Raw genomic sequence first — 665,734 nt, 5'->3', positions numbered from 1 at the left:
CAACAGAAACCCCACCCCCAAAAGGTGGGGTTTCTGCGTTTACGGCGTGGGAGCGGACGCGGGAACAGCGTCGTGCGGACTAACGGAAAAAGACCAGGCGGCGGCTTCGCCCGTACGCTCCACACCCGTACCTCAGCGCTTCCCGATCCGCAGCGCGTCTGCGTAACCGGTCAGCTCCAGATAACCCCGTCCCACCTCGACGCTTTCGCGGCTCACCTTCACCGCCCCTTCCCAGTACACCGCGCCCGTTGACAGCCGCGAATCGAGTTCCTGATCGTCCATCAGCGGATCCAGCCGCCACTTCAGCGGGCCTGTTCCGACGTCCATCGAAACGGGGTACAGCGTGTTCGTGCGCGCAGAGCGCCAGGTGCGAACCGGCGTGAACACGACCTGGTCAGGGCCAAATGCGGTGACCCGACCAGCAGGATCGCGAAGGGCCGCATGCGCCCACATCGCGTGCCCATTGCGACTGCGTATCCTGAACGCCATCAGGGCCGAGCCGTCAGCGAGGTTCGCCCCCAGCCAATCCCATCCAACGGCATTGGCGTCGAGTAGCGTACTCGACCACTCGTGATCCAGCCACGCCATGCCGGTCACGGCGATATTCCCGCGCGCCGAACCCGCCAACCCATTTGGACGCACTACGCTGCCAGTCACGCGCAGTTGCGGCTCGCTGTAGTAATAGCTCGCCTGTTCCGGTCGTGGACCTTTGCGCGAATATCCGCGATCACCCTGAATCAACGGAGCTTGCGTCGGGGTCAGTGCGAGATGCAGCGAGAACCCGTTAGCGTCGACATTGACGTCATAGCGGCCCTCTGCAGTGCGAATGATTTTCCATGCATCGAGCCTGACGTCGGTATTGGCCGGCTGCGCATAGGCGAGTCCGAAGCCTTGACGCGCGATGCGCTGATCATGGGCCAGGTGTCCAAGTGCAGGATCGCTTAACGCGGCATGCGCAATGATCAACTGCGACGGCGCGAAAGTACTCGGATCGGCTGCGTCGTGATCCGTCGCCGAGCGGAAAAACGTGATCTGAAAACCAAGCGGCTGATTGTCCGGTGTGGTGAGCCAACCCGTCGCATACCACCATTCGGTGCGAAACGCCGGGTGAGCGCCGCTGTCCTGCGGCAAGGAAACCGGATGGTCCGGCGTGACAGCGGCGAATTCAGCAGGTGCGCCGAACGCGGACGACGCAGCGAGCAAGCCAAGGCAAAGCAGGCCGCGAAGGCGAGGGCGCAATCGCGGCGGAGTTGTCCCCGAAGGGGAAGAAGCAGGCGCTGCGCATGGCATCTCGCGCGGCGAGGCCGCCTCAATAACATGAGATGCGAAAATCTTCCGTATGGCCAGCGCAATCCAGGGCGTAACTCGAGACGCGATTCTGTGCGAAGTGAAGCAAGAACCGCCGGTTACATCAAAGCGGGCTGCTCCCTCAGGCATCGCCCCACGCGCTGAATTCCACTCCGAATTACAGGCCGGATCCCGTACCAAACCGCGCGCCAAATCCCTCGCCAAATCCCTCGCCAAATCCCTCGCCGAATCCCTCGCCGAATCCCTCGCCGAATCCCTCGCCGAATCCCTCGCCGAATCCCTCGCCAACACCCCCATCACCAATCCTCCTTCACCGCGCGCACCGCGTCCACCGAGACCGCGCTGCGTCCCGAGATCACCGCCGTCGAGCATGACGAAGCCAGCATGACTAGTGCGACCGTCCCCAGCACCGTCCAAGGCACATGCAACGACATGCTCCAATGAAACGACTGCGGATTGACGACGAACACGAGAATCAGGCTGATCGCAAAGCCGAGCACGAAGCCCATCGCGATGCCGCAAGCCGTGAGCATGCCGCTTTCGAGCGCGAGAATTGCGAGAATCTGCGCGCGTGTCACGCCGACGTGCCGCAGCATGCCGAACTCACGGGCCCGTGCGAGCGCCTGCGCAGAAAACGTCGCCGCGACGCCGAACAGGCCGATCACGATAGCGACCGCTTCAAGCAGATAAGTGACCGCAAAACTCCGATCGAAGATCACCAGCGTATGCGCGCGAATCTCGTCCGGTCGCGACAGGTCGAGCGACGCGCCGAACGGCAATGCGCGCAGTCCGGCCATTACGCTGTCAACGCGCACTCCCGGTTGAACGGTAACGGCAATATCGGTCGCACTCGTATCCTCGGTGAGATGCCGGTAGTCGACAAGCCGTATCTGGATCGCGCCGTTCTGCCGCACGTAATCGCGCCATACGCCCGCCACGACGAACACATGGCCGTTGCCGCCGAGCGGCAACTTCACTCGCTGACGGAGCCTGTATCCATAGAGATCGACCATTGCTTCGGACACCCAAACAGGCGTTTCGCCGCTGCGCAATTCGGAGGGCTGCAATATTGCGCCGGTCATCTGCAGATTCGCGCCAGGCTCCGCAGCGTCGATTTCACGTGCGAGTACGGCGACGTCCGGTCGCGCTGGATCGAGCGTGAGACGCGAGGTGCGGGCAAACGCGGCGCTCCTGATGCCGGGCACGTTCGCGAGCAGATTCTGCTCGTCGGGGCGTAACCCGCCGGTGTCGCCGTTCGGTGCCACCCGCACGTAGAGATCGGCGGAGAGCAGATGAACCAGCCAGTCTTCGACGGACACGCGAAAGCTCGCCACCATGATCGCCATTGCGACGATCAGCGCGAAGCTCGACAACACGCCGCCCATTGCGATCGACGCGTGGCCCGGCGCATTCGCGAGACGCGCCAGCGCGAGCGTGCTCGCTGCGCCCACGCGGCGGCGCCTCGCGAACACGCGGCCCGCCGCGCCGAATATCAGCGCGGTAACGCGCGGCATCAGCGCGATCCCGCCGACTAGCAGCAGCGCGACGGCGACATAGCCGCCAATCGGCGCATCGAACCATGGCGGCAATTGCGTAAGACATGCAGCGGCCACGAGGCAGAGCAGCGCGGGCCATGGCGTGGCGAGCCGGGCCAACGCGCCTTCCTCTGCGCCTGCCTTGAGCGCCGCCGCGGGCCGCGCGCGCGCCGCCTCCAGCGCAGGCGCGAGGCTGCCCAATACCGACACTGCGATGCCGAGAATCAGAAACAATGCGCTGGCCAACGGTTCGAAACCGACCTGCGGCTGCACGCCTGGAAAGTAGCCCCCACCGAGATCGCTGCCGAAAAAATGCAACGCGCCGCGTGCCATTGCATAACCCAGCGTAAGCCCCGACAGCGAACCCAGCAGCCCCAGTAGCGCGCCTTCCAGCAGGATCTGACGCAGCAGTTGAGCGCGCGTCAGTCCGAGCACGCGTAGCATGGCGAACTGCGCGCGACGCCGCACGACGCTCAGCGCCTGTGTCGAAAATACGAGGAAAGCGCCGGTGAAGAGTGCCACCAGCGCGAGCACGTTCATGTTGATCCGGTAAGCGCGGGACAGACGATCGGTGCGGCTTTCGGCGTCGCGCGTTTCGGCGACCACCCACTGATTGCCAAGTCGCGCCTGCAGATCGCGCTTGAAGCGTTGCCGATCGACGCCACGCTCCAGCTGCACGTCGACACGCGACAGCTTGCCGAGCTTGCCGAACTTCCACTGAGCGGCGGCGATGTCCATCACCGCGATCCGCTGACCCGGGCGGGTCCTCACGAGGCCGCCTGCAACGCGAAAATGCATGATCGACGTGCCGCTTTGCAGCGCCACGTCGTCGCCGGTTTTTACGTGCAGCCACTGCTGAGCGGCCGACGAGAGAAACATGGTATCGGACGCGAGCGTATCAAACGGCCGGTCCGGCGACGGCACGCCGGTCAGATCGGGCGCGATCCTGCTCGCCTTGAAGACGTCGGTGCCGAGCACCTGCAACGCCGTACTCTGACCGGGTACGCTGACATCGAGGGCGAGCACCGGGCTCGCTAGCGCTACTCCGGTTTCGTTCGACAGACGCGGATAGAGCGACTCCTCGAAGAAAGGCTGCGCACCGCGCACTTGCAGATCCGCTTCGCCCGACAGGCTGCGGGCAGCCGCCGAGAATTCGTTGAAGGCCGCACTGTTGATCAGTTGCACCGCGTAACCTAGCGCGACACCGAGCGCGATCGTCGCGACGGCAACCAGGGCGCGTCCGCGATGACTGCGCCATTCGGCGCCCAGCAGCCAGCGTGCGAGAACGCGGTGTCCCCGCGTGCGCAGCAGGGGCTGGAAATCAGCGCGCATCGTCGGCAGAACGCGCAGGGGATTCGTTTGGGAAAGCGTGGCCGAAAAGCGCGTGCCCGGCCGAGGGCGCGTGCAAGCCGCCTTCGCTCAGAATCACGATGCGGTCGGCCACCGCCGCCGCGGCTTCCGAGTGCGTCACCATGATCGTGGCCGCGCCGGTCGCCTTGCTTTGCGCGCGGAACAGGCCGAGCACCTCGTGTGCGGTATCGGGGTCGAGATTGCCTGTCGGCTCATCGGCGAGAATCAGCTTCGGACGATGCACGAGAGCCCGCGCAATCGCGACGCGCTGCAGTTCGCCACCGGAGAGTTGTCGCGGAAAATCGTCGCCTCGGCCGTTCAGGCCGACCGCCGCGAGCATGTCGAGCGCGCCGGTAGCAGGAAGCTCGTTGAGCAGTAGCGGCAGAGCGACGTTCTGCGCGAGCGTCAGATGCGGCAGTACGTGAAACGCCTGGAATACGAAGCCGAGTTTTTGCCGGCGCAGACGGGTCGCCGCGTTGTCGTCCAGCCGCGCGACGGGAGTGCCGTCGATGATGACGTCGCCGCTATCCGCGCTGTCCAGTCCCGCGATCAGATTGAGCAGCGTCGATTTTCCAACCCCGGAGTCGCCCATGATCGCGACAAATTCTCCGGGACGCAGTGTGAAGTCGAGGCGCGCGAGGACGATGCGGCCCGTGCCGTACTGCTTGCTCAGCCCGCGGCACTCGAGTGCGGGAACGACAGCTTCGTCACGAAACGCCATGCGGGATCCGGAAAGTTGACGGGCGAAGGGCGGTGTCCGGGCAGGGGACCGATTATGCGTCGTCGGATGCCGATTCGCCTGCAGACCGCCGAAGTATATTCGGCATCTGTAAGTCATGCGCAAGCAGAAAGCATCGCCTGGGACTGTGCACGGACATGAACCGTTGCCCTGATTTCAGCGCCTTTTTTCAGATGGAGTTCGATGCGGATTTAGAGTGCCGGACCAAAAATTTTTTTCGTTCGTAAACGGGCGAATTATTTGCCGAAGGCCCAAAATCGGCGTCCAGCAGGCGCTGCAAAACAGCACGATCCGTTCCAGCTTTGTCCATCCCCGGAATCGATACTGCAAGAGCGGCTAATTTGCTGCCAATTTGTTATCTTCTGTTTATAAAATCCGCCGCTCACTTTAGGCTCAAGCGAGCTTGTGCAGGCGCACATTTCTATGCGTTTCGCAAGCGCTTGTGGGGCAATAATCTATTGTGGAGGGCGTTGTAACGTTGTTGCGCTGCAAAAGTTTTCTTATCTTGGTAATCTCCCACCCTTGGTCATTCGACTGCGGGTAAACGTGTAGCGGACGCCACCGCTTCCACGTCAATTTCAGCGATATCCAGCTTACATATCCATTTCAATGCTTTCAGTTTTGAAGGCGTTGATGCGGCGTTTTGTACTTCAAGTTTTTGACAGAGCACATGCCATTGCCTCTTCTTAGCCTTCTCATCTGGATCCCTATTGTCGCCGGGCTCGTCGTTTTGCGTGCCGGATCTGACGCGGCACGTAGCCGCACCCGTTGGCTCGCGCTCGCTGGCGCGGTCGCAGGTTTTCTGCCGGTGATTCCGCTGGTCGCGAATTTCCGCAACGACGTCACGTCGATGCAGTTCGTCGAGAACGCCCGCTGGTCGCCGACGTTCGATATCGCCTGGCATGTGGGCGTGGATGGGATCTCGCTGTGGCTCGTCGCGCTGACCGCGCTCACCACGATCATCATCGTGGTCGCGTCGTGGGAGTCGATCACCGAGCGGACCGCGCAGTACTTCGGCGCGTTCCTGATGCTGTCGGGCTTCATGCAGGGCGTCTTCACGGCGATGGACGGCATGCTGTTCTTCATCTCGTTCGAAGCGACGCTGATTCCGCTGTATCTGCTGATCGGCACGTGGGGACATTCGAACCGCTCGTACGCGGCGGTGAAGTTCTTCTTCGTGTCGTTCCTCGGTTCGCTGATGATGCTGATGTCGATGCTCTACCTGTACAGCCAGACGCACAGCTTCGACCTCGCGCTGTGGCGTGAAACGCAACTCGGCACGGTGCCGCAGATGCTGATCTTCCTCGGCTTCCTCGCCGCCTTCGGCGTGAAGGTGCCGATGTGGCCGGTGCATACGTGGCTGCCCGACGTCCACCTCGACGGCCCGACCGGCGCGGCGGTGATGATCGGCATGCTGAAGCTGGGCGGCTATGGCCTGCTGCGTTTCGCGCTGCCGATCGCGCCGCAAGCGAGCCACTTCTTCGCGCCGATGATGATCACGCTGTCGCTGATCGCGGTGATCTACTCGAGCCTTCTGGCGCTCGTGCAAACCGACATGCGCCGCCTGCTCGCGTATTCGACGATTGCGCACATGGGCCTCGTGACGCTCGGTCTGTTCGTGTTCAACCGCATCGGCCAGGCCGGCGCGATCGTGCAGATGTTGTCGTACGGCGTGGTGTCCGGCGCGATGCTGCTGTGCACGGGCATGCTCTACGACCGCACGAAGACCGCATCGATCGCCGAGTACGGCGGCGTCGCCAACACCATGCCGCGTTTTGCCGCGTTCGTGATGCTGTTCTCGATGGCCAACATCGGTCTGCCGGGCACGTCGGGTTTCGTCGGCGAATTCATGGTGCTGATGGGCGCGATCCGCTTCAACTTCTGGATCGGCGCGATCGCCGCTTCGACGCTGGTGCTTAGCGCCGCCTACACGCTGTGGATGTACAAGCGCGTGATCTTCGGCGCGATCGCCAATGCGCGCGTCGCGAAACTGAAGGACCTCGGCAATCGCGAGTTCGTGCTGCTCGGCGCGATGGCCGTGCTGGTGCTGGCCATCGGTCTCTACCCGAAGCCGTTTACCGATGCGATCGATCCGTCGGTCGGCACGCTGCTCGCTCAGTCGGAGCGCTCGGCTCATCCCGCGGACGACACTGCGCCTGACGGTGGCGAGCATCTGCAAGCCGCTGCGCCGGCGCCGGTGGCCACCACGGTCCGCACGCCGGGCTGATGTCAAGAGGTGTGGTGCGCTTGCAGCATGCGTATTCGCGGATGCTGCTTCGCATACGCAGCTTCACGCATCGGCAGAAATCCCCGGCGCACCTCTCGCGCGGAGCGGCCATTAGGCCGCGCTACGTTTTTAGGGCTTTTTTCAGGGGACTTTTTGTGATGCGTCAACTTTTCAGTGCTTTGCAGTAGAGCATTGCAACCCCCGCTTGCGCACAGGTGTGCGGCAACGTGTCGCACTGTGGCGCGACGCAATAGATCGTTGCGAAATCGAGGCTTTATCGCCGATCGACGCGCCCCTATTATGCGAGCGCTTATTAATGGAGAGCGGTCGAATGACGTTCGTTGAAGTCGTAAAAGAGAGGCAAACGATATGAAAGGAAAGACTCTACGCGGGTCGTTAAGTTTCCTTTCCGCCGGCCTCGTGTTGTTGCTCTCGGGTTGCAGCAACCTCGATATCCTGAATCCGAAGGGGAGTGTGGGACTGGCGGAACGTGATCTGATCGCGACCTCCACCTGGGCCATGCTTATTGTTGTCGTTCCGGTGATCTTCCTCACGCTGCTGTTTGCATGGCGTTATCGCGCATCGAATAGAAGCGCTGAATACCGTCCGAAGTGGGTTCACTCAACAGGTATCGAAATCGCCATCTGGACGATTCCGACGCTGATCATTCTGTTCCTGGCCGTGTTGACGTGGAAGAGCACGCATGAGCTCGATCCGTACCGTCCGCTCGAGTCGCAGGTCAAGCCGATCAACGTCGAAGTCGTCGCGCTCGACTGGAAATGGCTGTTCATTTATCCCGACCTCGGTATTGCGTCGGTGAACCAGCTCGCGATCCCGGTCGGCACGCCGGTGAACTTCGTGATCACCTCCGACACGGTGATGAACTCGTTCTTCATCCCGCAGCTCGGCGGCCAGATCTACGCGATGGCAGGCATGCAAACGCGCCTGCATCTGATCGCGGACGAGGCCGGTGACTACGCCGGTACCGCGGCCAACTTCAGCGGCAAGGGCTTCTCGGACATGAAGTTCCGTACGCTCGCCAAGTCGCCGGAAGAGTTCAACGCATGGGTTGCGAAAGTGCGCGCGTCGTCGGATAACCTCAGCATGGACCGCTACCACACGGTATCGGCGCCGAGCGAGAAGGATCCGGTGCGCTACTTCTCGTCGGTCGATCCGAAGCTCTTTCACAACATCATTGCCCGATACAACAACGGTAACGTCATGGACAACATGAAGGACGCCAACTGCGGGCCGAAGGGATAAGCATGTTCGGAAAACTCTCACTAGACTCGATCCCGTACCACGAGCCGATCATCATGGTGACGGCTGCCGGGATCGCCCTCGGCGGTGCGCTGGTTCTGGGTCTGATCACCTATTTTGGCAAGTGGCGTTACCTGTGGACCGAATGGCTCACGTCGGTCGACCACAAGAAGCTGGGCGTGATGTACATCGTGGTTGCGCTCATCATGCTGTTCCGCGGCTTTGCGGACGCAATCATGATGCGTACCCAGCTAGCACTGTCGTATAACGCGCCAGGCTTCCTGCCACCGCACCATTACGACCAGATCTTTACCGCGCACGGCGTCATCATGATTTTCTTCATGGCGATGGCGTTCATGGTCGGCCTGATGAACATCATCGTGCCGTTGCAGATCGGTGCCCGCGACGTTGCATTCCCGTTCCTGAACTCGTTGAGCTTCTGGATGACCGCGATCAGCGCGATTTTGATCAACATTTCGCTGGTGATCGGTGAATTCGCGCAAACGGGCTGGCTCGCTTATCCGCCGTTGTCCGAATTGCAGTTCAGTCCGGGTGTCGGGGTCGACTATTACCTGTGGAGTCTGCAGCTCTCCGGTATCGGCACGTTGCTGACGGGTGTGAACTTCTTCGTGACTATCGTGAAGATGCGCGCGCCGGGCATGACGTTCATGAAGATGCCGGTGTTCACGTGGACCGCGCTGTGCACGAACGTGCTGATCATGGCGGCGTTCCCGATCCTGACCGTCACGCTCGCGCTGCTCGGTCTGGACCGTTACCTCGGCATGCACTTCTTCACGAACGATGCCGGCGGCAACGCGATGATGTACCTGAACCTGATCTGGGCATGGGGTCACCCTGAGGTGTACATCCTGATCCTGCCGGCGTTCGGTATTTTCTCGGAAGTCGTGGCGACCTTCGCGAAGAAGCCGCTGTTCGGCTACAAGACGATGGTGTGGGCGACCTGCGCGATCATGGTGCTGTCGTTCCTCGTGTGGTTGCACCACTTCTTCACGATGGGTTCGGGCGCTGACGTCAACGCGTTCTTCGGTATCGCGACGATGGTCATTGCCATCCCGACCGGCGTGAAAGTGTTCAACTGGCTGTTCACGATCTATAAGGGCCGTCTGCAATTCACGACGCCGATTTTGTGGACCCTCGGTTTCATGGTCACCTTCACAATCGGCGGTATGACCGGCGTGATGATGGCGATTCCGGGCGCGGACTTCGTGCTGCACAACAGCCTGTTCCTGATCGCTCACTTCCACAACGTGATTATCGGTGGCGTGCTGTTTGGCTACCTCGCCGGTTTCAACTACTGGTTCCCGAAGGCTTTTGGCTTCAAGCTGAATGAGGCGTGGGGCAAGGCATCGTTCTGGTTCTGGCAGATCGGTTTCTGGGTTGCGTTCACGCCGCTGTACGTGCTGGGCTTCATGGGCATGACGCGTCGTCTGAATCACTATGACAATCCGGATTGGCATCCGTGGCTGATGTTCGCGTGGGTCGGTGCGGTTCTGATCGCAATCGGTATCGCTTGTCAGGTGGTGCAGCTGGTGGTTAGCCTGCGCGATCGCAACAAGCCGGAAAACCGCGACCTGTCGGGCGATCCGTGGGACGGTCACACGCTGGAATGGGCAACGAGCTCGCCGCCGGCGTCGTACAACTTCGCGATCATTCCGGACGTGCGTGAACTGGATGCATTCGCTGAAATGAAGTCGCGCAAGGATCAGCCGAAGCCGGTGTATCGCGACATTCACATGCCGTCGAATACGTCCGCGGGTCTGGTCGTGGCCATATTCTCGCTGGTGCTGGGTTTTGCCGCTGTGTGGCACATCTGGTGGCTCGCCATTGTCGGTCTGGTCGGCTCGATCGCTACTGTGATCGTCTACAGCTGGCAGAAGAACGAAGGCTTTTACATCCCGGCCGCCACGGTTGCGGCGATTGAAGAGAAACGCTCCGGTGCCGGTGCGCCGGTCGCGTTGGAGGTGGATTGATGTCAAACAATACGCTTACGGCCGACTCGCATCACCACGATGCGCATCACGCCGATCACCCGCCGTCGCATTCGGTATTCGGCTTCTGGTTGTACCTGATGACCGACTGCATCATCTTCGCGTCGCTGTTCGCAGTGTTCGCGGTGATGAGCCACCAGTTCGCCGGCGGCCCGACCGGTAAGGATCTGTTCGAGATTCCGGGCGTGGCGCTGGAAACGACGATGCTGCTGCTGAGCAGTATCACGTACGGTTTCGCGATGCTGGGCGCGCACAAGAACCGCAAGGGCGCATTGCTCTTCTGGCTCGGCGTGACGTTCCTGCTGGGCCTCGCGTTCCTCGTGCTGGAAATGCGCGAGTTCTCGCACCTGATCGCCGAAGGCGCGGGTCCGAGCCGCAGCGCGTTCCTGTCGTCGTTCTTCACGCTGGTCGGCACGCACGGTCTGCACGTCACGTTCGGCCTGATCTGGATGGTAGTGCTTGCCGTTCAGGTGCTGGGTCACCGCGACCTGACCGAACGCGACATGATCCGTCTGACGTGCCTGAGCCTTTTCTGGCACTTTCTGGACGTCGTGTGGATCGGCGTCTTCACCTTTGTCTATCTTGCGAGCGTGATCTAAATGGACCATAGCCATAACGCACACTCGGGTGGAAGCCACGGCAGCTTCGGCAGCTATATGACGGGCTTTGTACTGTCCGTCATTCTGACTGTCGCGGCATTTGGCCTCGTGATGACGGGGACGTTGACGGGCCAGAACGCGTTGTTCGCGATCGCGGCCCTCGCGCTCGTGCAGATCGTCGTGCACCTGGTGTTCTTCCTGCACATGAATACGTCCTCGGAGCAGCGCTGGAATGTGACGGCGTTTGCTTTTACTGCGTTGACCGCTGTTATTGTGATTGGCGGGACGTTGTGGGTCATGCATAACGTCAGTATGAACATGATGTCGCGGTAAGTTGTAAAACGCGTCGGCACGAAGGAAAGCCCCGCAAGACGGAAGTCTTGCGGGGCTTTTTCGTTGGAAGCGAATCAGACAGTAGTAGTGTATTGCGGGATCGAAACTTGGACTTGCCCCCGCATGACCGGACATGCGGTCACGCTTAGGTTGGTGAATTTGCTCGCTGGCGAAACTCGCGTGGTGAGCAGTATTTCAGGGCGCTGTGCGGATGCGACTCGTTGTAGTGGTCAAACGCGATGGCCAGGTTCTGCAACGCGGTTTTCGCGTCCGGCTTGGGCATCCACGAGACGTAGTCTCTCTTCATCGTTTTGACGAAGCTCTCGGCCATGCCGTTGCTCTGCGGACTTCTGACCGGCGTCGTGATGGGTTTCAGGCCCACTTTTTTCGAGAACGTCAGCGTGTCCTCGGCAATGTAGCAGGAACCGTTGTCGCTGAGCCATTCGATTTCGTTGTCGGCTTTCAGCGCACCATCGAAACGGTTTTCTACAGCCTGAAGCATCACATCACGCACCATGTCTCCGGTATAGCCTCCAGTGGTCGCAGCCCAGCTCATGGCTTCCCGGTCGCAGCAGTCGAGTGCAAAGATGACGCGCAGCGGCGAGCCGTCATCACAACGGAATTCGAAGCCGTCCGAGCACCAGCGCGCATTGCTCCGGTCCACCGCGACCCTGCCGTCGTGTCGGCGCGTTGACTGGGCATGGCGCGGGCGGCGTTCGAGCAGCAGACCGTGGGTATGCATGACCCGATAAACCCGTTTTGCATTAACGCGAGGCTGCCCCTGTGCGTCCCGGTTTCGCCGTAGCAGGGCCCAGGTGCGCCGGTAGCCGTAAGTTGGCAAATCAGCGACCAACTCCTGGAGCTCCGCGACGAGCGGCATGTCGTCACGGGCGGGCGTCTTGCGCCTGTCGACCCATTCAGCGTCTCGCTTTGATTTCACTGCGAGATTCGAGCGCGACACACCCAGGACTTCGCAGACCGTCTTCATCGGTCGTCCCCCGGCAGCAATGGTGAGCGCGCAATCAATTTTTTTGCCCGGCCGTACTCCACTGCTTCGCGGAGGATTTCCACTTCCATCGTCTTCTTGCCCAGCAGTCGCTGGAGTTCACGAATCTGCTTCATCGCTTCGGCCAGGTCGGACGCCGGCACCACCTGCTCGCCGGCACTGACTGCTGACAGGCTTCCGTCCTGATAGAGCTTGCGCCAGGCGAACACCTGGTTTGCATTCACCTGATGACGACGGGCAACTCCGGAAACGCTTGCTCCGGGCTCGAAGGTCTCGCGCACTATCGCGAGCTTCTCCTCGACGGAGCGCCGGCGGCGCTGTTCGGGCTGGGTCAGAACTTCAATCGGTTCCACGTTAGAGCTGGGCTTAAACATAGGCGTAAGACTACCTCAAAGTTTAAGCGTTACCTCGTGTCCGGTTTTCGCGGGGGGCGGCCCAAAACTCAAACGTTAGAGGGGAAATCGGGAATAGGCTTGGCGAGCCCGCATTCATTGGCATCGTGATGGTGCCGCGGGGCTTCCGGTCGTGGAGGCTCGTGGCCTCTTGCCGTCGATAGGCGTGTCGGCGGCGCCGCATTAATGGTGACGACAGTTCTGCGTGGGAGACGCGCGCAGCTAAAGAGATTCACGCTCGCATCGAGGCAAGCTTATCAGGGGCGGGCAACAACGACAGTTTGGACTCGGAGGCTAGCCGTGGAGTAAGCAGTGGGCAGGGAGGTCGGCATCGCGGCTACACTGACGCCAGTGGAATCTGGAACCGCGCAATGTTGATACAAGGAGGACCTCCCAATGACTGCTCTGCTTGACTGGTTCGCGGCGGCAAGGTGGCGCATGTCGCTGTCCCACTGCCTCGAGGGATTGCTGGTGCAGGTGCCGATCGGGCTTTTGTTCAACTTTCAAATTGGAGCGCTGGCCGTAATCGTCTGGTACTGGTCACGCAAGAAGCTCGAGTGTGAGTTCGAAACCCTCAATGTTGAAGAGTCGCTCGCTTTCGAGACGCATGCGTATACCTGGCCGATCGGCTGGTTTCCATGGCGCTGGGATGCATACAAAGTATTGGACGTGGTCCTGCCGGCGTTGTCCGCGATGTCGATCGCAATCGCCATGCGCAATTACAGAGGGCTGCTATCGCTAATTTAGTGAGGGTCGCTACTGCCGATGTCGACGCGGAGAGTCGTGTCGAAAGAGGAGTGCGTGAGGGTGCTACGTAGCGCGCGTCGGTATTAGCTTGAGCGCCATATTGATTGCTGAACGCGTTGCCATAGTGGACGTGAACACGCGTTGCCGACACGAGAAATCGCCATGCGCGGACAGGGTAACGCGTCGGCCTGCCAATAAAAATCGAGGATTGGAATATTTTCCCATCGTCGATGGGTGATCTGGATTGCGCAAACGTTTGGGCCAAAAATATCGCGCATTACTTCGACGATAAATCTTTGCGACTTTTCCAGATAATCAAGTGATTTGCAATAGAAAAGCGTTGCGAATGAGCTTGCCCCTCGCAGCTCGGATCCTCGCGATGTATGCGGTTTGAATAGTGACGCGAAGGTGGAAAAGCCTTCTTTCGTCACGGCATCCGCTGTCATTTTAGCTGTAACAGTTGGTAACTCGCATCTGTTGCACAGGCGCGACTTTTTAAAAGTTTGTTGATTGTAATGGCGGGAAAGAATTCTCTTGTTGTATGATTGCGCCCGGCGCGCTACAGCATGCCACCTCGCATCTTTTAATGTCTGTTGGCCCGGTACGACCGGGTTGCGCTTCATTTTCGTTCCCCATTCAGGCGAAGACAGCGAATGGAGCTAGCGCTCCAAGCGTTAGCTTTACTGCTTCAAAGTTTTTGATCAGCGCAAATCGATACTAGCGATACCGTCATCACGCGCTCTAATCTCGCATGTTTTTCGATGTTGATCCGCACGTTTGTGCGGGGCGCGGCTGCTGCAAAAGAAACGGATATTTCATTTACAGATCATGCAAAAAGAACATCGCTTGAAATCGGGGGCCGAGTGAGCGCAAATAGGCCGCGTGTGGTCGTTGTCACTGGCGCTAGTGCCGGACTCGGTCGCGCGTTGGCCTTAAGTTATTGCGCGCCTGGTATCACGCTCGGCTTGATCGGAAGAAATGCCGAACGTATCGAGGCCGTTGCCGAGGAGTGTCGCGCGCGCGGCGCGGAAGTCGTAGTCGGCACCATGGACGTTCGTGATGCGGCAGCGCTCCAGGGGTGGATCTTCGAGTTCGACGCGCAACACTCGATCGATTTGCTGATCGCCAATGCGGGCGTCGCCAGCACGCTGCGCTCAACTGATGACTGGGAAGGCGCCGCTCGAACTGCCGAGGTCGTCGACACCAATCTCTACGGTACCTTGCACGCGGTGCTGCCTGCCGTCGAGTGCATGCGCAAGCGGCAGCACGGCCAGATTGCGATTGTCAGTTCGCTCGCCGGCTTGAGAGGGATGGCAATCTCTCCAGCCTATTGCGTGAGCAAGGCCGCGCTCGTCGCGTACTGTGATTCCGTACGCCCCGTTCTCGCACGCGACCATATTGGCATTTCGGTCGTGATGCCCGGTTTCGTGCGAACTGCGATGAGCGACGTTTTTCCTGGCAACAAACCCTTCATGTGGAGCGCCGAGAAAGCCGCTTCGTATATCAGGACGCGCCTGAGCCGCCGCCGCGTGGAAATCGCTTTTCCCTTCAGCTTGACGTTCGGTCTCAAGTTGCTGCGTCTGTTGCCAGCGACCGCCGCCGACGCAATCCTTGGTCTCCTGTTTCAGATCCCTCGTCGGAATATGTGAAGTGTTGCCCGATTTCATAATCGCGGCCGCGCTGGTCGCATGCTCCTTTGCCGTTGAAGCGATCGCTGTCACGCGATCGTCGCTTCGTCGACCACCAGTTGCGCTAATGCTGCACCTGACGGCGCTCGCTGTCGTGACGGCAGGTTGCTTCGCGTTGACGGGGCGGCCGTTGTTTTCGGCTGGCGCTGCGCAGGTATTGATTGGCGTGCTCGCCGTCGTCGGTAACGCTAAATACGCGTCACTGCGTGAACCGCTGGTGTTCAGCGACCTGAGTCTGTTCAGCCAGGTCTTCTCGCATTCTCGCCTGTATTTGCCGTTTCTCGGTGCCGGCAAGCTTGCCCTCCTGCTTGTCGGCATCGTGGCGGCGGTGGCGGCGTTCATTGCCGAAAAGCCCGCTGCACTCGGGCAGAGAGCTGCTGCGGCCGTCGTTATGTTGGTTTGCCTGCCGATGTGCATCGCGCTTGCCCGTCGCTTGACGCTGACGCTGCAGCCCTATTCGGATCAATGCCGCTGCGGCTTTTTCGCCGCGTCCGCCGCCTATCTGATCAATGGGATAAGCAGTGCGCAACTGCGCGCCTTTACTCGCGCCGCAGCGACCAGCCCCTTTTCGTTCGGTCGCCCGGATGTTCAGGTGGATGTCATCGTGGTTCAGAGCGAGTCGTATTTCGACGCACGTCGGCTCGGCACATACGTGTCTGGCGCACCCTATGAACATTTCGATTGCGCCAGACGTGAGTCGTTCGAGCAAGGCGAGCTGGCGGTGCCGGCCTGGGGCGCAAATACGATGCGCAGTGAATTCGCGATGCTCACCGGCCTGACGTCGCCCGAGCTCGGTTACGCGCGCTTTTATCCGTATATGTTCGTGCGCCGGGCGTGTGCGTCACTGGCGGGTTATTTCAGCCGCGGCGGCTATCGCACGGTGGCCGTGCACCCGTACTACGCGAACTTCTTCGGCCGTCGCCGGGCATTCGCCCACATGCATTTCGACAGTTTTCTGGACATCGGGCATTTCGACAGTGCGTCTCGTGCGGGGTCATACGTCGGCGATCTCCCTGTGGCGGACAAGCTTATTGCGCTGCTGCAAGCCAGTGATGACAAACCCATGTTTGCGTTTGCAATCACGATGGAGAACCACGGCCCTTTGCATCTGGAGACGGTCTCTCCAGGAGAAGCCGCATCGCGGCACACACTGGGAGACGACGTGCGTTGGCGCGATCTGACCGCCTACCTTCGGCACGTGGAGAACGCGGACGCGATGATCGGCAGGTTGACCGCTTATCTGCGCGAGCGCAAGCGGCCGACGGTCCTGTGTTTTTATGGTGATCACGTTCCTGCCATGTCTTCCGTATTCGACGCGCTCGGAACGGAACCGACTCGCAGTGACTACTTTATTTGGCGCAATTTCGGGAACGACCTCGGCACACGCCGAGACGTCGGCGTCGAGACCCTGGGTTCCACGATACAGCGCGCGATGACGCACGCAGACCCTGTCGATATCGATTCGCGAAACAAGTTGCAGCAGATACCGGCAAGATGATGGAAAAGAAAATTGCGATTACTGGGATGGCATGTCGCTTTCCCGGCGGAGTAACGGGGCCCGACGATTTCTGGCAACTGTTGTGCGATGAGCGCGACGCAGTGACCGCCGTGCCAGCCGATCGATTCGGCACGGGGTTCTACCAGCACCCGTCTAAAAAAGAGCCGGGCAAAAGCTACACGTTCTCGGCGGGCGTGCTCGATGACGTGGCCGGTTTCGATGCCGCGTTCTTCGGCGTTTCACCGCGCGAGGCAACCCAGATGGACCCGCAGCAGCGCCTCCTGCTCGAACTGGCGTGGGAAGCGTTCGAGGACGCCGGCGTGCGTCCGGCCGACATGCGTGGCCGCGACTGTGGCGTGTACGTCGGCGCCGCGAGTATGGACTACGGCAACCGCAGCATGGACGACCTGAACTGGATCGATCCGTACTCGGCCACGGGAAACACGCTCAGCATTGCGTCCAACCGCGTGTCCTATTTGTTCGATCTGCGCGGACCGAGCATGTCGGTGGATACCGCCTGCTCGTCGTCGATCGTCGCGCTGCATCAGGCCGTGCAGGCACTGCAGTCGGGTGAAACCGAAATGGCGCTCGCGGGCGGCGTCAATCTGCTGCTTCATCCGTTTGGCTTCGTGAGCTTTTCGAAGGCGTCGATGCTGTCGCCGCGCGGCCGCTGCCGGGCATTCGATGCGACCGGCGATGGCTATGTGCGCGCCGAGGGTGGTGCTTTCGTTCTACTCAAACCGCTCGAACGCGCGCTCGCCGACGGCGACACCATTCACGCTGTCATTGCCGGTTCGGGCGTGAACTCCAACGGTCACTCGCATGGCGGCATCAGTGTGCCGACGACGGCCATGCAGGCCGAATTGCTGCGCTCGGTTTACCGCCGCGCGGGCGTCGATCCACATTCGCTTGCCTATCTGGAAGCCCACGGCACGGGTACAGCGGTCGGCGACCCGATCGAGGCGCGCGCGCTGATCGAAGCGGTCGCCGCCGGTCGCCCGGCCGACGATCCGCTGCTGATCGGCTCGGTCAAGACCAACCTCGGGCACCTCGAAACCGCTTCGGGGATGGCCGGCCTCTTCAAGGCGATCCTCTGCCTGAAGCACGGTGCGGTGCCGCGCTCGCTGCATTTCGAAACGCCCAATCCGGCGATCGATTTCGAAGGCGGCCGCCTACGTGTGGTCGACCGCTTCACGCCGCTGTCGCGCCGCGATGGCGAGCCGCTGACGATCGGCGTCAATTCGTTCGGCTTCGGCGGCACCAATGCTCACGTCGTGCTCGCGGAGACGGTGCACGCAGCCGCGCCCGCGGTGCCTGTCACGACCAGCGCGCCGGTCGCGGACGAGGCACTGGCGCCGCTCGTACTCACCGCGCGTTCGCAGACTGCGCTTGCCGCACTCGCGGCGCGCTACCACGCGCGCCTGCAGAACGGGGCCGATTGGAGCGCGCTCGCAGCCAGCGCCGCGCGGCGCCGCGAATGGCTCGATCAGCGCGCGGTCATTGCGCCGCCGGACCTGCAAGCGGGCTGCGCGGCACTGCAAATGCTCGCGGACTCGTCCGAACAGGTGCTGCCGGCTTACGTCGCACACGGCCAGGCCGTGGCGACTGGCAGCAAGGTGGCGTTCGTCTACGCGGGCAACGGCTGCCAGTGGGCCGGCATGGGCAAGCAACTCTACGCGGAAGACGCCGGGTTCCGCGCGGCGCTCGACGAAGTCGACGCGCTCTGGCGCGCCGACGGCAGCGAGTCGCTCGTCGACGTGCTGCGCGCCGGCGCGAGCGCCGAATGGCTTGCAGCGACGGAGAATGCGCAACCGTTGCTGTTCGCGATCCAGGTCGGTATCACGCGCACACTCGAAGCGCGTGGCATCGAATTCGATGCGGCGGTCGGGCATAGCGTCGGTGAAATCGCGGCCGCGTGGGCATCGGGCGCGCTGACGCTGGCCGAAGCCGTGCGCGTGATCCGCATTCGCAGCAGCGCGCAGGGCCTGACGCGCGGCACCGGCAAGATGGCCGCCGCGGGCATTGGCGAAGCCGAGGCGCGGGACCTGATTGCACGCCTCGGTCTCACGGCGACGGTCGAACTGGCCGGTACCAACAGCCCCGAAGCCGTCACGCTCGCGGGCTCGCTCGCGGGGCTCGAAGCGATCGGCGCCGCGCTGGTCGCGAACGGCAGCTTCTTCCAGTTGCTCGATCTCGATTACGCGTTCCACAGCAGCCGCATGGACGCGATCGAGCCGGTGGTGCGCGCCGGACTCGCCGATCTGGCGCCGCGCGAAGGCACGAAGCGCTACGTGTCGACCGTCACCGGCGACACGCTTTCCGGCACTGCGCTCGACGCAGGCTACTGGTGGCGCAACATCCGCGAGCCGGTGCGTTTTGGTGAAGCGCTCACGCGTCTTGCCGAGACGGGCGTGCGCATGTTCATTGAAATCGCGCCGCACTCGATTCTGCGTCACTACGTCAAGCAGACTCTCGCGAGTCTCAATCTCGCGGGCGCGGTCGTGCCGACGCTCAAGCGTCATCACGACAGTGCGCAGATGCTCGAACATTCGATGCTATCGGCGGTCGCGCACGGCGCGCGTGTCGATCTCGACCGTTTCGTGCCGGTGGCGTCGCAGGGCTCACATGCGGCGCTACCCACCTATCCATGGCAGCGCGAGCGCTACTGGCAGACGGCCACCATCGAGGGCTACAACCTCGTGAATCGCCACGTCGATCATCCGCTGCTCGGCTACCGTCTGCACGAGCATGCATTCGCGTGGGAAAGCCAGCTCGATCCGCAACGCGTGGCGATGCTCGGCGATCACGTGGTCGATGGCGGCGTGGCGTTCCCGGGCGCGGGCTATGTGGAAATGGCGCTGGCCGCGGCGCGGGTGTTCTTTCGCACGCCGGACGTCGCGCTCGAGAACCTCGAAATCCGCATGCCGGTTGTGTTCCAGCCGCAGCACGCGAAGCTGTTCCGCTTCGTGATCGACGCACGCGCCGCGTCTTTCTCGATCGAGACGCGAGAGCGCATGAGCGACGGCCCATGGAATCTCAATGTGACGGGCCGTCTGCTCGAAAGCGGCAATACGCTTGACGCGCAGAGCGCGGCCGACGAGTCGGTGCTGGCGCGCCTTGAGGCGCGCCCGGCGACGGCTGGCGAGGCCCTCTACGCAAGTACGAGCGCGATCGGTTTGAGCTACGGTCCGGCATTCCGCTGGGTGAGCAACGTCCACGTGCAAGGCGACGACGCGCTCGCCGATCTGGAAGTGCCGCAAGTGCCTGGCGGCGCGTTGACACTGGACGGCTGGCTGTTGCATCCCGCGCTGATGGACAGCGGCTTTCATCCGCTCTTCGCCGTGCTCGGCCAGGCCGGCGCCGCGCCTGGCGAGGCGCGCGCGGCTTTCGTGCCGGTTCAGATCGGCCGCGTCGACTTTTTGCGCGGCGACTCGGTGCGCCGCGTGCTTGCACGTGTGCTGCGCCGCAGCCCGCATTCGATCGTCGCGTCGTTCGAATTCCTCGACGCCGACAATGCGATCGTCGCGCGTCTTTCCGCCTGCCGGTTCCGCCGTGTCGACCTGACGGGCCGGCGAGCTGCCGCCCCGGCGCGCTTTGCCTACGCGCTCGAAGCGCGCCCGCTGCCCGAGCACTTGACAGCCGCGGCGCTGCCCGCGCCGGCTGCGCTCGTCGGACGCGCGAGTGCGCGTCTTGCTGCAAGCGAAGACAGCGCGCAACGGACGCATCATTTGACCGAAACGCTGCCGTTGCTCGACGTGCTCACGGGCCTGTACGCGTTGAACGCGCTCGATGCGATCGGCGCGTTCGCGCAGCCGAAGCTGTCCGCGCGTACTGATGCTCCCATGCTCACGCGGGTGACGCAGATCGTCGTGGAAGACGGTTTCGCCCGTTTCGAGGGCGAGCGCCTCGTGCGTGACGACGCGGCGTGCGCGGCGATGCCCGCGCTCGACGCGCTGTGGCGCGAGGTGCTGGCGAATTCTCCGGCGCACGTCGCCGAACTGACGCTGCTTGCGCACGTCGGTGCGGCGTTGCCGCGCGTGCTGCGCGACGCAGCATCCGGTGCCGCTGCGCCGGCGTTGCTGTCGCCGACGGGGCGCAGTCTCGTCGAGCAGTTCTTCGACGCCTCGCCCACGTGGTCGCATGCCCGCGCGATGCTCGCTTCGTGCGCGAAGGAGGCGTTGGCGGCGTGGCCGCGCAACCGCCGCCTGCGCGTGCTGGAAATCGGCGCGACGAGTGGTGAAGTGTTGCAGCCGCTCGATCTCGGCATGCCGGCGTCGCAATGCGAGCATGTCCTGGCGGGCACGCACCAGCAGCTCGCGGCGCTCGATGCGGAAGCGCACGCGCACGTTCAGACGCTGGTGTTAGGCGAAAACGAAGCGCTGTTCACCCATTGCCGTGACGCCGCGCCGTTCGACCTGATTGTGGTCAATCGCATGCTCGGGGAACAGACCGACCCGCTTGCCACACTGCAAGCAATCGTCGAACGGCTCGCGCCGGGCGGCATGGTCGTGCTCGCCGACTCGCACCGTAGCCGTTTCGCCGACATCGTGTTCGGCGCGGCGGGTCACGAGCTGTCCGAGGAGACTTACGGCGCGCTCGCGCCGGCCGCGTTGCAGTTGCTTTGCGAACGCGCTGGTCTGCAGGACGTCGCGCGTCACACGGAGCAGGGTCTCGATCTCGAAGGTGCGCCGAGCCTGATCGTCGCGCGCAAGCCCGCCGCGATGCTGCAGCCGCAACCCGGTTCGGCGGGGCAACAGCCGTGGCTGATCGTGCAGACCGGCAACGACGGGTTCGGCTCCGCGCTCGCGCAAGAACTTGCGCGTCATGGCTGTCAGGTCGAAGCGACGAGCGTGCGCGAAGCGGCCGCGTGGGTCGAACGCAGCAACACGCAAGCGCAGATCGTGTTCGTCGCACCGCTCACGCAGCTCGACGACGCCAGCGGCGCCGACTTGATGCACGCGCAACAGGGCGGAGCACTCGCGCTCGCCACGCTCGCGCGCGAACTGGACGCAGCCGGCGTGGCTGCACAGGTGCGCCTGTGCGTGCTCACACGTGGCGGCGCGCCGTTCGTGCAAGGCGCGGCCACGGCGGCGCAGCCCGAGCAGGCGAGCCTGTGGGGGCTCGGTCGTGTGATGGCAAACGAATATCCGGCGCTTGCGCTGCGCCTGATCGACGTGGCGAGCGCGGATAGCGAAGCCGTCGCGCAACTGGCGCACGCACTGACGCACGACGACGGCGAGGAAGAGGTGCTGCTCACCGCGCAGGGTCGTTACGTGCCGCGCATGCTGCCGGCGCAAACGGCGCAACGGCAGACCTCCCGCGACCAGACCAGTGCGCAACAAGCGTCCGACCCGGCACCCGCCGTGTTGGCGTTCGACATGCCCGGCTCGCTGCGTAACCTCGCATGGTTCGCATTGCCGGCGCGCGAATTGAAGGCTGGCGAAGTTGAGATCGCGCCGATGGCGACCGGTCTGAACTTCCGCGACGTTATGTACTCGATGGGCCTCCTCTCCGACGAGGCGGTCGAGACCGGCTTTGCGGGCGCGACGATCGGCATGGAACTGTCGGGCCGCATCGTACGGGTCGGCGCGGGCGTCGAAGGCTGGGCGCCCGGCGACGCGGTGCTCGGCTTCGCGCCGGCTTCGTTCGCTACGCACGTGGTGACGCGGGCGAGCGCGATCGCGCGCAAGCCCGAAGCGATTTCCTTCGAAGCGGCAGCGACGATTCCCACCACGTTCTTCACTGCGTACTACGCGTTGTGTGAGCTCGCGCGGCTGCGTCGCGGCGAGCGGGTTCTGATTCACGGCGGTGCGGGTGGTGTCGGCATCGCGGCGATCCAGATTGCCCGCCATCTCGGCGCGGAAGTGTTCGCCACCGCCGGTGCCGACGAGAAGCGCGAGTTCGTGCGCCTGCTCGGCGTCCATCGCGTATTCGACTCGCGCAGCCTCGCGTTTGCCGACGACGTGCGAGCCTGCACCAACGGCGAGGGCGTCGACATCGTGCTCAACTCGCTCGCGGGAGAGGCGATGGTGCGCGGCATCGATACGCTGCGTCCGTTCGGCCGCTTCCTCGAACTCGGTAAGCGCGACTTCTACGAGAACAGCCAGATCGGCCTGCGACCGTTCCGCAACAACATCAGTTATTTCGGCATCGACGCCGACCAGTTGATGGGTGTGCTGCCCGAACTGACCACGCGCCTCTTCGAGGAAGTGATGGCGCTGTTCGTGAGCGGCGTGCTGCACCCGCTGCCGTATCGCGCGTTCCCGGCTGCGCGAGCGGAAGAGGCGTTCCGCTACATGCAGCAGGCGCGCCAGATCGGCAAGGTACTCGTCACCTATGCGTCGGGCACGCCCGCGCCCACGCGCGGCGTCGTGCAGCCCGCGCTGAGCCTCGATCCGCAGGCGGCCTATCTGATCGTCGGCGGCACGGGCGGTCTCGGTTACGCCAGCGCGCGCTGGATGATCGCGCGCGGCGCGCGGCATCTGACACTCGCCAGCCGCGGCGGCGCGCTCGACGCCGCGAAACAGCAGGAGCTCGATCAATTGCAAGCCGCGCACGGGGTGAGCGTGAGCGTAGTGTCGTGCGACGTGACTGATCCGGCGGCGCTCGATCGTCTGGTCGAAACCATCGAGGCGGCCGGCACGCCGCTCAAAGGCGTACTGCACTCGGCGATGCGCATCGACGACGGCCTGCTGCGCAACCTCGACGACGCGCGCATGCTCGCCGTGCTCGAACCGAAGGTTGCAGGCGCATGGAATCTGCACCGCGCGACGCGACGCTGCGCGCTCGACTTCTTCGTGCTGTATTCGTCGGCCACGACCTGTCTCGGCAATCCGGGCCAGGGCGCGTACGTGGCGGCCAACAGCTTCCTCGAAGCGCTTGTCGCGCATCGCCGCGCGGCCGGGCTGCCCGCGACCTTCATGGCATGGGGGCCGATCGAGGACGTTGGCTTCCTTGCACGCAACAGCACGACGCGTGAAGCGTTGCAGGCGCGCATCGGCGGTGCTTCGATCACCTCCGACGAAGCGATGACGGCGCTCGAGCGCGTGCTCGCGAGCGGTGCGGCCGGCGAGGCTGTGGTGCGTCTCGACTGGGCGGCGATCGCGCGCGGCATGCCCGCGGCGCAGGCGCGCCGCTACATGGCGTTGCAAGGCGGGGGCGCCACCGAAGCGACGAACGAAGACGGCGCGTTGCTCGAACAATTGCGCGGCTTGCCCGAGACCGAAGCGGTCTCGCTGGTGGAGACCGCGTTGCGCGGCCATATCGCGCGCATCCTGCACATGTCGCCGGAGCGCGTCGCACTTGACTGCTCGGTGCTCGAGCTCGGCATGGATTCGCTGATGGGCATGGAACTCGGCATGGCGGTCGAGGAGTCGTTCGGCGTGAAGCTGTCGATCATGGCGATCGCCGAAGGCGCCACCGTGCATACGCTTGCCGTGCGGATTGTCGACATGCTCGATGAGAGCGCTGGCGACGGCGCTCAGGCTACCGCGAACGCTGCGAGCGACGAGGTTGCGGCCCTCGCTGCGCGCCATGCGCTCGACGAAGACGAGGCGCGCGCACTGCTCGAACGCAATCGCGGCAACGCCACCCACACTCAAAATCAACAGGGAGACGAGTCATGTCAGTCGACGCCGGCGTTCGCGGAGTAAAGCTGCCTGTGGGCTGGCAGGCGAGCGAAGGCACGCTCGCCCGGTCGCTCGAACTATCGGGACATGGCCTGCATACCGGGCGGCGCGTGAACGTGCGCATTCTTCCGGCTGAGTCGGCGCGGGTCGCGGGCGAGCGGCATGGGGTCGTGTTCCGGCGTTTGAAGGGCGGCCGCGAGCTGGGTACCGTCGCCGCGCATCCGTCGCTGCGCCGGGGCCAGCCGCTGTGCACGATGCTGCGCGCGAGCGACGGGCTTGGCGTGCGCACGGTCGAGCATCTGCTCGCGTCGCTGCTTGCCTGCGAGATCGACCATGCGATCGTCGAGCTCGACGCCGAAGAGATACCGATTCTCGATGGCAGCGCGCAGCCATGGATCGATGCGATTCGCGCGTGCGGTCGCGCCGCGGTGCCGCAGCCCAAGCTGTTTTTGCGCGTGCTGAAAAGTGTCAGCGTCGCCGACGGTGAAGGTGAAGCGCGCCGCGAGATGCGTGTCGAGCCTGCGGACCACTATGCGCTCAGCGTGCATAACAACGACCTCAAAGGTTTCGGCGACATGGAGTGGCACGGCGTGCTCACGCCGCGCGCCTTCGCCGACGAAATCGCGTCGTCGCGCTCGTATGGCCAGATCAAATGGGCCGTGCCCGCGATCGTCGTCGGTTATCTGCGTGGCTGGCCGATTCTGCGCGGCGCACGACTGTCATGCACGGCGGCAATCGTCGGCAAGCGGGTGGTCGGCGGACTGCGTCAGCCCGACGAGTTCGTCCGGCATCGCGTGCTGGATCTGGTCGGCGATCTCGCGCTCGCGGGGGCGCCGTTGCTGGGCCACGTGAGCGCACGGCGGCCGACACATGAAATGAACTACCGGCTGCTCGCCGCGTTGCTGGGAACACCCGGTGCGTACGAGTGGGTCGAGGCGCACGCGTAAGCCGCGGCGCACATATAGGCTGGATCGAATTACATGGGACTCGGAGAAACACTACGGCAGCAGTTGGCAGCCAAGGCACTGAAGCGCCAGCTGGAGCGAGCAACCGGTGCGGCGGACGCGCCTGGCGCGCCCGATGCGCAGGCGGCACCGCCTGCTCAGACACTCTCTGCACGCAGCCGCTTTGAAGCAATGCCGCAATATCAGCAGGTCAAGCTGATGCGCGAAATGGGCGAGACGTTGCGAGTCGAGTCGCCGTTTTTTCGGGTACATGACGGTATTGCAGGCGCGACGACGCAAATCGGCGGCCGCGAGTATGTGAACTTTGCGAACTACAGCTATCTCGGGTTCGCAGGCGACCCCGTTATCGCGTCGCGTGCGAAGGCCGCCATCGACAGGTATGGCACGTCGGCTTCGGCGAGCCGCATCGTCGCGGGCGAACGGCCCGTGCATCGCGAGCTCGAGCGCGCGCTGGCGGCGTTTTACGAAACCGACGATTGCGTCGCGTTCGTGAGCGGACATGCGACCAACGTGACTGTGATTGGCGCGTTGTTCGGGCCCGGCGATCTGATCGTGCACGACGCGCTGGCGCACAACAGTATCGTGCAGGGCGCGCAATTGAGCGGTGCGAAGCGCCTGAGCTTTGCGCACAACGATTGGCAGGCGCTCGACGAATTGCTGACGCGAGTGCGTCGCGAGTATCGTCACGTGCTGATCGCGATCGAAGGGCTGTACAGCATGGACGGCGATATCCCCGACCTCGAGCGTTTTTGCGAGGTTAAGGAGCGGCACGGCGCGTTTTTGCTAGTTGATGAAGCGCATTCGCTCGGTGTACTTGGCGCGACGGGGCGGGGGATTCGCGAGCAGTGCGGCGTGGCCCCGGATCGCGTCGATCTGTGGATGGGGACGATGAGCAAGACGCTGGCGGGTTGTGGGGGTTTTATCGCTGGTTGTCAGCCGCTCGCCGATATGCTGCGTCATCTGGCGCCGGGGTTTTTGTATAGCGTCGGGCTTGCGCCAGTTTTGGCGGAAGCGTCGCTTGCGGCGCTCGAAGCGCTGATCGCGCAACCTGAGCGGGTTGCGCGGTTGCGGGAGCGGGGGCATCAGTTTCTTGCCGAGGCGCGTGCGGCCGGACTCAATGTCGGTACGAGCGCGGGCTACGCGGTCGTGCCGGTGATTACGGGCAGCTCGTTGAAGGCCGCGCAGTGGGCAAATGCGTTGTTCGAGCAAGGCATTAACGTGCAGCCGATTTTTTATCCGGCAGTCGAGGAGAAGGCGGCGCGGTTGCGGTTCTTTATCTGTTCGACGCATGAGGCGGAGCAGATTAGCCGGACGGTGGGGGCGGTGGCGCGGTTGGCTGCAGGTTGAGTCGAATCTTAAGTTGATAGGTCAATGAAGAAGAATCTTTTGGCAGTGTGTCTGCCGGTGGTTTTGACGCTTTCGGGGTGCGGTACGTTTCCTGGGTGGGTGCCCGGATCGGGCGCGAGTCGCGAGCAGGTTCAGGACATCAGTAACTCGGCGAGCTTCGAGGGCATCCAGTTGGTGGGTGTCAACGATGCGTTGGCGCGCAAGCTGGCCGCGGCCAAGCAACTCGACCAGTTTTCGTCCACTTTTACTAGCAAGGTTGCCAACAACTATGTGATCGGCCCGGGCGATGTCATCCAGATAACGATTTGGGAGACGCCACCCGCAATGCTGTTCGGTTCGTCGGCACCCGTTTCGCTGCCGTCGGCAGGCGCCGGTGCATCGACTAGCGTTACGCTGCCTACCCAAATGGTTTCCGCCGACGGCACGATCTCGATTCCCTTTGCGGGCCGTATCAGCGTAGCCGGCCGTACCACGGAGCAGATCGAGTCCAGTATCGTCAGCCATCTCAAGGGCAAGGCGAATCAGCCGCAAGTGCTCGTCGCGGTCACGAAAAACAATGCGTCGAACGTCACGATTGTCGGCGAAGTCAACACGAGCGGGATGATGCCCCTCACGCCGAAGGGCGAGCGTCTGCTGGATGCGATCGCGTTCGCGGGCGGTTTGAAGCAGCCGGTGAACCATATGGCAGTGCAGCTTTCGCGCGGAGACACCACGGCGACAATGGCGCTCGACTCCGTGATTCGCGATCCGAAGCAGAACGTCGTGCTCAAGCCGAGCGACGTGGTGACAGCGCTGTTCCAGCCGCAGACGTTCTCGGTGCTCGGCGCGACGGGCAAGAACGACGAAATTCCGTTTGAGGCGCAAGGTATTTCGCTCGCGCAGGCGCTCGCGCGTTCGGGCGGTCTCAACGACAGCCGCGCAGATGCACGCGGTATTTTCTTGTTCCGCTTCGAGGACGCGAAGCTGGTGGACAACAAGGACGCATCGGTCAAGACGAACAACGGCAAAGTACCGGTCGTGTACGAAATCAATTTGCGCGATCCGGCGGCCTTCCTTGTCACGCAAAATTTCCCGGTTCAGAACCACGACGTGATTTATGTTTCGAATTCGCCTGGCGCGGAATTCCGGAAATTTCTTACGTATGTCGTGATGGTGGCCGATCCGACGGTGGCCTTTACTCATGATTTTCAGTAGTGAGTTATGACGAATAGAGTTCGTACGCCCCTGGAGGTGACGCTTGCCGTTTGGCGCGCAATGTTTCTGCGCGAGGCATTGGATCGCCTGTTCGAGGCACGCGCCGCCTGGCTTTGGCTGTTCGTTGAGCCGGTGGTGTACATTGCAATCCACGCGTTCGGGTACCAAACATTCCATATACATCAAGTAGGTGGAATGGAAATATCTATGTGGATTCTTGGGGGCTTCGTTGGTTTTCTCCTTTGGAGACGCACATGGCTTCAAGTGTTGCACGCGCTTGACAGCAATCGAGCCTTTTTTGTCTACAGGCAGGTGAAGCCATTTGATGCTGCGTTTATAAGAGGGGCTTTGGAATTCTTTTTGATGATTCCGATTGCCATTCTCATCATTCTGTTTACGGTTGCCATGGGTAGGACAATAACGCCAGATACGCTGAATCCGGTGTTGTTTCCTGCGGACCCGCTGCTGGTCATTGTTAGTCTTCTGGGGCTCTGGCTGTTCGGGTTTGGCTTCGGCTTGATTACTTCAGTTGCGATGAAATTCGTCCCGGAATTGGATCACATTTACAAAATGCTATATGTGCCCCTTTACTACATTTCCGGCACATTGCTCCCTATCGCGGTTGTTCCCGAACCTTATCGTGACATCCTGCTAATCAATCCTGTCGTGCATGGAATCGAACTGGTGCGGCTGGGATTTCTGCCAACCTATCACACTGACCCAGGCGTTAGCCTTGCGTACCTCTATGGATGGGCCTTGGGCTTCGTGCTGATTGGTTTGGCGCTCTACAGACGTTTCGCAAAGAAGCTGGTGATGAAATGATCGTTGTCGAGAATGTTCACAAGCGATATATAACCGAGCACGGCGCCGGTAAATGGATATTGCGAGGGGTCAACATGACGATTCCCTCGAACAAAAGCGTTGCATTGATCGGAATGAACGGCGCGGGGAAATCGACGCTGCTTCGAATTATCGGCGGCGTCGACTTCCCGACCAAAGGCAGGGTGGAGCGTCGATGCCGCGTCTCGTGGCCCATGGGAGGCGGAGGACTGGAAGGCACGCTAACCGGGCGACAAAATGCGAAGTTCGTTTGCCGAGTGCACGGACACCAGAACGAACTCAAGGATCGTCTCGCATTCATCCAAGAGTTCGCCGAATTGGGCGATGCGTTTGATAACCCGGTGCAGACATATTCATCAGGAATGAGGTCGCGGTTGCAGTTTGCGTTATCATTGGCTTTTGATTTTGATGTTTATATCTCAGATGAGGTTACGGCTGCTGGCGACGCAAAATTCAGAAAAAAAGCAGCTGACGCGTTCAAGGACAAAACAGGTAAAAAAAGCGTGATCATGGTTTCCCATGACGAAGGCACGCTCAGGCAGTTTTGCCAATCGGCTATCTGGATTAACGAGGGAATGGCTCACTGGTTTGATGATCTCGGTGACGCGCTTAAGGAATACAAGGGAAACGTAGTCTCATGAACGAATCGTCGTCGGTAATTACACAGGATGGCATACTCAGAAAGATGGCCACTGGCTATCTTGAAAAATTTCGCAACCTGTCAACCGTAAGTGTATTTAAATTAATTATAAGGTTGATCTTTATCGCCGCGATCATCTCCGTGGTGTATTGGATATTCGTTGCCTCTGATCGTTACGTTTCTGACGCGAGTGTGATCATCCAGAAGACGGATGAGATCAACAATCCGAACCTCGACATTTCAACCATTGTTCCGAATGCTGCGGGGCCGAGCCGCGGCGATCAACTTTTGCTGCGTGAGTATCTTCTGTCCGCAGATATGTTGAAGAAGCTCGACGCTGCTCTTGATCTGCGCGCGCATTACAGTGACCGACGCTGGGATCCGGTTTCGCGGATGTGGTTCAAGAACGCGCCGCCGGAGTGGTTTTATCGCTACTGGTTGTCTCGCATCGATGTGGAGTACGACGACTACAGTGGAGTACTCCGCATTAGCGCGCAGGCCTACGACCCGAAAACTGCACGGGCAATTGCGACCTTTATGGTGCGTGAAGGTGAGGCGCATATGAACCAGATTGATCACAATCTGGCGCAATCGCAAGTTGACTTCTTGACGAAGCAGGTAACACTCGCGCATCAGCGTGTAATAGAGACCAGCAACGATCTGATCGATTTTCAGAATCGTAAGGGGCTGATGGCACCACAGGCAACGGCTGAAAGTCTCAATGCGCTCATCGATAAACTTGAATCGCAAAAGAGCGAAGTTCAGGCCCAGTTGGATTCCTTGCCAGCTACACTAAGCTCAAATCAGCCGACGGTTGTCATGCTTAAGAGCAATATCAAGGCGCTTGAACAGCAGATTGCCCAGAAGCAGGCAGAACTGACTTCACCCTCAAGACGGACGCTTAACTATACGATCGGTGAATTTCAACGATTGCAAATGCAAGCGGGGTTTGCTCAAGATCTGTACAAAACTGCGCTTGCTGCACTCGAAAAGGGCAGGATGGACGCCGCACGCACGCTGAAAATGGTTTCCCCGCTGCAAGCGCCGACCGAGCCGAGCTATCCGATGGAGCCTCTGCGCATGTACAACATGATTCTGACTTTGTTGGCCGCGATTGCGCTGGCTGGAATCGTGAAGTTGCTGGAAGGCATCATTCTCGATCACGTTGATTGAGCGAGGGATGGCTATGGGGGTTCTGTTTGTCATGGTTACTTGGCCAGAGGCGACAAAGATGGCGCCGCTCGTCAAAGCGCTCACGAATGGAACGACAGTCGAGACAAAAGTACTTGTGACCGCCCAGCATTGCGAGATGCTGGACTTCGTGTCGCGCGCTGCCAATCGCTATGGTGATGGCGAGGCTGCCAGACGTATCCAATAAAGTTGCTAACGCATGTTCAATAAGATATCAATAATCGGTCTTGGGTACATAGGCTTACCCACAGCTACGTTGTTTGCATCCCGCAAGTTGCGCGTTATCGGCGTCGACGTGTCAGCAGACGTGGTTGAAACGATCAACAGGGGTGACATCCACTTTGTCGAACCGGAGTTGGATATTTTGGTACGGGCTGCAGTGGGTTCAGGCTACCTGCGAGCCACGACGTCTGTTGAGCCCGCCGACGCATTCGTAATTGCAGTGCCAACGCCATTGGCTGCCGACCACAAACCCGACCTAAGCTACATCGAAGCCGCGGCGAAGTCGATTGCGCCGGTACTGGATAAGGGTAATCTGGTTGTTCTCGAGTCCACATCATCCGTCGGTAGTACAGAACTATTGGCAAGGTGGATGTCGGAAATTCGACCGGATCTCAGTTTTCCACATCAAGCTGGCGAAGCGTCTGATATCCGAATTGCTCATTGCCCTGAACGTGTTCTTCCTGGGCGTATCGTGCACGAACTAGTTGCAAATGATCGGGTCATCGGTGGCATGACTTCGAAGTGTTCCGAAGTCGCCATTGCGCTTTATGGTTTGGTAGTCCAAGGACGCTGCATTGTCACTGACGTGCGCACGGCGGAAATGTGTAAGTTGGCCGAAAACAGCTTTCGAGATGTCAATGTTGCGTTCGCAAATGAGCTTTCGATGATATGCGACAAGCTGGGCATCGACGTATGGGAGCTGATCGCGCTAGCCAATCGACATCCGCGTGTCAATATTCTGCAACCGGGCTGCGGAGTGGGTGGGCATTGCATAGCCGTCGATCCCTGGTTCATCGTCGATAGCGCGCCAGCCGAGGCGCGGCTGATTCGGTCCGCACGCAACGTGAACGATGCGAAACCAGACTGGGTCCTCGGGAAGGTAGATGAAGCCGTGACGCAGCTCGTAAATTCGGGGACGCCAGCCGAAGATATCTGTATCGCCTGCCTGGGAATTTCGTACAAACCGGATATTGATGACCTCAGAGAGAGTCCCGCGCTCGAAATTGCCAGGAAGCTAGCCAAGCGCCGCGACACGATGGTCGCAATTGTCGAGCCCAACCTCAAAACACTACCGGAAGATTTGAGAATAGAGAAAGTCGCCTTCATGCGTTTTGAAGAGGCAATCATCGAAGCGAACATCATTGTCCTGCTCGTTGATCATGCCGAGTTCAGAAACGTGAAGCCTAAGCTTAAAAGCGCTCAGGTGCTTATCGATACGCGCGGCATTTGGAAAGATGCAAAATGATGATAGATAAGAGTATTCAGGCAGATCTTGAAGCCCGCGTAGGTGACGTGGAAGAGGAGAACGAACAGTTGCTTCTCCAGCTCCATCATGTTCAGGAGGAGCTTGGAAATTACTATTTGCGCAACAAGGTTCTTGAGAAAAAGTTGTCCGGACAATCGTCGAGTAACGATCTATTGGCCAAGGGCTGCGTAGACGAGGAGCTGCAAGATGCTCTCGCTGAGAACCGACGGCTCCATGCCTTTGTCGAGGTTCAGAAAAAAGTCCACGCCCTCGAAACGCAGAATGGACTGAGCTCGAAGCTGGGAAGTCTTTTGATTCAAGGCGTCGATTCTCCGAAGACGATGGTGGCCTTGCCTGGCCGACTCTGGAAGATCTGGAGATCGCACAGTCGCCATACGCCTCCACAATCTCTGGGAGGCTCGGACTTTAGCGCACTGCTCGCGGCATACCGCGAAGGTGGTTTCGCCGCGGTAGAAAAGTTGATGGCCGAGGTGTCGATTTCATCGGTAATGCAGGCCAATGGCTATACCGCAATCGCGAGGCATTTGATGCCGGGCGATCGCCTCTGTGCCGCAGAGGCAGCGCAACGCGCGTACGCTTTGGATCCAAAACCCTATCGTTTGAAATGGTTGGCCTTTCGACTTCATGAGGCAGGCCAAGTTATCGAAGCGGCGGCTATGTTGGATATCCTGCCGGCGAATATGCAGTTCAGCGATTCCGAGGATCGCCAAGCCAGCCAGCTCCGTTATGAGACGGATTGCGCGCTTCAGCGCGAAGCTAAGCAGCAGGCAAGACTTGCGGAGCGCAGAACAGGTTTCGAGGAACAGTTGAATCGCCTGGCCAGCGAGCGAGACGATCAGGCACGTCAATTGAGCGAGCGTTGCAGGGAGGTGGAACTTCTCAAGCAGTCCAATTCCCAATTGGAGGAGGACCGACGCGGGGTCACGGGTCAATACGAAAAGGCCACGAGTCTGGCAGCTGAGCGTGCGCTGCAACTTGACGCACAGAAGCGGACTGTAGTTCAGCTTAAGCAAGATATGTTGCTTATGGAGGATCGGCAAGAGGTCTCACTAAGGCTCTGGCAAGAGAAGGCCGCGCAGTTGGAAAACGAAAAGAGCACGTTGATGGCTCGCAATGGTGAAGATGCGCGATTGTTAGCCGAGAAAGTTCAGGCGGTCGATGAGTTGACCCGGGCCAATGCCCTGCTAGAGCGGGAAGGTTCTCTATTGGCCACACAGCGTGACGAAACCGTCAGCCTTGCTGCAGAGCGCAGACGAGAAATCGAATTCTTGCAGCAAGCTAGGCTAGATCTGTTGCAGGAAAAAGCAACGCTGGCGGGTCGCTACGAAGAGGTCGTCAAGGTATTGGCTGACCGCATTCGCGAGGTCGATGCGCTTAAGCAAGCAACGAGCCAACTCGAACAGGATAGGTCAGTACTAGCGAATCGATATGACGAAGTCGTCAGAAAGTGCAGTGAAGGGGATCAGCGGTTCGAGGCGTTGAGTGACGTCCAAGTACGCCTGGAACAGGAAAAACTGATGTTGACAGACCTGCACGACGACGCCTGCCTACAGTTGGCGCAGCGGACGCGAGAAGTCGAGCAACTGCAGCAGGCCAACTCGCATCTCGAAGGAGCGAAGTCTGAGTTATCGGGCTTGTACGAAGCTGTCGCAAGACAGCTCGACGAACGTAATCGGGAGAATGAAATTCTGGAGCAGACCCGGAAGAGACTCGAGCACGAGAAGCTTGAGTTATCTGCGGATCATGTTGAGTCTTCGAAGCGAGCGGCAGAATATCTTGCACAAGTCAAAGTCTTGCAGCAGCAGCTTCAAGATCGCCAAATCAACGACGACGTATTGATCGAGCGTCAGAAGCTAATGCAGGAAGAAATCGTTCGGGCCGAAGCCCAGCTTGATTTGATTAAGGATGTGTTGCTTCAGGTGCGGATCAATGAGAAAGCAGCCAACTAATATTGCTAGCAAAGTGTTGAGTGAAGAGACCGTTCAAGCTGCTCCCGAGAAGCAAGTCTCTTCGGAAACTGCCGCTTTGGTAGTGCACGACGAAGGCTTGCTGGATCGAGCGCGTATTCAATGGCAATTCGGTGACTGGCCGAAGCTCGCGAAGCTCAATCACGGTATTCTTCAGGCTCATCCGGAGCGCGCGAGGCTTGCACTGTTCGCTGCAGCCGGTCGCCTGCAAACTGGCCAGATTGCTGAAGCTGAAAAGTTCATCCGATTAGCGGAAGGATGGGGAGCTGACAAGGCGCTTGTTTGTCAGATACTCACTGCCGGGATCCATAACAGCTTAGGGCGCGCAGCTGCACTCGCAGGGAATTTCTCGAAGGCATTTAGACACTTCGAATCGTCGATTACTAGCGGTATGCCCCGGACTGACACGGCGTTGATCACTGGCGCGCGCATCGATCAGCAATGCACTCAACTCGGAATCTCGCCGGATTGCTTCGGCGCTGAGCCACATGTGGAACGGTCGCGGCAGGGCGGCTCCCAAGAGTATCGTAGATTTACCGTCAGGCAGTCGGCGGAGATAGATTTCGGCGCTGCGTGGGCTGGCAACTCCATTAACACGGTCATTTTCCGTCACCACGGCATTCTTACCTGCGACGGGAAACAATTTACTGCGTTTTACGTCAATGAGCATACGCTTCGTCTCGTCCAGCGTGATCTGAAAACGAATAATATTCAGACGCATGATCTCGATGGTGAGTACAACCTGACTGATGCCCATAACAGCATCAGCATTGGTTTCGATCGCGCCAATCATATTCACATATGTTACGACCACCACGCGACGCAACTTCGCTATCGGCGCAGTGTTCACCCGGGCAATATTACTGAATGGTCGGAAGAGTTGCCTATGACGGGCAACGCGGAGACCAAAGTAACTTACCCTACGTTCATTCAGCCACGTAATGGCTTTCCGCTAACGCTGTTGTATCGCGACGGCATACACAACAAGGGGACGGCGCGCCTAAAATCCTACGATGAGGCGTCGGGAAGTTGGGCGGATAGTCCACTACCCATTCTGAGCGGCAGTGATTCCAAACCGTGGACGAGTAACGCGTACTGGAACCACCCGGCCATCGATCATGACGGTGATCTGCACATTAGTTTTGTGTGGCGTACGCACATGCTCGGGGAAGAGAAGCGTGTCAATAACATCAATATTGGCTATGCCTCGTCATCTGACAACGGGATCACTTGGGTGACGTCAAAAGGCCGTGGATACCAGCTTCCAATTACTCAAACAAACGCGGAAACTGTTCATCCGGTTTCGCCCGGCAGCAATCTAATGAACCAATGCAGCATGGCGGTTGATAGTTTAAATCGGCCGCATATCGTTTATTATGCTGATGATTCGAATGGTATTCCGCAATATCAATACTTGCGATATGACGGTAACCGTTGGCATCACCAAGTAATCTCGAAGAGGGCGCGGCCTTTTACGTTGACAGGTAGCGGGACGTTGCAGATACCGATTAGTCGTCCAGAGATCGTTCTCGATCGAAAGGACAACGCGTATATTATAAGTAGAGGGGATCACAGTCGGGGGCGGATGGTCGCAACCGTTCTGAGAGCTCCGGGCTATGTTTGGGTTCCCGATAACGTGCAGACGATCTGGGGGGAGGATTTGGGTTTTTCCGAACCCATTATTGATCGCGTGCGTTGGGCACAGGAAAACGTACTTAGTTTGCTGGTTCAATATAACGAGCAACCCAATCACGATCTGGGGCATCGGTCGCTATTTCGACCGATCAAATTGATTGACGTGCATTTTTCTCTGTAGGACGCAGGCTTTATCCGATTGAGAGCATTGATCGTCAACGTGCTCCACCAGGCGGTTAGTCGATCACAAGGCGTTACAAAAATATGCAAGATAATTCACACATTTCATATTGGGCTTCCGGAAACGAAGCTCTGCGTAACCAAAAATATGAGAATGCGATTCAACTCTATCAAAAAGCGAAAGCAAATACGCCAGAGTTGTCACATCTGATCGAGGAGAGCGTTCAGTTAGCGAAGCGCCGCATCCGGGATAAGCGGCGCCTTGTGCAAAAGGAAGCGGTTGAGAGCGTCGATATCGTCGTACCTGTGTTCAACGCACTCGACGACGTCAAGTCATGCCTGCAATCTCTGGAACTCCATACTGACGAGTTCAATGTGCGAGTCATCGTGGTGAATGACGGATCTCAACCGGACACTACCGAATGGCTACGCAGCTATTGTTCGGAAAACGCTCTCTTCACGCTGATCGAGCACCCCACTAACCAAGGTTATACCAAAACGGTAAATACCGGATTAAAGGCATCTCGTGCACCGTACGTAATTACGCAGAACAGTGACACTATTGTCTCTTCCGGATGGTTGAGGGGCCTGGTGCGTTGCATGGAATCAAATCCCACGCTGGGTGTTGTTGGCCCACTTTCCAATGCAGCCAGCTGGCAAAATGTACCTGCCCTGAGAGATGAAGCGGGATCGTTTGCTGTTAACCAGCTACCGCAAGGGCTAACGGTCGATGACATGGCCGCGCTGGTAGCGGATACGTCCGAACCCTCTTATCCGCGTTTACCCTTCGTAAACGGCTTTTGTTTCATGATTCGGCGCATGGTGATCGACTCCATTGGATACATGGATGAGATCAATTTTCCAGTCGGTTACGGCGAGGAGAACGATTATTGCATTCGCGCGATTGATGCAGGATTCGAACTTGCCATTGCGGACGACGTCTACGTTTACCATGCGAAGTCCAAAAGCTTTGGTCACTCCCGTCGTAAAGAGTTGTCGGCTCAGGGTACGGAGAGCCTAAAAAGGAAGCATACGGCCGATAAATACTATGCCCGTGTGGCGGAAGTAAAACGTACAGAGCTTCTTGACCAGGTTCGCTATCGCGTGCAGGCCGCGATTGAAGCGCGCTCCACGGCGGAGCGTCTTGACCTCATGTCCATGCGGATTCTTTTTCTGCTTCCGGTCAAAGGCGGCGGCGGTGGCTCGCACTCAGTGGTGCAGGAAGTAAGCGAGATGCGTCGAATGGGCATCCAGGCAAGCGTGGCCTTAAAGTACGAGCACGTGGCGTCCTTTCGAGAGATGTATTCCGATGTTCCCGGTATTGAGGACGTGTTTGTCGGTTTCGACGAATGCACGATACTTCAAATTGCCGATGACTACGACGTTGTCGTCGGCACGATCTTCACTTCGATGAAGCTCGTCAGACAAATCGTAAGCGCTCACCCGTATATATTGCCCGCTTACTACGTGCAGGATTATGAGCCATTCTTTTTCGAAGAGGGCTCACCGAAATGGCACGAGGCTCGTGACTCGTATACGTTGGTACCGGGCGCGCTCCTGTTCGCCAAGACGCAATGGATTGTTGACGTGGTCAAGCTGCACCACGGCGTAGCAGTGCATAAAGTTCGACCTAGTATCGACCACGAAGTGTATAAGCCAGCTCGCAGAGGCAAGGATGAGCGCACGCATGTAACTGCAATGATTCGTCCGCAGACTCCGTATCGTGGAGCAGAGCGCACGATGCGGTTGCTGCGCCGGCTTCATCAAGCATTGGGAGACCAACTGGTCCTCAATATTTTCGGTTGCGATGGAGGAAAGGCGGAGTTCCTTGCTTTGGAGCGGGATTTCCCGTTTCAGAATCACGGGCCGTTGAAGCGGCCTCAAGTGGCGGCGTTGCTGGCCAGCAGTGATCTCTTTATCGATCTCTCGGACTACCAGGCATTCGGGCGTACATCGCTGGAGGCAATGGCTTGTGGCTGCGCTGCTGCCGTACCTGCGAATGGGGGAGGGAGTGAGTATGCCGAGCATCGACGCAATGCCCTCGTGCTTGACACGCGTAACGAGGACGCTTGCTTCGAGGCAGTGTTGAGCTTGCTGTCGAGCCCGCAACGGCTGCAGAGCATGCGGCGCGCCGGGTTGCAGACCGCCGCCGGGTACTCTGTACATGCTGCTGCCGTGAGTGAGTGCGTGCCAATCGAGAAGAGCCTTAAGGCGTGGCGGCTGAAATATCCGCGACCTGATAAGCCTGTACTGCTCCTGATGCCAGGGCTCCGTGGAGATGGCTTGCCTGCCGGTTCGGGTTACGTCCGGGTAGTGCTTCCGTACCAGTCGCCGGCTGTTCTGCGGGACTGGCAGGTGAGACAGACGACTGTTCTCCCGAAACCGGGAACAGCCCACGCGGTGTTGATGCAGCGAGACGCGATCGGATTCAATCTTCCCGAACTTGAGGATTGGCTGCCCCGTTGGAAGGAAGCGGGCGGACGCCTCGTCTATGAGATAGACGACGACCTGCTTGATGCGCAGGGCCTCAAAGCCCGTCACTATAAAGGTGATGCACACGCGGTCGCCGCGAAAGTTCGATTGCTGGCTAGTTCTGCCGACCTCGTGCACGTATCAACGGAGTCGTTGGCTAGTCTCATGAGGCAGGTTAATTCCAACGTGGTCGTTATTCCTAACGCCCTGGATGCGGACCTGTGGAGACTTGAGGGCCAGCCTCAACACAACCGCGGATCGCACCGGAGGATGCAAAATGGCCCGATTCGTATCGGCTATGTTGGAACCCCAACCCACGACGGGGATCTGGATCAGATTACTGAGGCCATGAAGCAAATTGAAGCAAAATACGGGTGGCGAGTTGAGATTGAGGTTATTGGTGGATTTCAGAATCGCACTCCGACCTTTGGGAAGCGAGTAGGTCTCCCGAAGAAGAATGATTACCCCAACTTTGTTCGTTGGTTGCACGAACGCGTGCATTGGGATATCGGGATCATTGCGCTGGCGGAGAACAAATTCAATGAATCGAAGAGCTATTTGAAGTTTCTCGAGTACGCAGCGCTTGATGTCGCTATTGTTGTTTCCGCGGGGAGTACTTACCAGCCGGTAGCCCGACACCGCCATAATGCATTGGTCGCTCGTTCAACCGATGAGTGGGTCGAGTGCGTTAGCTCGCTTATAGAATCGCCTTCCTTGCGAGCCCAACTTTCGCTTCAATCTCGCAGAGACATTTGCGCGGGCCATACACTCGCGGAAGTTGGGCCGATGATTAGCGCGGCTTTGATGTCGAAGGTTGGGGCTGCTCGATAGGCACTTACGCAGGATCGATTGGGCTCAATGGAGGCCGATCTTCAACCTGTACTCTACTTCAGGAACTCGCTGATGGAGTGCAATCAAATAATGGGCAAGTAAGTATCAGCCGCGCGAAGCGGAAGGCAACGATCTATGCGGCTTATTACGTCGTCGGTAAGACTTTTTGGTGGATTGATTTGGTTGGGCGCTTCTGTGTGCGCTTTTGCAGAGGGGACCACTATGGCGGACTCTTCGAAGTGCACGGTTCCGCCGTCCCAAATCACAATCGATAAAGCGTGGGGCGGTGCGCGCGTCGCGTTCGATGCGCTAGAAAACAAGGATTATTTGTACGTCGCCTACTACGACGCTGATCGTTGGATGACTATTGCGCAAGTCAATAAATGCAGTGGTCGTCTGGAAAAGATCAGGGTTCCGTCACGTTTTGGTGGATGGGACGAACACAATTCGATTGCTCTAGCATTCGACTCCGAGAATAGATTGAATGTCTCGGGCAACATGCACGTTTCTCAGCTGGTGTACGCGCGCATGGATGTGCCGGATCGCTTGGCAGGCCTCGGTATCCTAAGAGGGATGGTCGGGTCGGAAGAGGAGCGAACAACATATCCGTATTTTTTCCGTTTTCCTGACGGGGCACTGGGTTTTTCGTACAGATCGGGTCAAAGCGGCGACGGCATCGAATTAATTAATCGATTGGTCGACTCCGACTGGGTCCGCTGGACGAATCGACCAGTTTTTTCGCCAAATCGCGATGGGACCACGGTCAATGCCTACCATTCCGACTATATTTTGGGACCCGATAAGTTCTTTCACGTAGCTTGGGTCTGGCGGAGGACCTATAAAGTTGAGACAAACTTCAATGTCAACTACGCAAAGAGCAAAGATTTGCGGGTTTGGGAGGACAGTCGTGGCAATGTCCTTCCGTCGCCCATTACGCCTGCGTCTGCAGAGGTCGTAGATCGAGTTCCCGAGAACTCGGGTCTCTTTAATAACGTTCGCTTAGGGTTTGACGAAGAAGGTCGTCCCGTGATCTCCTATCTGAAATTCGATTCCACAGGGGCGACTCAGTTGTTTCACGCGCGTCGGGGAAACAACGGTTGGGTATCTGTGCCGGCTACTGCGTGGACCTATCGCTGGGATCCGCGGGGAGGCGGTTCGTTGCCGAGCGAAATTAGCTTTTCAGGCGTAAAAGTAAGCGACGGTCGATTGATAGAACAGGTCCAGCAACCGGAAATCGGAAAGAAGATCTTTGTATACGGCGATGATTCATTCAAGGTTCAAGAAGTACTCAAACCTGATCTTCAGGAATCGACCGTGCAAATAAAGGATCGTCACCCGCCCAAGGGGGCCATCCTGAATACCCGAGCGGTCAGGGCGGAAAATTCAAGGATCGGTGTTTTAAAGTACCGCTACGCAATTTCATGGTTTAGCCTTCCTGTGGACAATCGGGATAAGCCTAGAGATTGTGCACGAGTCGGATTGCCGTGTGATTTCATTTCGGAGTTGGTGCTGCATTCGGCACCGACTGAAAATACGAGTAAGAATTGACTATGTTCCAATGCCGATTCGGCAATAAGAAGGAAGGTTGGCGTACGTCGTTGCTGGTGCATTCCGAATTTTCTAGGGGCGAAGTTCGGTGAGATTTCGGCTTAATGCCGTGTTTCACTATGAGATAATTCTGCCCGGAATAGTGCAACTGAGCGCGGGCGAGCAAGCCACAAGCTCGCGTAGAGCAGAGCAGTTCACAATCCGTTATCTGTCTTTGAGGCATTTGTATGAAAATCGCAATCGCTGGAACTGGCTACGTCGGCCTTTCTCTTGCCGTACTGCTGGCCCAGCACAACGAGGTCATCGCTCTGGACATTGTTCCTGAGAAAGTAGCGATGCTCAACCGCAAGGAATCGCCGATCGAAGACACCGAGATTGAGGAATTTCTCGCGCACAAGTCGCTCAACTTCCGCGCCACGCTCGACAAGGTCGAAGCCTACGCGAACGCCGACTACGTGATCATCGCCACGCCGACCGATTACGATCCGGAAACGAACTACTTCAACACCCGCTCGATTGAAAGCGTCGTTCGCGAGGTGAAGGAGATCAATCCGCAGGCGGTTATGGTCATCAAGTCGACCATTCCGGTCGGCTACACGGAGCGCACGAGCGAAACGCTGGACACGCAAAATCTGATCTTCTCGCCGGAATTCCTGCGGGAAGGCAAGGCGCTGTACGATAATCTGCACCCGTCGCGTATCGTCGTCGGCGAGCGTTCGGAGCGCGCAGAAGTTTTCGCCGAGTTGCTGAAGCAAGGCGCCGTCAAGCAGGACATTCCGACGCTCTTCACCGGCAGCACCGAGGCCGAGGCGATCAAGCTGTTCGCCAATACGTATCTCGCGATGCGCGTCGCGTATTTCAACGAGCTCGACACGTACGCAGCGCAGCACGGCCTCGATACGAACCAGATCATTCAGGGTGTGTGTCTCGACCCGCGCATTGGCTCGCATTACAACAATCCGAGCTTCGGCTACGGTGGCTACTGTCTGCCGAAAGACACGAAGCAACTCCTCGCGAATTACAGCGATGTGCCTCAAAATCTGATTCACGCTATCGTCGAATCGAATGGCACGCGGAAAGACTTCATCGCCGAGAGTGTGCTCAGGCATAGCCCGAAGGTGGTTGGCATCTATCGGCTGGTGATGAAAGCAGGTTCCGACAATTTCCGCGCGTCGAGCATTCAGGGTGTGATGAAACGCATCAAGGCGAAGGGCGTGGAAGTGATCGTCTACGAACCGGCGATGCACGAATCGAGTTTCTTCAATTCGTCGGTGGTCAACGATCTGGCTGAATTCAAGCGTTCGGCCGACGTGATCGTCGCAAATCGCATGACGGCCGATCTGACAGACGTGGCGGACAAGGTATACACGCGCGATCTGTTCGGCGGCGACGCATGAACGATCCGCAACCGGCTCGCAACGACTCAATCGACTCGCAGCTTCCCCGCATTCTGTTCTTCAACGTGAATGGCTCAGGCATGGGCCATCTGAACCGTTGTCTTTCATATGCGCGGCGGTTGCGCGGCCGTGCTCGCCCGGTGTTCTTTTCCCTGGCGTCGGCCATCGAGCTTATCGAAGAGATGGGATTCGAGGCAGATTACTTCGTTTCGCCATACTGGTCGTCGAGCTCCACGTTTGCGTGGAATAGCGAGCTGGCTGTACGTTTTGGCATGATGCTCGAACGCGTACGTCCCGACGTAATCGTCTTCGATGGCACCTGGCCATTTCAAGGGTTTCTGGCGACGTGCGAGACCTTCGGCTCGCCAGCACTGGTCTGGTCGAACCGTGGCTTGCTCAAGGAAGGCGGCAAGACGGTCTCCGTGGATGAATCGCGTTTCGATCTCGTGATCCAGCCCGGCGAACTGGGCGCGCAGGAAAACGAGCGGCCGCTCGAAGGCGGCGGCACGCGTGCGCTCGTGCCGCCCGTGTGCGTGCTCGAAGACGACGAGTTGCTCGACCGCGCCACGGCGCGCGAGGCATTGAACCTTCCACGGGACGGCCGTTTCGTTCTGTTCGCGCTGGGCCCCGGCAATCTGAAGGATGTGGCGGGAATCGGCCACGGCCTGATTCGTGGGTTCGAGGCGGCGGGCTTCAAAGTAGTCTGGGTGCGCGCGCCCATTTCGGTGCGCGACATCGAATTACCGGACGGCGTGATGCCGCTGACGGTCTATCCGCTCGCGCGCTATTTGCGTGCGTTCGACGCCTTTGTCGGCGCAGCCGGTTACAACACCTGCTGCGAACTCGTGCAGGCGGGCGTGCCCGCTCTACTCGTGCCCAACACACAACTCGCCGACGATCAACTGCGTCGAGCGCACATGGTCGCCGACGTCATGCCGGCCGTCGTCTCGGCCTGCGAGACCGACGACGAGCGCGAGGCCGCGGTGAGCAAACTGCTCGGCATGCTGAACGCCACGCCTGCCGAACGTGCACCGATTCCGATGAATGGCGCCGTGCTGGCCGCGGAAAAGATCCTCGCTTTGGCAGCAAGAAGGGAGCGCATGCAGTGAGCTTGATTGCGGAAACCGATGCATTGCGGCGTGAGGTGAAAGCGCTCGCAGCCAAACCCGAATGGGATCTGCTCGTTCGTTACGACCTGCTGGGGAAAAAACCGCCGTCCTCGTGGCAGGACCGCGTATGGCGGCACATTCGCGATCTGTTGGCCGCGGCAGGTCTGATGTCGCCGCACGTAACGCAGTATCCGTGGCTGCCGACCCTAAAGCACAGACCGGTTTCGGCCGATGTAAAGACAGTGATGATCTGGGCCCTCGGCGCCGATCGTCACCAGTTGCGCGCCGCGTGCGAAGGCTGGTCGAAAAAGCTTCAAGGCGGCGATGATCTGGCGCCGGTTCTGGTGACCGATACCGCCGATTTCGCCTTTTATTCCCGGCTGGGTTGGCTAGTGGAATATGTGCCGTCACTGAGCGGCGAGGGCCCATCGCTACAGCAGAGAAAGCAGGCTTATCTCGCGTGGCGCTACCGTGATGCGACCGTCTTGCCGTTGAGCGCTGGGTTAGCCAGCGACGCGCAATGGCGCGCATTGCTGAAACTGAGCTGAGAAAGATGCAAAAGAATCGCTATGCCATGTTGACGGTCGATACCGAAGCGCTGCCCAAACGCGCGCCGCACGATCACGTCAAACGACTGATGTGGGGCGTACACGAGCGTGGAACCGCGGGAATTCGTGAAATGGCGGAGATCGGCGACGAGTTCGGCGCCAAGCACGTCTATTTCGTCGATCAATGCGGCGCGTGGTCGTATCTGCAAGAAACGCGCGAAGTCGTGCGCTGGCTCGATTCCGTGGGTCAGGACGTGCAACTACACACGCACCCGGAATATTTGCCTGATTCATTCTGGGCCGAGCATGGACTCGCGCGCCGTCCGCAGTATATGAATCAATATACCGACGACGCCCGCGCGGAGTTCGTCATCAAACATTTCGGCAATCTCCTTTCGGAGCAAACCGGCAAGCCGGTTCTCGCGCACCGGGCAGGGTCGTTCCGCTGGAATGCGGCCACGATACGCGCCCTCAAAGCCACGGGCGTGCGGGCGTCGTTCAACAATTCGATGTGCGCCGTCCACGCGAAACAGGCCATTTTCAGCGAGCCGACGAATCTTCCGTACGCGTGGTCGAACGGCGTGATCGAAGTGCCGATGACGGAAAAGAAAATCTTGCCGAAGGTGGGCAAAGACGAATGGTGGGCGCGCCTCACGTATCCCGAGTCGCCGTATTTCCGTTTCCGTCCATGGTGGGGCAAATTGCTGCTCGATGCGTTCAGCGGCAGTCCGACGTTTTCCATTTTCCTGCTGCATTCGTGGTCGCTGCTGTACTGGGATGAAAAGGGCTACGCAACGTATCGTGACGATCAGCGTATCGAAGGCTATCGCAAGCTCTTGCGTCGTTTGACAAAAGACTACGACGTGATCACGACTGCCGAATTCCTTGATCTGCACGCACGCGGCAAGATCAAGATGTCGGCAACCGTCGATCTCGCGCGCGCCGAACTCAAGCCGCAGGGGACCGTGCGGACATGAGCAGCGCATTCGATTCTCTGCAAACGTTCGTAAGCGAACCGTACCTGGGACTGAGTCGATGGCTAACGGTTCGTATGCTGGATCGCAGGGCGAAACAGCGTGCAACCGCGCGGTCATACGATGCTGATGGCGGCGGGCTTCTATACGTGGCCGCAAGCGCATTGCCGTACCACACGAGCGGCTACACGACGCGCACGCATGAGGTCATTCGGGCAATGACGTCGGCGGGCGGGCGCGTGCATGCAATGACACGGCCCGGTTATCCGCTCGATCGAATCGATCGCCTGCACGATGCCGTGAGCGCAGAGACCGAAGTTGGCGAAGTGCGGTATCTGCATGCAGCGGGACCAGCCAATAACCGTCCGGTGCTGCTGTATGCGATGCAGGCGGCGCGCGTGATCGCGCAACGGGCGAAGCAACATCGCGTGTCTGTCATTCACGCTGCGTCGAATCACGTGAACGCGTTACCGGCATTGCTGGCGGCGCGTCGATTAGGGATTCCGTTCCAGTATGAAATGCGCGGCCTTTGGGAACTCACGCGCATTTCGCGTACGCCGCATTACGAAGGGCGCCAGGGTTTCCGGCAAGGCCTCGAACTCGAAGGGCTCGTGGCGCGCCACGCAGATCGCGTGTTCGTGATTTCAGAGCAGTTGGGCCGCTTCGCACGCGCGCGCTGGGGCATCGACAAAGAACGCATGTTCCTGCTGCCCAACTGTGTCGAACCCGAGCGCTTCGCGTCGCTCGCGTCCCGTGAAATTGAGAACGACACGATCGGCTATGCGGGCTCGCTGATGGCCTATGAAGGGCTCGACACGCTAATCGACGCCGTCGCACAACTGCGCGCACGCGGCGTAAGGATTTCCGTGAGCCTCATCGGTGATGGTGAAGCGCGGTTGTCGCTCGAATCGCAGGTGCAGCGGCTCGGCCTGTCGGAACAGATTCGCTTTCTGGGTCGCATGGCGCCGCAAAAGGCGCAGGAAACGTTGAGTCGCTGCGCACTGGTCTGTATTCCGCGCAAGCCGTTCAAGGTCTGCGAAATCGTGCCACCGATCAAACTCGTCGAAGCGATGGCAATGGGCAAGCCGGTCATCGTGCCGGATCTGCCCGTGTTTCGCGACGAAATGGGTGAGCGGCCGGCAGGCTGGTTTTTCAATGCCGGCGATGCGACCGATCTTGCGCGCGTGATTGAGACGGCAATGAGTGATCGCGCGGCACTTGCTGCGCTGGGCGAACGGGCAAAAGAATACGCGACCACGCAGCGATCGTGGCGCGACTTTGTCATCAAGGCATTACCGAAAAGTGCGGGGTAAGGGGAATGGTCGGCAGGGTTATTAGAAAACTGGGTTCAATCGTCTACGATTACCCAAAGGTCGCCGAGGATATCGAGCGAACGGGGCGCTTCGGCCGCCTGAAAATCGCGCTGGTGACGGACTATTTCACCGCCGATTGTTTGTCTGCGGAGTGCCGGGTTCGCGTCATGACACCCGGCAATTACCGGGATGTGATTGACCATTGGAAGCCGGATTTCGTGCTGGTCGAATCGGCTTTTCACGGCGTGGACGGCAGTTGGCGCTACGAACTGGCGAAACAGCCAAAGCTGCTGCGCCTGACTAAACCCAAGGCGATTTTCCGGCTGGTTGATTTCGCGAGGAAGGCGGGCGTTCCAACCGTGTTCTGGAACAAGGATGACGGTCCTTTCTTCGACGCGTTCATCGACGTTGCGAAGGCGTTCGACTATGTTTTCACGACCGATGAAGAATGCCTCGAACGCTATCGCCAGCAGGTGCCTGCACACGTACCCGTGAATACGCTGATCATGCCGTTTCAACCGGCGTTTCATAGTTTCACGGGCTTCAATTTCACGCGCAATGAAGTCTGTTTCACCGGCAGCTATTACCGGCGCATCCTGAACGAGCGGCGTCGCTTTCTCGACATGGTGTTCGAACTCTGCGAGCACAACGAAATGCCAATCAACGTGTTCGACCGCAATCACGACAGGCTGTCTCGCCATCTCGAGTTTCGCTTTCCGAAGACGAGCCAGATGCGGTTGCACGGGAAAGTCGCGCATCGCGAAACCGCGAATGTCTACAAATCACATGTGGTATCGATCAACGTCAATTCGGTCACGAGTTCCAAAACGATGTTCTCGCGACGCCTGCTCGAAATCATTGCGTGTGGTGGGATCGCGGTAACGAACCCGAGTCGAGCCGTTGACCGTCATTTCCGCGATTTCTGCCACGTCGTGAATACCTACGAAGAGACAAACGAGCTTTTCGGGCGTTTGCGTCATGGTCCTTCGCGGGAGGATCTCGATCGCGCCGAGGCCGGTGCGAAATACGTGCAGGAGCATCACACCTGGGCACATCGGTTAGAGGAAATCTGCGCCGTCGTGAAGCTGTGAGGAGCTGATCACAATGCTTTCGTTGCTTTCCTGGTTTTGCCAGGCGATTTTCCTCTTCGTAGTCGTATATTTTGCGATTTATGTTTTGCTTGAGCTACGGGTCTTCCTGATTTCGCGGAAGGTCGAGCAGCGCAAATTGACGGAGCTTGCGCATTCGTCTTCCGGCGCACAGACCGATTCCTGGCCATCGGTGAGTGTGCTGCTGCCGATCTATAACGAATCGGAAGTCGTCGAACGGTTGATCGATGCTGCTTGCAATTTGTCTTATCCAGCGGGGCTGCTCGAAATTCTGGTGCTCGACGATTCGACTGACAGCACGACCGAACTTGCCCGGTTGCGTGCCGAACAACACAAGGCGCGGGGCGTCAATGTTCGGCAGGTCAAGCGTAGCAATCGTAAAGGATACAAGGCGGGCAATCTGGTCAACGGCATTCAGCAGTCGTGCGGCGAATTTTTTGCGATCTTTGACGCCGACTTTGTGCCGCCGGCTGATTTTTTGCTTAAAACGATTCCTTGTTTCGAGGACCCGAAACTGGGTTTCCTGCAAACGGGTATCGGTTACGAGAATCGCGATGTGTCGTTTCTCACACGCTTTCAGGCGATGGAAATGGGCCATCAGCAATACGTCACGGTGGGTTTGAGCGAAGACGGCAATATGGCGTCGCTCAGCGGCAGTTCTTGCGTGTGGCGCAAGCAGTGCGTGGATGCACTAGGAGGTTGGAACGCATCGACCGTGACTGAAGACGTTGATCTTGGATACCGCGCACAGTTTGGCGAGTGGAAGTACGCTTATTTGCGCGACGTGGTGTCCATGTCGGTGTTACCCGAAACCGTCAGCTCGTACCGAATTCAGCGAGAGCGCTGGGGACGTGGGTTGATCCACAGCGGTTTCAAGCATGTCAAGCAAATGCTCTCGCAGCGCATGCCGTTGATAAAACGGATGCATGCGATCTCCACGATGTTTTCGTCAGTGCTGCTTGCATCAATTTATGTCCTGATACTGCTCAGTCTGCCCCTCACATATTTGATGCATTTTGACGGCGCAGGTATGCGCTGGGGCGCGCTCATCTTTTTTGGGCTGGTCGTGCTCTGGGGTCTGGAGAACGCATTCGGCGCGCGCAGGGGCGCCCGCCTGGAAGGCTCGTTCAATGTGCTAAAGAGCCTATGGGACACATACAGATACATTGCAATGTTTTTGCCGATGGCATGGTACTACTTCGCTGGTGGCGTGCGTGCATTGTTTGGCGTCTACGGTGATTTTCACCGGACGCCAAAGGGCAAGGAAGGCTATCGCGCCAGTTCACCGCGTATCAATGCAGTGTTGCTGGCGGGCGAGATCTTTACCTTCTTCTATTCGGCGATGGCGGTTCTGGTTGCTCTTCAGCGCGGGAATTATATTTTGATTCCTCTGGACGTCACGGTCTGTGTCGGTTTCGGTATGGTGCTGTATTGGTCGTGGCAGGAAAAAAATACGCATCGGCGTGGGTAGACAAGGAAATCCAAGATGTCGTTTAGTATGGCTTCGATGCAAATGGCGCCAGACGTCACACGCGACCTAACGTTTGGTCCGGCGCGCACCGACGACCCGCTCGCGCTACGCTTCCGCCCGGCGCGTGCCGACGATGCCAACGCGTGCGCGCCGCTGATTTTCGCGTCGGGCGTACGCGAATTCGGCTTCTTTCTCGGCCAACCGGCAGAGGCATGCATCAGTTTTCTGGCATTTGCGTTCACGTCGAAGTCCGGGCGCTTCTCGTATCGACGTCACCGCGTGGCGGTGAACGCGGATGACCGACCGGTGGCGGTGCTCGCGATGCATGACGGCCGCCACACGTGGTTCGACGATCCCCATGTCGCACTGATGCTGCTTCTGTTTTTCGGGGTGTTCCGGACGATTCGCATGCTGTTGCGCGGCCTGGTGCTCGAAAGCGAATTGCCGGCGCCGAAGTCGGCGCAGACCTTGATTGCGCACTGCGCGACGCACGAGCGACTACGCGGTACCGGTGTGTTCGGCGCGCTGTTCGCCGATGCGATGCGGGCGAGCGCAGCGGCAAGGCAGCGCCAAGCCACGGCGAGTGGTACGCTCGTGCAGCAGCGACTCGTACTCGACGTACTGATGAGCAATACTCGCGCATACGATCTATACCGGCGTCTCGGCTTCGTCGAGTTACCGCGCCGCGCGGCGCTTTCGCCGCGGTTGCCGCGCGAGCTCGAATCGGTGCGGATGGAGTGGGTCGGTACGCAGTGACCCGTTTGAGCATCAGGTTTTCCCCCACCAGGAAAAGGAGAACGCATGTCCCAGTCCAAACCGGTTGACTACACCAACGCGCCGCCCGAGGTGAAAGCCGTCTACGACGACATCAAACAAACCCGCCAGGTCGACGACGTCAACAACTTCTGGAAGTACATCGCGCAGCACCCGCCGACCCTCGTGCGCACATGGGAGAGCCTGAAAGACGTGATGACGCCCGGCGCACTCGATCCGCTGATCAAGGAGCTGCTCTACGTCGCGGTGAGCGTGACGAATAACTGCGGCTATTGCGTCGCGAGCCACACGGCCGCGGCACGCCGCGCCGGCATGACCGACGAAATGTTCGGCGAGCTGATGGCGGTAGTTGGCATGGCTAACGAAACCAACCGCCTGGCCGTCGGATATCGCGTGCCGATCGACCCGGCGTTCGAATGACCCGCAGCGTTCATCGCTAATCGCGCAACCATGCGCGAACCGCACGCGAACCGCACGCGCCACGCCGTGACGCGTGCAAAGCAGGCAACCCGCTCATGCCCTGCGAGACGTGAGCCGTGCCTGCTTCGTCGTTTCGCCTGTCGATACGATCCGCTCACAGCGGCGTGACCACCCGCTCCGGCTGCGGCATGTTCCAGTACGGCATCACTGTCGGTTCGCAGCCGAGATGGATTGGCGCACCGCCGCCCCAGCCGGGCCGAACGACGATGGGCGGCTTGTAGCCGCCGTGACAACCGACAGGTGGTTCGTATCCGCCGTGGCAACCCGGCGGTTCGCGCCGCAGGCATGCATTGCCGCCGTGCAGGGATTGCGATGCCGCATGGTCGAGTTCGTCGATGCGGGACAGGTCGTTGAGAGTCAAGGTGGTCATGATGGATCTCCGGCAAGGTTGGATTGACGTCGAGCCCGGATTGCCGCGCTCGTGCATTGCCGTGCACACACCATGCCATACGCCGTCGAGCGGTGCGAGAGCCTGACCATAGCCGCACTGCGCGCGCGAAGTGATCGCTATGGACCAACTGGCGGCCCACAGGTGTCGCCGCGCCGCCGACATGTCAGGGCACCGCTCGCGCGTCCGAACGCATCTGCGATCAGCGCGCGCCGTTGCGCCATTGCGCGAGCAAATCCTGCAACTCGGCCATGTCCCGGAACACATGCACCGCGCCCGCGCCATGCAGCGCAGTCGCGCTGCTATGCCCGAGTTCCGCCGGGCAATAACCGAACACGGTAGCGCCGGACGCAACACCGGCAGTCGCACCGGTCACCGTGTCTTCCACGACGGCGCAACGCTTCGGGTCCACGCCCAAGCCGGCGGCGGCAGCGAGGTACACATCGGGAAACGGCTTGCTGCGCGGCGTTTCGTGACCGCTGAAGATGCGTCCTTCGAAGCAGTCGAGAATGCCGGCCTTGGCCAGCTGCAATTCCACCTTGATGCGGTCGGCGCCCGAGGCGACCGCAATGCGCCCATTCAACGCCGTATGAAGCGAGCGTACCGCGGACGCCGCGCCGGGAATCGCCTGCAACTCGCTATCGAGCGCCGTATTACGGCGCGCGCGAAACTGCATGAGCCAGTCGGCGTCGATCGCGAAGCCGGTGCGCGCTTCGATCAGCGTGGCTTCGTCCTTGACGGCTTTGCCGACGAAAATGCGCATCGTCTCTTCGACGCTCAATTGCCAACCCAGCTCGCCGAGCATGTCGGTGAGCACGCGGTTGGTGATGGGTTCGGAGTCGACGAGCACGCCGTCGCAGTCGAAGAGTACGGCGTCGAAGGGAAAATCGGCCATCGGGCAGGATCGGAGTGGAGGTCGAGGAACCGGCAAGGATACCTCACCGGCTCGCGCACCGCAGCGCGAGAGCCATGCGCTCACGACGCCCGCGTTGCGCGAGTGCCGCAAAAGCCGCGCGAAGGCATGGCAATGACGACATCACCGGCCTTCACGCGAGGCTCGCTCCCTCATTCCTTATACCCGTCACTCAGCGTCTTCATGAACGCGATGATGTCCTGAATGTCCTGATCGGTCATCGCGGGTTTGTCGCCGAACTTGCGGTCCAACGGTGCGTCGGCTTCATCCACATTCGCGTGATATTGCGGCGGCAGATCGTTGTACTTCTGCACCTTGCCCGACGCATCGCGCGGATAGATCTTCTCCGGCGACGTATTGCGCAGATTGTAGAAGTCCATCACCTGCTTGAGGTCGTGATACACGCCGTTATGGAAGAAGACCTTGCGTTCGGCGACATTGCGCAGTGTCGGCGTAAGGAACATTCCGCAGTACTGCGTCTGCTTCGCGAGGTCGTCGCGGAACGGGCCGCACACGCCCATATCGAAGTACTTCGGATCCTTATTGGCCGGAATCGCCGGATTACGCGGCACGCCGAGCGCTTCGTATTGGGTATCGGTGAAGACCGGCGGGAGGCCGTCGCGGCTCGGCTGGCTCAAATGACAGCCCGCGCAATTCGCCTTGTCCTTGTCGTTGAACAACTGCAGGCCGTGCAGCTCGGCGTGCGTGAGCCGCGCCTTGCCTTCGAGCCAGTAGTCATATTTGCTGGTGAAAGCATGAAACGATTGATCCTCGATCTGATAGCGGCCAACCGCGAACATCGCCTCCGAAATCAGCAGACTCGGATTGCTGACGATAGACGGGCCGAAGATCTGCTTGAACTGATCCACATACTTCGTTTGCAGCAGCTTGTGCGCGACGTCTTCTTCGCTCGCATTGGCCATCTCGACCGGATTGGTCAGCGGGCCAATCGCCTGGATCTGCAGCGTATCGGCGCGGCCGTCCCAGAACAGTCCGCCTTGCGGCACCATCGCCGGGGCGGCGGGCGCGGCGAGCGCAGACTTCTGCGCGCGTTGCACGCCCGCGGCCTGCGTCGCGAGTTGCGTCATGTCGACGGGCACGTCGGTATCGCCCTGATCCGGGCCGATGCTGAACGGCGCCTGGCGATACAGATAGGCGAGCGATGGCGGCGGACGGTAGCCCGCCTGGGACATGTGGGCGCCGCCGAGTTGAATCGGGAACGCGTTGTCCGGTGCATAGGAATGCTGTGGCGAGTGGCACGACGCGCACGACTGCATACCCGAAGCCGACAGCGACGGGTCGAAGAAAATCTGTTTGCCGAGTACGGCAACCGCGCTCAGCGGCGCGTTTTGCGGACGCATCAACGTCACGGGGTGAGGATTCGCGCCGGTGATCTCCTCGACGATCTCGCAGATGGCGGGCGGCATTTGCTCCGGATGCACGAGCGCATACGCGCTCACCGCGGCGAACGCGAGCACGATGCCGGCCGCGCTCCACGCGAGCAGCCTGAGCCACGCGCGGCGGGTGATGACAGGACCCGGCTCGCCGCCGGCGGGCAGGGTCGGCCGCATGACGGCGTCTGAGGGATGGTTCATGGCGTTGACAGGTAATTCGTTGCGGATGCGGTAAACGGGAAAATCGAGCCAGCGCATCGGCACTGGCTCGATCTCGACTACAGTTCGTCGGGCTCTGAGCCCTTCGTCGCGCCCTTCACCGCGCGGGCTTCATCCCGCGATGCACGCCAATGGCTCGTACAACGCGAGGACAAGCAGAAGAGAAGGACGCTCGCCACGTTTGCCGCTTAGATGGCCGGCGCTGCCGACAACTTGATGCCGAGGTTCTGATCCAGATACAGCGGCGGATTGTTGCCCGAGCCCGTGAAGTCGAACATGTTCATGATGCTGCCTGCGCTGGCGTCGAACGAACCGCCGCCGATGCGTTGGCCACCGAGCCAGTTGTCTTCGATGAACTTCACGACGGACGCCTGGGTGATCGGCGTGTCGTCGACGAAGTTGACCTTCGCCCACGGCGACACCACGATGAACGGGGTGCGCGTACCCGGACCGCAACGGCCGTTCACCGCGCCGCCGTTCACGCCTTGCGGCTGCACTGCGCCGGTTGCCGTGCACTGGCCGGGGCCGCTCAGGTTGTCGCTGCCCGCCACCGTCTTGCCGCCGGCCGATTGCGCCGTGGTGGAGTCGAACGACGAGCTGGTCGGCGCCTTGAAGCGATGGTCGTACCAGCCGTCCGAATCGTCGTAGGCGATGATCACGGCGGTGTTCTTCCAGTCAGGCTGTTGCTGCAGGAAGTTGACCACCTTCGTGACGAACGCCTGTTCGTCGATCGGGTCGGAGTTGCCCGGGTGGCCGTCGCTGACTGCCGGCGCCTTCAGGAAGCTCACCGACGGATAGTTGCCCGCCTTCACCGCGGTGAAGAAGTCGTCGGTGTCGTACTGGTGGTGCACCGGCGTCGCGGTGTTGTCGAGCGGATCGGTCGTGCCGATCACAGCGGCCGACGACGGCCGCGTATGCGCGAGGTTGGCCGTGCTCGGGTAGTACTGGAACCACGCATGATGCTGCACGTAGTCGGACTTGGTCGCGTTCAGCACTTGCGAGAAGGTCGAGCGCGCGCAACCGGTCGTGCCGTTCGCGTTGACGGTCTGCAGGTTGAAGCCGCCCATGAAGCCGCCCCACGTGATGTTCTTGCCGTTGAGCAGGTCGCCGATGTTCCTGTTGTTCGCCGACATCGCACCGGTCGTTGCGCTGCCCGCCGCGATCGTGCAGACGTCGCCGGTCGGGTCGAGGTCGCCGACCATCGTGAAGCCGCCGGTCGAGTCGGGAATCGCGTTGACCGAGCTGCTGCCCGTCACGACCACGCCGTTGTTCTGACCGGACACCACTTCGAGCGCACCCGGCGTCGACGGACCGAACGTGTCGGTGTACGCGTTCTGGTTCATCGCGAAGTTCTGCGCGTAGTTCCACATGGCCGTGACCGTGTTGCCGTCGAAGTAACCGAGCACCTGGCCTTTCGTCGCAAACGCGCCGGTGCTGCCGGCGATGGTCGAACCCGCCGCCGTGAACAACGGGAACGAGTCCATCGCGCCGTTGTTGTAGGCGAGCTGTTCGGCGGCGTATGCGTGGTTCTGGCTCGACGTGTTGGCCTGGGAGCGGTCCAGACGGAACGGCAGCAGGTCCGCGGCCGGCAGGCCGAGGCCAGGGATCGCCACCGCGCCGACCGTGCGGCCGGCCGTATTCGGCGAGGTGGCCAGCGCGTTCGGGTTCGCCGTGATCAGGTTGGCGCTGCTCAGGTTGTTGACCGTCGGCGTGCCGGCGGCGGCCGCGAATTGCGGTTCGCCCACCGGGTTGGACGCTTGCGGGTAGGTCGCGAAGTAGTGATCGAACGAGACGTTCTCGCCGAAGATCACGACGACGTGTTTGATCGGCGTGGCCGTCGTGAGCGCGTCCTGCGAGGACACCGTGGCGGCCGGCGCCGATGCGCCGGTCGGCGCCGACGCGCCCGTCGGCGGCGATGCCGACGAACTATCGTTATTGCTGCCGCATGCGGCGAGCGTCAGCAACGCGGCAAACGGAATGGGTAAGAGGGTTCTACGGAACATTTGACTGGCTCCAGATTCGACTTCGCCGTTCAGCGTTTCCATCGACAACACGTGTGGAGATTCGCTGGGGATATTGTTAGAAATACCGCTAATGGTCTTACCGCTTAAAACTGCGCGCATTGGACCATTCGATAATTAAGATTTCGGGGCGCGAACATTACGTTGGCTCTCGATCGCCATTCATTTGCATAACGATTGCTGTCGTTACGCTGACGATCCAGTGGTTTGAGAGGGACTGCCGGCGGGATGCGGCGAGGGCGCGCGTGCGTTTTATCCCTACCGTTTGCCGCTGTTCCCGTTCAACGCGAATTCAATCTCTGTGGATTTTCATGCTGCTGCATGTGGCAGAAAACGGGGCCGCTTGGGGATGCGGCGGACCAGTGCATGCGGCTCAGGCTAACGTCGCACGTCATAGCGGACCACCTTACTGCAACAGAATCCGTGCGGTGCATTCCTGCTAAAAAATAAACGCGTGTGTCTGATACATAACGGTGATCGAGGGGATTTTGAGTTCAGATGGTGATAACCCGGGGCAAAGCCGATCGTCCCTGACCGGGATGACCCGGCCGCTTCGTTCGGCCCAACCTGACATAGGTGCACCATGAGCAATGATGGTCTTATGGTTTTTACTGGCAACGCGAATCCCGCACTTGCGCAGGACGTCGTCAAATTCCTCGAAATCCCGCTCGGCAAGGCAATGGTCAGCCGCTTTTCCGACGGCGAGATTCAGGTCGAGATTCAGGAAAACGTACGCGGCAAGGACGTCTTCGTTCTTCAGTCCACCTGCCCCCCGACCAACGACAGCCTGATGGAACTGATGATCATGGTCGATGCGCTCAAGCGCGCATCCGCCGGCCGGATCACGGCAGCCATCCCGTACTTCGGCTATGCCCGCCAGGACCGCCGCCCGCGTTCGGCGCGCGTGGCGATTTCGGCGAAGGTCGTGGCGAACATGCTGGAAATCGCTGGCGTCGAGCGGATCATCACGATGGATCTGCACGCCGACCAGATCCAGGGCTTCTTCGACATCCCCGTCGACAACATCTATGCAACGCCCATTTTGCTTGGCGACCTGCGCAAGCGGAGTTACGACGACCTGCTGATCGTGTCGCCCGACGTGGGCGGCGTGGTGCGTGCGCGCGCCCTGGCGAAGCAGCTGAATACAGATCTTGCGATCATCGACAAGCGTCGCCCGAAGGCGAACGTCGCTGAAGTGATGAACGTCATCGGTGAAGTCGAAGGCCGTACCTGCGTCATCATGGACGATATGGTCGACACGGCCGGCACGCTGTGCAAGGCAGCCGAAACGTTGAAACAGTGCGGTGCGAAGCGGGTTTTTGCCTACGCGACTCATCCCGTCCTGTCGGGCGGCGCAGCCGACCGTATCGCGGCATCGGAACTCGACGAACTTGTCGTCACCGACACGATTCCGCTCTCTCCTGAATCGCTCGCGTGCGAGAAGATCCGGCCGCTCTCGAGCGCGAGCCTGCTCGCCGAGACCTTCTTGCGGATTCGGCGTGGCGACTCCGTGATGTCGCTATTTGCCGACAGTTACTCCCATTCCTGAATGGTCAAAAATGATAAACAAAGACTGATGAGGCGCTTTCGAGCTTGTTGAGAACGATGCCGGTTCCGACTTTAGCTGACCTCTGTGTGCAAACGAACATATGCCGGGCGCGTTATCGCGATACCGTGCTTCGCAGGCTTCGCGTCCTGCGGCTAATTTGCGCGTCCGATATGTATGAACCGTGGAGCCACATCGTATGCATTGGTTACCGGAATCATCTGATTTTTCTGTTCAGCTGAGCTCCCTCAACGCCGCACATTCACAAGAGACACGCTGGCATGATTTCGTGAGGCTGGCGAACAGTCGACTCGATTTTGTTCAAACGAATCGTCTTGACCGGGCATGTCGGAAGGCGTTTCCGGAGGTTCCGAGGGAAACTACCGGCAAGCCGGTTCGCCTCGCCGTGTTCAGCGGTTCGACCACCGATCATCTGGTGGCTGCTTTGCGTGTCGGATGCCTGCGCCGCGGCATGTGGTGCGAGGTGCAGGCGGGCGAATATGGTCAATACATGCAGGAGCTCAACGAACCCGAGTCAGCGTTTCACGCGTTCGGCGCAAATGTGGTCCTGTTTTCGTTCGACGCACGCACGCTGCTCGGACAACCCGACGCCGCGATGGACGCGGCCGCCGCCGACGGTCTGGTCGAGCATACGATCGACATGCTGCGCGGGCTTTGGCGCAGGGCCGCGCATTCAAGCGGCGTGCACGTGATCCAGCAGGCCATCCTGCCCATCGCGTTGCCGCTCATTGGCAACAACGAGCATCGGCTGCCGGGCTCAATGCGCGCGCTCATCGATCGGCTCAACCAGCGCATGCGGGCCGCTGCGGACGAGGACGGCGTCGATATTCTCGCGCTCGACGCGCGAATTGCGGTTGATGGTCTCGCTGCATGGCACGACCCGATGCTGTGGCATCGCGCGAAGCAGGAGATCTCGCCGGCCGCCGGGCCGTTCTATGGCGAACTGGTCGCACGGCTAATCGCGGCGCGGCGCGGCCGTTCGTACAAATGCCTGGTACTCGACCTCGACAACACACTATGGGGCGGCGTGATCGGCGATGACGGCCTCGCCGGCATAGTCATCGGCCAGGGCAGCGCGCTCGGCGAAGCGTACGCGTCGTTCCAGGGCTACGCGAAGGATCTGTCACGGCGCGGGATCATCCTGGCCGTATGTTCGAAAAACGATGAAGCCAACGCGTGGGAACCCTTCGACCAACATCCCGAGATGGTGTTGAAGCGCTCCGACGTGGCGTATCTCGTCGCCAATTGGGAAGACAAGGCGTCGAACCTGCGCCGTATCGCGCAAGCGTTGAACATCGGTCTCGACGCGCTGGTGTTTGCGGATGACAACCCGTTCGAGCGCAATATCGTGCGGCGTGAGCTGCCGATGGTTGCTGTACCCGAACTGCCCGCCGACCCGGCGCTCTATGGCCGCTGCATCGCGGACGCCGGCTATTTCGAATCCATCGGGATCACCTCGGAGGACCGCGAGCGTACCGCGCAGTATCAGGGCAACCTGCAGCGTGAAGCGTTGCGCTCCGCGGCGACCGATCTGGCCGGGTATCTGGCGTCGCTGGAGATGCGGCTCGAATGGCAGCCGTTCGATCTCATCGGCCTGCAGCGAATCACGCAACTGATCAACAAGACCAATCAATTCAACCTGACCACGCGACGCTACACCGACGCGGAAGTGAGCGCCGCGATGCAGGACAAAGGCGTGGTGACCCTGCAATTGCGACTGACCGATCGATACGGCGACAACGGGATCATCGGGATCGTCATCGCGCGGCCGCGCGAACCTGGCGGCCCTGAGTTGTTCATCGATACCTGGCTGATGAGTTGCAGGGTGCTGGGCCGACAGGTCGAGCAGGCGACGATGAATCTGCTGGTCGCGCGCGCGCGGGACGCGGGCGCACGGACGCTGATCGGGGAGTACCGGGCCACCGCCAAAAACGGCATGGTTCGGGAGCATTACCAGAAACTCGGCTTCACACGAATCGCCGAACACGAAGACGAAAGGACGACGTGGCAATGCATCACCACTGAATTCACGCCTTTCCAGACACATATCGAACCCGTAAGGACTGGATCATGACTGACACTATCAGCACTGACGACATTCTCGGCAAAGTGACGGAGATCTTCCGCGAGATCTTCGACGAGGACGATCTGGTCCTGACAATGGACAGTACCGCTGACGACATCGACAAATGGGATTCCCTGAATCACATCAGCATCATCATCGCTTGCGAAATGCGCTTCAAGGTCAAGTTTCAGACGGCTGAAATCGAAAGTCTGAAAGATGTCGGCGAGTTGGTCGATCTGATCCGCAGCAAGCAGTCGCAATAAACATTCGAATAACGACGCGCAAACTTCTATGACAGGCCGACATGCTATTCAACTCGTATATCTTCCTGTTTGCGTTCCTGCCGATCAGCGTCGTCGGCTACTATGCGCTCGCCCGCGTCACGGTTCGCGCAGCGGCGGCCTGGATTGCCGTCACGTCGATTGTTTTCTACGCGTGGTGGAACGTCAGTTTTGTGTTCCTGCTGCTCGCCTCGATCGCGTTCAACTTCGGCTGCGGGCTTGCGCTACAACGGCTCGCCAACCGGCCGCGCATGCAGCTTGCGGCGCTGACGGCCGGCATCGCGGCAAACCTCGGGCTGCTGTTCTTCTACAAGTATCTGTTCCCGCTGCTGGACTGGCTGTCGGAAATCGGCATCGCACCGCATCTGTCCACGACCAGTGTGATCCTCCCGCTCGGCATTTCGTTTTTCACGTTCACGCAGATCGGCTATCTGGTCGATTGCAAGTCCGGCATTGCCAAAGGCAAGAACCTGCTTGAATACGTGATGTTCGTCACGTTCTTTCCGCATCTGATCGCCGGGCCGATCCTGCACCACCGCGAAATGATGCCGCAGTTCGAAAACCGCGAGACCTACCGGCTGAACCAGGAGAACCTCGCTGTCGGACTCAGCATCTTCACGATCGGTCTGGCGAAGAAGTTGATCATCGCCGACGGACTGTCGGAGACGGTCCAGTTCGCATTCGGCTTCCGCGACGCATTGCCGGCACAGGCGGCGTGGTGCGGCGCGCTGGCCTATTCGATGCAGCTCTATTTCGACTTTTCGGGCTATTCGGACATGGCCGTCGGGCTCGCGCGGATGTTCGGAATCCGCTTCCCAGCCAATTTCAACTCGCCCTACAAGGCGACATGCATCATCGATTTCTGGCAGCGCTGGCACATGACGCTGACTCGCTACCTGAACCTGTACCTCTACAACCCGATCGCGCTCCTGATCATGCGGCGGCGCGCGGCGCGCGGCGCGCTGGTCTCCCGCAAGGCGACGGCGACACCGGCCGGCTTTGCGACGATGGTCGCGCTGCCGCTCTTTTTCACGATGACCCTCGCCGGCATCTGGCATGGTGCGGGACTCCAGTTTCTGGTATTCGGGTTGCTGCATTCGGCCTATCTGACGATCAACCACGCATGGCGGATTTTCGGACCCAGGCAACCGGCTGAGCCGCGCCCGTGGTTGCGCAGGGCAAGCGTCGTCGTGGCGCAGTGGCTCATCACCTATCTTGCCGTGCTGCTCGCGCAGATCATGTTTCGCTCGGCATCGGTGCACGATGCGATGCACCTGATCGCGGGCATGTTGGGACTGCATCATGTGACGGCCGCACCCACTTACGAGCTCGAGTCACTGCTCGCCTTCAAAAACTGGGTGAAGATCGGGATCGCCTTCTTCATTGCGCTGCTGATGCCCAACTCGAACGAGATCATGGCGCGCTATTCGCCCGTGCTCGACAAAGTCCGCACCAGCCTGCCTGCGGCGCTGCAGTGGCGGCCGCAAGCGGGATGGGGCGTCGCGATCGGCGTGCTTGCAGCGGCCGCGCTGCTGCATCTGGCCGGCGCAACTGAGTTCCTGTACTTCCAGTTCTAAATGCAAGGGATCGTGACCCGTGAAAACGTCGGAGTTTGGCAGTTTCTTCCGTGCAGTGGGGCTGGTGTTCATGCTCCTCGTCGGCGCTTCATGGGTGTGGGCCGCGCGCGGACCCATGTGGTTTCTCGACCCGGAATACCCAATGTGGGTGGCCAAGAACGAAATGATCAGCGAATGCCGCAAGGACGCGACCGTGATCATCGGCGACTCGCGTGCCGTCGCCGGCCTGATACCGGCGCATCTCGACCCATCGACCGTCAATCTCGCGCTCGGCGGCGCCACGCCCGTCGAGACCTACTATGTCGCGCAGCGCATTCTGAAGTGCCCGGACCTGCCGCGCAAGGTCATCCTGTCGATCTCGCCGTATCACTTCGCTACGGCCGATTCGTACTGGACCCGTGCTGCGCTGTTCAGCTTCCTGAGCTTCAGTGAGATGGAGGAAGTCCGCAAGCTGTCGGAATCGCTTCATGACAAATCGCTTTACTCGGTCTCGCGCACGGGATCGATCGAGGACCGCCTGACCAATTTCCTGTATGCGTCGCATTTTCCGGCGTTCTATACGGGTAGCATGAAGGCGGGGATGGTGTACCGGCGCAAGCACACCAATGACGAATGGCTCGACGAGGTGAAGCGCCAGCGCGGCTACCACAGCTTCGGTACCGACGACGGTTCGACCGCACTCAGTTTCGAAGTCACCGCGATGTCGGGCTTTCACAGCAGACCCATCTTTGACGCCTACTTCGATCGCTTGCTGACACTGTTTGCGGACAAAGGGATCGAGGTGAATTTCGTCCCGATGCCGATGAGTGATCTGAGCTACAAGGGACTGCCCGCAGGCTTCCGGCAAGACTACACCGCCTATATCGATGGCTTCAGGCAAAGGCATCCGAATTTCCATGTGACAGGTGACCTGATTCCTGTGCTGCCATGGAAGTACTTTGGCGACCGCAACCACCTGAACCGGGCCGGTGCGGAAGTATGGACGGGCACGGTCGCGCGAACGCTCGGCATCAACGTTCAGGTCGCGACCCAGTAGTGCATCACGGGGTGCAATGTGCTGCGGCGTGCGCCGGTCGGCAGGGTGGACTGCCGCTGTATGTACGCTCGGCATGAGCGTGACGCCACCCAATTCTTTCGGAAAGCGCGCTGAGAAATTGCAGGAATCGGCACTTCGATGATCCAAAAATGGATGAGAGTGAGGGCTCCATGAATCAGACAGGTTCGTTGCGGCGAACAGTGTTGGCCACACTGTTCTTTATCGTCATCAGCGCGGTCGTGTTGAGCGTGCTTCAGTCGCGTCTCGGCTTTCAGAATACGTTGACCACGATGCGCCAGATGCTGGTCATCAGCGATGGCCACGATTGGTACGGCAAGGATTCCTGGCAATTCATGCTGAAAGGCTATTTGCAGGTTCATCATCATCCGGGCCAGGATCTTTACGAGGCCGTGTTCTTTACGCAGCACGAAAAATTCCAGTATCCGCCGACGTCGTTGCTGTTCTTCGAGCTTTTTGACAAGCTGCACATGCTCGACTATTGGCACCTCAACCTGTTCAATCACCTGATCGTTCTGCTCACCGCGTTGGGCATGGCTCGCCTGTCCGTCGTGATGGCGAGCGAACTCGGCCTCGAATCGATTACCGCAGACGCGCGCTCGCGCCTTGCATTGATGGCGCTCGGCTTCGTGTCCACGTGGTTCTTCTATCCGGTGATCTGGACACTGTACCTGGGGCAGATTCAGGCCTGGATAACCTGCGCGACGGTCTTCGCGTGCATTGCCTATGCCAGCGGCCAGCGTGGATGGGCTGGCGTGCTGATGGGCGTTTGCGCATTGATCAAGCCGCAGTTCGGGCTGTTTCTTATATGGGGCCTGTTCCGGCGCGACATGCGTTTCGTGGCGGCATGGCTCGGCGTCGTCGTGCCGGCCACGCTGCTCGCGATCTCGACGTACGGCTTCGAGCAGTTCATTGGCTACCGGCACGCGCTTGCCTACATGGGCGCTCGAGGCGAAGCGTACTTCGGCAACACGTCGATCAACGGCGTCATGCATCGACTCTTCCTGAACGGCAATGACCAGGTTTTCTTCGAGGACCACTTCGCCGACTATCGGCCGATCGTCGAGCAGGTAACGGTCGTCTCCGCACTGGTATTGATCGCGATCGGGCTGTGGTGGAGTTTCCGCACCAGAAAAGAACCACCGCTGCCGTCGTTCCTGCTCGCCCAGCTATGCTTCACGGCAGCGTCGCCGATCGTCTGGGTGCATCACTTCGGCGGACTTCTGCCGTTGTTCATGCTGACGTTTCTGACGATGCTCCGAAACGCGGAAAAATATGGCGGCCAGGTGATATCGAAACCGTTGATCGTCCTTGCACTCGCGTACCTGGTCGTCGCGAACGACAATCGCATCCTCAATCTTGCGCAAGGGCCCGTCAACCCGATCCAGGTCTGCTTCCTCGTGGCCGCGGCCGTCGTCGCGTGGCTGCTGGTTCGCGAGACAACCCGCGCGGAACCCGCAGTCAGCACCGAGCCGGGAACGCGGAGCCGGCGCTGGTTCGGCATGTCACGCGGTTGACCTGTGTGAGCGCTTTGCGCCATGCCGGGGACGACAGGCGACATCACCGCGCCTGTTTGCGGGACTGCGGGTCAACGGCTTGACGATTATGGGGAGTTCTAGCATGCCTGCATCGCGACGTTTCAGGATCGAAGACCAGAATGCTTTTGCCCTCCTGTCGGGCGACAGCAATCCTGTGCATGTAGATGCATTGAAAGCCCGGCGTTCGCAATTCGGTCGTCCCATTGTGCATGGAATGCATCTGTTGCTATGGGCGATCGAAGAAGGGTTGGCGAATACATCCAAAACAGCCTTGGCCAAAGTGTCATGCGTATTCCGCAACCCCGTCCGGGTCGATGAAGAAGTACTCTTACGTTTAGTGCAGGACCAGGACCAGCATAAAAAAATTGTTCTTGAATGCAATGGCGCGGAATGCGCAACCATTCATGTCGAACTTTCTACAAATGAGATGGACGTAGCTTTCATAGACCGGTCTCCCGCCTCAAGCGATTGTCATGAGCGAAGCGAAGCCTCGCTAGATAATGCCCAGGGAAGCATTCCGCTTGAGTTGGACAGCTCGGCTGTGCGAGAGCGATTCCCTGTTCTTACGCAGAAGATACCCTTGGGACAGATCGCCTTCATTCTTGCAACCACGCGGTTGGTAGGAATGGAATGTCCGGGATTGCACTCAATTTACTCCGGGCTATCCGTCAGTTTTTCGCCTTCGTCCAGCACAGCGGAGAACGGAGGAAGATTGGACTGGAAGGTTGTCAATTACGATGACCGCTTCCGCCGTTTGTCTGTCGACATCGTTGCGGACGGCGCAACGGGCGTCATTCAAGCGATGTTGCGTCCCGCACCCCATAAGCAAAAAACTTGTGCGGAGCTAAAGACGTTGATTCCGGACGCTGAAATGTTCGCTGGGCAGCGCGCGCTCGTAATAGGTGGATCGCGAGGACTCGGTGAATTGTGCGCGAAGATTCTGGCGGTGGGCGGAGCCGACGTGCGTCTCACCTATCATCGCGGCAAGGACGATGCGGAAGCGGTCGTTGCGGATATCAACAATGGCGGAGGAAAGTCGGCCAGTCTCGCTTACGATATGTTCGATCCGCCAGAGGATCTTCAGACGGGTCTTGGCGATGGATGGGCGCCCACCCACGTCTACTATTTTGCAACGCCGCCGATTTTTGTTGCGGCCCGCGGCAAATTTTCTAGTGACCTGTTCGCGCGGTTTTCCCGGTACTACGTCGAAGGCTTCTATACGTGCTGGCAATCCATACGCCAGATCACGCCCGAAAAATTCACCATGTTTTATCCGTCTTCGGTGGCTGTCGAAACGGCATATCCGAATATGGGCGAATATGCGGCCGCCAAAGCAGCCGGGGAAAATCTCTGCAACTATCTTTGCGTGTGCGACAAAAAGCTGGCGATCAAAGTTGTGCGTTTACCTCGACTGCCATCCGATCAGACGCTCAGCATTGTCGAGGTCAAAACACATGATCCGGTGGAAACTATTTTAGGTGTGCTGGGCGAATTCAGGCGCGAGCAGGTCGCGTGACGCAGAGCAGGCGGTCCTCGCGAAGCGGCCGCGCAGAACGCCTGCGGCGTGACAAAACGAATCGACGTGACCACTTTCAGTCGTGGTTAGGAAAGCCTATGCATGCGCCATCGCGATCAGGCGCGTTGACACGGCTCGATCAGCACTGCCTTAGCGCGCCGGAACAGCCGCGTTCGCATCCGCCTCGGCCCGATGCGCCGCATGCACCGAGCGCTCACCAACCCGGTGATACCGGCGCCCGTAGTAAATCAGCGCATCCCCCGCGACATGCGTACGCGCGTCCTTCACCGCGCAGAAGAACACCGTGTGCGTGCCGACCTCGGTTACCGATTCGATCTCGCAGTCCAACGATGCCAGCGCGCCATGCAACACCGGCGCGCCGGTGACGAGCCGTTCCCATTGCGCGGCGGCGAAGCGCTCCGCGATCGGCAGCGCACTGGTCGCGAAATGCGCGGCGAGCGTTTGCTGTTCCGCGCTCAGCACGTTCACGCAGAGCTTGCCGTTGCTGCGGAACGCCGCGTTGTTGCGGCTGCTGCGATTGATGCAGACGAGCAGGGTAGGCGGCTCGTCCGTCACGCCGCACACCGCCGACGCGGTGCAGCCCGCGAAGCCCCGCGGCGCCATCGCTCGTGATGATGTTGACGGCCGTGCCGAGTCCGGCCATGGCGTCGCGGAAGATGCTCCTGTCAAGCATGGGGACCTCTGCTGATAGATCGGCGTGTCATGAATGCGGCGGCACGCATGACACAAAGTACAACGCGCCGCGACGGTCTCAGTTCGATACGTCGCTGGCGGTGGCGGCGGCCACGGCGCAGGCGGGTGAGCGAAACCGTGCCGCCGTATGAGTCGACGGCAGGCGGGCATGACCGAACAGCTTCTCGCGCAACGTGCCGTCGCGATACGCGCGCTTGTACGCGCCGCGTTCCTGCAGGATCGGCACCACCAGGTCGATGAAGTCCCCGAAACATTCCGGCGCCACGGTGCGCGACAGATTGAAACCGTCCACGCCGGTTTCCTCGGTCCACGCGATCAGCTCGCTCGCGATCCGTTCGGCCGAACCGACGAGCGGCGTCTGCCGGCTGCCGAGCACCATCTGTTCGAGCAGCTTGCGTTTGGTCCATTGCGGACCGGCGGCGCGCGTCATCGCTTCGACGTTCGACACGATCGCCTGGCTCTTGCCGGTGTCGATCGGCTCGTCGAGGTCGTAGCGCGCGAAGTCGATGCCGAGCGACGCCGCCGCATGCACGAGCGCCGCCTCCGAACTGACGTAGCGCCGGTACTCCTCGTTCTTCTCCTGCGCGTCGCGCTCGGTGCGGCCCGTGATGACGGTTTGTCCGAGCAGCACCTTGATGTCGTCCGCCTCGCGGCCGCCCGCGACGGCATGCGCGCGAATGTCGTCGACGATCGCTTTCACCGCGGGCTTCGCCTGGCCGTTGACGAACACGCACTCCGCGTGCGCCGCCGCGAAGCGTTTGCCGCGCGCCGACGAGCCAGCCTGATAGAGCACCGGCGTGCGCTGCGGCGACGGCTCGCTCAGATGCATCGCATCGACGCGATATTGCTTGCCGTGGTGATGGATCACATGCACTTTCGCCGGGTCCGCATAGACGCCGCGCGCTTTGTCACGCAGCACCGCGCCGTCTTCCCAACTGCATTCCCACAGTTTGTAGACCAGTTCCATGTATTCGTCGGCGAGGTCGTAGCGGTCGTCGTGCGCCATTTGTCCGGCGAGCCCGATCGCGCGCGACGCACTGTCCAGATAACCGGTGACGATATTCCAGCCGACCCGGCCGCGCGTCAGATGATCGAGCGTCGACATGCGCCGCGCGAACAGATACGGTTGCTCGACCGACAGATTCGACGTGACGCCGAACGACAGATGTCGCGTGACCGCCGCCATCGCGGGAATCAGCAGCGTCGGGTCGTTGACCGGAACCTGCACGGCGCCGCGAATCGCCGCTTCCGGATTGCCGCCGTAGACGTCATAGACGCCCACGACGTCGGCGAAAAAGATGCCGTCGAACAGACCCGCTTCCAGCGTGCGAGCGTAGTCGGTCCAGTACTGGAGATCGGTATAGCGGCTGGACTGATCGCGCGGATGGGTCCACATACCTTGCTGGATGTGACCGACGCAGTTCATGTCAAACGCGTTGAGAACGATTTCCTTCGGCATGGTGTCTTCCGGCTGAGATGGACGAACGCTTACAGAAGCCTTTCGAGCAGTAGCGCCTGCCGAACCAGCGGCGGGCGCCGCGTTCGTGCGGCTAACACAGTCGTGTTTAATATAGTGGACGAAAAATCACTATGCAAGACATTGCGTTTGACTTTTAATAGGCCGACAGGGCGGGCGTGGCAGGCAGCCGCGCCTCGATATAATTTTGCGGTGCTCACTTCACCCACGACGGTCCTTCCATGTCCGAATCCGCCTCCATCGATCTGACCCAGGCCATCTCCGCGCGCGTGAAGACCGAGCGCGAAGCGCGCAACTGGTCGCTGAGCGAACTGGCGGAGCGCTCGGGTGTATCGAAGGCGATGATCAGCAAGATCGAGCGCGGCGAGGCGAGCCCGACCGCGACGGTGCTCGGGCGGTTGTCGGGCGCGTTCGGACTGACCTTGTCGACCTTGCTCGCGCTCGCCGAACAGACCGGCGAGCGGCTCGTGCGTCATGCGGACCAGGCGCTTTGGCAGGACCCCGAAACGGGCTATACGCGGCGGCGGATTTCACCGCCTACCGGCGGCGTGCTGGAACTGCTCGAGATCGAGTTGCCGGCGGGTGTGAGGGTGCCTTATCCGTCGGATGCGTTCGTGTTTCAGCATCAGCAGATCTGGGTCACGCAAGGCGTGTTGACGTTCCGCGAGGGCAGTCAGTCTTACCGGCTCGAAGCGGGAGACTGTCTGCAACTCGGCGCACCGGTCGAGTGCGAGTTCTTCAATGCGGGCGACGAGGTGTGCCGCTATGTGGTCGGTCTCGTTCGACGCTAGGTTGGCATCGAGCCGACGCTAAGGATTCCATATACCAGGACAACGGGCAGCGCCCCATGTGCGGTGTTCGCGGCAGACGGCGCCGCCCGTCGTCATCCGGTCAGGCTCGGGGCGTTCAGCTCCCGCCACCGCCGCCGCTGCGCACGCCAAGGGTGATCTTGTTGCTCACCGAGGTCACGCCGGGAACATCCTTCGCGACATCTCCCGCCTGCTGGATCTGAGGGCCTTGGGGCACGGATCCAGTCAAGGTCACCGCGCCGCCGCGAGCGCGCACGAACACGTTCGACACGTTGAAGCCCGGCGCTTTGGCCAGCGCGCGCCGGACGTCACGGCCCAGCTTGCGGTCCATCTGGCGAGTCGATTTGGTATTGGCGGCCGGGGCCGGCGCGGTGGCGGCCGGCGCCGCGGCGTCGCTGGCCTGGGCATAGGCGCTGGACGCGGTTGCTACACACAATGCAATACCGAGCGCCTTCAAAAGATTGACTTTTTTCACGTTTTCTCCATCCTCGATAAGTTGATGTCGCTTCGTTGTATGCAAAAAACCGCGCGCTGGCGAGCCTGTCCTGACCCGCGGGGAGCACCTGTATTCTGGAAAATTGCCGTGCCGCGCTCCCGGCGCGCTTAAACAATACTCCAGCCCACGCGCTCATGCTGGAAAAACTGGTGCCGGTGTTGCTTCGCGTGACACGACTGTTGCCACGGACTTGACTCGTCGACAGTCCGCGTTAGATGCGCCTCATATTTCAGACTATAATTTCGCCGCCCGGATCAGCCTCGATCCGGGCTCACGGTTAGTCCTTCAGATACAGCCGTTTCGCGGGATTGCATTCCGTTTGAGCAAAACCCATGACAGCCCGATCGATCATGCGATCGGGGTCCCGAGCGTCGACGATGCGGCGCAGCACACGGCTTCAGCGGCGCGGGCGCCCGCGGTCCTCGCAAGCCGCACCGCGCACGAAGCGCACAAGGACGACCGGCACTTCGTCACGGCGCTCGCACGGGGGCTTGAAGTGCTGGCGTGTTTCCGTTCCGGCGACAAATCGTTGAGCAACCAGGAACTGGCGTTGCGTTGCCGGTTGCCGAAATCGACGATATCGCGCCTCACTCATACGCTGACGCTGCTCGGCTATCTGATCCATCTGAAAGAGAGCGGCAAGTACCGGCTCGGCACGGCATCGCTCGCACTCGGCAGTGCGATGCTCGCGCGCCTCGACGTGCGCAAGATTGCGCGGCCCGTGATGCAGGAGCTGGCCGATATCTCCGGCGCCACGGTTTCGCTCGGCACGCGTGACCGCCTCTCGATGATCTACGTGGAAAATTGCCGGGGCTCGGTGGCGCTCACGCTGACGCTCGAAGTCGGCTCGCGCATTCCGGTGGCGACCTCGGCGATCGGCCGCGCATGGCTCGCGGCGATTCCCGAGCACGATCGCCTCAGCTTCATGGAGCAGGTACGCGAACTCGATCACGTCGCGTGGCCGAAGACGCGTCGCGGCATCGAGAAAGCGCTCGACGATTACCGCACGCTCGGTGTGACGACGTCGTTCGGCGACTGGCAGAAAGACGTGAACGGCATCGCGCGCGCGTTTCAGCCGGGCGGCGAATTGCCGGTCATGGCGATCAACGTGGGCGGGCCGTCGTTCAAACTGTCGAAGGAATTTCTACTGGAAGAAGTGCGGCCACGTCTGATCGACGTGGTCACGCAACTCGAAATCGCGCTGTCACATTGAGCGGTAGCGCGTTTTTTGGCCGGAACGGTGCTGGCTAGAACCATTGCGGCGCCATGCCGAGCGTGGTGTCGTCGAGACTGCGCAGCGTGGCGAGCATCAACGCGACGCGCGGCAACTCCCAACGGAAGAACCACTGGCACGCGTGCAGTTTGCCGCGATAGAAGTCCGCGTCTGTCTCGGCTTCGCTGCGCGCATCGGCTAGCGCGGCGCTCGCGACGACCGCCTGCCTCAGCCACGTCCACGCGATCACGATATGGCCGAATGCTTCGAGAAACGCATTCGCGTTGGCGAGCGCGCGTTCGGTTTCTTGAGCGAGCGTGGGCAGCAGTGCTTCGAGCGTCGCGTTCAGGTCGCGCCATGCATCGCCGAGCGCGTTTGCGTGTGCATGCAGGCGTTCGTGAGTCCGCGCGGCGTCGATCGTGCGCTGGATCTCATGGCCAAGTAGCGCGAGCGCGGCCCCCTGTTTCATCACGACTTTGCGACCCAGCAGATCGATCGCCTGAATGCCGTGCGTGCCTTCGTGAATCATGTTGAGCCGGTTGTCGCGATAGAACTGCTCGACCGGGTACTCGCGCGTATAGCCGTAGCCGCCGTGAATCTGGATCGCGAGGCTGTTCGCTTCCAGACACCACTGCGACGGCCACGATTTCACCACCGGCGTCAGCAGATCGAGCAGCAAGCCCGCCTCGGCGCGTGCGGCATCGCTCTCACCGGTGTGCTGTTCGTCGACGAGGCGCGCCGCATACAGGCATAACGCGTATGCGCCTTCCACATAGGCCTTTTGGGCGAGCAGCATGCGGCGCACGTCGGCATGTTCGATCAGCGGCAACTGCGGGTCGAGCGGATTCTTGTTGTCGGGCCGGCGACCTTGTGGCCGCTCGCGCGCATAGTCGAGCGAGGCCAGATAGCCGCGATAGCCGAGCATCACGGCGCCGAGGCCGACACCGATGCGTGCCTCGTTCATCATGTGGAACATGGTGGCGAGGCCGTGATGCGGTTCTCCCACCAGCTCGCCGATACATGTGCCGTGTTCGCCGAACGACAGCATCGTCGACGTCGTGCCGCGCCAACCCATCTTGTGAATCAGTCCCGCCAGGGCGACGTCGTTGCGCGCGCCTAGGCTGCCGTCGTCGTTGACGTGGTACTTCGGCACCGTGAACAGCGAGATGCCTTTGACGCCTGGCGGCCCGCCCGGAATGCGCGCGAGCACGAGATGAACGATGTTCTCGCTCAATTCGTGATCGCCGGCCGAGATGAAAATTTTGTTGCCGCGAATCGAATAGGTGCCGTCTTCGTTCGGCGTCGCCGTGGTGACGAGATCGGAGAGGCTGGAGCCCGCTTGCGGTTCGGTGAGCGCCATCGTGCCGAACGCGCGGCCTTCGAACAGCGCCTGCAGATACTTACGCTTTTGCGCTTCGCTGCCGAAGCGTTCGATCACGTTCGCATTCGCGGTGGTCAGCATCGCGTAGGAGGACGTGGCGATGTTGGCGCTCTTGAAGAGCGACAGGCACGCGAAAGCAATCAGCGACGGCAACTGCATGCCGCCCCACTCGTAGTCTTTGCCCGCGGCGAGAAAGCCGGTGGCGCGCAACGCGTCGAGGGCGTCTTTCACTTCGACGGGCAGCGTGACCCGTTGACCATCGAATTGCGGTTCATGCTCGTCGAGCAGTCGGTTGTGGGGCGCGAATTTTTCGACGGCCACCGCATGTGCGGTATCGAGCGCCGCGCGGAAAGTCTCGCGGCTGTGATCGGCATGGCGCGTGCGTCGCGTGAGCGTCTCGGCCTCGAGTACTTCGAATAGCTGGAAATCCAGATCACGCGTGTTGATGATCAACGCATCTTGCATGAAAGAAGCCCCGTCCAAAGATAAGCCGCTATGCAGAACAACGACGCGACGCACGCAAGAAGAGCGGCTTTGCGCATCCGCATAGATCAGTCGAAACGCGCGTTATGCGGGTAAGTCCTGATGATCCGCACATCGGCGATGCGAGTCAGTCTATAACGAAAGTGAATGGGCGTGCTTTTATTTACACGTCGAATTTCGGCACGTATGATGGTCAGAAAATATGGAATCCAAATCTGCATAGCGGAACACGTGGAGGAGCGAGACGATGGCTGTGAAGGAACTGTTTCAACTGGACGGCAAGGTTGCGTTGATCACCGGCGGCTCGCGCGGCCTCGGCCTGCAAATGGCCGAAGCGCTCGGCGAGATGGGTTGCCGCGTCGCGATCACCGCGCGCAAGGCCGATGAACTCGCCGAAGCGAAGACACACCTGCAAGGCCGCGGCATCGAGGTGCTGACCGTGGTGAACGATCTGCAACGCTTCGAGGGCATCCCCGGTCTCGTCGATGAAGTGCTGGGGCTGCATGGCCGCATCGATATCCTCGTGAACAACGCGGGCGCGACGTGGGGTGCACCCGCTGAAGACTATCCCGACGAAGCGTGGCACAAGGTGATGAACCTGAACGTCAACGCGCCGTTCTTCGTCGCGCGTGAAGTCGGCAAGCGCAGCATGATCCCGCGGCGCGCGGGCAAGATCATCAACATCGCGTCGGTGGCGGGACTCAAGGGTTCGCCGCCCGGCATGAATACGATTGCGTACAACACGTCGAAGGCCGCTGCGATCAATTTCACGCGCGCGCTGGCCGCGGAATGGGGCAAGTACAACATCAACGTCAACGCCATCTGCCCGGGCTTTTTCCCGTCGAAGATGTCGGCGGGGCTGCTCGACAAGCTCGAAGACACGATCGTGTCGCGCACGCCGCTGCAACGTCTTGGCGGCGACGAGGACCTCAAGGGGCCCGTCGTGTTTCTCGCGAGCGAAGCGTCGCGGCACATCACCGGCCAACACTTCGCGGTGGACGGCGGGGCGATCATCGTCTGAGTCATCGTCCGGGGACGGACATACCGTTTCGTTGCGCGTACGTATTAATCCAGGAGACGATGCATGGATTTTCAGCACTCGGACAAGGTCAAGAGTTTGCAGAAGCGCCTGAATGCTTTCATGGACGAGCACGTCTATCCAGCCGAAGCCGTTTTCGACGCGCAGATGGATGCCGCGCGCGAATCCGGCAATCGCTGGCAACCGGCGCCGGTGATCGAGCAACTGAAAGAGAAGGCGAAGGCCGCCGGTTTGTGGAATCTGTTTCTGCCCGAGTCGAAATACGGCGCCGGGCTCACGAACCTCGAATACGCGCCGTTGTGCGAAATCATGGGGCGCTCGCACATCGGCGCGGAGCCGTTCAACTGTTCCGCGCCGGACACCGGCAACATGGAAACGCTCGTGCGTTACGCGAGCGTCGAGCAGCAACAGCAATGGCTGCTGCCGCTGCTCGACGGCACGATCCGCTCGGCATTCGCGATGACGGAGCCGGAGGTGGCGTCGTCGGATGCGACCAACATCGAGGCGCGCATCGTGCGCGACGGCGGTCACTACGTGATCGATGGCCGCAAATGGTGGACCTCGGGCGCGAACGATCCGCGCTGCCAGATCCTGATCTTCATGGGCAAGTCGAATCCCGATCATCCGAACCGGCATCAGCAACAGTCGATGATCCTGGTGCCGATGGCCACGCCCGGCGTCAAGGTCCTGCGTCACTTGCCGGTGTTCGGCTACGACGACGCGCCGCACGGTCACGCCGAAATCGCGTTCGAGAACGTGCGCGTGCCCGCGAGCAACATGCTGCTCGGCGAAGGGCGCGGCTTCGAAATCGCGCAGGGCCGGCTCGGACCGGGGCGCATCCACCACTGCATGCGCCTGATCGGACGCGCCGAACGCGCGCTCGAAGCGATGTGCCGCCGTTCGCTCGATCGCGTCGCGTTCGGCAAACCGATCGCGGAGCAAGGTGTGACGCGCGAACGGATCGCCAACGCGCGCATCATGATCGACCAGACGCGCTTTCTCGTGCTCAATGCCGCGCACAAGATGGACACGGTCGGCAACAAGGCGGCGCGCCAGGAGATCGCGATGATCAAGGTGGCCGCGCCGAACATGGCCTGCCAGGTGATCGACTGGGCGATGCAGGCGCACGGCGGCGGCGCGCTCAGCGACGACTTCGGCCTCGCGCGCGCCTATGCGAGCTCGCGCACGCTGCGTTTCGCCGACGGCCCTGACGAGGTGCATCGCAATGCGATTGCCAAAATGGAGCTTGGGCGTTATCTCACGCGTTGAAGACACGCATGAAATCCAGCCGTGCCGTGCATCGCGACGCATTGGCCGGCTCACCAACGGAAGCTCGAGCGCAGTCGTACGCGCCGCAAGGCGCATCCGCCGCGCGGCGAACATGAACGAAGCGCGCAGCAACAGTGAAGCGCGCGCCGACAGTCAAGCAGGAGACGCCCATGAACGAACGCCATCACCCGCATTGGCCGCCGCAAGTGCCACTGCATCTGACGCTGCCCGAGACCAACATTTTCTACAACGCCGAAGTCTCGGCGGCGCGCTTTCCCGACAAGCCGTTTATTGTTTTCTACGACACGCCGGTGTCATTCGCCGAGTTCAAGGACGAGGCGGAGCGCATCGCGGGTTTCCTGCAGAACGAGTGCCACGTGAAAGCGGGCGACCGTGTGCTGCTCTACATGCAGAACAGCCCGCAATGGATCATTGCTTACTACGGCATTCTGCGGGCCAACGCGGTGGTCGTGCCGGTCAATCCGATGAACATGAGCGCCGAACTCGCGCACTACGTCGAGGACAGCGGCGCGACCACGATCATCGCGCCGCAATGCCTGTTCGCGAACGTCGAGCCGCTGATCGGCAAAGGACCAGGCCAGGGACTCGAACACGCAATCGTCGCGACGTATAGCGATTATCTGAAGCGGCCTTCGCCGATCGCCGTGCCGGAATTCGTCGCGGCGCCGCGCAAGCACTTCAATATCAACGGCGTGACTTCGTGGCAAGCCGTGCTCGATCGCCACATCGCGCCGGGCCCGCTCACCACCGGCGCCGACGATCTGTGCGTGATGCCGTACACGTCCGGCACCACCGGCAAGCCGAAGGGCTGCATGCACACGCATCGCAGCGTGATGAGCACGCTGCTCGGCGGCTGCGTGTGGTTCGCGGCGCCCGCCGACGGCGTTTATCTGTCGGTGCTGCCGTTCTTCCACGTGACCGGCATGCAGGGCGGCATGAACAGCGCGGTGTTTTCCGGCGCGACCATCGTCGTTCTGCCGCGCTGGGATCGAGACGCGGCCGCGCTATGCATGCAGAAATATCGCGTCACCGCGTGGCAGTCGATCTCGACGATGATGGTCGACTTCCTGTCGAACCCGAGGCTCGGGGAATACGATCTGTCGAGCCTGAGCGGCGCGCGCGGCGGCGGCGCGGCGATGCCGGACGCGATCGCCCGCAAGCTCAAGGCGCTCACCGGTCTCGATTACGTCGAAGGCTACGGCATGTCGGAGACGATTGCCGGCACGCACATCAATCCGCCGCATCGTCCGAAGCCGCAGTGCCTCGGCATTCCCGTGTTCGACGTGGACTCGCGCGTGATCGACCCGCTCACGTTGCAGGAACTGCCGCAAGGCGAGACCGGCGAGATCGTCGTCAACGCGCCGCAGGTGATGCAAGGCTACTGGCGCAATCCGAAAGCAACCGCCGAGGCGTTCGTCGAACTCGACGGCAAGCGGTTTCTGCGTACCGGCGACCTCGGGCATATCGACGAGGACGGCTACTTCTTCATGACCGACCGCCTCAAACGGATGATCAACGCATCCGGCTACAAGGTCTGGCCGGCCGAGGTCGAAGCGCTGATGTACCGGCATCCGGCGATTCACGAGGTGTGCGTGATCGGCGTCAAGGACGAGAAGCGCGGCGAGACCGTGAAGGCGCTGGTAGTGCCCGACGCGGCGCATGCAGGGAAGATTGCCGCGCAGGAGATCATCGACTGGGCACACGAGCAGATGGCGGCGTACAAGGCGCCGCGCATCGTCGAATTCGTCACGTCGCTGCCGAAATCGGGCAGCGGCAAGATTCTATGGCGCGTGTTGCAGGAAGAGGACGCCGCGCGTACAGCCGCGGCGGGTGGCGGCAAGGCGGACAACGGCGGTGGTGGCGCGGCGCGATGACATGGCTCAATATTCTGCAGGACGAACCATTCGTGTGTATTACCGATATGTTGCGCCGCTTTGGTAAGGAGCGCGGCGAGCATCCGGCATTGATCTGTGGTGACGAAGTGGTCAGCTACGCGGCGCTCGATGCGCGCGTCGACCGCTTTGCCGCCGCGTTGCAGCGCGAGGGCATCCAGCCGCGCGATGCGATTGCGTTGTGCGCGGCCGCGTCGGTGGACTACGTGGTGGCGTTTCTCGGCGGCTTGCGGGCGGGGGCGGTGGTCGCGCCGCTCGCGCTGTCGTCGAGCGCGGCGAGTCTCGTCGGCATGATCGGCAACTCGGGCGCGCGGCTGCTGTTCGTCGACGCGGAGGTCAAGCGTCTGCTCGAACCGGTCGCCGCACAAATCGACGCGACACCGATTGCGCTCGACGCTCACGTTGGCAGCACCGCGCTCGGCACATGGCTCGCGCCGCAGCGCGCGACGCCCGCGGCGGTGACAATCGATCCGGCGTGGCCGTTCAACATCATCTACTCGTCCGGCACCACGGGTACGCCGAAGGGCATCGTGCAATCGCACGGCATGCGCTGGGCGTACGCGGTGCGCAGCATTGAGCGCGGCTACGGACCCGACGCGATCACGCTGATCTCCACACCGTTGTATTCGAACACGACGCTCGTGAGCTTCATGCCGACGCTGACTTTCGGCGGCACCGTCGTGCTGATGCCGAAGTTCGAGACCACGCGCTATCTGGAACTCGCGCAACGGCATCGCGTGACGCACACGATGCTCGTGCCGGTGCAGTATCAGCGCCTGATGGCGCATCCGGATTTCGACCGTTACGACCTGTCCAGCTTCCAGGCCAAGTTCTGCACCAGCGCGCCGTTCGCGGCGAGCATCAAGGCGGACGTGGTGCGCCGCTGGCCCGGCAGGCTGACCGAGTACTACGGGATGACCGAAGGCGGCGGCTCGTGCCAGCTGGAAGCCGACGAATGGCCGGGCAAGCTGCACTCGGTCGGACGACCGATGGAAGGGCACGACATCCGGCTGATCGACGAACTAGGCAACGAGGTGCCGGCGGGCGAGGTGGGCGAGATCGTCGGCCATTCGCCCGCGATGATGACCGGCTACTACCGGCAGCCCGACAAGACGGCGCAAGCGGAGTGGTACGACCCAGGCGGCAAGCGCTTCATTCGCACCGGCGACATGGGCCGTTTCGATGAGGACGGCTTTCTGACGCTGCTCGATCGCAAGAAGGACGTGATCATTTCGGGGGGCTTCAACGTGTATCCGAGCGATCTGGAAGCTGAAGTGAGCCGGCATCCGGATGTCGCGGAAGTGGCCGTGGTCGGTGCGCAATCGGAGCAATGGGGCGAAACGCCGGTTGCGTTTGTGGTGCGCGCGCCGCATGCACGGATCGATGCGGATACGCTGCTGGGCTGGGTCAATGCGCGGCTCGGCAAGATGCAGCGGCTCTCGGCGCTGCGCTTTGTCGACAGCTTGCCGCGCAGTGCGATCGGCAAGGTGCTCAAGCGTGAGTTGCGTGATCGGTTTTATCTTGCTGGGCGTTAGGGCAGGGTGGCTGCGTGCAGGCGCTTTATCAACCGATATCAGCTGGCAATGGGATAACGCATGGACAATTTCGCAGACAAGGTCGCGGTGATTACCGGCGCGGGCTCCGGCTTCGGTCGTGAGTTCGCGAGGCTCGGCACCAAACTCGGCATGCGGCTCGTGCTGGCCGACGTGCAACAGGACGCGCTCGACGAAACCTTCGCCGAAGTGAGCGCGGCCGGCGCGCAGGCCATCGCGCGTCGCGTCGATGTGGCGAAGGGCGACGAGGTGGACGAACTCGCGCGCGCCACGCTCGACGCGTTCGGCGGCGTGCATCTGGTGTTCAACAACGCGGGCGTGGGCGGCAGCGGCGGACTCGTGTGGGAGAACACCGAGCGCGACTGGCAATGGTTGCTCGGCGTCAATCTGTGGGGCGTGATTCACGGTGTGCGCGCGTTCACGCCGCTGATGCTCGAGGCCGCGCAACGCGATGCCGGTTATCGCGGGCACATCGTCAATACCGCGTCGATGGCGGGGCTGGTCAATCCACCGATGGTGGGGCCGTACAACGTGTCGAAACACGCAGTGGTCTCGCTGACGGAATCGCTGTATCAGGATCTTTCGCTGGTCACGCGGCAGGCGGCGTGCTCGGTGCTGTGTCCGTACTTCGTGCCGACGGGGATTGCGCACGCGCAGCGTAATCGGCCGGCGGAACTTGCTAACGATGCGCCGCTGACTTTGTCGCAACGTGTGTCGCGTGCGTTGAGCGAGAAGGCGGTGAGTTCGGGGAAGATCAGCGCTGGGCAAGTTGCTGCGATGGTGTTCGATGCGATTCGTGAGAAGCAGTTTTATATCTATTCGCATCCGAATGCGCTGGGTGCGGTGAAGACGCGTGGGGAGGATATTGTGACGGCGCGTAATCCGACGGATCCGTTTGCTGAAAGGCCACAGGTGCGGGAGCAGATTGTGGGGGCGTTGAGGGGTGAGGGGCCTTTGTTTTACGCTTTAAGGAACGCCCGTATAACGAAGACTGGAGTTTCCGCCAGCAGATGAGTCAACGGGCGGGTTTCGTGAGCGCATCGGGCATGACAGGCAGATGTTCGAACGGACATGTATGCACCAGCGGCGGTATAGCCAGTGATTGTTCGCTCATCGATTCAATGGGCCAACGAGCACGACGCGGTCGTCGTGCTTGTATTGTTTCTTACCGGTATCGATTTTCATCGATGATTTTCCGGTGAAGGTGTCGCCATGTTACATGGCGTCGATCCTACTCTCGGTCCTGAGTGGCGGCTTCTGGGGAATGCCCATCCTTCAATGCGACACAGCATTTTTATACGTCGTAAATATCGAGGATGAGCAACTAGCATATAAATTTCATCTCGAAATATTTGAATTGGAAAATTTTGTTAAGTCATAAAAAATGACTGAATCGATATTCACAGTGAGATTGAAAGCGTTTACCTTTGCCCGCGAACACGCATGCCGGGTTGTCGTTGATAACTCGTTGGAAATGCGTGCGCTGCCGCGACGCACAAGGAACAAAAACGATGGCGGATCTGTTGGAGAACGTGGAGAAGTACGCGAATAGTCTGACAGCGCTGACAGGTCGGCAGTCGTATTTTCTGGAGGTGACCGGGCCGGGTAATGGGCGGGAGCTGTCGGTGGTTTCGTTCACCGCGGTTGAGCGCATGGGTGAGCCGTATCGCGTGACCATCGAGCTCACGCACCCGGAGAGTCTTGCGCGGGGTGACTATCTCGGGCGTGACGCGACGTTCACGATCGATGCTTCTGATAGCAGCGAGCCGCGTGTGTTTGCAGGCTGCATCACGCGCTTTTCGAAGACCAAGACGACGAAGGACTTCAGCAGCTACCGGATGGTGGTCGAGGCGCATATCGCGCGGCTGAGGCTCACGCGTACGAGCCGCATTTACCAGCAGCAGAGCGCGCCGCAGATCATCGAAGCGATCCTGCGGCGTCATGCTTTTACAGGGAACCAGTTCGTTTTCAGGCTGCGGCGTCAGTATCCGCAGCACCCGTTCCGGTTCCAGTACCAGGTTTCCGATCTCGCGTATATCCAGATCCTGATGCAGAAGGAAGGGATCTACAGTTACTTCGTGCAGGGCAAACACGGCGATGTGATCGTATTCGCCGACGACGTGGATCACTACGTCTATACGCCGGAACTGAAGGTGCCGTACCGCGAGAAGGCAGGGCTGGAATCCGGCATCGAATCGGTCTTCGCGCTGGAGATGCACGCAGAGACGGTGCCGCAGGCGGTGCTGGTGGCCGACTACAACCCGGATCAGGCATGGGAGCGGTTCAGGGCTGATGCGAATGTCGCGAAGAAGGACACGACGACGTACGGACAGTCGTACGTCTATGGCACGCATCATCTTGACCAGGATGGCGCGCAGTGGGAAGCACAGTTGCGTCATGAGGCGGCGATTGCCTGGCAGGTGATCTACGAAGGCGGGAGCAATGTGCTTGATCTGCGCCCGGCGCGGGTGCTGCGCATGGACGAGGATTTGCCGGATGCGCCCAACGGACAGGTAATCATCGAGGTCACGCATAACGGTGCACGCGACCAGGCCTACCGCAACAGCTACAAAGCAATGCCGGCCGACCGGCGCTTCCGCCTGAAGCTCGAAGAAGACACGTGGCCGAAGATCACCGGCACGCTGAGCGCGCGGGTCACATCGCCGGGCAGCTACGAGTATGCATACCTGACGCAGCAGGGCTACTACACGGTGCGCTTCGACCTGGACTTCGACGAATGGAATCCGGGTGGTGAAAGCGTGCCGCTACGTCTGGCCAAACCCTTCGCGGGCAGGTTACAGACCGGCTTCCACTTCCCGGCGCTGGACGGTGACGAAGCGGTGCTGGAGTTCCGCGACGGCAATCCGGACAAGCCATATATCTCGCAGTTCCACCATCACAGCCAGGCGGTGGACCTGATCACGAATCAGGACCGCTGGCTCTCGCGCAATGTGATCCGTACGCAGAGCAACAACAAGCTGCGCATGGAGGACTGGAAGGGCTACGAGAGTATCAAGCTGTCAACGGAACACTCAGGCAAGAGCCAGCTGAATCTGGGTTATCTGGTCGATTCGGGGAAGCAGCGGCGCGGTGAGGGCTTCGAGTTGCGCACGTCCGGGTGGGGGGCACTGCGCGCGGGCAAGGGGCTGTACGTCACGGCGCACGACCAGCCGAAGGCGGCGGCCCAGCAACTGGACATGCAGGCCCCCATTGCGCAGCTTGAAAGCGCACTGGAGATTGCCAGGGCACTGGCAGGTTCAGCGACGACAGCGAAAGCCGCGCCCGCCGATACCGACGCCCAAAAACAGGTGAAGGATGAACTGGACGGGCTGAAGCAGCCCGGCATTCTGGCGAGCGCGCCGGCCTCCATCGGCATCGTGTCGGGTCGTGGCATGCAGTTGGCGGCACAGGAGAACATCTCAGCGGTGGCGGGAAAGAGCGTCGATGTCAGCGCAGTGAAGCGCTTCACGGTGGCGGCGGGTGAACTGGTGTCGCTGTTCGCGCAGAAACTGGGTATCAGGCTGTTCGCAGCCAGGGGGCCAGTCGAAATCCAGGCGCAGAGCGACGCGATGTCGTTGCTCGCCGACAGGGATGTCACAGTGGCAAGCGTCGACGGCAAGGTTGACATTGCTGCTTCGAAGGAACTGATTCTGGCGTGCGGTGGCGCATTCGTGAAGCTCGCAGACGGCAACATCACGCTGGGTGGCCCGGGCGACCTGTTCCTCAAAATTATCACGGTCCAGAAGCGGGGAGCGCAATCGTACGACGTCCCCATGAACCTCAATCATCCGGGACTGGCAGGTCTGCCGACGATGCTTCTTACGCTTCACGCAATGGCGTCCCCAGCATCGCGGGGAGGCATCCCGACAGGCATGCCGTACAAACTGTTTGCCGACGGCGAGCTGATGAAGCAGGGGGTGTTCGACTCGACGGGCCAGCTTCTGGTCGATCATCACATGACTACCCGGAAGTACACGCTGGAACTGGCGAACGGCGTCACGCACACTCTTCCAGTAGCCGAAGCGTATCGGGGCGATACCGTCAACGGCACCCTCGCAAATCGGGGCTTTCAATATCACGAAGCGATGCCGGAAGGTAATGCCGAGGCCGTCGATCGGGCCATGCACCGACAGTCTTATAGCGATCTGCTGAGTTCGGGTTCGGAAGATTGAGAATGACACAACAAAACGCAACAACCACGCCTATAGCACTGGCGAGCACCAACAGGGCGACACTCACCCTCCCATGGTTCGTGCAGCGCACCGAATACAATCCGGCGCAGGCGACATTCAAGCCACTGGTGAATGGAGAGGAAGCATTTGGTGCGGTCTACGACGCAATCCTGAATGCGCAACGCTCGGTCGATATCATCTGCTGGGGCTTCCAGCCGTCGATGTACTTCAAGCGTGGTGCCAACGACACCGTGCCGATCGGGCAGCTCCTGGCGCGCAAAGGCGCGGACGGAGTTCGAGTGCGGCTACTGTGCTGGATGGACGACCTGCACGTCGCGGAGTGGAGCGAGAACAATATGCCGGGCAACAACGTCGCGACGATGCTCAAACCGCATATGCCCGACTGGCTCCTCTCGATGCCGGGCATGTCGATGGTTTCACGTGATTATCAGAAGAAGTTTCAGTTGGAGTTCGACCTCGAATGGTATCGGCGCGCCAACCTGAACAACGTAACGAAGAGACGTCTGATGCGTCAGCCGTTCGCGGTTGAGCAGGACGCATTTGAAGGCATCGAATTTGCCACGCGCGACTTCAGCCTGAGTAACCGCACGGAAATCGCATTTCGAACGGCGTTGCACGGCAATGATTCGCAGCGCAGCAAGTACACCAGGACCCAGAACAGCCTCTCCATGGGAGCCGCCGAGCCGACGCATCACCAGAAGATGGTGCTGGTCGACTATGAACTGCCGGATCAGGCGGTCGGTTTCGTGATGGGGCACAACACGCTCGATACGTATTGGGATCGTGACGATCACAGCCATGTGCGCATGCATCCCAGGATGGGCCGTAACGGCGAGCATCCTCGGGAAGACATGTCGAGCCGGGTAAGCGGTCCGATCCTTGAATACCTGAATCGTAACTTCTGTCAGGCATGGGACGAGGCGACTGGCCAGACGCTTGCCCGGTCACGTGCGGGCATCGCGGGCCAGTTGAAGCTGCGCCGAGACTTCGATACGCCGGTGATGGCGCAGATTCTTCGCACGCAGTCGCAACACGGCAAACGGGACATCGAGGCGATGTACCTGCAGGCGGTGAATAACGCGACGAGTTTTATCTATATCGAGAACCAGTATTTCAGATATGTGCCGCTGGCGGAAAAGATCAAGAACGCGGCCGCCGCGCAGATTAGCGGAGGGCGTGATCCGGGCAAACACGGCTCGCTCTATCTGTTCGTGATTACGAATTCGAACGATGAGGGCATCGGCGCAGGGACGGTCAATACATATCGCATGCTGGGCGCACTGGGTCGAGCTGACACGCTACCCGGCGTTGCCAGGGAGGAGCGGGCCGACGCGCTTGGCAGTGAACTGTCCGAAGCGATGAAACAGATAACTTCGGCGAATACCCAGATGCGCAATGCCAGCGGCGCGCAGGAGCGGGCCGCGGCACAGCAGGCACAAGACGCGGCAGAGGCGAGAGTGACCGCATTGCAACGGCGGATACGCGAGAACACAGACGACGGTAAGCCGATCCTGCCGGCCGAAATTCCCGGGCTGAAAGTTCACGTATGCACGCTGGTGGCTCCGGATTCACCGCCAGGGAAATGGGACTACGTGTATATCCACGCGAAGCTGATGATCGTGGACGACGTTTTCATGACGCTCGGTTCGGCAAACGTCAACATACGCAGCATGGAGGCGGACAGCGAACTGAATATCTGCCATGAGCATGGGGATGTGACGCGGGCGTTGCGCAGGCGGTTGTGGGGGCTGCATACGAAGGGAAGAAAGAACGGTGCGTCGGACGCGCCTGCGGATGCGTTCAAGGCGTGGTCAGACATCATCGATCAGAACGCAAGAAATCAGAAGAACGGGCTATCGCCTATCGCATCGGTTGTTGGTTTTATGCGCACATCCAAGGACAGAAGCTATGCGGACTAGGTCATGAAGAAAATCGCCCTGACTATCAGTCTAGTATTCGTCATATGCGCCTGCAACAAGGAGAATTCGTTGGCTTCGCTACCGGACCTGAGCGCTGTTCGCGCCAATCTTGCCTTTACCTGTGTCTATGAAGCGGACCATCTGCCAGCACTTGATCCTGACGCCGGCCTGTTGTTCCTGTACGGTCGCTACCTGCAGAAACAGGATGGTCCAAAGGACTTCAACGAAGTCGCGCGCTATTACCGCATTGCTGCGGCTCACGGCCATTACAAGGCGAATGGCAATCTGCAGAAGCTGGTTTCGCAGGGATTCGCCAGATCGCCCAGTCCCGCCAAGGAAACGGTAGATCTGGCCGAACAACTGATCAAGGCTGGTATCCCCGGCGGCTACTACGACATGGGGCACTACCTGGAACTGGGCTATGGCGTGAAGCAGGACAGCGAACTAGCACTTCGCTATTTTCGCAAGGCGGCCGACCTAGGCAATCCGGATGCGCAGTATTACGTCGGTGACCTCCTTGCGCCAAAGGACAAGGCTCCGGCCATTTCCCGACAGATGACCCAGTGTGCAACTGATCAGGGGCACGGCAAGGCAGCAAGCTATCTCGGCATCGACGTGAAAACAGACAGGCTCTACCCCGAAGCCGTCAAGGCGTTCCAGAAGGGCGTAGAGGCGGGAGATGCGCAGTCTGCTTCGTTTCTTGAGAATGGCTTCAACACGCTGCCATCCGACGACCTGTACTACATGGCCTTACCCGTTGATCTCGAACGTTCGCGCCGCTACAAGCTGATCGGCAAATTCCTGGATGAGAACGATGGCCGCAACCCGAAGATACCGGACATCGACAGGATCGTGCCGCTGCCGCCCGCCAAACTGCCGCCGTGGGACGGCACGTTCCAGTGGCAGAAGGAACAGGACACGGCAGTGCCGCCGGCAAAGCCATCCGAAGAGCTGGTCGCAAGGCTGGCTCGGGAAAAACACCTTGACCCGGCTACGGGCTTGCCGCTCGAACCGAAGGGAAAGTCGGCACAAGCCGATCGAGTACCGCTCGGCACGATTGCCCGCACAGGAGAGCGTTGCCCGGAGAACGGCACCTGGTGCGTGCCGCACGTCGCACGGGGGAATCTCGACGCCACCCTGCGCTTCACCAAGGGAGAAATCGTGCCGCCACTCGTCTATGACGATCCACGCCTGATACCGGGACTCGACCGGCTGCTTGGTATGCGGCAGCACTTCGTGGAAGTCAACTGGCGACTCGTCTCATACGACGCTCAGGCAGAAGGTGTCAAACCTGGTAGGTACACCCATCCATCAATGGACGGTGAAAGGTAAGGCCATGTTTCCGCTGGAACTATCTCTACGCTCGAACTTGCTATTCATTTTTCAGAGAATCGGAAGAGCGGCATCGCATCGGTTATTCGTTTTATGCGCAACTCAAAGGTCGGAAGCATACGGGCTGAGTCATGAAGAGAATCGTCCTGACCATCAGTCTCGCATTCGTCATATGCGCCTGCAACAAGGAGAATTCGTTGGCTTCGCTACCGGACCTGAGCGCTGTTCGCGCCAATCTTGCATTTACCTGTGTCTATGAAGCGGACCATCTGCCAGCACTTGATCCTGACGCCGGCCTGTTGTTCCTGTACGGTCGCTACCTGCAGAAACAGGATGGTCCAAAGGACTTCAACGAAGTCGCTCGCTATTACCGCATTGCTGCGGCTCACGGTCATTACAAGGCGAATGGCAATCTGCAGAAGCTTGTTTCGCAGGGGTTTGCCACATCGCCTAATCCCGCCAGGGAAACGGTAGGTCTGGCCGAACAACTGGTTAAGGCGGGCATCCCCGGGGGCTACTACGACATGGGGCACTACCTGGAACTGGGCTATGGCGTGAAGCAGGACAGCGAACTGGCACTTCGCTATTTCCGCAAGGCGGCCGATCTCGGCAATCCCGATGCACAGTATTATGTTGGTGACCTCCTTGCGCCAAGGGACAGGGCCCCGGCCATTTCCCGGCAGATGACCCAATGTGCAACTGATCAGGGACACGGCAGGGCAGCAAGCTATCTCGGCATTGATGTGAAAACCGATAAGCTTTACCCCGAAGCCGTCAAGGCGTTTCAAAAGGGTGTCCAGGCGGGCGATGCGCAGTCCGCTTCGTTTCTGGAAGACGGGTTCAATACGCAGCCGTCGGATGTACTTAACTACATGGCGTTACCTATTGACCTTGAACGTTCGCGTCGCTACAAGCTGATCGGCCAATTCCTCAACGAAAACGACGGCCGCAACCCGAAGGTGACGGACATCGACAGGATCGTGCCGCTGCCGCCCGCCAAACTGCCGCCGTGGGACGGCACGTTCCAGTGGCAGAAGGAACAGGACACGGCAGTGCCGCCGGCAAAGCCATCCGAAGAACTGGTCGCAAGGCTGGCTCGGGAAAAACACCTTGACCCGGCCACGGGCTTGCCGCTTGAACCGGAGGGAAAATCGGCACAGTCGGAACATGCATTGCCTCGCAGGGTTGCCTAATCGCACCTCTTTCGACATCCATCACTTTCAAACCCTTTCACATTTCCATCCAGTCGGATTATTTTTTCAGATATTTATTGTCTGACGAATGCTTTTTTTTCTCCGATACTCAGCATTCCATCCCGCGCTTCCATGTGACTGACGTACCACCGTCAGGGCACATCACCCATGATCAATAAACGAATCCATGCGGCATTTCTGGCCGCCGTGACAACGCTGCTCGCACTCATTACGCCAGCATCTCAGGCGCAATACACCACCGACTGGCTCGCCAACACCGGCGGAACCCTTGCCACCCACGTAGGCAACGCGGCTCGCTCGATGTGGGTCGCGCCCGAAGGCGTCATCTATACGGCATCGCTGTGGGACGAAAACGAAGGTGGCGTCGCGATCTATCAGAACGGCAAGGCCATCGGTTCCATCGGAATCAACAGCGAGTTTCAGGGCGGTGCCATTACCGGCAATGCCACCTCGATCTTCACGCCCTTGCAATTCGGCACTTCAGCCGGTACAGGATCGGTAGGGCGATACAACCGCGTGACCGGCCAGCGCGACCTCGTCATCTCCGTCAGCGTGTGGAACGCCGTCGCTCGGGGCGACGTGATCACCGGACTCGCGACCTCGGGTTCGCTCCTTTATGCAAGCGACATATTCAGCAATCGCGTCCGGGTCTTCACGACCGACGGCGTCTGGCAGCGGGACATCAGCGTGTCGAGCCCCGGCGCACTCGCCGTCGATGGCGCGGGCAATCTCTGGGTGGCCCGCAAGAGCGCGGGCACGGTGGTCGAATTCGGTCCGACCGGCACCTTGTTGAACACCATTCAGATGGGCACGGCCTCGCGGCCGTCCGCACTCTATTTCGACGCATGGTCCGGGCAACTGATGGTCGGCGATGAAGGCCCCGACATGAACATCAAGCTGTACAACATCGCGGGGAAGCCAACGCAGGTCGGCACGTTCGGCGTGCAGGGCGGCTACCTCGACACCACCACCGGCATCAAAGGCCAGGTCGGCGACAAGCGTTTCACGCGCGTGGCCGGCATCGGCCGGGACGCCGCCGGCAATCTGTACGTGCTCAATAATCCATGGGGCGGCGGCTGGGACCTGGGCCGCAATGGCGCCACCGACCTGCATGCCTACGACAGCGCCGGCAATTTGCAGTGGAAGCTTCAGTCCCTCAACTTCGAGGGAGTCGGCGCGCCGGACCCGCTCACCGACGGCGCCTACTTCTATGGCGGCAGCCACATCTACACCGGCACCGCGGGCGGCACCTTCGTCGCCAACACCATCGACCCGTTCACCTATCCGTCCGATCCGCGCCTCAACATGAACGACACCCAGCGCGACGAGCATTTCGGTCAGCTCGTCACGGTCGGCGGAAACCGGATTCTCGTGGCGTCAGGCCAGAACCCCGGCATCCTCTACTTCTTCCACTTCAACGCGGCGAACGGCTACATCGCCATACCGGATGCAGCGATCCCGGGGCCCGCGTTCAATACGAATCTGCAGGTCACGGGCGGATTTTGCATCGACAGCCGGGGAGACGTGTGGGCGGGTCTCGACCGCACGAACCACATCTACCATTACCCGCTGACCGGCTTCGACGCCAGTGGCAAGCCAACCTGGGGACCCGCCGTCACGATCTCCACGCCGCAGAGCATCCGGCCGCTGACACGCATCATCTATCTGCCGGAAAGCGACACCATGATCCTTGCGCAAGGCATAGCCGGCAGCTGGGACTGGACGGCCATCCAGACGAGAATCGAGGTGTATCACGGCTGGAGCGCGGGCAACACGACGAAACCGGACCCGGTGATCAACATCCCGAGCGCCAATCCCAAGTCGATGACGGCGGCCGGCAACTATCTCTTCCTCGGCTACGTGCATACCGTGCCGAACATCGACGTTTTCAATCTCACGACGGGCAGCCTCGCCACCACGCTGATCAATACGAGCCCGGGTACGGTGGATGTCGGTAACGACGTGGATTCGATGTACGGCCTACGGGCGTACCTCAGATCGACCGGCGAGTATGTGATCACGAAAGACAACTACAACGGCTCCAGCATAGTGGTTTATCGCTGGACGCCTTGAGCGCGTTTTCAGATGTCGAGCCGCAGCGATTCGGTCTTCAAATACAGGCAGGCGCCCTATTTCACACGGCGCCTGTCTCGCACATCACCAGTAGACTCTCACTTCGCCGCCGTCAGCGAACTCAACGCCGCCGACTTCAACTGCCCACCCTGAACTACCGCCGCCAGCGGATTTCCGATCACGAATCCACCCTGAGCATCGACCTTGGTCACGCTCTGCGGATTGTTCTGCGGCGGCAGCGCCTTCACGGCCTTGTCGAACTGGTTGCGGATCGCGCTCGCGTCGGTGACGGTGCCGGCCATTTTCATCGCGAGCGCCGGTTTTTTAAGCGGCTCGCCCTTTTTGTCGATGATTCGATGCAACATGCACGAATGCTTCGGGAGGCAAGCTGTGGCTTGTATCCGGTGTGGATCGAGGGTTCGCGAAACTTGTAGCATGCCGCTCGAATGTGAAAGCGAGGGAAGCCCGCTTGACATCGATTTCTCCGCACCATTATTCTGCAATGCAGAAATGCCGGCGTCCGCCCACCCCGCGCCCCTGTTCCCATGAAGGTCAGTCATGAATCCAGCACTCGACATTCCCAGCGTTCGTCACATGGTGTCGCCCGAAGAATGGCAAGTCCGCGTCGATCTGGCGGCCGCGTATCGGTTGGTCGCGCTGTTCGGTTGGGACGATCTGGTGTTCACGCATATTTCGGCACGCGTGCCGGGGCATGAGCATGAGTTTCTGATCAACCCGTATGGCCTTTTCTTCGATGAGATCACCGCGTCGAGCCTGGTCAAAGTGGATCACGAGGGGCACCCGGTCATGCCGACGAGCTTCGATGTGAATCCCGCCGGCTTCGTCATTCATAGCGCCGTGCACGAGGCGCGGCCCAACGTGAATTGCGTGCTGCACACGCATACCGCGTATGGCGTTGCCGTCGCCGCGCAGCAGGACGGTCTGCTGCCGCTGTCGCAGCAATCGGGCTTCGTGCTGACTAACCTCGCGTATCACGACTACGAAGGCGTCGCGTTGCGGGATGCCGAAAAGGCGAGGCTCGTCGCCGACCTCGGCAGCGCCAATTACATGATGTTGCGCAATCACGGCTTGCTGACCTGCGGTCGTTCGGTCGCCGAAGCATTTCAGGCGATGTATCTGTTCGAAACGTCGTGCCGGATACAGATCCTCGCGCAGGCAGGCGGCAAGCTGATCGAGGTGCCGCAGTCGATCATCGCGACGATGGGCGAGCAGGCGCGCGAAGTGAGTAAAGGCAAGGGCGCCGATCTGGTGTGGCCTGGCTTGCTGCGTCGTCTGACGCGGCGTAATCCGGGTTTCGACCAGTAGCCGCCGACGCGTAGGCGCGTGCGGGCGCACATGACGCAAAGCGCCGCTCTCGCGGCGCGTCGGTCAGGTGCGTTCGGTCTCGAGAGAGCGCCTCGGCCGCCAGGCCTTTGCCAGAACGTGTGGCGGATGCCGACATTTACACGGGCCGTCGTGCCCGTCGGCAGGTTCAGCGCGTTGTTGACCGACAGCCCCGTGTGCATGCCGCCGTGATGGGGCACGAAGCCGACCTGCCCATAGGCCACGGTCGCCTTCGACGGCGAATACGTCAGCCCCGTCGACGCCAGCACCGGGTTGTTCGACGATTCATTCGCGTCGCGCGTGACCCATGCGCCGGCGTCGACATTCGACGCCGGCGTGATCCGATAGCTCGCGCCGCCTGAACGAACTAATCCGGAATACATCGAACGAGGATGGCCCGCTATCATTTCCTCTCCCATCTGACAACTGCGCACTGACGCTGCGATGCGACATTCGCCAGATGCAATCGCGCCGTTTGCCTGTAAGCTTTAACCGGCGAGCCCATACCGAACGAAGATCGCGTGCGACTCGCCGTCGTGAACGAAAACTCGCAGACAGCCTTCAATGCTATTGCCAACTTTCCGGAGGAATATCCGTTATGAAGAGCATTGCCATTAAACGAATCGCGCTTGGGGTTTCGGTCGTCGCCATGATGGCAGGCGGCATTCCGCTCGCCTCGGCACAGAACACCGGCGCCGCGTCGGTTGCGCCGGCCGATGCGGCCACGCCGCCGGCAAAGCCGACCAAAGCCGAGCGCAAGGCGGCACACAAGGAGGCCCGCGCGAAGAAGAACGCCGAGTTGAAGAAACTCGAAGACGCGGGCTATCAACCGGCCGCGAACGATCCGAACTATCCGGCCAAGCTGCAGCAGGCCGAGAAGAAGGCCGCCGGCGCGAGCCAGTAAGCGGTCAAGGCAGACGCCCGGCGCGACACAGCCCGTTCAGCGCGCGCCGAGCGTCTCGACCAGCATGTCGACGAAGGCTTTCACCCGCGCCGTCATTTGCAACTGCTGCGGATACACCGCGTAGATATCGGCGCCCGGCGTGCGGTAGTCGGGCAGCACATGAACGAGCCGGCCATCGGCGAGATACTCCGCGATATCCCACTCCGCCCGCATCAGAATCCCCAGTCCATCCAGCGCCCACTTCACCGCGATTTCGCCGTCGTTGGTGGTGAGATTGCCGCGCACGCGCACCGTCTCCGTTCTTTCGTTCGCGCCGCGTCCGCTCGTCAGACGCCATAGGCCGTAGCCGTCGTCGCCCTGGCGAATGCCGATGCAGTTGTGCTGCGCCAGCTCCACCGGACTGCGCGGCGCACGCCGCCCGGCAAGATAGGCCGGCGACGCGCACAGCAAGCGCCGGTTCGGCGCGACGCGGCGCGCGATCACGCGCGCATCCGGCGGCTCGCCGAAACGCACGCATACGTCGAAGGCATCCTCGCTGATCGGCGGCGGATCGACGGAGAGTTGCAACTGCACGTCCACCTCGGGAAAGCGCCGCACGAACTTCGAGATCAGCGGGGCGACGTGACTGCGCCCGAAGCCGAGCGTCGCGTTCACGCGCAGCAGGCCTTTGGGCGCCGCCTGCGAGCCGCCGAGCAGTTGCGCGAGATCGTCCATTTCGCCGAGGATGCGGCGCGCGCGCGTCAGGTACAGATCGCCCTCGGGCGTGAGGCTCATGCGTCGCGTCGTGCGGTTGACGAGCGACACACCCGCGCGCGCTTCCATTTGCGCGAGGTGCTTGCTGACGGCCGCCGTGCTCAGGCCCAGTTCGCGCGCCGCCGCCGTGAGACTGCCGCTGGCGGCGAGGGTAGAGAAGAACGCGAGGTCGTCCGGTTGTATCGACGCACTCATCGAAGCGGGTCCATTGTTAACCTAGGGTTAAGAATGCTTTGAGTTTAGCAGCGTTTTCGCGGGCGCTCGCCGTTCTACGATGCAGCCATGCATTCAACACAATGGAGACATCCAGTGAAGACCTACCGCATTGCAACCATTCCCGGCGACGGCATCGGCAAGGAGGTCGTGCCCGCCGGCCAGCGTGTGCTCGAAGCGATCGCCGCGCGCAGCGACGCTTTCAGATTCGAGTTCGAGGATTTCGGCTGGGGCGGCGACTACTACCGCGAGCATGGCGTGATGATGCCGGCCGACGGACTCGACGCGCTTCGCAACAAGGACGCGATCCTGTTCGGCTCCGCGGGTGACCCGCACATTCCCGATCACGTGACGCTATGGGGCCTGCGCCTGAAGATCTGCCAGGGCTTCGATCAGTATGCGAACGTGCGGCCTACGCGCATTCTGCCCGGCATCGACGCGCCGTTGAAACGCTGCACGCCGAAGGACCTCGACTGGGTCATCGTGCGCGAGAACTCGGAGGGCGAGTATGCGGGCGTCGGCGGCCGCGCGCATCAGGGCCATCCGATCGAAGTCGCGACCGACGTCTCGATGATGACCCGCGCGGGCGTCGAACGGATTCTGCGATTCGCGTTTCGCCTCGCGCAATCGCGTCCCCGCAAGCTGCTCACGGTGATCACCAAGAGCAATGCGCAACGCCACGCAATGGTCATGTGGGACGAGATCGCACTGCAGATCTCGAAGGAGTTTCCGGACGTGCGCTGGGACAAGGAGCTGGTCGACGCCGCCACCGCGCGCATGGTGAACCGGCCCGCCACACTCGACACGATCGTGGCCACCAACCTGCACGCGGACATTCTCAGCGATCTCGCGGCGGCACTCGCGGGCAGCCTCGGCATCGCGCCGACGGCGAACCTCGATCCCGAGCGCCGCTATCCGTCGATGTTCGAGCCGATTCACGGCTCCGCATTCGACATCATGGGCAAGGGGCTCGCGAATCCGGTCGGCACGTTCTGGTCGGCGGTGATGATGCTCGATCATCTCGGCGAGCACGCCGCGGCCCGTCAGTTGATGGCGGCGATCGAACGCGTGACGGCGGACTCGTCGCTGCATACCGGCGACCTCGGCGGCACAGCCACCACCGTGCAGGTGACCGATGCGGTGTGCGCGCTGCTCGCATCGCAGGCATCGGCGGAAGCCAAGGCGGCCTGACGCGCCGCGCAGCTCACACAAAAAACATAACGCCCGGGCGGACCCGCCACGGGCGATCTCACTGCACCCATGCAGAGATTGAGTGGAGACAGGCATGAACAACCAATTGCAAGCCCGAGTGGTTCGCAAGCTGACCTGGCGCATTTTGCCTTTCGTGATGCTGCTGTATTTCGTCAGCTTTCTCGATCGCGTGAACGTAGGCTTCGCGGCGATGACGATGAACCAGGACCTCGGTCTCACGCCGACCATGTTCGGCCTCGGCGGCGGCATTTTCTTTCTCGGGTACTTTCTGTTCGAAGTACCGTCGAACCTGATTCTGCACAAGGTCGGCGCGCGCATCTGGATCGCCCGCGTGATGGTGACGTGGGGACTTGTCTCCGCGGCCTCGGCGTTCGTGACCGGCCCGAACTCGTTCTATACGCTGCGCTTTCTGCTCGGCGTCGCCGAAGCCGGTTTCTTTCCCGGCATCATTCTCTATCTGAGCCTGTGGTTTCCGGCGCGTCAGCGCGCGGTCGCCGCTGCCGCGTTCATGGCGGCGGCGCCGTTGTCGACGGCGATCGGCTCGCCGATTTCCGGCGCGATCATGCAGATGCCCGCGCTGTTCGGTCTGAAGGACTGGCAGTGGCTGTTCATTCTCGAAGCGATTCCGGCGGTGCTGCTCGGCTTTGTCGTGCTGAAAGCGCTCACCGATTCGCCCGACAAGGCAAAGTGGCTCGCCGATGATGAAAAAGCGTGGCTCATCGCCACCTTGCGCGACGAGCGCAGAGGGCGCGAGTCGCAGGCAGGGCATGCGGAAGGGGCGCTCGCCGCACTGCGCGATCTGCGCGTATGGATTCTCGCGATGATCTACTTCGGCACGTCGGCGGGGCTCTACACGTTGGGCCTGTGGGCGCCGCTGATCATCCGGCAGTTCGGCTTCAGCGCATTCGGCACCGGCGCGTTGAATGCGATTCCGAGCGTGCTGGCGGTGATTGGCATGGTGTGGTGGGCGCGCCGTTCGGACCGCCGTGGCGAGCGCACCTGGCACGTGGTGATTCCGTGCGTGGCGGCGGCGTTCGGGCTCGCGTGGGCCGGTGTCGCGGACACGGCGGTCGCTGTCGTGATGGCGCTGGTGGTGGTGAACGTGGGCATCAGCGCCGCGAAGGCGCCGCTGTGGGCGATGCCGAGCACGTTCCTGTCCGGCGCGGGCGCGGCGGCTGGGATTGCGATGATCAACTCGATCGGTAACCTCGGTGGTTTCGTGGGGCCGTTTGCGATTGGCTGGTTGAAGAGCGTGACGGGTGGGTATGCGGCTGGGCTTTATGTGGTGGCGGCGAGTCTTGCAGTGTCCGCTGTGTTGACGCTGGCGATTGGGCGGCGGGGCTATCGGGCGGCTCATGCGCCGCAGTGAGCGGGTGGGGGCGTAGGCGGTGGGCTTTAACCCTTGCGTTTTACGCTGCAGTTGCGTCGCGGTGATGCGGCGCAACTGTGGTGAGGCACGGAAATTATGATGGATTGCTAACCATGATGGCTAAATGTAAAAGCCGTATTCGTTTGAATAGCTGATATCGTCAAACCATCCGAAGTCGAAATAATCACTTCCGCTGTCGTAGCTATCGTCCAGCGTGAAGTCATACTGGTTTCCGCCGGACGAGACGAGCATGTTGTTGCTGCTGTAGTCTGACCAGCCCAGTTCGTACCCGGTCGGGCCATACGCGACTGCATCGTAGCCGCCGCCAGTTCCGTAGGTGAATTGCGTGAAGCCGGTCAACTTGCCGCTGCTGTCGAACGAGTCGTATTCGATTTCCTGCCCGTTGCCGTTGAAGATGATGGCGTTCTGGGAATTGTCGGCGTTGAACAGGTGCGCGGTCATGCTGCCGTTGCTGCCGTACTGGTCGTACTCCGTTTCGCGGCCTGTCGTGCCATCGAAGAAGTAGTCGTCCGTTTTCTGGCCGCTCGCGCTGAACTTTGCGAACTCGGTTTCGTGACCATTTGCGTTGTAGACCGTTGCCGTCTGTGAGTTGTCGGCATTTAGCAAGTGGATAATCGTCTGGTTGCCTTTGTACTCGTTTAGTTGAGTCTCCCGGCCGGTCGCGTCGAAAAAGGCGTCGGTGGTCAGCGCGCCGTTCGCTGCGAAGGTCGCATATTCGGAGATGTGTCCAGAGGGATCGAACATCGCGGCATTCTGCGTGCCGTCTGCATTGAAGATATGGGCAACTCCGCTGCCGTCCGCGTTGTAATCATCCTGCTCTGTCGCGCGGCCAGTCGTGGCGTCATAGAAGATGTCCTGAGTCTTCGCGCCATTTTTGCCGAACGTCGCGTACTCCGTTTCGTGACCGGCTGCGTCATAGACGATTGCGTTTTGCGTACTGTCGCCATTGAACAGGTGGGCGATGGAACTGCCGTCTGCACTCCAGTCCGTTTCCTGCGTTTCGCGGCCTGTCGTCGGGTCATAGACGACATCCTGAGTGATCTTGCCGTTGCTGCCGAAAACCGCCTGTTCGGTCTGGTGGCCAGCCGCGTTGTAGAAAATCTTGTTCTGCGTGCCGTTGGCGTTGAACAGGGAGGCAACTGCGCTGCCGTCCGCGTTGTAATCGTCCTGCTCGGTCGCGTGGCCAGTCGTGGCGTCGTAGAAGATATCCTGAGTCATCTTGCCGTTGCTGCCGAACGTCGCGTACTCCGTTTCGTGACCGGCTGCGTCATAGACGATTGCGTTTTGCGTACCGTTACCATTGAACAGATGAGCGATGGAACTGCCGTCGGCGTTGTAATCGTCCTGCTCGGTCGCGTGGCCAGTCGTGCCGTCATAGAAGATGTCCCGCGTCATCTTGCCGTTGCTGCCGAACGTCGCGTACTCCGTTTCGTGGCCGGCTGCGTCATACACAGTGTTGCTCAATGGCGTACCGTCTGAACTGATGGACATTCTGTCGACCAGCACAGTGCCGTTATATTCCTCGGCTGTAATGTTGCCGTATCCGTCCTTGACGCTGGCGACGGTCTGGGTGCCGGTAATCGACACCTGCGTGGTGCTGTTTGCAATCGTGAGGGTGGTTCCGTCGTCCAGTATTTTCAGCGGACCAGGCATTGCGCCGAAATATTTGGTGATTTGATATCGCAGGTACTGCTGTTTCTGCGCCTGCGCAAGTGCGTCGGCCGTTGCGTTCGGATCGTCGCCTGCCAGTTGGAGCGTTGGGTATGCCTCCTGTGCGATGCTTTGCGCATCCAGATTCGCGTAGCTCTGCACGCCGTCGGTACTATCCAGCAGGAAGCCCTTGACGGAGTTGAAGAACATGCCAGCTTCACCTTCAATCACGTTGTCGGTCGTGATCCTGGAAAACCAGTTACCGATCTGGGTTTTGAGTGCAGGATCGCTCGAAGCGAAGTAGGCGTGTGCCATATCTTGCCCGAGTTCAAGAATGGAACTGGCCGTCGGGACGAATTGTCCATTCTGATCCTTCAACAGATCGTTCCAGAGTTGCTGGCTGGTGGCCGGATCGAGAACGTTGAATGGTGTGTTCAACGTCCAGACGTCAGCGGGAAGCCCTTCCTTCGCGAAAACCTGCTTATGGATGGCCCAAGCAGACTGCCAGCTGATATCCGTATTTGCATAGCCTTGGTTGTGGGCCTGATCACTCAAGAAGGCAAGGTAGGCGTTAGCAAGGTCGGTCTTGATCGTCGTAATTTGCGTGTCTGTCAGATTCACGCCGCCTAACTGAGCGGAAGTATTAAGGAACCCAAGCGCTGCAGCTCCACTGACCGTGTTACCGAGATCGACCCCAAGGGCGAGGCCCGCGTATTGATATCCGTTCTGCTGAAGATATTTATATGCTCCGGCAACATCTCCGTTGGCAACCATATTAATAAGTAACGTAATTTGTGAGCTGCTGACGTTATTTGGCATAGTGATTTATTGGTGAGAATTTTTTTGATTATTGAATTTCAAATCTGCGGATAATCTGACTAACCTGTTCTTGAATTTTCCTCCAGTCTTTAAGATGTTGCGGGTTGTACTCAATGGTGATAAACGAGTCGAATTCTGGTAGCACATACGTTTGCTCGCAAGTGAACACTGAGAACGGCTTTACCGACATTCGTTTGCATTCGATTTTTGTGCTCCAGTCATGGATGTCTGAATAGAAATCTTTGTGCCAAGATTGCGCAAAGGATTCGTCTTGGGTTAACTTCGGTCCAACCAAAACTTCATGCCTGAGGCCATATATGTTTTCGTCGGCAATTTCGTAACGCGACCCACTTGATGCAAACGGCAAATTCCCTTCTTTACTACGGTCTATATAGCGCGCAAACCAGTCTCTCTCTTCGAGTTTCGCCTGATGATTGCTCCAATGAACTGCGACGGTAATCCAGTCCTGATTGAACCCGTAGCGGTTTTCCTGATGGCGCCAGCTACCACCGTTATTGGCATCGAAAGGCGCATAGTCAGGGAAATGGAGAAGAAGTGAAAAACTGCTAATCTTCATGTCCGTTGTCGGGGCGCGGTTGCTGTTTTTCTTTATCCATTCGGCATTCCAGATATCGTCTCCTTCATACACAACGGGAAAGAACTGATATTTGGCGGGGATGGCCATCGTTATTCCGTTGAGATTGCCAAGTGCCGGGGCGTCAGGATCAACTTTTCTCTTTGTGCCAGCGAGGTGGATACAGGCCACGGCAAGCAGACTGGTCAGCACCATCGCGAAAGCTGTTCTTCTGCATTTCATAAATTCCGATTCCTTTAATCCCTCGTTGATTTATGGATGGCATCCAAGTCCCGCTCGAACAGATAATCGAGCACACTGCGCGGATGGGTGATGATAAACATCTCGGCGTGTAACCAGGACTCCGTCACAATCGACTCTTGATAAACACCTTCTTGCTAAGTTGCGTTGTCGCATCAACGACCGCAGTAAAACTATCTAGGCCGTCAATTGTGTTTCCTGCTACGGTGAGAGTTGTCGCCATTTGAAGTTTCCTTGATTAATATTACGTCAAAATATGGAAAGAATTTTCACAATTTATTTTTTAAATCGGACGTACTCCTTGGGGCTTTGGTGATTTTTAATGACACAGAGAATCAAGATTTTTGCCATTCAACTGAGCAGATGTATTAAGAAAACCTAGCGCCGCCGCACCGCTTACTGTGGAACCCGTCACGACACCGAGCGCAAGTGACGCGTACTGATACCCGTTCTGCGCAAGGTATTGATACACCCCCGCAAGATTTCCATTGGCAGCCATTTGTTGAAGTGAGTCAAGCTGTGCTTTACTAACATTGTTAGGCATTGCTAATCCTTAAGCTTTAGTTAACGAGCTGCATTGGTTTTGCTGATAACGGTTACAAAGTTGTTAATAATCAAGGCAACTTTCTTTTGCATTTCCCTCCAGTCTTTAAGATGTTGCGGGTTGTATTTAATATCGATGAAGGAGTCGAGAGCCGGCATGACAAAGGTTTGTGTGCATTCTGTCGGCACATATGGGGAGACATACATCCGGCTGCATTCTATTTTCGTGGTCCAGTCCCGGGTGTCAGTGTAGAAATCCTTATCACTCGATTGAGCAACAGATAGATAGACGTTTGAAGTCGCCCCACGCAGCACCTCATGCCGTAGACCATATATATTTTCGTCAGCAATCTCGTAATGCCACGCGCCTGGTGAAGTGCGTAAATGATATTCTCTCGTACGATCTATGTAATGCCTGAACCAGTCTTTTTCCCCGATTTTCGCCTCATGGTTATTCGAGCGAATGCCGATCAAGATCCAGTCCTGATTGAATCCATAGCGATTTTTCTGGTGAAACCAACTATCCAGATTCTCACCGCTGCGAGGTGCATAATCAGGCATATGTAAGAGCACCCCAAAACTACTGATCTTCATGTCCTGTGTCGGGACGCGATTGCGATTTTTCTCAAGCCACTCCGCATTCCAGATATCGTCCCCTTCATACACAACGGGAAAGAACTGGTATTTTGCCGGAATGGCCATCGTTATTCCGTTGAGATTGCCGAGTGCCGGGGCGTCAGGATCAACTGTTCTCTTTGCGCCAACGAGGTGGACGCAGGCGGCGGCAAGTAGACTGGTCAGCACCATCGCGAAAGCTGTTTTTCTATATTTCATAAATTCCGGATTTTTCAATCCCGCATTGATTTCTGAATACCATCCCACACCGGCTCGAACAGATAATCGAACGCACTGCGCGAACGGGTCTTGATAAACACTTCGGCGCGCAACCCTGGCCCAAGCACGATCGGCTCCCTCGCAATCCGATTCGCCCGCGCGACAACCTCCGGCGCAATTTCGATATGGGCCAGATAAAACGGTTGCCGCGTCTCCTTATCGTTCAGCGAATCGGCGGACAGATAGGTCACCGCGCCTTCCAGAACAGGCGAGGTCCGAGGGTTATACGCAGTCAGCCGCACATCGGCATGACTGTTCTGCGCAATCTCCCGCACGTTGTCCGGCTTGATCTTCGCTTCGATAATCAGCGGCGCGTCGCTTGGCACCAGATCGAGAATCGGCTCGCGCGGCCCGATGGCCGCGCCGATCGTATGGACCCGCAAAGCCACAATCTCGCCGTCTACCGGTGCCACGATGCGCGTGCGCGCATTGGTGTCCTGCGCCAGGCGAAGCTGATCCGTTATATCTTTCACTGAACCTTCGCGGTAGTCAGCCGCATCAATCAAAAGAAGGCGCGATTGCCTCTCGCGCCTTCTTTTGCACGCCTTTCGCCTGCGCAGTGCACCACGCAGGAAGCGCAACAAATGTCCAATGGACTGCTAACTACGCGGTCAAATATAAAACCCGTATTCGTTTGAATAGCTGATATCGTCAAACCATCCGAAGTCGAAATAATCACTTCCGCTGTCGTAGCTATCGTCCAGCGTGAAGTCATACTGGTTTCCGCCGGACGAGAGGAGCATGTTGTTGCTGCTGTAGTCTGACCAGCCCAGTTCATACCCGGTCGGGCCATATGCAACTGCATCGTAGCCACCGCCAGCTCCGTAGGTGAACTGCGTGAAGCCGGTCAACTTGCCGCCGCTGTCGAACGAGTCGTATTCGATTTCCTGCCCATTGCCATTGAAGATGATGGCGTTTTGGGAATTGTCGGCGTTGAACAGGTGCGCGGTCATGCTGCCGTTGCTGCCGTACTGGTCGTACTCCGTTTCGCGGCCTGTCGTGCCGTCGAAGAAGTAGTCGTCCGTTTTCTGGCCGCTCGCGCTGAACTTCGCGAACTCGGTTTCGTGACCATTTGCGTTGTAGACCGTCGCAGTCTGTGAGTTGTCGGCATTTAACAGGTGGACAATCGTCTGGTTGCCTTTGTACTCGTTTAGCTGGGTCTCCCGGCCGGCCGCGTCGAAAAAGGCATCGGTGGTCAGCGCGCCGTTGGCTGCGAACGTCGCGTATTCGGAGATGTGCCCGGACGGATCAAACATCGCGGCATCCTGCGTGCCGTCTGCATTGAAGATATGGGCCACTCCGCTGCCGTCCGCGTTGTAATCGTCCTGCTCTGTCGCGTGGCCGGTCGTGGCGTCATAGAAGATGTCCTGAGTCTTCGCGCCATTTTTGCCAAACGTCGCATATTCCGTTTCCCGACCGCTGGCGTTGTACACGATTGCGTTTTGCGTACCGTCGCCATTGAACAGGTGGGCGATCGAACTGCCGTCTGCGCTCCAGTCCGTTTCCTGCGTTTCGCGGCCTGTCGTCGGGTCATAGACGACATCCTGAGTGATCTTGCCGTTGCTGCCGAAAACCGCCTGTTCGGTCTGATGGCCGGCCGCGTTGTAGAAAAACTTGTTCTGCGTGCCGTTGGTGTTGAACAGGGAGGCAACTGCGCTGCCGTCCGCGTTGTAATCGTCCTGCTCGGTAGCGTGGCCGGTCGTGGCGTCGTAGAAGATATCCTGAGTGATCTTGCCGTTGCTGCCGAACGTCGCGTACTCCGTTTCGTGACCGCTGGCGTTGTACACGATTGCGTTTTGCGTACCGTCGCCATTGAACAGGTGGGCGATAGAACTGCCATCCGCGCTCCAGTCCGTTTCCTGCGTCTCGCGGCCCGTCATGGTGTCATACAGAACATCCTGCGTGATCTTGCCGTTAGCGCCGAATGTCGTGTAATCCGACTCATTACCATGAGAGTCAAAAACAGTAGCGGTTTGCGAGCCATCGCGATTGAACTGAACGATGTTCTCGGAACCATCCTTGTGGAACTGATCCTGCCCTGTTGGGTCGCCGTGAGCGTCGTAGATAGTGGCAGTGTAGCTGCCGTCAGCGTTGTGTGAATAGACGGTTTGCGAAATGACATTCCCAAACTGATCGTCGAAAGTTGAGGAACTGATTATTCCATTATTAAAGCTCTGTGTTTCAGTTTCACCCGACGAAAAGACTTCCTTTATTGTCGTAAAGTCGCCGGTCGCATTGGGATCGACGAATGTCACATTGGCGAGTGCTGGCGCCTGCGCCGGTGCCTTTGCGCCGTTAATCTTACCATAATAGTCGTAATAGGTTTGGTTTGGAATCGCGCTTCCCGGCAGGGTGGCGTAAACACCCATCGCCTGTTCAATCATTAGATTTTTATCTTCAGAAGAAGTATACCCCTCTGTCTGGTCGAACGAATGCTGAGCATCGAGCAATTGCTGAAGACCCGTACTGGTTCGATCAATATGGGAGGCGCCAGCAAGATAAATCTCGGTCTGGTTGCCAGTTGCCGCAAGAATTTCCTGTTGGACAACATAATTGTTATAAACCGCATCTCCTTCCCGATGTAGACCAATCATGGCATCAATGAAATAAGCGTTTGGATCGTTCGGCGAAACCTGATACTCATTTGTAAATGCCGTATCAGCTGCCTGATTAACGTAATGCCCGATTTCGTGAGCAAGCTGTCCGACAAGCGTCGATGAATCCCACTGGGCATAGTCCGAAGCAAATTCAACGTATGAGCCGTTGAACAGCGTGCCTCCGCCGCTGCCCACTTTCATGGAATTTACTATTTTGTTGTTGAAGTCTTGCTGGTATTGCAAGAGATCTTTCACCATGGTAGGGCTGTCATTAATATAGGCCAGATCCTGATCCGAGAGTTTGACAGCGCCCCAAAATTCTTCCTTGCCGGTAATTGTTCCCATCTTTATTTCCTTCTGTTTTGAAATACGTTAATTTGATCTGCGCATTTTTCGCCGGAGTTTTCAAATCTGAAAAGTAGATCGATATCGTTATCTCCCTTGAAGTGATAGTCAATACTGTAATTTTGGCTGTGGGCGTACGTCGTTCTTCGAATCTGACCAAAGGTTCTGAATATGTCAGATTCGGTAAGGCATTCGTAAAGGCTGAGATTATTTATCATCAAGATTGCCCGTCGATAGGACCGGTCGCTGGGCGTATATACCCCATAATAAAACTGGATCTTTTTTCGATTTTCTTCATTTGCGGGCGGGACTGTATCCACATCGAAGCTCTCGCCCGTGATTGCCCCATCAACATTTTTAACCGGAATTGGTGATTTGGCCGCTAGATCAAGATTCAGTTGTTTCGCTACATTCGTGTAGTTGGAAAAATCGCCTGCCAGAATAATTTCCTTCAGCCCGATGATCCAGTGCACTTTTGCAAGTTCGGTTTGATCCGCAGACAACTGTGCACAACCGACACCAGCGGTGGACACGACGATTAGTGCAATAGCTTTGGCGGCAATGGCCATATTTCGCATCTCGACTCCTTCAATCCCGCATTGATTTCTGAATACCATCCCACACCGGCTCGAACAGATAATCGAACGCACTGCGCGAACGGGTCTTGATAAACACCTCCGCGTGCAACCCGGGCCCAAGCACAATCGGCTCCTTCGCGACCCGGTTCGCCCGCGCGACAACCGCCGGCGCAATCTCGATATGCGCCAGATAGAACGGTTGCCGCGTCTCCTTATCGTTCAGCGAATCGGCGGACAGATAGGTGACAGTGCCTTCCAGAACAGGCGAGGTCCGAGGGTTGTACGCAGTCAGCCGCACATCGGCATGGCTGTTCTGCGCAATCTCCCGCACGTTGTCCGGCTTGATCTTCGCTTCGATAATCAGCGGCGCGTCGCTTGGCACCAGATCGAGAATCGGCTCGCGCGGACCGATGGCCGCGCCGATCGTATGGACCCGCAAAGCCACAATCTCGCCGTCTACGGGCGCCACGATGCGCGTGCGCGCGTTGGTGTCCTGCGCCGGGCGCAACTGCTCCATGATCTGAAGAACTTTCGCCGTCGTGTCCTTCAACTGACCATCGGCCGCTTTCACATAGTCGTTGCGCAGCGTCGCGATCTTCAGATCGAGATCGGTCTGCTTCTGTCGTGCGCGTATCAGTTCCGCCGTATCCGATTGCTGCCGTGACTGGTAATCCGCCGCAGCACGGCGCAACTCCATCATCTTCGTTTCAGTGACGTAGCCCTCGCTGCGAAGCTGCTCATTGACCTGAAGTTCCTGCTTCGAAATGCCGAGACTCCGTTCACTCGTGCCAACGAGCGCGGTCTCGACGGCGATTTCCTGATGTGTCTGCGCTGCCTGTTGCAGCAGCAATGCCAACTGGTCATTCAAGGCTTTCCGTTCCGAATCGAATAGCGTCTGTTCCCGCTGCATCAAGGCGGCAATACGCGGGTCTGACGAGCGCCCCGCGAGATGTGCCGGGAACGCGACCGCGTTTTTCATGTCGCGCTCGGCGGCAAGCCGTGCCGCTTTCGCTTCGTCATCGTCCAGTTGCGACTGCAATGCGGCGACTTCCGAACCGGGCCGCACGTCGTCCAGCGTAATCAATACCTGACCGGCCCTGACGTGGTCGCCGTCCTTCACGTGGATCGCCTTGACGATGCCGCCTTCCTGATGCTGGATGGTCTTGCGTTCGCCATCGTCGCGCACGACACCCTCGGCGACGACCGCACCCGAAAGCGGCGCGAGCCACGCCCAAAGAGTCAACGCCCCGACTCCGGCGGCTAGCACAATGCATCCGGCCGCAATTGTCCTTAGCGGCAGACGCAATGCTTCGCCGGCCGCCTCCAGCGGAGCGGCAGCGGCAAACGCCTGCGTGAGAATGCCGCGAAGAAGCTGAATCACTCGAAGTAGTTTCATGACGCTGAAACCTCCGGACGACGCAGCTGACTGGCAGGCGGTCCAGCGGGTTTTGCCCGCGACCGTAGCCAAGCCTCGACCTGGTCGCGGGTCCCGAAGGCTTCGATCTGTCCGCTACGCATCAACATGACCCGATCAGCAATCGACAGCACGCTTTGCCGATGCGATACGACGACGACCGTGACACCATCCTGTTTCAACTGCAGCAACGCGTTGTTCAACAGCCGTTCGCCGTCCACATCGAGATGGGCGTTCGGCTCGTCGAGCAGCACGAGCGCGGGGTCACCGTAAAGCGCGCGAGCCAGCGCGACAGCCTGGCGCTGACCACCCGATAACGTTTCACCGGCTTCGCCGATCTCCGTTTCATAACCGCCAGGCAGCCCGAGGATCAACTCGTGCACATGCGCCCGCTGCGCCGCACGCACGATCGCCTGTGCGTCCGCGGCCGCCGGGTCCGGATTTCGCGCGATATTGCCGGCGACCGTTCCCGAGAACAGTTCGACGTCCTGGGGCACGTAACCAAGAAAGCGGCTGAGCGAGTCACGCGGCCATTGCGCGATATCGGCGCCATCGAGTCGAACCGTTCCCGATAGCGGCTCCCACAAACCAGCGAGCAACCGCAGAAGGGTAGATTTGCCAGAAGCACTTGAACCGACAACGACGAGCAGTTGACCCGGCGTCAGCGCAAACTGAATGCCCTTGAGCAGCATGCGTCCACGCGGATCACCCGCGCCTCGACTGTTGAACGTGAGCGCTTCAACGGTGAGCCGTCCTTGAGGTCGAGGCAATTCGACAGGACGCGATGCGGGCGGGCGGCGATAGAGCGCATCCAACCGGCTCCAGCTTTGGCGCACTTCGATGAACTGCTTCCAGCTACCCAGCATCTGTTCGACCGGCGCAAGCGCCTTACCGAGCAGGATGGTGGTGGCGAGCATGACACCCCCCGTGGCAATCTGATTGATGACGAGCCACGCGCCTGCGCCCATCGTCACCACCTGAATCGCCTGGCGCAGTGTTTTGCTGATGTTCCGGTTCAGCGCCGAAGTGTCGGCTGCTTTCGCTTGTGCATCCAGATCGACACGCCGACGCGATGACCATGCGTCGAGCATGGCGGTGTTCATGCCGAGTGCGGTGATGATTTCCGCATGACGGCTGATCTGTGCGTATAGCTGATCGGTTTCACGCTGGTGTGCCGTGTAGGCGCGCACGCTATGTCGCGTGAGCCGGTCATTGAGCAGCGCGACGCACACGAGCAATACCGCGCTCGCGATTGCAACGAGTCCGAGCGACCAGTGAAACAGGAACATCAGAGCGACGTAGAGGATCAGCCACGGCATATCCAGAAACGCTGTGATGCCGGACCCCGAGAGAAAGGCTCGTAATGCGGCGACGTCCTGCGCCGTTGCGATATCGGAACGGGGAATGCGGCGGGCCTGGGCTTCGATACGCGCGGCCAGTGCGAGCCGGTCAAGACGATCCGCAAGCTGTCGCCCAAGATCGCTTAACAGGCGGTTGCGCACGACATCGACCGCCAGCATCATCAGCAGTGCAATGCCCATGAAGACCATCAGCATGGCCAGTGTTTCCAGACTACGGCTCGGCAGCACGCGGTCATAGACCTGCAGCAGATACAGCGTGGGAGCGAGAACCAGCAGATTGCTGGCGATGCCGAACAGCGCCGCAAGCCACGCGTGCCGCTTGATTGCATGAAACATGGTGGTTTTCTATTTCTTTGTCTGGTCGGACGGTGACAGGGAGCCATGCCCGGCGAGTTGCGTAAGCGTTGTGCCATCGAGTTGGGCAACGCTTGCCTTGAGGCGGAGGAATTGCATCAAGGTGTCGTAGCGCGCTTTCGACAGATCACGCCGGGTGCCGAATAGCTTGTCTTCTGCATCCAGAACGTCGGCATTGATCCGCACGCCCACCTTGAAGCCCTTCCGGTTCGAGTGCAGCGCCGTTTCGGCCGACTTCTGCGCCGTGAGAAGTGCGGATACCTGCGCGAGCCCGTCGCGTACGCCGAGGAATGCGTTCTGTGCGTCGAGAGCGGCCGTGCGGCGCGCATCATCGAGGTCGTCTTCAGCCTTGTCGCGCAACGCGAGGGCTTCACGCTTTCTGCTCATCGTCGAGAGTCCATCGAATAGCGGAATGCTGATCTGGATGCCGATCTCACCCGACGTGGCGCGGTTGGCGCCCGTATTGAAGTTGGTCTGTCCATTGATGAACGCCGCGTTGCCGTGGCTGACGTTCCCGACGATGGACACGGCAGGCAGATAACCCGCATTGGCCTTGGAGACCTCCCGCCGTGCGATCTCCAGTGCGATCTGCTGCTGCCGCACGTCCAGGCCGGATGCCTGGGCATCCGACGTCCAGCGTTCGGCAGGCTCGGGCGTGAGGGCCGGCAAGAGCGCATCGGCGTCGAGCGGGTCGACGCTATCGACAGCGTGGCCGACTAGCTTTTGTAGAGCGGCGTAACGCGTCGCGAGTACGCTTTGCGCCTGGACGAGATCGGCCCGCGCGGCGTCCGCGCCGGCCTTGATTTCATTCAGATCGACGATGGTTGCCGCGCCCAAAGCAAAGCTTCGCTGTGTGAGCGCCAGTTGTTCATCGACAGAACGCTGATGCTCCTGTGCAAGCAGGAAGCCGTCCTTTGCAGCCAGCGCATCGAAGTAGGCCTGCGCCACACGTAGCAGCAAATCCTGCTTTGCGCTGGCGAGAGCAATGCCCGACGCGATGACGGAAAGTCTGCTTTCCTGGTAAATCTCCCAGTCGTCCCACTTGAAGACGGACTGGTTCAGGGACAGCGTTGAACCGACCGTGGAATACTGGACCGAAGGCTGGCCAGGAACGTTGATCGAATTCCTGAAGGCGGACTCACTGAGCGCAAGATGCGGCAGCAGCGCGGCGCGTGCCTCGGGTGCCTTTTCAAGGCCTGCACGGAATGCGGCTTCGGCACTCGCAAGTTTGGCGTCATGCGCGAATGCGTCGTCGGCCAGTTCCGACAGGCTCGATGCGTGACTCGATAGGCCTGCCGCGAACACCGTCAGCATGCCGAGCGAAAGGGCGTACTTTTTTCCCAGCCGTACAGCTTGTGCGGCTCGACCCATCCGACCAATCCGAACGGGAGGCCGCAATTTATTGTCGAGCATTACAAGCTCGCAAGCGGTGTAGCCCGGCTTTCTCGCATTTCCAGTGCCTTTTATTAAGTGAGCGCTGAAAAAGAGTATGTTGCCGACGAACGGCCGAAAATCAGATCACTCTGAAAACAACTGAAACTGCACGATTTCTGATAGAGAAATGCCGTTTGAATTTCCAGGCAAACTCAAATCAATCGCTTTCCCGGGGCGCACGTCGCACTCACACTTTTGTCTGCCCGCGCCACGCGTATCTGCTTTGACGCGACATCCCCGCCAAGCCCGGGCAACATCCGCCAAACCCTTACTCCATAAGCCTTCCGCGACCACGAGGGAGCCTGCGCGCGCCACCAGGTGTCGTATTTCCTCATGTGGTTGTCGCAAATAGTCGGCAACGCGCACTTTTTTCTGGCAACTATGTATGCACAGCGCGGACGGGACGTCCGCCACGCAAGGAGAGCATTCAATGGATTCCCCGAAAGTCGTGGTCGAAGGGCTGTGCAAGGTGTTCGGCTCCAGTCCGAAAGAGGCGCTCGCCATGCTGGCGGCCGGCGCAACCAAAGAGGACGTGTTCGCGCGCACCGGTCAGATCGTCGGTGTCCACAACGTCTCGTTCGACGTGAAGGAAGGCGAGATCTTCGTGCTCATGGGCCTCTCCGGCTCGGGCAAGTCGACGCTGATCCGTCTGATCAATCGGCTGGTCGAGCCGACGGCGGGCAAGGTGCTGATCGACGGCCGCGACGTGGCGAGCGTGCCTCGCTCGGAACTCATCGCGCTGCGCCGCAAGGACATGAGCATGGTGTTCCAGTCGTTCGCGCTGATGCCGCAGCGCACCGTGCTCTCCAACGCGGCGTTCGGACTCGAAGTGGCGGGCGTCGGCCGCAAGGAGCGCGAAGCGCGCGCGATGACCGTGCTCGAGCAGGTCGGCCTCGCGCCGTTCGCGGAAAAGCTGCCGGCTCAACTCTCGGGTGGCATGCAGCAGCGCGTTGGACTCGCGCGGGCGCTCGCGGTCAACCCGTCGCTGATGATCATGGACGAAGCGTTCTCCGCGCTCGATCCGCTCAAACGCAAGGAAATGCAGAACGTGCTGCTCGAACTGCAACGCGAGCAGCAGCGCACCATCCTGTTCGTGTCGCACGATCTGGAAGAGGCGATGCGCATCGGCACGCGCATCGCGATCATGGAAGGCGGCCGGGTCGTGCAGATCGGCACGCCGCAGGAAATCATCACGAATCCCGCCGACGATTACGTGCGTGCGTTCTTCGAGGGCATCGACACGAGCCGCTATCTGACCGCCGGCGATCTGATGCAGACCGACGCCGTGCCGCTCATGCAGCACTCGCCGCAGATCGACGCGTCGAGCGTCGCGGCCACGCTCAACGGCAGCGCCGAGTACGCGTTCGTGCTCGACAGCGATCGCAAGATTCGCGGCTTCGTGTGCCGCGATGCGCTCGGCAGCGCGTCGCCGCAGCTCAACCAGATCGAGTGCATCCGCCGCAGCACGCCGCTCGACGACGTAGTCGAACGTGTGGTGGCGAGCCGCGCGCCACTGCCGGTCGTCGAAGCGGACGGCTCCTACTGTGGTTCGGTCAACAAGACGAACGTGCTGAACGTTCTCACGCGCCATCGAGGTTCCCATGTCTGAAATCATTCCGCTTGGCGCCTGGGTCGATCACGGCGTCCACTATCTGCTCGACCACGACGCGAAGACGTTCGACGCGATCGGCAAGGTCATCGAGAGTTTCGCGGCGCTCGTCGAACACGGCTTGCAGGCCGTGCCGATGTGGGCGCTGATGGCGTTCTTCGTCGGCGTCGGCCTGTGGCGGGTCGGCTGGCGTTTCGCGCTGTTCACGCTGCTGGCGATGCTGCTGATCTACAGCACCGGTTTCTGGGATCAGATGGTGATCACGCTCGGCCTCACGCTGTCGTCGACGGTGATCAGCCTGCTGCTCGGCATTCCGCTCGGCATCTGGATGGCGAAGAGCCGCACGGTCGAGATGATCGTGCGCCCCGTGCTCGACCTGATGCAGACCATGCCCGCGTTCGTCTACCTGATTCCGGCCGCGATGCTGTTCGGCCTCGGCCGCGTGCCGGGCATTCTGTCGACGGTGATCTTCGCGATGCCGCCCGCGGTGCGGCTGACCTCGCTCGGCATCAAGCACGTGAACCGCGAAATTGTCGAAGCGGGTCAGGCGTTCGGCTGCACACCGTGGCAACTGCTCTACAAGGTGCAGTTTCCGAATGCGCTGCCGTCGATCATGACGGGTGTGAACCAGACCATCATGATGGCGCTGTCGATGGTGATCATCGCGTCGATGGTCGGCGCGGGCGGGCTCGGCAACGATGTGCTCGCGAGCATTCAGCGGCTCGATATCGGACTCGGTTTCGAAAGCGGCCTCTCGGTGGTGATGCTCGCGATCATTCTGGACCGCATCACGGAGAGCTTCGGCCGCGCGCCGGGCATGGCGCGCGCGCCGCTGCTGTCGGGCTTGCGCAGCGTGATGAAAGTGCGCCGCGCGCCGGCCGCGCAACACGGTTGAGCCGCCGATGAAGCGCGACGCGCTCACACCGGTCGAGCCCCAGGCGGATTCGCCGTTGGCGGGGCTCGCGCACGTCGGCTTTCTGACGCTGCCGAACTTTTCGATGATCGCGTTCACGAGCGCGGTCGAGGTGCTGCGCATGGCCAATTACGTGGGCCGCGCGCAGCACTACCGGTGGTCGGTCATCACGCCGGACGGCGAACCCGCGCGCGCCAGCAACAGCATCACGGTGAAGCCGACCACGACGCTCGCCGAAGCCGGCATGCCCGACGTGCTGTTCGTGTGCGCCGGCTGGCACGTGCGCGACTACGTCGACGAAACGGTGATCGCCTTGCTGCGCGAAGTCGCCGCGCAAGGCATTCCGCTCGGCGGCATCTGCACGGGGCCCTATGCGCTGCTGGCCGCGGGCCTGCTCGACGGTTATCGCGCGACCGTGCATTGGGAGGACATGTCGCCGTTGCACAAGCGCTACCCGCACGTGCGTTTCGCCGATGAACTGTTCGTGATCGACCGCGACCGCATGACCTGCACCGGCGGCACCGCGCCGCTCGATCTGATGCTGAAGCTGGTCGGTATGCGTCTGGGCCATGCGGTGGCGGCGCAGGTGTCCGAGCAGTTCATCGTCGAACGGATTCGCGGCTCGACCGACTATCAGCACATTCCCGTCGACGCGCGGGTCGGCTTCTCGCGCGCCGAGCTGATCGAAGTGGTGCGGCTGATGGAAGCGAATATCGAGGAGCCGCTGTCGCTCGACGAACTCGCGCGCCTCGTGCGTCTGTCGCAACGCCATTTGCAGCGCATGTTCAAGATGTTTCTCAACGTCTCGCCGACGCATTACTACCTGACGCTGCGTCTGCGGCGCGCGCGCGAGTTGCTGCGCAATACGGACGCGTCGATTGCGCGGGTCACGACGGTGTGCGGCTTTCATTCGCCGTGTCATTTCAGCAAGGCGTACTGCGCGCAATTCGGCCATGCGCCGAGTGTCGAGCGGCGGCTGTCGGCGTGAAAAAAATCTTCGATCCGGTGCGGCCGGATCGATCGACACAATCAATCTGATCCACCATCCGAGGGAGAGGGAACGCCATGAAACGTCTGTGGGCTGCGTCGTTGTGCGCGCTGTCTGTATCGTCTGCCTTTGCCGCGGAACCCGCCACCTGCCGCAACGTCCGTTTCGCCGATGTCGGCTGGACCGATATCGCGGCGACCACCGGCCTCGCGTCGACGCTGCTCGAAGGACTCGGCTACAAGCCGAGCAAGACGATCGCATCGGTGCCGATTACTTTCGCGGGCGTGAAGGGCAAACAGATCGACGTATTTCTCGGCTACTGGTCGCCGACCATGGACCCGATGATCGAGCCGTTCAGAAAGAGCGGTCAGATCACCGTGCTGACCCCGCCGAACCTGACCGGCGCGAAGTACACGCTGGCGGTGCCCGATTACACGTATCAGGCGGGCATCAAGACATTCGCTGACATCGCGAAGAATTACGACAAGCTCGACGGCAAGATCTATGGCATTGAGCCGGGCAACGACGGCAATGCCGAGATCCGGAAGATGATCGACAGCAACCAGTTCGGGCTCGGCAAGTTCAAGCTGGTGGAGTCGAGCGAGGCGGGCATGCTGGTCGAGGTGAACCGTGCGATCCGCGACAAGAAGCCGATCGTGTTTCTCGGCTGGGAGCCGCATCCGATGAACGTGCAGATGAAGATCGACTATCTGTCGGGCGGCGACGCGGTGTTCGGCCCGAACTACGGCGAAGCGAAAGTATTGACGGTCACGTCGAACGACTATTCGACGCGCTGTCCGAACGTCGCGAAACTGGTGTCGAACCTGCAGTTCACGACCGACATCGAGAACCACGTGATGCTGCCGATCATGAACAGAACCGATCCGAACAAGGCCGCGCGCGCGTGGCTGAAGGACAATCCGGCCGTGCTGGACAAGTGGCTGGCGGGGGTGAAGACGTTCGACGGCAAGGACGGGTTGCCCGCGGTGAAGGCTTTCATAGCGGGGCAGTGAGCGCTTTGAGTGTTCGTAGCTTTGAGTGTTCGTATTGCCGCGGGCGGCGTCCCGTGGCAGCCGCGCGCAGGCACAGTGACAGGGTGATGGCGAACGCCATTGCGTCCAACGCGCGTGAACCGTTCGCACCGAACGTGCAACCGTGCGCGCGCCCGCCAGCGTCCCGCATCAAATCGCCTGAGCCCGACCCGGAAATGTTTCGTCGTAGCCGGAGCCGTCTTCCACTTGCGCCGCCGTGCCGCGCTGCTCACGATACATGACCGGCGGCAAGCCGAACTGCTTGCGAAATTCGCGGCCCAGATGCGAAGCGTCGGAAAAGCCGCAACTCGACGCGATGTCCGCGACGGTCTTGTCCGAACTCGTCAGCAACCACGCGGCGGTGCGCAAGCGCACCTGCTTCGCGTAGGCCTGCGGCGCCTTGCCGGTTTGCGCCTTGAAAAGCCGCTCGAGCTGGCGCGGCGACAGGTCGAGCTTGCGCGCAAGTTCGTCGAGCGGCAGCGAACGGCCCACGTGCTGTTCCATCAGCAGGATCGCGCGCTTGACCTTCGGATGCGTGGCGGGCGCGAGCCCCGGCGGATGCGGCTGCGGCGCGTTGCCTTTCTGCAGGTCGTCGACGAGCAGGATGCGCAGCGCCTTCTGCACGGTGGCGGTTTCGAAGTGACGCAGCAGGATTGCCGCGGCCACGTCGATCGACGCGCGTCCGCCCGAACACGTAATGCGCCGCCGGTCGATCACGAACAGTCGATCGGCGACCAGCGCTTCTTCATTCACCGACGGAAAACGCTCGATGAAATCCCAGTAGTGAAACCAGCTCACGCAGATGCGGTGGCCGTCGAGCACGCCCGCGCGCATCAGCGAGAACACGCCGGTACACATGCCGACCAGCGTCGCGTCGGTGGCGGCGGCGCGGCGAATGAACGCGAGCGTCGCGTCGCTCGCGGCCGGCCCCGAATGCAGCAGCCCGCCGACCACCACGACGTAATCGAACGGTTCGGCGTTGTCGAAGGTTTCCCACGGCGTGATCTGGATGCCGCAACTTGCGCGCACGGGAGCGAGGGTTTCCCCCAGCACGCTCCACGAACAGCGCACCGGTTTGCTGAAATCGCCTTCGTCCGCGGACAGGCGCAACAGGTCGACGAAACCCGAGAACGCGGTCAGCGTGAAGTTCGGCAACAGAATGATGCCGAAGCGGATGCGCTGCTTCGACGTGCCGTCGGTCGATCGAGGGGGAAGCGGTTCAGCGGAATTCATGCATGCGGGCGGCAAGGAGAGGGTGGAGTCAAGCATAGCATTGGGGCTGGCGTGCGCTTTATCGGGCGGTTTCCCTGCGTTCGACGAGGGCCGTCGGGGCCTGTTCAGAGCCCACTCTGGTAGCAGATCCAGCGCAACGTCAGCATCGCCAGCCGCAACCTGGACGCCTGTCGCAAATGCGTCAGAAGTCATCGCAAATACGCCGCCGAGCTTGGCGGGCCGCCCGCTTGACGCCACTATCCCACTGTCATGCCGTTTTTATTCTATCGATCCGGATTGCCTTGCGGTGCAATACGGACTACTCCACCGAGGCAGCGCAACGCCCGCAACGTAGAAGGCACTCCATGAACGTCAGCGTCTTCGATCTGTTCAAGATCGGCATCGGTCCTTCGAGTTCGCACACGGTCGGGCCGATGATCGCGGCATGCCGCTTCGCTTCGCACATCGAAGACGCGAACCTGCTCGGCTTCGTGCGCCGCGTGAAAGTCGAACTGTACGGTTCGCTCGGCGCGACCGGCAAAGGGCACGGTACGGACAAGGCGGTGCTGCTCGGGCTCGAAGGCAATCTGCCCGACCTGATCGACCCGGACCTGATCGAGCCGCGTCTGCGGGCGATCCGCGAGACGAAGCAATTGACGCTGCTCGGCAAGCACCCGGTCGCCTTCGACGAGCGCGAACACCTCGGCTTCTTTCGCAAGCTGATGCCGGGCGTGCCCGGCACATTGGGCGTCTCGGGCGCCAGCATCGTGCATCCGAACGGCATGCGTTTTCAGGCATTCGACGAAAACGGCCAGTTGCTGGTGGAGAAAGAGTATTACTCGATCGGCGGCGGCTTCGTGGTCAACCGCGAAGGCGATCGCGTGAATGGTCTGCGCACCGGCGCGGAGGTGCCGTATCCGTTTCGTACCGGCGACGACCTGATGCGCGTGTGCCGCGAGACCGGTTTGTCGATCGCCGCGGTGACGCTGCGCAACGAATGCGCGGCGCGCCCCGAGCACGAAGTGCGCGAAGGGCTGCTGACGATCTGGCGCACGATGGCCGTGTGCGTCGAACGCGGCTGCAAGGTGCGCGGCGAGTTACCGGGTCCGATGCACGTGAAGCGCCGCGCGGCCGATCTGTGCGCGCAACTGCGGGCGCGTTCGGAGGAGTCGCTGCGCGATCCGCTCTCGATGCTCGACTGGGTCAACCTGTACGCGATGGCCGTCAACGAAGAGAACGCGGCAGGCGGGCGCGTCGTCACCGCGCCGACCAACGGCGCGGCCGGCGTGATTCCGGCGGTGCTGCATTACTACGTGAAGTTCATGCATGCATCGAGCGACGCGGGCATCGTCGACTTCCTGCTGACCGCCGCGGCGATCGGCATCATCTATAAGGAAACCGCGTCGATCTCCGGCGCCGAAGTGGGTTGCCAGGGCGAAGTGGGCGTGGCCTGCTCGATGGCCGCCGCCGCACTCGCCGCCGTGATGGGCGGCACGCCGACCCAGGTGGAGAACGCCGCCGAGATCGGCATGGAGCACAACCTCGGCATGACCTGCGATCCGGTCGGCGGGCTTGTGCAGATTCCGTGTATCGAGCGCAACGCGATGGGCGCGATCAAGGCGATCAACGCCGCGCGCATGGCGATGAAAGGCGACGGCCAGCACTATGTGTCGCTCGACAACGTGATCAAGACGATGCGTGAAACCGGCGCCGACATGAAGACGAAGTACAAGGAGACGTCGCGCGGCGGGTTGGCCGTGAACGTGATCGAGTGTTGAAGTTCGAGTGTTGAAGTTTCAGTGAAGCATGAATACGCAACACCAGGCAGCAGTTAAGACAGCATTGACAAGGACCCACGATGAGCCGCTATTCGATATTCAGCCTGTTGCGCAACGGGATGTCGTATCACGAGAACTGGGAGCGACAGTGGAAGAGCCCCGAGCCCAGGCGTGAATACGACGTCGTGATCGTCGGGGGCGGCGGGCATGGTCTCGCCACCGCGTACTACCTCGCGAAAGAACACGGCGTGCGCAATGTCGCCGTGCTGGAGAAGGGCTGGATCGGCGGCGGCAATACGGCGCGCAATACGACCATCGTGCGCTCGAACTACCTGTGGGACGAATCGGCCGCGCTGTACGAGAAGGCGATGAAGCTGTGGGAAGGGCTTTCGCAGGATCTCAACTACAACGTGATGTTCAGCCAGCGCGGCGTGATGAACCTCGCGCACACGCTGCAGGACGTACGCGACACCGAGCGCCGCGTGAACGCGAACCGCCTGAACGGCGTGGACGCCGAATTCCTCACGCCCGCGCAGATCAAGGAAATCGAGCCGACCATCAATCTGAACAGCCGCTACCCGGTGCTCGGCGCATCGATCCAGCGGCGCGGCGGCGTGGCCCGGCACGATGCGGTGGCCTGGGGCTTCGCACGCGGCGCGGACCAGGCGGGCGTCGACATCGTGCAGAACTGCCAGGTCACGGGGATTCGCCGCAACGGCAGCCAGGTGGTCGGCGTGGATACCACGAAAGGTTTCATCAAGGCGAAGAAGGTCGCAGTGGTGGCGGCGGGCAATACCTCGACACTCGCCGACATGGCCGGCGTGCGCTTGCCGCTGGAGAGCCATCCGCTGCAGGCGCTCGTGTCCGAGCCGATCAAGCCGGTCGTCAATACGGTCGTGATGTCGAACGCGGTGCACGCGTACATCAGCCAGTCCGACAAGGGCGATCTGGTGATCGGCGCGGGCGTCGATCAGTACACGGGCTTCGGGCAGCGCGGCAGTTTCCAGATCATCGAAGGCACGCTCGAAGCGATCGTCGAAATGTTCCCGGTGTTCTCCCGCGTGCGGATGAATCGCCAGTGGGGCGGCATCGTGGATGTGTCGCCGGATGCTTGCCCGATCATCAGCAAGACCGACGTGAAGGGGCTTTACTTCAATTGCGGTTGGGGCACGGGCGGGTTCAAGGCAACCCCGGGTTCGGGCTGGGCCTATGCGCACACCATCGCGAAGGACGAGCCGCATCCGTTGAATGCGCCGTTTTCGCTGGAACGGTTCTATACCGGCCATCTTATCGACGAGCACGGCGCGGCAGCCGTGGCTCACTAACTCGCTAACGGAGCCCCCACACATGTTGCTGATCGAATGCCCATGGTGCGGTCCCCGCGCCGAAACCGAATTCTCCTGCGGCGGCGAAGCGGATATCGCCCGTCCGCTCGACACCGACCAACTGACCGACAAGGAATGGGGCGACTACCTGTTCATGCGCAAGAACCCGCGCGGCGTGCATCGCGAGCAATGGCTGCATACGCAGGGCTGCCGGCGCTGGTTCAAGGCGCAGCGCGACACGGTGAGCTATGAGATCCAGGGCTATGAGACGTTCGAGCGTCCGCTGCTCACGATGGATGGCAACGACGCCAAAGCACAAGAGGGCAAAGCATCATGAGCCAGAAAGACCGACTGCCCAGCGGCGGGCGCATCAACCGCGCGATTGCGCTCGGCTTCACGTTCAACGGCGTCAAATACCAGGGCTATCAGGGCGACACGCTCGCCTCCGCGCTGCTCGCGAACGGTGTGCACTTCGTCGCGCGTAGCTGGAAGTATCACCGGCCGCGCGGCATCGTGACAGCGGGTGTCGAGGAGCCGAACGCGGTCGTGCAACTCGAAACCGGCGCCTACACGGTGCCCAATGCGCGCGCGACCGAAGTGGAGTTGTATCAGGGACTCGTCGCCACCAGCGTGAACGCGAAGCCGAGCATCGAGAAAGACCGCATGGCGATCAATCAGAAGATCGCGCGCTTCATTCCGGCGGGCTTCTACTACAAGACCTTCATGTGGCCGCGCAAATTCTGGCCGAAGTACGAAGAAGCGATCCGCGACGCGGCCGGCCTCGGCAAGGCGCCCGAGCACACCGACGCGGACCGCTACGACAAATGCTTTGCGCATTGCGACGTGCTGGTGGTCGGCGGCGGGCCGACGGGTCTCGCGGCGGCGCACGCGGCGGCATTGTCGGGTGCGCGCGTGACGCTGGTCGACGATCAGGCGGAACTCGGCGGCTCGCTGCTGTCGTGCCGCGCGGAGATCGACGGCAAGCCCGCGCTGCAATGGGTGCAAAAGCTCGAAGACGAATTGCGGCAAATGCCCGAGGTGAAGATCCTGTCCCGCAGCACCGCGTTCGGCTACCAGGACCATAACCTCGTGACGGTCACGCAGCGGCTCACCGAGCATCTGCCGGTATCGCAACGCAAGGGCACGCGCGAGCTGCTGTGGAAAATCCGCGCAAAACGCGTGATTCTCGCGACCGGCGCGCATGAACGGCCGATCGTGTTCGGTAACAACGATCTGCCCGGCGTGATGCTGGCCTCGGCGGTGTCGACGTATCTGCATCGTTACGCGGTGCTGCCGGGCCGCAACGCGGTGGTGTTTACGAACAACGACGACGGCTATCAATGCGCGCTCGACCTGAAGGCGGCCGGCGCGCAGGTGACGGTGATCGACCCGCGTGCGGGCGAATCGAAGGGGACGTTGCCCGCGTTGGCGCGGCGCTACGGCATCAAGGTCATGAACGGCGCGGTCGTCACGGCGGCGCACGGCAAGCTGCGTGTTGCGTCGGTCGATGTGGCGTCGTATTCGAACGGACAGGTCGGCGCGCAGCAGGGCGCATTACCGTGCGATCTGCTCGCCATGTCGGGCGGCTGGAGCCCGGTGCTGCATCTGTTCGCGCAGTCGGGCGGCAAGGCGCACTGGCATGACGACAAGGCCTGCTTCGTGCCCGGCAAGGCGATGCAGGCGGAGACCAGTGTCGGCGCGTGCGCGGGCGACTTCACGCTGGGCCAGGGCATCCGCTTTGCCGTCGATGCGGGCGTCGAGGCGGCGCGCGCCGCCGGTCACATCGTCGCGCGGCCGGCTCCGCTGCAGGTGGCCGAGCTGAGCGAGGCGAAGATCGCGCCGCTGTGGCTGGTCGGCGGGCGCGAGCTGGCGACGCGCGGGCCCAAACAGTTCGTCGACTTCCAGAACGACGTGTCCGCAGCGGATATTTTTCTCGCCGCGCGCGAAGGCTTCGAATCCGTCGAGCACGTGAAGCGCTACACCGCGATGGGCTTCGGCACCGACCAGGGCAAGCTCGGCAACATCAACGGCATGGCGATTCTCGCGCAGGCGCTCGGCAAGACGATTCCCGAGACCGGCACGACCACCTTCCGGCCGAACTACACGCCAGTCACCTTCGGCACCTTTGCGGGCCGCGAGCTGGGCGAGTTTCTCGATCCGGTGCGCAAGACGGCGGTGCACGAATGGCACGTCGAAAACGGCGCGGCCTTCGAGGATGTCGGCAACTGGAAACGGCCCTGGTACTACCCGAAGGCGGGCGAGGACATGCACGCGGCGCTCGCACGCGAATCGCTCGCGGTGCGCACGAGCGTCGGCATACTCGATGCGTCCACGCTCGGCAAGATCGACATTCAGGGCCCCGATGCCGCGAAGCTGCTGAACTGGGTCTATACGAATCCGTGGAGCAAGCTGGAAGTCGGCAAGTGCCGCTACGGCCTGATGCTCGACGAAAACGGCATGATCTTCGACGACGGCGTGACCGTGCGTCTGGCTGACCAGCACTACATGATGACGACCACCACCGGCGGCGCGGCGCGCGTGCTCACGTGGCTCGAGCGCTGGCTGCAAACGGAATGGCCGGACATGCGGGTACGGCTCGCATCGGTCACGGATCACTGGGCCACCTTTGCCGTGGTCGGTCCGAACAGCCGCAAAGTCTTGCAGAAGGTCTGCCACGACATCGACTTCGCGAACGCGGCGTTTCCGTTCATGAGCTATCGCGAGGGCACGGTGGCCGGCGCGGCATCGCGCGTGATGCGCATCAGCTTCTCGGGCGAACTCGCGTATGAAGTGAACGTGCCGGCGAACGTCGGGCGCGCGGTGTGGGAAGCGTTGATGACTGCGGGCGCGGAATTCGACATCACGCCGTACGGCACCGAAACGATGCACGTGCTGCGCGCGGAGAAGGGCTACATCATCGTCGGCCAGGATACGGACGGCTCGATGACGCCGTACGACCTCGGCATGGGCGGGCTCGTCGCGAAGTCGAAGGACTTTCTCGGCAAGCGCTCGCTGACGCGTTCGGACACCGCGAAGGCGGGGCGCAAGCAACTGGTCGGACTGCTGTCGGATGATCCGTCGTTCGTGATACCGGAAGGCTCGCAGATCGTCGCCGGGCCGTTCCAGGGCGACACCGCGCCGATGCTCGGGCACGTCACGTCGAGCTATTACAGCCCGATCCTGAAGCGCTCGATTGCGATGGCGGTGGTGAAGGGCGGTCTCGAGAAGATCGGCGCAACGGTCACGATTCCGCTGTCGAGCGGCAAGCAGATTGCGGCCACGGTCACCAGTTCGGTGTTCTACGACAGCGAAGGAGCACGTCAACATGTGGAATGAAACAGGCGGGATGGTATCGATCGTGGATCGCGCTGTGGGTGGACAAACGGGTGTGTGGCAGGAGTCGCCGCTGGTGGGCGCGGGTACGCTGCTGAAGAAGCATCAGGCGACGGCATCCGCCGCTTTCAGGTTGAGCGAGCGGCCGTTTCTGGAACTCGTGAACCTGCGCGGCGACACGCGCGACGCGGCATTCGTGAGCGCGGTGCAGAGCGTGATCGGTTGCAAGCCGCCGGAGAAGGCGAACACCGTCGCGCGCGGCAACGGCTACGACATGCTGTGGCTCGGCCCGGACGAATGGCTCGTACGCTCGGCCGCCGCGCACGACGCCGCGCGCACCGCGCCGTTGCAGGCGAAACTCGGCGCCGCGTTGGGCGGTGTGTTCGCCTCAGCGGTGGATGTCGGCAGCGGCTATACGGTGCTCGAAATCAGCGGCACGCGCGTGCGTGACGTGCTGGCGCGCGGTTGCCCGCTCGACCTGCATCCAAAACTGTTCGGCGACGGGCAATGCGCGCAGAGCCACTATTTCAAGGCATCGATGACGTTGCTGCATACCGGCGCGGACAGCTTCGACATCGTCGTGCGCCGCAGCTTCGCCGACTACTTCGTCAAGATCATGCTCGACGCGGCCGAGCCGCTGATGTCATAACGCACGGCGAGCGGTGCGCGCACGCATCGCTCGCCGCACATCCGGTCTCGTTCGACTCCCGCCCATGCCATGCCGTCGACGCGCCTAGCCACCGCGCGCCTCACCGAGCGCGCGTGCCATGAAGGCGACGCCGCTGCCGCGCTCGCGCTGCTCGATCAGAGCATCGTGCTGCGGCACCGGCGCATCGCGCTGATCCGCTATCTGCTCGCGCAACAACTCGGCGCGCCGCTGCAGACGCGCCACCACGAATACGTCGAAAAAATCGCCGCACGCCTGAGTGCGGACACGCTCGCGCGCATTGCCGGCGCGGCGCGTGCGCGGCTGCGTCTCTAGCGCTTTTTGCGTCCCTCGCGCCTGCATGCCGGGCGGCCACCGCGACGCCCCCGTTCCATTTCGATGACGTTTTCCTTCTATGTGGACGATTTATGTCGACGTCTACTGAAAACGCTGCCCGGAACACTCACGCGGCTGCCGCCGCATCAACGAGGGGATGACATGTCTACCGCTTTTCAGCCACGCGCGAGCGCGGCCGCCCGGCTCGAACGACTGCCGTTCTCCGGTTATCACCGGACCATCTTCGTCATCATCGCGATTGCGTTCTTCTTCGATTCCGTCGATCTCGGCACCATGACGTTCGTGCTCGGCTCGATCAAAACCGAGTTCCAGTTATCGACCGCGACCACGGGGCTCGTCGCCAGCGCGAGCTTCTTCGGCATGGTGATCGGCGCGGCGGTGGCGGGCCTGCTCGCCGATCGCTTCGGGCGCCGGCCCGTCTTTCAGTGGAGCATGGTGCTGTGGGGCCTCGCGTCGTATCTGTGTTCGACCGCGCAGAGCGTCGAGGCGCTGATCTTTTATCGCGTGCTGCTCGGCTTCGGTATGGGGATGGAGTTTCCGATCGCGCAGACCTTGCTGTCGGAGTTCGTGCCGGCTGCCTCGCGCGGACGGCTGATCGCGCTGATGGACGGCTTCTGGCCGCTCGGCTTCATCGCCTCGGGCGTGGTGTCGTACTTCGTGCTGCCGGCTTTCGGCTGGCGCACCGAATTCGCGCTGCTCGCGATTCCCGCTGTGTTCGTGCTGATCGTGCGGCGTGTGGTGCCGGAGTCGCCGCGCTGGCTCGAACATCGCGGACGCCATGCCGAAGCCGACCGGATTCTCGCCGACATCGAAGTGAAGGTGATGCGCGCGGAAGGCCTGAGCCAGTTGCGCGCACCGGCCCTGCTCGCGGAACCGGCCGCGGCGAAGGGCGGCGGCGCGTTCCGCGAGATCTGGAGCCTCGCCTACCGGCGCCGCACGATCATGGTGTGGACGCTGTGGTTCTTCGCGCTGCTCGGTTTTTACGGGCTGACGTCGTGGCTCGGCGCGCTGATGCAGCAGGCCGGTTTTGCGGTGACGAAGTCGGTGCTGTATACGGTGCTGATTTCGCTCGGCGGGATTCCGGGCTTCATTTGCGCGGCGTGGCTCGTCGAGCGCTGGGGCCGCAAGCCTACCTGTATCGCGTCGCTCGCCGGCAGCGCGGTGATGGCCTACGTCTACGGACAGACCGCGCTGCATGCGCAAACGCCGACGCTGCTGATCTGCGCCGGGCTCGCGATGCAGTTCTTCCTGTTCGCGATGTGGGCGGTACTGTACACGTACACGCCCGAGCTTTACGGCACCGGCGCGCGCGCCACGGGCTCGGGGTTCGCGTCCGCGATCGGCCGGGTAGGGTCGCTGATCGGGCCGTATGTGGTCGGCATCGTGCTGCCGGTGTTCGGCCAGGGCGGCGTGTTTTCGCTCGGCGCTATGTGCTTTGTGATCGCCGCCGCAGCGGTGTGGATACTGGGGATCGAAACGCGCGGGCTGGCGCTGGAAACGCTCGTGTCGGAAGCGGTCGAAGCGGACCCGCATGGGGCGTTGAGTCCGGTGCGGGAGTGAGCGTCGGCGGGCGCTGGGCATGGCGGGGCATGCTCAGCGCCCGCGCTCGTTTAGCGTGAGTTCAATGCTCGCTGCCCGCGAGCGCCGTCAGAATCTGATAAGCGGCGCTCACGCGTGCGTCGTTCGGGATGTTCCGGTTGGCGAGCATGACGATCCCCAGATGCTTCTGCGGAACGAACGCGACATACGCACCGAAACCATTGGTCGAGCCGGTCTTGTTGATCCATACATCCTGTCTCGGCGGCTGCGGCGGCCTGATTTCGGCGGCAGGCGTCGCATGCAGGACCATCTCCGCTGAATTGCCTTCCTGCAAGGTCTTCAACGCGGCTGGATACGAATACTGCTCCCAGATCAGATCCTGAGTCAGCACGCCTGCTTTGAAGTAGCCGGTGTGCGTTGCCGTGATCGCACGCTGGAGCGTGCTGTCGAGCGGGATCAGATCCATGTTCGCCGCGACGAAGCGCAGCATGTCGGCCGCAGTCGACTTGATGCCATAGGCTTCGGAGGACAACACACCGGGTGTCATGCGGATCGGCGCATCCTGCTTCGTATAGCCTTGCGCGTAGTCCGGCATTTTCGCTTTCGGGACGTCGATGTAGCTGCTCGTCATGCCGAGCGCGGGAAACAGGCGTTGCTGGATCAGCGCGGTGAAGTCCTGACCCATGCTCTTCGCCGTGATCAGGCCGAGCGTGCCGATACCGGGGTTGGCATACGTGCGCTGCGTGCCGGGTGCATAAGCGGGCCGCCATGCGGCGAAGTACTGCATCAGCTGGTCGTTGTCGTGGATGTCGTCGGGCACCTGCAACGGCAGCCCGCCAGGCGTGTGCGTGCCCAGGTTGAGCAGGCTCACGCTGCCGAACGGTGTGCCGCGCAGCGACGGCAGATACTTCGCCGTCGGGTCCGACAAGGACAGCTTGCCGTTCAGGCCCGCATAAGACGCGAGCGTCGCCGTGAATGTCTTGCTGATGGAGCCGAGTTCGAACAAGGTCTCGCGCGTGACCGGCTTGCCGGTTTGCGTCGACGCGACGCCGTAGGTGAGCACGTAGGGCTTGCCCTCGACGATCACGCCGACCGCCATGCCCGCAATGCGATATTTCGCCATCAGCGGTTGGATAGCTGCGTCGACGGTGGGCTTGATCCGATCGAGCGGGGCATCGGCGGCGCGGCCGATGGATGGCATTGTGCACAGCGCAAACACGGCGCTCGCGATAAGACTGATTGTTTTGGACTTCATTGGCAGCGTTTCCCTGGATGTCGGCCGGCAGGTTGGCCGAGTCGCACTATCCGGGTTTTGCTGCGCGCTGACAATCGAGGATAAGTTGCGCGAGGGTAAAGAAAATCTTGTGGAGCAAGAGGGGCGGTGGCATTTTCGGCGCCGCGAGGGGAAGCTTCGCGCCGCGCGGCAAGACGGTAGGTGTACCGCGTCGCTTACCAGCGCAACAGCCGCGGGCCGAGCAGCGCGCCGATGACCGTCGGCACGAGCATCCCCAGCAGATACCATGCGCCCCAGAATGGAATGGCCATCTCCGGGCAATGCAGACAATAGGCGAGCGTCGCCGTCGAGCCCGCCAGCAAGCCGCCCGCGGCGCCCGCCAGCGCGAGCCGGGTCGGCGCCAGTCCTTTGAGCGCCCAGAACACGGCGATGAAGCCCGGAACCGACAGCATCGCGATATTGAAAGGACAGACGCGCCAGGTTTTGCCGAGCACGAGTGCGAGCCGGCCGTCGTCCGGTGCGCCCATCAAGACATACGCCCCGGCCAGCCACACCGCCGCGACCGGCGCGGCGATCAACCAGCCGCTCGCCCCGGCGCGCATGCCGGGCCGGGCGAGCCGCGTCGACATCCAGAGCGAGCCGATCATCAGACAGAGCGGCAACGCGACCTTGGCCCAGAAGATCGGCGTGAGCGCGACTTCGGCGAGGTCGCGCCGGACGCCGAGCAGCATCGCCATGATCAGCGTCGCACCGGCCGCGCCGCTCAGCACCGCAAGGGTGAAGCGTTTCGTGAGCGCGTGGCGGTCTATCGGCGCGACACCGGTCGCCAGCAGAGAAATGAATTCATCCGTTTTCATCGGCTTCCTCGAATCTTTGCGGCCAACGCCTTGAGGCCACGATGCACGCCGATCTTGACCGCGGACTCCGACAAGCCGGTCAACTGCGCGGTTTCCGTCACGGACAGCCCTTCGAGCTTGACATGCACGATCGGCAAACGCTGACGATCCGGCAACTGTTCGAGCAGCTTGCCCACGTCGCGCCGGGCTTGCGCCGGTTCGAGATCGGGCGCGGCGAGCAATTCGAATGCATCGTCGAGCGGATCGTTGAGCGCGTCGTGGCGGGAACGCGCCCGAAAGTAATCCGTCAGCTTGTAGCGTGCGATGGCGTGAATCCACGCGGTCAGCGGCTGCTCGTCGCGATACGTATGCCGTCCGTTGTGAACCGCCAGCAATATTTCCTGCACCAGATCCTCGACATCGGCCGCGCTGTCGTGAAGGCGCCGCCGCAGGAAGCCACGCAGGTGCGCGCCCAGTTCCGCGAGGAATTGCCGATACCCGGCGGCGTCGCCGTCCAGGCCGCGCAGGAACAGGGCGCGCAGACGGGCCTCTTTTGCCTGCGCTGCGGTGATATCGGTAGTTCGATTCATCGGGGAGGTCGGTTACAGGAAACAGGAGTTTATTCCATCGCCTCGGGCGTTGGCGACGAGGACTGCGTCGCGTGCGTTCTTTTTGTCTGTTGAAGAGAAAAAAACCTGGCGCGTGCTGTAACCGGGCCGGGACACGCAGCGAACTACCTCACAGATGCGGGATGACGACGCATCGGTAGTTGCCGCAAAGCAGTCTATCTGATACCCCCGGGCCGTCCGCGAGCTACAGCCATGAGCGACGGCGGCCCGACCAACAACACTCCAGGAGTTGCCATGAAACGCATTGCAATCGCAGCAGTCGCCGCAGCCTTGCTCGTCAGCGGTGGTTCGGTGTTCGCCCAGGCGAGCGGCGCCATGTCCAACGATTCGATGTCGAAAGACGCGATGAGCAAGGATTCGATGGCCAAGGATTCGATGTCGAAAGACTCGATGAAGAAGGACAGCAGCAAGATGAAACATGACACGATGAAAAAAGACGACGCAATGAAGAAAGACGACGCGATGAGCAAGTAAGGCACACAGGTGCGTTCCCGGCATCTTGCGGCGAACGCACCTGAGCCCCGAGGCTTCACGGAGATTCGGAATGAAAGCGATCCCCCAACCCGGTGCGTTGCCCGACGCGACACGCATCTTGCAACCCGCGTGGGTGCGCATCGCGCACTGGCTCAACGCGTTGGCCGTGGTGCTGATGATGCTGTCGGGCTGGCGAATCTACGACGCGTCCCCGGTGTTCCAGGGCCTCACGATCCCGACCGGCCTCACGCTCGGCGGCTGGCTCGGCGGCGCGCTGCAATGGCACTTTGCGGCGATGTGGCTGCTGTTCTTCAACGCACTCTTTTATCTGGCGATGAACCTCGTCACGGGCCGCATCCAGTCGAAGTTTTTCCCGCTGTCGCCGCGCGCAATCCTGCACGACCTGCGCGAAGCCCTGAAAGGCCATCTGTCGCATGCAGACCCGAGCCGCTACAACGCGGTGCAGAAGTTCGCCTACCTGTTCGTGATGCTCGACATAGCCGTGCTGATCATCTCGGGCCTCGCAATCTGGAAGTCGGTGCAGTTTCCGGTGTTGCGCGAACTGATGGGCGGATATGACAACGCGCGCGTCGTTCACTTCTGCGCAATGGCGCTGCTGGCCGGTTTCATCGTGATTCATCTGACAATGGTCGCGCTCGTGCCGCGCTCCTTGCTCACGATGATTCGTGGCCGCTAACCGAGGACTACTCCTGTGAAGCCATTCAAACCGTCGCAATCGGGCGTCGATCGCGAGTCGCTCAGTATCGACGTGCGTCGTGAGCTCGATATGCCGTCACGGCGCCTGTTCGGCAAACGCATCATCACGCTGGGTGGGCTGGCGATGCTGACCGGATGCAGCCTCTCGGACGATAAATCGGTCGAGACGTTTCTGTCGCGCGTGTCGAGAATGAACGACCGCGTGCAGGGCTGGCTATTCGACCCGAACCGTCTCGCACCGACCTACACCGAAGCACAGATCACACGCCCGTTCCCGTTCAATGCGTACTATGGGATCGACGATGTGCCGCACGTCGATGGCGGCGATTTTCGCCTGAAAGTGAGCGGCCTCGTGCAGGACAAAAAGGACTGGACGCTCGCCGACCTTGACGCATTGCCGAAGGCTGAACAGATCACGCGACATATCTGCGTCGAAGGCTGGAGCGCGATCGGCCGATGGGGCGGCACGCCGTTCGCGGCGTTTCTCAAGCGTGTCGGCGCGGACACGTCGGCGAAATACGTCGGCTTCAAATGCGCTGATGACTACTACGAAAGCATCGATATGCCAACGGCGCTGCATCCGCAGACGCTGTTGACCTTTACCTTTGACGGTCAGCAATTGCCCGCAAAATACGGCTACCCGATGAAGCTCAGAATGCCGACCAAACTCGGCTACAAGAATCCCAAGCACATCATGGAGATTTTCGTGACCAACACGTTTCCGGGCGGCTATTGGGTCGATCAGGGCTACAACTGGTTTGGCGGATCGTGAGCCGCAGGCTGAATACCGGAGCCGGTCGAGACGCGCAGGCAATGGGTGCGGAGTAATATCGCTACCAGGTCCAGATTCCTGCCCGAGCGCGGGTCGGGTGCCCATGCGCACATCGATCCATGAGCCGGGAGGAGGCTCGCTGGAACGCCTGGACGCCGCGCAGATAAAACGTATGGCGGTGTCGGTAGTGACGAGGACATCGATCATGTCAAGCGAATGGAAGCGCCGCCTGCGGCTGTTTATCCAGCGTTTCTGGCAGCCGACCAGCGCGTGCATGACCTGTATGCCCGGCAGCTGGGGCAATCTCATGAGCCTCGCCCACTGGACGATCGCATTGCAGACCGGTCTGCTGACCGGGCTTCTGGCGGTCTTGCTGACTTTCACGCCTGCGGCCCGATTCTATAAGCACCGATATAGCAATGCGCTGCTCGTCGGTTTGCTGACGGCGATCGGCGACGCTTACGCTCACGGGAGCCACTACCGCATCCCCTATGTGGAGCACATCGTGACCGGTGTGATCTCCGCTCTCCTGACGCTGGCCGCGTCATATATCTTCGAAGATCGGGCGCGACGCCTTCGCGCGGCGTGGGCTCGGGTTTTCGGGTAGAGAAGTCTGTCACGCGCCGAGCGGGCGGGCCGGTCAGTCGTCACCGCGCTCCGGATCTTCGACACCGTCGAGCGTCACACGCAGCGTGCATGGGGTTGCCTTATAGTTGCCGTCAGGCAAAACTGGCGACTCGCCCAATCGCGCAGGGAATTCCAATGAGAGCAATGATCCTGGCGGTCCTTTTCTGCGTATCCGCGACTCTTTCCCATGCGGCAGGAATCAGGTTCGTGCAAGTTCCGGCCGATGCCAACGGCCCCGCGTTGAAAGCGATCGTATGGACGCCATGCGCAGCCCCCGCTCAGGACATTCCGATCGGGCCTTACATGCTGAAGGGGCGGCGCGACTGTCCGGCCACGGTCGAAACGCTACCGCTGATCGTCATCTCGCATGGCCACGGCGGGGCGTTTCTTGGTCACCATGATCTTGCGGAAGTACTCGCGGACTCGGGCTACGTCGTCGCGGCAATCAACCATCCCGGCGATACCTTTTCCGACATGAGCCGTGCGGCCGATATTTCTGAGTTCGTGGAGCGCCCAACCGACATCAAGCGTCTCATCGACTTCATGTTGAGCGAGGCACCCGAGATGCCCAGAATCAATCCCGAGCTGATCGGCTTTTTTGGTTTTTCGCGTGGCGGCTATACCGGTCTCGTACTGGCTGGCGCGAATCCGGACTTTTTGCACGCCGACATTCCATGTCCGGATTTGAATCTTCCAATCTGCAAACAGCTTCAGCGCAAAGAGATTCCGAATCAGCCGTTGACTCACGATCCCCGGATCAAAGCTTATGTTCTTGCGGACCCGCTCAACGAGTTTCCCTCTTCACACGATCTGAACGACGTGAAAGTACCGATCCAGCTTTGGGCGTCGCAGTATGGCGGCGACGGCGTGCTTCCCGAATCGATCTCCAGCCTGGCCAATATGCTGCCGAAGCGGCCTGAATACCATCTCGTCCCCGGCGCGGCTCATTTTGCCTTTCTTGCGCCGTGTTCGGCCACCTTGAGAAAGAACGCCCCCGAACTCTGTACCGATGAAAACGGTTTCGACCGTGTGGCCTTCCACCAGGCGTTCGATGAAAACGCGCTTCAGTTTTTCAGATCGAACCTGCACTGAGCCCGTATGACATCTTCACAACGTCGCTCGACCGTGTGCTCTCGCGCTGTCTGGAAGCCGCGCCATTGGCCACGAAGTAAGGCGTATCGACACGCGCCAGCGCTTCCCGCCCGCGAATCCGGTCGGCGATGTTCTCGGCCAGCATGATGGTCGGCGCGTTCAGATTGCCGGTCGTGATGCGCGGCATGATCGACGCATCGACGACCCGCAGCGCGTCGATACCATGGACGCGGCCCTCATTGTCGACCACCGCCATGTCGTCGTAGCCCATCTTGCACGAGCACGACGGATGAAACGCTGTTTCTGCGCGCATCCGGACGAACTGATCGAGTTGCGCGTCGGTGCCCAGTTCGGCGCCGGGATTCAGCTCGCGCCCGCGATAACGGTCGAGCGCCGGCTGACGCATGATTTCACGCGTGATCCGGATGCCGTCGCGGAATTCGCGCCAGTCGAGCGGATCGGCCATGTAGTTGAACAGGATGCTGGGGTGCGCATTCGGATCACGCGAGGTGAGCTTCACGCGGCCCCGGCTCGGCGAACGCATCGAGCCGACGTGCGCCTGGAAGCCGTGCATCCTGATCGCGTTCGAGCCGTTGTAGTTGATGGCGACCGGCAGGAAGTGATACTGGAGGTTGGGCCATGGGTCGTCGTCGCGCGTGCGGATGAAGCCACCCGCTTCGAAGTGATTGCTCGCGCCGATGCCCTTGCCGTTGAGCATCCATTCGAGTCCGATGGCAGGCTGGTTCCACCACTGCAACGCCGGGTAGAGCGACACCGGCTCCTTGCACTCGTACTGGATATACATCTCCAGATGGTCCTGAAGATTCTCGCCGACACCAGGCAGATCGTGCACGAGCGGCACATCGAGTTCGCGCAGCCAGGTCGAGCGGCCCACGCCGGAGCGCTGCAGCAATTGCGGCGACCCGATTGCGCCGCTACACACGAGCACTTCACGGCGCGCATGCACGCTGAGCGCCGTGCCGTGATGCAGATACGCGACGCCGACCGCGCGCTTGCCCGAAAACAGCACGCGCTCGGTGACCGCATGCGTGACGATCGTCAGATTCGGCCGCGTTTTCGCGCGATCCAGATAGCCGCGCGCGGTGCTCGCGCGCCGGCCGTTGGCCGTGACCGTGCGATCCATCGGACCGAAGCCTTCCTGCCGATAGCCGTTCAGATCGTCGGTGCGCGCAAAGCCTGCCTGCACACCGGCCTCGACCATCGCGGCGAAGAGCGGGTTGTTGCCCGGCTTGCTGGTGCTCACGTGGACCGGACCGTCGCCGCCGTGATACGCATTCGCGCCGATGTCGCGCGTTTCGGCTTGGCGGAAATACGGCAGGCAATCCAGATAGGTCCAGTTCTCGAGACCAGGGCGCGCGGCCCAGCCGTCGTAATCGAGCGCATTGCCGCGGATGTAGCACATGCCGTTGATCAGCGACGACCCGCCGAGCCCCTTGCCGCGTCCGCACTCCATGCGACGGTTGTTCATGTGCGGTTCGGGGTCCGTCTCGTACGCCCAGTTATAGCGGCGTCCCTGCAGCGGATACGCGAGCGCGGCCGGCATCTGCGTGCGGAAATCGAAACGGTAGTCGGGGCCGCCTGCTTCGAGCAGCAGCACCGTCACGTCGGCGTCTTCGGTGAGGCGCGACGCGAGCACGTTGCCCGCCGAACCCGCGCCCACGATGATGTAGTCGTATTCGTTCGAGGCCATCGCCGCCACTCCTTAGAACACCGGCTGATAGGGGCCGAGTTCGACCTGCACGGACTTGATGCGCGTGTAGTGTTCGAGCGTGGTGATGCCGTTTTCGCGGCCGACGCCCGATTGCTTGTAGCCGCCCACCGGCATTTCCGCGGGCGATTCGCCCCACGTGTTGATCCAGCAGATGCCGGCCTCGAGCCGATGAATCACGCGGTGCGCACGCGAGAGATTCTCAGTGACGACCCCTGCGGCGAGGCCGTAAGCGGTGCGGTTCGCACGCGCGATCGCTTCGTCCTCGTCGTCGAATGCGAGGATGCTCATCACGGGGCCGAAGATTTCCTCGCGCACGATGCGCATGTCGTCGTGGCAACCGGTGAAGACGGTCGGCTCGACATACTGGCCGCCGCCGAAATGACCTTCGGTCAGGCGCCGGCCGCCCGCCAGCAAGCGGGCGCCTTCCTGCACACCGCTGTCGATATGGCCGAGCACCTTCTGCAATTGCGCGGCGCTCGCAAGCGGGCCGAAGTTCGTGTTCGCGTCAGTGGGCGCGCCCACGCGGATGCGTTCGACCCGCGCGAGCAGCAACGCTTCGAACCGTTCGAGCACGCTGCGTTGCACGAACACGCGTGTGCCGTTGGTGCAGACCTGGCCCGCGCTGAAGAAGTTGGCGCTCATCGCGATGTCGGCGGCGCGTTCGAGGTCGGCGTCGTCGAACACGAGGAGCGGCGACTTGCCGCCGAGCTCCATCGTCACTTCTTTCAGCGACGACGACGCGGCGAGCGACATCACCTTCTTGCCCGTTTCGACGCCGCCCGTAAACGAAATCTTCTCGATGTCCGGATGCGCGGCGAGCATCGCGCCGACCCGGCCATCGCCCTGCACGACGTTGAAGACGCCCGCCGGCACGCCGGCCTCGGTGTAGATCTCCGCGAGCTTCAGCGCCGACAACGGCGTGATCTCGCTTGGCTTGAAGATCATCGCATTGCCGGCCGCGAGCGCGGGCGCCGACTTCCAGCACGCGATCTGGATCGGGTAGTTCCATGCGCCGATGCCCGCGCACACGCCGAGCGGCTCGCGGCGCGTGTAGACGAACGACGAGGGGCGCAGCGGAATCTGCTGGCCTTCGATCGCGGTGGCGAGTCCCGCGTAGTACTCGATCACGTCCGCGCCGGTGACGATATCGACCGCGCGCGTTTCGGCGATCGGCTTGCCGGTGTCGCGGGTTTCGAGCAACGCAAGTTCGTCGTTGCGCTCGCGCAGCAGTTCCACCGCGCGGCGCAGAATGCGCGAGCGCTGCATCGCGGTGAGCGCGGCCCACTCGCGTTGCCCGGCCTGCGCCGTTTGCACCGCACGCTCGATATCGGCCGCCGACGCCTGCTGCACGCTCGCGAGCGTCTCGCCGGTGGCGGGGTCGAGCGTGTCGAAGGTTTCTCCACCGGTTGCATCGACGTAAGCGCCGCCTATGTACAGACGTTGCGTTGCGAATACCGCCATCCCATGCTCCTTTCAGGAAACGCCGCCGGCCTGATTGCGTGCCGCCAGCATCAGATCGATATAGTCATTCGCGACGCGTAGCGCCGCCCTGGTGTCGAACGGTTCGCCCGACAGCGCGCCGCGCAGCCACAGGCCGTCGATCAGCGCCGCGAGGCCGCTCGCCGCACGGCGCGCCGCCGCACGCGGTAGCGCCTTCGAAAAATCCGCGCACAGATTCGAGTTCAGACGGCGCGTGTTCACGTATTGCAGCCGCCGCAGCTGCGGCTTGTGCATGCTCTCGGACCAGAACGCGAGCCACGTTTTCATGACCGGGCCGCTGGTTTGTGCGGCGTCGAAATTCGCGGCGACCACCGCGCGCAGTTTCGCGCGTGGGTCCGCCTTCGCCGCCCGGCGACGGCTCGCCGTGGCCTGCCACAAATCGCGCAGCACGTGACGCATGGTCGCTTCGAGCAGGCCGTCCTTGTCGCCGAAATAGTGGCTGACGATGCCGGTGGAAATGCTCGCGCGTTGTGCGACCGAGGCGAGCGTCGCGCCCGCGAGGCCGCTCTGGTCGATCGTGAGCAGGGTGGCGTCGATCAGTTGCGCGCGGCGGATTTCGCGCATTCCGAGTTTGGGCATGGTGCTGGAGATGGCGGCGCACCCACGGTGAGCCGACCGCATGGATTCGATGACGCATGGTAAGTTTATTTATATTGAACAGTCAATCAATAAAAACTGGCGTTCCACCACTTGTCGGTTCCAGCCAAACTCGTGTCGCGTGAGATACATGTGCTCGATGCCGGTGCACGCTACGCTCGTTGAACGGCGTGCCGCGCTGACAACCCGCACTCGGTCACGCCGCTCACAAGACATGGAGACGGACAATGAGCAGCAATCGCGGCGTCGTGTATCTCGGGCAGGGCAAGGTGGAAGTGCAGTCGATCGACTATCCGAAGATGGTCGATCCACGCGGGCGGTCGATCGGCCATGGCGTGATTCTCAAAGTAGTGAGCACGAATATTTGCGGTTCCGATCAGCACATGGTGCGGGGCCGCACGACCGCCGAAGTCGGCCTCGTGCTGGGTCACGAGATTACCGGCGAGGTGATCGAGGTGGGCCGCGACGTCGAGACGCTCAGCATCGGCGATCTCGTGTCCGTACCGTTCAACGTCGCGTGCGGACGCTGCCCGACCTGCAAGGCGCAGCACACCGGCGTGTGCCTGAACGTGAACCCGTCGCGGGCGGGCGGCGCGTATGGCTACGTGGACATGGGTGGCTGGATCGGCGGCCAGGCCGAGTACGTGATGGTGCCGTACGCGGACTTCAATCTGCTGAAGTTTCCCGACCGTGCGCAGGCGATGTCGAAAATCCGCGACCTCACGTGTCTGTCCGACATTCTGCCGACCGGCTATCACGGCGCGGTGATGGCAGGCGTGAAACCCGGCGCGACGGTGTATATCGCGGGCGCGGGGCCGGTGGGCATGGCCGCCGCGGCGTCGGCGAGATTGCTGGGCGCGGCCTGCACGATCGTCGGCGATATGAACGAGGCGCGCCTCGCGCATGCGCGCAAGATGGGCTTTCAGACCATCGATCTATCGAAGGACGCGACGCTCGGCGAGCAGATCGAGCAGATACTCGGCAAACCCGAGGTGGATTGCGCGGTGGATTGCGTCGGCTTCGAGGCGCACGGCCACGGCAGCAGCGGCGCGCATGAGGAAGCGCCGGCCACGGTACTCAATTCGCTGATGGAAATCACGCGCGCGGCGGGCGCGATCGGCATTCCGGGCCTGTACGTGACCGACGATCCAGGCGCCGCCGATGCCGCCGCACGCAAAGGCAGCCTGAGCATTCGTTTCGGGCTCGGCTGGGCCAAGTCACATTCGTTCCATACCGGTCAAACGCCGGTGATGAAGTACAACCACAATCTGATGCAGGCTATTTTGTGGGACCGTCTGCCGATTGCGGATATCGTCAACGTGACGGTGGTGTCGCTCGACGACGCGCCCGATGGCTACCGGCAATTCGATGGCGGCGCGCCGAGGAAGTTTGTTATCGACCCGCATGGGTTGTTGAAGGCGGCTTGACGATGCGCTCAAGCGTGCGCTGAAGCACGATCACGACCAACGCGCTGAGGGGTTTTCCGCTCAGCGCGTTTGTTTTTGCGGTGATGAATGGCGTTGATGCAAAGTGAAGTCGGCTCTGCATAGCGCGATCAGATGCGTCAGGCAGCCATGACCGGCGCCACGGCCAGCGAAGGCGCCTGCTTGCGCCGCTCGCGTGTCGGCGCCGTGCCGAACGCGTCGCGATAGCTCTTCGAGAAGTGGCAGGCGGACTGGAAGCCGCAAGCCATCGTGATGTGCATGATCGACATGTCCGTTTGCAGGAGCAGCTCACGGGCGCGCCGCAAACGCAGCGTCAGATAGTAATGGGTGGGCGTCATCCCGAGATGCTCGCGGAATAGCCGTTGCAATTGCCGTTGCGACATGCCCGCAAGACGCGCAAGTTCTTCGCGCGACAGCGGCTCTTCGATGTTGTTCTCCATGAGCGAGATCACTTCGAACAGCGACTTGTTGGCCGAGCCGAGCCGCGCGACCAGCGGCATCTTCTGTTGCGCGCTGGTGTCGCGCACATGCTCGACGATGAACTGCTCGGCGATCTGCGTGACGCGTGCGGTGCCCACACGCGGCGCGATCAGGTTCAGCATCATGTCGAGCGGCGCGACGCCGCCCGTGCAGGTGACGCGATCGCGATCGATGACGAATAGCTCTTTCAGAAAGCGCGTATCGGGAAACTCCTCCTTCAGCGCCGACATGTTCTCCCAATGAATCGCGCACGCATAACCGGCCAGCAAGCCGGCGCGCGCGAGCGCATAAGTGCCGGTGCACAGGCTGCCGAGCACGCTGCCCATGCGCGCGAAGCGGCGCAAGGCGGACAGGTGAGCGGGCGTGGTGGCGCGCTGCACGTCGATGCCGCCGACCACGAACACGATATCCGGCAGGCCGACGCATTCGACCGGGCCGGTGTCGACCGACAGCCCGTTGCTCGCGGTGACCGGCCCGCCTTCCGGGCTCACGATCGACCAGCGGTAAAGCGTCTGTCCCGTCAGGTAGTTCGCCATGCGCAGCACTTCGATCGCGTTGGTGAACGCGATCATGGTGAAGTTGGGAACCGGCATGAATGCGAAGTGCGACAACGACGCCGTGCGATCGGTGGACATGGGGGGAGTGATTCCTTCGAATCTATGTAATGTCGCGTCGACGTGGGGAGCGTCGACTCATGCAATTTTGAGTACGAGTGCAACTACCGTGCCATCAGGCTAAACCCTTGGTTGGTATCAGGAAGCTCGGATAGCTAAACAAATGGGCACTACAACGGCGCCGTCATCGGCTTCGTTGCACTCGAACGGCGCACGACGATCAACCGCAGTGCAGCAAAAATCCCCGCATTTCTTAAGTGCTTGCCGGGCGATGTCGGGAAGCTCGCGGGACTTTTCGCGGCTCGCTCACGCCGACTTGTCGAAAAAGGACGCGCATGGCGGAAAAGGCAAAGAACGCGTCTGAATTCGTAAATTGGCGCGCTGCCCGAGCGTCAAGAATAGACGCAATGCAGACCGGTGGCGGCAATGCGCAAGCGCCGCTTCCGGCCCTCCGTCAACGCCCCTACGGACCTTTCATGTCGAACCCGAATCCTTTTTTCGAAGACTCGCTGGCCACGCGGGATGCAGCGGTGCGCGGCGCCATTCTGAAAGAACTCGAGCGTCAGCAGTCGCAAGTCGAACTGATCGCGTCGGAAAACATCGTCTCGCGCGCGGTGCTCGAAGCGCAAGGCTCGGTGCTGACCAACAAGTATGCGGAAGGGTATCCGGGCAAGCGTTACTACGGCGGCTGCGAATACGTCGACGTGATCGAGACGCTCGCGCTCGATCGCATCAAGCAGTTGTTCGACGCGAAGTATGCCAACGTGCAGCCGCATTCGGGCGCGCAGGCGAACGGCGCGGTGATGCTGGCGCTGACGAAGCCGGGCGACACGGTGCTCGGCATGTCGCTCGACGCGGGCGGCCATCTGACCCACGGCGCGAAGCCGGCGCTCTCGGGCAAGTGGTTCAACGCGGTGCAATACGGCGTGAATCGCGACACGATGCTGATCGATTACGAGCAGATCGAGGAACTCGCGCAACAGCACAAGCCCACGCTGCTGATCGCCGGCTTTTCCGCTTATCCGCGTGCGCTGGATTTCGCACGGCTGCGCGCGATTGCCGACGGCGCCGGCGCGAAGCTGATGGTCGATATGGCGCATATCGCCGGTGTGATCGCGGCGGGGCGCCACGCGAATCCGGTCGAGCATGCGCATGTGGTCACGTCGACCACGCACAAGACCTTGCGCGGTCCGCGCGGCGGCTTTGTGCTGACGAATGACGAGGAGATCGCGAAGAAGATCAACTCGGCGGTGTTCCCCGGGCTGCAGGGCGGCCCGCTGATGCACGTGATCGCCGGCAAGGCGGTTGCATTCGGCGAGGCGCTGCAACCCGGTTTCAAGACCTATATCGACAATGTGCTCGCGAATGCGCAGGCACTCGGCGAAGTGCTGAAAGCGGGCGGCGTCGATCTGGTCACGGGCGGCACCGACAACCATCTGCTGCTGGTGGATCTACGGCCCAAGGGCCTCAAGGGCAATCAGGTCGAACAGGCGCTGGAGCGCGCGGGCATCACCTGCAACAAGAACGGCATCCCGTTCGACACCGAGAAGCCGACGATCACGTCAGGCATTCGCCTCGGCACGCCGGCGGGCACCACACGCGGCTTCGGCGTGAGCGAGTTTCGCGACATCGGGCGGCTGATCGTCGACGTGCTCGACGCACTGCGCGGCCACCCCGAAGGCGACGCCGCCACCGAACAACGCGTGCGCCGCGAGATTTTCGCGCTGTGCGAGCGCTTCCCCATTTACTGAGAACGCCTGGAGCAAACGATGAGTACTTTGCACGAGAACAGCATCATCATCGACGGTCTGAACATTTCGAAGTTCGAGCGCTCGGTGTTCGAGGACATGAGAAAGGGCGGCGTGACCGCGGTGAACTGCACGGTATCGGTCTGGGAAAGTTTTCAGAAGACCGTCGACAACATCGCAGAGATGAAGCAGCAGATTCGCGAGTACGGCGAGATTCTCACGCTCGTGCGCACCACCGACGACATCTTGCGCGCGAAGAAGGAAAACAAGACCGGCATCATCTTCGGCTTCCAGAACGCGCATGCGTTCGAGGACAACCTCGGCTATATCGAAGCGTTCAAGGATCTCGGCGTGAACGTGGTGCAGCTTTGCTACAACACGCAGAACCTCGTGGGCACCGGTTGCTACGAACGTGATGGCGGCCTGTCCGGTTACGGACGCGAAGTGATCCAGGAGATGAACCGCGTCGGCATCATGGTCGATCTTTCGCATGTGGGCGGCAAGACGTCGTCCGAAGCGATCGCCGCGTCGAACAAGCCGGTGTGTTATTCGCATTGCTGTCCGTCGGGGCTCAAAGAGCATCCGCGCAACAAGAGCGACGAGCAGCTGAAAGAGATCGCCGATGCGGGCGGTTTCGTCGGCGTGACGATGTTCGCGCCGTTCCTCAAGCGCGGCCCGGACGCGACCGTCGACGACTATATCGAGGCGATCGACTACGTGGTGAATCTGATCGGCGAAGACCAGGTGGGCATCGGCACGGACTTCACGCAAGGCTATAGCACCGAGTTCTTCGACTGGATCACGCACGACAAGGGCCGTTATCGCCAGCTGACGAACTTCGGCAAGGTCGTGAATCCCGAAGGCATCCGCACGATCGGCGAATTTCCGAATCTGACCGCGGCGATGGAGCGCGCAGGGTGGAGCGACACGCGCATCAAGAAGATCATGGGCGAGAACTGGGTGCGGGTGTTCGGTCAGGTCTGGAAAGTCTGAGCCAGTCAATCGACCCATCGTATACATATAAGCGGAGCCTCCACATGCAACCCCAACTGCCTATCGACGTCGACGCGAACACCGGCGTCTGGACCACCGACGCGCTGCCGATGCTCTACGTGCCGCGTCACTTCTTCACCAACAATCACGCCGCCGTCGAGGAAGCGCTCGGCCTCGACACCTACGCGGAGATTCTCTACAAAGCGGGCTACAAGTCCGCCTATTTCTGGTGCGACAAGGAAGCGAAACAGCACGGCATCAGCGGCATGGCGGTATTCGAGCATTACCTGAAACGTCTGTCGCAACGCGGCTGGGGCATCTTCACGATCACCGAGGCCGATCCGTCGAGCTCGCATGCGCGCATTGAATTGCATCATTCGTCGTTCGTGCTCGCGCAGCCGGAGAAGGTCGGCAAGCTCTGCTACATGTTCGCCGGCTGGTTCGCGGGCGCGATGGACTGGGTCAACGACACTGCGCCCGATGCTTCGCGCAAGGGCCCGCCCTCGTATTCGAAAGAAGCGCGCTGTGCGGCCGAAGGCCACCCGCACTGCGTGTTCGAAGTGTCGCCGCTGAAGTCCTGAGCACAGCACACGGCAGCCCATAGCAACGGCAGCACGGCAAAGCGCAACAAGCCTATTCATTCCGAGGTCGATCGCGATGCGTTACCCGAACCTTTTCAAGCCTCTCACGCTGAACAAGCTGACCTTGCGCAACCGCATCGTCAGCACCGCGCACGCGGAGGTCTATGCGGAACCGGGCGGCCTGCCCGGCGACCGTTATATCCGCTACTACGAAGAGAAGGCGAAGGGCGGCGTCGGGCTCGCCGTGTGCGGCGGGTCGAGCCCGGTGTCGATCGATAGCCCGCAAGGCTGGTGGAAGTCGGTAAATCTGTCGACCGACAGGATCATCGATCCGCTCGCACGGCTCGCCGAAGCGATGCACACGCACGGCGCGAAAATCATGATTCAGGCTACCCACATGGGACGCCGCTCGGCGTTTCACGGCGAGCACTGGCCGCATTTGATGTCGCCTTCGGGGGTGCGCGAGCCGGTGCATCGCGGCAACGCGAAGATCATCGAAGTGGAGGAGATTCGCCGCATCATCGACGATTTCGCGGCGGCCGCGAAACGCGTCAAGGATGCGGGCATGGACGGCGTCGAAATCTCGGCGGCGCACCAGCATCTGATCGATCAGTTCTGGAGCCCGCGCACCAATTTCCGCACCGACGAATGGGGCGGCTCGCTCGAAAACCGTCTGCGTTTCGGCACCGAAGTGTTGAAGGCCGTGCGTGAAGCAGTGGGCGCGGACTTCTGCGTCGGCCTGCGCATGTGCGGCGACGAGTTTCATGAAGACGGGCTCGATCACGAACAACTCAAGGAAATCGCTCAGGCGATGAGCGAAACCGGCCTGATCGATTACCTCGGCGTGATCGGCTCCGGCGCGGACACGCACAACACGCTCGCCAACTGCATGCCGCCGATGGCGCTGCCGCCCGAGCCGTTCGTGCATCTCGCGGCCGGCATCAAGTCGGTCGTGAAGCTGCCGGTGATGCACGCGCAGAGCATTCGCGACGCGGGCCAGGCCGAGCGGCTGCTGGCGAGCGGCATGGTCGATCTGGTCGGCATGACGCGCGCGCAGATCGCCGATCCGCATATGGTCATCAAGATTCGCGATGGTCGCGAGGACGAAATCAAGCAATGCGTCGGCGCGAACTATTGCATCGACCGCCAGTACAACGGGCTCGACGTGCTGTGCGTGCAGAATGCCGCAACCTCGCGCGAAGCGACCATGCCGCACGTGATCGCGAAGACGCGCGGCCCGAAGCGCAGGGTCGTCGTGGTCGGCGCGGGGCCGGCGGGCCTCGAAGCGGCACGCGTCGCCAGGTCGCGCGGTCACGACGTGGTGCTGTTCGAGAAGAACGACTACGTGGGCGGGCAGATCATGCTGGCCGCGAAAGCGCCGCAGCGCGAGCAGATGGCGGGCATCGTGCGCTGGTTCGACATGGAGACGAAGCGCCTCGGCGTCGACCGGCGTCTCGGTGTCGCCGCCGACGAGAAAACCATCATGGCCGAGAAGCCGGACATCGTCGTGCTCGCGACGGGCGGCTCGGCGTTTACGTCGCAAGTGGCGGCGTGGGGTGTCGACGAAGGCCTCGCGGTCAGTTCGTGGGACGTGCTGTCGGGCAAGGTGGAGCCGGGCAAGAACGTGCTCGTCTACGACGGCGTCAGCACGCATGCCGGCGCGGGCGTCGCCGATTTCATGTCGAGCCGCGGCTCGCACGTCGAGATCGTGACGCCGGACGTGAAGGTCGCCGACGATGTCGGCGGCACCACGTTCCCGATCTTCTACCGGCGTCTCTATGCCCAAGGCGTGATTCATACGCCGAACTACTGGCTCGACAAGGTCTACGAGGAAGACGGCAAGAAGATCGCTGTGATCCGCAATGAGTACACAGAAGAGCAGGAAGAGCGCGTGGTCGATCAGGTGGTGATCGAAAACGGCAGCACGCCGAACGACCGCCTCTACTGGGCGCTCAAGCCGGAGTCGGTGAACCGCGGGCAGGTCGATGTGCACAAGCTGTTCGCGTCCGAGCCACAGCCATCGCTCAGCGAAGAACTCGGCAATGGCCGCTTTCTGTTGTTCCGTGTGGGCGACTGCATTTCGATGCACAACATTCACGGCGCGATTTACGACGCGCTGCGCCTTTGCAAGGATTTCTGACGATGAGCCCCGTGTTTGTCATCACCGTCCTGCTGTGGATGTCGGTTGCCGGTCTCGCGTTTGCGCTCGCCAAACGCGCGGCGTACTGGCGCGAAGGCCGCGCGACCGCGGCCGGCGCTTACGGCTGGTCCAATCTGCTGGCGATTCCCAAGCGCTACTTCGTCGATCTGCATCATGTAGTGGCGCGCGATCCGTATATCGCGAGAACACACGTGGCCACCGCGGGCGGTGCGATCCTCGCGATGGCGCTGGTGTTCGTCAACTACGGTCTCGCGATCTACTCGCCGTGGCTCGACAAACTGATCTTCGTCGCCGCGCTCGTGATGCTGGTGGGCGCGGTGTTTGTCTGGCGCCGCCGGCATGGGGCGAAGGCGGTGCCCGCGCGGCTCTCGCGCGGGCCGTGGGATCAACTGCCGTTGCTGCTCGGCTCGTTCGCGCTCGGGCTTGCACTCTTCATCGTGCTGCCGGCGGCGGCGATGTCCGGCGCACTGGCGGTGCTCGTTGCGCTGCTGATCGCGGCGGGCGCCTTCACGATGACGTTCGGCGCGGCGCGCGGCGGCCCGATGAAGCATGCGCTCGCCGGTCTGCTGCACCTCGCGTTTCATCCGCGTCAGGAGCGCTTTACGCAGCGCAATGATAACGACGTGGTGCCGCCCACTGCGCTGAAAGTGCCGCTGCTCGATGCGAAGGAATACGGCGTCGGCAAGCCGGTCGAATTCCGCTGGAACCAGTTGCTCAGTTTCGATGCGTGCGTGCAATGCGGCAAATGCGAAGCAGCCTGTCCCGCGTTCGCCGCCGGCCAGCCGCTCAATCCGAAGAAGCTGATTCAGGACCTGGTGACGGGCATGGTCGGCGGCACCGATGCCGACTACGCGGGCAGCCCGACGCCTGGCATCGCGATCGGCAAGCATGCCGGCGCGCCCGCCAAGCCGCTGATTTCGAGCCTGATCGAAGCGGATACGCTGTGGTCCTGCACCACCTGCCGCGCCTGCGTCCAGGAGTGCCCGATGCTGATCGAGCACGTCGATGCGATCGTCGATATGCGGCGCAATCAGACGCTGGTCGAAGGCATGGTGCCGGGCAAGGGGCCGCTCACGCTCGCGAATCTGCGTGAGACCGGCAGCGCGAACGGCTACGACATCGGCGCGCGTTACGACTGGGCGGTCGATCTGCAGGTGCAGGTTGCGCAGCCGGGGCGTCGTGTGGACGTTCTGCTGATCGCAGGCGAAGGCGCGTTCGACATGCGCTATCAGCGCACGCTGCGCGCCTTGGTCAAGGTGCTGAATCGCGCAGGCATCGACTACGCGGTGCTGGGCGGCGTCGAAACCGATACCGGCGACACGGCCCGGCGTCTCGGCGACGAAGCGACGTTCCAGCAGCTCGCGCACAAGCTGATCGGCACGCTCGCGCAGTATTCGTTCGGCAAGATCGTCACCGCCGATCCGCACGTGCTCCATAGCTTGCGCAACGAATACCGGGCGTTGGGCGGCTTTTACGAAGTGCAGCACCACACCGCGCTGATCGACGAACTGGTGGCGAGCGGCAAGCTCGCGCCGCATGCGGTTGCCGCGTATGCGGAACGCAAGATCACCTATCACGACCCGTGCTATCTGGGCCGCTATAACGGTGAAACCGAAGCGCCGCGCCGGCTGTTGAAGAGCATCGGCATCAAGGTCGTGGAGATGGAGCGTCACGGCATGCGCGGACGCTGCTGCGGCGGCGGCGGTGGCGCGCCGTTGACCGACATTCCCGGCAAGCGGCGTATTCCGGACATCCGCATCGACGATGCGCGCGCCACCGGCGCGGAGATTGTCGCGGTGGGCTGCCCGAATTGCACGGCGATGCTCGAAGGCGTGGTGGGGCCGCGTCCGGAAGTGCTGGACGTTGCCGAACTGGTTGCTGCGGCGCTGGAGTAACGCGATGAACACGCTCAAACGAATCGATCCGCGCCGCCCGTTCACGATCACGGCGCAAGGACTCAAACGCATCACGCTAGGAGTAACCGCAGTTGCGGGCGTGATGGAATTCAACGCGCCTCTCGCCGTGCATGGCGAACAGCCGAAGCCGCGCCGCACCATGGCCGTGCCGCAACGCGTGCTGCTGGTGGCCGCGCACGCCGACCGTGGCGCGCTCGACGATCACGCGCGCCAGACTTTGGCCGGCGCGGCATTGATCGCGGATGCGGGCACCGAAGTCGTACTGCTCGTGTTCGGCGAGTTCACGGATGACGCCGCCGCGCTCGGCGCCGACAAGTTGATCGTGTTGCCGATGTTCGAGCGCCGCACGTTCGCGCCGCTCGACGAATTGAACGCACTGGCTGCCTGCATCGCGGCTTATGCACCGGCGCATATTTTCCTGCCCGACAACGCGACCGGCGACGGGGACCTCGGCCGTCGCTATGCGGCAGCCGTGAACGCGAGCGTTGCCACGCACGTCGTCGAGATCGACGCGGCGCACGTGGCCGCCTATATCCGCGCGAATACGGCGCTTGTCGCACGCGCGTTGCCGGACGTCGTGCTGCTCGCGCCGAATGCGGTCGAGCCGAAGCTGCCGTTCGTCGGGGCCGGCGAGCGGATCGTGTGGCGTTTCGACAATGACACTCCGGCGTCGAAAGGCGTCGTGCGCGATCTCGGCGTCGAGGAAATCGACGCGGCCCAACTGGCGCTCGAAGAAGCGGATTTCATCGTGTCGGCCGGCAACGGCGTGAGCGACGTGCCCGCGTTCGAGCGGCTCGCCGCCACGTTGGGCGCCGCGATCGGCGCGAGCCGCGTCGCCGTGGACGACGGCAAGTTCACTCGCGACAAGCAGATCGGCGCGACCGGCAAGACCGTTGAAGCGAGCGTCTATATCGCGTTCGGCATTTCCGGCGCCGTGCAGCATCTGCAGGGCATCAAGGATTGCCGGCACGTGATTGCCGTGAATCTCGACGCCAGCGCACCGATCGCGAAGCGCGCGAATCTGACCGTGATCGCGGATGCGCGCGAAACCATCGCTGCGCTCAATGAAGCGGCGGCCGCGGCACGTAGCGCGCGGGGCACGGGCGCCGCTTTGCTCAATTCGACCGCTGTCGCTGAAGGAGTGCTCGCATGAAGATCGCTGTGCTGGTTTCGGTGGGCCGCCATCCGGTCAGCGGCACTGCGCGCTACAGCCGCAACGACGCGGCAGCGTTAAGCATCGCGTTATCGCTTGCCAAAGCGCACGGCGCGACGCTCGACGTGCTGCATGCGGGCGATCCGTCCAACCCTGCGTTGCGGGAGTATCTGGCGCTCGGCGCATGCTCGGTCGAGGTGCTCGAAACTACCGCCGGGCCGGCGCAAGCGCAAGCCGACGCGGCGACGCTGCTCGCCGCGCGCCTGCAAGGTTACGACCTCGTGTTGACCGGCACGCGCGCGGAAGGCGCGTTCGATAGCGGCATGCTGCCGTATCGCATCGCTCACGCGTTGGGGATGCCGCTTGTCGGCGCCGCCGTCGACCTGAGCGTGCGCGACGGTTGCGCGCAAGTCAGGCAATTCATGCCGAAGGGTTTGCGCCGGCGTGTCGAGGTTCAACTGCCGGCGCTGATCGCGGTGCACCCGCTCGCCAATGCCGCGCCGACATACGCGTATGCACGGCTGCGCGAAGGCTCGATCAGCCGGAGCGCGCCGCAAGCCGCGGCAGATGCGCATGCGGGCCACTCCGACGACCTCGCCTGGACGATCCGTCCCGCGACCGCCAAACCGGTACGTCTCGCCGCCGCCGAAAAGCGCTCGGGCCACGCCCGCATGCTCTCGGCGACGACGACCGAAAGCCGCGGCGGCAGCGTCGTAATTGAAGGGAGTTCCGTCGAAAAAGCACAAGTGATCCTCGCGTATTTGCGCGAGCATCAACTTGTGGATTACTGAATTCCGGTTCGGGCCAGCATGCGTCCAGGAGGGCCTGGCGCGGCGCCAGACGTGACATGCAACGGAGCACACAATGAAAGTTTCGGCAGACGTTCGCGCGATGATCGAACGCCGCAAGAAGAATTACACGCTGGAAGCACCGTTCTATAAGAGCGAGGCCATCTTCGCGCTCGACATGGAGGCGATTTTCCGCCAGCACTGGATTCAGGTCGCGGTGGAGCCGGACGTGCCGGAACCGGGCGACTACATCACCGTGGAGATCGGCCTCGATTCGATTCTGATCGTGCGTGACGACGACATGCAGGTGCGCGCGTTTCACAACGTATGCCGCCATCGCGGCGCGCGTCTGTGCAATCACGACAAAGGCTCGCTCGGCAATATCGTGTGCCCGTATCACAGCTGGACTTACAACCTGAACGGCGACCTGATGTTTGCCGAACACATGGGCGAGCAGTTCGACCGCTGCAAACATAGCCTGAAGGCGGTGCACGTCGAGAATCTCGCCGGGCTGATCTTCATTTGCCTTGCCGAGCAGCCGCCCGCCGACTTCGCCGTGATGCGCGCCGCGATGGAGCCTTATCTTCAACCGCACGATCTGGCCGGCTGCAAGATCGCGGCGCAGATCGACATCGTCGAAGAGGGCAACTGGAAGCTCACGATGGAGAACAATCGCGAGTGCTATCACTGCGTCGCGAATCACCCGGAGCTGACGATTTCGCTGTACGAATACGGCTTCGGTTATCAGCGCACGCCGGCCAACGAGGAAGGCATGGCTGCCTTCGATGAAACCGTGGCACGCCGCACCGCGCAATGGGAGGCCATGCAGTTGCCGTCGGCGGAGATCGATCGGCTGGCGGATCTGGTCACCGGTTTTCGCACGCAGCGTTTGCCGCTCGATCGCGACGGCGAGTCGCAAACGCTCGATGCAAAGATCGCATCGAAGAAGCTGCTCGGCGGTTTCGAGCAGGCCGATCTGGGCGGCCTGTCGTTCTGGACCCAGCCGAATTCGTGGCATCACTTCATGAGCGACCACATCGTCACTTTCTCGGCGATTCCGCTTTCGGCCGGCAAAACGCTGGTGCGCACCAAGTGGCTCGTCCACAAGGACGCGCGCGAAGGCATCGACTACGACGTCGACAACCTGACTGCGGTCTGGCGTGCGACCAACGATCAGGACCGGACGCTCGTCGAGTACTCGCAGCGCGGCGCAACCAGCAGCGCGTATGAACCGGGGCCGTATTCGCCTTTCACCGAGGGCCTCGTCGAGAAGTTCTGCGAGTGGTACATCGGCCGTCTCGCGGCTTACGGCGATGCCCCGCAAACCGATGACGCCGGTGCCGACGCGCCGGTTTCGCACGGCGAAAAAGTCGTGTCCTTCATGCGCTGAGCGCGACACCGCAACCAGGAGCGGGAGAAAACCATGATGCGCGATCAGGCGACGTTTCAGTCCGGCACCGAGCCGCCCATTCCGCGCGCCGTGAGCCGTGTCACGCAGCCGCGCTTCTGGGAAGCGCTGCCCGCGCGCTGGAATAGCGATGCCGACGATACGCTGGTGTGCTGCCACGTGCGCGACGAAACGCACGACGTGAAGAGCTTTTTCTTCCGTGCGCCGTCCGAGCGGGCATTCGTGTTCGAGCCGGGGCAGTTCATGACACTTGAGCTGGAGATCGACGGCGAAGCAATCAATCGCTGCTATACGATCTCGTCACCACCGACGCGGCCGCATACGATTTCGATCACGGTCAAACGCGTGCCGGGCGGCAAGGTGTCGAACTGGCTGCACGACAATCTGCATGCGGGCATGCAGGTTCGCGTGCTGGGGCCGTCCGGCGAGTTCACCTGCGCGCGGCATCCGGCGCGCAAGTTTCTGTTTCTGTCGGCAGGGTCGGGCATTACGCCGCTGATGTCGATGAGCCGCGCGCATCACGAGCTCGGCGAGGACAGCGACATCGTGTTCGTGCACAGCGCCCGCACGCCGGACGACATCATCTTCGTGCGCGAACTCGATCTGATTGCCTCGAATCAGGCGCATTTCCGTACCGCGTTCGTGTGTGAGCGCGTCGGCGCACGCACGAACTGGCCAGGTGTGACCGGTTTTCTGACATTGCCGCTGCTCAAGCTGATTGCACCGGATTTTATGGAGCGCGAGATCTTCACATGCGGGCCCGCGCCCTATATGCAGGCGGTGCGCAAGCTGCTGGACGAGGGCGGTTTCGATCGCGGTCACTATCACGAGGAAAGCTTTTCGTTCGAGACGGTGGGCGAAGTCGCGGCGCAATTGACTACCGCGCATGTCGCGGATGCATTGAAGCAGGCGGGCGGAGCTGAAATTGCCGAAGGTTTTGTCGAGGCGCGTGCCGAAGCAGTGGGCTTCGAGCCGGCATCCGCGCCGGTCGAAACCGACACGCGTTTCAAGGTGAGCTTTGCCAAAAGCCATCGTGAGATCGAATGCGGTAGCGGCCAGCATGTACTCGATGCAGCGAAGAAGGCGGGCGTGAGGCTGCCTGCGTCGTGCACGCAAGGCATGTGCGGCACTTGCAAGGTCAAGCTCGTATCCGGTGAAGTCGCGATGAAACACGCCGGCGGGATTCGGCAGCGTGAAATTGATCAGGGCATGGTGCTGCTGTGCTGCAGCAAACCGCTTACCGATCTCGTCGTCGATAAGTAAGATGAGAAACGCGGGTGCAAACGCGCTCGAAGTCGCATGCGGACAACTGGATGTCGCAAAACAACGCTACCCGGCAATTCTGGTTGGCGATTCTAAATGCTCAATGGGTCGTATGACGGCAACTGGCAAACGGGAGAAGGGCGATGAGACTGATCAGAAAGATATTCGTGGCGAGCGCACTGAGCGCGGCGCTGGCGGCCAGCAGCGTGAGCGTGTCGGCCGATACGAAGCCAACCATCAAGATCGGTTACGTGGAGGGCTGGGACGATAGCGTCGCGACCTCCAACGTGGCCGCGCGCGTGATCGAAAAGCGCCTCGGCTATCAGGTGCAACTCGTGCCGGTCGCTGCCGGCGTGATGTGGCAAGGCGTGGCGCGGGGCGATCTGGACGCGACGCTGTCCGCATGGCTGCCGGTCACGCATGGTGCTTACTGGAACAACTTCAAGGAGAAGGTGGTCGACCTCGGTCCGAACTTCAACGATGCGAAGATCGGCCTGATCGTGCCAGACAACGCGGATGTGAAGACCGTCGGCGATCTCGAAGCGAAGAAGGCGGAGTTCGGCTCGCGCATTGTCGGCATCGATGCCGGTGCGGGCGTGATGCAGAAAACCAGCGAGGCGATCAAGGCCTACGGCCTCGATTATCAACTGATGCCGAGCTCGGGCAGTGCGATGACCGCGGAACTGGCGCGCTCGGAAGCGGCGAACAAGCCGATCATCGTGACGGGCTGGAAGCCGCACTGGATGTTCGCGAAGTACAAGCTTAAATTCCTCGACGATCCGAAGAAGGTGTTCGGCGAAGCGGAGCACGTGGATAGCGTGGTGAATCCGGAACTTGAGAAGAAGGCGCCGACGGTCGTCGCGTTCCTGAAGAAATTCCAATGGAAGCCGGGCGAGATCGACAGTGTGATGCTGGCGACGCAGAGCGGCGAGAAGCCGACCGCCGCTGCCGATGCGTGGATCGGCGCGCACGGCGATCGCGTGGATAGCTGGGTAAAGTGATTGAACCTGTGCGCCGTATGGAAGCATCGCCGCCTGGTTGAAGCGGCGATGCCGTTACGGACGTGATCCAAAGATAAACGCCGCTTTTCAGCGGCGTTTTCCGTTGACTTTGCCTTATTGCAACACCACCGTCCGATCGCCATTGATGAACACCCGCCGCTCGACAAACGCCTTGACGACCCGCGAGCGTGATGCATTCGACGTCGCGTCCAGTGGCGAGCAACCGCTCCGGGCTATACGAATGATCGACACGCTCCACCACCTGTTCGATGATCGGGCCTTCGTCGAGATCGTCGGTCACGAAGTGTGCCGTGGCGCCGATCAGTTTGACGCCGCGCGCGTGCGCCTGGTGATAAGGCTTCGCGCCCTTGAAGCCAGGCAGAAACGAGTGATGGATGTTGATCGCGCGCGCGGCGAGCGCGCGGCTCGTTACACCGGACAGAATCTGCATGTAGCGCGCGAGAATCATCAACTCCGCGCCCGATGACTCGAACAGGTCGAGCAGACGCGCTTCCTGCTGCGGTTTGGTATCAGCGGTGATGGGCAGGTAGTGAAACGGCAGACCATGCTGCTGCGCGAGCGGTTCGAGATCACGATGATTCGAGCCGATGCCGACGATGTCCATCTTCAACTCGCCCATGCGCCAGCGGAACAGCAGATCGGCGAGACAGTGTTCGAGCTTCGAGACCATGATCAACACTTTCGGCCGGGTGCCGACGTCGTGCATTGCCCATGTCATCCGAAAGCGCTCGGCGATGGGGGCGAACTCGCGTTCGAGTGCGGGAACGTGCAGCGCCTCATCGTGCGCGACGCCGTGAAAGACGCAGCGTACGAAGAAGCGTTCGCTGAGATCGTCGTCGAACACGGTCAGTTCGTCGATATAGCAGTGATGCCGATCGAGAAAGCCGACGACGGCGGCGACCTGGCCCGCCGCGCTCGGACATGCGACGGTGAGAACCAGTTGAGCGGGACGGAAATCGGCGGACATGCGCTCTCCACTTGAACGATAGGGCGACGCCGCGGGGCGCGGCAGCCATCGTCGCAGTAGAGCAAACAGGCAGGGCTCGCGGATAGAAGCTAACCGCCGTCCCGCTGGAACGGGAACGTCAGGCTCATTGCGCGTCGAGTCCGCACTCGTCGAGCAGCCACCGGCGAAACGCGCTGACCGCCGGTGTCGCCGCGCGTGGCGTGACGAGCAGATAGCCGCGCTCGGTGACGACTGGCGTATCGAACAGTTCGACGAGCTGGCCGGTCGCGAGCAGTTCGTCGATGAGCGGCGCCCAGCCCAATGCAACCCCCTGGCCCATGATCGCCGCATGGGCCACCAGCGCGAAACTGTTGAACGTGATGCCACGGTGCGCGGCAGGTGCGTTCAGCCCGTGTGCGGCGAACCAGTCGGCCCACGACAGCCAGCGCGCCGGCAGGGTCGCCTCCAGATGCAGCAGCGGCAGGCTCGGCAGATCGGCTGGCCCGCGCAATGCCGGATGCGCGGCGCGAAAGGCCGGGCTGCACACCGGCGTGACGCGTTCGGCGAAGAGCTTGATCGCGCCGCGTGCGGTCCAGTCCGCGTGCTGATCGCCGAAGGCAATCGCGATGTCCGCCTGATCGTGCGAAGGATCGAACACGTTCTGCGACGTGACGATCTTCACGTCGACGTCGGGCATGAGCGCCTTGAACTGCGAGAGACGCGGCATCAGCCAGTAGGTGGCGAAACCGAAGTCGGTTGACAGCGTCAGCGTTTGCGGCGTGCGCCGCGCACGGATGTCGGCGCTTGCGCTGCGGATGGTATCGAGTGCGCTGCGCACCGCTTCGAAGAGGCGCACGCCGTCCCCGGTCAGCGTGACACCGCGATGGCCGCGCTCGAAGAGCGGCGCACCGAGCGCTTCTTCGAGCTGCACGACGCGCTGACTGACCGCGGGTTGCGTCGACCCCAACTCGCGCGCGGCCGCACTGAAACTGGCCAGACGTGCGGCGGATTCGAACATCGTCAACGCCTGCATTGGCGGCAAGCGATCCTGCCTCGACATAAGCCCCCCTTATGGGCACATAACGATTTGCCGTCTTCACAATGGCGAATTGACCAGCAATAGTGATGCACGTGCTGGGGTCGCCTGCTGGACTCCACGCCTGCATCAACCTTCTGCAATTCTATTCGAGGCGCGTTCCATGCTTGAAAGCGGAAAGAATATTCTGATTCTGATGGCCGACCAGATGACCCCGTTCGCGCTCGCCGCATACGGACATTCTCTGACGAAAACGCCCAATCTCGATCGTCTCGCAAAAGAGGGCGTCGTCTTCGAATCGGCCTATTGCGCGAGTCCGCTGTGTGCGCCGTCGCGTTTTTCGTTTCTATCGGGCAAGTTGCCGTCCGCGATCGGTGCGTATGACAATGCCGCGGAATTTCCGTCGCAAACGCTGACGTTCGCGCATTATCTGCGTGCCGAGGGGTATCGCACCGTGCTGTCCGGCAAGATGCATTTTTGCGGCGCGGACCAGTTGCACGGTTTCGAAGAACGGCTCACCACCGACATCTATCCCGCCGATTTCGGCTGGACGCCCAACTGGGACGCCCCCGGGGCGCGCCCCACCTGGTATCACAACATGAGCTCGGTGATCGACGCGGGGCCCTGCGTGCGCACCAACCAGCTCGACTTCGACGACGAAGTGACTTTCACCACTCGCCAGAAGCTGTTCGACATCGCGCGTGAGCGTCACGCGGGGAAAGACACGCGGCCGTTCTGCATGGTGGCCTCGCTGACGCATCCGCACGATCCGTATGCGATTCCGAAAAAGTACTGGGACATGTATCGCGACGAAGAAATCGACATGCCCGTGCATCGCGATTCGCTCGACGAAGCCGACGCCCACTCCAGGCGCTTACGGCACGTGTGCGAAACCGATCTCACGCCGCCCACCGACCAGCAGATCCGCAATGCGCGCCGCGCATATTACGGCGCGATTGCCTACGTGGACAACCAATTTGGCGCGATTCTCGAAGCACTCGAACAATCCGGGCTCGCGAAAGACACCGTGATCGTCGTCACGTCCGACCATGGAGAGATGCTCGGCGAGCGCGGCCTCTGGTACAAGATGACGTTCTTCGAAGGCGGCTGCCGCGTGCCGCTGATCGTGCATGCGCCGCAGCAGTTCGACGCGCATCGCGTGCAGGCGTCGGTATCGCACCTCGATCTGCTGCCGACGCTCGTCGAACTCGCGCGCGGCGAAGCACCGGCCGTGTGGCCCGATTCGCTCGACGGCCGGAGCCTCGTGCCGCATCTGCGCGGCACGCGCGGCGCTCACGATGAGGCAATCGGCGAGTATCTGGCGGAAGGCGCCATTGCACCGATGGTGATGGTGCGGCGTGGGCGCTTCAAGTTCATTCATACGCCGGCCGATCCCGATCAGCTTTACGACGTGCAGGCCGACCCGCTGGAGCGCGAGAACCTCGCACAGCGAAGCGAATACGCGTCACAGGTGGCGGCGCTGCGCGAGGAAGTCGCCCGGCGCTGGGACCTCGCGGCGCTGCACGACCAGGTGCTGCAAAGCCAGCGGCGGCGGCGCTTTCATTTCGCGGCGACCACCCAAGGCTCGGTCGCGTCATGGGACTGGCAGCCGCTCGTCGATGCGAGCCAGCGCTATATGCGCAATCACATCGATCTCGACACGCTTGAAGCAATGGCGCGCTTTCCCTCCGTTGCTCGGTGACGATCATTTCTTCTTCTTTCGACAGGAAACCGGCATGATGAAAAAGCGCTTGAAACACGCGGTATTCGCCGTGGCGGCGTTATGCGCGAGCGTTGGCTTCGCGGTGGCCGCAGAGCCTCAGTCTTGCACGCGGGTCAACATGGCAGGGCCCGGATGGAGCGACATCGACGCGACCAATGCGATGACGGGCGTGTTGCTGAAGGCGCTCGGCTACCAACAGAGCATCGCCAATCTATCGGTGCCGATCACCTATCAGGGGCTGAAGAAAGGGCAGATCGACGTCTTCCTGGGCAACTGGATGCCGGCGCAGGCGCCGGTGGTCAAGCCGTTCGAAGACGAAAAATCGATCGACGTCGTGCATCCGAATCTGAGCGACGCGAAGTTCACGCTCGCCGTGCCCGATTACGTGGCCGCCGCCGGCGTCCATTCGTTCGCGGACCTGGCGAAGAATGCGGACAAATTCGACAGCAAGATTTATGGCATCGAGCCCGGGGCGCCCGCGAATCAGAACATCAGGAAGATGGTCGGTGACAAGGTATTCGGACTCGGCAACTGGCAACTCGTCGAGTCGAGCGAGACAGGCATGCTCACGCAGGTCGAGCGCGCCGTGCGCGACAGGAAGTGGATCGTGTTCCTCGCGTGGGAGCCGCATCTGATGAACACGAAGTTCAGGTTGAGCTATCTCGACGGCGGCGACAAGTACTTTGGACCGAACTTTGGCGGCGCCACGGTCAATACCGTGACGCGCAGCGGGTATGCCGGTCAATGCCCGAATCTCGGCCGCCTGTTCAGGCAACTCACCTTCAATGTCGATCTGGAAAACGGCGTGATTACCGAAGTGCACGAGAAGAAGGCCGGTGTCGACGCTGCCGCAACCGACGCGTTGAAGCGCCACCCCGAACTATTGAAGTCGTGGCTCGACGGTGTGAGTACGGTCAATGGCGCGAATGGTTTGCAAGCGGTTCAAACTGCGCTCGGCGTGAAATAGCAGCGGTATCCGTTGTGCCGAAAGCGCGGCGTTTCTTAAGTCGCCGAGCGACAGATTTATGTCGCTTCCGCGCGACTCGTCATGAATCTGGACCCGTATTCTTGGTTCGTCCGATTTAACGTTCAAAGATAAAGCGTGTCATGCCGCGCGCGCCTTGATCGCGTGCCGCAGGGATCGCTATATCCGGCGAAATACACAGGCAAAGAGCGGGGAGAAGCGTATGAAGAAGAGCAATGTGTTGGGTCTGTCGGCACTCGCTATGGCAGCCGGCGCCGTCTGTGCGCCAACGGCCGCATACGCGCAAAGCAGCGTCACGCTGTATGGCATTCTGGACGCGGGCGTTACCTATGTAAGCAACGCGGGCGGCTCCCATCAGGTCAAATTCGACGACGGCATTTCATATGGCAACCGCATCGGCTTCAAGGGCGTAGAAGATCTCGGTGGCGATTGGCAGGCGGTGTTCGTGCTCGAATCGGGCTTTCACCTTGGCAATGGTCAATTGGCATTCGGCGGCGCTCAATTCGGACGGCAGGCCTATGTGGGTTTAAAGAACCGCTGGGGCACGCTGTCGCTCGGCAACCAGCTCGACATGACCGAGGAGTTCGTCTACCTGTACAACATCTCGGCGTGGGCGAGCGGCTATGCGATCCATCAGGGCGACTTCGACCGGATGAATGGCGACCGGCTGCCGAATTCAATCAAGTTCCTATCGAATGATTTCTCCGGCTTGACGTTTGGCGGCATGTACTCGTTCGGCAATACCGCGGGCGATTTCCATGAGAAGAGCGCGTGGAGTGTCGGCGCGCACTATGAGCACAACGCGTTCAACATGGGCGCCGCGTATACGCAGTTGAACGACCCATACGGCATCTATGCGTTCGATCCGTTCGCGATGCTCGGCGTGCATACCTTCCTCGGCCAGCCCACGGTCTCCGTCGATCCGGCGACGGGCGCGATAACGGACCTGTATAGCGCGTCGTCGTTTCCGGTCGACCGGCAAGGGGCGTTTGCGATCGGCGCGGCCTACACGATCGGCAAGGTGATGCTGAGCGGCAATTTCACGTACACGACCATCAAGGGCTTAGGGCAGACCTCGCATATGCAGGTCTACGAAGGCGGCGCCGCGTACACGTTCACGCCTGCGCTCCTGCTATACGGCGGCTACCAGCACACGCGATTCGAAGGCAATCACTGGAATCAGGGTTCGCTCGGCCTGCATTACCTGTTGTCCAAACGCACCGACGTTTACCTCTCCGGCGATTATCTGCGCGCGTCGGACGGCGTGAACGCGGTGATCGGCTATAGCTTCACGCCGTCGAGTTCCAGCACGCAGGCCGATGTGCGGATCGGCATGCGGCATTCGTTCTGATACTGCGTCATGCGAGATCAGCAAGCCGTCGCTTCAGCGTTTCAATCAATGCGCGCACTTTCGCCGGGGGATGGCTGGTGGGCGGAAACACGGCCTGGATACTCGCGGCATCGGCTGCCCAGTGCGGCAGCAGACGAACCAGCCGCCCCGTCTCGATGTCATTGCCGATCGAAAAATCCGTCAGCAAACCGAAGCCGCCACCCGCGAGCGTCGCTGCGCGGCACGCGTCGGCGGTGTTCACCAGAAACGCGTTTTCGCATCGCACGCTGTCCGTTGTGCCGTCGTCGCGCCGCAACTCGAGCGCCAATGGATGCGGCAACACCGTCAATGCGCAAAAGGGCAGCGCCGCCAGGTCGGCCGGTGTTCGCGGTGTGCCCCAGGTGTCGATGAACGCCGGGCTCGCGACGATCCATTTGACGAAGCTGCCAAGCTTCACTGCCCGGTAATTCGAATCCGCGAGCCGGCCCAGGCGAATCGCGACGTCGATACCGTCGGCGATCAAGTCCACGTATTGGTCGCTGCACAGCAATTCGACGTCGAGTTGCGGATGTTCGCGGCGCAGTTCGACCAGTGCGGGCGCCACCACCAGCGCGCCGTAATCGATCGGCGAACTGACGCGTAACGTACCGCGCACCGGCGCGCTCTCTCCGCTAACCGCATTCAGCGCTTCTTCGGCCGCGCGCAGAATCTTCACGCTCGCTTCGTAGAACGCGCGGCCCGCTTCCGTGACGCCGAGCCGCCGCGTCGTGCGCACCAGCAGACTCGCGCCCACTTCCGCCTCCAGCCGTTGCATGTGCGTGCTGACCATGGTTTTGGCGAGTCCCAGGCGGGCGGCGGCAGCGGTCAGCGAGCCGGCGTCGACGACCGCGACGAAGATCGCCAGACGATTGAGGTTTACGTCACGTACGTCGGCCATGGTCGATTGTCCATCTTCGATTGAATGTGTTTCCGGGATTATCGGGCTTCCGCGAGCGACCGCGCGCACCTATGCTGGCGACGTACCCCATCGAACTCCGGAGTCTGACATGCCTGCTGCCCAACCCGCCCAACCTATTCGACTGTATACGACGCTGCTGTCCGGGCATGGGCATCGGGTGAAGCTGTTTCTGTCGCTGCTCGATCTGCCGTTTGAAGTCGTCGAATTGAACATGAAAGCCGCCGATAACCGCAAGCCGGAATACCTGGCGCTGAACCCGTTCGGCCAGGTGCCGACGATTCAGGACGGCGACGTCACGCTGTTCGATTCGAATGCGATTCTCGTCTATCTGGCGAGGCGTTACGGCGATGCCTCGTGGCTGCCGGACGATCCGCTCGGCGCCGCGGCGGTGCAGCGCTGGCTCTCGCTTGCCGCGGGGCAGATTGCGTATGGGCCGTGCGCCGCGCGGCTCGTGACGGTATTCGGCGCGCCGAACGATCATCAGACCGCGAAGAACATCGCCGTCAAACTGTTCGACGTGATCGAACAGGAACTGGCCGGCAAGCCTTTTGCGGCGGGTGATCATGTGACGATCGCCGATATTGCCGCGCATACCTACATCGCCCACGCGCCGGAAGGCGGTGTGTCGCTGGAAGCGTATCCGAACATTCGTGCATGGCTGCGTCGTGTGGAGGCGCTGCCGCGTTTCATTGCGATGCCGGCGACCAGGGCGGGTCTGGTCGCCGCGTGAGCCGTGCATGACCTTTGGCTGGAGTCCGACCATGTCCGCTTTTGTTTCACTGAATGGCTGGGGTGTCGACGCGTCGCCGTTTCACGCGGGCGAGGTGGCCGCGCAGCAGCGCGCGGGGGTGACTAGCCAGGCGGAATCGGCTGGACGTCGCGGGATTCGGCGTTATATGCCGGAGCAGCATCGACAGTTTTTTGCCGAGCAGCCGTTCATGGTGTTCGGTGGCGTCGATGCGAACGGTCAGCCGTGGGCGACGTTGCGGGCGGGCAAGCCGGGTTTCGTGTCGTCGCCGGATGCGAAGACGCTGCGCATCGACGCAGGCGTGCTGCCCGGCGATCCGCTCGCGGGGCACTGGCAGCCAGGCGTGATGATCGGCGGGCTTGGGTTGCAGCCGCAGACGCGGCGGCGTAACCGCATCAACGGCGTGGTGAGCTTGGTGGAAGGCGAAACGCTGCTCGTCGACGTGACGCAGAGCTTCGGCAATTGTGCCAAGTACATCCAGAGCAGAACCCCGACTTTTGTTGAACCGGGTGCGCCGTTGCCTTCCGAGCCGCAAGTCGCTGCACAACTCGGCGACGAGGATCGTGCCCTGATCAGGCGCGCCGATACGTTTTTCATCGCGAGCGCCAACCTCGGAGAAGAGGCGGGGCTCGCGCGTGGTGTCGACGTGTCGCATCGCGGCGGTGCGCCTGGCTTCGTTCGTGTCGACAACGCAGCCACGCTGACGACCCCGGACTACAGCGGCAATCGCTTCTTCAACACGATCGGCAATCTGCTCCATGATCCGCGCGCGGGTCTGCTGTTCATCGACTTTGCGACGGGCGATCTGCTTTATCTCGCGGTGCGGGCGGAAGTGATCTGGGACGGCGCGGAACTGGCGGCCTTCGCGGGCGCGGAGCGGCTTGTCCGTTTTCATATCGATGAAGTGCGGCGCAGTCGGGGTGCATTGCCGTTCCGATGGTCGGAAGTTGAGTTCGCTCCGCAGTTTGCGGCTGCTGTTCGTCAGCCAACCACGAGTACTTCCTCCTGGCAGAATCTGAAGGTTGCAAAAGTGGTCGAAGAAACGCCGTCGATTCGCTCGTTTTACTTTGAATCGATTGACGGTACGCCATTGCCGCCTTTCAAGCCGGGGCAATTCCTGCCGATTCGTGTGCCGGCGACGGGATCGGGTACACCGCTGGTGCGCACCTATACGCTTTCCGATTCGTACGACGCGCGGCGTTATCGGATCAGCGTAAAACGCGAGGGTGTTGCGTCGAGCTGGTTGCACGATCATCTCGTCGTCGGCAGGCAGATCGAAGCGAAACGGCCCGGCGGCACGTTCATCTACGATGAGGATAGCCAGCGGCCCGCCGTGCTCGTTTCGGCTGGCGTCGGCATCACGCCGATGATGGCGATGCTGCATCACGTACTGCATTCACCTGACGGCGGTAAGGCGCGCGCGAAACGTGTGTTCTTTTTTCATGGCGCACGTAGCGATGGCGAACGGCCATTCAGCGCTCATTTGAAAGAGGTCGCGATGCGTTATCCGGTGGTTTCGGTGCATCTGTTTGATAGTGGCGCAGGGAGCTTGATGCAGGGCGTGTCGGCCGGGCGTATGAGTATCGACACACTCAAGCGCGTACTTCCGTTCGATGACTATGATTTCTATCTGTGCGGGCCTGAGCAGTTCATGCGCGACATGTACGAGGGACTGCGTGCCCTGAATGTCGCAGATGAGCGGATTCGGTTCGAGGCATTTGGGCCGTCGAGTATCAAGCGCGCGGCTATCAAGCGCGAGATGCCGGCGGCAGAGACAAGCGCGCGCAACGCTGGCACGTTGCCGGTGACCTTTGCGCGGTCGGCGCGCACGATTCAATGGTCGCCGCGCGACGGCAGCTTGCTGGAATTCGCCGAGGCGCACGGTGTCGACGCGGCGTCGAGTTGCAGGTCGGGTACGTGCGGGACGTGTTCGACGCGGTTGTTGTCGGGGCGGGTTCGGTATCAGGGAGAGGTCGTCGCGGATATCGAACCCGGACATGCGCTTGTTTGTGTGGGACGACCCGCGGAAGACGATGGGGACGCGGGCGTAGTGCTGGATTTATGAGGGGCGGGTGATGGCGTTATTCGGGAACGGGATGCGAGCCCGACGAATTCAGACCCCCGCCACGTGCATTACCAACCGATCCGATGCTTCTCATCGGTTTCCTTGTGACGCCGATCATCGTCGACATGCAGATACTGGCTGGTCGTGGTGAGTGACGCATGCCCCAGGTTGTCGCGCACCAGACGAAGGTCGACCTGCTGATCCGCCATGTTCGATCCCGCGCCATGCCGCAGCCAATGCGCGGAGGCCAGTTCGAGTTGATCAGCTCGCTGCAGGTACGCGTCGCCGCGAGCACGGAGTGCCTGCGCTGCCCCGCTGAAAACCTGCTTGACGATGCGATGCAACGCGGCACGCGTCAGCGGTTTGCGCGACTGACCGACCGGCAGCACGAGCGGCGTGTCTTCGAGCGGCGAAGGCAGTGGCGGCAATCCCTGTTGACGACGATAGGCGGAGAGTTCCGCCATCATTTCCGCCGTTGCAGGCACCAGTCGTTCCTTGTCGCCTTTGCCCAGCACCTCGAGCCACCAGCGATCGACGCCGTTCGCATCGCGACGGCAGAAAAACCGTCCCATCGTGTTGGTGCTCACCTCGGTGATGCGCAAGCCGCCCAGATAGAGCAGGGTGAAGAGCCAGCGCACTCGCACAGCGTGCTCACGCTCGCGATCCGTCTCTTTGGGCATGGCCTGAATCCAGTTTTTGACTTCGCGCCATAGCTCGGGCGAAAGATAGCGGGTGACGCGCGGCTTCGCGCGGCGCGCGCGCTGACGGGACAGCGACAGCGGGTTGCCGGCGAGATAGCCCGCCTGCACGAGCCACGCAAACATCACGTTGAGAATCACCAGCGCCTGACGTTGGCTTGTTGCCGAGAGCGGGCCGTAGAACGGACGCCAGCGCGGATCGCCACGCGGATGTTTGCGCCCGCCGTTTGCCGTCCATTGCGCGCTCGGTTGCGGGTCGGTGAGAAAGTGCTGATAGACGAGCAGGTCCTCGTGCGTGAGCGAAGACAGCGGCTTGCCCAATTGAAGCAGCGCCCACAGCAGCAGGCGCTCGGCTTCCTTGCGGTAGTTGTCGAAGGTGGTTTTCTTGTCGGCGAAGCGGGCAAGCCAGGCGCGAATCGCGTCGAGATCGTGTTGCGCGGCGATCTGGGCGATGACGTTCTGAGCGCGGTTGGTGCCGGCGCGGCCATCCAGGTTCGGGGGGATGACCAGCGTGTCAATGGAGCAGGGGGTTGGCAGAAGGGCGGTCACGGAGGACTTGGAGGTGGGAGTGTCTGTTGCGCATGTCGCCACGCATATTTTCAACATTATAGCCGTAATGTCAAATTAACTGGCCAGTGACGTTGTATATAGTGCGAAATACGTTGTATTACGAACGTATTAAATCTTGCGACCGGCGGCATGACGCGCCGAACGACGCGGATAGGTAAAGGGATTGAGGCAAAAAGGGACGCTCGCAACCGGAGCCGCAAGCATGAGGGAGGAGCTTCTCCGACAGAGCACGTTGGCGCGATTCTCAAGTTGCCGGCGATGACGAAACGACGCCTGTTTGCCGCAGGCTAATGCTAGCCCGCTAGTGAACAGGCGCGCCAAACCCGATCGGCGAACCTGCGGATGACTCATCTGGCCACCGTTGCCTCACCGGATAGTGCGACATGCGGCGGCACGAGAAACAGCGCGCAAAGCAGACTGCCGATGCCCATCAGCGCGATCACGCCGCCCATCGGCCACGGCGTGCCGTCGGCGAAGATACCGACTAGCGCCGATCCGAGGATGCCGGTGCCGAACTGGCTCGCGCCGATGAGTGCCGACATCGCGCCGGCGCGTGCGGGGAATATAGCCAGCGCACCCGCAATCGCATTGGCGACGATGAAGCCCGCCGCCGAGACGAACAGGAAGAGGGGAATCACGAGGCCTGCCAGGCCGCCCCAGCCGGTCCATGCATCGAGCGCCAGCAGCACGCCCGCGAGCGCTGCGCCGAGCGTGCCGGCCCGCATCAGCCGGCCGCTGCCGAAACGCCGCACCACCCTCGCGTTGATCTGGTTCGTCAGCATGATGCCGACGATACCGACGGCGAACAGCACGCCATAGAACTGTGGCGACACGTGGTAAGCGGTGATGTACGCGAACGGCGTGCCGGCGATATACGCATACAGCCCGCCATAGAAGAATCCACCCGTGCCCGCGTAGCCAAGCACCCGGCGATGCCTCAACAATGCGCCGTAAGCGGCGAGTGCGCGCCCGAGCGATTCATGATTGCGGCGCGCCGCAGGGAGCGTTTCCGGCAGTGCGCGCAGCGCGGCGAGCGTCGCCAGTCCCACGGCGACCAGGGTCCAGAAAATTGCCCGCCACGACGCGACGTGCAGGATCAGGCTGCCCACGCTCGGCCCCAACAGCGGCGCGACCGCCATCACCGTCATGAGCGTCGACATCATCTGGGCCGCGCGGTGGCCCGTGTAGAGATCGCGCACCATCGCTCGCGCCAGCACGACGCTCGCGCACGCGCCCGCGGCTTGCACGACACGCCAACCGATCAGCATCGGCGCGCTGGTCGATAAGGCACAGCCGGCCGAGCCAATGACGAAGAGTACGAGGCCGATGGCGATCGGCCGGCGGCGGCCGTAACGGTCGCCAATGGGTCCCCACAGCAATTGCCCGAGACTGAAGCCGATCAGATAGCCGGAGATCGTCAGCTCGACCGCGCCGGCGTCGGCGCGCAGCGAGAGCGCCATCGCGGGGAGCGCGGGCAGGTACAGGTCCGTCGAGATCGACGCGAACGCCATCAGCAGGCTCAGGATCGCGAGAATGCGCAGCCCGTGCTGATCGGCGGCGAGATGCGCGTCGGCAGGGGCATCGGCGTGCGCAGCACCGGGAGACGTTCTCGGCGACGCAGGGGATCGATTGTTCGACGACATGGTTCGAGATCCGGTTCGGCGTTTCTTTGGCGCCAATGACCGTCCTCCGCCGCCACGGTGGTGCGGCAGCGCAGGAGCACGGGAGCGACGCGGAAAGCCTGCGCGGTTAGCGGTCGACGCGCTGTTGCAGATGGGCCGGATAACGATCGCCCACGACCTTGATCTGCTTCAGTGCGGCTTCGATCGCGGACAGGTCGGCAGCCGACAATTCGAGCGCAGCCGCGCCCACGTTTTCTTCCAGCCGATGCAGCCTGGTCGTGCCGGGAATCGGCACGATCCACGGGTTCTGCGCCAGCAGCCAGGCGAGAGCGATCTGCGCGCGCGTGGCACCCTTGTCAGCCGCGATTTTGCCGAGCACCTCGACGAGGCCCGCATTGGCCGTGCGGTTCTCTTCGGAGAAGCGCGGCACCACGTTGCGGAAGTCCGTGGCGTCGAACGACGTGTTCGCGTCGATCGCGCCGGTCAGGAAGCCCTTGCCGAGCGGGCTGAACGGAACGAAGCCGATGCCCAGTTCCTGCAACGTGGGCAGCACCGTTTCTTCCGGCTCGCGCCACCACAACGAATACTCGCTTTGCAGCGCAGCGACCGGCTGCACGGCGTGAGCGCGACGGATCGATTGCGCGCCCGCTTCGGACATGCCGAAATGCTTCACCTTGCCTTGCGCGATGAGATCCTTGACGGCGCCCGCGACGTCTTCGAGCGGCACGTTCGGATCGACGCGATGCTGATAGAACAGGTCGATACGATCGGTCTTCAGACGCTTCAGCGACGCTTCGGCAACGGCGCGAATGCGTTCGGGCCGGCTGTCGAGCGGCTTCTTCGAATCACCGTCCTGAAAGCCGAACTTGGTGGCGATGACGATCTGATCGCGAAACGGCGCGACGGCCTCGCCGACCAGTTCCTCGTTGGCGAAAGGGCCGTAGCATTCCGCCGTGTCGAAGAACGTGACGCCTTGTTCGAAAGCCGACTGAATCAGTTTGATACCGGCGGATTTCTCGGTGGCCGGTCCATAGCCGAAGCTCAAACCCATGCAGCCCAGGCCGAGCGCCGATACTTCGAGACCACTGTTTCCCAGTGCGCGCTTTTGCATATCCATTCTCCTTTCGACAGGTGACGAGCGGGGCGCGCATCCATGGGCGCGCAGAGCCGCATCGCTCGATGATCAATAGGGTGCAGCTTAGGCTGTTGGCCGTTATTCAACAATGCGTCTAGAATTGCATGAGGTTATGAAGGAAATTCACATATGCTGCGTGCCGGTCTGTCCGAACTCACTGCTTTCGTCGCGATTGCCCATCAGCGCAGCTTCAGCGCGGCCGCCCGTACCCTCGGTGTGTCGCCTTCGGCGCTCAGCCACGCCATGCGGGCTCTCGAAGCGAGACTCGACGTGCGCCTGTTCAACCGGACGACCCGCTCAGTCGCGTTGACCGAACCCGGCGAGCAGCTGCTGCGGCGCGTGGGGCCCGCCATTGCGGACCTCGAAGATGCGGTGAACGAGGTCGCCTCCGCACGTGACCGTCCGTCGGGCTCGATCCGCATCAGTGCGTCCGAGTCGGCCGCGAAGTCGATCGTTCGGCATGTGCTGCCCGGGTTTCTTGCGATGTATCCGGACATTCACGTCGAGTTCGTCGTGGATACCCGGCTCGTGGACATCGTGGCCGATGGCTTCGATGCAGGCGTCCGCGTCGAGGAAGATGTGCCGCGCGACATGATCGCCGTGAGGTTCGGCCCCGCGATGCGATTTGCAGCGGTAGCGTCCCCCGAGTACTTTGCGCGCCATGAGGCGCCCAAAGCGCCGCACGACCTGGCGAAACACCGGTGCATCCGGTTCCGCTTCGAAAGCGGCGCGCTCTATCGTTGGGACCTCGAACATCACGGCAAAGGCGCCAGCGTCGACGTGGACGGTCCCATGACGTTGGGCAATATGAATGTGATGGTGGAGGCGGCGCTGGTCGGCATTGGCATTGCCTGGGTGCCCGATCATCTGGTCGCTGAACCTCTCGCAGCGGGGCGGCTGATTCGGGTGCTGGCCGAATGGAGTCCTTCGTTTCCGGGATTGTGCCTCTATTACCCTGCAAACCGGCATCCGCCTACCGCGCTCAGACTGTTCGCCCAGGCGGTGAGGGATTGGGCCAACGCCTCTCGCGAATAGCGCGGTCGGGGCGTGGTTCGCTATTGCACGCGTGCGCGCGGCGATTGATGAATCGCGTACACAAGGGCATGCACGTGATCGGCCTTTTTCCCTTGGCGCGCCACCTTTAACATGACCTGGGCCTTTCAATTCGCACCATCCGATCGTATCAGCGCCAACCAGGTTACTTCACATCACTGGCGAATGCAGAAGATGCGGATGCTCGAGCGTGTCGGCGATTGCGCGCAGCGCCCCCTCGCATTCGATCCGATTCTTCGAGCCTCCCAGACATACGCGCAGCGCGTTAGGTGGATTGCCGTCGGTCGAGAACGCTGCTGCGGCGACAGCGGCAATGCCTTGACTACGCAACTGTAGCGCCAGTTCCGAAGCACTCCAGCCGCCTTCGCGAGGAATCGGCAGCCACAGATGAAAGCCGTCCGGATGCGCATCATAGGACGACGCGCCGAGCACGCGAGCGGCAATTGCCTGGCGCGCTTTCGACTCGCTGCGAATCGCGCTGAGCATCTCTTGCGCCGTGCCGTCGGTGACCCACTGTGTGGCGAGCGACACCGTAAATGGACTCGCCATCACCGTGGTCGCGCGCAGCGCGCCTGCCAGGCGCTGTGCCTGACGTGGAGTCGGCGCGTGCAGATACGCGACGCGCAACCCGGCCCCCAGATTCTTCGACATTCCCGTCATGTAGTAAGTCAGCTCAGGCGCGAAGCTCGCCAGCGTGGCCGGTGCTTGCTGCGGCAACATCGCATATGCATCGTCCTCGATGATCGGGACGCTGTAGCGCAATGCCACCTCGGCCAGCGCCTCGCGCCGCCTGTGCGTGAGCGTCAGCGTGCTCGGGTTTTGCAGCGTCGGATTGCAATAGAGCGCGCTCGGCTTGTCGGTCTTGCAGAGCGCTTCGAACGCGTGCGCCAGCGGCCCTTCGTCGTCGCGCGCGAGCGCCTGCAAACGCACCCCCAGTTGCGCTGCGATGGCCTTGATGCCCGGATAGGCGAGCGTGTCGAGACAGATCGATGCACCTTGACGCGCCAGCTGTGAGACGAGTGCGACGAGCGCGCTGTGAATGCCCGGACACACCAGCACGTTGTCCTGCGAGCAATGAGTGAGGCGGCGCTTTAACCACTCCGTGCCCGCCGCCTTGTCGGCCGGCGTGCCGCCGAAATCCTGATAACGCAACAGTTGGTACGGGTCGCTATTCGCCATCAGACGCGCGGCGGATTCACGCAGGAGTGCGGCGTGGTCAGCGGGCTCGGGGGGCGTGTTCATCGTCATTTCAATGCTGCTGCCACCGCTTAGCGGCAGCGTCGCGGTTCGGCCGCGCACGAAGGTGCCGCTGCCGGCGCGCGAATCGAGCAGGCCGCGCTTTTTCGCCTCGGCATAGGCGCGCGCCACGGTCGTGTAGTTCAGTGCCAGTTCGTCGGCCAGTTCGCGCAGGCCCGGCAGTCGGTCGCGCGGGCGCAGGCGTCCGGTCGCGAGATCTTCTTCTATCAGATCCGGGATCGCGAGATAGGCCGGTTTGCGAATTTCAGCAAGACGTCTGATCCAGTGGTGAGTCGGACTGCTCATGGTGTTCATGGAAATCGAAGGCCTTTGGGAAAGACATCACGCATGTGCGAATCAGCGCTGGAAAGTGATCGCATCGCGTGCTCTGTTTGATCGGATTGATTGGATGGGCAACTGGGTCGAGCTTGGTGAATGGTTGCACCGGAACAGCGTATTTTCACCATCACGACCGCACCTGGCTGGTGCGATCGACGCCTGCCCGGCCGGGCCCGTTGGCCGATCTCGCTGCATGCAACCTTCGGGCCAGGAAATTTTTCGGGACGCCTCGCGAATGATTGTCTATTTGATCGGAAAGTGATCGCATTGGTGGCGACCGTCATTGGCATGGCCGTTGCGTTAGTGGGTTCGGCGCAAACGTAAAGGGGCGCCTTGATATGACGCTTCATTTCCCCGTCCGGCAAATCACATTGGAGAGTGCCATGCCAGTTGTCAACAAACCGCTGCATCAGAAGGGCGATTACCTCGTCGACTACGAAGAGAAAGTCTTCGAGGACGTGAAGGCCGAGCCAGGCGAAAAGGCGCTCGTCACGTTTCATACGGTGGCGTTTGAAGGCTCGATCGGCTTCGTCAATCTTCTGCAAGCCACCCGTCTGCAGCGCAAAGGTTTCGAAACCTCGGTACTGCTCTATGGCCCGGGCGTGACGCTAGGTCTGCAACGCGGTTTCCCAACGCTCGGCGACGAAGCGTTTCCGGGTCATCTGAACTTCAACAAGCAACTGATGAAGTTCATGGAAGAGGGCGGCAAGGTGTATGCGTGCCGCTTCGCATTGCAGGCGCTGTATGGACATGGCGAAGCGTCGCTGATCGAAGGCATTCGTCCGATCAGTCCGCTCGACGTGCTGGACATCCAGCTTCTGCATCGCAAGGACAACGCACTGATCATCCACACCTGGACGGTCTGAGTACAGGCGGCCACCACCATGTCTGAAAAACGCATCGTTCGTGCCGCCGCAGTCCAGATTTCACCGGACTTCGAGCGCAGCGACGGCACGCTGAACAAGGTTTGTGAGGCGATCGACCAGGCGGCGCGCGAAGGCGTGCAACTGATTGTGTTTCCCGAAACCTTCGTACCGTATTACCCGTACTTTTCGTTCGTGCGGCCACCGGTTGCCTCCGGCGCCGACCACATGCGGCTTTACGAAGAAGCGGTGGTGGTGCCCGGCCCCGTGACGCAGGCGGTGGCCGAGCGTGCCCGCCTGCATCGCATGGTCGTCGTGCTCGGGGTGAACGAGCGCGATCACGGCAGCCTGTACAACACGCAGCTGATCTTCGATGTGGATGGGCAATTGTTGCTCAAGCGCCGCAAGATCACGCCGACGTTCCATGAACGGATGATCTGGGGGCAAGGCGATGCGGCGGGACTGAAGGTCGTGCAAACCGGCGTGGCACGCGTGGGTGCGCTCGCCTGCTGGGAGCACTACAACCCGCTCGCCCGCTACGCGTTGATGACGCAGCACGAGGAAATTCACTGCAGCCAGTTTCCGGGCTCGCTGGTGGGGCCGATTTTCGCCGAGCAGATTGAAGTGACGATCCGCCATCACGCGCTCGAGTCGGGCTGCTTCGTCGTGAACGCAACGGGGTGGCTGACCGAAGCGCAGATTGCATCTGTCACGAGCGATACGAATCTGCAAAAGGCGCTGCGTGGCGGCTGCAATACGGCAATCGTGTCACCTGAGGGGCAGCATCTGGCTGCGCCGCTGCGTGAAGGCGAAGGCATGGTGATCGCCGATCTCGACATGGCGCTGATCACCAAGCGCAAACGCATGATGGATTCGGTCGGCCACTATGCGCGGCCCGAATTGCTGAGCCTCGCCATCAACCAGCGGCCGGCTACGACAGTGTCGCCGATGCCGTCGCCGGGCAACGCGGGGAACGCCTCGTCCAGCACCGATTTCAACTCAACCATGGGATGCCGCGATGAATACCAGCGAGACCTTGCCGGCCGCGAGCCGGCAATTGATGACTGAATTGCAGTCGGTCGGCTTGCGGCTGGCCGATCCTGGTGCCGGCGTCGCCAGCCGGCGCGGCGGCGCGGGACCGTCCGATCACAAGGCAGTGACGGTGGATGGCGTGACCATCATGGTGCCGGTGCATACGAACACGGCGTGGCATTCGCCGTTCGTCGCCGCGCCTGCCGATGCAGACGGCACCAGCGCACTGTTGCGTGGCACGATTCCGATTGCGAATATCAGCTTTCCAAAGGCGCCGCGCTTTTACGCCATGCAGACGCTCGACGGCGTGCCGTACTCGCACATCGCAACGCTGCACAGCGCCGATGTGCTGGCGACCACCGTGCTGCAAACCTGCATTCGCTATGAGAGCCGCCGCAAGACGTGCAAGTTTTGCGCGATCGGTCAATCGCTTGCTGCGGGCCGCACGATTGCGCGCAAGACACCGGAGCAGCTCGCAGAAGTCGCGCGTGCGGCGGTGCTGTTGGACGGTGTCAAGCATATGGTGCTGACTACCGGCACGCCGCCCACCAGCGACCGTGGCGCGCAGATTCTCTGCGAGAGTGCGTTCGCGATCAGGGCCGCGGTCGATCTGCCGATCCAGGCGCAATGCGAACCACCGGACGACGATCAATGGTTCACGCGCATGAAGGCGAGCGGCATCGATACGCTCGGCATGCATCTCGAAGTGGTGACGCCGTCGTTGCGCGAACGCATCATGCCGGGCAAATCGGGCGTGCCGCTGTCGCGCTACATGGACGCGTTCAAGGCGGCGGTAGCCGTATTCGGGCGGGGGCAGGTGAGCACCTATATCCTCGCGGGACTCGGTGACACTGCCGAAGCGATTCTCGCGATCTCGCGCGAGTTGATCGACCTCGGTGTGTATCCGTTTGTCGTGCCATTCGTGCCGATCAGCGGCACGCCGCTTGAAGATCATCCGGCGCCGTCGCCGGAGTTCATGAAGTCGGTGCTGCAGCCGCTCGGCTCTATGCTCGCTGCGGCCGAAATGCGCTCAGCGGACATCAAGGCCGGCTGCGGCAAATGCGGCGCGTGCTCGTCCCTGTCTTCGTACGAGGTGTGATCATGTTTGGCGAAGCGATTGCGGGGGCATCGGGTGAACTGACCGACCACGATGTTGCGCCGGCGTTTTACACGCCGGCCGAATACCGGATCAAGTGGACCACGCTGCAGTGGGAAGCCGATGAAGCCTACAGGCTGCGGCGCGCGGTGTTCTGCATCGAGCAGGGCATCTTCGTCGGCGACGACCGCGACGAGATCGACGAGCGTGCACAGCAACTGGTCGCGGTGAGCTGTATTGCCGGGATGCCGGAGCAGGTGGTCGGCACGGTGCGGATCCATCAGGAAAAGCCTGGCGTCTGGTTCGGTTCGCGGCTCGCCGTGCACGCTGCGTTTCGCCGTCACGGCAAGATCGGTGCGACGCTGATCCGTCTCGCCGTGACGAGCGCGCACGCGCTCGGCTGTCAGACATTCCTCGCGCATGTGCAGAGCCAGAATGTGCCGCTGTTTCGCCGTCTGCGTTGGGATGTACTTGCAGAAGAAAGGATGCTCGGCCGTCCGCATCATCTGATGCAGGCGCAGCTTCAGCACTACCCGCCGTGCACGACACCGCGCAGCGGCTTTGTCACGCAATCGCGGAGCGGGTCATGAGTCTGGCGGATCTGGTCACGGGTTTGCGCGAAAGCCGCGGCTTTCGGCACAAGACCGATATTGCCGGCGTCGTGTCGTCGCTGGCGCGCCACCTGCCGGGCGGTGCCGGCGATCTCGGGCAGGCAGTGGCGGTAGGCGACGATTGCGCGGCCTTGCCGGATGGCGACGCTTACCTGTTGTTCGCCATCGAAGGCATGGTCAGCGACTTCGTGCAGGCGATGCCCTGGTTCGCCGGCTACAGCAGCGTGATGGTCAACGTCAGCGATATCTATGCCATGGGCGGGCGGCCGCTCGCGGTCGTGGATGCGCTGTGGAGCGACGGCGTCGACGCGGCGCACGAGGTGCTGGCGGGCATGGTGGCCGCCTCCGTGGCGTACGGGGTGCCGATTGTCGGTGGACACACCAATGCGCGAAGCGATCAGGCGCAACTGGCCGTGTCGATTCTGGGTCGCGCTAACGCGCTGTTGTCGAGTTTCAACGCGAGACCGGGCGACCGCCTTCTGATGGCGGTCGATCTGCGCGGCCACTTCGAGGAACCGTATCCGTTCTGGAATGCCTCAGTCGGCGCGCCGGCTGCGCGTCTGCGCGACGACCTTGAGCTATTGCCGCAGTTAGCCGAAAACGGGCTGTGTGATGCAGCGAAGGATATCAGCATGGCGGGTACGCTGGGCACGGCATTGATGTTGCTCGAATGTTCGCAGGTCGGCGCTCGCATCGATCTCGATGCGATCCCGAAGCCGGCTGACGTGCCGCTCGCGCGTTGGGTCACCGCGTTTCCGAGTTTCGGCTACCTGCTTTCGGTGCGTGAAGCGTACGTCGAAAGCGTGCAGGCGCGATTTGAGGCGCGCTCCCTCGCCTGCGTGGAGATTGGCACGGTAGACGCAACGCGCCTGGCGGTCGTCCATCGCGGTGACGATGTGGCAGTGTTGTGGGACTTCAGCGGCGAGTCGTTTATCGTCCCGGCCGATCAGGTGCCGCGATGAGCACGGACGCATTGCGGATCGCGCTGTTGACGCACTCGGTCAATCCGCGCGGCGGCGTTGTGCATACCCTCGAACTGGCGAGCGCACTCAGTGCGCAAGGACATGACGTCACGGTGTTTGCACCGGCTACGAACGGCGAGACGCTATTTCGCACGCCGCCATGCCGCGTGGTGTACGCGCCGGTCACGGACTCGCAGGCAGGCACCGTTGCGCTGGTCGATGCGCGCATCCGCGCATTGAAGCGGAGTGTGCGGGCGCACGGCCCGACGGCCTTCGATGTCTTGCACGCCGAGGACAGCATCAGTGGCAATGCACTCGCCGAGCTCAAGGGGGAGGGCGTGATACGCGGTTTCGTGCGCACCGTGCACCACCTCGATCACTTCGACGATCCGCGTCTTGCGGCATGGCAAGTACGCGCGTACCGCGACGCCGACCAGGTTTTCTGCGTGAGCGACACGTGGTCACGCGAGATGCTAGCTCGTGACGGAATCGCTGCGGTCACGGTGTCTAACGGCGTCGACACAGCGCGTTACACCTCACAGGCGCTACCCGCAGACGAGGCGCTCAGGCAACGGCTAGGACTCGGAGCGGGGCCGCTTATCCTCGCGGTGGGTGGCGTCGAAGCGCGCAAGAACACGCTCGCGCTGCTGGATGCGTTTGCCCTGGTGCGCCGCGCCTTGCCGCTCGCCCAGCTTGTCATCGCGGGCGGCGCCAGTCTTCTCGATCACAACGCGTACACGCAGCGTTTTATCCGGTGCGCGGCGCAACACGGTTTGTCCATCGGACCGCACGAAAGCATCGTGGTCACAGGGCCGCTCGAAGATCCCGCGATGCCGGCTTTATTTCGGAGCGCGGATGTGCTGGCGATGGTGTCGGTGCGCGAGGGCTTCGGCCTGGTCGTGCTCGAGGCGCTCGCGTGCGGCACGCCGGTGGTGGCGTCGGCGATCGCACCGTTCACTGAATACCTCGACGACGCCACCTGTTTCTGGGCCACCCCCACCGACGCCCACTCGATTGCCGCAGCGCTGCTGTGCGCGATTCGCGGCGATAGTGCGACCGATTTTGCTGATGCGGTGCCTGCGCTGCTTGCCCGCTTTAGCTGGGAGGCTAGCGCCCGCCGTCATGTCGACGCCTATCGCGCGTGGCTCGCACACCAGCCGCTTGCCATTCACCAAGCCATCAGCAAAAGGGGATTTTCTATGCCTGTCATGCACTTCCGGATTCAATGGCCCGACGGGGACGAAGCAAACTGTTATTCGCCGTCGCAGGTGGTCAGCGAGTTTTTTACGCCGGGCCATGCTTATCCGCTCGACGATTTTGTCAGACGCTCGCGCGAGGCGCTCAACATTGCCTCGGAGCGCGTGCGGCAAAAGTACGGCTTTGCCTGTTCGGCGGCGATGGATCAGCTCGCGCAGATCGAACGGGAGGCAGAGCGCTTTCGCAATCGACCCGACGCGACCGTCAAGGTCGTCGAACTGCTCTAAACCCAGGATAAACCGTTGAACATGGTGCGCCGGACGGCAGCGCCGCGACGGTGAGCCGATTCTTTACTTGCAAGGATGCATCATGTCGAACACAGCGCACTCCGTAAGCGCCGGGACGCGCGAGAATAGGCACTACAGCGTGCTCGTCGTCGGTGGCGGGCAGGCCGGCCTGTCGATCAGCTACTATCTGAAACAGGCTGGAGTCGACCACCTCGTCGTCGAGAAGAACACCCTCACGCACACCTGGCGCAACCAGCGCTGGGACGCGTTTTGCCTCGTCACGCCGAATTGGCAATGCGCGTTGCCGGGATATCCGTACTCGGGCAACGATCCTCACGGCTTTATGAAGAAGGATGAAATCATCGCGTATCTCGACGGCTTCATCGCGATGGTCGATGCGCCGGTAATCGAGCACACACAGGTCAAACGCGTGCAGCGGCTGGACGACGGCACCTTTGCGGTCGCGACGAGCCAGGGCGATTTCACCGCCGATCAGGTCGTGGTGGCCTCGGGCGGTTATCACACGCCGATCGTGCCGCGCATGGCTGAACGCCTGCCCGCGCAGATCCTGCAGTTGCAGTCGTCGGAATATCGCAACCCGCAGGCGCTGCCCGAGGGCGCGGTGATGGTGGTGGGATCGGGGCAGTCCGGTGCGCAGATTGCCGAGGACCTGCATCTGGCCGGCCGCAAGGTGGTGCTCGCCGTGGGCGAGGCGCCACGCTGTGCGCGCTTTTACCGCGGGCGCGATGTGGTGGACTGGCTGGCCGACATGAAGTACTACGACATGCCGGTGGAAAAGCATCCCTTGCGTGAGGGGGTGCGCGACAACACCAATCACTATGTGACCGGCCGCGACGGCGGACGCGACATCGATCTGCGCAAGTTCGCGGCCGAAGGCATGGAGTTATACGGACGGCTCGAAGACCTGCGCGACGGACGGCTGCACTTCACGCCGAACCTCGCCGCCAATCTCGACGATGCGGACGATACCTATAACCGCATCAATGCGAGCATCGACGGCTTCATTGAAAAGAACGGTATCGATGCACCGCCCGGCGGTGTCTATGAGCCTGTGTGGCAGCCGCCTCACGAGCGTGGGACGCTTGAACTCGCAGGCAGTGGCATTACATCGATTATCTGGTGCATTGGCTTTACGCCGGACTTCAGCTGGATCGACGCCCCCGTGTTCAACGGCCGCGCTTATCCGGCGCACACGCGAGGCATCACGCCGGTTGAGGGACTCTACTTCATGGGCTTGCCGTGGCTGCATACGTGGGGCTCGGGGCGTTTCTCGGGGATCGCGCGCGATGCCGACTACGTGGCGCAGGCCATTCTCGCAAGCCTCCGTGAGCGAACGTCCTCTTGCGACACTGTAGAGCCTTGACGCGCATGCAGCAAACGACAGAGCGCTATCGCGCCGGGATGCCACAACTGGCCTATACAGGGCTGTCCGAAAACTGGCTGATCAAGGAATGCGGACATCGCCACTGGGAGGCGCTGGCGGGAGATGCGGGCCGGCGCGCACCGGATTTCGTCGATGACGACGGGAGCAAATCGTACGCGGCCTTCACCGCAATCAGATTGACGGGGGCAACGCTCCACGCAATCGGTGAGAACGACGACTTCGAACTCGGTACTGGGCTTTGCCGAACCGGTCCGGCTCGCCACTTTAGCCGGCACCGCCTGCTTTCGCGCAATGGCGAGTGCGCCATCGTGTCGATGTCGTCGACGTTCGTGCGGCGGCATGAGGTGCGAAACAACCGTTCAGTGACACGCGCCAGGTTCGCGGCAATGGGAGGCCCGACACCGACTCCTCCGGCAGACGCAGTGGACATGGCGCGGCGCGGCAAACAGTTTCGCGCCGGGCAGTGGGACGAGCGGTTGCCCTTCACCCGCGCCGATCGTGCCGGGAGCGACTGGATCGAATTTCTACCATGTCCGAACAACGATTTTAACGGTGCGGATTTTCTCTACTTTGCAAGCTTTCAGTCTTTTGTTGACCGTGCCGAATGGCAGCGCCACCGGTTCCACGAGCCACCGGTTATCGCAGGCCGCGAGTTGTTCTTCTACGGCAACATTAATGTTGGTGACACCCTTGGACTGCGCGTGGTCGCGGAGCAAAAGGATGAACACGGCCTCGTCCATTGGTGCGAGCTTCGTCGCGGCAGCGATCAGCAGAAGATTGCCGACGTAGTAACCAACAAGCATTGGAGGCAACGATGAACCGCGAGGGCGATATGCGCGGCGACCGTGGCTTCGCCGATGAAAGTCGCGATGCGGGACGGCACTCGCCCAGTGCGGTAGCACTTAAAGCGCTGTATACGGCGAGCGATCTCGAGGGGGTGTCGCATCTCGGCAGTCGGCCCGGTGAGGCGCCCTTCGTGCGAGGGCCCCATGCGTCGATGTATACGCAAAAGCCGTGGACGATCCGTCAATACGCAGGCTATGCGGACGCAGCCGATTCGAATCTTGCATTCCGGACGGCGCTTGCCGAAGGGGCGCAGGGTTTATCGGTTGCCTTCGATCTGCCGACGCATCGGGGCTACGATTCGGACGATCCTGCCGCGGTGGCCGATGTCGGCATGGCTGGAGTCGCAATCGACAGCGTCGAGGACATGAAGCGCCTGTTTCGGGAGATTCCGCTCGATCGGGTGTCGGTCTCGATGACGATGAGCGGCGCTGTACTACCCGTCCTGGCTGCATTCATCGTGGCAGCGCAAGAAAGTGGCGTGCGCACGGAGGCCCTGACGGGTACGATCCAGAATGACATCCTGAAGGAATACATGGTGCGCAATACCTGGATATTCGCGCCGGAGCCGTCTTTACGGATCGTCGCGGACGTCGTCGAGTATCTGGCCGAACGCGCGCCGCGCTTCAATGCAATGTCCATCTCAGGCTATCACTTTCAGGAAGCGGGCGCGGACGCGGTACTCGAACTCGCGCTGACGCTGTCCAATGCGCGCACCTACGTCGATGCCCTGGTGAAACGTGGCATGAATGTCGAGCGCATCGGCGAACGGCTGAGTTTCTTCTTTGGCGTTGGCACCGAATTCTTTGTGGAAGTCGCCAAACTTCGCGCCGCTCGGGTCCTCTGGGCCGGAATAATGAGCGAACTGGGTGCACGTGAGGCTCGCGCGCAAGCTTTGCGCATGCATTGCCAGACGTCGGGATGGTCGCTCACTGCACAGCATCCACAGAACAACATCGTCCGCACGACGATCGAGGCGATGGCCGCCGTGTTCGGCGGCACCCAGTCGCTGCATACCAATGCGTACGATGAAGCGCTTGCACTTCCAGGCGCGGATGCAACAAGGCTCGCGCGCGACACGCAGTTGATCATGCAGCATGAGATGGGCCTGTGCGATGTTGTCGACCCGTGGGCCGGCTCGTACATGATGGAGTCGATTACCGACGATATTGCCCGGCGCGTGCGTGATCTGATGACTCAAATTGCCGCGCAAGGAGGCGTCGTCGAAGCGATCTGCTCGGGTTGGGTACAGCAGCGCATTCACGAAGCCGCAACACGCACGCAGGCGCGGATCGATGCAGGGCAGCGTGTCGTCGTGGGTGTGAACCGGTTTCGATCACCGGATGCGGATACTCCGTCTAACTGTCTCGAGATCGACGGTCGGCGGGTTCGTGCCAGGCAAGTTCGGCAGCTTGCAGAACTGAAAGCAGGGCGCGACGATACCCTGGTCTCGCACGCGCTGGCGGCGCTAGCTGCCGGTGCGCGTGACGGCACCGGCAACCTGCTCGCCCTCACCATCGAGTGTGTCCGCGCGCGCGCGACAATCGGCGAATGCACGCGTGCGCTGGAGGCTGTCTGGCCGCGCTACAGGATGCCGAATCGTTTTAGCAGCGGAATTTACGGACAAGCGAGGATGGCCGATGCGGCATGGCATGACGCATGCAATCGTGTCAGTGCTCTCGCCGCGCGCCTCGGACGCATGCCCAGGGTGCTCATCGCGAAGGTGGGGCAGGACGGCCACGATCGGGGTGCAAAGACCGTTGCGGCGGCGTTGGCCGATGCCGGATTCTACGTGTCGCTCGGCGCGCTGTTCCGCTCGCCCGCAGAGGTGGTCGACGACGCCATCGCAGCGAAGGTGGATGTCGTCGGTATTTCGTCCCTATCGGGCGCGCATCTTGACCTTGTTGGCGAGGTCTTGCGCACGCTGCGGGTCCGTCGACCGGGCGCAGCGGTTGTGGTTGGCGGCATCATTCCGGACGAGCACGCATTATTGCTCAAACGCAATGGCATTTATGCGGTGTTCGGACCAGGGGCAACGATGGAGTCGATTGTGGCGAGCTTTGTCGAAACCGCCGAGCTGGCACTGGCATCGACATTGGCATCGGCCATTACGAGGTGATGTCCGATATTCGGCCCAAGGGCGTCTCGTGACGCAAGCGCGCTAGAAAGTCACCTTGATCAGAGGTGGGCTGTGAGCGGGAATCGTGTCTGTCTGAATTTTTAATAGACAAATGTCCGCGACGTATAAAACCGAGGTGATGGCGGAGGTTGTGCAGCCGCCGCGACGTCAGCGGCATTGCAAGGAGTTCAAGGCGCACGTGATCCGTGCGGCGATGCAGCCGAACGTGTCGATCGCGGCGATAGCGCCTGCCGTCTGAACGCCAAACGTATCAGCGCCGCGCTGTAAACATAGGTGGCTCGAATCGACATCCGAATTAGGCAGCGTGCATCGCACGCTCCTGAAAACAGCTTCCACATCTGGATTTCGGCTGTGAGGTCACTTTGCTGCCGCGATGTGTGCTGGTCAGCCGTTATCGCAAGATGCGTATGTTAAATGACCGCGGTCGGCTGCGTTAGCGAAATTAATGAACATTATCAGCGTGATTTGCGAACTTCAGCAAATTATGTAAGCGTCATCAGCAGATTGGCGAGTTCGACCGGCATATCTACCATCACGTCGTGACCGCACGGTACCTTGGAGACGCGCCAACCCGCTTTTCCGCTACTCTGCTTGGCGAAATACCGAAAGGGACTTGGATCCCAGCCTTCGGCAAGAATGAACAACCGATCCTCGATCGCCGATCCGCGTCCAGCAAGAAGGATTTGACTCTCGAATGTGGCTAGTGGCTGAGGTGAGCAACGGCGGTCGACCCATGCATGGTTCTTCGGCGCTACGTTGAACGCCGCTGCTGGGACTGGCTGTGTCAAACCACTGTTATCGGTCATCGCGCTCGCTCGAAAGGCCGATAGAAATGCAGCGGCGTCCTCTTTGGATAGCGCAACTTGAAGGCAGTCGTTGAGCGACTGCGCATGCTCGGGGACGAACGCGTCCAGGTAGACCAGCGACTTGATGCGATCGCTCATGCGGTCGGCCACACCGGTAATAACCATGCCACCGTAGGAGTGCCCCAGGAGGATAACGTCGGAGAGCTCCTCGGCCTCCAGGACGCCGCACACATCGCGGATGTGCGTTTCCAGCGTGATGTTCTGGTTGTTGAGATGCGCCCGCTCGCCGACGCCCGTGAGGGTGGGGGTGTAGACGGTGTGGCCGGATGCGCGCAACACACGTGCGGTGTCGCGGTAGCACCAGCCGCCGTGCCAGGCGCCGTGCAAAAGCACGAAGGTTGCAGGCGCCTTAGCGGGAGCCCCCTGATTCCTGTGTTCCAATTCCATATCGACTCCAGTTCATTTTTTCAGATACCCGGTTGGGCTCCGTCCGACTTTTGCCCAACCGAGTTGGTAACGAAAGGGTCTTCCGGTTGACCATCACAGTCGACAGCTGACTTCCATGACTGAAATAGGCAGATGGTCAATCAAGAGAAACGCGAAGTGCGGCACCCGTGGACACAAAGTGGTTGGACCACTCTGTGGTACCACTATAAAGAACTCTATAAGGAACGAATTCGTATATGGAAACAATGCCCGCGAATGCCTGAAGAGATGCCAGCGACGCGACGAGCGCGCATAAGTCCGCCCGCGCCGCCCTTGCATGGCCTGATGAAGGTGGCGCGGCTTGCGCGCTATTCGGCCCGTCAGGAGAAAAATCGTAGAAGTCGCGTTGCGGTTTCGATGGGCGCCTCCTCGGGCAAGAAATGCCCGCACGGGATGGCGTAACCATCCACCTCGTTCGCCCATCGGCGCCATTTTTCCAGTGGTGAACTTGCCGCTGGCGTCTCTTGTCCCCAAAGAACAAGGACGGGCGCCTCAATGGTTCGGACGCCCTGTTCGGAATCGTCCAATTCACGGTCGAAGGTCCATGCGGCCCGATAGTCTTCGCACATAGCGTGTATCGCATCAGGGTCGCCGATACTTTTCAGGTAGTCGGCGACGTTCGACGGATCGAACCGAAAACCTTTGGACGCATGGGCGCTCAACATAGTCTCGACATAGAAGGCGGGATCGTTGCCGATCATGCGTTCCGGAAACGGCTCATCGAGGGCCTGAAATGCCCAGTGCCAGAAGCGCAATGCCAAATGCCGGTCGAATGCCGCCATCGCGTCGCTCGTCGGTACGATATCGAGCACTGCAAGACGATCAATACGGTCGGGGTGGTCCAACGCAAGACGGTAGGCGACACGGCCTCCGCGGTCGTGTCCGGCCACGCTGAAGCGCCCGAATCCGAGAGCGTTCATTGTCGCTATCTGATCGAGTGCCAACTCGCGCTTCGAGTAGGCCGAGTGATCACCGCCTCCGCGCGGTTTGTCGCTTCGGCCATATCCGCGAAGGTCCGGTACGACCACCGTGAAATGTTCCGCCAGCACCGGCGCGACTGCGCTCCAGCAGACCCGTGTCTGTGGCGCGCCGTGCAATAAAAGAAGTGGCGGACCTGAACCGCCGACGAGCGAATCGATCTCGACGCCGTGACCGGGAAGCCGGCGCGATTCGAATCCTTCAATATGACCTGTTTCCATACAACCTCATCACCTGCTGGTTAGCAACGGCGTTTATCTCAGGAAGCGAGCAACTTGAAACGACGATACTTCGCCCCGTCACATCCGTCGCGAACGCTCTCGCGATCTCCGACATTTCAAGTGCGGCCGATTACGCAGTTTCATTCGATATGAACTCGCTCACCGCCTTGGCAAATTCGATAGGCCGCTCTTCGGGAACGTAGTGACCGCAGTCCTCAATGACGATGTCCGAGACGTTCGCCGCGACACGCCGAAGCGTCTGAGCGGAGGCCGGCCCATATCCCCATTGCCCGCCTATACTCAACGCTGGCATGGAAAGCGGTGTCTTGCCCCAGATGACATTGTCTTGCCGGTCGCGCGGCAAGGCCCTGTAGTAACTAAAGGAGCAACGCAAGGCGCCCGGACGCGCGAGGGCCTGGGCGTAGACGTCGATGTCGCCGTTGCTGATCGAGTCGGGATCGAATACGCCAACGGACTCCCGGCGCACGAAGTGGTTCACGAAGAGAAACTCGCGGCCTTCAACGAGCGATTCCGAAATGTCTCCGGCCATGTTGAAGCCGAAATGCCAGCTTCCACCGCGCGATACGTCCATCGCTTCTTCCTGTCCGAACGCCGGAAGACTGCTTTCGACAAAGACGAAGTGGCTGACCGTTTCCGGCCACTGGGCGGCGTAAGCATACGCAACGTGTCCGCCCAGATCGTGACCGACTATTGCCACCCTTTCTATACCCAACGCGTCGATCAACTCGTGAAGCTTTTGCGCGATGGTCTTCTTGTCGAAGCCGGACTCGGGTTTCGAGGAATCGCCGAAGCCGGGGAGGTCGGGCGCGATTACGTCGAACTGCTGACCCAGCAGGGGCATGACACGCCGCCACGCCCAGGATGTTTGCGGCCAGCCATGCAAAAGCAGCACGGTTTGTTTTGCGCCGGCTGCCGTGCTGCGACGATAGGCTAGTCGCCCATCATGCAGGCGGTGAGAGCGAAACGGAATGTTTTCGTGGGTCATCTTCATTCTCTTGCAAAGGTGGCTACATCTTCGATGCTCGACGCTGGCAGGTCGGTGGGTGCACCGTCCGCCGCGAAGAGGCTCTTGATGGAAATGGCGATCACGCCGATTGCCATCGGCACGCAAAGCGCACCGAACACGGCATTGAAGCTCCAGCCGGTCGCAAGCAGAAGGCCACCCGTGGCCGCACCGCTGATGGCGCCGAACCGGCCTATACCCTGTTCCCAGCTCGTACCCGTTGCGCGAACGAACGTGGGATAAAAGCGCGCGGCCAAGGCGACATAGCCCACGTTCAGGCTGTTCATGCAATAGCCCATCGCGCATACGAGCAGACTCGTGGCGATGAACGTCCGCTCGGTGACAGCGATGCACAGCGCGCACAGGCCGGCGGCGACATGCGTTGCACAGAGCACCTTGTGAGGCGAATAGCGGTCCATGCACCAGCCGACAGCCAGCGAGCCCAGTGCTCCGCCGGTCTGGCCGAGCGTCGCGATCAACGACGCGTCGGCGAGGCTCATGCCTGCGTCCTTGATCATCAGCGGCAGCCAGCTATTGATGAGGTAGAGCGTAAAGAGCGTCGCGAATACGCCGACCCATAGACTCACGGTTCCGATGAGATACCCGCGCCCGACGATGATCGCCACCTTGCCTCTGCCGCTGCCCGCCATGTCGTCCGTGGTGCGAATGACCGTGCCGGCAAGCAGGACACCAGGCGCGAGCTTCTGCATGATGCGTTGAACCGCCAGCCTTTTGTCGGAGCGTGTCGCAAGAAATCGGATGGACTCCGGCAACGCCAGCATCATCACGATGCCTAGTGCGATCGGCAGCACGCCGCCGGCGAAGAGAACCGCGCGCCAACCGGATAGTGCGATGAGGATGTTGCTCGCAAGGCCGCCCATCGCACCGCCGATCGCAAAGCCCGCGTACACGAGCGTGATCATAAGGTTGCGATGCCTTGCGGGTGCGTACTCCGATACCAGTGTCGCAGTGTTGGGCATGGAGGCACCCAGACCGAGTCCCGTCAGAAACCGCAGCAGCGCCAGGGTCCATATGTCGTTCGCAAAGGACGACGCAAGACTGAAGAGGCCGAACAGAAAAACTGACGAAACGATGACTGCTTTCCTGCCGAGCCGGTCGCCGATCGGACCTGCCGCGAGAGCACCGACGGCGAGACCGAAAAGCCCGCTCATGAAAACCGGCGATAGCGCGACACGCGCGATCTTCCAGTCGGCGACGAGCGCCGGCGCAACGAACCCCATGGCAGTCGTGTCCATCCCATCGAGGATCAATACCAGCAAACCCAACAGAACGACGCGAATCTGGAAGGAACACAACGGCCGCCCGTCCAGGAATGTCTTGATGTCGATTTTCGATTCGGCTTCCACGCAAGAGTCTCCTCTGATTTTTTTGTTTAATCACCCGCAAAACTGAAACATCGCGTCGATGAAGTGCCCCGGCTGCTCTTCGGCGACAAAATGGCCGGCGTCTGGAATCGATACGCTCGTCACGTTCGATGACACCGTGCCCAGGCGATCGCCGACGCGACCAGCCCAGCGCTTTTGTCCGCCAATCGCAAGAACCGGAAGGTCTTCGGGAAGTCGTCCTGCACTGCGGTTGTCGATTGCGTCCTGAGGGAACTGGCGGTACATCTCCATGGCCGCGCGAAACGCACCAGGATGCTTGTATGCCTCGACATACTCGTTGATGTCAGGAAGGGAGATCGAGCCTCGCCGGAATGTTTGCTGATTGATGAACGAGCTGATGTACACGTGCTCCCGTCCGCCGACGATCAAGGCTTCGGGCAGATCCCGCTTTTGATGAAAGGCAAAATGCCAGACACGCGGATCCGTGATCACCTGATCCCAATCGCCGATACCGGGAATGGTCACATCGATGACCGTAAGGGAACGCGCGGGATAGCGGCTGGCGTAAGCGTAGGCAATCATCCCGCCGATATCATGACCGACAATGTGCGCGGGCTCACCGTGCAGTCCCTCGACGAGAGCGTGGAGATCGGCGGCCATCTCGCGCTTCGTGTATCCGTATGCGGGCTTGTCGGACAAGCCAACGCCTTTGAGGTCCGGCGCGACGACGGTATATCGCTCACCCAGTTCTGCGATGACGCTGTTCCAGCACCACCAATTTTGCGGGAAGCCGTGAATGAGGAGCATCAGCGGCGCGGAGCCGGGCGCCTTGCCGCCGATCACATAATGCAGATTGACATCGTTCACGATTGCGGACCGATGCTCGAACGACGAGGGCATCTGGACAGTATCTTGGGAAATATGCATGACAGAAAGGTCCGTTAACCCGGTTAGTTGATCACACCGTGCTTGAGCGCATCGGCAGACGCGCGCAAATCTTCCATTGGCGATGAGGAAATGATCTCCAGAACGGAGGTGCCGGAAAATCCGATGTCGCTCACGGCTTTCAGGATTTCATCGAAACGCACTGTTCCAAGACCAATACGGTCATGCCGCCACTGGCTGCGTGTTCCGTCGGAAAGATGGAGTTGCCCGATGCGATTGCCCGATCGCCTGATTGCGTCGGGCTGATCTTCTCCGACGAATTCGGCGTTCGAGACGTCGTAGGCAATCCGCAGCCTTTCATGAGGCAGCCCGTCGAGAAAGGCAAGCATCGCGTCAGTGGTCGGAATGGGTGTCTGTGGATGAAGCTCGACGAAGATCTTCTGATCGAGCCGCTCGGCAACCCGGACAAGCTGCTCCAGACTGTCTCGCAGGAGCAGTTGCGAATCCTCGCGAGGTGGAGGGAACAGCGAAGAGACTCGGCCGGGAACTACGACCACTGCGCCTGCACCGAGGTCCGAGGCGAGTTGCATCGTGCGGACGTACAGGTCAATGGAATAGCGTCGGAACTCTTCGACGCGACTGACGAGATTGAGATCGAGCGCCGGAAGATTGAGCGACTCGATGCGAATGCCTTCGTGTCTCAAGTTGGCCGCCAGGCCTGCTCGATCCGCTGCGGATAGCTCATCGGGCCAGAGATGACCGGGGACGACCAGCACGTCGAAGTCGTTCAGATCCAGCTTTTGCATCTCGCGCATTGCGGCGACCGCTGTGTCTTGCCACATGAATGAGAAGGTGCTGCCTCCAAAGCCTCGTGCAATATTTTCCATGTTCTCCTCGCATGTAAAGCGTTGTTCGGTTGAAGTTCAATTTCAATGGTCTAAGTGTGAACTAGTTCTCGTGTGGGAACAAGGATTATTTGGCGGTTTCTATTCCGATCGGATGCCAGGTCCCAGCCGGAGCCTGCTTGACTTTTGCTAGACTCGATATACCATGTTCCCATATATGAACAAGGACCAGATGGCCATGCGAACGAATGATGTCGAGACAGCGAGTACCGTGAAGTCAGCTGACCGTACCCTGGACCTGCTTGAGCTTCTGGCTCAGTGGGGCCGTGAAATGTCGCATACGGAAATAGCAGAGGCGCTCGACATTCCCAAGAGCAGTTTGACGAAGCTGATTCGTAATCTCACGGACCGCGGGTACTTGCGCTTCGTGGCCGAAACCAAAGGCTACCGGCTCGGCGACGCCATTCTTAAGCTCGCCCAGCAGTCGAACCAGGTGCGCAGCCTGATCGCCTGCGCGGAACCGGTTTTGCGCGATATCACGCAGCAGACCGCGGAATCGTGCGCGCTTAACCAGCTGAAGGGCGAACAGGTCGAAGTCGTCGCCACGGTCATCAGTCAGCAGCGCCTGCAATCGCACATGCGGCTCGGCGATCTCGCGCCTCTTTATGCCGTGTCTGGCGGCAAGGCGATTCTTGCCTTTCTTCCTGACGTGATGCGTGAGGAATACCTGCGAGGGGTCACCTTTGAGCGCTTCACGAAGAACACGATTTCCACCAAGAAAGCCTTGCTCGCTACGCTGGAAGACGTGCGCAAGAAGGGCTGTGCGCATTCGCTGGAAGAGTACACGCCGGGCATCGTGGGTGTCGGCGTGCCCATCCTGTCGGCAAACGGCTTCCCGCTCGGTTCGTTGAATCTGGCGATTCCGGCCGTGCGTTACTCGAAGGAGATCGGCGAGCGGGCAATCGCCATTCTCACGACTTCGGCGGCACGGATTCAGCGTCAATATCTCGCGGAGTGACGCGCTCAGGCGAGAAAGCGCTGCATCCTTTCCATGATGGTGCGCGCCTGTTGATCGAATGGGCGCCCACGTAATTCGCGGGTCGGGGCCTCGACGGCAAGTGTCAGGTCGGGCGGCAATTTCGCCAACAGTTCGCGCAAGGGGAGTTGGCCGTCACCGGGCAGCAGGCGCGCAGTGCGCGCTTCCGTCCTCCGCGCGTCGACCGAATCAGGAGAAGCACGCGGGCCGTCGCATATCTGAATGTATTCGATGAGGCTGGCGTTCACATTACCGATATCCTCCACGCTGGCGCCGGAGCGAAACACTTGCAGTGTGTCGATCAGGATGCGCGCATTCGGCTGGTGGCTTGAGCGGATCAGCGAGAGCGCGTCGTCCAGTGTGCCGACGGGACAATAGGTGATGAGTTCGAGGCCGACGGTCATATCGAAGCGTGCGGCGGCTTCGCACAGCGCGCTGAAGTTGTCGATGAGGCGAGCGCGGTCGTCGTCGAAGCCTACGGCCAGCGCATGCTTCGCGCCAAGGCGATGCCCTGCCTCGAGGGCCGGAAGCAGGTCTTCGATCCGCGTGCTGGCCTGTAGCCAGATCGCTTCGATATCGAGCAGGCGAACGCCGGTCGCTTCCATTCGGGCCGCGAGTTCCCGCAAGAGAACAGGGTCATGTGCCACGTCGATGATCGTATCCGCCACGGTCGGCGCGACCACGCGCAATCCGTAGTAGTCGAATCCACCGGCATGCGCGGCGTCGGCGAGCTGCAGCGGATGCGCGTCCAGCATGGTCAGGTGATGCAAGGAGAGCTTGTGCATTGAGTCCTTCCGCTAGTTTCTGGGTTTGTCCGGGAGCACGAAACGGTACGTGAGCAGCGACGTGTCCGATGCGACTTCGTGGCCGCCGGGGCTCACCTGTCCGTCTGTCTTCGCGAGCTTTGTGATCAGGGCATCCTTCACGCCGAAGACGACATCCGAGTCCAGGTACGGATCGCCATCGATGAAAACATGCGTCACGATAGTCTCGAAGCCCGGCGCGCTCAGTTTGAAATGGACATGCGCAGGACGAAACGGGTGACGCCCCTGAGCGTCCAGCATCGCGCCCACTGGGCCATCGTTCGGGATAGGGTAGGCAGCGGGCACGACGGATCGATACCAGAAGCGTCCCTCCTGATCTGTATGAAAGCGCGCGCGCATGTCGAGCGCCGATTTGCCGGCGTCGCGCTGAACATCGTAGAAGCCGCGATCGTCGGCGTGCCAGGTCTCGATCAATGCACCCGCTATCGGATTGCCTCGGGAATCCTCGACCTTACCTTCGACCAGCAGCGCCGGCCCATCGGACTCACGCGAGATAGGTGAACCGATCGGGAAGTCCTGCGCTTGCTCCACATAGAACGGCCCGAGCACCGTGGTCTGCGTGGTGTCTTCCTCGAAGCGATGATTGATCGCATCGACGAGCATGGAGACGCCCAGTGTGTCCGACAACAGGATGAACTCTTGCCGCGTATCCGAGCACATCTGCCCGGTCCTCGTGAGAAACGCGATTGCACCGGCCCATTCCGCTTCGGTCGGTTCGATCTCTTTCACGAAAGCATGGAGATGGCGCACAAGCGCCTCGCTGATCTGGCGCGTGCGCGGGATTGCGCAGCCGCTCAGGCTGTCGAGAACGGCTTGCGTGATGTTGTCCTCGTCGAAATTTCGCATGGGCATCCTCATTCCATCGGCTCGGGAGGCACGCCTTTCCATGCCTGCCGAAGCATGTGGCCGAGCGCGTGAACGTCGGGCGCACGGGGGTTCGAGTAGGTGTTCTGCATGATCAGTTCCACTGCGCGATCGATGCCCGATTCAAGCATGCCGAGCGCTTCGAGCGAGCGCGGCGCATCGAGTTCGACGGCGAGCTCGTATAAACCGGTCCACGCGTGCCGGGCATTCAGCGCGCGAGCAATGCGCGCCATCGCCAGGGGAGCGGCATGCGCGTTGTAGGCGACGACATGCGGAATCAGGACCGCATGCGTTTGCGCGTGCTGGAGGTCGAATGTTCCGCCGAGCACGTGACATATCTTGTGATGCAAGCCCATCCGGACTGTTCCGAGGCATGTGCCGCACAGCCACGCGCCGTATTGGGCGAGCCGCCGTGTCTCGACGGACTTCGGTGAATGGACGATGCGCGGCAACGACTCCCTTAGGGCCGCGATACCTTCTTCCGCCATCAGCGAGGTCACCGGATTGGCGTCCGCCGCATAAAGCGCCTCGATCGCATGCGCGATTGCATTCAGACCGCTGGCGATACTCAGCGCGACAGGCAGACTCAGCGTGAGCTCGACATCGTAAATGACGACCTCGGGCAGCACCTCTAGCGTGCGCTGCGTGTGCTTCTGCCCATCGCGCGTCTCGCCGATAATGGGCGTCACCTCGGAGCCCGCGTACGTAGTGGGTAGCACGATCTGTGGCATTTTCGTGCGCAACGCAATGGATTTCGAGAGCCCTATGGACGAACCGCCGCCGATCGCAACGACGCAATCCGCACGCGCGGTTTGTGCGGCATCGAGCGCCCTTTGGGTCACATCCCAGGGCGTATGCATCGCGGCATCGGCGAAGAGGGTAGTTGATCCGGCATCGAACTGCCGCGCGACGTGGTCGCCGAGCGCCGCCTGTTCGCGTGTCGTGACAATTAAAGGACGTGTGCATCCGAGTCTTCCAACTTCCGCTGCGACCTCCTCGCGCTTGCCCGCGCCCATGACGATGCGGGCGGGCAACGCGTCGTAGGTGAAAGCGTCGATCTGAGCTCTCATGACAGTGTTCCCGTATCGAGCCACGCGCGGCCGCGCGCATAGAGCGCATCGACGGCGGGGCCGGTGAGTCCGGGCATGTCGCGTTTGACGTCGTAGCCGATCTTCGTCTGAATATACGCGAGATGACGATAACCCTCGGGGAAGCGGCCGAGTATTTCGGCATCGAGATTCGGCGTCACGCCGTTTTCGACAGGATCGAGTCGGTCTTTCTCGTAGATTGGCTGACGCAGGCGCAGCAGCCATTCGCCATCCAGTTTTTCATAGAAGTCGTAGAAGCGCCCGGTGCACACGACATCGCTGCGATGACCCTCCACGTCGCCGCGTTGCGAGATGGTCATCTTGGTCTGTGCGATCGCACGCGTACCCGCAAGGTCGATGGACGTGCCACCGAGAAAATGCAGGATGCTGACGCCGCGTGCCCAACCCTCTCGCGTCACGCGAATAAACTCGGGTCCGCTGCCCTGAAACCAGGTGGCCATCATCACACCCTCTGGATGCCACAGTTTCGCGAACCGCTCCCAGTCTCCGGCATCCCGCCACACGGCCCAGTTTTCGATTGCTTCACGAATGGCCAAACGGTCGAGCATCACAGCGTTCATAGTTATCCTTGTGTTCATAAATGTAAATACGTTCACATATTGATTTCGCTTGAGTGTGGCGTCAAGCCCGTTTTGGCCATTTCAGGAGTAAACCCTTGTTTGTTTCTCTATGTGAACTTGACCGGAAAATCCGTTGACATCGTCTTCGTTCGGATTCTAAGCTTGCAAGTGCACAAATGGGAACTAGTTCACATAGCAATTCGAATGATGAGGAGGCTTCAGTCAAATGTCAGAAATCAACATCGCGGTAATCGGAGCGGGAGTCATCGGGAAGCGTCATATGCAGGAGATCGCGAATAGCGATCGTTGTCGGCTCGCGGCAATCGCCGATCCATCTCCCGAAGCCGATCACGAGGCGGCTACGCTGGGCGTGGCGCTTTATAAGGACTATCGCAAGCTGCTCGATACGGAGCGCCTCGATGCGGTCATCGTATGCACACCAAACAGCACGCATGTGGACGTCGGAATGGCGTGTATCGACCGTGGAATTCCGGTGCTGATCGAAAAGCCGATTAGCGATGACCTCGCAACCGCGCTTGCGCTCGCCGAGGCGGCACGCACTGCGCGTGTGCCGGTACTCGTCGGACATCACCGCCGGCACAACCCGATGGTGCGGGCTGCAAAGAAGGTGATAAGCGAAGGGCGCATCGGCAAGCTGGTGGTTGCGAACATCATGTGCCTTGTCTACAAGCCCGATGTTTACTTTGCGGTTCCCTGGCGTCGCCGTACAGGGGGTGGCCCGATTCTGATCAACATGATTCATGAGATCGATCTGATTCGGCATCTTTGTGGAGAGATCGCTTCGGTTCAGGCGGTATCGTCGAGCGGGACCCGGGGGCATGAAGTCGAGGATTCGGCCGCTTGCACGCTTGAGCTCGAGAACGGAACGGTGGCGAACATCAGCCTCTCCGATGTCGCCGCGACGCCGTGGAGCTGGGATACCGCAGCTGGAGAAGACCGTGAGCTCTTCGACTACCGTCCGGTGCCGACACATTTCTTCGCGGGCACGAACGGCGCGCTTTCATTGCCGGACAGAACGCTCTGGTCATATGACGGTGAGAAAGGCCGTCATCGCCCGATTCATGACGAGCGCATTCCAATAGAAGAAGAGAACGTCTACGCAAATCAATTGCGGCATTTCATTGATGTCGTGAGCGGCGTGGCCGAACCGCTTATCGACGCGCACGATGCCGCGCAAACGCTTGCAGCAACCCTCGCTGTCGTGGAAGCAGCGCGCACGGGCCGGAAGATTCATGTCAGTGCGGATAACCGGTTCAGAACCGGCGAGGCCATTGCATGAAGCGGTGCGTGCACGGACGAAAATAAACAAGGAGACACAGATGCTCGCTGCCAGGCAACTCAATGTTCAGGAATTCCTCGATACGCGTCCCTTCAGCGCTTTCCACTGGAAGATCATGGTGCTGGGGTTGGCTGTGCTAATTCTCGACGGATTGGATGTCGTCGCGATGGGCTTCATCGCGCCTGCGATCATCAGAGACTGGAAGGTCGGTCAGGTGGCGCTGGGCCCAGTCCTGAGCATGGGGCTTTTCGGACTTGCAATAGGCGCCCTGACCGGTGGGCCGCTGGCCGACCGCTTCGGCAGGCGCAAGGTCGTGATCGGTGCTGTGTTCTTCTTCGGGCTGATGAGCCTGCTTTCATCGTGGTCGCCCAATCTCGCGGTGCTGTCGCTCATGCGCTTTCTGACCGGCCTCGGACTGGGCGCGTCGCAACCGAATGCGGCCACGCTCGCGTCCGAGTATGCGCCGAAGAAGTATCGTTCGATGATGGTGACCGTGATCTATTGCGGTTTCACGCTCGGTGCCGCCGGTGGCGGGTTCCTTTCGACTTATCTCATCGACCGGCATGGATGGCAGTCGATACTGCTGGTCGGTGGTGTAGTGCCGATTCTCTTTGCCTTCGTCCTGGCGTTCGTGCTGCCCGAATCCGCGAAGTTTCTGGCAATGAAGCAGGGGGGACGCAACGCGCTGGTGCGCGTGCTCAATCAGATCGAGCCCTCATCCGCCGACGCCTCGACCATGTTCGTCGCCGCTGAACGCGCGCAGGCGGGGCGGGGCGCCATCCGTCTCATGGTGAGCAAGCCTCATAGGGCTGTCACGCTCGCGCTCTGGGTCGGCCTGTTCATGAACCTGATGACCGTCTATTTTCTCAATAGCTGGTTGCCGATCATTGTGACGGGTAATCACTTTTCGCTGAGTGAGGCAGCGTTGGTCGCGGCCATGATGCAGGTTGGGGGCACGTTTGGGAACGTCGTCATCGGGTGGGAGATGGATCGCTTCAGAGCGCACAGGGTCATGATCGGCACATTGCTCGCCGCAAGTGTTTTCGCGGTGATTCTGGCAAGGGTGTCGTTCACGCTCGCGGGCCTGATGACGATGGTGTTCCTTCTCGGCTACTGTACCAACTCGACCAACACGGGATGGACTGCGATGGCCGCGAACTACTATCCGACCGAGATGCGTGCCACGGGCACGAGCTGGATGACGGGCATCGGACGCTTCGGCGCGATATCGGGGGCGTATGTCGGGGCGATCCTGCTGAGTCTGAACTGGAGCTTCGGCCAGCTCATCATGTCACTCACGATCCCGATCGGTGCCGCGATCGTCGCGGCGTATATCGGCGGCCGCCGAAGCAATGCGGTGCTGCCGATACTACGGAATGCAGCTTCGCATTGACTGGCTTGCGTCGGGTTGAACGATCCGGCGCCCACATGGAAAATATGATGACGATTAAAGATGAAAGGTATTCCGTCGACTCACCCGTCGATGCGTTGACGCGCCTCTTTTATATCCTTGGTTCGCCTATCGCGCATGTTCGCGCGCCGGTTGTCTGGAGCGCGCTCTTCAAGCGCTACGGCGTCAACGCCTTGATGCTGCCCGCCGACGTCACCGCTTCAAATTTCAATACCGCGATGAAAGGGCTGAAGGCGACCGAAAACGTCGATGGTGCAATCTTCACCATGCCGCACAAGCTCGCGGCAATGGACCACGCCGACGTGTTGACGCAACGTGCGCAACGCATCGGTTCCATCAACCTGCTGCGGCGACTGACGAATGGGACCTGGGAAGGCGACAACGTCGATGGTGCCGGCTTCCTCGCGGGCTTGCATGCGGATGGCGTGAGCCTGGAGGGCGCCAACATCTATTTGCACGGCTGCGGTGGCGTGGGCCGATGCATAGGATGGACGCTTGGAATGGAGAAGATCGCGAGCCTCACCGTCCATGACGCGGATGAAGGGCGTGCACGTGAGTTGGCGCGCTCCATCGCTACGGTATCCACCGCCCGGCTCGCAACGGGAATGCCATCGATGGAGAACATCGATATCGCCATCAACGCATCGCCGGTCGGACTGAACGCCGGCGACGCCCTGCCATTTCCCGTCGACGCACTGCCGTCCCATGCGCTCGTCGCCGATGTGATCATGGAGCCCCACACGACCGCGCTGCTTGGAGCGGCGCAAGCGCGTGGACTCAAGGTTCATCATGGAAAGAACATGATGAATTACGCCATGCCGATAGCGGCGTCGTTCTTTGGCTTTCCGCCTTCTTTCGACTGGAACGGGAAAGTGCTTTAGAGACACGTGTTGCCGAGTCGTGACGACAGCTGTTCCGTCGGGCAGCTTGTTCGCGCGTATCGGTCATTTGACCGATACCTCAGCGACCAGTCGAATGCCATGATGCCTTCGGAGCCGTGACGATACTCGCGGTGACGAAAGCCGGCTTCCTCAGGGCAAGCCCACAAGAATTCCTGGAGGATGAGTGCCATGTCGGTTCATCATTTCGTTGTTCTCATCGGCGTGAGCTGGCTACCTCGGGCATTCGGCGTTTGGGCCGCTCTTTCAGGAGTTCTCCAGCTGCGCCGTGCCGTCTGTCACTGGAAGCGCTCCGGCGCGCAATGGGGCATGATCTCGAATGGCGCACGGTCGGCGCTGGCCGGGGCACTGCTTTTCAGCGCGGCCATGGGCGCTGTCTACTTCCTGATCGCGGGGTTGTGGTGGTCGGTGGGCGGATTGCGCCGCAAATGTATCGGCACGCCATGAACAACCGACAAATCTGACGGGCTACCGTCCAGTTCGTCCGGCATGCCGCCGGGTATTGACGAGCAAAAATCGCGAGCAACAAGCTATCGACTCGCATCGGAGCATGAGATGGATGACAACGATATTCCGCTTGCCAACGGCAAGGTGCAGTATAAGACGCTATTGCGCGAGGAAGGCTGCTCGATCCTGCAAACGACGGTTCAAGCCGGCGGTGAGACGCAATGGCATCACCACACGAATGTCAGTGACCGGTTTCTCGTGATCCGTGGCGTCCTGACCGTCGAGTTGAATATCGGCGGCCACGTTCAGAGCACCAGGGTGCGTGAATTTTACTCGGTTGATCCGGGCACCGTTCACCACGTCAAGAACGAAACAAACGAGGATGTCGTCTATCTCACGGTCCAGGCGGGCGGGGTCGCGGACATTGTGCTGGCCGGATTGTCTCGCTGAGGCACGCAACGCCATGCATCTAGATCAAGCCCATCGTCGCCGCCTTGAGCGTTGCTGCTGCGCGTGTCGAACACTCGAGCTTGCGAAACACGCTCTCGACGTGGGTGCGCACGGTGCTCGGACTCATCGTCAATTCCTGGGCGGCTTCCTTGTTGCTCGCACCTCGCGAGATCGCACGCAGCACGTCAATCTCTCTCGCAGACAGACGTGGACCATGCGGCGCACTCCTTGCCACGCGCCTCGCGACGGGGACGCGTTCCGCCACCAACGCATCGACCACCTCGCGGCATAGCCGGCCATTGGCAGCCTCGTCTTGCAACACGTGTGCGGCAGCCTCGTCGGCCAGCGCGGCGCGCCAAGGGCGCGTTGAGCGCAACGCAACCCACGCCACCGACGCAGCCAGCACACGAGCCTCCAACGTCAGAGCCGGATCGCGCGCGCCGCGAAAATACCCCGAACCGTCTTGCCGCTCGTACACATACGACGCAAGCACGGTGGCCTCGCCCAGTGCGCCGGTTTGCTTGCCGGCGCGCTCTGTCCAGTACGGCACCAGCCGCACCTTTTCCCAGGCGCTCGGCGACAAAGGCGTGGGTAGGTTCCACACATCGTTGGGCACGGCGGCCCTACCGATGCCATGAATCAATCCAGCCCGATATACCAGTGCGCGTGCTGCGTCATCCGACGTGAACCGGGCGTAGCAGTCGGCAGCCGTCATTGCGACCGCACGTGAAAAGCCCGTCATCCACGGCAATTTCAGATCGATGATGTCGGCGATCAATTCAACCGACGTGGTCCGTTGCATATCGGCTGTCGCCAACACGACGTCAAAATCGTCCAACGATTGGTGCGCCAGTTCCGTCAGCCAACTCCGTGCATGGCATGTCGCTGTCGCGACGAGGTGCGCCGGATACCGCGCGCCGGAGCGTTGTTCGATCAGTGCAAGCGCCGCTTCGACGCCATAGGTGCGGCTGAACACCTCCAGGTCGCCGGCAAGCGCGACGACCAGTACGGATATCGGCACCGCCTCGCGCGCGAGTTGCGCGGGCAAGCCTCTGCCGTCCCAGGTTTCGAAAATGTGGCGCAGCGCCGTTTCGGTCGCCTTCGAAAGGCCCATAATTCGCGCGACCTCGCCGGATACTTCGCAGTGAGTTTGCGCGAGTGGCATCAGCGCGGCGCCGACTCCGCCAATCGTCTCGGCGATACCGGGCCTGCTCTCAAGCATCGCGGTCCGGATCGCGATGTCGTCGCCGAACACTGTTGCGAACCCTGCCGCGTTTGCCGTGCAACCCGACCAACGTAGCAGCGACACCTCGCGCACAGCGTCGCAAGCCGAGGCCTGGAGTCCGGCCGCATGTGCGAGCCGTGCTGCCAGCCACCCGGTGCGCAACGAATGGTCGGTCGGCTGTCCCATGCTTAGATCGCCGATGAAAGCGAGTGCTCTCACGGCATCGAAAATACGCAGCGTGGTGTGGCTGGCATCAAGGTCGAACATCGGATTGGGTATGGAACGTCACGAGAATGGCTAACAATCATACGCGACGATACGAGGTGCCGCACGGCAGTGCTGTCTGGGGATATCGGTATTCGGGTTGTGCGCGAACTGGTCGAACGGCGGGCGCTCGTCAAGCCAGCGTGGCGTGTCTTCGATCGGCACGTGCTCGGGGACAAGTGGCTTGCCGAGCAGACGCGAGTAGCACTGTGACAGTAGCTAAAAAATCGGGATCGGTGCGCAGGCTCGTTTCCGTACGTCGCTATGCGGCGTCCATCTGCGATTTCTCCCGAAACGTGGGAACACGAAGTGTGGCCCAGGCCGGCGGCAAAGTCACGATGGCGGGAGCGCGAAGCAGGGGCGTTGCCGGACTGTTCGCTGATCTAGTCTTTGAACAAGGCGCCGATTGCCCGGCGAGCCCGTGAGAGCCGGCTCATGATCGTGTCGATCGGCACGCCGAGCGCTTCGGCTGCTTCGTTGTAACTTAGCCCTTCGACACCGACCAGCAGCATGACCACACGTTGCGCTTCCGGCAATGCCTGCACGGCGCTGACGATCTGCCTGTCCATCGCATGCTGTTCCGGCGTGGCTGCCAACGGCCCGGCGGCGGTCTCCAGGAACTCGTGGTCCCAATTCACGCTGCCGCGGCTGCGCACGTTGCGCCCGCGTTGCTCGTCGATCCAGGTGGATTGCACGATCGAGAACATCCAGCCAAGCGGCGCGGTGCCCGGTCGCAATTGATGCGTGTGTTCCAGGGCGCGAACGCAGGCTCGCAGCACGAGGTCTTCGGCGTCGTGCCGATTGACGGAGATGCGCAACGCAAATGCCCATAATCGCGGCAGCATGCCTGGAAGCGTGCTGGCTAAGTCTGCTTCAGTCATCGACGTTGTTCCTTGTTTGATGTCGTATAGCTGGCTTTTCCGGGGGCGACGAAGATCGGTGTGTATGACACCGGTCGGGAAGATAAAGCTATCCGCCATCCGCATCGGCGCGCAGTCGTTCAGTCTGGCGGCGATGATGAAAGTTCAGCGAAAAAAGGCCGGCGCACCTTGTCGGATTGCGCCGGCCTGGCTCGGGAAGATCATGCGCTATTGCGCCAGCACTTCAACCTACTACACAAACTCTCGCAAGCGCGCGCTCTACGGCTAATCCATAGAGCGGCTCCAGAGCCCGACTGGCGGTGTATAACTGCATTTCTCGAGCGAGTCTCTTACCGCACCCCTGTTCTGTGCGCAAATCTCTTGTAGAAACCAGAACCTGTAGGAATTCCTTCTGCAATTCATCAAGCCGCGGACGGATGTCGCTTGCCAGATCGGCCCTTGGTTCATCGGGCGCTCCTCCGATTCGTCGCCATTGCGCATGAAGACCGTATTGGACGAGCTTATTCGCTTCTATCTGATCCGAAAAAAAGTGCGTTGCCTCCTGGTCGGATAGGCCCGCTGCGCGAGCTTCCATCCTCGCGGTTGCCAGGACCTCTTCCTCTCGCGGCAAATCTTCGATTGCGGACCTCGAATCCCACTTCGCCAATGCGACCTGCTTTGCAATGCTGAGTCTCGTTACCGTTAATTCAATCAATGGCCTGAACGTTTTAGCATCAGGAACCGATCCTATGGAATAGGGCGCTGCGAACAAGAGTGAAGCGGAGAGAGGAACGAATAGAGATAGAATGCCAAGAGATTGGATTTTCATTAAATGAAGTCCTATTGAACGATGCGCCAGAGATATCAGCTTTTCAGTTGCTGACAATCCTGTGCTTTCCGATAGTGAAAATTGCCAAAATTATCCGGTCCAAACGTATTCGTAGTGGTCAACGTAGAGGATCGTAAAAATACAACGGAATGATTCGTCTGCATCGAGGACACGCGTGAGATGACTGCGACGACGCTTCTCGCAAGCTCTCAAATCGCGTTAAGTCGCGCATGCTTCACATGTAACCACACAGCGGATATCAAGAAGTATGCTGCACCAACGGCTGCGTAGCCCGCTATTTTGAAAATAGCGGGAGGCGTTGATGCGCCGCTTTGGATAATGAAGAAAGCTCCCGCGAGCGCGGATTGTGCTCCGCTTAGAATCATTGCCCACTGTGCCCCAAGGTCCTTCCAGCGGCGGACCGCGGTAGCGAGTTGAAGTAGCCCGGAGAGGATCGCCCAAACACCAAAGATCACGAGTATCGGAGGCGCCCCTATGCTCAATTCCAGGACCACCGCGACCGCTGTAACGGCGCTGACAGCAATGTTGATGGCCTGTGTCCGGTTCTTACCGGTTCCACCGCTGCGCGACATGTCGATGAAATTGGCCAAAGCGTCCCAGGCGGGGTAAATGACAAGTAGGACCGCGACGCCGGCTGTGGCCTGCTTACCGATGGAAAATGCTAATACCACCCAGATGGCGGAAAATGCTGCCCGGACGGAATAATATGATTTGAGCCACCCCTCTTCGCTGGCGCTGCTCGATTTAATGTGACGTTCAAACATTCAAACTCCTCATAGACTGGCATCCGAAGTCGGCGCGTGCGGCATTTACCGAATGGATGCCAGACATATCGCCGCCTCCGATGCGGATAAATCAAGCAATAGAATGACATCGTCCATGCCGAATGGTATCGGTCGAATGACCGATACCATTCGGCATGGCTCGACTTGTCCCTGTGATCAACTTCATCTACCGCAGGGGTGGATGGAAGCTTCGGTAGAGGGCTGCATGCCGGTGTGCCCGATGAGATTGAATTTTCGACCGAGTCACAGATGGGATGCCTCGATTGAAGTTGACCCACGAAAGCGGACACGTGGTCAAGGTCGGATGCACACCGCAAGGCACGCGGCTGATGCTGCGCGCGCTGGACATGACGCCGCAGCCGCGGCGACCCAACGGCATGATCCATCACTCGAGTCAGGTGTATCAGGGTGACTCGCCTTGGTCGGTCATTTGACCGATAGCGTTGCGCGACCCCGGATGCGATTCTTGTCACGGGCTAAGGCACGAGTATTCAAACGATGACCGTGCAACGTGACAGTCTTTCACGAGCCAGATTTCGAGTTGAGTCTGTGAGGGGCGGCGCGGCGCACAGTTGTCTTTCGCTCGCCGCTGACCGCCGCAGAACACGTTTCTAACTTTCAATACCGTCGACAGTGAGGCTGCCTTGGCTCATGCAACGATACATCCGGTGTGGGTCCGCATCATCCATTGGATCAACGCAGCCGCTGTCATAGGCATGTGTCTGAGTGGCTGGCAAGTGTATAACGCGTCGCCCATCTTCAGGGCTATCCGGTTTCCGAGTTCCATCACACTCGGCGGCTGGCTAGGTGGTGCGCTGCTTTGGCATTTCGCGGTCATGTGGATACTGATCGCAAACTTCGTCGCATATCTGGTTCTAGGAACCTTGACGGGGCGCCTGCGCAAAAAATTCTTTCCCATCGGCATTCGCGCGATTGCCTCCGACCTGGGTGCCGCGCTACGCGGCAAGCTCAGTCATGCTGATCTCAGCCGCTACAACGCAGTACAGAAGTTTGCGTATCTCGTCGTGATCGCTGACATCGTGCTCGTGGTGGTATCAGGGCTGACTCTCTGGAAACCGGTTCAATTGCCGATCCTGCGAACGTTAATGGGCGGTTTCGACAACGCACGCATCGTCCACTTTGCCGCGATGAGCGTGCTCGTCGGTTTCTTCACGATACATGTCGTGATGGTTGCGCTGGTGCCGCGATCCTTGCTCACCATGATTCGGGGCCGCTAACCGTGACTTCACGAAAATCCGTACGACCGCTCGACGCTGCATCGATCATCAAGGATGCTGAAAAGGAACTGCAATCGCCCGCACGTCGCCTGTTTGGCAGGCGAATCCTGACCTTGGGTGGACTCGCGTTACTGTCGGGTTGCGATCTGACTAACGAAAAATCAGTCAACGCCATGTTGCGCAAAATGTCTTCATTCAACGATGACGCGCAAGCCCTGCTGTTCGATCCGCGCAAACTCGCGCCGGTCTATCCGGAATCGATGATCACGCGACCATTTCCATTCAATGCCTTCTATGACATTGACCAGGTACCAGACGTCGACGCACGCGCTTACCACCTGGAGCTCAGTGGTCTCGTCAAAGGCAAACGTATCTGGAGGCTCGAAGAACTGCATGCGTTGCCGCAGCAGAGCCAGGTGACGCGGCACATTTGCATTGAAGGTTGGAGCGCAATCGGCAAGTGGGGCGGCGTGAAATTCTCTGACTTTCTCTTGCGGGCCGGCGCCGATACAACCGCAAAATACGTCGCACTACATTGTGCCGACAACTACTGGACTAGCATCGACATGCCGACGGCGTTGCATCCGCAGACGCTGCTCACGCTGACTTACGACGGCAACATCCTGCCAGCGAAGTATGGCTTTCCCATGAAGCTTCGCATGCCCACGAAGCTCGGCTATAAAAACCCGAAGCACATCGTCGCCATTTCCGTAACCAACGAATTTCCCGGCGGCTATTGGGAAAACCAGGGCTACAACTGGTTCGGTGGATCCTGAACCACACGCCGTAAATGTCTTTTCACCTCAACCGATCTCACGGAGTAATTATGTCCACACGCTTGAAGCTCGCTGTTTCCTTCGTCGCATTGTCGCTCGCCAGCGCAGCGTTCGCTCAATCCTCAGCCGACAAGCCCGAACGAATCCGGGGCGAGATTGTGTCGTTCGCCGGCAGCACGCTCAAAGTGCATCGACGCAGTGGGGACACCGTGACGATCGACATGCAGGAGTCGTCGGGTGTCAACGCCGTCAAGGCGATCAAGCTTGCCGATATCAAGCCGGGCTCTTATGTCGGCGCGGCCGCCATGCCCGGCCCCGATGGCAAGCTGACCGCGAAGGAAGTTCTGGTCTTCCCGGAGGCCGCGCGTGGTACGGGCGAAGGCCACTACGCATGGGATCTCGGCGCGAATAGCACGATGACGAATGCCAACGTAGACACGGTGGTGCAAAGCACCAGCGGCCACGATCTCAGACTTTCATACAAGGGCGGCAGCAACACCATCACCGTGCCGGACAATGTGCCGGTCGTGACGCTCATTCCTGCAACCCGCGCTGAGTTGACGACGGGTAAGAAGGTGTTTGTCGTGGCCACGCCAATGACGGGCGGCACTTATGGTGGCAAGTTCGTTGTGGTCGAAAAGGATGGCGTTGCGCCGCCGATGTAAATGTGAAAGGAGTACGGCGTGCTTCTGGTTGGCGTCGTGCTACACCTGCGCCTTACTCCTTGCCGTTCGCTTCTTTTGTCGTCGCGACAAAATCAAGGCAAGCCCGGATCGGGTGCGAATGAAGGCGAATCGGTTGCGGCGTCCGCCTGAAAGAGCAGGGTACAGACGATGAGCGAGCCGAGGCGCATCGTCGCACCCGATCAGGCATCCAGACGGCCACTCGCTCTCGGAGTTACTTCTTCCAGATCCATGATCTGGGTTGGCTTCCCGGTGCTATTTCGGGCTAAACCATGAACTTGGCAGCCGCATCAATCAGTCGACTTTCCGAAATGCCACACACAGACGATTCAACCCGCTACATGCTACTGACTGGCGCGAGTCGTGGGATCGGACACGCAACTGTAAAACTGTTCCAGGAAGACAACTGGAAGGTTTTCACGGTTTCGCGACAGCCCTTTTCCGAGGACTGCAAGTGGCCAGCCGCGCGAGAGTCGCATATTCAGGCGGACCTTGCGGATCTGAATTCCGTCGAGAAGATTGCAGAAGAAGTACGTCGTCGACTTCCCGACGGCAAACTGCACGCGCTCGTGAACAATGCGGGGATCTCGCCTAAAGGCGAAGACCGAACGCGACTTGGCGTGCTCAAGAGCGACATCCGCACGTGGTCGACGGTCCTCGACGTCAATCTGATCTCCAATGCCTTGCTCGCGCGGGCTGTCTTTCCTGAACTGGCACGCGCCAAGGGCGCAATTGTCAATGTCACCTCGATTGCCGGTTTCAAAGTCCATCCCTTCGCAGGCGCTGCTTACGCGGTGTCCAAGGCGGCACTTTTCGCCCTGACGCGAGAGATGGCTCATGAGTTTGGACCGGAGGGCATACGTGTCAATGCGATTGCTCCGGGAGAAATTGATACTTCGATCCTGTCGCCGGGCACCGACGAGATCGTCAACAATGAGATTCCGCTTCACCGGTTGGGTAACCCTCGCGAGGTGGCGGAGACAATCCACTTCCTTTGCGGGCCGGCGGCGTCCTATATCAACGGCGCCGAGATTCACATCAACGGAGGGCAGCACGTGTGACCTGCCGGGCAACCGCGCGCTCGTCAACGACGTAGCGATTCGGTCACGGCCGACCTGGTGCAACGGCCTGCAAGCGAGAACGGCGTCGAGTGCCCGGGCCTTACGAGCACCTCGTCGCCATTTCACACAATTGATTACGCGGACGTACTGCGGTTAGCTTCGATAACCGTCAGCGCCGCCATGTTGACAATCCGCCGTACGGTCGAACTCGAAGTGAGGATGTTAATCGGCGCGTTGACGCCGAGCAGGAAAGGCCCCACAGCCACGTTACTGCCTGCTTCAGTCTTGAGGAGATTGTAGGCAATGTTGCCTGCGTCCACGTTCGGACAGACGAGGAGATTAGCCGGCCCCTTGAGTGGCGACGTGGGAAGAATGCGCAACCGCAATGCTTCATCGAGCGCGCAGTCTCCGTGCATCTCGCCGTCCGCCTCGATGTCAGGGGCCTGCTGCCTGACGATCTCCAGCGCCCGGCGCATCTTTATGCCGGAGGCTGCGCTACCTGAACCGAAGTTCGACCGTGAGAGCAGCGCAACCTTGGGCGTCAGGTTCAGCCATTCCATCTGCCGGGCCGCTGCAATCGTGAATTCTGCGATCTGCTCCGCATTGGGATCGTCGTTGATGTGCGTATCGGCCAGCGCTACCGTTCGCTGATCGAGCAACAGAATATTCATCGCCGCGTAGGTTGATGCACCGGGCTTCCTGCCGATCACCTGATCGACAAACCGCAGATGGTCGTGATACGCGCCGACGGTCCCGCAAATCATCCCGTCCGCATCCCCAAGCCGAACCATCATGGCGCCGATCAAGGTCAGGCGGCGCCGCATCTCGACCCGCGCCATCTCCTTCGATATGCCGTCCCGGCACATCAACTCCCAATACGTCGTCCAGTATTGCGGGAAGCGCTCGTCATATTCCGGATTGGTCACTTCGACATCCTGACCAAGTCGAAGGCGCAAACCGAATCGCTCGATGCGCGCCAGCAGCACCTCCGGACGCCCCACCAGGATCGGGCGTGCCAGCTTTTCGTCAACGATCACCTGCACGGCGCGCAGCACGCGTTCGTCTTCGCCTTCGGTAAAGACAATCCGTGCGTTGCCGCCGTCACGCACAAGCTGACGCGCCGTCGCGAACAGCGGCTTCATGAACGCCCCGGAGTGGTAGACGAACTGCTGTAGTTGCCCGACATACGCGTCCAGATCCGTCAGCGGCCGTGTGGCTACGCCGCTTTCCATAGCGGCTCGCGCCACGGCCGGTGCGATACGGACAATCAGACGCGGGTCGAATGGCTTGGGAATCAGGTAATGCGGGCCGAATACCACGTCGTCGGCACCATAAGCCGCCGCGACGACTTCGTTCTGTTCTTCTTCCGCGAGACGTGCGATGGCATGTACCGCGGCGATCTCCATTGCGCGGGTGATCGTCGTCGCGCCAACGTCCAGTGCACCGCGGAAGATGTAGGGAAAGCAGAGGACGTTGTTGACCTGGTTAGGGTAGTCCGAGCGGCCCGTTGCGATGACGACATCGTCGCGCGTGGCATGCGCCAGTTCCGGAAAGATTTCCGGCGTTGGGTTGGCAAGCGCGAGAATCAACGGACGCGCAGCCATCTGCTTGAGCATCTCCGCGCTCAGAATTCCGCCGACCGAAAGGCCGAGAAAAACGTCCGAGCCACTGATGACTTCGGCTAGCGTGCGGGCACTGGTTTCCTGCGCAAAGCGCGACTTTGCCGGGTCCATCAGCGTGGTACGACCGCGATACACGACACCTTCGATATCCGTCGCCCAGATGTTTTCGATGGGAAGCCCGAGCTCGACCAGCAAGTCCAGGCAGGCCAGCGCCGCAGCACCCGCCCCAGAAGTCACGACCTTCACCTCCGAGATCGACTTGCCGACAACCTTCAGTCCGTTGATGAAGGCAGCGCAGACGGTGATCGCGGTGCCGTGCTGATCGTCATGGAAGACCGGGATCTTCATGCGTTCGCGCAGTTTGCGCTCCACCGTGAAACACTCCGGGGCCTTGATGTCCTCGAGATTGATGCCGCCGAACGTAGGTTCAAGACCGGCGATGATGTCGACCAGCTTGTCCGGATCGGTCTCATTGATCTCGATGTCGAACACGTCGATGCCCGCAAACTTCTTGAAGAGTACGGCTTTGCCTTCCATGACCGGCTTCGATGCCAGCGCCCCGATGTTGCCGAGGCCCAGCACGGCGGTGCCGTTCGTGATCACGCCCACCAGATTTCCGCGGCTCGTGAAGCGGTGCGCCTGCAGCGGATCGGCCGCGATTGCCTCGCACACCCCGGCTACGCCGGGCGTGTAGGCCAGCGCAAGATCGCGCTGCGTGACGAGCGGTTTGCTGGCGACCACGGAGATCTTTCCGGAAGTCGGAAACTCGTGATAGTCGAACGCCGCCTGCTGTTGTGCCTCTGTCTGTTTCATGTTTTTGTTCCGAGCGCGTGCGCTGGGCCAGTCCCGGCGCGATCCGTTGAGACGATTCTAGAGATCGGCCATAAGGAGATGATTTTGTTTTAATATCGGTCCATCATTTTTTTGTGATGGGTGCGCGTCTTGTCAATGAATTTCGAGTCGGACGAAGTAGTCAGGCGGCTTGGCGCGCGTCTGAAAATGCGGCACCTGGTGCTGTTGCTGCAGATCCAGCAGCACGGCTCGCTGACGCGCGTGGCGGAGCACATGGCCAGCAGTCAGCCCGCCGTCACGAACGCGCTATCTGAACTGGAGAGCATGTTCAGCACGCCGCTTTTCGAGCGCTCTTCGCGTGGCATGCTGCCCACTGCGCTGGGCGCGGTCGTGCTCGAACGGGCCAAGGCGATGCTCAACGATCTCGACCATCTGGCCCGCGAGATGGAGGCAGTCGCTGCGGGGCATGCGGCCCACCTGCACATCGGCGTGATTCCGTTCATTTCGGGGCAGATGCTGTCGGCGGCACTCAAGCAACTGCAAGCGCGCATGGAGCGGCGTCTGACGGTGACGATTCACGAAGGAACGAGCGACCAACTCCTCCTGCAGCTCAAAGACCACATCGTAGACATCGTGATAGGGCGGGCGTCGTCAGCGATCGATCTGCAGCACATCTCGTTTGAGGTGCTATTCCGGCAGCAGCCTCGCTTGATCGCGAGCCGGCGTCTCGCGGCAAAACTGGCGCGCACGAAGCTGGATTGGAGCAGGCTGGTCACGCTGGACTGGATTCTCGGCGCACCCCATACACCCATGAGAGAACAGGTGACGGACCTGTTTCTCGCCGCCGGCATCCCGCCTCCCGTTCCTGTCGTCGAAAGTTATTCGTCGAAGCTCATCGGCGAAATGATTGCCTCAAGCGACGAGGCAGTATCGATCGTACCGGCCGATATCGCGGAAGAACTGGTGCGAATTGCCGGGGTGGCAATCGTACCTTACTCGTTTGTATGGACGCTCCCGCCCATCGCGTTGTTTACCCGCGCCGCAAAATCGCCGTCACCGGCGAGGGATTTGTTCGTTGAGGCGCTACGCAAGACATGCGGGGAGGCATGAGGGGCGGTGATATGGCTTCGCGGATCAATAACGTTCTTGTGGCAGAGCAAGCTTGATTTCTCTCTTCAACTCAGGGTCGACGCGTCTGAATGTGGTGGCAGTCGAAACAATCGACTCTTCCGAACAGAGCACTGCCCATCGAGCCGCCTGGCGAGTTGAGTTGACCCTTGAGGACTTCCCAAGGAATCATGCTATAGCGATGAGGGGCGTTGGGGTCGGCGTAGTAGATCGTGTCATGGTCGTCGACACCAAAGATAACAATGGCATGACGTCCGCCGAAACTGGATTTCGCGTCATATTTGTACACATATCCACTCTGATTCGGGAAAGGGTCTTGAACATAGTCCATGTCCATTAGTGAAACGCCCGGGCGAAAGACACTCGCATACAAGGGACCATACTTGCCGAGGCTATCCGCGACGAATGTCGTGTCATATTGGCCTCCGGCCAATATGACCGGTCTGATAAGCCCTGGAAGGAAGGCATCCAGAACGCTGAATCGTGCGTCGGAGCCGGCAGCTTCCCACTTGTTCTTGAGTGATCTTAAATGTTTGCGGTCGGCGCTCGCACCACTCGTTGCATACATTTTGCTAATGATGGCAGTCAACACCGAGCGGTAATCATATGGTTTCTTGGCGGCTGCCAGTTCAGTGATGATTTTACGCAGCTCATGTAACTCATGCCATTGCGCACGGCGGGTTTGATCCGCACCGATGTTATGGAAGCGAAGCATCATTTTCACCGCTGTATACCAGCAGGTTGGTCCTTTTTGAGCACCGACCGCTGGAAGGTCGTAGCGGATTGCCATATTTCAGATCTCCTATGAAATAGTGATGGAAGATGCACAAGTGCATTCCGCGTAACGTAGTCAAAAGTCAGTATCGCCCTACGTCATGATCATTGAAGGAGAACACCGTGTGCCGGTCAGATATTCCCGGGAGGTTATTATTTAATCCATCGACACCGGGTTTGTAGACAGGCGGTTAAGCCGACTAGCCAACCACTGTCTCATACGCTTGAACGACTGCTCGCAGGGGGCAGATGCGCCCGTCGAACCTCGCTGCAAGCGTTGACGTGACCTTCGCTTGTTGGCCGATAGCACCAGTTCGATGAACGTGCCGCCGTAAGGGTGTCGGAGTTATCACTGGCAGCTTTGCGGCGGTTTGTGCGAACGCGTACTACCGGCCAACTTGAGACGCTCGGCTCAATCGCCCGAACGGCCGTTTGCGATCAGAAATCTGCCCCAGGATTGGCGACTGCAGACGTTACGAAGGCGTTCGCCCCATCAGAGTCTTCCGCCGGTCGAAGGTTGTCCCTAATTTGCGCGTAACATAGGTAGCCTGATTGGATCTCGACGCTCGTCTACGTCTCTGGAGACGCTTACATGCGACTTGCCGACTTTATCTCGCGAGACATCGGACCGATTCTGGAGCAATGGGAGGCATTCGCCGGCACTCTCCTGCCGGCGGCGGCAAACATGGAATCGTTGGGGTTACGTGACCATGCGGAGCAGATCCTGCACGCCGTGGAAAAAGACTTGCGAACTTCGCAGACCAGGGAAGCCCAGCACGAAAAATCGTTGGGGAACGCCCCTGCACTGAACGACGCCACCGAAACAGCCGCGCAAACGCACGCCCTTCTAAGGGCGCGAGCCGGCTTCAGTATCAACCAGCTCGCCGCTGAATATCGCGCACTGCGCGCGAGCGTACTTCGTTTGTGGATGGACGATTGCGAGCCCGAAGCGCCCGATCTGAACGACATCATCCGCTTCAACGAAGCAATCGATCAGGCACTGGCTGAATCGGTCACCTTCTTCAGCGCCCAGGCGGAGCAGAACCGCAACCTTCTCCTTGGCATGCTGGGTCACGACATGCGGAACCCTCTCCAGGCGGTCCAGGTTACCGCTTCGTATCTGGCCGCGCTCAATGCCGGGGAACGAGTATCGGGAGCCGCCGCCCGTCTGATACGAAGTGGAGCGCGGATCCAGGCGTTGCTCGATGACCTGACCGATTTCAACCGGACCAAACTGGGCATGGGCATCAATGTAATGCCCACAAGCATCGATCTGGCCGATGTGCTGGCTGACGAGCTGGACGAGTTGCGTGCGATTCATCCTGACAGGCAGATTGAGTTGCAGGCGAGTGGTAATTCGCAGGGGCTCTGGGACGGCCGGCGCCTGCAGCAACTGGTTGGAAATCTCGTAACCAATGCCATCAAGTATGGCGCGCAGGACAAACCCGTGCGCGTGACCGTGACATGCGACGCAACGCATGTTCGTATCGAGGTCAGCAACTGCGGACCTGCTATAGACGGCGCAATGTTGACGCGCATCTTCGATCCCCTGACGCGGGGGCCGGAGCATTACGGCACGGACGGGAGTGCGGGTAGCCTCGGACTTGGTCTGTACATCGCAAGCGAAATCGCCAAGGCCCACCACGGTGCGATCGAAGCACGATCCGACGAAGTGGAGACTTCATTTTCCGTGTCACTCCCGCGAGTGGACGGAACTGAGACAAGGAGCTGACGTTTTGCCGCAGCGCGCAGTAGTGCCGGATGTCGATCGTCACACTTTGTGCAGCACAGGGGAGGGCGCCATTAATCTGTCGAGTCCAAATGGCGCCTTTGGGTGGTCGTCCTGGGCCGATTGTCGTCGAGCTCTGTGCGGCCGCAAACAATCATTCGAGGTTAGGCTTAGAATCGCCGACAATCGACCGTCTGTGTGCCGCAGCTATCCTCAGCGGCGAGAACGCCAGGTTGATGGCTTTGGTATGCGTCGTGCAAGCGGGCTACTGCCCGCTCCAGTCGCCGGAGTAAAGGTCATAGACAGACCATCATGTGCTGTAGCGCTGCTCTAGTCGTGTCCTCTCCGACGGTGTTAAACAAGCGGGTCGGGATTGAAATCCCGACGTGCTCGGTGTCGATCGAAAATACACCACAACAGGAGCCGACTCCATGGCGACTTACATTATCTTCACCAAGGAAAGCACGCAGGATCAGGGGGAGCTCGACATCTACCAAAGCAAGGTGGGCGAGACCTTCAAAGATCATCCTGTCAAGATCCTCGCTGCGTACGGGCCCCAACAGGTTCTTGAGGGCGAAGCGCCAGAGGGCGTCGTGATCGTGGAATTTCCGTCGACTGCGACCGCGCGCGCGTGGTACGACAGCCCGGCGTATCAAGCAGTCGCCCAGCACCGGTTCAAGGGTGCGCGTTATCGCGCCGTTCTTGTCGAAGGCATGTGACGAAAGGCTGCGACGCTCGAGCCCGTGGGTTCAACGGGCTCGAGGTGGGACTGACGCGTCAAGAGAGCGTCTGTGTACCGTCCGCAAGCATACATCGCGTATTGCCGGGGCGAGGCGTTTCAAGGTTTAGCTCCGATCGGCCCGCCGTCGGCCAACATGCGTCGTTCGATGGGACTCGCACCGAGACGGATCGGCCCGACTTGATTTGAACGTCGACGTTTTCGCGGTGTACAACCCATGCGAGCACCGCAGTGAGTAAGCCTCGTAGTTGAACATGAGCGGGCTCGTACCAGCAGCGGTAGTGGCGAGACCGAGCATCAGAAGCGCGGGACCAGCGACGCCGCCCGCGACGATCGCGCCAGGCAGCCAGGGAATCCCGGCTGTCTGAATCCGGCTTTCGTTTCAGCGTTCCCAGCAGTATGTCGCAAGCGTTGGACGAGGATCACAACGGAGAGTCCAAAACCGCTCCCGATGCAAAACAGCCTGCAACCATGAAGGGAGATACGCCATCAACGAGCATCTTCGCAAGCGGCGTCGTTGCGCCGGAATGCGCGGCCCCGAGAAGCGCCATAAGGCGGTGTTGCGGCGAACGTGCATAAAAAGAAAACCTTGGCGGCTATGAGGTCAACAGATCTTCAAGACGGTCAAATTGCAGTGGCTTCAATACGTAGCCGTTGAAGTCGCCAAGACTGATGCCTTGCTCCAAACCGACGTGCCCCGTCATTGCGAGGATTTGCGAATGTCGCGAAGAGCCATCGCGTCGCATCTCGGCGCAAACGTCTCGACCATCTGCGTGTCCTAGATGAAGGTCGAGGAGTATCAAGTCGAATGTAGCTGCGCGTGCAAGCTCAACTGCTGCCTGCCTGCCGTATGCAACCGAAGCTTCGTGCCCGATCGCTATCACGCGGGCGGCTAGAGCATCGGCCGAGCCTGGATCGTCGTCAACAATCAGGACATTCAAGACATATCTCCCTGGATACCTTTGCGCAGCTCATAATATCCTTTACAACCTCCAGGCTCGCTTTCGCACCGGGCAGGATCCTTGGGCTCGCGCAAAAATCGGAACGCTGCCGTGAAAACGAGACGTTCGGCACTGCGGCGATCCGTCCAACGACACTTTGGCAAAAGCCGCTCGCGCCGTTTCGCGCGTAAGCTGGGGCTCCTGACTGCATATTGATGTGGTTGCCTTTAGCCCGCAGGTTCTACGTTTCGTCGCGAGCCTGACGAGCCCGGTCAATGGCCGCAAGTAAAGCAGTCAGCGACACCGGCTTCCCGACATGGGCATCAAAGCCAGCCTCCAGCGCTTCGGTCACGTCTTTGTCGCGCCCAAATCCGGTCAAAGCGATTGCTGGGATGGTTGCCGTTTGAGGTAACTTCCGCAGTTCTACAATGAGTTCATAGCCGCTCATTCCCGGCATCCCGATGTCCGAAAGGATGAGATCGAATGGTGCTTCGGATGCTGCGGCTAGCGCTGCTTTCCCGCCGAGTTCGGCTCGAACTTTTGCGCCTTCCATTTCCAGCAGCGTGCGGAACGCGTCGAGCGTATCGGCAGAATCGTCGACGAGCAGCACGCGCAAATCCTTAAGGATGTTTCCGTCCACCTCGGGGCGCCTTAGTTCCTCAGACAACGGGGTTGCGATTTCGGGCAGTCTCACGCAGAACGTCGAACCTCGCCCGACGCCGTCGGATTTCGCGGTGATCTGCCCTCCATGCATTTCCACCAGCTGCTTCACCAGTGAGAGGCCGATCCCCAGGCCCCCATGCTCCCGGGCGGCGCCAGTTTTCGCCTGACTGAACATGTCGAAGACGCGAGGAAGAAAATCAGGTGCGATCCCCTGTCCGGTATCTTCAACCTGTACGCATACAAATCCATCTTCCGGCAAAAGCGTCACGCCGACGCGGCCGCCCGCCGGGGTGAACTTCAGCGCATTGCGGATGATGTTCCAGAAGACCTGTTCCAGACGGACCGGGTCAGCCTGTATCTGCACAGGGCCGTCCATACCGGATACAGATAAGTCAATGCCAGCAGCGGTCGCATCAGATGCGCTCGCGTCAACCACTGTGCGCACGGTCGCTGAGATATCGACGCCGGTCAGATGTAGCGCAAGCTTGCCGGTTCGCGCCCGCGATAGATCAAGCAGATCGTCAATAATCTTTGCCTGCCCGACGACCGAGCGGAGGATCACTCCGGTTGCGTTTCGAACGAGCGGACTTTCGCGCAATTCCGGTGCGCGCGTCAGCATCTCCGCCTGTACGTGGATCAGGTTCAGCGGGTTTTTCAGTTCATGCGACAGCACCGCAAAGAATTCATCTTTCTGCCGGTTCGACGAAACGGCGCGTGTGCGGACCCGCCGTTCCAGCTCGAGCTGGTTAGCCTGGCGGCTTTCAGCACTTTTCCGGTCCGTCAGATCCCGCGCAATTTTCGCGTAGCCCCGGAAGCCCCCCGTGTCGATCGCCGTCACCACGCCACTGCAATAGATCTGCCTGCCGTCCTTGCGCACATGCCACCGTTCATCTTCGGCGCGGCCTGCACTGCTGGCGTTCTGCCTCTCGGCCAGCGGCACACCCCGTTCCCGGTCTTCCGCTGAAAAGATCAGATCGACCGGTTTTCCGATCATCTCTGCCTCTGCATAGCCGAACACGTTCTGCGCACCCCGGTTCCAGCTTACGATCACGCCGTCCAGGTCCTGTACGATGATCGCGTAGTCGTTTGTGGTGAGTGCGGCAAACTTCAACCGTTCTTCGCCTGCTCGCGCCACCTCTTCCGCGCGTCGCCGCGCCGTGATGTCGATCAGGGTCAGCACCGCGCCCTCAATGCGATCGTCGAGTGTCCGGTACGGCATCAGCCGCGCGATGAACCACTGTCCATCGTTCGTGCTGACTTCCCGTTCCGTCGCCTTGAGTTCCTCGAATGCCGCCGCCGCATCCTGCGCAAGTTGCGGATAATCCAGGCGGTGCCGGAGATCCAGCAACGGCCGGCCGATGTCAGTCCCGATCAGATTGAAGATGCCGACGGCAGGCGCGGTAAAGCGCTTGATGCGCATCGACCGATCGACAAAGATCGTCGCAATGCCGCTCGACGCGATGAGATTCTGAAGGTCATCGTGGGCTCGTGCTCGTCTTCGACCTTCGTCTGAAGCTCGGCATTCACTGTGACCAGTTCCTCATTGACCGACTGGAGCTCTTCCTTGCTGGTTTCGAGTTCTTCCGTGGCTGAACGCATTTCCTCGTTGATCGCCTGCAGTTCCTCGTTCGACGCTTTCAGTTCCTGGGTCGACAGGTTCGATTGTTCAACGCTGGACTGCAGCAGTTCTTTCGTGCGGATCAGTTCCGTTTCGAGATGCGACACGACCCGGCCGTGGCCAGGGCCGGGCGCCTCATCACGTGGACCCTTGCCGTCGGGTTCCTCGAATTCATCGAAGAAGATGGCGACGACATCGCCGCCGGCCGCGTCGTCGTGGAATGGATGGACAGACAGGTTGACGTAGGAGGAGGCGTCACCCCGAGAAAACCGCACCCGTTTGACCTCGACGCTTTTGCCATCCTGTAGCGCCTGATAGAGCGCAGTTCTCAGTTCGAGACGGAGATCGGGATTCACGACGGTCAGCAGATTATGCGAAGGCTCGCCGCCGACGTAACGCAAAAATCGCCCGACGCGCTCGGACATATGCAGGATTTCCGCGTCGCGGTCAACCAGAATGCTCGGTGGCGAGAAGTGTTCGATCACCCGCTGATGCAGCGGCGCAAACGAAAAACTTGCCGGCCTCGGCAAAGGTCGCGCGACATCGACGTGCGATGCCTGCGGTATTTTTCCGGCTGACCCCAACGCGGGCGTCACGCGCATTCTGTGAGCGGCAGGTTTTGCACGGTAGATGCGGTTTTTCTTGTCAACTGGCGCAAACAGGTCGCCCGCTATCTCGGCTGACTCGGAATTTCCCAGAAAAAGATGCCCGCCAGGGCGCAGCGAGAAATGGAACGTCTGCAATACCTGCCGCTGGACATCCCGGTCAAGATAGATAAGCAGGTTGCGACACGTCACGAGGTCGAGTTGTGAAAAGGGCGGATCGCGCAGGATGTTGTGCGCCGCAAAGAGGACCTTTTCCCTGAGCGCCTTGCTGACGACGTAAAAGCCCCGTGTGTGGGTGAAAAACTGCCGCAGCCGGGAGGGCGGCACATCGGTCAGGATCGACTCGAGATACCGGCCGGACCGCGCCGACTCGATGGCGCGTTCATCGATGTCGGTGGCGAATACCTGAATGCCTGGCTGGGGACTTTCTTCACCCAGCCGTTCGCATAACAGCATGGCGAGCGAATACGCCTCTTCGCCCGTCGAGCAACCAGCCACCCAGGCGCGAACCTGCTCCCCGTCATCCCTGCCTTCGAACATGCCGGGCACGACCTCCCGCTCCAGGGCTTCGAACGCTTCGCGATCGCGGAAGAAATTCGTGACGCCGATCAGCATGTCACGAAGCAACGCCCGATTTTCGTCGGGATGGCGCTCGAGAAACAGGAGGTAAGAAGGCAGATCAGGAAGCGCATTCACCTGCAGGCGGCGTTCGATGCGCCGCAGTACCGTCGCGCGCTTATAGTGACGGAAGTCGTGTCCGGTGTAATTCCGCAGTCCCTTAAGGATTTCCTGCAACGCGCTTTCCGCCGCCGCGGCGTTTTCGCCTGGCGGGGCGGCAACTACCGGAAGCTCGCCTTCAACCACAGGTAGTTGGATCAACTGCGCATTGGCCCACAATTCGATCAGCTTTTGCGGCAGATCGACGACGGGCAGCGACATATCGATCAGCCCGGTCGCGATTGCGCTTTGCGGCATCTCGCCGTACTCCGCGTCGTCCGGGCTCTGAGCCAGTGTGACGCCGCCACATTCCTTGATCCGCCCGATCCCGACCGTGCCGTCACTGCCTGTGCCGGACAGGATCACGCTGATGGCGCGAGTGCCATGAACGTCTGCCAGGCTCCGGAAAAAACGGTCGATGGCCACGGGCCTACCTGAAGAGCGCTCCGCCGGCGTCACGCGAAGATAGCCGTCGAACATGGACAGGTCATTGGAGGGCGAAATCAGATAGACGCTGTTCTTCTCGATGTGCGTGGGCTCGCGAACCTGCCTGACGGGCATGGAGGTTACCCGCTGCAGCACCTCGTCAGCACGACTTTCGTACTTCGGGGAGAGATGCAACACAATGACGAATGCCATACCGCTGTCCGCAGGCATCTGCTCGAAGAGCCGAAGAAGCGCCTGAATGCCGCCCGCCGACGCGCCGATGCCTACGACGGGAAACGTCGGTGAAGCGGAGGGCGTAAGCGTTGCGCCCGAGCGCTCGGAGCCCGGCTCAGAGGATGTGGTAGCTGTCATTTGGAGACGATCCGCCGACGATAGGCGGGCCAGTTTGCGTGAGACGGAGAAAGTCGGATACTCAGCGTACACCGGCCTACGCCGGGAGGGAAGCACAAGCCAAGCCGGCACCCGACGGTCGACTGAAGTTCGTAATAATGACCGGGGCTCGTATCGCCAGAAGGAGAAATCGGCAATAGTCTAGTCGGAACGGGGGTCGCTCCGCCCGCTAAATTAGCGTACGCAGGAAATTGTCGGTCGGCAATGTGCCAGACAAGAGACGCTCGCAAATATGGCGCGACTGACTCAATTGGGTCGCGTGCTGCCCGTTGCAACCGGGCGTCTGAAGCTTTGGGTGCAGATGCATGGGCAGCACGCGGTCAGTACCGTTCTTGCTGCGACGTTCGGAAGTCTGTTTTTGCAGCAAACCCGTCAGCATTGCGGCCCATCAAGCGTTTTGCACAATCGGTGTCGGTAGAAATTCGACAAGCGACGGTAGACCGTCCATCTCGCTTCAACGGACGGTCGCGCGCGACCCGACGAGCACAAAGGTGAGGTCCCACAAGATCAGCGCAAGCGCACGTACGATGCAGCGCAGCCGTTCGCCCTCGATCGTGCCAAGCGGGCAGTTTCAGAGTGCGGTCCTTGCCGTCCAGGCCACGTTGGCCCGCACAGACTGTCAAGCGCCGCCCGATGCCGCCGGCAGTCCCTCCGTCTTCCACCGCAGCATGCCGCCAGCGAGATTGGCCACCTTCCCGAAGCCTGCCCTGGTCAGTAACACGCTGGCTTGGGCCGAACGTACTCCGGAGCGGCACACGGCCACGACTGGCCGCTCGCGATCCAGTTCGTCCAGCCGGCTCATCAACTGCGAAAGTGGCACCAGCTTCGCGCCTGGCAGGTGGCCCAGACGATCGATGAACTCCGGCGCCTCGCGCACATCGACGATCTGTAGCGTTGCCCCGTACTCTAGCAGCGCCATCGGCTCGATTTCCCACACGCCGCTGAAGCGCAGCGTCAGGGGCGCCCAGTCGGGATTATCGGCCGCAGCCGCGTCGTCCTCCGGTTGTCCGCAGCGCAGGTTTGCGGGCACCGCCACGGCCATCAGCTTGGGATGAGGCAAATTCAGGTTGTTCATATGGCCCGTGAAGTCGCCGACGTCCACGGCGCCGCCGAGGCGCGGGTTGAAGCGCTGCTCCTCGGCCACGCTGGTGACGGTGATGCCGCGATAGTCGTGCGCAGGATAGAGCAGGCAGTCGTCGGGCAGCGTCAGGATCTGCCCGCGCACCGATGCGAACAGCAGGCGCGGGCTCCCTTGCTGGAAATCGGTGCGGCCACAGCCGCGAATCAGCAAGCTGTCACCGGTAAAGGCCATGCTCTGGTCGTCCAGAACATAGGTCAGGCAGCCATTGGTATGACCGGGCGTTGCGCGCACGGTCAGGTGGCGCATGCCGAAGTCGATTCGATCGCCGTGCTGCAACGGCCGGTTCACTCCCTCGGCGCCGACGACCGCGGCGAGTGCGATCAGGCTGCCGCAACGCTGGCGCAAGCGCCACGCGCCGGTCACGTGGTCGGCGTGCACGTGCGTGTCGAGCGTAGTTCGCAGTCGCAGTCCCAACTCCTGCAGCAGCGCCAGGTCCCGCGGCACCTGCTCGTACACAGGGTCGATCAGAAGTGCTTCACCGCTGTCACCCAGCAAGTAGGTGTAGGTGGACGAGGCAGGGTCGAAGAGCTGGCGAAAGATCATCGCGGACCTCTGAAGGGGGAGGGAGGCACGACGGCCCAGCAGGGGCTGCCGTGCCTGCGCTCAGCCCGGCTGCCGGGTGGTGCGCAAGTACGGCTTGATGGTCTTGAAGCCAGGAAAGGACTGCTCCGCCTCTTCGTTGCTTACCGCGGGCGTGATAATGACGTCCTCGCCCTGCTTCCAGTTGACCGGTGTGGCTACTTTGTATTTCGCGGTTAGCTGCATCGAATCGAGCACGCGCAGGATTTCGTCGAAGTTGCGGCCAGTGGTCATCGGATAGGTCAACATCAGCTTGATTTTCTTGTCAGGCCCGATGATGAAGACAGAGCGCACGGTGGCGTTGGTGGCGGCGGTGCGCCCCTCGCTCGTCTCGCCCGCATCTGCCGGGAGCATGTTGTACAGCTTGGCCACGGCCAGATCGGTGTCCCCGATCATCGGGTACTTGACGGCGGCTCCCTGAGTCTCTTCGATGTCTGCGGCCCATTTGGCGTGGTCTTCGACTGGATCGACCGACAGGCCGATCAGCTTGGCATTGCGTCGCGTGAACTCCGGCTCGATTTTCGCCATGTAGCCCAGTTCAGTGGTGCAAACCGGCGTGAAATCCTTCGGATGCGAGAACAGGATGGCCCATTGGTCCCCAATCCAGACGTGGAAATCAATGATGCCCTGCGTGGTGCTCGCGGTAAAGTCGGGGGCGACGTCGTTGATACGAAGTGACATATGGCCATCCTGTGAAATAGTCGATTTTGCGGAAGACTTGATCGAGGCCTGCAGATCTCGCTCGATTGGATCGGGGACGAGCGCCCCTTGATTTCCAAACTATATTCACCCACATCGAAATCCGGCCGGGCTCTCGTCTGCGGACGGCAGCGTTAGAAACGAAGCCCCCAATATACGATTATGGGCGTTTAACGAAACTGCGCGGCATTTAATGACCGTCCGTTTGTTCGGCGGCACACAGAATCAGCCGGCTGAGCGACTTGTGTACGTCGGAAACGGTCGGTTTAGTGGCGTGAGTTGGGCGGTGGCTCGGGGTCGCTCACAATCTTCCTCTTGGGCAGCGGCCGGCTAGGAGCGGACAATTGCCGGCAACAACGGATTGCCTCCGGCCACGTTGCTATCCGGCTGGCGCTGTGGGCGCTGTGGTCGCTGTGGTCGCTCGCTGAGCCGGGGACTTGAGTTTGTACATCCTGGAACTTTTCGCGGCATTTCGGCCGCCGCGCAAGATGCAGTCGTATCGCATACACGTCCCGTGTAGCCTCCTTTCCGGCGAACGTCCGCCGCGCCCCCACAAACATCGCAAACCGGTCGGCGGTATTCGTTCGCGGAACGCGGAACAGTACGTTCGCGGCGATCGCTTGCGAACGACAAAAAGCGATATCTGCGTTACCGACGACATCAAGCGAATGAGGCAAGCGGGTGCGCCACGCCAGTCACGCGAAGGTGCGAGAACCGCTGCCCGTCGCGACCGAGGTCGACACATCAGCCCATTAAACCGTCATCGAAATGCGACCAGACAACATTTGAGAGGAAAAGTGAAGCTAACGGTCTCTGGCGCAAGCGTTGCCGTCCGTCATCGACAGCGAGTCGTCCGCGGGACGGGAGCGGCGAGGCCAGTCTTCAGGCGCCGGAGTTCTGCGGCGCAGCTTGTCAAACGGCGCCCATGCTCGGTTTAAGAGAGCAAGGGATGCTGGTAGAGGGGACGCCGTCTGGGCTAGACAATCGCTATCTTGTACTGATCTCCCGAAAACCCTCACCGTTAAGCCGGATCCCGCGCCGCATCCCCTCGGGTGCGTGCACTGAACGCCGCATCGAGCTCGCGCGTGCGTTTGACTTCGCCTCCCTGCAGATGCATCGACGTCATCGCCGCCGACGCCAGGCGCAGGTATTGCGCACGATCGTGAGCTCCGCCCACGCGAGCGATGGCCTGACCGTCCGGCTCATCGGTTTCGGCCGCCGCTCGACCGGTCAGCGCGCCGAGCGGGCCGACTGCAATCTATCGACCGGTGAAGCGCTCATCATTGCCACCGCGAGAACTACAATCTCTCCGCCGCCAAGGCATTCGAGGATGCAGTGAACGTCAGATGAATGTCGACGATCGATTTTGGTCGCTGCGGCGTAACGGAATCAACGCACGGCGGGCCAGGCTGCGCCCCCATGCCGACCGTCCCTCCTTGTGGGCACATGCGTACCTGCGCGGCTGCGTCAAAAAGCGCTGTCCCGGCTTGACGCAGCTGCGCTGAGCAATGGACCGCGAATTTCACCGTGTAGCCGCACGGCCTAACTCTCGACACCAACATGGCCGCACGATCCAATGCACGCGGCAACTTAAACGTCCCTGGCGATCGCTTTCCGCGCGACAAGGCCCAACCATGCGGTGATTCCGGAGCGGCCTGCAATGCTGACGGTGCGTCTTGGTCCGAGGAGGATTGCGCCAACACATAGCGCAAGGAGAAGCGTCACGCGCGGTGCGTTTGCCAACGAAGTCACGACGCTGGCCACCGCCGAGCGCGTCTGCACGCGAACAGCCGGGACCGCGAGTGGAGCGCGGTTCGCTACGAGCAACGCCTCGCGCGACGCCGCCATGCGCAGTAGGATTGCGGTCTGGACTTCCGTGGGGGTACGTTCGTAGTTCAACTCAGCGCCTCCTTCAGTGTGTCGAGATCGTCGCGGATTTCCCTCTGCAAAACATGCAGTGAGCGTCCAGGTTTCTGCGACCGGACGATAACGAAGGAGACGATCGATAGAGCCAGCCACATCACGGCAACGCCCCATACAACGTGCAGAAAATAGGGCGTTCCCCAAGCCGTCGCGATGACCGCGATGCATACAAACGAAAGGGTGAAAAGGCCAGCGACCGCGAGGGCGACAAGCGCGCTTAACTCGCGGACAAGACGTTTCCGGGTCTCCTCCAGTTCGACACCGAGGAGTTCGCCATAATCGGTGGCCCGTTCGACACAGAATCTGCCGACGTTCCGCCACTGTGTGACTTTCGAACGCATGGACATGCTGGAACTCCTCGATATCGCTTGTTTCACAAACGCGGCGATGGCCAGCCGACCGCTGTCGTCTGCACCCCGACATTCGCGCCGAAGTACAGACGCAATCCCCTTACTCCCGATCTCTTCAGTCGTCCCTTGAATTATTGGACCTCGCGCGGTTCACCGAACGAAGCGCGCCGAGTACGAAGCCGATGCCGGCAGCCACTGCCAACGCAGCGAATGGCCGCTCCACCGTGGCTTCGCGAACGACATCCGCCAGGTCGGCGTAGACTTGCTGTGCCTTTCCGCTCAACTCCCTGGCTTTGCCGCTGACTTGCGCGCCGGCATCGCCCAGCAGATCGCCGGCGGCTTGCTGCACGTCACCGACAGCCTCGCGTAGCGTTCCTTCTCCTTCAGTCGTTTCCATTGCCTACTCCTCCAGTGGGTGCGATCGGGCCGCACAGGGAAATGCGCCTGACTGAGCAGTCGAGCCTTCGCTGTCCGCACAGTCCGCTCTACGAGCGGGACGCCGTGCTAGAGGTTGCGCAAAAGTTAGACCCGCCTCGACAGCTCGTTAGGCGCACACCACGCCAGGCGCCTTTAGCACTGTTTCGTTGAATGTGATGCCAGAACGCAGATCACGAGTTACATGAGGGGGTAAAAGAATGCCAGGAATACCAAACATGCCGTATCCGCTGACTCGATCCGTGGCGTTCGCCGCCGGAACGGAATCAGAATGCCAGTGAAGTCGCCGGCGTTTCCGTTCGGTAGCGGCATGCGCCGCTCATCGTGCCCGCTGCAATGTAGGTAGCAGATCCTGACCATGGCGCATCACGAGATGTTCGTCCAGAAATCGGAACGACTCGGTCTCAGCATAGATCTGGTGACCGGCATAGAAAACTGTCCGCGAGTTGATACCGGCGACTGAAGCGACGGGTAGCTCAAGCGTTCCGACGCGGCCATCGAATCGCCCGCGCATGACCAGCTCTTTCGTAAGCGGAAAAAACACCGTCGTTCCTTGAAGTCCGAAACCGGGTGCGTAGAATCCGGCCTCCATTTCCATGTCGTCCCACGACAGCGTGACGGGACGATCAGAAGTGATGAAACCGCCGGAGCCGTGCGCGGCTTTCGCCACGATCCAGCTACGTCGATGCAGCAGGTTGTACAAGGTGGTGACTGACTGCAAATCCCGCGCGAGGTGCCCGGTGGTGTGTGTGGCGACTGTCTCGTCGCCTCGCTCGACGAGACTCCTGAGTTCCTCGTAAGTGCAGTGCGCCGCGTCCTCGATGCCGGCCTCGGCGGCTTTGCCCTTCTGTGATTCCCAACCCTGCCGATTCGCAATACCAAACTCGCTTAGCCTGCGAGCAGTCTCCTGCATATAGTGGCGTATCACTTCCGTGCGCTCCGCGCCGAGCACCGCCAACTGCGCGATCAGCCTCAGAATGAGCGCACGGTCGGCATCGTCGGAAAAGTCGCCCTTGCTGTTCGTACGGGCCAGCGCTGGAGCCAGTTCCGATTCGAATTGCGCGTAGCCCTGGTCCGCTGAACAGGGGTTTTCTCCCTCCATCGCGACCTGATTGAATTTGCGTTCTGCCGCAACATTTTGTGGCGTCGAGACGAAAGCATGTTCGACCGACGAGTCGACGATATACAACTGCGAGTTTTTATCGCGATTACGAGTGAACCCGCTTAGATAGCACCCGAGAATGCGCGCGGCTTCGCCGTCTTTCGCGCCATCTAATTTCGTCTTTGACACAAGGCCTCCAGCAGGAGGATGGGTGAGCGCATCGCGTTGGCCCGTTCGGAGCATCATATTCGCGGACGATTTCTGAGCTTGACGAGAACTCTTCAGAGCCGACAGTCCCCGACCGCAACGTTCAGCACGAGCCGATCACGACCGATAGCCCCTTTGGCGGAGTACTTGCGGGCGTTAGTCCCTCGTTTACATGGAACCGCCCGCAATGAAAATTCAATGCAGGTTGAGTCTCGGCGTACCTTTGGTTTGCAAGGAGCGCAAGGGATGGACCTCTTCCCTCAGATGAAATCGCCTTCAGAAGAACGCATAGCGAAGCCGACATCGACGGCACCGCAGATCGCGAAGATCTACGGACGAGCAGACATCAGGGAGAGGCCACTGGAGTACTGAACATTATCGTCACATACGGGGGCGCTTCACGCCTTTTATATGTATCAGCCCGCTGCGTGGCTAACGTTCAAGAGGCGCCGCACCGAAGTCCGCAGCGTTTCAACAGAGACAGGCCTGAGCCAGAACTCGTCGCAAGTCCCTCGTTCGCGCAGCTCGATGGATTCGGTGCGTGCGAGAATAAGAGGAATTCGCGCGAGCGCGTGCTTCGACCTGAGATGCCGGCAAAATTCGACCCCGTCCATCACGGGCATAGTCCGGTCGCTAATGATAAGCGCCGGCTTCTCCCTTCTTGCGACGACGGGCCCCCAAGTCCATTTCTGGCACTGACGACTCGATAACCATCCCGGCGAAGAATGCCATTCCATGCGCTCAGGCGCTCGGTTTCGTCAGCCACAATCGGCACGTTTTTCATTGTCGTCTCATAGTTGTTCTAACAGCATCTCGGGCTGCGAACATCAGACTAACAATTTGTTCGCCATCATTCCGTGCGGCGGCGCACGAGCGCGGCGCGGAACGGCCAGATTCTTGCGGCGGGCATGCGGGACCCTGAGCGCACTGCAAGTTGCCCGGAGCACGCGGTAGCATTAGGGAACGGCGAGTCGCCTCCGCAACCGGGTATCCGTTTGGTTATAGATTTTTCCAATGATTTAGGTCCTGCTCAGGTTTGGCGCTAATCTGGAGATCACCGAGATGGACGAACCGCGCATTACTACTAGTCCCGGTGGGCCCCGTCAATCTTCACACCGCCTCGCGTCCCTCTCTCTTGCGGCCGCAGGAGCGTTATGGGGTACCGGATTTCTCTTCGGAAAGATTGCTTTTAGTGAGATGTCGGTCACAGAGAACGTGACATTTAGACTTCTCTTCGCCACGGTTGCCCTCCTGCCCGTTCTGCTCAGAACGTGGAAACTGTTTCAGGGGCGAGATCTATCGGTTCTCGTGCTTGCGGCTGTGGTCGGGGTGCCAGTCCAATTCCTCATCCAGTTCAAGGGCGTCCAACTGACAACGGTGTCACACGCTTCTCTAATTATTGCCATCGTGCCCGTGCTTCTCGCTTCGGGTTCGGCCATGTTTTTGCACGAGCGTCTCGACAGAGCCGAATGGGCCGTCCTTCTTCTCTCCGCGGTTGGGGCCGTTCTGATCGCGGTGTCAACCCCTCGTGGGCGTGGGGCGCAACCGAACTTGAAAGGCGACATCTTGGTACTGCTCTCAGCGTTGGCGGCGGTGGTAATGATTCTCGCGACCAAGAAACTGGTGAAGAGTCGCAGTCCCTTCAACGTGACGGCGTCCATTCTCACAGTGGGTACCTTTTTCCTCGTGGTCTATGCGGAGATCTGGCAACCATTACGCTTCCGGTTCTCCCCTATAGCTTGGGCGGGGTTGGCGCGCAGGGCATTCTCGCCACCGCAGCTGCCTATCTGTTGTGGAATTGGGGATTGTCCAAAATGCCTGCTTCGCGTTCGGGCGTATTTGTAAATCTGGAACCCGTGGTGGGGACCTTTCTCGGCGTGTTCATTTTGCACGAGTCTCTCGGGCTAACCGCCGTACTTGGCGGAGTGATCGTCGTCGGATCGGCAATCTTTTTTAGTCGACGTCCTGGGCGCCAATACCCATGAGGCCGCTGCAACTTCACGTGTGCGCCCAAAAAAAGTGCCACCACTCCAGAATCGCCGGTGCCAGGCCGTCAGTTCGAAGGGCCGGCGGCGATTTTCTTCTGACTTCGCTCGGCTTCATGCACCTGCCGACGCATCTCCAGGACGGCGGGCGGGGCCACCCGGCGACGGGCCAGCGCCCATGGGAGAGCGCTGATCATGGTAAACACATCGTGTACGAACGCGCCTTCGCGCCACAGAAGCGCGAAGGCGCGCGCCGTAGCGGACCAAGCTTCGCGCCAAGGCAAACGCAGCCAGGAAATCCATGCTGTATTGCGCGCCAGCAGCCGTCGTCTCAAGCGGCTATCGCGCGCCCGCGACGGATGATGATGCACGACCGCTGAATCCATGTAAACGATCGCACTGCCGGCTGTGAGCACGTCGAGCGCCACTAGTTCTTCTTCACCTCCGATAAAAAGGCGCGGCTCATAGCCGCCGACCGCCCGGAACACGTCGGTCCGGAAAATGCAAGCGCCGGCTATGTACCCCGTCAAGGGCGGGCCGGGCAAATCACCTTGGTCCAGCGGGCTGTTTCGCATACGGACGCACGTCTCATCCAGTTCCAGCGAATCGCCGACGAGCACCCGGGCGCTCAGCACCGCGACGCGAGGCGAGGCGTCGAGCAGACGAACCGCCCGCGCCAAAGAGCCGGCCTCCCACCACATATCATCGTCGCAAAAGGCGACGTAGTCGGTCGATACGCAGGCGATGGCTTGATTACGACCCGCGGCGCCAAAATTCGCAGCGCACTGCACGACGCGTACCGTCGGCAGCCTCGCCTCTATCAGCGCGACGGTATCGTCGCTAGAAGCATTGTCGACAACTATCACCGCGGGCTTCTCCGGCAACGCAATGAGGCGCGACAAGCTATGTAGCACTTCCGCCGCGCGGTTATGTGTGAGCACGACAACCGAGATGCGGTGCGCGATTGGCAGGTCCTCTTGACAGGCGTCCATCTTCATTGAAGAACCTCGCGATTTTTCTCACTTTCCCACAGGTCGTGCGCTAGCAGATGATTCCCGTTGAAAGGGGGGGCGAGAATCCGCGCTCAGAATCGCCCTGGCGCTGCCGCGGTTCCGGCACAGCACGACGAAGGTCAGCGACGCAGAATCCGTCGCACTGGACAGCGATGCCTCCACGCTGGTCCCCATGGAAACGCAAACTCCGTCGATGCGGTGTTTGGGAAGGGGATGCGATCCGCGCCCATAAGCACCCGAGGTGGACAGGGCTCATCGACGGAAAACCGGAGCACCAATGCTGTAAAACCCACTGCCAGGGTAGGCGGCAGAGAAGCAAGGCGAGTCCCTTCATCTCGAACGATGCGAAAGCGCAGCGGCAAAATCCTCGCTGGCCTCTATCCGCGCGCGGAAATAGCGGGCTGTCAGGCGCAAGCCATCATCGAGCGAAGTGGACGGCTGCCAGCCGAGCAGATCGTGCGCTCGCGAGATATCAGGCTGACGATGCCACGGGTCGTCGGTCGGCAGAGGACGCAGTTCCAGCCGCGATTGGGACTCCGTGATTGTGACGATGCGCTGTGCAACCTCGCGCATCGTGACCTCGTGAGGATTGCCGAGATTCACAGGACCACCCGGATCGTCGTCGAGACTCATCAAACGGATGAACGCATCGACCATATCGTCCACGTAACAGAAGGAGCGGGTTTGTGAGCCGTCGCCGTAGAGCGTGAGCGGCTCTCCGCGCAACGCCTGCATCATGAAGTTCGACACTACGCGGCCATCCGAGGGATGCATGCGTGGCCCGTACGTATTGAAGATGCGTGCGATCCGGATCGACAGTCCGTGCTGGCGCCGGTAGTCCATGAACAATGTCTCGGCGCAACGCTTGCCCTCGTCATAGCACGAGCGGGGGCCGATCGGATTGACATGCCCCCAGTAGTCTTCCTTCTGCGGATGGACCAGCGCGTCGCCGTACACCTCGCTCGTGGACGCCTGGAAGATTTTCGCTTTCACGCGCTTGGCGAGTCCAAGCATGTTGATCGCACCATGCACGCTGGTCTTGGTGGTCTGCACCGGGTCGTGCTGATAGTGAATTGGCGAAGCGGGGCACGCGAGGTTGTAGATTTCGTCGACTTCCACGTACAGCGGAAAGGTCACGTCATGACGCATTAACTCGAAGTTCGCGCAGTCGAGCAGCGGCGCAATGTTGTCCTTGGTACCGGTGTAGAAGTTGTCGACGCATAGCACCTCGTGCCCCTGAGTGACGAGGCGTTCGCACAGATGCGAGCCGAGGAAGCCGGCGCCGCCTGTGACCAGAATCCGTTTGCGGGTGAGTTCTTTCATGGTGATGTGTCCTTCCCGGAGGGACGCCTCAGGCTGGATTCAGGCGGAGACTTGCTGCAAAACGTCGTGCCAGTCCTGCGCAAAGCGGTCGATATGAAAGCGCTCCAGCGCGGTGCGCCGCGCGCCCTGGCCCAGACGCCGCGCTTCGCCGGGATCGCGCAGCAACTCGTTCATCGTGTCGACCAGCGCGTTCACGTCGGTATGCACGAAGCCGTTCTCGCCGTTCCGGATCACGGTGGCCAGTTCGGTGGTCGCAAGACCGACGATCGGCATGCCGATCGTCATTGCCTCGACGATCGCAAGACCCAGGCTGGTCCAGCGAATCGGATTGAAAAAGAATCGATAGCGCGCGCTGAACTCGGCGAGATCGAGATTGCCGATTTCCCCGATGCCGCCGAGCCGCTCCGCATCCATGCCGACCAGATCGAGCGGCACACGCGCACGCGTTTCGGCGAACACGTCCGCGCCGAGCCGTCGGCCACGTTGTGCCAGATGATTCACCACCACGATGCCGCGTTCGAGTTCGCCGCTGTAGCGCACGCCCTCGGGCACCACCACGCCGTGCTCGATCACCCGCGTCGGCGTAACGCCGCAATCCCACATCAACCGGTTGAAATGCGTGACGTGCACCAGCAGCGTGTCCGGATCATCGACCCAATGCCATTGCTGGAATGGATTGTCCTGAGGCGGATCGTGCTCGATATAGACCCGCGGAAGCCGCTGTTGCGCCGGGCTTAACACGTGCTCGCGATCGTATTCCCAGTGGGTCTTGTGCTGGTACAGGATGACGTCGAACTGCTGATCGGGAACGTCGTCGATATCGATCTCGTGCACGTTCTCGCCCCACGGCAGCACGCCGACCTTGCCTGCATAGCCTGACGGATGGCCGGGCTTCGTGACCAGAAAGAAGTCGTGCGGCGTCTGGGTCAGGTAGTACAGATAGTTGCCGTGCACATGCCAGGTCAGAACGCGCAAATGTCGGCAGTTACGCAACATGATGCGACTCCTCGAAGGTCTCCGGGTTCGCTCGTGCATGCAACGCGTTCGGCGCGCCGGGGTGTGCACCGCTATCCTTGGCGAGTTGCACGCACGCAGCCTGGACCACCTGTTGCACGCTGACATTCAGCGCACACGGATGACCATAGGGGCAGTCCCGGAACATGCATGGCCTGCACGCCGGATAGTCGGCGAGCACACGATGCCGTGCGTGATCGAGCGGCGCCCAGCGTCGTGTGTCGCTCCCGGACGCGATCACCACTGAGGCGGTGGCCGTGGCGGCGGCAATGTGCGAGATGCCCGTGTCGTTGCAGACCACCAGACGGGCATGCGCGACGAGCCCGGCAAGGCCGCCGAGTGACGTGGCGCCGGCCAGATGCAGGGCGGGCGCGGTCATTGCGCCGAGCACCGCGCCGGTCAGCGGCGCTTCGGCGGCAGTGCCGGTGACCGCGATCTGCCAGCCGTCGGAGGCCAGTTTGTCGGCCACCTCGGCAAAGCGTTCGGCGGGCCAGCGACGCGACGGCAATTGGGCACCTGGGTGTACCAGCACGAGCCGCTGCGCTTCGATACCATGCTCGGCCACCAGCGCAGCGTATTCGTCACCGTCGTGGGCGCTGAGCGGGAACCACAACTGCCGGTCGATCACGGGCGCGCCCAGCGCGCTCATCAGCGCGAGATAGCGTTCGGACTCCGGCAGCCCGTCAGGCCAGCCGATAAAGACGCCATGCCGCGCCGCCTCGCCAGCCTGCACAAATCCCGCATTGGCGCGCGCGCCGAGTTCGAGCAGCAACTCGTTCGCGACGCCGCCGCTGCCGTGCAACTGGATCGCCAGATCGAATCGCCGCGCGCGCATCTGCGAAAAAAAAGCGGGCAGCCCAGCATTGGATTCCCGCTGTTCGGGAAAACCAACCGCGCCGGGAAACACGATCAGCTCGTCGACGAGACTGGCGTAGCGCTCGACGAACGTTTTTGCCCACGGCAAGCCGATCAACGCGATGTGCGCATGCGGTGCCGCCTGTCGCAATGCCCGCAGCGCAGGCACGGCGCACAGCATGTCGCCGAGTTGCAGGGCGCGAAACACGGCGATCCGGCGTGGCGCGAGCGCCGTCAGAAACGTGGATGGTTTCATAGAAAGAGCACCTTGAAACGGGCGGCGCCGTAAAGCCGCCAGAAGATCGAAAGGAACGGGATTGGAATCGACGTCCATGCCATTTCGGCAATGTGCCGCCAGCTGTGATCGCGTCCGCGCAAACGGATTGCGCAGAAGTAAGCGGTTAGCGCGCACCAAACGAACAACCCATCGAAAGCGACGGTATCCGAGCCGATGAGGCCGCCGATCAGTGCGGCCGATGCGGCGCACAGAATCGCGTAATACAGCAGCGGCGGCCGAGCGCGAATGCGGGTTCTAAACAGTTCGGGATGCTTGCTATAAAGCAGTGCGTCGAACTGGCTCTTGCGCTGCTGCGCGATGCTTACGCCCCAGCGCGCCGGCCGCACGGGATGCACGACTACCGCATCGGCGGCGCGCAGGATCTCGCCGCCTGCGCGCATCAGCGTGAATTGCAGATCGGAGTCCTCGCGCCACGCGCAGGTGAAGCGTTCATCGAAGCCGCCCGTCGTATCGAGAAAGCTGCGCGAGACGAAGGCATTCGCGGTGGCGAACTCGGCGCGTTCAAGGCCGCTCGCGTCCGCTTCGTAATCGGTCGGCAACGGCGGCAGCGGCACGACGATCGTTCCGGCGGCGGCCGCCGCGCCTTGCGCGAGCGCCACGACCCCGGCGCTTAGCCAGTGCGGGTCGGGCAGCGTGTCGTCGTCGGTGAAGGCGATCAGCGGCGAGCGCGCGACCCGCCAGCCGGCATTGCGCGCGCCTGCTGGACCCTGGGTGCGCGTGACCGGCAGGTAGCGCACTGTTAACCCGCGCGCGGTCTGGGCCTCGGCGATGCGCTCGACGCAGGCGCGCGTAGCGTCGTCGGGGCCGTCGTCGCAGACTACGATCTCGTAGCGGTTCGCCGCGAAGTCCTGACGGCATAGCGCGTCGAGACAAGCGGCGAGCATCGCCGGCCTACGATAGGTCGGTACTACCACGCTGACGTCCGGCTGCCCCGGCAATGCACCCTGGTAGCTCGCGCCGATCCGCCCCGCGTCACCGCGCGACTTGACGAAGTTACCGTCCAGGTCCACCGGGCCGTTCGCGAGCGAACTCATGCGCGCACTCCAGGTTTCTCGACGAGGAACGGGCCGATCACGAGCGCATCGAGTGGCGAAGTCCAGAACGATTCGACCGCGTCGCGCGGCGAGTTCACCATCGGCTCTCCGCGCGTGTTGAACGACGTGTTCACGAGAATCGGCACGCCCGTGCGTTGCATGAACGCGGCCAACAGGTCGTAATAGAGCGGATGCTGCGTACGGTTGACGGTCTGCACGCGAGCGGTACCGTCTACGTGACGTACCGCCGGGATGCGTTCGGCCTTCTCGGCGCGTACGTCGAAGACAAACAGCATGAACGGCGCGGACTTGCCGTCGACGAACCACTCGCTCGCGTGTTCTTCCATCACGACCGGCGCAACCGGACGAAAGTCCTCGCGATCCTTGATCTCGTTGAGCTTCGCCTGCATGCGCGGGTCGACCGGCGACGCGAGGATCGAGCGCGCGCCGAGCGCACGCGGCCCGAACTCCGTGCGGCCCTGATACCACCCGATCACCTTGCCGTCGGCGAGCAGGTCCGCGGTATCGCCTGCGATGTCGGCGAGCCTGCGGTACGGCACTTTCGACCATCGCAGGAACTGCTCGATTTCCTCCTCGCCGTATTCCGGGCCGAGGTACGCATGGTCCATCGTCCATCGGCGTCCACGCTCGCCGCGTGCGCTGCGTTCGCGGTAATCGATCCATAGCGCCGCGCCGAGCGCGGTGCCCGCATCGCCGGCGGCGGGTTGAACCCACACGTCATCGAACGGACCGGCGTCGCGCAGCTTCGAATTCATCACGCAGTTCAGCGCGACGCCGCCGGCCATGCTCAGTGTGCGTAGGCCCGTCTGGCGATGAAGCCAGCCAGCCAGTTGCAGCACGATCTCCTCGAGCACGCGCTGCAGGGAATGGGCAATGTCGAAGTGGCGCTGTTCAAGCGGGCCGCCCCGCTCGCGCGGCGGCCCGAAGCGCTCGGTGAGACGCGGCGCGTCGACGGTGTATGTGCCGTCATTGCGATAGCGAACGATCTCGCGGAATATGTCGAGGTAGACGGGCTTGCCGTATGACGCGAGCGCCATCACCTTGTACTCGTCCGACGAATGCAGGAAGCCGAGCCAGTCGGTGACGGCCTCATAGAGCAACCCGAGCGAGTGCGGCAGTTCGACCTGCCTGAGCCGCTCATAGGTGCCGCCGACGAACCGCCCCATGCTCGTCGTCACGCCTTCGCCACGGCCATCCATGGTCAGCACGGCGGTGTCGTCAAATGGCGCGGCGAGGAAGGCACTCGCCTCATGCGCGAGATGATGCTCGACGAAGTGCCATTCGAAAGCGTGCTCCCGGTCCGTGCGCTGAAACCTCTTGCGCAAATGATGCGGCGCGCCGTCGAGCAACTGACCTTTTGCATTGGCGATATAGCTCAGGAACAACGGGTCCCATGGCGACGCGGAAGGGTCGGTCATGCGCGCACTGGTGGGATCGAACGGCAGCTCGATGGTTGCGCCCGGACGGCTGGGCATGCCGCCGAACAGCGTGGGGTCGTACGAATAGGCGACGTGATCGACGTCGGCGAGCGTGATTCCGGCCTCCTTCAGGCAATAGTCGATCGCGTCGAAAGGCAACTGCCAGGTCGAGAACGGCACGGGGCGCTTGGCATGTTTGACGTGGGTGAAGCGCTCGTCTTCTGCTGCGGCGAGCACGACGCCGTCACGCAGCAGGGCTGCGGCGCTGTCGTGATAGACGGCATTGATTCCGAGTGTGTACATGGGCGTTCACAAGAAAAAAGGTTTCAGGGAGCCAGCGGTTCGTCGGCCAGCGGCGGCGCCTCGGCGCAACCGGCGGGCTTGGTCGCGTCGGGGCTTGCATTGGCATTAGGGTCGGCGTTGGCATTGGTCGCAGCCGTCGGCACAGCGGCGCGCAAGTCGAGCGCGGCTTGCACGACTTCGGCGGGCGCAACGCCGAGTAGACAGGCGTGATGCTGTTGCGGACAGACGCTGCGATAACACCAACGGCATTCGACATCGCGAAACAACACGCGATGCGGTGTCTGCCACGGCGCATGCTGCGGATTGGTCAGCGCGTACAGATCGACCACAGGCGTGCTCAGCGCGGACGCCAGATGCACCGGACCGCTGTTGTTGGAAACGAGCACGCTCGCGCGTTCGATCAGCGCGGCTAGCTCGCCGAGGGTCAGGGCGCCACTCAGGTCGTGCAGGCGAGCGCGCACGCCTGGCGCGGCGCTGCGCAGCACGGTCTCGACCAGCGGCCGTTCGCCGGAGCCGCCGGTGATGAGCAACGACGCACCGGTTTCGCGCGCGAGCCGTGTGGCGACATCGCCGAAACGCTCGGGCGGATAGCGGCGCGACGCGGCAGTCGCTCCGGGGTGCAGCACGATCCATTCGGACTCGCGATCGACGCCGCGCGCGGATAGCTGGACGTCGAGCGTGCGCCGGTCCGCTTCGCGCACACGAAAGCGCATGCGCGTATCGGACGAATGCGCGCCGACCTGGCGCACCAGATCCAGCTGGCGCTGCACTTCATGACGCGTGCGCTGCTGGGGCTCCGGTTCACGCAACCAGTCGGTGAGCAACGCATAGGGGTTTTCGCGGCAGTGTGCGAGACGGCGCGGGATGCCTGCCTCGTGGCAGAGCATTGCGGCCGGCAACGGGCTCTGGCTATAGACGGTGAAAATCACGGCTGCATCGAAACCGCCGCGCCTGAGCCGCTCCTGAATCGGGTGTTCGTGTAGTTGCGCGCAGGCTGCGTTCGGCGCATGCGCGACCCATGGCGCCTCATATTCGATCACGTCGTCCACATCGTCGAGAAAGGGGGCCAGCGCCGTGCCGCTGCGCGACGCAAGCAGCGTGATATGACGGTCTGCGGCGGACTCCCGCAATGCGTGCAAAGCCGGCGTGGTCATCAGTACGTCGCCGAGATTATCGGGCCGCACACACAGAATCCGTTTCACGTCGTCGCCCCAGGAGGCGAGCGCCGATGCTTCCAGCGGCACACGAGCGTGAGCCAGCGTCGGCTGTGCAATAAGCAGCGGGGCGTTCATTGCAAGCCTTCGGCAGCGAGCGGCAGTGGGTTGGACGCGCGTTCATGACGCACTACGATCCGCACGGCTTCGTGCAGGTCGGCAGCGCGTGCGAACGGCATACGCAGCGGGCCTTCGATCCATTCGGTCTCATGGCCGTTGTCGAGCAGCACGGTGCGGCAGCCGGCACGGTTGCCGGCCTCGACGTCGTCGAGGATGTCGCCGATGAACCAGCTGCGTGCCAGATCGAGCCGGTGCGCGCGAGCCGCGCGCAGCAACAGGCCGGCTCCGGGTTTGCGGCAATCGCAGCCTACGTTATACGGCGCCACCGTGCCATCGGGATGATGGGGGCACCAGTATGCATCGCTCAAGGTTGCGCCGCATTCGGCGAACAGGCGGTGCAATCGGGCTTCGACGTCATTCAACGCCGGGCGCGCAAACCTGCCGAATGCCACACCCGACTGGTTGCTGATCACGAACAGCGCAAATGGCGACGCGGCAAGCAATGTCAATGCCTCGTGCGCACCAGGAGTCAGCCGCATTAGTGAGGGATCAACGTTGTACGGCACGTCGTCGAGCAGCGTGCCGTCCTTGTCGAGGAACACAGCGGATTGCAGCATGATGCGCGTCCTGGTGAGAACCGTGAGCGGAATGCCGAAGGGATGCCGCAACAGCGGACTCGACAGTGGTGTGAAGCAGTGTCTGTCTCGCGTGCGGCCCTGCGTCAGCTAAACGATGCACCGGCCGCAGCGCGTCTGGGCCTCTGCGTTGCTTCGACGGCGGTTATCGCCGGTGCTGCCGGCGCGGCGTGCGCGACTCGCGCATAAATCTGCGCGAGCGATTCGCCGACTCCGCGCCAGGTGAATTTCGCGTGCGCGCGCGCGAGACCCGCTTCGCCCATCCGGCGCGCCAGCGCGGGGTCGCGCCGTAACTGATCAAGCCGGACCGCGAGCATGACCGGATCGCGCGGCGGCACGAGAAAGCCGGTCACGCCATCGGCCACCGAATAGCGAATGCCACCCACGTCCGCGCCGATCACTGGCGTGCCGCAGGCCATTGCCTCGACCGGTGTAATGCCGAAGGGCTCGTACCACGGCGTCGTCACGAACACGTCGGCCGCGCTGTAGAAGTAGCGCAATTGCGCGCGGCCGCGGCGGCCGACGAACACAGTCTGATCGGCGACGCCGCATTCGCTCGCGATGCCTCGCAGGCGGGCGATTTCGGGGGTGGCGAGTTCGTTCGGCGCGTCGGAATTGCCGCCCACTACATACAGTCTCGCGGACGCGTGGAAGGCCTGCTTGAGTATGCCCACGCCGCGCACCACATTGTCGATTCCCTTACGCTGCACGAGCCGGCCCAGTTGCAGCGCGATGAATTCGTCCTGCTGCCAGCCAAGCGTTTCGCGCGCCGCGGCGCGTTCTACAGGTCTGAATTCGTCGGCATCGAAGCCGCAAGGCACGATCTGAATACGGGCGCGGTCGGCGTGGTAATGCTCGATCAGATCGGCTTCGTCCTGTGGACATTCGGCGATGATGGCGTCCGAGAGCGCGACGAGATCGTCTTCGATCGAGAAGCGTTCATCCGGAAAGCCGTCGTCCGCGCCCTGGTGGATCCTGCGCACCCGTCCGAGCGCATGAAAGGTGGTGACGAGTGGAATGCCGAGCGCCGCCTTCACGCTCAGGGCCGCGAGACCGGACATGAAGAAATTCGCATGCATCACGTCGTACCGCCGGCTTTCGCGGCGAAACAATTCGACGAGAAATGCCGCGAACTCATCCATGAACGGCAGCAGCTGTTCTTTCGGCAATTGCATCGGCGGACCGGCGGGCACATGGATCACGCGCACGCCGTCCATGTCCGAAATGAGCGGAAGTAGTGCACGGTCGCGTCGCGTGAATACGTCGACCTGATGTCCCGCTTCGAGCAGCTGACGCGCGACGTTCGCCACGTAGATGTTCTGTCCACCACTATCGACGCCACCGGCAACAGCGAGAGGCGAAGCATGTTCACTGATGAGAGCGATTTTCATTGTTACCTTCCCGGCATGGAGAGTGGGCACATTGATCTAGGCAGGCTTTTCAGCCGCGAATCTGGATGCCCGCGGCTCAATGCCGGGGGCAGCATGCGGTGTGCCAATCGCTGCGAAAGCACGTTGCTGCCGCCGCAACGCTTTGCGCCCAGCGAATCGAAGTGCTGTGGCGTACCCACCCGTATGAAGGGAACCGCTGTGGCGTTCCCTGTTTCTACAAGCGCGAATGTAAGAACGGGCAGAGCAACGTCGTTAGTACTACGGTGAACGAAATGGTCAACGCTAGTAGCTCAGCGAGAAATACGCTATGCGTGTACCCGTTTTACCGACGCTCAGGCGCACTGCTTGCTCATTCCGACCTCGTATCGCAAACTTTTCCGCATTGATTTTTGCGACGCCATCAAATGCATAGCGGCCCGCGCGTCTATCACTGAACCTCCATGCCGAATTCCACCCGGTTGCCCGCTTCCCGTCTGACTCGCCGCATCGCCCGTGACGTCGCGCTCGCCGTGTGGCGGTATCGTAAGCAGACCATCGTGTCGCTCTTGCTGATGATCGCCGCGAAGTTGTCGATCGTGCTGGTGCCGCTCGCGCTCAAGCACATCGTTGACGAACTGGGGCATCCGGCCTCTCACGCGCTGTTTCCGGTTTTTCTCGTGTTGGCCTATGCGTTGCTGCGATTTTTCGGCGACGCGCTCAACGAAGCACGCGATGTGGTGTTCAGCATCGTCACGCAGCGCACGGTCGCGGCGTTTGCCGAACGGACCTTCGCGCATCTGCATCGGATGAGCGCGCGTTTTCACGCGGGACGCGAGACCGGCGCGATCGTGCGCGACGTGCAGAAAGGAGCCGACGGAATCGGCTTTCTGCTTGGCGTCGCGCTGTTCACGATCGTGCCGACTGCTTTCGAGATCGCGACGATCGTCGCGATCATGGTGCACAAGTACGCGTGGGAATTCATGCTGACGATCGCGATCACGTGCGTTTGCTACGCGGTGTATACCCTCATCTTCACGCGGCGGCGAATCGCATTCCAGCGCGCGATCAACGTGCTGGAAGCACAATCGGATGGCCGGCTCGTCGACAGCTTGCTGAACTACGACACTGTCAAGTATTTCGCGACCGAGGACACCGAAACCCGGCGGCTGGGCGAAGTGCTCGAAAAATGGGTTCATGCGAGAACGGCGAATCAGAACGCGTTGAGCACGTTGCACGTGGGTCAAAGCGCGGTGATTGCGCTTGGCATCGGCGCAGTCATGCTGCTTGGGGCGCAGCATGTTGTGGTAGGCACGATGAGCGTCGGCGATCTGATTCTGGTGAACGCATACATAATTCAGATCTGCATGCCGTTGAACACGCTGGGCTTCGTGTTCAGGGAGACCAACGACGCGTTGGTCAACGTCGAGCGGATGTTCTCGATCCTCGACACGCGAGGACGAGTGGGCGAGGACATCGACGACCCGGCGTCGAAGCCGCTAGTCGTGACTGCCGGGAAAATAGATTTCGAGCATGTGCATTTCGGTTATGAGGTCGCGCGGCAGATTCTGCGCGATGTCGACTTTCACGCTTACGCAGGCAAGACCCTCGCGGTGGTGGGCGGCAGCGGATCGGGCAAATCCACTCTGGTGAAGTTGCTGTTCCGGCTTTATCAACCGGCACATGGGACGATTCGTATCGATGGGCAGGACATCGGCAAGGTCACGCAGCGTAGCTTGCGGGAGGCGATCGGCATCGTGCCGCAAGACACTGTGCTGTTCAACGAGACGATTGCCTACAACATCGCATACGGGCGAGCGACAGCCGCGCGAGCGGACGTCGTGCGTGCAGCGCGCGCCGCGCAGCTCGATGAATTTATCGAACGATTGCCGGATCACTACCACACCCGCGTTGGCGAACGCGGGGTACGGCTCTCGGGCGGTGAGCGCCAGCGCATTGCGATCGCGCGCGCCATTCTGAAGGACCCGCGCATAATCGTGTTCGACGAGGCGACATCCGCGCTCGATACGCGCTCCGAGCGGGCAATCCAGACGGAATTGACGCGTCTCGCGCGAGGCCGCACGTCGATCGTCATCGCGCACCGGCTTTCCACCGTGGTGGACGCCGACTGGATTCTCGTGATGGAGCATGGCCGCGTGGTAGAGCAGGGCATGCATCGCGAGCTGCTTGCGCGCGAGGGCGTCTACGCGAAGATGTGGTCGCTGCAATGGCAGCAGGGCGAACTGGAACATGCGCAGCGCAAGTTGACCGCCCAGTCGGTAAGTCTCGCCGCACTGGCGTCGGGAGTGATCGACGCGTTGCACGATGAGATCGCTGCGCAGCGCGTGACCTTGGACGCGGAACTCAGCGACAGCGATCTGCGCGTGACCGGCGATCCGAGCGTCTTGCAGCCGCTGATCGCCGATCTGTGCCGCAACGAGAGCGCGTACGCGAGTCCGGGGCAGCGCATTGTGTTGCGCGTTGAACGCCACAACAATCACGCGTGGGTCAGCGTGTCCGGCGTGGGAGACAAGCCGGCAGAGCTTTCGCAGCCGGCCGCGCAGAGCATGGAGTCAGCGCTCACCGCAGCTGGTGGCGCCTTTACGCTGATGCCCTGGCGCGGGCGGCTCGCCTATGTGGCGATGCTGCCACTGCTTTCCGTCGCCGATCCCGATCCAAAGGTGGCGCTTGCGCCGCCGCTTCAGCATGCCGAGGGTGGGAGGCCGCTCGAAGGCCTGCTGGTCATGGTCGTCGACGATCAGGAAGAGGCGCGCGACGCACTCGAAGCGGCGCTAAGCGCGAACGGCGCACGCGTGCGGCTCGGGTCGTCGGGCACGGAGGCGATTGAATGGCTCGGAAGTACGCAGAACGCCCAGTGGCCGCATGTTTTGCTCTGCGACATCATGCTCGCCGATGAAGACGGCTACGATGTGCTGCGTCGACTGCGTATGCTGGAGGCCGAGCACGAGATACCTGTCGGATCGCGTTTGCCGGCCATCGCGTTGACCGGCTATAGCGACGCTGAAGACCATCAGCGGGCGCAAACGGCCGGTTTTCAGACCTTGTTGAGCAAACCGGTTTCGACTGAAATGCTGATTGCTGAAATCGTCGGCCTGGCATCGGGAACTCCACGGCCGGCCAATGATCGTTAGCTCCTTCCACACTCACCGGACCACCGAGGCAGTCGATGCCCGGGTATGCGGTCACTTTGGCCAATGTCGAGATCGCCCAGGCACTGACCTATATTCGCAGCGCGTGGGCTAACCATGGCAACTCGTGACCGTCAAGGAGGTGGCGACATTGCATGAGGAACTGCATAAAGGAGTGTGAACCATGCGGTTACCCGGGCTATTTGCCGGACCCCCGCCCATTCCTCACCAAGCTTTAAACGCGCCGATCTGTTTGCAGAAAAGCTCCACGATGCCGCGAGTGGGCACGCTGGCGGAAAGGGTCGCTATTTTGGACGGCGTGAACCATTTGCACCTCACAATTTCGTTGCTGGCCTGAGCAGGCGAGGAAGAGTTGACCTCGGCGAAGAAAACATAATGCTGCGTGTTGAAGCCTTTGAACTGGAACAGGTAGACGAGCCCATCGGCGGCGAGAGTCGTTTCTTCGTCCAACTCCCGCGACGCGGCATCATGCGGCGCTTCATCCCGACGGATTCTGCCGCCCGGCAATGCCCATCTCGACCGTGCCCGTGCGACCAGCAGGATACGGTCGTGCCGAACGCACAGAACGGTTGCCCTGTTTTTCATTCGCTCCTGCCGCTAGCTGGACGGCCCGTCCTCCTTCAGGGTAGATGGTTGCCGCCTGTTACACCATATACTTCCCCGGTCACGAAGCTCGATTCCTGAGACGCCAGCAGCACATAGACCGGCGCGAGTTCAGCCGGTTGGCCAGGCCGCTTCATTGGCACCTCGGAACCGAACTTCTCGACCTTCTCCTGGGGTTGTCCGCCGCTTGGCTGCAGCGGCGTCCAGACCGGACCCGGCGCGACGGCATTCACCCGTACGCCTTTTCCGATCACCTGTTTCGCCAGGGCATGAGTGAAGGCAGTAATGGCCGCCTTCGTAGAGGCGTAATCGAGCAGGCCGGGACTTGGCTGGTAGCTCTGGATCGACGTCGTGTTGATGATCGTCGCGCCGGGCGGCAGGTGTGGCAACGCTGCCTTGCAGAGCCAGAACATCGCGAATACGTTGGTGCGGAAGGTTTCCTCGAACTGCTTCGTGGACAGATCGGCAATATCGTCGATGTAAGTCTGCTTGCCCGCAACATTCACGAGGATGTCGAGTCCGCCGAGCAGTTTGACCGAGTGATCGATGAGTTGTGAGCAAAAGGCCTCATCGGCCACATCGCCCGGCAGCGCGACGGCCTTGTGACCGTCTCGCTCGAGAAGTCCAACGACTTCACGCGCGTCCGCCTCCTCGCTCGGCAAGTAGTTCAACGCGATGTCGGCGCCTTCCCGAGCAAACGCGATCGCGACTGCGCGGCCGATTCCGCTATCGGCACCGGTAATCAATGCGCGTCGACCGGCCAGCCTGCCAAAACCCTTGTAGCTCTGCTCGCCGTGATCGGGTGCAGGAGTCATTTTCTTCGCGAGTCCCGGTGCCGGTTGGGGTTGCCGTGCGAACGGAGGTTGAGGATATTGCCGGGTGGGATCCTGCATCGTGAACTGATCTTTGCTGACGGACATCATAGGCTCCTTGCTGTGACTGGCGGGCTTAACGGCGTCGTGCCCGCGTGGATTCAGCGATAAAGCAAAGGACGTTCCTGTGCGAGACTTTGGCGACGTTCGCAGTTCTTTGTCGACCTTGGAACGGACGCGCGCCCAAGGCCCGCCCGTGAACGCCGAATTCGCCCTCGACTGCCGCTCGGTTGCGATGGGTTCACCGCTCGAATTACTTTGGCGCACTGACCGTATCAGGCTAAGGCGGGGAGCAGTCGATTACCCCCGCTTTCGAGGGCGGAATCAACGGGCGAATGCAAAACACCGAAGACTGCGAAAGCAGCTGGAGCGGTGCGGATGAGACTGCGGCGCTGAATTTATTACAGCGAGACGGTCTCCGGGCTTTGTCCTCGTGCGCAGCGAGTGCGATCGTTGCTGTGACGGGGCGCGCCGTCGCGCAGGAAAAGCAGTCGGCATCCGAAGCAGGCTGTGATGCGTGCCTGGCAAAACCCTTCAGCCTCCAGTCTTTCGCGGATGTGATGTCGCGCCGGAAACAAAACCCTCGCAGTTGACCAGCGCGGTCAGTTGGGCGCGCCGCCCGCGGCTCTTCGACAGCAGGACGCGGCGCGTCAGAAAGAGGAGCGCGCGCGGCGTTCTTCAGCCGCTCAGTTGCTGCGTCGGGCGCGACAAGCGGTACACACGCAGCGAAATAGCCTTGAGGCGAGGCCGCCTCAGTGAACGCTACGACCCCGTGGGGTGACCTCAACTACGATCCGCCGGGGCGACGCGGTACACAGCGCTTGCGCGGTATGGTGATACCGCTGCATCGTTGGCGTCCGGCGAACTGCAAGCAGGTGGGCGTTGGTGGATGCGATAGCAACGGGGCTCACGTAACACTGGTCCATGCGGTTGAGGTCATCAAATTCGACGAGGAGGATCCCGTCGACATCATCCTGCCACTCACAGGCGGAATTGGCGTGGACCGCGTGATCGATGCCGTCGGCGTGGACGCGGAGCGTGCGGCACCGGGAGCCGCGGCGGAGAACGGCAAGGATCAGCAGCAGTCTTTCGACGACGAGGTCAAGGAGATCGCGCCGCAAACCAAGCCCGAAGGTGACAACTGGCGGCCTGGAAGTGGGCCGTCGCAGGTGCTGTCCTGGGCCGTGCGGGCCGTCGCGAAGGCAGGCACGGTGTCAATCATCGGCGTCTATCCACAGAGCGACCATGTGTTTCCGATCGGTGAGGCGATGAACCGCAATCTCGTACTGAGAATGGGCAATTGCAACCATCGGGCGATCACGCCGCATCTGGTCGAACTGGTCAGTAATGGCTCGCTCGATCCTCTGGCAGTGCTGACGCAACGCGAACCCATTGCCGACGCGATCTCGGCCTATCGCGCATCCGACTTGCGCGAGCCAGGGTGGATCAAGATCAAACTCGAACCGTAGCGGGAATGCGAATGCGGATGCCTCTTCGGCCCATTGACGAGCGCCTGCGCCGCCGTACCGGCCCCGCCACGCCACGGCGCCCATATGCCTACATCGGCTTACCCAAAAACGACACGCCAACGGCCGCAGCGGCATGCGGTAGAGATGCGAGGCTTGGTCACGGCCATTGGAATCATGGCGTACGAAGGCTTCAGAACTGGGAGCGTTTGCTGGATGTGCAAAGAGAGAACCTGGTATACGCGGTATTTCGCACTGCGCGCCACAGAAAGGCAAGTGGAGGGGAGAGGCTCCTAATACGTCTGCATGCCAAACTTCTTTAGATTTGCGCGCCCGTGGCCTAGAAGGCCATGCAAACACGGGCTGCCGGTCCCACTGGGTGAGGATAATTTTTTGGCGCGCGGCGCTGCCGCGTCGGCGCGTCGGCGGGATGCGGTGAGATGACGAGTAGGCGTCCATTCCATTGCGACCTGTTGCCCTCACGGGGAAAGGGGGCCGTCATCGCACGTCCGGGCCGTAATTGCGTGCTGCAGCGCCGCGTGAACGATGCTCGCGCCCGTAGGCCCGGCACGCCAGTTGCTGCGGCCAGATAAGACGCAACAAATGTTCGCTGTCGTAGCCCACGTTGACTCCAGGAGGTCACGCATGAAACGAATGACAATCATCGCAGCCCTAAGTACTTCTTTTGGGCTGCTTTCCCCGGTGCTCAACGCGCAGACGCAAGCTGCATCGACGACCGCGACGAACCCCTTGCCTCAGGCAGACAAAGATTTCGTTCAGGCGGCCAGCATGTCGTCGTCAACCGAAATCGACGCGGCTAAGCTCGCGACCAGCAATTCTGGCGACAAGGACGTGAAGTCGTTTGCTCATCACATGATGCTGGATCATACCAAGCTAACCGTGCAGTTGAAGATGGCCGCGCCGCACGGCGTCCAGGTGCCGAAGGACAATTCGGACACCAGCGTCCTTGACGCCTTGAAGCCACTGAAAGACAAGGAGTTCGACCAGGCCTACATAAAAAGAGTCGGTCTTGAAGGTCATCGGTCGGCCATCGCGGCGTTTGAGAAAGAGATATCGGATGGACAGAATGCGGACCTGAAAAAGGCCGCGCAAAAGGCGCTTCCGACCATCAAGGAACACTACAAAATGGCGCAAGATCTCGCAGTGAAAAAAGGCGTGGCGCAGCAGTAGTGGGCTCGCTCACGCGACGTGAAGCGTAACGCGGTTCAGGCCGCTATGCGGAGCCTGGGAACGTCCGGGCCTTAATCTGCGTGATGCGCGCGTTTGCCTTTGCCATACCGACGTGCATTTTCGGCCGCTGGACGTGTGGCACGGGTACGCAGATCCTTGTGAAGTCTTTGGGACGCGCCATTGTGTCGGGCGCAGGTGCGGGCAGCGGGAACATCGCGAGCGCCGCTGCGCGCGGGCCGAGGGCGGCACACGCGTTGCGCCGTTCCCGCGCGAACGGCATTCGCTACAAATCACCGCTTATGAAAAGCTACGAGCGAAGTGCGAAGTGTTCCACGGCGGCGATCGTCTGTGCAACGGTATAGCATCGCATAGCTAACATAATCGGCCATCGCGCCCGGCGCGCCGGTGATTCGAGTTGGCCATTGCAAGCTGCCAAAGCTCTCCAAGGGCCTCGCCAAACAGATGATCAAACGAGGCATACGCGTCAAGGCTGTTGCGCCGGGGCGTTTCGGACAGCATTGCAGCTCAGCGGCGGCCAGACCCTGGAGAACCTGACGCGCTTTGGCGACCAGGTACCGATAGGGAGGCCGGGATAGCCGGCGGGATCGCGCCGTTGTACATGCATCTAGCACCGATACAGGCAAGCTACGCGACTGGCTCGTGTCCGGCGCGTCCGGGGGGCGGCGCAGCCATAGCCACCACGTATTGGCTCCAAAGGTCGATCACACGCGAGTCGATCTCAGAAAGCCCAGCCTGGCAGCAGGCGCCCGCGGTTGGCAGACAGATGCTGTTCGGGGCAGTCAGTTGCGGCGTAATACGGCGGCCGGTCGCGTCCGGGTCGTTCGTCGTCGCTCAAATTAATGTGGCCAGACTACGCTGCGGTTCACCCGCCACGTTCTCTGTCGCGTGCGAGCTGACGATCCCTACAATAGCCCTGTGCCAGGCGGCCCAGCGGATGCCCGGCGTACGGGTCGAACTCGCGTTCAGCCGAGCAAACTGCAGGCGTACCGTGCGACCACGGCAGCACCCATTCCTACAGTCGCAAGCCAACTGAGCGCCCGCAATGTCCAGTGCGCACTCAGATCGCCCACCGCTGAGTGCCTGGTGCTGAGCAGCACGAGCAATACCATCACCGGAGTGGCAGTCGTGCCATTGACCACAGCGCTCCAGTACAACACGCGAATCGGGTCGAGCTGCATTGCCGCCAATACGACGCCGAACGCGCCTCCCAGCGACACGATTGCGATCAGCGCGAATGCGATGCGCCGGTTGTGCTGGTGGTCGATTGGCCAGCCGATCGTGCTCGCGACTGCGTGTGCCGCCGAGCCGGAGAGGGGGGGCAACGCCAGCAGGGCGCTACTGATGAGCGCCAGACCGAGCAGGTGCGTATCGAACGGACCCGCGACCGGTCCGAGCACGCTGGCGAGCGATGCTGCCGAATCAGGAGCTCGACCGTTGGCGTGGAGCGTAGCCGCCGCGGCGATAATGATAGATGCAGCAACCGCATTCGACAGCGCGGTCCGGATCAACGTATCACTACGTATGCTTCGCAAGCGACTCAAGCGGCGTTCGCGGTCCTTTTCATCGTTGGAATGTGCGTCTTCCGGGCGCTGCGTTTCAACCTGCTGTTCAGCCTGCGAATACAGGAGATATGGACTGATCGTCGTACCCAAAACAGCCAGCAGCATCTCCAGATAATGCTCCGACCACGAGATATGAGGGACGAACAAATTTGCCGTCAGCCTCGTCCACGGCAGTTGAAGCGCGACGTCGACCCCGACATAGGCAAACAATGAAAGCGCAAGCCATTTAAGGACGCGTGCGTACTTTGCATACGGGACGAACCACTGAAGCGCGATGGAGATAATGAGAAAGAACGTCGCAAAGCCGGCGATAGACCCCTTCCACAGCAAATGCGCGCCGACGCCCATGGCGACGACATCCGCCGCGATATTGAATGTGTTTGCAATGACAAAGCGGCCAACGGCAAGTAAGAACCAAATCCGTGAGTAGTGCTTTCGCATGTTGGTCGTCAATCCGTTGCCTGTCACAACGGCGATCCGCGCCGACACGAGTTGCAACGCGACAATTGACGGATAGCTCAGCACGCAACTCCATAACATGTCGTACCCGAACTGGGCGCCCGCCAGCGAATAGGTGACGATGCCGGCCGGATCGTTGTCGGCGGCCATCGCGACGACGCCGGGGCCGACGTCGGCCGCCCAGGAATGCGCAGCGGTCCCCCCTTGGGCGTTGCCGCGTGGAGGATGTCTGGTTCCCGTCTGATCGACTGAGGTCATGGTAGGGATCGAAAGTCGGTGCGTGCGAGGCGTTTTCGGCTCGAGGCCCGAAGGGCACAGTCGCTTCGGCGCCGCGCAATCGCAGGCGTTTGCATCTGGAGATAATCTAGTCGCGGCGCAGGAATGATTCGCACGATTCGTACCGTTGCAAGAAACGGCATCGAGCAATGGAGCAGATGACGGCGATGGTTCGGCAGACCGCGGACAACATGCGAACCGCGAGCGAGCTTGCTGCCGACGCGGCGAATATCGCGGACCGGGGCGGTGACTTGATCACGCAAGCCGTCGCGGCGATGAAGAGCGTCTCGAGCGAATCGGGCCGGATGGTCGAGATCATCGCGACGATCGAAGGAATCGTGTTCCAGACCAACATCCTCGCGCTGAACGCGGCGGTCGAAGCGGCGCGCGCGGGCGAGCAGGGCCGTGGCTTCGCGGTTGTCGCTGGCGAGGTCCGCAGCCGCGCGCAACGGAGCGCCACGGCGGCGAAGGAAATCCACCAACTGATCAGTCACGCGGTGAACAACGTCGGCAGTGGCGCGACGCTGGTGGAACAGACCGGCTTGACGATCGGCGAAGCGCGCGACGCGATCATGCGTGTAACCAGGGTCGTCCAGGAGATTGCGGCGGCGGCAGAGCAGAGCGCTGGCATCGATCAGGTGAACCGGGCAGTCACGAGATCGACAGCATGACGCAGCAGAACGCGGCACTCGTTGGGCAGGCTGCGGTCGCGGCGCAGTTGTTGAAGGAGCAGGCTATGAGCTTGCAGCGCGCAGCCGCGGCGTTCCAGGTGGACGACGCTCACGCTAACGACGGCGCATGCTTCGCGCCGCCCATGGCACCACGCCACGCTAAGTTCGCGTGCGGACCTGCGCCGCCATTTCGCGGCGAACTCAATGTCCCATCACAGGTACGCGTGGGTCTAGGGGCAGCCGCCGTCCGGCCGGGCCGATCTGTCGAGCCAACAAACAGTGACGCCCTGTGCGATGTCGCGTCGAGCGGTCGATGCAAGAGCTTGCTGATAATTGTTCAGTCGTTGTGCCGAAGCCCAGCCTCCGCCTGAAGGGCCGTCCAACACAGCCGCGCCGGCGTCTTCGCCCACACCGTCAGACTTTTCCGTGGGCAGGGCGTGAGGTACCGCCCTGCCGGGTCGAGCTCCATGCGTAGGTGGTTTTGGATAGTCGACACGGCAGTTCATGACAATTTCCTGTCCAACGCGCCTCCAGTTACGCCGGTGTAACGAAATCGCGGGGGAGGGCCCGCCGAGTCAGTGGAACGCCGCTTGCGCGCCCTTGAAAGCTGGGCTTCTCCGGCGAATTCCCAGGAAGCCAGTTCAACCGCAGACTTGTCATGTGACTATTAGTAACCCAAGAGGGACTGCCACGCGTGTCGTGCGGCGCAGTGTTCACGGGCGTGATTATTTCGCTAATCGCTTACCTTGTGATGAGTGTGCTCGGCACGGCAGTCGGTGCGTCGTTGCTGAGCCCTTTGTCTCAGCCGACGCCAGGCCGCGCATTCGGCTTTGGGTCTGGGGCGTGGTCGATTGCGACAACCGTTGTCTCCGTGTTCGGGGGGCATACTTCGCGGGGCGTTGTGCACCCGTTATCGGCTGGTTGCACGGACTGCTCGCGTGGGCCGTGATGATTCTTTCTATCGTCTTCGGATTAGCGTCGATCATCGGAGGCGCGGTAAGCGTGGCGGCAAACGTGGCGTCGACGGGTGCAACCGTCAGTGCCGCCAGCGCCCAGACGGATGCCGGTAACAGCGCGATCAACTCGCTGTCACAACAGGCGCAAAGCGCCATCGCCTCTATCACGGCCGCTGCGTCGAGTCCCGCAGCGAACGCAGACGCAAGGCAGGCGGCAGACACTGCAGCGCGCACGGTGGCCCAGGCGAGCTGGTTTTCAGTGGCAGCGCTGCTCGTCGGCGCGGTGATAGCGCTGGGCGCCGGGGGCCTCGGTTTCCGTCACCAACCGGCGGTTGAAAGCGGCAGCCGTGCCTCAAGATCGGGTTACGCATAAAGAGGGTGGAGCCCGCGTCGGGGAACAGGCGCCCATATCTCTTGCCGGTCCGGCGCGGGCTGCATTCAGACCGGGCGAATTAGTACGCAAAGCCATCGCCTTGACGGGCGTGAGCCGAAGGTATCTCGCCACTTGCGCGGACGCTTACAGTCAGCAGTAGCGGCTTAGCTGCGGCACAGAGCAGTCGCATCGCTCGGCGGCAGGGAAACACCGGCCTCTCGACGACCCGCGAACGGTCCCGTTTACCTGACGAGTTGCTGCCCCACGTGCCGCCTACGCTCATGGCCGCGGGGGTGGGCCAGAAAAGCGCTCTCCACGCTAGGCGCGAGACACGCCTCACGTCCTGCTGAAAGTCACTGGCTGGCGGGAGACTGAGCTCTGCTGGCGGCTGAATCTGCATTCGCTGCGCCCCCAGCTTTGTCACTCGGCTTGCAGCCGACCGAAATGGCAATGGTTAGCACCACGATGGCGCCCGTCAGCATTCGCGTACAGAACGTCAGGTCCATTCTCGTCACTCCTCCAGTCTCATTGCGCTCTTCCCGTCCTGCCTTTGCGAGCAACGGCAGGGCCGTCCCGTTACAAGTGCTTCCGGGCCCGCGTTGTTCAATTGTGCCGTCCGGCTTGATTTTCACGTCGCGTTTCTACACGTATGCACGAAGAGATCATCGACCGTTTTGCGTTGAACCATGATTGAACTCCTTGAGAGGCTGTACGGGACAGACACTGGAGCAACGCGTATGCCAAGGTGCCTGGAATGGGCAGACGTTCGGAAAGCCAGTTGAATGCCGGCAAGGCTGGAAAATCGGAATACTGTGTGGGGGATGGATGCGGAGGCTTCCGATTGCAATGCCGCCGTATAGCCGGGCCGAGGCGAACCCTACTGACAGCCGGTCAATCAACTCCCGACAGCACGCAGCGCTCCGGAGAAACAGTGTGTGCCTCGGCGGTGAGCGACCCAACCTTTATTCGTTTGAGATCGGCGACGAAGGAGACCTCGATGCGGGCAGAATCGATAGAACGACGTATCCGGGCCAAGGCATACGAACTGTGGCGGGAAGACGGCAGCATGGAAGGTTGCGCGGACGAGTATTGGAGAAAGGCGAGAATTCTGGTCGAAGCCGAAATTGCTGAAGAGGACGGTCGAAGAGGGACGATCGACGGCGCCGATGACACCGATGAAGCGGGCAATTCGCAAGCCTAGCTACGGCAGACTGTGCCGTGCCACAGGGATGCTGCGTCTGGCGACTGTGGCAATAAGGCGGGGCAGCCACGCGGTTCGATTGTGCGACTGCACAGACTGACGCACTGCGCGGGGCCGCGCATCGCGACCGCGCACCTAGCAGCGCGTCCCGTTAGCATCGGCACAGCGGGCGCGCCGCTTGCTGCACGACGCTTGCTATACGACGAGCAGTACGTCCCTCCGGCAAGGAATATCCCATGGACAAGGAAAGAAAGAACGATGCGTATCCATACGCTTCAGGCGGGTGGGGATCGCTCAAGGCGGTGGCGAAAATCCTCTCGCAAGAGAAGGTCGCGCTGAAAGATAGCACGGTGCTGCTGCGGCAGAACAAGCCAGACGGATTTATGTGCGTCAGTTGCTCATGGGCGAAGCCGGCCGACCCGCACACTTTCGAATTTTGCGAGAGCGGCGCAAAGGCGACAGCATGGGACACCACCGCCAAACGGGTCACGCACGATTTCTTTGACGTCCATCCGGTGAGCGAACTTCTAACGTGGCACGACCACGATCTTGAAGAAGCCGGGCGCCTCGCCGAGCCCTTGCGCTTCGACGCGACAACGGATCGCTACGTGCCGGTAAGCTGGCAGCAAGCATTCGACGAGATCGGTCGCGAGCTGAACGGGATGGACCCTGATCGAGTGGTGTTCTATACGTCCGGTCGCGCGTCGCTTGAAACGTCCTATATGTTGCAGTTGTTTGCGCGGATGTATGGCACGAATAATCTGCCAGACAGTTCAAACATGTGTCACGAAAGCACAAGCGTCGGCCTGAAAGAGGCGATCGGTGTTGGTGTCGGCACCATCACGTTGGACGACTTCGAAAAGACCGATCTCATGTTCTTCTTCGGTCAAAACGTCGGCACGAACAGTCCCCGAATGCTTCATCCATTGCAGGAGGCCCGCAAGCGCGACGTGCCGATCATCACGTTCAATCCTCTGCGCGAGCCCGGCCTGATCAGCTTCGCGAATCCGCAGTCGCCCGTGCAGATGCTCTCGCCGAGCGAGACGCAAATCAGTACTCAATATCACCAGCTCCGGACGGGAGGCGACACCGCGGCGATCCTCGGGATGTGCAAGGTGGTGATTGCCGCAGACGACGCTGCCCTCGCTGCAGGCCGCCCGCGCGTGCTGGACGTCGCGTTCATCCACGAACACACGCACGGCTTCGAGGACTTTGCTAACTTTGCGCGGCAGGCCGAATGGGCGGATATTGAGCGCGTGAGCGGGCTGTCGCGTGGCGACATCGAGCGCGCGGCTGACGAGTATATCAAGGCGAAAGCCGTCATCATTCACTACGGCATGGGGCTCACGCAACATCGCATGGGCGTGCAAAACGTGCGCATGCTGTGTAATTTCCTCCTGCTGCGCGGCAATATTGGCAAGCCCGGCGCGGGACCTTCGCCGGTGCGCGGCCATTCCAACGTGCAAGGGCAACGCACGGTAGGCATCACGGAGAAGCCGGAACTCGCGCCGCTCGACAAACTGGCCCAGCAGTTCGCATTCGAGCCGCCGCGCAAGAAAGGGATGAACATTGTCGAGGCGTTCGAGGCCATGGTGAAAGGACAGGTGAGCGCGGTGCTCAACCTCGGCGGCAATCTGGTGCGTTCGGTGCCTGACCGGTTGCAGACAGAACCGGCATGGAGCCGCCTGCGACTCACTGTCAGTGTCGCCACGAAACTCAACCGGAGTCATCTTGTGCACGGCGCGGTGTCTTATATCCTGCCGTGTTTGAGCCGCATCGAGATCGACCGGCAGGCGAGCGGCGACCAGGCTGTCTCGATGGAAGACAGTACTGGCTGTATGCACGGCTCCCGTGGCGTGACCGAAGCGGCCAGCATCGACGTACGCTCGGAACCGTTCATCATCGCGGGGATCGCCAAGGCGACACTGGAGGGTCGATCTACGGTCGACTGGGACGCATGGCGCGACGACTACAGCCGGGTGCGTGCTGCGATCGCCCAGACCTATCCGGAGATTTTTCATGATTTCGAGGCACGGATGTGGACGCCCGGTGGTTTCCCGCGGCCTTTGCCGGCGCGCGAACGCAAATGGCAGACGAAAAGCGGCAAGGCGGAATTCATGGTGCCCGAATCGCTGGGCGAGGACCCGGACATGATGGAGCGCGAGCCGGGCGCGTTGCGCCTGATGACGCTGCGCGCGGATAGTCAGTTCAATACCACCATTTACAACCTCGACGACCGGTTTCGTGGCGTCAAGGGTTCGCGCATGGTCATCCTGATGAATCGTGCGGATATGGACTCGCGTTCGCTTCAGGACGGCGACGAGGTGACACTGCAAACCATCGCCGACGACGGCATCCAGCGCCGGGTCGAAGGCCTGCGCATCGTACCGTACGACATTCCGGCTGGCTGCATTGCCGGGTACTACCCGGAGTGCAATCCGCTGCTGCCGCTTTGGCATTATGCGAAGGAAAGCAAGGTGCCGGGCGCAAAGTCGATACCGGTCCGCATCGTCGAGCGGTCGTCCTAAGCGCTGCTGCGTGCAAATAACGGGCAGGAAGCCACAGGATAAAGGTCTTGAAGCCCGCAGCCGCGTGCGAGTCAGTAGCGAGAACGCCGCTGCGCGCGGGGTGCAGAAAAGGAGCCGAGCGGTCGCGCCGTCAGAGCGAAAGCGGGGGAGGGCTCACGGCCCGGCCCATCGCGGAGGCCAAATCGGCCCATGTGCCCAGCGTCAGCAGGCAGTCGGATTTCGCCGGCGGTGGCTGCAAGATGTCCTTCGCGGCGGGGCGGACGATCTGCTCAGAGTTACGCCGGATGCAACGTTTGTCTGCGCCTATCAGCCGCGCGCGGATTCCGCGAGTGAGCGGAACGGCAAGTGCTACACGTCATTCACGCTGAAACGCACTTCTACATAATGATTGCCCATCTTGGAGGTCTCAGTTGCGCGACAGGGCAGCGTCGCGGCGGCGCGTCGCGGGCCGGCTGGAAAGGGCCGACCCGTGTCGCCGCCGGCTCGCTGTGGGCGATGTCGCACGTCGCAGAGGTTGTCGCACAGCCACAGCAAAGCGCGTTGCAGCCGGCGGGCGTCCAAGCCGCGCAAATTGCAAAGTTATGGAATCTTTCGCTGATCGTTTGCGGGATCGTCTTCGCGTTGGTGCTGCTCGCGACGCTCGTCGCGCTGGTGCGCAACACGCGCGGCATCCCCACACGGCCAGCGGCGACTCCCGCGCCTGATGTGAGTTCGCTCACGCGGCCCGAACTTCGCACGCAGCGCATCGTGATCGGCGCAAGCGTGCTGTCGGTCGTCGTACTCGTGGGACTGATCGTCGCGGACGTGCTGACGGATCGGGCGCTGTCAAAGCTACCGGTAGACAATCCCGTGCGCATCGATATGGTGGGCGCGCAATGGTGGTGGCAGGCGTCGTATCGCCCCGACGGCGCGCAACCCGGCTTCGTCACCGCGAATGAATTGCACGTGCCGGTTGGTCGTCCGGTCATCGTTTCGTTGCACGCTGCCGATGTAATTCACAGCTTCTGGGTGCCCAACCTGCACGGTAAAAAGGACATGCTGCCAGGGATCGACACGACAATCGAGTTCCGCGCGGACCGGGCCGGCACTTATCGTGGCCAATGCGCCGAATATTGCGGCGCGGAACATGCGTTGATGGCAATGCTTGTCGTTGCCGAGCCGCCCGAGCATTACGCGGCGTGGGTCGCGCGACAGGCGCAGCCCGCACCGCAGAGCACCGACGTCATCGCGCTTCCTGGTCGTGACGTATTCGAGCGCGCCAGCTGCGCGAATTGCCATACGGTGCGCGGCACGTCCGCGAAGGGCACCCTCGGTCCCGACCTTACGCATCTGATGAGCCGGGAAACGATCGCCGCCGGCGTGCTCGCCAACACCCATCAGAACCTTGCCGCGTGGATCCGCAATCCGGATGCGCTGAAGCCCGGCACATTGATGCCGGCGGTGCCGCTTTCGGACGCCGACCGCCTGGCGCTCGTCCGATGGCTTACCACACTGCAATGAGCACGACCGAACCGCTATTGGGCGCCGAAGCCCTCGCGCAAATCAAGGACGGACTGGATGCCGACGCGCAGACGCTGGCGGCATTGGCGCACACGTGGGACGATCGCCGGGGCGTGATCGGCTGGTTCAGCGCGATCGATCACAAAACCGTTGCGCGCCGCTTCATGGTCACGACGTTCGTCTTCTTTCTGCTGGCGGGACTCATGGCCCTTGTGATGCGCACTCAGCTGGCACGCCCCAGCAGTCACATCGTGAGCCCCGACATGTACGACCAGCTCTTCACGATCCACGGCACTGCAATGATGTTCCTGTTTGCCGTCCCGGTGATGCAGGCTGTCGCGATGTACCTGATTCCGTTGCTGATCGGTGCACGCAGCGTCGCGTTTCCGCGGATGAATGCGTACGCATACTGGGTCTTCCTGTTCGGCGGCGTCACACTTTTTATCGCCTTCGTGCTGGGTGCGGGTCCGCGATCTGGCTGGTTCAGCTACGTGCCGCTTGCGGGCCCCGACTACGCGACCGGCAAGAGCAGCGATATCTGGGCGCAGATGATCACGTTCAGCGAATTGTCCGCATTGCTCGTCGCAGTCATACTAATCACGACGATCCTCAAGATGCGCGCGCCCGGCATGTCGCTGAACCGGATGCCGTTGTTCGCGTGGGCCACGCTCGTCACGCAGTTCATGGTGCTCTTCGCGATGCCGGCGGTCATGCTGGCAAGCACTGCGCTGATACTCGATCGCCTCGTGGGTACGCAGTTCTATAATCCCTCGCTCGGCGGTGACGTGCTGTTATGGCAGCACCTATTCTGGTTTTTTGGTCATCCCGAGGTCTATCTGATCTTCATTCCGGCGCTCGGTTTCATGTCGTCGATCATCGAGACGTTTTCGCGCCGCCCGATTTTCGGCTATTCCGCGATGGTGCTCGCGCTGATCGCTACCGCGTTTCTTGCGTTCGGCCTGTGGGTGCATCATATGTTCGCGACGGCCGTTCCCGATCTCGGCAAGACGTTCTTTACGGCGGCGAGCGTGATGATTGCGGTACCGTCCGGCATCCAGATCTATTGCTGGCTTGCGACACTGCTTACCGGTCGTCTTAGTCTGAAGCCGCCGCTGCTGTTCGTGCTCGCCTTCTTCTTTATCCTCGTACTCGGCGGGATGACGGGCATCATGCTCGGCGCCGTACCGCTCGATCTGCAGGTGCACGATACATATTTCGTCGTCGCCCACCTGCATTACGTGCTGCTCGGCGGCGCGGTCTTTCCGCTGTTTGGCGCCTTCCACTACTGGTTTCCGAAGTTCACCGGACGCATGCTCGGCGAGCGCCTCGCCCATTGGCAGTTCTGGCTATTTTTCGTCGGCTTCAACGTCACGTTCTTTCCAATGCATCTGCTCGGTCTGCACGGGATGCCGCGCCGAGTGTGGACCTACCCGACCGGCATGGGCTGGGACGGCATGAATCTGACCTCCACTCTCGGGGCGTACATGATCGGCGTCAGCGTGCTGCTGTTCATCGTCAACGTGATATGGAGTCTGCGGCGCGGTGCGCAGGCCGACGCAAACCCGTGGGGCGCAGGTACGCTCGAATGGAGCGTGCCGAGCGCGCCGCCGCCCCATAACTTCGACGTGCTGCCGGTTGTTCACGGGCGCGCGCCGCTGTGGGAGCCGCAGCGCGCGCCGCACGCGGTGGCGGGACTCGCTGCGCATGCGCGCGAGGTGCTGACGACGAGCGCCCTCGACGCGCAGCCAGACACGCGCCCACTTTTTCCGGGACCGTCGATCTGGCCGTTCCTCAGTGCCATCGCGACCACGATCTTTTTCATCGGTTCGATCTTCACGCCGTCGGCCGTATGGTGGGGCACCGTGCCGGTCGCCGTGGCGATGATCGCCTGGTTCTGGCCGGGACGGCGCGAGAACCGGGTCGCGCGCGCGCTCGAGCGCTGGCCCGATTCAAGCGCCGCGCAAAATGCGGTGCGCCGTGTGCACACGAAGCCATCGTCGCGCGAAGCCGCCAGCCGTGATGCCGGCGCGGTGACTGCAGTGCTCGACGTGCGCGCGCTGCCGAGTTTCGGGTTCAGTCATCGCAGCCTGATGTGGTGGGCGACGGCGGGCTTGATGCTGATCGAGGGAACTCTGTTTGCAATGACCGGTGGTATGTACTTCTACTTGCGCGCGGTCAACCCCGCCTGGCCCATGCACGCGCCACCACCGTCGCTCGTGTGGGGTTCGCTCAATACAGCGGTGCTGCTCGCGAGCCTGTGGCCGAACCAGCTTGCGAAGCGCGCGGCAGAACGCGGCGACCGCGAACGGGCGCGTCTGTGGCTCGCAGTCTGCCTCGCGTTCGCGTTTGCGTTCCTCGTCGTGCGTGGGGTTGAATTTGGGGCGCTCAACGTGATGTGGTACGCGAATTCATACGGTTCTATCGTCTGGCTGCTGCTGGGTCTGCATACGACGCACCTGATTACCGATACCGTCGATACGGCAGTCCTCACGACGCTGCTCTACTCCGGGCCGTTCGAGAAAAAGCGTCTGCTCGACACAAGCGAGAACGCGGTCTACTGGTATTTCGTCGTGCTGAGCTGGCTGCCGATCTATGCGGTCATCTACCTCGTCCCACGGATGCCTCCATGAAGCATACCGGTATCTCGATCTGGCTCGGTCTACTGGTGGCGCCCGCGGTGGTGCTCGGCGCCCAGGGCCTCAACTACGCACTCGTGCAGCTCGCCTGCGCGTCGGGCCAGCACACGGTGCTCGATGCAGTGAGCGCGGTCGCGTTCGTGTTCTCGGTCATTGCGGCCTGGCTCGCATACCGGCGTTGGCGTGGCACAGCCGGGCGGTTCGATGGCAGCTACGTCCACCGCGATGCGTGTCAGCCGTTTCTCGCCTTGACGGCAATGCTCGTCGCCGCTCTATGTGCGGTTATCCAGTTGACAATGTGGTTCCCGCAATGGCTGCTTTCACCTTGTCGATGATCGCGCGGCCTCGCGCAATCAGCCACCTGGCTGCCCGCGCTCGCGAGCTGCGGGTCGCGCCCGTGGGCGCGGGCGCCGCGCTGGCGCTGGCCCACGCGCCGCTCGCCTGGGCGCACGTGCTGACCGATAGCGAACGAGGCGCGCCCACATTCGGCTGGTCGTTCGACGCGTGGATCGTCGCGTTGATGTTCGCGAGCACCCTCGCGTATGCGATCGGTCATGTGCGGCTGCGCCGCCGCGGCACGCGGCACGGTCGCGCAATTCGCGCGTGGCATGCGAGTGCGTTCGCGGGCGGTATGGCCGCGCTCGTGTCCGCATTGTGCTCGCCCCTCGACACATTGTCGGCGGCTCTGTTCTCCGCGCATATGGTCCAACACGAAACGATGATGCTGATCGCCGCGCCTCTGCTCGTGGTGGCCCGTCCGCTCGGCGTATGGATCTGGGCGCTGCCTCGCGACGCGCGCCGGCGCGCGGGCCGCGCCGTGCGTGCGCCCGCCTTCGTCCGCCTGTGGCGGGCGCTCACCGCACCGCTTGCCGGATGGCTCCTGCACGCGGCCGCACTTTGGGGCTGGCACGCGCCGGCGATGTTCGAGGCCGCGCTCGCGCATTCGTGGGTGCACACGCTGCAACACGCGAGCTTTCTGCTGACCGCGCTGATTTTCTGGTGGACTGTTTTTGGCGACGGTGCGTCCCGTCAGTCAGGCGGTCACGCGATGCTGTCCGTATTTACGACGATGGTCCATACGAGCGCACTCGGCGCCTTGATCTCGCTCGCGCCCGGTCTGTGGTATCCGTCGTACGTCGAGTCGACAAGCGCGCTCGGCATCGATGCCCTACGTGACCAGCAGGCGGGTGGACTCATCATGTGGGTGCCGGCTGCGATCGTCTACCTCGTCGGCGGATTGGCGATTGCGGCCCGCTGGTTGAGGGCCCCCGCGCCAACGGGTCTCATCAGTGACCCCGCGGCGCCATTGCGACAGGACGGTGCACGATGACGGCCCCCACGCCACGCGTCCTGGGCAGCGCGCGATGTCGTGCGGCGCTTGTCGCGTGCACGGTCGCACTTGCCATGGGCGCTGCAGGCGTTGCAATGTGGGGAGCGCGCATGAAAGATGTATCGGCGTCGTCCGGCGGCGTCCCCGGGGCGCCTTCCGCAAGTGCGCCAGTGCGGGCCGCTGCGCCTCGAGCGGATGCACAGACGCTTGCGCGCGGCGAGTACATCGCGAAAGCTAGCGACTGCGCCGGTTGCCACACGGCCGCGCAAGGCGGCGCACCCTATGCGGGTGGACTCGGCCTTGTTTCGCCATTCGGCACGATCATGGCGACCAATATCACGCCCGATCCGCACTGCGGGATCGGTCAGTACACCTACGACGACTTTGCGCGTGCATTGCGCACAGGTGTCGCGCGTGGCGGCAAGCGGCTCTACCCGGCGATGCCGTATAACGCGTTCGCGAAGATCGAAGACGCAGATATGCACGCGCTCTACCTGTACATGATGCAGGGGGTCGCCCCGGTCGCGAAGCCAAACGCAAAATCGGACATCCCGTTCCCGTTCAACCAGCGCTGGGCGCTGCGGTTCTGGCAAATGGTGTTTGTGCCGCGTGAGCCGTATCGGCCGCGTGCCGACCGCGATGCGCAGTGGAATCGCGGCGCTTACCTCGTGCAGTCGATGGGCCATTGTGGAAGCTGCCATACGCCGCGCGGCTTCGCTTACCAGGAGAAGGGCACCGACGAAACGTCGTCCAGCTTTCTCACCGGCGGCGTCAATGATCACTGGTTCGCGCCGAATCTCACTGGCGATCGCGGCTCGGGACTCGGCCGCTGGCGCGCGCCGGAAATCGCCGCATTTCTGAAGACGGGGCATGGTAATGGCAACGTCGCATATGGCAGCATGGTCGAGCAGATCGAGGACAGCACGCAGTACCTCACGGGCGACGACCTGCTCGCGATTGGCCGCTATCTGAAGTCGCTGCCGCCGAGTAATCCGTCGGGTACTTATGCGCCGGCGGACGACGTCGCGCGGAACCCGCTCAACGGCAGCCGCGTACCCGATTCGCAATCCGTCGGCTACAACGTCTACCGCTCGTTCTGCTCGCAATGCCACGGCGACGCGGGGAAGGGCGTACCGAATGCGTTTCCCGCGCTCGCAGGCAATTCGTCGGTGCTCGCGGAAGATACGACGTCGCTGATCCGGCTCGTGGTCGAAGGCGGCAACAGTCCCTCCACACTCACCGGCCCGCCGCGCCAGCAGATGCCGCGCTTCGCCGACACGCTCGCCGATGTGGAAATCGGCCAGGTACTCACGTATATTCGCAGCGCGTGGGGCAACAACGCACAGCCAATCACTGCGAACGACGTAAGTGCGCTACGGCAGAAGTTGCACAAATAGCGCTGCGTGCGCGTTGCGATCATCGCGTGAAGACGGTGCGTAACGACGCTTGTTCTTGCTTGCGTAGCGGAGGCCTGGCGCAGACGCACGAGTAAGTGGTCATCGCGCCTCTGCCACCGCCGCGGCAAAGCCGGCCCGACGCCGGTCGGTCCAATCCCTGCAAGTCGCTCAGTCAGTATCACGCCGGAGTCGTCGCGACTTTGGCAGGCAATGCGTGATGCCGAGTACAGCGAGCGTACCAATCAGCAACGTGGCGAGCGGAAACGTGCCCGCCGTATTAACGGCAATTTCGCGCGGTCGCTCGCCGAGTAGCTGAAGCCGGCGACGTGCCATTTTCGCGCCCAAGGAGCGGAGCTCACCTGTGAGCGCCCGCTCGGCGGCCGGTAGCAATACCGTCTCTTCGTCCGCTACATGATGTATGACCTCCCGTATCAGTTGATGGAAGAGCCCGTCGAAAGCGGCATTCTCCGGCCCCATCGTACGCAGCCGGCCAATCGTGGTCCGCATTTCGTCGTGTTCTGGACGGCTCTTGCTGAGCGCTGGATCGTCGACGATTACTGCGGCCAACGCCGGATAGAAAATTTCTTCCTCCAGTTGCGCGTGGATTTCCAGAGCGGCACAGGTTGAATTCACGATTGCGCGCTTGCGCCACCAGGGGCTGGTGGCGTGATAGCGATGGAAGGCCGCGAGCACGTGCATATGATCGAGCCGGATCATCGAAGTGATCGTCGGAGACATTGTGGAAGTGTCATCAGGCATACGGTTCTCCAGAGTGCCAGATGTGATGAAGGCCGCTGACGATCTGTTTGCCGACGGACGTGGGAGGCCACCAATCCAGACTGACGATCAGCGGTGCGCATTGAAACACTGTTCGCCATGCGGGCCGTTATCAACAACGCGGTGTCGCCGCACGCTACCCGTCGTAGCGGTACTTACGGCGCTATGCCACAGCACGGGCAGAAATCGGCCCGCCCAGTTATGCGTTCGCAGCGACCGTCATCGTCCATAGCGGCATCTCTTTCGCATTCGCCTCCGCCGAGGGGGCGCAGTTGGACCCGAAGCAAGGGAGGTACCCACCAGGTCGGTTACGCGGTTCGACAAGTTGTCATGCATGATCCCAGTTTCACATTTACACGCTGACCCGCGGCCGTGATTACCATGAGACCGTTGCGCAACGGACCGAACAGCGGGAATTGGCAGATGGCTGATGTCTGGAAAGGACGCCGGCCTGACGTCATCCGCGCAGCCAACTGATCCCCGGTCAGGCATGCCGCATGCGAAATCCCAGGCGCAGGTACCTCCCGTGCGTCCTGCGCGCACAGTACGCCAGAGCAATTCGCTCTGAGACCCAAGGTCGGCGACATTCCGCACATGCGTTCGTTGTCGCCCAAATAGCTGGTTTTCCAACTGATCGAGCTTCGTCTGAGGTTCCACCGGCCACGCGCTTGGCGGAAGGACGCGGACGAAACTCACATTCTTTTTCGGAGAAAAGTAATGTTCGTGCACAACAAACGGCTTCAATACACCGTCCGCGTGGCAACCCCCAATCCCGGTCTTGCCAATCTGCTACTTGAACAATTCGGCGGCCCACAGGGAGAACTGGCGGCAGCGTGTCGTTATTTCACTCAGGCGGTAAGCGAGGACGACCCAGGTCGGCGCGACATGCTGTTCGACATCGCGACGGAAGAACTCAGCCATCTGGAGATCATCGGATCCATCGTCGCGATGCTCAACAAGGGCGCGAAGGGCCAACTCGCGGAGGGCGTCGAACAGGAAGCCGAGCTTTACCGCTCGCTCACCGCTGGCGGCAACGATTCGCACACCACGGCGCTGCTTTACGGCGGCGGACCCGCTCTGACCAATTCAGCGGGCGTACCGTGGACCGCCGCCTATATCGACACGATCGGCGAGCCTACCGCCGACCTGCGCTCGAACATCGCGGCGGAGGCGCGTGCGAAGATCGTCTATGAACGGTTGATCAATGTGACCGATGATCCGGGCATCAAGGACGCGCTCGGCTTTCTCATGACCCGCGAGATTGCCCATCAGAAGTCATTCGAGAAGGCATTGCACTCGATTCAACCGAATTTTCCGCAAGGAAAAATACCGGGCGTTCCTGAATTTACCAACGTCTATTACAACATGTCGGATGGCGATGATTCCCCGCGTGGTCCGTGGAACGAGGGTCCGGGCTGGGAATTCGTCGAGAAGCCGGAGCCCGCAGTCGACGGCGGCGACGGACTCGCAAGCGTTCAGGTCTCTGAGAAAGACCTGGAGTTGCTAGGGGCTATGGCATCTCGAACGGCCTCTGCGACCGGAAAGGATCCTGTCACCGGGGCTGACCTCGGCGCCGGCCAGGATGCTGTGGCGCCGAAGTGACGCTCGCTGTGTTCGACTCGCAGCATCAGGCAATGGGCTGGTAGCCACGGATCTTGTTGCAGCGCTGCCGCGCCAGGGATGGCGCGACAGCGCTTGGATACGCCGGTGTGATAACCCACGTCATGGGCACTTTATCCTTGGCGCGCCTGGATGCTGCCTTCATGGCGTACCCCGTTTGGCGAGGCAATATTTGCCGGATTGGAGAAAGGGCCAGCTCAACATACATTCCACAAAATGGTTGTCGCCCGGCAAGGGGATGACGTGTGCGGCACTTCCGCTCCCTTCCCGGCCGGCGCGGTCGGTATTAAGCGCCGGCTGGTTCGTCGATCACGGTAGCGGGCAAATCAATGAGACCGGCAGAGCGCGCTTGTGACGGGTCGTTGTGTGAAAGCGGTGGATGGTTGTGAATACTTCCTCGGTTACCGGTTTCCCCTCCAGGAAATCGTCGATGTTTTCGTAACTGATGCCGTAGCTGTCCTCGTCGGGCTTTTGCGGCGTCAGAGATTCGAGGTCCGCCGTTGGGACCTTGCGCACAAGGCTGTTTGCCGCGCCCAATGCCTGCGCTAGCGCGCGCACGCGCCGTTTTGTGAGACCGGCCAAAGGCAGGATGTCCGCGCCGCCGTCGCCGTATTTTGTGAAGAAGCCCATTAGCGACTCGGCCGCATGGTCGGTGCCGATTACAACGCCCACTCGCGCGCCGGCGATCGCGTATTGCGCGACCATTCGTTGCCTGGCCTTGATGTTACCCAGCACGAAGTCTTCCTGAAAGTCGTCAACGTATTGGACTTTCCCACGTTTGAGCGCGAATAGCATCGCATCCGACGCATCCTTGATATTGACCGTGAATGTCTCGTCTGCACGGACGAACTCCAGCGCGAGCGCGGCATCTTCCTCGTCGCGCTGGCTGCCGTAGGGAAGGCGGACAGCGACGAATCTCGCTTCGTAGCCGCGCGCGCGGAGCCGCTCGACGGCCAGTTGTGCAAGGCGGCCCGCAGTGGACGAATCCACGCCGCCGCTAATACCCAGCACGTAGGTGCGAAGGCCCTGTGACATGAGGTAGTCGCAAAGGAAAGCGACGCGTTGTTCGCGCTCCACGTCGACGTCGAACTCTTGCGCAACGCCGAGGTCGCGAATGACGGCCTGTTGCCAGGCATTCCTCTCGGTAGGAGATGACAGAGTCATGGCGTAGTCCTCTGAGATTGGTCCCGCTGCGTGCGCGGGAGCTGATTGAAATAATGCTCGATGCGCGAAAGCGCATACAGCGCGGCAGCCGAACGCACCTCGTTTCTATCACCCGAAAACTGTCGCGTTTCCGCGAACGTCAGCAACTCGCCGTCGCGGGTCCGGAACGACCAGGCGAAGCACTGCGTGCCCGCTGGGGGACCGCCCTCCGGGGCATGGTCCGCGAGACCAGTGTTGGACACGGCCACTTCGGCACAGCAACCCTCCTGCCGAAGCGCGCCTTCCGCCATCTCGCGGGCGACTGCTTCGCTCGTCAGGCCGGACTCTTCCATCGTCGCTTCCCTGACACCGAGGAAGCCGGCTTTGCCCGATGGCGAATAGCTCACGAATCCGACGTCGAGGCACGCGCCGCTTCCCGGCACGCTCGCCAGGTAGGACGCAATCTGTCCGCCGGTACAGGATTCGGCAGTCGCCAGTTTCAGACCTCGCGATGTCAGAAAAGACACGGCTTGCATTGGAACATTCATAGCTTGTCTCCAGCAGTCGCCCGGCTGATCCATTTGTGCACGGTATTCGATCGAGCAGCAAGGACCGGTCCGCGGTTGCAGCGGCACGTTGCTCTACTGCGCAGGCCGCTGCCATTGAGACGCCGGGCAGGCGACGGCCGACGATGAACAGGCGGAGCTTCGCTCGCGGCACGCCCGTCCGTTGCTCTGTGCTGATTGCTGTTACCGGATTGATCGCACCGAGTCAGCGCTTGCGGTCCTTGCGCGAAAGGTGGCGTACTACCCCAGACGCTACGAGGCCGGCATCCGTTTGCCAGTCCGACGGGCACCCCCTCACCTTGGAGCACGAAATGAGAGCCCTTTGCTGGCACGGCAAGAAGGATGTACGGATCGATAACGTCCCGGACCCCACCATTGAACACCCACGAGACGCCATCATCAAGGTATCGAGCTGTGCGATCTGTGGCTCGGATCTTCACCTCTTCGACGGATTCATGCCAAGTATGAAATCGGGCGACATTCTCGGGCATGAGTTCATGGGAGAAGTAATGGAGGTCGGCGCCGGGAACGGGCGACTGAAGGTGGGCGACCGGGTTGTCGTGCCGTTCACAATAGCGTGTGGCGAATGCGATCAATGCCGCCGGGGGTACTTTTCAGTTTGCGAGCGCTCAAACCGGAACAAGGAAATGGCCGACAAAGTGTTCGGTCACAGCACGGCCGGCCTGTTTGGCTACTCACATCTCACCGGGGGTTATCCGGGAGGACAGGCGGAGTACGTGCGCGTTCCATTTGCGGACTTTACGCCGGTCAAGGTCCCAGACGGCCTGACGGACGAGCAGGTCCTGTTTCTCGGCGATATCTTCCCGACGGGTTGGCAGGCAGCGGTTCAATGCGAGATTGAGCCCTCAGACACGGTTGCCATTTGGGGGGCGGGTCCGGTGGGGCAGTTTGCGATAAGAAGCGCAATACTGCTTGGCGCGAAGCAGGTGATCTCCATTGACCGGGTATCGGAGCGGCTGGAAATGGCCCGTGCCGCTGGGGCTATTACGATCAATTTTAATGACGAGAGCGTGCTTGACCGCTTGAAAGAACTCACCCACGGAAGAGGGCCCGAAAAATGTATTGACGCTGTCGGTATGGAGTCGCATGCAACGCGGTCGTTTGATGCGATTTATGATCGCGCCAAACAGGCAATGATGCTCGAAACAGATCGGCCTCACGTGTTGCGCGAGATGATTTACGTATGTCGTCCCGCAGGCATTCTGTCCATCCCGGGGGTCTACGGCGGATTGATCGACAAGATTCCGTTCGGCGCGGCGATGAACAAGGGCCTGACGTTCCGGATGGGCCAGACGCACGTGAACCGCTGGACCGATGATCTGCTGCAACGCATTGTAGAAGGGCAGATCGATCCGTCATTTGTCATCACGCACACCGTGCCGCTTGAAAAAGGCCCCGACATGTACAAGGTGTTCCGCGACAAGGAAGACAGATGCATCAAAGTCGTGTTGAAGCCGTAGCGTCGCGGCGCGTCTGGAGCGCGGCTGGGCCCTACGCCGGGAGCCAGCCGGGAGCGCGCCGTTGACGCGTTTAGCGCTGTCCCATCAACTCCCGACGCCGACACTGGCGCAGCATCGTGTACCCGGCGATGCCAGATCATGGAGAGTCGCTGCGGCCGGGTTCGTCGACGCGTTTGGGATCCTGCTTTCGCCGACTGATGGAAACGAAAACAAACCGCTGCTTGCTTGCGCCATCGGGCGGTTTTCGCGATGCTTGATCGACTCGGTAGGCATCGTTGCTTCTCGTCATGTTCGGTACAGAGGGATAGTCAAGGCTCGATCTCATAAGATGAGTACTTTGCATTTTTTGCCGATTTTCGCCCAACATTTCGGCATGGTTCGTGGCCATCGTTTGTAATGTCCGTTGGCTCGGAGAGCCATGCTATTGATCAAGGTCGGGCTGTCGCCAAACCGATGTTGGATATATCTGAGGCACTCTCGGGCTATTAGTCAGGTCGCGGGGCATGCAGACGGAAACGTCGTAGGCAATAAGCGGCTTTTCATCGGAATTTTCCACCGACACGGATTTATTCCGACAATTTATTTGCCTCATCGCGAGCGTCCGCAATCAACAACAGCGGGCAGGCCGAGCATGATAATTTGAACTTCTTGATCTTCAATTCCGGACCTGTTCTTGTCTATGGCAAATCAAATGCCGTTCGGAGAAACTTCATTTTTTGGGGAAACGGCTACGAACATGACCATCTTCGCTCTCTGAAATCTCTTGCCACCCAACGTCTATTCAAACTGGAGGAGCGCTTCCATGAGATTTCAAGAATGCAATGCTGATTGGAAATCTCTCTTCACGGTCTAATGCTGATGTAAAGGCGACCGACGGGCGAGTCCAATGGTCGGTTATGCGCAGCGCGCCAGTTTCGAGTTTCAAACCGTGGCGGCATGCTGCTTGCTGCCGTGGTTGTTGCCGCGCGGCGCGCCGCGCTGCCGGCGTACTATGCGAGTCGTTCCTTTAATGCTTGCTGGCCACGATATCCGGAGGTCGTCATGAAGTGCCACACTATTCTTTGGACGCTAGGCGCATTCGCCATTTCTACTTCTTCTGGCGTGTTTGCGCAAGGCAACCAATCGGGTTCCTCGCAAGGCCTTAATGCTGGGGATAACGTGCAGGCAGCGCCGGCGCATAATTCCACCCACACTCGCAAAATGAAACCGTCAAAGCCGGGCTCCGACGGCGCACCGCCGGCGACGCAACCGGGCGGCACCGCTGTACCAGGTGGTCCAAACGCGCCCGTGAGCGCGAGCGGCTCAGGCCAATGAGCGTTGGCGTGAGGTGGGCTGGCGCGCGACGATGATCTCGCAATACGCCGGTTATCCGCTCAAGTTGGGCCTGACGGGACGACGCGACAGCGGGCTTAAGCCGCTTTTTGCCGACATCCACCTGATCCGCGGACAGCCGGTCGTACTGGTAGCAAGCGAGCGCCTCGCCGTTCACCCGGCTCTCGATGCGTCCAGCGGGACACTCATCGTCGTCCAGATAGTGCGGGAGGACGGCGCTTGACCGAAAGGCTTCTAGTTCATCCAGCTCCCCCTTCGTGCATCGAAAGGCGCATGACGGACCCTGCCACGGAAAAAGGACCGGATTTCCTGGTCAGTGCAGGTAGCCTCTGTGCGAAGCGATCCGGTCCTTCGCTCAGAAGTGTTCTTCATCCGGTTCGGGCCCGCGCGTCGGGCCGGCCGGTATGGCAATCTTCACCGCACGACCCGTGCGCGCCGAGTCATAGATGGCTTCCACAATCCGCTGGTCCTGCAAGCCTTCTTAGCGTGGCGTATGGGCGTTTGTCCGCGCACCGCGCAGAGTGACATGTGGTCAGTCTCACGTGCGAACTGGTCGACAGGGTCGATGATGATTTGCGTGGTGGCGTTTCTGCCTTCGATCAATTCACCCTGCGTAATTGCAAGCCGTTGTAGGCGAAAGCAGGGCTCATCTCAGCCGACGCCCGTGCGCCCTGCAGGCGGAAAAAACGCGATTCGTGATTTGCATAGCTTGACATGCAGGTTGCCGTCAACCCACTGGAAAGCGCAGCAGGCCAGCTGCTCGTTCTGCTCTGACCTAAACCATTCGAAAGACGGTGACGGTATTTCGGAGTGGTTTCTGTAGTGTTTCTAAATGATTTCCGTGAATGCATTGAAAGTCAATGAAAAGGCGTCAACAGCATATTTTGGACACAGCGCAAACCATCGTAGAAAAACTCCGTCAAAATTATATTTTAGTTTTTTGGAGCGTGTTCTAGCGGTCGAGCCGTGGATCGAAGAATGGGTGTTGCCAAGGATCACTGAGGCGTCAATTGTCTTTGTCGCCACCATCCGTTCCATCTTGTTCAACAATATCAGGGCGACAGTCAAGCGGTGCGTAGAACAAGATCAAGACTCGAATATATCTCGTCGGAAAATCGGCATCTTCCGACTCCTAATAGGCCACCGTTTCCCGGGAGAGTCCGAACAGGTCAGCAACGGCCTGTTGTGAAAGGCCCAAAGAGGCTCGAAAAAACTTGGCGTTCGTAACATATCTCGAGATTGCCTAATAGTGATTTTTCCTCATCGCGTTCTTCGCAGATTCCACGATAGGACTTTTCACGGTCTATTATAGTGTGCAGCCCTTAAGTCAGAAAAAAACAACTGAAAAATATTCACCGGTAGGCGCCCCCCAGACTAAAGAGCGCTTATTTTATAAAGGAAATTTACGCCCACTCGCTCAAGGAACAAAATTCTGCAGCGAATGGGAACAAATTTACGCAAACCGACGGCTACGGCGCGCGAGTCCGCAGTGGATTATTGTATTTGACATAATATAAATTATCACCGTTTTGGGTGTCAGGGCTTTTTAGATGGAATGGTCGCCTCCCGCCCTAGCGGTCTGTCCGGCGCCGCGGTCTCGCGTCAGGAACGTGCGACATTGCGGATTCGGCAGTCCTGCCGTCAAGGAGAATCAGATGGAACCCACGATCATTGCCATCGATCTGGCTACGCGCGTCTTCCAGATCCATTTCGTCGATTCTGACACCGGCGCAATCCACAGCAAGGTTCTCAAACGCGCGCAGTTGCTGCCGTTCTTTGCCAACCGGCCAGAGTCGCGTGTAGTGATGGAGGCCTGTGGCAGCGCTCATCACTGGGCACGGCAGTTGGCGCGGCTTGGCCACGATGTCCGGCTCATTGCAGCGCAGTTCGTGCGGCCGTTCGTCAAGTCGAACAAGAACGACGCGGCGGACGCAGCGGCAATCTGGGAAGCTGCGCAGCGTCCGGGCATGCGCTTCGTGGCCGTGAAGACAGAACACCAGCAGGCCATGCTCGCGCTTCACCGGATGCGACAGCAACTCGTACGGTTCCGCGTCATGCAGGTCAACCAGATGCGCGGTCTGCTGTACGAGTTCGGCGTGATTCTGCCGCAGGGTCGCCGTGCCTCGATCGAGGCCGCCAGAGCTGCACTCGCAACGCTGGCAGACCAGTTGCCGGCGATGCTCACGGAAAGCCTCCAGGACCAGCTCTCACGAATGCTCGTGCTCGACGAACAGATCGGGCGCATCGAGCAGCGCATTATCGAATGGCGACGCAATGACGAAGCATGTCTGCGTATCTCGGAGATTCCTGGTGTCGGGTTGCTTACGGCCACCGCCGCAGTCTCTGTGATCGGTCAGGCGAAAAACTTCCGGTCTGGGCGTGAATTTGCGGCTTACCTCGGCCTGGTGCCCAGTCAGAACAGTTCAGGCGGCAAGATCAGGCTCGGCGGCATCAGCAAACGTGGCGACGTGTATCTACGGACGCTACTCATACACGGTGCCCGAGCTGTCATCTCAAGTTCGAAGCACCTGCCCGAACGATTGCGCCTCCTGCTAACGCGGCGTCCGACGAACGTGGTCGCTGTTGCACTGGCCAACAAGATCGCGCGAACGATCTGGGCATTACTCGCCTATGGGCGAACGTATCAGGCGACGCCAGTGCACTGACCATGCATCAAGGCATTTAACCTCATCAACGGTTGCACAGGTGTATTGAACGATGGCAAGACAGGTTGGACCGCGCAAGGGCAAGCCTGAGACATTTCTCGGACTTCGAGTCCGCTCATTTAGATTAGGACCTTTGCGGCGAAATCCATCGGGGCCGGCGGGCACGTCCCGCGATCGAGTCCGGATATAAGTCCGCAACCACCCTCCTCGCCACGCACAATCTCCTTGCAAATGGGAGGCGACCATATAAGAAATGTCCGGTTCCCGGCTCCGGGCCGGCGGCTGTGGCGCATGCTGCGGCATGAGCACCGCCCGGGAGCCGGACATGAACGGAGGTGGATTCATCACGATCACCATGTCGATGCGCGAGGTTGACCGGCTCAGGACGATCCAGTCGGTGGTCGATGGCATGCTGATGACGTGGCAGGCCGCAGAACGGCTCCATCTGGGTCGGCGTCAGGTTGAGCGGCTGACCGTGCGCTATCGCAGCCAGGGCGCTTCGGGACTGCTGTCACGGCATCGAGGACACCCGAGCAACTACCGGTTGGCAGACGGCGTGGCCGAGCGCGCGTTGAACCTGATCCGGGATCGTTACCCGGACTTTGGACCAACGCTCGCCTGCGAGAAGCTGCGCGAATGTCACGGGCTGGCGCTGTCGAAGGAAACGGTGCGTCACCTGATGACGGATGCCGGCCTGTGGATTCCGCGACGGCAGCCACCATCGCTGGTTCGAGGAACGGGCGCCGGCGTGCACGTTGCTGGTGTATGTCGACGATGCGAGCAGCCGGCTGATGGCGCTGCATTTCACGGCCACCGAGTCGACCTTCAGTTACTTTGAGGTGACCCGGGCATATCTGGAACAGCACGGCAAGCCGGTCGCGTTCTACAGCGACAAGTACAGCGTGTTTCGCAAGACGGATGCGAACAAGGATGGCAACAGCGTGACCCATTTCGGTCGGGCGATGTACGAACTGAGCATCGACACGTTCTGCGCGAACAGTAGCCCCGCCAAGGGGCGCGTCGAACGGGCCCACCTGACGTTGCAGGACCGGCTTGTATAAGAATTGCGGTTGCGTGGCATCAGCACGGCTGCGGGAGCCAATGCGTATGCGCCCTCCTTCATTGCTGATTTCAACCGGCGTGTCGGCAAATCACCGAAGAGCGATCACGACGCGCACCGTCCGTTGCGCGCTGACGAGGATCGGAGGCAAATCCTGGCCTGTCGGGTGCCGCGCAAGATCTCCAATGCGTCTTGTTTGTCAGCACGGGCGGACCGTTCGGTCCCGCGACCTGCTGTAACGCTGCGCTGAAATTCTGATTGAATTCAGTGTACGTGTGCCACGTGCAATTGACAGCGATACCCACACAGGGGCGCAGCCGCGTCAAAGCGGTACTCAAGGAAGAGAATGACCCGCCACGCTCTGGTACTGGCGCGGGGCCGCAGACTGCCGAAGTCGAGCGTCGGCACCTTTGGACCGAACGGAGCCGCCCTTCCCTGTGCATAGCGTTGGAACGCTATCTCATCGACATGTTCGAGAGCAAGTCCAGCAGCCGGTTTGCCGTTCGGTGCGGCAGACACGTCTCCTTCCGGGAGGTGGTTGGCGTATCATCGGGTGAACAGTGTGCCGCGCGGACACTCGCCTGGCGAGTTGCCACGGGCGGTGAGCCCTCGCACTGGACCATTTTCCGGCTGCACTTCGATCTCCTCTATGGAATCCATCGTGACTCCGCGTGGCGTTGCGCAATATCCCCCGCCTGGAGGAGCGCGATCGGCTGGACGGAGAACGGCAGCCAGCGTCGCCCCGAGTGTCCGGAGCCGCCGATGCAAGTGACTGACGAGTGTGCGCCAGGCAAGCCCCTGCCGCTTCTGGCGACGAAGCTTCTTCCGCCACGCTTGCCGCGCGGGTTGATCGAGCGCCCACGGCTGATTGAGCTGGCGGCGTATGCGGAAAACAAGCGGCTCACCGTCATCAAGGCGCCCGCGGGCTTCGGCAAGACTTCGCTGGCGCTCGCGTGGCTCAATCATCTGCGCACGGGCGACGCGCACGTTGCGTGGCTCTCGCTCGATACGGACGACGACGAACCCGCCCGCTTTCTCCACCATCTCGCGCAAACATTGTGGCAGGCTTGCGGCAACGTCGGCGCTTCGGCGATCGGGCTGACCGCCGAAGCCTCGCTCGTCCCCGCGCAATGCATCGTGGCGACACTGATCAACGAGCTGGTAGACGTCGACGACGAAGTCTATCTGTTCCTCGACGACTATCACCTGATCAGCCTCCCTGTCATTCACGATGTCATGGCGTTCTTCATCGAGCACGCGCCGTCGCACGTGCATGTCGTGGTCTGCACGCGTGCCGATTCGATGCTTCCGCTCGCGCGCTTGCGGGCGAGGAACGAACTGCTGGAAATCGACGCATCGGCGCTGCGCTTTAACTTCGAAGAAACGCGATCCTTCATCGAACGCGAGTGTCCGGGCAAGCTGGGCGCCGGCACGATCAAGTCGATGTTCGCGAGCACCGAGGGTTGGGCTGCGGCGTTACGCATTTCTACCTCGGTGCTGGCACGGGAAGAGCACAGGCCAGGGGTGGAATCAGGCACGCCATCGGGCGCGTCCCGGCCATTCGCCGCCTACATCGAAGACATACTGAAACACCTGCCCGCGACGATGGTCGAGTTCATGCTGCGCACGGCGACACTCGAGCGGCTGAGCGCGTCGCTGTGCGAAGCGGTGACGGGCGACGAGAGCAGCCAAAGCATGCTGGAAGCGATCGCCGCGCGCCAGCTTCTGCTGGAGCCGATGGACGTCGAAGGGCACTGGTTCCGCTATCACCACCTGATGCGCGACTACCTGTGCCAACGGTTTGAAACGCAGTACCGCGACGAGGTGTCGGACGTGCACCGGCGCGCGTGTCATTGGTACGCGCAACAGGAGCAATGGACCGACGCGGTCAGACACGCCATCGCCGCAGGCACGACCGACGAAGCCATCTCGCTGATGGCCCGCTGCGCGATGTTGCTCGTCACGAAAGGCGATCTGCTCACATTGCTGGGCTGGCAGCGCCAGTTCCCGGCGCACCTGATGCGAGAACAGTTACAGGTCAGGCTAGCGATTGCCTGGGGCATGGCGCTGGCACTACGCTTTGACGACGCGCTGGCGATGCTCGATGCGCTGGAGCGCGATGCCGCCGCCAGCACGGGTGCCGAAACCGAGCGCATGCGCTGGGAATGTCAGGCGATCCGTGCGGTTCTGGCCGCGCTGCAGGACGATCCGCAACGAGCGCTCGCGATGGCGCAGGCCTGTCTTGACCGGCCGTCCGCCGATGTCTGGACCACCAACGTCGTATCCAACGTTGTGCGATTCGGACACTGGAAAGCGGGCAACCTCGAAGCGCTGTATGCGACACCCTGGGTTCCCTATTCGATCGAGGACGACCAGCGCAATGTGTTTTCTTCGGTGTACCGGCTGTGCCTGCTCGGTCACACGGAAATGCAGCAGATGCATTTTGTGCTCGCCGAGCGGTATTTCATGGAGTCAATGCATCTGGCCGAGCGTTATTCCGGTCCCCAGTCCATCTCCGCCGCCCTGTGCGCGCCAATGATCGCGCAGCTCCGTTATGAGCAGGGCCGTCTGGATGAAGCGGAAGCGCTCCTGCTCGATCTGATGCCAATCGTCGATCTGGCCGTCATGCTCGATAGCGTGCTGATCGCGTATCGTCTGCTCATCCGGATCGCGGTTGCTCGTTCGAACTTCGCGGAGGCATACGCGCTGCTTGAACGCGCGCGAACCCTCGGCCACAGGCGCGGTTGGCGTCGTCTGATTGCAGCGGTGCTCGTCGAACGCACCCGGCTGCATATCAGCGAAGGAAGAATGGCGGAAGCCTCGGCGTGCGTTTCCGAACTCGATCGGCTCGCGGCCCGAGGCCTGCAACCATCCCCTCCTGTCTCGGCGGAGATCGACAACTATCGTTCACTCGCCACTGCCTGTGTTGCGATGGCCCAGAACCGGACGCACGAAGCCGTCGAATCGTTGAACGCCGCGTGGCGCAGCGCCGAAAGCCGTCACTGCGACTACCTCGCATTGCGCCTGCGAACCACGCTCGCACTCGCCTGGATGGGCGCGGGTAAAACGCGCGAGGCGATAGAGGTGTTTGGCGAGGTCGTGAAAGTGGCCGTGCCCGCTGGCATCCATCAATCCATTCTCGACCAGGGTTCTGAAGTCGGGACGCTATTGCAGGCGGTGCGCGATGGTACACGCAACGCAGCGCAGACGAAGGATGTGGTGAATCACATCGATCGTCTGTTCGATGGCTGGCGCGCGCTCTATCAGCCCAACAGCCAAACTCAGCGCGACGCCGAACGCGAATCGCTCAGCACAAGGGAACGCGAGATCGTCGGATTGATTGCGCAAGGGCAGTCGAACAAGGAAATCGCACGCAGTCTCGGGATTACGCCTGAAACGGTCAAATCTCATGTGAAGAGTATTTTCGTCAAGCTTGCGGTCGACAAACGCGCGCATGCTGTCTCACGCGCGCAAGCGCTGCGGCTGCTGCGCACTGGCAGATAGCCAGCGCGCACGTTGCGCGACACACGGGTTCACCTCGCCCCCGCGATAGAATGGCTGGCGAACGACTTCACCAACCGCTACGGCATCGACGTGGCGCGCGACATCGAAACCGGTGACGCGCATTTCAGCCCGGCGGGCGGCACCGCGTTGTTCCGGATCGTCCAGGAAGCGTTCACGAACGTCGCGCGCCATGCCGATCCCACGATAGTCACGCTGAACCTGCGCGCCGCGAACGAGAGCTTTGTGCTGCGCGTCGCCGACAACGGCAAGGGCGCGCATCGTGCGGCGGGCGCGGCAGGCAAATCGTTCGGCTTGCTCGGCGTTCGCGAACGTGCGCACATGCTCGGCGGTGCGGTCGACATTCGCACCGCGCATGGCGAAGGCTTCGTGTTGACCGTCACCGTGCCGTCACAGGCCGTGCAGTTGCAGGAGGTGCAAACATGACCGGTGTCTTGATCGCCGATGACCATGCGCTCGTACGGGATGGTCTTCGGCATATCCTGCAGGGGGCAAGCGGCTTCGAAGTGGTGGGCGAAGCGTGCGACAGTACGAGCGCCATCGCCTTGATGCGAGAGCACGCCGCCGACGTGCTGGTGCCCGATCTGTCGATGCCGGGCCGCAACGGTGTCATACAAAGAGCCTTTTACGCTGAGATTGCGCACGACCCCACTCGTGCCGATCACGCCGAACAATCCATGAGCGTAATAACCATTGGGCGGCTGACATCGCCACCACTGGAACTTATCTTGCCCAGGTTCACGACGCCGGCCTTTGAATCACCCGAGAACCTGAGCGAATCGCCCTTCATGAACGCACAGTTGCAAACGTCAAGGGTCGAGGCGACGAAACGTCCGCCGGTACTGATCACCCCCGAAGGCCCGACCATGATGCCTTGGGGATTAATCACATAGAGACTGCCCGTCACGCTCAGCCTGCCGAGAATCTCGGATGGCGAGCCACCCGTGGCACGGTTGAGCGTGGCGCCTGAGCCGTTGTCGAAGACGACGCGGTTATGCTTGCCGATCGAAAAGCTGTTCCAGTCGATGACGCCGCGACTCGAGCCGGGTTGCGTAATGATCAGGCTGTTGCCGGCACCGGCGATAGAGCCTGACCCTGTGTGTACTGACCGCCCCGCGGCACGACGCCCGCCGCGAACGCGGCGCGAAAAAGGACAATACTGATCAATGAAGCGTCTGCGAACGCCACGACAGCCCGCATTGAACGTCCGGTGCGGGCAGTGTGTTCACTCGATCGAGCCGGCAACAGGAGAGACATGCATCGCTCCTTCGTGAAACTGCGCACGTCGCCTGGAGCGGCATGTTGTTGCAGGAAAACGCATGGAAAATCAGATATTCATGTCAAACCAGCATAGCAGTTGCGCTGCGAAAAACTGGCCGACTGCTGATCGGGCATCTGCTTGACCCGCGCATCGACGTCGAGGTCAGCGCCGATGCGCGGATTGAATGGCCCGATTCTGATGGAAAAGAATCGCATGCTCGCCTTTCAGGCAATCCGGGAGTTCTACGATCGCGTTTCGCTGGAGAAACCCTCTCAAGCCCCTCGCCCCTCACCCCACCTCTTGTTATAATCCTTTCACCAAATCGAACAAAACATAACGCTCCTCACACCGCGCGACAGGACCTCCATGCTGAAACCCGATCGCCTCCGCGCCCTCGCCGATGCGCTGGCCAGGCAAAACGTGATGCGCTTGCGCGATGCCGCGAGCCTGCTGGGCGTGTCGGAGATGACTGTCCGGCGCGACATCGCTGGCAGTCCGGAACAATTCACGTATCTCGGCGGCTATATCCTCAGCGCGACGGATGTACCGAACAACGCCGGCTATTCACTCGAGGAAGAGAAAGACCATTTCGCGCAGGCCAAGGCCGAAGCCTCCGCGATTGCGGCGGGACTCGTCGTCGATCATGAAACGATCTTTATCGATTGCGGCACGACGCTGACCACGCTTGCGCGGCTGATTCCGGTCGAGCGTCATGTCACGGTGGTGTGCTATTCGCTGAACGTAGCGGAAATTTTGCGGCGCAAGCCCAACGTCCGAATGATCCTGCTGGGCGGCGTCTACGTGCCGTCGTCGGATTCGTTCGCGGGCGAAGAAAGTCTGGAGATGCTACGTCGCATGGGGATCAACAAGGCCTTCATTTCCGCAGGCGGCGTGGACACCGCGCGTGGCGTCACGTGCTGGAATTTTCATGAAGTCGCGCTCAAGCAGGCGGCCATGGCCAGCGCGGTGGAAAGCCATCTGGTGGTGGACCAGAGCAAGTTCGGCGTAGTCAAAGCCGTGCGCTTTTCGCAAGTCGACGACTTCGACTCCATCATCACCGAAAAAGGTCAGGCGCTCCGCAAGCGCAAATAAGCCCGCATGCCGCGCGTTCCCGAGCATAGTGGAGCGCGATGACGTGCAACGAAGCACGCCACGCGGCAACCCTGCGACCAGCAGCGGCGTTCAAGCCTTGCGTTGCAACGCGAAGAGCGTGCCCGCGATCAGAATGAAGGCGCCGATAATCACCTTCTGCCAGGTGCTCGGCACGCCGACCAGAATCAGCACGCTGTTGATCAGCGTGACGAGCACGACACCGAGCAACGTGCCCGCCACCGTCCCCGTACCGCCCGTAATACGCGCTCCGCCGAGGATCACCGCGGCGATCACATCGAGCTCCGAGCCCACGAGGTCGAACGGATTCGCGAGCCGGTTGTTCGACACATGCAGAATGCCCGCGATGCCCGCGAGCATCCCCGTATAGCCGAACACGAACAGATGGATCGCGCGCAGGTTGTAGCCGAGCCGCTCGGCGATCGCCAGACTGCCGCCCATCGCATAGACGCCCCGCCCCATCATCGTCCGGTTCAGCAGCCACCATGTGACTATGGCGGCCGCCAGTAGCGCGAGCACCGACACGGGCAGCACCGCGCGCAAACCATCGTTCGTGTGATAGAAAAACAGCGGAATGCGGCCGAAGCGATCCATGCTGTGCGGAATGTTCATGAAGAACGACGTGCCGATAAAAGTCAGCAGCAGCCCGCGAAACAGATACTGCGTGCCGATCGTGACGATCAGCGACGGCGCCTTCAGCCGATGCACCAGCACGCCGTTGACGATACCGAGCACGACGCCTCCCAGCGCGCCGGTGATGAGGATCAGCGCAAACGGCGCGTCCGGCCACCACGCGAACACCGCCTTGGTGATGCCGTACATCGTCAGCGCGGCGATCGCGGTGAACGAGACGTCGATGCCGCCGGACGCGAGCACGACGAGCGTGCCGAGCGCGAACAGCGACATGGTGGTAGCCGAATGCAGCAGATCGAATAGCGTCGCGAACTGGAAAAAGCGCGGGTTGATCGCGCCGACAATCAGGCACGTCACCGCGATCAACGCGACGGTAAACCATTCCGGATTGCGCGCGAGCTTCGCCCGCAAGCTGGGCGGCCTGACCTCGGGTGCGACTTCGGCAATGGTCGGCGTGGTCATGGTCTGCTTCATGCGCGAATCGATGCGCGAGTTCATGAGTAGGAACGTCCTTTATGCGGCTTCTGAAAGCAATGCGTGATACAGGTCGGCTTCGCTCAGCGTGTCGGCCTGATATTCGCTCGCCACGCGGCCCTTCTTCATCATCAGGATGCGGTCGCAGTTCTGCAACAGTTCAGGCAGATCGTCGCTGATCAGGATGATGCCGATGCCACGTTGCGAGAGGCGCTGCATGATCCGGTAAATGATGTCCTTCGAGCCGACGTCGACGCCGACAGTCGGCCCATGCAGGATCAACACACGCGGATCGATCGCCAGCCAGCGGCCGATCAGCACGCGTTGCTGGTTGCCGCCCGAGAGCGACTGCACGGGCTTGTCGATATCGGGCGTGGCAATCTGGAGATCTTTCACCGTCTGTTGCGCGAGTGCTTGCGCGCGCGTGCGGTCGATCTGGCCGAAGCGGTCGCGCAAACTGGAGATCATCGCGGTGATCACGTTGTCGCGAATCGGCTTGTCGAGGAAGAGCCCCTCGTTCAGGCGGTCTTCCGGCACATAGCCGATACGATGATTTTTCGCATCCGACGGTGTGCGCAAGCGGATGCTTTTCCCATCCAGCCTCACCTGCCCCGACTGCGCCGGCGCCACACCCGCGAGGGCGCGCGCGAGTTCGTTGCGCCCCGAATCGAGCAGACCGGTGACGCCGAGAATTTCACCGCCGTGCAGCGCGAACGACACGTCGCTGAACTGACCGACGCGCGTGTAACCCTGCACTTCGAGCACGACGTCCTGCCCAATCGCGCCTTCACGATAGCGCTCGTTCGACAGATGGCGACCCGTCATCAGTTCGCTGATCTGCGCTTTGGTGAATTGGGCGATCGGCCCTTGCGCCATTTTCTGGCCGTCGCGCAGCACGATCACTTCACCGCCGATCGCGTAGCACTCGTCGAGCTTGTGGCTCACGAACAGCACGGTCACTCCCTGCGCGCGCAGATTGGCGAGAACGGCGATCAGGTTGTCGACTTCCTTTTGCGTGAGCGACGTGGTGGGCTCGTCCATGATGACGAACTTCGCCTCGCTGGCGATCGCGCGGGCAATCGCCACGAGTTGCCGCGTGGCGAGCGGCAGTTGCTCGATGAGCGTCGCCTGAAACCCGGCATCGCCGGGCAGGCCGACCGCTTCGAGCGCGCGAGCTGCCGTGCGCGCCAGCTCGCGCCGGTCGAACGTGCGGGCGAGCCGCCCTGCGTGCGTGGCCAGCTCCGAGGTGAGCGCGACGTTCTCGGCCACGTTCATGTTGGGCAGCAGCGAGAGGTCCTGATAGACGGTCTCGATTCCCGCCGCGAGCGATGCGAGTGCGGAAAGGCGCGCGTGGCGCACGCCTTCGATGATCAGTTCGCCTTCGTCAGGCGGCTGCGCGCCGGAAATGATCTTGATGAGCGTGCTCTTGCCGCAGCCGTTTTCGCCGAGCAGATGGTAAATCTGCCCGCGCTCGAACGACAGGCTCACCCCGCGCAACGCATGCACGCCGGTGAAGCGCTTATGGACGCCCACGACTTGCAAAAACGGCTGCGATGCGTCGGATTGCGGCTGCGGTGACGATACGTCTTGATTCATGATGGCGAGTGGTGAGTTAAGGCGCGCCCGGGTGGGCTCGCCTCGAATGGCGTCCCCCGAGCGATCAGGGAACGCCGTGGCCGTGGCCCATCAGAACGGATACTGCTTGTAATTCGACTTGTCGACGTTCACCCAGCCTTGCCCGCGCACGATGATGCCCTTGCCCGGCCCTTTCGCGACCGTCACCTTCGTGTAGCCCGGAATGCCGAGATCGGCGCCGTTCTCGACCGTTTTTCCGTCGATCAGCATTTGCGCCACCTTGTTCATCGCAATGCCCGCGAGCTTCGGATCCCAGAACGCGATGCCGTTGACAGCGCCGCTTTCGAGGAACTTGCCCGCTTCCGTCGGCAAGCCAGTGCCGTACACGCAGATCTTGCCTTGCATGCCGGCTTCTTCAACCGCCCGGCCGATGCCGATCACGTCGAGCGAGGACGAGCCCTGGAAGCCCTTCAGGTCCGGATGCTTGCGCAGCACTTCCTTCGCGACTTCATAGGCGCGCTCGCCGTCGTTATTGGTTTCGAGTTTCGGCTCGACCAGATTCATCTTCGGATACTTGGCCTTGGCGTTGCCGATGCCGCCATCGGCCCACTGGACCTGCGAGCGGCTGCCGAGCGAACCGACCAGCACGGCCCACTTGCCGTCGTCATGCATGCACGAGGCGAGACGTTCGTTCAGGCCGGCGCCGTAGGCGGTGTTGTCGAATGCCTCGATGTCGACCATCGTGTTCTTCGCGTTGTCCGCCTCGTGCGTCACCACCTTGATGCCGCGATCCATCGCTTTCTTCAGCGCGGGTTCGAGCGTCGGCGGGTCGTAGGGCACCACGGCGATCGCCGTCACCTTCCTGGCGATCAGGTCTTCGATGATCTTCAGCTGCTGCGCCGCATCCGCACGGCCGGGACCGGTCTGATACGCGGTCACGCCGGGGTTGTCCTTCGCGAATTGCTTGACGCCGTCGTCCATCCGGTTGAACCAGTTGATGCCGGTCACCTTGACGACCGTGACGATCGTCTCGTTGGTGGCAGCCTGCGCTGCGGCGATCACGCCTACCGTCAGCGCGCCTGCCGCAAGCGCGGCGCCCAGTCGAGTCAATTTCATGCGATGTCTCCTTTATCGTTCGATGTCGCCCCACTCCACCCTCACGGACAATCAGGGCTCGTTGTCCGTCGCGTACTGAAACCTCGGTGATGCTTCGCGTCTGAGCGGCGCGCTAACGTTTTGGGGCCGCGCTGGAGCCGCCGCCGAAGCCGAAGATCGCCCTCACCCGCTCGCCGCCCGCAAACGCGAGCGACAGCAACAACAGAAACCCCCACGCGCAATCGCCGAAAAACTGCGATACGCCCATCAGATTGAACAGGCTCGACAGAAACTGCAGCACCGTCGCGGCGAAAAATACGCAGATGATGCGGCCATGACCGCCGGCGGGATTCACGCCGCCCATCACCGCAATCAGGATCGCGATCAGCAGATAGGAATTGCCGTAGTCCCATTTCGCGCTGGAGGTGTGCGTCACGCTGATCAAGCCGGCCAGCGACGCGAGCACGCCGCACATCGCGTAAGTGATGATCAGCATTCGCGCGCGCGGAATGCCCGCATAGAACGCGGCTTTGGGATTCGTGCCCATCAGATAGAGACGCAGGCCGAACGGACTGCGTTTGAGCAGCCAGCCCAATACGATGACCGCCGCGATGAAGATGCAGAAGGCGATCGGCACCTGAAACACGGTGCCGTTGCCGATATTCGACAACGGGTCGACATAGTCGACATGCACTGAGGCGCCGTTGCTGAGCACCACCGCAAAGCCCGTGAACAGCAACTGCGTGCCGAGTGTGCAGAGAATCGGCGTAAGCCGCAGCCACGCGATGACCACGCCGTTCAGCAGCCCGCCGAGCAGCCCCATCGTCACGACGATCACGCAGAACAGTGCCGTGTAGAGCGCGGGCGAGTCGTCGCCGTTGAGAAAACGCGGCACGATCAGCGCGGCGACCATGCCGGAGAGGTTCGCGAGTCCGACGCCGGACAAGTCGATGCCGCCGTTGCCCGACACCATCGACAGCATGATGCCGAGCGCGAGCAGGCCGAGTTCGGGCAACTGGCCGCCCATCGACTGCAGGTTGTCGATATCGACGAATTGCCCGCGCGAGAGCCACGTCGCGACCAGCACGACGAGCACGTTGACGATCAGCAGAAAATTCAACTGCCGGTCGCCGAACAGTTTTCCAGCGGTGAACAAGGACTTCATGGTGACGACGATCTCCTTGAATCTTCGCAAACGGTCACGATGACCGGGACAGGTCCGCCGACTCGTTCAATACGCGCTTGACTTCATCGAGCGTCGGCATGGAAGGCGCCGTGCCAGGACGCGTTACGGAGATGCCCGCGAGCGCGCAACCGAAACGCATTGCGGCGATCGCATCGTCGCCGCGTGCGAGCGCCGCTGCGAAGCCGCCCGTGAAGCCATCGCCCGCACCCGCCGTTTCCACCACGCGGCCACACTGGTAGGCCGGCACGAGGACCGATTGCGTCGCCGAATGCAGCAGCGCGCCGGCCTCGCCGAGCGTCACGATCGCCGTGCCGACACCTTTGGCGAGCAGCACGTCGGCGGCCCGGCGCGCGTCGTCGGCGGTCGCGATCGGCACGCCGGTGAGCGCGGTGGCTTCGGTTTCGTTCGGGGTGATGTAGTCGCACAGCGGGAAGATGTCGTCGTCGAGCGACATCGCGGGCGCCGGATTGAACACGGTGATCACGCCGTGGCGGCGCGCCACTTCAAGTCCGCGGCGCGCGGCGGCGAGCGGCTGTTCGAGTTGCGTGACGAACACGCTCGCGGCGGCGATGTCCGCTTCGATTGCGTCGACATCGGCGGCATTCATCGTGCCGGCCGCGCCGGATGCGACGATGATGGCGTTCATGCCGGTGGTGTCGTCCACGAAAATATGCGCCGCACCCGTGGACACGCCGTCGATCACCGAGGCGCGCGCCGTGATGCCCTCCCTCGCCCACGTCGCACGCGCGATCTCGCCGAACGCATCGTTGCCGATGCGGGTGCAGAACACCACCTCGGCGCCCGCGCGCGCGGCCGCCACGGCCTGATTCGAACCCTTGCCGCCCGGTCCCATCGCGAACGCCGTTCCCGCGATCGTCTCGCCGATCACCGGCATGCGGGTGGCGCGAAACGTCAGGTCGGTGACGTAGATCCCGAGAATGACGACGCGTCCGTTCTTGCGCGAAGACGTATTCATTCGTGTTCCTCCCGAGCGGTTTGGTTCAGGAGGATTTCATTCAGTGCCCGACATGCTCGCGGCACATCGGCATTCAACAGCAGATCCAGATTCTTCAGCACGTTGTCTCCTCCATTTTCTGGTTGGCGTGCGTGTCGTTGATCCGTTCGGTACCGTTGCCGGTCAGTCTCCGTACGGTATCCAGATGTTCTTTACCTGCACGGCCTGACGCAGAAACGGCCGGCCTTCGCTCGCGCGGTCGAACCAGTCGAACTGGCGGCCGTGATCGACGAAGGTGCGTTTCAGATTGCCGACCGACTCGCGTTCGACCAGCGTCGAGTCCGCGGCCTCACCGAAGCACCAGACGGCGTCGACGTCGTCGTGTTTGGCCAGTGCGGGCAGCAGCGCCGCGCGTTCGCCCGTGACGATGTTCAGCACGCCCGCAGGCACATCCGACGTCTCGACGACCTGATAGAAATCGGTGACCGTCAGCGGACACGCCGTGCCCGGCAACACGACCACGCGATTGCCCATCGCCAGCGCGGGCGCCACCAGCGAAATGAAGCCGAGCAACGGCGCCTCGTCCGGACAGGCGATGCCGATCACGCCGAGCGGCTCATGCATCGCCAGCGCGACGCCGCGCAGCGGCGGCGTATGCACGGCGCCGTCGAACTTGTCGGCCCACGCGGCGTAGCTGAACAGACGCGCGACGGATGCGTCCACTTCCGCCCGCGCCGCCGCTTCGGTCGCGCCATTGCGCACCACCAGTTGCCGCGCGAACTCGTCGGCGCGAACGGCAAGATTCTCGGCCAGATAGAAGAGCACCTGCGCCCGGTTATGCGTGCTCGCCTGCGACCACTTCTGCGCCGCGCGCGCCGCCTCGACCGCATTGCGAATGTCCTTGCGATTGCCCTCGCCCACTTCGCCCACCGGTGTGCCATCCGGCGCGTGAACCTGCAACGAGTAGCCGCTATCCGGGCGCACCTGCTTGCCGCCGATAAACAGCTTCGCAGTCCGGTCGATCGAGGTGACGATCGACGCGCCGTCCGCCAACGGCCCCCCCATGAGCGCACCAGCAGATTGCTCGCCGCGCCGTGGCGCCTGACGCTGCGCAAGATTGCGCCACGCACGCGGTTTCAGATATTCGTATATGCCCTCGCGTCCGCCTTCGCGGCCATAGCCCGATTCGCGATAGCCGCCAAAGCCGACCGACGCGTCGAACAGGTTCGTCGCATTGATCCACACGACACCGCATGCAAGGCGCGGCGCGATGTCGAGCGCGCGGCCGATCGTTTCGCTCCACACGCTCGCGGCGAGTCCGTAGCGCGAGTTGTTGGCGAGCGCAATGGCTTCATCCGGCGTGCGAAAGCTCATCGTCACGAGCACCGGGCCGAAGATTTCTTCCTGCGCGAGGACGGAAGCGGGCGCGACGCCGGTCACGAGCGTCGGCGGATAAAAACAGCCGCCGGATGGCAGCGAGGTTTCCGGTGATTGCCACACCGCACAGCCTTCGCGCCGCCCGCTTTCCACCAGCGACTGGATACGTTCGAGCTGCACCGGATCGACGATCGCACCGATATCGATGCTCTTGTCGAGCGACGTGCCCACCCGCAGCGTCGCCATGCGGCGTTTCAGCCTGGCGATGAAGCGTGCTTCTATCCCCTCCTGCACGAGCAGCCGCGAGCCCGCGCAACACACCTGCCCCTGGTTGAACCAGATCGCGTCCACCACGCCTTCGACCGCGCCGTCCAGATCTGCGTCGTCGAACACGATGAAGGGCGACTTGCCGCCGAGTTCGAGCGTCAACGATTTACCCGTGCCGGCCGTGGCCGCACGGATCGAGCGCCCGACTTCCGTCGAACCGGTGAAGGCGATCTTGTCGACTTGCGGATGCTCGACGAGCGCGGCACCGGTGCGGCCGTCGCCCGTCACGACGTTCAGCACGCCCGCCGGCAAGCCGGCCCGATGCGCGAGTTCGGCGAACAGCAGCGCGGTCAGCGGCGTGTATTCGGCAGGCTTCAGGACGACGCAATTGCCCGTTGCAATCGCCGGTGCGATCTTCCACGCGAGCATCAGCAGCGGGAAATTCCACGGCACGATCTGGCCGACCACGCCGAGCGGCGCATAGTCGGCGAATTCGCTCTCCTGCAACTGCGCCCAACCCGCGTGATGCAGAAAGTGCCTTGCCACAAGGGGGATATCGATGTCGCGCGTTTCACGAATCGGCTTGCCGTTATCGAGTGCTTCGAGCACGGCGAACAGCCGGCTGTGACGCTGAACCATGCGCGAGAGCGCATACAGATGACGCGCGCGTCCCGCGCCGCCCAGCGCGAGCCAGCCCGGCTGCGCGGCGCGCGCAGCGGCCACCGCCGCGTCGATATCGGCCGCATCGCCCTGGGCGATGTCCGCGAGCCGCTCGCCCGTCGCGGGCGCGTGCGAGACGAAGCGCTCGCCGGCGGCCGGCGCATGCCACGCGCCGCCGATGAAATGCCCGAAGCTCGCCTCGTGCTGCGCGAGCCACGCGCGCGCGGGTTGATCGTCCTCGGGTGCGGGACCGTACTCCATCGATGAAAAATACTCGGCTACGCTCATGGGATCGGTCTTTGGTTCAGGCTGCGGGGTGACGGTTGAAAGCGGAGTAACGGCCGCTCACGTGATGTTCGAGCTGGCGTTCGATATCGGCCAGCAGGCTCGACGCGCCGATCCGGAACAGCTCCGGTTCGAGCCACGGACGGCCCAGTTCTTCTTTCATCAAAATCTGATACGACAGCACGGACTTCGCGCTCGACACGCCGCCCGCCGGCTTGAAGCCGATCGGCACGCCGGTGCGCGCCTCGTATTCGCGGATCATCCGCACCATCACGAGCGAGACGTCCAGCGTCGCGTTGACGCCTTCCTTGCCGGTCGAGGTCTTGATGAAATCGGCGCCCGCCATCATGCAGACCATCGACGCGCGGGCGACGTTGGACAGCGTGCGGATGTCGCCGGTGGCGAGAATCGTCTTCAGATGCGCCGGTCCGCACGCCGCGCGGAAGTCGCGCACTTCGTCATACAAGGCCTGCCAGTTGCCGGTCAGCACATATTCGCGCGTCACGACGATGTCGATTTCCATCGCGCCGTCCGCCACCGACGCCTCGATCTCCTTGAGCTTCAGCGGATGCGGAATCAGGCCCGCCGGAAAACCAGTCGATACCGCCGCGACCGGAATGCCGCTGCCCTCCAAGGCATCGACCGCCGCCGCGACGAAGCGGTGATACACGCAGACCGCACCCGTGGTGATGCCCTGCGGCGCGATGCCGAGCGCTTCGAGCAGATCGGCGCGCACCGGCTGGCGTGCTTTCGCGCACAGGCGGCGCACGCGGCCTTCGGTGTCGTCGCCGTTCAGCGTCGTCAGATCGATGCAGGTGACGGCCTTCAGCAGCCACGCGGCCTGCGCATCCTTCTTGACGGTGCGGCGCGTGGCCAGCGTGGCCGTGCGCCGTTCCACCGCGGACTGGTTGACGCGCAATCCGTCCAGCCATGACGCGTCGAACGGCGTGCCCGGATTGCGCACCGGATGGATGAGCGGCCCGCCGCGCAGCGCGACGACCGACGAAGACAACGAAGGAGCTTCAGGCATGGGACATCCGGAAATTTGGCGCGGCGCACAACAGCCGCCGACAATTTGTTCGCACTTATGCTACAACGATTGATAGAATCATAACAAGCATTACGACGCAATCTTCACATATGCGGGCGCTTAAGCCCGCTGAAGCACCATGAATGTTATTGACGCACCAAATTCATGGTGCGAGGATCACAACACCGGTCATGACCGGTCGCGCCAGGCGCAAAGAAAAATTTCGTCGCATCGACGAAGGAGACAAGCCAGATGAATGAGCCGGATGCGGTTGCGGCCGCGTCATCTCGTCGGGTTCCATTGATCCGCGTCGCGGGCGTCACCAAGCGGTTTGGCGGCGTGCAGGCGTTGCGCGGCGTCGACCTCGAGGTGCTGCCCGGCGAAGTTCACGCGCTGCTCGGCGAAAACGGCGCGGGCAAATCCACGCTGATCAAGATCCTCAGCGGTGTTCACACCTACGACGAAGGCACCATCGAGATCGACGGCCGGAAAGTGGCGTTCGACTCGCCCGCACAATCGCGTGCGGCCGGTGTCGCGGTGGTCTATCAGGATTTGAGCCTCGTCGAATCGCTGTCGGTCGGCGCCAACCTGATGCTGGGGCGCGAGCCCCGCACGCGCCTCGGTTTCGTGAAGAACCGTCAGCTAATGGCCACCGTCAGCGAATTTCTGCGCTTGCGTGGCATTCCGCTCGATCCGCGCACGCCAGTGGGCGCGTTGCCGTTCGCCTATCGGCAAATGACCGAGATCTGCAAAGCGTTGATGGGCGACGTACGGGTGCTGATTCTCGACGAACCGACCTCGGCGCTGACGGGCGGCGAAGAACAGATCCTGTTCGACGCGATTCGCGCGGTCACCGATCGCGGCGTGGGCGTGATTTACGTGACGCATCGCCTGAACGAAGTGTTCCGCATTTCGCAGCGCGTCACCGTGTTCCGTGATGGTGCCAATGCCGGCGTGTTCCAGACGGCCGACACCGACATGAAGCAACTGGTCGCGGCGATTGTCGGCTCGGGCCATGCGGCTCTGCATGCCAGAGAGGAGACTGCCGTTGGCGTGACCGACGCGGTGCCGGATACCACGACAACGCAGACCAGCGCCGCGCGAAGTGCGGATAGCGCACCCGTTCTGCGACTCTCGAACGTGAGCAACGACCGGCTTCATGATGTCGATCTCGCGGTTCGCGGCGGCGAGATTCACGGTCTTGCGGGCCTGATCGGCAGTGGCCGCAGCGAAATTCTGCAGACCATCTTCGGCATTCGCAAGATCGAAGCGGGCGCGATCGAAATCGACGGCCAAACCCGCTCGCGCAACACGCCCGCCGAAGCGATCCAGCTCGGTATCGCGCTCGTTCCCGAGGATCGCCATCTCGAAGGACTCGTGCTCGACCATTCGATCGAGCGCAACCTTACCTTGCCGCACCTGCCGCATTTTTCCCGCTGCGGATGGCTGCGCAGCCAGACGGCCGTGCAACAGGCGAAGCGCTCGATGAAAGAGCTATCCGTCAAGGCGCCCGGCGCCTCGACTGCGGTCAAGTTTTTGTCCGGCGGCAACCAGCAGAAAGTGGTCTTCGCGAAGTGGAATCACCCGCGCCCCAAGCTGCTTCTGCTCGACGAGCCGACTGTCGGCGTCGATGTCGGCGCGCGCGAGGAAATCTACGGCGTGGTCCATGACGCCGCGCAGGCGGGCACCGGCGTGCTCGTCGTGTCCTCGGACCTCGACGAACTCCTGCGCCTGTGCGACCGGATTTCGATCGTCGCGGACGGCTGCATCGTCAAGACCGTCGAGCGTGCCGAACTCGCCAACGCCGAAGCGCTTCATCACCTGATTCAACTGTCCCGTTCTTCCATCGAGTCTCCCGAGGGGACGTCCGCCGGAGCGCACGCAACATGAACGATTCCGTCTCGCCGCTGACGGCCAAACGGCAGGCATCGCTGCCGCAGAAAAGCCGCGCGCGGCGCATTGCGCAACTCCTGCTGCAAGGCGACCGGCCCTACGCACTCTATGGCGCGTTCGCGATCCTGCTGGTGGTCTTCAGTTTCGCCTCGCCCTGGTTCTTATCGATCGACAACTTTCTGAACATCGGCCGGCAGACCGCGCTCGTGTCGATCGTCGCGATCGGCATGACCTTCGTGATCATTGCCCGGCAGATCGATCTGTCGGTGGGGTCCAGCCTCGCGCTATCGGGCATGTCCGCGGCACTCGCCATGACGTACGTCGGCGACAACTGGATCATCGGCGCGATCGCGGGTATCGGCACCGGCGCGATTGTCGGCGCGATCAACGGGGTGGTGACCACGCGGCTCAATATTCCGTCGTTTCTCGTGACGCTCGGCTCGCTGAGCGCCGCACGCGGACTGGCCCTGATGGTCACGACGACCAAGCCCGTCATCATCACCAACGACTCGTTCATCGCGATCTTCGGCGAAGGCGACATTGCGGGCGTGCCGGTGCCGATCATCTGGACCGCGCTGGCCGTGATCGCCGGCATTCTGCTGCTGCACTACAGCGTGTTCGGCAGGCAGATCTACGCGGCCGGCGGCAATCCGACCGCCGCGCTCTATTCCGGCATCAACACGCGGCGCGTGACCACCCTCGCCTTCATTCTCACCGGCGCGCTGGCCGGGCTTGCCGCGCTCGTGCTCTCCGCGCGCTCGCACGCGGCACGCCCCGACGTCGTGCAGGGACTCGAACTCGATGTGATCGCCTCCGTGACGCTCGGCGGCTGCAGCCTGTTCGGCGGGCGCGGCTTCGTGCTCGGCACGCTGCTCGGCAGCCTCATCATCGGCACGCTCAACAATGGGCTCGTGCTGCTCGGCGTCAGTTCATCGCTGCAACTCGTGATCAAGGGGGTCATCATCGTCGCGGCGGTGGCGTTCACCCGGAAGTGATGCGGGACACGCCGACCACGCGCGATATCACGTGCCCCCGGTTCTTGTGAAATGGCTGGAGACGTAACACCGACAGGAAAAACCAACGGAGGAGAATCATGAAACATCGTCGTGGCTCGAGAAATGTTCTAACCGGGGTCCTCGCGGCGGCTGCCGTCGCGGCGCTCGCTTCGCCGGGCGCCTGGGCGCAATGCGTGACCAGCCTGCCCGCCGGGTCGATCGGTCCGAAGACGATCGTCGGGCAAGGACCGAACGGGGAAAAGGCGTCTTCGGTGGAGGCGATCAAGCTGACCGACGCCGATATCGCGAAGATCAAGGCCGGCAAGTTCAAGGTGGGCATTTCGATGCAGACCATGAACCTCGACTGGTCGCAATTGCAGGTGCAAGGCATCACCGATACGCTCAAGAAATACGGCGTGGAAGTGATCGGCACGGCGTCAGCCGAGTACCAGGTCGACAAACAGATCGCCGATATCGAGAACACGATCCAGCGCCATCCCGACGGCATCATCTCGATTCCGGTCGACGGCACCGCGACCGCCGCCACGTACAAGAAAGTGTCCGCCGCCGGCATCAAGCTCGTCTTCATGGACAACGTGCCGACCGGCCTGAAGCATCCGGAGCAATACGCGTCGATGATTTCGGCGGACAGCGAGGGCAACGGCCAGATCGCCGCGAAGGTGCTCGCGTCGTGCGTGCCGCAGGGCGCGACGATCGGGCTCGTGAATTTCGGCGTGGATTACTTCAGCACGACGGAGCGCACGAAGGCCGTCAATGACTGGATCAGGAAGAATCGTCCGGACATCAAGATCAAACAGGTCGCCTTTACGGACCCGTCGAAAGTGGGGCAGATCGCGGGCGATTTCCTCACCGGCAATCCGGACGTGAAGGGCCTGTTCGCTGTCTGGGACCAACCGGCGCTCGACACGCTGACCTCGATGCGCGCCCAAGGCGTGAACATTCCGGTCACGACGGTCGATCTGGGTCTTCAGTCCGCGATCGAGATCGCCAAGGGCGGACCGCTCAAGGCGACCGGCTCGCAACGTCCCTATGATCAGGGCGTGGCCGAGGCCACGGCGATGATGAAGGCGCTCATCGGACAGACGCCGCCGGCGTGGATCGGTGTGCAGTCCCTGCCGGTGGTTCAGTCGAACGTGCTCGAATCTTATAAGACCGTGTTCAAGAAAGATCCCCCGCCGCAGTTGGCCGATGCTTGCAAGAAGGCCAAGCCGGCTTGTGGGTGAGGCTACGGTTGAAACGCTGCGATAGCTCGCGCGTGGCCAACGGATTTGAAGCCGACCGCCGGTCCTGTTCGCCCGCGCGCATTCGGCTTCGGGTGGCAGGAAGCCCCGCCTGATCGCATCCACCCGGCGCGGGTGGATGCCCCGCTTCGCGCCCATGCCGGGCGATCGCGCGGCTAGCGCCGCAACTCCGCGACGATCTTCTCCGCCAGAAAATCACACGGCGGACGATTCGACGACGTACTTCGCGCAAGCACCATCTCCAGCGCCGGAATCTCGGGCAATCCGTGCGTGCGCCCGAGCCGCGCAAAGTGCGCCGGCACCGCGCATTGCGCGAGCGGCACGATGGCGAGCCCCGCTTCCGCCATCGACAGCAACCCGAGCAGGCTCGGGCTTTCATACGAGGTCCGGTAGGGAATCTTCGCGCGTTCGAGGCTGCGAATCGCGTTTTCCCGCGCGACGCTGCCGGGCAGGAACACGGCAATCGGCAACGGCCGCTCGCGCCATATTTCATCGGCGCCCGGCGCCGCGGCCCACTCCATGGGTTCGAGCCGGATGAACTCGCCCGACAGTCCTTTGATCCGCGTCGCGCACACCAGGTCGACGGAACCGTCCTTCACCATCGGCGCGAGCGCCACGCTCGGCAAACCCACCACGCGGATTTCCACCTTCGGATAGGTCGCGGAAAACTTCTTGAGGATCGGCGGCAGCAGCGACGACGCGTAATCGTCCGGCACGCCGATGCTTACGCGCCCGGTCACGTCCGGCCGAACCACGGCCGCCCAGGCTTCGTCGCGTAACGCCAGCATGCGGCGCGCGTAGGTGAGCAGCACTTCGCCGTCCTGGGTCGGGCTCACGCTTCTCGGCTTACGCACGAAGAGCGGCTTGCCCAGCGCGATTTCAAGCGTCTTGATCTGCATGCTGACCGCCGATTGCGAGCGATGCACGACCTCCGCCGCCCGGCTGATGTTGCCGGTATCGGCGACGGCGACGATCATGGTCAGAACGTCGAGACCGAGAGCCTTCATGTGCGCAAGCCACTATCAGAAAAATTGATGGATTCGATCAATATTACGCGATTTTCCAGGACAAAGGAATCGGGCATAGTGCCGGCAAAGGAGCTAGTCAATGAACGCCCGTACCAACCTCGCAGTGCTTGCCGTACCGGAAATATCCTTTGCGACCATCGCATCGGGCATCTGCGTACCGTATGTCGAGTGCGGCGAGGGCGAACCCCTGCTGTTCGTGCACGGTTCGCTTTGCGACTACCGCTACTGGAGCGCGCAGACCGCGGCGCTGTCGCAGCACTTCCGCTGCATCTCGGTGAGTCTGAGCCACTACTGGCCGGCGAGCGAAGCTTGCATCCAGAGCGAGTTCGGCTGGCAGACGCACGTGGCCGAACTGGCCGAGTTCATCGAGGCGATCGACCTGGGGCCGGTGCATCTGGTCGGCCATTCGCGCGGCGGCTGCGTGGCGTTCAATGTGGCGCGCGACTATCCGCGGCTCGTAAAGACGCTCACGCTCGCGGACCCGGGCGGCCCGCTGCACGTCGAAGGGATGACGCCGGCGACCCTGCCCGCCTCCACCAACGTGCTGCGGGCGCGCGTCGCCGAACTGATCGAGAGCCAGCAGATCGACGAGGGACTGGAGCTGTTCGTCGACTCGGTGAGCATGCCCGGCGCGTGGCGCAAGAGCCCGGCTGCATTCCGTGCGATGGCGATCGACAATGCGGGCACGCTGCCCAAGCAGCTGCGCGACCCTTTGCCCGCCTATTCCCACGAAACGGCGCGCGAGGTGAAGTGCCGAACCCTGCTCATCGATGGGCAAAAGAGCCCGCGCATGTTTCGCAACAATGTGGAAAAGCTCTCCACATGGATCGACTATGCCGAACGACAAACCATCGAAGGCGCTTCGCATGGGATGAACGTGTCGAATGCGGGCGCTTTCAACCGGTTGCTGCATGCGTTCGTGAAGTATTGAAACGCGATTGAATCAAGTGATCTGCGCGGACAGCAGCACGGTGCGCGGCGCGGCGTTCGTGATGGACGTGGCCGCAATGCGCAGAGCGTCGCGAGGTAAGCGCGCGTGCGCCTCTCCAGCAGCGACGGCTCGATCAAACTCCTCGACAGGCGTTGCGCCCGCCGCCTGCTGGCTTCGCTCGCGACGACAGCCCGCGCGAGGCCGCCAGGGATCGATCAGAGCCGGGAAAAGGCACCGACACAATATTGGGTAAGCTTGTCGTCGATCCCGTTACCCGAGACTTTTTCGCCGATGCCTTCTTCGATCCGCAATTCGCTCGTCTGGATATTCGACGCGTTCGAGCGCGATTCGACCTTCGTCCAGAAGCAGATGTTCGGCTGTGCTGCCGCCTATCTCGACGGCCTGCTGTGTCTGATCGCCGCCGACCGGGGCGAGCCGTGGAACGGTCTGCTGGTCTGCACATCGAAAGAGCGCCACGCCGCGCTTATCGCCGACATGCCGGCTTTGCAGCCGCATCCCGTGCTCGGAAAATGGCTGTACATCTCGCAGAACGATCCGGCGTTTGAAATCACCGTTGAACAGATGACGACTCTGGTGATGGCCCGCGATGAGCGTGTCGGTGTCGAGCCGAAGCCACGCAAGCGTCGCGGCAAACTCGCGTTGCCCAAAACATGAGGCGCCTCCCCCGCACTCCACCAGGGTTCAGACGTCTGCCTCCGTGACCCGCAACCTCTCCGATCGCGGCCGCTCCACCACCGGACGCTCCGGCGAGCGCGCCGCCAGCGCCGACAAGGTCCTCGCGGCAAGCCGCCGCATCGCATCGCGCCAAACCCGCAGCCAGGTCCAGACGACATCCGGCACAAACCGCCCGACCAGCAGCAACAGCGCAAACAGCGCGGGAATCCAGCGCATATCCACCGGCACCGGCTCGCGATGAGCGAGGCGCACGTCCAGCATGGCATCGCCCAACGCATTCGTGGCCCACAGCCGCCGATAACCGAGCCCGGTCTGCCCACCCACGAACGCGAGATACTGACCGCGCAACTCGGAAAGCTCCTCATGCGTCTCGATCCGCGGATCGGCCCCCGGCAAAGCGGGCACCTGTACCACGTCGTCGGCCTGCCAGTACCCGATCCGATTGCCGTTGACGTCGGTCCTCGGAATCGCCGCGGGCTGGTCGCCGCCCACGCCGATCAGCCAACCTTCGATCCGCGCGGGATTCAGATCCCGCATCAGCGCCCGCGACGCCGGCAAAGGCGGTGCTTCCTGGCCATCGGTGATGAACACGACGGCCGCGCCACGACCGACCTCCTGCGCCACGCGCACCGCCGAATAAACCCCGCCCTCGGCGATACGGCTCCAGTTGGTCCAACGCATGCGCCCGTCGATACCGTCGAGCGACACCAGCAGCGCGTCGTAGTTGCCGCACACCTCGAGGGGCGCCAGCAACAGCAAGGTCCGTTGCCCGGTGAACACGCTCCAGCCCACCTTCGAGCCGCACGGCAACTGTCCGAGCGCGTCGCGCATCGCGGCCTGCGCGAACTTGAGCCGGCTCACCGGCGCGCCGTTCAGCACGACATCCTCGACGTCCATGCTTTGCGTGATATCGAACGTCACAATGTAGTCGAAGGTATTGCGCGGCAGCGTCACATCCGGCATCACGACCGCCGCGATCAACGCGACGAGCGCGAGCGGCGTCAGCCAGTGACGCACCCTCGCGAAGCCCGGCGTGTGGGCCCCGGCGCTCATGGCAAGTCCTTGCTCTCGGGGTCGCGCACTTTCACGTTGTGCTGCTCTTTCACATCCGGCTCGTCGAGCGCGGTGGGCGTTTCAGGCGCGAGCCAAAGCGCGCGTTCGAGGTTGTAGCGCGCGTCCCAATCGCCCGGTGACGCACGCAGCAGCAGCCGGTAGCGCGCCTTGGCCTCGCCGATCATCGCGATCGACCGGATGCCGTTCGACGCGCCCTCGCCGCCTCCCTCGCGCAGATACATATTGCCGAGATCGAACAGCGCCGTGCGGCCGAGGTCGTCGGGATGGTCGTGGATCAAACTTTCGTAGAGCCGCGCCGCCGTATCGTAGGCACCCGCTTTCGAGAGCGCCGTCGCGCGGGCCAGCAGAACCTGCGGCGCCTCTTCGTTCGAATGGTTCGGATGGTTCGCGTGGGTCTCGCGCGCATCGCTGCTCGCGGCAGCAATCGCCTGATTCAGCTGGCCGGCGTGCTGAAGGCGTATCCAGCTATACGCGGCGAAACCCGCGCAGGCCAGCGCCACAGTGGCGAACACGGCGTGAATGAGGGTGCGCGTCATGCCCAGCTCCGTACCTGAAACAGACGCATTGCCATCAGCATGGCCGCGCAGAACAGCGCGAGCGCGAAGCAATACGGACTCCAGTCCTGGCGAGGCAAATGCTCGACAAACGACGTCAACGCATTCTGCTGCCGGTTGATTTCGGCGACGGCCGCCATCATCGCCTTCGCGTCGCCGGCCTGAAAAAGGCGGTAAGGCGTCGGCAGCGACAGAAAATAGCGATGCAATTCGGCTTCGGCCGACGCCTCGCCGGCGGGCAACGTCGCGTTCAGATCGGGGCTGTAGATGCCGCTGCGCAAGTAGATGAAGTACAGCGCGATCTGATTGCGCAGCAGACTCGCCTGAATGCGCCGCCGCACCGTTTCGTCGAGCCGCGCGCCGCCGTCGGAGACGAGCACGATCGCGCGGCGGCCCGACGACGGGCGCCCTTCGAACTGATCGAGCGCGGCCAGCATCCCACGGTCGAGTTGCGTGTCCGGCATACCGCGTCCGATTGCCGTCGCGGCGATGGCATCGTCGATCGCACGATGGTTGTAGGTGAACGGCATCGCCAGCACGGGACTGGTGCCGAACATCATGAACGCGAGGCGGTCGTTGGGGCGCTGGCTCACGAAGCTCGTCAGCGACGCGCGCGCCACCTTGTTCTTCGACTCGCCGCGCGGCGACTCGACGCCCGGGCTCGCCATCGGCTCGTCCATGCTGGCGCTGCGATCCATCAGGATCAGGATCTGCGCGCCGCTGCCGGTGCGCGGCACCTGCAGTTGCGAGCGCCCCGGCCCCGCGAGTCCGACGACGATCGCCGCGATCGCCAGCACGCCGCACACGCGCGCGAGCCATCCCACCCAGCGTCCGACATGATCGGGCGGCAGCCACGCGACGCTGGAAAACGGCAGCGTATCGCTGCGCCGCGGCAGCAACGGCAGCACGGCGAGCGGCAGCAGGATCAGCATCCACGGAGCGGCGAAGTCGAGGGCCATGATCATCGCTGGTGACGCCGTTCGGCCCGATACAGCGCACGGCACAACGCCTGCAACGGAAATTCGGCGGTGTCCGGGACGGGTTTGAAAAAGCGCTCGGCCGACACCTGATAGAAATGCTCGAGTTGCGCGCGCAGCGGCTGCAAATACGGCGCGCGCGCGAGGAGACCCGGCAACGAACCTGCATGCACGACCTGACCCGCGGTTTCGTTCAATGCCCGATGCAGGCAGAACCACGCGTCCTTCGACGCGGCCGCTTGCGCACCTTCGAGCCGCCGCATCTGCCGCCATGCGCGCGCAAAGGGCAGCCGGTCCGACTCGCGCCGGTTGCGCCACGCCCACCATCCCGCCCACGCCAGCAACGTCGCGAGCAACAGACCCAGCGCCCACGCAATCTGGCGACGCAAGCCGGCGGTGGGCAGCAACGGCGCCCCGCGATCGGGGCGTAACGGCTGCAGGTCGCCGTCCGCGAAAACGGCCGGCGGCGTGAGCGGTGCGACGCTCGCCGGCCATTCGGCCACCCGCAGTTGCGCGCCGCTGGCCGAGCTCAGCGTCAATGCGGGCAATGCGATTTTGGTGAGCGTTTGCGGCGCATTGACGACCTGATAGCTGATCACCATCCAGCGGCGCCCCTGCGCATCCGTTTCGAGCGACGCAGGCCCGCGTTCGAGCCAGACTCCGGTGCGGCCAACCGACGGCGGCGTGACCGCGCCCATGTCATGGCCACCCGCCTGCAGAAGCACGCGTTGCGTGAGCACATCGCCGAGCACGTAGCCGAATGCGCGCGGCTGTTCGACTGTGGCGGGCACCGCCGTGGCGGCATTGCCAATGGCCGCGTGCGTCGTGCCGATCAGCACGATCAGCGTGCTCAGCACTGCCGGCAGCACAGATCTGCACCAGCCCCCCCGAGCAACGCCGATCCGGAGCCCGCAAAGTCTCATACGGTCGTCTCCAGAAAATAGCGCGACATCGCTTCCGGATCGAAGGCGCCTTCGAGATAGAACGGCCGCATGCCGCGCGGGCCGAACGTCGCGCCGAGTTCCGCGCGACGGCGCACGACGCCCTCACGCCAGCGCTCGCGGATGCTGCCGCGCAGCCACACGCTGCGCTCCTCACCCGACTCGGCATCGTTGACGGCCAGCAGTTGACCGTTGCGCGGCGGCGAGATTTCCGCCTCGTCCCACACCACGATCGGCACCACGCACGCATGCACCAGCATGTCGAGCACCGCCGGCATCTGCACGAGCGGCCAGTGGAAGTCGGACACGACGAACACCAACGCCTGCCGCCCGGCAAGACGCGCCGCACAGCGCCGCAGCCCGTCGATGCCGCCGCGCCCCGCTTCCCGGGTCGCGCACGTGCGCAGCATCGTCGCGAGCAGATTGCCCGTGCCCCGGCCATAACGCTCCGGCATGAAGAGGTCGTCGCGTGCGCCAGCGTCGAAGGCCAGCATGCCCAGCCGGTCGCCGACACGGAATGCGCTATAACCCAGCGCCTCGACGAAGTCCGCGGCAACCTGCAACTTGGTTCGACGCGAGCCGAACTGCATGGACGCCGACACGTCGACGATCACCACCACCGGCACCGCCACGCGCTGCAGATTAACCCGCACGAGCCATTCCGAGCGCGCCGCGCGCACGCTCGCGCGCAAGTCCAGCCGGCGCGGATCGGGGTAGTCGAAGAGGCGCCCGTGCATCGCGAATTGCTGGCCGGAGCCGAAGCTCGAACCAGGATGCGAGCCCGGCCGCGCGCCGCCGGCGCGGGTCGGCAAACGGTAGTGGAATTCGGCTGTGCCGTTCATGGTTCGGAGCGCATCAGGACATCTCGCGCGGTTCGGCGCGCATCAGGGCACGGCCACTTTGGCCATGATCTGCGCGATCAGCGCTTCGGCCAGCTCCTGGCGGCGCAGTTCGTAGATCGGCGTGAAGAAGACCCGATGACCGAGCGCAGGCATCAGCACCTCGTGGATATCCTCCGGAACCAGATGCGAGCGTCCCGCGAGCCACGCGACCACGCGTGCGGCGCGCAGCAGCGCGCTCATGCCGCGCGGACTCGCACCGGCGAGAATCAGCTGCTGCATGTCAACGCCGTCGAGCGTAATGCCGAAGCGCAGCGGCGTTTCCGTCGCCTGCCAGATGTCGAGCGCGTAGCGTTCGATCGTCGCGCTCGCCTGCACGTCTTGCTGAATCGCCGCACCGACGCTGTTCAACTGTTCCCACGCGACGACGGCGGGCTTCAGCTGTGCGAGCAGCGCGTCGACGTCATGGAACATCGTATCGAACACCAGCGCGCGCCGGACGTCCGGCTCGGCGGGCGTGGGCATGTTCAGCTCGAACAGGAAGCGGTCGCGCGCGGCCGAGGCTAGCTCGAAGGTTTCTTCTTTTTCGACCTTGTTGCGATCGGCGAACACGGTCATATGCGGGAAGCGGTGTTCGCGGTCGAACGCCCAGACCGAACGCTCGGCCATCGCGCGCAGCAATAGCGACTGCACCTGCGGACGGGCGCGATTGATTTCGTTGAAGAAGAAGGTCGTCAACTGCTCGCCGTGACGCAGGAGCGGGCCGGGATCGATACGCGGCTTGCCGTCGGCGTCGACGTACGTGTGATAGACGAGGTCGCCCGGCATCAGATCGATGGTGCCTTCGACGCGCTCGAACTCGCCGCCGACCACCCGCGCAAACGCGCGCAACACCGTCGTCTTGCCGACGCCGACGCCGCCTTCGAGCAGCACGTGGCCCCGGGCGAACAATGCGACGTTGATGAGCCGCAGCGTTTGCTGCTGGCCGATGACAACCCTGGCGACTTCGCTTTCGATTTGCAGTGCGTGAAGACGCCAGTCCTGAAGCTGTTCGCCAGAACTCATCGATGCGATCTCCTCCTTATACCCTGCTGATTGTCGTGCGGCGCATGCTGTGTGCCGGAGCGGCGAAACGCGCCCGTCTTTCTGGTTCTGTTCTACCGGTGTGCGCGTCGAGTCCGGCTGAGTCCGGCTGCGTGCGCCTGCACCGGCATCCGTTCAAGCACGGTTTATGCCGGTTACCCATGACCCGCATGGAGCACCGCACCGCAGCCGGATCGTTGTCATCCTGTCACGACATTCGGGTACACACTGTGCCATTGGCACACCCCGTTGCTGCGGATTCGCGTCATTGTCACGGAGCCGCGTGCTTGCCTGACGCATCCGCGGCGTCTGCCTCCACGAGCAACCCGACCAGTGCGGTCGCGCCGCGACGCCACGACAGATCCGTGTTGCCGCGAATGTCGACCGAGCGTTGAAACAGGGTCCTGCCGCTCGCGACGTCTTCCACGCGCAGGTTCAGATTGAGAATGAGGTTGCTGACTTTCTGCACCCAGCAGACTGCTGCCTGTTCGACGCCCAGCGCGCGCCCGACCTGCCGTGCGCAGCTATCGCAGGTGAACAGATCCTGCTCTGCGCCGAGTTTGGCGATCAGTTCGGCCGCCCGGGCGTTGTCGGCGACGCGGTAGCGCTGGCTCGCGTCCAGTTGCGCACGCACGGCATCGCTGATCATGCCGATTCGCGCCGCCTGGATGCGATTGGTCTCGGCGTCGTTGTAGGCGGCGTTATCGTCGATCAGAACGCAGTTCATCACCGCAATCGAAACCGGCCCGGCCCACACGGGCGCTGCACTTAACCCGAATCCGGCGATGCCGGCAACGATGACGCACAACAGGCTCACACCACGCGCAAGCGAGGCACGCAACGAAAACCGCCGCCTCATTTGACGGGCCCCGCGCCGGCCGCAGCGCCCGTCACACCCACCAAACGTTCAAAGGGTGCGTATTCGTGCTCCAGATGCGTCGCCGCATGATCGAGCAGAAACTGGCGAAACACCACGCTGGTCGGCGACAACTGCTTGGACCGCAGATGCACGATCTGCCAGGTGCGCTCGATCGGCGTGCCGTTCACGTCCAGCAAAGCAATCTCGCCGGTACGCAGTTCCAGCAGCAGCGTGTGCAGCGAGATCAGGCTCACGCCCATGCCCGCCATCACCGCCTGCTTGATGGTTTCGTTGCTGCCTAGCGTGACGATTTTCGCGGGTGTGAACAGATGCTGCCGGAACATCACCTCGGCGGCCATGCGCGTGCCCGAGCCGGGCTCGCGCAACAGGAACGTGTCGCCCTTCAGTTCCTGCAGATCGAAGCGGCGCGCACCGCATAACGGATGATTCAGCGGCGCGATCACCACCTGAGGATGGCTGGCGAGCGGCTCGGTCGTCGTATCGAGTTCGGGAGGCGGGCGTCCCATGATCGCGAGGTCGATCGCGTTGTCCTGCAGGAGCCGCAGCAGCGCATCGCGATTGCCGACCGAAAAGTGCACGTCGACCTTCGGGTACAGATGCGAATAGAGCGCGAGCAGTTTCGGCGCGAAGTAGGTCGCGGAACTGACGATCCCTACATTGATCGATCCGCTGTCGGCCTGCTTGAGCGAGGTCATCGCATCTTCGGCGTCCTTGATCTCGCCGAGAATGCGGCTCGCGTGGTGCGTCAGCATCTCGCCCGCTTCGGTCAGCGTGAGCTTGCGCGCGACGCGCTCGAACAGCCGCAGCCCGATCGCATCTTCGAGTTGATGAATCTGCATCGAGACGGCCGGCTGGGTCAGATGCAGTTCCTCGGCCGCGCGCGCGAAGCTCGTATAGCGGCTCGCCACGACGAAGATCTGCAACTGCCGCAGAGTCAATGAGCGGATGAAATTCAGCTTGACCCGGTTCGTCGCGAAGCGCGCGGTCTGCATGTGGGCTAGCCGCTCTGCTGACCGAAGGCGTCGAGCGCGCGCGCGGAATAGACCAGCGCCGCGCCCGCGTTCAGCGCGATCGCCACCGACAGCGCCTGCGCCACCTCGTCCCGGCTCGCCCCTGCCTTCGCGGCGGCGGCGCTATGCAGCGCAATGCAGCCGTCGCAACGGGTGGTGACGGCGACCGCCAGCGCGATCAGCTCGCGCGTTTTCGCGTCCAGCGTGCCGGCGCGGGCAGCGGCGCCGTCGAGCGCCTGGAAGCCGGCGAGCGTGGCCGGCGCGGCGGCGCCGAGTTCGCCGATGGCCTGCTTCAGTGTCGGGGCGTAGTCGTGGGTGTCGATCAACATGCGTGAATTCCTTGTGGAAGTTCAAGGGCGCGCGGCGGACGTAACACGGCACGGCCGCGCAATCGCGCGACAAGCGGCCAGCGACAAGCCGCAACTGCCATCGCAGGCAGCCGCGCTAACGGCTCGCCCGTGGCGCATTCGACGACTTCAACGGCGCCTTCTCCGGTGTCGGCAATTTGCGCAGCACCGACTGGAAGCTCAGCGTCTCGGAATGCGCCGGATGCGCGAAGTCGTTGTTCGCGCCCGGCACATCGGTGCGAATCAGGACCACCTGGCCCGGCACGTCATCGGCAAGCAGGAAGGTGTAGCGCTTGCCCGTGAGTTGCGCGAAACGCGCCGCGTTCGGGTCGTTCAGATACGGCTGCACGACAATGCGCCGGGCACGCACGGACTTGCCGCCGGCTTCGGCCGTCACGCTCTCGATCTGCGGTCCGGCCGCGAGCGCGAGGCGCAGGCGCTGTTGAAAATAGCGCCGCTGTCCGCCCGTCAGACCCTGCATCTCCGTGATGTCTCGCTCCAGAAAATAGATGATCACGGGGTTGCATTGCAGCCCGCCGTTCGGCAACGGCACGCTGCCGCTATGGTCCGACACCTGGGCGTCGCCTTTCGCGTTATCCGGGCTGACCACCAGCACCTTGACGAGATCGGCGTTGCGCGACGGCTTTTCGGAATCGACCATCGCGTAGTCGAGCTCGGTCTGCGCAGCGACACCGTGCAGATGATCCGTCGTGAAGATCAGCTGTTCCGCCGGCGTGATGGCGCCGGTGCCGGGCGCATCCGCCGCGTGCGCGGCGAGCGGCACGGCGCACGTCGCCCACATCGTCATCCATGCCGCCGCCGCGCGAAGCAAAGCGCTTCGTGCCTCCATCATGGCGACGCGTCGCCGGGTTTGGCCGCCGGCACGTCGACCGGCTTGAGCAGCGGCACCTGGTAGCTGGTGAGAATGTTGTCGATCTTGTCGTGGTTCGCGCCGATCCATTGATCCACCTTGTCTTTCCACGCCTTTTCGCCGTAACGCACGCCCATCGAGATCGCATAGTCGAAGCGGATGCCGGGCCCTGCGGGAAACGGCACGAGCCTGACCGTGTCGCCGGCGTGCTTCGCGAAGTAACCGGCGATCGGCCCCCACAGAAACACCACGTCGACGTTGCCCGCGCTCAGATCGTGTTCGATCATCTGGCCGGGATACTCCTGCGGATCGCCGCTTTGCACCCGGTACGAAACCGCCTGATCGATCAGATTGTGGCTGAGCAGCCAGTCCACCGCCGGGGTCTGCGAAAAGATGCCGAAGCGCAGTTTTTTCAACTGTTCGGGCGGCAGCTTCAGCAGGTCGTCGGGCGTCTTGATGCTGGCGAATTCGGGACGATTCGGGAACACCATCGCATAGGTCGATCGCAGATACGGTTGCGTGGTCGACGTCATGTCGTAGCCCTTCGGCACGCCAATGATCAGGTCGCACTTGAAGCGCTCGCTGCCGTCCTCCTTCTCGCGCAACGTGTGGCGCACGAAGCCCATGCGCTGCGGGAAGTAGGTGTACTCCAGCTTGTAGCCGAAATCGCTCGCCATCTGGCTCGCGATCCGGTTTTCGTAGCCCTCGCCCTTGCTGTTGGACAGCGGCATGTTGTTCGGGTCCGCGCACACTCTGAGGATGCCGTCCGCGCCGTCGTTATTGGGTAGCTCGGGGCCGTCCGCCCTCACCGCTGCGCTCGCGAGCGCAGCGCAGCAAAGCGCGGCCGCGCTGAGCGCGGCGTGCACGGACATGCTTCTTTTTTTATGACGCATCGTGAGCCTCCGAAAGAGTTGCGCCGGCCTCATTTAGCAGCATCGATGGCCTGCAGATCGCCCGGCTTGATCTGGCCGTCGGAGCGCCCTTTCAGATAAGCATAGAGGTTTTCCCAGTTCTTCTGCATCATCTGGCTCGTGCTGAAATCGGGCATGCCCTTCTCCACCCGGCCGCCGAACACCGTGCGATGAAACTCGGTCTTGTCGAGCGTCTTGAACGCGTCGATCAGCGACGGTCCCACCATGCCTTGCTGCTGCGCGCCGTGGCAGCGTTCGCAAGCGAGCGCGCGCCATGTTTTCCACCCTTGCAACGTATTACTGTCGACCTTGCTACCGTCGACCACCTTGTATGCGACCTGCGCAATCGAGGGATTGTTCTGAGCGTACCCGACGGGTAGCAGGACAAGTGCCGCGGGCAGTGTCGCGAGCAACAAGATTGATCGGCCTTTCATGCACATGTCTCCTTCAGGATGAACGGCGCCCCCGCTGCGTGTAGGCGACGCATCGGCGAAACGGGCGCGCGTGGGGTGATTCGTGTGTGCGGAACGGACTGGGGAGCCGGCCGGTGCGCCCTCCGTACAACGGACGCGCCGGCCGTGGGTATCAATCCGCTCCGGTGTTTCAGCTCCGGTGTTTCAGCTCTTTTCGCTCGGGATCGCGAACACGAAGAGCGTGCCGCCTAGCGCGGTGTACTTCGCGAGTTCACGATAGCCGCCGACCGCGCCCAGACCTTCGGTCGACTTTTCCAGACCGGCCGCCATGCCGATACCGGCCCAGCCGCCGATGCCCGAGTACACGCCGACGAACTGCTTGCCGCCGTACTCATACGTGAAGACGTTGCCGATGATCCCCGACGGCGTCTTGAAGCGCCACAGTTCCTTGCCGTCCTTGATGCGGACTGCCTTCAGGTAGCCTTCCAGCGTGCCGTAGAAGGCCACGCCGCCGGCCGTGGCGAGCACACCCGACCACACCGAGAACTTCTCCGGCTTCGAGTAGACGATCTTGCCCTTGCTCGCATCCCACGCGATGAAGTTGCCCATCGCGTTGTTCTCGTTCGGGCCGGGATACATCGACAGCGTGGCGCCGACGTACGGCTGTCCCGACACGTAGTCGACATCGAACGGCTCGTAGTCCATGCAGACGTGGTTGGTCGGCACGAGGAACAGGTTCGAGTTCGGATCGAACGCAGCCGGTTGCTGGTCTTTCGAACCGAGCGCCGCCGGGCAGATGTTCTTCACGTTGTGATCCGAGCCTGCTGCCTGGGTCGAGTACGCCGCGTTGCGGATCGGCAGGCCGCTCTTCAGGTCGACGCGATCGGCCCAGTTCACCGCCGGGTCGTACTTCTGCGCGACGAGCAACTGGCCGGTTTCACGATTGAGCGTGTAGCCGAAACCGTTGCGATCGAAGTGGACGATCGAGGGCACCTTCTTGCCGCCGATGTTCAGGTCGGACAGGATCATTTCGTTGACGCCGTCATAATCCCATTCGTCGTGCGGCGTCATCTGGTAGACCCAGCGAGCCGTGCCGGTATTCAGGTCGCGCGCGAAGATCGACATCGACCATTTGTTGTCGCCCGGACGTTGCGTCGGGTTCCATGTGCCCGGATTGCCGGTGCCGTAGTAGATCAGGTTGAGTTTCGGGTCCCACGCATACCAGCCCCACGTGGTGCCGCCGCCCAGCTTCCACTGATCCCCCTTCCACGACTTGAGCGACGAATCCGCGCCGACCGGCACCATCTTGCCGTCGGTATAGGTCATCGTCTTTTGCGGGTCGAGCAGCATTTCGTTGTCGGGGCCCGTGCTATAGGCCGTCCAGACCGGCTTGCCGGTCTTGATGTCATACGCGATGAGCCGTCCGCGCACGCCGAATTCACCGCCCGAAATGCCGGTCACCACCTTGTCGCCGAAAACATGCGGCGCGTTGGTGTTGGTTTCACCCGCTTTCGGATTGCCGTTCTGCGCGGTCCAGACCACATCGCCCGTCTTCGCGTTGAGCGCCACGAGTTTGGTGTCGGCCTGTTGCAGGAAGATCTTGCCGTCGCCATAAGCGAGACCGCGGTTGACGGTATCGCAGCACATCACGGAGACGACCTGCTCGTCCTGTTTCGGTTGGTATTGCCAGGCGAACGTCTGGTCCTTCAGGTTGATCGCGATGACCTTGTTGGGAAACGGCGAGTGGATGTACATCGTGTCGCCGATCACGAGCGGCGAGCCTTCATGACCGCGCAGCACGCCAGTCGACATGGTCCAGGCGACCTGTAGCTTGCCGACGTTGTTCTCGTTGATCTGTTTGAGCGGGCTGTAGCGGTGATTCGCATAATCGCCCGCCTGGGCCGCCCAGTTGGATGGATTCTTCATCAGGCCGTCGAGCTGCGGATCGGCCTGTGCGACGATAGAGCTAAAGGCTGCCGATGCGAGGATCGCGAGCCCAAGAACCGTGGTGCGTAAGTTCATGTCTCCTCCAGAATTGTCTTGCTGTTCAACTCACGAATGACCCACGCTACCTCGCACGCATCGTGCGCGCCTTCTCGAGTGCAGGTAACGATTTACGCGCTGTCCCGATTCGACGTCGGGCTTCGCGGCGCATTAACGGCCAACGCATATTCCATGCCGACTGTGGCGCCGAAGGACAGCCTATGGCCGGCATCGGGTTGCCGTGCGGCACGCGAGCCCCGCTGCACGAGTCGCGCGTCGCGAGGCGGCCGTTGCAGGGCTCATCACCGATGCCGCGCAATGCGACGGATGTGACACGCGTGAACCCGTTGCGTTACGCGATGCGACACATACTGTGTCACGCCGGTGATACGAAGCGTGTCCTTTGCGAGTCATCTACCCGTGCGAACTGGCCCGGCACTTGCAGCATTCCGTAGTTCGGCGGGCGTTGCCCGCTTCCGAGGAGAACGGTCATGGCAAAGACAGAGCAGGTCTATTCCGACGAGGAGATCCAGCAACGCCTCGTCGGTCCGCTGCAGCACTGGTATCTCGAGGACGGCTGGCTGCGGCGCAAGTACCGGACCGAAGGCTGGAAGGGCACGCTGATGGTGGTCAATACAGTGGGCCATCTCGCGGAGGCCGCCTGGCATCATCCGGATCTGACGGTCTCCTACGCATTCGTGACCGTGAAGCTCAAGACGCATAGCGCGAAAGGCATCACGGACAAGGACTTCGCGCTCGCCACGAAAATGGAGTCGGTGATCCAGTGGCAACCCGGGCTCGAGGACGGTCCGCTCGAAGGCACGCCGTCCGACGATCAGCGCTTTCGCTATATCAAGTACGACGCGCCGAAACCCGCGCAAGGCGAGTGAGGGGTTTTCCCCTACCGCGCATTCCCGCTTGCCGGACGTGTGCCTCGCGGTGACCGCCGCGATGCGATGACGCCAGGGTGCAACACCGCGTGACACAGTGCACCTTCGGCGTCACACAGCGTCCACACGTACGCGGGACAACACGGCAGGCGGCGCGTTTCACCGCGACCTGAAGCGGCTATTCAAGTGGCCTGATTGTCGCGTGAGGCGGCGCTCTCCCGCGCTGGCCGCACGCCTGCGCGCCTGGTACGGCTTCTGCTTGAACTCGCCCGGCGCGCTGCCGCGATGCACCGCGCCGAATCCACCGGCGCCCTTCGGCCAGACCCTGTTCAGCGCACCCACAAGGATACTTGCGATGCCGCTCCAGTTTCGCCGCCTTCCGCCTCACACCGCCATCACCGTCGATGCGCCCGCGCGCCTGCATCTGGGTTTTCTCGACCCGAACGCGTCGCTAGGACGTGCGTTCGGCAGCCTGGGACTGGTGATCGACGCGCAGGGCACAAGGCTCGAAGCACGCCTCGCGGAGCGCGAGCGGATCGAGGGCGCGGTGACCGAAGCGGACCGCGAGCGCATCGCGCTTTGCCTCGCGCGGTTGCAGGCCGCCTACGGAGCCGCGACGGTCGCGATCGACGTCACGCATGCGCCGCGTGCGCACACCGGCCTCGGCTCCGGCACGCAGCTCGCGCTGGCCGTCGGCACCGCGTTCGTGCGCCTGCTCGGCCATCCGGCGAGCACCGCCGAGATCGCCGGGTTGCTCGGGCGCGGTGCGCGCTCCGGCATCGGCATTCTCGGTTTCGATGCGGGTGGCCTGCTGCTGGACGGCGGACCGGCCGGCGATCTCCATCAGGGCGTGCCGCCGCTGCTCGCACGCCAGCCGTTTCCGCACGAATGGCGCGTGCTCCTCGTGAGCGACCACGCCCGCCAGGGTTTGCACGGTGCAGAGGAGCGCCGCGCCCTCGCCTCGCTCGCGCCGTTTCCGCAGGCGCTTGCCGCGCACCTGTGTCATCTGGTGCTGATGCGCATTCTGCCGGGCGCGGCCGAGCATCACTTCGTGCCGTTCGCCGAGGGCCTCACCGACATGCAGCAGACCATCGGCGAATACTTCGCCAGCGTGCAAGGCGGCGTGTTCGCGAGCCCCGACGTCGAGCGCGTGCTGCGCGCGGTCGCCGCCGAACGGACGGCGGGCATCGGCCAGACTTCGTGGGGCCCGACGGGCTTTGCCATTCTCCCGAGCGCGCCCGATGCCGACAGCGCGCTCGCCACCGCGCGCGAAGCGGCCCGCGCGATGCCGCATATCGAATGCACGGTCGTCGCCGCGCGAAACAGCGGCGCGGTCATTCGCAACACCGACGCGCACGCGCAGCGGATCGACGCCGCATGACGCCCCTCAGGTCCTGCGCCCGTTGCAGGAGCCCGCACGCGGCGGCGCACCATCGCCACCATCGGCGCGCTGCCACGAGCCCTTCGCTTGCGCGGTCCACCACCTTGCCACTGAAACCGGAACGAGCCTGCTGCCATGTCCGAAACCATTGAAAGGCCCTATATCCTGCACATGCTCACGGCCACGCCGCAGATGAGTCCGTTCGACGTCAACATGGCGGCCGACGCGGGCTACCAGGTCATCGTGCCGTACTGCAACGTGCTGCCGAACATGGTCGCGAACCTGACCCAGGACGCGATCTTTTCGCGTGGCCCGAAAGGCGTGTCGCGCACCGGCATCTTCATCGGCGGACGCGACGTGATGCAGGCCGCCGACATGCTCGACACCGCGCGCAAGGCGATGGTGCCGCCGTTCGAAGTGTCGGTGTTCGCCGATCCGAGCGGCTCGTACACGACGGCGGCCGCGGCCGTCGCCCTCGTCGAGCGGCATCTCGGCAAACAGCACGGCATGGAGCTGGGCGGCAAGCGCATGCTGATTCTCGGCGGGACCGGCGCGGTCGGACGCGTCGCGGCGGCGATGGCCGCCTCGCGCGGCGCCGACGTGACGATCGCGAGCCACCACGATCGCGCCCGCGCGCTCGGTGTCTCGGCGGAAATCAACCAGCGCTTCGGCATCGTCACCAACGGCATCAGCGTGGCGACGCCGGACGAATTGCGCGGCGCGCTGGCCGATGCGGAGATCGTGCTCGCCACCGCCGTGGCGGGCGTCCAGGTGATCAGCAGCGACGACCTCGCGTTTGCGAAACGCCTGCTGATCGCCGCGGACGTCAACGCCGTGCCGCCGGAAGGCATTGCCGGCGTCAACGTGATGAACGACGGCAAGCCCATCGACGGCGTGCCCAACGCGGGCGCGGTCGGCATCGGCGCGCTGGCGATCGGCAACGTCAAGTATCAGGTCGAACACCGGCTCTTCATGCGCATGCGCACCGGCGGCAAGCCGGTCTACCTCGGTTTTCCGCAAGCCTTCGACGAAGCCCGCGAGGTCGCGGCAGGCCTCGGTTGAGCCGGCCGTGACGACGCCGCGTCAGCCGCTCGCACAGGCGCCGTTCGTCGCGGTGGCGGGGCTGTCCGCGCGTCTGCTCGCCCAGTCCGCGACGCGCGCGGGGCTGCGGGTCGCCGCACTCGACCTCTTCGGCGATCGCGATACGCGCGCGGCCGCCGAGGTGTGGTGCGATATCGGCGGAGGTGGCGGCGCGCTGACGATCGATCGCGAGCGGCTCACGCATGCGCTGGAGCGCGTGGCGCGTCTGCCGCGTTTTCTCGGCTGGATCGGCGGCAGCGGACTGGAGCCGCTGATCGCGCAATTGTGCGGTGCACCCGGCTTGCCCCGTTTCATCGGCAACACGGCCGAAGCGAGCGCCGCCGTGCGCGAGCCACGACGTTTTTTTGCGCTGCTCGATGAACTGCATATCCCGCATCCTGCCGTTGCGTTCGCGCGACCTGCGACGGCCCAGGCGGGCTGGCTGTTCAAGCTCGCCGACGGTTGCGGCGGCACGCACATCAAACCGCTCGCGGCGCTCGGCGCGCAGAGCGTGCCCGCGCAAGGCTATTTCCAGCGCATCGGTCGCGGCCGGTCGCTGTCGGCGCTCTTTATCGGCGCGCAAGGCCGCGCGCAACTGATCGGTTTCGCGGAGCAACTCACCTGCGCACTGGGCGAACTGGCGTTCGTCCATGCCGGATCGATCGGTCCGATCGATGTGCCGCCGCAGGTCGCGGCGCGCGTGCAATCCGCCCTCGAAGCACTCTGTGCGCGAACCGGCCTGATCGGCCTCAACAGCTGCGACTTCCTGCTCGACGGCGACGCGTTCGAACTGCTCGAAATCAACGCGCGGCCCTCCTCCACGATGGCGCTTTACGAAACCGCGTCGCCTGATGCATGGCCGCACGGGCTGCTCCAATGCCATCTCGACGCGTGCCGTTTCGACCGGCTGCCGTCGAATCGCAGCGCGGCCCTGGCGCGCGAGCCGCGCTGGCGTACCGGCCAGCGCGTGCTGTTCGCGCCAGCGCCGTTCAATGTGTCAGCCGAATTCTCCGACGCCTGTCTGCGCGATCGTCAGTGCCGCGACGTGCCGATGCCCGGCACGCGCGTCGAAGCCGGGCAGCCCGTCTGCACGCTGCTCGTGCGCGCGGCCTCGGTGGACGCGGTGCGGCGCGCGCTCGATGCGCAGCGCGCCCTCGTCCTGCAACGAATCGAAACCTGCGATGAGCCCGACCATGTCCGCCTCCCCTCCCTCGCCTGACACTTCCCGCGCAGCCGCCGCACCCAGCGTCAACGCGCTGAGCGAGCGCCTCGTCGCCCGGCTGATCGACGATGCAGCGCGCCTTGGCGTCGTCATCAGCCATACAGCCGGCGGCACCGTGATCGCGGACGCCGGCGTCGAAGCCCCCGGCAGCATCGACGCCGGTGTGCTGATCGCGCGCATTTGCATGGGCGGACTCGGCCGCGTCGCGGTGCACTCGAACTTCGACGCGGCGCCGCTCTGGCCCACGATGATCGAAGCGCGCACGTCGTCGCCGGTGCTGGCCTGTCTCGGCAGTCAATACGCGGGGTGGAGCCTCGCGGCCACCAAGGAGCAGACCGGCGGCAAGAAGTTCTTTTCGCTCGGCTCCGGTCCCGCGCGCGCGCTGGCCGTCAAGGAGCCGCTGTTCGCCGAACTCGGCTATCGCGACCGCCATGAGCGCGGTGTGCTGGTGCTCGAAGTGGACCGCATGCCGCCGCAGGTGATCATCGATAAGGTGCTGCACGATTGCGGCCTCGCGCCCGAAGGACTCACGCTGATCGTCACGCCGACACACTCTGTCGCGGGGACTGTACAGGTGGTGGCGCGCGTCGTCGAAGTTGCACTGCACAAGACGCATGTGCTCGGTGTGCCGCTCGATGAAGTCGTGGAAGGCGCGGGCTCGGCCCCGTTGCCGCCGCCCGCGCCCGACGGCATCCAGGCGATGGGCCGCACCAACGACGCGATCCTCTACGGCGGCCGCGTCCATCTGACCGTCAGGCGCGACGACACTGCGCGGCGCCTCGCCGAAAGCTTGCCCGCCGCGAATTCGCGCGACTATGGACGGCCGTTCGCGGACATCTTCACGTCGTTCAATTTCGACTTCTACCAGATCGATCCGGCGCTGTTCGCGCCCGCCGAAGTGTGGGTGAGCAGCCTCGAAAGCGGCGCGACCTACCACGGCGGGCGGCTCGAAAGCGCGTTGTTGCAAGATCAATGGGGCGGCAAGCCCGTCGCGCCATGACGCTCACGCGAGCCGGTGCAACGCCCGCCACCGACCCTGACGCGAAGTCCGACGCAAAGCACGCGGGCGTGCGCATCGCGATCCTGACCGACGAAACCGGCTGGCACACCGGACGCCTGAAAAAAGCGTTCCGCGCGCGCGGCGCCGAGGCGCGCTGCGTCGATCTCGCGGATTGCCGCATCGACACCACGTGGCAACCTCACGGGCTGGTGGTGCCGGGCTTCGGTCATACGCTGCCCGACGCGGTCTTCGTGCGCGGTATCGCCGGCGGCACCTTCGAGCAGGTGACGCTGCGGCTCGGCATCCTGCACGCGCTGCGCGAATCCGGCGTGCCGGTCTACAACGACGCGCGCGCGATCGAGCGCAGCGTCGACAAATCGATGACCAGCTTCCTGCTGCACCGCGCCGGCGTGCCGACACCGGCGACGTGGGCGGTCGAATCCGCGGCGTTTGCGCAGCGCGTACTGATGCGCGAAGCGGCCGCGGGCCGCGAAGTCGTGCTCAAGCCGTTGTTCGGCTCGCAGGGCCACGGCCTCAAACGGCTCGGCGCGCGCCGTGGCGGGCTTGCGCCATTGCCGTCGCTGCGGCCTTACCGGCAGGTCGCTTATCTGCAGCGCTACGTCGCCGGCGGGCGGCCCGGGTTCGACTGGCGCGTGCTGGTGATCGGCGGGCGCGCGGTGGCGGCGATGCGGCGCGTCGGCGGCAAGGACTGGATACACAACTTCGCGCAAGGCGCGCTCTGCGAGCCGGCCGAACTCGATGCGCCGCTCGCGCAAACGGCCGTGCAGGCGGCCGCCGCGCTCGGCCTCGACTATGCCGGGGTGGACCTGATCCCCAATCCCGAGGACGCCGCGCGTCCGCTCGTGCTCGAAGTGAACGGCGTGGCCGCATGGCGCGGCTTGCAGTCGGTCACGCGGCTCGACCTCGCGGCGGCGCTCGCCGATGACCTGCTCGAGCGCAAGCTCGCCGCGCAGCGGCGTTTGCTCACGCAGTCCGATACGTCAGCCGATACAGCGGCCGTCGCCACGCTGCCCGCACGCCATGCCTGAGACCGGCGCGCTCACACCGGACCAGGTTCGCGCGGCGTTCCTGCAAGCGTGCGCACTCGACGTCGCCACGCCCAAGCCCGGCAACGTCAGCATGCAAAGCCCCGGCCACGGCATGAGCGCCGCGCAGTTCCTCGCCAGCGCGGACGCCGCGGCGGACGTGCTGCTCGCGCGCGGCGCACCGGTCGGCCGGCGCATTCTCGATGCGGTCACGCGCACGCGCGATGCGGTCGGCTGCAACACGAACCTCGGCATCGTGCTGCTCGTCGCACCGCTCGCCGCGGCGCTGGAGGATTGCGCGCAAGCACCGTCGGCGCACGCGTGGCGCGCGGCGACTTCACGCACGCTGGCGGCCCTCGACGTCGACGACGCGCGCCTCGCCTACCGCGCGATCGCCCTCGCCAATCCAGGCGGCCTCGGCGACGCCCCCGAGCAGTCGGTCCATGCGCCGCCGACGGTCGGCCTGCTCGACGCGATGCGGCTCGCCAGCGACCGCGACAGCATCGCCCGTCAATACGCGAACGGCTGTCAGGACATCTTCGAAACGGGTCTCGCCGCATATCGCGAAGCGCCGGCGGGCGCGCCCGAAGCGGCGATGCTCGGCGTGTTCCTCGCGTTTCTCGGCGGCTGGCCCGACTCACACATTGTGCGCAAGCACGGCATGGCGCTGGCGCAGAGTGTCACGCTTGCGGCACGCGAACATCACGCGCGCTGGCGGCAAACGGCGCTTCATGCGTCACGCGGGGAGGCGGCCGCGCAGCTCGACGCATGGGATGCCGAGCTCAAGGCGCGCGCAATCAATCCGGGCACCAGTGCCGATCTCGCGGTCGCCACGCTGTTCGTCGCCGCTTGCCTCGAAAGCCTCTGAAGCACCGGCCTCACCCGATCCGGGCCGCGCACTGGCACGGAACATGTTAGTTAGTACCGCCGTACATCAATACGCCGCCGTGCGATGCAGGAGCAGCACGATTGCAGGCGGCGGCCAATCAGCAGGTCCGTTACCACTCATCGGAGGAACAGAATGGCCAAGATCAACCGCGTCATGATCGGGGAGTCGCTAGTCGGCGACGGCAACGAGGTCGCGCACATCGACTTGCTGATCGGACCGCGAGGTTCGGCTGCGGAAACCGCATTCTGCAACGCGCTCACCAACAATAAGGACGGCTTTACATCTTTGCTCGCGGTCGTCGCCCCGAATCTGCTCACCAAGCCGAACACGATCCTCTTCAACAAGGTGACCATCAAGGGCGCGAAGCAGGCCGTGCAGATGTTCGGCCCTGCGCAGCACGCGGTTGCCCTCGCGGTCGCCGACAGTGTCGAGGACGGCACGATCCCGCAGGACGAGGCCGACGATCTGTTCCTGTGCGTCGGCGTGTTCATTCACTGGCAGGCGGAGGACGACAAGAAGATCCAGCAGTTCAACTACCAGGCGACGCGCGAGGCCATCAAACGCGCCGTCAACGGCGAACCGAGCGCGGCGGAAGTCGTCGCGAAGAAAGGCACCGTCGCGCATCCGTTCGCACCGAACTGATTACGCGCGGTACGGGAGGAGACGCGGCGCTCGCAGGGGCCGCCTCCTCGCGCATCCTGTTGCACGGCTGACCGCACCTATGTTCGACAAGCAGGCTCAATGCTCCCGCAGAGGCATGAAAATGACCATAAGATGTCGCGCGCTTTTCGCCTTCACCTGCCTCGCGCTGGCAGCACCGCTCAGCTGGGCGGAGGGCGATGCGCCAACCGGGCCCGCTCCGGCGGGCGGCTACAACTATCCGACGCAGGGCCGCGTGGAATACGTGCTGACCTGCATGGACGACAACGGGCACGATTTCGCGAACGTCTATAAATGCTCGTGTGTGATCGACAAGATGGCGGCCGCCCTTCCGTACGACGAATTCGTCGCGCAGTCGACCTTCTCGAAGTACGCGACGCTCGGCGGCGAAGGCGGCTCGGAATTCCGCGTCGACCATGCGAAGTCGCAAACGAAGAAATTCCGCGCGCTGCAGATGACTGCATATCAGGCGTGCGGATTGGGTTCGCAGAAGACACCTACGGCCGCGAAGTAGTGATGCGGTGCACCGCCTATGCGGGGCATGCATGGGGTGAATGGCGCCGCTAATGCGGCGCCGCGTCAACTGCCGCGTTTCAGTTCGGCACCAGCCCTTCTCCCAGCGATGCGTAACTGACGACGCCGGCACCGGACGCGGACAGTGCACCACGTCGCCGTTCGATCTGCACACCCACCGCCGCGACGTCGTCGAATTTCGCCGGCTTCGCGAGCGACACACGCACCCAGTGAGCGCCGAAATCCGCAATCAGTAATTGCGCGATGTTTTCCGCGAGCGCTTCGAGCAACCGGACCCGATGTGTCGCGAACAGATCGAGCAATGCACTGCGTACGGCCGCATAGTTGACCGTGTCCTCGATCCGATCCGTCGTGCAGGCGCGAATCGCCGGCACGCCGATTGCGAGATTCATGCGCACCGGCTGCGGGACGTGCTGCTCGCTGCTGTCGATACCGATGACCGTCTGGCCTACGAAGTTTTCGATGAAGACGATGTCCATGCGTTCGGGCATTGCGGCGGTGTCGGAGACGCCGGGAAAAGCGGCAAGGCGAACAGTATCGATACGATCCATGGTGTACTCCGCCGCGACGCGGCTTCGGGTTAATACTGCATCAGGAACAGCGGCGACGGCGGCGGCACACTCTGTGCCGAAGCTGCCACAACGCCATCGAATAGGCCCGTCAACAACGCAACGAATAGAGAAAAGCAAATATCGGGCACAGTCGGTGGTGATAATGCGACTTCCTGTTGAACCAAACCGCCATCGGGCGTAGAGTTTTAAATAGCCGCCTGAGAGAGGCCGGTCGCGTAGGCGCATGCGAACGTACGAATTCGCGGCGTCAGGGGAATACAGGATTGATAAAGCGGCATTCGTGGCGTGCTCAAAAGCAGGTCCGAAATGCCGCAACGGAGACAAACCCCATGTCGTTGCTCGCTGACAGCAATACGCACGTCCGAGAGGTGTTGAACGTCGTGAATCATCAGTTGACCACACGCCCGACGAGCCAATCCGTCGCCCAATCGTGGGCGCGCTGCATCAACGAATTTCAGCTCGACCCCTCGCGTTTCGTCACCCCGCCAGTCCTCACGCAGTACGAATTAAGCGCGCGCCGCGAAGCGCTCGGCGATCTGATCGCCTGCTCGAAACTCGAGATGACGACGCTCTATCAGCAACTCGCCGACCCCGAACTTGCGGTCGTGCTAGTCGATGCGGGTGGCGCGATCGTGCATCAGGTGTCGTCGGTGCCGTTTGCCGAGGCGGTCGCCGAAGACGGCTTCCGGGTCGGCGCGCTATGGAGCGAGCGCGAAGCCGGCACCAACGGCATGGGCACCTGCCTTGCCGAGCGCGACTGCATCGCCGTGTGTCAGCACGAGCATTTCTATCCGCGCTATACGTCGCTCACCTGCTCCGCCGCGCCGATCTTCGACGACAGCGGCGAGATCGCGGGCGTACTCGATGTGACGAGCCGCTCCAAGCTGCTGCAACAGCACTCGCTGGTGCTCGTCGGCATGTCGCGGCAGATGATCGAAAACCGTTTGCTGGACGCGCGTTACCGTCACGCGAACATGATCCACTTTCACAGCCGTCCGGAATTCGTCGGCACGCTGCACGGCGGCAAGCTCGCCGTCGCGGACGACAGCACAGTGCTCGCCGCGAATCGCAGCGCGCTGTTCCAGCTCGGCTTCCGCTCGCTCAGCGAACTGCGCGGGCGGCGTATCGAAGAAGCGTTCAACGCGTCGCTCGAAGACATGATCGCGCGCAGCATCCGCGGCTCGTTCCATCCGGTCACCGTGTACAGCGCGAACGCGACGAACCGCTTCTTTCTCGTTGCGCAGACCTCGCAGAACAACAGCGGGCGTGTCGCGCGCGTGCTCGGCAGCGACGCGCCCGCCGCTGCTCGCCATAGCGCGCCCGAGAAGCGCCCGCCCGCGCCGAAGCTCGACGAGATCGCGCACCTGGAGTTCGGCGACCCGCGCATGGCGTCGCAGATTCAACTGGCCGCGCGCGTGATCCAGCGCAAGATTCCGATCGTGCTCAGAGGCCAAACCGGCACCGGCAAGGAAGTGTTCGCGCAGGCGCTGCATAGCATCAGCCCGCATGCGGGCGGTTCTTTCGTGCCGGTCAACTGTGCGTCGCTGCCCGAGAACCTGATCGAGAGCGAACTGTTCGGTTATCGCGCCGGTGCGTTCACCGGCGCGCAGCGCGAAGGACGGCGCGGCAAGATCGTGCAGGCCAACGGCGGCACGCTCTTTCTCGACGAGATCGGCGACATGCCGCTCGTGTTGCAGGCGCGTCTGCTGCGCGTGATCGAGGAACACGAGGTCACGCCGCTCGGCGCCGAGACCACCGTCAAGGTCAATTTCCAGTTGATCAGCGCGAGTCACCGCAATCTGCTCGAACTCGTGCACAGCGGGCAATTCCGCGAGGACCTGTATTACCGGCTCAAGGGTGTCGAGCTAAACCTGCCGCCGCTGCGCGAGCGGCTCGACAAGCTGCCGCTGATCCACCATCTGCTCGCGAACGAGACCGACGATCCGCCGGAACTGAGCCCCGAAGCCGAACACGCGCTGCTGAGTTACGCGTGGCCGGGCAACATCCGGCAACTGCGCCACGTGCTGCAAATGGCGATCGCGCTGTCCGACGGCCAGCCGATCCGTTGCGAGGACTTGCCGCCCGAAATCACGCAACGCGCGCCGGGCGGGGACATGCCTGCAGCCCTCGGCCTCACCAGCGCGGACATGGACGCGCATCTGACCGACGACGCGGACATCTCGGCGCTCAATGCGATCCAGTTGAACGAGCGCGAAACGGTGTTGTCATTGCTCGACGAGCATCGCTGGAACGTCAGCAATGTCGCGAAGGCGCTCGGCATCAGCCGCAACACGCTGTACCGGAAGATGCGCCGGCTGCACATCCGGCTGTCGCATGAAGGCTCGCCGTCCGACGGAATGCCGCTCGATCTCGACGCATGACCCACACGCCCGCACGCGATCTCGCCGACTTCAAGCCGGACGCGCGCTTCGCGTGGTGCGTGACCGGCTCCGGCCATCTGCTCGAAGAGTCCATCGCGCTCGCGCTGCAATTGCCGCGCGTGGACCTCTTCCTGTCCGCGGCGGCGGAGGAAGTGCTGCCGCTGTATGGCTGGCCGATCGACAAACTGCGCGAAAAATTCCGCGTGCTGCGCGACAATAGCGCGAGCGGCGTGCCGGTCGGGATGCTCTATCACGGCGTCTATCACACGGTCGTGATCGCGCCGGCCACCAGCAACACGGTCGCCAAATGCGCGTACGGCATCTCGGACACGCTGCCCACCAACATGTACGCGCAGGCCGGCAAGCAATGCATTCCGGGCATTGTCTTTGCATGCGACACCGAACCGACCGTGATCACGGCGAGCCCCGACGAATGGGTCGAACTGCGGCCACGGACGATCGAACTCGACAACGTTGAGCGCCTGTCGCGCTTCGAATATACGACGCTCGCCCGCTCGCTCGACGAACTCAAAGCGGCGCTCGATCAACGCCTGTCGACCCTCGATCTTGCATGGACCACATCCTCTTCCTGACCGGCCGGCTTGCCGAACCGAGTCTGCTGCGCGTGCTCGACAGCATGGCGCCGACGCCGTTCAGCTGGGAGGTCCGCGAAATCGGTCTGCAGGTCGCCGCGTTGATGACGGCCGACCTGATCCAGCGCCGCGTGCCCGCCCCGCTCACCGCGCAACGGGTGATCGTGCCCGGGCGCTGCCGCGGCGATCTCGATGCCCTCGCCCTTCACTATGGCGTGCCGTTCGAGCGCGGTCCCGACGAGGTCAAGGACCTGCCGCAATTTTTCGGCCGCAAGGCGAAGCCGTTCGATCTGAGCCGCTACGAGACAGAAATTTTTGCGGAGATCGTCGACGCGCCGCGCCTCGACCTCGACGGTATCGCGCGCCGCGCGCGCGAGTATGCGGCTCAGGGCGCCGACGTGATCGACATCGGCTGTCTGCCTGAAACGCCGTTTCCCCATCTCGAAGACGCGGTCCGGCGGCTGAAGGCCGAAGGCTACCGCGTGAGCGTCGATTCGATGCGCACCGACGAACTGCTGCGCGGCGGCCGCGCGGGCGCCGACTACCTGATGAGTCTGAACCTCGACACGCTCTGGATCGCCGACGAAGTGCCGTCGACGCCGATCCTCGTCGCGCGCGAGCCGGGCGACCCGGCCTCGCTCGATACCGCCATCGAACAGCTGTCCGCACGCGGTCGCGCCTTCTACGCCGATCCGATCCTGGACCCGATTCCGTTCGGGCTTGCCGTGTCGGTGGCGCGATACGTGCGCTTGCGCGAACGTTATCCGGACATCGCGATCATGATGGGCATCGGCAACGTGACGGAGTTGACCGAAGCCGACACGAGCGGCATCAACGCGGTGCTGCTCGGCATGGCCGCCGAATTGCGGATCGGCGCGGTGCTGACCACGTCGGTGAGTCTGCATGCGCGGCGCGCGCTGCGCGAAGCCGACGTCGCGCGCCGCGTGATGCATGCCGCGCGCGATGCGCAAGTGCTGCCGAAAGGCATCAACAGCGATCTTGCGACCGTGCATGCGAAGCGGCCGTTTCCCTATAGCGCCGACGAAATCGACGAACTGGCGCGTGGTGTGCGCGATCCGAATTTCCGCGTCCAGGTCAGCGCCGAAGGCATTCACGTCTACAACCGCGACGGCCATCGGCGCGCGGAAGACCCCTTCGCGCTCTATCCGCAACTGAATCTCGACACCGACGGCGGCCACGCGTTCTATATGGGCGTGCAACTCGCGCGCGCGGAAATCGCATGGCGGCTCGGCAAGCGTTTCGATCAGGACCAGCCGCTCGACTGGGGCTGCGCGGTCGACCGTCCCGACGAAGACCTGCTCGCCTGGCGCGCACCCGGCGAGACGATGAAGAAAGGCTGACGGCCAGTCATCCCAGCGCGGCCACGCCCGCGCTTTCCGCCACCGTATCGAGTTCGTCGCGCAAGCGGCCGATTGCCTGCTTGCGATCGGCCGCGCCGAACACGGCCGAACCGGCCACGAACACATCGGCGCCCGCCGCGGCGATCCGCGCGATGTTCGACGCGTTCACCCCGCCATCGACTTCGATCAGCAGCGGCCGGCCGGTACGCTGCATGGTGGTGTCGACACGCTCGCGCAGGAGCCGCAGCTTGTCCAGCGTTTCCCCGATGAACGCCTGCCCGCCGAAGCCCGGATTGACCGACATCACGAGCACGACGTCGAGCATTTCCATCACGTGATCGAGCATGGCAAGCGGCGTGGACGGGTTCAACGCGAGTCCGGCGCGCACGCCGTGCGACTTGATCAGTTCGATGGTCCGATGCACATGCAGCGACGCCTCCGGATGAAAACTGATCGAATTCGCGCCCGCCTCGGCAAAGGCGGCGACGAGCGGATCGACCGGCATCGTCATCAGATGCACGTCGAACGGCATCGTCGCATACGGCCGGATCGCCGAGCACACCAGCGGCCCGACGGTCAGGTTCGGCACGTAGTGGTTGTCCATCACATCGAAATGAAGCCAGTCCGCGCCGGCTGCGCTCACGTCGCGAACCTCGTCCGCGAGACGGGCGAAGTCCGCCGACAGCAGCGACGGCGCAATCAGGAATTCACGCATCACGTTCTCCCGGCCAATGGTTTAGTGATAGCGGCGCGCCATCGCGTCGAGCGGGAGCGGCTTGATCCGTGCCGCCTGGCCCGCGCAGCCGAACGCCTCGAAGCGCTCGACGCAGAGTGCGCTCGCGGCCGCCGTCGCAGCCTTGAGCGCCGCGCGCGGATCGAACTCGGAGCGCGCGTTGGCGAGCGACTTGCGCATTGCGCCGCTCATCGCGAGCCGGATGTCGGTGTCGATGTTGACCTTGCGCACGCCATGCGCGATGCCGCGCCGGATTTCCTCGACCGGCACGCCGTACGTCTGCGGAATCTCGCCGCCGTATTCGCGGATCACCGCCAGCCATTCCTGCGGCACTGAAGACGAACCATGCATCACGAGATGCGCGTTCGGAATCCGTTCGTGAATGTCGATGATCCGGTCGATCGCTAGAATGTCGCCGGTCGGCTCGCGGCTGAACTTGTAAGCGCCATGCGACGTGCCGATCGCGATCGCGAGCGCATCGACGCCGGTCGCTTCGACGAAGCGCCATGCTTCCTCGGGGTCGGTGAGGAGATCGTCGCGCGCGAGCTGGCCGCTCGCGCCGACGCCGTCCTCCTCGCCCGCCGTGCCGGTTTCGAGCGAGCCGAGGCAGCCCAACTCGCCTTCGACCGAGACGCCCACCGCATGCGCCGCCTCCACGACACGGCGGCTTACCTCGACGTTGTAGTCGTAAGCGGCGGGCGTTTTCTGGTCCGGCAGCAGCGAGCCGTCCATCATCACCGACGTGAAGCCCGAGCGGATCGCCTGCTGGCAGACGGCCGGGCTCGCGCCGTGATCCTGATGCAGCACCAGCGGAATATCCGGGTGCGCTTCCAGCGCGGCGAGCACGAGATGGCGCAGATAGGGCTCGCCCGCATACTTGCGCGCGCCCGCCGAGGCCTGCAGGATGACCGGGCTGTCGGTCGCCTCGGCGGCGCGCATGATCGCCTGAATCTGCTCCATGTTGTTGACGTTGAACGCAGGCACGCCGTAGTCGTGTTCGGCCGCGTGATCCAGCAGTTGCCGCAGGGTGATGAAGGCCATGACTGACTCCTCGAGATGAAAACCGGTTCGGCTCAGTGCGCGCGTTGCGCGACGCGGCGCGCGGCGTCCACCACCGCCTGCGTGCTCAGATTGAAATGGTTGAACAGCGCGGCGGCCGGGGCCGATTCACCGAACGAATCAATGCCCACGACGCCGCCGTCCAGCCCGACGTATTGCCGCCAGAACGCGCTGACGCCCGCCTCGATCGCGACGCGCGGCACGCCCGGCGGCAGCACCGCCTCGCGCCACGCGGTCGTTTGCCGGTCGAATGCGGTGGTGGACGGCATCGACACGACGCGCGCGGCGATGCCCGCGGCTGCGAGTGGCGCGACGGCATCGAGCGCGAGCGCGACTTCGGAGCCGGTTGCGATGAGCACGACGCGTGCGTGGGGCGCAAGCGCCGGGTCGTCCGGCCAGTCGCGCAGCACGTAACCGCCCCGCGCGATGGCCGCGATCTGTTCGGCGGAACGGGTGACGAAAGGCAGGTTCTGCCGGCTCAGCAGCAGACATGAAGGCCCGTTCCGTTCGACCGCGGCAACCCATGCCTGCGCGGTCTCGACCGTGTCGCACGGGCGCCAGACGTCCAGCCCCGGGATCAGCCTGAGGCTCGCCGCATGTTCGACCGCCTGGTGCGTCGGGCCGTCCTCGCCGAGCCCGATCGAATCATGCGTGAAGACGAAGATCGTGCGCGTTTTCATCAGCGCGGCCATGCGCAGCGCGTTGCGCGAATAGTCCGAGAATGTGAGGAACGTGCCGCCGAACGGCAGATGCCCGCGATGCAACGCAATGCCGTTCATCACCGCGCTCATGCCGAATTCGCGCACGCCGTAGTGCAGATAGTTGCCGCCTTGCAGGCCGCCGTCGTCGGTGCGGACTTCGGTTGCGCCTTTCCAGTCGGTCAGGTTCGAGCCGGTCAGATCGGCCGAGCCGCCGAGCATTTCCGGCAAGCTGCGCGCGAGCGCCGCGATCGCCTGTTGCGAGGCCTTGCGCGTCGCAATCGATTCGGCCGCGCAATCGGCGTCGCGCACCAGCGCGCGGGCCGCGTCGCGCCAATGCGCGGGCAGCGCGCCCTGCACGCGCCGCTCGAACTCGGCGGCCTCGTGCGGGTAGTGCTGGCGGTACGCCTCGAAACGCGCGCGCCAATCGGCTTCGACGGCCTCGCCACGCGCGCTCGCGTCCCAGCTTGCGCGGACTTCGGCGGGCATCTCGAACGGCGCATGCGCCCAGCCGAGCGCGTGGCGGGTTCGCGCGACTTCGTCGGCGCCGAGCGGCGCGCCGTGTACGTCATGCGTGCCGGCCTTCGACGGCGAGCCCTGGCCGATCACCGTCCTGCAGCAGATCAGCGTGGGGCGCTCTGCTGCGCGTGCGGATTGCAGCGCGTGATCGACGGCATCGACATCGTGTCCGTCCACATTGCGCACCACGTGCCAGCCATAGGCGGCGAAGCGCGCCGGCGTATCGTCGGCGAACCATTGCTGCACGTGACCGTCGATCGAGATGCCGTTGTCGTCGTAGAGCACGGTCAGCCTGTCGAGCTTCAACGTGCCGGCAAGCGACGCCGCTTCGTGCGAGATGCCTTCCATCAGGCAGCCGTCGCCGGCGAACACGTAGGTGCGATGATCGACGATCCGGTGTCCCGGCCGGTTGAATTCGCGCGCGAGCAGCGCCTCGGCGAGCGCCATGCCGACGCCGTTCGCGAGCCCCTGACCGAGCGGGCCGGTAGTCGTTTCGACACCCGGCGTGACGCCCACTTCGGGATGCCCCGGCGTTTTGCTATGCAACTGGCGAAAGCGCTTCAACTCGTCGATCGGCAGGTCGTAGCCGCTCAGATGCAAGAGGCCATACAGCAGCATCGAGCCGTGTCCGTTGGACAGCACGAAGCGGTCACGGTCGGGCCAGGCCGGATTGCGCGGATTGTGTTTCAGATGGCGGTCCCACAGCGCGACCGCAATCTCGGCCATGCCGAGCGGCATGCCGGGATGCCCTGATTTTGCCGCTTCCACCGCATCGATCGCGAGCATGCGCAGCGCGTCGGCCATCAAGCGGGTGGCGGGTATGACCACCGATTCTGCGACAGCACTCATCGAATCTCTCCTTGCAAAATGAACACGCTCCGCGCCGGCAGGCACACGGCACGTATCAGGCACGCGCGCGCCGGTCGATCAGTTGCAGAATCATCGGCGTGAAGATCAGCTGCATGGCGAGGCCCATCTTGCCGCCCGGCACGACGATCACGTTCGGGCGCGACATGAACGAGTCGTGCAGCATCGTCAGCAGATACTGGAAGTCGATCCCCTTCGGCCGCGCGAAACGAATCACCACGAAGCTCTCGTCCGGCTGGGGAATCTCGCGGGCGGTGAACGGATTCGAGGTGTCCACGGTCGGCACGCGCTGGAAGTTGACATGCGTGCGCGAGAACTGCGGGCAGATGTAGTTCACGTAGTCGGGCATGCGCCGCAGGATCGTGTCGACCACGGCTTCATGCGAGTAGCCGCGCATCGTCTGATCGCGGTGCAGCTTCTGGATCCATTCGAGGTTGATGATCGGCACCACGCCGATCAGCAGATCCGCGTGCCGCGCAATGTCCACCTTGTCGGTGACGGCCGCGCCGTGCAGCCCCTCGTAGAACATCAGGTCGGTGCCGGGCGCGACCTCCTCCCACGGCGTGAACGTGCCGCCATCCTGTTTGTACAGCTGCGACTCGGCGGCGTCGTGCACGTAGTGGCGCAGCTGGCCGGTGCCGCTTTCGCCGTAGCACGTGAAAAGCGTCTCCAGCTCTTCGAGCAGATTCGCCTCCGGGCCGAAATGGCTGAAGTTCGGTGCGCCGTCGTGTTCATGCTCCTTCATGGCCGCGCGCATGCCGTTGCGGTCGTAACGATGGAATGCGTCGCCCTCGACGATCTGCGCATTGATGTGCTCGCGTCTGAAGATATGGGTGAAGCTCTTCATGACGGTCGTGGTGCCGGCGCCGCTCGAACCGGTCACCGCGATGATCGGATGTTTGACTGACATAGGTTGTCTCCGGATGGCAATGTTCTGGCCGCCTTCGCGACGGGCGGTGCGTGGCCTGCTGTCTCTGCTAGCGGCGCGTCACGCGGTGAAATCCGGCAGAAACAGCGAGCGCGGGCTGAACAGCGGCGACGTGAACGGCTTGTCCTCGCCACGGTCGTATTCGCCGTGATAGCGCGCGATGCGTTCGACTTCGTGCTTCGAGCCGAGGATCACCGGCACGCGTCCGTGCAGCGCATGCGGACGGACGTCGAGAATGCGTTCGCGCCCGGTGATCGACAGGCCGCCCGCCTGCTCGACCAGAAAGCTCATCGGGTTCGCTTCGTAGAGCAGCCGCAGGCGCCCTTCCATCGCCGGCGTTTTCGAATCGCGCGGATACATGAAGACGCCGCCGCGCATCAGGATGCGATGCACCTCCGCGACCATCGACGCGATCCAGCGCATGTTGAAGTCGCTCGCCCGGCACCCGCTGCGGCCGTCCTTGCACTCCTGCACATAGCGGCGTACGGGCGGTTCCCAGAAACGTTCGTTTGAGGCGTTGATCGCGAACTCGACGGTATCTTCGGGAATCCGGATGTTCGAATGCGTGAGCACGAAATTGCCGATGTCACGCTCGAGCGTGAAGCCATGCGTGCCGTTGCCGACCGACAGCACGAGCATCGTCGACGGCCCATACACCGCGTAGCCGGCCGCGACCTGCTCGCAGCCGGGGCGCAGGAAGGCGGCGTCGCCCACTGCGTTCCTGTCGCTGCCGTTCACGCGCAGCACCGAGAAAATCGAGCCCACCACGCCGTTGATGTCGATATTCGACGAACCGTCGAGCGGGTCGAACGCAAGCAGATAGTCGCCACGCGGATAGTGCGGCGGAATCGCGTACACGTCCTCCATTTCCTCCGACACCATCGCCGCCAGCAGACCGTCCCACTCGCATTGCTGCACGAAGATCTCATTGGTCGCGACGTCGAGCTTTTTCTGCTCCTCGCCGTGTGTGTTGACGGTCTGCGCGGACCCGTAGTTGCCGCCTAGCGAGCCTTTCGTGAGCATCGCCGAGATCGACTTGATCGCGGCGGCCACGTCGATCAGCAGCGCCGAGAGTCCCGCTGTTTCCACACCGTTCCCGGGCGACGGCTGCCGGTCGAGCGTGTCGATCAGGAACTTCGAGAGTGTCGTGCGTCCGTCCTGCATGGCGTTTCTCCTGGAGGGTGTCATGACTCAGCCCGACGGCGCCGTATGGGCGCGCGACGTCGGTATGGACGGCAGCGGCTCGTCGAAGACGCGGCTCGCGCGCACGTCGGTCGCGTCGATCAGCGTGAGCGCGGCCGAGTCGATCGGCGCGCCGCCGTCGAGCGCGCTCGCGAACAGCCGGTTGGCCTGACGCAGCCGCGCGCGGTCGAGCGCATTGCGCACCGAACGGGCATTGGCGAAATTCGGCTGACGGATGCGACGCGCGAGATAGTCGGCGAACGCATGCCGCGACGCGGCGTCGAAGCGGTAGTGCATGGTGCCGAGCATGCGCTCGGCGATGTCGAGCAGTTCGGCCTCGGCGTAATCGGGAAACGTGATGTGATGCGCGATGCGCGAGCGGAAACCCGGATTGCTCTCGAAGAACACTTCCATGCGCGAAGCGTAGCCGGCCAGAATCACCACGAGATCGCCACGCTGGTTCTCCATCGTCTGCAGCAGGATCTCGATCGCCTCTTGCCCATAATCGCGCTCGTTTTCCGGGCGATACAGGTAATACGCCTCGTCGATGAACAGCACGCCGCCCATCGCGCGCTTGAGCACATCGCGCGTTTTCGGCGCGGTATGGCCGATGTACTGCCCGACCAGATCGTCGCGCGTGACGGAGACCAGATGATTGCGGCGAATGTAGCCGAGCCGGTGCAGCACCTCGGCCATGCGCAGCGCGACGGTGGTCTTGCCGGTGCCGGGGTTGCCCGAGAAGCACATATGCAGCGTCGGCGCGGCGCCCGCGAGGCTGAGCGAATCGCGCGCGCGCTCGACCAGCAGATGAGCGGCCACCTCACGGATGCGGGTTTTCACCGGCGCGAGGCCGACCAGATCGCGATCGAGTTCGCCGAGCACGTCGCCGATGCCGGAGTCGCGATACAGCGCCGCGAGATCGACATGCGGCGTTTCGTTGCCGGGGGGCGGCGCGTCGGCTTGCGGCGCTGCGGTGCGCGTGTCCGGCGCATCGGCGCTTCGCGGCATCGACGACAGGATTGCGTGCGCTATGGCAGCGTCGTCTCTCATGGCTTCTCCTTGTGGCGATTCGTCTACGATGCGGCGAAAATCGCTTCACGCTGCATGCCCCGCGTGCAATCAGCGCGCTGTCCGTGGCCCTGACCCTGACCCTGGCCCATACCGCTCGCCCGACGGACGGTCGCTCGCATAGCCCGCGAGACCGTAGCGCTGCACGCGCCCTTGCCCGTCCTGACGTGTGAGTCGGAAGCCCGGCTCCTCGTCCGGCCTGTTGACGATGAACGACAACCGCATCGTCTCGAAGCTGCGCACCGAATCGAACGCATTGACCTTGATGTAGTGCTGCGGCCGTGCCGCGCGGCAGGCTTTCACTTCCTGCAACACGCCGGCCGCGTCGTGCAGATCGAACATCGGCAAGCCCCACATTTCCCAATAGGTGTTGCGCGGATGCGGGTCGTCGGTGAATTCGACCGAACATGCCCAGCCCTGGCGCAGCGCGTAGTCGATCTGCAAGCCGATCTCTTCGTCGGTCAGCTCGGGCAGAAAAGAGAACGTTCCTTGTGTAATGCGCATGACGAACCTCGTTGTTTGATGTCACGTTCGGATGAACGGCGCCAGCACTTCCTCGCGCGGCGCGGTGGCACCGCCATATGGAGCCGCTGGTGAATCGGCAACGGGCGCTGACCCGATGCCTCGCGTTGCTGACGTCGCTTACATCGTCTAGGCCGCCGTCGGCGTGGCGGCGAAATCCGGCGTATCGGTGGACGCGTAGTTGAAAGTCACATCTCGCCACGTGTCGAGCGCCTGCTTGAGCGGCGTGCACCAGCGAGCGGCGGCTTCGAGCACCTCCGGCCCCTCGTTGAGAATGTCGCGGCCTTCGTTGCGCGCCTTGACCATCGCTTCGAGCGCGACGCGGTTCGCCACCGCGCCCGCCTGAATACCGCCAGGGTGACCGATCGTGCCGCCGCCGAACTGCAGGATCGCGTCGTCGCCGAACAGGTCGAGCAGTTGATGCATCTGTCCCGCGTGAATTCCGCCCGACGCCACCGGCATCACCTTGCGCAAGCCGGCCCACGGCTGATCAAAGAAAATCCCGCGCGACAGATCGACCGCGTTGCGCGCGTCGCGGCAGACGTTGTAGTAACCCTGCACCGACAGCGGATCGCCTTCGAGCTTGCCGACCGCCGTGCCCGCATGCGCGTGATCGACACCCGCCATGCGCAGCCACTTCGCGATCACGCGAAACGAGATGCCGTGATTGCGTTGCCGCGTGTACGTGCTGTGTCCCGCGCGATGCAGATGCAGGATCATGTCGTTCCTGCGGGCCCAGCGCGACATCGACTGGATCGCGGTCCAGCCGATCACGAGGTCGATCATCACGATGCATGAGCCGAGTTCCTTCGCGAATTCGGCGCGCTCGTACATGTCCTCCATCGTGCCGGCCGTGACGTTCAGATAATGACCTTTGACCTCGCCGGTTTCCGCTTGCGCGCGGTTCACCGCGTCCATTGAAAACAGGAAGCGGTCGCGCCAATGCATGAAGGCCTGCGAGTTGATGTTTTCATCGTCCTTAAGGAAATCGAGTCCGCCGCGCAAGCCTTCATAGACGACCCGCCCATAGTTCTTGCCCGACAAACCCAGCTTCGGCTTGACCGTCGCGCCGAGCAGCGGCCGCCCATACTTGTCGAGACGTTCGCGCTCGACGACGATGCCGGTCGGCGGTCCCTGGAAAGTCTTCAGATAAGCAACAGGTATGCGCATGTCTTCGAGACGCAGCGCCTTGAGCGGTTTGAAACCGAACACGTTGCCGATGATCGACGCGGTCAGGTTCGCGACCGAGCCCTCTTCGAACAGATCGAGGTCGTAGGCGATGTACGCGAAAAACTGCGGCTCGTCGGCGCGCGAGGCCGGCACCGGCTCGACGCGATAGGCTTTGGCGCGATACATGTCGCACGCGGTCAGCCGGTCGGTCCACACGACGGTCCACGTCGCCGTCGACGATTCGCCGGCCACCGCGGCCGCCGCTTCCTCCGGGTCGACGCCGGGTTGCGGCGTGATGCGAAACAGCGCGATGACGTCGGTTTCCTTCGGCTCGTAATCGGGTTGCCAGTAACCCATCTCGCGGTATTTCATGACACCTGCTGCGTACCGTTCGCGTGGATTGCGCGGATTGCGTTCGGGCTCGATCACCACCGGTTGACTGAAATCGTTCATGACGTGTCCTCGAATGTGGCAAGCGCGTTGCCGGAAGAACGAAGCGCTTGAGTTGCACTGTAGGCACGGACGACGCCAAGGGGAATTCACGATTTTATTTGGCAGACTTAACCGATCCGTTATCGATTGCATATTGCGAAGCGGATTCCCGGCAGCGTTCGAGGAATCGGTGCAGAATGTGTTGGAGGCGATGCGAGGATCACGTGACAGCGCAATGAGCGTCACCCGATTGCGATGGAACACTTTGCTTCGTTTTCGCCACACCGCGCGGCAGCCCATCCGGGCAGGCTGTGTGGCCGTGGCGCCGGTGTAATTCGGCAGACGCTGTATTGCGGTGCCGACGCGCGCCGGCGCATACCGTCGGCATCACACATGGGCATAGAGCTTGCGTGATGCCGGATGCCGCCGAAGTCCGGCACCATGTCGGGCCGGTGGCGCAACGCTGTTTCAATCCATGGAGGAAGCACGTATGCAATGGACCACTCCGAGCTACACCGATGTGCGTCTCGGTTTTGAAATCGTGATGTATGTCGCTACGCGTTAAACCCGCAGAAGGGCCGCCTGGCGCGGCCCCTCTGCGGTCTGTGATTGTCGTTAGCTAACCGGCCGGCCTTTCGGCGCTGTCAGGACACGCGTTCTCACTCATGATCCACGAAACGATCGTCACCACGGCAGCGTGCGATGGCCGTCCTCACATCGCCCCGATGGGGGCGCGCTATGAGGGTGACCATGTCATCCTTTCCCCTTTTCGCCCGTCCACGACACTCGACAATATCGTCGCGTCGCGGGCAGCGGTTCTGAATTTCACCACCGACGTGCGCGTCTTTGCAGGCTGCGTCACGCATTACATGACCGACTGGCCCACGCTGTCCGCAAGCTGCGTCGCCAGCGTGCGGCTCGCCGAATCGCTCGCGCACGCCGAACTCGAACTCGACGAATTGCGCGACGATGCCGAGCGCCCGGTGCTGCGCATGAAATGCGTGTACCGCGAAAATCACGCGCCGTTTGCCGGCTTCAACCGCGCGCAGTCGGCGGTGGTCGAAGGCGCGATTCTCGTGAGCCGCCTCTTCATGCTGCCCGCCGACAAGGTCGATCGCGAGATGGCCTACCTGCAGATCGCGATCGACAAAACCGCCGGCGACAACGAGCGCACGGCATGGGGCTGGCTCGTCGCCGCGGTCGCGCGGCATCGGGCGAGCCTCGAATCGTCCGGCGGCCACACCGCCAGCGCTGCCGTCCACCACTAGTTTTTCCGGAGATGACCGATGACCGCATTGCTTGCGAGCGTCCGCTCGGATGACGAAGCATTCGACGCCGCTCGCGCCGGCGCCGAACTGATCGACCTGAAGGAGCCGAACGCGGGCGCGCTCGGCGGACTCGCGATCGGCGAGATTACGAACATCGCCCGGCAGTTGCGCGCGCTCTACCCGGTCAAGCCGATCAGCGCGACGATCGGCGACGTGCCCGCCGACGCGTTCGACGAGATCGCCTCGCGTGTGATCGAAGTCAGCGACGCGGGCATCGACTATGTGAAGGTGGGCGTGGCGCGTGGACCGTGCGCGCGACGCTGCATCGAGCAGCTCGCGAATCTGCCGGCGGCGGTAGTGCCCGTGCTCCTGTGCGACGGCGGCATGGACGACGATCTGGTCACGCACACCGCTGCGCTCGGCTTTGTCGGCGTGATGTTCGATACCGCCGGCAAGGACGGCAGCACGCTGTTCGATCACGTGGATGTCGATACGCTCGCGCGTTGGCTGCGGCTCACGCGTGCGCGCGGCGGGATGGGCGGCATTGCCGGTGCGCTCGGGTGGGCGCAGCTCGAGCAGATCCGCGCGCTCGCGCCCGATGTGGCGGGGTTTCGCACCGCGTTATGCGCGGATGGGCGGCGCTCGCGGCTCGATCCGCAACGCGTCGCGCAATGGGCCAGCGCCTTGCATCGGCCCGGCGGGCGGGGCGTAAGCGGCGGCGCATCGGCGCAAGACGATGCGAGCGCGGCGCGGCCATAACGAGTGCGGGGGGACGTCGGCACGCCTCGCGTCCCTGTCGTTCTGCTCACCCGGCAAGCACAGGTGCACCGACGGGAGCGACCCATGGAACCCCAGCAGAGCCGATGGAACCGGTCAGCCAATCCCTCACGTGACCGGGCTGTTAAGCAGCCGGTCACGCATCAACGCCACGCTGTTCTTGTCGAATAGCTCGACCACATAGTTCGCATCCTTCACGTAGTCCACGAAACGGCGATCGACCACGCCCGCCGCGGACAGCGTGTCGAGCGCGTCGTCGGCGGCGATCGGACAGGACTTCACCACGATCAGCCGCTCCGCGTTGAGCATCGTCGACAGCCAGGCCGCGAGGCTGTCCGAGGTCGTGTCCCAGTTGCTCATCGCATCGGGCGTGTCGCGCATCAGCGCGGTCGGCACCCACACGGCGACATGCCCGTCGCGCAACGTGCGGCGAATCTTGGCCTCGCTCGAGGCCAGCACGAGTTCGGGGAACACGCCCTTCATCAGCAGCGCGTACTGGGTCATCGCGAGCAGCGACATGTTGTGCGCGGCGAGATCGTCGAAGCGCCACTCGTTCTGGTATTGCCGCACCTTGTCCGCGAAATCGCCGCCGCCCGGTACGATGACGACGCGCCCGCCCCCGATCTCGCATAGCTCGGCGAGCCAGTGGCGCAGCGTCGGCTCATGACTGAGACTGCCTCCGATCTTGACCACCCACATGACTGTTGTCCTCACTTCCGGTTGAGTGCCCGTCTGTTGCGTCATGCTGCCAATCACATTCTTCGGCGCGCATGCCTGCTTGCGCGTCCTATCGTTGGACGGCGCTGCGCGCCGCCGTTTTCATCTCACGCCACACGGCGCACCCCGGGCTCGCCGGTGTGGCGCTCGCTCAGTGCGAGCAGCGCGACCGCCACGCTCGGCGCGCAAGTCGCCGCCCACGCCGCGCAACTGTCCGGCACGCCCGCCAGCGCGCCGAAATCGACATAACCGCGCGCCTCCTCACGCGCCAGCGCGGTGGCAAGGAAGCGGCCGCAGCCCGCGCCCACCAGCGGCGCGGCGCTCAACGCCGGATGCGCCGCGGCCACCCGTGCGAGGTTCGCGCCGATTTCGCGCAACTGCAGCGCGCGCCAGCGCTGCGCGAAGCGGCGCCATTCGATCGCGTCGGCTTCATGCGCATCGCGCCCGATCATACGGGCGAGCCGCGCACTACTCGCGGCCTGCGTCTTCGGTCCCTGGTCGGCGCTCGGATGCACGTCGTGCAGCGGGTTCAGTTCGCCGGTCAGCCGGTAAATGTCGGCGCTGGTCGCGAACCATTCGTTCATCACGTTGACCGTGACGCCGCCAAAGTCGATGCGGTGCGCGATGCCGCACAACGGCGTGCGCACGACCCCCTGGTACACGAGTTCGCCGGTGGCGAGGCGGCCGGCGTCGGTCACGGCGCGCGCGACCACGCGGCCGCCGACGATCGGAATGATGTCGGTGGTCGTGCTGCCGATATCGACGAGCACCGCGTTCGGCACGCCGGTGGCGACCCAGCGCGCGGTCGCGAGCCAGTTCGCCGACGCGATGTGGCGCCAGTTGGCCGCGCAGGCGTCGGCGGCGAACCAGCCGGCGTCGCCGCCGTAAAACCTGAGCCGCGCGCCGAGCCGCTGGGCGAGCGTGGCGACGATCGCGCGCACGCCTTCGGCGCGGTCCGCGAACAGGTCGACCATCTCACCGGTCATCGTCACCGCGTGCCGCGCGTCGGTCGCGCGAGCCTGCGGCCAGCGCTCGAACACGAGCTCGACGGTGCGCTCCAGATGGTCGAGTCCCTGCCACAGCGGGCAGGCCCATTGCGCGACATCGAGCACGGCGCCACTGCGATCGGCCATCGACACCTTCACATGCGCGCCGCCGACATCCCAGCCGAACGCTGTGGCGTCCGACGCCGCACCTGCGGGATGCGCGGCGCTCAAGGCTGTGCCCCGAGGGTCGGCTGCGGACCCGCGCACGTCGCGGCGCATCGCGCGATGCGCACCCCGTGCGCCTCCAGCAGCGCGCACGCGAGCTTGCCGCCGCGTGTCGCCGCGAGCCCGGCATAAGCCACCGTGAGACGCGGATTCACCTCGATCACGACCGGTCCGCGCTGCGGATGCCACACCACGTCGATGCCGACGAAACCTCGCAAGCCCGGCAGCGCCATCGCGACGCGCAGCGCGAGCGCGGTCAGCGTGCGGCCCTCGTCGCTGAACCGATCGAACTGATCGACCAGCACGCCGTCGAATTCGACGATCTGCGGCTGCCGGGACGACCCGCCACCGGCGCTCAGCCCGATCTGCTGACGATTGATGCTGATGACTTCGGCATGCCGGTCGCGGCAGATCAGCGACAAACTCAGCGGCTCGCCGTCGACCCATTCCTGCAGCACCGGATTGCGCGCCGCGGCCGCGCGCGCGTCGTACTCGGCGCACGCATCGGCGAAACGGTCGAAGACGAAGGTATCGAGACCGCCCGCGCCGTCGTCGGGCTTCACGACCCAACGGCCGTGCGCCGGTTCTCCCGCTTGCCCGGGTTCGAGCACGGACGTTGCGGCAATGCCGTGCGCGGCGAGACACGCCGCAGTCGCGCTCTTGCTCGACGCCACGCGGATCGCCTCCTTCGCGCAGCCAAGCCAGCGAGCCGAGCCGACCGCATCGTAAAAGCGCAGCAGCAAGCCGTCGCATTCGGGCGCGATGATCCACGCGTAATCGTGTTCGCGCGCGGCACGCGCGACGAAGGCCGTCATCGATTCGCCGGGCGCGGCCATACAATGGCGCTGCCCCGGCGCGGGTGTTTCGAAGCGCGAGGTCGCGAAGGTGACCTGCACGCCGTCGAGTTCGCGCAGATCGGCGACCAGCGCGTCGCGCATCACGCGTCCTTCGACGATCAGCGCGCTCAGGTCGGCGAGACTGCCTGCGTCGGCCAGAGCGGGATCGATGCCGCCGCCGGTGAGATACTCGTAGACAAAGATCTTGGTCAAAGGAACGCGCCCCTATGCAGGTGATACCGGTTCTCGATCTGCTCGACGGCCATGTGGTGCGCGCGGTGCGCGGCGAGCGGACAGCCTATCGGCCCATCCAGTCCCGCCTCGCCGCCGCCAGCGAGCCGCTTGCCCTCGCCCGCGCGCTGCTTGCCGCGAGCGGCGCACGCACGCTGTACATCGCCGACCTCGGCGCGATCCTGCAAGGCGGCGCGCATGCCGCCGAGCTCGCCGCCTTACGTGCCGCGCTGCCCGGTATCGAGCTCTGGCTCGACGCGGGCTATGCGGACTACGCGTCGATGCGCGCGCTGTTCGACCACATCGACGCCATCGGCCAACGCGACGGCCCTGCTGCTCACCACCCACCGCTCGCGACTCTCGTGCCCGTGTTCGGCACGGAGACGCTGCGTGACATCCACGCACTGCATACCGCGCAGGCCGCCGGCCTCGCGCCGATCCTCTCGCTCGATCATCGGGCGGGCCGCCTGCTCTCGGTCACGGCGCTCGAACCTTCGTCGGCGTGGTGGCCCTCGCGCGTGATCGCGATGACGCTCGATCAGGTCGGCAGTTACACGGGCCCCGACCTCGACACTTTCGAACGCATCCGCGCCAGCGCCGGGTCGCACACCACGGTGATCGGCGCGGGCGGCATCCGCCATCGCGCCGATATGGACACCGCGGCCAGCGCTGGTGCAACAGCATGGCTCGTCGCCTCCGCATTGCACGACGGGCAGATCGGCGCCGCGCAACTCGAATCGCTGTAGGCTTGCCATACAATTTCCATGCCACGCGGCGCGCAGGCCCTGCATGTAAACGAACGACAAGCCAACGGCAAGCCAGACAGGCTGCGCGTGACACTCTGCTCCAGCCGCGCACACAACCTGTACGGCGCACACGCGCTGAAGCATGTTGATTGCATCGCGACCGAATGTTGATCAGCGGTTGCTGGCGAATGCGCGTCGATCGTCCGAATCCCGCTGTGCACAAAGCAGCACGACCGTGCACGTCAGGCGCGATACGACCGCGCCGGCAGACCGTTGCATCGATCGGCATGGAGCTTGCTAAAAGTGCGCCATGCATCTTTCGCCCACCGATCCATCGACCTCACGCACGAGCCCATCGGGCGCTGCCGGCGCACCGGCGATCACACGCGACTGGACCTGCCCGTTCTGCCCGTTGCTCTGCGACGACCTCGTCGTCGCATCGCATGGTGACGGCACGCTCACCGTGCCGGACACTGAATGCCCGCGGCTTTCGCAGGCGCTCGCGCAGTTCGGTGCGGCGGACACACGATGCGGCGCGCTCGTGGACGGCAACGAGGCGGACCGCGATACCGCGTTGGCGCGCGCCGCGCAGATTCTGGCGGATGCGCGGCGTCCGCTATTCGGCGGACTCGCCACCGACGTCGCCGGCGCCCGGGCGCTCTATACGCTCGCGGCCGGCTGCGGCGCGATGCTCGATCATCTGCACGGCGACGCGCTGAGCCCCGCGACGCTCGCGTTGCAGGACCGGGGCTCGTTCTTCACGACGCTCTCCGAAGTGCGCTCGCGGGCCGACTTGCTAGTGTTCTTCGGATGCCAGCCCTCGCAGCGTTATCCGCGGTTTTTCACGCGGACGCTGGCGGGCACCGATAGCGAGCGTGAGCTGGTCTTCGTCGGCAGCGCGGTGGACCCGGCGACGGCCGTCCTCACTCATGCGCGCACGGAAACGCTGCTGCCGCACAGCGATCCCTATGACACGCTCGCGCTGTGGTCCGCGCTTGCCGAAGGGCGTGCCCCCGAGGCGCTGCACAACGACAGCAGTCACGCCGACCCCGGCGCAGCGGCGACGCTCGCCGCACTGCAGGCACGCATCGCCGCAGCGCGCTACACGGTCCTCGTCTACGAGCCGGCCGCCTTGCCCGGTCCACATGCGGCGCTGCTCATCGAAGCCCTGAACCGGATCGTCAAGGCGGCGAACCGCACGACGCGTGCGGCCTGTCTCGCGCTCGGCGGCGACGACGGCGCGTTGACGGTCAACCAGACGGTGACATGGCTCTCCGGCATGCCGCTGCGCACACGCGTGTCGACGCCCGCGCGGCTCGCCGGCACCGCGCCGCTCGACCACGATCCGTACCGCTATCGCACTGCGCGGCTGCTCGCCGACGGCGAAGTGGATGCGCTGCTGTGGGTCGCGAGCTTCGCGCCGCATGCATGGCCGGCTTCGCTCGATCCTGCCGTTGCGCTGATCGTGCTCGGTCATCCGGCGCTTGCAGCGGGAACGAAGGCGCGCGGCGCGAACACGGTGTTCATTCCGGCCGCGACGCCGGGCATCGACGGCACCGGTCATCTGTTTCGCGTCGACGCTTCGGTGGTGATGCCGCTGGCCGCCGCGCGTGGCGCCGCGCCGGACACCGTGGCGTCGCTTGCCGCTCAGCTGAGCGGGCGGTTGACGGCACAGCGGACCACGCGCCCCGCGCAGGAGCACCCATGACGCTGGTCCGACTGAAAGGCGGCACGATCTTCGATCCGGCCAACGGCGTGAACGGCGAGCGCCGCGATCTGAGCTTCCGCGACGGGCGCATCGTCGACGTACCGGCCAGTACGCCGGCCGACCGCGAATACGACGCCACCGGCATGACCGTGATGGCGGGCGGCATCGACCTGCACTCGCATATCGGCGGCGGCAAGACCAATCTGTCGCGGCTGCTGCTGCCCGAAGACCATCGCAGCGATCCGCTGCGCGACGCCGCCTACGAATCGGTGCAGGACGATGCAGGCCGCTATCTGCGTCTGCCGTCGTGCGGCGTTTGCACGCCCGGCACGCTCGCCACCGGCTACCGCTACGCCGAAATGGGCTACACGGCCGCGTTCGAACCGGCGATGATGCCGTCCAACGCGCGCCACACACACCTCGAAATGGGCGACACCCCAATCATCGATCACGGCGCCTACGTGATGCTCGGCAACGACGAACTGTTCCTGCAAATGCTCGCGGCGCGCGACGACTTCGAGCGCCTGCGCGATTACGTCGGCTGGACGATTCACGCGAGCAAGGCGCTCGGTGTGAAAGTGGTCAACCCCGGCGGCATCTCCGCGTTCAAGTTCAACCAGCGTTCGCTCGACGTCGACGAGCCGCACGTGCATTACGGCATCACGCCGCGCGAGGTGCTGCACACGCTGTCGCGCGCGCTGACCGAATTGCGCGTGCCGCATCCGCTGCATGTGCATGCGAGCAATCTCGGCGTGCCCGGCAATCTCGATTCGACGATCGCGACCATGGACGCCGCCGACGGCCTGCCCATCCATCTGACGCACATCCAGTTTCACAGCTACGGTGTAGAAGGACCGCAAAAGTTTTCGTCGGGCGCGCGGCAGATCGCCGATGCGGTGAACGCGCGGCCGAACGTATCGATCGACGTCGGCCAGATCATCTTTGGACAAACCGTCACGGCCTCGGGTGACACGATGATGCAGTTCCGCAACACACCGCTCGCGCGGCCGCACAAGTGGGTGGCCGGCGACATCGAATGCGATGCGGGCTGCGGCGTGGTGCCGTTCCGTTATCGCGAACAAAGCTACGTGAACGCGTTGCAGTGGATCATCGGGCTCGAGATTTTCCTGCTGGTCGACGACCCGTGGCGCGTCGCGATGACCACCGATCATCCGAACGGCGGCCCGTTCACGAGTTATCCGCATCTGATTCGCCTGCTGATGGACAAGTCCTTTCGCGACGAGCAGCTTGCGAAGCTGCATCCCGATGCGCCGGTGGCGAGCGCATTGCCGGAGTTGAAGCGCGAGTTCTCGCTCTACGAAATCGCCATCATCACGCGCGCCGGTCCCGCGCGGCTGCTGGGCCTGCGCGATCGTGGCCATCTGGGTGCGGGCGCGGCGGCGGACATCGCCGTCTATCGCGACGAGCCGGACCGCGAGCGGATGTTCACGTCGCCCGCTTATGTGTTCAAGGACGGCGAGCTGGTCGCGCGCGACGGCACGCTCGTCGCCACGCCGACCGGCGGGATCCACTTCGTCGCACCGGAATTCGACCGCGGCATCGAGAAAAGACTGCGCGCCTATAGCGACGCGAACCTCGCGAGCAACTTCGCGCACGCCGCGATCAGCAACGACGAAGTCTGCCTCTGCTGCCGCGGCGGGCGTCTGTTGCCCGTCGACTGTCTGGCTCACTGATCCACGCGAACCCATCAAGGCTACCCAAGCGCCCCCAATGAACGCCCCGGCCACCCTCGAGATCAACGGCACCGCGATCGACGCCACCTTCGCGGAGGCCTTTCCGATGAAGGCGACCCGGCTCATCATCACCGCCCATACGCCCGTCTGGGCGATGCACGCGGCGAACTCGCTGACGGGCTTCGCGACTTCGGTGATCGGTTGCGGCTGCGAGGCGGGCGTCGAGCGCGCGCTCCCGCCCGACGAGACGCCGGATGGCCGACCCGGCGTCGCGGTACTGCTGTTCGCGGTGTCGTCGAAGGAACTGGCGAAGCAGATCGGGCGGCGCGTCGGACAATCCGTGCTCACCTGCCCCACGACCGCCGTGTTCAGCGGCATCGATCCGGCCACGAGCCGCGCGCCGCTGTCGGATCGCGCGGCGCTCGGCAGCGGCCTGCGTTTTTTCGGCGACGGCTGGCAGATCTCGAAGATGATCGGCGACACCCGTTACTGGCGCGTGCCGGTGATGGACGGCGAGTTCGTCTGCGAGGACACGGCGGCGACCGTCAAGGCGGTCGGCGGCGGCAACCTGCTGTTTCTCGCGCGCGACACCGACGCCGCGCTCGCCGCCGCCGAAGCCGCTGTTGCGGCCATGCGCCGCCTGCCGAACGTGATCATGCCGTTTCCCGGCGGCATCGTCCGCTCGGGCTCGAAGGTCGGGTCGCGCTACAAAGGCGCGAGCGCCTCGACCAATGACGCGTTCTGTCCGAGCCTGATCGGTCTGTCAGCGCACAGTGAACTCAGCGCGGAGGTGGGCTCTGTGCTGGAGATCGTGATCGACGGCCTCACCGATGCCGACGTCGGCGCGGCGATGACGGCCGGCATCGCCGCGGCCTCGGCGTTGGGTCTGGCGCGCGGCGTGCTGCGCATTTCGGCGGGCAACTACGGCGGCAAGCTCGGGCCGTACCACTTTCATCTGCATGCGCTGGCGGCGGGTCTCGACGGAGGCCGCGCATGAGCACGACGACCTTGCGCGTGAAGTCCGCGCCCGGCTTTCGGGTCGACGCCGCCGCGCTGCGGCCCACGGCGCTGGCCGCGCTGAGCGTCGCCGACATCGAGCGCATCGTGCTGCCGTCCGGCAACGAGTGCTGCGCGGTCGGCGACGTGTTCCAGGTGTCGCGCGATGAGACGGCCGACGACTCGGCCGCGCTGATCATCGAAGACGCCGCCCCCTGGCTCGACCGGCTCGGCGCGCAGATGGACGGCGGGCGCCTCGCCGTGCACGGTTCGGCGGGCGACTACAGCGGTTTCCGAATGACAGGCGGCGAGTTGAAGATCGATGGCGATGCACGGCATTTCACCGGCTGCGAGATGCGCGGCGGCCGGTTGACGGTCAACGGCGACAGCGGCGATTTCATCGCCGGCGCGCTGCCGGGCGACATGGAGGGCATGACCGGGGGCACGCTGACGATCCACGGCAACGCGGGCGCGCGCCTCGCCGACCGGATGCGCCGCGGCCTCGTGCTGGTCGGCGGCAATGCGGGCGAATTCGCGGTCTCGCGGCTGGTCGCGGGTACGGTGGGCGTGGCGGGCCGCCTGGGCCCGCATTATGCCTATGGGATGAGGCGCGGCACGCTGCTGCTCGCGCAGCGCCCCGCGCATCTGCCGGCGACATTCACCGGCGGCGGCCACGGATTCGACGTATTCTGGTCATTGCTCGTGCGCAGCCTCGCAAACGAAATCGCGCCGTTTTCGCAGTGGCGCGCCGAGCGCCTGCCGGCTCGCTATACGGGCGACCTCGCGGTCGACGGCAGAGGGGAAATACTGATCGCCGGGTGACGTAATCAGGCCGCGCGGGACCCCGGCCGGACTGAAACGGTGTCGGCAAGAGACAGCCGGACAAAGAAGGAGACAGGCATGAGGACAGTGCATTCGCCAGATGCGAAGCCAGCTCCCGGCATCGAGGCCGGCGCGCGGGGGCCGCGCTATGCGGGCGTGCTGATCGCGCTGCACTGGCTGATCGCGCTCGGCATCCTCGGCCTGCTGGCGGTCGGCTTCTATATGGTCGGATTGCCGAAGGGTTTGCCGGTCAAAGCGACGTTGATCAACCTGCACAAGTCGCTCGGACTGACGGTTTTCCTGCTGGTGCTTCTGCGCATCGTGGCGCTGGCGGCCTTCAACCGGCCGCCTTTGCCGCCGATGCGAGCGTGGCAACGCGCCGCCGCGCGCATTACGCAGGGTCTTTTATACGCCGGCATGATCGTGATGCCGCTGGCCGGCTATCTCGGCTCGTCGTTCAACCGTTTCGGGACGCGTTTCTGGGGCCTCGCGCTGCCGAAGTGGGGCTGGGAAGATCCGCCTCTGCGCAAGCTTTTCTTCGGCATTCACGAAGTCACGGCCTACGTGCTGATTGCTTTGATCGTGCTGCACGTGGCGGGCGCGCTCAAGCATCAATGGATCGATCGCGACAACCTGCTCGCGAGGATGCTGCCATGACGATACGCCGCCGCGAGCCCGCCGCGCGGCACGCATTGCCGCCGCTCGAAGCCGATACGCTGCGCACGCGCGACGGTCATCGCGTGTGGTTCGCGGCGGCCGGCGCGGCCGACGGCGTGCCGGTCGCGGTATTGCATGGCGGCCCCGGCAGCGGCAGTCAGCCGGGTTCGCTGCGGCTCTTCGATCTGAACCGTTTTCGCGTCGTGCTGATCGACCAGCGCGGCACCGGCGCGTCGACGCCGCATGGCAGCGTGCGCCACAACCGCACCGATTATCTGATTGACGATCTCGAAGCGATCCGCGAACGGCTCGGCTTCGAACGCTGGGGCGTGCTCGGTGGATCGTGGGGCGCGGCGCTCGCGCTCGCGTATGCCGGGCAGTGTCCGCAGTCGGTCACGGGCGTCGTGTTGCGCGGCCTCTTTCTCACCTCCGCACGCGAAGTTCGTGGCCTGTTCGTCACGTCCCGCCGACGCGCGCCGCGCGCGTGGTCGCGCTTGCGGGCGGCAGCCGGGTGCGAGCGGCCTGTGGATCTTGCGGCCCGTTGCGCGGCCGGACTGCAATACGGTGCGAACGGAACGCGGCAACGCGCGCTCGCGCTCGCGTGGCGCGGCTATGAGAACGAGGTGCTGGCGAGCGCCGCCACGGGCCGCGCAGTGCCGCCTCGCACGCGACACTCGCCACGGCTCGCCCGCAAACTGATCGGCAAATACCGGATTCAGAGCCACTATCTCGCGCATCGCTGCTGGCTCGGCGAAACCCGCTTGCTGTCGCTCGCGCGCCGTGCGGCATCGGCCGGTGTGCGGCTCGCCGCGGTGCATGGTTCGCGCGATCCGGTCTGTCCGCCGGCGAATCTGCGGCGCCTCGCGCGCGCGGTTCCCGCCGCGCAGCTCGAGTGGGTCAGCGCGGGTCATCTGGCGAGCGACCCGGCGCTTCACGAACGCGTCGCGCAGACCCTCGCCACGATGTTCATCTCAACCGTTCAGGAGGGGCGCAGCCTGCGCCACGCGGCATGAAAATCAAGGTGCTCGGCTCATCGGCGGGGGGCGGTTTTCCGCAGTGGAACTGCAACTGCCGTAATTGCGACGGCTTGCGCCGAGGCACGCTCAGGGCCACGCGCCGCACGCAGTCGTCGATCGCGGTGAGCGCGAACGGTGAGGACTGGCTGCTCGTCAATGCGTCGCCCGATCTGCTCGCGCAGATCGCCGCGCATCCCGAGCTTCAGCCCGCTCGCCGCGCGCGCGACAGCGGCATTGCCGCCGTGCTCGTGATCGACGCGCAGATCGACCATGTCACCGGCCTGCTGATGCTGCGCGAGCGCGATGCGCCGCTGCCGCTCTACGCGACCGACGCCGTGTGGCAAGACCTGCGCTCCGGCTTTCCGGTCGCGCCGATCCTCTCGCACTATTGCGGCGTCGAGCATCGCCGCATTGCGCTCGACGGCGCGCCGCTCGCCGTCGACGCATTGAGCGGCGTGCGCATCGATGCGCTGCCGCTGTCGAGCAAGGCGCCGCCCTACTCGCCGCATCGTGATGCGCCCGAGCGGGGCGACAACATCGGGCTCGTGCTGACCAACCTGCAATCGGGCAAGCGCGTGTTCTACGCACCGGGACTCGGCGCGATCGAAGACCACGTGCTCGCCGCGATGCGCGAGGCGGACCTGCTGCTGGTGGACGGCACGCTGTGGACCGGCGATGAAATGATCCGCCTCGGCCTGTCGAAGAAGACGGCCGCCGATATGGGGCACCTGCCGCAGACCGGCGCGGGCGGCATGATCGACACGCTGGATTCGCTCGATGCGGACCCCGCGGGCAAGGCGCGCAAGGTCCGCAAGGTGCTCATCCATATCAACAACACCAACCCGATTCTGGTCGAAGACGGCCCCGAGCGGCGCGTGCTCGCCGAGCACGGCATCGAGGTCGCCTACGATGGCATGACGTTCGAACTTTGAAGCGTGAATGTATCAAGGAGCACTGACGAGGCGCGGCTGTATTCGATAAAAACACGGAGACGGTATGAACGCGAAAGATACTCATGAGACGCCGCCGATGCGCGACGCGAGTGCAATGACGGGTACGCAGCGGACCTCGGGCGCCGACGCGCCCGCGTGGAGCCGCGAGGAATTCGAGGCGCAGTTGCGCGCGAAGGGCACCGCCTATCACATCCATCACCCGTTCAACGTGAAGATGAATAGCGGCGGCTGCTCGCGCGAGCAGATTCGCGGCTGGGTCGCGAACCGCTTCTACTATCAGATCAACATTCCGCTGAAGGACGCGGCGGTGCTGTCGAACTGTCCGGACCGCGAGACGCGCCGCCGCTGGGTGCTGCGCATTCTCGATCACGACGGCTATGACGGCGCGGAAGGCGGCATCGAAACCTGGGCGCGTCTCGCGGATGCCGTGGGCCTGTCGCGCGACGAACTCTGGTCGCTCGAACACGTGACGCCCGGCGTGCGCTTCGCCGTCGACGCCTATGTGAATTTCGCGCGCCGCGCGCCGTGGCAGGAATCGGTCTGCTCGTCGCTCACGGAAATGTTCGCGCCGCAGGTTCATCGCGACCGGCTCGCGAGCTGGCCGGAATGCTATCCGTGGATCGAGCCCGAGGGCCTTGCGTATTTCCGCTCGCGCATTTCGCTCGCGCAGCGCGACGTGGAGCACGGACTCGAAGTCACGCTTACGCATTTCACGCGGCGCGATCAGCAGGAACGGGCGCTCGAGATCCTGCAGTTCAAGCTCGACATTCTGTGGACCATGCTCGACTCGATCGAAAAGGCCTTTCCACAATGAACGCCATGAACGACCCCGCACGCGCCGGCGGCGCCACTGAAGCCGCCCTTCCGCTGACGATCGCCAGGCCCTTCCGCCTGCAGTGGGAACCCGCGCAGAACGCGCACGTGCTGCTCTATCCCGAGGGCATGGTGAAGCTCAATCAAAGCGCGGGGGAAATTCTCAAGCGCTGCGACGGCACCCGCGACATGAACGCGCTGATCGCCGAACTGGAACAGACGTTCAACACCACCGGGCTCGGCGCCGAGGTGCGGGCCTTCATTGCCGACGCGCATACGCGCGGCTGGCTGGAGTAGCGTGATGACCGATCTGTCGCAACCGGTTGCTCAACCCGTCGTCGGCATACAGCCCGACAATCCCGACGCCGTGCCGCCGCCGCTCTGGCTGCTCGCGGAGCTGACCTATCGCTGTCCGCTGCATTGCGCGTTCTGCTACAACCCGCTCGACTATACGGATCACAGCCGCGAACTCAGCACCGCGCAATGGATCGACGTGCTGCGCGACGCGCGCGCGCTCGGCGCGGTGCAGCTCGGTTTTTCGGGCGGCGAGCCGCTGGTGCGCGACGACGTCGAAGTGCTGGTGGAGGAAGCCCACAAGCTCGGCTTCTACACGAATCTGATCACCTCGGGCGTCGGTCTCACCGATAAGCGGCTCGACGATCTGAAGGCGGCGGGGCTCGACCATATCCAGTTGTCGTTTCAGGATTCGACGCAACAGTTGAACGACTTCCTGAGCAGCACGCGCACCTTCGATCTGAAACAGCGCGTCGCTACGTCGATCAAACAGCATGGCTTTCCGATGGTGCTCAACTGCGTGCTGCATCGCTATAACCTGCCGCACGTCGACAAGATCATCGAGATGGCGCTGGCGATGGGCGCCGAATACCTGGAGCTCGCGAACACACAGTACTACGGCTGGGCGCACGCAAACGAGGCGCAGTTGATGCCGACGCGCGAGCAGCTCGAGGAAGCCGAAGCGGTGGTCGCGCGCTATCGCCGCACGCATGGCGAGCGCTGCAAGATCTTCTTCGTCGTGCCCGACTACTTCGAGAACCGCCCCAAACGCTGCATGAACGGCTGGGGCGCGGTCTTTCTCGGCGTCGCGCCGGACGGCGCGGCATTGCCGTGTCATGCGGCGCGCGGGCTGCCTGGCCTCGTGCTGCCAAACGTGAAAGAGACGCCGTTGCGCGAGATCTGGTACGAGAGCGACGCGTTCAACCGCTTTCGCGGCTTGAAGTGGCTCAAGGAGCCGTGCCGCAGTTGCGAAGAAAAAGAGCGCGATCTCGGTGGTTGCCGCTGCCAGGCCTACATGCTCACCGGCGACGCCGCCAACGCCGATCCCGTGTGCGACAAGTCGCCGTTTCACGAGAGCGTGGTGAAAATCGTGCAACGCGCGGCGTCGGCGTCGGCTTCCGCTTGCGCAGGAACGGCCGCGCCGCGCGAACAACCGATCCTGTTTCGTAACGATGCCAATTCGCGCAAGCTCGCGAGCGAGGCCCGCGAGCCCGGCAGCGGCAGCGGCGGCGGCAGCGGCAGCGGCAGCGGAGCAAAACCATGAGTGCGGGAACCATCTCCGTCCTGCTCGTCGACGATCATGCGGTCGTGCGCGAAGGCTACCGGCGTCTGCTCGAACTGAACGCCGACGTGCAGGTGTGCGGCGAGGCCGCCGACGCCGCCCAGGCTTATCAGCGCTTTTGCGCGTTGCGGCCCGACGTGGTCGTAATGGACGTGTCGCTGCCCGGCGCGAGCGGCGTCGAGGCGATGCGGCGCATGCTCGCGCGTGAGCCGGATGCGTGCGTGCTGATCTTCAGTGTGCATGAAGAGTCGATCTTCGTGCGCCGCGCGCTCGATGCCGGCGCGCTCGGCTACGTGACGAAAGCCAGCGCGCCCGACGTGCTGGTGGAAGCGGTGCGCTCCATCGCGCGGCGCACGGGCTATCTGAGCCCGGATATCTCACAGGCGCTCGCGATGCGCACGGCCTTCAGCGAAGGGCCGCCCGGGCGTCAGTTGTCGGCGCGCGAGTTCGAGGTGCTGCGTCTGCTCGTGCAGGGCTATACGCTGCCGAGCATCGCCGAGAAGCTGGGGTTGAGCCAGAAGACGGTGGCGAATCATCAGTCCGTGATCCGGCAGAAGTTCGGCGCCGACAACGGCGTGCAGCTCGCGCAGATGGCGAGCCGGCTCGGCCTTCAGTTCACGGGTTCGGCCAGCCCGGCGTGAGCGGGCACGCGCGCGCAGAACAGAAAGCCGCCTTGCGGCTCGCTCGCTACGTGGAATTCGCCGCCGAGCGCTTCGACGCGCTCGCGCATGCCGATCAGCCCGAGGCCGGCGCGCGGCTTCGTGAGGTCCGTGCCGGGGCCGTCGTCGGCCATGGTCACGACGATCTCGTCGGTCAGCGGGTCGGTCCCGTCCGTGCCGTGCGTCTCTCGCGGCGCGCGCACCATGAACACCTCCACGCGTGAACTGCGGGCGAACTTCGACACGTTCGTCAGCCCCTCCTGCACGAGCCGGTAGAGCGTGATGGTCAACGCGTCGCTCAGGCCGCTGTAATCACCTTCGATCGTCAGAGAAAACGAGGCATCGGGCAGCCGCTCGCGCCAGCCGTCGACGCAATGTTCGAGCGCGCTCGGCAAGCCGAACTCGTCCAGTCCGATGGGACGCAGGCGGCGGATCATGTCGCCGATCTGCCGGTACACGTGGCTCGCACTCTGGATCAGACCGAGCGCGACGCGATGGATCTCCGGGTCGGGAGCGCGGGTGGCTGCGGGAACTTGTGTGCGGCTTTGCACAATGTCCTCACCACTGGACAGATCGCGGATGCGCGCCGCGTCCAGTGCGATCGCGTTCAGATACTGGCCCAGTTCATCGTGCAGTTCGCGCGCCAGATGACGGCGCTCGAGTTCCTGCGCCTGCAGCGCCTGATTGGCGAGCCGCCGGTTGTCGGCGAGCAGCCGTTCGGCCTGTTCTTCCAGCGCGCGGCGGCGGCTCAGTTCGCGGCGCGCATCGCGGTAGCGGCGCCACGCAAACCATGCAAGGCCGATGGAGAGCACGCACAAGGTGGCCGGCAATTCGTCGAGCTGGAAGCGCTCCATGCCACGCGTGAACCGGTAGGCCCGTTCGCTGAGATCGAACGCGGCGCCTAAGACCCCGGCGAGCGCGGTCACGGCCAGCACCCATGCGAGATCGCGCCAGATGGCCGAGACGGGCGACGGGCTGCCGGCGGAGGATGAGTGGATCGGTTCGCTTGACATGACGTCTGCATTCTACCCAGCGCGATCGCGAGCGGCGGACTTTTGCGGGTCTTTTGGGAACGTCTCCCTGGCAGATCGGGAAAAGCTCCCGCGCGGCTTGACGGCCTCGTATGCGAAGCTTTCAACGCACACAACAGAACGCGCGATCAGCGCGATGGGCGCGGCAAGCGCCGAACCGGCAGCGACTCAGTCGCACGCGACCAGAGGACGGCGCCCAGGCTCCCGCTCTGATCGACAGGAGACAACAATGAGCATGCGATCACAAGCACGCCGCAAACGCCGCCTGCAACGGCGCGCCGGCATCACACTCTGCTTCGGCGGGGCGCTGGCCAGTCTATCCGCGGCCGCATGGGCGCAGGGCGAAGCGCCTGTGGCGGCGTCGGCACCCTCCTCGTCTTCCGCCGTTCCCGCCGTTCCCGCCGTTCCCGCCGTTCCCGCCGTTCCCGCCGTTCCCGCCGTTCCCGCCGCGTCCTCCACGTCCGACACCCCCGCCGCGAACGCCGCCCCGGTCACGACGCTCGCGCCGATCGTCGTGGTGGGCACCACGCCGCTGCTCGGCATCGGCACGCCGCTCTCGCAGGTGCCGGCCAACGTCCAGACGATCCGGTCGGAAGACCTCCTCCGGCAGCGCCGCAGCACGCTCACCGAGTACATGGCGAGAAATCTGCCGAGCGTCGACGTCGCCGACGCTCAGGGCAATCCGTATCAGATGAATCTCACCTATCGCGGTTTCACCGCGTCGCCGCTGCTGGGCACGCCGCAGGGCCTGTCGGTGTTCGTCGACGGCGTGCGGGTGAACGAGCCGTTCGGCGACGTGGTGAACTGGGACCTGCTGCCGCAGCAGGCCATCGACACGATCCAGCTGATTCCGGGCTCGAATCCGACCTACGGCTTCAACACGCTCGGCGGCGCATTGTCGATCACCACGAAAAACGGCAGGGACGACCCCGTCGGCGAGGCCCAGGTCTCGTTGGGCTCGTGGGGGCGCAAGAGCGCGCAGATCGAACAGGGCGGCACCCTCGGCCAGAACCTCGATTACTACTTCACCGCCGACGCCACGAACGACAACGGCTGGGCCGAGCAGAACGAGAGCCGCATACGCCAGGCGTTCGGCAAGCTGCGCTATACCGACGCGGATACGACGCTGTCGCTCTCCGCGGGCGGCGCGGACAACGATCTGCACGGCACGCAAACCATTCCGCGCTCGTTTCTTGGCAACCCTAAGCAACCCTACACGTATCCCGACCAGAATCAGAACACAGTCGGCTACCTGACGCTGTCGGGCGATCATTACTTCAACGATCATGTCGAACTGAGCGGCAACGCGTACTACCGGCATTTCCGCAACACCAACATCAGCAGCAACGTCAACGACGACTACGGCACCGTGGAAGACAATGGCGACGTCGATACCTTGCAGGCGACCAATGAGAAGTCGGTCGTGGCGACCGAAAGCTACGGCGCGAGCCTGCAACTCACGCTGCTAGGCAAACTCGGCGGCATGCAGAACCAGTTCATTGCGGGCATGGCCGTCGATGCCGCGAATTCGCAGTTCACGCAGTCGTCGCAGGATGCCGCTTTCACCGATTCGCGCGCAACGATCGGCCTCGGCGATTTCGCGCAGCAGACCGACGCGAAGACGCACAACACCAACTACGGCCTCTACCTGTCGGACACGCTGTCGCTGACGCCGCACTGGTCGGTGACGCTCGCGGGCCGCTACAACTGGGCCGACGCCACGATCGGCGATTCAAGCGGCCTGCAGCCCGCTCTCGACGGCCACCATACGTTCTCGCGATTCAACCCGGCCTTCGGCATCAACTGGAATCCGACGCCGGGCTTCACGGCCTACGCGTCCTACAACGAGGGCATGCGCTCGCCGACCGCGATCGAGCTGGCCTGCGCCGATCCGGCCGCGCCGTGTTCGCTGCCGAACGAGTTCATCTCCGACCCGGCGCTCCAGCCGGTGATCTCGAAGACGTACGAAATCGGCGCGCGCGGCAAGCTCGGCGCGGCCACGACATGGAGCGCCGCCGCGTATCGCACGACGCTCGACAACGACATCGAGTTCATCAGCAGCAATGGCGCGGGCAGCTCGCAGGGCTTTTTCCAGAACGTCGGCCGCACGCGCAGGCAAGGCGTCGAACTGTCGGGGCATAGCAAGTTCGGCCCGGTCGCGGTGACTGCGAGCTACAGCTATGTCGACGCGACCTACCAGTCGGCCTGGACCGAAAGCAGCCCGAGCAACTCCAGCGCCGACGCCGACGGCAACATCAACGTCAAGCCGGGCAATCACATTCCGGGGATTCCCGCGACCACCGTGAAACTGCGGCTCGATTACGCGGCCACGTCGAAATGGAACCTGGGCACCAACCTCGTGTGGCGCGGCAGCGTCTACGCGCAGGGCGATGAAAACAATCAGGACGAGAATGGCAGGATTTCCGGCTATCTGCTGATCGATCTGGACACGACCTACCAGGTGACGAAGCAGTTGCAGGTCTTCGCCTCGGTGTCGAACCTGCTCGACAAGCGCTACGCCAGCTTCGGCGCGCTCGGCCAGAACTTCTTCAACGGACCGAACCACACCTTCGACGGCGCGAACCCGGTCAACGAACAATTCGTCGGGCCGGGTGCGCCGCGGGGCTTCTGGGTGGGCTTGCGGTATGCGTGGAAATAAGCGTGAAAACAACGGCGCACGCTATCGGGTCGGGTCGGGTCGGGTCGCTCAATGCGACTCGATCGAACCGTCGCTGTGCGGATACGTGACGATACCCCAGGCGAGCGGCAACTCGCCGATCTGCTTGATCGGCTGATAGCTCTTCGCATCGAGCACATAGACCGCATCGGAGCGTCCGCACGCGACCATCAGTTTCGAGCCGTCGGGCGTAAAGCTGAAGTGCCAGCAGCGCTGTCCGACCGGCACGTCGGCGACGTGTTCGTAGGTGTGGCCGTCGAAAACCTGCACCGTCTTGTCGCGCGAGGCAGCCACGAAAAGCCGCTGGCCGTCCGGACCGAACGCCACGCCGTACGGTCCCAGTTTGGTATCGACGGTCTTGAGCACTTCGAGACTATGCGCGTCGATCACGACCAACTTGCTGAGCGACTCCAGCGTGACCACATAGTGCTTGCCGTCGGGCGACAGGCGGATGCCGCGCGGACGGCCGCCCGCCGCCAGCTTCACGGTCTTCACCGGCGCGCCCGTGCGCGCGTGATAGACCGATACGGTGTCGTCGCCTTCATTGGTGACGAGCATCGTCTGCCCGTCGCGCGAGAATTCGATGCCTTCGGTTTCGTGACCGCTCGTCACCGAGCGGATCACGCGCCACGTTTTCATATCGACGATCGCGATTTCGGCGGGTAGCTTGTTGTCATCGTCGTCCGCGCCGGGCTTGCCGGGCGGCTTGCCATCGGACCTGGCCGCCGTCTGCGGCGCCCCGCCCGACTCGCCGGGCTCGTACGTCACGTAGACATAGCCGTTGTGGACCCGTACATACTCCGGATTCTTGCCGATCTTCACGCGCTTGACGACCTTGCCCGACGCCGTGTCGATCACCGACAGATCGCCGGTGTTCTTGTTGGCGACCATCAGACGCGAACCGTCCGCGTTCAGGCTCAGGCCGCGCGGGCCGTCCGCGCCCACCGGAAACGTTTTGGCCAGCGTCATCTGATCGAGGTCGATCACGCCGACGCCGGCCTTCTCGCTCGTCACATAGGCAAGCGGCGCGGCGGCATGCGCGGCGCTCATGGCCAGCACGCACGCGGCGGCCAGCACGATGGAACGGCGTGGTGTTCGGGTGGGATTGCGTGTCTCCAGCATTGTTGTACTCCGTGGTGAAATCGCTGCGCCGCGATAGCTCGCGTCATCCATTCAAAGTATCCCACCGGGCGATTGTTTGACAACGCGCATCGGACGGGAGAATTTCCCGAATTGACGCGCGGCGAAGGACGCCGGTTCTAAAACCCCAGGTGCGGGAGGACAATGAACGGGGAGGTGGCCAAGGGTCCGGGCCGTCCCGAAGCGCACGCATGCCGCGATTTGCGCGGATGAAGGAACCCTTGTCTGGCCGCGAACGATGCTGCAAGTTGTCATGACGAACCCTGCACACCCTACGACCCCGGCGACGCGATATCGTCGCGGGGTGATCGTGCTGGGCGCGGTGATCGGCGCGCATCTGCTGTTGCTGTTTCTGGCGGTGTCGACGCGCGACAGAATGGTCGAGCGGCCGGTCGAACCCGCGACGATCACCGCCATGCTGTTGAGTCCGCAGGCTGAACCGGTGACGCCAGCCGCACCGGCTGCCGCGCTACCGGCGCCGACGCCGCCTGCCGCGCGCCCTGTCGTTCGTGCGAAACCGTTGCCGCAGGTGCAGCCGCAAGCGCGATCACGCGCGTCACGCAGCGCAGCGGCCACGCCGGCACCGGTTGCGCCACTCGCGCCAGCCGACAGCGCCGCGCCGTCCGCCACCGCTCAGCCGGCCCCCGCCGTGCCGACACCGTCACCCGCGACAGCACCCGCAACCGAAAGCGCCCCCGCCACCGGCCGCACCCTCGCCGCCCCGGCCGCGCCACGAAACGTCGCTCATATCGATTGCGCCATCCCGAAGCCCGACTATCCTGACATGTCGAAGCGGCGTCGCGAGAACGGCACCGCGATCGTGCGATTCGTCGTGGGGCTCACCGGCCGTATCGAAACGATGCAACTGCAAAGCAGCAGCGGCTATGCGCGGCTCGACGAGGCCGCGCTCGCCGCCGTCCACGCGAGCGTCTGCCAGCCGTACAGCGAAAACGGCGCCGTGGTTCGCGCCGCGTACTCCCAGTCGTTCGTCTTCGGACTGACCGATTGACTGCGCCACCGATCACAGGACAAAGGAAAACAGCCATGCAACATTACGGACTCGCGAATGTCTGGCAAAGCGGCGACGTCGTCACGCGCTGCATTCTGAGCGTGCTGGCGATCATGTCGGTGATGTCGTGGACGGTGATCATCGTCAAGCTGCGGCAGGTGCTGCGGCTCAGACGCGTGACCCGGCAGAACGACGCGCGGTTCTGGAGCGCGGATCGCTTCGAGGACGGCTTGAGCAGTCTCGGCCACCCCGAGATGGCGCCGTCCGAGAATCCGTTGCTCGCGCTCGCGCTGGCGGGCCACGAAGCGGCGACCCACCATCGCCAGACGCAACAGCATCTGCAGGACCGTATCGACGTCTCCGACTGGATCACGCGGCGTCTGCAGGACACGATGGACGAGACGGTCGCGCGCCTGCAGAGCGGCCTCGCGATCCTCGCGTCGATCGGCAGCACGGCGCCCTTCGTCGGGCTCTTCGGCACCGTGTGGGGCATCTATCACGCGCTGATCCTGATCGGCGAAACCGGCCAGACCTCCATCGAACACGTGGCAGGACCGGTCGGCGAATCGCTGATCATGACGGCGTTCGGGCTCTTCGTGGCGATTCCCGCCGTGCTCGGCTACAACGGCCTGAATCGCGCGAACCGCACCATCGTGGCGCGCCTGAAACGTTTCGCGCACGGCCTGCACGCGTACTTCGTGACCGGCTCGCAATTGCGCTCGAGCGCAGGCGCGCAGATGCACGTGGTGCCGCGCGAGAACACCCCGCCCCGTGACGGAGACTTCAGATGGCAATGAGCCCCTTCTCCGACGATGACGATCAAGGCCTCATGAACGAGATCAACATGACGCCGCTGGTGGACGTCATGCTGGTCCTGCTGATCATTTTTCTCGTCACCATTCCGGCGATGCAACATGCGGTGAGGATCGACCTGCCTCACGCGAGCAGCCAGCCGGAAGCGGTCAAAGCCACGCACGTGGACGTCGCGGTCGACGCCGACGGAGCCATCCTGTGGGACGGCCAGGCCGTCACCGAAGAGGGCTTGCGCGCGCGCATCGCCGAGGCCGCTCATGCGACGCCGCAGCCGGAACTGCATTTGCGCGCCGACCGCAAGGTGCCCTACGAACGGGTCGCCGAGGTGATGTCGGCCGTTCAGGCCGGCGGTTTGACGAAGATGGGTTTCGTCACTACGCCCAAGCCGAAGCCCTAGCGCGGCGCCTCGGGCGCGTGAACACTCAAAGCGTCGCTTATCGGACGCGAAAGAATCTCTGAATTTGAATCGGCCCGTGGCTCCGCTATCGTGGTGCGTGTCTGAACGGCAACCACCATGACGAGGACCGGACGATGCAAGCCCTAATCTTCGACGTCGACGGCACGCTCGCCGACACCGAGACCGCTCATCTGCAGGCCTTTAATGCGGCTTTTGCGGAGGCCGGGCTCGACTGGTTCTGGGACGAGCCGCTCTACACGCGCCTTCTCAAAGTGGCGGGCGGCAAGGAACGGCTGCGGCATTACTGGCGCACGCTCGAACGCGAGGAAGCGGATGGCGCGAAGGCGTCGGAGATCGTCGAGGCGCTTCACGCGCTCAAAACCCGCCATTACACCGGGCGCGTACGCGGCGGCCTGCCGCTGCGCCCGGGCGTTGCGCGTCTGATGGACGAGGCGCAGGCGCACGGCATCCGTCTCGCCATCGCGACGACCACCACGCCCGCGAATCTCGACGCCCTGTTGCAGGTCCACTTCGGCGCGGCCTGGCGCACGCGCTTCTCGGCGATCGGCGACGCCGCCACCACTCACGCGAAGAAGCCCGCGCCCGATGTCTATCATCACGTGCTCGAACAACTCGATCTGCCCGCAACGGCATGTCTTGCCTTCGAGGACTCCGGCAACGGTCTGCTCGCGGCACGCGCGGCGGGTATTCCGGCCATCGTCACGCCGACCGGCTACACGGCGCAGGACAGCTTCGATGGGGCGCTGGCCGTTCTGCCCCACCTTGGTGATCCGCAGATGCCGCTCGTTCAGCCTGTGCCTGGCGAACCACACCGCTGGGTGGACCTGGCGACGCTGCAGCGTTGGCATCGGAGGACGCTGCCGCACGCCGGGCCGGCTTCGTTCCCGGCGCCGGGCGGGCTGGCATCTGCGGCGAGCTCGCCATGCTAAGCGCCTCCCGCCCGGCCGTGCTGATCGATCTCGACGGCACGATGGTCGACACCGCGCCGGACCTTGCCGCCGCCGTCGGCCGCATGCTGGAGGACCTCGGTGCAGCGCCCTTGCCGCTGGACGCGGTGACCGGATTCATCGGCAAGGGTGTGGCGAACCTCGTACGGCGCTCGCTGGAGGCGGCGGGCCTGGGCGAGCGGTGCGAATTCGAAGAAGCGCAGCGTGTATTCGAACGGCACTATGCCGATACCAACGGACGGATCGGCCGGGTCTTTCCCGGCGTCGCGGCGGGCCTGCGCGCATTACGCGAAAGCGGCTATCGCTGCGCCTGCGTGACCAACAAGCCGCAGGCGCTGGCGGCCGCGCTGCTGACGCGCACCGGCCTCGCCCGTTATCTGGAGGTGCTGGTCGCGGGCGATACGCTGGCGAGCATGAAGCCTTCGCCTGAGCCCTTACGGCATGCCTGCCGGCTGCTCGACAGCGAGCCTGCGCACTGCGTCGTAGTCGGCGATTCGCCGGTCGATGTCGCCGCGGCACGCGCGGCCGGCTTGCCTGTGTTCATCGTCAGCTATGGGTATGCGGGCCAGGACGGTGCGCACGCATTGCACTGCGACGCATTCATCGACTCGTTCGAAGCACTGCCGGCGATGCTCGCGCAGAGGTGGCTTCTGGCTGATTCGAAGTAACAGGCAGGCATCTGCCGACTCTGCGCACTGCGAGGCATGCGGACGTGTCCGCGGCTAGCCGGCGGACAGCACGCCGCTCGCTCTCGCCGACTTCGTCTGCACCGCGATATCCTTCGCCGTCATGCCGCGATTGTCCTTCAGCGCCGGGTTCGCGCCGCGCGCGAGCAGCAATTGAACGGTCTCCGCGCGATCGTATCCCGCCGCCCACATCAGCGCGGTGAGATCGTTCTTGTAAAGGCGATTCACGTCGACCCCGGCATCGAGCAGCCGGCTCACCACCTTCGTTTGTCCCTGCCCGGCCGCGTACTCCATCGCGGTCTTGCCGACCCGATCAGTCGTGAACATGTCCGCACCATGCGCGAGCAGCAGCGCGACGATTTCATCGAAACCGCCATAGGCCGCGGCCATCAAGGGCGTGACGCCGGGCGCGCTCGCGTGCCCGACGTTCGCGCCGTGCTCGATCAGCGTGCGCGCCATGGCCGCGTCGCCTTGCTTGCAAGCGGTGATCAACGCCGTATCGCCGATGCGGTTCATCGCGTCCACGGCGGCGCCGCGCTCAAGCGCGGCAAGAAGCGACTGCTGGTCGCCGTCCTTGGCGGCGGCGAGCAGTTGCCGGTTGGTTTCGCCATCGCCTTGCGCGCTCGCGGGCAGGCACGCGCCGAACGCGACGGCAAGCAGCATCGCGGTCGCGATGAAGCGGGTGAGCGTCATTTTCATGGTGTCGGTTCCGTGCTACTGGAGGTTGTTCACATACGCGGCCAGATTGCGGATGTCCTCGTCGCTCAGATTGCGCGACACACTGGCCATGTTGCCCGCATCGTTGGTCCGCGTGTGCGAGCGGAAGTCCTGCAATTGCTTGACGATGTAGGGATACAGCTGGCCGGACACGCGCGGAATCTCGTTCTGCCCGGCGAAGCCGCCGAGATGGCACATCGTGCACAGTACTTCCGCGGACTTTTTGCTGCCCGCTTCGATGCTGGCGCTATCCGATTTGTACGGCACGGACACGAGCTTTTGCGCGGCGAAGTAGTCGGCGAGGTCCTGCATGTCCTCGCGCGACAGATTGGCCGCCATCGGCGACATGCGCGGGTCGCTGCGCCGCCCTTCCTTGAAGTCCCGCAGTTGCAGATAGATATAGCGCGCGGTTTGCCCGGCGAGAATCGGATAGTCCGGCGTGGTCGAGTTGCCCATCGGTCCATGACAGGCCACGCACACCTGCGCCTTCGCCTTGCCCGCCTCGGCGTCGGCGCGCGCGTTCAGCGGCAGCCATGCGGCGGCGAACCAGCCGCATAGCAATGCCGCCCCTGCACGGCGTGTCGAACGCAACCGCGAGCGCAGCATCGGCCCCGTCATGGCAGCGCGAAGACGAGCACGGTGTTGCCGCGCTTGAAATCGAGCTGCGTATTGCCGCCCGCCGCGACCGCGACATACTGCTTGCCGTGCACCGAGTACGACACCGCGGGTGCATTGACGCCGGCGCCGCACTGGTACTCCCAGAGCTTCTTGCCGCTGGCGGAGTCGAACGCGCGGAACAGGCCGTTGCCTTCGCCGTTGAAGACGAGGCCGCCCGCCGTCGCGAGCACGCCGCCGATCAGCGGCTGTTCGGTCTTGTAGTCCCACGCGACCTTGCCCGTGTCGACGTTCACCGCGGACAGCTTGCCCCATTGCTGCTCGTTCGCAATCACCTTGAACGCGCCGCCGAGCCACAGCTTGCTGCCGCCCGGATAAGCCGCCTCCTCGACCTGATACGTCATCGGCTGATGCAGATTGGCTGCGTAGACGAGGCGCGTCTTCGGATCGAAGGCCATCGGCGACCACTCGACCCCGCCGTTCGCACCCGGCAGCATGCGCGCGCCGGCAGCCGTGGGCAGCGTCCACATGTTTTCTTGCGGGATCATCGCCTGCGAATAGCGGATCAGACGTCCGGTGGCGCGATCGTGAACGTACACGTGGCCGGTCTTGCCGCCGTGCACGATGCCCGGAATCATCTTGCCGTCGTTGTCGCGCACGTCGATCAGGATCGGCGGGCTGACCGCGTCGAGGTCCCACACGTCGTGCGGCACGTACTGGTAGTGCCATTTGTATTTGCCGGTGTCGAGATCGATCGCGACGAGCGAGTCCGTATAGAGATTGTCTCCGGGCCGGATCGCGCCATACAGGTCCGGTGACGGGTTGCCCACGACGAAGAACACCGTCTTCGTTTGCCGGTCGATGGCGGGCGTCATCCACACGCCGCCGCCGAGCGTCTTGTAGAAGTCGCCGCCCTTCGCGGCAAGCTGCTTCTTCTCCGCGTCGATGTCGCGCTTCTCGTCGCGGCCGGTCGCGTCCTTGGTCGCCCACACGCCTTCCTGGCCGGTCTCCGGAATCGTGTAGAAGGTCCACAGCAACTGGCCGGAATTCGCATCGAACGCTTTGACGAAGCCGCGAATGCCGTACTCGCCCCCGTTCGTGCCGATCAGCACCTTGCCGTCGACAACCGCGGGCGCCATCGTTTCCGAATAGCCCTGGTCGGGATCGGCGATCTCGGTTTGCCACAGCACCTTGCCGGTCTTCGCGTCGAGCGCGACGAGTTTCGCGTCGAGCGTGCCCATGAAAAGCCGGTCGCCCGAGATCGCCACGCCGCGATTGTTAGGGCCGCAGCAGAACGTCGTGACCGGTCCCATCTTGTGCTTGTAATGCCAGAACTCCTTGCCCGTCGCCGCATCGACCGCATACACGTGATTGAACGACGTGGTGATGAACATCACGCCATTCGAGACGATCGGCGCCGTTTCCATCGATTCGTTGACGGCGGTCTGGAAGATGAACGCAGGTCTGAGCTTCGCGACGTTGGTCCGATTGATTTGCGCGCCATGGTAGTAGCGCGTTTGCGCGTAGGAACCGTTCGAATGGAGCCAGTCGGCCGTCGCGGTGGCGGCGCGGTCGAGCTGCTCCTGACTGACGGGCTGGAGCGTCGAAGGCATCGGCGAGGCGGTGGTGGTCGACGTGTTCTGGACTTCGTCGGCGGCGTGAGCGGCAGGCAGGCCAAATGCGATGGCGAGCAGGGGCAGGCCGACGACACCCCGGGTGAGTGTGAATGGCATGAGCGTCTCCTTGGCTTCTTATCGTTCGAGCTTTTCAACGACGGAGTGCGGCATTCATCCACCGGCGGATAGCGTGGAAAACCAGGATGGCGCAGCCCTCTCAAACAACAAAAGCGTACGATTTTGAACCGTTGATTGCTTTGTCCGGATGGGTCGGCTGCGCAGAAGGGAAACGGGGCGAAGTGCTCGTCCCCTAAAAGGCCGGCTCGCTTAAGGGTAGGCTATGCGCTTCGGTTTTTCTAGAACGTCGATGCGTTTTTATCAAGCGTGACTCGATACGTATGAGGATTTTGCCGGACGGCGGGTTTGCCGCTTGCGGTAGCAAGACGATTGCGCCGGGGGCGATGGCGCCCGAACGGCGAGGCGCGGAATTCGAGGCGCCGATATGTTGGCGCCTCGACCGCATCACATCCTCGCATCACATCCTCGCATCACATCCTCTACTCAGCGATAAACTGACCGTCCGAGTGTCAAGGAGAGCGCCATGAAACTCGTCGACTGGAACATTCAGTGGGGTTGCGGCGTGGACGGCCGTGTCGACCTCGGCCGGATCGTGCGGGAAGCGCGCGCGCTGTGCGACTTCGATGTCCTCTGCTTGCAGGAAGTCACGCGTGGATTCAATGATGAGCCGCAGACCGGCGGATTGAAAGGCCGTCCGTCGCTCGATCAATTCGCCGAGCTGGCGGCATTGCTGCCCGAGATGACCGTGATCGATGCGATCGGCTCCGATCTGCCATCACTGCGCGACAGCCGGGCGCCGCGCCGACAGTTCGGCAACGCCATCGCCACCCGCCTGCCGGTGCGTCAAGTGCTTCGGCATTCGCTACCGTGGCCCGCCGATCCCGCCAAACCGTCGATGTTGCGCATCGCGCTCGAAGCCGTGCTCGACACCGACGCCGGCCCGCTACGCGTCATCACCACGCATCTCGAGTTCTATTCGGAGCAGCAGCGGCTCGCGCAAGTGGAGAGACTGCGCGCGTTACATCGCGAAGGATGCGATCACGCGCGCCATCCCGCGAAAGCGGAAAAGCCGGACAGCCCGTTCGCCGACACCGCTCGCCCGATGAGCGCGATTCTGTGCGGCGACTTCAACAGCGCGTACGAAGATACCGCCTATTGCCGGATGCTCGAACCAATCGCCGACGCTCCGGCCTTTGCCGACGCCTGGTCCTGCGCGCATCCTGACGAGCCGCGCGCCGCGACGGTCGGCCTGTACGATCACGAGCAATGGGCCGACGGACCCTTCGCGTGCGATTTCATTTTTGTCACGGACGACCTCGCGCCGCGAGTGACGGTGTGCGACGTGGATCAGCACAGCCGAGCGTCGGATCATCAACCGATGTGGCTGGCGCTGCGCTGAAACGAAGCGGCGTCCAGCGCGCCGATTACACCAACACGCCACGACGCTCAGCCGAGCGCGGCATGCGTCAATGCGATCGCGCCCACCAGCATGAGACTCGACGCCCAGACCGCATCCAGATTGAACCAGCTGCGCGACACGAACTTCAGCCCCAGATAGCGATAGACGAGCCAGGCCAGCAGTCCGCCGGCCGCGATCATCGCCGCACCGTGCACCGCGGAGACCCACAGCGCCATGCGAAGGCTGTCATCGATCAACGCCTGGGCGGCCCGGTGCGCGTGATCCATGCCGTAAGAGCGGCACAGCCCGAGATAGATCGGCACGAGCATCAACCCCGCGCCGTGCGCAATCGCTATCGCGAACGACCAGAGCGCGAGCCTCGATGGCGGAATCCGCGCGAGCATGCGCGGGTGGCGTCGGCGGATCAGAAGACAGGCGCCGAAGGCGATCACGAGCACACTCGCGCCGACCTGGATCGCGCGCTGCCATTCGAGCAGAACCGCCAGCATCGCGAACGGCAGCATCACCACGAACATGGCGAGCACGTGCCCAGCCGCGAGATAGAACAGCGCGGCAAACAGCGCCCGCGCACGCCGCTGGATCAATCCGTTCGACACGGCGAGCGGCCAGCCCATCGCCGGGTTGAGCCCGTGATAGAGACCGCTCGCAAGGATAGCTAACCAAAGGCCGAGACGCGGCCAGCCCTCCCCGGTCAAATGCCCACCGACGGGTAGCAGAACGAATCGGTCGAGCAGTCGCCCCCTTCGAGCCGGATCTGGTGAGCCCGATAGCCATCGGGAAAGCGCACCCAGTAATCCTCGGCCAGCGCAAGGCCGCCGCCCGGTTCCGCCCGCGCCATGACCTGCGCCGCGGGCACGCCCGCCGGGTAGAACTGGTCATCCCAGGTCGAATAGAGCGAGTTGGTCCAGTACACCCGCTTGCCGTCGCGGCTGATCTCGACCATCTGCGGGCCACCGGCGAACGCCTCACCGTTCGGATGCGGTGCGCGCCGCACGATCCCGCCGAGCTGCACAGTGCCCGCCAGTTTCGGCTTGCGCGGTTCCGTCACGTCGTATTGACGCATCTCGCCGGTGCCCCAGCAGGCGACGTAGAGGAATTTGTCGTCGAGAGAGAGGTCGATGTCCGTGACGAGCGGCGGCACCGCGCCGAAACCCTGCAACAACGGCGGCAACAGTTCGGCGGCGGCCGGTTCGGGTGGGATGGTCGCCGTCTTTTCGATGTGGAACTGTCCGTCCTCGCGCCACCAGGTCCAGATCGACCCTTCGAGGTTCGTCGTGTCCACCACCACGCCGATGAACCCGTACTCGCGGCTCGGATCGTGCGCGGGCCGAACTTCGAGCGCCATCTGGTGATTCGCGCCGAGGTCGATGGTCTGCACGTTGCGTCTTGCCCGCAGGTCCCAGAAGTGAATACGATGCCCATACTTGTTCGCGAGCAGGTCCTCAGGCACGATCCCGTTCTCGAATTGCGGCGGCAATGCCCACTCGCTCGACACCATGTAATCGCGCGGGAGATTCCACCAGAAATCGTAGTGCTTCTCCTGCAGGCCGCGGTCGATCTCCCAGCGGCCGAGCACGTCGAAGGTCTCGCAGTCCATGATGAAAATACCGGGCGGCCCGTCGGTGCCGTCCTTGCCGCCGCCGCCCAGCGTGCTGATGTAAATGCCTTCGGGCCCGCAGTGAACCGTATGCGGACGCGAATAGCCGGTCTTGCGGAAAATTTCCTCGGGTTCGATGATCTTGTGAATGCGCGCCTGAGTCGGATCGGGTTTGGTGTCGACAATATAGATGCGCGACGAACGCATGCCCGGAATGATCAGGTAGCGTCGTTCGAGGAATGCGTGGCCGGTCAGCGGCGACAGCGCCGACGAGCACGCGTTCCAGCCGAAATGATGGAACTCGTCACCCTTGTTCGGCATCGTCACCGTATGAACGACCTGGCTGTAGGTCGGCGAGCCGGGTTTCACGTCGATCACGGCAAGCGCATCGGGCTGCGAGAAATCAGGGCTGAGCAGCAGCGTGTACGCGTATTCTTCCGGCGGCGCATCCATCGCGAGTTTCGGCGATGCGTGGAACGTGGAATCTGGGCGCATACCCATGGCGGGGGTCTCCTATTGTCTGGTTCCGGTCGCAAGCGTGCGGATGTTCATCGAACAGTACGCCGCCGTTCCGCGGGTTGCGAACGGCGCGCGCCGGTAACCTGCGCGGTTACACGGCAGATATGACGCGGTCCACGATTGAGCGACGGGCGTCGCGATCTTCTGGCGGCAGCGAGTATCGGGGCGGCCGACACACATACCTGCGGGGACGCGGTCATCGCGTTCCCTTTGCCGTGCATACCGTCGACTGCGGTACCCCATCGCATGCATAGCTGCGCTCAGTTTAGATTTGTAGTTCACGGCCGAGGTGAGATCAACTGAAAGTTTCGGGGCGTTCGGCACGGGCCGGCCGGCGCATCGGAATTCGAGGAGCTTGCTTGTGCGAACGCGCGCGGTCGCGGCCGAGGCCGGCCAGACCGAACTGTCGCCGGAACCCTTTCACGTGCTCCGCTGTGCGCGCGTGGCAACGCCGGCGGAAAGTCATTGCCGTCGTCATTCCGGCTCCCGTCCGCCGACGCTGCTGATCCCTCGCCGGCCGGTTCGACCAGGACCGATCCCGGTCCCCCTCTTCCAATCAGATTGCTTTATCCCGGATGCTCGCGCGATAAGCGCCGACGGAGATAATGTCCGCGACGATCCGGACTCGAAAAACTTCACGTTTTCATCGGATCCGGAATACACTGAATTCAGGTTTTCCTCCCACCTCCCCCGCCAGTCTTTGCTGACAGATGCTTTTGTCGTGCTCCGCGAGCCGGGACAAGCCGTGTCGGTTCGCGCCCAAACACCAATGAACGGGACGACTCATCATGGCTGATACGCGTTACATGGCACGGAAATCCGTCGCCGATATCGTGAATAGCGCCGAAGCTCACGGCAGTCACTCATTATCGAAAACGCTCGGCGCGGCCAGCATCACCGCGATGGGCATCGGCGCGATCATCGGCGCCGGCATCTTCGTGCTGACCGGCACGGCCGCGGCGCAATTCGCGGGCCCCAGCATCACGCTGTCGTTCGTGCTCGGCGGCATTGCGTGCGCGTTCGTCGGCCTGTGCTATTCGGAACTGGCGGCGATGTTGCCGGTTTGCGGCAGCAGTTATACGTACACCTACGCGACGCTCGGCGAAATCTTCGCGTGGATCATCGGCTGGGACCTGATTCTCGAATACGCGATGGGCGCGGCGACCGTCGCGGTCGGCTGGTCGGGTTACATCGTGAGCCTGCTGCATAACGTGGGGATCAATATCCCGCCGACCCTGGCCGCCGCGCCGGGCACCGTGATCAAGCTCGCCGACGGCACCACGGCGACCGGCGTCGTCAATCTGCCGGCCATCGTGATCATCGCGATTCTCACGACCATGCTGGTGCTCGGCACGAAGGAATCCGCGCGGCTGAACAACATCATGGTGGCGGTCAAGCTCGTCGTGGTGGTGGCCTTCATCGCGCTCGGCGTGTTTTTCATCAAACCGGAGAACTGGCATCCGTTCATCCCGGCGAATACGGGCGAGTTCGGCCACTTCGGGATGAGCGGGATTCTGCGTGGCTCGGCGGTGGTGTTTTTCGCGTTCATCGGTTTCGATGCGGTGTCCACCGCCGCACAGGAAGCGAAGAAGCCGCAGCGTGATATGCCGATCGGCATTCTTGGCTCGCTGATCGTCTGCACGGTGCTTTACATCCTCGTCGCGGGCGTGCTCACCGGGCTCGTGCCTTATGCTGATCTGAACGTCCCTGACCCGATTGCCAGGGGCGTCGACGCGATCGGTCTGAACTGGTTCTCGATCCTGATCAAGATCGGCGCATTGACGGGGCTCACCACCGTGATCCTCGTGCTGCTGTACGGCCAGAGCCGCATCTTCTTCACGATGTCGCAGGACGGCTTGCTGCCGCCGCTGTTCGCGCGGGTGCATCCGCGTCTGCAGACGCCTCATCTGAGCCAGATCCTGATCGGCACGATCGTCGCGATCGTGGCGGCGCTGACGCCGATCGGCGTGCTCGGGGAGATGGTCAGCATCGGCACGCTGTTCGCGTTCATCCTCGTGTGCGCTGCGGTGATGTATCTGCGCCGCAGCGATTCCGACGCGTTGCGGCCGTTCCGGGTGCCGGGCGTGCCGGTCGTGCCGGTGCTGGGCATCCTGTTCTGTCTCCTGCTGATGGTCGGGCTGCCGCTCGTGACCTGGGGGCGGCTCGTCGTGTGGCTGGTGATCGGAATGGTGATCTATCTGACGTACGGCCGGAATCATTCGAAGCTGCGCTTTCCGGAGCGTCATTGAGCGGCGGGGCCTGAGCCCTCGCTCATAATCCGCACACGCGACGGGCGGCTTGCTGCCGCGCGTTGCGGCGTGCTTGCGCCGCGTGCGTGGCTAGCGGGCTAGCGGGCTAGCGGGCTGCCAGCAGCTTTATCACCTCCGCGTCAAACGTCGGCCCCCAAAGCCGGCGTCTGCATCCGCTCGGGCAATTCGCCAATGCCCTTCAGACGCTCGGCCATAAACTCGCGCAGCACGCGCACCTTGGTCGAGAAGCGCCGGTTCGGCAGATACGCCATGTAAATCTGCCGGCCGGTCAGCGCGTTTTCGAGCCGGTAGTCCGGCAGCGCGACCTCCAGCTCGCCGCTCACCAGCAGATCGCGGATCAGCCAGATCTCGAACTCGGCGATGCCGAGGCCCACGCGTGTCGCCTCCAGCAGCAGTTCCGAGTGGTCGGATTGCAGATTGCCCAACGGCATCACCGACTGCACGGCCTTGCCATCCGACAGATGCCAGCGCCGATCGCCCTCCGGATGCAGATAGCGCAAGCAGTTGTGATTGATCAGATCGGCGGGCCTGCGCGGGCGCCCGCGTCGCGCGAAATAGCCAGGCGCGGCGCACAGGATGCTGTCGTTGCGCGAGATCGGCTGCACGATCAGGTTGTCGAGATAGTTCTCGCCTTCGTGGATGTCGAGGTCGAAGCCGCCCATGACCATGTCGTTGTGGTTGTCGGTCAGGCGCAGATCGAGCTGAACGGCTGGATAAAGCTCGAGAAAAGGCGCGACCAGCGGCGCCAGATAGCGGCGCCCGAACGCCACCGGCGCGGTCAGTTTCAACGGACCGCTGGGCGCGGAATCCAGCTCCGCGACCACACGCAGCGTGTCGTCGAGATCCGCGATCATCGACACCGCGCGCGCGTGATACAGCGTCCCCGCTTCGGTCAGCGCGACATGATGGGTCGAGCGGTGCAGCAGCGGCACGCCGAGCATTGCTTCGAGCGCCGTGATCTTGCGTGCGATCGTCGACGTCGCGACCTTCAGTTCGCGCGCCGCGGCCGAGAAACTCCCCAATTCGACGATCCGCACCAGCGCGCGCATCGCGCCGAGTTGATCGAGGCTCACGTCTCTGGCTTTTTTCGAAGGCATGCTTGCGTTGCGTCCAGTGCAAAACCATTTTCGAAATTACGTCTAAATGCATTTTTTTGCAATAATTAAACTCGGCTTTATCGTTTCACCCCGAAGGACACGTAATGACCCTTCCCTCGCACGTCCCGCTCGTCGTCGCCACCCGCAACGCTCATGTGGAGCGTATTCACTGGGGATCGGTGGCGGTGGTCGACACTACCGGCGCGCTGCTGGCCCACGCCGGCGATCCGCTCGCGTGGGTGTTCTCCCGCTCGACGCTCAAGCCGTTCCAGGCACTGCCCTTCGTGCGCGACGGCGGCCCGGACCATTTCGACTTCACCGACGCCGAACTGGCGCTCGCCTGCGCGAGCCGCGCGTGGCGGGCACGCCGGTTGCCGCCGGTACGTTGTAAGACGGCGCGAACTTTCCCCGTTTACGCCATATTCTTCACCGCCAACAGCCTGCTCGTGGACTGCCTATGCCTTTGACCGTTTTTCTGCGCCATCGGGTCCGTCTGCTAGTCACCCTGCCCTTGCTCGCATGGGGCCTGCAAAGCTGCGCCGTGCCGAACGCCGAACTCGACGCGCGCACGGGACCGTATCAGGTCGAGATCCGCCGCACCGCGCTGGGCATTCCGCATGTGAAAGCCGGCGACTGGGGCAGCCTCGGCTATGGCTACGGCTACGTCCAGGCACAGGACAATCTGTGCACAATGGCCGACGCCTTCGTCTCCTATCGTGGCGAACGCTCACGCTACTTCGGCGCGAAAGCGCGCCCCACGACCGAAGCGAGCTTCGGCCAGCCCGAGAACCTCGACGCCGACTTCTTCTTCCGATTCATCGCCGACGATGCCGCCGTTGCGCGCTATCGGCAAAGTCAGACCGCCGACATGCATGCCCTGATCGACGGCTTCGTGGCGGGCTACAACCGCTATGTCGGCGAGCTTGCGCAAGGCGCGTCGCCCGGCGCGCATGCGGCTTGCCGTGCGGCGCCGTGGGCGGGCAAGATCAGCAGCGCGGATATTTACCGGCGTCTTTACGCGGCGAATCTGGCGGGCAGCGCGGCACGCTTTGCCAGCGCGATCGCGACGGCAAAGCCGCCGGTTGCGGACGTTGCACGACCCGCAGCTTCGCGTGAGCAGCAGCAAGAAGACGTGAGCGCAACGGACAAGAACGAACTCGCCACCACCGCGCCGCTCGCCCACTTCGGCGGCCATTCCGGAATCGGCAGCAACGCACTGGCGTTCGGCGCGGACGCGACGCATAACGGCAGCGCGCTGCTGCTCGGCAATCCGCATTGGTTCTGGAGTGGCCCGGACCGCTTCTACCAGGCACAACTGACGATCCCCGGCAAGCTCAACGTGAGCGGCGTGTCCTTGCTCGGCATCCCGCTGATCATGATCGGCTTCAACGAAAACGTCGCGTGGACACATACCGTCTCCACCGCGAAGCGCTTTGGCCTCTTCAAGCTGACGCTCGTGCCGGGCTCGCCGACGCGCTACCTGGTCGACGGCAGGAGCGAAACGATGACACCGACGCAAGTGAAGGTCGAGGTGCGCGCGGACGACGGTTCGATCCATAGCGTGTCGCGCACGCTGTATCGCTCGCGTTTCGGCCCGCTCGTCAATCTCGGCGCGATGTCGCCCGCGCTCGCGTGGAATCAGCAGCAGGCTTTCGCGCTGCGTGACATCAACGCGGACAACTTCCGCGTGTTCGAAAACTTTCTCGAATGGAACCAGGCGAGTTCGCTCGACGATTTCATCCGCATCCAGAAGAAGAACGCGGCGGTGCCGTGGGTGAATACGCTGGCAATCGGCCGGGGCGATCCGCGCGTGTGGTACGCGGATATCGGCGCGGTGCCGGACGTGCCCGATGAACTCGCGCAGCGCTGTACGCCGCCGGTCGGCCGCGCGCTGGCGCAGTCGATGCCGGGCGTGCCGTTCCTCGACGGTTCGCGCAGCGATTGCGACTGGCGCAATCAGACCGGCTCCGTGCAGCCTCGCGCATTGCCGGTCGCGCAGATGCCGAGCCTCTTGCGGCGCGATTACGTCGGCAATTTCAATGGCAGCTACTGGCTCAGCAATCCGGCTGAGCCGTTGAGCGGCTACGCGCAGATAGTCGGCGCGACACATACGCCGCAATCGCTGCGCACGCGTCTCGGTCACAGCATCGCGACGCAGTTGCAAAGCGACCCGGCGGGCGTGTCCGCCGATGCGCTCGGCCGCGCCGCGCTCGACAGCCGCTCGATGTCGGCGCTGCTGTTCAAGCAGCCCGTGCTCGATCGCCTGTGCGGCGGCGCAGTGGCCGGTGCAAATGACGCCGCGATTGAATCCGATAAAAGCAACGACCTCCGTCAAGCCTGCAAAGTACTCGCCACCTGGGACGACACCGCTGCCGCCAATGCCGTCGGCGCGACGCTGTGGGACGAACTGTGGCGTCGCCTGCTGACGATTCCTCCGCAGCAGTTGTACGCGGTGCAGTTCGATCCCGCGCAACCGCTGACGACACCCGCGGGCATCGCCGCCGACCCGGCCAAACTCGCCGCCGCGCTGCACGACGCCATCGCCGCCCTGCGTCACGCCGGCATCGCGCTCGATGAGCCACGCAGCGCCGCACTCTACGTACAGCGCAATGGCGAGCGCATCCCGCTATTCGGCGGCTGCGACGCAGGGGGCTACTTCACGGCCGCGTGCGCGGCCCATCCGTTCGATACGCGCGGCTATTCGATGGACATCAACCCGAACGGCGACACCTACCTGCAGCTCGTCTCGTTCGACGGCGACCAGGTGCTTGCGCGGACCATGCTCGCGTCGTCCGAATCCGGCGACCCGGCCTCACCCCACTATGCCGACGCGACGCGCGACTACGCCGCGCGGCGCTGGCTGAGCGTTCCGTTTTCCGAAGCGTCGATCGTGCGCGATCCCTCGATGCGCGTGCAAACCTTGAGCTCGTCGGATGCGCAAGCGCGCTAACTCCCCCCCACTGGCACAGAGAACCTGAGCGCATGGCCATTCAACCGGCTCAACAGGTCGATGCGGCGTCGCGCGGCATTGAGCGCGCGCGGCACATGATGCTCGACAGACGGCCCCGGCTTTATACCCAGCTTTCATTGATAACGGTTGCGTGCCGTTCAAATCGCCATTGCGATATGCCGGTTTGAAAACATAATCGACCGTTCACCCATTCTTTCCGGCCAGTCCCGGGTACCAGCGCGCCCGGTAGCGCCCCCTCATGCGGTTTACCTGTACTAAACTTTGTGCGCCCGCCGCCGGCATCGCGCCGCTTTCAATTGCATTGGCGCGGCAATTTGACAAGCAGGTCAAACCTTGTAAGATCGACAGAGATTTTGTGCCGCGGGCATTAAAAAGTATCAAGCTCGTTATCCGCATGAAAGCGCATTGCCGAAAACCGGATCAAGATGCTGGCCTTCAGTGAGAATACGCATGAAACACCTGTCCTCGATTACAACGTGGGTTCAGGCAACTTGCAATTGGACGCAAGCGTGTAATACGCCGGCTGCAACGGCCGCCGCCCGGAAGCCCTAAAGAACCACCCGCCATCACACTGCAAGACCGTAAGACTGCAAGCAAATTCAAAGCGAAAAAGAGTGCCTTCACCGAGGAGTTTCTCTTGCCCTGCTCCGCGTCCAGCTTATGTAGTCGTGCCGTATTCGTTGTAATCACCGGTTTGCCGCTCGTGCTTGCCGCCTGCGGCGACAGGCAGGATGTGCCGGCTGCGGCCATGCCGCCGGTGCCCGTGCTGGTCGAAACGGTGGCCGCGTCGAACGTGCCGGACGTCGTCGAATTGCCTGGCCGGATCGAGGCGGTCCGCACCGCGGAGATTCGCGCGCGGGTCGACGGCATCGTCGAGCGCACGCTCTATCAGGAAGGCACGGACCTGCGCGCCAACGCGCCGCTCTTCCAGATCGACGACCGGGACTACCGCGCGCAGTTGCAGCAGGCGCAGGCTGCCTTGACGCGCGCCACCGCCGTGTATAAGAACGCGGCTTCGGTAGTGGATCGCTTCAGGCCGCTGCTCGAGCGGCACGCGGTCAGCGCCCAGGAAAACGACGCCGCGGTCGCGACGATGCAGCAGGCCCAGGCCAACGTCGCCGATGCGCAGGCCGCCGTGACGCTCGCCAATCTGCGACTCGAACGCTCCGTGGTGCGCACGCCGATCGCCGGACGCGTGGGCCGCGCGCAAGTCACCGAAGGCGCGCTCGTCAGCGCTGGCGCGGCTACGCTGATGGCGCAGGTCAATCAGCTCTCGCCGATCAACGCCGTGTTCACGCAATCGAATACGGCGATGCTCGACGTCGAGCAACAGATTCAGTCGGGCACGCGCAAGGCGATCGATATGAAACACGTCGAGGTCGAACTGCTGCTCGCCAACGGCCAGGTCTACGACGAGCACGGCTTCCTCGACTTCGCCGATCTGGTCGTCGATCCGTCGACCGGCACGCAAACGGTGCGCGCCCAGTTCGCCAATCCGTCGCGCACGCTGTTACCCGGGCAATTCGTGCGCGGGCGCATCATCACGGCGGGCAACCGGCAAGGCATCCGGATTGCCGAACGCGCGGTGCAACTGGACAACGGCATCGCCAGCGTGGCGCTCGTCGCGGACGACGGCACCGTGGTTCACCGCAACATCGATCTCGGCGAGCAAGGCGAAGGACGCTGGACCGTGCGCGACGGGTTGAAACCCGGCGAGCGCGTGATCGTCGACGGGTGGCAGAAGGTCCAGCCCGGCCAGCGGGTCGATGCGCGGCCTGCCCCCGCAGCGGGAACGGCAGCAGCAGCGGCAGCGGCAACCGCGGCGCCGACACCGGCTTCGGCCACGCGCTGACGGGAGCCCGATGAATCGTTTCTTCGTTTCCCGCCCGGTCTTCGCCTGGGTCATCGCACTGTTCACGGTGCTGTTCGGCACGTTGGCCGTCGCGCTTCTGCCCGTCGAACAATATCCGGACGTCGCGCCCCCCTCGCTCAGCATCTCGGCAATCTTCAGCGGCGCCGACGCGCGCACGCTCGATCGCACCGTCACCTCGATCATCGAAGACGAGATGAACGGCATCGAGAATTTTCTCTACATGTCATCGGTCAGCCGCTCCAACGGCACCGCGCAGATCACTGTGGTGCTCAAGCCGGGCACCAATCTCGACATCGCGCGCACCCAGGTCCAGGACCGCCTGAGCCGCGTCGAGCCGCGCCTGCCGCTGGAAGTGCGGCAACGCGGCATCAGCGTGACCAAGGCGTCGTCGGGCTTTCTGATGCTGCTCGCGTTGCAGAACGCCGACGGCTCCACCAACGCGACGGCGATGGGCAACTTCGCGTCCAACAACATCGTCAACGAGTTGCGCCGGATCGACGGGGTCGGCGACGTGCAGCTGTTCGGCTCGTCGTACGCGATGCGCATCTGGCTCGACCCGACCAGGCTGGCGGGCTTCGGTCTGTCGGCGAGCGAGGTGTTGCAGGCCGTGCAGGAGCAGAACAGCCAGACGGCGGGCGGCGGACTCGGCGACCAGCCCAACGCGGGCAGCTCCGAATTCACCGCGCAGATCGTCACGCAAAGCCGTTTCTCGACGCCCGAGCAGTTCCGCGAAATCATCGTGCGCGCCAATCCGGATGGCTCGACCGTGCGTCTGGGCGACGTCGCGCGCGTCGAACTCGGCAACGACAGCTACGGCAACCGGTTGAGCGTCAACGGCAAGGAGTCGGCCGGCATCGCGATCCAGCTCGCGAGCGGGGCCAACGCGCTCGCGGTCGCCAATCACGTGCGCCAGCGCATGGCCGAATTGCAGCCGACCTTCCCGCGCGGCGTGACGTGGGCGGTGCCGTTCGATACGACGCCGTTCATCACGACGTCCGTGCACAGCGTGATCCGCACGATGATCGAGGCGCTGCTGCTCGTCACCGTCGTGGTGTTCCTGTTCCTGCAAGACTGGCGCGCCACGCTCATTCCGACGCTGGTCGTACCCGTCGCGCTGATCGGCACCTGCGCCGGGCTGTATCTGTTCGGGCTGTCGATCAACATCCTGTCGCTGTTCGGGATGGTGGTGGCGATCGGTATCCTCAACGACGACGCGATCGTGGTCGTCGAAAACGTCGCGCGCATCATGCGCGAAGAAGGACTCAGCGCGCCGCGCGCCACCGTCAAGGCGGTCGGCCAGATTTCCGGCGCGGTGATCGCGAGTACGCTGGTGCTGGTCGCGGTGTTCATTCCGATGGCGTTCTTCCCCGGCTCGACCGGCGGCATCTACCGGCAGTTCTCGGTGACGCTCGCGGTGTCGATCATCCTCTCCACTCTGCTCGCGCTCACGCTCGGCGCGGCGTTGTGTGCCGCGTTGCTACGCAACGAAACCTATAAGGGGGCCACGCCGACAAGCGCGGCCGGCAAACTGTTGCAGCGGGTGTTCGACGGATTCAACCGCGGCCTCGGCGCGGGCACCGACCGTTATATTCGCGGCGTCGACGCGATGCTGCGCTCGCCGCTGCGCTGGCTGCTGCTGTTCGTGGTCGCCTGCGTGATTACCGCCTGGCTTTTCATGCGGCTGCCAGGCGGCTTTCTGCCGACCGAAGATCAAGGGCATGTGTTCATCACCTACACCGGCGCGCCGGGTTCCACCGAGCAGCGCACCCAGCAGGCGATCAACCAGGTCGAAGCGTTTTTGCGTCAACAGCCGCAGGTGCGCAACGTGGCGTCGGTGACCGGGTTCAGCTTCTTCGGCCAGGGACAATCGGCGGCGCTCTCCTTCGTCGATCTGAAGCCGTGGGACGAGCGGCCTGGCGAGGCGAACTCCGCGAGCGCACTGGTTCGCCGCGCCAACGGCGCGTTCCGGCAGATTCCCGAAGCGATGATTTTCGCCCTCGATCCCCCGGCCATCCCCTCGCTCGGCAACGCGACGGGCTTCACGATGAAGATCCAGGACCGCAGCGGCGTCGGCGGCGATGCGCTGCAACAGGCCGCGCGGCGCATCATGATCGAGGCGGCGCAAAGCCCGATTCTCGCGGGCGTGCGCTCCGAGGGCATGCCCGAGGCGCCGCAGTTGTACGTGGAGATCGACCGCGTCAAGGCGCGCGCGCTCGGCCTGCAGATCGGACAGGTCAATCAGGCGCTGGCGCTGTCGTTCGGCTCGAACTACGTGAACGACTTCGTGTTCGAGGGCAATGTGCTGCGCGTGTTTCTGCAGGCGGATGCCGAGCATCGGATGAGAGCGGAAGACGTGAGCGCGCTGCGATTACGCAACAACCGCAACGAGATGGTGCCGTTCTCGGCGTTCAGCCGCGTGCGCTGGATTTCCGGTCCGCAGCAGCTCGAACGCTATAACGGCTTTCCGTCGGCCACCGTATCCGGCCAGGCGGCAGCGGGCCGCTCGAGCGGCGCCGCGCTCACCGAAATGGAGCGCATCGCTTCGCATGTGCTGACCGGCAATCTCACGTACGAATGGACCGGCACCGCGTTCGAGGAGAAACAGGCCGGCGGCCAGATCGGCCTGCTGCTCGGCCTGTCGCTGGTGGTCGTGTTCCTGCTGCTCGCCGCGCTGTACGAAAGCTGGGCGATTCCGGCCTCGGTGCTGCTGATCATTCCGTTCGGCGTGATCGGGGCGGTGGTGCTGACGATGCTGCGCGGCCTTTCGGCGGACGTCTACTTCAATATCGGGCTCGTGACTATCATCGGGCTAGCGGCGAAGAACGCGATTCTGATCGTCGAGTTCGCGATCAAGGAGGAATCCGAAGGAAAAGACGCGATCGCCGCCGCGAAGAATGGCGCGCAGCAGCGCCTGCGTCCGATCCTGATGACCAGCGTCACTTTCGTGCTCGGCATGATGCCGCTCGTGCTCGCGACCGGCGCGGGCGCCGCGAGCCGGCGCGCGGTCGGCACCGGCGTGATGGGCAGCATGTTGACGGCGACGCTGTTCGGCATCTTCTTCACGCCGCTGTTCTATGTGGCCGCGCGTCGCTGGCTGAGCCGCAAGAAGCGCAAGATCGATCTCGACGAGGATGATCTGGCCGCGTCCAACGGCGGCGAACCGGCGGGAGGCAAGCAAGATGCGTAAGCGCCTGCTGGTCCCGCTCGTGCCGCTCGTGCCGCTCGTCTGCTCGCTGGCCGCTTGCAATTTCGCGCCGACCTATCGCCAGCCTGAACTGCCGATCGCGGAGCACTTCGCGATGCCCCATGCCGAAGGCACCCACCTCGCAACCGAGGTCGACTGGGAAACATTCTTCGCCGATCCGCACCTGAAGCTGCTGATCGCCACGGCGCTGCAACGCAACCGCGATCTGGCGGCGTCGGTCGCGCGCATCGAACAGGCGCGCGCGTTCTATCGCATCCAGAACGCGCAGCGCTTCCCGCAGGTCAACGTCAATGCGGGCGCGACGCGCACCAAAACGCCGCTCAGTTCGATCGAACCGGAACTCCCCGACAACAACACGTCGATCCAGTTCAACCAGTACAACGTGCAGGCGGCGGTGACGTCGTTCGAACTGGACTTCTGGGGACGTGTGCGCAATCTCAGCGACGCCGCGCGCCTGCGCTATCTCGCAACCGTCGAAGCACAGCGCGCATTCCGTTTGTCGCTGATCGGCAATGTCGCGGCGAACTATTACGCGATCCGCTCGGGCGAGGAAGGCATCGAGCTTGCCGAACGGACGCTGGCGAGCCGCCGCTATGCGCTCGAAGTCGCGAAGCTGCGGCTGGACGCCGGCGTGACGTCGATGGTCGATTACGAGCAGGCCGCGATTCTCGTCACGCAGGCGCAGACCCAGTTGGCGGAATTGCAAAGGACCACCGCGCAGCAGCGCAATCAACTGGAAGTGGTGATCGGCGGGCCATTGCAGGATACGCTCCCCCCGGCGGCGGCGATCGCCGACGCCAAACAGTTCGGCGAGCTGGACCCGGGTCTGCCGTCCGCGTTGCTCGTCAATCGGCCCGACATCGTGCAGGCCGAACAACAGCTTCGTGCAGCCGACGCGGACATCGGCGCGGCGCGCGCGGACTTCTTCCCGCGCATCGCGCTGACGGGCAGTTTCGGTTATGTGTCGGCGGAACTGAGCGACCTCTTCGTGCCAGGCAAACAGGCGTGGTCGGTGGGCGCGCTGGTCGCGATGCCGATCTTCGATGCCGGCCAGCGTCAGGCGCAACTCGCGCAGACGCGCGCACGGCGCGATGAACTGGTCGCCGATTATCAGCGCACCGTGCAGACGGCTTTTCGTGAGGTATCCGATGCATTGGTCGGACGCCAACGCTATAAGGAGCAGATTACCGCGCAGGAACAGGCGGTAGAAGCACAGCGGCAACTCGCCGAAACGGCCGAGCTTCGCTATGAGAATGGGATCTCGATCTATCTCGAGGTGGTGGATGCGCGGCGCAATCTTTTTTCTGCCGAGCAGCAGCTGATTCAGCTTCGCGCCACCGCGTTGCAAAACGGCGTGTCGCTTTACGTCGCACTGGGCGGCGGTCCCGACGCGCCGCACATTCAGCAGGTGCAAGCGGCCGGGAACCAGTCAAACTGAGGCACTGTGCGCAGCATCCTGCGCGCAGTGCCGTTTTCGTCGATGTAACGCCGCGGGGTTAGCCGAGGTTCACGGTCACCGACGCTTCTTCGCCATCGCGCACCACGGTCAGTGAAACGCTGTCGTCGGCCTGCGCGATCATTTGCTTGAGTTGCTGGACGCCGCGAATCAGCTTGCCGTCCACCGCGACGATGATGTCGCCGGCCTGAATGCCCGCAGCAGCGGCCGGGCCACCGGCCTGTTGCACGACCACGCCGCCGGGCAGCGAGGCTTCCTGCTGCTCGTCCGCGGTGAGCGGGCGAACCGCCACGCCCAGACGCGGGCGGGACTGCTGCGGCTGCGGCTGTTGTTGCGGTTGCCGCGCACGCGGCGACTCGGATGCAACTTGCGACGACTGCACGCCGACCGTCACCGACAGCTTGCGCTCGGCGCCATTACGCCAGACGCTGAGCGTCGCCGTGCTGCCCGGGGTCAGCTGCGAGACCTGGCCCACCAGTTCGCGCGTGCCCTCGATGCGGGTGCCGTTCACGCTGACGATCACGTCACCCTGGCGCAAACCGGCCGCTTGAGCCGGACCGCTCGGATCGACCGAGCCGACCAGCGCGCCGTGCGTCGAGGCCAGACCCAGCGACTTCGCCTGCTCGGCGCTGACCGGCTGCACGCCCACGCCGATGCGGCCGCGGCTCACATGGCCAGTGCTGACCAGCTGGTCTTTCACGTGCATCGCCGCGTCGATCGGAATCGCGAACGACAGGCCCTGGAAGCCGCCCGTGCGCGAATAGATCATCGAGTTGATGCCGATCACTTCACCGTTCAGATTGAACAGCGGGCCACCCGAGTTGCCCGGATTGACCGGCACATCCGTCTGAATGAACGGGATCGGGCTGTCGTCGGAGAACTGGCGCGCTTTCGCACTGATGATGCCGGAGGTCACCGTGCTGTCGAAGCCGTACGGCGAACCGATCGCCACGACCCATTCGCCGACCTTGCTGTTGGCCGGGTCGCCGATCTTCACGGTCGGCAGGTTCGATGCATCGATCTTCAGCACGGCGACGTCGGACGTTTTGTCCGTGCCGATCACGTGCGCGCGAAACTCGCGGCCGTCGGTCAGCTTCACGGTGACTTTTTCGGCGCCTTCGACCACGTGATTGTTGGTCAGCACATAGCCGTCCTGGCTGATGATGAAACCCGACCCGAGGGCTTCCCCACCATGCCCGCCTTCACCGTCTTCACCACCGGTAGCGGCCTGTTTGGCGCCAATATGCACGACCGCCGCGCCGTAGCGCGAAACGATGCCGGAGAAGTCCGGCGCAGACGAACGCGTGCCGGTGATACCTGCCGAAGCGCCTGCGGCGGAGACTCCGCTGTGCGTATCGCTGACGGACGCGTCGGCTTCGCGGTGGCTGATCGCATAGGTACCGGCGATCGCCAGCGCAACGCAAGCGGCAGCGCTGCCGCGCCAATATTTGCTGGTGGTCATAGTCTGAAAGTGTGCGGTGGGTTGCGTGGAGGTGGCGTACTGTAGGGGCCTCCTCTTAAAGGAGGCTTAAAGATGGTGAGCGATCACGAGACGCCGGCACGCCCTGGTTCGCGCTCACACACAGGCGCTCACGGGCATTCGTCGATCTGTTCGAGCGCGTCGCCGGACACGTTTGTGGCTGGGCGCCCCGCCCGCTTCGAAGCAGCCGCCGCGTCTTCCGTTTCAGTGCCGGTAAGTGATTTCCCCAGGATTGACCTCGGCGAATCCCCTTTCGATAATAGCCATATGGTGGACTTCATGTCCACAATACGGACATTTCAAAGAGGATCCCCATGCCCGAGGCTAACCATTCCCCCATGACGCCGTACCAGTTGCCTTTCCCGAAGGAAGCGCAGCAGGAGATCGTCGTTCCGTTCGCGATTCCGACCGACGAGCGCGTCTGGGTCCCGCAGGCCGAAAACGTGTCGTTCCGCCCGCTGTGCCTGAACGCATCGCAGGGTTACTGGATGAACCTGCTGCGGGTTCGCAAGTCGGGCGTGCTGAGCCGCCATCGACATCCGCAAAGCGTGCACGGCATGGTGCTCAAGGGCCGCTGGCGTTATCTGGAACACGACTGGGAAGCCACCGAAGGCAGCTACGTGTACGAGCCGCCCGGCGAAACGCATACGCTCTACGTGCCCGACGACGTCGAGGAAATGATCACGTACTTCCAGGTCAACGGGGTGATGTTCTACTGCGACCCCTACGGCAACTACACCGGCTACGAGGATGTGTTCACCAAGATCGACATGTGCCGCAAGCACTACACGGCCGTCGGCCTCGGTGAGAACTACGTGGACCAGTTCATCCGATGAGCGCGCCCGTCAGCTTCGCTCACTACGATTTCTCCGGGCGCGTCGCGGTCGTGACGGGCGCGGCCGGTGGCATCGGCCGCGCGCTTTGCGAGGCGTTCGCGTGCAATGGCGCCTCGGCGGTCAACTGGGACCGCGTGCCGGGAGAGCAGGACACGCCCCGCGCGCCGCGCCACTTCCAGGTGGACATCACGCGCCCCGAGTCGATCGAGGCGGCGCTCGCGGCGACGCTCGACGCGTACGGCCGCATCGACTATCTGGTGAACAACGCCGGTTTCGCGGGTCCCACGCTGCCGCTCGACGAATACGATCCGCTCGAATGGCAGCGCGTGATCGACGTGAACCTGCTCGGCACCTATCACGTCAGCCGCTTCGTCGTGCCGGTGATGCGCCGCGCGAACGCCGGGCGCATCGTCAATGTCGCCTCGCTGGCGGGCAAGGAAGGCACGCCGAACGCGTCCGCGTACAGCGCAGCGAAAGCCGGCGTAATCGCCATGACGAAGTCGCTCGGCAAGGAGCTGGCGCAGACCGGCATCCTCGTGAACGGCATCGCGCCCGCCGCGGTGGAAACCACACTGCTCGCGCAGATGTCGCCAGCCCACGTGCAGACGATGATCGACAAGAGTCCGCTGCGACGGCTCGGCACCACGGATGAAGTCGCGCAACTCGCATTATGGCTTTGTTCGGATTCCTGCTCGTTCAGTACCGGTGCGATTTTCGATCTGTCCGGCGGACGGGCGACTTATTGACGTCGTCGTTGCAGTTCGTGTTTTAGCCCTTGTATCCGCACTATTCCAAACACACGCAAGACATCTTGCGCAGGAGACAAACATGCTTCAGAAGTCACAGCGTCTGAAACGTATTCAGTTGGTCGCGGTCGCCTTTCTGACGGTTGCAGGCATCATCAATTACCTCGATCGCAGCACGCTGTCGATCGCGAATCATCTGGTGAGCGAGGAGCTTCATCTGTCCGCTTCGCAGATGGGGCTGCTGCTTTCGGCGTTCTCGCTGTCCTATGCGTTCGCGCAGTTGCCGGTGGGCGCGCTGCTCGACCGTTTCGGCTCACGCGTGATGCTCGGGCTCGGCATGCTGGTGTGGTCGATCGCGCAGGTGATGGGCGGCTTCATCCAGTCCCTCAATCATTTCCTCGTCGCACGGGTCGTGCTCGGCGTGGCCGAGGCGCCGCTGTTTCCCGCCGGCGCGAAAGTCGTCAACGAATGGTTCGCCGTGCGCGAGCGCGGACGTCCTACCGGCACCTTCATTTCGTCGTCGACCATCGCGCCGATGATCGCCCCGCCGCTGCTCACCGTGCTGATGCTTTCATTCGGATGGCGAACCATGTTCGTCATCATGGGCGTGCTCGGCATTCTGGTGGCGGTGGGCTGGTACATGTTCTATCGCAACCGCGATGAACTCGTGCTCACCGAAGCCGAAACGGCGCACCTCGAAGAAGGCTCGCTGAACACCGAAGGTCCGAAAGGACTGAGCTGGTCCGAATGGGGCGCGCTCTTCAAGCTGCGCAACACGTGGGGGATGATTTTCGGCTTCATGGGCGTGATTTACATGGTCTGGCTGTACCTCACGTGGCTGCCCGGTTATCTGGAGAAAGAGCGCCACCTGAGCATCGCGCATACCGGCTGGCTGGTGTCGATTCCGTACATCTTCGGCACGATCGGCATGCTGAGCAGCGGCGTGATCGCCGACTATCTGCTCAAGCGCGGCATGGCGCCGATCCGCAGCCGCAAGTGGCCGCTATGCATCGGCCTGATCGGCGCGGCGGCATTCACGGTGCCCGCCGCGTACACGCCGAGCACCACGCTCGCGATCGTCTACGTGTCCTGTGCGATGTTCTTCGTGAATATGTCGAGCGGCACCGCGTGGGCGCTCGTCAGCGTCGCGGCGCCGCGCCACCTCGTGGCATCGCTCGGCAGCATGCAGAACTTCGGCGGCTATCTGGGCGGCTCGTTCGCGCCGGTGATCACGGGCATCGTCGTCGATCAGACGCATTCGTTCGTCAACGCACTGCTGATCAGCGCGGGAGTCGCCTTCGCCGCCGCCTTCGTCTACCTGTTCGTCGTGAAGGAAGTGGCGCCCGCGCCGCTGCCGAACGCCGTCAAAACACAACCAACCTGAGCACTCGTTGCTGACTCACATGACATTCCAGAACAATCTGCTTGAAGGCAAGGTCGCATTCGTCACGGGTGGCCTCTCCGGAATCGGCGCGGCCATTGCAAACGGGCTCGCGAAGCTCGGCGCGCAAACGGTCGCGGCCGGCTTGCCGCTGCCCGAAGGCGCGCCGGATACGCTCGACCGAGAAATCCGGCGCGTCACGCTCGATGTGCGTTCGAGCGACGACGTCGCCGCCGCGTTGCAGGCGTTCGAGCGGCTCGACATCGTGGTCAATTGCGCTGGCGTGATCAGCCGGGTGGAAGAACACCGCATCGAGGTGTTCGAGCGCGTGATGGACATCAACCTGAACGGCACGATGCGCGTCTGTTCGGCCGCGCGTGAATTGCTGAAGGCGTCGTCGGGCTGCATCGTGAATACGGCGTCGATGCTGAGTTTCTTCGGCGGCGGTCTGGTGCCGGCCTATAGCGCGAGCAAAGGCGCGGTCGCGCAACTGACCAAGTCGCTCGCACTCGCCTATGCGGCCGACGGCATTCGCGTCAATGCGATCGCACCGGGCTGGATCGCGACGCCGCTGACCCAGGCGTTACAGGACGACGACGGCCGCTCGCAGGCCATTCTGGATCGCACGCCGATGCGTCGCTGGGGAACACCGGATGAAGTCGCGCAGGTCGCGGCGTTTCTGTGCACGCCGGCCGCGTCGTTCATGACGGGGGCGATCGTGCCGGTCGACGGCGGCTATCTGGTCGCGTGACGAACCGGCTTGGCGTCGATGGCATTCTGCCCGGGAAATAAGGGCATAATTGCTCAACTGTGTCCGACCGTAGCCTGATGTCCACCTCCGATTCCAAGCCTTCCTCCCACGCCGGCCAGACCGGCGAAAGCGTCGCCACCGGCACGGCCAGTACCGCCGACGGGAAGACCGTTGCTGGCGCCGCCGCGTTCTCCAAGTTCATTGCCGTGCTGCAACTGGTCGCCGATGCGCAGACGCCGCCCAATGTCGCCAGGCTGAGCGCGGCGAGCGGCTATCCGCGCCCTACCGTCCACCGTATCGTGGCCGCGTTGCAGGCCGAAGGGCTGATCGTCGGCGCGGGCAGCGGCAACACGTTCGGTCTCGGCCCGCGCCTCGTCAATCTGGCGAGCCGCAGCTGGGAGCGCTCGGACTTGCGCCTCGCGGCGGTCGATGCGCTGATGGAACTGCGCAATCTCACGTCGGAAACGATTCATCTCGCCGTGCCGAGTCAGGGCGAGATGGTGTACATCGAGAAACTGGAAAGCCCGCACGCGGTGCGCATGGCGTCGCGCATCGGCACGCGGGTGTCGCTCACGTCGAGCTCGGTGGGTAAGGCCTATCTCGCGACGCTCGGCGTGACCGAACGCGAAGCGTTGCTCAAAGACGCGCCGCTGCGCCGCTTCACCGAGCACACGCTAGTTACGCTCGACGAAGTCCGCCGTGAACTGGTCGCCACGGAGCAACGCGGCTACGCCGAGGACCGCGAAGAGAACGAAGTCGCGATCTCCTGCTACGGTGCGGCAATTCGCGGCGCTGACGGACGCGCGGTCGGCTGCGTGAGCATCAGCATGCCGACCTTTCGCCTGGAGCGCGACGCGCAAACGCGCTACATCGAGCCATTGCTCGCGGCTTGCCGGACTATCGCGGCGCGCCTCGGGCCGGCCTCGGGGCGCTGAACGACCAAGGTCGAAGCTGGTCAGGACACGCGTGCACGGTGCGCTGTTCGTCAATCGGCAGGCCGGCACGCGTCGCATGGCACGGCTCGGTCGAAGGGACAGCGCAGGCGGCACTCAAGGTCCACCACGCACGACTGTTCGAAGACCAGAGCGGGCGCGGAATCTGCTACTCGATTACCCCGTTGATCGCTTGCCCGATACGCCACCCAACGGTCCACGGCCGGGGCGACGCGATTTCAACGGATGAATCGGGGCATCCGGTCGCGCTTTTCATGAGCATCAGGAGAAGCAACCGGGGGCCATCCGTCGAATCGAACGAGGAGAACCACGATGACCCTGCTCATTTACCTGGCCGGCTGGATCATTCTGATTGCAGGCGTGTCATGGGGACTAGTCACGCTGCACGTCGCTCGACACACCGTCGAAATCGTGGCGGTCATCCTGCTGGGCGTGGCGGTGATTACCGGCGCCACGCGGGCACGCAGCCGCGACAAGACCTAGACATGCGCGCCCGTCCAAGCCTGACACCCTTCGGACGGGCGCATGGCTCATTGTCCGCCCGCCACTGTTGCCACTGTTGCCACTGCCGCCGCCAATTAACCGCAACTGCCCGCAACGACCTGCCCCCTCCCGAGAAGGACCGGAATCGGCGCGCAAAACCGCCCCCATCAGTATCCAGCCTTCTCGAGCGACCCCGCCAAACTCCGCCCCCTCGCGACCCAAACAGCATTTCCGTCGCCAATTTCTCCATGCTATGATGCGAATCATTCTCATTTAGCAAGATGCCTGATCGGTCGATCCGGCGTCCATAGCGGGCCATGGCGGCAAACAATCCGACGCTGCATCGAGAGGTGCAGACGCTCTACAGCGATCATCACGGCTGGCTTCACGCGTGGCTGCGCAGGAAGCTCGGCTGCGCGCATCGCGCCGCCGACCTCGCGCACGACACGTTTATGCGCCTGCTCGCCCGCGACGAGCCGCTGCGCCTCGACGAACCGCGCGCTTTCCTGACGACGGTCGCGCAACGCGTGATGGCCAACCACTGGCGCCGCGAGCAGATCGAGCGCGCGTACCTCGACGCGCTCGCGCTCGTGCCCGAGGCATTCGCACCGTCGCCCGAAGAGCGTGCGCTGCTGCTCGAAGCGCTGGTGGAGATCGACAGTCTGCTCGACAGTCTGCCGGTCGCCGTCAAACGCGCCTTCCTGCTAGCCCAGCTCGACGGCCTGACCCATGCCGAAATCGCCGCGCAACTGAAGATCTCGATTACCACGGTGAAACGTCATCTGGTGCGCGCCGCCGCGCAGTGCTTCTTCGCATTGAGCCCCGCGTAACGGATGCCCGGCTTGAACGCAGACACGAGACCCGATGTGCCGCGGCATGTCGCGATGCGCGCGGTCGAATGGTGGATGGAACTGCAATCCGGCAAGGACACGCGCGCGCAACAATTTGCGCTGGCCCGCTGGCGTGCCGAGCACCCCGATCACGAACTCGCATGGCGGCACATCTGCAACGTCAGCGGCCGCTTGCGCAGTCTCGCCGACGCCACCGGCGAGGCCGGCGGCACAGCCGCCGCACGCGCCGCACTGACGCGCACCGGTTCGGCCCGGCGTCGCGCCAGCGTCAAAGTACTGGCGACGCTGCTGTTCGCCGGCGGTGCAAGCTGGATGGCCAGTGAACACGTGCCATGGCGCGCATGGAATGCCGACGTGCGCACCGCGCTCGGCGAACGCCGCAGCCTCACCCTCGGTGACGGCACGCGCGTCACGCTGAACACCGGCAGCGCGATCGATATCCGCTTCGACGACACCGAGCGGCGCGTGCGCCTGATCGAAGGCGAAATCATGGTCGCGACCGCGCATCGCGACGGCGAACGGCGGCCCTTCAGCGTGGAAACCGCACAAGGCAGCCTGCAGCCGTTGGGCACGCGCTTCGCGGTCAGACAGCAAAGCGGGTTTGGCCGCCTCGACGTATTCGAAGGCGCCGTGCGGATCAGTCCGCGCGACGCGCCGCACCTTGCACCGGTCGTGCGCGCCGGGCAACGCGCCCGCTTCACGCGCGACGCCATCAGTGCGGTGGAAACCATCAGCGAGAACGACGCCGCATGGACGGACGGTCTGATCGTGGCCGGCGGCATGCGGCTCGGCGATTTCATCGACGAACTCGGGCGCTATCGCGCCGGGCATCTGAGCTGCGATCCGGCGGTGGCCGGTTTGCGTCTGTCGGGCACCTACCCGCTCGCCGATACCGACCGCGTGCTCGATACCGTAACCCGCATCCTGCCGGTCGAGGTCGTGTTCATCACACGCTACTGGGCCACCGTGCGCGCCGCGCGTTCGTAAGGACGCCCCGCGAACGACCTGCGCGGTGCTCGCCGAACAATTTTTCCGCCAGTTGTGAGCTGTTTTCGAATCTCGCGTGACAAGGGAGATGAGAGCAACACATCGTCCATCTTCCTGCGAGCTTTGAACATGGGACAGTATCGAAAGACCGGCGCCGGCCGTGGCGTGTTGCGCCCACGGCCGGCGGCGCACTTCGCGCGGCATATCGCAACGGCCGCGCTGATCTCGGCGGGGCTGCCGTCCAACGCGGCGCTCGCCGCCGAACCCTCGGCCGACACCCGCGCCGCCGCCGAAGCGCCGGCGCGCAAGCGCTACGACATTCCGGCCGGCCCGCTCGAGGGCGCGCTCAATCGTTTCGGCCGCGAAGCCGGGCTGCTGCTGTCGTTCCCGGCTGAGCTGACAGCCGGGCGCAACAGCGAAGGCCTGCACGGCGAGTACGGCGTGCAACAGGCGCTCGACCACCTTCTGCATGGCACCGGCCTCGCCGCACGCCAGCAGTCGAACGGCAGCTACACGCTCATCGAGCAGGAACGGCCAGGCGCGGACGGCGCGAGCGACGCCACCCTGCCCACCGTCGCCGTGACGTCGCGGCTGGTGCAAGCTGGCAGCTATCGCCCGCCCGCCGAAGCGGGCGTGACCCGCTCCGACACGCCGATACTCGACACCGCGCAGGCCGTCGCCGTGGTGCCGTCACAGGTGCTGCGCGACCAGCGTCCGCGCAATCTGGACGACGCGCTCGCGAACGTGAGCGGCATCGTGCAGGGCAATACGCTCGCCGGCACGCAGGACACGCTGCTCAAGCGCGGCTTCGGCGGCAATCGCGACGGCTCGATCATGCACAACGGCATGCCGCTCGTGCAGGGGCGCGGCCTGAACGCGGCCGCCGACAGCGTCGAAGTGCTCAAGGGCCCGACTTCGCTGCTGTACGGGATCATGGACCCCGGCGGCGTCGTCAACGTGGTGAGCAAGCAGCCGTTGCTCACGCCTTATCACGCGATCTCCGTGCTCGGCTCGACATACGGGCACGGCCGTAACGGCGCCGAGACGACGCTCGATACGACCGGGCCCATCGGCGACTCGGGCCTCGCGTACCGGCTCGTCGTCGATCAAACCAACGAACAGTACTGGCGCAATTTCGGCGAGCATCGCGAGACGCTGGTCGCGCCGTCGCTCGCGTGGTATGGACGCGATACGCAGGTGGTGGTCTCGTACGAATACCGGAACTTCCTCTATCCGTTCGACCGTGGCACCGCGCTCGATCCGAAGACCAACGAGCCACTCGCGATTCCGAGCCGCCGCCGTCTCGACGAGCCGTTCAACGAGATGGACGGCGAATCGCACCTCGCGCAAATCAGCGTCGATCATCAGATCAACGCCGACTGGAAGGCGCATGTCGGCTACAGCTACAACCGCGAAACCTACGACGCGAACCAGTTGCGCGTGCAGGGCATCAACAGCACGACAGGCGCCGTGTCGCGCAGCAACGATGCGACGCATGGCGCGCTGAGCACGGATAGTTACTCGATCGCGTATGTGGACGGCCATTTCAACGTCGCCGGATTGCGTAACGATCTGCAGGTCGGCGTCGACGCCGAGTATCGCCGCATCTATCGCCGCGACCTGCTGCGTCAGGCGACGAAGTATCCGTTCAACTATTTCGATCCGGTCTACGGCCTGGAGAGTCCGTCCACCACGGTGTCCGCGAGCGACAGCGATCAGACCGACACGCTGCACGACCGCTCGCTGTTCTTCCAGGACAGTCTGCATCTGACCGACAAGTGGATACTGATCGGCGGCGCACGTTTTCTGAGCTACAACCAGGTCGCGGGCAAGGGCCGGCCGTTCGTCGCCAACACCGACATCAACGGCACGAGATGGCTGCCTCGCGCGGGCGTGGTCTACAAATGGACCGACACGGTGTCGCTGTACGGCAGCTATACGCAGTCGCTGAAGCCGACCTCGACGATCGCGCCGCTCTCCACCGGCGTGGTGATCGACTCGTCAGTGCAGCCCGAGCAGGCCACCTCATGGGAGCTCGGCGCAAAAATGGCGCTGCCCGCCGGGCTGACCGGCACGCTCGCGCTCTTTAACATCGACAAGAAAAACGTGCTGGTGCAGCAGTACAACGATGCGACCAAACAGACCGACTGGCGCACCGCCGGCAAGGCGCGCTCGCGCGGCGTCGAACTCGACGTCGCCGGTCAGATCGGCGAGCACTGGAGCGTGATCGCGAGCTACGCGTATATCGACGCGAAGACCACGGAAGACCCGCTTTATGCCGGCAACCGCTTGTGGAACGCGCCGCAGAACACGGCGTCGTTCGCGGCGGTGTACGACTTCGGCGCGGTCCTCGGCGGCGACCAGTTGCGCGTGGGCGCCGGCGCGCATTACGTCGGCGCGCGGCCGGGCGATTCGGCGAACAGCTTCACGCTGCCGTCCTATACGGTCGCCGATGCGTTCGCCACCTACGACACGAAAATCGGCAACCGTCATCTGTCTTTCCAGCTCAACGTGAAGAACCTGTTCAACAAGACGTACTACCCGTCGAGCGTGAACAAGTACTTCGTGTCGATTGGCGACGCGCGCCAGGTGTCGCTGCTCTCGACGCTCGAGTTTTGAACCGCACGGGCGCGGTACGCGCCGCCGTTCGCACTATCCACCTGAACGAGACAGGAAGGCCCATGAAAATTCACAAGCACCGCAATGAACCCGCCCTCGCGCCGCGCGCGAACCGCAGAACTTTTCTCACTGCGGCAGCGAGCCTCGGTGCGGGGTTGGCGTTTGGCGCGCCCGCAGCCTACGCGGTATCGAACGCCACGGGCACGGGCAGGAAGGTGGTGATGGTCGTGCAGGCAAACGCGCAAACAGGTGAGAAAAAAAGCGGCCCGGACCAGAGCGCCGACCAGAAGATCGCCGCACATCTCATCGCGCGCGGTTACGGCGTTCGCATGCTCGATCAGGCACAGCCGCCCGAAGCGGCGAGCGACGCCGATCTGGTGCTGATCTCGTCGACTGTGTCGTCGAAACAGGTGGCGAGCGGCTGGCGCTATCTGGCCAGGCCGCTACTCACATGGGAAAACGATCTGCTCGACGACTTCGCGATGACCGGCAAACGCCACGACGTCGACTTCGGCGAAGCGCAAAAAGAGCGCTACCTGTGGCTCGTCAATGCGCCGCATCCGATGGCCGCCGGTTTGCCGGCGGGCGTGACGAATGTCTACGGCAGGCAGGCCGCGATGAGTTGGGGCAAGCCCGGGCTCGGCGCGGCGATCATCGCGACGCTGTACGGTCAACCGGAAAAAGCGGCGATTTTCGCGTACGAAAAAGGCGCGACCATGGACTATGAGTCGCTGGCGCCCGCGCGGCGCGTGATGTTCTTTCTGAACAACGACACATTCGGCAATCTGTCGGCGGCGGGCGCGAGCCTGTTCGATGCGGCGGTGGATTGGGCCGCCGCGCCCGCAAGCAATCCGGCCTGAAGCCGTTCTCAATTCGACGCCGTGCGCGATTGCATGGCGGGTGCGTCTGCCGTGCTGAGCGCGCCGGCGTGATCCGTACCGTGCTGGATCGCGTAAATTTCGCGGTTTCGCGCAATCGTCGCCGCCGACGGCGGATAGTCGCCGGTCGGCGTCGGAACCAGTCCTTCGGCTTGCGCCTGCTGCAACTGCGCCATCACATCGGCCCGCGTCAAGCCCGACGAGGTGGTTTGAGCAAAGGCATTCGCGCCGAACGGCAGGCTGAGGGCGGCAACGGCAAGAGCGGTAAGCAGTTTCATGATGAATCTCCGGGTAGGGGCAAGAAGGAAGTGGCCTGAACCACGCTTCCCATTCTTGTTATTTCAGCTGTCGGAGCACTGACCCGGACATTACCGTTTTGTTATCCATGGCGAGCCCGCCGCGCGCCTCGCCCCTCCCCCCGGTCCGTCAGATAACAGAACGGTAATCTAGCCGACCGCAGCGCGTAAGCGCCCCGCCGCCACACTCCTGACTCACGAAGCCGCGTCGCGCGTTCATCGCAGCGCCGCCCCGACGCGCGCCTCCTTTGTCATTTTCAGGAATCCGATATGTGGATCGTCAGGCTCGCGCTGCGCCGCCCCTACACTTTCGTGGTACTCGCCGTGCTGATCTTTATGGTCGGCCCGCTCGCGATACTACGCACGCCGACCGATATCTTCCCCAACATCGATATCCCGGTGGTCAGCATCGTCTGGACGTATAACGGCTTTTCCGCGCAGGACATGGCCAACCGCATCACGTCGAACTACGAACGCGCGCTCACCTCCGACGTCGAAGATATCGAGCATATCGAATCGCAATCGCTCAATGGCGTGTCGGTGGTGAAGATCTTTTTTCATCCGGGTGCGGATATCAATCGCGCGATTGCCGAGGCCGCGTCCAATTCCGCGTCTATTCTGCGCGTGCTGCCGCCTGGCACGCTGCCGCCGAACATCATCACGTACAACGCCTCGACGGTGCCGATCCTGCAACTGGGGCTGTCCAGCGACACGTTGTCCGAGCAGCAGCTCTACGACCTGGGCAATAGCGCGATCCGCACGCAGCTGGCGACGGTGCAAGGCGCGGCGGTGCCGCTGCCGTTCGGCGGCAAGGTGCGGCAGATCATGGTCGATATCGACCCGCGCGCGCTGCAGGCCAAGGGCCTCGCACCGCTCGACGTGGTCAACGCGATCAACGCGCAGAACCTCATCCTGCCGGGCGGCACGGCGAAGATCGGCGCGAAGGAATACAACGTGCAGATGAACGGCAGCACGGACACCGTCGCCGCGCTCAACGATCTTCCGATCAAAACAGTGGCGGGCGGCGTGGTGTACGTGCGCGACGTCGCCCATGTGCGCGACGGCTACGCGCCGCAGACCAACATCGTACGCAGCGACGGCAAACGCGCCGCGCTGCTGACCGTCGAAAAATCCGGCAATACCTCGACGCTGACGATCATCCAGCAGGTCAAATCGCTGTTGCCGCACATCGCGGCCGGCTTGCCGAGCGCCTTGCACATCACCGCGCTCTCGGACCAGTCGGTGTTCGTGAAATCGGCCGTAGTGGGCGTCGCGCGCGAGGCGTTGATCGCCGCCGCGCTTACCGCGCTGATGATCCTGCTGTTTCTCGGCAGCTGGCGCGCCACGCTCATCATCGCGGTGTCGATTCCGCTGGCGGTGCTGACTTCGCTGATCGCGCTTTCCGCGCTCGGCCAGACCATCAACATCATGACGCTCGGCGGGCTTGCGCTCGCGGTGGGCATTCTCGTCGACGACGCCACCGTCGCGATCGAAAACATCACGCATCATCTGGAAAACGGCGCGCCGCTGCACGACGCGATCCTGAACGGCTCCGGCGAAATCGCCGTGCCCACCTTCGTCTCGACACTCTCGATCTGCTTCGTGTTCGTGCCGATGTTCCTGCTCTCCGGCGTCGCGCGCTATCTGTTCGTGCCGCTCGCCGAAGCCGTCGTGTTCGCGATGATCGCGTCGTACTTCTTTTCGCGCACGCTGGTGCCGACCCTCGCCATGTATCTGATGCGCGCGCGCAGCCATGCGCCGCTCAGCGGCAACGGCAACGGCCCGATTGCGCGTCTGATCCGCTTTCAGGCAGCGTTCGAGCGACGCTTCGAGCGGCTGCGCGAAGCCTATCGCGGCGCGCTCGGCGCGGCGATCGCGAGCCCGCGTCGCTTCATTGCGGTGTTCCTGCTGGCGTGCGTCGGCTCGCTCGCGCTGGTGCCGTTCGCCGGCCGCGATTTCTTCCCTGCTGTCGATACCGGCGAGATCCGCCTGCATCTGCGGGCGCCGACCGGCACGCGTATCGAAGACACCGCGCGTCTCACCGACGAGGTCGAAACCCGCGTGCGTGACACGATTGCGCCGAAGGAACTGGCCGCGATGCTGGACAACATCGGCGTGCCGGTGAGCGGCATCAATCTGACCTACGACTCGTCGGACCCGATCGGCCCGGAAGACGCCGACGTGATGATCACGCTCGCGGCGAAACACCGGCCCACCGCGCAGTATGTGGCGGCGCTGCGCACGATGCTCACGAAGGATTTCCCCGGCGTCACGTTCGCGTTCCTGCCCGCCGACATCGTCAGCCAGATTCTCAACTTCGGCTTGCCCGCGCCGATCGATATCCAGATCGTCGGCAACAAGCTCGATGCGAACCGCGCCGTCGCCAACACACTGCTCGCGCAACTGCGCGGCGTGCGCGGTCTCGTCGACGCGCGTATCCAGCAGCCGGGCGACGCCCCCGCGATCAACGTCAACGTCGACCGCACGCGAGCGATTCAGGCCGGTTTGCTGCAACGCGACGTCTCGCAGAATCTGCTGATCGCGCTGTCCGGCAGTTCGCAGACTTCGCCGAACTTCTGGCTCGATCCGCGCAACGGCGTCAGCTACCCACTTCTGGCGATGATGCCGCAGTACGACGTGAACTCGCTGCAGGCGCTCGCCAATATTCCGGTCGCACAAGGCGGCGCATCCGGCTCGGCGACCGGCCCCGCACCGCAGAACCTGCTCGGCGCGCTCGGCACGCTGACGCGCGGCACCCAGCAAGCCGTGGTGTCGCACTACAACGTGCAGCCGGTGCTCGATATTTTCGCGTCGGCGCAAGGGCGCGATCTCGGCGGCGTGGCGGCCGACGTGACCCGGCTCGTCGACCAGATCAGGCCGCAGTTGCCGCCGGGCGCGTCGATCGTGGTGCGCGGCCAGGTGCAGGCGATGCACGACTCGTTCACCGGCCTCGCAAGCGGCATGCTGTTCGCGATCGCACTCGTCTATCTGCTGATGGTCGTCAATTTCCAGTCGTGGCTCGATCCGCTCATCATCGTCACCGGTCTGCCGGGTTCGCTCGCGGGCATCGCGTGGATGCTGTTCAGCACCGGCACTCGCCTGAGCGTGCCGGCGCTCACGGGCACGATTCTGTGCATCGGCATTGCCACGGCCAATAGCATTCTCGTCATCAACACCGCCCGTGAATTGCACCACGGCGGCACACCGCCGCTGCGCGCCGCGCTCGACGCCGGGTTCAGCCGCTTCCGTCCGGTGCTGATGACCGCGCTGGCGATGCTGATCGGCATGCTGCCGATGGCGCTCGGCCTCGGCGACGGCGGCGAACAGAACGCGCCGCTCGGACGCGCCGTGATCGGCGGCCTCGCGCTCGGCACGCTGTCGACCTTGCTGTTCGTCCCGGTGGTCTACGGGACCGTGCACGCGTGGCTCGATCGGCGCCGCGCGGCGCGCAACGCCGCCCAGCAAGTCCGCGAGCCGGCCCACACTCTTTGATTCCGACAGGACCTGGCCCATGAACGACTCATCATTTCCGCCCGAACTGGGCGAGCAGGCTAGCCAGTCTGCGCACGCCGCTGAAACCGGCACTCCCCCCGATGCGGCTCGCGCTGCCGAGCCGCATCGGGCGGCGGCGTCAGCATCGCAGACGGACGGCGGCTCACGCGCGCACATGTCCGACAGAAGCAGCGCTTCGCCCGTAGAACCCGCGAGCGCCGATCACCGCGAACACGCCGGGACCGACAGCGACACAGCCACCAGCGCCACTGTTTCCCCTGACGCGAGGCAGCGCCGCCGCCTCTGGCCGCTCGTGCCCGCCGGCCTCGCCGTCGCGTTGCTGCTCCTCGGCATCGTGCCGCGCCTGCATGCCAGCGCCGCGCTGACTCGCCAGACCGACGCGCAAAGCGTGCTCAGCGTCTCCGTCGTCACGCCGCGCGCCGCACCGGCCAGCCGTGAACTCGTGCTGCCCGGTTCAATTACGCCGTTCGCGGAAGCCTCGATCTATGCCCGCACGAGCGGTTATCTCGCGCACTGGAACACCGACCTCGGCGCGCAGGTGAAGAACGGCCAGACGCTCGCGACGATCGACGCGCCGGAGCTCGACGCGCAACTGCGCCAGGCCCGCGCCGACGCCGCCACCGCGCAGGCCAATTTCGACTTCGCGAAGACCACCGCGCAGCGCTGGCAGGCGATGCTGCAAACCCAGTCGGTCGCGCAGCAGGATGCCGACACCAAAGTCAGCGAGATGGAGGCGCGCCGCGCGATGCTGGCGTCGTCGCAGGCCAACGTCGCGCATCTCGCCGAGCTGGTTTCGTACGAAAAGGTCACCGCGCCGTTCGACGGCGTGATCACCGCGCGCAACGTCGACGTCGGCGCGCTGGTGACCGCGGGCGGCTCGCCCGGCACGGCCGGCGCGTCAGGCGAGCTGTTCCACATTCAGCAGACCGGCACGCTGCGCGTGTTCGTCGACGTACCGCAGAACGACGCGCCTTACGTCACGCCCGGCATCGGCGTGTATCTGAGCACCCAGCAGTATCCGGGCCGCCAGATCCCCGCGAAGGTGGCCCGCACGAGCGGCGCGATCGACCCGTCGAGCCGCACGCTGCGCGTCGAAGTCGACGTGGACAACCGGGATGGCGCGCTGATGCCCGGCGCCTACGGGCAGGTGCATCTGCAGTTGCAGGCGACGAGACCCGCGCTCGACCTGCCGGTCAGCGCGCTGTTGTTCCGCCCCGGCGGTGTGACGGTAGCGGTGGTCGACGGCAACGGCCGGGCGGTGCTGAAGACCGTGCAGATCGGCCGCGATTTCGGCACGCATGTGGAAATCACGACGGGGCTCGCCTCGACCGATCGCGTGATCGACAACCCCGGCGATTCGCTGAGCACGGGCCAGGTCGTTCAGATCACACCGGCGATGCATAGCTGAGCCACCGTCACAGAAAGGAATCGCCGATGTTTTCAAGCTCTCCGGCAAGGCCGCTGCCGCGCCGCGCCCCATTCGCCACGCTGCTCGCCGCGCTGTGCTCCGCGCTGCTTGGCGCCTGTTCGACCCTGCCGCCTTACCAGCGCCCCACCGCCGAAGTCCCCGCGCACTATGCGGGCGCGGCGCCCGGCTGGGCGCAGGCCGCGCCGGCTGACTCGGCGCCGCGCGGTCCGTGGTGGACCGCTTTCGACGATCCGGTTCTCAACCAGCTCGAAGCGCGCATCGACGTGTCGAACCAGACCGTGCGCAAGGCGGTCGCGCAGCTCCAGCAGGCGCGCTCGCTGGTCGACTACCAGCGCGCCGGTTTTTTCCCGACGATTACCGCCGGCCTCGCGCAGGACCGGTCGCGGACCTCGCAGAACGTCGAAGGCAAATCGCTGGCGGGCAAGACCGTGCCCGACTATGCGGCGGGCGTCTCGGCGAGTTGGGAACCGGATCTGTTCGGACGCATCCGCGACAGCGTGAACGGCGCCCACGCCGACGCCCAGGCCAGCGAAGCGGACCTCGAAGGCGTGCGCCTGTCGATGAGCGCCGATCTCGCCGTCGACTATTTCGCGCTGCGCTCGCTCGATACCCAGAAGAAACTGCTCGACGACAGCGTGAGCGCCTACGCCGCCGCGTTGAAGCTGCTGCAACAGCAACTGAACAACGGCGCGATCGATGCTTCCGCCGTCGCCCAGGCCACGACGCAACTCGAAGCCACCCGCACGCAGGCGACCGATATCGACGTGACGCGCGCGCAGATGCAGCATGCGATTGCCACGCTGACCGGCGAGCCGGCCTCGAGCTTCACGCTGCCGCCGAACGGCTCCGCCGCGGCGCCGCCGGCGATTCCCGTGGGCTTGCCGTCCCAGCTGCTGGAGCGCCGCCCTGACATCGCCGCCGCCGAACGGCGCGTGGCGTCCGCGAATGCGCAGATCGGCGTGGCGCACGCGGCGTTCTTCCCCGACCTGGTGTTGTCGGCGAGCGTGGGCCTCGAGAGCACCTTCTTCGCGCCATGGCTGAGCGCGCCCAGTCTGTTCTGGTCACTCGGCCCGCAACTGGCCGGTACGCTGTTCGACGGCGGCAAGCGCCGCGCGAGCCTGCACGGCGCCGTCGCGCAATATGACGGCGCGGTCGCCGATTATCGCCAGTCGGTGCTGGTGGCGTTCCAGCAAGTCGAGGACAGCCTGTCCGCGCTGCACGCGCTCGCCGACGAAGCCGCCAGCCAGCAGCGCGCCACGACGGCCGCGGATCTGTCACTGCGCCTCACGACGAACCGCTTCAATGCGGGGGCCGTGAGCTATCTCGACGTCGTGACCGCACAGACCATCGCGCTGACGAATCAGCGCGTCGCCGATCAGATCGCCGCGCGCCAACTGGAATCGAGTGTGCTGTTGCTGAAGGCGTTGGGCGGACCGTGGCAGGCAGGCGCAGCGAACACGCCCGCGCATGGATAGCGTTGCCGAGCGCCCCGCCTGGGCCTCGGGCGTTCACCCTGCCCGTTTGAAAGTCAGGACGAAGCGTGTGCCGCGCGCATCGCTCTCCGCATGCACCGTGCCGCCATGCAACTCCATGATGGTGCGCACGATGGCGAGGCCCAGTCCCGTCGATCCCGTCGACGCTTGCGAGACGTCTGCCGCGGGCAGCGAACTGCGTGACGGATCGACGCGATAGAAGCGGTCGAAGATGCGTTCGAGATGCTCGGCCGCGATCGGCGTGCCCTGATTCGACACGCTGACCCGCACCGCCTCGGGCGACTCGCCGACGTCCAGCGCGATCTCGCCGCCCGGCGGCGTATAGCGGATCGCATTCGCGAGCAGATTGCCGAGCGCGCGGCGAAACAGTTCGAGATCCGCCGTCAGGCTGGCTGCGCCGCCGACCCGCACGCGCACGCCCGCCTCCTCGGCAATGCCTTCGAAGTAGTCGGCGATGTGGCTCAGTTCCTGCCCCGCGTCGAACTCGCGCATGTGCTTGACGAACTGCGGATGCTCGGCGCGCGCGAGAAACAGCACGTTCTCGATCATTCTCGACAGACGGTCGCACTCTTCGAGATTCGACGCGAGCAGCGACTCGTATTCATCGACCGAACGCGGACGGGCGAGCGCCACCTCGGCGGCGCCGCGCATGTTGCCGAGCGGCGTGCGCATGTCGTGCGCGAGATCGGCCGTGAAACGCGACAGCCTCTGAAAACCCTGCTCGACCCGTTCGAGCATCGCATTGAACGACACCACCAGCGCCGCCAGTTCACTCGGCACACGCTCGACGGTGACCCGCGTATCGAGGCGGTTGATCGTGACGAGGCCCGCGCTCGCCGCAATGTCGCGCAGCGGCTGCAGCGCGACGCGAATCAGCACATAGCCGAGCAGCATCGCCAGCAGCACGCCGGCCACGCCCGCCATCTGGAGCTTGTCGCGGTAACGGTCCAGCAGCAGCCAGCGGTCGCTCATGTTGCGCGCCACCAGCACGCTCGCGGTGTCGCCGTTGCGCAGCCGCACATCGGTGAGAATGCCGCGAATCGGGGCGCCATTGCGCCCGATCCAGTCGCCGATGTCGGCCTCGGTAATGCGCGCGGTGGCCGCCACGCGCGCGAGCGGCGGCAGCGCGGCGAGGCTCGCCGCGCCGCTGGCCGCGTCCGGCGCGGCGAGCGCAGCGGCGATGTTGTGGTCGATCGCCTTGTTGCCGTCGGGGCCGAACACTTCCATCGACATCGCCTCGTTGCCGAGCACGATGCTCGCAAGGCGCTCGCCGTGTTCGCGAATGCCCTGCGCCGATTCGAGTTCTTCGGCGAGGCGCCGTGCGTGACGCACGGCCAGCACGATGTCGAGATTGTCCTGCGCCTTGATCTGCTTTTCGAGCGCGAGGTACAGGAAACTGCCGACCAGCACGAATACCGCCAGCGTGGTGACGCCAAAAGCAAAGGCGAGCGTGGCGGCAAGCGAACGGCCGCGCATCAGCCGAGGTCCTTCACTTCGAGCACGTAGCCGACGCCGCGCACGGTGTGAATCAGCTTGACCGGGAAGTTATCGTCGATCTTGGTGCGCAGACGCCGGATCGCGACTTCGACGACATTCGTGTCGCTGTCGAAATTCATATCCCATACATAGGAGGCGATCTGCGTGCGGCTCAGCACTTCACCCTCGCGGCGCGCGAGCAGCTGCAGCAGCGAGAATTCACGCGGCGTCAGATCGATGCGCGTGCCACCCCGTTTCACGCGCCGGCGATTCACGTCCATTTCCAGATCACCTACCTTGATCAGCTCGCTTTCGCGCGGCGGCCCGCGGCGCCCGAGCGTGCGCACGCGCGCCAGCAATTCGACGAAGGCAAAAGGCTTGACGAGGTAGTCGTCCGCGCCGAGCTCCAGCCCTCGCACGCGGTCGTCGACGTCGTCGCGCGCGGTGAGGAACAGCACGGGCGTGGTGCGGGTGCTGCGCAAGCTCCTGACGACGCTCCAGCCGTCCATGCCCGGCAGCATCACGTCGAGCACGATCACGTCGTACTCTTCCTCCTGGGCGAGCAGCAGTCCCTGCGGGCCGTCGTTCGCGACGTCAACCGCGTAGCCGGATTCTTCCAGACCTTTCTTCAGATAGGCCGCTGTTTTCAGCTCGTCCTCGATCACCAGGATTCGCATTGGTTACTCCGCTTTGCGTTGACGCTGAAATCATACCGTCTGGCGCTCGGGTCGACGATTACCATTCAGTAATGTTCGTCCGCGCAGCATCCCGTGAAGAACCGGCCGGCGGGCGGCTTCGGCCGCCCGGCGCGTTGCGCGTCACGCCGCCGCGCTGCCTTGAGCAACCGTCGCCGAGGTCTGAAGCGGCCGTGCCCGTGGCCGGCGAACCCGCGCGAGCGTGCCTGCGCAGGGCCGGTCCGTTCGCCCGCTCGCGCCTCCGTACGCAAGCCCGGCCTGCGTCGTCCACTTCCTGCGAAGCCGCGAGGCTGCTCGTGCACCCGCGTGGCGAGCGCACGGATAAGCCCAAGCAGGACTGATTTTGCGCCAGCTCAGCCACCGGCATTGCCGCCGCATCCGAAACTGTTATTCTTCCCTCTCTCCCGACCGTCAACCGGTCGCCTGGCGCCATGGCGCGGCACTCCCCCAGCGGCGCTCACGCGCCCGACCTCACAGAGACAGGAATTTGCATGTTCGGTTTTCTGCGCGGCTATTTTTCCAACGACCTGGCCATCGACCTCGGCACGTCCAACACGCTGATCTACATGCGTGGCAAAGGCATCGTGCTCGACGAACCCTCGGTGGTTTCGATCCGCCAGGAAGGCGGCCCGAATGGCAAGAAGATCATTCTGGCCGTCGGCAAGGAAGCAAAGCAGATGCTCGGCAAAGTGCCGGGCAACATCGAGGCGATCCGCCCGATGAAAGACGGCGTGATCGCCGACTTCAACATCACCCAGCAGATGATCAAGCGCTTCATCCAGATGGCGCACGAATCGCGGATGTTCGCGCCGTCGCCACGCATCATCATCTGCGTGCCGTGCGGTTCGACCCAGGTCGAGCGCCGCGCGATCAAGGAAGCCGCCCATAGCGCGGGCGCATCGCAGGTCTATCTGATCGAGGAGCCGATGGCCGCGGCAACCGGCGCGGGGCTGCCGGTGTCGGACGCGACCGGCTCGATGGTGGTCGACATCGGCGGCGGCACGACCGAAGTGGGCGTGATCTCGCTCGGCGGCATCGTGTACAAGGGCTCGGTGCGCGTGGGCGGCGACAAGTTCGACGATGCGATCGTCAACTACATCCGCCGCAACTACGGCATGCTGATCGGCGAGCAAACCGCCGAAGCGATCAAGAAGGAAATCGGCTCCGCGTTTCCCGGCTCCGAAGTCAAGGAGATGGAAGTCAAGGGCCGCAATATGTCCGAAGGGATACCACGCAGTTTCACCGTGTCGAGCAACGAAATTCTCGAAGCGCTGACCGATCCGCTGAACCAGATCGTGTCGGCCGTGAAGATCGCCCTGGAACAGACGCCGCCCGAACTCGGCGCCGATATCGCCGAGCGCGGCATCATGCTGGCGGGCGGTGGCGCGCTGCTGCGCGACCTCGACCGGCTGCTGGCGGAAGAAACGGGGCTGCCGGTGTTCGTCGCCGAAGCGCCGCTGACCTGCGTGGTGCGCGGCTCGGGCATGGCGCTCGAACGGATCGAGAAGTTCGGCGGCTTCTTCTCTTATGAATGAACGCGTGCGGCGGTGAGGGATTACGCCGTGTGTCTCATTGCGCACTGATCACGCGCTATCTGTCCGCGCGCGGCCTCACGCATGTTGCGGCGTCGCACTGATTATTTTCGGCGCCGCGCGCGAACTTATACTTCCGACTCCGGCGCGCTCATGCGCAACTCATCCCCCGTAGCGGAGCAAGAATGCACGACTCTCGACTCGCCTGTGCCATCGACGGCATGGTCACCAGCCCTCATGCGTTGGCGAGCGAGGCCGGCCGCGATGTATTGCGTGCGGGCGGTAATGCGATCGAAGCGGCCATCGCGATCGGCGCGGCGCTGTGCGTGACCTATCCGCATTTCACCGGACTCGGCGGCGACGCCTTCTGGGTGATCGGCGACCGCGCGGGGACATTGCGCACGCTGTCGGGCATCGGCCAGGCCGCGGCTGAACTGCCCGCGTTCGATGCCGCGATTCCCGTGCGCGGCGCGGCGTCCGCGCTCACGACTGCCGCCACTGTCGATACATGGCATCAGGCCTACGAGATCAGTCAAAGCACATGGGGCGGCACGCAGTCGTGGTCGTCGCTGTTCGAGCGTGCGCTCGATTATGCGAGCAACGGGTTTCCGGTCACGCCGTCCCAACATTTCTGGCAGAGCCTGCGCGCCGACGAATTGAGCGCATTACCCGGCTTCGCGGCGGCCTTCGCACCGCACGGCAGGATTCCCGCCATCGACGAGCGCTTCGCGCAACCGGCGTTGGCGAAAAGCATCGAACGGATTGCCCGTTTCGGCGCGCGCGAGTTTTATGAAGGCGAGCTGGCCGAGCGAATCGCACGCGGTTTGCAGCAGGCCGGCTCGCCGCTCACCGCGAGCGACCTCGCCAGAACCCGCGCGCGCGACGAAGCGCCGTTGCGGGTCGCGTATCGCGGCGGCGAGCTGGTGAGCCTGCGTCCGCCCACGCAAGGGGTGACGACGCTGCAGATCATGGGTACGCTGGATCGCTTCGACGTCGCCTCGATCCGCGAAGGCAGCGCCGATTACTACCACCTGCTGGTGGAAGCCGTGAAATGCGCGTTCGTCGATCGCGACCGTTTCGTTTCCGATCCCGAGTTCAACGACGTGCCGCTCGAGCAGATGCTCTCGCGTGCGACACTCGACGCGCATGCCGCTTCGATCGACTTGCAGCAGGCCCGCGCGTGGCCGCACGTGTTCCGCCCGGGCGATACGGTGTTCATCGGCGCGACGGATCGCGAAGGCCGCAGCGTCAGCGTGCTGCAAACGGTCTACTTCGATTGGGGCAGCGGCGTGGTCGCGGGCGACACCGGCATTCTGTGGCACAACCGCGGCGCCTCGTTCAGCACACACCCCGCGCATCACAACGTCGTGCAGCCGGGCAAGCGCCCCTTTCATACGCTGAACCCCGGCATGTATCTGAAAGACGGCCGCCCGGCGTTGCTGTTCGGCACGCAAGGCGCCGACGGTCAGCCGCAAACGCTCGCCGCGATTCTCACGCGGCTGATCGACTACGGGATGGACCCGCTCACCGCCCTCGCCCGCCCGCGCTTTCTGCTCGGCAAGACGTTCTCCGACACGCGCGATGCGTTGAAGCTCGAAGAAGACGCGGGCGCCGACGTGTTCGCGGCGCTGGCCGCGCGCGGCCACGAGGTCAGCACGATCGCGGCGCAGAGTCCGCTGGCGGGTCACCCAGGCGTGATTCGCATCGATGCCGACGGCACGGTTTCAGGCGCGCACGATCCGCGCAGCGACGGGCGCGCGCTGGGTGTGTGATCGGAGTGGTGCTGGGACTGCGCGGCCGAGCGCCGTCACCCCAGCGTAAACCGGTCACGTGTCGTCACATAATCGCTCGCACCAAATCGACCCACCGGAAAGTAGTGCTGCAAGCGCACGCGCCACGTCTCGATGTCGATCAATTCGTCGCGCGCATGCAGCCGATGCACGCGGCCGATAAAAATCTGCCGGCTGCTCGTCTCCAGCGTCTCCCAGATCGTGCATTCGAACGCGACCGGCGCTTCGGCGATGCGCGGCGGCGCGACGTGCGAGCTTGGCACCGGCGTCAAGCCGACCTCGGCAAGTTCGCTCACATGAGGCGGCAGCCTTTCGCCGCAGCGATGCATTTTTTCGGCGATGGCTTCGTCGGCGAGATGCACGACGAACTCGCCGGTCCGCACGATATTGACCGCCGTGTCCTTGAGCGTGCCGTCCGCCCCGCGGTTCACGCTGATCATCACGATAGGCGGCTCTTCGCCGAGCATGTTGAACATCGAGAACGGCGCGGCGTTGATCGTGCCGTCGGGCCCGAGCGTGGTGACGAGCGCGATCGGACGCGGCACGATCAGGCTCGCCATCAGCTTGTAGCGCTGGTATTCGGTGATCGCCTCGAAATCAATTTCCATGTCGGTCCGCCTGGTTCGTGGTCGCTTGTCCAATGATGCCGAGTAATTGGCCGAGGCTCTTCTCGCCACGCATTCGCGACGTTTCAATGCGCTCTTCGAGATCGCGCAGGTGCGCTTCCATATGCACGATCGCGCCTGCCGCATCGCGCGCCTCGATGCAATCGACGATGGCCGCATGCTCGGCGTGCTCGCACGGTGCATGCCCCGGCGGTTCGTATACGCCGACAATCAGCGAACAACGCGACACCAGTTCCTTCAGATAGTTTTGCAGGATCGAGTTGCCCGCCAGCGCGGCGATGCGCATATGAAAGCCGCTCGCGAGCGTCGCCCACGACGGCTGGTCGAAGCGATGCATCGCCTCGTGCTCGTTCGCGAGTTGCTGACGCAGCACCTTGATGTCTCGCGCGCTCGCACGCTGCACGGCAAGCTCGACCAGCATCCGCTCGACCGAACGCCGCGCCTCGAAAATCTCGCGAGTTTCCTCGGGCGTGGGCTCGGCGATCACTGCGCCCTTGTTCGGCCGCAACACGACGATGCCGTCATACGCGAGTTTTTCCAGCACGCGACGCACGACCGCGCGGCCCACGCCGAACAGCTGGCACAACTCGGGCTCGGGCAGCTTCGTGCCGGGCGTCAAACGATGATTGAGCACGCCGTCGAAAATCGACTGGTAGATGCGCGCATCGATATCGGCCTCCTCACCACGGGCCTTTTTCGCGGTGGCCGCACCGTCTCTCGCGCTCATACCGTAGCCGGGCGCACGATGCCGTCCCGCTCCAGATCGTCCATATGATTCGCGATCGCGCCCGGTGTGGTGATCCACACATCGCCTCGCGCACGCGCCGCGGCGATATGTTCGAGCGCGCGGCGCAGATGCCGCAACCTGTACGGCTGCCCGACCAGATACGGATGCAGCGCGATGCCCATGACGAGGGCCTGCGGTTGCGAACCGCGATTGGCCTGTTCGAGCATCTCGTCGAACTGGTCGACGATCATGTCGGCGAACGCACGGCCGTCCATGTGCCGGCCCACCATCATCGGCAGATCGTTGAGTTCCTGCGGATACGGAATCGACCAGAGCGGCGCGCCGCGCGTGGCCATGCGCACGGGGCGGTCGTCGTGACACCAGTTCAGCGTGTAGCGATAGCCGGTTTCGGCCAACAGATCGGGCGTCAGATGCGACTCCGAAATCCACGGCGACAGCCAGCCGTGCGGCGGTGTACCGGACTCATCCGCGATCCGTTCGCGGCAATGCAGAAGCAACTCGCGCTCGCCGCTTTCGTCGAGCTCGCTCTGCCGGTGCGCATTCGTGTGGCCATGGCCAATCAGTTCATCGCCACGCGCGACGCAAGCCGCGATCAGTTCAGGACAGTGATCGTAAAGCGCGGTGTTGATCAGCGTGCCGGACGGCAAAGCGAGTTGATCGAACAGTTCGATGCAGCGCCACGCGCCGACGCGATTGCCGTACTCGCGCCAGCTATGGTTCAGCACATCCGGCTGCGGTGAAAGCGGCCCGAGCGCCGCACCGAGTCCCTCACCGAACGCAAAGTGCTCGATGTTGAAGCCGAGATAGACCGCGAGCCCCGCTCCGCCTGGCCAGCGGTAGGCGTCGCTATCCGTGATCGGCCTGTATGCAAAACGTCCATGCGTCGCGAGCGATTGACGCGCGCGGTTCTCTATTGCGGGCATGTTCCGTGTGTCGTTCATGAGAAGAAACCGTGGATGACGAAAAACGCCGCGTCACGTCATGCATGAACCGGATTGGCCGGTTCATGCCCCGAGACGGACCGCTGACGCACCGTGATCGCGCAAATCCATCCTGCTGATCGCTAACGATCGACGCAGCAGATCGTTTGCAATATGTGCGCCAACTCGTAGACGTTAGGCCCATCGGTACGTCGGCATTGCGCGAGCGCCGCGATGCAATGGATGGCACATGTCTTGCATTTGCATCGCTTCGCATAGGTGGCGTAGCTGTTTTGGCGCGTGCCCCACTGTTCGCCGTTCACGAGGACACTTCCTTCATGATTCAGCCTGCTTCAACGGTGCTCGACACTCAAGCCGCCGATATCGAACTGGTTCACGTGTCGAAGCAATACGGCGATTCGCTGGCCGTCGACGCGATCGACCTGCGCATCGCCGGTGGCCAATACTGCTGCCTGCTCGGACCGTCGGGCTGCGGCAAGACCTCGACCTTGCGCATGATCGCCGGGCATGAATCCGTCACCGACGGTGACATTCTGATCGCGGGCCGCAACGTCACGCGCGCCGAACCCGCCGCGCGCGGCACTGCGATGGTGTTTCAGAACTATGCGCTGTTCCCGCATCTGAGCGCGCTCGACAATGTCGCGTTCAGCCTGAAGATGCGCGGCGTCGCGAAGGACGTGCGGCGCAAGCGCGCCGCCGAACTGCTCGAACTCGTCGCCATGTCCGCGTATGCCGCGCGCAAGCCGGCACAACTCTCCGGCGGCCAGCAGCAACGCGTGGCGCTCGCGCGCGCCTTGCTGAATCAGCCCGGCTGCCTGCTGCTCGACGAACCGCTCTCCGCGCTCGACCCGTTCCTGCGCGTGCAGATGCGCGCCGAGCTCAAGCGCTGGCAGAAAGAACTCGGCATCACCTTCGTCCACGTCACGCACTCGCAGGAAGAAGCGATGGCGCTCGCCGATCTCGTCGTGGTGATGAGTCACGGCCGCATCGAACAGAGCGGCACGCCGCATGAAGTCTTCAACCGGCCACGTACCGAGTTTGTCGCGCGCTTTCTGGGCGGACACAACGTCTTCAACACGAATGGCCGCTCGTTTACCGTGCGCGCCGATCATCTGCGCGTGCTGCCGCATGGCGTCACGCCGGTGCACAACGCCGGCGGCGAGAGCGGCCTGCCCCGCATCGGCGGCGTGCCCTGCAAGGTCCGTGAAGCCGAGTACCAGGGCACGCATCTGCGCATGACGCTCGATCCGCTCGACGGCTCGCCTGAACTGATCTCGCTCGTGAGCGACGGCGACTACGACGCGACGCGGCTCGGCCCCGAGGCGCGCGTAGTGGTCTGGTGGAACGAGCAGGACGCGCATCCGCTGGCGGCCTGAGCGTTTGAATGCGGCCAGCGCGGCGCAGTGAACAAAACATCGAATGAGCGTCAATCGAACGTCAACTGAGGAGAAAGCAATGAACGAAACGAACGGGAGTCCGGCAGCGGCGGCAGTGGATGCAACGGATGTGAAGGAAAAAGGCCTGTCGCGCCGCACGTTCATCAAGGGTGCGGTGGCGGCGGCCGGCATTGCCGGTTTTCCGTACGTGCATGCGCAGGAAAAGATCACGTTGCGCTACCTCGGCACGGCGGTCAATCAGAGCGCCGACATCGCGAAGAAATTCAAGGAGGACACCGGCATCGAGATTCAATACGTGCCGGTCACCACCGACGACGTCGCCAAGCGCATCATCACGCAGCCCAACTCGTTCGATATCGTCGACACCGAATATTTCGCGCTGAAGAAACTGATTCCGGCCGGTACGCTCGCGGGCATGGACGCCAAACGCATCAAGCTCGCCGACAGGATCACGCCCGTGCTCACGCGCGGCGAAGTCAACGGCAAGAAGATCGGCGATCAGGGCACCGCGCCGAAAAAAGTGATGTTCCTCACCGGCCCGCGCTCGACCCAATTCTCGGCGACGCCGACCGAATGGATGACGCTGATCCCGACCACCTACAACGCGGACACGCTCGGCATTCGTCCCGATCTGATCAAGCGGCCGGTGGACAGCTGGGCGGAGCTGCTCAATCCGCAATTCAAGGGCAAGGCGGCGCTGCTGAACATTCCCGCGATCGGCATCATGGATTCGGCGATGGCGATCGAAGCGATGGGCCACGTGAAATACGGCGACAAAGGCAACATGACGAAGGCCGAGATCGACCAGACCATCAAGATCCTGATCGAGGCCAAGCATGTCGGCCAGTTCCGCGCGTTCTGGAAGGACTTCAACGAGAGCGTGAATCTGATGGCGTCGGGCGAAGTCGTGATCCAGTCGATGTGGTCGCCCGCGGTGACGAAGGTCCGCACGATGGGCATCGCGTGCAAATTCCAGCCGCTCAAGGAAGGCTATCGTTCGTGGGCCTCGGGCTTCGGCTTTCCGCGCTCGCTGCAAGGCAAGAAGCTCGACGCCGCCTATGAGTTCGTCAACTGGTTCCAGGACGGCTGGGCCGGCGCCTACCTGATGCGCCAGGGCTATTACCCCGGCGTGATCGAAACCGCGAAGACGCACATGCAGCCGTACGAATGGGACTACTGGATCGAAGGCAAGGCCGCCGTGCAGGACATCAAGGCGCCGGACGGCCAGCTGCTCGAAAAGGCCGGCGCGGTGCGCGACGGCGGCTCCTACACGCAGCGCATGAGCGCGATTGCGTGCTGGAACGCGGTGATGGACGAGAACATCTACATGGTGCAGAAGTGGAACGAGTTCATCGCAGCGTGATCGAGCGTCACGCCGTGCATTGTGTTTGCCGGTGCATGACGCGCCGGCGAACACGTCGGCAAACACCGCGCCCGCTCGTCGCGTAGAGATTTCCCCGCGCGCGGCGCTTGAGCCGCGTGCGTCATTCGATAGACACCCGCCCATGGCAACGATCGACCTTCCCTCGCTCGCGCAGGACGCGCCCGTCAAACATCGCCGCGCGCCGGCATGGCTGCAGGCGACGCCGCTGTCGCTGACGTTCCTGCTGTTTTTCATCGTGCCGCTGGTCATCACGCTGATCGTCAGCTTCTGGGACTTCAACGAGTACCAGATCATTCCCGCGTTCACGCTGAAGAACTACGCGGCGATCTTCGACGGCTGTTCGTCGATGACCGACGTCTGCGTCACCTTCAAGACCTACTGGTCGACGCTCAAGTTCTGCGCGATCGTGTGGGCCGTGACCTTGCTGCTGGGCTTTTCGATCGCGTACTTCCTCGCGTTCCACGTCCGCACGACGAGCATGCAGACGGTGTTATTCCTCGTCTGCACGATTCCGTTCTGGACCTCCAACGTGATCCGGATGATTTCGTGGATGCCGCTGCTCGGCCGCAATGGCCTCGTGAATCAGGCGCTGCTCGGCGCGCATGTGATCGATCAGCCGCTCGAATGGCTACTGTATTCAAACTTTTCGGTGGTGCTCGCGTTCGTGCATCTGTACACGTTCTTCATGATCGTGCCGATCTTCAACGCGATGATGCGCATCGACCGGTCGTTGCTCGAAGCCGCGCGCGATGCCGGCGCGAGCGGCTGGCAGGTGGTGCGCGACGTGGTCCTGCCGTTGTCGAAGACCGGTATCGTGATCGGCTCGATCTTCGTGATCACGATCGTGATGGGCGACTTCCTGACCGTCGGCGTGATGGGCGGGCAGCAGATCGCGTCGGTCGGCAAGATCATTCAGGTGCAGACCGGCTACCTGCAATTTCCCGCCGCGGCGGCCAATGCGATCATTCTGCTCGCCGTCGTGCTGATGATCGTGTGGGCTTTGACGCGCGTCGTCGATATCCGCAAGGAGCTGTGAAGATGCAGACCATTCGCGTCAAACATCGGGAACGCCGGCCGGCCAGCTTCTACTGGCTCGCGCTGCTGTTCGGCCTGTTCGTGCTGTTCCTGTACGGACCGGTGATCACGATTTTCATTCTGTCGTTTCAGGGCCCCGAGGGCGGTCTGACGTTCCCGATGCGTGGTGTTTCGCTGCACTGGTTCGCGGTGCTGCGCAACGGCGTGGCCGACATCGACATTTGGGCCGCATTCGGCCGGTCCGTGCGGCTCGCTTTGGTGGTGACGGTGCTGACGGTGGTGTTCTCGGTCGCGGCGGGTCTCGCGTTCCGTCGAAAATTTCGCGGCGATACGGCGGTGTTTTATGTGTCGGTGGCGAGTCTGATCATGCCGTCGATCATCGTCTCGCTCGGCATCGGCCTGACGTTCCGGCTGCTGGATAACGGCGTGAAGTACCTCGCGTCGGCATGGGGCTATCAATCGTTCGCCGATAGCTATACGACCTCGATGGGCCTCTTCACGTCCGCGCTCGGCGCGCATCTGACGTGGACGCTGCCGTTCGGCCTGCTGGTGATGTTCGCGGTGTTCAACCGCTTCAATCCGGCTTACGAGGAAGCGTCGCGCGATCTGGGCGCGACGCCGTGGCAGAGCTTCCGGCACGTCGTGCTGCCGATCATCGGGCCCTCGGTGGTCGGCGTCGCGATGTTCGGCTTCACGCTGTCATGGGACGAGATCGCCCGCACCTCGCAGGCGATCGGCGACCAGAACACCTTGCCGCTCGAATTGCAGGGCCTCACGACGTCGGTGACGACGCCGGTCATCTACGCGCTCGGCACGATGACGACCGTGTTGTCGTTCACGGTGATGGGCACCTGTCTGCTTGCGGTGAAGCTGCTGGCACGCCGGCGTACGGTGGCGGCGTTGAAGTAGAAGCGGCGTCGCCGTGCATGCGAGATCCATTGCACGCGCTCTGCTAAGAATCGGCAAAATACTTCGTTGCTGGCGCCCTGCGTCCTCCCGTACCGTACTCCGATCGCGCCGCGTACGCGCTTCATTTCGGAGAACACATGTCAGCCGTTCAATCGCAACACAGCCCGCTTCATCCCGTCGCCGACGCCGCTCAACTGTTCGGCGACGACCCGCTGACCCGCCGCTTCGCGCCGGTCTTCGCGCGCATCGCCGAAGGCGCGGTGCAGCGCGAGCAACAGCGCGAACTCGCCTACGAACCGGTGGAGTGGCTGCGCGAAGCGGGCTACACACGGCTGCGCGTGCCGCGACAATACGGCGGCGAAGGCGTCTCGCTCACGCAGTTCTTCGCGCTGGTCACGCGCCTCGGCGAAGCCGATTCGAATCTGCCGCAAATCCTGCGTGTGCATGGCGGCTTTATCGAATCGCTGCTGGAAAACAGCGACGCGGCGCTGCGCGACCGCTGGCTCACGCGTGTGGCCCAAGGGCAGATTGTCGGCGGCGCGGTGTCCGAGCGCACCGGCGTGACCAACAACAGCGTGCGTCTTACGCAGACCGACGGCGCGTGGCATCTCGACGGCGAGAAGTACTACACCACCGGCACGCTCTACGCCGACTGGGTGGACGTCACCGCGCACGACGGCCAGAGCGACGTGCGCGTGCTCGTCAAGGCCGATACGCCGGGCGTCGAACGCATCGACGACTGGGACGGTTTCGGCCAGCGTCTGACCGGCAGCGGGACTGCACGTTTCGAGCGCGTGCCGGTTTCACCCGACAATCTGTACCGCCGCTACCAGGCGTCCGAACCGCGCCGCAACAGCCTGCTGACCGCGTACTACCAGGCGCTGCACGTCGCGAACCTCGCGGGTATCAGCCGTGCGGCGCTGCGCGACGCAGTGACATTCACTCAGGCCAAAACCAGAACCTTCGGCATCCCAGGCGAATCGAGTCCGCGCGACAATCCGCTCGTGCATCGCGTGGTCGGCCGCCTCGCGAGTCTCGCTTACTCGACGCAGAGCATCAGCGCGTCGCTGGCGCGTTCAATCGACGAGGTTTCCGTCGCGCGTGCCGAAGGCCGCACCGACGAACAAACCTATATTCGCCTCGATATCCAGACCTTTCAGGCGCAGCAGATCGTCATCGAGCAAACGCTGCAGGCGGCCACGCTGCTGTTCGAAGTGGGCGGCGCATCGGCCACCAGCGAATCGCGGCGCTTCGACCGCTACTGGCGCAATGCGCGGGTGCTCGCGTCGCACAATCCGGCGATCATTCGCGAGGCCGCGATCGGTGACTTCTATCTGAACGGGAAGGCGCACAACGAACGGTTCGGCGTCGCGCGTGAAGTCTCGCCCGCTTAATGCACTCGACTGAGTGACTCGCGTGCATTGTTCGGCACAGGAATGTGCCGAACAATGCTTTCCGTTACTTCGCTGGCGGTGTCCAGATCCGGATATCCGTCGCCTTCAGTGCAGCGGGAATGAGTCCGGCCGCGCGATACGTATCCGCGATACGCTGCTGTTCCGCCAACTGATCGCGCTGCACCGGCACGATGTCGTAACTGCGGCGGCTATTGGCCAGCTCGACCGTCGGCGCGGGAATGTTCCCCCACATCGGACCGAGAATCTGCGCGGCGTCCTGGGGATGCGCCTTGACCCATTTGCCGGTCGTGTGCAGTTCGTCGAATACGACGCGCAACACGTCCGGATGCTTGTCCGCGAACGCGGTGGTCGCCGTATAGAAGCGGTTGTATTGCGCCACGCCGCTGGTGCCGTCGGCGATCACGCGCACCTGCGCATCACGCTGCTGCGCCGCGAGGAACGGATCCCAGATCGCCCATGCGTCGATGTTGCCGCCGCGAAACGCGGCGAGCGCGTCGGGCGCTTCCAGATACCGCACCTGAATATCGTTGATCGTCATTCCCGCCTTGGCCAATGCGCTCAGCAACAGGTAATTGCAGCCCGAGCCCTTCGCCACCGCGACGCGTTTCCCCTTGAGGTCCGCGATCGAGCGGATCGGCGAGTCCGGCGGCACGATGATCGCCTGGGCCGTCGGCGCCGAGGTTTCCTCCGCGTAGTACGTCAGCGGCGCGTTGGCGGCCTGCGTGAAAAGCGCGAACGCGTCAGCGACGTCCGCATGCAGATCCACACTGCCCGCGTTCAGCGATTGCAGCAGGCCCGTCGAGAATTCGTGCCAACTCACGTCATAGCCGAGCGGTTTGAGCTTCTTCTCCAATGCACCGGTGCGCTTGAGCAGAATGAACAGCGTCGACGAACGCTGATAGCTGATCGAAACCGTTTCGTTGGCTTGCGCGAGGCCGGCGGACAGCACCCCGCCGATCAACGTCAATGACACGCAAAGGTGCCGCAGGCGGCGAGAGCCGGAGAAAGTGAAATGCATCGATAGAATTCCATGAAGGTAGGCGCAATCGCTGAATATATAAAAGTTCGCGGCACGTCCATAGACCGATTTCATCGAACGATATAGACAGAAATTGGAACGCGTGGCGGCGGCATCGCGCATCATTCAAAGCTTTGATGCAAGTCGCAACGAATCGCAAGTACCGCTTTTTCGTGGAGATTTCCGCTTTATGTCGACACTGCCTCCGCGCTTCGGCGTCTGGGCGCTGGTTCATGGCAGCCGCGCCGCACCGCAGGACCCCGACGAACCGTACGACGCGTCATGGGCGCGCAACAAAGCCCTCGTGCTCGAAGCCGAGCGCCTCGGCTACGACTCGGTGCTCGTCGCGCAACACACGATCAATCCGCACAATCCCGACTTCGATCAGCTCGAAGCGTGGACCGCGTCGGCCGCGCTCGCGGCGTTGACCGAACGCATCGAAATCATCGCGGCCATCAAGCCCTATCTGTATCACCCGGTCGTGCTGGCGAAAATGGCGCAGCAGATCGAGCACATCAGCGGCGGGCGCTTTGCAATCAATCTCGTCAATGCGTGGAATCGCCCGGAGCTGGAGCGCGCCGGCATCGGTTTCGCGGAGCACGACGCGCGTTACGCGTATGGGCGCGAGTGGATCACCGTGGTCGACGCGTTGCTGCGCGGCGAGCGCACGCGTTTTCACGGCGAACACTTTAATGTGGACGACTATCTATTGCGCCCCGCCGATCCGTATCGCGAACGGCCGCTCATCTACGTGGGCGGCGAATCGGAGCCGGCGCGCCAGCTGGTCGCCGACAAAGGCGACGTATGGTTCATCAACGGCCAGCCGTTGCCGGACGTCGAAGCGTTGATCGCCGACCTGCGCGCCCGCAAGCGGCCCACCGCACAAGCGCCGCTGCGTTTCGGCCTGTCGGCATTCGTGATCGCCCGCGAAACCGACGACGACGCAACCCGGCACCTCGATCATCTGTTCGCACTGGCCGCGAGAGATGCGCCGCTGCGCGCGCAGCAGAAATCGAACATCGACCCGAAGGCGGTGATGTTCCAGACTTTCGCGCAAACGCCGCGCGTCGGCTCGAACGGCGGCACGGCAGCGGGACTGGTCGGCAGCTATGACACGGTCGCCGAGCGCATCGCCCGTTTTCACCGCGCGGGGATCGAATTGTTCATGCTGCAATTCCAGCCGTTCGAGCACGACATGCGCAGCTTTGCGGAAGAAGTGGTGCCGCGCGTGCGACGCCTGACTCGCTGAACGGCTGACCTGCCGCCACGGTTACGCGCGATGTCCGGCTCGATGCTTCGATGTGGCACAGTGTCGTCTGGCGCACGCCTTATGCTGCGCAGCCGACCCGCCCCGACAAGCGCCATGACGACACTGCCCGGCTACGAGCCCCCGATCGACGAAAACCAGCTTCTGCTGAAATGGATTCGCCGCGCGCGCGAATCCCAGATGAGCCACTACGACATGGCCGATCTGCTATCGGCGCGCGACCGTCAGGTCGGCTGGCTGGTGACCGCCTTGAGCGCCTTCGTGGGCACCGCCGTGTTCGCGTCCCTGACGTTGAGCGCAGTGTCGATTGAACAGCGGCTCTTCGTGGGACTCGTGAGCGTCGCGGCCGCCGTCTCCGCCGCGTTGAAACTGTTCCTGCGCTACGCGGAGCGCGCGGAGAAACACCGCGCGGCCGGCGCACGCTATGGCGCCGTGCGCCGCAGGCTCGAAGCCGTATTCGCCGGCGACGCCGACGCACGCAACGGTCACTATCTCACCGCGATTCGCGACGAGCTCGACCGGCTTGCTCAGGATTCGCCGAACGTGCCGCCGCGCATCTTCTATCGCACGCAACGCATGCTGTCGGCAAACACTCAGCGCAGCCGCGATGCATGAGCCGTCGGCTTGAGCGATCGCCGCTGAGGCGCCTGCATGCCGTACTGACGATCGCTTGCGTCGAACAGTCTATTGCGCGGGCGTGGTCTTCCCGCAAGACCGCCGCACGGCCGCTCTCCGGCATCGACTCAAAGATCGTCGACACCGATCCCCAACTCCGCCGCCATCCGCCGCACGACCGCCTGGAGCCGGCCCACTTCGTCGGCGAGCCGCTTCTGCTCGGCCTTGATCGCTTCGAACGCGGACAACGGCACCGTGTCGTCCTCGCCGCCCGGTGGCGCAATCTCGCTTGCACTCACCTCGCCGCACAGCAGATGCATCCAGCGATGCTCACGCTCTCCCGGCGTGCGGGCCAGCTTCACGACGCGCGGCGGCTCATTGCCGGCCAGTTCATCGAGAAACGCCTCGACCGACGAGATGTCGGCAAAGCCATGGAAACGCGCGCTGTTCAGGCGCAATTCGGCTGCCGTCTGCGGGCCGCGCAGCAGCAAGGTGGTCAGCAAGGCCGCCGACTGGCTCGGCAAACCAAGCACACGATTCATGTTGTGCTCGAAGCGCGGCACGCGGCTGCTGCTGCCTTCCATCACGAGGCTCAATCGTTTCAGGCCGTCGATGGCGGTCAGCACCTCGGCTTCGGTCGCGTTCATCACCGGCGCGCGGCCGGTTTTCTGATTGCAGCCCAGCGTCAACGCGTTCAGCGAAAGCGGATAACTGTCCGGCACGGTGTGCTGCTTTTCGACGAGCACGCCGAGCACGCGCCCCTCGAGCAGCGTCAGTTCACGGATCGGGGGACGGGAGGAAACGTCGGGAGTGGTGTTCATAGATGATGGTGCGGCATGAGTCGCCGGGTCTCGTGGATGATGCGCGTTACCGTTGCGTAGCGAGGCGGCGCGTTCTGGTTGGTGGCCACTATGATAAACGCACGCGGTTGCGAAGGCGCACGAATCTCCGTGACGGCGGACGAGCCGCCCGGCGCCGCCCGCGCGCCATTTTTTTCCGTTGACCGATTCTCATATTAGAGATAGTTTCCCTGATATGGAAAATATGGCCACCGACGATACGCTCATCGACCGCCGCATCGCGCAGCGTTTGCGGGCCTTGCGCGCGGAGCGCAACTGGTCGCTCGACGAACTCGCCACGCGCAGCAGCGTCAGCCGCGCCACGCTGTCGCGCCTCGAAAACGCTGCCGTGAGTCCGACCGCGAGCGTGCTCGGCAAGCTCTGCGTCGCGTACGGCCTGCCTATGTCGCGCTTGATGCGCATGGTCGAGGAGGACTTCGCACCACGAGTGCCGCGCACCGCGCAACCGGTCTGGAGCGACGCCGGCGCAGGCTTCCGGCGCCGCTCGGTGTCGCCGCCCGCGCAAGCGCTCGCGGGCGAGGCGCTGGAATGCGAACTCGACGCGGGCGCGTGCATCGAGTACGACGCCTCGCCGCGCCCCGGGCTCGAACATCATCTGATCCTGCTCGAAGGCCGGCTCCAGATCACCGTCGACGGCCAGCGCCACGACCTCGTCCCCGGCGACTGCCTGCGCTATCTGCTGTTCGGCCCGAGCGCCTTCGTGACGCCCGCCGATAGTTCGGCCCGCTATCTTCTTTTCATCGTGTGAGCCAGCATGAGCGCGATCACCATCACGCCGTTCTCCGCCGACGACCTCGTTCGGCATCTACCCGAACTCGGCGCGCTGCTGCATGCCTGTGTGCATGACGGCGCGAGCGTCGGCTTCGTCATGCCCTACGGCGTCGCCGACAGCGAAGCGTTCTGGCGCGGCAAAGTGCTGCCCTCGTTGCGCGCGGGCGGACTGATGCTGTTCGTCGCGCGCGAGGGCGACGCGATTGCCGGCACCGTGCAACTGGATTGCGACACGATGCCGAATCAGCGCCATCGCGCGGAGGTGCGCAAGCTGCTGGTCCATCCCGCGTTTCGCCGCCGGGGCATCGCGCGGGCGTTGATGACGGAACTGGAGCGCCATGCGCGGCACTTGCGGCGCAGCCTGCTCACGCTGGACACCCGCACCGGCGACCACGCCGAACCGCTCTATTCCGCGCTTGGCTACAGAACCGCCGGCGTGATTCCGGGCTATGCGCAAGCCTCGCACGATGAAGGCCGGCTCGACGCCACCACCATCATGTACAAGGCGCTGTGAATTGCTGCGTGGCGCTTGCGGCAGGCATCGGCCATCAGGCCGTCTTTGAATATTTGAACGTGCCCTGCGCGCTCGCGATCAGCAGTTTGCCGTCCACCCACGCTTCGCCGCGCGAAAAGAAAATCGAACGGCCCTGGCGTTCCAGAAAGCCCTTCGCCGTCACCGAAACGCCCAGGCCCTTGTCGAGATAGTTGGTGGTCAGCGACAACGTGAATGCATGCCGCGCCGGTTGTCCCGCCGGCGCATGCAGGCCCGCATAGCCCGCCGCCGCATCGAGCAGCGTCGCGATCGCACCGCCTTGCAGCACGCCCTGGCGATTGAGCTTGCTCGCGTCGATCGGCATGACCAGTTCCGCGTAGCCGTCGCGCCATTGCGTCAGACGCACGCCGAGCGATTCGAGAAACGGGTTGTCGATGGGAAAGTCGGACATGGTCGAAGCCTTTGCTGTTCAGGGTAAGGAAGGTGCGACGCGCGAGCGGCGGGTGCGCCGGTCATGAGCCGTCAGCATACTAGCGTTCGGTGTGGGGTATCGGCCAGGTTTCCGTGCGCTCAGGCACAATCCTGTTTTTGCTCCGGTGGCCGCCAACGTTTTCGCGTGCCGCGTCACCTCCTGTCCCGATGAGTTCATCCGCGCCCTCCGACGCCGCGCCGCACTGGCGGCGCAACCTGTACGTCTGCCTGTTCGGCTCGTTCTCGACCATCGTCGCGATGACCCTGCTGCTGCCCTTCCTGCCGCTCTACGTGCAGCAGCTCGGCGTGAGCTCGGCGAAGGCCGCCGTGCAGTGGTCGGGCATCGCATTCGGCGCGACCTTTCTCGCCGCCGCGCTGGTGTCGCCGCTGTGGGGGCGCATGGCCGACCGTTACGGACGCAAGCTGATCCTGATCCGCGCGAGCCTCGGCATGGCCATTGTGATGTCCCTGCTCGGGCTGGCGCAAAACGTCTGGCAACTGGTCGGGTTGCGCTTTCTGGCGGGACTCGTCGGCGGCTATGCGTCGGGTGCGACCGTGATGATCGCCACGCAGACCCCGCGCGGACGCACCGGCTGGGCGCTCGGCACGCTCGCCTCGGGTGTGATGGCGGGCAATCTGGTCGGCCCGCTGGTGGGCGGCGCGCTGCCGCCGCTGATCGGCATCCGCAACACGTTCTTCATCGCCGGGGCGATGATCTTCTGCGCGTTCATCGCGACCACGTGGCTCGTCAAGGAACAGCCGGTCGAGCGCGCAAGCGCGAAGTCGCGCGCCGCCGACGCGGCCGGCGTGACCGGGGCAGCAGACACATCGACCGGCTGGGCCAGCGTGCCGAACCTGCGGCCGGTGCTCGCCATGCTCTTCACGGCCGCGTTGCTGATGTTCGCCAACATGTCGATCGAGCCGATCATCACCGTCTACGTGAGCCAGCTCGTGCGCGACGCGCGGCACGTGACGCTGGTGTCGGGCTTCGTGATGTCGGCGTCGGCGCTCGGCAGCGTGCTGGCGGCGTCGCGGGTGGGCCGTCTTGCGGACCGCATCGGCGCGCCCAAGGTGATCATCGCGTGTCTCGCCGTGTGCGCGGCGTTGCTGGTGCCGCAGGCGTTCGTCACGAACGGCGTTCAGCTGGTGGTGCTGCGTTTTCTGATGGGCCTCGCGCTCGCCGGCCTGCTGCCGTCGATCACGAGCGTGATCCGCCACAGCGTGCCGGATCGCTCCGCGGGCTACATCCTCGGCTATGCGACCTCGGCGAATTACGCGGGACAGGTGACGGGGCCGCTCGCGGGCGGCTTCGTCGGCGCGCATTTCGGCATGCCTGCGGTGTTTCTGATCACGAGCGGATTGATGCTCGGCGGCGCATTGTTCAACGGGTGGGCGTTCAAAGGAGCGGCGGCGGGTCCGCCGCTGCACGGATAAGCACTTGCCATGCGAGGCGGCGCATCGCTGATGCATGGCGGCCCCGCCTGCAAAATTCCACGCATCTGCTAGTGTTGTTCAATCGCCGTTCATTCCGTGGAGGACCCATGTCATCGGCTCGCGTCGCGAAACGCAGGCTACCCGGCGCAGGCTGGGAGGCGGGCAAAGAATCCGGCACCGGCGCGCGCCTGAGCGATGCGCAAATCGCCGCGGAAGCGACCCGCCGCCTCGCGTGGGACGCGGCTGTCCCGGAACACTGCGTCAAGGTGAGGGTCTCACGCGGCCGCATCACGCTGCACGGCGAGCTGCAACGCCCGCAGCAAAAAACCGCCGCGCTGGAAGACGTGGCGCGCCTGTTCGGCGTGACAGGCGTGTTGGATCACACGGTCGTCAAGGCGAAATAACGCGGCATAGCGGGCAATGACAGCGTTAGCCGGCCTCGGCTCGCAACAGTGCCCGGCAATGCCGCGCAATCTGCTTTTCCTCTTCGGTGTGAAGCGCCCTCACCTTGCCGGCCGGATCGCCTTCCGTCAGCCCCATGAAAGCGAGCCCGTCGCACACGCGCCGGCGAATCGTCGCGCTGTGTTCACCGATCCCGCCGGTGAACACCAGCAGATCGATCCCGCCGAGCAACGCCGCATAGCTGCCGATCGTCTTGCGCACCGCGCTCGCGAACACGTCGAGCGCGAGCGACGCGTTCACATCGCCTGCAGCCGCGCGTTTTTCCAGCGCCTGCATATCGCTCTCGCCATCGGCATAACCGGCGAGGCCGCTGTGACGGTTGAGCAGCGTCTCCAATGCATCCGCATCGAGCTTCTCGACACGCATCAGATACAGCAGCACACCGGGATCGAGATCGCCGCAACGCGTGCCCATCGGCACGCCGCCGGTCGGCGTCAAACCCATCGACGTATCGATCGATCGGCCATCGCGCAACGCGCACACGCTCGAGCCGTTGCCGAGATGCGCGAACACCGCGCGTGAAGGCAGTTGCGAGCCGAGTTGCGTCACCAGCGATTCGTACGATAGCCCGTGAAAGCCGTAGCGGATCACGCCGGCCTGCGCATAGCGACGCGGCAACGCGAGTTGCGCCGCGCGCGGCGGCAGCGTCGCGTGGAACGCGGTGTCGAAACAGGCGAAATGCGCCGCGCCGCCGAAAATCTTCGTTGCCTCGTCGATCAGCGCGAGCGCCGGTGGAATATGCAGCGGCGCGAAGTGCTCCGCGTCCTGCAAACGGCGGCGCACCTCGGGCGTGATGCGCTGATGCGCGCGAAGATGCGGCCCGCCATGCACGACCCGATGCCCGAGTGCCGCAGGCTGCGCTTGATGCTGTTGCGCCACCACCTGCGAGAGCTCGCGCAACGCATCCATTTGCGACTCCAGCACGTGCTCCCGCTGCACCAGCACGCTGCCGTCGGGCGCGCTGATCCGCAAGCTGCCGTCGCCGCGGCCGATCCCTTCGGCGCTACCCTCCAGCAGCAGGGCTTCGTCGTCCCGCGCCTGCGCGAACAGCCCGAACTTCAGCGACGAAGAGCCGCTGTTGAGCACCAGAATCGTTTGCTTCGCCGCGGCGTCCTCAGTATGCATCGTCGTCCTCGTTCAGCTCTTCCAGGTCCAGTTGCGGATCTCTTCCTTGTCGATACCCTCGGCATGCGCATACGCGAGATGCTCGATGACCTGCCCGCGCAGCCATTCCTTCGCATGATCGCCGACGCCGCGCAAGGCCGGCACGCGATCGATCACGTCGATTGCGAGCGAGAAGCGGTCGACCTGGTTGACGATCGCCAGTTCGAGCGGCGTGTTGATGTTGCCTTTCTCGTGATAGCCGTGCACATGCAGATTCTCGTGATTCGCGCGGTTATAGGTGAGCTTGTGCACGAGCGACGCATACGAATGGAAGTTGAAGATCACCGGCTTGCTGGTGGTGAACAGCGAATCGAAATCGCGATCGGACAGTCCGTGCGGATGCGCATGCTCGGGCATCAAGCGGAACAGATCGACCACGTTGACGAAGCGTATCTTCAGCGCGGCGAAGCGCTCCTTCAGAATCTGCACGGCGGCGAGCGCTTCCATCGTCGCGATGTCGCCCGCGCAGGCGATCACCACGTCCGGCTCGACACCCTGATCGGTCGACGCCCAGTCCCAGATGCCGATGCCCTTCGTGCAATGCGTGACGGCCGCGTCCATGTCGAGATACTGCAGATGCGGCTGCTTGTCGGAGACGATCACGTTGACGTAATCGCGCGAGCGCAGGCAATGATCGGCCACGCTCAGCAGGCAGTTGCCATCCGGCGGCAGATAGATGCGCACCACGTCCGGGCTCTTGTTGGTGACGACATCGAGAAAGCCGGGGTCCTGATGCGTGAAGCCGTTGTGATCCTGACGCCAGACGAGCGACGTGATCAGCAGGTTGATCGACGGCACCGGCTGGCGCCAGCCCAGTTCGCGCTTGGCTTTCTCCAGCCACTTCGCGTGCTGGTTGAACATCGAGTCGATCACGTGGACGAACGCCTCGTAGGTCGCGAACAGGCCATGCCGGCCGGTCAGCACGTAGCCTTCGAACCAGCCTTCGAGCGTGTGTTCGCTGAGCATTTCCATCACGCGGCCGTCGGGCGAGAGGTCGCCGCCGTCCGCGTCACTGGGTTCGGTATCGGCGAGCCAGGTTTTCGGCGACGCTTCATAGACCGCGTTGAGCTTGTTGCTCGCGGTTTCGTCGGGACCGAACAGACGGAAGTTCGTCATGTTGTTGCGCATCACGTCGCACAGAAACTTGGCCAGCACGCCGGTCGGCGACGTGTACGAAGCGGCCGGCTTCTTCACCGTCACCGCGTAGTCGCGAAACGGCGGCATGTCGAGCGCTTTGCACAGCAGGCCGCCGTTCGCATGCGGATTCGCACTGATGCGGCGCGCGCCCTCGGGCGCGAGTTCGCGCAGTTCGTCGACCAGACGGCCGCCCGCGTCGAACAGCGACTCGGGCCCATAGCTGCGCAGCCAGCCCTCGACCAGCTTCAGGCTCTTGCCATTGGTGACCGGATCGAGCACCGGCACCTGATGCGCGCGCCACGAGCCTTCCACCTTGTGACCATCGACTTCTTTCGGGCCGGTCCAGCCTTTCGGCGAGCGCAGCACGATCATCGGCCAGCGCGGCCGCGTCGCATCGTGATTGGCGCGCGCATGCTGCTGGATCGCGCGGATTTCGCCGATGCACTGTTCGAGCGTGGCGGCCATCTGCTGATGCATCGTGTCCGGATCGTCGCCTTCGACGAAAAACGGCTTATGCCCATAGCCGATCAGCAGCGCTTCGAGTTCCTCGCGGGGAATCCGCGCGAGGATGGTCGGATTGGCGATCTTGTAGCCGTTCAGATGCAGCACCGGCAGCACCGCGCCGTCGCGGATCGGGTTGAGGAATTTGTTCGAATGCCATGAGGTGGCGAGCGGTCCGGTTTCCGCTTCGCCGTCGCCGATCATCACGGTGACGATCAGCCCGGGGTTGTCGAACGCGGCGCCGTAGCCGTGCGACAGGCTATAGCCGAGTTCGCCGCCTTCGTGAATCGAGCCCGGCGTCTCCGGCGTGCAATGCGAACCGATGCCGCCGGGAAACGAGAACTGCCGGAAGAAGCGCCGCATGCCGGCCTCGTCTTCGCTGCGGTCCGGGTAGATTTCCGAGTAGTGGCCTTCGAGGTAACAGTGCGCGAGACTCGCCGGCGCGCCATGGCCGGGGCCGGACAGATAGATCACGTCCAGATCGAGCTTGCGGATCAGCCGGTTCAGATGCACGAGCACGAAGCTCTGCCCCGGGTCCGAGCCCCAGTGGCCGAGCAGCCGGTTCTTGATGTGTTCGGGTTTCAGCGGTTCGCGCAGCAGCGGATTGTCGCGCAGATAGATCATGCCCACCGACAGATAATTGCACGCGCGCCAATAGCGATCCATCTTGCGCAGCGTGTCGGGGTCCAGAGTTTGGGACGGGGCGGGATGCGAGCTTGCTTGAACCATGGCGTCATTCCTCGAAAAGGACTGTCAGGCAGGTTAGCGGGTGCTGCTGCGGGTGTTCGTGATGGTGGCGTGATGAGGCGTCGTTATGCGGATGGTGCCGATCGCGTCAATCGCGTCGCTACGGCCCATGAAATCGCCAGCGAGGCTGCTGCGTCATGCGCGCGGCACAAGCGGCGTGGCACAAGCGGCGCGGACCGATCGGTGCAGCGCCCTCAGCCGACATTTCACCGCGATTTCCCGAGTGTCGCCCGCATTCGTCACGCGGGTGTGACAGACGGCGCGCGTCATCGTTCGACGTTTTCGCGCAATGTGTCGCGGGCTGCCGTGGATCGATGCGCGAAGGCCGTCTTGCGCTAGACTCCGAACACGTCCCGATCGAACCCGGCGCGCTGGCTGAACTGGCGCGTTCGTTCGACACCACCCGAACCGAGTGCGCAGCGGCGGCACGCGTCTGACGCGCCGCGCTTGCCTCGCCTCCGACTATAACGACCGCCATGTCCAAACCCGGCTCCGCCAAAGTATTCGTGACCCTTGTCCTGACGATCGTGCTGCTGTGCGCGGGCCTGACCGTCCTGATCGGCCTTTTCGGCCTCCTCGTCAAACTGTTCGGCGCCGGCTAGCGCACCGCCGCGCGGGCATCCGCGGGACAAAATGTGTATTCTGATTGCTGTCCTGGCGCCGCGGCGCCGCCCTCGTCGATAGCAAGGAGATTTCATTGACGGACCCCGCCGATACCACCCCGCCTTCCCGAGCGCAGATCGATCCCGAACTGCTCGCACTCGCCCAGGAGGTGTTCGACCTCGCGCGGCGCGGCGATGCATCGATGCTCGCCGCCGTGCTCGAAAAAGGCGTGCCGCCCAATCTGCGTAACGACAAGGGCGACAGTCTCGTGATGCTCGCGAGCTACCACGGTCACGTGGATGCGGTGCGCGCGCTGCTCGAACGCGGCGCCGATCCGGATCTGCGCAACGATAACGGCCAGACGCCGATCGCCGGTGCCGCGTTCAAGGGTTTCGACAAGGTGATCGAGACGTTGCTCGCGCACGGCGCGGACGTCGAAGGCGCATCGCCGGACGGCCGCACCGCGTTGATGGTGGCCGCGATGTTCAATCGCACCGCGATCGTGGACTTGCTGATTGCGCACGGCGCGAATCCGAATGCTCAGGATGTCAACGGCGTGAAGGCCAGCGACGCAGCCGCGCGCATGGGAGCCGGCGATGCGCAGGCCCGGTTGAAAGAGTTGGGCGCCTGACGCGCCGGGTTCTGCGCGTGCGCGTGTCGGTTTGGGTCTTTGTCCGCGTGCGCGCCGTAAGCAGGTCCGGATTCCTGATGGCGGCGCTCGCGCTCCGCCCAACCGCCTACCCCTTCTCGCCCATCAACGCATCGACGTCGAAATCGGCCAGCTCGCCAATCCGCTCGATGCTCACATCCGCGGGCGGATTGCTTGCAATTTCCTTTGGATCGAAAGCATAGTGCCCCTGGCGTGGAAAGACCGTCGTCAGCTTTCCGCCCCAGGCCTTCTTCATGGCCGTGAGAATTCGCAGCTTGTCGTCGACCATCACGTAGTGGCGCGCCGGGTAGCACTCCATCACCTGATCGAGCATCAACTCCTTGTGGATGTAAATCAGCACGCGTCCCTCGACTTCGTCCCACAAGCCCGAACGCGCAATCTTGCGCGGCTGGAACACCACGTCGCCGTCGGAGAGAATCACCGTGGGCCCGCGCGTGCCCAGATGCCGCAACGCATCCAGTGCGCCCGGATACAGCCGGTTCGCAAACGGATACTCGATCAGGAACGACGACATCAACAGCAGCCGTGTGTCGCGCGGATGCTCCAGCCGGTAACGCTGCAGCGCACCCAGGTAGTCGGCATAGCCGAGCTCCGCGCGCAAGGTCTCGAAAATCTCCCAGTAGCGCGTGCTGTTCTCCGCGCCGAACGACTGGGTCATGTGGGCGCGTAAATCCGCCAGCACGTGATCGTTGTCGAGCAGGGTGTTGTCGCAGTCGAACAGAAACACGACGTCGTGCGGCGTGGAGGCAGTGGCTTGCATCGCAGGGTCCTTGGCTGAAAGTGGGCGCGCTTCGTGGAGGGTTGCAGTGAGCTCTTCGGTGGGCGGCTCGCTCAGCCCTTTGGCGCACTGCCCGGCTCGGCCGTTTTTTCGACGTGGCCGCCGAAATCATGCCGCATTGCCGATAGCACGCGGTTCGCGAAGTCCGCTTCGCCGCGCGAACTGAAGCGCGCGAACAACGCCGCGCTCAGCACCGGCGTGGGCACGCCTTCGTCGATCGCGGCCGCCACCGTCCAACGGCCCTCACCCGAATCGGAAACGCGGCCGGTGTAGTTCTGCAGATCGGCGTCCGTGACGAGCGATCCCGCGATCAGGTCGAGCAGCCACGAACCGATCACGCTGCCGCGCCGCCAGACTTCGGTGACCTCGGCGAGATTCAGATCGTATTGGTACAGCTCGGGACGGCGCAGCGGCGAGGTTTCCGCGTCGGCTTCGCGCGCGTGCTTGCCGGCGTCGGCGTGGCGCAGAATGTTCAGGCCTTCGGCATAGGCGGCCATGATTCCGTATTCGATGCCGTTGTGGACCATCTTCACGAAGTGCCCCGCGCCTTGCGCTCCGCAATGCAGGAAGCCCTGGTCGGCGGTGCTCCCGCTCGTCGCGGTGCGGCCCGGCGTGGGCGGCGCCGCGGCGGCGCCCGGCGCGAGCGTCGCGAAAATCGGTTCGAGCCGCTTCACGACCTCTGGCTCGCCGCCGATCATCAGGCAGTAGCCACGCTCGCGGCCCGCGACGCCGCCGCTCGTGCCGACGTCCACATAGTGAAGCTGGCGTGCGCCGAGTTCGTTGGCGCGGCGGATGTCGTCGTGATAGTAGGAGTTGCCGCCGTCGATCACGACGTCGCCGGGTTCCAGCAAGGGCACGAGTTTTTCGAGCGTCGCGTCGACGACGGCGGCCGGCACCATCAGCCATACGGCGCGCGGCTTCTCGAGTTGCGCGACGAGGTCCTGCAGCGTCGCCGCGCCCGCCACGCCTTCCTGTTTCAGCCGGTCCACCGCCGCGGACTGCACATCGTAGGCGATGCATTGCTGACCACCTTTGGTCAGGCGTCGCACCATGTCGGCGCCCATGCGCCCTAATCCAATCATGCCTAGCTGCATATCTCGCTCCGGAAGGTGGCTCGTTGCGCTGCCCGATGGGGGTTCGGCGTGTTGCGGCGATGCGGGTGTTGCGCCGGTGTTATGCCGGCGGTGGCGCTGGTTGCTACTTCGTCGTTGCTTCGTTGTGCCCCGGTGATGAACTCAACGGTGAATTCGGTCGCTAATTCGGCAGTCGCCCTTTCAGCGGCGAGGCAGGCAGCATCGCGTGGCCCACGCAGACCACTTTAGCCGCGTCGATACACGAATGCCGGACACACCGTAGCCGTCCGGTTCATTCCTGCCTGCGCAGCGCGTGTCGCCGCGCGCGTCAAAAGACGATACGCCTCTTTGCAGAGGCGTGGCGTAACGTAAAGTTCCTGGCGTGTGTGTTATGCACGTATATATGCGCGCCGGACACGCATGCGGCTGCCTGTGTGCCGCGTCGCGTTCGCGAGCTTCGCCTCACTCGCCACGCCCCGTCACCTGTTGCCGCCGCTTCGCCCGCCGCTTCGCATACTGCTCGCGCGCGAAGCGCTTCACCGCACGCCACATCAACGGATAACGATACCCGGGCACCGCGAACAGCACCAGCGCGCACAGCGCCAGCAAGCCGCAGAACAGGAACGTGCCGCGATAGCTGAACGCCTGCACCAGCAGGCCCGACAACACGCCCGACAGAATCGAGCCGACCCGCGCCGCGTTGAAGAACAGCGCGGTGGCGCGCCCGGGCGAGTGCGGCATCAGATCCTGCACGTAGGTCATGCCGAGACACGAGGTGACGGCGACCACGAACGCATTGAGCATCTGCATCGGGATCAGCACGTTGACGTTGCCCGCCAGCGACATCCCGACGAAGTACACCGCATGCACCGCCGCGCACGCGGCCAGCCAGTTCGGCTTGTGCAGCGCCGACGACTTCGCGCCGAGCGCGAGCATCATCGGAATTTCCATCAGCGCGCCGAGGCCGAGCATCACCGATACGTCCAGATGCGAGCCGTTCAAGCCATGCACGATGTAGAGCGGCAGCACGATCATCGTCGCGTTCGCGGCGAGGCCGAGCAGCGTGAGCGCGGCGACCGCGCGGCTGATGTCGTTGGCCGACGCGACGCCGGGCAGGTCTTCGTGCGCGTCTTCGCCCGGCGCGGTCAGCGGCGGCACCGTGATCGACGCCGACGGCTCGGACGCGGTGTCCTCCACCGTGTGATCGCCCAGATGACCTTGCGGCTCGCGCATCCGCCAGACGATGAACGCGCAGGTCGCGAAGCTCGCGGCCGCGAACAGGAACAGTCCGTAGAAACTGGTGGCCGCGAGCACCAATGCGCCCACCGACGGCCCGAACACCCACGCCGCCGACAGGATGGTCCGCAACGTCGCGCTCGCGAACACGCGCTCGCCGGGGTCCGGCACCGGCAGCGCCGCACGGCTGAACGCGAACACCATCGAGATGGCCGAGCCGCCCGCGCCGATGAAGACGATGCCGACCAGCAGCAGCAGCCGGTAATCGCGCACGACGCACAGACACAGATAGCCGAGCGCAGCGGCCACCAGCGCCGCCAGCAGCAAGGGCCGATGCTGTCCGCTCTTATCGGTCCAACGGCCGGCGAGCGTGCTGGCGAGCACCCCGCTCGCGGCGATCAGCGTCATAAAGACGCCGAGCCTGAACGGTGTCATGCCGGCGCGCTCGACGCCGAACAGCGATAGATACGGAGCGGTGAACGACATCGCCACACCGAGCATGAGGGTGGCGGCGGCCAGCGGCTTGAAGCCAGGGATACGCAGCAGGTCGAAAAAACGCGAAGTTTTCAACACGAGGGCGGTGGGTCAGATGGAGCGAGCCGGGTCGGCACAACGTGCGCCGTAAGTTCGGGGCCGGAACGACCGGGGCATTATCGACCTAGCTCGCGGGCGCGTAAACCCGCGCCGCGCCGTCCCACATGCATGTTGCACCGCGTCGTTAGAACGATGGCGGCGCGTTGACGACCAACTGAATGCACGCTCGCCGCTACTTGCCGTCGGTTGCGCGCATTTGCTGCGCTTGCGTCTTGTAGTCGTAGGTCGGATAAAACTCGGTGTGATAGCCACCCCACGCGGTCGACTCGATCGCGCGGTTGACTTCGCGCAGCCGGCTCGCGGGCACGCGCAGCGTGACCACCTGGCCGATGCCCATCATCACGTACCACGACACGACTTCGATGCCGGGCGGCGGAAAGGTCTTGAAGAAGCCTTGCGCGCGAAGCTGGTCGTTGATCTTCGGCAGCGGTTTGGATTCGTCGTGGCGCAGGAAGATGGTGAGCAGGAAGGTGTCGTCGGCGGCGGGTGCGGCGGCGGGTGTCGATGGCGCGGCCGAGGTGCCCGGGGCCTTCGCTATGGCCGGTGTGTCAGGTGCGCCGGCCGCGGGCGCAGCGGTGGACTGCGCACCGCACGCGAGCGGCGCGACGGCGAGCGACGCCGCCAGTGCCATGCACAGCGCGTCCCGGCGAAACCGCCTCGCGTTTCCGATCGACCTGCTTACGGCGGCTGAAAATGCAAAGTGCATGAAGAACCTCCCTTAGGTAATCCGATTGAAATCCTTTCGACGATCCGCTGCGCAACGCGAAGTCATCGCCCCTTCGCCGCCTCAGAGCACGACGTAGCCGCGCTTCTCAAGCGTCCAGCGATGCCACCGATTCCCATAAGCGCCACAGGCGACGCCGAACAGAATCGACAGCACGAGTCCGATCAGGTCGGCCGTTTCGCCCCACAGGCCCATGCCGAACAGGATCAGACTGACCCCCAGCATGACGAAGGCGGCAAACCACATCTTCTTCGACAACGCCCAGATGAAACCCAGCAGACACGCGCCCCAACTGAAGCCGGTCGCCACCGCGACGGTGTCGTCCGTGGCCGGATGTTGCAGATAGATCCTTGCTCCCATTTCCCTTTCCAAACGCGATGACTCGCCGCCTCGTGACGGCGCAGGGAAGATGTTTAACACGTCAACGCGCCACGCATGTGAATTGGCGTGAAAACCGCGCGAGCGCGCAGGCCGTCGCGGCGCGTGCGCGGCAAGCCGGCGTCGATGACGATCCGAGGCATTGCTGCTACTCTTGGCGAATCCCCGCGCGGGGACCGCGGCGCCGGGCAAAGTCCCTGCACTGAACGGCCTGAACAGCATCGGAGCACGCATGGCAACCCAGACAGCCTATTCATCCAAAGCCCTTTCGCGCGCCGAACTCAACGCGCTGCCGGGCGTCACCGTCGTCGAATTCGGCACCGACTGGTGCGGTTACTGCCAGGGAGCACAGCCGTCGATCGTCAAGGCGCTGGCGCCGCATGCCGGCCTCCGGCATCTGAAAATCGAAGATGGTCCCGGACGGCCGCTCGGCCGCTCGTTCAAGGTCAAGCTGTGGCCGACGCTGGTGGTCATGCGTGACGGCGCTGAAGTCGCGCGCGTGGTTCGGCCAACCGGCGCCGCGGAAATCGAGCATGCCTTGACGTCGATCTGAAGCTGCGGGCAACGCGTGATGGTCGATCGAGTTTGAGTTCGCGTCCGCTTTTCTGATTCACGTATCTTCTGATTCACGCGCCGCTTCCCCGCATCGAAGCCGGAGCGCCTCAAGCGCTTCGCGCCGCCACACGAACCCCCTCGATTACCCATCATGCGACAGGCAATCCATCATCTGAGCATCAAGGCCCGCACGTGCGGTCTCACCGAGTTCACCGACGAAGCGCGCCGCTTTGTCTCCGGCACGGGCATCGACACCGGCCTGCTGACGCTGTTTTGCCGCCATACGTCAGCGTCGCTGCTGATTCAGGAGAATGCCGACCCCTCGGTGCAGCGCGATCTGGAACGCTATTTCGCGAGCCTCGCGCCCGAGGATGCCGAGCGTTACGAACACGACGCCGAAGGCCTCGACGACATGCCGGCCCATCTGCGCACGGCGCTCACCCAGGTGCAGTTGTCGGTGCCGGTCGAGCATGGGCGCATGGTGCTCGGCACATGGCAAGGGTTATATCTGTTCGAACATCGCCGGCAGACGCAGCATCGTGATGTCGTGCTGCATCTGATGGGTGAGTGAACACCGGGTGAACCGCCAACCGAAGCGATCGAATGCGATCTCTGGCAATTCGTGGCGCTCGCGACTCGCCGCGTGAAAGCCGGAACTCCGTGCTTCTAGATCGGCGCCCCACCAAACGCTTGTCGCTGCATCAGTGACACGAACGCCTGCGCGTCGCGCGCCGCCTGCACCACCGCCGCCATGCCGAAGAACTCATGCGTCGCGCCGCGATAGTTGCGGTGCTCGACCGCCACGCCCGCGCTGTGCAGTTTCTGCGCGAGCTTCTCGCCATCGGAGCGCAGCGGATCGATGCCCGCGGTCACGATCGCCGTCGGCGGCAGGCCCGACAGATTGGCGCTGACCACATCGATCAGCGGACTCGTCAGATCGCCCTCGCTGTTGATCACGTTATGCACGAACCACAGCATCATCGGCTTGTTCAGCGGCCTCGCGTTGCGATTCTCCTCGTAGGAGATCGACACGATGTTGTTGCTCGCCACCGGATAGATCAGCGCCTGATGAAGCGGCATGCGCGTGCCCGCTTCGCGCGCGCGGATCGACACGTTGATCGCCAGATTGCCGCCCGCGCTCTCGCCCATCACCGCGATCCTGTCCGGCTCGCCGCCGAGACTCGCCGCGTTGCCGACCAGCCAGCGCCACGCGGCGAACGCATCGTCATGCGCGGCCGGCAAGCGGTGCTCGGGCGCCTGGCGATAATGCGCGGACACGACGATGGCCTTGCTTTGCGCGGCCATCGCGCGCGGCGTGGCGTCGTAGGTATCGAGATCGCCGATCACCCAGCCGCCGCCGTGAAAATAGAGGATCACCGGAAACGGTCCCTCGCCTTGCGGCGTATACACGCGCGCCGGATTCGTGCCGGGCGCGCCGGGAATCTCGATGTCCGTCGTGCGCACCGCCTCCAGTTCCAGCGGCGGCCTCGCGCTATACGTAGGATCGCTCATCAGTTTGCGGACGGCGTCGGCGGGCGTGGGCTGCTGTCTTGCTTCATCGACCGAACACTCTTCGATCGGTTTCGGCTTCAGGCCCTTGAGCGCGTCGAGCACTGCTTTCATGTCGGGATCGGCGTGGCCCGTGGGGTCCAGCCCGACCATACCTTTGATGGTGTCGCCGAGTGTCATGGAAAAGCTCCTGAGGGATGAACGCACGATCCCATCGGAGGCTTTGAAGGCTGCGCTCGACGCCGTGCATGCGATCGATTTCAGCAAGCGCTATACCCGTCGACCCGTCGATACATGTCGCAGCGGTGCGGCAACGAGTGGTCCGTCAGACCCGGCACCCCGCAAGCAACGAGCAAAGGCGAAGAACGCCTCGCACCACGAGCAACGATCAGCCGCAACCGAGCGTCGTGCCACAGGTAAGCGTCTTCGCCGCGCCGCCGGTTTTACTGCCCCTTCGTGTCACTGCTGGCATTCGCGCCCGGCATGTTGGTCGAGTCGGTCGCCGGTTTGGTGGTCTTCGAATGCTTCATCTGATGCTTCTTCGAATGCGTGGTGCTGCCGGGCGCCTGCGTGTCGCCGCCCTCGCGCGTGGTGCCTGCCGTAGTGCCGCCGCTCGGGTCGTTGCCCGCCGGGCCGCCGCCACCGCCGCCTGCCTGGGCCATCGCGAGAGAGGAAGCGGCGAGCATCGTCGAAACGAGCAGTGCGTGTCTGATCTTCATGACTGTTCTCCTGTGCGGAAAGTAAGTGGGCCGCGCCGGTTGCGCCAACCGGATACGCAGACCTCGCCTGCTTTTCAGCAAGGGCTATGCCGCAAGTCATGAGTCGTTTCGAACCTGCCGCGAGCGGCGCGGCGCGCGCGGGGGCTTACGGTTCGCAAGCCACCAGCGCGTGCAGTTCGTCGATATTGAACGGCTTGGCGAGAATCGCCACGCCAAGGCGGCGTGCGCGTTCGAGTTCGTCGGCGTAGCCGGTCATCAGCGCGATCTTCTGCGACGGCCACGCGCTGCGGACTTTTTCCGCGAGATCGATGCCGTTCAGTTTGCCCGGCATCTGGATATCGGAGAGCACGAGTTCGAAGCGCGCACCGCCGCTCAGCACATCGAGCGCCTGGTCGGCGGTCGGCTCATGGCGCACCTCGCAGCCGAAGGTCTCCAGCACCGCCGTCACGCCGGCCGCCACGTCTTCGTTGTCTTCCACCAGCAACACGACGCCGGACGGCGTCTGCGCCGGCTGCTGCAGCAGCTCGTCCGCCGTCGCCTTGCGCTCGCGATGACGCGGCAGATAAAGCCGGACCGTGGTGCCGCTGCCCGGCACGCTGTCGATCTTCGCGGTGCCGCCCGCCTGCTCGCACATCGAGAGCACCTGCGCGAGACCGAGCCCGGTGCCCGAACCGTGCAGCTTGGTGGTGAAAAGCGGCTCGAATGCGCGGCGCACGACGGCTTCGGGCATGCCCTCGCCGTCGTCGGAACAGGCGATCAGCACGTATTCGCCATCGGGCAGCAAGGTATCGCTGCCGACCAGCCGGTTGTTCTGGCAACGAATCACGAAGCGGCCGCCGCGCGGCATCGCATCTCGCGCGTTGACGGCCAGGTTCACGATCGCGAATTCGAGGTCGGTCGGATCGGCCAGCACCGGCCACACGTTATCGACCATCTTCAGCGCGAACTCGACGGTGTCGCCGAGCGCCGCGTCGATCAGCGGCGCAGCGGCAGGCAGCCAGCGCGCGAGGTCGACCGCCTCCTGTTTGAGCGGCTGCTTGCGCGCGACGCTCAGCAGGCGCCGCGTCAGCGCTTCGGCGGTGGTGGTGGCGCGCTCCACCGCGAGCACCTCTTTTTCGAGGTTGTTGTAGTGTTTGAGCCGCGCAAGCTCCGTGTTCGCGGAGACCACCATCAGCAGGTTGTTGAAGTCGTGCGCGACGTTGGCGACCAGATTGCCGAGCGCACCCATGCGTTGCAGTTGACGGCTCGACGCCTCGGCGGACAGGCGCATCGCCACTTCGCCTTGCCAACGTTCCCACGCGCGGCGCTCGCCGGCGAGTTGCCGCAGCGAATGGAACACCAGCAGCCAGATCGCGAGGCAAGGCACGGCCGTCAGCGCTGCGATCAGCGCGAAATGCCGGCGCCAGGCGCTCGCGATCGACGAGGTTGCATAAGCGCTCACCACATAGAGCGGATAGTCGCCCACGCGGCGAAACGCGAGCAGCCGCTCGACGCCATCCACGGTCGAAGTCAAACGGACGTGTCCGAACAGCTGCTTGTCGCGCAGCGCCGCGGTGAACGCGCTGCGCGAGGTCGGCTTCGCGCCCGCCGGCCACGGTGGATAGCGCACCAGCAGACTGCCGTCCTGGCGATACAGAGCCAGCACGAGCGACGGATCGCCCTCGGTCAGTTCGCGATAGAAGCGCGAGAAGTACTCGTTGCGCAGCGCCACCGACACCGCGCCGATGAACTGCCCGTCCGCGCCCGAGCGGCCGATCATCGTGGTGAACACATTAGTCTTCGACAACGGACCGAACATCGGCATCGAGAAATACGGCTGCGGACGCATCGCTCTCGCGGCCATGAAGTCTTCGCGCTGACTGATCGACATCGCCGGCGCCGGATACGCGAGGCTCGACACCAGCAGGTCGCCCTGCGCGCCGAGCAGATAGATCGACGACACCTGCGGAAAGTCGCTGCCGACTTCGCGCAGGCGTTCGTGCAATTCGGCTTCGCGCGCACGGATCTGCGCGTCGTCCGCGCTGCCCAGCAATTCGACGACACGCGAAGCCATCTGCCGGTTCAGGTCCATCACCTTGACGGCCTGCTCTTCGGTCACGCGCGCGAGCCGGTCGATCATATCGTTCGAATCGGCAACGCGGCGCTGGTAGTCGAAGTAGCCGTAACCCACGAGGCAGGCAAGCGGAAACACAATCGAAACGGCTAGCACGATCAGCAGCATGCGCCGCGTCGCCGCGAAATTGCGTGACGGCATCGGGAAATCGACTGCAACACGTTCCACACGCTGCACGGCACGATCTCCATGAAAATTTGAAAACAGTCAGAAAACATCATGCCCATGCGCGTCGTACAGGCGGTTTTGCACGCGCTGGACCGCGCACGTGCTCGAGCGCTATGTCCCCTTGTCTGGAATTTACAGCACTTCCACGGTTCTTCCAAAGCGTGTTGAAGGCGCAGCCGGCGTCGTTGCATGAGCGCCCCGCAGGCACATGGATTGCTGAACCGCATGCATCCCACGCATTCGAGGGTCTATTGCGGCACGGCGGGGCAACTCGCCCACCTTCGCCCCGCATGCAGACACTCGATGCCAGCACGTGGGCCCAACCCGTTGCGCGAGAGACCGACCATGTCCACGACTGCCCGCCATGTCGCCCAGTTATCGCAATTGCGCGCGGACCACGCCGAGCGCGTCGTGGTGGATGGCGAGGCCATCCTGCTGGTGCGCGACGGCGACACGGTTCACGCGTACGCCGCCGATTGCCCGCACGCGGGCGGCCCGCTCGAAGAAGGCGCGCTTTGCAACGGGCGGATCATCTGTCCGTGGCACAAGGCGAGCTTCGACGCGGCCACCGGCAGCTTGCTCGAACCGCCCGCGCTCGTCGCGCTCGATCGTTATCCGGTCGCGGTGAGCGGCGACGACGTGATGGTCACGCCGCACAAACTCTCGCAACCGGTACGGCGCGCCGCCGCGCGCGAGCCGCATTACGTCGTGATCGGCGCGGGGGCGGCGGGAGCCGCAGCGTGCGCTGCATTGCGCGAATGCGGCTTCGACGGCCGCATTACGCTGATCGGCGACGAGTCGCATGCGCCCTACGATCGCACCGTGCTGAGCAAGTTCGTACCTTCTTCCGAGATGGCGCCCGCCGATGTACCGCCGCTTCTCGCACCCGACTGGCTGGAGCAGCACGGCATCGAACGGATCGTCGCCAGGGTTGCGCGGCTCGACGTGCCGGGGCGCATGATCCACTTCGAAACCGGCGGATCGCTCGCCTACGACACCGCATTGCTCGCCACCGGCAGCGTACCGACGCTGCCTGCGATTCCCGGTTGTGAACTGGGCGGCGTGCACGTGCTGCGCAATCTCGACGACGCCGCCGCATTGATCGACGCGCTCGGCGACGACGCGCAACCCACCCAGGTGGCGATCCTCGGCAGTAGTTTCATCGGCCTCGAGACGGCGTCCGCGCTGCGCAAGCGCGGCACGCAAGTCACCGTGATTTCGCCCGACAAGGTGCCGTTCGCGAAACAGTTCGGCGAGCGCGCGGGCGCGATGTTCCGCGCATTGCACGAAAACAATGGCGTGGTGTTTCATCTGGACGCGAAGGTCGTGTCGCTCGAAGGCGATGAAGGCAATGTGCATCAGGTGATGCTCGAAAGCGGCGAGCACGTCGCCGCCGACGTGGTGTTGCTGGGGACAGGCGTCTCACCAGCCACCGGCTTTGTCGAAGGCTTGCCGTTGCAGAAGGATGGCGGCGTGATCGTCAACGCGGGCATGCAGGCCGCGCCGGGTCTCTATGCGGCAGGCGATATCGCGGTCTTTTCGTTGCACGAGAATCAGGAGCCGTTGCGTGTCGAACACTGGCGCGTCGCGCAACAGCATGCGCGGATCGCCGCCAGGAACATGTGCGGCGCGCGCAAGCGCTATACCGGCGTGCCCTATTTCTGGACCTATCACTACGGCAAGCGCTTCGAATATCTTGGCCATGCGAACGAGTGGGATGAAATCCTCGTCGATGGCGAACTGGAGCATCAGCAATTCGTCGCGTTGTATCTGAAAGACGGCAAGCTGGCCGCCGTGCTCGCGTGCGAACGTGAAGCGCTCACCGCGCGTTTGATCGACGCGATGGGGCAGGAGCTGTCGCGTGACGCAGCGCTCGCGATGATCGCGGCGGAGCACCGGTCGCGCGTCGATGACCGCGATGCCGCGCCACTTGCGGCATCGGATTGATTACCTGAAGGAGAAGCCGCTATGACAGCACATAAGGAAAAGCACCCGCACGCCGACAAGAGCGAAAAGCAGATCGACAAGGAGGTCGAGGACAGCTTTCCCGCCAGCGATCCGCCGTCCACCGGCGGCACCACCAGGATCGTTCCCGACAAGGAGGCGGCTGCGAAGGACAAGTCGTCGGGTGGCAAACCAGCGCGCCATTGAAGCGTTGCGCGTCGGACTCGACGTAGCGCGTCGTCACTGCCCGCCGCCCTTGCGTCGGCGGGCATTTTTTTGCGCTTATGCATGTGCGGTTTGATTTACCCATGTCCAGGCCGGGCGCGGCGAGCGCACCAGGCCGTCAACCGTCTGCCATCACCACCTCCTCTTCCACCACCTTCGCCGCATCGATCCGCCGGCAAGCCGCCAGCACTTCCTGCAACGATGTCGCATAACTCGCCGCGCCTATCGCGCTCTGCAGATCGGCGCTCCACTTCTCCGTGTCCTCTGCCGCCCACAAGCCGACCACGATCGACGCCTTCGGCAAGCGCGCGCGAATGCGCCTGACCAGATAGCGCAAATGCGAAGGAATGCCATCGATCTGCAAATAGAAAATGCAGACGATCCCCACATCGTCCGCGTCGAGCGTGTCGATCGACGCACGCGATGCGGCCTCGTGCGGCAGCGAGCGGGCCGCAAACCCATGCTTGCCCAGCAACTGCAACAGGATCGTCGTTGCCAGCGAATCGAGCGGCCCGCGTCCGGGAATGCATAAGACGCGGCTATTGACGGCGTGAAATGCCGCGGGAGGCTCGTTCGCGGCGCCGCTGTCCGGCATCGTTCGCGCCGTCCCCACCGGGGCAAGCGTGCGCTGCAGTTCGAGCTTCGGCTGCGCCTCCATATCCGAGGGCGCCATCGGCCCCACCGCGCTCCAGTTGTCCTCCACCGCGAGCGGCACCGGCTCGCGGTCCTCGTAGCCGTCCAGACCGTCGACCAGATCGTTGATCGTCGCTTCGATCCGCGCCAATTGCGGTGCTGTGACGCTGCCGCGCATCACGTCGTTCGCCGCGAGCTGCAGGCCCTTGATCGCCACGTCGTCGTAATACGACGACAACGAGCAGTCGCGCAACAACGCCTCGGCTTGCTCGACCGCTTCGTCCGGGTCGCCGGCCAGCGCCCGTTGGTAGAAGTTTTCGACGGGCGTGAGCGCCGGCTGGTCGCCGAGCAATACGTCGAGAAACTCCAGGCGCCGGACATGCCGGCCGAGCACGAGCAGACACAAGGTCAACGGCGTCGACAGGATCAGCCCTATTGGCCCCCAGATCCAGCTCCAGAAAATCGCCGCCACCACCACCGAAAACGGCGAGAGTCCCGTGCTGCGTCCGTAGAGCAGCGGCTCGACCACCTGCCCCACCAGCAACTCCACCGTGACGAACAACGCCAGCGACCAGATTGCCATCGCCCAGCCAGGACTCACGGCGGCGGCGAGTGCGGTCGCGAGCGTGGCCGAAATCCAGATGCCGACGTACGGCACGAGCCGCAACAACGCAGCGAGAATGCCCCACAGAATCGGACTCGGCACGCCGATCAGAAACAGCCCGCTGCCGATCACGAGGCCCACGCCCGCGTTCAGCCCGAGTTGCGACACGAAGTACCGGCTCAGGCGCCGCGCGGCCTCGTCCATTACCGTGGTCGTGCGGTGCAGGTCGCGCGAGCCGAACAGACGGATCGCGCGATCGCGCAGATCATCGCGTTGCAGCAGGATGACCACCATCACGACGAATACGATGAACGCGGTTTCGAGCGGACTGATGGCCGGCGACAGCACGCGCCGTGCGAGTTCGAATGGGGTCGGCACCGGCTCACGCACTTCGACGGGCACGGCGGCCGGTGCATGAGCGCCGGAGGCGGCCACCGCGCCGCGCGGCGCAGCGGCCTGCGGCGGCTCGACGGTCGCGCGCTGCAAAGCCTGACCGGCCGCGCCGGCGATACGGTCCAGCTTGCCGATCGTCACGCTATGCACCGTTTCCATCTTGCGTTCGATGGTGGCCTGATAGCGCGGCATGCCGGCGGCCAGATCGGTCAATTGCGTGGCGATCACGGCGGCGAGCATCGCGATGACCGACACCGACATGACGACGGCCGCAAACACGGACGCGACATGCCCGAGCTTCAACCGGGCCAGTGAATCGACGAGAGGCGCCACGAGAAAGCTGAGCAGAATCGCGAGCGTGATCGGAATCAGCACGGCGCTCGCGAAGTACAGGCACGCGACCACGGTGACGCCGACACCGAGCGCGACCAGTCCGTCGATGCCGAATGCGGCGGCCGGCGCCTGAATGCGCGTGGCGGGTCTTGCGCCGCGCGGGTCGGGTATGTCCTTCATGTCGCGGATCTGTCCGGTTGCGTGGGATCGTCGATAAGGTCAGGAGTTCTCAAACGCACGCCGATGGCTTCGCGGCGTGCAGGGCGCGGGAGCATCGGCGTGACGATTCACTACTGCACTTCGGCGCTTCGTCGGCTGGTTCAATGCCGGTCGTTTCGTGTTTCATGACTTGCGCGCAATACCTGAAGCGAGCACGTAGCGCTGTTACCGCTTACCTCCCCACGTCCAGTTTTACGCGCCGCATCGTCCCGCTGTCCCGCCCGTCAGATGCCTTAGCGTGCGGGGTCTTCGGCAATGGGCCCGCTTTCGATCGGCGGCGCTTCCTTCTCTATCTCGGCGCGTGCCTGAGCCCAATACTCGTCGGGCGTGCCCTTGGGGTCCGTAGCCTGTTGCCACAGATAGTAGGCGCGCGTGCGAATCTGTTCCTCTTGAGCGGTTGTTTCGTGTTCCATTTGATCACCCCTGGTTAGACCTCGCGAAGACCGACATCGGCTGTGCCGCGCGCTCGTCGCCGTGGCAATTCGCGCGCAGTCATCAGCGATCGAGCAAGCGCTATACCTGGCAGTAGCGGGCTATACCTGGCTACGCCGGGCTATTGCGGCAGCGCGTGCTCGAAGCCGGCGCTTCGTAAAAGGTCATCAGGAACTGGCAGGCGATTCGCCTTCATCTGACGTCAGTTGCTCTTCAAGCCGGTCGAACACGCGCTGCGTCGCACGGCTCGGCGCTTCGAGCGCGAACAGCAGGAGCGAGCGCCCTGTCACCTGGTACGCGTCGCCCGCGCTGAACTGCGGCAACTCGGCGCGCACCGGCATATTGGTGTCGAGCAGGCACGTCCAGTTCGCCCCCTCGGGCACGTCGGGGAGCGTGAAATTCACCACGTCGTGATGCGCGTTCAGCACCAGCAGCAGGGTCGCATCGGACGCGAGGCGGCGAATGCCGCTCGCCTGCGCGCGTCCGTCGATCACAAGCCCGAAGCAGCGCATCGACGGATCGTCCCATTGTTCGGGCGAGATATCCGTGCCGTCGGGCGAGAGCCAGCGTGCGTCCGTCACGTCCAGCGCTTCGTTGTATTCGCCGATCAGAAAGCGCCCGCGCCGCAATACCGGCAGACGGTGACGCAACGTGGTGAGGTTCCTGACGAACTCGGTGAGTGCGCGGCCGTCGTCGTCGATCGCTTCCCAGTCGACCCAGCTGATCTCGTTGTCCTGGCAATACGCATTGTTGTTACCGCGCTGCGTGCGGCCGAATTCGTCGCCCGCGAGCAGCATCGGCGTGCCTTGCGACAGCAGCAGCGTGGCCAGCAGATTGCGCTTTTGCCGCTCGCGTTGCTGGCGAATCTCGGGGTCGTCGGTCGGCCCTTCCACGCCCATGTTCCAGGACTTGTTGTCGGAGTGGCCGTCGTTGTTGTCCTCGCCGTTGGCTTCGTTATGCTTGTCGTTGTACGAGACGAGGTCGTTCAGCGTGAAGCCGTCGTGCGCGGTGATGAAGTTCACGCTCGCCCACGGACGCCGTCCGCGGTGATTGAACTTGTCGCCCGACGCGGTCAGGCGCGTGGCGAGATCGGCGACCTTGCCTTCGTCGCCCTTCCAGTATTCACGCACCGTGTCGCGAAAGCGGTCGTTCCATTCGGCCCAGCCCGGCGGAAAACCGCCCACCTGATAGCCGCCCGGGCCGCAATCCCATGGCTCGGCAATCAGCCGCACGCTGGAGAGCACCGGGTCCTGCCGGCAACTGTCGAGAAAACCGCCGCCTTCGTCGAAGCCGTGCGTCTCGCGGCCCAGAATCGTCGCGAGGTCGAAACGGAAACCGTCGACCTTCATTTCCGTGACCCAGTAGCGCAGGCTGTCGGTCACCATTTGCAGCACGCGGGGATGCGACAGGTTCAGCGTGTTCCCCGTACCCGTGTCGTTGATGTAGTAGCGCGGCTCGTCAGGCATAAGCCGATAGTACGAGGCATTGTCGATGCCCTTGAACGAAATTGTCGGACCACGTTCGTTGCCTTCGGCAGTGTGGTTGTACACGACGTCGAGAATGACTTCGAGATCCGCCTGATGAAAGCGGTCCACCATCTCCTTGAACTCGGCTACCGAATCCGACGACGACGCGAAGAAGCGCGGATCGGCCGCGAAGAAGCCGATCGTGTTGTAGCCCCAGTAGTTGGTGAGGCCTTTGTCGAGCAGATAGCTGTCGTTGACGAAAGTCTGGATCGGCATCAATTCGACCGACGTCACGCCAAGGTTGCGGATGTAGTCGAGCACGACCTGCTGCCCAAGTCCCGCGAAGGTGCCGCGCAGATTGTCGGGCACCTCCGGATGACGTTTCGTCAAACCGCGTACATGGGCTTCGTAAAAAATCACCCGCTCCCACGGCAACGCGTTGCGCTCAGGATGGCTCCACGAAAAATTGGCATCGACCACTTTGCATTTCGGCACGAAGGGCGCGCTGTCGCGTTCATCGAACGACAGATCGCCCTCCTCCGAATCGAGCGTATAGCCGAATATTTCAGGCGCCCATTTGAGTTCGCCGATGTGCGCTTTCGCGTACGGGTCGAGCAGCAGTTTGTTCGGATTGAAACGATGACCGTTTTCCGGCTCGTACGGACCATGGACGCGATAACCGTAGACCGCACCCGGTTTGAGATTCGGCACGAACACGTGCCAGACCTCGTCGGTGTATTCCGGCAGTTCGATGCGTTCTATTTCGTTCTCGCCGGTTTCATCGAACAGACACAATTCGACTCGCGTGGCGTGTGCCGAGAACAGCGCGAAGTTGACGCCGCTTCCGTTCCATGTCGCGCCAAGCGGAAAAGGCGTGCCTTCCGAGATGCGCGTTGAGTAGCTGGCCTGGGTTGACATAGGGGTTCCTGTGGAAGCAAGGGCGCTTGCGCGCGTCTTCTAGTGTAGGCAGTGGATCGGGCATGCAGGGGGTTCCGCTCGAGCGGCGCCCGGTCATGATCTGTCTGCCGTCGAACAATCGGCCCGCTGGTTTAGCAAAATCCGGACCTGAGGCGACCCATGCCCATGTCGTGACGGTGCGGCGGCATGATCGTCAAGATCGCGGCACAACTCTTGCAGCCTGCAAGCTGAAAGCTGACCGAACTCGTGCGCTGATCCCCGGACTCGCAATGGGTATGCGCCACCGTGTCAGACACAACAGGGAGAACATCATGCGCAACATGCCGGTCAAACCGTCCATCGCAACCGCCCTGCTTCTTGCCGCGCTGGGGTCATACGGCAACGCATATGCACAGGGCGCCCCTCAGGCGATCACGGAAAAACGCACGGACGTGGTTCAGCTCGCGAGCGGTTATCGTGCGTCGAAGCTCAGCGGCGCTGACGTGTACAACCGGAACAAGGACGCAATCGGCACACTCGACGATCTGATCGTCTCGCCCGGTGGCGATCGCGGCACGTATGCGATCCTGTCCGTGGGCGGTTTTCTCGGCATGGGCAAACACCTCGTCGCCGTGCCGTTCAACGATCTGCAAATCGATAACCGCCGCGTCGTCTTACCGGATGCGACCAGGAAGTCGCTCGCCGCGCTGCCGGAGTTCAAGTACGCCCCGGATTGAGCGCGTTACGTGGCCGGGCCGGGAAAGCTTCGGGTTTTCGCGGACGAAAGCCTGATGTTTAATTCACCGGTCCCGTTATATCCAACGGTGACTATCGGCAGGTTGTGCAGACAAGTAGGGAATGGTGTGAGGAAGGAGCTTTCCGGTTCGGAAGTTGCAGGCGGGAGTTGAAAAAAATAGCGGGCATGTATGCCCATTCCGTTGACTTCACGCACATCAGGCGAGGCGTTGAAGGGGCGGGTTCACTGCCGCGCTTCACTGCCGCGCTTCACTGCCGCGCTTCACTGCCGGGGTTCACTGCCGGGGTCTACTGCATTAAGCACTTGTGCCACTGCCCCGCAAGCGTCACGGCGGCCCGGCAACATGCAACGCGGCCGCCGATTCGAGCACACGCAACAGGCGCTCGGGCGTCAACGGCTTGGCGCAGTGCGCATCGAAACCGGCGGCCCTGGCACGCGCGCGGTCATCCCTCGAAGCGAAAGCCGTGCAGGCGATCAGCAGCATATGGGACGTCGCCGCATGAGCCCGCAGACGACGCGCCAATTCGAGCCCGTCCAGCCCCGGCATCTTGATGTCCAGCACCACGGCGAACGGTTGCCACTCGCAGGCCATGTCGCAGACGGCAAACGGATCGTCGAGCGCACGGCATTCGAATCCATCGGTGGTGAGCAGCATCTGCAATGCGTCCGCCGCTTCACGATAGTCGTCCACCACCAGCACCCGACGATGCGAGGCCATCGCATACTGGATAGCCCGCCACACTACGACATCGTCGTTTTCGTCCATTCTGTCGTCGACCATCATCCTGTTCTCCCTGGCTTTTTCGTGTGCCACCGATGAGCACGTCGGAACGCCAGCGCAAGATCCGCTCCCACGGCGCGAAGAAACCGCATCGCTTGCCACGCGAGAGCCGCGATCGATGTCGCGCTGTCGTCAAAGCGCCGCTGGAGGCGGCCTGGCGCCCGTCATCGCTCATGATGCCTGGCAGCGCTTGACAATTCGATCAGGCCCATCCGACACGAGCGCGCGGAGATCTCACGTGCGCGCCGTCGATACAGCGCACTTCTCTCGTGCATGCCGCCCTTGGCGCGTGCATCACACGACACTTCTTCGGCCGTTTGATTTATTCGGCTGAATGCGACGCTGCAGCCTTGACGAAAAATCGCTGCGCGCTTGTCACTCGCAGCGGCAGCGTCGGCATACACACAGAATAAGCGAGGAAGCGCGCCGAAAAAGCGGCAACGTTTTAGGGGTTTGCGCTCAGCGGGTTATCCCGCACGATCGTCGATGAAGCCTTTGAGCATGCTCAACGTATCGGCATCGTCGATCTGTTTATCGGTACGCCAGCGCAGCATGCGTGGAAAACGTACCGCCACGCCGGACTTGTGGCGCGAACTTGCCTGAATGCCTTCAAAGCCGATTTCAAACACGAGCGTAGGCGTCACGCTACGCACCGGACCGAACTTTTTGATGGTGGTTTTACGGACAATGGCATCGACCTTGCGCATCTCTTCGTCGTTGAGACCCGAGTAGGCCTTGGCGAATGGCACGAGAGTGCGCACGCCATTCGCTTCGTCCCACACCGCGAACGTGAAGTCGGTGTAAAGACTCGCACGGCGGCCATGACCGCGTTGCGCATAAACCAGCACCGCATCCACCGCATAGGGATCGATTTTCCATTTCCACCATGTGCCCGATGCCTTGGTGCGGCCCACGCCGTACATCGACTCGCGCTCCTTCACCATCAGCCCTTCAACGCCGCGCGCGCGGCTCTCTTCACGCAACGCCGCGAGCGTCTGCCAATCCGGCGCGCTGACGAGCGGCGACACCCGCAACAGATCGCGCGCGAGCGTGCCGTCGACGGTAGCGGCCAATGCATCGAGCCGTGCACGCCGGTCGGCGAGCGGGGTCATGCGCAAGTCCTCGCCTTGCGCTTCGAGCAGATCGTAAGCGAGCAACGTGGCGGGTGAATCGGCGAGGATTTTTTTCGTCAATGTTTTGCGGGCGATGCGCGGTTGCAGACGCGCGAACGGCAGTGGCGCGATGGCGCCCGGCTCCCACGCGAGAATTTCGCCGTCGATCACATAACCGTCCGGCAATGCTTCCCCCAAAGCCGCCACTTCGGGAAAGCGATCGGTGATCAGATCCTCGCCGCGCGACCACAACCAGACACGCCCACCGCGTTTGACGAGTTGCGCGCGAATGCCGTCCCACTTCCATTCGATCAACCACCGCGATGGATCGCCGAGTGTCGCCGGAGCGGCCTGCAACGGATGCGCGAGAAAGAACGGATACGGCAAGCCGAGATCGCTGTCACGCTGCGCGAGTGCAGGCTCGCCGGATTGCGCGTCGTGCCGATCGCCACTACCCGCTTCCGGCGCGATCAGCCGCAGATAGCGCGCCGCGTCGGGTTTCTGCTGCGAATCGGTCCACCCGACCATGCGTTGCGCGATCCGTTTGTGATCGACGCCCGCCACTTCCGCAAGCGCCCTGACCACCAGTTGCCGTGCGACGCCGACCCGGAATCCGCCGCCGATCAGTTTGGTCAGCAAAAAGCGGCCGCCCCAATCGAGTTCGTCCCAATAGCAGAGCAAGCGCGTGCGCAGCTCTTCCGGCGCGACGCCCCGCAGGGTCAGCACGCGCTGCTCGATCCATTGCGTGAGGCCCAGCTCCGACGTACGTTGCGCGGGCGGCAAGATATGCGCGATGGTCTCCGCCAGGTCGCCCACCGCGTGATACGACTCCTCGAACAACCATGGCGGCAAGCCGGCGCGCTCGCGGGCAATCTCGCTCAGAAGGCGCGTGGGTACCGATTGACGCGGCTTGCCGCCCGCGAGGAAATACGACGCCCACGCGGCGTCTTCCGGTTCGGCCACGGCGAAGTAGTTGGTCAGCGCTTCGAGTTTGTCATGCGTGGACGTGGTGGCATCGAGCGCGGTATAGAGGGCGGCGAAGCGTTTCATGGGCTGCGCGCCGCAGCGGTTTCGTCAGCGCCCGCGGCGTCGGCCTCGACGCTGTCGTCGCCGTATTGCGTGTCGAACGCGCCCGCTTCGAGGCCCTGCTCGCGCAACCATCGCACCATCGGCTCGACCGAACCATGCGTGACGATCACGCGTGGCGCGCCGCTCGCTTGAATCGCCGTTTGCAGGCTCGGCCAGTCCGCATGATCCGACAGCACGAAACCGCGATCGACGCCGCGTCTGCGGCGCGCGCCGCGCAGGCGCATCCAGCCCGACGCGAACGCGTCGCTATAGTCGCCGAAGCGTTTGAGCCACGCGCTGCCTTGCGCCGAAGGCGGCGCCACGATCAACGCCTGCCTGAACACCGCCTTGTCTTTGGCGGGTATCTCACCGACCAGGCCGACCGGCGGCAAGCGCACACCGGCCGCGCGATACGCGCGATTGAGCGGTTCCACCGCGCCATGGCAGAAGATCGGGCCGATTGCCGCATCGACGCTCGCCAGCACGCGCTGCGCCTTGCCGAACGAATAGCAGAACAGCACCGACGCGCGTCCTTCGGACGCATTGTGACGCCACCATGAATCGACGCCGTCGAACACGGTCTGCGGCGCGTCCCATCGATAGATCGGCAAGCCGAAGGTCGATTCGGTGATGAAGGTATCGCAACGCACGGGTTCGAACGCGTCGCAGGTCGGATCGGCGTCGAGCTTGTAATCGCCCGATGCGACCCACACGCGCCCCGCGTGTTCGATTCGTACTTGCGACGAGCCGAGCACATGCCCGGCCGGATGCAGCGACACGCGCGCGCCGCCGATCGCGAGCGCCTCGCCATACGCGAGCGTCTGCAGCGAGATGCCGGGCAAACGCGACAGCAGCACGTTCGCCCCCGCTTGCGAAGCGAGGTAATGCCGATGCCCGAAATGCGCGTGATCGGAGTGCGCATGCGTGATCACCGCGCGCTCGACCGGCCGCCACGGATCGATATAGAAATCGCCGGCCTCGCAATAGAGCCCCTCCGGCCGCGCGACGACGAGGTCCGTTTTGCTCAACCCGAGGTTCGATTGATATTCCGGCAGGTTCATCGAGGAGTTCCTGAAGTCCGGCGAGTGGCGGGCCGGTCGCTTGCTGATGTAAAGCGCCATGAGCGCCATCGTGCGCGTCGACTCGGATTGGCTCACGTTGGCCCGAACACCAAGCAAACTGCATTCCTGACACGCGCCCGACGCGCGCATGGTTTGCGTTGCGTGCCTGCTTACGGTATATAGAGCAAGCAGGCGCGTCGATACTGGCTGCCAGCCGGCAGAGCCCGACTCGCACCGCGAGGCCCCATGCGCATCATCCTCGACCCGCACGCGCTGTATATCGCGAAACACCCCGGCCGCTTCGTCCTGCAAACGCTCAAGGCATTCCGGGCGAACCAGGGTTTGCTGCTCGCGGGCGCGGTCGCGTATTACGCATTGCTGTCGATCGTACCGCTGCTGATCCTGATCGTCATCGCGCTGTCACGGGTGGTACCGCAACACCTGCTGCTGGCGTCGCTCGCCCATCTGCTTCGATGGCTGGTGCCCGGGCAGTCGAATGCGCTGGTGCAGGAACTCGCCAATTTCCTCGACCATCGCGCGGTGATCGGCTGGGTGCTGTTGCTGACCATGATCTTCTTCAGCTCGCTCGCCTTCACCGTCCTCGAAAACGCGATGTCGCTGATCTTCGTCCACCGCGTCGTGATCCGGCGCAGGCACTTCCTGATCTCGGCGCTGCTGCCGTACTGCTACATCCTGTTTCTCGGCATCGGGCTGCTGATCGTCACGTGCGTGTCGAGCGCGCTGGAAACGCTCGGCGCCGAGGGCGTCGAATTGTTCGGCCTGCATGTCTCGTTGCAAGGACCATCGCGGGTGGCGCTGTATCTGCTCGGACTCGCCGGCGAGATCTTCGTGCTGACGTCCATCTACCTGGTCATGCCGGTCGGGCGGCCTTCGGTCAAACATGCGCTGTTGGGCGGCGTGGTCGCGGCCCTGTTGTGGGAAATCACACGGCACGTGCTGGTGTGGTACTTCGCGACACTGTCTCAGGTCAGCGTGGTGTACGGGTCGCTGACCATGGCGATCGTGCTGCTGCTCAGCCTCGAATGGCTCGCTACGCTGCTGTTGTTCGGCGCTCAGGTGATTTCGCAATACGAACGATTCGGCCGCGAACCGCTTCAGGCGCTGCAGCCGAAAATCGAAACCGGTTGAATCCGCGCCCACCAACCCGGCACACTGCATGCAGAGCGGCGCGAAACGTATCCCGCACGCCTCTCGCACTGGGTCTGACGGCGAGACTGCGGTAACATCCATGGATGCGGGCCCGGCGCCGTCGCGGGCTCCTTCGCCGCGTCATTCCCCGCAGACCTCAGGACTCGACAATGAGCATCATCCAGCGCAACAACGTACATATTTCGGGTCACGGCAAACGGATCATGGTGCTCGCACATGGCTTCGGCTGCGATCAGACCATGTGGCGATACCTCGCGCCGTTGTTTCATGACGACTACCGGACCGTGCTGTTCGATCACGTCGGCAGCGGCTCGTCGGATCTCGCCGCTTACGACGTCGACAAATACGATTCGCTCGATGGCTACGCCGACGACCTGATCGGCATCATCCGAGAAGTGGCCGACGAGCCGGTCGTATTCGTCGGCCATTCCGTGAGCGCGATGATCGGCCTCGTTGCGAGTCTCAAGGCGCCGCAGCTCTTCGCCGCACATGTGATGGTCGGCCCGTCGCCCTGCTATGTGAACGACGGCGACTACATCGGCGGCTTCACGCGCGACGATATCGAAGACCTGCTGCACACCCTCGAGAGCAACTACCTCGGCTGGTCGAGCACGATGGCGCCGGCTATCATGGGTACGCCGGAGCAACCGGAACTCGGCATCGAACTGACCAACAGTTTCTGCCGCACCGACCCGGAAATCGCACGGCAATTCGCACGCGTCACGTTTCTGTCCGATCACCGCGCGCTGCTCGCGCGCAGCACCGCGCCCACGCTGATCCTGCAATGCAGCGACGACATCATCGCGCCGCAGGCGGTCGGCGAATATATGCACCGGGTCATGCCGCGCAGCACGCTGCATGTGATCGACAATGTCGGCCACTGTCCGCACCTGAGTTCGCCCGGCGCCAGTTCGGCGGCCGTGAGCGCCTTTCTCGAGCCGCTGAGCCTGTAACGCGATGCACAGCACGGACCACCTGCAGCCGTCAGCCGACACGCTCTACGAGCACGCCGCGTGCGGCCTGCTCGTGACCGACGCCAACGGCCGTATACAACGCGTCAACGCGACCTTCTGCGGCTGGCTCGGCTATGGCGCCACGGAGCTCGCGGGTGTGAAGCACATTCAGGATCTGCTGAGCGCGGGCGGCAAGGTGTTCTATCAGACCCATTGGGCGCCGCTGCTGCAAATGCAGGGTTCGGTGGCCGAGGTCAAGCTGAACATGATCCACCGCGACGGCCAGATGGTGCCGATGCTGCTCAACGCGGTGAGCCGCCGTCATGGCGAGACGAGCTACTTCGAAGTGGCGGTGCTGATCGTCGCGGATCGTCACAAGTACGAACAGGAACTGCTGCTCGCGCGGCGCAATGCCGAGGCGTCGGTGGCCGCGCATCAACTGGCGCAGAAAGCGTTGCGGGAAAGCCGCGACGTGCTCAGTCTCGCGATGCGCGGCGCGCGCATGGGTGCGTGGTCGCACGAGCCGAAGTCGGGCAAGTTCTGGTGGAGCCGCGAACTCGAAGCGCTCGCCGGTTACGCCGAAGGCCGCTTCGCGAACATGCCCGGCGGCTTTTTCGAACTGATTCACCCGGGCGACCTGGCCGGACTCAACGAAGCCGTCGACCATGCGGTAGCGAGTGCGGACGACTACGTCGCCGAATTCCGCTTCATGCATGCGAGCGGCGACTGGTGCTGGATGGAAGGCCGCGGGCGCGCCACCTACGACCGCAACGGCGAACCGCTGACGATCTACGGGCTCGGCCTCGACATCACCGAGCGCAAGGAAGCGCAAACCGTGCTGCTGCGCCAGGCCGCGATCTTCGAGCATCTGAGCGACGCGATCGTCATCACCGATCTGCGCGGCAACATCACCGACTTCAACGTCGGCGGCGAGCGCATGCTCGGTTATCGCATGCGCGAGATTCTCGGCAAGCCCATCGCCATCTTCCATCCGCCGGAAGACGCGCTGCGCATCCGCCGCGAAGCGCTCGCCGCACTCTCCGCCGACGGCACATGGCGCGGCGAACTCACCTTCGTGCGGCGCGACGGCACGCGCGGCGTGTGCGACACCGTCGTCAAGCCGCTCGCGAACGCGCGCGGCGACATCTACGGCGCGGTCTGCGTGAGCCGTGACACCACCGAACGCCGGCGCGCCGAGCGGCAGCTACAGCGGCTCAATCTCGAACTCTCGAAGGCCGACCGCCGCAAGGACGAATTCCTCGCCACGCTCGCGCACGAACTGCGCAATCCGCTCGCGCCCATGCGCAACGTGCTCGAAATTCTGCGTCTGAAAGAATTCGCCGATCCGCAACTGAGCTGGTCGCGCGACGTGTTCGACCGGCAATTGCAGCACATGACGCATCTGGTCGACGATTTGCTGGAAGTGTCGCGCATCACGCAAGGCAAGCTCGAACTGCGCAAGCAGCGGCTCGAACTCGCGCGCGCGATGCAATCCGCGATGGAAGCGGCGCGCCCCACCGTGCAGGCTTCGTCGCACCACTTGAGCGTGACGCTGCCGCGCGAGCCGCTCTATCTCGATGCCGATCCCACCCGTCTTTCGCAAATGATCCTGAACCTGCTGAACAACGCGGCCAAATACACGCCGGCCGGCGGCAACATCTCGCTCGCGGCCGAGCGCGAGGGCAATGAAGCCGTCATCGTCGTGCGCGATTCCGGCATCGGCATTCCGCGCGAACACTTGAACAGCGTGTTCGAAATGTTCTCTCAACTGGCACCCGCACTGGATCGTTCACAGGGCGGTCTCGGCATTGGCCTCGCGCTGGTGCGCGGGCTGGCGGAGTTGCATGGCGGCACTGTCGCCGCATTCAGCGCCGGGCCGGGCACGGGCAGCGAGTTCATGATCAGGCTCCCGCTATCGGGCGGCGCGGCGGCGCCCACCGACCACCCCGCGCCCGACACTACCCACGCGGGCGGCATGCGTGTTGTGATCGTCGACGACAACGCCGATGCCGCCGACAGCCTCGCGATGGTGCTCGAACTCGAAGGTCACGAAGTGCGCACTGCGGGCGACGGCATCGCCGGTCTGGCGTTGATCGCCGAATTCGAGCCGCACGCGGTGATTCTCGACATCGGTTTGCCGCTTCTGAACGGTTATGAAGTGGCGCGGCGTGTGCGGCGCGATCACCATGAGGCCGGCATTCTGCTGATTGCCGTCACCGGCTGGGGGCAGCAGCAGGACAAGCAGACCGCGATCGACGCCGGCTTCGATCATCACTTCACGAAGCCGGTCGATCCGCGCGAATTGCAGCGCGTGTTGAGCCGGCAGCAGGTTTGACGGCGGCAGGTGTCCGCGGACATGACTGCTAAAATGGCGCGCTCATCGCCCGCCGTCACGTCATGCTCAACGACATCGCCGCAGTTTTCCCGTCATCGGCCGCCACGCGGCTGGCCGCGCCATTCGCCGCGCCGCGCACCGGCACTCTCGCCCATGCTTGACGAAGCCCGGATCACGCGAAAGCTGGCCGCTCGCGGCATCACGCCCGACGCTCGCCAGCGCGACGCGATTGCGGCACTCGTCTCATTAGCCGGCACTCAGCGAGCACGGCAAGCGAACGCCGGCGGCGCATCCGCACCGCAAGGCGTCTATTGCCATGGGCTGCCCGGACGCGGCAAGAGTCTCGTCGTCGATACGGCGTTCGAATTGGCGAACTGCCGCAAGCGGCGTCTGCATTTCCACGAATTTCTGCGTGAGATGAACCGGCGGCTCGTGAGCGAACCGCGCGGCGACGACCGCCTCGGCTCGGTATCGAGGCAATGGCTCGACGGCGTCGAGTTGCTGTGTTTCGACGAATTCCACGTGCACGATATCGCCGATGCGTTCCTGATGGGCCGCTTTCTCGATACCGCGATCGCCCAGGGCACGCGCATCGTGCTCACCTCGAACTACGCACCGGACGCGCTGCTGCCCGACCCCGAGTTTCACGAGCGTTTTCTGCCGACCATCGCACAGATCAAACGCTCTTTCACGGTGATTCATTTCGACGGCACGCGCGACTACCGCTTCGGTGGAGAAGAAGCCGAGGTGCCGCGTTTCTTCGCGCCACTCGACACGGCCAGCCAGCACGCGCTGCGGCACATTTTCACGCGCCACGAAGGCGATCGCAGTGTCGAACCGATCACGCTGAGCGCGGCGGGCCGGCCGCTCGCGGCACGCGCGGCGGGTGCGGCGCTGCTGTGGGCGGACTTCGACACTCTGTGCGTGGCAAGCCGCTCGCACCTCGACTATCTGGACCTCGCCGAGCAATGGCGCGGCCTGATTCTCGATAACCTGCACACCTCCCGGCTCACGCAAGCGCATACGCTGCAGCGGCTCGTCTGGCTGATCGATATCTTCTACGACCGCAAACGCACGCTGTTCATCGCCTCCGATCAGCCGCTCGCGGCGGCGCTCAGCGGACTCGAAGGCGCACATGATCTGTCGCGCACGCTGAGCCGGCTTGCGGAAATGCAGTCGCGCGCCTATCACAGCACACTCGAAGCGGGCGATCACGCCGCGGCGAAGGACGCGATCGGGTCCTGATGCGACAACACGGTTGATCGATATACCGTGGGAAAGCACCTCCCTTCCACCGCGTCGAAAGCCGTCCGCGTCGTGCCTGACGATGTATCCGAGGAGCGTTCGTGCAAATCTTGCACGTTGCCGGCCAATTCTGGGTGGCGATTCACGGGCCGCATGCGAGCGCAATCCGCCTGTTCATCGGCTCAAACGGAAAAACGACCCCGTGCGCGGCTCACGCGGGAATGCGCCCTGCTACCGCCGTTGCGGGCCCATTCTTCAGCGGATTGCCGTCCGCCCTTTTCGCCGCCATGATCAGAACAGCTTCCGTCGCCGTCGCGTTGTGCGCCGCGTGCCTCACTTCCGCGTGCGTGCACATCGGACCCTCCCGCCTCAAGGCCGACCAGGTCGACTACGCGCGCGCGCTCGGCGATGCGAAGAAACGCACGATACTCGCCGCCGTGATCGGCCTGCGTTACGGCGACGCGCCGGCCTTTCTGACCGTCAGCAACATCATCGCCGCGTATACCTTCGACACCACCGGCGGCGCCACCGCCAACGCCGGTTCCGGCAGCATGCCGAACTATGCGCTTGCATCCGGCAGCGTGTCCTATTCGAACCACCCGACCTTCACCTTCACGCCGACCACCGGCGAAGCGTTTGCGTCCGCGTATATCCGGCCACTCGCGCCGGCGCTGGTACTGCCGCTTGCCGAAGGCGGCATTCCGATCGATCTGCTGTTGCGCATCACCGCGCAATCGGTGGGCGGGCTGCAGAACGGCAATGCGCTCGGCGGCGAGAACAGCGCGGGCGCGCCGGGCTTCTTCGAATTGCTGCAGGCTCTGCGCCGTTTGCAACTGGCGGGCGAGCTGAACGTCGAGTCACGTCAGGCGGAAGGCAAGGACGGCCAGAGCGGTCCGATGGGCGTGTTCCTGGTGATGGGCGCGACCACCAGCGGCGAGTCGTCGCAAACCGCCGCGGACGTGGCGCGCGTGCGCAGGCTGCTGCGGCTGTCGTCGAATACGCGGACCTATCAGATCGTCTACGGGCCGTCGTCGACCTCGCAAAAGGGCGACCGCATTCCGATGGTGACGCGCTCGGTGCTCGGCATCCTGACCGATCTCGGCGCGCAGGTGCAGGTGCCGCTCGAGCGCATCAGCGACGGCTCGACCAAACCCACCGTCGGGTTGATCGGCGGCGAGACCCGGCCGACGATCATCATCCACTCCGGCAAGAACGCGCCCGACAATGCGTATGTGACGATCGCCTATGGGTCGTCGATGTATTGGGTCGAGCGCAACGACTTCGACTCGAAATATGCATTCACGGTCGTGCAGAATCTGATGGCTTTGGCGGAAGCCGATACGAGCAGCAAAGCGCCGGTGGTGACGATTCCGGCCAATTGACGGGCGCCGAATGGATCGCGCGTCACGAACCCCGAGCGTGTAATAAGGAAAATGCGGCGGCGGGCCGCTGCAAATAAAGAACCGGCGGTGGATGGTTGCCGCACCGCCGGTTCCTCTCGCCACTCATCCCGCCTCACGCACCTGCTCGCACGTTACGCCGAACCCCGCTTCGACTGAACCCGCGCAATCTGCTGCTTCGCCGCTTCATAGACCTTCTCCGGCGTGAAACCGAACTTCTTCTTCAGATCGGCAAGCGGCGCGGACGCGCCGAACGTATGCATCACCACCTGAGCGCCGAGCCGGCCGACATAGCGGTCCCAGCCAAGCGTGCCCGCCTGTTCGACGGCCACCCGCGCGTCCACGTCGGCGGGCAGCACCGACTCCTGATACGCCTCGTCCTGACGCTCGAACACATCCCACGACGGCATCGACACCACGCGCGCCGCGATGCCCTCGCCTTTGAGCTTCTCATACGCGTCGACACACAGCGACAGTTCGCTGCCCGTCGCAATCAGAATCACCTGCGGTTTCTGTCCGGCCGGCGCATCGGCGAGCACATAGGCGCCCTTGCGCACGCCGCTGGCAGCGGCATAGCGGCTGCGGTCGAGCGTCGGCAACGGCTGGCGCGACACGACGATGCACGCCGGCCGCTTCGCATCGGACAGCGCCACGCGCCATGCCTCGGCGACTTCGTTCGCATCGCCCGGACGCAGCACCGTCAACCCAGGCACACCGCGCAGCGAGGCCAGTTGTTCGATCGGCTGATGCGTCGGACCGTCTTCGCCGACGCCGATCGAATCATGCGTGAACACGTAAATGGCCGGCACTTCCATGATCGCCGAGAGCCGGATCGGCGGCTTCATGTAGTCGCTGAAAATCAGGAAGGTCGAGCCGTAGGGCCGCAGGTTCGACAACGCGAGCCCGTTCACCACCGCGCCCATCCCATGTTCGCGAATGCCGAAATGCAGATTGCGGCCGCCGTAGTTATCGGCTTCGAAACTGCCGGCGCCTTCGAATTTCAGATTCGTTTTGGTGGACGGCGAGAGATCGGCCGCGCCGCCGATCATCCAGGGAACGCGGGCGGCAATCGCATTGAGCACCTTGCCCGACGATTCGCGTGAGGCGACACCCTTCGGGTCCGCGTCGAAAGCCGGAATGTCGCTATCCCAACCTGCCGGCAATTCATGCGCTTCCATCTGCGCGAATTCGCGCGCGAGGTCCGGATACTTTTTCCTGTACGTGTCGTACTTCGCCTGCCATTCGGCGCGCGCCGCCTTGCCGCGCGCACCGATGCCCGCGGCAAAACGTTCGTGCACGCCATCAGGTACGTAGAAGAATTTGTCCTCGGGCCAGCCGTAGGCCTTCTTCGCGAGCGCGACTTCCTCGACGCCGAGCGCCTCGCCGTGCGCAGCCGACGTGTCCTGCTTGTTCGGCGCGCCCCAGCCGATGATGCTGTGGACCACGATCAGCGTCGGCCGGTCGGTGATGCGCTTCGCTTCGACGAAGGCCGCTTCGAGCGCGGCGGCGTCGTTCGCGTCGTCCACATGCAGCGTGTGCCAGTTGTAGCCGCGAAAGCGGCTTTCCACGTCGTCGCTATACGCGAGGTCGGTGTGACCTTCGATCGTCACGCGGTTGCTGTCGTAAATCCAGATCAGGTTCGACAGTTTCAGATGACCGGCCAGCGACGCCGCTTCGTGCGAGATGCCTTCCATCATGTCGCCGTCGCCGCACAGCGCATAGACACGGTAGTCGAACAGCGGCGCATCCGCCTGGTTGAAATGGCTCTCATGCCAGCGCGCGGCCATCGCCATGCCGACGCTGTTGCCAAGGCCCTGGCCGAGCGGACCGGTGGTGGTTTCGACGCCGGTCGTCATCCGGAACTCGGGATGGCCCGGCGTCCTGCTGTCGATCTGGCGGAAATGCTCGATGTCGTCGAGCGAGACGGCGGGCGCGCCGGTCAGCTTGCCGTCGTGGTCCACGGCCTTGACGCTCGCCAGATGCAGCAGCGAATACAGCAGCATCGACGCATGTCCGACCGACAGCACGAAGCGGTCGCGATTCGGCCACAGCGGCTCGTCCGGGTCGTAGCGCAAATGGTTCTGCCACAAATGATAGGCGACCGGGGCCAGTGCCATCGGCGTGCCGGGATGCCCGGAATTGGCCTTCTGCACAGCGTCCATCGATAGCGTGCGGATCGTGTTGATGCACAGCTGATCGAGGGCGGGATCGTTTTGCATGGAACACTCCTTGTTTGGCGGTGGAAAGAGGCCGCGACGCACTGACCGAGCGTGCCGGCGAACCGGGGGGATGGAACGGACTGACGCATGAGGAACCGCAGCGAGGCTTACCGATGATGCACCGATGTACGCAACTCTGCACGGGGCTTTACATGCGGGATCGTGTGTGCGGTTGCGTGGGAGGCGGCGGATCTTTCAGGGGGCTTGCAAGGGCGCTGCGAGGGCGGCTCATTTTTTCGCGCGTGGTGCCGACCGCATGCGCGCTTTGCCTCACCGCGCAGGCGCAGCAAAACGCGTACCGAAATCGCAACGCGCGCGGCGCTTCGCATCAGCCTCGAACCTCAGGCCGCATGCAGCCAGTGCTCGACGAGCGGCCCCTGCTTGCCGTCGATCGGGTCCAGCGGCGGGAACGGCAATGCTTCCATCGCCCGGAGTTCTTCCGGCGACAGCGCTTCGCGGCGGATGTCCCACTGCTGCCCCTCCGGATAACCGGCCACCACCTGAAAATGCCGCTCGAATGATTGCAGGCAATGGCCGGTTCCTGCGGGCAGCAATAGCGCATCGCCCGCCGAAATCGTCACCACCCTGCCGCCCGGCCCCCCGACGATCACTTGCGCGGAACCACCGCATACGCCAAGGACTTCGTGCGCGGTCGCATGGAAGTGGTGGTAATCGAAAATGCCGTCGCGCCATTGCGGCGGCCAGTCGTTACGCTCGAACAGCATTTCGAATGCATCGGCCAGATTGCCGCTGTCGCGCGCCAGTGCGCGGCGGTAAACCACGACCGGCAGCTTGCGGTTGTTCGGCACCCAGTCGTGCGGCTCGAGCATGAAGACTTCGTACCCGGTTCGAGCCGCATCGAATCCGTGTTTCGAATCATTGAACATGTTGGCTCCTGTGCTTGCTGATGCTTGCGGCGCCGGTGGTGAGGGGTCGCGTGTGTGGGTGAGGCTGCCGCCGATGGGTCTCGTCGCAGGGGAAACTCGCGAGACGGTTGTGAATGCCTCAGGGCCGGCGGCAGCGTCAGCGCATCCTGAAGTAGTGCAGCATAAAACGCGCCTGCCCCGCACGGGCGCGCTCATGCAGACCTCCATGAGGTGCCATACGAGCGCCGGACGCGTGTGTATCTATCGCATGATGCTCGCCAGGGAACACGTGGCAGACAGACTGTCCGCTCAGTGCCTTTCGCGCAGCGCGTACGGTATCGCAGGATATATCGCCTGCACGAAATATCGCCTGCGACGAAGCGCTACGCGGTCAGCGAACGCTCAACCGCCGCCGATCCCTTGCAGCACCTTGCCCGTGCCGCCGCACACCGCGCAGCGGCTGCCCTCCACTTTGCCGGTGCCGTGACACGCTGCGCAAAGGTCTTCGCCGACGCCGGGGGCATCGCCGGGCCCTTCGTCGCCGGGGTTGCTGGCTTCGTTATCCGCTTGCATACGGCTCTCCTAGTTTCGGTTTTCCACACGGACTGCGGTGTATGAACGTGAGCGACGTGAACACAGCGCGCCGCGTCAGCGCTTGCGTTGCGATTCGCGGCCGCCACCGCCCGGCGGCTCCGCATGTGCGCCCGTGCCGAGCGGCACTTCCGCGGTCTGCGCCGGCCGATCGCCCGAGCGCGGCGGATTGGTTTGTTCGTCCACGCCGGTTTGCTCAACCGGCTCGATACCAAGCGGACTCGGTTCGACGTAGTGAGTGCCGCTCGGCTTGTTACGCGCCTTCGTTTCCGGCGACATGGCCGGTGTGTCGGGGCGTTCGGTCGGGTTGGCGTCCTGCATGGCACTCTCCTTTTGATTGGGGCACATGTTCGATGCAGCAACATCCGGTCCCTCTGTGTATCGAACCGCATCGAACGCGCAAGGCCAGCGCCGGCCGCACGAGCGCCCCCATTGGGCACAGCCGTTGCGGCGCCAAGGCTGCAGGTCTGAGCCAGTTTTTTGTAAAAAGGAGAACGTCATGACGATCACGACAATTCGCGTGTCCGACACCGAAGTGCAGGTGGAACGCACGCTCTACACCTTCGCGCAAAAGAACGACGCGGACGCATTCCAACGCTGTCTCGTCGATACATCGATCGATAGTTGCTATCGATCGCATCCGCCGTTGGCCGCGCAGCCCACGTTACCCGACGAGCATCCGGACGATCCGGGCCGCGGCAGCACGATTTCGCCGTCGCCTGGCGGCATGCCTTGAGGCGCGGGTGCAAGCGGGATGCAGTCTGCGTCTCGTCTGCCCTCTCGTCCGCCCTTACCCACCTGCGGCGCCCACACGCCCGCCTGCGCTCAATCCGCGCCCCTCACTTTTCCGGCGCTGCGCGGTCCGCAGCGACAATCTCGCGCCCGTAGTCGATCGCGGCCCGCCGCGCCTCGTCCGCGGTCGCGTAGGGCCCGATTTCCGGTGCACCGTCGAATGGAAACAGAAGTTTTCTGTCCGCTTTTCTGACTACCTTCAGTCCACCTACGTAACGGCCGTCGCCTGTTCCGTGATAGCTGGCAAAAATCTCGAAGTCATCGTCAGCGACGTCGGCCTTGTGTCGCGCCATGGGTTGTCCTCGTTCCTGCACGTTCAGTGCGCCAGATGTGTCGTATGCGATGCGCGCCCGTTTTGATGGCAACGCGTGTGCCGGAATCGAGCAATAGCCGTTCCACGCGACGTGAACCCGCGTCTGGTGCGGAATCGCCGGAGAAGGCATGAGAGTTGCGTGGGTCCGTGTCAGGTGATCCACATGGAGAACGACGCGATGAATTCAGCGAGTACGCGGGTTCGTATCCGCGACGCCCGTCACGTGCGCGGGCTGTGCATGCATACGCCGATGCCGCCTGAGATCGAGCCCGACGCACCCTCGCCACCGGCCACCGATCCCGATCCGGAGCCCGACGATCCGGCCAGCGATCCGTCTCGCGAGCCTGAAGGCGATCCGCCTGCCAACCCGCCGCCGATGCAATCTGCCGGTGGAGAACTCAGTCGAACTCGCAGGCGTGGATCGACCCGACACTCGAACTGACGACGACGCGCCGAAAGCGCCACGTCAAAGCCGCATCAGAACTGATGCATCATGCCAACGTAAGCACCGGTTTGCGACTCGCCGACGAGCGGATTCGTATTGCCGGTCGAATCGCGCGGCGCGGCTTCGAGCGAGAAGTTCGAGTTGCTGCCGTTGCGCACATAGCCGACCGTGCCGTACAGGAAGGTCCGCTTCGACAGGTTGTAGGTCGTGCCGAGCACGTACATCATCGCGTGCCCGGACGGATCGTGCGCGACGTCGCCTCCGCCGTCGCCGACCTTGATGTAGTAGCCACCCGCCGTGACCGCCCAGCGCGATTGTGCGTTGTAGGTGGCGCCGAACCAGTAGTGATCGGCGGTATCGGCGACGCCGGCCGGCGAGTCGGGCGCCGAGTAATGGGTATAGGCGGCCTGAATCTTCATCGCATCAAAATGCACGTTAGCGCCGACGAAATATTCACGCGACGCCTGGAAGATGTTGCTGAAGTGGCCGTTGCTGTCGCGCAGTTCGTCGTAGATGCCGCGCACGTCGAACAGCGGCGAGTGATAGGTCAGCATGATGCCGTCCGAGCGGCCGAATTCGCCCGGCGCGCCGCTGTTGAACGCACCCGCCTGATTGCCGAGCGAATACTGCCCCTGCACGTCGAAGCCCCAGAACACCGGGCTTTTATATTCGATGTTGTTGTTGGTCTGCTGCCAGTTGCGCCCGCGTACGAGCGAGGCCGACGAAAACGCCTGCTGCACGAACGGATCGAATTCCCACACGCCGTCGCTATCGATGAACAGATTGCGCCCGGCCTGCAGCGTGCCCCACTGCTCGCTCTTCAAACCGACGAACGCACGACGTGACCACAACCGCCCGCCGCTGGTCGTACCGTCCATCACCTGCAAACCGGTTTCGAGGTTGAAGATCGCATTGAGCCCGCCGCCCAGATCTTCATTGCCTTTCAGGCCCAGCATACTGGTGCCCCAGTTGCCGCCTTCCGCGCGCCAGCGGCTCGCACTGCCGCCCGCGCCATCGTTGATGTGATTCAGGTATTCGATGCCGCCGTCGAGGCGGCCATATAACGACACGCTGGTTTGGCCATATGCCAGCGGACTGACGAGTGCCAGAGCGGTCATCAATCGGGTGGATAGTCTCATTGTTTTGCCGTGGTTTTTTTCTGTCGCGATAGGGGCTCAAGCGGTGGCAAAGCGGACGGCGGATGAAACCGAAAACACACTGCGCGCCACTCCCGACAATTCACAGGAGATCGAAAGCCGCCCAAGATAAGATAGTCGGTCATTCGGCTTGAGCCAAATCGAAATACATTTCCGTTTATCGACCATTCTTCCTCGCCATGAACGACGCGCCCGAACTGACCGAATACGACAATGAGGACGAACACCTTGGCCTCTACCAACGCGTGACGGAAACCGGCGCGGAATGGTGGCGCGTCAGCCTGGCCGACCGGCCCGAAACCTATCGCCTCGAACATGGTGCCGACGATGCCGACGGCACGGGTACGGTGGATATCGATCTGGTGGTCGACGCGGAAAATCTGCGCGCGAAGCTAAAGAAATGGCGCCGTGAAGGCTTCGCGATCGACGCGGACGATACCGCAAACGATTCCGCTGCAAACGCGCGCATCGCCTTCATGCCGGAGTTGCGGCGGGTCGCGGCGCTGATGTCGGCGGCGAGGGAACTGCCGCGCGAAGGCACCGGCGAGACCGTGCGTATTGCCGAGGTCGAGGTGCCGTGCGGCGTCGGCAGTGCGCTGGTGCCGCCGGTCAATCCCGCCTATCTGTTTCCGGCGCGCTTTAACGACATCATCCAGGACATTGCCGAGAATCGCCGCGTGATGCTGATCGGCCACACCGGCGCGGGCAAAACCAGCCTGATCGAACAGATCGCGGCGCGCTCGCGTCACGGCGTGTTGCGCTCGAACATGAACGGGCAGACCACGGTCGGCGATTTCGTCGGCTTCTGGACCGTCAAGGGCGGCGAGACCTTGTGGGTCGACGGCGTGCTGCCCACGGCGATGCGCGACGGCCTGTGGCTGATCGTCGACGAAATCGATTTTGCCGAGCCGTCGATTCTCGCCGCCCTCACCGCCGTGCTCGAACCGCATGGCCGCCTCGTGCTGAAGGAGAAGGGCAACGAGATCGTCGCGCCGCATCCCTCGTTCCGGCTTTTCGCGACGGCGAACGCAGTGGGCGCGATGAGTCAGTTCCGCCATCTGTATCAGGGCGCGAATCTGATGAACGAGGCGTTTCTCGATCGCTGGCGTGTGTACCTGCTCGACTATCTGACGCCCGCCGAAGAAGCCGACGTGCTGATGCGAACGCTAGCGCCGAATATGACGCGCGCACTCGCCACGACGCTCGCCGCGGTCGCCGCCGACTGCCGCGCGGCGTTCGCCCGCGAGGACCTGTCGAGCGCGTTCTCGACGCGCCGCCTGCTCGACTGGGCCGAGCTGATGCTGCGCACCGGCGACCCCGAACGCGCCGCCGCGCCGGCCATCTACGCGAAGGTGAGCCCCGAGGACGCCGCGCTGATTCGCGGCATCGTTCGCCACCACATCGCACCGGCCGGCTGAGCGGGAGCGCACGCATGAACGCGAGAACGCACCTGCCAGGCGCCCCACGCGACACGCGCGGCTTCGCGTTCGAATCGACGCTCGGCAAGGTGGCCCGCGTGCTCACCGGGCAATACGGCGTGACGGTCGTGTTCAGCCCCGATGGGCCGCGCGTCGAACCCGGCCGCATCGTGATTCCAGACTATGAGCTGAACGGCGGCGTCGAACGCGACGTGCTGATCGGCTATCTGGATCTGCTGGTGGCGCGCGCGAAGCATGCGTCGCTCGCGCAGCTCGACGCATTGCCCACGGGCGTCGTGTCGAATCTCGCCCAGGTGATCGAAGACCGTCGCGTGTGCGGCCAACTGCTCGACGAATATCCTGGCGCGCACTGGTTCATCGGCAAGCTCCGCGCACATGCCGCCGGGCGGGTCGCGCAACGCTGGCCGCAATTGCATTGGCGCGAGCGGCTCGTGTGGCTGATCGAGCGCGCGCTGTGGGACGAACCGCCGAGCCGCATCGAAGCGAGCCATTCGCTGCTGGCCGCGCTGCATGCCGCGCAGGATCTGCTGCAGGAGGCGCGCGCGAGCGGCTCGACCGCGCGGAGCATCGCGACGGCGCAAGCCCTGGTGGCACGCGTACGGGCCTTGTCGGCAGGCGACGTGAACAGCATGATGTTCACCGCCGATCCGGTCGAGGACATCGATACGGAAACGGCCCAGGCCGAGGCCGCGCCCTTGTCCTTCGACGACGACACCGTCCTGCCCGATCACGACAACGCGGCCGCGCCGCCCGCCGAGCGAAGCGGTGGCGTGCAGGCCGATGACGCGACCGGCATGGGGCAATCGCTCGCCGACGCGCAAGAGCCGTCCAGCCACGCCGACGGCGCAGCGGGCACGGCGGCTACTCATGCCTCGCCAGCCACGCTGTCGATCCCGCTCGCGACCGAATTCGATGTGATCGCCGACCTCACGGGCCAGGGCGACAGCGCCGCGTGGCGCGCGCTGCGCGCGCAAGCCCGCGCGGACACCGCGCCGCTGAAGGAGAAACTCGAACGCGCGCTGAGCGCCGACGAACGCATCCGCTGGCGCCGCGAGCAGGAGCGCGGCGAAATCGACCGCACCGCGCTGGCCAGGCTCGCGACCTCGCCCGGCTACCGCACGCCGTTTCGCACGCAGCGCGCGGCCAAGGGGCGCGACGTCGCGGTGACGCTGCTGATCGACCGCAGCGGTTCGATGGCCGGGCGCAAGATCGAACTCGCGCGCCTGTGTGCGAGCGCGCTATGCGACGCGCTCACGCAGTTGTCGTTCGATTGCGAAGTGCTCGGCTATTGTTCGCTCGAATCCGCGCCGATGCGCGCGCTCTACGAGCGTCAGCTTGCTGCCGGCGCGGATCTGCGGCGCTATAACCGCTTTGTCGAGCGGCTCGATCTGAAGGTGTACAAACGTTTTGGCGCGACGGATCTGAGCGGGATCACCGCGATCGACTGCGGTCACGAAAACCCGGACGGTGAAGCGCTCGCGTGGGCCGCGACGCGGCTCGCCGATCATCAGGCCGCGCGGCGCATCCTGATGGTGTTTTCCGACGGCTATCCATCGACCGGCGATGGCGACCCGCGGGTGTTGCGCCGCGATCTGCGCGAACGCGTGGCGGCGATCGGCAAGCGCGGCATCGAACTGGTAGGCGTCGGCGTGCTGACCGACGCGGTCGAGGACTTCTATCCGCGCAACGTGGTGGTGAGCCGTCTCGCCGAATTGCCGTCGATCGTGTTCTCGGTGCTGAGCTCGATGCTGCTGACGCGCTGAGCCGCGCGCCTTCACCGCCGCCTCAGAACGCGTTCAACGGAATCTTCAGATAGCGCACGCCGTTGTCTTCCGGCTCCGGCAACGCGCCCGCGCGAATGTTGACCTGGATCGCCGGCAGGATCAGTGTCGGCATGCCGAGCGTGCAATCGCGCGCGGTGCGCATCGCGACGAATTCGGCCGCGCTCACCGCGTCGTTCAGATGGATGTTGTCGCGGCGCTGCTCGGCCACGGTGGTTTGCCAGCGCGGCTCGCGCGACGGCGGCGGGTAATCGTGGCACATGCACAGCCGTGTGTCCGGCGGCAACGTCAGCAGCTTGCGCACGGACTCGTACAGCGTATGCGCATCGCCGCCCGGAAAATCGCAGCGCGCCGAGCCGAGGTCCGGCATGAACAGCGTATCGCCGACGAACACCGCATCGCCGATCCGGTAGGCCATGTCAGCGGGCGTATGGCCCGGCACGTGCAGCGCTTCGCCGCTCAGTTCGCCGATGCTGAAGCGCTCGCCGGCAGAGAACAGATAATCGAACTGACGGCCATCGGTCGGCAGATCCTCGCCGAGATTGAAGATGCGCCTGAACACGCCCTGCACGATGCGAATGCTCGCGCCGATCGCAATCCGGCCGCCCAGCGTCTCCTTCAGATAAGGCGCTGCCGACAGGTGATCGGCATGCGCATGCGTTTCCAGCAGCCACACCACGCGCAAGCCATGCTCCCGCACGAACGCGACGACACGTTCGGCGCAAGCCGTCGACGTGCGGCCGGACTTCGGGTCATAGTCGAGCACCGGATCGATCACCGCGCAGGCCGAACCGTCGCCCGCGTGGACCACGTACGTGAAGGTGCCGGTGGTGACATCGTAGAACGCTTCTATCTGAGGTGTCATGGTCGTCTCGAGGTCGGTCCACGCAATCCTGCATGAGGGATCGCGGCGCGGCGATGCAACGCACGCGCTCCTCGTTGCGGGCCATCGGCGCCCTCGCGCACCGTGGTTTGTATGGTTGTGAACGCCATCCCCGCTACGCCGCTCAGGCCAGTTGCGGCTTGAACGGATAGTGCTCGATCTCGCCGCCGCGCGCGACCACCGCCGTGCTTTCGGGAATCTCCTGCCACCAGCCGGGCAAGTCCGCGAGCGGCTCCGACAACACCAGGAACGCATTCTCGCCGGCCGCCTTGATGCGCGGATCGTCGGGATAGAGTTCCAGCAGGTGACGAAACGACGTGCTGTGAAATAGCGACCGCGATTGCCCTTCGCTCGAATAGCGCACGGCGACGACCTGCTCCCCGTCGGTCGCGCACACCGTCATGTTCAGCGGTTCATCGACGCCGTGCTTCTGGCCGGTCGCCTCGACGAACGCGACCATCCGTTCCAGCGCGGTGACGGGCGCCAACTCCAGGCCGAAGCTCAGCGCGAGAAAGAACAGCACTTCGGAATCGGTCGATCCTTCGATGGACGGAAACAGGTCGGCGTCGATCGCGACCATCAGATCGCGGCGCACCGCCGGATAGTTGCGCACCAGACCGTTGTGCGCGAATAACCAGCGGCCATGACGGAACGGATGACAGTTGGTTTCCTGGGACGGCGTATCGGTCGCCGCGCGAATGTGCGCGACGAACATCGGCGCCCGAATCGCCCGGGCGGCTTCGCGCAGATTGCGGTCGCTCCATGCGGGCTGGATGCAGCGGTAGCGAAACGGGATGTCGGTGGGATGCCCGTACCAGCCGATTCCGAAGCCGTCGCCATTCGTGGTGGTGTGGCCGAGCCGGGAATGCAGGCTCTGGTCGATGAGCGAATGTTTGGCGTTGAACAGCACCGTTTCGAGTTGAAGCGGATTGCCGGTATAAGCGAGCCAGCGACACATGAATGCTCTCCTTTGTCGACCAGAGTTAGCGCTTCAGCGCTTACTCTGGTCCCATGCAAGACACTTGCGGTCGACCAGAGTTAGCGCTTCAGCGCTTACTCTGGTCCCATGCAAGACATTGCTATCGACCAGATCAGAGTTAGCCCTTTAGCGCTTGCCCTGGTCCCATGCAAGACACTTGCTCTCAGCCACAACCCACCTCCCCGGCACACCCCATCACCCGCTCCACACTACTTGCCCACCGGCTGCAAGGTCGCAATCGGAATCAGGAATTCGGAGAAGCCAGTCAGCATAATCTGCACGCCGATGCACAGCAGCAAAAACGAAGATACACGCATCGCGACCTTGGTTCCTTCGACGCCGAGATACTTCGCAAAAATCACCGCACGGCTGTAGATCAGATAAACGGTAGCGGCCACCGCGAACGAGATCACCACCGACGCGATGCTGGACAGCACGAACTCCGACAGCTTGTGCGTGCGGTTCGCGGTCAGCGCGACCGCGGTGGCGATCGAGCCTGGCCCGGTAGTCAGCGGAATGGTGAGCGGGAAGAACGCCTTCGACATCGCGTTGTCCGCATCGACGCGCTTGACGGCCGACGGCTCGGCCGGTTGCGTGTCCGGTGCGTTGAGCATCTGCCAGCCGCCGACCGCCACGGCGAGCCCGCCGCCGATGCGCAACGCCTCCATCGAGATGCCGAAGAAATGCAGGATCGGCGTGCCGATGAAGAACGCCACCAGCAGCACGCACACCACGTTGATGGCGATTTTCCGCGCGAGCGCGGTGCGCTCTTCGGTGGTCAGCGCCGCGGTCCGGTCGAGGAACACGAAAGCAATGCCGATCGGATTAATGATGCTGATCAGCCCGGTAAAGCCAAACAGAATGTCCGAGATCAGACTGGCGACCATATGCGACCCGTGTCGGGCGGCAGCTCCCGGTGGCCGGACGTTCTGCCCGCGCACCCGGAGCGCCGCGTCATGTTGATGAAGCCGGAGCGTCATGCGCGATCCGGACCATGCTCGCACTGCGTGGCGAGAATCATATCGCGGCGCGCCAGCCCGGCCGCAAAAAGCCTCACAACACGAGGTATCGCGCGGCGCGCCGCCGTCTGCGCAGCGCCTTGCAGCGCAACAAGCGCCGGCCGAAAGATGCATCCGCAACTTTCAGAAAGCCTACACTTTTTTGACCACCTTTACGTAACCAAAGTATCCGGCATACAGTCCTCAGCGAAGCCGCACTTTCAACGAGACGTACTCAACCGGTTCGAGGAGTTGCCCCCATGTTGCTTCGTGTACTCGCCGCGTTGCCGTTCATCGGCATCCTGCTCGGCGTCCCGTTTGTGAATCGCGTCGAGCCGCTGGTGCTCGGCATGCCCTTCGTGCTGGCCTGGATCGTCATGTGGGTGGTGCTGAGCTCGATCCTGATGGCGCTCGTCTACCGTCTGGACCCGGCCAACCGCAACTTCGTGGCCGAGGCCGAGGAGGTACGCTCATGAGCGCACTCGTCATCATCGCGGCCGTCACGCTGTTCGCCCTCTATCTCGGCGTACGCGCGCGGCGCGGCCACGACATGAACCTCGAACAGTGGAGCGTGGGCGGCCGCAGCTTCGGCACCGCCTTCGTGTTCCTGCTGATGGCGGGCGAGATCTACACGACCTTCACCTTCCTCGGCGGCAGCGGCTTCGCGTACGGCAAGGGCGCACCGGTCTACTACATTCTTGCGTACGGCACGCTCGCGTACATCCTCTCGTACTGGATGCTGCCGCCGATCTGGCGTTACGCGAAGAAGCACCGCCTCGTGTCGCAACCGCACTTCTTCACGCGCAAATACGAGAGCCCCGCACTCGGCACGCTGGTCGCACTCGTGGGCGTGGCCGCGCTGATTCCGTACCTCGTGCTGCAACTGAAGGGGCTCGGCATCATCGTCGCGACGGCGTCGTATGGCGCGATTTCGTCGACGGCGGCCGTGTGGATCGGCGCCGCGGTCGTGACCGCCTACGTGATCGTCTCGGGCGTGCGCGGCTCCGCGTGGAACTCGGTCGTGAAGGACCTGCTGATCCTCGCGATCGTGCTGTTCCTCGGCATCTACCTGCCGCTGCACTACTACGGCGGTCTGGGCGACATGTTCCGCGCGATCGACGCCGCCCGCCCCGGCTTCCTCGCCTTCCCGGCGCGCGGCTCGAGCGTGACGTGGTTCCAGTCGACCGTGCTGCTGACGGCGCTCGGCTTCTTCATGTGGCCGCACACGTTCGGCTCGATCTTCACCGCGAAGGACGAACGCATCTTCCGCCGCAACGCGATGGTGCTGCCGCTGTATCAGCTGATCCTGCTGTTCGTGTTCTTCGTCGGCTTCGCGGCGACGCTGCGGGTGCCGGGCCTCAAAGGCGGCGACATCGACCTGTCGCTGTTCCGCCTGTCGTTGCAGACCTTCGACCCGTGGTTCGTCGGCGTGATCGGCGCGGCCGGCATTCTGACCGCGCTGGTGCCGGGCTCGATGATCCTGACTTCGGCATCGACGCTGCTCGCCAACGACGTCTATCGCGGCATGGTGAACCGCAACGCATCGGACGCCTCGGTCGCGTTGCTCGCGCGCTTCCTCGTGCCGCTGGTGGCGCTGGTCGCGGTCGGCTTCACGCTGAACGGCGGCGAGACCATCGTCGCGTTGCTGCTGATGGGCTATAGCTTCGTCACCCAGCTTTTCCCCGCGGTGATCTGCAGCCTGTTCCCGCATAACCGCGCGACCAAACAGGGCGCGTTCTGCGGGATCCTGGCCGGCGTGGCGGTGGTCACGCTGACGACCACGCTGCACTGGAGCGTCGGCCAGTTGCTGCCGTTCCTCCCCGACACGCTGAAAGACGTCAACATCGGCTTCCTTGCGTTGGCCGTGAACGTGGTCGTGTTCGTGGTGGTGAGCGCGGTGACCCAGCCGCGGCCGGTCGAACAGACGCACGCATCGGTGCACTGAGCGCGTACCGGCTTCGTTCAGTCTGAGTGCTCGAAGGGGTTGCCCGCGTCAGCGGCAACCCCTTCACTGTTTTATGTCCCGCACATTCATGTGAGCGTCCCGCGCGCAAACGGAGCGCCCGTGCACCAAAGTCAAATCTACACATGAATGAAAAAAACGCCCAGCGTACGACATCCGCGTTGATGCAAACCGCGCCTTTCCCAGTCGCTGCGCACTGCAACACAAACCGGCTCCGGCACGCTTCAAAAACGTAAAACGACAGGCACACCCCTTGCTGATGCTTCGCGCTTGCGAACCGCCTCGCACTGTGCAAGTGCAAAAATCCCACCTCCGGGGGCCAACTTGTCGCTCAACGTTCTTCTCGTCGCTTCGGAAGCCTTGCCGCTCGCCGAATCCGGCGGCCTCGGCGATATGGTCAGCGCCTACGCCGCCGCGTTGCGCGATGCCGGCGCCGACGTCTCGATCCTGATGCCCGCGTATCCCGCCGCGCTCGAACGCGCGCTCGACGTCACGCCCATCGCGCGCATGACCGGCCTGCCCGGCGGCGACGCGAAACTCCTGCGCGGCCGGATGCCCGACACCGCCGTGCCGGTCCTGCTCCTGCAGATGGATCACCTGTTCGCCCGCGAAGGCCTGTACCGCGATCCGCAAGGCCGCGACTACCTCGACAACCTCACGCGCTTCGCCTCGCTCGCGGCCGCCGCGACGCGCGTGGCGCGCGGCGTGCGCCACGTGAAGCGCCCCGACATCGTGCACGCGCACGATTGGCATGCGGGACTCACGCCGCTCTATATGCGGCTTGCCGGCGTGGCCGCAAAAAGCGTCTTCACGATTCACAACCTCGCGTTCCAGGGCAACCATCCACTCGCGATGGGTGGCTGGATCGGCATACCGCCCGAACTGCTCGCGCCGGCCCTGTCCGATGAGCGCAGCATCGAGTTCTACGGCTCGCTGAGCATGATGAAAGCCGGCATCGTGCATGCGGATCGCGTGACGACCGTGAGCCAGCGCTACGCCCGCGAGATTCTGACGCCGCGCTTCGGGTACGGCATGGAAGGCGTGCTGCAGGCGCAAGCCGGCAAGCTGTCGGGCATCGTCAACGGCATCGATACGGCGAACTGGAATCCGGCCACCGACGCGACCATCGCACGCCGCTATGGTGTCGACGACACCGCCGGCAAGCAGGCCTGCAAGCGCGAACTGCAGCAGGCATTCGGCCTCACGCGCGAGCCGTTCGCACCGCTCGTCGCCATCGGCAGCCGGCTCACCGACCAGAAGCTCGCCGATGTGGTCGTGCGCGCGTTGCCGACCTTGCTCGAACGGCATGCGCGGCTGCAATTCGCGATTCTCGGCCAGGGCGAGCGCGATCTCGAACAGGCGGTGCAGGCCTTGTCTGCCGCGTGGCCGGGACGCCTCGGGCGTGCAGATCGGCTACGACGAGCGGCGCGCCCACATGCTGCATGCGGGCGCGGATATCCTGCTGCACGGCAGCCGCTTCGAGCCGTGCGGGCTGACGCAACTCTATGCGATGCGCTACGGCACGATTCCGGTGGCGTCGCGCGTGGGCGGACTCGCCGATACGATCGTCGATTACGCGCCGCAAGACGGCCGTGACGAGGATCGCGCAACCGGCTTTCTGTTCGACGGCGAGACGCCGGAGCACGTGGCGCATGCGCTCGGACGTGCGTTGACGGCGTTCGGGCAGCCGTCGTCGTGGCACGCGTTGCAGCGTAATGCGATGAACCGCGAATCTGGCTGGGATGCGTCGACTGCGAACTATCTGGCGCTGTATGCGCAACTCGTCGATGCAAGGCCGGCGCTGCGCGATGCGCGTGTTCGCAAGACAGCCGTTCGGGGACGCGCGGCGAGCGGCGCGGCTGTCGCTACCGGCCCGCGCAGGGCTCGCGTGGAGGAAAGTTTTGCGAACGTCGCCGGGGAGATGACGCGCAGCGCGTGATACGTCGCGAGGCGTAGCGGGTGCGACGGATTCGGCAAGCAATGCGCGCTGCGGCGCGCTTTTCGTTCGTCGTATCGAGGACGCAGCGTGCGCCTCAGTGCGCGCCCCCGCTGACGATCACCAGTCCCCGCGACAGGCCGCTCACATTGTCGACCGCCAGCGCGCCCGCGTACAGTTGCGCGACCGGCACCCACACGGCCGGATACTTGTACCGCGCGACATCGAGCAGCAGCGCGCTATCGCTCGCGGCGTCGTAAGCGGCAAGCGGCGACCAGTGCCCGCCACCCTTCTCGCCGATCTCCACGCGCCGGAAGTTCAGCAGCGCAAAACGATCCTGACGAACCGTGGTGTCACGAATCCGCTCGCGGAACTGATCGAGCGTCATGTCGCTCGCGTGCCACGTCGTGACGTCGAGCGGGAACGTGCGTAGCACCGCGCTGAGTTGATCGAGCGTCATGCCCTCTTTCGATACCCGCGCGGGGTCGGCCACCTGGGGATCGATGCCGCGAAAGAAATCCTGCTGCGAAAAAAACGGGAAGTCCGGATACAGGCTCGACTCCGGACGACGAACCGCCAACGCGTTGAGCACCATGACCGAGGCCGCGACCGAACACCAGCTTTCGCTGCGCTGTGTCTCGAAGTACTGCGAGAGCGGCCAGTACGACTGGCCGTATGGCGTGGACGTCAGGCGCTTCTGGCCCGCGGGCCGCGCCAACGGGATCAGGTTGGGCGGGACGGGCAATGGGCCGTCGGCGAAACGTGCCGCTTGCGGCGCCGTGGCTTGCGCGGCGCTTTGGCCTGAGAACTGAGCGGCGCTTTGCGGCTGGGCGAGGCCGTGACTCGCGTCCGGCGACAACGGCGCACAGGCTGCCAACACTGCCGTCGCGACAGTGACAAACCCCACGGCCCGGCTTATGCGCCCGACGGCTCGCATCGACGAATATCTGGACATTGCCCCTTCCGCTGCGGATGAATCCGGAATAACGTAGCCCGCCGAGGCGTCTCGTGCCGTATCGGCGGGCTACGTTTTTTTAACACGAAACAAAACCCCGCGTGCGTTCGCCTCACTTGCGAATTGGATATACTCGTCGCCCTCGCGGTATCTGGAACGCGCGTCGAGGCTGTCGCCCATGGGCAACCTCGATCACGCTGCGGCCGGCCAGGGCCGCCGCGACTCGCGCTTTCTATCACGCATTGATATAACGATCCGATGGGCGTTCATGCCTGACCATCGACATCGATCCACCGGAAGTGAAGATCTGAACATGACAATCCAGTCACCGTGCGTCGACATTTGCAGAATCGACGGCAAGTCGGGGTTCTGCGTCGGCTGCCTGCGCACCCGCGCGGAAATCCGCGAATGGAAAGGCATGCCCGATGAGCGGCGTCAGGAAGTGCTCGACGAACTGGCCCAGCGCAGAGCGAAGCTGCCCTCCGAGGCAACGCTCACCACTGCGCCGCAAAGCTCATGAAACAAACTCACGAAGCAGCCGCCCGTCCCGCCGGTGCGACGAATGCGTAGCCATTCTTGCCGCTGCGCTTGACCTGATACATCGCGTCGTCGGCGGCGGCGACGAGGCGGCGATAGTCATCCACCGGTTCTGGAAAGCTCGCGATGCCGATGCTCGCGCGCACTACCCCGATGCCGCTCTGCTCGTCGGTGCGCACCACGCACGCGATCAGCCGCCGGGCGATCTCGGCGAGTTCCGCGTCGCTCGCGAACGTGCGCACGAGGACCGCGAATTCGTCGCCACCGATCCGCGCGACCAGATCGGTCTTGCGCACCGATTCGCGAAAGCATTTCGACACCGCGATCAGGAAATCATCGCCCGCGCGATGCCCGAGCGAATCGTTGACCTGCTTGAAGCCGTCCAGATCGATGTACAGCATCGCAAGCCTGTGAGCCGTAGACGCCGCGCGCCCCCGGGTCGCAGCCTCGTCGAGCTCCGCCAGCAGTTTGCGCCGGTTCGGCAGGCCGGTCATCGAATCGTGCAGCGACGCGTACTCGAACTCGTGCGACTGCCCCGCCAACTGGCGATTGCGCCGGGCGTACATACCCAAGGCCGTGATCAGCATGCAGAACAGCAGCGCCGCCAACGCGATCAGCGTACGCGCGACGTGCGTGATCCGCACGCGCACGTCGGCGCTGTCGGCGTCGCGTTGCACGCGCCAATAGGTCGATACGTTGCTCAGTAACGTGTCGGTGTCGTCGAGGCTTGCGTCCGCGCCGAACGCCGCCGGCGGAATATGCGGCGCCGTTGACGGGCTCGCGTTGACCAGCGCCGCGAGCGACGTGAGGCGTTGCGCGAGTTCGGCGCGCGCGCGCCGGTAGTTCAGCGCGGCGGCGGGACTCTCGCCCGACGTCTGCCGCCACATGCCGGCCTGTTCAAGCGCGCTTTGCGCATGGGCAGCCGCATCGAGCACGAGCCCGGCGTACTCCTGCTTCAACTGATCGGAAAAGACCGTCCTGATCTGCATCGCCAGATACAGCAGGCCGATCAGCAGACACAGCAGCGACGCCACGGCGAGCGTCGCGGGACCTGGTCTGAAGCGCATCGCCGGGACGCCTTCACGATCCGCGCGCCGGCTCCCGAGCGGCTCAGGGATGCGAGTAGATGTCTTGCTGCTGGCGTCCGCTGTCATGTTGCCGGTAGTCCACGCGTCGAAAGAACTGCCCGATTCGCGCGAACAGGCTGTCCTCGTGTGTCGCGTCGGGCGCTGAAGCGCGGCGCTCGGCTTGCGCGGTCCGCGCCTGCCTGCCTGAGCGTGCCGCTGCGGACTGTTGGGCGGCGGGGTCGGCGAATGTGCTAACGCGGCGGGCCGGACGGGGTGACGGTGACGATGGGGGTGGCGTACGCGGGGTGGCGTCGGCGAGCACGGCTGGGGCGGCAGGCTCGAGCGGCACCCGTGCGACCTGTCCCGACCAGACCGCCTGCCTGCTGCCCTCTTCGCCGACCGGTACCGGAGACGTTGGACTGCTTGAAGAGTCGCTCGCGATCGTCTGGCTGCCGGGCGGCGTGATCGTTGCGGGTGAGTTCGAGGCGGGCGCCGTCATTGCCGGCGCAGGCGCGGCGGACCCGAGGGCTTCGCTTGTAACCGGCCTCGATGCGGCCGGCGCAGTCGTCATCGTGTGTCTCATAGCAGCGCCCGGCGCAGCCGGCGACACTGCCGGCTCCAGCAACACGACGGATTTTACCGGTCCGCCCGCCGCTCCCGACGCCACGAGCGACGACACGGGAATCCCAAACGCCTGCCGCGCGCTCGCGATGGCCTCGGCATACGCCTGCTGATCGTGATTAAACCAGACGCCGTAAGCGACCGTGGCCAGCACGCCGCACGCCAATGCGCCGGCAGCGGCCACGCAGAGCGTGAAACGGCCGAAGCCGGGCGGCGAGGCATTCGTCCGGTGCGGGCCGCGGATGTCGAAGCGGCGGTCCCGGCCCTCTGCTTCGGATTGAGGCAAGTCGGAAACTTTAGCCATCGCAATTGCTCCGGAGTACGTCCTACTTCTGGCTCGCAAGCCATCATCAGACTTCGGCCACACGACGTCGCAAGGTCGATGCAAGGAAAGAATGTACGCCGCTCCTCCCCCGTCGACAACACGACGCCGCCGCTTTAAATGCCGCTGCGACAGGCCGTGCTCGCAGCGTTGAACAGGTAAAAGATACAAGAGCGCATGGCGCGGGCGACCCTCCGACGATCCCGGGCTGTCGTCTCGGCAAGCGTCTGTCGAGGGTCCGCAACGCAGCCATCCTGCGTGGTCTCCGTCACGCAACAACCACGCCATCCAACCATCGTAGTGCGCCGCGCGCGAGACGTTTGAAACGCGTTGGACGCCACGTTTCCTCGGACCGTACCTGCTACTGTTCTGAGTCCCAAAATAGTGCGGGAGCAGTGGTAAGGTCACGTCCACCTGTTACCGCATCGGGCTTAACGTCAACGGTCCACCAACAACATGTCCAACGTCTACACCCACAAGCCGCTCACGCCGTTTCGCCGCGCATTCGCGCGCTTCTCTTTGTCCGAAACGGCGAAATACACGAAGCTGACGCTGGGCCTGTGGATCGGCTTCTTCATCCCTTCGCTGCTCGGTTATCCCGACGCCGCCGTCTCGCTCGCGGGTTCGGCCATGCTCACCCTGGCGCTGGGAAGCTCGATTTCGGCGGCCAGAAGCTATTTCTACAAGCGCGTGTTGTCCAACGTCGTCGCCATGCCGCTGGGCACCTTGCTGATCTGGCTGACCGCGCCCCACCTCTGGCTGGGCGCGTTACTGCTGCCGGTGGTGATCTTCGGCATTGTCGGACTGAGGCCGTCGCTGTTCCAGATGACCAGCGTCACCGTGCCGATGACGCTCGTGCTCTACACCGGCGAACATCTTCCCTTGCTCGAACAGCGCCTGATCGGCGTGGTACTGGGCATGCTGCTCGGCTTCATCCTCCAGCAGGTGGCCTTTCCGCCCGATCACGGCTACTGGGCCAACACGCTCGTGAACGAGGGCAACGAGCAGTCCACCGACGCTTTTGCGCAACTGGCCGCCGGAAAACTGGACCGCGCGCAGATCAAACCCGTAACCGCCAAACTGCGCGCGCTGAGCACCAACCTCAAACAGGCGCACCAGCTGCTGAAAACGGATATCGAGCAGGCGTGGGTCTCGCCGCATCTGAACCGCAATCAAGCCCGGCTGCCCCTGTTCGCGTGCTACCAGGAAGTGTTCGATTCGCTCGTCAACTTTCTGGAGACCATGAACACCTTCCACGATCAGTTCGCGGCACTCGATGCGCCGTGGCGCGAAGCCTTCCTTGAACGCCTCGGCAAGCTCGTCGCGGCGCACCGGCAACTCGCCGAAGCGGCGGACCTGCGCGAAGAACGGCCGCCGTTGCCGATGCCGCCGCTGCACATGGAAGAGCTGCGGCATCTGATCGAAGACCTGCCTGGTTCCAGCGTCTTCACGAGCGTGTATCTCGGCCATCTGACCGGCTACGGCATTCTGCTTTGCCGCCTCAGCGAGCTGCATACGGCCTGAACGCACCGCCTCTCACTCGCGGCGGTCATTGCACGGTGATCGTCTCTTTCATGTTCGGATGAATGCCGCAAAACACGTGGTAGACACCGGGTTTGTCGAACTTGAACTGATACGAGTCGTTCTGATCGAGCGCCGCGGAACGGAACATGCCGGCATCGTTGACGACCGTATGCGGCTCGCCATCCAGGTTCTTCCAGGTCACGGTCGAACCGGCCTTGACCGTGAGCGCCATCGGCGAAAACATGAAGTTCTTGATGACCACCGCGCCGGGCGTTTCGGCATGCGCCGCATAAAACCCGGCCGATGCCACGATCAACGCGGCGCTGCCGAACAGAATCGAAAGCGCGCGGCCTGGCCGATTAGTTTGCATGACTGATCTCCTAAGTGATTTCCGTGCTTGCGAAGAATTGAGTCTCAAACCAGCGTCACATCGGCCAGCGTCGCCTTCAGCGGATGGTGCGCGATGCTGATGCTGGTGACGCCGAGCATCCTGGGAAGCTGGTCGCTGGCCACTTTCAGCGGCCCGGGGCCCTCGCCGATGCCGGCGCTCGGTTGCGGATAGGCCGTTGAACGCGCGGTATGGAAGGTGATGTTGCCTTCCACCTTCGATACGATCTGATGAATGTGGCCGTTGAGCACCGTCACCGAGCCGAAGCGCTTCAGATAGCTCATCGCCGCGCCGGCATCGCCGGTGCCCCAGCCCCACGGCTCGTAGATGGTCCACATCGGCATGTGTGCGAACACGACGATCGGCGTGCTCGACGAGCGCCCCTTGAGATCGTTTTCGAGCCAGGCGAGCTGCTCGTCGCCGAGACCGCCGAGGCCGTTCGGCTTGAAGTGCATCACGTTGACGAGGCCGACGAAATGCACGCCCTGATGGTCGAAGCTGTAATAGCCCCTGTTATCCGACGCCTGGCCGAAACGGCTGAAGTATTCGGTGCCGGGGCCGTCCGTCACATCGTGCTCGCCGGGCACGGTGTGCAGCTCGGTGACGCTCAGGCCCGACATCAGCTGCGCCGCGAGATCGAACTCCGACGCTTTCGACAGATGCGTGATGTCGCCGGTATGGATGACCAGCGCGGGCTTGAGCGGCATTGCGTTGACGAACTCGATGGTCTGCTTCAGCGTGCCCGCCACGTCCGGATTGGCTTCCTTGTTGAAGCCGATATGCGTGTCGCTGATCTGCAGGAAGAGCGGCGTGCCCTTGGCGGCCGCGGGTGTTTTACCGTCGGCGGCGAGCGCCAGCTCCACCGGCGTGAGCACGCCGCCCGCCAGCATGAACACGGTGCCCAGGCCGCCGAACGCAAGACATTTCAGCGCGCCGCGACGCGCCGGATCAATTGGATGATGTGACGACATGGTGACCTCACGATAAGGATTCGCAGGCGCAACGCGCGATCGCGCGGCGGCCTTTGCGACTCGGTTCATGAGGCATGACTGGCGTCGCGCCGGTTTTATTCCTGGGTCGTGCAGCCACACTCGAAAAAAAACGGCCCACATCGCAGGATCCTGCGATGCGGGCCGCCTCACTGCCATCCACTATGTCACTGCGTCTGCTGCTTCTGCTTGAGCTTGCCCTGATAGCGGATCGCCGGACGCAGCGACTGCGTCGTCGGCACGGTGCTCAGCAACTGACGCGCGAGCGGCGTAACCGCCGGACTCAGCGAGCCGATGCTGGTTTGCCGCGACGGGTCAGCCAGTCCGTTGGTCACCAGCAGCTTCGCTTCGAGTTGCAGACTGGCCAGCAGCACCGGATCCTGCAGCGCGCTTCCCTGCGCGAGCAACTGGCTCCACGCGTTGTTGCTGTAGTTGGTCACGTAGTAGTCGAGCCCGCTCGGATCGGCAAGCACCGCGGAACAGCCGTTCAGACGGACCTGGGTTTGCATGTCCTTCATCGCGACCGTCTTGCGCGAGGTCAGCCCGTCGCCATAAGCGAGCGTCAACGGAATGGTCCACTGGGTGCCCGGATACGCGTTCTGATTCGGGAACGGTGACTGTTTCAGCGTAACCACGGTCTGGTTCGTCGTCAGATCGCACTGCGTGTCGAGCGAGATCAGCGGCACGCCGGTTTGCCGCACGAAGCTGTCGCCGATCGCCACCATCGGCTCGCCGCTCGCTTTCGCCAGTTCGTCCCACAGGCGCTTCGGCGTGACGTTGCCGAGCGAGTAGTCGGCCAGATACGACTGCAAGCCTTTGCGCATCGTTTCCTCGCCGAGGTAGTTCTCGATCATCTTCAGCACGTGGCCGCCCTTGTCGTACGTGAACGCGCTTGCGCTCAGCACGAAGTCGTTCGACGCCCAGCCGTTGAAGTTCGGCTGCACCGGGAACGCGGTGGACTTCAGATCGGCGTTGATCACCGCATACTTGTTCTTCACGTCGTCGACCCAGCTGAAGCGGTCCGGGAAGAAGCGCACCTTGGTCTTGTTCTCGAAGAACGTCGCGAACGATTCGTTGAGCCACACGTCGTCCCACCAGTCGAGCGTAACCAGATCGCCGAACCACTGGTGCGCGGCTTCGTGCGTCAGCACGGTCACGCCGTAGTCGGACATCGTGGTGCCCGGCGCCGGCAGGATGTCGTCGGCGAATTCGAGAATCGCCCCCCAGTTCTCCATGCCGCCGAAGTTCAGGTCCTTCTGCTCCTTGAACGCGTCGTTGGCCGCGATCGTGTCGAACTTGGTGAGCGGCAGCGCGATGCCGGTGTAGCGGTAGTAGTAGTCGAGCGCCTGCTTGGTCTGCTGCATCGCGGGCTTCGCCCAGTCGCGCATGCCGGGCGGCGTGAAGATGCGCAGATGCAGGCCTTTGCCGTCGGGCAGCGGGCTCGTGAAATCGTCTTCGAGAATGTCGAACTGGCCGCCGCCGAAAAAGAGCAGATACGACGGCATCGGCGGCGTCTTTTCGAACGACACCAGCTTGTAGCCGCTATCCACGTTCACCGCCGGTTTCTCGGCCGCGTTCGAGACGACGTTCCAGTTCTGCGGGACTTCCGCGCTCACCTCGTAGGTGGGACGGAAAGCCGGTTCGTCCCAGCCCGGGAACCATTGACGCGCGAGGTTCGATTCGCCTTGCGTGAGAATCGCGCCGCTCGTGGTGCCGTCAGTCGATTTCAAATCGACGCGGAACACGCCCTCGGCCGCCGAGCATCCCGGGTAGGGATCGTCGCCGCAACTGCCACCGGTTTTCGCCACCGGGTCGTCATAGGTCTTGAAGTTGATGATGCCGCTCCACTCCATGTGCAGCGAGTAGTTGCCTGCGGCGATCTGGCCGCTCACCGGACGCAGCTGGTAGAAATCGCCGTCGTCCTGCGGCGTGGCGATCAACTGGATGTTGCCCGGCTGAAGCGTGATCGTGCCGTTGGTGAATTTGACGCGATGACCAGCGATCGTAATCGCGTTGACCGCCTTCAGCACCTTGATCTGCACATCCGCGCGGCCATCGAACGAAGACAGCGCCGGGTTCGGCCGGAACCACAGCTTGTAGTTGACCGGTGTGACCGTGTCGGGCAATTCGACTGGCGGCACGGTCTTGTCGATCGATGTGTTCGCGACGGGGGGCGCGGCCGGCGGTGTGAGCGCAGGTTCGGACGCGGCTGCCGGCGCCTGCGCGGACTTGCTCGACAAGGCGGACGAGCCGTCACTGCCGCCGCAGCCCGCCAGAACCACGATTCCGGCTAGCGTCAGGCACTGTATCTGCAATCGGAAATTTATACGCATTTTAATCCTCGACTGACAATATCGGCTTAAAGAAAGTGCGTTGAGTACTTCAGCTGTGTTTCTCTGTTTTTCAGCGAAAAAGGTCTCCCGCACTAGCACCGAATTGCTAGTGAGAATGAATAGACGTGTTGACGCCTCAGCACTTGTGGCTGATTTTTTAATTGCACACCGTTTTTATTACAATGCTTTCAAATCAACTGCCTGAATCGCTTTACAAGACATCCATGCGACGCCTGACCGACCGGCGAAACGAAGCCACACCTACGTCTGCGGGCAGGTGAACATAGCGAGATCGATTTGGACGACAGTGCGTAGCCTAGTTTGGCAAACGTTCCCGTGTCAACTTCCTTTCACAATCTTTCCTGCGAACGTGCTTTTCGTATGCACTTCGAATGGAAGAGGTAATCGGCGGAGTTAAACGCGTCCGCAAACGCGATTTAGAGATTTACTACGGGAAATTTTATTTTTCTCTGCCGCACGATTGTGCTAAGGCGCGTCGCCATTGCCAATAGCCATTCGAATGGGATTTAATTTTAACTAGCTATTGAGTTCACGGCCGGATTAGCCGGAAGCGGCGCTCCACTGTGTTCCGCTCGTTAGCCGTTCACCGCCGCGACAATCCGTGCCCGCATCGCCTTGTCGGGCAACGGACCCGAACCGGCTCGCACATTGTCGGCCATGTATTGCGGACGGCCTGTGCCCGGAATCACCACCGTTACCGCCGGATGCGCGAGCACGAACTTCAGCAGAATCTGCGCCCAACTCGTGCAGCCGATTTCCGCCGCCCATGCGGGCAACGGCGTTTTGGCGACGCGCGCGAGCAAGCCCCCGCCGCCGAACGGTTGATTGATCACGACGCCGATGCCCAGCTCCGCCGCGAGCGGCAGGACGCGTTCTTCGGCGGTGCGGTCGTCGGCCGCGTAGTTGATCTGCACGAAGTCGGGCTTTTCGCCGCGCATCACGGACACCACTTCGCCGAATGCACTCGAGGTGTAGTGCGTGATGCCGATATAGCGAATCCGGCCGCGCGCTTTCCAGTCGCGCAGCGTCGCGAGTTGCGTGCGCCAGTCGAGCAGGTTATGAACCTGCATCAGATCGACGCGCGGCTGCTGAAAGCGGCGTAGCGATTCTTCCATCTGTGCGATGCCCGCCTCGCGCCCATCGGTCCAGACTTTGGTGGCGACGAAGGCTTTGCCGTGCGCGCCGAGTTGCGTGAGCAGCGCGCCGGCGACGACTTCCGACGAGCCGTACATCGGCGACGAGTCGATTACCGAGCCGCCTGCTTCGAACAGGATGCGCAGCACGTCGGCGAGTCGCGCGCGCGCAGCGGGGTCGTCGCCGACATCGAAGGTGCGCCAGGTGCCACAGCCCACCACCGGCAGACGTTCGCCCGTGGCGGGAATCACGCGTTGCGTCATGCGCGGCAGCGGCGTGGCGGGTTCGGATTGGAATTGGGACTGCGGCTGAGTTTGCAATTGCGCCGCTGCCGGCCGGGGCAGCGAAAGCGAAACCGGCAAGCCGATTGCAGCGCTGCTTGCCGCGCGCAGAAACCGGCGCCTGGCGACGCGACGTCCATCGTTTTTCGACGAAAGTGCCATGACGTCCCCTCGATCCGCAACCAGACGCGTGAGTTCGTACGATACGGCAATTCGGCGAGATGTGTTTGAGTTCGGGAGCCGCGCTCGAACAGAGCCTTGCGGTTTTCGCACTGCGCGCTGTGCAAGACCCCTGCTTTTGCGACGCGGCAGCCCCTGCCGCTACCGGATGAAATGCCCACCGCAAATCGGCATGCCGTCGAGTCGCGTGAGCCGCGACGGCGCCCGGCCCTCCACCGCGAACCGATCCGTCGCCGTCGCGGAGCCGGCCGCCGCGCCGATTGCGATGACCACGATCGCCGTCCGGCGCACGCGTGCGCTGCGGCCGTCGAGCGTGCGCGAGACGCTTCGCCAGCCGGTCAGCAAGGTCATCGTCAGCGCGAGGATCGCGCAGCACATGATCCGGCCGTCATGCTTGTGTCACAGTGTGCGCGGGCCGCGCGGGAAACGGGTTGCGCCATGCGTCGAATGCGTTCAACTGGTCGTGCCAGCGTTGTACCTCCGGAAATTCGTCCACTGGCATCGCAGCGCTTTTCGCGTACGGCAACGTCACCGCAACGGAAAAATCCGCGATCGACAGGTCGTTGCCGAGCAGCCACTTACGGCCCTTGAGATGCTGATCGAGCAGGCTCGCGTGCTGGCGGAAAAATCCCTGCGCTTGCGCGACCGTCGACGGCTCGGGCTCGCCGAGGCCGATCCACGGCTTGACCAGATGCTCGAAATAAAGCGAGCCTCCCTGCCGGTAGAGATGCTGGCTGTTCCAGCTCAGCCAGCGCACCACATCGATCTGCTGCTGCGCGCTGCGCGGCCAGAGTCCGGATTCCGCACGCTGCGCGAGATGGCAGAGGATCGCATCGGCTTCCCAGAGATTTTTCTCACCGTCGACGAGGCTCGGCACCTTGCCGTTCGGATTGATCGCGAGATAGTCGGGACGCGTTTGCTCGCCCTTTCGCAGATCGACGAACACATAGTCGATTTGCATCCCTAAGTATTTGGCAACCGCGCATGCCTTGCGGGGCGCGAGCGTTTCAGCATAGTAGAGCTTCATGTTCCACCTCGGTATGCATTGACATCGTGGGGGGGTGACCGACGTTGCGCACCTGCACTGCGCTTCCTTACGCGGTGGTCCGCGCCAGGGCCGGTTCAACTAGTTCTTGTCGCTCTGCTCGATGCGGAACAACGTAGCGAGTGCTTTACGCATGCGCTTCGATTCGCGGCTACGCGCTTCGAACGAGTAGTCCGAATCCAGCGGCAGATGGGGTGACGCAAAGAGGTCGCTGACCTTTTGGAGCAGGGCAAAGATGAAGCTCATGGTGACTCCCGGTTGTTACCGCATTTGCCATGGTTTTCGCCAAGGCATGACGGGCCGAAACCTTCGCAAAAAAACGCGCCGGCTAAAGGTCAGGCTCCGCTACCTTCAATTCGCAAACGAAATACTTCGCATGACGGCACGCTTGCGGGCGCCCGTCCGCAACAAAAGCCATCGTGCGGGTTTGGCGAGCGATAGATTCAATCGCTATCGACCGTGCTTTCCAGTTCGGTGATGAGACTGTCCAGCTTCTCGAACGCGCCGCTCCAGCCGGCCTGGTGACCGTCGCGCGCGGCTTCGTCGAAGAATTGCGCGTGCGTGAACGTCATTTCGGTGCCTGCTTCGATCGGTCGAAACTGGATCGTCACGAGAGAGCGCCGCTCGGGCAGCGTGACCCACTGCCACGTGAAGACGAGCTTGCGATCAGCCTCGACCTGCTGGTATTCGCCGCGGCAGTCGTGCGTTTCGCCATCCAGCGTCTGAAACACCACGCGAAAGCGGCCGCCCACGCGTGGATCCGCTTCGGCGCTCAGCACCGGCCCGGCGTCGGGTCCCCACCAGCGCGCCATCAACTCGGGACGCGTCCATGCCGCGTAGACCTTCGCCGGCGGCGCCTTCAGGCGCCGCACGATCGTCAGGCTGGGCTTCTCTTCCATCATTGCTCTTCCCCTTCGACAAAATCGGCGAGCCGGTCGAGACTCGCGGACCAGAAACGTTCGTAGCGTCGCAGCCAGGCCATCACCTCTTCCATCGGCGCGGCGACGAGTTCGACCGACACGGTTCGGCCGCTCTTCGTGCGAGCGATCAGACCCGCCTCGCTCAGCACGTCGAGATGCTTCATGACCGCCGGCAGCTTGAGCGGCAGCGGACGCGCGATTTCCGTCACCGACAGGCCGGGCTCACGCTCGAGACGCGCGAGGATGGCCCGCCGCGTAGGGTCCACGAGGGCGGAAAACGTACGATCGAGTTGACTGACTGGAGACTTCACCATATGGTGAACTATAAACGCTGAGCGCGCTGCGTCAAGTTTTTTTTGCACAGGCGATCGTGGACGTCGAGGCGATATCAACGGCGTGATGCTGCGATTCATCCGACAATCCGGCGGCACTGACCAACCTGTGCCATGCACACCGCCAGCGACCGCGTCGTTCATATTGCGCGTCGAAGTCGTCGACGAAAGGTGTTTTCTCCGCGTGCACGCCGAGTGGTTCGAGACAGCGAAGACAGCTCCGCGCCGCCGGTTCCGCCGCACCGAACGCGGCGCCCGAGTATGCATGCGAGCCAAACATTCGAACCACATGCGGAGTCTGATAAGCCGATGCAATCGGCGGACAACCGCAACTCGCGCTGCTTGCGCCAACGCCTCGCCAATGCCATTCAAAAATCCCTTCGAGCCAGGGAATAAAGCCGCGACGCAATGCGTTCAATAGGCGCAATGACCATCGGTCATCAGAGAGGAGCAGCCATGAAGTCCGTGCTTAAGGTATTGGGCGCCGTCGTGGGCGGCGCAGCGTTGACGAGTCTTGTCGCGTGCGGAGGGAGTTCCGATTCGCTCACCCCGCAATCGTTTGTTTCGACGATGCTGGTGTCCGACGGCTCCGTCGCGGCGGCGCACACGGACTCCAACCTCAAAAACGCGTGGGGCGTCGCGTTCAACCCGAAGGGCTTCGTCTGGGTGGCCAACAACGCCACGTCGGTGGCGACCTTGTATGACGGCAACGGCACGCCGCAATCGCTTGTCGTCAGTATTCCGAATGGAACTGCCGGATCTGCCAATCCGACCGGCATCGTGTTCAACGGCACCAGCGATTTCAACGTCACGCAAGGCGGCAAAACCGGCGTCGCCGCATTCATCTTCGCGGGTGAAGGCGGCACGATCACCGCGTGGGCGCCCGCAGTCGCGCCTACCGTCGCATTCGTCGTGTTCGACGGCGGCAATGACAGCGCGGTCTACAAAGGACTCGCGCTGGCGAACAACGGCGGCGCCAACTTCCTTTATGCGACCGACTTTCACAACAACAGGATCGACGTGTTCGACCGCAGCTTCGCGAAGGTGGCGATGCCGGGCAAGTTTCAGGACTCGACGTTGCCCGCCGGATTCGCGCCGTTCGGCATTCAGGCGATCGGTGCGAAGATCTTCGTGACATACGCGAAACAGGATGCCGACGCGCACGACAACGTCGACGGTGCCGGCCTGGGTTTCGTCGATGTCTTCGATACGGCGGGTAATCTGATGCAGCGCTTCGCTTCGGCGGGCGCGCTGAACGCGCCGTGGGGCGTCACGCAGGCGCCGGCCAATTTCGGCCACTTCAGCGGTGACGTGCTGATCGGCAACTTCGGCGACGGAACGATCAACGCATTCGATCCCGCGAGCGGCCAGCCGCACGGCTCGATCAATCTGCCGAACGGCTCGGCGTTCTCACAAAACGGCTTGTGGGGTATCGCGTTCGGCAATGGGCTCGACAATCAGCCGGTCAACACACTGTTCTTCACCGCCGGGCCGAATGACGAAACAAACGGAGTCTACGGACGCATCGACCTGAAAATGTGAAGCGTGGCGCGCGTGCTCATGAGCGGACGGCGGCGCGAGGCGTTCCATGTTCAAGGCGCTGACGATCTGCTTCACCGCGCGGCGCAACCGGCCGCGCAGATGCGCGACAAGCAGGTGGCGCTAGAAGCGGTTCGGCGCAGATTCGCCGAAGCGCTTCTCTTTTTCAGCCGTTGCATCGTGCCAATGTGGCTGAAAATGTTGTCAAGCGAATTGATAAGGTCGACTTATCAACCTGTTTACCGGCACGTATGCGTTAGCATCTCCAATCTGACGATAGATCTCCCTCCCGAGCCACGCCCACGTCGATATCACGCATGCCGTGCGCGGCCAGTAACCGATACAGCGTCGCGCGCGAAATGCTCAGTTCGCGCGCGGCGTCGCCTGGGCGGCCGCGATGGCGCAGCAGCGCCAGTTCGATCGCCTGCCGCTCGGCGGCTTCGCGCGCATGAGCGAGCGTCAGCGGAGCCGGGACGGCGTACGTGGGGAGTTCGAGATCGGCTGCGGTAATCGTGCGGCCCTCCGACATCACAATCGCGCGCCGCACCCGGTTGATCAGCTCGCGCACGTTGCCGGGCCACTCGTATCCATGCATCGCCGCAATTGCGTCGGGCGAAAAGCCGTACAGTCGTCGGCTCGCGTCATTCCGGTAGCGGTCGAGCGCATACAGCGCGAGCAGTTCGATGTCCTTGCCGCGCGTGCGCAGCGGCGGCTCGTCGAGCCGCAACACGCACAGACGATGGTAGAGGTCCGCGCGGAACCGGCCGGCGTCGATCGCGGCCTCCATATCCACATGCGTGGCGCAGATGATGCGCACGTCGACGTCGATCGGCGCCCGGCCGCCGAGGCGCTCGATCGTGCGCTCCTGCAGGAAACGCAGCAGGCTCGCCTGGCTCTCGTACGGCAGGTCGCCAATTTCATCGGGAAACAGCGTGCCGCCGTTCGCGCTTTCGACACGCCCTATGCGCCGCTGATTCGCGCCGGTGAACGCGCCGCGCTCGTAGCCGAACAATTCCGATTGCAGCAAATGCGTGGGAATCGATCCGCAATTGATGGCGACGAACGGCGCATTGCGGCGCGGCGAGCGCGTGTGGATCGCGGCGGCGGTCAACTCCTTGCCGGTGCCGGACTCGCCCGCGATGAAGACCGGCGCATCGGTCGCCGCCACCTTGCGGATCAGGTGTCCTTTTTATCAACCAATAATGCTCGCCACAAACTCCGCTGTCGATTCCGCCATCCGTGAGATAAGTCCAGGATGACGGATGATGAAAGACATCAGCATGAAAAGGATGGTGAGACACGTAACGAGCGTGTCCGTTGTACTCCAGCCCTCGTCCGGTAACAGCAGCATGCTGACCACCCAGAACGACGTGAGTACGCCGAATTCAGGACCCAATAGCGGCTTGTAGCCGTATTCCTCTTTCCATGGCACGTCCACCGGCGCCGGTTCCTTCACCACCAGATTCAGCGCGACACCCTGCTCGTGGGGCAGTGCAATGAGCTGTGGCCCCTGGCCGAAATGGGCCATCTTCGCGGCCAGCGCCTGAATCACCCAGCGCGCCACGGGCGCCTGCGGGCCGATGGCGGGATCGAGTGCGTGCGCTTCCGCCTTCAGGCCCGACTCCCTCACAGCGCCAAGCGTGGCATGCTGTGCCAGCCCCTTGAGTCCGCTGTGCCAGAAGTGACGGATACGCTCGCTGGGCACCTGTTCGGCCTTGAGCAGCGAGGCAAGCAGTCTGTCCGCCTGATCGGCGTCGCCGGCAATCTGCCGCAGCAGCCACGCCTGACGCTTCAGCTCCGGCTTCTCGACCATGAGTGCAGGCGATCCCAGCAGCAGTGCCACCGCTGCTTCGGAGTCCCTATGTTCAGCGTCCGGCCCGCTTTTGTTCAGATGCCAGGCCAACAGCAGACGGTACTTCGGCATCCTGTCCTGTACGTACCGGCCATAGGAGCGGGCCTCGCTCTCGAACCACCTGTCCGCAAAGCCAACGTCGCGACCGTTATCCAGCCACCGCACCAGCGGTTTGCCCGGTAGCTCCAGCCTGCCCCAGGCTGCCAGAACCTCGCTGGACAGCGCCTCGTGATCGCACTGCATCACGATCTCGAATGACCCGCCTTTCGTCGCCTGCGCGAGCCTCGCGGCCAGCGGCGTGAGCAGCGCATCCAGCAGGCGGTTCAGACGCGAGCCGTCATCCGCCGCATCGATGCTTTCCAGCGCCATCACCTTGCCGGGATTCTCGGGCGGTGTGCCTTCGAGTGCCAGCATGCGCTCGGCCAGGTCCGGCTCGGGCGTGAGGATCACGCTGTCGAGCACCGCCATGCCCAGGCGGCTTTGCTGCTGCCAGCCGGTTATCTGGTGCCAGCGTGCCGAGTTATGTTCCGCGGCCTGCGTCGCCGGGATGTCATACGCAAACCAGTACACAACACAACTCAGTGCCAGCCAGCAGAAGAACGGCACCGCAACCGCGTAATGCAGGACTCTGTCCCAGGGTATGGAGCCGTACTTCGGCAGGCCAGGCACCACCAGGGCGAGGGCGAAACCCTCCACAATCAAGTACAGCACGAGATAGAACCAGATGGATAACGGCTCGTATGACATCCGCTCGGACGGGAACTGCGGGTTCCAGCGAAAATTCATCCAGCCTCCTGTCAGTCAACTGTCCATTCGTACTGCGAGGCAAGCAGGCGGGGTTTCGGATTGCAGGCGCACAGGCAGAAGTCACCCTCCAGCGCGGGCACCTGGCCGTACCAGTCCTGGTCGAAGCGCTCGCCGTTACGGCCAATCCTGTCGGTCGTGCCACAGGCCGGACAGGTCACGGGTGCGCCGATATAGCCCATCCTGCGTCCGTTGTAGCCAGTGCCATCGATGCCATCGGCCACGGTCCCGCGCGCGGTGGTGCGGTCGCCTTCGTAAATATGGGCGCGTGCTCCCATCTCAGGCGCCCACCCATTCCCAAGCGGCCCGTTCGCCCGCATCCCGGATGGAGGGCATCGGCTGGCCGCGCCGCAGCGTCACGAGGCTCGACGCGTCATGGCGGTATTCCGGGCGCAGGGAATCCGGTCCCGCATAGCGGCGGGCCACCCAGCGCCCGCTGCGCGGACAGGTCGAACCTGCCTCGCAGAACTGGCGGGTGTCATCGATCATGTCGAACGACCACTGCTCCACAGGTGTCGGCGCGGTGGCTTCCCACTCCCACTGCACCGGCCCGTTGATGTTGACGCCGTTGCCGCCGTCCATCGGCATCTTCACGTTTTCCGTGGTCGCCACGTCGCCGGCCTTGAACGGTGTGACCTGAAGGCTGCGGTAGCGGACACCGGAAATCAGCGTCACCGCGCGGTATAGGCCATCTTCCGCGAATGTTTCACCAGGCTTCACCGGCCGCCAGGACATGTCCTGGCGGTGCGTTGCCTCCCACTGCTCGCGTTCCTGCGGGGTGGAGGGATAGTCGCGATCGAACGTGATGCGGGTGGGATTCTTGTAGTCCGAGTGGAAATCAACATAGAGCAGACTGGACTGGATTCCGGTGACTTCCATACTCATGAATGCACCGGCATATAAATCGTAGCTCCCTGCCGAGAATTTATCGACGTTGTTCGTTTTCACCTTCAAATCCACGACGTTATGCGGTGCAAGATTGACCTCGCCATCGGGAAACTGTGCAGGATCGACTAGAGATCGACCGACCAGATCAAGGCCGAATTTTGCTCCCATGCCGCTCTTTGTATCACTTACACCCAAGCTGTCCTTGCCCATTCTGGCGTCCCATTTATCGGGCGTCTTGAACCTGATCGGGTAGTCGCCGCTATTTGTGAATCTGACGGACACGAGAAATCCATCCTTGACACGATCAATCGATAGCAATGAAACATCGAGTTTCACGATTTTCCGGCCATCCAGAACCCCTGCAGTAGTAAGCTTGTCCACCAGATCACCTATCTTGATCGCAACAGGGCGGCTGAAATCCGTCATATAACTGCTCCGCGTCTCTCCGCTACACTTCGCAATGTAAAGATCAGGCAGCGTCACACCGCCTTTGGGGTCCTTCGGAGAACAGAGCAGTTCAGCCATCTGCCTGGCGAATTCCAGATTTTCACCATTCAGCTTCAACTCATAGATTCCAACGCCGCTGATATTCCTGTTTCCGTCAGAATCACCAATCTGTACCCGCAGCACATCCCCAGAAACGGATACTTCGTTGTTCCCATATTTATTGATGCTGCCATCCGCAGCGCCATTTGTCGTGTAGCTAAATTGCATCGTCTGATTCTCCGGGTTCACAGCCGCAGCATGAACGTTGTTTCCAAGTGCAAAGCACAACAGGGTCGCTCGGCCCAAAAATTTGATCCAGGGGCTACGAGTCATAGCCGATCCTCCATAACTTGTTCGTCGCGAGCGAAAACTGGCGTCGCACATATTCAAGGTAATAAGGCTTGATGCTTGCTGTAACGCGGCCTGGTTGCATCAGTCCTGGTCGAAGCGCTCGCCGTTACGGCCAATCCTGTCGGTCGTGCCACAGGCCGGACAGGTCACGGGTGCGCCGATATAGCCCATCCTGCGTCCGTTGTAGCCAGTGCCATCGATGCCATCGGCCACGGTCCCGCGCGCGGTGGTGCGGTCGCCTTCGTAAATATGGGCGCGTGCTCCCATCTCAGGCGCCCACCCATTCCCAAGCGGCCCGTTCGCCCGCATCCCGGATGGAGGGCATCGGCTGGCCGCGCCGCAGCGTCACGAGGCTCGACGCGTCATGGCGGTATTCCGGGCGCAGGGAATCCGGTCCCGCATAGCGGCGGGCCACCCAGCGCCCGCTGCGCGGACAGGTCGAACCTGCCTCGCAGAACTGGCGGGTGTCATCGATCATGTCGAACGACCACTGCTCCACAGGTGTCGGCGCGGTGGCTTCCCACTCCTACTGCACCGGCCCGTTGATGTTGACGCCGTTGCCGCCGTCCATCGGCATCTTCACGTTTTCCGTGGTCGTCACGTCGCCGGCCTTGAACGGTGTGACCTGAAGGCTGCGGTAGCGGACACCGGAAATCAGCGTCACCGCGCGGTATAGGCCATCTTCCGCGAATGTTTCACCAGGCTTCACCGGGTGGGACGACATGCTGGCGCGATGCGTTGCTTCCCATTGCTCGCGCTCTTCCGGTGTAGAGGGGTAGTCGTGGTCGAAAGTTATACGGCTTTTAATGGGACAGAAATCGACGTGCGTTGACAGTCCCCAACCATCGCCTTCATATTGAATATTCATATAGGCCACACCTGAAATCTCGTACACACCTTTCTGGATTTTGTTGTCTGGAATGGCTTCCAGGTTCAAAATTTTACTCTCACCAGGATTGAGGAAAATTTCCCCCTCTGGAAATTCATTCTTATTGAATATTTTTTTGCCAGCCAAGTTAAATCCCCAATCATCACGAGGCTGTATTTTCCCAAGTTCGCTAAACGGTGCAACAGCAAGCCCACCATTCCGACTGTCACCGGACCAATGATCCGGCGTCTTGAACTTTATCCAACGATCCCCGGAATTAATAAACCGCACAGAAACAATATAGTTCCCGTTTTTATGCTCGACGCTCTCCGTCGTGAAGTCCAGTTTTATGAGTTTTCTGCCATCCGTCCGTGCCTGCTTCGATAATCTGAAGGGAGCATCAAAAATCTTGTGCCTGAATTGCTCAGGAATCAGACGGAGGGAACCCGATCTGCTTATAACTTTCCCGTCATCCGTACACGCAACATTGAATGTTGCAGCAGGATCATGCGTTTCAGGGCCGCCAGTCTGGATATCTTTGTCGCACAAAGTCTGCGCCACCCCTTTCAGCTCCTCCATGTCGCGATTTTGCAGACTAAGTACAAAAACCCCCACGCCGATTTGCGTATCATCGTTGATGGTGTCCCCGTTGGAAAAATAGAACTTGCCTTCTCCGTCGAAAGTCATCTCTCTCGAACCATATTCAAGGCCGCCCGACCAGGAAAGAGAAAACGCACCGGGTCGCTGGACACCACTATTCGAATTATTCGCCATCGCGCACCTACCTCCTATCCATAGGGTCATCAGGGACAAAAAAGCCACCGGCCATATCTTTCGGAATTTCGGATCACCGTCACTTCTTGACATGGTCCGCCCCAGTCTTTGCCGCAGCGCTTGCGCCGCTTGTTTCAGTTTTCGTGGCGGTTACAACAGGAGCGTTGTAACCCACCCGCCACAGCTTGTTGGTTTGAGCAGAAAACCACCTGCGAATATATTCAAGGTAATAAGGTGAAGTAGTAGCCGTTGGCTTAAGGCAGCCGCCCCCCATAAGATTATTTTCGGTTTCAATCACCCAAACCTTATTCGTCGCCTTGTGGGCGTCTGCGAGGGAAAAGTCTATGTCTCTGCCATCCTTGACATACATCGAATGCACGAACCCACCTTGCTCCCAATATTCGTCAGGGAAATTAAACAAATGTCCAGTTTCATGTACCTTCGTTTGCGTAACTCTTTCTGTATATCGTCCCGTTGTTGCCGCTTTCACATATTCTTTTTCCGGCCAATTAGCAGCATCGGCCCGTTCAGTAGTCGGGTACAGGTTAATAATGATGTTCGGGTTAAGCGCCGGAGCATCAGCGGCTCTCACCACATGCACATCGGCACAAAATTTGACCGCAACCCGGCAACCACAAGCCGCACCTTTGTTGCAGCCATCAAGGATCAGCTTGTAGTTCCCTTGATTCAGGGTCTTTTCGGTCATGTTCTTGTACGTGGATGCATCGATTTCTCCCGGGTCACGCTCAACCAGCATCAAACCCTGTTCGGCAAACGACTTGCCGGAATTAGCTCCGTTTCCAAAAGTCTCATACTGCACAACGACATGGTTATTCTGCTGATCGCGCATCGGCTCTCTCGTTGCCGGATTCATTTTCACTAGCAATCGGGGGATCAATGCGGTCACAACTTTTGCCGTGAGAGTCCTGGTACTGGAGTCATAGGTGAACTGGCATGTGGTCGGCGCCGTCCCGGCACACATCACCGGTCTTCCGTCCTTCACAAGCCGTTCAGTCCTCGTCCAGCCGTATTTCTGGTACGTCGGCGTCTCCCGCTGCATCGTCGCCGACGCTGTGAAATCCGAAAGCTGCCAGTTACATGAGGCAGGATTTTCGAGCTCGATCGGTTCTGGATTTGCTGACGAGCCCTCAGTTGGCGCATTGTCCGGATCGTGAATCGTCAGACCACCATTGCTTGACGGCTCTGCTTTCGCGCCCGATTTCCCACTGAACATGTCCCCGAGGAATGATGGCGGCACTGTTGTGCACCCATCCGCCGCGGGGGCGGGCGCCACAGCACCGGTGTTACCCAGCGACTGCCACTGCAACGCGTCCGGTGCGGGCGCTGCCGCAGGCGGCGGCACGAAGCCCGGATTAGTGCGCCACACTTCACACGCCGTCGTGTACGGCACGAACGCAGGAGCGAAAGCCGCGCCACTCAGGTCCATCTGGGCAGGCCCGGTTCCCTTCACGCCAGCCGTGCGGTACAACACGCCGCCACGCGAACCGATCTCGACGCCGCCCCCGCTGATCTTCACGTAGGTACCGTTCACGTTCAGGATGATTTCCTTCGCCGCCTTCACGTGAACCACACCGTTGACCGACTCGACAGACATATCCTCCTGCGACGCAAGCTGCATCGAGCCGCGCTGGGCCTGCACGACGACCGCGCCCGCCGCTGCGATCAAGCTCATGCCTTTCTGTGTGAAGACCGACACCACGTCGCGCGCCGCCACGGTGAAGCGTTTAAGCGTGCTGAAATGCACGCCCTTTTTTGCCGTCGCGATGATCGAGCCATCGGCGGCAAGCTGCACGCCATCGCCCGATACAACGCCCACAGGCCCCGGCGCAGTCACAAGCGCGCCAGGCTGTTCAAGCTCGTCCAGCGCGTCGTTGATCGACTTCTGGGCGACTGTATCCGCGGGCGTCGCCTTTGAGGCCTGCGCCGACTGGGCCAGGGACTCGGCCAGTGTCAGCATCTCCCTGAGCTGGGCAATTGTCTCCTGCATGTCCAGTTGCTTTCCGCTCGCCTGAGGCCGGTTATAGCCCGTCAGGAGCAGGCCATTACCGCCGCGGACTGCACCATAACCTGACGTGCGTAACTCGAAACCGCTGCCGCGATGCTCACGCTTGCCACTGACGATGTGCCCCAGGACAAGATGACTTTTTCCCGAATGCGGGGTGGAGAACCTGGCGTGTTCCTCGCCTCTCCAATCCTCGAACTCGACCTTGTTGTCGCTCTGCGTGCGAATCACGTTGCGCGACAGCCAGCGTTCCTGACTGGTAATCAGATCGACGTGCTGGCTGTCGTGGTGGAATGCGGCTATGAAAGGCTTGTTCGGATTGCCTTCGTGGAAGCTGATAACGGCCTCTGTACCGTCGAGCGCGGGGAAGTGAAAGCCGGTCTGCAAACCGCCCGCGAAAGGTTTCGCGAGCCTCAGCGGGACACTCTCCCCGCCCGCTGGCCAGTCGCCGAAATCGCAATCAAAGCGTACGACGTAGTAGCCCTGCCGGGTCAGGTACGCATACTTGTACTTGCCTGGCGAAGTGACGCGCGCGCTTAGCGTGCCGGTGATCTTCGGCCATCTGTCATCCTCGATCTTCAGGCGGAAACGCCGGTTAGCCGGGATGGCCTTGTAGGCGTTGTGATAGGGCTCGTCACGCGCGCCGGTATGCGTGACCTCGATCATCACCATTCCGTGCGGTGCGTCCGGCAGGTCGATATCCGTGCGCAGAATGCGGCCAGCACCCAGCTCGTGAACATTGCTTTCGCCTTCGTAGACGACCTGCCATGCCAGCGCCGCTTCGTGCCGCAACTGGGCTTCCCACCGCGCGCTGTCCTGGTCAAGATGATGCGTCCCATAGACATACGGCCGGCCGTAGGTCGTGGAGTCTTGCGGCGCGACGTTGGCTTCGTCCTTGAGCCGTTCCCATGCCTGTTGCGGGTTGTAATCGGCAACGACGAATGATTCGGGAACCATTTCGGTATGTGTGCGCAGGATCGACACGGACTCGTCGCCTGTCATCAGACCCGAGAGGGCCCGGGCTGGCGCGGTCAGGATCGGCGTGTACACGTAGTGGTCAATGTCATCACCGAACACCACCACATCGCCAACCTTACCCCGCACGATGTAGCTGTAGATCCCTTCCTGCTGCATCAGGATATTGATGTACCTCCAGTCTCCCGTCTGGTACTGGAATCTGAATGGGTGTTTCGGGTACTGCCGGCGCAACCTGAAACTGAATTGATGGCCGTTCAGGCCATTGCGTTGCAGGATCGATTTGATGATATCTGGCGCCGACTGGTTCTGGTACGTCTGCGTCGTGCGGGGCGTGAGACAGCCGATGTGTGGCTCGACAACAATCTCATAGCTGCTCAGGTCATGTGTCGTATTCGTGTGGGAGAAGCGCGTAATACGCCCGCAGAACAGACGCGCCTCACTTCCGTCGCCAGGCTCCATGCTGAATCTGGCCTCATTCGCGAGAATAACTTCGCGTGTCAGCTTGAGCGGATGCGTCGCAACGATGTCGATACGGTACGGCTCGCCCATTCTTTCAACAAGGCAGAAGGACACCACCGAAAGGCCCGAAAGCCGTTCCTTTCCCAATACTTCAAGGTAATACTTCTCGTGATCGTCCCTGCGTTGAAATGTATCCTGATGCTCAACTACTGAACCCATCAATACCCCACCTTATTTGCTTTGGTTTCCTGTCGAATGCATTGAACATTCAGCGCGACGGCACTGCAACCAGAACAAATCGAGATGAGGGTGACATGACAATTCTTTACACACGTCAGGTGTCGGTCTATTTCTTATGCATATTTCTACGACGACACAATAGAAAAGGCGCGAAATCATCGCGCCTTTTTATGGTTGATGCGAAGGATCAGTGAGAGGTGGAAACGGTCTGCGCCCCTGCTTCTTCGCGCGTCGCTTTTTGCTGCGCTATACCGGGCATTGCCCCGGGTGCATTGCGTGCCGCTTCGGCCAGCAGGTCAACTATCGCCGCCAATGCAACGCTGCGGAAGAAATAATACCGGCTGCAGCGAAGGCGCCTCTGATTCGGGAGATTGTCGGCGCGTTGTTTGGCTCGTCGTGGATCGACCTTAAGATTTTGCCCGGTTACAAGCGTGCCGCAATAGCCGCAGCGTGCGCCTCGCTAGCCCCTCCTCTTCCGCAACGGCCTGAAAAACCGCCTGATCTCGGTCGCGAGCAAGCCAGGCTTTTCCATCGCCGCGAAATGCCCGCCGCTCGGCATGTCGGTCCATTGCGTCACGTCGAAAGTTCTTTCGAGCCAGCTGCGCGGCGGATGGCTCAGTTCCTTCGGAAAATGCGCATAGCCGACCGGGGGCACGACCCGCTGCCCGTCGATGAAACGCATCGGCTGCAAGCGGTTTTCCCAATACATCTGCATCGACGAACCGATGCTCTGCGTGAGCCAGTAGAGCGAGATGTTGGTGAGCAGCTCGTCTTTCGAGAACACCCGCTCGACATCGCCGCCGCAATCGCTCCACGCGCGAAACTTTTCGCCGATCCATGCGGCAAGCCCCACCGGCGAATCATTGAGCGACGCGGCCGCCGTCTGCGGCTTGGTGGTATGCATATGCGCATAACCGCCTTCGAGCGCGGCCCATTCGGCTTTATCGCTCAGGAATTTTTCCTCTTCGGGGGTGAGCGGCTGCCGGGCCGCGCCGATCGCGGGCTCATACGAACTGGGCAGGAAGTTCAGATGGATGCCGTCGACGGCTTGCGGATGCCGCGCGGCGAGCGCGATCGACACGCCCGCGCCGAGGTCGCCACCCTGAGCACCGAAGCGTTGGTAGCCGAGACCGCGCATCAGCGACACCCACAGGTCCGCGACCTGAAACGCGGACGTGCCGGGCTGCGCGGGGGCCGGCGAAAACGCGAAGCCCGGTAAGGACGGTACGACGACATCGAACGCGTCGGCGGGATCGGCGCCGAACGCGGCCGGGTCGCAGAGCTGATCGAGCAGCGTGTGAAACTCGAAGAACGAACCGGGCCAGCCATGCGTGATCACCAGCGGATAAGGCGAGAGCCCCTCGCCGCGCCGATGAACGAAATGCACGCGCTGAGCGCCTATCCCGGTCATGAACTGCGCCTGCCGGTTCAACTTGCGTTCGGCCTCGCGCCAGTCGAAATGTTCGGCCCAATACGCCGCCAGTTCGCGCAGCCACGCGGGGTCGGCGCCTTGCTGCCATGCCGGCGACGGCGTGCCCGGCGCCCAGCGCGTGGCGCGAATGCGCTCGCGCAGATCGTCGATGTCACGATCGGGAATGGCGATCTCAAACGGTTCTATCTGCATGTCTGCTCATCCGGCACGAGGTGATGGGTGACGCGCGCTGGCAGCTCGATCACGCGCCGACGAAGTCCGCTTGCGGCCGGGTCGGGGTCGGGGTCGAGACCGGCGCACGAAGCAGTCTGCATGGTACGCGCCCGGCAACGAAATCAGAAGACGCAAGGAAGAAGTGAAAAAAGCCCGTGAAAGACGGGCTTTTTCGCAGCGTGCCGCTAAAGCGTTCGCTTAGAAGCGGTGACGGATACCGACCGTGCCGACCACCTGCGTATCGGTCGACGAAGCGCTCACGCCGACGATATCGGCCGTGACGCCCGAGTTGCCGGTACTGCCGACATGCTGATAAGCCGCCTCAGCATAGACGTCGGTACGCTTGGACAAGGCGTAGTCGGTCTGCAACGTGAGCTGGTTGTACTTCGGGCTCGCGCCGTTCAGACGCGCGTCGGTGAACGTGTACGCGCCCGACACCGTCCACGCCGGCGTCAACGCATAACGGCCGTTCAGTTCGTAGTTCGTGAAACGCGCGCTGCCGCCGTTGAGCGTCAGACCGCTCGTCGTGCCCGATGCCGACGTGCCGATCGCGCTCGCGTCGCTCAGTTGCGTCTGCGTGAACACGAGGCCGACATTCGCCGCGCCGAACGCGTAGTTGACACCTGCACCATAGGTGCGCTGACGCGCCGCCGTGAAGGTGGAATCGCCCGAAGCCACCGCGCCGCTCGAATTGGTGGTCGAGCCGCCGCCGTTCAGTTGCAGATAACCCACCGCCGCCTTCAGGCCGCCGAACGTGTACGACGCGCCGACGCTGTAAGCGCGGCTGTCGGCGAAGCTGCCCGCCGCGTTCGAAAAACCGTACAGCGCGCCGAGCTTGAAGCCGCCGTAATCGACACTCTGGTACTTGACCGAGTTGTTGATACGCACCGAGTTGTTCAGGTTGTCGTTGTCGTACGGGTGCGAGGCGAGCGTGCCGCCGTATTGCGTGCCGTTCAGCGCGAGCGGGCCGAGATAATCGACCACGCTGTCGTACTGACGGCCGAGCGTCACCGCGCCGTATTGATCGCTCGACAGACCGACAAACGACTGGCGGCCGAACATACGGCTGTTCTGGCCCAACTTGCCGGTCGACAGGTTGAAGCCGTTTTCGAGCACGAAGATCGCCTTCAGGCCGTTGCCCAGATCTTCCGAGCCGCGCAGGCCCCAGCGGTTACCGTTGAGCAGGCCGCTCGCCTGCTGGAAGTTGTTGCTGCCGCCGGAGTTGTTCGTGTAGGCGAGACCGGTATCGATCAGCCCGTACAGCGTGACGGAGTTTTGTGCGTGAGCGGCGCCCGCAGCGCCGACGAGCGCGAGCGAGAGGCTCGATAGTACGAATTTTTTCATTGATTTCTCTCCAGATTCGAATGGCGGATGCCATCGAGCGGCGGAGAATAGCCGACAAATTGAAAAACTATTTTTCAGTTAATTACGGCGTTGTGTTTTTGCGACTTCGATGGTTTTTTGCTTTCCGTTTATTTCGTTGACCAGGACATGCATTTCTGGATAGAGCAGGAATCAAAAATAGCTGCCCCGCCCTTCATGATTTTCCAAAAGCATCTGATTTTATTGGCCTTTCATGGGTTCAGGCGCGGCGCAAAACCATACACTGTCTTGCGTGACACAACGCCACGCAACCACTTTTCATTCCATTAGCTTTCCATCGAAACCAGTCGTAATTGAAATGTCAGACTCATCAATCAATTCCACCATTATTTCACTAACAGCAAATAGTCTTTGCTAATTTTAAAATCCGCCAATAAACCTTTGCATAGCCGCTAGACATCCGTAGCGAATGTGCGCCGCCTCGCCGCTCGCGCCACGCGAGCCCCGATAGCCCGATAATGAGCGTTCCGTTTCCTTATCCACCAAGAGGAGTTTGCCGCGATGTCCACCTACGAATCCAAAGTGCCGCGAGTGCTTTTGACGAACGACGACGGTATCGACGCGCCCGGCCTCGCCGTGCTCGAAGCCGTTGCCGCCGAACTCGCGCACGAAGTCTGGGTGGTCGCGCCCGAGCACGATCAGAGCGGCACCTCGCATTCGATCAGCCTGCATTCGCCGCTGCGCGTCAGCCGTCAGGGCGAGCGGCGTTTCGGCGTGACGGGCACGCCGGGCGACTGCGTCGTGATGGGCGTGCGCCATCTGATGCGCGACGCGCCGCCCACGCTGGTGCTTTCCGGCATCAATCGCGGCGGCAACCTCGGCGTCGAGACGATGTTCTCGGGCACCGTCGGCGCGGCAATGACCGGCCTGCTGCTCGGGCTGCCGTCGTTCGCGCTGAGCCAGACCTTCAGCAATCGCGACAACGTGCGCTGGGATACCGCACGTGCCCTCGCCCCCGGGGTGATCCGTCAGTTGCTCGCCATCGAGCATGCCGCGCCGACCTGCCTGAACATCAATTTCCCCGATGTCGACGCGGCCGCCGCAGGCCCGCTCACGCCAACCCGCCAAGGCGTCGGTCTCGTCGAGGATATCGACGTGCTGCCGCAAGTCGACCCTCGCGGCATGGCTTATCACTGGCTACGTTTTCAGCGCGGCACGCGTGCGAACGATCACGATAGCGAAACCGCCGTGGTCGCCTCGGGCCGCGTGTCGGTCACCCCGCTCGCGTTCGATCGCACCGACGAACCGACCTTCGCGCGGTTGGCCGAGTCACTGCGCTGAGCGTCGGCGGTTCGGCGCTTGCGATCGTGTGGGGGTGATATGTGCCGTGACGTACGTCGGCGCAGCGATGCGGGCATCGCGATGCGAAACGCTGCACTGCGCAGCGCGCGCACTCAGGGACTCGGCGCGCCCGTCAGGCTTGGCGCGCCCCCCGGGCCGGCGGGGTCGGGATTACCGAACGCGGGAAGGCTGCCGTCCTCTCGTGCGTGAACGATCTCCGCGCGCACCTGTGCACGCGATTTCAGTCCGCCGTCCAGTTTCGGCAGTGCACCGCCTGACGGCATGGTCTGAACCAGCGGTGGCGACACCAGGGCTTGCGCGAGCGGTTCGGTCTGCGGTCCCGACAGCGCGGGTTGCGCGTCAGGCTGCGGCTGTTGCAACGGCGCCTCCGCAAGCGGCACAATGGGCGCATCGCGCGGCGCGGGCGCGTTCTCCACCGCTTTCACCGCACGCGGCACATCGGCCGCCTCACTTTCATGAGGCAGCGTGCTTGCCGCCGACAGGCTGCCACTCCGTGCGCTATAACCGCCAGGAGCCGCCGTCACGATTTCGGCCGCGCGCGGGTTCTTCGTATAGCTCGGCACATGATTCGAATGCGCGCGCGTCGCAATGCGGCTATCGCGCGAGTGAGCGCTTTTCACCTGCGACGACGACGGCGTTCGCGCCGCTTTGCCCATCGGCCGCGCAGCCTTCTCTGCTTGCGACACCGCAAGCGCACGCCGCTCCTGATCCGCCTGCGCCTGCTTCTTCAACTCGACCGTCTGGTCGTCATTCTGGCGCGCCGCACGTATCGCATCCGGTTGCGCGCGCGCAGCGGCGACATCGTCGCGCAGCAGACTTTTGCGCGCCGCATGCAATCGATCCGTTACGCTCGCGGCCGAATCGCTGCGAGATTTGACGGCGCCGTACGTGACCGCTCCGTTCGTGATGTCGCCACGCGCGGAATACGCCGGCGCGTCGCGACTTGCGAGCTCGAGTTCATCCGCCGGCGCCCCGTCGTCTTCAAACTCCGACACGCACAACAGAGCGCCGATCGCCAGGACGCCGATGACGATGCCCGTGAACACCACCTTTCCAGGTTCGCTATACAAGACGTATCCCCTTCCAATAATGGACATGACGCCGCGCATGCCATATGACGGCGTGCGCAACGCGCCCGGATTGATCAGAGGGTTAGCGACGATCGATACGATGGATGCCGCCGTCACGGCCTGCAAGTTCCGACCGATCAATCCACGTACGAAAGCGCACGCGCACTGGATGCATCCGATTTTCTGTTTATGTTTGGCGGATGTCGAATCGGCGGATCAGGCAGGCCGTATGGCGGGAAAAGCCAGTTCTCTTACGACGATTGAATGCTGGACTCCGAACTAAACCGCGATGATTGTCGGCCAGAGATAAAGCAGAACCGCGCACACCTACACCAGCGGCCCCTCTTCCGGTTTGCGGCGCATGGCGACCGCAATCGAACTGCCGACGATCAGCGCGATGCCGAGCAGCGACATGGCGCCGATCGTCTCGCCCCACGCAAGGTAGCCAAATAGCGCGGCCCACACGATGCTCGTGTAGTTGTACGGCGCGAGCGCGCCGGCATCGGCCTGACGGAACGCCATCGTCATCAGCAGCTGGCCGGCGGTGGCGAACGCGCCGAGCAGCGCCATCACCGCGAGCGCGTTGAACGACGGCGTGCGCCACGCGAAAAACAGCGACGCGCCCGTGACGAGCGTGCCGACCACGGTGAAGTACAGCACGGTGGTGGCCGAATCGTCTGTCGCGCGAATGCGCTTGATCTGAATGATCGACAGCGCGCCGAACAACGCGCTCGCGATCAGCAGAACGGGACCGAGCCAGCTCGAATGCGCACCGTCCGGGCGCACCACAAACAGCACGCCGACAAAACCGGCCGCGGCCGCAAGCGCATCGCGCGGCTTGAGCGCCTCCTTCAACAGCAGCGGCGCGAGCACGATGACCAGCAAGGTCTCCGAATAGACAATCGCCACCGCCTCGCTGAGCGGCATGTACGGCAGGCCCGCGAAGAACAGACCCGATGCGCCGAGCAAGGTCAGCGAACGGATGGTCTGCCCGCGCACATTCATGTGCTTTAGGCGGGCGGCGAGCGGCTTGCCGCGCAGGCACACCGCCACAGCCGGAAACAGGCCGAACAGCATGCGGAAGAACGTCACCTCGTTGGCCGGATACGCGAGCGCCACCGATTTGGCCAGCGCGTCGACCACCGCAAAGCAGAACATCGACACGAGGATCAGCGCCACGCTGCGCAGCGGCACGGCGCTCGGGCGAATGGCGACGGAGGGCGGCATAGGTTGTCCTGGGGGGCGCGAAGCAGTGCATCGCCGGATCGCGCGAGCACCACATCGCACCGCTCGCGCGAGCGGCTGGAAAACGGATTATGCCCGCTGCCTCGTGACCGATCGACAGCGGCAAGCGCAGTTGATCCATTGCGCATGATCTACCGCCCTTGCCTCTCGCGCGTAACCCGGCTGCCTTCATCCGACAATTGCGGGTATGTACTGATACAGCCCGGCAAAACTAATAATATTATTCATATCGATTTCCGCATCGATGCGGCCAGGACCACCTTCCATGGACGCATGCAGAGTTAATAATAATTATGACCATCAATTAAGCGGGACATCAGGAGATAAAGGTGCGCAATTACTTTGTGCTGGCGACGCTCGCCATGCTGGGCGCTTGCGGCGGTAATGACGGTTCGCCGAACGTGTCCGCGTCGGCGGACAAGCAGGTCAACGCAGTCGATTCATCGGCTTCGGCGGCAGCCGCGGCCTCCGCCGCGGCGCAGGCCGACGCGGCCAATGTCCAGAGCGAATTCAAGGCCGCGAAGACCGTTCCGCTCGGGATGAAAACGACGACACCGCCGCTCGTGATCGCCGACCCCACTCTCAACCTGCCGCCCTACACCCCGCCAGCACCGCCCACGCCAGTCTCCACGACCACCCTCTCGTTCGGCGACTTCACGAACTACCTCGCGCCCGGCTCGACCGAGGGCTGGGGTCCCGGCACGAGCAACGCGAGCATCACGATCCCCGCGCCGGCCACCAACGGCACCGGCGCCGGCGACAAGACCGTCGCGCTCGCCCGCACCTACGCCACCGCGTCGTACGAAGCGGACGTGACGGTCAGCGCGCCGGTCGGCAGCGGCGCGGCGAACGCCGGCTTCATCGTGCGCACCACCAACCCGACGGCCGGCGGCCCCGACAGCCTGACCGGCTATTTCATCGGCCTCGATACGGGCACGCACTCGGTCGTCGTGGGACGCCAGAACAACAACTGGACGAACTTCATCTCGTACCCGGTGAGCACGGTCGTCGGCGGCAGCACGCACCATCTGAAAGTGACGACGAGCGGCACGGCGATTACCGTCGACCTCGACAACCAGCGCGTGATCAGCGTCAACGACGCCACCAACGCCCTGCCCGCCGTGTTCAGCTCGGGCAGCTTCGGGCTGCGGCGCTTCGGCGTCGGCGCGACGTTCAGCAACATCACGATCCACACGTATCCGACCGTGACCTCGCCGAGCTTCGATTTTTCGAAGGTGGTCGGCGCGGTCTACACGCCGTCGAACGCGGTGAACGCGATCGACTTCTGGGAGAACTACGACCCCGAGATCGTCAATCGCGAGCTGACGTACGCGCAGACCTACGGCATGAACACGATTGCCGTGTACCTGCACTACCTCGTGTGGGCCAACGATCGCGTGGCATTCCTGAGCAAGTTCGAAAACCTGCTGAAGATCGCGGCGCGCCACGGCATCAAGGTCTCGCCGATCTTCTACGACGACTGCTGGAACGCGACGCCCCAATACGGTCCGCAGCCGGCGCCGGTCTGGGGCGTGCATAACAGCCGATGGGTGCAGTCGCCGGGCACGCCGGTCGAACAGGCGTATTTCCAGCCGAGCGCATCGAACTCCGCCGTCACGTACAAGCAGAGTCTCGCGAGCTACATCACCGACTTCGTGGCCCCGCACCGCAACGACCCGCGCATCATCTTCTGGGAGCCGATGAACGAGCCGGGCTGCAGCGGCAACGGCTCGCTGCAGAACACCCGCGCGGTCATGATGAACGACGCGCGCATCGCGATCCTGAATGCGGGCGCGACGCAGCCGATCAATTCGCCTCAGGTGCAGGAGGATGAAGGCACGTACTTCTCGGACTTCTACGCGTTCCATCCGTACGGCAATCCGTATGGCGCGCCGGCGAACGGCAGCAACGTCAGCGCGTTGAACTCGGAGACGCTGCAACGCGGCTTCACGGGCACCGCGGGTCAAACCATGCCGGGCATCGTCGCGAACTATGGCGGAACGACGGGCTTCATCGTGTGGGAACTGATGATCGGCCGCACCAACACGCGCTTCCACTGGGGCGAGGTGCCGGGCGCGCCCGCCTCGGTCGAACCGGCGACGCCGTTCCAGGGGACGATCTACCCGGACGGCCATCCGTGGCAAACGTCGGAGACCCAGGCGTTGACGGGCGGTTTCAGCGTGAAGCTGCCGGTGCTGCAGGTCGGCTACTACAACGATCCGACCTTCGCGAGCGCCCCGGTGAAGACGTCGATTACGCCGATGATCGATTTCGATCTGAACACCGAGCGCGGCACCGACTCGCCTGACGCCTCCGCGGGCGTCAACGCGACCGGCTACGGCGTGCGGTGGACCGGCGCGATCCAGGCGGCAAAGGACGGCAACTACACGTTCTCGATCGACAGCGACAATGTGGCGCGTCTGTGGATCGATGGCGTGAAGGTGATCGACAAGAAGAGCGGGTCGCAATCGACCGTCAGCGGCAAGGCCTGGCTCGCGGCGAAGCAGCGCGCGTCGATCAAGGTCGAGTACGTGCACGGCACGGGGCCGGCCAGCATGCATCTGCGCTGGTCGAACCCGGCGGCGGATAATCCGGGCGCACTTCGAATCGTGCCGTCCGATTCGCTCGTGACGTCGAATTGACGGAGGGGTGAAGGTACGCGAGCGGCGGTCTTTCGGGACCGTCGGTCGCGGCGTGCGGCGCATCGGGTTCGATGCGCCGCGTTTTCGTTTGTCGGGCGAGTGTTGTCCGGCTGGGTCGGGCGTGGGCGCTTGAGAGCGCAGCGCTGTCGTTGTCCGAAGAAGAGCGCCCTGCTGATCGACCTACGAAACGACGACCGTAAACTCGATGCCCGATTCAAAGTCCAGCGTCGTGGTCGAAAAGCGCGGATTGCCGTCGAGGTACTGCTTGTAGGGGCGAACGGCGTCTTCGGCGGTGTACATGTTGTCGGCAAGAACGATCGTTCCTGGGCGTAGAAGCCGCTCGGTCTGCCTGAACAGATCCAGATACGTGTCGGCCCAAACGTCGATGAACACCATGTCGAACGTGCCGTGCAGTTCGGAAACGGTCTGGAAGACATCGCCCTCCCGAAGATCGACGTACGCATCTACGCCCGCCGTTCGAACATGAGCGCGAAGCTGGGCGCACTTCGCAAGATCGCGTTCAGTCGCCACAACCACGCCGCTGCCCAGCGTACGAAGCGCCTCGGCGAAATACAGCGTGGATACGCCGCAGGAACTGCCGAGTTCGAGAATTCGCGCCGGCTTGTGCGCGAGCGCCATGTTGCGTAAAAATCGCCCCGTTTCCGCGGACACTGCCAACGACAGCGCCGTGCCTTGCGAGGAGTCGAAATCTTCGCTGGAGAGCCCGAGCGTTTCGAGGAACCGTCCGCGCAGACGAGGGGCGAGCGTGTCGTATTCCTCCGCGAGCGTCAGAAACTCTTCACTCGATCCACGAAACTGCGCCTGGGCGCGGGCCATCACCTCGGTCTGGCTCTGTTCGTGAAGCCGATGCAAAAGCGTGGTGGCAGTTGACGTCATACGTTCTCCCGGATCAGCTGGTTTTTATTCGGTTTTTTTTGCACACGTTCAATCTTCCGCTCGCCGTGCCGGATGCGCCGGATGCGCCGACCGCGAGCACCATGCCGACTGGAATCGTTCCCGCTCTTCCGGCGTCATGGCGTCCCATTTGCGCCAGTGCCGACGCTCGCGCCAACCGCCGCGTCCGCGAAATCCGCCGAACAGGATGCGGCTCAAAACCAGCAAGCCAAGCGCATGCGCAAAATCGATCGTACGGGCGCCCACGAACAGGCCGGGAACGACCCAGTTCCATAGCATCATGACGGCCCATCCGAGCACACCTATACCGACCACCACGAGCAGCGCCTTACCTGCACATCTGATTCGAAAGTTCATCCGTCGACTCCTCTAAATATCCAGTTCGTCATAAATGGCCTGCAGCCTCGCGCGCAGATGCAAGACCGCATAGCGTTTGCGCGCGAGCAGCGTATTGAGCGTGACGCCGCTTTCCGCCGCCATGTCTTTGAAAGAGCGTCCTTCCAGTTCGTGGGCGATAAACACCTCGCGTTGATCCGGCGGCAACTCATCGAGCGCCGCCTGCAATGCGTCGAGCAATACGGCGCGCGCGTAGAGGGCGTCGGGGCCCGCATCGTGCGCCGGTAGCGAAAGGTCGAGGCGGTACTCACCGTCGGCGTCATCCTCCTCGAAGAGATCCGCCAACGGCTCTTCCTTCTTCTTCCGAAAACGGTCGACGATTCGGTTGCGCGCGGCACGGAAAAGCCACGCGCTCGCCTGTTCGATCGGAGCGGGAAGCCGGTAAGCCCGCACGAATTCGTGGAAAACATCCTGCAGGATGTCCTCCGCATCGTTCGGGTCGCGTATGCGGCGCCGGATGAAGTTGACGAGCCTCGTGCGCTCACGCACCACGGTCGCGGTGATGTCGCTGTCTCGTTCGGTCATCGTGTCCGAGGTGGGTGGCGGTTCCATGCGTCTGAAGACGTTTCAGGGGCGCGGATATTGTGGCTGGTTTGAAATATTTTTTCTTTGGGCCTGGATGGCGGCATACCCGACGATGCTGCCGCGCTCGCGCAGATGCAGCGCGCTCTTCCGGATCGTGAAGACGCGCCGCGCGGCATTCGCGTCAATGCGGTCGGCCCCGGCCCGATCGGTACACCTTTCGCGAGCAAGCTGGGCCTGCCCGAAGACGCACTGCGCCAGTCCGGTGAAGCCCTTGCCGCGACGGTGCCGTTCAGCGGATTGGGAACGCGATGGAAGTGGCTAAAGCCGCCCTTTTCCTCGCCGGCGACGACACGTCGTATGCGACGGGCGCCGAACTGGCGGTCGACGGCGGCCGGTCGCCAATCCGGCGGCACGACGAAGCGCACGGCCGGCGGGTCGCTCGCTGCCGTCGCCGCGTGGGAGTCGAGGCCACGACAGTTGCAAGTCGGACATCCTCGCCGGGATGGTTGCGATACCTGCGGTAACCGGGCTTTAATGCAGTCTGCAGCGGCCCACTGAAATTAAAGGCCGCGCGGAGCCGATGGTGAGCGCCCCCGACCCGACCTCGCGCACGGTCCTCGACGCAGGCAAACGAATAACGCGGCGCGCGGACCTCGATTTTTCGCAGCCGCCTGTCCATCGGCATGCCGCCCGCGCGTCATTGTGATGGCGGCTCGATGTCATTCACCCGCCTCAACCCATGACGGAGGCTCATATGCAATACCTGCTGATGATTTATTCCGAAGAAAACGGCTGGAACCAGATGACCGACAGCGAGCGGCAGCAAGGCGTCGCCGCATATAAGGCGTATACCGAATCGTTGAAAAAAGCGGAGGTTCTGCTGGGCGCCAACCGGCTGCAGAACACCAACGCGGCGACCACGGTGCGGCTCGTCGACGGCAAGCCGCAGGTGCTCGACGGACCGTATTCCGATTCGAAGGAGCAGCTCGCCGGCTACTACCTCATCGACGTGCCCAACCTGGACTCGGCGATCGCGTGGGCGTCGCGCTGTCCCGGCGCGGCGCACGGCCTCATGGAAGTGCGCCCGGTCTGGACGGCCCCCTACGACGCGCCATCTGCATGAGTTCGTCCGGCTGCGGCCGTGACGCTGACGGCGCCGCGCGTTCGATTGCCGAGGCGGTCGCCCGTCGCAGCTACGGCAAGCTCGTCGCGCTACTGGCAATGCGCACGCGCGACGTCGCGGCAGCCGAGGACGCACTCGCCGATGCGTTTGCGGCCGCCCTCGCCGACTGGCCGGAGCGTGGCTGTCCCGCGAATCCCGAAGCATGGCTGATGACGGTGGCGCGCCGCCGGGCGATCGACGGCGCGCGCCATCGCCGCGTCGGCGACGACGTGGTCAACCAGCTCACGATCCTCGCCGACGAGATCGACGAGCGTGAAGCGGGTGCGTTGCCCGACCGGCGGCTGGCGCTGCTGTTCGCGTGTACCCACCCTGCGCTCGAAGCCGCGATTCGCACGCCGCTGATGCTGCAGGTGGTGCTAGGGCTCGAAGCGAAGACGATTGCCTCCGCGTTCCTGATGTCGCCCGCTGCAATGAGCAAGCGGCTCGTGCGGGCGAAGAACAAGATCCGCGAAGCCGGCATTCCGTTCAGCGTGCCCGAGCGAGAGGAGTTGCCCGCCCGGCTGGCTGCGGTGCTGGAAGCCGTCTACGCCGTGTATGCGGAGGGGTGGACCGACCCGGTCAGCTGCGATAGCGGACGGCGCGATCTCACCGGCGAGGCGCTGTTTCTTGCTCAACTGCTCGTCGAACTGCTGCCCGAGGAGCCGGAAACGCTTGGTCTGCACGCGCTGATGCTGTACGCGCAGGCGCGTTGCGACGCGCGACGCGATGCGGCGGGCGACTACGTGCCGCTGTCGGCTCAGAATCCGGCGAAATGGAACGCACCGATGCTCGAGGCCGCCGACAGACTGCTGCGGCGCGCGAACACTTTCAACGCAATCGGACGCTTTCAGTTGGAGGCCGCGCTGCAGTCCGCGCACGTGCACCGCTGCCAGACCCGTTGTCCGAACTGGGACGAAGTCGTGCAGCTTTACGATGCATTGCTCGCGATCGCCGCGTCGCCGGTGGTCGCGGTGAACCGCGCGCTCGCGCTGGCGGAACGGGACGGCCCGCAGGCAGCGCTCGACGCGCTCGAACCGTACGCGGACGATCCGCGGCTGGCCGACTACCAGCCGTACTGGGCCGCGCGCGCCGATCTGCTCGCGCGCACCGGCGCAACGGCCGACGCGCTCGGCGCGTACGAGCTCGCAATCGGGCTCGTACGCGATCCGGCCGTGCGCCGGTTCCTGCAGCGCAAGCGCGTCGAGTTGGCGTCGGCGAGCAGTTAGACGGCGCGTTGCGTTCGCCACGCGCGGTTGCAAGCCGCGCGCTCACTGCATTCAGCCGCCCGGCCCGGTCAAGTGAGGGCGCACCGGAGAGACGTGACGCGCTTCAGGCCATGTCAAAACCCCAGACAAGCCGCACCGGCCGCGACGACCAGGCAGGCGAGCCAGCGCTTTCCACTTACCGTTTCGCCCAGGAACACTCGCCCGATCAGCACCGCGAACACCACGCTGGTCTCGCGCAACGCCGATACCGTGCCCATCGCACCCGACTGCAGCGCCCATATCACGATGCCGTACGCCGCGATCGACACCAGGCCGCCAATGAGCGACCAACCGATTGCCCCTGGCGCCGACCCTGCCGGCGCCCACAGCGCCGTGAGCCCACGCGTTGCGACGAACAGGACGGGCATCAGCCAATAAAACAGAAACATCCACGCGGTATAGGCGAGCGCCTGACCGTCGGACAAGCGCACGCCGATGCCATCGATCACGGTGTAGACGGCGATCGTCACACCGGTCGTCAGCGCGGCCAGCAAACCCGCACGCGAGACATGACGCCTCTCGAGCGCAATCGCGATAATGCCACCCGATATCATCACGATCCCGAGCACGTGCAACGGGCCAATCGCCTCATGCGTGAAGAGCGCCGCGCCCAGCGTGACGAGCAACGGCGATGAGCCGCGCGCGATCGGATACGCCTGCGCGAGATCGTTGCGGCGGTACGACCGCACGAGGGTCGCGTTGTAGACGATATGCACGAGCCCCGATGCGACGATGTACGGCCACGCCGCGCTGGCCGGTAACGGCGTGAACAGGATCACGAGGGTGGAGACGGCCGCGATGGCGATGCTCATCCACGTCATGGACAGGAACCGGTCGTCGTTGCCGTGGAGCATCGCGTTCCAGCTCGCGTGGAGCACGGCGGCGAGGAGGACGAAACCGCCGGTATAACTGAGCATACAGACCCCGGAAAACACGTTTTCAGGGAGAATATCTATCTTGTGGCCCGCCGGCAAACCAGATAAATTGACCGTTCGCGTTAGAGAAACTATTTCGAATGAAACGGGTATTGCCGCCACTGAATGCATTGCGCGCTTTCGAGGCCGCAGGCCGACTCGGCAGCTTCAAGGAAGCCGCTGCGGAACTGAACGTCACGCAGGGTGCGGTGAGTCAGCACGTGCGGCTGCTCGAAGCGTGGCTCGGTGCAACGTTATTCGAACGGCACAACCGGCGCGTGCTGCTGACTCCGGCGGCAAAGGCCTACCTCGCGGAAGTGGGTCCTCTGTTCGAGCAGCTCTCGCGGGCCACCGCCCGATATGGTTTCCCGGAACCGGTCTCGCGGACCCTGTCCGTCAACGCTCCCGCGACATTCACGTTGCGTTGGCTGGTGCCGAGACTGGCGCAATTCCGCGCGGAGCATCCGGACGTGGATGTCAAGGTGGAAACGTCGAACGACCCGGTGGAGAGCCTGGAGCAGACCTTCGACGTCATCATCCGGGGCGGTCCGGACACATTCTATGGCTACACGATGCGGCTCTTCCTGGCCGAGGAAAGGCTGCCGGTCTGTAGTCCTGCACTCCTGCAGCGACTACCGCTTCGGACGCCGGACGATATGCGGGAGCATACGTTTTTGCACACGTCGAGTCTGCCGCGACTCTGGCCAGATTGGCTGGCGCGGGCCAGGATGCCTGCCCTGAGGCCGGCTGCCACGCTGACCTTCGACCACTTCTATCTGACCTTGCAAGCCGCCATCGACGGAATAGGAATCGCGATGGGACCGACTGCGCTCGTCGCCGACGATCTCGCGGCCGGCCGGCTTGTCGCTCCGTTCGCTGGTCCCCGTCTGCCGTCGCGGAGCTATTGCACTTACGTTGCGGACGGGAAGTCAGACGATGAACTGGTCGTGCTGTTCCGCTCGTGGCTTGAGCGCGAGGGGATGGGTTCGCTAACGGAGACGGCCAGTTAGGTGCGAGTTTGTTGAGCGTATCTACTATTGCTCTTCGTGGCTTGCGTCGCACGCTCGCCGACACGGCAATCAGGGGTGCATGCTGTCCAACCTGGCGAGCCCATGTGAGGCCTACCGAAAGTCCGCCGGGCCGCTCACCCCTCCTCCGGCGCGCAATGCACGGCAAATTTCACGAGCTTTGCCGCCCCGAAAGTGTTGCTTATCGCGACATCGGCGGCATCGCGCCCACGGGCCATCAATACGCGTCCGGTGCGCGGCACGTTGTTGCGCGGATCGAATGTTTGCCAGCAGCCGCCGACAAAGGCTTCGAACCAGGCCGCGAAGTCCATGGCACTGTAGGGCGGAGGCACACCGATGTCACTGATGTATCCCGTGCAGTAACGGGCAGGAATGTTCATGGCTCGACACAACGCCACTGCCAGATGAGCGAAATCGCGGCACACGCCCTGTCGCTCGTGATAGACCTGCCACGCTGTTTTGGTCGGTCGGGCAAACTCGTAGCCGAACACAATCTGGCGATGAACGAAGTCACAGATCGCTTGCACCCGGTCGCGCCCGGGCAACGATTGCCCGAAAAGCTGCCATGCAACGTCGGACAGCAGATCGGTCTCGCAGTAGCGGCTACCTAGTAGAAACACCATGCATTCGTTGGGCAATTCCTCGACTGGATGCTGGTGACCATAAGGCTCCCGTTCTTCGGGTTGGCCGGAGATTTCGAGTAACGCGGTCGTCGACATTTCGATTCGCCCCGGCGGGGCGACGAGGCGGCTGCAGAGATTGCCGAAACCATCCCGATACTGCAGGATGGTCACCGCCGGATCGACGACAAGCAGATCCGCCTGCAACATATCTTGCGCCCGCGAGAAGTGCGTATTGAGCATCAGCATCATCGGGGTGTACTGCTCGCACTCGTAAATCAGTTCATAACCAACACGAAGTTTCATTGCGGCGGCCTTCCCTATAAAGATTCAACAGCGGTCCTCGGTGACGCTCACTTCGACATCCAGACCGAGAAACGAGTTTTGCGCCCCTGTCCAGGTTCCCCACAGCGGCAAGGCCTGATGCTGGTCCCACGCGACGGCTACCCGGATCAGGTGCCGGTTTCCGATGATGCTGTTAGTCGGATCGAAATCCACCCAGCCCGCCCCCGGTAGAAAGATCTGCAACCATGCGTGTGTGGCGCCGCCTCCGTGCGTGGTGTCGTGATCGGGGACAAAGATGTAGCCGCTGACGAAGCGTGCGGCAAAGCCAAGCGAGCGGGCCGCGTCGATCATGAGCACGGCGAAATCGCGGCAACTGCCACTACGACGGGACAACGTATCTGCCGGCCGGTAGACGCCTTTCTCCGCGCGCCGGACGTACAGAAACCCGTCTTTGATCTCCGTCGTCATGGCGCGCAGGATCGCCATGGTCGATCTGTTGCCAGCTCGCGCAATGAAACCGTGCGCCCAACTGTCGACGCCCGCATCGGGATATCGTCGGCTGCGCGCATTCACGAGGTCTGTGGCCTCCTCGTTCGTGTATGCGAACGGCCAGGTCGCGGCGTAGGGCTCGATAGCATAGTCGGGCGATGGGGCCTCGTAATGTTCGAGGGTGACCGCACTATCGAACAGCAGTTGCGATGCCTCGCCCGAGAATGTGGCTATGGCGACTGAATTGTCGAATACATCATGCAGCCAATGCAGACGGGACGGTGTGGGCGTAATGCACAATTGTGATGTCACGAGGCGCATGTCATGGCTGGAGCGCGGCCGAAACATCATTCGATGCTCGCCAAAACTCACTGGCTCCGAATAGCGATAGGTACTCTTATGGCGAACAGTGAGACATCGCGGCCCACTCATGTGGTTTCACCTGATCAAAGCGTCACTGGTGGTGCCGAAAACTGCTGTGACAGGGTAATCAGGCCTTCGCTTCAGGAAGGAACTGCACAGCGTTTCAACCGAACGTTTCGGCCCGGGTGTGCGATTTGGCAGATATCGTGCCCCAGCATACACTGGCGAAAAAACCTTAAACGTCCTTATTTTTCGGTTTCTTATCAAACACGGCGAGCCTCGTGCGTACGCGTCGGCCCATACCGGAGCATTCCTCGCATGACATGACGGATCGTGCGTGCACCGTGTCGATGCGGTGAACGGCGACACGCACGAAAGCGTGCTTCGCGATTGTCCTTGCATCGCTGTGGCAAAGAGCGCATTGTCATAGAGTTCGATGTGCGCGGTCGTTAAATTTACACGGCGGCCTCATCGCAATGGCTTCGGAAGTGTGAGCGACGTCTGAGACGGAGCGATTTCAATCATGTCATTCACGCGTCTCATGGAGAGGCCTATCACAAGACGCCGTCGTCGCCGTCGCGGCGCGCTCTGAATAACCGATTGGAACCAGCATGCAAAACCGAACCAAAGCCTATTCATCGTCGCCGGCCAGGCAAAGCGACTTCATCGCGACTCAGAAAGAGCGCGCCGCCGCACTTGCGAAGGCGGAAAGCGAGCGAGCCCAGAAGCGGTGCGATAACGACGCTCGCATCGACGTCAACGCAAGCAAGTGGCGATATACCCGCATCGTTGATTAGCACGGAAAGACGGCGTGATGCTCAACTTTCCTAATCCCAGTCGAGTCTACGACGCTTCCAGACACGGTGTGTGCTTCTGGGGCTACGACAATTCGCGCGAGATTGCCTTTCTGGTCGACGACAGGATGCTGAAGAAGCTTAATCCTCACATACTTGCGGATGAGCTTGCGTTGCTGGCTGCGTTCGACAGCAGCCGCGTCCAGATTCTGGAATTCGCCAGAAACCTCTACAACGGCGGCACACAGAGCAGGTACACGATCTCGTGAATCCCGCAGAGGCTGGCGGCCGATTGCATGTGCCATTGCCGCCCTTCCCCGGCCGCTATCGGTGCTCCACAACAACCACGTGCGCCTGAATCTTCCCCTCAACCGGCCCGGTGCCGAATCGCTCGGCAATCGCCGTCGCGCACGCTGACGTAGCCTTCTCGACACCTCCGCCCGAACGGGCCTCAATCTCATTGCGCAAGGGCGTTCCCTGGCAGTAGGCGACGGCCGGCACCCGAGCCGATGCCGCGCGGCTGCGTGCCGCAATCGTCTCGAAGCGCGGCGCCGCACTGAAGCCCGCCTCCGCGAGATCGCGTGAAATCACTTGCCTGTCGAAATAGCCATGCGGCGTGCGCGCCATGAAACGTGGCGGGTCGGTGGGAAAGAGACCCCCAAGTGCCGCCGTGACCGTATCGGCGAATTCGTTTTCCTCGATGCGATCCCAGACGTTGAACAGCAACGCGCCACCGCGCCGAAGTACGCGCCGAGCTTCGGAAAACGCTCGCGCTTTGTCCGCGAAGAACATGACGCCGAACTGGCAGACGACGATGTCGAAACTCGCGTCGTCGAACGGCAGGCGGGTCGCGTCCGCCTGCTGCCACGTCACCGGCCTCGGAGCGCCGATTGCTGCGGCACGATCGAGCATTGGCTGATTCAGGTCGGTCGCAATCATCTCGACCTGTGTTGGCAACGCAGCCGCCATTGCGCGGGTCACTACGCCGGTGCCGGCCGCGGTCTCGAGCACGCGTGACGGATGGCGCGCCGCTACCCGCTTCGCGAGATCGGCGGCGTACGGTTCGAAGATCAGCGCAACAAGATGACTGTCATACAGCTCGGGGATCGAGCCGGCGAAGCGAGTGTCGGTACCTGAGCTGTCCATAACGCCTCCATCTTGCTTTCGCGGAAATCTTAGGCGCAATGGAACGGGTTGAACAGCCGTCCGGCGCGAAGCCCCTCGATCTCCGACGGGCTTCGCAAAACAAAGGCTTTTCCCCAACCGCTAAATAGCCCCTATTCCACCGCTCTCGCAGGCACTTTCGACAGCAGCGGCCCAAACCCCTCGGCAAAAGTCAGATGCGAGATGACCGCATCACGGAGCGTCTGATACGGAAGCCCAGCGAGCATCGCAGTTTGCATCGCCGCCATCACCTCTCCCGCTTCCGAGCCGATCATCGTGAAGCCCAGGATGCGGTCATCGTTCGCACCGACGAGAACCTTCATGAAGCCCTGCGTTTCGTCGGTGGCTTCGGTTCGCAGCACATTGCTCATCGGCAGTGTCGCGACGCGCACAGCGACGCCGTGACGCTGCGCATCGCTTTCGCTCAAGCCCACGCGCGCAAGCGGCGGATCGGTGAATAGCGTGTATGGAACCAGACGGTCGGTCGTTCTGCGATTTCCGCCGGCCAGGTTGTCGCGCACGATCCTGAAGTCATCGACCGATACGTGCGTGAACTGCGGACTGCCCGCGACTTCGCCGATCGCCCACACGTCGGGCGCCGACGCCTGCAACCGGTCGTTCACGCGGATGTAACCGCGCTCGTCGAGTTCGATGCCCGCCTGCACGAGGCCGATGTCCGCCGTGTTCGGCACGCGGCCTGCCGCAACGAGAATGTCACTGCCGTCGATCGTCCGGTCTCCCGAACCCGTGCGCACGACAACGCGCACGTGCGTTCCCGATCGGCCTTCGACGCTGATCGTTTCGGCGCCCAGCACAATATCGATCCCCTCCGCGCGGAGAATGCGATACATCTCCTCGCTAACGTCCGGGTCCTCACGACCCATCAGCCGGGAACCACGCTCGACGATGGTCACGCGGCTGCCAAAGCGGCGATACGCCTGCGCCATCTCGATGCCGATATAGCCGCCGCCGAGCACGACGAGATGCGCCGGCGCATAGTCGAGGTCCAACGCGCCGATATGGGTCAACGGCTCTGACGCGCGTAGCCCCGGCAGATCGGGAATCGCGGCGTGCGTGCCGACGTTCACCACCACCTGGTCACCGCTGAGCGTACGCGTGTCACCCTCGTTGAGCTGGACCTCGATCGTCTTCGGTCCGACAAAACGACCACGGCCCATGATCAGTTCAGCGCCGCTCGACGCATACGCCTCTACGTGAAACGCCGCTTCTCTTTCGATCATGCCGCGCTTGCGCTCGCGCACCCTCGCCATATCGATCGACACAGGACCGGTCGTCGTACCGAACTGACCGGCATGTCGCGTCAGATGCGCAACACGCGCGCTCCAGATTTCGTTCTTGCTCGGCAGACAGGCGACGGCCGGACAGGAGCCACCTACCCACTGCCGTTCGACCACGGCCACGCGTTGCCCCGATCGGGCCAGATGCCACGCCAGCAGCTTGCCACCCTGGCCACTGCCGAGAATCAACGTATCGACATGTTCGACTTGGGACATCACATTCTCCTATTCATCTACAGGTTAGTTAGTACAGCGCAGCAGCGATCCGGGCCGCTGTCTGAGGACTTAGACGTAGCGGGCGGCACGTCGCTGCGCGATGTACCGCCCGCCAACGCCGATGTCACTTCACCGGCGGAAAATCGACGTCGGTGTCGTTGATGCGGTTGAACGTGTTGGTGAAAATCGTCATGGCGATCGCCAGCGAGATTTCGGCCAGTTGCGTGTCGCTATAGCCGGCCGCGCGAATCGCGGCGAATTCGCTTTCGCTGATCGTGCCTCGCGTCGTCTGCAGATTCAGCACGAAGTGGATAAGCGCATCGCGCCTCGCATCGCCGGTCGCCTCGCCTGCGCGAATCTGCTTCAGCGCTTCGGGCGAAAGGCCAGCCATCTTCCCCAGCATGGCGTGTGCGGCCACACAGTAGTCACAACCTGTCTGCTCGCTGACCAGCAGCTTGATCGTTTCCAGATCCGCCTTGCTCAGACCGCTGGCTGCCAGTGCGCCTTCGGCATTCAACGCGGCGCTCAAGGTTGCGGGCGCGAGATGACCGAGCGCCGCGAACAGATTAGGCACACTTCCTCCCGCGATTTTGCGGACTTGTGCGTAGACCTCGGCGGTCGCGCCAGTGGCGTTCGTCACAGCAGGGATGGCGATGCGGCTCATGATGGACCTCACTCAGTGGTGGTTAGGAGCCTCCACTTTAGGGACGTCCCGTGAGCTTGTTGAGTCCGCAAATTGTCAATATCATGCTCGAAAGTATCAATCGAGGCAAAACATGTCACCTCCCCTGGATTGGCTCAGCCGTCTGCTCGGCATGATGACCGTGCGCGGTCAGCTGGAACTGCGCTGCCTGTATGGCGCTCCCTGGCAAGTCATCTACGGCGACTCGGATGCCGGCGAGATGCCCTATCACATCGTGCTCAGCGGCTCCGGTATCCTGGAGACGCCCGGCATTGGCAAGCCGCAAGATCTTCGCGCCGGCGACATCGTGATGTTTCCGCACGGCTCCGCGCACATTCTTCATGACGGCAGCGGCGCGCGGCCGAAGCGTGCGCGTCAGCACGAAGGCTTGAACCTGACCATTAGCGAAAACACAGGGACCGGCGAGCGTCTCGACATGCTTTGCGGCCGCATCGTTCTGGCGCCGCCTCATGACCGGTTTATTCGTGCCTATCTGCCGACGCGGCTCGTGATCCGAACGTCGAGCGTCGAGGATGCCGACGGCACGTCTGCGCAACTGAACGGTCTCGTGGCGCTGATGCGAGGGGAATCGAACGTAGGCAATCTTGGGGGCTACGCGATGATGAACGCGCTATCCGCGGCTCTTTTCGCGCTCGCCCTGCGCATGGCCAGCGAGTCCGACGAAGCGCCGACCGGACTGCTGGCTCTCGCTGGACATCCTCGCCTCGTCCCCGCACTCGCGGCCCTATTCGGCGACCCGGCCGGTGCGTGGACGCTGTCGACGTTGGCCGACCTTTGCAGCATGTCGCGCGCGACGCTGATTCGCCACTTTCAGGAAAAGGTAGGACGCTCGCCGAATGAATTGTTGACCGATGTCCGCATGGCGTTGGCTGCGAATGAACTGAAAAAAACCGGCGTTTCCACCGAGGTCGTGGCCGAGACCGTCGGCTACAAATCCGTGGCTGCATTCAGGCGCGCTTTTACTCAGCACATGGGCATGACGCCGGCGGACTGGCGCCGTTCGGAACTGCAGAAGCTGCATGCGCTGGCCGCGAGTCAAGGCTAATCGAACACTCAGCGGGATCGGTTGTCGGCACGGCCCATTGCCACAACCCCTGTTATTTTGACGACGCCGGAACCGCGCAAAGCGATTCGTCGGGAATATCGAGTTCTTCGGCAATCCACGTAAGCACGCCGTCACGGCGCCATTTGAAGAAATGCGTGTGGCACGTGTGCTGCGGTGGCCATGAAGCGGGCAGACGCTGCCATTTGTGGTCGTCGAGCCATGCCCGCGCCCGCGTGAGCGACCCGTGCGGATAAGCCGTTCGGCAAGACAGCCCCAAAACACTGTATAAAAACACAGTATAATGAAATGCCCTGACCGCCCCGCCCACCCAACCTCGCCATGGTGTCCCAGCCAAGCCTGTTCGCCCCCGAGCCCGTGTCCGTTCTCCACGATCAGGAAGGCGGCATCCGCTACCTGCCCGCCGCAGTGCCAGCCGCCATCGCGCAGCGGTGGTTCGACGAGGCGCTTCAGAACATCGGCTGGATCAGCCAGCAACGCATGATGTACGAGCGCGAAGTCGCCGTACCGCGTCTGCTCGCCACGTTTTTGCGCGAATCAGCCGACCTGCCAGCGCCGTTGGGCGAGGCATTCGAGGCCGTGCGCGCACTCGTCGGCGCGCCGTTCAATCGCGTCGGCCTCAATCTGTATCGCGACGGCAGCGACAGCGTCGCGCTCCACAGCGACAAGACCGAGCGGCTGGTGCCTGCGCAGCCGATCGCGATCATCTCGCTCGGCGCGAGCCGCCGGATGTCGATCCGTCCGAAGGTGGGCGCAGGCCGGGTGCTCCATGTCGATCTGGAGGCGGGCAGTTGTCTCGTCATGAGTTATGCGGCCCAGTTCACGCATGAGCACGGCATTCCCAAGCGGCCGGGCGTGAGCGAGCCGCGCATCAGCCTGGCGTTTCGGTGCTTCGCCGCGTGAAGGGATTAGAGGCGTGCCGCCTGTGCCAACATCGGCAACAGGCAGACGCGGTTGCAACCGGGATGAATTCCCGCGACGCTACAGGGCACTAAAGGGTTTTCGATGCGACGTCATAGCCGCCTTTGTCTCCGCACCCACGGGGCCGACCCGGCATCGGAACATCACACGCCACCCACGCCTTAGCCCGCGTAAATTTCCGGGTTATCGACAAGCGGCAGGAATTCGCCGGTGCGCCCATCGAGCGCGAGCATCACACCGGTTTCGATCTGGAAAATCCAGCCATGCAATTGCAAGGTCTTATTGGCGAGTCCGACGGCCACCGAAGGATGCGTGCGGATATTGCCGAGCTGCGCGATCACGTTGTCCTTGACCAGCGCATCGAGGCGTTCGGCGTCCGAATCATAGGTGCGTGACGCGTTCACCGCCTTGGCTGCATCCGCGTGACGCAGCCAGCCTGCCACCGCCGGCAGATGATCGAGATTCATGCAGGTCGAGATCGCGGTCATCGCGCCGCAGTTAGAGTGGCCGCAAATCACGATATCGCGCACGCCCAGCACCGCTACCGCGTACTCGACGGTGGCCGACACCCCGCCCGGTTCCGGACCGTAGGACGGCACGATGTTGCCGGCGTTTCGAATCACGAACAGCGCGCCCGGCTCCACCTGGGTGAGCAACTCGGGAACCACGCGACTGTCCGAGCAGGTCACGAAAAGCGTGCTCGGACTTTGCGCCGCCGACAAACGCTTGAACAACGCGATCTGCTGCGGAAAGACGTCGCGTTGAAAGCGGATGAACCCTTTGATGATTTCCTGCACGATGTTCTCCAGACAATCGGGGATTGCGTTCGCCGTGCATGCGCGGGCGAGCCGCCGCATGTGTGCTATCGATTGGCGTGACTATACCGTAGCCGCCCAAGGCGGGCTGCGTCCAACCGACGTGTACGCCTGTGCCGGATATCCAAAGTGAGGAACAGAAAAAAGAATCCGAACTGGCGCGCCTTCATGATGAACCCTGCGCACCGTTCGCGGCATCAGAAAAAAACCCCGGCTGTTTCCAGCCGGGGCCAACTCTCTCGCTCGCACACCGGAAGTCGTGCGTGCATGACTACTGTACCTGCGTCGACGCAGCGGATATATACGTGGCGCTGGAAGGGTCCGTTACACCGCGGCGCGAATCCGGGACACGTGGCGCCAGTCGCCGATGCGCTTCATCGCGTACCGCGCGGCAGCGTGCGGCGCATTGAATCAACGGCTATACATCGCATTCCAGTCAGCCGCCGACACCGCTGGCCGGCCGCTTTGCGACGAACCCGCGACGCTGCCGCCATAAGCGCTCGCGCTGCTGTTCCGCGCGGCAATGCGGGCTTGCGCCGCCTGAACCGCTTCGGGGTAATGGGTCTGATCGCCGTCGCCGACGCGGTAGCCGGCCTGTTCGAGCTGAACCAGTTCCGCACGTACCTGTTCGCGCGTGATGCGGGTATTCGATTGCGCAAAAACGGTGGCCGATGCGGCGATGGACGCGACGACGACAACAGCCTTGATCAAGGACTTCATGATAAAAATAAGCTCCAGTAATTGATGGTCCGCGGTGCTGCGAATGACATGTTGCGCGACCGCTGAACTCAATATAGGCGCCGCTTCTTCATAGAATAATGGCCACGTGTCGAAGGGATTGTTGTCGGATCTGGAGAAGTCGCCGATAGGATCGTTGATCGAAGATGTGCCGCTGCGCCGTAGGCATGCGCGCCCACCACAGTCCCGCGCACGACTTGCCGGCTCACCGGATAACAAAGCCCGGCGCGCAAGCGCCGGGCTTTTTGCTATCCGGATTTCCGCAACCGACGCGGCCTCGATAGAAACCTCATCGAAACCTAATTAAAATCGCCGGTTTCCAGTTCGACCGAACGACCGCCGTTCTTTTCGAGGACCCGCCGCGTAGCATTTTCAATCCGCGCACGGTTTGCCTCGAAAGTGCCCACCAGTTCGTGGGCCGACGGGCCGCCGTTGCCGAAATGGTCGTTCAGCGCATCCAGCGACACGCTGCACCAGACGTCCGCCCCGTCCACATTGGCCTCGAAGGCGACGCGCGTCGCCGCCACCACTTCGCGGCGTCCGGTGAATTCGATCCTCATAATGATCCTCCATGTGTCGAAAGTGAACTTCGAACGCGCAAACCCTGTGCCAAGCCGCTGGCGTCTTCACGCAGCGTGCCGCGGCGAGCGCGCATTCTCCGTAAGGTGCATACTCCACATCGGCCGCCACGTGCGGCCGCGCTGATGCGTCGCGGCAAGCCTCCTGCAAAGCCGTCAGACGCGCCCAACACCCCGATACTAACGCCTCCATGTCCCGCAGCCCTCAATCGTCGCGCGCTTTAGTCATTGCCGCCGTCATGGCTTCCATGGCGATGGTCGCCATCGAAGCCACCATCGTCTCCACCGCGATGCCGCAGATCGTCACGCAACTCGGCGACCTGCATCTGTACAGTTGGGTCTTCTCGTCGTTCCTGCTCACGCAAACCGCGATGACCGTGGTGTTCGGCAAGCTCGCCGACCTGTACGGCCGCAAACCGGTGATGCTCGCCGGCATCGCGATCTTCCTGCTCGGCTCGGTGCTCGCCGGCTTCGCGTGGTCGATGCCGGCCATGATCGTGTTCCGCCTGATACAAGGCATCGGCGCGGGCGCGATCCAGCCGGTCACGCTGACCATCGTCGCCGATCTCTATCCGGCGCGCGAACGCGGCAAGGTGCAAGGCTATCTCGCCAGCGTATGGGCGGTGTCGGCGGTGGTCGGGCCGATGGTCGGCGGCTTCATCATTCACAACCTGTCGTGGGCGTGGATCTTCTGGATGAACGTGCCGATCGGCCTCGCATCGGCTGCGGGTTTCATTGCGTTCCTGCGCGAATCGGAGCGGCACGCGCGGCCGTCGATCGATTTCGGCGGCGCGGCATTGTTCATGGCCGCGATCGCCGCGTTGATGATGGCGCTGACTTACGCGGGCGACGACGAACTCGCCAAGGCATCGCTCGCGGGCGGCGCCTTCCTGCTGTGCGTGCTGTTCTTCGTGCGGCAGGAGCGTCGCGCCGCCGAGCCGATGATCTCGTTCGCGCTCTGGAGCCGCCGGCCGATTGCCGCGTGCAACGGCTCGACCCTGTTGTCCGGCATGATCCTGATGGGCGCGACCACCTTCCTGCCGATGTACGTGCAGGGTGTGCTGCATCGCTCGCCGGTGGTCGCCGGTCTCGCGCTCACGATGATGATGGTCGGCTGGCCCACCGGCGCGACGCTCGCGGCGAAGTCGTTCCACCGCCTCGGCTTGCGGCGCATCCTGATCGGCGGCAGCGCGTTCGTGCCGCTCGGCGCTGCCCTGCTACTGTTCCTGTCGCCGGGCGGCTCGCCGCTGATCGCCGCATTCGGCTCGCTGATCATGGGCTTCGGCATGGGTACGTCGAGCGTCAGTTCGCTGGTGCTGATCCAGGAAATCGTCAAGACGGATGAACGCGGCAGCGCCACTGCGTCGAATATCTTTTCGCGCAATCTCGGCAGCACGCTCGGCGCGACGCTGTTCGGCGCGGTACTCAACTTCGGGCTCAGTCATTCGCAGGGCACGGCGGTGGTCACGTCGGACCAGTTGAAAGCGCTGCTGCAGAATCAGGTGGCGAGCCTCGGCGATAGCGACATGATCCGTCTGGTGTTGCACCAGTCGCTGCATCTGACGTTCGTTTCGATCTTCGTGATCGCGATCTTCGTGGTGGCGCTGCTCGCGTTCGTGCCGGCGATTCACATCGGTTCGGAGAAGAAGATGCCGCTCGAGGCGTTGTCGCCGCTCGAGGATTGACAGCACGGATGGATGGTGCGCGCGGCGGGTGCAAGCTTGCCGCGCCAGCCCGATTGCACGCCGCCGTGCGTGCAACGCCCCCTTAGCCCGCCGCCCCTTCGGGCGTCAGCAACTCGATGCCATCCAGTTGCGCCGCGCACGTGTCCCGCACGATCGAGACGAAATCGCCGAAGTAAGGCCGGCTCGCGAAGCCCTTCGCGGCCACCGCGTACAGTTCGCTCCACAAGCCCTGCTTGCCGACCCGCTTGGCCTGCACGTAGTCGTGATCGACGTAATTCTTCACGCCCCAATTCGGCAGCGCCGCGATGCCGCGGCGGCTCGCCACCAGTTGCATGATCGCGATGGTCAGCTCGGCCGTGCGTCGTTCGAGCTTGATGCCGGCGGGCTCGAGCACTTCGCGGATCAGGTCGATGCGCGCCTCGGGCACGGGATAGGTAATCAGCGTCTCGTCGCGCAGATCGTCCGCGACTACGCGGCGCTTGTTGCGCAGCCGGTGCTCGTTGGCCATCACCACCAGAATCTCGAAACGGAATAGCGGCGCGATATGCAGGCTGCGCCGCGTGGCCGGCTTCGAGCCGATCACCACGTCGGCGCGCGCGTCGCTCAGCAGACGCAGCGGGTCCGCATGAAAACCCGCGACGAGGTCAACCTCGACCTCGGGCCAGCGCCGGCGGAATTCGTCCATCACCGGCATCAGCCAGTCGAAACAGGTATGGCATTCGAGCACGATGCGCAATTCGCCGCGCGTGTCGCCCTTCAGGCGCACGAGATCACGCTCCGCCGCGCTGAGCGCCGCGATCGTCTCACGGCCGAGCGCCAGCAGCCGCTCGCCCGCCGCCGTGAAGCGCAGGCCTTGCCGGGTGCGCTCGAATAGCGACACCTCGTAGTGCGCCTCGATATCGCGGATCTGATGCGACAGCGCGGACTGGCTTAGATGAACGCGTTCGGCAGCGGCAACCAGCTTGCCGGAATCGGCGATCGCGATGAGCGAACGCAGGTGACGAAGCTCAAGCATGCTGGGGCTCCGTGCGGGAAGAATTTTTCCGGATATGAATATGGCTCATACATTGGTGAAAACATGTCGCTTGATGAATCATAGCGCGACTTTCACACTGAGCGCCAATTCATCACAACGCACACCACGCACAAGAGGACTTCACATGGCCCGCACGCACATCTCCGGCTTTCCGCGCATCGGCGCGCAGCGGGAACTCAAATTCGCGCAGGAATCGTTCTGGCGCGGCGAAACCGGCGAATCCGAATTGCGTGAGCTCGCGCGTCAGTTGCGCGCGCGCCATTGGCGCCTGCAGCAGGACGCCGGATTGGATTTCATCACCGTCGGCGACTTCGCCTATTACGACCAGATGCTCACGTTGAGCGCACTGCTTGGCGCATTGCCGGAGCGTTTCGGCTTTGACGCGGGCAGGCTATCGCTCGCGCAGTACTACGAACTCGCCCGCGGCAACGCCGCGCAGCCGGCGATGGAAATGACCAAGTGGTTCGACACGAACTACCACTACCTGGTCCCCGAACTCAGCGCGCAGACCTCGTTCGACGGCGGCGTCGAGTGGCTGTTCGACGAACTCGACGAAGCGCTCGCACTGAACGTGCCGGTCAAGCCGGTGTTGATCGGGCCGATCACGTACCTGTGGCTGTCGAAGAGTCATGTGCCGGGTTTTGACCGCCTGTCGTTGCTGCCGAAGCTCGTCAACCGCTACAGCCGCATTCTGGAGAAGCTCAAGCAGCGCGGCATCGAATGGGTCCAGCTTGACGAGCCGGCCTTGTGCGCCGATCTGCCCGCAGCGTGGCTCGAAGCATTCTCTGCCGTGTATGACGTGCTCGGCACGTCGGAAGTGAAAGTGCTGCTGGCCACCTGCTTCGACACCGCAGCGGAACACGCCCAGCGTGTGGCCCGCTTGCCCATTGCGGGCGTGCATCTCGACCTCGTGCGTGCGCCGCAACAGCTCGACGTGTGGCGCGCGGCGTTACCCTCGCATGCGGTGTTGTCGGCGGGGGTGATCGACGGACGCAATATCTGGCGCGCCGATCTGCGCGCCATTGTCGAATCGTTGCGTGAGCTGCATGCCGAATGGGGCGATCGTTTGTGGATCGCACCGTCATGCTCGTTGCTGCACGTGCCCGTCTCGCTCGCCGCCGAAAACAAGCTCGCCGCCGATCTGAAATCCTGGCTCGCGTTCGCCACTGAAAAACTCGACGAAGTCAGCACGCTCGCGCTTGCATTACGCGACTCCGCAGCGGCCGAGCCGGCGCTCGCCGCCGCCGACCTCGCGCTCGACGCACGCCGTCATTCGAGCGCGGTCGTGAATGCGCTGGTGCAAAAACGCGTGGCCGCCGTGAGTGACGCGATGGCGCAACGCCATAGCCCGTTCGCCGATCGCAATCGCCTGCAGCGCGAAGCGCTCGACCTGCCGTTGCTGCCGACCACCACGATCGGCTCGTTTCCGCAAACGGCGTCGATCCGTCAGGCGCGCGCCGCCTACAAACGCGGCGAATTGCGTGCACTCGACTACCTGCAGCGCATGCGCGCCGAGATCGAATTCGCCGTGCGCAGGCAGGAAGCGTTGGGACTCGACGTGCTCGTGCATGGCGAGGCCGAACGTAACGACATGGTCGAATATTTCGGCGAGCAGTTGTGGGGCTATGCGTTCACGGAAAACGGCTGGGTGCAGAGCTACGGCTCACGCTGCGTGAAGCCGCCGATCATTTACGGCGACGTCTATCGCCCGGAACCGATTACCGTCGACACCACCCGTTACGCGCAATCGCTCACGCCGCGCGTGATGAAAGGCATGCTGACCGGCCCGGTGACGATGCTGCAGTGGTCGTTCGTGCGCGACGACCAGCCGCGCTCGGCTACCGCGTTGCAACTCGCCCTGGCGATCCGCGACGAGGTAGTGGATCTGGAGAAGGCCGGCATCCGCATCATCCAGATCGACGAACCGGCGTTTCGTGAAGGCCTGCCATTGCGCAAAAGCGATTGGGCCGCGTACCTCGACTGGGCGACGCGTGTGTTCAGGATCTCGGCGGCCGGCGTCGGCGACCGGACGCAGATTCACACACATATGTGCTATTCGGAATTCAACGACATCCTGCCCTCGATCGCCGCGATGGACGCCGACGTGATCACCATCGAAACCTCGCGCTCGGCGATGGAACTGCTCGACGGTTTCGGCGAGTTCGCGTATCCGAACGAAATCGGTCCGGGCGTCTACGACATCCACTCGCCGCGCGTGCCGGGCGCGGACGCGATGCTGCGGCTCCTGGAGCGCGCGTGCGAAGTGATCCCGGCCGAGCGCCTGTGGGTCAATCCGGATTGCGGCCTGAAGACGCGCGGCTGGCCCGAGACCGAAGCGGCGTTGACGAATATGGTGCGGGCGGCGAAGGCCTTGCGTGCGAAGCTGGCGACGCGGCAGCCCGAATTGGCTCACTAGTTCGACTATCTTCGCAAGCCTGTCCGTGATGCAAACCTTCACGGATGGGCTTGGCGCACGCATGCCGATCAACCGCCCTTCGCGTACAGCGTGGAGTCCGCGAAACCTTCGGCGGCCAGCACCTCGCCGACCAGAATCAGCGCGGTCCGCTCGATCGCGCTCGATTGCACTTTGCTCACGATGTCGTCGAGCGTGCCGGTGATCTTCTCTTCATCCGGCCAGCTCGCGCGATAGATCACCGCGATCGGACACGCGCCGCCGTAATGCGGGCGCAATTCATCGACGATGCGCGCGAGATGCCGCACACCGAGATGAATCGCCATCGTCGCGCGATGCCGGGCGAGGTCGGCGAGCTGTTCGCCCTCGGGCATTGTCGTCTTGCTCGCGTAGCGCGTGAGAATCAGCGTCTGCGACACATCCGGCAGCGTGAGTTCGCAACCGAGCGCCGCCGCGCACGCAGCCGTTGCGGTCACGCCAGGCACGATCTCGTATGGAATGCGCAACTCGCGCAAGCGGCGAATCTGTTCGCCGATCGCGCCGTACAGCGACGGATCGCCGGAATGCACGCGCGCCACGTCCCGCCCTTTGTCATGCGCGGCCCTCAGCAACGCGACGATCTGATCGAGGTCGAGCTCGGCCGTGTTGACGACCTGCTCCGCGCTGTGACCTTCGAGTACCGCGGCCGGCACCAGCGAACCCGCGTACAGGATCACCGGACAATTGCGCACGAGGCGCTGCCCTTTCACCGTGATCAGTTCCGGGTCGCCAGGACCCGCACCGATAAAAAACACCGTCATTCAAGACTCCAATGATTCAATTGCCCGTGGCGCCGGGGGCGTGCTGTTCGGCTCGCAGCGGCACCCGATGAGCGCGTAACGCATCGAGCAAACCGGCGATGCTGTCGAATTCCCGATCGACCTGCGGCAACGCCGGACGACGCAACATGATGACCGGCAAGCCGCGTTCACGCGCGACCTCCAGCTTCGCTTCGGTCGCGCTGCCGCCGCTGTTCTTGCTGACCACCACGTCGAACGCTTGCAGTGCGAAAAGCGCGCGCTCCCCTTCGAGGCTGAACGGGCCGCGCGCCGCGAGGATGCGCGAGCGCGCGGTGTCCGGCTGCGAATCGAGGCAGCGCACCGTCCAGAACTGCCGCGGCGGAATCTCGTCGAGATGTGCAAGCGGCTCACGGCCGAGTGTGAAGAGCGGTCGCCTGAACGGCGTTAGCGCGGCGATCAGCTCGTTCCAGTCGCCGACCATGCGCCAGTCGTCGCCGGCTTGCGGCTGCCAGCCCGGACGACGCAGCGCCCAGCATGGCACGCCCGCCGCGCGGCACGCGCCGAACGCGTTTGCGCTGATGCGCGCGGCGTAGGGATGCGTCGCGTCGATCACGAGGCCGATCCGTTCGCTTGCGATGTAACGTGCGAGGCCCTCGCTGCCGCCGAAGCCGCCGACGCGCACCGTGCACGCGAGATCGTCCGGCACCTTGCCGAGACCCGCGAGACTGTACACGTGCGCGGCGCCAAGTTGGCGCGCGATCTTCAACGCGTCGCCGGTGCCGCCGAGCAACAGGACCCGCATCATCGCGCCGCTCCAATCACAACGCCCTGGCGGTCGATCGCGAACATCTCGACATTCACCTGCGGCGGCACGATCGCGCGCGCCACCGCCAACGCGTGCCCGCAGACGATATCGCCGAGCGGCACCTGCTGCGCGTGCGCGAGCGCCACTGCCTGCTGACTCGTGTTGGCCGCGCGAATCGCCGTCTGTAAGGCGGGATCGGCGCCCTGCTCCGCGGCCCACGTCGCGAGCCGTTCGAGATCGATGCTCGAATGGCGGCTATGCAAGTCGAGATGGCCCGCCGCCAGCTTGCTGAGTTTGCCGAACCCGCCGCAAATGCTGAGCCGGTCGACCGGCGCGCGTTTCATATGCTTGAGCACCGCGCCGACGAAGTCGCCCATCTCGATCAGCGCGATATCCGGAAGAGCATAACGCGCGCGCATCGCGTCTTCGCTCGCGTTGCCGGTGCAGGCGGCCAGATGCGTGTAGCCGTTGGCGCGCGCGACGTCGATCCCCTGATGGATCGACGCGATATACGCCGAGCACGAGAACGGCCGCACGATGCCCGTCGTGCCGAGAATCGACAGGCCGCCGAGTATGCCTAAGCGCGGGTTCATCGTTTTCAGCGCGAGCTCTTCGCCGCCTTCAACGCCAATCGTCACCTCGAAGCCGCCGCGATACGCGTGCTCGGCCGCGAGGTCGGTCAGATGGTCGGTCATCATTTTGCGCGGGACGGGATTGATCGCCGGCTCGCCGACCGGCAGCGTGAGGCCCGCGCGCGTCACCGTGCCGACGCCCGGTCCGGCGCGAAAAACGACCTCCGGCTCGGGGATCAGGCGCACGCGAGCGAACACGAGCGCGCCGTGGGTCACGTCGGGGTCGTCGCCGGCATCCTTGATGGTGCCTGCTTCGGCGCCGTCAGCGCCGGCGGCGAGCAGGCGGCAGAACACGAGCGGCATCGGCACATGCTGGCCTTTCGGCAACACGATCTCCGCGACCTCGCTGACCACGCCCGCGAGCAGCAGACGCGCCGCCGCGAGCGACGTCGCCGTGGCGCAACTGCCGGTCGTGTAGCCGCTACGCAGCGGCGCGGCGTGTTCGGGGGATTCTTCGCGCATTACGGTTGGCGGGGTGAAGCGGAGTGATGGGCGGTGGTGCTGTTCGTGCTGTTCGTGCTGTTCGTGCTGTTCGTATTGCTCGTATTGCTCGTATTGCTCGTGCCGCTCGTGCCGCTCGTGCCGCTCGTGCCGTCTCCGGCGTTCGCACCATTCATGGCAATTTCACCGCCGCCACTCTCCGTTGCCCGCACGCCGTTTGCCTCGCCGTTGCCGCGAGCCGCTTTGGTCACTTCGAGCAACGTGATCGGCAACGCCTGCCGCCACGTATCGAAGCCGCCGAGCGGTTGCGCGTCCGCGAGCGCGATACGCGTGAGCGTGCCGCCATACCGCTCGCGCCACGCAACCAGCGCCGCCTCGCCCTGCAACGTGACTGCATTGGCCACCAGCCGTCCACCGTCGCGCAAACGCGCCCAACACGCGTCCAGCACACCCGGCACCGTCACCCCGCCGCCGATGAACACCGCATCCGGCACCGGCAAGCCATCCAGCGCAGCAGGCGCGCGGCCCGCGACGAGTTGCAGCCCAGGCACGCCCAGCGCGTCGCGGTTGTGTTCGATGAAGCCCTGTCGCTCCACACGCGCTTCGATCGCGATCGCGCGGCAAGCGGGATGCGCGCGCATCCATTCGATACCGATCGAACCGCTGCCCGCGCCCACGTCCCACAGCAATTCGCCGGGCGTCGGCGCGAGGCGCGCGAGCGTGATCGCGCGCACGTCGCGCTTGGTCAACTGGCCGTCGTGACGGAATGCCTCGTCGGGCAAGCCGCAGGTCAGCGGCAAACGCGGCGCGCCCACCGTCGCCCGGCATTCGAGCGCGATCAGATTCAGCGCGGCCAACTCGCCCGCGCTCCACTGATCCGCACGAGCGTCGATGCGGCGCTCGCGTTCGCCGCCAAGATGTTCGAGCACGCTCATCCGCGTCGCGCCGAAGCCGCGTGCGTTCAGCACGCCGGCGAGCGTCGCGGGCGTGTGCCCGTCCGCGCTCAGCACGAACACGCGCGCGCCGTCGTGCAGATACGCATTCAGCGTCGCCAACGGACGGCCCACCAGCGACACTGTCGCGACGTCCTGCAACGGCCAGCCGAGCCGCGCGGCCGCGAGCGACAACGACGACGGCGCAGGCAGCACGCGCAACTCTTGCGCAGGCAACTGCCGGGCCAGCATCGCGCCGACGCCGAACAGCATCGGATCGCCGCTCGCCAGCACGCACACGGCGCCGTCGCGTTCGGCGAGCAGCGGCGCGAGATCGAACGGACGCGGCCACGCGGCGCGGCGCGCGGCGAGGCGCGCGGGCAGCATCGCCAGATGACGCTCGCCGCCGTACACCACCGACGCCGTCAGCAACGCACGCCGCGCGGGCCGCCCCAAACCGGCGAAGCCGTCATCGCCAATGCCCACCACGGTCAGCCACGCCGGCATGCCACCATCCTCATTCTGTGTCTTCAATCAATGCGCCGCGCCACGCCGGTCAAAGCGTCCAGCCTCGTTGCGCGGTTCGAAAAAAGGCATAATACAGCCGCCGGTGCCCTTCGGGGCCGAAGAGGGAACACAGTGCCACTGTGGCTGCCCCCGCAACTGTATGCAGCGAGTCCGCCTGCGCTACGCGCCACTGGTTTGACCGGGAAGGCTGCGGTGGACGATGACCTGCCAGCCAGGAGACCTGCCGGCGAGACTGTTCGTGCCAGCCAACATCGGGCGGGGTGTACCGATGCCGCAGCAATCCGCCTTGCGGCTTGCTCGGGCCGTCGCGCGACGCTAAACCGGTGTCCGTCTTGACTCAAGCTTCGCCCTCCACTGCCTTGCTCCACGCGGCTTCGACGCCGCGGCCATCGGCATGTCCGGGGCTGCTGCGCATCGTCGCCGCGCGTGATGGTGGCATCTGCCGGATCAAGCTGCCGGGCGGCGAGTTGAATGCGGACGAGGCGCAAGTGATTGCCGATGCGAGCACGCGGCACGCGGCGGGCGTGATCGAGTTGACCAATCGGGCGAACCTGCAGGTGCGTGGCGTGCGCGCGGGGCACGAAGCGGCGTTGATCGCGGCGCTGGTCGAGGCCGGGCTTGGGCCGATGACGATGCCTCGGCCAGGCGCGAACGCGGCCGACGTGGCGAACACCGCTACGGCGAGTGGCGCGGACCCAGCAGGTGCAAAGCACGCAAACCACGCTTCGAATGCCGTCGTCATGAGCGCCGCGGACGACGTGCGCAACGTGATGATCAGCCCCGCTGCGGGACGCGATCCGTTTGCGTTGATCGACACCACACCGCTATGCGCGGAGTTGCTCACGCTGCTGCAAAGCGAAATGCGCTTTGCGGCGCTGTCGCCGAAATTCGCGCTGCTGCTGGATGGCGGCGAGCGTCTGGCGAGGGTCGATCATCCACACGATGTGTGGCTCGCGGCGACTTTGAGCCATGATGGTGTGCGGTTCGTGTTCGGTTTCGCCGGGTGTCCGGGTGTCGAGGCGCAGGAGAACGCAAACGCGGTTACGTGCGACGATGCAGGTGCAGGTGCAAAAGCTGACGCGGCTACGAACGCGCGAACCCATGCGGCCGCGGGTGTTGTCGTTCCTGTCCCTCCGCTCCCGGCCACGCCGACCGGCAACACGACCACGCGCATCTCACGCGCCGACTCCTCCGCGCACACTCACAGCCACCCCCCCCTGGCCGCCGTCCTCCCCTCGCAAGTCCCCGCGCTCGTGCGCGCGCTGCTGCATACGTTCCTCGACCTCGCACCAGCCGACGCCCTCCGCATGCGCGACCTGCTCGCCACGCATTCCGCCGACGCACTGTTGCAGCACGCCCAACGCTACGTCGACTTCCCGCTGTCACGCGACGCCTCGCTCACCGAATGGCGCCGCAGCACCACAGCCGATGCCGCGCTCCGTCTCGGCGCCCACGCTCAACGCGAAACCGGCATGTGGCACGTGGGCGGCCAGCCGCCGCTCGGCCGCCTCGACGCCGCCACGCTGCACGGCCTCGCCGCGCTCGCGCAACGCCACGGCAACGGCACGCTGCGCGCGACGCCCTGGCAAAGCGTGCTGCTGCCCGACATTCCGACGCACGCACTGCCCGTCGCGCTGGCCGAACTGAACGCCCTGGGCCTCGCCTGCGATGCCGCACAACCCATCACGCGTTTGATCGCGTGCGCCGGTTCGAGCGGTTGCGCCAAAGGCCTCGCCGACACCAAAGCCGACGCGCTGCGCCTCGCCGCCCTGCTGCCCGCCGACGTCGACGTGCACCTGAGCGGCTGCACGCGCTCGTGCGCCGCCGCGCATTGCGCGCCGTACACGCTGCTGGCCGCCGCCCCCGGCCTCTATGACCTTTATCGACGCGACGGCCGAGCCGGCTTCGGCCACTGCGTCGCGCACCAACTGACGATCGCACAGGCCGCCGATACGCTCGAACGCCTCGCCCGGAGTAACACAGATGCTTGATTACATTCGCGACGGTCAGGAGATCTATCGCCAATCTTTCGCGACGATCCGCGCGGAAGCCGACCTGTCGCGCATCCCCGCCGACCTCGAAAAACTCGCGGTGCGCGTGATCCACGCGTGCGGGATGGTCGACGTGATCGACGCGCTGCAGTTTTCCGCGCACGCGGGCACCGCGGGCCGCACGGCGCTCGCGCAAGGCGCGCCGATTCTGTGCGACGCCGGCATGGTCGCGCAGGGCATCACGCGCGCGCGACTGCCCGCAAACAACGACGTGATCTGCACGCTCACGCATCCGGACGTGCCGGCGCTCGCGCGCGAACTCGGCAATACGCGCTCGGCCGCCGCGCTCGAATTGTGGCGTCCGCAACTCGCCGGTAGTGTCGTCGTGATCGGCAATGCGCCGACCGCGCTGTTCCATCTGCTCGACATGCTCGATGCCGGCGCGCCGAAACCCGCGTTGATTCTCGGCTTTCCGGTGGGCTTCGTCGGCGCGGCCGAATCGAAAGCGATGCTCGCCGGGGACAGCCGCGGCGTGCCCTACGTGGTGGTGCATGGCCGGCGCGGCGGCAGCGCGATGGCCGCTGCCGCCGTCAACGCACTGGCGACGGAGGTCGAATAAATGAGCGCGCAAGGACGACTGTTCGGACTCGGCGTCGGCCCCGGCGACCCGGAACTCATCACGCTGAAGGCGCTGCGCTTGCTGAAGGCCGCGCCGGTGGTCGCGTACTTCGTCGCGAAGGGGAAGAAAGGCAACGCGTTCGGCATTATCGAGGCGCATTTGCATGAGGCTCAGGCCCATCTGCCGCTCATCTATCCGGTCACGACCGAAGCGCTCGAACCACCGCTCTCGTACGAGGCGATCATCGCCGACTTCTACGACACCGCCGCCGAGATCGTCGCCGGTCATCTCGATGCGGGCCGCGACGTCGCCGTGATCTGCGAAGGCGATCCGTTCTTTTACGGCTCGTACATGTATCTGCACGATCGGCTCGCGGCGCGCTACGAGAGCGAAGTGGTGCCCGGCGTGTGCTCGATGCTCGGCGGCGCGGCGGTGCTCGGCGCGCCGCTCGTGTATCGCAATCAAAGTCTGTCGGTGCTCTCGGGCGTGCTGCCCGAGGACGAATTGCGCCGCCGTCTCGCCGATGCCGACGCCGCCGTCGTGATGAAGCTCGGCCGCAATTTCGACAAGGTGCGGCGCGTGCTCGGCGAACTCGGCCTCGCGCAGCGCGCGCTGTACGTCGAACGCGCGACGATGGGCAATCAACGCATCGTGCCGCTCGCCGAAGTCGATCCGATGGCGTCGCCGTATTTTTCGCTGCTGGTCGTGCCGGGGGAAAAATGGCAAGGATGAGCGCGCCCGCGATCGTGATTCTCGGCGCGGGGGCGTTGGACACGGCGCGAAGGATTCAGGCGTTGTATGCCGAGGGTGCGGCCGGTGTGGATCGCCCCGCTGGCGCAGGCTGCCAGGTGCACGGCTTGCAGGGACGCGTCGAAGCCGACGTGTCCTACACCGAACTCGGCGCGCATCTGCGTGATCTGTATGCGCGTGGCACGCCGATCGTCGCGTTGTGCGCGGCCGGTATCGTGATTCGCTGCGTCGCGCCGTTGCTGTCGAACAAGGGCGTCGAGCCGCCGGTGCTCGCCGTCGCCGAGGACGGCAGCGCGGTCGTGCCGTTGCTCGGCGGACTGACCGGCGCCAACGTGATGGCGCGCGAGATCGCCGCCGCATTGGCCGTGCCGCCTGCGATTACGACGAGCGGCGAGTTGCGCTTCGGCACCTGCGTACTCAATCCGCCCGAGGGCTACATGCTGGCCGATATCGGGCAAGGCAAGCGTTTCGTCTCGGATCTGCTGGCGGGGGAAAGCACGCGCATCGAAGGCGACGCGCCTTGGCTCGATGATGTGCAATTGCCCCGCTCCGCTTCGGCGCGGCTCGCGATTCGCGTGACGCCGCGCGCGTGGGATGGGCGTGAGGATGAACTGGTGATTCATCCGCGTTGTGTGGTCGCGGCGGTGAGGGGTGCGGGTGCGGGTGCGGGTGCGGGTGCGGGTGCGGGTGCCGAGATCGTCGCCTGTGTGCGTAAGGCGCTCGATGCACACGGTCTCGCGCCGCTGTCGCTTGCCGCGTTGCTCGCCTCGCCGGACGACATGACGGACCCGTCGCTTGCCGAAGCCGCCGCCAGTTTCAACGTACCGTTGCGCTTCGCGCAAACCCGTCCCGAAGTTGGCGAGCCGCCAGCCAACCTGTTAAACGCCGCACTGCGCATCCCCCACGAAACGCTGCACGACGACATTGCCTCAGGCGTTGCGCTGGCATTGGCGCCCCTCGCCATCGACCCCGCCGCGATTGGCCGCGCACGCGGCCGTCTGACGGTGATCGGCCTCGGCCCTGGCCGCGCCGATCTGATGGTGCCCGCCGCCCGCACGGCGCTCGACGAAGCCACCGATATTCTCGGCTACGACACCTACGTGAAAATGGCCGGTCCGTTGCGCGCCGGTCAACGCGTGCACGGCACCGACAATCGCGAGGAAATGCAACGCGCGCAGCACGCGTTCGAACTGGCGAGCGAAGGACGGTCGGTGGTGATGGTGTCGTCGGGTGATCCTGGCGTGTTCGCGATGGCGGCCGCGGTGCTCGAAGCGCTCGAAGCATCGCAAGACGCAGCATGGGCTGCGGTCGAACTGGCGATCGTGCCGGGCGTATCGGCAGCACTCGCGACCGCCGCGCAAGCGGGAGCACCGCTCGGTCACGATTTCTGCATGCTGTCGCTGTCCGATAACCTGAAGTCGTGGACGATCATCGAAACACGTCTGCGGCACGCGGCCGAAGCCGATCTGGTGATGGCGTTCTATAACCCGATTTCCCGCGCGCGTCCGTGGCAACTGGACAAAGCGCTGGACATCGTGCGGGAATATCGCACGGCCTCGACCCAGGTGGTGCTGGGGCGGGATATCGGCCGGCCTGGTGGGACGCTGCGCACGCTCACGCTGGGTGAACTGCGTTCGTCCGATGTGGATATGCGGACGATGGTGATCGTGGGGTCGTCGATGACGCGGAGGTTTGGAAGTGGTATCGACGGTGCCAGGTGGGTCTACACGCCGCGCTGGTACGAGTGAGTCGGCACGCGCCGGCTCACTCTTTCCCAACACGACGTAACGCGTCGTACGCTACCCCCCCACCCTCAAATCCCCAATCGCCCTCTGCCTCACCCCCAGGTCATCCCACAACTCCGGATGACATGTGAACACCAGAATCTGATGCCGCGTCGCCGCATCGATCAACGCGCGCTTGATCGCATCACGCCGCGCCGCATCGGTATGCACGGCAGCGTCGTCGAGCATCAGTAACGTCGGCCGCCCCGACGCCTTCAGCAAGTCGGCATAAGCGAGCCGCGTCAGAATGCCGAGCTGCTCGCGCGTGCCGAAACTCAGCGCATCGAGCGTATCGGCACGGCCATGACGATCCAGCGTCGCAGGACTCAGATCGTCGCCGAGCGCAATCGTCGACTGCGGGAAAATCCGCTTCAGATAGTGCCCGAGCCGCTCGGTGAGCGGCGCGCGCAATTGCGCCACCGCCGCGTCGCGTTCGTCGACCAGCACTTCGTCGAGCAGACTCAACGCGCTCGCCCGCAAGCCGAGTTCGTCCTTGCGGCGCGTCGCCTGCTCGACCCGCGCGTCGAGCGCCGCGAGACGTTCGCCGAGCCCTGACGCGCCGACCGTCTCCAGCTGGCTGCGCAGGTGCGTGATCCGCACCTGCCGCTCATGCTGCTCGCTGCGCGCGAGTTCCGCCGACGCGTGATAACGCTTCGCCTCCGCCGCCGGATCGTCGAGACGCGCCGCCTCCAGTTCGCGCTCGCGGCCCTCGCGCTGCTTCCTCAACGCGTCGACCTGCACGCGCTGTTCGACGATTTTCGTCTGCCACCGCGCGCGGTTGCGGCGGTAGGCGTCGTCGTTCAATTGCGCTTCCTTGCGCTGCAACTGCGCGGCGAGCGAGTCGGTGGTCGCCATGCCGGTCGATCGTTTCTCGGCGGCCTGGGTCAGCACTTTTCTCGCGGCCTCCAGCGCATCGCGCGCGATGTCCGCGTTGCGCCGCGCTTCGTCGAGCGGCGGCGCGGCGGACACATCGGGCAAGCCCGCGAGCCGTTCGTTCGATGCCTGCAAGCGCGCCGCCGCTGACGCCAACGCGGCACGCAACGCGTCGATGCCTTGCGGCGCGTGCACGTCGAGAATCTTCGCCTGGCTCTTCTGCTGCGCGACCAGCGTCTTCCACTTTTCGTAGCGGGCTTCGGCCTCGCCGAGCGACGCGACGCCCAGCGCCTGCAACAACTGCGCATGCTGCGCTTCGAGCGACGCGAGTTCGGCCAACTGCGCGGACAGATCGGACACGCCCGGAATCACGCGCAATTCACCGAGTTCGCCGAGGCCGATCAACCTCTCGTCGTCGACGCGCAGCACGCCCTCGCCCGTGAGCTGCTCGCCGTCGACCGTCAGCGCACCGTTCAACCGATACTCGATGCGCGTCATCGCCGCTTCGGTACGCGCGCGCAACAGAGTCAGCTCGCCATCGAGCGTGGCGAGGCGCTTGCGCTTCGCCTCGTCGATTTCAACCGCGGCCGCCTCGCGCGCGGCTTCGAGCACCGCGTCGTTCGCCTTGCCCGCGGCGGCGATCGCCGCTTCGAGCCGCTCGCTCTCGGTGCGATAGAAGCCGATCTGGCTGCGCAAATCGGCGACCGTCACCGCTGCGTTCGCCAGTTCGAGCGCACGGCTCGCCTCCGCGAACGCCTGCTCGAACTGCGCGACGCCGCCCGATGCTTGCGCATGCTCGGTTTGCGCCGCCGACACATTGGCCCGCGCCGCATCAAGTTGCTGACGCTCGCGCGCGACGGCCGCTTCCAGTTCGGCTGCACCCTGCTCCTGTTGCAGCGACAGCGCGAGTTCCGCTTCGCTCACCTGCAAGGACTGCGCGAGTCCCTGCAGACTGCGTTCGAGTTCCGCCGCGGCATCGGCGCGCTGCTGCGCGAGCACGGCCTTCTGTTCGTGAAGCTCCCAGGGACGCTTGCGCTGCGTATCGTCGAACGCCTCCTGCTGCGTGGCGAGCCGTTCGATGTTTTCATCGAACTGCTGGCGCTGCTGTTCGAGTTCGTCGCGCTCCGCAATCAACGCGGCCAGCGTCGTTTCGGCTTCGGCGAGGGGTCCGGTCGACTTCTGCGTGCGCGCCGTCAGCAGTTGCCGCAACTCACGCTGCACGGCGGCGATCAGCGCATCCTCGCCGGCCGACTCGTTGCCGCCCGACAATTGCGACAGCGCATCACGCAGATACTGCGCGGCGTGCCCCGTCGAATCGCGCACCTCCTGCGTGCCGCCTTGCTGCACCCACAAAAGCCCCGGCACGCCCGCGTTCTCGGCCTTCAACGGTCCGCGTGCGGCGCGCGAAAAACCGAGCAGGGCCGCGAGCTTGTCCTCGGCTTCATCTTCGCCGAAGACGGCCTGGCCGATGCGCAATTCGCAGCGCTGACGGGTGACGAACTGCTTCGACAGCCTGCATTGGGCGCCGTCCAGCTCGAAGCTCACCTCGACCGACGGCTGCCCGCTCGCCTTGCCCCAAGGCAGCAAGTCCTTCAGATGCGAGGCCTTGTAGCGTTCGAGAAACACAGCGCGCACCGCTTCGGCGATGGTGCTCTTGCCCGCCTCGTTCGGTCCGGTGAACAGATTGAGCCCTGGCTGCAGATCGTCGATAACAAGCCGTCCGCTGAACTGTTTGAATTCCTGAATCGCAATGCTTTGCAGCTTCATGCGGACCTCGCTTCGCGCGGCAATTCACGCTGAAAACGCGCCAGAAGCAAAAGCGCCTCGGCCGCGCGCTTGACCTGCTGCGGGTCGGCTTGCGGGTCTTCCTGCAAGCCGCGCAGCCGCGCCACCACTTTCGCGAGGTAGCCGCTTTGCGCGCCGAGTTCGGCGAGGTCGTCGGCGGTGGGCAGCACCTGCAGGCCGCTCAGATCGACACGCAGCGCCCGCACGCGCGCACGGGTTTCCTCGAGCGCGACGTGCAGCGCTTCGGCATCGGCCAACGCGGCCGTGCCGGTCACGTTCACACGCAGCACGTCGTGATGGCTCAGTGCCGCGAGCCGCGCCTTGAGCGCATCCACATCGGTCGGCACCGAGATCGTTTCGTCCCAGCGATGCCATTGATATTGACCGACCCGCACCGCTTCGACTTGCGGCAACGCGCCCGGCTCACCGAGCGTGACGTCGAGCATGAAACCCGGATCGTTCGCGCGGAAGCGGTCCTGCTCGTGCGTGCCGGCGTACCACGTGCGTTCGTCGACGCGCAGGTGGCCGTGCCAGTCGCCCAGCGCGAGGTAGTCGAGACGCGCGCTGAGCGCACGCGTCGGCGCGATCGGATTCGACGAGTCGATGCCCTCCTGCAGAATCCCGCTGACGCTGCCGTGCGCGAGGCCGATGCGGTGATAGCCCGGTGGCGTGTCGGCGCTATCGAAGAAGCCGGTGGTGTCGTCGTAGGTGATGCGTTGTGTGAGCGGCGCGCACAGCAGCGCCGTGCGGCACGCGTCGAGCAGCACCACGCCGGGTTCGAGCACGACCCGTACGTTCGGGCCGATACAGTTCAGGCGCTGCGCGCGCGTCCACACGCTTTCCACCAGCGCGGCGTCGTGATTGCCCGGCAACATGATCCACGGCCCGGAGAACGCCTGCAACGCGGCGAACAAACGGCGGATCACCGTGTCGGACACGGTTTGCAGATCGAACACGTCGCCCGCGACCAGCACGGCGTCGACCTTGCGCGCGGCCGCTTCGTCGGCGATGCGGCGCACGGTGTCGAAGCGCGCCTGCGCGAGATGTGCCGCCTCGTCCGGCTCGAACTGGCCGAATTGCGTGCCGATCTGCCAGTCCGCTGTGTGCAGAAACCTGATCACTGCGCCTCCATTGTGTTCATTGCGTTCATTACCATTGCGTTGCGGGTCATTGCCACTGCGTGCGCGACAAGCGCGGCTACGCAGTCTAACCGCAGATGTTACCGCGCGGGCGCGCCAAAGCGAGCCTCATCTGCACGGCGCGCCGCCCGGTCAGCGGCGCTACACTCGCGGTTGCCGATCGCGCGCCCAAAGCGCCCTAAGTGTCTTGAGCGCACCGCATCATTTCAATCGAACCGGACCCATTGCCCGTTCCCGATGAACAAGACCGTCGAACTGAAGAAGGCCAAGCGCACGCCCTTGCTATTGCTGCTCGCCGCCGCCTGCGTTTTCGTGATCACCGCGTTCATGCCGCGCGGCCTCTGGGTCGACGGCATCAAGGCGGTCGCCGAGGCCGCGATGGTCGGCGCGCTCGCCGACTGGTTCGCGGTGGCGGCGCTGTTTCGCCGGGTGCCGATCCCGCTCGTCTCCGCGCACACCGCGATCATTCCGAAGAACAAGCACAAGATCGCCGACAACCTCGCCGTGTTCGTACAGGACAAGTTCCTCGACGTGCCGTCGCTGGTCGGCCTGATCCAGAAGCACGACCCGGCGCGCAGCATCACCGGCTGGCTGAGCGAGCCGGCCAATACCGCGCGTCTGGGCGACTACGTCGTCAGGCTGACGAGCGGCATTCTCGAACTGACCGACGACGTGCGCATCCAGGTCTTCATCAAGGACGCGCTGCGCGACATGCTCGCGAAAGTGGATCTGTCGCAATCGCTCGGCGCCATTCTCGACACGCTCACACGCGACGGCCGTCATCAGGAATTGCTCGATGCGGGCATTCATCAGGTGGTGACGCTGCTGCGCGAGCCGCCCGCGCGCGAGTTCATCGCCGAGCGCATCGTCGAATGGGTGAAGAGCGAGTATCCGAAGATGGAGAAGATCCTGCCGTCCGCCTGGCTCGGCGAGAAAGGCGCCGACGCCATCGCCAGCGCGGTGAACCGCATGCTCGAACAGATCAGCGAGAACCCGACGCATCAGCTGCGCCACAAATTCGACGAAGCCGCGCAGAAGCTGATCGCCAAACTCAAGAGCGACCCTGCGTTCCTCCAGCAGGGCGAGGAACTCAAACGCTATCTGGTCGAAGGCGACGCGTTCAGCAACTATGTGAAGGACATGTGGGGCGAACTGCGCGCGTGGCTCAAGCGCGATCTGCAGCGCGCCGATTCCGCGTTGCATGCGCGCGTCGCCGCCATGGGCCAATGGGTGGGCCGCGAACTCGCGAACGATCCGGCGCTGCGTCAATCGCTGAACGACCACCTCGAAGACGCGGCGCGCAGCATGGCGCCTGACTTCGCGCGATTCCTCACACGTCATATCAGCGATACCGTCAAGAACTGGGACTCGCGCGAGATGTCGCGGCAGATCGAACTGAACATCGGCAAGGACCTGCAGTACATCCGCATCAACGGAACGATCGTCGGCGGCTTCATCGGCCTGCTGCTCTTTGCGAGTTCGCGGCTGTTCGAGTTGCTGCGGCTGCACATCGGCTAGAGAATCGGGTCGCGGCCCGCCAAAACGCCTACAATTCGGGCATGTGTCTTGCTGAAGCGCTGTGCCCCGTCGACGCAATCCAACGTCACTCAACACGATTGGCGTCATCGCGCGGCCAGCAAAAAAAGACAGCGCTTCTCACTCGGAAAGTCTGTTCATGAAAATATCGTTACCGCCGACTGGGCGGCCGAATCGCGTCTACCCGCCGGGCACGCCGAGTCTGCATGGTCTCGCCTCGGTGATTACCGGTGTCGTGGTGGTGTGCGCGCTGTACTTCGGGCGCGCGGTGCTGATCCCGATTACGCTCTCGGTGCTGCTGAGCTTCCTGCTCGCCCCGCTCGTGCAGATGCTGCGGCGGCTGCATATGGGACAACTGCCGTCGATCTTCATCGCCGTGCTGTTCGCGCTCGCTTCGTTGCTTGCGATCGGCGCGCTGATCGGCGCGCAACTGGTGCAACTGGCCGGCGACCTGCCGCAGTATCAGGAGGCGATCGAGCAGAAGATCGAAACGGTCCAGCAAAAGACCGTCGGCCGCGCGGACTCGCTGATGAGCCGCGCCGCCGCGACGCTGCAGCGGGTCGCGCCGTCCAAGCCGAACCCGCCGCGCCCGACCGGGCGCGCGGCGCGCAACGCGCCCGCCGTGCCGCAACCGGTCGAGGTGCACGAGCCGTCGCCCACGCCGATGCAACTGGCACAGCGCGCGCTGTCGCCGGCCATCGCGCCGATCGAGACCACCTTCATCGTGCTGGTGGTGACGATCTTCATTCTTCTGCAGCGCGAGGATTTGCGCGACCGTTTGATCAGTCTGTTCGGCTCGCGCGATCTGCACCGCACCACCACCGCGATCAACGACGCGGCCGTGCGGCTGAGCCGCTATTTCGTCGCGCAACTGGGCGTGAATCTGAGCGCGGGCGGCGTCATCGCGATCGGGCTCGCGATCATTGGCGTGCCGGGTGCGCTGCTGTTCGGCGTGATCGCGGCGTTGCTGCGCTTCGTGCCGTACATCGGCATCTGGATCGCCGCGATCCTTGCGGTGTTCCTCGCCGCCGCGATCCAGCCTCAATGGACCATGGCGGTCTATACGCTGATCCTCTTCATCGTCGTCGACGTGGTGGCCGGGCAGATTGCCGAGCCGCTGCTGTACGGTCATCGCTCGGGTCTGTCGCCGCTCGCGGTGGTGGTCGCGGCGATCTTCTGGAGTTGGCTGTGGGGACCGGTCGGCCTCGTGCTGTCGACGCCGCTCACGTTGTGCGTCGTCACGCTCGGGCGCTACGCCGACCGGCTGAACTTCCTGACCGTGCTGCTCGGCGACCAGCCCGCACTCACCCCCGCGCAGACTTTCTATCAGCGGCTGCTCGCGGACGATCCGCATGAGGCCATCGTGCAGGCGGAGCGCCTGCTGCGCGAGATGTCGCTGATCGACTATTACGACAAGGTCGCGCTGGAAGGCCTCAAGCTCGCGCGCAACGACGCGATGCGCGGCGTGCTGATGCCGGAGCAGTTGCAGCGGGTCAACGAAGCGCTGGTCGATATCGTCGAGAACCTCGAAATCGCGGACGGCCTGCCGGACCGTCTGTCGCGCGCTGAACCAGCCGACAGCGCCAGCGCGTTGCTGGCGTCGGCATCGGCGGATCTGTCGGAGCGCCATGACAGCCACGTTTCGACCCGTCAGCGGGAGACGCAGGAGATCGACAGAACGTCCGTGCTGTGCGTGCCCGGACGCGGTGCGTTCGACGAAGTGACGACGGCGATCGCCGTGCAATTGCTCGGCCGCCACGGCTTCGCGCCGATGATGGCGACGCATTCGGGCTACCGCAGCGCGCGCGCCGACGAGCCGAGCTTCAAGGACGCGCCGATCATTTGCATCGTCTCGCTCGATGCGCCGGAGTCGCCGCCGTACTTGCGCAATATGTTGCGGCGCACGCGCGAATGGCGACCACGGGCGACGCTCGTGCTGGGCGTCGGCGGCCCGCCGGAGGGCGCCACGGAACTGGGTGCGACCGGCGCGTCGCACACGTCGCCAACCTTCCGCGCGATGATCGAGGAATGCCAGGCCGCGTTGAGCACGCAGCATCTGCGGCAGCCAGCGCATGTGGCGCGGGCGGAGTGAGGGGGAGGCATACCGGGGCGGGTGGAACAGGTGCGTGAGCACATGAGCGAATGAATGAAGCCGTGGGGCGCGTGAGTGCCTCGCGGCTTTTCTTGTTGCGCCGGATTGTTTGCGGCGCGGCCGGGGTCGTCAGCCCGCACGGCGTGTACCCAAAATGAGGACAGCCTCGCGCGCGCCCTCCTGCATACTTCCCTATCGATTCGCACCGCCTTTGCAGAGCCAACCAGCCGCGGCGGGCAATCTACCGGCATTGAAGCCCCGGCAGCCCGCTTGCATGGGACCCGAGTAAGGAGACACGCATGACCCGCCCTTTCACCCCCTATCCGTTCTCGCCTCGCCACTACCCAGGTGAAGTGCCCGCGCTCGTCGACGGACGCGACCCCGCAACGAAAGCCGTGGCCATCGTCGGGGGCGGGCCGGTCGGCATGACGCTGGCGTTAGCGCTCGCGCGACAGGGCGTACGCTCGGTGCTGATCGAAGCCGATGACAGGGTATGCACCGGCAGCCGGGCGATCTGTATTTCGCGGCGCAGCCTGGAGATTTTCAAGCGCCTCGGGGTCGTCGACGGCTTCCTGCAAAAAGGCTTGCCGTGGACCGGCGGCCGCAGCTTCTACCGCGACACCGAAGTATTCCGCTTCACGATGCACCAGGACGACGAACAGTCCCTGCCGCCGATGATCAACATCGCGCAATATCAGATCGAGCAATTGCTGCTCGACGAGATCGAACGGCACCCCGATCTGATCGAGGTTCGCTGGCAAACCCGCGTGACGGCTATCGAACAGTTGCCGGACGGCGGCGCCCTGCTCGCGCTGCGCACCGGCGAGACGGGCGGGACCGGCGAGACCGGCGAGACGGGCGACAGCGGCACGGCCTGGCAAATGCGCGCCGACTGGGTCGCCGCCTGCGACGGCGGGCGCAGCACGATTCGCGAGGCGCTCGGACTGAAGCTCACCGGCACCACGTACGAAGGCCGCTACGTCATCGTCGATATCGAGCTGGACAGCGCGCGCGCCACCGAGCGTCTCGCTTATTTCGACCCGCCATCCAATCCGGGTTCGACGGTGCTCGTCCACAAGCAGCCGGATAACGTCTGGCGCATCGACTATCAGTTGCGCGACGACGAAGACCCGGATGCCGCCGTGCGGCCCGAGAACGTGATGCCGCGCGTGCAGAGCGTGCTCGACGCGATGGCTGAAACGGGCGCGTGGTCGCCGATCTGGATCACCGTGTACAAGGCCAACGCGCTGACGCTTGAATGCTATCGGCACGGCTCGGTGCTGTTCGCGGGCGACGCCGCGCATCTCGTGCCGATCTTCGGCGTGCGCGGCGCCAATTCCGGCATCGACGACGCCGACAATCTGGGCTGGAAACTCGGCTGCGTGGTCAACGGCATCGCGTCGCCTGGTCTGCTCGACAGCTATAGCGACGAACGCGTATTCGCCGCGCGCGAGAATCTCAGCTATGGGATGAAAAGCACCGAATTCATGGCACCGCCGTCGTTCGCATTCGATCTGATGCGCACGGCCGTGCTCGGTCTTGCACATCAGCACGCGGCCGTGCGGCCCCTGATCAATCCACGGCAGACGCACGCGATTGCGTATCTGCGCTCGCCGCTCAATGAGGCCGCAGGCAACGCCGCGTCAGACTCGTTCAGCCGTGGCCCTGCGCCCGGTACGGTGCTGCCCGAATGCCGCCTGCTCAAGCGCACCGTCGACGGGGCAAGCGTGGCGATTCATCTGACCGATCTGCTCGAACCCGGCTTCACCGCGTTGCGCTTCGGCGCGGACCCGGCGCAGGACGAGGCGTGGCAGCAGTTGCAACGCACGCTCGCTGAACGCCGTATTCCGTTCGGAACGATCACGCTGGTCATGAGCGACGCGCCGTGCCCAGCCACGCCGTACGCAATCGATCCAACCGGCCATCTGCACGACATGCTCGACGCGCGGCCCGGCACCGTCTATCTGATCCGCCCCGACGGCCACGTGCTGGCGCGCTGGCGCGACGGCAGCGCGGCGGCCACGCAGCGTGCGCTGGCCGCGGTATTGGCGATCTAACGAACAAGGAGCGACATCATCATGACCGATAGCGATCTCGACCTCGTCTACACGACGCTCTGCAAAACCCTCACCGCCGAAGGCGAAGCGCAGACGCCGCTCTATCTGGCGCGCCTCGTGTTGCTGTGCATGACCGAACTCGACGACCCGCGGCGCGCGTTGTCGTTGATCGAAGCGGCGCGGCTGCCGGTCTCTTCCACTGTCGCCGCATAACGCACGCGAGAAGACGTAAAAAAAGCCGCCGTGCGCCAAACGCACCGCGGCTTGATTGTCGAACGCTTTGCGTCACTGCCGCGGATACAGCCCCAACGTGCTTGCATGCAGGCGCGCGAGACCGAGCAGTGCATCCGTGTACGGCGTCGGCACCTGCGTCAGTTGTCCCAGTTCACGCACGGCGCCGACCAGCGCGTCGAGTTCGACCGCCTTGCCCGCCTGCACGTCCTGCAGCATCGATGTTTTCATCGCGCCCAGCTTCAGCGTGACTTCGTGGCGGTCCGCCGGCGCCTGGTCGATCGGAATGCCGAAACGCGCGCCGATCTCCTTCGCCTCCAGCATGATGCTCGTGACGAAGCCGCGCACCAGTTCGTCACTGAGAATCCGGTCGGTCGTCGCGCCGGTAATTGCGCTGACCGGATTCATCGTCATGTTGCCCCACAGCTTGTACCAGACGTCGCGCTGAATCTGCGCCGACATCGATGCGTTGAAACCCGCCGCGACCAGCGCTTCGGTGAGCGCCGCGACGCGCTCGCTCGCCTGGCCGCTCGCCTCGCCGACAATCAAGCCATTGCCCTGGTGATGCCGGATCAGGCCCGGCGCCTCGACGAGGCAGCTCGCATGCACCACGCAACCCACGGTCTGCGCGGTCGGAATCGCGGCGGCGATCGCGCCGTCCGGATCGATCGACTCGAGCCGACGGCCGGTGAAATCGGCGCCGAGGCCTGCGCAGAACCACCACGGCACGCCGTTCATCGCCGTCAGCACGATCGTTTGCGGGCCCAGCAGCGGCGCGATCTGCGCGGCCACCGACGCCATCGCCGGCCCCTTGACGGCGACCACGACGAGATCCTGCGCGCCGAGCTCGGCTGGCGTGTCGCTCGCGTCGACCTTCACCGTATGCGTGACGCCCCCTTCGATCAGACGCAGGCCTTGTTCGCGCAACGCAGCGAGCGTCGAGCCCCGCGCCACCACACCGACATCGTGGCCGGCCTGTGCGAGCTTGACGCCCATCCAGCCGCCGATCGCGCCTGCGCCGTAGATAACAACTTTCATTGCTTCGATCCCTGGTTATTCGTGCATGAGTTCGTGGCTAGTCCCGCATCAATCCTTGTAGCTCGCATCGATGCGATCCACCCGTCGCACCAGTGCGTCGAACACATCCTGCCCCGCGCCATGCTTCGGGTCGAACTGCAACGCGTCGCGCGAGCAGCGGATCGCCACCGCTTCCGGCACGGGCCGCGCGCGACCCATCGCAAACGTCGCCATCTGGATTTCGCACGCGCGATTGAGCGTCCACAGAATCGCGAAAGTTTGCGGCAAGGTGTGGCCCCACGCAAGCAGGCCGTGATTGCGCAGGATCACCGCCTGTTTATCGCCGATATGTTCGATGAGGCGCGGACCTTCTTCCGCATGCACCGTGATGCCCTCGAAGTCGTGATACGCAATGCGCTCATGCAACTGCGCGCTGTAGAAGTTGGTTTGCTGCAAGCCATCTTCCAGACACGCTACCGCGACGCCCGCCGTGGTGTGCGTGTGCATCACACAGTGCGCACCGGGCAAGCCCTCGTGAATCGCCGCATGCACGACGAACCCGGCCGGGTTCACCGGATACGGCGAGCGGTCGAGCACGCGCCCCTGTGCATCGATCTTCACGAGATTGCTTGCCGTCACTTCGCTGTAGTGCAGCCCGAACGGATTGATCAGGAACTGCCGCTCGCCGCCGCTCACGCTCCCGGGCACCCGCAGCGTGATGTGGTTGTAGATCATCTCGGTCCAGCCGAGCATGTCGAAGATCCGGTAGCACGCGGCGAGTTGCACCCGCGCGTGCCATTCGTCCGGATGCATGACGGGGGTCTTCGACGGACTGGCCGGCTGCTGTTCAACGGTCGTCATCAGGGTCTCCATGGTTATCGTTGTGCCGGTGCGTGCGGTCACACCGTGATGCAATTGCCGTGATGCCGTCGCCGTTATGCGCCCGCCACCACCGCCGCGATCGACGACGCCACATAACCGGCGTTGCGTTCATTCAGGCCCGCCACGCACATGCGTCCCGAGCGCAGCACATAGACCGCGTATTCGCCGCGCAGACGTTCGACCTGGCTTTCGCTCAAGCCCGTATAGGTGAACATGCCGCGCTGCGCGACATAACGCGCGCGCATCACTTCATCGACGCGGCCCGCGAGTCCCGCGTGGATCGTGCCGCGCATCGCGAGAATCCGCTCGCGCATGGTGGCGAGTTCGGCCTCCCACGACGCGCGCAACGACGCATCGCCGAGCACATTGGCCACCAGCCGCGCCCCGTGCGTGGGCGGATTGCTGTAGTTCGCGCGCACCGCCGACATCAGTTGCCCCAGCACGCGCGCCGCCTCTTCCGCGCTCTTGCACACCACGCTCAACGCGCCGCAGCGCTCGCCATACAGCGAGAAATTCTTCGAGAACGAATTCGCGGCGATCAACGGCACGCCCGCGTCGGCCAGCAAACGCACGCATGCGGCGTCTTCTTCGAGACCCGCGCCGAAACCCTGGTAGGCCATGTCGACGAACGCGATCAGCTTGCGGCGCAGCAATACCGGCACCAGTTCAGCCCATTGCGCAGGGTTCAGATCGACGCCGGTCGGATTGTGGCAGCACGCGTGCAGCAGCACGACGCTGCGCTCGGGCAGGCGCTCGATCGTGTCGATCATGTCGGCGAAACGCAAGCCGCCCGTTTGCTCGTCGTAGTACGGATAGGTGTTGACGGTCAGCCCCGCGCCCTCGAACACCACGCGATGGTTTTCCCAGCTGGGGTCGCTGATCCAGATCTGCGAGCCGGGGAAATAGCGCTTCAGAAAATCGGCGCCGACCTTCAGCGCGCCCGAACCGCCGATGGTCTGCAACGTCGCGATCCGGCCCGCCGCGCGCGCCTCGCTCCGCGCGCCGAACACCAGCGCCTGCGCCGCCTCGCGATACTGCGGCAGGCCCGCCATCGGCAGGTAGGAACGTGGCCCGATCGAGTCGAGCAGCGCGGTTTCGGCGCGGCGCACGGCGTCCATCACCGGCAGCTTGCCGGTGTCGTCGAAATAGATGCCGATACTCAGATTGACCTTGTTCGGACGGGGGTCCAGTTGAAAATCTTCGTTCAGGCTGAGAATCGGGTCGCCTGGGTAGGCGGGAATGTGGTCGAACATGGCAAGTCCTTGAATGCGGCCTCGAATGGCGCCTCGATGTGGCCTGATCCGGTGCGGATGATGCGCCGCGTGGCGCACGACAGGCTCAAGCGGAAGTCTAAGCGGGTTTCGGTTCATGCGTCGATCCGGCAAGTGTCGGCCACGAGCCCGCCGCGCACAATCAATCGATTTTTCACGATTCGTAAGTTTTTCTTTAGAATCGTCAGATGCCACTCACGCGCGTCACTCTCCGGCAATTCGAAGCGTTTCTCGCCATCGTCGACCTGCATAGCATCGGCGCGGCGGCGGAACGGCTCGGGCTCACGTCTTCGGCGGTCAGCCAGTTGCTCGCCGAACTCGAAACGGAACTCGGCTTCCGGCTGTTCGACCGCACCACGCGGCGCGTCAACCTGTCGAGCGCGGGGCAGGATTTTCTGTCGTCGGCCGAATCGGTGCTGCGCCACGTGCGCGCCGCCGCGCAATCCGCCGACGACATCCGCAACCGCGCCGCCGGCATCGTCAGAGTGGGCGCGCCGCTCGTGCTGGCGGCCACCGCGTTGCCCGCGGCCATCGCCGACTATGCGCGCGACAAGCCGAAGGTGGTCGTGCGGATTTTCGACACCGTGGTCGAGCAACTGGTGGAGCGCGTCGAGAGCGGCGACGTGGATCTCGCGATCGGCCCGGACCGGCAAAGCGGCACGCGCGTGCGCTGCGAGCCCGCGTTCGCGAGCCCGTGGGTGATGTGGTGCGCGCCGAGCCATCCGTTGAGCACGCGGCGCCGCGTGCAGTGGCAACATCTGCGCGACGTGCCGATCGTTGCCACCGGCCGCGACCACGAGCGCGCTGTCGGGCAGATGCTCGCCAACCTGCCGGTCGAAGCCCGCATCATTCCGGTGGACGTGGTGGACAACGTCACCACCGCATTCGGCCTCGCGTCGCAAGGGCTCGCCGTCACGCTCGCGCCGGCTTACGTCGCACCGCTCGCGCGCACGTTCGGACTGGTCATGAAGCGCATCGTCGATCCGGAAACGATTCGCGAGGTTTGCGTGTACCGGTCGACGGAACGCGCGCTATCGCCGCCCGCCGACGGTTTCGCGGACTTCGTCATGCCGTGGCTGAAACGCTGGGACCGCGAGACTCAGGCCGAGGCAAGGGCAAAGCGCACGTAGCGCGCTTTGCGTGGCCAGTGATGTGATCGCCGACACGGCGCCGACGCAAGACGAACCGCGGGCGGATCAGGCCCGTTCCGGCTGCATGCACAGCGCAAACAACTGCCGCTGGCTGGAGATACCGAGCCGTGCATAAGCGCGCTTCTGATACGTGACGACGCTCGCGGGCTTCACGCCCATCTGCGCGGCGATTTCCACGGCGCTCGCACCGTCGAGCGTGCCGCGCAGCACGTCGAGTTCACGCGGGGTGAGTTGCGGACACGCGCGCCGGACGCGCGCCAGCATCGCGGCGGCCGGGCCTTGCTGATGCTGTCCGTTAAGCGCGTAATGGCTTGTCGCCGCGTGGGCGAACAGATGTGCGACGCTCTCGACGTACTCCAGCTCGCCCGCCGCGAAACTGCCGTACGCGCTGTCGCGATACAGATTGATCGACAGCCAGACGCTGTCCACCGGCTGCAGCAACAACGACAAACGGTCGGACACGTTGGGCTGCGCATAACAGGCCGCGCGGTAGGCTTCGTTTTCGATCTCTTCGCTGCGCTGCTGATGCAGCACCAACGCGTCGCGAGTCTGAGCACGCGGCGCGCGGCCGATGATCGCGCGATTGCCGTCGAGCGCGTAGAAATGCGTCGCGTAGCGGTCGGCGACGTCGCGCAGGAAGCGGCCGCCGCGATGATCCGCGGCCGACACGGTGCGCGGACGCGCGTCGAATTCGTAGGCAAAGATGGTGCACTGCGAAACCGGCAGCGCATCGCCAACGGTTTTCAGCATGCTCGCGGCGAGCGCATCCGCGTCGGAGTGCGAGATCGACATGACGAGGTCGGTCGCGCGCGCGGTGCTGATCTGTGCACTTCGGTGAGGTGGAGCGATGCGCCAGGAACGCATGATGGGATTCGGGTTGCGCTGCGTGGATTCGGGTCCGGCAAGCGTAGCACAGCGGGACCGGCAGCCGGCGGCCCGCGCGCCGCAGCGGCTCGCGCGCCGAAGCGCGCCTTTATTTACGCGTGAACGAGCCGCGCTGCAACGTCACCATCCTCGGCAATTCGATCGTGAACATGGTCCCCGTCGCTTCGTTCGAATCGACGCTGACGTTGCCGCCATGCATCCGCGCGATCTCCTGCACGATATGCAGCCCGAGCCCGAGGCCTTCGCGCGAACGCCCGCTGCTGTTCGACCCGAACGCCTTGAACAGATGCGGAAACACCTCGGCCGGAATCGTGCCGCGATTGGAGACCTTCAGTCGTACCGACTCGACCGCATCGCCGTCCACCTCGACACCGATGTCGCCATCCGGCGTGCCGTGGTGCAGCGCGTTGCTGACCAGATTCGACACGGCTTGCCAGACCAGATCCGTATCCCACGCGCCCGCCGTGTTGCCACGGCTTTCGAACACGATCCGCTTGCCGCTCTTTTGCGAGGCAAACTCGTCGATCACCGAACGGCACAGCGTCGCCAGTTCGATCGAGCGCGGCTGCAACGGCAAACGGCCGCCCTGCAAGCGCGCGAGGTTGAGCAACTGATCGACCATGCGCGCCATGCGCAGCGAACTGTTCTTCACGCGCGCGGCTACCGTGAGCGACTGTTCGTCGGCGGCCGTGCGCATCAGGTATTCCGCCGACGCCAGCACCGCGCCGAGCGGCGTGCGCAAATCGTGACTCAGCACCGCCATCAGCATCTCGTTCGCTTCCAGCATCTGCCGCGTGGTCACGAGTTGCGCGGCGAGCTGGCGCTTCTGCTGTTCGAGCTGAACGAATACGTCGACCTTCGATTGCAGAATGCGTGGATCGAACGGCTTGTACAGGAAGTCGACCGCGCCGGCTTCGTAGCCGCGGAACGTGCGCGAGGCGTCCTGCGCGGTCGCCGTCAGGAAGATGATCGGCACGTGCGACGTGCGCGGGCTGCCACGCATCAGCGCGGCGAGTTCGAAGCCGTTCATGGCGGGCATGTTGACGTCGAGAATCGCCAGCGCGACTTCGTGTTTGAGCAGCAGGTCGAGCGCCGCGGTTCCCGAATCGGCCACCAGCACGGCAATGTCCGGCCGCGCGAGCAACGCTTCGAGCGCGGTGATGTTGTGGACGATGTCGTCGACGATCAGGATGTTCACAGGTGAGTTCGTCATGGCATCGGATCAGAGAGAGGCCGGCAATGCGGCAAGCCGCCGGGCCATAGTTGCGGGATTGTAGATGGAGTCGGCGGCGCCGCGTTCGATCGCGGCGCGCGGCATTTCGGGCGAGACGGCAGTGTCGGGCGCCTGCACCCAGGCGGTGCCGCCCTGCGCGCGCACCTGCGCGAGCCCCTGTGCGCCGTCGTCGTTGGCGCCGGACAGCAGGATCGCCAGCAAACGCTCGCCGTACACCGTGGCCGCCGACTCGAACAGCACGTCGATCGACGGCCGCGAAAAGCGCACGGCGGCATCGGTCGACAAGGCAACGGTGCGGTCCACTTCCACGAGCATGTGATAACCCGGCGGCGCGACATGCACGCGGCCCGGCATGATCCGTTCACCGGCGTCGGGCTCCAGCACCGGCAACGCGCAGCGATGCGTGAACGCGTGCACGAGATAGCTCGGCGATCCGGGCGGCAGATGCGTGACGATCATCACGGCCGGCGCAAAGCCCACGGGCAGCGCGCCGAGCAGGATGTTCAGCACTTCGATGCCGCCCGCCGAGCCGCCGATCACAACGAGATCGTAGCCGCGCGCGGTGGCGGCATCGGCTTGGGAATCGACGGCTGGCTTGTCGGTTGAGCGTGGCATGATGAGCGTGCTAGCGCTTCTGGTAAATGCGTTCGCCTGGACGGAATTCGTCGAACGCTTCGTAGTGACGGGAAAAACGCAGGCTTTCCTTGCTGCCCAGACCGAGGAACCCGCGCCGCACCAGCGCGTTTTCGAACAGACCCAGCGCGCGATCCTGCAGGCCGCGATCGAAATAGATCAGCACGTTGCGGCACGACACCAGGTGCGCTTCGAGAAAGACCTCGTCGGTGGACAGGCTGTGATCGGCGAACACCACGCGCTCCTTGAGCGAACCGGCGAAACGCGCGCCGTTGTACGCGGCATGGTAGTAGTCCGACAGCGAACGCTTGCCGCCCGCTGCCAGGTAGTTCTGCGTGAAGCCCTGGATCCGGTCGAGCGCATAGATGCCGGCCTCGGCGCGCGCGAGCGCATCCGGGTTGATGTCGGTCGCGTAGAACAGTGTGCGCTCGGTCAGGCCTTCTTCGTCGAACAGGATTTTCAGCGACCAGAGTTCCTCGCCCGTGCTGCAGCCCGCCACCCACACCTTGATCGACGGATACGTGCGCAGCCGCGGCAGCACGTGCTCGCGCAGCGCGAGAAAATAGGCAGGATCGCGAAACATGTCGCTGACCTGCACCGTCAGATACTGGAACAGCCGCGAGAATTCGTCGCCGTCGCGCATGATGCGGTCCTGCAACTGCGAGAGCGTCTTCAGGCCGAACTCTTCCAGCGCCTGCGACAGACGGCGCCGCAGCGACGACATCGCATAGTGCCGGAAGTCATGCTGATACTTCAGATAAATGGCCTCCAGCAGCAGCTTCAACTCGATGTCGAAGTCGCTCATGCGGTGCGGCGCGCCGAATTCCGGCTGGCTCATCGTGATCCCGCTGTCCACTGGCTCTCCTCCACTACCGTTGCCGCAACCAGACGCGGCATAGCGCGACCAGCTTGTCGACGTCGATCGGCTTGGACACGTAGTCGTCAGCGCCGGCTTCGAGGCAGCGCGTGCGATCGTTGGCCATTGCCTTCGCGGTCAGCGCGATGATCGGCAGATGCGCGAAACGCGGATTACGGCGAATCTCGCCCATCGCGGTCAAACCATCCATCTCGGGCATCATGACATCCATCAGGATCAGATGCACTTCGGGGCCGTTTTCGAGCGCGTCGAGCGCTTCGCGTCCGTTGCGCGCGATCTGCAGCTTCGCGCCAAGCGGCTCCAGCACGTGTGAAAGCGCGAAGATATTGCGCACGTCGTCTTCGGCCAGCAGGATCGTGCGGCCTTCGAACGCGTTATCGCGCTGGCGCACCGTGCGCAGCATGCGCTGCTGCTCGGGCGCGAGCGATGACTCGACGCTGTGCAGGAACAGCGTGACTTCATCGAGCAGACGCTCGGGCGACTTCGCACCCTTGATGATGATCGACTTCGAATAGCGGCGCAGACGGTGCTCTTCGTCGTCGGACAGCATGCGGCCCGTGTAGACGATGACCGGCAGCGTCGCATGCGCGGTGTTCGCGGCAAGCCGCTCGAGCAGGTCGTAGCCGGTGCCGTCGGGCAGCGCGAGATCGGTCACGACGCAGTCGAACGTGAACTTCGCCAGATAGTCGAGCGCCTCCGCGAGCGTCGCAACCGCGACGATTTCGGTGTTCTCGCTTTGCAGCAGCGCGCGGATGCTCTCGCGCATCGGCGCGTCGTCTTCGATCACCAGCACGCGTTTGAGGCGCTGCTGCAAACGCGCTTCGAGACGGCGGATCGCGGCTTCCATCGTGGTGCGCGCAGTCGGCTTGAGCGTATAGCCGATCGCGCCGAGGTGCAGCGCCTTGTCGGCGTGGTCGGTGGCCGAGACGATATGAATCGGAATATGGCGCGTGAGCGGATCGTTCTTCAGCCACTCCAGCACGGTCAGGCCGGAACGGTCCGGCAGGCCGACGTCGAGCAGCACCGCAGCCGGGAGCATGTCGCGCACCAGCGCGAGGCCGCTCGCCGCATCGCTCGCGTGGACGAAATCGAAGTCGAGTTCATGCGTGAGATCGCGCAGGATTTCGGCGAACGCGAGATCGTCCTCGACGCCGACGATCAGCCGGCCGGGGCGCGTGCGGTTATCTCGATCGTCGGCGATCGAGCCGCCGGCGGTCTCCGGCGTGTTGCCTGCGAAGAGGCCGTTGGCCGGCGAGATCACTGCCGTTTGAACGCTGCTCGACGGCGTATGGACCGGTAGCGGCTCCGCCGCGGTGGCCGCAGTGGCTGTGGTGCTTGCCGCTTCGGCCGCACGTGTGGATGCATGTCCATGTGTCTGAGCCGAAGCGAACGCCCCCGCCCCGTGGCCTTCCGCCAACGCCGCTTGCGCATCGAGCGGCAGCCACAGCGTGAACACACTGCCCTTGCCCACTTCGCTCGCGACGGTGACACGGCCGCCGAGCAACTGCGCAAACTCGCGCGAGATCGACAGGCCCAGCCCGCTTCCGCCATATTGACGGCTGGTCGATCCGTCGGCCTGCTGGAACGCTTCGAAGATCATGTCCAGCTTGTCGCCCGCGATGCCGATACCGGAATCGCGCACGTCGATGCGCAACCGCTCGCCTTCGGCCGGCGCCACCGAGAGCGCCACCTCGCCGCGCTCGGTGAACTTCACCGCGTTCGACAGCAGGTTGCGCAGAATCTGCGTGACGCGCTGGCCGTCCGTGATGAACGTGTCCGGCGTGCCCGGCAAGCGGTCGAACACGAGGTGCAGATGCTTCGCGCCGGCCAGCGGCTTGAACATTTCTTCGAGCGACTGCAGCGTCGCGTCGATCGAGACCGTTTCGAGTTCGACCGTCACCTGACCCGCTTCGACCTTCGACAGGTCGAGGATGTCGTTGATCAGCACCAGCAGATCGCTGTTGGACGCATGAATGGTCTCTGCGTAACGCACCTGCTCCTCGGTCAGATTGCCGGTGCGGTTCTGCTGCAGCAGCTTGGCGAGGATCAGCGAACTGTTCAGCGGCGTGCGCAACTCGTGCGACATGTTGGCGAGAAACTCGGACTTGTAGCGGCTCGACTGTTCGAGGCGTTCCGCGTTGGCCGCGAGATCGTCCTGCGCGCGCAGCAGGTCCGACTTCTGCCGCTCCAGACGCTGCGCATATTCCTCGAGTTGCACATTGGTCTGCTCGAGTTCGGCCTGCTGCGCTTCGAGGCGCGTTTGCGATTCCATCAACGCGCGGCCGCGCTCTTCGAGTCCTTCGTTGGAGACGCGCAGTTCTTCCTGCTGCACCTGCAACTCTTCGTTCAACTGCTGCGTCTCGACGAGCGCGTCCTGCAGCCGTTCGCGGTACAACGCGGCTTCGACGAAGTCGCCGATGCTGTTGCCGACCAGCTCCATGAAGCTCTGGTCGCGCTGCGTCAGTTCGCGGATGAAGCCGAGTTCGATCACGCCGTTGACCTGGCCGTCGTTGACGACCGGCATGATCAGCAGGTTCTTCGGCGCGCTCTTGCCGGTGGCGGACACTACCTGCACGTAATTCGCGGGCACGTCGCGCAGAATGAGCGTGCGGCGCGCGAGCGACGCCTGGCCGACCAGCGTTTCGCCTTCCTCGAAATTGCGCGCGGCGCCCTGCTCGCTTTCGCGGCTGAAGCCATACGCGGCGATGCGGCGCAGCGTGCCGTGCTGTTTGTCGCGCACATAGAGCGCGCCGACGACGGCGTCCAGATACTGCGCGAGGAAATCGAGCACCGCGCGGCCCACCAGCGGCGGGCTCGCCTGGCCGACGACTTTTTCCGCGAGCAAACGCTGCCCGGAACGCAGCCACACCTGTTCCTGCAATTCTTCGGTCTGCTCGGCCTGCTGACGCAGCGCGCCGTCGTAAGTGGCGGACAGGCCCATCAGTTCGCGCCGGCCCATCCAGGCGAGCAGCGCGCTCACGCTCAGGCTGAACAGCAGGAACACGCTTACCAGTGTGGTCGTGACGCGGCGCGTCGCGTCGGCGCGCTCCTGGCGCAGGCGCAATTCGACATCGAGAAAATCGCTGAATTCACGGCGTGTTTCGTCGAACTCGATCTTGCCGCGCCCGCTTGCCACCGCGGCTTCATAATCCTGATTGCGCCGGCGCGCATCGATCATGTCTTCGGCAAAGCGGCTCCAGCGCTGCTGGATCGCCTGGATCTGCTTGAGTCTTTCGACTTGCGCGGGATTGTCGGCCACCAGTTGCTGCAGCGCTTCGACCTGCGTCTTGAACTTGGGGCCGCCGGTTTCGTAGGGCGAGAGAAAGGCTTCGTCGCCCGTGATCAGGAAGCCTCGCATCGACGATTCGCGATCGACCGCGAGGCGCAAGATGTCGTTGGCCTGCCCGATCACGCGCTCGGAGTGCTCGGCCCAGTTCATCGTGGAGACGAGATACGCGATCAGCCCAGCGAAGACCGCCATCGTGACGAGGCCGACACCCAAAGGCAATGCGATATTGCGGCGGATGATGTTGCGAAAACGGTTCTGGTCGACGGCCTGCGATGCGGTCATTTTTTCTGTCTTCGGCATAACGAATCGACGTGATCCGGAATTTTTTTCGGGTTTTTTGCGCGGTGGTTTTGCAGCGATACAACGGCAGTCATCATACAGGACGACGACTGTTTTTGAGATGCTCATAGGCTCGCTCAGGCCTGCTGGACGGGGCTCCTGACGACGAACGCAACTTTGCGTAGCGCGTGCGGGTCAATCGTGCGATGAAGGCCGCTTCATCACGACCGTTCAAGGCCTGCCACTTTTTCATTCATTCGCCGATGCCCTCTGCCCATCTCGCTCTTCCCCTCGCTTCGCTGCGTTGCGCTCTCGCCGCGTCGCTCGTGTGGCATGCGTCGCTCGCCGCGTCGGCTCCAACCCCGGCTTCCGCAGAAGCGGCACCCGTCAGCGTGGCCACGGTCGCCGTGCATGTCGAGCCGCCTAGTCAAGCGTCGCCTGTGGTTCCAGTGCCGCCCTCCGAGCAGTACGCCGCGTTATATCGCGACGTGCAACTCGCGCATCTCTTTCCCGACAGCAAGACTTTCGCGGACATGGTGCCGCTCGTGGCGCCCGCGCAGATCGCCGCCGCGTACGACACGGCGAAGCAGCAGCCGAACTTCAGTCTCGCCGACTTCGTGAAGCGCAACTTCACGCTGCCCTCCCGCACCGCGAAGACGTACGTCTCCGATCCGAATCAGGATGTGGTCGGCCATATCGATACGCTGTGGAACGTGTTGCGCCGCGAACCGGACGCGACCGCGAGTCCGTGGTCGTCGCTACTGCCGTTGCCGCATGCGTACATCGTGCCGGGCGACCGCTTCGACGAGATCTATTACTGGGACTCGTACTTCATCATGCTCGGGCTCGAACAGAGCGGCCAGCATGAACTGGTTGTCGACGAACTGAAGAACTTCGCCACGCTGATCGACCGGTACGGGCATATCCCGAACGGCAACCGCACGTATTACCTGAGCCGCTCGCAACCGCCGTTCTTCGCGCAGATGGTGCGGCTCGTCGCGGACAAGGACGGCGACGGCGTCTACGTGCAATACCTGCCCGAGTTGCAGCGCGAATACGCGTACTGGATGAACGGCAGCGACGGCCTGCCCGCAGGTCAGGCCAACCGGCACGTGGTGCGGCTTGTGGATGGCACGTTGCTCAACCGCTATTGGGACGAACGCGCGGCGCCGCGCGACGAATCGTATCGTGAAGACGTGCTTACCGCGCAGCAGACGCCGCAGCGAGACTCCGCGCAGTTGTGGCGCAATCTGCGCGCGGGCGGCGAAACAGGCTGGGATTTCAGCTCGCGCTGGTTCGCCGACGGCAAGACGCTCGCCACCGTGGACGTGACGTCGCTCGTGCCGGTCGATCTGAACTGTCTGCTCGTCGATCTGGAGCGCACGCTCGCGAAGGCATACCGGCTGCGCGGCGACGTCACGCATGCGGAGAACATGGAGCGGCGCGCCGCGACGCGCGCCGACACGATTCGCCGCGTGTTGTGGGACCCGCAGTTGCAAGCGTTCGGCGATTACGACTTCGAGCATCGCACGCTGACGCACAGGCTCACCGCCGCGACGGTGTATCCGTTATATACGGGTGTAGCCAGCCGCCAGCAGGCGAAGACCGTCGCCGCGACCATGCAGCGGGAACTGCTGCGGCCGGGCGGCCTCGCGACCACCCAGGTGAATAGCGGCCAGCAATGGGACGCGCCCAATGGCTGGGCGCCGTTGCAGTATCTGGCGGTGATCGGCCTGCGGCGCTATAGCGAACCGGCGCTCGCGCAGACCATCGCGACGCGCTGGATCAGAACCAACGTCGCGTACTACCAGCACACCGGCAAGCTCGTCGAGAAATACGATGTCGATGCGGCTACGCCGGGCGTCGCCGCGGGCGGCGGTGAATATCCGTTGCAGGATGGTTTCGGCTGGACCAACGGTGTATTGCGCGCGTTACTCGTGCTCTATCCGCAGACCGTTCAGGCCTCCCGCCCGAGCGATATTCCCGAAGGACCGGCCGGTGTGTCGGCGGCGGCCGCGTCCGCTGCGGCGGCGCCGAAGAACACGCATCGGTTGCATGGCACGCGGGTGAGCCCGTAGACTTCGCGCCGCTGCCCCGGTGCTGCAATGACTGCATACGCATTGCTACACGCGCAAAAAATGGCCGGTGTTAACCGGCCATTTTTGCTGATACCTCGATGAGCAGTCCGCTCACGCGGGCCTCGGATGATCACTCGCCGCCCCTCCTACGCAGGCACCGTCTCCGCCTGCGCCGCACGCGACCACACGCGATGCTGCTCGGCCGCCTTGATGAAAGCCTTCAGCACGTCGGCGACCTGCTTGTCGTCCCCGGTCACGACGCCGTCCGCGTGGTCGGGCAAATGCGCCGCGGCCAGCACGTCACGCCCCGCGCCGAGCGCCGCGATCGCCTTCAGGTGCTTGAACGCTTCGAGCACGAAATGCCGCGCATCGCCCGATTGTGCCAGCGCCTTCGCGCCCGCGTCGCCACCCACGACGATCACCGCATCGAACATGATCGACGGCAAACCGGCGATCGTCGCGTCCGGCGCGAGCCCGTCGATCGCAGCAAGCGTCGGCGCTATCAACATGGGCGCCGCGCCCTCGCCTTGCAGCGCCTGCTGAAGCTTCCTGATCGCGCCGCCATCGGAACCCGGCGCGGCCAGCAACGCGATCTTGCGTGTCTTGATACCCGGCTTCACGCGATTGAGCAGACTCAGCGCCGGCGATTCCTTAGGACCGGAAAGCTTCGCCGTGCCCTTTTTCGGCGCGGGCAGACCCAGACCTTCGGCGACCGTCGCCGCCAGCCCCGCATCGAAGTTGGCGAGAATCTCGTTGACCACGCGCGCGCGAATCTCCGGCTTCGTCACCTTGCCGAGTTCGAACTGATACGCGGCGGCGATATGGTCTTTCTCGGGCTGGGACATGCTGTTGTAAAACAGCGCAGCCTGCGAGAAATGATCGGCGAACGATTCGCTGCGCACGCGGATCTTGGTGCCTTCCACGCGCTCCTGATAGCTTTCGAATCCGCCGTCCGAGGGCGCCGGATCGGTTTCCTTCGGCCAGCCGCCGCTCACCGAGTTCGGCTCGTACGACGCCTGTCCGACATTGATCGCCTGGCGGTGCATCGCATCGCGCTGGTTGTTGTTGAACGGGCACACCGGCCGGTTGATCGGAATCTCGTGGAAGTTCGGACCGCCGAGGCGGCTGATCTGCGTATCCGTGTACGAGAACAGGCGGCCTTGCAGCAGCGGATCGTTGGAGAAATCGATGCCCGGCACGACATGGCCCGGATGGAACGCGACCTGTTCGGTCTCGGCGAAGAAGTTGTCGGGATTGCGATTGAGCGTCATCTTGCCGACGATCTTCACCGGTACCAGTTCTTCCGGAATCAGCTTGGTCGGATCGAGCAGATCGAAGTCGAACTTGTGTTCGTCTTCTTCCTCGACGATCTGCACGCCGAGTTCGAACTCGGGGAAATCGCCCCGCCCGATTGCTTCCCACAAATCGCGCCGATGAAAATCCGGGTCCTTGCCCGCGAGTTTCTGCGCCTCGTCCCACAACAGCGAGTACGAGCCCAGCACCGGGCGCCAGTGGAATTTGACGAAGCGCCCCTTGCCCTGCGCATTGACGAAGCGGAACGTGTGGATGCCGAAGCCCTCCATCGTGCGCAGGCTGCGCGGAATCGCACGATCCGACATGGTCCACAGCACCATGTGCGCGGACTCGGGCACGAGCGACACGAAGTCCCAGAAGGTATCGTGCGCGGAACCGCCGGTCGGCATCTCGTTCGGTGCTTCCGGTTTCACCGCGTGCACGAAGTCCGGAAACTTGATCGCGTCCTGGATGAAAAACACCGGCATGTTGTTGCCGACCAGATCGTAATTACCTTCCTGCGTGTAGAACTTCACCGCGAAGCCGCGCACGTCGCGCACGGTGTCGGCTGAACCGCGCGGACCCTGCACCGTCGAAAAGCGCACATAGACCGGCGTTTTCACGGACGGGTCCTGCAGGAACGCGGCCTTGGTGTACTCGCTCAGCGACTCGTACACCTGAAACACGCCGTGCGCGGCGGAGCCGCGTGCATGCACGATGCGCTCGGGAATGCGTTCGTGGTCGAAGTGCGTGATCTTCTCACGCATGATGAAGTCTTCCAGCAGCGAGGGGCCGCGCGGGCCGGCTCGCAGCGTGTTCTGATTGTCGGCGATCTTGACGCCCTGATTGGTTCGCAGCGCCTGGCCGTCCGGACTCACTCGAAACTGTTCAAGGTCTTTCGATTTCGGATCGTTCGCCTGTGCGCTTGCCGCCGCCGGCGTCCGCGTGCTCGTTTTACCTGCCATGGGGATGTGCTCCTTGTGTTCGGGCGCGCCGGCGAAAGGCCGGTCTCACGCGCAAACAAGCAAGCAGCAATCGATGTACCCGAGAGCATCTTCAATCTTTCGCAGCGAGGAAGGAACGGCAACGGCGAACCCGCGCCGCCGTCCCTTCCCGCGAGCGTCGAAACGTTGCGTCAGAAGCGGTAGTTGATCGAAATGTCGGCCACGCCATTGGCCCTGCTGCGCGTGACCGGGCTGTTGCCGGCGCTGCCGACCAGTTGCTGGAATGCGCCGTCCGCCGTCGCGAACCAGTGCTTGTTGAACAGCCACACCGCGCTCACGCCGAAGCCCACCGACTTGACGCCCGCACTCGCGTGGTATTGCGAAAACTGCGAGTTCGCCGCCTGCTGCTGGTTGACCCCGAACCAGCTGTTCATGTACGTGGAGTCTGCGACCGACACGTTCGGACCGGCGAACCAGAAGAACGTCTTCGAACTGCCCGGCATCGGCATATAGGCGCCGAAGTCGCCGATCCAGCCATTCGAGCCGCCGAAATAGCGCCGGATGTCCGCGCGCAATACGAGCGGGAAGTCCTTCGACACCACGTATTCGCCCGCCAGTTTGACGCCGGGCGCGAAGTTGATGTTGCCGAGTCCGTTCAGCTCCTGGGGATCGTCGCGCCCGCGACGTCCGAGGTCGTAGACGGCGGCCAGACTCACGCGCCAGTTCTCGCCCTGTGCGACGTTGACCCCGAACCCTTCGCCGCTCGACAGGAAGAACAGGTCCTTGTAACGCACGTCGATACTCGGTCCGGCCACGACGTGATAGCGGGCCGAGCCCTCGAAGCGCGGCTGGAACGAAGTCGCCACACCGACACGCACCTGCCAGTCGGGAATGTTCGGCTGGTACATCTTCTGCAATGGAATGCCGACCGAGTACTGCCACTCGCCCAATGGTGAGGGCGTCTGCGCCGACGCCGAGCCCGGCAGGAAGGCAATGCCGCCGAGTGTCACGGCGACCACAGACGTTGCCGCGATGCTTATGTGTTTATTGCGAAGCTTGCCGCTCCGCTTTCTACGGCTGTTCAACACCAGGAGCCTCCGATCACGCGTATAGCGAAAGGGGTTATGTTCTCGCCCGAGGTCCACAATGGATAAAAGCAACGGGCGACTGCCGCGCAATGACTTTACGGCATGTAATTTTTCCAGGATCGGCACGCACTACCCGGCCAGGCTTCACGGCCCGTGCGGCCCGAAAGCCGCCCACGCGGGCTTGTGTATGAACCGGTTCATGAGAAAGATATGCCGACCGACACAGATGTGCAAAATACGCGCCACATCGGTAGGAAGCGGACTCGAATCAGCTGAGGGACAGTCGGCGACGAGGTGGGTCCGGCAATCTCAATGCGGACGATCATGCCGGCGAAGTCTTCCCGCACCGGCCGCCGTCGCCGCCCGGAAACCGGAAACCGGAAACCGGAAACCGGACCAGCGTGGACGCAACGGCTCGCGTCACAGCGGAAATCGGGTGGTCGAGAGGATTTCCTTGAGCACCATGAAAGAGCGGATTTGCCTCACGCCCGGCAGATAAAGCAATTGCTCCGCGTGCAGGCGATTGAAGCTGTCGCTGTCGCGCGTGCGCACCGTCATGAAATAGTCGAATTCGCCGGTCACGACGTGGCACTCCATGCAGCCGGGCACCTTCTGCGCGGCTTTCTCGAACGCGGCAAACGATTCCGGCGTGGAGCGATCCAGCACCACGCCGATGATCACCAGCATCCCCGCACCGGCCGCCTTCGGGTCGATCAACGCGACCACCCCGCGAATCAGCCCCGACTCCTTCAGCCGCTCGACGCGCCGCAAGCAGGCCGGCGCACTCAGCTTGACCTTCGCGGCCAGCGCGACGTTGGAAATGGACGCGTCGGTTTGCAACTGCCGCAGGATCGCGCGATCGATGCGGTCGAGCGCCTGAAGCGGATCGGTGTACCCAGCGGAGGCGCTGGCCGGCTTCGATGCCGTGCGAATTTTTGTTGCGTTCATAGCGTCCTGCACGAATTTTTATTATCCAACTTCGGATCTGATATTTTCAAAAGTACGTCGAAGCGAATTTTTTCGCAAGCTCATTTCATCCGCTTTTCCCTACCATTGATTCAACGCGACGCGGCCTGCCGGTCGCGTCGACAACCCAATGACCACGGAGCTGCCATGAACCTGCAACGATTTCCCCGCTACCCGCTCACCTTTGGACCGACGCCGATCCAGCCGCTCAAGCGCCTGAGCGAGCACCTCGGCGGCAAGGTGCATCTGTACGCGAAGCGCGAGGACTGCAACAGCGGCTTTGCGTTCGGCGGCAACAAGACGCGCAAGCTCGAATACCTGATTCCCGAGGCGCTGGCGCAACGTTGCGACACGCTGGTGTCCATCGGCGGGATCCAGTCGAACCAGACCCGCCAGGTGGCCGCGGTCGCCGCGCATCTGGGTATGAAATGCGTGCTCGTGCAGGAGAACTGGGTCAACTACTCGGATGCCGTCTATGACCGCGTCGGCAACATCCAGATGTCGCGCATTCTGGGCGCCGACGTCCGGCTGGTGAGCGACGGTTTTGACATCGGCTTTCGCAAAAGCTGGGAGGACGCGCTGGAAAGCGTGCGCGCCGCCGGCGGCAAGCCGTACGCGATTCCGGCCGGCTGCTCCGATCATCCGCTGGGCGGCCTCGGGTTCGTCGGCTTCGCGGAAGAAGTGCGGCAGCAGGAAGCCGAACTGGGCTTCAGGTTCGACTACATCGTCGTGTGCTCGGTGACGGGCAGCACGCAGGCCGGCATGGTGGTGGGCTTTGCCGCCGACGGCCGCGCCGAGCGCGTGATCGGCATCGATGCGTCGGCGAAACCCGCGCAGACCCGCGAGCAGATCATGCGGATCGCGAAACAGACCGCGGAACAGGTCGACCTCGGCCGGGACATCACCGCGAAGGACGTGGTGCTCGACGAGCGCTTCGGCGGTCCGGAATACGGCTTACCGAATGAGGGCACGCTGGAGGCAATTCGCTTGTGCGCGCGGCTCGAAGGTGTGCTGACCGATCCGGTGTATGAGGGCAAGTCGATGCACGGCATGATCGACATGGTGCGCAATGGGGAATTTCCGGAAGGCTCGCGCGTGTTGTACGCGCATTTGGGCGGTGTGCCGGCGTTGAACGGGTATAGCTTTATTTTCCGCAACGGGTAAGCGGGCAGGAGCGCGGGACGGGGGCGTGTTGCGGCGAACGGCTGGGGGCGGCAAGCGCGGAGCCCCATGTCGCCCTCGTCACGCCGCCAGCGTCTTCTGCAAATGCTTGCGCAGGAATTCCACGAAAGCCCGAATCGTGACCGAGCTTTGCCGATGCTGCGGATACACCGCATACACGCTGGTCGCAGCAGGCAGGAACGCTTCGAGGACCGGCACGAGCTGACCGCTCCTGAGCGCATCGGCGACGATAAAATCAGGAAGCCGAACAATTCCCAGGCCGGCCACCGCCGCGTCGCGAATCAGATCGCCATTGTTGGCCCGCAAAGGTCCACGCACTTCGACGCCCTTCACCACGCCGTCGACCACGAAGTCCCAACTGACCACGCCGCCATGACCGTATAACAGGCATGCATGGCGTTGCAGATCCGCCGGCACGGCGGGCGCGCCGCGCCGGCGCACGTACCCGGGACTGCAACACGCCACCAGCCGGACGTCGACGAGCTTTTGCGCGACCAGCGTGGAATCGGCCAGTGTGCCGATGCGGATCGCCATGTCGAAGCCCTCGCCCACCACGTCGACGGTGCGGTCGCTCAACTCCATGTCGAAGCGCACCTCGCCGTGCTCGCGCAGGAACATCGCCACCAGCGGCGACAGATGCATCATGCCGAACGACATCGGCGCGCTCACGCGCAGCAGTCCGCGCGGCCCGGCGCGGCGCAGCGACATGGCCTGCTCGGCGTCCTCCACTTCACCGAGGATGCGTCTGGCGCGTTCGTAAAACTCCTGCCCTAGTTCGGTCACGGCCAGCTTGCGCGTATTGCGGATCAGCAATGGCACGCCGAGCGCCTCTTCCAGCGCCATTACCCGGCGGCTGACGAACTGCTTCGACAGCGACAGCCGGCTGGCAGCGGCGGTGAAGTTACGCGCGTCGACCGTGGCGACGAAGATCCGCATGTCGTCAAGTTGCACTCTATTGTCCACTCCATGGTGACAGTGTTTCCGATTTCTAGACGATTATAACTATCCAGATTGACCTACACTCTCATTCATGGATCGCGGACAAACAACTGGCCCGGATCGCACAACCCAAAGGAGAAAAAGATGCTCGAAATCAGACAAGCCAATCAGCGTGGCCGTGCAGAACATGGCTGGCTCAGCTCGCGGCACACATTTTCCTTCGCGCACTATCACGATCCGAAGCAGAATGGCTTTTCCGACCTGCTCGTGATCAACGATGACCGTGTCGCCCCGGCCCAAGGCTTCGGCAAGCATCCGCACCGCGACATGGAGATCTTTTCGTACGTACTGGAAGGCGCGCTCGAGCATAAGGACACGATGGGCACCGGCTCGGTAATCGTCCCCGGTGATATCCAGCTGATGAGCGCGGGAACCGGCGTGGCGCACAGCGAATACAACCATTCGAAGAGCGAGCCGGTGCACTTCCTGCAAATCTGGATCGCCCCCGCCGACAAGGGTACGGCGCCGCGTTATCAGCAGCGGCATTTCAATGCGGACGAGAAGCGCGGTGTGTTGCGCCTCGTGATGTCGCCGGACGGCGCGGACGGTTCGCTGGCGCTGCAGCAGGATGCGCGGGTGTACGCCGGACTGTTCGACGGCGCGGAAACGGCGCGGCTCGAACTGGCCAGCGATCGATACGCGTACATCCACGTGGCGCGCGGCAGTGTCACGGTGAACGGAGTCGAGCTCGGTGAAGGTGACGGCGCGCGAGTGCGCGGCGAAGAAGCGCTGACCTTTGCACAAGGTCGTGACGCGGAAGTACTGGTGTTCGATCTGCGGAACATCGAAACATCGGCGTTGTGGGCCTGAAGCGTGGACTGCCCGGCCGTTTGAACGTGGTTCGCCGCACAACGACAGGCGGCGAACCAGACTTCTCTACCCTCTCGGGAAAATCATGCGCTATACCTTATTTGAAAACCAGAAAGACGCGATCATTCTCGTCGCCCGCATCCTGTTGATGGTGCTGTTCGTGATGTTCGGCTGGTCGAAGCTCACGGGCTTCTCCGGCACCGTCGCTTATATGACGTCGAGCGGCGCGCCCGTGCCCGAGCTGTCGGCGATCATCGCGGTGGTGATGGAGCTTGGCGTTGGCATCGCGCTGCTAGTCGGATTTTTTACGCGACCGCTCGCCCTGCTGCTCGCGGTTTACACCCTGGGCGCCGCCATCATCGGCCACCACTACTGGAACATGACCGGCGCGATGCAGTACGACAACATGATTCACTTCTATAAGAACATCAGCATCATCGGTGGGCTGCTTTTGTTGTGCGTGACCGGCGCCGGGAAGTATTCGATCGACCGCCGATAGAAACGCAAGGCCTTCCTGTACGCCGCTGAACAAGCCGCCCGACAGAATGTCGGGCGGCTTTTCTTTGCCATACGTTCGAGGCAAACTGCAAGCTGCGTATTCGCGCAAGCCACGCCGCATGCACAAACGAAAACGGCGGCCCGCAGGCCGCCGCTCACCACTCATACTGACTGCATCAAACCGTTGCTTCGGCTTCCGTCTCGCTGACCGCTTCGACTTCTTCGCTGTTGCGGATCAGGTGATCGAAGGCAGACAGCGATGCCTTCGCGCCCTCGCCCACCGCGATCACGATCTGTTTGAACGGCACCGTGGTCACGTCGCCCGCGGCAAACACGCCCGGCACCGAGGTCGCACCGCGTGCATCGACGACAATCTCGCCGTGCTTCGACAACTCCACCGTGCCCTTGAGCCACTCGGTGTTCGGCACAAGGCCGATCTGCACGAACACGCCTTCCAGTTCGACCGTCTTCACTTCGCCCGATTTCAGGTCCTTGTAGACCAGACCGTGGACCTTCTTGCCGTCGCCGGTGATTTCAGTCGTCTGTGCCTGCGTGACGATGGTCACGTTGGCGAGGCTGCGCAGCTTGCGTTGCAGCACTTCATCGGCACGCAGCGTCGCGCCGAATTCGAACAGCGTCACTTCGCGCACGATGCCCGCGAGGTCGATTGCCGCTTCGACGCCCGAATTGCCGCCGCCGATCACCGCGACGCGCTTACCCTTGAACAACGGGCCATCGCAGTGCGGGCAATACGCCACGCCGTGGTTGCGATACTCGCGTTCGCCCGGCACGTTGATTTCGCGCCAGCGCGCACCGGTCGCCAGAATGATGGTCCTTGCCTTCAGCACCGCGCCGTTGGCCAGACGCACTTCGCTGATGCGCCCCGGAATCAGCGCTTCGGCGCGCTGCACGTCCATGATGTCCACTTCATACGCTTTCACGTGCTGTTCGAGCGCCATCGCGAACTTCGGTCCTTCGGTTTCGGTCACCGACACGAAGTTTTCGATCGCGAGCGTGTCGAGCACCTGGCCGCCGAAGCGTTCCGCCACGACACCCGTCGCAATGCCCTTGCGCGCCGAGTAAATCGCCGCCGCCGCACCCGCCGGGCCGCCGCCGACGATCAGCGTGTCGAACACGGGCTTCTTTTCCAGTTCCTTCGCGGCACGGGCGCCAGCGTTGGTGTCGAGCTTTGCGAGAATTTCCTTCACGCCGCTGCGGCCCTGGCCGAACACTTCACCGTTCATGAACATGGTCGGTACCGCCATGATCTGGCGCGCTTCGACTTCGTTCTGGAACAGCGCGCCGTCGATCGCCACGTGGCGGATGCGCGGGTTGATCAGCGCCATCACATTCAGCGCCTGCACGACTTCCGGGCAGTTCTGGCATGACAGCGAGAAATACGTTTCGAATTGATAGTCGCCGTCGAGATTGCGGATCTGTTCGATCACCGCGTCGTCGAGTTTGACCGGATGGCCGCCCACCTGCAGCAGTGCGAGGACGAGCGACGTGAATTCATGCCCCATCGGAATACCGGCGAAACGGATACCCGTTTCCTTGCCCGGTTCGCCGATCGAAAACGACGGCTTGCGTTCGCTGTCGCCGCGGCGTTCGACCACGCTCACGCGTTCCGACAACGTCGCGATATCGTTCAGCAAAGCCAGCAGCTCTTGCGATTTTGCGCTGTCGTCCAGAGAGGCGACGATCTCGATAGGCCTGCTAACCTTTTCGAGGTACGTTTTCAACTGAGTCTTGAGATTGGCGTCAAGCATGGCGATTCGATTCCGTGACGAGGGGTGTTGGTGTCCCGGTGCCGCACGCTGTCCGGATAGGACCGGTGCGGACCGGGGACGCGCGAGCCGCTGTATGAAACGGCTCGCACGGTACTGCCGAGGTGCTGCTCAGGCGCCGCGAGGCGCCGACTGCGGAAGGTCTTGCGACCTTCTTAGATCTTGCCGATCAGGTCGAGCGACGGGGTCAGCGTTTCTGCGCCCGGCGTCCACTTGGCGGGGCAAACTTCACCCGGGTGAGCCGCGATGTATTGCGCAGCCTGCACCTTGCGCAGCAGTTCGCTTGCGTCACGGCCGATACCGTTGTCATGGATTTCGCACAGCTTGATCTCGCCTTCCGGGTTGACCACGAACGTGCCACGCAGTGCCAGACCTTCTTCTTCGATCAGCACGTCGAAGTTGCGCGAGATAGCCAGGGTCGGGTCGGCGAGCATCGGGTACTTGATCTTCTGGATCGTGTCCGACGTGTCGTGCCATGCCTTGTGCGTGAAGTGCGTATCGGTCGACACGCTGTAGATTTCGACGCCGAGCTTCTGGAAATCGGCGTAGCGATCGGCCAGGTCACCCAGTTCGGTCGGGCAAACAAACGTGAAGTCGGCCGGATAGAAAACGAAAACCGACCACTTGCCCTTCAGGCTTTCTTCAGTGACGGTCTTGAATTCGCCGTTGTGATAAGCCTGAGCCTTGAACGGTTTGACTTGACTGTTGATGATCGGCATTTGCTGAGTCCTCTTTCTGAGTGGTTGGAAAGTAGAGTCAGTATGTCAGACGACGCTTAATAGGTAAAGCGGATTGTTTTAATGATGTTGATAGTCATACACTATTTGTTTTTCTACCACCGACTATCGGCCTAAGTTTTCAGTAGTCGCCAAAGGGTGGTTCGGCCGATTCCGAGCGCCCGGCTTGCCGCGGCGCGATTGCCGCCGGAGCGTTCGAGGGCGCTCAGGACGTCCTCGCGAGTGGGCGTGACACGGGCGGAACTGTTTCCAATGGCGACATGGGGCGCATTCAGGGTGGCGTGGACCGTCGTCGCCGGCTTCATCCTACCCAACTCGGGGAACGCCGCCTGCCAATCCTGCGACGCGCCCGCGGTTGTATCGCCGGAATAGATTGCCGCACGCGCCAGCAGATTCTCCAGCTCCCGCACATTGCCCGGCCACGCATAGTGCTCGAAAAGCGGCGCGAGAAACGCCAGCACCCGCGCCTGCGCCGCCTCCGTCAAACCATACTGGAGCGCGCTGCGGCTCAACAAGTGCCGCGCCAGTTGCGCGATGTCGGCGCGCCGTTCGCGCAGCGGCGGCAATTCTATCTGAAGCAGGTTCAGACGAAAATACAAATCCGCCCGAAACAGGCCCTGCTCGACCAGCGCGTGCAGGTCGCGGTGGGTGGCCGCAATGACCCGCACGTCGACCGGCGTGGCGCGGCCCGAGCCGAGCTTCATCACTTCGCGCTCCTGCAACACGCGCAACAGCCGGCTCTGCAGCGCGGCCGGCATTTCGCCGATCTCGTCGAGAAAGATCGTGCCGGTGTGGGCGATTTCGAACAGCCCCGGCTTACCGCCGCGGCGCGCGCCGGTGAACGCGCCCTCCTCGTGGCCGAACAGTTCGCTCTCGATCAGCCCCTCCGGCAGCGCCGCGCAATTGAACGCGACGAACGGATTGCCGCGGCGCCGGCTGGCGTTGTGGATGCCCTGGGCGACCAGTTCCTTGCCGGTGCCGCTCGCGCCGGTGAGCAGCACGGTCGCGTCGTGCGCCGCGCCGGCGCGGGCGAGCCGGCGCACCCGCTCGAGCGCCGGCGAGCCGCCGATCAGATCGTCCAGCTGATGCCGCGCGACCAGATGGCTCGGCCGCTGACTGGTGCGCAGCGAGCGATCGATCCGCTGTGCGACCAGCGCGTCCTGCATCGTCACCACGGAGCCGGAGCGCACGCCGTGCTCGACGATCGGCACGCAGTTGACGATCAGCGCGCGGCCGCCGATCTGCTCGATACGTTCCTCGATCGGCCGGTCGTGCGCGAGCGTTTCGCGCAGCAGCGGGCCGACGGCGCGGGTTATCTGCGCGGGAAGGTCGTCGGGGTAGGCGCCCGGGAGGGTTTCTTCACCGCGGGGATGTCTTGCGGCAGTCGGGGTGCCTCCCCGGGAAATCTGCTTCAGGGCGCCGCCCAAGGAGACGTCCTTCGTCGTACCAAGGCCGAGCAGTTCGAGCATCGCCGGGTTGACGGCCTCGAGCTGGCCAGCTTCGTCGAAGGCGGCGACGCCGTCGCGCAGATGGGCGACGATCGTGTTCAGCCGCACGCGCTTCGATTCCTTCTGCCGGCTCACGCGCGCCAGCTCGACGGAGCGCTCGAACGCCTCTTCGACCGCGCCGAGCGAGTACAGGAAAACGCTCTCCATCCCGGCCCGCTGCGCCAGATCGCAAGCCATGCCTGGGCCGATGATCACGCTGCAACCTTCAGCGGCGAGGGTGTCGACCGCGAAACGCACTTCGTCGACCGAGCGGTACGCTCGCTGTTTCAGGCCGACATTCAGCCACGGGCTCAGGTCGGCGAGTTCGTGCGAGATCGTTTCATGCAGCACGAGCCCGATCCGCGCGCCGGGCCACGTGGTGGCGGCGCGGGTGATCGCGCTGAACACGTCGAAACCGTTCACCTTGACCATGACGACCGGCACGCTCAGGTGCTCGCGCAGATACGCGCCGTTCGATCCGGCGGCCAGTACGACATCGACCGAGCCGGCGTCCACGTACGCCTGCAACGCGGTGACGGCCTCGCCGTAGCCTTCGCGGACCGGGAAGAATCGCGCGCGTTCGGCGTAGCGCGGCGCGACTGCCTCGCAAAGCGACTGCAGCCGGCTGATACTGACGAGTGCGACGCCGGGGCGGCCGGGATTGGCATTCACGAGGGATGAGGTGAAAGTGGACACGGCGGCGCTCCTGCCTGACGTTGGGATGCTGGCGTCCTGAAACGTTCCATGAAACGTTTCAGGAAACGCTCACCGTATTCTGCCACGAACAACCGAAACCACCACCATCGCCCAACCCGTTGATTACTCAGGACAACCCGCACCTCACCCCCGATGGCACGCTTCCTGCAAAATACTGCCCACATCGTATCCCGCCCCCCTTCCTCCCGGAGACACTCACATGACCACTTCCGCCACCCGCCGCGCCGCCTTCCGCGCCAAAGTCAACCAGCGCCAGGGCCTGCTCGTGCCCGGCGCCTTCAACGCGATGAGCGCCCGCGTGATCGAGGACGCCGGCTTCGAAGCGCTCTACATCACAGGCGCGGGCGTCACCAACATGTCGCTCGGGCTGCCCGATCTCGGCTTCATCGGCCTTGCCGAAGTCGCCGAACACACGGCGCGGATTCGCGACGCGGTCGCGCTGCCGCTGATCGTCGACGCCGACACCGGCTTCGGCAACGCGCTGAACGTGCGCCAGACCGTACGCGTGCTGGAGCGCAGCGGCGCCGACGTGATCCAGTTCGAAGACCAGGTGATGCCGAAGAAATGTGGCCACTTTTCCGGCAAGGAAGTGGTCGCGACGAGCGAGATGGTCGGCAAGATCCGCGCGGCCGTCGATGCCCGCGAAGACGGCAATCTGCAGATCATGGCGCGCACCGACTCGGCGGCGGTCCATGGCATCGAGGATGCGATCGAGCGCGGCCATCGCTTCATCGAAGCCGGCGCCGACATCCTGTTTATCGAAGCGACCGAATCGCTCGCCGACATCGAACGTCTGCCGGGGCTGTTCGACAAGCCGCAGCTGATCAACATCGTGATCGGCGGCAAGACGCCGGTACAGTCGCGCGAGGCGCTCGCGACGCTCGGCTACGGCATCGTGCTGTATGCGAACGCGGCGCTGCAGGGGGCGGTGCTAGGTATGCAGCGCGCGCTCGGCAGCCTGAAGAGCAACGGCCGCCTCGACGAGGACGCGACGCTCGTCGCGCCGTTCAGCGAGCGCCAGCGGCTTGTCAACAAGCCGCTGTACGACCAGCTCGATCGCGAGTACGCCGCGAAAGCCTGAACGGCGAGTGCCCGGGCGCCGCGCTGGCGGCAGCGCCCGGCGCCCGCCGATTGGGAGACCGGTGGCGCCCGCGCCGGTCTTGCGTGTCACCGGCGCATGCGCCCAACACCCGCTGATCGGCACACTGGCAACACACCGCGCCGGTCGGTCTTGCGTGCCACCGCCGCATGCGCCCAACACCCGCTGATCGGCACACTGGCAACACCCCGTACCGGTCTCGCGTGTCGCCGGCGCATGCGCCCAACGCCCGCTGATCGGCACACTGGCAACACCCCGCGCCGGTCTCGCGTGCCACCGCCGCATGCGCCCAACACCCGCTGATCGGCACACCGGCAACACCCCGCGCCCGCCTCGCCGGACACGCCACCCGCTGCGCTCCCCGACGGTATGGCGCCATTTATTGCGTTAGGATTCAGGGCTGGCGACGCGCGCGCGATCCATCACGGCTTCATGCGTGCACCGCCGACCCTCGCTATCCGGTCGCTCGTCCGCCTCTTGCAGACGCCCGGACATCCCCCGCCGCCGGAAACACATAATCGAAAGGTAGTCGCAACAACCATGAAGGCCAACCCCTCGCGCGCCATGCGCCAGCCCGCCCGCGGCATCGACGCCCGCCCACGCCTTGCCGCGAGGACCGCGCAATGACCGGCGCCAGCACTCGCCATGCGCACGTCGGCTGGCTGCCGTACCTCGTCGCGGCCACCTTCTTCATGGAGTATCTCGACACCACGGTGATCGCCACCGCGCTGCCGCAAATGGCGCACTCGTTCGGCGTTGGTCCAAACAGCCTCAGTCTCGGCATGACGGCGTACATGCTCGCGTTGGCGATCTTCATCCCGGCGAGCGGCTGGGTCGCCGATCGCTGCGGCGCGCGCACGGTGTTCTTCAGCGCGATCGCCGTGTTCACGGCGGCCTCGGTGTTGTGCGGGTTGTCGCAGAACGTCGTCGAGTTCACCGCGGCGCGCGTGTTGCAAGGCTTGGGCGGCGCGATGATGGTGCCGGTGGGCCGCCTGATCGTGGTCCGCAGCACCGAGAAGAGCCGCATGATGCAGGCCATCTCGACCATCACCTGGCCGGCGATCGCCGCGCCGGTGGTCGGCCCGCCGGTGGGCGGCTTCATCACGACCTACGCGTCGTGGCGCTGGATCTTCCTGCTGAACGTGCCGTTCGGTCTCGCGGCGATGGCCGTCGCGCTCGCGCTGGTGCCGAACCTGCGCGGCGCCGAACGCAAGCCGCTCGACGTGGTCGGCCTGCTGCTGAGCGGCCTCACACTGACGGCGGTTCTGTACGGCGCGGAACTGGCGAGCCAGCCCGGCACCAATCCGTGGCTCGCCGGGGCGGTCGTGCTCGGCGGCTTGCTGATGGGCGTGGTCGCGTTCCAGCATGCGAAGCGCCACCCCTACCCGCTGATCGACGTATCGACGCTGAAAATCCCGACCTTCTCCGTGACGGTGGTGACGGGTTCGTTCACGCGTATCGGCATCGGCGCGGTGCCGTACCTGATGCCGCTGCTGTTCCAGGTGGGCTTCGGCCTGTCGGCGTTCAGATCCGGGCTCCTGCTGCTCGCGAGCGCGCTCGGCAACCTCGGCATGAAGGCGCTCACCACGCGGATTTTGCGGCGTTACGGTTTCCGCATGGTGTCGATCGTCGACGTCACGGTGGCCGGCGTGTTCATCATCGCGTGCGGACTGTTGACGCCGGACGTGCCGCTCGCGCTGGTGCTGTTCGTCGTGTTCGTGTACGGCGTCGCGCGCTCGATGCAATTCTCGACGCTCGCCACGCTGGCCTACGCCGACGTCGCGCAGGCGCAGATGAGCGCGGCGAGCACCCTATGGAGCGCGGCGGCGCAGATGACGATCGGTCTGGGCATCGCATTCGGCGCGGTCTCGCTGCGGGTGGCGGCGCACTTGAGCGGCGAGACGAGCGGCCACGTCTTCACGCTCGACGATTTCCGTCTCGCGTTTCTGTTTGCGGGTGTGCTGACGCTGGTGTCCGTGTTCGGTTATATGGGTTTGGCACGCGACGCCGGGCAGAGCATCGGCGGCGGCTCGCGCGGCAGCGAGGGGCCGGCGAAAGGCTGAAGGGTTGGCTAGTGACGAGTTCTGGACTGCGCGGCAAAGACTGCGTGAGCGGCTCATGCAAGCGTCGGCATAGCCATGCCGGTAACACTGGACGAAGCCCGGGCACCCTCCCGCATTGCCACTTCCTTCGACCTCTCGATCAATCCCACAAGGAGACATCCGGTGCAAGCAGACGAACTGACGATCTCCAGCAACAAGGGGGATCTCGACATCGAGATGGTCTATGCGTTCCTCTCGCAGCAAACAGCGTGGGCGCAGGGGATGCCACGCGAAACGTTCAAGCGGGCCGTCGCGGGCTCGCTATGTTTCGGCGGCTATATCGACGGCAAGCAGATCGCGTTCGCGCGCCTGATCACCGACGAAGCGACGTTCGCCTACCTGTGCGATGTGTTCGTCTTGCCCGAGCATCGCGGCAACGGCTATGCGTCCGCGTTGCTGAAATACGTGTTCGCAAGTCCGTCGCTGAAGGGTCTGCGAAGAATCGTGCTGGTGACGTCCGACGCGCATCATGTCTACGAGCCCCACGGCTTTACGCCGCTGGCGAATCCAGAGCGCTATATGGAGCTGCATAACCCGGACGTCTACAGGACGAGTGCCTGAGACAAGCTGAGCGGGTCTGAAGGCGGCGTGAGCGCGGCGCAGGCAAGCACGCCTCGCCGCTGTCTCATTGGCAACGCGCAACGCAACGCCACCACGCACCTGCCTCGCCTGGCAATCCCACGGTTTCGGCGCTGTCATGTGCGTGCCACGCTCGACGGTTACCTTGCTGCGACAAACAGAACCCGTCAAAGACCATGCACCCCATCGAGCGCAACAGCCACGATCGCGATTCCATCCTGAACGGCGGCCGTCTTGTTTAAGGCCGCCTCCGCCAGCGCGCTGCTCAATGCGTTCCTCTCGACGATGCAGATCACCCTCGGCATCACCGCGCACTCGGACGGGCTCTTCGCCGACGGCATCCACACACTGAGTGACCTGGCCTCCGACGCCATCGTGCTGCTGGTGCTGTACCTCAGCGCGAAACACCTCGGCGCCCGGGCGCGCAACGCAGATCACGCACACACTCACAACACCGACAGCAGCACCGAGCAGGCGCTGGCCTCGCTTTTCATCGCCGTCATCCTGATCTTCACCGCGGTGCAAATGCTCTGGGGCAGCGTCGCGCAGACCGCGACACTGAGCGGCAACGACGCGATGAATGCCGGCGCGCTCGCTGTCAGCGGCTTTGTGATGGTCGCCAAGGAAACGCTGTTCCGCTACCTGCGCGCACAAAGCCGACGCACCGGCTCGGCGCTTCTGCAGGCGAGCGCATGGCATGCTCGCGTCGACGCGGTGTCGGCGCTCGTCGCGACGCTGGGTCTCGCAGGCAGCCTGGCCGGTCTGCCGATGCTGGATCACATCGCCGGCGCGGCGATCGGATTGATGATCCTGCGCATGGGTTACGCATCCGGCCGCGACGCGTTCAGGCAACTGTTCGCCGGCTCGAGCGCCAATGCCGCCGGCCGTCAGGCGGCCGACTGAGTTGATCGACTGAGTTGATCGACTGAGTTGATCGACTGAGTTGATCGACTGCGGTGGCCTACTGGCGCGGCATCAACCGTAAGCCCGCTCGCGCATCCATTTCGTCATGATCCATTTGTCGCCATCGACCACTGGCGCACCGGCGTGCAGCGTCAGCGGATCGAGCTGCCGCTGAGCGTTCATATAGCGGAAATACACCGCGCCACCCTGCCGCGCCGCGACCGACAAGCCCGCTTCAGGAAACGTCGTCTCGCCGCCGTCAGGGACGTCATTCAGATAGACCACCAGCGTCGCCACGCGTTGGCCGCCTTGTGCGGTATGCACCGCGCTGCCCGGTTGATCGGGCGGGAAGTAGTCGAAATGCGCGCGGTATTCGCCGGTCATGCCGTAGTGCAGGATCTGCAGACCCTCGCCGTTTTCGACCGGCCAGTTCATCAGGCTCGCGATGCGCCGGTCGAGCTTCTCGATGAACGGATCTTCGGCCCGCTGATACCAGATGCCTTCGCTGGTGCGGTTGCGGATCACGTCTTCCTTGCCGGTGTCGGGATTGACCGTGGTGGAACGCTTCAACCGATGACGCGAGCGCTCGATCATCTCGCCGCACTCATCGGGCGAAAGCACATCGGCGAACACGATCACCTGCGGCCGTTCGCAGCGCATCAGCACGCGAACGTCGCGATCGTACGCGCGGATCACGTTGCCGCGCGCGACCGGCGACGCGTCGTACAGGTACGTGTGCGGTTCGGCTTTGGCGAGCGCGGCCTCGGTCGCGGCTACGGCTGCGGCTGCGGCCATGGAAGCGGAATCCGTCGGCTTCTGCCCAAACGCGTGATGCACGGCAACGTGCGCCGCTTCGCTGGCGAACCCGGCCTGCACCATCGCCTCGATCATCGAATCCGGACTGCAACCGCGCGCCACATTGCTGCTCAGCCACTCTTCCCATGCGGCATCCACTACTGGCATAGCACTCCCTCTCACTGCCTGTTCTTCGGCCTGAAAAATACGGGTTCAACCGAACGAATCATAGCAAGCGCGCCATGCGGCACATCGCGCCCGATCCGGCTTCAGGAGCGGCTATGGTGGTTCCGATACGAGGTGAGGCCACGGCGCGCCTGTGCCCTGAGCATGCGCCGCACGAGCGGCGACCAGCCGAGCAGCGTGCCCCGCACGCCCATCGCCTGACGCATCCATAGCCACAGATCGAAACTGTCGCGATGTTCGGTGATGAGCCCGTCGCGGAACACGAAGCGCGCGTCGATCCGGTTGACCACCGGGCGGCCCGTCTGACTGAACAGATAGCCGGCTTCCCAATGCGCGCTGCCCTTATGGTCGTCCGCCTCGATGCTGCCGAATGTCAGCGAGAACTCCTGCGCGCCCGCCACCAGCATGCGCCACATGTCGCGGACTTCGTCGCCATACAGCTCGCCGAAGGCGGGATCGCTGAAGACGACGTCATCGGCATAGCAGGCGATCATCGTTTCGGCGTCGCGTCGCTGAAACGCGGTGTAGAAACGTTCGATCAGTTCGGTGTTCGGATGGCTCATTGTTTTACGTGTCGTGCGTTCGAAGAAGCGCCCGCGAGGATGCCTCGGCAAGCGTGCCGCACACGATAGCGGAAAACGACGCGAATGGGGCGACGGTATTTCCCTAGCCGTTCGACGCCATCTCTGCTGCCCGCACCGATTCCGCCCTGCCCGCCAGCAGCCAGACGCCCGCGGCGAGTGCCGCGGCAAGCAGACCCGCCACGCACAGCGCGGCCGCGAAACCATCGGCGAAGCTTGCGTGCGCGGCCGAAATAAGCGCGGCCCGCAGGCCGGGCGGCAGATTCGCGGTGGCCTGTGCGGTGTCGCCGGCCAGCATACGCGACATGAAACCGGCGTCGAGTGCGGCTTTCACGCCCGGCGTCAGCGGCGTGGCGCCGACGAAGGCCGCATGCGTGCGCGCCGCGAGCACCGCGCCGAGCACGCCGACCGACGTGACGATCGCCGTAAAACGCGTGGTCGTGCTGATGCCCGACGCCATGCCGGTGCGCTCCGGCGGCACGCACGCCATGATGGCCTTCTGTGTGTCGCCGTTCAGCATGCCGGCGCCGAGCCCCGTGACGATCATCCCGAGCGCGACCCATGCATAACGTTCGCGGCTCGCCACCGATGCCGTCAGCAGGTTGCCGAGGGCGATCAGCAGCAAGCCCGCCGAGAGCAGCGTCATCGCCGGAATCCGCTTGCCGAGGGCCGCGCCGATGTATGGCCCCACCACCATCGCCAGCGCGAACGGCAGCATGCCGACGCCTGCCGCCACCGCCGACAGACCGAACGCGTTCTGCAAATACAGCGGCAGAAAGGTCATCATCACCTGCGCGCAGGCGGCGTAGCCGAACATCGCAAGCACGGCGGCGACGAAGCGCGGCTGGCGGAACAACGCGAGGTCGACCATCGCGTGCGCGCGCACCCGCTGGACCTGGATGAACGCGCCGAACAGCAGCGCGCACGCCACGAGCCGCGCGCCGGTGGCCCAACTCGCGAGGCCGTCGGCCGGCACTTCGATCAGCGCCCAGATGCCGAGCGCCAGCGCGAGACCGAACAGCAGGCTGCCGGCGGCATCGAGCGGACCGGGCGCGGGATTGCGCGACTCACGAAGCACGCGCGACGCGCACCACGCGAGCACCGCGCACACGGGAAGATTGAGCAGGAAGATCCAGCGCCAGCCGAGCCATTGCGTGACCACGCCGCCGACCAGCGGCGCCACCGTGGTCGCGACGCCCATGCACGCGCCCCACACGGCCCACGCGCGCACGCGTGCGGGGCCGCCGTGAAAAGTGTTGGCGATCACCGCGAGCGCCGCGGTGAGCAACATCGCGGCGCCCACGCCCTTGACCGCGCGCGCGATGTTCAGCACAGCCGCCGAAGGCGCGAGCCCACATCCGAGCGACGCGCCGAAAAACACCGCGAGCCCGAGCAGCAGCATCTTCTTGCGGCCAACGCGGTCGGCCAGCGCGCCCGCGGGCAGCAGACAGGCGGCGAAGGCAACCATATATGCGCTGACCACCCATTCGACGTCGGCGAAACTCGCGTGGAACGAGCGTGCAATCGACGGCAACGAGACGGCCACGACGTTGGTATCGAGCACGATCAACGCGCAAGTGGCCGACGCGGTGGCCAGGACGAATGCGGGATTGGCGGCAGGCGGTTGCGCAGGCGTAGCAGGTTGAGTGGAAACAGATGACATACGGGTATACGTACGGGTAGGCATTGACGGATCGAAGTCACGTCATGGTAGCGATGCGTCTATTTCCTGTCATTGGCATAGAATCACAGAATAATTAACGTTATTTGCAAGACAGAAAAACATGAGGCAACTCGAACTCCGTCATATACATGCCTTCGTCTGTGTCGCCAGGCAGCTCCACTTCTCGCACGCCGCAGACGAGCTCGGCATCGCCGCGCCGTCGCTCACCAAATTGATTCAGGATGCCGAACGGTTGCTTGGCGTGCGGCTCTTTCATCGCACGAAGCGCTCGGTGGCGTTGAGCGCGGCGGGCAGCGCCTATCTCGCCGAAGCGCTCGTCGCGCTCGACCATCTCGCGCGCGGCGAGGAGCGCGCGGTGCTGGCCGAGCGCGGCGAACTCGGGCGGATTGAGGTCGGCTATGTGGCGTCGGCCGCGTATGCCGGCGTGTTGCAACAAGCGGTAGGCGGATTTCGCGGTACGCATCCGGGTGTCGACGTGTCGATCCGTGAGGTGCCGATGGACGGCGTCGCCGCGATGCTGCGCGACGGCCAGCTCGACGCCGCCTATGTGCGCCCGCCCATGCCGCTCGCCGACGGCATTCAGGCCACCACCGTGCACCGCGACCGCTTCGTCCTCGCGCTGCCCGCCGATTGTCCGCTCGCGGGCGCGGCCAGCATCCGCCCCGCGCAACTACGCGACCAGTGTTTCGTGCTGCCGGAGCAGGAAGCCGGGACCTTCGAAGTGGCGCGGCGCGGACACTTCGCGCCCCGGCTCGGACCACGCCCCGGCACGCTCGCGGCGGTGCTCGCGTGCGTGTCGCTCGGCGGCAACGTGGCCGTCGTGCCGCATACCCTCGCCGACTGCATCGCGTTGCCCGGGGTCGTGTACCGCGAGATCGCCGGGAAGCCGATCGCCTCGGAGATCGCCATCGCGTTCCGCGAGTATGAACGGGCGCCCGCGGTCAACGCGTTTCTCGCCTTCGCGCGCAACGTCAAAGCCGCCAAAGGCCGCGCATAAAGCCACGACGCGGGTCCCGGTTCCAACACGCTGGCCTTCTTTCGTTATATCCTGTCGAATATCACGGTAGGCTTTGCAACATGCGTGAGAAGCGTCTTTCGGGCCTTCCATCCGCATGCGACGAAGCACAACGAACCAGCAGGAGCCAGCAGCGGTGCGCAGCCGATCCCCTTTGTTCGACCTCGCGGAACGTGGTCAACCCTTTGCGAACGAGATTTCGTCGACCCTCGTTGCGGTGCGCTCGGCGTCCGAGCGCGGCCGGGCCGAATCGATCCGTGATGTCGTCGACGCCTATCGGCGCCTGTATGGCAGCGTGCAGCGCTTCGTCCTGATGCTCACCGACGACCGCCTGAATTTCGCGTCGGTGGGCACGTCGGGCTCGCACTCGCTGAACCAGTTGCTGTCGATCCTCGCCGAGCAGGCACGCGCCGCAGGCTTCGCCCGTCTGCGCGAACTGAAGGCGACCATCGAGGACGCGCGCCCGGCGGAACAGTTGCGCGACGCCATTTTCTCCGATGCGTTCAGCAACGACGTGGCCGCGTTGCGCAAGGTGGTGGCGGAACTCGAACGGCTCGACGCGGCCTTTATCGGTCTGTGCGTGGGCCATGTGCTGGAACAGCATGCACGTGCTGACAGCGGTACGGGCCCAGCCATCGCCGGCAGGCGCCGTATCGCGCGAAATACGGCGGCGGCCGCGTCCACTCCAGGCAAAGCGACCGCGGAGCCGAGCGTCGCGCGTGCAAACGATTGATCCGCCGGTGCCGCCCATGAGCACTTTTTTTTGTCGACCGTTATATCTTCGTGAATATATCGCGACGCGCGCTCGCGCAGCGAGCGGAGCGTGCGCCACGCGCCATCTGTGCGCGTCGAGCCTGCCTGACACCGAACCGGATTCGAGATGCCCATGAACACGCCCCCGTTTCGCCTTGCCCAGCCCTCGCGTCTGAAACTGTCCGGCGACGAGCTTGCCGGCGCCGGCATCCGCGCCGTCGATCCTTGCTGCACGCCCGCCAACGTCTCGCCTCCGAACACGAGACGGCGCGCGCGCCTCACCGAACTCGACAGTCATCTGCATTGTTCGATCATCGGCACCTGTTTGAGCACGCACGAGCTGCGCAAGCTGGTGCCCAAATTCACCGGTCTCGACCGGCGCAACGCAAGCGATCTCGAGATTCATCACTCGGCAGTCGAACTCGCGATCGAAGGCGGCCCCGCCGCCAAAGCCCTGCACAAGCTGCTCGACGAGCGCTATGCGGCGGCGATCCGCCGCTTCGACAAAGCCGCCGACGACGTCGATCTGCTCGAACTCTGGGGCGAAGCGTTGAAAAGCGGCGACATACCGCCCGCTTACTGGGCGTTGATGACGCATCCCCTTACGACCATGCCGGTGCGCCAGAAAGCGTTCGGTGACTTGCACATGCTGTCGCATCTGGTGGGCGCGGCCAATCGCGCGGATATTCGCCGGCTGGTTGCGCTGGAGGAAGAGAATGCCGCGTTGAAGGAGAAAATCGAGCGGCAACAGGGCCGTCTGCACGAACTCGGCATGGAGCGCGATGCATCGATCGCCGCGCTGAACGCCCAGCTCGCGCAACTCACCGCGCAAGCCTGCCGCCCAATGGCCGTCGATGCCGCCGATGCCGCCGGGCTGAAAGCCGAAGTCCAGCAGCTGCGCAACAAGCTGGCCGACGCCGATCAACGCGTCGCATTGCACACCAGCCGCCGCGAAGCGGCGGAACAGCGCACGCTTCAGGAACAGGACGCGGCGCTTGCACTACGCAAGAGCCGCGACAAGGCGCTGGCGCAGCTCAAGCTGGTGCAAAGCGAATGTGATGCGCTCGAGCGCGCCACCGTCGACGCGGCCGACACCGCGAGCGGAGCCGGTACGCGCCGCGCGAGCCTCGATAGCGTGCACGGCAAGCGGATCGTGTATGTGGGCGGCCGGCCCGGCTCGAATGCCGCGCTCAAGCGGCTGGTGGAAGCGGCCGGCGGCGATCTGGTAGTGCACGACGGCGGCGTCGAGGATCGCAAGGGACTGCTTGCCGCCGCGTTGCCCGGTGCGGATATCGTCGTGTTCCCGGTGGACTGCATCGATCACGATTCGATGAACACGCTCAAACGGGTCTGCGAGCGCCATCGAATCGATTATCACCCGGTGCGTACCGCGAGCGTGGCGAGCTTCGTCGAATTGATGGCGCGGCTGCATCCCGACCATCTCGCTCAACTCGGCAACCCTGCGCCGTCGGCGTTTTGCCTGCGGCACGGCTGAGCGCGAGGCGCGCTGAGTCAAGAATCGCGAGGGCCGCCAAGGGCCGCCGCTCAGGAACGGATCAGCCGCGTCAACTCGGCGATCTGCTTCGCGCAACTTCGCTGCGCCTCTTCTTCGACATCGCGGTACAGGCGAATGATGGACTCGCCGACCGGCGTGAGCGTGCAGCCGCCGCCGCTCTGACCGCCCTGCTCCGAATGCGTGGCCGGCGACTTGAGCGAACGGTTCAATTCGTCGATCAGCAGCCAGGCGCGCCGGTACGACATGTCGAGGCTGCGCGCCGCCGCTGAGATCGACCCGTATTCGCGCACCGCTTCGAGCAGATCGACTTTGCCCGGCCCGAGTGCGACGGCATCCGCGCTGCGAATGCGCATCCGGAAGCGCACTTCGGGGCGCGGCTTCGCGGATTTATGCGGGGATTTCTTAGGCGCTGCGGGTTTGGTTTTTGCGGTGTCAGCCATGCGCGAAAGCATACACGAACCGCTTCGCGCTGCCACCCTGGCCGAACGGCTTTCAACGTGGTGGCGGGAAGCAATATCCGTAGTCTTCGCAGCCAGGGCAACCCGGCGCGGGGCCGGGCTGCAAGCCCAACGAAAGCGCGCGCTGGGCGGCGAGGAATTTTTTCCAGCGCAGGTCAGCGACATTCAGCACGACGAGCGTGGGGAAGTAGCGCGTCAGCATCCACGTGACCTCGGTGCGGCCGGCGAGGCCGAGGTCGCGCCATAGGTGGTCGGGGCGCAGGCAGGCGTGGGCGATGATCGTGGCGAGCCAGTGCGCATCGTCGGCGTGGACGGTGGGGCGTGCGTGGGTGAGCAGGAGTGCGTGGAGCGAGTGGACGAAGGCGATGTGTTCGTTGGCGTTGGCATTCATGCCAACGTTGCGCGGCAATGCCGCCTCGGCCGCATGCGTGAAATGCCGCGCCAACAGCGTATGCCACTCGCGTGGCTGTAGCCCGAGCAAGGCGAGTTCGTCATGCGCGTCGCGCGCGGCGATCAGCTTGGCGAAAAGCCGCGTGTCGGCGCTGGCCGCATCCGTCGCTGCATCCAGCCATTTGCCCATGCACGCGGCGCCCAGCGGGTCGAGCGGCAACGACAGCGGTTCGGCATCGCACGCGCCAACCCCCGAAGGCGGTGCGGCACGAGCAGCGCGTGCAAGCGGATCGTCAGACATGGCGGCAACGCGATGATGAAGAGCCGACCATATTACGCCAGCCTCCCGCGCACACGCGTCAGGTCCAACGTATCAGCTCAAAACCCGCGCTTCGATCCGCGCGAGCCGTTTGACGTGACGCGGTGCGGGCAGGAGGTCCGAGCCGGAGAACAGAATCGGCGCGCCGTCTTCGGCATCGAGCATGCACCCGCCGCATTCGTAAGCGATCAGCACGTTCTCGCCGATCGGCGTATTGAACAGCTCGTGCCACGAGAACGTCACGACATACCCGTCCTGCCCGCGCGCGATGAACACCGTGCGCTTGAACTCGCCCGGCACCTCGTTCGGCAAACCGGCCTCCGCGATCAAAGTCGTCAGGCGCACGCCACGGTACGCGTCGACGCTGCGGATGAAACGGTTCGTCGTATAGCAACGCAGATCGAAAGCCGTGGCCGTCACGCTGTCGTAACGCCGAAGCGCTTCGAGGCTGAGCGACAGCGGACGCTGAAACCGTCCGCTCAGCACGAGCGCACCGTCGACGGCGGGCGCGGTAATCACATTCACACTATCCATACGCGGTTATCTCCAGCATCGACGCCCTGGCGGCCTGTTCATTCGCTATGTCCGTGTGTATATTACGCTGCGATGGCGGCAGCCGTGAGCATCAACGCGTCAATACGCGGTATACCGCCACGCATATCGGCTGTTTCACCGTCGCCGGCGTGACGCCTGGCATTCGTGCAAACGACGGCATGCGGTCCGCTAAACCGGCCATGTCACGGCAGAACGCAAGGCACCGTAATGGCGTCGTAATGTGACGCTTTCAAATAACGCATCGGGGTTATCGCATGATTCGCAAGCTGCTCGCTTCTCTCGTGGTCGTCACCGGCATCGTGACGGCTGCGCCCACCTTCGCGCAGAACTCGGGGAACAACACGGTCAACGTGCTGTACGCCGGTTCGCTCGTCAACCTGATGGAGCGCAGCATCGGCCCCGCGTTCGAAAAAGCCACCGGTCAGCAGTTCCGCGGCTATGCGGCGGGCTCGAACAAGATCGCCAACGAGATCAAGGGCAAGCTGCGGCGCGGCGACGTATTCATCAGCGCGAGCCCGAAGGTAAACGGCAGCCTGATGGGCGAGGCGAACGGCGATCACGTCACGTGGTACGTGAATTTCGCCGAATCGCCGTTGATGATCGGCTATAACCCGCAGAGCAAATTCGCGTCGCAATTCAAGAGCAAGCGTTGGGACCAGGTACTGCAGCAGCCGGGTATTCGCATCGGCCGGACCGATCCGAAGCTCGATCCCAAAGGCGCATTCACAGTCGAAATGATGACGAAGGCGGCCGAGCTCTACCATCAGCCGGACCTGGTCGAGAAGACGCTCGGCGCGCCGGAAAATCCCGCGCAGGTGCTGCCCGAGGAAACACTGGTGGGCCGTCTGCAATCGGGCCAGCTCGATGCAGGCTTTTTCTATTCGACCGAGACGTCCGACCTGAAGATTCCGGCGATCCACCCGGCGCCTGAATTGCAGGCCAAAGCCAGCTACACACTGACGATCCTCAACGACGCGCCGAACCGCCCCGGCGCGGTCAGCTTCGTCGACTTCCTGCTGAGCGAGCAAGGCCGCGCCCTGCTCAAGCAGCATGGCGTGGACGTCGTCAAACCCGTCGTGAGCGGCAACGTGCAGTCGATGCCGCCATCGGTGCAAGCCGTCATCGACGCCGCCACGCACTGACGCGGTGAAGCGCGCCGCTGCGCGACCGCTGCTGTGGCTGGCGGCGCTGCTCGCTATCTATCTGTGCGCTCCGTTCGTCGCGAGCGTGCCGCAACTCGGCGCCGCGGATTGGGCGAACGTCGACTGGCGCGCGACGTGGTCGGCGGTCGGCGTGTCGGCGGCGAGCGCCACGGCGGCCTCGTTCGCGATCCTGTTGGGCGGCGTGCCGCTCGGCTATTTCCTCGCGCGGTCGAGTTCGCGCAAGATGGCGCTGCTCGGCTTCGTCGTGCAGTTGCCGCTGGCGCTGCCGCCGCTCACGAGCGGCGTGCTGCTGCTGTTTCTGCTTGGGCCCTATAGCGGCATCGGCCGCCTCACCGGCGGCGGGCTGACGGATTCGTTCGCCGGGATCGTGCTGGCGGAAATCTTCGTGGCCGCGCCGTTTCTGATCATCGCCGCGAAGTCCGCATTCGCCTCGGTCGATCCGGTGCTCGACGACGTCGCCGCCACGCTCGGCCATCATGCCGGCAGCCGTTTTTTCCGCGTGATGCTGCCGGTGGCCTGGCCGGCGATTCGCGCGGGACTCGCGCTCGCCTGGCTGCGCGCATTCGGCGAGTTCGGCGCGACCGTGATGGTCGCCTATCACCCGTATTCACTGCCGGTCTACACGTACGTGGTGTTCGGCGGCCAGGGGCTTCCGGCGATGATGCCATTGCTGCTGCCCACGCTCGCGATCGCGATACTCTGCGCCGCGTTGTCGATCTACAGCCTTCGGCAAAAGCCCGCGCCCGACCAGACCGAAAACGGCGACGACACGCTCGAACCCGGCACGGATCTCACCGCGAGCCGCGGCGACGCCGACGATCGCCGCCTCACGTTCCATCTGCGCCGTCAGTTGGGCGCCTTCGATCTCGACATCGCGTGGACGCCGGCCACCCGGCGTCTCGCGATCATCGGGCCGTCGGGTTCGGGCAAATCATTGGCGCTGCGTCTGATCGCGGGGCTCGAATCGAACGCGTCGAGCACCGTGCGGCTCGGCGCGACCGAGTTGCATACGCTGCCGCCCGAGCGCCGCCAGATCGGCTACATGCCGCAGGATTACGGCCTGTTTCCACACATGAGCGTGGCGCGCCAGCTCAGCTTTCCCGTCGATGCCGACGCCGCCAGCGCACGCTACTGGCTCGATCATCTCGGCCTCGCGCCGCTGGTCGGACGGCTGCCGCATCAGTTGTCGTTCGGTCAGCGGCAACGGGTGGCGCTCGCGCGCGCGCTCACGCGGCATAGCGAACTGCTGCTGTTCGACGAGCCGTTCGCCGCGCTGGATACGCCGCGGCGGCGCCGCCTGCAACAATCCTTGCGGGCCTTGCAGCGCGAGATCGCCGCGGTGACGATCATCGTCACGCACGATCCCGATGAAGCCGCGCTGCTGGCCGACGAGGTGCTGGTGGTCGAACAGGGGCGCGTGTTGCAGGCGGGCGCGATCGCCGACGTGTTCGAGCGGCCGGCTTCGATGCGGGTGGCCGCCCTGCTCGGCTTGCACAACGTCGGCGAAGGTTCGATGAGCGCGGCGGGCGAGGTGCAGATCGCTCCGGGCTTGACGGTGGCAACGGCCAACCTGCCCTCCCTTGCCGCCGCGGGCCAGCGTGTCATGTGGCGCGTGTCGTCGCATGCGCTCGCCGTGACGCCGCAAGGCGCGCATGCCGGGGTCGTCGAGTCGGTCGAATTGCGGCGCGGCGAGCGCTATGTTCGCGTGAATATCGCCGGGGTGCGCTTCGACCTTGCCAGCGAAGACGCCGGTTTGCGCGAGGGTGCGGCATGCCGGCTCGACATCCGCGCGGCGGGTGTGAACATCTGGGTCGCGGCGTGCGGCTCGCGTCAGGCTTCGTCCGCGTGAGCGCGGTTCCTGATTTCGGCGAGCGAGGCATCGACCAGTAGCTTGCCGGACTCGAACACCGTCACGAGCGCTTCGTCCCACTCGCCCGCGACGGTGTGTTCGTCCCACGCGACGGGCAGCGTGAGCGTCCGGTACTCGCCCGTGCGGCGATGCTTCAGCAACGTCAGGCGTCCTTTCATCGAACGCTTCGCGGCATCCGTGACCGGGTCCTTGCGCACGTCGTGCCACTCGCCGCCAAGACGGATTGCGGAACACTTCATCGCGAAGCGCTGCGTGTCGCGGTTGATCTGCTGCAACAGCGCCCCGCCCATGCCGAATACGATGTTATCGGCCGCGAAGCCGGCCTCGTCCATTGCGGCGAGGATCGTCGCGATCGAATCGGGGTTCACGCCGTCGCCCTGAATCACGCGCACGTTGTTGAGCACGCGCCGGCCCTTGCTGTTCACCACGGAGCCGAACGACGCGTCGAGCGCGCGCAGCGTCTGCAACACGATCGCGCGCGGATCGCCGGAGTCGGGGCGGATCACGAGGGTGGCGCCGGAATCGAGCACGGCCTGTTTCAGCTGCGTGCCCCATACGTCGAGCGCGGCAAACAGATCGTAGGAATCGGACACCACCGAGACGATTGCGCCCGGCTTGCCGAAGCGCGCGATCATGTTGCGGAACGCGTCGGTCTCGCGCTCGCGGCCCCACGACGTGATGGTGCTATGCTCGGCGGCCGGCACGGAAAACGCGGCCATCGTTTCGTTGTAGTAGTGGTTCGCCGCCGCCACGCCGAGCACCGTGTCCGAACCCATGAAACTGACCAGATGCGCGGCGCCGCCGATCGCCGCCGACTCCGCGCTCGACACCCCGCGCGCGCCGAAATCGTGCAGCTTGAACGGCAATTGCGTGAGGTCGTCGCTGCTCTTTTCCAGGTAGGCACGGATCGTTTTGCGCAGATGCCAGCTTTGCGTCGCCACCGTGATCGGATACCACACGCGCAGCAGCATCGTCTCCAGATAGGAAGCGAGCCAGAACACCTGCGGGTCGTCGCATTCGACCGTGACCAGCACGTTGTGCGTCGGCACCACCGAGCCTTCCGGCACCGCGCGAATCCGCACCGGCAGATAGCCGCCGCACTGCTCGACGACGTAGCGCCAACCCGCTTCGTTGAACGGCTCGCCATGCGCGCTGAAAAACGCTTTGGCCTGCTCGATCATGGCCGGCGTGACCGGCCGGCACAGGTATTCCTTCAGCAGCATTTGCAGACCGAAGAACAGCGTGCGCTCATAGCGCCCGCCGCGCGACTCGATGTACGAGAACATCGCCGTCGCTTCGGGCGGATATTGCAGATAGTGCGAGGCCTTGTACGAATCCGTGTTGAGAATCGGATTGGACAGGATCGACGCGATGTCGCCAGCGCTCACGTGAGTTCCCCGGGGTAATCGAACGGATGCGGTTCTTTTACCATACACCGTCAAAATACCCCTGCAACCGGCCGCTCAAAGCACCGCTTCAAAGCGCCGGCTTCAATTGCGGCGGCAGATTCGGCCACGTGGCCAGCAGCCGCCCGATCACGCCCTTCCGGCGTTCGGCGATAGCCGGCAACAGCATGTCGGCAAGCAGGCCGATGCCGTGGGCGAGCGCGCTGTCGCGCGCCAGCGTGACGAGCGGCACGCCACGGCACAGCGCCTCGTTGACCTGACGGTCGTCGCGCGGAAGCTGATGCGCGACTTTCGCGCCGAGGGTCTTTTCGAGCGTCGGCAGATTGATCTGCGCATTCTTGTCGTATTGATTGACCACCACCCGCACCTTCGCGGCCGGATAGCCGAGTTCCCTGAAGATGTCGAGCATGCGGCGCCCGCCATGCAGGTACAGCGGCGTCTGCCGCACCACCATGCAGATCGTGTCGCTATGATCGAACGCGTGGATCGTCAACGGGTTCAGGCTCTGGCCGATGTCGATCAGCACGGCATCGTAGCGTTCGCGCACCAGCGCGAGAATCCGCTGCAGCTGCGCGGGCTGCAACTCGGCGGCCTTGAGCGGGTCGCCCGCGCCGGCCAGTACGTCGAGGTTCGCATGCACGTGCATCACGCACGAATCGAACAACGCGGCGTCGAGATGATCGATCTGCGAACATAGATCGGCGAGCGTGGTCGGCGGGGGTCTGTCGGCCATCAGCAGGCTGGCATCGGCGAATTGCTGGCTGAGGTCGATCAGCAGCACGCGCCGGTCACGCTGTGCGGCGAGCGAACAGGCGAGATTGACCGCGATCAGCGTCGTGCCGCTGCCGCCCTTGCTCGATGCCAGCGACACCACTCGCCCCGCGCGCCGCCCGGCCGCGGTTTTCCTCGCGTCGATCCGGGTGAGCGCGGCGGCGATCGCCAGCGGATCGAGCGGCCACGACAGCAGGTGCTGCACGCCGACGCGCATCGCCGCGCCGAGCAACGCGGTGGCCGGCGAGCGCACCACCAGCATGCATTCGAGCGCCGGCCAGCAGGCGAGCGCCTCCTCGACACCATCCATTTCACGCGTGTTCAGACTGGCGTCGTCGACGATCAGCAGATCGGCGTTGCGGATCAGGCGCGCGTGCGCGCGCAGTTGCCGGGCCGAGCCGTAGGCCGTGCGCAACCGGTAACGCACGCCGCTTCCCTCGAGCCGCGCGACGATCTGCTGCGCGTGGTCGATGCTGGCGGCCATCAGGAAGATGTCGATCATGTCGGGTCTCCATCGGTCTGAGGCCGCCAGTTGGGGAGGCCACGCCGACCTCCCCGTCGGCGTGCGGACTCATTCGTTGTTATTCGTTGTTGTACGTCGGTATGCGTCGTTATTCGTCGAACTCTGTTGGCCGGATTTGCGCGTCGCGCTCGTGGTCGGTATTCCATTCGGGCGACGCCGGCATTTCATAGAGCGCGTCGCGCAACGCGTCGCGCCGGATTTCGGCCTGGGCCTTGCGCCTGAGCGCCTCGGCAACCACCAGCGCCATGACATCGACGGGCGACGCGGCGAACAGCGCGCGCCGTCGCGCCGCGACACGCCGGCGATAGGAGAGCCCGGTTGCGCCCGCGCCGGCGAAAGGGTCCGGCCGCGCGACGGCGTCCGGCTCGCAAATCGTTTTCTTCATGACAGCCCCCGAAAGATGAGCCTCTTTGTCAGGTTTCCTTGTCCAGATGTCCGTGTCCGTGCAACTGCACGGACACGGCACCCAGTCCACCTCGTAACATGTGTCTCTCTGTGGAGACTGTGGCCTCTCCTCGCTTCTTCGCACCGGCTGGTCCTGGCCGGCGCTGCCCCTGCCCTTGTTCGGTGGTGCGTCACTCGCCAACGGCGCGAATGCGGCACTCGTCGTTATTGATGTCCCCCTTCAGGTCCGTCGGTAAAGAGACCTGATAGCGAGTCAATTTCACGTCGTCCGGTTCGGAATGCAGATAAATCTGTGTATCGGTCATTCAGCCGTTTTAATCGACTTCCGTTCAGTTGGCCCCGCCGCTACCTCGCAAACCTGGCTTCCCCGGCCGGGCTTGTGAAGTCCGTGTTGCCGCCGGCGTTTTTCCAATCTCAGCTTTCCCCGTGCTGTGGACCGGTCGGCAACGCATTCGTATTTGTCGTGCGGTGCTTATTGCAATGGCTATGCCATGACCACCGGAAGCCTTATGCCGCCGTGAATCTCACTGCATGGCAACCCTGTATGGATTCGTCCGTGCCGGGGGTTGATTCGTTCGTGACACGCCCATGCGCCAAGTTCCGCCGCGCCGCGAAGAAAACTGGCGCTCGCCAGCGATTTCGCCAAACCCGCGCGGGCCATGACTGGCCATGGTTTGCGCGGCGTACCCGGTAAGCAGCACCCACCGCCCGAAGCGTCGCTTCACGCTGGCAAAGGCCTGCCCGATATGTCGCAACCATGAGACGAACCGCGTTGCCGACATGCAATTCACATCGCGATTTAGCGCGGCGCGATTGCACGGTTATGTGGGAATCCTCTCATAACAGGGCTTGACCGGATTTGTTTAATCGTCCTCAGCGCACCAATTGCACGAAAATCATTTCTTAATCCAGATTTGTTTGTATGGCGCTATCAGGCGCTTTCGCTTATCTTTAAGCCATGCGCCAATTAGAGCGCCGTTTTCAGGTCATCAAGGCAAAAAACGGTTTTGTGATTCGGGGATGAAGGCGTGCTGCGGTTTCAGCAATGAACGCTCACGCTATCGGTCCACCATGCAGCATTTCGCGGTTTATGCCGCCCGCTTCATGCCCCATCATTGCCACTGCCGTATGCGTCGTCGCCGGACTGCTGCGGCCGGTCCTGAACGTTGAACGCAAGCCAGCCCGATCCGCGCAAGCGGACCGGGCTGGCTTAGTTGACTGAAGGCCGGCGCCGCCCGCCGGTGTATCCAATGTGTTGAACAGCAGTCCTGAGAGCAGCATCGAACCGGGGGTAACATGACTACGACTTGCACGCCTGTCGACGCGGAACGCACCGTTCTGTACGTGTCGAACTTGCCCGATCAGCAACTCGTCGATTTTCTGGCGGCGTCTGGCTGGCAAGCCGTGCACGCCAAGAGCACGGCCATCGCCGAGCGCATGATCGAGCGCGGCAATATCAAGGTCGGCCTCGTGCAACTGCCCGACGAGTGCACGTCGCAGCATCTGTCCGCGCTCGCGTCGTGCATGCGGCGCGTCGAAACCAATTGGGTCGCGCAAATCGTCCCCGGCCAGGCTGAAGACGAACTGGTCAGCCGCTTCATCCTCGATTACTGCTTCGACTTCGTCACGCGGCCGTGGCTGAACGACCGGCTCGTGTTCGCGCTCGGCCATGCGCACGGGCTGTCGAGCCTGCGTCACGCGCCCGACGCGCCGGAGCCTTCGCTCGGGCGGCACGGCATGGTCGGACAATGCGAGGCCATGCAGCAGCTCTATCGACGCATCGACAAATGCGGCGTGACCGACGCGCCGGTGTTCGTCGCAGGCGAATCGGGCACCGGCAAGGAATTGACCGCTCGTGCGATTCACGAGCGCTCGCCGCGCGCCGGCCGCGCGTTCGTCGCGATCAATTGCGCGGCGATTCCGCCGAGCCTGCTGCAAGCCGAGCTGTTCGGCCACGAGCGCGGCGCGTTCACCGGCGCGCTGCAACGCAAGATCGGCCGGATCGAAAGCGCGCACGAGGGCACGCTCTTTCTCGACGAAATCGGCGACATGCCGCACGAATGCCAGGCCGTCCTGCTGCGCTTTCTGCAGGAAGGCACGATCGAGCGGCTTGGCGGCAACGGGCCGATCAAGGTCGACGCGCGGGTCATTTCGGCGACCCACGTCGATCTGGACAAGGCGGTCGAAGACGGGCGCTTCCGCTCCGACCTGTATCACCGGCTGTGTGTACTGCGCCTCGTCGAGCCGCCGTTGCGCGAGCGCGGCGGCGACATCAAGCTGCTCGCCAACTACGCGCTCAGCATGTACCGGCAGGACGGCGCGCGCAAACTGCGCGGGCTGTCGAGCGACGCGATCGTCGCGATGTCGAACTATCCGTGGCCGGGCAATGTGCGCGAGCTGATCAACTGCGTGCGGCGCGCGGTGGTGATGAGCGAGGGCCGCTTCATCACCGCGAGCGACCTCGGTCTGCCGGAAGCGGACAACGGCCCGGCGGTGACGCTTGCTGAAATCCGCAGCAAAGCCGAAAGGGACGCGGTCGAACATGCGCTGCAGCGGCATGGCTACAAGTTGTCCGAAGCGGCGGCCGAGCTGGGCATTTCGCGCGCGACGCTGTACCGGCTGATGCATGCGAACCGGCTGCATCAGGAGCCCGCGGCGGGCCGCGCGTCGAACGCGACCGGCGGCCCGGACGCCGACGACGAAGCCGAGCGGCAAACGTCTTCGGTGGCTTGAGCCGTGGCGCTTGCGGCGCTGGACCTTTGCGCTCGACACTTCATCGTGCCGTGAAACATCGCGGGCCGGCGCCCGCCATACTGATCTCCATGCGGTTTCATCCCGCCGCACATCATCCGGAGCTTCACTATGGCGATCACCTGCTTCATCCGCTATCAGATCGACCCTTTCCAGCGCGCCGCTTTCGACGAATACGCCCGCAACTGGGGGCGTATTATTCCGCGCTGCGGCGGTCATCTGACTGGCTACTTTCTGCCGCACGAAGGCACCAACGACATTGCGTGGGGCTTGATCACGTTCGATAGTCTCGCCGCCTACGAAACCTATCGGGCGGGACTGCGAAGCGACGCCGAAGCGCTCGAGAACTTCCGCTTCGCGCAGACGCGGCGCTTCATTCTGCGCGAAGAGCGCAGTTTCACCGAAGTGGTCGACGGGACGTTCGGCCTCGCGCCGGTTTGAGCGACGCGCGCCGTGTGATAAAGATCACGCGGCTGTTTCAGGGTCGGGCGCCAGATCGCTAACCGGTGCTTGCCGCCGCGTTTGGCCCATTTCCTCATTTCCCCATTTGCCCCGCCTCCCCGCTTGCCGCGTCCCCGGAAATCCCTCCACTTCGCGACGCAAGCCCAATCTGAAGACACCGTGAAGACACCGGCTCCGTCTAGCGGGCAAGCTTCGTGCTACCCCTATCGGCAGGGCCGTTCGCGCCCGTCCGCCGGGCATGGATGCTGTCATCGGCTATCGTTACGCCTGTCATGCACCTCACGCAGGGCACGCGTTGCGCCCCAGGCCCAGCCGACCGCCTTTACCCAACCACGATTCCCCCGCGGAACTTGTACGCCCCGGCCGGTGTCGGTTCATAGTCACGCCGCCGAACCTATCCCGTGTTTCGGCACAATGTCCGCACCCGGTATCCCGCCTTACACCCTATGCGCAAACTATTTCACGTCTGGCTTCTCCTTTTCTTCGTCATCGGCGCGGCGCCGGCCGTTGCCGCCGCCGCGCAAGCCGTGCCCGCGACACCGGTCTCCGGCAGCGCGGTCAGCCTGACGCCCGAGCAGGCGCGCGACGCCCTCGCCGTGCTCAACGACCCGAAACGCCGCGCGCAAGTCGCCGATACGCTGCAAGCGATCGCCGCAGCCGGCGCGCTGAGCGCGCCGCCCGTGGCCGCCTCGGCACCCGCCGCCGCGTCGGCCCCGACTGCGGCCAGCGGTCCCGCCGCCCTCGTCCCGGACGCGTTCAAATCCAACGGACTCGCGTCGCAAATGGCCCGTCAGGGCGCGCATTGGGCGATGCACCTCGGCAAGTCCCTGCGCGGCTCGCTCGCCGCGCTGCTCGACGTCACGTCGGTGCGCGCGTGGTGGAACTGGCAGTTGACGAGCCCGCATGCGCGCGCCTTGCTGGTCAACGTCCTGTGGACGCTGCTGGCCGCGCTCGTGCCCGCACTGGTGGTCGAATGGCTCGCGCGGCGTCTGCTGCGCCGCGCATACCATGCGATCGCCGCGCGCCGCGAACGCAACGAGCCGGACGAATTCAACGACGAAGACGACGACGACGCACAAGCCACACAAGCCACGACGCCCACCGACGCCGCGCCACCCGCAGCCCAAACGCCCGGCGCCGCGCCGACCCTGCCGTTACCGCTGCCCACGGGGCCCGTGCCGCCGGTGCTCGAAGCCGAAGTGCAGGCGGTCAGCACTGCCGCGGTGGCCGATCCGGCTTCCGCCGAAGACCGCGTCATCGAAGCCCAGGGCAAACGCAAAGCCACTCACCACTGGACGCTGCTGCAGCGTCTGCCGCGCGCGCTGTTGATCACGGCGCTGCGCCTGCTGCCGCTCGTGGTGTTCGTCGGCGCGGCGAGCGCGCTGATCTCGGTATTCACCAGCGATGGCACCGCGCAGGACCGCGCGCTCGATTCGTTGATCGACATCTATGCGCTGTGCCGTGTAATCGTGATCATCGGCGACTTCTTTCTGCAACCCACCGCGCCGCGTCTGCGGCTGCTGCGCATGGGCGACGCGTGGGCCGTCTTCGTGCAACGCTGGATCGTGCGGATTGTCGGCGTGGTGGGCGCGGGCGTGGCGCTCGCCGAGGTCGGGCAGTCGCTCGGCCTGAACGACGCCGCGCATCTCGCGCTGTTGAAGATGGTGGCGCTCGCCGGTCACGTGATGATCTCGATCCTGATCCTGCAATGCGCAAGACCGGTCGGCGATCTGATCCGCCAGCGCTTGGCCACGCACGACTCGCTGGAAATGTTCGCCAATGCGTTCGCGGATGCCTGGGCCTGGTTCACGGCCGCCGTAGTGATGGCGCTGTGGTTCGTGTGGGCGTTCGACGTGCAGAACGGCTATCACGCGCTGCTTCACGTCGGCGGCTGGACCGTGGCGATTCTGGTCGGCGCGCGGCTCGCGTCGATCGTGATCTTCGGCGCGCTGGCGCGGCTCTTCCAGGCGCAGGACGAGTCGGCGAAATCACTCGTGCATCAGCACGCTTACCGCTATTACCCGCTGCTGCGGCGGATGATCGGCTGGGTCATCGGCGTCGTCACCGCGTTGGGGCTGTTGCAGGTGTGGGGCGCCGACGTCGTCGATCTGTTCCGCGCCGGCACGATCGGCCATCGGTTCGCGTCGGCGCTCGTCACTATCGGCGTAGCTGCGATCATCGCGCTGATCGTGTGGGAAATCGTCAACGTCTCGGTCGAACGGCGGCTCGAGCGCTGGACCACCAGCGGCGACCTCGTGCGCGCCGCGCGCCTGCGCACGCTGCTGCCGATGCTGCGCAGCGCGCTCTTCTGCGTGATCGCGCTAGTGGTGGTGCTGACCGGCCTGAGCGAACTCGGCGTAAACATCGGGCCGCTGCTCGCGGGCGCGAGCATCTTCGGCGTCGCGCTCGGCTTCGGCTCGCAAAAGCTGGTGCAGGATTTCATCACCGGCATTTTCCTGTTGATGGAGAACGCGATGCAGGTCGGCGACTGGGTCACGCTCGCGGGCGTGTCCGGCACGGTCGAATATCTGTCGATCCGCACCGTGCGGCTGCGCGGCAGCGACGGCTCGCTCTTCACCGTGCCGTTCAGTTCGGTGTCGACGGTGAACAACACGAATCGCGGACTCGGCAATGCGGCGGTGCGCGTGAACATCGTGTTCGGCCAGGACGTCGATCTGGCGATCAACACGCTCAAGGAAATCGGCGCCGCGCTGCGCGAGGACGAGAAATTTCAGGCCGGCATCCTGTCGGACTTCGCGTTCTGGGGCGTCGATGCGGTGGACGGCTCCGCGGTCACGCTGGCCGGTCAGATGCAGTGCCGCGACACCGCGCGCTGGGGCGTGCAGCGCGAATTCAACCGGCGCATCGTCGAGCGCTTCCGCGAACGCGGCATCGAGATCGCGAATCCGCAGCGCAATCTGCTGACGTGGGATGCACAGAGCGTGGCGGCGAAGGTTGAAGGGGGCGGCTCGTCCGGGCCAACGTTGAAGGATGGACCGGTTGACGATGCCGCGTCGAGCGCGGCGACCCGAAAAGGCGATGCGCCGGTCGAGGACCAGATTCCCGTCGATCCGAAACCGGCAGGTGGTCCGGGAACGCCCGGCAATCCGGGGACGCCGTCGCCGCATGCATGATCCAGCACGTGTGAACGGCGCCTGGTGTTTGGGGCCAACGCGGGTTCGCCCCGGCGCCGGGCCGCTGTGATGCGCCCAGCGCGGGCTGCTGCCCGATGCCAACCCGCCAGGCGGCTCACACAACACCGTGCGCCGCGACGCCCGATCGCCCCTACCGCACCTGCCACCAACGCGGCAACAGGCGGCGCACTTCGGGCCGGCGATACCGGTCGTCGATCAGATGCACGACGCCCTGATCCTGTTCCGTGCGAATCACGCGACCGGCGGCCTGCACCACCTTCCGCAAACCCGGATACAGATACGTGTAGTCGTAGCCGTTGCCGAACCTCGCGTCCATCGTGCGGCGCATCTGCTCGTTGACCTCGTTCATTTGCGGCAAGCCGAGCGTCGCGATGAATGCGCCGATCAACTGCTGACCGGTCAGATCGACGCCTTCTGAAAACGCCCCGCCGAGCACGGCGAAACCCACCCCCTGATTCATGGTGCGAAAGCGCGCGAGAAACGCGTCGCGGGCGGCTTCGTCCATGCCTGGTTCCTGCGCCCAGACCGGCAAGCCCGGATGCCGCTCGCGCATCAGTTCGACCACCCGCTGCAGGTACTCGAAACTGCTCAGGAAGCCCAGGTAATTGCCCGGCTGCGCCGCATACTGCCGCGCGATCAGATCGACGATCGGCACGAGCGAGCGCTCGCGGTCGCGCCAGCGCGTCGACACATTACCCGCCACGTGCACCTGCAATTGCTCCGCGCGAAACGGCCCTTCGACGTCGAGCCATTGAGTCTGCTGCGGCAATCCCAGCGTGTCGCGATAGAAACGCTGCGGATCAAGCGTGCCGGAGAACATCACGGTGGTGCGCGCGGCCGCGTAGCGCGGCGCGAGGAACGGCGCGGGAATCACGTTGCGCACGCAGAGCGTGGCGCCGGTTTTGCCGCGCGGCGCGTAACGGTCCGCGCTGAACGTCACGTCGAAAATCGAGTGCTCGCCGAATTGCTCGGCCAGCGCGACGAAGTGCATCGCGTCGAAGAAAAAACGCAGCGCGGTGTCGTCGATTGAAAGCGGCGCATCGGCAAGCTGATCCGTGACCGCGCCGATCAGATTCTGCGCGGCCGACAGCAGTTTGCCCGGAATCCCGGTATAGACCTGATACGTGCCGCTCTGCGCGCGTTTGACAGCGCTCCACTCGCGCTGCAAGCGTTCGAGCGGCTTGCGCAAACTGGCCGGCGCGGTTTTGCGCGCGTTGCGCAACGCCGCCTGATCGAGCGATGCCGTGTACATGCGCCGCGCGCGGTCGAGCAGATTGTGCGCCTCGTCCACCAGCACGCCGACGCGCCACTGATTGATCTGTGTGAGCGCATACAGCATCGCGTTGCTGTCGTAGTAGTAGTTGTAATCGCCGACCACGACGTCGGCCCAGCGCGCCAGTTCCTGCGCCAGATAGTACGGGCAGACTTCGTGCGCGAGCGCGGCTGCGCGCACCGCCGCGCGATCGAGGCGCGGGCCCGCGAGTGCCGGGTCGAGTGCGCTGTTGAGTGCCGTATCGCGGGCCGCGTCGAGCCGGTCGTAGAAGCCGCGTGCGAGCGGACACGATTCGCCGTTGCACGCTTTGTCGGGATGCTCGCAGGCTTTGTCGCGCGCGACCAGTTCGAGCGTTCGCAACGGCAATCGCGCACCGGACGACGCGGCGCTCTGCTGCAGCGTGTCGATCGCACCGAGTGCGAGTGCCCGGCCCGGTGTCTTCGCGGTCAGAAAGAACACGCGGTCGATCTGCTCCGAGGCACACGCCTTGAGCAATGGAAAAATCGTCGCCAGCGTCTTGCCGATGCCGGTGGGCGCCTGCGCCATCAAGGGCTTCCCGTCTCGCGCCGCGCGATATACCGACACTGCCAGCTCGCGCTGCCCGCTGCGAAACTGCTCGTGCGGAAACTGCAGCACGCCGAGCGCGGCGTTGCGTGCCGCGCGATGCGCCTCTTCCTGCACGGCCCAATCGAGAAAACACTCGCACTGCTCGACGAAGAATATCTCCAGCTCGCGCGCCGTATGCGTTTGCGCGAGCAGCGTCTCCTTCTGACTGCCGATGTCGAAGTACACCAGCGCAACCGTCAACTCGGCCAATCCGCGCGCACGGCACAGCAGATGCCCGTACACGAGTGCCTGCGCCCAATGCAGTGTGCGGTGATTGGCGGGCATGCGCTCCAGATCGCCGCGATGCGTCTTGACCTCCTCCAGACGATTCGCCGCCGTATCGTAACCGTCGGCGCGGCCGCGCACGGTGAGGCTGCGATGCGCACCCGTCAGCGTGATCTCGGTTTCGTAGCCGCTTGCGCGCCGCCCTGCCACCGTCGCGTGACCGGCCATGCCTTCGAGCGAGGTGGGTGCGGGTGTGAAGCGCAGGTCCAGATCGCCGCGCCGCGCGGTGAATTCGCACATTGCGCGCACGGCCACCACGTAACTCATGTGGCGGCTCCGTTGTCGAACGTCGCGACGGTCTCCGACGCGGCTGCGCCGTGCATCTGCGCATCATCGTGCCAATCTTCAGCCCAACGTACGTCGAGCACGCGCACCGGCATGCCGTGCTGCGCGCAATACGCGAGCCAGCGAATCTGGTTGTCCTGCAAGCGATCGCCGGGCCCCTTCACCTCGATCAGTTCATAGCGGCGCTCGGCCGGCCAGAAGCGGATCAGGTCCGGCAGGCCCGAACGGTTGCCGCGAATATCGCGCAGCAGGCGCTCGAACCACAGCTTCAGATGCGCGGCGGGCAGACAGTCGAGCGCGAGCGCGACAAGCTCCGGCGTCAGCAGGCCCCAGAACACGAACGGCGATTGCAGCCCCGCCTTACTGTGCAGATGCCGCAGAATCGTCTCGCGATAGGCCTCGCTATCGAGTTGCGCGAGACACGCGGCAAACTGGTCCGCGCGGCGCGCATGGAAATCCGGCGCATACAGATCGGCCGGGCCGCGCTGGAACGGATGAAAAAACGCGCCGGGCAGCGCCGCGAACACCGGCTCCCAGCACAGCAAACCGAATAGCGAATTGATCAGGGCGTTCTCGACGTAATGCACCGGCGCGGTATCGCACGCCAGATGATCGCGCGCGACGTATTCGACCGCTTGCGGCGTCTCGGGCTTCGGCAACACCAGCGTACTGCGCTCGACCGGGCGCGCTGCCGGCGTGCGCGGCGCCGGCTCGCCACGCTTGCGCCGCAAACGCGGCAACATGCGCGCGATGCGCTGCGCCTCCTCTTCGCTTTCCGGCGCGGCCGCGGCATGCGAGGCCAGCGCGAACGCTGCGTCGAAACGCTCGCTGCGTTCGAGTACGCGCATACGCCGATGACGCGCGCCAGGCCACGCGCAACGCTCATACACCGCGAGCGCGGCAGTCCAGTTCTGCTGCCGCTCGCACTCGTAGCCGATACGGAACAGCAGTTTCGCGCGACGCATGTCGAGCCACGGGTTTCCCGTTTCGATCGCGATCACCGTGGCGACGAGTTCGTCGATCGCGCTCGCGCTGTCGACGATGGGCAGCCACTCCAGCGCTTCACGGCATGCATGCAGCGCCAGATAAACATCGACGTCCGCGCGTTGCCGGAATGCGCGCGACGAGGGGCCGAACGCCACCTTTTCGTACTGGAACACGCCGAGATCGGCGAGCACGAACTCCGACCAGTCCTGCTGCAAATTGCCGAAGAACATCAGACGAAGCCGCTCGCACAGCGGTGCGATCGTGACGTGAAGAACGGTGTCCGTGGCGCCGCTGTGCCACGCGGCAAGCGGGCGACGTGCGGGATTTTCCGCGCCGCCGCCGGTTTCATGAAACGGCCGCAGCGTGTCCAGCAGATCGGATTTGCGCAAGCTCTTCGCGCCGGGAATCAAAGCGATGGCTTCGGCGAATATGTCCTGCAACTGGGGGCGCGTGCTGAGCGCGAACAGATCGTCGAGTGAAAGCTGCGGTTCGGTGTCGACCCAGCCGAGCGCCGCCATTGGCGCGGCCGCCTGCAACGGGCAGCCGATCTCGTCATACGCCAGACGGCTCGCGCGAAACAGCGCGCCTTTGCGCATCAGCATGCGCACCAGCAGCGCGCGCGATGCTTGCGGCAAGCCGGCGAACGCGGTGAGGAACGCCAGTTCGTGCGCGTCCATCAGATCGTCGTAACGCGCGGCGAGCCACGCCAGGGCGCGCTCGAAGTTCAGCAGGTAGTAAGGGACGTCAGAGCGGAGTTCTGATCGAGCATCGGTTGCCACGGGTTTTTGCATAACCTGTATGTTTATACAGTGATGATAGCAAAGTCCGTGGCGGGTTCTGCGCGTAGGCGCGCCCGAGCAATGAAACACGCACGCCGCCCCGCTTGGGCTGCACGTCCCCTGGCCAACGAATATTCGACGGAACCGAGTCGATCGCGTTCGATGGATCGTCCCGTCAGGGCGCGACCCACACCACAGTCAGCGAGCGCACGCCCTGCGCGCCGCGAATCAGCACGCCTTCGATATCGGCCGTCGCCGACGGTCCCGTGACGAGCGCCGCATAACGCGCGGCACGGAAGTCGTCGCGCCGGTAGACGTCCTGCAAGCCGTCGATCAATTGCGCCGGATCGAGCAGCACGACCAGGTGCTGGACGATATAGCCCAGCGCGTTGACGACATACTCGCGCTCGCTGAACCACACCGAGCCCGTTTCGGCGACCCCAAAGCGCGCCCGCACCACGCCGACGTCGATGTCCTGCAACGAAGCGGGCTCCGTGTCCGCCGCGAGCGCGCGCGTGCCCTGCACCTCGGGCGTTGCCGATGCAATCGATGCGTCGGCGCCGAAGCGCTCGCGAATCAGCACGCTCACGTCGCCGGCAGCCGCCACGTCGACGCAGGTGCCGCCCATCATCTGCAATGCCGCTGTAAACCGGGCGCGCAGATCGCCGCCCGGCGCGTCGAACAACGGCACGTCGGGACGCGGCCGCGCCGCTGGTTGCGCCTGCCGTACTTTCGCCAGAAAAGCCTCACGCGTTGCCATCGCCGCCTCCACGATTCTTTTTGTACCAGGCATGGAAGGTGAGCTTCGGCGCCTCCGGCAACTCGCGCTGTTTGCCCCAGATATTGAGCGGGTTGTACAGCATGAAATTCGGCAGAAGCCGCAATGCGCCGCCCATCGACGACACCGTTGCGCGATACAGAGTCGGACTCGCGAGCAGACGCCCCGCCATCTTCAACACCTCCTGCTTCACGAACGGCACTTCATGACGCTCGGCGATCACCGTGCGCCATTTGTAAATCTGCTCGTGAATGTTGATCTTCACCGGACACACGTTCGTGCAACTGCCGTTGAGCGTCGACGCGAACGGCAGCGCGCTATAGCGCTTCAGATCGAACGTCGGATTGATGATCGCGCCGATGGGCCCGGAGTAAGTGCCGCCATACGACAGCCCGCCGCTGCGCCGATACACCGGACAGGTATTCATGCACGCGCCGCAGCGGATGCATTTGAGCGAGTACCAGAAGTCCTCCATCGCCAGGCGCTCCGAGCGGCCGTGATCGACGAGGATGTAATGCATCTCGGTACCCGGCCGCGGCGCACGGAAATGCGACGTGTACTGCGTGATCGGCGAACCGAGAGCGCTGCGCGACAGCATGCGCACGAACACGCCGAGGTCCGACACCCTGGGAATGATCTTCTCGATACCGATCGACGCGATATGCAGCGGCGGGACGTTCGCCGACAGATCCGCATTGCCTTCGTTAGTACAAACGACGACCGTGCCCGTCTCCGCCACCGCGAAATTGCAGCCGGTCATGCCGGCGGTTTTCTCGCGCACGAAGTAAGGACGCGTGTTCATCCGCTGGCTTTCAGCGAGATAGTGAATGTCGCTGTTCTTCGGATCGGTGCCGATGGTGCGGCCGAACAGTTCGGCGACGTCGGCGCGCAGTTTATGAACCGCGGGCACCACCATATGACTCGGGTCCTGATGATCGAGCTGCTGGATGCGTTCACCGAGATCCGTCTCCATCACCGTGATGCCGCGCGGTTCGAGATACTCGCGCATCTTGCATTCGTCGGTGAGCATCGACTTGCTTTTGACGAGCGTGGTCATGCCGCGCTCCGACATGATCTTGTGCACCAGCGCGTTGTGCTCCTCGGCGGTGGCGGCCCAATGCACCACCACGCCGTTGGCCTCGGACGCCGCCGCAAACTGTTCGAGATAGTCGGACAGATGCGACAACGCGTGTTCCTTGATGCCCGATGCCAGTTCGCGCAGCGTCTCCCATTCGGCGATGCCGTGCGCCTGCGCGTCGCGCTTCTCACGCAAATCCCACAGACGCTTGTCGTGAAACGCAACGTGCTCGGTCTTCTTGATGAAAGCGCCCGCCGCTTTCGCGTGATCGATCCGACTCATGCGCGTGCTCCGTTGAGAACCTGCGCGATATGGATGAAGCGCGCATCGGCTTTCATGCGTTCCGCGCAGCCTTGTTGGTGCATCAGGCACGACATGTCGCCGGATACGATGTATTCGGCGCCCGCCTGCAGATGGTCGCGCACCTTGTCCTGTCCCATGCGCACCGACACCGGTTCCTCGGTGACCGAGAACGTGCCGCCGAACCCGCAGCATTCGTCAGGCCTTGCCGGCTTGACGAACTCGATGCCCTTCACGCCTTCGAGCAACGCGCGCGGCTTCGAAAATGGCGTGGCCGCGATTTCCGACACCGACGCTTCCTTCAGATGGCGCAACGCGCTGCAACTGTTGTGCAAGCCGACGCGATGCGGAAACTCGGCCCACGGGAATTCACGCGCGCCGACCACGTCATGCAGAAACTCCACCAGTTCATAGGCATTCGCGCGGACCTTCTTCACGTCGCCGGTCTGCTCGATCGCGCTCAGATGCTCGCGCACATGATGAATGCAGCTCGCCGACGGCCCGACGATGTAGTCGTAGCCCGCGAAGTTGCGCGCGAACACACGCTCTGCGCCGGCTGCCTCGGCGTGCGCGCCGCTGTTGGCCATCGGTTGGCCGCAGCAGGTTTGCTCCTGCGGATAGTCGACCTCGATGCCGAAGCGTTCGAGCAGTTCGAGCGTGGCGATGCCCACTTCGGGATAGAACGCGTCGATGAAGCAGGGGATGAACAGGGCGACTTTCATACTCTCTTTGGAATGACGAAGCGGCGGCGGAGACTCGCCTACTCTACTGCGGAATCGGGCTGCGAAGCCATGGCGGTTCGGTTTGCGTTCGGTGGAGCGGCACTGGGGCGATTTGTAAGACTGGTCATGTTGGTCTGACCAAGAATATAAGGAAGTCGCCGGTGGGTGTCAATCCGGGGAAAGCGGGGAACAGGAACTGGAAAAGCGGGAGTGAGCGGACTGGCCCGTGCCGCGCGCTCACTCAATCAGGCAATCACGAGATCGCGCTTGCCGAAGGTTTCGCCGCATCGTCCTTATACATCTCGCGCACGTAGGTAAGATGACGCTCGGCCGCCTTGCGCGCCTTCTGCGCGTCGCGCGCCATCACGGCGTCGTAGATAGCCTGATGCTGGTTCATCAACTGCTTTTCCATCGCGTCATCGTAGTCGATCAACCGATGATACTGACGCATACCCTCGCGAATCAGCGTGTGGATGCCGTGCATCACGTGCGCCAGCGCGACGTTGTGCGTCGAGTCGGCAATCGCGAGGTGAAACGCGGCGTCCAGTTCAGCGAGATTCACGCGATCTCCTGACAAGGAGCCCGCCTTCAATGCGTCGAACGCCGCGCTGATCTTCTTGAGGTCCGCGGCGGTGGCGCGTTGCGCGGCATACACCGTCGAAATCGATTCGAGTCCCTGGCGCAACTCGAGAATATCGGCACTGGTGCGCGGATTTTGCAGCAGCAACTCGGCGAGCGGCCTGGAGATGATCGGTGCGGTCACGTCGACCACCGTAAAGCCGCCGCGCCCCGAGGTTTCGATATACCCGTCCGCCTCGAGCCGGATCAGCGCTTCGCGCAACGAAGGGCGCGACACGCCGAGCTGCGTTGCCAGATCACGCTCGGCCGGCAGCCGGTCGCCCGGCATCAAGGTGCCCTCGGAGATCAGCTGCTTGATCTGGTCGGACACCACGTCGGAGAGTCGTTTGCGCGTGAAGGACTGGATCGGGAGGAATGGCATGGGCAGCGATGAGGGAAGCCGGTTCGAAAGACAGCCTGGCAGGCAGCGGACCACCAACGTTCTACACGCAACGTCGAAGCACTACCTCGCAGTGCGTGAATTATACCGTTCAACGGTTTGCGCCGAATGTGCGCGGCGGGGACGACACGCAGCACGACGGGCCACGCGCCTCAATCTCCAGGCGCGGCACATGCCGCAACGTCAACTCCCCCCTCACCGCACCCGCAACCCGTCCACGAACGCGGCGATCCGCTCGCACGCATCGATCAGCCGCGCTTCATCCACCACGAAGCCGAGGCGCACGAATCCGTTCGCAGTCTCGCCGAAAGCGCTCGCGTCGAGCACCGACACGCCCTTCGCGCGAAACAGCTGCCAGGTGAAATCGACCGTTTCGAGCCCCGTGCCGCTGACGTCGACCATCATGAACATGCCCGCCTCGGGCAACAGGCAGCGCAGGCCCGGCACGCGATGTAGCCGCTCGAATACGACGTTGCGGCGGCGCCGGTAGATCTCGCGCATTTCGGCGACGATCGCCGCCTTGTTCTGCACGGCCGTCAACGCGGCCTGCTGGATGAAGCCGGGCAGACCGTAGAGCATTGCCAGCGCGAGGCGCCCCATATGCTCGATCAGTTCCGTGGGCCCGACCGCCCAGCCGACGCGCCAACCTGCCATCGCATGCGACTTCGACAGACTGCCGAGCGTCACCGTGCGCTCCGCCATGCCGGGCAGCGACACGATGCTCACGTGTTCGCGCTCGAATGTGAGCTCCGCATAGACCTCGTCGGACAGCACCCACAAGTCGTGCTGACAGGCGAGCTGCGCAATGCGTTCGAGATCGGCACGCGGCATCACCACGCCGGTCGGATTGCATGGCGTGGCGAAGAAAATCGCCTTGGTGCGCGGCGTGAGCGCCGCTTCGAGCGCATCGCAGTCGACGTGAAACGCCCGCGCCGGATCGACCGGCACCGGCACGAGCGTGGCGCCCGCCGCGCGCACGCAAGCCTCATAGGTGAGATACATCGGCTCGGGGACGATCACTTCGTCGCCCGCTTCGAGCAGACACAGCGACACGGCAAACACGCCGTTCTGCGCGCCCGCGGTCAGAATCACGTTGGCGGCGCTCGCGGCGCTTCCGGTCGTGCGCGCATGTTCGACGGCAATCGCCTCGCGCAGCGGCTCGCGGCCCGACACCGCGCTGTAATGCGTATCGCCGCCGCGCAATGCGTCGATCGCGCGCTCGACGATCGGCGCGGGCGTCGCGAAGTCCGGGTCGCCCACGCTCAGCACGATGACGTCATCGCCCGCGGCGGCGGCCAGTTGTGCGACACGATGGATTTCCCACGCCGACGTGCGTCTGCCTTGCAGGCGCCCGACCAGATTCGAGTACTTCATTGCGCTCACCCGTTTCGATTTGAGCCGCCAATGTAATGGCGCGCGCACGAAACGTCCAGATACGAAAAAGGGCCACGCGAGCGGACAGCCTCGCGTGGCCCTCGTGCGCGGCCCTTTCCGACAGGGCGCGGCGCGCTTAAATCTGGCGGCGCAATTCCGCCGGCGGCACCTTCATCAGATGCCGGTACTTCGCGACGGTGCGCCGCGCCACGAGCACACCCTGGTCCGCGAGCATCTTCGCGAGCGTCACGTCGGAGAGCGGGTCACGCGTGTTTTCGGCGGCGATCATTTCCTTGAGCAGCGCGCGCACCGCCGCCGCCGAACACGTGCCGCCGCTTTCAGTGCCCAGCTCGCGCGGGAAGAAGTGTTTGAACTCGAAGATGCCGCGCGGGGTCGCCATATATTTGTTGCCGGTCGCGCGCGAAATCGTCGATTCGTGCAGGCCGAGTTCTTCGGCCACGTCACGCAGCACCATCGGCTTCAGTGCGATTTCGCCGTATTGGAAGAAGGCCTTCTGATGCGCGACGATGCACTCGGCGACGCGTTGAATCGTGTCGAAGCGTTGCTGCGCGTTGCGGATCAGCCAGCGCGCTTCCTGCAGCTGCTGGGCGAGCGGCGAGCGGCTCGCGCCGGCCGACTGCGCAAACAACTCAGCGTACATGCGATGAATCCGCGCGCGCGGCTGCACCGCCGGATTGATCGACACCACCCACTTGTTGCGCACCTGACGCACGATCACGTCCGGCACGACGTAGTTGTCTTCCGTGCGGCCGTAGCAGTTGCCCGGCTTCGGATCGAGCTTGCGCACGAGCGCACAGGCCACGCGCAATTCATCGGCGCTGCAGCCGATCTGCTTTTGCAATTCAGCCTGCTCGCGGCGCGCGAGACGTTCCAGATGATGTTCGACGATCTGCTGTGCGACGTCGCGCCCCGGCGTGTCGGCAGGCAATGCATGGACCTGCAGCAACAGACACTCCGACAACGACCGCGCACCCAGCCCCGGACGATCGAGCGATTGCACGAGACGCAGCGCGACCAGCAGCTCTTCTTCGGTCAGTTCCGGTTCGAGATCGACGCTATCGGCGAGATCGGAGAGCTCCTGGCGCAGATAGCCGTCCTCGTCGAGCGCTTCGATGATAAAGCGGGCCACCGCGCGGTCGCGATCGTCGAGACGGTAAAGGCGCAGCGAGTCGTGCAGCTGCTCGCGCAAGGTCGGTTGCGAACGGGCCCATTCGGCGGGATCGCTACTGTCGGAGTCGCCGTTCTGGCGCGCCGAACTGCGCGTGCTGTAGTCGCCCGAAAAGTCGCCGGGCATGTCGTCCTGGCCTGCGCTTTCCAGCGTGTCGTTACCGGCGCTTTCTGACTGCAGCGCCTCGGGTTCGGCGGCGGCGACCGTGTCCGTCGCGACCGTCGCGCCGGTTTCCTCGCCCGTCGATGCGGTGGCGAGCGCGACATCTTCCGTTTCCGACGAGTCATATTCGAGGAACGGATTGGTGTCGAGCGCGGTGCGCAACTCCTGTTGAAACTCCAGAGACGACAACTGCAACAAACGCACTGATTGCTGCAGACGCGGCGTGAGTGCGAGAGACTGCCTTGTGCGTAGTTCAATTGAAGGCATTGTAGTGAGGTCCCGTAATTGAGCTGGAAAATGACTGTGGCCTCAATAGAGCAACTGTCGTACCAGATCCTCCAACACCCTGTTTCTTATACCCTTTGTTTTTTCAGGCCCGCCAATTGCGCAGTGGTGGCGCGCGCTTTTTACAAATACCCGGCAAATTCCGGTTCCCCTCCCGTGACCTCGCCCAGGCACCGGCCACGCCTGTCGTCCTCCTATTCATCAGCCTAAATGTATGTGCGGTAACGGCTTTCCGGCGCGGGAGCCGCTCGCCTCGGGCCCCGGGCACATCACTTGCGGATCAGCCTGTGTGGACGGACGTCGGCTCTTTGCACGCAAACGCACTCTCGCAACGCATTGCACGGACCTTCGCCCGGTGTCGATAACGGGGCCCTGACGGAACCGTAGCGGCAACGACCCCACGCGAGTCATCGGCGGTTCCGGCCGCGATCGACCGCAGGCAACAAGACCGCAATTTTCATCAACACCCGAAGGAGAAACCATGAAGACGATCCAGTTTCTGAAGACCGCCGGCAGCATCGCTTGTGTCGCATTCGCACTGAACGCTACCGCGCAAACCGCCGCGCCGGCGCCGGCTGCCGCATCCGAATCGATGGGCCAGCACGTGGACGACACCGCTATCACCACCAAGGCCAAGGCAGATCTGCTGGCTGCGAAAAACGTCAAGTCGACCCACATTCATGTGAAAACCCGCAAGGGTGTCGTGTCGCTGACGGGCTCGGTGCCCTCGGCTGACGACAAGGCCGCAGCCGAAGAAGTTGTGCAGGCCGTGAAGGGCGTGTCGAGCGTGAAGAACCATCTGAAGGTCGCTGCCGAATAAGACCGGTCGCCTGGAGCATGCCGGTTGCGGCCGGCAGCTCCTTGCAGTGGCGTCACCACGCAGCATGAAAAAGCCGTCCGCGATTCAGATCGCGGACGGCTTAATTTATTGGGCTGCTTCGTTTGGCCTTCGTTTGCCTGCTTTTTGCACGCGTAGTTCGTGCTAGTTCGTGCTCAGGGATAGAGACCGGCGCCCTCGCAGACGCCGGCCGCCTACTGGCTTTTAACGACGGCCCGCATATTGATCGCGCAAGTCTCGCACGCGATCATGATTTTGCAACACGCCCTGATACTGCCGTTCGACGATCGCGCGCACGTCCACCGGCAAATCCTTTTCGAGCGCGTCGTGATAGCGCTTCTTCGCGACGTCCTCGCCCTTCTCGCATTCAGCCAGGATTTCGTGGTCGCTGCGATCAGTGACCGCCGACTTCACATCGACCCAGCCGCGATGCAGGGCACCGCTCATGCTGCCGCCCGTTTCGGGCTTGCCGCCCAGGCTTTGCACCGCATCCTGCAACTCGCGCGCGCCGCGCGTGCAGTCGTCGGCACGCGACAGGAACATCGTCTTCAGTTGCGCGTCGTGTGCATCCTCGGCTGCCTTGCGAAAGCCCTTCTCGCCATCCTTCGACGTTTCGACCAGATCGTTCAGCACGGAAACAACGTTCGTAGCCATTCAATACCTCCGGGTTTCGTTGATCGCAGAATCCGCTGCCGGCCTTGCGCGAGGCCCGTGTGCGACGCATCGATCGCACACGGGCCACACAAAGGCCTTCAGGCAACGGGGTTCATCCATCTGCTCGCATGCGCCGTGCCCGGCGCTGCGTTCACGCGACGTATGGCGCGGTGCACGATCACACGCCGCCAAACTTGCCAGGCGCGCGTAAATGTTGCGCGGCACACTGCCCCTGCGAGAGCGCGAAAGCCCCATACGACAGGGGGTCTTACGCGATGGCATGACGGTTGCTCATTCAAGGCTCGGCCCGCGTCGTGCAGTGCACGCATCGACGCCGGGCAAGACTTGCCGAAGGCATTGAAAACAATGGGCAGGCAATAACGACAGGGAGCATTACATGAAGAAGATCAGAAGCGCGCGATTTCTCGCCGTCGTGGCGATCGTCTCGTCGGCCACCGTCATGCAGATTCGTGAAGGCATGCATGCGCACGACGCGTCGCCAACGAATGCGCAGGCGACGCTATCCTTATGCGCAGCCACGCGTGATGGACTCATGCCCGCACGCTGTGAATCGACGCGTGGGGAGCGCAAGCTGGAACGCGACATTCAACCGCAACATGGTGCGCAGCGGCAACTCTGGGTGTAATGGCAACAGGCATTAAAAGCTTCGCGCCGACCACCTCTGCTCGAATCAACCGCACGATTGAACTCCCGACTTTCCCACCAAAGCAGAACGGCCCGGCAAATGCCGGGCCGTTCTGCTTCCAAGCTTCACTGCATCACAAACTGCAGGGCGAATTCAGCGAATTCACGCATGCTTCTCGCTGTATTCGTTAAGCGGCTCAGGCGTCTTCAACGGATCGAAGTCGGCCCAGCGCCCTTGCTGCCAGCGCCCGCTCGCGCGCTCGATCGCCATGCCTCCCGCTTCGCGCAACACTCGCGCGGCGTCGAACTGATTGTCCGGTGACACATGGACGGCGACCAGCACGCCTGAATCTCGCGCCTCTTCATGAAACGCCAGATGATGTCCCGATTTGCCGGTCTCGCGCGTGCGCGCCATCGCGCCGACCAGCGATCCGACATACGCCCCGACCCCGGCCGCGATCAGCGACACGATGATCGGCGCGGAAAACGCGGCGAAAATCGCCACGCCCACCACCGCCCCGAGTACCGCGCCGATCGTGACGCCCATGCCCGCGCCTTTGGGCGCCTCTTTCGCGCCGGGATCGGTGCCGGTGTCGCCGCCAATCGGATAACGCGCGTGCTGGCCGCGCGGATTGACGAAAAACAGGGTGACGTCTTCTTCGACGAAACCTGCGTTGAAAAGCTTTTGCGCCGCGTTTTCAGCGGTGGGAAAAGTCGTAAAACGCGCTGCGACGATGAGTGACATGAGGCCTCCTTGCATCGTTGAAATGGCGTTCGCGGACCATGTCGGCCCTACGCCGTGGCGCCGCGATCGGGTTCCATGCCTTCGACTCTGAACAGTCCGCTATGCAACACTACGCCTTCGCCGTGGTTCTGGTCGAGCGCTTCCGCGCAGACTGAACGGATGCGGTGAAGACCTTTGTCGAATGCCGTCATCAAGGTGGCTTCCAACGCGGAATCGGCGCCGAAATGATCTTCCAGCGCTTCGGCGGTGATCGCGCACACCACCGGCTCGCCGTCCACCCGCGCCATGAAACGCACCGTCAGATTCGCGCCGTCGAAAGCCGGTTTGTCGTCCGGAAAAATGATCTGCATAAGGGAGTCCTCATAGGCCGGTCGCGGCAGGATCGCATTCATGACTAACCCTTCATTTCGCCGGCGAGTTGCTGCGCCATCGCGAGGTGATGTTTGATGATCGGCAACGCCTTCGCGGCGGCGGCTTTCAACTGCGCGTCGGTGCCGCTCTGGCTTTGCTGCTCGAATAAATCGACGGCCCGCTGATGTGCTTCCACGCCGATCTGCTCGACGTAGGCCCGATCGAATGCCTGACCCTTGAGCGCCTGCAGTTTGCCGACCAGCGCGGAATCCGCGGACGGCGTCGTGGTGAAGCCCTTCTTCGACACCAGCGCGGCCATGCCATGCGAGAGCTTCGTATGGTCGGCAATCATCTGCTGTGCAAACTTGCGCACATGCGGGTCGCTCGAGTTCTTCAACGCGATCTTGCTGGCGGCAATTTCAGTGGCGTCGGCTGTCGAGGCCTCCTGCACGAATTGCGTGTCCGCAGGGGAGAGCCTCGTGCCGCCCACCGGTGCCTCGCTCGCCGGCGCATTGCTGGCCTGCGCGTAAACCGCGCCGATGGACGCCACGCTCAAGCCCAGCGCGACGGTCATGACTTGTATGGAATACCGGAATTTCATGCATTTTCTCCTTGGTCGGCGAGGCACCGACGCGCAACGAACGATGAGGCGCGGCACGGTGTTCGCATTGCGCGTCCCATCCTGTCGCGCCTGGCTTCACTCTCAGTTTAGGCAGCTTTGCGCCTGGAGAGTTGCGCGATCAGCGTCCTGTTAAAAGCGGGAAGGTCGTCGGGTTTGCGGCTGGAAATCAGATTGCCGTCCTCGACCACTTCCTGGTCCACCCACGTGCCGCCCGCGTTGCGGATATCGTCCTGCAAGCTCGGCCAGCTCGTGACCTTGCGTCCCTTGATGATGCCCGCCGACACCAGCAACCATGTGCCATGACAAATTACCGCGATAGGCTTTCTGGCGCTGTCGGCCGCTTTGACGAACGCCTGCGCCTGAGCCAGCAGACGGATCGCATCGCCGTTCACCACGCCGCCGGGTAGCACCACTGCGTCGTAGTCGTCGGCGCGCGCCTGATCGAAAGTCGAATCGACCTCGACCGCGTCGCCCTTGTCGACGTGCCTGAAACCCTGAATCTTGCCGGGCTTCGCCGAGATGACATGCACCGTTGCGCCCGCTTCCGCGAGCGCGCGTTTCGGCTCGGACAGTTCCGCCTGTTCGAAACCGTCCACTGCGAGTACCGCCACCTTGCAACCATTCAGCGTGCTAGTCATGCGTGTTCTCCTTCGTTCGCATGCAGAGCCACGCGCGTCGTTGCACGGCGTGGTCCCGCATTCAGTAATTGATTAATCAGCAAAAGACGTGCCCACTTGTTCGGCTCTACGGATCGCGTTTTCACGGACCGTTAGGGTCGTCGTCAAGACCGTCGTCGTCCACGTCTGACGGATCGATAATCCGATCAGGTTCGATGTCGCTGTCCGCGTTCAGCGTCGAATCGCCATCGGCTGCCGCACGCTCGCCCGTGCCGGCACGATCCGTGTCGCTGCCGAGTTCGGCGTCGCCCGTTTCGAGGGCGTGATTGTCGAGTTCCGAGTCGACGTCGAACACATGACGCCTCGCGCCGGCGACATCGCTGCCGCTATCGGACGAATCGCTCGGACCGAGCGCCCCGGTCGTGCCCGAGGTTTCCTTCACCACCTGTTGCGGCTCTTCATCAGGGTTCAGCGTGCTGCTCATGGCGCTCTCCTTGGTTAGGTTCGTCGTGAGGATGATTTCGCAAGGACCGTTCCGCGCGCGCTTTCGTACCGTGCACGACGACGCACACCGGATCTGCGTTGGGCATCGCCTTTGCTTGTCGCAGACAACCGGCGCCCCCGCGCGCCCTGGCTTGAAACTTCTACCTGCAACGATGGCCACTCCAACCAATCCAGGCGCACGCCGTCCAGAAGCGATAAAACCCGCGCAAGCGAGCGCCAAACCGCCCATCACCGCGACCATGCCGCCAGGACTGCGCTATGCGGACGATGCCAAACCCGGTTACACGCGCAAGCGCGAAAAAGACGGCTTCGTCTACTTCGACGCCAGCGGCAAACGCATCGACGACGAAGACGACATCACGCGCATCAATGCGCTCGCCATCCCGCCCGCCTATGAAGACGTGTGGATCTGCCCCGATCCCCGCGGCCACATTCAGGCAACCGGGCGTGACGCGCGCGGCCGCAAGCAGTACCGTTATCACCCGCGCTGGCGTGAAACGCGCGACGCCGACAAGTACGAGCGCATGGCGGAGTTCGGCCGGGCGCTGCCGAAGATTCGCGCGCGCGTCGCACGCGATCTGAAGCGGCCGGGCATGCCGTGCGACAAAGTCATCGCCGCGATCGTGCAGTTGCTCGATACGACGCTGATCCGCATCGGCAGCGTCGAATACGCGCGCGATAATCAGTCATACGGATTGACGACGCTGCGCAAGAAGCACGTGAAGATCGAAGCCGGTCAACTGCGGTTGAAGTTTCGCGGCAAGAGCGGCATCGAACACGACGTGACGATCGACAATCCGCGCATCAAGCGCATCGTCCGGCGCTGCGCCGAACTGCCTGGCCACGACCTGTTCCAGTATCTCGACGAAGACGGCACGCGCCGCACCGTCGGCTCGGCGGACATCAACGACTATTTGCGCCGCGCGAGCGATGCGGATTTCACCGCGAAGGACTATCGGACGTGGGCCGGCAGCGTCTATGCGCTCGCCGCATTGCGGCGGCTGATCTGCAGTAGCGCGGCGCAGGCGCGTCAGCATCTCGTCGCGACGGTCAAGGAGGTGGCGGTGTTGCTTCGCAACACGCCTGCCGTATGCCGGCGCTGCTACATTCACCCGACCGTCATTAGCGCCTTCGAGGCGGATGAATTGCAGAGCCTGCCGCCCGGCCGTTCACGGCGCGGATTGAGAGTGGACGAGGTGGCGTTCGCCACGTTGCTCGCTCACGCCGAAAAACGTGCGGCCGGGCTGGCGCGTCAGGCCGGAGCGAAAGGCCGCAAGAGGCGTGAATCGACGGTGGCCGACAGTATCGACGGCTCGCTCACGAGTCTGCTGAAAAAGTCGCGCGTGGTGCGCAAGGAAGCCGCTGGGAAGGCGAAGGCGAAGTCCGGGGTACACACCGCACGTCGGACTGCGAGTATGCAGGCTGAGGAGGCCGCGCGCGAAGCGAAGCGGGCGGCGCGTTAAGCATCGGGCGGTTTGATGCGCCAAGCGTCGAAAGACAAGAGCGAACTTGCGGCCGCTCGACAAGTTCATGTTTTCTCTACCGGTCTATCCACCGTCGAAATAATTTCAAATGCGCGAGCAGCCTTTACGCGAGGGCCATGCACGCCCGCTTCGATCATGAACGAATTGAAGGAACGCGCGTTGCTCATCCTCAATGCATTCACCATTAGAGGAGTCACATCATGCTGAACCAAACCCAAACCCAGGGCGCCGGCATCGTCGGCAAGGGCCGCGCAACCGCAGAAGGCCCGGGCCCGGACGTGATGGCGGCAGCCACACTCGACGGCAACAAGGTGATCAGCAGCGACGGCGAGGACATCGGCAAGATCAAGGAGATCATGCTCGACGTCGGCTCGGGGAGCGTCGCGTATGCGGTGCTGTCGAGCGGCGGCTTCCTCGGCATTGGCGACAAGCTGCTGGCCATTCCGTGGCGCGCATTGACGCTCGACACCGACCAGAAATGCTTCGTGCTGGGCATGACCGCCGAAGGCGTGAAAAACGCCCCGGGCTTCGACAAGGACCACTGGCCCTCGATGGCGGACCAGACCTGGGCCACGTCCGTGCATCAGTACTACGGCAGCGAGCCGTACTGGAGCCGCGATCGTTACGAGCTACGCGACGATCTTGGCACCGGCGCGATTCCTCCGGCTTCTTCGGACGCGCCCGAAGCCGGCGGATTGAAGCTGTAATCACGGCCTCGTGCGTCGCGCGTGCACCCGGGCAATACGCCCGGTGTCGCCCGCGCCCGCCTCGCCTCGCCGCGCCGGCATGCTGCGAACATGGCTGCCGGCGCGTCTCACTGCGCTCACGCGGAATCGCTCGAACGCGCGCACCGCGCGCACGCCACGTGATCCCGGCGCACAACTGCCCGCAAGGAGGCAAAGTTCATGGCCGCCCGCAAAGCCACCAGTAAAACGAAACGCCCGGTCGCACGCGGCAGGTCGGGACGCCCGGCCCGTCAGCGGCACGCCCAGGCACATGCCGCGCATCGCGCGAAGGCTGCGAAGTCAGGCGCACACAACGCGCGCAAGTGGTCGCATCATGTGATGGAGACCAGCGACGCGATGGATATCGAACACGATATTTTCAAAACCGGCAGCGCCGAGTCGATCGCGCAGTCGCTCAAGCGTTCGTCGACGCACAGCAGGCGGCGCAAGGGCACGCCGTATCAATCGGCGATGTCGATGCTCAACTTCTACATCAACCGCGCCGGCAAGAATCTGCCGAAAACACGCCGCGCGACGTTGCAGCAGGCCAAGCGCAAACTGCGCGAAGCGTTCGGGCGTGCGCCTTGACATAGCGCATCGCGCATCCGGGCGCACGCCCTTTTTCAACCGGCCGGCAGCCTGCCTCCGACATCGCGCGGAACGCGCATGCCGGCCCTCACGGAAGCTCATGCGCGAAACTTCGTGGTTTCTCATCGTCGGCGCCGTGCTCGTGTTCATGGGCCTGGCGGCAACGACCCTGCGGCGCCTGCCGGTCAGCGCCGCGATGTTCTACCTCGCGATCGGCTACGTGCTCGGGCTGCCCGGCATCGCACTGCTGCGCCTCGATATGGCCGCCGACGCGCATCTGGTACGGACCATCACCGAAGTCGCGCTGCTGGTTTCGCTGTTCGCGATCGGCTTGCGTCTGCGCCTGGGCGTGCTGGAAAAACTGTGGACCGTGCCGCTGCGCCTCGGCTTTCTAGCGATGCTGGCGACCATTCCTCTGCTGACGCTGTTCGGCGTGTACGTTCTGCGTCTCGACTGGGGCCCCGCGCTGCTGCTCGCGTCGATACTCGCGCCCACCGATCCGGTGCTCGCACACGACGTGCAGGTCCACAATCCCGGCGATCATGATCTGCTGCGCTTCGCGCTGTCCGGCGAAGGCGGTCTGAACGACGGCATCGCGCTGCCCTTCGCGATGCTCGGCCTCGCGCTATGCGCGGCGCCCGCCGGTCAGGGCGCCGAGTTGCTGAACCTGAAGCTCGCGGCCGGCATGGTGTGGGGCGTGGCGGGCGCGATCGCGATCGGCGGCGCACTCGGCTGGGCGACGACGCACGCGGTGGCCTGGCTGCGCACGCGTCATGCACAGGCGCTCGGTCTCGAAGGCTTTTTCGCGCTCGGACTGATCGAATTGTCGTTCGGTGCCGCGCAACTCGCGCACACGTATGGCTTTCTCGCGGTATTCGCCGCGGGCGTCGCGATGCGCCGCGTCGAACATCGCGCGAGCGGCGGCCAGTCGCCGCGTCAAAGGCTCGGCACGGTCGACGCCGAAAACGTCGACGCGACCGCGGCCAATCCTAGCAAAGCGCACGCGTATATCACGGAGTCCGTGCTCGGCTTCACGATCGAACTCGAAAGCATCGCCGAGGTGGCCGTGATGGCGATGGTCGGCAACGTGCTCGCTACTCTGCACCCGGCGCTTTTCACCTGGCAGACGGCCGCGTTGTGCGTCGCGCTGTTCGTGATCGTGCGGCCGGTGTCGGTGGAGCTGTCCTTGCTCGGCTCGAGCGCGACGCCCGCGCAGCGGCGCCTGATGAGCTGGTTCGGCATACGCGGCATCGGTTCGTTCTACTATCTTGCGTTCGCGCTCGAACACGGCTCGCCCGACGACGTCATGCCGCTGATGCCGCTCACGCTCGCGGTGATCACGGCGTCGGTGGTGATCCACGGCGTGTCGGCGACGCCGTTGATGAACTGGTATCACCGGCTGCGCAGCGGCGAGAAGTAATCATGGAAACGATGGGTTTGCGATGGGTTTGCGATGGGTCTGCGATGGGTCTGCGATGGGTCTGATTACGCGGCGCGATCCGCTCCGCCTGAAAATGGAGTCGTTAGAATACGGGACCTTCATGCCGCGCCGAGACGCTCCCCTTCGATGACTCCACCCGACGACTCACGACGCACCGCACGGGCAAGCGCGGCCAACTCGCTGTTCGCTTTCCTCAAGACGCTGCCGCTCGGCGACCGGCTGACCGAAGGCGGCTTCATGGCTGTGCAGGCTGTCGCCGGCGCAAGCCTCGCTTTCGGGATCGGCCGCGCGCTGCATACCGAACAGGCGTTCTGGGCCGCGATCACCGCGATCGCGGTGAGCCAGCATAGTTATATCGACACCCGGAAGCTGTCGCGGGACCAGTTCATCGGCGCGATGGTCGGCGGCATCTGCGGTCTTGCCGGCGCGCTGCTCGGGCACGGACACTTCGCCGCCTATGCAGCTACCGTGGCGGCGGCGATCGTGATCTGCTGGACCGTGAACGTGGGCAGCGCGGCGCGGCTGGGCGGCATCACCGCCACCATCATGCTGCTGGTGCCGGGCATGGGACCCGCGTGGGACACCGCGTTGCTGCGGCTCGGCGAAGTGACGATCGGCACGATCTGCGCGCTGCTGGTGGCCTGGCTGATGGCCCGCATCGAGCAGCGCTGGCTCGGCAATCCTGACGCGCCGCGCTAGCCCTCCTGCCCGTCGCCCTCCGGCTCTTGCGGCCGACGCCGGTAACGGCCCGGCGTCACGCCGACACTCTGCGCAAACGCCTTGCCGAACGCGGCCTCGGACTGATAGCCGACCGCTTCACCGATCTCCGCCGCGCTGCGCTGCGTGCGCCGCAGCAGATCGCACGCGATGGTCATGCGAATCTGCGTGAGAAAGTCCATCACGGTCACGCCCGCGCGTTCGTTGAAGCGGCGCGCGTAGGTCGCGCGGGACATCGCCGCGAGCTCGCCCAGTTCCGCGATCGTCCATGCCCGTTCGGGCGCGCTCAACATGCCCTGTACCGATGCGCCCAGGCGCGCGTCGGCAAGCAGCGCCAGCACGCCCGCGTCCGCCGCGTTGCGCTCGCCGTGCACGCGCAGCGCCATCGCGAACAGCGCCTGGCTCAAGGCAGTGACGATCGCGAGCGCGCCCGGCTGACGACGCGCCGCTTCATCGCGCATCACGCCGATCACGGTCTGCAATGCGCTGAGGGTCGGCGCGCCGCCCAGCGACACATGAAACGGGTCGGGCAACGCGTTCAACAGCAGCGCGGATGAACCGGGCGCATAGACGAAGCGGCCGCAGAGCAGGTCGACGCCGGGGCTTTCGGTGGGCTGGTCCGCGTTGGTTGGGCGATCGTGGCGGCTGGTGTCAGATTCGCTGAGTTCGTGCTTGTCGTTATCGCCCGCCCGCTGGCTCTTTTCAGGCTCGCTGCTTTTTCCGCCGTTACCCGCAGTTCCGCCGCCATCGTTGCGGCGCAAAGGCAGCATGCCGTCATGCCCCATCGTCAGCGGCGCGCCGCCGTCCGAGCGCTGCACATCGCGCACGCGATGCGCGGCGCCGCGCGGGAACAGCATGAAATCACCGGCCTGCAACGGCACCTGCGCGCCCCGCGCGGTCTCGATCAGGCATGCGCCGCCAAGCACCAGATGAAACGGCGCGATGCCCGCTTCCATCGGCGCATGGTCGACGTCGAACGCGCCCGAGAGCAGGCAGCGCAGATCGAGGCTGGCTTGCGGCCTCGCGAGGTCGAGCAGTCGGCTGAGCGTGTCCATGAGACGTTCGCGCTAAAAGTTGAGCCCAACGAGTATTCAGGATATCGCGGCGCAGCGCAATACTTTGGCCCACGACGCCGGCACCCGCCGACGCGCAGCACACAAAGGAGCACTGCCATGTTGAACTGGATCGATTACCGCAAAGCACTGTTCGGCCGCATCGGCGAGATGGCGAAACTGTCGCCGGATACCGTGAAGGCGTATCAGACGATGTCGAGCGCCGGTCAGAAAGCCGACCTGCTCGGCGCGAAAACGCGCGAGCTGATTTCGCTCGCGGTGGCGGTCAGCCTGCGTTGTGACGGCTGTATTACCGTGCACACGGCTGAAGCGTTGAAGCACGGCGCGACGCGCGAGGAAATCGCCGAAGCGTTGGGTGTGGCGGTCGCGATGAACGCGGGCGCGACGATGGTGTATTCGGCTCGCACGATGGACGCCGTGGCTGCCTATACGGCTGACGCGAATAAGGGAAATGGAGCGGTGGGTTGATTGGCGGCGGTAGTTGTCGCGAGCCGCGCCGCTCTGGCCGAAGATCGTTGCGCTCAGAGCGGCGCTCGACGTGTCGAGACCGGCTGTTCGCGTGCCAGGCTATGCGTGCGGCGCGGCGAAACGAGACGGCACGGCACGCCGCCTTGCCGCTCGCGTCGCGATTGCACCGCCCTGGCACTCACGCCGCCATCACCCAGCCTGCCGCGTCTGCGCCAACTGCGCACGACGCCCTTCCCCCTGACGCTCCAGCATCCACCCCGGATATTCCGCGGGCAGCACGCTGACCTGATCGAGCTTCGCGAGTTCTTCCGCACTGAGCGTCACCTTCGTGGCCGCGATGTTGTCATCGAGTTGCTCGACCCTCTTCGCGCCGACGATCACCGAACTCACCACGCGCTGATGCAGCAGCCACGCGAGCGCGATCTGCGCGACCGACACCTGCTTCGCCCCCGCGATCTCGCGCATCACGTCGATACAGTCATACGCCCGCTCGCGATTGACCGGCGGAAAATCGAAACTCGTGCGCCGGCTGCCCGCTTCGCCCTGCTGCTCGCGTCCATATTTGCCGCTCAGCAGGCCGCCCGCGAGTGGACTCCACACCATCAGCCCGAGGCCCTCGCTCTGAAGCATCGGCACGAGTTCGCGTTCGAGATCCCGGCCAGCGAGCGTGTAATACGCCTGCAGCGTTTCGAAGCGCGCGAGCCCGAGGCGCTCCGCGATGCCGAGCGCCTTTACGATCTGCCACGCGGCCCAGTTCGACACGCCGACATAACGCACGTGGCCGTGCCGCACCAGCGTATCGAGCGCGCGCATGGTCTCTTCGATCGGCGTGGCCGGGTCGAAGCCGTGGATCTGGTACAGATCCACGTGATCGAGTTGCAAACGCTTCAGGCTCGCCTTCACCCCGTCGATGATGTGATAACGCGACGCGCCCCGCGCGTTCGGAAACTCGCCGGTCTGGCCAAAGACTTTGGTCGCCAGCACGATCTTGTCGCGCGGCACCTTGAGGTTTTTCAACGCCTGGCCCGTGATCTGTTCGGACAGGCCGCCCGCGTAGACGTCGGCCGTGTCGATGAAATTGATGCCCGCGTCGAGCGCCCGGCCGACCAGCCGCTCCGCATCGCCCTGCTGCAGATCGCCGATCTGTTTCCAGATGCCGTCGCCGCCGCCGAAGGTCATCGTGCCCAGACACAATTCTGAAACAAACACACCGGTACGGCCTAGCTGGTTGTATCGCATCGTCGAAACTCCATCTTGGTGTTCGTGAAGGGGAGGCGTAGAGAGTACTGCAATTGACGCGATCGGGCAGAGCGCGGGGCGGACGTTGATGGGCCGCACGCGGGCTGTCTTTTCAAACCGTTTACGATTCGCGTGGGATGATGGAAAAGTCGTCCCATGCGCTTCACGCATCACCGATGTGCTAAACATGACGCGCCTGAACTGCGGCTCGATTCATGTCATGCAACCCGGTCCAAACCGCAAACACGCGAGAGCCGCGCAGCAGAATTTGCCGGCGCGCACGCTTGCTGACCCCGGCCCGGCTATCAGCACGCATTCCCCGGGCAAAGCCCGGCAAAACCTGCGAGACTGACTGCTGCGTTTCGCAACCGGTCTCCGTTTTCGACGCCCTCTGGATATGGCACGCCACGCCCCCATCTACGCAAGCATGACTTCGGCCACGACTTCCGCCGCGCTGGACGCGGCTTCCGGTTCCACGGCGGCGCATTACGCCGTGGACCTCGCGTCGGCGACATCGACGCACCGCGCGCTGGGCGACTTCCACCCGGCAGTCGCCGCATGGTTCCTCAAGACCTTCCCCGCCCCGACCGACGCGCAAGCCGCCGCGTGGCCGCAGATCCGCCGGGGCCGCTCGACGCTCGTGGCCGCGCCGACCGGCTCGGGCAAAACGCTCACCGCGTTTCTCTCCGCACTCGACGATCTGGTCCAGCAAGGCCTCGCCAACGGCGGCGCATTGCCCGATGAAACGCTGGTGGTCTACGTATCGCCGCTGAAGGCGCTCTCGAACGACATCCGCCTGAACCTGCAGCTGCCGCTGCAAGGCATCGCCGCCGAACTCGACGCGCGCGGGCTGCCGCCCCTCGATATCCGCACGGCCGTGCGTACCGGCGACACCACACAGCAGGAACGCAACGCGCTGAAAAAGCGCGCGCCGCATATTCTCGTGACCACGCCGGAATCGCTGTACGTGCTGCTCGGTTCGGACTCGGGGCGACGCATGCTGGCGACGGTGCGCACGGTGATCGTCGACGAGATTCATGCGCTCGCCGGCAGCAAGCGCGGCAGCCACCTCGCCCTCAGCCTCGAACGTCTCGACGCGCTGTGCCAGCGAAATTTGCCGCGCATCGGGCTGTCGGCGACACAAAAGCCGGTGAGCGCGGTCGCGCGTTTTCTCGTGGGGGGTGCGAGCATCGCTAGCGGCATCCCGGCCGATTGCGCGATCGTCGACGTGGGCCACGTTCGCGCGCGCGATCTCGCGCTCGAAATCCCGCCGGTGCCGCTCGAAGCGGTCATGCCCAACGAAGTGTGGGAACGCGTCTACGACCGCCTTGCCGAGCTCGTCGCGATGCACCGCACCACGCTGGTATTCGTCAACACGCGGCGCATGGCCGAGCGCGTCGCGCGTCATCTGACCGAGCGGCTCGGCAAGGAAATGGTCGCCGCGCATCACGGCAGCCTCGCGAAGGAACATCGCTTCGACGCCGAGCAGCGCCTGAAACGCGGCGAGTTGCGCGTGCTGATCGCCACCGCTTCGCTGGAACTCGGCATCGATATCGGCGACGTCGATCTCGTCTGCCAGATGGGTTCGCCACGCGCGATCGCGCCGTTTCTGCAGCGCGTCGGACGCTCGGGGCATCACGTCGGCGGCATGCCCAAAGGGCGGCTCTTTCCCACCTCGCGCGACGATCTGATCGAATGCGCGGCGCTGCTCGACTGCGTCCGGCGCGGCGAGCTCGACGCGCTGCGCATTCCGCGCGCGCCGCTCGATGTGCTCGCGCAACAGATCGTCGCCGAAGTGTCGAGCGCCGAGTGGAGCGAGGACGCGTTGTTCGCGATGCTGCGGCGCGCGGCGCCGTACGCGGACCTCGAACGCGACCAGTACGACGCGGTGCTGCGCATGCTCGCCGAGGGCTACACGAGCCGCAATGGTCCGCGCGGCGCCTACGTGCATCGCGACGCGGTGAGCGGCACGTTGCGCGGCCGGCGCGGCGGCAAGCTGGTCGCGGTGACCTCGGGCGGCACAATTCCCGAGAACGCGGACTACGCGGTAGTGCTCGAACCGCAGGCGATCAATATCGGCACCGTCAACGAGGATTTCGCGGTCGAGAGTCTCGCCGGCGACGTGTTCCAGCTGGGCAATGCGTCGTACCGGATTCTGCGCATCGAGAGCGGGCGCGTGCGGGTCGAGGACGCGCACGGGCAGCCGCCGAATATTCCGTTCTGGCTCGGCGAGGCGCCGGGGCGCAGCGATGAACTGTCGTTCGCGGTGGCGCGCTTGCGCGCGGAGATCGGGCGTTGGCTCGAGGGGGAGGATGTTGAAGCGGCGGTGAGTGTGCAAGCGCAGACGGCGGCTGGTGCGAATGCGCGCCCAGCGCAAACCGAAGCAGCGGCAAGTGCAAAAGCGTGCGCGGCGCAAGCGAGCTCAGGCGCGGCGACGCGAGCAAAAGCCAAAGCGAACAGCAAAGCCGCAGCACGTGCAGAGGCCAAAGCAGAAGCAGCCCCCGAACCCGGCGCCGGCCCCGGCCCCGGCCCCGCGACGGCAAGCTTGTCCACATTCCCAGCCCCGCCAAACCCTGCCCCCACCGCCGAGTCCCTCGCCACGCGCATCGAGCGCGCCGTCGGCGGGTTAATCGACACGCTGGATCTCGACGAACCCGCCGCGCGCCAGATCGTCGACTACCTCGCGCGCGCCCGCGCGGCGCTCGGTGTGCTGCCCACACAGAACACGCTGGTGATGGAGCGCTTCTTCGACGAATCCGGCGGCACGCAGCTCGTCATCCACGCGCCCTTCGGCAGCCGGGTGAATCGAGCCTGGGGGCTCGCGTTGCGCAAGCGCTTCTGCCGCACCTTCAATTTCGAACTGCAAGCGGCCGCCACCGAGGATGCGATCGTGCTGTCGCTGACCGGCAGCCACTCGTTCGTACTCGACGATGTCTGGCGCTATCTGCATTCGAACAGCGCCGAGCATCTGCTGATCCAGGCGCTGCTCGACGCGCCGCTGTTCGGCGTGCGCTGGCGCTGGAACGCAACCACCGCGCTCGGCTTGCCGCGCTATACCGGCGGGCGCAAAACCGCGCCGCAACTGCAGCGCATGCGCAGCGAAGATCTGCTTGCGAGCGTGTTCCCCGAGCAGGCCGCGTGTCTGGAGAACGTGGTCGGCGAACGCGAGCTGCCGCGTCATCCGTTAGTCGACCAAACTGTCGACGACTGCCTGCACGACGCGATGGACAGCGAACGCTGGCTTGCGCTGCTGCGCCGGATCGAACAGGGCGAGGTGCGGCTGGTCGCACGCGATCTGCCCGCCCCTTCGCCGCTCGCCGCCGAAATCCTCAACGCGAAGCCCTATGCCTACCTCGACGACGCGCCAATCGAGGAGCGCCGCACGCAAGCCGTCCTGAACCGACGCTGGACCGACCCGGCCAGCGCCGACGATCTCGGCGCGCTCGACGCCGATGCAATCGACAGCGTGCGCGACGAAGCGTGGCCGCAGGCGCGCAACGCCGACGAGATGCACGAAGCGCTGACGGGTCTCGCCTGCATCGCCGAGGCCGAGGCGCGCGCCTACGATGGCTGGCCGGCGTGGCTCACATCGCTGGCCGAGTCCGGCCGCGCCACCCGCCTGCAGATCGCCGACGATGCCGCCGTGTGGCTGCCCGCCGAGCGCCTCACCGCCTTTCAGGCGCTCTACCCCGACCTGCCGCACACCCGCTATACGCCGCAACTCACGGCGCCCAAAGGCTACACGGACAGTTGGAGCGCCGACGACGCGCTGCTCGACATCCTGCGCGCGCGCCTGACCGGCTTCGGCCCGCTGCCGGTCAGCGAGATTGCACGGCCGCTGAGCTTGCCGGCGGCGTCGGTCGAACAGGCCTTGACGCGTCTCGAAGCGCAAGGCTATCTGATGCGCGGCCGCTTCACGCCGCAGACCGCCGAGGAAGAATGCTGCGAGCGCCATCTGCTCGCGCGGATTCATCGCTACACGGTGAAACGCCTGCGCCGCGAGATCGAGCCGGTGGAGCGGCACGACTTCATGCGTTTTCTATTCGAGTGGCAGCATTTGACGCCGGACACGCGCAGCGAAGGCCGCGACGCGCTGGCCGCCGTGCTCGACCAGCTCGAAGGCTTCCAGGCCGCGGCAGGCGCATGGGAGGAAGACATCCTGCCCGCACGCGTGAGGGCCTATGCGAATACTTCGCTCGACGAACTATGCCGCGCCGGCAAGATCGTCTGGACCCGGCTCACCGAACGTGCGCGCGGCGCCGCCGGGCCGATCCGCAGCACGCCGATCGTGCTGCTGCCGCGCGCCCACGTGCGCACATGGAGCGCATTGCTCGATCCCGCGAGGCAAGTGGAGTTGTCCGCGCTCGCACAGAGTGTCTACGACACGCTCTCGCAGCATGGCGCCATGTTCTTCGACGAGTTGCTCGCCGACGTCCGCGTGCTACGGATGGAACTGGAAAATGCGCTCGGCGAACTGGTCGCCGCCGGCCTCGCGAACTCTGACAGCTTCGCGGGCCTGCGCGCCCTCCTCAAACCGGTCGCCAAACGCAATGCGTTTTCGAGCAGCCGGCGCGCGCGCGCCAGCGCGCTGATCGGCGGGATGGACGACGCGGGGCGCTGGGCGCTCGTGAGCCGCCGCCCGCTTGCCACCGACACGGAGGCGCCGGAGCGCCGCCGCCAGTTGCCGCCCGAGGTGCTGGAACACGTCGCGATGACTTTGCTGCGCCGCTATGGCGTGGTGTTCTGGCGCCTGCTCGAACGCGAGGCCGAATGGCTGCCGCCATGGCGTGAGCTGCTGCGCGTGTTTCAACGGCTCGAAGCGCGCGGCGTGATTCGCGGCGGGCGCTTCGTCAATGGTCTCGCCGGCGAGCAGTTTGCCTTGCCCGAAGCGATTCCCGTGCTGCGCGAAGTTCGACGCCATGCGAACGACGGTGCGTTTGTGTGCGTCGCCGGCACCGATCCGTTGAATCTCGCGGGGACCCTGCTCGTCGGCGAGCGCGTGCCGGCGGTGGCGGGCAATCGGCTGTTGTACCGCGACGGCGTCGTGGTGGCCACGCTGGTGGCGGGGAAATTCTGGTTCGACGCATCGCTGGAAGCGCATCCGGCCGGGCGGGAGCAGGCCCGCAGCTTGCTGGCGCGCCGGTTCTAGCAGGCTTGAACCGGCGTGACTGGGGGCGCGCGTGCAGGTGCGCGTGCGCCCCCAGTCACGCCAAAGCAAACTTAAAGCACACGATCACCCGACCGTTAATGTTTATAAGCCCGAATTCCACCGCTTCGCTACAATGTGGCCAGTCTTAAGCACGTTAAAGACTGTCTGCCCCCTCGCGCCTTGACGGGGACAACCGGCAGACATCGCCCGGGGATCTCATGAACGACGACCAACACGACCAGGTGCTTTATGCCCAGTTCGGCACAAGCAGCCCTTGCTGGCGTCTGTCGACCGACAGCAACGCACTCGAACTCACGCCCGTCAACGGCGATGCGCCTGCGAACGTCGCCATTGCGCTGAATCCTCAACAGGCGTCGCAAATCCGCTGCCTCACCGGCGCAACCTCGCACATTGTCGTCGACGTGCGCATGTTCGGCGAACCGTTGCGCCTGCATCTCGTCGGGAAAAAGCTCAGCGGCAACACGTGGGGCGGCACCGCCTCGGCCTACGACGACACCGAATCCGTCGCCCGCGACCTGGTTCACAGCCTCTCATTCGCCGAGCAGGTGGTCTCCGAAGTCAATTCGGTCGTGGTCATCGTCGACCGGCACGGCCGGATACAGCGCTTTAACCGGCTCGCCGAAGAACTCACCGGGGTCAAGGAAGAGAACATCATCGGCCGTAACGTGTGGGCGCTGTTCATGTCGTCCGAAGACGGCGTGGCGTCCAGTCAGAACATCGCGGGCTTCTTCAATCGCGGCGTGTCGTACGAAGTCGAACGGCGCATTAAAACGGTGCATGGCGAACGGCTGTTTCTGTTCCGCAATAAATTCGTCCAGAGCGGCAGCGGCGTCGAAGAACAGTTCCTGATCTGCTCCGGCACGGATATCACCGAGCAACGGCTCGCGCAGGACCGGCTCACCGAACTCGCCAATACCGACTCGCTCACCGGCCTGGCCAATCGCAACGCGATCCAGGACAAGATCCGCGCGGCCATCGAAGAAGCCGGCCCGAACGAAGCGGTCGGCGTGCTGTTCCTCGATCTCGACAACTTCAAGAAGGTCAACGATCACTATGGCCACGTGTTCGGCGACCGCCTGATCAGCGACGTATCGGCGGCCATCAGCACCTGCCTGAACGAAGGCGACGCGCTCGCGCGCCTGGGCGGCGACGAATTCATCGTGCTCGCCGCCAAAGGCACCGCGCACGGGCTCGAAGCCACTGCGCAACGCATTCTCGAACGCATGCGCACACCGTTCGCGGTCGGGCTCGTCGAGGTGTACACCGGCTGCTCGATCGGCATCGCGCGCTATCCGGAACACGGCGACAGTCTCGAGTCGCTGATCCGTTCGGCCGACACCGCCATGTACGTCGCCAAGGACGAAGGCAAGCGCACCCACCGCGTGTTTTCGGCGGACATGAACCGCCGGGTCGCCGAGTACATGTGGCTCGACACCAACCTGCGGCGCGGACTCGATGAAGGCCAGCTGACGCTGCATTACCAGCCCAAGCTGTCGCTCGCCACCGGCACCGTGCAGGGCGCCGAGGCACTGGTGCGCTGGAATTCGCCGGAGCGCGGGCAGATCATGCCCGCTGAATTCATCCGTTATGCTGAAGAGTCCGGGCTGATCGGCGTGCTGGGTCGCTGGGTCATGGAAACCGCCGCGAAGCAGGCCGCCCGCTGGAAAGCGGCTGGCTACAACCTGCGCATCGCGATCAACGTGTCGGCGCGGCAACTGGTCGACACCGCCGTCGTCCGGCATTTCACCGAGGCGTTGCAGCATGCGAATCTCGATCCCTGCCTGATCGACCTCGAACTCACCGAGAGCTGCCTGATCGAGGACGAAGCGGCCGCGATCGATCTGATCAAGCAGTTCCGCCAGCTCGGCGCGCAGGTGCATCTGGACGACTTCGGCACCGGCTATTCGTCGCTGTCGCAACTGGGCCGCATTCCGCTCGACGTCATCAAGCTCGACCGCAGCTTCGTGCGCTCGATCAATGCCGACACCAAAGCGCAGGCGCTGGTGCGCTCGATGGTGGCGGTCGCGCAGGAGCTGGACTTCAAGGTGGTCGCCGAAGGCATCGAGACCGAATCCGAAGAGATGTTCATGAAGGGGCTCGGCGTCGATTACGTGCAGGGCTTCCTGTATGGGCAGGCCATGCCCGCCGCCGAATTCGAACGCTGGTTGCAGGACAGGCAGAAACTCAGACTGATCGCCTGAGCTTCCGCGTCGGCTCGACGCAATGACGAGCCGGGTCGGTTCAGGCGAAATCGGCCGCGCTCGGCGCCGCCTGACGGAGATTCGACGTACGGCGGCGGTTCTGCAGCATCACCAGCCGCTCCATGAACGCGAGGTCCTTCTCGTCGATCGTGAAGGCGGCGTTGACCCAATCCTCGGTAATTTCCATCAGCTCGGCACGCGAGAGTTGCAGCACGCGCTGACGCGTCCGCAGCATCGCGCGGATGCCGTTCATCTTCGGCTTCAAGGTGTCGATGAAGGTGCGCGTGGCCAGATAGGCTTCACCCGGCTCGAACAACTGGTCGACCAGGCCCTTGCCGAAGTGCCATTCCGCCGTATGGGATTCGCCGACGCCGATCAGTTCCTCGGCGAGACGCATACCTGCCTTGCGCGCGACCAGCGAATAACCGCCCATGCCCGGGAACAGATTGAATGCGATCTCCGGAAAGCCCATGCGCGCGTCTTTCTGCGCAAGCAGGAAATGATGCGCCAGCGCGGCCTCGAAGCCCCCGCCGAGCGCCGAGCCCTCCACCATCGCAATCGAAATCGCCCCGGTATCGAAACCTCTCGCCGCCGCATGCACGCAATCGACGCAGGACCGCGCATAGGCCATCAGCGCCTGGCGCTTGCCGGCGCGAATCGTCTCGGCGAAGAAGTCGAGATCGCCGCCGACGTTGTACATGGTCGGAATCAACGAACCGGTGACCCAGAAATCGATCGGCAAACCGGAGTCTCGCGCCTCCTGCGCGAGCCCCAGAATATCGTGCACCAGATCGAGATTGAAACAGGGACGCGGTTGGGCGCGCAGCATCATCCACATGACGTTGCGGCCTTCTTCGTAGTAAGCGGAGATTTGCGAAAGATTGCCCGCTTCGAGGAACGGACGACAGGCGTGGTGGTTATGCAGATTCATTTTGATCGGTCCTTTAGGGTTAAACACGGGCATTGCAATGCGAGCCTAAAACAGACCGGAATCGGATGGGAGCGGGGTAACTAACAGATGAACGCAAACCGGCGTAGAAGCCGCGCCGGCAGCGACTCGACGGCTGGAAAGCGCGATTGTGAAATACCGGCAGGCGCAAACGCTTGCGCACCGTAAATGGGCAAAAAAACTGTGGAAAACGGCGTGCTACGCCAGTTAATTAGCGAGCAAACAAATCGGCATTTTTTGCTGAGTCAGGTGAATAAAAATAAATACGGGTCGATGGGAAAATGCAATCGATATTAAAGCTCTGTCATGTTTGCTCTTTATTATTTTTTGCATGTCGGTTTCTATAGCCAATATGCATATTCAAACATGAACGGCAGGGATAGAGAGCCGCTGCAATGAGCCACAACCGCCTCATGCGCACGATGCCGGGTCGGCGCATGCCGCCTCCCCTTTACCGCAAGCAGGTAGACCAGCGCCCCGCCTTTTCTTCGCTCATGCCGACCGCCAGCGCCGCCTCGTAAATCTGCGTCCACGTGGCGGGGTCGACCGGGATGCCTTCGGCTTCGCGTTGTGCGCGTGTCACGCGCTCGGGCTCGCCAGGTTCGTAGATACGATCGGTGCCCGCCGCCAGCGGCGAGGCCTTCACCCACTCGATGAACGCATCGGCTTCGGCTTGCGCGTCGGGGGCGTCGAAGGCGGCGGGATCGATGATCACCGACAGCATGCAGTTGATGATCGCGTTGGTCGTGCCGAGCGTTTCCGTGTGCGTCGTGAAGCCGCCTGACAGCGCGCCGCCGAAAATCTCGCACATCGCCGCGAGCCCAAAGCCCTTGTGACCGCCGAACGGCGTCAGCGAGCCGAACGGTTCTTCGTGCATGACCTTCGGTTCGAGCGTGGGAAACCCTGCGTGATCGATCAACGCGCCGGGCGGCACATGCTTGCCCTGGTTGTACGCGACGCGCGTCTTGCCGTAGGCCACCGTGCTCGTCGCGAAGTCGAGCACGAGCGGCGGCTTGCCGGGCCGCGGATAAGCCGCGCAGAACGGATTCGTGCCGATGCGCCGGTCCGCGCCGCCGAACGGCGCGACGAGCGGATCGCCCGCGACGTTGACGAAGTGGAACGACACGAGCCCGGCGCGCGCGCACTGTTCGGCCCAATGACCGATGCGGCCGATGTGATGCGCGCCGCGCAAGCCGATAGCGCAGATGCCGAGACGTTTGGCGCGTTCGATGCCCCACTCCATCGCCTCGAACGCAACCACCTGGCCGAAGCCCTTGCCGCCTTCGACGGTCAGCACCGCGCCCGCATCCTTCACCACTTCGGCATGCAGGTTCAGTTGCAGTTGCGCGTCGGCGAGCGACGCGACATAGCGCGGGATCATGCCGACGCCATGCGAGTCGTGTCCGGTCAGATTCGCCGCCACCAGATGATCCGCGACGAGCGCCGCTTCGCGCGGCGTGCTGCCCGCCTGCACCCAGATCGCCGTCACGTAGGCATGCAATTGATCGGCCGGAATCCGGAGGGTGGCGGGACGGGAAGTCTGGTTATCGGTCATCAATGAGTCGGTTCAGGAAAATCGCAAGCGATGGGATGCCGCTCACTCTCTTTCGACGAGTCGAGCAAGCGGCCGGACCGCGCTCAGGGCGCAGCGGCAATCACTTCCGCCACCGCGGCCGTGAGCTTCTTGCCGTACGGCACGTGCAGGAACTCGTTCGGGCCATGCGCGTTCGACTTCGGCCCGAGCACGCCGCACACCATGAACTGCGACTTGGGGAAACCCGCCTTCAGCACGTTCATCAGCGGAATGGTGCCGCCCTGCCCCATGTACGCGACGTCCGCGCCGTAGTGCCGGCGCGACGCGTCGTTGAGCGCCGTGGCCAGCCACGGCGCGAGGTCCGGCGCGTTCCAGCCACTCGCCGCACCGGCGTCGGGTTTGAACGTCACTTTCGCGTTGTACGGCGGATCGAGTTCAAGCAGCGCCTTCAATTCGGCGACGGCCTTTTCCGCTTCGATCAGCGGCGGCAGACGCAGCGACAGCTTGAACGCGGTGCGCGGACGCAGCACATTGCCCGCGTCGGCGAGCGCGGGCAAGCCGGCCGCGCCCGTCACCGACAGCGAAGGGCGCCACGTCGAATTGAGCAAGGCCTCTTGCGGATCGGTAGTGGTGGGCAGCACCTGGCGGCCGTCCTGGCCGCAGGCCCACGGCAGTTTCTTCCAGACATCGTCGCCGAGAATTTGCGCGGTGGCTTCCGCTTCACGCAGACGGTCCGCAGGGATCGGACTATGGAAACCCTTCGGCAGCAGCGTGCCGTTGGCGGCATCTTCGAGCCGGTCGAACAGTTGCCGCATGATGCGAAAGCTCGACGGCGCGATGCCGCCGTAACCGCCCGAGTGAATGCCTTCGTCGAGCACCTGCACTTCGAGGTCACCGGCGACAAGGCCTCGCAGCGACGTAGTGAGCCACAGTTGATCGTAATTGCCCGCGCCCGAGTCCAGGCACACGACGAGGCCGACCTTGCCGAGCCGCTCGCGCAGCGCGTCGACGTACGGCAGCAGATCGTAGCTGCCCGATTCCTCGCAGGTTTCGATCAGACCGACGCAACGCGGACGCTCGATGCCTTGCGCGTCGAGAGCGGCGAGCGCCGTGATGCTCGCGTAGATCGCGTAGCCGTCGTCGGCGCCGCCACGGCCGTAGAGCTTGCCGTTCTCGAACTTCGGCGTCCAGGGGCCGAGGTCGTTGCGCCAGCCGTCGAACTCGGGCTGCTTGTCGAGGTGGCCGTACAGCACGATGGTTTCTTCGCTGCCCGAGCGGGTCGCGGCGGATTCGAAGAAAATGACCGGCGTGCGCCCGGGCAGGCGGATGACTTCGAGCTTCAGACCGCGCACCGGCTGCTGCTCGGCCCATTGCGCGGCGTCGGTGATCACGCGTTCCAGGTAACCGTGTTTGGCCCAATCAGGATCGAAGGCCGGGCTCTTGGCCGGCACCGCGATGTAGTCCGTCAACGCGGGGACGATCTCGTCGTTCCACTTGCGGTCCACGAATTCGCGAAGCGTGTCGGGATTGATGCGTTGAGCCTGCTGGGTCGTATCGTCGGAGATCATGATGGCGGTCCTGGCGGTTCCGTTCGGTCGAAACGACCATGATAATCCTGATGCACGATCGGCTGAACCCTTTGACGACCACACGGCGTCCCGCGCTGCACCTCCCGAGTAACCCCGCTGCGCAAACGAAACATTCGCGCGACAATCGTGGCATGCATCGCGCATCGGAGTTGTTCGTGGCTGGCAACATGCTCGTCCAGATCATCGCCGCGGGGTTCGCGCTGGCGCTGTACTTTCTGCCGGCGGTTCTCGCGGACCGGCGCAAGCGTCACGACGCCCTGACGCTGGCGCTGTTCAACGCCTGTCTGGGCTGGACCGTGCTGGGCTGGCTGCTTGCGCTCTACTGGTCGTTGCAGCCGAACCCGCCGAAAAACCTCGCGGGGGAAGTGCTGCAGACGCGCAAAACCATGCGGATGCGAGCGTTCTCGTCAGCGCTGATGCTGCGCGTGCACAAACGCGCCTCGGTGCGAGACGATGCAGAGAGTTGATTCTTTCGATGCGCCCAGCCTGCCAGGCTGGATAGCCAATGGCGGCCGGACGTGGATAGCCGAACAGGCGGCCGCACGACGGCCGCCGCGTGCTTCATTCAGCTGGATTCAAGCCGCGCGGCCAATCTGTTGCCAGCGCACGGAGCCGGCCGGAATCGAGCGAGGTTCGGCACGGACGTTCGCGGGCGCGAACATCTCGCGGCGCAGTTCGCCGTATTCGTCGAACCACTCGCAGATCAGCCAGTCGCCGGGATTCAGCGCGACCGGACCTGAATAGGTCACGGTCATGCGTGGACCCCCGTCCTTCAACGTCACGACATCGCCCACGCCGTAACTCGCGGTGGGTGGTGTCTGGAGTGCGTCAATGGTAGCGGTTAGCATTTTGTTTCCCCTACGGAACCGTTGAGCGTGATTAAGTCATTGCGCCGGGATTCTCGACATTAGACCTACTGAGGGAAGTCTCTAAAGTGTGCCAAGATTAACAATCGAAATTAACTGCGGCAAGTTCTTTTTAGACATACCGTTTTCAGCGTCGCTGAAATGTCCTTCCATCCTGACCTGCGCGCTTCGAAACCAGGAAAATCCCTGAACATCGCCGCAACCCCGGCCCCATGCGGCACCGCACGATGGCACCATTTACCGCGGGCGAACCCGGGCGCAGTAGAAAATGCGCCTCGCATTCTTCATATCTAAAGCGCTGCCAAATGTCGCACCAGTTTCACGGAAATAAGAGTTACCTGTGAACGGGTAACTCACCGGTAAATAAGCCGGCTTCTATTTATGTTTTTGTTTAAACGTGCACGATAATGCCGGTAAACCACCCGTTGAAAACGATTACCAGTCGCGGATTTTCAAACCGGTTGCACCGAACGGTATAGCGCCAGTTGCTGATGGCGCACCAGAAGCACGCTCAAACCGATGCAGACGAACATCAGCAGCGCATTGATCGCCAGGCTGATCTGAAACGCCTGCGCGTACGCGGCGGGCGCCGCGCTGCCGCCGATCGCGCCGAAGAACGCGCCGCTGATGGCCGCCGTGCCGAACGCCGAACCGATCTGCAGCGTCGACGACACCACGCCTGAGGCCAGCCCCGCCTTCTCCGGCACGACTTCGAGCAGCACGATGCGCATGATCGACGGCAGCAGCAAGCCGTGACCGACGCCGGCGCATACGAGCCCGCAATAGAACAGCAGGTCCGGTGTGGCCGATTGCGTGGCCGACCAGCCGGTGACCGTGAAGCCGACCGTCATCATCGAAAAACCGAGCGTCAGCACATGGCCGCCGATGCGCTTGACCACGGCGGGCGACGTCAGCGGCCCGACCACGAAGCCGAGCGCGAACGGCATGATCGCCATGCCGGAGGCGAGCGGCGTCCAATGCAAACCTGTCTGCAGGAAAATGCCGTAGGTGAGGAAGAACGCGCTATTGCAGTAGAACAGGAACGCGAGCACGAGCCCCAGCGCGAAGGCCCGATTGCGGAACAGTTGCAGATCCACCAGCGGATGGCCCCCGCCGCGCTCCACGCGGCGCTCGGTCGCCACGAACAGCGCGAACGCGGGAACCGCGAGCGCGAACATCGCGAAGGTCCATGCGGGCCAGCCAGCTTCGCGGCCATGCGTCATCGGGTAGATGATCAGCAGCAGCACCGCGGACAACAGCGCGACACCCTTCACGTCGATGCCTGTGCGCGTGGCCGGTTGATTCTCCGGCACGAACTTCCACGTGCCGAGAAACGCCGCAATGCCGATCGGAATATTGATCAGGAAGATGATGCGCCAGTCGAGCCCGAACGGGTGATACGTGATCAGCGCGCCGCCGCCTAGCTGCCCGACGATCGACGACAGCCCGAATACGAAGCCATACAGACTCATCACCTTGGTCTGCTGATGCAGCGGCACGACCGCGCGAATGGTCGCGAGCACTTGCGGTGCCATCACCGCCGCCGCGATGCCCTGCACGATCCGCGCGATCACCAGCATATGGCCGCTGGTCGCAAAGCCGCACAATGCCGACGCGATCACGAAGGCCGCCATGCCCGTCATGAACATGCGGCGGCGCCCGTACAGATCGCCGAGGCGTCCGCCGGTGATCAGCAGTACGGCGTACGCGGACGCGTAGGCGGACACCACCAGCTGCAATTGCGCGTCGCTGGCGTTCAGGCCGGTGTGGATCGACGGCAGCGCGAGGTTGACGATGAAGTAGTCGAGTGGCGCAAGGAAAGCGCCGACGAACAGCACGGCCAGCGCGAGGCCCTGGCGCTCGAAGCGCGGCGCGGCTTTTTCCGCAGCTGACGCCGATGCCGATGCCGATGCCGATGCCGATGCCGATGCCGATGCCGATGCCGTGGGTGCCGCCGCCATGCCGGCCGCCACCGCGCCGGGGCACGTCACGACGCCCGTGCCGCCGCTGGCGCATCCGACGAGTGCCGCTGGAGCAGACTTGATCGCATCTCTATTCATGACTGACCGTTCAATAATTTGGCAAAAAAATTTAGACGAGTGCGCGCATCGCGACGTCCACTATTCCGATGAGCGCGTCTTCCTTGTGGGCGACCCGCCCCAACACGCGCAGACCTTGCATCACGCACAGCAGAAAATCGCCGACGGCTTTTTCATCGAGCGTCGAGTTGAATGTGCCGCTCGCCTGGCCGCGAATCACGGACGCTGCCAGCAGCGTCGCCATACGGCGCTGGATCGCCGCGACGCGGGTGCGCAGTTCCTCGTCGCCCGGCTGCATTTCCAGGGTGGTGTTGGTGATGAAGCAACTGCGTTCGCCCGTCAGCGCGCACGCGACCCGCGCGTAATGCAGTAAGGCGCTGCGCAGCGCCTCTTCGGCCGGCACCGGCGCGTTCAGCCGCTCGGCGAGCCGCGCGACCGAACCTTCCGCGTAGTGATCCAGCGCGGCGAGCATGATGCCGTGCTTGTCGCCGAACACGCCGTACAGACTGCCGCGCAAGAGGCCCGTGGCTTTACAGAGGTCGTCGATCGACGTCGCATGGTAGCCGTGGTTCCAGAACACCTGGCTCGCGCTCTTTAGCACGGTGTCCGTGTCGAACTCGCGCGGCCGGCCCCGCGTACACACGTCGCCGCCTTTTTTCGCGGATTGCTTGAGATGGCCCGATTGCTTCATGGGCTGGATATTATGACTAACCGTTCAACAAATCAAGGCCGGGTTTTCGTAAGAAGCGGCAAGGGCAGCTAGACGGGATGCCGGGCGGCGCGCAAAAAAGCCGGCGGCGGGCTTGGCCCGCTCACCGGCTTCGTCGCGCGGCGCCTGCCGGAAACCGGCAGAAACGGGCGCGAGAACTCAGGTTTCGAGCTTCGCGTCCATGGTGATCGTCGCGTTCAACACCTTGGACACCGGACAACCCGCCTTCGCATCCGCGGTGGCCTTTTCGAACGCGGCCTTGTCGCCACCGGGAATTTTCACCGCCACGTCGAGATGCACCGCGGTGATCGTAAAGCCGCCGCCGTCCTTGTCGAGCGTGACGGTTGCCGTGGTGCCGATGCGTTCGGGTGTGATGCCGGCCTTGCCCAGTTCAGCCGACAACGCCATCGAGAAACAACCCGCATGCGCAGCCGCGATCAGCTCTTCCGGATTCGTGCCGATGCCGTCCGCGAAGCGCGTCGAAAACGAGTACTGGGTCTCCTTGAGGACGCCGCTGTCGGTGGAAATCGAGCCTTTGCCGTCTTGCAGGCCGCCTTGCCAGACTGCCGATGCCTTGCGCTTCATTGCTCTCTCCTGTTGGGTGCCCTGCTTCGCGCGCTTGCCGACCGAAGATGATGCCCGCCGCGACGGTCTCGCCCGGATGTTTCGCGGCTCAGGCATCGGTCGTCTCCTGGGAGACTTCCTTCGGGCGTGTCGCGCGGCGCTGCAGGCGCGGGCGTGGACCGAACTTCATCATAGGCGCTTACGTGTGCCAGCGTCGTGACGATCCACCGGTCGAGCGCGCTGAAACCATGTTCTGCATTACATCAAAATCCGTAATAATTTTTCCTGGCAAACGCTCTTTTTTGCCGACCTCGTAAGAAATAGACTTGTTTCAACGGATCGGGCCTGGTGATTCCAAACCGATCTCTCAACAATCGAATATCTTGGAGGTCATCATGAAATCGCTTCTTTCCGCAGTGGTCATTGCATCCGCTCTCATCGTCCCGGCTGTTTCTTCCGCCCAGCAGTCCAATGGTCCGGTTACGCGCGCGCAGGTGCGCAGCGAACTCGTCGCAGCGCAAAAAGCGGGCCTGGTGTATCAGAACGACACCGAGTATCCGAAGACGGTGCCGCAAGGTGACGCAGCAACGCTTGCCTCGGCACAAGGTTCGAAGGACGTCGGCGGGGTGAGCGGCGGCTCGTCAGCAGCCGGCGCGCCGTCTTCGGTGCAGCAACGTCTGTTTTCGACGTATCGCGGGCAGTAAGGCGCAGGGCCGCGAGGGCCGTGGCGTCACGCAGTGGCACGGCAGGTAAGGTTGTAGCGGTAGGCGGAGAAACGCCCCGGTTGCGAGATTCGCAGCCGGGGCGTTTCGTATTGTGTGCTGTGTGGCGTGTGGCGCCAGCGCGGCTGGCAGGATTAACCCAAGTTGTCGCGTGAGAAGCCTCTCGCGCCAACTCCCTCTCTGCGCCGCCTACTCGGCGAACGGCAAACTCTCCTGCCCCAGTGCCCGCATGCCGAACACGTTCAGCGTCATCGCAACGAGCGCGTAGTAGCCGAGCAGGCCCACCAGGTTGATCACCACCTGATGCCCGAATCTGTCGACCGCCTTCACATAGGTCGCGTCCGACACCCGCTTCGTGTCGTACAGCTCGCTCGCGAAGTCGTGAATCAGCGCGTCGTCGGCGTCCGCGAAATCCGGGCGGCGTCCTTGACGGATCGCGTCGGCGTCCGCGTCGGCCACGCCTGCTTCGAGCGCGATCGGATAGTGGATATACCACTCGGCCTGCGCCTGCCAACGTGCGGCGGTCACCAGAATCGCCAGTTCCGACAGACGCAACGGCAAGCCGGTCCGGTAGCGGCAGAACGCGCCAAGGCGCTGCGCCTGCTGCGCGAGTTCCGGGCTATGGATCCAGCCGAGAAACGGCCCGTTCAGATTGCCGCGCGGGCCGGACAGAATTTCATCCAGCACGCTCTTCTGTTCAGGCGTGGCGGTGGACTGGTCGAAGTGAGGCAAACGCTCGGTCATCATCGTTCTCGCGGGTGGCGGTGTAGTCGAAAGGCTCAGACGGTGGACAATGCGCCGTCGATCGCGTCGGCCAGCCGGCTGACGATCTCGTCGATGTCGCGCTCGGTGCAGCTGAACGGCGGCGCCAGCAGCACATGATCGCCGATCTTGCCGTCGACGGTGCCGCCCATCGGATACACCATCAACCCCCGCGTGAACGCTTCACGCCGGATCGCCGCGTGCAGTTTCAGCCCGGCGTCGAATGGCGTTTTGCTCGCGCGGTCCCTGACCAGTTCGACACCGACGAACAGCCCTCGCCCGCGCACGTCGCCGATATGCGCGTGCTGCGCGTAGTGCTCGCGCAGCCGGCCGCGCAACTGCTCGCCGCGCGCCTGCACGTTGGGCAATAGCCCATCTTCGGCGATCACGCGCTGCACTTCGAGCGCCGCCGCGCACGCGGTGGCGTGGCCGATATACGTGTGACCATGCTGAAAGAAGCCCGAGCCGCCGACGATCGTCTGATAGATCCGCTCGCTCACGAGCGTCGCGCCGATCGGCTGATACCCGGCGCCGAGCCCCTTCGCGATAGTCAGCAGATCCGGTGCGACGCCGTCCTCTTCGCACGCGTACAGGAAACCGGTGCGGCCCATGCCCGACATGATCTCGTCGAGAATCAGCAGGACCCCATAACGATCGCACACCGCGCGAATCTTGCGGAAGTACTCGCGCACCGGCGGCACTGCGCCGGCGGTCGCGCCCACCACCGTTTCCGCGACGAACGCGGCCACCGTATCGGCGCCGAGTTCGAGAATCTTCTGCTCGAGTTCGTCGGCGAGCCGTTGTGCGAAGGCCGCTTCGGTTTCGTCGGCGCGCTGCTCGCGGTACGCGTAACAGGGGCTCACGTGATGCGCTTCGATCAGGATCGGCAGAAACGGCTCGCGCCGCCATGCATTGCCGCCGATCGCGAGCGCCCCCAGCGTATTACCGTGATAGCTCTGGCGACGCGCGATGAAATGGCGGCGCTGCGTTTCGCCCTTCTCAACGAAGTACTGACGCGCCAGTTTCAGCGCCGCCTCGATCGCCTCCGACCCGCCCGACACGAAGTACACATGTTCGAGCCCGGCCGGTGCGCGCGCCACCAGATAGTCGGCAAGCTCCTCGGCGGGCTCGGTGGTGAAGAACGACGTGTGTGCGTACGGCAGCTGTTGCGCCTGGCGTTTGATTGCGTCGATTACCCGCTGATTGCTGTGGCCGAGACAGGACACGGCTGCGCCGCCGGACGCGTCGATATAACGCTTGCCGGCTGAATCGACGATTTCGATGCCGTCGCCCGCGACAGCGACCGGCAGAGATTGCTTCGGTGAACGATGAAAGACGGTTGACATGATTTTCAGTTCCTCGTAATTGCGCGAGCGATGAAGGTGTCGAATGCGCAGTGCGCCTGCCGATAGACTTTCATCGACACACCCGCGTCACCGATCTCGAAGAGCGCAGTGGCAAGCGTGTTTTCGTCGTCGGGATCGCGCGGATCGTCGCGGTAGATTGGCAGACCCGATGGCGCGCGATCATGCAGCACGTCGAGCAACGCGGCGGGTTGCACGGGCGTGACGAGCGTGGGCAGCAAGGCATCGACACGCAATTGCCTATCACGCGATGAATCCGTGACGATTTGCGCTTCGGCTTCGCAGCCCGTATGAATCATGTGATTTGCGTGGCCGGCGAGTCCGGACACGCTTTGTACTGAGCAGCGCCGCGCGCTAGCTTCGACGCTGAAGAGCCGCGCGTCGCCCGCACAAGCGAGCGTGTGATGAAAACCGCTCGCCGCCGGCACGGTGCGCAGCATGTGCAACGCTTCGTCGAGCGAACCGGCGTCGAGCACGGCTCGGGCGAGGATCATCCGGGGCACGCCGGCAGCGGGCTCGCGAATGCGCAGATTATTGATTGCCTGCGCGATACCAGCGCGGCTCGCAGCGAAGGTGTGTCCGGGCAGCGACCCAGGGTAATAGAAGCTCACGAAGCCGGGCTTGCCGGCAGGCCGGACCTCGACCAGTGCACAGCGCTCGCGCAGAAAGGGGTCGCCGTCTTCGTTATGCGCGATGAAACGCTGGTCGCCCGCTACAGCCGCCAGCGTGGTGCAACCGTCCGGTGCGTGATGGATCAGTTCGCCGCGGCAGTTCCAGAGAAACAGGTCTTGCGCGGGCCAGTCCAGCACCGCCGCCATGCCGTCGAGTTCGGCCAGCAACGCCGGATAGTGCGCGCGGGCCGCATCACGTAGCGTCTGCACGAACGGCTCGCCGCGCCAGTGCCGGACCGCGTGCCACGCGGTGCTCTGCTCCATGTACCCGGCGAACACCGGCCTCGCGATTTCGCCCAGCCGATAGCCGATGTCATACGGCTCCCCGCTCACCTGAAAAAGACCCATCCCCTGTTTCGACGCCACGGCTCGCACCCATTCAACAATCGGTACGCATTTATACTTCCAAACAACATTTGTTGTCAAACGAACCGATGCTGATTCAGATGAAGCGGTCGTGCTCCGCCAAAAGTCCGGGTTCGTTTCAGACGGAAACGCTCAAGGCACGTACGCGCCCTTCGCGTGCAGGGACTGCTCGGCGATCGCGAGCTGCTCGACGGCGCCCGCGCCTTCGAGCGCGAGTAGATGCGCGACCAGCGATTCCGCAATCGCGGTGGCCGCCACCAGCGACGGAAAGAACGACGGGCTCTCGTGCGAAAAGATCAGCGCCTTGTCGGCGTTCAGCGCGATCGGCGAAACCGCGCTGTCGGTGATCGCAATCAGCTTGCTGCCTTTTTCCAGCGCGGCCTCGGCCACGCGCGCCGCTTCGACCGAATACGGCGCGAAACTGATGACGATGGTCGCACTGTCGCGCTCGACCGTGCGCAACTGCATTTCGAGCGTGCCGGCCTCGCCGTTGAGCAGCGACACCGATGACCGGAACAACCGGTAGCCGTACACGAGCCCGAACGCCACCGCGTAACAGGAGCGAAAGCCCGCCACGTGCACGTGCGGCGCGCGCCGCAACAGCCGCGCGGCTTCGACGATCACGCGGCCGTTATGCGCGGCGGTGACATCGAGGTTGTGCTGTTGCGCGATCAGTAGATCGTTCGCCAGCGCATCTTTCGATTTGACCAGCGAACGCGCGCGGCTCGTAAGCGGCTCGGGCCGCGTGCGCACGCGCGCGACGAACAGATTACGCAATTCGTTCCAGCCGGGGAAACCGAGTTGCTGCGACAGGCGCACCAGCGAAGCCGGCTGCACCTGGGCGCGCTCAGCCACTTTGCGCATCGACGAGACCGCGACTTCGTCGGGATGATCGAGCAGAAAACCTGCTCCCATCTGGAACTGTGGACTCAGTTCGGAGAACCGCGCCCGGATCAGGGCAGCGAGTTGGTCGAAACTGTCTGGCATGCGATGATCGGACGAGCCGCCGGTAGGGATGACAACAAATGTTACCACCGGGGCCGAGGGGGTCAACAGGGCTGTCTGCGGGTGGGTGGGTTGCAAACGACTTCTGGCCTGTCGCGAATATGGCCGCGTGTGACGCCTGATATTCGCCAGGGATAGCGGTTAGCGCTTCACTTCGCCATTAACGGGTTTTGCGCCATTGAAGAAAGTTACCAAAGTGGTTTCGTCGCAGTCACGGCACAAATCGGAGATACCACCCTTTGAAAATCAACCACTTATGAAAATCAGTTGCAAACAGGAGTGCCGAATCGACAATTGGCGACCTTAATGGTCGGAAGAATCGCATTGCAATCGAGAAAATCGCGTAGGACGCCCGGCGGCCCGATAACGCAATGATTGAAGAAGCGAACCGGGATTGTTCCCGGCTCGCTCGGGTCGCTACGTTTACGCCTGAACGAATGCAAGCAGGTCCGCGTTGAGGACGTCCGCGCTAACTGTCAGCATGCCGTGCGAAAAACCGGGATACGTCTTCAGCGTACCGTTCTTAAGTAACTTGATGGACTTCAACGCTGCATCGGCGATAGGAACAATCTGGTCGTCCTCGCCGTGCAGAACAAGCGTCGGCACTGTAATCGACTTCAAGTCGTCGGTCTGGTCCGTCTCCGAGAATGCCTTGATTCCCTCGTAGTGAGCTTTGGCGCTGCCCATCATGCCCTGACGCCACCAATTCTGAATGACGCCTTGATGCACCGTCGCGCCTTCCCGGTTAAATCCATAAAACGGGCCCGTCGGCAAATCGACGAAGAATTGCGAACGGCTAGCCGCCAGCGCACTACGCAAGCCGTCGAAAACCTCAAGGGGTAAGCCCTCCGGATTTGTCTCGGTCTTCAGCATCAGCGGGGGCACCGCACTGACGAGCACCGCCTTTGCAACCCTTCCTGCAGGCTCGCCGTGTTTCGCAACGTACCTGGCAACCTCCCCGCCGCCAGTCGAGTGTCCGATGTGGATTGCGTTCTTCAGGTCGAGCGCTTCAACAACCGCAAACGCGTCAGCGGCGTAGTGGTCCATGTCGTGGCCGTCTGAGACCTGACTGGAACGCCCATGACCGCGCCGGTCGTGCGCGACGACGCGATACCCCTTCTGAACGAAGAACAACATCTGCGCATCCCAGTCGTCCGAGGACAGCGGCCAGCCATGATGAAAAACGATGGGCTGCGCGTCTTTTGGACCCCAGTCTTTGTAGAAAATCTCGACGTTATCTTTGGTTGTGACGAACGGCATGATAATCCTCACTCGTTAAATGTTTTGGAGCAGGATGCCCGCGCAGAGAAACTTTCTGCGCAAGCTTCAACGTTCTTGCAGGAAGGACAAACGAGATAGCTGGCTCTCAATCGAAATCTCACTGCATGAAGAGCCGACGACGGGCCGCCCGGAAAACACACGAGGCGAGCACTAGCCGCGTGCGGGCCGAGTTGGATATTAGCATTAGCAAAGCCGCATGGTCTGCCCTCGTTGCATCCAGCATGACGCCAAGCTCGGCCAGCCTTATTCGCCAGCTTTATTCTTTCGACTGTCCCAACTTCTTTCAGGATGCATCAGGTCGCGTAGAGGACTTACCTATTCGTTGCCGATACCCGTGGTGATGCAACGCAGCGCGCAGACCTGCAGGCCGAGTGGGCGAACGTATTGAACGTGGGCGCGGGTGTGCTCGTGTTGAGGCGCGTTTATGCCGACACGGTACCGTTCGATGAAGCGCCCCGGGTCTTTGAGTCCGTCAGCCGGGATGAGCGTGAAGCCGGCGCCGCCGCGGACCATTTCGCCAAGGCAGGACGTCCAGCTTCCGCTCGAAAAAGGCGACGCGCTGTTCTTCAATCCCGCGCTTTTTCATGCAGCCGGCTCCAGCCGCACAACCTCTGTTCAGCGCATGGCCAACCTCCTGCAGATTTCCTCTGCCTACGGACGTGCGATGGAGTCGCTCAATCGCACGAAGATGGGCGAAGCGCTATATCCGGTCCTGCTGAAGCGAGGGCATATGGCGAGCATCACACCTGAAGACGCTGATGCGGTCATAGCGTCGTGCGCCGAAGGTTATCCGTTTCCGATGAACCTCGACAGGGACTCGCAGCAGGGCGGACTCGCGCCGCCGAGCCAGTGTTGGTCTCGCCGCCTGCATGACTCCAATGTGTTCGTCCGAACCCAACATCTCACCCTCCCCCCTTCCCCTCGATGCAGGCAGCAGCGGCGCAAAGCCCCGCCCTCCGGGCGGTTCGGGCCAATTTTCTCCGTCGGCATGGACGTTGCATTTAGCGATGCATTCGAGGAGAAAGCCATGACATGCCGCTATTCCGACGCAGCCGAAACGAAGTCGGTTGGAACCAACGCAATCGTTGCCGTTGCCGCTGTTGCTCTTGTGGCGGTATGCCTGACCGGTATCGCGGCATTTGCTGGGCTACTGCCAAATTCCGACAGGGTGGCCGCCGCCATGACCGCAACACCGCTAGTCGACATGCAGGTCGACGTTCGGCGCAACGATCCTGATCCGCGCCTTGAACCGCAACTGGAAGATGGCGAGCCCGGCGCGTCGACGAACTAGTCAGACAAAGCCGTCGAAAGCGAATAGCCCCATCTTCTCCGAACAATCGAAACTCGCACTTCGGCTATACCGGGGCATGGCGAGCCGTCATTGCCGCGTCAACTGCTCCAGCCTCTCCAGGTCCGTTTTCATGCCGGACGTCTCCCGTATCCGCGCGAGGATCTCACGCTTGAGCGCGATGAACTCCGGCGACAGCTTCATCTCCGGATCGCGCCTCGCGGACAACGGCACGTCGTAGATCGAATCGACACGTCCGGGTCGTGGTGCCATCAGGACGACCCGGTGCCCGAGATAGATCGCTTCTTCGACGTCGTGCGTAACGAACACGAGCGTCGTTTTTTCGAGCGCATGAACATGCAGAATCAGGTCGTGCATGACTTCACGCGTCTGCGCGTCGAGCGCGCCGAACGGCTCGTCCATCAGCAGGATCGACGGCTTGCCCATCAGCGCGCGTGCAATCGCGACGCGTTGCTGCATGCCGCCCGACAACTGGTTCGGATACGCGTCGGCGACGTGCGCGAGGCCCATCGAGTGCAGCAGCGCATCGGCGCGTCCGCTCGCCGTCTCGACTTCCGCCTCCGTCCGGTTGCGCCCGTTGACCTTCAGCAGGCGCGAAAAGCGGATGTTCTGCCTGACCGTCAGCCATGCATAGAGACTGTAGTTCTGAAAGACCATCGCGCGATCGACCCCCGGCCCTTCAATCTCGCGGTCGTCGACGCGTATCGAGCCGCTGTCGATCGTTTCCAGCCCGCCCAGAATGCGCAACAGTGTCGACTTGCCGCAACCCGACGCGCCGACCAGCGTGACGAACTCGTTTTCGCGGACGGTCAGGTCGATATCGGCCAGCGCCCGCACCTCGTTCGCACCGCGCCCGAACTGCTTGCACAGCCCTTCGACGACAATCTTTTTCATGGGGGATTTCATCGTTTGGCCATCCATTTGCTGAACAGCAGGCGGTGTGAAAGCCGAAACGCCTGGTCGATCACGAGACCGATCAGCCCGATCAGCAGAATGCCCGCGAAGATCTTGTCGGTCTGCAGATAGCGCTGCGCTTTGAGGATCGAATACCCGAGCCCCGTGTTCGCCGCCACCAGTTCGGCGACCACCAGATACGTCCATGCCCAGCCCATCGTGATACGCAGCGTATCGAGCACCGCGGGCTTAGCCGACGGGAAGATCACGAGCCGCACCAGTTCCTCACGTGAAGCGCCCATCGTCTGCGCGGCTTCGACCTGCGCAAGCGGCACGAACCGCACGTTCTCCGCGATCATCAGCACCATCTGAAAGAACGTGCCGATAAAGATGATCGCGATCTTCGAGCCTTCGTCGATGCCGACCCACAGCATCACGAGCGGAATGAACGCGACTGCGGGCATATAGCGGATGAAGTCGGTCAGCGGTTCGAGCAGCGCCTGCATCGGCTTGAACGTGCCGATCAGGAGGCCGAGCGGCACCGCGACGAGCGCCGACAGCGCCCACCCGGCGCAGACGCGATACATGCTGATGCCGATGTCGGTCAGCAGGCCGTCGTCGGTCCACCAGATCGACAGCCGATGAACGACGTCGAGCGGTCCCGGCATGAACACCTTCGCGACCAGCCCGGCCGACGCCAGCGCCCACCACGAGAGCAACGGCACCAGCAGGCCCGCGAGCGCGAACATCAGATAGGCGGAGCGGCTGATCTCGCCGCGCACAGCCCATAACGAAGGCGCCTTGCGCTTCTGCGGCTTCTCTGCCGCCGGCATTTTCCGGTTCAGCACGTGTTCGGTGGTGGACATCGTAGCTCCTGTCTGGCCGTGTTGAGTAGTGCGTGATGCGTCAGGTCGGATCGGCGCCGTATCCGGGCGCGGCCTGAAGTTGATCGAGGGCCGCGCTGACGGAGTCGGTGAATGCAGGCTGACCTTCGCGCCAGGGCAACGTCGAAAGTTCGATCGTCCAGCGCGCGCCGTCATTGCCGCGTACCCGGCCGAGCGAGATTTCAAAATCGAGCAAAGCGCGTACATCGTCGATAGCGAGCGCCGGGTCGCGGACCACTTCAACGAGCCGCTTGCCCCGGGATGACGCCAGCACGGCCTGCGCTCGCGGCGAGCGGCTGCGCGCGAGCATGAAGAAATCGCCGCAGCGCGCAATGAACACCGACGGCGCATCGTCGCGCGCCGCGCCATCCGGATCATCGGCCAGCACGCCCGCCGCATGCGCGGCCTCGCGCGAGAGCCGCACCGCCCACGTCGCCCCGAGCGAAGCCGGATCGCGCTCCCAGCGTTCGTGATACACGGCTTCGATGCCGTCTTCGAGCACGACATGCGGCGTCTCGAAGCGCATGGTCCCCAGATCGCGCGCGTTGCTCGGCGGGCTGAAATCGATCTGCCGATGCCACGTGCAACGGTCGAGCCGGTCGTCGCCGGCATCGATCGCGACGGCGGCCTCGTCGACCGTCGTCGCGCCCGCGAAGCCCATTTGCGCGGCCAGGTCGATCAATTGCTCGCATGTGAGTTCGGCAAGCGCCGATGCTGTGCCGAACGTACCGCGTGTAGCGGGCACCCGGATATCGATGTGCAAGCGCGCGGTCTGCATCCAGAACACACGTGTCTCGCGATCGATCCGTCCGTCTCCCGTCGTCAGCAGCGTGCGGCGCCATAGTCCGCGATAGCTCTGCGGCACGGGCGGTGCGGTATCGGGCTGAACGTCGTACGGCAGCAAAGTCATGCGTGCCATGCGGTTCCTCCGCTCAGCGTTCGCCAGAACGCAATGTCGTGGTTCGGCCAGATGGCGGCATCCGTTTCGCGTGCGAGCGCCTTGAGCTTGCGGATGCTGGCAAGCGCCATGTCTTCATGGTCGTTCCAGCACAGCCCGGGCGCGATCTCTTCGTCGATGTTTTCGGTGAGGTCGGCGGCATCGCCCGCGAGCACAATGGGCTTGCCCTGCGGGAGTTCGATCCACAACGACATATGTCCTGCCGTGTGTCCGGGCGTGTTGATCGCGCGCACGCCAGGCGCGAGATCGTACTCGTCCCGTTGCACGCGCCAGCGATAGTCGCCCGCGAAGTCGTCCTGGAAATAGCCGAGGTCCGCCTGCGCGCGCGCCGCATCGAGTTCGTCCGCGTGCACGTGAATGTCCGAGCCGCACACGTCGCACAGGCCGCCCGCGTGATCGAAATGCAGATGGCCGATCATGACGACGTCCACATCCGAAGGCAGCAGGCCGAGCCTCGCCAGATGGCCCGGAATGCGCTGCTCGTCGGTCATCTGCGGCACGGGCAGCGGCCTTGCCCGTTGCGTGTAGTAACGTTCGCGCAACGCGGGATCCGCGATCTTGCGATAGTCGCAGCCGACGTCGTACAGGATGCGACCCTGACGCGTCTCGATCAGATACGCGAGGATCGGTGCGTCGATATCGGTGCCTGCGCCGCGATTGCGCGTCGATACCGATTTGTCGTATCGGTGCATCGCGGTGAGCAAGGGCCACACTCTCAAAACTTGCGTCATTTGCCTGTGTCTCCTGTTGACGATATGCGTTCGAAGCTAGGCGTCGTTGAATTCGGCCTTCAGGGCAGCCGCGATTCGGCCCGACACCTCGTCGGCGAGCCACGCGCCCTTCTCCGCGCTCGCTCCCCGTGCCGACGACAATACACCCGAGAGCGGCACCCACGACGTGCGCGTCGGATAGCTGTCGTATGCGGGGAAGTCCGCCGGCGCTTCGTCGGGTATGTCGTCGAGCGAGACCAGGTCCGGGTGATAGTGCAACATCATCGAGGTCTCCATCACCGCCGCGTGTTCGAGCGCATAGCCCGGAAAGCCATCGGGGAACACTTTCGCCAGCGTCGGCTCGGTGCAGAAGTCCCAGTACTCGAGGCGGACCACGCGCAGCGACGGTGTGCGCGTCCCGTTGAGCGACAGATCGCGCATCGCGAGTTCGATCCCTTCGGTGAGAAACCACTGGTTCTCATAGTGGCCGTCGATCAGCGCGAGCCGGCGCACGCCGTGCCGCGCGAATTCGCGGACGACGTCGCGCGTCATCTGGGACAGGTTGTTGCCATCCACGCTCGTCGTGCCGCAAAAATGCTGGCCGCCGCCGCACTTCGGCTGCGACTTGTAGCCGTAGTTGAAAGCCGGTGCGACGATGCCGCCGAGCTGGCGCGCCACGTCGGTCGCAACCGCCGTCGACGGCAACGCATCGGTGCCGAGCGGCAAATGCGGACCATGCTGTTCGAGCGCGCCGCACGGCAACAACACGACCGCCTGGTCATTCAGCACACGGTTGCGATAGTTCACCCAGCTCAAGCGCTGCATCAGGACTTCGTTCATCGATGACTTCTCCGGAATCTGTCAAGCGCTTGCGCGCGTTTTTCAAGCGAATCGCGCGAGGCGCTCAGGTGAGTTCAGCCCATCCACGCTCCGCCATTCGGACTGATCGTCTGTCCGTGGTAGAACGAGGCATGGTCGGAAGCAAGGAACACGATCGTGGCGGCGATTTCGTCGGGCAAGCCGACGCGGCCCGCCGGAATCGCCGCTTCGAGCGCCAGCGCTGCGGCGCTCATGTGGTCCGCGGACAGCATCGCGGTCGCAACCGGCCCGGGCGCGACCGCATTGATACGCACGATCGGCGCAAACTCGCGCGCAAGCGAACGTGTCAGTGCGATGACGCCGGCCTTCGCCGCGCAATAAGGTGCGAAGTGCGCGCGGCCGAGCATGCCGAGTTCGGAAGCGATGTTGACGATCACGCCTTGCCGCGCGTCCAGCATAGATGGCAGCACGGCACGACAGCCGATGAACACCCCCGTCAGATCGACATCGACCACGCGACGCCAGTCGGCCTCCGAGGTTTCGAGAAACGGCTTGTCGAGCAGCACGCCCGCGTTGTTCACGAGCACGTCGATGCGGCCCCAGCGTTCGCCGAGTTGCGCCACCGTCGCCTGAAACGCCGCGCTGTCCGTCACGTCGAAGTCGTACGCTTGCGCGATGCCGCCCGCCGCTTCGATATCGCCGCACACCTCGCTCGCGGCTTCATGCTGATTGAAGTGTCCCACCGCAACCCGCGCGCCGGCCGAAGCCAGCATGCGAGCCGTCGCGCGTCCAATGCCCGTGGCCGCGCCGGTGACGAGAGCAACCTTGCCGTCGAGAGCAATCTGCATATCCGCGCACCTATACCGCGGTCAGAAACGATACGCCGACTGCGCCATAGAAGTCGTCGGCCTGCTTCTTCGTGATGTCCATCACGCCATAATCGCTGGCGAGAATCCGCTTGACACGATGCCGATGAAAGCTCGTCACAAGGCGCGCCATCGGAATGACCTGGCTGTCGTCGTCGCCGTAAAGCCTGGCGTGCGCGGCGGGTAGCCGGTACCACGGCTCGACGGGCCGGTCGTGATGGGCGTTGTGATACGAAAAATTCAGCAGCAGCAGGTTGAGCGCGGGATAGCGGACCGAGACGAGGTTCGAATACGTGTTGCGTTGCTCGTAGGCGTGGTCCCTGATCTTGTCGGCGGGAATCGCGCCGCCTTCTTCCAGTACGGCGAAGGCGTCATAGGTGTGCTGATAGGCGTCGGCAAAGCGCAGCACGATCAGGCAGATGAGCCATGCCACCAGATACAGCACGGCCGCTTGCCACGAAATCCACGCCAGCCCCGCGAACAGCGCGGCCCGCACGACCAGCACCGTCGCCACACGTCGGCGCTGCGAGCGTTTGCCCTCGCGCATGAACGGCATTGCGATCACATAGCCATGCATGATCAGTTCGACGGCCGGAAAATAGGCCCATTCGAGCGCCAGCACGACTCTGCGCACCCACTGCGGCAAGCCCAGCAGGAACGCCTTCGCATCGAACGTCAGCACGTCCGCGCGATCGACATGGTGCCGCATGTGCTTGCGTCTGAGATCCGCGAACGACGCGTAGCAACTGCCGTTGAGCCACGCGAGCGCGGCGCCGAGCCGTGCATTCGCTTCAGCAGTGCGAAACACCGCGCCGTGCGCGGCGTCATGCAGCAGATAGGCGCTGACGATCATCGCGTGCGCGAGCAGCAGCGTGCCGGGCGCGCTGAGCCATGGCTTCGCCGTCAGCAGCATCGCAATGCCCAACGCGAAGCCGCCGAACGAATAGGCGATCGCCAGCGTGTTCGGGACCGCACCGTCGCGGTATCGATAGAGGCTGCGCATGGCGATCACTTCACGAGTTGATTGACGAATTGCGCGTCGATCGTCGTTTCGATCGCCGGCGGCGCGCTGATCTGCCCTTTCTTTTGCAGCAGTCCGCCGATCACCGCGCCGCTCGTGAAATACGAACGTGTCGTCGGCCCCTTGACGAAGCTCTGCGGCATTTCCTTCGTCGGAATGTTGTACACGCCGTCGAGTTGGCTTTTCACTTCGTCCGCCGATATGCCGAGCGCCTTGCCGATGATCCTGTTCGCCTCGTCCGGATGACTCTTCATATAGGCCATGCCGTCGGCGTAAGCCTGAAGAATGCCTTTCACCTCGGTGGGATGGGCGTCGATATACGACTGTTCGAACACCAGCACATCGGCGATCAGACCGGGCGCATTGCGCGACGAATACACCACATGGAACTTGTTCTTGTCCGCCGACAGAATCTGCGAAACGTTCGGCTCATACGTGACGCCGACCGGCAGACTGCCCGACACCATCGCGCCGGGAATCGCCTCCGGCGTCATGTTGACGGCCGTGATGTCCTTGTCGCTCAGGCCATTGGTTTGCAATGCGTAGGCCAGCAGAAAGTCGGATGGCGAAAGCGGGTTGAACGCAATCTTCTTGCCCTTGAAATCGGCGACTTTCCTGACATCGGCCGTCGCCACGATCGCATCGCCGCCGTTCGAAAAGTCGATCGGCATGACGACCTTCTGCTTCATCCCCTTCGCGTCGGAGCCGATCACCTGGTCGTAGGTCAGCATCGCGCCGTCGACCGAATGGCTCGTTAGCGCGGCCGGCAGCAGGCCGGGGTCGTTGAAGAACTGGAGTTTGACCGACAGCCCGTACTTCTTGTAGAGATCGAGGGCTTCCGCGACATAGAACGGACCATAGCCGATCCACACGACAGTGCCGATCTTCAGGGGCTGGGCAGCCTGGGCGGCGGGAGTGGAGAACGACAGGCAAGCAAGCATGCTTGCAGCGAGCGACAACGTGCGCAACGTCTTCATCGACGAGAACGGCATACGGAAGGCTCCTGAACTGAGGGAAGAAAAAATGTACGGGAGAGCGCTTCACGCGCATCTCCCGGGCTTTTATCCCTCCGTGGAGCCCCGAACGTAACCGGAGCCGGAATGCTCTCGGACCAGACATCCGCATGACACCGCGGACCGGAACCCTAGCTTTCCTATCAGTTGCTGAGCTTGACGCTCATCCCGTGACGCAGCGTTCTAAGCACAAAGCCTGCCAACAGCGCGCTTTTTTCTCGACGTCATGCACGACGGCGCTTTGCGCAAAGTTGAAAGCCATGACGCGCTCGACGTCGCGACGCATGATCGAGCATGTCTGCCCAGCGGCAGTGCAGCAGCAACCGTTTTAGGGCGTGTCATCAGCGCCGTCGCTTGCCGTCGCCTCGGGCAATCGCAACGGCACCACGGTCCGTTCATTGTTGGCCTCGACGAGACGGATCATCTGCAACATGAAGACATCGCGCTCGGCGGGCGATAGATGTTCGATGGTGCGATCGTGCGCGCGTTGCACGGCCGGCGCCATTTTCGCCACCAGTCGCCGCCCTTGCGCGGAGAGCCTGACGAGCCGCAGGCGCTTGTCGTGCGCAGCCTGCTTGCGATTGACGAGACCGCGTGCATGCAGTCGCGGGATGACTTCGGCGACGCTGGAGCGTTCGAGGCCAATCTCGACGGCGAGCGTGTTCTGGTCGATCTCGCCGAGTGCTTCGAGCGTCGTCAGCAGGCTGTATTGCACGGGCGTGATATTGAACTCGCTCGTCTCTTCCGCGAATAGCGAGCCATGAATCTGGTGCAGGCGCCGGATCAGAAAACCGGGGCGCTCGAATAAGGGCGATCTGGCCTGCAACCGTTCGAGTTCGGCACGGGTCGTTTCGAGGTCCGTTTCCGGAGGGGTCAGGGTCGACATGGGCTGCCTTCGAGAGAGCGGGAAAACACGGCCGATATGGGACGAATCGCTGAATTCTATGCGATCCGGCAGCCTTGCGGAAATTGCGTGGCATACCATGCAATTCACCACCGCGAAGCATTGGGCCAGCTTTCGGTGCAGCGCCAAACGGAAGTCGTCATGTTGGTGCGGAGCTTACGGCAAAAATCCGTGGTACGGCACGCATCTATTCCATGAAAGCATTGCAAGTATTTGATACAAAGGCGTTTACCAGACTTCCTAAGCAACCCATCCAAACCGGCACACTATTTGCGGTACACCACGCATCTCGTCTCCGGAACTGCACAGGAATATGTCCCAGCTTCTTCTCAAAGGCGGCCGCGTGATCGATCCGGCTGCCGGCTTCGACGCCACGCTCGACATTCTCGTGGAAGGTAACGCGATCGCCGCGATCGGCCCCGCACTCTGCACCACCGCGCCGACGGCCGAGATGATCGATTGCCGTGACATGCTGGTGCTGCCCGGCCTCATCGACACGCACGGCCACGTCTATCAATACGTGACGGGCCGCTTCGGCCTGAACGCGGATCAATGCGGCGTGCGCTCCGGCGTGACGACCATCGTCGACCAGGGTGGTGCAAGCTGCATCACGATTCCGGGTTTTCGCCATTTCGTCGCCGAGCCCGCGGCAACCCGCGTGTTCGCCTATATTTCGGCCTACCTCGTGGGCGGCCTCGAAGGCCATTATTATCCTGACCTCTATCGCCCGGACTGCCTCGATGCCGGGGCGACGGTGAAGTCCGCGCTCGCCAATGCGGATATCGTCAAGGGCGTGAAGGCGCACGCGGAGATCGGCGGCTTTGCGCGCTGGGGACTCGATGTCATGAAGATTGCGTCGAAGATCGGACGCGATGCGAGCCTGCCCGTCTATATCCACTTCGGGCAACTATGGCCGAAGCCCGAAAGCGGCGGCCTGGCCGTGAATCCGGATTCGATTTTCAATCAGGTGGTCGACACGCTGAAGCCGGGCGACATCCTCGCCCATCCGTTCAGCCGGCACCCCGGCGGCTTTGTCGAAGAAAACGGCAAGCTGCATCCGCTCGTGCACGAAGCGGTCGCGCGTGGACTGAAGATCGATGTGGGCCATGGCTCGCACTTCAGCTTCAAGACGGCGCGCGTGGTGCTCGACAGCGGCGTGATACCCGATACGCTCGGCGCGGACATGCACGGCTACAACACCCATGTGCCCTCGCCTGCCGGCACGCCTGACAGTCACCCCGACGAAGAGCATTCGTTTCTCGGCCGCACGCAGTTCAGTCTCGTCAGCGCGATGACGAGCATGCTGGCGCTCGGGCTGCCGCTCGATCATGTCGTCGCGATGGCCACCGGCAACGCCGCGAAGATGATCGGCATGGAAGGCAAACTCGGCACGTTGAAGGTAGGCGGTATCGCCGATATCAGCGTGCTGGACGACAAGCGCGGCCGCTGGGTGCTCGAAGACAACGAAGGCACTCAGGTCGTCACCGATCGCATGCTCGCGCCGCGCTTCTGTCTGCGCGACGGCGTCCGTTACGACGCCGATGCGCCGCAACTGCCGCTCGCCCGCGCCGCCTGACACGGCATTCACAGGAGACACGATGAAACGTGCAGCCACCACGAAGTCGCCGGAGCGGCCGCAAGGCATCGGCGCGTCGCTGCCGCGCAAGGAAGACGACCGCTTTATGCACGGACGCGGCGAGTATGTCGGCAACATCCGGATGGTCGGCATGGTCGATGTCGCGTTCGTACGCAGTCCGATCGCGCACGGCCATATCGTCGGCATCGAAAAGCCCGCGGGTCTGGAAAAGTTCGTCTACACGCTCGCCGATCTGGACGGCGTGAAGCCGATCGTCGCGAATTCGGGGCTGCCGGGTTTCAAGCCTTCCGAACAGCCCGTGCTGGCGCGCGGCAAGGTGCGCCAGGTCGGCGAAACGATCGCCATGTGCGTGGCCGCGACCCGCGCCGCCGCGGAAGATATCGCCGCGCAGGTGTTCGTCGACTTCGAAGAGCTGCCGGCCGTCGTCGATATGCTCGATGCGCGCCGCGACGGTTCGGCGCTGGTTCACGAAGAATGGGGCGACAACGTCTTTCTCGAAACCTTTGTCGACGCGAAGCCGGATGTCGACCTCGACGCGATCCGCCGCGACGCGCCGATCAAGGTGCACCGCAAGCTGCGCACCGCGCGCCAGAGCATGGCGCCGATGGAAGGCCGCGGCGTGGTCGCGCATTGGGACCGGCGTCTGTCGCAACTGATCGTCCACACGTCGGCTCAAATGCCGCACATCACGCGCACGGGCCTCGCGCACTGTCTCGGTCTCGATGAAGGCCAGGTGCGCGTGATCGCGCCGGACGTCGGCGGCGGCTTCGGCTACAAGGGCATCTTGCTGCCCGAGGAAGTGTGCTGCGGCTGGCTCGCGATGCATCTGGACAAACCGGTGCGCTGGATCGAAGACCGTCGCGAACAACTGACCGCCAACGCGAACTGCCGCGAACACGACTACGACATCACGGCCTACGCCACCCGCGACGGACGCCTGCTCGCGGTCGATTGCGAAGCCAGCGTCGATTCGGGCGCGTACTCGTCGTATCCGTTCTCCGCCTGCCTCGAAGCGGCGCAGGTCGGCAGCATTCTGCCCGGCCCGTACAAGATGGACCGCTACCGCTGCCGGACCTGGTCGGTGGCGACGAACAAGCCGCCGATCCTGCCCTATCGCGGCGTCGCGCGCACGGGCGTGTGCTACGCGATCGAATCGGTGATGGACGCGATCGCCGTCGAAGCCGGCCTGGAGCCGTACGAGGTGCGCCTGCGCAACCTCGTCGAGCCGCACGAGATGCCCTACGACAACATCACGAACAAGCACTTCGACAGCGGCGACTATCCCCAAGCCGTGCGGCGCGCGATTGCCGCGATCGATCTGCCGGCGGTTCGCGCGCGTCAGCAGCGCGGCGAGCCCGATGGCCGGCGGCTCGGCTTCGGCATGGCGGTATTCTGCGAACAGGGCGCGCACGGCACCTCCGTGTACCACGGCTGGGGCATTCCGATGGTGCCGGGCTACGAGCCGGCCGTGATCCGCCTCACGCCCGACGGCATTCTCGAAGTGCGCGCCGGCGTGCATTCGCATGGCCAGGGCATGGAGACGACGCTCGCGCAGATCGCGCACGAAGTGCTCGGCATCGATACGGAGCGCGTGCGCATCGTGCTCGGCGACACCGGCGTCACACCCTACTCGACGGGCACGTGGGGCTCGCGCTCGATCGTGATGGCGGGTGGCGCATTGGGCCAGGCCGCGAAAGAACTCAAACAGCGCCTGCTGAAAATTGGCGCGTGGCTGCTGAAGGAGCCGCTCGATGCCGTGCGCTGGGAAAACGGCGCGGTGTGCGGTGCGGTGTGCGGTGCCGACGCGCGCCGCACGATCGCGGAGATCGCGCGCACCTGGTATCTCGCCCCGCAACTGCTGCCGCCCGACGTCGATCCGCGCGGACTCGAAGTGTCGACGTCGTATCAGGCGAAGCGCGACACCGGCACGTTCAGTTATGCGTGCCACGCGGTGGTCGTCGCGGTCGATACGCAACTCGGCAAGACCGACATCCTCGATTATGTGATCGTCGAAGACGGCGGCGTGCTGATCAATCCGATGGTCGTTGACGGGCAGGTGTATGGCGGTGCCGCGCAAGGCATCGGCACCGCGCTCTACGAAGCGATGCCGTACAGCGAAGACGGCCAGCCGCTCGCCTCGACGCTCGCCGACTACCTGTTGCCGGGCGCGACCGAAGTGCCCGCGATCCGTATCGAACATATGGAAACGCCCGCGCCGTACACCGAATTCGGCCAGAAAGGCATCGGCGAGAGCGGCGCGATCGGCTCGCCCGCCGCGATTGCCAATGCCGTCAACGATGCGCTGCGCCCGCTCGGGGTGCAGGTCAATCAGCTGCCGATCGCGCCGCGCGTGATCGTCGACGCGATGCGAGCGGCGACCCAGGTCCGCGCGACGAAGGAAATGCCCGCATGAAAGCCGCCATTTACGACTATGCGAAACCCGCGACGTGCGACAGCGCAGTCGCCATCGTCAGTCCGACCGAAGGCATGGCCAAGTTCGTCGCCGGCGGCCAGTCGCTGGGTCCGATGATGAACCTGCGCCTCGCGCAGCCCGACATGCTGGTCGACCTGCGCGGCATTGCCGCGTTGCGCGAATGCCGGATCGAAGGCGACACGACCTTCTTCGGTGCGTGCATCACGCACGCGGAGATCGAGGATCGCAAATGGGACGACGGCACGCAGGGATTGATGCCCTATGTGGCGCGCGGCATCGCGTATCGCGCGGTGCGCAATCGCGGCACGCTCGGCGGCAGTCTCGCGCATGCTGACCCCGCCGCCGACTGGATCAACACGATGGTCGCGCTCGACGCCGAACTGCTCGTCGCGGGCCCTAACGGGTCACGTTCGCTGGCAGCCGGCGACTGGATGAGCGGCGCGTTCACCACCGCACTCGAGCCCGACGAGATTCTCACCGGCGTGCGCGTGCGGCGTCTGTCATCGGCGGCACGCTGGGCGTACTACAAGTTCAACCGCAAGCCCGGCGAGTTCGCGGAGGCCATTGCGATCGTCGTCGACGATGCGCCGGCAGGCATCTGCCGCGCGGTGATCGGCGCTGTCGACGGTCCGCCGTATCTGATAGCGAACGCCCGCGCGTTGCTCGATAGCGCGGACGCCGCATTGCTCGATCCGCATCTCGATGCAGCCGGCCTCGAAGCGGGAAGCTACGAATACCAGGTGCATCGCGTGGCGCTCGAACGCGCAAGCGCGATGGTTCGCGACAACAGGAAGCAGACATGACCGATATCGTTACTTGCGTCACCCAGCGCATCGAACTGCGGGTCAATCGCGAAGACGTGTCGGCGGCGGTCGAGCCGCGCACGAGCCTCGCCGATTTTCTGCGCGAGCAGCAGATGCTGTGCGGCACCAACATAGGCTGCGAACAGGGCGTGTGCGGAGCCTGCACGTTGCTGGTCGACGGCATGCCGACGCGCTCGTGCATTACGTCGGCGGTGTCGTGCGCGGGCGCGGAGGTTCAGAGCATCGAAGGCTTCGACGACGACGCCGTGATGAACGCGCTGCGCGCCGCCTTCACGGCCGAACACGCGCTGCAATGCGGCTACTGTACGCCGGGCATGCTGATGAGCGCACGCGACATCGTCACGCGCCTGCCCGATGCCGACGACGAACGCGTGCGGCTCGAACTGTCGGGCAATCTCTGCCGCTGCACCGGCTACGTCGGCATCGTGCGCGCGATCCGCCGCGTGCTGGACGCGCGCCGCGCGAGCCAGACCGCGCCGCTCGCTGCGGCTGCTGTCGTCTGATTCCGCTTCCACGCGTCGAACCAACGGACCTCTCATGGAAATAGAGCAAAGCTTTACCGTGCCGTACCCGCGTGACGTAGTGTGGGCTTCCTTTCACGACACAGCCGGCATCGTCGCGTGTCTGCCGGGCGCGTCGCTAAGCGCGCCGCCGGATGAAGGGCGGCTGAAACTCTCGATGACCGTGAAGCTCGGGCCGATCGTCGCGAGTTTTGCCGGCGACGGCGAGATGAAACTCGACGATACCGCCTGGCGCGGCAGCGTCACCGGCGGCGGAGTGGATCGCAAAAGCGCGTCGCGGGTGAAGGGCGAAGCCGCCTTCTCGCTCGACGACTCGATGCCGGGCGAAACTCGCGTCGATGTGAAAGTGGACTATTCGATTGCCGGCAGCCTCGCGCAGTTCTCGCGCGGCGGGATCGTCAAGGAACTCGCGACGCGGATGACCGATGCGTTTGCCGCGAATCTGAAGATGCGGCTGGACGAGTCGGTTGCGCAGGCGGCACTCGTCGAGCGGGATGCGCAAGCGGGCGCGGCCGCTGTGGCGGACGCACAACCTCCGGCGATGACGATGGCCGGTCCTGTCGATGGGCCGCTCGATAACGCTGCCGTTGAGCCGGCAATCCGGCCCGCTGATCAGCCAGCCAATCAGCCCGCCAATCAGCCCGCCGATGCGGCCGTCCCACCGACCGCCCCCAGCGCAGCGCCGCTTCATCGTGCGAACCCGCCTGCCACCGCGCCGCTGAACCTCGGCAACATGTTCTGGAAGATCCTGTGGTCGCGTCTCTGCGGCGTGTTCGGCTTCGGGGCACGCCGATGACCTCGCCGGCCAACGACGCCGCCCTGCAACGCCTGTACGCCGTCCGCCCGCAATGGCGCGCCGTTCGCCGTGCACGCGACGCCGTCGGGCTGCCCGATTTCACGTTGCTGCACGCCGGGCCGCCCTACGCGGATCCATGCAGTCCGCCCGCACCGGTGTTGTCCTCGGCGGTGCTGTGTTGTCTGTACGAAGGCTGGGCGGCGAGCGAGCAGGACGCCGAGCGGCTGATTGCCAGCGGCCGCGTGACGCTCGTTCCGGCACAATCGTATGGCGTGGTGACGCCGCTTGCCGCCGTGATTTCCGGCAGCACGGCGCTGGTCGAAGTCGTCGATCGGACAGGCGCTGCATGGTCGCTGCTGGGCAGCGGCGCGGGGCCGCAACTGCGCTTCGGTTCACGCGACCCTGCCATTCTCGAACGCATGACATGGCGCGACACGGTGCTCGCACCAGTGCTCGACGACGCGCTGTCGAGCGGGCACGTCGACCTGATCGCCCTCGCCCGCCACGGCCTCGATAACGGCGACGATCTGCATGCCCGCACCACGGCCACGAGCGCGGCGCTTTACGCGTTGCTGTCGCCCCGGCTCACGGATGCATCGGTGCATGCAATGCTCCAGCAGACGCCGCTCTTCTTTCTCACGCTCTGGATGGCGGCCTGTTGCCTGATGACGTCGGCGGCCGCGCAGGATGCCGACCCTGCATCGACACTAGTCGTCGCGCTCGCGGGTAATGGCGTCGACGTCGGCATCCGGCTGGCGGGTCGCCCGTCACACTGGACCACTGCGCGCGCGGCCGCGCCGCAAGGACCGCGCATGAATCCCGCACTCGACGCAGCCGCCGCGCCGCTGACCGGCGATAGCGGCGTGATCGACGCCGCCGGCTTCGGCGCGCAGGCGCTCATGCTCGCGCCCGAACCGGCAGGCGCCTTCGCACCGTGGCTTTCCCCCGGATGGCAGCGCGAGCAGGCCCAGTTGTATGCGGGGACACACCCGGCCTTTGCCGATCTGCACGCCGGTCTCGATGCCACACGCGTGATCCGGCACGGCGTCGCACCGCTCGCGGCGATCGCGATGATCGGTGCAGACGGCCGCGCGGGTCTGCTCGGCCGGGGACTTTTCGCCGCGCACGTCGGCCTGTTTGCCACGGCGCTCCATGAGCTCGCGGAAGCATGACGCGCGCGATTCCCTCGCAGCGGGAATGAACGGCGCGTTCGTCGTGCACGGCTTCGTCGCGCTGCCTTTTTCAATCGCACCGAAAGTCGAGGCGCTCGCGCACGCGGTTCACGCGCCGGTATCAGCACGGCAAACACAATGAGAGGCGGCGACCTCAGGCGTCTTCGTCGCTCTTTTTCGCGCCCCCTCCGACGGGTGTTCTGCTGAGCTCGTTATTCGTTTCGACGAGCAAGGCCAGATACGCCATGAAGCGCTTGCGATCTTCCGGCGCGAGTGCGGCTATCGTACGCTCATGCGCGCGTGCGACGCCCTGTTCGAGACGGCCGAGCAACGCCCGCCCGACATCGGTGAGTTCCGCCACCTTCTTGCGCTTGTCGGTCTTCGACACGCGGCGTTGAATGAAGCGCCGCTCGACCAGCCGCCCGATTACATCGGCCGTATTCGCACGATCGAGGCCGACCGCACGCGACAGGGCGATCTGCTCGGACGGCCCCATCTGTTCGAGCGCCGTGAGAATGCTGTACTGCACGGGCGTGATGCCCTCCGGCGCGCACTCTTCGACGAACAGTGCGACGTGGATCTGATGCAGCCGGCGGATCAGGAAGCCGGGGCGCGCCTCCAGCGCGGTATGACGCCAGTCCTTGAGCGTGTCGTCGCTCCCGGGCTCCCTGGCAGGTTTTTCTTTTTTCGGGCTCGCGGCCATGAAGTGCTCTAGTCGGTTGCTGGGATTGGCGTGCGGATGATCAGGCGCGCCACACCGTTACCTCGATCGGCGTAGGCTTGAAGCCCGAGGACGGATTGTTCTGCTGCGGACAGTTCGACAGCATCGCGATCACCGGCATCTCCGCGCGCAGCACCACATAGTCCCCCGCTTTCGACGAACCCGGCGCGATTTCGACTTCGCCTTGCTCGCCGACCGTCACGCGCATGAAGAAGTTGATGTTCGAGACGATCTCGGACGGACCGAGCGACCACTTCGCCAGCTCCTGCACGAAGTTGTGGCGGCAGCTGAGCGTGTTGTGCACGCCATAGCGGAGCAGATCCATCTCGTGGCTGCAGCATCCCGCAAGCGTGTCGTGAAATCCGCAGGTGTCTTCGAGCACCGAGAACATTTTCCGCGCCCGATCGGAATAGATCGTCGAGCCCTTGCTCACATACAACGAGCGGTTGAGCTTCACCGTGTTCGGCACGTTCAGCCGGTCAAGCGGCATGTCGCCGCCATAGCAAAGGAAATCGACTGCCTGCTGACCTTCCAGATCGACGATACGCAACTGGTCGCCGATTTCGAGCCTGTTCGACCAGCGGCCTCCCGGCTCGATGACTTCGCGTGAAGCCGGTTCCCGCGTTGCGAGTTCGCTGTGCTGTTCCATCGCGTCAAGCCTCCTTGTTTGGGCGCGCAAATCCGGGTTTTCCAAAATTCGTCAGCACACATCGTATCAGCAAAATAAGCACTTGCCGGATTATCTGGCGATCCACCTGCGGCTTGCCATCGCAGCGTCATGCGCATCGCTAGCACAGCACGCAACGCGGTCCAAAGAAGTGCATCGACCGCGCTTTACACGGGCTTTTGGTCTTGGTTTGGTGCGCACGTCGCCCGCTCACGGCGCATCTCGTCGAACCCGGAACTGCCGGCGCCCGCGTCAACGGGCATCCTGCGTACTGGCATGCAATTTGCAATTAAAACGCAAACTTGTAAGTGTGCATACGAATTTCGTCCGGCACATGAATGAGGCGGCCGTCTGGCCAAGAAAGCGCACTCTCCGCGCGACAACCGCGTCACATCAGCTAAAAGAGGGGTACTCAATGTCGTCTCTCATCATCCAGCGCGCCGAAGCGGGCGCCACCCGCCGCTCCGGCCTCCGCCGTCTCGCGCACACTTCGTTGCGTACGCTGTTCGCGATCGCCGCGTTTGCAGGTGCCGCGCACGTCGCGAGTGCGGCGAGCGCGGATGAAATCAAGTCGCGTGGCTATATCTCGGTGGCGACGGAAGACGATTTCAAACCGTTCGAATTCGTGGACAACGGCACGCCCACCGGCTACGACAACGAAATGCTCGCGCTCGTGAAGAAGAAACTGCCCGTGCAGATTCGCCAGCAGATCATGCCGTGGTCGGGCATCCTGCCCGGCGTCACGACCGGCAAATACGACATGGCGGTGACGGCGGTGCTCGTTACGCCCGAACGCAAAGGCACGTTCGATTTCACGGCGCCGCTCGCGGAATCGACAACGTTCTACGTGGTCAAGAAAGGCTCGCCGATCAAATCGGCTGACGATCTGGTCGGCAAGATCATCGGCGTGCAGACCGGCAGCGCGATGCTGGCCGACGTGAAGACGTTCGACGAGCAGTTGAAGAAAACCCACGGCGGCAAGGGCCTCAAGCAGATCGTCGAGTATCAGTCGTACCCGGAGATCTATCAGGATGTCGCGCTGGGCCGGCTCGACGTCGCGGCGAATACGCAGATCAACCTCAATTCGCTGATCAGGACGCGCCCCGATACGTTCGTGATCGGCGAGAAGATCGGCAACCCGGTGTATATCGCATGGGCCGTCAAGAAGGGGGACACGGCCGCGTTGCAAATGGTGAACGGCGTCCTGCTCGATCTGCGCAAGAGCGGCGAGATGTATCAGATGCAGAAGAAGTGGTTCGGCGCGAGCTTCGAATCGATGCCGCAATCCATTAACTGATCCCGCCGCCGAGCCCGCCTGATGACCGCTTACGACTACTGGAGCATTACACAGGGTGCGCTGGCGACCATATCGCTATCGCTCATCAGCATCGTACTCGGCGTGCCGCTCGGGCTCGGGCTCGCACTGATCCGCTGGGCAAAGGTGCCGGTGCTCGACCGCATCGTGTATTCGTACGTGAGCATCGTGCGTTCGTGCCCGACCGTCACGCTGACCTTGCTGGTGTTCTTCGCGCTGCCGCAACTCGGACTCTCGCTCGACCCGGTTCCCGCTGCGATCGCCGCGTTGACCATCAGCACGTCGGCGTTCAACTGCGAGATCTGGCGCAGTGCGTTCGTCGAATTTCCGCGCGACCAGTACGATGCGGCGCTGTCATTCGCGATGCCCCGCTTCACGCGCATCCGGCGCATCGTTTTGCCGCAGGTCTATCGCGCGAGCCTGCCCGGGCTCGTCAACGAAATGACGCTGCAGATCAAGTCGACGCCCGCCGTCGCGGTGATCGGCATTGTCGAGATCACACGCGCCGCGCTGCGGGTCGGCTCGAATACCTATGAGCCGCTGCCTCCCTTCATTTTCGCGCTCGTGCTGTACAGCCTGATCGTGTTCGCGCTGATCCGGTTGAAACGCATGGTCGAGAAACGTCTTCGCGCCGGAGGCCTCGCTTGATCGCCAACTTCCTGATCATCTGGCAGCAGCGCGACGCCGTACTCGCGGGACTGCTCAATACGGTGATCCTGCTCGCCGTCTCGGGCGTCGCGTCGCTCGTGCTCGGCACGCTGCTCATGCCGATGCTCATGTCGCAGAACAAGGCAGTGAGCCGCGTGGCCGCCGTCTATGTCGACGCGATGCGCTGCGCGCCGTTCCTGCTGTTCGTCTATCTGATCTACTTTGGCCTGCCGACACTCGGCATCCGCATGTCGAACTGGTCAGCGGGCGCGCTCGCACTGATTCTCTATAACGCGGCCTATATGGGCGAGCTGTTGCGCGGCGCATGGGTCGAACTGCCCGCGTCGCTGATCGAATCCGGCAAGGCGTTCGGCTTTCGCGGCTTCACGCTCCTGCGGCACATCATCCTGCCACCCGTCATGCTCCGCGCGACGCCGCTCGTGGGCAATCAGCTGATCCAGATCGTCAAGGACAGCGCGTTTCTGACGGTTATCGCGGTCAGCGAACTGACGCATGAAATGACGGGCATCCAGGCCACCTACTTCATTCCGTTCGCGGCCTTCGTCGCGGCGGTTCTCCTTTACTGGTGCATCTGCCTCGCGATCGAGGCAGGCACCGGCATGCTGAACAAATTCGCCGAGGAGCGTCGAGCGTGACTCCTGCCATGCCTTTAACCCTGCCGGAAACCGGACCGGCCGATGCCGCGACCCCGCGCGCCAACGTGCTGAATCTCGTCGGCATCTCGAAGTCGTTCGGCGACAATCAGGTGCTGCGCGATGTATCGCTGAAGGTCGCCCAAGGCGAGACGGTCTGCCTGCTTGGCCCGTCCGGCTGCGGCAAGTCAACCTTGCTACGCTGCATCAACTGGCTCGAAGTGCCCGACGCGGGCAGCGTGCATGTGTCAGGCCAGCGCATGGGTGTGCGCGACAACACGCGTATCCGCATGAGCGACGCCGACCTCGCGAAGATACGCGCGAAGATCGGCATGGTCTTTCAGCATTTCGCACTGTGGCCGCATCTGAGCGTGATCGACAATGTGATGGAGGCACCGCTGCACGTACTCAAACGCGATCGTGCAACGGTGCGGGCGGAAGCGATCGAACTGCTCGATCGCGTGGGCCTCGCCGACAAGCATGACCAGTTTCCGTCGCGTCTGTCGGGCGGCCAGAAGCAACGCGTCGGCATTGCGCGCGCACTTGCGATGAAACCCGACGTGCTGCTATTCGACGAACCCACCAGCGCGCTCGATCCGATGCTGGTCGGCGAAGTGCTCAGCGTGATGCGCTCGCTGGCAAACGAAGGCGCGACGATGGTGATCGTCACGCACGAAATGGAATTCGCGCGCCAGGTCGCCGATCGCATCGTGTTCATGGATGGCGGTCAAGTCGTCGAAACCGCGCCGCCGCAGCAGTTTTTCGGCAGCCCGGAGTCGCTGCGCGCACGGCAGTTTCTTGCCCGCTTTCATGGCCATGGCGGCGCGGGTATCCCGGTCAACTAGGCATTGATAAACAGCGCGAGGCCTCCGAAGAGCGACGCAGCGGACGATCACGCGTCCGCTGCGTCCCGGACAATCACTGCGGCTCGTACCACGAGTAGGTGGCGAGCGTGCTAATCGGCGTGCCGATCTGCAAGGTGATGTCACGCAGCGAGGTCAACTCGATGTTGCGCAAATCGCCCATGTAGCGCCGCGAGTCGCCATTGTCGTTGATATATGCGACGACGTTCCCGGTCACACCGGCTACGTTCGTGCTGCTTAGCGGTTGGCCCCAGATATCGAAGAACTGGCCGAGCGTGAAGGTCTTGAAAGTCGGCGTTTCAATATGGATGATGCCGGTCTGGTCGTGCGTGTGCATTTCATAGTTGCACTGGGACAGAATGCCGACGTTGGCGGGCATCGCGAGCCACTGGCCGTCCTTGAAAATAGCGAGGTGGGCATGGACGTGATACAGCTCGCTCATGTTGGCCGCGCAGATCAGACCATCCACGGTCGCACCTTTGCCCCCCGTCGCGGTGTTGCCGGGCGGCCAGAAGTTGTTCCCCACCACGCCGAGGAACGTGAGCGTGATCGGGTTTGGATCGAATGGCGGCGGATCGGTCCATGCGTACGTCGGAATCTGGGCCAATGGCGTGCCGATTTCAATCGTCACCTCGCCATGCGCGGGCAGCACGAGGCTCGCAGGATCGCCTGTGTATTGCGTGAGCGCGCCGCCATCGTTCACGTAGATGGTGATGGGCGAGCCGGTCACACCGGCGACGCTGGACGCGTCGATCGTTTGTCCCCAGATCGAGAAGAACTGGCCCAGGGTGTAAGACGCTTGAGTGCTCGCGTCCATGTGGATTTTGCCGGTTGAATCCACCGTGTGCAGCGGATATGCGCAGCCAGTCTGGGCAGCCATGGTCGGCTCGACCATGCCGACATTACCCGGCAGCGCAAGCAGGCGCCCGTTCTGATAGATGGATAGATGCGCGTAAGTGTAGGCATTGCTGCGCACGGTGCAGTTGAGCCCGGCCACGGCTTGACCTCGTCCGCCCGATGACGTGGAGCCCGCGGGCCAGTAGGCATCGCCGAGCGTCGTGCCGTCGATCACCGGTGTCGCGGCGGCCAGCGTCGGCGTCGTCGCGCTGGGGGTCGATGCGCCTGACGCGGGGGTGGCCGCTGCCGGCGTGCTGGCGGAAGCTGGGGCACTGGCTCCGCCCGGAGCACTGGCGGCGGCCGGAGCACTGGCTGCGCCCGTCGCGCCGGCGGCGCCCGCACCGCTGGAGGCACCCGTCGAACCGTCTCCCCCGCCGCCTCCGCCGCAACCGGTCAATACCAGGAAGACGCCAATCGCGAGCAATCGTGAACTCGATCCTGTCAACATGTCGTACTCCGCCCAGGTCGTTACAAGAGGAATGGGTACAGCAGATCACTTCAGGACCAAGCGCCTCGCCAGAAACATATCGTTCGACCGGGACTGCGCACAGTCGCGGGTCCCGCGAGTGCTCGACGCGTGCAAATCGCTGGGATCCGGATGCCAATACATGCTTAAGAAATTACTTCACATTACTTAAAATTACGTGTTTTATGCCAATCGAGCGTAACAGATGTCATCAGAAAGCGAATCAAATGAACCACAGCGTTTTGCGCCTTTTCGTGTCGTATTTATGCGAGTCTGCGCGCATCTGGGGGGAGGAATCTGAAGGCGGCCGGCGGACAGACGCTCGTCGAGCGTCTGGCGGCATTCGATGAGAAGGCGCGCTCCCACGGTCTTTCGGTCGTGGAAGCGCCCTTTCGCGCGGAGGACTATCTATCTGGCCACTCTCAGCATGCAGCAAGCATCGAGGGTGGCCCGAGGTGGCCGAGGTGGCCGAGGTGGCCGAGGTGGCCCGAGGTGGCCGAGGTGGCCGAGGTGGCATTACGTTGGTCAAAGTGAAAATGATGGGAAGGTGACCCACCTCCTTCACGACATTTTTCTGCAATCCCCGGCGGGCGTATCAGTCATGAGGCAGGCAGTCACGCTCCAGGCTAAAGCAACGCCACCACCCGCACATCGCCCTGCTCGGCCGAGGCGACCACCTTCTCGCCGATACGGCGGAACGTGATCGACACCGACGAATCGCCGACCCGCAGATCGCCGATTTCGAGCCAGTCGATGCCTTCGGGCAGCATCGGCTGCTCGATCACCACTTCGCGCCGCTCGGCGTCGATCGTGATGCCCAGACAGGCTTCGAGCATCATGAACGGCGAACCCGCCGCCCACGCCTGCGGCAGACACGCGACCGGGTACGCGGTGGGCGGCTCGCCGCGCCGCCGCGGAAAGCCGCAGAACAGCTCGGGCAAACGCATGTCGAAGTTGACCGCCGCCTGGAACAGCGCCTGCAACAGGCGCACGGCCGCGGCCTTGCCGCCGTAATGCGACAGGCCGCGTGCGCACAGCGCGTTGTCGTGCGGCCAGACCGAACCGTTGTGATAAGCCATCGGATTGAAGCGTGCCTGGCTCGCGGCCAGCGTGCGCACGCCCCAGCCCGTGTGGAACAGCGTGGAGTCGAGCGCGCGCACCACCGCTTCGCCGCGCTCGCGCGTCGGCAGCCCGAAGGCCAGCAGGTGGCCCGCATTCGATGCCATCACGCGGCACAGTTCGCCATGGCCGTCGAGCGCGATACCGTAGAAGCCGGACTCTTCCATCCAGTACTTTTCTTCGACACATTGACGGATTTTCTTCGCGCGCTCGCTGTATTGGGCAGCCGGTTCGCGCAGGCCGCGCAGTTTTGCGAAGCGCGCCATCGTGTCGAACGCGGCGCTCGCATACGCCTGCACTTCGACGAGCGCGATCGGCCCATCGGGAAAGCGGCCGTCGGCATGAAACACCGAGTCGTGACTGTCCTTCCACCCCTGGTTCGCCAGCCCGCCGTCCGACTCGCGCTGATAGTCGAGCAGGCCGTAACGGTTCTTGTCGCACACGCCCGCAACCCACTGCGCGGCACGTTCGAGCGCCGGCCACAATTCGTCGATCAGCGCGAGGTCGCCGGTGCGCGCCGCATAGGCGCCGGCCAGCACGATGAACAGCGGCGTGGTATCGACGCCGCCGTAGTAAAGCGCGAACGGCACTTCACCGGCGGCGGCCATTTCGCCCTTGCGCATCTCGTGCATGATCTTGCCGGGCGCGGCATCGCGAAACGGCGAATTCTCGCGCGCCTGATGCTCGGCAAGAAAGCGCAGCACGCCCGCGGCCAGTTGCGGTTGCAGCCACAGCGTCTGCAACGACGTGATGACGGCGTCGCGGCCGAACGGCGTCGAGAACCACGGGATGCCCGCATACGGATACGGGCCGGTCGCGAGATCGGTGGTCAGGAGGCCGAGGTCGGCGAACGAGCGGTCGATCCATGCATTGAAAAGCGGATTGCTCGAACGCACGCGCGCGGTCGCACGGCGGCGTTCGCGCATCACGAGGTGGGCATCGACCAACGCGGCGCGCACCGCCGCGCGGCCGACGCGCGGACGCTCCGCATCGATTTGTGACAGATGGATTTCGCTCAGCGCATGCACCGGTTGCGAGACGTCGGCGCCCGGCTTGTCCGACTGCGCGACGACCTGCACCGCGACCGACAGATAAATCGACACGCACGCTTGCGCCGGCAGTTTGACGGTGTAGTCGGCGCGGTCGGCGAACAGCTTGTCCGGCTCCGGCGCGAACGCAATCTGCACATTGCGCGCGACGTCGTCGAGACCGATATAGCCGAGCAGTACTTCACGATTCTCCACGCGCGCCGGTTCGATACGGCCTTGCTTGTCGCGCTTCAGCCCGCGCACTTCGAACATGTCGCGGAAGTCGCTCGCGAACGAAATGGACAGCGGCACCACGGCGTCGCGCGTGCCGTAGTTGGTGAGTTCGATGGCCTCGTTGAGCACGGTACCCGACAGCACGCGCACGCGCTCGACGTGGATCACGCCTTCGGGCGTGCTGTCGCCGCCGAGCGGCGGCAGCGGACGATTGGTCAGGTGCGCGGTGAACGAGGTGTTGTCGCTGCTGACGCTGCCCGATAGCAGCGACGGCGCACGGCCGCCGAAAGTCAGGCGCAGTTGCGAAAGAACGCGGGTGTCGTTGACGAACAGGCCGTCGTCGTGGCCCGTGATATCGCCGAGCGGGTCGTTGACGATGAAGGTGTCGCCCGACTTCAGCACGTGCTGGGTGGCACTCGCGACATTGAGGTTTTCCGTCGGGATGAATACGCCGTCCGGCTCGGGCTCGCGGTGATCGACACCGCCCGAGAGGGACACACCACCGAGGGTTTCTGGCTGCTGCATCAGGGTCACTCCTATGGGTTCGCTTCGGCTTTCAGTTTCACATTCGGTCCCCGCTTCGTGCCGGCCGGTTGCTTCCGATTGTAGAGGGTCTGTCCGCGTCAGACGAACTTATCACAGGGGAGTTTCGGTTTTTTTGCAAGGTTTGTTGCGTGATTTTCCGTGGCACAGGACGTGCAGAGGGTTGGGCTTTCACGCGACGCAAGCGAGGTCGGCTTTCTTTCGTGGGGAAGTTGCCGCAAGCATGCGCCTTCAATCAGGACTTCAGCGCAAAAAAAAACCGTCGCGCAGTCATCGGACTGCCGACGGCCTCGACACGTTAACGCTGCGTCACCGCTTTGGCTTCGCGCTGCGTCTCGCCCACGAACAACTGACGCGGGCGGCCGATCTTCTGTTCGGGATCGGCAATCATTTCGTTCCACTGTGCAATCCAGCCGACCGTGCGTGCCATCGCGAAGATACACGTGAACATCGCGGTCGGAATGCCGAGTGCGCGTTGCACGATACCCGAGTAGAAGTCGACGTTCGGGTACAGCTTGCGCGACACGAAGTAATCGTCTTCGAGTGCGATCTTTTCCAGCGCCATAGCGAGCTTGAACAGCGGGTCGTCGTGCAGGCCCAGTTCTTCGAGCACTTCGTGGCAGGTTTCGCGCATCAGCTTCGCGCGCGGATCGTAGTTCTTGTAGACGCGGTGACCGAAGCCCATCAGCTTCACGCCCGAGTTCTTGTCCTTTACCTTCGCGATGAACTCGGGGATGTTGTCGACCGAGCCGATTTCTTCCAGCATGTTCAACGCGGCTTCGTTCGCGCCGCCGTGCGCCGGGCCCCACAGACACGCGATACCGGCAGCGATACACGCGAACGGATTCGCACCCGACGAACCGGCAAGGCGCACGGTCGAGGTCGATGCGTTCTGTTCATGGTCCGCGTGCAGGATCAGGATGCGGTCGAGCGCGCGCACCAGCACGTCGTTGACCTCGTACTCTTCCGCCGGATTGGCGAACATCATGCGCATGAAGTTCGCGCTATACGACAGGTCGTTCTTCGGATAAACGAACGGTTGACCCACGGTGTACTTGTACGCCATCGCGACCAGCGTCGGCAGCTTTGCGATCATGCGGATCGCGGAGACCTCGCGGTGCTGCGCGTTATTGATGTCGAGCGAGTCGTGATAGAACGCCGACAATGCGCCGACCGCGGCGACCAGAATCGCCATCGGGTGCGCGTCGCGGCGGAAACCACGGAAGAAGAAGTGCATCTGCTCGTGCACCATCGTGTGCTTCGTGACAGTGTTCACGAACTCTTCTTTCTGCTGCGCGTTCGGCAGTTCGCCCTTCAACAGCAGATAACAGGTTTCGAGAAAGTCGGCGTTTTGCGCGAGATTGTCGATCGGATAACCGCGGTACAGCAGCTCGCCCTTGTCGCCGTCGATATACGTGATTTCGGAATTGCACGCCGCCGTCGACATGAAGCCCGGGTCATACGTGAACTTGCCGGTCTGGCCGTACAGCTTGCGAATGTCGATCACGTCCGGCCCGAGCGAGCCTTGATAGATCGGCAGTTCAATCGTCTGGTCGCTGTCGGAAAAGCTCAGCGTTGCGTGTGTCTTCGAGTTCATCTACACGTTCCTTATACTTTCACATCGCACACATGCCGGCATGCCCGACCTTCGCTTCTTCCGGACGCGTTGGCATGCTCAGGCTCCGCCTCGCATTCTACGGGCCACAGGGTCGTTGATTGCGACGATTGACGGCAACAATCAATCTCGGCTCACGCAACATTCGTTGCCTGTGAAGCCCCTGTGAAGCCCCTGTGAAGGGTACGTGAAACGCGCGAATATACCGCGCGAAAGATTCCCCGCGCGCTGCACGGCACTGCCAGCCAAATGAAAGTTAGCGCGCTCGCAGCAACAATGTTTTGCTCCAGTCGGGCTGCGCAGGCTCAGCGCATCTGCGATACTGGATTCGTGTTTTGCTTCCCCTGCTAACACATCGCTGTCTTTGGCCCGCCGCGTCACGGCGGGCTTTTTTAATCAGCCAGAAGAACAGGAAGGACCCGATGAACGCCTCTCTCGAAACGCTATTTCCGGATCATGTTCACACGGAAGAGAACAGCGTCACCGCGCTGAATCATCAGGACATCGTCGTCGCATTATCGGCGGCGCTGAAAACGCAGGACGTGGCGGTGCTGCACATGCTTTATCCGCGCACCGACGCGCGCACGCATCGCAGTCTCGATACGCTCGTGAATGTATTGCACGGCCACGGCCTGCATGAAGTGGCGGACCTGATCGCTCAGGAAGCGCACTATCTGCTGTTCAAAGATCCTGTGAAAGCGTGGAAAGCCTTCCACGAAATTCGCAACGACTCGCTCGCGATCGGCGTGCATCTGTACTACCACGGCCTCGTCGGCGAAGCGGCGGAACGTGCGCTCGATAAAGACGCGCATCGCAAGGTTTGAACCCGGCTGTCTGATTGGAGAGCCGTGCCGGGCTGCCGCATGTGAAGCGCCGCGAGCGGCCCGGCGCGGTGGCGCAATGGCCGCACTGCGCGCCCATGTCGCTCACTACACGCCCATCGCGCGAATGAACTCGTCGACGTAGCGATTGAACGCGCCCGGATGCGCGAGGTTCATCCCATGCGATGCCCCGCGCACCGTCTCGCGGCGCGCATCGGGCAGCCACGATTGCAACGCGGCGGCGGTACGCCGGAACATGTCGGGACTCTTCTCGCCGTCGATCAGCAACACCGGGCAGCGCACGTCGGCGGCTTCTTCAGGCACATAGGGCGGCAACGGATCCTGGAATTGCCGCGCGAGCGTGTGCGCGTTATCGGTCGCCATCCTGCGAAAGCCGGGCGTGCTCATCGCCCAGAACCCGGGCCGGCTGACCGAATCGACGAACAATTGCAGGCCCGCTTCCACTTCCCCTGCTTCGATCAGTTGCGCCGCTTTCGCGCGCAACGCGTTGACCGTCTCCGGCAAACGCGCGGGCGGACGCCCGGCGATCTGCAGCGGACCGCCGGGGTCGGCAAGCGTCAACGTGCGCACACGTTCAGGATGTCGCCGAGCGAAATGAAACGCCACACAGCCGCCGCGCGAATGCCCTACTACGTGCGCCGGTCCCGCACCGAAGCGGTCGATGAATTCGGCGACTTCATCCGCATGCCTGCTCCAGCTGAACGGCAGACCGGGCTCGGTATCGGTCACCGGCCAGTAGTGCGTGAGACTCACCGCGACACAGCGATACTGCTTTGAAAGACCGGCGAGTTGCGGTTGCCAGTAGCGGTAATCGCACAGCGAGCCATGCACGAACAGCAGCAGTTCGCCCTCGCCCGCTTCCACGTAGGGCATGCGCAGACCGCTTTGCAGTTCGATGAAAGATGGCGAAGACAACGAAGCAGACACAGATTGATTCACGGATGGTTCACAGACAGCGCGGCAGCACGCCAATTCAGCGGCGCCGGCGAGAAATGGAATGGGGAAAATGCCTCTACGTCCCTGAAATTGGGACGCGGACGCGTATTGTCACATAGCTTCCGAAAAGCATGCGGGCGCTCGTTCGCGACGCGGCATCGGCCAGACGGATACGCAGGACTCGTACGCCCGAACCGTCGAACGCAGCGCGGGCGCTACCGTACAAACGAAGCTGTCACACAGAAGCGTGTGGCGGCTCGTCCAACGTACGGACCCGGCTCCGACCGGTGCGAGCCGCTGATAACCGCGGCGCACATTGACTCAACCAGGACCCGCACGCGCGAGCCCCCGATTGGCCACGCAGGTCCGCACGGCACAGGCAGCGCGAGACCACAGCGTGGGGGCGTTAAAACACTTCGCCGAAAAACATCAGCAGCCCTTCCCGCGCCCCATCGTCATTCGTACCCGGCTTCTTCGAGCAAACCGGACGCGGCCGCCGCCCCCGCCCCACGCACCGCGCAGGTCAGCGGTTCATCGGCCACCCGCACTTCGAGTCCGAGTTCACAGGTCAGGCGGCGCCCGAGGTTGCCGAGCAGCGCGCCGCCGCCGGTCAGCACGATGCCGTGGTGCGCGATGTCCGTCACCAGTTCGGCCGGCGCGCTTTCGAGCCCGCGCTTGACCGCACCGATCACCTGACGCAGCGGCCCTTCGATCGCCTCGGCGATATCGTGATTGCTCAACTGCACCGTGCGCGGCAAGCCGTCGTCGACGCTGCGGCCGGTCGCGTTCATCTGCTCGAACGGCACGTCACGCACCGCCGACCCGATGTTCTTCTTCACATGCTCGGCGGTTTGCTCGCCGATCAGCACGCCGTACAGATTGCGCACATAGCTCACGATCGCCGCGTCGAAGTTGTCGCCGCCCACGCGCACCGAGCCGCTATACGCGGTGCCGCCGAGCGCGATCACGCCGACTTCGGTGGTGCCGCCGCCGATATCGACCACCATCGACCCGGTCGCGTCCGCCACCGGCATGCCCGCGCCAAGCGCCGACGCCAGCGATTCGCCGATGAAGCTGACCTTCCACGCACCGGCCGCGACGGCCGCCTCCTTGATCGCGCGCCGCTCGACGTGGGTCGCGCCCGCCGGCACGCACAGCGTGAACGCCGCGCGGCGGCTGAACAGCGGCCGCGGACGCGCCATGTCGACGAACTGGCGAATCATGTGCTCGGCGGCGGAGAAATTGGCGATCACGCCGTGGCGCATCGGCCGCACCGTTTCGAGGTTGCGCGGCGTGCGGCCCAGCAGCTGGCGCGCTTCGGTGCCCACCGCGGCGACGCGCATGGGTCCGGCTGCAGGCTCTTTCTGGAAACACACGACAGACGGCTGGTTCAGCACGATGCCGCCGTCGTCGGTATAGATAAGGGTGTTGGCCGTGCCGAGGTCCACCGCCACGGAAGGGCGGAACAGTCGCTCGAAGAGCGGGTAATGCGGCGTCGGTCTGGCCATAGGAAGGCTCTGATAAGTCGTTGTCCACCCGTGGTGCCGGGCAGTTTGAAAATGCGCCCCCGGTTCCCCGAGCCGCTCGGCACGCCCCGTCGGGCATGGCGCGGTCCGCACGGCGGGGTGATTTTCAAGCTAATGACCGCTTAACGGCAAGCAGATCAATATCTTTAGGGCGACTTTCAATCGGGGCCGTGTCAACCGCGCGACAGTGCCCCCAGTGAGCGCTCCAGCGCCTCGCGGCCGAGCGCGACGCCGTCGGCGTCGATCGTATGGCCGATGCCGGGCAGCACGTACGCGTCGACCGTGTAGCCGGCGTTGCTGAACGCGTCGGCGGCGTACTCCAGTTCGCGCACCGGGATCACTTCGTCGTCCTCGCCGTGGATCAGCGTGAGCGGCGTGCCGTTGTTCGCGACGATGGGCGACGCGAGCCGCCCCGAATACGCGACGACGCCGGCTGCGCCTTCGGCGCTGGCCGCCACGTGGTGCAGCGCCATGATCGAACCTTGCGAAAAGCCGACGAGCGCAAGGCGACCGAAAGCCACCTGCCAATGGGCGAGTTCTGCTTCGAGCACCCTGCGCAGCGCCGGATAAGCGGCGCTCACCCGCGCCTCCCGATTCGCTTCGTTGACGTCGCGCAGGCTGAACCATTGACGGCCGCCAAAGCCGCCGTCGAACGCGTCGGTGCCGTCGAGCGAGGTGAACGCGACGTCCGGCAGCGCCTCGCTCCAGATGTCCGCGAGCGGCATCAGATCGCGCGCATTGCTGCCGACGCCGTGCATCAGCACGACGAGCCCTTTGGCAGGCGCGCTCACCGGTGCGCGCCGCCAGCCGTGTTCGAATTGCTCCCAGGCCATATGCGTTTCCTTTTCTGTTGGTCGATTCGTGTTCGTGTTCGTGTGCGGTGCGCGCACGCGCGGCAAGCGCCTGCCTTGCGCATCTTTCGCCGGCTTTATACGCCTGAACGGCATGCGTGACCACGATGTCATGCAGGCCATCGGCAGCCCTAGCCGCGAGCATACGCTGAGCGCCCTCTTCGCGCCGCCCGGCGCGCATCTCCGACGACGTCAAAATCCGAATACAGGTATGCTTTTGCGATCATTCGACGGACCCGCCGACGGGCGCCTTTCGCTCGCGGTGAATAGCCCATCCGTCCACACCGTGCGCAGCACCCCGTTCCGGAGAACCCATTGAGCCAGCCCACCGCCGCGCCCGCTTCCGCGCCGCCTGCCCCGCCACCGCCGCTCGAAGGCGGCAAACTGGTTCTGGCCACTGTCGCCGTCGCGCTCGCGACGTTCATGAACGTGCTCGACACGTCGATCGCGAACGTCGCGATTCCGACCATTTCGGGAAACCTCGGCGTCTCGGTCGATGAAGGCACGTGGGTCATCACCGTGTTCGCCGCAGCCAATGCGGTGTCGATTCCGCTGACCGGCTGGCTCACGCAGCGCATCGGCCAGGTGAAGCTGTTCGTCGGCGCGATCCTGATGTTCGTGCTGGCCTCGTGGCTGTGCGGCATTGCGCCGACGCTGCCGATCCTGCTGCTCGCGCGGATCTTCCAGGGCGCGGTGGCCGGCCCGCTGATTCCGCTGTCGCAAGCGATTCTGCTCGGCTCGTATCCGAAGGAGAAATCCTCGACCGCGCTCGCGCTCTGGGCGATGACCGCGACCGTCGGCCCGATCGCGGGCCCCGCGCTCGGCGGCTGGATCACGGATAGTTACAGCTGGTCGTGGATCTTCTACATCAACATTCCGGTCGGCCTGTTCGCGGCGGGCGTCACGTGGATGATCTATCGCACCCGTGAGTCGCCGACCCGCAAGCCGCCGATCGACGTGGTCGGGCTCGGCCTGCTGATCACCTGGGTCGCGTCGCTGCAGATCATGCTCGACAAGGGCAAGGACCTCGACTGGTTCTCGTCGCCGGTCATCGTGATTCTCGGCATCACCGCGCTGATCAGCTTCGCGTTCTTCCTCGTGTGGGAGCTGACCGAAGAGAATCCGATCGTCGATTTACGGCTCTTCCAGCAGCGCAATTTTCTCGGCGGCACGATTGCGATTTCGGTCGCGTACGGCGTGTTCTTCGGCAACCTCGTGCTGCTGCCGCAATGGATGCAGGAGTATCTGAACTACCGCTCCGTGGATGCTGGTCTCGTCACCGCGCCGCTCGGCATCTTCGCGGTGATACTCGCGCCGGTGATGGGCCGGGTGCTGCCGCGCTCGGACGCGCGCGTGATCTCGACGCTGGCGTTCGTCGGCTTTGCGCTCGTGTTCTACATGCGCTCGAAATACGTGATCGAAATCGACACCTGGCATCTCGTGTTGCCCACACTGCTGCAAGGCATTCCGATGGCGCTGTTCTTCGTGCCGCTGACCTCGATCATCCTGTCCGGCCAGCCGCCGAGCAAGATTCCGGCAGCCGCGGGCCTGTCGAATTTCGCGCGGGTGTTTTGCGGCGCGGTGGGCACGTCGATCGCGGGCTCGGCGTGGAATAACCGCACCGTGCTCCATCATGCGCGGCTCACCGAACAGGCCAGCATCAACAACCCGGCGTTCAACCAGCAGATCGACACGACCCAGTCGCTGCTGCATCTGAATCAGCAATCGGCGCACGCACTGTTCGATTTCACCGTGAACACGCAGGCCGCGATGATGGGCCTGAACGACATTTTCTTCGTGTCGGCGATCATCTTCATTCTGATCATTCCATTGATCTGGATTACACGGCCGGCCAAGGGCGGCGGCGGTCCTGGCGCGGCGGGCGCACATTGAGGAGGATGGCGGGGTGTTGCATTCCGTGCGCGCGGGCCTGAGGGTTCGCTTTCGCCGGGCTGCTCGCGTGCGGTGACGCAGTGGCGCTCGCGTCGCGCCGGTAGCGTGTCAGCGGAAATAGCGCGCGGGGGTATCGCCGAACGCCTCGCGGAACACCGCGATGAACGACGACACGTCGTTGTAGCCCACGTCGAGCGCCACCTGGGTGACGCTCGCGCCGCCGCCCAGATGTTCGAGTGCGACCAGCAGGCGCAATTGCTGGCGCCATTGACCGAAGGTCTGCCCGGTTTCCTTAACGAACAGACGCGCCGCCGTGCGCGCCGTGACACCGGCGGCCGCCGCGAGCTCTTCGAGTACCGCGGGTTGCGCGGGGTCGTCGCTGAGCGCGGCGGCGATCCGCTCGATGCGCGGGTCGCCCGGCCAGTTCAGGCCCAGTGGCGCGGAGCGCAAGCCCGGCAGGCGATCCAGCAGCACCTGCATGAGACGGTTGGCGGGTTCGTCGAACGGTTGGTCGTACGGCAGAGCGGCCGCGGCGCCCAGCAGCGCCTGCACGAGGGCGTCCGGCACGAGCGCGCCGCTTTGCGCGGGCAAGGGCGCCGCGTCCGGGGTGGCATAGAGCGAATAGAGTTGCACGGGACGCGTCGCGTGCAGGCAGTGCAACACGTTCGGCACGATCCAGACCGCGTGCCCGGGCGGCACGACCCAGCGGCCGGTTTCGGTGCGCACGGTCAGCACGCCGTCGCTTACGTGAATCAGCCGTGCGTGACGATAGGCTCGCCACGGCTCGTCAAGCGTGTCATGGCGTTCGCCGACCACGAAGACCGTCTGGTCGACGCCGTTCGGATCGAAGGCTTCCATCTGGGGGTCCGGGTTGCCGCGTTGCTTCCACGAAGGCAGCAAGATTAGCACGGCTCGCGCGGAGGACTTTGTGGGGCGGCAAGAAGGGAATCGCGGCTTCGGCGGTCTACGCTCAATGCGCGACGCCTTCCTGCTCGAACCGTTGTCGGTTTCGTAGTCGCGCAGTACGACATGCCACTCGCCAGTGGGCAACACCACGCGGCTACCGTCGTTGAAGTCGACGCGCACACCTTTCAGGGCTTGCTGCTTGCGCGCGCGCGGGCGGCGGGAACGGTGGTTTGGGCGCGGTGCCCGCGGGTATCGGGCGAACGGCGGAAGCGGTCTCGCTTGCCGGCGCAGCAAGCATATTGTGAGGAATCGAAGCAGTCATGAAACAGCGCAAAACTGGATGGAAACCAGCCGCCGATCGCATCGAACGCCGAACCTGCGGGTATTGCTGCAGTGGGGTCGACTGTTACCGACTGCCTGGCAGTTTACACGGCTCACGAGATTTGCAGATGGAATACAAACCGTAGCAATCTGGATTTAAGCGCGTTTGCGGTTTCTCATCGAAACTTAAGAAACAGTCGTGATGCTATACGTGTACGCAATCGGCTGGAATTTTAAAAACTTAAGCCCTTACGCGTAGAGATACTTATTAAGAGATCTTGCTCCTATTGCGCAGGCGTAGCCCGCGCGGGCTGTATCGGGCATGGCGGCTGGCGCCATGCAATGCTGACTGGCGTGCTTCTCGGGGGTTCGCTGCACGTTCGCTTCAATCGCCTCAAGCCAGAAGCCGATTACCTCTGGCGCGTGGAAAATATTACCTCGATTTTAATCGCGCGCCTGCAAATCTTTACTCGGTTATTATGTTTACCGAATAGCGGTGGTTTTCGTCGCTTCGCGGTCGTTCAAGTTTTCGTTTCATTCCACCTCAAAGGCCGGCGGTAATTTGAAACCGGTGGTTTGTGCGTGTATCGGCGTTTCTTTTAATCGGCGGGCGGTCGAATCTGCTGAAGGATTGACCGCCCCGCCGCTCATCCCGCTCGTTCCACCAACTCCGCCAAAACCCGCTGAAAAGACGTCGTGCCAATCGCCCGCTCGTTCGGCCCGTCCGCGAAGTCGATCCAGCCCGAGTTGAAGCCGTCGAGCATTTCGATGCGCGGCACGGGCCACGCCGTGCCCTGCGACTGGAACCGCGCTTCCCACTCATCGCGCGGCACCGCCCACGCCTCCACCCGGCGCCCCAGCACGCCGCCGAGCAGCGCGGCAATCTCATGCTGTGTATAACGCTGCGGACCTTCGATCTCGACCACGCGCCGCCCCTGCCACGACTGCGCGAGCGTGTCCGCGATCACACAGCCGATATCCGTCGTCGCGACCATCGGATACGCACGATCGAGCGGCTGCAGAAAGCTCGGCATCACACCGGTTTCGCGAGCCGGCGCGATGTCCCACAGCGAGTTTTCCATGAACCACGCGGGCCGCATGAACGCGGTCGGAATCGGCAGATCGGCCAGCGCCCGTTCGAGAATGTGCACCTGTGTGATGAGCCCGAGGCCGGCCTCGCGCTGCCCGCCGACCGACGATAGCGCCGCCACCCGCTCGGGCTTCGCCTTCGTCAACGCCGCCTTCAACACCGCGGCTGCGGCGTGCGCATTCGGATAGCCCGGTTGCGGCGCGAAGTTCGGCGCGATCATCACGAAGACGCCCGCCGCGCCACGGAACGCGGCGGCGAGTGCGTCGGCGTCTTCGAACGACGCGATGGCCACTTCGGCACCCCGCTGCACCCACTGCGCCGCCTTGCTCTCGTCGCGCAACACCGCGCGCACCGCATGTCCCGCATCCAGCAGCGCGCGCGCCGCCGCGCCGCCCACCTGTCCTGTCACACCGGTAATTGCAAACATGATCTTCGCTCCTCGATGACGGCAGATGCCGCTTTGGAACGTATTCTCGATGTTTCGTTGATATTTCACGAGAGCATGTATGTCATTTGTTTAATGATACTTTGGCATTACAAGCCGTCGTGCCGGCTCGTTGTCGTTATGGACGGCACACCCGCGATGTGTTGTTTTGCACAGTACCGGGATCCACGAAAAGCGCTAATTTGCATCGCATATCGACCCACGCAGAACATAATTCTTCCCGGCAACGCGCAGGATAACGAAGTGATCGACGTGGCTATATTGACCATCATTCGACGCTGGCACTTCGCGATCAGCTCTCGTTGCGCGAGATCGAAAAGCGACTTGGTGTATCGCGCAATAGAGTCAGGCGTTACATTCGTGCCGGGGCCGCTCTGCCGGCTGATCCCAAACGTCATAGCCCCAGCAAACTTGGAGAATGCCAAGGCGGGCGCACACGGTACTGATCAAATGGTGCGAGTGGTCGTCGTTGCGGAATTCAACGGACTTGGCGGGGCACGATCTCTTGCGCGGGCATGTGGTGCCGCCACGTGCGCGGACACTTCGTCAGGAGTTTTGTCGGCGAGGAGTTTGCCGATGAAATGATCAAGCTCGACAAGAAGTTCGAACAAGCCTGTGGTACTAATTCTCACCCACGAGTAAGCAGTGCATGGCCGATGATCGGTTCGATCGCCTGCCGTCGCTTGAGCCAGCGTCGCTGCGTGCCGGTCAGTGGCCTGTGTTTGCTACGATGAACAAGCTTGACTGACGACACTTCGGTGTCGACGCCACAAAACCCGAAATCGGCCGGCGTGGTGTTCGGTTGCGGCGTCCCCGCGAGATCCTGCAACTGAATGGCGTTCTGTCCGAGTTGCTCCGCCCTTGCGTTCCCGTGATCGCGAGGCTTACCTTGACGCCCGACTCGTTGGATTGCCGCGCGTTTCCTTTTCCGATGCACTGGACCTCAGGCGCCTGTAGGCGCGTACAACCTGTTCCAGTCACTGAGGTTGGCGCGCAGTTGTGTCTGCCGTTCGTCCGATGTCATGGGCAGATTACGTTCGATGTCACGCAGTGACCCTCCCGATACTATGCGTGGACATCTGAGCGGGTGGCGCCGACCGTTCATTCATCGCGTCCAAACGACCACAAAAGAAATCAGGTTTCCTCATCGATGACCACTATGAAACTCCGAGACTCTTTGCCAGATCAACCTTCGTTTGGGGAGTTCTCCGATGAGTCAACCAACCGTAGCGCATCAGCCGGACGCGGCATCACACGCTTATGCAGGCCCGTCATTCCAGCCCGCTCTTTGCCGCAGTTAATCTCGCCGCCTAATGGCAGAAATTACCGCCAACGTTTTGACGGTCAGGAAAAACCCGAGAAACGTATTCCTCAGATGTTTAGATAAATCGGAACTTTTACTTAAAACTGACGCATGTAGCGCGTCGGCGAGAAAATGGGGCGAATACGAAGTCAGAGTACGGTGTAAATCTACTCAAATATTCGAACACTGTCGCCTCCGAAGGCCGTCCCCGCCGCCCACTCTGGTTTCTATCTATATTTTTCACCGCTTTCAAATTTAAGGTCGCCCAAAGGGCCAAATAACTGAGCCTATTAGTATTAATAATACTAATATGCGTTTGAGCGAGTTATTATCAGATGATACAGATTGTTACGACGAAATACTCGTTAAAAATGTTTCATCCGCGTAACATCGCCGCTTCATTGCCTGGGCAGGGAGCGAACGTTCTAATCAACGTAGAACGTGCGTAGTTAGTTATCTCTGGTTATATCGGGCGCATGGGCCGTTCCGCCTGCCTTTCATCGGTGTCCAGTCGCTGTCGGCTTCCTCGAAGGGACTTGGGGCGAGCGTTTTCTTGGTTCAGGACCGTCAAAAAAAACTCACTCGTAGCTCTAATGAAATTTCAAACCTTACGTAATCTTTCGATCTACTTAGCACTCCCAATTGTTGCAGCGTGTGGTGGCGGGGGTGATGGCAAAAGTGACTCAACAGCCGTCGCCGCCAACGCTGTCGATCCGGTAGCTGTAGTCGATGCCGCCAAGCATCCCCCTTCGGTAAGCGGCACCACAATTCCACCTGCCACCTCGATCAATGATGAATGGGGTGCAGTCTGGTCGGTGAAGAACGGCGTGGTCTATCGGGCTGGTCGGACAGCTGGGTCGACGGCGGGCGTCAAGCTGTTGCTCTGGTACGCCGGCAAAATGTATCAGCAAGGCAGCGACAACAGCTGGTGGGTGTGGCAAAAGAGCAATTGGGCGGCGTCCGCCGATCCGCGTCCTGCTGCCAGCGCTCCGGCGACGACGACCACCACTACGCCCAAGGCCACTACCACCACGGGCACGGCCACCACGCCCACGGCCACGCCCACGTCGGCAGCCGCAACCTCCGCTACTGCGCCAGCCATCCCGTTCTTCGGCATCAATGAGCATTACAACTACGGCGGCGTTTATACTTCGGTCCCGCTCGCTACTCAGGCCGCAACGCTGTCCGACCTTGGCCTGACAGCGAACCGGCAGGATATTCACAGCTACGATCAGATTGACGCTGTGGCCGATACCCTTATTCCAGGCATGGGCTCGAAGATCACGATCATGCCGATGATCGATGCCTATCCGTACGATGACCCCTCGCTGAATGGGCAGACGCCGACCGAGGCGAGCGCCTACGCATACGCCTACTCGATGGCGGCTTATGCTGCGACCAAGCTCAAAGGCGTACCGGTGGTGGAATTCGGCAACGAGTACGACCTCGATATGCCGGTGGCCAACGACGGCGCCAATGTCTCCGACTACGACAACAGCACGTGGCCAATCTATCGCGGCGCGCTGCGTGGTTCGTACGACGGCTGGCGTTCGGTTGACACCGCAGGCTCGACGAAAATTATCGCCACCGCGTCATTGGGCTTCCTCCATCTGGGCTGGTACAAAGGCATGCTGACCGGCGTCCAGCCGGACGGCTCGACCGGCCACCCGGTGGTGAAGACCGACATCATTCAGTTGCATTGGTACTCTGACGGTGGTGATCCTGAGAATACGTGGGGCGTGACGGGCACGAACTACAACGTTCTGAAGTCCTTGCACGACGCATACAACCTCCCGATCATGTTCACGGAGATCGGCGTCAACACCGACTTCACCACAGCGCAGGCACAGGAGTACATCGCCAAGACGATTCCTGAACTCGTCGCGGCCAAAGCCACGTACAACGTGATCGGCTTCAACTGGTACGAACTGTACGATGACCCAACCGGCGATTACGGCATTCTGACGAGCAGCGCCGGGCAGAAGCCGATTTATACCGCCATCAAACAAGCCGTCGCAGCAGCGGCGCAATAAGCAGGGCCATGATCCGGTTGTGCGCGCGGCGCGCAACCGGATTGAACGATAGAGGGTAAGCCGTTCCCTGGGCTCGGCAGAACCTCCCGCCGGCTAAAGCAGTTAGCAACCTCGCTTAACCCCCGTCGCCTCCATGACGACGGTGAGAACCCGCCAGATGATTTTCAAATCAGGTCGGACCGGGGCCCGCCAAACCTGAATCATTTCTACAGCCTTACGATGTTTGAGGAATGAGGCGCGGGCCAGCGGATTTCATAGAAGGCCGCAGTCTATGTGGCTGCAACCAGACCGCATATAGCGCAGCAACCGCTCCTGCCCGTCACACGAAAAGCTAGCGCAAAAGGAACGCGTTCATATAGAAATGATGGCCGAACGTGGAATGACGCTCGATCACCCGACTGCGCAACGCTGGGCGCTCACGCTGCTGCCGGTTCCCATCTGACGCCGCCAGGCCGTTTGATGGTTTCGTTGCACATACCCTACCCAATTGTTCCTGCCTGCCTGATCGGCCTCGATCGTAACCGCTATAGCGTGCCAGCTCCTTTCGCCAATCGCCCGGTCAGCCTGCGGGATGCGGCAACCGCCTCGTGATCGTGATCGCGACCGAAGGTCAGACGATCGCAGACCACGTCCGGTGTTTCAACCGAAGCCATAAGCGGGGCGAAACCATTGGCGACCGGAGTCACTACCTGGCAGTCCTGCCATGTTGCAGCCAAGTCAATGAGATGCTCCTGCGACGGCTGTTATCACTGTGAGTTCATCGACTCGGCACGTAACGCCGTTATAGCTGGTGGCCCAGGAACTGACAAAACACATCTGGCTGCCGCAATCGGGGTACGGGCCATTGAACACCCGATCGATGCTTTTCGGCCCCATCCGACGCTGCGCTGTCGGGAAACACGGCTCACGGGGATGGGTTGACGTGCCTGGCGAGGTAACCGACCAGAGCCCCGAGCAAAGAGCGCGCCGTTGGAAGCCGAACGGACCAGCCGTTTTGATGCCTTCTTCCTTATTCCAGACGACGCTACGGAAAAAAACGCCATTTTTCTTCGCTCGACGCGGCGTCGATTGTGCACATCTGGTCACCCCTCGCAAAACGAGCGCTCATCATCTATCGACAGTGCGCTTTTTGATAGGCGACTCTCGTGAAAAATGAACTGATCCATTCCATTGCACCGTTACGTCTTTGTCTCCGCCTGTATCCGAACCGGATACAGGAGCACGCGCGACTTCGCTGAGTCGTTCTTTCTGTCGCGCTGACGCCATCATAGGGCGATGAATCTATCTGAGGACGACAAAAACACATCAATAATCTATCAGTTCGGTACTGCGTCAGTACCGTGGCGCCACGCATGTCTGGCAAGCGCTCGCGCGAACTCGGCCGGCTCCCAGCCCTCGCTAAGAGCCCGGAGCATCATCTGGCTTTGGCTTTCCGGCGCAAGCCCGTTGGCGGGCGGATCCCTGTCCAGGTTCGTTGGGAACGAATAGCCTTCGGCGCATGAGGCGACCACCGACCAGACCTCCAGCTCGGTTATGTTGCCGGCCATCAGTCGGTCTCGAAGGACCGGGTAGAGAATCTCGGACATGCGCGTTCGATTCACCACTTCCATCGCCCGCCCATAAGCTGACGAGATCTGAAGCAGGTTTGCCATGCGCTGGACGTCGCTCGTTCGGTTCGAGCCGGCTGCGTGAAATAGCGCGGGGCTGAAGAAGATGGCATCGCCCTTGGCAAGCGCCACCTGGACGAAGTTGGCCTCGAAATACTCCCTAAACTCAGCTCTACGCCAGGCGACGTAGCCGCGAGCGTATCGCTGCGAGTAAGGCAGGAGTTTGGTCGGGCCGCTCTCGACAGGCATACCGCTGTGCGCGACGGCCCCCTGCAACGTGAGGAAGGCTGACATCTGGTGTACGTGCGCCGGAAAAGACGCGGCTACCTCGGCCGTCTGGAAGCCTAGATGGTAGTCACGATGGGCTTGCTGTGCCTGCCCGCCGGGTCTGACAACGTTGATCTGCGACGTAACCTGGAAACACGGACCGAGCCACGCCTCGGCCGCGGCAGGCAGCCACCGGTTCGAAAAATATCGGGTGAAGACCTCGGGTGCCGCAACGCAAAGTTTTTCCTGTGCGTTCCAGATACGGTCGTTCGCGCCTGCCTTCGCGAAATGGTCGCCCTTCGAGCCCGATTTCTTCTCGTCCGCAATGATCGATTCGAAGACCGCCGTCGCCTCGTCTACGCAGCCGGTATCGGCAAACGCATGCTTGAGCACGAAGACGCCCGCTCCATTCGACAGGACGTCGGCCCATTCCGCGAGCAGTTCAGCCCTCTCGGCGGATAAGACCACCTGTTCCAGATCGAGGCATTCGTATACAGGAATCCCTTGAATCGAATTTGCGGCGTAACGTGGTGCGCGCTCCCCTCCTGCACTGAGCGCTGTCGTGAAGTCGCGCAGGTTGCAGTCGCTTTCGCGATACCAGTTAGTTCGCTCTGCAAGATAGTTTTCCGGCTGATGGTCCATCCGCGTCTCCCAGTTTCGATGTAGGATAGCTCGCCAGGCAGACAGCGAAGTCTCAAAATTACATCAAAAATCTATCAATCAGGGAGGGTCGGCGTGGCTCACCGATTCTTGATCAAGGAAATCGCCCTTCAGGCAGGGCTAGGCGTGGCAACTGTCGACAGGGTACTGAACGGGCGCGCAAACGTCCGGGAGCACACTCGCAAGCGGGTTGAGCAGGCGATAAAGGAACTCGAAAAACAGGAATTGAACCTCGCCACCACGGGGCGCAAGCTTATCGTCGACGTGGTGGTCGAAGCACCGGCGCGGTTCAGCGACGAGATCAGGAATGCGCTTGAAGCCGAACTCGCGTTCA

General features: G+C 63.3%; 554 protein-coding genes, 14 pseudogenes and 2 riboswitches. Of the genes and pseudogenes, 295 read left to right on the top strand and 273 right to left on the bottom strand.

The window, feature by feature from the left end; all coding sequences use genetic code 11:
• Positions 1-132: 132 nt before the first annotated feature.
• The 3 genes from ACZ9H4_RS16935 to ACZ9H4_RS16925 form a co-directional block, all read right to left on the bottom strand.
• Positions 133-1,290, bottom strand: coding sequence for a lipocalin-like domain-containing protein (locus ACZ9H4_RS16935; RefSeq protein ID WP_476119857.1), 1,158 nt, complete (start codon positions 1,288-1,290; stop codon positions 133-135).
• A 314-nt stretch (positions 1,291-1,604) separates the two neighbouring features.
• A complete protein-coding gene (locus ACZ9H4_RS16930) occupies positions 1,605-4,175 on the bottom strand; it encodes an FtsX-like permease family protein (protein ID WP_476119825.1) in 2,571 nt (856 codons plus the stop codon).
• Positions 4,165-4,914 (bottom strand): ABC transporter ATP-binding protein, encoded by a 750-nt coding sequence (locus ACZ9H4_RS16925; protein WP_408149475.1) that lies wholly within the window; start codon positions 4,912-4,914, stop codon positions 4,165-4,167. Before ACZ9H4_RS16925 ends, ACZ9H4_RS16930 begins: the two co-directional genes overlap by 11 nt.
• 688 nt (positions 4,915-5,602) lie before the next feature.
• Here ACZ9H4_RS16925 and ACZ9H4_RS16920 point away from each other — a divergent pair.
• The 5 genes from ACZ9H4_RS16920 (at position 5,603) to cyoD (ending at position 11,360) form a co-directional block, all read left to right on the top strand.
• Positions 5,603-7,159, top strand: coding sequence for an NADH-quinone oxidoreductase subunit M (locus ACZ9H4_RS16920; protein WP_408153327.1), 1,557 nt, complete (start codon positions 5,603-5,605; stop codon positions 7,157-7,159).
• A gap of 369 nt (positions 7,160-7,528) precedes the next feature.
• Positions 7,529-8,422, top strand: coding sequence for a ubiquinol oxidase subunit II (cyoA, locus tag ACZ9H4_RS16915; protein ID WP_408149479.1), 894 nt, complete (start codon positions 7,529-7,531; stop codon positions 8,420-8,422).
• Between the two features lie 2 nt (positions 8,423-8,424).
• Complete coding sequence (gene cyoB / locus ACZ9H4_RS16910) at positions 8,425-10,410, top strand: cytochrome o ubiquinol oxidase subunit I (protein ID WP_408153328.1); 1,986 nt, start codon at positions 8,425-8,427, stop codon at positions 10,408-10,410.
• A complete protein-coding gene (cyoC, locus tag ACZ9H4_RS16905) occupies positions 10,410-11,027 on the top strand; it encodes a cytochrome o ubiquinol oxidase subunit III (protein WP_408149483.1) in 618 nt (205 codons plus the stop codon). The genes cyoB and cyoC overlap by 1 nt, the downstream gene beginning before the upstream one ends.
• Positions 11,028-11,360, top strand: coding sequence for a cytochrome o ubiquinol oxidase subunit IV (cyoD, locus tag ACZ9H4_RS16900; protein ID WP_121321938.1), 333 nt, complete (start codon positions 11,028-11,030; stop codon positions 11,358-11,360). It abuts the gene before it with no gap.
• Positions 11,361-11,505: 145 nt separating this feature from the next.
• Here the strand turns inward: cyoD and ACZ9H4_RS16895 are convergent.
• A protein-coding gene (locus ACZ9H4_RS16895) for an IS3 family transposase (protein ID WP_476119855.1) occupies positions 11,506-12,710 on the bottom strand; the annotation gives its coding sequence in 2 pieces (ribosomal slippage) (positions 11,506-12,386 and positions 12,386-12,710; 1,206 coding nt in all).
• A 444-nt stretch (positions 12,711-13,154) separates the two neighbouring features.
• On the opposite strand from ACZ9H4_RS16895, the gene ACZ9H4_RS16890 reads away from it, so the two are divergent.
• Complete coding sequence (locus ACZ9H4_RS16890) at positions 13,155-13,505, top strand: hypothetical protein (RefSeq protein ID WP_476119821.1); 351 nt, start codon at positions 13,155-13,157, stop codon at positions 13,503-13,505.
• Positions 13,506-13,588: 83 nt separating this feature from the next.
• On the opposite strand, the gene ACZ9H4_RS16885 is transcribed toward ACZ9H4_RS16890, so the two are convergent.
• Complete coding sequence (locus ACZ9H4_RS16885; protein WP_476119819.1) at positions 13,589-14,128, bottom strand: hypothetical protein; 540 nt, start codon at positions 14,126-14,128, stop codon at positions 13,589-13,591.
• Positions 14,129-14,368: 240 nt separating this feature from the next.
• Between ACZ9H4_RS16885 and ACZ9H4_RS16880 the strand changes: the two genes are divergently transcribed.
• The 24 genes from ACZ9H4_RS16880 to ACZ9H4_RS16765 all read left to right on the top strand — a co-directional run bounded on the left by ACZ9H4_RS16880 (position 14,369) and on the right by ACZ9H4_RS16765 (position 49,733).
• Positions 14,369-15,154, top strand: coding sequence for an SDR family NAD(P)-dependent oxidoreductase (locus tag ACZ9H4_RS16880; protein WP_476119853.1), 786 nt, complete (start codon positions 14,369-14,371; stop codon positions 15,152-15,154).
• 1 nt (position 15,155) lies between these two features.
• Positions 15,156-16,691, top strand: coding sequence for an LTA synthase family protein (locus tag ACZ9H4_RS16875; RefSeq protein ID WP_476119817.1), 1,536 nt, complete (start codon positions 15,156-15,158; stop codon positions 16,689-16,691).
• A complete protein-coding gene (locus tag ACZ9H4_RS16870) occupies positions 16,691-24,343 on the top strand; it encodes an SDR family NAD(P)-dependent oxidoreductase (RefSeq protein WP_476119851.1) in 7,653 nt (2,550 codons plus the stop codon). The genes ACZ9H4_RS16875 and ACZ9H4_RS16870 overlap by 1 nt, the downstream gene beginning before the upstream one ends.
• Positions 24,313-25,266, top strand: a complete 954-nt coding sequence (locus tag ACZ9H4_RS16865; protein ID WP_476119815.1) for a UDP-3-O-acyl N-acetylglycosamine deacetylase — start codon at positions 24,313-24,315, stop codon at positions 25,264-25,266. Before ACZ9H4_RS16870 ends, ACZ9H4_RS16865 begins: the two co-directional genes overlap by 31 nt.
• Positions 25,267-25,299: 33 nt before the next feature.
• Positions 25,300-26,631, top strand: a complete 1,332-nt coding sequence (locus ACZ9H4_RS16860) for an aminotransferase class I/II-fold pyridoxal phosphate-dependent enzyme (RefSeq protein WP_476119813.1) — start codon at positions 25,300-25,302, stop codon at positions 26,629-26,631.
• 24 nt (positions 26,632-26,655) lie between these two features.
• Positions 26,656-27,825, top strand: coding sequence for a polysaccharide biosynthesis/export family protein (locus tag ACZ9H4_RS16855; RefSeq protein ID WP_476119811.1), 1,170 nt, complete (start codon positions 26,656-26,658; stop codon positions 27,823-27,825).
• A 6-nt stretch (positions 27,826-27,831) separates the two neighbouring features.
• Positions 27,832-28,647: an ABC transporter permease gene (locus tag ACZ9H4_RS16850; protein ID WP_476119808.1), complete on the top strand. Its 816-nt coding sequence runs from the start codon at positions 27,832-27,834 to the stop codon at positions 28,645-28,647.
• The gene (locus ACZ9H4_RS16845) at positions 28,644-29,306 is read left to right on the top strand and encodes an ABC transporter ATP-binding protein (RefSeq protein ID WP_476119806.1); all 663 of its coding nucleotides are present in this window, start codon (positions 28,644-28,646) and stop codon (positions 29,304-29,306) included. The genes ACZ9H4_RS16850 and ACZ9H4_RS16845 overlap by 4 nt, the downstream gene beginning before the upstream one ends.
• Entirely contained in the window at positions 29,303-30,478 is a 1,176-nt protein-coding gene (locus ACZ9H4_RS16840; RefSeq protein ID WP_476119804.1) for a KpsE/RkpR family capsule polysaccharide export protein, read from the top strand. The genes ACZ9H4_RS16845 and ACZ9H4_RS16840 overlap by 4 nt, the downstream gene beginning before the upstream one ends.
• Positions 30,479-30,485: 7 nt before the next feature.
• On the top strand, positions 30,486-30,683 hold the full coding sequence (locus ACZ9H4_RS16835; protein ID WP_476119802.1) for a hypothetical protein: 198 nt from the start codon (positions 30,486-30,488) through the stop codon (positions 30,681-30,683).
• 12 nt (positions 30,684-30,695) lie between these two features.
• Positions 30,696-31,964 (top strand): UDP-N-acetyl-D-mannosamine dehydrogenase, encoded by a 1,269-nt coding sequence (wecC, locus tag ACZ9H4_RS16830; protein ID WP_476119800.1) that lies wholly within the window; start codon positions 30,696-30,698, stop codon positions 31,962-31,964.
• Positions 31,961-33,934, top strand: a complete 1,974-nt coding sequence (locus tag ACZ9H4_RS16825; RefSeq protein ID WP_476119798.1) for a hypothetical protein — start codon at positions 31,961-31,963, stop codon at positions 33,932-33,934. The genes wecC and ACZ9H4_RS16825 overlap by 4 nt, the downstream gene beginning before the upstream one ends.
• Positions 33,915-35,768 carry a BNR repeat-containing protein gene (locus ACZ9H4_RS16820; RefSeq protein ID WP_476119796.1) on the top strand — a complete coding sequence of 618 codons (1,854 nt, stop codon included), beginning with the start codon at positions 33,915-33,917 and terminating at the stop codon, positions 35,766-35,768. Before ACZ9H4_RS16825 ends, ACZ9H4_RS16820 begins: the two co-directional genes overlap by 20 nt.
• 83 nt (positions 35,769-35,851) lie before the next feature.
• Positions 35,852-39,070: a glycosyltransferase gene (locus ACZ9H4_RS16815; protein WP_476119794.1), complete on the top strand. Its 3,219-nt coding sequence runs from the start codon at positions 35,852-35,854 to the stop codon at positions 39,068-39,070.
• A gap of 135 nt (positions 39,071-39,205) precedes the next feature.
• Positions 39,206-40,618 (top strand): BNR repeat-containing protein, encoded by a 1,413-nt coding sequence (locus tag ACZ9H4_RS16810; protein ID WP_476119792.1) that lies wholly within the window; start codon positions 39,206-39,208, stop codon positions 40,616-40,618.
• Positions 40,619-40,845: 227 nt separating this feature from the next.
• Positions 40,846-42,015 (top strand): nucleotide sugar dehydrogenase, encoded by a 1,170-nt coding sequence (locus ACZ9H4_RS16805; RefSeq protein WP_476119790.1) that lies wholly within the window; start codon positions 40,846-40,848, stop codon positions 42,013-42,015.
• Positions 42,012-43,124: a glycosyltransferase gene (locus tag ACZ9H4_RS16800; RefSeq protein WP_476119788.1), complete on the top strand. Its 1,113-nt coding sequence runs from the start codon at positions 42,012-42,014 to the stop codon at positions 43,122-43,124. Before ACZ9H4_RS16805 ends, ACZ9H4_RS16800 begins: the two co-directional genes overlap by 4 nt.
• Positions 43,121-43,672: a hypothetical protein gene (locus ACZ9H4_RS16795; RefSeq protein ID WP_476119786.1), complete on the top strand. Its 552-nt coding sequence runs from the start codon at positions 43,121-43,123 to the stop codon at positions 43,670-43,672. The genes ACZ9H4_RS16800 and ACZ9H4_RS16795 overlap by 4 nt, the downstream gene beginning before the upstream one ends.
• A gap of 5 nt (positions 43,673-43,677) precedes the next feature.
• Entirely contained in the window at positions 43,678-44,649 is a 972-nt protein-coding gene (locus ACZ9H4_RS16790; RefSeq protein ID WP_476119784.1) for a polysaccharide deacetylase family protein, read from the top strand.
• A 146-nt stretch (positions 44,650-44,795) separates the two neighbouring features.
• On the top strand, positions 44,796-45,959 hold the full coding sequence (locus ACZ9H4_RS16785) for a glycosyltransferase family 4 protein (protein ID WP_476119782.1): 1,164 nt from the start codon (positions 44,796-44,798) through the stop codon (positions 45,957-45,959).
• A gap of 5 nt (positions 45,960-45,964) precedes the next feature.
• A complete protein-coding gene (locus ACZ9H4_RS16780) occupies positions 45,965-47,050 on the top strand; it encodes a CgeB family protein (RefSeq protein WP_476119780.1) in 1,086 nt (361 codons plus the stop codon).
• Positions 47,051-47,063: 13 nt separating this feature from the next.
• Positions 47,064-48,539 (top strand): glycosyltransferase, encoded by a 1,476-nt coding sequence (locus tag ACZ9H4_RS16775; protein WP_476119778.1) that lies wholly within the window; start codon positions 47,064-47,066, stop codon positions 48,537-48,539.
• A 36-nt stretch (positions 48,540-48,575) separates the two neighbouring features.
• The gene (locus ACZ9H4_RS16770; protein ID WP_476119849.1) at positions 48,576-49,295 is read left to right on the top strand and encodes an N-acetyltransferase; all 720 of its coding nucleotides are present in this window, start codon (positions 48,576-48,578) and stop codon (positions 49,293-49,295) included.
• A gap of 45 nt (positions 49,296-49,340) precedes the next feature.
• Positions 49,341-49,733 (top strand): carboxymuconolactone decarboxylase family protein, encoded by a 393-nt coding sequence (locus ACZ9H4_RS16765; RefSeq protein WP_408153330.1) that lies wholly within the window; start codon positions 49,341-49,343, stop codon positions 49,731-49,733.
• Positions 49,734-49,887: 154 nt separating this feature from the next.
• Here the strand turns inward: ACZ9H4_RS16765 and ACZ9H4_RS16760 are convergent, their stop codons facing one another.
• The 4 genes from ACZ9H4_RS16760 to ACZ9H4_RS16745 all read right to left on the bottom strand — a co-directional run bounded on the left by ACZ9H4_RS16760 (position 49,888) and on the right by ACZ9H4_RS16745 (position 54,710).
• Positions 49,888-50,163: a hypothetical protein gene (locus tag ACZ9H4_RS16760; RefSeq protein ID WP_408153331.1), complete on the bottom strand. Its 276-nt coding sequence runs from the start codon at positions 50,161-50,163 to the stop codon at positions 49,888-49,890.
• Between the two features lie 220 nt (positions 50,164-50,383).
• Entirely contained in the window at positions 50,384-51,076 is a 693-nt protein-coding gene (locus ACZ9H4_RS16755) for an HAD family hydrolase (RefSeq protein WP_476119775.1), read from the bottom strand.
• A gap of 170 nt (positions 51,077-51,246) precedes the next feature.
• Positions 51,247-52,689, bottom strand: coding sequence for a cytochrome-c peroxidase (locus tag ACZ9H4_RS16750; RefSeq protein ID WP_476119773.1), 1,443 nt, complete (start codon positions 52,687-52,689; stop codon positions 51,247-51,249).
• Positions 52,690-52,895: 206 nt separating this feature from the next.
• Positions 52,896-54,710: a phospholipase C gene (locus ACZ9H4_RS16745; protein WP_408149500.1), complete on the bottom strand. Its 1,815-nt coding sequence runs from the start codon at positions 54,708-54,710 to the stop codon at positions 52,896-52,898.
• A gap of 601 nt (positions 54,711-55,311) precedes the next feature.
• Here ACZ9H4_RS16745 and ACZ9H4_RS16740 point away from each other — a divergent pair.
• The 7 genes from ACZ9H4_RS16740 (at position 55,312) to ACZ9H4_RS16710 (ending at position 64,326) form a co-directional block, all read left to right on the top strand.
• On the top strand, positions 55,312-56,277 hold the full coding sequence (locus tag ACZ9H4_RS16740) for a ribose-phosphate pyrophosphokinase (protein ID WP_408149502.1): 966 nt from the start codon (positions 55,312-55,314) through the stop codon (positions 56,275-56,277).
• Positions 56,278-56,680: 403 nt separating this feature from the next.
• Positions 56,681-58,369 (top strand): HAD-IIIC family phosphatase, encoded by a 1,689-nt coding sequence (locus tag ACZ9H4_RS16735; protein ID WP_476119770.1) that lies wholly within the window; start codon positions 56,681-56,683, stop codon positions 58,367-58,369.
• The gene (locus ACZ9H4_RS16730) at positions 58,366-58,623 is read left to right on the top strand and encodes an acyl carrier protein (RefSeq protein ID WP_408149506.1); all 258 of its coding nucleotides are present in this window, start codon (positions 58,366-58,368) and stop codon (positions 58,621-58,623) included. Before ACZ9H4_RS16735 ends, ACZ9H4_RS16730 begins: the two co-directional genes overlap by 4 nt.
• A 41-nt stretch (positions 58,624-58,664) precedes the next feature.
• The gene (locus tag ACZ9H4_RS16725; RefSeq protein WP_408153335.1) at positions 58,665-60,218 is read left to right on the top strand and encodes an MBOAT family O-acyltransferase; all 1,554 of its coding nucleotides are present in this window, start codon (positions 58,665-58,667) and stop codon (positions 60,216-60,218) included.
• A gap of 19 nt (positions 60,219-60,237) precedes the next feature.
• Positions 60,238-61,254, top strand: a complete 1,017-nt coding sequence (locus tag ACZ9H4_RS16720; RefSeq protein ID WP_408149510.1) for a hypothetical protein — start codon at positions 60,238-60,240, stop codon at positions 61,252-61,254.
• A gap of 170 nt (positions 61,255-61,424) precedes the next feature.
• A complete protein-coding gene (locus ACZ9H4_RS16715) occupies positions 61,425-62,789 on the top strand; it encodes a glycosyltransferase family 87 protein (protein ID WP_408149512.1) in 1,365 nt (454 codons plus the stop codon).
• Positions 62,790-62,892: 103 nt separating this feature from the next.
• A complete protein-coding gene (locus tag ACZ9H4_RS16710; protein WP_408149514.1) occupies positions 62,893-64,326 on the top strand; it encodes a MaoC/PaaZ C-terminal domain-containing protein in 1,434 nt (477 codons plus the stop codon).
• Positions 64,327-64,476: 150 nt separating this feature from the next.
• Here the strand turns inward: ACZ9H4_RS16710 and ACZ9H4_RS16705 are convergent.
• Positions 64,477-65,020 (bottom strand): annotated as a pseudogene (locus ACZ9H4_RS16705) (flavin reductase).
• A 78-nt stretch (positions 65,021-65,098) separates the two neighbouring features.
• Positions 65,099-66,499 carry an LLM class flavin-dependent oxidoreductase gene (locus ACZ9H4_RS16700; protein WP_476119766.1) on the bottom strand — a complete coding sequence of 467 codons (1,401 nt, stop codon included), beginning with the start codon at positions 66,497-66,499 and terminating at the stop codon, positions 65,099-65,101.
• 239 nt (positions 66,500-66,738) lie between these two features.
• Between ACZ9H4_RS16700 and ACZ9H4_RS16695 the strand changes: the two genes are divergently transcribed.
• Positions 66,739-67,308 carry a helix-turn-helix domain-containing protein gene (locus ACZ9H4_RS16695; protein ID WP_408149520.1) on the top strand — a complete coding sequence of 190 codons (570 nt, stop codon included), beginning with the start codon at positions 66,739-66,741 and terminating at the stop codon, positions 67,306-67,308.
• A gap of 115 nt (positions 67,309-67,423) precedes the next feature.
• On the opposite strand, the gene ACZ9H4_RS16690 is transcribed toward ACZ9H4_RS16695, so the two are convergent.
• The gene (locus ACZ9H4_RS16690) at positions 67,424-67,801 is read right to left on the bottom strand and encodes a BON domain-containing protein (protein WP_408149522.1); all 378 of its coding nucleotides are present in this window, start codon (positions 67,799-67,801) and stop codon (positions 67,424-67,426) included.
• Between the two features lie 340 nt (positions 67,802-68,141).
• On the opposite strand from ACZ9H4_RS16690, the gene ACZ9H4_RS16685 reads away from it, so the two are divergent.
• Positions 68,142-69,035 carry an IclR family transcriptional regulator gene (locus tag ACZ9H4_RS16685; RefSeq protein WP_476119763.1) on the top strand — a complete coding sequence of 298 codons (894 nt, stop codon included), beginning with the start codon at positions 68,142-68,144 and terminating at the stop codon, positions 69,033-69,035.
• A 34-nt stretch (positions 69,036-69,069) separates the two neighbouring features.
• On the opposite strand, the gene ACZ9H4_RS16680 is transcribed toward ACZ9H4_RS16685, so the two are convergent.
• On the bottom strand, positions 69,070-70,881 hold the full coding sequence (locus ACZ9H4_RS16680; RefSeq protein WP_476119760.1) for an acyl-CoA dehydrogenase: 1,812 nt from the start codon (positions 70,879-70,881) through the stop codon (positions 69,070-69,072).
• 265 nt (positions 70,882-71,146) lie between these two features.
• Between ACZ9H4_RS16680 and ACZ9H4_RS16675 the strand changes: the two genes are divergently transcribed.
• From ACZ9H4_RS16675 to ACZ9H4_RS16630, 10 genes and pseudogenes are all read left to right on the top strand, one after another.
• Positions 71,147-71,920 (top strand): SDR family oxidoreductase, encoded by a 774-nt coding sequence (locus ACZ9H4_RS16675; RefSeq protein WP_408149528.1) that lies wholly within the window; start codon positions 71,147-71,149, stop codon positions 71,918-71,920.
• A gap of 63 nt (positions 71,921-71,983) precedes the next feature.
• Positions 71,984-73,207 carry an acyl-CoA dehydrogenase family protein gene (locus ACZ9H4_RS16670; protein ID WP_476119758.1) on the top strand — a complete coding sequence of 408 codons (1,224 nt, stop codon included), beginning with the start codon at positions 71,984-71,986 and terminating at the stop codon, positions 73,205-73,207.
• A 170-nt stretch (positions 73,208-73,377) separates the two neighbouring features.
• A complete protein-coding gene (locus ACZ9H4_RS16665) occupies positions 73,378-75,102 on the top strand; it encodes a long-chain fatty acid--CoA ligase (protein ID WP_408153344.1) in 1,725 nt (574 codons plus the stop codon).
• Positions 75,099-76,655, top strand: coding sequence for a class I adenylate-forming enzyme family protein (locus ACZ9H4_RS16660; RefSeq protein ID WP_476119755.1), 1,557 nt, complete (start codon positions 75,099-75,101; stop codon positions 76,653-76,655). Before ACZ9H4_RS16665 ends, ACZ9H4_RS16660 begins: the two co-directional genes overlap by 4 nt.
• A 60-nt stretch (positions 76,656-76,715) precedes the next feature.
• Positions 76,716-77,687, top strand: coding sequence for an SDR family oxidoreductase (locus ACZ9H4_RS16655; protein WP_476119753.1), 972 nt, complete (start codon positions 76,716-76,718; stop codon positions 77,685-77,687).
• Between the two features lie 497 nt (positions 77,688-78,184).
• Entirely contained in the window at positions 78,185-80,845 is a 2,661-nt protein-coding gene (locus tag ACZ9H4_RS16650; protein ID WP_476119751.1) for a type VI secretion system Vgr family protein, read from the top strand.
• Positions 80,846-80,847: 2 nt separating this feature from the next.
• A complete protein-coding gene (locus ACZ9H4_RS16645; RefSeq protein WP_476119749.1) occupies positions 80,848-82,785 on the top strand; it encodes a phospholipase D-like domain-containing protein in 1,938 nt (645 codons plus the stop codon).
• A gap of 3 nt (positions 82,786-82,788) precedes the next feature.
• Entirely contained in the window at positions 82,789-84,117 is a 1,329-nt protein-coding gene (locus ACZ9H4_RS16640; protein ID WP_476119747.1) for an SEL1-like repeat protein, read from the top strand.
• A gap of 131 nt (positions 84,118-84,248) precedes the next feature.
• Positions 84,249-85,283 (top strand): annotated as a pseudogene (locus ACZ9H4_RS16635) (SEL1-like repeat protein); the annotation flags it as partial.
• A 195-nt stretch (positions 85,284-85,478) separates the two neighbouring features.
• Positions 85,479-87,404, top strand: coding sequence for an SMP-30/gluconolactonase/LRE family protein (locus tag ACZ9H4_RS16630; RefSeq protein ID WP_476119745.1), 1,926 nt, complete (start codon positions 85,479-85,481; stop codon positions 87,402-87,404).
• A gap of 98 nt (positions 87,405-87,502) precedes the next feature.
• Here the strand turns inward: ACZ9H4_RS16630 and ACZ9H4_RS16625 are convergent, their stop codons facing one another.
• Positions 87,503-87,769: a hypothetical protein gene (locus ACZ9H4_RS16625; protein WP_476119743.1), complete on the bottom strand. Its 267-nt coding sequence runs from the start codon at positions 87,767-87,769 to the stop codon at positions 87,503-87,505.
• Positions 87,770-87,962: 193 nt separating this feature from the next.
• Here ACZ9H4_RS16625 and ACZ9H4_RS16620 point away from each other — a divergent pair, with 193 nt between their 5' ends.
• Together ACZ9H4_RS16620 and ACZ9H4_RS16615 are read left to right on the top strand one after the other, a co-directional pair.
• On the top strand, positions 87,963-88,730 hold the full coding sequence (locus ACZ9H4_RS16620; protein WP_476119741.1) for a class II aldolase/adducin family protein: 768 nt from the start codon (positions 87,963-87,965) through the stop codon (positions 88,728-88,730).
• Between the two features lie 616 nt (positions 88,731-89,346).
• Positions 89,347-89,652, top strand: coding sequence for a hypothetical protein (locus ACZ9H4_RS16615; protein ID WP_408149551.1), 306 nt, complete (start codon positions 89,347-89,349; stop codon positions 89,650-89,652).
• A gap of 36 nt (positions 89,653-89,688) precedes the next feature.
• Here ACZ9H4_RS16615 and ACZ9H4_RS16610 read toward each other — a convergent pair whose 3' ends face one another.
• A complete protein-coding gene (locus ACZ9H4_RS16610; protein ID WP_408328806.1) occupies positions 89,689-90,600 on the bottom strand; it encodes a LysR family transcriptional regulator in 912 nt (303 codons plus the stop codon).
• A gap of 114 nt (positions 90,601-90,714) precedes the next feature.
• Here ACZ9H4_RS16610 and ACZ9H4_RS16605 point away from each other — a divergent pair, with 114 nt between their 5' ends.
• Positions 90,715-91,809: a tartrate dehydrogenase gene (locus ACZ9H4_RS16605; protein WP_476119738.1), complete on the top strand. Its 1,095-nt coding sequence runs from the start codon at positions 90,715-90,717 to the stop codon at positions 91,807-91,809.
• Between the two features lie 94 nt (positions 91,810-91,903).
• Positions 91,904-93,199 carry an MFS transporter gene (locus ACZ9H4_RS16600; RefSeq protein WP_476119736.1) on the top strand — a complete coding sequence of 432 codons (1,296 nt, stop codon included), beginning with the start codon at positions 91,904-91,906 and terminating at the stop codon, positions 93,197-93,199.
• A gap of 120 nt (positions 93,200-93,319) precedes the next feature.
• Here ACZ9H4_RS16600 and ACZ9H4_RS16595 read toward each other — a convergent pair whose 3' ends face one another.
• The 10 genes from ACZ9H4_RS16595 to ACZ9H4_RS16550 form a co-directional block, all read right to left on the bottom strand.
• The gene (locus ACZ9H4_RS16595; protein WP_476119734.1) at positions 93,320-95,689 is read right to left on the bottom strand and encodes a hypothetical protein; all 2,370 of its coding nucleotides are present in this window, start codon (positions 95,687-95,689) and stop codon (positions 93,320-93,322) included.
• 28 nt (positions 95,690-95,717) lie between these two features.
• Entirely contained in the window at positions 95,718-96,506 is a 789-nt protein-coding gene (locus tag ACZ9H4_RS16590; RefSeq protein WP_476119732.1) for a hypothetical protein, read from the bottom strand.
• A 337-nt stretch (positions 96,507-96,843) separates the two neighbouring features.
• Complete coding sequence (locus ACZ9H4_RS16585; RefSeq protein WP_476119730.1) at positions 96,844-97,068, bottom strand: hypothetical protein; 225 nt, start codon at positions 97,066-97,068, stop codon at positions 96,844-96,846.
• 20 nt (positions 97,069-97,088) lie between these two features.
• Complete coding sequence (locus ACZ9H4_RS16580; RefSeq protein WP_476119728.1) at positions 97,089-97,949, bottom strand: hypothetical protein; 861 nt, start codon at positions 97,947-97,949, stop codon at positions 97,089-97,091.
• Positions 97,916-98,467: a beta-barrel domain-containing protein gene (locus ACZ9H4_RS16575; protein ID WP_476119726.1), complete on the bottom strand. Its 552-nt coding sequence runs from the start codon at positions 98,465-98,467 to the stop codon at positions 97,916-97,918. The genes ACZ9H4_RS16580 and ACZ9H4_RS16575 overlap by 34 nt, the downstream gene beginning before the upstream one ends.
• Positions 98,468-98,572: 105 nt before the next feature.
• Entirely contained in the window at positions 98,573-100,903 is a 2,331-nt protein-coding gene (locus ACZ9H4_RS16570; protein WP_476119724.1) for a hypothetical protein, read from the bottom strand.
• 2 nt (positions 100,904-100,905) lie between these two features.
• Positions 100,906-101,481 carry a hypothetical protein gene (locus ACZ9H4_RS16565; RefSeq protein ID WP_476119722.1) on the bottom strand — a complete coding sequence of 192 codons (576 nt, stop codon included), beginning with the start codon at positions 101,479-101,481 and terminating at the stop codon, positions 100,906-100,908.
• A gap of 10 nt (positions 101,482-101,491) precedes the next feature.
• Positions 101,492-102,877, bottom strand: coding sequence for an HlyD family type I secretion periplasmic adaptor subunit (locus tag ACZ9H4_RS16560; RefSeq protein ID WP_476119720.1), 1,386 nt, complete (start codon positions 102,875-102,877; stop codon positions 101,492-101,494).
• Entirely contained in the window at positions 102,874-104,592 is a 1,719-nt protein-coding gene (locus ACZ9H4_RS16555) for a type I secretion system permease/ATPase (RefSeq protein WP_476119718.1), read from the bottom strand. Before ACZ9H4_RS16555 ends, ACZ9H4_RS16560 begins: the two co-directional genes overlap by 4 nt.
• 9 nt (positions 104,593-104,601) lie before the next feature.
• Positions 104,602-105,981: a TolC family outer membrane protein gene (locus ACZ9H4_RS16550; RefSeq protein WP_476119717.1), complete on the bottom strand. Its 1,380-nt coding sequence runs from the start codon at positions 105,979-105,981 to the stop codon at positions 104,602-104,604.
• Between the two features lie 493 nt (positions 105,982-106,474).
• Here ACZ9H4_RS16550 and ACZ9H4_RS16545 point away from each other — a divergent pair, with 493 nt between their 5' ends.
• The 4 genes from ACZ9H4_RS16545 (at position 106,475) to ACZ9H4_RS16530 (ending at position 110,567) form a co-directional block, all read left to right on the top strand.
• Positions 106,475-107,653: a quaternary amine ABC transporter ATP-binding protein gene (locus tag ACZ9H4_RS16545; RefSeq protein WP_476119715.1), complete on the top strand. Its 1,179-nt coding sequence runs from the start codon at positions 106,475-106,477 to the stop codon at positions 107,651-107,653.
• Positions 107,646-108,548, top strand: coding sequence for a choline ABC transporter permease subunit (choW, locus tag ACZ9H4_RS16540; RefSeq protein ID WP_408153366.1), 903 nt, complete (start codon positions 107,646-107,648; stop codon positions 108,546-108,548). The genes ACZ9H4_RS16545 and choW overlap by 8 nt, the downstream gene beginning before the upstream one ends.
• 7 nt (positions 108,549-108,555) lie before the next feature.
• A complete protein-coding gene (locus ACZ9H4_RS16535; protein WP_476119712.1) occupies positions 108,556-109,554 on the top strand; it encodes a GlxA family transcriptional regulator in 999 nt (332 codons plus the stop codon).
• A 77-nt stretch (positions 109,555-109,631) separates the two neighbouring features.
• Entirely contained in the window at positions 109,632-110,567 is a 936-nt protein-coding gene (locus ACZ9H4_RS16530; RefSeq protein WP_408141503.1) for a choline ABC transporter substrate-binding protein, read from the top strand.
• A 168-nt stretch (positions 110,568-110,735) separates the two neighbouring features.
• Here the strand turns inward: ACZ9H4_RS16530 and ACZ9H4_RS16525 are convergent, their stop codons facing one another.
• The gene (locus tag ACZ9H4_RS16525) at positions 110,736-111,818 is read right to left on the bottom strand and encodes a GlxA family transcriptional regulator (RefSeq protein ID WP_408141502.1); all 1,083 of its coding nucleotides are present in this window, start codon (positions 111,816-111,818) and stop codon (positions 110,736-110,738) included.
• 344 nt (positions 111,819-112,162) lie between these two features.
• On the opposite strand from ACZ9H4_RS16525, the gene ACZ9H4_RS16520 reads away from it, so the two are divergent.
• From ACZ9H4_RS16520 to ACZ9H4_RS16490, 7 genes are all read left to right on the top strand, one after another.
• Positions 112,163-113,575, top strand: coding sequence for an L-serine ammonia-lyase (locus tag ACZ9H4_RS16520; RefSeq protein WP_408141501.1), 1,413 nt, complete (start codon positions 112,163-112,165; stop codon positions 113,573-113,575).
• 80 nt (positions 113,576-113,655) lie between these two features.
• Complete coding sequence (locus ACZ9H4_RS16515) at positions 113,656-114,900, top strand: sarcosine oxidase subunit beta family protein (protein WP_408141500.1); 1,245 nt, start codon at positions 113,656-113,658, stop codon at positions 114,898-114,900.
• Positions 114,901-114,922: 22 nt separating this feature from the next.
• The gene (locus ACZ9H4_RS16510; protein ID WP_408141499.1) at positions 114,923-115,237 is read left to right on the top strand and encodes a sarcosine oxidase subunit delta; all 315 of its coding nucleotides are present in this window, start codon (positions 114,923-114,925) and stop codon (positions 115,235-115,237) included.
• Entirely contained in the window at positions 115,234-118,236 is a 3,003-nt protein-coding gene (locus ACZ9H4_RS16505) for a sarcosine oxidase subunit alpha family protein (RefSeq protein WP_476119708.1), read from the top strand. Before ACZ9H4_RS16510 ends, ACZ9H4_RS16505 begins: the two co-directional genes overlap by 4 nt.
• The gene (locus ACZ9H4_RS16500; protein WP_408327808.1) at positions 118,226-118,882 is read left to right on the top strand and encodes a sarcosine oxidase subunit gamma; all 657 of its coding nucleotides are present in this window, start codon (positions 118,226-118,228) and stop codon (positions 118,880-118,882) included. Before ACZ9H4_RS16505 ends, ACZ9H4_RS16500 begins: the two co-directional genes overlap by 11 nt.
• Positions 118,883-118,951: 69 nt before the next feature.
• Complete coding sequence (locus ACZ9H4_RS16495; RefSeq protein ID WP_408141496.1) at positions 118,952-119,215, top strand: hypothetical protein; 264 nt, start codon at positions 118,952-118,954, stop codon at positions 119,213-119,215.
• 162 nt (positions 119,216-119,377) lie between these two features.
• Positions 119,378-120,796 carry an MFS transporter gene (locus ACZ9H4_RS16490; protein ID WP_408327805.1) on the top strand — a complete coding sequence of 473 codons (1,419 nt, stop codon included), beginning with the start codon at positions 119,378-119,380 and terminating at the stop codon, positions 120,794-120,796.
• Between the two features lie 61 nt (positions 120,797-120,857).
• Here the strand turns inward: ACZ9H4_RS16490 and ampC are convergent, their stop codons facing one another.
• The 3 genes from ampC to ACZ9H4_RS16475 all read right to left on the bottom strand — a co-directional run bounded on the left by ampC (position 120,858) and on the right by ACZ9H4_RS16475 (position 123,435).
• Entirely contained in the window at positions 120,858-122,030 is a 1,173-nt protein-coding gene (gene ampC / locus ACZ9H4_RS16485) for a class C beta-lactamase (protein WP_476119705.1), read from the bottom strand.
• Positions 122,031-122,224: 194 nt separating this feature from the next.
• Positions 122,225-122,866, bottom strand: coding sequence for a DUF1109 domain-containing protein (locus tag ACZ9H4_RS16480; RefSeq protein ID WP_408141493.1), 642 nt, complete (start codon positions 122,864-122,866; stop codon positions 122,225-122,227).
• On the bottom strand, positions 122,863-123,435 hold the full coding sequence (locus ACZ9H4_RS16475) for a sigma-70 family RNA polymerase sigma factor (RefSeq protein WP_408141492.1): 573 nt from the start codon (positions 123,433-123,435) through the stop codon (positions 122,863-122,865). The genes ACZ9H4_RS16480 and ACZ9H4_RS16475 overlap by 4 nt, the downstream gene beginning before the upstream one ends.
• 273 nt (positions 123,436-123,708) lie before the next feature.
• Between ACZ9H4_RS16475 and ACZ9H4_RS16470 the strand changes: the two genes are divergently transcribed.
• The 5 genes from ACZ9H4_RS16470 (at position 123,709) to ACZ9H4_RS16450 (ending at position 127,156) form a co-directional block, all read left to right on the top strand.
• Positions 123,709-123,948 carry a pentapeptide MXKDX repeat protein gene (locus tag ACZ9H4_RS16470; RefSeq protein WP_408141491.1) on the top strand — a complete coding sequence of 80 codons (240 nt, stop codon included), beginning with the start codon at positions 123,709-123,711 and terminating at the stop codon, positions 123,946-123,948.
• 70 nt (positions 123,949-124,018) lie between these two features.
• The gene (locus ACZ9H4_RS16465; RefSeq protein ID WP_408141490.1) at positions 124,019-124,645 is read left to right on the top strand and encodes a cytochrome b/b6 domain-containing protein; all 627 of its coding nucleotides are present in this window, start codon (positions 124,019-124,021) and stop codon (positions 124,643-124,645) included.
• 15 nt (positions 124,646-124,660) lie between these two features.
• On the top strand, positions 124,661-125,437 hold the full coding sequence (locus tag ACZ9H4_RS16460; protein WP_408141489.1) for a molybdopterin-dependent oxidoreductase: 777 nt from the start codon (positions 124,661-124,663) through the stop codon (positions 125,435-125,437).
• A gap of 205 nt (positions 125,438-125,642) precedes the next feature.
• The gene (locus tag ACZ9H4_RS16455) at positions 125,643-126,044 is read left to right on the top strand and encodes a hypothetical protein (RefSeq protein WP_408141520.1); all 402 of its coding nucleotides are present in this window, start codon (positions 125,643-125,645) and stop codon (positions 126,042-126,044) included.
• Positions 126,045-126,199: 155 nt separating this feature from the next.
• Positions 126,200-127,156: an alpha/beta hydrolase family protein gene (locus ACZ9H4_RS16450; protein WP_476119701.1), complete on the top strand. Its 957-nt coding sequence runs from the start codon at positions 126,200-126,202 to the stop codon at positions 127,154-127,156.
• On the opposite strand, the gene betA is transcribed toward ACZ9H4_RS16450, so the two are convergent.
• Genes betA through betI form a run of 3 tightly spaced genes read right to left on the bottom strand, consistent with a single transcriptional unit; the run spans position 127,137 to position 130,967 of the window.
• A complete protein-coding gene (gene betA / locus ACZ9H4_RS16445) occupies positions 127,137-128,867 on the bottom strand; it encodes a choline dehydrogenase (RefSeq protein WP_476119699.1) in 1,731 nt (576 codons plus the stop codon). The two genes, ACZ9H4_RS16450 and betA, sit on opposite strands and share 20 nt — an antisense overlap.
• Before the next feature lie 12 nt (positions 128,868-128,879).
• Positions 128,880-130,349, bottom strand: coding sequence for a betaine-aldehyde dehydrogenase (gene betB, locus ACZ9H4_RS16440; protein WP_476119697.1), 1,470 nt, complete (start codon positions 130,347-130,349; stop codon positions 128,880-128,882).
• A gap of 12 nt (positions 130,350-130,361) precedes the next feature.
• A complete protein-coding gene (gene betI / locus ACZ9H4_RS16435; protein ID WP_408141485.1) occupies positions 130,362-130,967 on the bottom strand; it encodes a transcriptional regulator BetI in 606 nt (201 codons plus the stop codon).
• A gap of 245 nt (positions 130,968-131,212) precedes the next feature.
• On the opposite strand from betI, the gene fdhA reads away from it, so the two are divergent.
• Positions 131,213-132,412, top strand: coding sequence for a formaldehyde dehydrogenase, glutathione-independent (gene fdhA / locus ACZ9H4_RS16430; protein ID WP_408141484.1), 1,200 nt, complete (start codon positions 131,213-131,215; stop codon positions 132,410-132,412).
• A 137-nt stretch (positions 132,413-132,549) separates the two neighbouring features.
• On the opposite strand, the gene ACZ9H4_RS16425 is transcribed toward fdhA, so the two are convergent.
• Positions 132,550-133,545 (bottom strand): GlxA family transcriptional regulator, encoded by a 996-nt coding sequence (locus ACZ9H4_RS16425; protein ID WP_408141483.1) that lies wholly within the window; start codon positions 133,543-133,545, stop codon positions 132,550-132,552.
• Positions 133,546-134,000: 455 nt separating this feature from the next.
• On the opposite strand from ACZ9H4_RS16425, the gene ACZ9H4_RS16420 reads away from it, so the two are divergent.
• From ACZ9H4_RS16420 to ACZ9H4_RS16375, 10 genes are all read left to right on the top strand, one after another.
• Positions 134,001-135,275, top strand: coding sequence for a serine hydroxymethyltransferase (locus tag ACZ9H4_RS16420; RefSeq protein WP_476119694.1), 1,275 nt, complete (start codon positions 134,001-134,003; stop codon positions 135,273-135,275).
• A gap of 18 nt (positions 135,276-135,293) precedes the next feature.
• Positions 135,294-136,265, top strand: a complete 972-nt coding sequence (locus ACZ9H4_RS16415; RefSeq protein ID WP_408141481.1) for a dipeptidase — start codon at positions 135,294-135,296, stop codon at positions 136,263-136,265.
• 44 nt (positions 136,266-136,309) lie between these two features.
• On the top strand, positions 136,310-136,846 hold the full coding sequence (locus ACZ9H4_RS16410) for a DUF5943 domain-containing protein (RefSeq protein ID WP_408141480.1): 537 nt from the start codon (positions 136,310-136,312) through the stop codon (positions 136,844-136,846).
• A 76-nt stretch (positions 136,847-136,922) separates the two neighbouring features.
• Positions 136,923-138,986, top strand: a complete 2,064-nt coding sequence (locus tag ACZ9H4_RS16405) for an oxidoreductase (protein ID WP_476119690.1) — start codon at positions 136,923-136,925, stop codon at positions 138,984-138,986.
• Between the two features lie 2 nt (positions 138,987-138,988).
• Positions 138,989-140,902 (top strand): (Fe-S)-binding protein, encoded by a 1,914-nt coding sequence (locus ACZ9H4_RS16400; protein WP_408141478.1) that lies wholly within the window; start codon positions 138,989-138,991, stop codon positions 140,900-140,902.
• A gap of 4 nt (positions 140,903-140,906) precedes the next feature.
• On the top strand, positions 140,907-142,076 hold the full coding sequence (locus ACZ9H4_RS16395) for an electron transfer flavoprotein subunit alpha/FixB family protein (RefSeq protein ID WP_408141477.1): 1,170 nt from the start codon (positions 140,907-140,909) through the stop codon (positions 142,074-142,076).
• Positions 142,073-142,867, top strand: a complete 795-nt coding sequence (locus ACZ9H4_RS16390) for an electron transfer flavoprotein subunit beta/FixA family protein (protein WP_408141476.1) — start codon at positions 142,073-142,075, stop codon at positions 142,865-142,867. The genes ACZ9H4_RS16395 and ACZ9H4_RS16390 overlap by 4 nt, the downstream gene beginning before the upstream one ends.
• A 73-nt stretch (positions 142,868-142,940) precedes the next feature.
• The gene (locus ACZ9H4_RS16385) at positions 142,941-144,254 is read left to right on the top strand and encodes an aromatic ring-hydroxylating oxygenase subunit alpha (protein ID WP_476119687.1); all 1,314 of its coding nucleotides are present in this window, start codon (positions 142,941-142,943) and stop codon (positions 144,252-144,254) included.
• 33 nt (positions 144,255-144,287) lie between these two features.
• Entirely contained in the window at positions 144,288-145,535 is a 1,248-nt protein-coding gene (locus ACZ9H4_RS16380) for an FAD-binding oxidoreductase (protein ID WP_476119685.1), read from the top strand.
• A gap of 143 nt (positions 145,536-145,678) precedes the next feature.
• Entirely contained in the window at positions 145,679-146,536 is an 858-nt protein-coding gene (locus tag ACZ9H4_RS16375) for a glycine betaine ABC transporter substrate-binding protein (RefSeq protein WP_408141473.1), read from the top strand.
• A gap of 114 nt (positions 146,537-146,650) precedes the next feature.
• On the opposite strand, the pseudogene purU reads toward ACZ9H4_RS16375, so the two are convergent.
• Both purU and ACZ9H4_RS16365 read right to left on the bottom strand, forming a co-directional pair.
• Positions 146,651-147,524: pseudogene (purU, locus tag ACZ9H4_RS16370) on the bottom strand (formyltetrahydrofolate deformylase).
• Between the two features lie 124 nt (positions 147,525-147,648).
• Positions 147,649-148,563, bottom strand: coding sequence for a choline sulfate utilization transcriptional regulator (locus ACZ9H4_RS16365; RefSeq protein ID WP_476119683.1), 915 nt, complete (start codon positions 148,561-148,563; stop codon positions 147,649-147,651).
• 139 nt (positions 148,564-148,702) lie between these two features.
• Between ACZ9H4_RS16365 and betC the strand changes: the two genes are divergently transcribed.
• The 3 genes from betC (at position 148,703) to ACZ9H4_RS16350 (ending at position 152,598) form a co-directional block, all read left to right on the top strand.
• Complete coding sequence (gene betC / locus ACZ9H4_RS16360) at positions 148,703-150,241, top strand: choline-sulfatase (RefSeq protein ID WP_476119681.1); 1,539 nt, start codon at positions 148,703-148,705, stop codon at positions 150,239-150,241.
• Between the two features lie 34 nt (positions 150,242-150,275).
• Entirely contained in the window at positions 150,276-151,229 is a 954-nt protein-coding gene (locus ACZ9H4_RS16355) for a choline ABC transporter substrate-binding protein (protein ID WP_476119679.1), read from the top strand.
• Positions 151,230-151,449: 220 nt separating this feature from the next.
• The gene (locus tag ACZ9H4_RS16350; protein WP_476119677.1) at positions 151,450-152,598 is read left to right on the top strand and encodes a porin; all 1,149 of its coding nucleotides are present in this window, start codon (positions 151,450-151,452) and stop codon (positions 152,596-152,598) included.
• 7 nt (positions 152,599-152,605) lie between these two features.
• Here ACZ9H4_RS16350 and ACZ9H4_RS16345 read toward each other — a convergent pair whose 3' ends face one another.
• Entirely contained in the window at positions 152,606-153,514 is a 909-nt protein-coding gene (locus ACZ9H4_RS16345; RefSeq protein WP_408327753.1) for a LysR family transcriptional regulator, read from the bottom strand.
• 109 nt (positions 153,515-153,623) lie between these two features.
• Between ACZ9H4_RS16345 and ACZ9H4_RS16340 the strand changes: the two genes are divergently transcribed.
• Both ACZ9H4_RS16340 and ACZ9H4_RS16335 read left to right on the top strand, forming a co-directional pair.
• Positions 153,624-154,265, top strand: a complete 642-nt coding sequence (locus tag ACZ9H4_RS16340; protein WP_408153393.1) for a glutathione S-transferase family protein — start codon at positions 153,624-153,626, stop codon at positions 154,263-154,265.
• A 31-nt stretch (positions 154,266-154,296) separates the two neighbouring features.
• Positions 154,297-156,348 carry a pyridoxamine 5'-phosphate oxidase family protein gene (locus ACZ9H4_RS16335; RefSeq protein ID WP_476119674.1) on the top strand — a complete coding sequence of 684 codons (2,052 nt, stop codon included), beginning with the start codon at positions 154,297-154,299 and terminating at the stop codon, positions 156,346-156,348.
• 68 nt (positions 156,349-156,416) lie between these two features.
• On the opposite strand, the gene ACZ9H4_RS16330 is transcribed toward ACZ9H4_RS16335, so the two are convergent.
• From ACZ9H4_RS16330 to ACZ9H4_RS16320, 3 genes are all read right to left on the bottom strand, one after another.
• Complete coding sequence (locus ACZ9H4_RS16330) at positions 156,417-157,652, bottom strand: tyrosine-type recombinase/integrase (protein ID WP_476119672.1); 1,236 nt, start codon at positions 157,650-157,652, stop codon at positions 156,417-156,419.
• 311 nt (positions 157,653-157,963) lie between these two features.
• Positions 157,964-159,259: a multidrug effflux MFS transporter gene (locus ACZ9H4_RS16325; RefSeq protein ID WP_476119670.1), complete on the bottom strand. Its 1,296-nt coding sequence runs from the start codon at positions 159,257-159,259 to the stop codon at positions 157,964-157,966.
• 106 nt (positions 159,260-159,365) lie between these two features.
• On the bottom strand, positions 159,366-160,349 hold the full coding sequence (locus ACZ9H4_RS16320; protein ID WP_476119668.1) for an aldo/keto reductase: 984 nt from the start codon (positions 160,347-160,349) through the stop codon (positions 159,366-159,368).
• A gap of 153 nt (positions 160,350-160,502) precedes the next feature.
• On the opposite strand from ACZ9H4_RS16320, the gene ACZ9H4_RS16315 reads away from it, so the two are divergent.
• A complete protein-coding gene (locus ACZ9H4_RS16315) occupies positions 160,503-161,408 on the top strand; it encodes a LysR family transcriptional regulator (protein ID WP_476119666.1) in 906 nt (301 codons plus the stop codon).
• Positions 161,409-161,576: 168 nt separating this feature from the next.
• Here the strand turns inward: ACZ9H4_RS16315 and ACZ9H4_RS16310 are convergent, their stop codons facing one another.
• The gene (locus ACZ9H4_RS16310; RefSeq protein ID WP_408141519.1) at positions 161,577-162,968 is read right to left on the bottom strand and encodes an aminotransferase-like domain-containing protein; all 1,392 of its coding nucleotides are present in this window, start codon (positions 162,966-162,968) and stop codon (positions 161,577-161,579) included.
• Positions 162,969-163,097: 129 nt separating this feature from the next.
• On the opposite strand from ACZ9H4_RS16310, the gene ACZ9H4_RS16305 reads away from it, so the two are divergent.
• The 11 genes and pseudogenes from ACZ9H4_RS16305 to scpA all read left to right on the top strand — a co-directional run bounded on the left by ACZ9H4_RS16305 (position 163,098) and on the right by scpA (position 173,416).
• The gene (locus ACZ9H4_RS16305; RefSeq protein ID WP_408141460.1) at positions 163,098-163,325 is read left to right on the top strand and encodes a hypothetical protein; all 228 of its coding nucleotides are present in this window, start codon (positions 163,098-163,100) and stop codon (positions 163,323-163,325) included.
• A 59-nt stretch (positions 163,326-163,384) separates the two neighbouring features.
• On the top strand, positions 163,385-163,867 hold the full coding sequence (locus ACZ9H4_RS16300) for an MSMEG_0572/Sll0783 family nitrogen starvation response protein (protein WP_028194136.1): 483 nt from the start codon (positions 163,385-163,387) through the stop codon (positions 163,865-163,867).
• Positions 163,868-163,885: 18 nt separating this feature from the next.
• Positions 163,886-164,932, top strand: a complete 1,047-nt coding sequence (locus ACZ9H4_RS16295) for a Nit6803 family nitrilase (protein WP_408153399.1) — start codon at positions 163,886-163,888, stop codon at positions 164,930-164,932.
• Positions 164,925-165,995, top strand: a complete 1,071-nt coding sequence (locus ACZ9H4_RS16290) for an MSMEG_0568 family radical SAM protein (RefSeq protein ID WP_408141518.1) — start codon at positions 164,925-164,927, stop codon at positions 165,993-165,995. Before ACZ9H4_RS16295 ends, ACZ9H4_RS16290 begins: the two co-directional genes overlap by 8 nt.
• A 2-nt stretch (positions 165,996-165,997) precedes the next feature.
• Positions 165,998-166,582, top strand: a complete 585-nt coding sequence (locus ACZ9H4_RS16285) for an MSMEG_0567/Sll0786 family nitrogen starvation N-acetyltransferase (RefSeq protein WP_408327740.1) — start codon at positions 165,998-166,000, stop codon at positions 166,580-166,582.
• On the top strand, positions 166,579-167,565 hold the full coding sequence (locus ACZ9H4_RS16280) for a sll0787 family AIR synthase-like protein (RefSeq protein ID WP_476119661.1): 987 nt from the start codon (positions 166,579-166,581) through the stop codon (positions 167,563-167,565). The genes ACZ9H4_RS16285 and ACZ9H4_RS16280 overlap by 4 nt, the downstream gene beginning before the upstream one ends.
• Positions 167,562-168,728: pseudogene (locus ACZ9H4_RS16275) on the top strand (MSMEG_0565 family glycosyltransferase); the annotation flags it as partial. The gene ACZ9H4_RS16280 and the pseudogene ACZ9H4_RS16275, both read left to right, overlap by 4 nt.
• Positions 168,729-168,764: 36 nt before the next feature.
• Complete coding sequence (locus ACZ9H4_RS16270) at positions 168,765-169,049, top strand: MSMEG_0570 family nitrogen starvation response protein (RefSeq protein ID WP_408141455.1); 285 nt, start codon at positions 168,765-168,767, stop codon at positions 169,047-169,049.
• 82 nt (positions 169,050-169,131) lie between these two features.
• Positions 169,132-170,433, top strand: a complete 1,302-nt coding sequence (locus ACZ9H4_RS16265; RefSeq protein WP_476119659.1) for an MSMEG_0569 family flavin-dependent oxidoreductase — start codon at positions 169,132-169,134, stop codon at positions 170,431-170,433.
• A gap of 5 nt (positions 170,434-170,438) precedes the next feature.
• Positions 170,439-171,272, top strand: a complete 834-nt coding sequence (locus ACZ9H4_RS16260; RefSeq protein WP_476119657.1) for a Pnap_2097 family protein — start codon at positions 170,439-170,441, stop codon at positions 171,270-171,272.
• Positions 171,269-173,416: a methylmalonyl-CoA mutase gene (scpA, locus tag ACZ9H4_RS16255; protein ID WP_476119655.1), complete on the top strand. Its 2,148-nt coding sequence runs from the start codon at positions 171,269-171,271 to the stop codon at positions 173,414-173,416. The genes ACZ9H4_RS16260 and scpA overlap by 4 nt, the downstream gene beginning before the upstream one ends.
• A 503-nt stretch (positions 173,417-173,919) precedes the next feature.
• On the opposite strand, the gene ACZ9H4_RS16250 is transcribed toward scpA, so the two are convergent.
• From ACZ9H4_RS16250 to ACZ9H4_RS16225, 6 genes are all read right to left on the bottom strand, one after another.
• Positions 173,920-174,690, bottom strand: coding sequence for an alpha/beta fold hydrolase (locus ACZ9H4_RS16250; RefSeq protein WP_408153406.1), 771 nt, complete (start codon positions 174,688-174,690; stop codon positions 173,920-173,922).
• A gap of 359 nt (positions 174,691-175,049) precedes the next feature.
• The gene (locus ACZ9H4_RS16245) at positions 175,050-175,928 is read right to left on the bottom strand and encodes an alpha/beta fold hydrolase (protein WP_476119652.1); all 879 of its coding nucleotides are present in this window, start codon (positions 175,926-175,928) and stop codon (positions 175,050-175,052) included.
• A gap of 130 nt (positions 175,929-176,058) precedes the next feature.
• A complete protein-coding gene (locus ACZ9H4_RS16240) occupies positions 176,059-176,934 on the bottom strand; it encodes an alpha/beta fold hydrolase (protein ID WP_408141449.1) in 876 nt (291 codons plus the stop codon).
• Between the two features lie 2 nt (positions 176,935-176,936).
• Positions 176,937-178,319: an MFS transporter gene (locus ACZ9H4_RS16235; RefSeq protein WP_408141448.1), complete on the bottom strand. Its 1,383-nt coding sequence runs from the start codon at positions 178,317-178,319 to the stop codon at positions 176,937-176,939.
• Positions 178,320-178,349: 30 nt separating this feature from the next.
• Positions 178,350-179,225: an alpha/beta fold hydrolase gene (locus tag ACZ9H4_RS16230; RefSeq protein ID WP_408141447.1), complete on the bottom strand. Its 876-nt coding sequence runs from the start codon at positions 179,223-179,225 to the stop codon at positions 178,350-178,352.
• Positions 179,226-179,248: 23 nt separating this feature from the next.
• Positions 179,249-180,070, bottom strand: a complete 822-nt coding sequence (locus ACZ9H4_RS16225; protein ID WP_476119649.1) for a sugar phosphate isomerase/epimerase family protein — start codon at positions 180,068-180,070, stop codon at positions 179,249-179,251.
• 196 nt (positions 180,071-180,266) lie between these two features.
• Between ACZ9H4_RS16225 and ACZ9H4_RS16220 the strand changes: the two genes are divergently transcribed.
• Positions 180,267-181,046, top strand: a complete 780-nt coding sequence (locus tag ACZ9H4_RS16220; RefSeq protein ID WP_408153410.1) for an IclR family transcriptional regulator — start codon at positions 180,267-180,269, stop codon at positions 181,044-181,046.
• Positions 181,047-181,051: 5 nt separating this feature from the next.
• On the opposite strand, the gene ACZ9H4_RS16215 is transcribed toward ACZ9H4_RS16220, so the two are convergent.
• Genes ACZ9H4_RS16215 through ACZ9H4_RS16200 form a run of 4 tightly spaced genes read right to left on the bottom strand, consistent with a single transcriptional unit; the run spans position 181,052 to position 184,421 of the window.
• Complete coding sequence (locus ACZ9H4_RS16215; RefSeq protein WP_408141444.1) at positions 181,052-181,849, bottom strand: sugar phosphate isomerase/epimerase family protein; 798 nt, start codon at positions 181,847-181,849, stop codon at positions 181,052-181,054.
• A gap of 12 nt (positions 181,850-181,861) precedes the next feature.
• The gene (locus ACZ9H4_RS16210) at positions 181,862-182,734 is read right to left on the bottom strand and encodes an intradiol ring-cleavage dioxygenase (protein WP_408141443.1); all 873 of its coding nucleotides are present in this window, start codon (positions 182,732-182,734) and stop codon (positions 181,862-181,864) included.
• A gap of 8 nt (positions 182,735-182,742) precedes the next feature.
• On the bottom strand, positions 182,743-183,822 hold the full coding sequence (locus ACZ9H4_RS16205) for a maleylacetate reductase (RefSeq protein WP_476119646.1): 1,080 nt from the start codon (positions 183,820-183,822) through the stop codon (positions 182,743-182,745).
• Positions 183,819-184,421, bottom strand: a complete 603-nt coding sequence (locus tag ACZ9H4_RS16200) for a nuclear transport factor 2 family protein (RefSeq protein ID WP_408153414.1) — start codon at positions 184,419-184,421, stop codon at positions 183,819-183,821. Before ACZ9H4_RS16200 ends, ACZ9H4_RS16205 begins: the two co-directional genes overlap by 4 nt.
• Before the next feature lie 226 nt (positions 184,422-184,647).
• On the opposite strand from ACZ9H4_RS16200, the gene ACZ9H4_RS16195 reads away from it, so the two are divergent.
• The 5 genes from ACZ9H4_RS16195 to ACZ9H4_RS16175 all read left to right on the top strand — a co-directional run bounded on the left by ACZ9H4_RS16195 (position 184,648) and on the right by ACZ9H4_RS16175 (position 188,928).
• Positions 184,648-185,721 carry a Gfo/Idh/MocA family protein gene (locus ACZ9H4_RS16195; RefSeq protein ID WP_476119643.1) on the top strand — a complete coding sequence of 358 codons (1,074 nt, stop codon included), beginning with the start codon at positions 184,648-184,650 and terminating at the stop codon, positions 185,719-185,721.
• A 40-nt stretch (positions 185,722-185,761) separates the two neighbouring features.
• The gene (locus ACZ9H4_RS16190) at positions 185,762-187,114 is read left to right on the top strand and encodes an MFS transporter (protein WP_476119641.1); all 1,353 of its coding nucleotides are present in this window, start codon (positions 185,762-185,764) and stop codon (positions 187,112-187,114) included.
• 35 nt (positions 187,115-187,149) lie between these two features.
• Positions 187,150-188,013: a shikimate dehydrogenase family protein gene (locus ACZ9H4_RS16185; RefSeq protein ID WP_408153417.1), complete on the top strand. Its 864-nt coding sequence runs from the start codon at positions 187,150-187,152 to the stop codon at positions 188,011-188,013.
• Positions 188,014-188,202: 189 nt separating this feature from the next.
• Positions 188,203-188,478 carry a hypothetical protein gene (locus ACZ9H4_RS16180; protein WP_476119638.1) on the top strand — a complete coding sequence of 92 codons (276 nt, stop codon included), beginning with the start codon at positions 188,203-188,205 and terminating at the stop codon, positions 188,476-188,478.
• Between the two features lie 108 nt (positions 188,479-188,586).
• Positions 188,587-188,928, top strand: coding sequence for a cupin domain-containing protein (locus ACZ9H4_RS16175; RefSeq protein WP_408153418.1), 342 nt, complete (start codon positions 188,587-188,589; stop codon positions 188,926-188,928).
• Between the two features lie 19 nt (positions 188,929-188,947).
• Here ACZ9H4_RS16175 and ACZ9H4_RS16170 read toward each other — a convergent pair whose 3' ends face one another.
• A complete protein-coding gene (locus ACZ9H4_RS16170; RefSeq protein ID WP_476119636.1) occupies positions 188,948-190,420 on the bottom strand; it encodes an HD domain-containing phosphohydrolase in 1,473 nt (490 codons plus the stop codon).
• Between the two features lie 380 nt (positions 190,421-190,800).
• Entirely contained in the window at positions 190,801-191,298 is a 498-nt protein-coding gene (locus ACZ9H4_RS16165) for an RNA polymerase sigma factor (RefSeq protein ID WP_476119634.1), read from the bottom strand.
• Positions 191,299-191,362: 64 nt separating this feature from the next.
• Between ACZ9H4_RS16165 and ACZ9H4_RS16160 the strand changes: the two genes are divergently transcribed.
• Complete coding sequence (locus ACZ9H4_RS16160; protein WP_476119859.1) at positions 191,363-191,566, top strand: hypothetical protein; 204 nt, start codon at positions 191,363-191,365, stop codon at positions 191,564-191,566.
• On the opposite strand, the gene ACZ9H4_RS16155 is transcribed toward ACZ9H4_RS16160, so the two are convergent.
• Together ACZ9H4_RS16155 and ACZ9H4_RS16150 are read right to left on the bottom strand one after the other, a co-directional pair.
• On the bottom strand, positions 191,522-192,106 hold the full coding sequence (locus ACZ9H4_RS16155; protein WP_408141517.1) for a chorismate mutase: 585 nt from the start codon (positions 192,104-192,106) through the stop codon (positions 191,522-191,524). The genes ACZ9H4_RS16160 and ACZ9H4_RS16155 overlap by 45 nt on opposite strands.
• A 209-nt stretch (positions 192,107-192,315) precedes the next feature.
• Entirely contained in the window at positions 192,316-192,891 is a 576-nt protein-coding gene (locus ACZ9H4_RS16150; protein WP_476119632.1) for a DUF308 domain-containing protein, read from the bottom strand.
• A gap of 284 nt (positions 192,892-193,175) precedes the next feature.
• Here ACZ9H4_RS16150 and ACZ9H4_RS16145 point away from each other — a divergent pair, with 284 nt between their 5' ends.
• The 5 genes from ACZ9H4_RS16145 to ACZ9H4_RS16125 all read left to right on the top strand — a co-directional run bounded on the left by ACZ9H4_RS16145 (position 193,176) and on the right by ACZ9H4_RS16125 (position 196,670).
• Positions 193,176-193,346: a hypothetical protein gene (locus tag ACZ9H4_RS16145; RefSeq protein ID WP_408327697.1), complete on the top strand. Its 171-nt coding sequence runs from the start codon at positions 193,176-193,178 to the stop codon at positions 193,344-193,346.
• Positions 193,347-193,556: 210 nt separating this feature from the next.
• Positions 193,557-194,150 (top strand): cytochrome b/b6 domain-containing protein, encoded by a 594-nt coding sequence (locus ACZ9H4_RS16140; protein WP_408153421.1) that lies wholly within the window; start codon positions 193,557-193,559, stop codon positions 194,148-194,150.
• Positions 194,151-194,152: 2 nt separating this feature from the next.
• Positions 194,153-194,926: a molybdopterin-dependent oxidoreductase gene (locus ACZ9H4_RS16135; protein WP_476119630.1), complete on the top strand. Its 774-nt coding sequence runs from the start codon at positions 194,153-194,155 to the stop codon at positions 194,924-194,926.
• A 50-nt stretch (positions 194,927-194,976) separates the two neighbouring features.
• Positions 194,977-195,591 carry a hypothetical protein gene (locus tag ACZ9H4_RS16130; protein ID WP_476119846.1) on the top strand — a complete coding sequence of 205 codons (615 nt, stop codon included), beginning with the start codon at positions 194,977-194,979 and terminating at the stop codon, positions 195,589-195,591.
• A 290-nt stretch (positions 195,592-195,881) separates the two neighbouring features.
• Positions 195,882-196,670, top strand: coding sequence for an SDR family oxidoreductase (locus ACZ9H4_RS16125; RefSeq protein WP_476119628.1), 789 nt, complete (start codon positions 195,882-195,884; stop codon positions 196,668-196,670).
• Between the two features lie 134 nt (positions 196,671-196,804).
• Here ACZ9H4_RS16125 and ACZ9H4_RS16120 read toward each other — a convergent pair whose 3' ends face one another.
• Positions 196,805-199,105, bottom strand: coding sequence for an NADP-dependent malic enzyme (locus tag ACZ9H4_RS16120; protein WP_408327686.1), 2,301 nt, complete (start codon positions 199,103-199,105; stop codon positions 196,805-196,807).
• A 135-nt stretch (positions 199,106-199,240) separates the two neighbouring features.
• Between ACZ9H4_RS16120 and ACZ9H4_RS16115 the strand changes: the two genes are divergently transcribed.
• Positions 199,241-200,194: a LysR substrate-binding domain-containing protein gene (locus tag ACZ9H4_RS16115; protein WP_408141428.1), complete on the top strand. Its 954-nt coding sequence runs from the start codon at positions 199,241-199,243 to the stop codon at positions 200,192-200,194.
• A 70-nt stretch (positions 200,195-200,264) separates the two neighbouring features.
• Here the strand turns inward: ACZ9H4_RS16115 and ACZ9H4_RS16110 are convergent, their stop codons facing one another.
• Positions 200,265-201,002: a hypothetical protein gene (locus tag ACZ9H4_RS16110; protein WP_476119626.1), complete on the bottom strand. Its 738-nt coding sequence runs from the start codon at positions 201,000-201,002 to the stop codon at positions 200,265-200,267.
• 576 nt (positions 201,003-201,578) lie between these two features.
• Here ACZ9H4_RS16110 and ACZ9H4_RS16105 point away from each other — a divergent pair.
• On the top strand, positions 201,579-202,718 hold the full coding sequence (locus ACZ9H4_RS16105; RefSeq protein WP_476119624.1) for an ATP-binding protein: 1,140 nt from the start codon (positions 201,579-201,581) through the stop codon (positions 202,716-202,718).
• 428 nt (positions 202,719-203,146) lie between these two features.
• Entirely contained in the window at positions 203,147-203,434 is a 288-nt protein-coding gene (locus ACZ9H4_RS16100) for a DUF1330 domain-containing protein (RefSeq protein WP_408141425.1), read from the top strand.
• 616 nt (positions 203,435-204,050) lie between these two features.
• On the opposite strand, the gene ACZ9H4_RS16095 is transcribed toward ACZ9H4_RS16100, so the two are convergent.
• From ACZ9H4_RS16095 to ACZ9H4_RS16065, 7 genes and pseudogenes are all read right to left on the bottom strand, one after another.
• On the bottom strand, positions 204,051-204,395 hold the full coding sequence (locus ACZ9H4_RS16095; protein ID WP_476119621.1) for a response regulator: 345 nt from the start codon (positions 204,393-204,395) through the stop codon (positions 204,051-204,053).
• Between the two features lie 241 nt (positions 204,396-204,636).
• Positions 204,637-208,796, bottom strand: a pseudogene (locus ACZ9H4_RS16090) (CheR family methyltransferase).
• A 658-nt stretch (positions 208,797-209,454) separates the two neighbouring features.
• A complete protein-coding gene (locus ACZ9H4_RS16085; RefSeq protein ID WP_408153441.1) occupies positions 209,455-210,519 on the bottom strand; it encodes an MBL fold metallo-hydrolase in 1,065 nt (354 codons plus the stop codon).
• 60 nt (positions 210,520-210,579) lie between these two features.
• Complete coding sequence (locus tag ACZ9H4_RS16080) at positions 210,580-211,236, bottom strand: peroxiredoxin (RefSeq protein ID WP_476119619.1); 657 nt, start codon at positions 211,234-211,236, stop codon at positions 210,580-210,582.
• Positions 211,237-213,149: 1,913 nt separating this feature from the next.
• A complete protein-coding gene (locus ACZ9H4_RS16075) occupies positions 213,150-213,524 on the bottom strand; it encodes a phage holin family protein (protein ID WP_408141420.1) in 375 nt (124 codons plus the stop codon).
• A gap of 118 nt (positions 213,525-213,642) precedes the next feature.
• The gene (locus ACZ9H4_RS16070; protein ID WP_476119617.1) at positions 213,643-213,924 is read right to left on the bottom strand and encodes a CsbD family protein; all 282 of its coding nucleotides are present in this window, start codon (positions 213,922-213,924) and stop codon (positions 213,643-213,645) included.
• Positions 213,925-214,281: 357 nt separating this feature from the next.
• Positions 214,282-215,253 (bottom strand): DUF4238 domain-containing protein, encoded by a 972-nt coding sequence (locus tag ACZ9H4_RS16065; RefSeq protein WP_476119615.1) that lies wholly within the window; start codon positions 215,251-215,253, stop codon positions 214,282-214,284.
• 1,080 nt (positions 215,254-216,333) lie between these two features.
• On the opposite strand from ACZ9H4_RS16065, the gene ACZ9H4_RS16060 reads away from it, so the two are divergent.
• Complete coding sequence (locus ACZ9H4_RS16060; protein ID WP_476119613.1) at positions 216,334-217,116, top strand: DMT family transporter; 783 nt, start codon at positions 216,334-216,336, stop codon at positions 217,114-217,116.
• The gene (locus ACZ9H4_RS16055) at positions 217,011-217,256 is read left to right on the top strand and encodes an EamA family transporter (protein ID WP_476119611.1); all 246 of its coding nucleotides are present in this window, start codon (positions 217,011-217,013) and stop codon (positions 217,254-217,256) included. Before ACZ9H4_RS16060 ends, ACZ9H4_RS16055 begins: the two co-directional genes overlap by 106 nt.
• A gap of 68 nt (positions 217,257-217,324) precedes the next feature.
• Here ACZ9H4_RS16055 and ACZ9H4_RS16050 read toward each other — a convergent pair whose 3' ends face one another.
• The 9 genes from ACZ9H4_RS16050 to ACZ9H4_RS16010 form a co-directional block, all read right to left on the bottom strand.
• A complete protein-coding gene (locus tag ACZ9H4_RS16050) occupies positions 217,325-218,254 on the bottom strand; it encodes a glycosyltransferase family 2 protein (protein ID WP_408141416.1) in 930 nt (309 codons plus the stop codon).
• 345 nt (positions 218,255-218,599) lie between these two features.
• Complete coding sequence (locus ACZ9H4_RS16045) at positions 218,600-219,592, bottom strand: UDP-glucuronic acid decarboxylase family protein (RefSeq protein WP_476119609.1); 993 nt, start codon at positions 219,590-219,592, stop codon at positions 218,600-218,602.
• 39 nt (positions 219,593-219,631) lie between these two features.
• On the bottom strand, positions 219,632-220,588 hold the full coding sequence (locus ACZ9H4_RS16040) for a glycosyltransferase family 4 protein (protein ID WP_476119607.1): 957 nt from the start codon (positions 220,586-220,588) through the stop codon (positions 219,632-219,634).
• Entirely contained in the window at positions 220,578-221,717 is a 1,140-nt protein-coding gene (locus ACZ9H4_RS16035) for a glycosyltransferase family 9 protein (RefSeq protein ID WP_408141413.1), read from the bottom strand. Before ACZ9H4_RS16035 ends, ACZ9H4_RS16040 begins: the two co-directional genes overlap by 11 nt.
• On the bottom strand, positions 221,714-222,793 hold the full coding sequence (locus ACZ9H4_RS16030; protein ID WP_476119604.1) for a glycosyltransferase family 2 protein: 1,080 nt from the start codon (positions 222,791-222,793) through the stop codon (positions 221,714-221,716). The genes ACZ9H4_RS16035 and ACZ9H4_RS16030 overlap by 4 nt, the downstream gene beginning before the upstream one ends.
• A complete protein-coding gene (locus ACZ9H4_RS16025; protein ID WP_476119602.1) occupies positions 222,790-224,535 on the bottom strand; it encodes a carbamoyltransferase family protein in 1,746 nt (581 codons plus the stop codon). Before ACZ9H4_RS16025 ends, ACZ9H4_RS16030 begins: the two co-directional genes overlap by 4 nt.
• Before the next feature lie 23 nt (positions 224,536-224,558).
• A complete protein-coding gene (locus ACZ9H4_RS16020; protein WP_476119600.1) occupies positions 224,559-225,827 on the bottom strand; it encodes a glycosyltransferase family 9 protein in 1,269 nt (422 codons plus the stop codon).
• On the bottom strand, positions 225,824-226,426 hold the full coding sequence (locus ACZ9H4_RS16015) for a D-glycero-alpha-D-manno-heptose-1,7-bisphosphate 7-phosphatase (RefSeq protein ID WP_476119598.1): 603 nt from the start codon (positions 226,424-226,426) through the stop codon (positions 225,824-225,826). The genes ACZ9H4_RS16020 and ACZ9H4_RS16015 overlap by 4 nt, the downstream gene beginning before the upstream one ends.
• 104 nt (positions 226,427-226,530) lie before the next feature.
• On the bottom strand, positions 226,531-227,835 hold the full coding sequence (locus ACZ9H4_RS16010; protein WP_408153452.1) for a glycosyltransferase family 4 protein: 1,305 nt from the start codon (positions 227,833-227,835) through the stop codon (positions 226,531-226,533).
• 440 nt (positions 227,836-228,275) lie between these two features.
• On the opposite strand from ACZ9H4_RS16010, the gene ACZ9H4_RS16005 reads away from it, so the two are divergent.
• Complete coding sequence (locus ACZ9H4_RS16005) at positions 228,276-230,963, top strand: ATP-binding cassette domain-containing protein (RefSeq protein ID WP_476119595.1); 2,688 nt, start codon at positions 228,276-228,278, stop codon at positions 230,961-230,963.
• A 222-nt stretch (positions 230,964-231,185) separates the two neighbouring features.
• Here the strand turns inward: ACZ9H4_RS16005 and ACZ9H4_RS16000 are convergent, their stop codons facing one another.
• Entirely contained in the window at positions 231,186-231,566 is a 381-nt protein-coding gene (locus tag ACZ9H4_RS16000; RefSeq protein ID WP_476119593.1) for an NUDIX hydrolase, read from the bottom strand.
• 35 nt (positions 231,567-231,601) lie between these two features.
• Positions 231,602-232,504, bottom strand: coding sequence for an SDR family oxidoreductase (locus ACZ9H4_RS15995; protein WP_476119591.1), 903 nt, complete (start codon positions 232,502-232,504; stop codon positions 231,602-231,604).
• Positions 232,505-233,295: 791 nt separating this feature from the next.
• Here ACZ9H4_RS15995 and ACZ9H4_RS15990 point away from each other — a divergent pair.
• Both ACZ9H4_RS15990 and ACZ9H4_RS15985 read left to right on the top strand, forming a co-directional pair.
• Positions 233,296-233,925 (top strand): annotated as a pseudogene (locus tag ACZ9H4_RS15990) (MDR/zinc-dependent alcohol dehydrogenase-like family protein); the annotation flags it as partial.
• 642 nt (positions 233,926-234,567) lie between these two features.
• Complete coding sequence (locus ACZ9H4_RS15985; RefSeq protein WP_476119589.1) at positions 234,568-235,113, top strand: DUF4142 domain-containing protein; 546 nt, start codon at positions 234,568-234,570, stop codon at positions 235,111-235,113.
• 983 nt (positions 235,114-236,096) lie between these two features.
• Here ACZ9H4_RS15985 and ACZ9H4_RS15980 read toward each other — a convergent pair.
• Complete coding sequence (locus tag ACZ9H4_RS15980; protein ID WP_476119587.1) at positions 236,097-237,413, bottom strand: Nramp family divalent metal transporter; 1,317 nt, start codon at positions 237,411-237,413, stop codon at positions 236,097-236,099.
• A gap of 167 nt (positions 237,414-237,580) precedes the next feature.
• Between ACZ9H4_RS15980 and ACZ9H4_RS15975 the strand changes: the two genes are divergently transcribed.
• The 9 genes from ACZ9H4_RS15975 (at position 237,581) to ACZ9H4_RS15935 (ending at position 250,023) form a co-directional block, all read left to right on the top strand.
• Entirely contained in the window at positions 237,581-238,102 is a 522-nt protein-coding gene (locus tag ACZ9H4_RS15975; protein ID WP_476119586.1) for a methyl-accepting chemotaxis protein, read from the top strand.
• Between the two features lie 948 nt (positions 238,103-239,050).
• A complete protein-coding gene (locus tag ACZ9H4_RS15970; protein ID WP_476119584.1) occupies positions 239,051-239,431 on the top strand; it encodes a hypothetical protein in 381 nt (126 codons plus the stop codon).
• A gap of 754 nt (positions 239,432-240,185) precedes the next feature.
• A complete protein-coding gene (locus ACZ9H4_RS15965) occupies positions 240,186-240,632 on the top strand; it encodes a DUF2934 domain-containing protein (RefSeq protein WP_476119582.1) in 447 nt (148 codons plus the stop codon).
• A gap of 236 nt (positions 240,633-240,868) precedes the next feature.
• Complete coding sequence (locus tag ACZ9H4_RS15960) at positions 240,869-243,160, top strand: FdhF/YdeP family oxidoreductase (protein WP_476119580.1); 2,292 nt, start codon at positions 240,869-240,871, stop codon at positions 243,158-243,160.
• A gap of 384 nt (positions 243,161-243,544) precedes the next feature.
• Entirely contained in the window at positions 243,545-244,660 is a 1,116-nt protein-coding gene (gene coxB / locus ACZ9H4_RS15955; protein WP_476119578.1) for a cytochrome c oxidase subunit II, read from the top strand.
• Positions 244,657-247,290: a cytochrome c oxidase subunit I gene (gene ctaD, locus ACZ9H4_RS15950; RefSeq protein WP_476119844.1), complete on the top strand. Its 2,634-nt coding sequence runs from the start codon at positions 244,657-244,659 to the stop codon at positions 247,288-247,290. Before coxB ends, ctaD begins: the two co-directional genes overlap by 4 nt.
• Complete coding sequence (locus tag ACZ9H4_RS15945) at positions 247,287-247,631, top strand: hypothetical protein (RefSeq protein ID WP_408141395.1); 345 nt, start codon at positions 247,287-247,289, stop codon at positions 247,629-247,631. Before ctaD ends, ACZ9H4_RS15945 begins: the two co-directional genes overlap by 4 nt.
• Positions 247,607-248,626 (top strand): cytochrome c oxidase assembly protein, encoded by a 1,020-nt coding sequence (locus tag ACZ9H4_RS15940; protein WP_408141394.1) that lies wholly within the window; start codon positions 247,607-247,609, stop codon positions 248,624-248,626. The genes ACZ9H4_RS15945 and ACZ9H4_RS15940 overlap by 25 nt, the downstream gene beginning before the upstream one ends.
• Positions 248,627-248,736: 110 nt before the next feature.
• The gene (locus ACZ9H4_RS15935; RefSeq protein ID WP_476119575.1) at positions 248,737-250,023 is read left to right on the top strand and encodes a c-type cytochrome; all 1,287 of its coding nucleotides are present in this window, start codon (positions 248,737-248,739) and stop codon (positions 250,021-250,023) included.
• A gap of 168 nt (positions 250,024-250,191) precedes the next feature.
• On the opposite strand, the gene ACZ9H4_RS15930 is transcribed toward ACZ9H4_RS15935, so the two are convergent.
• A complete protein-coding gene (locus ACZ9H4_RS15930; RefSeq protein ID WP_476119573.1) occupies positions 250,192-250,782 on the bottom strand; it encodes a hemerythrin domain-containing protein in 591 nt (196 codons plus the stop codon).
• 735 nt (positions 250,783-251,517) lie between these two features.
• Here ACZ9H4_RS15930 and ACZ9H4_RS15925 point away from each other — a divergent pair.
• On the top strand, positions 251,518-252,402 hold the full coding sequence (locus tag ACZ9H4_RS15925) for a manganese catalase family protein (protein ID WP_408141391.1): 885 nt from the start codon (positions 251,518-251,520) through the stop codon (positions 252,400-252,402).
• Between the two features lie 327 nt (positions 252,403-252,729).
• Here the strand turns inward: ACZ9H4_RS15925 and nadE are convergent, their stop codons facing one another.
• Positions 252,730-253,584 carry an ammonia-dependent NAD(+) synthetase gene (gene nadE, locus ACZ9H4_RS15920; protein ID WP_476119571.1) on the bottom strand — a complete coding sequence of 285 codons (855 nt, stop codon included), beginning with the start codon at positions 253,582-253,584 and terminating at the stop codon, positions 252,730-252,732.
• A complete protein-coding gene (locus ACZ9H4_RS15915; protein WP_476119842.1) occupies positions 253,581-254,111 on the bottom strand; it encodes a CinA family protein in 531 nt (176 codons plus the stop codon). Before ACZ9H4_RS15915 ends, nadE begins: the two co-directional genes overlap by 4 nt.
• A 329-nt stretch (positions 254,112-254,440) precedes the next feature.
• On the opposite strand from ACZ9H4_RS15915, the gene ACZ9H4_RS15910 reads away from it, so the two are divergent.
• From ACZ9H4_RS15910 to ACZ9H4_RS15880, 7 genes and pseudogenes are all read left to right on the top strand, one after another.
• A complete protein-coding gene (locus ACZ9H4_RS15910) occupies positions 254,441-255,610 on the top strand; it encodes a zinc-dependent alcohol dehydrogenase (protein ID WP_408141389.1) in 1,170 nt (389 codons plus the stop codon).
• Positions 255,611-256,955: 1,345 nt separating this feature from the next.
• Positions 256,956-257,165, top strand: a complete 210-nt coding sequence (locus tag ACZ9H4_RS15905; RefSeq protein WP_476119568.1) for a hypothetical protein — start codon at positions 256,956-256,958, stop codon at positions 257,163-257,165.
• 1,432 nt (positions 257,166-258,597) lie between these two features.
• Positions 258,598-259,608 (top strand): IS110 family RNA-guided transposase, encoded by a 1,011-nt coding sequence (locus ACZ9H4_RS15900; RefSeq protein WP_408329270.1) that lies wholly within the window; start codon positions 258,598-258,600, stop codon positions 259,606-259,608.
• A gap of 325 nt (positions 259,609-259,933) precedes the next feature.
• Positions 259,934-260,885: pseudogene (locus ACZ9H4_RS15895) on the top strand (ISNCY family transposase); the annotation flags it as partial.
• A 545-nt stretch (positions 260,886-261,430) separates the two neighbouring features.
• Entirely contained in the window at positions 261,431-264,172 is a 2,742-nt protein-coding gene (locus ACZ9H4_RS15890; RefSeq protein WP_476119566.1) for a winged helix-turn-helix domain-containing protein, read from the top strand.
• A gap of 12 nt (positions 264,173-264,184) precedes the next feature.
• A complete protein-coding gene (locus ACZ9H4_RS15885) occupies positions 264,185-264,616 on the top strand; it encodes a sensor histidine kinase (protein ID WP_476119564.1) in 432 nt (143 codons plus the stop codon).
• Positions 264,613-264,801: pseudogene (locus tag ACZ9H4_RS15880) on the top strand (response regulator); the annotation flags it as partial. The gene ACZ9H4_RS15885 and the pseudogene ACZ9H4_RS15880, both read left to right, overlap by 4 nt.
• Positions 264,802-264,893: 92 nt before the next feature.
• On the opposite strand, the pseudogene ACZ9H4_RS15875 reads toward ACZ9H4_RS15880, so the two are convergent.
• A pseudogene (locus ACZ9H4_RS15875) lies at positions 264,894-265,390 on the bottom strand (two-partner secretion domain-containing protein); the annotation flags it as partial.
• Between the two features lie 135 nt (positions 265,391-265,525).
• On the bottom strand, positions 265,526-265,666 hold the full coding sequence (locus ACZ9H4_RS15870) for a hypothetical protein (RefSeq protein WP_476119562.1): 141 nt from the start codon (positions 265,664-265,666) through the stop codon (positions 265,526-265,528).
• Positions 265,667-265,817: 151 nt separating this feature from the next.
• On the opposite strand from ACZ9H4_RS15870, the gene ACZ9H4_RS15865 reads away from it, so the two are divergent.
• Complete coding sequence (locus tag ACZ9H4_RS15865) at positions 265,818-266,543, top strand: DeoR/GlpR family DNA-binding transcription regulator (RefSeq protein WP_408141366.1); 726 nt, start codon at positions 265,818-265,820, stop codon at positions 266,541-266,543.
• 90 nt (positions 266,544-266,633) lie between these two features.
• On the opposite strand, the gene ACZ9H4_RS15860 is transcribed toward ACZ9H4_RS15865, so the two are convergent.
• The 7 genes from ACZ9H4_RS15860 to deoC form a co-directional block, all read right to left on the bottom strand.
• Entirely contained in the window at positions 266,634-267,692 is a 1,059-nt protein-coding gene (locus ACZ9H4_RS15860; RefSeq protein ID WP_408141365.1) for an ABC transporter permease, read from the bottom strand.
• A 15-nt stretch (positions 267,693-267,707) separates the two neighbouring features.
• Entirely contained in the window at positions 267,708-269,264 is a 1,557-nt protein-coding gene (locus ACZ9H4_RS15855) for a sugar ABC transporter ATP-binding protein (RefSeq protein WP_476119559.1), read from the bottom strand.
• A 90-nt stretch (positions 269,265-269,354) separates the two neighbouring features.
• Positions 269,355-270,359, bottom strand: coding sequence for an autoinducer 2 ABC transporter substrate-binding protein (locus tag ACZ9H4_RS15850; protein ID WP_408141363.1), 1,005 nt, complete (start codon positions 270,357-270,359; stop codon positions 269,355-269,357).
• 112 nt (positions 270,360-270,471) lie between these two features.
• Positions 270,472-271,503 (bottom strand): ABC transporter permease, encoded by a 1,032-nt coding sequence (locus ACZ9H4_RS15845; protein WP_408141362.1) that lies wholly within the window; start codon positions 271,501-271,503, stop codon positions 270,472-270,474.
• A 34-nt stretch (positions 271,504-271,537) separates the two neighbouring features.
• Positions 271,538-272,500: a ribokinase gene (gene rbsK / locus ACZ9H4_RS15840; protein WP_476119557.1), complete on the bottom strand. Its 963-nt coding sequence runs from the start codon at positions 272,498-272,500 to the stop codon at positions 271,538-271,540.
• 162 nt (positions 272,501-272,662) lie between these two features.
• Entirely contained in the window at positions 272,663-275,071 is a 2,409-nt protein-coding gene (locus ACZ9H4_RS15835) for an aldehyde dehydrogenase family protein (RefSeq protein WP_408155787.1), read from the bottom strand.
• A 16-nt stretch (positions 275,072-275,087) separates the two neighbouring features.
• Positions 275,088-276,098, bottom strand: a complete 1,011-nt coding sequence (deoC, locus tag ACZ9H4_RS15830; RefSeq protein ID WP_476119554.1) for a deoxyribose-phosphate aldolase — start codon at positions 276,096-276,098, stop codon at positions 275,088-275,090.
• 252 nt (positions 276,099-276,350) lie between these two features.
• Here deoC and ACZ9H4_RS15825 point away from each other — a divergent pair, with 252 nt between their 5' ends.
• The 3 genes from ACZ9H4_RS15825 to ACZ9H4_RS15815 all read left to right on the top strand — a co-directional run bounded on the left by ACZ9H4_RS15825 (position 276,351) and on the right by ACZ9H4_RS15815 (position 280,230).
• The gene (locus ACZ9H4_RS15825) at positions 276,351-277,988 is read left to right on the top strand and encodes a sugar ABC transporter ATP-binding protein (protein ID WP_476119553.1); all 1,638 of its coding nucleotides are present in this window, start codon (positions 276,351-276,353) and stop codon (positions 277,986-277,988) included.
• On the top strand, positions 277,985-278,986 hold the full coding sequence (locus ACZ9H4_RS15820) for an ABC transporter permease (protein WP_408141357.1): 1,002 nt from the start codon (positions 277,985-277,987) through the stop codon (positions 278,984-278,986). The genes ACZ9H4_RS15825 and ACZ9H4_RS15820 overlap by 4 nt, the downstream gene beginning before the upstream one ends.
• A gap of 98 nt (positions 278,987-279,084) precedes the next feature.
• Positions 279,085-280,230 carry a substrate-binding domain-containing protein gene (locus tag ACZ9H4_RS15815; protein WP_408141356.1) on the top strand — a complete coding sequence of 382 codons (1,146 nt, stop codon included), beginning with the start codon at positions 279,085-279,087 and terminating at the stop codon, positions 280,228-280,230.
• Positions 280,231-280,403: 173 nt separating this feature from the next.
• On the opposite strand, the gene ACZ9H4_RS15810 is transcribed toward ACZ9H4_RS15815, so the two are convergent.
• The gene (locus ACZ9H4_RS15810) at positions 280,404-281,255 is read right to left on the bottom strand and encodes a LysR substrate-binding domain-containing protein (protein ID WP_476119550.1); all 852 of its coding nucleotides are present in this window, start codon (positions 281,253-281,255) and stop codon (positions 280,404-280,406) included.
• A 100-nt stretch (positions 281,256-281,355) separates the two neighbouring features.
• On the opposite strand from ACZ9H4_RS15810, the gene ACZ9H4_RS15805 reads away from it, so the two are divergent.
• Both ACZ9H4_RS15805 and ACZ9H4_RS15800 read left to right on the top strand, forming a co-directional pair.
• Positions 281,356-282,207 carry an alpha/beta fold hydrolase gene (locus tag ACZ9H4_RS15805; protein WP_476119548.1) on the top strand — a complete coding sequence of 284 codons (852 nt, stop codon included), beginning with the start codon at positions 281,356-281,358 and terminating at the stop codon, positions 282,205-282,207.
• A 291-nt stretch (positions 282,208-282,498) separates the two neighbouring features.
• A complete protein-coding gene (locus tag ACZ9H4_RS15800; RefSeq protein WP_408141514.1) occupies positions 282,499-282,882 on the top strand; it encodes a hypothetical protein in 384 nt (127 codons plus the stop codon).
• A 27-nt stretch (positions 282,883-282,909) separates the two neighbouring features.
• Here the strand turns inward: ACZ9H4_RS15800 and ACZ9H4_RS15795 are convergent, their stop codons facing one another.
• The 13 genes from ACZ9H4_RS15795 to ACZ9H4_RS15735 all read right to left on the bottom strand — a co-directional run bounded on the left by ACZ9H4_RS15795 (position 282,910) and on the right by ACZ9H4_RS15735 (position 294,825).
• Complete coding sequence (locus ACZ9H4_RS15795) at positions 282,910-283,956, bottom strand: vWA domain-containing protein (protein WP_408141353.1); 1,047 nt, start codon at positions 283,954-283,956, stop codon at positions 282,910-282,912.
• Positions 283,953-284,513 carry a tetratricopeptide repeat protein gene (locus tag ACZ9H4_RS15790; RefSeq protein WP_408141352.1) on the bottom strand — a complete coding sequence of 187 codons (561 nt, stop codon included), beginning with the start codon at positions 284,511-284,513 and terminating at the stop codon, positions 283,953-283,955. Before ACZ9H4_RS15790 ends, ACZ9H4_RS15795 begins: the two co-directional genes overlap by 4 nt.
• Positions 284,510-285,496, bottom strand: coding sequence for a vWA domain-containing protein (locus tag ACZ9H4_RS15785; protein ID WP_408155798.1), 987 nt, complete (start codon positions 285,494-285,496; stop codon positions 284,510-284,512). The genes ACZ9H4_RS15790 and ACZ9H4_RS15785 overlap by 4 nt, the downstream gene beginning before the upstream one ends.
• A complete protein-coding gene (locus tag ACZ9H4_RS15780; RefSeq protein WP_476119545.1) occupies positions 285,493-286,431 on the bottom strand; it encodes a calcium incorporation protein MxaA in 939 nt (312 codons plus the stop codon). The genes ACZ9H4_RS15785 and ACZ9H4_RS15780 overlap by 4 nt, the downstream gene beginning before the upstream one ends.
• On the bottom strand, positions 286,428-287,291 hold the full coding sequence (locus ACZ9H4_RS15775) for a DUF58 domain-containing protein (RefSeq protein WP_408141349.1): 864 nt from the start codon (positions 287,289-287,291) through the stop codon (positions 286,428-286,430). Before ACZ9H4_RS15775 ends, ACZ9H4_RS15780 begins: the two co-directional genes overlap by 4 nt.
• A 42-nt stretch (positions 287,292-287,333) precedes the next feature.
• Positions 287,334-288,353 (bottom strand): AAA family ATPase, encoded by a 1,020-nt coding sequence (locus ACZ9H4_RS15770; protein WP_408141348.1) that lies wholly within the window; start codon positions 288,351-288,353, stop codon positions 287,334-287,336.
• A 289-nt stretch (positions 288,354-288,642) separates the two neighbouring features.
• Positions 288,643-289,098, bottom strand: a complete 456-nt coding sequence (locus tag ACZ9H4_RS15765; RefSeq protein ID WP_408155802.1) for a DUF3280 domain-containing protein — start codon at positions 289,096-289,098, stop codon at positions 288,643-288,645.
• A gap of 128 nt (positions 289,099-289,226) precedes the next feature.
• Positions 289,227-290,243, bottom strand: coding sequence for a LysR family transcriptional regulator (locus ACZ9H4_RS15760; protein WP_476119542.1), 1,017 nt, complete (start codon positions 290,241-290,243; stop codon positions 289,227-289,229).
• Between the two features lie 5 nt (positions 290,244-290,248).
• Positions 290,249-290,587: a carboxymuconolactone decarboxylase family protein gene (locus ACZ9H4_RS15755; RefSeq protein WP_408141513.1), complete on the bottom strand. Its 339-nt coding sequence runs from the start codon at positions 290,585-290,587 to the stop codon at positions 290,249-290,251.
• A 118-nt stretch (positions 290,588-290,705) separates the two neighbouring features.
• Positions 290,706-291,461: a hypothetical protein gene (locus tag ACZ9H4_RS15750; protein WP_408141345.1), complete on the bottom strand. Its 756-nt coding sequence runs from the start codon at positions 291,459-291,461 to the stop codon at positions 290,706-290,708.
• Positions 291,458-292,372, bottom strand: a complete 915-nt coding sequence (locus ACZ9H4_RS15745) for a substrate-binding domain-containing protein (RefSeq protein ID WP_408326961.1) — start codon at positions 292,370-292,372, stop codon at positions 291,458-291,460. The genes ACZ9H4_RS15750 and ACZ9H4_RS15745 overlap by 4 nt, the downstream gene beginning before the upstream one ends.
• Before the next feature lie 29 nt (positions 292,373-292,401).
• Positions 292,402-292,824 (bottom strand): c-type cytochrome, encoded by a 423-nt coding sequence (locus ACZ9H4_RS15740; protein WP_408141343.1) that lies wholly within the window; start codon positions 292,822-292,824, stop codon positions 292,402-292,404.
• A 183-nt stretch (positions 292,825-293,007) separates the two neighbouring features.
• Positions 293,008-294,825 carry a methanol/ethanol family PQQ-dependent dehydrogenase gene (locus ACZ9H4_RS15735; RefSeq protein ID WP_408141342.1) on the bottom strand — a complete coding sequence of 606 codons (1,818 nt, stop codon included), beginning with the start codon at positions 294,823-294,825 and terminating at the stop codon, positions 293,008-293,010.
• Positions 294,826-295,277: 452 nt separating this feature from the next.
• On the opposite strand from ACZ9H4_RS15735, the gene ACZ9H4_RS15730 reads away from it, so the two are divergent.
• The 9 genes from ACZ9H4_RS15730 to ACZ9H4_RS15690 all read left to right on the top strand — a co-directional run bounded on the left by ACZ9H4_RS15730 (position 295,278) and on the right by ACZ9H4_RS15690 (position 303,468).
• Positions 295,278-295,676: a 4a-hydroxytetrahydrobiopterin dehydratase gene (locus ACZ9H4_RS15730; RefSeq protein ID WP_408141341.1), complete on the top strand. Its 399-nt coding sequence runs from the start codon at positions 295,278-295,280 to the stop codon at positions 295,674-295,676.
• Positions 295,677-296,031: 355 nt separating this feature from the next.
• Positions 296,032-297,057: a beta-ribofuranosylaminobenzene 5'-phosphate synthase family protein gene (locus ACZ9H4_RS15725; RefSeq protein ID WP_476119538.1), complete on the top strand. Its 1,026-nt coding sequence runs from the start codon at positions 296,032-296,034 to the stop codon at positions 297,055-297,057.
• Between the two features lie 135 nt (positions 297,058-297,192).
• Positions 297,193-298,119 (top strand): NAD(P)-dependent methylenetetrahydromethanopterin dehydrogenase, encoded by a 927-nt coding sequence (locus tag ACZ9H4_RS15720; protein WP_408155808.1) that lies wholly within the window; start codon positions 297,193-297,195, stop codon positions 298,117-298,119.
• Positions 298,120-298,126: 7 nt separating this feature from the next.
• A complete protein-coding gene (locus ACZ9H4_RS15715; protein WP_476119536.1) occupies positions 298,127-299,356 on the top strand; it encodes an ATP-grasp domain-containing protein in 1,230 nt (409 codons plus the stop codon).
• A complete protein-coding gene (mch, locus tag ACZ9H4_RS15710) occupies positions 299,319-300,359 on the top strand; it encodes a methenyltetrahydromethanopterin cyclohydrolase (protein ID WP_408141337.1) in 1,041 nt (346 codons plus the stop codon). Before ACZ9H4_RS15715 ends, mch begins: the two co-directional genes overlap by 38 nt.
• Entirely contained in the window at positions 300,356-301,408 is a 1,053-nt protein-coding gene (locus ACZ9H4_RS15705; protein WP_408326976.1) for an ATP-grasp domain-containing protein, read from the top strand. The genes mch and ACZ9H4_RS15705 overlap by 4 nt, the downstream gene beginning before the upstream one ends.
• Complete coding sequence (locus tag ACZ9H4_RS15700) at positions 301,401-302,273, top strand: triphosphoribosyl-dephospho-CoA synthase (RefSeq protein ID WP_476119533.1); 873 nt, start codon at positions 301,401-301,403, stop codon at positions 302,271-302,273. The genes ACZ9H4_RS15705 and ACZ9H4_RS15700 overlap by 8 nt, the downstream gene beginning before the upstream one ends.
• Positions 302,274-302,426: 153 nt before the next feature.
• On the top strand, positions 302,427-302,936 hold the full coding sequence (gene fae, locus ACZ9H4_RS15695; protein ID WP_408141334.1) for a formaldehyde-activating enzyme: 510 nt from the start codon (positions 302,427-302,429) through the stop codon (positions 302,934-302,936).
• Between the two features lie 121 nt (positions 302,937-303,057).
• Positions 303,058-303,468: a hypothetical protein gene (locus ACZ9H4_RS15690; RefSeq protein ID WP_408141333.1), complete on the top strand. Its 411-nt coding sequence runs from the start codon at positions 303,058-303,060 to the stop codon at positions 303,466-303,468.
• A 79-nt stretch (positions 303,469-303,547) separates the two neighbouring features.
• Here the strand turns inward: ACZ9H4_RS15690 and ACZ9H4_RS15685 are convergent, their stop codons facing one another.
• Positions 303,548-304,039 (bottom strand): dihydroneopterin aldolase, encoded by a 492-nt coding sequence (locus tag ACZ9H4_RS15685; protein ID WP_408326983.1) that lies wholly within the window; start codon positions 304,037-304,039, stop codon positions 303,548-303,550.
• A 350-nt stretch (positions 304,040-304,389) separates the two neighbouring features.
• On the opposite strand from ACZ9H4_RS15685, the gene ACZ9H4_RS15680 reads away from it, so the two are divergent.
• The 3 genes from ACZ9H4_RS15680 to ACZ9H4_RS15670 are packed head-to-tail and all read left to right on the top strand — an operon-like array spanning position 304,390 to position 308,395.
• A complete protein-coding gene (locus tag ACZ9H4_RS15680; protein ID WP_408141331.1) occupies positions 304,390-306,441 on the top strand; it encodes a sigma-54-dependent Fis family transcriptional regulator in 2,052 nt (683 codons plus the stop codon).
• Positions 306,438-307,034: a flavoprotein gene (locus tag ACZ9H4_RS15675; protein WP_408141330.1), complete on the top strand. Its 597-nt coding sequence runs from the start codon at positions 306,438-306,440 to the stop codon at positions 307,032-307,034. The genes ACZ9H4_RS15680 and ACZ9H4_RS15675 overlap by 4 nt, the downstream gene beginning before the upstream one ends.
• On the top strand, positions 307,013-308,395 hold the full coding sequence (locus ACZ9H4_RS15670) for a DUF6513 domain-containing protein (RefSeq protein WP_408141329.1): 1,383 nt from the start codon (positions 307,013-307,015) through the stop codon (positions 308,393-308,395). Before ACZ9H4_RS15675 ends, ACZ9H4_RS15670 begins: the two co-directional genes overlap by 22 nt.
• A gap of 7 nt (positions 308,396-308,402) precedes the next feature.
• Here ACZ9H4_RS15670 and rpe read toward each other — a convergent pair whose 3' ends face one another.
• The 8 genes from rpe to ACZ9H4_RS15630 form a co-directional block, all read right to left on the bottom strand.
• A complete protein-coding gene (gene rpe / locus ACZ9H4_RS15665) occupies positions 308,403-309,110 on the bottom strand; it encodes a ribulose-phosphate 3-epimerase (protein WP_408141328.1) in 708 nt (235 codons plus the stop codon).
• Between the two features lie 21 nt (positions 309,111-309,131).
• Complete coding sequence (gene fba, locus ACZ9H4_RS15660) at positions 309,132-310,169, bottom strand: class II fructose-bisphosphate aldolase (protein ID WP_408155824.1); 1,038 nt, start codon at positions 310,167-310,169, stop codon at positions 309,132-309,134.
• Positions 310,170-310,201: 32 nt separating this feature from the next.
• Positions 310,202-312,253: a transketolase gene (gene tkt, locus ACZ9H4_RS15655; RefSeq protein ID WP_476119528.1), complete on the bottom strand. Its 2,052-nt coding sequence runs from the start codon at positions 312,251-312,253 to the stop codon at positions 310,202-310,204.
• A 55-nt stretch (positions 312,254-312,308) separates the two neighbouring features.
• Complete coding sequence (locus tag ACZ9H4_RS15650; RefSeq protein WP_408141325.1) at positions 312,309-313,181, bottom strand: phosphoribulokinase; 873 nt, start codon at positions 313,179-313,181, stop codon at positions 312,309-312,311.
• A 78-nt stretch (positions 313,182-313,259) separates the two neighbouring features.
• Positions 313,260-314,363 carry a class 1 fructose-bisphosphatase gene (locus tag ACZ9H4_RS15645; protein ID WP_476119526.1) on the bottom strand — a complete coding sequence of 368 codons (1,104 nt, stop codon included), beginning with the start codon at positions 314,361-314,363 and terminating at the stop codon, positions 313,260-313,262.
• A gap of 27 nt (positions 314,364-314,390) precedes the next feature.
• On the bottom strand, positions 314,391-315,389 hold the full coding sequence (gene cbbX, locus ACZ9H4_RS15640; protein WP_476119840.1) for a CbbX protein: 999 nt from the start codon (positions 315,387-315,389) through the stop codon (positions 314,391-314,393).
• A gap of 111 nt (positions 315,390-315,500) precedes the next feature.
• Positions 315,501-315,953, bottom strand: a complete 453-nt coding sequence (locus ACZ9H4_RS15635) for a ribulose bisphosphate carboxylase small subunit (RefSeq protein ID WP_408141323.1) — start codon at positions 315,951-315,953, stop codon at positions 315,501-315,503.
• Positions 315,954-316,100: 147 nt separating this feature from the next.
• Entirely contained in the window at positions 316,101-317,594 is a 1,494-nt protein-coding gene (locus ACZ9H4_RS15630; protein WP_408141322.1) for a ribulose-bisphosphate carboxylase large subunit, read from the bottom strand.
• A 454-nt stretch (positions 317,595-318,048) separates the two neighbouring features.
• On the opposite strand from ACZ9H4_RS15630, the gene pqqA reads away from it, so the two are divergent.
• The 3 genes from pqqA (at position 318,049) to ACZ9H4_RS15615 (ending at position 319,600) form a co-directional block, all read left to right on the top strand.
• Entirely contained in the window at positions 318,049-318,138 is a 90-nt protein-coding gene (gene pqqA / locus ACZ9H4_RS15625; RefSeq protein WP_035496610.1) for a pyrroloquinoline quinone precursor peptide PqqA, read from the top strand.
• 100 nt (positions 318,139-318,238) lie between these two features.
• Positions 318,239-318,841, top strand: a complete 603-nt coding sequence (locus tag ACZ9H4_RS15620; protein WP_408141321.1) for a DUF447 domain-containing protein — start codon at positions 318,239-318,241, stop codon at positions 318,839-318,841.
• Positions 318,842-318,859: 18 nt separating this feature from the next.
• The gene (locus ACZ9H4_RS15615; protein WP_476119523.1) at positions 318,860-319,600 is read left to right on the top strand and encodes a (5-formylfuran-3-yl)methyl phosphate synthase; all 741 of its coding nucleotides are present in this window, start codon (positions 318,860-318,862) and stop codon (positions 319,598-319,600) included.
• A 126-nt stretch (positions 319,601-319,726) separates the two neighbouring features.
• On the opposite strand, the gene ACZ9H4_RS15610 is transcribed toward ACZ9H4_RS15615, so the two are convergent.
• The 3 genes from ACZ9H4_RS15610 to ACZ9H4_RS15600 form a co-directional block, all read right to left on the bottom strand.
• Positions 319,727-320,317 carry an amino acid kinase family protein gene (locus ACZ9H4_RS15610; RefSeq protein WP_408141511.1) on the bottom strand — a complete coding sequence of 197 codons (591 nt, stop codon included), beginning with the start codon at positions 320,315-320,317 and terminating at the stop codon, positions 319,727-319,729.
• A gap of 125 nt (positions 320,318-320,442) precedes the next feature.
• Positions 320,443-321,552, bottom strand: coding sequence for a hydantoinase/oxoprolinase family protein (locus tag ACZ9H4_RS15605; RefSeq protein WP_476119521.1), 1,110 nt, complete (start codon positions 321,550-321,552; stop codon positions 320,443-320,445).
• Positions 321,549-322,595 (bottom strand): ATP-grasp domain-containing protein, encoded by a 1,047-nt coding sequence (locus ACZ9H4_RS15600; protein ID WP_408141318.1) that lies wholly within the window; start codon positions 322,593-322,595, stop codon positions 321,549-321,551. Before ACZ9H4_RS15600 ends, ACZ9H4_RS15605 begins: the two co-directional genes overlap by 4 nt.
• 14 nt (positions 322,596-322,609) lie before the next feature.
• On the opposite strand from ACZ9H4_RS15600, the gene ACZ9H4_RS15595 reads away from it, so the two are divergent.
• The 12 genes from ACZ9H4_RS15595 (at position 322,610) to ACZ9H4_RS15540 (ending at position 334,235) form a co-directional block, all read left to right on the top strand.
• A complete protein-coding gene (locus ACZ9H4_RS15595) occupies positions 322,610-323,359 on the top strand; it encodes a HisA/HisF-related TIM barrel protein (protein WP_408155838.1) in 750 nt (249 codons plus the stop codon).
• 310 nt (positions 323,360-323,669) lie between these two features.
• Entirely contained in the window at positions 323,670-325,067 is a 1,398-nt protein-coding gene (locus ACZ9H4_RS15590) for a molybdopterin-binding domain-containing protein (protein WP_476119518.1), read from the top strand.
• Positions 325,064-326,761 carry a formylmethanofuran dehydrogenase subunit A gene (locus ACZ9H4_RS15585; RefSeq protein ID WP_476119516.1) on the top strand — a complete coding sequence of 566 codons (1,698 nt, stop codon included), beginning with the start codon at positions 325,064-325,066 and terminating at the stop codon, positions 326,759-326,761. The genes ACZ9H4_RS15590 and ACZ9H4_RS15585 overlap by 4 nt, the downstream gene beginning before the upstream one ends.
• A 37-nt stretch (positions 326,762-326,798) precedes the next feature.
• Positions 326,799-327,758 (top strand): formylmethanofuran--tetrahydromethanopterin N-formyltransferase, encoded by a 960-nt coding sequence (gene fhcD, locus ACZ9H4_RS15580; RefSeq protein ID WP_408141314.1) that lies wholly within the window; start codon positions 326,799-326,801, stop codon positions 327,756-327,758.
• On the top strand, positions 327,755-328,579 hold the full coding sequence (locus ACZ9H4_RS15575; protein ID WP_408141313.1) for a formylmethanofuran dehydrogenase subunit C: 825 nt from the start codon (positions 327,755-327,757) through the stop codon (positions 328,577-328,579). The genes fhcD and ACZ9H4_RS15575 overlap by 4 nt, the downstream gene beginning before the upstream one ends.
• A 78-nt stretch (positions 328,580-328,657) precedes the next feature.
• A complete protein-coding gene (locus ACZ9H4_RS15570; protein WP_476119513.1) occupies positions 328,658-329,236 on the top strand; it encodes a cytochrome b in 579 nt (192 codons plus the stop codon).
• Positions 329,233-330,249, top strand: a complete 1,017-nt coding sequence (locus tag ACZ9H4_RS15565) for an alpha/beta fold hydrolase (protein ID WP_476119511.1) — start codon at positions 329,233-329,235, stop codon at positions 330,247-330,249. The genes ACZ9H4_RS15570 and ACZ9H4_RS15565 overlap by 4 nt, the downstream gene beginning before the upstream one ends.
• Positions 330,246-331,184, top strand: coding sequence for a pyrroloquinoline quinone biosynthesis protein PqqB (pqqB, locus tag ACZ9H4_RS15560; RefSeq protein ID WP_476119509.1), 939 nt, complete (start codon positions 330,246-330,248; stop codon positions 331,182-331,184). Before ACZ9H4_RS15565 ends, pqqB begins: the two co-directional genes overlap by 4 nt.
• A gap of 64 nt (positions 331,185-331,248) precedes the next feature.
• A complete protein-coding gene (pqqC, locus tag ACZ9H4_RS15555; protein ID WP_408155848.1) occupies positions 331,249-332,019 on the top strand; it encodes a pyrroloquinoline-quinone synthase PqqC in 771 nt (256 codons plus the stop codon).
• Positions 332,020-332,024: 5 nt separating this feature from the next.
• On the top strand, positions 332,025-332,315 hold the full coding sequence (gene pqqD, locus ACZ9H4_RS15550) for a pyrroloquinoline quinone biosynthesis peptide chaperone PqqD (RefSeq protein ID WP_408327075.1): 291 nt from the start codon (positions 332,025-332,027) through the stop codon (positions 332,313-332,315).
• 4 nt (positions 332,316-332,319) lie between these two features.
• Complete coding sequence (gene pqqE / locus ACZ9H4_RS15545; RefSeq protein WP_476119507.1) at positions 332,320-333,576, top strand: pyrroloquinoline quinone biosynthesis protein PqqE; 1,257 nt, start codon at positions 332,320-332,322, stop codon at positions 333,574-333,576.
• The gene (locus ACZ9H4_RS15540; RefSeq protein WP_408155852.1) at positions 333,573-334,235 is read left to right on the top strand and encodes a response regulator; all 663 of its coding nucleotides are present in this window, start codon (positions 333,573-333,575) and stop codon (positions 334,233-334,235) included. Before pqqE ends, ACZ9H4_RS15540 begins: the two co-directional genes overlap by 4 nt.
• Here the strand turns inward: ACZ9H4_RS15540 and ACZ9H4_RS15535 are convergent.
• Positions 334,205-335,266 (bottom strand): ATP-binding protein, encoded by a 1,062-nt coding sequence (locus ACZ9H4_RS15535; RefSeq protein WP_408327016.1) that lies wholly within the window; start codon positions 335,264-335,266, stop codon positions 334,205-334,207. The two genes, ACZ9H4_RS15540 and ACZ9H4_RS15535, sit on opposite strands and share 31 nt — an antisense overlap.
• 247 nt (positions 335,267-335,513) lie before the next feature.
• Between ACZ9H4_RS15535 and ACZ9H4_RS15530 the strand changes: the two genes are divergently transcribed.
• Positions 335,514-337,943: a TonB-dependent receptor gene (locus ACZ9H4_RS15530; RefSeq protein ID WP_476119505.1), complete on the top strand. Its 2,430-nt coding sequence runs from the start codon at positions 335,514-335,516 to the stop codon at positions 337,941-337,943.
• 48 nt (positions 337,944-337,991) lie between these two features.
• Here the strand turns inward: ACZ9H4_RS15530 and ACZ9H4_RS15525 are convergent, their stop codons facing one another.
• Positions 337,992-339,083, bottom strand: a complete 1,092-nt coding sequence (locus tag ACZ9H4_RS15525; protein ID WP_408155858.1) for a YVTN family beta-propeller repeat protein — start codon at positions 339,081-339,083, stop codon at positions 337,992-337,994.
• 271 nt (positions 339,084-339,354) lie between these two features.
• On the opposite strand from ACZ9H4_RS15525, the gene ACZ9H4_RS15520 reads away from it, so the two are divergent.
• The 5 genes from ACZ9H4_RS15520 to gph all read left to right on the top strand — a co-directional run bounded on the left by ACZ9H4_RS15520 (position 339,355) and on the right by gph (position 342,956).
• A complete protein-coding gene (locus ACZ9H4_RS15520; protein WP_476119502.1) occupies positions 339,355-340,110 on the top strand; it encodes an energy transducer TonB in 756 nt (251 codons plus the stop codon).
• A 35-nt stretch (positions 340,111-340,145) separates the two neighbouring features.
• Entirely contained in the window at positions 340,146-340,907 is a 762-nt protein-coding gene (locus ACZ9H4_RS15515; RefSeq protein WP_476119500.1) for a MotA/TolQ/ExbB proton channel family protein, read from the top strand.
• Complete coding sequence (locus ACZ9H4_RS15510; RefSeq protein ID WP_408327026.1) at positions 340,898-341,320, top strand: ExbD/TolR family protein; 423 nt, start codon at positions 340,898-340,900, stop codon at positions 341,318-341,320. The genes ACZ9H4_RS15515 and ACZ9H4_RS15510 overlap by 10 nt, the downstream gene beginning before the upstream one ends.
• 134 nt (positions 341,321-341,454) lie before the next feature.
• Complete coding sequence (locus ACZ9H4_RS15505; RefSeq protein WP_476119498.1) at positions 341,455-342,270, top strand: HAD family hydrolase; 816 nt, start codon at positions 341,455-341,457, stop codon at positions 342,268-342,270.
• A complete protein-coding gene (gph, locus tag ACZ9H4_RS15500) occupies positions 342,264-342,956 on the top strand; it encodes a phosphoglycolate phosphatase (protein WP_408141299.1) in 693 nt (230 codons plus the stop codon). Before ACZ9H4_RS15505 ends, gph begins: the two co-directional genes overlap by 7 nt.
• A gap of 54 nt (positions 342,957-343,010) precedes the next feature.
• Here the strand turns inward: gph and ACZ9H4_RS15495 are convergent, their stop codons facing one another.
• From ACZ9H4_RS15495 to ACZ9H4_RS15485, 3 genes are read right to left on the bottom strand one after another with little or no spacing between them, the layout of a single operon-like run.
• Positions 343,011-343,673, bottom strand: a complete 663-nt coding sequence (locus ACZ9H4_RS15495; RefSeq protein ID WP_408141298.1) for an ankyrin repeat domain-containing protein — start codon at positions 343,671-343,673, stop codon at positions 343,011-343,013.
• Positions 343,674-343,688: 15 nt separating this feature from the next.
• Complete coding sequence (locus tag ACZ9H4_RS15490) at positions 343,689-344,309, bottom strand: c-type cytochrome (RefSeq protein ID WP_408141297.1); 621 nt, start codon at positions 344,307-344,309, stop codon at positions 343,689-343,691.
• Positions 344,306-346,039, bottom strand: coding sequence for a pyrroloquinoline quinone-dependent dehydrogenase (locus ACZ9H4_RS15485; RefSeq protein WP_408155866.1), 1,734 nt, complete (start codon positions 346,037-346,039; stop codon positions 344,306-344,308). The genes ACZ9H4_RS15490 and ACZ9H4_RS15485 overlap by 4 nt, the downstream gene beginning before the upstream one ends.
• Positions 346,040-346,523: 484 nt before the next feature.
• Here ACZ9H4_RS15485 and ACZ9H4_RS15480 point away from each other — a divergent pair, with 484 nt between their 5' ends.
• Complete coding sequence (locus tag ACZ9H4_RS15480; protein WP_476119494.1) at positions 346,524-347,399, top strand: endonuclease/exonuclease/phosphatase family protein; 876 nt, start codon at positions 346,524-346,526, stop codon at positions 347,397-347,399.
• 47 nt (positions 347,400-347,446) lie between these two features.
• On the opposite strand, the gene ACZ9H4_RS15475 is transcribed toward ACZ9H4_RS15480, so the two are convergent.
• Both ACZ9H4_RS15475 and ACZ9H4_RS15470 read right to left on the bottom strand, forming a co-directional pair.
• Entirely contained in the window at positions 347,447-348,115 is a 669-nt protein-coding gene (locus ACZ9H4_RS15475) for a hypothetical protein (RefSeq protein WP_408141294.1), read from the bottom strand.
• On the bottom strand, positions 348,112-349,518 hold the full coding sequence (locus tag ACZ9H4_RS15470; protein WP_408155870.1) for a selenium-binding protein SBP56-related protein: 1,407 nt from the start codon (positions 349,516-349,518) through the stop codon (positions 348,112-348,114). The genes ACZ9H4_RS15475 and ACZ9H4_RS15470 overlap by 4 nt, the downstream gene beginning before the upstream one ends.
• 806 nt (positions 349,519-350,324) lie before the next feature.
• Here ACZ9H4_RS15470 and ACZ9H4_RS15465 point away from each other — a divergent pair.
• On the top strand, positions 350,325-351,785 hold the full coding sequence (locus ACZ9H4_RS15465; RefSeq protein ID WP_408327036.1) for an amino acid permease: 1,461 nt from the start codon (positions 350,325-350,327) through the stop codon (positions 351,783-351,785).
• A 140-nt stretch (positions 351,786-351,925) separates the two neighbouring features.
• Here ACZ9H4_RS15465 and ACZ9H4_RS15460 read toward each other — a convergent pair whose 3' ends face one another.
• The gene (locus ACZ9H4_RS15460) at positions 351,926-352,903 is read right to left on the bottom strand and encodes a LysR family transcriptional regulator (RefSeq protein ID WP_476119490.1); all 978 of its coding nucleotides are present in this window, start codon (positions 352,901-352,903) and stop codon (positions 351,926-351,928) included.
• 104 nt (positions 352,904-353,007) lie between these two features.
• Between ACZ9H4_RS15460 and ACZ9H4_RS15455 the strand changes: the two genes are divergently transcribed.
• The 5 genes from ACZ9H4_RS15455 (at position 353,008) to ACZ9H4_RS15435 (ending at position 362,390) form a co-directional block, all read left to right on the top strand.
• The gene (locus tag ACZ9H4_RS15455; RefSeq protein WP_476119488.1) at positions 353,008-353,370 is read left to right on the top strand and encodes an asparaginase; all 363 of its coding nucleotides are present in this window, start codon (positions 353,008-353,010) and stop codon (positions 353,368-353,370) included.
• Positions 353,361-355,853: a penicillin acylase family protein gene (locus ACZ9H4_RS15450; RefSeq protein WP_476119486.1), complete on the top strand. Its 2,493-nt coding sequence runs from the start codon at positions 353,361-353,363 to the stop codon at positions 355,851-355,853. The genes ACZ9H4_RS15455 and ACZ9H4_RS15450 overlap by 10 nt, the downstream gene beginning before the upstream one ends.
• A 658-nt stretch (positions 355,854-356,511) precedes the next feature.
• Entirely contained in the window at positions 356,512-357,726 is a 1,215-nt protein-coding gene (locus ACZ9H4_RS15445) for an efflux RND transporter periplasmic adaptor subunit (RefSeq protein WP_476119484.1), read from the top strand.
• 10 nt (positions 357,727-357,736) lie between these two features.
• Positions 357,737-360,934 carry a multidrug efflux RND transporter permease subunit gene (locus tag ACZ9H4_RS15440; RefSeq protein ID WP_476119482.1) on the top strand — a complete coding sequence of 1,066 codons (3,198 nt, stop codon included), beginning with the start codon at positions 357,737-357,739 and terminating at the stop codon, positions 360,932-360,934.
• Entirely contained in the window at positions 360,927-362,390 is a 1,464-nt protein-coding gene (locus tag ACZ9H4_RS15435) for an efflux transporter outer membrane subunit (protein ID WP_476119480.1), read from the top strand. Before ACZ9H4_RS15440 ends, ACZ9H4_RS15435 begins: the two co-directional genes overlap by 8 nt.
• Before the next feature lie 58 nt (positions 362,391-362,448).
• On the opposite strand, the gene ACZ9H4_RS15430 is transcribed toward ACZ9H4_RS15435, so the two are convergent.
• A complete protein-coding gene (locus ACZ9H4_RS15430; protein WP_476119478.1) occupies positions 362,449-363,870 on the bottom strand; it encodes a trypsin-like peptidase domain-containing protein in 1,422 nt (473 codons plus the stop codon).
• Positions 363,871-364,202: 332 nt separating this feature from the next.
• Here ACZ9H4_RS15430 and ACZ9H4_RS15425 point away from each other — a divergent pair, with 332 nt between their 5' ends.
• The 10 genes from ACZ9H4_RS15425 to ACZ9H4_RS15380 all read left to right on the top strand — a co-directional run bounded on the left by ACZ9H4_RS15425 (position 364,203) and on the right by ACZ9H4_RS15380 (position 374,355).
• The gene (locus ACZ9H4_RS15425; protein ID WP_408141283.1) at positions 364,203-364,724 is read left to right on the top strand and encodes a 2,4'-dihydroxyacetophenone dioxygenase family protein; all 522 of its coding nucleotides are present in this window, start codon (positions 364,203-364,205) and stop codon (positions 364,722-364,724) included.
• Positions 364,721-365,470 carry an SDR family NAD(P)-dependent oxidoreductase gene (locus ACZ9H4_RS15420; RefSeq protein WP_408327060.1) on the top strand — a complete coding sequence of 250 codons (750 nt, stop codon included), beginning with the start codon at positions 364,721-364,723 and terminating at the stop codon, positions 365,468-365,470. The genes ACZ9H4_RS15425 and ACZ9H4_RS15420 overlap by 4 nt, the downstream gene beginning before the upstream one ends.
• A gap of 82 nt (positions 365,471-365,552) precedes the next feature.
• Positions 365,553-366,854 (top strand): MFS transporter, encoded by a 1,302-nt coding sequence (locus ACZ9H4_RS15415; RefSeq protein WP_476119475.1) that lies wholly within the window; start codon positions 365,553-365,555, stop codon positions 366,852-366,854.
• 19 nt (positions 366,855-366,873) lie between these two features.
• On the top strand, positions 366,874-367,602 hold the full coding sequence (locus ACZ9H4_RS15410) for an SDR family NAD(P)-dependent oxidoreductase (RefSeq protein ID WP_408141280.1): 729 nt from the start codon (positions 366,874-366,876) through the stop codon (positions 367,600-367,602).
• A 77-nt stretch (positions 367,603-367,679) separates the two neighbouring features.
• A complete protein-coding gene (locus tag ACZ9H4_RS15405) occupies positions 367,680-368,537 on the top strand; it encodes an IclR family transcriptional regulator (RefSeq protein ID WP_476119472.1) in 858 nt (285 codons plus the stop codon).
• Between the two features lie 330 nt (positions 368,538-368,867).
• The gene (locus tag ACZ9H4_RS15400) at positions 368,868-369,038 is read left to right on the top strand and encodes a hypothetical protein (protein WP_476119470.1); all 171 of its coding nucleotides are present in this window, start codon (positions 368,868-368,870) and stop codon (positions 369,036-369,038) included.
• 317 nt (positions 369,039-369,355) lie between these two features.
• On the top strand, positions 369,356-369,868 hold the full coding sequence (locus ACZ9H4_RS15395) for a sigma-70 family RNA polymerase sigma factor (RefSeq protein WP_408141278.1): 513 nt from the start codon (positions 369,356-369,358) through the stop codon (positions 369,866-369,868).
• Positions 369,869-369,871: 3 nt separating this feature from the next.
• On the top strand, positions 369,872-370,876 hold the full coding sequence (locus ACZ9H4_RS15390; RefSeq protein ID WP_408327066.1) for a FecR domain-containing protein: 1,005 nt from the start codon (positions 369,872-369,874) through the stop codon (positions 370,874-370,876).
• 129 nt (positions 370,877-371,005) lie between these two features.
• Positions 371,006-373,495 carry a TonB-dependent siderophore receptor gene (locus ACZ9H4_RS15385; RefSeq protein WP_476119467.1) on the top strand — a complete coding sequence of 830 codons (2,490 nt, stop codon included), beginning with the start codon at positions 371,006-371,008 and terminating at the stop codon, positions 373,493-373,495.
• Positions 373,496-373,557: 62 nt separating this feature from the next.
• Complete coding sequence (locus tag ACZ9H4_RS15380; protein WP_408158082.1) at positions 373,558-374,355, top strand: hypothetical protein; 798 nt, start codon at positions 373,558-373,560, stop codon at positions 374,353-374,355.
• Positions 374,356-374,363: 8 nt separating this feature from the next.
• Here the strand turns inward: ACZ9H4_RS15380 and ACZ9H4_RS15375 are convergent, their stop codons facing one another.
• Positions 374,364-374,651: a DUF4148 domain-containing protein gene (locus tag ACZ9H4_RS15375; RefSeq protein WP_408148036.1), complete on the bottom strand. Its 288-nt coding sequence runs from the start codon at positions 374,649-374,651 to the stop codon at positions 374,364-374,366.
• 288 nt (positions 374,652-374,939) lie between these two features.
• Here ACZ9H4_RS15375 and ACZ9H4_RS15370 point away from each other — a divergent pair, with 288 nt between their 5' ends.
• From ACZ9H4_RS15370 to ACZ9H4_RS15360, 3 genes are read left to right on the top strand one after another with little or no spacing between them, the layout of a single operon-like run.
• Positions 374,940-378,161 carry an efflux RND transporter permease subunit gene (locus ACZ9H4_RS15370; protein ID WP_476119464.1) on the top strand — a complete coding sequence of 1,074 codons (3,222 nt, stop codon included), beginning with the start codon at positions 374,940-374,942 and terminating at the stop codon, positions 378,159-378,161.
• Positions 378,162-378,180: 19 nt separating this feature from the next.
• On the top strand, positions 378,181-379,590 hold the full coding sequence (locus tag ACZ9H4_RS15365; RefSeq protein WP_476119462.1) for an efflux RND transporter periplasmic adaptor subunit: 1,410 nt from the start codon (positions 378,181-378,183) through the stop codon (positions 379,588-379,590).
• A 26-nt stretch (positions 379,591-379,616) separates the two neighbouring features.
• On the top strand, positions 379,617-381,086 hold the full coding sequence (locus ACZ9H4_RS15360) for an efflux transporter outer membrane subunit (protein ID WP_476119460.1): 1,470 nt from the start codon (positions 379,617-379,619) through the stop codon (positions 381,084-381,086).
• Positions 381,087-381,119: 33 nt separating this feature from the next.
• On the opposite strand, the gene ACZ9H4_RS15355 is transcribed toward ACZ9H4_RS15360, so the two are convergent.
• Both ACZ9H4_RS15355 and ACZ9H4_RS15350 read right to left on the bottom strand, forming a co-directional pair.
• Positions 381,120-382,580 carry a heavy metal sensor histidine kinase gene (locus tag ACZ9H4_RS15355; protein ID WP_476119458.1) on the bottom strand — a complete coding sequence of 487 codons (1,461 nt, stop codon included), beginning with the start codon at positions 382,578-382,580 and terminating at the stop codon, positions 381,120-381,122.
• Positions 382,580-383,257, bottom strand: a complete 678-nt coding sequence (locus ACZ9H4_RS15350) for a heavy metal response regulator transcription factor (protein ID WP_408148045.1) — start codon at positions 383,255-383,257, stop codon at positions 382,580-382,582. The genes ACZ9H4_RS15355 and ACZ9H4_RS15350 overlap by 1 nt, the downstream gene beginning before the upstream one ends.
• Positions 383,258-383,766: 509 nt before the next feature.
• Here ACZ9H4_RS15350 and ACZ9H4_RS15345 point away from each other — a divergent pair.
• The gene (locus ACZ9H4_RS15345) at positions 383,767-384,810 is read left to right on the top strand and encodes a rod shape-determining protein (RefSeq protein WP_121322348.1); all 1,044 of its coding nucleotides are present in this window, start codon (positions 383,767-383,769) and stop codon (positions 384,808-384,810) included.
• Between the two features lie 182 nt (positions 384,811-384,992).
• Positions 384,993-386,579 (top strand): gamma-glutamyltransferase, encoded by a 1,587-nt coding sequence (gene ggt, locus ACZ9H4_RS15340; RefSeq protein WP_408153320.1) that lies wholly within the window; start codon positions 384,993-384,995, stop codon positions 386,577-386,579.
• Positions 386,580-386,614: 35 nt separating this feature from the next.
• Here the strand turns inward: ggt and ACZ9H4_RS15335 are convergent, their stop codons facing one another.
• The 3 genes from ACZ9H4_RS15335 to ACZ9H4_RS15325 are packed head-to-tail and all read right to left on the bottom strand — an operon-like array spanning position 386,615 to position 388,912.
• Entirely contained in the window at positions 386,615-387,205 is a 591-nt protein-coding gene (locus tag ACZ9H4_RS15335) for a flavin reductase family protein (protein WP_408148049.1), read from the bottom strand.
• Entirely contained in the window at positions 387,195-387,950 is a 756-nt protein-coding gene (locus tag ACZ9H4_RS15330; RefSeq protein WP_408148051.1) for a GntR family transcriptional regulator, read from the bottom strand. Before ACZ9H4_RS15330 ends, ACZ9H4_RS15335 begins: the two co-directional genes overlap by 11 nt.
• On the bottom strand, positions 387,947-388,912 hold the full coding sequence (locus tag ACZ9H4_RS15325; RefSeq protein ID WP_408153319.1) for a polysaccharide deacetylase family protein: 966 nt from the start codon (positions 388,910-388,912) through the stop codon (positions 387,947-387,949). Before ACZ9H4_RS15325 ends, ACZ9H4_RS15330 begins: the two co-directional genes overlap by 4 nt.
• Before the next feature lie 317 nt (positions 388,913-389,229).
• On the opposite strand from ACZ9H4_RS15325, the gene ACZ9H4_RS15320 reads away from it, so the two are divergent.
• The 5 genes from ACZ9H4_RS15320 (at position 389,230) to ACZ9H4_RS15300 (ending at position 395,031) form a co-directional block, all read left to right on the top strand.
• Positions 389,230-390,288, top strand: a complete 1,059-nt coding sequence (locus tag ACZ9H4_RS15320; RefSeq protein WP_408153318.1) for an ABC transporter ATP-binding protein — start codon at positions 389,230-389,232, stop codon at positions 390,286-390,288.
• Positions 390,289-390,367: 79 nt separating this feature from the next.
• On the top strand, positions 390,368-391,672 hold the full coding sequence (locus ACZ9H4_RS15315) for an ABC transporter substrate-binding protein (RefSeq protein ID WP_476119453.1): 1,305 nt from the start codon (positions 390,368-390,370) through the stop codon (positions 391,670-391,672).
• A 142-nt stretch (positions 391,673-391,814) separates the two neighbouring features.
• Positions 391,815-392,729 carry an ABC transporter permease gene (locus ACZ9H4_RS15310; RefSeq protein WP_408148059.1) on the top strand — a complete coding sequence of 305 codons (915 nt, stop codon included), beginning with the start codon at positions 391,815-391,817 and terminating at the stop codon, positions 392,727-392,729.
• 2 nt (positions 392,730-392,731) lie between these two features.
• On the top strand, positions 392,732-393,637 hold the full coding sequence (locus ACZ9H4_RS15305; RefSeq protein ID WP_408148061.1) for an ABC transporter permease: 906 nt from the start codon (positions 392,732-392,734) through the stop codon (positions 393,635-393,637).
• A 137-nt stretch (positions 393,638-393,774) separates the two neighbouring features.
• Complete coding sequence (locus ACZ9H4_RS15300; RefSeq protein WP_476119450.1) at positions 393,775-395,031, top strand: acyl-CoA dehydrogenase family protein; 1,257 nt, start codon at positions 393,775-393,777, stop codon at positions 395,029-395,031.
• A gap of 64 nt (positions 395,032-395,095) precedes the next feature.
• Here the strand turns inward: ACZ9H4_RS15300 and ACZ9H4_RS15295 are convergent, their stop codons facing one another.
• Positions 395,096-396,025 carry an aliphatic sulfonate ABC transporter substrate-binding protein gene (locus ACZ9H4_RS15295; RefSeq protein ID WP_476119448.1) on the bottom strand — a complete coding sequence of 310 codons (930 nt, stop codon included), beginning with the start codon at positions 396,023-396,025 and terminating at the stop codon, positions 395,096-395,098.
• A gap of 235 nt (positions 396,026-396,260) precedes the next feature.
• On the opposite strand from ACZ9H4_RS15295, the gene ACZ9H4_RS15290 reads away from it, so the two are divergent.
• Both ACZ9H4_RS15290 and ACZ9H4_RS15285 read left to right on the top strand, forming a co-directional pair.
• Entirely contained in the window at positions 396,261-397,319 is a 1,059-nt protein-coding gene (locus ACZ9H4_RS15290) for an LLM class flavin-dependent oxidoreductase (RefSeq protein ID WP_476119446.1), read from the top strand.
• A 114-nt stretch (positions 397,320-397,433) separates the two neighbouring features.
• Positions 397,434-397,952 (top strand): SLATT domain-containing protein, encoded by a 519-nt coding sequence (locus ACZ9H4_RS15285; protein WP_408148069.1) that lies wholly within the window; start codon positions 397,434-397,436, stop codon positions 397,950-397,952.
• Between the two features lie 128 nt (positions 397,953-398,080).
• Here the strand turns inward: ACZ9H4_RS15285 and ACZ9H4_RS15280 are convergent, their stop codons facing one another.
• On the bottom strand, positions 398,081-398,773 hold the full coding sequence (locus tag ACZ9H4_RS15280) for a YceH family protein (protein ID WP_408148071.1): 693 nt from the start codon (positions 398,771-398,773) through the stop codon (positions 398,081-398,083).
• A gap of 214 nt (positions 398,774-398,987) precedes the next feature.
• Between ACZ9H4_RS15280 and ACZ9H4_RS15275 the strand changes: the two genes are divergently transcribed.
• Positions 398,988-399,560, top strand: a complete 573-nt coding sequence (locus ACZ9H4_RS15275) for a helix-turn-helix domain-containing protein (RefSeq protein ID WP_476119444.1) — start codon at positions 398,988-398,990, stop codon at positions 399,558-399,560.
• A 6-nt stretch (positions 399,561-399,566) separates the two neighbouring features.
• Positions 399,567-400,097: a GNAT family N-acetyltransferase gene (locus ACZ9H4_RS15270; RefSeq protein WP_408153313.1), complete on the top strand. Its 531-nt coding sequence runs from the start codon at positions 399,567-399,569 to the stop codon at positions 400,095-400,097.
• A gap of 34 nt (positions 400,098-400,131) precedes the next feature.
• Here the strand turns inward: ACZ9H4_RS15270 and ACZ9H4_RS15265 are convergent, their stop codons facing one another.
• The gene (locus ACZ9H4_RS15265; RefSeq protein ID WP_408148077.1) at positions 400,132-400,527 is read right to left on the bottom strand and encodes a PaaI family thioesterase; all 396 of its coding nucleotides are present in this window, start codon (positions 400,525-400,527) and stop codon (positions 400,132-400,134) included.
• A 188-nt stretch (positions 400,528-400,715) separates the two neighbouring features.
• Between ACZ9H4_RS15265 and ACZ9H4_RS15260 the strand changes: the two genes are divergently transcribed.
• Complete coding sequence (locus tag ACZ9H4_RS15260) at positions 400,716-401,981, top strand: MFS transporter (protein ID WP_408148079.1); 1,266 nt, start codon at positions 400,716-400,718, stop codon at positions 401,979-401,981.
• A gap of 107 nt (positions 401,982-402,088) precedes the next feature.
• Positions 402,089-402,385 (top strand): BON domain-containing protein, encoded by a 297-nt coding sequence (locus tag ACZ9H4_RS15255; RefSeq protein WP_408148081.1) that lies wholly within the window; start codon positions 402,089-402,091, stop codon positions 402,383-402,385.
• 25 nt (positions 402,386-402,410) lie between these two features.
• Here ACZ9H4_RS15255 and ACZ9H4_RS15250 read toward each other — a convergent pair whose 3' ends face one another.
• Together ACZ9H4_RS15250 and ACZ9H4_RS15245 are read right to left on the bottom strand one after the other, a co-directional pair.
• Positions 402,411-403,568 carry an acetate/propionate family kinase gene (locus ACZ9H4_RS15250; protein ID WP_476119440.1) on the bottom strand — a complete coding sequence of 386 codons (1,158 nt, stop codon included), beginning with the start codon at positions 403,566-403,568 and terminating at the stop codon, positions 402,411-402,413.
• A 12-nt stretch (positions 403,569-403,580) separates the two neighbouring features.
• Complete coding sequence (locus tag ACZ9H4_RS15245) at positions 403,581-405,974, bottom strand: phosphoketolase family protein (RefSeq protein WP_476119438.1); 2,394 nt, start codon at positions 405,972-405,974, stop codon at positions 403,581-403,583.
• A 494-nt stretch (positions 405,975-406,468) separates the two neighbouring features.
• On the opposite strand from ACZ9H4_RS15245, the gene ACZ9H4_RS15240 reads away from it, so the two are divergent.
• Both ACZ9H4_RS15240 and ACZ9H4_RS15235 read left to right on the top strand, forming a co-directional pair.
• Positions 406,469-406,594: a hypothetical protein gene (locus tag ACZ9H4_RS15240; RefSeq protein ID WP_408148087.1), complete on the top strand. Its 126-nt coding sequence runs from the start codon at positions 406,469-406,471 to the stop codon at positions 406,592-406,594.
• A gap of 95 nt (positions 406,595-406,689) precedes the next feature.
• Positions 406,690-407,226 carry an ankyrin repeat domain-containing protein gene (locus ACZ9H4_RS15235; RefSeq protein ID WP_408153309.1) on the top strand — a complete coding sequence of 179 codons (537 nt, stop codon included), beginning with the start codon at positions 406,690-406,692 and terminating at the stop codon, positions 407,224-407,226.
• 106 nt (positions 407,227-407,332) lie between these two features.
• On the opposite strand, the gene ACZ9H4_RS15230 is transcribed toward ACZ9H4_RS15235, so the two are convergent.
• The 5 genes from ACZ9H4_RS15230 to ACZ9H4_RS15210 all read right to left on the bottom strand — a co-directional run bounded on the left by ACZ9H4_RS15230 (position 407,333) and on the right by ACZ9H4_RS15210 (position 412,030).
• Positions 407,333-408,025 carry an HAD family hydrolase gene (locus ACZ9H4_RS15230; RefSeq protein ID WP_408153308.1) on the bottom strand — a complete coding sequence of 231 codons (693 nt, stop codon included), beginning with the start codon at positions 408,023-408,025 and terminating at the stop codon, positions 407,333-407,335.
• Positions 408,026-408,096: 71 nt separating this feature from the next.
• Complete coding sequence (gene gnd / locus ACZ9H4_RS15225) at positions 408,097-409,137, bottom strand: phosphogluconate dehydrogenase (NAD(+)-dependent, decarboxylating) (protein ID WP_408153307.1); 1,041 nt, start codon at positions 409,135-409,137, stop codon at positions 408,097-408,099.
• A 441-nt stretch (positions 409,138-409,578) separates the two neighbouring features.
• Complete coding sequence (locus ACZ9H4_RS15220) at positions 409,579-410,925, bottom strand: sugar efflux transporter (RefSeq protein ID WP_408148094.1); 1,347 nt, start codon at positions 410,923-410,925, stop codon at positions 409,579-409,581.
• Positions 410,926-411,118: 193 nt separating this feature from the next.
• A complete protein-coding gene (locus ACZ9H4_RS15215) occupies positions 411,119-411,577 on the bottom strand; it encodes a hypothetical protein (RefSeq protein ID WP_408148096.1) in 459 nt (152 codons plus the stop codon).
• A gap of 156 nt (positions 411,578-411,733) precedes the next feature.
• The gene (locus ACZ9H4_RS15210) at positions 411,734-412,030 is read right to left on the bottom strand and encodes a DUF2628 domain-containing protein (RefSeq protein ID WP_408148098.1); all 297 of its coding nucleotides are present in this window, start codon (positions 412,028-412,030) and stop codon (positions 411,734-411,736) included.
• Positions 412,031-412,280: 250 nt separating this feature from the next.
• On the opposite strand from ACZ9H4_RS15210, the gene ACZ9H4_RS15205 reads away from it, so the two are divergent.
• Both ACZ9H4_RS15205 and ACZ9H4_RS15200 read left to right on the top strand, forming a co-directional pair.
• Entirely contained in the window at positions 412,281-412,601 is a 321-nt protein-coding gene (locus tag ACZ9H4_RS15205) for a thioredoxin family protein (protein ID WP_476119433.1), read from the top strand.
• 153 nt (positions 412,602-412,754) lie between these two features.
• Positions 412,755-413,174, top strand: a complete 420-nt coding sequence (locus tag ACZ9H4_RS15200; protein ID WP_476119431.1) for a secondary thiamine-phosphate synthase enzyme YjbQ — start codon at positions 412,755-412,757, stop codon at positions 413,172-413,174.
• Positions 413,175-413,269: 95 nt separating this feature from the next.
• Here the strand turns inward: ACZ9H4_RS15200 and ACZ9H4_RS15195 are convergent, their stop codons facing one another.
• The 3 genes from ACZ9H4_RS15195 to ACZ9H4_RS15185 all read right to left on the bottom strand — a co-directional run bounded on the left by ACZ9H4_RS15195 (position 413,270) and on the right by ACZ9H4_RS15185 (position 417,121).
• Positions 413,270-414,292 (bottom strand): alpha/beta hydrolase, encoded by a 1,023-nt coding sequence (locus tag ACZ9H4_RS15195; protein ID WP_476119429.1) that lies wholly within the window; start codon positions 414,290-414,292, stop codon positions 413,270-413,272.
• A 263-nt stretch (positions 414,293-414,555) separates the two neighbouring features.
• Positions 414,556-414,831 (bottom strand): hypothetical protein, encoded by a 276-nt coding sequence (locus ACZ9H4_RS15190; protein ID WP_408148106.1) that lies wholly within the window; start codon positions 414,829-414,831, stop codon positions 414,556-414,558.
• Positions 414,832-414,976: 145 nt separating this feature from the next.
• Positions 414,977-417,121, bottom strand: a complete 2,145-nt coding sequence (locus tag ACZ9H4_RS15185; protein WP_408153303.1) for a hybrid sensor histidine kinase/response regulator — start codon at positions 417,119-417,121, stop codon at positions 414,977-414,979.
• Between the two features lie 336 nt (positions 417,122-417,457).
• On the opposite strand from ACZ9H4_RS15185, the gene ACZ9H4_RS15180 reads away from it, so the two are divergent.
• Entirely contained in the window at positions 417,458-419,059 is a 1,602-nt protein-coding gene (locus ACZ9H4_RS15180) for an FAD-dependent oxidoreductase (RefSeq protein ID WP_476119426.1), read from the top strand.
• A gap of 21 nt (positions 419,060-419,080) precedes the next feature.
• Positions 419,081-419,263 (top strand): hypothetical protein, encoded by a 183-nt coding sequence (locus ACZ9H4_RS15175; protein WP_476119424.1) that lies wholly within the window; start codon positions 419,081-419,083, stop codon positions 419,261-419,263.
• A 136-nt stretch (positions 419,264-419,399) separates the two neighbouring features.
• Here ACZ9H4_RS15175 and ACZ9H4_RS15170 read toward each other — a convergent pair whose 3' ends face one another.
• The 3 genes from ACZ9H4_RS15170 to glgX form a co-directional block, all read right to left on the bottom strand.
• Positions 419,400-421,424, bottom strand: a complete 2,025-nt coding sequence (locus ACZ9H4_RS15170) for an AI-2E family transporter (RefSeq protein WP_476119422.1) — start codon at positions 421,422-421,424, stop codon at positions 419,400-419,402.
• 272 nt (positions 421,425-421,696) lie between these two features.
• A complete protein-coding gene (locus tag ACZ9H4_RS15165; RefSeq protein WP_476119420.1) occupies positions 421,697-421,876 on the bottom strand; it encodes a DUF2934 domain-containing protein in 180 nt (59 codons plus the stop codon).
• Between the two features lie 186 nt (positions 421,877-422,062).
• Positions 422,063-424,279: a glycogen debranching protein GlgX gene (glgX, locus tag ACZ9H4_RS15160; protein ID WP_476119418.1), complete on the bottom strand. Its 2,217-nt coding sequence runs from the start codon at positions 424,277-424,279 to the stop codon at positions 422,063-422,065.
• Positions 424,280-424,590: 311 nt separating this feature from the next.
• Here glgX and ACZ9H4_RS15155 point away from each other — a divergent pair, with 311 nt between their 5' ends.
• The gene (locus tag ACZ9H4_RS15155) at positions 424,591-424,995 is read left to right on the top strand and encodes a PRC-barrel domain-containing protein (RefSeq protein ID WP_408148120.1); all 405 of its coding nucleotides are present in this window, start codon (positions 424,591-424,593) and stop codon (positions 424,993-424,995) included.
• A gap of 345 nt (positions 424,996-425,340) precedes the next feature.
• Here the strand turns inward: ACZ9H4_RS15155 and ACZ9H4_RS15150 are convergent, their stop codons facing one another.
• The 3 genes from ACZ9H4_RS15150 to ACZ9H4_RS15140 all read right to left on the bottom strand — a co-directional run bounded on the left by ACZ9H4_RS15150 (position 425,341) and on the right by ACZ9H4_RS15140 (position 429,037).
• Entirely contained in the window at positions 425,341-425,799 is a 459-nt protein-coding gene (locus ACZ9H4_RS15150) for a response regulator (RefSeq protein ID WP_408148122.1), read from the bottom strand.
• A 464-nt stretch (positions 425,800-426,263) separates the two neighbouring features.
• On the bottom strand, positions 426,264-427,958 hold the full coding sequence (locus ACZ9H4_RS15145; RefSeq protein WP_476119415.1) for an ATP-dependent DNA ligase: 1,695 nt from the start codon (positions 427,956-427,958) through the stop codon (positions 426,264-426,266).
• Positions 427,955-429,037 carry a ligase-associated DNA damage response exonuclease gene (locus ACZ9H4_RS15140; RefSeq protein ID WP_476119413.1) on the bottom strand — a complete coding sequence of 361 codons (1,083 nt, stop codon included), beginning with the start codon at positions 429,035-429,037 and terminating at the stop codon, positions 427,955-427,957. Before ACZ9H4_RS15140 ends, ACZ9H4_RS15145 begins: the two co-directional genes overlap by 4 nt.
• Positions 429,038-429,283: 246 nt before the next feature.
• Here ACZ9H4_RS15140 and ACZ9H4_RS15135 point away from each other — a divergent pair, with 246 nt between their 5' ends.
• The 5 genes from ACZ9H4_RS15135 (at position 429,284) to ACZ9H4_RS15115 (ending at position 436,122) form a co-directional block, all read left to right on the top strand.
• Complete coding sequence (locus ACZ9H4_RS15135; RefSeq protein WP_408148128.1) at positions 429,284-430,186, top strand: YihY/virulence factor BrkB family protein; 903 nt, start codon at positions 429,284-429,286, stop codon at positions 430,184-430,186.
• Positions 430,187-430,356: 170 nt separating this feature from the next.
• Entirely contained in the window at positions 430,357-431,160 is an 804-nt protein-coding gene (locus tag ACZ9H4_RS15130; protein ID WP_408148130.1) for an alpha/beta fold hydrolase, read from the top strand.
• A 4-nt stretch (positions 431,161-431,164) separates the two neighbouring features.
• Entirely contained in the window at positions 431,165-433,495 is a 2,331-nt protein-coding gene (locus tag ACZ9H4_RS15125; RefSeq protein WP_476119411.1) for a hybrid sensor histidine kinase/response regulator, read from the top strand.
• 153 nt (positions 433,496-433,648) lie between these two features.
• A complete protein-coding gene (zapE, locus tag ACZ9H4_RS15120; protein ID WP_476119408.1) occupies positions 433,649-434,740 on the top strand; it encodes a cell division protein ZapE in 1,092 nt (363 codons plus the stop codon).
• Between the two features lie 287 nt (positions 434,741-435,027).
• A complete protein-coding gene (locus ACZ9H4_RS15115; protein WP_476119406.1) occupies positions 435,028-436,122 on the top strand; it encodes a hypothetical protein in 1,095 nt (364 codons plus the stop codon).
• A gap of 152 nt (positions 436,123-436,274) precedes the next feature.
• On the opposite strand, the gene tkt (ACZ9H4_RS15110) is transcribed toward ACZ9H4_RS15115, so the two are convergent.
• From tkt (ACZ9H4_RS15110) to ACZ9H4_RS15095, 4 genes are all read right to left on the bottom strand, one after another.
• Positions 436,275-438,359, bottom strand: a complete 2,085-nt coding sequence (gene tkt, locus ACZ9H4_RS15110) for a transketolase (RefSeq protein WP_476119405.1) — start codon at positions 438,357-438,359, stop codon at positions 436,275-436,277.
• Positions 438,360-438,700: 341 nt separating this feature from the next.
• Positions 438,701-439,246, bottom strand: a complete 546-nt coding sequence (locus ACZ9H4_RS15105) for a cupin (RefSeq protein ID WP_476119403.1) — start codon at positions 439,244-439,246, stop codon at positions 438,701-438,703.
• 381 nt (positions 439,247-439,627) lie between these two features.
• Positions 439,628-439,798, bottom strand: coding sequence for a hypothetical protein (locus ACZ9H4_RS15100; RefSeq protein ID WP_408148142.1), 171 nt, complete (start codon positions 439,796-439,798; stop codon positions 439,628-439,630).
• 75 nt (positions 439,799-439,873) lie between these two features.
• Positions 439,874-440,137, bottom strand: a complete 264-nt coding sequence (locus ACZ9H4_RS15095; RefSeq protein WP_408148144.1) for a hypothetical protein — start codon at positions 440,135-440,137, stop codon at positions 439,874-439,876.
• Between the two features lie 178 nt (positions 440,138-440,315).
• Here ACZ9H4_RS15095 and ACZ9H4_RS15090 point away from each other — a divergent pair, with 178 nt between their 5' ends.
• Positions 440,316-440,552, top strand: a complete 237-nt coding sequence (locus ACZ9H4_RS15090) for a hypothetical protein (RefSeq protein WP_408153291.1) — start codon at positions 440,316-440,318, stop codon at positions 440,550-440,552.
• A 103-nt stretch (positions 440,553-440,655) separates the two neighbouring features.
• Here the strand turns inward: ACZ9H4_RS15090 and ACZ9H4_RS15085 are convergent, their stop codons facing one another.
• Complete coding sequence (locus ACZ9H4_RS15085) at positions 440,656-440,901, bottom strand: DUF6723 family protein (RefSeq protein WP_408148194.1); 246 nt, start codon at positions 440,899-440,901, stop codon at positions 440,656-440,658.
• Between the two features lie 183 nt (positions 440,902-441,084).
• Here ACZ9H4_RS15085 and ACZ9H4_RS15080 point away from each other — a divergent pair, with 183 nt between their 5' ends.
• Complete coding sequence (locus tag ACZ9H4_RS15080; RefSeq protein ID WP_476119399.1) at positions 441,085-441,363, top strand: hypothetical protein; 279 nt, start codon at positions 441,085-441,087, stop codon at positions 441,361-441,363.
• Positions 441,364-441,398: 35 nt separating this feature from the next.
• Here ACZ9H4_RS15080 and ACZ9H4_RS15075 read toward each other — a convergent pair whose 3' ends face one another.
• Entirely contained in the window at positions 441,399-442,505 is a 1,107-nt protein-coding gene (locus tag ACZ9H4_RS15075) for a porin (RefSeq protein WP_476119397.1), read from the bottom strand.
• A gap of 197 nt (positions 442,506-442,702) precedes the next feature.
• Between ACZ9H4_RS15075 and ACZ9H4_RS15070 the strand changes: the two genes are divergently transcribed.
• Positions 442,703-443,941: an AAA family ATPase gene (locus ACZ9H4_RS15070; RefSeq protein WP_476119395.1), complete on the top strand. Its 1,239-nt coding sequence runs from the start codon at positions 442,703-442,705 to the stop codon at positions 443,939-443,941.
• Between the two features lie 14 nt (positions 443,942-443,955).
• Complete coding sequence (locus ACZ9H4_RS15065) at positions 443,956-445,725, top strand: cobaltochelatase CobT-related protein (RefSeq protein ID WP_476119393.1); 1,770 nt, start codon at positions 443,956-443,958, stop codon at positions 445,723-445,725.
• 22 nt (positions 445,726-445,747) lie between these two features.
• Here ACZ9H4_RS15065 and ACZ9H4_RS15060 read toward each other — a convergent pair whose 3' ends face one another.
• From ACZ9H4_RS15060 to ACZ9H4_RS15050, 3 genes are all read right to left on the bottom strand, one after another.
• Positions 445,748-446,608 (bottom strand): MBL fold metallo-hydrolase, encoded by an 861-nt coding sequence (locus ACZ9H4_RS15060; protein WP_476119391.1) that lies wholly within the window; start codon positions 446,606-446,608, stop codon positions 445,748-445,750.
• Between the two features lie 142 nt (positions 446,609-446,750).
• Positions 446,751-447,584: a class II glutamine amidotransferase gene (locus tag ACZ9H4_RS15055; protein WP_408148157.1), complete on the bottom strand. Its 834-nt coding sequence runs from the start codon at positions 447,582-447,584 to the stop codon at positions 446,751-446,753.
• A 230-nt stretch (positions 447,585-447,814) separates the two neighbouring features.
• Complete coding sequence (locus ACZ9H4_RS15050) at positions 447,815-448,492, bottom strand: MarC family protein (RefSeq protein WP_408148159.1); 678 nt, start codon at positions 448,490-448,492, stop codon at positions 447,815-447,817.
• Positions 448,493-448,863: 371 nt separating this feature from the next.
• Between ACZ9H4_RS15050 and ACZ9H4_RS15045 the strand changes: the two genes are divergently transcribed.
• The 3 genes and pseudogenes from ACZ9H4_RS15045 (at position 448,864) to glgA (ending at position 452,505) form a co-directional block, all read left to right on the top strand.
• On the top strand, positions 448,864-449,079 hold the full coding sequence (locus ACZ9H4_RS15045; protein WP_408148161.1) for a DUF3311 domain-containing protein: 216 nt from the start codon (positions 448,864-448,866) through the stop codon (positions 449,077-449,079).
• Positions 449,076-450,548, top strand: a complete 1,473-nt coding sequence (locus ACZ9H4_RS15040; RefSeq protein WP_408148163.1) for a sodium:solute symporter family protein — start codon at positions 449,076-449,078, stop codon at positions 450,546-450,548. Before ACZ9H4_RS15045 ends, ACZ9H4_RS15040 begins: the two co-directional genes overlap by 4 nt.
• Before the next feature lie 342 nt (positions 450,549-450,890).
• Positions 450,891-452,505: pseudogene (glgA, locus tag ACZ9H4_RS15035) on the top strand (glycogen synthase GlgA).
• Positions 452,506-452,599: 94 nt separating this feature from the next.
• On the opposite strand, the gene ACZ9H4_RS15030 reads toward glgA, so the two are convergent.
• Positions 452,600-453,409, bottom strand: a complete 810-nt coding sequence (locus ACZ9H4_RS15030; RefSeq protein ID WP_476119388.1) for a phytochelatin synthase family protein — start codon at positions 453,407-453,409, stop codon at positions 452,600-452,602.
• A 226-nt stretch (positions 453,410-453,635) separates the two neighbouring features.
• Here ACZ9H4_RS15030 and ACZ9H4_RS15025 point away from each other — a divergent pair, with 226 nt between their 5' ends.
• Positions 453,636-453,977 (top strand): DUF1289 domain-containing protein, encoded by a 342-nt coding sequence (locus tag ACZ9H4_RS15025; RefSeq protein WP_476119386.1) that lies wholly within the window; start codon positions 453,636-453,638, stop codon positions 453,975-453,977.
• A 7-nt stretch (positions 453,978-453,984) separates the two neighbouring features.
• Here ACZ9H4_RS15025 and ACZ9H4_RS15020 read toward each other — a convergent pair whose 3' ends face one another.
• Positions 453,985-455,148, bottom strand: a complete 1,164-nt coding sequence (locus ACZ9H4_RS15020) for a diguanylate cyclase domain-containing protein (RefSeq protein ID WP_408148171.1) — start codon at positions 455,146-455,148, stop codon at positions 453,985-453,987.
• Entirely contained in the window at positions 455,105-455,986 is an 882-nt protein-coding gene (locus ACZ9H4_RS15015) for a hypothetical protein (protein WP_476119384.1), read from the bottom strand. The genes ACZ9H4_RS15020 and ACZ9H4_RS15015 overlap by 44 nt, the downstream gene beginning before the upstream one ends.
• 474 nt (positions 455,987-456,460) lie before the next feature.
• On the opposite strand from ACZ9H4_RS15015, the gene ACZ9H4_RS15010 reads away from it, so the two are divergent.
• Complete coding sequence (locus ACZ9H4_RS15010; RefSeq protein ID WP_476119382.1) at positions 456,461-457,528, top strand: aromatic acid exporter family protein; 1,068 nt, start codon at positions 456,461-456,463, stop codon at positions 457,526-457,528.
• 25 nt (positions 457,529-457,553) lie between these two features.
• Here ACZ9H4_RS15010 and ACZ9H4_RS15005 read toward each other — a convergent pair whose 3' ends face one another.
• The 9 genes from ACZ9H4_RS15005 to ACZ9H4_RS14965 all read right to left on the bottom strand — a co-directional run bounded on the left by ACZ9H4_RS15005 (position 457,554) and on the right by ACZ9H4_RS14965 (position 465,133).
• Positions 457,554-457,898: a cupredoxin domain-containing protein gene (locus tag ACZ9H4_RS15005; RefSeq protein ID WP_408153282.1), complete on the bottom strand. Its 345-nt coding sequence runs from the start codon at positions 457,896-457,898 to the stop codon at positions 457,554-457,556.
• Between the two features lie 44 nt (positions 457,899-457,942).
• Positions 457,943-458,887, bottom strand: coding sequence for a metallophosphoesterase family protein (locus ACZ9H4_RS15000; protein ID WP_408148178.1), 945 nt, complete (start codon positions 458,885-458,887; stop codon positions 457,943-457,945).
• Positions 458,888-459,072: 185 nt separating this feature from the next.
• On the bottom strand, positions 459,073-461,238 hold the full coding sequence (locus tag ACZ9H4_RS14995; protein WP_476119379.1) for a M1 family metallopeptidase: 2,166 nt from the start codon (positions 461,236-461,238) through the stop codon (positions 459,073-459,075).
• 596 nt (positions 461,239-461,834) lie between these two features.
• Complete coding sequence (locus ACZ9H4_RS14990) at positions 461,835-462,836, bottom strand: aldo/keto reductase (protein ID WP_476119377.1); 1,002 nt, start codon at positions 462,834-462,836, stop codon at positions 461,835-461,837.
• Positions 462,837-462,995: 159 nt separating this feature from the next.
• Positions 462,996-463,205 carry a hypothetical protein gene (locus ACZ9H4_RS14985; protein WP_408148184.1) on the bottom strand — a complete coding sequence of 70 codons (210 nt, stop codon included), beginning with the start codon at positions 463,203-463,205 and terminating at the stop codon, positions 462,996-462,998.
• 37 nt (positions 463,206-463,242) lie between these two features.
• On the bottom strand, positions 463,243-463,881 hold the full coding sequence (locus ACZ9H4_RS14980; RefSeq protein ID WP_476119374.1) for a glutathione S-transferase family protein: 639 nt from the start codon (positions 463,879-463,881) through the stop codon (positions 463,243-463,245).
• A gap of 99 nt (positions 463,882-463,980) precedes the next feature.
• Positions 463,981-464,145 carry a hypothetical protein gene (locus ACZ9H4_RS14975; protein ID WP_408148188.1) on the bottom strand — a complete coding sequence of 55 codons (165 nt, stop codon included), beginning with the start codon at positions 464,143-464,145 and terminating at the stop codon, positions 463,981-463,983.
• A gap of 197 nt (positions 464,146-464,342) precedes the next feature.
• Positions 464,343-464,798 carry an SRPBCC family protein gene (locus ACZ9H4_RS14970; RefSeq protein WP_408153326.1) on the bottom strand — a complete coding sequence of 152 codons (456 nt, stop codon included), beginning with the start codon at positions 464,796-464,798 and terminating at the stop codon, positions 464,343-464,345.
• Positions 464,798-465,133 carry an ArsR/SmtB family transcription factor gene (locus tag ACZ9H4_RS14965; protein WP_408150121.1) on the bottom strand — a complete coding sequence of 112 codons (336 nt, stop codon included), beginning with the start codon at positions 465,131-465,133 and terminating at the stop codon, positions 464,798-464,800. The genes ACZ9H4_RS14970 and ACZ9H4_RS14965 overlap by 1 nt, the downstream gene beginning before the upstream one ends.
• A 474-nt stretch (positions 465,134-465,607) precedes the next feature.
• Here ACZ9H4_RS14965 and ACZ9H4_RS14960 point away from each other — a divergent pair, with 474 nt between their 5' ends.
• A complete protein-coding gene (locus ACZ9H4_RS14960) occupies positions 465,608-466,693 on the top strand; it encodes a TIGR03118 family protein (RefSeq protein WP_408325228.1) in 1,086 nt (361 codons plus the stop codon).
• A gap of 253 nt (positions 466,694-466,946) precedes the next feature.
• Here the strand turns inward: ACZ9H4_RS14960 and ACZ9H4_RS14955 are convergent.
• The 10 genes and pseudogenes from ACZ9H4_RS14955 to ACZ9H4_RS14910 form a co-directional block, all read right to left on the bottom strand.
• Positions 466,947-467,867 (bottom strand): annotated as a pseudogene (locus ACZ9H4_RS14955) (sigma-54 interaction domain-containing protein); the annotation flags it as partial.
• A 15-nt stretch (positions 467,868-467,882) separates the two neighbouring features.
• Positions 467,883-469,328 (bottom strand): hypothetical protein, encoded by a 1,446-nt coding sequence (locus tag ACZ9H4_RS14950; protein ID WP_476119371.1) that lies wholly within the window; start codon positions 469,326-469,328, stop codon positions 467,883-467,885.
• A gap of 11 nt (positions 469,329-469,339) precedes the next feature.
• On the bottom strand, positions 469,340-469,624 hold the full coding sequence (locus ACZ9H4_RS14945; RefSeq protein WP_476119369.1) for a PAAR domain-containing protein: 285 nt from the start codon (positions 469,622-469,624) through the stop codon (positions 469,340-469,342).
• Between the two features lies 1 nt (position 469,625).
• Positions 469,626-471,053, bottom strand: coding sequence for a hypothetical protein (locus ACZ9H4_RS14940; protein WP_476119367.1), 1,428 nt, complete (start codon positions 471,051-471,053; stop codon positions 469,626-469,628).
• Positions 471,054-471,152: 99 nt separating this feature from the next.
• On the bottom strand, positions 471,153-471,338 hold the full coding sequence (locus ACZ9H4_RS14935; protein ID WP_476119365.1) for a PAAR domain-containing protein: 186 nt from the start codon (positions 471,336-471,338) through the stop codon (positions 471,153-471,155).
• 1 nt (position 471,339) lies between these two features.
• Positions 471,340-471,549 (bottom strand): hypothetical protein, encoded by a 210-nt coding sequence (locus ACZ9H4_RS14930; protein ID WP_476119363.1) that lies wholly within the window; start codon positions 471,547-471,549, stop codon positions 471,340-471,342.
• A 48-nt stretch (positions 471,550-471,597) separates the two neighbouring features.
• Positions 471,598-472,713, bottom strand: coding sequence for a hypothetical protein (locus tag ACZ9H4_RS14925; protein ID WP_476119361.1), 1,116 nt, complete (start codon positions 472,711-472,713; stop codon positions 471,598-471,600).
• A 79-nt stretch (positions 472,714-472,792) separates the two neighbouring features.
• Positions 472,793-476,392 carry a type VI secretion system Vgr family protein gene (locus ACZ9H4_RS14920; RefSeq protein ID WP_476119359.1) on the bottom strand — a complete coding sequence of 1,200 codons (3,600 nt, stop codon included), beginning with the start codon at positions 476,390-476,392 and terminating at the stop codon, positions 472,793-472,795.
• Positions 476,393-476,873: 481 nt separating this feature from the next.
• The gene (locus ACZ9H4_RS14915) at positions 476,874-478,037 is read right to left on the bottom strand and encodes an epoxide hydrolase family protein (protein WP_476119357.1); all 1,164 of its coding nucleotides are present in this window, start codon (positions 478,035-478,037) and stop codon (positions 476,874-476,876) included.
• 219 nt (positions 478,038-478,256) lie between these two features.
• Positions 478,257-479,402, bottom strand: a complete 1,146-nt coding sequence (locus ACZ9H4_RS14910; RefSeq protein WP_408150137.1) for a porin — start codon at positions 479,400-479,402, stop codon at positions 478,257-478,259.
• A 540-nt stretch (positions 479,403-479,942) separates the two neighbouring features.
• On the opposite strand from ACZ9H4_RS14910, the gene surE reads away from it, so the two are divergent.
• Complete coding sequence (gene surE / locus ACZ9H4_RS14905) at positions 479,943-480,722, top strand: 5'/3'-nucleotidase SurE (RefSeq protein WP_408153276.1); 780 nt, start codon at positions 479,943-479,945, stop codon at positions 480,720-480,722.
• A 113-nt stretch (positions 480,723-480,835) separates the two neighbouring features.
• Here the strand turns inward: surE and ACZ9H4_RS14900 are convergent, their stop codons facing one another.
• A complete protein-coding gene (locus tag ACZ9H4_RS14900) occupies positions 480,836-481,813 on the bottom strand; it encodes a hypothetical protein (protein ID WP_476119354.1) in 978 nt (325 codons plus the stop codon).
• A 327-nt stretch (positions 481,814-482,140) separates the two neighbouring features.
• A complete protein-coding gene (locus ACZ9H4_RS14895; RefSeq protein WP_408325337.1) occupies positions 482,141-483,040 on the bottom strand; it encodes a DMT family transporter in 900 nt (299 codons plus the stop codon).
• A 347-nt stretch (positions 483,041-483,387) separates the two neighbouring features.
• Between ACZ9H4_RS14895 and ACZ9H4_RS14890 the strand changes: the two genes are divergently transcribed.
• Positions 483,388-485,700, top strand: a complete 2,313-nt coding sequence (locus ACZ9H4_RS14890) for a PA14 domain-containing protein (RefSeq protein WP_408150142.1) — start codon at positions 483,388-483,390, stop codon at positions 485,698-485,700.
• Positions 485,701-485,880: 180 nt separating this feature from the next.
• On the opposite strand, the gene ACZ9H4_RS14885 is transcribed toward ACZ9H4_RS14890, so the two are convergent.
• The 3 genes from ACZ9H4_RS14885 to ACZ9H4_RS14875 are packed head-to-tail and all read right to left on the bottom strand — an operon-like array spanning position 485,881 to position 487,563.
• The gene (locus ACZ9H4_RS14885) at positions 485,881-486,597 is read right to left on the bottom strand and encodes an O-methyltransferase (protein ID WP_408325238.1); all 717 of its coding nucleotides are present in this window, start codon (positions 486,595-486,597) and stop codon (positions 485,881-485,883) included.
• 48 nt (positions 486,598-486,645) lie between these two features.
• Complete coding sequence (locus ACZ9H4_RS14880) at positions 486,646-486,972, bottom strand: hypothetical protein (protein ID WP_408153273.1); 327 nt, start codon at positions 486,970-486,972, stop codon at positions 486,646-486,648.
• A gap of 12 nt (positions 486,973-486,984) precedes the next feature.
• Positions 486,985-487,563 carry an RNA polymerase sigma factor gene (locus ACZ9H4_RS14875; RefSeq protein ID WP_408153272.1) on the bottom strand — a complete coding sequence of 193 codons (579 nt, stop codon included), beginning with the start codon at positions 487,561-487,563 and terminating at the stop codon, positions 486,985-486,987.
• A 281-nt stretch (positions 487,564-487,844) separates the two neighbouring features.
• On the opposite strand from ACZ9H4_RS14875, the gene ACZ9H4_RS14870 reads away from it, so the two are divergent.
• From ACZ9H4_RS14870 to ACZ9H4_RS14860, 3 genes are all read left to right on the top strand, one after another.
• Positions 487,845-488,060, top strand: coding sequence for a hypothetical protein (locus ACZ9H4_RS14870; protein WP_476119353.1), 216 nt, complete (start codon positions 487,845-487,847; stop codon positions 488,058-488,060).
• A 230-nt stretch (positions 488,061-488,290) separates the two neighbouring features.
• Positions 488,291-488,659: a YciI family protein gene (locus ACZ9H4_RS14865; RefSeq protein WP_408153270.1), complete on the top strand. Its 369-nt coding sequence runs from the start codon at positions 488,291-488,293 to the stop codon at positions 488,657-488,659.
• Positions 488,656-489,924, top strand: coding sequence for an RNA polymerase sigma factor (locus tag ACZ9H4_RS14860; protein WP_476119352.1), 1,269 nt, complete (start codon positions 488,656-488,658; stop codon positions 489,922-489,924). Before ACZ9H4_RS14865 ends, ACZ9H4_RS14860 begins: the two co-directional genes overlap by 4 nt.
• A 113-nt stretch (positions 489,925-490,037) precedes the next feature.
• Here the strand turns inward: ACZ9H4_RS14860 and ACZ9H4_RS14855 are convergent, their stop codons facing one another.
• The gene (locus tag ACZ9H4_RS14855; RefSeq protein WP_408150149.1) at positions 490,038-490,880 is read right to left on the bottom strand and encodes an EamA family transporter; all 843 of its coding nucleotides are present in this window, start codon (positions 490,878-490,880) and stop codon (positions 490,038-490,040) included.
• Positions 490,881-490,978: 98 nt separating this feature from the next.
• On the opposite strand from ACZ9H4_RS14855, the gene gcvA reads away from it, so the two are divergent.
• Complete coding sequence (gene gcvA, locus ACZ9H4_RS14850; protein WP_408325242.1) at positions 490,979-491,887, top strand: transcriptional regulator GcvA; 909 nt, start codon at positions 490,979-490,981, stop codon at positions 491,885-491,887.
• A gap of 134 nt (positions 491,888-492,021) precedes the next feature.
• Here gcvA and ACZ9H4_RS14845 read toward each other — a convergent pair whose 3' ends face one another.
• Together ACZ9H4_RS14845 and ACZ9H4_RS14840 are read right to left on the bottom strand one after the other, a co-directional pair.
• The gene (locus ACZ9H4_RS14845) at positions 492,022-492,831 is read right to left on the bottom strand and encodes a transglutaminase-like domain-containing protein (protein WP_476119351.1); all 810 of its coding nucleotides are present in this window, start codon (positions 492,829-492,831) and stop codon (positions 492,022-492,024) included.
• A gap of 24 nt (positions 492,832-492,855) precedes the next feature.
• Positions 492,856-493,731, bottom strand: coding sequence for a transglutaminase family protein (locus ACZ9H4_RS14840; protein ID WP_408150153.1), 876 nt, complete (start codon positions 493,729-493,731; stop codon positions 492,856-492,858).
• A gap of 745 nt (positions 493,732-494,476) precedes the next feature.
• Between ACZ9H4_RS14840 and ACZ9H4_RS14835 the strand changes: the two genes are divergently transcribed.
• Positions 494,477-494,725, top strand: coding sequence for a DUF1488 family protein (locus ACZ9H4_RS14835; RefSeq protein WP_408150155.1), 249 nt, complete (start codon positions 494,477-494,479; stop codon positions 494,723-494,725).
• Positions 494,726-494,780: 55 nt separating this feature from the next.
• On the opposite strand, the gene ACZ9H4_RS14830 is transcribed toward ACZ9H4_RS14835, so the two are convergent.
• The 3 genes from ACZ9H4_RS14830 to ACZ9H4_RS14820 form a co-directional block, all read right to left on the bottom strand.
• Positions 494,781-495,602 carry a class I SAM-dependent methyltransferase gene (locus tag ACZ9H4_RS14830; RefSeq protein WP_408150156.1) on the bottom strand — a complete coding sequence of 274 codons (822 nt, stop codon included), beginning with the start codon at positions 495,600-495,602 and terminating at the stop codon, positions 494,781-494,783.
• A gap of 131 nt (positions 495,603-495,733) precedes the next feature.
• Positions 495,734-497,134, bottom strand: a complete 1,401-nt coding sequence (locus tag ACZ9H4_RS14825; protein ID WP_476119350.1) for a mercuric reductase — start codon at positions 497,132-497,134, stop codon at positions 495,734-495,736.
• A 124-nt stretch (positions 497,135-497,258) separates the two neighbouring features.
• A complete protein-coding gene (locus ACZ9H4_RS14820) occupies positions 497,259-497,798 on the bottom strand; it encodes a carboxymuconolactone decarboxylase family protein (RefSeq protein ID WP_476119349.1) in 540 nt (179 codons plus the stop codon).
• Positions 497,799-497,910: 112 nt separating this feature from the next.
• Between ACZ9H4_RS14820 and ACZ9H4_RS14815 the strand changes: the two genes are divergently transcribed.
• Entirely contained in the window at positions 497,911-498,882 is a 972-nt protein-coding gene (locus ACZ9H4_RS14815) for an AraC family transcriptional regulator (RefSeq protein ID WP_408150177.1), read from the top strand.
• A 339-nt stretch (positions 498,883-499,221) separates the two neighbouring features.
• Complete coding sequence (locus ACZ9H4_RS14810; protein WP_408153264.1) at positions 499,222-499,803, top strand: alpha-ketoglutarate-dependent dioxygenase AlkB family protein; 582 nt, start codon at positions 499,222-499,224, stop codon at positions 499,801-499,803.
• A 179-nt stretch (positions 499,804-499,982) separates the two neighbouring features.
• Here the strand turns inward: ACZ9H4_RS14810 and ACZ9H4_RS14805 are convergent, their stop codons facing one another.
• The 3 genes from ACZ9H4_RS14805 to ACZ9H4_RS14795 form a co-directional block, all read right to left on the bottom strand.
• The gene (locus ACZ9H4_RS14805) at positions 499,983-500,618 is read right to left on the bottom strand and encodes a carbonic anhydrase (RefSeq protein WP_168664147.1); all 636 of its coding nucleotides are present in this window, start codon (positions 500,616-500,618) and stop codon (positions 499,983-499,985) included.
• Between the two features lie 429 nt (positions 500,619-501,047).
• Positions 501,048-501,356 (bottom strand): DUF4148 domain-containing protein, encoded by a 309-nt coding sequence (locus ACZ9H4_RS14800; protein ID WP_408150165.1) that lies wholly within the window; start codon positions 501,354-501,356, stop codon positions 501,048-501,050.
• A gap of 317 nt (positions 501,357-501,673) precedes the next feature.
• Positions 501,674-501,934, bottom strand: coding sequence for a DUF1488 family protein (locus ACZ9H4_RS14795; protein WP_476119348.1), 261 nt, complete (start codon positions 501,932-501,934; stop codon positions 501,674-501,676).
• Positions 501,935-502,143: 209 nt separating this feature from the next.
• Between ACZ9H4_RS14795 and ACZ9H4_RS14790 the strand changes: the two genes are divergently transcribed.
• Positions 502,144-503,637 (top strand): MDR family MFS transporter, encoded by a 1,494-nt coding sequence (locus ACZ9H4_RS14790; RefSeq protein ID WP_476119347.1) that lies wholly within the window; start codon positions 502,144-502,146, stop codon positions 503,635-503,637.
• Positions 503,638-503,719: 82 nt separating this feature from the next.
• On the opposite strand, the gene ACZ9H4_RS14785 is transcribed toward ACZ9H4_RS14790, so the two are convergent.
• Positions 503,720-504,652: a LysR family transcriptional regulator gene (locus ACZ9H4_RS14785; RefSeq protein WP_408150170.1), complete on the bottom strand. Its 933-nt coding sequence runs from the start codon at positions 504,650-504,652 to the stop codon at positions 503,720-503,722.
• Positions 504,653-504,797: 145 nt separating this feature from the next.
• Here ACZ9H4_RS14785 and metE point away from each other — a divergent pair, with 145 nt between their 5' ends.
• On the top strand, positions 504,798-507,089 hold the full coding sequence (gene metE / locus ACZ9H4_RS14780) for a 5-methyltetrahydropteroyltriglutamate--homocysteine S-methyltransferase (RefSeq protein ID WP_476119346.1): 2,292 nt from the start codon (positions 504,798-504,800) through the stop codon (positions 507,087-507,089).
• A 68-nt stretch (positions 507,090-507,157) separates the two neighbouring features.
• Here the strand turns inward: metE and cobM are convergent, their stop codons facing one another.
• The 4 genes from cobM to cbiE are packed head-to-tail and all read right to left on the bottom strand — an operon-like array spanning position 507,158 to position 511,182.
• Positions 507,158-507,886, bottom strand: coding sequence for a precorrin-4 C(11)-methyltransferase (cobM, locus tag ACZ9H4_RS14775; RefSeq protein WP_476119345.1), 729 nt, complete (start codon positions 507,884-507,886; stop codon positions 507,158-507,160).
• Between the two features lie 16 nt (positions 507,887-507,902).
• On the bottom strand, positions 507,903-508,670 hold the full coding sequence (locus ACZ9H4_RS14770; protein ID WP_408153261.1) for a cobalt-precorrin-6A reductase: 768 nt from the start codon (positions 508,668-508,670) through the stop codon (positions 507,903-507,905).
• Complete coding sequence (locus ACZ9H4_RS14765; RefSeq protein ID WP_408150179.1) at positions 508,667-509,764, bottom strand: cobalt-precorrin-5B (C(1))-methyltransferase; 1,098 nt, start codon at positions 509,762-509,764, stop codon at positions 508,667-508,669. The genes ACZ9H4_RS14770 and ACZ9H4_RS14765 overlap by 4 nt, the downstream gene beginning before the upstream one ends.
• The gene (gene cbiE, locus ACZ9H4_RS14760) at positions 509,764-511,182 is read right to left on the bottom strand and encodes a precorrin-6y C5,15-methyltransferase (decarboxylating) subunit CbiE (protein WP_476119836.1); all 1,419 of its coding nucleotides are present in this window, start codon (positions 511,180-511,182) and stop codon (positions 509,764-509,766) included. Before cbiE ends, ACZ9H4_RS14765 begins: the two co-directional genes overlap by 1 nt.
• An 84-nt stretch (positions 511,183-511,266) precedes the next feature.
• Positions 511,267-511,445, top strand: a riboswitch (cobalamin riboswitch).
• 81 nt (positions 511,446-511,526) lie between these two features.
• Between cbiE and ACZ9H4_RS14755 the strand changes: the two genes are divergently transcribed.
• Genes ACZ9H4_RS14755 through cobJ form a run of 4 tightly spaced genes read left to right on the top strand, consistent with a single transcriptional unit; the run spans position 511,527 to position 516,311 of the window.
• A complete protein-coding gene (locus tag ACZ9H4_RS14755) occupies positions 511,527-513,194 on the top strand; it encodes a precorrin-3B synthase (RefSeq protein ID WP_476119344.1) in 1,668 nt (555 codons plus the stop codon).
• Positions 513,187-513,813 (top strand): precorrin-8X methylmutase, encoded by a 627-nt coding sequence (locus ACZ9H4_RS14750; RefSeq protein WP_476119343.1) that lies wholly within the window; start codon positions 513,187-513,189, stop codon positions 513,811-513,813. The genes ACZ9H4_RS14755 and ACZ9H4_RS14750 overlap by 8 nt, the downstream gene beginning before the upstream one ends.
• Positions 513,814-514,545 carry a precorrin-2 C(20)-methyltransferase gene (locus ACZ9H4_RS14745; RefSeq protein WP_408145007.1) on the top strand — a complete coding sequence of 244 codons (732 nt, stop codon included), beginning with the start codon at positions 513,814-513,816 and terminating at the stop codon, positions 514,543-514,545. It abuts the gene before it with no gap.
• Positions 514,542-516,311, top strand: coding sequence for a precorrin-3B C(17)-methyltransferase (gene cobJ, locus ACZ9H4_RS14740; protein ID WP_476119834.1), 1,770 nt, complete (start codon positions 514,542-514,544; stop codon positions 516,309-516,311). Before ACZ9H4_RS14745 ends, cobJ begins: the two co-directional genes overlap by 4 nt.
• Positions 516,312-516,362: 51 nt before the next feature.
• Here cobJ and ACZ9H4_RS14735 read toward each other — a convergent pair whose 3' ends face one another.
• On the bottom strand, positions 516,363-518,987 hold the full coding sequence (locus tag ACZ9H4_RS14735; RefSeq protein WP_476119342.1) for an AAA family ATPase: 2,625 nt from the start codon (positions 518,985-518,987) through the stop codon (positions 516,363-516,365).
• Positions 518,984-520,126: a metallophosphoesterase family protein gene (locus ACZ9H4_RS14730; protein WP_408153255.1), complete on the bottom strand. Its 1,143-nt coding sequence runs from the start codon at positions 520,124-520,126 to the stop codon at positions 518,984-518,986. Before ACZ9H4_RS14730 ends, ACZ9H4_RS14735 begins: the two co-directional genes overlap by 4 nt.
• Positions 520,127-520,381: 255 nt before the next feature.
• Here ACZ9H4_RS14730 and ACZ9H4_RS14725 point away from each other — a divergent pair, with 255 nt between their 5' ends.
• From ACZ9H4_RS14725 to ACZ9H4_RS14710, 4 genes are all read left to right on the top strand, one after another.
• On the top strand, positions 520,382-521,662 hold the full coding sequence (locus tag ACZ9H4_RS14725) for a DUF445 domain-containing protein (RefSeq protein ID WP_408144995.1): 1,281 nt from the start codon (positions 520,382-520,384) through the stop codon (positions 521,660-521,662).
• Between the two features lie 157 nt (positions 521,663-521,819).
• The gene (locus ACZ9H4_RS14720; RefSeq protein ID WP_408144993.1) at positions 521,820-523,772 is read left to right on the top strand and encodes an AI-2E family transporter; all 1,953 of its coding nucleotides are present in this window, start codon (positions 521,820-521,822) and stop codon (positions 523,770-523,772) included.
• 299 nt (positions 523,773-524,071) lie between these two features.
• A complete protein-coding gene (locus ACZ9H4_RS14715; protein WP_476119341.1) occupies positions 524,072-525,829 on the top strand; it encodes an FAD-dependent oxidoreductase in 1,758 nt (585 codons plus the stop codon).
• 21 nt (positions 525,830-525,850) lie between these two features.
• The gene (locus tag ACZ9H4_RS14710; protein ID WP_408325265.1) at positions 525,851-526,042 is read left to right on the top strand and encodes a hypothetical protein; all 192 of its coding nucleotides are present in this window, start codon (positions 525,851-525,853) and stop codon (positions 526,040-526,042) included.
• A gap of 72 nt (positions 526,043-526,114) precedes the next feature.
• Here ACZ9H4_RS14710 and ACZ9H4_RS14705 read toward each other — a convergent pair whose 3' ends face one another.
• The 3 genes from ACZ9H4_RS14705 to ACZ9H4_RS14695 form a co-directional block, all read right to left on the bottom strand.
• Positions 526,115-527,098: a 2-dehydropantoate 2-reductase gene (locus tag ACZ9H4_RS14705; protein WP_408325267.1), complete on the bottom strand. Its 984-nt coding sequence runs from the start codon at positions 527,096-527,098 to the stop codon at positions 526,115-526,117.
• Between the two features lie 48 nt (positions 527,099-527,146).
• Positions 527,147-527,938, bottom strand: coding sequence for a class II aldolase/adducin family protein (locus ACZ9H4_RS14700; protein WP_476119340.1), 792 nt, complete (start codon positions 527,936-527,938; stop codon positions 527,147-527,149).
• Between the two features lie 74 nt (positions 527,939-528,012).
• Positions 528,013-529,212, bottom strand: coding sequence for an amino acid aminotransferase (locus ACZ9H4_RS14695; RefSeq protein ID WP_476119339.1), 1,200 nt, complete (start codon positions 529,210-529,212; stop codon positions 528,013-528,015).
• A gap of 206 nt (positions 529,213-529,418) precedes the next feature.
• Between ACZ9H4_RS14695 and ACZ9H4_RS14690 the strand changes: the two genes are divergently transcribed.
• Positions 529,419-530,360, top strand: coding sequence for a LysR family transcriptional regulator (locus tag ACZ9H4_RS14690; RefSeq protein ID WP_408325272.1), 942 nt, complete (start codon positions 529,419-529,421; stop codon positions 530,358-530,360).
• Positions 530,361-530,426: 66 nt separating this feature from the next.
• On the opposite strand, the gene ACZ9H4_RS14685 is transcribed toward ACZ9H4_RS14690, so the two are convergent.
• The 5 genes from ACZ9H4_RS14685 to ACZ9H4_RS14665 form a co-directional block, all read right to left on the bottom strand.
• Positions 530,427-531,245 carry a helix-turn-helix transcriptional regulator gene (locus tag ACZ9H4_RS14685; protein WP_476119338.1) on the bottom strand — a complete coding sequence of 273 codons (819 nt, stop codon included), beginning with the start codon at positions 531,243-531,245 and terminating at the stop codon, positions 530,427-530,429.
• Positions 531,246-531,354: 109 nt separating this feature from the next.
• Positions 531,355-532,479 (bottom strand): hybrid sensor histidine kinase/response regulator, encoded by a 1,125-nt coding sequence (locus tag ACZ9H4_RS14680; RefSeq protein ID WP_408144977.1) that lies wholly within the window; start codon positions 532,477-532,479, stop codon positions 531,355-531,357.
• 9 nt (positions 532,480-532,488) lie between these two features.
• Entirely contained in the window at positions 532,489-533,115 is a 627-nt protein-coding gene (locus tag ACZ9H4_RS14675) for a chemotaxis protein CheB (RefSeq protein ID WP_408144975.1), read from the bottom strand.
• 10 nt (positions 533,116-533,125) lie between these two features.
• Positions 533,126-533,971 carry a CheR family methyltransferase gene (locus tag ACZ9H4_RS14670; RefSeq protein ID WP_408145021.1) on the bottom strand — a complete coding sequence of 282 codons (846 nt, stop codon included), beginning with the start codon at positions 533,969-533,971 and terminating at the stop codon, positions 533,126-533,128.
• Positions 533,972-534,002: 31 nt separating this feature from the next.
• On the bottom strand, positions 534,003-537,581 hold the full coding sequence (locus tag ACZ9H4_RS14665) for a response regulator (RefSeq protein ID WP_408144973.1): 3,579 nt from the start codon (positions 537,579-537,581) through the stop codon (positions 534,003-534,005).
• Positions 537,582-537,841: 260 nt separating this feature from the next.
• Between ACZ9H4_RS14665 and treF the strand changes: the two genes are divergently transcribed.
• On the top strand, positions 537,842-539,656 hold the full coding sequence (treF, locus tag ACZ9H4_RS14660; protein ID WP_408153248.1) for an alpha,alpha-trehalase TreF: 1,815 nt from the start codon (positions 537,842-537,844) through the stop codon (positions 539,654-539,656).
• A gap of 146 nt (positions 539,657-539,802) precedes the next feature.
• Here the strand turns inward: treF and katE are convergent, their stop codons facing one another.
• From katE to ACZ9H4_RS14645, 3 genes are all read right to left on the bottom strand, one after another.
• Positions 539,803-541,914: a catalase HPII gene (gene katE, locus ACZ9H4_RS14655; RefSeq protein ID WP_476119337.1), complete on the bottom strand. Its 2,112-nt coding sequence runs from the start codon at positions 541,912-541,914 to the stop codon at positions 539,803-539,805.
• Between the two features lie 170 nt (positions 541,915-542,084).
• Entirely contained in the window at positions 542,085-542,981 is an 897-nt protein-coding gene (locus ACZ9H4_RS14650) for a MipA/OmpV family protein (RefSeq protein WP_408144968.1), read from the bottom strand.
• Positions 542,982-543,401: 420 nt separating this feature from the next.
• Positions 543,402-543,929 (bottom strand): Lrp/AsnC family transcriptional regulator, encoded by a 528-nt coding sequence (locus ACZ9H4_RS14645; protein ID WP_408325281.1) that lies wholly within the window; start codon positions 543,927-543,929, stop codon positions 543,402-543,404.
• A 165-nt stretch (positions 543,930-544,094) separates the two neighbouring features.
• On the opposite strand from ACZ9H4_RS14645, the gene ACZ9H4_RS14640 reads away from it, so the two are divergent.
• A complete protein-coding gene (locus ACZ9H4_RS14640; protein ID WP_408144964.1) occupies positions 544,095-545,111 on the top strand; it encodes a 1-aminocyclopropane-1-carboxylate deaminase in 1,017 nt (338 codons plus the stop codon).
• Positions 545,112-545,189: 78 nt separating this feature from the next.
• On the opposite strand, the gene ACZ9H4_RS14635 is transcribed toward ACZ9H4_RS14640, so the two are convergent.
• Positions 545,190-546,080, bottom strand: a complete 891-nt coding sequence (locus tag ACZ9H4_RS14635) for a LysR family transcriptional regulator (protein ID WP_408153245.1) — start codon at positions 546,078-546,080, stop codon at positions 545,190-545,192.
• A gap of 132 nt (positions 546,081-546,212) precedes the next feature.
• Here ACZ9H4_RS14635 and ACZ9H4_RS14630 point away from each other — a divergent pair, with 132 nt between their 5' ends.
• Positions 546,213-546,938 carry a pirin family protein gene (locus tag ACZ9H4_RS14630; protein WP_476119336.1) on the top strand — a complete coding sequence of 242 codons (726 nt, stop codon included), beginning with the start codon at positions 546,213-546,215 and terminating at the stop codon, positions 546,936-546,938.
• Between the two features lie 85 nt (positions 546,939-547,023).
• Positions 547,024-547,437, top strand: a complete 414-nt coding sequence (locus tag ACZ9H4_RS14625; RefSeq protein WP_408153243.1) for a DoxX family protein — start codon at positions 547,024-547,026, stop codon at positions 547,435-547,437.
• 175 nt (positions 547,438-547,612) lie between these two features.
• On the opposite strand, the gene ahpF is transcribed toward ACZ9H4_RS14625, so the two are convergent.
• The 3 genes from ahpF to prpR form a co-directional block, all read right to left on the bottom strand.
• Positions 547,613-549,205, bottom strand: coding sequence for an alkyl hydroperoxide reductase subunit F (ahpF, locus tag ACZ9H4_RS14620; protein ID WP_476119335.1), 1,593 nt, complete (start codon positions 549,203-549,205; stop codon positions 547,613-547,615).
• Positions 549,206-549,378: 173 nt separating this feature from the next.
• A complete protein-coding gene (ahpC, locus tag ACZ9H4_RS14615; RefSeq protein WP_408144954.1) occupies positions 549,379-549,942 on the bottom strand; it encodes an alkyl hydroperoxide reductase subunit C in 564 nt (187 codons plus the stop codon).
• A 131-nt stretch (positions 549,943-550,073) separates the two neighbouring features.
• Entirely contained in the window at positions 550,074-552,143 is a 2,070-nt protein-coding gene (gene prpR / locus ACZ9H4_RS14610; RefSeq protein WP_408325289.1) for a propionate catabolism operon regulatory protein PrpR, read from the bottom strand.
• A gap of 220 nt (positions 552,144-552,363) precedes the next feature.
• Between prpR and ACZ9H4_RS14605 the strand changes: the two genes are divergently transcribed.
• From ACZ9H4_RS14605 to ACZ9H4_RS14590, 4 genes are all read left to right on the top strand, one after another.
• The gene (locus ACZ9H4_RS14605; protein ID WP_408144950.1) at positions 552,364-553,245 is read left to right on the top strand and encodes an isocitrate lyase/PEP mutase family protein; all 882 of its coding nucleotides are present in this window, start codon (positions 552,364-552,366) and stop codon (positions 553,243-553,245) included.
• Positions 553,246-553,886: 641 nt separating this feature from the next.
• Positions 553,887-555,326, top strand: coding sequence for an MFS transporter (locus ACZ9H4_RS14600; protein ID WP_408144948.1), 1,440 nt, complete (start codon positions 553,887-553,889; stop codon positions 555,324-555,326).
• A 162-nt stretch (positions 555,327-555,488) separates the two neighbouring features.
• Positions 555,489-555,926: a GNAT family N-acetyltransferase gene (locus ACZ9H4_RS14595; protein ID WP_408325297.1), complete on the top strand. Its 438-nt coding sequence runs from the start codon at positions 555,489-555,491 to the stop codon at positions 555,924-555,926.
• Positions 555,927-556,178: 252 nt separating this feature from the next.
• Positions 556,179-556,847: a cation diffusion facilitator family transporter gene (locus ACZ9H4_RS14590; RefSeq protein ID WP_408153238.1), complete on the top strand. Its 669-nt coding sequence runs from the start codon at positions 556,179-556,181 to the stop codon at positions 556,845-556,847.
• 72 nt (positions 556,848-556,919) lie between these two features.
• Here ACZ9H4_RS14590 and ACZ9H4_RS14585 read toward each other — a convergent pair whose 3' ends face one another.
• The 3 genes from ACZ9H4_RS14585 to ACZ9H4_RS14575 form a co-directional block, all read right to left on the bottom strand.
• The gene (locus ACZ9H4_RS14585) at positions 556,920-557,810 is read right to left on the bottom strand and encodes a 2OG-Fe(II) oxygenase (protein WP_476119334.1); all 891 of its coding nucleotides are present in this window, start codon (positions 557,808-557,810) and stop codon (positions 556,920-556,922) included.
• Positions 557,811-557,911: 101 nt separating this feature from the next.
• Entirely contained in the window at positions 557,912-558,391 is a 480-nt protein-coding gene (locus ACZ9H4_RS14580; protein WP_408144942.1) for a nuclear transport factor 2 family protein, read from the bottom strand.
• Positions 558,392-558,494: 103 nt separating this feature from the next.
• Complete coding sequence (locus ACZ9H4_RS14575; protein ID WP_476119333.1) at positions 558,495-560,072, bottom strand: MFS transporter; 1,578 nt, start codon at positions 560,070-560,072, stop codon at positions 558,495-558,497.
• A gap of 121 nt (positions 560,073-560,193) precedes the next feature.
• Here ACZ9H4_RS14575 and ACZ9H4_RS14570 point away from each other — a divergent pair, with 121 nt between their 5' ends.
• From ACZ9H4_RS14570 to ACZ9H4_RS14560, 3 genes are all read left to right on the top strand, one after another.
• Positions 560,194-561,090: a LysR family transcriptional regulator gene (locus tag ACZ9H4_RS14570; protein WP_476119332.1), complete on the top strand. Its 897-nt coding sequence runs from the start codon at positions 560,194-560,196 to the stop codon at positions 561,088-561,090.
• A 154-nt stretch (positions 561,091-561,244) separates the two neighbouring features.
• Positions 561,245-561,841: a hypothetical protein gene (locus tag ACZ9H4_RS14565; protein ID WP_476119331.1), complete on the top strand. Its 597-nt coding sequence runs from the start codon at positions 561,245-561,247 to the stop codon at positions 561,839-561,841.
• Between the two features lie 153 nt (positions 561,842-561,994).
• Positions 561,995-563,356 (top strand): DUF2325 domain-containing protein, encoded by a 1,362-nt coding sequence (locus tag ACZ9H4_RS14560; RefSeq protein ID WP_476119330.1) that lies wholly within the window; start codon positions 561,995-561,997, stop codon positions 563,354-563,356.
• A 50-nt stretch (positions 563,357-563,406) separates the two neighbouring features.
• Here the strand turns inward: ACZ9H4_RS14560 and ACZ9H4_RS14555 are convergent, their stop codons facing one another.
• From ACZ9H4_RS14555 to ACZ9H4_RS14545, 3 genes are all read right to left on the bottom strand, one after another.
• Entirely contained in the window at positions 563,407-563,817 is a 411-nt protein-coding gene (locus ACZ9H4_RS14555; RefSeq protein ID WP_408153232.1) for a winged helix-turn-helix domain-containing protein, read from the bottom strand.
• A gap of 52 nt (positions 563,818-563,869) precedes the next feature.
• On the bottom strand, positions 563,870-564,415 hold the full coding sequence (locus ACZ9H4_RS14550; RefSeq protein ID WP_408145019.1) for a nitrogen fixation protein NifQ: 546 nt from the start codon (positions 564,413-564,415) through the stop codon (positions 563,870-563,872).
• Between the two features lie 183 nt (positions 564,416-564,598).
• Positions 564,599-565,078, bottom strand: coding sequence for a molybdopterin-dependent oxidoreductase (locus ACZ9H4_RS14545; protein ID WP_408153231.1), 480 nt, complete (start codon positions 565,076-565,078; stop codon positions 564,599-564,601).
• A 275-nt stretch (positions 565,079-565,353) separates the two neighbouring features.
• On the opposite strand from ACZ9H4_RS14545, the gene ACZ9H4_RS14540 reads away from it, so the two are divergent.
• Both ACZ9H4_RS14540 and ACZ9H4_RS14535 read left to right on the top strand, forming a co-directional pair.
• A complete protein-coding gene (locus ACZ9H4_RS14540) occupies positions 565,354-566,241 on the top strand; it encodes an extracellular solute-binding protein (protein ID WP_408144930.1) in 888 nt (295 codons plus the stop codon).
• 4 nt (positions 566,242-566,245) lie between these two features.
• Positions 566,246-568,111, top strand: coding sequence for an ABC transporter ATP-binding protein/permease (locus ACZ9H4_RS14535; RefSeq protein ID WP_476119329.1), 1,866 nt, complete (start codon positions 566,246-566,248; stop codon positions 568,109-568,111).
• Here ACZ9H4_RS14535 and ACZ9H4_RS14530 read toward each other — a convergent pair.
• From ACZ9H4_RS14530 to ACZ9H4_RS14515, 4 genes are all read right to left on the bottom strand, one after another.
• Complete coding sequence (locus ACZ9H4_RS14530) at positions 568,093-569,520, bottom strand: nicotinate phosphoribosyltransferase (protein ID WP_476119328.1); 1,428 nt, start codon at positions 569,518-569,520, stop codon at positions 568,093-568,095. The genes ACZ9H4_RS14535 and ACZ9H4_RS14530 overlap by 19 nt on opposite strands.
• An 88-nt stretch (positions 569,521-569,608) precedes the next feature.
• Positions 569,609-570,811, bottom strand: coding sequence for a CpaE/TadZ family protein (locus tag ACZ9H4_RS14525; protein WP_476119327.1), 1,203 nt, complete (start codon positions 570,809-570,811; stop codon positions 569,609-569,611).
• 109 nt (positions 570,812-570,920) lie between these two features.
• A complete protein-coding gene (locus ACZ9H4_RS14520) occupies positions 570,921-571,217 on the bottom strand; it encodes a hypothetical protein (RefSeq protein ID WP_408144922.1) in 297 nt (98 codons plus the stop codon).
• 190 nt (positions 571,218-571,407) lie between these two features.
• Complete coding sequence (locus ACZ9H4_RS14515) at positions 571,408-571,542, bottom strand: hypothetical protein (RefSeq protein ID WP_408144921.1); 135 nt, start codon at positions 571,540-571,542, stop codon at positions 571,408-571,410.
• A 991-nt stretch (positions 571,543-572,533) separates the two neighbouring features.
• Here ACZ9H4_RS14515 and ACZ9H4_RS14510 point away from each other — a divergent pair.
• The 3 genes from ACZ9H4_RS14510 to ACZ9H4_RS14500 all read left to right on the top strand — a co-directional run bounded on the left by ACZ9H4_RS14510 (position 572,534) and on the right by ACZ9H4_RS14500 (position 577,584).
• A complete protein-coding gene (locus tag ACZ9H4_RS14510; RefSeq protein ID WP_408144919.1) occupies positions 572,534-573,970 on the top strand; it encodes a sigma 54-interacting transcriptional regulator in 1,437 nt (478 codons plus the stop codon).
• A gap of 129 nt (positions 573,971-574,099) precedes the next feature.
• Positions 574,100-574,429, top strand: a complete 330-nt coding sequence (locus ACZ9H4_RS14505; RefSeq protein WP_476119326.1) for an NIPSNAP family protein — start codon at positions 574,100-574,102, stop codon at positions 574,427-574,429.
• Between the two features lie 467 nt (positions 574,430-574,896).
• Complete coding sequence (locus ACZ9H4_RS14500; protein WP_476119325.1) at positions 574,897-577,584, top strand: mechanosensitive ion channel family protein; 2,688 nt, start codon at positions 574,897-574,899, stop codon at positions 577,582-577,584.
• Between the two features lie 151 nt (positions 577,585-577,735).
• Here ACZ9H4_RS14500 and ACZ9H4_RS14495 read toward each other — a convergent pair whose 3' ends face one another.
• The 8 genes from ACZ9H4_RS14495 to ACZ9H4_RS14460 all read right to left on the bottom strand — a co-directional run bounded on the left by ACZ9H4_RS14495 (position 577,736) and on the right by ACZ9H4_RS14460 (position 588,708).
• The gene (locus tag ACZ9H4_RS14495; RefSeq protein ID WP_476119324.1) at positions 577,736-580,036 is read right to left on the bottom strand and encodes an ATP-dependent DNA helicase; all 2,301 of its coding nucleotides are present in this window, start codon (positions 580,034-580,036) and stop codon (positions 577,736-577,738) included.
• The gene (locus ACZ9H4_RS14490) at positions 580,033-581,820 is read right to left on the bottom strand and encodes a VRR-NUC domain-containing protein (protein ID WP_476119832.1); all 1,788 of its coding nucleotides are present in this window, start codon (positions 581,818-581,820) and stop codon (positions 580,033-580,035) included. Before ACZ9H4_RS14490 ends, ACZ9H4_RS14495 begins: the two co-directional genes overlap by 4 nt.
• 175 nt (positions 581,821-581,995) lie before the next feature.
• The gene (locus ACZ9H4_RS14485) at positions 581,996-582,580 is read right to left on the bottom strand and encodes a LutC/YkgG family protein (RefSeq protein WP_408144911.1); all 585 of its coding nucleotides are present in this window, start codon (positions 582,578-582,580) and stop codon (positions 581,996-581,998) included.
• Positions 582,567-583,958: a lactate utilization protein B gene (locus ACZ9H4_RS14480; protein WP_476119323.1), complete on the bottom strand. Its 1,392-nt coding sequence runs from the start codon at positions 583,956-583,958 to the stop codon at positions 582,567-582,569. The genes ACZ9H4_RS14485 and ACZ9H4_RS14480 overlap by 14 nt, the downstream gene beginning before the upstream one ends.
• Positions 583,955-584,698, bottom strand: a complete 744-nt coding sequence (locus ACZ9H4_RS14475) for a (Fe-S)-binding protein (protein ID WP_408144907.1) — start codon at positions 584,696-584,698, stop codon at positions 583,955-583,957. The genes ACZ9H4_RS14480 and ACZ9H4_RS14475 overlap by 4 nt, the downstream gene beginning before the upstream one ends.
• A 253-nt stretch (positions 584,699-584,951) precedes the next feature.
• Positions 584,952-585,698 carry a FadR/GntR family transcriptional regulator gene (locus ACZ9H4_RS14470; protein WP_408153223.1) on the bottom strand — a complete coding sequence of 249 codons (747 nt, stop codon included), beginning with the start codon at positions 585,696-585,698 and terminating at the stop codon, positions 584,952-584,954.
• A gap of 213 nt (positions 585,699-585,911) precedes the next feature.
• Complete coding sequence (locus tag ACZ9H4_RS14465) at positions 585,912-587,090, bottom strand: pyridoxal phosphate-dependent aminotransferase (RefSeq protein WP_408144903.1); 1,179 nt, start codon at positions 587,088-587,090, stop codon at positions 585,912-585,914.
• A 136-nt stretch (positions 587,091-587,226) separates the two neighbouring features.
• Entirely contained in the window at positions 587,227-588,708 is a 1,482-nt protein-coding gene (locus ACZ9H4_RS14460; RefSeq protein WP_476119322.1) for an RNA polymerase factor sigma-54, read from the bottom strand.
• A gap of 499 nt (positions 588,709-589,207) precedes the next feature.
• Between ACZ9H4_RS14460 and ACZ9H4_RS14455 the strand changes: the two genes are divergently transcribed.
• On the top strand, positions 589,208-589,546 hold the full coding sequence (locus ACZ9H4_RS14455) for a BON domain-containing protein (RefSeq protein ID WP_408144899.1): 339 nt from the start codon (positions 589,208-589,210) through the stop codon (positions 589,544-589,546).
• A gap of 222 nt (positions 589,547-589,768) precedes the next feature.
• Here the strand turns inward: ACZ9H4_RS14455 and ACZ9H4_RS14450 are convergent, their stop codons facing one another.
• The gene (locus ACZ9H4_RS14450) at positions 589,769-590,218 is read right to left on the bottom strand and encodes a PA2169 family four-helix-bundle protein (RefSeq protein ID WP_408144897.1); all 450 of its coding nucleotides are present in this window, start codon (positions 590,216-590,218) and stop codon (positions 589,769-589,771) included.
• Between the two features lie 397 nt (positions 590,219-590,615).
• Here ACZ9H4_RS14450 and ACZ9H4_RS14445 point away from each other — a divergent pair, with 397 nt between their 5' ends.
• On the top strand, positions 590,616-590,864 hold the full coding sequence (locus ACZ9H4_RS14445; RefSeq protein ID WP_476119321.1) for a hypothetical protein: 249 nt from the start codon (positions 590,616-590,618) through the stop codon (positions 590,862-590,864).
• 162 nt (positions 590,865-591,026) lie between these two features.
• Here the strand turns inward: ACZ9H4_RS14445 and ACZ9H4_RS14440 are convergent, their stop codons facing one another.
• The 5 genes from ACZ9H4_RS14440 to ACZ9H4_RS14420 form a co-directional block, all read right to left on the bottom strand.
• Positions 591,027-591,608 (bottom strand): hypothetical protein, encoded by a 582-nt coding sequence (locus ACZ9H4_RS14440; protein ID WP_408144893.1) that lies wholly within the window; start codon positions 591,606-591,608, stop codon positions 591,027-591,029.
• Between the two features lie 47 nt (positions 591,609-591,655).
• Positions 591,656-592,000, bottom strand: coding sequence for a DUF1488 family protein (locus tag ACZ9H4_RS14435; RefSeq protein ID WP_408144891.1), 345 nt, complete (start codon positions 591,998-592,000; stop codon positions 591,656-591,658).
• Between the two features lie 2 nt (positions 592,001-592,002).
• A complete protein-coding gene (locus ACZ9H4_RS14430) occupies positions 592,003-592,560 on the bottom strand; it encodes a DUF4142 domain-containing protein (protein ID WP_408144890.1) in 558 nt (185 codons plus the stop codon).
• A gap of 107 nt (positions 592,561-592,667) precedes the next feature.
• On the bottom strand, positions 592,668-593,219 hold the full coding sequence (locus ACZ9H4_RS14425) for a type 1 glutamine amidotransferase domain-containing protein (RefSeq protein WP_408144888.1): 552 nt from the start codon (positions 593,217-593,219) through the stop codon (positions 592,668-592,670).
• A gap of 121 nt (positions 593,220-593,340) precedes the next feature.
• On the bottom strand, positions 593,341-593,682 hold the full coding sequence (locus ACZ9H4_RS14420) for a chemotaxis protein (RefSeq protein ID WP_408144886.1): 342 nt from the start codon (positions 593,680-593,682) through the stop codon (positions 593,341-593,343).
• A 172-nt stretch (positions 593,683-593,854) separates the two neighbouring features.
• Here ACZ9H4_RS14420 and ACZ9H4_RS14415 point away from each other — a divergent pair, with 172 nt between their 5' ends.
• The 5 genes from ACZ9H4_RS14415 to ACZ9H4_RS14395 all read left to right on the top strand — a co-directional run bounded on the left by ACZ9H4_RS14415 (position 593,855) and on the right by ACZ9H4_RS14395 (position 598,639).
• The gene (locus ACZ9H4_RS14415; RefSeq protein ID WP_476119320.1) at positions 593,855-595,165 is read left to right on the top strand and encodes a DNA topoisomerase IB; all 1,311 of its coding nucleotides are present in this window, start codon (positions 593,855-593,857) and stop codon (positions 595,163-595,165) included.
• A gap of 221 nt (positions 595,166-595,386) precedes the next feature.
• Positions 595,387-595,893 carry a PRC-barrel domain-containing protein gene (locus ACZ9H4_RS14410; protein ID WP_408329110.1) on the top strand — a complete coding sequence of 169 codons (507 nt, stop codon included), beginning with the start codon at positions 595,387-595,389 and terminating at the stop codon, positions 595,891-595,893.
• Between the two features lie 198 nt (positions 595,894-596,091).
• Positions 596,092-596,499, top strand: coding sequence for a DUF3175 domain-containing protein (locus ACZ9H4_RS14405; RefSeq protein ID WP_476119319.1), 408 nt, complete (start codon positions 596,092-596,094; stop codon positions 596,497-596,499).
• A gap of 100 nt (positions 596,500-596,599) precedes the next feature.
• A complete protein-coding gene (locus tag ACZ9H4_RS14400) occupies positions 596,600-597,919 on the top strand; it encodes a cation:proton antiporter (protein WP_476119318.1) in 1,320 nt (439 codons plus the stop codon).
• Between the two features lie 147 nt (positions 597,920-598,066).
• Positions 598,067-598,639, top strand: a complete 573-nt coding sequence (locus ACZ9H4_RS14395; RefSeq protein ID WP_408144877.1) for an FUSC family protein — start codon at positions 598,067-598,069, stop codon at positions 598,637-598,639.
• Here ACZ9H4_RS14395 and ACZ9H4_RS14390 read toward each other — a convergent pair.
• The gene (locus tag ACZ9H4_RS14390; protein ID WP_476119317.1) at positions 598,636-599,712 is read right to left on the bottom strand and encodes a cupin domain-containing protein; all 1,077 of its coding nucleotides are present in this window, start codon (positions 599,710-599,712) and stop codon (positions 598,636-598,638) included. The two genes, ACZ9H4_RS14395 and ACZ9H4_RS14390, sit on opposite strands and share 4 nt — an antisense overlap.
• A 117-nt stretch (positions 599,713-599,829) precedes the next feature.
• Here ACZ9H4_RS14390 and ACZ9H4_RS14385 point away from each other — a divergent pair, with 117 nt between their 5' ends.
• Positions 599,830-600,198 (top strand): carboxymuconolactone decarboxylase family protein, encoded by a 369-nt coding sequence (locus tag ACZ9H4_RS14385; protein WP_408144873.1) that lies wholly within the window; start codon positions 599,830-599,832, stop codon positions 600,196-600,198.
• A 189-nt stretch (positions 600,199-600,387) separates the two neighbouring features.
• Here the strand turns inward: ACZ9H4_RS14385 and ACZ9H4_RS14380 are convergent, their stop codons facing one another.
• Complete coding sequence (locus tag ACZ9H4_RS14380) at positions 600,388-601,437, bottom strand: aldo/keto reductase (protein ID WP_408144871.1); 1,050 nt, start codon at positions 601,435-601,437, stop codon at positions 600,388-600,390.
• 427 nt (positions 601,438-601,864) lie between these two features.
• On the opposite strand from ACZ9H4_RS14380, the gene ACZ9H4_RS14375 reads away from it, so the two are divergent.
• On the top strand, positions 601,865-606,586 hold the full coding sequence (locus ACZ9H4_RS14375; RefSeq protein ID WP_476119316.1) for a DEAD/DEAH box helicase: 4,722 nt from the start codon (positions 601,865-601,867) through the stop codon (positions 606,584-606,586).
• Between the two features lie 218 nt (positions 606,587-606,804).
• On the top strand, positions 606,805-608,808 hold the full coding sequence (gene pdeR, locus ACZ9H4_RS14370; RefSeq protein ID WP_408153210.1) for a cyclic di-GMP phosphodiesterase: 2,004 nt from the start codon (positions 606,805-606,807) through the stop codon (positions 608,806-608,808).
• 40 nt (positions 608,809-608,848) lie between these two features.
• Here pdeR and ACZ9H4_RS14365 read toward each other — a convergent pair whose 3' ends face one another.
• The 3 genes from ACZ9H4_RS14365 to ACZ9H4_RS14355 form a co-directional block, all read right to left on the bottom strand.
• Complete coding sequence (locus tag ACZ9H4_RS14365) at positions 608,849-609,739, bottom strand: crotonase/enoyl-CoA hydratase family protein (RefSeq protein ID WP_408328675.1); 891 nt, start codon at positions 609,737-609,739, stop codon at positions 608,849-608,851.
• A gap of 469 nt (positions 609,740-610,208) precedes the next feature.
• On the bottom strand, positions 610,209-611,312 hold the full coding sequence (locus ACZ9H4_RS14360) for a malate/lactate/ureidoglycolate dehydrogenase (RefSeq protein ID WP_476119315.1): 1,104 nt from the start codon (positions 611,310-611,312) through the stop codon (positions 610,209-610,211).
• 83 nt (positions 611,313-611,395) lie between these two features.
• Positions 611,396-612,859 (bottom strand): M20 family metallopeptidase, encoded by a 1,464-nt coding sequence (locus ACZ9H4_RS14355; protein ID WP_408144862.1) that lies wholly within the window; start codon positions 612,857-612,859, stop codon positions 611,396-611,398.
• A 176-nt stretch (positions 612,860-613,035) separates the two neighbouring features.
• Between ACZ9H4_RS14355 and ACZ9H4_RS14350 the strand changes: the two genes are divergently transcribed.
• Positions 613,036-613,347, top strand: coding sequence for a superinfection immunity protein (locus ACZ9H4_RS14350; protein ID WP_408144860.1), 312 nt, complete (start codon positions 613,036-613,038; stop codon positions 613,345-613,347).
• A 108-nt stretch (positions 613,348-613,455) separates the two neighbouring features.
• On the opposite strand, the gene ACZ9H4_RS14345 is transcribed toward ACZ9H4_RS14350, so the two are convergent.
• From ACZ9H4_RS14345 to ACZ9H4_RS14330, 4 genes are all read right to left on the bottom strand, one after another.
• Positions 613,456-613,728 (bottom strand): YodC family protein, encoded by a 273-nt coding sequence (locus tag ACZ9H4_RS14345; protein ID WP_408328673.1) that lies wholly within the window; start codon positions 613,726-613,728, stop codon positions 613,456-613,458.
• A gap of 470 nt (positions 613,729-614,198) precedes the next feature.
• Positions 614,199-615,806, bottom strand: a complete 1,608-nt coding sequence (locus tag ACZ9H4_RS14340) for an MFS transporter (RefSeq protein WP_476119314.1) — start codon at positions 615,804-615,806, stop codon at positions 614,199-614,201.
• Between the two features lie 31 nt (positions 615,807-615,837).
• Positions 615,838-616,476 carry a TetR/AcrR family transcriptional regulator gene (locus ACZ9H4_RS14335; RefSeq protein ID WP_476119313.1) on the bottom strand — a complete coding sequence of 213 codons (639 nt, stop codon included), beginning with the start codon at positions 616,474-616,476 and terminating at the stop codon, positions 615,838-615,840.
• 177 nt (positions 616,477-616,653) lie between these two features.
• Positions 616,654-617,079, bottom strand: a complete 426-nt coding sequence (locus ACZ9H4_RS14330; RefSeq protein WP_028194665.1) for an OsmC family protein — start codon at positions 617,077-617,079, stop codon at positions 616,654-616,656.
• Positions 617,080-617,453: 374 nt separating this feature from the next.
• On the opposite strand from ACZ9H4_RS14330, the gene ACZ9H4_RS14325 reads away from it, so the two are divergent.
• Positions 617,454-617,762, top strand: coding sequence for a DUF4148 domain-containing protein (locus ACZ9H4_RS14325; protein ID WP_476119312.1), 309 nt, complete (start codon positions 617,454-617,456; stop codon positions 617,760-617,762).
• Positions 617,763-617,969: 207 nt separating this feature from the next.
• Here ACZ9H4_RS14325 and ACZ9H4_RS14320 read toward each other — a convergent pair whose 3' ends face one another.
• From ACZ9H4_RS14320 to ACZ9H4_RS14300, 5 genes are all read right to left on the bottom strand, one after another.
• Positions 617,970-618,524, bottom strand: a complete 555-nt coding sequence (locus ACZ9H4_RS14320; protein WP_408153321.1) for a carboxymuconolactone decarboxylase family protein — start codon at positions 618,522-618,524, stop codon at positions 617,970-617,972.
• 35 nt (positions 618,525-618,559) lie between these two features.
• On the bottom strand, positions 618,560-619,888 hold the full coding sequence (locus ACZ9H4_RS14315) for an aspartate aminotransferase family protein (RefSeq protein WP_476119311.1): 1,329 nt from the start codon (positions 619,886-619,888) through the stop codon (positions 618,560-618,562).
• Between the two features lie 5 nt (positions 619,889-619,893).
• Positions 619,894-620,925, bottom strand: coding sequence for a C45 family autoproteolytic acyltransferase/hydolase (locus tag ACZ9H4_RS14310; protein WP_476119310.1), 1,032 nt, complete (start codon positions 620,923-620,925; stop codon positions 619,894-619,896).
• 150 nt (positions 620,926-621,075) lie between these two features.
• The gene (locus ACZ9H4_RS14305) at positions 621,076-621,930 is read right to left on the bottom strand and encodes a MurR/RpiR family transcriptional regulator (RefSeq protein ID WP_408144842.1); all 855 of its coding nucleotides are present in this window, start codon (positions 621,928-621,930) and stop codon (positions 621,076-621,078) included.
• Between the two features lie 441 nt (positions 621,931-622,371).
• Positions 622,372-623,208, bottom strand: a complete 837-nt coding sequence (locus ACZ9H4_RS14300; RefSeq protein ID WP_408144840.1) for an alpha/beta fold hydrolase — start codon at positions 623,206-623,208, stop codon at positions 622,372-622,374.
• 502 nt (positions 623,209-623,710) lie between these two features.
• Between ACZ9H4_RS14300 and ACZ9H4_RS14295 the strand changes: the two genes are divergently transcribed.
• The gene (locus ACZ9H4_RS14295) at positions 623,711-624,520 is read left to right on the top strand and encodes a phytanoyl-CoA dioxygenase family protein (protein WP_476119309.1); all 810 of its coding nucleotides are present in this window, start codon (positions 623,711-623,713) and stop codon (positions 624,518-624,520) included.
• Between the two features lie 87 nt (positions 624,521-624,607).
• Here the strand turns inward: ACZ9H4_RS14295 and ACZ9H4_RS14290 are convergent, their stop codons facing one another.
• The 9 genes from ACZ9H4_RS14290 to ACZ9H4_RS14250 all read right to left on the bottom strand — a co-directional run bounded on the left by ACZ9H4_RS14290 (position 624,608) and on the right by ACZ9H4_RS14250 (position 632,589).
• Positions 624,608-625,432 (bottom strand): ABC transporter ATP-binding protein, encoded by an 825-nt coding sequence (locus ACZ9H4_RS14290; RefSeq protein WP_408144836.1) that lies wholly within the window; start codon positions 625,430-625,432, stop codon positions 624,608-624,610.
• A gap of 8 nt (positions 625,433-625,440) precedes the next feature.
• The gene (locus ACZ9H4_RS14285) at positions 625,441-626,298 is read right to left on the bottom strand and encodes an ABC transporter permease (protein ID WP_408144834.1); all 858 of its coding nucleotides are present in this window, start codon (positions 626,296-626,298) and stop codon (positions 625,441-625,443) included.
• Between the two features lie 40 nt (positions 626,299-626,338).
• Complete coding sequence (locus ACZ9H4_RS14280) at positions 626,339-627,235, bottom strand: hypothetical protein (protein WP_476119308.1); 897 nt, start codon at positions 627,233-627,235, stop codon at positions 626,339-626,341.
• Positions 627,223-628,005: an N-acyl homoserine lactonase family protein gene (locus ACZ9H4_RS14275; RefSeq protein ID WP_408153201.1), complete on the bottom strand. Its 783-nt coding sequence runs from the start codon at positions 628,003-628,005 to the stop codon at positions 627,223-627,225. The genes ACZ9H4_RS14280 and ACZ9H4_RS14275 overlap by 13 nt, the downstream gene beginning before the upstream one ends.
• 36 nt (positions 628,006-628,041) lie before the next feature.
• Complete coding sequence (locus ACZ9H4_RS14270; protein ID WP_476119307.1) at positions 628,042-628,824, bottom strand: creatininase; 783 nt, start codon at positions 628,822-628,824, stop codon at positions 628,042-628,044.
• Between the two features lie 74 nt (positions 628,825-628,898).
• Entirely contained in the window at positions 628,899-629,651 is a 753-nt protein-coding gene (locus tag ACZ9H4_RS14265; protein WP_408328652.1) for an SDR family NAD(P)-dependent oxidoreductase, read from the bottom strand.
• Positions 629,652-629,661: 10 nt separating this feature from the next.
• Positions 629,662-630,672: a fatty acid desaturase family protein gene (locus ACZ9H4_RS14260; protein WP_408144825.1), complete on the bottom strand. Its 1,011-nt coding sequence runs from the start codon at positions 630,670-630,672 to the stop codon at positions 629,662-629,664.
• Between the two features lie 5 nt (positions 630,673-630,677).
• Positions 630,678-631,682 (bottom strand): ABC transporter substrate-binding protein, encoded by a 1,005-nt coding sequence (locus tag ACZ9H4_RS14255; protein ID WP_408144824.1) that lies wholly within the window; start codon positions 631,680-631,682, stop codon positions 630,678-630,680.
• Between the two features lie 56 nt (positions 631,683-631,738).
• Positions 631,739-631,849, bottom strand: a riboswitch (guanidine-I (ykkC/yxkD leader).
• Between the two features lie 182 nt (positions 631,850-632,031).
• Positions 632,032-632,589: a MarR family winged helix-turn-helix transcriptional regulator gene (locus ACZ9H4_RS14250; protein ID WP_408144822.1), complete on the bottom strand. Its 558-nt coding sequence runs from the start codon at positions 632,587-632,589 to the stop codon at positions 632,032-632,034.
• 331 nt (positions 632,590-632,920) lie between these two features.
• Here ACZ9H4_RS14250 and ACZ9H4_RS14245 point away from each other — a divergent pair, with 331 nt between their 5' ends.
• The 6 genes from ACZ9H4_RS14245 to ACZ9H4_RS14220 are packed head-to-tail and all read left to right on the top strand — an operon-like array spanning position 632,921 to position 639,951.
• Positions 632,921-634,183, top strand: a complete 1,263-nt coding sequence (locus ACZ9H4_RS14245; RefSeq protein ID WP_476119306.1) for an amidohydrolase/deacetylase family metallohydrolase — start codon at positions 632,921-632,923, stop codon at positions 634,181-634,183.
• Between the two features lie 22 nt (positions 634,184-634,205).
• Positions 634,206-636,617 carry a xanthine dehydrogenase family protein molybdopterin-binding subunit gene (locus tag ACZ9H4_RS14240; RefSeq protein WP_476119305.1) on the top strand — a complete coding sequence of 804 codons (2,412 nt, stop codon included), beginning with the start codon at positions 634,206-634,208 and terminating at the stop codon, positions 636,615-636,617.
• Positions 636,614-637,441 (top strand): FAD binding domain-containing protein, encoded by an 828-nt coding sequence (locus ACZ9H4_RS14235; RefSeq protein ID WP_476119304.1) that lies wholly within the window; start codon positions 636,614-636,616, stop codon positions 637,439-637,441. Before ACZ9H4_RS14240 ends, ACZ9H4_RS14235 begins: the two co-directional genes overlap by 4 nt.
• The gene (locus ACZ9H4_RS14230) at positions 637,438-637,965 is read left to right on the top strand and encodes a (2Fe-2S)-binding protein (protein WP_408144814.1); all 528 of its coding nucleotides are present in this window, start codon (positions 637,438-637,440) and stop codon (positions 637,963-637,965) included. The genes ACZ9H4_RS14235 and ACZ9H4_RS14230 overlap by 4 nt, the downstream gene beginning before the upstream one ends.
• Positions 637,966-637,999: 34 nt before the next feature.
• Positions 638,000-638,779 carry an SRPBCC family protein gene (locus tag ACZ9H4_RS14225; RefSeq protein WP_476119303.1) on the top strand — a complete coding sequence of 260 codons (780 nt, stop codon included), beginning with the start codon at positions 638,000-638,002 and terminating at the stop codon, positions 638,777-638,779.
• A complete protein-coding gene (locus ACZ9H4_RS14220; RefSeq protein ID WP_476119302.1) occupies positions 638,776-639,951 on the top strand; it encodes a YlbE family protein in 1,176 nt (391 codons plus the stop codon). Before ACZ9H4_RS14225 ends, ACZ9H4_RS14220 begins: the two co-directional genes overlap by 4 nt.
• A 154-nt stretch (positions 639,952-640,105) precedes the next feature.
• Here the strand turns inward: ACZ9H4_RS14220 and ACZ9H4_RS14215 are convergent, their stop codons facing one another.
• Positions 640,106-640,654, bottom strand: coding sequence for a MarR family winged helix-turn-helix transcriptional regulator (locus ACZ9H4_RS14215; protein ID WP_408144808.1), 549 nt, complete (start codon positions 640,652-640,654; stop codon positions 640,106-640,108).
• Positions 640,655-640,694: 40 nt separating this feature from the next.
• Positions 640,695-641,321, bottom strand: coding sequence for a DUF1989 domain-containing protein (locus ACZ9H4_RS14210; RefSeq protein ID WP_408144806.1), 627 nt, complete (start codon positions 641,319-641,321; stop codon positions 640,695-640,697).
• 433 nt (positions 641,322-641,754) lie between these two features.
• Here ACZ9H4_RS14210 and ACZ9H4_RS14205 point away from each other — a divergent pair, with 433 nt between their 5' ends.
• From ACZ9H4_RS14205 to ACZ9H4_RS14190, 4 genes are read left to right on the top strand one after another with little or no spacing between them, the layout of a single operon-like run.
• Positions 641,755-642,636 carry a transporter substrate-binding domain-containing protein gene (locus ACZ9H4_RS14205; RefSeq protein WP_408144804.1) on the top strand — a complete coding sequence of 294 codons (882 nt, stop codon included), beginning with the start codon at positions 641,755-641,757 and terminating at the stop codon, positions 642,634-642,636.
• A gap of 21 nt (positions 642,637-642,657) precedes the next feature.
• On the top strand, positions 642,658-643,302 hold the full coding sequence (locus ACZ9H4_RS14200) for an amino acid ABC transporter permease (protein ID WP_476119301.1): 645 nt from the start codon (positions 642,658-642,660) through the stop codon (positions 643,300-643,302).
• Positions 643,299-643,958 carry an amino acid ABC transporter permease gene (locus ACZ9H4_RS14195; protein ID WP_476119300.1) on the top strand — a complete coding sequence of 220 codons (660 nt, stop codon included), beginning with the start codon at positions 643,299-643,301 and terminating at the stop codon, positions 643,956-643,958. The genes ACZ9H4_RS14200 and ACZ9H4_RS14195 overlap by 4 nt, the downstream gene beginning before the upstream one ends.
• An 8-nt stretch (positions 643,959-643,966) precedes the next feature.
• Positions 643,967-644,800 (top strand): amino acid ABC transporter ATP-binding protein, encoded by an 834-nt coding sequence (locus tag ACZ9H4_RS14190; RefSeq protein WP_408144798.1) that lies wholly within the window; start codon positions 643,967-643,969, stop codon positions 644,798-644,800.
• Positions 644,801-644,873: 73 nt separating this feature from the next.
• On the opposite strand, the gene ACZ9H4_RS14185 is transcribed toward ACZ9H4_RS14190, so the two are convergent.
• From ACZ9H4_RS14185 to gltA, 3 genes are all read right to left on the bottom strand, one after another.
• Positions 644,874-646,163: a hypothetical protein gene (locus ACZ9H4_RS14185; protein ID WP_408144797.1), complete on the bottom strand. Its 1,290-nt coding sequence runs from the start codon at positions 646,161-646,163 to the stop codon at positions 644,874-644,876.
• A 644-nt stretch (positions 646,164-646,807) separates the two neighbouring features.
• Entirely contained in the window at positions 646,808-649,087 is a 2,280-nt protein-coding gene (locus tag ACZ9H4_RS14180; protein ID WP_408144795.1) for an amylo-alpha-1,6-glucosidase, read from the bottom strand.
• A gap of 316 nt (positions 649,088-649,403) precedes the next feature.
• Positions 649,404-650,702: a citrate synthase gene (gene gltA / locus ACZ9H4_RS14175; protein WP_408144793.1), complete on the bottom strand. Its 1,299-nt coding sequence runs from the start codon at positions 650,700-650,702 to the stop codon at positions 649,404-649,406.
• 440 nt (positions 650,703-651,142) lie between these two features.
• On the opposite strand from gltA, the gene ACZ9H4_RS14170 reads away from it, so the two are divergent.
• Positions 651,143-651,544, top strand: coding sequence for a hypothetical protein (locus tag ACZ9H4_RS14170; protein WP_168664332.1), 402 nt, complete (start codon positions 651,143-651,145; stop codon positions 651,542-651,544).
• Positions 651,545-651,649: 105 nt separating this feature from the next.
• Here the strand turns inward: ACZ9H4_RS14170 and ACZ9H4_RS14165 are convergent, their stop codons facing one another.
• The 3 genes from ACZ9H4_RS14165 to ACZ9H4_RS14155 all read right to left on the bottom strand — a co-directional run bounded on the left by ACZ9H4_RS14165 (position 651,650) and on the right by ACZ9H4_RS14155 (position 654,857).
• Positions 651,650-652,501 (bottom strand): alpha/beta fold hydrolase, encoded by an 852-nt coding sequence (locus ACZ9H4_RS14165; RefSeq protein ID WP_476119299.1) that lies wholly within the window; start codon positions 652,499-652,501, stop codon positions 651,650-651,652.
• Between the two features lie 452 nt (positions 652,502-652,953).
• Positions 652,954-654,006, bottom strand: a complete 1,053-nt coding sequence (gene mreB, locus ACZ9H4_RS14160; protein WP_408144789.1) for a rod shape-determining protein — start codon at positions 654,004-654,006, stop codon at positions 652,954-652,956.
• A gap of 191 nt (positions 654,007-654,197) precedes the next feature.
• Positions 654,198-654,857: an alpha/beta hydrolase gene (locus tag ACZ9H4_RS14155; protein WP_408144787.1), complete on the bottom strand. Its 660-nt coding sequence runs from the start codon at positions 654,855-654,857 to the stop codon at positions 654,198-654,200.
• A 333-nt stretch (positions 654,858-655,190) separates the two neighbouring features.
• Here ACZ9H4_RS14155 and ACZ9H4_RS14150 point away from each other — a divergent pair, with 333 nt between their 5' ends.
• Entirely contained in the window at positions 655,191-656,768 is a 1,578-nt protein-coding gene (locus ACZ9H4_RS14150) for a DHA2 family efflux MFS transporter permease subunit (protein WP_408144785.1), read from the top strand.
• Positions 656,769-656,876: 108 nt separating this feature from the next.
• On the opposite strand, the gene ACZ9H4_RS14145 is transcribed toward ACZ9H4_RS14150, so the two are convergent.
• A complete protein-coding gene (locus tag ACZ9H4_RS14145; protein ID WP_408145015.1) occupies positions 656,877-657,626 on the bottom strand; it encodes an AraC family transcriptional regulator in 750 nt (249 codons plus the stop codon).
• A gap of 153 nt (positions 657,627-657,779) precedes the next feature.
• Positions 657,780-657,854, bottom strand: a pseudogene (locus tag ACZ9H4_RS14140) (hypothetical protein); the annotation flags it as partial.
• 483 nt (positions 657,855-658,337) lie between these two features.
• On the opposite strand from ACZ9H4_RS14140, the gene ACZ9H4_RS14135 reads away from it, so the two are divergent.
• Positions 658,338-658,556 (top strand): hypothetical protein, encoded by a 219-nt coding sequence (locus ACZ9H4_RS14135; protein WP_476119298.1) that lies wholly within the window; start codon positions 658,338-658,340, stop codon positions 658,554-658,556.
• 86 nt (positions 658,557-658,642) lie between these two features.
• Here ACZ9H4_RS14135 and ACZ9H4_RS14130 read toward each other — a convergent pair whose 3' ends face one another.
• A complete protein-coding gene (locus ACZ9H4_RS14130; protein ID WP_476119297.1) occupies positions 658,643-659,512 on the bottom strand; it encodes an NmrA family NAD(P)-binding protein in 870 nt (289 codons plus the stop codon).
• A 261-nt stretch (positions 659,513-659,773) separates the two neighbouring features.
• On the opposite strand from ACZ9H4_RS14130, the pseudogene ACZ9H4_RS14125 reads away from it, so the two are divergent.
• The 4 genes and pseudogenes from ACZ9H4_RS14125 to ACZ9H4_RS14110 form a co-directional block, all read left to right on the top strand.
• Positions 659,774-659,943, top strand: a pseudogene (locus tag ACZ9H4_RS14125) (IS21 family transposase); the annotation flags it as partial.
• A gap of 1,789 nt (positions 659,944-661,732) precedes the next feature.
• On the top strand, positions 661,733-662,866 hold the full coding sequence (locus tag ACZ9H4_RS14120) for a beta-glucosidase (RefSeq protein ID WP_476119829.1): 1,134 nt from the start codon (positions 661,733-661,735) through the stop codon (positions 662,864-662,866).
• A gap of 449 nt (positions 662,867-663,315) precedes the next feature.
• Positions 663,316-663,567 (top strand): annotated as a pseudogene (locus ACZ9H4_RS14115) (Mu transposase domain-containing protein); the annotation flags it as partial.
• Positions 663,568-663,586: 19 nt separating this feature from the next.
• Positions 663,587-663,787 carry an ATP-binding protein gene (locus ACZ9H4_RS14110; RefSeq protein WP_476119827.1) on the top strand — a complete coding sequence of 67 codons (201 nt, stop codon included), beginning with the start codon at positions 663,587-663,589 and terminating at the stop codon, positions 663,785-663,787.
• A 395-nt stretch (positions 663,788-664,182) separates the two neighbouring features.
• On the opposite strand, the gene ACZ9H4_RS14105 is transcribed toward ACZ9H4_RS14110, so the two are convergent.
• A complete protein-coding gene (locus ACZ9H4_RS14105) occupies positions 664,183-665,382 on the bottom strand; it encodes a phytanoyl-CoA dioxygenase family protein (RefSeq protein WP_476119296.1) in 1,200 nt (399 codons plus the stop codon).
• 93 nt (positions 665,383-665,475) lie between these two features.
• Between ACZ9H4_RS14105 and ACZ9H4_RS14100 the strand changes: the two genes are divergently transcribed.
• Positions 665,476-665,734, top strand: a 259-nt coding sequence (locus ACZ9H4_RS14100; RefSeq protein ID WP_476119295.1) for a helix-turn-helix domain-containing protein, incomplete at its 3' end; no start/stop codon positions are given.

It is taken from the genome of Paraburkholderia sp. TE9906, assembly GCF_056279605.1.
Note: the sequence above shows the minus strand (reverse complement) of the source record. Positions and strands in the feature narration are given on the sequence as shown.

What these genes read in the sequence shown, in the direction of transcription:
- ACZ9H4_RS16935 (WP_476119857.1), bottom strand. Translation starts at nt 1,290, where the DNA reads ATGCCATGCGCAGCGCCTGCTTCTTCCCCTTCGGGGACAACTCCGCCG.
- ACZ9H4_RS16930 (WP_476119825.1), bottom strand. Translation starts at nt 4,175, where the DNA reads ATGCGCGCTGATTTCCAGCCCCTGCTGCGCACGCGGGGACACCGCGTT.
- ACZ9H4_RS16925 (WP_408149475.1), bottom strand. Translation starts at nt 4,914, where the DNA reads ATGGCGTTTCGTGACGAAGCTGTCGTTCCCGCACTCGAGTGCCGCGGG.
- ACZ9H4_RS16920 (WP_408153327.1), top strand. Translation starts at nt 5,603, where the DNA reads ATGCCATTGCCTCTTCTTAGCCTTCTCATCTGGATCCCTATTGTCGCC.
- cyoA (WP_408149479.1), top strand. Translation starts at nt 7,529, where the DNA reads ATGAAAGGAAAGACTCTACGCGGGTCGTTAAGTTTCCTTTCCGCCGGC.
- cyoB (WP_408153328.1), top strand. Translation starts at nt 8,425, where the DNA reads ATGTTCGGAAAACTCTCACTAGACTCGATCCCGTACCACGAGCCGATC.
- cyoC (WP_408149483.1), top strand. Translation starts at nt 10,410, where the DNA reads ATGTCAAACAATACGCTTACGGCCGACTCGCATCACCACGATGCGCAT.
- cyoD (WP_121321938.1), top strand. Translation starts at nt 11,028, where the DNA reads ATGGACCATAGCCATAACGCACACTCGGGTGGAAGCCACGGCAGCTTC.
- ACZ9H4_RS16890 (WP_476119821.1), top strand. Translation starts at nt 13,155, where the DNA reads ATGACTGCTCTGCTTGACTGGTTCGCGGCGGCAAGGTGGCGCATGTCG.
- ACZ9H4_RS16885 (WP_476119819.1), bottom strand. Translation starts at nt 14,128, where the DNA reads ATGAAGCGCAACCCGGTCGTACCGGGCCAACAGACATTAAAAGATGCG.
- ACZ9H4_RS16870 (WP_476119851.1), top strand. Translation starts at nt 16,691, where the DNA reads ATGGAAAAGAAAATTGCGATTACTGGGATGGCATGTCGCTTTCCCGGC.
- ACZ9H4_RS16865 (WP_476119815.1), top strand. Translation starts at nt 24,313, where the DNA reads ATGTCAGTCGACGCCGGCGTTCGCGGAGTAAAGCTGCCTGTGGGCTGG.
- ACZ9H4_RS16860 (WP_476119813.1), top strand. Translation starts at nt 25,300, where the DNA reads ATGGGACTCGGAGAAACACTACGGCAGCAGTTGGCAGCCAAGGCACTG.
- ACZ9H4_RS16855 (WP_476119811.1), top strand. Translation starts at nt 26,656, where the DNA reads ATGAAGAAGAATCTTTTGGCAGTGTGTCTGCCGGTGGTTTTGACGCTT.
- ACZ9H4_RS16850 (WP_476119808.1), top strand. Translation starts at nt 27,832, where the DNA reads ATGACGAATAGAGTTCGTACGCCCCTGGAGGTGACGCTTGCCGTTTGG.
- ACZ9H4_RS16845 (WP_476119806.1), top strand. Translation starts at nt 28,644, where the DNA reads ATGATCGTTGTCGAGAATGTTCACAAGCGATATATAACCGAGCACGGC.
- ACZ9H4_RS16840 (WP_476119804.1), top strand. Translation starts at nt 29,303, where the DNA reads ATGAACGAATCGTCGTCGGTAATTACACAGGATGGCATACTCAGAAAG.
- ACZ9H4_RS16835 (WP_476119802.1), top strand. Translation starts at nt 30,486, where the DNA reads ATGGCTATGGGGGTTCTGTTTGTCATGGTTACTTGGCCAGAGGCGACA.
- wecC (WP_476119800.1), top strand. Translation starts at nt 30,696, where the DNA reads ATGTTCAATAAGATATCAATAATCGGTCTTGGGTACATAGGCTTACCC.
- ACZ9H4_RS16825 (WP_476119798.1), top strand. Translation starts at nt 31,961, where the DNA reads ATGATGATAGATAAGAGTATTCAGGCAGATCTTGAAGCCCGCGTAGGT.
- ACZ9H4_RS16820 (WP_476119796.1), top strand. Translation starts at nt 33,915, where the DNA reads ATGAGAAAGCAGCCAACTAATATTGCTAGCAAAGTGTTGAGTGAAGAG.
- ACZ9H4_RS16815 (WP_476119794.1), top strand. Translation starts at nt 35,852, where the DNA reads ATGCAAGATAATTCACACATTTCATATTGGGCTTCCGGAAACGAAGCT.
- ACZ9H4_RS16810 (WP_476119792.1), top strand. Translation starts at nt 39,206, where the DNA reads ATGCGGCTTATTACGTCGTCGGTAAGACTTTTTGGTGGATTGATTTGG.
- ACZ9H4_RS16805 (WP_476119790.1), top strand. Translation starts at nt 40,846, where the DNA reads ATGAAAATCGCAATCGCTGGAACTGGCTACGTCGGCCTTTCTCTTGCC.
- ACZ9H4_RS16800 (WP_476119788.1), top strand. Translation starts at nt 42,012, where the DNA reads ATGAACGATCCGCAACCGGCTCGCAACGACTCAATCGACTCGCAGCTT.
- ACZ9H4_RS16790 (WP_476119784.1), top strand. Translation starts at nt 43,678, where the DNA reads ATGCAAAAGAATCGCTATGCCATGTTGACGGTCGATACCGAAGCGCTG.
- ACZ9H4_RS16780 (WP_476119780.1), top strand. Translation starts at nt 45,965, where the DNA reads ATGGTCGGCAGGGTTATTAGAAAACTGGGTTCAATCGTCTACGATTAC.
- ACZ9H4_RS16775 (WP_476119778.1), top strand. Translation starts at nt 47,064, where the DNA reads ATGCTTTCGTTGCTTTCCTGGTTTTGCCAGGCGATTTTCCTCTTCGTA.
- ACZ9H4_RS16770 (WP_476119849.1), top strand. Translation starts at nt 48,576, where the DNA reads ATGCAAATGGCGCCAGACGTCACACGCGACCTAACGTTTGGTCCGGCG.
- ACZ9H4_RS16765 (WP_408153330.1), top strand. Translation starts at nt 49,341, where the DNA reads ATGTCCCAGTCCAAACCGGTTGACTACACCAACGCGCCGCCCGAGGTG.
- ACZ9H4_RS16760 (WP_408153331.1), bottom strand. Translation starts at nt 50,163, where the DNA reads ATGACCACCTTGACTCTCAACGACCTGTCCCGCATCGACGAACTCGAC.
- ACZ9H4_RS16755 (WP_476119775.1), bottom strand. Translation starts at nt 51,076, where the DNA reads ATGGCCGATTTTCCCTTCGACGCCGTACTCTTCGACTGCGACGGCGTG.
- ACZ9H4_RS16750 (WP_476119773.1), bottom strand. Translation starts at nt 52,689, where the DNA reads ATGAACCATCCCTCAGACGCCGTCATGCGGCCGACCCTGCCCGCCGGC.
- ACZ9H4_RS16745 (WP_408149500.1), bottom strand. Translation starts at nt 54,710, where the DNA reads ATGTTCCGTAGAACCCTCTTACCCATTCCGTTTGCCGCGTTGCTGACG.
- ACZ9H4_RS16740 (WP_408149502.1), top strand. Translation starts at nt 55,312, where the DNA reads ATGAGCAATGATGGTCTTATGGTTTTTACTGGCAACGCGAATCCCGCA.
- ACZ9H4_RS16730 (WP_408149506.1), top strand. Translation starts at nt 58,366, where the DNA reads ATGACTGACACTATCAGCACTGACGACATTCTCGGCAAAGTGACGGAG.
- ACZ9H4_RS16725 (WP_408153335.1), top strand. Translation starts at nt 58,665, where the DNA reads ATGCTATTCAACTCGTATATCTTCCTGTTTGCGTTCCTGCCGATCAGC.
- ACZ9H4_RS16715 (WP_408149512.1), top strand. Translation starts at nt 61,425, where the DNA reads ATGAATCAGACAGGTTCGTTGCGGCGAACAGTGTTGGCCACACTGTTC.
- ACZ9H4_RS16710 (WP_408149514.1), top strand. Translation starts at nt 62,893, where the DNA reads ATGCCTGCATCGCGACGTTTCAGGATCGAAGACCAGAATGCTTTTGCC.
- ACZ9H4_RS16700 (WP_476119766.1), bottom strand. Translation starts at nt 66,499, where the DNA reads ATGCCGAAGGAAATCGTTCTCAACGCGTTTGACATGAACTGCGTCGGT.
- ACZ9H4_RS16695 (WP_408149520.1), top strand. Translation starts at nt 66,739, where the DNA reads ATGTCCGAATCCGCCTCCATCGATCTGACCCAGGCCATCTCCGCGCGC.
- ACZ9H4_RS16680 (WP_476119760.1), bottom strand. Translation starts at nt 70,881, where the DNA reads ATGCAAGATGCGTTGATCATCAACACGCGTGATCTGGATTTCCAGCTA.
- ACZ9H4_RS16675 (WP_408149528.1), top strand. Translation starts at nt 71,147, where the DNA reads ATGGCTGTGAAGGAACTGTTTCAACTGGACGGCAAGGTTGCGTTGATC.
- ACZ9H4_RS16670 (WP_476119758.1), top strand. Translation starts at nt 71,984, where the DNA reads ATGGATTTTCAGCACTCGGACAAGGTCAAGAGTTTGCAGAAGCGCCTG.
- ACZ9H4_RS16665 (WP_408153344.1), top strand. Translation starts at nt 73,378, where the DNA reads ATGAACGAACGCCATCACCCGCATTGGCCGCCGCAAGTGCCACTGCAT.
- ACZ9H4_RS16660 (WP_476119755.1), top strand. Translation starts at nt 75,099, where the DNA reads ATGACATGGCTCAATATTCTGCAGGACGAACCATTCGTGTGTATTACC.
- ACZ9H4_RS16655 (WP_476119753.1), top strand. Translation starts at nt 76,716, where the DNA reads ATGGACAATTTCGCAGACAAGGTCGCGGTGATTACCGGCGCGGGCTCC.
- ACZ9H4_RS16650 (WP_476119751.1), top strand. Translation starts at nt 78,185, where the DNA reads ATGGCGGATCTGTTGGAGAACGTGGAGAAGTACGCGAATAGTCTGACA.
- ACZ9H4_RS16645 (WP_476119749.1), top strand. Translation starts at nt 80,848, where the DNA reads ATGACACAACAAAACGCAACAACCACGCCTATAGCACTGGCGAGCACC.
- ACZ9H4_RS16640 (WP_476119747.1), top strand. Translation starts at nt 82,789, where the DNA reads ATGAAGAAAATCGCCCTGACTATCAGTCTAGTATTCGTCATATGCGCC.
- ACZ9H4_RS16630 (WP_476119745.1), top strand. Translation starts at nt 85,479, where the DNA reads ATGATCAATAAACGAATCCATGCGGCATTTCTGGCCGCCGTGACAACG.
- ACZ9H4_RS16625 (WP_476119743.1), bottom strand. Translation starts at nt 87,769, where the DNA reads ATGTTGCATCGAATCATCGACAAAAAGGGCGAGCCGCTTAAAAAACCG.
- ACZ9H4_RS16620 (WP_476119741.1), top strand. Translation starts at nt 87,963, where the DNA reads ATGAATCCAGCACTCGACATTCCCAGCGTTCGTCACATGGTGTCGCCC.
- ACZ9H4_RS16615 (WP_408149551.1), top strand. Translation starts at nt 89,347, where the DNA reads ATGAAGAGCATTGCCATTAAACGAATCGCGCTTGGGGTTTCGGTCGTC.
- ACZ9H4_RS16610 (WP_408328806.1), bottom strand. Translation starts at nt 90,600, where the DNA reads ATGAGTGCGTCGATACAACCGGACGACCTCGCGTTCTTCTCTACCCTC.
- ACZ9H4_RS16600 (WP_476119736.1), top strand. Translation starts at nt 91,904, where the DNA reads ATGAACAACCAATTGCAAGCCCGAGTGGTTCGCAAGCTGACCTGGCGC.
- ACZ9H4_RS16595 (WP_476119734.1), bottom strand. Translation starts at nt 95,689, where the DNA reads ATGCCAAATAACGTCAGCAGCTCACAAATTACGTTACTTATTAATATG.
- ACZ9H4_RS16590 (WP_476119732.1), bottom strand. Translation starts at nt 96,506, where the DNA reads ATGAAATGCAGAAGAACAGCTTTCGCGATGGTGCTGACCAGTCTGCTT.
- ACZ9H4_RS16585 (WP_476119730.1), bottom strand. Translation starts at nt 97,068, where the DNA reads ATGCCTAACAATGTTAGTAAAGCACAGCTTGACTCACTTCAACAAATG.
- ACZ9H4_RS16570 (WP_476119724.1), bottom strand. Translation starts at nt 100,903, where the DNA reads ATGGGAACAATTACCGGCAAGGAAGAATTTTGGGGCGCTGTCAAACTC.
- ACZ9H4_RS16565 (WP_476119722.1), bottom strand. Translation starts at nt 101,481, where the DNA reads ATGCGAAATATGGCCATTGCCGCCAAAGCTATTGCACTAATCGTCGTG.
- ACZ9H4_RS16560 (WP_476119720.1), bottom strand. Translation starts at nt 102,877, where the DNA reads ATGAAACTACTTCGAGTGATTCAGCTTCTTCGCGGCATTCTCACGCAG.
- ACZ9H4_RS16555 (WP_476119718.1), bottom strand. Translation starts at nt 104,592, where the DNA reads ATGTTTCATGCAATCAAGCGGCACGCGTGGCTTGCGGCGCTGTTCGGC.
- ACZ9H4_RS16550 (WP_476119717.1), bottom strand. Translation starts at nt 105,981, where the DNA reads ATGGGTCGAGCCGCACAAGCTGTACGGCTGGGAAAAAAGTACGCCCTT.
- ACZ9H4_RS16545 (WP_476119715.1), top strand. Translation starts at nt 106,475, where the DNA reads ATGGATTCCCCGAAAGTCGTGGTCGAAGGGCTGTGCAAGGTGTTCGGC.
- choW (WP_408153366.1), top strand. Translation starts at nt 107,646, where the DNA reads ATGTCTGAAATCATTCCGCTTGGCGCCTGGGTCGATCACGGCGTCCAC.
- ACZ9H4_RS16535 (WP_476119712.1), top strand. Translation starts at nt 108,556, where the DNA reads ATGAAGCGCGACGCGCTCACACCGGTCGAGCCCCAGGCGGATTCGCCG.
- ACZ9H4_RS16530 (WP_408141503.1), top strand. Translation starts at nt 109,632, where the DNA reads ATGAAACGTCTGTGGGCTGCGTCGTTGTGCGCGCTGTCTGTATCGTCT.
- ACZ9H4_RS16525 (WP_408141502.1), bottom strand. Translation starts at nt 111,818, where the DNA reads ATGAATTCCGCTGAACCGCTTCCCCCTCGATCGACCGACGGCACGTCG.
- ACZ9H4_RS16520 (WP_408141501.1), top strand. Translation starts at nt 112,163, where the DNA reads ATGAACGTCAGCGTCTTCGATCTGTTCAAGATCGGCATCGGTCCTTCG.
- ACZ9H4_RS16515 (WP_408141500.1), top strand. Translation starts at nt 113,656, where the DNA reads ATGAGCCGCTATTCGATATTCAGCCTGTTGCGCAACGGGATGTCGTAT.
- ACZ9H4_RS16510 (WP_408141499.1), top strand. Translation starts at nt 114,923, where the DNA reads ATGTTGCTGATCGAATGCCCATGGTGCGGTCCCCGCGCCGAAACCGAA.
- ACZ9H4_RS16505 (WP_476119708.1), top strand. Translation starts at nt 115,234, where the DNA reads ATGAGCCAGAAAGACCGACTGCCCAGCGGCGGGCGCATCAACCGCGCG.
- ACZ9H4_RS16500 (WP_408327808.1), top strand. Translation starts at nt 118,226, where the DNA reads ATGTGGAATGAAACAGGCGGGATGGTATCGATCGTGGATCGCGCTGTG.
- ACZ9H4_RS16495 (WP_408141496.1), top strand. Translation starts at nt 118,952, where the DNA reads ATGCCGTCGACGCGCCTAGCCACCGCGCGCCTCACCGAGCGCGCGTGC.
- ACZ9H4_RS16490 (WP_408327805.1), top strand. Translation starts at nt 119,378, where the DNA reads ATGTCTACCGCTTTTCAGCCACGCGCGAGCGCGGCCGCCCGGCTCGAA.
- ampC (WP_476119705.1), bottom strand. Translation starts at nt 122,030, where the DNA reads ATGAAGTCCAAAACAATCAGTCTTATCGCGAGCGCCGTGTTTGCGCTG.
- ACZ9H4_RS16480 (WP_408141493.1), bottom strand. Translation starts at nt 122,866, where the DNA reads ATGAAAACGGATGAATTCATTTCTCTGCTGGCGACCGGTGTCGCGCCG.
- ACZ9H4_RS16475 (WP_408141492.1), bottom strand. Translation starts at nt 123,435, where the DNA reads ATGAATCGAACTACCGATATCACCGCAGCGCAGGCAAAAGAGGCCCGT.
- ACZ9H4_RS16470 (WP_408141491.1), top strand. Translation starts at nt 123,709, where the DNA reads ATGAAACGCATTGCAATCGCAGCAGTCGCCGCAGCCTTGCTCGTCAGC.
- ACZ9H4_RS16465 (WP_408141490.1), top strand. Translation starts at nt 124,019, where the DNA reads ATGAAAGCGATCCCCCAACCCGGTGCGTTGCCCGACGCGACACGCATC.
- ACZ9H4_RS16455 (WP_408141520.1), top strand. Translation starts at nt 125,643, where the DNA reads ATGTCAAGCGAATGGAAGCGCCGCCTGCGGCTGTTTATCCAGCGTTTC.
- ACZ9H4_RS16450 (WP_476119701.1), top strand. Translation starts at nt 126,200, where the DNA reads ATGAGAGCAATGATCCTGGCGGTCCTTTTCTGCGTATCCGCGACTCTT.
- betA (WP_476119699.1), bottom strand. Translation starts at nt 128,867, where the DNA reads ATGGCCTCGAACGAATACGACTACATCATCGTGGGCGCGGGTTCGGCG.
- betB (WP_476119697.1), bottom strand. Translation starts at nt 130,349, where the DNA reads ATGGCGGTATTCGCAACGCAACGTCTGTACATAGGCGGCGCTTACGTC.
- betI (WP_408141485.1), bottom strand. Translation starts at nt 130,967, where the DNA reads ATGCCCAAACTCGGAATGCGCGAAATCCGCCGCGCGCAACTGATCGAC.
- fdhA (WP_408141484.1), top strand. Translation starts at nt 131,213, where the DNA reads ATGAGCAGCAATCGCGGCGTCGTGTATCTCGGGCAGGGCAAGGTGGAA.
- ACZ9H4_RS16425 (WP_408141483.1), bottom strand. Translation starts at nt 133,545, where the DNA reads ATGTCCACCGATCGCACGGCGTCGTTGTCGCACTTCGCATTCATGCCG.
- ACZ9H4_RS16420 (WP_476119694.1), top strand. Translation starts at nt 134,001, where the DNA reads ATGTCGAACCCGAATCCTTTTTTCGAAGACTCGCTGGCCACGCGGGAT.
- ACZ9H4_RS16415 (WP_408141481.1), top strand. Translation starts at nt 135,294, where the DNA reads ATGAGTACTTTGCACGAGAACAGCATCATCATCGACGGTCTGAACATT.
- ACZ9H4_RS16410 (WP_408141480.1), top strand. Translation starts at nt 136,310, where the DNA reads ATGCAACCCCAACTGCCTATCGACGTCGACGCGAACACCGGCGTCTGG.
- ACZ9H4_RS16405 (WP_476119690.1), top strand. Translation starts at nt 136,923, where the DNA reads ATGCGTTACCCGAACCTTTTCAAGCCTCTCACGCTGAACAAGCTGACC.
- ACZ9H4_RS16400 (WP_408141478.1), top strand. Translation starts at nt 138,989, where the DNA reads ATGAGCCCCGTGTTTGTCATCACCGTCCTGCTGTGGATGTCGGTTGCC.
- ACZ9H4_RS16395 (WP_408141477.1), top strand. Translation starts at nt 140,907, where the DNA reads ATGAACACGCTCAAACGAATCGATCCGCGCCGCCCGTTCACGATCACG.
- ACZ9H4_RS16390 (WP_408141476.1), top strand. Translation starts at nt 142,073, where the DNA reads ATGAAGATCGCTGTGCTGGTTTCGGTGGGCCGCCATCCGGTCAGCGGC.
- ACZ9H4_RS16385 (WP_476119687.1), top strand. Translation starts at nt 142,941, where the DNA reads ATGAAAGTTTCGGCAGACGTTCGCGCGATGATCGAACGCCGCAAGAAG.
- ACZ9H4_RS16380 (WP_476119685.1), top strand. Translation starts at nt 144,288, where the DNA reads ATGATGCGCGATCAGGCGACGTTTCAGTCCGGCACCGAGCCGCCCATT.
- ACZ9H4_RS16375 (WP_408141473.1), top strand. Translation starts at nt 145,679, where the DNA reads ATGAGACTGATCAGAAAGATATTCGTGGCGAGCGCACTGAGCGCGGCG.
- ACZ9H4_RS16365 (WP_476119683.1), bottom strand. Translation starts at nt 148,563, where the DNA reads ATGTCGAGGCAGGATCGCTTGCCGCCAATGCAGGCGTTGACGATGTTC.
- betC (WP_476119681.1), top strand. Translation starts at nt 148,703, where the DNA reads ATGCTTGAAAGCGGAAAGAATATTCTGATTCTGATGGCCGACCAGATG.
- ACZ9H4_RS16355 (WP_476119679.1), top strand. Translation starts at nt 150,276, where the DNA reads ATGATGAAAAAGCGCTTGAAACACGCGGTATTCGCCGTGGCGGCGTTA.
- ACZ9H4_RS16350 (WP_476119677.1), top strand. Translation starts at nt 151,450, where the DNA reads ATGAAGAAGAGCAATGTGTTGGGTCTGTCGGCACTCGCTATGGCAGCC.
- ACZ9H4_RS16345 (WP_408327753.1), bottom strand. Translation starts at nt 153,514, where the DNA reads ATGGCCGACGTACGTGACGTAAACCTCAATCGTCTGGCGATCTTCGTC.
- ACZ9H4_RS16340 (WP_408153393.1), top strand. Translation starts at nt 153,624, where the DNA reads ATGCCTGCTGCCCAACCCGCCCAACCTATTCGACTGTATACGACGCTG.
- ACZ9H4_RS16335 (WP_476119674.1), top strand. Translation starts at nt 154,297, where the DNA reads ATGTCCGCTTTTGTTTCACTGAATGGCTGGGGTGTCGACGCGTCGCCG.
- ACZ9H4_RS16330 (WP_476119672.1), bottom strand. Translation starts at nt 157,652, where the DNA reads ATGTTGAAAATATGCGTGGCGACATGCGCAACAGACACTCCCACCTCC.
- ACZ9H4_RS16325 (WP_476119670.1), bottom strand. Translation starts at nt 159,259, where the DNA reads ATGTCGTCGAACAATCGATCCCCTGCGTCGCCGAGAACGTCTCCCGGT.
- ACZ9H4_RS16320 (WP_476119668.1), bottom strand. Translation starts at nt 160,349, where the DNA reads ATGCAAAAGCGCGCACTGGGAAACAGTGGTCTCGAAGTATCGGCGCTC.
- ACZ9H4_RS16315 (WP_476119666.1), top strand. Translation starts at nt 160,503, where the DNA reads ATGCTGCGTGCCGGTCTGTCCGAACTCACTGCTTTCGTCGCGATTGCC.
- ACZ9H4_RS16310 (WP_408141519.1), bottom strand. Translation starts at nt 162,968, where the DNA reads ATGAGCAGTCCGACTCACCACTGGATCAGACGTCTTGCTGAAATTCGC.
- ACZ9H4_RS16305 (WP_408141460.1), top strand. Translation starts at nt 163,098, where the DNA reads ATGGTTGCACCGGAACAGCGTATTTTCACCATCACGACCGCACCTGGC.
- ACZ9H4_RS16300 (WP_028194136.1), top strand. Translation starts at nt 163,385, where the DNA reads ATGCCAGTTGTCAACAAACCGCTGCATCAGAAGGGCGATTACCTCGTC.
- ACZ9H4_RS16295 (WP_408153399.1), top strand. Translation starts at nt 163,886, where the DNA reads ATGTCTGAAAAACGCATCGTTCGTGCCGCCGCAGTCCAGATTTCACCG.
- ACZ9H4_RS16290 (WP_408141518.1), top strand. Translation starts at nt 164,925, where the DNA reads ATGACTGAATTGCAGTCGGTCGGCTTGCGGCTGGCCGATCCTGGTGCC.
- ACZ9H4_RS16285 (WP_408327740.1), top strand. Translation starts at nt 165,998, where the DNA reads ATGTTTGGCGAAGCGATTGCGGGGGCATCGGGTGAACTGACCGACCAC.
- ACZ9H4_RS16280 (WP_476119661.1), top strand. Translation starts at nt 166,579, where the DNA reads ATGAGTCTGGCGGATCTGGTCACGGGTTTGCGCGAAAGCCGCGGCTTT.
- ACZ9H4_RS16270 (WP_408141455.1), top strand. Translation starts at nt 168,765, where the DNA reads ATGCCTGTCATGCACTTCCGGATTCAATGGCCCGACGGGGACGAAGCA.
- ACZ9H4_RS16265 (WP_476119659.1), top strand. Translation starts at nt 169,132, where the DNA reads ATGTCGAACACAGCGCACTCCGTAAGCGCCGGGACGCGCGAGAATAGG.
- ACZ9H4_RS16260 (WP_476119657.1), top strand. Translation starts at nt 170,439, where the DNA reads ATGCAGCAAACGACAGAGCGCTATCGCGCCGGGATGCCACAACTGGCC.
- scpA (WP_476119655.1), top strand. Translation starts at nt 171,269, where the DNA reads ATGAACCGCGAGGGCGATATGCGCGGCGACCGTGGCTTCGCCGATGAA.
- ACZ9H4_RS16250 (WP_408153406.1), bottom strand. Translation starts at nt 174,690, where the DNA reads ATGGAATTGGAACACAGGAATCAGGGGGCTCCCGCTAAGGCGCCTGCA.
- ACZ9H4_RS16245 (WP_476119652.1), bottom strand. Translation starts at nt 175,928, where the DNA reads ATGGAAACAGGTCATATTGAAGGATTCGAATCGCGCCGGCTTCCCGGT.
- ACZ9H4_RS16240 (WP_408141449.1), bottom strand. Translation starts at nt 176,934, where the DNA reads ATGACCCACGAAAACATTCCGTTTCGCTCTCACCGCCTGCATGATGGG.
- ACZ9H4_RS16230 (WP_408141447.1), bottom strand. Translation starts at nt 179,225, where the DNA reads ATGCATATTTCCCAAGATACTGTCCAGATGCCCTCGTCGTTCGAGCAT.
- ACZ9H4_RS16225 (WP_476119649.1), bottom strand. Translation starts at nt 180,070, where the DNA reads ATGGAAAATATTGCACGAGGCTTTGGAGGCAGCACCTTCTCATTCATG.
- ACZ9H4_RS16220 (WP_408153410.1), top strand. Translation starts at nt 180,267, where the DNA reads ATGCGAACGAATGATGTCGAGACAGCGAGTACCGTGAAGTCAGCTGAC.
- ACZ9H4_RS16215 (WP_408141444.1), bottom strand. Translation starts at nt 181,849, where the DNA reads ATGCACAAGCTCTCCTTGCATCACCTGACCATGCTGGACGCGCATCCG.
- ACZ9H4_RS16210 (WP_408141443.1), bottom strand. Translation starts at nt 182,734, where the DNA reads ATGCGAAATTTCGACGAGGACAACATCACGCAAGCCGTTCTCGACAGC.
- ACZ9H4_RS16205 (WP_476119646.1), bottom strand. Translation starts at nt 183,822, where the DNA reads ATGAGAGCTCAGATCGACGCTTTCACCTACGACGCGTTGCCCGCCCGC.
- ACZ9H4_RS16200 (WP_408153414.1), bottom strand. Translation starts at nt 184,421, where the DNA reads ATGAACGCTGTGATGCTCGACCGTTTGGCCATTCGTGAAGCAATCGAA.
- ACZ9H4_RS16195 (WP_476119643.1), top strand. Translation starts at nt 184,648, where the DNA reads ATGTCAGAAATCAACATCGCGGTAATCGGAGCGGGAGTCATCGGGAAG.
- ACZ9H4_RS16190 (WP_476119641.1), top strand. Translation starts at nt 185,762, where the DNA reads ATGCTCGCTGCCAGGCAACTCAATGTTCAGGAATTCCTCGATACGCGT.
- ACZ9H4_RS16185 (WP_408153417.1), top strand. Translation starts at nt 187,150, where the DNA reads ATGGAAAATATGATGACGATTAAAGATGAAAGGTATTCCGTCGACTCA.
- ACZ9H4_RS16180 (WP_476119638.1), top strand. Translation starts at nt 188,203, where the DNA reads ATGTCGGTTCATCATTTCGTTGTTCTCATCGGCGTGAGCTGGCTACCT.
- ACZ9H4_RS16175 (WP_408153418.1), top strand. Translation starts at nt 188,587, where the DNA reads ATGGATGACAACGATATTCCGCTTGCCAACGGCAAGGTGCAGTATAAG.
- ACZ9H4_RS16170 (WP_476119636.1), bottom strand. Translation starts at nt 190,420, where the DNA reads ATGTTCGACCTTGATGCCAGCCACACCACGCTGCGTATTTTCGATGCC.
- ACZ9H4_RS16165 (WP_476119634.1), bottom strand. Translation starts at nt 191,298, where the DNA reads ATGACTGAAGCAGACTTAGCCAGCACGCTTCCAGGCATGCTGCCGCGA.
- ACZ9H4_RS16160 (WP_476119859.1), top strand. Translation starts at nt 191,363, where the DNA reads ATGACACCGGTCGGGAAGATAAAGCTATCCGCCATCCGCATCGGCGCG.
- ACZ9H4_RS16155 (WP_408141517.1), bottom strand. Translation starts at nt 192,106, where the DNA reads ATGAAAATCCAATCTCTTGGCATTCTATCTCTATTCGTTCCTCTCTCC.
- ACZ9H4_RS16150 (WP_476119632.1), bottom strand. Translation starts at nt 192,891, where the DNA reads ATGTTTGAACGTCACATTAAATCGAGCAGCGCCAGCGAAGAGGGGTGG.
- ACZ9H4_RS16130 (WP_476119846.1), top strand. Translation starts at nt 194,977, where the DNA reads ATGTCCACACGCTTGAAGCTCGCTGTTTCCTTCGTCGCATTGTCGCTC.
- ACZ9H4_RS16125 (WP_476119628.1), top strand. Translation starts at nt 195,882, where the DNA reads ATGAACTTGGCAGCCGCATCAATCAGTCGACTTTCCGAAATGCCACAC.
- ACZ9H4_RS16120 (WP_408327686.1), bottom strand. Translation starts at nt 199,105, where the DNA reads ATGAAACAGACAGAGGCACAACAGCAGGCGGCGTTCGACTATCACGAG.
- ACZ9H4_RS16115 (WP_408141428.1), top strand. Translation starts at nt 199,241, where the DNA reads ATGAATTTCGAGTCGGACGAAGTAGTCAGGCGGCTTGGCGCGCGTCTG.
- ACZ9H4_RS16110 (WP_476119626.1), bottom strand. Translation starts at nt 201,002, where the DNA reads ATGGCAATCCGCTACGACCTTCCAGCGGTCGGTGCTCAAAAAGGACCA.
- ACZ9H4_RS16105 (WP_476119624.1), top strand. Translation starts at nt 201,579, where the DNA reads ATGCGACTTGCCGACTTTATCTCGCGAGACATCGGACCGATTCTGGAG.
- ACZ9H4_RS16100 (WP_408141425.1), top strand. Translation starts at nt 203,147, where the DNA reads ATGGCGACTTACATTATCTTCACCAAGGAAAGCACGCAGGATCAGGGG.
- ACZ9H4_RS16085 (WP_408153441.1), bottom strand. Translation starts at nt 210,519, where the DNA reads ATGATCTTTCGCCAGCTCTTCGACCCTGCCTCGTCCACCTACACCTAC.
- ACZ9H4_RS16080 (WP_476119619.1), bottom strand. Translation starts at nt 211,236, where the DNA reads ATGTCACTTCGTATCAACGACGTCGCCCCCGACTTTACCGCGAGCACC.
- ACZ9H4_RS16075 (WP_408141420.1), bottom strand. Translation starts at nt 213,524, where the DNA reads ATGTCCATGCGTTCGAAAGTCACACAGTGGCGGAACGTCGGCAGATTC.
- ACZ9H4_RS16070 (WP_476119617.1), bottom strand. Translation starts at nt 213,924, where the DNA reads ATGGAAACGACTGAAGGAGAAGGAACGCTACGCGAGGCTGTCGGTGAC.
- ACZ9H4_RS16060 (WP_476119613.1), top strand. Translation starts at nt 216,334, where the DNA reads ATGGACGAACCGCGCATTACTACTAGTCCCGGTGGGCCCCGTCAATCT.
- ACZ9H4_RS16050 (WP_408141416.1), bottom strand. Translation starts at nt 218,254, where the DNA reads ATGAAGATGGACGCCTGTCAAGAGGACCTGCCAATCGCGCACCGCATC.
- ACZ9H4_RS16045 (WP_476119609.1), bottom strand. Translation starts at nt 219,592, where the DNA reads ATGAAAGAACTCACCCGCAAACGGATTCTGGTCACAGGCGGCGCCGGC.
- ACZ9H4_RS16040 (WP_476119607.1), bottom strand. Translation starts at nt 220,588, where the DNA reads ATGTTGCGTAACTGCCGACATTTGCGCGTTCTGACCTGGCATGTGCAC.
- ACZ9H4_RS16035 (WP_408141413.1), bottom strand. Translation starts at nt 221,717, where the DNA reads ATGAAACCATCCACGTTTCTGACGGCGCTCGCGCCACGCCGGATCGCC.
- ACZ9H4_RS16030 (WP_476119604.1), bottom strand. Translation starts at nt 222,793, where the DNA reads ATGAGTTCGCTCGCGAACGGCCCGGTGGACCTGGACGGTAACTTCGTC.
- ACZ9H4_RS16025 (WP_476119602.1), bottom strand. Translation starts at nt 224,535, where the DNA reads ATGTACACACTCGGAATCAATGCCGTCTATCACGACAGCGCCGCAGCC.
- ACZ9H4_RS16020 (WP_476119600.1), bottom strand. Translation starts at nt 225,827, where the DNA reads ATGAACGCCCCGCTGCTTATTGCACAGCCGACGCTGGCTCACGCTCGT.
- ACZ9H4_RS16015 (WP_476119598.1), bottom strand. Translation starts at nt 226,426, where the DNA reads ATGCTGCAATCCGCTGTGTTCCTCGACAAGGACGGCACGCTGCTCGAC.
- ACZ9H4_RS16010 (WP_408153452.1), bottom strand. Translation starts at nt 227,835, where the DNA reads ATGAAAATCGCTCTCATCAGTGAACATGCTTCGCCTCTCGCTGTTGCC.
- ACZ9H4_RS16005 (WP_476119595.1), top strand. Translation starts at nt 228,276, where the DNA reads ATGCCGAATTCCACCCGGTTGCCCGCTTCCCGTCTGACTCGCCGCATC.
- ACZ9H4_RS16000 (WP_476119593.1), bottom strand. Translation starts at nt 231,566, where the DNA reads ATGAAAAACAGGGCAACCGTTCTGTGCGTTCGGCACGACCGTATCCTG.
- ACZ9H4_RS15995 (WP_476119591.1), bottom strand. Translation starts at nt 232,504, where the DNA reads ATGTCCGTCAGCAAAGATCAGTTCACGATGCAGGATCCCACCCGGCAA.
- ACZ9H4_RS15985 (WP_476119589.1), top strand. Translation starts at nt 234,568, where the DNA reads ATGAAACGAATGACAATCATCGCAGCCCTAAGTACTTCTTTTGGGCTG.
- ACZ9H4_RS15980 (WP_476119587.1), bottom strand. Translation starts at nt 237,413, where the DNA reads ATGACCTCAGTCGATCAGACGGGAACCAGACATCCTCCACGCGGCAAC.
- ACZ9H4_RS15975 (WP_476119586.1), top strand. Translation starts at nt 237,581, where the DNA reads ATGGAGCAGATGACGGCGATGGTTCGGCAGACCGCGGACAACATGCGA.
- ACZ9H4_RS15970 (WP_476119584.1), top strand. Translation starts at nt 239,051, where the DNA reads ATGATTCTTTCTATCGTCTTCGGATTAGCGTCGATCATCGGAGGCGCG.
- ACZ9H4_RS15965 (WP_476119582.1), top strand. Translation starts at nt 240,186, where the DNA reads ATGGGCAGACGTTCGGAAAGCCAGTTGAATGCCGGCAAGGCTGGAAAA.
- ACZ9H4_RS15960 (WP_476119580.1), top strand. Translation starts at nt 240,869, where the DNA reads ATGGACAAGGAAAGAAAGAACGATGCGTATCCATACGCTTCAGGCGGG.
- coxB (WP_476119578.1), top strand. Translation starts at nt 243,545, where the DNA reads ATGATTGCCCATCTTGGAGGTCTCAGTTGCGCGACAGGGCAGCGTCGC.
- ctaD (WP_476119844.1), top strand. Translation starts at nt 244,657, where the DNA reads ATGAGCACGACCGAACCGCTATTGGGCGCCGAAGCCCTCGCGCAAATC.
- ACZ9H4_RS15945 (WP_408141395.1), top strand. Translation starts at nt 247,287, where the DNA reads ATGAAGCATACCGGTATCTCGATCTGGCTCGGTCTACTGGTGGCGCCC.
- ACZ9H4_RS15940 (WP_408141394.1), top strand. Translation starts at nt 247,607, where the DNA reads ATGGCTGCTTTCACCTTGTCGATGATCGCGCGGCCTCGCGCAATCAGC.
- ACZ9H4_RS15935 (WP_476119575.1), top strand. Translation starts at nt 248,737, where the DNA reads ATGAAAGATGTATCGGCGTCGTCCGGCGGCGTCCCCGGGGCGCCTTCC.
- ACZ9H4_RS15930 (WP_476119573.1), bottom strand. Translation starts at nt 250,782, where the DNA reads ATGCCTGATGACACTTCCACAATGTCTCCGACGATCACTTCGATGATC.
- ACZ9H4_RS15925 (WP_408141391.1), top strand. Translation starts at nt 251,518, where the DNA reads ATGTTCGTGCACAACAAACGGCTTCAATACACCGTCCGCGTGGCAACC.
- nadE (WP_476119571.1), bottom strand. Translation starts at nt 253,584, where the DNA reads ATGACTCTGTCATCTCCTACCGAGAGGAATGCCTGGCAACAGGCCGTC.
- ACZ9H4_RS15915 (WP_476119842.1), bottom strand. Translation starts at nt 254,111, where the DNA reads ATGAATGTTCCAATGCAAGCCGTGTCTTTTCTGACATCGCGAGGTCTG.
- ACZ9H4_RS15910 (WP_408141389.1), top strand. Translation starts at nt 254,441, where the DNA reads ATGAGAGCCCTTTGCTGGCACGGCAAGAAGGATGTACGGATCGATAAC.
- ACZ9H4_RS15905 (WP_476119568.1), top strand. Translation starts at nt 256,956, where the DNA reads ATGATCTCGCAATACGCCGGTTATCCGCTCAAGTTGGGCCTGACGGGA.
- ACZ9H4_RS15900 (WP_408329270.1), top strand. Translation starts at nt 258,598, where the DNA reads ATGGAACCCACGATCATTGCCATCGATCTGGCTACGCGCGTCTTCCAG.
- ACZ9H4_RS15890 (WP_476119566.1), top strand. Translation starts at nt 261,431, where the DNA reads ATGCAAGTGACTGACGAGTGTGCGCCAGGCAAGCCCCTGCCGCTTCTG.
- ACZ9H4_RS15870 (WP_476119562.1), bottom strand. Translation starts at nt 265,666, where the DNA reads ATGCGATTCTTTTCCATCAGAATCGGGCCATTCAATCCGCGCATCGGC.
- ACZ9H4_RS15865 (WP_408141366.1), top strand. Translation starts at nt 265,818, where the DNA reads ATGCTGAAACCCGATCGCCTCCGCGCCCTCGCCGATGCGCTGGCCAGG.
- ACZ9H4_RS15860 (WP_408141365.1), bottom strand. Translation starts at nt 267,692, where the DNA reads ATGAACTCGCGCATCGATTCGCGCATGAAGCAGACCATGACCACGCCG.
- ACZ9H4_RS15855 (WP_476119559.1), bottom strand. Translation starts at nt 269,264, where the DNA reads ATGAATCAAGACGTATCGTCACCGCAGCCGCAATCCGACGCATCGCAG.
- ACZ9H4_RS15850 (WP_408141363.1), bottom strand. Translation starts at nt 270,359, where the DNA reads ATGAAATTGACTCGACTGGGCGCCGCGCTTGCGGCAGGCGCGCTGACG.
- ACZ9H4_RS15845 (WP_408141362.1), bottom strand. Translation starts at nt 271,503, where the DNA reads ATGAAGTCCTTGTTCACCGCTGGAAAACTGTTCGGCGACCGGCAGTTG.
- rbsK (WP_476119557.1), bottom strand. Translation starts at nt 272,500, where the DNA reads ATGAATACGTCTTCGCGCAAGAACGGACGCGTCGTCATTCTCGGGATC.
- ACZ9H4_RS15835 (WP_408155787.1), bottom strand. Translation starts at nt 275,071, where the DNA reads ATGAGCGTAGCCGAGTATTTTTCATCGATGGAGTACGGTCCCGCACCC.
- deoC (WP_476119554.1), bottom strand. Translation starts at nt 276,098, where the DNA reads ATGCCTGAAGCTCCTTCGTTGTCTTCGTCGGTCGTCGCGCTGCGCGGC.
- ACZ9H4_RS15825 (WP_476119553.1), top strand. Translation starts at nt 276,351, where the DNA reads ATGAATGAGCCGGATGCGGTTGCGGCCGCGTCATCTCGTCGGGTTCCA.
- ACZ9H4_RS15820 (WP_408141357.1), top strand. Translation starts at nt 277,985, where the DNA reads ATGAACGATTCCGTCTCGCCGCTGACGGCCAAACGGCAGGCATCGCTG.
- ACZ9H4_RS15815 (WP_408141356.1), top strand. Translation starts at nt 279,085, where the DNA reads ATGAAACATCGTCGTGGCTCGAGAAATGTTCTAACCGGGGTCCTCGCG.
- ACZ9H4_RS15810 (WP_476119550.1), bottom strand. Translation starts at nt 281,255, where the DNA reads ATGAAGGCTCTCGGTCTCGACGTTCTGACCATGATCGTCGCCGTCGCC.
- ACZ9H4_RS15805 (WP_476119548.1), top strand. Translation starts at nt 281,356, where the DNA reads ATGAACGCCCGTACCAACCTCGCAGTGCTTGCCGTACCGGAAATATCC.
- ACZ9H4_RS15800 (WP_408141514.1), top strand. Translation starts at nt 282,499, where the DNA reads ATGCCTTCTTCGATCCGCAATTCGCTCGTCTGGATATTCGACGCGTTC.
- ACZ9H4_RS15795 (WP_408141353.1), bottom strand. Translation starts at nt 283,956, where the DNA reads ATGAGCGCCGGGGCCCACACGCCGGGCTTCGCGAGGGTGCGTCACTGG.
- ACZ9H4_RS15790 (WP_408141352.1), bottom strand. Translation starts at nt 284,513, where the DNA reads ATGACGCGCACCCTCATTCACGCCGTGTTCGCCACTGTGGCGCTGGCC.
- ACZ9H4_RS15785 (WP_408155798.1), bottom strand. Translation starts at nt 285,496, where the DNA reads ATGATCATGGCCCTCGACTTCGCCGCTCCGTGGATGCTGATCCTGCTG.
- ACZ9H4_RS15780 (WP_476119545.1), bottom strand. Translation starts at nt 286,431, where the DNA reads ATGAGACTTTGCGGGCTCCGGATCGGCGTTGCTCGGGGGGGCTGGTGC.
- ACZ9H4_RS15775 (WP_408141349.1), bottom strand. Translation starts at nt 287,291, where the DNA reads ATGAACGGCACAGCCGAATTCCACTACCGTTTGCCGACCCGCGCCGGC.
- ACZ9H4_RS15770 (WP_408141348.1), bottom strand. Translation starts at nt 288,353, where the DNA reads ATGAGTTCTGGCGAACAGCTTCAGGACTGGCGTCTTCACGCACTGCAA.
- ACZ9H4_RS15765 (WP_408155802.1), bottom strand. Translation starts at nt 289,098, where the DNA reads ATGAACTGCGTTCTGATCGACGATAACGCCGCCTACAACGACGCCGAG.
- ACZ9H4_RS15760 (WP_476119542.1), bottom strand. Translation starts at nt 290,243, where the DNA reads ATGCAGACCGCGCGCTTCGCGACGAACCGGGTCAAGCTGAATTTCATC.
- ACZ9H4_RS15750 (WP_408141345.1), bottom strand. Translation starts at nt 291,461, where the DNA reads ATGATGGAGGCACGAAGCGCTTTGCTTCGCGCGGCGGCGGCATGGATG.
- ACZ9H4_RS15745 (WP_408326961.1), bottom strand. Translation starts at nt 292,372, where the DNA reads ATGCGTCATAAAAAAAGAAGCATGTCCGTGCACGCCGCGCTCAGCGCG.
- ACZ9H4_RS15740 (WP_408141343.1), bottom strand. Translation starts at nt 292,824, where the DNA reads ATGAAAGGCCGATCAATCTTGTTGCTCGCGACACTGCCCGCGGCACTT.
- ACZ9H4_RS15735 (WP_408141342.1), bottom strand. Translation starts at nt 294,825, where the DNA reads ATGAACTTACGCACCACGGTTCTTGGGCTCGCGATCCTCGCATCGGCA.
- ACZ9H4_RS15730 (WP_408141341.1), top strand. Translation starts at nt 295,278, where the DNA reads ATGGCAAAGACAGAGCAGGTCTATTCCGACGAGGAGATCCAGCAACGC.
- ACZ9H4_RS15725 (WP_476119538.1), top strand. Translation starts at nt 296,032, where the DNA reads ATGCCGCTCCAGTTTCGCCGCCTTCCGCCTCACACCGCCATCACCGTC.
- ACZ9H4_RS15720 (WP_408155808.1), top strand. Translation starts at nt 297,193, where the DNA reads ATGTCCGAAACCATTGAAAGGCCCTATATCCTGCACATGCTCACGGCC.
- mch (WP_408141337.1), top strand. Translation starts at nt 299,319, where the DNA reads ATGAGCCCGACCATGTCCGCCTCCCCTCCCTCGCCTGACACTTCCCGC.
- ACZ9H4_RS15705 (WP_408326976.1), top strand. Translation starts at nt 300,356, where the DNA reads ATGACGCTCACGCGAGCCGGTGCAACGCCCGCCACCGACCCTGACGCG.
- ACZ9H4_RS15700 (WP_476119533.1), top strand. Translation starts at nt 301,401, where the DNA reads ATGCCTGAGACCGGCGCGCTCACACCGGACCAGGTTCGCGCGGCGTTC.
- fae (WP_408141334.1), top strand. Translation starts at nt 302,427, where the DNA reads ATGGCCAAGATCAACCGCGTCATGATCGGGGAGTCGCTAGTCGGCGAC.
- ACZ9H4_RS15690 (WP_408141333.1), top strand. Translation starts at nt 303,058, where the DNA reads ATGACCATAAGATGTCGCGCGCTTTTCGCCTTCACCTGCCTCGCGCTG.
- ACZ9H4_RS15685 (WP_408326983.1), bottom strand. Translation starts at nt 304,039, where the DNA reads ATGGATCGTATCGATACTGTTCGCCTTGCCGCTTTTCCCGGCGTCTCC.
- ACZ9H4_RS15680 (WP_408141331.1), top strand. Translation starts at nt 304,390, where the DNA reads ATGTCGTTGCTCGCTGACAGCAATACGCACGTCCGAGAGGTGTTGAAC.
- ACZ9H4_RS15675 (WP_408141330.1), top strand. Translation starts at nt 306,438, where the DNA reads ATGACCCACACGCCCGCACGCGATCTCGCCGACTTCAAGCCGGACGCG.
- ACZ9H4_RS15670 (WP_408141329.1), top strand. Translation starts at nt 307,013, where the DNA reads ATGGACCACATCCTCTTCCTGACCGGCCGGCTTGCCGAACCGAGTCTG.
- rpe (WP_408141328.1), bottom strand. Translation starts at nt 309,110, where the DNA reads ATGCGTGAATTCCTGATTGCGCCGTCGCTGCTGTCGGCGGACTTCGCC.
- fba (WP_408155824.1), bottom strand. Translation starts at nt 310,169, where the DNA reads ATGGCCTTCATCACCCTGCGGCAACTGCTGGATCACGCGGCCGAACAC.
- tkt (WP_476119528.1), bottom strand. Translation starts at nt 312,253, where the DNA reads ATGAGTGCTGTCGCAGAATCGGTGGTCATACCCGCCACCCGCTTGATG.
- ACZ9H4_RS15650 (WP_408141325.1), bottom strand. Translation starts at nt 313,181, where the DNA reads ATGTCAGTCAAACATCCGATCATCGCGGTGACCGGTTCGAGCGGCGCC.
- ACZ9H4_RS15645 (WP_476119526.1), bottom strand. Translation starts at nt 314,363, where the DNA reads ATGCAGGACGGACGCACGACACTCTCGAAGTTCCTGATCGACACGCTC.
- cbbX (WP_476119840.1), bottom strand. Translation starts at nt 315,389, where the DNA reads ATGCCGCGAAGCGCCGATGCGCCGGACACGCGCACCGCAGCGCCGCAA.
- ACZ9H4_RS15635 (WP_408141323.1), bottom strand. Translation starts at nt 315,953, where the DNA reads ATGCGCATTACACAAGGAACGTTCTCTTTTCTGCCCGAGCTGACCGAC.
- ACZ9H4_RS15630 (WP_408141322.1), bottom strand. Translation starts at nt 317,594, where the DNA reads ATGAACGATTTCAGTCAACCGGTGGTGATCGAGCCCGAACGCAATCCG.
- pqqA (WP_035496610.1), top strand. Translation starts at nt 318,049, where the DNA reads ATGGAGGAAGCACGTATGCAATGGACCACTCCGAGCTACACCGATGTG.
- ACZ9H4_RS15620 (WP_408141321.1), top strand. Translation starts at nt 318,239, where the DNA reads ATGATCCACGAAACGATCGTCACCACGGCAGCGTGCGATGGCCGTCCT.
- ACZ9H4_RS15615 (WP_476119523.1), top strand. Translation starts at nt 318,860, where the DNA reads ATGACCGCATTGCTTGCGAGCGTCCGCTCGGATGACGAAGCATTCGAC.
- ACZ9H4_RS15610 (WP_408141511.1), bottom strand. Translation starts at nt 320,317, where the DNA reads ATGTGGGTGGTCAAGATCGGAGGCAGTCTCAGTCATGAGCCGACGCTG.
- ACZ9H4_RS15595 (WP_408155838.1), top strand. Translation starts at nt 322,610, where the DNA reads ATGCAGGTGATACCGGTTCTCGATCTGCTCGACGGCCATGTGGTGCGC.
- ACZ9H4_RS15590 (WP_476119518.1), top strand. Translation starts at nt 323,670, where the DNA reads ATGCATCTTTCGCCCACCGATCCATCGACCTCACGCACGAGCCCATCG.
- ACZ9H4_RS15585 (WP_476119516.1), top strand. Translation starts at nt 325,064, where the DNA reads ATGACGCTGGTCCGACTGAAAGGCGGCACGATCTTCGATCCGGCCAAC.
- fhcD (WP_408141314.1), top strand. Translation starts at nt 326,799, where the DNA reads ATGAACGCCCCGGCCACCCTCGAGATCAACGGCACCGCGATCGACGCC.
- ACZ9H4_RS15575 (WP_408141313.1), top strand. Translation starts at nt 327,755, where the DNA reads ATGAGCACGACGACCTTGCGCGTGAAGTCCGCGCCCGGCTTTCGGGTC.
- ACZ9H4_RS15570 (WP_476119513.1), top strand. Translation starts at nt 328,658, where the DNA reads ATGAGGACAGTGCATTCGCCAGATGCGAAGCCAGCTCCCGGCATCGAG.
- ACZ9H4_RS15565 (WP_476119511.1), top strand. Translation starts at nt 329,233, where the DNA reads ATGACGATACGCCGCCGCGAGCCCGCCGCGCGGCACGCATTGCCGCCG.
- pqqB (WP_476119509.1), top strand. Translation starts at nt 330,246, where the DNA reads ATGAAAATCAAGGTGCTCGGCTCATCGGCGGGGGGCGGTTTTCCGCAG.
- pqqC (WP_408155848.1), top strand. Translation starts at nt 331,249, where the DNA reads ATGAACGCGAAAGATACTCATGAGACGCCGCCGATGCGCGACGCGAGT.
- pqqD (WP_408327075.1), top strand. Translation starts at nt 332,025, where the DNA reads ATGAACGACCCCGCACGCGCCGGCGGCGCCACTGAAGCCGCCCTTCCG.
- pqqE (WP_476119507.1), top strand. Translation starts at nt 332,320, where the DNA reads ATGACCGATCTGTCGCAACCGGTTGCTCAACCCGTCGTCGGCATACAG.
- ACZ9H4_RS15540 (WP_408155852.1), top strand. Translation starts at nt 333,573, where the DNA reads ATGAGTGCGGGAACCATCTCCGTCCTGCTCGTCGACGATCATGCGGTC.
- ACZ9H4_RS15535 (WP_408327016.1), bottom strand. Translation starts at nt 335,266, where the DNA reads ATGTCAAGCGAACCGATCCACTCATCCTCCGCCGGCAGCCCGTCGCCC.
- ACZ9H4_RS15530 (WP_476119505.1), top strand. Translation starts at nt 335,514, where the DNA reads ATGAGCATGCGATCACAAGCACGCCGCAAACGCCGCCTGCAACGGCGC.
- ACZ9H4_RS15525 (WP_408155858.1), bottom strand. Translation starts at nt 339,083, where the DNA reads ATGCTGGAGACACGCAATCCCACCCGAACACCACGCCGTTCCATCGTG.
- ACZ9H4_RS15520 (WP_476119502.1), top strand. Translation starts at nt 339,355, where the DNA reads ATGACGAACCCTGCACACCCTACGACCCCGGCGACGCGATATCGTCGC.
- ACZ9H4_RS15515 (WP_476119500.1), top strand. Translation starts at nt 340,146, where the DNA reads ATGCAACATTACGGACTCGCGAATGTCTGGCAAAGCGGCGACGTCGTC.
- ACZ9H4_RS15510 (WP_408327026.1), top strand. Translation starts at nt 340,898, where the DNA reads ATGGCAATGAGCCCCTTCTCCGACGATGACGATCAAGGCCTCATGAAC.
- ACZ9H4_RS15505 (WP_476119498.1), top strand. Translation starts at nt 341,455, where the DNA reads ATGCAAGCCCTAATCTTCGACGTCGACGGCACGCTCGCCGACACCGAG.
- gph (WP_408141299.1), top strand. Translation starts at nt 342,264, where the DNA reads ATGCTAAGCGCCTCCCGCCCGGCCGTGCTGATCGATCTCGACGGCACG.
- ACZ9H4_RS15495 (WP_408141298.1), bottom strand. Translation starts at nt 343,673, where the DNA reads ATGAAAATGACGCTCACCCGCTTCATCGCGACCGCGATGCTGCTTGCC.
- ACZ9H4_RS15490 (WP_408141297.1), bottom strand. Translation starts at nt 344,309, where the DNA reads ATGACGGGGCCGATGCTGCGCTCGCGGTTGCGTTCGACACGCCGTGCA.
- ACZ9H4_RS15485 (WP_408155866.1), bottom strand. Translation starts at nt 346,039, where the DNA reads ATGCCATTCACACTCACCCGGGGTGTCGTCGGCCTGCCCCTGCTCGCC.
- ACZ9H4_RS15480 (WP_476119494.1), top strand. Translation starts at nt 346,524, where the DNA reads ATGAAACTCGTCGACTGGAACATTCAGTGGGGTTGCGGCGTGGACGGC.
- ACZ9H4_RS15470 (WP_408155870.1), bottom strand. Translation starts at nt 349,518, where the DNA reads ATGGGTATGCGCCCAGATTCCACGTTCCACGCATCGCCGAAACTCGCG.
- ACZ9H4_RS15465 (WP_408327036.1), top strand. Translation starts at nt 350,325, where the DNA reads ATGGCTGATACGCGTTACATGGCACGGAAATCCGTCGCCGATATCGTG.
- ACZ9H4_RS15460 (WP_476119490.1), bottom strand. Translation starts at nt 352,903, where the DNA reads ATGCCTTCGAAAAAAGCCAGAGACGTGAGCCTCGATCAACTCGGCGCG.
- ACZ9H4_RS15455 (WP_476119488.1), top strand. Translation starts at nt 353,008, where the DNA reads ATGACCCTTCCCTCGCACGTCCCGCTCGTCGTCGCCACCCGCAACGCT.
- ACZ9H4_RS15450 (WP_476119486.1), top strand. Translation starts at nt 353,361, where the DNA reads ATGCCTTTGACCGTTTTTCTGCGCCATCGGGTCCGTCTGCTAGTCACC.
- ACZ9H4_RS15440 (WP_476119482.1), top strand. Translation starts at nt 357,737, where the DNA reads ATGAATCGTTTCTTCGTTTCCCGCCCGGTCTTCGCCTGGGTCATCGCA.
- ACZ9H4_RS15435 (WP_476119480.1), top strand. Translation starts at nt 360,927, where the DNA reads ATGCGTAAGCGCCTGCTGGTCCCGCTCGTGCCGCTCGTGCCGCTCGTC.
- ACZ9H4_RS15430 (WP_476119478.1), bottom strand. Translation starts at nt 363,870, where the DNA reads ATGACCACCAGCAAATATTGGCGCGGCAGCGCTGCCGCTTGCGTTGCG.
- ACZ9H4_RS15425 (WP_408141283.1), top strand. Translation starts at nt 364,203, where the DNA reads ATGCCCGAGGCTAACCATTCCCCCATGACGCCGTACCAGTTGCCTTTC.
- ACZ9H4_RS15420 (WP_408327060.1), top strand. Translation starts at nt 364,721, where the DNA reads ATGAGCGCGCCCGTCAGCTTCGCTCACTACGATTTCTCCGGGCGCGTC.
- ACZ9H4_RS15415 (WP_476119475.1), top strand. Translation starts at nt 365,553, where the DNA reads ATGCTTCAGAAGTCACAGCGTCTGAAACGTATTCAGTTGGTCGCGGTC.
- ACZ9H4_RS15410 (WP_408141280.1), top strand. Translation starts at nt 366,874, where the DNA reads ATGACATTCCAGAACAATCTGCTTGAAGGCAAGGTCGCATTCGTCACG.
- ACZ9H4_RS15405 (WP_476119472.1), top strand. Translation starts at nt 367,680, where the DNA reads ATGTCCACCTCCGATTCCAAGCCTTCCTCCCACGCCGGCCAGACCGGC.
- ACZ9H4_RS15400 (WP_476119470.1), top strand. Translation starts at nt 368,868, where the DNA reads ATGACCCTGCTCATTTACCTGGCCGGCTGGATCATTCTGATTGCAGGC.
- ACZ9H4_RS15395 (WP_408141278.1), top strand. Translation starts at nt 369,356, where the DNA reads ATGGCGGCAAACAATCCGACGCTGCATCGAGAGGTGCAGACGCTCTAC.
- ACZ9H4_RS15390 (WP_408327066.1), top strand. Translation starts at nt 369,872, where the DNA reads ATGCCCGGCTTGAACGCAGACACGAGACCCGATGTGCCGCGGCATGTC.
- ACZ9H4_RS15385 (WP_476119467.1), top strand. Translation starts at nt 371,006, where the DNA reads ATGGGACAGTATCGAAAGACCGGCGCCGGCCGTGGCGTGTTGCGCCCA.
- ACZ9H4_RS15380 (WP_408158082.1), top strand. Translation starts at nt 373,558, where the DNA reads ATGAAAATTCACAAGCACCGCAATGAACCCGCCCTCGCGCCGCGCGCG.
- ACZ9H4_RS15375 (WP_408148036.1), bottom strand. Translation starts at nt 374,651, where the DNA reads ATGAAACTGCTTACCGCTCTTGCCGTTGCCGCCCTCAGCCTGCCGTTC.
- ACZ9H4_RS15370 (WP_476119464.1), top strand. Translation starts at nt 374,940, where the DNA reads ATGTGGATCGTCAGGCTCGCGCTGCGCCGCCCCTACACTTTCGTGGTA.
- ACZ9H4_RS15365 (WP_476119462.1), top strand. Translation starts at nt 378,181, where the DNA reads ATGAACGACTCATCATTTCCGCCCGAACTGGGCGAGCAGGCTAGCCAG.
- ACZ9H4_RS15360 (WP_476119460.1), top strand. Translation starts at nt 379,617, where the DNA reads ATGTTTTCAAGCTCTCCGGCAAGGCCGCTGCCGCGCCGCGCCCCATTC.
- ACZ9H4_RS15355 (WP_476119458.1), bottom strand. Translation starts at nt 382,580, where the DNA reads ATGCGCGGCCGTTCGCTTGCCGCCACGCTCGCCTTTGCTTTTGGCGTC.
- ACZ9H4_RS15350 (WP_408148045.1), bottom strand. Translation starts at nt 383,257, where the DNA reads ATGCGAATCCTGGTGATCGAGGACGAGCTGAAAACAGCGGCCTATCTG.
- ACZ9H4_RS15345 (WP_121322348.1), top strand. Translation starts at nt 383,767, where the DNA reads ATGTTCGGTTTTCTGCGCGGCTATTTTTCCAACGACCTGGCCATCGAC.
- ggt (WP_408153320.1), top strand. Translation starts at nt 384,993, where the DNA reads ATGCACGACTCTCGACTCGCCTGTGCCATCGACGGCATGGTCACCAGC.
- ACZ9H4_RS15335 (WP_408148049.1), bottom strand. Translation starts at nt 387,205, where the DNA reads ATGGAAATTGATTTCGAGGCGATCACCGAATACCAGCGCTACAAGCTG.
- ACZ9H4_RS15330 (WP_408148051.1), bottom strand. Translation starts at nt 387,950, where the DNA reads ATGAGCGCGAGAGACGGTGCGGCCACCGCGAAAAAGGCCCGTGGTGAG.
- ACZ9H4_RS15325 (WP_408153319.1), bottom strand. Translation starts at nt 388,912, where the DNA reads ATGAACGACACACGGAACATGCCCGCAATAGAGAACCGCGCGCGTCAA.
- ACZ9H4_RS15320 (WP_408153318.1), top strand. Translation starts at nt 389,230, where the DNA reads ATGATTCAGCCTGCTTCAACGGTGCTCGACACTCAAGCCGCCGATATC.
- ACZ9H4_RS15315 (WP_476119453.1), top strand. Translation starts at nt 390,368, where the DNA reads ATGAACGAAACGAACGGGAGTCCGGCAGCGGCGGCAGTGGATGCAACG.
- ACZ9H4_RS15310 (WP_408148059.1), top strand. Translation starts at nt 391,815, where the DNA reads ATGGCAACGATCGACCTTCCCTCGCTCGCGCAGGACGCGCCCGTCAAA.
- ACZ9H4_RS15305 (WP_408148061.1), top strand. Translation starts at nt 392,732, where the DNA reads ATGCAGACCATTCGCGTCAAACATCGGGAACGCCGGCCGGCCAGCTTC.
- ACZ9H4_RS15300 (WP_476119450.1), top strand. Translation starts at nt 393,775, where the DNA reads ATGTCAGCCGTTCAATCGCAACACAGCCCGCTTCATCCCGTCGCCGAC.
- ACZ9H4_RS15290 (WP_476119446.1), top strand. Translation starts at nt 396,261, where the DNA reads ATGTCGACACTGCCTCCGCGCTTCGGCGTCTGGGCGCTGGTTCATGGC.
- ACZ9H4_RS15285 (WP_408148069.1), top strand. Translation starts at nt 397,434, where the DNA reads ATGACGACACTGCCCGGCTACGAGCCCCCGATCGACGAAAACCAGCTT.
- ACZ9H4_RS15280 (WP_408148071.1), bottom strand. Translation starts at nt 398,773, where the DNA reads ATGAACACCACTCCCGACGTTTCCTCCCGTCCCCCGATCCGTGAACTG.
- ACZ9H4_RS15275 (WP_476119444.1), top strand. Translation starts at nt 398,988, where the DNA reads ATGGAAAATATGGCCACCGACGATACGCTCATCGACCGCCGCATCGCG.
- ACZ9H4_RS15270 (WP_408153313.1), top strand. Translation starts at nt 399,567, where the DNA reads ATGAGCGCGATCACCATCACGCCGTTCTCCGCCGACGACCTCGTTCGG.
- ACZ9H4_RS15265 (WP_408148077.1), bottom strand. Translation starts at nt 400,527, where the DNA reads ATGTCCGACTTTCCCATCGACAACCCGTTTCTCGAATCGCTCGGCGTG.
- ACZ9H4_RS15260 (WP_408148079.1), top strand. Translation starts at nt 400,716, where the DNA reads ATGAGTTCATCCGCGCCCTCCGACGCCGCGCCGCACTGGCGGCGCAAC.
- ACZ9H4_RS15255 (WP_408148081.1), top strand. Translation starts at nt 402,089, where the DNA reads ATGTCATCGGCTCGCGTCGCGAAACGCAGGCTACCCGGCGCAGGCTGG.
- ACZ9H4_RS15250 (WP_476119440.1), bottom strand. Translation starts at nt 403,568, where the DNA reads ATGCATACTGAGGACGCCGCGGCGAAGCAAACGATTCTGGTGCTCAAC.
- ACZ9H4_RS15245 (WP_476119438.1), bottom strand. Translation starts at nt 405,974, where the DNA reads ATGGTTCAAGCAAGCTCGCATCCCGCCCCGTCCCAAACTCTGGACCCC.
- ACZ9H4_RS15240 (WP_408148087.1), top strand. Translation starts at nt 406,469, where the DNA reads ATGTCCAAACCCGGCTCCGCCAAAGTATTCGTGACCCTTGTCCTGACG.
- ACZ9H4_RS15230 (WP_408153308.1), bottom strand. Translation starts at nt 408,025, where the DNA reads ATGCAAGCCACTGCCTCCACGCCGCACGACGTCGTGTTTCTGTTCGAC.
- gnd (WP_408153307.1), bottom strand. Translation starts at nt 409,137, where the DNA reads ATGCAGCTAGGCATGATTGGATTAGGGCGCATGGGCGCCGACATGGTG.
- ACZ9H4_RS15215 (WP_408148096.1), bottom strand. Translation starts at nt 411,577, where the DNA reads ATGGCACTGGCGGCGTCGCTCGCCGTCGCGCCGCTCGCGTGCGGTGCG.
- ACZ9H4_RS15210 (WP_408148098.1), bottom strand. Translation starts at nt 412,030, where the DNA reads ATGGGAGCAAGGATCTATCTGCAACATCCGGCCACGGACGACACCGTC.
- ACZ9H4_RS15205 (WP_476119433.1), top strand. Translation starts at nt 412,281, where the DNA reads ATGGCAACCCAGACAGCCTATTCATCCAAAGCCCTTTCGCGCGCCGAA.
- ACZ9H4_RS15200 (WP_476119431.1), top strand. Translation starts at nt 412,755, where the DNA reads ATGCGACAGGCAATCCATCATCTGAGCATCAAGGCCCGCACGTGCGGT.
- ACZ9H4_RS15195 (WP_476119429.1), bottom strand. Translation starts at nt 414,292, where the DNA reads ATGACACTCGGCGACACCATCAAAGGTATGGTCGGGCTGGACCCCACG.
- ACZ9H4_RS15190 (WP_408148106.1), bottom strand. Translation starts at nt 414,831, where the DNA reads ATGAAGATCAGACACGCACTGCTCGTTTCGACGATGCTCGCCGCTTCC.
- ACZ9H4_RS15180 (WP_476119426.1), top strand. Translation starts at nt 417,458, where the DNA reads ATGTCCACGACTGCCCGCCATGTCGCCCAGTTATCGCAATTGCGCGCG.
- ACZ9H4_RS15175 (WP_476119424.1), top strand. Translation starts at nt 419,081, where the DNA reads ATGACAGCACATAAGGAAAAGCACCCGCACGCCGACAAGAGCGAAAAG.
- ACZ9H4_RS15170 (WP_476119422.1), bottom strand. Translation starts at nt 421,424, where the DNA reads ATGAAGGACATACCCGACCCGCGCGGCGCAAGACCCGCCACGCGCATT.
- ACZ9H4_RS15165 (WP_476119420.1), bottom strand. Translation starts at nt 421,876, where the DNA reads ATGGAACACGAAACAACCGCTCAAGAGGAACAGATTCGCACGCGCGCC.
- glgX (WP_476119418.1), bottom strand. Translation starts at nt 424,279, where the DNA reads ATGTCAACCCAGGCCAGCTACTCAACGCGCATCTCGGAAGGCACGCCT.
- ACZ9H4_RS15155 (WP_408148120.1), top strand. Translation starts at nt 424,591, where the DNA reads ATGCGCAACATGCCGGTCAAACCGTCCATCGCAACCGCCCTGCTTCTT.
- ACZ9H4_RS15150 (WP_408148122.1), bottom strand. Translation starts at nt 425,799, where the DNA reads ATGATGGTCGACGACAGAATGGACGAAAACGACGATGTCGTAGTGTGG.
- ACZ9H4_RS15145 (WP_476119415.1), bottom strand. Translation starts at nt 427,958, where the DNA reads ATGAAACGCTTCGCCGCCCTCTATACCGCGCTCGATGCCACCACGTCC.
- ACZ9H4_RS15140 (WP_476119413.1), bottom strand. Translation starts at nt 429,037, where the DNA reads ATGAACCTGCCGGAATATCAATCGAACCTCGGGTTGAGCAAAACGGAC.
- ACZ9H4_RS15135 (WP_408148128.1), top strand. Translation starts at nt 429,284, where the DNA reads ATGCGCATCATCCTCGACCCGCACGCGCTGTATATCGCGAAACACCCC.
- ACZ9H4_RS15130 (WP_408148130.1), top strand. Translation starts at nt 430,357, where the DNA reads ATGAGCATCATCCAGCGCAACAACGTACATATTTCGGGTCACGGCAAA.
- ACZ9H4_RS15125 (WP_476119411.1), top strand. Translation starts at nt 431,165, where the DNA reads ATGCACAGCACGGACCACCTGCAGCCGTCAGCCGACACGCTCTACGAG.
- zapE (WP_476119408.1), top strand. Translation starts at nt 433,649, where the DNA reads ATGCTTGACGAAGCCCGGATCACGCGAAAGCTGGCCGCTCGCGGCATC.
- ACZ9H4_RS15115 (WP_476119406.1), top strand. Translation starts at nt 435,028, where the DNA reads ATGATCAGAACAGCTTCCGTCGCCGTCGCGTTGTGCGCCGCGTGCCTC.
- tkt (WP_476119405.1), bottom strand. Translation starts at nt 438,359, where the DNA reads ATGCAAAACGATCCCGCCCTCGATCAGCTGTGCATCAACACGATCCGC.
- ACZ9H4_RS15105 (WP_476119403.1), bottom strand. Translation starts at nt 439,246, where the DNA reads ATGTTCAATGATTCGAAACACGGATTCGATGCGGCTCGAACCGGGTAC.
- ACZ9H4_RS15100 (WP_408148142.1), bottom strand. Translation starts at nt 439,798, where the DNA reads ATGCAAGCGGATAACGAAGCCAGCAACCCCGGCGACGAAGGGCCCGGC.
- ACZ9H4_RS15095 (WP_408148144.1), bottom strand. Translation starts at nt 440,137, where the DNA reads ATGCAGGACGCCAACCCGACCGAACGCCCCGACACACCGGCCATGTCG.
- ACZ9H4_RS15090 (WP_408153291.1), top strand. Translation starts at nt 440,316, where the DNA reads ATGACGATCACGACAATTCGCGTGTCCGACACCGAAGTGCAGGTGGAA.
- ACZ9H4_RS15085 (WP_408148194.1), bottom strand. Translation starts at nt 440,901, where the DNA reads ATGGCGCGACACAAGGCCGACGTCGCTGACGATGACTTCGAGATTTTT.
- ACZ9H4_RS15080 (WP_476119399.1), top strand. Translation starts at nt 441,085, where the DNA reads ATGGAGAACGACGCGATGAATTCAGCGAGTACGCGGGTTCGTATCCGC.
- ACZ9H4_RS15075 (WP_476119397.1), bottom strand. Translation starts at nt 442,505, where the DNA reads ATGAGACTATCCACCCGATTGATGACCGCTCTGGCACTCGTCAGTCCG.
- ACZ9H4_RS15070 (WP_476119395.1), top strand. Translation starts at nt 442,703, where the DNA reads ATGAACGACGCGCCCGAACTGACCGAATACGACAATGAGGACGAACAC.
- ACZ9H4_RS15065 (WP_476119393.1), top strand. Translation starts at nt 443,956, where the DNA reads ATGAACGCGAGAACGCACCTGCCAGGCGCCCCACGCGACACGCGCGGC.
- ACZ9H4_RS15060 (WP_476119391.1), bottom strand. Translation starts at nt 446,608, where the DNA reads ATGACACCTCAGATAGAAGCGTTCTACGATGTCACCACCGGCACCTTC.
- ACZ9H4_RS15055 (WP_408148157.1), bottom strand. Translation starts at nt 447,584, where the DNA reads ATGTGTCGCTGGCTCGCTTATACCGGCAATCCGCTTCAACTCGAAACG.
- ACZ9H4_RS15050 (WP_408148159.1), bottom strand. Translation starts at nt 448,492, where the DNA reads ATGGTCGCCAGTCTGATCTCGGACATTCTGTTTGGCTTTACCGGGCTG.
- ACZ9H4_RS15045 (WP_408148161.1), top strand. Translation starts at nt 448,864, where the DNA reads ATGTTGCTTCGTGTACTCGCCGCGTTGCCGTTCATCGGCATCCTGCTC.
- ACZ9H4_RS15040 (WP_408148163.1), top strand. Translation starts at nt 449,076, where the DNA reads ATGAGCGCACTCGTCATCATCGCGGCCGTCACGCTGTTCGCCCTCTAT.
- ACZ9H4_RS15025 (WP_476119386.1), top strand. Translation starts at nt 453,636, where the DNA reads ATGGGCAACCTCGATCACGCTGCGGCCGGCCAGGGCCGCCGCGACTCG.
- ACZ9H4_RS15020 (WP_408148171.1), bottom strand. Translation starts at nt 455,148, where the DNA reads ATGACAGCGGACGCCAGCAGCAAGACATCTACTCGCATCCCTGAGCCG.
- ACZ9H4_RS15015 (WP_476119384.1), bottom strand. Translation starts at nt 455,986, where the DNA reads ATGGCTAAAGTTTCCGACTTGCCTCAATCCGAAGCAGAGGGCCGGGAC.
- ACZ9H4_RS15010 (WP_476119382.1), top strand. Translation starts at nt 456,461, where the DNA reads ATGTCCAACGTCTACACCCACAAGCCGCTCACGCCGTTTCGCCGCGCA.
- ACZ9H4_RS15005 (WP_408153282.1), bottom strand. Translation starts at nt 457,898, where the DNA reads ATGCAAACTAATCGGCCAGGCCGCGCGCTTTCGATTCTGTTCGGCAGC.
- ACZ9H4_RS15000 (WP_408148178.1), bottom strand. Translation starts at nt 458,887, where the DNA reads ATGTCGTCACATCATCCAATTGATCCGGCGCGTCGCGGCGCGCTGAAA.
- ACZ9H4_RS14995 (WP_476119379.1), bottom strand. Translation starts at nt 461,238, where the DNA reads ATGCGTATAAATTTCCGATTGCAGATACAGTGCCTGACGCTAGCCGGA.
- ACZ9H4_RS14990 (WP_476119377.1), bottom strand. Translation starts at nt 462,836, where the DNA reads ATGGCACTTTCGTCGAAAAACGATGGACGTCGCGTCGCCAGGCGCCGG.
- ACZ9H4_RS14985 (WP_408148184.1), bottom strand. Translation starts at nt 463,205, where the DNA reads ATGACCTTGCTGACCGGCTGGCGAAGCGTCTCGCGCACGCTCGACGGC.
- ACZ9H4_RS14980 (WP_476119374.1), bottom strand. Translation starts at nt 463,881, where the DNA reads ATGAAGCTCTACTATGCTGAAACGCTCGCGCCCCGCAAGGCATGCGCG.
- ACZ9H4_RS14975 (WP_408148188.1), bottom strand. Translation starts at nt 464,145, where the DNA reads ATGAGCTTCATCTTTGCCCTGCTCCAAAAGGTCAGCGACCTCTTTGCG.
- ACZ9H4_RS14970 (WP_408153326.1), bottom strand. Translation starts at nt 464,798, where the DNA reads ATGGAAGAGAAGCCCAGCCTGACGATCGTGCGGCGCCTGAAGGCGCCG.
- ACZ9H4_RS14965 (WP_408150121.1), bottom strand. Translation starts at nt 465,133, where the DNA reads ATGGTGAAGTCTCCAGTCAGTCAACTCGATCGTACGTTTTCCGCCCTC.
- ACZ9H4_RS14960 (WP_408325228.1), top strand. Translation starts at nt 465,608, where the DNA reads ATGAAGTCCGTGCTTAAGGTATTGGGCGCCGTCGTGGGCGGCGCAGCG.
- ACZ9H4_RS14950 (WP_476119371.1), bottom strand. Translation starts at nt 469,328, where the DNA reads ATGAATTTTCGCTGGAACCCGCAGTTCCCGTCCGAGCGGATGTCATAC.
- ACZ9H4_RS14945 (WP_476119369.1), bottom strand. Translation starts at nt 469,624, where the DNA reads ATGGGAGCACGCGCCCATATTTACGAAGGCGACCGCACCACCGCGCGC.
- ACZ9H4_RS14940 (WP_476119367.1), bottom strand. Translation starts at nt 471,053, where the DNA reads ATGACTCGTAGCCCCTGGATCAAATTTTTGGGCCGAGCGACCCTGTTG.
- ACZ9H4_RS14935 (WP_476119365.1), bottom strand. Translation starts at nt 471,338, where the DNA reads ATGGGAGCACGCGCCCATATTTACGAAGGCGACCGCACCACCGCGCGC.
- ACZ9H4_RS14930 (WP_476119363.1), bottom strand. Translation starts at nt 471,549, where the DNA reads ATGATCGATGACACCCGCCAGTTCTGCGAGGCAGGTTCGACCTGTCCG.
- ACZ9H4_RS14925 (WP_476119361.1), bottom strand. Translation starts at nt 472,713, where the DNA reads ATGGCGAATAATTCGAATAGTGGTGTCCAGCGACCCGGTGCGTTTTCT.
- ACZ9H4_RS14920 (WP_476119359.1), bottom strand. Translation starts at nt 476,392, where the DNA reads ATGGGTTCAGTAGTTGAGCATCAGGATACATTTCAACGCAGGGACGAT.
- ACZ9H4_RS14915 (WP_476119357.1), bottom strand. Translation starts at nt 478,037, where the DNA reads ATGCAGATAGAACCGTTTGAGATCGCCATTCCCGATCGTGACATCGAC.
- ACZ9H4_RS14910 (WP_408150137.1), bottom strand. Translation starts at nt 479,402, where the DNA reads ATGAAAAAATTCGTACTATCGAGCCTCTCGCTCGCGCTCGTCGGCGCT.
- surE (WP_408153276.1), top strand. Translation starts at nt 479,943, where the DNA reads ATGTCCACCTACGAATCCAAAGTGCCGCGAGTGCTTTTGACGAACGAC.
- ACZ9H4_RS14895 (WP_408325337.1), bottom strand. Translation starts at nt 483,040, where the DNA reads ATGCCGCCCTCCGTCGCCATTCGCCCGAGCGCCGTGCCGCTGCGCAGC.
- ACZ9H4_RS14885 (WP_408325238.1), bottom strand. Translation starts at nt 486,597, where the DNA reads ATGACGTCAACTGCCACCACGCTTTTGCATCGGCTTCACGAACAGAGC.
- ACZ9H4_RS14880 (WP_408153273.1), bottom strand. Translation starts at nt 486,972, where the DNA reads ATGAACTTTCGAATCAGATGTGCAGGTAAGGCGCTGCTCGTGGTGGTC.
- ACZ9H4_RS14875 (WP_408153272.1), bottom strand. Translation starts at nt 487,563, where the DNA reads ATGGAACCGCCACCCACCTCGGACACGATGACCGAACGAGACAGCGAC.
- ACZ9H4_RS14870 (WP_476119353.1), top strand. Translation starts at nt 487,845, where the DNA reads ATGGAAGTGGCTAAAGCCGCCCTTTTCCTCGCCGGCGACGACACGTCG.
- ACZ9H4_RS14865 (WP_408153270.1), top strand. Translation starts at nt 488,291, where the DNA reads ATGCAATACCTGCTGATGATTTATTCCGAAGAAAACGGCTGGAACCAG.
- ACZ9H4_RS14860 (WP_476119352.1), top strand. Translation starts at nt 488,656, where the DNA reads ATGAGTTCGTCCGGCTGCGGCCGTGACGCTGACGGCGCCGCGCGTTCG.
- ACZ9H4_RS14855 (WP_408150149.1), bottom strand. Translation starts at nt 490,880, where the DNA reads ATGCTCAGTTATACCGGCGGTTTCGTCCTCCTCGCCGCCGTGCTCCAC.
- gcvA (WP_408325242.1), top strand. Translation starts at nt 490,979, where the DNA reads ATGAAACGGGTATTGCCGCCACTGAATGCATTGCGCGCTTTCGAGGCC.
- ACZ9H4_RS14845 (WP_476119351.1), bottom strand. Translation starts at nt 492,831, where the DNA reads ATGAAACTTCGTGTTGGTTATGAACTGATTTACGAGTGCGAGCAGTAC.
- ACZ9H4_RS14840 (WP_408150153.1), bottom strand. Translation starts at nt 493,731, where the DNA reads ATGAGTGGGCCGCGATGTCTCACTGTTCGCCATAAGAGTACCTATCGC.
- ACZ9H4_RS14835 (WP_408150155.1), top strand. Translation starts at nt 494,477, where the DNA reads ATGCTCAACTTTCCTAATCCCAGTCGAGTCTACGACGCTTCCAGACAC.
- ACZ9H4_RS14830 (WP_408150156.1), bottom strand. Translation starts at nt 495,602, where the DNA reads ATGGACAGCTCAGGTACCGACACTCGCTTCGCCGGCTCGATCCCCGAG.
- ACZ9H4_RS14825 (WP_476119350.1), bottom strand. Translation starts at nt 497,134, where the DNA reads ATGTCCCAAGTCGAACATGTCGATACGTTGATTCTCGGCAGTGGCCAG.
- ACZ9H4_RS14820 (WP_476119349.1), bottom strand. Translation starts at nt 497,798, where the DNA reads ATGAGCCGCATCGCCATCCCTGCTGTGACGAACGCCACTGGCGCGACC.
- ACZ9H4_RS14815 (WP_408150177.1), top strand. Translation starts at nt 497,911, where the DNA reads ATGTCACCTCCCCTGGATTGGCTCAGCCGTCTGCTCGGCATGATGACC.
- ACZ9H4_RS14810 (WP_408153264.1), top strand. Translation starts at nt 499,222, where the DNA reads ATGGTGTCCCAGCCAAGCCTGTTCGCCCCCGAGCCCGTGTCCGTTCTC.
- ACZ9H4_RS14800 (WP_408150165.1), bottom strand. Translation starts at nt 501,356, where the DNA reads ATGAAGTCCTTGATCAAGGCTGTTGTCGTCGTCGCGTCCATCGCCGCA.
- ACZ9H4_RS14795 (WP_476119348.1), bottom strand. Translation starts at nt 501,934, where the DNA reads ATGAGGATCGAATTCACCGGACGCCGCGAAGTGGTGGCGGCGACGCGC.
- ACZ9H4_RS14790 (WP_476119347.1), top strand. Translation starts at nt 502,144, where the DNA reads ATGTCCCGCAGCCCTCAATCGTCGCGCGCTTTAGTCATTGCCGCCGTC.
- ACZ9H4_RS14785 (WP_408150170.1), bottom strand. Translation starts at nt 504,652, where the DNA reads ATGCTTGAGCTTCGTCACCTGCGTTCGCTCATCGCGATCGCCGATTCC.
- metE (WP_476119346.1), top strand. Translation starts at nt 504,798, where the DNA reads ATGGCCCGCACGCACATCTCCGGCTTTCCGCGCATCGGCGCGCAGCGG.
- cobM (WP_476119345.1), bottom strand. Translation starts at nt 507,886, where the DNA reads ATGACGGTGTTTTTTATCGGTGCGGGTCCTGGCGACCCGGAACTGATC.
- ACZ9H4_RS14770 (WP_408153261.1), bottom strand. Translation starts at nt 508,670, where the DNA reads ATGATGCGGGTCCTGTTGCTCGGCGGCACCGGCGACGCGTTGAAGATC.
- ACZ9H4_RS14765 (WP_408150179.1), bottom strand. Translation starts at nt 509,764, where the DNA reads ATGCGCGAAGAATCCCCCGAACACGCCGCGCCGCTGCGTAGCGGCTAC.
- cbiE (WP_476119836.1), bottom strand. Translation starts at nt 511,182, where the DNA reads ATGCCGGCGTGGCTGACCGTGGTGGGCATTGGCGATGACGGCTTCGCC.
- ACZ9H4_RS14750 (WP_476119343.1), top strand. Translation starts at nt 513,187, where the DNA reads ATGCTTGATTACATTCGCGACGGTCAGGAGATCTATCGCCAATCTTTC.
- ACZ9H4_RS14745 (WP_408145007.1), top strand. Translation starts at nt 513,814, where the DNA reads ATGAGCGCGCAAGGACGACTGTTCGGACTCGGCGTCGGCCCCGGCGAC.
- cobJ (WP_476119834.1), top strand. Translation starts at nt 514,542, where the DNA reads ATGAGCGCGCCCGCGATCGTGATTCTCGGCGCGGGGGCGTTGGACACG.
- ACZ9H4_RS14735 (WP_476119342.1), bottom strand. Translation starts at nt 518,987, where the DNA reads ATGAAGCTGCAAAGCATTGCGATTCAGGAATTCAAACAGTTCAGCGGA.
- ACZ9H4_RS14725 (WP_408144995.1), top strand. Translation starts at nt 520,382, where the DNA reads ATGAACAAGACCGTCGAACTGAAGAAGGCCAAGCGCACGCCCTTGCTA.
- ACZ9H4_RS14720 (WP_408144993.1), top strand. Translation starts at nt 521,820, where the DNA reads ATGAAAATATCGTTACCGCCGACTGGGCGGCCGAATCGCGTCTACCCG.
- ACZ9H4_RS14715 (WP_476119341.1), top strand. Translation starts at nt 524,072, where the DNA reads ATGACCCGCCCTTTCACCCCCTATCCGTTCTCGCCTCGCCACTACCCA.
- ACZ9H4_RS14710 (WP_408325265.1), top strand. Translation starts at nt 525,851, where the DNA reads ATGACCGATAGCGATCTCGACCTCGTCTACACGACGCTCTGCAAAACC.
- ACZ9H4_RS14705 (WP_408325267.1), bottom strand. Translation starts at nt 527,098, where the DNA reads ATGAAAGTTGTTATCTACGGCGCAGGCGCGATCGGCGGCTGGATGGGC.
- ACZ9H4_RS14700 (WP_476119340.1), bottom strand. Translation starts at nt 527,938, where the DNA reads ATGACGACCGTTGAACAGCAGCCGGCCAGTCCGTCGAAGACCCCCGTC.
- ACZ9H4_RS14695 (WP_476119339.1), bottom strand. Translation starts at nt 529,212, where the DNA reads ATGTTCGACCACATTCCCGCCTACCCAGGCGACCCGATTCTCAGCCTG.
- ACZ9H4_RS14690 (WP_408325272.1), top strand. Translation starts at nt 529,419, where the DNA reads ATGCCACTCACGCGCGTCACTCTCCGGCAATTCGAAGCGTTTCTCGCC.
- ACZ9H4_RS14685 (WP_476119338.1), bottom strand. Translation starts at nt 531,245, where the DNA reads ATGCGTTCCTGGCGCATCGCTCCACCTCACCGAAGTGCACAGATCAGC.
- ACZ9H4_RS14680 (WP_408144977.1), bottom strand. Translation starts at nt 532,479, where the DNA reads ATGACGAACTCACCTGTGAACATCCTGATCGTCGACGACATCGTCCAC.
- ACZ9H4_RS14675 (WP_408144975.1), bottom strand. Translation starts at nt 533,115, where the DNA reads ATGCCACGCTCAACCGACAAGCCAGCCGTCGATTCCCAAGCCGATGCC.
- ACZ9H4_RS14670 (WP_408145021.1), bottom strand. Translation starts at nt 533,971, where the DNA reads ATGAGCCAGCCGGAATTCGGCGCGCCGCACCGCATGAGCGACTTCGAC.
- ACZ9H4_RS14665 (WP_408144973.1), bottom strand. Translation starts at nt 537,581, where the DNA reads ATGACCGCATCGCAGGCCGTCGACCAGAACCGTTTTCGCAACATCATC.
- treF (WP_408153248.1), top strand. Translation starts at nt 537,842, where the DNA reads ATGCCCTCTGCCCATCTCGCTCTTCCCCTCGCTTCGCTGCGTTGCGCT.
- katE (WP_476119337.1), bottom strand. Translation starts at nt 541,914, where the DNA reads ATGGCAGGTAAAACGAGCACGCGGACGCCGGCGGCGGCAAGCGCACAG.
- ACZ9H4_RS14645 (WP_408325281.1), bottom strand. Translation starts at nt 543,929, where the DNA reads ATGAACGCAACAAAAATTCGCACGGCATCGAAGCCGGCCAGCGCCTCC.
- ACZ9H4_RS14640 (WP_408144964.1), top strand. Translation starts at nt 544,095, where the DNA reads ATGAACCTGCAACGATTTCCCCGCTACCCGCTCACCTTTGGACCGACG.
- ACZ9H4_RS14630 (WP_476119336.1), top strand. Translation starts at nt 546,213, where the DNA reads ATGCTCGAAATCAGACAAGCCAATCAGCGTGGCCGTGCAGAACATGGC.
- ACZ9H4_RS14625 (WP_408153243.1), top strand. Translation starts at nt 547,024, where the DNA reads ATGCGCTATACCTTATTTGAAAACCAGAAAGACGCGATCATTCTCGTC.
- ahpF (WP_476119335.1), bottom strand. Translation starts at nt 549,205, where the DNA reads ATGCTTGACGCCAATCTCAAGACTCAGTTGAAAACGTACCTCGAAAAG.
- ahpC (WP_408144954.1), bottom strand. Translation starts at nt 549,942, where the DNA reads ATGCCGATCATCAACAGTCAAGTCAAACCGTTCAAGGCTCAGGCTTAT.
- ACZ9H4_RS14605 (WP_408144950.1), top strand. Translation starts at nt 552,364, where the DNA reads ATGACCACTTCCGCCACCCGCCGCGCCGCCTTCCGCGCCAAAGTCAAC.
- ACZ9H4_RS14600 (WP_408144948.1), top strand. Translation starts at nt 553,887, where the DNA reads ATGACCGGCGCCAGCACTCGCCATGCGCACGTCGGCTGGCTGCCGTAC.
- ACZ9H4_RS14585 (WP_476119334.1), bottom strand. Translation starts at nt 557,810, where the DNA reads ATGCCAGTAGTGGATGCCGCATGGGAAGAGTGGCTGAGCAGCAATGTG.
- ACZ9H4_RS14580 (WP_408144942.1), bottom strand. Translation starts at nt 558,391, where the DNA reads ATGAGCCATCCGAACACCGAACTGATCGAACGTTTCTACACCGCGTTT.
- ACZ9H4_RS14575 (WP_476119333.1), bottom strand. Translation starts at nt 560,072, where the DNA reads ATGTCATCTGTTTCCACTCAACCTGCTACGCCTGCGCAACCGCCTGCC.
- ACZ9H4_RS14570 (WP_476119332.1), top strand. Translation starts at nt 560,194, where the DNA reads ATGAGGCAACTCGAACTCCGTCATATACATGCCTTCGTCTGTGTCGCC.
- ACZ9H4_RS14560 (WP_476119330.1), top strand. Translation starts at nt 561,995, where the DNA reads ATGAACACGCCCCCGTTTCGCCTTGCCCAGCCCTCGCGTCTGAAACTG.
- ACZ9H4_RS14555 (WP_408153232.1), bottom strand. Translation starts at nt 563,817, where the DNA reads ATGGCTGACACCGCAAAAACCAAACCCGCAGCGCCTAAGAAATCCCCG.
- ACZ9H4_RS14550 (WP_408145019.1), bottom strand. Translation starts at nt 564,415, where the DNA reads ATGGGCAAATGGCTGGATGCAGCGACGGATGCGGCCAGCGCCGACACG.
- ACZ9H4_RS14545 (WP_408153231.1), bottom strand. Translation starts at nt 565,078, where the DNA reads ATGGATAGTGTGAATGTGATTACCGCGCCCGCCGTCGACGGTGCGCTC.
- ACZ9H4_RS14540 (WP_408144930.1), top strand. Translation starts at nt 565,354, where the DNA reads ATGATTCGCAAGCTGCTCGCTTCTCTCGTGGTCGTCACCGGCATCGTG.
- ACZ9H4_RS14525 (WP_476119327.1), bottom strand. Translation starts at nt 570,811, where the DNA reads ATGATCGACATCTTCCTGATGGCCGCCAGCATCGACCACGCGCAGCAG.
- ACZ9H4_RS14520 (WP_408144922.1), bottom strand. Translation starts at nt 571,217, where the DNA reads ATGAAGAAAACGATTTGCGAGCCGGACGCCGTCGCGCGGCCGGACCCT.
- ACZ9H4_RS14515 (WP_408144921.1), bottom strand. Translation starts at nt 571,542, where the DNA reads ATGACCGATACACAGATTTATCTGCATTCCGAACCGGACGACGTGAAA.
- ACZ9H4_RS14510 (WP_408144919.1), top strand. Translation starts at nt 572,534, where the DNA reads ATGACTACGACTTGCACGCCTGTCGACGCGGAACGCACCGTTCTGTAC.
- ACZ9H4_RS14505 (WP_476119326.1), top strand. Translation starts at nt 574,100, where the DNA reads ATGGCGATCACCTGCTTCATCCGCTATCAGATCGACCCTTTCCAGCGC.
- ACZ9H4_RS14500 (WP_476119325.1), top strand. Translation starts at nt 574,897, where the DNA reads ATGCGCAAACTATTTCACGTCTGGCTTCTCCTTTTCTTCGTCATCGGC.
- ACZ9H4_RS14495 (WP_476119324.1), bottom strand. Translation starts at nt 580,036, where the DNA reads ATGAGTTACGTGGTGGCCGTGCGCGCAATGTGCGAATTCACCGCGCGG.
- ACZ9H4_RS14485 (WP_408144911.1), bottom strand. Translation starts at nt 582,580, where the DNA reads ATGGCAACGCGTGAGGCTTTTCTGGCGAAAGTACGGCAGGCGCAACCA.
- ACZ9H4_RS14480 (WP_476119323.1), bottom strand. Translation starts at nt 583,958, where the DNA reads ATGAGTCGGATCGATCACGCGAAAGCGGCGGGCGCTTTCATCAAGAAG.
- ACZ9H4_RS14475 (WP_408144907.1), bottom strand. Translation starts at nt 584,698, where the DNA reads ATGAAAGTCGCCCTGTTCATCCCCTGCTTCATCGACGCGTTCTATCCC.
- ACZ9H4_RS14470 (WP_408153223.1), bottom strand. Translation starts at nt 585,698, where the DNA reads ATGCCATTCCTCCCGATCCAGTCCTTCACGCGCAAACGACTCTCCGAC.
- ACZ9H4_RS14465 (WP_408144903.1), bottom strand. Translation starts at nt 587,090, where the DNA reads ATGAAGTACTCGAATCTGGTCGGGCGCCTGCAAGGCAGACGCACGTCG.
- ACZ9H4_RS14460 (WP_476119322.1), bottom strand. Translation starts at nt 588,708, where the DNA reads ATGCCTTCAATTGAACTACGCACAAGGCAGTCTCTCGCACTCACGCCG.
- ACZ9H4_RS14455 (WP_408144899.1), top strand. Translation starts at nt 589,208, where the DNA reads ATGAAGACGATCCAGTTTCTGAAGACCGCCGGCAGCATCGCTTGTGTC.
- ACZ9H4_RS14450 (WP_408144897.1), bottom strand. Translation starts at nt 590,218, where the DNA reads ATGGCTACGAACGTTGTTTCCGTGCTGAACGATCTGGTCGAAACGTCG.
- ACZ9H4_RS14445 (WP_476119321.1), top strand. Translation starts at nt 590,616, where the DNA reads ATGAAGAAGATCAGAAGCGCGCGATTTCTCGCCGTCGTGGCGATCGTC.
- ACZ9H4_RS14440 (WP_408144893.1), bottom strand. Translation starts at nt 591,608, where the DNA reads ATGTCACTCATCGTCGCAGCGCGTTTTACGACTTTTCCCACCGCTGAA.
- ACZ9H4_RS14435 (WP_408144891.1), bottom strand. Translation starts at nt 592,000, where the DNA reads ATGAATGCGATCCTGCCGCGACCGGCCTATGAGGACTCCCTTATGCAG.
- ACZ9H4_RS14430 (WP_408144890.1), bottom strand. Translation starts at nt 592,560, where the DNA reads ATGAAATTCCGGTATTCCATACAAGTCATGACCGTCGCGCTGGGCTTG.
- ACZ9H4_RS14425 (WP_408144888.1), bottom strand. Translation starts at nt 593,219, where the DNA reads ATGACTAGCACGCTGAATGGTTGCAAGGTGGCGGTACTCGCAGTGGAC.
- ACZ9H4_RS14420 (WP_408144886.1), bottom strand. Translation starts at nt 593,682, where the DNA reads ATGAGCAGCACGCTGAACCCTGATGAAGAGCCGCAACAGGTGGTGAAG.
- ACZ9H4_RS14415 (WP_476119320.1), top strand. Translation starts at nt 593,855, where the DNA reads ATGGCCACTCCAACCAATCCAGGCGCACGCCGTCCAGAAGCGATAAAA.
- ACZ9H4_RS14410 (WP_408329110.1), top strand. Translation starts at nt 595,387, where the DNA reads ATGCTGAACCAAACCCAAACCCAGGGCGCCGGCATCGTCGGCAAGGGC.
- ACZ9H4_RS14405 (WP_476119319.1), top strand. Translation starts at nt 596,092, where the DNA reads ATGGCCGCCCGCAAAGCCACCAGTAAAACGAAACGCCCGGTCGCACGC.
- ACZ9H4_RS14400 (WP_476119318.1), top strand. Translation starts at nt 596,600, where the DNA reads ATGCGCGAAACTTCGTGGTTTCTCATCGTCGGCGCCGTGCTCGTGTTC.
- ACZ9H4_RS14395 (WP_408144877.1), top strand. Translation starts at nt 598,067, where the DNA reads ATGACTCCACCCGACGACTCACGACGCACCGCACGGGCAAGCGCGGCC.
- ACZ9H4_RS14390 (WP_476119317.1), bottom strand. Translation starts at nt 599,712, where the DNA reads ATGGACACGCTCAGCCGACTGCTCGACCTCGCGAGGCCGCAAGCCAGC.
- ACZ9H4_RS14385 (WP_408144873.1), top strand. Translation starts at nt 599,830, where the DNA reads ATGTTGAACTGGATCGATTACCGCAAAGCACTGTTCGGCCGCATCGGC.
- ACZ9H4_RS14380 (WP_408144871.1), bottom strand. Translation starts at nt 601,437, where the DNA reads ATGCGATACAACCAGCTAGGCCGTACCGGTGTGTTTGTTTCAGAATTG.
- ACZ9H4_RS14375 (WP_476119316.1), top strand. Translation starts at nt 601,865, where the DNA reads ATGACTTCGGCCACGACTTCCGCCGCGCTGGACGCGGCTTCCGGTTCC.
- pdeR (WP_408153210.1), top strand. Translation starts at nt 606,805, where the DNA reads ATGAACGACGACCAACACGACCAGGTGCTTTATGCCCAGTTCGGCACA.
- ACZ9H4_RS14365 (WP_408328675.1), bottom strand. Translation starts at nt 609,739, where the DNA reads ATGAATCTGCATAACCACCACGCCTGTCGTCCGTTCCTCGAAGCGGGC.
- ACZ9H4_RS14360 (WP_476119315.1), bottom strand. Translation starts at nt 611,312, where the DNA reads ATGACCGATAACCAGACTTCCCGTCCCGCCACCCTCCGGATTCCGGCC.
- ACZ9H4_RS14355 (WP_408144862.1), bottom strand. Translation starts at nt 612,859, where the DNA reads ATGATCTCCGACGATACGACCCAGCAGGCTCAACGCATCAATCCCGAC.
- ACZ9H4_RS14345 (WP_408328673.1), bottom strand. Translation starts at nt 613,728, where the DNA reads ATGCTAACCGCTACCATTGACGCACTCCAGACACCACCCACCGCGAGT.
- ACZ9H4_RS14340 (WP_476119314.1), bottom strand. Translation starts at nt 615,806, where the DNA reads ATGAATAGAGATGCGATCAAGTCTGCTCCAGCGGCACTCGTCGGATGC.
- ACZ9H4_RS14335 (WP_476119313.1), bottom strand. Translation starts at nt 616,476, where the DNA reads ATGAAGCAATCGGGCCATCTCAAGCAATCCGCGAAAAAAGGCGGCGAC.
- ACZ9H4_RS14330 (WP_028194665.1), bottom strand. Translation starts at nt 617,079, where the DNA reads ATGAAGCGCAAGGCATCGGCAGTCTGGCAAGGCGGCCTGCAAGACGGC.
- ACZ9H4_RS14325 (WP_476119312.1), top strand. Translation starts at nt 617,454, where the DNA reads ATGAAATCGCTTCTTTCCGCAGTGGTCATTGCATCCGCTCTCATCGTC.
- ACZ9H4_RS14320 (WP_408153321.1), bottom strand. Translation starts at nt 618,524, where the DNA reads ATGACCGAGCGTTTGCCTCACTTCGACCAGTCCACCGCCACGCCTGAA.
- ACZ9H4_RS14315 (WP_476119311.1), bottom strand. Translation starts at nt 619,888, where the DNA reads ATGTCAACCGTCTTTCATCGTTCACCGAAGCAATCTCTGCCGGTCGCT.
- ACZ9H4_RS14310 (WP_476119310.1), bottom strand. Translation starts at nt 620,925, where the DNA reads ATGGGTCTTTTTCAGGTGAGCGGGGAGCCGTATGACATCGGCTATCGG.
- ACZ9H4_RS14305 (WP_408144842.1), bottom strand. Translation starts at nt 621,930, where the DNA reads ATGCCAGACAGTTTCGACCAACTCGCTGCCCTGATCCGGGCGCGGTTC.
- ACZ9H4_RS14300 (WP_408144840.1), bottom strand. Translation starts at nt 623,208, where the DNA reads ATGCCGTTCGTCACAACCAAAGATAACGTCGAGATTTTCTACAAAGAC.
- ACZ9H4_RS14295 (WP_476119309.1), top strand. Translation starts at nt 623,711, where the DNA reads ATGAGCGTGAAGCCGGCGCCGCCGCGGACCATTTCGCCAAGGCAGGAC.
- ACZ9H4_RS14290 (WP_408144836.1), bottom strand. Translation starts at nt 625,432, where the DNA reads ATGAAAAAGATTGTCGTCGAAGGGCTGTGCAAGCAGTTCGGGCGCGGT.
- ACZ9H4_RS14285 (WP_408144834.1), bottom strand. Translation starts at nt 626,298, where the DNA reads ATGTCCACCACCGAACACGTGCTGAACCGGAAAATGCCGGCGGCAGAG.
- ACZ9H4_RS14280 (WP_476119308.1), bottom strand. Translation starts at nt 627,235, where the DNA reads ATGGCACGCATGACTTTGCTGCCGTACGACGTTCAGCCCGATACCGCA.
- ACZ9H4_RS14275 (WP_408153201.1), bottom strand. Translation starts at nt 628,005, where the DNA reads ATGACGCAAGTTTTGAGAGTGTGGCCCTTGCTCACCGCGATGCACCGA.
- ACZ9H4_RS14270 (WP_476119307.1), bottom strand. Translation starts at nt 628,824, where the DNA reads ATGAACGAAGTCCTGATGCAGCGCTTGAGCTGGGTGAACTATCGCAAC.
- ACZ9H4_RS14265 (WP_408328652.1), bottom strand. Translation starts at nt 629,651, where the DNA reads ATGCAGATTGCTCTCGACGGCAAGGTTGCTCTCGTCACCGGCGCGGCC.
- ACZ9H4_RS14260 (WP_408144825.1), bottom strand. Translation starts at nt 630,672, where the DNA reads ATGCGCAGCCTCTATCGATACCGCGACGGTGCGGTCCCGAACACGCTG.
- ACZ9H4_RS14255 (WP_408144824.1), bottom strand. Translation starts at nt 631,682, where the DNA reads ATGCCGTTCTCGTCGATGAAGACGTTGCGCACGTTGTCGCTCGCTGCA.
- ACZ9H4_RS14250 (WP_408144822.1), bottom strand. Translation starts at nt 632,589, where the DNA reads ATGTCGACCCTGACCCCTCCGGAAACGGACCTCGAAACGACCCGTGCC.
- ACZ9H4_RS14245 (WP_476119306.1), top strand. Translation starts at nt 632,921, where the DNA reads ATGTCCCAGCTTCTTCTCAAAGGCGGCCGCGTGATCGATCCGGCTGCC.
- ACZ9H4_RS14240 (WP_476119305.1), top strand. Translation starts at nt 634,206, where the DNA reads ATGAAACGTGCAGCCACCACGAAGTCGCCGGAGCGGCCGCAAGGCATC.
- ACZ9H4_RS14235 (WP_476119304.1), top strand. Translation starts at nt 636,614, where the DNA reads ATGAAAGCCGCCATTTACGACTATGCGAAACCCGCGACGTGCGACAGC.
- ACZ9H4_RS14230 (WP_408144814.1), top strand. Translation starts at nt 637,438, where the DNA reads ATGACCGATATCGTTACTTGCGTCACCCAGCGCATCGAACTGCGGGTC.
- ACZ9H4_RS14225 (WP_476119303.1), top strand. Translation starts at nt 638,000, where the DNA reads ATGGAAATAGAGCAAAGCTTTACCGTGCCGTACCCGCGTGACGTAGTG.
- ACZ9H4_RS14220 (WP_476119302.1), top strand. Translation starts at nt 638,776, where the DNA reads ATGACCTCGCCGGCCAACGACGCCGCCCTGCAACGCCTGTACGCCGTC.
- ACZ9H4_RS14215 (WP_408144808.1), bottom strand. Translation starts at nt 640,654, where the DNA reads ATGGCCGCGAGCCCGAAAAAAGAAAAACCTGCCAGGGAGCCCGGGAGC.
- ACZ9H4_RS14210 (WP_408144806.1), bottom strand. Translation starts at nt 641,321, where the DNA reads ATGGAACAGCACAGCGAACTCGCAACGCGGGAACCGGCTTCACGCGAA.
- ACZ9H4_RS14205 (WP_408144804.1), top strand. Translation starts at nt 641,755, where the DNA reads ATGTCGTCTCTCATCATCCAGCGCGCCGAAGCGGGCGCCACCCGCCGC.
- ACZ9H4_RS14200 (WP_476119301.1), top strand. Translation starts at nt 642,658, where the DNA reads ATGACCGCTTACGACTACTGGAGCATTACACAGGGTGCGCTGGCGACC.
- ACZ9H4_RS14190 (WP_408144798.1), top strand. Translation starts at nt 643,967, where the DNA reads ATGCCTTTAACCCTGCCGGAAACCGGACCGGCCGATGCCGCGACCCCG.
- ACZ9H4_RS14185 (WP_408144797.1), bottom strand. Translation starts at nt 646,163, where the DNA reads ATGTTGACAGGATCGAGTTCACGATTGCTCGCGATTGGCGTCTTCCTG.
- ACZ9H4_RS14180 (WP_408144795.1), bottom strand. Translation starts at nt 649,087, where the DNA reads ATGCAGCAGCCAGAAACCCTCGGTGGTGTGTCCCTCTCGGGCGGTGTC.
- gltA (WP_408144793.1), bottom strand. Translation starts at nt 650,702, where the DNA reads ATGAACTCGAAGACACACGCAACGCTGAGCTTTTCCGACAGCGACCAG.
- ACZ9H4_RS14170 (WP_168664332.1), top strand. Translation starts at nt 651,143, where the DNA reads ATGAACGCCTCTCTCGAAACGCTATTTCCGGATCATGTTCACACGGAA.
- mreB (WP_408144789.1), bottom strand. Translation starts at nt 654,006, where the DNA reads ATGGCCAGACCGACGCCGCATTACCCGCTCTTCGAGCGACTGTTCCGC.
- ACZ9H4_RS14155 (WP_408144787.1), bottom strand. Translation starts at nt 654,857, where the DNA reads ATGGCCTGGGAGCAATTCGAACACGGCTGGCGGCGCGCACCGGTGAGC.
- ACZ9H4_RS14145 (WP_408145015.1), bottom strand. Translation starts at nt 657,626, where the DNA reads ATGGAAGCCTTCGATCCGAACGGCGTCGACCAGACGGTCTTCGTGGTC.
- ACZ9H4_RS14135 (WP_476119298.1), top strand. Translation starts at nt 658,338, where the DNA reads ATGCTGACTGGCGTGCTTCTCGGGGGTTCGCTGCACGTTCGCTTCAAT.
- ACZ9H4_RS14130 (WP_476119297.1), bottom strand. Translation starts at nt 659,512, where the DNA reads ATGTTTGCAATTACCGGTGTGACAGGACAGGTGGGCGGCGCGGCGGCG.
- ACZ9H4_RS14120 (WP_476119829.1), top strand. Translation starts at nt 661,733, where the DNA reads ATGTATCAGCAAGGCAGCGACAACAGCTGGTGGGTGTGGCAAAAGAGC.
- ACZ9H4_RS14110 (WP_476119827.1), top strand. Translation starts at nt 663,587, where the DNA reads ATGAGATGCTCCTGCGACGGCTGTTATCACTGTGAGTTCATCGACTCG.
- ACZ9H4_RS14105 (WP_476119296.1), bottom strand. Translation starts at nt 665,382, where the DNA reads ATGGACCATCAGCCGGAAAACTATCTTGCAGAGCGAACTAACTGGTAT.